Annotated in this window: 876 protein-coding genes, 6 tRNA genes and 5 pseudogenes (2 of these 887 only partly in view); 318 read left to right on the plus strand and 569 right to left on the minus strand. The window is 71.0% G+C overall.

Features of this window, described 5'->3' with window-relative positions; genetic code table 11:
* From ACQEVJ_RS37355 to ahcY, 7 genes are all read right to left on the minus strand, one after another.
* A protein-coding gene (locus ACQEVJ_RS37355) for an IclR family transcriptional regulator (RefSeq protein ID WP_433109388.1) crosses the window boundary here: on the minus strand, positions 1-459 show its 5' portion. The gene continues 333 nt to the left of window position 1, outside the view; only the first 459 of its 792 coding nucleotides appear in the window; it begins with the start codon at positions 457-459; its stop codon lies beyond the left edge, outside the window.
* 118 nt (positions 460-577) lie between these two features.
* Positions 578-1,723 (minus strand): ABC transporter substrate-binding protein, encoded by a 1,146-nt coding sequence (locus tag ACQEVJ_RS37360; protein WP_433109389.1) that lies wholly within the window; start codon positions 1,721-1,723, stop codon positions 578-580.
* 38 nt (positions 1,724-1,761) lie between these two features.
* Complete coding sequence (locus ACQEVJ_RS37365) at positions 1,762-2,586, minus strand: ABC transporter permease (protein ID WP_433109390.1); 825 nt, start codon at positions 2,584-2,586, stop codon at positions 1,762-1,764.
* Positions 2,583-3,377 carry an ABC transporter ATP-binding protein gene (locus tag ACQEVJ_RS37370; RefSeq protein ID WP_433109391.1) on the minus strand — a complete coding sequence of 265 codons (795 nt, stop codon included), beginning with the start codon at positions 3,375-3,377 and terminating at the stop codon, positions 2,583-2,585. The genes ACQEVJ_RS37365 and ACQEVJ_RS37370 overlap by 4 nt, the downstream gene beginning before the upstream one ends.
* Positions 3,378-3,440: 63 nt before the next feature.
* Positions 3,441-4,274, minus strand: coding sequence for an ABC transporter permease (locus ACQEVJ_RS37375; protein ID WP_433109393.1), 834 nt, complete (start codon positions 4,272-4,274; stop codon positions 3,441-3,443).
* A gap of 377 nt (positions 4,275-4,651) precedes the next feature.
* Positions 4,652-5,896 (minus strand): adenosylhomocysteinase, encoded by a 1,245-nt coding sequence (locus tag ACQEVJ_RS37380; protein ID WP_433109395.1) that lies wholly within the window; start codon positions 5,894-5,896, stop codon positions 4,652-4,654.
* Between the two features lie 61 nt (positions 5,897-5,957).
* Positions 5,958-7,385 (minus strand): adenosylhomocysteinase, encoded by a 1,428-nt coding sequence (ahcY, locus tag ACQEVJ_RS37385; protein WP_433109396.1) that lies wholly within the window; start codon positions 7,383-7,385, stop codon positions 5,958-5,960.
* A gap of 169 nt (positions 7,386-7,554) precedes the next feature.
* Between ahcY and ACQEVJ_RS37390 the strand changes: the two genes are divergently transcribed.
* The 3 genes from ACQEVJ_RS37390 to ACQEVJ_RS37400 all read left to right on the plus strand — a co-directional run bounded on the left by ACQEVJ_RS37390 (position 7,555) and on the right by ACQEVJ_RS37400 (position 9,777).
* Positions 7,555-7,887 carry a MerR family transcriptional regulator gene (locus ACQEVJ_RS37390; protein ID WP_433109397.1) on the plus strand — a complete coding sequence of 111 codons (333 nt, stop codon included), beginning with the start codon at positions 7,555-7,557 and terminating at the stop codon, positions 7,885-7,887.
* A 61-nt stretch (positions 7,888-7,948) separates the two neighbouring features.
* Positions 7,949-9,118 carry a sensor histidine kinase gene (locus tag ACQEVJ_RS37395; RefSeq protein WP_433109398.1) on the plus strand — a complete coding sequence of 390 codons (1,170 nt, stop codon included), beginning with the start codon at positions 7,949-7,951 and terminating at the stop codon, positions 9,116-9,118.
* A complete protein-coding gene (locus tag ACQEVJ_RS37400; RefSeq protein ID WP_433109399.1) occupies positions 9,115-9,777 on the plus strand; it encodes a response regulator in 663 nt (220 codons plus the stop codon). Before ACQEVJ_RS37395 ends, ACQEVJ_RS37400 begins: the two co-directional genes overlap by 4 nt.
* Before the next feature lie 35 nt (positions 9,778-9,812).
* Here ACQEVJ_RS37400 and ACQEVJ_RS37405 read toward each other — a convergent pair whose 3' ends face one another.
* From ACQEVJ_RS37405 to ACQEVJ_RS37435, 7 genes are all read right to left on the minus strand, one after another.
* A complete protein-coding gene (locus ACQEVJ_RS37405; protein ID WP_433109400.1) occupies positions 9,813-11,204 on the minus strand; it encodes a DUF6114 domain-containing protein in 1,392 nt (463 codons plus the stop codon).
* Between the two features lie 11 nt (positions 11,205-11,215).
* On the minus strand, positions 11,216-11,809 hold the full coding sequence (locus ACQEVJ_RS37410) for a DUF6230 family protein (protein ID WP_433109401.1): 594 nt from the start codon (positions 11,807-11,809) through the stop codon (positions 11,216-11,218).
* A 129-nt stretch (positions 11,810-11,938) separates the two neighbouring features.
* Positions 11,939-12,880 carry a cation diffusion facilitator family transporter gene (locus tag ACQEVJ_RS37415; RefSeq protein WP_433109402.1) on the minus strand — a complete coding sequence of 314 codons (942 nt, stop codon included), beginning with the start codon at positions 12,878-12,880 and terminating at the stop codon, positions 11,939-11,941.
* 34 nt (positions 12,881-12,914) lie between these two features.
* Positions 12,915-14,069 (minus strand): SIS domain-containing protein, encoded by a 1,155-nt coding sequence (locus ACQEVJ_RS37420; RefSeq protein WP_433109403.1) that lies wholly within the window; start codon positions 14,067-14,069, stop codon positions 12,915-12,917.
* Complete coding sequence (locus tag ACQEVJ_RS37425) at positions 14,066-14,239, minus strand: Trm112 family protein (protein WP_433109404.1); 174 nt, start codon at positions 14,237-14,239, stop codon at positions 14,066-14,068. The genes ACQEVJ_RS37420 and ACQEVJ_RS37425 overlap by 4 nt, the downstream gene beginning before the upstream one ends.
* Before the next feature lie 4 nt (positions 14,240-14,243).
* Entirely contained in the window at positions 14,244-15,599 is a 1,356-nt protein-coding gene (locus ACQEVJ_RS37430; RefSeq protein ID WP_433109405.1) for a phosphomannomutase/phosphoglucomutase, read from the minus strand.
* A gap of 104 nt (positions 15,600-15,703) precedes the next feature.
* Positions 15,704-16,069, minus strand: a complete 366-nt coding sequence (locus ACQEVJ_RS37435; RefSeq protein ID WP_030509365.1) for a DUF3499 domain-containing protein — start codon at positions 16,067-16,069, stop codon at positions 15,704-15,706.
* 238 nt (positions 16,070-16,307) lie between these two features.
* Between ACQEVJ_RS37435 and ACQEVJ_RS37440 the strand changes: the two genes are divergently transcribed.
* Entirely contained in the window at positions 16,308-16,703 is a 396-nt protein-coding gene (locus ACQEVJ_RS37440; protein ID WP_433109406.1) for a metallopeptidase family protein, read from the plus strand.
* A 34-nt stretch (positions 16,704-16,737) separates the two neighbouring features.
* On the opposite strand, the gene ACQEVJ_RS37445 is transcribed toward ACQEVJ_RS37440, so the two are convergent.
* The 4 genes from ACQEVJ_RS37445 to ACQEVJ_RS37460 all read right to left on the minus strand — a co-directional run bounded on the left by ACQEVJ_RS37445 (position 16,738) and on the right by ACQEVJ_RS37460 (position 23,796).
* Positions 16,738-18,252 (minus strand): DUF5719 family protein, encoded by a 1,515-nt coding sequence (locus tag ACQEVJ_RS37445; RefSeq protein WP_433109407.1) that lies wholly within the window; start codon positions 18,250-18,252, stop codon positions 16,738-16,740.
* Positions 18,249-21,101 (minus strand): glycosyltransferase, encoded by a 2,853-nt coding sequence (locus ACQEVJ_RS37450; RefSeq protein ID WP_433109408.1) that lies wholly within the window; start codon positions 21,099-21,101, stop codon positions 18,249-18,251. The genes ACQEVJ_RS37445 and ACQEVJ_RS37450 overlap by 4 nt, the downstream gene beginning before the upstream one ends.
* Before the next feature lie 163 nt (positions 21,102-21,264).
* Positions 21,265-21,522, minus strand: coding sequence for a WhiB family transcriptional regulator (locus ACQEVJ_RS37455; protein ID WP_433109409.1), 258 nt, complete (start codon positions 21,520-21,522; stop codon positions 21,265-21,267).
* 192 nt (positions 21,523-21,714) lie between these two features.
* Positions 21,715-23,796, minus strand: a complete 2,082-nt coding sequence (locus ACQEVJ_RS37460; RefSeq protein WP_433109410.1) for a hypothetical protein — start codon at positions 23,794-23,796, stop codon at positions 21,715-21,717.
* 172 nt (positions 23,797-23,968) lie between these two features.
* Between ACQEVJ_RS37460 and cofD the strand changes: the two genes are divergently transcribed.
* Together cofD and ACQEVJ_RS37470 are read left to right on the plus strand one after the other, a co-directional pair.
* Positions 23,969-24,907, plus strand: coding sequence for a 2-phospho-L-lactate transferase (gene cofD / locus ACQEVJ_RS37465; RefSeq protein WP_433109411.1), 939 nt, complete (start codon positions 23,969-23,971; stop codon positions 24,905-24,907).
* 19 nt (positions 24,908-24,926) lie between these two features.
* The gene (locus ACQEVJ_RS37470; protein WP_433109412.1) at positions 24,927-26,210 is read left to right on the plus strand and encodes a coenzyme F420-0:L-glutamate ligase; all 1,284 of its coding nucleotides are present in this window, start codon (positions 24,927-24,929) and stop codon (positions 26,208-26,210) included.
* A 174-nt stretch (positions 26,211-26,384) separates the two neighbouring features.
* Here the strand turns inward: ACQEVJ_RS37470 and ACQEVJ_RS37475 are convergent, their stop codons facing one another.
* The 3 genes from ACQEVJ_RS37475 to ACQEVJ_RS37485 all read right to left on the minus strand — a co-directional run bounded on the left by ACQEVJ_RS37475 (position 26,385) and on the right by ACQEVJ_RS37485 (position 31,846).
* A complete protein-coding gene (locus tag ACQEVJ_RS37475; protein WP_433109413.1) occupies positions 26,385-28,136 on the minus strand; it encodes a substrate-binding domain-containing protein in 1,752 nt (583 codons plus the stop codon).
* 187 nt (positions 28,137-28,323) lie between these two features.
* A complete protein-coding gene (locus tag ACQEVJ_RS37480; RefSeq protein WP_433109414.1) occupies positions 28,324-29,115 on the minus strand; it encodes a carboxypeptidase-like regulatory domain-containing protein in 792 nt (263 codons plus the stop codon).
* Between the two features lie 67 nt (positions 29,116-29,182).
* Positions 29,183-31,846 (minus strand): bifunctional FO biosynthesis protein CofGH, encoded by a 2,664-nt coding sequence (locus ACQEVJ_RS37485; RefSeq protein WP_433109415.1) that lies wholly within the window; start codon positions 31,844-31,846, stop codon positions 29,183-29,185.
* Positions 31,847-32,008: 162 nt separating this feature from the next.
* Between ACQEVJ_RS37485 and ACQEVJ_RS37490 the strand changes: the two genes are divergently transcribed.
* A complete protein-coding gene (locus ACQEVJ_RS37490) occupies positions 32,009-32,422 on the plus strand; it encodes a hypothetical protein (RefSeq protein ID WP_433109416.1) in 414 nt (137 codons plus the stop codon).
* Here the strand turns inward: ACQEVJ_RS37490 and ACQEVJ_RS37495 are convergent.
* Positions 32,407-33,387, minus strand: coding sequence for a DNA-3-methyladenine glycosylase family protein (locus ACQEVJ_RS37495; RefSeq protein WP_433109417.1), 981 nt, complete (start codon positions 33,385-33,387; stop codon positions 32,407-32,409). The two genes, ACQEVJ_RS37490 and ACQEVJ_RS37495, sit on opposite strands and share 16 nt — an antisense overlap.
* Before the next feature lie 155 nt (positions 33,388-33,542).
* Here ACQEVJ_RS37495 and ACQEVJ_RS37500 point away from each other — a divergent pair, with 155 nt between their 5' ends.
* Positions 33,543-34,745, plus strand: a complete 1,203-nt coding sequence (locus ACQEVJ_RS37500; RefSeq protein WP_433109418.1) for an RNA-guided endonuclease InsQ/TnpB family protein — start codon at positions 33,543-33,545, stop codon at positions 34,743-34,745.
* A gap of 13 nt (positions 34,746-34,758) precedes the next feature.
* On the opposite strand, the gene ACQEVJ_RS37505 is transcribed toward ACQEVJ_RS37500, so the two are convergent.
* Complete coding sequence (locus tag ACQEVJ_RS37505) at positions 34,759-35,862, minus strand: sugar phosphate nucleotidyltransferase (RefSeq protein WP_433109419.1); 1,104 nt, start codon at positions 35,860-35,862, stop codon at positions 34,759-34,761.
* Positions 35,863-36,567: 705 nt separating this feature from the next.
* Here ACQEVJ_RS37505 and ACQEVJ_RS37510 point away from each other — a divergent pair.
* On the plus strand, positions 36,568-37,374 hold the full coding sequence (locus ACQEVJ_RS37510; RefSeq protein ID WP_433109420.1) for an SAM-dependent methyltransferase: 807 nt from the start codon (positions 36,568-36,570) through the stop codon (positions 37,372-37,374).
* Between the two features lie 105 nt (positions 37,375-37,479).
* Here the strand turns inward: ACQEVJ_RS37510 and ACQEVJ_RS37515 are convergent, their stop codons facing one another.
* From ACQEVJ_RS37515 to ACQEVJ_RS37525, 3 genes are all read right to left on the minus strand, one after another.
* Positions 37,480-38,607, minus strand: coding sequence for a glycosyltransferase family 4 protein (locus tag ACQEVJ_RS37515; protein ID WP_433109421.1), 1,128 nt, complete (start codon positions 38,605-38,607; stop codon positions 37,480-37,482).
* Between the two features lie 228 nt (positions 38,608-38,835).
* Positions 38,836-39,762, minus strand: a complete 927-nt coding sequence (locus ACQEVJ_RS37520; RefSeq protein ID WP_433109422.1) for a lysylphosphatidylglycerol synthase domain-containing protein — start codon at positions 39,760-39,762, stop codon at positions 38,836-38,838.
* Entirely contained in the window at positions 39,759-40,613 is an 855-nt protein-coding gene (locus tag ACQEVJ_RS37525; protein WP_433109423.1) for a methyltransferase domain-containing protein, read from the minus strand. Before ACQEVJ_RS37525 ends, ACQEVJ_RS37520 begins: the two co-directional genes overlap by 4 nt.
* A gap of 149 nt (positions 40,614-40,762) precedes the next feature.
* On the opposite strand from ACQEVJ_RS37525, the gene ACQEVJ_RS37530 reads away from it, so the two are divergent.
* Entirely contained in the window at positions 40,763-41,716 is a 954-nt protein-coding gene (locus ACQEVJ_RS37530; RefSeq protein WP_433109424.1) for a lysylphosphatidylglycerol synthase domain-containing protein, read from the plus strand.
* On the opposite strand, the gene ACQEVJ_RS37535 is transcribed toward ACQEVJ_RS37530, so the two are convergent.
* The 6 genes from ACQEVJ_RS37535 to ACQEVJ_RS37560 are packed head-to-tail and all read right to left on the minus strand — an operon-like array spanning position 41,680 to position 48,498.
* Positions 41,680-42,762, minus strand: a complete 1,083-nt coding sequence (locus ACQEVJ_RS37535) for a glycosyltransferase family 4 protein (protein WP_433109425.1) — start codon at positions 42,760-42,762, stop codon at positions 41,680-41,682. The genes ACQEVJ_RS37530 and ACQEVJ_RS37535 overlap by 37 nt on opposite strands.
* Complete coding sequence (locus ACQEVJ_RS37540) at positions 42,759-43,691, minus strand: glycosyltransferase family 2 protein (RefSeq protein WP_433109426.1); 933 nt, start codon at positions 43,689-43,691, stop codon at positions 42,759-42,761. The genes ACQEVJ_RS37535 and ACQEVJ_RS37540 overlap by 4 nt, the downstream gene beginning before the upstream one ends.
* Before the next feature lie 51 nt (positions 43,692-43,742).
* A complete protein-coding gene (locus tag ACQEVJ_RS37545; protein ID WP_433109427.1) occupies positions 43,743-44,651 on the minus strand; it encodes a permease-like cell division protein FtsX in 909 nt (302 codons plus the stop codon).
* A complete protein-coding gene (locus ACQEVJ_RS37550; RefSeq protein ID WP_433109428.1) occupies positions 44,638-45,492 on the minus strand; it encodes a permease-like cell division protein FtsX in 855 nt (284 codons plus the stop codon). The genes ACQEVJ_RS37545 and ACQEVJ_RS37550 overlap by 14 nt, the downstream gene beginning before the upstream one ends.
* The gene (locus tag ACQEVJ_RS37555) at positions 45,489-46,370 is read right to left on the minus strand and encodes a permease-like cell division protein FtsX (RefSeq protein ID WP_433109430.1); all 882 of its coding nucleotides are present in this window, start codon (positions 46,368-46,370) and stop codon (positions 45,489-45,491) included. The genes ACQEVJ_RS37550 and ACQEVJ_RS37555 overlap by 4 nt, the downstream gene beginning before the upstream one ends.
* 19 nt (positions 46,371-46,389) lie before the next feature.
* Positions 46,390-48,498: a hypothetical protein gene (locus ACQEVJ_RS37560; protein WP_433109431.1), complete on the minus strand. Its 2,109-nt coding sequence runs from the start codon at positions 48,496-48,498 to the stop codon at positions 46,390-46,392.
* Positions 48,499-48,852: 354 nt separating this feature from the next.
* On the opposite strand from ACQEVJ_RS37560, the gene ACQEVJ_RS37565 reads away from it, so the two are divergent.
* The 4 genes from ACQEVJ_RS37565 to ACQEVJ_RS37580 all read left to right on the plus strand — a co-directional run bounded on the left by ACQEVJ_RS37565 (position 48,853) and on the right by ACQEVJ_RS37580 (position 56,691).
* Positions 48,853-50,427: a hypothetical protein gene (locus tag ACQEVJ_RS37565; protein ID WP_433109432.1), complete on the plus strand. Its 1,575-nt coding sequence runs from the start codon at positions 48,853-48,855 to the stop codon at positions 50,425-50,427.
* Between the two features lie 489 nt (positions 50,428-50,916).
* The gene (locus ACQEVJ_RS37570) at positions 50,917-52,686 is read left to right on the plus strand and encodes an LCP family protein (protein ID WP_433109433.1); all 1,770 of its coding nucleotides are present in this window, start codon (positions 50,917-50,919) and stop codon (positions 52,684-52,686) included.
* Between the two features lie 383 nt (positions 52,687-53,069).
* On the plus strand, positions 53,070-55,460 hold the full coding sequence (locus ACQEVJ_RS37575; RefSeq protein ID WP_433109434.1) for an acyltransferase family protein: 2,391 nt from the start codon (positions 53,070-53,072) through the stop codon (positions 55,458-55,460).
* A gap of 67 nt (positions 55,461-55,527) precedes the next feature.
* Positions 55,528-56,691 (plus strand): glycosyltransferase family 4 protein, encoded by a 1,164-nt coding sequence (locus tag ACQEVJ_RS37580; RefSeq protein ID WP_433109435.1) that lies wholly within the window; start codon positions 55,528-55,530, stop codon positions 56,689-56,691.
* Here ACQEVJ_RS37580 and ACQEVJ_RS37585 read toward each other — a convergent pair.
* From ACQEVJ_RS37585 to ACQEVJ_RS37600, 4 genes are all read right to left on the minus strand, one after another.
* Entirely contained in the window at positions 56,688-58,829 is a 2,142-nt protein-coding gene (locus ACQEVJ_RS37585) for a peptidase domain-containing ABC transporter (protein ID WP_433109436.1), read from the minus strand. The genes ACQEVJ_RS37580 and ACQEVJ_RS37585 overlap by 4 nt on opposite strands.
* The gene (locus tag ACQEVJ_RS37590) at positions 58,826-59,056 is read right to left on the minus strand and encodes a hypothetical protein (RefSeq protein WP_433109437.1); all 231 of its coding nucleotides are present in this window, start codon (positions 59,054-59,056) and stop codon (positions 58,826-58,828) included. Before ACQEVJ_RS37590 ends, ACQEVJ_RS37585 begins: the two co-directional genes overlap by 4 nt.
* A gap of 181 nt (positions 59,057-59,237) precedes the next feature.
* Entirely contained in the window at positions 59,238-59,927 is a 690-nt protein-coding gene (locus tag ACQEVJ_RS37595; protein WP_433109438.1) for a hypothetical protein, read from the minus strand.
* Between the two features lie 26 nt (positions 59,928-59,953).
* Positions 59,954-60,304 carry a hypothetical protein gene (locus ACQEVJ_RS37600; RefSeq protein ID WP_433109439.1) on the minus strand — a complete coding sequence of 117 codons (351 nt, stop codon included), beginning with the start codon at positions 60,302-60,304 and terminating at the stop codon, positions 59,954-59,956.
* Positions 60,305-60,443: 139 nt separating this feature from the next.
* On the opposite strand from ACQEVJ_RS37600, the gene ACQEVJ_RS37605 reads away from it, so the two are divergent.
* The gene (locus ACQEVJ_RS37605) at positions 60,444-62,432 is read left to right on the plus strand and encodes a histidine kinase (protein ID WP_433109440.1); all 1,989 of its coding nucleotides are present in this window, start codon (positions 60,444-60,446) and stop codon (positions 62,430-62,432) included.
* The gene (locus ACQEVJ_RS37610) at positions 62,420-63,064 is read left to right on the plus strand and encodes a response regulator transcription factor (protein WP_433109441.1); all 645 of its coding nucleotides are present in this window, start codon (positions 62,420-62,422) and stop codon (positions 63,062-63,064) included. Before ACQEVJ_RS37605 ends, ACQEVJ_RS37610 begins: the two co-directional genes overlap by 13 nt.
* Here ACQEVJ_RS37610 and ACQEVJ_RS37615 read toward each other — a convergent pair.
* Positions 63,043-64,287 (minus strand): RNA polymerase sigma factor, encoded by a 1,245-nt coding sequence (locus ACQEVJ_RS37615; protein WP_433109442.1) that lies wholly within the window; start codon positions 64,285-64,287, stop codon positions 63,043-63,045. The genes ACQEVJ_RS37610 and ACQEVJ_RS37615 overlap by 22 nt on opposite strands.
* A complete protein-coding gene (locus ACQEVJ_RS37620; protein ID WP_433109443.1) occupies positions 64,271-64,639 on the minus strand; it encodes a YciI family protein in 369 nt (122 codons plus the stop codon). The genes ACQEVJ_RS37615 and ACQEVJ_RS37620 overlap by 17 nt, the downstream gene beginning before the upstream one ends.
* 160 nt (positions 64,640-64,799) lie before the next feature.
* Here ACQEVJ_RS37620 and ACQEVJ_RS37625 point away from each other — a divergent pair, with 160 nt between their 5' ends.
* The 5 genes from ACQEVJ_RS37625 (at position 64,800) to ACQEVJ_RS37645 (ending at position 68,888) form a co-directional block, all read left to right on the plus strand.
* Positions 64,800-65,549, plus strand: a complete 750-nt coding sequence (locus tag ACQEVJ_RS37625) for an acetoacetate decarboxylase family protein (protein ID WP_433109444.1) — start codon at positions 64,800-64,802, stop codon at positions 65,547-65,549.
* Positions 65,550-65,592: 43 nt separating this feature from the next.
* A complete protein-coding gene (locus ACQEVJ_RS37630; protein ID WP_433109445.1) occupies positions 65,593-66,243 on the plus strand; it encodes a response regulator in 651 nt (216 codons plus the stop codon).
* Positions 66,244-66,273: 30 nt separating this feature from the next.
* Positions 66,274-67,503, plus strand: coding sequence for a sensor histidine kinase (locus ACQEVJ_RS37635; RefSeq protein WP_433109446.1), 1,230 nt, complete (start codon positions 66,274-66,276; stop codon positions 67,501-67,503).
* Between the two features lie 87 nt (positions 67,504-67,590).
* Positions 67,591-67,983 carry a hypothetical protein gene (locus tag ACQEVJ_RS37640; protein WP_433109447.1) on the plus strand — a complete coding sequence of 131 codons (393 nt, stop codon included), beginning with the start codon at positions 67,591-67,593 and terminating at the stop codon, positions 67,981-67,983.
* Positions 67,980-68,888, plus strand: coding sequence for an ATP-binding cassette domain-containing protein (locus tag ACQEVJ_RS37645; protein ID WP_433109448.1), 909 nt, complete (start codon positions 67,980-67,982; stop codon positions 68,886-68,888). Before ACQEVJ_RS37640 ends, ACQEVJ_RS37645 begins: the two co-directional genes overlap by 4 nt.
* 1,466 nt (positions 68,889-70,354) lie before the next feature.
* On the opposite strand, the gene ACQEVJ_RS37650 is transcribed toward ACQEVJ_RS37645, so the two are convergent.
* The 7 genes from ACQEVJ_RS37650 to ACQEVJ_RS37680 all read right to left on the minus strand — a co-directional run bounded on the left by ACQEVJ_RS37650 (position 70,355) and on the right by ACQEVJ_RS37680 (position 77,633).
* Positions 70,355-71,410, minus strand: a complete 1,056-nt coding sequence (locus tag ACQEVJ_RS37650; protein ID WP_433109449.1) for an ion transporter — start codon at positions 71,408-71,410, stop codon at positions 70,355-70,357.
* A 237-nt stretch (positions 71,411-71,647) separates the two neighbouring features.
* Positions 71,648-72,529: a glycosyltransferase family 2 protein gene (locus ACQEVJ_RS37655; protein ID WP_433109450.1), complete on the minus strand. Its 882-nt coding sequence runs from the start codon at positions 72,527-72,529 to the stop codon at positions 71,648-71,650.
* 180 nt (positions 72,530-72,709) lie between these two features.
* Complete coding sequence (locus tag ACQEVJ_RS37660; protein WP_433109451.1) at positions 72,710-73,468, minus strand: CDP-alcohol phosphatidyltransferase family protein; 759 nt, start codon at positions 73,466-73,468, stop codon at positions 72,710-72,712.
* Entirely contained in the window at positions 73,446-74,486 is a 1,041-nt protein-coding gene (locus ACQEVJ_RS37665) for an iron-containing alcohol dehydrogenase family protein (protein WP_433113183.1), read from the minus strand. Before ACQEVJ_RS37665 ends, ACQEVJ_RS37660 begins: the two co-directional genes overlap by 23 nt.
* 44 nt (positions 74,487-74,530) lie before the next feature.
* A complete protein-coding gene (locus ACQEVJ_RS37670; RefSeq protein WP_433109452.1) occupies positions 74,531-75,262 on the minus strand; it encodes a sugar phosphate nucleotidyltransferase in 732 nt (243 codons plus the stop codon).
* A gap of 93 nt (positions 75,263-75,355) precedes the next feature.
* Positions 75,356-76,021 carry a DUF5941 domain-containing protein gene (locus ACQEVJ_RS37675; RefSeq protein ID WP_433109453.1) on the minus strand — a complete coding sequence of 222 codons (666 nt, stop codon included), beginning with the start codon at positions 76,019-76,021 and terminating at the stop codon, positions 75,356-75,358.
* A gap of 100 nt (positions 76,022-76,121) precedes the next feature.
* Positions 76,122-77,633 (minus strand): CDP-alcohol phosphatidyltransferase family protein, encoded by a 1,512-nt coding sequence (locus tag ACQEVJ_RS37680; RefSeq protein ID WP_433109454.1) that lies wholly within the window; start codon positions 77,631-77,633, stop codon positions 76,122-76,124.
* Positions 77,634-77,802: 169 nt separating this feature from the next.
* Here ACQEVJ_RS37680 and ACQEVJ_RS37685 point away from each other — a divergent pair, with 169 nt between their 5' ends.
* Genes ACQEVJ_RS37685 through ACQEVJ_RS37695 form a run of 3 tightly spaced genes read left to right on the plus strand, consistent with a single transcriptional unit; the run spans position 77,803 to position 81,803 of the window.
* Positions 77,803-79,209: an SDR family NAD(P)-dependent oxidoreductase gene (locus tag ACQEVJ_RS37685; RefSeq protein WP_433109455.1), complete on the plus strand. Its 1,407-nt coding sequence runs from the start codon at positions 77,803-77,805 to the stop codon at positions 79,207-79,209.
* Between the two features lie 46 nt (positions 79,210-79,255).
* A complete protein-coding gene (locus tag ACQEVJ_RS37690; protein ID WP_433109456.1) occupies positions 79,256-81,133 on the plus strand; it encodes a CDP-glycerol glycerophosphotransferase family protein in 1,878 nt (625 codons plus the stop codon).
* 55 nt (positions 81,134-81,188) lie between these two features.
* Positions 81,189-81,803 carry a Uma2 family endonuclease gene (locus ACQEVJ_RS37695; protein WP_433109457.1) on the plus strand — a complete coding sequence of 205 codons (615 nt, stop codon included), beginning with the start codon at positions 81,189-81,191 and terminating at the stop codon, positions 81,801-81,803.
* On the opposite strand, the gene ACQEVJ_RS37700 is transcribed toward ACQEVJ_RS37695, so the two are convergent.
* The gene (locus tag ACQEVJ_RS37700) at positions 81,780-82,838 is read right to left on the minus strand and encodes a glycosyltransferase family 2 protein (protein WP_433109458.1); all 1,059 of its coding nucleotides are present in this window, start codon (positions 82,836-82,838) and stop codon (positions 81,780-81,782) included. The genes ACQEVJ_RS37695 and ACQEVJ_RS37700 overlap by 24 nt on opposite strands.
* A gap of 54 nt (positions 82,839-82,892) precedes the next feature.
* Here ACQEVJ_RS37700 and ACQEVJ_RS37705 point away from each other — a divergent pair, with 54 nt between their 5' ends.
* On the plus strand, positions 82,893-84,419 hold the full coding sequence (locus ACQEVJ_RS37705; RefSeq protein ID WP_433109459.1) for an LCP family protein: 1,527 nt from the start codon (positions 82,893-82,895) through the stop codon (positions 84,417-84,419).
* Positions 84,420-84,520: 101 nt separating this feature from the next.
* On the opposite strand, the gene ACQEVJ_RS37710 is transcribed toward ACQEVJ_RS37705, so the two are convergent.
* Positions 84,521-85,150 (minus strand): pyridoxamine 5'-phosphate oxidase family protein, encoded by a 630-nt coding sequence (locus ACQEVJ_RS37710; RefSeq protein ID WP_433109460.1) that lies wholly within the window; start codon positions 85,148-85,150, stop codon positions 84,521-84,523.
* A 138-nt stretch (positions 85,151-85,288) separates the two neighbouring features.
* Here ACQEVJ_RS37710 and ACQEVJ_RS37715 point away from each other — a divergent pair, with 138 nt between their 5' ends.
* The 5 genes from ACQEVJ_RS37715 (at position 85,289) to ACQEVJ_RS37735 (ending at position 90,513) form a co-directional block, all read left to right on the plus strand.
* Positions 85,289-86,062, plus strand: coding sequence for an AraC family transcriptional regulator (locus tag ACQEVJ_RS37715; protein ID WP_433109461.1), 774 nt, complete (start codon positions 85,289-85,291; stop codon positions 86,060-86,062).
* Between the two features lie 318 nt (positions 86,063-86,380).
* Positions 86,381-87,427, plus strand: a complete 1,047-nt coding sequence (locus tag ACQEVJ_RS37720; protein ID WP_433109462.1) for an iron-siderophore ABC transporter substrate-binding protein — start codon at positions 86,381-86,383, stop codon at positions 87,425-87,427.
* Positions 87,424-88,467, plus strand: coding sequence for a FecCD family ABC transporter permease (locus ACQEVJ_RS37725; protein ID WP_433109463.1), 1,044 nt, complete (start codon positions 87,424-87,426; stop codon positions 88,465-88,467). Before ACQEVJ_RS37720 ends, ACQEVJ_RS37725 begins: the two co-directional genes overlap by 4 nt.
* Positions 88,464-89,573: a FecCD family ABC transporter permease gene (locus tag ACQEVJ_RS37730; RefSeq protein ID WP_433109464.1), complete on the plus strand. Its 1,110-nt coding sequence runs from the start codon at positions 88,464-88,466 to the stop codon at positions 89,571-89,573. The genes ACQEVJ_RS37725 and ACQEVJ_RS37730 overlap by 4 nt, the downstream gene beginning before the upstream one ends.
* 91 nt (positions 89,574-89,664) lie before the next feature.
* Entirely contained in the window at positions 89,665-90,513 is an 849-nt protein-coding gene (locus ACQEVJ_RS37735) for an ABC transporter ATP-binding protein (protein WP_433109465.1), read from the plus strand.
* On the opposite strand, the gene ACQEVJ_RS37740 is transcribed toward ACQEVJ_RS37735, so the two are convergent.
* The 6 genes and pseudogenes from ACQEVJ_RS37740 to ACQEVJ_RS37765 form a co-directional block, all read right to left on the minus strand.
* The gene (locus ACQEVJ_RS37740) at positions 90,494-90,817 is read right to left on the minus strand and encodes a serine hydrolase (protein WP_433109466.1); all 324 of its coding nucleotides are present in this window, start codon (positions 90,815-90,817) and stop codon (positions 90,494-90,496) included. The two genes, ACQEVJ_RS37735 and ACQEVJ_RS37740, sit on opposite strands and share 20 nt — an antisense overlap.
* A gap of 208 nt (positions 90,818-91,025) precedes the next feature.
* Positions 91,026-91,679, minus strand: a pseudogene (locus ACQEVJ_RS37745) (serine hydrolase domain-containing protein); the annotation flags it as partial.
* Positions 91,680-91,719: 40 nt separating this feature from the next.
* On the minus strand, positions 91,720-92,097 hold the full coding sequence (locus ACQEVJ_RS37750; protein WP_433109468.1) for a hypothetical protein: 378 nt from the start codon (positions 92,095-92,097) through the stop codon (positions 91,720-91,722).
* A gap of 193 nt (positions 92,098-92,290) precedes the next feature.
* Complete coding sequence (locus ACQEVJ_RS37755) at positions 92,291-95,491, minus strand: glycoside hydrolase (protein ID WP_433109470.1); 3,201 nt, start codon at positions 95,489-95,491, stop codon at positions 92,291-92,293.
* A gap of 348 nt (positions 95,492-95,839) precedes the next feature.
* Positions 95,840-96,787, minus strand: coding sequence for a hypothetical protein (locus tag ACQEVJ_RS37760; RefSeq protein WP_433109472.1), 948 nt, complete (start codon positions 96,785-96,787; stop codon positions 95,840-95,842).
* 132 nt (positions 96,788-96,919) lie between these two features.
* Positions 96,920-97,414 (minus strand): hypothetical protein, encoded by a 495-nt coding sequence (locus tag ACQEVJ_RS37765; protein ID WP_433109473.1) that lies wholly within the window; start codon positions 97,412-97,414, stop codon positions 96,920-96,922.
* 448 nt (positions 97,415-97,862) lie between these two features.
* Between ACQEVJ_RS37765 and ACQEVJ_RS37770 the strand changes: the two genes are divergently transcribed.
* The gene (locus ACQEVJ_RS37770) at positions 97,863-99,041 is read left to right on the plus strand and encodes a hypothetical protein (protein WP_433109474.1); all 1,179 of its coding nucleotides are present in this window, start codon (positions 97,863-97,865) and stop codon (positions 99,039-99,041) included.
* A gap of 176 nt (positions 99,042-99,217) precedes the next feature.
* Here ACQEVJ_RS37770 and ACQEVJ_RS37775 read toward each other — a convergent pair whose 3' ends face one another.
* Positions 99,218-100,315 (minus strand): FUSC family protein, encoded by a 1,098-nt coding sequence (locus ACQEVJ_RS37775; protein WP_433109475.1) that lies wholly within the window; start codon positions 100,313-100,315, stop codon positions 99,218-99,220.
* Between the two features lie 744 nt (positions 100,316-101,059).
* On the opposite strand from ACQEVJ_RS37775, the gene ACQEVJ_RS37780 reads away from it, so the two are divergent.
* A complete protein-coding gene (locus tag ACQEVJ_RS37780) occupies positions 101,060-102,667 on the plus strand; it encodes an ABC-F family ATP-binding cassette domain-containing protein (RefSeq protein ID WP_433109476.1) in 1,608 nt (535 codons plus the stop codon).
* An 83-nt stretch (positions 102,668-102,750) separates the two neighbouring features.
* Here the strand turns inward: ACQEVJ_RS37780 and ACQEVJ_RS37785 are convergent, their stop codons facing one another.
* Positions 102,751-103,914, minus strand: a complete 1,164-nt coding sequence (locus tag ACQEVJ_RS37785; RefSeq protein ID WP_433109477.1) for an acyl-CoA dehydrogenase family protein — start codon at positions 103,912-103,914, stop codon at positions 102,751-102,753.
* Between the two features lie 225 nt (positions 103,915-104,139).
* Between ACQEVJ_RS37785 and ACQEVJ_RS37790 the strand changes: the two genes are divergently transcribed.
* Together ACQEVJ_RS37790 and ACQEVJ_RS37795 are read left to right on the plus strand one after the other, a co-directional pair.
* On the plus strand, positions 104,140-105,453 hold the full coding sequence (locus ACQEVJ_RS37790) for a UDP-glucose dehydrogenase family protein (protein ID WP_433109478.1): 1,314 nt from the start codon (positions 104,140-104,142) through the stop codon (positions 105,451-105,453).
* Between the two features lie 188 nt (positions 105,454-105,641).
* The gene (locus ACQEVJ_RS37795; RefSeq protein ID WP_433109479.1) at positions 105,642-106,517 is read left to right on the plus strand and encodes a hypothetical protein; all 876 of its coding nucleotides are present in this window, start codon (positions 105,642-105,644) and stop codon (positions 106,515-106,517) included.
* Positions 106,518-106,567: 50 nt separating this feature from the next.
* Here the strand turns inward: ACQEVJ_RS37795 and purE are convergent, their stop codons facing one another.
* Genes purE through ACQEVJ_RS37810 form a run of 3 tightly spaced genes read right to left on the minus strand, consistent with a single transcriptional unit; the run spans position 106,568 to position 109,253 of the window.
* On the minus strand, positions 106,568-107,071 hold the full coding sequence (purE, locus tag ACQEVJ_RS37800) for a 5-(carboxyamino)imidazole ribonucleotide mutase (protein WP_433109480.1): 504 nt from the start codon (positions 107,069-107,071) through the stop codon (positions 106,568-106,570).
* Complete coding sequence (locus tag ACQEVJ_RS37805) at positions 107,064-108,230, minus strand: 5-(carboxyamino)imidazole ribonucleotide synthase (RefSeq protein ID WP_433109481.1); 1,167 nt, start codon at positions 108,228-108,230, stop codon at positions 107,064-107,066. The genes purE and ACQEVJ_RS37805 overlap by 8 nt, the downstream gene beginning before the upstream one ends.
* 48 nt (positions 108,231-108,278) lie before the next feature.
* A complete protein-coding gene (locus tag ACQEVJ_RS37810) occupies positions 108,279-109,253 on the minus strand; it encodes a hypothetical protein (protein ID WP_433109482.1) in 975 nt (324 codons plus the stop codon).
* Positions 109,254-109,495: 242 nt separating this feature from the next.
* On the opposite strand from ACQEVJ_RS37810, the gene ACQEVJ_RS37815 reads away from it, so the two are divergent.
* The gene (locus ACQEVJ_RS37815) at positions 109,496-110,014 is read left to right on the plus strand and encodes a GtrA family protein (RefSeq protein WP_433109483.1); all 519 of its coding nucleotides are present in this window, start codon (positions 109,496-109,498) and stop codon (positions 110,012-110,014) included.
* Between the two features lie 8 nt (positions 110,015-110,022).
* Here ACQEVJ_RS37815 and ACQEVJ_RS37820 read toward each other — a convergent pair whose 3' ends face one another.
* From ACQEVJ_RS37820 to ACQEVJ_RS37865, 10 genes are all read right to left on the minus strand, one after another.
* Positions 110,023-111,267, minus strand: coding sequence for an ATP-binding protein (locus ACQEVJ_RS37820; protein WP_433109484.1), 1,245 nt, complete (start codon positions 111,265-111,267; stop codon positions 110,023-110,025).
* 59 nt (positions 111,268-111,326) lie between these two features.
* Complete coding sequence (locus ACQEVJ_RS37825) at positions 111,327-111,995, minus strand: response regulator transcription factor (RefSeq protein WP_030451323.1); 669 nt, start codon at positions 111,993-111,995, stop codon at positions 111,327-111,329.
* 273 nt (positions 111,996-112,268) lie between these two features.
* On the minus strand, positions 112,269-112,751 hold the full coding sequence (bfr, locus tag ACQEVJ_RS37830; RefSeq protein ID WP_433109485.1) for a bacterioferritin: 483 nt from the start codon (positions 112,749-112,751) through the stop codon (positions 112,269-112,271).
* A gap of 13 nt (positions 112,752-112,764) precedes the next feature.
* Complete coding sequence (locus ACQEVJ_RS37835) at positions 112,765-112,944, minus strand: (2Fe-2S)-binding protein (protein WP_433109486.1); 180 nt, start codon at positions 112,942-112,944, stop codon at positions 112,765-112,767.
* Positions 112,945-113,096: 152 nt separating this feature from the next.
* On the minus strand, positions 113,097-114,182 hold the full coding sequence (locus ACQEVJ_RS37840; protein ID WP_433109487.1) for an S-(hydroxymethyl)mycothiol dehydrogenase: 1,086 nt from the start codon (positions 114,180-114,182) through the stop codon (positions 113,097-113,099).
* Between the two features lie 10 nt (positions 114,183-114,192).
* Positions 114,193-115,194, minus strand: coding sequence for an adenylate/guanylate cyclase domain-containing protein (locus tag ACQEVJ_RS37845; RefSeq protein WP_433109488.1), 1,002 nt, complete (start codon positions 115,192-115,194; stop codon positions 114,193-114,195).
* Positions 115,195-115,232: 38 nt separating this feature from the next.
* Positions 115,233-115,745, minus strand: a complete 513-nt coding sequence (locus ACQEVJ_RS37850) for a PH domain-containing protein (protein WP_433109489.1) — start codon at positions 115,743-115,745, stop codon at positions 115,233-115,235.
* 44 nt (positions 115,746-115,789) lie between these two features.
* Positions 115,790-116,635: a biotin--[acetyl-CoA-carboxylase] ligase gene (locus ACQEVJ_RS37855; RefSeq protein WP_433109490.1), complete on the minus strand. Its 846-nt coding sequence runs from the start codon at positions 116,633-116,635 to the stop codon at positions 115,790-115,792.
* Positions 116,636-116,707: 72 nt separating this feature from the next.
* Entirely contained in the window at positions 116,708-117,223 is a 516-nt protein-coding gene (locus tag ACQEVJ_RS37860) for a sulfotransferase family protein (RefSeq protein ID WP_433113186.1), read from the minus strand.
* Between the two features lie 213 nt (positions 117,224-117,436).
* Positions 117,437-118,573 carry a glycosyltransferase family 9 protein gene (locus tag ACQEVJ_RS37865; RefSeq protein ID WP_433109492.1) on the minus strand — a complete coding sequence of 379 codons (1,137 nt, stop codon included), beginning with the start codon at positions 118,571-118,573 and terminating at the stop codon, positions 117,437-117,439.
* 117 nt (positions 118,574-118,690) lie between these two features.
* Between ACQEVJ_RS37865 and ACQEVJ_RS37870 the strand changes: the two genes are divergently transcribed.
* The 3 genes from ACQEVJ_RS37870 to fdhD all read left to right on the plus strand — a co-directional run bounded on the left by ACQEVJ_RS37870 (position 118,691) and on the right by fdhD (position 121,945).
* Positions 118,691-119,902: a glycosyltransferase family 4 protein gene (locus tag ACQEVJ_RS37870; RefSeq protein ID WP_433109493.1), complete on the plus strand. Its 1,212-nt coding sequence runs from the start codon at positions 118,691-118,693 to the stop codon at positions 119,900-119,902.
* On the plus strand, positions 119,895-120,995 hold the full coding sequence (locus ACQEVJ_RS37875; RefSeq protein ID WP_433109494.1) for a glycosyltransferase family 9 protein: 1,101 nt from the start codon (positions 119,895-119,897) through the stop codon (positions 120,993-120,995). The genes ACQEVJ_RS37870 and ACQEVJ_RS37875 overlap by 8 nt, the downstream gene beginning before the upstream one ends.
* A 62-nt stretch (positions 120,996-121,057) precedes the next feature.
* The gene (gene fdhD, locus ACQEVJ_RS37880; protein WP_433109495.1) at positions 121,058-121,945 is read left to right on the plus strand and encodes a formate dehydrogenase accessory sulfurtransferase FdhD; all 888 of its coding nucleotides are present in this window, start codon (positions 121,058-121,060) and stop codon (positions 121,943-121,945) included.
* 60 nt (positions 121,946-122,005) lie between these two features.
* On the opposite strand, the gene ACQEVJ_RS37885 is transcribed toward fdhD, so the two are convergent.
* From ACQEVJ_RS37885 to ACQEVJ_RS37900, 4 genes are all read right to left on the minus strand, one after another.
* Positions 122,006-124,642, minus strand: a complete 2,637-nt coding sequence (locus tag ACQEVJ_RS37885; protein ID WP_433109496.1) for a phosphoenolpyruvate carboxylase — start codon at positions 124,640-124,642, stop codon at positions 122,006-122,008.
* 78 nt (positions 124,643-124,720) lie between these two features.
* Positions 124,721-125,194 (minus strand): hypothetical protein, encoded by a 474-nt coding sequence (locus tag ACQEVJ_RS37890; RefSeq protein ID WP_433109497.1) that lies wholly within the window; start codon positions 125,192-125,194, stop codon positions 124,721-124,723.
* A 256-nt stretch (positions 125,195-125,450) separates the two neighbouring features.
* Positions 125,451-127,028 (minus strand): hypothetical protein, encoded by a 1,578-nt coding sequence (locus tag ACQEVJ_RS37895; protein WP_433113189.1) that lies wholly within the window; start codon positions 127,026-127,028, stop codon positions 125,451-125,453.
* Between the two features lie 2 nt (positions 127,029-127,030).
* Positions 127,031-127,798: an ABC transporter ATP-binding protein gene (locus tag ACQEVJ_RS37900; RefSeq protein ID WP_433109498.1), complete on the minus strand. Its 768-nt coding sequence runs from the start codon at positions 127,796-127,798 to the stop codon at positions 127,031-127,033.
* Between the two features lie 224 nt (positions 127,799-128,022).
* Between ACQEVJ_RS37900 and ACQEVJ_RS37905 the strand changes: the two genes are divergently transcribed.
* The 5 genes from ACQEVJ_RS37905 (at position 128,023) to ACQEVJ_RS37925 (ending at position 133,088) form a co-directional block, all read left to right on the plus strand.
* Entirely contained in the window at positions 128,023-129,612 is a 1,590-nt protein-coding gene (locus ACQEVJ_RS37905; protein WP_433109499.1) for an acyl-CoA carboxylase subunit beta, read from the plus strand.
* Positions 129,609-129,833 carry an acyl-CoA carboxylase epsilon subunit gene (locus ACQEVJ_RS37910; protein ID WP_433109500.1) on the plus strand — a complete coding sequence of 75 codons (225 nt, stop codon included), beginning with the start codon at positions 129,609-129,611 and terminating at the stop codon, positions 129,831-129,833. Before ACQEVJ_RS37905 ends, ACQEVJ_RS37910 begins: the two co-directional genes overlap by 4 nt.
* Positions 129,834-130,032: 199 nt before the next feature.
* Entirely contained in the window at positions 130,033-130,917 is an 885-nt protein-coding gene (locus ACQEVJ_RS37915; protein ID WP_433109502.1) for an NYN domain-containing protein, read from the plus strand.
* A 156-nt stretch (positions 130,918-131,073) separates the two neighbouring features.
* Positions 131,074-132,597 (plus strand): DNA-3-methyladenine glycosylase 2 family protein, encoded by a 1,524-nt coding sequence (locus ACQEVJ_RS37920; protein WP_433109503.1) that lies wholly within the window; start codon positions 131,074-131,076, stop codon positions 132,595-132,597.
* The gene (locus ACQEVJ_RS37925) at positions 132,594-133,088 is read left to right on the plus strand and encodes a methylated-DNA--[protein]-cysteine S-methyltransferase (protein ID WP_433109504.1); all 495 of its coding nucleotides are present in this window, start codon (positions 132,594-132,596) and stop codon (positions 133,086-133,088) included. Before ACQEVJ_RS37920 ends, ACQEVJ_RS37925 begins: the two co-directional genes overlap by 4 nt.
* Before the next feature lie 36 nt (positions 133,089-133,124).
* Here ACQEVJ_RS37925 and ACQEVJ_RS37930 read toward each other — a convergent pair whose 3' ends face one another.
* The 12 genes from ACQEVJ_RS37930 to ACQEVJ_RS37985 form a co-directional block, all read right to left on the minus strand.
* On the minus strand, positions 133,125-134,087 hold the full coding sequence (locus tag ACQEVJ_RS37930) for a hypothetical protein (protein WP_433109505.1): 963 nt from the start codon (positions 134,085-134,087) through the stop codon (positions 133,125-133,127).
* A complete protein-coding gene (locus ACQEVJ_RS37935) occupies positions 134,084-134,749 on the minus strand; it encodes a hypothetical protein (protein ID WP_433109506.1) in 666 nt (221 codons plus the stop codon). Before ACQEVJ_RS37935 ends, ACQEVJ_RS37930 begins: the two co-directional genes overlap by 4 nt.
* Positions 134,750-134,877: 128 nt before the next feature.
* Positions 134,878-138,303 carry a hypothetical protein gene (locus ACQEVJ_RS37940; protein ID WP_433109507.1) on the minus strand — a complete coding sequence of 1,142 codons (3,426 nt, stop codon included), beginning with the start codon at positions 138,301-138,303 and terminating at the stop codon, positions 134,878-134,880.
* The gene (locus ACQEVJ_RS37945) at positions 138,300-138,701 is read right to left on the minus strand and encodes a pilus assembly protein TadG-related protein (protein WP_433109508.1); all 402 of its coding nucleotides are present in this window, start codon (positions 138,699-138,701) and stop codon (positions 138,300-138,302) included. Before ACQEVJ_RS37945 ends, ACQEVJ_RS37940 begins: the two co-directional genes overlap by 4 nt.
* 53 nt (positions 138,702-138,754) lie before the next feature.
* Positions 138,755-139,120 carry a TadE/TadG family type IV pilus assembly protein gene (locus ACQEVJ_RS37950; RefSeq protein WP_433109509.1) on the minus strand — a complete coding sequence of 122 codons (366 nt, stop codon included), beginning with the start codon at positions 139,118-139,120 and terminating at the stop codon, positions 138,755-138,757.
* A gap of 20 nt (positions 139,121-139,140) precedes the next feature.
* Positions 139,141-139,656: a TadE/TadG family type IV pilus assembly protein gene (locus tag ACQEVJ_RS37955; RefSeq protein ID WP_433109510.1), complete on the minus strand. Its 516-nt coding sequence runs from the start codon at positions 139,654-139,656 to the stop codon at positions 139,141-139,143.
* Positions 139,657-139,667: 11 nt separating this feature from the next.
* The gene (locus ACQEVJ_RS37960; protein ID WP_433109511.1) at positions 139,668-139,919 is read right to left on the minus strand and encodes a hypothetical protein; all 252 of its coding nucleotides are present in this window, start codon (positions 139,917-139,919) and stop codon (positions 139,668-139,670) included.
* Positions 139,919-140,941, minus strand: coding sequence for a type II secretion system protein (locus ACQEVJ_RS37965; protein ID WP_433109512.1), 1,023 nt, complete (start codon positions 140,939-140,941; stop codon positions 139,919-139,921). The genes ACQEVJ_RS37960 and ACQEVJ_RS37965 overlap by 1 nt, the downstream gene beginning before the upstream one ends.
* Positions 140,938-141,873: a type II secretion system F family protein gene (locus ACQEVJ_RS37970; protein WP_433109514.1), complete on the minus strand. Its 936-nt coding sequence runs from the start codon at positions 141,871-141,873 to the stop codon at positions 140,938-140,940. The genes ACQEVJ_RS37965 and ACQEVJ_RS37970 overlap by 4 nt, the downstream gene beginning before the upstream one ends.
* Positions 141,870-143,189 (minus strand): CpaF family protein, encoded by a 1,320-nt coding sequence (locus tag ACQEVJ_RS37975; protein WP_433109515.1) that lies wholly within the window; start codon positions 143,187-143,189, stop codon positions 141,870-141,872. The genes ACQEVJ_RS37970 and ACQEVJ_RS37975 overlap by 4 nt, the downstream gene beginning before the upstream one ends.
* On the minus strand, positions 143,186-143,974 hold the full coding sequence (locus ACQEVJ_RS37980; RefSeq protein WP_433109516.1) for a MinD/ParA family ATP-binding protein: 789 nt from the start codon (positions 143,972-143,974) through the stop codon (positions 143,186-143,188). Before ACQEVJ_RS37980 ends, ACQEVJ_RS37975 begins: the two co-directional genes overlap by 4 nt.
* Before the next feature lies 1 nt (position 143,975).
* Complete coding sequence (locus ACQEVJ_RS37985; protein ID WP_433109518.1) at positions 143,976-144,659, minus strand: hypothetical protein; 684 nt, start codon at positions 144,657-144,659, stop codon at positions 143,976-143,978.
* A 504-nt stretch (positions 144,660-145,163) separates the two neighbouring features.
* On the opposite strand from ACQEVJ_RS37985, the gene ACQEVJ_RS37990 reads away from it, so the two are divergent.
* The 3 genes from ACQEVJ_RS37990 (at position 145,164) to ACQEVJ_RS38000 (ending at position 150,596) form a co-directional block, all read left to right on the plus strand.
* Positions 145,164-149,927 carry an FtsK/SpoIIIE domain-containing protein gene (locus ACQEVJ_RS37990; RefSeq protein WP_433109520.1) on the plus strand — a complete coding sequence of 1,588 codons (4,764 nt, stop codon included), beginning with the start codon at positions 145,164-145,166 and terminating at the stop codon, positions 149,925-149,927.
* A gap of 47 nt (positions 149,928-149,974) precedes the next feature.
* A complete protein-coding gene (locus ACQEVJ_RS37995) occupies positions 149,975-150,220 on the plus strand; it encodes a hypothetical protein (RefSeq protein WP_433109521.1) in 246 nt (81 codons plus the stop codon).
* Positions 150,221-150,296: 76 nt separating this feature from the next.
* Positions 150,297-150,596, plus strand: a complete 300-nt coding sequence (locus tag ACQEVJ_RS38000; protein ID WP_433109523.1) for a GNAT family N-acetyltransferase — start codon at positions 150,297-150,299, stop codon at positions 150,594-150,596.
* Between the two features lie 62 nt (positions 150,597-150,658).
* On the opposite strand, the gene ACQEVJ_RS38005 is transcribed toward ACQEVJ_RS38000, so the two are convergent.
* Positions 150,659-150,931 (minus strand): WXG100 family type VII secretion target, encoded by a 273-nt coding sequence (locus tag ACQEVJ_RS38005; RefSeq protein WP_433109524.1) that lies wholly within the window; start codon positions 150,929-150,931, stop codon positions 150,659-150,661.
* Between the two features lie 254 nt (positions 150,932-151,185).
* Between ACQEVJ_RS38005 and eccB the strand changes: the two genes are divergently transcribed.
* A complete protein-coding gene (gene eccB, locus ACQEVJ_RS38010) occupies positions 151,186-152,601 on the plus strand; it encodes a type VII secretion protein EccB (RefSeq protein ID WP_433109525.1) in 1,416 nt (471 codons plus the stop codon).
* A gap of 1 nt (position 152,602) precedes the next feature.
* Here eccB and ACQEVJ_RS38015 read toward each other — a convergent pair whose 3' ends face one another.
* From ACQEVJ_RS38015 to ACQEVJ_RS38055, 9 genes are all read right to left on the minus strand, one after another.
* Positions 152,603-153,145 (minus strand): hypothetical protein, encoded by a 543-nt coding sequence (locus tag ACQEVJ_RS38015; protein WP_433109526.1) that lies wholly within the window; start codon positions 153,143-153,145, stop codon positions 152,603-152,605.
* A 30-nt stretch (positions 153,146-153,175) separates the two neighbouring features.
* Positions 153,176-153,685 (minus strand): hypothetical protein, encoded by a 510-nt coding sequence (locus ACQEVJ_RS38020; RefSeq protein WP_433109527.1) that lies wholly within the window; start codon positions 153,683-153,685, stop codon positions 153,176-153,178.
* The gene (locus ACQEVJ_RS38025; protein WP_433109528.1) at positions 153,685-163,653 is read right to left on the minus strand and encodes a hypothetical protein; all 9,969 of its coding nucleotides are present in this window, start codon (positions 163,651-163,653) and stop codon (positions 153,685-153,687) included. The genes ACQEVJ_RS38020 and ACQEVJ_RS38025 overlap by 1 nt, the downstream gene beginning before the upstream one ends.
* A 2-nt stretch (positions 163,654-163,655) precedes the next feature.
* Entirely contained in the window at positions 163,656-164,006 is a 351-nt protein-coding gene (locus tag ACQEVJ_RS38030; RefSeq protein ID WP_433109530.1) for a hypothetical protein, read from the minus strand.
* Positions 164,003-164,425 (minus strand): YbaB/EbfC family nucleoid-associated protein, encoded by a 423-nt coding sequence (locus tag ACQEVJ_RS38035; protein ID WP_433109532.1) that lies wholly within the window; start codon positions 164,423-164,425, stop codon positions 164,003-164,005. The genes ACQEVJ_RS38030 and ACQEVJ_RS38035 overlap by 4 nt, the downstream gene beginning before the upstream one ends.
* 134 nt (positions 164,426-164,559) lie before the next feature.
* A complete protein-coding gene (locus ACQEVJ_RS38040) occupies positions 164,560-164,898 on the minus strand; it encodes a hypothetical protein (protein WP_433109533.1) in 339 nt (112 codons plus the stop codon).
* A 35-nt stretch (positions 164,899-164,933) separates the two neighbouring features.
* Positions 164,934-166,193 (minus strand): SseB family protein, encoded by a 1,260-nt coding sequence (locus ACQEVJ_RS38045; protein ID WP_433109534.1) that lies wholly within the window; start codon positions 166,191-166,193, stop codon positions 164,934-164,936.
* Between the two features lie 29 nt (positions 166,194-166,222).
* Positions 166,223-166,990 (minus strand): hypothetical protein, encoded by a 768-nt coding sequence (locus ACQEVJ_RS38050; RefSeq protein WP_433109536.1) that lies wholly within the window; start codon positions 166,988-166,990, stop codon positions 166,223-166,225.
* Between the two features lie 3 nt (positions 166,991-166,993).
* The gene (locus ACQEVJ_RS38055) at positions 166,994-168,166 is read right to left on the minus strand and encodes a hypothetical protein (RefSeq protein WP_433109537.1); all 1,173 of its coding nucleotides are present in this window, start codon (positions 168,164-168,166) and stop codon (positions 166,994-166,996) included.
* Between the two features lie 269 nt (positions 168,167-168,435).
* On the opposite strand from ACQEVJ_RS38055, the gene ACQEVJ_RS38060 reads away from it, so the two are divergent.
* The 6 genes from ACQEVJ_RS38060 to ACQEVJ_RS38085 all read left to right on the plus strand — a co-directional run bounded on the left by ACQEVJ_RS38060 (position 168,436) and on the right by ACQEVJ_RS38085 (position 172,869).
* Positions 168,436-168,756, plus strand: coding sequence for a WXG100 family type VII secretion target (locus ACQEVJ_RS38060; protein WP_193202397.1), 321 nt, complete (start codon positions 168,436-168,438; stop codon positions 168,754-168,756).
* A gap of 39 nt (positions 168,757-168,795) precedes the next feature.
* The gene (locus ACQEVJ_RS38065; RefSeq protein WP_433109538.1) at positions 168,796-169,095 is read left to right on the plus strand and encodes a WXG100 family type VII secretion target; all 300 of its coding nucleotides are present in this window, start codon (positions 168,796-168,798) and stop codon (positions 169,093-169,095) included.
* Positions 169,096-169,174: 79 nt separating this feature from the next.
* On the plus strand, positions 169,175-169,537 hold the full coding sequence (locus ACQEVJ_RS38070; protein ID WP_433109540.1) for a hypothetical protein: 363 nt from the start codon (positions 169,175-169,177) through the stop codon (positions 169,535-169,537).
* A gap of 17 nt (positions 169,538-169,554) precedes the next feature.
* A complete protein-coding gene (locus ACQEVJ_RS38075) occupies positions 169,555-171,030 on the plus strand; it encodes a WXG100 family type VII secretion target (RefSeq protein ID WP_433109542.1) in 1,476 nt (491 codons plus the stop codon).
* Between the two features lie 17 nt (positions 171,031-171,047).
* Positions 171,048-171,461: a hypothetical protein gene (locus tag ACQEVJ_RS38080; RefSeq protein ID WP_433109543.1), complete on the plus strand. Its 414-nt coding sequence runs from the start codon at positions 171,048-171,050 to the stop codon at positions 171,459-171,461.
* 28 nt (positions 171,462-171,489) lie between these two features.
* The gene (locus ACQEVJ_RS38085) at positions 171,490-172,869 is read left to right on the plus strand and encodes a WXG100 family type VII secretion target (protein ID WP_433109544.1); all 1,380 of its coding nucleotides are present in this window, start codon (positions 171,490-171,492) and stop codon (positions 172,867-172,869) included.
* Positions 172,870-173,009: 140 nt separating this feature from the next.
* Here the strand turns inward: ACQEVJ_RS38085 and ACQEVJ_RS38090 are convergent, their stop codons facing one another.
* Positions 173,010-173,450 (minus strand): YbaB/EbfC family nucleoid-associated protein, encoded by a 441-nt coding sequence (locus ACQEVJ_RS38090; RefSeq protein ID WP_433109545.1) that lies wholly within the window; start codon positions 173,448-173,450, stop codon positions 173,010-173,012.
* A gap of 181 nt (positions 173,451-173,631) precedes the next feature.
* Positions 173,632-173,808, minus strand: coding sequence for a hypothetical protein (locus tag ACQEVJ_RS38095; protein ID WP_433109546.1), 177 nt, complete (start codon positions 173,806-173,808; stop codon positions 173,632-173,634).
* A 61-nt stretch (positions 173,809-173,869) separates the two neighbouring features.
* On the opposite strand from ACQEVJ_RS38095, the gene ACQEVJ_RS38100 reads away from it, so the two are divergent.
* The 6 genes from ACQEVJ_RS38100 to ACQEVJ_RS38125 all read left to right on the plus strand — a co-directional run bounded on the left by ACQEVJ_RS38100 (position 173,870) and on the right by ACQEVJ_RS38125 (position 177,513).
* Positions 173,870-174,349 carry a hypothetical protein gene (locus ACQEVJ_RS38100; protein ID WP_433109547.1) on the plus strand — a complete coding sequence of 160 codons (480 nt, stop codon included), beginning with the start codon at positions 173,870-173,872 and terminating at the stop codon, positions 174,347-174,349.
* A 10-nt stretch (positions 174,350-174,359) separates the two neighbouring features.
* A complete protein-coding gene (locus ACQEVJ_RS38105; protein ID WP_433109548.1) occupies positions 174,360-175,241 on the plus strand; it encodes a hypothetical protein in 882 nt (293 codons plus the stop codon).
* Complete coding sequence (locus tag ACQEVJ_RS38110) at positions 175,238-175,615, plus strand: YbaB/EbfC family nucleoid-associated protein (protein WP_433109549.1); 378 nt, start codon at positions 175,238-175,240, stop codon at positions 175,613-175,615. Before ACQEVJ_RS38105 ends, ACQEVJ_RS38110 begins: the two co-directional genes overlap by 4 nt.
* A 2-nt stretch (positions 175,616-175,617) precedes the next feature.
* The gene (locus ACQEVJ_RS38115) at positions 175,618-176,004 is read left to right on the plus strand and encodes a YbaB/EbfC family nucleoid-associated protein (RefSeq protein ID WP_433109550.1); all 387 of its coding nucleotides are present in this window, start codon (positions 175,618-175,620) and stop codon (positions 176,002-176,004) included.
* A gap of 102 nt (positions 176,005-176,106) precedes the next feature.
* Positions 176,107-176,688, plus strand: coding sequence for a PadR family transcriptional regulator (locus ACQEVJ_RS38120; RefSeq protein ID WP_433109551.1), 582 nt, complete (start codon positions 176,107-176,109; stop codon positions 176,686-176,688).
* A gap of 45 nt (positions 176,689-176,733) precedes the next feature.
* Positions 176,734-177,513: an SGNH/GDSL hydrolase family protein gene (locus ACQEVJ_RS38125; RefSeq protein WP_433109552.1), complete on the plus strand. Its 780-nt coding sequence runs from the start codon at positions 176,734-176,736 to the stop codon at positions 177,511-177,513.
* Between the two features lie 79 nt (positions 177,514-177,592).
* Here ACQEVJ_RS38125 and eccD read toward each other — a convergent pair whose 3' ends face one another.
* Positions 177,593-179,086 carry a type VII secretion integral membrane protein EccD gene (gene eccD, locus ACQEVJ_RS38130; protein WP_433109553.1) on the minus strand — a complete coding sequence of 498 codons (1,494 nt, stop codon included), beginning with the start codon at positions 179,084-179,086 and terminating at the stop codon, positions 177,593-177,595.
* Between the two features lie 73 nt (positions 179,087-179,159).
* Here eccD and eccCa point away from each other — a divergent pair, with 73 nt between their 5' ends.
* The 3 genes from eccCa to ACQEVJ_RS38145 all read left to right on the plus strand — a co-directional run bounded on the left by eccCa (position 179,160) and on the right by ACQEVJ_RS38145 (position 184,860).
* The gene (gene eccCa / locus ACQEVJ_RS38135) at positions 179,160-183,143 is read left to right on the plus strand and encodes a type VII secretion protein EccCa (protein ID WP_433109554.1); all 3,984 of its coding nucleotides are present in this window, start codon (positions 179,160-179,162) and stop codon (positions 183,141-183,143) included.
* Between the two features lie 20 nt (positions 183,144-183,163).
* Positions 183,164-183,469, plus strand: a complete 306-nt coding sequence (locus tag ACQEVJ_RS38140; RefSeq protein ID WP_433109555.1) for a hypothetical protein — start codon at positions 183,164-183,166, stop codon at positions 183,467-183,469.
* 263 nt (positions 183,470-183,732) lie between these two features.
* Positions 183,733-184,860 carry a WXG100 family type VII secretion target gene (locus tag ACQEVJ_RS38145; protein WP_433109556.1) on the plus strand — a complete coding sequence of 376 codons (1,128 nt, stop codon included), beginning with the start codon at positions 183,733-183,735 and terminating at the stop codon, positions 184,858-184,860.
* Positions 184,861-184,865: 5 nt separating this feature from the next.
* On the opposite strand, the gene ACQEVJ_RS38150 is transcribed toward ACQEVJ_RS38145, so the two are convergent.
* Complete coding sequence (locus ACQEVJ_RS38150; protein ID WP_433109557.1) at positions 184,866-185,726, minus strand: SDR family oxidoreductase; 861 nt, start codon at positions 185,724-185,726, stop codon at positions 184,866-184,868.
* Positions 185,727-185,923: 197 nt separating this feature from the next.
* Here ACQEVJ_RS38150 and ACQEVJ_RS38155 point away from each other — a divergent pair, with 197 nt between their 5' ends.
* Positions 185,924-186,808, plus strand: a complete 885-nt coding sequence (locus ACQEVJ_RS38155; RefSeq protein WP_433109558.1) for a helix-turn-helix transcriptional regulator — start codon at positions 185,924-185,926, stop codon at positions 186,806-186,808.
* A 23-nt stretch (positions 186,809-186,831) separates the two neighbouring features.
* Here ACQEVJ_RS38155 and ACQEVJ_RS38160 read toward each other — a convergent pair whose 3' ends face one another.
* Entirely contained in the window at positions 186,832-188,169 is a 1,338-nt protein-coding gene (locus ACQEVJ_RS38160; protein ID WP_433109559.1) for a carotenoid oxygenase family protein, read from the minus strand.
* Positions 188,170-188,248: 79 nt separating this feature from the next.
* On the opposite strand from ACQEVJ_RS38160, the gene ACQEVJ_RS38165 reads away from it, so the two are divergent.
* Positions 188,249-188,800, plus strand: coding sequence for a PadR family transcriptional regulator (locus tag ACQEVJ_RS38165; protein WP_433109560.1), 552 nt, complete (start codon positions 188,249-188,251; stop codon positions 188,798-188,800).
* A 216-nt stretch (positions 188,801-189,016) separates the two neighbouring features.
* Here the strand turns inward: ACQEVJ_RS38165 and ACQEVJ_RS38170 are convergent, their stop codons facing one another.
* Together ACQEVJ_RS38170 and mycP are read right to left on the minus strand one after the other, a co-directional pair.
* Complete coding sequence (locus ACQEVJ_RS38170; RefSeq protein ID WP_433109561.1) at positions 189,017-191,200, minus strand: protein kinase domain-containing protein; 2,184 nt, start codon at positions 191,198-191,200, stop codon at positions 189,017-189,019.
* Between the two features lie 116 nt (positions 191,201-191,316).
* Complete coding sequence (mycP, locus tag ACQEVJ_RS38175; protein ID WP_433109562.1) at positions 191,317-192,471, minus strand: type VII secretion-associated serine protease mycosin; 1,155 nt, start codon at positions 192,469-192,471, stop codon at positions 191,317-191,319.
* A 199-nt stretch (positions 192,472-192,670) separates the two neighbouring features.
* Here mycP and ACQEVJ_RS38180 point away from each other — a divergent pair, with 199 nt between their 5' ends.
* The gene (locus ACQEVJ_RS38180) at positions 192,671-194,437 is read left to right on the plus strand and encodes an acetyl/propionyl/methylcrotonyl-CoA carboxylase subunit alpha (RefSeq protein WP_433109563.1); all 1,767 of its coding nucleotides are present in this window, start codon (positions 192,671-192,673) and stop codon (positions 194,435-194,437) included.
* A 35-nt stretch (positions 194,438-194,472) separates the two neighbouring features.
* Here ACQEVJ_RS38180 and ACQEVJ_RS38185 read toward each other — a convergent pair whose 3' ends face one another.
* Complete coding sequence (locus tag ACQEVJ_RS38185; RefSeq protein WP_433109564.1) at positions 194,473-195,450, minus strand: helix-turn-helix transcriptional regulator; 978 nt, start codon at positions 195,448-195,450, stop codon at positions 194,473-194,475.
* Between the two features lie 104 nt (positions 195,451-195,554).
* On the opposite strand from ACQEVJ_RS38185, the gene ACQEVJ_RS38190 reads away from it, so the two are divergent.
* The 5 genes from ACQEVJ_RS38190 to ACQEVJ_RS38210 all read left to right on the plus strand — a co-directional run bounded on the left by ACQEVJ_RS38190 (position 195,555) and on the right by ACQEVJ_RS38210 (position 201,167).
* A complete protein-coding gene (locus ACQEVJ_RS38190) occupies positions 195,555-195,977 on the plus strand; it encodes a VOC family protein (RefSeq protein WP_433109565.1) in 423 nt (140 codons plus the stop codon).
* Positions 195,978-196,043: 66 nt separating this feature from the next.
* Positions 196,044-197,078, plus strand: a complete 1,035-nt coding sequence (locus ACQEVJ_RS38195; protein WP_433109566.1) for an aldo/keto reductase — start codon at positions 196,044-196,046, stop codon at positions 197,076-197,078.
* 4 nt (positions 197,079-197,082) lie between these two features.
* On the plus strand, positions 197,083-198,171 hold the full coding sequence (locus ACQEVJ_RS38200; RefSeq protein WP_433109567.1) for a winged helix DNA-binding domain-containing protein: 1,089 nt from the start codon (positions 197,083-197,085) through the stop codon (positions 198,169-198,171).
* A gap of 144 nt (positions 198,172-198,315) precedes the next feature.
* Positions 198,316-199,725, plus strand: coding sequence for a hypothetical protein (locus ACQEVJ_RS38205; RefSeq protein ID WP_433113192.1), 1,410 nt, complete (start codon positions 198,316-198,318; stop codon positions 199,723-199,725).
* 215 nt (positions 199,726-199,940) lie between these two features.
* A complete protein-coding gene (locus ACQEVJ_RS38210; protein WP_433109568.1) occupies positions 199,941-201,167 on the plus strand; it encodes a pentapeptide repeat-containing protein in 1,227 nt (408 codons plus the stop codon).
* Between the two features lie 11 nt (positions 201,168-201,178).
* Here ACQEVJ_RS38210 and ACQEVJ_RS38215 read toward each other — a convergent pair whose 3' ends face one another.
* Positions 201,179-202,207 carry an ROK family transcriptional regulator gene (locus ACQEVJ_RS38215; RefSeq protein WP_433109569.1) on the minus strand — a complete coding sequence of 343 codons (1,029 nt, stop codon included), beginning with the start codon at positions 202,205-202,207 and terminating at the stop codon, positions 201,179-201,181.
* Positions 202,208-202,253: 46 nt separating this feature from the next.
* Between ACQEVJ_RS38215 and ACQEVJ_RS38220 the strand changes: the two genes are divergently transcribed.
* Positions 202,254-203,420 carry an MFS transporter gene (locus ACQEVJ_RS38220; RefSeq protein WP_433109570.1) on the plus strand — a complete coding sequence of 389 codons (1,167 nt, stop codon included), beginning with the start codon at positions 202,254-202,256 and terminating at the stop codon, positions 203,418-203,420.
* Between the two features lie 10 nt (positions 203,421-203,430).
* Here ACQEVJ_RS38220 and ACQEVJ_RS38225 read toward each other — a convergent pair whose 3' ends face one another.
* On the minus strand, positions 203,431-204,822 hold the full coding sequence (locus ACQEVJ_RS38225; RefSeq protein ID WP_433109571.1) for an NAD(P)H-quinone dehydrogenase: 1,392 nt from the start codon (positions 204,820-204,822) through the stop codon (positions 203,431-203,433).
* A gap of 140 nt (positions 204,823-204,962) precedes the next feature.
* Here ACQEVJ_RS38225 and ACQEVJ_RS38230 point away from each other — a divergent pair, with 140 nt between their 5' ends.
* Genes ACQEVJ_RS38230 through ACQEVJ_RS38240 form a run of 3 tightly spaced genes read left to right on the plus strand, consistent with a single transcriptional unit; the run spans position 204,963 to position 207,910 of the window.
* Complete coding sequence (locus ACQEVJ_RS38230; RefSeq protein ID WP_433109572.1) at positions 204,963-205,415, plus strand: gamma-glutamylcyclotransferase; 453 nt, start codon at positions 204,963-204,965, stop codon at positions 205,413-205,415.
* A gap of 53 nt (positions 205,416-205,468) precedes the next feature.
* Positions 205,469-206,266: a purine-nucleoside phosphorylase gene (locus tag ACQEVJ_RS38235; RefSeq protein ID WP_433109573.1), complete on the plus strand. Its 798-nt coding sequence runs from the start codon at positions 205,469-205,471 to the stop codon at positions 206,264-206,266.
* A gap of 9 nt (positions 206,267-206,275) precedes the next feature.
* Positions 206,276-207,910 (plus strand): phospho-sugar mutase, encoded by a 1,635-nt coding sequence (locus tag ACQEVJ_RS38240; protein WP_433109574.1) that lies wholly within the window; start codon positions 206,276-206,278, stop codon positions 207,908-207,910.
* 1 nt (position 207,911) lies between these two features.
* Here ACQEVJ_RS38240 and ACQEVJ_RS38245 read toward each other — a convergent pair whose 3' ends face one another.
* The 3 genes from ACQEVJ_RS38245 to ACQEVJ_RS38255 are packed head-to-tail and all read right to left on the minus strand — an operon-like array spanning position 207,912 to position 212,526.
* Entirely contained in the window at positions 207,912-209,366 is a 1,455-nt protein-coding gene (locus tag ACQEVJ_RS38245; protein ID WP_433109575.1) for an alpha/beta hydrolase, read from the minus strand.
* Between the two features lie 41 nt (positions 209,367-209,407).
* On the minus strand, positions 209,408-211,798 hold the full coding sequence (locus ACQEVJ_RS38250; RefSeq protein WP_433109576.1) for an FtsX-like permease family protein: 2,391 nt from the start codon (positions 211,796-211,798) through the stop codon (positions 209,408-209,410).
* A complete protein-coding gene (locus ACQEVJ_RS38255) occupies positions 211,795-212,526 on the minus strand; it encodes an ABC transporter ATP-binding protein (RefSeq protein ID WP_433109577.1) in 732 nt (243 codons plus the stop codon). Before ACQEVJ_RS38255 ends, ACQEVJ_RS38250 begins: the two co-directional genes overlap by 4 nt.
* Positions 212,527-212,624: 98 nt before the next feature.
* Here ACQEVJ_RS38255 and ACQEVJ_RS38260 point away from each other — a divergent pair, with 98 nt between their 5' ends.
* Entirely contained in the window at positions 212,625-213,233 is a 609-nt protein-coding gene (locus ACQEVJ_RS38260; protein ID WP_433109578.1) for a response regulator transcription factor, read from the plus strand.
* Here ACQEVJ_RS38260 and ACQEVJ_RS38265 read toward each other — a convergent pair.
* The 4 genes from ACQEVJ_RS38265 to ACQEVJ_RS38280 form a co-directional block, all read right to left on the minus strand.
* Complete coding sequence (locus ACQEVJ_RS38265; protein WP_433109579.1) at positions 213,230-215,356, minus strand: histidine kinase; 2,127 nt, start codon at positions 215,354-215,356, stop codon at positions 213,230-213,232. The genes ACQEVJ_RS38260 and ACQEVJ_RS38265 overlap by 4 nt on opposite strands.
* 81 nt (positions 215,357-215,437) lie before the next feature.
* Positions 215,438-216,019, minus strand: coding sequence for a PH domain-containing protein (locus tag ACQEVJ_RS38270; RefSeq protein ID WP_433109580.1), 582 nt, complete (start codon positions 216,017-216,019; stop codon positions 215,438-215,440).
* On the minus strand, positions 216,016-217,104 hold the full coding sequence (locus ACQEVJ_RS38275; protein ID WP_433109581.1) for an adenosine deaminase: 1,089 nt from the start codon (positions 217,102-217,104) through the stop codon (positions 216,016-216,018). The genes ACQEVJ_RS38270 and ACQEVJ_RS38275 overlap by 4 nt, the downstream gene beginning before the upstream one ends.
* Before the next feature lie 51 nt (positions 217,105-217,155).
* Positions 217,156-217,509 carry a cupin domain-containing protein gene (locus ACQEVJ_RS38280; RefSeq protein WP_433109582.1) on the minus strand — a complete coding sequence of 118 codons (354 nt, stop codon included), beginning with the start codon at positions 217,507-217,509 and terminating at the stop codon, positions 217,156-217,158.
* A 157-nt stretch (positions 217,510-217,666) separates the two neighbouring features.
* Between ACQEVJ_RS38280 and ACQEVJ_RS38285 the strand changes: the two genes are divergently transcribed.
* Entirely contained in the window at positions 217,667-219,895 is a 2,229-nt protein-coding gene (locus tag ACQEVJ_RS38285) for a hypothetical protein (RefSeq protein ID WP_433109583.1), read from the plus strand.
* Positions 219,896-220,023: 128 nt separating this feature from the next.
* Here the strand turns inward: ACQEVJ_RS38285 and ACQEVJ_RS38290 are convergent, their stop codons facing one another.
* Positions 220,024-221,442, minus strand: coding sequence for an MFS transporter (locus tag ACQEVJ_RS38290; protein ID WP_433109584.1), 1,419 nt, complete (start codon positions 221,440-221,442; stop codon positions 220,024-220,026).
* A gap of 103 nt (positions 221,443-221,545) precedes the next feature.
* On the opposite strand from ACQEVJ_RS38290, the gene ACQEVJ_RS38295 reads away from it, so the two are divergent.
* Positions 221,546-222,004, plus strand: a complete 459-nt coding sequence (locus ACQEVJ_RS38295) for a MarR family winged helix-turn-helix transcriptional regulator (RefSeq protein WP_433109585.1) — start codon at positions 221,546-221,548, stop codon at positions 222,002-222,004.
* A gap of 226 nt (positions 222,005-222,230) precedes the next feature.
* Positions 222,231-223,421 (plus strand): sensor histidine kinase, encoded by a 1,191-nt coding sequence (locus ACQEVJ_RS38300; RefSeq protein ID WP_433109586.1) that lies wholly within the window; start codon positions 222,231-222,233, stop codon positions 223,419-223,421.
* Between the two features lie 182 nt (positions 223,422-223,603).
* On the opposite strand, the gene ACQEVJ_RS38305 is transcribed toward ACQEVJ_RS38300, so the two are convergent.
* The gene (locus ACQEVJ_RS38305; RefSeq protein ID WP_433109587.1) at positions 223,604-224,848 is read right to left on the minus strand and encodes an MFS transporter; all 1,245 of its coding nucleotides are present in this window, start codon (positions 224,846-224,848) and stop codon (positions 223,604-223,606) included.
* Positions 224,849-224,888: 40 nt separating this feature from the next.
* Between ACQEVJ_RS38305 and ACQEVJ_RS38310 the strand changes: the two genes are divergently transcribed.
* From ACQEVJ_RS38310 to ACQEVJ_RS38320, 3 genes are read left to right on the plus strand one after another with little or no spacing between them, the layout of a single operon-like run.
* Positions 224,889-225,869, plus strand: coding sequence for an ArsR/SmtB family transcription factor (locus ACQEVJ_RS38310; RefSeq protein ID WP_433109588.1), 981 nt, complete (start codon positions 224,889-224,891; stop codon positions 225,867-225,869).
* Positions 225,870-225,899: 30 nt separating this feature from the next.
* Positions 225,900-226,445 (plus strand): helix-turn-helix domain-containing protein, encoded by a 546-nt coding sequence (locus tag ACQEVJ_RS38315; RefSeq protein WP_433109589.1) that lies wholly within the window; start codon positions 225,900-225,902, stop codon positions 226,443-226,445.
* Between the two features lie 23 nt (positions 226,446-226,468).
* Positions 226,469-227,101, plus strand: coding sequence for a LysE family translocator (locus tag ACQEVJ_RS38320; protein ID WP_433109590.1), 633 nt, complete (start codon positions 226,469-226,471; stop codon positions 227,099-227,101).
* Between the two features lie 18 nt (positions 227,102-227,119).
* On the opposite strand, the gene ACQEVJ_RS38325 is transcribed toward ACQEVJ_RS38320, so the two are convergent.
* The 11 genes from ACQEVJ_RS38325 to ACQEVJ_RS38375 all read right to left on the minus strand — a co-directional run bounded on the left by ACQEVJ_RS38325 (position 227,120) and on the right by ACQEVJ_RS38375 (position 239,836).
* The gene (locus tag ACQEVJ_RS38325) at positions 227,120-228,406 is read right to left on the minus strand and encodes a thymidine phosphorylase (RefSeq protein WP_433109591.1); all 1,287 of its coding nucleotides are present in this window, start codon (positions 228,404-228,406) and stop codon (positions 227,120-227,122) included.
* Between the two features lie 10 nt (positions 228,407-228,416).
* Complete coding sequence (locus ACQEVJ_RS38330) at positions 228,417-228,806, minus strand: cytidine deaminase (RefSeq protein ID WP_433109592.1); 390 nt, start codon at positions 228,804-228,806, stop codon at positions 228,417-228,419.
* Positions 228,803-230,074, minus strand: coding sequence for an ABC transporter permease (locus ACQEVJ_RS38335; protein ID WP_433109593.1), 1,272 nt, complete (start codon positions 230,072-230,074; stop codon positions 228,803-228,805). The genes ACQEVJ_RS38330 and ACQEVJ_RS38335 overlap by 4 nt, the downstream gene beginning before the upstream one ends.
* Positions 230,075-230,182: 108 nt before the next feature.
* The gene (locus ACQEVJ_RS38340) at positions 230,183-231,334 is read right to left on the minus strand and encodes an ABC transporter permease (protein WP_433109594.1); all 1,152 of its coding nucleotides are present in this window, start codon (positions 231,332-231,334) and stop codon (positions 230,183-230,185) included.
* A 156-nt stretch (positions 231,335-231,490) separates the two neighbouring features.
* Positions 231,491-233,029 (minus strand): ABC transporter ATP-binding protein, encoded by a 1,539-nt coding sequence (locus tag ACQEVJ_RS38345; RefSeq protein ID WP_433113195.1) that lies wholly within the window; start codon positions 233,027-233,029, stop codon positions 231,491-231,493.
* Positions 233,030-233,130: 101 nt separating this feature from the next.
* On the minus strand, positions 233,131-234,198 hold the full coding sequence (locus ACQEVJ_RS38350) for a BMP family lipoprotein (protein WP_433109595.1): 1,068 nt from the start codon (positions 234,196-234,198) through the stop codon (positions 233,131-233,133).
* Positions 234,199-234,366: 168 nt separating this feature from the next.
* The gene (locus ACQEVJ_RS38355; RefSeq protein WP_433109596.1) at positions 234,367-235,401 is read right to left on the minus strand and encodes a BMP family lipoprotein; all 1,035 of its coding nucleotides are present in this window, start codon (positions 235,399-235,401) and stop codon (positions 234,367-234,369) included.
* 91 nt (positions 235,402-235,492) lie between these two features.
* Positions 235,493-236,854 carry a serine/threonine-protein kinase gene (locus ACQEVJ_RS38360; RefSeq protein ID WP_433109597.1) on the minus strand — a complete coding sequence of 454 codons (1,362 nt, stop codon included), beginning with the start codon at positions 236,852-236,854 and terminating at the stop codon, positions 235,493-235,495.
* 60 nt (positions 236,855-236,914) lie between these two features.
* On the minus strand, positions 236,915-238,156 hold the full coding sequence (locus ACQEVJ_RS38365) for an amidohydrolase (protein ID WP_433109598.1): 1,242 nt from the start codon (positions 238,154-238,156) through the stop codon (positions 236,915-236,917).
* Positions 238,157-238,396: 240 nt separating this feature from the next.
* Entirely contained in the window at positions 238,397-239,569 is a 1,173-nt protein-coding gene (locus ACQEVJ_RS38370) for a glutamate--cysteine ligase (protein WP_433109599.1), read from the minus strand.
* Positions 239,570-239,635: 66 nt separating this feature from the next.
* A complete protein-coding gene (locus tag ACQEVJ_RS38375) occupies positions 239,636-239,836 on the minus strand; it encodes an SCO4848 family membrane protein (protein ID WP_433109600.1) in 201 nt (66 codons plus the stop codon).
* 93 nt (positions 239,837-239,929) lie between these two features.
* Here ACQEVJ_RS38375 and ACQEVJ_RS38380 point away from each other — a divergent pair, with 93 nt between their 5' ends.
* A complete protein-coding gene (locus tag ACQEVJ_RS38380) occupies positions 239,930-241,186 on the plus strand; it encodes a D-alanyl-D-alanine carboxypeptidase family protein (RefSeq protein ID WP_433109601.1) in 1,257 nt (418 codons plus the stop codon).
* A gap of 9 nt (positions 241,187-241,195) precedes the next feature.
* On the opposite strand, the gene ACQEVJ_RS38385 is transcribed toward ACQEVJ_RS38380, so the two are convergent.
* The 3 genes from ACQEVJ_RS38385 to ACQEVJ_RS38395 all read right to left on the minus strand — a co-directional run bounded on the left by ACQEVJ_RS38385 (position 241,196) and on the right by ACQEVJ_RS38395 (position 244,654).
* Positions 241,196-242,158 carry a YihY/virulence factor BrkB family protein gene (locus tag ACQEVJ_RS38385; protein ID WP_433109602.1) on the minus strand — a complete coding sequence of 321 codons (963 nt, stop codon included), beginning with the start codon at positions 242,156-242,158 and terminating at the stop codon, positions 241,196-241,198.
* Positions 242,159-242,239: 81 nt separating this feature from the next.
* Complete coding sequence (trpS, locus tag ACQEVJ_RS38390; protein ID WP_433109603.1) at positions 242,240-243,253, minus strand: tryptophan--tRNA ligase; 1,014 nt, start codon at positions 243,251-243,253, stop codon at positions 242,240-242,242.
* A gap of 87 nt (positions 243,254-243,340) precedes the next feature.
* The gene (locus ACQEVJ_RS38395) at positions 243,341-244,654 is read right to left on the minus strand and encodes a hemolysin family protein (RefSeq protein ID WP_433109604.1); all 1,314 of its coding nucleotides are present in this window, start codon (positions 244,652-244,654) and stop codon (positions 243,341-243,343) included.
* A gap of 163 nt (positions 244,655-244,817) precedes the next feature.
* Here ACQEVJ_RS38395 and galE point away from each other — a divergent pair, with 163 nt between their 5' ends.
* Positions 244,818-245,771 (plus strand): UDP-glucose 4-epimerase GalE, encoded by a 954-nt coding sequence (galE, locus tag ACQEVJ_RS38400; protein ID WP_433109605.1) that lies wholly within the window; start codon positions 244,818-244,820, stop codon positions 245,769-245,771.
* Positions 245,772-245,876: 105 nt separating this feature from the next.
* Here galE and ACQEVJ_RS38405 read toward each other — a convergent pair whose 3' ends face one another.
* A complete protein-coding gene (locus ACQEVJ_RS38405; RefSeq protein ID WP_433109606.1) occupies positions 245,877-246,641 on the minus strand; it encodes a DUF11 domain-containing protein in 765 nt (254 codons plus the stop codon).
* A gap of 206 nt (positions 246,642-246,847) precedes the next feature.
* On the minus strand, positions 246,848-248,275 hold the full coding sequence (locus ACQEVJ_RS38410; protein ID WP_433109607.1) for an MDR family MFS transporter: 1,428 nt from the start codon (positions 248,273-248,275) through the stop codon (positions 246,848-246,850).
* Between the two features lie 56 nt (positions 248,276-248,331).
* On the opposite strand from ACQEVJ_RS38410, the gene ACQEVJ_RS38415 reads away from it, so the two are divergent.
* Positions 248,332-248,868, plus strand: a complete 537-nt coding sequence (locus ACQEVJ_RS38415) for a PadR family transcriptional regulator (RefSeq protein ID WP_433109608.1) — start codon at positions 248,332-248,334, stop codon at positions 248,866-248,868.
* A 21-nt stretch (positions 248,869-248,889) separates the two neighbouring features.
* Here the strand turns inward: ACQEVJ_RS38415 and ACQEVJ_RS38420 are convergent, their stop codons facing one another.
* The 5 genes from ACQEVJ_RS38420 to ACQEVJ_RS38440 all read right to left on the minus strand — a co-directional run bounded on the left by ACQEVJ_RS38420 (position 248,890) and on the right by ACQEVJ_RS38440 (position 254,568).
* Positions 248,890-250,980, minus strand: coding sequence for a serine/threonine-protein kinase (locus ACQEVJ_RS38420; RefSeq protein WP_433109609.1), 2,091 nt, complete (start codon positions 250,978-250,980; stop codon positions 248,890-248,892).
* A 271-nt stretch (positions 250,981-251,251) separates the two neighbouring features.
* A complete protein-coding gene (locus ACQEVJ_RS38425; protein ID WP_433109610.1) occupies positions 251,252-251,671 on the minus strand; it encodes a hypothetical protein in 420 nt (139 codons plus the stop codon).
* Positions 251,672-251,790: 119 nt separating this feature from the next.
* Complete coding sequence (locus tag ACQEVJ_RS38430; RefSeq protein ID WP_433109611.1) at positions 251,791-253,008, minus strand: NADP-dependent isocitrate dehydrogenase; 1,218 nt, start codon at positions 253,006-253,008, stop codon at positions 251,791-251,793.
* 107 nt (positions 253,009-253,115) lie between these two features.
* A complete protein-coding gene (locus tag ACQEVJ_RS38435; protein ID WP_433109612.1) occupies positions 253,116-253,400 on the minus strand; it encodes a DUF3017 domain-containing protein in 285 nt (94 codons plus the stop codon).
* Between the two features lie 46 nt (positions 253,401-253,446).
* The gene (locus ACQEVJ_RS38440) at positions 253,447-254,568 is read right to left on the minus strand and encodes a citrate/2-methylcitrate synthase (RefSeq protein ID WP_433109613.1); all 1,122 of its coding nucleotides are present in this window, start codon (positions 254,566-254,568) and stop codon (positions 253,447-253,449) included.
* Between the two features lie 181 nt (positions 254,569-254,749).
* On the opposite strand from ACQEVJ_RS38440, the gene ACQEVJ_RS38445 reads away from it, so the two are divergent.
* Positions 254,750-255,412, plus strand: a complete 663-nt coding sequence (locus ACQEVJ_RS38445) for an FHA domain-containing protein (RefSeq protein WP_433109614.1) — start codon at positions 254,750-254,752, stop codon at positions 255,410-255,412.
* Positions 255,413-255,581: 169 nt separating this feature from the next.
* The gene (locus ACQEVJ_RS38450; protein WP_433109615.1) at positions 255,582-256,262 is read left to right on the plus strand and encodes a hypothetical protein; all 681 of its coding nucleotides are present in this window, start codon (positions 255,582-255,584) and stop codon (positions 256,260-256,262) included.
* On the opposite strand, the gene ACQEVJ_RS38455 is transcribed toward ACQEVJ_RS38450, so the two are convergent.
* Positions 256,201-257,985, minus strand: a complete 1,785-nt coding sequence (locus ACQEVJ_RS38455; protein WP_433109616.1) for a phosphatidylglycerol lysyltransferase domain-containing protein — start codon at positions 257,983-257,985, stop codon at positions 256,201-256,203. The two genes, ACQEVJ_RS38450 and ACQEVJ_RS38455, sit on opposite strands and share 62 nt — an antisense overlap.
* Positions 257,986-258,159: 174 nt before the next feature.
* Between ACQEVJ_RS38455 and ACQEVJ_RS38460 the strand changes: the two genes are divergently transcribed.
* Complete coding sequence (locus ACQEVJ_RS38460) at positions 258,160-259,416, plus strand: alpha/beta hydrolase (RefSeq protein ID WP_433109617.1); 1,257 nt, start codon at positions 258,160-258,162, stop codon at positions 259,414-259,416.
* A 46-nt stretch (positions 259,417-259,462) separates the two neighbouring features.
* On the opposite strand, the gene ACQEVJ_RS38465 is transcribed toward ACQEVJ_RS38460, so the two are convergent.
* The 4 genes from ACQEVJ_RS38465 to purN all read right to left on the minus strand — a co-directional run bounded on the left by ACQEVJ_RS38465 (position 259,463) and on the right by purN (position 262,835).
* A complete protein-coding gene (locus ACQEVJ_RS38465) occupies positions 259,463-260,308 on the minus strand; it encodes a bifunctional methylenetetrahydrofolate dehydrogenase/methenyltetrahydrofolate cyclohydrolase (protein WP_433109618.1) in 846 nt (281 codons plus the stop codon).
* Between the two features lie 38 nt (positions 260,309-260,346).
* On the minus strand, positions 260,347-260,514 hold the full coding sequence (locus ACQEVJ_RS38470) for a hypothetical protein (protein WP_433109619.1): 168 nt from the start codon (positions 260,512-260,514) through the stop codon (positions 260,347-260,349).
* 126 nt (positions 260,515-260,640) lie between these two features.
* Positions 260,641-262,182 carry a bifunctional phosphoribosylaminoimidazolecarboxamide formyltransferase/IMP cyclohydrolase gene (gene purH / locus ACQEVJ_RS38475; protein WP_433109620.1) on the minus strand — a complete coding sequence of 514 codons (1,542 nt, stop codon included), beginning with the start codon at positions 262,180-262,182 and terminating at the stop codon, positions 260,641-260,643.
* Complete coding sequence (purN, locus tag ACQEVJ_RS38480) at positions 262,179-262,835, minus strand: phosphoribosylglycinamide formyltransferase (RefSeq protein ID WP_433113198.1); 657 nt, start codon at positions 262,833-262,835, stop codon at positions 262,179-262,181. The genes purH and purN overlap by 4 nt, the downstream gene beginning before the upstream one ends.
* 167 nt (positions 262,836-263,002) lie before the next feature.
* Between purN and ACQEVJ_RS38485 the strand changes: the two genes are divergently transcribed.
* A complete protein-coding gene (locus tag ACQEVJ_RS38485; RefSeq protein ID WP_433109621.1) occupies positions 263,003-263,407 on the plus strand; it encodes a hypothetical protein in 405 nt (134 codons plus the stop codon).
* Positions 263,408-263,457: 50 nt separating this feature from the next.
* Here ACQEVJ_RS38485 and ACQEVJ_RS38490 read toward each other — a convergent pair whose 3' ends face one another.
* A complete protein-coding gene (locus ACQEVJ_RS38490) occupies positions 263,458-264,933 on the minus strand; it encodes a PucR family transcriptional regulator (RefSeq protein ID WP_433109622.1) in 1,476 nt (491 codons plus the stop codon).
* 224 nt (positions 264,934-265,157) lie between these two features.
* Between ACQEVJ_RS38490 and ACQEVJ_RS38495 the strand changes: the two genes are divergently transcribed.
* From ACQEVJ_RS38495 to ACQEVJ_RS38510, 4 genes are all read left to right on the plus strand, one after another.
* Positions 265,158-266,255 (plus strand): alcohol dehydrogenase catalytic domain-containing protein, encoded by a 1,098-nt coding sequence (locus ACQEVJ_RS38495; protein ID WP_433109623.1) that lies wholly within the window; start codon positions 265,158-265,160, stop codon positions 266,253-266,255.
* 118 nt (positions 266,256-266,373) lie between these two features.
* Positions 266,374-267,807, plus strand: coding sequence for an APC family permease (locus tag ACQEVJ_RS38500; RefSeq protein WP_433109624.1), 1,434 nt, complete (start codon positions 266,374-266,376; stop codon positions 267,805-267,807).
* Positions 267,808-267,917: 110 nt separating this feature from the next.
* On the plus strand, positions 267,918-268,934 hold the full coding sequence (locus tag ACQEVJ_RS38505; RefSeq protein WP_433109625.1) for an MDR family NADP-dependent oxidoreductase: 1,017 nt from the start codon (positions 267,918-267,920) through the stop codon (positions 268,932-268,934).
* A 32-nt stretch (positions 268,935-268,966) separates the two neighbouring features.
* Complete coding sequence (locus tag ACQEVJ_RS38510; protein WP_433109626.1) at positions 268,967-269,416, plus strand: MerR family transcriptional regulator; 450 nt, start codon at positions 268,967-268,969, stop codon at positions 269,414-269,416.
* On the opposite strand, the gene ACQEVJ_RS38515 is transcribed toward ACQEVJ_RS38510, so the two are convergent.
* The 5 genes from ACQEVJ_RS38515 to ACQEVJ_RS38535 form a co-directional block, all read right to left on the minus strand.
* Positions 269,395-271,083: a cell division protein PerM gene (locus ACQEVJ_RS38515; protein ID WP_433109627.1), complete on the minus strand. Its 1,689-nt coding sequence runs from the start codon at positions 271,081-271,083 to the stop codon at positions 269,395-269,397. The genes ACQEVJ_RS38510 and ACQEVJ_RS38515 overlap by 22 nt on opposite strands.
* A gap of 176 nt (positions 271,084-271,259) precedes the next feature.
* Positions 271,260-272,135 (minus strand): succinate--CoA ligase subunit alpha, encoded by an 876-nt coding sequence (sucD, locus tag ACQEVJ_RS38520; RefSeq protein ID WP_433109628.1) that lies wholly within the window; start codon positions 272,133-272,135, stop codon positions 271,260-271,262.
* Positions 272,135-273,316 carry an ADP-forming succinate--CoA ligase subunit beta gene (gene sucC, locus ACQEVJ_RS38525; protein ID WP_433109629.1) on the minus strand — a complete coding sequence of 394 codons (1,182 nt, stop codon included), beginning with the start codon at positions 273,314-273,316 and terminating at the stop codon, positions 272,135-272,137. The genes sucD and sucC overlap by 1 nt, the downstream gene beginning before the upstream one ends.
* A 157-nt stretch (positions 273,317-273,473) precedes the next feature.
* Complete coding sequence (locus tag ACQEVJ_RS38530; protein WP_433109630.1) at positions 273,474-273,875, minus strand: cobalamin B12-binding domain-containing protein; 402 nt, start codon at positions 273,873-273,875, stop codon at positions 273,474-273,476.
* 73 nt (positions 273,876-273,948) lie between these two features.
* Positions 273,949-274,143 (minus strand): hypothetical protein, encoded by a 195-nt coding sequence (locus tag ACQEVJ_RS38535; protein ID WP_433109631.1) that lies wholly within the window; start codon positions 274,141-274,143, stop codon positions 273,949-273,951.
* Between the two features lie 42 nt (positions 274,144-274,185).
* On the opposite strand from ACQEVJ_RS38535, the gene ACQEVJ_RS38540 reads away from it, so the two are divergent.
* Positions 274,186-275,079, plus strand: a complete 894-nt coding sequence (locus ACQEVJ_RS38540; RefSeq protein WP_433109632.1) for a hypothetical protein — start codon at positions 274,186-274,188, stop codon at positions 275,077-275,079.
* Positions 275,080-275,216: 137 nt separating this feature from the next.
* Here the strand turns inward: ACQEVJ_RS38540 and pcrA are convergent, their stop codons facing one another.
* Positions 275,217-277,433: a DNA helicase PcrA gene (gene pcrA, locus ACQEVJ_RS38545; protein WP_433113201.1), complete on the minus strand. Its 2,217-nt coding sequence runs from the start codon at positions 277,431-277,433 to the stop codon at positions 275,217-275,219.
* Positions 277,434-277,538: 105 nt separating this feature from the next.
* Here pcrA and ACQEVJ_RS38550 point away from each other — a divergent pair, with 105 nt between their 5' ends.
* The 4 genes from ACQEVJ_RS38550 to ACQEVJ_RS38565 all read left to right on the plus strand — a co-directional run bounded on the left by ACQEVJ_RS38550 (position 277,539) and on the right by ACQEVJ_RS38565 (position 280,761).
* Positions 277,539-278,273: a PIG-L deacetylase family protein gene (locus ACQEVJ_RS38550; RefSeq protein ID WP_433109633.1), complete on the plus strand. Its 735-nt coding sequence runs from the start codon at positions 277,539-277,541 to the stop codon at positions 278,271-278,273.
* 122 nt (positions 278,274-278,395) lie between these two features.
* Positions 278,396-278,884 carry a hypothetical protein gene (locus tag ACQEVJ_RS38555; protein ID WP_433109634.1) on the plus strand — a complete coding sequence of 163 codons (489 nt, stop codon included), beginning with the start codon at positions 278,396-278,398 and terminating at the stop codon, positions 278,882-278,884.
* 9 nt (positions 278,885-278,893) lie between these two features.
* Positions 278,894-280,072 (plus strand): sensor histidine kinase, encoded by a 1,179-nt coding sequence (locus ACQEVJ_RS38560; protein WP_433109635.1) that lies wholly within the window; start codon positions 278,894-278,896, stop codon positions 280,070-280,072.
* A complete protein-coding gene (locus ACQEVJ_RS38565; RefSeq protein ID WP_433109636.1) occupies positions 280,069-280,761 on the plus strand; it encodes a response regulator in 693 nt (230 codons plus the stop codon). The genes ACQEVJ_RS38560 and ACQEVJ_RS38565 overlap by 4 nt, the downstream gene beginning before the upstream one ends.
* Here ACQEVJ_RS38565 and ACQEVJ_RS38570 read toward each other — a convergent pair.
* From ACQEVJ_RS38570 to ACQEVJ_RS38595, 6 genes are all read right to left on the minus strand, one after another.
* Positions 280,725-281,468 carry a CPBP family intramembrane glutamic endopeptidase gene (locus tag ACQEVJ_RS38570; RefSeq protein WP_433109637.1) on the minus strand — a complete coding sequence of 248 codons (744 nt, stop codon included), beginning with the start codon at positions 281,466-281,468 and terminating at the stop codon, positions 280,725-280,727. The two genes, ACQEVJ_RS38565 and ACQEVJ_RS38570, sit on opposite strands and share 37 nt — an antisense overlap.
* A gap of 22 nt (positions 281,469-281,490) precedes the next feature.
* The gene (locus tag ACQEVJ_RS38575; protein WP_433113203.1) at positions 281,491-282,387 is read right to left on the minus strand and encodes a LysR substrate-binding domain-containing protein; all 897 of its coding nucleotides are present in this window, start codon (positions 282,385-282,387) and stop codon (positions 281,491-281,493) included.
* 208 nt (positions 282,388-282,595) lie between these two features.
* Positions 282,596-283,282, minus strand: coding sequence for a neutral zinc metallopeptidase (locus ACQEVJ_RS38580; protein ID WP_433109638.1), 687 nt, complete (start codon positions 283,280-283,282; stop codon positions 282,596-282,598).
* Positions 283,283-283,340: 58 nt separating this feature from the next.
* The gene (locus tag ACQEVJ_RS38585) at positions 283,341-284,801 is read right to left on the minus strand and encodes a glutamate-cysteine ligase family protein (RefSeq protein ID WP_433109639.1); all 1,461 of its coding nucleotides are present in this window, start codon (positions 284,799-284,801) and stop codon (positions 283,341-283,343) included.
* Positions 284,802-284,858: 57 nt separating this feature from the next.
* Complete coding sequence (locus ACQEVJ_RS38590) at positions 284,859-285,497, minus strand: response regulator (protein WP_433109640.1); 639 nt, start codon at positions 285,495-285,497, stop codon at positions 284,859-284,861.
* On the minus strand, positions 285,494-286,669 hold the full coding sequence (locus tag ACQEVJ_RS38595) for an ATP-binding protein (RefSeq protein ID WP_433113206.1): 1,176 nt from the start codon (positions 286,667-286,669) through the stop codon (positions 285,494-285,496). Before ACQEVJ_RS38595 ends, ACQEVJ_RS38590 begins: the two co-directional genes overlap by 4 nt.
* Before the next feature lie 143 nt (positions 286,670-286,812).
* On the opposite strand from ACQEVJ_RS38595, the gene ACQEVJ_RS38600 reads away from it, so the two are divergent.
* The 5 genes from ACQEVJ_RS38600 (at position 286,813) to ACQEVJ_RS38620 (ending at position 292,944) form a co-directional block, all read left to right on the plus strand.
* Positions 286,813-288,735, plus strand: a complete 1,923-nt coding sequence (locus tag ACQEVJ_RS38600; RefSeq protein ID WP_433109641.1) for a PspC domain-containing protein — start codon at positions 286,813-286,815, stop codon at positions 288,733-288,735.
* Positions 288,725-288,931, plus strand: a complete 207-nt coding sequence (locus ACQEVJ_RS38605) for a hypothetical protein (RefSeq protein WP_433109642.1) — start codon at positions 288,725-288,727, stop codon at positions 288,929-288,931. Before ACQEVJ_RS38600 ends, ACQEVJ_RS38605 begins: the two co-directional genes overlap by 11 nt.
* Before the next feature lie 127 nt (positions 288,932-289,058).
* Entirely contained in the window at positions 289,059-289,595 is a 537-nt protein-coding gene (locus ACQEVJ_RS38610) for a PadR family transcriptional regulator (protein WP_433109643.1), read from the plus strand.
* A 56-nt stretch (positions 289,596-289,651) separates the two neighbouring features.
* Positions 289,652-290,332, plus strand: a complete 681-nt coding sequence (locus ACQEVJ_RS38615) for an ABC transporter ATP-binding protein (RefSeq protein ID WP_433113209.1) — start codon at positions 289,652-289,654, stop codon at positions 290,330-290,332.
* Entirely contained in the window at positions 290,329-292,944 is a 2,616-nt protein-coding gene (locus ACQEVJ_RS38620; protein WP_433109644.1) for an FtsX-like permease family protein, read from the plus strand. The genes ACQEVJ_RS38615 and ACQEVJ_RS38620 overlap by 4 nt, the downstream gene beginning before the upstream one ends.
* A 23-nt stretch (positions 292,945-292,967) precedes the next feature.
* Here ACQEVJ_RS38620 and ACQEVJ_RS38625 read toward each other — a convergent pair whose 3' ends face one another.
* The 4 genes from ACQEVJ_RS38625 to ACQEVJ_RS38640 are packed head-to-tail and all read right to left on the minus strand — an operon-like array spanning position 292,968 to position 296,867.
* A complete protein-coding gene (locus tag ACQEVJ_RS38625; protein ID WP_433109645.1) occupies positions 292,968-293,813 on the minus strand; it encodes a TIM barrel protein in 846 nt (281 codons plus the stop codon).
* Positions 293,810-294,643, minus strand: a complete 834-nt coding sequence (locus ACQEVJ_RS38630; RefSeq protein ID WP_433109646.1) for a carbohydrate ABC transporter permease — start codon at positions 294,641-294,643, stop codon at positions 293,810-293,812. The genes ACQEVJ_RS38625 and ACQEVJ_RS38630 overlap by 4 nt, the downstream gene beginning before the upstream one ends.
* Positions 294,640-295,527, minus strand: coding sequence for a carbohydrate ABC transporter permease (locus ACQEVJ_RS38635; protein ID WP_433109647.1), 888 nt, complete (start codon positions 295,525-295,527; stop codon positions 294,640-294,642). The genes ACQEVJ_RS38630 and ACQEVJ_RS38635 overlap by 4 nt, the downstream gene beginning before the upstream one ends.
* 14 nt (positions 295,528-295,541) lie before the next feature.
* Positions 295,542-296,867 carry an ABC transporter substrate-binding protein gene (locus tag ACQEVJ_RS38640; protein WP_433109648.1) on the minus strand — a complete coding sequence of 442 codons (1,326 nt, stop codon included), beginning with the start codon at positions 296,865-296,867 and terminating at the stop codon, positions 295,542-295,544.
* Positions 296,868-297,228: 361 nt separating this feature from the next.
* Between ACQEVJ_RS38640 and ACQEVJ_RS38645 the strand changes: the two genes are divergently transcribed.
* From ACQEVJ_RS38645 to ACQEVJ_RS38655, 3 genes are all read left to right on the plus strand, one after another.
* Positions 297,229-298,230 (plus strand): SIS domain-containing protein, encoded by a 1,002-nt coding sequence (locus ACQEVJ_RS38645; RefSeq protein WP_433109649.1) that lies wholly within the window; start codon positions 297,229-297,231, stop codon positions 298,228-298,230.
* Between the two features lie 67 nt (positions 298,231-298,297).
* Positions 298,298-299,176, plus strand: coding sequence for a PfkB family carbohydrate kinase (locus ACQEVJ_RS38650; protein ID WP_433109650.1), 879 nt, complete (start codon positions 298,298-298,300; stop codon positions 299,174-299,176).
* Between the two features lie 24 nt (positions 299,177-299,200).
* A complete protein-coding gene (locus ACQEVJ_RS38655; RefSeq protein WP_433109651.1) occupies positions 299,201-300,298 on the plus strand; it encodes a LacI family DNA-binding transcriptional regulator in 1,098 nt (365 codons plus the stop codon).
* 18 nt (positions 300,299-300,316) lie between these two features.
* On the opposite strand, the gene ACQEVJ_RS38660 is transcribed toward ACQEVJ_RS38655, so the two are convergent.
* Positions 300,317-301,357: a sulfotransferase family protein gene (locus tag ACQEVJ_RS38660; protein ID WP_433109652.1), complete on the minus strand. Its 1,041-nt coding sequence runs from the start codon at positions 301,355-301,357 to the stop codon at positions 300,317-300,319.
* 124 nt (positions 301,358-301,481) lie between these two features.
* Complete coding sequence (locus ACQEVJ_RS38665; RefSeq protein ID WP_433109653.1) at positions 301,482-302,372, minus strand: CDP-alcohol phosphatidyltransferase family protein; 891 nt, start codon at positions 302,370-302,372, stop codon at positions 301,482-301,484.
* A gap of 154 nt (positions 302,373-302,526) precedes the next feature.
* Here ACQEVJ_RS38665 and ACQEVJ_RS38670 point away from each other — a divergent pair, with 154 nt between their 5' ends.
* Positions 302,527-304,107, plus strand: coding sequence for a stealth family protein (locus ACQEVJ_RS38670; RefSeq protein WP_433109654.1), 1,581 nt, complete (start codon positions 302,527-302,529; stop codon positions 304,105-304,107).
* Here ACQEVJ_RS38670 and ACQEVJ_RS38675 read toward each other — a convergent pair.
* The 5 genes from ACQEVJ_RS38675 to ACQEVJ_RS38695 all read right to left on the minus strand — a co-directional run bounded on the left by ACQEVJ_RS38675 (position 304,074) and on the right by ACQEVJ_RS38695 (position 315,659).
* Complete coding sequence (locus tag ACQEVJ_RS38675) at positions 304,074-305,702, minus strand: glycosyltransferase family 39 protein (protein WP_433109655.1); 1,629 nt, start codon at positions 305,700-305,702, stop codon at positions 304,074-304,076. The genes ACQEVJ_RS38670 and ACQEVJ_RS38675 overlap by 34 nt on opposite strands.
* Positions 305,699-308,617: a CDP-glycerol glycerophosphotransferase family protein gene (locus ACQEVJ_RS38680; RefSeq protein ID WP_433109656.1), complete on the minus strand. Its 2,919-nt coding sequence runs from the start codon at positions 308,615-308,617 to the stop codon at positions 305,699-305,701. The genes ACQEVJ_RS38675 and ACQEVJ_RS38680 overlap by 4 nt, the downstream gene beginning before the upstream one ends.
* 96 nt (positions 308,618-308,713) lie before the next feature.
* Positions 308,714-312,106: a glycosyltransferase gene (locus ACQEVJ_RS38685; RefSeq protein WP_433109657.1), complete on the minus strand. Its 3,393-nt coding sequence runs from the start codon at positions 312,104-312,106 to the stop codon at positions 308,714-308,716.
* A gap of 47 nt (positions 312,107-312,153) precedes the next feature.
* Complete coding sequence (locus ACQEVJ_RS38690; RefSeq protein ID WP_433109658.1) at positions 312,154-313,746, minus strand: glycosyltransferase; 1,593 nt, start codon at positions 313,744-313,746, stop codon at positions 312,154-312,156.
* Positions 313,743-315,659, minus strand: a complete 1,917-nt coding sequence (locus tag ACQEVJ_RS38695) for a glycosyltransferase (RefSeq protein WP_433109659.1) — start codon at positions 315,657-315,659, stop codon at positions 313,743-313,745. The genes ACQEVJ_RS38690 and ACQEVJ_RS38695 overlap by 4 nt, the downstream gene beginning before the upstream one ends.
* A gap of 220 nt (positions 315,660-315,879) precedes the next feature.
* On the opposite strand from ACQEVJ_RS38695, the gene ACQEVJ_RS38700 reads away from it, so the two are divergent.
* Positions 315,880-316,620: a polysaccharide deacetylase family protein gene (locus tag ACQEVJ_RS38700; RefSeq protein ID WP_433109660.1), complete on the plus strand. Its 741-nt coding sequence runs from the start codon at positions 315,880-315,882 to the stop codon at positions 316,618-316,620.
* Here ACQEVJ_RS38700 and ACQEVJ_RS38705 read toward each other — a convergent pair.
* Together ACQEVJ_RS38705 and guaA are read right to left on the minus strand one after the other, a co-directional pair.
* Positions 316,556-317,779 carry an acyltransferase family protein gene (locus tag ACQEVJ_RS38705; protein WP_433109661.1) on the minus strand — a complete coding sequence of 408 codons (1,224 nt, stop codon included), beginning with the start codon at positions 317,777-317,779 and terminating at the stop codon, positions 316,556-316,558. The two genes, ACQEVJ_RS38700 and ACQEVJ_RS38705, sit on opposite strands and share 65 nt — an antisense overlap.
* Before the next feature lie 121 nt (positions 317,780-317,900).
* Positions 317,901-319,448, minus strand: a complete 1,548-nt coding sequence (gene guaA, locus ACQEVJ_RS38710) for a glutamine-hydrolyzing GMP synthase (RefSeq protein ID WP_433109662.1) — start codon at positions 319,446-319,448, stop codon at positions 317,901-317,903.
* Positions 319,449-319,598: 150 nt separating this feature from the next.
* Between guaA and ACQEVJ_RS38715 the strand changes: the two genes are divergently transcribed.
* The gene (locus ACQEVJ_RS38715) at positions 319,599-320,108 is read left to right on the plus strand and encodes a MarR family winged helix-turn-helix transcriptional regulator (RefSeq protein ID WP_433109663.1); all 510 of its coding nucleotides are present in this window, start codon (positions 319,599-319,601) and stop codon (positions 320,106-320,108) included.
* A 5-nt stretch (positions 320,109-320,113) separates the two neighbouring features.
* On the opposite strand, the gene ACQEVJ_RS38720 is transcribed toward ACQEVJ_RS38715, so the two are convergent.
* Both ACQEVJ_RS38720 and ACQEVJ_RS38725 read right to left on the minus strand, forming a co-directional pair.
* Entirely contained in the window at positions 320,114-320,971 is an 858-nt protein-coding gene (locus ACQEVJ_RS38720; RefSeq protein WP_433109664.1) for a class I SAM-dependent methyltransferase, read from the minus strand.
* A 39-nt stretch (positions 320,972-321,010) separates the two neighbouring features.
* Positions 321,011-321,676: a TetR/AcrR family transcriptional regulator gene (locus tag ACQEVJ_RS38725; RefSeq protein ID WP_433109665.1), complete on the minus strand. Its 666-nt coding sequence runs from the start codon at positions 321,674-321,676 to the stop codon at positions 321,011-321,013.
* An 88-nt stretch (positions 321,677-321,764) separates the two neighbouring features.
* Between ACQEVJ_RS38725 and ACQEVJ_RS38730 the strand changes: the two genes are divergently transcribed.
* On the plus strand, positions 321,765-323,771 hold the full coding sequence (locus ACQEVJ_RS38730) for a HelD family protein (protein ID WP_433109666.1): 2,007 nt from the start codon (positions 321,765-321,767) through the stop codon (positions 323,769-323,771).
* Here ACQEVJ_RS38730 and ACQEVJ_RS38735 read toward each other — a convergent pair.
* Both ACQEVJ_RS38735 and ACQEVJ_RS38740 read right to left on the minus strand, forming a co-directional pair.
* Positions 323,707-325,434, minus strand: a complete 1,728-nt coding sequence (locus ACQEVJ_RS38735) for a GMC oxidoreductase (RefSeq protein WP_433109667.1) — start codon at positions 325,432-325,434, stop codon at positions 323,707-323,709. The genes ACQEVJ_RS38730 and ACQEVJ_RS38735 overlap by 65 nt on opposite strands.
* A gap of 16 nt (positions 325,435-325,450) precedes the next feature.
* Entirely contained in the window at positions 325,451-327,007 is a 1,557-nt protein-coding gene (locus tag ACQEVJ_RS38740) for a succinic semialdehyde dehydrogenase (RefSeq protein ID WP_433109668.1), read from the minus strand.
* Between the two features lie 108 nt (positions 327,008-327,115).
* Here ACQEVJ_RS38740 and ACQEVJ_RS38745 point away from each other — a divergent pair, with 108 nt between their 5' ends.
* Complete coding sequence (locus ACQEVJ_RS38745; RefSeq protein ID WP_433109669.1) at positions 327,116-329,059, plus strand: beta-propeller domain-containing protein; 1,944 nt, start codon at positions 327,116-327,118, stop codon at positions 329,057-329,059.
* A gap of 4 nt (positions 329,060-329,063) precedes the next feature.
* On the opposite strand, the gene ACQEVJ_RS38750 is transcribed toward ACQEVJ_RS38745, so the two are convergent.
* Both ACQEVJ_RS38750 and ACQEVJ_RS38755 read right to left on the minus strand, forming a co-directional pair.
* On the minus strand, positions 329,064-330,824 hold the full coding sequence (locus tag ACQEVJ_RS38750; protein WP_433109670.1) for a glycerol-3-phosphate dehydrogenase/oxidase: 1,761 nt from the start codon (positions 330,822-330,824) through the stop codon (positions 329,064-329,066).
* 164 nt (positions 330,825-330,988) lie between these two features.
* Entirely contained in the window at positions 330,989-332,047 is a 1,059-nt protein-coding gene (locus tag ACQEVJ_RS38755; RefSeq protein ID WP_433109671.1) for an SDR family oxidoreductase, read from the minus strand.
* 71 nt (positions 332,048-332,118) lie between these two features.
* Here ACQEVJ_RS38755 and ACQEVJ_RS38760 point away from each other — a divergent pair, with 71 nt between their 5' ends.
* Together ACQEVJ_RS38760 and nagA are read left to right on the plus strand one after the other, a co-directional pair.
* Positions 332,119-333,042, plus strand: a complete 924-nt coding sequence (locus ACQEVJ_RS38760; protein ID WP_433109672.1) for a LysR family transcriptional regulator — start codon at positions 332,119-332,121, stop codon at positions 333,040-333,042.
* 65 nt (positions 333,043-333,107) lie between these two features.
* Positions 333,108-334,253 (plus strand): N-acetylglucosamine-6-phosphate deacetylase, encoded by a 1,146-nt coding sequence (gene nagA, locus ACQEVJ_RS38765; RefSeq protein WP_433109673.1) that lies wholly within the window; start codon positions 333,108-333,110, stop codon positions 334,251-334,253.
* A 58-nt stretch (positions 334,254-334,311) separates the two neighbouring features.
* On the opposite strand, the gene ACQEVJ_RS38770 is transcribed toward nagA, so the two are convergent.
* Positions 334,312-335,430, minus strand: a complete 1,119-nt coding sequence (locus ACQEVJ_RS38770; RefSeq protein WP_433109674.1) for a GuaB3 family IMP dehydrogenase-related protein — start codon at positions 335,428-335,430, stop codon at positions 334,312-334,314.
* Between the two features lie 33 nt (positions 335,431-335,463).
* On the minus strand, positions 335,464-336,945 hold the full coding sequence (gene guaB, locus ACQEVJ_RS38775; RefSeq protein WP_433109675.1) for an IMP dehydrogenase: 1,482 nt from the start codon (positions 336,943-336,945) through the stop codon (positions 335,464-335,466).
* A gap of 602 nt (positions 336,946-337,547) precedes the next feature.
* Between guaB and ACQEVJ_RS38780 the strand changes: the two genes are divergently transcribed.
* Both ACQEVJ_RS38780 and ACQEVJ_RS38785 read left to right on the plus strand, forming a co-directional pair.
* Positions 337,548-338,552, plus strand: a complete 1,005-nt coding sequence (locus ACQEVJ_RS38780) for a helix-turn-helix domain-containing protein (RefSeq protein ID WP_433109676.1) — start codon at positions 337,548-337,550, stop codon at positions 338,550-338,552.
* A gap of 82 nt (positions 338,553-338,634) precedes the next feature.
* Positions 338,635-339,012, plus strand: coding sequence for a DUF5319 domain-containing protein (locus ACQEVJ_RS38785; RefSeq protein WP_363420278.1), 378 nt, complete (start codon positions 338,635-338,637; stop codon positions 339,010-339,012).
* Here ACQEVJ_RS38785 and ACQEVJ_RS38790 read toward each other — a convergent pair.
* The 6 genes from ACQEVJ_RS38790 to ACQEVJ_RS38815 form a co-directional block, all read right to left on the minus strand.
* Positions 338,973-339,188, minus strand: coding sequence for a hypothetical protein (locus ACQEVJ_RS38790; RefSeq protein WP_433109677.1), 216 nt, complete (start codon positions 339,186-339,188; stop codon positions 338,973-338,975). The two genes, ACQEVJ_RS38785 and ACQEVJ_RS38790, sit on opposite strands and share 40 nt — an antisense overlap.
* Positions 339,185-339,811, minus strand: a complete 627-nt coding sequence (locus tag ACQEVJ_RS38795; RefSeq protein WP_169985453.1) for a sigma-70 family RNA polymerase sigma factor — start codon at positions 339,809-339,811, stop codon at positions 339,185-339,187. The genes ACQEVJ_RS38790 and ACQEVJ_RS38795 overlap by 4 nt, the downstream gene beginning before the upstream one ends.
* A gap of 314 nt (positions 339,812-340,125) precedes the next feature.
* Positions 340,126-341,751 (minus strand): chaperonin GroEL, encoded by a 1,626-nt coding sequence (gene groL / locus ACQEVJ_RS38800; protein WP_433109678.1) that lies wholly within the window; start codon positions 341,749-341,751, stop codon positions 340,126-340,128.
* A gap of 67 nt (positions 341,752-341,818) precedes the next feature.
* Entirely contained in the window at positions 341,819-342,130 is a 312-nt protein-coding gene (gene groES, locus ACQEVJ_RS38805) for a co-chaperone GroES (RefSeq protein WP_030508383.1), read from the minus strand.
* Between the two features lie 267 nt (positions 342,131-342,397).
* Positions 342,398-342,991 (minus strand): hypothetical protein, encoded by a 594-nt coding sequence (locus ACQEVJ_RS38810; RefSeq protein WP_433109679.1) that lies wholly within the window; start codon positions 342,989-342,991, stop codon positions 342,398-342,400.
* A gap of 182 nt (positions 342,992-343,173) precedes the next feature.
* The gene (locus ACQEVJ_RS38815) at positions 343,174-344,010 is read right to left on the minus strand and encodes an NAD-dependent epimerase/dehydratase family protein (RefSeq protein WP_433109680.1); all 837 of its coding nucleotides are present in this window, start codon (positions 344,008-344,010) and stop codon (positions 343,174-343,176) included.
* Between the two features lie 139 nt (positions 344,011-344,149).
* Here ACQEVJ_RS38815 and ACQEVJ_RS38820 point away from each other — a divergent pair, with 139 nt between their 5' ends.
* The 3 genes from ACQEVJ_RS38820 (at position 344,150) to ACQEVJ_RS38830 (ending at position 347,047) form a co-directional block, all read left to right on the plus strand.
* The gene (locus tag ACQEVJ_RS38820; protein ID WP_433109681.1) at positions 344,150-344,710 is read left to right on the plus strand and encodes a MarR family winged helix-turn-helix transcriptional regulator; all 561 of its coding nucleotides are present in this window, start codon (positions 344,150-344,152) and stop codon (positions 344,708-344,710) included.
* A gap of 45 nt (positions 344,711-344,755) precedes the next feature.
* Complete coding sequence (locus ACQEVJ_RS38825) at positions 344,756-345,952, plus strand: class I SAM-dependent methyltransferase (protein ID WP_433109682.1); 1,197 nt, start codon at positions 344,756-344,758, stop codon at positions 345,950-345,952.
* Positions 345,953-346,108: 156 nt separating this feature from the next.
* Positions 346,109-347,047, plus strand: a complete 939-nt coding sequence (locus tag ACQEVJ_RS38830) for a hypothetical protein (RefSeq protein ID WP_433109683.1) — start codon at positions 346,109-346,111, stop codon at positions 347,045-347,047.
* Between the two features lie 58 nt (positions 347,048-347,105).
* Here ACQEVJ_RS38830 and tsaD read toward each other — a convergent pair whose 3' ends face one another.
* From tsaD to ACQEVJ_RS38880, 10 genes are all read right to left on the minus strand, one after another.
* Positions 347,106-348,143, minus strand: a complete 1,038-nt coding sequence (tsaD, locus tag ACQEVJ_RS38835; RefSeq protein ID WP_433109684.1) for a tRNA (adenosine(37)-N6)-threonylcarbamoyltransferase complex transferase subunit TsaD — start codon at positions 348,141-348,143, stop codon at positions 347,106-347,108.
* The gene (rimI, locus tag ACQEVJ_RS38840) at positions 348,130-348,627 is read right to left on the minus strand and encodes a ribosomal protein S18-alanine N-acetyltransferase (RefSeq protein ID WP_433109685.1); all 498 of its coding nucleotides are present in this window, start codon (positions 348,625-348,627) and stop codon (positions 348,130-348,132) included. Before rimI ends, tsaD begins: the two co-directional genes overlap by 14 nt.
* A gap of 19 nt (positions 348,628-348,646) precedes the next feature.
* Positions 348,647-349,369 carry a tRNA (adenosine(37)-N6)-threonylcarbamoyltransferase complex dimerization subunit type 1 TsaB gene (gene tsaB, locus ACQEVJ_RS38845; RefSeq protein ID WP_433109686.1) on the minus strand — a complete coding sequence of 241 codons (723 nt, stop codon included), beginning with the start codon at positions 349,367-349,369 and terminating at the stop codon, positions 348,647-348,649.
* A 110-nt stretch (positions 349,370-349,479) separates the two neighbouring features.
* Positions 349,480-350,034 (minus strand): class F sortase, encoded by a 555-nt coding sequence (locus ACQEVJ_RS38850; RefSeq protein WP_433109687.1) that lies wholly within the window; start codon positions 350,032-350,034, stop codon positions 349,480-349,482.
* 2 nt (positions 350,035-350,036) lie between these two features.
* On the minus strand, positions 350,037-350,675 hold the full coding sequence (locus tag ACQEVJ_RS38855) for a hypothetical protein (protein ID WP_433109688.1): 639 nt from the start codon (positions 350,673-350,675) through the stop codon (positions 350,037-350,039).
* Between the two features lie 236 nt (positions 350,676-350,911).
* Positions 350,912-351,373 carry a tRNA (adenosine(37)-N6)-threonylcarbamoyltransferase complex ATPase subunit type 1 TsaE gene (tsaE, locus tag ACQEVJ_RS38860; protein WP_433109689.1) on the minus strand — a complete coding sequence of 154 codons (462 nt, stop codon included), beginning with the start codon at positions 351,371-351,373 and terminating at the stop codon, positions 350,912-350,914.
* Complete coding sequence (locus ACQEVJ_RS38865; RefSeq protein ID WP_433109690.1) at positions 351,370-352,422, minus strand: alpha/beta fold hydrolase; 1,053 nt, start codon at positions 352,420-352,422, stop codon at positions 351,370-351,372. Before ACQEVJ_RS38865 ends, tsaE begins: the two co-directional genes overlap by 4 nt.
* A 24-nt stretch (positions 352,423-352,446) precedes the next feature.
* Positions 352,447-353,592 (minus strand): alanine racemase, encoded by a 1,146-nt coding sequence (gene alr / locus ACQEVJ_RS38870; protein ID WP_433109691.1) that lies wholly within the window; start codon positions 353,590-353,592, stop codon positions 352,447-352,449.
* A gap of 54 nt (positions 353,593-353,646) precedes the next feature.
* Positions 353,647-355,149: an NAD(P)H-hydrate dehydratase gene (locus ACQEVJ_RS38875; protein WP_433109692.1), complete on the minus strand. Its 1,503-nt coding sequence runs from the start codon at positions 355,147-355,149 to the stop codon at positions 353,647-353,649.
* Between the two features lie 119 nt (positions 355,150-355,268).
* Positions 355,269-356,162 carry a haloalkane dehalogenase gene (locus tag ACQEVJ_RS38880; RefSeq protein ID WP_433109693.1) on the minus strand — a complete coding sequence of 298 codons (894 nt, stop codon included), beginning with the start codon at positions 356,160-356,162 and terminating at the stop codon, positions 355,269-355,271.
* Positions 356,163-356,211: 49 nt separating this feature from the next.
* On the opposite strand from ACQEVJ_RS38880, the gene ACQEVJ_RS38885 reads away from it, so the two are divergent.
* Complete coding sequence (locus tag ACQEVJ_RS38885; RefSeq protein ID WP_433109694.1) at positions 356,212-356,709, plus strand: MarR family winged helix-turn-helix transcriptional regulator; 498 nt, start codon at positions 356,212-356,214, stop codon at positions 356,707-356,709.
* Positions 356,710-356,746: 37 nt separating this feature from the next.
* Here ACQEVJ_RS38885 and ACQEVJ_RS38890 read toward each other — a convergent pair whose 3' ends face one another.
* On the minus strand, positions 356,747-357,097 hold the full coding sequence (locus ACQEVJ_RS38890) for a holo-ACP synthase (RefSeq protein WP_433109695.1): 351 nt from the start codon (positions 357,095-357,097) through the stop codon (positions 356,747-356,749).
* A gap of 213 nt (positions 357,098-357,310) precedes the next feature.
* On the opposite strand from ACQEVJ_RS38890, the gene coaA reads away from it, so the two are divergent.
* From coaA to ACQEVJ_RS38920, 6 genes are read left to right on the plus strand one after another with little or no spacing between them, the layout of a single operon-like run.
* The gene (gene coaA, locus ACQEVJ_RS38895; protein ID WP_433109696.1) at positions 357,311-358,252 is read left to right on the plus strand and encodes a type I pantothenate kinase; all 942 of its coding nucleotides are present in this window, start codon (positions 357,311-357,313) and stop codon (positions 358,250-358,252) included.
* A 9-nt stretch (positions 358,253-358,261) separates the two neighbouring features.
* Positions 358,262-359,218 carry a DUF389 domain-containing protein gene (locus ACQEVJ_RS38900; protein WP_433109697.1) on the plus strand — a complete coding sequence of 319 codons (957 nt, stop codon included), beginning with the start codon at positions 358,262-358,264 and terminating at the stop codon, positions 359,216-359,218.
* Positions 359,219-359,275: 57 nt separating this feature from the next.
* Positions 359,276-360,217, plus strand: coding sequence for an ABC transporter ATP-binding protein (locus tag ACQEVJ_RS38905; RefSeq protein ID WP_433109698.1), 942 nt, complete (start codon positions 359,276-359,278; stop codon positions 360,215-360,217).
* Positions 360,214-361,080: an ABC transporter permease gene (locus ACQEVJ_RS38910; RefSeq protein ID WP_433109699.1), complete on the plus strand. Its 867-nt coding sequence runs from the start codon at positions 360,214-360,216 to the stop codon at positions 361,078-361,080. The genes ACQEVJ_RS38905 and ACQEVJ_RS38910 overlap by 4 nt, the downstream gene beginning before the upstream one ends.
* Positions 361,077-362,030, plus strand: a complete 954-nt coding sequence (locus ACQEVJ_RS38915) for an ABC transporter ATP-binding protein (protein ID WP_433109700.1) — start codon at positions 361,077-361,079, stop codon at positions 362,028-362,030. Before ACQEVJ_RS38910 ends, ACQEVJ_RS38915 begins: the two co-directional genes overlap by 4 nt.
* Entirely contained in the window at positions 362,027-362,743 is a 717-nt protein-coding gene (locus ACQEVJ_RS38920; protein ID WP_433109701.1) for an ABC transporter permease subunit, read from the plus strand. The genes ACQEVJ_RS38915 and ACQEVJ_RS38920 overlap by 4 nt, the downstream gene beginning before the upstream one ends.
* Before the next feature lie 11 nt (positions 362,744-362,754).
* Here the strand turns inward: ACQEVJ_RS38920 and ACQEVJ_RS38925 are convergent, their stop codons facing one another.
* The 3 genes from ACQEVJ_RS38925 to ACQEVJ_RS38935 form a co-directional block, all read right to left on the minus strand.
* Positions 362,755-363,513 carry an SDR family NAD(P)-dependent oxidoreductase gene (locus ACQEVJ_RS38925; protein ID WP_433109702.1) on the minus strand — a complete coding sequence of 253 codons (759 nt, stop codon included), beginning with the start codon at positions 363,511-363,513 and terminating at the stop codon, positions 362,755-362,757.
* A 29-nt stretch (positions 363,514-363,542) separates the two neighbouring features.
* Positions 363,543-364,523 (minus strand): alpha/beta hydrolase, encoded by a 981-nt coding sequence (locus tag ACQEVJ_RS38930; protein WP_433109703.1) that lies wholly within the window; start codon positions 364,521-364,523, stop codon positions 363,543-363,545.
* A gap of 69 nt (positions 364,524-364,592) precedes the next feature.
* A complete protein-coding gene (locus ACQEVJ_RS38935) occupies positions 364,593-364,910 on the minus strand; it encodes a putative quinol monooxygenase (RefSeq protein WP_433109704.1) in 318 nt (105 codons plus the stop codon).
* A 144-nt stretch (positions 364,911-365,054) separates the two neighbouring features.
* Here ACQEVJ_RS38935 and ACQEVJ_RS38940 point away from each other — a divergent pair, with 144 nt between their 5' ends.
* Positions 365,055-365,960 (plus strand): AraC family transcriptional regulator, encoded by a 906-nt coding sequence (locus ACQEVJ_RS38940; RefSeq protein ID WP_433109705.1) that lies wholly within the window; start codon positions 365,055-365,057, stop codon positions 365,958-365,960.
* Between the two features lie 73 nt (positions 365,961-366,033).
* Here the strand turns inward: ACQEVJ_RS38940 and ACQEVJ_RS38945 are convergent, their stop codons facing one another.
* The 5 genes from ACQEVJ_RS38945 to rplM form a co-directional block, all read right to left on the minus strand.
* Positions 366,034-366,888 (minus strand): alpha/beta hydrolase family protein, encoded by an 855-nt coding sequence (locus ACQEVJ_RS38945; protein WP_433109706.1) that lies wholly within the window; start codon positions 366,886-366,888, stop codon positions 366,034-366,036.
* A gap of 174 nt (positions 366,889-367,062) precedes the next feature.
* Positions 367,063-369,852, minus strand: coding sequence for an AAA family ATPase (locus ACQEVJ_RS38950; protein WP_433109707.1), 2,790 nt, complete (start codon positions 369,850-369,852; stop codon positions 367,063-367,065).
* 95 nt (positions 369,853-369,947) lie between these two features.
* On the minus strand, positions 369,948-371,333 hold the full coding sequence (gene glmM / locus ACQEVJ_RS38955) for a phosphoglucosamine mutase (protein ID WP_433109708.1): 1,386 nt from the start codon (positions 371,331-371,333) through the stop codon (positions 369,948-369,950).
* Positions 371,333-371,854: a 30S ribosomal protein S9 gene (rpsI, locus tag ACQEVJ_RS38960; protein WP_433109709.1), complete on the minus strand. Its 522-nt coding sequence runs from the start codon at positions 371,852-371,854 to the stop codon at positions 371,333-371,335. Before rpsI ends, glmM begins: the two co-directional genes overlap by 1 nt.
* 30 nt (positions 371,855-371,884) lie before the next feature.
* Positions 371,885-372,328 (minus strand): 50S ribosomal protein L13, encoded by a 444-nt coding sequence (gene rplM / locus ACQEVJ_RS38965; RefSeq protein WP_433109710.1) that lies wholly within the window; start codon positions 372,326-372,328, stop codon positions 371,885-371,887.
* 337 nt (positions 372,329-372,665) lie between these two features.
* On the opposite strand from rplM, the gene ACQEVJ_RS38970 reads away from it, so the two are divergent.
* From ACQEVJ_RS38970 to ACQEVJ_RS38980, 3 genes are all read left to right on the plus strand, one after another.
* On the plus strand, positions 372,666-373,391 hold the full coding sequence (locus ACQEVJ_RS38970; protein WP_433109711.1) for a CAP domain-containing protein: 726 nt from the start codon (positions 372,666-372,668) through the stop codon (positions 373,389-373,391).
* Between the two features lie 41 nt (positions 373,392-373,432).
* Positions 373,433-374,641: a hypothetical protein gene (locus tag ACQEVJ_RS38975; protein WP_433109712.1), complete on the plus strand. Its 1,209-nt coding sequence runs from the start codon at positions 373,433-373,435 to the stop codon at positions 374,639-374,641.
* Between the two features lie 106 nt (positions 374,642-374,747).
* Complete coding sequence (locus ACQEVJ_RS38980) at positions 374,748-378,413, plus strand: hypothetical protein (protein WP_433109713.1); 3,666 nt, start codon at positions 374,748-374,750, stop codon at positions 378,411-378,413.
* Positions 378,414-378,521: 108 nt separating this feature from the next.
* Here the strand turns inward: ACQEVJ_RS38980 and truA are convergent, their stop codons facing one another.
* The 44 genes from truA to ACQEVJ_RS39200 all read right to left on the minus strand — a co-directional run bounded on the left by truA (position 378,522) and on the right by ACQEVJ_RS39200 (position 413,364).
* The gene (truA, locus tag ACQEVJ_RS38985; protein ID WP_433109714.1) at positions 378,522-379,412 is read right to left on the minus strand and encodes a tRNA pseudouridine(38-40) synthase TruA; all 891 of its coding nucleotides are present in this window, start codon (positions 379,410-379,412) and stop codon (positions 378,522-378,524) included.
* A gap of 94 nt (positions 379,413-379,506) precedes the next feature.
* The gene (gene rplQ, locus ACQEVJ_RS38990; protein ID WP_433109715.1) at positions 379,507-380,028 is read right to left on the minus strand and encodes a 50S ribosomal protein L17; all 522 of its coding nucleotides are present in this window, start codon (positions 380,026-380,028) and stop codon (positions 379,507-379,509) included.
* A gap of 147 nt (positions 380,029-380,175) precedes the next feature.
* Positions 380,176-381,192 carry a DNA-directed RNA polymerase subunit alpha gene (locus ACQEVJ_RS38995; RefSeq protein ID WP_363639215.1) on the minus strand — a complete coding sequence of 339 codons (1,017 nt, stop codon included), beginning with the start codon at positions 381,190-381,192 and terminating at the stop codon, positions 380,176-380,178.
* A 155-nt stretch (positions 381,193-381,347) separates the two neighbouring features.
* Positions 381,348-381,974 (minus strand): 30S ribosomal protein S4, encoded by a 627-nt coding sequence (rpsD, locus tag ACQEVJ_RS39000; RefSeq protein WP_433109716.1) that lies wholly within the window; start codon positions 381,972-381,974, stop codon positions 381,348-381,350.
* 20 nt (positions 381,975-381,994) lie between these two features.
* Positions 381,995-382,399 carry a 30S ribosomal protein S11 gene (gene rpsK, locus ACQEVJ_RS39005; RefSeq protein ID WP_020542285.1) on the minus strand — a complete coding sequence of 135 codons (405 nt, stop codon included), beginning with the start codon at positions 382,397-382,399 and terminating at the stop codon, positions 381,995-381,997.
* A gap of 94 nt (positions 382,400-382,493) precedes the next feature.
* Positions 382,494-382,874, minus strand: a complete 381-nt coding sequence (gene rpsM, locus ACQEVJ_RS39010; RefSeq protein ID WP_030508345.1) for a 30S ribosomal protein S13 — start codon at positions 382,872-382,874, stop codon at positions 382,494-382,496.
* Between the two features lie 224 nt (positions 382,875-383,098).
* Entirely contained in the window at positions 383,099-383,212 is a 114-nt protein-coding gene (gene rpmJ, locus ACQEVJ_RS39015) for a 50S ribosomal protein L36 (RefSeq protein ID WP_003956441.1), read from the minus strand.
* Between the two features lie 45 nt (positions 383,213-383,257).
* Positions 383,258-383,479, minus strand: coding sequence for a translation initiation factor IF-1 (gene infA / locus ACQEVJ_RS39020; RefSeq protein WP_030508344.1), 222 nt, complete (start codon positions 383,477-383,479; stop codon positions 383,258-383,260).
* A 421-nt stretch (positions 383,480-383,900) separates the two neighbouring features.
* Positions 383,901-384,350: a DUF1707 SHOCT-like domain-containing protein gene (locus tag ACQEVJ_RS39025; RefSeq protein WP_433109717.1), complete on the minus strand. Its 450-nt coding sequence runs from the start codon at positions 384,348-384,350 to the stop codon at positions 383,901-383,903.
* A gap of 68 nt (positions 384,351-384,418) precedes the next feature.
* Positions 384,419-385,246 carry a type I methionyl aminopeptidase gene (gene map / locus ACQEVJ_RS39030; RefSeq protein ID WP_433109718.1) on the minus strand — a complete coding sequence of 276 codons (828 nt, stop codon included), beginning with the start codon at positions 385,244-385,246 and terminating at the stop codon, positions 384,419-384,421.
* Between the two features lie 86 nt (positions 385,247-385,332).
* A complete protein-coding gene (locus tag ACQEVJ_RS39035; RefSeq protein ID WP_433109719.1) occupies positions 385,333-385,986 on the minus strand; it encodes an adenylate kinase in 654 nt (217 codons plus the stop codon).
* Positions 385,986-387,293 (minus strand): preprotein translocase subunit SecY, encoded by a 1,308-nt coding sequence (gene secY / locus ACQEVJ_RS39040; protein ID WP_433113212.1) that lies wholly within the window; start codon positions 387,291-387,293, stop codon positions 385,986-385,988. Before secY ends, ACQEVJ_RS39035 begins: the two co-directional genes overlap by 1 nt.
* Before the next feature lie 181 nt (positions 387,294-387,474).
* Complete coding sequence (gene rplO, locus ACQEVJ_RS39045; protein ID WP_433109720.1) at positions 387,475-387,930, minus strand: 50S ribosomal protein L15; 456 nt, start codon at positions 387,928-387,930, stop codon at positions 387,475-387,477.
* Between the two features lie 2 nt (positions 387,931-387,932).
* Positions 387,933-388,115 carry a 50S ribosomal protein L30 gene (gene rpmD / locus ACQEVJ_RS39050; RefSeq protein WP_169951803.1) on the minus strand — a complete coding sequence of 61 codons (183 nt, stop codon included), beginning with the start codon at positions 388,113-388,115 and terminating at the stop codon, positions 387,933-387,935.
* Positions 388,116-388,117: 2 nt separating this feature from the next.
* On the minus strand, positions 388,118-388,750 hold the full coding sequence (gene rpsE, locus ACQEVJ_RS39055) for a 30S ribosomal protein S5 (protein WP_030508336.1): 633 nt from the start codon (positions 388,748-388,750) through the stop codon (positions 388,118-388,120).
* Positions 388,751-388,814: 64 nt separating this feature from the next.
* Positions 388,815-389,198 (minus strand): 50S ribosomal protein L18, encoded by a 384-nt coding sequence (gene rplR / locus ACQEVJ_RS39060; RefSeq protein WP_433109721.1) that lies wholly within the window; start codon positions 389,196-389,198, stop codon positions 388,815-388,817.
* A 2-nt stretch (positions 389,199-389,200) separates the two neighbouring features.
* Positions 389,201-389,743, minus strand: coding sequence for a 50S ribosomal protein L6 (gene rplF / locus ACQEVJ_RS39065; protein WP_433109722.1), 543 nt, complete (start codon positions 389,741-389,743; stop codon positions 389,201-389,203).
* An 18-nt stretch (positions 389,744-389,761) separates the two neighbouring features.
* Positions 389,762-390,160 carry a 30S ribosomal protein S8 gene (gene rpsH, locus ACQEVJ_RS39070; RefSeq protein WP_030508333.1) on the minus strand — a complete coding sequence of 133 codons (399 nt, stop codon included), beginning with the start codon at positions 390,158-390,160 and terminating at the stop codon, positions 389,762-389,764.
* A 111-nt stretch (positions 390,161-390,271) separates the two neighbouring features.
* Positions 390,272-390,457, minus strand: a complete 186-nt coding sequence (locus ACQEVJ_RS39075) for a type Z 30S ribosomal protein S14 (protein WP_030451489.1) — start codon at positions 390,455-390,457, stop codon at positions 390,272-390,274.
* Between the two features lie 2 nt (positions 390,458-390,459).
* Entirely contained in the window at positions 390,460-391,029 is a 570-nt protein-coding gene (rplE, locus tag ACQEVJ_RS39080) for a 50S ribosomal protein L5 (protein ID WP_433109723.1), read from the minus strand.
* Positions 391,029-391,328 (minus strand): 50S ribosomal protein L24, encoded by a 300-nt coding sequence (gene rplX / locus ACQEVJ_RS39085; protein WP_433113215.1) that lies wholly within the window; start codon positions 391,326-391,328, stop codon positions 391,029-391,031. The genes rplE and rplX overlap by 1 nt, the downstream gene beginning before the upstream one ends.
* Positions 391,329-391,336: 8 nt before the next feature.
* Positions 391,337-391,705: a 50S ribosomal protein L14 gene (gene rplN / locus ACQEVJ_RS39090; RefSeq protein WP_030508330.1), complete on the minus strand. Its 369-nt coding sequence runs from the start codon at positions 391,703-391,705 to the stop codon at positions 391,337-391,339.
* Between the two features lie 188 nt (positions 391,706-391,893).
* Complete coding sequence (gene rpsQ / locus ACQEVJ_RS39095) at positions 391,894-392,178, minus strand: 30S ribosomal protein S17 (RefSeq protein ID WP_433109724.1); 285 nt, start codon at positions 392,176-392,178, stop codon at positions 391,894-391,896.
* Positions 392,171-392,407, minus strand: coding sequence for a 50S ribosomal protein L29 (rpmC, locus tag ACQEVJ_RS39100; RefSeq protein WP_433109725.1), 237 nt, complete (start codon positions 392,405-392,407; stop codon positions 392,171-392,173). The genes rpsQ and rpmC overlap by 8 nt, the downstream gene beginning before the upstream one ends.
* Entirely contained in the window at positions 392,407-392,826 is a 420-nt protein-coding gene (gene rplP / locus ACQEVJ_RS39105) for a 50S ribosomal protein L16 (protein WP_030508327.1), read from the minus strand. The genes rpmC and rplP overlap by 1 nt, the downstream gene beginning before the upstream one ends.
* A gap of 2 nt (positions 392,827-392,828) precedes the next feature.
* Positions 392,829-393,677: a 30S ribosomal protein S3 gene (rpsC, locus tag ACQEVJ_RS39110; RefSeq protein ID WP_433109726.1), complete on the minus strand. Its 849-nt coding sequence runs from the start codon at positions 393,675-393,677 to the stop codon at positions 392,829-392,831.
* The gene (gene rplV, locus ACQEVJ_RS39115; RefSeq protein WP_036328517.1) at positions 393,677-394,030 is read right to left on the minus strand and encodes a 50S ribosomal protein L22; all 354 of its coding nucleotides are present in this window, start codon (positions 394,028-394,030) and stop codon (positions 393,677-393,679) included. Before rplV ends, rpsC begins: the two co-directional genes overlap by 1 nt.
* A gap of 33 nt (positions 394,031-394,063) precedes the next feature.
* Entirely contained in the window at positions 394,064-394,342 is a 279-nt protein-coding gene (rpsS, locus tag ACQEVJ_RS39120; RefSeq protein ID WP_030508324.1) for a 30S ribosomal protein S19, read from the minus strand.
* An 11-nt stretch (positions 394,343-394,353) separates the two neighbouring features.
* Positions 394,354-395,190 (minus strand): 50S ribosomal protein L2, encoded by an 837-nt coding sequence (gene rplB, locus ACQEVJ_RS39125; RefSeq protein ID WP_433109727.1) that lies wholly within the window; start codon positions 395,188-395,190, stop codon positions 394,354-394,356.
* 129 nt (positions 395,191-395,319) lie between these two features.
* On the minus strand, positions 395,320-395,622 hold the full coding sequence (gene rplW, locus ACQEVJ_RS39130; protein WP_142563129.1) for a 50S ribosomal protein L23: 303 nt from the start codon (positions 395,620-395,622) through the stop codon (positions 395,320-395,322).
* Positions 395,622-396,272, minus strand: coding sequence for a 50S ribosomal protein L4 (rplD, locus tag ACQEVJ_RS39135; RefSeq protein ID WP_433109728.1), 651 nt, complete (start codon positions 396,270-396,272; stop codon positions 395,622-395,624). Before rplD ends, rplW begins: the two co-directional genes overlap by 1 nt.
* On the minus strand, positions 396,269-396,925 hold the full coding sequence (rplC, locus tag ACQEVJ_RS39140) for a 50S ribosomal protein L3 (protein ID WP_433109729.1): 657 nt from the start codon (positions 396,923-396,925) through the stop codon (positions 396,269-396,271). Before rplC ends, rplD begins: the two co-directional genes overlap by 4 nt.
* Before the next feature lie 13 nt (positions 396,926-396,938).
* Entirely contained in the window at positions 396,939-397,247 is a 309-nt protein-coding gene (rpsJ, locus tag ACQEVJ_RS39145) for a 30S ribosomal protein S10 (protein ID WP_012887830.1), read from the minus strand.
* A 245-nt stretch (positions 397,248-397,492) separates the two neighbouring features.
* Entirely contained in the window at positions 397,493-398,686 is a 1,194-nt protein-coding gene (gene tuf, locus ACQEVJ_RS39150; protein ID WP_169985150.1) for an elongation factor Tu, read from the minus strand.
* A 98-nt stretch (positions 398,687-398,784) separates the two neighbouring features.
* On the minus strand, positions 398,785-400,833 hold the full coding sequence (fusA, locus tag ACQEVJ_RS39155) for an elongation factor G (protein ID WP_433113218.1): 2,049 nt from the start codon (positions 400,831-400,833) through the stop codon (positions 398,785-398,787).
* Between the two features lie 84 nt (positions 400,834-400,917).
* The gene (gene rpsG, locus ACQEVJ_RS39160) at positions 400,918-401,388 is read right to left on the minus strand and encodes a 30S ribosomal protein S7 (RefSeq protein ID WP_433109730.1); all 471 of its coding nucleotides are present in this window, start codon (positions 401,386-401,388) and stop codon (positions 400,918-400,920) included.
* Position 401,389: 1 nt separating this feature from the next.
* The gene (rpsL, locus tag ACQEVJ_RS39165) at positions 401,390-401,764 is read right to left on the minus strand and encodes a 30S ribosomal protein S12 (RefSeq protein WP_030508316.1); all 375 of its coding nucleotides are present in this window, start codon (positions 401,762-401,764) and stop codon (positions 401,390-401,392) included.
* A gap of 558 nt (positions 401,765-402,322) precedes the next feature.
* Positions 402,323-406,198 (minus strand): DNA-directed RNA polymerase subunit beta', encoded by a 3,876-nt coding sequence (locus tag ACQEVJ_RS39170; RefSeq protein ID WP_433109731.1) that lies wholly within the window; start codon positions 406,196-406,198, stop codon positions 402,323-402,325.
* A gap of 19 nt (positions 406,199-406,217) precedes the next feature.
* A complete protein-coding gene (gene rpoB / locus ACQEVJ_RS39175; RefSeq protein WP_433109732.1) occupies positions 406,218-409,691 on the minus strand; it encodes a DNA-directed RNA polymerase subunit beta in 3,474 nt (1,157 codons plus the stop codon).
* Positions 409,692-410,111: 420 nt separating this feature from the next.
* On the minus strand, positions 410,112-410,618 hold the full coding sequence (locus ACQEVJ_RS39180) for a hypothetical protein (protein WP_433109733.1): 507 nt from the start codon (positions 410,616-410,618) through the stop codon (positions 410,112-410,114).
* Complete coding sequence (locus tag ACQEVJ_RS39185) at positions 410,615-411,103, minus strand: hypothetical protein (protein ID WP_433109734.1); 489 nt, start codon at positions 411,101-411,103, stop codon at positions 410,615-410,617. The genes ACQEVJ_RS39180 and ACQEVJ_RS39185 overlap by 4 nt, the downstream gene beginning before the upstream one ends.
* A gap of 193 nt (positions 411,104-411,296) precedes the next feature.
* Entirely contained in the window at positions 411,297-411,692 is a 396-nt protein-coding gene (rplL, locus tag ACQEVJ_RS39190; RefSeq protein ID WP_433109735.1) for a 50S ribosomal protein L7/L12, read from the minus strand.
* Positions 411,693-411,770: 78 nt separating this feature from the next.
* A complete protein-coding gene (gene rplJ, locus ACQEVJ_RS39195) occupies positions 411,771-412,295 on the minus strand; it encodes a 50S ribosomal protein L10 (RefSeq protein ID WP_030510277.1) in 525 nt (174 codons plus the stop codon).
* A gap of 223 nt (positions 412,296-412,518) precedes the next feature.
* On the minus strand, positions 412,519-413,364 hold the full coding sequence (locus ACQEVJ_RS39200) for an LppX_LprAFG lipoprotein (protein ID WP_433109736.1): 846 nt from the start codon (positions 413,362-413,364) through the stop codon (positions 412,519-412,521).
* Between the two features lie 192 nt (positions 413,365-413,556).
* Between ACQEVJ_RS39200 and ACQEVJ_RS39205 the strand changes: the two genes are divergently transcribed.
* Positions 413,557-414,774: an amidohydrolase family protein gene (locus ACQEVJ_RS39205; RefSeq protein ID WP_433109737.1), complete on the plus strand. Its 1,218-nt coding sequence runs from the start codon at positions 413,557-413,559 to the stop codon at positions 414,772-414,774.
* Positions 414,775-414,781: 7 nt separating this feature from the next.
* Here the strand turns inward: ACQEVJ_RS39205 and ACQEVJ_RS39210 are convergent, their stop codons facing one another.
* From ACQEVJ_RS39210 to ACQEVJ_RS39235, 6 genes are all read right to left on the minus strand, one after another.
* Entirely contained in the window at positions 414,782-415,279 is a 498-nt protein-coding gene (locus tag ACQEVJ_RS39210; RefSeq protein WP_433109738.1) for a MarR family winged helix-turn-helix transcriptional regulator, read from the minus strand.
* A 100-nt stretch (positions 415,280-415,379) separates the two neighbouring features.
* Positions 415,380-416,093, minus strand: a complete 714-nt coding sequence (rplA, locus tag ACQEVJ_RS39215; RefSeq protein WP_433109739.1) for a 50S ribosomal protein L1 — start codon at positions 416,091-416,093, stop codon at positions 415,380-415,382.
* Between the two features lie 73 nt (positions 416,094-416,166).
* A complete protein-coding gene (gene rplK, locus ACQEVJ_RS39220; protein WP_193207638.1) occupies positions 416,167-416,598 on the minus strand; it encodes a 50S ribosomal protein L11 in 432 nt (143 codons plus the stop codon).
* A gap of 94 nt (positions 416,599-416,692) precedes the next feature.
* Positions 416,693-417,466 carry a transcription termination/antitermination protein NusG gene (gene nusG, locus ACQEVJ_RS39225; protein ID WP_433109740.1) on the minus strand — a complete coding sequence of 258 codons (774 nt, stop codon included), beginning with the start codon at positions 417,464-417,466 and terminating at the stop codon, positions 416,693-416,695.
* Between the two features lie 55 nt (positions 417,467-417,521).
* Positions 417,522-417,779 (minus strand): preprotein translocase subunit SecE, encoded by a 258-nt coding sequence (gene secE / locus ACQEVJ_RS39230; protein ID WP_433109741.1) that lies wholly within the window; start codon positions 417,777-417,779, stop codon positions 417,522-417,524.
* A gap of 75 nt (positions 417,780-417,854) precedes the next feature.
* Positions 417,855-417,927 (minus strand) — tRNA-Trp (locus ACQEVJ_RS39235).
* 235 nt (positions 417,928-418,162) lie between these two features.
* Here ACQEVJ_RS39235 and ACQEVJ_RS39240 point away from each other — a divergent pair.
* Entirely contained in the window at positions 418,163-419,368 is a 1,206-nt protein-coding gene (locus ACQEVJ_RS39240) for a pyridoxal phosphate-dependent aminotransferase (RefSeq protein WP_433109742.1), read from the plus strand.
* A gap of 146 nt (positions 419,369-419,514) precedes the next feature.
* On the opposite strand, the gene ACQEVJ_RS39245 is transcribed toward ACQEVJ_RS39240, so the two are convergent.
* The 3 genes from ACQEVJ_RS39245 to ACQEVJ_RS39255 form a co-directional block, all read right to left on the minus strand.
* A complete protein-coding gene (locus tag ACQEVJ_RS39245; RefSeq protein ID WP_433109743.1) occupies positions 419,515-420,756 on the minus strand; it encodes an ATP-binding protein in 1,242 nt (413 codons plus the stop codon).
* A 151-nt stretch (positions 420,757-420,907) separates the two neighbouring features.
* Positions 420,908-421,906: a PASTA domain-containing protein gene (locus tag ACQEVJ_RS39250; protein ID WP_433109744.1), complete on the minus strand. Its 999-nt coding sequence runs from the start codon at positions 421,904-421,906 to the stop codon at positions 420,908-420,910.
* Positions 421,903-422,403: a SigE family RNA polymerase sigma factor gene (locus tag ACQEVJ_RS39255; protein ID WP_433109745.1), complete on the minus strand. Its 501-nt coding sequence runs from the start codon at positions 422,401-422,403 to the stop codon at positions 421,903-421,905. Before ACQEVJ_RS39255 ends, ACQEVJ_RS39250 begins: the two co-directional genes overlap by 4 nt.
* A gap of 74 nt (positions 422,404-422,477) precedes the next feature.
* On the opposite strand from ACQEVJ_RS39255, the gene ACQEVJ_RS39260 reads away from it, so the two are divergent.
* Entirely contained in the window at positions 422,478-423,497 is a 1,020-nt protein-coding gene (locus ACQEVJ_RS39260) for an adenosine deaminase (RefSeq protein ID WP_433109746.1), read from the plus strand.
* A 9-nt stretch (positions 423,498-423,506) separates the two neighbouring features.
* Here the strand turns inward: ACQEVJ_RS39260 and ACQEVJ_RS39265 are convergent, their stop codons facing one another.
* Complete coding sequence (locus ACQEVJ_RS39265; RefSeq protein ID WP_433109747.1) at positions 423,507-424,298, minus strand: hypothetical protein; 792 nt, start codon at positions 424,296-424,298, stop codon at positions 423,507-423,509.
* Positions 424,282-424,824 (minus strand): RNA polymerase sigma factor, encoded by a 543-nt coding sequence (locus ACQEVJ_RS39270; RefSeq protein WP_433109748.1) that lies wholly within the window; start codon positions 424,822-424,824, stop codon positions 424,282-424,284. Before ACQEVJ_RS39270 ends, ACQEVJ_RS39265 begins: the two co-directional genes overlap by 17 nt.
* Before the next feature lie 245 nt (positions 424,825-425,069).
* Between ACQEVJ_RS39270 and ACQEVJ_RS39275 the strand changes: the two genes are divergently transcribed.
* The 4 genes from ACQEVJ_RS39275 (at position 425,070) to ACQEVJ_RS39290 (ending at position 429,908) form a co-directional block, all read left to right on the plus strand.
* On the plus strand, positions 425,070-425,801 hold the full coding sequence (locus tag ACQEVJ_RS39275) for a class I SAM-dependent methyltransferase (RefSeq protein WP_433109749.1): 732 nt from the start codon (positions 425,070-425,072) through the stop codon (positions 425,799-425,801).
* Positions 425,802-425,895: 94 nt separating this feature from the next.
* Entirely contained in the window at positions 425,896-426,594 is a 699-nt protein-coding gene (locus ACQEVJ_RS39280; RefSeq protein ID WP_433109750.1) for a response regulator transcription factor, read from the plus strand.
* Positions 426,595-426,604: 10 nt separating this feature from the next.
* Entirely contained in the window at positions 426,605-427,990 is a 1,386-nt protein-coding gene (locus ACQEVJ_RS39285; protein WP_433109751.1) for a sensor histidine kinase, read from the plus strand.
* Between the two features lie 40 nt (positions 427,991-428,030).
* Positions 428,031-429,908 (plus strand): acyl-CoA dehydrogenase family protein, encoded by a 1,878-nt coding sequence (locus tag ACQEVJ_RS39290; protein ID WP_433109752.1) that lies wholly within the window; start codon positions 428,031-428,033, stop codon positions 429,906-429,908.
* Positions 429,909-429,966: 58 nt separating this feature from the next.
* On the opposite strand, the gene ACQEVJ_RS39295 is transcribed toward ACQEVJ_RS39290, so the two are convergent.
* Entirely contained in the window at positions 429,967-430,128 is a 162-nt protein-coding gene (locus tag ACQEVJ_RS39295) for a hypothetical protein (RefSeq protein WP_433109753.1), read from the minus strand.
* Positions 430,129-430,416: 288 nt separating this feature from the next.
* Between ACQEVJ_RS39295 and ACQEVJ_RS39300 the strand changes: the two genes are divergently transcribed.
* The gene (locus ACQEVJ_RS39300) at positions 430,417-430,563 is read left to right on the plus strand and encodes a hypothetical protein (RefSeq protein WP_433109754.1); all 147 of its coding nucleotides are present in this window, start codon (positions 430,417-430,419) and stop codon (positions 430,561-430,563) included.
* Between the two features lie 60 nt (positions 430,564-430,623).
* Here the strand turns inward: ACQEVJ_RS39300 and ACQEVJ_RS39305 are convergent, their stop codons facing one another.
* The 5 genes from ACQEVJ_RS39305 to ACQEVJ_RS39325 form a co-directional block, all read right to left on the minus strand.
* Positions 430,624-431,769 (minus strand): acetyl-CoA C-acetyltransferase, encoded by a 1,146-nt coding sequence (locus ACQEVJ_RS39305; RefSeq protein ID WP_433109755.1) that lies wholly within the window; start codon positions 431,767-431,769, stop codon positions 430,624-430,626.
* Between the two features lie 101 nt (positions 431,770-431,870).
* Positions 431,871-432,776, minus strand: coding sequence for a hypothetical protein (locus tag ACQEVJ_RS39310; protein ID WP_433109756.1), 906 nt, complete (start codon positions 432,774-432,776; stop codon positions 431,871-431,873).
* An 81-nt stretch (positions 432,777-432,857) separates the two neighbouring features.
* Positions 432,858-433,766 carry a class F sortase gene (locus ACQEVJ_RS39315; protein ID WP_433109757.1) on the minus strand — a complete coding sequence of 303 codons (909 nt, stop codon included), beginning with the start codon at positions 433,764-433,766 and terminating at the stop codon, positions 432,858-432,860.
* A gap of 8 nt (positions 433,767-433,774) precedes the next feature.
* Positions 433,775-434,707, minus strand: coding sequence for a hypothetical protein (locus ACQEVJ_RS39320; protein WP_433109758.1), 933 nt, complete (start codon positions 434,705-434,707; stop codon positions 433,775-433,777).
* A gap of 156 nt (positions 434,708-434,863) precedes the next feature.
* A complete protein-coding gene (locus ACQEVJ_RS39325) occupies positions 434,864-436,111 on the minus strand; it encodes a hypothetical protein (protein ID WP_433109759.1) in 1,248 nt (415 codons plus the stop codon).
* A 148-nt stretch (positions 436,112-436,259) separates the two neighbouring features.
* Here ACQEVJ_RS39325 and ACQEVJ_RS39330 point away from each other — a divergent pair, with 148 nt between their 5' ends.
* Positions 436,260-437,003: a hypothetical protein gene (locus ACQEVJ_RS39330; RefSeq protein WP_433109760.1), complete on the plus strand. Its 744-nt coding sequence runs from the start codon at positions 436,260-436,262 to the stop codon at positions 437,001-437,003.
* Positions 437,004-437,014: 11 nt separating this feature from the next.
* Here the strand turns inward: ACQEVJ_RS39330 and ACQEVJ_RS39335 are convergent, their stop codons facing one another.
* Together ACQEVJ_RS39335 and ACQEVJ_RS39340 are read right to left on the minus strand one after the other, a co-directional pair.
* Positions 437,015-437,917, minus strand: coding sequence for a class F sortase (locus ACQEVJ_RS39335; RefSeq protein ID WP_433109761.1), 903 nt, complete (start codon positions 437,915-437,917; stop codon positions 437,015-437,017).
* Positions 437,918-437,928: 11 nt separating this feature from the next.
* Positions 437,929-439,359 (minus strand): hypothetical protein, encoded by a 1,431-nt coding sequence (locus ACQEVJ_RS39340; RefSeq protein WP_433109762.1) that lies wholly within the window; start codon positions 439,357-439,359, stop codon positions 437,929-437,931.
* A 238-nt stretch (positions 439,360-439,597) separates the two neighbouring features.
* Here ACQEVJ_RS39340 and ACQEVJ_RS39345 point away from each other — a divergent pair, with 238 nt between their 5' ends.
* A complete protein-coding gene (locus ACQEVJ_RS39345; RefSeq protein WP_433109763.1) occupies positions 439,598-440,743 on the plus strand; it encodes an acyl-CoA dehydrogenase family protein in 1,146 nt (381 codons plus the stop codon).
* Between the two features lie 20 nt (positions 440,744-440,763).
* Here ACQEVJ_RS39345 and ACQEVJ_RS39350 read toward each other — a convergent pair whose 3' ends face one another.
* Positions 440,764-440,925 carry a hypothetical protein gene (locus ACQEVJ_RS39350; RefSeq protein ID WP_204052017.1) on the minus strand — a complete coding sequence of 54 codons (162 nt, stop codon included), beginning with the start codon at positions 440,923-440,925 and terminating at the stop codon, positions 440,764-440,766.
* Positions 440,926-440,990: 65 nt separating this feature from the next.
* Positions 440,991-441,782 (minus strand): alpha/beta fold hydrolase, encoded by a 792-nt coding sequence (locus ACQEVJ_RS39355; protein WP_433109764.1) that lies wholly within the window; start codon positions 441,780-441,782, stop codon positions 440,991-440,993.
* A gap of 148 nt (positions 441,783-441,930) precedes the next feature.
* On the opposite strand from ACQEVJ_RS39355, the gene ACQEVJ_RS39360 reads away from it, so the two are divergent.
* A complete protein-coding gene (locus ACQEVJ_RS39360) occupies positions 441,931-442,821 on the plus strand; it encodes a hypothetical protein (protein WP_433109765.1) in 891 nt (296 codons plus the stop codon).
* Positions 442,822-442,856: 35 nt separating this feature from the next.
* Here the strand turns inward: ACQEVJ_RS39360 and ACQEVJ_RS39365 are convergent, their stop codons facing one another.
* Entirely contained in the window at positions 442,857-445,085 is a 2,229-nt protein-coding gene (locus tag ACQEVJ_RS39365; protein WP_433109766.1) for a SpoIIE family protein phosphatase, read from the minus strand.
* Positions 445,086-445,205: 120 nt separating this feature from the next.
* The gene (locus ACQEVJ_RS39370) at positions 445,206-445,910 is read right to left on the minus strand and encodes a metal-dependent transcriptional regulator (RefSeq protein ID WP_139580490.1); all 705 of its coding nucleotides are present in this window, start codon (positions 445,908-445,910) and stop codon (positions 445,206-445,208) included.
* 78 nt (positions 445,911-445,988) lie between these two features.
* On the opposite strand from ACQEVJ_RS39370, the gene ACQEVJ_RS39375 reads away from it, so the two are divergent.
* Positions 445,989-446,600, plus strand: a complete 612-nt coding sequence (locus tag ACQEVJ_RS39375) for a UdgX family uracil-DNA binding protein (protein WP_433109767.1) — start codon at positions 445,989-445,991, stop codon at positions 446,598-446,600.
* Positions 446,601-446,605: 5 nt separating this feature from the next.
* Here ACQEVJ_RS39375 and pdxH read toward each other — a convergent pair whose 3' ends face one another.
* Positions 446,606-447,250 (minus strand): pyridoxamine 5'-phosphate oxidase, encoded by a 645-nt coding sequence (gene pdxH, locus ACQEVJ_RS39380; protein WP_142565956.1) that lies wholly within the window; start codon positions 447,248-447,250, stop codon positions 446,606-446,608.
* Between the two features lie 170 nt (positions 447,251-447,420).
* Between pdxH and ACQEVJ_RS39385 the strand changes: the two genes are divergently transcribed.
* Complete coding sequence (locus tag ACQEVJ_RS39385) at positions 447,421-448,527, plus strand: citrate synthase 2 (RefSeq protein WP_433109768.1); 1,107 nt, start codon at positions 447,421-447,423, stop codon at positions 448,525-448,527.
* Positions 448,528-448,649: 122 nt separating this feature from the next.
* On the opposite strand, the gene ACQEVJ_RS39390 is transcribed toward ACQEVJ_RS39385, so the two are convergent.
* Positions 448,650-451,358 (minus strand): ABC transporter substrate-binding protein, encoded by a 2,709-nt coding sequence (locus ACQEVJ_RS39390; protein WP_433109769.1) that lies wholly within the window; start codon positions 451,356-451,358, stop codon positions 448,650-448,652.
* A 124-nt stretch (positions 451,359-451,482) separates the two neighbouring features.
* Between ACQEVJ_RS39390 and serC the strand changes: the two genes are divergently transcribed.
* Entirely contained in the window at positions 451,483-452,595 is a 1,113-nt protein-coding gene (gene serC, locus ACQEVJ_RS39395) for a phosphoserine transaminase (RefSeq protein WP_433109770.1), read from the plus strand.
* A 69-nt stretch (positions 452,596-452,664) separates the two neighbouring features.
* Here the strand turns inward: serC and ACQEVJ_RS39400 are convergent, their stop codons facing one another.
* Complete coding sequence (locus ACQEVJ_RS39400) at positions 452,665-453,696, minus strand: LacI family DNA-binding transcriptional regulator (protein WP_433109771.1); 1,032 nt, start codon at positions 453,694-453,696, stop codon at positions 452,665-452,667.
* A gap of 141 nt (positions 453,697-453,837) precedes the next feature.
* Between ACQEVJ_RS39400 and ACQEVJ_RS39405 the strand changes: the two genes are divergently transcribed.
* The 5 genes from ACQEVJ_RS39405 (at position 453,838) to ACQEVJ_RS39425 (ending at position 458,451) form a co-directional block, all read left to right on the plus strand.
* A complete protein-coding gene (locus ACQEVJ_RS39405; protein ID WP_433109772.1) occupies positions 453,838-454,560 on the plus strand; it encodes an SDR family oxidoreductase in 723 nt (240 codons plus the stop codon).
* Complete coding sequence (locus ACQEVJ_RS39410; protein ID WP_433109773.1) at positions 454,551-455,567, plus strand: dihydrodipicolinate synthase family protein; 1,017 nt, start codon at positions 454,551-454,553, stop codon at positions 455,565-455,567. The genes ACQEVJ_RS39405 and ACQEVJ_RS39410 overlap by 10 nt, the downstream gene beginning before the upstream one ends.
* A gap of 111 nt (positions 455,568-455,678) precedes the next feature.
* Positions 455,679-456,998 carry an MFS transporter gene (locus ACQEVJ_RS39415; RefSeq protein ID WP_433109774.1) on the plus strand — a complete coding sequence of 440 codons (1,320 nt, stop codon included), beginning with the start codon at positions 455,679-455,681 and terminating at the stop codon, positions 456,996-456,998.
* 209 nt (positions 456,999-457,207) lie between these two features.
* Positions 457,208-457,774: an RNA polymerase sigma factor gene (locus ACQEVJ_RS39420; RefSeq protein WP_433109775.1), complete on the plus strand. Its 567-nt coding sequence runs from the start codon at positions 457,208-457,210 to the stop codon at positions 457,772-457,774.
* Positions 457,771-458,451, plus strand: coding sequence for a hypothetical protein (locus ACQEVJ_RS39425; RefSeq protein ID WP_433109776.1), 681 nt, complete (start codon positions 457,771-457,773; stop codon positions 458,449-458,451). The genes ACQEVJ_RS39420 and ACQEVJ_RS39425 overlap by 4 nt, the downstream gene beginning before the upstream one ends.
* 12 nt (positions 458,452-458,463) lie before the next feature.
* Here ACQEVJ_RS39425 and ACQEVJ_RS39430 read toward each other — a convergent pair whose 3' ends face one another.
* Entirely contained in the window at positions 458,464-459,090 is a 627-nt protein-coding gene (locus ACQEVJ_RS39430) for a rhomboid family intramembrane serine protease (RefSeq protein ID WP_433109777.1), read from the minus strand.
* Between the two features lie 135 nt (positions 459,091-459,225).
* Here ACQEVJ_RS39430 and ACQEVJ_RS39435 point away from each other — a divergent pair, with 135 nt between their 5' ends.
* Both ACQEVJ_RS39435 and ACQEVJ_RS39440 read left to right on the plus strand, forming a co-directional pair.
* Positions 459,226-459,828 carry a TetR/AcrR family transcriptional regulator gene (locus ACQEVJ_RS39435; RefSeq protein ID WP_433109778.1) on the plus strand — a complete coding sequence of 201 codons (603 nt, stop codon included), beginning with the start codon at positions 459,226-459,228 and terminating at the stop codon, positions 459,826-459,828.
* Positions 459,825-460,733 (plus strand): SDR family oxidoreductase, encoded by a 909-nt coding sequence (locus tag ACQEVJ_RS39440; protein WP_433109779.1) that lies wholly within the window; start codon positions 459,825-459,827, stop codon positions 460,731-460,733. Before ACQEVJ_RS39435 ends, ACQEVJ_RS39440 begins: the two co-directional genes overlap by 4 nt.
* Positions 460,734-460,755: 22 nt before the next feature.
* Here the strand turns inward: ACQEVJ_RS39440 and ACQEVJ_RS39445 are convergent, their stop codons facing one another.
* The 8 genes from ACQEVJ_RS39445 to ACQEVJ_RS39480 form a co-directional block, all read right to left on the minus strand.
* Complete coding sequence (locus ACQEVJ_RS39445) at positions 460,756-461,694, minus strand: hypothetical protein (protein WP_433109780.1); 939 nt, start codon at positions 461,692-461,694, stop codon at positions 460,756-460,758.
* A gap of 302 nt (positions 461,695-461,996) precedes the next feature.
* Complete coding sequence (locus ACQEVJ_RS39450) at positions 461,997-462,794, minus strand: crotonase/enoyl-CoA hydratase family protein (protein ID WP_433109781.1); 798 nt, start codon at positions 462,792-462,794, stop codon at positions 461,997-461,999.
* A 15-nt stretch (positions 462,795-462,809) separates the two neighbouring features.
* Complete coding sequence (locus tag ACQEVJ_RS39455; RefSeq protein ID WP_433109782.1) at positions 462,810-463,589, minus strand: SDR family NAD(P)-dependent oxidoreductase; 780 nt, start codon at positions 463,587-463,589, stop codon at positions 462,810-462,812.
* Positions 463,590-463,622: 33 nt separating this feature from the next.
* Positions 463,623-463,967 carry an STAS domain-containing protein gene (locus ACQEVJ_RS39460; protein ID WP_142565964.1) on the minus strand — a complete coding sequence of 115 codons (345 nt, stop codon included), beginning with the start codon at positions 463,965-463,967 and terminating at the stop codon, positions 463,623-463,625.
* A 40-nt stretch (positions 463,968-464,007) separates the two neighbouring features.
* On the minus strand, positions 464,008-464,760 hold the full coding sequence (locus ACQEVJ_RS39465; protein WP_433109783.1) for an energy-coupling factor ABC transporter ATP-binding protein: 753 nt from the start codon (positions 464,758-464,760) through the stop codon (positions 464,008-464,010).
* The gene (cbiQ, locus tag ACQEVJ_RS39470; RefSeq protein WP_433109784.1) at positions 464,757-465,521 is read right to left on the minus strand and encodes a cobalt ECF transporter T component CbiQ; all 765 of its coding nucleotides are present in this window, start codon (positions 465,519-465,521) and stop codon (positions 464,757-464,759) included. Before cbiQ ends, ACQEVJ_RS39465 begins: the two co-directional genes overlap by 4 nt.
* A 101-nt stretch (positions 465,522-465,622) precedes the next feature.
* Positions 465,623-466,684 carry an energy-coupling factor ABC transporter permease gene (locus ACQEVJ_RS39475; RefSeq protein WP_433109785.1) on the minus strand — a complete coding sequence of 354 codons (1,062 nt, stop codon included), beginning with the start codon at positions 466,682-466,684 and terminating at the stop codon, positions 465,623-465,625.
* 98 nt (positions 466,685-466,782) lie between these two features.
* On the minus strand, positions 466,783-468,624 hold the full coding sequence (locus ACQEVJ_RS39480; protein ID WP_433109786.1) for a glycosyltransferase family 2 protein: 1,842 nt from the start codon (positions 468,622-468,624) through the stop codon (positions 466,783-466,785).
* A 144-nt stretch (positions 468,625-468,768) separates the two neighbouring features.
* Here ACQEVJ_RS39480 and ACQEVJ_RS39485 point away from each other — a divergent pair, with 144 nt between their 5' ends.
* Entirely contained in the window at positions 468,769-471,123 is a 2,355-nt protein-coding gene (locus tag ACQEVJ_RS39485; protein ID WP_433109787.1) for a GH1 family beta-glucosidase, read from the plus strand.
* Between the two features lie 16 nt (positions 471,124-471,139).
* Here ACQEVJ_RS39485 and ACQEVJ_RS39490 read toward each other — a convergent pair whose 3' ends face one another.
* Complete coding sequence (locus ACQEVJ_RS39490; protein WP_433109788.1) at positions 471,140-471,829, minus strand: SDR family NAD(P)-dependent oxidoreductase; 690 nt, start codon at positions 471,827-471,829, stop codon at positions 471,140-471,142.
* A 125-nt stretch (positions 471,830-471,954) separates the two neighbouring features.
* On the opposite strand from ACQEVJ_RS39490, the gene ACQEVJ_RS39495 reads away from it, so the two are divergent.
* The 4 genes from ACQEVJ_RS39495 to ACQEVJ_RS39510 all read left to right on the plus strand — a co-directional run bounded on the left by ACQEVJ_RS39495 (position 471,955) and on the right by ACQEVJ_RS39510 (position 475,322).
* On the plus strand, positions 471,955-472,593 hold the full coding sequence (locus tag ACQEVJ_RS39495) for an HD domain-containing protein (RefSeq protein ID WP_433109789.1): 639 nt from the start codon (positions 471,955-471,957) through the stop codon (positions 472,591-472,593).
* A 76-nt stretch (positions 472,594-472,669) separates the two neighbouring features.
* Positions 472,670-472,891 (plus strand): EF-hand domain-containing protein, encoded by a 222-nt coding sequence (locus tag ACQEVJ_RS39500; protein WP_433109790.1) that lies wholly within the window; start codon positions 472,670-472,672, stop codon positions 472,889-472,891.
* 97 nt (positions 472,892-472,988) lie between these two features.
* On the plus strand, positions 472,989-473,612 hold the full coding sequence (locus ACQEVJ_RS39505) for a TetR family transcriptional regulator (protein ID WP_433109791.1): 624 nt from the start codon (positions 472,989-472,991) through the stop codon (positions 473,610-473,612).
* A gap of 171 nt (positions 473,613-473,783) precedes the next feature.
* Positions 473,784-475,322 (plus strand): FAD-dependent monooxygenase, encoded by a 1,539-nt coding sequence (locus ACQEVJ_RS39510; RefSeq protein WP_433109792.1) that lies wholly within the window; start codon positions 473,784-473,786, stop codon positions 475,320-475,322.
* 4 nt (positions 475,323-475,326) lie between these two features.
* Here the strand turns inward: ACQEVJ_RS39510 and ACQEVJ_RS39515 are convergent, their stop codons facing one another.
* Positions 475,327-475,896: an isochorismatase family protein gene (locus ACQEVJ_RS39515; protein ID WP_433109793.1), complete on the minus strand. Its 570-nt coding sequence runs from the start codon at positions 475,894-475,896 to the stop codon at positions 475,327-475,329.
* 89 nt (positions 475,897-475,985) lie between these two features.
* Here ACQEVJ_RS39515 and ACQEVJ_RS39520 point away from each other — a divergent pair, with 89 nt between their 5' ends.
* Positions 475,986-476,429: a MarR family winged helix-turn-helix transcriptional regulator gene (locus tag ACQEVJ_RS39520; protein WP_433109794.1), complete on the plus strand. Its 444-nt coding sequence runs from the start codon at positions 475,986-475,988 to the stop codon at positions 476,427-476,429.
* A 188-nt stretch (positions 476,430-476,617) separates the two neighbouring features.
* A pseudogene (locus tag ACQEVJ_RS39525) lies at positions 476,618-476,755 on the plus strand (SDR family oxidoreductase); the annotation flags it as partial.
* An 89-nt stretch (positions 476,756-476,844) separates the two neighbouring features.
* On the opposite strand, the gene ACQEVJ_RS39530 reads toward ACQEVJ_RS39525, so the two are convergent.
* From ACQEVJ_RS39530 to ACQEVJ_RS39545, 4 genes are read right to left on the minus strand one after another with little or no spacing between them, the layout of a single operon-like run.
* Positions 476,845-478,074 carry an MFS transporter gene (locus ACQEVJ_RS39530; RefSeq protein WP_433109795.1) on the minus strand — a complete coding sequence of 410 codons (1,230 nt, stop codon included), beginning with the start codon at positions 478,072-478,074 and terminating at the stop codon, positions 476,845-476,847.
* A gap of 23 nt (positions 478,075-478,097) precedes the next feature.
* Positions 478,098-479,084, minus strand: a complete 987-nt coding sequence (locus tag ACQEVJ_RS39535; RefSeq protein ID WP_433109796.1) for a pyridoxamine 5'-phosphate oxidase family protein — start codon at positions 479,082-479,084, stop codon at positions 478,098-478,100.
* Positions 479,081-479,728 carry a hemerythrin domain-containing protein gene (locus ACQEVJ_RS39540; protein WP_433109797.1) on the minus strand — a complete coding sequence of 216 codons (648 nt, stop codon included), beginning with the start codon at positions 479,726-479,728 and terminating at the stop codon, positions 479,081-479,083. The genes ACQEVJ_RS39535 and ACQEVJ_RS39540 overlap by 4 nt, the downstream gene beginning before the upstream one ends.
* A 44-nt stretch (positions 479,729-479,772) precedes the next feature.
* Entirely contained in the window at positions 479,773-483,039 is a 3,267-nt protein-coding gene (locus ACQEVJ_RS39545) for a BTAD domain-containing putative transcriptional regulator (protein ID WP_433109798.1), read from the minus strand.
* A gap of 135 nt (positions 483,040-483,174) precedes the next feature.
* Here ACQEVJ_RS39545 and ACQEVJ_RS39550 point away from each other — a divergent pair, with 135 nt between their 5' ends.
* A complete protein-coding gene (locus ACQEVJ_RS39550) occupies positions 483,175-483,711 on the plus strand; it encodes a GNAT family N-acetyltransferase (RefSeq protein WP_433109799.1) in 537 nt (178 codons plus the stop codon).
* Between the two features lie 105 nt (positions 483,712-483,816).
* Positions 483,817-485,664 carry an FAD-dependent oxidoreductase gene (locus tag ACQEVJ_RS39555; protein ID WP_433109800.1) on the plus strand — a complete coding sequence of 616 codons (1,848 nt, stop codon included), beginning with the start codon at positions 483,817-483,819 and terminating at the stop codon, positions 485,662-485,664.
* A 67-nt stretch (positions 485,665-485,731) separates the two neighbouring features.
* Here ACQEVJ_RS39555 and ACQEVJ_RS39560 read toward each other — a convergent pair whose 3' ends face one another.
* From ACQEVJ_RS39560 to ACQEVJ_RS39575, 4 genes are all read right to left on the minus strand, one after another.
* Positions 485,732-486,124 carry a hypothetical protein gene (locus ACQEVJ_RS39560; protein WP_433109801.1) on the minus strand — a complete coding sequence of 131 codons (393 nt, stop codon included), beginning with the start codon at positions 486,122-486,124 and terminating at the stop codon, positions 485,732-485,734.
* Positions 486,121-486,609: a MarR family winged helix-turn-helix transcriptional regulator gene (locus tag ACQEVJ_RS39565; protein WP_433109802.1), complete on the minus strand. Its 489-nt coding sequence runs from the start codon at positions 486,607-486,609 to the stop codon at positions 486,121-486,123. The genes ACQEVJ_RS39560 and ACQEVJ_RS39565 overlap by 4 nt, the downstream gene beginning before the upstream one ends.
* Before the next feature lie 162 nt (positions 486,610-486,771).
* Complete coding sequence (locus ACQEVJ_RS39570) at positions 486,772-488,289, minus strand: alpha/beta hydrolase domain-containing protein (RefSeq protein WP_433109803.1); 1,518 nt, start codon at positions 488,287-488,289, stop codon at positions 486,772-486,774.
* A 102-nt stretch (positions 488,290-488,391) separates the two neighbouring features.
* Positions 488,392-488,589 (minus strand): hypothetical protein, encoded by a 198-nt coding sequence (locus ACQEVJ_RS39575; protein WP_433109804.1) that lies wholly within the window; start codon positions 488,587-488,589, stop codon positions 488,392-488,394.
* Between the two features lie 35 nt (positions 488,590-488,624).
* Between ACQEVJ_RS39575 and ACQEVJ_RS39580 the strand changes: the two genes are divergently transcribed.
* From ACQEVJ_RS39580 to ACQEVJ_RS39595, 4 genes are all read left to right on the plus strand, one after another.
* Positions 488,625-488,906, plus strand: a complete 282-nt coding sequence (locus ACQEVJ_RS39580; protein ID WP_433113221.1) for a nuclear transport factor 2 family protein — start codon at positions 488,625-488,627, stop codon at positions 488,904-488,906.
* Between the two features lie 17 nt (positions 488,907-488,923).
* A complete protein-coding gene (locus ACQEVJ_RS39585) occupies positions 488,924-489,556 on the plus strand; it encodes a DUF1707 SHOCT-like domain-containing protein (protein ID WP_433109805.1) in 633 nt (210 codons plus the stop codon).
* A 178-nt stretch (positions 489,557-489,734) separates the two neighbouring features.
* Positions 489,735-490,466, plus strand: coding sequence for an rRNA methyltransferase (locus ACQEVJ_RS39590; RefSeq protein ID WP_433109806.1), 732 nt, complete (start codon positions 489,735-489,737; stop codon positions 490,464-490,466).
* Positions 490,467-491,756: 1,290 nt separating this feature from the next.
* Entirely contained in the window at positions 491,757-491,888 is a 132-nt protein-coding gene (locus ACQEVJ_RS39595; RefSeq protein ID WP_433109807.1) for a hypothetical protein, read from the plus strand.
* A gap of 45 nt (positions 491,889-491,933) precedes the next feature.
* Here the strand turns inward: ACQEVJ_RS39595 and ACQEVJ_RS39600 are convergent, their stop codons facing one another.
* Together ACQEVJ_RS39600 and ACQEVJ_RS39605 are read right to left on the minus strand one after the other, a co-directional pair.
* A complete protein-coding gene (locus ACQEVJ_RS39600; protein WP_433109808.1) occupies positions 491,934-492,473 on the minus strand; it encodes a GNAT family N-acetyltransferase in 540 nt (179 codons plus the stop codon).
* Positions 492,474-493,586: 1,113 nt separating this feature from the next.
* On the minus strand, positions 493,587-494,609 hold the full coding sequence (locus tag ACQEVJ_RS39605) for a trypsin-like serine peptidase (protein ID WP_433109809.1): 1,023 nt from the start codon (positions 494,607-494,609) through the stop codon (positions 493,587-493,589).
* 401 nt (positions 494,610-495,010) lie between these two features.
* On the opposite strand from ACQEVJ_RS39605, the gene ACQEVJ_RS39610 reads away from it, so the two are divergent.
* Positions 495,011-496,159 (plus strand): tyrosine-type recombinase/integrase, encoded by a 1,149-nt coding sequence (locus ACQEVJ_RS39610; protein WP_433109810.1) that lies wholly within the window; start codon positions 495,011-495,013, stop codon positions 496,157-496,159.
* A 26-nt stretch (positions 496,160-496,185) separates the two neighbouring features.
* On the opposite strand, the gene ACQEVJ_RS39615 is transcribed toward ACQEVJ_RS39610, so the two are convergent.
* From ACQEVJ_RS39615 to ACQEVJ_RS39635, 5 genes are all read right to left on the minus strand, one after another.
* Positions 496,186-496,410: a DUF2283 domain-containing protein gene (locus ACQEVJ_RS39615; protein ID WP_433109811.1), complete on the minus strand. Its 225-nt coding sequence runs from the start codon at positions 496,408-496,410 to the stop codon at positions 496,186-496,188.
* A 321-nt stretch (positions 496,411-496,731) separates the two neighbouring features.
* Positions 496,732-496,932 carry a DUF397 domain-containing protein gene (locus ACQEVJ_RS39620; protein WP_204052174.1) on the minus strand — a complete coding sequence of 67 codons (201 nt, stop codon included), beginning with the start codon at positions 496,930-496,932 and terminating at the stop codon, positions 496,732-496,734.
* A gap of 9 nt (positions 496,933-496,941) precedes the next feature.
* Positions 496,942-497,790: a helix-turn-helix domain-containing protein gene (locus tag ACQEVJ_RS39625; RefSeq protein WP_433109812.1), complete on the minus strand. Its 849-nt coding sequence runs from the start codon at positions 497,788-497,790 to the stop codon at positions 496,942-496,944.
* 156 nt (positions 497,791-497,946) lie between these two features.
* Positions 497,947-498,213 carry a GntR family transcriptional regulator gene (locus ACQEVJ_RS39630; protein WP_433109813.1) on the minus strand — a complete coding sequence of 89 codons (267 nt, stop codon included), beginning with the start codon at positions 498,211-498,213 and terminating at the stop codon, positions 497,947-497,949.
* Between the two features lie 559 nt (positions 498,214-498,772).
* Positions 498,773-499,519, minus strand: coding sequence for a GntR family transcriptional regulator (locus ACQEVJ_RS39635; RefSeq protein ID WP_433109814.1), 747 nt, complete (start codon positions 499,517-499,519; stop codon positions 498,773-498,775).
* Between the two features lie 118 nt (positions 499,520-499,637).
* Between ACQEVJ_RS39635 and ACQEVJ_RS39640 the strand changes: the two genes are divergently transcribed.
* From ACQEVJ_RS39640 to ACQEVJ_RS39670, 7 genes are all read left to right on the plus strand, one after another.
* A complete protein-coding gene (locus tag ACQEVJ_RS39640; protein ID WP_433109815.1) occupies positions 499,638-500,009 on the plus strand; it encodes an ATP-binding protein in 372 nt (123 codons plus the stop codon).
* Positions 500,010-500,344: 335 nt separating this feature from the next.
* Positions 500,345-500,620 carry a hypothetical protein gene (locus ACQEVJ_RS39645; protein ID WP_433109816.1) on the plus strand — a complete coding sequence of 92 codons (276 nt, stop codon included), beginning with the start codon at positions 500,345-500,347 and terminating at the stop codon, positions 500,618-500,620.
* Positions 500,621-500,908: 288 nt separating this feature from the next.
* On the plus strand, positions 500,909-502,519 hold the full coding sequence (locus tag ACQEVJ_RS39650; protein WP_433109817.1) for a hypothetical protein: 1,611 nt from the start codon (positions 500,909-500,911) through the stop codon (positions 502,517-502,519).
* Positions 502,520-502,607: 88 nt separating this feature from the next.
* A complete protein-coding gene (locus ACQEVJ_RS39655) occupies positions 502,608-504,611 on the plus strand; it encodes a hypothetical protein (RefSeq protein ID WP_433109818.1) in 2,004 nt (667 codons plus the stop codon).
* 180 nt (positions 504,612-504,791) lie between these two features.
* The gene (locus ACQEVJ_RS39660; RefSeq protein WP_433109819.1) at positions 504,792-505,064 is read left to right on the plus strand and encodes a WhiB family transcriptional regulator; all 273 of its coding nucleotides are present in this window, start codon (positions 504,792-504,794) and stop codon (positions 505,062-505,064) included.
* Between the two features lie 98 nt (positions 505,065-505,162).
* Positions 505,163-505,369 carry a hypothetical protein gene (locus ACQEVJ_RS39665; RefSeq protein WP_433109820.1) on the plus strand — a complete coding sequence of 69 codons (207 nt, stop codon included), beginning with the start codon at positions 505,163-505,165 and terminating at the stop codon, positions 505,367-505,369.
* Between the two features lie 389 nt (positions 505,370-505,758).
* Positions 505,759-506,193 carry a hypothetical protein gene (locus tag ACQEVJ_RS39670; RefSeq protein WP_433109821.1) on the plus strand — a complete coding sequence of 145 codons (435 nt, stop codon included), beginning with the start codon at positions 505,759-505,761 and terminating at the stop codon, positions 506,191-506,193.
* A gap of 108 nt (positions 506,194-506,301) precedes the next feature.
* Here the strand turns inward: ACQEVJ_RS39670 and ACQEVJ_RS39675 are convergent, their stop codons facing one another.
* The 13 genes from ACQEVJ_RS39675 to ACQEVJ_RS39735 all read right to left on the minus strand — a co-directional run bounded on the left by ACQEVJ_RS39675 (position 506,302) and on the right by ACQEVJ_RS39735 (position 519,871).
* Positions 506,302-506,523 carry a holin gene (locus ACQEVJ_RS39675; RefSeq protein WP_433109822.1) on the minus strand — a complete coding sequence of 74 codons (222 nt, stop codon included), beginning with the start codon at positions 506,521-506,523 and terminating at the stop codon, positions 506,302-506,304.
* A 52-nt stretch (positions 506,524-506,575) separates the two neighbouring features.
* On the minus strand, positions 506,576-506,914 hold the full coding sequence (locus ACQEVJ_RS39680; protein ID WP_433109823.1) for a hypothetical protein: 339 nt from the start codon (positions 506,912-506,914) through the stop codon (positions 506,576-506,578).
* A 122-nt stretch (positions 506,915-507,036) separates the two neighbouring features.
* Positions 507,037-507,894 (minus strand): peptidoglycan recognition protein family protein, encoded by an 858-nt coding sequence (locus ACQEVJ_RS39685; RefSeq protein WP_433109824.1) that lies wholly within the window; start codon positions 507,892-507,894, stop codon positions 507,037-507,039.
* Position 507,895: 1 nt separating this feature from the next.
* Positions 507,896-508,129: a hypothetical protein gene (locus ACQEVJ_RS39690; RefSeq protein ID WP_433109825.1), complete on the minus strand. Its 234-nt coding sequence runs from the start codon at positions 508,127-508,129 to the stop codon at positions 507,896-507,898.
* Complete coding sequence (locus ACQEVJ_RS39695) at positions 508,126-508,254, minus strand: hypothetical protein (protein ID WP_433109826.1); 129 nt, start codon at positions 508,252-508,254, stop codon at positions 508,126-508,128. Before ACQEVJ_RS39695 ends, ACQEVJ_RS39690 begins: the two co-directional genes overlap by 4 nt.
* Positions 508,251-508,541: a hypothetical protein gene (locus tag ACQEVJ_RS39700; RefSeq protein WP_433109827.1), complete on the minus strand. Its 291-nt coding sequence runs from the start codon at positions 508,539-508,541 to the stop codon at positions 508,251-508,253. Before ACQEVJ_RS39700 ends, ACQEVJ_RS39695 begins: the two co-directional genes overlap by 4 nt.
* 12 nt (positions 508,542-508,553) lie before the next feature.
* The gene (locus ACQEVJ_RS39705; protein WP_433109828.1) at positions 508,554-509,996 is read right to left on the minus strand and encodes a hypothetical protein; all 1,443 of its coding nucleotides are present in this window, start codon (positions 509,994-509,996) and stop codon (positions 508,554-508,556) included.
* Positions 509,997-510,061: 65 nt separating this feature from the next.
* Entirely contained in the window at positions 510,062-510,610 is a 549-nt protein-coding gene (locus tag ACQEVJ_RS39710; protein WP_433109829.1) for a hypothetical protein, read from the minus strand.
* Positions 510,611-510,721: 111 nt separating this feature from the next.
* Positions 510,722-511,132, minus strand: coding sequence for a hypothetical protein (locus ACQEVJ_RS39715; RefSeq protein ID WP_433109830.1), 411 nt, complete (start codon positions 511,130-511,132; stop codon positions 510,722-510,724).
* Positions 511,107-511,805, minus strand: coding sequence for a hypothetical protein (locus ACQEVJ_RS39720; RefSeq protein WP_433109831.1), 699 nt, complete (start codon positions 511,803-511,805; stop codon positions 511,107-511,109). Before ACQEVJ_RS39720 ends, ACQEVJ_RS39715 begins: the two co-directional genes overlap by 26 nt.
* Before the next feature lie 20 nt (positions 511,806-511,825).
* Positions 511,826-514,528 carry a hypothetical protein gene (locus ACQEVJ_RS39725; protein ID WP_433109832.1) on the minus strand — a complete coding sequence of 901 codons (2,703 nt, stop codon included), beginning with the start codon at positions 514,526-514,528 and terminating at the stop codon, positions 511,826-511,828.
* A 30-nt stretch (positions 514,529-514,558) separates the two neighbouring features.
* A complete protein-coding gene (locus tag ACQEVJ_RS39730; protein WP_433109833.1) occupies positions 514,559-515,446 on the minus strand; it encodes a hypothetical protein in 888 nt (295 codons plus the stop codon).
* Positions 515,447-515,467: 21 nt separating this feature from the next.
* Positions 515,468-519,871 carry a hypothetical protein gene (locus tag ACQEVJ_RS39735; protein WP_433109834.1) on the minus strand — a complete coding sequence of 1,468 codons (4,404 nt, stop codon included), beginning with the start codon at positions 519,869-519,871 and terminating at the stop codon, positions 515,468-515,470.
* Positions 519,872-519,989: 118 nt separating this feature from the next.
* On the opposite strand from ACQEVJ_RS39735, the gene ACQEVJ_RS39740 reads away from it, so the two are divergent.
* Positions 519,990-520,112 (plus strand): hypothetical protein, encoded by a 123-nt coding sequence (locus tag ACQEVJ_RS39740; RefSeq protein WP_433109835.1) that lies wholly within the window; start codon positions 519,990-519,992, stop codon positions 520,110-520,112.
* Here the strand turns inward: ACQEVJ_RS39740 and ACQEVJ_RS39745 are convergent.
* The 23 genes from ACQEVJ_RS39745 to ACQEVJ_RS39855 form a co-directional block, all read right to left on the minus strand.
* On the minus strand, positions 520,107-520,463 hold the full coding sequence (locus ACQEVJ_RS39745; RefSeq protein ID WP_433109836.1) for a hypothetical protein: 357 nt from the start codon (positions 520,461-520,463) through the stop codon (positions 520,107-520,109). The two genes, ACQEVJ_RS39740 and ACQEVJ_RS39745, sit on opposite strands and share 6 nt — an antisense overlap.
* Positions 520,464-520,483: 20 nt before the next feature.
* A complete protein-coding gene (locus ACQEVJ_RS39750; RefSeq protein ID WP_433109837.1) occupies positions 520,484-520,993 on the minus strand; it encodes a hypothetical protein in 510 nt (169 codons plus the stop codon).
* Complete coding sequence (locus tag ACQEVJ_RS39755) at positions 520,990-521,481, minus strand: hypothetical protein (RefSeq protein ID WP_433109838.1); 492 nt, start codon at positions 521,479-521,481, stop codon at positions 520,990-520,992. The genes ACQEVJ_RS39750 and ACQEVJ_RS39755 overlap by 4 nt, the downstream gene beginning before the upstream one ends.
* A gap of 4 nt (positions 521,482-521,485) precedes the next feature.
* Positions 521,486-521,704, minus strand: coding sequence for a hypothetical protein (locus tag ACQEVJ_RS39760; RefSeq protein ID WP_433109839.1), 219 nt, complete (start codon positions 521,702-521,704; stop codon positions 521,486-521,488).
* A gap of 9 nt (positions 521,705-521,713) precedes the next feature.
* A complete protein-coding gene (locus ACQEVJ_RS39765; protein ID WP_433109840.1) occupies positions 521,714-522,046 on the minus strand; it encodes a hypothetical protein in 333 nt (110 codons plus the stop codon).
* A 56-nt stretch (positions 522,047-522,102) separates the two neighbouring features.
* Positions 522,103-522,516: a hypothetical protein gene (locus tag ACQEVJ_RS39770; RefSeq protein WP_433109841.1), complete on the minus strand. Its 414-nt coding sequence runs from the start codon at positions 522,514-522,516 to the stop codon at positions 522,103-522,105.
* Positions 522,516-522,905, minus strand: coding sequence for a hypothetical protein (locus ACQEVJ_RS39775; RefSeq protein WP_433109842.1), 390 nt, complete (start codon positions 522,903-522,905; stop codon positions 522,516-522,518). The genes ACQEVJ_RS39770 and ACQEVJ_RS39775 overlap by 1 nt, the downstream gene beginning before the upstream one ends.
* 15 nt (positions 522,906-522,920) lie before the next feature.
* Positions 522,921-523,316, minus strand: a complete 396-nt coding sequence (locus tag ACQEVJ_RS39780; RefSeq protein WP_433109843.1) for a DUF6093 family protein — start codon at positions 523,314-523,316, stop codon at positions 522,921-522,923.
* On the minus strand, positions 523,313-523,939 hold the full coding sequence (locus ACQEVJ_RS39785; RefSeq protein ID WP_433109844.1) for a hypothetical protein: 627 nt from the start codon (positions 523,937-523,939) through the stop codon (positions 523,313-523,315). Before ACQEVJ_RS39785 ends, ACQEVJ_RS39780 begins: the two co-directional genes overlap by 4 nt.
* A gap of 12 nt (positions 523,940-523,951) precedes the next feature.
* Positions 523,952-524,335 (minus strand): hypothetical protein, encoded by a 384-nt coding sequence (locus tag ACQEVJ_RS39790; protein ID WP_433109845.1) that lies wholly within the window; start codon positions 524,333-524,335, stop codon positions 523,952-523,954.
* On the minus strand, positions 524,335-525,633 hold the full coding sequence (locus ACQEVJ_RS39795) for a hypothetical protein (protein WP_433109846.1): 1,299 nt from the start codon (positions 525,631-525,633) through the stop codon (positions 524,335-524,337). The genes ACQEVJ_RS39790 and ACQEVJ_RS39795 overlap by 1 nt, the downstream gene beginning before the upstream one ends.
* 3 nt (positions 525,634-525,636) lie before the next feature.
* Positions 525,637-525,825, minus strand: coding sequence for a ribosomal-processing cysteine protease Prp (locus ACQEVJ_RS39800; RefSeq protein ID WP_433109847.1), 189 nt, complete (start codon positions 525,823-525,825; stop codon positions 525,637-525,639).
* Complete coding sequence (locus tag ACQEVJ_RS39805; protein WP_433109848.1) at positions 525,822-526,490, minus strand: hypothetical protein; 669 nt, start codon at positions 526,488-526,490, stop codon at positions 525,822-525,824. The genes ACQEVJ_RS39800 and ACQEVJ_RS39805 overlap by 4 nt, the downstream gene beginning before the upstream one ends.
* Positions 526,491-526,538: 48 nt before the next feature.
* Positions 526,539-527,549, minus strand: coding sequence for a hypothetical protein (locus tag ACQEVJ_RS39810; protein ID WP_433109849.1), 1,011 nt, complete (start codon positions 527,547-527,549; stop codon positions 526,539-526,541).
* A 3-nt stretch (positions 527,550-527,552) separates the two neighbouring features.
* Entirely contained in the window at positions 527,553-528,968 is a 1,416-nt protein-coding gene (locus ACQEVJ_RS39815) for a phage portal protein (RefSeq protein WP_433109850.1), read from the minus strand.
* Between the two features lie 11 nt (positions 528,969-528,979).
* The gene (locus ACQEVJ_RS39820) at positions 528,980-530,608 is read right to left on the minus strand and encodes a hypothetical protein (protein WP_433109851.1); all 1,629 of its coding nucleotides are present in this window, start codon (positions 530,606-530,608) and stop codon (positions 528,980-528,982) included.
* Positions 530,592-531,065 carry a hypothetical protein gene (locus tag ACQEVJ_RS39825; RefSeq protein WP_433109852.1) on the minus strand — a complete coding sequence of 158 codons (474 nt, stop codon included), beginning with the start codon at positions 531,063-531,065 and terminating at the stop codon, positions 530,592-530,594. The genes ACQEVJ_RS39820 and ACQEVJ_RS39825 overlap by 17 nt, the downstream gene beginning before the upstream one ends.
* 245 nt (positions 531,066-531,310) lie before the next feature.
* Entirely contained in the window at positions 531,311-531,598 is a 288-nt protein-coding gene (locus ACQEVJ_RS39830) for a hypothetical protein (protein ID WP_433109853.1), read from the minus strand.
* Complete coding sequence (locus ACQEVJ_RS39835) at positions 531,591-531,770, minus strand: hypothetical protein (RefSeq protein ID WP_433109854.1); 180 nt, start codon at positions 531,768-531,770, stop codon at positions 531,591-531,593. Before ACQEVJ_RS39835 ends, ACQEVJ_RS39830 begins: the two co-directional genes overlap by 8 nt.
* A gap of 34 nt (positions 531,771-531,804) precedes the next feature.
* A complete protein-coding gene (locus ACQEVJ_RS39840; protein WP_433109855.1) occupies positions 531,805-532,746 on the minus strand; it encodes a hypothetical protein in 942 nt (313 codons plus the stop codon).
* An 18-nt stretch (positions 532,747-532,764) separates the two neighbouring features.
* The gene (locus ACQEVJ_RS39845; protein WP_433109856.1) at positions 532,765-533,121 is read right to left on the minus strand and encodes a hypothetical protein; all 357 of its coding nucleotides are present in this window, start codon (positions 533,119-533,121) and stop codon (positions 532,765-532,767) included.
* Positions 533,122-533,337: 216 nt separating this feature from the next.
* Positions 533,338-533,643 carry a hypothetical protein gene (locus tag ACQEVJ_RS39850; protein ID WP_433109857.1) on the minus strand — a complete coding sequence of 102 codons (306 nt, stop codon included), beginning with the start codon at positions 533,641-533,643 and terminating at the stop codon, positions 533,338-533,340.
* 103 nt (positions 533,644-533,746) lie between these two features.
* Positions 533,747-533,905 carry a hypothetical protein gene (locus ACQEVJ_RS39855; RefSeq protein WP_433109858.1) on the minus strand — a complete coding sequence of 53 codons (159 nt, stop codon included), beginning with the start codon at positions 533,903-533,905 and terminating at the stop codon, positions 533,747-533,749.
* A gap of 132 nt (positions 533,906-534,037) precedes the next feature.
* Between ACQEVJ_RS39855 and ACQEVJ_RS39860 the strand changes: the two genes are divergently transcribed.
* Positions 534,038-534,733, plus strand: coding sequence for a PASTA domain-containing protein (locus ACQEVJ_RS39860; protein ID WP_433109859.1), 696 nt, complete (start codon positions 534,038-534,040; stop codon positions 534,731-534,733).
* A 96-nt stretch (positions 534,734-534,829) separates the two neighbouring features.
* Here the strand turns inward: ACQEVJ_RS39860 and ACQEVJ_RS39865 are convergent, their stop codons facing one another.
* The 17 genes from ACQEVJ_RS39865 to ACQEVJ_RS39945 all read right to left on the minus strand — a co-directional run bounded on the left by ACQEVJ_RS39865 (position 534,830) and on the right by ACQEVJ_RS39945 (position 543,114).
* Positions 534,830-535,252 carry a hypothetical protein gene (locus ACQEVJ_RS39865; RefSeq protein ID WP_433109860.1) on the minus strand — a complete coding sequence of 141 codons (423 nt, stop codon included), beginning with the start codon at positions 535,250-535,252 and terminating at the stop codon, positions 534,830-534,832.
* A gap of 84 nt (positions 535,253-535,336) precedes the next feature.
* Positions 535,337-536,122: an FAD-dependent thymidylate synthase gene (thyX, locus tag ACQEVJ_RS39870; RefSeq protein ID WP_433109861.1), complete on the minus strand. Its 786-nt coding sequence runs from the start codon at positions 536,120-536,122 to the stop codon at positions 535,337-535,339.
* Positions 536,106-536,411: a hypothetical protein gene (locus tag ACQEVJ_RS39875; RefSeq protein ID WP_433109862.1), complete on the minus strand. Its 306-nt coding sequence runs from the start codon at positions 536,409-536,411 to the stop codon at positions 536,106-536,108. The genes thyX and ACQEVJ_RS39875 overlap by 17 nt, the downstream gene beginning before the upstream one ends.
* 38 nt (positions 536,412-536,449) lie before the next feature.
* Complete coding sequence (locus ACQEVJ_RS39880) at positions 536,450-536,731, minus strand: hypothetical protein (RefSeq protein WP_433109863.1); 282 nt, start codon at positions 536,729-536,731, stop codon at positions 536,450-536,452.
* Between the two features lie 18 nt (positions 536,732-536,749).
* Complete coding sequence (locus ACQEVJ_RS39885; RefSeq protein WP_433109864.1) at positions 536,750-537,616, minus strand: hypothetical protein; 867 nt, start codon at positions 537,614-537,616, stop codon at positions 536,750-536,752.
* A 31-nt stretch (positions 537,617-537,647) separates the two neighbouring features.
* A complete protein-coding gene (locus tag ACQEVJ_RS39890; protein WP_433109865.1) occupies positions 537,648-537,914 on the minus strand; it encodes a hypothetical protein in 267 nt (88 codons plus the stop codon).
* Positions 537,907-538,536, minus strand: coding sequence for a DUF5662 family protein (locus ACQEVJ_RS39895; protein ID WP_433109866.1), 630 nt, complete (start codon positions 538,534-538,536; stop codon positions 537,907-537,909). The genes ACQEVJ_RS39890 and ACQEVJ_RS39895 overlap by 8 nt, the downstream gene beginning before the upstream one ends.
* Positions 538,529-538,978, minus strand: coding sequence for a hypothetical protein (locus tag ACQEVJ_RS39900; RefSeq protein WP_433109867.1), 450 nt, complete (start codon positions 538,976-538,978; stop codon positions 538,529-538,531). The genes ACQEVJ_RS39895 and ACQEVJ_RS39900 overlap by 8 nt, the downstream gene beginning before the upstream one ends.
* Positions 538,971-539,420 (minus strand): helix-turn-helix domain-containing protein, encoded by a 450-nt coding sequence (locus ACQEVJ_RS39905; protein ID WP_433109868.1) that lies wholly within the window; start codon positions 539,418-539,420, stop codon positions 538,971-538,973. Before ACQEVJ_RS39905 ends, ACQEVJ_RS39900 begins: the two co-directional genes overlap by 8 nt.
* Positions 539,413-539,916: a hypothetical protein gene (locus ACQEVJ_RS39910; RefSeq protein WP_433109869.1), complete on the minus strand. Its 504-nt coding sequence runs from the start codon at positions 539,914-539,916 to the stop codon at positions 539,413-539,415. The genes ACQEVJ_RS39905 and ACQEVJ_RS39910 overlap by 8 nt, the downstream gene beginning before the upstream one ends.
* Entirely contained in the window at positions 539,909-540,256 is a 348-nt protein-coding gene (locus tag ACQEVJ_RS39915; protein ID WP_433109870.1) for a hypothetical protein, read from the minus strand. Before ACQEVJ_RS39915 ends, ACQEVJ_RS39910 begins: the two co-directional genes overlap by 8 nt.
* Positions 540,249-540,758, minus strand: a complete 510-nt coding sequence (locus tag ACQEVJ_RS39920) for a hypothetical protein (RefSeq protein ID WP_433109871.1) — start codon at positions 540,756-540,758, stop codon at positions 540,249-540,251. The genes ACQEVJ_RS39915 and ACQEVJ_RS39920 overlap by 8 nt, the downstream gene beginning before the upstream one ends.
* Complete coding sequence (locus ACQEVJ_RS39925) at positions 540,755-541,288, minus strand: hypothetical protein (protein ID WP_433109872.1); 534 nt, start codon at positions 541,286-541,288, stop codon at positions 540,755-540,757. Before ACQEVJ_RS39925 ends, ACQEVJ_RS39920 begins: the two co-directional genes overlap by 4 nt.
* Positions 541,285-541,653, minus strand: coding sequence for a hypothetical protein (locus ACQEVJ_RS39930; RefSeq protein ID WP_433109873.1), 369 nt, complete (start codon positions 541,651-541,653; stop codon positions 541,285-541,287). The genes ACQEVJ_RS39925 and ACQEVJ_RS39930 overlap by 4 nt, the downstream gene beginning before the upstream one ends.
* Positions 541,650-541,904, minus strand: a complete 255-nt coding sequence (locus tag ACQEVJ_RS39935; RefSeq protein WP_433109874.1) for a hypothetical protein — start codon at positions 541,902-541,904, stop codon at positions 541,650-541,652. Before ACQEVJ_RS39935 ends, ACQEVJ_RS39930 begins: the two co-directional genes overlap by 4 nt.
* Positions 541,901-542,113, minus strand: a complete 213-nt coding sequence (locus tag ACQEVJ_RS39940; RefSeq protein ID WP_433109875.1) for a hypothetical protein — start codon at positions 542,111-542,113, stop codon at positions 541,901-541,903. Before ACQEVJ_RS39940 ends, ACQEVJ_RS39935 begins: the two co-directional genes overlap by 4 nt.
* The gene (locus ACQEVJ_RS39945) at positions 542,113-543,114 is read right to left on the minus strand and encodes a hypothetical protein (protein WP_433109876.1); all 1,002 of its coding nucleotides are present in this window, start codon (positions 543,112-543,114) and stop codon (positions 542,113-542,115) included. The genes ACQEVJ_RS39940 and ACQEVJ_RS39945 overlap by 1 nt, the downstream gene beginning before the upstream one ends.
* A 227-nt stretch (positions 543,115-543,341) precedes the next feature.
* On the opposite strand from ACQEVJ_RS39945, the gene ACQEVJ_RS39950 reads away from it, so the two are divergent.
* Positions 543,342-543,572: a hypothetical protein gene (locus tag ACQEVJ_RS39950; protein WP_433109877.1), complete on the plus strand. Its 231-nt coding sequence runs from the start codon at positions 543,342-543,344 to the stop codon at positions 543,570-543,572.
* A gap of 14 nt (positions 543,573-543,586) precedes the next feature.
* Here ACQEVJ_RS39950 and ACQEVJ_RS39955 read toward each other — a convergent pair whose 3' ends face one another.
* The 20 genes from ACQEVJ_RS39955 to ACQEVJ_RS40050 all read right to left on the minus strand — a co-directional run bounded on the left by ACQEVJ_RS39955 (position 543,587) and on the right by ACQEVJ_RS40050 (position 552,105).
* Positions 543,587-544,165, minus strand: coding sequence for a helix-turn-helix domain-containing protein (locus tag ACQEVJ_RS39955; protein WP_433109878.1), 579 nt, complete (start codon positions 544,163-544,165; stop codon positions 543,587-543,589).
* Positions 544,165-544,383 (minus strand): hypothetical protein, encoded by a 219-nt coding sequence (locus tag ACQEVJ_RS39960; RefSeq protein WP_433109879.1) that lies wholly within the window; start codon positions 544,381-544,383, stop codon positions 544,165-544,167. The genes ACQEVJ_RS39955 and ACQEVJ_RS39960 overlap by 1 nt, the downstream gene beginning before the upstream one ends.
* A gap of 19 nt (positions 544,384-544,402) precedes the next feature.
* A complete protein-coding gene (locus ACQEVJ_RS39965) occupies positions 544,403-544,636 on the minus strand; it encodes a hypothetical protein (protein WP_433109880.1) in 234 nt (77 codons plus the stop codon).
* 111 nt (positions 544,637-544,747) lie between these two features.
* Positions 544,748-545,332 carry a winged helix-turn-helix domain-containing protein gene (locus ACQEVJ_RS39970; protein WP_433109881.1) on the minus strand — a complete coding sequence of 195 codons (585 nt, stop codon included), beginning with the start codon at positions 545,330-545,332 and terminating at the stop codon, positions 544,748-544,750.
* Complete coding sequence (locus ACQEVJ_RS39975) at positions 545,325-545,513, minus strand: hypothetical protein (protein WP_433109882.1); 189 nt, start codon at positions 545,511-545,513, stop codon at positions 545,325-545,327. Before ACQEVJ_RS39975 ends, ACQEVJ_RS39970 begins: the two co-directional genes overlap by 8 nt.
* A complete protein-coding gene (locus ACQEVJ_RS39980) occupies positions 545,510-545,671 on the minus strand; it encodes a hypothetical protein (protein WP_433109883.1) in 162 nt (53 codons plus the stop codon). The genes ACQEVJ_RS39975 and ACQEVJ_RS39980 overlap by 4 nt, the downstream gene beginning before the upstream one ends.
* Complete coding sequence (locus tag ACQEVJ_RS39985) at positions 545,671-546,717, minus strand: ParB/RepB/Spo0J family partition protein (RefSeq protein ID WP_433109884.1); 1,047 nt, start codon at positions 546,715-546,717, stop codon at positions 545,671-545,673. Before ACQEVJ_RS39985 ends, ACQEVJ_RS39980 begins: the two co-directional genes overlap by 1 nt.
* Positions 546,717-547,103, minus strand: coding sequence for a hypothetical protein (locus ACQEVJ_RS39990; protein WP_433109885.1), 387 nt, complete (start codon positions 547,101-547,103; stop codon positions 546,717-546,719). The genes ACQEVJ_RS39985 and ACQEVJ_RS39990 overlap by 1 nt, the downstream gene beginning before the upstream one ends.
* Positions 547,103-547,324, minus strand: coding sequence for a hypothetical protein (locus tag ACQEVJ_RS39995; RefSeq protein ID WP_433109886.1), 222 nt, complete (start codon positions 547,322-547,324; stop codon positions 547,103-547,105). The genes ACQEVJ_RS39990 and ACQEVJ_RS39995 overlap by 1 nt, the downstream gene beginning before the upstream one ends.
* Entirely contained in the window at positions 547,321-547,758 is a 438-nt protein-coding gene (locus ACQEVJ_RS40000) for a hypothetical protein (RefSeq protein WP_433109887.1), read from the minus strand. Before ACQEVJ_RS40000 ends, ACQEVJ_RS39995 begins: the two co-directional genes overlap by 4 nt.
* Positions 547,751-548,524, minus strand: a complete 774-nt coding sequence (locus ACQEVJ_RS40005; RefSeq protein WP_433109888.1) for a hypothetical protein — start codon at positions 548,522-548,524, stop codon at positions 547,751-547,753. Before ACQEVJ_RS40005 ends, ACQEVJ_RS40000 begins: the two co-directional genes overlap by 8 nt.
* Positions 548,524-549,072: a hypothetical protein gene (locus tag ACQEVJ_RS40010; RefSeq protein WP_433109889.1), complete on the minus strand. Its 549-nt coding sequence runs from the start codon at positions 549,070-549,072 to the stop codon at positions 548,524-548,526. Before ACQEVJ_RS40010 ends, ACQEVJ_RS40005 begins: the two co-directional genes overlap by 1 nt.
* 81 nt (positions 549,073-549,153) lie before the next feature.
* Positions 549,154-549,447, minus strand: a complete 294-nt coding sequence (locus tag ACQEVJ_RS40015) for a hypothetical protein (RefSeq protein WP_433109890.1) — start codon at positions 549,445-549,447, stop codon at positions 549,154-549,156.
* Positions 549,438-550,133: a hypothetical protein gene (locus ACQEVJ_RS40020; protein WP_433109891.1), complete on the minus strand. Its 696-nt coding sequence runs from the start codon at positions 550,131-550,133 to the stop codon at positions 549,438-549,440. Before ACQEVJ_RS40020 ends, ACQEVJ_RS40015 begins: the two co-directional genes overlap by 10 nt.
* Positions 550,130-550,369 carry a hypothetical protein gene (locus ACQEVJ_RS40025; protein WP_433109892.1) on the minus strand — a complete coding sequence of 80 codons (240 nt, stop codon included), beginning with the start codon at positions 550,367-550,369 and terminating at the stop codon, positions 550,130-550,132. The genes ACQEVJ_RS40020 and ACQEVJ_RS40025 overlap by 4 nt, the downstream gene beginning before the upstream one ends.
* Positions 550,362-551,111, minus strand: a complete 750-nt coding sequence (locus ACQEVJ_RS40030; protein ID WP_433109893.1) for a hypothetical protein — start codon at positions 551,109-551,111, stop codon at positions 550,362-550,364. The genes ACQEVJ_RS40025 and ACQEVJ_RS40030 overlap by 8 nt, the downstream gene beginning before the upstream one ends.
* A gap of 90 nt (positions 551,112-551,201) precedes the next feature.
* The gene (locus ACQEVJ_RS40035) at positions 551,202-551,408 is read right to left on the minus strand and encodes a hypothetical protein (protein ID WP_433109894.1); all 207 of its coding nucleotides are present in this window, start codon (positions 551,406-551,408) and stop codon (positions 551,202-551,204) included.
* A 12-nt stretch (positions 551,409-551,420) separates the two neighbouring features.
* The gene (locus ACQEVJ_RS40040; RefSeq protein ID WP_433109895.1) at positions 551,421-551,546 is read right to left on the minus strand and encodes a hypothetical protein; all 126 of its coding nucleotides are present in this window, start codon (positions 551,544-551,546) and stop codon (positions 551,421-551,423) included.
* Positions 551,543-551,851 carry a hypothetical protein gene (locus ACQEVJ_RS40045; RefSeq protein ID WP_433109896.1) on the minus strand — a complete coding sequence of 103 codons (309 nt, stop codon included), beginning with the start codon at positions 551,849-551,851 and terminating at the stop codon, positions 551,543-551,545. The genes ACQEVJ_RS40040 and ACQEVJ_RS40045 overlap by 4 nt, the downstream gene beginning before the upstream one ends.
* The gene (locus ACQEVJ_RS40050) at positions 551,851-552,105 is read right to left on the minus strand and encodes a helix-turn-helix domain-containing protein (protein WP_433109897.1); all 255 of its coding nucleotides are present in this window, start codon (positions 552,103-552,105) and stop codon (positions 551,851-551,853) included. Before ACQEVJ_RS40050 ends, ACQEVJ_RS40045 begins: the two co-directional genes overlap by 1 nt.
* Before the next feature lie 160 nt (positions 552,106-552,265).
* On the opposite strand from ACQEVJ_RS40050, the gene ACQEVJ_RS40055 reads away from it, so the two are divergent.
* The 3 genes from ACQEVJ_RS40055 to ACQEVJ_RS40065 all read left to right on the plus strand — a co-directional run bounded on the left by ACQEVJ_RS40055 (position 552,266) and on the right by ACQEVJ_RS40065 (position 555,429).
* The gene (locus tag ACQEVJ_RS40055; RefSeq protein ID WP_433109898.1) at positions 552,266-552,700 is read left to right on the plus strand and encodes a hypothetical protein; all 435 of its coding nucleotides are present in this window, start codon (positions 552,266-552,268) and stop codon (positions 552,698-552,700) included.
* Between the two features lie 554 nt (positions 552,701-553,254).
* The gene (locus ACQEVJ_RS40060) at positions 553,255-553,905 is read left to right on the plus strand and encodes a hypothetical protein (protein WP_433109899.1); all 651 of its coding nucleotides are present in this window, start codon (positions 553,255-553,257) and stop codon (positions 553,903-553,905) included.
* Positions 553,906-553,941: 36 nt separating this feature from the next.
* A complete protein-coding gene (locus tag ACQEVJ_RS40065) occupies positions 553,942-555,429 on the plus strand; it encodes a tyrosine-type recombinase/integrase (protein ID WP_433109900.1) in 1,488 nt (495 codons plus the stop codon).
* A 25-nt stretch (positions 555,430-555,454) separates the two neighbouring features.
* Here the strand turns inward: ACQEVJ_RS40065 and ACQEVJ_RS40070 are convergent.
* The 3 genes from ACQEVJ_RS40070 to cysS all read right to left on the minus strand — a co-directional run bounded on the left by ACQEVJ_RS40070 (position 555,455) and on the right by cysS (position 557,954).
* Positions 555,455-555,527, minus strand: a tRNA-Thr gene (locus ACQEVJ_RS40070).
* Between the two features lie 50 nt (positions 555,528-555,577).
* Positions 555,578-556,537, minus strand: coding sequence for a 23S rRNA (guanosine(2251)-2'-O)-methyltransferase RlmB (gene rlmB / locus ACQEVJ_RS40075; protein ID WP_433109901.1), 960 nt, complete (start codon positions 556,535-556,537; stop codon positions 555,578-555,580).
* 22 nt (positions 556,538-556,559) lie between these two features.
* Positions 556,560-557,954, minus strand: coding sequence for a cysteine--tRNA ligase (cysS, locus tag ACQEVJ_RS40080; protein ID WP_433109902.1), 1,395 nt, complete (start codon positions 557,952-557,954; stop codon positions 556,560-556,562).
* Between the two features lie 451 nt (positions 557,955-558,405).
* On the opposite strand from cysS, the gene ACQEVJ_RS40085 reads away from it, so the two are divergent.
* The gene (locus ACQEVJ_RS40085; RefSeq protein WP_433109903.1) at positions 558,406-559,920 is read left to right on the plus strand and encodes a DUF2637 domain-containing protein; all 1,515 of its coding nucleotides are present in this window, start codon (positions 558,406-558,408) and stop codon (positions 559,918-559,920) included.
* A gap of 174 nt (positions 559,921-560,094) precedes the next feature.
* Here ACQEVJ_RS40085 and ACQEVJ_RS40090 read toward each other — a convergent pair whose 3' ends face one another.
* From ACQEVJ_RS40090 to ACQEVJ_RS40100, 3 genes are all read right to left on the minus strand, one after another.
* Positions 560,095-560,364 (minus strand): GlsB/YeaQ/YmgE family stress response membrane protein, encoded by a 270-nt coding sequence (locus ACQEVJ_RS40090; protein WP_357044744.1) that lies wholly within the window; start codon positions 560,362-560,364, stop codon positions 560,095-560,097.
* A gap of 192 nt (positions 560,365-560,556) precedes the next feature.
* The gene (gene ispF, locus ACQEVJ_RS40095) at positions 560,557-561,015 is read right to left on the minus strand and encodes a 2-C-methyl-D-erythritol 2,4-cyclodiphosphate synthase (RefSeq protein ID WP_433109904.1); all 459 of its coding nucleotides are present in this window, start codon (positions 561,013-561,015) and stop codon (positions 560,557-560,559) included.
* Between the two features lie 17 nt (positions 561,016-561,032).
* Positions 561,033-561,515: a CarD family transcriptional regulator gene (locus ACQEVJ_RS40100; protein WP_030510364.1), complete on the minus strand. Its 483-nt coding sequence runs from the start codon at positions 561,513-561,515 to the stop codon at positions 561,033-561,035.
* A 257-nt stretch (positions 561,516-561,772) separates the two neighbouring features.
* Between ACQEVJ_RS40100 and ACQEVJ_RS40105 the strand changes: the two genes are divergently transcribed.
* Positions 561,773-562,417 (plus strand): copper chaperone PCu(A)C, encoded by a 645-nt coding sequence (locus tag ACQEVJ_RS40105; RefSeq protein WP_433109905.1) that lies wholly within the window; start codon positions 561,773-561,775, stop codon positions 562,415-562,417.
* Between the two features lie 93 nt (positions 562,418-562,510).
* Here the strand turns inward: ACQEVJ_RS40105 and ACQEVJ_RS40110 are convergent, their stop codons facing one another.
* Together ACQEVJ_RS40110 and ACQEVJ_RS40115 are read right to left on the minus strand one after the other, a co-directional pair.
* Complete coding sequence (locus ACQEVJ_RS40110) at positions 562,511-563,200, minus strand: response regulator (protein ID WP_433109906.1); 690 nt, start codon at positions 563,198-563,200, stop codon at positions 562,511-562,513.
* On the minus strand, positions 563,197-564,387 hold the full coding sequence (locus ACQEVJ_RS40115; protein ID WP_433109907.1) for a sensor histidine kinase: 1,191 nt from the start codon (positions 564,385-564,387) through the stop codon (positions 563,197-563,199). The genes ACQEVJ_RS40110 and ACQEVJ_RS40115 overlap by 4 nt, the downstream gene beginning before the upstream one ends.
* 104 nt (positions 564,388-564,491) lie before the next feature.
* Here ACQEVJ_RS40115 and phoU point away from each other — a divergent pair, with 104 nt between their 5' ends.
* On the plus strand, positions 564,492-565,151 hold the full coding sequence (phoU, locus tag ACQEVJ_RS40120) for a phosphate signaling complex protein PhoU (protein ID WP_433109908.1): 660 nt from the start codon (positions 564,492-564,494) through the stop codon (positions 565,149-565,151).
* Between the two features lie 199 nt (positions 565,152-565,350).
* On the opposite strand, the gene ACQEVJ_RS40125 is transcribed toward phoU, so the two are convergent.
* The 3 genes from ACQEVJ_RS40125 to mshA are packed head-to-tail and all read right to left on the minus strand — an operon-like array spanning position 565,351 to position 567,913.
* Positions 565,351-566,094, minus strand: a complete 744-nt coding sequence (locus tag ACQEVJ_RS40125; protein ID WP_433109909.1) for a phosphoglyceromutase — start codon at positions 566,092-566,094, stop codon at positions 565,351-565,353.
* Positions 566,095-566,133: 39 nt separating this feature from the next.
* Entirely contained in the window at positions 566,134-566,619 is a 486-nt protein-coding gene (locus tag ACQEVJ_RS40130; protein ID WP_139580412.1) for a YbjN domain-containing protein, read from the minus strand.
* A gap of 10 nt (positions 566,620-566,629) precedes the next feature.
* Positions 566,630-567,913 carry a D-inositol-3-phosphate glycosyltransferase gene (mshA, locus tag ACQEVJ_RS40135; RefSeq protein ID WP_433109910.1) on the minus strand — a complete coding sequence of 428 codons (1,284 nt, stop codon included), beginning with the start codon at positions 567,911-567,913 and terminating at the stop codon, positions 566,630-566,632.
* 129 nt (positions 567,914-568,042) lie between these two features.
* Here mshA and ACQEVJ_RS40140 point away from each other — a divergent pair, with 129 nt between their 5' ends.
* From ACQEVJ_RS40140 to ACQEVJ_RS40150, 3 genes are read left to right on the plus strand one after another with little or no spacing between them, the layout of a single operon-like run.
* A complete protein-coding gene (locus ACQEVJ_RS40140) occupies positions 568,043-568,852 on the plus strand; it encodes an SDR family oxidoreductase (protein ID WP_433109911.1) in 810 nt (269 codons plus the stop codon).
* Positions 568,849-569,667, plus strand: coding sequence for a class I SAM-dependent methyltransferase (locus tag ACQEVJ_RS40145; RefSeq protein WP_433109913.1), 819 nt, complete (start codon positions 568,849-568,851; stop codon positions 569,665-569,667). Before ACQEVJ_RS40140 ends, ACQEVJ_RS40145 begins: the two co-directional genes overlap by 4 nt.
* A gap of 13 nt (positions 569,668-569,680) precedes the next feature.
* Complete coding sequence (locus ACQEVJ_RS40150) at positions 569,681-570,208, plus strand: N-acetyltransferase family protein (protein WP_433109915.1); 528 nt, start codon at positions 569,681-569,683, stop codon at positions 570,206-570,208.
* Between the two features lie 17 nt (positions 570,209-570,225).
* Here the strand turns inward: ACQEVJ_RS40150 and ACQEVJ_RS40155 are convergent, their stop codons facing one another.
* Positions 570,226-570,744, minus strand: a complete 519-nt coding sequence (locus tag ACQEVJ_RS40155; protein WP_433109917.1) for an O-acetyl-ADP-ribose deacetylase — start codon at positions 570,742-570,744, stop codon at positions 570,226-570,228.
* A gap of 51 nt (positions 570,745-570,795) precedes the next feature.
* Here ACQEVJ_RS40155 and ACQEVJ_RS40160 point away from each other — a divergent pair, with 51 nt between their 5' ends.
* The 5 genes from ACQEVJ_RS40160 to ACQEVJ_RS40180 all read left to right on the plus strand — a co-directional run bounded on the left by ACQEVJ_RS40160 (position 570,796) and on the right by ACQEVJ_RS40180 (position 573,497).
* Complete coding sequence (locus ACQEVJ_RS40160; protein ID WP_076438399.1) at positions 570,796-571,152, plus strand: BlaI/MecI/CopY family transcriptional regulator; 357 nt, start codon at positions 570,796-570,798, stop codon at positions 571,150-571,152.
* Positions 571,149-572,063, plus strand: coding sequence for a M56 family metallopeptidase (locus ACQEVJ_RS40165; protein ID WP_433109920.1), 915 nt, complete (start codon positions 571,149-571,151; stop codon positions 572,061-572,063). Before ACQEVJ_RS40160 ends, ACQEVJ_RS40165 begins: the two co-directional genes overlap by 4 nt.
* A gap of 68 nt (positions 572,064-572,131) precedes the next feature.
* On the plus strand, positions 572,132-572,566 hold the full coding sequence (locus ACQEVJ_RS40170; RefSeq protein ID WP_433109922.1) for a helix-turn-helix domain-containing protein: 435 nt from the start codon (positions 572,132-572,134) through the stop codon (positions 572,564-572,566).
* Positions 572,567-572,569: 3 nt separating this feature from the next.
* Positions 572,570-572,929 carry a hypothetical protein gene (locus ACQEVJ_RS40175; protein ID WP_433109924.1) on the plus strand — a complete coding sequence of 120 codons (360 nt, stop codon included), beginning with the start codon at positions 572,570-572,572 and terminating at the stop codon, positions 572,927-572,929.
* Between the two features lie 223 nt (positions 572,930-573,152).
* Entirely contained in the window at positions 573,153-573,497 is a 345-nt protein-coding gene (locus ACQEVJ_RS40180; RefSeq protein WP_433109926.1) for a DUF2516 family protein, read from the plus strand.
* A gap of 7 nt (positions 573,498-573,504) precedes the next feature.
* Here the strand turns inward: ACQEVJ_RS40180 and ACQEVJ_RS40185 are convergent, their stop codons facing one another.
* Together ACQEVJ_RS40185 and ACQEVJ_RS40190 are read right to left on the minus strand one after the other, a co-directional pair.
* Positions 573,505-574,476 (minus strand): magnesium transporter CorA family protein, encoded by a 972-nt coding sequence (locus ACQEVJ_RS40185; RefSeq protein ID WP_433109928.1) that lies wholly within the window; start codon positions 574,474-574,476, stop codon positions 573,505-573,507.
* Between the two features lie 105 nt (positions 574,477-574,581).
* On the minus strand, positions 574,582-574,998 hold the full coding sequence (locus ACQEVJ_RS40190) for a VOC family protein (protein ID WP_433109930.1): 417 nt from the start codon (positions 574,996-574,998) through the stop codon (positions 574,582-574,584).
* 111 nt (positions 574,999-575,109) lie between these two features.
* Here ACQEVJ_RS40190 and ACQEVJ_RS40195 point away from each other — a divergent pair, with 111 nt between their 5' ends.
* Complete coding sequence (locus tag ACQEVJ_RS40195; protein WP_433109932.1) at positions 575,110-576,714, plus strand: DUF2207 domain-containing protein; 1,605 nt, start codon at positions 575,110-575,112, stop codon at positions 576,712-576,714.
* 3 nt (positions 576,715-576,717) lie between these two features.
* On the opposite strand, the gene ACQEVJ_RS40200 is transcribed toward ACQEVJ_RS40195, so the two are convergent.
* Positions 576,718-577,317, minus strand: coding sequence for a CGNR zinc finger domain-containing protein (locus ACQEVJ_RS40200; RefSeq protein ID WP_433109934.1), 600 nt, complete (start codon positions 577,315-577,317; stop codon positions 576,718-576,720).
* Between the two features lie 85 nt (positions 577,318-577,402).
* On the opposite strand from ACQEVJ_RS40200, the gene ACQEVJ_RS40205 reads away from it, so the two are divergent.
* Positions 577,403-578,284 carry an alpha/beta fold hydrolase gene (locus ACQEVJ_RS40205; protein WP_433109936.1) on the plus strand — a complete coding sequence of 294 codons (882 nt, stop codon included), beginning with the start codon at positions 577,403-577,405 and terminating at the stop codon, positions 578,282-578,284.
* 49 nt (positions 578,285-578,333) lie between these two features.
* Here ACQEVJ_RS40205 and ACQEVJ_RS40210 read toward each other — a convergent pair whose 3' ends face one another.
* Positions 578,334-579,275 carry an asparaginase gene (locus tag ACQEVJ_RS40210; protein ID WP_433109938.1) on the minus strand — a complete coding sequence of 314 codons (942 nt, stop codon included), beginning with the start codon at positions 579,273-579,275 and terminating at the stop codon, positions 578,334-578,336.
* 45 nt (positions 579,276-579,320) lie between these two features.
* Here ACQEVJ_RS40210 and dtd point away from each other — a divergent pair, with 45 nt between their 5' ends.
* Entirely contained in the window at positions 579,321-579,746 is a 426-nt protein-coding gene (dtd, locus tag ACQEVJ_RS40215) for a D-aminoacyl-tRNA deacylase (RefSeq protein ID WP_079316195.1), read from the plus strand.
* Between the two features lie 36 nt (positions 579,747-579,782).
* Entirely contained in the window at positions 579,783-580,301 is a 519-nt protein-coding gene (locus tag ACQEVJ_RS40220; protein WP_433109941.1) for a VanZ family protein, read from the plus strand.
* 7 nt (positions 580,302-580,308) lie between these two features.
* On the opposite strand, the gene ACQEVJ_RS40225 is transcribed toward ACQEVJ_RS40220, so the two are convergent.
* The 9 genes from ACQEVJ_RS40225 to ACQEVJ_RS40265 all read right to left on the minus strand — a co-directional run bounded on the left by ACQEVJ_RS40225 (position 580,309) and on the right by ACQEVJ_RS40265 (position 588,801).
* Positions 580,309-581,406, minus strand: a complete 1,098-nt coding sequence (locus tag ACQEVJ_RS40225) for a YgfZ/GcvT domain-containing protein (RefSeq protein ID WP_433109943.1) — start codon at positions 581,404-581,406, stop codon at positions 580,309-580,311.
* 89 nt (positions 581,407-581,495) lie between these two features.
* Positions 581,496-583,070, minus strand: coding sequence for a SpoIIE family protein phosphatase (locus tag ACQEVJ_RS40230; RefSeq protein WP_433109945.1), 1,575 nt, complete (start codon positions 583,068-583,070; stop codon positions 581,496-581,498).
* Entirely contained in the window at positions 583,063-584,766 is a 1,704-nt protein-coding gene (locus ACQEVJ_RS40235) for an ATP-binding response regulator (protein WP_433109947.1), read from the minus strand. Before ACQEVJ_RS40235 ends, ACQEVJ_RS40230 begins: the two co-directional genes overlap by 8 nt.
* Positions 584,766-585,761 (minus strand): ATP-binding protein, encoded by a 996-nt coding sequence (locus ACQEVJ_RS40240; RefSeq protein ID WP_433109949.1) that lies wholly within the window; start codon positions 585,759-585,761, stop codon positions 584,766-584,768. Before ACQEVJ_RS40240 ends, ACQEVJ_RS40235 begins: the two co-directional genes overlap by 1 nt.
* Positions 585,762-585,819: 58 nt before the next feature.
* Positions 585,820-586,221: an anti-sigma regulatory factor gene (locus tag ACQEVJ_RS40245; protein ID WP_433109951.1), complete on the minus strand. Its 402-nt coding sequence runs from the start codon at positions 586,219-586,221 to the stop codon at positions 585,820-585,822.
* Positions 586,218-586,583, minus strand: a complete 366-nt coding sequence (locus ACQEVJ_RS40250) for an STAS domain-containing protein (RefSeq protein WP_433109953.1) — start codon at positions 586,581-586,583, stop codon at positions 586,218-586,220. Before ACQEVJ_RS40250 ends, ACQEVJ_RS40245 begins: the two co-directional genes overlap by 4 nt.
* The gene (locus tag ACQEVJ_RS40255) at positions 586,583-587,422 is read right to left on the minus strand and encodes an STAS domain-containing protein (protein ID WP_433113224.1); all 840 of its coding nucleotides are present in this window, start codon (positions 587,420-587,422) and stop codon (positions 586,583-586,585) included. The genes ACQEVJ_RS40250 and ACQEVJ_RS40255 overlap by 1 nt, the downstream gene beginning before the upstream one ends.
* A gap of 80 nt (positions 587,423-587,502) precedes the next feature.
* Positions 587,503-587,916, minus strand: a complete 414-nt coding sequence (locus tag ACQEVJ_RS40260) for a Fur family transcriptional regulator (RefSeq protein ID WP_433109955.1) — start codon at positions 587,914-587,916, stop codon at positions 587,503-587,505.
* A 393-nt stretch (positions 587,917-588,309) separates the two neighbouring features.
* Positions 588,310-588,801 carry an FABP family protein gene (locus tag ACQEVJ_RS40265; RefSeq protein WP_433109957.1) on the minus strand — a complete coding sequence of 164 codons (492 nt, stop codon included), beginning with the start codon at positions 588,799-588,801 and terminating at the stop codon, positions 588,310-588,312.
* A 281-nt stretch (positions 588,802-589,082) separates the two neighbouring features.
* On the opposite strand from ACQEVJ_RS40265, the gene ACQEVJ_RS40270 reads away from it, so the two are divergent.
* Positions 589,083-589,445, plus strand: coding sequence for a DsrE family protein (locus tag ACQEVJ_RS40270; protein ID WP_433109959.1), 363 nt, complete (start codon positions 589,083-589,085; stop codon positions 589,443-589,445).
* 4 nt (positions 589,446-589,449) lie between these two features.
* On the opposite strand, the gene ACQEVJ_RS40275 is transcribed toward ACQEVJ_RS40270, so the two are convergent.
* From ACQEVJ_RS40275 to ACQEVJ_RS40290, 4 genes are all read right to left on the minus strand, one after another.
* Entirely contained in the window at positions 589,450-590,157 is a 708-nt protein-coding gene (locus ACQEVJ_RS40275; RefSeq protein ID WP_433109961.1) for a type 1 glutamine amidotransferase, read from the minus strand.
* Positions 590,147-591,421 (minus strand): MurT ligase domain-containing protein, encoded by a 1,275-nt coding sequence (locus ACQEVJ_RS40280; RefSeq protein WP_433109963.1) that lies wholly within the window; start codon positions 591,419-591,421, stop codon positions 590,147-590,149. The genes ACQEVJ_RS40275 and ACQEVJ_RS40280 overlap by 11 nt, the downstream gene beginning before the upstream one ends.
* A gap of 28 nt (positions 591,422-591,449) precedes the next feature.
* Positions 591,450-594,539 carry an ATP-binding protein gene (locus ACQEVJ_RS40285; protein ID WP_433109965.1) on the minus strand — a complete coding sequence of 1,030 codons (3,090 nt, stop codon included), beginning with the start codon at positions 594,537-594,539 and terminating at the stop codon, positions 591,450-591,452.
* A gap of 312 nt (positions 594,540-594,851) precedes the next feature.
* Positions 594,852-596,774: a hypothetical protein gene (locus ACQEVJ_RS40290; protein WP_433109967.1), complete on the minus strand. Its 1,923-nt coding sequence runs from the start codon at positions 596,772-596,774 to the stop codon at positions 594,852-594,854.
* A gap of 145 nt (positions 596,775-596,919) precedes the next feature.
* Here ACQEVJ_RS40290 and ACQEVJ_RS40295 point away from each other — a divergent pair, with 145 nt between their 5' ends.
* From ACQEVJ_RS40295 to ACQEVJ_RS40305, 3 genes are read left to right on the plus strand one after another with little or no spacing between them, the layout of a single operon-like run.
* On the plus strand, positions 596,920-597,576 hold the full coding sequence (locus ACQEVJ_RS40295; RefSeq protein ID WP_433109969.1) for a hypothetical protein: 657 nt from the start codon (positions 596,920-596,922) through the stop codon (positions 597,574-597,576).
* On the plus strand, positions 597,576-598,253 hold the full coding sequence (locus tag ACQEVJ_RS40300; protein ID WP_433109971.1) for a DUF4352 domain-containing protein: 678 nt from the start codon (positions 597,576-597,578) through the stop codon (positions 598,251-598,253). The genes ACQEVJ_RS40295 and ACQEVJ_RS40300 overlap by 1 nt, the downstream gene beginning before the upstream one ends.
* Positions 598,250-599,215: a hypothetical protein gene (locus tag ACQEVJ_RS40305; protein WP_433109973.1), complete on the plus strand. Its 966-nt coding sequence runs from the start codon at positions 598,250-598,252 to the stop codon at positions 599,213-599,215. Before ACQEVJ_RS40300 ends, ACQEVJ_RS40305 begins: the two co-directional genes overlap by 4 nt.
* On the opposite strand, the gene ACQEVJ_RS40310 is transcribed toward ACQEVJ_RS40305, so the two are convergent.
* The 11 genes from ACQEVJ_RS40310 to ACQEVJ_RS40360 all read right to left on the minus strand — a co-directional run bounded on the left by ACQEVJ_RS40310 (position 599,169) and on the right by ACQEVJ_RS40360 (position 605,943).
* Positions 599,169-600,521 (minus strand): hypothetical protein, encoded by a 1,353-nt coding sequence (locus ACQEVJ_RS40310; RefSeq protein ID WP_433109975.1) that lies wholly within the window; start codon positions 600,519-600,521, stop codon positions 599,169-599,171. The genes ACQEVJ_RS40305 and ACQEVJ_RS40310 overlap by 47 nt on opposite strands.
* Before the next feature lie 30 nt (positions 600,522-600,551).
* A complete protein-coding gene (locus ACQEVJ_RS40315) occupies positions 600,552-600,986 on the minus strand; it encodes a type II toxin-antitoxin system VapC family toxin (RefSeq protein ID WP_433109977.1) in 435 nt (144 codons plus the stop codon).
* Positions 600,976-601,218, minus strand: coding sequence for an AbrB/MazE/SpoVT family DNA-binding domain-containing protein (locus ACQEVJ_RS40320; RefSeq protein WP_433113227.1), 243 nt, complete (start codon positions 601,216-601,218; stop codon positions 600,976-600,978). The genes ACQEVJ_RS40315 and ACQEVJ_RS40320 overlap by 11 nt, the downstream gene beginning before the upstream one ends.
* A 97-nt stretch (positions 601,219-601,315) precedes the next feature.
* The gene (locus ACQEVJ_RS40325) at positions 601,316-601,615 is read right to left on the minus strand and encodes a DUF1416 domain-containing protein (RefSeq protein ID WP_433109979.1); all 300 of its coding nucleotides are present in this window, start codon (positions 601,613-601,615) and stop codon (positions 601,316-601,318) included.
* Positions 601,615-602,454: a sulfurtransferase gene (locus ACQEVJ_RS40330; protein ID WP_433109981.1), complete on the minus strand. Its 840-nt coding sequence runs from the start codon at positions 602,452-602,454 to the stop codon at positions 601,615-601,617. Before ACQEVJ_RS40330 ends, ACQEVJ_RS40325 begins: the two co-directional genes overlap by 1 nt.
* Complete coding sequence (locus ACQEVJ_RS40335) at positions 602,451-602,804, minus strand: DUF4395 family protein (RefSeq protein WP_433109983.1); 354 nt, start codon at positions 602,802-602,804, stop codon at positions 602,451-602,453. Before ACQEVJ_RS40335 ends, ACQEVJ_RS40330 begins: the two co-directional genes overlap by 4 nt.
* Positions 602,805-602,978: 174 nt before the next feature.
* Positions 602,979-603,344: a TlpA family protein disulfide reductase gene (locus ACQEVJ_RS40340; protein ID WP_433113230.1), complete on the minus strand. Its 366-nt coding sequence runs from the start codon at positions 603,342-603,344 to the stop codon at positions 602,979-602,981.
* A 138-nt stretch (positions 603,345-603,482) separates the two neighbouring features.
* Positions 603,483-604,403, minus strand: a complete 921-nt coding sequence (locus ACQEVJ_RS40345; protein ID WP_433109985.1) for an anti-sigma factor family protein — start codon at positions 604,401-604,403, stop codon at positions 603,483-603,485.
* Positions 604,400-604,912 (minus strand): sigma-70 family RNA polymerase sigma factor, encoded by a 513-nt coding sequence (locus ACQEVJ_RS40350; RefSeq protein ID WP_406540273.1) that lies wholly within the window; start codon positions 604,910-604,912, stop codon positions 604,400-604,402. The genes ACQEVJ_RS40345 and ACQEVJ_RS40350 overlap by 4 nt, the downstream gene beginning before the upstream one ends.
* A gap of 61 nt (positions 604,913-604,973) precedes the next feature.
* Complete coding sequence (locus ACQEVJ_RS40355; RefSeq protein ID WP_433109987.1) at positions 604,974-605,654, minus strand: LmeA family phospholipid-binding protein; 681 nt, start codon at positions 605,652-605,654, stop codon at positions 604,974-604,976.
* Between the two features lie 40 nt (positions 605,655-605,694).
* Positions 605,695-605,943: a MoaD/ThiS family protein gene (locus ACQEVJ_RS40360; protein WP_433109989.1), complete on the minus strand. Its 249-nt coding sequence runs from the start codon at positions 605,941-605,943 to the stop codon at positions 605,695-605,697.
* Between the two features lie 247 nt (positions 605,944-606,190).
* Here ACQEVJ_RS40360 and ACQEVJ_RS40365 point away from each other — a divergent pair, with 247 nt between their 5' ends.
* Positions 606,191-606,898, plus strand: coding sequence for a winged helix-turn-helix transcriptional regulator (locus ACQEVJ_RS40365; protein WP_433109991.1), 708 nt, complete (start codon positions 606,191-606,193; stop codon positions 606,896-606,898).
* A 58-nt stretch (positions 606,899-606,956) separates the two neighbouring features.
* On the opposite strand, the gene ACQEVJ_RS40370 is transcribed toward ACQEVJ_RS40365, so the two are convergent.
* Positions 606,957-608,744: a bifunctional metallophosphatase/5'-nucleotidase gene (locus tag ACQEVJ_RS40370; RefSeq protein ID WP_433109993.1), complete on the minus strand. Its 1,788-nt coding sequence runs from the start codon at positions 608,742-608,744 to the stop codon at positions 606,957-606,959.
* A 130-nt stretch (positions 608,745-608,874) separates the two neighbouring features.
* Between ACQEVJ_RS40370 and mshD the strand changes: the two genes are divergently transcribed.
* Complete coding sequence (mshD, locus tag ACQEVJ_RS40375; RefSeq protein ID WP_433109995.1) at positions 608,875-609,777, plus strand: mycothiol synthase; 903 nt, start codon at positions 608,875-608,877, stop codon at positions 609,775-609,777.
* Positions 609,778-609,835: 58 nt separating this feature from the next.
* Here mshD and ACQEVJ_RS40380 read toward each other — a convergent pair whose 3' ends face one another.
* The 3 genes from ACQEVJ_RS40380 to dcd all read right to left on the minus strand — a co-directional run bounded on the left by ACQEVJ_RS40380 (position 609,836) and on the right by dcd (position 612,184).
* A complete protein-coding gene (locus tag ACQEVJ_RS40380; protein ID WP_433109997.1) occupies positions 609,836-610,834 on the minus strand; it encodes an anion permease in 999 nt (332 codons plus the stop codon).
* Positions 610,835-611,452 carry a DUF47 domain-containing protein gene (locus ACQEVJ_RS40385; RefSeq protein ID WP_030510423.1) on the minus strand — a complete coding sequence of 206 codons (618 nt, stop codon included), beginning with the start codon at positions 611,450-611,452 and terminating at the stop codon, positions 610,835-610,837.
* Between the two features lie 156 nt (positions 611,453-611,608).
* The gene (dcd, locus tag ACQEVJ_RS40390; RefSeq protein ID WP_433109999.1) at positions 611,609-612,184 is read right to left on the minus strand and encodes a dCTP deaminase; all 576 of its coding nucleotides are present in this window, start codon (positions 612,182-612,184) and stop codon (positions 611,609-611,611) included.
* Between the two features lie 119 nt (positions 612,185-612,303).
* Here dcd and ACQEVJ_RS40395 point away from each other — a divergent pair.
* Positions 612,304-612,377, plus strand: a tRNA-Gly gene (locus ACQEVJ_RS40395).
* A 90-nt stretch (positions 612,378-612,467) separates the two neighbouring features.
* Here ACQEVJ_RS40395 and ACQEVJ_RS40400 read toward each other — a convergent pair.
* The 9 genes from ACQEVJ_RS40400 to ACQEVJ_RS40440 all read right to left on the minus strand — a co-directional run bounded on the left by ACQEVJ_RS40400 (position 612,468) and on the right by ACQEVJ_RS40440 (position 619,426).
* A complete protein-coding gene (locus tag ACQEVJ_RS40400) occupies positions 612,468-613,805 on the minus strand; it encodes a tyrosine-type recombinase/integrase (protein WP_433110001.1) in 1,338 nt (445 codons plus the stop codon).
* On the minus strand, positions 613,805-614,011 hold the full coding sequence (locus tag ACQEVJ_RS40405) for an excisionase family DNA-binding protein (RefSeq protein ID WP_346227412.1): 207 nt from the start codon (positions 614,009-614,011) through the stop codon (positions 613,805-613,807). Before ACQEVJ_RS40405 ends, ACQEVJ_RS40400 begins: the two co-directional genes overlap by 1 nt.
* A gap of 13 nt (positions 614,012-614,024) precedes the next feature.
* A complete protein-coding gene (locus tag ACQEVJ_RS40410) occupies positions 614,025-615,638 on the minus strand; it encodes a replication initiator (protein WP_433110004.1) in 1,614 nt (537 codons plus the stop codon).
* Positions 615,635-615,826: a hypothetical protein gene (locus ACQEVJ_RS40415; protein ID WP_433110006.1), complete on the minus strand. Its 192-nt coding sequence runs from the start codon at positions 615,824-615,826 to the stop codon at positions 615,635-615,637. The genes ACQEVJ_RS40410 and ACQEVJ_RS40415 overlap by 4 nt, the downstream gene beginning before the upstream one ends.
* Complete coding sequence (locus ACQEVJ_RS40420) at positions 615,823-617,244, minus strand: FtsK/SpoIIIE domain-containing protein (RefSeq protein WP_433110008.1); 1,422 nt, start codon at positions 617,242-617,244, stop codon at positions 615,823-615,825. Before ACQEVJ_RS40420 ends, ACQEVJ_RS40415 begins: the two co-directional genes overlap by 4 nt.
* Positions 617,245-617,330: 86 nt before the next feature.
* Positions 617,331-617,645, minus strand: coding sequence for a hypothetical protein (locus ACQEVJ_RS40425; protein ID WP_346227409.1), 315 nt, complete (start codon positions 617,643-617,645; stop codon positions 617,331-617,333).
* A complete protein-coding gene (locus tag ACQEVJ_RS40430) occupies positions 617,642-618,064 on the minus strand; it encodes a plasmid replication, integration and excision activator (protein WP_433110010.1) in 423 nt (140 codons plus the stop codon). Before ACQEVJ_RS40430 ends, ACQEVJ_RS40425 begins: the two co-directional genes overlap by 4 nt.
* 117 nt (positions 618,065-618,181) lie before the next feature.
* Entirely contained in the window at positions 618,182-618,871 is a 690-nt protein-coding gene (locus tag ACQEVJ_RS40435) for a GntR family transcriptional regulator (protein ID WP_433110012.1), read from the minus strand.
* Between the two features lie 270 nt (positions 618,872-619,141).
* The gene (locus ACQEVJ_RS40440; protein ID WP_433110014.1) at positions 619,142-619,426 is read right to left on the minus strand and encodes a hypothetical protein; all 285 of its coding nucleotides are present in this window, start codon (positions 619,424-619,426) and stop codon (positions 619,142-619,144) included.
* A gap of 350 nt (positions 619,427-619,776) precedes the next feature.
* Between ACQEVJ_RS40440 and ACQEVJ_RS40445 the strand changes: the two genes are divergently transcribed.
* Complete coding sequence (locus ACQEVJ_RS40445; protein ID WP_433110016.1) at positions 619,777-621,072, plus strand: XRE family transcriptional regulator; 1,296 nt, start codon at positions 619,777-619,779, stop codon at positions 621,070-621,072.
* Positions 621,073-621,147: 75 nt separating this feature from the next.
* Here the strand turns inward: ACQEVJ_RS40445 and ACQEVJ_RS40450 are convergent, their stop codons facing one another.
* The 5 genes from ACQEVJ_RS40450 to ACQEVJ_RS40470 all read right to left on the minus strand — a co-directional run bounded on the left by ACQEVJ_RS40450 (position 621,148) and on the right by ACQEVJ_RS40470 (position 627,715).
* Positions 621,148-622,347, minus strand: coding sequence for a hypothetical protein (locus tag ACQEVJ_RS40450; protein WP_433110018.1), 1,200 nt, complete (start codon positions 622,345-622,347; stop codon positions 621,148-621,150).
* An 844-nt stretch (positions 622,348-623,191) separates the two neighbouring features.
* Positions 623,192-623,827: a hypothetical protein gene (locus ACQEVJ_RS40455; protein ID WP_433110020.1), complete on the minus strand. Its 636-nt coding sequence runs from the start codon at positions 623,825-623,827 to the stop codon at positions 623,192-623,194.
* Between the two features lie 1,168 nt (positions 623,828-624,995).
* Positions 624,996-625,634 (minus strand): hypothetical protein, encoded by a 639-nt coding sequence (locus ACQEVJ_RS40460; protein WP_433110022.1) that lies wholly within the window; start codon positions 625,632-625,634, stop codon positions 624,996-624,998.
* A gap of 287 nt (positions 625,635-625,921) precedes the next feature.
* Positions 625,922-626,632 carry a hypothetical protein gene (locus ACQEVJ_RS40465; RefSeq protein ID WP_433110023.1) on the minus strand — a complete coding sequence of 237 codons (711 nt, stop codon included), beginning with the start codon at positions 626,630-626,632 and terminating at the stop codon, positions 625,922-625,924.
* A 453-nt stretch (positions 626,633-627,085) separates the two neighbouring features.
* The gene (locus ACQEVJ_RS40470) at positions 627,086-627,715 is read right to left on the minus strand and encodes a TetR/AcrR family transcriptional regulator (RefSeq protein WP_433110026.1); all 630 of its coding nucleotides are present in this window, start codon (positions 627,713-627,715) and stop codon (positions 627,086-627,088) included.
* A gap of 131 nt (positions 627,716-627,846) precedes the next feature.
* Between ACQEVJ_RS40470 and ACQEVJ_RS40475 the strand changes: the two genes are divergently transcribed.
* Positions 627,847-628,674 (plus strand): SDR family NAD(P)-dependent oxidoreductase, encoded by an 828-nt coding sequence (locus ACQEVJ_RS40475; protein WP_433110028.1) that lies wholly within the window; start codon positions 627,847-627,849, stop codon positions 628,672-628,674.
* Positions 628,675-629,288: 614 nt separating this feature from the next.
* Here the strand turns inward: ACQEVJ_RS40475 and ACQEVJ_RS40480 are convergent.
* The 5 genes from ACQEVJ_RS40480 to ACQEVJ_RS40500 form a co-directional block, all read right to left on the minus strand.
* Positions 629,289-629,546, minus strand: coding sequence for a type II toxin-antitoxin system VapC family toxin (locus ACQEVJ_RS40480; RefSeq protein WP_433110030.1), 258 nt, complete (start codon positions 629,544-629,546; stop codon positions 629,289-629,291).
* A gap of 152 nt (positions 629,547-629,698) precedes the next feature.
* A complete protein-coding gene (locus ACQEVJ_RS40485; RefSeq protein WP_433110032.1) occupies positions 629,699-629,959 on the minus strand; it encodes a CopG family transcriptional regulator in 261 nt (86 codons plus the stop codon).
* A 339-nt stretch (positions 629,960-630,298) separates the two neighbouring features.
* A complete protein-coding gene (locus ACQEVJ_RS40490; protein WP_433110034.1) occupies positions 630,299-630,895 on the minus strand; it encodes a class I SAM-dependent methyltransferase in 597 nt (198 codons plus the stop codon).
* A 119-nt stretch (positions 630,896-631,014) separates the two neighbouring features.
* Positions 631,015-631,641, minus strand: a complete 627-nt coding sequence (locus ACQEVJ_RS40495; RefSeq protein ID WP_433110036.1) for a DUF6518 family protein — start codon at positions 631,639-631,641, stop codon at positions 631,015-631,017.
* Positions 631,642-631,720: 79 nt separating this feature from the next.
* Complete coding sequence (locus ACQEVJ_RS40500; protein ID WP_433110038.1) at positions 631,721-632,503, minus strand: transposase family protein; 783 nt, start codon at positions 632,501-632,503, stop codon at positions 631,721-631,723.
* 721 nt (positions 632,504-633,224) lie between these two features.
* On the opposite strand from ACQEVJ_RS40500, the pseudogene ACQEVJ_RS40505 reads away from it, so the two are divergent.
* Positions 633,225-633,584 (plus strand): annotated as a pseudogene (locus ACQEVJ_RS40505) (GNAT family N-acetyltransferase); the annotation flags it as partial.
* A gap of 6 nt (positions 633,585-633,590) precedes the next feature.
* On the opposite strand, the gene ACQEVJ_RS40510 reads toward ACQEVJ_RS40505, so the two are convergent.
* A complete protein-coding gene (locus ACQEVJ_RS40510) occupies positions 633,591-633,932 on the minus strand; it encodes an AMP-binding protein (RefSeq protein WP_433110040.1) in 342 nt (113 codons plus the stop codon).
* A gap of 79 nt (positions 633,933-634,011) precedes the next feature.
* Complete coding sequence (locus ACQEVJ_RS40515) at positions 634,012-634,392, minus strand: YccF domain-containing protein (protein WP_079315392.1); 381 nt, start codon at positions 634,390-634,392, stop codon at positions 634,012-634,014.
* An 869-nt stretch (positions 634,393-635,261) separates the two neighbouring features.
* Here ACQEVJ_RS40515 and ACQEVJ_RS40520 point away from each other — a divergent pair.
* Complete coding sequence (locus ACQEVJ_RS40520; protein WP_433110042.1) at positions 635,262-636,047, plus strand: hypothetical protein; 786 nt, start codon at positions 635,262-635,264, stop codon at positions 636,045-636,047.
* Positions 636,048-636,490: 443 nt separating this feature from the next.
* Here ACQEVJ_RS40520 and ACQEVJ_RS40525 read toward each other — a convergent pair whose 3' ends face one another.
* From ACQEVJ_RS40525 to ACQEVJ_RS40535, 3 genes are all read right to left on the minus strand, one after another.
* Positions 636,491-637,495 carry a hypothetical protein gene (locus ACQEVJ_RS40525; RefSeq protein ID WP_433110044.1) on the minus strand — a complete coding sequence of 335 codons (1,005 nt, stop codon included), beginning with the start codon at positions 637,493-637,495 and terminating at the stop codon, positions 636,491-636,493.
* A gap of 542 nt (positions 637,496-638,037) precedes the next feature.
* The gene (locus ACQEVJ_RS40530) at positions 638,038-638,700 is read right to left on the minus strand and encodes a response regulator (RefSeq protein ID WP_433110046.1); all 663 of its coding nucleotides are present in this window, start codon (positions 638,698-638,700) and stop codon (positions 638,038-638,040) included.
* Complete coding sequence (locus ACQEVJ_RS40535; RefSeq protein WP_433110048.1) at positions 638,697-639,878, minus strand: sensor histidine kinase; 1,182 nt, start codon at positions 639,876-639,878, stop codon at positions 638,697-638,699. The genes ACQEVJ_RS40530 and ACQEVJ_RS40535 overlap by 4 nt, the downstream gene beginning before the upstream one ends.
* A 170-nt stretch (positions 639,879-640,048) precedes the next feature.
* Between ACQEVJ_RS40535 and ACQEVJ_RS40540 the strand changes: the two genes are divergently transcribed.
* Positions 640,049-640,684: a hypothetical protein gene (locus tag ACQEVJ_RS40540; protein WP_433110050.1), complete on the plus strand. Its 636-nt coding sequence runs from the start codon at positions 640,049-640,051 to the stop codon at positions 640,682-640,684.
* 243 nt (positions 640,685-640,927) lie between these two features.
* Here the strand turns inward: ACQEVJ_RS40540 and ACQEVJ_RS40545 are convergent, their stop codons facing one another.
* On the minus strand, positions 640,928-641,572 hold the full coding sequence (locus tag ACQEVJ_RS40545) for a DUF4291 domain-containing protein (protein ID WP_433110052.1): 645 nt from the start codon (positions 641,570-641,572) through the stop codon (positions 640,928-640,930).
* Positions 641,573-641,699: 127 nt separating this feature from the next.
* Here ACQEVJ_RS40545 and rph point away from each other — a divergent pair, with 127 nt between their 5' ends.
* Positions 641,700-644,519, plus strand: coding sequence for a rifamycin-inactivating phosphotransferase (gene rph / locus ACQEVJ_RS40550; protein WP_433110054.1), 2,820 nt, complete (start codon positions 641,700-641,702; stop codon positions 644,517-644,519).
* 116 nt (positions 644,520-644,635) lie between these two features.
* The gene (locus ACQEVJ_RS40555) at positions 644,636-647,746 is read left to right on the plus strand and encodes an ATP-binding protein (RefSeq protein ID WP_433110056.1); all 3,111 of its coding nucleotides are present in this window, start codon (positions 644,636-644,638) and stop codon (positions 647,744-647,746) included.
* 6 nt (positions 647,747-647,752) lie between these two features.
* Here ACQEVJ_RS40555 and ACQEVJ_RS40560 read toward each other — a convergent pair whose 3' ends face one another.
* From ACQEVJ_RS40560 to ACQEVJ_RS40575, 4 genes are all read right to left on the minus strand, one after another.
* Positions 647,753-648,601: an ABC transporter permease gene (locus tag ACQEVJ_RS40560; RefSeq protein ID WP_433110058.1), complete on the minus strand. Its 849-nt coding sequence runs from the start codon at positions 648,599-648,601 to the stop codon at positions 647,753-647,755.
* The gene (locus ACQEVJ_RS40565) at positions 648,598-649,566 is read right to left on the minus strand and encodes an ATP-binding cassette domain-containing protein (protein ID WP_433110060.1); all 969 of its coding nucleotides are present in this window, start codon (positions 649,564-649,566) and stop codon (positions 648,598-648,600) included. The genes ACQEVJ_RS40560 and ACQEVJ_RS40565 overlap by 4 nt, the downstream gene beginning before the upstream one ends.
* 353 nt (positions 649,567-649,919) lie before the next feature.
* A complete protein-coding gene (locus ACQEVJ_RS40570; protein ID WP_433110062.1) occupies positions 649,920-650,597 on the minus strand; it encodes a sugar nucleotide-binding protein in 678 nt (225 codons plus the stop codon).
* Positions 650,598-650,708: 111 nt separating this feature from the next.
* On the minus strand, positions 650,709-651,119 hold the full coding sequence (locus ACQEVJ_RS40575; RefSeq protein ID WP_433110064.1) for an SRPBCC family protein: 411 nt from the start codon (positions 651,117-651,119) through the stop codon (positions 650,709-650,711).
* A gap of 93 nt (positions 651,120-651,212) precedes the next feature.
* Between ACQEVJ_RS40575 and ACQEVJ_RS40580 the strand changes: the two genes are divergently transcribed.
* Positions 651,213-651,476, plus strand: coding sequence for a hypothetical protein (locus ACQEVJ_RS40580; protein ID WP_433110066.1), 264 nt, complete (start codon positions 651,213-651,215; stop codon positions 651,474-651,476).
* Between the two features lie 24 nt (positions 651,477-651,500).
* Here the strand turns inward: ACQEVJ_RS40580 and ACQEVJ_RS40585 are convergent, their stop codons facing one another.
* Both ACQEVJ_RS40585 and ACQEVJ_RS40590 read right to left on the minus strand, forming a co-directional pair.
* Positions 651,501-651,950, minus strand: coding sequence for an HIT family protein (locus tag ACQEVJ_RS40585; RefSeq protein WP_433110068.1), 450 nt, complete (start codon positions 651,948-651,950; stop codon positions 651,501-651,503).
* Positions 651,951-651,983: 33 nt separating this feature from the next.
* Entirely contained in the window at positions 651,984-652,664 is a 681-nt protein-coding gene (locus ACQEVJ_RS40590; RefSeq protein ID WP_433110070.1) for a DUF2306 domain-containing protein, read from the minus strand.
* Between the two features lie 120 nt (positions 652,665-652,784).
* Here ACQEVJ_RS40590 and ACQEVJ_RS40595 point away from each other — a divergent pair, with 120 nt between their 5' ends.
* The 3 genes from ACQEVJ_RS40595 to ACQEVJ_RS40605 all read left to right on the plus strand — a co-directional run bounded on the left by ACQEVJ_RS40595 (position 652,785) and on the right by ACQEVJ_RS40605 (position 655,509).
* Positions 652,785-653,507 carry a TetR/AcrR family transcriptional regulator gene (locus ACQEVJ_RS40595; RefSeq protein WP_433110072.1) on the plus strand — a complete coding sequence of 241 codons (723 nt, stop codon included), beginning with the start codon at positions 652,785-652,787 and terminating at the stop codon, positions 653,505-653,507.
* A 26-nt stretch (positions 653,508-653,533) separates the two neighbouring features.
* Positions 653,534-654,409, plus strand: coding sequence for a helix-turn-helix transcriptional regulator (locus tag ACQEVJ_RS40600; protein ID WP_433110074.1), 876 nt, complete (start codon positions 653,534-653,536; stop codon positions 654,407-654,409).
* 65 nt (positions 654,410-654,474) lie between these two features.
* Complete coding sequence (locus ACQEVJ_RS40605) at positions 654,475-655,509, plus strand: LacI family DNA-binding transcriptional regulator (protein ID WP_433110076.1); 1,035 nt, start codon at positions 654,475-654,477, stop codon at positions 655,507-655,509.
* A 58-nt stretch (positions 655,510-655,567) separates the two neighbouring features.
* Here the strand turns inward: ACQEVJ_RS40605 and ACQEVJ_RS40610 are convergent, their stop codons facing one another.
* Together ACQEVJ_RS40610 and ACQEVJ_RS40615 are read right to left on the minus strand one after the other, a co-directional pair.
* The gene (locus ACQEVJ_RS40610; RefSeq protein ID WP_433110078.1) at positions 655,568-657,115 is read right to left on the minus strand and encodes a non-reducing end alpha-L-arabinofuranosidase family hydrolase; all 1,548 of its coding nucleotides are present in this window, start codon (positions 657,113-657,115) and stop codon (positions 655,568-655,570) included.
* Positions 657,116-657,130: 15 nt separating this feature from the next.
* On the minus strand, positions 657,131-658,573 hold the full coding sequence (locus tag ACQEVJ_RS40615; RefSeq protein WP_433110080.1) for an endo-1,4-beta-xylanase: 1,443 nt from the start codon (positions 658,571-658,573) through the stop codon (positions 657,131-657,133).
* 522 nt (positions 658,574-659,095) lie between these two features.
* Between ACQEVJ_RS40615 and ACQEVJ_RS40620 the strand changes: the two genes are divergently transcribed.
* Positions 659,096-660,475 carry an extracellular catalytic domain type 1 short-chain-length polyhydroxyalkanoate depolymerase gene (locus ACQEVJ_RS40620; protein ID WP_433110082.1) on the plus strand — a complete coding sequence of 460 codons (1,380 nt, stop codon included), beginning with the start codon at positions 659,096-659,098 and terminating at the stop codon, positions 660,473-660,475.
* A gap of 26 nt (positions 660,476-660,501) precedes the next feature.
* The gene (locus tag ACQEVJ_RS40625) at positions 660,502-662,490 is read left to right on the plus strand and encodes a family 43 glycosylhydrolase (RefSeq protein ID WP_433110084.1); all 1,989 of its coding nucleotides are present in this window, start codon (positions 660,502-660,504) and stop codon (positions 662,488-662,490) included.
* Positions 662,491-662,515: 25 nt separating this feature from the next.
* On the opposite strand, the gene ACQEVJ_RS40630 is transcribed toward ACQEVJ_RS40625, so the two are convergent.
* Positions 662,516-663,106, minus strand: a complete 591-nt coding sequence (locus ACQEVJ_RS40630) for a dihydrofolate reductase family protein (protein ID WP_433110086.1) — start codon at positions 663,104-663,106, stop codon at positions 662,516-662,518.
* 286 nt (positions 663,107-663,392) lie between these two features.
* On the opposite strand from ACQEVJ_RS40630, the gene ACQEVJ_RS40635 reads away from it, so the two are divergent.
* Entirely contained in the window at positions 663,393-668,852 is a 5,460-nt protein-coding gene (locus tag ACQEVJ_RS40635) for a ThuA domain-containing protein (RefSeq protein ID WP_433110088.1), read from the plus strand.
* 80 nt (positions 668,853-668,932) lie between these two features.
* On the opposite strand, the gene ACQEVJ_RS40640 is transcribed toward ACQEVJ_RS40635, so the two are convergent.
* The 3 genes from ACQEVJ_RS40640 to ACQEVJ_RS40650 form a co-directional block, all read right to left on the minus strand.
* On the minus strand, positions 668,933-669,268 hold the full coding sequence (locus tag ACQEVJ_RS40640) for a hypothetical protein (protein ID WP_433110090.1): 336 nt from the start codon (positions 669,266-669,268) through the stop codon (positions 668,933-668,935).
* Complete coding sequence (locus tag ACQEVJ_RS40645) at positions 669,265-670,347, minus strand: patatin-like phospholipase family protein (protein ID WP_433113233.1); 1,083 nt, start codon at positions 670,345-670,347, stop codon at positions 669,265-669,267. The genes ACQEVJ_RS40640 and ACQEVJ_RS40645 overlap by 4 nt, the downstream gene beginning before the upstream one ends.
* Positions 670,348-670,437: 90 nt before the next feature.
* Positions 670,438-670,851: a VOC family protein gene (locus tag ACQEVJ_RS40650; RefSeq protein ID WP_433110092.1), complete on the minus strand. Its 414-nt coding sequence runs from the start codon at positions 670,849-670,851 to the stop codon at positions 670,438-670,440.
* Positions 670,852-670,925: 74 nt separating this feature from the next.
* Here ACQEVJ_RS40650 and ACQEVJ_RS40655 point away from each other — a divergent pair, with 74 nt between their 5' ends.
* The 3 genes from ACQEVJ_RS40655 to ACQEVJ_RS40665 all read left to right on the plus strand — a co-directional run bounded on the left by ACQEVJ_RS40655 (position 670,926) and on the right by ACQEVJ_RS40665 (position 674,233).
* On the plus strand, positions 670,926-671,855 hold the full coding sequence (locus tag ACQEVJ_RS40655) for a LysR family transcriptional regulator (RefSeq protein ID WP_433110094.1): 930 nt from the start codon (positions 670,926-670,928) through the stop codon (positions 671,853-671,855).
* Positions 671,856-671,978: 123 nt separating this feature from the next.
* A complete protein-coding gene (locus ACQEVJ_RS40660; protein WP_433110096.1) occupies positions 671,979-673,700 on the plus strand; it encodes a PHP domain-containing protein in 1,722 nt (573 codons plus the stop codon).
* On the plus strand, positions 673,697-674,233 hold the full coding sequence (locus ACQEVJ_RS40665; RefSeq protein WP_433110098.1) for a hypothetical protein: 537 nt from the start codon (positions 673,697-673,699) through the stop codon (positions 674,231-674,233). The genes ACQEVJ_RS40660 and ACQEVJ_RS40665 overlap by 4 nt, the downstream gene beginning before the upstream one ends.
* 15 nt (positions 674,234-674,248) lie before the next feature.
* On the opposite strand, the gene ACQEVJ_RS40670 is transcribed toward ACQEVJ_RS40665, so the two are convergent.
* Both ACQEVJ_RS40670 and ACQEVJ_RS40675 read right to left on the minus strand, forming a co-directional pair.
* Positions 674,249-674,899, minus strand: coding sequence for a response regulator (locus ACQEVJ_RS40670; RefSeq protein ID WP_433110100.1), 651 nt, complete (start codon positions 674,897-674,899; stop codon positions 674,249-674,251).
* Positions 674,887-676,089 (minus strand): sensor histidine kinase, encoded by a 1,203-nt coding sequence (locus ACQEVJ_RS40675; RefSeq protein WP_433110102.1) that lies wholly within the window; start codon positions 676,087-676,089, stop codon positions 674,887-674,889. Before ACQEVJ_RS40675 ends, ACQEVJ_RS40670 begins: the two co-directional genes overlap by 13 nt.
* A 111-nt stretch (positions 676,090-676,200) precedes the next feature.
* Here ACQEVJ_RS40675 and ACQEVJ_RS40680 point away from each other — a divergent pair, with 111 nt between their 5' ends.
* Both ACQEVJ_RS40680 and ACQEVJ_RS40685 read left to right on the plus strand, forming a co-directional pair.
* Positions 676,201-677,328 (plus strand): serine hydrolase domain-containing protein, encoded by a 1,128-nt coding sequence (locus ACQEVJ_RS40680; protein WP_433110104.1) that lies wholly within the window; start codon positions 676,201-676,203, stop codon positions 677,326-677,328.
* Positions 677,329-677,424: 96 nt separating this feature from the next.
* Positions 677,425-678,081 (plus strand): SRPBCC family protein, encoded by a 657-nt coding sequence (locus tag ACQEVJ_RS40685; RefSeq protein ID WP_433110106.1) that lies wholly within the window; start codon positions 677,425-677,427, stop codon positions 678,079-678,081.
* Between the two features lie 55 nt (positions 678,082-678,136).
* Here the strand turns inward: ACQEVJ_RS40685 and ACQEVJ_RS40690 are convergent, their stop codons facing one another.
* From ACQEVJ_RS40690 to ACQEVJ_RS40705, 4 genes are all read right to left on the minus strand, one after another.
* Positions 678,137-678,850: a hypothetical protein gene (locus ACQEVJ_RS40690; protein WP_433110108.1), complete on the minus strand. Its 714-nt coding sequence runs from the start codon at positions 678,848-678,850 to the stop codon at positions 678,137-678,139.
* A gap of 118 nt (positions 678,851-678,968) precedes the next feature.
* Entirely contained in the window at positions 678,969-679,451 is a 483-nt protein-coding gene (locus ACQEVJ_RS40695) for an N-acetyltransferase family protein (RefSeq protein WP_433110110.1), read from the minus strand.
* A 12-nt stretch (positions 679,452-679,463) separates the two neighbouring features.
* The gene (locus ACQEVJ_RS40700) at positions 679,464-682,004 is read right to left on the minus strand and encodes an FtsX-like permease family protein (protein ID WP_433113236.1); all 2,541 of its coding nucleotides are present in this window, start codon (positions 682,002-682,004) and stop codon (positions 679,464-679,466) included.
* 5 nt (positions 682,005-682,009) lie between these two features.
* Positions 682,010-682,762, minus strand: coding sequence for an ABC transporter ATP-binding protein (locus tag ACQEVJ_RS40705; protein WP_433110113.1), 753 nt, complete (start codon positions 682,760-682,762; stop codon positions 682,010-682,012).
* A 128-nt stretch (positions 682,763-682,890) separates the two neighbouring features.
* Between ACQEVJ_RS40705 and ACQEVJ_RS40710 the strand changes: the two genes are divergently transcribed.
* Positions 682,891-683,130: a hypothetical protein gene (locus tag ACQEVJ_RS40710; protein ID WP_433110115.1), complete on the plus strand. Its 240-nt coding sequence runs from the start codon at positions 682,891-682,893 to the stop codon at positions 683,128-683,130.
* A gap of 3 nt (positions 683,131-683,133) precedes the next feature.
* Here ACQEVJ_RS40710 and ACQEVJ_RS40715 read toward each other — a convergent pair whose 3' ends face one another.
* Genes ACQEVJ_RS40715 through ACQEVJ_RS40725 form a run of 3 tightly spaced genes read right to left on the minus strand, consistent with a single transcriptional unit; the run spans position 683,134 to position 687,395 of the window.
* Positions 683,134-686,058, minus strand: coding sequence for an ATP-binding protein (locus ACQEVJ_RS40715; RefSeq protein WP_433110117.1), 2,925 nt, complete (start codon positions 686,056-686,058; stop codon positions 683,134-683,136).
* 42 nt (positions 686,059-686,100) lie between these two features.
* Entirely contained in the window at positions 686,101-687,198 is a 1,098-nt protein-coding gene (locus tag ACQEVJ_RS40720) for a flavin-containing monooxygenase (RefSeq protein ID WP_433110119.1), read from the minus strand.
* Positions 687,195-687,395: a heavy-metal-associated domain-containing protein gene (locus tag ACQEVJ_RS40725; protein WP_433110121.1), complete on the minus strand. Its 201-nt coding sequence runs from the start codon at positions 687,393-687,395 to the stop codon at positions 687,195-687,197. Before ACQEVJ_RS40725 ends, ACQEVJ_RS40720 begins: the two co-directional genes overlap by 4 nt.
* A gap of 184 nt (positions 687,396-687,579) precedes the next feature.
* On the opposite strand from ACQEVJ_RS40725, the gene ACQEVJ_RS40730 reads away from it, so the two are divergent.
* Positions 687,580-690,813 carry a heavy metal translocating P-type ATPase gene (locus tag ACQEVJ_RS40730; RefSeq protein WP_433110123.1) on the plus strand — a complete coding sequence of 1,078 codons (3,234 nt, stop codon included), beginning with the start codon at positions 687,580-687,582 and terminating at the stop codon, positions 690,811-690,813.
* A gap of 241 nt (positions 690,814-691,054) precedes the next feature.
* On the opposite strand, the gene ACQEVJ_RS40735 is transcribed toward ACQEVJ_RS40730, so the two are convergent.
* The 6 genes from ACQEVJ_RS40735 to ACQEVJ_RS40760 all read right to left on the minus strand — a co-directional run bounded on the left by ACQEVJ_RS40735 (position 691,055) and on the right by ACQEVJ_RS40760 (position 697,895).
* On the minus strand, positions 691,055-693,112 hold the full coding sequence (locus tag ACQEVJ_RS40735; RefSeq protein WP_433110125.1) for a DUF222 domain-containing protein: 2,058 nt from the start codon (positions 693,110-693,112) through the stop codon (positions 691,055-691,057).
* A 163-nt stretch (positions 693,113-693,275) separates the two neighbouring features.
* Positions 693,276-693,956 (minus strand): hypothetical protein, encoded by a 681-nt coding sequence (locus ACQEVJ_RS40740; RefSeq protein ID WP_433110127.1) that lies wholly within the window; start codon positions 693,954-693,956, stop codon positions 693,276-693,278.
* Between the two features lie 52 nt (positions 693,957-694,008).
* A complete protein-coding gene (locus tag ACQEVJ_RS40745) occupies positions 694,009-695,070 on the minus strand; it encodes an AI-2E family transporter (RefSeq protein ID WP_433110129.1) in 1,062 nt (353 codons plus the stop codon).
* A 231-nt stretch (positions 695,071-695,301) separates the two neighbouring features.
* Positions 695,302-696,150 carry a YihY/virulence factor BrkB family protein gene (locus ACQEVJ_RS40750; protein WP_433110131.1) on the minus strand — a complete coding sequence of 283 codons (849 nt, stop codon included), beginning with the start codon at positions 696,148-696,150 and terminating at the stop codon, positions 695,302-695,304.
* Entirely contained in the window at positions 696,147-697,463 is a 1,317-nt protein-coding gene (locus tag ACQEVJ_RS40755) for an acyltransferase family protein (RefSeq protein WP_433110133.1), read from the minus strand. Before ACQEVJ_RS40755 ends, ACQEVJ_RS40750 begins: the two co-directional genes overlap by 4 nt.
* Positions 697,464-697,895 carry a CBS domain-containing protein gene (locus ACQEVJ_RS40760; RefSeq protein WP_433110135.1) on the minus strand — a complete coding sequence of 144 codons (432 nt, stop codon included), beginning with the start codon at positions 697,893-697,895 and terminating at the stop codon, positions 697,464-697,466.
* A gap of 100 nt (positions 697,896-697,995) precedes the next feature.
* Here ACQEVJ_RS40760 and fbp point away from each other — a divergent pair, with 100 nt between their 5' ends.
* Positions 697,996-699,117 (plus strand): fructose-1,6-bisphosphate aldolase/phosphatase, encoded by a 1,122-nt coding sequence (gene fbp / locus ACQEVJ_RS40765; protein ID WP_433110137.1) that lies wholly within the window; start codon positions 697,996-697,998, stop codon positions 699,115-699,117.
* A 15-nt stretch (positions 699,118-699,132) separates the two neighbouring features.
* Positions 699,133-699,345: a DUF1918 domain-containing protein gene (locus ACQEVJ_RS40770; protein WP_433110139.1), complete on the plus strand. Its 213-nt coding sequence runs from the start codon at positions 699,133-699,135 to the stop codon at positions 699,343-699,345.
* Here the strand turns inward: ACQEVJ_RS40770 and ACQEVJ_RS40775 are convergent.
* Both ACQEVJ_RS40775 and ACQEVJ_RS40780 read right to left on the minus strand, forming a co-directional pair.
* Positions 699,315-699,773 carry a DUF2267 domain-containing protein gene (locus tag ACQEVJ_RS40775; RefSeq protein ID WP_433110141.1) on the minus strand — a complete coding sequence of 153 codons (459 nt, stop codon included), beginning with the start codon at positions 699,771-699,773 and terminating at the stop codon, positions 699,315-699,317. The genes ACQEVJ_RS40770 and ACQEVJ_RS40775 overlap by 31 nt on opposite strands.
* Before the next feature lie 76 nt (positions 699,774-699,849).
* A complete protein-coding gene (locus ACQEVJ_RS40780; RefSeq protein ID WP_433110143.1) occupies positions 699,850-700,485 on the minus strand; it encodes a phosphoribosyltransferase in 636 nt (211 codons plus the stop codon).
* 79 nt (positions 700,486-700,564) lie between these two features.
* On the opposite strand from ACQEVJ_RS40780, the gene ACQEVJ_RS40785 reads away from it, so the two are divergent.
* The 22 genes from ACQEVJ_RS40785 to ACQEVJ_RS40890 all read left to right on the plus strand — a co-directional run bounded on the left by ACQEVJ_RS40785 (position 700,565) and on the right by ACQEVJ_RS40890 (position 716,799).
* A complete protein-coding gene (locus tag ACQEVJ_RS40785) occupies positions 700,565-700,780 on the plus strand; it encodes a hypothetical protein (RefSeq protein ID WP_433110145.1) in 216 nt (71 codons plus the stop codon).
* Between the two features lie 21 nt (positions 700,781-700,801).
* The gene (locus ACQEVJ_RS40790; protein ID WP_433110147.1) at positions 700,802-701,836 is read left to right on the plus strand and encodes a LacI family DNA-binding transcriptional regulator; all 1,035 of its coding nucleotides are present in this window, start codon (positions 700,802-700,804) and stop codon (positions 701,834-701,836) included.
* A gap of 54 nt (positions 701,837-701,890) precedes the next feature.
* Positions 701,891-703,078 carry a sensor histidine kinase gene (locus ACQEVJ_RS40795; RefSeq protein ID WP_433110149.1) on the plus strand — a complete coding sequence of 396 codons (1,188 nt, stop codon included), beginning with the start codon at positions 701,891-701,893 and terminating at the stop codon, positions 703,076-703,078.
* Positions 703,075-703,728: a response regulator gene (locus ACQEVJ_RS40800; RefSeq protein ID WP_433110151.1), complete on the plus strand. Its 654-nt coding sequence runs from the start codon at positions 703,075-703,077 to the stop codon at positions 703,726-703,728. The genes ACQEVJ_RS40795 and ACQEVJ_RS40800 overlap by 4 nt, the downstream gene beginning before the upstream one ends.
* Positions 703,729-703,821: 93 nt before the next feature.
* The gene (locus ACQEVJ_RS40805) at positions 703,822-705,000 is read left to right on the plus strand and encodes a hypothetical protein (RefSeq protein ID WP_433110153.1); all 1,179 of its coding nucleotides are present in this window, start codon (positions 703,822-703,824) and stop codon (positions 704,998-705,000) included.
* A gap of 91 nt (positions 705,001-705,091) precedes the next feature.
* Positions 705,092-705,364 carry a GlsB/YeaQ/YmgE family stress response membrane protein gene (locus ACQEVJ_RS40810; RefSeq protein ID WP_433110155.1) on the plus strand — a complete coding sequence of 91 codons (273 nt, stop codon included), beginning with the start codon at positions 705,092-705,094 and terminating at the stop codon, positions 705,362-705,364.
* Between the two features lie 206 nt (positions 705,365-705,570).
* Positions 705,571-706,155, plus strand: a complete 585-nt coding sequence (locus tag ACQEVJ_RS40815) for a D-sedoheptulose-7-phosphate isomerase (protein WP_319018771.1) — start codon at positions 705,571-705,573, stop codon at positions 706,153-706,155.
* Positions 706,152-706,361, plus strand: coding sequence for a HypC/HybG/HupF family hydrogenase formation chaperone (locus tag ACQEVJ_RS40820; protein ID WP_433110157.1), 210 nt, complete (start codon positions 706,152-706,154; stop codon positions 706,359-706,361). The genes ACQEVJ_RS40815 and ACQEVJ_RS40820 overlap by 4 nt, the downstream gene beginning before the upstream one ends.
* A complete protein-coding gene (locus ACQEVJ_RS40825; RefSeq protein WP_433110159.1) occupies positions 706,358-707,062 on the plus strand; it encodes a D-sedoheptulose-7-phosphate isomerase in 705 nt (234 codons plus the stop codon). Before ACQEVJ_RS40820 ends, ACQEVJ_RS40825 begins: the two co-directional genes overlap by 4 nt.
* Positions 707,025-708,101, plus strand: coding sequence for a hydrogenase expression protein HypE (locus ACQEVJ_RS40830; protein ID WP_433110161.1), 1,077 nt, complete (start codon positions 707,025-707,027; stop codon positions 708,099-708,101). The genes ACQEVJ_RS40825 and ACQEVJ_RS40830 overlap by 38 nt, the downstream gene beginning before the upstream one ends.
* 2 nt (positions 708,102-708,103) lie before the next feature.
* Positions 708,104-709,915, plus strand: a complete 1,812-nt coding sequence (locus ACQEVJ_RS40835) for a nickel-dependent hydrogenase large subunit (RefSeq protein WP_433110163.1) — start codon at positions 708,104-708,106, stop codon at positions 709,913-709,915.
* Positions 709,912-710,466 carry a NifU family protein gene (locus tag ACQEVJ_RS40840; RefSeq protein WP_433110165.1) on the plus strand — a complete coding sequence of 185 codons (555 nt, stop codon included), beginning with the start codon at positions 709,912-709,914 and terminating at the stop codon, positions 710,464-710,466. The genes ACQEVJ_RS40835 and ACQEVJ_RS40840 overlap by 4 nt, the downstream gene beginning before the upstream one ends.
* Positions 710,463-711,074, plus strand: a complete 612-nt coding sequence (locus tag ACQEVJ_RS40845) for a DUF5947 family protein (RefSeq protein WP_433110167.1) — start codon at positions 710,463-710,465, stop codon at positions 711,072-711,074. The genes ACQEVJ_RS40840 and ACQEVJ_RS40845 overlap by 4 nt, the downstream gene beginning before the upstream one ends.
* A gap of 2 nt (positions 711,075-711,076) precedes the next feature.
* On the plus strand, positions 711,077-711,712 hold the full coding sequence (locus ACQEVJ_RS40850; RefSeq protein WP_433110169.1) for a DUF6084 family protein: 636 nt from the start codon (positions 711,077-711,079) through the stop codon (positions 711,710-711,712).
* Complete coding sequence (locus ACQEVJ_RS40855) at positions 711,709-712,986, plus strand: hypothetical protein (RefSeq protein ID WP_433110171.1); 1,278 nt, start codon at positions 711,709-711,711, stop codon at positions 712,984-712,986. Before ACQEVJ_RS40850 ends, ACQEVJ_RS40855 begins: the two co-directional genes overlap by 4 nt.
* Positions 712,983-713,462: a hydrogenase maturation protease gene (locus ACQEVJ_RS40860; protein WP_433110173.1), complete on the plus strand. Its 480-nt coding sequence runs from the start codon at positions 712,983-712,985 to the stop codon at positions 713,460-713,462. Before ACQEVJ_RS40855 ends, ACQEVJ_RS40860 begins: the two co-directional genes overlap by 4 nt.
* Positions 713,456-713,560, plus strand: coding sequence for a DUF6893 family small protein (locus ACQEVJ_RS40865; protein ID WP_433110175.1), 105 nt, complete (start codon positions 713,456-713,458; stop codon positions 713,558-713,560). The genes ACQEVJ_RS40860 and ACQEVJ_RS40865 overlap by 7 nt, the downstream gene beginning before the upstream one ends.
* Positions 713,561-713,565: 5 nt before the next feature.
* Positions 713,566-713,964: a hydrogenase maturation nickel metallochaperone HypA gene (locus ACQEVJ_RS40870; RefSeq protein WP_433110177.1), complete on the plus strand. Its 399-nt coding sequence runs from the start codon at positions 713,566-713,568 to the stop codon at positions 713,962-713,964.
* Entirely contained in the window at positions 713,939-714,202 is a 264-nt protein-coding gene (locus ACQEVJ_RS40875) for a HypC/HybG/HupF family hydrogenase formation chaperone (protein WP_433110179.1), read from the plus strand. Before ACQEVJ_RS40870 ends, ACQEVJ_RS40875 begins: the two co-directional genes overlap by 26 nt.
* A 6-nt stretch (positions 714,203-714,208) precedes the next feature.
* Positions 714,209-715,333, plus strand: coding sequence for a hydrogenase formation protein HypD (gene hypD, locus ACQEVJ_RS40880; protein ID WP_433110181.1), 1,125 nt, complete (start codon positions 714,209-714,211; stop codon positions 715,331-715,333).
* Complete coding sequence (gene hypE / locus ACQEVJ_RS40885; protein WP_433110183.1) at positions 715,330-716,409, plus strand: hydrogenase expression/formation protein HypE; 1,080 nt, start codon at positions 715,330-715,332, stop codon at positions 716,407-716,409. The genes hypD and hypE overlap by 4 nt, the downstream gene beginning before the upstream one ends.
* 18 nt (positions 716,410-716,427) lie before the next feature.
* Positions 716,428-716,799, plus strand: a complete 372-nt coding sequence (locus ACQEVJ_RS40890) for a hypothetical protein (RefSeq protein ID WP_433110185.1) — start codon at positions 716,428-716,430, stop codon at positions 716,797-716,799.
* Here ACQEVJ_RS40890 and ACQEVJ_RS40895 read toward each other — a convergent pair.
* Complete coding sequence (locus ACQEVJ_RS40895) at positions 716,796-718,268, minus strand: MFS transporter (protein WP_433110187.1); 1,473 nt, start codon at positions 718,266-718,268, stop codon at positions 716,796-716,798. The two genes, ACQEVJ_RS40890 and ACQEVJ_RS40895, sit on opposite strands and share 4 nt — an antisense overlap.
* Before the next feature lie 78 nt (positions 718,269-718,346).
* Between ACQEVJ_RS40895 and soxR the strand changes: the two genes are divergently transcribed.
* Positions 718,347-718,814: a redox-sensitive transcriptional activator SoxR gene (gene soxR, locus ACQEVJ_RS40900; RefSeq protein WP_433110189.1), complete on the plus strand. Its 468-nt coding sequence runs from the start codon at positions 718,347-718,349 to the stop codon at positions 718,812-718,814.
* An 8-nt stretch (positions 718,815-718,822) separates the two neighbouring features.
* Here the strand turns inward: soxR and hypF are convergent, their stop codons facing one another.
* From hypF to ACQEVJ_RS40935, 7 genes are all read right to left on the minus strand, one after another.
* On the minus strand, positions 718,823-721,126 hold the full coding sequence (hypF, locus tag ACQEVJ_RS40905) for a carbamoyltransferase HypF (RefSeq protein ID WP_433110191.1): 2,304 nt from the start codon (positions 721,124-721,126) through the stop codon (positions 718,823-718,825).
* Positions 721,127-721,155: 29 nt separating this feature from the next.
* A complete protein-coding gene (locus ACQEVJ_RS40910; RefSeq protein ID WP_433110193.1) occupies positions 721,156-721,482 on the minus strand; it encodes an STAS domain-containing protein in 327 nt (108 codons plus the stop codon).
* Positions 721,482-722,585 carry a cobalamin B12-binding domain-containing protein gene (locus ACQEVJ_RS40915; RefSeq protein ID WP_433110195.1) on the minus strand — a complete coding sequence of 368 codons (1,104 nt, stop codon included), beginning with the start codon at positions 722,583-722,585 and terminating at the stop codon, positions 721,482-721,484. Before ACQEVJ_RS40915 ends, ACQEVJ_RS40910 begins: the two co-directional genes overlap by 1 nt.
* A complete protein-coding gene (locus ACQEVJ_RS40920) occupies positions 722,579-724,264 on the minus strand; it encodes a SpoIIE family protein phosphatase (RefSeq protein WP_433110197.1) in 1,686 nt (561 codons plus the stop codon). The genes ACQEVJ_RS40915 and ACQEVJ_RS40920 overlap by 7 nt, the downstream gene beginning before the upstream one ends.
* A gap of 156 nt (positions 724,265-724,420) precedes the next feature.
* Positions 724,421-725,365 (minus strand): cellulose binding domain-containing protein, encoded by a 945-nt coding sequence (locus ACQEVJ_RS40925; RefSeq protein ID WP_433110199.1) that lies wholly within the window; start codon positions 725,363-725,365, stop codon positions 724,421-724,423.
* Between the two features lie 863 nt (positions 725,366-726,228).
* On the minus strand, positions 726,229-728,208 hold the full coding sequence (locus tag ACQEVJ_RS40930; RefSeq protein WP_433110201.1) for a cellulase family glycosylhydrolase: 1,980 nt from the start codon (positions 728,206-728,208) through the stop codon (positions 726,229-726,231).
* A 34-nt stretch (positions 728,209-728,242) separates the two neighbouring features.
* The gene (locus ACQEVJ_RS40935; RefSeq protein ID WP_433110203.1) at positions 728,243-729,166 is read right to left on the minus strand and encodes an ROK family protein; all 924 of its coding nucleotides are present in this window, start codon (positions 729,164-729,166) and stop codon (positions 728,243-728,245) included.
* Between the two features lie 341 nt (positions 729,167-729,507).
* On the opposite strand from ACQEVJ_RS40935, the gene ACQEVJ_RS40940 reads away from it, so the two are divergent.
* Entirely contained in the window at positions 729,508-730,449 is a 942-nt protein-coding gene (locus ACQEVJ_RS40940) for a sulfite exporter TauE/SafE family protein (RefSeq protein WP_433113239.1), read from the plus strand.
* Here ACQEVJ_RS40940 and ACQEVJ_RS40945 read toward each other — a convergent pair.
* Genes ACQEVJ_RS40945 through ACQEVJ_RS40955 form a run of 3 tightly spaced genes read right to left on the minus strand, consistent with a single transcriptional unit; the run spans position 730,431 to position 733,294 of the window.
* The gene (locus ACQEVJ_RS40945) at positions 730,431-731,144 is read right to left on the minus strand and encodes a dienelactone hydrolase family protein (protein ID WP_433110205.1); all 714 of its coding nucleotides are present in this window, start codon (positions 731,142-731,144) and stop codon (positions 730,431-730,433) included. The two genes, ACQEVJ_RS40940 and ACQEVJ_RS40945, sit on opposite strands and share 19 nt — an antisense overlap.
* A 56-nt stretch (positions 731,145-731,200) precedes the next feature.
* A complete protein-coding gene (locus ACQEVJ_RS40950; RefSeq protein WP_433110207.1) occupies positions 731,201-732,166 on the minus strand; it encodes an LLM class F420-dependent oxidoreductase in 966 nt (321 codons plus the stop codon).
* 30 nt (positions 732,167-732,196) lie between these two features.
* Positions 732,197-733,294: an NADH:flavin oxidoreductase/NADH oxidase gene (locus ACQEVJ_RS40955; RefSeq protein ID WP_433110208.1), complete on the minus strand. Its 1,098-nt coding sequence runs from the start codon at positions 733,292-733,294 to the stop codon at positions 732,197-732,199.
* Positions 733,295-733,387: 93 nt separating this feature from the next.
* Between ACQEVJ_RS40955 and ACQEVJ_RS40960 the strand changes: the two genes are divergently transcribed.
* The 3 genes from ACQEVJ_RS40960 to ACQEVJ_RS40970 all read left to right on the plus strand — a co-directional run bounded on the left by ACQEVJ_RS40960 (position 733,388) and on the right by ACQEVJ_RS40970 (position 735,076).
* Positions 733,388-733,723, plus strand: a complete 336-nt coding sequence (locus ACQEVJ_RS40960) for an ArsR/SmtB family transcription factor (protein WP_433110210.1) — start codon at positions 733,388-733,390, stop codon at positions 733,721-733,723.
* A 93-nt stretch (positions 733,724-733,816) separates the two neighbouring features.
* Positions 733,817-733,981 carry a hypothetical protein gene (locus tag ACQEVJ_RS40965; protein WP_433110212.1) on the plus strand — a complete coding sequence of 55 codons (165 nt, stop codon included), beginning with the start codon at positions 733,817-733,819 and terminating at the stop codon, positions 733,979-733,981.
* Between the two features lie 36 nt (positions 733,982-734,017).
* Positions 734,018-735,076, plus strand: a complete 1,059-nt coding sequence (locus ACQEVJ_RS40970; protein ID WP_433110214.1) for a sulfite oxidase — start codon at positions 734,018-734,020, stop codon at positions 735,074-735,076.
* A 6-nt stretch (positions 735,077-735,082) separates the two neighbouring features.
* Here ACQEVJ_RS40970 and ACQEVJ_RS40975 read toward each other — a convergent pair whose 3' ends face one another.
* The gene (locus tag ACQEVJ_RS40975) at positions 735,083-736,072 is read right to left on the minus strand and encodes a zinc-binding dehydrogenase (protein WP_433110216.1); all 990 of its coding nucleotides are present in this window, start codon (positions 736,070-736,072) and stop codon (positions 735,083-735,085) included.
* A 172-nt stretch (positions 736,073-736,244) separates the two neighbouring features.
* On the opposite strand from ACQEVJ_RS40975, the gene ACQEVJ_RS40980 reads away from it, so the two are divergent.
* The 3 genes from ACQEVJ_RS40980 (at position 736,245) to ACQEVJ_RS40990 (ending at position 738,634) form a co-directional block, all read left to right on the plus strand.
* Entirely contained in the window at positions 736,245-737,063 is an 819-nt protein-coding gene (locus tag ACQEVJ_RS40980) for an SAM-dependent methyltransferase (RefSeq protein ID WP_433110218.1), read from the plus strand.
* 76 nt (positions 737,064-737,139) lie between these two features.
* Positions 737,140-737,415: an isoamylase early set domain-containing protein gene (locus ACQEVJ_RS40985; protein WP_363645793.1), complete on the plus strand. Its 276-nt coding sequence runs from the start codon at positions 737,140-737,142 to the stop codon at positions 737,413-737,415.
* Between the two features lie 37 nt (positions 737,416-737,452).
* The gene (locus ACQEVJ_RS40990) at positions 737,453-738,634 is read left to right on the plus strand and encodes a zinc-dependent alcohol dehydrogenase (RefSeq protein ID WP_433110220.1); all 1,182 of its coding nucleotides are present in this window, start codon (positions 737,453-737,455) and stop codon (positions 738,632-738,634) included.
* On the opposite strand, the gene ACQEVJ_RS40995 is transcribed toward ACQEVJ_RS40990, so the two are convergent.
* From ACQEVJ_RS40995 to glnII, 6 genes are all read right to left on the minus strand, one after another.
* On the minus strand, positions 738,624-739,451 hold the full coding sequence (locus ACQEVJ_RS40995) for a metal ABC transporter permease (protein ID WP_433110222.1): 828 nt from the start codon (positions 739,449-739,451) through the stop codon (positions 738,624-738,626). The genes ACQEVJ_RS40990 and ACQEVJ_RS40995 overlap by 11 nt on opposite strands.
* Entirely contained in the window at positions 739,448-740,332 is an 885-nt protein-coding gene (locus ACQEVJ_RS41000) for a metal ABC transporter permease (protein ID WP_433110224.1), read from the minus strand. The genes ACQEVJ_RS40995 and ACQEVJ_RS41000 overlap by 4 nt, the downstream gene beginning before the upstream one ends.
* Entirely contained in the window at positions 740,329-741,090 is a 762-nt protein-coding gene (locus tag ACQEVJ_RS41005; protein WP_433110226.1) for a metal ABC transporter ATP-binding protein, read from the minus strand. Before ACQEVJ_RS41005 ends, ACQEVJ_RS41000 begins: the two co-directional genes overlap by 4 nt.
* The gene (locus tag ACQEVJ_RS41010) at positions 741,087-742,043 is read right to left on the minus strand and encodes a metal ABC transporter substrate-binding protein (protein WP_433110228.1); all 957 of its coding nucleotides are present in this window, start codon (positions 742,041-742,043) and stop codon (positions 741,087-741,089) included. Before ACQEVJ_RS41010 ends, ACQEVJ_RS41005 begins: the two co-directional genes overlap by 4 nt.
* Before the next feature lie 82 nt (positions 742,044-742,125).
* The gene (locus tag ACQEVJ_RS41015; protein WP_433110230.1) at positions 742,126-743,121 is read right to left on the minus strand and encodes a glycerophosphodiester phosphodiesterase; all 996 of its coding nucleotides are present in this window, start codon (positions 743,119-743,121) and stop codon (positions 742,126-742,128) included.
* A 113-nt stretch (positions 743,122-743,234) separates the two neighbouring features.
* Entirely contained in the window at positions 743,235-744,248 is a 1,014-nt protein-coding gene (glnII, locus tag ACQEVJ_RS41020; protein WP_433110232.1) for a glutamine synthetase, read from the minus strand.
* Between the two features lie 224 nt (positions 744,249-744,472).
* Here glnII and ACQEVJ_RS41025 point away from each other — a divergent pair, with 224 nt between their 5' ends.
* Positions 744,473-745,012: a hypothetical protein gene (locus tag ACQEVJ_RS41025; RefSeq protein ID WP_433110234.1), complete on the plus strand. Its 540-nt coding sequence runs from the start codon at positions 744,473-744,475 to the stop codon at positions 745,010-745,012.
* Between the two features lie 34 nt (positions 745,013-745,046).
* On the opposite strand, the gene ACQEVJ_RS41030 is transcribed toward ACQEVJ_RS41025, so the two are convergent.
* Complete coding sequence (locus ACQEVJ_RS41030) at positions 745,047-745,817, minus strand: DUF72 domain-containing protein (protein ID WP_433110236.1); 771 nt, start codon at positions 745,815-745,817, stop codon at positions 745,047-745,049.
* 91 nt (positions 745,818-745,908) lie between these two features.
* Here ACQEVJ_RS41030 and ACQEVJ_RS41035 point away from each other — a divergent pair, with 91 nt between their 5' ends.
* The 4 genes from ACQEVJ_RS41035 (at position 745,909) to ACQEVJ_RS41050 (ending at position 750,103) form a co-directional block, all read left to right on the plus strand.
* Entirely contained in the window at positions 745,909-746,454 is a 546-nt protein-coding gene (locus ACQEVJ_RS41035) for a type 1 glutamine amidotransferase domain-containing protein (RefSeq protein WP_433110238.1), read from the plus strand.
* Between the two features lie 67 nt (positions 746,455-746,521).
* Positions 746,522-747,400, plus strand: coding sequence for a sugar kinase (locus ACQEVJ_RS41040; protein WP_433110240.1), 879 nt, complete (start codon positions 746,522-746,524; stop codon positions 747,398-747,400).
* A complete protein-coding gene (locus tag ACQEVJ_RS41045; RefSeq protein WP_433110242.1) occupies positions 747,397-748,020 on the plus strand; it encodes a nucleotidyltransferase family protein in 624 nt (207 codons plus the stop codon). The genes ACQEVJ_RS41040 and ACQEVJ_RS41045 overlap by 4 nt, the downstream gene beginning before the upstream one ends.
* Positions 748,021-748,129: 109 nt before the next feature.
* Positions 748,130-750,103 (plus strand): DUF222 domain-containing protein, encoded by a 1,974-nt coding sequence (locus tag ACQEVJ_RS41050; protein ID WP_433110244.1) that lies wholly within the window; start codon positions 748,130-748,132, stop codon positions 750,101-750,103.
* Here ACQEVJ_RS41050 and ACQEVJ_RS41055 read toward each other — a convergent pair.
* Positions 750,069-752,516 (minus strand): GcvT family protein, encoded by a 2,448-nt coding sequence (locus ACQEVJ_RS41055; RefSeq protein ID WP_433110246.1) that lies wholly within the window; start codon positions 752,514-752,516, stop codon positions 750,069-750,071. The two genes, ACQEVJ_RS41050 and ACQEVJ_RS41055, sit on opposite strands and share 35 nt — an antisense overlap.
* A gap of 72 nt (positions 752,517-752,588) precedes the next feature.
* Here ACQEVJ_RS41055 and ACQEVJ_RS41060 point away from each other — a divergent pair, with 72 nt between their 5' ends.
* Together ACQEVJ_RS41060 and ACQEVJ_RS41065 are read left to right on the plus strand one after the other, a co-directional pair.
* Positions 752,589-753,512, plus strand: coding sequence for a phosphotransferase (locus tag ACQEVJ_RS41060; RefSeq protein WP_433110248.1), 924 nt, complete (start codon positions 752,589-752,591; stop codon positions 753,510-753,512).
* 21 nt (positions 753,513-753,533) lie between these two features.
* Positions 753,534-755,093 carry an amino acid permease gene (locus ACQEVJ_RS41065; RefSeq protein WP_433110250.1) on the plus strand — a complete coding sequence of 520 codons (1,560 nt, stop codon included), beginning with the start codon at positions 753,534-753,536 and terminating at the stop codon, positions 755,091-755,093.
* Between the two features lie 13 nt (positions 755,094-755,106).
* On the opposite strand, the gene lipB is transcribed toward ACQEVJ_RS41065, so the two are convergent.
* The 6 genes from lipB to ACQEVJ_RS41095 form a co-directional block, all read right to left on the minus strand.
* The gene (lipB, locus tag ACQEVJ_RS41070; protein WP_433110252.1) at positions 755,107-755,745 is read right to left on the minus strand and encodes a lipoyl(octanoyl) transferase LipB; all 639 of its coding nucleotides are present in this window, start codon (positions 755,743-755,745) and stop codon (positions 755,107-755,109) included.
* A gap of 52 nt (positions 755,746-755,797) precedes the next feature.
* Entirely contained in the window at positions 755,798-756,013 is a 216-nt protein-coding gene (locus tag ACQEVJ_RS41075; protein ID WP_433110254.1) for a PspC domain-containing protein, read from the minus strand.
* Positions 756,014-756,118: 105 nt separating this feature from the next.
* Complete coding sequence (locus ACQEVJ_RS41080) at positions 756,119-756,916, minus strand: ABC transporter ATP-binding protein (RefSeq protein ID WP_433110256.1); 798 nt, start codon at positions 756,914-756,916, stop codon at positions 756,119-756,121.
* Positions 756,913-757,962, minus strand: a complete 1,050-nt coding sequence (locus tag ACQEVJ_RS41085) for a FecCD family ABC transporter permease (RefSeq protein WP_433110258.1) — start codon at positions 757,960-757,962, stop codon at positions 756,913-756,915. The genes ACQEVJ_RS41080 and ACQEVJ_RS41085 overlap by 4 nt, the downstream gene beginning before the upstream one ends.
* Entirely contained in the window at positions 757,959-758,981 is a 1,023-nt protein-coding gene (locus ACQEVJ_RS41090; RefSeq protein WP_433110260.1) for a FecCD family ABC transporter permease, read from the minus strand. Before ACQEVJ_RS41090 ends, ACQEVJ_RS41085 begins: the two co-directional genes overlap by 4 nt.
* Before the next feature lie 35 nt (positions 758,982-759,016).
* Positions 759,017-760,060, minus strand: coding sequence for an ABC transporter substrate-binding protein (locus ACQEVJ_RS41095; RefSeq protein WP_433110262.1), 1,044 nt, complete (start codon positions 760,058-760,060; stop codon positions 759,017-759,019).
* Between the two features lie 194 nt (positions 760,061-760,254).
* On the opposite strand from ACQEVJ_RS41095, the gene ACQEVJ_RS41100 reads away from it, so the two are divergent.
* A complete protein-coding gene (locus ACQEVJ_RS41100; protein ID WP_433110264.1) occupies positions 760,255-760,833 on the plus strand; it encodes a hypothetical protein in 579 nt (192 codons plus the stop codon).
* A 368-nt stretch (positions 760,834-761,201) separates the two neighbouring features.
* Positions 761,202-762,257 (plus strand): annotated as a pseudogene (gene rho / locus ACQEVJ_RS41105) (transcription termination factor Rho); the annotation flags it as partial.
* On the opposite strand, the gene ACQEVJ_RS41110 reads toward rho, so the two are convergent.
* From ACQEVJ_RS41110 to deoC, 4 genes are read right to left on the minus strand one after another with little or no spacing between them, the layout of a single operon-like run.
* The gene (locus tag ACQEVJ_RS41110; RefSeq protein ID WP_433110266.1) at positions 762,254-763,129 is read right to left on the minus strand and encodes an aldehyde dehydrogenase family protein; all 876 of its coding nucleotides are present in this window, start codon (positions 763,127-763,129) and stop codon (positions 762,254-762,256) included. The pseudogene rho and the gene ACQEVJ_RS41110 overlap by 4 nt on opposite strands.
* Positions 763,122-763,352: a hypothetical protein gene (locus ACQEVJ_RS41115; RefSeq protein ID WP_433110268.1), complete on the minus strand. Its 231-nt coding sequence runs from the start codon at positions 763,350-763,352 to the stop codon at positions 763,122-763,124. The genes ACQEVJ_RS41110 and ACQEVJ_RS41115 overlap by 8 nt, the downstream gene beginning before the upstream one ends.
* A complete protein-coding gene (locus ACQEVJ_RS41120; protein ID WP_433110270.1) occupies positions 763,342-764,769 on the minus strand; it encodes an aldehyde dehydrogenase family protein in 1,428 nt (475 codons plus the stop codon). The genes ACQEVJ_RS41115 and ACQEVJ_RS41120 overlap by 11 nt, the downstream gene beginning before the upstream one ends.
* 15 nt (positions 764,770-764,784) lie before the next feature.
* On the minus strand, positions 764,785-765,723 hold the full coding sequence (deoC, locus tag ACQEVJ_RS41125) for a deoxyribose-phosphate aldolase (protein ID WP_433110272.1): 939 nt from the start codon (positions 765,721-765,723) through the stop codon (positions 764,785-764,787).
* 223 nt (positions 765,724-765,946) lie between these two features.
* On the opposite strand from deoC, the gene ACQEVJ_RS41130 reads away from it, so the two are divergent.
* Positions 765,947-766,114 (plus strand): hypothetical protein, encoded by a 168-nt coding sequence (locus ACQEVJ_RS41130; protein WP_167538819.1) that lies wholly within the window; start codon positions 765,947-765,949, stop codon positions 766,112-766,114.
* Positions 766,115-766,283: 169 nt separating this feature from the next.
* On the plus strand, positions 766,284-769,163 hold the full coding sequence (locus tag ACQEVJ_RS41135; RefSeq protein ID WP_433110274.1) for a helix-turn-helix transcriptional regulator: 2,880 nt from the start codon (positions 766,284-766,286) through the stop codon (positions 769,161-769,163).
* Between the two features lie 15 nt (positions 769,164-769,178).
* On the opposite strand, the gene ACQEVJ_RS41140 is transcribed toward ACQEVJ_RS41135, so the two are convergent.
* From ACQEVJ_RS41140 to ACQEVJ_RS41185, 10 genes are all read right to left on the minus strand, one after another.
* Positions 769,179-769,748: a TMEM165/GDT1 family protein gene (locus ACQEVJ_RS41140; protein WP_433110276.1), complete on the minus strand. Its 570-nt coding sequence runs from the start codon at positions 769,746-769,748 to the stop codon at positions 769,179-769,181.
* A gap of 227 nt (positions 769,749-769,975) precedes the next feature.
* A complete protein-coding gene (locus tag ACQEVJ_RS41145; protein WP_433110278.1) occupies positions 769,976-771,025 on the minus strand; it encodes a UDP-N-acetylmuramate dehydrogenase in 1,050 nt (349 codons plus the stop codon).
* A 40-nt stretch (positions 771,026-771,065) separates the two neighbouring features.
* Entirely contained in the window at positions 771,066-771,419 is a 354-nt protein-coding gene (locus ACQEVJ_RS41150) for a hypothetical protein (protein ID WP_433110280.1), read from the minus strand.
* A gap of 85 nt (positions 771,420-771,504) precedes the next feature.
* Positions 771,505-771,933, minus strand: a complete 429-nt coding sequence (locus ACQEVJ_RS41155; RefSeq protein ID WP_433110282.1) for a MaoC family dehydratase — start codon at positions 771,931-771,933, stop codon at positions 771,505-771,507.
* A 2-nt stretch (positions 771,934-771,935) separates the two neighbouring features.
* The gene (locus tag ACQEVJ_RS41160; RefSeq protein ID WP_433110284.1) at positions 771,936-772,385 is read right to left on the minus strand and encodes a MaoC family dehydratase N-terminal domain-containing protein; all 450 of its coding nucleotides are present in this window, start codon (positions 772,383-772,385) and stop codon (positions 771,936-771,938) included.
* Between the two features lie 164 nt (positions 772,386-772,549).
* A complete protein-coding gene (gene rpmG / locus ACQEVJ_RS41165; RefSeq protein WP_030510782.1) occupies positions 772,550-772,714 on the minus strand; it encodes a 50S ribosomal protein L33 in 165 nt (54 codons plus the stop codon).
* A gap of 78 nt (positions 772,715-772,792) precedes the next feature.
* Positions 772,793-772,866 (minus strand) — tRNA-Met (locus ACQEVJ_RS41170).
* 179 nt (positions 772,867-773,045) lie between these two features.
* Positions 773,046-773,118: transfer RNA gene (locus ACQEVJ_RS41175), tRNA-Thr, on the minus strand.
* A 92-nt stretch (positions 773,119-773,210) separates the two neighbouring features.
* On the minus strand, positions 773,211-773,654 hold the full coding sequence (locus tag ACQEVJ_RS41180; protein WP_433110286.1) for a hypothetical protein: 444 nt from the start codon (positions 773,652-773,654) through the stop codon (positions 773,211-773,213).
* Positions 773,655-773,713: 59 nt separating this feature from the next.
* Positions 773,714-773,923, minus strand: coding sequence for a transposase (locus tag ACQEVJ_RS41185; protein ID WP_433110288.1), 210 nt, complete (start codon positions 773,921-773,923; stop codon positions 773,714-773,716).
* Positions 773,924-774,066: 143 nt separating this feature from the next.
* On the opposite strand from ACQEVJ_RS41185, the gene ACQEVJ_RS41190 reads away from it, so the two are divergent.
* Entirely contained in the window at positions 774,067-774,687 is a 621-nt protein-coding gene (locus ACQEVJ_RS41190; protein ID WP_433110290.1) for a hemerythrin domain-containing protein, read from the plus strand.
* Here the strand turns inward: ACQEVJ_RS41190 and ACQEVJ_RS41195 are convergent.
* Together ACQEVJ_RS41195 and ACQEVJ_RS41200 are read right to left on the minus strand one after the other, a co-directional pair.
* Positions 774,668-777,997 (minus strand): BTAD domain-containing putative transcriptional regulator, encoded by a 3,330-nt coding sequence (locus ACQEVJ_RS41195; RefSeq protein ID WP_433110292.1) that lies wholly within the window; start codon positions 777,995-777,997, stop codon positions 774,668-774,670. The two genes, ACQEVJ_RS41190 and ACQEVJ_RS41195, sit on opposite strands and share 20 nt — an antisense overlap.
* A 38-nt stretch (positions 777,998-778,035) precedes the next feature.
* Entirely contained in the window at positions 778,036-778,563 is a 528-nt protein-coding gene (locus tag ACQEVJ_RS41200; protein WP_433110294.1) for a C40 family peptidase, read from the minus strand.
* Positions 778,564-778,771: 208 nt separating this feature from the next.
* Between ACQEVJ_RS41200 and ACQEVJ_RS41205 the strand changes: the two genes are divergently transcribed.
* Positions 778,772-779,107, plus strand: a complete 336-nt coding sequence (locus ACQEVJ_RS41205; RefSeq protein WP_433110296.1) for an STAS domain-containing protein — start codon at positions 778,772-778,774, stop codon at positions 779,105-779,107.
* Here ACQEVJ_RS41205 and ACQEVJ_RS41210 read toward each other — a convergent pair.
* The 5 genes and pseudogenes from ACQEVJ_RS41210 to ACQEVJ_RS41230 form a co-directional block, all read right to left on the minus strand.
* Positions 779,104-781,233: a transglycosylase domain-containing protein gene (locus ACQEVJ_RS41210; protein ID WP_433110298.1), complete on the minus strand. Its 2,130-nt coding sequence runs from the start codon at positions 781,231-781,233 to the stop codon at positions 779,104-779,106. The two genes, ACQEVJ_RS41205 and ACQEVJ_RS41210, sit on opposite strands and share 4 nt — an antisense overlap.
* 71 nt (positions 781,234-781,304) lie before the next feature.
* A complete protein-coding gene (gene bla / locus ACQEVJ_RS41215) occupies positions 781,305-782,207 on the minus strand; it encodes a class A beta-lactamase (protein WP_433110300.1) in 903 nt (300 codons plus the stop codon).
* 180 nt (positions 782,208-782,387) lie between these two features.
* The gene (locus ACQEVJ_RS41220) at positions 782,388-783,011 is read right to left on the minus strand and encodes a hypothetical protein (RefSeq protein ID WP_433110302.1); all 624 of its coding nucleotides are present in this window, start codon (positions 783,009-783,011) and stop codon (positions 782,388-782,390) included.
* Positions 783,008-783,247, minus strand: a pseudogene (locus tag ACQEVJ_RS41225) (glycosyl hydrolase 115 family protein); the annotation flags it as partial. The pseudogene ACQEVJ_RS41225 and the gene ACQEVJ_RS41220, both read right to left, overlap by 4 nt.
* Before the next feature lie 112 nt (positions 783,248-783,359).
* Positions 783,360-783,725, minus strand: a complete 366-nt coding sequence (locus ACQEVJ_RS41230) for a DUF2809 domain-containing protein (RefSeq protein ID WP_433110304.1) — start codon at positions 783,723-783,725, stop codon at positions 783,360-783,362.
* Between the two features lie 403 nt (positions 783,726-784,128).
* On the opposite strand from ACQEVJ_RS41230, the gene ACQEVJ_RS41235 reads away from it, so the two are divergent.
* Positions 784,129-787,458, plus strand: coding sequence for a S8 family serine peptidase (locus ACQEVJ_RS41235; RefSeq protein WP_433110306.1), 3,330 nt, complete (start codon positions 784,129-784,131; stop codon positions 787,456-787,458).
* Between the two features lie 98 nt (positions 787,459-787,556).
* Here ACQEVJ_RS41235 and ACQEVJ_RS41240 read toward each other — a convergent pair whose 3' ends face one another.
* Positions 787,557-788,999, minus strand: a complete 1,443-nt coding sequence (locus ACQEVJ_RS41240) for a protein kinase domain-containing protein (RefSeq protein ID WP_433110308.1) — start codon at positions 788,997-788,999, stop codon at positions 787,557-787,559.
* A gap of 1 nt (position 789,000) precedes the next feature.
* Positions 789,001-790,389, minus strand: a complete 1,389-nt coding sequence (locus ACQEVJ_RS41245) for a DUF4407 domain-containing protein (protein ID WP_433110310.1) — start codon at positions 790,387-790,389, stop codon at positions 789,001-789,003.
* 163 nt (positions 790,390-790,552) lie between these two features.
* On the opposite strand from ACQEVJ_RS41245, the gene ACQEVJ_RS41250 reads away from it, so the two are divergent.
* From ACQEVJ_RS41250 to ACQEVJ_RS41265, 4 genes are read left to right on the plus strand one after another with little or no spacing between them, the layout of a single operon-like run.
* On the plus strand, positions 790,553-791,986 hold the full coding sequence (locus ACQEVJ_RS41250; protein WP_433110312.1) for a hypothetical protein: 1,434 nt from the start codon (positions 790,553-790,555) through the stop codon (positions 791,984-791,986).
* Positions 791,987-791,995: 9 nt separating this feature from the next.
* Positions 791,996-792,994 carry a hypothetical protein gene (locus ACQEVJ_RS41255; protein ID WP_433110314.1) on the plus strand — a complete coding sequence of 333 codons (999 nt, stop codon included), beginning with the start codon at positions 791,996-791,998 and terminating at the stop codon, positions 792,992-792,994.
* Complete coding sequence (locus ACQEVJ_RS41260; RefSeq protein WP_433110316.1) at positions 792,991-795,231, plus strand: hypothetical protein; 2,241 nt, start codon at positions 792,991-792,993, stop codon at positions 795,229-795,231. The genes ACQEVJ_RS41255 and ACQEVJ_RS41260 overlap by 4 nt, the downstream gene beginning before the upstream one ends.
* A gap of 38 nt (positions 795,232-795,269) precedes the next feature.
* Positions 795,270-796,145 (plus strand): helix-turn-helix domain-containing GNAT family N-acetyltransferase, encoded by an 876-nt coding sequence (locus ACQEVJ_RS41265; RefSeq protein WP_433110318.1) that lies wholly within the window; start codon positions 795,270-795,272, stop codon positions 796,143-796,145.
* A 30-nt stretch (positions 796,146-796,175) separates the two neighbouring features.
* Here the strand turns inward: ACQEVJ_RS41265 and ACQEVJ_RS41270 are convergent, their stop codons facing one another.
* Positions 796,176-797,603 (minus strand): serine hydrolase domain-containing protein, encoded by a 1,428-nt coding sequence (locus ACQEVJ_RS41270; RefSeq protein WP_433110320.1) that lies wholly within the window; start codon positions 797,601-797,603, stop codon positions 796,176-796,178.
* Between the two features lie 325 nt (positions 797,604-797,928).
* The gene (locus tag ACQEVJ_RS41275; RefSeq protein ID WP_433110322.1) at positions 797,929-798,531 is read right to left on the minus strand and encodes a TetR/AcrR family transcriptional regulator; all 603 of its coding nucleotides are present in this window, start codon (positions 798,529-798,531) and stop codon (positions 797,929-797,931) included.
* A 175-nt stretch (positions 798,532-798,706) separates the two neighbouring features.
* On the opposite strand from ACQEVJ_RS41275, the gene ACQEVJ_RS41280 reads away from it, so the two are divergent.
* Positions 798,707-799,855, plus strand: a complete 1,149-nt coding sequence (locus ACQEVJ_RS41280; RefSeq protein WP_433110324.1) for an FAD-dependent oxidoreductase — start codon at positions 798,707-798,709, stop codon at positions 799,853-799,855.
* 248 nt (positions 799,856-800,103) lie between these two features.
* On the opposite strand, the gene ACQEVJ_RS41285 is transcribed toward ACQEVJ_RS41280, so the two are convergent.
* Positions 800,104-800,565: an ArsI/CadI family heavy metal resistance metalloenzyme gene (locus ACQEVJ_RS41285; RefSeq protein ID WP_433110326.1), complete on the minus strand. Its 462-nt coding sequence runs from the start codon at positions 800,563-800,565 to the stop codon at positions 800,104-800,106.
* Between the two features lie 122 nt (positions 800,566-800,687).
* On the opposite strand from ACQEVJ_RS41285, the gene ACQEVJ_RS41290 reads away from it, so the two are divergent.
* The 4 genes from ACQEVJ_RS41290 to ACQEVJ_RS41305 all read left to right on the plus strand — a co-directional run bounded on the left by ACQEVJ_RS41290 (position 800,688) and on the right by ACQEVJ_RS41305 (position 802,152).
* A complete protein-coding gene (locus ACQEVJ_RS41290) occupies positions 800,688-801,077 on the plus strand; it encodes an ArsR/SmtB family transcription factor (protein ID WP_433110328.1) in 390 nt (129 codons plus the stop codon).
* A gap of 423 nt (positions 801,078-801,500) precedes the next feature.
* Positions 801,501-801,734 carry a hypothetical protein gene (locus ACQEVJ_RS41295; protein ID WP_433110330.1) on the plus strand — a complete coding sequence of 78 codons (234 nt, stop codon included), beginning with the start codon at positions 801,501-801,503 and terminating at the stop codon, positions 801,732-801,734.
* Positions 801,731-801,961 carry a hypothetical protein gene (locus tag ACQEVJ_RS41300; protein ID WP_433110332.1) on the plus strand — a complete coding sequence of 77 codons (231 nt, stop codon included), beginning with the start codon at positions 801,731-801,733 and terminating at the stop codon, positions 801,959-801,961. Before ACQEVJ_RS41295 ends, ACQEVJ_RS41300 begins: the two co-directional genes overlap by 4 nt.
* Positions 801,934-802,152 (plus strand): hypothetical protein, encoded by a 219-nt coding sequence (locus ACQEVJ_RS41305; protein ID WP_433110334.1) that lies wholly within the window; start codon positions 801,934-801,936, stop codon positions 802,150-802,152. Before ACQEVJ_RS41300 ends, ACQEVJ_RS41305 begins: the two co-directional genes overlap by 28 nt.
* Before the next feature lie 570 nt (positions 802,153-802,722).
* Here ACQEVJ_RS41305 and ACQEVJ_RS41310 read toward each other — a convergent pair.
* From ACQEVJ_RS41310 to ACQEVJ_RS41325, 4 genes are all read right to left on the minus strand, one after another.
* Positions 802,723-802,923 (minus strand): hypothetical protein, encoded by a 201-nt coding sequence (locus ACQEVJ_RS41310; RefSeq protein WP_433110336.1) that lies wholly within the window; start codon positions 802,921-802,923, stop codon positions 802,723-802,725.
* Positions 802,924-803,293: 370 nt separating this feature from the next.
* Complete coding sequence (locus ACQEVJ_RS41315; RefSeq protein ID WP_433110338.1) at positions 803,294-803,704, minus strand: permease-like cell division protein FtsX; 411 nt, start codon at positions 803,702-803,704, stop codon at positions 803,294-803,296.
* A 688-nt stretch (positions 803,705-804,392) separates the two neighbouring features.
* The gene (locus tag ACQEVJ_RS41320) at positions 804,393-805,985 is read right to left on the minus strand and encodes a glycoside hydrolase family 44 protein (RefSeq protein ID WP_433110340.1); all 1,593 of its coding nucleotides are present in this window, start codon (positions 805,983-805,985) and stop codon (positions 804,393-804,395) included.
* Positions 805,986-806,415: 430 nt separating this feature from the next.
* Positions 806,416-806,511, minus strand: coding sequence for an HAD hydrolase-like protein (locus tag ACQEVJ_RS41325; protein WP_433110342.1), 96 nt, complete (start codon positions 806,509-806,511; stop codon positions 806,416-806,418).
* Positions 806,512-806,881: 370 nt separating this feature from the next.
* On the opposite strand from ACQEVJ_RS41325, the gene ACQEVJ_RS41330 reads away from it, so the two are divergent.
* The gene (locus tag ACQEVJ_RS41330; RefSeq protein ID WP_433110344.1) at positions 806,882-808,750 is read left to right on the plus strand and encodes a hypothetical protein; all 1,869 of its coding nucleotides are present in this window, start codon (positions 806,882-806,884) and stop codon (positions 808,748-808,750) included.
* A gap of 402 nt (positions 808,751-809,152) precedes the next feature.
* Here ACQEVJ_RS41330 and ACQEVJ_RS41335 read toward each other — a convergent pair.
* Positions 809,153-809,237, minus strand: a tRNA-Tyr gene (locus ACQEVJ_RS41335).
* 157 nt (positions 809,238-809,394) lie between these two features.
* On the opposite strand from ACQEVJ_RS41335, the gene ACQEVJ_RS41340 reads away from it, so the two are divergent.
* The 9 genes from ACQEVJ_RS41340 to ACQEVJ_RS41380 all read left to right on the plus strand — a co-directional run bounded on the left by ACQEVJ_RS41340 (position 809,395) and on the right by ACQEVJ_RS41380 (position 818,199).
* Complete coding sequence (locus tag ACQEVJ_RS41340; RefSeq protein ID WP_433110346.1) at positions 809,395-809,883, plus strand: GNAT family N-acetyltransferase; 489 nt, start codon at positions 809,395-809,397, stop codon at positions 809,881-809,883.
* A 54-nt stretch (positions 809,884-809,937) separates the two neighbouring features.
* Positions 809,938-810,429 (plus strand): YajQ family cyclic di-GMP-binding protein, encoded by a 492-nt coding sequence (locus ACQEVJ_RS41345; RefSeq protein ID WP_433110348.1) that lies wholly within the window; start codon positions 809,938-809,940, stop codon positions 810,427-810,429.
* Between the two features lie 164 nt (positions 810,430-810,593).
* A complete protein-coding gene (locus ACQEVJ_RS41350; RefSeq protein WP_433110350.1) occupies positions 810,594-813,137 on the plus strand; it encodes an MFS transporter in 2,544 nt (847 codons plus the stop codon).
* A complete protein-coding gene (locus ACQEVJ_RS41355) occupies positions 813,134-813,955 on the plus strand; it encodes a YceI family protein (RefSeq protein ID WP_433110352.1) in 822 nt (273 codons plus the stop codon). The genes ACQEVJ_RS41350 and ACQEVJ_RS41355 overlap by 4 nt, the downstream gene beginning before the upstream one ends.
* Before the next feature lie 34 nt (positions 813,956-813,989).
* The gene (locus ACQEVJ_RS41360; RefSeq protein WP_433110354.1) at positions 813,990-814,472 is read left to right on the plus strand and encodes a MarR family winged helix-turn-helix transcriptional regulator; all 483 of its coding nucleotides are present in this window, start codon (positions 813,990-813,992) and stop codon (positions 814,470-814,472) included.
* A 544-nt stretch (positions 814,473-815,016) separates the two neighbouring features.
* A complete protein-coding gene (locus tag ACQEVJ_RS41365) occupies positions 815,017-815,925 on the plus strand; it encodes an ABC transporter substrate-binding protein (protein WP_433110355.1) in 909 nt (302 codons plus the stop codon).
* Positions 815,926-815,928: 3 nt separating this feature from the next.
* On the plus strand, positions 815,929-816,783 hold the full coding sequence (locus tag ACQEVJ_RS41370; RefSeq protein ID WP_433110357.1) for an amino acid ABC transporter permease: 855 nt from the start codon (positions 815,929-815,931) through the stop codon (positions 816,781-816,783).
* Between the two features lie 29 nt (positions 816,784-816,812).
* Positions 816,813-817,580, plus strand: a complete 768-nt coding sequence (locus ACQEVJ_RS41375; protein WP_433113241.1) for an amino acid ABC transporter ATP-binding protein — start codon at positions 816,813-816,815, stop codon at positions 817,578-817,580.
* Positions 817,581-817,629: 49 nt separating this feature from the next.
* Positions 817,630-818,199: a helix-turn-helix domain-containing protein gene (locus tag ACQEVJ_RS41380; RefSeq protein ID WP_433110359.1), complete on the plus strand. Its 570-nt coding sequence runs from the start codon at positions 817,630-817,632 to the stop codon at positions 818,197-818,199.
* Between the two features lie 4 nt (positions 818,200-818,203).
* Here ACQEVJ_RS41380 and ACQEVJ_RS41385 read toward each other — a convergent pair whose 3' ends face one another.
* The 5 genes from ACQEVJ_RS41385 to ACQEVJ_RS41405 are packed head-to-tail and all read right to left on the minus strand — an operon-like array spanning position 818,204 to position 824,471.
* A complete protein-coding gene (locus tag ACQEVJ_RS41385) occupies positions 818,204-819,277 on the minus strand; it encodes a peptidase C39 family protein (protein ID WP_433110361.1) in 1,074 nt (357 codons plus the stop codon).
* A gap of 8 nt (positions 819,278-819,285) precedes the next feature.
* On the minus strand, positions 819,286-820,995 hold the full coding sequence (locus tag ACQEVJ_RS41390; protein ID WP_433110363.1) for an ABC transporter ATP-binding protein: 1,710 nt from the start codon (positions 820,993-820,995) through the stop codon (positions 819,286-819,288).
* A complete protein-coding gene (locus ACQEVJ_RS41395; protein ID WP_433110365.1) occupies positions 820,992-821,852 on the minus strand; it encodes an ABC transporter permease in 861 nt (286 codons plus the stop codon). Before ACQEVJ_RS41395 ends, ACQEVJ_RS41390 begins: the two co-directional genes overlap by 4 nt.
* Positions 821,849-822,808 (minus strand): ABC transporter permease, encoded by a 960-nt coding sequence (locus ACQEVJ_RS41400; protein ID WP_433110367.1) that lies wholly within the window; start codon positions 822,806-822,808, stop codon positions 821,849-821,851. Before ACQEVJ_RS41400 ends, ACQEVJ_RS41395 begins: the two co-directional genes overlap by 4 nt.
* Before the next feature lie 10 nt (positions 822,809-822,818).
* A complete protein-coding gene (locus ACQEVJ_RS41405; RefSeq protein WP_433110369.1) occupies positions 822,819-824,471 on the minus strand; it encodes an ABC transporter substrate-binding protein in 1,653 nt (550 codons plus the stop codon).
* Between the two features lie 190 nt (positions 824,472-824,661).
* Between ACQEVJ_RS41405 and ACQEVJ_RS41410 the strand changes: the two genes are divergently transcribed.
* On the plus strand, positions 824,662-825,693 hold the full coding sequence (locus ACQEVJ_RS41410) for a hypothetical protein (protein ID WP_433110371.1): 1,032 nt from the start codon (positions 824,662-824,664) through the stop codon (positions 825,691-825,693).
* 19 nt (positions 825,694-825,712) lie between these two features.
* On the plus strand, positions 825,713-826,288 hold the full coding sequence (locus tag ACQEVJ_RS41415; protein ID WP_433110373.1) for a pyridoxamine 5'-phosphate oxidase family protein: 576 nt from the start codon (positions 825,713-825,715) through the stop codon (positions 826,286-826,288).
* A gap of 20 nt (positions 826,289-826,308) precedes the next feature.
* Here the strand turns inward: ACQEVJ_RS41415 and ACQEVJ_RS41420 are convergent, their stop codons facing one another.
* The 7 genes from ACQEVJ_RS41420 to ACQEVJ_RS41450 all read right to left on the minus strand — a co-directional run bounded on the left by ACQEVJ_RS41420 (position 826,309) and on the right by ACQEVJ_RS41450 (position 834,218).
* The gene (locus tag ACQEVJ_RS41420; RefSeq protein ID WP_433110375.1) at positions 826,309-827,157 is read right to left on the minus strand and encodes a M48 family metalloprotease; all 849 of its coding nucleotides are present in this window, start codon (positions 827,155-827,157) and stop codon (positions 826,309-826,311) included.
* Positions 827,158-827,274: 117 nt separating this feature from the next.
* Entirely contained in the window at positions 827,275-828,807 is a 1,533-nt protein-coding gene (locus ACQEVJ_RS41425) for an NADH-quinone oxidoreductase subunit N (RefSeq protein ID WP_433110377.1), read from the minus strand.
* Positions 828,804-830,483 carry a complex I subunit 4 family protein gene (locus ACQEVJ_RS41430; protein WP_433110379.1) on the minus strand — a complete coding sequence of 560 codons (1,680 nt, stop codon included), beginning with the start codon at positions 830,481-830,483 and terminating at the stop codon, positions 828,804-828,806. The genes ACQEVJ_RS41425 and ACQEVJ_RS41430 overlap by 4 nt, the downstream gene beginning before the upstream one ends.
* Before the next feature lie 121 nt (positions 830,484-830,604).
* A complete protein-coding gene (locus ACQEVJ_RS41435) occupies positions 830,605-832,491 on the minus strand; it encodes an NADH-quinone oxidoreductase subunit 5 family protein (protein WP_433110381.1) in 1,887 nt (628 codons plus the stop codon).
* Entirely contained in the window at positions 832,488-832,841 is a 354-nt protein-coding gene (gene nuoK / locus ACQEVJ_RS41440) for an NADH-quinone oxidoreductase subunit NuoK (protein ID WP_433113244.1), read from the minus strand. The genes ACQEVJ_RS41435 and nuoK overlap by 4 nt, the downstream gene beginning before the upstream one ends.
* Before the next feature lie 43 nt (positions 832,842-832,884).
* Entirely contained in the window at positions 832,885-833,424 is a 540-nt protein-coding gene (locus ACQEVJ_RS41445; protein WP_433110383.1) for an NADH-quinone oxidoreductase subunit J family protein, read from the minus strand.
* On the minus strand, positions 833,421-834,218 hold the full coding sequence (locus tag ACQEVJ_RS41450; protein WP_433110385.1) for a 4Fe-4S binding protein: 798 nt from the start codon (positions 834,216-834,218) through the stop codon (positions 833,421-833,423). The genes ACQEVJ_RS41445 and ACQEVJ_RS41450 overlap by 4 nt, the downstream gene beginning before the upstream one ends.
* Before the next feature lie 152 nt (positions 834,219-834,370).
* On the opposite strand from ACQEVJ_RS41450, the gene ACQEVJ_RS41455 reads away from it, so the two are divergent.
* The 4 genes from ACQEVJ_RS41455 to ACQEVJ_RS41470 all read left to right on the plus strand — a co-directional run bounded on the left by ACQEVJ_RS41455 (position 834,371) and on the right by ACQEVJ_RS41470 (position 837,939).
* Positions 834,371-835,234: a ComEA family DNA-binding protein gene (locus ACQEVJ_RS41455; RefSeq protein ID WP_433110387.1), complete on the plus strand. Its 864-nt coding sequence runs from the start codon at positions 834,371-834,373 to the stop codon at positions 835,232-835,234.
* Between the two features lie 100 nt (positions 835,235-835,334).
* Complete coding sequence (locus tag ACQEVJ_RS41460; RefSeq protein ID WP_433110389.1) at positions 835,335-835,595, plus strand: hypothetical protein; 261 nt, start codon at positions 835,335-835,337, stop codon at positions 835,593-835,595.
* Positions 835,596-835,621: 26 nt separating this feature from the next.
* Positions 835,622-837,604: a hypothetical protein gene (locus ACQEVJ_RS41465; RefSeq protein ID WP_433110391.1), complete on the plus strand. Its 1,983-nt coding sequence runs from the start codon at positions 835,622-835,624 to the stop codon at positions 837,602-837,604.
* A complete protein-coding gene (locus tag ACQEVJ_RS41470; protein WP_433110392.1) occupies positions 837,601-837,939 on the plus strand; it encodes a hypothetical protein in 339 nt (112 codons plus the stop codon). Before ACQEVJ_RS41465 ends, ACQEVJ_RS41470 begins: the two co-directional genes overlap by 4 nt.
* 6 nt (positions 837,940-837,945) lie before the next feature.
* On the opposite strand, the gene nuoH is transcribed toward ACQEVJ_RS41470, so the two are convergent.
* Genes nuoH through ACQEVJ_RS41490 form a run of 4 tightly spaced genes read right to left on the minus strand, consistent with a single transcriptional unit; the run spans position 837,946 to position 840,379 of the window.
* Complete coding sequence (gene nuoH, locus ACQEVJ_RS41475) at positions 837,946-838,899, minus strand: NADH-quinone oxidoreductase subunit NuoH (RefSeq protein WP_433110394.1); 954 nt, start codon at positions 838,897-838,899, stop codon at positions 837,946-837,948.
* A gap of 16 nt (positions 838,900-838,915) precedes the next feature.
* Positions 838,916-839,446 carry an NADH-quinone oxidoreductase subunit C gene (locus tag ACQEVJ_RS41480; protein WP_433110396.1) on the minus strand — a complete coding sequence of 177 codons (531 nt, stop codon included), beginning with the start codon at positions 839,444-839,446 and terminating at the stop codon, positions 838,916-838,918.
* On the minus strand, positions 839,443-839,961 hold the full coding sequence (locus tag ACQEVJ_RS41485; protein WP_204049166.1) for an NADH-quinone oxidoreductase subunit B: 519 nt from the start codon (positions 839,959-839,961) through the stop codon (positions 839,443-839,445). Before ACQEVJ_RS41485 ends, ACQEVJ_RS41480 begins: the two co-directional genes overlap by 4 nt.
* 46 nt (positions 839,962-840,007) lie before the next feature.
* The gene (locus ACQEVJ_RS41490; RefSeq protein WP_433110398.1) at positions 840,008-840,379 is read right to left on the minus strand and encodes an NADH-quinone oxidoreductase subunit A; all 372 of its coding nucleotides are present in this window, start codon (positions 840,377-840,379) and stop codon (positions 840,008-840,010) included.
* A gap of 370 nt (positions 840,380-840,749) precedes the next feature.
* Between ACQEVJ_RS41490 and ACQEVJ_RS41495 the strand changes: the two genes are divergently transcribed.
* The 3 genes from ACQEVJ_RS41495 (at position 840,750) to ACQEVJ_RS41505 (ending at position 844,689) form a co-directional block, all read left to right on the plus strand.
* On the plus strand, positions 840,750-842,597 hold the full coding sequence (locus ACQEVJ_RS41495; RefSeq protein ID WP_433106365.1) for a 2-oxoacid:acceptor oxidoreductase subunit alpha: 1,848 nt from the start codon (positions 840,750-840,752) through the stop codon (positions 842,595-842,597).
* Positions 842,590-843,675: a 2-oxoacid:ferredoxin oxidoreductase subunit beta gene (locus ACQEVJ_RS41500; protein ID WP_433110400.1), complete on the plus strand. Its 1,086-nt coding sequence runs from the start codon at positions 842,590-842,592 to the stop codon at positions 843,673-843,675. Before ACQEVJ_RS41495 ends, ACQEVJ_RS41500 begins: the two co-directional genes overlap by 8 nt.
* Before the next feature lie 117 nt (positions 843,676-843,792).
* Positions 843,793-844,689 (plus strand): NAD-dependent epimerase/dehydratase family protein, encoded by an 897-nt coding sequence (locus ACQEVJ_RS41505; protein WP_433110402.1) that lies wholly within the window; start codon positions 843,793-843,795, stop codon positions 844,687-844,689.
* 3 nt (positions 844,690-844,692) lie between these two features.
* Here the strand turns inward: ACQEVJ_RS41505 and ACQEVJ_RS41510 are convergent, their stop codons facing one another.
* Complete coding sequence (locus ACQEVJ_RS41510) at positions 844,693-845,502, minus strand: 2OG-Fe(II) oxygenase (RefSeq protein WP_433110404.1); 810 nt, start codon at positions 845,500-845,502, stop codon at positions 844,693-844,695.
* Positions 845,503-845,654: 152 nt separating this feature from the next.
* Between ACQEVJ_RS41510 and ACQEVJ_RS41515 the strand changes: the two genes are divergently transcribed.
* The 6 genes from ACQEVJ_RS41515 (at position 845,655) to ACQEVJ_RS41540 (ending at position 851,438) form a co-directional block, all read left to right on the plus strand.
* Positions 845,655-846,566 (plus strand): glycosyltransferase family 2 protein, encoded by a 912-nt coding sequence (locus ACQEVJ_RS41515; RefSeq protein ID WP_433110406.1) that lies wholly within the window; start codon positions 845,655-845,657, stop codon positions 846,564-846,566.
* Positions 846,567-846,677: 111 nt separating this feature from the next.
* The gene (locus ACQEVJ_RS41520) at positions 846,678-847,994 is read left to right on the plus strand and encodes a nucleotide sugar dehydrogenase (protein WP_433110408.1); all 1,317 of its coding nucleotides are present in this window, start codon (positions 846,678-846,680) and stop codon (positions 847,992-847,994) included.
* On the plus strand, positions 847,984-849,165 hold the full coding sequence (locus tag ACQEVJ_RS41525) for a glycosyltransferase family 4 protein (protein ID WP_433110410.1): 1,182 nt from the start codon (positions 847,984-847,986) through the stop codon (positions 849,163-849,165). The genes ACQEVJ_RS41520 and ACQEVJ_RS41525 overlap by 11 nt, the downstream gene beginning before the upstream one ends.
* Positions 849,162-849,998: a glycosyltransferase family 2 protein gene (locus ACQEVJ_RS41530; protein WP_433110412.1), complete on the plus strand. Its 837-nt coding sequence runs from the start codon at positions 849,162-849,164 to the stop codon at positions 849,996-849,998. The genes ACQEVJ_RS41525 and ACQEVJ_RS41530 overlap by 4 nt, the downstream gene beginning before the upstream one ends.
* 10 nt (positions 849,999-850,008) lie before the next feature.
* Positions 850,009-850,557, plus strand: a complete 549-nt coding sequence (locus tag ACQEVJ_RS41535) for a dTDP-4-dehydrorhamnose 3,5-epimerase family protein (RefSeq protein WP_433110414.1) — start codon at positions 850,009-850,011, stop codon at positions 850,555-850,557.
* Positions 850,554-851,438 (plus strand): hypothetical protein, encoded by an 885-nt coding sequence (locus tag ACQEVJ_RS41540; RefSeq protein ID WP_433110416.1) that lies wholly within the window; start codon positions 850,554-850,556, stop codon positions 851,436-851,438. The genes ACQEVJ_RS41535 and ACQEVJ_RS41540 overlap by 4 nt, the downstream gene beginning before the upstream one ends.
* On the opposite strand, the gene ACQEVJ_RS41545 is transcribed toward ACQEVJ_RS41540, so the two are convergent.
* A complete protein-coding gene (locus tag ACQEVJ_RS41545) occupies positions 851,401-852,786 on the minus strand; it encodes an O-antigen ligase family protein (RefSeq protein ID WP_433110418.1) in 1,386 nt (461 codons plus the stop codon). The two genes, ACQEVJ_RS41540 and ACQEVJ_RS41545, sit on opposite strands and share 38 nt — an antisense overlap.
* Entirely contained in the window at positions 852,786-853,490 is a 705-nt protein-coding gene (locus tag ACQEVJ_RS41550; protein ID WP_433110420.1) for a hypothetical protein, read from the minus strand. The genes ACQEVJ_RS41545 and ACQEVJ_RS41550 overlap by 1 nt, the downstream gene beginning before the upstream one ends.
* Before the next feature lie 142 nt (positions 853,491-853,632).
* On the opposite strand from ACQEVJ_RS41550, the gene ACQEVJ_RS41555 reads away from it, so the two are divergent.
* Complete coding sequence (locus ACQEVJ_RS41555; RefSeq protein WP_433110422.1) at positions 853,633-854,508, plus strand: DUF6492 family protein; 876 nt, start codon at positions 853,633-853,635, stop codon at positions 854,506-854,508.
* Between the two features lie 27 nt (positions 854,509-854,535).
* Here ACQEVJ_RS41555 and ACQEVJ_RS41560 read toward each other — a convergent pair whose 3' ends face one another.
* The gene (locus ACQEVJ_RS41560) at positions 854,536-855,429 is read right to left on the minus strand and encodes a hypothetical protein (protein WP_433110424.1); all 894 of its coding nucleotides are present in this window, start codon (positions 855,427-855,429) and stop codon (positions 854,536-854,538) included.
* Positions 855,430-855,761: 332 nt separating this feature from the next.
* Here ACQEVJ_RS41560 and ACQEVJ_RS41565 point away from each other — a divergent pair, with 332 nt between their 5' ends.
* The gene (locus tag ACQEVJ_RS41565; RefSeq protein ID WP_433110425.1) at positions 855,762-856,937 is read left to right on the plus strand and encodes an acyltransferase family protein; all 1,176 of its coding nucleotides are present in this window, start codon (positions 855,762-855,764) and stop codon (positions 856,935-856,937) included.
* Here the strand turns inward: ACQEVJ_RS41565 and ACQEVJ_RS41570 are convergent.
* The 9 genes from ACQEVJ_RS41570 to ACQEVJ_RS41610 all read right to left on the minus strand — a co-directional run bounded on the left by ACQEVJ_RS41570 (position 856,923) and on the right by ACQEVJ_RS41610 (position 866,251).
* Entirely contained in the window at positions 856,923-857,819 is an 897-nt protein-coding gene (locus ACQEVJ_RS41570) for a hypothetical protein (RefSeq protein WP_433110427.1), read from the minus strand. The genes ACQEVJ_RS41565 and ACQEVJ_RS41570 overlap by 15 nt on opposite strands.
* 150 nt (positions 857,820-857,969) lie before the next feature.
* Positions 857,970-858,845: a glycosyltransferase gene (locus ACQEVJ_RS41575; protein WP_433110428.1), complete on the minus strand. Its 876-nt coding sequence runs from the start codon at positions 858,843-858,845 to the stop codon at positions 857,970-857,972.
* 15 nt (positions 858,846-858,860) lie between these two features.
* On the minus strand, positions 858,861-860,351 hold the full coding sequence (locus tag ACQEVJ_RS41580) for an oligosaccharide flippase family protein (protein ID WP_433110430.1): 1,491 nt from the start codon (positions 860,349-860,351) through the stop codon (positions 858,861-858,863).
* A gap of 10 nt (positions 860,352-860,361) precedes the next feature.
* Positions 860,362-861,348, minus strand: coding sequence for a hypothetical protein (locus ACQEVJ_RS41585; protein WP_433110432.1), 987 nt, complete (start codon positions 861,346-861,348; stop codon positions 860,362-860,364).
* A 5-nt stretch (positions 861,349-861,353) separates the two neighbouring features.
* Positions 861,354-862,604 carry a DUF4910 domain-containing protein gene (locus ACQEVJ_RS41590; RefSeq protein WP_433110434.1) on the minus strand — a complete coding sequence of 417 codons (1,251 nt, stop codon included), beginning with the start codon at positions 862,602-862,604 and terminating at the stop codon, positions 861,354-861,356.
* A complete protein-coding gene (locus ACQEVJ_RS41595; RefSeq protein ID WP_433110436.1) occupies positions 862,601-863,620 on the minus strand; it encodes an NAD-dependent epimerase/dehydratase family protein in 1,020 nt (339 codons plus the stop codon). Before ACQEVJ_RS41595 ends, ACQEVJ_RS41590 begins: the two co-directional genes overlap by 4 nt.
* On the minus strand, positions 863,620-864,270 hold the full coding sequence (locus tag ACQEVJ_RS41600; RefSeq protein ID WP_433110438.1) for a PIG-L deacetylase family protein: 651 nt from the start codon (positions 864,268-864,270) through the stop codon (positions 863,620-863,622). The genes ACQEVJ_RS41595 and ACQEVJ_RS41600 overlap by 1 nt, the downstream gene beginning before the upstream one ends.
* On the minus strand, positions 864,267-865,091 hold the full coding sequence (locus ACQEVJ_RS41605; RefSeq protein ID WP_433110440.1) for a sugar phosphate nucleotidyltransferase: 825 nt from the start codon (positions 865,089-865,091) through the stop codon (positions 864,267-864,269). Before ACQEVJ_RS41605 ends, ACQEVJ_RS41600 begins: the two co-directional genes overlap by 4 nt.
* Positions 865,040-866,251: a class I SAM-dependent methyltransferase gene (locus ACQEVJ_RS41610; protein WP_433110442.1), complete on the minus strand. Its 1,212-nt coding sequence runs from the start codon at positions 866,249-866,251 to the stop codon at positions 865,040-865,042. Before ACQEVJ_RS41610 ends, ACQEVJ_RS41605 begins: the two co-directional genes overlap by 52 nt.
* Positions 866,252-866,405: 154 nt before the next feature.
* Here ACQEVJ_RS41610 and rfbC point away from each other — a divergent pair, with 154 nt between their 5' ends.
* A complete protein-coding gene (gene rfbC / locus ACQEVJ_RS41615) occupies positions 866,406-866,996 on the plus strand; it encodes a dTDP-4-dehydrorhamnose 3,5-epimerase (RefSeq protein WP_433110444.1) in 591 nt (196 codons plus the stop codon).
* Here rfbC and rfbD read toward each other — a convergent pair.
* Genes rfbD through rfbB form a run of 3 tightly spaced genes read right to left on the minus strand, consistent with a single transcriptional unit; the run spans position 866,978 to position 869,811 of the window.
* Positions 866,978-867,817 (minus strand): dTDP-4-dehydrorhamnose reductase, encoded by an 840-nt coding sequence (gene rfbD, locus ACQEVJ_RS41620; protein ID WP_433110446.1) that lies wholly within the window; start codon positions 867,815-867,817, stop codon positions 866,978-866,980. The genes rfbC and rfbD overlap by 19 nt on opposite strands.
* Positions 867,814-868,821, minus strand: coding sequence for an endonuclease/exonuclease/phosphatase family protein (locus ACQEVJ_RS41625; protein ID WP_433110448.1), 1,008 nt, complete (start codon positions 868,819-868,821; stop codon positions 867,814-867,816). Before ACQEVJ_RS41625 ends, rfbD begins: the two co-directional genes overlap by 4 nt.
* A 3-nt stretch (positions 868,822-868,824) precedes the next feature.
* A complete protein-coding gene (gene rfbB / locus ACQEVJ_RS41630) occupies positions 868,825-869,811 on the minus strand; it encodes a dTDP-glucose 4,6-dehydratase (RefSeq protein ID WP_433110450.1) in 987 nt (328 codons plus the stop codon).
* Positions 869,812-869,965: 154 nt separating this feature from the next.
* Between rfbB and ACQEVJ_RS41635 the strand changes: the two genes are divergently transcribed.
* Positions 869,966-871,777 carry a DUF4082 domain-containing protein gene (locus ACQEVJ_RS41635; protein WP_433110452.1) on the plus strand — a complete coding sequence of 604 codons (1,812 nt, stop codon included), beginning with the start codon at positions 869,966-869,968 and terminating at the stop codon, positions 871,775-871,777.
* 132 nt (positions 871,778-871,909) lie between these two features.
* Entirely contained in the window at positions 871,910-872,830 is a 921-nt protein-coding gene (locus ACQEVJ_RS41640; protein ID WP_433110454.1) for a hypothetical protein, read from the plus strand.
* Here ACQEVJ_RS41640 and ACQEVJ_RS41645 read toward each other — a convergent pair.
* From ACQEVJ_RS41645 to ACQEVJ_RS41665, 5 genes are all read right to left on the minus strand, one after another.
* Positions 872,820-873,884 (minus strand): glucose-1-phosphate thymidylyltransferase, encoded by a 1,065-nt coding sequence (locus ACQEVJ_RS41645; RefSeq protein ID WP_433110456.1) that lies wholly within the window; start codon positions 873,882-873,884, stop codon positions 872,820-872,822. The two genes, ACQEVJ_RS41640 and ACQEVJ_RS41645, sit on opposite strands and share 11 nt — an antisense overlap.
* 1 nt (position 873,885) lies before the next feature.
* Positions 873,886-875,355, minus strand: a complete 1,470-nt coding sequence (locus tag ACQEVJ_RS41650) for a sugar transferase (protein WP_433110458.1) — start codon at positions 875,353-875,355, stop codon at positions 873,886-873,888.
* 562 nt (positions 875,356-875,917) lie between these two features.
* A complete protein-coding gene (locus ACQEVJ_RS41655; protein ID WP_433110459.1) occupies positions 875,918-876,298 on the minus strand; it encodes a hypothetical protein in 381 nt (126 codons plus the stop codon).
* A gap of 109 nt (positions 876,299-876,407) precedes the next feature.
* Positions 876,408-877,022, minus strand: coding sequence for a GntR family transcriptional regulator (locus ACQEVJ_RS41660; RefSeq protein WP_433110461.1), 615 nt, complete (start codon positions 877,020-877,022; stop codon positions 876,408-876,410).
* A gap of 10 nt (positions 877,023-877,032) precedes the next feature.
* Entirely contained in the window at positions 877,033-877,968 is a 936-nt protein-coding gene (locus ACQEVJ_RS41665; protein ID WP_433110463.1) for an EamA family transporter, read from the minus strand.
* Between the two features lie 175 nt (positions 877,969-878,143).
* On the opposite strand from ACQEVJ_RS41665, the gene ACQEVJ_RS41670 reads away from it, so the two are divergent.
* Entirely contained in the window at positions 878,144-880,243 is a 2,100-nt protein-coding gene (locus ACQEVJ_RS41670; protein ID WP_433110465.1) for a sensor histidine kinase, read from the plus strand.
* Positions 880,240-880,593 carry a DUF742 domain-containing protein gene (locus ACQEVJ_RS41675; RefSeq protein WP_433110467.1) on the plus strand — a complete coding sequence of 118 codons (354 nt, stop codon included), beginning with the start codon at positions 880,240-880,242 and terminating at the stop codon, positions 880,591-880,593. Before ACQEVJ_RS41670 ends, ACQEVJ_RS41675 begins: the two co-directional genes overlap by 4 nt.
* Before the next feature lie 40 nt (positions 880,594-880,633).
* Here ACQEVJ_RS41675 and ACQEVJ_RS41680 read toward each other — a convergent pair whose 3' ends face one another.
* Positions 880,634-881,038: a hypothetical protein gene (locus ACQEVJ_RS41680; protein ID WP_433110469.1), complete on the minus strand. Its 405-nt coding sequence runs from the start codon at positions 881,036-881,038 to the stop codon at positions 880,634-880,636.
* A gap of 80 nt (positions 881,039-881,118) precedes the next feature.
* On the minus strand, positions 881,119-881,553 hold the full coding sequence (locus tag ACQEVJ_RS41685; protein WP_433110471.1) for a hypothetical protein: 435 nt from the start codon (positions 881,551-881,553) through the stop codon (positions 881,119-881,121).
* A gap of 262 nt (positions 881,554-881,815) precedes the next feature.
* Here ACQEVJ_RS41685 and ACQEVJ_RS41690 point away from each other — a divergent pair, with 262 nt between their 5' ends.
* Positions 881,816-882,172, plus strand: coding sequence for a hypothetical protein (locus ACQEVJ_RS41690; protein ID WP_433110473.1), 357 nt, complete (start codon positions 881,816-881,818; stop codon positions 882,170-882,172).
* A gap of 67 nt (positions 882,173-882,239) precedes the next feature.
* On the opposite strand, the gene ACQEVJ_RS41695 is transcribed toward ACQEVJ_RS41690, so the two are convergent.
* Together ACQEVJ_RS41695 and ACQEVJ_RS41700 are read right to left on the minus strand one after the other, a co-directional pair.
* On the minus strand, positions 882,240-883,073 hold the full coding sequence (locus tag ACQEVJ_RS41695) for a hypothetical protein (RefSeq protein ID WP_433110475.1): 834 nt from the start codon (positions 883,071-883,073) through the stop codon (positions 882,240-882,242).
* Positions 883,074-883,147: 74 nt separating this feature from the next.
* Positions 883,148-883,720, minus strand: a complete 573-nt coding sequence (locus ACQEVJ_RS41700; RefSeq protein ID WP_433110477.1) for a TetR family transcriptional regulator — start codon at positions 883,718-883,720, stop codon at positions 883,148-883,150.
* 103 nt (positions 883,721-883,823) lie between these two features.
* Between ACQEVJ_RS41700 and ACQEVJ_RS41705 the strand changes: the two genes are divergently transcribed.
* Together ACQEVJ_RS41705 and ACQEVJ_RS41710 are read left to right on the plus strand one after the other, a co-directional pair.
* Positions 883,824-884,291 (plus strand): nuclear transport factor 2 family protein, encoded by a 468-nt coding sequence (locus tag ACQEVJ_RS41705; RefSeq protein WP_433110479.1) that lies wholly within the window; start codon positions 883,824-883,826, stop codon positions 884,289-884,291.
* A gap of 44 nt (positions 884,292-884,335) precedes the next feature.
* Positions 884,336-884,851 carry a GNAT family N-acetyltransferase gene (locus ACQEVJ_RS41710; RefSeq protein ID WP_433110481.1) on the plus strand — a complete coding sequence of 172 codons (516 nt, stop codon included), beginning with the start codon at positions 884,336-884,338 and terminating at the stop codon, positions 884,849-884,851.
* Here ACQEVJ_RS41710 and ACQEVJ_RS41715 read toward each other — a convergent pair.
* Positions 884,848-885,729 (minus strand): GNAT family N-acetyltransferase, encoded by an 882-nt coding sequence (locus ACQEVJ_RS41715; RefSeq protein WP_433110483.1) that lies wholly within the window; start codon positions 885,727-885,729, stop codon positions 884,848-884,850. The two genes, ACQEVJ_RS41710 and ACQEVJ_RS41715, sit on opposite strands and share 4 nt — an antisense overlap.
* A 44-nt stretch (positions 885,730-885,773) precedes the next feature.
* Positions 885,774-886,223 carry a MarR family winged helix-turn-helix transcriptional regulator gene (locus tag ACQEVJ_RS41720; protein WP_433110485.1) on the minus strand — a complete coding sequence of 150 codons (450 nt, stop codon included), beginning with the start codon at positions 886,221-886,223 and terminating at the stop codon, positions 885,774-885,776.
* Between the two features lie 58 nt (positions 886,224-886,281).
* Between ACQEVJ_RS41720 and ACQEVJ_RS41725 the strand changes: the two genes are divergently transcribed.
* Positions 886,282-886,881: a TIGR03086 family metal-binding protein gene (locus ACQEVJ_RS41725; RefSeq protein WP_433110487.1), complete on the plus strand. Its 600-nt coding sequence runs from the start codon at positions 886,282-886,284 to the stop codon at positions 886,879-886,881.
* Here the strand turns inward: ACQEVJ_RS41725 and ACQEVJ_RS41730 are convergent.
* Positions 886,857-888,299: an alpha/beta hydrolase family protein gene (locus ACQEVJ_RS41730; RefSeq protein WP_433110489.1), complete on the minus strand. Its 1,443-nt coding sequence runs from the start codon at positions 888,297-888,299 to the stop codon at positions 886,857-886,859. The genes ACQEVJ_RS41725 and ACQEVJ_RS41730 overlap by 25 nt on opposite strands.
* Before the next feature lie 77 nt (positions 888,300-888,376).
* On the opposite strand from ACQEVJ_RS41730, the gene ACQEVJ_RS41735 reads away from it, so the two are divergent.
* The 3 genes from ACQEVJ_RS41735 (at position 888,377) to ACQEVJ_RS41745 (ending at position 889,951) form a co-directional block, all read left to right on the plus strand.
* Entirely contained in the window at positions 888,377-888,940 is a 564-nt protein-coding gene (locus ACQEVJ_RS41735) for an ArsR/SmtB family transcription factor (RefSeq protein ID WP_433110491.1), read from the plus strand.
* A 133-nt stretch (positions 888,941-889,073) separates the two neighbouring features.
* Positions 889,074-889,508, plus strand: coding sequence for an ester cyclase (locus tag ACQEVJ_RS41740; protein WP_433110493.1), 435 nt, complete (start codon positions 889,074-889,076; stop codon positions 889,506-889,508).
* 89 nt (positions 889,509-889,597) lie between these two features.
* Complete coding sequence (locus ACQEVJ_RS41745; protein WP_433110495.1) at positions 889,598-889,951, plus strand: RNA polymerase sigma factor; 354 nt, start codon at positions 889,598-889,600, stop codon at positions 889,949-889,951.
* A gap of 371 nt (positions 889,952-890,322) precedes the next feature.
* Here the strand turns inward: ACQEVJ_RS41745 and ACQEVJ_RS41750 are convergent, their stop codons facing one another.
* Both ACQEVJ_RS41750 and ACQEVJ_RS41755 read right to left on the minus strand, forming a co-directional pair.
* Positions 890,323-892,731 carry a DUF6185 family protein gene (locus ACQEVJ_RS41750; protein WP_433110497.1) on the minus strand — a complete coding sequence of 803 codons (2,409 nt, stop codon included), beginning with the start codon at positions 892,729-892,731 and terminating at the stop codon, positions 890,323-890,325.
* 108 nt (positions 892,732-892,839) lie between these two features.
* Positions 892,840-893,814 (minus strand): lytic murein transglycosylase, encoded by a 975-nt coding sequence (locus ACQEVJ_RS41755; protein WP_433110499.1) that lies wholly within the window; start codon positions 893,812-893,814, stop codon positions 892,840-892,842.
* 153 nt (positions 893,815-893,967) lie between these two features.
* On the opposite strand from ACQEVJ_RS41755, the gene ACQEVJ_RS41760 reads away from it, so the two are divergent.
* From ACQEVJ_RS41760 to ACQEVJ_RS41775, 4 genes are all read left to right on the plus strand, one after another.
* Positions 893,968-895,080 (plus strand): HesA/MoeB/ThiF family protein, encoded by a 1,113-nt coding sequence (locus ACQEVJ_RS41760; protein ID WP_433110502.1) that lies wholly within the window; start codon positions 893,968-893,970, stop codon positions 895,078-895,080.
* A 101-nt stretch (positions 895,081-895,181) separates the two neighbouring features.
* Complete coding sequence (locus tag ACQEVJ_RS41765; protein WP_433110504.1) at positions 895,182-895,307, plus strand: hypothetical protein; 126 nt, start codon at positions 895,182-895,184, stop codon at positions 895,305-895,307.
* Positions 895,307-896,074 carry a DUF6879 family protein gene (locus ACQEVJ_RS41770; protein WP_433110506.1) on the plus strand — a complete coding sequence of 256 codons (768 nt, stop codon included), beginning with the start codon at positions 895,307-895,309 and terminating at the stop codon, positions 896,072-896,074. The genes ACQEVJ_RS41765 and ACQEVJ_RS41770 overlap by 1 nt, the downstream gene beginning before the upstream one ends.
* A 21-nt stretch (positions 896,075-896,095) precedes the next feature.
* The gene (locus ACQEVJ_RS41775) at positions 896,096-897,268 is read left to right on the plus strand and encodes a hypothetical protein (RefSeq protein ID WP_433110508.1); all 1,173 of its coding nucleotides are present in this window, start codon (positions 896,096-896,098) and stop codon (positions 897,266-897,268) included.
* Here ACQEVJ_RS41775 and ACQEVJ_RS41780 read toward each other — a convergent pair whose 3' ends face one another.
* Positions 897,269-897,619 (minus strand): hypothetical protein, encoded by a 351-nt coding sequence (locus tag ACQEVJ_RS41780; RefSeq protein ID WP_433110510.1) that lies wholly within the window; start codon positions 897,617-897,619, stop codon positions 897,269-897,271. It abuts the gene before it with no gap.
* 252 nt (positions 897,620-897,871) lie between these two features.
* Here ACQEVJ_RS41780 and ACQEVJ_RS41785 point away from each other — a divergent pair, with 252 nt between their 5' ends.
* Positions 897,872-898,247, plus strand: the 5' portion of a protein-coding gene (locus tag ACQEVJ_RS41785; protein ID WP_433110512.1) for a hypothetical protein. 53 nt of this gene lie beyond the right edge of the window; only the first 376 of its 429 coding nucleotides appear in the window; its start codon is at positions 897,872-897,874; the stop codon falls past the right edge of the window.

Consider the following 898,247-nt stretch of genomic DNA (forward strand, 5'->3'; position numbering starts at 1 on the left):
GTCCGGGTCGAGCGCGGCGAGCAGCACCTTGCCGGTCGAGGTGGCCCACACCGGCTGGGTGCGCGGCACCGGCTTGAGCGTCTGGCCGATCAGGGACGGCCCCGGAACCTGCGCGACGACCATCACGTTGGGCGGCAGGAGCACGTCGAAGCCGGACGTCTCCTTGGTCTCCTCCGCAAGCCGCCGCAGCACACCGCGCATGTGGCCGTAGGCGCCGTCGCTGTCCAGCAGCCCCCCGACGATCGAGAGGAGGCCGAGCGAGACGCGATAGCGGCGGGTGTCCGGGTCGAGCGTGAGCCAGCTCTCGCGCTCCAGGACGGTGAGCACGCGGTAGCAGGTCGCCTTTGGGATCCCCACCTCGCGGGCGATGTCGCTGAGCCCGATACCCTCCGGGTGCGCAGCCACAGTACGAAGCAGCCAGATAGTGCGGCGGACGAGTCCGGCTTCACCCGGTGGCATTGTCTCCTCCGTTGACTTCAGATGATCGACAGGCGGATTACGGCCATCATGCTGGCAGCCTCTGACGTCCCTGTCCGTACGTTGCGGAACTTACGTGGGCAAGACGACCAATCGTCTGCTATTTACCTCCGGCCGTCACTTCCACCGTCTGCGGCTGGAACTTCTCACCGATCACGTCGAAGCCCTCGGCGCGCAGTTCCTGGTCCGCCTTCTCGGTGAGGTCGGTGCGATACGCCGCCTCGCCGGGATCACCCTTGAGGACCTTGGCGTCGACCGCGATCTTGATGGTCTGGGCCCACGCCTTCGGGTCCACCGTTCCCACGCCGGCCGGCGACGGCCAGATGAGCTTGTTCACCTCGTTCAGCATCCAGGTCTGGTGCCCCTTCCCCAGGGCGCTGCCGTTGTTCAGCACGACGTCGACGCATCCGGCCAGGTCGTCGCGGCAGAAGCCCCACCCCTTGTACGTGGCCTTCAGGAAGCGCACGGCGACGTCCTTGTTCTCCTCCTTGGCCAGCCAGCTGTCCCGGGCGTAGACGCCGTCCTCGAGGCTCGTGTAGCCCGCCTCCTGAAGGCTGATCGCCGAGAAGTCCTCCGGCTGGTACAGCTTGCCGGTCGCGGGATTCACGGTCTCCAGGAGCTGCGCGTACTCGTTGTACGTCTTGGCCTGGGCCGCGTCGACCTCGTGCTTGAGCAGGAGCGACATGTCGAAGGGCTGCTGGACGATCTTGACGTCCTTGGCGGGGTCCACCCCGGCGCCCTTCATCGCGGCGAAGAGCACCAGCTCGTTGCCGAAGCCCCAGCTCCCCACCTTCCTGCCCCTCAGGTCGCTCAGCTGCTTGATTCCGGAGTCGGCCCAGGCGACCTGCAGATAGGCGCCGCGCTGGAAGACCTGCCCGATGTTGACCAGGTCGGCCCCCTGCTCACGGGTGACCATCGTCTTGGTGACGTGGCTGACCGCGAACTCGGCGTTGCCGGCGGAGAGCACCTGCTGCGGCACGATGTTGACGCCGCCCTCCTGGATGGTCACGTCGAGGCACTCGTCGGCGTAGAAGCCCTTGTCCTTGGCCGCGTAGTAGCCGGCGAACTGGGCCTGGGCCACCCACTGCAGGACCAGCCTGACGGGGGTGCGCGTCTCGCACTTGGCGTTGCCCGCGGCGGCGGGGGCGGCCGAGCCGGTGTCCTCCGACATTCCGCAGGAGGCCAGGGACAGGGCGGTGGCGACGCCGGCCACCGCCGCGAAGGTACGACGAAGGGAACGAGCCATGATGACTCCTTGGAACGCAGGGAGAAGGAGGGGAGAGATCAGGCCTCGCCGCCGTGGACGGACTCGTGCCACGGCATGAGAAGGCGTTCGAGCAGTGACATGACGCCGAACATCGCGAGTCCGAGCAGGCTGGCCACGAAGATCCCGGCCCACGCTTCGGCGAAGCGGGGCAGGGAGGCCTGCTGGGCGATGTACACACCGAGGGCGTTGCTCGGTCCCCCGAAATACTCGGTCACGATCACACCGATGACGGCGAGCGTGGAACCGAGCTTGAGCGCGTTGAACAGGTACGGCAGCGCGTTGGGCAGCCGAAGCATCAGCGAGATATGCCGCGGCCGGGCCGCCAGCGACTCCATCAGCTCCAGATGGAGCGGCGCGACCTGCAGGAGGCCCCTCGCGGTGTTCACCAGGACGGGGAAGAACACCATCACTCCCGCCACGCCGGCCTTGGACGCCAGACTCGTCACACCGAACCAGTTGTTGAAGATCGGCGCGAGCGCGACGATGGGGGCGCAGTTGACGATCACCGCGACTCCCAGCACGGGGCCGGAGAGCCGGCGGAACCGGCTGACGACCAGCGCGACCAGGATCCCGGCGACGGATCCGGACACCAGGCCGAGCAGCACCGCGCTGACGGTGATCCTGGACGCGGAGACGATCGTGGTGAACTGGTCCACCAGCGCCGCAGCGATCTCGCTCGGCGCCGGGAGGATGAACGACGGGACGTCGAAGACCCGGACGACGAACTGCCAGGCGCCGAGGATGACGAGCGCGGTGACCGTGACCGGCAGCCCCCGCCTGGCGGCGTCCCATGCGCCCCCGGCGGCGGGCAGCGGTCGCCCGCGCCCCGCGTGCGCGGTCATGCGGCGTCCTCTGCGATCGTCATGCCGTGCAGCGCCGCCCGGACCTCGGTGATCTTGTCGAAGAAGTCCGGCAGCGTACGGGTCTCGGCGGTCCGCGGGTAGGGCAGGTCGACGTCGATGCTGGCGGCGATGCGTCCCGGACGCGGAGACATCACGACGATCCGCGACGACAGGAACACCGCCTCCGTGATGCTGTGCGTCACGAACACGACGGTCGTCCGGGTGTCGGACCAGATGCGCAGGAGCTCGCCCTGAAGGTGCTCCCGGTTCATCTCGTCGAGCGCGCCCAGCGGCTCGTCCATGAAGAGGATCTTCGGGTCCGCCGACAGCGCGCGGGCGATGGCCACGCGCTGCTGCATGCCGCCGGAGAGCTGCCAGGGGAAGTGGCGGGCGAACTCCGGCAGCCGTACGAGGTCGAGCATCGCCTCGGCCTTCGCCCGGCGCTCCTGCTTGGCGACGCCGGCGACCTGCAGCGGCAGCTCCACGTTGCGCTGGACGTTCCGCCACTCGAACAGGCCTGCCTGCTGGAAGACCATCCCGTAGTCGCGGTCCCGGCGGGCCGCGGCGGGCGGCTTGCCGTTCAGGCTGACCGACCCGGCGGTCGGCTGGGTGAGGTCCGCCATGATCCTCAGAAGCGTGCTCTTCCCGCAGCCGCTCGGACCCAGCAACGACACGAACTCGCCCTCGGCGATGGTCAGGTCGATGTCGGCCAGAGCGGTCACCGAGCGATCGGTGCCGGCGTTGAACTGCTTCGTGACGCCGTCGATGCGGATTATCGGGGATTCGGGCATCGGAACTCTCCAGGGAGCGGAGCAGACAGGGAGTGTCGGCGGACAGGGGTCATCGGACGGATGTCACCGGGTGTGCCGGTTGCGCAGGGCGAACCGCTCCAGCAGGTTGAGAACCTGGACGAACACGATTCCCGTCAGGGCCGCGACCAGCACGGCGGCGTACAGCTTCTCTGGGCCGTTCGAGTAGTAGTAGGCGAAGGTGAGGATGACCCTGCCGATTCCCCGGCCGGTGCCCGCCGACAGCTCTCCGACGATGGCGCCGACGACGCTGGCGGTGGCCGCCAGCCGCAGGCCCGCGAAGAGGTACGGCAGCGCGGCCGGCAGCCGGAGCCAGAACAGGAACTGCCGCCGGCCGGCCCCGACGCTGCGCATGAACTCGGTCTGCACCTTGGGCGGCGACTTGAGACCGCGCAGGGCGTTGATCGTCACGGGGAAGAACGCCAGGTACGCCGCGATGCCGGTGACCGCCATCCACGGGGGCAGTCCCGCCTTGCCGCCCCAGATGACGACCATGGGCGCGATGGCGACGAGCGGAACGGTCTGGGAGGCCACAAGCCAGGGCATGAGCCCGCGTGAGACCGGCGGCAGGTGCAGGAACGCGATCGCCAGCGCCAGCCCGAGCAGGGAGCCGGCGACGAGACCGTACGCCGCCTCGCGCAGCGTCACCGATGCCTCTTCCAGCAGGTAGACGCCCAGTATGGTGGACGTTCCCCGGCGTGCCGGCTCGACCAGCGCGCCGAGGATCGCGCCCACTCCGGGCATTGACAAGTCGTCGGTCGCGACGGGGAACCGCAGGCCGAGCAGGCGGTCGCCGGTGGCCTGTCCGAGCGCTTTGTACCCCTGCCAGACGGCTGCCAGCAGGGCGACGACGACGACGCCGATCGCCCCCGAGGACAACCGGGATCGCAGGACCGCCGCCCGTGCCGAGGCCCGGCCTGCCGCCCTGGTGGCGGTCGTGGAAGGGGCTTCGGATGGGCTGGGGGCTAGGGGGGGATTTTTCATGGCCGTCATGCCGGTCACTCTCCGGGGTGGTCGGGAGAGACATGCCGCGGGCGAGCCGCTCTCGCCTCCGCAGCAGGTGAGCTGCTGGATCACTGAGTGATCCGTTGGTTCAATTTAGGTGCGTGGCTCGACGACCGTCAATGCTTTGGATGAAAAGGCCATGTAACGCCGAAGTTGTCCCTGTAACCGGCCCGCAACCTGAAGGAAGTGGCCGCGGCAAAGTGGGGCGTCGCGCCCGGGCCCCGCAGGGGGCGGCTGGGGAGTGCCTGACTCTAGGACCCGAGGCGCCAGGAGTGGAGATACTCCTCCTGCTGGTCGGTGAGCGCGTCGATCGAGATCCCCGCGGCGGCGAGCTTCAGACGGGCCACCTCGGCGTCGATGTCGGCCGGGACGTCGTACACGCCGGGCGTCAGCCGGACCGACTCCCGGACCAGCCACGCGACGGCGAGCGCCTGGGCGGAGAACGACATGTCCATGACCGCGGCCGGGTGGCCCTCGGCGGCGGTCAGGTTCACCAGGCGCCCCTCGGCGAGCAGCAGCAGCCTTCGGCCGTCCTCCAGGACGTACTCGTCGGTGTTGGGCCGGATCCCGAAGCGCACCTCGCGTGCCATCTCCTCCAGCGCCCGCACGTCGATCTCGACGTCGAAGTGGCCCGCGTTCGCGAGGATCGCGCCGTCCTTCATGACGGCCAGGTGCTCGGCCCGGATCACGTCGCGGTTACCGGTGACGGTCACGAACACGTCGCCGGTCTCGGCGGCCAGGCTCATCGGCCGTACATCGTAGCCCTGCAGGGCGGCGTCAAGGGCCTTGACCGGGTCGATCTCGGTGACGACGACCCGCGCGCCGAGGCCCTTGGCCCGCTCCGCGACGCCCCGGCCGCAGAAGCCGAAGCCCGCCACGACCACGGTGCGGCCCGCCAGCAGGACGTTGGTGGCCCGCATGATGCCGTCGAGCGTCGACTGGCCGGTGCCGTAACGGTTGTCGAACATCCGCTTGGTCCGGGTGTCGTTCACCGCGACCATCGGGAAGCGCAGCGCGTTCTCCGAGGCCATCTGGCGCAGCCGGATGATCCCGGTCGTGGTCTCCTCGCAGCCGCCGATCACGCCGTCGAGGAGTTCGATCCGCTCGGTGTGCAGGGTGTTGACGAGGTCGCATCCGTCGTCGAGCACGACATTCGGCGCGATGCCGAGCGCCTCGTGGATGTGCCGGTAGTAGGTCTCCTTGTCCACCCCGGCGCGGGCGTGCACGGCGATGCCGTACGTTCTCAGCGCCTCGGCGACGTCGTCCTGGGTGGACAGGGGGTTGGACGCGGCCAGGGCGATCTCGGCGCCGCCCTCCCGCAGCGCCCCCATGAGCACCGCCGTCTCGGCGGTCACGTGCATGCAGGCGGCGATGCGCAGGCCGTCGAGCGGCCGGTCGGCGCCGAAACCGGCGCCGATCGCCTGGAGGACCGGCATCGACCGGGCCGCCCACTCGATGCGCCGCTCTCCGGCCTCCGCGATGTCCGGCTGAATCACGCCGTCTGCCTCCTGACGAGGGGCGCGGGCCGGGCCCGCGCCCCCGTCGTGCGAGTCGCCGTCAGTAGCGGTAGTGGTCCGGCTTGTACGGGCCCTCGACGTCGACGCCGATGTACTCCGCCTGCTTCTTGCTGAGCTTGGTCAGCTTCACGCCGAGCGCGTCGAGGTGGAGGCGGGCGACCTTCTCGTCGAGGTGCTTGGGCAGCACGTACACGCCGATCGGGTAGTCGTCGGTCTTCGTGAACAGCTCGATCTGGGCGATGACCTGGTTGGTGAACGAGTTCGACATGACGAACGAGGGGTGGCCGGTGGCGCAGCCGAGGTTCATCAGGCGGCCCTCGGCGAGCACGATGATCGAGTGCCCGTCGGGGAACACCCACTCGTCGACCTGCGGCTTGATGTTGATCTTCTCGATGCCCGGGATGCGGCCCAGGCCGGCCATGTCGATCTCGTTGTCGAAGTGGCCGATGTTGGACACGATCGCCTGGTGCTTCATCTGCGACATGTGCTCGGCGCTGATGATGCCGTAGTTGCCGGTGCAGGTGACGAAGATGTCGGCGATGCCGACGACCTCCTCCAGGGTGGTGACCTGGAAGCCGTCCATGGCGGCCTGGAGCGCGCAGATCGGGTCGACCTCGGTGACGATGACCCGGGCGCCCTGACCGCGCAGCGCGTCGGCGCAGCCCTTGCCCACGTCGCCGTAGCCGCAGACCACGGCGACCTTGCCGCCGATCAGCACGTCGGTGGCGCGGTTGAGGCCGTCGATCACCGAGTGGCGGCAGCCGTACTTGTTGTCGAACTTCGACTTGGTCACCGAGTCGTTGACGTTGATCGCCGGGAACAGGAGCGTGCCGGACTTGTGCATCTCGTACAGCCGGTGCACGCCGGTCGTGGTCTCCTCGGTGACGCCCTTGATGTCCTCGGCCACGCGGGTCCACCACTTGTCCTCGGAGACCGTACGGCGGAGCGTGTCGAGGATGACCGCCCACTCCTCGGGGTCGTCCTCACCGGCGACCGGCACGGCGCCGGCCTTCTCGAACTCCATGCCCTTGTGCACGAGCAGCGTGGCGTCGCCGCCGTCGTCCAGGATCATGTTGGGGCCGGAGCCGTCGGGCCAGCGGAGGGCCTGCTCGGTGCACCACCAGTACTCCTCCAGCGTCTCGCCCTTCCAGGCGAAGACCGGGACACCGGAGGGGTTGTCCACCGTGCCGTCCGGGCCCACGGCCACCGCGGCGGCGGCGTGGTCCTGCGTGGAGAAGATGTTGCAGCTCACCCAGCGGACGTCGGCGCCGAGCGCGACCAGCGTCTCGATCAGCACGGCGGTCTGGATCGTCATGTGCAGCGAGCCCATGATCTTCGCGCCGCGCAGCGGCTGGGCCGCGGCGTACTCCTTGCGGGTCGCCATGAGGCCCGGCATCTCGTGCTCCGCGAGGCGGATCTCTTTGCGGCCGAATTCCGCAAGCGAAAGGTCGGCGACCTTGAAGTCCATGAGTGTCTCCTCCGTTGTCCGTCGCTGCGAGTTTAGGCGTCGCGGACGCAGGAACGCATACGGAGGCCCGCGAACCTGACACAAGAATGTGAGATTCCCTCGCCGACGGGTTCCGGAGGGCTCCGGGACTGTCTAGCGTGGACCCCAGGAACGGTGGACCGGAGGCACGATGCGCATCACCGAGGCGGCCAGGCGGCTCGGCATGTCCCCTCGGATGCTGCGCTACCGGGAGGCCCTCGGCCTGCTGCCGCCCGTTCGGGACAAGGGCGCCCATCGGCGCTTCGGGCCCGACGAACTGGAGGCGGTGCGCCAGGCGACGGAGCTGGAGCGGCGGTTCGACGTCTCGCCGGCCGAACTGGCCTTCGCGCTCCGGGCGCTGTCCGAGCCCGCGGTGGCCCAGGCCGTACGCGATCTCGGCGTGCGCATCGGGCGCATCCAGGCGCCGCGCCGGGCGCTGGACTTCGAGAAGGAGAAGGCGCTGCGGCTGCTGAGGGGCCGATGAAACCCGGAGTTCACTCCTGAGAGTGACGATCCCCCCTCCGACGGAAGACAGACTTTCCACCGTGAACATCACTGCGAAGCTCGGCTCGATGGAACGGAGGGTGGCGGCCTTCGACGTCCGGAGAGCCCTCGACTCTCCGCTCCTCGACATCGCCATCGGCCTCGTCCTGTTCCTCCTCGCGCTGGTCCAGCTCGGCGCGTTCCGCGGTTACCTCGGTCCCATCGGGATACTCGCCGCCGGGCTCGCCACCCTGCCGCACACCGTGCGCCGCCGTCAGCCCGTCGAGGCCGTGGCCCTGACCGCCGTCGGGGCGCTCGCCCTGCTGAACTTCGAAGGCGCCATCGCCGGGAACATCTTCGGCCTCGGCTATCCCGTGTACGCGTCGGGACTGCTGTCCGCGTACACGGTCTTCCGCATGGTCGGCCGCAGGACCGCCTGGTTCCTCGGGACGGCCTCGGCCGCCGGGGCCTTCGTCCTCGTCCTGATCGCGGGACCGCACCGGCCCGACGTCGCCCTGGGCTGGGCGGCGCTGCCGGCCGCGATGGCGCTCCTCGCCGACCTGCGGCGGAGCCGGCGCGAGGTGCGCGAAGCCCGGGTGGACAACCTGGAGGCACTGCGCGAGCAGGCGGCCATGGCGGAGCGCGCCCGCATCGCCAGGGAGATGCACGACATCGTGGCGCACTCGATCTCGGTGATCGCCGTCCAGGCGGAGACCGCGCCGTACAGCATCGCCGGCCTGGGCGACGACGGCAGGAACGAGTTCGCGGAGATCGCCGCGACCGCCCGCGGCACGCTCACCGAGATGCGCAGGCTCCTCGGCGTCCTGCGGGCCGACACGCCGCCGGAGACCGCGCCGCAACCGGGTCTGGCGCGGCTGCCCGAACTGATCGAGCAGCACGGCGGCGAGGTCGACCTCGACGTCATCGGCGAGGTGCGGGAGCTCCCGCAGGCCGTGAACATCTCGGCGTACCGGATCGTCCAGGAGGCCCTGACGAACGCCAGGCAGCACGCGCCGGGCGCCCGCGTGTCGATCGAGATCGCCTACCGGCCGGCGCTGCTCGCGCTCCGCATCGCCGACGACGGACCAGGCCCGGCCGAGAAGACACCGGAGCTGAGCGGGCACGGGCTGATCGGCATGCGCGAGCGCGCCACGGCCCTGGGCGGCTGGTTCGCCGCGGGGCCGGGTCCGGAGGGCGGCTTCCTCATCCAGGCGGGACTGCCGACCCGATGATCAGAGTGCTCGTGGCCGACGACCAGCCGGTGGTGCTCAGGGGGTTCACCGCTGTGCTGGCCGCCCAGCCGGACATCGAAGTCGTCGGCGCCGCCGCCGACGGCCGGGAGGCCGTACGGCTGGCCAGGGCCGAGCGGCCGGACGTCGCCGTGCTCGATATCAGAATGCCGGTGCTCAACGGCATCGAGGCCGCCCGGACCGTCACCGAGATCGGCGCCAAGGCGCTGATGATCACGACCTTCGACCTGGACGAGTACGTCTACCAGGCGCTCCTCGCGGGGGCGAGCGGCTTTCTGCTGAAGGACATCCGGGCCGAGGAACTGGCCGAATCCGTACGGATCGTCGCCCGCGGCGACGCCCTGCTCGCGCCCAAGGTCACCCGGAGGCTCATCGCGGAGTTCACCCGGCGGCGGGCCGCCGAGCCCACACCGGCCGGACCGCCACAGGCGCGGGCGCCGCTGACCGCGCGCGAGTCCGAGGTGCTGCGGCTCATGGCCCGTGGGCTGTCCAACGCCGAGATCGCGGCGGCCCTGGTGGTGACGGAACACACGGTGAAGACGCATGTCGCGCGGCTCCTGGCGAAGCTCGGTCTGCGCGACCGCACTCAGGCCGTCATCCACGCCTATGAGACCGGCCTCGTACGGCCCGGAGAGACCTGATCGTTCCCGGCGGGAGGCGGGATGGGAGCGGCCGGTCAGGCGCCGACCACGAGGTGCAGGTCGTCCGCGCGCAGGGAGTCGGCCGTGACGTACGGCTGCTCGCTGACGATGTCGGTCATCGTCAGCGGGACGTTCAGGGACGGCACCAGTTTGAGCGCCCTGACCAGGAGGTTCGGATGCTCCGCCGTGAACTCCTGAGGCACGCCGAGGAGCTTGGCGGTCATCTTCGTCGTGCAGATCACCACGTTGCCCTCGAAGGTGAACGTGCTGCCGGTCAGCGTCGTCGGGCCCATCGTCTGCTGGGGCCGCTCCAGCACCGCCTTGTCCATGGTGAAGCGGAGCATCTTGACGGTGCCTGTCGTGGTGGGCATCTCGACCACGCCGGTGAACTTCATGCCGGTCATGGTCAGTGAGGGCGCGCGGACGGCGGCCGTCTCGGTCGCGACCGTCACCGCGCCCCGTGCACCGCCGCCGGGCGTGGCAGAGTCCCCCGGCGCGTCGTCACCGGTCTCCCCGGGCGAGGGACTCTTCCTGCCGGTGAGGGACCCCACGGCGCCCTGCAGGTCCGTGGGCACGGCCGAAGGGACCGCACTGGGCAGGACGCCGTCGAGGACGTCGGACAGGCCGCCGGGAACGGCGCTCGGGACGACACCGGGCAGGAGGGAACCGCCCTGTCCGCCCGGTCCTGGGTCCTCCCGCGCCGTGCCCGTCCCGGCCGCCAGGATGACGGGCAGCACGGCGATGGCCAGTGCCTTGGCCGCGGGCCCCGGACCCCCGTCTCCGCGCCCGCCGCCGCCGGGCCGTACGCCGCCGTCACCGCCACCAGGGTTGTCACCAGAGTCGTCGTCGGGGCCGTCGTCGGGGCCGTCGTCGGGGCCGTCGTCGCCGGAGGCGGGATCCGGCGCGGGATCGGCTTCGCGGCGGACCCGGGCGACCAGGACGCGCGGGCCCTGGTCCGCGGGTTCGGCGGGCTGCTGCGGCCGGGTGGCCTCCAGCCGCTCGTCGCCGCTGACCACCCGGCGCTCGGTGAAGGTGATGCCCCCTTCCGGCAGCCCGGCCGGCGCGGCGGGCGCGATCGGCGCCGTGCCGCCCTCGGTGGTCTCCGCGGGCGCCCAGGCGACCGCGAGCGCGCCTCCGACCAGGCCGAGCAGCATGCCGATCAGGAAGCCGCCCAGGTTGGCGTAGACGAACGACGCGATCGAGACCAGTATGGCGACCACGCCGAGGAAGGCCCGCTGGCCGGGCTGGAGCCAGACCATCAGGCCCAGGATGATCAGCACCAGCGCGATCAGGTAGGTGGCGCCGACCGTGCCCGACTGGATGACGAGCGGCAGGGCCCGGGTCGCGAACGGGATGCTCAGCAGTTCCAGGCCGGCCGCGAGCACCAGCAGGCCGCCCCAGAACGGCCGCGACCGCCGCCATCTCACCGGCCGCTCCATCAGAAGCACTCGTGCTCGCCCGGCTCCACGGCCAGCTTCAGCCCAGGCAGCTTGAACGTGGCCGCGTTGACCGCCCAGGAGACCTGCCGGAAGCCCTTGATGGTGATCCCGCTCGCCTGCTGGCCGAACATGCCCGCCGCGCCCTGGCCGTCCGGCAGCTGGTCGAGGGCGCTGGCGTCGCGGCCCGCCTCCAGCTTGGTGAAGACCGCGTTGCCCTCGATCTGGGTGGCATCGACGATCATGTTCTCGGCGGTCACCGGGTCCTTGCCCGTGCCGGCGGTGATCCGGATGGTCACCGCGCCGACGGGCGACTTCACCAGGACCGTCTGGCACATGTTGGTCAGGGTGGCCTTCCGGATGCCGGAGACGGCGACCGGGATCTTCTGGCCCTTCTTGTTCTCGACCATGCTGCCGTACTGCACGAAGCCCTGGCCCTGCAGCATGTCGGCGGAGACCTTGAAGGTGTCACCCGAGACCACGAACGACGCGCCGATCGCCCCCTCGGCGGTCGCGCCGACCAGCACGGAGGCGACCGCGAGCGCGGGCACGAAGACGAGGGCGAATCGTTTCCACCGCACGCGTCCCTGAATCATGAGTCACCTCCGGGGGTAACCAGCCGTAATGTAAGGGTAAAGTTACCGACCGGTACCACACCGCTGAAGTGACGGTGCATCACATTTCAATCACGGTGCGCAGTGAGAAACGGCTCCCCGTAACGGGGGTTATGCGCCGGTGCGCTGCCCCGAGGCGGCGTCCGCCCGGTAGAGGTCCGGCTCCAGGTAGATCACCCGGGCCATCGGAACCGCCTCGCGGATGCGCCGTTCGGCCTCGTCGATGCCCCGCGCCACCTCGCCGGCGGTGTCGTCGTGCTCCACCGCGATCTTGGCGGCGACCAGCAGCTCCTCCGGGCCGAGGTGCAGGGTGCGCAGGTGGATGACCCGGCTGACCTCGGGCGCGGACTCCAGCGCGGCGCAGATCTTGTCCTCGACCTCGGGCGTCGCGCTCTCGCCGATCAGCAGCGACTTGGTCTCGGCGGCCAGGATGACGGCGATCACCGCGAGCAGCAGGCCGATGCCGAGGCTGCCCACGCCGTCCCACGCGCCGTTGCCGGTGACCGCGGCCATCGCCACGCCGAACAACGCGAAGACCAGGCCGATCAGCGCGCCGAAGTCCTCCAGCAGCACCACCGGCAGCTCGGGGGCCTTCGCCCGGCGGATGAACGCCACCCAGGAGTGCTCGCCCTTGAGCGCTCTCGACTCCTTGATCGCCGTACGGAACGAGAAGCCCTCGGCGACGATCGCGAAGACCAGCACCGCGAAGGCCCAGACGGGCGACTCCACGGGCTGCGGGTCGGCGATCTTGTGCCAGCCCTCGTACAGGGAGAACAGGGCGCCGATCGTGAACAGGACGACGGCCACCACGAACGCGTAGAAGTAGCGCTCCCGGCCGTAGCCGAAGGGGTGCTTGCGGGTGCGCCCCTTGGCGGCGCGCTTGCCGCCGAGTATCAGCAGCGCCTGATTGCCGGAGTCGGCCACAGAGTGGACCGACTCGGCGAGCATCGACGACGACCCGGTGAACAGGAACGCCACGAACTTCGCCACGGCGATCGCCAGGTTGGCGCCGAGCGCCGCGAGGATCGCCTTGGTACCGCCACCCGCACTCACGTTGAACTCCTCAGTTCGATCGGCCGAAGCGATCCTATTGGGAAACTCTGGCCTGGAGTTCCGTAACCGCCGCGGCCGACGCCGGGTCCATCCCGTACCCGAGAGCGAGGTAGACAGTCGCGTAGTCGCACAGGCCGACCAGGGCGGCGAGCCGGTCCAGCGGGTGCACGCCCTCGGCCGGGATCTCGGACACCGGAACCCCCCGGTCCTCGGCCAGCCGAACGGCGGCCGTGCGGGACCTGGTCACCTGCGGGTGCTCCTCCCCGTCGCGCAGCAGGAACAGGCGCAGGCGTGCGCTCTCTCCCGGCTCGTCGGCGAACGGGTCGGCGAAGACGTCCCGCCCCGCGAGGGGGCCGTCGAACGTCACGATCTGGTTGTGGGCGGCCTCGGGCAGCTCCCCCCAGACGGCCGGGTAGCCCGCGTCCTCGCTCAGCCGGGCGGCCAGGCGGTGGGCCGCCACCGCGGCCAGCGGCGAGGTGCCCCAGATGACCGGAAGCGTCCCGGCCAGTTCCATCGCCAGCGTCTTGCCGGGGTTGATGAACGACTCGCTCGACGGGCGGCACCGGTGGGCCAGGTCCTCCAGCCGCTTGGCCACCGACTCGAACTCGCTCTCCCCGGCCGAGACCAGCCCGAGCGCGGCCGCCGCCAGGATCGGCGGCACCACGAGCGACCACAGCGTGGCCCTCGGCTGCCCGGCCACCCCGGTCGCCCCGCCCACCGGCACGTACGGCCCGCCCGCCCGCGCGACCAGCGCCGACAACGGCGTGTCGGGCGCGCCCACGCCGGCGAGGGCGCACCCGCGCCGTACGGCCTCGGCGGTCGCGGCGACGGTCTCCTCGGTCCTGCCGGAGCGGGAGACCGCGATGACGAGATCGGCGGCGCCGACCCAGCCGGGCAGCCGGTGACCGCGCACCGTCACCACCGGGACCGGGGCGCCGTAACGGCACAGCGCCTCGAGTACGTCGCCCGCGAGGGCGGAGGCGCCCATGCCCGCCACGACGATCGCGCGGGGGCGGCCGTCCCGGCCGACCCGCGCCAAGCCGTTCTCCACCGCCGATCGGTAGGCCGCCCGCACCTGGGCGGCCGACGACGCGACGGAGCGGAGCATGCCGGAGGGGTCGCCCTCCATCAGGTATGCCTGGTCGTCGAGCCGGTCGGGCTCGAACCGGGCCCCTCCGGCACCACTCATGCCTTGCGTGCCTCGTCGACGAGGAGCACCGGGATGTCGTCACGCACCGGGTAGACCAGCCCGCACGGCTCCGAGGTGCAGGCCAGCTCCTCCGTGTCGGGCACGGCACGGAGCGGGGACTTGCACGCCGGGCAGGCGAGGATGTCCAGCAGCCAGTCGTCGATCTTCAACTCGTCAGCTCCTTACCACGGCGAGCACTTCGTCCCGGACTGCCGCGACCTTCTCCTCGTCGGCGGCCTCCGCGTTGAGCCGGAGCAACGGCTCGGTGTTTGACGGACGCAGGTTGAACCACCAGTCCGGACCGCTGACGGTGAGTCCGTCCAGCTCGTCGAAGGTAACACCCTCCCGGCCCGCGAAGGTCTCGCGTACCCCCGCCAGGGCGGCGGCCTGGTCCTCGACCCTGCTGTTGATCTCCCCGGACGCGGCGTAGCGCGAGTACTGGGCCAGCACCTCCGACAGCGGCCGGTCCTGCTCGCCCAGTGCGGCGAGCACGTGCAGGGCGGCCAGCATGCCCGAGTCGGCGAACCAGAAGTCCCGGAAGTAGTAGTGGGCCGAGTGCTCGCCGCCGAAGACGGCGCCGGTGCGGGCCATCTCCGCCTTGATGAACGAGTGTCCGACGCGGGTGCGGACCGGCTTGCCGCCGTGCTCGCTGACGATCTCCGGCACGCCCTTGGAGGTGATCAGGTTGTGGATGATCGTGGCGCCGGGGTTCTTGGCCAGCTCCCGCACCGCGACGAGTGCCGTGACGGTGGACGGCGAGACCGACTCGCCCCGCTCGTCGATGACCCAGCACCGGTCTGCGTCGCCGTCGAAGGCGATGCCGATGTCCGCGCCCTGCGAGACGACCGCCTTCTGCAGGTCGCGCAGGTTCTCGGGCTCGATCGGGTTGGCCTCGTGGTTGGGGAAGCTGCCGTCGAGCTCGAAGTAGAGCGGGGTCAGCTCGATCGGCAGGCCCTCGAAGACCTCAGGGACCGTGTAGCCGCCCATGCCGTTGCCGGCGTCCACGACCACCTTCAGCGGCCGGATGTCCGACAGGTCGACCAGCGTCTTCAGGTGGGCGGCGTAGCCCTCGAGCAGGTTGCGCTCGGTCACCGTGCCCTTGCCGGGGTCGCCGCCCAGCCCCGCGTCGAGCAGTTCGGCCGCGCGGTCGCGGATCTCCAGCAGGCCGGTGTCGGTGCCCACCGGCACGGCGCCCGCCCGGCACATCTTCATGCCGTTGTACTTGGCCGGGTTGTGGCTCGCGGTGAACATGACGCCCGGCAGGTTCAGGCTGCCGCTGGCGTAGTAGAGCATGTCCGTCGAGCCGAGCCCGGCGTTGATCACGTCGGCGCCCCTGGAGGTCGCGCCCCGCGCGAAAGCCGCGGCCAGCGGCCCGGACGAGGTGCGCATGTCGTGCGCCATCACCACCGAGGACGCGCCGGTCAGCTCGACGAAGGCCGCTCCGACGGCCTGTGCGATCTCCTCGTCGAGTTCGTCCGGCACCACGCCGCGCACGTCGTACGCCTTGAAGATCCTGTTGAGGTCGGCCACTGCACGCCCCTAAAAGTCGTTAAGTCTTCGCCCTGAGCCTATAGCGCCTGATTGCCCACACAATGAGCCATTCAACGCGCCGCGCGCGGTCTCCTCGCGCGGTCTCATCGCTCCCTGTTGGGCTGGGCGGACTTGAGCACCCGTAGGTGACCTCGGCGGCCCACCTCGACCGCCTGGCCGACGGGCTCGCCGGCGGCGGGAGCGGGGCGCGCGGCCTCGCGGACCGCGTTCGCCAGGGCCTCCAGGTCGTCCCCGCTCGGGGCGACGGACTCGGACGGAAGGCGCACGACCTCCCATCCCCTGGGCGCGGTGAGCCGTTCCGCGTGCTCCGCACACAGGTCGTAACAGTGTGGCTCGACGTACGTCGCCAGGGGGCCGAGTACAGCGGTCGAGTCGGCGTAGACATACGTGAGTGTGAAGACGGCAGGCTGCCTGCAGGCGGTACGGGAACAGCTGCGGACGGGGCTCACGGAGGGACCGTATCCGGTCCGCGTTCACATTGCCACCACCCCGCCGCTCTTATTGAACGTGTCGCCACAATTCAGCGATCTCCGAAGTCGACATGACGTTGATGGGCAAAGCGGACACAACCCGCGGGATCCACCGCACCGGCGGGGAGCGCTCTAAGCTGGCTGCGTGAGCGATCGGAGCGGTGACAGGCCGGATCGAGGGCGGCGGGTTCGCCGGCGTGACCGGCACGGCCGCGGCATGCGCGGCCCCCTCGCGCCCTCGCACGTCCCCATCGCCAAGTCCCGCGGTGAGCGGTTCGACGACCTGGTGCTCGACGCGGTCGACCGGCTCAAGCCGCGGTGGGGCACCCAGCTCGCGTCGGTCGAGTTCGCGGTCGAGGAGGTGCCGCCGGCCGCGGAACTGGTGGACGGGCCCGCCCGGCTGTCCTCCGACCCGATCCCGCTGGGACGGGCGGAGTCGGCCTCGGGGGACGAGCCCGCCGCCGTCGTGCTGTACCGCCGCCCGCTGGAGGCCCGGGCCCGCGACCGCGACCAGCTTGGCACGCTGGTCCTCGACGTGGTCGTCGAACAGGTGGCCAGCCTGCTCGGCCTCACGCCGGAGACGATCGACCCCGGCTACGACGACCGGCACTGATCGGCACTGATCGGCGCTGATCGACGCCGAATCCCTAGGGCAGCACGGCGCCCGGCGAGTCGACGGTCGGGGGCACCAGTGCCCAGGTCCTTGCCATGGCGAGCGGCTGCGCGGTGACCAGCTGGCCGTCCTTGGCCGCCTCGTCGAGGACGCGCCCGCCGTACACGGGCCCCGAGCCGGGCAGCGGCCGTACGACGACGCTGAAGCCGCCCTTGCTTCCCTTCGGCGGCGCGAGCCTGAGCTCCTTGGTGCGGGCGGCCGGCAGCTTCACCTCGACCGGGGCGGGCGCCTCACCCTTCGTGGGCAGCAGCCGAACCTCCACGGCGGCCGCCGCGAAGGGCGCCGACAGCACCAGCCAGGACGTCTGCTTGCCCTCCGCCCGGCCGTCCGCGACGACACTGCCGAGGTCGACGGAGGCGGCGCCGGCCGTGAAGGCGACGTCCTGTCTGGCCCCCGTTCCGGTGATCTTCAGGCCCGCCACGATCGGGACGTCGGACTCCAGCACCAGCGCGGCCGGCTGCCCGCCGATCCCGGTGGACAGGTCGAGCGAGGACGCCGAGCCGGCCGGCACCTCCATCGTCTCCTTGTTCTTCAGCGCGTAGGAGCCGTCCTCAAGCACGGCCCTGATCCGCACGACCGTGTCCCGGTCCCCCGGCGTGGCGACGTACAGCTCCCGCTGCCCGGCGGTGCCGGGGATGCCGGGGACGACGACCCGGGTGGCGGGGGCGGCGGCGACGGGCAGCCAGTCGACGCCCCTGCCCGCACCCAGCACGGCCTTCACCGCGGCGGCCACCCGGCCGCTGCGGGTGCTCACCTGCAGGGCCATGATCAGCGGAGAGGGCGCGAGGTCGCGCAACCTGATCACGCGGTGCTGGCCGGGCTTGACGACGACGCCGTTGCCGCGCTCGCTCAGCACCGGGCCTTCTCCCGAATAGACCATGAACGAGACGTTGGCCGGGGCCGAGTCGGGGTTGGCGAGGTAGAGCGTCATCTCCGCCGCGGCCGGCCCCGGCCCGATGAACCAGCTCTCGGCTCCCGGCTCGACGCAACGCACTCCGGCGAGCCCCCGCTGGGTGCCCGACGTCTCGCGCGCGGTCTGGGCGCTCTCCAGCCCGGCGGCCATCGAACCGGTGGCGTCGACCACGAGCGGACCACCCCCGGCGCCGACCTCGCGCTGCCACAGCAGGCCCGGCCGGTCGATCACGTCGTCCTTGCCGCCGCCCTTCTCCTCCGGAGCCCTGATCGCGGACAGGGTGGCGCTTCCCTGGCCCTGATTCTGCTGCTCCTGGTTCTGCTGCTCCTCGTTCTGCTGCTCCTCGTTCTGCTGCTCCTCGTTCTGCTGCTCCTGGGCGGGGGTCACCACGCTCACCCGGCTGCCGGACGGCGCCGGGCACACGGCGGTCACCGACTCCACCGGCGCCTTGACGGCCTGCGGACGCACCTGAGCGGCCGGCGCGGGCCGGCTGACGAAGGCCACGCCGTACAACGCGCCCAGCGCGACCAGCACCAGGGCGAGCAGGCCGAAGCGGTTCTCGATCAGTCTCCTCACGCCGGCACCCGATCTTCCTTCGCTCGGCGGCGGCCCCGTGGCCCTTCCTCTACAGGCGCGTCGGCGTAGTCGCCCTCCGGCTCCTTCGTACGGGCCCCGGGCGAGGCCAGGATCAGCACGAGCACGAGCAGCCCGCCCTGGGCCCACAGCCAGCCCCGATGCAGCGCGCCCGCGGTCGCCGGCGGCGGGGGCGTCGTCACCTGGCCGGCCACCCGCCACAGGCCGCCCGTCTCCGAGAGGCTCACCCTGACCAGGGCGGGCTGCGAGTCGAGCGCCCGTTGCAGGTCGGGGTCGACGGCGCCGGGCACCGTCACGAAGCGGACCCCGGACAACGCGAGCGTCTGGACGTACGTGCTTCCCCGGCCCGAGGCGAGCCCGGCGACCGCGGTCGCGAAACGGTCGCTCGCCTCCCGGGGCGGTTCGAGGTCGGACTCGCCGATCAGCGGGCCCCGGCCGCGCATCAGCGTGTAGCCGACCTTGCCGTCCCTCGGACGCAGCAGGAGGGTGCCCTCGCCGTGCTCCGACTGGAGCGCGGCGAGCACCGGCACCGGGTCGCTCAGGTCGCCTCGCAGCGGGTCGCCCGCGCCCCTGGTCACCCACAGCGCGGCGGTGGCGAGCGGGGTCGCGAAGGCGACCGCGACGATCAGCATCGCGCCGAGGCGGCGCAGCCCGCGCGCGGCGCGGAACTCGGCGATCCGGTGCGCCTGGTGCCCCGCGGCCACCAGCAGGCCCGTCGCCGCGAACGCCAGCGGCACCCCCGGCCACGCCGCGTCGCTGATCCGGCTGACCACGATCGCCACCAGCAGCCCGAAGAGCATGACGCCCCAGCCGATGGCGACGACCATCTGGTGACGCCGCAGCAGCAGCGCGGCCAGCGCGACCGCGATCAGGCCCGCCGTCGCCCACACAGGCGGCACCCCCGGCCCGCCGGGGCTCAGCATGAGCAGGGACTCGGCGCCGAGGCGGGGGTCGGTGAGGCTGCCGTCGTGCAGGCCTGACTCGAGCAGGATGCGTCCCGGCTCCCTGGCGAGCTGGACCAGCCACGGGAACAGCAGGACGACCGGGGTGCCGAGGCCGATCACGAGCGACCGCCTGACGCCCTTGCGGATGCCTCCGAACGACACCGCGGCGAGGCCGCCGAGGATCGCCACCAGCACGTACACGAGCGGAACGAAGGCCGTGCCCACGGTCAGGAGCAGGCCGAAGCCCCAGGCCGACCGGCGCGACCCGGCGATCACCCTCGTGGCGAGCGCCGCGTAGACGGGCAGCAGCACGATCACGATCGCGGTGCCGAGCCGACCGCCCGCCACCACGCCCGTCGTGACCGGCAGCAGGGCGTAGGTGGCGGCCAGCCAGACCCGTGCGGGCGTGTACGAGATCATCCGCTTGGTCGCCGCGTACGCCGAGACCCCGGCCAGCGGCACGCAGCCGAGCAGCACCACGGCCACGGCCAGCCACGTCTTGCCCAACGCGATCGCCGACAGCCCGGCCAGCACGGCGACGTACGGCGGGGCCCAGGTCTGCGAGCCGAGCCCGGTGGCGTGGTGGTCCTCGATGTAGAGCCGCCACAGGTCGGACGCGCCCCCGGTGACCGGCACCAGAGCGCCGCCCCCCAGATGCCCTCCGGAGGACAGGAGCCCGGGCAGCAGCGTCCGTTCGGCGGCCAGCGTGATCGCCGCCAGGATCAGGCAGAGCACCACGCCGGGGCTGCTGAACACGCGCTGCACGCCGCCCGAGTCGGTCAGCAGTTCGTCGCCGTCGTCCTCCTGGGGGCGGTCCGCGGCCGCGTGGTGACGGCCCGCCGAGTCCACCGGGCCGACTCCGGCGAGGAAGCCCTGCACCATGTCGGCGAGCCGCCGCAACGCGGCGCCCGGCGGGGTGAGCTTGCGCCGGATCGCGGGCCAGCCCTGCTTCCTGCTCTTCTTCCTGGCCTTGCGGGCCCGCCGCAGGCGCAGCGGATGGCCGATGACCGAGCCGAGCGCGGCCAGTTCGTCGAGGGCGTTGGCCGGCTGCTTGGCCAGCAGGAACAGCAGGGCCCGCAGCACGGACCCGAGGACGTTGCGCAGCACCGACCGCACGAGCGCGCCGAACGGCAGGTTCGCCATCAGGACGAACAGGCCGTTGCGCCGGTCGAGCCTGCGCGGGTGCTCCTCGCTGGAGGCGATCCTGCGGCGCCGCCGCGCCGACGCCTCGGCGTGCCAGGCCACCGCGTCGCTCACGTTGAGCACGCGGTGCCCGGCTGTACGGGCCCGCCAGCACAGGTCGAGGTCGTCGCGGAACAGCGGCAGCGCCGTGTCGAGGCCGGACAGCTCGTCCCAGACGTCCCTGCGGATGAGCATGCCCGCCGTGGAGACCGACAGGACGTCGGCGATCCCGTCGTGCTGGCCCTGGTCGTACTCTCTCGGCTCCAGGCCGGTGTCGCGCCGTCCCGACCTGCTGACGGTCACGCCCATCTCGAGCAGCACCCGCCGGTCGAGCCAGTCGCGCAGCTTGGGGCCGAGGATGGCGGCCTTGGGATCCTGCTCGGCGGCCCACAGCAGGGCCTGCAGCGCGTGCGCGTCGGGCGCGCAGTCGTCGTGGAGCAGCCAGACCCATTCCTGGCCGGGCGCGGGCGGCAGCCGCCGCAGCACCTCGTGAACGGCCTCGCCGAACCCGGTGGACCGGGGCAGGGTCAGCACGTTGCCCGAACCGAACGCCTCGGTCAGCAGCGTCCCGCTGCCGTCACGGCTGCCGTTGTCGACGCCGACGACACGGTCGAGAGGCCGGGTCTGGCGCAGCAGCGCGGCCAGCGTCTCCTTGAGCCAGCGGGCGCCGTCGTGAGCGACGACGATCGCGGTCACCGAGTGCACGTCGAGTCCTATGGTCGTACGGCTGAGCGCCGACCACGATACGGCAACCCGGACTCACCCGATCACATCCAGGCGAAACAGGATGTCAGCCACGAGCCAGACATGAGCGCGGGGCCGCGCGCCGAGCGCACGGCCCCGTCCGCGTCGGTGTCAGGACGACGGCCTACACGGCCTGGCGCTTGATCTTGCGCCTTTCCCGCTCGGACAGGCCGCCCCAGATGCCGAAACGCTCATCATGCTGAAGCGCGTATTCAAGGCACTCCGTGCGTACCTCACACGAACGGCACACCTTCTTGGCTTCCCTCGTGGAACCGCCCTTTTCAGGAAAGAACGCCTCGGGGTCGGTCTGCGCACACAAAGCGCGCTCCTGCCACCCCAGATCTTCCTCATCGAGCGCCTGTGCCATGACCAGATCGGTCATTGCACACCTCCCTGTCGCTCGCCCGCCCACATGGAGCCCCCCATAAAAACGCCTGCCCTATACCCACCCTTGGGAAGGCGTAACAACATGTCTGTAATTACACGCGCGTGGCGCGTGTGGCGTCAAGCGGCATAACGATACCCGGGGAAAGACCTGCTCGCCCCGGTTCGTACGCCCCGATCTACGGTCCTATCAGCGTTCGGAACCATACCAAGGGAGGTCGGGGTCGGTTCTGCGGCCTGCCTGATCGGGGGCGGAACCTTCCTCATACTTTGCCTGCGACCGATCCGGCGTGTAGATGGCCGTCGGGTCGAGCGGCTCCTCCCTGCGCAGCGGGTCGCTGAGCGGGTCTCCGCGGTAGGCGGAGGGGTCGAAGCGGAGCGTCTGGTCGGCGGGGCCGGGCGCCGGGGGCTGGAACGGCGGGGGCTCGGACTGGGGGTGGCCGAGCGGGTTGTCGTAGTACTCCGGCAGGTCCTGCGGGCCGGTGGGGTGGTCCGGCAGGGCGCCCTTCCGGTAGCTCTGCGCCTGCTGGTAGGCCTGCGCGAGCTGCTGCTCCCTCGGGTCGGCCGGGCCCTCGTACGCGGGGGGAGCGTCGAAGGCCGGGCTACCGGCCGCGTGATCGGCGGCCTGGTGGGCGTGCGCCGGGCCCGAGTACCCGGAGAACGGCGACCCCTGTCCGTACGACTGGTCCTGCTCGTACGGCCTGGCCTCGGGGGCGGGCCGGCCGGCCAGGGGGTCGTAGGAGGGCTGGTCGTAGGAGGGCTGGCCGTGGGAGGGCTGGCCGTGGGAGGGCTGGCCGTAACCCCGGGGGTCGGGGGCACCGGGACCGCCGGGCACGGCGGGAGGAGCGCTCGGGAACTGCCCGTAGCCGCCGGAGTCCGTCTGCTGGCCCGCGTAGCCGTACTGGTCGAACACCGGGCCCTGCGGCGGCGGGGAGTAGTCGGGCCGCTGGGGCGCCGGCGGCTCGGGCTGCGCGGGGTACGCGCCGTAGTCGGGGTAGTGCGCGCCGGTCTGGACGTCATGCAGCGCAGGCCGGGGCTGCTGCTGCGCCTGTCCGTGGCCGGGGCCCTGGGCGGGAGCCGGGGCGCCGGGCTGACCGAACGGCGGAGGCTGCGGGGCGGTCGGGGCAGGAGCGTAGGAGGGCTGCCGCTGCTCGTATTCCTGGCTGTAAACGTCCTGGGGCCGCTCCTGGCCGAAGGCGCCCTGGCCTCGCTCCTGGGCGTACTGGTCCTGCCCGTACTGGTCCTGCCCGTACTTTTCCTGACCGTACTGTTCCTGCGCGAACTGGTCCTGGGCGAACTGGTCCTGGGCATACTGCTGGTGCTCGGCGTACCGGTGCTCGGCGGGCGGCAGCTGGGGGTGGGCCGACGTCGGCGCGCTCTGCCCGTACGCGGGTCCCTGCGGCTGGCTCTGCGACTGACTCTGGGGCTGACTCTGCGGCTGGCCCTGGTGGGGGGCGTCGTACTGGCCGCTGGGGGCGGCGGCGGGCGGAGCAGCGGGCGGTGCGGCGTGCGGAGCGCCCTGGGGGCCGTTCTGCCCGGGGAGGGGGTTGTTCTGCGGGTCGCCCGGGGCGGGGTGGCCGAACTGCTGCTGACCGGGAACCTGCTGACCAGGCATCTGCTGACCGGGCATCTGCTGATTGGGCACCGCGCCGGGGTGGGGGTGGTGGGCCGGGGCGCCCGCTCCCGCCGCTCCAGGGACCTCGCCGTACCCCTGCGGTGCCTGGGGACCGTGCGACCCGTGGGGGCCCTGAGGGCCCTGGGGCAGCGCCGGGGCGTACGACTGGGGCGGGTAGGCGTCCTCGCGCCTGCCGAAGTAGTCGCCCGCGGGTTCCCTGGCGGGCTGGAGCGCCGAGGCCGTGCTCAGCGCGAACAGCGCGCCGAAGACGGCGAGCGCGATCATCGGCAGTCCGCTGATCAGATATTCGAACCGGTCGCGGAAGGACAGCATGTCGCCCACGAGCACGCCCAGCACGCTGATCACGCCGAAGACGATGCCGAGACCGAGCGACCCGGCCGCGCCGAACGTCACCAGGCGGGCCCGGGGGGTGGGCGCGCCGGCCTTGGCGACGAGCAGCACGGCGCCGGCCGCGAGCGCGGTCGAGACCGGGGACACGAGGGAGTACAGGCTCGCCGCCGCGCGGACGCCGAAGGTGCTGCTCACCGTGGGGCCGATCAGCAGGCGCGCGATGCTCACGAGGACACTGGTGATCACCACCGCGAGCATCGTCCACGCGGCCGGCTCGCGGAGCCGGCCGGTATCGACCTTGAGCACGACTACCCCCATTGGTCCAAACGGCACTCGGGGAAGTTTTGCACATGACTGACTTAAGCGTCGGCAGACCCAAGAACCTCACAAGCCGAACACACCCTACATATGGCTGTTCATCCCGGTGCTGGGGGTGGGTGTCGACGATCCCGCGAGCGGCCGATGGAAGACTGACGGCATGCGCATCGTGTCCCTCGCCGGAGGAATCGGCGGCGCCCGGTTCCTCCGAGGTCTCAAGGCGGCGGCCCCCGATTCCGAGATCACCGTGATCGGCAACACCGGCGACGACATCACCCTGTTCGGCCTTCGCGTGTGCCCTGACCTCGATACGGTCATGTACACGCTGGGCGGCGGCATCAACGAGGAACAGGGCTGGGGACGGGCCGATGAAACGTTCACGGTGAAGGAGGAGCTCGCCGCGTACGGCATGGAGCCGCAGTGGTTCGGCCTCGGCGACCGGGACTTCGCCACCCACATCATCCGCACCCAGATGCTGGCTGCCGGATATCCGCTCTCGCAGGTGACCGAGGCCCTGTGCGACCGATGGCGGCCCGGGGTGCGGCTGCTGCCGATGTCGGACGACCGCACCGAGACCCACGTGGTCGTCTCCGACGAGGCCGGCAGGAGGGCCGTCCACTTCCAGGAGTGGTGGGTGCGGCTACGCGCCTCCGTACCGGCCGAGCAGATCGTGCTCGTCGGCGCGGACGAGGCCCGTCCCGCGCCCGGCGTGCTCGACGCCATCGCGGAGGCGGATTTCGTCATCCTCCCGCCGTCCAACCCGGTCGTCAGCATCGGCACGATCCTCCAGATCCCGGGCATCCGGGCGGCCCTGGAGGACAAGACGGTCGTCGGCGTCTCCCCCATCATCGGGGGCGCGCCGGTGCGCGGCATGGCCGACGCCTGCCTGACGGCGATCGGCGTGGAGACGAGCGCCCAGGCCGTCCTGGAGCTGTACGGCTCCGCGCTGCTCGACGGCTGGCTCGTGGCCGAGGAGGACAAGGGCGTGGCGCTCGACGGCGTGGTGGTGGAGCCCCGTCCGCTCCTGATGAGCGACCCCGAGGCCACGAGGGACATCGCCGCCGCGGCCCTCGCCCTGGCCGGATCCGTCAGGTCCTGAATCCATGTCAGAGGAGCACATGCCCCAGATCACTGTCAGCGGCGTGCCCGGCCTGCCCGAGGTGCGGCCCGGCGACGACATCGCCCTGCTCGTGGCGCAGGCCGCGCCCGACCTCCGGGATGGCGACATCCTGGTCGTGACCTCCAAGATCGTGAGCAAGGCCGAAGGCCGGATCCGCCAAGGCGACAGCCGTACGGCCACGATCGAGGAGGAGACCCGGCGCGTGGTCGCGCGGCGCGGGGACACGGTCATCGCGCAGACGCGGCACGGCTTCGTGATGGCCGCGGCCGGCGTCGACGCCTCCAACACCTCCCCCGGCACCGTGCTGCTGCTGCCCGAGGACCCGGACGCCTCGGCGGGCCGGATCCGCCAGGGGCTGCGCGAGCGGCTCGCCGTGCGGGTCGGGGTGATCGTCTCCGACACCTTCGGCCGGCCCTGGCGGTACGGCCTGACCGACGTCGCCATCGGCGCGGCCGGTGTGCGGCCGCTTGAGGACCTGCGCGGCGGCGCCGACGGCTACGGCAACCCGCTCAACGCCACCGTCACGGCGCTGGTCGACGAGATCGCGGCGGCGGGCGACCTGGCGAAGGGCAAGCTGTCCGGCGTTCCCGTGGCCGTCGTCCGCGGGCTGGGCGACCTGGTGACCGACGAGGACGGCCCGGGCGGGCGGGTCCTCGTCCGCCCCGCCGACGAGGACATGTTCCGGTACGGCTCGGCCGACGTCGTCTTCGCCCGCCGCACGATCCGCGAGTTCTCCGCCGCAGAGGTGGACTCCGCGGCCGTACGGCGGGCCGTGGCCGCCGCCGTCGCCGCGCCCGCCCCCCACCACACCACCCCGTGGCGGTTCGTGCTGCTGGAGACCCCGCGGGCGCGCACGGAACTGCTCGACGCGATGCGGGACGCCTGGATCGAGGACCTGCGCTCCGACGGCTTCTCCGAGGAGTCGATCGCCCGGCGGATCCGGCGCGGCGACGTGCTCAGGAACGCGCCCTACCTGGCGGTGCCGTGCCTGGTGATGGACGGCTCGCACACCTACAGGGACGAGCGCAGGAACGCCGCCGAGCGGGAGATGTTCGTGGTGGCCACCGGCGCCGGCGTGCAGAACTTCCTGGTCCAGCTCGCCGTGCAGGGGCTGGGCTCGGCGTGGGTGTCGTCCACGATGTTCTGCCGCGACGTGGTGCGCAAGGTGCTCGGCCTGCCGCAGAACTGGGATCCCATGGGCGCCGTGGCCATCGGCCATCCCGCCGCGCCGCCGAGGGACCGGCCGCCGCGCGACCCGGCCGACTTCTACGTCACGCGTTGAGCGTCAGGACCACTGCCGCTCCATGTACCACTCCTGGTCCGCGAGGGTGTCGCAGGTCCACTGGATGACCTTCTTCCCCTTGCGGACCTCCCCCTTGCCGATGGTCAGGCACAGCCCGGTCTTGGCGTTCCTGGGTGGCCGCGGCGGAGGCGGGCGCGGCGACGGACCGGCTCGTCAGCGAGGCGAGCAGGTCGGGTGGCACAGGCGCCGGGCCAGCGCCGACAGGAACACGTCGATGATCTGGCCCGGCTCCTGTGCCACGTAGAGCTGGCCGTTGGTGGCCGAGACGATCTCGTCGAGCGCCGGCCTGTCGGCGGCCTTGCCGAACGCGACCACGATGATCTGCACCGGCTTGTCCGGGTCCCACTCCTTGTGCAGCCTCTCGACGAGCTCGCGCCGCGACACGCCCTTCCCGTCGTCCACGCCCGCCGTCAGCAGCAGCAGGGCGTTGCTCATGAGCGGGTCGTAGCCCTTCGACACCGACCGGAAGCCGGCGTCGATCGCGTCGTACAGCGAGCTGCTCCGGTCGCCGAGCGCCTTGATGCCGTCGGCCACCCGGAACAGGGCGGTCCTGCGGATCTCCTCCTGGCCGTCGTCGGGTTTGGTGATCGGGCCGAGGCCGATCAGCTCGCGGTGGTCCTCACTGTCCTTCATGTCGCGGGCGAACTCCCACAGGCCCATGTGGGTCTCGTTCGGAAACAGCTGCAGGCCGAGCTTGGCCGCCTCGACCGCGACGTCCAGCCGGGTCTTTCCGCCCGCCTTTATCGGCTCGGCGTTCTCCTTCGACACGTCGGCCAGCACGAGGATCCGGCTCGGCGGGGCCAGCCTGCTCCACGCCTCCAGCGCCTCGTCGATCACCTCGGCCGTGATCGACGGCCGCGGGCGCGGCCGCTCGGTCGGAATGTCCGCACCGGTCACGAACGGCGGCTGCCCGTCGGCCCCGCGGAACCCGGCCTTCCGCACGGCCTCCTGCGTGGCCGCCGACCGCAGCCACGCCGCGAACAGCCGCGAGGCCGCCGCCCGGTCGGGGTCCGCGGCCGTCACGACGTACGGGTAGTCGAGGTTGATCGTGCCCTCCTTGGGCTGGAGGGCGACCACGGGCTCGGCCCCGCTCGCGCGGTTGTGCGCCCACACCGACTGCTCGGGGACGATCACCACGGGACGCGACCAGAAGCCGGGGGCGTCCACCGCGCCGAGCATGCTGCGGTAGTCGGGAGCCGATCCCGCCTGCGCCATGCGCACGAACGCGGTGAGGTCGCGGTCGGCCTTCTCGCCGGTGCCGACGATGTCGCGGGCCGCGGCGACGGTCGCGATCCCCGCCCCCGACACCGACGGGTCGGGGATGCGCACGATGTCCGGCTCGTGCTCGGTCGGCTGGAGACGTCCCCGCACGGTGGCGGGGAAGACCATGTCCCAGCTCATGGCCGTCCCCCCGGCGGCGAACCGCTCGGCGAGCGAGCGCCGGGTGGCGAAGACCAGCGGGGAGGTCGCGACGACGGTCTGGTCGGCGGCGATGTCCTGCCCGCCCTGCTTGCGGGCCAGCCGCACCCACACAGAGGAGTCGGCGATCCAGCCGTCCGGGCGGCCGGGCAGGACGCCGGCCCGGTCGCCGATCAGCGTGCGGAGCACCGGCGCGGGAGGCTGCTCGGCCACCTGGACCTGGACGCACCGCCCCTCCACGCCCGCGCCGGAGGCGTTGAACCGCTCGGCCGCGTCCATCACGGGCGGCGCGACGTCCACGGCCGCGGCGACGCTCACGAGGATCGGATCCCGGGCGGAACACGTTCCCGTCGAGCGTGTGAGGAAGAGGACGGCCCCCGCCGCGACGATCGCCACGGCCGCCAGGACCGCGACCACGCCCTTCCACCTGGCCTGCCTGCGCCGCCGCTCGACGGCGAAGGCGACGCGGTGACGACCGGACGGCACGGTGCGGGTCCTTCCCAGTTCTCATGACCGGTGCAGCGGCACTGTGGTTCTGGGTGCCAGAGGCACTGTGGTTCTGGGTGCCAGAGGCACTGTGATTCTGCCCGCCCACCCCGCATCCGGCGCAAGAGCGAAATAGAACTTGTTATATACAGCGCGTCCAATTACGACCGCCGCCGGCCCGTCCGCATCACCCCTGTGGGAGCCCGAGCTCCAACTCGATCCAGTAGATGCCGGTCATGAGAGGGGTGAACTCGGCGACGACCTCCTCCGCGTAGTCGCCGCCGTTGAGGAGCTTCACCCTGAGAGGGCGGCCCTCGTAGTCGGCCGCGATCCGGTAGCGGCCGATGGGTACGTCCTCCAGGCCCGAGCCGTCCCCGTTCCGGGTCGCCCGTCGCACGATCCGGGTTCCCTCGGAGCCGTCGATCAGCGGACCGTCCGGGGTGAGGGTGAGCCGCACCTTCTCGTCGTCCAGGAAGGCGCCCGCGTTGATCTGGTCGTTCAGGTCCACACGGAACAGCACCTTGCCCCCGTAGAAGCCGAGATCGTCGGGCTTCTTCCCCGAGAGTCTCCAGGTGAAGTTCCTGATCGCGCCGCTCGGCCCGGCGAACGGCGCGTCGTCGTCGGGCGCCAGGCTCAGGGTGTACTCCTGGCCGTTGTACCGTCTGATCACCGTCCCTGACGCGTGGAAGGTCGCCCTGAAGTCGGTGGCGACGCGGTAGAGGCCGTCGCCACCGGTCCGCACGACCTCGTTGCTGTTGTAGAGCAGCTGATTATCGGCGACGATCTCGGCCCCCTCGATGGGCCTGCCCTGCGCGTCGACCACCCGCCCCTTCAGCACGCCGGGTTCGACCTCCCCGAGTCCCCCGCCCCGCCCGGACCGTTCCTCGCGCACCGAACCGCTCACCTGGCCTTCCTCCAAGATCCCGCATCCGCTCAGGGCCGCCGTCAGCAGGACGCCGAGCGCGACTCGTCTCTCCATGCCAACGGACATTAAGATCATGATCTTGCAACCGGCTTGGAAGCGACGCGCGGCGCGGCAGGCCGGGCTACCCGATCGGCTGCCGCCCGGTCTGAGGCGTCTCGAGGAACCGGACACGGCGGACCGACTGGCACACCCCGTCGCTGCGCCTGGCCGCCTCGGCCCGCTCCTCGCCCGGCCGTCCGTACGACGTGGTGCGCTGGCGCAGCGGGCGCCCGGTCGGCGCGACCATGGCCGCGATCTCGCTGATCGTCTTGTAGGAGCCGTTCTCCGAGCCGGCCATCCGGCTGATCGTCTCCTCCATGAGCGTGCCGCCGAGGTCGTTCACGCCTCCGGCGAGCACGTCGCGGCACAGGTCGTCGCCCAGCTTCACCCAGGAGCACTGGATGTTGCGGATCGCGCCGTGCAGCATGATCCGCGCCAGCGCGTGGACGGCCCGGTTCTCCCGCGCGGTCGGCCCCGGCCTGGCGATGCCCGCCAGGTAGATCGGGGCGCTGTGGTGCACGAACGGCAGCAGCACGAACTCGCTGAACCCGCCCGTCTCCTCCTGGATCGACCGGATCAGCCGGATGTGGCGCACCCAGTGCTCGTGGGTGTCCACGTGGCCGTACATCATGGTCGAGGTCGTCGGGATGCCGACCCGGTGGGCGGTGGTGATGACCTCGATCCACTCCCGGGCGGGCAGCTTGCCCTTGGTCAGCACCCACCGCACGTCGTCGTCGAGGATCTCGGCGGCCGTGCCGGGCAGCGAGTCGACCCCCGCCTCCCGCGCCGCGTGCAGCCACTCCTCGACCGACAGGTTCGTACGGCTCGCGCCGTTGACGACCTCCATCGGCGAGAACGCGTGGACGTGGATCTCGGGGCAGCGTTCCTTGACCGCGCGGGCGATGTCGAAGTAGGCCGTGCCGGGCAGGTCGGGGTGGATGCCGCCCTGCATGCACACCTCGGTCGCCCCGGCCTCCCACGCCTCCTGCGCCCGGTCGGCCACCTCGCTCAGCGACAGGGTGTAGGCGTCGGCGTCGGTGCGCCGCTGCGCGAACGCGCAGAACCGGCAGCCGGTGTAGCAGACGTTGGTGAAGTTGATGTTCCGGTTGACGACGTAGGTGACGTCGTCGCCCACCGCCTCGCGGCGCAGCCCGTCGGCGATGCGGCACAGCTCGTCCAGGCCGGCGTCGTCGGCACCCGCACCCGACTGGTCTCCGGCGAGGTCGAGCAGCGTCAGCGCCTGCTCGTCGGTCAGCCGCGCCGGGTCCGCCTCGGCCTGCCGCAGCGCCTCGCGCACGTCCGCCCTGACAGACCCGTCTCGTCCGGCGCTGGGCAGGCGCTCGCGCAGGGCGTCCCAGTCGCCGTACACGCTGTCGAAGTCGGCGCGACGGTCGCTCGTGCGGCCCTCGGCGTCGACGGCGGTGTGCAGGTCGGCCCGTCCGCCGGTGACGAGGCCGCCCAGGCCGCCGTCGGGCTCCTGCCAGGGACGGCCGCGGAGCACCGCGTCCTCCCGCGCGAGCCCGGTGGCGGGGTCGGCCAGCGCCGCGACGTGCTCGGTGAGCCGGGGGTCGAGCCACGGCTCCCCCGCGAGCACATACTCGGGATAGATCGTGAGGCGCTCGCGCAGCGTGAACCCGGCGGCGGAGGTGCGGGCCGCCAGGTCGTCGATCTGCGGCCACGGCCGCTCGGGGTTGACGTGGTCGGGCGTGAGGGGGGAGACCCCGCCCCAGTCGTCGATGCCCGCCCGCAGCATCAGCGCGTACTCCTCGCCGATCAGGTTGGGCGGCGCCTGCACGCGGACCTTCGGGCCGAGCACGAGCCGCGTCACCGCGATCGTCGCGGCCAGCTCGTGCAGGTCGGCGTCGGGCATGCCGCGCATGGCCGTGTCGGGCTTGGCGCGGAAGTTCTGGACGATGACCTCCTGGACGCCGCCGTACTCCCTGGCCACCCGGCGGATCGCGAAGATCGACTCGGCCCGCTCCTCGATCGTCTCGCCGATGCCGATCAGCAGGCCCGTGGTGAACGGCACGCTGGAGCGGCCGGCGTCCTCCAGCACGCGCAGCCGTACGTCCGGGTCCTTGTCGGGAGAGCCGTAGTGGGCCTCGCCCTTCTCCGTGAACAGCCGCCGTGAGGTGGTCTCCAGCATCATGCCCATCGAGGGCGCGACCGGCTTGAGCCGCTGCAGGTCCTTCCAGGTCAGCACGCCGGGGTTGAGGTGGGGCAGCAACCCCGTCTCCTCCAGCACCCGGATGGCCATCGCCCGGACGTACGACAGCGTGTCGTCGTAGCCGTGGGCGTCGAGCCACTCGCGCGCCTGGTGCCACCGGTCCTCCGGCCGGTCGCCGAGCGTGAACAGCGCCTCCTTGCAGCCCATCGCCGCGCCCTGGCGGGCGATCTCCAGCACCTCGTCCGGGGACAGGAAGGCGCTGGGCAGCTTGTGCGGCGCGGTGGCGAACGTGCAGTAGCCGCACCTGTCCCGGCACAGCCGGGTCAGCGGGATGAACACCTTGCGGCTGTAGGTGACGACGCCGGGCCGGCCGGCGGCCTCCAGTCCCGCGTCCCTGACCCGCGAGGCGTGCGCGAGCAGGGCGTCCAGGTCGTCGCCGCGGGCGCGCAGCAGGATCGCCGCCTCGGCCGGGTCGAGCGTCTTGCCGTCCCGTGCCCGCGCGAGTGCCCGCCGCGTCCCGCTGCCGGAACCGGAGGCCAGAGGGGTGCCGTTGACGTTCGGGGGTCGCTTCGCCGTCATACGCCGCACCCTATGGGGCGTGGGTCCGTCCGGCGCACCCAGCCCCCGGCAGCCCGTACGGGGGAAGTCATGGCATACGCCCGCCGGGGAGTTTGCGGCCCGAGGGTATTAGCGCTGGGGCGGACTCGGCGAACGAGCGGGGAATTGATGGCCGTTATCAGGGTGAATGGTGCGTTTTATCTAGCCTCAGGCATCCGGTCGCTGGCCGTCGCGACGCTCGTCATCGGGCTGTCGGCGCCGCCGGCTGAGGCGTTCGCGGCGCCGTACGCCGGGCACGGTGGCGGATCGGGCAAGCGCCACGCCAAGCAGGTCACGGACGGCCGCAACACGGCCAACACGCCCGCGATCGCCAGCGCCCCCCGGCAGGTGTCGACGGGCAGGCGCAACGTGAACGCCCCCGCGGGCAACAACGGCGTCGCGGTCGCCGGCCTCCAGCAGGAGACGAGCGTCAGCGTCTTCACCAACACCCTCAACGGCAGGTGCCACGCGGCGGTCGAGCACTGCGGGATCAACCAGGACCTGAAGACGCGCGAGGCCGGCGGGCGGCGTTTGGGACGTGGTCAGAAGGCCCGGTAGTCGCGCGGAGCCATGCGCGGGCCGCGCGCCGGCGGCCTGACGCCGCTGAGCTCGATCAGCCTGACCACGCGGTGGCGGTGCCCCCGGAACGGCTCGAGCAGTTCGAGCATGCCGTCGTCGTCGGTCTTCCGCCCGGTCAGCGCGTAGCCGACGATGCCGGGGATGTGGAAGTCCCCCACACTCGGGGCGTCCGGATCGCCGTGGGCCCGCTGGCGCACCTCCGCGGAGGTCCACACGCCGATCCCCGGCAGCGCCCGCAGCAGGCGGTCCGCCTCCGCCGAGCCCGCGCCGCCGGTCGTGCGCTCCAGCTTCGCCGCGTGCCCGGCCGCGTTGACGATCGTCCTGCCCCGTACGGCCTCCGCGCCCGCCCGGTGCCAGTCCCACGACGGGATCGCCCGCCACACCTCCGGCGGCGGGATCACGTACATGCCCTCGGGGGCCGGGCCGGGGGCCGGCTCGCCGTACCGGCGCATGAGGAACCGCCAGGCCCGCCACGCCTCCCTGCCGACCACCTTCTGCTCCAGGACGGCGGGCGCGAGGGCCTCGAACACCCGCAGGGAGCGCCCGATCCGCAGCCCGGCGGAACGGTCGGCCAGTCCCGCGACGAACGCGGCGGCGCGGGCCTGCCGGGGATCACCCGAGCGGGTGAGCCGCGCGAGCATCGCGGCGAAGCCGGCCACGTCGTCGTCGGCGCCCAGCAGCGACGGGAGCGTGTCCAGCAGCCAGTCCGCCCCCGGCCCCCACGCCTGCCCGAGGACCTCGCCGCGGCTCGCCGTCACGCGCAGGGTGCCGGGCCCTTCGGGAGTGCGCGAGGTGCGCCAGATCGTCCCGTCCGGGGTACGCCGCCAGGCCGGGTCGCCTCCCCCGCGCCGGTGCGGGGACAGCGTCAGCACGACGTCGAACGGCGCGGGCGGCCGCCACCGCCGTTCACGCACGGCCGGCCCGGAAGCGGTGGGAACGGTCACCGGATCCTCCGGAGGAAGCCCGGTCCTTCAGGGCCGGGAGGAATCCGGATCCCGCAAGGGGTTGCCCGGCGAAGCCGGGACAGCCCAGAGCGCCAAGCGCTCTTGATTCGCTCCTTTCGCTGACCGGTCAGGCAAAGTGCTTGCAAAATGCGAACATGCGTACGGCCTACAAGGTGCGGGTCTACCCCACAGCCGAACAAGCCGCGGTGCTGAACCGCACGTTCGGCTGCGTACGCCTGGCCTGGAACACGGTCCTCGCCTGGCGGCAGGCCCGCTACCGGGACGAGGGCGTGACGACCTCCTATGCGCAGACCGACCGGTATCTGACCGAACTGAAACGCGACGGGGACCGTGACTTCCTGTACGAGGTCTCCAGCGTCCCGCTGCAGCAGACGTTGCGGCACCAGCACACGGCGTTCGTGAACTTCTTCGCCGGACGCGCCCGCTACCCGCGGTTCAAGTCGCGGCATAGCCGTCAGTCGGCCACCTACACACGGTCGGCGTTCCGCTGGCGCGACGGCCGGCTGCACCTGGCGAAGATGAACGACCCGATCGCGTTCGTGTGGTCCTGGCCCGAGGTCGACCCCGCCACGATCAACCCCGCCACGGTGACCATCTCCAGAGACCCCGACGGCCGCTGGTACGCCTCCATCGCGATAGAGACCGCGACCGGACCCGAGCCGCTCCCGGCCACCGGAACGGCGGTAGGCATCGATCTGGGCGTGGCCGACTTCGCCGTCCTGTCCACGAGCGAGAAGATCCCCAACCCGCGCCATCTGGAGCGCAAGGCCAAAAACCTGGCCCGCTACCAGCGGCGCATGGCCCGCAAACAGCGCGGATCGAACAACCGGGCCAAGGCCAGGGCGAAGGTCGCCCGCGCCCACACCAAAGTCGCCGACGCCCGCGCCGACTTCCTGCACCGCACCTCCACCCGGCTGGTCCGCGACCACGACCTGATCGTGATCGAGGACCTCAACGTCAAAGGCATGGTCCGCAACCGCTGTCTGGCGCGGGTGATCTCCGACTGCGGGTGGGGGGAGTTCCGCCGCCAACTGGAGTACAAAACCCAGCGGCACGGGCGGCGCCTGGTCGTGATCGACCGCTGGTATCCCAGCTCGAAGACGTGTAGCGCGTGTGGGAACCTGCTCCCTGCGCTCGGCCTTTCCGCCCGGCACTGGACGTGCCCGGGATGCGGCACCCGGCACGACCGGGACGTCAACGCCGCCAAGAACATCCTGGCCGCTGGTCGAGCGGTGTCTGCCTGTGGAGTTGACGTGAGTCCGCAAGGGTCCTCCCTTCGGCGGTCGGCGGTGAAGCAGGAAGCCCAGCCCGTGAGGGCGGGAATCCCGGTCCTTTAGGGCCGGGAGGAAGTCAAACGTCGCTGGAGAAGCGGACCGCGCACTCGGGCAGGGTGATCCCGGGCCAGACGCGCATGCCGGAGGTGAGCTCGTTGCCGGGGCCGATGAGCGCGCCGTCGCCGACCACGGCCTGGCGCAGCACGGCTCCGGAGGCGACGCGGGCGCCGACGCCGACGACCGAGTCCACGACGGTCGCGCCGGAGGCGATGTGGCAGCCCTCGGACAGCACGCTGCCGCGTACGCTCGCGCCGGCCTCGACCGTGGCCCGGGCGCCGACGACCGTGCCACCGGTGACCTTGGCCTCGGGCGACACGACGGCCCCGTCCAGCAGGAGGTGCTCACCCACCGGGCCCGGCAGCGCGGGCGAGCCGAGCTTGCCCAGCACCAGGTCGGCCGAGCCCTGCACGAACGCCGCCGGCGTGCCCACGTCCAGCCAGTACGACGAGTCGGCGTAGCCGAGCACCGGCTCACCGGCCGCGATCAGCCCGGGGAAGGTCTCCCGCTCCACCGACACCACCTGGCCCTCGGGGATCGTGTCGATGACCGAGCGCTGGAACACGTAGCAGCCGGCGTTGATCCGGTTCGTCACGGGATTGGGCGTCTTCTCCAGGAAGGCGCTGACCCGGCCGTCGTCGTCGGTCGGCACGCAGCCGAACCTCGACGGGTCGTCCACCTCCGTGAGATGGAGGGTCACCGCGGCCCCCCGTGAAACGTGCAGGTCCACCTGCGCCGCGATGTCGTGACCCGACAGGATGTCGCCGTTCAGCACGAGCACCGGCGCCTCGGGCGGGCAGGTCAGCGCCCGCGCGGCGTTGCGGATCGCGCCACCGGTGCCGAGCGGGGTGTCCTCGGTCATGTAGACGATCTCCAGGCCGAGGCCCGACCCGTCGCCGAACGCCTCGCCGAACATCGACGCCCGGTAGGACGTCGCGAAGACCACCCGGCGCACCCCGTACGCCCGTGCCTTGGCCAGTTGGTGCGCGAGGAAGGGCACCCCCGCCGTCGGAAGCAGCGGCTTGGGCGTGCTGAGCGTCAGTGGTCGCAGCCGCGTGCCCTGGCCGCCCACGAGAAGGATCGCCTCGAGACCGTCCGGCGACCGCACAAAACTCTCCCTCACAGCCGCGAGGGTAGCCTAGCCGGGCCCTCCGCATGGCTCGCCGCCGCCGACCATTGTGCGGACGTTTCATGACAGGCGCGCATCTCCGTTCACATAACCCCGAACCTAGCGATACGTGGGGCCGCTTTCACCGCAACGTGAGCAGAAAACGGACGCCCGAAAATCAGCGAGGGATTGCCCGTCGCCTCCACCCGTTACGCGGCGGCCGAACCTACAGCCAAGGTCGGCAGCTACGATGACGTCAACCGCGCCCACCCCCACCACCGTCGTCATCCCGGCCGTGGAGGGCGAGCTGGTCGGCAGCTATCAGTACGGCGTCCGCCGGTGGCGGTCGCGGCTGGGGGCCAAGCCGAGCCGAGCCGAGCCGAGGATCGTCGCCCCGCTGAGGGTCCTGTCACTTCGTCTGGTTCCGTTGCCCGTGCGTTGCCCGTGCGCCCGAGGCCCGCTCACACCGCAGATCACGGCGTCGAGGTGCCCCTTCCATGGAGAGGTGTGGGGAGGGGCCGCCGCACCCGGCTGCGTGCCGGTGGTTGCGCAGTCCTGCGGCGTCACCAAGCGGCGTCACCAAGCGGCGTCGCAGTGCGGTATCACAAACTGGAGAAATAGCCTCATTTGTGGCAAGTTTCCCATCGCGTGGCGCGTTGATCGTTTAGATTGGGAGTCTCGTGTCAGACAGCGTCCCGTGATGTCGGTTAGGAGGATTTGATGAGTGAGGATGCCCTGATTGATCAGCTGGCGGCGCGTATCAACACCTCCGTTCCGCATTCGGCCCGTGTTTGGGACTACTGGCTGGGCGGCAAGGACAACTTCGCCCCCGACCGCGCGGTAGGGGACGAGATCGTGAAGGTCATGCCGGACCTGCCGGTCAACGCGCGGGCCGAGCGGGAGTTCATCGGCCGTGTCGTGCGCCATCTAGCCGGCGAGGCCGGGATCGACCAGTTCCTGGACGTGGGCACCGGCATCCCCACGGCCGACAACACCCACGAGGTGGCGCAGCGCGTCAACCCCAGGGCGCGCATCGTCTATGTCGACAACGATCCCATCGTGCTCGTTCACGCTCACGCGCTGCTGCGCAGCACGCCCGAGGGAGTCACCGATTACCTCGACGCCGACCTGCGCGACCCTGCGCCCATCCTGCGGCAGGCCGCGCGGACACTGGACTTCTCGCGCCCGATCGCCTTGATGCTCATGGGCGTGCTGGAGTTCGTGCCCGACGCCGATCAGGCGCACACGGCGGTGAGCACGCTGCTGGAGGCGCTACCCCCGGGCAGCTACCTCGCGATCGCGCACAGCGTTCGCAGCCCCTCGATGGACGAGGCCGCCGCCAAATGGAACGCCAGCAGCGCCAGCCCCCTCACCCTGCGCACGCCGAAGGAGCTGGAGGAGTTTTTCGACGGGCTGGAGTTTCTGCCGCCGGGGTTGGTGTCATTGCCGAAGTGGCGGCCCGAACCCGCCACAACCTTCCGTAACCGTGAGGTGTACCAATACGGCGGCGTGGGCCGCAAACCGTAGGCCGCCCGCCCGCGGGGCACGCCACCGGCAGGAACCCCGGCTGGTGGGAGGTGGCACCCGACATCGACGCGTTGTGCCGACGACTCGGCCTGCGCGTTCGCGGCACTAGCCTTCGACGGCCCGTTGGTAGGCGACGAGGTGGGCCTCGGCGGAATGCCGCCAGGTGAACTCGCGCGAGCGGGTGACCCCCGCCCTCGCCAGCGACTCGCGCCGCTCCGGCGACTCCAGCAGGGCCCGCAGCGTCCGCGCGATGCTGTCGGTGTCCGGCTCGGTGTAGGCCACGGCGTCGCCGCCCACCTCGGGCAGCGAGGCGCGGTGGGTGGTCAGCACGGGCGCCCCGCAGGCCATCGCCTCCAGCACCGGCAGGCCGAACCCCTCGCACCGCGACGGGGAGGCGACCACGAGCGCACCGCCGAGGAAGCCCGGCAGGTCGGCGAAGGGCAGGAAGCCGGGGCGTACGACCTTCACCCGGGGCGGCAGCGCGGCTACGGCGGCGTCGACCTCCTCGTCCCAGGCCGGACCGCCCGCCAGCACCAGCGCGGGCGGCGAGGACAGGTGCTCGACCGCCCGGCTGAAGCCGGTCACCAGGTTCGGCACGTTCTTGCGCGGCTCCAGCGCGCCCAGATAGGCGACGTACGGCCGGCCGTGCAGGCCCATACGCCCTGCCACCCGGCGCACGTCCTCGGACGTCGGCGGGTGGAACAACGTGGGATCGACCCCGTGGTAGGCGACGTCGATCCGGGTGGGGTCGGCGCCCAGCACCCGGACGAGCTCGTCCATGGTGGCCTTCGAGGGCACGATCACCCGGTTGGCGTGGCGTACGGCGGTGCGGGTGGCCGACCGGAAGAACGAGGCCCTGACGGGATCGTGCTGGTCGGGGTCGGTGAACGAGGTGACGTCGTGGACGGTGGCCACCGTGGGCAGGCCCGAGCCCAGCGGGATCGAATAGTAGGGGGCGTGGATCACCTGGGCACCGGCGTGCCGGGCCAGGACCGGCAGCCCGGTCTGCTCCCAGGCCAGCCGCTTGTTCCGGTTGGTGATCGCGGGCGGTCCGGAGAGGATCCGCGCCGAGGGGGCCAGGGCGGCGTACCGCTCGGCGTCCGCGCGCTGGCAGACCACCGCCATGTCCGCGCCCGCCTCGTGCAGGGCGGCGACCAGTCCATCGACATACCTGATCAGGGCGCCGCGATCGGCTGGGACCGCGGCGGCGTCGACGAGCACCCGGGGTGTCAAGTGAATCGCTCCCCTCGTTGGGCCCCGCTCCGGCGGGAGGATCGCTCCCGCCCGCGCGGTCCCGGTGGTTCCGGCGGTGTTCCGGCAGGGGCCCGGGGGCCCACGCCACGAATGGACGCCTTCCCCCGCTTCCCTCCCTGTCACTCTATTTCCGGCGTCCCCCGAAACGTGAGCGATATCACGTGAGGGTCGTCTCTCGGGATCGCAATCCGCGTCAATTCCACCGATTCAGCTGCGGGCTACTGGTTCCTCCCGCGTACGGACCGCGCGCCGGGAGGCCAGACCGGCGGCGCCGGCGCACACCAGATCGCCGACCGACACGATGAGCCGGGAGCACAGCGCGGCCGCGATCGCGGCGGGCCGATCGAGCACCGGGGCGAGCGCGGCCACCATCGCGACCTCCCGCACACCGGCGCCGGCCGGGGCCACCACGAACACGAACCCCAGGCACCAGGCGAGGGAGAACGCGCCGAAGCTCAGGATCACGGCCGAGGGCCCGCCCGCCCCGAGTCCGTGCACGATCAGCGCCAGGTGCACGCCGTACGCCGCCCAGCCCACCATGGCCCAGCCGCACGCGACGAGCACGCCGCGCCGGGTGAGCGGCCGTTCGAGCGGCGGGCGGCGCAGTTTGCGCAGCCCGAAGGCGATGACGCCGTTGACCACCTTCGGATGCAGGGCGGCGGCGACCACGGGCACGAGCAGCAGCAGCCAGGCGTATCGCGCGACCGACTGCCCGGCGAGCACCGGCAGCGTGACGACGGCCACCAGCAGGCCGGTGCCGAGGTAGATCGGGTAGGTCAGGAAGAAGGCGGCGGCGCTGCGCGGCCGGGGGATGCCGTGGTCGCGGCCCATCTCCATCTGCGCGAGCATCGGCCACACCGACCCGGGGATGTACTTGCCGAGCTGGCCCACGAAGAAGATCTTGGACGCGTCGGTGAACGCCAGCGGGGAACCCAGGTCGGTCAGCAGCGCCCGCCACATGAGCATCCCCGACAGCAGCGCGCCGAGCACCGCCACCAGTGAGCCGGCGAGCTCCGCCCACGACAGCCGGGCGAACCCGTCCGCCACGGCGGTCCACTGGCTCGCCACCGCCCAGACGCCGAACCCCAGCGCCACGAGCAGGAACAGCGCACGTACGGCCTTGCGGCGGCTCATCGGGACGTAGGGACCGGCTCGGGGGCCTGCGGGAGCGGCGCGCCGAGGGGGCGGCGGGGCGTCTTGCTCGCCACCCACAGGTACGTGGGGACGACCGGCAGCAGCGCCCGCAGGGCCGGGCGCGGGGTCCGCTCCAGCGTGACCTTGGCGGCGCGGCCGACGGCGCCGGGGAACAGCTCGCCCCCGGCGAACCGCTCGGGCGCGGCCAGCACCGGGAACGTGTAGTCCCACACGTGGAAGTCCGCCAGCATCCGCCGCAGCCCGGGCCGGGTGCGGAAGCGCTCGTAGTAGTGGTCGGCCCGGCCGAACGCCCGCACGTACCGGTCGGCCGCGGCGGGCGGCAGGTAGGACAGGAAGGGCAGCTTGTAGTGCGGCTCCATGACCCCGAGCCGGTTGCCCAGGCCCAGGTAGAGCACGCCGTCGTCGGACAGCACCCGGTGCATGTCGGCGATCACGGCGTCCGGGTCCACCACGTGCTCGTAGATGTGGTTGAAGACCAGAACGTCGATCGAGCCGTCCGGGAACGGCAGGCGGGAGCCGTCGGCGCAGACGAAGCGCACTCGTTCGCCGAAGCGGTCGGACGCCTTGCGCAGGCCCGGGACGTCGATGTCGAGCCCGAGCGTGCGGCGCGCGCCCGCGGCGGCCAGCTCGTCGGCGATGAACCCGGCCGAGCACCCGACGTCGCCGACGGTCAGCCCCGACAGGACCTGTGCTGGCTCGGCCGCGTCCCTGCCCAGGAAGTGCGCGAGCACAGCGATGATCTTCGCGGCCTTGCGGCGGCGCTTGTCCTCGTCGAGCATCGCGGCCTGGAACTCGGAGTATTCCAACTGGGCCGCGCGTTCCCCGCTCACCGGTCGATCACCCTCGCGTCCTGCCTGTCGTCCACGCTGCCCAACAGTACCGGTGCCCGCCCCGCCCCCGTCTCCCGATCAGCCGACCCTGTGGATAACCCGCGCGACGGACCTACCCATGAGTAGCTTCAGGCTTTACTCTGGGGCGCGTGCCGCGCCTGCTGAACCGCCTGCGCTCCAGCCCGCTGCTGCGGGTGCTGCTGGCCCTGGTCGCGCTCGCCTTCCTGGCGTACGGCCTGGCCCGGAACTGGACGGAGACCTCGGCCGCCCTGTCGCGGCTGTCGTGGTGGTCACTCGGGGCTTCGTTCCTGGCCGTGTTCGCCGGGCTGGGGTTCATGCTGGTCGCCTGGCGCGACATCCTCGCCGGTCTCGGCTCGCCCCTGCCGCTGCGCGTGGCCGCGCGGGTGCTGTTCGTCGGCCAGCTCGGCAAGTACATCCCCGGATCGGTCTGGGCGTTCGCCGCGATGATCGAGCTGGCCCGCGACCACGGCGCGCCGCCGCGACGGACGTTCAGCGCCACCGCCCTCGGCCTGGTGACCTCCCTGGGCTGCGCGCTCGCCCTCGCCGCGGCCACGCTGTCGCAGCAGATCGCCAGGCAGGCGTGGTGGCTGCTCGCGCTGGTCCCGCTCATCCTCGTCGGCCTCCACCCACGGGTGATGACCTGGGGCCTCAACCTCGCCCTGCGCGTCGCCCGCAGGGAGCCGCTCGACCGGGTGCTCAGCGGCGCGGAGATGGCCAAGGCCGCCGCCTGGACGATGGCCGGCTGGCTGGTGTACGGCGTACACCTGTCGGTTCTCGTCGGCGGCGTGCGCCCGGCGGGCCCGTCCCTGTACGCCGTCGCGGCCGGGGCGTACGCACTGGCCTGGGCCACGGGCATCCTCACGGTCGTCGTCCCCGCCGGAATCGGTGTGCGGGAGGGCGCGATGGTCGTGGCGCTGGCGCCGGTGCTCGACACGCCGAGGGCGCTGGCGATCGCCGTCGTGTCCCGCGTGATGTTCACCGTCGGCGACGCCGTCTGGGCCGGGCTCGGCTTCCTGCTCGCCCGCGGCCACGCCGCCCCGGCCGGTCAGCTCTCCGACGCGGCCAGCAACGTGTCCACGTAGACGGCCCAGTGCGGCTCGGGATCGACGGGCGCGACGCCCGCCCGCAGCCGCTCCGGCGTCCCCGGCTCGTAGAACCGCTTGATCGCCTCCGCCAGCGCACCGGCCGAGCCCGGCTCCACCAGCAGGCCGTCCACATCGTCGCGTACGTTGTCGGGCAGCGCCCCGACCCGGGTGGCGATCACCGGCACGCCGTGCTCGTGACCGAGCCACACGTTCTGGCTGGCGGTCGCCGACCGGTAGGGCAGCACCAGCGCGTCGGCCCCGGCGAACAGCCCCGGCACGTCCTCGGCCGCCACGTATCCCGGCCGGATCTCGACCCGGCCGGCCAAGCCGAGCCGAGCGATCAGGGCGCGAGTGTCCTCCAGGCCGCCCCAGAACTCGCCGGCCACCGTGAGCCGTACGTCGGGCACCTGCGCGAGCGCCTCAAGCAGCAGGTCGAGACCCTTGTAGGGCCGGACGATGCCGAAGAACAGCAGCCTGCTCTGCGCCTCGCGGCCCGCCGTCTCCCGTGCGCCGCGCGTGGGCAGGTGCGGCGCGAGGGTGGCCACCCGCACCGGCGCGGCGGTGAGCGCGCGGGCGAGGTCCGCCTGCTGCTCGGAGTGGGCGAGCACGCCGTCGACCCGGCGCAGCAGCGCCTTCATCAGCGGCCTGTCGTACGGCTTGCTCTCGTGCGGCAGCACGTTGTGACACAACGCGATCACCCGTGCGCGGCGGCGCAGGCCGTACAGGATGCCGAGGTACGCGGGCACCTGCACCGGGCTGAGCACGGCGAACACGACGAGGTCGGCCTCCCGCAGCCGCCGCCCGCAGGCCACCCAGCCGTCCGGCCGCCGCCAGTCGAGGTCGCGGCGGGTGCCCGGGTACGGCTCACCCTCGGGGCTGTCGATCGTCTGCTGCCCGGGATACAGGAACGAGGGGTACTGCGCCCGCCACGACTCGATGACCACGTCGTGGCCCCGCGCCCGCAGCCGGTGGGCCAGCTCGGTCGTGTGCTGCGCCCCGCCGCCCTTGTACGGATACGTCGGGCCGACGATCGCGATCCTCACACATCACCCCGAGATCGCACGATCAGGTCGGCCAGCAGGGCCACCGCCCCGATCAGCATGCCGGATATGAAGATCACGATGGCGTTGCTGGTGAGGTAGAAGCCGTAGCGGATCACGTCGTACAGGCCCTTGACGAAACCGATGCCGACCAGCCAGAGCGCGGGCGGCATGAGCACCTTGAGCGGGTTGAAGTACATGACCATCCGCAGCACCTGCAGGATGTAGCGGTAGGCGTCGGAGACGAAGTTGAACTTCGACTTCCCGGCCCGCTTCGCATACTCGATCGGCAGGTAGTAGACGTCGTGCTGGTTCGACATGAACGCCAGCGTGATCGTCGTGACGCAGGAGAAGCCGGGGGGCAGCAGCCGCAGGTACGGCTTGGCGACCGACTTGCGGAAGGCCCGCAGGCCCGAGTTGAGGTCGGGGATCTTCTGCCCGGCCAGCCGCTCGGCCACCTTGCGGATGAACCACTTCGCCGGCACCCGCAGGACCTTGTGCGAGCCCTCCTCGGTGGTGCGCGCGCCCACGACCTGGTCGATCGTCTGGTCCTTCTCCAGGATCTGCACCAGCTCGGGGATGCGATCGTTCGGGTAGCTCATGTCGGCGTCGGTCCACACGACGATCTCGCCGCGGGCCTCCTGGCTGCCGATCCTGCGTACGGTGCCCGAGCCGCCGTTGCGGTGGAACGCCCTGATCCGCATGTGCGGGAAGCGCGGCGCGGCCTCCTGCAGGCGCGCGAGCGTCTCGTCGGTGGAGCAGTCGTCCACGGCCAGCAGCTCGTAGGTGTACCCGCTGGCGTCCATGGCCGCGCAGATGCGCTCGACCTCGTCGATGACGTGGTCCTGCTCGTTGTAACAGGGCAGGACTATCGTGACGTACGGGGTTTCTGCGGGAGTCACGGCGCTTCCAGAGGTCTCGGGCGTGGTCACGTCGGGCTAGGGTACTCTGCCCCACCAAATCGCGGTCTCACTTCGAATCCCTCACAGGCGCCTGTCCCGCGAGGCCGCTCCGACCGCGTCCACGTACAACACCCCGGGCACGCCCCGCAGCGCCCGCTTGACCTCGGACAGCACCGGCGGGGTCGTGAACTTCAGGTAGAACACCTCGGGCAGGCCGGGGGTGGGGTCACGCTCCGGCACCTGCCGGTGATGCCACGTCGGCGCCTGGTGGGAGCGGGCCTGGAAATAGACCTTCTCCAGCCCGGGGAGGTCGTCGATACGGTCGAGGACGGCGTTCTTCTCCGCCAGCGTGGCGAACCCCCGCCCCTCACAGGGCCCTTCGGCGAAGTCGGGCCGAGCGCACAACTGGACCATCACGTCGGCCTTGTCCGGCCAGTAGTCGTCGCGGAACACGAAGGCAGTGGACACCCCTGCCGCCTTCGACAGGCGGCGGACCAGCACGGGCCAGTCTCCCCGGCCGACCCGGACCCTGTAGGACGCCGACATGTTCGCCAGTTCCAGCGTTTCCAGTATGTCGGGCCTGTCCCGGAACGTCGTCCGCTCGCGCCGCAACTCCTCCGCCTGCGATATGAACTCGACCTTCCTGACCTCCGGTGACGCCGCGAGCAGTGCCCGCACCTTACGGATCTCTCGCTCGGTGGGAGCCTCGCGTCCCTCGCAAGCCGGCATGGGGCTGTGGCGGGAGCAGAAGAACACGGACAGCTCTCCCGTCTCCGGCCACGGGCCGTCCGGCGGCGGCAAGGGCGTGAGCGCGCTCGTGCGCGGCCACGGATCGTCCGGCGGCGGCCACGGCGTGGCGGATCCGGACGGCGACGGCGAAACCGCAGCGGCCCGCGGCCCGGCGGTCGCGCAGGACGCCACCAGAAGCACCGCCGTCACGACCGCGAGAGCTCTCACCTGGAGGCTCGGTGAGCCCTTACGGGTGACCATGCCGCACCACCTTCACGACGCCCGGGATTCCGGCGAAGGCCCGCTGCACCTGGGCGAAGTCCCAGGAGCCGGCGAACCTAACGTGGAACGCCTCCGGCACCAGCTCCGGGTGGTAGAAGTCCGGCCGATCCACCCAATGCACGTGACGCATGACCGCCACGGCGTGTTCGGCGTCCTCATAGTAGATCTCGTCAACGCCGGGCAGGGCGCGGATGCGGTCGAGCACGGCCTGCCGGTCCGCCGGGCCGCCCTCGCAGTCCTTCCAGCACAGCCGGACCGCCACGTCGGCCTTGTCCCACCAGAAGTCGTCCCGGTAGGACTCGATGTAGAAGACCCCCGGAAGTCTCTGCACCTCACCGAGGACCCGTCGCCAGTCCCCCGGCGCCAGGGCTCCGCCGTACACCGCGCGCCTCAGCAGGTATTCGTCGAGAACGTCGCCGACGCGTTCATCCTGGCGGGCGATGGCGAGGGCCTGCGCCGGCGTGAGTCGCCGGTATCCGCGGGTCTCCGCGTGGCTCGCGAGCACGCGCTCGACCTCGCGCCGCTCGTCCGCCGTCGCCGCGCCCGTCGGGCAGTGATCATCCAAGGACTGCGATTCATCGGATAACTGCGCGTCATAAGGGGACGGGGGCCCGCACAGGTGGACCAGGAAGGCGCCCGTACGCGGCCACGGTCCGTCCGGCGGGGACGAAGGCTCCCGAGCGGCCCGGTAGGCGTACACCCCTCCGGCCGCCAGCGCCGCGACCAACACGACCGCCGCAACCACGAGCGGCCCTCTGCGCCGGCCACCGCTCTCGCCGATCGTCATCTCCTCGACCTGAGGCTCCTCGGGAAGGGTCATGACACCGACACCACGTCGGCGACTCCGGGCATCCGGCCTAAGATCTTCTCCATCTCGGCCTTCGCCGGCGGACGGTCGAACGCGACGTAGAACGCCTCGGGCAGGGCGCGCACGTCGACGTCCTCTCCCTCCGACTGCCAGAAGATTCGCCGCCTGTTCGCCAGCGCGTGGGCGGCGTCCTCGAAGTACACAGCCTTCACCCCGTCGAGGTCCCTGACGCGGTCGAGCACGGCCGTCTTCTCCTCTTCTGAGACCCTTTCGCGTCCCCGGCACCGCGGATAGTCGCTGCCGATCTCCGGGCAGAGCGGGATCCCGATGTCGGCGACACCTCTCCAGAGACTGTCGCCGTAGATCTCTGTCGCAAAGACGCCACTCAAGTCCCCGATGCGGAGCCGGATCGCCTCCCACTCCCCGGGGCCGAGGGCGCCGTGATAGGACTCGGGCATCTCGTCGACTCTCGTCTTCCGCACGAATTCCAGACCCGCCGGGTCCTCACCGGCACTCTTCCGGAATCTCTCGTACGCTCGTTCCTTTGATTCGAAGGAGAAATCGCGAATTTCCGGGAGCGACCTGAGCACGGCCTCGATCTTCCGCTTGTCATCAGCGGTCGCGGCACCGTGCAGGCAGTTCGGCGCGTACTCGTCCGGACCGTCCGCGCACAGTACGACCCACAACCTCCCGGTGCGCGGGGCGGAGGTTACGGGCGGGGGCAGCGGCCGGCGGAGGTGCTCGTAGAACCCCCACGCGGCGATCCCGAGCCCGGCGAGGAGCACGACCACCAGCACGGTGACCAGGGGTCTCCGCCGGGCAGGCGTCCAGAACCCCGCCGTGCGCCGATCGTCGCCGAAGGACAGTTCCTCCATCGCAGGGGAATCCACGCGCCGAACCCTAGATCCATCAGGTGGGTACGGTCATCCAGACGTCGATGTTGAGCGACCAGGTGCCGTTGGGCGGGTCCACCAGCGAGCGTTCGTCCTGCCGGGTGTGCAGGCTCATCACCCGGGTCGCCGGGCCGTACGCCATGAGCTGCTCGGGCTCGGCGGCGAGCAGCACGGGCACCCGGCCGGTGCGCCGGACGGCCTCGACCAGGCGCAGCACGTCGTCCGGGCGCGGCACATCGCGGCGCGGGAGATAGACCACCCGGGCGGTCGGCAGCCCGCACTGGCCGCGCACGACCTGTGTCAGCCGGTCGCCCGTGACGCGCTCGGCGATGAGCACGGAGGCGTTCGCCGGGATCGCCCGGCACAGGCCCGCCACCGCCTCGGCTTCCCCCCGGTTGACCGGCGAGAACGCGGTGCCGATCGAGGTGATCGCGGGCGGGACCGCCAGCAGCAGCGCCCCCGCCGCGACAGCGGCCCGCGAGCGTCCCGGACGGGCGGCAAACCAGCGCGTACGCGCGAGACGCCGCGAGAGCCACCGCAGCCCCCAGACGGCGAGCAGCACCAGACCGGGGATGACGATCGGCACCAGTCTCCGGGAGGCGAAGGGATGGTCGGGGGTGATCGCGGGACGCCAGAGCGTCGTCACCGTCGTCCACCCGATCACGGCCAGCGGCAGCAGCCAGCCGAACTCCCGGCCCCTTGTCAGGCGGCGTGCGAGCACGGCCGCCGCCACGGTCGCCAGCACGACGGCGGGGATCCCGACGTACCAGAAGACCCAGTCGAGGGAGTGCTCGTAGTAGAGCCGGGACATGTCCTTCGCGAGGCCGTTGGCGACCTGCGTCTTCTCGATGAAGTCGGCCGTGAGCCTGTCCTCGGGCGTGACCGCGTCACGACGGACGGTCTGCACCCAGGGCCGTACGGCGAAGCCCGCCATGATCAGCACGACCAGGGCCGCGGCGGCGTTGGGCAGCCACCCGGCCCCCGTGAGGAGCCGCCGCGCGCGGCCGGCGATCCAGGGCGCGAGAGCCGTGCCGGCGACCGTGAGCGCAACGACGACGGCGCAGATCGCGAGCAGGGGGATGAGCGAGCCCGACAGATACTCCAGGTATGGCCGGGCGAGGACGTAGCCGCCGGTGAACCCCCACAGCCCCCCCACGACCAGGCCGGCCAGCAGGGGCGCGCCCAGCCGTCCCTCGGGGAAGGGCCTCGCGCGGGGTATCCGCCGGAGCGCGATGAGCACCCCGGCGAAGGCGAGCACGGGCAGCACGTCACGCAGGCCGTCGATGCGCACCAGCAGCGCCAGCCCGAACGACAGCCCCGCGAGTGCGGCGGAGGGGAAGACCGCGCCGGGCAGTGCCGCTCTGAGCCGGGCCCGCGCGTCGAGCAGCAGGTTCATCGCGCCGAATATCAGGATCAGCGAAGGGATCTCACTGAACGTCGTCCGGGACGTGTAGAGGATCGGCAGGCTGACCGCGAAGACCAGGGCGGCAAGGGGTGCCCAGCGCGCGCCCGCGAGCCGCGCGGCGGTCCCGGCGACGGTGAGCACCGCGAGCGCGCCCAGCACGGGCGGCACGAGCAGCAGGCCCGGGACGCCGCCCAGCCAGTGGCCGATCGCGTAGGTCATCGGCGGCCCGGCCATGAACTGGGGGACGATCCCGCCGCCGGTCAGGTAGACGCCCATGCTGTCGAAGCGGAGTGCGGGATCGGGGCCGCCGAAGTCCCCCACAGGGATCGGCAGCGACCCGTGCCGGGCGAGCCAGACGGCGTACTGCGCGTAGGTCGACGGGTCACGCCGGACGATCAACTGCTCGCCGTGCAGGAGCCCGTTGAACACTCCCGACCCGAGTGCCACGGCGAGTGTGGCCGCCGTCGCCCACCGGTGCGGCGCGGCGGTCCCGGGCAGGCGGCGCAGGCCGTACACGCACAGCAGGAGGGCGGCGGCGCCGCCGAGCAGCGCCATGGGCAGCGGCCGGAACCACCCGAGCAGCAGCAACGGCAGCCCGGCGAGCAGCCACCCGCCCAGCGCGAGCGCGGGCACGACGGAGAGGGCCGCGAGCGTCCTGCCCGCCGCCTCCCGTTCTGACGGCAGCCGTGTGCGACCACGTGAGTGGCCCGGTCTGTGCACTGGAATGCACCCGAGACTAGCGGCCCACCCCGGCACCCCGCCTTCACCGGGCAGCCCGCCCGCTCCGCGCGTCGCGGTTGTCCACAGGCGCGGGCTGTCCACAGGCGCGTTCGGCCCTCGCACAGGGGTCGTACGGAGCCGGTAGCGTACGCCGGGAGGCAGGCAGGGGGGCATATGAGGGTGTCGGACAGCCGGGGCTCGGCGCCCTGGCCGGAGGGGGACGGGCACCCGCATGGACGCCCCGGACCCGCCCGGCCCGGCGAGCCTCCGTCTGCGGAGCCGCCCACGCCGCTCCCGGATGGACGGCTCACGGATGGACAGCTCACGGACGGACGGCTCGCAGGCCGGCGGTTCATGGGCGAAGGGCTCGTCGGGCGACTCGCGAGCGGGCGGCTTGGGCAGTGGCTGCGCGGACGCCTGGCGCCTCGCGATCCGCTGCACCCGGTGGCCTGGGCGCGTGCGGATCTCCCGGGGTGGGCGCGCCGGCACCGGTGGTTCCTCGTGGTCTTCGGACTGGGGGCGCTCCTGCGGCTGGTGACCGCGCTCGGCTACCGGCCCGCGCTGTGGTTCCCCGACTCCTACACGTACGTCGTGACGGCCATGCGGCCGAGGCCGGACCTCGTCCGCCCGGCGGGCTACTCGATGTTCCTGAGGCTCCTGGAGGCGTTCCACAGCTTCGCGCTCGTCGTGACCGTGCAGCACGTGCTGGGGCTGCTCCTCGGCGTGATGCTCTACGTGACCGTCCTGCGGCGCGGCGGCCCTTCGTGGGCGGCGGTCCTGGCCTGCGTCCCGGTGCTGCTCGACGCGTACCAGATCGAGCTGGAACACCTGCTCGTCTCCGACTCGCTGTTCACGTTCCTGGTCGTGGGGGCGGTGTGCCTGGCGATGCGCCGCCCGCTGACGCCGCTCTCGGCCGCCGCGCTCGGCCTCGTGCTGGCCGCCGCCACGCTGACCAGGACCGTCGGGCTGCCGCTGATCGCCGTCTTCGCGCTCTTCCTGCTCGCGTACGGCGTGCGCCGCGCGAGCGAGGCGGCCCGCCCGGGCAGGGCGGTGGCCAGGCTCACCGTGCCCTTCCTGGTGGCCGCGCTCCTGCCGGTCGCGGGCTACGCGGGCTGGTTCTACGCGACCTACCAGCGCGTCGGGCTGGTCGGCTCGAACGGCGTCTTCCTCTACGCCCGGACGATGTCGTTCGCCGACTGTTCGGTGATGAAGCCGCCGGCCGACCTCGCCGTGCTGTGCGACTCCCGGCCTCCCGCGTCCCGGCCGGCGTCCCAGGAGTACATCTGGAACGCCGAATCCCCATTGGTCCAACTGCCCGGCATCACGTTCACCGAGGAGACCGACACCCTGGCCGGGAGGTTCGCCTCGCTCGCGATCCGCAGCCAGCCGCTCGACTATCTCCGCGGCGTGCTGACCGAGCTCGGCAGGTCGTTCACGCTCGGGCGGCCCGTCTATCCCGACGCCGAGACGTACAGGTACTACGAGTTTCCGGACACCGTGCCGCCGCCTCCCGGACGGCACCCCGCCGTGAAGGGCAAGGAGTTCGCGGAGCGTTACGAGCGGGGGTCCCTCACGTTGCGCATCTCCGAGCCGTTCGCGGGCCTGATGCGGGCCTACCAGGACGTCGCACGGCTGCCGGGGACGGCGCTGCTGCTGATCCTCCTGGTGCCCCCGGCCGCCTGGGCCGTGCGGGCCCGGTCGGCCCGGTCGGCGCGGACGCGCCAGCCGCCCACGAACCGGGCCCCCTCGAACCGGGCCCCCTCGAACCGGGGCATCGCCTGGGCGACGGCCTGGGCGCTGCTGCTCGTTCCGCCCGCCACGGCCCAGTTCGACTACCGCTACCTCCTGCCCGCGGTGCCGCTCGCCTGCCTGGCCGCCGCCCTGTCCGTCCGCCGCCCTGCCCGTCCGGGGCTCCGCCGACGCACATGACCGGCGCGACCTGGCCAAACGGCCCAAGGGATATCAAATTCAGGTAAAGGGAAACTCAATCTCATACCCAAAATGTCGGTGTTTAGTATGCTCTGCCCCTGGATCAGGGGGACGTGGCACGCCGTGATCGCGGCCCGGATCCTCCCAATCGCGGCGCCCGCGGACGCTCCATTGACCTACCCTCGGAGCGCGACGTGTGATCGCCAGGCAAGGAGGACAAGTGTGCGAGCGAACCAATAATCCTTCCGGCCTCTCGCCCACTCGTCCGGCCGCCACACCGTGTCGTCCGGCTGCCGCTTCGTGTCATACGGCTATCGCTTGGGCAGGCGTGCGGTGAGCGAGCGCAGGCGCGGCGGAGCGCGTTCCGCCCCTCCGCAGGGTCCGTCGGACCAGAGAGTCTGGGGTCCTCCGGAAAACGGCTCGTACGGCGGCGCCTTCGAGCCCCCGCAAGGCCGCAGAGCGGCTCCCGGGCCCGCCGGATACGCCGACATGCCGGTGGCCACGGCCCCGGCCGGCTACGCGGAGATGCCCGGGAGACGAGGCGGGCAGCGACCACCCCGGGACGACTACCCGCCCGAGGCGTACGACGAGGGACGCCGCCGAGGCGGGCGGCGCGCCGAGCGGAGCGACCCGCCGGAGCCCCCCTACGAGGAGGAGCCGCCGCGGCGGCGTGGCCGCAGGCGCGGCGGCGACGAGGAGACCGGCTACAGCCCGGTCCCCACCGCACCCGCCGTCGCGAGCCGCGGGTCCGGGGGCGGCGGCGACCTCCCTCCGGACGGCAGGCCGTCCCGCCGGCGCGACGGAGGCGGCGGCGGCAAGTCCGGCCTGGGGATCGGCGGCTGGATCAGCGTCGTGCTCACGTGCGTGCTGGTCATCGGCACGCTGACCGCCTACAAGGTCTACCGGAGCACGCTCGGCCTGATCAACAGAGGCGCGTCCACCGACGACCTCGACAAGAACCGCCCCGTCAACGAGACCGGCGCGATCAACGTGCTGCTCGTGGGCTCCGACACCCGCGCGGGCGACAACAAGAAGTACGGCCAGCACCTGGTCAACGACGGCGAGCGCACCGACACGATCATGCTGCTGCACGTGTCGCCCAACCGCGACGGGGCGACGCTGCTCAGCTTCCCCCGCGACTCCATGGTGATGATCCCCGCCTGTTACAACGGGAACAGGACGCTCATCCCGGCACACCTCGGGATGATCAACTCCGCGTTCTCCGACGGCGGGATGATCTGCACGCGCCGGACCATCGAGAGCCTCACCGGGATCCGCGTCCACCACTACGTGAAGGTCGACTTCACCGGCTTCAAGAACATCGTGAACGCGCTCGGCGGCATCGAGATCTGCCTGCCACAGGCCGTCAACGACAAGAAGGCGAAGCTCACGCTGCCGGCCGGCAAGCAGATCGTGAAGGGCGAGGCGGCGCTCGGCTATGTGCGGCTGCGCTACGGCCTCGGCGACGGCAGCGACATCTCCCGCATCAAGCGCCAGCAGGTCTTCATCTCCCAGGTCGTGAAGAAGGCGACCAGCACCGCCCTGCTCACCGACCTCGGCAAGCTGCAGAACTTCATCGCCGCCGCGGCGAAGTCCGTCACGATGGACGACGCGCTCAACACCGAGGAGCTCATCAAGATCGCGCAGAGCGCGCAGAAACTCTCGGCGAAGGGCTTCAAGGCCACCACCGTGCCGTGGGAGCCGTACGTCGCCGACAAGAACCGCGTCCAGTGGAAGCAGCCGGCCGCGGGCAACCTCTTCAGGGCCATCGCGAACGACACCGAGGTGGCCCCCACCGCGTCCCCGAGCGCGGCCGCTTCGCCGTCCGGGCCGGTGGTCACCAAGCCGCAGCAGGTCAAGGTGCAGGTGTTCAACGGCACCAACACCCCCGGCCGAGGCAAGGAGGTCGCCGAGGAGCTCGCCGGCCTCGGCTTCAACGTCGTCGGCGTCGGTAACGCACTGAAGCCCGACGGGACCGACCAGCCCAAGACGACGGTCCGCTACACCGGACAGGGCTGGAACTACTCGAAGATCCTGGTCGGCAAGCTGGTCAACTCCGTCAGCCCGGAGACCGGCAAGGTGGCGAGCGGCCCGGTCACGCCCTTCACCCCGTCGTCGCCCCCGCCGGACGCGCCCACGGGCAAGGTGCGCGGGCCGATCATCCAGCTGGTCATCGGCGCCGACTGGAAGGGCGTGCGCATCCCCCTGCCGGTCGGGGACAACGCGGTGACCTCCGACACCAACATCTGCGCGGGCTGACACGCGTCGCATCCTGTCCACACCCCGGCCGGGGCTCCAAGTCGTCAGACGGAGAGCCCCGGCCGGTTCCGTCTCCGGTGGCCTGACAGCAGAATCGACAGATATCACAAGAGTTACGTTCGGCCTCAGAGGCGACATCAGTCTTCAAGAACGTTAGGGTGAGCACCTGGCGAACGCGCCCTGTTCGCCCGTTCGGGCTGATGCGCCGGGGCGCCTTCGCTAGTGTCCGAAAGGACGCGGCGACGCTACGCCAGGCGTGGCCGTTCCCCCGAGCCTCCAACAGATAGCTGAGCGTTTCTCCCGTGAGTGACACCCGCCATCAACCGCCGGTTCCCGGATCCCCGCAAGGCGCCGACTCTGATGCCGAAGAGGCTGCCACCGGAGTGATAGGCCGCATCACCGGAGACTGGCCCGCTCCCGAGGGCGGCCTGCCGCGGCGGGAGCCGAAGACCGCGGGCGGCCCGGAGGCGGAGCAGGGCGCTGGCCGGCCCGGCTCCCCGGCACCCGAGCACGGACGTCACGAGGGCGCCTTCCCGGCGCCCGGTGACGAGAGCGCCGTCCCATCGGCGCACGGGCGCCATGAGAGCGGTGAGAGGGCCCCGGGAAGCACGCCAGGCACGGGAAGCGCGGCAGGTGCGGCCGCTGGAGCGGGGAACGCCGAGGGTCTCGGCGCCGCACAGAACAGCGCCGCACAGAACAGCGCCTCGCCGAACACTGCCGCGCCGACCGGTTCCACGCCCGCCGGCCCCGCGCCGTACGAGAAGCAGCCGCTGCCCGTGCGCAAGCCGCGAAGCGCCGAGGGCATCAGCGCGTCGAACAGCCCCTCGCCACACAGCGCCGCGTCTACCGCTTCCGCGCCGCAGGACAATCCGTACGAGAAGCAGCCTCTGCCTGTACGGAAACCGCGCCAGCCGGGCGCCTCCCGCCTGGGCATGCCGCCCGCGTCCGCCCCGCAGCCGGAGGGCTTCGACTACTTCTCCACCGGCCGGGCCCAAAATCCTCCGGGCGCGGATCTTCCGGGCGCGTCGCGTGTCGGCGCCGCCGACAGCCCCGCCTGGCCGCAGACGTTCCCCGAGCACGGTCCCCGCAACCTCTCGGAGGCCTTCCCCGGCGCCGCCCGGCGGTCGCCCGCCCCCGGCCCGCAGGACGGCTCCGACGTCCCCACGCCGCCCTTCGGCGACTCCCCGGCCTTCCCCACCCCGGCCTTCGGCGCCGGGCCGGAGCCGCTGGGGACCGGGTTCCCCGGCTTCCCCGAGCCCCCGGGCTTCCCCGAACCTCCGGGCTTCCCAGAGCCACCGGCGGCCGCCGCCGGCAGGACGGCGAACCCCTTCCTCGACACTCCCCCGTCCGGCGCCGGCCCGGCCTTCACGCCGGACGACCCCTTCGGCGCCGCGCCGTTCCCCGAGACCGGCCGCGGCCCGCGCGGCGGGCGGGGCTTATCCGACGCCTTCCCCGGGGCCGCCCCGCACGCGGCCTTCAGCCCCGCGCCCGTGCCGGACGCGCCGGCCCCCGCGTGGCCCGGCCAGGAGGCCGACCCCGCCCAGTGGGACCCGTGGCGGCGCTCCCAGGACGGCGCCGGCGGCGCGAACGACCCCCGCCAGACCGGCCCGCTCGGCAGGCCGCTGCGCGCCCCGCTGCCCGCCTGGGCCGAGGCGCCCGCCCGCCCGGACGACCCGTTCGCCCGGGATACGGGACAGCGGGACGGCCTGGAGGACGGGCCCGAGCAGGAACCGGCGCCCCGGGCCAGGAAGCCGCGCGACCCCTACCTGGACAACGTGAAGTTCGTCGGCATCGCCCTGGTGCCGATCGGGCACTCACTGGTCCCGACGCTGGCGGCCGACTCCTCCCGAGCGGCGTACCTGTTCATCTACGTCTTCCACATGCCGCTGTTCGTCATCGTCAGCGGCTACCTGTCCAGGAACTTCTGGAACTCCAACGCCAAGACCAACAAACTGGTCGACACGTTCCTCGTGCCGTACGTGATCGTCGAGCTGGGGTACGCCCTGCTGCGCACCGCCTTCGGGCACAAGTTCAGCCTGACGATCACAGACCCGGCCTGGTTGAACTGGTATCTGATCGCGCTGCTGTTCTGGCGGCTGTCCACACCCGTGTGGAAGCGGATGAAGTACCCGTTCGCCATCTCGATCGCCGTATACCTGTTCGCCGGGTTCTCCGAGCTGTCCGGTGACTTCAGCATGGACCGCTTCTTCGGCCTGATGCCGTTCTTCGTCCTCGGTCTCGTGCTCAAGCCGGAGTTCTTCGACTTCCTCAAGCAGCGCTGGGTGATGGTGCTGTCGGTGGTCGTCCTGCTGGGCGCCGCGGGCGTGGCGATCTTCCTGGTGCAGAACTACTCGATCAAGCTCGGCCCGATCTACTACAAGAACAGCTACAAGGACCTCCACCTGGTCTGGTGGAAGGGCATGCTGCTGCGGACAGGCCTGCTGGTGGCCGCGCTGGCCATGTCGGCGGCCGTGATGTCGCTGATCCCCCGGCGCCAGACCTGGTTCACCGACCTCGGCACCCGCACGCTCTACTGCTACCTGCTGCACGGCGTGCCGGTGATGATCGCCAAGGAGATGGGCTGGCTCAGCTTCTCCTGGCTGTACGGCCCGCTCGGGGTGGCGGCCATCGCGTGCTCCTGCTTCGCCCTGGCCATCGTGCTGTGCCTGCCGGTGACCCGTACGGCGTTCAAGTGGCTGCTCGAACCCCGGCTGACCTGGTTGTACCGCAGGCCGAGGGGGCAGGCGCCGCAGCCGGCGAACACCGGAAGTTAAGCGGTATTTCGAGAGGCATTCACCCAGCGCATCCGGTCATTTCGGACGGTGCGGTCAGCCTCCCCATATGAGGGTATGCGTCGGCACGACAGTCCATCATCCCGAGGACGCCCGGATCACCCACCGGCAGATCCGGGCGCTGCTCGACGCCGGGCACGAGGTGACCTTCGTCGCGCCGTTCACGCACTGCAACGTGACGCCGCGGCCGGGCATCCGGGCCGTGGACGTGCCGAGGGCCGTGGGCCTGCACCGGGGCAAGGCGCTGCGGGCCGCCGCCTCCGCCCTGCGCAAGGCGGTGCGAGACGCCGACCTGCTGCTCGTGCACGACATCGAGCTGCTGCTCGCGCTGCCGCGCAGGCGGCCGCCCACGGTCTGGGACGTCCACGAGGACACGATCGGCGCGCTGAACGCCAAGACGTACCTGCCGGGGCCGTTGCGGAGCGTCCTGCCGCCGCTGATCCGCGCGGTCGAGGGCCGGGCGGAGCGGCGACTCCACCTCATCCTCGCCGAGGAGTCCTACCGTGAGCGCTTCCCCGGCGCGCATCCCGTGGTGCCCAACCACACGTACGTGCCGCCGACGCCGCCCGCGCCGCCGGGGGACTCCCGGATCGTCTACGTGGGCCACATCTCCATCGCGCGCGGCGCGGCCGAGATGGTGGAGATCGCCCGGCGGCTCCGGCCGTACGGCATCCGCCTGGACCTGATCGGACCGGCCGACGCCGCGGTGCGTCCGATGCTGCGCGACGCGCAGCGCGCGGGGCTGCTCGACTGGTTCGGGTACGTCCCCAACAACCACGCGCTGCGGATGGCCGAGGGCGCCCTGGCCGGGCTGTCCCTGCTGCACGACGTGCCGAACTACCGCGAGTCGACGCCCACGAAGGTCATCGAATACATGGCCCGCGGCATACCCGTCGTCACGACCCCGCTGCCGAGGGCCGCGTCCCTGGTCGGACGGGTCGACTGCGGGACGATCGTCCCGTTCGGCGAGGTCGAAGCGGTGGCCGACGCGGTCGTGCAGTGTGTGCTCCGCCTGCGCGATGACGCCGAACGACGTGCCGCGATGGGCGCCCGGGGCTACGTCGAGGCGCTGAACCACTACCACTGGCCCGCCGCGGCCGGGGAGTTCGTCTCCCTGCTCGAGCGGTGGGCCCAGGCCCCGAGCTCCGTCTCCGCCCTGCCGGACCGCTCTCCCGCCGGCCGCCTGACCAACCTGTCGGGCCAGAACGTCTAAGGGCCGGCGCCGGACATCTGAGCGGCGACGAGGCGGGCGTAGCGGCCGCGCAGGGCGAGGAGCTCGGTGTGGGTGCCGCGTTCGACCACGCGTCCGTGGTCCAGGACGAGGATCTGATCGGCGTCCCTGATCGTGCTGAGGCGGTGGGCGATGACGACGCGGGTCTGGGTCAGGCCGGCCAGGCGCGCCTCGATGGCCGCCTCGGTCGCGGCGTCGAGCTGACTGGTGGCCTCATCCAGCAACAGCACCTTGGGACGGGGCAGCAGCGCGCGGGCCAGGGCGATGCGCTGACGCTGACCTCCCGACAGTCCGCCGCCCTCGACGAGGATCGTGTCGTACCCCATCGGCATCGCGGCGATCTCCTCCTGTAGGCAGGCGCGGGCGGCCGCCTCGACGATCCGCTCGACGGACGCGGCCGGATCGTTCAGCGCGATGTTCTCCCGGATCGTGCCGGTGAACAGGGACGGCTGCTGGGTGACCACGCCGAACTGGCGGCGCAGCGACCGCGGGTTCAGCTCACCGGCGGGCACCCCGTCGTAGCGGATCTCCCCCTCGGTCGGGGTGTGCAGGGCCAGCAGCAACCTGGCCAGCGTGCTCTTGCCCGAGCCGGAGGCGCCCACCAGCGCGATCTTCTGCCCGGACCGCACCGCCAGGTTGACGTCACGCAGGATCCACGGGCCGCGCGGATCATGGCGGTAGCTCACGCCGCGCAGCTCGATCGCGCCGCGCAGGCGCAGCACCTCGATCCCGGCCGACGGTTCGGGCTCGGCGGCCAGGATGTCGGACAGGCGGTCGAAATGCGCCCCGGCCTGCTGAAGGTTCTGCAGGGAGGTCATCAGCGAGCCGAGCGGGGTCAGCGCGGCGGCGGCGACGGAGTTGAGCGCCAGCAGCGCGCCCAGGCTCAGCTGGCCGTCCAGCACCCGCGAGGCCCCGGCCCACAACAGCGCCAGCGGCGCCAGATAACGGATCGCGCCGAGCGCGGCCTCGACCAGTGCCCGGATCTGCCCGCCGCGCACATCGGCGTCCAGCTGGGCGGTGAACTGGTCCGACCAGCGGCGCATCGCGCGCGGCTCGGCCCCGGAGGCCTTGAGCGTCTCGATCCCGCCGACCGCCTCCAGCAGGCGGCTTTGCGTGGCGGCCAGGGCCGCCAGCTCCCGCCGGGTGTGATCACCCACTTTCCCCGCCGTGGCCAGCAGCAGCACGCCCTGGGCCGCGGCCAGCGCCACCAGCACACCCCCCAGCAGCGGATCGGCCACCACCACGAGCACCAGGTAGACCACCGCGAGCGGCCCGTCCAGCAGTGTCGCCAGGATCTGCCCGGTCAGCGTCTGCCGCAGCGCGGCGACGCTGCTCGCCCGGTTCAGCAGGTCGCCGGTTCCCCGGGTGGCGAAATACCGGTAGGGCAGCGCGACCAGATGACCGACCAGGTTCCGCGTCACCTCCCCGTCGGTGCGGGCGCGAAGGGCCACCAGCAGCATGGCGCGCAGGTAGGCGAGGGTGAACTGGGTGAGCGTGGCGGCGGCCACGGCGGCGCCGGCGAGTGCGAGCAGGTGCCCTTCCCCGCCGGGCAGAATGCGGTCGACCACCACCTGCAGCGCGACCGCCAGGCCCAGGCCGAGCACCTGCAGCAGCGCCGAGGCCGCCAGCACCTGGGCGAGCAGCCCCTTGCGGCGCAGCAGCAGGGTCCGCACGAACTCCCGCCGCCAGGCTCGGGCGGCGTCCGAACGCCCCCGCCGGAAGCCCGGGCCGGGCTCGAAGGCCAGCACCACCCCGGTGAACCCGTTGCCGAACTCCTCAGGGGACAGCCGCCTGCGGCCCAGGCCGGGGTCCACCACGTCCACATGACCGGGCGTCCAGCGTTCCACGACCACGAAGTGCTGGAACTCCCAGTGGACCACGGCCGGCATCGGCACCCGGGCCAGGTCGGCCGGCTCCAGCGAGAACGCCCGCGCCTGCAGGCCGTGCTGCCGGGCGGCCTGCACGATCGCCAGCGCACTCAGCCCGTCCCTGCCCACCTGCAGCCGGTCGGCCATCTCCCGCACCGTCGTACGCCGCCCGTGGAAGGACAACACCATGGCCAAACACGCGGCCCCGCACTCGGTCGCCGCGTTCTGCACGACGACGGGCACCCGCCTCACCGTCCGCCTCCCCGGCCCGCGTCGACCGCCGCGCCCGTCCCTGTGGGAGCGGCGGTCGCGCCATCGTCCAGGAGCGGCCAGGTGAACAGGGACAGCACCGCGACCAGCACCGCGACCACCATCCACAGGATCACGAACCTGCGGACGCCCGTCTCCGGGGTCGCGGGCTGCTCCACGGGGGCGGCGCGGCGGCGCAGTGCCTCCTCACGGAAGATCCCGCCGCTCACGGCGCGCTCAGTCCCCGGGACCGGCCGTTCCTCGCGGCCCCGCCGCCTCCCTGGCCGCGTTCACGGCGGCGCTCGATCGTGGTCACCGGTTTCCCTTCCGCTCTCCCCCGACGCTAGGGACCGTGACTTGGGGATCACTTGAAGGCGACCTCAGACCCCGGCCCCACGGCGCGTCCGCGGATCACCGGGACGCGGCCAGCAGGCGCATGCCGGTGACCGTCAGGCCGACGGCCTGGGTGAGCGCTCCCGCGACCTCGAACCACTCGGTGCCGGCCACGAGCCCGATCACGTGCAGCGGCGGCCACGCCATGATCCCGGCGGCGGCCCAGAGCGGCACCACGCGGGCGCGGAGCAGGGCCAGCCCGAGCAGCAGCGTGCCGGCCAGGTTGCCGAGCACGAAGAGCAGGAACACCCAGACGGCCGACGGGTCGCTCTGGGCGCCGTCGACGACCGCCGCGTAGTCCGCGAGAGGGCCTCCGCGTCCCGCCATGACGTCCACGGTGATCCCGCTGAAGACGATTGCGAAGTAGCAGATGTAGCCACCCGCCATGAGGGTCGCGCCGAGGAAGCCGAGCCTGCGGCTCCGGTCCGCGAGGAGCCGCCTGGCACCGAGGACGGCCGGGACCATGAGCAGGCTGCCCAGCATCGCGGCGACGGTGGACAGGCGCATCTCGCCGGGGTGGGCCGCCGTCAGCGCAAGCGCCTCCGCGCCGGTGGCGTCGCTTCCGCCGCCGCGCGTGGCCCACGCGTACGCGGCGTTGGCGACGACGAAACCCCACGGGGCGGTGAACAGCGCCAGGGCGAGCGGCACATGACGAGCGTGCGGCGGAGCCGCCACCTGACCGCCGGAGGACGCGATGGACGTTTCCATGGATTCTCCTCAATCGAAGGGAAAGGTCAGGCCTGGGAGCGCAGCGCCGGGGCGAGGAACGCGACGCAGGCGAGGGTGAGCACGACGCCGACCGCGGCTACCGCGATCGCCGGCGCCGGGGCCCCGTCGGCGAAGAACGCCGGCACGGCGGTGAGCGCCGACAGCAGCCTGGTGACGATCACGGCCACCACCCCGGCGCGGCTGCCGCGCCAGGCCAGCACGACGCCGGCCAACGTGATCAAGCCCAGTACGCCGCCGGCGAGGGCCACCGCGAACGGCGGGTGCTCGCCGTCGCCGAACGGCACCGAGATCACGTCGATGAGACCGAACAGGCCGGCTATGACCAGGCCGATGACGAGGGGGGTGGAGCGTTTCATGTGCTTCTCCTGAGCTGCGGGATGCCGATGTCCGCAGTGTGGGCGCGCGGGCCCCGTCGGCGGATCCGGGCCGCCCCCGGTCCGATCTCCGTGCTGGCACGTATTCACCCCGGCCCGCCCCGCGACCTACGGTGTGCTCGTGGCACTCCCCCGTCTGCTCGCGTACGCCGCCGTGATGGTGGTGTGCGCGCTGACGGGCGTCGGGGTGGTGCTGGCCGTGCTCGCCGGTGACGGCGCGCCGGCGCGGGGCGGACTGACGCTCGCGATCGGCACCGCGCTCGCCCTGCCCTCCGTCGGGCTCGGCGTGCTGGTCGCCACCCGGCGTCCGCGCAGCGTGGTGGGCCTGCTGCTCGTGCTGGCCGGGGCGACGTCCGTGTGGCTGACGGTCGGCCAGCTGTACGAGAGCCTGGCCGCGCGGCGTCCGGGGCTGCCGTTCTCCGAGGTCTACGCGGCGCTGTCGCAGGGCGACTGGATGTTCCTGTACGTGCCGGCGGCGCTGCTCACGCTCGTCTTTCCCGACGGGCGCCTGCCGGGGCGGCGCTGGCGCTGGGCCGTCGCCGGGCTGCTGGTCGTGCCCGTGCTGTTCATGCTGATCGCGGCGTGCGTCCCCGGCACGTACCCGCCGCCGTTCGAGAGCACGTCCCACCTGCGGCTTCCGGAGGCGTACCTGCCGGTGCTGGAGATCGCGGGAGCGGCGCTGCTGCCGGTCTTCCTCGGGCTGCTGGTCGCGTCGGCGGCGGCGATGGTGATCCGCTACCGACGGGCGGCCGGCGAGATCAGCCGGGCGCGGCTCAAGTGGTTCGCCCTCGGCGGCGGCTTCCTGCCGCTCACGCTGCTGCTGTGCTGGGCCAGTTACCTGTTCCTCGGCAGTTCCGACCTGGTGGTGATCGGCCTGGCGGCGACGGCCGTGTCGATCCCGGTGGCGACCGCGATCGCGGTGCTGCGCCACGACCTCTACGACGTCGACCGGGCGATCAGCGCGGCGGTCACCTACGCCATGGTGACCGCGGTCCTGCTGAGCTTCTACACGGCCGCCTCGTTCCTCGTCGGCCTCGGCGCCGGCCGCGGCTCGCCCGTCGCGGCGGCCGCCGCCACCGCCGTCTGCGCCGCCGCGCTGTCCCCGTTGCGGGTGCGGCTCCAGCGCGGGGTGGACCGCCGGCTCTACCCGGCCCGGCAAGCCATGCTGACCGCCGTACGGCACCTGCGCGACCGCATCCACGCCGGGCAGGCGCGGCCGGAGGAACTGGAGGCGGCGCTGCGCGACGCGCTGCGCGACCCCGCGCTCCGCGTCGGTTACCGGCTGCCGGGTGCCACCGGGCTGGTCGACGCGACCGGCGCCCCCGTCGATCCTGGCGACTCCCTCGTGACACCCGTACGGCTCGGGGGCCACGAGATCGGCGCGATCGTACGCGGCCGGGCGGGCACCCGGGAGCTGCTGCGCGAGGCGGCCGACGCGAGCGCGCTGCTCATCGAGGTGGTCCGGCTGCGGATCGAGGTGAGCCGGGCGCTCGAAGAGGCCGAGGCCAGCCGGACCCGGCTGCTGCACGCCGGTTACGAGGAGCGGCGACGGCTCGAACGCGACCTGCACGACGGGGCCCAGCAGCGCCTGGTGTCCCTCGGCATGGCGATCCGGCTCGCCCAGCGGCACCTCGGCGACGGCACGGCCGACGTCGGCGCCCTGCTGGACGAGTGGGTGGCCGAGCTGGCCGTCGCGGTCACCGAGCTGCGGCAGATCGCGCACGGCCTGCGGCCGAGCAGCCTCGACGACGGTCTCGGCAACGCGCTGGTCACGCTGGCCGGGAAGGTCCCGGTGCCCGTGGCGCTCGACGTGTCGGCCGACGACCTGCCCGACGACGTGGCGATGACCGCCTACTACGTGGCGAGTGAGGCGATGACGAACGCGGTCAAGCACGCCGGCCCCGCCGCCATCGGCGTCCGCGTCAACCGGACCGGCGACCGGGTCACCGTGCGGATCAGCGACGACGGGCGGGGCGGGGCCGAGATGCGGCCGGGCGCCGGGCTGGCGGGCCTGGCCGACCGGGTCCGTGCGGCGGGCGGCGCGCTGCGGCTGTCCAGCCCGGAGGGCGGCGGGACGACGGTGGAGGCGGTGCTGCCGTGCGCGTCGTGATCGGTGAGGACTCCGCCCTGTTCAGGGAGGGGCTGGCCCGGCTGCTCGCCGACGCCGGGCACGAGGTCGTGGCCAAGGCCCAGGACGCCCCCGAGCTGGTCGCCGCCGTGGACGATGCCGCTCCCGACCTGGTCATCGCGGACATCCGGATGCCGCCCGACCACACCGACGACGGCGCGCGGGCGGCCCGGCGGATCCGCGACGCCCACCCCGGCCTCGGCATCGTCCTGCTCTCCCAGCACGTCGAGACCCGGCACTCCGTCGACCTGGTGTCCCGCGGCGGGTTCGGCTACCTGCTCAAGGACCGGGTCTTCGACGTGGACGACTTCCTCGACACGCTGCGCCGGGTGGCGGCGGGCGGCTCCGCGCTCGACCCCGAGGTCGTCTCGCGCCTCATCGGCGTACGCCGGGTCGCCGACCCCCTCGCGTCGCTCAGCGCCCGTGAGCGGGAGGTGCTGGCGCTGATGGCGGAGGGCCGTACGAACGTCGGCATCGCCCGGCGGCTCTACCTGACCGACCGGACGGTGGAGACCCACGTCAGCTCGATCCTCGCCAAGCTCGGCCTGCCCGGCACGGAGGAGGACCACCGCCGCGTCCTGGCCGTCCTGCTCTACCTCAACTCCCGGACCTGACGCAGGCGGCGGTCGAGAAAGGCCCGCTCGGAGGCGTTCCGGGTGCGGGCGATCGCCGCCTCGCACGCCCGCGCGGCCTCCTCCGCCCGGCCGAGCCGCCGCAGCAGATCGGCCCTGACGGCGTGGAACAGGTGGTAGCCGTCCAGGTCGAGATCGTCCACGAGGGCGAGCGCGGCTTGCGGCCCGTCCACCTCGGCCACCGCGACCGCACGGTTCAGGGCGACGACAGGGCTTGGGGCGAGGGCGAGCAGGTGGTCGTACAGGCTCAGGATCTGCGGCCAGTCCGTGGCGGCGGCGATCGGCGCGTCGGCGTGGACGGCGTTGATCGCCGCCTGGATCTGGTACGGCCCCGGCCGGCCGCGCCGCAGGCACGCCCGCATGATGTCCTGGCCCTCGGCGACGAGCGCGCGGTCCCACCGGCCGCGGTCCTGCTCCGGCAGCGGCACGAGGTCGCCGGCCGGGGTGATGCGGGCGTCGCGCCGCGCGTGGACGAGCAGCATGAGCGCGAGCAGCCCCATGACCTCCGGCTCGTCGGGCATCAGCGCGGCCAGCAGGCGGCCGAGCCTGATGGCCTCCGCGCACAGGTCCTCGCGGGCCAGCCGGTCGCCCGCGCTCGCCGTGTGCCCCTCGTTGAAGATCAGGTAGACGACGGCGAGCACGGCCCTGAGGCGGTCGGGCAGGTCGGCCTCCCGCGGGACGCGGTACGGGATCCCCGCGTCGCGGATCTTGGCCTTGGCCCGGACCAGCCGCTGGGCCATGGTCGGCTCGGGGACCAGGAACGCCCGCGCGATCTCGGCCGTGGTGAGGCCGCCGAGCAGGCGCAGCGTGAGCGCGACCCGGGCGGCCGGGGCGAGCGCGGGGTGGCAGCAGGTGAAGATCAGGCGAAGCCGGTCGTCGTGCACGGGACCCTCCTCGGCCGGGCCGTCGCCCGGTTCGTCTCCAGGGGCGTGCAGCAGGACCGCCCGCGCGTGCCTGTCCGCACGCAGGGACTCCCGCCGGTGGCGGTCGATCACCCGGTTGCGGGCGGTCGTGATGATCCAGCCGGCCGGGCTTGGCGGCGTCCCTTCGCGCGGCCAGCGCCGCACCGCCTCGGCGAACGCGTCCTGGACCGCCTCCTCGGCGACGTCGATGTCGCCGAAGTGGCGGACCAGGACCGCGACGGCCCGGCCGTACTCCTCGCGGAACACCCGCTCGACGTCGGGCGCCCTACTCCCGGTCGTCATCGCCCTCCACGACGCCCGCGAAGGGGCGCACCTCCACTGGGAGCGTGGTCGCGCGGGCGAGCCTGCGACCCCACTCCAGCGCCGCGTCGAGGTCGGGCGCCTTGATGATCGTCAGCCCGCCGACGTGCTCCTTGCCCTCGGTGTACGGGCCGTCGGTGACGAGCTCCTCCCCGTCGCGCACCCGCACCACCGTTGCCGTGCCCGGGTCGTGCAGCCCACCGGAGAAGACCCACGCCCCCGCGGCGCGCAGTTCCCCGTTGAGGACCGCCAGGTCCCGCATGATCGGCTCCAGGACCTCCGGCGGGGGCGTCCCGCCGTCGGGCTGCTGGATGCTGAGCAGATAGTGCCTCATGGTCTCGAACACCTCCCGGGTGAGGCCCGCCCGGCGCGGGCCCGTTCACCCTCTACACGAACGGCCGCCCCGGATATCGACACCCGCCGGAAAAACGACTGGGACAACCTTGCCGCCGTACGGCTGTCGCCCGGCCGCCGGGCTTTGCTGTACTGGAAGCATGGCAAGCCATGTCGTCCAGGGTCGCAGGGTCGAGACGCCGGTGGAGGTCCGCGACGCGTCGGTCTGTCTCGCCGCATACCTGGTGCGGGCCGACGCCGCCCGCGCGGTCCTCGCGTACTCCGGAATGGACGTCACCGAGGTCCTGCCGGGCAAGGCCCTGTGCTCGCTGGTGTTCGTCCGCTATCACGACTCCGACCTGGGCTCCTACAACGAGTTCGGCGTCACCTTCCTCGTGCGGCCGGCCGACGCCGGCCCCCCGCCGAGGCGCGGGCCACTGGCCGGGCTGAAGGACCTGCGCGGGGCGGGGTCGGGCGCCTTCGTCCACTGGCTGCCGGTCGACCAGACGTTCACGCTGGAGGCCGGGCGGACCATCTGGGGCTTCCCCAAGGAACTGGCCGACGTGGATCTTCGGCTCGGCTCGCCGTACAAGCGGTGTCTGCTGCGCAGGGACGGCCGGATGGTCGTCGACCTGCTGATCAGGCCCGGCATCCCGGCGACGCCCGCGCCGCTGCTCGGCGAGGCCCTTCCCGTGCCGGACGCCTACGCCCATCTGGACGGGGTCACCCGCCGCATCCCCTGGACGGTCCGCGCCCGGGGGCTGCGCTGGCGGCCGGGCGGCGCGCTCGTCCGCCTCGGCAACCACCCGATCGCCAAGGAGCTGAGCGAGCTGGGCCTGCCCCGGCGGGCCTTGATGACGGCCACCGCCGAGCACGTGTCGATGGCGTTCCAGGAGCCGGGCCCGGCGTGACGCCGCCGCGGAACGCGCCCGGCGGGGCTGGAAGAATCGGCGGGTGATTCGTGTCCTGATCGCCGACGACCAGGAGATGGTGCGGCGGGGCCTGCGCCGCATCCTGGAGAGCCAGCCGGACATCCAGGTCGTCTGCGAGGCCGCCGACGGAGTGGCCGCGGTGGAGATGGCCCGGCGGTTCCAGCCGGACGTGGCGCTCGTCGACATCCGCATGCCCAGGATGGACGGGCTCGAGGTGACCCGGGCCCTCGCCGGCCCCGGCGCGGCGGTCCCGGTCAAGGTCGTGGTCGTGACGACCTTCGACCTGGACGAGTACGTCTACCCGGCGCTGCGGCACGGCGCGTCCGGGTTCCTGGTCAAGCGCTCGGGCCCCGCGCTCCTGGTCGAGGCGGTCCGGGCCGCCGTGGCCGGCGACACCCTGATCAGCCCCTCGGTCACGGTGCGGCTGCTCAGGCACGTCACGGGCAACGGCCCCCGGCACACGCCGCCGTCGGAGCCGCTGACCGAGCGCGAGATCGAGATCGCCGCCCAGGTCGCCGAGGGGAAGACCAACGCCGACATCGCCGCCGAGCTGTTCATCTCGCCAGGCACGGTCAAGACCCACGTGGCGAGCATCCAGCGCAAGCTCGGCGTGCGCAACCGGGTCGGCATCGCCGTACGCGCCTGGGAGCTGGGGTACGCCGTTGAGCGGTGACAGCTCCACTGCGTGCGTAGCCTCGGTGGCATGACGAGGTCCCGAATCCGCGCCTTCCTGTGCGTCGTGGCCGTGGTGACGGTGCCGATGCCGGCGATCCTCGCTCCCCCGCACGCGCTCGTCGTCGCCCTCTCCGCCACCCTGGCCGTCGCCGTCGCGCTGACGCGCTGGCCGTACCGGCGGATCGGCCTCGCCACGGCGGCGAGCGTCGTCGTGCTGGTCTCGTACGCCGTCACGTTCGTCTACCAGGGACGGCACCAGTTCGCCGGGCTGTGGCTGCCCGTTGAGATGGGCGCCCTGCTGCTCCTGTTCGGACGGGTCGTACGGCGGCTGCCGGGCCGGCAGGCGGCGGTCATCGGGGCGGCGCTCGGGATCGGGGCGGCCGTCGAGCTGCCGCTGCGGCTGACGCTGCGCATGCCCCGCCCGACGGCGGAGGCGTCGGTCATCGCCTGCCTCCTGTCGTTCTTCGCCGTGGTCGCCGTGGCCGCCGTCGCGCTGTACCTCAGGTCGCTGGACGACCGGCGGGTGCGCGCGGTGGCGGACGCGCGGCGGGCCCAGCGGCTGGAGACGGCCCGCGACCTGCACGACTTCGTCGCCCACGAGGTCACAGGGATCGTCCTGGAGGCCCAGGCGGCCCAGCTCGGCGAGCTCGATCCGCACGAGGCGCGGGAGCTCGCCGTACGCGTCGAGGAGGCGGGGCTGCGCGCGCTGGCGTCCATGGACCACATGGTGGGCGCGCTGCGCGATCCGGACGAGCGGGCGGCGGAGGAGCCGCCGCCGACCCGGGTCTACGGCCTGGCCGACCTGCCCGACCTGGTCGGCCGCTTCTCCGCCACCGGAAGGATCCCCGCCCGGCTCGACATGGCCGGCGACGTCGCCCTCCTGGTGGCCCCGGAGATCGGCGGCACCGCGTACGCCGTCGTGCTCGAGGCGCTGACCAACGTGCGGCGGCACGCCTCCTCCGCGACCCGCGTGGTGGTCACGGTCGCCCCAATCGACGGCTTGGTCGACGGCGCAGTCGACGGCGCGGCCCTGCGGGTGACCGTCACCGACGACGCCGGCGGAGGCACCCGTCCGGCCGGTCTCGCCGGAGACGACCGGCACGGCGGCGGCACCGGCCTGATCGGCCTGGCCGAGCGGGTGAAGGCGCTCGGGGGCGCGCTCCACGCGGGCCGCCAGGCGGCGGGGTGGCAGGTCAGCGCCGTCCTCCCCGTTCCGGAGGGCGCCCAAGGAAGGAACCGGAGCCCCGCCGGCCGCTGATCGGGTCCCCGATATCTGCCGAACGGCAGATGCCCGCCCGGCCGCCCACAGCGGATCCTGCTCGGGACGGCTTACCCGGAGGATCCGATGACTACGCGCAAGACGGTGTGGTGTGCCTTGACGGTGCTCGCGGCGGCGGTTCTGAGCGGCTGCGCAGACGCCTCGAAGGCCACACCGGTGTCCCAGACCTTCCCGTTCGGCGGCAGGACGCTCGACGTGCGGGCGCACGACACCCCGACCGACCTCGTCGCGACGGACAGGAAGGACATCAAGGTCACCCTGTGGTTCGACGTGCACGGCACCAACCCCCATTCCAGCCAGACCCTCGACGGCAACACGCTCGATCTCAACGCCGGGTGCTCCGGGTGGGCCGACTGCTCGGCCCGGTTCAGGGTCGAGGTGCCCCGCGAGGTCAGGGTGCTGCGCGACGGCCGCAAGACGGATCTGCGCGGCCTGCCCGAGTCGGGTGGAACGCGATGAGCGGCACGACGGGGGCGACGCCGACCCTCGAACTGGTGGACGTCACCAAGACCTACAAGGGCGGCAAGCGCGCGGTCGACGGCGTCACCCTGCGGTGCGGCGCGGGACTGCTCGGCCTGCTCGGCCCCAACGGGGCGGGGAAGTCGACGCTGATGCGGATCTGCGCGACGGTCACCCGGCCGACGGGCGGCAGGGTCCTGTTCGACGGGACCGACGTGGTGTCCCGGCCCGGCGCGCTTCGCGGGGTGCTCGGGTACCTCCCCCAGGACTTCGGCGTCTACCCGCACCTGACCGCGCGGGAGTTCCTCTCCTACCTCGCGGCCCTGAAAGGGCTGGCCGCGCGTCCGGCGCGTGCGCGCGTCGACGAGCTGCTCGAACTGGTCAACCTCACGGAGGCGGTGCGGAGGCCCCTCGGCAAGTACTCCGGCGGCATGCTGCGCCGGGTCGGCATCGCCCAGGCCCTGCTGGCCGACCCGAGGGTGGTGATCGTGGACGAGCCGACGGCGGGGCTCGACCCCGAGGAGCGGGTGCGGTTCCGCGCGTTGCTCGGCGACCTGGCGGAGGACCGGGTGGTCCTGCTGTCCACGCACATCGTGTCCGACATCGAGTCCGTCGCGTCCGACGTCGCCGTCGTGGCCGGGGGACGGCTGCTGCGGCGCGGCACCCCGGAGGCGCTGCTCGCCGAGGTGGACGGCCACGTCTGGGAGACGGTCGCCGGGCCCGCAGAGGCCGCCGTCCTGCGGGAGCGTCACCCGGCCAGCCGCGTGATCCGCACGGCGGACGGCGTCCGCCTGCGGCTCCTGTCGGACACGCCGCCGGCCCCCGGCGCCGTACGGGTGCCCCCCGACCTGGAGGACCTGTATCTCGCCGTCGTGGGCGGCGGCGTCCGGGAGGTGGCCCGATGACGGCACGGGTCACGGCACGGGTCACGGCACGGGTCACGGCACGGGTCACGGCACGGGTCACGGCACGGGTCACGGCACGGGTCACGGCACGGGTCACGGCACGGGTCACGGCACGGGTCACGGCACGGGCGACGATCGCGCTCGCCGTCGCCGACTTCCGTGAGCGGGTCCGGCGGCCCGCGTACGCGATGATCCTGCTGGCGGCGGTCGGCCTGGCCCGGCTGGCCGTCCCGCCCGCCGACTCCACGTGGGTGATCCTGGACGTCGGAGGCTACCGCGGCGTCTACACCAGCGCCTGGGTCGGGACGGCGACCGCGCTCGCCGGTGCCCTCTGGCTCACTCTGGGCGGGTTCTACCTGGTGCGCGACGCGATCGGCCGGGATGAACGCACCCGCGTGGGCCAGCTCGTCGCCGCCACGCCGCTGCGCACGTCCGCGTATCTGCTGGGGAAGTTCCTCAGCGACTTCCTGGTGCTCGCCTCGATGGCGGGCGTGCTCGCGGTGACCGCGCCGATCATGCAGCTCGCCCGCGGCGAGTCCGGAGCCGTGGACCCGGCGGCGATCCTCCTGCCCTTCCTGACGATCACGCTGCCCCCGCTCGCGCTGACGGCGGCGACCGCGGTGCTGTTCGAGACCGTGCCGCTGCTTCGGGGCGGCGTGGGGAACGTCGTCTGGTTCGTCGTCTCCCTGGTCCTCCTGATCGGCGGCCAGTCGCGGAAGGCGCCCCTCGGCGGTCTCGGCGTGCACCAGGCCGCCGACTCGATGCGCGCCGCCCTCGCCGCGCAGGGCGTCGACGTGCACGGCCGGGAGTTCAGCCTGGGCCTGACCTCCGTCGCCAAGCCGCTGCGCACCTTCCACTGGGACGGCTTCTCCGTCACCGGCGCGTTCGTCGGCGGCCGTCTTGTCGTCTTCCTTCTGGCGGTCGTCGTGGCACTGCTGCCATGCCTGTGGTTCGCCCGGTTCGACCCGGCGCGCCGTCTCACCGGCCCGGCCGTCGCGCCGTACGAGCCGGACGTCACCGCCGACAGCAGGCGACCGGCCTTCCGGACCACGTCCCCCGCCACGCCTTGGACCGTGCCCGGGGTCGCGCCGCGTCCGGGCCGGGCGCTGCGACGGCTTCTCGCCGGTGAGCTGCGCATCCTCCTCCAGGGCGTCTCGCGCTGGTGGTGGCTCGTGACCGCCGGGGTGACGGCGGCCGCCTTCGCCACGCCGGAGCCCGCGACCATGCTCCCGTTCGCCTGGATATGGCCGGTGCTGATCTGGTCGAGGCTGGGAACGCAGCGGGTGGAATACGGAGTGGAGGGACTGCTCGGCGCCTATCCCGCGCCCTGGCGCGGGCTGGTCGCGGAATGGGCCGCCGGGGTCGTCCTCACGGCCATGACCGGCGTGGGGCCCCTCGTCCGCATGGCGGTCGCCGCCGACTGGCCCGGAATGTGGTCATGGGCGGGCGGCGCGCTCCTGGTTCCCTCACTCGCCCTGGCGCTCGGCGTGGTCTGCCGTACGCACCGGGTCTTCCAGGTCGTCTACCTCGGCCTGTGGTATCTCGCCGTCAACGGGACGGCGGCCGTCGACTACATGGGCGCGGTCCGTTCTGAAGGGCTGCCCGCCGGGCCGTCCCCGCTCGTCGTGGCCGGCCTCGCCTCGGCCCTGCTCTGCGCCGCCCTGGCCGTCCGCACCGCCCGCCACGCGACCCGCTGACGCGGCGTGTGCCGGGGTCGGCGGATGCGGCAGGACGGCCGCCAGCCGGTCGACCTTCTCGCTCAGCGCCCTGATCTCGTTCATGACCGCGGTGTGCTGCTCCAGTTCCAACGCCTGGTCGTCCTTCCACCGCTGGGCGTTGACCTCGGCCTCCATCGCGGAAACGATCACACCGATGAGCAGGTTGAGGACGAAGAACGCCGTGATCACGATGAACGTGGCGAAGAAGATCCACGCCAGCGGCTCCTTGGCCATCACGTCCTCGGCGACCTGCGGCCAGTTCTCGACGGTGAGCACCGTGAACATGGTGAACAGCGACTGCCCGAGATCTCCGAAGTACTGCGGGGCCGCTTCACGGAAGAGCTGTTCGCCGATCACGGACGCCATGTAAAGCGACAGCAGCAGGAGGACCACGGCCGAGGCCAGTCCCGGAATCGCGGCGAACAGCGCCGAGACCACCCGTCGCATGCCCGGCACCACGGAGATGAGCCGCAGGACGCGCAGGAATCGGAAGAGCCGCAGGATCGACAACGACTCGGAGGCCGGCACGAGCGCGACGCCGACGATGATCATGTCGAACCAGCTCCAGGGGTCACGGAAGAACGCCTTTCCGTGCGCGACGATCCGCAGGAGGATCTCGACGACGAAAAAGGCGAGGATGACCCGGTCGATCACGAGGAAGGCCGTGGCGTGGCGGTCGGCCAGCTCGGGTGAGGTCTCCAGCCCGAGCGCGATCCCGTTCAGCGCGATGACGGCGATGACCGCACGTTGGAAGACCGGCGAGTCGACGAAGACACGGAGCCGTTCGCGATCGAAAACGGGCAATCCCACACCCCAGGGAGATCAGGCAGAGCAAACGCCCGAAATCCTACAGTTTGCGCCTGACTCCAGTTTCCCGAGGGCGTCGGCCGCCGAACCCTCCGGCCGACTACCGGGGCGAGGGGACAAGAGACCGAGTGCCGATCAGCCGGCCACTCGACCCGCCCCGGCCCGGTCACCCCATGGTTGCCGGCGCAGGCCCGCGTCCGTGGCGGCCGCCACCTGCGTCGCCGGGGCGAACTGCTAGACGATGGGCGGGCGGCCGAGGCGGAGCATGCGCCAGGCGGTGCGCCAGGCCATGGGACGGCGCTCGCCCGCCGGCTCGCGCAGCCCTTCGAAGAAGCCGCGGAACCACGCCTTGATCGCGGGCATCGAACGCTCGCGTACGAGCGTGAGCACGACCCAGTTGAGCAGGTAGAGCATCGCGAGCGGCCACGGCAGGTTGCGCCGGGCCAGCCAGACGCGGTTGCGGGCGTTCAGCCGGTAGAAGTCCGTGTGCCGGGACGGCAGCACCAGCGGGTGGTACATGACCGTCTCGGCGTCGTACTCGATGCGGTAGCCCTCGCCCAGCAGGCGCCAGGCGAGGTCGGTCTCCTCATGGGCGTAGAAGAACCGCTCGGGCAATCCGCCGACCTGCAGGAACGCCGACTTGCGGATGGCGCAGGCGCCGCCGAGGAAGGTCGTCACCGGGGAGGACCGCTCGGGGTCGCCGGCCCGCAGGCGCGGCACGTGCCGCCGCTGCACCGAGCCGCCCTCGGGGTCCATCACCCGGAAGCTGATCACGGAGAGGTCGGGCTCGTGCGTGAACCGCTCGCGGACGTGCGCGGCGACCTTGGCGTTGGCATACCAGCCGTCGTCGTCCAGGAACAGGACGATGTCGCCCGAGCACTCCTGCACGCCGCGGTTGCGCCCCTCGGGGATGCCCGCGTTGTGCTCCAGCCGTACCGTCTTGATCGTCGCGGCGGAGCCGGGGAGCGGCTGGGCGGTCAGCTCCGGCACGTCCGCGCCGTTGCCGACGATGACCACCTCGATGTCGCCGTCGGTCTGGGTGAGCGCGGACTCCACCGCCCGGTCGAGCTCAGCGATCCTGTTGCCCATGGTGAGGATGACACAGGAGATTTTCACCGCGTCATCGCCTCGAGGTGGGGCACACTACACACGACTTCATGATCACCGAGTCTGTATGGCCGGGCAATCCGGAATCTGCCTGGTTTACCGTGGAATAAGGGTATCGGAACTGCCAACAAACCCCTACCCAACCGCGAATGTACGGCCGACCGGCATGCCTCGCGGGAAGCGACGCGCTCATGAGAGCCGCCGGGAGGCGAGGATGCTGACCAGGTGCAGCACGAGCTGGACTCCCGCGATGACGACGCAGGCGACCACGAGGATCCGGGTGGCGGAGAACCAGTTGTCGAGCACCGCCGCGCCCACGACGATCAGCGACAGCTCGACGGCCTGGATCAGCCGGTGGAACCGCAGCGCCGCCGCGGCCCTGCGGGCCAGCGCGAGCCGCGGCGAGGTGAACTGCTGCGCCGCCGCCTCGGTGGTCGCCACCAGGCCCGACCGGGCGCGGGCGACGTCGACCAGGTCGGTCTCCGACTTGATCAGGATCGCGCCGAGCGCCGCGGCCACGCCCATCACCGTGTACCAGTCGGGCAGGGTCTCCGAGGCCCGGAAGCCCAGCCCGATCAGCAGCGCCGCCTCGGCGAAGTAGTGCCCGACCCGGTCGAGGTAGACCCCGGTGATCGACGTACGGCCGGTCCACCGGGCCAGTTCCCCGTCGGAACAGTCGAGCAGCAGGTAGACCTGGATGAGCAGGGCCGCGCCCAGCGCCGCCCAGAAGCCGGGAAGGGCGAGCACGGCGCCCGCCGCCACCCCACACACGATCATCAGGCCGGTGACCTGGTTCGGCGAGATGGGGGTCTTGGCCAGCAGCCAGGTGGCGTAGATGGACAGGCGCCGCATGTACAGCAGGCCGGCCCAGTGCTCGCCGCTGCGGCGGTCCATGGTGGTCTGCGGCTGGGCGACCGCGCGAAGCTCAGCGACCGACGGCGCGGACATAGTCCTCAACTCTCCCCTGGACCTCGTGCTCCGACAGCCGGAGGTGCTCAAGGATGGTGTAGCGGCCGGGCCGGGTGCTGGGGGCCAGCATCACCGCGGCCGTGAACTGGTCGGTCGTCAGGCCGACGTCTCCGGGTATGACGGGCAGGCCGTGCCGCCTGAGGCAGTTGGTCACCTGGCCGAGCCGGTGCGCGTCCTCCCGGAGGAAGTAGCAGAACGCCGCGCCGATGCCGGCCAGCTCACCGTGATTGGATGTGCCGGGGAAAAGCTGATCCACAGCATGAAGGATCTCATGATCGCCACCACTCGCCGGACGGCTTGACCCCGCGATGACCATCGACATCCCCGACAGGATCAGCGCCTCGGCGAGCACGGTCAGGAACGCGTCCGACTCGATCGAGTCCTGCCGGCCGAGGACGGCCTCTGCCGCGGTGCGCGACATGGAGATCGCCAGCCCGTCGATGGGCTCGCCCCGCTCGGTGTTGCCGAGCTGCCAGTCCTCGATGGCCGACAGGTTGCTGAGCACGTCGCCGATCCCGGACCGGACGAGCGAGGGCGGGGCGTCGTGGACGAACTCGAGGTCCACCATGATCGCCAGCGGCATGGGGACGCCGAACGAGCCCTTGCCGCCCTCGTACACCAGCGAGGCCACCGGCGAACAGATGCCGTCGTGCGAGAGGTTGGTGGCGACGGCGACCATGGGAATGCCGGCGAGCGACGCGGCGTACTTGGTGGCGTCGATCGTCTTGCCGCCGCCGATGCCGACCACCGCCTCGTAGTTGCCCTTGCGCAGGTCCGCGCCGAGTGACACGGCCGCGTCCACGGTGCCGTCCGGCACCCGGAGCACCTTGGCCTCACCCAGCGACGGAGCGATGACCTCCGCGATGCGGTCGCCCTGCCCGACACCGACCGCGACCGCGACCCGGCCGGAGGTGGCCACCCTGCTGTCGGCGAGCAGGGTGCCGAGCTGCGCGATCGCGCCCCGCCGCACCTCCATCTTGAGGGGGGCGGGGAGCATCCTTGCCAGAATCGGCATGCGAACTCCTCAGAAGGCCGCGGAAATCAGTAACGGCACGCGATCTCACGGGCCCTCGCGAGGTCGTCGTGGTTGTCCACCTCGACCCACTCGACCTTGCCGATCGGTGCGACGGCGATCTTCTCGCCGCGCTCGACCATCTCCTGGTAGCCGTCCTCGTAGTAGAGCTGCGGGTCGCGCTCGAAGGTGGCCTTCAGCGCGTCGGCGAGCCGCTCGGCCGCGCCCGGCCGGATCAGCGTGGCGCCGATGTACTCGCCGTACGCCTCGGCCGGGTCCATCAGCTTGGTGATCCGCTTCAGCCGGCCGTCCTCCAGTGTGACCTTCATCTCCTCGTCCGCCAGCGACTTCACGTCGTCGACGGCGAGCAGGATGTCGGAGGTGTCCTCGGCCGCCAGCAGGGTCCGCTCCACCGACACGGGGTGGACGGTGTCGCCGTTGACCAGCAGCGCGCCCTGGGAGAAGTAGTCGCGGGCACACCACAGCGAGTAGGCGTTGTTCCACTCCTCGGCCTTGTCGTTGTGGACAAGCGTGAGCTTCACCCCGTGGCGCCGCTCCAGGTCGGCCTGCCGTTCCCGTACGGCCTGGGCCTGGTAGCCGACGATCACCACGACCTCGCGGAGGTCCACGGCCGCCAGGTTGCGCAGGGCGATGTCGAGGATCGTGGTCTCACCGTCGACCGGCACCAGCGCCTTCGGCAGCGTGTCGGTGTACGGCCGCAGGCGACGTCCGGCTCCGGCGGCCAGCACCATTCCGAGCAATTTCTCGCACTCCTTGAGGTCGAGCGTCAGACAGTAACCCCAAAGGTTAGTTGGCTCGGCACCCCGCTTGGGTAATCCACTGTTGGTCTGACGTTAATCCTGCGGTGCCGGTTCCACGGCCTCGTCGGGAGTGCGGGGGGCGGCGAGCCAGCAGGTCAGGCTCTCCCAGCCGAACAGGCCCCACAGGTAGAGCGCGAGCAGCACGAACACGACGGTCATCACGTCGAGCAGGCCGCCCAGGGCGACGACGAGCATCCGCCCGTCCCAGCCCAGCCCGGCCGTCGCCAGCCACGGCGGCGGATACACGTGCTGACGCAGCCGGTAGACCATGTCGTAGTGGTGGAAGGCCATCGCGCCGAGCAACGCGACGATGAGCACCGGCGGGACGGAGCGGGCGAACCCGGCCGAGGCGATGAAGCCGTACTCGGTCAGCCGCAGGATCGGGGGCGCCAGCCAGTCGAGCCGGCCATCGTGCCGATGGGCGCTGCCCGCCCCGGCCAGCAGCAGGCTCACCGCCGGGGCGAAGACCGCGAAGTCGTCGGCCCCGGCGATGCCGAGCACCAGCAGCACGGCGGTCACGAAGGCCCCCGCGACCGCGGGCGGCAGCGGCGGGAGCTGCCCGGCCACGAGCAGCCCCATCGCCTTCGACAGCGGGCCGTCGTCGCGGTAGGCCACCACGGCGCTGCGCGGCACCTGGATCATCTGCACGGAGATCGCGCCTCTGCCCTTCCCGGCGCCCTCGCGGGGGCGGCGGCTCATGCCACCTCCTCGCCTTCGGCTCGGAGCAGGGTCGTGCCGGAGGTGCGCAGGTAAACGCCTCGCCAGGCGCTGTCTTCACTGATTCGCTCGCTACGCTCGCTCATGCGAAGGACCTCGCCATCCGCCCGGCGGCCGTGTAGGCCAGCGCCACCCCTCCCCAAACCAGCAGCGCGAGGAACGTCACCCGCGCGTCGAACACCGCGGCCGTCACCGAGATCAGTGCCATCCGCTCCCCGATCGGCAGGATGATTGACTTCTTCGCCCAGTAGGCCACGCCCCTCGCGCCGCTCAGCGCGTCGAGCCGCCGCGACAGGGCCAGCACCGACCCGGTGCCCTTCGCGGCGGCCGCCGCGGGAGCCTCGTCCCACGGCACGGCCATCGAACGCGGGGCCGCCGCCCGCAGGCCCGCCGCCCTCGCCCGGTCGGCCACCGCTCCCGCGTAGGAGAAGTCGACCATGTGGCGGATCGTCTGGAGGATCACCGCGCCCACCGCCAGGGCCCAGATCTCCCACGGCTCCCGAGGACCGGCCGCGTACCCGGCCGCGAGCCCGACGTACACCAGGTATTCCTTGAGCCGGTCGCAGATCGCGTCGAGCCAGCTCCCGAGCGGGGAGAAGCGGCGCGTGTAACGGGCGAGCTGGCCGTCCAGGCAGTCGAGCACGAACGACAGGTAGAGCGCGACGGCGCCGACCACGAGCCCCGCCCGGCGGCCGTCGGAGAACCAGACGGCGGCGATGGCGGCGAACCCGACCGAGATGCCGGTGACCGTGTTCGGGGTCAGGCCGAGACGGGCGGCCGGCCTGATGAGGTGACGCGACCACGAGCTGACGCAGTGGGTGGTGAAGAAGCCGTCGCCGCTCTTCACCGCGGCGTCGAGCCTGGCCTGCGCCTCGTCGACGTCGGCCAGCTCGCGCACCGCGCGCTCGGCGGCCGGGCGCGTGCCGGCCCGCCCGCAGTGCAGGGTGCCCAGCGCGACCGCGTGCACCTGGACGCCCGCCCGCACCAGGCCCGTGAGGAGCAGCTCGGGAACCTCGCCGTCGCCGACCCGCCCGAGGTGGCGGCGCTGGGCCAGGTCGGCCAGGTCCTCGGCGATGTCGGCCAGCCCGGCCAGGTGGGCCTCCCCGACCTGGAGGACGCCGCGGAAGGTGCCGTTGGCCCACTCGACCTCGTGGAAGGACGTGCCCGCCGACACGACGCGGCCCCACTCGGTCCGTACGGGCGGGCGCAGCGGGGCCGGATCGCCGCTGGCGACGACCGCGCCGGTCGGGCGCGCGGGATGTTCGAGCAGCAGCGACAGCGCCTCGGTGTGCGCGACCACGTCGGCCGCCAGCACAGCGACCGGGGAGGTCGAGGCGCGGGCCGTCTTGGCCACGATCCGCAGGTCCTCGGCGAGCCCGTCGCTGACGCAGATCAGGTGCCGCGGGCCGCTCGCCTCGGCCTGTTCCGACCACCCGCCCGCTTGGGCGTCCTGGCTCCGCACCACCAGCAGCACCTCGCGGACCGGCAGCGTGAGGAGCTGGGCGGTGAGCCGCTCCAGGAGGCTGCCGTCGGACCGGGCGCCGTCGGACCAGGGCAGCCCGGCGGCCGGCGAGGTCGCGAGGACGACCGCCACCGTCTCTGTGTCCCGTGACGTACCGGGCTTACTCGGATCCGCCCCCATATGGAAACCCGCTTCACGTTGTCCGCACGTGCTCACCTCGCAAAGTAACCGAGTGATCACTAGGTGGCAATCACCTTCTCCGGCTTCCGGCACGGGTATGGTCTCCTCCGGGGAGGACATCATGATCGCCGAATCGCGTCTGCGCAGGGTGGGGGTGGTGCTGGCCGGCGGCGTCGGCCAGCGCGTGGGCCTCAACACCCCTAAACAGCTTCTGAAGATCGCTGGGAAGACGATTCTGGAGCACACCCTCGACGTGTTCGACGGCCACCCGGAGATCGACGAGGTCGTCGTCCTGATGGCTCCCGGCTTCGTCGCCGAGGCCGAGGAACTCGTCAGGAGGAACGGCTACACCAAGGTCGGCCGGGTGCTCGAAGGAGGCGCGAGCCGCACCGAGACGACCTGGCGGGCGCTGAGCGCGCTGGGCGAGCAGGAGTGCGACGTGCTGCTGCACGACGCCGTACGGCCGCTGATCGAGCCCCGCATCATCAGCGAGTGCGTGGCCGCCCTCGAACGCTACGAGGCGGTCGAGGTGGCGATCCCCTCCTCCGACACGATCGTGGTGGCCGCGCCCGGCCCGCGCGGCGACATCATCCGCGACATCCCCGACCGCTCCCGGCTGCGCCGGGGGCAGACCCCGCAGTGCTTCCGGCTGTCGGTGATCCGGGCGGCGTACGAGCGGGCCCTGGCCGACCCCGAGTTCCCCTCGCTGCCGACGACGGACGACTGCGGCGTCGTGCTGCGCTACCTGCCCGACGTGCCGATCTACATCGTGCCCGGCAGCGAGCACAACATGAAGGTCACCCATCCGGTCGACGTCTTCATCGCCGACAAGCTCTTCCAGCTCGCCGAGAACAACGCGCCCGCGCTGGACGAGGAGGCCTACCGGGCCGGGCTCGAGGGCCGCACGCTCGTGGTCTTCGGCGGCAGCTACGGCATCGGCGCGGACATCGTCGCGCTGGCCATGGGGTACGGCGCGAGCGTCCACTCGTTCTCCCGCAGCCAGAACGGCGTGCGCGTCGAGGACGTCGCCGCCGTGGAGGACGCGCTCGCCCGGGTGTACGCCGAGACCGGCCGGATCGACTTCGTCGTCAACACGGCGGGCGTGCTGCACATGGGCAAGCTCGGCGAGGCCGGGCAGCACACGATCGAGGAGACCGTCGGGGTCAACTACCTCGGACCGGTCAACATCGCCCGCGCGTCCGTGAAGTACCTCATGGAGACCCGCGGCCACCTCCTGCTCTACACCTCCTCGTCCTACACCCGCGGCCGGGCCGACTACAGCCTCTACTCCTCCACGAAGGCCGCCGTCGTCAACCTCACCCAGGCGCTCGCCGACGAGTGGGCCTGCCAGGGTGTCCGCGTCAACTGCGTCAACCCCGAGCGCACCGCCACCCCCATGCGGCTGCGCGCGTTCGGCGACGAACCCGCCGGAACGCTTCTCTCCCCCGCCGCCGTCGCCCGCACCAGCATCGACGTGCTGCTGTCCCGCCTCACGGGACAGGTCGTGGACGTACGGCTCAGCCGATGACCGCAACCACGCATCCGCGAAGACACGGAGGGATGGGCGCTCGCCCATGGGGGGAAACATCAGGGGGCGCAGGGCCCCGAACGCACTGGTCGCGTTGGTCCGGCGGCCGGCACTGAGAAGCCTGACCGGTGGACGCAGAGGCGCGTTCACCGCGCTCACGCTCGCGTCGTACCCGGCCCTGCTCGCGGCCGCCGTGTGGCCGCTGCCCGCGACCTTCGCGGTGCTCGTGCCGCTGTCCTACGCGGCGGAGGCCGCGCTGCCCGGCCGGGCGGCGGGCACGCTGAGCCGGGCCCATCTCGGGGCCACGGTCCGCTTCCTGTCGCGTGAGACGGCCGCCGTCGTGCTGCTGGCACGGCTGGCGCCGGGGCGGCCGTTGTGGTTCGCGACGCTCGCGGCCGGGCTGTTCCTGTTCCACGGCCTGCGGGCCGTGCAGACGTGGCTCGCCGAGCACGTCGACCGCCGGCACAACCAGATGCCGGTGATGACCCGCAACGTCGACCTGCCCGCGCTGCGGATCCCGCCCGCGCCGCCCCGCGCGCTGCTCACCTGGCGCGGCGCCCGGCTGCTCTACCTCGACGCGCTCGCGGTCGTGCCCGCCGCGGCCGGGGCGGCGTGCCTGGGCTGGACGGGCCTCGGCTGGACGGGCGCGGCCGGGGCCGTCGTGGCCCTGGCACTGGAGGTCGCGGCCGTCGCCGCGCTGCTGGCCCACGCGCGGCGGGCCAGGCACCTGGGCGACCGGCGGCGGATCCTCGCCGCCGTGGACGACTGGGTCGCGGCCCACCGGCCCGAGGTCGTCATGTACTTCTCCGGGCCGGTCACTGCGGTCTACCAGGCCACCATGTGGCTCGGCACGCTGGAGCGGATCACGCCGAGGACGCTGGTGGTGCTGCGCGAGCGGACGCTGGCCGCGGCCCTCGGCGCGACGACGCTGCCGGTCGTGTGCATCCCCTCGTCGGTCGACCTCATGAACTTCCGCGCGCTCGACGGCGTGCGGGTCGCCCTGTTCCCCGCCAACGTCGGCAACAACATCCACATGCTCCGGGTGCCGGGCGTGCGGAGCGTGTTCATCGGCCACGGCGACAGCGACAAGGAGGCGTCCTTCAACCCCTACACCAAGGTGTACGACGAGGTCTGGGTGGCCGGGCCGGCCGGGCGGGACCGCTACCTGCGCGCCCAGGTGGGCGTGCGGGACGAGGCCGTCGAGGAGGTCGGCCGCCCCCAGCTCGCCGGGGTGCTGCGCACCAGCCCGTACGCCGAGGGGGCGGCGGCGCACCGGACCGTCCTGTACGCGCCCACGTGGGAGGGGTGGAGCGACGACCTGTTCCACAGCTCGCTCGTCGCCATGGGGCCCGCGATCGTGCGCGCCCTGCTCGACCAGCCGGTGCGGGTGATCTACAAGCCCCACCCGCTCACCGGTCACCGCTCACCGGCGGCCAGGGCGGCGCACCGCAAGATCATGGCTCTGCTGGGCGAGAGCACCGGCATGCCGCACGGCGCTCCGAAACACCTGACGGTGACCGGCCGGGAGCCGTCGCTGTACGAGTGCTTCAACGAGGCCGACGTGCTGGTCTCCGACATCTCCAGCGTGGTGTCGGACTTCGTGGCCAGCGGCAAGCCGTACGTCGTGGCCAACGTGGCGGGCCTTCCCGCGGATCGGTTCCGTGAGCGCTACCCGGCCGCCGGGGCGGCGTACCTGCTCGGGCCCGACCTGGCGGAGCTTCCCGGCATCCTGCGCGGTCTCGGCACGCCGGGAGAGGACGGCATGGCCGCCGCCCGGCGGGCCCTGCGCGCCTACCTGCTCGGCGCCGACCACCCGGACCCGCTGGCCCGCTTCGAGGAGGCCGTACGGCGTGCCGCCGCACGTGCCGAGGCCCGCGCCCGCTCCCTCGGCCTCGAAGCCCTCGCCCCTTCCGCCCGTGACTGAAATACTGGGCATGTCAACTCAGCGTATCGACGCGGACACGAAGGGATGCGCACCCATGGTCGCGACTTCACGCAAGCCACATGGTCCCGGTCTGGCACCCATACCGGACCGGCCACTTCCCGGCACTCCTCGTGAGCTGTTCGATTCGCTGCCCCCACTTCCGGGTCTGCGGACCGAGATCATCGACGGGAGACTGATAGTGAGCCCCGTGGGCACCCCCGAACACGGCCAAGCCGCCATGCGCCTGTTCCGCGCGTTCATCCCCCTCATGGACGAGCGCGACTGGCGCGCCTGGGCGGGGAACGTGGACGTGTGCATCGACGGCAGCCGGGATCCGGTCGAGCCGGACTTCGTCCTCGCTCCCAAGGACTGCCCACGCTGGGGGGAGCGTGAGCTGCTGTCCTCGGGGCTGATACTGGTCGCCGAGGTGGTCTCGAAGGGGAGCGCGGAGGACGACCGCGGCAAGAAGCCGGCGATCTACGCCCAGGGCGGCGTGCCGGTGATGCTCCTCGTGGACCCGCTGACGAAGCCGGCTTCGGTCACGGTCTACAGCGACCCCAAGGAGGGCCTCTACCAGGTGACCTCGACGGTGCCGTTCGGGCGGGAGATCCACGTCCCCCACCCGATCGGCTTCACGCTGGACACCTCAGTCTTCGAAGAAGTCCTCTAGCCTCGCCCGTTCGGGCTTGGGACGGGGCTTGCTGAGCTTCGGGGGGCTGGTCAGGAAGCCCGTCCCCCACGAGACGTGCATGGTGGCGTACACCAGCGGCAGGCGTACGAGCGCGGGGGGCGGCAGCTGCCGTCCGGTGAGGACCGAGCCCGCGAGGATCGCCGCGAGGTAGCACCCGGGAATGAGCAGGCCGGGCCAGAAGAAGGGCGAGACCACCAGGCCCAGCGCCATCGCCGCCACGGCGGCGGGCGGGGCGAGGTAGCGCAGGTTGATCGTGCCCTGGTGGGTGCGGGAGACGACCCGCCGCCAGCGGCCGTAGTGGAAGTACTGCTTGCCCAGGGCGCGCACGTTGGGCCGGGGACGATAGGTGACGCGCATCCTCGGCTGGAACCACACCAGCCCGCCGGTCTCCCGGATGCGGTGGTTCATCTCCCAGTCCTGCGCGCGCAGGAAGTGCTCGTCGTAGCCGCCCACCCGGTCGAGGGCGCTGCGGCGGAAGACGCCCAGATAGACGGTGTCGGCCGGGCCGGCCTCCCCGCCCGTGTGGAACCGCGCGTTGCCCACGCCGATCTTCGAGGTCATGGCGCAGGCCACCGCCTGCTCGAACGGCGTGATCCCCTCGGCGGCCATGATGCCGCCGACGTTGTCGGCGCCGGTCTGCTCCAGCGTCTCCACGGCCGTACGGAGGTAGTCGCGGGGCAGGATCGCGTGCCCGTCGACCCGCGCGATGATGGGGTTGCGGGACGCCGCGATGGCGGCGTTCAGCGCGTTGGGGGTCCTGCCGGTGGGGTTCGGCACGACGACGACACGGCGGTCCTCGGCCGCGATGGCGTCGGCGACCTCCTGCGTGCGGTCGTGGGAGGGGCCCACGCTGATGACGACCTCGAGAGGGCCCTCGTAGTCCTGTTCGAGGACCTGCCGTACGGCGTCGCGCAGATGCCGCTCCTCGTTGAGCACCGGCATGATCACCGAGACCGGCGGCCAGGGCCGCGCCGGATTCTGGCTCGACTGTCGCGAGTCGGGAAAGGGCTTCATGGCGGCGCTCACGCTACTGTACGGAGGGGTGGAGACGGCAACCGGAGGACGGGAATGCCCGGCGACCATGAGGAGGACTCCGGCGTCCGCGTAGGGGGCGACGGGTACGGCGGGGTACGGCTGACGGCGCAACGCGCCCGTCGGCGGAGGTCAAACCTCCGTTCCCTGGTCATTTCGGGCTCGCTGTCCGGAGTCGTGCTGATCGGCTCGGGCGTCGCGTGGCTGGCGCCGAACTACGCGCTCAACCGGATCCATTCGGTGGACGCAGGCACGAGCGAGGCCGAGTCCACGGGCGCGATGAACATCCTGCTGGTGGGCGTGGACAAGCGCGACGACCTGACCAGGCGCCAGCAGAACCAGCTCCACCTCGGCCGCGACGTCGGGCAGCGCACCGACACGATGATGGTGATCCACCTGTCGGAGGACCACCGAAAGGTGACCGTGGTCAGCCTGCCGAGGGACACCTGGACGACGATCCCCGGCAAGGGCGAGCACAAGATCAACTCCGCGTACCAGTTCGGCGGCGCCAAGCTGGCCGTGAAGACGGTGGAGCAGTCGACGGGGCTGCGCATCAACCACTACATCGAGGTGAACGTGCTCGGGTTCATCGACGTGGTGGAGTCGCTGGGCGGCGTCACCGTCTGCACGCCGGTGGCCATCGACGACCCGAAGACGAAGCTGAACCTGCAGCCGGGGACGTACACGCTGGACGGCGTCAAGGCGCTCGCGTACGCCCGCACGAGAGCCACGGCGCGCTCCGACCTCGACCGGATCGACCGGCAGCAGCAGGTCATCTCCGCGCTGCTCGGCAAGGCGCTCAGCGGCGGCACGCTGGCCAACCCCGCCAAGCTCGCCGGGTTCCTCGACTCCACGTTCAAGACGCTCACGGTGGACCCGGCCCTGCAGAAGGACCTGCTGGGCATGGTGAACCAGTTCAAGGACGTCTCGACCGACGACGTGTCGTTCGCGACCGTGCCGCTGACCGACGTGGACTACCACGCGCCCACGGGCGAGTCGGCGGTGCTGTGGGACAAGCCGGCCGCCCACGACCTGTTCCAGCGGATCGACGCCGACCAGCCCCTCGTCAAACCGTCGGCGAAGGCCTCCGCGTCTCCTTCGGGCAGCCCCGCGGCGTCGGCGGGCGCAGCGCCCTCCCCGGCGGCCTCTCCGACGGCGCTCACGATCCCGCCGGGCCGCATCTCGGTCAAGGTGCTCAACGGCACGCTCATCGCCGGCCTCGGCGCGACCACCAAGGCCCGCCTCGTCGAGGCCGGGTTCATGGTGCCGTCGCCCCCCGGCGACACGGCCCGCCGCGACTTCGCCACCACGGTGGTCCGCTACCCGCCCGGCCGCGAGGACTCGGCGCGTACGGTGGCCGCCGCCATCCCAGGCTCCGAGTTGCGCCAGCAACCGGACGTCACCGGCATCGAGGTCGTCGTGGGCCAGAAGAACCACGACGTGAAGAAGGTGACGGTGGCCGCGCCGGAGGCCTCCGCCACTCCGGCGACGTCCACGCCGCAGGCGACCCCCTCCGCCCGCACCGCCACGCAGAACATCTGCAAAGCGTCAACGACCCAGTGAACGTACGCGTCCACAAGACGTGTTGCGCATCAAACCGCTCAGCGCCCTTCTGGCCGCCGCCCGCGTGTGCGGGCCGGCCACGGGCACGGCGCGGGCGGAAGTCAGTACTGGTTCGTCTTGGCGTCCAGGGCGAGCCCCTCGTCGATCGCTTCCGCCGAGGCCTTGATGCCCATCTGGTCCTTGGCGATCCTTCCGAGCGTGGGCAGGTTCTTGCGGTCCGGCCAGGTCTCGGGCTTCCACAGCGACGAGCGCAGGAACGCCTTGGCGCAGTGCATGTACAACTCTTCGACGTCGACGAGGATCGCCAGCCGGGGCCGCTTGCCCCGGACCGCCAGGTCGTCGAAGAACGGTGCGTCCGACACGAGCGTCGCGCGCCCGTTCACGCGCAGTGTCTCGTTCATCCCCGGCACGATGAACAGCAGCCCGACGTGGGGGTTGTGCAGCATGTTGCGAAGGCTGTCGAGGCGGTGGTTGCCGGGCCGGTCGGCGAGTGCCAGCCGGTGGTCGTCGAGAATCAGCACCGACCCGGGGGGATCCCCTCGGGGCGAGACGTCGCAGGTTCCGTCCGAGTTCGCGGTCGCCAGCAGCACGAACGGCGAGTGCGCGATGATCGTGCGCGCGTGCTCGTCGATCCGGGCGATGTCCTTGTCCCAAGCGGCCCGCGACGGCTCTTTCACGATCTGCCGAAGCTCGGCCTCGGTCGCCACGGTACGGATCTCGGATGGATGCACGGCTCAAATATAAGGTGACCCTAACTAATATTTCTGTGCAGGCCGACGCCTCCTGAGCGATCGCGGCAGGCAAGAAGATCTACAGGACACGACCCGCAAGGGTGGGAGAATGCCGCTCGTGCGCCACCGCCTCATTCCATGACCAGGAAGACCCGCACGCTGCCCGCCCTCGCGGCGGGGCCGGTCGAGATGCCGTCGGTGATCCTCGGCTGGAGCGAGACCATCGCCCACGACACCACGTGGAACGAGCACTCCCATCCCTTCCACGAACTGCTCTGGAACGAGCGGGGCGCCTCCACGACGGTGGTGGGGGCACGGGTCTGGACGGTCACCCCCGCCCTGGGCCTGTGGATGCCCGCGGGCACCCTGCACTCCGGCTCGGCGATCGCCGGAACCTGGTGCAGCGCCAACTTCTTCGAGTTCGGCGCCATGACTCCGATCTCCCCCACACCCGTCGCCGTCGAGATCACACCGCTGCTCCGGCTGCTGCTGGAGCGGCTCGCCGACACGGAACTGCCCTCCGGCTCACGGGCGGTGACCGAGGCGATGGTGCTCGACGTGCTCACCCCCTCCTCACGCGAACTGCTCCTGCACGTGCCCACGTCCGACCTGCTGCGCCCGATCGCCGACGCCGTACGGGACGACCCGGGCGATCCGCGGACGCTGACGGACTGGGCCTCCCGGCTCGGCGTGAGCCCGCGCACGATCACCCGCGCCTTCAACGCGGAGACGGGCACCAGCTTCGCGCGCTGGGTCGCGGCGGTGCGCGCCCAGCACGCGGCCGCGCTGCTCGCCCATGGCTGGGAGGTCGAGGCCGTGGCCGAAAAGGTCGGCTACCGCTCGGCGAGCGCGTTCGGCGTGGCCTTCCGGCGGACGACCGGGCTGACACCGGGAGCGTTCCGGGCGCGTTGAGGCTCCGGGACACCGGCGGCCGTCTTTCCTGTCGGCGCAGGTCTCGTGGCCGTACCGCGCACCCGGCCCCACCCTCGCGCACGCGCCGCCGGAGGGACCGTGACCGGGCCGCGTGTCCCGATCTCAACAAGGGCCGTCTCAAAACCTCGATTGCGACAACTCGGTTATTTCTCCTAGGGTGCAGGGCGAAGCAAGGTAAGCCTTACCTAACTTGGTCGGGGGCCTTGCGGCAGCACGGTGTGCCGCTCCACGAACGCCTACCGCCATCCAGGACGTGCGAGGGCAGGCACCAGCGGAATTCTGAGACCGGAGTACGGATTGAAGCGTCGACACAGCCTTCGCATCCTCACCGTGGCGGCCGTCCTGCTGGGCATCGCAGCCTGCGGCAGCCCGTCGGAGACCGAATCGCAGACCAGGGCCGAGAGCACGAGCAGCGGCTCGAGCGCCTTCCCCATGACGATCACGCACGCGCTGGGGACGACAGTCATCCCGGCGAAGCCGGAGCGAGTGGCCACGGTCAACTGGGCCAACCACGAAGCGCCGCTGGCCCTCGGCGTCGTCCCGGTCGGCATGGCGGCCGCGAACTTCGGCGACGACGACGGCGACGGGCTCCTGCCCTGGGTGAAGAAGCGCCTGGAGGAACTCAACGCCAAGACACCCGTGCTGTTCGACGAGACCGACGGGATCGACTTCGAGGCCGTCGCCGACACGAAGCCAGACGTGATCCTGGCCGCCTACTCCGGCCTGACCCAGCAGGACTACGACACCCTGAGCAAGATTGCTCCGGTAGTGGCCTACCCGGACGCCGCGTGGGCGACTCCGTGGCGCGAGATCATCCGGATGAACAGCAAGGCCATCGGGCTCGCCGACGAGGGCGAGAGGCTCATCGCCGGCATCGAGAGCGACATCAGCAAGGTCGTCGCGAAGTATCCGCAGCTCAAGGGCAAGTCGGCGATGTTCATGACACACGTCGACCCCAACGACGTGAGCGAGGTCGGCTTCTACACGACACACGACACCCGCACGATGTTCTTCGAGGACCTCGGGCTCACGATCCCGGGCAGCATCACCAAGGCGTCCGAGGGCACGGACAAGTTCGCGCTGACGCGGAGCGCGGAACAGATCGACGTGTTCGACGACGTCGACATCATCACCGGCTACGGCGATGACAAGGGTGAGCTGTTCGAGACGCTCCGGAAGGACCCGCTGCTGTCGAAGATCCCCGCCGTCAAGCGCGGCTCGGTGTATCTCCTGCCCGGAAGCACACCCCTGAGCACGGCCGCGAACCCGACTCCCCTGTCCATCTCGTGGGTGCTGGAAGACTACGTCGCAGCGCTCGCCAAGGCCGCGGACAAGGTCAAGTGACGGCGGTCGGCACCGATCGCCTGCCGGACGCCGCCCTCGCGCGGCGTCCGGCGCGCGTCCGGGTCCTGTGGCTGCTCGTCACGGCCGGTGTCCTGGCCGCGCTCATGGTGGCCTCCGTCGCCCTCGGCTCGCGCGACGTCTCCTGGTCCGACGTCTGGGCCGCGCTCGGCGGCGCGGACGGCTCCCTCGAACAGGCGGCGGTCACCAAGCGGATACCGCGCACCCTGCTCGCGGTGCTGGTCGGCGCCGCGCTCGGCCTCTCCGGCGGCGTCATGCAGGGCGTGACCCGCAACCCGCTGGCCGATCCGGGAATCCTGGGCGTCAACATGGGCGCGTCGCTCTCCGTCGTCACCGCCGTCGCGTTCTTCGGGCTCACGTCGCCGACCGGGTACGTCTGGGTCGCGATGGCGGGGGCGGCCGTCTCGGCCGTGTTCGTGTACGCCGTCGGGTCCCTCGGACGTGGCGGAGCCACACCGCTCAAACTCGCGCTCGCCGGCGCCGCCACGTCGGCGGCCTTCGCGTCCCTCGTCAGCGCCGTCGTCCTGCCCCGCAACGACATCGCCGGGAGCTTCCGGCTCTGGCAGATCGGCGGGGTCGGCGGCGCGTCCTACGAGCGCATCGGGCATGTCCTGCCGTTCCTCGCCGTCGGCTTCGCCGTGTGCCTGCTGTCCGCACGGGCGCTGAACTCGCTCGCGCTGGGCGACGAACTCGCGGCCGGGCTCGGCGAGCGCGTCGCCGTCGTCCGAGCCACGGCCGCCCTCGGTGCCGTCGTGCTGTGCGGTGCGTCGACGGCCGTCGCCGGGCCGATCGCCTTCGTCGGGCTCGTCGTTCCGCACGCGTGCCGCCTGCTCGCCGGCGCGGACCACCGCTGGCTGCTGCCGTTCTCCGCCCTGGCCGGCGCGTCGCTGCTCACCGCCGCCGACGTCGTCGGACGCATGGTGGCACGCCCCGCGGACATCGAGGTGGGCATCGTGACGGCGCTGATCGGCGCCCCGTTCTTCATCCACATCGTCCGCCGCCAGAGAGTGCGTGAGCTGTGAGCGAGCGAACCGACATGCACAGCAGCGAACGTGGCGAGCGAACCGGCGTTCACGGCAGCGCCTCCGGCGTCGCCCCGCCGGCCGTTCTCCAGGCCGTCGCCCGTGGCCGCCGCCGGCGTGCCTCCCACCGCCGCCTCGTCGTCCTGACGCTGGCGGTGCTCGTCGTCGCCGGGTTCGCCGTGACCCTGATGGCCGGGCAGACGTTCTATCCGCCCCGCGACGTGATCCGCGTCGTCCTGGGCGAGCAGGTCCCCGGGGCGTCCTTCACGGTCGGGCGGCTGCGGCTGCCGCGGGCCGTCCTCGCAGTGATCGCGGGATTCAGCTTCGGCCTGGCCGGCGTCACCTTCCAGACGATGCTCCGCAACCCGCTGGCCAGCCCCGACATCATCGGCATCAGCTCGGGGGCGAGCGCCGCGGCGGCAATCGCGATCGTGTCGCTGTCCCTCGGCGGGACCCAGGTGTCGGTGCTCGCCATCGTCACGGCCCTCGCCGTCGCCCTGCTGGTCTACACCCTGGCGTTCCGGGACGGCGTCGCCGGCACCCGGCTCATCCTGATCGGCATCGGGATCTCCGCGATCCTCGACAGCATCACCTCCTACGTCCTGTCCCAGGCCGCCGAATGGGACCTCCAGGAGGCCACGCGCTGGCTGACCGGCAGCCTCAACGGCACGACCTGGGAGCAGGTGGTGCCCACCCTCGTCGCGCTGGTCGTCCTCACCCCCGTCCTGCTGTCCCGGGCGCGCGACCTGTCGGCGATGCGGCTCGGCGACGACACCGCCTCCGCCCTCGGGGTCCGCGTCGAACGCACCCGCGTCACGGTGATCGTCGCCGCCGTCGGCCTGATCGCCTTCGCCACGGCGGCGGCCGGGCCGATCGCGTTCGTGGCGTTCCTGTCCGGCCCCATCGCGGCCCGGCTCGTCGGCGCGGGCGGTTCGCTGCTCGTGCCCGCCGGGCTCGTCGGCGCTCTCCTGGTCCTCGTCGCCGACTTCGCCGGACAGTTCGCGTTCGACGCCCGCTACCCGGTCGGCGTCGTCACCGGCGTCCTCGGAGCGCCGTACCTCGTCTACCTGATCGTCCGTACCCACCGAGCCGGAGGCTCGATATGACACCGCACCGGAGGCTCGCCATGCCACCTCACCGGAGGCTCGCCATGACACCCCGCCGGAGGCTCGGTGTGACCTCGGCTGGAGGCCGGCAGTGACCACGTCCCACTCCCTCGTAGTCGAGCGCCTCACGCTCGGCTACGGCGACCGTGTCGTGGTCGAGTCCCTCGACCTGGTCGTGCCGCCCGGCGAGATCACGGTCATCGTCGGCGCGAACGCCTGCGGGAAATCGACGCTCCTGCGCTCCCTGTCCCGGCTGCTCGCCCCCCGCGAGGGCCGTGTCGTCCTGGACGGCAAGGTGGTGCACCGCATGCCCGCCAAGGAACTGGCCCGCACGCTCGGGCTGCTCCCGCAGTCGCCGGTCGCGCCCGAGGGCATCACCGTGCTCGACCTCGTCGGTCGCGGGCGCCACCCCCACCAGGGCGTCTTCTCGCGGTGGAACGACAAGGACGACGCCGCGGTGGCGGCGGCCCTGGAGGCCACGCGGACGACGGACCTCGCCGACCGCGCCGTCGACGAACTGTCCGGCGGCCAGCGCCAACGGGTCTGGATCGCCATGGCGCTGGCCCAGCAGACCGACCTGCTCCTCCTCGACGAGCCCACGACCTTCCTCGACGTCAGCCATCAGATCGACGTGCTCGACCTGCTGACCGACCTGAACCGCACCCGCGGCACCACGATCGTGATGGTCCTGCACGACCTCAACCTCGCCGCCCGCTACGCCGACCATCTCATCGCCCTCGCCGACGGCCGCCTCCACGCCTCCGGCACCCCGGCGGAGGTCCTCACCGAAGACAGCGTCCGCGCCGTTTTCGGCCTCGACAGCCGCGTCGTCGACGACCCCGTCTCCGGCCGCCCCCTGGTGCTGCCCATCGGCCGCCACCACATCCGGCCGCGGCCCGCGACGTCCCCGGAACCCGCGGCTACCGAGCCCCGGCCCTGATCGCGGCGCGGACCGCGTCGAGGAGCGTGGCGGCCCTCCGGTCCGGCACGCCTTCCTGGATGTGGTTCATGACGTAGCCGAAGGCCAGGCCGGAGGCCGGGTCGGCGAAGCCGAGCGACCCGCCGTAGCCGGGGAACCCGAAGGCGGTCGGGCCGTACCAGAAGGCGTCGGGTGTCGGCAGGCCGAAACCGGTGGCGATCCGGACGGGCACACGCAGGACGCGATCCACACCGCTGGCCTGTTCGGCGGTCGCCGCGGCCAGAGTGGCGGGTGAGAGGATGCGATGCCCGTCGACCTCGCCCATCAGCGCGGCGTAGAAGCGGGCCAGCGCGCGGGCGGGTGCAGATGCCGTTGGTCGAGGGCATCTCCGCGAGCTGCTCGGCGGGGTCGTCGTGGTTCAGCATCGGCGTGACGACGGTCATCGCCCGCATCGTCAGCGACCTGGGGTCGGCGTAAGCCCTCATCACCTCGCGCGCGGACTCGGGCAGAGCGTCCAGGTCGATCGCGGCCAAAGCACCAAGGTCGATCGGGGCGGCGACGATCCGGCTGACCCGGCGCTGCTCGGATTCCGGCAGCCCGATCCACAGATCAAGGCCGAGCGGTGCGGCGATCTCCTCGGCGAGGAACGTGCCGAGGCTGCGGCCGGTCACCCGGCGGACCACTTCGCCGACCAGCCAGCCGTACGTGTGGGCGTGGTAGCCGTGCGCGGTGCCCGGCTCCCAGAACGGCCGCTGGGCGGCCAGCGCGGTCACCATCGGGTGCCAGGCGATCGCCTCCGCCGGAGTGATCGGGTGGTCGATCGCGGGCAGGCCGGCCTGGTGGGTGAGCAGCCAGCGGACCGGGATCCGGTCTTTCCCGCATGCCGCGAACTCCGGCCAGTAGTCGGCGACGGGGGCGTCCAGGTCCAGTTCGCCGCGCTCGGCCAGCAGGTGCGCGCAGGCGGCGGTGACGCCCTTGGTGGTGGAGAACACGACCTGCAGGGTGTCGCGCTCCCAAGGGCGTCCGGTCGCGGGGTCGGCGATCCCGCCCCACAGGTCGACGACCTTCCGGCCGTGCAGGTAGACGGCGACCGCGGCGCCCACTTCCTGCCCGCCGGCCAGGTTGGCGGCGAACGCGTCACGTACTGCTTCGAATCCAGGTGCGGTCTCGCCGCCGATTTCGGGCATGCGTCATCGCCTTCTGAAATGGAATTGATCGGGGGAAGTGCTATCTCCGCCAGTGTCCGATGAGCCAGGCGCAGATTTCCGGCTCGGTCATCTCGGGAAACTCTTCGGCGAACGTGACGAGCGCGCGCAGCGCCTCGTCCCGATCCATGCCTCGCGCCGCCGCTTCTTTCAGGTATTCCTGTCGTGCGGCGGTAGGACGTCCGCCGCCGGTGCCACGGCCCGGCAGGCCGTTGCGCCACTCGATGATCTCCGCCAGCCGGTCAGGCCGCCAGCCGGGCATGCCGTCGACCTCGACATCGGGCTCGGGGAAGGGGTGCTCCGAATCGCCGGGATAGCGGGAGCGCCATTTGTGCACCGCGTGCCGGCTCACACCCAGCGCCTCGCCGATGCCGACGACGCCGAGGTACCGCTCGGTCATGGTGCACCAACTCTGTCTGTATGGCCTCCTCCGCGGATCTCATTACTACCACGCCCACCATGGACGACGGTTAACTTCGTCCCTTACAGAGACGAAGTTAAACCAGGAGGCGGGACATCGTCAACAGCCCGCAAGCCGACGGCCCCGCCCGGACGTCCCAGGAGGGGCGTCCGGACGGGGCCGCTCGATGTGGCTAGTGCTGGGGCAGCTCGATGCGGTAGGTCCGCGACTGCGACCCGTCCTCGCTGGCGATCGAGACGGTCGCCGTACGGCCGGGGTTGGTCGCCTGGTTCACCACGACGGTGGCGTACGGGTCCGCGGCCACCGCGGTGACCTCGGGGAGACGCCCCCGCCAGGCCAGCCGGTAGGACGTGGTGTCCGGATCGAACCCGGGCAGCGGGGCGCCGTCGGCCGTGATCGTCTCGGCGCGGGCGTCCGACGAGACACCGGGCGACGCCGCGAAGACCTGGATCTCGCTGATCGTCATGTGCGTGTCGGGCCGGGCGGTCAGGACGACCCGTACGGCGTCGGTCGTCGTGGCGGTGACGGAAACGTCCACCACCGGCCCACTGGCCCCGCCGGTGGGCACCGCTACGTCACCGCTGACATCGACCCAGGCGCCCTGCGCGTTCCGGGCCTGGATCTTGAGGCTCCGGGCGTAGCTCTCCCACGAACCGTCCTTGTAGAAGGCCGTCGCGACGTGGGCGACCGTCCGCGGCTTCGGCAGGGTGACAGTGATCGTGTCGGCGGCGTTCTTCGTGCCGGACTTCCAGTTCGACCAGGCCTTGTCGGTCAGGTTTCCGTTGCGCAGGCCCGCGGTGGAGTAGCCGGGCTCGGTGTACGTCGCCGTGATGGACGTGCCGTCGGCGAGGGCGGCGTTGTCCTCCACGGGCTGCGTCACCTGGACCCGTACCGTCGCCGGCAGGGTCTTCCCGTCTCCCGCGTCCGCCTGTCCGGAGAGGGTGACGACGCCCGCGTGGTCGAAGGCGTTCTCCGCCGGCGCGTCCCAGGTCACCGAACGCTCCACCGTGCCGCCGAGACCGCCGACGGCGGTCACCTGGGCCGGCAGTTCGGGCCGGCCGCCGACGTACGTCTTGGCTCGGGCCGGCTGTGTCGACACGAGGGTGTCGACGGTGACCACGGCCTTGGCCTCGTGCCGGCGGCCGAGCGGGTCGGTGGCCACGCCGGAGACCTTTATCGTCTTCGGCCTGGTCCAGTCCTGGTTCGCCGGAATCTTCCAGGTGACGGGCAGGGTGCCGCGGGCGCCGTCCCGGTAGACCGGGGCGACCGTCGCCGGCATCGTCGGGGCGGTGCCCGGCGTGGTGAAGACCTCCGCGGTCTGCACCGCCTGGACGGTTTCGTCGACGACCTTCCAGCTCTGGTTGGTCCCGGAGGTGGCCTGCCACACTCCGACGGCGGCTCCGTCGGCGGTGGCCTGGCCGCCGACGTCCACCAGGCGTCCGGTCCCGACGTTGACGAGCGTGTAGGCGCCGTCGCCGGTGGTGGAGAGGATCCACCTTCGGGACGGGTCCGGCTCGGTCTGCGGCTCGGCCATCGTGAGCGCGCCGTCCTGGACGGCCAGCTGGCGATCGCCCGCACCCGTGGTGATCGAGTACTCGGCGCGGTTGCTCGCACCGTCGGTCAGCTTCCGCACCTGCCAGAGCTGAGCCGCGCTCGCCGGGTCGGTGGTGCGGATCACCGCGCCTGCGGTGCCGTCGGCCGGGGTGAGCGACTTGCCGCTCTGAACCCCCTGGAACCGGTACACGTGCCCGTCCTGGATGAGCGGGGCCTCCTTCGCCACGCCGCCGACACCGTCGATGACGAACGTCGACACGGATTCGGCGGGGACCTGCACCGTCACCGAACGGCTGTCCCGGTTCACGGCCACCGGCTCACCGGTCTGCAGCGCGCTGCCCGCTCCGGTGACGACGGGGGTCGCCGTCGCGTGCGGAGAGACGGTCTTGAACGCGGACAGGTCGATCGTCACCGAGCGCGGCACGGTGCCGCTGTTGACGTACACGACCGTCGCGCCCTTCTTGGACACCGCAGCGGCGCTGTTGGTGTCGTCGACCTTCACGAGCCGGTCGCCGGGACGGATGAAGTGCGTGAAGTTGCGTACGGTGTCGTACTTCGTGTTCGTGTAGATCGGGCAGGTGGCGAGGGTGTCCTGAGCAGTGCAGTCGAAGGGGATCTGGATGCTTCCCCAGTTCATGCCCTTCGCCGACTCCCCGCCCGGCTTCATGTTGTCGTAGTCCTCGACCGGCTGCCAGAAGATCCACGCCGTGGGCTCCAGCTCCCGCAGGTCGTCGATCATGTGCTGGGCCATCCCGAGCCCGGGCGCCATGCTCTCGAAGTTCTGGCCGTCACCCCAGGAGCCCTCGACCTCGCTCATCCACAGCGGCTTGTTCTCGCCCTTGGCGATGTCGCGAACGGTGGTGCGCTGGGACGTCCCGTAGGTGTGCACGTTGAGCTGGTCCACCTGCGACCGCACGTCGCCGGGGTAGCTGTTCCAGTTGGTCGCGAACGTGCCGGGGTTGGTCTCGTCCATCGCCGAGATCGCCGCATCGGTGCCGGACCCCTGGAGCCGCCGGGACAGCGAGCGGATCACCTGCTGCTGCAGCGCCGGGCTCATGTGCGCGCCCTCCTGCCGCCCGCCGACCGGCTGGCCGGCGGAGTTCAGCGAGGTGCCCCAGTAGTTGGTGTTGGGCTCGTTGAAGGGGTCGATGGTGCCGATCTTGATGCCGTGCGCCTGCTCCAGATGCTCGACGACCCGGACGAGGTAGGTCGTGTAGTCGTCGATCTTCTCGGTCTTGAGCTGGTCCTGCGAGGCGTTGAATCCGCCCGAGGCGTAGCCGCTGACCGTCTGGAAATATGGCGGCGAGTTGCTGAACGCTTCCCAGTGGTCGACGTCGTTCTTGATCCGGTCGATCCACCACCGCTGGGTCTGGTCGGCCTCCCAGTTCCAGTGGTCTGGGTTATCCGGATTCCACCAGCTCGTGTCGTTCCGAGTGGTGCCGGCGGGCGCCTTCCACCAGCCCTGCACCGCGCCGCCGGGGCGCAGATAGTCCCGCACGTCAGGGGCGTTGCCACCGCCGATGTTGTAGCGGGCGATGTTGAGGTTCAGTCCGTCCTCGCCGAAGAGCATGTCGGCGAGCTTCTGCCGGACTTCATCCGGGTAACCACCGGTGACGTTGGCGAACCAGACGAGGCTCGTGCCCCATCCTTCGAACGGCTGCCCCTGGTAGGACGGGTCGGGGCGTACGGTGACGGCCTGGAGCGCGGCCGTCGCGCTCTCGGCCGATTCGGCGTTCGCGGCTCCGGCGGTGACCGCGCCGCCTATCGCCATGGCGGCCGTGCTGATCGCGGCGACCCAGCGCCGCGTTGTGGATCTCATCGGGGCGTTCCTTCGGGGGCTCAGGGGTGGGCGGGGGCAGGGGCGGCTCTTCCGACGGCGGATGTTTACGTAAACATCGATCGCCGCAACGGGCCCGGGGGTGGAAACCGGGAATGTTTACGCAAACATTGGTGGCGATGCTCTCACCGCGCCCAGGGACCGTCAAGGTCCGGAGCCACGCGCGCGGGGCGTCCACGACGCGACGGAGGAAGGGCACCGGCCGGGTCCCGGGGGCGGCTACCCGGCCTCGACGCAGACATGGGAAACCCCGCCTCCCGAAAGCGGAAAGCGGGGTTTCCCACCCTCGAAGTCACGAAGGCGGACCGGAGGACGCGGCCACCCGACTCTTCAGCCTGCGAGAACGTAACCGCCCACCGAGGAGGGGATGACGAAGGAGTCGAGTCGGCGCAATTGGTGCGTGCCACGGTCCAGTCGATACCAGGTATGCGTCCTGCGCAGGTCACCGCGCACCTGACGATCGGACCGAGTCAGGACGTCGAGGTGGCCCGCTTTGTCCCAGCGTGCCTTCAGAGCGACCTCACCCGCGTGGAGCCGGATGGGGACGGTGCTCTTCTTCGCGGTGGCCAGGTTGCGAGTGAGGACCACGTTCTTGACGGAACCGCCGGCCTTCGTCCACTTCGGCGCGGCCACAGTGACGCCGTCGGGCGCGAGGTCGCCCCGCATGTAGACGGATCGCCGCAGTTTCACCGACCACGTGCCGGTCGCGTAGAGCACCGCCGTACGGTTGTCACCAGCCATCATGCGCTTACCGTCCGGGCTGAAGTCCCAGGACTGATATCCCCTCGGCAGGGTGAAGACTTTCCCGTTGGTCGTGTCCACGACCCGGTCGATCTCCCGCTCGGAGGCGTCGCCCCCGCGCATGCTGACGAACCGGCCGCCTGGGGCAAGGGTCAGTGCGTTCATCTGGAGGTCGTCCGGCCATGTCACCGTGGGGATCTCACGCGCCCTGCCGGTGGCGGCCTCCCAGATCGTGAGCACGCCGTCTTTTCCTGCGAAGTACGCGGCCTGGGCGCCGTCCTGAGAGACCGCGATGACGGCGGCGGTGACATACTCGTCAGGCGCCGCGGTCCTGCGTGCGCCGGGGAGCGCGACGACACGGCCGTTGCTCAGCCAGAGCTTCAACGGGCCGCACGGATGCCGGCCGCCGTCGGCCTGCAGGCAGGATCCGAGGCCGGCGTAACGGATCACGGGTTTGGCCGACGCGGCCTCAGCCTGTGGGGTGGTCATGAGCGCGGCGCCGGCCATCACCGCGGCCAGCGTTACTCGGGACAGCATTCCGACATCTTCGCATGATGCGGACATCAACGATCTCGGTAGCGTCGCGAGCAGCCGCGCGGATCGTCCGAGTTGGAGCCCTGGGCTGAGACCGCGGAGTGCCTAGCGTCTGTAGCTGCGCCAACTTTCGGCTCATTCATCCAGGTACGCCTTGCGGATTTTGGCTGCGCCGTACGCTCCGCGAGGGTTGCAGACCGGGCATCCACAGGGCGGCCTGCCGTGAGCGTTGGGCATGTAGCGCCATCCGGTCACCCGGTTCACGCCCCTGATGCGGTGAATCTCGCCGGCCCGGATCGGGCGCGGGACCAGGAGTTCGTATCCGCGGGCGTCCTGCTCCGCCGCGATCAGGGCGGCGGCGGCCGCGCTATTGAGTTGGACCGGCGGGGCGTTGTAGTGGCCCACCAACACCGGCTCGTCGTCGGGAATGCGGAAGTGGACGGCCACAAGAGTGCGCTGACCATTGCGCCGTAACTCCCGCCCCCACTGATGAGTGATCTGGTAGGAGGGCAGCACCGGCAGGCAATAAACGCCTGTCACGTCGTTCCGCCCCACGCTGACGGCGCGGATTCCCGCCCGCCGGATCGAGCGGATGTTCTTCGCCGGGGTGAGGTGCACGAGCGAGGTCATGGCTTATCCGATGTGTGACAGGGCGGTGTCCGCGAGACAGCGAACGCTTCCGATGGCCATTCAATCGTTCATCGGCGGGGCTGAAAACCGAATAACGGCACGTCCCTCGGCAATGACGCGCCGCCCGCGGCCGTGATCAGCGAAATCACCCCGCCGAGGAATGGACGCCAAAGCGCCCGCGCGAATTTGGCCGGTGTGGTGCAGGGACTGCATCATTGACGAACGTTTCGGCCCGGCGAGACAGCCGGGGCGTGATGGAAACGTGGCCATGGGCGACTGAAGGGCGACGATGAAGGCATTTCTGATTTTCCTGGGCGTCGCCACGCTGGGTGCGGTGACCGCGGTTCTCCTGTTATTGCGGAGCCCGGCGGGCAGCGGTGTCGATGAGGAACCTGTGGCCTCGGTTTCCACCGCCGCGGCCTTCACTTCCCCAGCGGCCAGGAAAAGCGTGCTACTGGATGCCGAGGGCGCCGTCATCGAGGAGTTCTCCGGCGACTGCGCGGGCAGCGGATATCCCTACCTCTGCCGTCGTGTCAGAGAGCAACTTCTCGCGGAGGATCCGCGACTGCTCACCCGTGACGGCCTGACGATCCAGACGACGATCGACCAGCGGCTCCAGCGGGCGGCGCAACAGGCCGTCGACGCTTACGTCCACCGCGACGACCCGCAGATCGCGACCCAGGTCATGATCACTCCCGGCGAAGGGACCGTCAAGGCCATGGCCACGAGCCGTGATCCTGCCGACGCGCCGGGCCTCCAGCAGGGCACGACGGCGATGCCCTACGCCCTGACCGCCGCGCTCGCCGCCGGTCTCCGGTACGACGACGGCTTCGTCGTCTCGGACGAGTACCGCCCCCAGGGCTACGCGACGTTCAAGGACTGCGCGGGCCGGGCCGTCGCCGATATGCATGCCACCCTGCACAACCGGGAGAAGGGCGGGACCCGGTTCGTCACCCTACGGTCGGGCACCCAGGACGCGGTGAACACCTTCTACATGCGATTACAGGAGAAGGTCGGCCTATGCGAGACCGTCAGGATGGCCGAGCGGCTCGGGCTCAGGAGCGCAAACGGAAAGCCGCTCCAGGAGATAGAGACGTTCGCACTGGGGCCCAACGAGGCCGACCCCGTCGCGGTGGCCAATTCTTACGCGACCCTCGCCGCCCGCGGCCGCTTCTGCGAGCCGAGGGTGATCACGGAAATTCGCGACGGCTCAGGCGCCGGGCGCCCCTTGCCGGCGCACTGCACGCAGGTCCTGGACCCGGCGGTCGCCGACGCGGTCACCGGAGTGCTGGCGGACGTCCTGGCGAGGAGCCCGCTCAAGGGCGTCGGCCGCGAAGCGGCGGGCATGCCCGGCACGGGTGACGTCTCCCGCACCGCCTGGTACGCCGGTTACACCCCCGGCCTGGCCTCGGCCGTCAGCCTCGGCGACTCTCGTGACCCGCTGCGGCACCCAATGGTGGACGTCAGCATCGGCGGCCGCCGCTACTCGCACGTGGACGGCACGTCGGTGCCCGGCCTGATTTGGAAGAAGGCGATGACCGAGGCGCTGCGCGGGACGCAGGAGACCCGCTTCGTCCCGCCGGACGCCGAGCGCTTCGGCCACTGCCGCGACGCCTGCCCGATCTGACCGCCGCCGTCCCCCGGCCCGGTCATGAGGTGCCAAGGCGGCGACACCCCCGCCTCGCGAGCACGGAGCCGGGGCTTCGTCGAACCGCTTCCTGAGGAGCTGGCGAGCATGACCACCCGCCGGATCTGGTGCTCGGCGCAGGGCCTCGGGGGCGACGGTGAGCAGGGCGTCCGACCTCAGCCGCGCATGCTCTCGTCGCTCAGCTCGTCGAGCGGGGTCAGCGCGGCCGAGGCCGCGTCGTGATCCATGCCGGTCGCCTCGAGCAGGTCGACGGCGATGGAGCGCAGCTGCGCGATGATGACGTTCGCCGAGAAGCCCAGGTTCTTGGGCCGCTCCCGCGCGGCGACGGCGAGCAACGCCTGCCTGGTCAACATCGGTTCCCGTCCGGCCCCCAGTTCGAGCTGGAGCAGCAGCGCCGCCTCCGAGACTTCGCGCAGCACCTCGGCCAGGACGACCGGCGGCGGGCTCGCCTCCCCCATCGCCGCGAGCGTGCGGCGTACCAGCACCCGTGCGTTGCGAAGCGCCAGATCCACCGGTAGGGCGGCGGTCTTGTACCTGGCCAGCCTGGCCCGGTGGTGCCAGCGCAGCGGCGAGATCCTGATGATCTCCTTGCCGTTCTCCAGCGCCGCCGCGAACTCCTCGACCGCGGTCTGTGTCCTGCGTCCGCACTCCAGGGCCTCGGCGGCCAGGTCCATATCGCCCTTCTCGATCGCCTCCGCCGCCTGCTCCAGCATGGTGGAGAAGGCGTCAAGCACGCCGGACAGATGCTTGCCCGCGATGGTGAGCGGACTGGCGGGCAGCAGCGCGACCACCGCGATGCCGATGACGCCGCCAGTGAGAGCGTCGGCCATCCGGTCCAGCCCGCCGACGTGCTCGCCCGGCACCAGCATGGTGACCAGCACCGCGGACGACCCGACCTGCGACACGAAGAGCTCGCCGCTGTTCAGCAGCCCTGCGATCGTCATTGCCAGCGCGATCACGAGCGCCATCTGCCAGGGGCCCGAGCCGATCCAGGACACCAGCAGGGTGCCGATGCCCACGCCCAGACTGACACCGACCACCAGCTCGGCCACCCTGCGCAGCCGCTGCCCGAGCCCCACACCCACGCAGATCATCACCGCGATGGGCGCGAAGAGGGGGTGGGCGTGGCCGAGCAGTTGAACGGCGACGATCCAGGCCAGCGCGGCACCCACGGCACACTGCACGATCGAGGGCACAATCAGGCCGAACGTGCCCAGCCGTGACCTTACCTGATCATCGAGCCACGTTCGCACTCCTCCACGATGGCGGATCTTTATGACATTGGGATCACATTTGCCCCGAAATCTTATGATTCGAACCATTCAGCGAAGGCCAGGGTGACCACCGTGACCACAGCCTCCTGTCTGCTGGGCACCGCTCGCCGGTGCATCAAGCAGGGCGAGCCTCGCGCGGGACAGGGGGTGGCGGGGAGGTCGACCCGCGTACCGGCCTCCTGCCGCGGCAGGAAACGAGAGGACCCTCACAACTGATACGATCCGGACCATGGAGATTGAGGTCGACAGAATCTAGCCACCGAACTGCCGGTGGCTTTCACCTGCGGGGAGCATCGCTCCCTCATCGGTGACGACTATTCACTCCCTGCAGGGCCGTTGGTCCGCCAATTCATGGCGTTGACCTTCCTGTGTGAACCTCACCGGCACGTTCGCACCGCACCGACCTCGGCCACGAGTCCGTGCTCGCGAACGCATGTGATGTCGATCTCGCCGTCTCTCCGGCTTCTCTCCGCTCCGACAGCGGACCCACCCGCTGTCGCATGTCGGCGGGCTTCCCCGTTGCCGGGATCGACTCCGTTGCCGCACTGACACCTGGCCAGGGGCCGGTTGCCGCTGTCAGATTCGCCAGCTTTCGCGACCTTTCACTAAAGGCCATCACATGCAGCACCGCACGTCCCGGTCCCTACCCGTCATCGTCGCGCGCAACTGATCCCCATCACACCCGTCCCGTGGTGACGGGCAGAGAGAAGAGAACCACCGACAATGTCCACTAAGTCCGCCATCACGCTTCGCGACCTGACGTTCGAATGGCCCGACGGCAGCGTCGCGCTCTCCGGCGTCAACGGCACGTTCACGACCGGCCACACAGGCCTGATCGGCCGCAACGGCGCCGGGAAGTCGACCCTGCTGCGACTGATCGCCGGAATCCTGACCCCGACAGCCGGCCAGATCGACACGATCGGCGAGGTCGGCTACCTGCCGCAGACGCTCACCCTCCAACAGGAGACGACGATCGCCGGGCTCCTCGGCATCGACGGCGTCCTCGCAGCGATGAGAGCCATCGAGGCCGGCGACGTCGACGAGCGGCACTTCGACACCATCGGCGACAACTGGGACATCGAGGCGCGAGCCGACGAGGCGCTGCACCAGATCGGCTTCACCGCCGCAGATCTGGACCGTCGGATCGCCGAAGTCTCCGGCGGAGAAGCGATGCTCATCGCCATCACCGGCCTGCGCATCCGCCGCACTCCGATCACGCTGCTCGACGAGCCGACCAACAACCTCGACCGGCCCACCCGAGCCAAGCTCGCCGAGTTCGTGGACGAATGGCCCGGGACCCTCGTCGTCGTCAGCCACGACCTCGAACTACTGGAACACATGGAGAACACCACCGAGCTCTACGCCGGGAACCTCGACACCTTCGGTGGCCCCTACAGCGCCTGGAAGGAGCACGTGGAACAAGAGCAGGCCGCCGCCGTTCAGGCCGCTCGTTCGGCCCAGCAGGCGCTCAAGGTCGAGAAACGCCAGCGGGTCGAGGCCGAGACCAAGCTCGCCCGCAGAGAGCGCACCGCCAAGAAGACGCAAAAGGACGGAGGCATCCCGAAGATCCTGGCCGGCAACCGGGCCAGCAAGGCGCAGGCATCCGCCGGCTCGCTGCGCTCCACCCTCGACGACAAGGTCCAGGCCGCCCAGGCCGCCGTGAACGCCGCCGACGCACGCGTCCGCGAGGACGAGCACATCAACCTCACGCTTCCCGACCCCGATGTACCGCGTGGCCGCCGCCTGGCCGAGCTCCACGACGAAGACCGCACCGTGGTTATCCAGGGACCGGAGCGAGTCGCCCTCGTCGGGCCGAACGGGGGTGGGAAGTCGACATTGGTCGAGCAACTCGTCCACAGCGGAACGCCGGCTCCCGGCCGAGCACACGGGAGACTCCTGACCGATCTCATCGGCTACCTGCCCCAGCGCCTCGACGGACTCGACGAAGACGCGAGCGCCATGGCGAACGTGCAGTCGGTCGCTCCCGGCACATCGGCCGGAACGATCCGCAACCAGCTCGCCCGTCTGCTACTTCGCGGGGACAGCGCCGACCGTCCGGTCAGCACCCTCTCGGGCGGCGAACGCTTCCGGGTCTCGCTCGCGAAGCTTCTTCTGGCCGAGCCGCCCGCCCAGTTGTTGATCCTCGACGAACCCACCAACAACCTCGACATCGCCAGCGTCGAGCAACTCGCAGAGGCACTCGACGCCTACCGCGGAGCCCTCCTCGTCGTCAGCCACGACTTCACGTTCCTCGAACGGATCGGGATCGACACGGTCCTTGAACTCGGCACGGACGGGCGCATGCGCCAACGTCCCGACCTGAACGTCTGACGCCGTGGAGCGCGCACGACCAACCTGAATACAGCGAACCCCGCCTGCCCAGTACGGGAGGCGGGGTTTTCGCTGCTCAAGGACTACTTGAGGAGCTGGCGGGCCATGACCATGCGCTGGATCTGGTTGGTGCCCTCGTAGATCTGGGTGATCTTGGCGTCGCGCATCATGCGCTCGACCGGGAACTCCCGGGTGTAGCCGTACCCGCCCAGCAACTGGACCGCGTCGACGGTGATCTCCATCGCGGCATCCGAGGCGGCGCACTTGGCCGCGCTGGAGAAGAACGTGAGGTCCTTGACCGGGGTGCCGTGCATCGCCAGCTCCGACTTGGCCGCGGCGGCGTAGGTGAGCTGGCGGGCGGCCTCCAGCTTCATCGCCATGTCGGCGAGCATGAACTGCAGGCCCTGGAAGTCGGCGATCGGCTTGCCGAACTGCCTGCGCTCCTTGACGTACCCGAGCGCGTAGTCGAGCGCGCCCTGGGCGATGCCGAGCGCCTGGGCGGCGATCGTGACGCGGGTGTGGTCGAGCGTGGCCAGCGCGGTCTTGAACCCCGTCCCCGGCTCGCCGATCACCCGCGAGGCCGGGATCCGCACGTTGTCCAAGATGACCTGGCGGGTCGGGGAACCCTTGATGCCGAGCTTCTTCTCCTTGGGCCCGAACGAGACGCCCTCGTCGTCCTTTTCCACCACGAACGCCGAGATGCCCCGGGCGCCGGCCGACGGGTCGGTCACGGCCATGACCGTGTAGTACTCCGAGACACCGGCGTTAGTGATCCACATCTTGGTGCCGTTGAGCACGTAGTGGTCGCCGTCGCGCTCGGCCCGGGTCTTCATCGCGGCGGCGTCCGAGCCGGCCTCCGGCTCCGACAGGGCGTAGGAGAACATGGCCTCCCCACGCGCGACCGGCGTCAGGTAGCGCTGCTTGAGCTCCTCGGACGCCGACAGCAGCAGCGGCACGGTGCCCAGCTTGTTGACGGCCGGGATCAGCGAGGACGAGGCGCACGCCCGGGCGACCTCCTCGATCACGATCACGGTCGCCAGCGCATCGGCACCCGCCCCGCCGTACGCCTCGGGCACGTGGACGGCGTGCAGATCGGCCGCGACGAGGTCCTTGTAGACCTCCCAGGGGAACTCCTCGTTCTCGTCGGCCGCCGCGGCACGCGGGGCGATCTTCTCGTCGGCGAGGGCCCGGACCGTCTCGCGGAGCATCTCGTGCTCCTCAGCGGGGGCGTAGAGAGGGAAGCTCATAGCGCCGATACTAGGACGTCCGACTAGAAAGTTACCAGTCAGTACACTCTCCTCCTTGACAGAACACCCTGACAGGGCGAGGAACTGGTGGCCTGGCGTCGACCGAGCACGTCCGGAGCCGTACCGTGGGGGCCAAGGCGCTGGTTTGCCCAGGTGGCTCACAGGGCAGTTGACTGGGCCGGTACCATGCCAGATCACAAAGAGTCGGTAAGAGGGGAGCATGCCGTGCCGTACCGCCTCACTGTGCTGGGGACCGGATACCTGGGTGCTACGCACGCGGCGTGCATGGCCGAACTGGGCTTCGAAGTGCTCGGTCTGGACGTGGACCAGAGCAAGATCGAACGGCTGCAACGCGGCGAGCTGCCGATCCACGAGCCCGGCCTGCAGGAGCTCCTCCGCCGCAACCTCGACTCGGGCAGGCTGCGCTTCACCTCCTCCTACGAGGAGGCGGCGAAGTTCGGCGACGTCCACTTCATCTGTGTGGGCACGCCCCAGAAGAAGGGCGAGCACGCCGCCGACGTCTCCTACCTCGACGCGGTCGTCGAGTCGCTGGCCCCCTACCTCGACCGCGAGTGCCTGGTCGTGGGCAAGTCCACGGTGCCGGTCGGCACCGCCGAGCGCCTCGCGGACAAGCTCGTACGGCTTTCCCCCGCCGGGATGCAGGTCGAGCTGGCCTGGAACCCCGAGTTCCTGCGTGAGGGCTTCGCCGTGCAGGACACGCTCCGCCCCGACCGGATCGTGCTCGGAGTCGTCTCCGAGCGGGCCGAGAAGGTGCTGCGGGACGTCTACGCGCCCCTGGGCGAGGTCCCGATCGTGGTGACCGACTTCCCCACGGCGGAGCTGGTGAAGTCGGCCGCGAACGCGTTCCTGGCCACGAAGATCTCATTCATCAACGCCATGGCCGAGCTCTGCGAGGCCACCGGCGGCGACGTCACCCAGCTGTCGCAGGCGCTGTCGTACGACGAGCGGATCGGCGGCAGATACCTCAACCCCGGTCTCGGCTTCGGCGGCGGCTGCCTGCCAAAGGACATCAGGGCGTTCACGGCCAGGGCCGACGAGCTCGGCGCCCACGAGGCGCTCGCCTTCCTCCGCGAGGTCGACGAGATCAACATGCGCCGGCGCGTCCGGATGGTCGACCTCACCCGCGACATCCTGGGCGGGGCGTTCGACGGCCGCAGGGTCGCGGTGCTGGGAGCGGCGTTCAAACCCAACTCCGACGACATCCGCGACTCGCCGGCGCTCGACGTGGCCGTGAAGATCGCGGAGCAGGGCGGGCGGGTCAAGGTCTACGACCCGGTCGCCCTGACCAACGCGCGGGCCGCCCACCCCCACCTCGGGTACGCCGGATCGGCCCTGGAGGCCGCCCAGGGAGCCGAGGTCGTGCTGCTGCTCACCGAGTGGCAGGAGTTCGTCACCCTCGACCCCGAGGAGCTGGGCGCGGCCGTCGCCGCGCGCAGGATCATCGACGGCCGCAACGCGCTCGACGCGGACACCTGGCGCGACGCCGGCTGGGACTACCGCGCCCTCGGCCGCCCCTGATCCCGGCTCCGGGCCTTCCACACAGCCGGCCGCACCGGTTCCGTCGCGCGTTCCGGCGCCTGCGACCCCACAGGCGCCGGCAGAGGTGGTGACCAGAAATCTTTACCTGACTTTACGCGTTCGAGTGATTACTCTCAGCATCTGAAGGTGGCGGGCCGCCGCCTGCAGGTCACACGGGGAGTAACAGCGTGAACACATCGAGCGGACCGCGGCGCTTCCACGGGAAGACCATGGTCACCATCGCCGCCGCGGCCATCTGCGTGGGCTTCGGCCCCACCGCGGCCGCCGCGGCCCTGGCCCCATCCAGCCTTCCTGGCCTGCCCCGGACCCACACGGCGGACGACGCCAGGCAGAGGGTCATCGACCGGGCGAAGACCTGGAATCCGGGAACTCCGCAGCGAGTGCCGTACGACCAGGGCAAGTACCACAACGGCTACCGGACGGACTGCTCCGGCTACGCCTCGATGGCGCTCGGGCTCAACCCTCCCGGCCTGAACACCGTGGCCCTCGCCTCGCCGGCGGTGAGCAGCCCGATAGCGATGTCCGACCTGCTCCCCGGCGACCTTGTCATCGACGCCATCGGCGACAACAACACCCGGCACGTGGTGATCTTCGAAACGTGGGCGAACTCCGCACGAACGTCCTACTGGGCCTATGAACAGCGCGGCGGTTACGGGACCGACCACCGCGTCCTCGCCTACGGCCTGAAGCCGGGCAGCGAGTTCCACGCCTACCGGCCCCGGGTGCTCGGGGGCGGCGGCGACCCCGGAACCGGTGGCAAGTACTGGGTCGACACGTTCGCCAACGCGACCGGCTACCGGGAGCCGAACTCCAACGACCCGCAGGGCACCCTCAACAAGGGCACCAATTCCGTGTACTGCCGGGTCTGGGGTGCCGAAGTCCGGCAGGGGAACCAGTTCAACCACTGGTGGCTGCGCACCGACCTGGACCGGACGAACCCCGGCAAGAACGGCCGGGGTGCCTACGTCTCCGCGTACTACCTCGCGAAATGGGGCAACGACGAAGCCAAGGACAACGGGGGCCGGGACATCCCGAACTGCTGAAGACGCGTATGTCCCGGCACCCCCTGCCGCGATGGTCGCGGGGAAGAGCGCTACTCGCTCAGTCGCGCGGCCTCGGCGCGCAGGCGCTCGCCCTTGGCGTGCGCCTGGTCGCGCAGCGCGGCCTGGAACTCCTCCATCCGCCCCCGCAGCCCCTCGTCCGACGCCGCCAGGATCCGTACGGCGAGCAGTCCCGCGTTGCGGGCCCCGCCGACGGCGACGGTCGCCACGGGCACCCCGGCGGGCATCTGGACGATCGACAGCAGCGAGTCCATGCCGTCCAGATACTTGAGCGGCACCGGGACGCCGATCACGGGCAGCGGGGTGACCGAGGCCAGCATGCCCGGCAGGTGGGCCGCGCCGCCCGCCCCGGCGATGATCACCTTCAGCCCGCGCCCGGCGGCGCGGGAGCCGTACTCGATCATCTCCGCGGGCATGCGGTGCGCCGACACCACGTCGGCCTCGAAGGACACGCCGAACTCCGCGACCGCCTCGGCGGCCTGGCGCATCACCGGCCAGTCCGAGTCGCTCCCCATGACGATCCCGACGTCAGGCATCCACAGGTCCTCTCAGGCAGGTGACGGCGTGGTGAGCGCGGGCCCGCACCTCGTCGAGGTCGGTCCCGAGGGCGGTGACGTGCCCGATCTTGCGGCCGGGACGGACGTCCTTGCCGTAGAAGTGAATCTTGATGCCCGGGTCGTTGGCCATCACGTGCTCATACCGGGAGTACACGTCCGGGTCGGGGCCGCCGAGCAGGTTGGCCATGACGACGACCGGCGCGGTCATCGACGGCGACCCGAGCGGCAGGTCGAGCACGGCCCGCAGGTGCTGCTCGAACTGCGAGGTGCGGGCGCCCTCGATCGTCCAGTGGCCGCTGTTGTGCGGGCGCATGGCCAGCTCGTTGACCACGAGCCCGGACTTCGTGACGAACATCTCGACCGCGAGGAGCCCGGTCACGCCGAGGTCGCGGGCGATCGTGAGCGCGACACGCTGGGCGTCCGCCGACTCCTCCTCGCCCAGGTCCGGCGCGGGCGCGATGACCTCGACGCAGATGCCGTCCTTCTGCACGGTCTCGACCACGGGATAGCTGACGCCCTGGCCGTGCGGGGACCGGGCGACCAGCACGGCGACCTCCCGCTCGAACGGGACGAACGCCTCGGCCAGCAGGGCCACACCGGTGCCGAGCACCTCACGCGCCTCGTCGGGGGTCGCGCAGACCCACACGCCCCGGCCGTCGTAGCCGCCGCGCACCGCCTTCAGCACCACGGGCCAGCCGTGCTCCTCGGCGAACGCCTCGACGCCGGCCAGGTCCTCGACGCGGGCCCAGGCCGGGCAGGGCGCGCCGATCGCGGTGAGCCGCTCGCGCATGACCGCCTTGTCCTGCGCGTGGATGATGGCGTCCGCTCCCGGATGCACGGAGTGCCCGTCGGCGGTCAGGGCTCGGATGCACTCGGTCGGCACGTGCTCGTGGTCGAAGGTGACGGCGTCGCACCCCTTCGCGAACTCCCGGAGGTCGGCGAGATCGCGGTAGTCGCCTAGCCGGGTGTCCACGATCACCTTGGCGGCGCTCTCGTCACGGGTGTTCGCGAGCACGCGCAGGTCGATGCCGAGCGCGATCGCGGCCTGCTGCGTCATCCTCGCCAGCTGGCCCGCGCCGACCATGCCCACCACGGGCGCGGTCACGGGCTTGGAAGGGGGAACGTTCGGGCTGTTCACGACACGTCAGCCTACCTAGTGCGCGAGGAGAACCGGTCAGCCGGAGTCCTAGTCGGAGCCCTCGGTGATGTCGGCGAGGACCCGGCGCATGCCGACCGTCGTCATCGTGTTGTCCTCGGCCACCTTGGTGGCCAGCATCAGGATCTCGCTGCCGGTGACGGTCGTGGCCGTGCCGCCCGTGAATGCGCGTACGTCGGCGGCCCGGTAGCGGGGATGGGCGAGGGAGTGACGGCCCGAGCCCGGCTTCTGGGTGAAGACGACGCGCAGCGCGTGGAACACCAGCGACCCGCCGCCGGGCAGCGCGAGCGCGCGGGCCGGTCCTTCGATGCGCACGTCGGTGGTCATGTGATCGGGGCGAACCCTGCCGGGGGCGCGGACCAGTTCCGTGAGCAGGCGGCGCATGGGGTCGCCGGAGGCGAAGCGCACCCCGCTGACCCCGTCTCCGTCCACTCCGGCGGGATCGGTCAGGAACGCGACGTGCCGGGTGGGCGCGAGCCGGGCCCCGACGGCCGCGTCCGGGTCGGCCGCGGCGTCGATCACCTCGCCGTCCACGCTGCCCTCCACCTCGGGCGCCTTCCCGACGAGCGGGATCGGCCCGGCGCCGAGCCGCCATAGGCCGTCCACCCGCACGAAGACGAAGTAGGCCGGCTCGGGCTTGCGGCCCAGCACGGCGAACCAGGCGTCGTCCTCGCCGTCCTGCCGGGCGGGCAGCAGGAACTCCGGACCCCGATAGTCGGTCAGGCCGGGCGCCGAGCGGCCCTCGCGGGCGGCCGCGCAGACGCGGCTCCCGATGGTGCTCTCCACGCCGGTCGTGAGGTGCTCGATCTCGGCGCAGTCCTGGTCCTTCCAGGCGTCGGACAGGCCGCCGAGGCCGTCGAAGGCCGCCTGCGCGTCGGCCGTGGTGATCTCGACCGTCGCCGGGGACGTGGCGCCTGGCTCGGCCGGGGTCTCCCGTACGCCCTCGGTCCCACACCCCGCGAGCAGGACGAGGCCGAGACCGAGGGCCGTGAGTCTGCGCAACACGAGAAAGGCCACCCCTCCAGAACGCGCGCGTCCCCGAACGAAGTGATCCTGGTCGGGCGAGAGCGTAGTGCGAAGTGCGGCCGTTCATCCCTCATAGCAGGATTTTTCTTGAAATGTTCTTTGATGACCTGGGACGAAGCAGGCCAAGGTTGCGGCAAGACCCCGATTTGTGCTTCCTACCGGTAGCCTGAGAAGACCTCGCCGCCGACCATGGCCGCCGATCAGGAAGGACCGTGCGGGACGTGCAGTTTCTACGACGCGCCTACGAGCGGTTCGCCGCGCTCATCCACGAGTTGCTCAAGTTCGGTACGGTGGGCGCGATCGCGTTCGTCATCGACTTCGGCGGCACCAACCTGCTGCGGTTCGGCGTCGGCCTGGGCCCCCTGTCCTCGAAGGTCGTGGCCACGATCGTCGCCGCCACGTTCGCGTACATGGGGAACCGCTTCTGGACCTACCGCCATCGGGAGCAGAGCGGCCTGGCGCGCGAGTACGTCCTGTTCTTCCTGCTGAACGGCATCGGCCTGCTGCCCCCGCTGCTCACCATCGGCTTCGTGACCTACTCGCTGGGCCTGCACGACGTGCTGAGCTACAACATCGCCCAGGGCGTCGGCGTGGCGCTCGGCACCCTGTTCCGCTTCTGGTCGTACAAGAAGTGGGTGTTCCTGGCGGCCCCGAAACTGGCCGAGGAGGCCGTCGAGGGGGCCGGCGCACGGTCCCACCCCGACGTGAAGGCACAGGCCGACCCCCTCACCACCAGCTGAACCACTCGTCAGGCGGGGCCGCTCACCACGCGGCGACGTCCGCTGTCGACGGTGTGGCGTAAGAAGATGGCGAAGGTCGCCGGGCGGCGCTTGACCAGTTCCAGCCGCCCGCCGTCGGCCGCCACCAGGGCACGGGCGAGGGTGAGCCCCAGGCCCGTGCCGCCTCCTCCGCTCACGCTCCGCTCGAACACCCGATGGCCGAGGGCATCCGGGATGCCCGGGCCCTCGTCGGCCACCTCGATCACCACAGACCTGCCCGTACTCGATGTGTTGATCGTCAGCACGCCGTCGCCGTGCTTGAGGGAGTTCTCCAGCAGGGTGGACAGCACCTGGCTGAGCCCGCCGGTCGTGCCGAGCGCGCTGAGGCCCCGGTCGCCCGCGAGCACCAGCGACCGGTGGGCCCGGCGGAACGCCGGCTCCCACTCGGTGATCTGCTGCCCCACCACGTCGTCCACGTCGATCGGCTCCGCCTGGGCGTGACGCTGCCTGCGGGCGGCGGCCAGCAGTTCGTCGATCACTGCGGCCAGCCGCTCGACCTGCACGACCGCGGCCTCCCCCTCCTCGCGGACCACCTCGGGCTCGTCGGCGGCCGCGACGATCTCCTCCAGGCGCATGCTCAGCCCGGTCAGCGGCGTGCGCAGCTGATGGGAGGCGTCGGTCGCGAACTCGCGCTCCCGCGCGAGCAGGTCGGAGATCCGCAGCGCGCTGCGGTCCAGCACCTCGGCCACGAGATCCAGCTCAGGGATGCCGTAGCGGTGCCTGCTCGGCCTCGCGTCGCCCGAGCCCAGCCGCTCCGCGATCCTGGTGAGATCTTGGAGCGGCAGGCTCAGGCGGCGCGAGGTGACGGTGGCCAGCCCGATCGCGGCCCCGAGGGCCACGACCGCGAGCGCGATGATGAGCACCAGCCGCGCCTGGGTGTCCTGTTGGATCTGGGCCGCGTCGCGGCTGACGCGTACGTAACCGTTCTCGGAGCGCGCCTCCTCGGTCAGATCACGGCCCGCCGGTGGAGGCGAGCCCACGACGATCGGCGGTTTCCCGCGGACGAACACCTGGAGGTACCGGTCCGGGTAGTTCCGCGCGAGCTGGTCCGGACTGATCCCCTGCCCCTGGCTGAGGGAGTACTCCACTCCGAGTAGCAGCCGGCTCGCGTCCGTTCTGAGCTCCTGGGCGACCTCGTCGCTGATCAAGCGCACGACGACCACACCCAGGGGCACGCCTAACAGCAGTACCGCGATGACCGCGACGAGCAGCATGGAGGAAAGCAGGCGCCGACGCACGTGCTAGCCCCTCCCCCTGAACCGCCCCACGGCGGCTACTCGCGCTCGAAACGGAAGCCGACCCCTCGGACGGTCGTGATGTAGCGCGGCTTGGCCGCGTCGTCGCCCAGCTTCCGGCGCAGCCACGAGATGTGCATGTCCAGTGTCTTGGTCGACCCCCACCAGTTCGTGTCCCACACCTCGCGCATGATCTGCTCGCGGGTGACGACCTTGCCCGCGTCCCGTACGAGCACGCGCAGCAAGTCGAACTCCTTGGTGGTCAGGTGCAGTTCCTTGTCTCCCATCCAGGCCCGGCGGGAGTCGGCGTCGATACGGACGCCTTGCACCACCGGGGTCTCCGATGTTCCGCGCCGGAGCAGGGCCCGCACACGGGCGAGCAGTTCTGCCAGGCGGAACGGCTTGGTCACGTAGTCGTCGGCCCCGGCGTCGAGACCGACGACGGTGTCGACTTCGTCGACGCGGGCGGTGAGGATCAGGACCGGAGTCCCGTGTCCCTCCGCGCGAATGCGGCGCGCGACCTCCAGCCCGTCCATCTCTGGAAGGCCGAGGTCGAGAACAATCAGGTCGACGCCCCCCGACAAGGCCCTCTCCAGGGCCTGCGGGCCATCCGGGCTCACCTCCACCTGATAACCCTCCCGGCGCAGGGCACGCGCCAGTGGCTCGGATATCGAGGTGTCATCCTCGGCGAGAAGTACGCAGGTCATGGTGCGATCGTAGGACCTTGTGCGATCGTTTCCCGGCTACAGCGCGCCTTTTGACTTGTCGTTGACCCATCAATTGACCTGGGCAAACACTGATAAATCCGGGATAGTCAGCACGCAAGCGACGCGATCTTCTATCCCATTTTCGACCATTCCGAACTTCGTCGCTGAAAAGTGGGTAATGGCATGAAAAACGCCCGCCGAAACGATAACGGCGGGCGTTGTCCATCTGATTTGCCGTGCGACCGGGAGCGACGACCCCGGGAGAGCGTCGGCTCAGGAGGACGACGGCGGCTCCGCGTACCGCTGAAGGTACAGCTGCTCGCCCAGGCTCTCCAGGAGGCCCAGCTCGGTCTCCAGATAGTCGATGTGGTGCTCCTCGTCGGCCAGGATGCGCTCGAAGAGCGTGGCCGAGGTGATGTCTCCCCGCTCCCGCATGAGGGCGATCCCGGGCCGCAGCCGCTTGACCACGCCCAGCTCCAGCTCCAGGTCTGCCTGAAGCTGCTCCCTGACGGTCTGGCCGACGTGCAGAGTGTTCAGCTTCTGGTAGTTCGGCAGACCCTCCAGGAACAGGATCCGGTCGGTGAGTTCCTCCGCGTGTCGCATCTCGTCGATGGACTCCGCCCGCGTGATGGCGGCGAGCTTCGTGTATCCCCAGTTCTCCTGCAGCTTGGCGTGCAGGAAGTACTGGTTGATGGCGGTCAGCTCGGAGGTGAGCTGCTCGTTGAGCAGCGCGATGATCTCTTTGTCGCCCTGCATAAGCTTCCTCGATCTATGCGCTGGTTACCAGGTCCTCTGACCGTTTCAGGATCGCACAGATCTTTCGGACGCAAGACGCGCAGTCCCCCCCTGCACCGGTGGCGTCACGCACCTGGCGAGCCGTCTTCGCCCCCTCGGCGATGCAGTCGTGCACCTCGCTCTCGGTGACGGCGCGGCAGATGCAGACGTACATGGGTCGCCTCTCAGGGATCTTCAGCAAGGTTAGGCATACCTAACATAACTCACTTCGGTAAGGCTTGCCTACGTGACCCAGGACACAAAAACGGGGGCGGCGCCGCTCCACGCGACACCGCCCCCGCCGGGACCGGCCCCCTGCGAAACCGATCAGAGCACCACGACCGACCGCAGCACCTCCCCGCGGTGCATCTTGCCGAACGCCTCCTCGACCTGGTCGAGGCCGATGGTCTCGGAGACGAACCCGTCGAGGTCGAGCCGTCCCTGCAGATAGAGGTCGATCAGCATGGGGAAGTCCCGGCTGGGCAGGCAGTCGCCGTACCAGGAGGACTTGAGCGCGCCGCCGCGCCCGAAGACGTCGAGCAGCGGCAGTTCGAGCTGCATCTCCGGCGTCGGCACGCCGACGAGCACGACGGTCCCGGCCAGGTCGCGGGCGTAGAAGGCCTGCTTGTACGTCTCGGGACGGCCCACCGCCTCGATCACGACGTCGGCGCCGAAACCGCCGGTCAGTTCGCGGATGGCCTCCACCGGGTCGGTCTCGCGCGAGTTGACGGTGTGCGTGGCGCCGAAGCCGCGGGCCCAGTCGAGCTTGCGGTCGTCCACGTCGACCGCGATGATCGTCCGGGCTCCGGCGAGCTGCGCGCCCGCGATGGCCGCGTTGCCCACGCCGCCGCAGCCGATCACCGCGACCGAGTCGCCCCTGGTGACGCCGCCGGTGTTGATCGCGGCCCCGAGGCCGGCCATCACGCCGCAGCCGAGCAGGCCGGCGACGGCCGGCTTGGCCGCCGGGTTGACCTTCGTGCACTGCCCGGCCGCCACCAGGGTCTTCTCCACGAACGCCCCGATGCCGAGCGCCGGGCTGAGCACGGTGCCGTCGGCCAGGGTCATCTTCTGGGCCGCGTTGTGGGTGTTGAAGCAGTACCACGGCCGGCCCCGCAGGCACGCGCGGCACTGCCCGCACACCGCCCGCCAGTTGAGGATCACGTAGTCGCCGGGCTCGACCTCGGTCACGCCCTCGCCCACCGCCTCGACGACGCCCGCGGCCTCGTGGCCCAGCAGGAACGGGAACTCGTCGTTGATGCCGCCCTCGCGGTAGTGGAGGTCGGTGTGGCAGACCCCACAGGCCTGCACGTTCACGACCGCCTCGCCGGGCCCCGGGTCCGGCACGACGACGGTCTCCAGCGTCACCGCCTCTCCCTTGCCGCGCGCCACCACGCCCTGGACTTCGTACGGCATGTCCTGCACCTCAACTTTCTCGGCTGGATCTCCTCAGAACATACGGCTCCACCACGCCGAGCCCGCGGGCGGGACGGCGGCGGAGTTTGACCAGGTCGACGCCGGGCGCCCCGGCGAGGCCCGCGGCCAGCTCGCTGTCGGCCAGGATCGTGCCCGGCCTGGCGATGGCCGTCAGCCGGGCCGCCAGGTTGACGGTCGTCCCGAAGACGTCGCCCATCGCCGGCAGCACCGGGCCGTACGCCAGCCCGACCCGCACGTCGGGCCCCTCGGCGTCCCGCTTGAGCTCGTCGAGCAGGTCGAGCGCGATCAGGGCCGCGGTCCTCGGGTCGGCGGCGGTGAAGAGCACCTCGTCGCCGAGCGTCTTGACCAGCCGCCCGTCGTGCGCGGCGATCACGTCGGAGGCCCGCGACTCGAACCCCTCGACCAGGTCGGCCAGCGCCAGCTCGTCCAGCTCCCGGGACACGCGGGTGAAGGCGACGAGGTCGGCGAACCCGACCGCGAGCCGCGGCCGGGTCGGCGAGACCTCCTCGCCTGGCTCGGCGAGGGAGACCAGCCGGCTCGCGGTCGCCGCGAGCTGGGAGCGCCAGACGTGCACCAGCGTCTGCTCGAAGTCCGGCAGCAGGCGGCTGACCGTGTCCATCACCTGCCGCAGCGCCTCCTCCCCCGCCCGCGCGCCCGGCTCGATCAGCGCGTCGACCATGATCTCGGCCTGCCACTGGGCGAGCCGCGCGGTCGTACGGCCGAGGGCCCTGGCCATGCGGATGACGGCCCGCTCGTCGAGCATCTGCGCGTCGAGCAGGTCGCGGATGCGGTACAGGGCCGCCAGGTCGGCCTCGGTGAACGCCACGGCGTCGTCGGCGAACGTGGCGAAGCCGAGGGCCCGCCAGATCCGCGCCGCCAGGTCCTGCGGTATGCCGGCCGCCTCGGCGACCTGCCTCCGGGTGTAGGCCGGTGCCGGCCCCAGGAACAGCCGCCGCATGTCGTCGGCGCCGGGTCGCCCGCTAGTGTCCACGTCCCCCTCCCCCGCACGGCGCGTGGGCCGCGCCGAGCTCAGTCCCCGTCGATGTTCCCGTCCGCGACGTCCTCCACCAGCCGGAACAGCTCGTGCCGTACGCGCTGGATCTGGGGGATGTCGCGATAGTCGATGTCGCCCTTCTCCGACGCCGACTCGACCCGGAGCGTGCCGCATCCCAGGATGCGCTCCACGAGCCGCTGGTCGGAGCTCACGCTGTTCACCTTGGCCAGCGGGATGTCGTCCTCCGACTTGTTCAGCACTCCCGTGCTGATGGCGAAGCGGTGCGAGGTCAGCGTGTAGGACGTCGTCACCCAGCGTAGATAGGGAACGATCGTCCACAGGACCAGCGCCACGAAGGCGACCACGGCCACCGCGCCGCGGGCGTACCCCGCGTACTCGTAGTCGCCGGGGATGAAGACGAAGGCCGCGACGGCGGCGGCCAGCACGACGATGAGGGCGAGGACCGGAAGGATCAGCCGCTTCCAGTGCGGATGGAACGATAGAACGACCCGCTCGCCGTCGGCCAGGTATTGATCAGGGAGACCCATGGCGCAAATCGTGACACGATCGCCGGTCGATTGCATGCGTTCGGTCAGCCCGCGGCGCCGTTCTCCCGGGACGTGTCGCGGCGGACGTGGACGACGTCGCCCGCGCTGAGCGTGTGCTCCACGTCCTCGGCGCGTACGAGCAGGTGGCCGGACGCGTCGACGCCGGTCGCCAGGCCGGTCAGCACCCGCTCGCCGGGCAGTTCGATCCTGACCTCCTGGCCCACGGTGGACGACCAGGCGAGGTAGGCGGCACGCAGGCCCGAGGCGTCCGCGTCGCCGTCTGCGGCCTTCCAGTCGCGGTAGTGCGACTCGACCTCCCGCAGGATGGCGCGCAGCAGCGGGTCGCGGTCGGTGCAGGCGGCGCTCTCGACGGCGAGGGAGGTGGCCCGTTCCACGGGCAGCTCCTCCGGCCGCAGCGAGACGTTGAGCCCCATGCCGATGACCACCATGCGGTCCACCCGCTCGGCGAGGATCCCGGCGAGCTTGCGCTCCCCCACCATGAGGTCGTTGGGCCACTTGAGCCGCACGTCGACCTCCGCGATCCGCCGTACGGCCGAGGCGGCGGCGAGGCCGACCAGCAGCGCCAGCCAGCCCTGCCGGGCGAGCGGCACCTCCGGCCGCAGCAGCATCGAGAACGTCAGCCCCGAGCGCGGCGGCGCGGTCCACGGGCGCCCGAGCCTGCCCCGGCCGGCGAGCTGCGACTCCGCGACCAGCACGGCGCCCTCGTCCGGGCTCTCGCGCACGGTCCTGGCCAGGTCGGCGTTGGTGGACCCGGTCCGCTCGACGACGCGTACGGACGACCACAGCGAGCCGGGGCGCACCAGCGCCCTGGTCAGCGCGGTCTCGGACAGCGGAGGCCGGTCGAGATCGGCGTACGGCGAGTCGGGCACGCACCCAGGCTATCGGCCCCCGGGCCGCCTCCGCCGCCGCACCGTCCGTCCAACGGCACCGCGGGGCCGCTCTCACCGGCCGGGCCGGCCCGCGATCACGGGGGCGAGGGCCGCCTCGGCCGGAGTGAGCACCGTGCGCCACAGGTCGCGCCGCTCCGTCGTCACCGGTTCGAGCGCGCGGGCCTTCCACCACTCCCAGGCGTGCACGATGGGCGGCGGCGGCCGCTTCCCCGCCGGTCCGGCCGCCCCGGCCGAAGGCACGCCGAGAAAGCCCGCGAGCCGGGTCCGACAGGCGGCCGGGTCGGCGACCAGGTCCTCGTAGCGCACCACCAGGCACCGCCCCGGCCCGAGCCGGTCCCGGGCCGCGCGCAGCGACCGCTGGTCGAAGGCCCACTCCTCGGCGAGCTCGCCAGGATCGCGAATCCCCCAGGGAACGGCCCGGTGCGAGGCGGCCACGGCACGAGGGTCGCGCACCACCCCGATGATCTGCAGGGCGGGGTCGGCCGACGTCGCCGCCCGCCACCACAGCAGGTGTTCCGGCGTCTTCTCGCCGTACCGCGCGGCGGGCGGGGACGAGGGCGGGCACAGCGCGACCGGGCGCGAACAGGTGCAGGAAGTGGGTCTCGGGCGGCATCACCACGTCCGGCAGCTCGCAGCACAGCCGCTGGGTCACGGTGGTGCCCGGCCTCGGCGTGCCGACCACGAGGAACGACAGGCGCGGCGCCGCGACCCGCACGCCGTCCCGTGCCGGGGCCCGTGCGGTCTCCGCCACCGCGATCACCGCGCCGTTCCCGGGGACCGTCATCGGGCGTCCCGCGTGCCCGCCGGGGTCCGCCACCAGGGGCCGCCGCGCTCGTCGGCCAGGCGCAGCGCCTCGGCAGCGACCTGCTCGGGCGGGATGTCGAGGCAGTCGAGGGCGAAGGGGCAGGCGAACTGGCGGCAGGGCGAGCACGCGGTGGGCACCGTGAGGATCGACGCCGGGCCGAACCGCGGCCGATACTGCTCCACCCGCTCGGTGCCGGCGAACAGCACGACAACGGGCGTGCCGAGCGCGCTGGCCAGGTGCGCCCCGCCGCTGTTGTTGCACACGACCACGTCGACGGCGTCGATGAGCGCCGCCAGGACCGGTACGTCGAACCGGCCCGGCAGCAGGACCGCGCCGGGCACGCCCGCGCCGGTGGCGTCGACCAGCGACGCCTCCCTGGCCGTGCCCGCCACGAGGACCCGCAGCCCGGCGGCCGTGAGCAGCCCGGCCACCCGGGCGAACCGATCGGGCGGATAGCGCCGCGCGGAGCAGGAGGCCCCGGGAAGGATGAGCGCGCACGGCCGCCTTCCGCGGCCGTCCCCTCCGGACCTGGCGTCGAGCAGGCGGCGGGCCGTACGGGCCGCCTCGGCGGGCACGCACACGCGCAGCCTGCCCTCGGCCGGAGGGACGCCCACCCGTTCGAGCATGTGCAGCGCGCGATCCACCTGGTGGGTCTCGTCCGGCGGCGAGGGCACCCAGTGGGTCAGCCCCGCCCCGCCGAACTCCTTCGACATGCCGACCCGCACGGGCACCCCGGCGAGCCGGCAGAGGTACGCGGCCGGCCAGGGGGCCTGGGAGAACGAGGTCAGGATCACCGCCGCCTCGTAGCCGCCCCACCCGATCCGCTCGACGAGATCCAGGTCGTCGGTGACCGGGACGTCCTCCCCGCCCGTCTTCTGCCACGAGACCGAGGCGGTGAGCACGCCGTCCACCTCGGGGAGCAGCGCGGCCGCGGCGGCGCCCGCGGGGGCGGCCAGCAGATCGAGGCGGGCGCGGGGAGCGGCCCACCGCAGCGCCCGCAGCGCCGGACCCGCCATCACGACGTCGCCGAGGTTGTCGGGACGGATCACGAGCACGCGGGCGAGCCCCCGCCACGGGACCGGCGGGCCTGCGAGCGCCGCGGGATGCTCCATCCCCTGCGCGTACCCTTCGAAGAATGCGACAAAACGGTACATAAAGCAACACAAATGCATAGTTTGCCCGGTAAGTCCCCCGGGCACCTCCCCGGCAGCGACGCCGAGGAGGGAGGCGTGACCGTGACGGAGGGTGGCCGGATCCGCGTGGCGATGGTCCACGGTCCCGGGCCCGCCGACCACGACGGCGTCGGCGACTACGTCGAACGGCTCGTCGGCGCGCTCGGCGACGCCGGAGTCGAGGCGGTGGGGGTGCCCGTGGGGTCGCCGGGGGCCCGCTCCCCCTGGCACTGGCTGCCGGCCACGCTCGACGCCGCCCGGCGGGTGCGGCGGCTATGCCCGGACGTGGTCCACGTGCAGTTCGCCCCTTCGGCCTACCGGTTCTCCGGGCTGCCAGGACTGCTGCCGCCCCTGCTGCCGCCCGGCGCGCCGCTGGTGACCACCCTGCACGAGTACGGCTGGTGGGCGGCCCCCGGATGGGTTCCCGGCCCCGTCTGGCGGCCCCTGGAACGCGCCCGCCTGTGGGACCGGGAGACCGGACGGCTGGTGCCCGCCAGCGCCCTCGTGGTCGTGACGAACGCCTCCCACGCCCTGCAGGTCAGGCGGCGTGTCGGAACGGCCGCCGTGGAGGTGCCGCTGGCGCCGAACATCGTGGATCACGGCGGCGGGCGGCAGGCGCGCGTGCGGGTGCGGGACCGGCTCGGCATGGGGCGGGACGACCCGCTGCTCGCCTTCTTCGGGTTCGTGCACCCCGTGAAGGGCGTGCGGCAGCTCGTCGAGGCCCTGCCCGCGCTACGCGCGGCCCGCCCCCGCCTGCGCCTGCTGGTCGTGGGCGGCTTCACCTCCCAGGCGCTGCCGGAGGCCGAGGCCCGGGCCTTCCATGCGGAACTGGAGGCGCTGGCCGCGCGGCGCGGCGTCGCGGACGCGGTGACGTTCACCGGGCACCTGCCCGCCGCCCGGGTGTCGGAGTTGCTCCACGCGGCGGACGCGGGCGTCCTGCCCTTCACCGCCGGGGTGACGACCAAGAGCGGCGCGCTGCTCACGATGCTGGCGCACGGGCTGCCGACCGCGGTCACCGTGCCGGACGAGCCCGACCCTGCCCTCCCGCTCGGGGAGGCCGTCGCCGTGATCAGGACCCGCCGCGACGCCGCCGCCATCGTGGAGGCCGTCGCGCCGCTGCTCGACGGCCCCGAGGCGCGGCGGCGCATGGGCGGAACGGCCCGGCGCCTCGCCGCCCGCCACTCCTGGTCCCGGGTCGCCGCCGCCCACCGCGCGCTGTACGAGACCCTGGCCGGCCGGCGCCGCCCGCTCAGCCGCCCGGATGCGTGAGCCGTACCGGGAGATCCTGGTCGTCGACCTGCTCGGCGGGATCGGCGACCTGGTCATGCTCCTGCCCGTCGTGCACGGCCTGGCCCGCCGCAACCCCGGCGGGTCGCTGCGCGTGCTCACCCACGAGCCCGGCGCCGCCCTCCTGCGCGGCGACCCCGCCGTCACGCGGGTGCTCACCCCCCGCCACGGCGGCGGGGGCGCGGAGCGGGAGGCGGTGGCCGAGGCGCTGGCCGCCCGGCGTCCGGATCTCGCGATCACCACCACCCGCTACGACGGCATTCCGGATCTTCTCGCCGCCTCGGGCGCCCGGTGCGTCACCGACCTGTGGCGCCGCCCGCCCCCTGACGAACCGGTCGGCGAGCGCTACCTGCGCATCCTGCTCGCCGAGGGCCTGCTGCGGCCCGAGGACGCCCTCGTCCGTCCGGCCGTGCGCCTGACGGCCGCCGAGATCGCGTACGGCGAGAGCACGCTCGCGCGCCGCCTCCCGGCCGCCACCCCGGCAGGCACGGCTCGGCCCCCGGTCGTGCTGATCACGGACGCGGGCATGGACGTGAAGCGGTGGCCCGCCGGGCGCTGGCGCGAACTCGCCGCGCTGCTGGCCCGGCGCGGTCATCCCCTGCTCACGCCCGGCGCGCCGCGCGAGCGGGGCCCCGCGGACGCGGCCCACGCGAAGGACGCGGTTTTCGGCCCGGACGTGGCCGTGCTGCCGCACCGTGGCCTGCGCGGGCTCGCCGCGTGCTTCGCCGCAGTGGGGCGTCGCGGCGGCGTGGTCGTGGGCGGCGACACCGGGCCGCTGCGAGTGGCCGCCGCGGCCGGAGCGGCCGCCGTCGGACTGTTCGGGCCCACCTGGGCCGGCAGGTACGGCCTCGGCTCCCGGGATGGAGTGGGCTCCGCCGACCTGCAGGGACTGCCGGGCTGCCCGCACCGCAGGCCCACGGCCATCACCGAACAGCCGTGCTGGTGGACGGCCGGCTGCCCGCTGTCCCCGGAGGGCCCCGCCTGCATGGCCGACATCTCCGTGGCGTCCGTCGCGCGCGCCGTGACGCGCCTTTGCTCCGATCTCCCCGCGCACCACCCGGCGGACGACGGCTGACCCGCGGCGTGGCAGGCTGCGTACAGGAAAGAACGGCAGCCATGCCGCCAAGGAGGAAGCTGATGGAACGGGACGGCGCGGCACGGCCCGCTGCCCGCTTGGGGCCCGTCACGCGGTCACGCGTCCGGAGAGTATCCGGATCGGCCGTACACGACCGGCGCGACGACCTCGCCACGGAGGAGCCGCTGGAGATCCGGCTCCTTGCCGGGGGCGAGAGCCGTACGGTGGCGATCACCATGCGGACGCCGGGCGCGGACTTCGAGCTCGCGGCGGGGTTCCTGCACGGTGAGGGGATCGTCGGCCCCGGCGACATCGCCGCCATCGGCTACTGCACGGACGAGGACCTGGACCCCGAGGCGCGCTACAACACCGTGACCGTGCGGCTCACCGCCTCCCGGCTGCCCGACCTCGGCGCCCAGGCGCGGAACTTCCTGACGTCGAGCGCGTGCGGCGTCTGCGGCACCGCGAGCCTCGACGCCCTGCGCGACCGCTGCGCCGTGCCGGCCGTGCGCCCGCCGGTCGGCGTGTCCGCCACGACCCTGTACGGCCTGCCGGACCGGCTGCGGGAGGCTCAGGGGGTGTTCGGCAGGACGGGCGGGCTGCACGCCGCCGGGCTGTTCACGCCCGACGGCACGCCGGTGGCGGTGCGGGAGGACGTGGGGCGGCACAACGCCGTGGACAAGCTGGTCGGCTGGGCGCTGCTCGGCGGCCAGGCCCCCCTCGACCGGCACGTCCTGCTGGTCAGCGGCCGGGTCGGCTACGAGATCATGCAGAAGGCCGCGAGCGCCGGGATCCAGATCGTGTGCGCCGTGTCCGCGCCCTCCTCGCTCGCCGTCGACCTGGCGCGCGAGTTCGGCGTCACGCTCGTGGGGTTCCTGCGCGAGGAGCGCTTCAACATCTACGCCTGCACCGAGCGGATCGACGTCGAGCAGGCGGCCGAGACGCCCTGATCCTGGCGAGACCGGTCGGGCGCTCGGAGCCCGAGCGCCCGGCCGGTTCACGCGCCGTCGTCAGCCGGTGTTCTGCAGGCCGGCCGCGACGCCGTTCACGCTGAGCAGCAGCAGCGTGGACAGGCGCTCGCGCTCCTCCTCCGACAGGTCTCCCGTGGCCCGCAGCGCCGACAGCGCCCGCAACTGGAGGTGGCTGAGCGCGTCCACGTAGGGGTCGCGGAGCTGCACGGCGCGCGACAGCACCCGCCGGTTCTCCAGCAGGCGGGCGTGGCCGGTCACCTCCAGCACCAGCCGCCTCGTCAGGTCGTACTCCTCCAGGACCTGCTCGGCGAAGTCGCTCCGGCCCCCCAGGGCCAGGTAGCGGGACGCGATGGAGCGGTCGGTCTTGGCCAGCGACATCTCCGCGTTGTCCAGCATCGCGGCGAACAGCGGCCACTCCTGGTAGGCCGAGCGCAGTTCGGCCATGCCGCCGTCGGTGACCACGGCGGCCAGGCCGCTGCCCAGGCCGTACCAGCCGGGCAGGTTGACCCGCGTCTGTGCCCATGCGAACACCCACGGGATGGCCCGCAGGTCGTCCAGCGAGCGGGGCGCGCCGAGGCCGCGCCGCGCGGGCCGGGAGCCGAGCCGCAGCGAGCCGATCTCCTCGAGCGGGCTGACCAGCGCGAACCACTCGGGGAAGCCCGAGGCCTCGGTCAGCGCCCGGTAGGCACGCTCGGAGGCGGCGGCCACGGTGTCGGCCAGGCCGCGGAACTTCGCCGCCGCGGCGGCCGTGCTCGACTCCACCGCCGAGGTGGACGCGAGCAGCACGGCGTTGGTGACCTGCTCGATGTGCCGCTTGGCGATCGCAGAGTGGCCGTAGCGGGCGAAGATGACCTCGCCCTGCTCGGTGACCTTGAACCGCCCGGCGACCGAGCCGGGGGCCTGGGCGAGCACGGCGCGGTTGGCCGGGCCGCCGCCCCGGCCGAGCGCGCCGCCGCGGCCGTGGAAGAGCGTCAGCCTGACGTCGTTGGCCGCGGCCCAGGCGGTCAGCGCCGCCTGCGCGTCGTACAGGCGCAGGGTGGCCGCCGCCGGGCCGAGTTCCTTGGCCGAGTCGGAGTAGCCGAGCATGACCTCCATGCGCCGCCCGTTCTCGGCGAGCCGCCGGCGCACGGGCTCCAGGTTGACCATGCCCTCCAGCACGGCGGAGGAGTTGTCGAGGTCCTCGCCCGACTCGAACAGGGGGACCACGTCGAGCACCGGCGCGCGGTCGCCCAGGGCATGCCTGGCCAGCTCGTACACCGCCGCGATGTCGTCGGACGAGCGGGTGAACGAGACGACGTAGCGGGAGCAGGCGGTCACGCCGAAGCGCTCCTGGATCCAGCTGATCACCCGGATCGTGGCCAGGACCTCCTCGGTGCGCTCCGACGGCGTGCCGGAGGCGATCTCCTTCAGCGCCGCCGCGTGCACCGCGGAATGCTGGCGCACCTCCAGCTCCGCCAGGTGGAAGCCGAACGTCTCGACCTGCCAGATCAGGTGCTGCAGCTCGCCGTACGCCTGCCGTACGGCGCCGGCGCCGCGCAGGGAGTCCTGCGTGAGCCGCAGGTCGGCCAGCAGCTCGGCGGGCGCGCGGTAGGCGAGGTCGAGGTCGCGGCGGCGGGTCGCGGCGATCCTGGCCGCCACGAACATCAGCCACTGGCGGTGCGGCTCCTGCGGCGAGCGGGTGGCCATCTCCGACACCAGGTCGGGGTGGTCGTCCTCGGCCTGCGCGAGCGCCGCGCGCAGCGCGGCGGACGGCGGCGTGAAGACGCCGGCCAGGGTCAGCGACCTGCCGATCCGGGTGGCGGCGTTCTCCAGCGCGATCAGCACGTGCTCGGCCTGGATCTGGATGGCCTCCCTGGTCACCTTGGCGGTGACGTTGGGGTTGCCGTCGCGGTCGCCACCGATCCAGCTGCCGTAGCGGATGTACGCCTTGGCCAGCGGCTCCCGTGTCCCGGTGCCGGACCCGAGCGCCGCGTCGAGCGAGCGGTAGATCAGCGGCACCGTCCGGAACAGCGTCTCGTCGAACGCCGCCATCGCCGTACGGACCTCGTCCAGCGGGTCGAGCTTGGTGTGGCGGAGCTGGGCGGACCGCCACAGGATGTCGATCTCCTCGAGCAGCCGCCGGTGGGCCTCCTCCCGCTCGGCGGCGCCCCGTCCGGGGGTGTTGTAGGCGTCGAGCTGGGCGCTGACCCGCTGGATGGCGGTGACGATCGCGCGCCGCCGCGCCTCCGTGGGGTGGGCGGTCAGCACGGGCCGGAACTCCAGCCCGTCGATCAGGTCCTGGAGCCGGTCGTCCCCGCGCAGCCGCTGCACGGCCTCCGCGAGGGACTCGCGCAGCGGCACGTCGTCCTTGTCGCGCTGCCGCAGGGTGCGGATGCGGTAGTGCTCTTCGGCGAGGTTGGCGAGATGGAAGTAGCAGGTGAAGGCCCGGGCGATCTGCACGGCGCGGTCCACGGGCCACTCGGCCACCAGGGCGGCGACCTCGTCGGCCGTCGTCTCCTGACGCCGGGCCGCGATCACCGCCTTGCGGAGCCGTTCCACGTCGGCGAGGAGGTCGGGGCCGCCGTGCTCGGCGATCACCTGACCCAGTAGTCCACCCAATAGGCGCACGTCAGCGCGGAGTTCGTCCGGCATCTCCGCTACGGCGTTGTGTCGTTCGGCAGGAGCGATGGCGGCCATGTTTGGAAGGCTAGCGAATCGCGCTCGGCAGCCCGAGGGCGGTCTCACCAATTGGACTAGACCACTGGAAATCGCACGTCATACCAGTCGCGCGTCCGGGGTGCGGAGCGCCTCGGCCGGGGCTTCCGGGAGCGCCCTGAGACGGCGGGTGAGGTGCTGGGCGAGCCTGCCGTGCGCGACCACGATCGCGCCGAACACGACGATCAGCACGGCGATCGGCAGCAACTGGCCGTCGTCGGCCAGGACGACGGTCTGCGCGTCGCCGAGCCCCGTCCTCGCGACCGCCAGCCCCGTGAGCGCGGCGGTCGCCCAGCGGCCGGCGTTCATGATCGCCGGACGCGCGGTCGCGGTCACCGCGGCCGGCAGGGCCAGCACGACGAAGACGATGAGGATGCCGAGCGTGCCCGCGAGGGACAGGCCGGCCGACCCGCCGATGGCCAGCTTGATCCCCCGCATCAGGAGGCGGGCCAACACCCCGATGACCAGGCCGCTCAGCGCCGCCGCTACCAGCGGCGCCCAAATCGCACGGCCCAGCTGCCGGTTTTCGCGCATTATTTCTCCCCCTAGAACGGTCCAAACGGTTATAGAGGCGGGCCGTATCCCCTGCAATACCGCAAGAACTTCGCGACCACTCCGTTATCGCGCGCGTGGCTTATCGGCGTCGCGCGGCCGGCAGGCGTCGGCGACGGCTTCGGCGTCCCAGGAGATTCGGGGTCCCAGGAGATTCGGGGTCCCAGGAGAACGGGCGGCATTCGAGCATGCGCCCGTTCCTGGCGGCGATCAGATCTTTGATGCGGCGAACAACCGGTCAGGTGGGGCGGGAGACGGCGGTGAGGAGTTCGGGGAGGCGGGCGAAGCCGATGCCCGCGGCGAGCCGCCGGCCCACCCAGGCGACCGCCACGCCGTACGGCACGGCGAGCACGGCGACCCAGGTCAGGCCGAGCAGGACCGGAAGCACGACCGGCAGCGCGAGCGCGCCGGTGGCGAGCATCGCGGCGAAGGAGGCGATGAACGCCTGCCCGCCCTGCCCCGGGGCGGCGCCGCTGAAGGCGTTCAGGCGGTCGGGGTAGGTGTACGGCACGGTCACGCTGGTGAGCGAGCCGACGCCCATGGCGACGCCGAGCACGCCCCACGCCACCGGCGCCGCGGCGAGGGCCCAGACGGCGTCGCCCGCCATCAGGGCGGCGATCACCGACACCAGGGTCAGCAGCGGCACCCCGATGACCGTCATGGCCAGGTGCCGGCCGGCCAGGTCGGTACGCAGGTCGCGCGGGGTGGAGAACACCACCGCGTTCATCCACAGCGACCTGCCGTCGATGCCGAACGAGTTGGCCGCCTGCAGCCCGATCACGACGGCCGCCAGGCAGGCGGGCCCGACCACGAACGGCGGCCCGGCCCAGCCGTCCGGTCCCCGCAGGGAGAACATGACGACCACGCTCACGAAGAGCGCGACGATCCAGTTCACCCGGCCCCGCGGCTCCCTCGCGGCGTACTTCAGCTCCTTGGCGACGACGGCGCCGAGCATGCCGCCCGGCAGGAAGCGGCCGAACGGGACCCGTCCGGACCGCCGGACGGAGCCGCCGCCCTGGCTGGAGGAGTCGGGCCGCACCAGCGCGTGCCGCAGCGCGGCGATCCACAGCCACCCCAGCACGACGACGGCCATCGCGACGACGATCAGCTCGGCGACGCCGATGAGCCCGCCGTCGGCGATCGCGTGCGCGGCCAGCCCCGGCGGCGTCCACCGCAGGACGTCCCCCACCGACGCCAGGATCCACGCGGGGTCGTCCGACAGCCTCCCGTCCGAAAGCCTGTTGAGCAGCAGGTTGGGCAACTGGAAGAGCAGCACGCCGAAGACGGCGGCGACCGCGAGCAGGTCGCGTCCCCTGCGGGTGCGCAGCACGCCGGACAGCGCGGTGGTCACCAGGCGGGAGGCCGTGAGGCAGAAGGCGAACTGGAGGACCACGGCGGGCACCCCGAGGAGCACCCCGCCCGGCCCGTGGGCGAGCGCGACCACGCCGCCGAACAGCGCGGCCAGCGAGGCGATCGGCCACGGCCCGGCCGCCGACGCGGCCAGCATGCCGGTCGCGAGCTGCCGGGTGGTCAGCGGGAACAGGGCCAGCCGGGCCGGGTCGAGCGTCTCGTCCAGGCCGAACGCCATCAGCGGCACGACGATCCACCCGACGGCGAACATCGCGAACGCCGCCGACACGAGGTCGAGGGCGACGTCGGACGGCGCGAGCCGGATGAGGGACAGCAGTCCGAACCCCGCGACGGCGACGAGGAGGGCGGCGCCCAGCGAGAAGGCGAAGCCGACCTGCTTGCCGACCTCGCCGCGCAGGCCCCCGCGCACCAGGCTGAGCTTCAGCCGGACGAACAGCCATGTCATCCTCACGGGGCGCTCCCGGAGCCGAGCCACGACAGCCCCTCGTCCCCGTTGCCCCGCACGCCGACGAGGTCGAGGAACGCCTCGTTGAGCGTGCGGCCCCGCCGTACGTCGTCGAGCGGGCCCTGCGCGACGACGAGCCCCCGGTTCATCACCGACACCCAGTCGCACAGCCGCTCGACCAGGTCCATCACATGGCTGGAGAAGACGACGGTGGAGCCCGAGGCGGTGTATCTGCGCAGCACCTCGACCAGCGTGTTGGCCGAGACGGGATCGACGCCCTCGAACGGCTCGTCGAGGAACAGCACGCGCGGGTTGTGCAGCAGCGCCGCCGCGAGGCCGATCTTCTTGCGCATGCCGGTGGAGTAGTCGACCACCAGCTTGTCCTGCGCCTCGGCCAGATCCATGACCTTGAGCAGCTCGTCGGCGCGCCTGCCGACCTCGTCCAGGGGGATGCCGCGCAATTGGCCGCCGTACGTCAGCAGTTCGCGGCCGGACAGCCGTTCGAACAGCCGCAGGCCCTCGGGCAGCACGCCGATGTGCGCCTTGACGCCGACGGGGTCGGCCCACACGTCGCGGCCGTCGATCTCGATCCGCCCGCCGTCCGGGCGCAGCAGCCCGGTGACCATGCTCAGCGTCGTCGTCTTGCCCGCGCCGTTGGGGCCGACCAGGCCGGCGAAGCTGCCTCTCGGCACGACCAGGTCGACACCGCCGACCGCCACCTGCTGCCCGAAGCGCTTGTACAACCCCTGCGTGCGTACGGCGTCCGCCATGTAGCCCCCACTTGCTATAAAGCCGTCGTAAAGCCGAACGAACGGCACAGTGGCCGCGTTCCTGCTAACAGTTCCCGCCCGGGCAACCGCGATCCCGGTGAGCGCGACCCGGCGCGCCCACATGGCGCCGGTCTGGTTAACCTGTCGGCCATGGATTCGACGCGACCCGGAGCGGCGTTCGGGACCCGAGGGCCGCTCAGCATACGAGGAACGGTGAGCGGGCGATGAGCGCCGAACACGCCCCCGAGATCGACATCCACACCACCGCCGGCAAGCTCGCCGACCTGGAGCGCCGCCGGAGCGAGGCGGCCCACGCCGGCTCCCAGCGAGCGGTGGAGAAACAGCACGCCAAGGGCAAGATGACGGCCCGCGAGCGGCTGGCGGCCTTCCTCGACGAGGGCTCCTTCGTGGAGTTCGACGAGCTGGCCAGGCACCGGGCGACCGCCTTCGGCCTCGACCGCGAGCGCCCGTACGGCGACGGCGTCGTGACCGGGTACGGCACGGTGGACGGCCGGCCGGTCGCGGTGTTCGCGCAGGACTTCACGGTCTTCGGCGGCTCCCTCGGCGAGGTCTTCGGCGAGAAGATCGTCAAGGTGATGGACCACGCGCTGAAGACCGGCTGCCCGGTGATCGGCATCAACGACTCGGGCGGTGCGCGCATCCAGGAGGGCGTGGTCTCCCTCGGCCTCTACGCCGAGATCTTCAAGCGCAACGTGCACGCCTCGGGCGTGGTCCCGCAGATCTCGCTGATCATGGGCCCGTGCGCCGGCGGCGCCGTGTACTCCCCCGCGCTGACCGACTTCGTCCTGATGGTGCAGGAGAAGTCGCACATGTTCATCACCGGGCCGGACGTCATCAAGACCGTGACCGGCGAGGAGGTGACGTTCGAGGAGCTGGGCGGCGCGCACACGCACAACTCGCGCTCCGGCGTCGCCCACTACGAGGCGTCCGACGAGCAGGACTGCCTCGACTTCGCCAAGGCGCTGCTGTCGTACCTTCCGTCCAACAACATGGACGATCCGCCCGCCTTCGACATCGAGGCGGACCTGGAGACGACCGACGAGGACCGCGAGCTCGACACGCTGATCCCCGACTCGGCCAACCAGCCGTACGACATGCACACGGTCATCGAGCACGTCCTCGACGACGGCGAGTTCCTGGAGGTCCACGCGGGATTCGCGCCGAACATCGTCGTCGGCTTCGGCCGGGTCGAGGGGCGTTCGGTGGGCGTCGTCGCCAACCAGCCGATGAGCTTCGCCGGGACGCTCGACATCGCCGCCTCCGAGAAGGCCGCGCGGTTCGTGCGCACCTGCGACGCCTTCAACATCCCGGTGCTGACCTTCGTCGACGTGCCGGGCTTCCTCCCGGGCACCGACCAGGAGTGGAACGGCATCATCCGGCGCGGCGCCAAGCTGCTCTACGCCTACGCCGAGGCGACCGTGCCGCTGGTCACCGTCATAACGCGCAAGGCGTACGGCGGGGCGTACGACGTCATGGGGTCCAAGCACCTCGGCGCGGACGTCAACCTGGCCTGGCCCACCGCCCAGATCGCCGTGATGGGCGCCCAGGGCGCGGTCAACATCCTCTACCGGCGCGAACTGGCCGCCGCCGACGACCCGGACGCCTCAAGGGCCCGTTTCATCAGCGAGTACGAGGACACGCTGGCCAACCCCTACCTCGCGGCCGAGCGCGGCTACGTGGACGCCGTCATCCGGCCCTCGGACACCCGGGTCCAGATCGTCCGCGCGCTGCGCGCCCTCCGCAACAAGCGGGCCACGCTGCCCCCGAAGAAGCACGGGAACATTCCGCTGTGACCAGCCGCGAGCCGTACCTCAGCATCGTCCGGGGGGACGCCACCCCCGAGGAGACCGCCGCCCTCGTCGCCGCCCTGGCGGCACGGGCGGCGACGCGGGGCGCCCGGCCGGCGACCCCGGAAACGAGCCCGGGCAACTGGAGGATTCCGGCGCGTCGGCTGCGCCCGGGACTCCCGCACGGCCCGGGAGCCTGGCGCGGGGCCTTCTTCCCCGGCAGCTGACGGGCGTCTTACGACGCCATCCACGACGACTACGGACCGATTACATCGCCGGAACCGGGTGTCAACTGGCTCAAGAGTTGGGACTATCTAGAAAGCGGGGGAATATAGTCAGCCGATCAACTAGTGACGAGTCCAGGAGGACACCATGGCCATCCCGGACTTCAGCGCACATGGCATTGCCGCAAAGTATGCCGTTCTCGTGGATGTCGGTTACCTTTATGCGGCCGCCGGCGAAGTTCTCTTAGGCGCCAAGGAGCGTAAGGAGTACCGCGTCGCCGCGGACGAGCTGATCCAGTCGCTCCAGAAGCACGCGCTCGAACGCATCCCGGGTGAGCTGCTGCGCGTCTACTGGTACGACGCCGCCCGCGACCGCGTGCCCACGGTGGACCAGCGTGTGATCGCCCAGCTGCCCTGGGTCAAGGTCAGGCTGGGCAACCTGAACGCCCGTGGCCAGCAGAAGGGCGTGGACGCGCAGATCCGCAGCGACCTCGAGGCCCTCGCCCGCCACCACGCCGTGAGCGACACCGTGCTGATCGCCGGCGACGAGGACATGGTGCCCGCCGTGGAGGCCGCGCAGGCCTACGGCGTGCGTATCCACCTGTGGGGGGTCGAGCCGCCGTTCGGGACCAACCAGGCCGAGCGGCTCGTCTGGGAGTCGGACACCGTCGAGATCATCAGCGCCGACTTCCTGCGTCCGTTCTTCACCCGCGCCCCGGTGCCCGTGCCCGTGCCGCCCACGCCGTCGCCCGCCCAGGTCTTCGCGGGCCGTACGGTCAAGCCGATGCCGCCGAAGGCGCCCGTCGGACAGGCCGCCAAGCTGGGCCCGGGCCGACCCCACGTGGAGGAGGTCGGCGAGCACGTGGCGCAGAAGTGGATACTGACCCGCGGCCGCGACAACATCCGCGACCTGCTGCCGGGTCCGCTGCTGCCCACGGTCATCGACACCGAACTGCTCATCGAGGCCGAGAAGGAGCTCGGCCACTCTCTTCGGCCCTACCCGGAGGCGCGTGTGTGGCTGCGCGACGGCTTCTGGGCCCGGGTCTACCGCGAGTTCGACCTCGGGGTCGGCATCTCAAGCAAGTGACGTCGGCGTTCTGATCCAGCGTCCGAGCTCGCGCGGGAGCGTTCCAGGCGCACTGCCCGGTCTCGCGCGAGACCCCTCCGCCTTGTCGGGGCACCCTGACGGCCGCGTCCGATTTCCGCCAGCCCACATCGATGGCCAGCGCATAACGTCGTGTACGTGACCACACGACAGCTCGACTTCGACGCGTGCTACCTCGCCGTCTCCGCGCGGGATTCCCGCTTCGACGGGCGTTTCTACACGGCTGTCACCACCACCGGCATCTACTGCCGCCCGATCTGCCCTGCCCGCACCCCCGCCCGGGGCAACGTCCGCTTCTATCGGCACGCCGCCGCGGCCGAGGCGGCCGGATTCCGGCCCTGCCGACGCTGCCGTCCGGAGCTCAGCCCCGGCGACCCCGGCTGGGACGTGCGCGCCGACCTGGTCGGACGTGCGCTGCGACTGATCGACGACGGGGTGGCCGACGAGTCCGGCGTCGCCGGGCTGGCCCGCCGCCTGCACGTGACCGAGCGGCACCTGCACCGCCTCTTCGCCACCGAACTCGGCACCGGGCCGCTCGCCGTCGCCCGCACCCGGCGGCTGCTGCTCGCCAAGCAACTGCTCACCGAGACCACCCTGCCGATCACCGACGTCGCGTTCGCCGCCGGGTTCGGCAGCGTACGCCAGTTCAACGCGGCCATGAAGGAGTCGTACGGCTTCGCGCCGGGAGAACTGCGCAGAACCAACGGGCCGATGCACGAGAAGGGGGGTCCTGTCGCCCTCACGACCGGGCTGACCCTGCGGCTCGGCCACCGGGAGCCGTACGACGCGCAGTCGGTGCTGCGCTTCCTCGCCGCCCGGGCGATCCCCTCGGTGGAGGCGGTCTGCCGGTCGGAGGACGACGTGACGGCCTACACGCGGGCCGTCCCGGGCGGCTCGATCACGCTGCGGCCCGCCGCCGGCCACGTCCGGCTCACGGTGCGTACCACCGAGACGGACCGGCTCTCCCGGCTGGTGGCACGCTGCCGCCGCCTGCTCGACCTCGACGCCGACCCCGGGGCGGTGCGGGAGATCCTCGGCTCGACGTCGCTCGCGCCGCTGGTCGCGGCCCGTCCCGGGCTGCGCGTGCCGGGAGCGTACGACGGGTTCGAACTGGCGGTCCGGGCGGTCGTCGGGCAGCAGATCTCGGTGGCCGGGGCCCGCACCCTGCTCGGCCGCATCGCCGCCAGGGCCGGCCTGCCCGCCGTCCCCGACCGCTCTTCCGACGGGAACGGCGACCCCGACGCGGCCGCGACCGGCCAGGTGCCGTTGCTGTTCCCCACGGCCGACCGGCTCGCCGCGGCCGACCTGGACGGCCTCGGGCTCACCACCCGCAGGGTCGCCACGATCAGGGCGCTGGCCGAGGCGGTGACCTCCGGAGCGATCGACCTCGACGGCGCGGGCGACCCCGCCGACACCACCGCCAGGCTGCTGGAGATCCCCGGCATCGGCCCGTGGACGGCCGGCTACATCGCGCTGCGCGCGCTGCGCGACCCGGACGCGTGGCCCGAGGGCGACCTCGTGCTGCGCAGGACGATGGAACGGCTCGGCATCGCCGCGGGCGAGGCCGAGCGGTGGCGGCCCTGGCGGGCGTACGCCGCGCTCCACCTGTGGAGCCACGCCTCCGACAATTCAGACACCACACCACAAGGACGCGACAGATGATCATCACGCAGACCGTGCCCACCCCGGTCGGCCCCCTCGCTCTGCTCGCCCGCGACGGCGTGCTCGTCGCGGCCGGTTTCACCGCCGATCCGCGCGAGATGTTCGCCCGGCTCTCGCCGTCCCTGCGGGCGCTTCCCCTGCGGGAGGGCGATCTCGGCGACGCGGCCGAGGCCGTGCGGGAGTACCTCGACGGGAAGGTCGACGCGCTCGACCGGATCCCGGTCGAGCAGCCCGGCACCCCCACGAGGCAGCGCCTGTACGAGGCGCTGCGCGCCGTGCCCGCCGGGGCCACCGTGTCGTACGCGCAGCTCGCGGAGAAGGCGGGGCTGCCCAGGACGGCCGCGCGGGCCGCCGGGTCGGCCTGCGCGCAGAACCTGATCGCGCCGTTCGTGCCGTGCCACCGCGTGCTGCCCTCGACCGGCGGTTACGGCAGCTACTACTACGGCACGCCGGTCAAGGAGTGGCTGGTCGCCCACGAGTCCCACGCCTGACCTGCCTGTCGGGGCCGAGGTCCGGGAGCGGACGGGTCAATCCTTGACGATGCTCTGGACCTCGCCGACGGGCACGTCCCTGGCCGCCGCGACCTGGATGGGGTCGTACGCGAACGGAACGGCCTGGCCGCCCTGGTTGCCGTTGCCGACGACGTTCCAGACGCTCGTCACGGTGAGCGTGTAGACCTTGTTCGGCTGGTCGATCGAGGAGTGCAGGTAGACGACGCCGCATTCGGGCTTGTCGTCTCCGTCCTTGTCGGCTCCCTTCACGTACGGCTTGCCGGTTGCGCCGCATCCCTTGTCGTACACCTCGGCGCGGTCGTCGCTGGTGCCGGACTTGATCTCGAGATGGTCCGGCGTCGCCGTGACGGTCGCGGACATGACCCCCGGCAGCGTGGCGGTGACGGACCGGGGCGCCGCCTCGGCTCCGTCCAGCCACACCCAGGTGCCCAGGTTGACGTAGCTCTTGGCGTCCGGGCTCAGTTTGATCTTCGGCTCCGGCACGGTCAGCGCGGCCCGGGCGATCTGCATGAGCTGCTCCAGCGTGATGCCTCCGGCGGGGGTGGTCCCCTCGGGCACCCAGACGAGTGGCTCCCGCTCGGCGGCGCACGCCTGTCCTGCCGGGTTGCCGGCGTCGTAGGCGACGCCCCACCACTGGCCCTTCTCGCCGACCTTGCTGCCGAACTTGCCGAGATCGACGTCGTAGTCCATCCCCGCCTCCACCGCCTGCTTCTTCTGCTGCGCCTGGAGGTTGCGCATGTCGTCGGCCGACGCGTTCGGCTCGTACCAGCAGGGCTGGGGGATCCGATAGCCGTCGCTCTTGCCGCCGAGCCCGTTGCCGGACAGGCCGATCCTGGAGTTGGTCAGCTTGACGCCGGCCGTGTTGCCCTTCTGGAACGCCTCGCCGTGCGCCCCGACGTCCGGGTCGGCGGCGGCGGGTGGCGCGCACACCGCGAGCAGGGCCCCCGCCAGCAGGGAAGTCACAGCAATGGCCCTCATCGCAGGCACTCCTTCGCGCGCTCGTCCGGATAGTCCGCGTGGCGGTAGAGCCGGATCCGCCAGACGCCGTCGTCGCCGTGCCCCAGGCCGGCGGTCTGCAGGAAGACCGCCCGCGGGCGTTTGAGCCAGGCGGGCTGACGGGCCAGCGGGGTGCCCTCCTGGTCGGTCAGCCGCACGCCGGTCAGGTCGACGCAGCCGTCGGCCTCCGCCCCGCGTCCCGTCACCGCGGGCACCCGCAGGGCATAGAGCCTGGCCACGCCCCGGGCCGACTGTTCGTCCTTGAGGAACCCCTGCACCCAGGTGACGGCGTCCATGTAGGCGGACGACTCGGCATCGATCCCCTTCGCGTACGAGCGGTCCCCGCCGGAGGTGCCGACGGCCCGCCACTGTGCCGTGAAGTCCTCGGCGAACGCCTTGATCACGGCCGACCGCTTCGGATCCGGCTCGTCCGGCCACTCGATCTCGATCGTCAGTCCGGGCGCCGCCGTGACCGTCTCGGCACCCGGCTGCCGGCCCGGCGACCCGGAGTCCGCCGCCGCGGCCGGCTTCACGCCGCCGCCCGGCGTGAAGCCGCGGTCCGCGTCAGGCGCGGCGCACGCCGAGAGGAGCAGCGTGCAGGCCGAGGCGAGCGACACCGCCGCCGTGGCGAGTCCTGGACGCATCACCGGGGTCCTCCGCAGTACGCGATCCCCCGCTGCTGTCACCCTAGAAACGGCCGTCGGGGATGAGCCAGCGCTATGCGCGGATCGGCATGATTCGGAGGGGGACGTCCCTGGCATTGGGGCTCCGATCAGGCGAGACGTGAGGTTCTGAGGTCCGTCTTGAGGTCCAACGGGTTTCTGAGGTCGGGGGAGACGGTCCGGCGCCAGTCGGGCAGCAACTCGTCGATGAGCGCCTCCGTCTCCGGCGCCATCCCGCCGCCGTACGGGTGGGAGGTGGCGCGGCGCAGCAGGCCGTCGACGACCGCCCGCAGCCGGACGGGCTCCCCGGTGGCGTGCGCCGCCCGGAGCAGGTCGCGCCACAGCCCCTCGTCGTCGGCCGCGAGCAGCAGCCCGGCCCGGGCCGCGGCCACCGCGCCGTGCGGGTCGTGGCGGGCCAGCCGTATCTCGCACAGCGCGTGGGCGGCGTCCGCCACCCAGGCCGTCACGTCGTACTCCAGAGGGTCGGCCGCCAGCCAGGCGTACCGGTCGGGCGGCCTGCCGTTCAGCAGCGGGCCGCGCACCAGGTTCAGCGCGCGCTCCAGCAGGTCGGCCTCCATGCCTCCGGGCTTGCCGTCACCGGCTTTCACGGCGCCTGGTTCGGCGGCGTCGGCCCACTCGCCGGCCTGCCGTACGAGGTCCTGGAACAACCGCCAGTCCGTACGGATCTCCGGCCCGAGCCGCACGCGCCCAGACCGGTCGACGAACAGGTGGGGGCGTCCCTCGGAGTCGCGCCCGAGCCATTCGGCGACCCTGGCGATCGTGGCGTCGCGCACCGCGAGCTGCACGCCGCGCGGCCACAGCACGCCGGCCAGCACGGCCGGATGGACTCCGTCCGGATGGGTGGCCAGGTAGACGACGAGTTCGTGGGCGAGGCCCGCCCGGCCCTCTTCGAGCGGGTTCACCGGGCTGATCTCGATCGGGCCGAGGACGCGCACCTCGATGGAGGGCGGCTCCTCGCTCAGCCGCTCCACCACGGGAGTGAGCGGCTCGCCCTCCTGCTGCCGGGCCGTGCGGAACAGGTTGATCACGGCGTCGTAGTGCCGGCGCGGCAGCAGGTGGGCCTCGATGTCCAGACCCAGGGCGTCCACGCGGGCCCGGCCGTCGTCGGTGACCTCCCACGTCCAGGTGGCGTGCGGCACCTCACCCGCGATCACGAAGCCGCTCGCCGTACGCGTGCCCTTGCCGAGCAGCGCCAGCCGGCGCGCCTCGTCCTCGTCGGGACGGATGGCCGACAGGAGGTAGTGCGGGGTGTAGGCGGGGTCGGCCACGCGGCTGTGGACCCGGCCGGTCAGCACGTCGCCGTCGTAGCGGGCACGCTCCTCGAACTCCGGCAGCACCTCGGCCAGGCTGCCCGCCGTCCTGATCCGCTCGGGCGCGAGCAGGGTCAGCTCCTCGCCGAAGCCGACGAGCGTGATCCGCATCTGGTCGGACCACCGGTTGGTCGCCAGTTCGACGGCGAGCGCCGACAGCGCGGCGACGGTGTGCGCCCCGGTGATCGCGATCACGCCGTGGGCGGCCTCCAGGTCGACCAGGACCCGGCCGCCCTGCCCGGTGCCGAGCGAGACCAGCCCGGGATAGGGCGCGGGCACCCCGGCCAGCACGTGCTCGTCGATGCGGCGTCCCTCGTGGGCCGGAAGGCGCCACACCTGCCCGTCGTCGCAGGACTCCCACGGCTCCGGCGCGTCCTGTTCCGCCGGGTGGATCCACAGGTCGAGGCCCCGGTTGGACAGGTGGACGGCGTAGATCGTCGGAGGGCGCAGCCCGGCGTCGGCCAGCAGGCGGCCGAGCAGGCGCAGGCCGATGTCGAGCATGCGGCTGCCGGGGGCGTCGGCGCCGAGGCGGATGGCGACCTCGGCCTCGGCGGCGTCTCCGCGCGGCCGGGCGATGCGCCATCCGAAGGCCCGGCGCCACAGCTGCTCCCGCCGCCTGCGGCCGAGCAGGGCCAGCAGCCCGGCCGCCGCCAGGGTCGAGGCCGCCAGGTAGTCGGCGAGGACCGGCCCGCCCTGCCGCTCCCCGGTCTCCTCACCTGCGGTCGGATGGCCCGCTTCCGTGGGCCCGGCGGCGGGCCGGACGGTGGTCGTGATGATCGGACGCGAGGTGGGCGTCGCGCGGGCGGTGGCGGGCGTGTCCTTCGACTCGCCGGTCCGGCCGTTCACCTCCGACGAGGTGTCCTTCGCGTCGCCGGTCCGGCCCTTCGGCTCCGACGGGGTGTCCTGCGGCATCGCGGGCGGCGGCAGCACGATCCCCGGCTTGCCCGGCTCGGGCGTCACCCTGCCCCGCTCATGGCCCGCGTCGCCGGTCCGTCCGGCTTCACCCGGCCGGGCGCCGTCGCCCGGCCCCTGGCGGTCGCCACTGTCGGGCCGGGTGGTGTCCCCCTCGTTCGTGCCTCCGGTGTGCGAACCGGCGGTGGGGCGCAGGTCCGGCGTAGCGCGCCGGTCCTCCGTCATGCGGTGGTCGGCATGGACGTCGCCGCCGGTCGCCCCTCCCCCGGCGTACCGGGTGTCGCCGTCGAGTTCGGCGGGCGCCTGGCGGTGCTCCTTCAGGATCTCCGGCCGGTCCTCGTCCACCGGCACGACGTGGACGTTCCTGGCGTCGTCCGGCATGTCGAGCACCCAGCCGGGACGGATGAGGTCGGCCATGTGCAGCCAGCTGCCGTCGGGCTGCTCCTTGTGCTGGTTGAGCCGGTAGATCTCCGGATAGCGGCGCCCGTCCCCCAAGCACTTCTCCGCGATCTCCCACAGGCTCTCGTGGTGGCGCCCGTGCGGAGGCTGGACCACGTAGACCTTCTTGACCTCCCTGGCGTGCAGGGCCGGTCGCTCCGCCTCGGCCTGCGGCACCGGCGCCGACAGCGCCGCGACCTGCGGCCGGATCGGAGCCGGGGCGCCCGCGCGGGCGATGGGCACCGCCACGGCGGTCGCGGTGAACAGCAACAGCACGGCGGAGACCAGGCGGTTCGCGAGCGCCTGGGTGCCGCCCGACAGCGGCACCCGGGCCGGCATGCCGACCCGCCGCAACCCCGCGTAGACCTCGACGACCACGCACAGGAACAGCTGCAGCCAGGCCAGCCACACCAGGAGGATCAGGATCGCGGTGATCGTCTCGGGGCCGACGCGGCTGGTGAACAGGTCCGCGTTCAGCAGGTCGCCGCTGACGGGCGGGCCGGCCAGCCGGAGCAACGCGTACGGCACGCCGCCCACCAGGCCCACCAGCGCGACCAGCGCCCCGAGGCCGGCGAGGAAGTCCCCGGCCGTACGCCGGGTCCGCAGCCGTACGGGCCGGTCGTCGTGCCAGTGCTCGGGCGCCCGTTGCGGCCCCAGCACGGACGGCATGCCCTCGGCGCGCGGTCGCGGACCCCGCCCGGGCGTGCCGCCTCCCGCGACCTCGCGATCGGCGCGCGGATCCCGGCCGGGGACGCCACCTCCCGGAACCCCGCGCGCGACCCCCCGCCCGGGCCCCCGCCGGTCCTCGCGGTGGAACTCCTCCCGCCGTCCGCCCGGCGGCCGTGTCCCTGTCACGCCTCCCCCGGATCAGGAGCGGCCGTGGCCTCGGCCTCCATGTCGGAGCCGGCGAAGCCGAGCGCGGACAGGAAGAAGGCGTCCCAGTGGACCGACACCGCCACCGTGACGTCCGCCTGACCGCCGCCCACGGTGCACTTGGTCATGCGTACGCCGTCAGCCCCCTGGTTCGCCGTGATCTTCTCGGCCTCGCCGCACACCGCGCTCTCGTCGGCGAGCAGCCGCACCTGGCCGGTGGCCCGCAGGGTCTCGACGTCGATCTGGTCGGCGGCGGCGCGCGCGGCCTGCTCGGCGATGTCGGCGGCCTTGAGGCGGGCGTTCATGGCGGCCCCGCCGTCCACCAGCAGCCCGGCCAGCAGGAACACCACCCCCGAGAAGAGGACCACGAACACCGACATGGAGCCCCGCTCCCCCGACCGCCCTCGTGCGGCGGAGTGCGCCGCACGCGGGGTCACTCCACCCTCCGATACCGTTCGAGCGGCACGACCGAGGTGCCCGACATCTGCTTGGCGGCGCCGAACCCGAGGAAGTCGAGGTTCAGCTCGCAGGTCACGGTCATCCTGACGAAGCCGTCCATCTTCCAATCGCTGCCGGACATGTCCACCTGCGGCGAGCAGTCGCCGGAGAGCGAGGCTTCGGCGGCCTCCTTCGCGGCCGACTCGGCCTCCGCCTCTGTGCGCTGCACGGAGGCGGCCCGGGCGGCGTCCCGCGCGGCCCCGTTGACCTCTCCCTGGGCCTCCACGATCCGGCCCGCGCCGACGAGGAAGAGCAGGAACAGCAGGAACAGCGGGGCCAGCATGACCGTCTCGGCCGTCATCGACCCGCGCTCTGACCGAGTCATTCGCAGCCGTCCGAGCCGTCGTCGGGACGGAAGCACTCGATGGGCCCGCCGAAGCGTGACGTGATCGTGAAGGTCATCGCGGGCAGCAGCGGCACCACCTGGACGGCGCTGCCGGTGACCTCCACGCCGCGCTGGTCGCCCTGCTCCCACGCCTGCGCCTGGGCGTTCTTCAGCAACTGCGGTCCGATCGCCTGCACGATCTGCCGCGCCTTGCCCTCGGCCGCCTCCTGCCAGCCGTCGGAGCCGCCCGCACGGGCGATCCGCGCGCCCTCCCGTGCGGCGGCGTCGGCGACCTGGCGGCCGTGGAACCAGAGCGTGACCTGGACGATCAGCAGCACGACGGCGAGCACGATCGGCATGAGCATGGCGAGCTCGATCACCGTGGCACCGCGCTCGCCCCGCCCACGTCGCCGGATCCGCCGACCCCGCTCGCCGCGCTCGATTCGCCCGCCCCGCACACGGTGCGCGGCGGTCGCGGCACGTGGGACGGTCGCGGCATGTGGGACGGTCACGCCCTGCACGGTCACTCCCCGGCGTTCCCGCCGGTGCCCCCGCCGGTGCCCCCGCCGGTGCCCCCGCCGCTGAAGCTGTTCTGGATGTCGGACTGCTTCTGCTCGACCAACTGCTTGATCAGCGTGGCCAGGCCGAGCGCGACTCCGGCGATGATGGCGGTGATGATCACCCATTCGACCGCCGAGGCTCCCCTGGACGGGGCGTTCCTGGCGCGGTCCAGCCGTACGTGGAGCACGGCGATCAGATAGTGGAACCAGAGCATCAGGCCCCCAACATCTTCATGGCTGCGGGAAAACTGAGGAAGATCACGAAGCCCGCGCACAGCAGGAGCTGGGCGACGAGCATCGACTGGGACCGCTCGCCCGCCTTGCCCTCGACCTCCGCGAGTTCGCGGCGGCGAAGGGTGGCGGCGCGGGCCGTGAGGGAGGCGCGGACCTTGGCTCCGTCGTCGGCCACGAGTCCGAGCGCGGCGGACAGGTCCCGCAACTCGTCCACGTTGATCTCGTCGCCGAGCTGGCCGAGGGCCTGCCAGGGGGTGATGCCGACGATCCGGGCGTTGGCCAGGGCCTCGCGGATGCGCTCCATCGCCCAGTTGGAGCCGGGGGCGGGCCCCGCGCCGTTCGCGGCCCCGGTGGTGACGGCGGAGGCGGCGCCGTTCGCAGCGCCGTTCACCGTGCCGTTCAGCGCCCCTGGCGCGGTGACGGGACTGCCCACGGCGACCGCCATCATCAGCGCCTCGGGCACGCCTCTGCCGCCCGCGAGGTTCATCGACACGAGGTCGAGGAAGGCGCCCACGGCGTGCCGGAAGTCCCGGCGCCGTACGGCGGCGTCCCGCCGGATCTGCGCGTCGGGCAGCAGGAAGAAGATCACGCAGACGACGAGGGCCGACCAGAGCGGCACCTGCACCGAGACGCCCCATCCCATCAGCGCGAGCCAGCCGACGAGGAGCGGGAACGCCAGCAGGCCAGAGACCCCGAGCAGCAGCTTGGTCGCGAGGAACCCCTCGAACGACTTGCCGAGCAGCGCGAGGTCGGCCTTGATCGACCGCGCCTCCCACCCCCGCGCCGCGTAGAACCGGGCCAGCCGCAGGCCGAGCATGCGGCGGAACTCGCTGACGTCCTCCTCGGGCGCGATCAGCGACGCCCGTGGCACGCCCTTGCCGTCGCGGGCCTGGTCGAGCGCGGCGAGCCGGGCGGTCAGGCCGGGCCGGGGCGGGAACAGCGCCCGCAGCAGCAGGAAGAGCCCGAGGCCGAGCACGGCTCCGCAGAGCACCGTCGCGATCACCGGATCACCTCCGCCGCCGGCGTCTGCGCCTGCGCCACCGCCCCGGACCGCGGGCGGTGGTAGGGGGCCAGGATCCTGGCCGGCTTGTCGAAGCGGGCGAGCCGCCGCATCCAGGCGAACCCCGCGCCGAACAGGCCGGCCACCACGACGAGCACGGCCTGGCCGAGCACGGAGTTGTACTCCTCGACGTACGAGCGGTTGAAGACGACCAGCGCGGCGGCGAAGGCGAGGGCGGTGCCGACCACGATCTGCACACTCTTGCGGGTGGACCTGCGCTCGGCCTCCACGCGCCGGCGCATGTCCAGCTCCTCGCGCGCCGAGACCGCCAGGGCCGACAGCACGTCGCGCAGGCCCGGCCCGCGCAGCCGCGAGTTGAGGATCAGCGCCGCCACGACGAGGTCGGCCGAGGTGTCGTCCAGCTCGTCGGCGAACATCCGCAGCGCGTCGGCGAGCGGCATCCGCGTGTGCAGCCGGTCGACCAGGGCCCGCAGGTGCGGTTGCAGCGTGGGGGCCGCGGCCCGGATCGAGGAGGGGATGGCCTGTTCGAGGCCGGCCGCGCCGGCGATCGTGTCGCGCAGCGACTCCGTCCACGCCGCCAGGCCCTCGAGGCGCCGCATGGCGGCCCGCTCCTCCGCCGCGCCGCCGGTGAAGCCCCGCCAGGCCAGGACCAGCAGTACGGCTCCCGCCGCGATGACCGGCCAACCGGTCACCACCAGCACCACGACACCCGTCACCGCCGCGATCGCCGACCTCGTGGACAGGGTGCGCAGCAGCCGCATCCGCTCGGCCCGGCCGTCCGGCGTGGCCGGGCGGGGGCGCAGGCCGTACAGGGCCAGGGCGAGCAGGAAGAGCCCGCCGCCCGCCGTCGCCCCGGCCAGCAGCACCAGGGGGTCGAGGACGCCGGGAGGCAGCGCCGGCAGCAGGCCGCTCATCGCCACGCTCCCCGCGACGGGTCGTACCCGTGGGCGGCCAGCTCGTCGGCGCAGGAGATCGGGGCGTGCGGCACCAGGTAGTCGCCCGCGAGGGCGAACACCTCCGAGGACAGCACGCGCCCGTCGCAGCCCGTGACCTCCCGCACGCTGGACACGTAGCGCCGCAGGGTGCCTCCCCGGTGGTAGTCGTTGCGCTTCTCGATGAACACCACGAAGTCGATGGCCCCGGCGATGAGCATGTGGGTGGCCTCGATCGGCAGCCGCTCCACGGCCTGCAGCGCGTACGTCGCGATGCGGTTGAACACCTCCATGCTGGAGTTGGCGTGGATCGTCGACAGCGACCCGTCGTTGCCCTGGGTCATCGCGTTGAGCATCGTGACGATCTCGTCGCCCAGCACCTCGCCGACGATGACGCGCGAGGGGTTCATGCGCAGCGACCGCCGCACCAGCTCGGCCATCGTGATCTCGCCCTGCCCCTCGGAGTTGGGCAGGCGGTGCTCGAAGGCCACCGCGTTCGGGTGCAGCTCGGGGAACTGGTCCAGCCCCAGCTCCAGCGCCCGCTCCACCGTGATCAACCGCTCGTGCGGCGGGATCTCGTTGGCCAGCGCCCGCAGCAGCGTGGTCTTCCCCGCGTTCGTCGACCCCGCGATCATGATGTTCTTCCGCGCGGCCACGGCGGCGGTGAGGAAGCGGCCCAGCTCGGGGGTGAGCGTGCCGTTCCCGACGAGGTCGCTGAGGAACACCTTGCCGAGGCGGGCGCGGCGGATCGACAGCGCCGGCCGCACGGTGACGTCCATGACGGCCGACAGCCGGGAGCCGTCCGGCAGGCGCAGGTCGAGTTGCGGGTTGGCGGTGTCGAACGGCCGCGACGACAGGCCCGAGTACGCCGCCAGGATCTGGATCAGCTCGATGAGCTCCTCGTCGGTCTCCGCGACGGGGTCCTGCAAGAGCTCCTGGCCGTCCGAGTAGCCGACGAAGACCCGGTCGCAGCCGTTGATGTCGATGTTCTCGACCTCGGGGTCGTCGAGCAGCGGCTGGAGGCGGCCGACGCCGAACAGCGCGGCGTGGATGCCCGCCGCGAGCGCCTCCTCCTCCTCGGCCGTGGGCGGGGTGCGGCCGACGCCGATCTCGTTGCGCGCGTGCTCCTCCAGCACCTGCGCGATCAGCGCCCGGGCGAACTGCCGCTCGTCCTCCCCCGACATCGGCGGCACGCCGCTCGCCTGGTCGAGCCGCCGCTGATGCGCCAGCCGGTCGCCGACCTCCTGCCGGAACCGCTTCACCAGCCCGTGGTCGATCGGCCGCCGCTGGGAGTTCACGACCGCACCTCCGGCTTCCTCTTCGACGCGACGGCGGGCGACGCCGCCGTCTCGCCGCCCGCGGCCAGCTGTGCGGCCAGGCGCGTGGCCAGCTCCCTGGCCGTACGGATCAGGAGGCTGCGGTCGAGCCGCCCGCCCCACTGGCCGCGCAGCAGTTCGGCGCCCTTCGGGTCGTACGCGAGACCGCCGACGAAGGCGACGTCCCAGCCGGAGACGATGCGCCGGATCTCCTCGAGCGACGACCGGTACGACCGGGGGTCGGCGATCACCACGACCCCGACCTTCCGCCCGATCAGCGACAGGCGTTCACGCAGGTGGGCGACGTGGTCGAGGCTGGCCCGGGTGAACAGCACGACCTGGTCGGCCTCGGCCACCAGGTCGCCGGTCTGGGGGTGCAGCCCGAGCCGGCCGCAGTCGGCGAGCACGTCGGCCTGCGGCAGGGCGGCGAACGCCCGGCCGAGGGGACCCCACAGCCAGGTGAGGCCGGCCGCCTGCTCGCCGTTGGTCAGGCCGGCCAGCACGTCGAGGCCGCCGACGAGTCTCTGCGTGTGCTCGTAGATCAGGTCCGCGTGGAGCCCGCGCCGCGCGACCGCGCCGAGGCTGAGCAGGCCGCGCCCGGGGTTCAGCACGCTCCCGTCGTCGCCCGGCAGCCGGTAGGCGAGGTCGCCGCCGGAGGGATCGCATTCGGCCAGCAGCACCGGGCGGGGCCACACGGCGCCGAGGGCGGTCGCCGCGGTGGTCACGCCGGGCGCCCCCTTGTCGGCGGCGAGCACGATCAGCGCCACGTCACTTGACCCCCGGAAGCGTGACGAGGGCGATCTCCCCGCTGGAGGCGTACTGGGCGATGGTGGGCGCGATCGAGGTGTCGACGACGATCGTGACCAGCCCGCCGCCGGACCGTCCGGTGCCGGCGCTCTCCACGCGGGCGGCGGTCGCCAGCACCTTCTGCTGGGCGGTGGCCGATCCCCGGCCGGCCGCCGGCACGTAGATCACCTGGACGATGTCGCTCCACTTGAGGTCGGTGGGCATCTGACCGGCCTTGAGCGACAGGCCCACCTTGGCCTTGCCCGGCCCGACCTGGTCGGTCGTCGTGGCGGTCATGCGCTGGGTGAGCAGCGTGCCGGGCAGCAGCGTCACCGCGGCGTACGTCGTGGCCACCTGGTCCTTGAACCGCCAGGGGACGTAGTCGACGCCGGTGTCGGCGATCTGCACCTCCTGCATCGCGGACTGCGGGATGAGCTGCCCGGCCCCCACCTGCTGGGTGATCTGCACGGCCGAGACGCGGTCGCCGCTGCGCATGACCAGCAGTGTGGTGGCCAGCGCGCCGCCCAGGATGAGGAGGACGGCGAGCGCGGCGAGCGCGGGCTTGCGCTCCCTCGGCGGGACGGGCAGCTTCCGTGCGGCCGGCCCGGACAGGCCCGGCCGCGCGGGTGCCCGGCCGTCCTGCGACGTCTTCTCGCTGATCCTCATGGGTGGGGGACTCCCAGGGATGAGAGCGCCCTTCTGTTTTCGGGCCGCTCGAATCTGTTTACGGTCTTGCCGTTTGTTGCGAATTCACTCCATTATGGCCAGCTTGCGCCGCCATAAGTGCCGTGATGCGGCGACCCATGCTTATCCGTTAGGAATACGCCTGTCAACGGGAGTGGATCTATCGCCATATCGACACAAGGCTTTACTGACATGAAATTTCGTGATAGTACAATTGCACTTCTTTCCCTGGTGTCACATCATTCACACTGTTCGTGCCGTCACGGACGACGCGCGAGCGGAAGGCGTGTCACGACGGCCTCGTCGAAGGGCGCGATGACAGGCACCTTTACCTATTTCGGGAAACGCCCAGATGAGCGCGGGAGTCGCGGCTACCGTGTCCCCGCGAGCCGCGAGGCCCGGATACCCGGAGATCTTCACGGGGACGCCCCGGGATGAAACGCTTTCCGCGAGGCCGCCGCACAACCGCCTTCTGGGAGTTCGCGCATGCGGATAACGCTCACCGTGGTCAGCGAGGACGGCCGCCGCGACGTGCTGGTCGAGGGCGACGAGAGCACCACGGTCGCCGCCCTCGCCACAGCACTCGACGGCGCGGCCGCCCGCCCGGCCAACGTCGTACGGCTCCCGCACGCCCGTGCGCCGTACGACCTGGACCGGGGGGACCGGCAGGCCCGGCCGTCCGGTGAGGTGAAGCTGTGGGTCGACGGCCGGCCCATCGACCCGGACGCGCTCGTGTTCGGCCTGCTCAGGGATGGCGACCTGGTGGCCGTGGACGGCCACGCCGCCGCGGCGACGGTGACCGAGGAGCCCGGCGGGCCTGCCGAGCTGCGCGTGGTGGGCGGCCCCGGCGCGGGGACCGTCCACCGGATCGGGCTCGGCGCGCACACGATCGGCGCCGACCCCGCCTGCGCGATCTCCGTGGCCGACCCGCGGATGCCGCCGGTCGCGGTGGTGGTGCGGCTGGCCCCCGGCACGGCCACCGTGGAGCCCGCGTCACCTGGAGGCGACCCGGTCGCCCGGCTGGAGGGCGAGCCGCTCACGGAGGCGGTGCCGTGGCCGGCCGGGGGCATGCTCACCTGCGGCGGCTCGGTGTTCGCCTTGGGGCCGGTCCTGCCGCCGGACGCCCACCTCGACGCGCTGCCGGACGGCGGGCTCGCCTACAACCGCCCGCCGCGCCTCCAACGGCCCGAGCGGCAGCGGCGGTTCACCGTGCCCGCCGAGCCGAAGCGGGGCGAGGGGATGCGGCTGCAGCTGCTGGCCGCGCTGCTGCCCGCCGTGCTCGGGGTGGTCATGGCCGTCGTCACCCACACGTGGTACTACCTGCTGATCGCGTTCATGACGCCGCTGATCATGATCGGCCAGTGGGTGAGCGACCGCAGGCACGGCAGGAAGAAGCACCGCCGGGCGGTCAAGGCGTACCGCGAGCGGATGGCCGCCTTCGAGGAGGAGGTGGCCCGCGCGGTGCGGCAGGACGAGGAGGCCAGACGCGGCGGCGCGCCCGACCCGGCCGAGGTGCTGCTCACCGCGACCGGGCCGCGCCGGCGGCTGTGGGAGCGCCGCGTCCACGACCGCGACGCGCTGCGGCTGCGCGTGGGACTCGCCGACCTGCCCGCCGACCTGGAGTTCGAGCCCGAGAGCGGCGCACCCCAGGACACGCCCCGCCGGGAGCCGCCCACCTGCCACGACGTCCCGGTCGCGCTGGTCATGCGGCGTCTCGGCGTGGCCGGGCTCACCGGCCCCAGAGACGTCGCGCTCGGCTGCGCCCGCTGGCTCGTCGGCCAGGCCGCCGCCCTGCACAGCCCGCGCGACCTGGCCATCGTGGTGCTGTCCGCCAACGCCGACGGCGCCGGGCAGTGGGGCTGGGTGCGCTGGCTGCCGCACTGCGCGCCCGACGCCGCCGCCCATGGCGGCGCCCTGTCGTCCGACTGCGCCGCGCTCGTCGGCGCCGACCCCGAGGCCGCCGCCCGCCGGGTCGCCGAACTCGCCGCCCTGGTGACGGAACGACTCGACACGGAGAACGGCTCGGGGCCCTACCCTGGGGTGCCGCGCGGCGCCCGCCTGTCCGGCGGCCCGGCCGGGTGGGAGGACCTGGGGCGCGCGGGCGGCAACCGGCCCGCCGAGCCGGCCTTCGCGACCTACGACGAGCGGCCGTTCGACGTGCTCGTCGTGCTCGACGGCGCGCAGGTGCTGCGCGGCCTGCCCGGCATGCCGCAGGTGCTGCGGCAGGGCCCGCGCGCCGGGGTCTACACGATCGCGATCGACGACGACGAGCGGCTGCTGCCCGAGGAGTGCGCGACGGTCGTGTCCTGCGACCGCGAGGGCGGTGTGCGCCTCCACGGCGGCGGGCTCGACCCGATCACCGGCATCCGCGCCGACCGGGTCTCGCCGTCCTGGGCCGAACGCCTGTCCCGCGCGCTGGCCCCGCTGCGCGACGTGAGCCGCGACGACCCCTCGGCCGCCCTGCCCGACGCGGTCCGCCTGCTCGACCTGCTGGAGGTGTCCCTCGACCCCGCCGCGCTCGCCGAGCGGCAGGGCCGTACGACCCGGGCCCTGATCGGCGTGGGACCGGACGGGCCGTTCGAGGTGGACCTGAGCAGGGATGGACCGCACGCCCTGGTCGCGGGTACGACCGGCGCGGGCAAGTCGGAGCTGCTCCAGACGCTGATCTGCTCGCTCGCCGTGGCCAACCGGCCCGACGAGATGACGTTCGTGCTCATCGACTACAAGGGCGGCGCGGCCTTCAAGGAGTGCGTACGGCTCCCGCACACCGTCGGCATGGTGAGCGACCTCGACGGCCACCTGACCCAGCGGGCCCTGTCGTCGCTGGCCGCCGAGATCCGGCGCAGGGAGCGCCTGCTGCTGGACGCGGGGGCCAAGGACATCGAGGACTACCAGCGGGCGCGCGGCGCCACCTGGGTGCTCGGCGCGGGCGGTGTCCGGCGGGCGCGCGGCGGCGGCATCTTCGCCGCGCCGGTGCCGGAGAGCGCCGGGAGCAAGGACCTGCCGCCGCTGCCCCGGCTCGTGCTGATCATCGACGAGTTCGCCGCCCTGGTCGCAGAGCTGCCCGACTTCGTCGAGGGGCTGGTCGACATCGCGCGCAGGGGCCGCTCGCTCGGCATCCACCTGATCCTCGCCACCCAGCGGCCCGGCGGCGTGGTGACCGCCGACATCCAGGCCAACACCTCGCTCAGGATCGCGCTGCGGGTCACCGACGCCAACGAGTCCGCCGACGTCATCGACGTGCCGGACGCCGCTCACATCTCGCGGACGACGCCCGGCCGCTGCTACGTGCGGGCGGGCTCCGGAGCGCCCGTGGCGGTGCAGACCGCCAGGATCGGCGGCCGCACTCCTCCTTCACGGACCTCCGGCGCGCGGGCGGCCGACGCGGGGGAGGACGTCCGGGTGCTCGACCTGCCCTGGCAGGCGCTCGGCCACCCGCTGCCCGCCCCGCCCGCCCAGACGGCGAGCGGCACCGACCTGGCCCTGCTCGTCGACGCGCTGCGGGAGGCCGGGAGCGACCTGCCCCGGCAGCCGAGCCCGTGGCTGCCGCCGCTGCCCGACCAGGTCGTCCTCGACGTCGGGGCCGCGGACTCCCCCGGTGGTTCGCTCGTGGGCGCCGCGCCGTACCGGCCGGGGGCCGAGGAGGTGCCGCCGCTGCCGTTCGGCGTGACGGACCTGCCGTGGGAGCAGGACCGGCGCCCGCTCGCGCTCGACCCGCGGCACGGCGGCCACCTGCTGATCGCGGGCGGCGCGCGCAGCGGCCGGTCCAGCGCGCTGCGCACGATCGCGGGCTCGATCGCGGCCGGCGCCTCCCCCGAGGACGTGCACGTCCACGCCGTCGACTGCGGGTCGGGGGCGCTGCTGCCGCTCGTCGCGCTGCCGCACTGCGGGGCGGTGGTCACCCGCGACCAGCTCGACCGCGTGGAGCGCCTGCTGACCCGCCTGCGCGCGGAGGTCGGGCGCCGCCAGCACCTGCTGGCCGAGGCCGGGTACGCCTCGCTGGCCGAGGCGCGCGCCGCGGCCCGGTCGCGGGCCGCCCGCGACCGGGCGGGTGTGGGCGCGCTGCCCTGGCTGGTGCTGCTCGTGGACCGCTGGGAGGGGTACGTCGCCGCGTTCGAGAACTACGACTACGGGCGGCTGGTCGACGCCATGCTCCAGCTGCTGCGGGAGGGACCGGCCGTGGGGCTGCGGGCCGTGGTCACCTCCGACCGGTCGGGCCTGCTCGGGCAGATCTCCACCGTCTTCGAGGACCGGCTCGTGCTGCGGCTCGCCGACCCCGCCGACTACGGGCTCGCCGGGCTGCCGATGCGCGACCTGCCGGGCTCCATGTCCCCGGGCCGGGCCCTGGCCGTCGGCGAGCACGGCCTGGTGGAGAGCCAGATCGCGCTGCTGTGCGACGACCCCTCCGGCCCCGCGCAGGTGGCCGTCCTGCAGGAGCTCGCCCGTACGGCGGCGGAACGCTTCGGCGGTTCGGACCTGCCGGGGAAGTGGGCCTGGCCGTCGGAGCCGCCGCTGCGGGTGGACGCGCTGCCGATGCGGATCACGGCGAGCCAGGCGCTCGACCTGGCGCCGTCGCACCAGCCGCTGTCAGCTCTGTGGGCGCTGCTCGGCGCGGGCGGCGACGCCCTGACCCCGATGGGCGTGGACCTGCAGGGCCAGGGACCGGCCGCCGTGATCGCCGGGCCGCCGCGCTCGGGGCGGTCGTCCGCGCTGGTCACGGCGGCGCGCTCGCTGCTCGACCGGGGCACGCCCGTGCTCGTCGTGACCCCGCGCCGCAGCCCGCTGCGCGACCTCGCCGGTGCGCCGGGGGTGCTCGCCGTGCTGGACGGCAACGCCAGAAGCGTGACCGGGGGCGGCGCGGACGACTTCGGCGGCCTGCCGGGCGCGCTCGACCCACTCGCACTGGTCGCCGGGCACGAGCGCTACGTGGTGGCCGTGGACGACGCGGAGCTCATCTCCCCCGACTCCGCGCTCGGCCTGGCCCTGGACGAGATCCTGCGCACCGGAAGGGACGGCGAGCACGGCCTGCTCATCGCGGGGGCCACGGGCGACCTGGCGACGGCCTACCGGGGGTTCGCGGCCGAGGCGCGCAAGGGCAGGACCGGTCTGCTGCTCAACGTGCAGAGCCCCGCGGACGGGGACCTGTTCACCGTCCGGCTGCCGCGCGGCGCCGTCGGCGGGCCTCCCGGGCGGGGCCTGCTGGTCGTCTCGGGCACCGCGACCCCGATCCAGGCCGCGCTGCCGGATTGAGCCCCGGGGCTTGTTGGGAGCGCTCCCACCCTGCCAGCCTGCTCGGCATGACCGTGCGCATCAGGCCCTACCAGGACACGGACCGGGACGCCCTCTACGACATCTGCGTCCGCACCGCCGACGCGAGCGAGGACTCCCGCCACATCTATCCCGATCTCGATTTGATGCCCAGCATCTTCGCCGCGCCGTACGTCCGGCTGGAGCCGGACCTGGCCTTCGTCGCCGACGACGGCGAGCGGGCGGTCGGCTACATCGTCGGCACCGCCGACACACCCGCCTTCGTCAAGGCGTAACCGCGACGAGTGGCTGCCGACGCTGACCGACCGCTATCCGGCGCCGCAACGCCCTCCGGCCTCGCCCACGGAGGAGATGGTCGCCCTGATGCACGACCCCGAGCGGATGGTCCTCCCCGAGCTGGCCGGCTACCCCGCCCACCTGCACATCGACCTGCTCCCCGGCTACCAGCGCGCCGGGCACGGCCGGGCGCTGATGACGGCCTTCCTCCACGCCCTCGCGGCGAAGGGCGTGCCCGCCGTGCGCCTGACCATGCTCACCGTCAACACCCGTGCCCGCGCCTTCTACGACCGGCTGGGCTTCCACGAGATCCCGGTGCCCGACCCCGGCCCCGTCACCTGTCTCGGCCGCTCGACCGAACCGCCCGTCACATGAGAAGGCCGCCGGACGCCATGGCACTCATGGCGGCCCGGCGGCCGACGGTCTGCGGGCGGCGGTCAGCGGGTGGCGGACTCGATGTTGCCGCGGTAGGTCGTGATGACTCTGGATGCCTCGTTGAGCTCTTCTGCCATGCGCTGGAACGCCGCGCGGTAGCTCTGCCAGGCATCGTGGAAGCGCTGCGCGCCGGGGCCGGTCCAGGCGGTGCCGACCTTGGCCGCCTCACGGTCGAGGTTGGCCATCGTGGCGCGAACCTGGTCCGCCTGCTGGCTGAACTGCGCGGCCATGCCCTGCATCTCCGCGGGGTCGCCGCCGAGCAAGCTGTTACCCATTCAGTCACTCCTTCATCGACAAAGGGGCCGCCCTCACCGTAAATCGTTTGTCAATCTTGTGAACCCCTTATGCCGAGCGGCTATATCGAAGGCCAGGAGAATCTGGCTTTTCCACCATTCCATTCCCCTTTTTCCTCACGTCCGGAACCGGGTCAGTTCCGGCGGCGGACCGGACGGGCCGAGACGGCAACGGAGATCACAACGGCGCCGGGGGCCAATATGCTGGCTCCCATGCCCTCGGACAGGGAGGTGGCGTGCAGACCCGGAAGGACCTCTACCAGGCATACCGGCTGATGCAGCAGCGCCTGGGCCAGGCGCTGCTGCAGGGAGAGCCGGACGTCCCGGAGTCGCCGATGCGGCGGCACACGCTGGCCACCTTCTGCGGGGTCCTGCTGTCGGTGCTCCTGCTCGCCGTCTTCGGGATCTGGGGTTTGATCAAGCCGGGCGGCGCCACCAAGCTCACCGAGCCAGGCCAGCTCCTCGTCGAGCAGGACACCGGCGCGACCTACGTCTACAGCCAGCAGGAGCGCACGCTGCTTCCCGTGGCGAACTACGTCTCCGCCCGGCTGCTGCTCGATACCGCCGACGTGACGGTGCGCGACGTCTCCGCCGCCTCGCTGGCCGAGCTGTCCCGCGGGCCGCTCGTCGGCATCCCCGGCGCGCCCGACTCGCTGCCGGCCAAGGACAGACTGGTGCACGGGCCGTGGTCGGTGTGCGTGGTGGACGGCCCCGACGCCACCGGGGCGCCGCGGCCGTACGTCACGCTGGTCGGGGGCGTGGACATCGGCGGCAGGCCACTCGGCGGCGGCGCCATGGTCGTGGACGACGGCCGGCAGAAGTGGGTCGTCTGGGGCGACCGGCGGATGCGGGCGAGCTCCAGTGCGGTGAACGCCCTGAACGCCCAGCCCAGGAAGGTGCCCGCGACCTGGCTCAACGCCATCCCCGAAGGCCCCGACTTCAGCGGCCCGCAGGTGCGGCACCTGGGCAGGAAGGTCCGGGGGCCCGACGGCAAGGTCACGGCGGCGGTCGGGCAGGTCTTCACCGTGCCCGGCATCGGAGGCGCCCCGGCCCGCTGGTATGTCCTGCTGTCCGACGGCCTCGCGCCGATCACCCTCACCCAGGCCACGCTCCTGCTGGCCGACCCCGCCATCAAGGCGGCGTACGGCAAGCGTTCCCCGCGGGCCGTCCCGGTCGACGCGGCCACGGCCAACGCCTCACTCTCGAAGCAGCAGAGCGTGCTGGGCGGCGGGATGCCCGAGACGATGCCCACGGTGACCTCCCCCGCCTCCACCATCCCGCTGTGCGCGGTCTACGCCGGCACCGGCGGCGGCTCGGCACGGGCCACGCTGACCGTCGGCAGCTCGATCGCGATCCCCACGCCCAGGACCCCGGGCGGCCAGGAGACCTTCGACCAGGTGCTGCTCCCGCCGGGAACGGCGGCGGTCGCCGGTCTGCTGCCGGGCGAGGGGCAGCTGGGGTCGATCACGAACTACTTCCTCGTGACGGACCAGGGCCGCAGGTTCGCCGTCGCCTCGGCCGATCTGCTGCCGAAGCTCGGCTACGACGCCTCCGACGCCACGCCGGTGCCCGCGCACCTGCTGCATCTCATCCCGGAGGGCCCGGCGCTCGACCCGGCCGCCGCCCGCGTGCCCGTGCCGCTCGGCAAGTAGGTCAGCCGTTGAGGCGGCGGAAGTCGTCCAGATTCTGCTGGTAGAACGCGATGTCCTCGGCCAGCCGGTCGCGCAGGAAGCAATCGGGCTCCGCCTCGCGGGCGGCCAGCCCCGCCTCGGTCCAGAACGCCTCGGCGGGCACCTCGTCCTCGCCGGGCGGGATGAACTTGAGCGCCTCCCCGAGCGCGTCCCTGGCCGTCTCCCAGCCGCTCACCACCCGCTGGAAGAGGCTCTCGTCCCCCGGCTCCTCGGTGTATTCGAAGTCGTCGGCGAGCGCGCGGCGCGCGTATCCGGCGCCGGCGAGCCGCCACTGGCCGGGGTCGATCAGCTCGGACAGGCCGACGCCGAACCGCTCACCCTCGTCCCCGGCCTCCGCCTCGCTCGCGTAGGGCACGAGCACCTCGACCCCGCCGGACCGGACCGTCCACGCCTCGGGCCCCTCGACCGGCGGCTCCTCCTGACCGGCCTCGTCAACGGTGAGCGCGAGATACAGCCGGGCCTCCGCGAGCGTCCGCGCGTACGGAATCGGCACTGCCTGCTCCATTCCAGCCACTCTAGTGTCGCGGGAGGGACACTAGGCCCCGGCCAGCTCCCGGTAGGTGTCGCGTACGACGAGCAGCCGGTCGAGGCGGAACCGCCCCGGCTCGGCGGCGCGCACGGCCCGTCCCCGCTCCGACCAGAACGCGTCATCGGGCACCTCGTCCTGCCCGGGCGGGACGAATTTGATCACTTCCTCGACCGCGGCCCGCGCGATCGCGAGCGCCTGCCGCTCCCCACCCTCCGAGACGTTGCCCGCCGTCAGGTCGGCCACCCACAGCCACTCGCCGGGGTCCAGCAGCTCGGACGGCTCCGCGCCGCCGAACGTCGGGAAGCCGGTGGGCGTCGTCTCCCGTTCCGGGAGTCCGAACAGGTACTCCCGCTCGGCGCCGCACGCCGCGCACCGCCCCTCGTAACAGGTGACCAGCTCCCCCTCGACGCTCGCCAAGCCGCTGTCCCAGTCGGTGTCCGCCGAGCCGCAGGCGCACGGGTTCAGGTCGAGATAGAGGTGCGCCTCGTCTCTGCTCCTGGCGATCGAGTAGGACATCACGTGTTCCTCACCTGTCGCGGTGCCGGGTCCTTCGGTGCGGGGACGGCTTCGTCCTCGTCGTCGGGGGGCTCCCAGCCGGAGGGGTTGCTGACCCTGCGCATCCGCTCCCACAGGTCGAGGGCCGGCGCCTGGGGCGGCACGGTGACCCACGGCGGCGGGGGCGCCGCCTGGCCCCGCGCGCCGAGGTCCCGGGCGACCGCCTCGATCTCGTGCCGCAGCCGCGCCCGCTCGTCGTCCGAGGTCGTCATCAGCCACTTGCGGGACAGGTAGGCGTGCTCGTTGCGGCGAGCGGCGGCACAGGCGTCGTAGCCGGGATCGATGGTGTTCAGGAGCCTGCGCACCATTCCCTGCTCCGCCGCCGACCGCTTCTGCAGGGTGTCGCTGATCTCGTGCAGCAGCACCCGGGTCACCACGTCGGGGGCCAGCCTCGGCGCCAGCCGGATCACGTGCGGGCCCGTGCCCGCGTTCACCTCCGTACGGCCCGGGCGTCCACCGCCGGGGTCCTCGGGCAGCACGACGAAGCGCTGCGTGCCGGACCGGGCGGTCTCGACGGTGACGACCGTGCCGTCCGGCGTCGCGGTCACGGCGTGGACGCCCCGGCCGAAGTCCGCCGGGCGCAGGTCGGCCACGGCCGGGGGGATCTCGTCGTTCGACAGGTCGGGCAGGTGCGGGGCCCGGCCGTCGGCCACGAACGCGGTCCTGGGGATGGGCTCGGCCGTCACGCCGCCGCCGGACGGGGCGGTGATGAGGGGGGCGCCGCCCCAGGTGCCGTCCGCGGCCGTCTCGGGCACCGGCCAGCCCGGGTCGACCGGCGCGGGCCGGGCGACACCGAGGGCGTCGAGCCGTTCGCCGATCCGGTCGGCGAACCCGTCGGACCGCCCGCCGTACAGGTCACGCAGGTCGAGGCCGTGCCCCTCGGCCAGCGCCACCAGGTCGGGCGGCACCGTGCCGAGCGCCTCGGCGAAGGAGTCGCCGGACAGCTCGCCCGCGGGCGTGGCGCGGTAGCGCTCGACGGTGCCGTCCGGCCGCCTGAGGTGGAGGTGGACGTCGGCGCCGAGGTCGCGGGCGAGCAGCCTGGCCTCCTCCACGAGAGCCGTCGAACCGGGCAGCGTCGGATTCATTTGGCCGATGTCGGCGACGATGCCCACCGGCAGCCTCCCGGTCCGCCCTCTGAGCGCCTCGGCCATCGCCCTGCTGGGGGCCGCCGGATCGTACGACGGATGCCTCGCGGCCATCCGGCGCACGGTGTCGTGGGAGAAGAAGAGACCGGGGGCGGCTGCCCGCTGCCGGTGGAAGTCCCACAGCGGCCGGGTCGCGCCGGCGTCGCGACGTGTCAGCATCTCCTCCAGCGCGTGCTGGAACATGATCAGATGGGCCGTGCCGGTCGCGCCGTGCGTGATGTCCACGGTCCGCAGCACCGTCTCCGCGCCGTTGCGCGCCACCTGGCGCACCTCGAACCGGAGGTCGAAGTCGACCCGGAACCGCACCTTGGCCGCGGTGCCCTTCTCGAAGACGCTGGTCTCGTCGCGGTTGCCGCCGCTGCCCGAGCTCGACTGCGCGGTCTGGTCACCGGCGCCGAGGTCGGTGCCGACGCCCGCGGCGTGCCCCGCGCTGTACGTGCGGCCGAGCGGCAGCATCTGCCCCCGGTCGGTGGCCGTGCCGGCCGTGTTCTGCTCGCGGTCCACCTGCCCCAGTTCGGTGTCGTGCAGGTGCAGGGCCACCGGGTCGGGTTCTGAGAGGTCGGCGTGCATCCGCACGTCCACCACATGGCCCGGTCTGCCCGGCATGGGCAGGCGGATGAGCCGGTGCCCGTCGGGGCCGGTCATCCGCTCCAGCCGGGTCGTGAGCCCGTTCCCGGTGAGCGCTTTGGCCAGTTCGGCGTAGTGCTCCATGGTGGCGGCCCCGCCGAGCAGGTCCTCCCGGGAGAGCCGGTCGAACACGGCGCGCAGCAGCCCGTCGGCCCTGAGCCGCTCGGTCGCGAAGACCTCCGGCGGCACGACCCGCCGCACGTCGGGCCGGGCGGGGGGCCGCGCGGCGACCGTGCCCTCCTTCGCCACCATGCCGTCCGGCAGCACCCGGACCATCGTGCCGTCCAGCGTGACGTGGCTGGTCCGGAGGACGCCGGTGGTCCTGGCGACGGCGCCGCGCAGGCGGCCCGACGTGCGTTCGACCTCGATCGTGATGGTCACCGGATGCTCGATGAGTTGCCCGCCGCGGAACGCCGCATGGCGCTGGATGCGGGTCCGCTGGGTGCCGGTGGAGGCCGTGCCGGCGTGCGAGCGGTCGGTGGCGGCCGCGCGGCCGCCGTTGCCGGTGTCCTGCCCGGCTCCGGCGTTCGCGTTGCCGGCGAACGTCTTGCCCGACGACTCGGCGCGGTCCTCCTGCGTGTAGGTGTAGTCCTGCAGGATCTGGCCGAAGTTGTGCACGTTTCCGCCGTAGGTCGCCTGGTCGCCGTGGAGCACCGCGCTGATCCTGACCGTGACGTCCTCGGTGAGGTGGGGGCCGATCTTGAGCGAGTACGTCTTGACGAAGCCCTCCGGCCCGCTCATGTCGTCGATCTTGCCCCACCAGCGTTTGCCGGCGAAGTCGCCGAACAGGCTGCGCAGCAGGACCGGGTCCCGCTTCAGCGCGCCGGGCGCCACCGTGCCGATCTGGTCGAGCACCTGGTCGATCAAGCGGGTCTGCTTGCCGTTTGGGGCCGTGAGCTCGACCGTCTTCACGGTGCTCTCGCCGAGGGAGTCCCGATACAGGTCGGGAACGTCCACGCGGCCGGCGAGGTCCGGCAGCCTGTCGTTCATCCGCTTGAGCCGGTTGCCACCGGTGGCCCGGCTCATCGGGAAGTCCTTGGCGAGCCGTTCCACGAGCACGCGGCGACGGTGCTTCTTCTCCAGGTCGGGCCGGGGGTGGCCGGCCTTGCGCGCCGCCGCCCGATCGGCGATGTACGTGCGGACCATCGGCACCGCCGTACGCGGGTCGAGCCGGAGGTTGCCGTCGAGCAGTCGCGTCACCGCGTCGGCCACCTGGTCGAGGGGCAGCTTGAGCTCGCCCCTGCCATAGAGGTCGAGCGCGTCGCGCTCGGGGAGGGAGTAGACGACCGTCCTGTCCCGCAGCGGCTCGGCGTCGGACCGGCGGTTGCCCGACTCGTCCCCGGAAACCGTGATGTCCGCCTTCATCGCGAACACGTAGTGCTTGCCGGTGTCGATGGCCAGCCGTTCCCTGCCCCAGATCGCCGTGTCGGAGATCGAGGACGAGTTGCTTCCCGCCCCGGACAGGCCGACCCCCTCCTTGCCGCCGAGCGGGCCGGGCAGCGCCTCGTTCGCGCCGGTCGAGGCGTCCACCGACCGTCCGCCACGCGCCTCGATCCGCGTGGTGTGCGCGCCCATCGTGAAGTTGATGTCGCCGATCACCAGGTCGGCCGCGGTCACGAACGTCGACTCGCCCGGCTGGGCCGTGATCCACGCCGACGCCCGGTGCGTACGCAGGCCGCGCGGGCGGACGGCCATGGCGGTGCCGTACGTCGTGGCGGGTCTGGCGGGGTCGGCGAGCAGCCATTCCGGGTGGGAGATGAGGTTGCGCATGTTGAACGCCTCGGCGAGGTGGTGGAACGACACCGAGCCCGGCCGCATCGCCCTCGGCAGCACCGATTGGAGGGCGTCGAGCACGCCGGTGCCGTCCACGTGCAGCAGGGTGGCCAGGCTCAGCGCCTCCGAGGACGTCGGGTGGCTGGGCGAGAGCCCGGCCCGGTCCTCGGGCAGGAGGTCGGAGGGCAGCAGCACCCGCATCCACACGTCGTCCCTCTGGGCCAGCGGCGTGACCTTCCCGTCGTCCTCGATCAGATCCACGGTGAGCGTGTGCGGAACCTCGAAGACCGCCACTGGAGCGGTGCCCTCTGCCAGCGTGACCAGGTTGCCCGTGTCGTTGAGGGTCGTGGAGAACGTGCGCCCCCTGCTCCAGTGGGCGCCCAACCCGCCTCCGGTCGAGCCGGCCTCGCCCGGCTGCGCCTCCAGGCCGAGGCCGGGGCCGACGTCCTGGGCCCGGCCGCGCGACCTGCCGACCGAGCGGCCGGAGGTCTCCGACGAGATGTCGAGGTCGGCCACGACGTCGGCGGCGCTGGTGCCCTGGAACTCCTCCTGGCCCGACTGCTCCAACCGGATGCGCACGGTGAGGTGCCGGCTGGCCCGGCCGATGCCCTGGGTCACCAGGTCGAGGAGGATCCCGTCCTGCATGGCCTGGTCATACGCGGTCTGCAGACGGGCCGGGGAGAACTGCTCGGCCAGCTCGATCATGTTGGCGATCTGGCTCGCCCGGGTCAGCGGGTCACGGGACAGACGGCCGTTCTCGTCCGGCAGCAGGCCGCGTGCGCGCAACGCCGCCTCGACCTTCGCGCGCACCTCGTCGAAGTTCCTGACACTCTCCGGCCGCTCACTGGCCTGGACGAGCGCGGGCCCGGCCCCGGTGTTGCGCGACCAGTCGGGCAGCCTGGGCAGGCGGCCCTTCGGCGTGCCGGGCTTCGGGTCGTCCCTGAGCCTGCCGTCCTTCTGTACGGCCGACCGGTCGACGGGAAGGCCGTAGCGGTACGCCTGGGGCTCCGGCATGCGGAACAGGCCCGTGCTCCGGCCGCTCAAGGGGGCATGCGGGGCGTCGTCGGTGTTCAGCTGCACGGTCACCGTGTGCTCGAGCTCCAGCGCGTACGCCTGGGTGTGACCCGCCCAACGCTGCACGCTCGGCCGGATGGCGGTCCCGCCCGCGCTCATCGACCGCGACCGCGACCAGGAGCGGCCGAGCCCGCCGGTGAGGCGCGGTGTGGCGGTCTTGTAACCGTTGAGACCGACGGCGCCGAGCACGCGCTGAGCGCCGACGGGAAGCTGTACCCCCGCGGTGCCCTTGATGTCGAAGGACCGGCCGGCCGAGCGCGAGCCCGACGCGCCCGAGAACCCCACGCGAAGCCGTTCCAGGCGATGCTTGGTGCTCGGCGTGCCGACCGGCCGCGCCGTGTCCATCACGACCCGGGTCTTGACCCGCACATAGCCGACCACCCGCCCGTTCACGGTGATCGGGCGGCGCAGCCCCTCGGGATCGTTGATCGCCTCGCCGAGCCGGGCCGGCAGCTCCTTCGTCAGGATCGTGAGGATCTGGTCGCGGGTCATGCCGCCGATCTCGGGGCGGCCGATCCGCTCCGCGGTGCGGTCGGCGAGGTCCTGGAGCCCGGTCAGCCCGGTGACCGCGTGCTCGGGGAACGGCGTGCGCTGCCGCTCCTTTCGCGGAAGCCGGGTGACCTCGGCCGGCCCCCGCTGCGCGTGCGTGTGCGGCAGATACACCTGCAGGCTCCGCGCGTCGTCGGCCGTGCCGCTGTCCACGCGCGCCGTCTCGGTGCCGGTCGCGGTGCGCAGCTCCACCTCCGCCGAGGCGAGCCCGTCGAGCACCAGCGCCTCGCCCGCGTTGTCCTGCACCGCACCGGCCAGCGCGAAATCCGACGCGTTGCCGCTGAACGACTCGCTCCTGCCGAAGGTGGCGCCGATCTTGAACACGCCGAACTTCATCAGCATCCCGAGCCAGTGGGTGTCCTGCCACGGCTTGGTCAGGGCGTTCAGGTCGAGATTCGGCGCCAGGCGCACGGCACGGTTGGCGGTGGCGGAGGCCGAGCGGCCGCCCTGCGGCAACTGGCCGAGCATCGACTGGGAGTGCCGCACCGGATGGCCGAAGACCTCGACCAGGTCGGTGACCTTCAGCCGCAACCGCAGCTCGGCCCGCGTGCCGCGGCCCACCCGCAGCACCACGCCGTCCTGCGACACCAGCCACCTGAAGTTCGACCGCAACACCTGCGACAGCTCGTCGGGCGCGTAGCGCTGGTCGATCCCGGCGCGTTCGAGCATGTCGTTGACGACCTGCGTGAGCCGTTCGAGGTGGGGCAGCCGGCCCGCGGGTGTCGCCTCCGACAGGACCTCGGTCGTCGGCAGGGCGTCCGCGAACGCCTCCTCGTACGCGGTGTGGGCGGCCTCCGCCTCCCGGGCCAACCGGGCGATCTCCGTCGGCAGCGTGCTCTTCCTGCCCGCGGGGAGGGCGTTCAGGGCGTTCTCCAGCGTCTCGTACGCCGCGCGCGCCTCGACCACCCGCCGCACCGCCCGCGCGTACGCCTCCTTGCTCCGGCGGGCGCGCTCGGCGCTCGCCCGGTGGACGTCGCGGTCCGCCAGCGCCTTGCGGCGGCGTTCCTCGGCGCCGCGGTCCTCTTCCCGCGACGCCTTGTCGGCGGCCTCCTCGGCCTTCTTCGCGTCGGCCTTGGCCGCCCTGGTGCCGTCGATCTTCTCCTTGACCGCCTTGAGCAGCTCGTCGGCGGCGTCCGCCAGCGTCTCCCGCTGGGTGCGGGCCAGCGCGAGCAGGTCCGCCACCGGATCCGGTGCGGTGGAGCTCTGTGTGCTGGAGCTCTGTGCGGTGGAGGTCTGTGTGGTGGGGCTCTGTGCGGTCGAGGTCTGTGTCGAGGGGGCGGGCGTCGTCGGGGACACAGTGGACGGAGGCCGGGGCGCCGACGACCAGGGGGTCGCCGGGGCGACGTGCCCGAGCCTTTCGATCTCCCGCCCCAGCTGCTCGATCTCGTGCGCGATGGCCGGGCGCTCCTGTGCGGGTGCCGCCCGCCACTGCCTGTCCAGGAGCGCGTGCTCGCGATAGCGGGCCGTCACGCAGGCCGTGGCGTCCGGCGCGGCCATACGGCTCAGGAAGGAGCGGATCACGCCATGCCGGGGCCCGGACAGCCGCTGGAAGACGTCGCTGATCTCGTGCAGCCACACCCGGGGCAGGATGTCGTTCGCCAGGCGCGGCGACAGCCGTACGACGTGGGGATCGCCGGCCGTGCCCGACCGGACCCTGGTCCTGGCGAGACGGCCGTCGCGCACCCGGCCGATCTCGAACCGGAAGTGCTGCGAGCCGAGCCGGCCCGTGTCCACGACGACCGTCTGCTCGCCGACCCTGCTCAGCCCCGTCACGTCCGGAGCCACGTCGGACGCGTGGAGCGACAGGAAGCCCTGCTGCGCCTCCTGCGTCGACAGGTCGGCCAGGTGCGACGGCCTCCCGTCGGCGACGAACAGGCTCCGCGCGATCGGCCGGGCGGTCACCTGGCCCTGCCCCCGGGTCGTACGCGGTCCCGGCCGCGTGCCGGACGGCCCCGCCGGGTTGGCCGTCTGGCCGGAATTCGTCGCCGGAGCGGCCCCCGTGTTGGAGGAGGCAGCGGTGTTCGAGGAGGGAGCAGCCGCGGCCTGGCCTCCGCTCGCCGGGTTGGCTGTCCCATTCGTGCCGGCGGTGGACGGGATCCCGGCGCGGCTCTCGGCGCGGCGGACGATCTCCGCGGCGGTGCCTGAGGAGCGGCCGACGCGAAGGGCGTGGTCGGGTCCGTACGGCGGGACCGCCGCCACTTCCTCCACCAGCCCGGCCCCCGCGTCGCTCAGCCGGTCGGGCCGCCAGCCGCGTGGATTGTCCTCCAGCACCTCGCTCGCCACCTCCACGGCGGCGGCGCGGAGGTCCGGCGTGGTGTCGGCGAGCCGGGCGAGCGCGTCGAGGGCCCCCTCGACCGGAAAACCCCGGCTCTCCTCGGCGATCCTGGCGCCCAGCAGGGCGGCCGCCTCCGCGCGGAGCCGAGGCGCGTCCGCGCCCTCGGCGGCCCGCGCCGTGAGCCGGTCCGTGACGGCCTTCATGTCCTCGCCCGACAGCTGCACCGGCCTTCCGTCAGGACCTGTCAGCCTGGCGCCCCGGCCGTCGCGCAGGAAGAGCACATCGGGCGCGATCGTGAACAGCGCGTCGGAGACCGCCGTACGGGCCGGAGCGTGCGCCGAGGCGGCGCTCCCTGAAGTGCTGCCGCCTGTCGTCCCCGAGGACGCCACCGGTGCCGAGGCGGCCGGTGACGCCGCGGCGGATGACGTGGTGCCACCGGAGGGAGAAGCGGATGACGGCGCACCGGACGTCGACGTCCCCGTCCCCGTGGACGCGGCCGGCGTGGGCGCCGCGGTGGAGGTGGCGGGTGTGGACGCGGCGGGCGTGTTGGCGGGGCCGGCGGCATTGGCCGTGTTGGCGGTATTGGTCGTGGCCGTGTTGGCGGTATTGGCCGCGCCGGCGGCATTGGCCGTGTTGGCGGTATTGGCCGCGCCGGCGGCATTGGCCGTGTTGGCCGTGTTGCTTGAGCCGGTCGAACCGGGGCCGGTGCCGCTCGCGACCGCCGCCGGGGCGGAGTTGGCGGCGGCCGGCTGGCCGGACGCGCTCTGCGCTCCAGCCGGCGCCTGGCCCGGATTCGCGGCGGACGCGCCCGCCGCGTTCGCGTTGCCCGTGTTGCCCGCGTTGGCGGGGTTAGCGGCGTTACCAGTGTTACTCGCGTTCGACGTACTGCCGGAACCGGCCGCGCCGGGGTTGGCACCGGCTGTGCCGGGGTTCGTCGTGCTCCCGCCGGATTGTGCGGGGGACGGCCCGGTGGCGGCCGGCTGGCCGGAACCGTTGTGCGCGGCGGGGGTTGCCTGGCCGGACGGCGCGGCGCTCGCTGCCTGGGTGGATCCGCTCGTCGTCGTGGCCGCCGGCCGTCCGGCGCCGGACGTGGCGGCCGGGCCGCCGGAGGGCTGCCCCGCGACGGACGCGGTGCTCGTGCTGCCCCCGCTGCCTGCGGGCTGGCCGCCGCCGGCCGTACTCGTGGGCGCGGCACCCGGAACGCCGCCCGAAGGCTGTCCGGCGGCGGGAGCCGGTGACGCATTGGAAAGGGCGCGGATCAGGTCGGTGCGCAGGCTGGTGTCGTACGCCGAGGCCAGGGTCGTACGCGGGCTGACGGCCGCCTGGATCACGTCCGGGTTGAACGGGCTGATCGTGTTCGTACGGGCGGCACCCGACAGAGCGGCCCCGAGCAGCGACTCCCCGTCGGGCATCTCCCACTGGCCGTACACGAACCCGTTCGCGAAGACGCTCCCGGCCGGGGAGGCGATCACGTTGGTCAGGCCGGTCGTCAGCGCCCGGCCGGGGAAGCGCCTGAACGCGTTGCCGAAGCCGGGGGCGTCGGTGTTCAGCCTTCTGAGCAGGGGCATCCTGTTGACCAGGTTGCTGATGGGGTGCGCGGCCCGCATGCCGACGACCGCGCCGCCCCCCGCGCCCAGGGCGGTGGCGCTCGTCATCTTCCAGTCCCAGCCGTCGCTGGTGCCCATCTTGCGCTGCTGGAGCTGGGCGGTGCCGTCGCCGGCGAGCTCCTCGCCGATCTCCTCGGCGAGCTCCCTGCGCAGGGGGTTGGCGAAGACGCGGCCGAGCGCGGACGCCAGCACCGTTCCCCTGGCGAGCGCCTGGGCCGCGGCGGGACGGCCGGCGGCGAGGGCGAGCCGTTCGAGGATCTTCTCCATCTCGGCACGGGCGCGGGCGGCGATCGGCCCGATGAACCGGGTGGAGGCCCCGGCGGAGTAGAAGGCGGCGACGAGCGCGATGAACGTGGCGATCAGCGCGATCCAGAACACCGCGTTGTTGGACAACTTGGAATACTGCGTCTGGCGGGCGTAGTCGTCGGCCTGTGCCGCGTAGGCGAAGTGGTTGTTCGCCACCCTGAGCAGGCCCGACTGCTCCGAGTAGTGCTCGCCGAGCCGGGTCAGGAACGCCTGCATCGACGGGCCCTGCATCCCGCTGAGCACGGCGACGGCGGCGGTTCCCACCGGATCGATGGACTGGACGACGCTCACGGTCGCGGATCGGTGGGCCCGTGCGAGCTGCCACAGCAGGCTCTCGCTCGCCTCCGGCCATGTCTGGCCCGCCGTGAGCAGGGCGATGAGGTCGTCGGCCCAGGCGGGCAGCGACTCGCCCCAGGCGGGGGTGACGTCGGCGACCGAGCCGCCGCCGTCGGCGAACTGGGGCAGCCCGTCGCCGGTCGAGGTGACCTCGCCGTCCGTTGTGGCCGGCTTACCGCCGGAGCTCGTGCCGGTCGTGGAGGAGGTCGTGGAGGAGTGCGTGGAGGAGTGCGTCATCGTCAGACCCGCTTCAGAATCTCGCGCACCTCCCTGGCCCGTTCGGCATCCATTCCCCGGGCGTTCTCGGCGCTGCGCCGTACGGTCGGGCCGAGCTCGACCACCTTCGCGGCGAGTTCCTCACCCTGCTTCATCAGCGTGTCGGGCCCGTCGCCCTGCATGTAGGCGGAGTGGAAGGCGGTGCCGGCCGTATCGTGCCCCCACGGCTCGGCGGCGTTGAGCCGCCGGATCTCCCGCAGGCTGGCGGCGTAGCCGCTCTCCACGTCGGACGACGCGGCGTGCCACTGCGACAGGCCCTTCGCGAGCTGCTGCGGACGGATGTCGACGTAGTTCACCTCGAACAGCTCGCTCATGGGCTCTCCGGCGTCCGTTTCGGCATCTGCTTCGACATCTGTTCGAGCACGGCGTCGAGGTCACCGTCGATGTGCGCCCTCATCTGCTCCACGGGGATGAGCGGCGCGAAGATCTCGACGACCCGGTCCTGGGCCTTGGTCGCTGCGGCGTGGATGGTCTGCGTGATGGCGTCGGCCAGGCCGCGCGCGTCCTGCCGCCGATAGATGCGCGGGTCGAGGTCGAGCCTTATCAGGTCGCCGTTCGCGCCGACGGTGGCCGCCACGAGCCCGTCACGCGACTTCTCCGTCACCTGCACGGCGCGCGCCTTCTCGTGCAGCGCGGGCGCTTCCTCCTGCAGGCGCATGAACGTGGCCCGCAGCTCCTCGGCGTACGCCCGCATTCCGGCGGCGTCCGGCGTCTGTCCCCCGGTCGTGTTCATCACCCCGATCGACCGCGTTCACCTCGATGATGATCTCTGTCCAATAACGGGGATTATCACACCTTCATTTGACATCCGGCTAGTGATGGTCAACCGAGGCAACGCGCTCGCGGAGACGCCGAGACGGCGGCGAATCACGCGCCGGAGAACCTCTTCGCGAGGTCCCGAGCCCACTGCGCGGCCTTGACCGCCTGGTCGCCGGTGACGGGCGCGCCGGGCATCCGGCTCAGGCGCTCCACCTGCTCGGCGTAGCGCAGGTGCTCCCGGTGAGCGTGCTCCCGGCAGGCGAGGCAGGTGACGCTCTCCGGACGGGTCGAGGTCATGGCGTAGGGCACCCGGAGCCCGCAACCGGCGGTGACGACATTCGGCGCGTCGGGCGCGCGCCCCAACGACGACGCGATCAGATTGCGGTAGGCGGCACCGGCCTGCATCACCTTCTGCTCGACGTGGATGTGCGGATCGGTCTCGCTCATCTGCGTCCGCTCCTTCGATCCGAGTCGTCCCGGAATCAGGCTAATTCGTGGAGCCCCAGGTCGAGGGGCTCGGCGTGCTCGCGTAGCCCGCTCACCTCGGCGTGGGCCACCCGACGCCGGTGGACACCCCGCTCGACCCGCTCCATGCCAAGCGCCCGCGCCACCGGCAGCCGCCCGCCGGTGTATTCGAGCAGCAGCTCACCCCCGTGCTCGTCCCGTACGAGACAGGGGGCGCCGCGCCACTCGCACACCCGCGTGACGTGGAAGACGGCCTCGCACTCCTCGGCGGGCACCGACCGCACGAAGCGGCCGGGGGCCCGCTCCTCGAACCCGTCCGCCGGCCCGTCGCGGAGCAGCCGGATCAGCAGCCCGTCGTGTCCCGGATCCGGATTCGCCGGAAACTCGGCTCCCCGCCAGCGTGCCCGGTAGGAGCTCGCCGGGGCCCGCGCCGTGTGCTCGCCGGGCCCCCAGCGGCCGAGGTCGCCGTCGTAGACCGCGCGTACGATCTCGGTCCCGGCTGCGGTCAGCTCGACGATCTCCGAGCCGTGCGGCAGCCGTACGGCGTCCACCTTGTACTCGCGGACCAGGGAGTCCACGTTCGGCGCGAGGCCCATGCCGACGAACGGCGGCTCCTCGATGACCCAGCCCGCCACCGCCGCCATGCCCGCCTCGTCGGTCCCGCCGTACGGTGTGCGGTAGAGGTTCAGCCCGACCGTGCGCCACCGCAGCAGGAACAGCGAGCCGTCACCGGTGAGCAGGCCGTCGTCCGCGCCCCGGCCGAGGGCGTCGGCGAGCACGGCCGGCGTCGCCACATGCGCGACGTCGAGGGCGTGGTGGCAGTAGCCGGAGACGCGCGACTCCCCCTCGCCGAGGTGGGTCCGCAGGTCGTGCGGCGTCAGCGGCTTCTGCACGACCGGCAGCGCGGGCTCGGGCTCCGCCCTGCGGTCCTGGGCGAGGGTGGGGACCGCGAGCCTGGCGACGGTCCCCGGTTCGAGCAGGAAGCGCACCGGCAGGCCGGGGTTGACGGCGAGGCCCCACCGGGGATCGGGCCAGCCGGCGGCCAGCTCGGCCAGCGAGGTGATCCTGACCCGTGACAGTCCCGTGGCCGCCCGCATCGCCTCGATCGACGTGTATGCGGGCAGCCACACCCGGTCGGGCGCGGTGATCTTCGGCCAGGCGGCGTCGCCGTCCGGCGGCGCGGGCAGCGCCAGCTCGGTGTCCCTGAGCATGCTCAGGCACAGCGCGAGGTCCCCCGCCTCGTACGCCGCCCCGAGCCTCCGTTCGAACGCGCTCATGGCCCAGTCCGTCACGGGCTGCCGGGCCGTCAAAGGCTGAACGGCGGCAGGAAGGACGGCGCCTTCGTCCCGCCGAGGTCGCCGAGGTCGGGCTGGGGCTCGGTGAGACCGCCGGTGGTCGGGTCGAAGGCGACCTTGGCCCTGGTGAGGTCGGGCACGTCGGCGGCGATCGCCGTCATGCCGGGGAACTTCGCGCTGGCGGAGCTGTAGAGATAGCCGGACACGGTGAGGACGCCGGCGACCTTCCAGCTCGTCTTCATCATCGTGCCGACCACCTTCTGCGCCACTTGGCCCAGGCTGACCATCGCCCGCGCCACCATGGGCCGCGTGGCGGCGAAGGTGAGCGCCTGGCCCTTGCACGCCTGGCTGAACACCGCGACCGCCATGGCCGAGCCGCCGAGCGACACGGACACCCAGCTCGCCGCGTCGTAGAGGTCGGCGCCCGCGTCGAGGCCGCCGCTGACGCACTCCTTGCACGTCTCGAAGTTCCTGAGCTGCGTGTTCAGCTCGGCGTGCTTCTCCTTGAGCGTGGTGAGCATCTTCCCCTTCAGATGCCCGTCGGACTCGAGCGCGGTGAACTGCCGGTCCAGGTCCGTGCGCAGCGCGGCGATGCCGCCCTGCTTCCCGTCGGCCGAGGGCTCCTCGCGCCACTGGCGCGCTCCCTGCCGCATCGCCTCCGGATCGGCGATCATCGTGGTCAGCAGCCCCGCCAGCGGCCATCCCATCCCTTCGATGCGCGCTGCCGCGGCGGCCATGCCGGCGCCCGCGATGAACCTGCCCTTCGCCAGATCTGCCATGCCCTAGTCCTCCTCCTGCATCCCGAGGACGGCGGGCGCCACGTCCTCGGCGCCGAACCAGGTGCTCTCGTCCTCCGGCACCGCGGGCCCCCGGTGGCGGTCCTTGTCCTCCCCGTTGTTTCCCCCGCCCGCCATGGGGGCGTACGGCATCCCGGGCATCCCGCCGGCCCCGACGCCGGTGCGGCCGGCGCCTTCGTAACCGGTGGACGCGCCCGAACCGTAGCCACCCGAGCCGTACGAGCCCGAGCCGGCGCCGCCGGTGCCTGTCCGGGTCCCCGTGGAGTAGTCGGTCGGCCCGTAGCCGCTCGTGCCGGGGTCGGGGAGCGTCGGCACCGTCGGCGCGGTCGGGTTGTGCGCCGAGAGAGCGGTGTCTCCGGGGGTGGTCAGCCCCTGGGGGTTCACCGCGTTCGGGTCGAGCCCGTCGAGGCCGGTGCGGCCGAGCCCGTCGCCGTTCAGGCCGTTCTGGTCGAGTCCACTGCCACCGAGGCCGTTGCCGTTGACGCCGTTCGGGTCGAGCCCGTTGCCGTTCGGGTCACCGGTGCTCGGCAGGTCGCCGCCGCTTCCGCCGGGGCCGGGCAGCGTGCCGGTGTCGGGCAGCGTGCCGGTGTCGGGCAGGTCGGGATGCTTCAGGCTGTCGTCGAGGTCGGTGCCCAGTTTGTCCTTCGGCAGCTTCCAGTCGTTCCCGAGGCCGGATCCGGGGCCGGTCTTCGGCAGCCCGCCGCCGCCGAGACCCAGCCCCTTGGGGGTGAGCCCGGATCCGTTCGGGCCGCCCAGCCCCTTCGGGCCCCCCTTCCCGTTGTCGCCGGAGCTCTGCTTCTCGGCTTCCTTGGCGTTCTCGGCCGCCTGGTCGAGCGCCTTCTTCCAGGAGTCGAGGACATCCTTGCCCTTCGCCACAGCGTCGGCGGCCTGGTCCCGCAGCTTGCTGTGGACGCCGTTCAGCCCGCCGCCGATGACGCCGAACGTCCCCATGGGCAGGTGGATGTTCTTGATCGCCGCGCTCGTGCCGGAGAGGGTCTGCCCGTGGCCCGCCACCTGGTTGGCGAACTTCCCGACCTCGGGATAGCGCATGAAGAACTCGGGGTCGGTCAGGCGAGGGTCCGCCGCACCGCCGTTCGCCCCAATGGAGGTCACGAGGCCGGCGAAGGGATTCGTCGCGCCCCCGCTCGTATCGGTCACAAGATCCTCCAGCCGATTCCCGGCAGATTGCGTTTTCAACTACTTACGGCTGATTCACCACAAAGCTCGCAAATCGTACAAATCTCCTAACCGGCCGCCTGACAAAACCGCAAGAGACGTGACAAAATCTTAATCTCGGACAGCCCCGGCGAGCCCCCCACTGATCCATTACTGTGACATTTGGGTCATCACCCGACCCTCCTGGTCGGGGGAATTCGACAGGATCAGTGGAGGTGACCATGTCGCACTCTGGCGCAAGCCAGGCCCAAGTGAGCCGGCACGACCTGGACGAGGCGATCACCTGGATCGGCGACGCGGCCGAGAACATCCGCGGCATCCAGCGTTACCTGGACAGCGCCGGCGAGAACCTCAAGGTCCACTGGCAGGGCGAGTCGCACCACGCGTTCAACAAGGTGCACCTGCTGTGGCACGAGCGCATGGACGTCATCCTGGGCAGCCTGCAGACCCTCGCGGAGAGCATCAGGGCGAACAACAAGAACTACGCCGAGTTCAACGCGCAGGCGACCGCCGAGATCAACAAGATCGAGGCGCTCATCAACCAGGCCCCGCCCGCCTCGTACAGCCGCTGAGCCCGAGACGACCACCAGGAACGGACGGAGAGCGCGACCGTGGACTTCGACATCACAAAGGTCAACTTCAGCGGTCTCGACACGGGCGAGACCGAGTTCCAGAACGCCTTCAACCGGCTGGTCACCGAGCTGGAGAACCTGGAGAACAAGCTCAACACCAAGACCGCGATCTGGCAGGGCGGCGCCAAGGACGCCTACGACCAGACCAGGCGGATCTGGCAGCAGGAGGCCAAGGGCCTGTCGGACATCGTGTCCCTGCTGGCGAAGAACATCAACATCACCAACATGAACATGCAGGACGTGGAGCGGATCAACGCCGCCATGTTCGACGGCAAGTGAGCGGACGTCCGACGGTACGGCCGGCGGCACCGGCGCTCCTCGGCCGGTGCCCGTCACGGCGTTGACGGGAGTGTGACGCATGGCTCGCGACGGTGGCGTGGAGGTCAGCCGAACGGCCCTCAGGAACGCGCGCAAGGACTTCGAGGAGGCGCTGGAGCTGCTGGCGCCCGGTGCGTCCAAACGCGAGGTGACTCCGGTCGCCTTCCCCGAGGGCGGCGCGGTGAAGCGCCTGCTCACGCAGCGTGAGGCCGTCGGCGGCTTCTGGGAGGCCGCCATGGGGTTCCACATGAGCCTGACCGGCGCGGAGGGCGCGGTCACCGCCGTCTACGCGGAGATCGCCTCGACCCTCGGCATCGCCGCCGAGCGTCTGGAGCTGGCGGTCAGGAACCTCGACGCCGGAGAGCAGGCGGGCGCGCGGCACGTCGGCGTGGCGGACGTCTGAGCGGTTGAGGAGGCGTCGTGGCCGAGAGGAAGATGCCGATCAGAGCGGCGATCGACGCGTCGGAACCCGGCGTCGTCACGCTCGACTCGTTGCGCACCGCGCTCGAGAAGACCGACCCCGAGCTGATCAGGGCGGCCTCGGGCGAGTTCAAGAGCGTCCACGACAAGCTCAAGTCGGTGGTCGAGACGCTCGACAGGCACCTGGACGCGCTCGACAAGCACTGGACGACCGGTGAGGACGCCAAGCAGGTCAAGGAGCAGCTCCGCCGGCTCAGGGGCTCCATGGCCGCGGCGATGACCGCGATCGTGGACACCTCCCTTCCGGGCGGGCAGACGGGACCGCCCTCGCCGCATGGCGTGGTGCCCGCGCTGGACGTCTACGCCAGCTCCCTCAACCAGTTCAGGGGCGAGAACGTCCCCAAGCCCACCAAGAGCGACGTCGACTGGTACGACGCGGCCGTGGAGGCGGGGGCGGTGGGCGCCGCGGGCGGCGCGATCGCGGGCTCTCCCTTCGCGGGCGTCGGAGCCATCCCCGGAGCCGTCATCGGCGGCGTGGGCGGGTTCATCGTGGGCGGCATCGGCGGCGCCATCGGCTCGGTCTTCGGCGACGGCCCCTTCTTCAATCTCTTCGGGGAGTCGAAGGAGGAGAAGGACATGAAGGCGGCCGAGGAGCACCTCAAGAAGCTCACGCAGGCGACGCAGGCCGCCAACGCTCTCTTCCCCGCGTCACTCGACACCGACGTGCCGAAGTTCGACTCGACGCCCCCGGCGTACACGCCGGTGACCGGCCCCGGGACGACCCTCCCGAACGGGACGCTCCCCACGGACGTGCGGGGATGGCAGAACCCCTCCTCGCTCGGCGACCTCGGCACGGGCTCCGGCCCGAACGGCCTGGGCGACGGCGGCTTCCCCGGCTGGAACGGCGTCGGCGATCCGTACGGACCGGGCACGGGCGTCCCCGGCGGCGGGATCGGCAGCGGCGGCACCGGACTGGACGGCACCGGCGGAGGGCTGGACGGCAACGGGCCGGGCGGTGACCTGAACGGCGGCCTCGGCGGCACGGGCGCCGGCGGCTCAGCGGGCACCGGTTCTGGCGGCACCGGCGGGAACGGCACGCGGCTGGACGGCACCGGGTCCGACGGCGCCGGCCACGGCACCAGCCTTTCCGCCCACACCCCGCAGCCGGCCGATTTCGGCGGCCCGACCGGCGCCTCCGGCGCGGGTTCCGGCACCGGGTACGGCGGCGGCTATGGAGGCGGATACGGCGCGAGCGCTGGTTCCGGCGCGGGCTCCGGCATCGGGACCGGCGGCACGGGAGTGAACACGGCGGCCCTGCGCGCCGGCGCGGGCAACGGCGTGGTCCCGATGGCCCCGCACGGCACAGGCGGGGACGGCGAGCGCCAGGAGCGTGAGCGAAGCACCTGGCTGCTCGAGGACGAGGACGTCTTCGTCAGCGACCAGCAGACCACGTCCCCCCGCATCGACAGGGCGTAAGGCGAGGGAGGAGAGGCGTGAGCCACGAGCCTGACGACGGGTCGCCGCCGCCGAAGCTGCGGCTGCCGGAGAGCTGGCCGGGTCTCGGCGGAGGCCCGGACGAGCTGTACATCGACCACACGCGGGTCCGGCAGGTCCTCAAGGGACTGCGGGAGGAGCTCGGCACGCTGCGCGGACGCGCTCCGGCCAGCATGAGCGCCACCTGGAGCGGCCCGGGGACCGCGGGCGAGGTCCAGGGACTGACCAACGTCGGCCCCTCGGAGACCGGCCCGTGGGAGACGGCCAAGTATTTCGGGTTGAACGCCGAGCAGGCCCACGAGGTGCTCGGCGGCAAGTATCAGCTGCTGATCGACCGCATCGAGGCGATGGTCAACGCCGTCGAGCAGGCCGTCGTGAACTACGAGAAGGGCCACACGAGCAGCAGCGCGTGAGCTGCCGAGGGCAAGGGGAAAGATCGCGATGGGGGCCGAAGCCGGCTGGGAGCCGATCAAGGTGTACGAGAGCCTCTACGGGCTCGACCAGAACAACCTCTCCCGGGAGCAGATCAAGCAGAAGCTGGACGCCGCGAAACCCGACGAGGTCCACCGGGCCGGTCAGGCGTTCATCGACGCCGCCGATCTGGTGGGCGGGAAGGTCGGCGGCAACGGACCGTCCGAGATGGGCATCCAGGCGGCACTGAGCAGGACCGCCAAGGACCTGGCCGAGGTCTGGCGCGGCCCCGCGGCCGAACAGGTGCAGTCGGCCCTCCGCGCGCTGTACGCCACGGCGGGCGCGCTCGGCGACGCCATGACCGCGAGCGGGGCCGCGATGTCCTGGTACGCGGACGTGGTCAGGGACGCGCGGACGAACTTCCCCGCCGCCCCGAGCGGTTCGGACGAGGGCGCGGGCGGCGGCACCACGGGAAGCCCGCCGCCCGACCCCGACGAGGCGGCCCGCAACCACTTCCGCGCGCTCAACGAGAAGATCCAGGAGGCCAACAACGCCTTCGCCGAGGGGCTGGCCTTCGATCTGCCCGCCATCGAGCCGCTGCACATCGACCTCGCGAGCTCTCCGCGCATCCACGTGGGCGGGACGGGGGCGCCCGTCACGAGCACCGACGGCGTGTGGCACGGCGGCTCCTACGGTAACGGCACGTCCGGCTCAGGCACGGGGGGCTCGGGTTCCGCCGGGTCCGGGTCCGGGTCCGGCGGTTCGGGCTCCGGCGGGGGCGGCCACTCGGGCGGCGGCTCCGGCGGCGCGGACGGCACGGGCTCCGGCAACGGCGACGGCACGGGCGGGTCCGGCAGCGCGGGCGACCCCGGCAGGGCGGGTTCGTCTCAGGACCCCGGCGGCTCGGCGGACCCGGGACAGGCGGGCACAGGACAGAACGCGGGGCAGAACACAGGGGGGAACACAGGGCAGCCGGGCGGCTCCGGCGACGGATCGGGCACGGCTCCGGCCGTGATCGGCGGCGGTTCCGACAGGACCGACCTGGCGAACGCCCATCTCCTGCCCGGCGGCACGACCCCCGCGGGCACCACCCCCAACGGGCTCACCGGTTATCCGGACGCGCGGATCCCCGTCACGACCTCAGGGCCCACCAACGCGCTGCCGCCCGGCGGGGTGATCGGCGTGTACGGCGGGGCGCGCACCGGCTATGGGGCAGGCGTCACCGGGGAGGCCGGCGCCGTCCTGGGCGGCTACCGGACCGGCCAGAGCGGTGCGGGCTCGCCCTTGTTCCCCTACGCGCCGGGGGGCGCCGATGCGGGCGGGCAGGACGAGCGCGAACGGGAGATCTACGACCCAGAGCCGGACGTCTGGCGCGTGCCGAGCGTCATCAGCCCCGACCGGATCGGCTGACGGCAGGGCCGGTGCCGCCGACACGAGCGGCACCGGCCGGTTAGGCCCCCCGCCCGCGGACAAGACCTCATCGTCGTCAGCCGGCTCGGGCATCCCCATCCAGCCCGTTCGCGCGGCGGGCAGGCGGCCGGTCAGGCCGGTCACATGCTCAGCCTGCGGCTGATCCGGTCGAGCTCGCCCAGCACGTCGTCCGCGGTCCGGTCGAAGGCGGACTCCGCCTCTCTGACCTGCGCGAGCACGGCCTCCGGGTCGTCCAGGAACCTCGCCTGGTCGCCCTCCTGCCCGAGCACCTCGGCCATGGCCTGGTTCATCTGCCGGTACAGGTCGTCGGACGCGGCGCGCATCGTGTCCTTGATCCGGTCGGCCAGCTCACCTGAGCTCAGCCGCATCGCCTTGGGATGAAGCTCCAGCTCGCTCAGCCCCTGACCGGAGAACTCCACACTGACCAGTCCGTCCACGTCCCGGGCTCGGCCCACGAGCGAGGAGAGGGTGACCTGGAGCCGCTCGACGGCCGCCATCCTGGCGTCCGCCCGCTCCCTGAACCGCTCCATGTCGAAGTCGTCGAACCCGCTGCCGGCCATCTGAGCCCCTTTTCCCGCGATTTCCGGAACATCGGCAAGTTAACGCATTTAAAGCGGGGCATACGGGCTTTACGGGGTCACCCGTTACACGTCAGTGAACATCCGCCTAATTTCCGCTTTCCACCTGCGGAATCGTCACCCTGGCGCGTGGCAGGGGCACGAAGCCCGGTGATAGGGAAGATCACGTGTCATACGGTGCACCCTCGCCAAGCCAGTCACCGGCGATCTCTGCGACGGCGTCGCCCACCGGCTCGGTGAGCGCGACGCCGAGCGCGCCGGCCTCCCCGGCTCCGCCGACCTCGACCGCCCCGCCGACGTCCACGGCACCCTCCGCGGGGCCGTCCACAGGGACGCCCACGGCGACACCGACACCGACACCGACACCGACACCGACGTCCCCCGCTTCCCCGGCTCCGTCCGTGCCCTCCATGGTCAGCCCGTGCCCGCACACTCCGTCCTGCCCGCCGCCCGGCCCCTGCCTGCCGGACTCGCTGCGCGGGCGGCAGCAGGGAGCGCCTCAGGCCCAGAAGCCGGCGGCCTCGGCCACGCCCCCCGCCGGCCCGAGCGGCGGCTCGTCCGGCCTGCCCGGCTACGAGGTGGCCACGGGATTCATCAGGAAGTTCGCCGGCACGGTGGGCGGGTCCGCCGACGGCGTCCGGCGGCTGGGGGACGCCACGCCCCGCTTCCAGGGCTGGAACCTCGCTCCGCTCGCCGGGGTCCCCATTGTCGGGCTCACCTTCGTCCACCGGTTCAACTCCGTCTCCGACACCTGGTCGAACGCCGCCGGGGTCCTCGGAGACGCCCTGCACAGGGACGGCGAGACGCTGGTCAGGGCCGCCGACAACTACGTCGCGGCGGAGAAGGCCGGCAAGGCGGCCATTCAGAAGACGCGCGTCTGAGAGGATCCGCATGTCGACCCCGCCCAGCGAGCCGGGCAAGCTGTTCGTTCCCGGCCGGCCCACCTCGGGCCCCAAGGAGCTCTACGTCACGGACTCGAGCGGCAACGTCCAGCGAGCCGTCTCCGTGGCACCGGCCGAAACGGCTGAGACGGCCGCCACTTCCGCCGCCACCCGTACCGATCCCGGCTTCTTCAGGAACCTGGTCAAGGGGTTGAACCCGCTGCGGCAGCAGACGCGTACCGCTGCGGCCATGTCCGGGCTGGGAGTCGCGGCCCTCGCCCTGGACGTGGCGGCCACGCTGAACCTCGGCAACCCCTTCCTCTTCTACGACCGGCGGGAGCTCTGGAAGGAGATGGGAGGCCGGCTGGAGAGCGGCAGGTCCGACATCTGGTTCTCCTACTTCCAGGACGTCAGCCCCAACTGGAAGGGTCACGCGGCGGACCTGCTCGGGCGACGGGTCCGCTTCAACACCACGGTCCTGTACGAGAAGCTCCACGGGGTCACCGGCGAGATGAGCAGCACGATGCACAGCCAGTTCAAGGAGGTCCTGGAGTACGACCTGTCGGTGTTCGGCCTCTACGCGGCCTCGGCACCGATCCTCCGTACGCTGTCGGCGATGAGCGCGCACCCGGCCGGGCGGGTCGCGCTGATATCGCAGGTGGGCGTGTTCGCCAGCGCGCTGGGCAACCTCGTCAAGCAGTTCGCCGACATCTACATGGCCTCCGAGGGCGACCTCAACAAGGTGGAGCAGAAGCTCAACGACCTGCGGGCCGCCTTCTTCCAGGGGGGCGACCCAGCGCGGGGTCGCCGCGACCTCACGCTCACCCCCGACGTGGCGGACCGCGCGAACGTCCTCGACTACTGGCAGCCGGCGAACAAGGACGTCCGGTGAAGAACACGGCCGCGTTCAACGAGGGCAGGGAAGGCGACGTCGCCGGCCTGGTGCGGGAGGTCCAGGGCCGCGTCGGCGCGCTCGCCGACCTGCTCCACGGGCTGAACGAGGAGGTGGTCGAGGGAACCGACGCCACGGGCGCCGTGGCGGCCAGGGTCTCCGGAGCGGGCCGCCTGCTCGGGCTGACCATCGACCCGCGGGCGATGCGCGACCTCGACCACGTCGCGATGTCCGCCGCGATCCAGGGCGCGATCGGCGCCGCGCGGGGCCAGATGAGCGAGCGGCTGGCGAAGGCCATGGAGGAATTCGCCGAATCACCGCCGCCCGGCGACCCGCTCGCCCCGTACGTCCAGGCCCTGCTGCGGGAGGAGTGACGATGGACGAGATGCGTGAGCTCCGGGCGCGGATGGAGCGGCTGGCGGACGCGGCCGCCTTGATGGACGAGCTCGCGACCGAATGGAGCACGCGGGAGTACACCGGCAGGGCCGACGAGGGCCGAATCACGGCGATCGTCGACGCCGTCGGCACGCTTCGCACCGTCGACATCCATCCGCTCAGCATGCGCAGGCTCGACAGCCGCGCGCTCGCCGAGGCCGTCCTGAAGGCCGTACGGCGGGCCGAGGCGGCCGCGGAGGCGTCGAAGGAGGAGATGCTGCGCGGCGGGCTGGAGGCCGCGGGGGTGCCGCACGTGGCCGGCCTCCTCGGCGACGCCCGCCGCGCGTTCGACGAGCGGGCGTTCCCCTCGGACGCCGATCGGGCCTAGGGAGCCGCCGGTTCCCTCTCTTGGCGTTTTCGAGGGCCTCCTGATGCTCAGTTCCTTGAATAGTCATATCCTTGACTATGAAAGAGCGGAGGGAGCGGTTTCATGGCCTTACGGCACGCCGTCCTCGCGGCGCTGCTCGACGGGGAGCTCAGCGGCTACCAGCTGGCCAAGGCGTTCGACGTCGGCGTGGCGAACTTCTGGCACGCCCTGCCCCAGCAGCTGTACGCCGAGCTGGCCAAGCTGGAGAGGGAGGGGCTGGTCGCGGGCCGGCAGGTGGTCCAGGAGACCCGGCCCACCAAGCGCCTCTTCCACGTCACGGACGCCGGGCTCACCGAGCTGGAGCGATTCGCGGCGGCCGCGTCGAAGCCGTCGTTCATCCGTGACGACCTGCTCGTCAAGGTGCAGGCGGCCGACCACGTCGACGCCGGGCCGCTGATCCGGCAGGTCGAGGAGAGGGCCGCCATGGCCGAGGCCAAGATCGATCTGTTCCGGCGGATCCTGCGGAAGATCCGCGGCGACCTGGGCGAAGCGGAGTTCCTCCGCACGGGCGGGCGCGTGGGGCCATACCTGACCTGCCTGCGCGGTCTGGCCTTCGAGGAGGGCAACCGCGACTGGTGCCTGAGGACCGCGGCGATCCTGCGCGAAAGAAGCGCGCCGTGCCCGGCGAAGGAACGGCGGCCATGACACGAGAGGGGACCGCGCCGGCCCCCCGAAACCCGGAGGTGGCCCATGCCGAACGGTGAGCGCCTGCGTTACGTCGCCCTCGGCGACAGCCAGACCGAAGGGCTCGGCGACGGCGACCCCGCCCACCCGCGCGGCTGGGCCGACCGGCTCGCCGAGCGGCTCACGACCGTGGACCCGGAGGTCACGTACGCCAACCTGGCGGTGCGCGGGCGGCTCGCCGGGGAGGTGCGGGCCGGGCAGCTCGCGCCGGCCCTGGCCCTGCGCCCCCATCTGGTCACCGTCGTCGCGGGCGTCAACGACCTGATCAGGCCCCGTTTCGACGCCGCCGAGGTGGCCGGGCACCTGGAGGCGATGTTCGCCGGTCTCACGGCCGCCGGCGCCCGCGTCGCGACCCTCACGTTCCCGGACGTCGGAAAGATCGCGCCGATCGCCCGGCCGCTCCGGTCGCGGGTGTTCGAACTCAACGAGCGCATCCGGGCGGCGGCGACACGGCACGGGGTGGTGGTCGCCGAGACCGCGCCCCATACCGTCTGCACCGACCCCCGGCTGTGGAGCGCCGACCGGCTCCACGCGAGTCCGCTCGGCCACGAGCGCATCGCCGCGGCCGTGGCCCACGCCCTCGGCCTGCCCGGCAGCGACGACGGCTGGACGCTGCCCCTGCATCCCCCGATGGAACCGGCCGGGTGGCGGACTCTGGGCGCCGAGTTGCGCTGGGCGGGCACGTTCCTCGGTCCGTGGGTGGCGCGGCGCCTCCTCGGCAGGTCGTCCGGCGACGGTCGTACCGCCAAGCGCCCCGCGCTGCTGCCCGTACGACCGGCCGCGTGACCTCCGGCGGGAGGCCACCGGCGGCCGGCGCACTCGGCAACCAGCGCAGTCGGGAGATGCCGTCACGCGACCCGAGAAGTCAGCCCGACAGGCCGCGCACCCAGGAGTACAGGTCGAGCACGCCCAGCGTGAGCGGGACCAGCGCGACGATCAGCAGCGCGTCGAGGATGTCCGCCGCCCGCCCCCAGAACGGCGAGGGCCTGCCCGTGGGCAGCCAGAGACCGAGGCCGAGCACGAGCAGGGCCGTCCACAGCACCCCGATCGTCACGGCCACCTCGGCGACCGCGTCGGCTCCCGTGCCCAGCGCGAACGCCAGCACGGCGGCCCCCGCCGCGGCGGCGAGGATCATCCACAGCCGCTGGACGACCCCCGCGAAGACCCTCGCCCGCATGGCCAGCGCGAGCGCCAGCGTCGCCGCCGTCACTCGGGCGACCCAGCCGCCGTGCTGGACGAGCAGCAGCTCCCCCGCGACACCGGCGAGCGCGATCGCGATGACCATGCCGGTGGCGTAGCGGTGGGCCTGCGCGGTCCGCTGGAGCACCAGCGGGCCGTCGATCCGCTGGTTGTCGCTGCGCAGCTCCTCGGCGCTGGTGGGCAGCGGCGGCAGCGGCACCCTGGCCATCCGGAACGACAGCGTGGGGATGAGCGGGCTCAGCGCCAGCAGGGCCGTCGCGACCACGGCCGCCGCCCCGGCGCCCGATCCCCCGAACACCATCACGCACCCGGCGCCCACGGCCCCGGCGACGGACGCGACCGCGACGCCGAGGAAGCCGGCCACGCCGTCGGCGATCAGCACGCCGCCGACGGTCGCCACCAGCGCGGTGTACGCGAGCGCGGCCAGCAGGTTCGGCGCCCCGAGGACCAGCACGGCGCCCGAAGCGCCGGGCGTGAACAGCCCGGCGAGGAAACCGTGCGGCAGGGCCGCGTAGCCGATCAGGGCGCCTGCGGTGGGCTGGCCGACGGCCCGGGACACCACGGCCCCGGCGGCGACGAGCAGCACCGCGACGGCTCCGGCCACTCCGGCGGTGAGCCGGGGCGGGGCCGCCGCCAGGGCGAGGACGACGGCGCCGAGCGCGAGCAGCGCGGCGGCCACGCCCATGCCGAGCAGCCTCGTGTGCCGCGGCTCCCACCTGCCGCCGCCTTCCTTGGTCCCGGTGGCGACGACGTCGGCCACGTCGTCGTACACCGCCGGCGGCAGCACCGCGTCGCGCGGGCGCAGGTAGAGGACCTCACCGTCCAGGACGCCCAGCGCGCCCAGGCTCTGGCCGAGGTCGAGCGGCGGGCCGCCGAGACGCTGGAGCACCCAGCCGGGAGCCGCGGACGCGTCGCCTCCCACCTCGCCGACCGCCCGGAGCAGTCCGGGCAGGACGTGCGGCAGCGGAATGTCCGACGGCAGCGCGAGGTCCGCCTTCCTGCGCGGGGCGACCACGGTGACATGGCACAGGGGCGGCAGCGGCGCGGTCGCCTGCGGCAACGCGCCCTGCTGGACCGCGCCCTGTTGAACCATGCCCTGCTGGACCCTGCCCTGCTGGACGGGACCCTGGTGGACGTGAAGGGGGGCCGGCGATGACACAGCGGGAATCCTCTCCCGAAGATCTCTCTGACAGCCCGAAAATATCGGCAAACCTGGTAGAAAAGTCAGTCAGATGAGCATTGTCGTCGTCTCGCGCCCCGAGCGCCGCCCGGGCCCCAAGCCACCCCGTGGCGAGATCCTCCTGGAATCCCCACCGGAGATTCCCGAGGTCCAGCCACAGGGTCTGATGTCCGTGCTCACGTACGTGCCGATGCTGGCCGGCGGCGCCGCGATGGCGCTGATGTTCACGGCGGGCGGCACCGGCAACCCCCTCATGTACGTGGCAAGCGGGCTGTTCGCCGTCTCCATGCTCGGCATGAGCATCGGCCAGCTCGGACGCAACGCCGGTGAGCGCAGAAACCGGCTCAACGGGCTGCGCCGCGACTACTTCCGCTACCTGTCGCAGATCCGCGGGAAGGTCCGCAGGGCCGCCGTGCAGCAGCGGGAGGCGCTGGAGTGGAGCGGGCCGCCGCCCGACTCGCTGTGGTGGATCGCGATGGGGCCGCGCCTGTGGGAGCGCAGGTCGCGCGACGACGACTTCGCGACCGTGCGGCTCGGCACCGGCGTGCAGAAGCTGGCCATCCAGCTCGTCCCGCCGGACACCAAGCCGGTGGAGGACCTCGACGCGCTGTCGGCGGGCGCGTTGCGCCGGTTCGTCCGGGCGCACGCCACGGTGTCCGGGCTGCCCGTCGCGGTCGCCCTGCACTCCTTCGCCCGCATCCATCTCACCGGCGACCCCACCGCGGTGCGCGAGCTGGTGCGGGCGGTGATCGCGCAGCTCGTCGTCTTCCACTCCCCCGACGACATGCGGATCATGATCTGCGCGAGCAAGGAGTGGATGCCCCACTGGGAGTGGGTCAAGTGGCTGCCGCACGCCCTGCACCCCGAGCAGGCCGACGCGGCGGGTCAGGTCAGGCTCATGGCGGAGAACCTCGCCCACCTCGACGCGCTGGTCGGGGAGGAGCTCAGGGAGCGGGCCAGGTTCCGGCCCGGCGCCTCCGCCGAGGCCCTGCCGTACCACGTGGTGATCGTGGACGGCGGGCACGTGCCGCACGACAGCCAGCTCGGCTCGGACGCCATCCAGGGCGTGACCGTGATCGACCTGTCCGGGGCGACCGGGCCGGCCCCCGAGGCGATCACGCTCCGGCTGGACGTCCAGCCCGACGGCTTCCACATGGTCAAGATCGACCACGCGGAGCGGCGGTCGAGCAACCGGCTCGGCGACCCCGACCGCCTCGGCTATCCCCAGGTGGAGGGGCTGGCCCGCCAGCTCGCGCCGCTGCGCGCCTCCTCCGGTGCCCAGGGCGAGGCGCAGGACGTGCTCGGCGTCAACACCTCGCTCACCGACCTGCTCGGCGTGGGCGACCCCGTCCATCTCGATCCCGCGGTGATCTGGCAGCCCCGCGCAGGACGCAACCGGCTGCGGGTGCCCATCGGCCTGGGCGCGGACGGGCGGGTCGTCGAGCTCGACATCAAGGAGTCGGCGCAGGGCGGCATGGGGCCGCACGGCCTGGTCATCGGGGCGACCGGGTCCGGCAAGAGCGAGCTGCTGCGCACGCTCGTGCTCGGCCTCGCCATCACCCACTCCTCCGAGATCCTGAACTTCGTGCTGGTCGACTTCAAGGGCGGCGCCACGTTCCTCGGCCTGGAGTCCCTGTCCCACGTGTCGGCGGTCATCACCAACCTGGAGGACGAGCTGCCGCTCGTCGACCGCATGCACGACGCGCTGCACGGCGAGATGGTGCGCCGCCAGGAGCTGCTGCGCGCCGCGGGCAACTACGCCTCGCTGCGCGACTACGAGCGGGCCAGGGAGCAGGGCGCGGATCTCAAGCCGATGCCGACCCTGTTCGTCGTGATCGACGAGTTCAGCGAGCTGCTCACCGCCAAGCCCGAGTTCATCGACCTGTTCGTGATGATCGGCCGGCTCGGCCGCTCGCTCGGCGTGCACCTCCTGCTGGCCTCCCAGCGCCTGGAGGAGGGCCGGCTGCGCGGCCTCGACACCCACCTGTCGTACCGGGTCGGCCTGCGCACGTTCTCGGCCATGGAGAGCCGGGTCGTGCTCGGCGTCGCCGACGCCTACGAGCTGCCGCCCGCGCCGGGCAACGGCTACCTGAAGTACGACACCACGGGGATGACCCGGTTCAAGGCCGCCTACGTGTCCGGCCCCCACCACGCCGACCCCGCGCGGTCCGCGTCGGGCGAGGCCGGCCGGCCGGTGCGCGACGTGGTGGAGTACGGCACCGCCTTCGCGCCCGTGGAGGTGGTGACCGAGGCGCCCAAGGAGCTGGCGCCCGCCGAGGAGCCCGGCGGCGCGCGGCACAGCCTGCTCGACGTCGTGGTCGGGCGGCTCAGCGGCCACGGCCCGCCGGCGCACCGAATCTGGCTGCCCCCGCTGGCCGAGCCGCCGACGCTGGCCCACCTGCTGCCGCCGCTGTCCGTCACCCCCGAGCACGGCCTGACCACCGCGACCTGGGGCGGCCGGGGGATGCTCCACGCGGTCGTCGGCCTCGTCGACCGGCCGTTCGAGCAGCGCCGCGACCCCTACTGGCTCGACCTGTCGGGAGGCGCGGGCCACGTCGGCGTCGCGGGCGGCACGCAGAGCGGCAAGAGCACGGTGCTGCGGACCCTGATCACGAGCATGGCCCTGATGCACACGCCGCGCGAGGTGCAGTTCTACTGCCTGGACTTCGGCGGCGGCTCCCTGGCCTCGCTGGAGGCGCTGCCGCACGTGGGCGGCGTCGCGAGCCGTCTCGACGCCGACCGCGTCCGCCGTACGGTCGCCGAGATCTCCACGATCCTGGAGCGGCGTGAGGCGGACTTCGCCGAGCACGGCATCGAGTCGGTCGCGGCCTACCGGCGGATGCGGACCGAGTCCGGCCGCGACGGCGACGGCTGGGGCGACGTGTTCCTTGTCGTGGACGGCTGGCTGACGCTCAGGCAGGAGTTCGAATCGCTCGAACCCGTCGTCACCGACATCGCCGCCCGGGGCCTCGGATACGGCATCCACGTGGTGGCGGCCACCAACAAGTGGTCGGAGTTCCGGGCGAGCATCCGCGACCTGTTCGGCACCAGGGTCGAGCTCAAGCTCGGCGACGCGTACGAGTCCGAGGTCAACAGGAAGGCGTCGCTGGCGGTCCCCGAGGGCGTGCCGGGACGCGGCCTCACCAAGGAGGGACTGCATTTCCTGTCCGCGCTGCCGCGGATCGACGGCGTGCAGAGCTCCGAGGACCTCGCCGCGGGCGTCCGCGGGCTGGTGCACGCGGTCAGGGACGCCTGGCAGGGGCCGCCCGCGCCGGCGATCCGGCTGCTGCCGCCGGTGCTGCCCGCGGCCTCGCTGCCCGGTCTCGAGGAGACGGTAGCGAAGATCCCCATCGGCATCGACGAGGCGACGCTCTCGCCCGTGCTGCTCGACTTCGACGCCGACCCGCACTTCGTCGTCCTGGGCGACACCGAGAGCGGCAAGTCGAACCTGCTGCGGCTCGTCGCCGAGGGGCTGGTCGCAAGGCGGCAGCCGCACGAGGCGATGATGATCGTCGTCGACTACCGCAGGTCGCTGCTCGACTCGGCCGCGACCGCCCACCGCATCGGCTACGCGGCGTCGAGCACCGCCGCCCAGGAGCTGATCAACAACGTGCGCGGGGCCCTGCTCAAGCGGCTGCCTCCGGCGGACCTCACGCCCGAGCAACTGCGGGACAGGAGCTGGTGGCAGGGTTCCGACGTCTACGTCGTCGTGGACGACTACGACCTGGTCGCCACCTCGTCCAACCCGCTGCTGCCCCTGGTGGACCTGTTGCCGCAGGCGCGGGACATCGGGCTGCACCTCGTCTTGTCACGCCAGATGGGCGGCGCCGGCCGGGCCATGTACGACCCGGTCATCCAGAAGCTGAAGGACATGGCCAGCCCCGCCGTCATCCTGTCCGGCAACAAGGACGAGGGCTACCTGTTCGGCAACGTCCGGGCGCATCCGCTGCCACCCGGCCGGGGCTACCACGTCGACAGGAGGTTCGGCGCGCGGCTCGCCCAGACCGCGTTCCTGCCTCCCCCCGGGGAAGAGTGACAGGCTGAGAGGAGCGGCACGTGGCCGGTTTCGACATCCACTTCCAGGCGCTCGAAAGCTGCCGTACGGCGGTGAGCAAGGCCTGGGGCCAGTACGAGAGCCTGCACGGCGGTCTTCCGGAGACTCCCGGCACCAGGGCGGCCGTCTTCGGGCACGTGGACGACGCCGCGGCGCTGGCGGCGGCCGTCGACACGGCCTACGCCGCACTGGCCGCCGAAGCGGCCGACGCGAGGACCAAGCTGAAAGGCGTGGAGCGGGCCCTGGAGAGCGTGCAGGACAACGTCCGCACGGCCAACAAGGCCACGTCCACCTCGATGCAGGTATGAGCGAGCGGAGCGAGCGAATCAGTAAGCACAGCGCGTTTCGCGGCTGGGTCGCCTGCGCGCCTCCGGCACGACGAGACCCCGAGCCGCCAGGCGAGGGGGTGGCATGAGCGAGCGGAGCGAGCGAATCAGTAGGCACAGCGCGATTCGCTCATGCGACCCCGAGCCGCCAGGCGAGGGGGTGGCATGAGCGAGCGGAGCGAGCGAATCAGTAGGCACAGCGCGATTCGCTCATGCGACCCCGAGCCGCCAGGCGAGGGGGTGGCATGAGCGGGGTCTCCGACCTGCCGGGCGGCGCCGAACTGGCCGCCATGGCGGAGAAGGTGAACGGCGACCCCGGCGAGATCCGCGACATCGCCGGGAAGTGGCGCGGCGCGGCCGGCGACGCACAAGATTACGCGGGCGGGGTGGGCCGGGCGGTGCGCACCGTGGACGCCGCGTGGCAGGGCCGGTCCGCCGACGCCTTCGTGACGTACATGAACAGGTACGGCAAGGCGGCGGACGGCGTCCACGACGCTCTGGTCGCGTGCGCGGGCGCGCTGGATAAGGTCGCGACCGCGCTGGAGAACGCCAAATCCAAGATCGACGGCATCTGCGCCGACGTGGTCGCCGAGGCGGCGGCCTACCGCGGCCGGAACCAGGGAGCCACGAAGGAGGAGTTGGACAAGGGGGTGCGGGCCATCGTCTCCCGGGGCGTCGAGGACGCCCGGCCACATCTGGAGCAGGTGACCACGGCCGTCGGCGACGCCAAGAAGACGCTGGGCTCCCGCCTGGGCGCCGACTACCGCGACGGCGCGCTCACCTTCGCCGCGATCCCGGACCCGGGTAAACAGGACTTCGTGCCCCGCAAGGGGCACACGGTCGACTGGCAGCGCACCCCCGGCTACACGGGGACCCCCGGTGACAAGGCGCACACGACGTACGCCTCGTACGGCCGGACGAGCCTGAGCGGCGCGGGCGGCTCGGGCGGGAGCGGCGGCTTCGGCGGCTACGGCCCCAGCGGCCCGCCTCCGCCCGGCGGCGGGCCGGCGCCCACGGGTCAGGTGAAGGATTGGATCGAGCAGGCCATCGAGATCCTCAAGGCCCAGGGCTATCCTGTCGAGAAAATGAACCGGGACGACATCTGGTTGATCATCCGGCACGAGTCGGGCGGCAACCCGCACGCGATCAACAACTGGGACTCGAACGCGGCGGCGGGAACGCCGTCGAAGGGGCTGATGCAGACCATCGATCCCACCTTCAACCACTGGTCCCTGCCCGGGCACAAGGACATCTGGAACCCGGTGGACAACATCATCGCGGGCGTCCGCTACGCCATCGAGCGCTACGGCTCGGTCTCGGCCGTGCCCGGTGTGGTGGGCATGAAGACCGGCAGCGGATACCATGGGTACTGATCGGTTCAGGCGGCGGGAAAGTCGGTGGCGGGCGCGCTGAGCGCGGTGGCCTCGACGTTCGCCCGCAGGGCCTCGACTTTCGCCGTGGCGTAGGAGTGGGCGTCCGATCCGAGCAGCTGCCGCAGCGGGCCCTTCCCGGCCAGGACCCGTCTGATGATCGCGCCGGCGCCCTTGACCGGGTCGCCGAGCTGGCCGCCCTGGAGCTTGAGGTGGTCGAGGGTCATCTCGCGGATGGCCGGGTAGTGCGCGGTCGTCTCGGCGGGCAGGGCGAGCGAGTCCTCGGTGAGGAACTCCGTGCGGAAGTAGCCGGGCTCGACGATGGTGACCGTGACGCCGAAGTCCGCCACCTCGGCGGCGAGGGCCTCGCTCAGCCCTTCCAGCGCGAACTTCCCGGCGCAGTAGAGAGCCCAGCCCGGGACGGCGGTCAGGCCCAGGATCGAGGACACGTTGACGATGTGGCCGCCGCGTTGCTCGCGGAGGATGGGCAGGGCGGCACGCAGCACGTTCCACACGCCCACGACCTGGACGTCGAGCATGTCGCGGACCTCGCGGTCGCCGGTCTCCTCCACCGCGGCCAGGAAGCCGTAACCCGCGTTGTTGACGACGACGTCCAGGCCTCCCAAGCGCTCGGTGGTCTCCCGGACGGCCCGCCTGACCGCCGCCTCGTCGCGCAGGTCGACGGTGAGCGGGAGAAGGCGCGACGGGTCGATCCCGTCGCCGAGTGCGGCGAGGAGCCGCTCGGACGACCGCGTCGTCGCGGCGACGCGGTCACCGCGCTCCAGCAACTGCTTGACCAGTTCGAGGCCCAGGCCGCGGGAGGTGCCGGTCACGAACCAGATGGCCGGTCGATCTGTCGGGAAGCTCATGGTCGTCCTCTGCTTGTCGAATGTCACCAGTGGCGCCGGCCGGGGAGTCCGGCGGCCGGCACGGCACCAGCCTGGTTCACCACGACCCGCTGCGAGGGCCCATATCGCGCCCTGCGCGACCGCGCACTGTGCAACCTAGGACGCACAGGACCACCCAGGACCAGCCAGGAACGGACAGCGAGAGAGACACTGGGTTCATGGCCGAGACCAACCGTGAACTCGCTGATTTCCTGAGGCGCGCCCGGAGCCAGGTCGATCCGTCACGGGCCGGCCTGCCCCCCGACAGCCGCGTACGACGGGTTCCGGGCCTGCGTCGCGAGGAGGTCGCCCTCCTGGCCGGAGTCTCGACCGACTACTACGCCCGTCTCGAACAGGGCCGGCGCATCACGCCCTCACCAGCCGTCGTCGAGGCCGTCGGCCGTGCCCTCGGGCTCGACGACGCGGGACGCGCGCATCTGCACGACCTCATCGGAAGAACCGCGGCACCCGTCCGGCGACGAGCCCGCGGCGTCCAGCGCGTGCGCCCCGGGCTCTACCAGCTCCTCGACGCCCTCGACGGCGAGCCCGCCCTCGTCCTCGGCCGCCGCACCGACGTGCTCGCCGCCAACCAGATGGCGAAAGCACTGTTCACCGACTTCGAACGGCTGCCGCCCCGGCACCGCAACTACGCGCGGTGGATGTTCCTCGACGACGACGCCCGATCACTGTTCGTCGACTGGGACGTCCAGGCACGGGCCGCGGTCGAGAGCCTGCGGCTCGACGCCGGCCGCGACCCGGACGACCAGGCCACCACCGCCCTCATCGCCGACCTGCGCGAACACAGCCGTGAGTTCGCCCACTGGTGGGAGCAGCACCGCGTCCACCAGCGCACCCACGGCTCCAAACGTCTGCGCCACCCTCTCGTCGGTGACCTGACCGTCGAGTACGAGACGCTCTCCCTGCCCGGAGACCCCGATATGACGCTCTTCGTCTACACCGCCGAAGCCGGCTCATCCTCGAAACGCGCCCTGGACCTTCTCGCGAGCTGGACCCTCCCCGGCCCCGAAGCCGTCGCGGGCCTGGAACCCGGCACCACTGGCTGAGTTTCCGACCGGTGGTGACGATCTCAGACGGAGGGACTGTCGGGGATCCATGAGCCGTGGAAGCCGGCGGGGACGGCGCGGGGCAGGCCGACGGCCGCTACGGGGGGTGCGGTCAGGTTGGAGGCGTCCAGGACCAGCAGTCGGGAGGCGGTGCCGTCGTGCCGGGTCGTGATGGACAGGAGCCATCCGTCGTCCTCACGGCGTGGGCCGGAGGCGGCGGGGACGAAGACGGCTTCGCCGATGTAGATTCCCGGCTCCAGTCGATGGGCGGTGACGCCGCCGGCGGCCAGGTCGTGTTTGACGATCGCGGAGTCGTCGGTGGTGTAGAGGTAGCGGGCGGTGCGGCCGACGCGGTCGTCGTCCAGGGTCGGGAACTCCACCGGGTGGTCGTCCAGGGGTTGTTCGGTAGCCCTGCCGGTGACGGGGTCGAGGGTCCAGCGGTGCAGGCGCGCCGTGCCTTCGGATGAGGCGGCTGCGGCTGCGGCGGGTCCGGCCGGGTCGGTGGCGCCGCCGGCCATGCGCCAGATGGCGGTGAAGTCGGCGCGGCTGTAGCGGACGGCGTCCAGCACGACGCGCCCGGCGTCGTCTTCGTGGGCGTTGCCGACGTGGAAGACGAAGCAGGGGTCGATGTCGAACCAGCGCACCGGAGCGTCGGGCCTGTCGTGGCGCATCAGGCCCAGGCGTGCGCCGTAGTGGTCGTCCCACTGGTAGGGCATGGTTGTGCCGACCAGGTGCGGCTGGAAGGTCACCGGCAGGTCGAGCCATACGACGTGGCGGGTGGTGATGGCGAAGTCGTGCATCATCGTGCCGCCGGGGACGGTGATCTCGCGGCTGTGCACGAGGCGTCCCGAGGCGTCCAGGCGGTGGTAGGTCAGGTACGGCGGCCGCACGCCGTAACCGAAGAAGTGCAGTTCGCCGGTCACCGGGTCGCGTTTGGGGTGGGCGGTCATGGCGGTGGTCAGCCGTCCGTCGAAGTCCACGGCTCCGACCGTGTCCAACTCCGGAGTGATCTGGTGGGGCAGACCGTTCTCCACCAGGGCCAGGATTCGCCCGGCGTGCTCGATCACGTGGGTGTTGGCCGACACCGCCGTCAGGTCGTGGCCGCCGTCGGGCAGCGCGTACGGTCGCCCGGCGAACTTGCCGGTGCGCACCCAGCGGTTGCGGTACCACTCGGCGCGGCCCTGGCGCAGCCGGACGCCGTGCAGCATGCCGTGGCCTCCGAACCAGTGGGCGGGCCGTTCGCCGGGCAGTGGATTGGGGCCGTTGCGGAAGTAGCGGCCGGTCAGCTCCGGCGGCAGCGCGCCGGTCACGGGCAGGTCGGCCGCCTCGATCTCGTCGGGCACGGGAGTCATGTAGGACATCTCAGCTCCTTCGTGAGGGTCTGCCGAGACTCTATATATCCAATTGGATATGTCAATATGGATAGGTAGAGTGGAGTTCATGGCACTGCGATACGCGCTGCTCGGCCTGCTCACCGAACGGCCCGCGAGCGGCTACGACCTGGCCAAGGCGTTCGAGGGTGATCTGGGGACCTACGCGTGGAATGCCGGATACAACCGCATCTATCCCGAGCTGGCGCGCCTGGTGGAGGAGGGCCTGATCGAACCCGCGGACCAGGGCGCCCGGGCCCGTCAGACCTATGCGATCACCGAAGCGGGAGGCCGCGAACTGCGTTCCTGGCTGCTGGAGCCCCGCAAAGGCCGCGCCGTCCGCAACGAGCCGGTGCTCAGGCTCTTCCTGCTGTCCGCGCTCGACGCTGACGACGCCCGGACGGTGCTCCGCGACATCACCGCCGACAGCGAACGTCAGATCGCCGAGCTGAGCGCGGCGCTGGAGGACGACCCGCCGGTCTCACCCGACGGACGCCTCCCCTTCGGCTGGCTCGCCGCCGGCTACGGGCTGCGCCAATACCAGGCATCCCGCGACTGGGCCCGATGGGCCCTCGACCAACTCGACAAGGCCGCACGCCGGCCCCCGGCGACGACCTCCTAGCGCCACGGCCTTCCTGAACCTCGGCGGGTTTCGTGGCGACTTGGTCACTGCCGGCGCCCGCACCGTAGCCAGCTCGTCGATCTCCCCCGGCAGCGTGCCCAAGCGCTCATCGCGGGACCCGTCCCTCGTCCGGGACAAGCCTCTTGCGGCACCATCGGCGGGGCCGCGCAGACGAAAGGCCGGGCGGGGTGCCCGCCCGGCCTTCGTGTGGACCGGTCAGCCGCAGTTGGCCCAGCCGGCGCTGGTGCCGGCGGAGCCGACGCTGCCGGAGTACCTGACGCACTGGCCCTTGGCCTGAAGCTTCACCGGGCCGGCGTAGTACTCGTAGTTACCGCTGTCGGTCTTGCTCCCGCCGCCCTGGACCTCCAGGGTCGCGGAGACGGGCGTCGCCTTGCCGACGTCGGCCGTCTTGATGGTGACGACGCAGTTCTCCCCGGTGCTCGCGTTGTACAGCTGGTAGGTGGCGCCACCCGCCACAGGGCTGCTGCGCTGCACGTAGAAGCCCGACCCGCAGACCTGGGCCGCGCTGTAGGGGTTCCTGGCCGGTGCCGCGGTCGTCGGCTTCGGCGCCGGAGTGCTGGGCTTGGGCGCCGCGGTCGTCGGCTTGGGCGCCGGAGTGCTGGGCTTCGGTGCCGCGGTCGTCGGCTTGGGCGCCGGAGTGCTGGGCTTCGGTGCCGCGGTCGTCGGCTTCGGCGCCGGAGTGCTCGGCGCCGGCGCCTGGGTGGTCGGCACCGGAGCGTCGGACGGGCTCGGCCGCGCGGGCACCGTGGGCGTCTGGGTGGGTTCCCGGGTGGGTTCCCGGGTGGGTTCCCGGGTGGGCTCTTCGGTGGGCTCGGTGGGCTGCGGGCTCGGCACCTGCTCCTGCCTCTCCGTTGCCTCCGGACTCGGCGACCGCGTGGCCGGGGGCTCGGGAGACGGCTCCGTCGGCACCGGGCTGGGCTTCGCGGTGACCGTGGCGGTGGTCGTCACCCGGGCCGTCGGCTGCGTCGTGTGCTCGGTCGGCTGCGCCGGCGGCGGAACCACCGGCTGGGTCGGCACCGGCACGATCGGGCCGGGGGTCGGGACGGAGGTGAGCTCCGGCGTGACCGGAGCGTCCGTCGGCCACTCGCTCGGCAGCACCAGCGGCTGCACCGGCGAGTCCGGATCGTCGGACGACAGCGCCCACGGCACCGTCACCTGCGGCGCCGCCGTCGGGGCCTGTCCGCCGCCTCCGGTCGCGGCGCCCGCGGTCCCGCCACCCACGTTTCCGCCGTCCGCGAGCGCGCGCCCAGCGGTCCCGTGCTGGCCCGCGGCGCGCTCCGCGGCCGCCGGCGACAGCTGGACCTCGGCGTAGTGGCCGGCGCCCCACAGACCCACGCCGGAGAGCAGGACCACGGCGCCGACCGCGGCCGCGAGGCCGACGGGGAACGGCTTGCGCCTGGCCGTCTCGACCTGGCCCGGCGCGGTCGGCGGCCCCCACGTCTGCTGCTGAGGCTGCTCCTGCGGCATGGCGGGCGGCTGCCAGGCGGCGGCGGGCGCCTGCTGGGGCTGCTGGGGAACGGGCGGCGGACCCCACGTCTGCTGCGGGGCCAGCGGAACGGGAACTCCCCCAACCGGCGGCTGCGCGGACAGCACCACCGTCGCGCCGGGGCCCGCCGCCGGTTGCGCCCCGGCGGCACCGCCGCCGAGCAGTTGCAGCATGGCGGCGTAGGCGGTGGGGCGCTGCCCCGCCTCCTTGGCCAGCGCGGGCAGCACGACCTGGCGCAGCCGCTCCTCCAGGCCGCCGAGGTCGGGCTGCGCGTTCAGCACCGCCTGCGGCTCCTGCGGGAACGGCGGACGCCCGGTCGCGGCGAAGACCACCGTGGCGGCCCAGGCGAACATGTCCGCGTACGCGTCGTACCGCTCGCCCCTGATCTGCTCGGGAGCCCGGTACGCCGGCTCGCCCACCGGCGGTCCGACGGCGACGTCGGTCAGCTTGACCCCGTCGTCGGCGACGATGACGTTGTGCGGGGTGAGCGAGCCGTGCGCGAGGTCGGCGAGGTGCACGGCGGTCAGCGCGGTGAGCACACCCACCGCGACCCGTTCGAGCGCCTCCCCCGAGAGTGGGCCCCCGGCCGCCACTGCGGCGGCCAGGCTGCGCCCCTCGACGTGTTCCCTGACGACATAGGGTCGATCACCGAGCAGGCCCGCCGTGATCGTGCGGGCCACATATGAGCTGGACACACGCGTGGCCACAGTGAGCCGGTCGAGGACGGCCTGCCCCGAACCCGGCTCGGCGGCCAAGAGCTTGATCACCCGCACAGGGGCGTCGTCGCCGGTCTCCTTGCCGACATAGACGTCGCCGCGGGGCCCCTCGTCCAGCCGTCCCAGGATGGCGTACTCGCCTATCTGCTCGGGATCACCCGGCCGTAAAGGGTGCATCTCAGTCCTTTCTAGAAGTGACCTGATCAGGATCATTCAATCAAGAGGACCCGGCACAAAGCAGCAGTTTCCGGCAGGCCAAAACATTTAACCGTCAATTACTCAAAGCCGACATGTCAACCCTCACGGCCGGGGCGCCACCTTCTGCGCCGCCCCATCGGCACGAACACCCGCAGGGCCACGATCAGCCCCACGCCGCACAGCGCCGCCGCCGCGATCGTGAGCGCCAGGTCGATCGCCTCCTGGTCCACCGGAGCCGCCCTGCTCACCGCGTTCTGCGACAGCGGGGCCGGCGCGGGCGGCGCGATGACGGGGGCGTCGACGGCCTCGAGCGGCAGGATCGCGGTGACGGCGAGAAGCGGGTTCACCATCCCGGCGCCCGTGCCCGTCCCCACGCCGCCGTCCGCCGTGGCGGTGATGCGCCACCGCACCCGCTCCTGGTTCAGCCCCGGGTGGCGGGCACGCACCAGCGCCGCCACCCCCGCGACGTACGGCGCGGCGAAGCTGGTGCCTTCGAGCCCGCTCATGTACGCCTGCCCGGGCCAGGTGGAGGTGATGGCCTGGCCCGGCCCGAGCACCCCGACGGGTGTGGCCGTGTTGGAGAAGTCGGCGCGCCTTCCGTCGGGCGTGGCGGAACCCACCGCCAGCACGCCCGGGTAGGCGGCGGGATAGGAGGCCTCCGGCGTGCCGTCCTCCGCGGTCCTGTTGCCGGCCGCCGCCACGATCACCGCGTCCTTGCCGAGCGCGTACGCCACGGCCTGCCTGAGCTTCGGATCGTCGTGGGCGTCGATCGACACGTTGATCACGTCGGCGCCGGAGTCGGCCGCGTCCATGATGGCCCTGGCCAGCGTGGCCGGATCCCCGTTCTCCTCGTTCGTCTGCTTCAGCGAGATCAGCCGCACGCCCGGCGCGACGCCGTGGAAGGGGACGCCCTTCATGTACTGAGCGGCGATGATCCCGGCGACGGCGGTGCCGTGGCCGACGCAGTCGCGGTGTCCCGTCTCGGTGTAGTCCACTTCCTTGGCCACCCGGATCTGGGGGTGGGTCAGGTCCACCCCGCTGTCGATGACCGCGACCGTGACCCCCTGGCCCGTGGTGAGCGGCCACACCCGCTTCGGGTCGAGCCTGCGCTGCGCCCACGGCTCGGCCACCTGCATGCTGCCCTTGCGCGGCGCGCACCGCACCGGCGCGGCGTGCGCCTGTGCCGGCGGCGCGGGCGGCGCCACGAGAAGCAGAGCCAGCACGGTCGCCAGAAGGCCGGGTCCCCGCATGAGTGATCAGCCTAACCGGTCGAACTCGACCGGCGATGCCGGTTCAAAACCGGCATACCGGCAATGGAGACCGGGAGCGGCGGAGACGAGGCGCGACAGCAGTCCCACTGAGTAAGGGGGCGGACGCCGTCCAGCGTCAGCAGGTGCATAAAATCCACCAAGGCTCGTAACCCAGGGGCCCGAGGGAAGGATGGACGCGGTGCACAAGGTCCTGATCGCCAACCGCGGTGAGATCGCCGTACGGATCGCCCGGGCCTGCGCAGACGCCGGGATGTCCAGTGTCGCGGTCTACGCCGACCAGGATCTGGACGCGCTGCACGTGCGGGTGGCCGACGAGGCGCACGCGCTCGGCGGGCAGAGCCCGGCCGAGACCTACCTCGACATCGACAAGATCCTGTCGGTGGCGAAGAAGACCGGCGCCGACGCCGTCCACCCCGGATACGGCTTCCTCGCCGAGAACGCCGGCTTCGCCCAGGCCGTGCTGGACGCCGGCCTGATCTGGATCGGCCCGCCGCCCTCGGCGATCACCGCGCTGGGCGACAAGGTCCAGGCCCGGCACATCGCCCAGCGCGTGGGCGCCCCGCTCGTGGCCGGAACCCCCGACCCGGTCTCCGGCGTGGAAGAGGTCGTCGCCTTCGCCCAGCAGCACGGCCTGCCGATCGCGATCAAGGCGGCCTTCGGCGGCGGCGGGCGCGGGCTCAAGGTCGCCCGCACCTTGGAGGAGATCCCCGACCTGTACGAGTCCGCGGTGCGCGAGGCCGTCACCGCCTTCGGACGCGGCGAATGCTTCGTCGAGCGCTACCTCGACCGGCCGCGCCACGTGGAGACCCAGTGCCTGGCCGACACCCACGGCAACGTCGTGGTCGTGTCCACCCGCGACTGCTCCCTGCAGCGCCGCCACCAAAAACTGGTCGAAGAGGCCCCCGCGCCGTTCCTGAGCGACGAGCAGCTCGACCTGCTCTACTCCTCCTCCAAGGCGATCTTGGCCGAGGCCGGGTACGTCGGCGCGGGCACGTGTGAGTTCCTCGTCGGCCAGGACGGCACGATCTCCTTCCTGGAGGTCAACACCCGGCTGCAGGTCGAGCACCCGGTCAGCGAGGAGGTCGCCGGCATCGACCTGGTCCGCGAGATGTTCCGCATCGCCGACGGCCAGGCCCTGGGCTACGACGACCCCGTGCTGCGCGGCCACTCCATCGAGTTCCGCATCAACGCCGAGGACGCGGGCCGTAACTTCCTGCCCGCGCCGGGCACGATCACCTCGATGCGGGTGCCGTCCGGACCCGGCGTGCGGCTGGACGGCGGTTATGAGACCGGCATGAGCGTGCCGCAGGCGTTCGACTCGCTCGTGGCCAAGCTGATCGTCACCGGCGCGACCCGGGCCCAGGCGCTGGAGCGCTCACGCCGGGCCCTGGCCGAGTACGAGATCGGCGGCATGCCGACCGTGCTGCCCTTCCACCGGGCCGTGGTGGACGACCCCGCCTTCACCGGCGAGCCGTTCACGGTGCACACCCGCTGGATCGAGACCGAGTTCGCCAACGAGATCCCCGCGTATGAGGGGGCCGTGGAGGCGGCCGAGCCCGCCGAGCGCGAGCGGATCACGGTCGAGGTCGGCGGCAAGCGCCTGGAGGTCGTCCTGCCCGCCGGCCTGGGCACGCAGAACCCGGGCGCGGCCGGCGGCTCCGGCCCGGCCAGGAAGGCGGCGCCCCGGCGCTCCGGCGGAGGCGGCGCCAAGAAGGCCGCCGCGAGCGGCGACTCCCTCGTCAGCCCGATGCAGGGCACGATCGTGAAGGTCGTCGTCGCCGACGGCGACACCGTCGAGTCCGGCGACACGATCGTCGTCCTCGAAGCGATGAAGATGGAACAACCGCTCACCGCACACAAGGGCGGCACGATCACCGGTCTCGCGGCCGCCGTCGGCCAGACGGTCACCGCCGGGGCCGTCCTGTGCGAGATCAAGGACGCCTGAGCCCGCGCCGGCGGGGCAGGCCGTCCTGCGGGAGCTCAATCCGAAGGACTGACGGGATGACCGCCCGCGGCGTCGGCGAAGCGGCGGGCCAAGTGCGCGAAGGCGTCCTTGAGCTCGGCCGGGCCGACGACCTCGATGTCGGCGTCGAACCTGCCGACGGCGGCGGCCAGTCCGGTCCATGACCACGAGCCCAGGACGAGCCGGCAGCGGTCCGGGCCGAGCTCCTCGACGACCCCGTCGCGGACATAGGGCGACACGTCGGCGGCGGGCAGGCCGAGGATCACCTCGCCGCGGCAGGGCCAGTCGCCGGAGCCGTCGGAGCCCAGGAACCTATCGGCCACGAAGGCGGCCACCGTTCCTCCGGGCAGCTCACGCGGGGTGAAGCGGGGCCCGGTCGGGATGCGCGGGGTGATCCGGTCGGCGCGGAAGATGCGCCAGTCCTCGCGGTCGAGGTCCCAGGCGACGAGATACCAGCGCCCGCCCCACGTGACGAGGTGGTGGGGCTCCACCCGCCGCGGCGGGGGCTGCGCCCCGTAGTCGAAGCGCAGCACTTCACAGGCGTGGACGGCGGCGCTGAGGGCCATGATCACCTCGCTGCCGACCTGCGGGACCGGCCGGGGCGCGGGCCGCTCGACGGCGGTGACCTGGAGGGTGTCGATCCGGTGGCGCAGCCGTGCGGGCATGACCTGCCGTACGGTGGTCAGCGCTCGGGCCGCGGCCTCCTCGATGCCGACGCCGCTGGTGGTGGCGATCCGGAGCGCGATGGCCAGGGCGACGGCCTGCTCGTCGTCGAACAGCAGCGGGGGCAGCTCCGTGCCGGCGTCCAGCCGGTATCCGCCGTCGGGCCCCTTGAAGGTCACGATGGGATAGCCGAGCTCGCGCAGCCGGTCGACGTCACGGCGCACGGTACGCGGGCTGACCTCCAGCCGCTCGGCCAGCAGCGCCCCCGGCCAGTCCCGGCGCGTCTGGAGCAGCGAGAGCAACGCCAGCAGTCGGGCTGAGGTCTTCGGCATGCTCCCCATCTTGCCCATAGAAGCGGCCACTCCCTGACCGCTACCCCTGCGACTGTTGTTCCACGTCAGGCGCTGCACAGCGTCCAGAACCCGATAGGAGCGGCATGTCCGTCAAGTCCGTCACTCATCTGAACTTCCGGGGCGACGCCCGCGCGGCGCTGGAGTTCTACCAGTCCGTCTTCGGCGGTGACCTCGCCGTCGTCACGTACAAGGACGCCGGGAGCCCGCAGGACCCGGCCGAGGCGGACCAGGTGATGTGGGGCCAGGTGGTCGCCGGCAACGGCTTCCACGTGATGGCCTACGACGTGCCCTCGCGGCTGCCGTGGGACCGGGGTGAGAACTCGTTCTTCCTCTCCCTCCGCGGCGAGACCACGGAGGAGATCACCGCGTACTGGGAGAAGCTCTCCGACGGGGCGACCATCGCGCAGCCGCTGGGGCCCGCGCAGTGGGCTCCGCTCTACGGCATGCTGACCGACCGCTTCGGCGTCGTCTGGGTCGTGGACGTCGCGAGCGAATACAACGGCTGAGCGGCGGGAGCGTGGTGCGGAGGCCCGCACCACGCTCCCGGCCGGATATCGAAGGGAACAACCAGCATGAGAACGCGGCCCCTGGGGCGGACCGGGATCCAGGTCAGCCCCTACTGCCTGGGCACCATGATGTTCGGGCGGGTCGGCAATCCCGACCACGACGACTGCGTGCGCATCGTCCACCGGGCCCTCGACGCCGGGATCAACGTCATCGACACCGCCGACGTCTACTCCTACAGCGAGACCGAGGAGATCGTCGGCAAGGCGCTCAAGGGCCGCCGCGACGACGTCATCCTCGCGACGAAGGTGAACGGACCGATGGGCGACGATCCCAACCGCGCGGGCAACTCCCGGCGCTGGATCGTCACCGAGGTCGAGCACTCGCTGCGCCGCCTCAGGACCGACCACATCGACCTCTACCAGATCCACCACCCCGACCCGGGGACCGATATCGAGGAGACACTCTCCGCGCTGACCGACCTGATGGCCGCCGGCAAGGTACGCGCCATCGGCACCTCCAACTTCCCCGCCTCCGACATCGTCGAGGCCCAATGGGTGGCCGAGCGACGCGGCCTGGCGCGCTTCCGCACCGAGCAGCCCCCGTACTCGCTCGTCAACCGCGGCATCGAGCGCGAGGTCCTGCCCGTCTGCGAGCGCTACGGCATGGGCGTGCTCGTGTGGGGCCCGCTCGGGATGGGCCTGCTCAGCGGTCGCTACCGCAAGGGCCGGACGACTCAGGCCTCCGAGCGCCGGATGGCCTGGGTGCCCAGGCACATGACCGACGAGCGCACGCTCGACACCGTCGAGCGGCTCGCCCTGCTGGCCGAGGAGGCCGGGATCCCTCTGGCCCACATGGCGATGGCGTTCACGGTCGCCCACCCGGCCGTGAGCTCGGCGATCATCGGGCCGCGCACAATGGAGCACCTCGACGACCTGCTGGCCGGCGCCGGCACCGTGCTCGGCGACGACCTCCTCGACAGGATCGACGAGATCGTGCCTCCGGGGGCCGACATCGGCCCGCTCGACGTGTCCTACGACCCGCCGCCCGTCACCCGGGCGGCGCTGCGCCGCCGGCCGACCGGCGAGCGTGCGGCGGCGTGACCCGATGACCGTTCTCGGCACCCGGGCGCTCAACCGCGCGACGCTCGCCCGTCAGTTGCTGCTCGACCGCGCCGACCTGCCGGTTCTCGGCGCCGTCGCGCACCTGTGCGGCCTGCAGGCGCAGGAGCCGCAGGAGCCGTTCGTCGGGCTCTGGTCGCGGCTGCGCGGGTTCGACCCGGCGGCGCTGTCGGACCTGCTGATCCGGCGCGGCGTGGTGCGTACTCACCTCATGCGCCGCACCGTCCACCTTCTCACCGCCGGCGACGCCCTGGCCTGGCGGGCCCGCCACGACCTCATGCTGCGCCAGCGGGTGCTCGGAACCTACCGCCGCGAGCTCGCCGGGGTGGACCTCGACGAGCTCGCGGCGGCGGGCCGGGCGGTGATGGCCGACGGCGAGCCGCGCTCGATGGGCGAGCTCGCGCGGGCGCTGGCCGGCCGCTGGCCGGAGCCGGGACCGCGGGCGCTGGGCGAGATGCTGGTCGCCGCCCTCGTCCCGATGGCGCAGCTGCCGCCGCGCGGGCTGTGGCGCACCAAGGCGGGGGTGCGCAACGTCCCGCTCTCCTCCTGGCTGGGGCGAGAGATCGACCCGCCGGCCGCGAACGGCGCCGACCCGGTGGGGGAAACGCTGGTGCGGCGTTATCTCGCCGCGTTCGGCCCCGCCGCCGTGGCCGACCTGCGCGCCTGGTGCGGCCTGGCCGGACTGCCGGCCGCGGTGGCCGCCATCCGCGGAGAGCTGGTCTCCTTCCGCGACGAGCGAGGCCGGGAGCTGCTCGACCTCCCCGGCGCGCCACGCCCGGACCCGGACACACCCGCCCCGGTACGGTTCCTGCCGGCCTTCGACAACACGATCCTCGGTTACCACGACCGCGGCCGGATCATCGACGACGCCGACCGCGGCCTGTCGGTGACCGGTGCTCGCGTGGTCCTGGTCGACGGCCGGGTCGCCGCGACCTGGACCGTCGAGGACGGCACAGTGATCGTCGCTCCGCTGCGTTCCTTCTCCCGCGCCGACCGCGACACGGTGGCCGAGGAGGGCAGGGCGCTGGCGTCGTTCCTGTCCGACGGCGACAGCGACCGTGTACGGCTCACGTGATCGGCAGAGTGGCCGGAGCCGGGGTCGTTCATCGGCAGGGGCTATGCATGCCGCGCCCCCGGTGCGGAACGATAGGTTCTTGTGGAGGAACCATCACGCCCTGCCGTTCGTCCAGTAGGGCGAAGGAGGCTTGAAGCCGTGACCATGAAGACACCGCTTGGCCGGGTGGGGGCCGCCCTGGGGGCGCTGCTCGCCGGGCTCATCACTTTGCTCGCGCTCGCGCCGGCCGCGATGGCGGCGGCTCCCCCGGACCCGACCACGGTCCTGTCGTCCTGGAAGAGCGGCAATCCGCTGTTCGTGCAGAGTGGCGCGCCCTTGACGTCCGACCAGCAGTCGGGCGTACGCGACGCGCTCAAGAACGCGGACACGAAGATCTACGCGGTCGCCCTGCCGGACGGAACGATCACCTCGTCCCAGCAGGCGGGCGCGTACATCACGCAGCTCGGCAACACGCTCGCTCAGGCGGGCCGGAGCGCGGCGACCGTGGCCGTGATCGACGGCACGAACCTGTTCGCCGGGTCCAGCGCGCTCGGGAACAACTCCAAGGGCGCCGCAGGGCGGCTGGCGAACCTGGCCGCCGCAAACAACTCAGGCGACCCGGTCGCCGTCATGAAGGACTTCGTCAACCGCATCGACGAGTTCGCCGCCGGTAATCGTAGAGACGCCCTGTCCTCCGGCAGCAAGGACACCAGCGGCGGTGGCGGCGTGCTTCTCGGCATCCTGGGTATCGCCGTTGTGGGAGGTGCCGGTTTGTGGATCATCGGACGCCGCAACAAGCGCAAGCGCGAGGAGCGCGAGGCCGCCGAGCTCGCCGCCGTCAAGCAGACGGTCGAGGAGGACGTCACGAAGTTCGGTGAGGAGATCACCGCGCTCGACGTGGACGTCAAGATGCTCCCGCAGAGCGAGACGACGGGCGACTGGCAGCGGGCGCTCGACTCCTACGAGCGGGCCAAGACCGAACTCGACGCGATCAAGCGCCCCGAGGACCTGCGCACGGTGACCTCCACGCTGGAGGACGGCCGCTACGCGCTGGCCTGCGTCAAGGCGCGCGTGAACAACCAGCCGCTGCCCGAGCGGCTGCCCCCGTGCTTCTTCAACCCGCAGCACGGCCCGTCGGTCCGCAACGTCCGGTGGGCGCCCCCCGGCGGCGCGGTGCGCGACGTCCCCGCCTGCGCGGCGGACGCCGAGGCGGTGGAGCGCGGCTTCGACCCGCAGATGCGCGAGGTCGTGGTGGACGGCCACCGCAGGCCCTACTGGGACGCCGGTCCCGCCTACCAGCCCTACGCGTACGGCTACTACGGCGGCTTCGGCGGTGGTGACCTGCTGACCGGCATGCTCGTCGGCACCATGCTCGGCAACGCGTTCGGCGGCTGGGGCCACGGCGGATACGGCGCCGGCTACGACTCCGGCTACGCGGCCGGCGTCGACGCGGGCGGCGGAGACTTCGGCGGTGGCGGAGACTTCGGCGGCGGCGGCGACTGGGGCGGCGGTGGCGGCGACTGGGGCGGCGGCGACTTCGGCGGAGGGGACTTCGGCGGCGGCGGCGACTGGTAACGCCTGAGCGCTTCGGCACGACCTCGACGAGGGGCGGACCCGAAGGTCCGCCCCTTCGTCATGTGCGGGAGCCGCGGCCACGGTTGCGGCCCGTTCACCACCGGTCGGGAAGTGTTTCGTCCGCCCGCCCGGGAACGTTGGGGCCGGTCGGCGGATTGCAAGTGGGATTAAAGATCGCGTGGGAGACTCGGGGCGTTCCCCTCAGGAGGCCCCCCGTGCGTCGCTTCGCCCCCCTCTTCGTCGCCGCCCTGTTCCTGTCGCTGCCGTTCCTGCCGGTGGGCGCGGCCGCCGCTCACGCGGCCGCCGCGCCCTGCAAGCCGGGCAGCGGCGTCAAGCTCCGCGGCAAGGACCTCACCAGCGCCGCCCTGCCCCCCGTCATGCGGTGCGCCGACCTCACCGGCGCGAAGCTCGACGGGGTGGATCTCACGGGCAAGGACCTCACCGGGGCCGTCCTCCACAAGGCCTCGCTCAAGGAGGCCGACCTCGGCCAGGCGCATCTCGACTACGCCGACCTGCGCGGCGCCGACCTCACCGAGGCCGACATGGGCCAGATGCGGGCTAAGCGGGCGAACCTGCGCGGGGCGGTCCTCGCCGACGCGGACGCCGTGCAGGCCGAGTTCCCGCACTCCGACCTGACTGGCGCGGTCCTCACCCGGGCCGTGCTCACCCAGGCCGACCTCACCGACGCGAGACTCGTGGACGCCGACCTGAAGGACGCCACGCTCGGGCAGATCAAGGGCCGTAAGGCCGACTTCACCCGGGCCAAGCTCGGCGAGGCGAAGCTCGGCCAGGCCCACCTGGAGCACGCCGTGCTGAAGGACGCCGACCTGTCCGAGGCGGAGTTCACCCAGGCCGAACTCGACGGCGCGGACTTCCACGGGGCGAACGTCGACAAGGCCTCCTTCACACAGGCCGACGACGTGGACCTCACCGGGGCGCGGGGCACGCCGGTCAACCTCCCCGACGACGCCGTCACGCCCGGCGCCGCCGCCGGGGACGAACCGGCCGCGGAGAGGACGACCACCTGGGAGCAGGACGTGCCCGGGAACGCCGTCCGCCCGAAGGGCCCGTCACCCGCGCTCATCCTCGTCATCGTGTCCGGGCTCGGCCTGAGCCTGACGCTGATCCTCTGGGGCGTCGCGCACCGGCGCAAGGAGCGGTTCGTCGCCGAGATGGCGGTGGCCAGGCACGCGGCCGAGGAGGACGTGACCCGATTCGGCGAGGAGATCGACGCCCTCGACTTCGAGATGAAGATCAACCAGGTCAGCGGACCTGCGTACGAGTGGCGCGCGGCACTCGACGCGTACGAGGCGGCCAAGCAGGCGCTGAACGTCGCCCAGACGCCGTACGACCTGCGGGCGGCGGCCACGGCGGTGGCGCGGGGACGGCATGCCCTGCACGAGGTCAGGTCACGGCTGTCCGCCACGGGCGGCCACCACTGACCTCGGCGGGTTCACCGGCGGCCCTGCCCGAAGACGGCGTCGCGGGCGATCGAGAGGGCGGTGGAGACCGCACCCCTCAGGACGGGGTTGTCCGGGATGCCGCTCACGCGTACGTGCACGGGGACGGGCGAGACCTCCGCCAGACGCTCGGCGGCCAGGGCCGCCAGCGGGTCGCCGCCCGCCAGGCTGGTGGCGCCGCCGAGGACGACGAGGCCGGGGTCGAGCACGGCGACGAGCGTGAAGGCGGCCGTCGCGACCCTCTCCGCCAGGGCCGGGAGGTCCAGTCCGCCTACGGCCTGTGCGCCCAGCAGGTCGCACACCCCGATGTCGAGCCGGTCGAGGAAGCCGATCTCGCCGGCGCCGCCGGAGGCGCCCTGGCGGAGCCTGCCGTCCAGCACGACGGCCGCGCCGACGCCGTCGTCGAGCCAGAGCAGGACGAAGTCGTCCCGCCCGGCGGCCGCCCCCGTGGCGTGCTCGGCGACGGCGGCCAGGTTGACCTCGTTCTCCACGATGACCGGCGCGTCGACCAGGGTGCGCAGGGCCGGGAGCAGCCCGGGTCTCCAGGCGGGCTCCGTGTTCGCGGCCGAGAGGTCGCCGGTCTGCGGGTCGACCAGGCCGGGCGCGCCGATCACGACCGCGTGCAGGGGACGTGAGCCCGCCGCCTCGGTGAGCGCCTCCGCGACCAGCGCGGGAAGGTTCTCCCCGATCGGCCGCGTCGCCGAGCCCACGGTGGCCCCGGTGATGTCGGCGACCGTGATGTTGATGACGTCCCGCCGCACGTCCACTCCACCCACGAACGCCCGGTCGGCGACGATCCCGTAGAGCCGGGCGTTGGGGCCGCGCCGGTCGCCTCCGCTCTCCCCCGTGACCCGGATCAGGCCGTTCACCTGGAGGCGTTCGATCAGGTCCGACACGGTCGGACGGGACAGGCCGGTGAGCGCGCGCAGCTGGGGCGCGGTCAGCGGACCCCGCTCCAGGAGCAGGTCGAGCGCGAGCCGGTCGTTGATGGCCCGCGCGAGCTGGGGTGTCGCGGTCTTCATGAAAAACTCACTTTTTATCAGGAACCCTGCCTGTTAATTTAGCCCCATGCGAGACAGACATCAACGGGCCACCGCCCTCGTCTTCGCCGTGCACGGAGCGGTGGCGGGCACCCTCGCCACCCGGATGCCCTGGTTCCAGGATCACTTCGGCCTCGGCACGGCCGCTCTCGGGCTCGTCCTGCTCTGCCCGCCGATCGGCTCGTTCCTCGCGATGCCGATGACCGCGCGGCTGGCCTACCGCTTCGGAGCCAGGGCGACGACCCGGACCCTGCTGGCCCTGTGGTGCGCGGCGCTCGCCCTGCCCGTGCTCGCGCCCGGCCCGCTGTGGCTGGCGCCCGCGTTCCTCCTGTACGGCGCCGCGGCCGGGATGTGCGACCTGGCCATGAACGCCCAGGGCGTGCTCGTGCAACGGCGCCTGGGCCGCTCGGTCATGTCCGGCCTGCACGGCATGTGGAGCGTCGGCAACCTCTGCGGCGCGGGCGTCGGGGCCGCGGCGGCGCAGGCGGGCCTGGACGCCCGCGTGCATCTCACCCTCATGGCGGCGGCGCTGCTCGCCGCAGGCGCCGCCGGAAGCCGTGCGCTCCTCGACGACGGGCCCGCGCCGGACGAGAAGCCGCCGTCCCGCTTCACCGTGCCGCCGAGGGCCGTCCTGCTGATCGGCCTGATCGGCTTCTTCGCCACCTTCGCGGAGCGGGCCGCCGGCCAGTGGGCGGCGATCTACCTCAAGGACGTGGCCGGGGCGGGCGCGGGCCTCGCCGCGGCGGGCTACGCCGTGTTCACCGCGTGCATGGTCGCGGTGCGGCTCGGCGGAGACTTCGTGGTGCGCAGACTCGGGCCGGTCGTGACGGTGCGCGCGGGGGCCGTCACGGCCGTGCTCGGCGGCGTGATGGTGGTCGCGTTCCGCACCCCCGCACCGGTGATCGCCGGGTTCGCGTTGTTCGGCGCCGGTATCGCCGTCGTCGTGCCGCTGGTGTTCGCGGCGGCGGGCCAGGTCGCCCGCACGCCCGCCGAGGGCGTCGCGGGGGTCGCGACGATCACCTGGATGTCGGGGCTCGTGGCTCCTCCCGTCACCGGCTGGCTGGCCGGCGCGTTCGCCTTCCCGTTCGCGTTCGCCCTGGTGACGGGGCTGGTCGCGGCGATGATCTGGCCGACGCGCGCGCTGCGCCCACCCGCCGCCGCCCGCGTGCCGGTCGCCGCGGCGTGCGCCGACTGAGGATCGGCCGTCAGATGCCGGCGGTCAGCGGGGACATGAGGCGGCGGGCGGCCTCGGTGATCGAGCCCGACAGCGACGGGTAGACGGCGAAGGTGTGGGCGAGCTGGTCCACGGTCAGGCGGTGCTGCACGGCCACCGACACGGCCAGGATCAGCTCCGACGCACGCGGGGCGACCACGACGCCGCCGAGCACGATGCCGGTGTTCGGACGGCAGAACAGCTTCACGAAACCGTCGTTGAAGCCCTGCATCTTGGCCCGGGCGTTGGTGGCCAGCGGCAGCTTGACGACGTTCGCCTCGATCTCGCCCGCCTCGATCTGCCGCTGCGACACGCCCACGGCGGCGATCTCCGGGTCGGTGAAGATGTTGGCGGCGACCGTGGCCAGCCGGATCGGCTGCACGGCCTCGCCGAGCGCGTGCCAGACCGCGATCCTGCCCTGCATGGCGGCGACCGAGGCGAGCATCAGGACGCCGGTGCAGTCGCCCGCGGCGTACACGCCGGGGGCAGAGGTCCTCGACACCTTGTCGACCTCGATGAAGCCGTTGCGGTCGAGCCGCACGCCGTTGTCCTCCAGCCCGAGCCCGGAGGTGTTGGGGACCATGCCGACGGTCATGAGGCAGTGGCTGCCCTCGGCGGTGCGGCCGTCCTCCAGGGTCACGACGACGCCGTGCTCGGTGCGCTTCACCGAGGCGGCGCGCGAGCGGCCCATGACGTTCATGCCGCGGCGCCGGTAGACCTCTTCCAGCACCTCGGCCGCGTCGGCGTCCTCGTTGGGCATCATCCGGTCCCGCGAGGAGACCAACGTGACCTCCGACCCGAGCGACCGGTAGGCGCCGGCGAACTCGGCGCCGGTGACGCCGGAGCCGACCACGATCAGGTGCTCGGGCAGCTCCTTCAGGTCGTACAGCTGGCGCCAGCTGAGGATGCGCTCGCCGTCGGGCTCCGCCCCCGGCAGCACGCGGGGGTGGGCGCCGGTCGCCACGATGACCACGTCGGCCCGGATCGTACGGTCCCCCGCGCGCACCACCTGGGGATCGACCAGCCGGCCCCGGGCGCGGATGACCTCGACTCCCTCGGCGCCCAGCCGGGCGGCGATGTCGTTCGACTGCGCCAGCGCGAGCTCCTTGACGCGCTTGTTCACGTCGATCATGTCCACGGCGACGCCGCCGGCGTCGTGGTCAGGGCCGCCGTCGAAGCGGACCCCCAGGGACGACGCATCGAGAAGCGCCTGTTTACGGACAGAGGAGGCGATCAGGGTCTTGGACGGCACGCAGTCGGTGAGCACGCACGCCCCGCCGGGTCCTTCCTCCTCCACGACGGTGACTCGGGCGCCCAGTTGCGCGGCGACCAGGGCCGCCTCGTATCCGCCGGGGCCACCACCGATGATCACGATCCTTGTCACATGCTCCATTGTCCCGCATCCTGGCTACGTATTCCCGGCGAGGGGCGTGTAATGGGTTAACTACGTGGATTTCTCTCGCCACGCCCCTGTGCGCGCGCTACCCGTCCAACTTTTGGGATCTTGGTTTAGGCTTGTGTACCGTGCCTGTTTACGCGGCCTACGGCAGCAACATGGACCCCAAGCAGATGGCAGAGTGGGCGCCCCACTCGCCCATGCGAGGAACGGGCTGGCTCCCGGGCTGGCGGCTCACCTTCGGCGGCGAGGACGTCAGCTGGGAGGGCGCTCTCGCCACGATAGTCGAGGACGGCGACGAGCAGGTATTCGTCGTCCTGTACGACGTGCCGGAGTGGGACGAGGCGTCCCTCGACCGCTGGATGGGCACCGACCTCGGCCTCTACCGCAAGCTCCGGCTCCGGGTAGCGACGCTGGAGGGCGACGTGCTCGCCTGGTCGTACGTGCTGAACTCCTACGAGGGCGGGCTGCCGTCGGCGCGTTACATCGGCATCCTGGCCGAGGCCGCGGAGAAGGCGGGCGCTCCCGACGACTACGTCGCCTGGCTGCGCACCCGTCCCTGCAAGAAGCTCGGCGACTGACACGGGCCCGGCACTTATCGGCCGGGTTCATGCTCTTCTGTACCCTCAGCAAAGTGACCCCATATGACCTGGCGGCCGAGGCCGCGACCACGCTGAGGAACCTCACCGGCATTCCTTCCTTCGACGTCGCCCTCGTCATGGGCTCGGGCTGGGTCCCGGCCGCGGACGCGATCGGCGAGACGGTCGCCGAGCTCGCGGTGACGAAACTGCCCGGGTTCTCGCCTCCCGCGGTCGCCGGTCACGCGGGGACGGTGCGCGCGGTGCGCACGGCCGCCGGGCTCAACGCGCTGATCTTCCTTGGACGTACGCATCTGTACGAGGGCCGCGGGGTGGAGCCGGTCGTCCACGGGGTGCGCACGGCCGTCGCGGCCGGGGTGCGCACGGTCGTGCTGACCAACGCGGCGGGCGGGCTGCGCCCGGAGATCCAGAAGGTCGGCGACCCGGTCCTGATCAGCGACCACATCAACCTCACCGGCAGCAACCCGATCACGGGCGCGACGTTCATCGACCTCACCGAGGTGTACTCCAGGCGCCTGCGCGATCTCGCCCGGGCGGTGGACCCCACGCTGGCCGAGGGCGTGTACGTCGCCTTCCGCGGCCCGACGTACGAGACGCCCGCGGAGATCCGGATGCTGCGCACGCTCGGCGGCGACCTGATCGGCATGTCCACGGTGCTGGAGGCGATCGCCGCCCGGGAGGCCGGGGCGGAGGTGCTCGGGATCTCCCTGGTCACCAACCCCGGCGCGGGCCTGGTGGGCGAGCCGCTCAACCACGAGGAGGTCCTGGAGGTCGGCCGGGCCACGGCCGCCCGCATGGGCGTCCTGCTCGCCCAGGTCGTCGACAAGCTGTAGGGAGCATTTATGACCGACTTCGTACGGCTCGCCCGGGAATGGCGTGACCAGGACCCCGACCCCGAGACGCGGGCGGAGCTCGACGGGCTCCTGGAACGCGGCGATTCGGCCGCCCTGGAGGACCGCTTCGGCGTGAAGCTGGAGTTCGGCACGGCGGGCCTGCGCGGCGCGCTGGGAGCCGGGCCCAACCGGATGAACCGGGTCACGGTGATGCGGGCGGCGGCGGGGCTGGCCCGCGTGCTCGGGCCGGGACGCCACGTGGTGATCGGCTACGACGCGCGGCACAAGTCCGACGTGTTCGCCGCCGACACGGCCCGCGTGCTGACCGGGGCGGGCCTGCGCGCCTCGGTCATGGCCGGGAAATGGCCCACCCCGGTCCTGGCGTTCGCCGTGCGCCACCTGGGCGCGGACGCGGGCGTCATGGTCACCGCCTCGCACAACCCGCCCCAGGACAACGGTTACAAGGTCTACTGGGGCGACGGCGCGCAGATCGTGCCGCCGATCGACCAGGAGATCTCCGCCGCCATCGACGCGGCCGGCCGGGTGGACGCCCTCCCGCTGGGCGAGGACTGGCAGACCCTCGACCACGACGACATCGTCGTGCCGTACCTGCGGGCCCTGGCCGCGCTCCCGATCGGCGACGCCCGCGAGATCGCGGTCGCGTACACGCCGCTGCACGGCGTCGGCGGCGCGACCGTGTCCGGGGCGTTCCGCGTGGCGGGCTTCGAGGTGCCGGTCATGGTGAGCCGGCAGGCGATGCCCGACCCGGACTTCCCCACGGTGGCGTTCCCCAACCCGGAGGAACCGGGCGCCATGGACCTCGGGCTCGAACTCGCCGCCGCGACCCGCGCCGATCTGGTGCTGGCCAACGACCCGGACGCGGACCGGTGCGCGGTGGGCACCCCGCTGCCGGGCGGCGGTTACCGCATGCTGACCGGCGACGAGGTGGGCGGCCTGCTGGCCGAGCACGTGCTGCGGCACACCTCGGGAGACGACCGGCTGGTCGCCACCTCGATCGTGTCGTCGTCGCTGCTCGCCAAGATCGCCGCCGATCACGGCGTGCGGCACGCCGAGACCCTGACCGGATTCAAGTGGATCATGAAGTCGGGCCCGGGGCTGGTCTTCGGCTATGAGGAGGCGCTGGGCTACAGCGTGGGGTCGGACGCCGGCCTGCCGGTCCACGACAAGGACGGCGTGGGGGCCGCCCTCACCGTGGCCGGGATGGCCGCCGCGGCCAAGCGGGACGGCAAATCGCTGCTCGACCTGCTGGACGACCAGGCCCGCCGCCACGGCCTGCACGCGACCGCCCAGCTCTCCGTCCGGGTCGATGACCTGTCGCTGATCGCCAAGGCCATGGAGCGTCTCCGTACGCACCCGCCGATGGAACTGGCGGGCCGGACGGTGGAGTCGGCCGAGGACCTGTCCCAGGGGGCGGCGGGGCTGCCGCCGACCGAGGGCCTGCGCTACCGCCTGTCCGGCCACGCCCGGGTCGTCGTACGGCCCAGCGGCACCGAGCCCAAGCTCAAGTGCTACCTGGAGGTCGTCGTGCCGGTCGAGGGCGACGACGTCGCGCCCGCCCGGGCCGGGGCCGCGCAGGACCTGGAGGACCTGAAGAAGGACCTCGCCGTCGCCCTCGGGCTCTGAGCTACGCGCAGACGGTGTCCCGGGCCGGCCGCTCGCCGGTGACCAGGAACGCGGTGACGGCGCTGTCGCCGCAGGCGTTGCCGTTGGCCACGTAGGATCCGTGCCCGCCCGAGTCGACGGTCACCATGCGCGCCCGGCTCCCGAGCGCCTCGCGCATCCGCAGGGCGCCGCTGTACGGCGTCGCCGGGTCGCGCAGGTTCTGCACGAGCAGCACGTTGGACGGTCCCTGCGACGTGACCCGCACCGGCGCCTCCGCCGGCCGGTAGGGCCAGTAGGCGCAGGGGCCGATGTTGACCGGCATGCCGCCGGTGAGCGGGTGAGCCGCGCGGTCGCGGGCCACCAGCCGCCGGTGGAGATCGACCGAGCTCGGCCACTCGACGTCGTTGCAGATGGTCGCGGCCACCGAGGCCGCGCCGTTCTGCAGCGCCGCGTCCGGCGCGGTGGAGGGCTCAGGGAGGGGACCCGAGCCGAGCGCCGCCCCCATGAGCCCGGCCAGGGCGGGGAACCCGGTGTCGGAATACAGCGCGTTCAGCATGGTCTCGCGCAGGGCCGCGCCGTCGAGCCGCGGCGGATTGGCGCCTGGCCACGGGATCGGCTCGCGGTCCAGGCGGTCGGCGAGGTCCAGGAACGTACGGCGGACCGCTGCGGCGTCCGCTCCCAGGCCGTACTCGTCGTTCCGTTCGGCGGCCCAGGCCGCGAAGTCGGGGAAACGGTCCTCGACGCCCACCGAGTAGTTGGCCAGCCAGGCTCGGGCGACCTTGTGCGGGTCGGGATCGTCGTTGCTGTCGAGGATCACCCTGTCGGTCCGGCCGGGGAACATCGTGGCGTAGACGGCCCCGGCGTACGTGCCGTAGGAGACGCCCCAGTAGGACAGGCGGTCCTCCCCGAGGGCCCGGCGGACGGCGTCGATGTCCCTGGCCTCGTTGCGCGTGCTGACGGTGCGCAAGACGGCGCCGCCGTTGCGGGCGCAGGCCTCGCTGAACCTGCGGGCGTACGCGACGTTCTCGCCGATGTCGCCGCCGGCCGAGGGGTAGGGCTTGAGCCGGCTGGGCGCCAGGTCGTCGTGCGCGAGCCCGCAGGAGACGGGCGAGCTCTGGCCGACGCCCCGCGGGTCGAAGCCGACCAGGTCGTAACGGTCGAGCACGGCGCTCGGCAGACGCTTCACCATCGTGCTCGGCCTGCTCAGGCCCGGGCTGCCCGGTCCTCCGGGGATGAGCAGCAGCACGCCCCTGCGCAGTCCCGGCCGAGCCGTACGGATCCTGGAGACGGCCAGGGAGATCGTTCCGCCGCCCGGCCTGCCATATGTGAGGGGGACCTGGAGCGTCGTGCACTCCTGGCGGGGATCCAGCCCGGCGGCGGCGCCGCAGGAGGTCCAGGACGTCGCGGCGTGGGCGGCGACCGGGGCGGCTGAGAGGGAGATCAGGGCGGCAGCCCCGATGGAGGCGATGCGATTCATGTTCCAGCCTTCGAGTCGTATGGGGGTAGGCCGCGGCCCGGCTAGTCGCGGGCGCCGATGGTCTCGGCAGGGCGGGCGCGCAGCGCGAGACGTGCGGGGAGGCTCGTGGCGACCAGGGCGAGCGCGGCCACGGCGGCGATCACCAGCGCGTAGCCTGCCGGGGGGACGTACGGCAGGGCCGACCCGGTCATCCCCCTGCTGAAGGCCGACAGCGTGATCAGCGCGATGCCGGTCCCGGCGAGCACGGAGACGACCAGCGCGGTCAGGGTCTCCAGGCGGAGCATGCGCAGCACCTGCCGCCGGGTCGCGCCGACCAGGCGGAGCAGGGCCAGCTCCCGTGATCGGTCCGTGGTGGACATGGCCAGCGTGTTGACCACGGCGATCGCGCTGAACGCGATGATCAGGCCCATGGCCACGTAGTTGACCTCGGCGTTCGGAGCCTCCGCCTCGGCCCCTCCCGTCGGCGACACCACCGGCGCCACGGCGGCCAGGGCCGCACGCGAGACCGAGGGGGCCTCGACGAGCAGGGTCCCCGAGGGGTCGTCGACATGGCCGGCCACCAGCGCGTACGGCAGGGTCAGGTCGCCGAAGCCGAGGCCGCGCGAGTAGATCGCCACGACCTTCAGCTCCGCCGGGGTCCCGTCGCCCAGGGTGAGCCTGACCGCGTCGCCGGTCGACAGGCCGAGTCTGGAGGCCGCCGACTCGCTCAGCGCGGCCGACCGGGCGCCGAATCCGTCGAGCGAGCCGGACACGACTCCGAGGTCCACGGCCTGCCCGATGGGCCGCTCGCCGCTGTCGACGCCCTGCGCGCCGTACTTGTCCAGCCCGATGCGCACGGAGGTGCGCACCACCGAGGTCACGGCCTTCACACCCGGCACCCGGCGCACCGCGTCCGCCGGCGCGCCGCTCACCACGTAGTCGGCGTGGGTTCCTGCGGCGGCCTGGGCGGCCGACGCGTGCCCCATCGTGGTCTGGGTGAACAGGATGGTGCAGGTCATGGCCACCAGAAGAGTCAGCGGCGCCATCACGGAGGCCATCCGTCCCGGGCCCGTCCGCAGGTTGCGCGCCGCCAGGTATCCGGCGCGGGAGGCACGCAGCGCGACACCGAGCAGGACGGTCGCGGCGCGGGCGAGCACCGGGCCGAGCAGGGTGAAGGCCACCGTCCAGACGAGCGCGGTCAGCATCGTCACGGGGCTCGACGCCGCCTCGGTCTCGAGGCCCGACAGCACCAGCGTCAGTGTGATCCCACCGGCGACGCAGAGGAGGCCCGCGATCGACCGGCCGAGGGGCAGGCGGCCCCCGCCCATGGCGGCCTCGCCCAGCGCCTCGACCGGGCGGATCCGCGCGGTGCGGCGGACCGAGAGGCGGGTCGCGGCCCACGCCGCCGCCACGGCTGCCAGCAGGGCGGCCGCCGCCGGGAACGGGCTGACCACCAGGCTCAGGTTCGCCGGCATGGCGCCCAGCTCGACGAACCGGCCGCGCAGCCAGAACCCGAGGCCGACTCCGGCGGCCGATCCGATGACGCCGGCCGCAAGGCCGACCAGCAGCGCCTCGCCGCCCAGCAGCCCGCGCACCTGGCCGGGCGTGGCGGCGACCGCACGGAGGAGGGCGATCTCGCGCCGTCGCTGCTGCACGGCGAGGGCGGAGGTGCCGGTCACGACGAGGATCGCCACCAGCAGGGACGTGCCGCCCAGCGCGCCGCCGAGGCTGATCAGCCGCACCCGCGCCTGCTCCGCGTCGAGGAACTCCACCGTGCCGCGCTGATCCCCGGCGTAGGCCACGAGACGATCACCCAGCACCGGCGTCACATCCACCCGGGGAAAGACGCCGATCGCGGTCACCAGTTCCGGGCGTCCGGCCAGCCGGCGGGCCTCGGACGTCGAGAAGAACACCGTGTCCTGGCTCGGCAGGGCCTGCGCGGTCACCCCCACGACCCGGTACGCCTCGCCCCTGACGTGCAAGGCCGCGCCCACGGACAGGCCCGAGCGGGCGTCCACGACCACCTCGCCGTCCTCGCGCGGCGGGCGTCCCCGCGCGATGGTGAACGGCGTGAGCCCCGCCGACTCCCACCCGTGCCCGAGAGCGTGCCCGTTCACGGGGAACGTCACCTCGGTCAGCACCTTCGAGACGCCCGGCAGGCCGCGCAGCCTCGCGGCCGTCGCCTCGGGGATCCAGACCCGCTCCGAGAGCGGCTTGGCCTTCGTCTTGACCTTCCCGGAGGACTTGGTCACGGTCTCGTGGACGTTCTGGTCGCCGGCGACGATCAGCGGCACGCCCGCGTAGCGCTCCGGCGCGACCCCGCCCCGCAGGCCGGTCTCCAGCAGCATCAGGCACGCGCAGACCAGCGCGGCGGCGCACACCAGCGCGACGAACGCCCCCGCGAACGCCGCCCTGCGGTGCCGCAGAGTCTTCAGAGCGAGTCCCGTGATCACGCGTACGCCCCCAGCCTGGTCATGCGCTCGGCGATCTTCTCTGAGCTCGGTGCGGCCATCGCGTCCACGATCCGGCCGTCGGCGAGGAACAGGACGGTGTCGGCGTAGGAGGCGGCCACCGGGTCGTGGGTGACCATCACCACGGTCTGGCCGAGCCCGTCCACCACCTCCCGCAGCAGCCGGAGCACGTCACGGGCGGTCATCGTGTCGAGCGCGCCGGTCGGCTCGTCGCCGAAGACCACCTGCGGCCGGGTCACCAGCGCCCTGGCGATCGCCACCCGCTGCTGCTGCCCGCCGGACAACTGGGCGGGGCGGTGCCCGGTGCGGCCCGCCAGCCCCACCCGCCCGACGATCTCCTCAAGCCACGCCCGGTCGACCCGCGCTCCGGCCAGCCGCATCGGCAGCGTGATGTTCTCCAGCACGGTCAGGGACGAGACCAGGTTGAACGCCTGGAACACGAAGCCGATCCGCTGCCTGCGCAGCTCCGTCAACCGGGTCTCGTCCATGCCGGACAGCTCCGTGCCGCCCAGCCGCACCGAGCCGGAGGAGGGCGTGTCCAGCCCCGCCGCGCAGTGCAGGAACGTGCTCTTGCCCGAACCCGACGGTCCCATCACGGCGGTGAAGCTCCCGCCGGGGATGGTCACCGAGACCTCACGCAGGGCGGCCACCGCGCCCTGTCCCTTTCCATACACCTTGCTCACCGCGTCAAGGCGAAGCACCTCTGTCATGTGCTCAAGCCTGCTGACCAGCGGTCATGCATCCCAGAGACCGCCTCACCTCGTGACCATGACCTCCTCATGATCCGGACACTGATAGACATATCCGCGTGATTCGCGTACTCCTTGCCGAGGACCAGCACGTCATCAGGAGCGCCCTGGCCGCCCTGCTCGGGCTGGAGGAGGACCTGGAAATCGTCGCGACCGTGGAGTCCGGAGAGGCCGCCCTGGCCGCCGCGGCGGTCCACCGCCCCGACGTCGCCGTCCTCGACATCGACATGCCCGGCAGGCTGGACGGCCTGGCCGCCGCGGCCGAGCTCCGCACGCGCCTGCCCGCCTGCCGCGCCCTGATGCTGACCGCGTACGGCAAGCCGGGGCATCTGCGCCGCGCACTCGGCGCCGGTGTCGCCGGATTCGTGCTGAAGACGGCGCCGCCGGACGAACTCGTGGCCGCCATCCGCAAGGTCGCGGCCGGCGAGCGAGTGCTCGACCCCTCGCTCGCGGTCACCGCATGGGACCTGGCGGACAACCCGCTCACCCCGCGCGAGGCCGACGTGCTCCGCCTGGCCGCCGCCGGCGCGGACGCCACGGACATCGCCGCGCGGCTCCACCTGGCCGCGGGCACCGTGCGCAACTACCTCACTGTGATCGTCACCAAGCTCAACGCCCGCAACCGGACCGACGCGGTGCGCATCGCCACCGAGGCCGGCTGGATCTAAGCCCGCGCAGGCGCCCGGTAGGGCACGCTGGCGTCGAGCGTGAACCGGTCGCCTTCGACGTGCGAGGTCAGCCGGCCGTCCAGGGCGGCGAGGCGGGTGGTCAGGTTGCCGATGCCTGACGACCCCCGCCGCGCCTTCCCCGCACTCACCCCGTCGTTGCGCACCCGCAGCCGCAGCCCGCTCTCGTCGGCGCGCATCGTGATCGAGCAGTGGCGGGCCTCGCTGTGCCTGAGCACGTTCGTCACGGCCTCCCTGAGCACGGTGCCCAGGACGGTCTCGACCTCGGCGGGCAGGTTCGGCTCGACCGGCTCCACGGTCACCCGGATCCCGGCGGCCGACAGCACCGTGCGCGCCGACTCCACCTCGGCCGCCAGGGACAGCTCCCGCTGCTCGCCCGACACCGAGCGCAGGTCCGCCCGCGCGCCCTCCGCCATGGCGACGATCTCCTCGATCCGCTCCGGAGGGCACTTCAGGCGGCGGGCCAGCTCACAGGTGAGAAGGATCGCGGCCAGGGAGTGCCCGAGCAGGTCGTGCAGGTCACGGGCGGCGCGCAGGCGCTCCTCGACGATCGCGGAGCGGGCCAGGCTCTCCCGCGCGGCCTGGAGTTCCTTGACGATCTGGGCCAGGCGGAGCAGGGCGTAGACCACCAGCCCCGTGACGAGCGCGCTGACCGTGCTGTTGGCGAGGACGGGGGCGGGCAGGCCGAACAGCGTCCCGGCCCCGGCGACGCTCGCCAGGATCGCCGCCACCACCGGCCACGCGGCCCTCCAGGGGAACGCCAGCAGGACCGGCCCGGCCAGGAAGCCCGCCACTCCGAGCCAGACGGGCCCGAACACCGGGACCGGCGCGTACGTGAGCACCGCCATCACCGCCAGCGCCGCCATGTGACGCCCGTTGACGGAGCGGAGCTGCATGACGACGATCACGCCGAGGCACGCCGCGGCCGGGATCACGAGGGCGCCGGAGAGCTGGAGCAGCGCCTTGACGCTGAAGCCCACGAGGACGGCCGCGAGCACCGTGACCGACACGGCGTACGAGACGTCGTGCGCGGGCTTCCGCAGGGGCCACCGCCGCCTTCCGCCCGCCGGGAATTCCGGAGCACCGGCGTCGTCGTCGCTCGTCTCGCCGGGCCGCGTGAAGGGCTCCGCCTCGGTGGCAGGGCCGCGGGGAAGGGTCGCCTCCACCACGAAGCGTCCGTCGGGGGAAAGACGCGTGGTGAGGGCGCCGCCCGCCTCCTCCAGCCGGAGGCCGTCGAAGTCAGGACCCTCGGCGGTGCGGTGGCCGTCGTCTATGACGCGCAGCCGCACCCGGTCTCCCTGCTCACTTGTCTCGATGACGCACAGCCGGGCGGTGCCGCGCCGTACGACGTCGGTGACGGCCTCGCGCAGCACGCTCGCCAGCAGCGCCCCGCCGGGGCCGAGCGGCTCGGTGTGGCCGCCGCGCACCTCGACGGCGATCCCCGCGGCGTCGAGCATCGCCCGCGCCGTCACCAGCTCGGGAGCGAGGGAGGTGGCGCGGTAGCCCGCGGAGGCGGCGCGGGCGTCGGCCAGCGCCGCACGCGCGGTGGCGGTCACCGAGGCCAGCACCTCGGCCGCGCCGTCCGGCTCCGCGAGCGCGCGGCGACCACCCTCGACGATCACCTCCAGGCTCCGCCCGAGGCCGTCGTTCAGCTCGGCCGCCAGGCGCAGCCGCTCGGCGGCCACGGCCGCGGCGGCCAGCGAGAGCCGGGCGGCGTGCATCTCGCCCGCGCGCTCCACGAGCCGGGTGAGGCCGAAGACGACCAGCGAGATCAGCACCACGGTGATCGTCGCGTCGGCCGTCGCCCCGCCGCGGGCGGCGTCGATCAGCGCCGCGCTCGCCACCACGAGCGGGGCGAGCACGCGCGCCTGGGTCAGCAGCAGCGAACCGGCCAGGAAGCCCAGGATCCCGGTGGAGACGCCACCGGCGACGCTCGCCGTGTAGACGAGGGCGGCCTGCACGGCGAGCAGCCACCACTTCCTGACCTTCAACAGGTAGAGGACCTGCACGCCGAACACCGCCACCGCGATCGGCGCACCGGCGACCACGTAGACGCTCGCGAGCGCGGCCAGCACGACGACGACGATCATTCGCGCCAGACGCACTCAGACCCCCACGGCAACGGTGACCGCCCCGGCGTCGCGCGGGCACCACGCACGGCCCCTGCTCCCGGTCGCTCTACCTGATCAGGAGACGACGAAGGCGGCCACGACCAGGGCGACCGCGGCGGCGACGGCCGCCAGGGCGGACGGCGACCAGGTGACGCTCGTCTCGCCGGACGAGTTCTCCCGGCGCGACCGGCTCATCTCGGTGAGCTGGTCGGCCACCCAGTCGGCGTGGGTGCGGGCGCCGACGGCCTCGGCCACCGCCCGCTCGGCCCGGTTCGCCGACTTGGCCGCCTTGGCGGCCCGCCCGGCGGCCCTGACCCGTTCGCGGGCCGTCGCCGTGGGCGTCCAGCAGCGCACGGTGGTGTCCCCGGACTCGATCACGATGGCGTTGGTCACGGACACGTCGTCCACGCCGCTCCAGGGGACGTAGGCGTTCCGCAGCACGTTGCGCACGCGGACGCCGCCCTCCTCGACGACCACGGCGGGCCGCAGCGCCATCACGAAGACCAGCGCCGTGATGACGCCGAGCACCGCGCCCGCGATCAGCGCGCTGGGCATGTGGCCGTGGGCCGTCAGGTCCCACACGTTCCAGGCGGCGAACAGCGTCCAGACCCAGCCGAAGAACCAGGCCGCCTTCGACCGGTAGACCGCCGGCTTCATGCGCGCCACTTCATCTGCGCGTAGCCGGGCTTGATCACACCGTTGATCAGCGCGAGCCGTTCGTCGAACGGGATGAAGGCCGACTTCATCGCGTTGACCGTGAACCACTGCAGGTCGTCCCAGTCGTAGCCGAAGGCGTCCACCAGCTTGGCGAACTCCTGCGACACGCTCGTCCCGCTCATCAGCCGGTTGTCGGTGTTGACCGTCACCCGGAAGTACAGGCGGCGCAGCAGGCCGATCGGATGCTCGGCGATCGACGGGGCGGCCCCGGTCTGCAGGTTCGAGGTCGGGCACATCTCCAGCGGGATCCGCTTGTCGCGGACGTACGCCGCCAGCCTGCCGAGCTTGGCCTCGCCGTCGTCCGACACCGTGATGTCGTCGATGATCCGCACGCCGTGGCCGAGCCGGTCGGCGCCGCACCACTGGATGGCCTGCCAGATCGACGGCAGCCCGAAGCCCTCCCCCGCGTGGATCGTGAAGTGGGCGTTCTCCCGCTGGAGGTACTCGAACGCGTCCAGGTGCCGGGTGGGCGGGTAGCCGGCCTCGGCTCCGGCGATGTCGAACCCGACCACGCCGAGGTCCCGGTAGCGTACGGCGAGCTCGGCGATCTCCATCGAGCGGGCCTGGTGGCGCATGGCCGTCAGCAGGGTGCCCACCCGGATCCGCGGCCTGCCGTCCGGCCCGGCCGAGCCGAGCCGGAAGCCTTCGAGCACGGCCTCCACGACCTGGTCGAGCGACAGGCCCTGTGAGGTGTGCTGCTCCGGGGCGTACCGCACCTCGGCGTACATCACGCCGTCGTCCGCCAGGTCCTCGGCGCACTCCGCGGCCACCCTGACCAGCGCCTCGCGGGTCTGCATCACCCCGACGGTGTGCGAGAACGTCTCCAGGTAGCGCTCCAGCGAACCGGAGTCCGCGGCCTCCCTGAACCAGATCGCCAGCTCACCGGGGTCGTACGTCGGCAGCGTGTGGCCGCATTCGCGGGCGAGATCGACGATCGTGCCGGTCCGCAGCCCGCCGTCGAGATGGTCGTGCAGGAGCACCTTGGGCGCCCTGCGAATCTCCTCCAGCGTGGGCAGCCTGGTCATGCACCCTCCTCGCCGCGGTCGTTCTTCCGGCAATCCTAAGCCTGGCGGCCGTCACTCCTCGCGGTTGGCGCTGTCCGGGGAGAACGCGGGCAGGCAGACGGCCACGTACTCCGCGCCGGACGGCCCGGAGCTGTAGCGGATCTTCTCGCCGGGCTCGCTGGCGAACGCCTGGCCCGCCTCGACCACGGTCGTGCCGCCCGCGTGCTCCACGATGACCGACCCCTTGAGCACGAGCGTGTACTCGGCGAACTCCGGGGTCTGCGCGGGCTCCTCCCAGCCGGGCGGGGCCACCATGTGCGCGATGGAGACCTGCTCGTCGCCGCTGTTGACGCGGCCGACGTACTCGTCAATGACCTTGCCGCCCGGCACCGGGATGCGGGTGGGGCCGTCGATCCTCCTGACCATGCGGACCAGTGTGTCAGTTGATCCGGAATCACGTCATATGCCGCACTATCCGCACTACGCTTGAGCGGCCGCAGACGCGGGAGAGGCCGCTGCGCCGGGAGTGATACGTGAACCAGACACGGCACGCGCCTCGTCGCCGTACGGGCGAGGAGCCGCGGTGAGAGATCTGCCGGGCTTCGACGCCTTCGCCGCCGACCAGGCCCAGCCGCTCGCCCGTACGGCCCTGTCGCTGACGGGTGACCCGGAGGCCGCCCGCGCGCTCGTCGTGACCGCGCTCTCGGCCGTGGCGGCCCGATGGCGCACCGTACGCTGGTCGTTTCCCACCTACGCCGCCCGTGAGGCGCTGTACACGGCCTACCTGAAGCGCCCACGAGCCCGCGGAGCCGCACGCGGGCCCGGATCCCTCACTCCCGGCACGGACACGGCGGCTCTCGCGGAGGCGTTGGCCGGGCTGACGCCGCGACGCCGCGCCCTGGTCGTGGCCTGCTTCCACGACCGGCACACCACCTGGCAGGCGGCCGGCCTGTGCCGCATGGACGCGCGGACGGCCAACACCGAGACCGTGCTCGCCGTCGCCGAACTGCGAAATCGCCTCCCCGCCTCGTTCGTGGCGGAGACGCCGCCGGACGAGGCCTCCTCGGGGTCCATCGAGAGTCCCACCGCCTCCGAGGGCTCGACACCTGAGGGGAGGCCGCCGGAGACGGACCCGCGACGTGCGGCGCCGGACGACGAGGACGCGGAAACGGGTGGTGCCAAGCGCGGCGCGACGGCCGACCCCTCGCCGGCCCCCTGGGCCTCACCGTCGGAAGCGGCCGACCTCTCCCCCACCTCGTGGACGTCCCCGTCCCAGGCGTCCGGCCCCTCGCCAGCCTCGTGGGCGTCGCCGTCGGAGGCTGCCGGTCCCGCGCGCACCTCCTGGGCCTCGCCGGGGGAGGCGGCCGGTCCCGCGCGCACCTCCTGGGCCTCGCCGGGGGAGGCGGGCCAGGCCCCCGGACCGGCCGCCGCGCCTGTCTCCTTCGCCACCGCATCGGGCCACACTGCGCCCTACCACGCCACGCCGTTCTTCGCGTCACCGGAGGCCGCGCCTCCCGCTGCGCCGTTCGCCCCGCCCGCCGTTCCCGCTTCTTCCCCGGGGAGCACCGGTCCGGACGACCGGGGCGACGGCCCGTGGGAGGCGGCGCTGCGCCGGGAGCTGGCCGTCCTGTCCGCGGGGATGCCCGCGCTCGACCCCCTCCCGCTCGCCGTCGAGGCCGCGCGGACCGGCCGGCGGCACGGCACACGGCGCCGCGCCCTGGCCACCAGCATGAGCGTCACGCTCGCCGCCCTGGTCGTCGTCCCCCTCGCCTTCGGCGCGGCGGGCCTGGCCGAGCGTGCCGGGCGGAGTGCGGCCGGCGCCTCCCCCGGCGCGCTCGACGAGAGCGCCGCGGCGCCCACACTCCCGCCCTCCCTGCCCGCCCCCGTGCGCTTCGCCTACCGGGGTTTCTGCAAGGCGGACGACTGGGACCCGGTCACCGAGGAGTTCGCGGACAACGGCTGCGACCAGTGGCGGCTGGTGACGACGACGGGCGAGCAGTGGCGCGTGGCGGACGTGGCCCCCGATCTCAGCGACGGCTGGCAGCCCCTTGTCGCGATCAGCAGGGACGGCAACCGCATGGCCTACTACAGTGACGCGTCGTCCGATTTCGTCGTCTTCGACCGGCACGACACCACGGCGAAGAGGACCGGGATGGTCCCGCTCATCGAGGAGGTGTCGCGGGGGACCACCCACCTGGTCATCTCGCCCAGCGGGCGGTGGATGGCCGCCGACTTCGGCCCGGCCGCGGAAGCGGTCTCTCCACGAGTGCAGAACCTCACCAGTTATCGGGTCTCGACGTTGCCGCGGCGGATGCGGGTCCTGGCGGTCGCGGACGACGGCACGGTGACGGGCACGGCCACGTGGGACACCGACGCTCCCGGCCGGCTCACCACGACCGCCCTGCTGCGGGTGCGGCCGAACGGGCGCACGCTGAGCCGTACGCCGATCGACTCCGCGCTGTTCGAGGCCGGCGCCGCCGTCTCCCCGGACGGACACGCCATCGCCGTGGCGGCCGAGCGCGCCCACCCGGCCGAGGACGACCACGGCCTGCTGGTCACCCTCGACGCCGCCACCGGCCGGGTGCTCACCCGCCACGAGGCGGCCCTTCCCGAGGACGCCCACATCGTCGGCGTGCACGGCTGGGCGAGCGAGCACGAGGTGATCGTCGAGGCGGAGGTGCTCGGCGACGACGAGGACGAGGCGGAATACTCGATCCACGCCGTCGACGTGCGCACCGGGGCCGCCCGGCCGATCGCTCTGGACGAGGCGGGCGGCGTGCCCGCCCTCTGGGTTCCCGGTGCGCTGCGCTGACCCGCACGACTGACCCGCACGACTGACCCGCACGCCTGACCCGTACGGCCACGCGGACGGCCGAAAGGGGCGCCCCGGCGAACCGGGACGCCCCCTCCCCCGACGGCGGCGGGGAACCGGCGGACGGGTCAGACCGTCTCCAGCGCCGGCTCCTCCCGTGCCTCGACCGGCTGCCGCCTGAACCGGAGCCCGGTGAGGGCGACGGCCAGGCCGACAAGGGCGAACCCGGCCGAGACCACGATCGCGGCGCGGAAGCGGGCGATCGGGTCGCCGCCGTCCGCCCCCGAGGTCAGGACGGCGGTGACGATCGCCAGCACCACGGCTCCGCCGACCTGGCCGGAGGTGTTCAGCAGACCCGAGGCGAGTCCCTGCTCCTCGTCGCCGACCCCGGCGGTCGCCTGGATGTTCAGCGAGGGGAACGACAGCCCGAACGCGATGCCCAGCAGGACCATGCCCGGCAGCACCATCGTGAGCAGGCTGGGGTGGAGGTCCACCCGCAGGAACACCGCGTACCCCGCGAGCAGCGCCACCGAGCCCACCACGATCAGCGGCGCGGTGCCGAAGCGGTCGGCGAACCCGCCCATCTTGGTCGAACTGATCGCGACCAGCAGCCCGGCCGGCAGGAACGCGATGGCGGTCTCCAAGGCGCTCCAGCCCAGCAGGTTCTGGAAGTACTGCATCGCCACGAACTGGAAGCCGACGTACGAGCCGAACAGGATGACCAGGCCGATGTTGGCCCGGGCGAGCGGCGCGGAGCGCAGAATGCCGAGCCGGACCAGCGGGTGCCGCACCCGGCGCTCCAGCCAGACGAACAGCCCGAACAGTGCGGCGGCCCCGGCGAGCGACAGCACGGTGCGCGCCACGCTCACCTTGGGCGCCTCCACCACGGCGAAGACCAGGAGCAGCATGGCCGCGGTGATGGTCGCGGCGCCGAGGAGGTCGTGGCCGCCCTCGCTGCGCTCCTCGCCCCGCTCCAGCAGCCGCAGCCCGGCCACCAGAGCGATGATCGCGACGGGCACCGGCATGAGGAACGTCCAGCGCCAGCCGATCTCGGTGAGCACGCCGGACAGGACCAGTCCGAGCGAGAACCCGCTCGCGCCGCAGGCGGTGAAGATGCTCAGGGCCCGGTTGCGGGCGGGGCCCTCGGCGAAGGTCGTGGTGATGATGGACAACGCGGCGGGCGCGGTGAACGCGGCGCTGACGCCCTTCACGAAACGGGCCGCGATCAGCAGCGTCCCGTCGCTCATCAGCCCGCCGAGCAGCGAGGCGACCGCGAAGACGACCAGGGCGGTCAGGAAGACCCGGCGGCGGCCGAGCAGGTCGGCGGTCCGCCCCCCGAGCAGCAGCAGACCGCCGTACCCCAGCACGTAGCCGCTCACCACCCACTGCAGTGAGGAGGTGGACATTCCGAGATCGGCCTGGATGGACGGGAGCGCCACCCCGACCATCGACACGTCAAGGGCGTCGAGGAACACGACGGCGCAGAGGACGGTGAGGGCACCCCACAGGCGGGCCCCCCAGCGCTCGTCCTGAGTGGAGGAAGTCATGGCACGGGAACTTACATGCACATGCATTCAATGCACAAGCAATTAATGCGTTCGCATCTAATGTGCGCGCATGGTATCGTCGCGCCGAGAAAGGCGGTCTCGCATGAACGACATCGACACCGGCCTCGTGGTCATGGCCTGGCGCGAACTGCTCGCCCGGCACGCCGAGGTGTCGTGCGCGCTGGAGCGGGAGCTGAGCGACAAGCACGGACTCGGCGTGAGCGAGTTCGAGGTGCTGGAGCGTCTCGTGGAGGGTCAATCCCCCTGCGCGGAGCCGGGGACGGTCAAGTTCCGCGTGCAGGAGCTCTCCGACCAGGTTCATCTGAGCCAGAGCGCGCTGTCGCGCCTCATCGCCCGGCTGGAACGTGAGGGACTGGTCGCCCGCGCGCTGTGCGAGGCGGACCGGCGCGGGGTGTTCGTGCACGTCACCGAGGAGGGCCGGCGGCGGCACGCGGAAGCGACCCCCACCCATCGGGCCGTCCTGTCCGCACACCTGTTCCCGCATCTTGTGAACGCCGGCTACGCGCCGCCCGTCCCGGACGAGGCGCCTCGTCCCGCCTGATCGGGGACGCCGGCCCACGCTCGTGAGCAGGCAGGAAGCGCCCTCTCCGCTGTCTGCGTCCCGTCCAGGCGGGACAACCGCCAGGCAAAAAGGGGACGGCGGGCTCATGCGGACCGGGACTGAGCACGGTCACTGTTTTCGGTAGGCGGCGGATGGTCCGCCGGCCACCGAGGAGTACCGTCGTGAGCTCGTCCCCCACCCCGCGCACGCCATACTGGCCTCAGCAGTGATCGGCCTGGCGATACCGGCCGCGATCGCACCCGCAGGGGTGCTCGTCTCCGCCACGACCGCGTTGCCGGTCACCGGTCTCGACCTGGCCGGCGTCGGCGCCGCCGGGCTCGTGGGCGGGCTGGCCGCCGGGCTGGCCGGCGGTCTCCTCCCCCGCGTGTGGTGTGCGCTCCGGCAGCGGGCGCAGCGGATGCCGTACGGCGGCGCGGGCGATCCCCGGCTCCTCGCCGAAGGGCTCGTCGAGCGGCTGCGTCAGGCTGGGCCGGTCGAGGCGCTGACGTCCGTGGTCGCCGCCCTCCATGACAGCCTGGGCGCCACCGGCGTGGCCGTGGAGGTCACCGACGGGCTGCCCCGCCGTCTGGAGAGCGGCGACGTCGGCGCCGATCCCCGGCGGATCCCGCTCGTCTGGCACGGCGAGCTGGTGGGCAGCCTCCTCATCGGTTCGCGGGGACCGCGCCGGTTCGCTCTCGCAAGCGACCGGGTGCTGGCCGCGCTCGCGCCCTGCGCCGCCGACGCGGCGCACGCGGTCCGGGTGTCCGCCGAGCTGCGGCGCTCGCGGGAGCGCGTCCTCGCCGCGCGGGAGGAGGAACGCCGGCGGCTCCGCCGCGACCTCCACGACGGCCTCGGCCAGACGCTGAGCACCATGGCCATGACGATAAACATGGCCAGGGTCACGCTGAAAGACTCGGCGCAGGCCGCCGACAGCCTGCTCGCCGACCTGCGCACGGGCATGGACGCCGTCGCGGGGGACATCCGCCGGCTCGTGTACGGCCTGCGCCCCCCGGCACTGGACGACCTCGGCCTGGAAGGGGCGATCCGGGCACTCGCCGGGGAGGGGCCGCCCGCGACCCGGGTCACGGTGTCGGGCGACCTGGCCGGTCTGCCGCCCGCCGTGGAGACGACCGTCTACCGCATCGTCCAGGAGGCGCTCACGAACGTCCGCAGGCACGCCCGCGCCGGCGCGGCGGATGTGGAGGTGGAGATGACACGGGCCGGCGCGTTGCGGGTCCGGATCAGCGACGACGGCGCCGGACGTCCCTCGACGGCACGCGCCGGAGTCGGGACGACCTCCATGCGCGAGCGCGCGGCCGAACTCGACGGCACCTGCGCGATCACCTCCCGGCCCGGCGGCGGAACCGTGGTGGAGGCCCTGATCCCGCTCCCGGCCGACGCCCGGCACCACGTCTGACCACGGCCCTACGGAGCCGGGCAGGCGGGGACGACGGCGGCGAGCCAGGCGACGACCTGCGGATCGGCGCGGGTCAGGCGGCTGCCGTCGAACGCCGCCTCGCCCGCCACCTTGAAGGGGCCGAAGGCGACCGTGGCGCCGCTCCTGCCCTGTCGCGATGTTCGTCGTGTCGCCGCTCATGCTCACGCGGCTGCCGGAGGACGACGGGCCGCCGCGCCTGGCGCGTGCCCAGGAACCGGCCGCGTCGCGGCCGCATCGGCCCGCAGACCGGGCGCCAGCGCGAGGGTGACCGCGACGGAGGCCGCCGCCATCGCGCCCATGGCCACCGGCGCCGAGGTGAACTGGGCCACCGCCCCCGCGATCGCGGCTCCGACCCCCTGCATGGTAAGCACGCCGGACGACTGCAGCCCGAGCGCCTGCCCGCTCATCTCCTCCGGAGTGACGGCCATGAGGCGTTCCTGGAGCAGCAGGCCGGCCGAGTATCCGGCCGAGGCGAGCACGACGGCGGCGACCGCGACCGGCAGGGACGGGTGGAGGAGGAAGACCAGGTACGGCACGGCGAGCAGCAGCCGCAGCGGAGCGCTCAGCCGCTCACGCCACCGCTTGGGGACGAACCGCCCCATCAGGGTGTCTCCCGCGAGCATCCCGGCGGCGGCGCAGGCGAACAGCAGCCCGGCGTGCCGGGAGTCGTAGGCGACGTACAGCGACTCGCAGCCGACGATCAGGCCATTCGGCACCCACAGGGCGAGGTACAGGCGGCGGCGCGACCCGGACGACCAGAGCGCACGGTTGATCCGCCAGGTCTCCGCGGGCGACGGCCGTCCCTGCGCGCGGGGCGGGCGGGTGGTGAGCCCCCACCGGGCGACGGCCGCCGCGACAAGATACAGCCCCGCCCCGGCGAGCAGGGTGCCGCGCGGGGACAGCGCGGTCACGAGCACGCCTCCGGCGACGAAGCCGACGATCTGCTGCACGCCGACCGACATGCTGAGCACCGAGCGGCCCAGAAGGTAGCCGTCCCTGGGCAGGATCTCGTTGAGCAGCCCGAACCGGACTCCCCCGCCGAGGGAGGCGGCCAGCCCCATGCCGAGGACGACGGCGAACATCGCCCACAGCGGCAGCCCGGGCACGGCGAGCGCGGCCGTGCCGGCGAAGTGGACCAGCGCCAGCGCCGTCATCGCGGCGCGCGGGGGCAGCCGGTCGGCGGCCGACAGCAGCACCGTCGCCCCGAGCACCTGCGCGAAGGACGCGCCGAACATGCTCAGGGCCGACAGCAGCGGCGACCCCGTCGCCCCGTACACGAGCGTGCCGAGCGCCAGGCCGCTCACGGTCGAGGCCGCCACCTGCGCGGACGCGACGGTGAACAAGGGCGTGAACTCGGGGGTGCGGAACAGTTCCCGATAGGTGCGCATGACGGGAGCCTCGATCACCGCCGCGCTCCGCCGTTATTGTTTCGCGGGGAGGCGAAACATGGGCTGGTGGCTGGTCAACGCCGACACGCTCGCGGGGAGCCGGTTCGTGATCTCCCCGCTGGCCGAGGCCACCGCCTGCCTGTTCACCCTGGAGAGGGCGTCGGCGGCCCATCCGGGAGAGCGGGAGTGGCTCGACACCCACCTGCCCGCCTTCCGGTCCCGCCTGGCCGGCGACCCGATCACGGCGCTGCTGCTGAAGGCCGCGCGGGGACGCAACTGGACCGCCGACTTCCTCACGCCCGCTCCGACCGGCGAGGGCGAGGCCGCCTTCGAGGAGGAGTTGGCCCGCGTCCGCGCGACCCCGCCCGAGACCGCGCACGCCGACATCGAGGTGGCGCTGCGCGGTCCGTTGCCCGAGCCGCTGCGCCGTCCCGACCTGCCCGAGCGCGCGGCCGGCCTGCTGGAGTGGGTGTGGACGCGAACCGCACTGCCCGACTGGCCGCGCCGCCGGCGGATCATGGAGGCCGACGTCGTCGCCCGCGTCGGCCATCTGAGCCAGGGCGGCTGGGCCGCCGCGCTGAACGACATGCGCAAGGGGATGCGCTGGCTCGGCGGCAACCGGCTGCAGATCAACACCTACGACTACCCGCCGAGGCAGATCGGCGGGGGCAGGCTCGTGTTCGTCCCGGTCACCCCGCGCCAGGCCTGGACCGCGTGGACGGCGGGCCGGCACTACGCCCTGGTCTACCCCTGCTCGGGAACGCTGGCCGAGCCGGACCGGGCGCCGGTGCCCGAGGCGCTCGGCACGCTGCTCGGCCCGGCACGGGCGCGGGTGCTCGTGCTGCTCGCCGCGCCGAAGAGCACGACGCACCTCGTGGCGCTGACCGGCCAGGGGCTGGGGTCGGTGGGCCGCCACCTCAAGGTGCTCCTCGACGCCGGTCTCGTACGGCGCCGCCGGGCCGGCCGATCGGTCCTGTACTACCGCACCCCCCTCGGCGACGCCCTCGCCGCGAACGACGCGGATGCTCGTTCGATATAGTGAACGTATGGTTCCGTTGAAGATGCCTTCATGAGCGGGGCGGCGGCGGCGATCGGCGCGCAGATCCGGCTGCGCCGGCAACAGCGCGGGATGAGCGCGGCCGAGCTCGCCCGCCGGGCCGGTCTCGGCAAGGCGACGCTGTCCAGCCTGGAGGCGGGCACCGGCAATCCGACGATCGAGACGCTGGAAGCCGTCGCCCTGGCCCTGCACATCCCCCTGACCGACCTGCTGACCAGGGACACCGACGCCGGTCCCGTCCACCTGCCCTCGACGCCCGCGGCAGCCGACGGTCCGACACGCGAACTGCTGCGCAGGATCGGCAGCGGGCACAGCCTGGAGCTGTGGCGGCTGCGCATGCCCCTGCACACCGACCTCGACGGCATCCCGCACGCGCCCGGCACCGTCGAACACCTGCTGGTCGCCGCGGGCGAGGTCACGGCCGGCCCGGACGACGCCCCGCGCCTTCTCGGGCCGGGCGACCTGCTGGCCTTCGCGGGCGACCGCCCGCACCGCTACCGCACCGGCGACGGCCCCGCGGACGTCACGGTCGTCATCGCATCGCCCGTGGCCGGCTGAGCCCGGCCAGGAAGGACCCGCCCATGTCGTGGTTGCCGCTGCTTCCCCTGCTCGGCGTCTGGATCCTGGTGGTGATGAGCCCGGGCCCCGACTTCCTCATCGTGCTCAGATACTCGGCCGGCGGGTCGCGGCGCAGCGGCGTGCGCGCGGCCGCGGGCGTCGTCACCGGCATCGGCGTGTGGGCGGTCGCCGGTCTGTTCGGCGTCACCGTGCTCGTCCAGCGGTTCGAGTGGCTCTACACGGCCGCCCGCGTCGCCGGCGCCCTGTTCCTCGTCGGGTTCGGGGTGGCGACCATCCGCGCCGCCCGCGGGCGGGCATCCCAGGCCGACGACGACGCGGCGCCGGTCGTCGCCGAGCACCGTCCGGGCAGGCTGCGCGAGTGGCGCGCCGGGCTGCTGACCAACCTCGCCAACCCCAAGGCACTCGTCTTCTTCGGCGCCCTGTTCGCCAGCCTGCTCCCGCACCGTACGGACCTTGTCATGCGGGCGGTCACGCTCGGCGCGATGCTGGCCGTCGCGTTCGCCTGGTTCTCCGCCGTCGCCTTCCTGGCCGGCAGCCCGTGGATCACCAGGGGCTACCGGCGGCTGAGGAAGAGGCTCGACATGCTCACCGGCGGCCTGTTCGTCGGGATGGGCGCGCTGCTGATCCCCCGCTGAGCGGATCCCCCGCCGGCCTCAGGCGGTGAGGCGGTCGATCACCAGCGGGAGCAGGCCGGCGCCGTCCTGGTCGCCGATCTCGTACGCCCCCTCAAGGGCCTGGAGGGCCCGCTCGAACCGGCCGGCCTCGTCGGCGTACAGGGTCATCAGCGGGGCTCCGGCACGGACGGTCTCGCCGGGCTTGGCGTGCAGGACGATGCCCGCGCCGGCCGACACCGGGTCCTCCTTGCGGGCCCGTCCGGCCCCGAGCCTCCAGGCCGCCAGGCCGACCTTGAGCGCGTCGAGCGTGCGCAGCGTGCCCGAGGCGGGGGCGGTGACCACGGCCGACTCGGCGGCCGTCGGCAGCGGCGCGTCCGGGTCGCCGCCCTGGGCGACGATCATGCGCCGCCAGGCGTCCATCGCCGAGCCGTCCTTCAGCGCCTCCTCGGGGTCCCTGGCGCCCGGGACGGCGGCAGCCTCCAGCATCTCCCTGGCCAGCCGTACGGTGAGTTCGACGACGTCGGCGGGGCCGCCCCCGGCGAGCACCTCGAGGGACTCCTCGACCTCCAGCGCGTTGCCCACCTTCAGGCCCAGCGGCCGGTCCATCGCGGTCAGCAGGGCGACCGTGCGCACCCCGGCGTCGGTGCCGAGCTCGACCATCGTCCGCGCCAGCTCCCGGGCGTCGTCCACGTTCTTCATGAACGCGCCCGAGCCGGCCTTCACGTCGAGCACGAGCGACCCCGTGCCCTCGGCGATCTTCTTGGACATGATCGAGGAGGCGATCAGCGGGATCGACTCGACCGTGCCGGTGACGTCGCGCAGCGCGTAGAGCTTCTTGTCGGCGGGCGCGAGGCCCGCGCCCGCCGCGCACACGACCGCCCCGGACGAGCGGATCACGGCGAGCATCTCGTCGTTCGACAGCGACGCCCGCCAGCCGGGGATCGACTCCAGCTTGTCCAGCGTGCCGCCGGTGTGCCCGAGGCCCCGCCCGGACAGCTGCGGCACGTACGCGCCGCAGGCGGCGACCAGCGGGGCCAGCGGCAGGGTGATCTTGTCGCCGACCCCGCCGGTGGAGTGCTTGTCGGCCGTGGGCCGGTCGAGGGCGGACCAGTCCATCCGCTCCCCCGACCTGATCATGGCCTGGGTCCAGTCCGCGATCTCCCTGCGGTTCATGCCGTTGAGCAGGATCGCCATCAGCAGCGCCGACATCTGCTCGTCGGCCACCTCGCCCCGCGTGTACGCGTCGATCACCCAGTCGATCTGGGCGGTCGACAGCTCACCGCGGTCGCGCTTGGCGATGATGACCTCGATCGCGTCGAACCCCACATTTCCTCCTTTATCGCGACAGATCGTCGGGCCCGAAGGCGAACGGCAGGAAGTCCGCCATCCGCATCGGCCCATCGGGCGTCTCCACCAGCAGGTCCCGCCCGCCGTGCTCGAACAGCAGCTGGCGGCAGCGGCCGCACGGCATCAGCAGCTCGCCGTGGCCGTCCACGCAGGTGAAGGCCACCAGCCTGCCGCCGCCGCTCGCGTGCAGCGCCGAGACGAGCCCGCACTCGGCGCACAGCCCCACGCCGTACGACGCGTTCTCCACGTTGCAGCCGGTCACGGTCCGGCCGTCGTCGACGAGCGCCGCCGCCCCCACCGGAAACTTCGAGTACGGCGCGTACGCGTGGGTCATGGCCTCGCGGGCCGCGACCCGGAGCGCCTCCCAGTCGATGCTCATTTCGCCTGCCCCCTTCGATACGGGACGCCGTCGGCCGCCGGCATGCGCAGCCGTTGTGAGGCCAGCGACAGCACCAGCAGCGTGGTCAGGTGGGGGGTGAACGAGGTGAACTGCTCCGGCACGGTGTCCGTCACGGCGAACACCACGAACACCGCGATCGCCACGACCCCGGTGATCAGCGCCGCGACCCCGCGCCGCTGCCGTACGAGCTGGTAGACCGCCACGGCGACGAGCAGCAGCGCGACGACGAACAACAGCGCGTGCACCGAGATGCCGCCCTGGCGGAGCTGGAGCGCGTCGGTGTAGCCGAACAGCGCCGCGCCACCGGCGAGCCCGCCCGGACGCCAGTTGCCGAAGATCATGGCGGCGAGGCCGATGTAGCCGCGCCCGCCCGTCTGCCCGTCACGGTAGATTCCCGCGGCCACCAGCGACAGGAACGCGCCGCCGAGCCCGGCGAGCACACCGGAGACGAGCACGGCGGCCCACTTGTACAGGTAGACGTTGACGCCCAGCGACTCCGCCGCGACCGGACGCTCGCCGCACGCCCGCAGGCGCAGGCCGAACGGCGTGCGCCACAGGATGTAGAACGACAGCGGGACCAGCAGGATCGCCAGGATCGTGAACCAGGACACGCCCTGGGTGATGCCCCGCAGCACGCCCGCGAAGTCCGACAGCACGAACCAGTGCTTGGCCTCGACGGTCCGCAGCGGGTCGTCGAGGAAGCCCAGGCTCACCGTGCCCATCTTGGGCAGCGGCGGGGAGTTCTTCGTCCCGCCGCCCGGCATGCCGTTGAAGACGAGCTGGGACAGATACTGGGTGAAGCCGACGCCGACGATGTTGATCGCCACGCCGGAGATGATGTGGTCGACGCCGAAGGTCACGGTCGCGACGGCGTGGATCACCGCGCCCAGCGCCCCGCCGAGGGCGCCGGCGACCACGCCCGCCCACGGGCTGTGGAACTGGAGGGCGCCCCAGGCCCCGAACCAGGTGCCGAGCACCATCATGCCTTCGAGGCCGATGTTGACCACGCCGGCCCGTTCCGACCACAGGCCGCCGAGACCGGCGAGCCCGATCGGCACGGCGAGGCCGAGCGCGGCGCTGACCGTGCCCGCCGAGGTGATGTCGTTCGCCCCGGTCACCAGCCGCGCGATCGACAGCAGCACCACGAGCCCGGCCAGGCCGAGCAGGAGCACCGGCGCCGAGAGCCGGAAGCGCCGCGCCGGGGGCGCCTCGACCGGCCGGTCGACCGGGAGGTCCGTCGCCGTCATGCCGTCTCCTCGATTCCGTCCGGCCCGCTCATGCGCCCTCCTCGCCTGGCGGCTCGGGGGCGCATGAGCGAAACGCGCTGTGCCTACTGATTCGCTCGCTGCGCTCGCTCATGCCGGCGCCTCCGCCTTCGGCGCCTCCTGCGGCGCGGCGAGCTCACGGCTGACCCTGCGCTGCTCCGCGACGATCCGGTAGCGGTGGACCAGCTCGTACGCGATGATCACGGAGAGCACGACGACGCCCTGCATGATCTGGACGATCTCCTTGGAGATGTCGAGCAGCTGGAGCTGGTTGGACGAGTTGTCCAGGAAGCTCCACAGCAGCGCACCGACCGCCATGCCGATCGGGTTGTTGCGGCCGAGCAGGGCGATCGCGATGCCCGTGAAGCCGAGGCCGGCCGGGAAGTTGTTGCTGTACTTGTAGGAGGCGCCGAGCAGCTCCGGCATGCCGATCAGACCGGCGACCGCCCCCGACATGACCATCGTGACGACGATCATCTTCTTCACGCTGACGCCGCTGGCCACCGCCGCGGACTCGGACTTGCCGGTCGCCCGCAGCTCGAAGCCGAACCGGGTGCGGTTGAGCACGACCCAGTACGCGACGCCGAGCAGGACCGCGACCACGATGAACCCGTTGACCAGCACCGGCGTGCCGGCGATGAGCGGGATGCCCGGCATGTGCGCGTCGTCGGGGATCGGCCTGGTGCCGAGGTCGTTGCCGGTCAGCACGCCGAAGTGCTCGCTGACCAGCCACGACCCGAGGCCGGTGGCGATCGCGTTCAGCATGATGGTCGAGATGACCTCGCTCACGCCCCGGTAGACCCGGAGCAGACCGGCGATCGCGGCCCACAGGGCGCCGACGACCACCGCGACGACGATCACAAGGACGATGTTGAGCACGCCGGGCACCACGGCGGCGCCGCCGAGACCGGCGGCGACCACGGCCGCGAGCCGATACTGGCCGTCCACGCCGATGTTGAAGAGGTTCATCCGGAAGCCGACGGCCACCGCGAGCGCGGAGATGTAGTACATGACCCCGGTGTTGAGGATCATGGCCATCGACCGCGGCTGGGTGCCGTAGTCCGCGAGGGTGGTGAACGCCTCCACGGGCGCCTTGCCCGCCACGAGCAGGACCACCGAGGTGATCAGCACCGCGAAGACGACTGCGATGACCGGCGCGGCGACGGCGAGCCAGCCGCCCAGCCGCACCCGGCCGAGCACCCGGTCGAGGAACCCGCCGTCCCTACTGCTCCGCTCGCTCATGCCACCTCCTCGCCAAGCGGCTCGGAGTCGCATTCGCGAATCGCGCTGTGCCTACTGATTCGCTCGCTCCGCTCGCTCATGCCGTCTCCTCGCCAAGCGGCTCGGAGTCGCATTCGCGAATCGCGCTGTGCCTACTGATTCGCTCGCTCCGCTCGCTCATGCCACCTCCTCGCCGGCGCCGGTCATCGCCGAGCCCAGTTGCTCGGGGGTCACGTTCGCGGGATCGACGTCGGCGACGACCCTGCCGCGCAGGATCACCTTGAGCGTGTCGGACAGCCCGATCAGCTCGTCGAGGTCCGCGGAGATCAGCAGCACGGCCAGCCCGGCGGCGCGCGCGGTGCGCAGGTGGTCCCAGATCGCCGCCTGCGCGCCGATGTCCACGCCGCGGGTGGGGTGGCTGGCGATGAGCAGCACGGGGTCGCCGCTCATCTCCCGCCCGACGATCAGCTTCTGCTGGTTGCCGCCGGACAGCGTGGCCGCGTCCACGTCGATGCCGGGGGTGCGCACGTCGTACTCCTCGACGATGCGCCGCGTGTCGGCCCGCGCGCCCGCGCGGTCGATCCACGGTCCCTTGACGTTGGGCCGGCGGGTCTGGTGGCCGAGGATGCGGTTCTCCCAGAGCGGCGACTCCAGCAGCAGGCCGTGCCGGTGGCGGTCCTCGGGGATGTAGCCGATGCCGCCCGCGCGCCGCTTGAGCGTCGACCACTGGGAGATGTCGGTGCCGGCGAGCGTGAGCGCGCCCGCCTCACAGGAGCGCATGCCCATGATCGCCTCGACGAGTTCCGCCTGGCCGTTGCCCTCGACGCCCGCGATGCCGAGCACCTCGCCCTTGTGGATGTCGAAGCTCACGTTCTCGACCACCGGCCGCCCGTCGCCGGTGCGCACGGTCAGATCGCGTACGGACAGGGCGACGACGTCGGTGACGGTCGACTCGCGGGTCTCGGGGCTGGGCAGCTCGCTGCCGACCATGAGCTCGGCGAGCTTGCGGGACGTCACGTCCCTGGGGTTCACGGTCGCCACGGTGGTCCCGCGCCGGATCACGGTGATCTCGTCGGCCACCCGCAGGACCTCGTCCAGCTTGTGGGAGATGAACAGGATCGTCAGCCCCTCGCGGACCAGGCCGCGCAGGTTGTCGAACAGCTCCTCCACCTCGTGGGGCACGAGCACGGCGGTCGGCTCGTCCAGGATCAGGATGCGGGCGCCCCGGTAGAGCACCTTCAGGATCTCCACCCGCTGGCGGTCGCCGACCCCCAGGTCCTCGACCGGCACGTCCGGCCGTACGCCCAGGCCGTACGCGTCGGAGATCTCCTTGATCTTCTTCCGCGCGGCGGCGAAGTCGAGGGCGACGCCGCCGCGGCGCGGCTCGCTGCCCAGAACCACGTTCTCCAGCACGGTCAGGTTGTCCGCCAGCATGAAGTGCTGGTGGACCATGCCGATGCCCGCGGCGATGGCGTCGGCGGGTGTATGGAAGCCCACGGGCGACCCGTTGACGCGGATGTCGCCCTCGTCGGGGCGCTGCATCCCGTACAGGATCTTCATCAGTGTGGACTTCCCCGCGCCGTTCTCGCCGACGATGGCGTGGATGTGCCCTTTGGCGACGCGGAGGTGGATGTCGCTGTTGGCGACGACCCCCGGGAATCTCTTGGTGATCCCGGTGAGCTCTACTGCGGGTTCCGTAACGGTCGCGGCGGTAATGTCGGCCTCCTCTTCGCGGAGTGCCCGGTGACGGTCAAGTGGTAGTGAGAGTAGAGCAAAGGGCCCGGGGCGGGTGCCTCCGGGCCCCTCGATTACGCAGGTCAGGACGTCGGGACCGTAATCTCGCCGCTAATGATCTTCTGCTTGTACTCGTCGATCTTCGACTTGATGTCGTCGATCTTGCCGCCGGTCGTGGAGTAGTCCACGCCGCCCGCCTTGAGGTCGTAGACCGACGGGCCCGACTTGACCGCGCCGGTGGTGTAGTTCTTCAGGAAGTCGAAGACCGCCACGTCGACCTTCTTGGTCATCGAGGTGATGATCACGTCCTTGAAGTCGGCGTACGCCGGGAGCGCCGCCTGGTCGGAGTCGACGCCGATCGCCATCGCGTTCGCGGCCTTGGCCGCCTCGAAGACGCCCGCGCCCGAACCACCGGCCGCCTGGTAGACCACGTCCGCACCGGCGTCGTACATGCCCTGCGCGGCCGTCTTGCCCTTGGCCGGGTCACCGAAGCCGCCGAAGTCCGGGGGCTGGGTGAGGTACTTGCTCTGGATCTTGATGTCCGGCTTGACGGCCTTCGCACCGGCCTCGAAGCCCGCCTCGAACTTGTGGATCAGCGGCACGTCGACGCCGCCCACGAAGCCGACGTTGCCCTTCTCGGACTTGAGCGCCGCCGCGACCCCGACGAGGAACGACCCCTGCTCCTCGGCGAACATCAGGTTCGTGATGTTGTCGCCCGTGGCGGCGTCGTCGTCCACGATGGCGAACTTGACGTCCGGGAACTCCTTGGCGACCTTCGCCACGGAGCCGGAGTAGGCGAAGCCCACCGCGATGACCGGGTTGTAGCCCCCGGAGGCGAGCAGCCGCAGCCGCTCCTCCTTCTGGGCGTCGGTCTCGCCCGCGGTCGCCTCCAGTTCCTTCTTCTGGACCTTGAGCTCCGACTCGGCCTTGTCCAGGCCGGCCGCAGCCGCGTCGTTGAAGGAACCGTCGCCGCGGCCACCGATGTCGTACGCCAAGCCCACCTTGACCTGCGCGTCGGCGGGCGCGGATGACGCGCCGGCCGAGGCTCCGGTCGTGGTGGTGTCGTCGCTACCCCCACACGCGGCGGCGGCCATGAGCAAGGCGCCGCCCGCGGTGGCGGCGGCCAGTCTGCTAACTCGATTGCGGAGCAAGGTCGTGACTCCCCTTCCGTTCCCCGCCCGTCTGACTCTCGTCGCACGCACGCAGGAACGCACGGCAACCCTGCACGGAAGATAGTTGTTTGACCTGCATAGACCAAACCCGCACACCAGTCCGCAACATGTCCGTTATTGAGCCCAGGCCACACCGTGACCAGGGTGTCAGCCTGGGGAAACCTTGACCCTGCCGTAAATGATCTCCTGCTTGAGCTGTTCCAGCTTCGGCTGGATGTCGGTGATGTGGCCGCCGGTGAGGGTGTAGTCGACGCCGCCGAGCTTCAGGTCGTACACGATCCGGCCGCTGGTGACGGTGTGGTCGACGACGTCGGCGAGGTAGTCGTAGACCGCGACGTCGATCCTTTTGATCATCGAAGTCAGGACCACGTCGCGCACGGCCGGGTCGGCGCTCTTGGCCTGGTCGTAGTCGACGCCGATGGCCCACGCCCCGGCCTGCTTCGCCGCGCGGAACACCCCGGCCCCCGAAGCCCCGGCCACCTGGTAGACCACGTCGGCGCCGGCCCGGTACATGCGCCGCGCGGCCTCCCGCGCCTTGTCCGGCCGCTCGAAGCCGCTCAGGTCGCGTGAGCCCGTGAGGTAGGCGATCCTGATCCGCGCCCGCGGGTTCACGTGCTTCACGCCCTGGACGTAGCCGACCTCGAACTTCCTCACCAGCGGCGAGCGGTTGCCCCCGATGAAGCCGACGTCGCCGGTGCGCGACTTCATCGCCGCCGTCGCGCCCATCAGGAACGAGCCCTGCTCCGAGGCGAACAGCAGGTTCGTGATGTTGGGACCGGACACCGTCGGCTCGTCGACGATCGCGAACCGGGTCCTGGGGAACTTCGGGGCGATCCGCGCCAACGCCGGCGCGTACGAGTAGCCGACGGCGATGATCGGGTCGTAGCCGGCCTCGGCGAGCGCCCGCACCCGCTCCACCTTCCGGGCGGCGGGCTCGCCCGGCGCGGCCTCGACCTCCCGCACCCGCATGTCGCTCAGGTTGCGCTTGGCATCGTCGACTCCGGCGGCCGCCGCGTCGTTGTACGACTTGTCGCCCCGTCCGCCGATGTCGTACACGAGCCCGACCCGCAGCGGGCCGGTGCGCGGCGACGCGGTGTCCACCTCGCCGCCGCATCCCGCGGCGACGGTCACGGCGAGGACGACGGCCATCATCGCCCGGAACGCCCGCAATCGGACCTCCAAACCAGGATGGTGGTCCCACGGTCCGCGATACCCGCTGGGCGCGCGGGGGAACGCGCCACACAATGCCCCTGACAGATTTATCCCATTTGAGTTAATTCGTGCGGGTAAGGGATCCCGAGTATCGAACAGCCTGTTCCCCTTCGCGCGTCACCTCGAAGTCGGCCGCGCTCTCGCCCCGCCGTGTGATCAAGATGCTCCCCGGATAACAGCCGTCGCCCTTCACCTGGTCGATGGTCAGCACGAGCACCTCGCCCGATCCGCTCGCAGGGGTGAGACGGCCGGAGCAGTGCAGGTCGGCGCCCCACCTCATCCGCGCCGGGCCGGCCAGACGGATTTCGACCGGGAAGACACGGCCGGCCGAGGGATAGCGGGCGACGCCCGTCCACGTACCGTCGAGGCGCGCGGGTTCGCGGGCCGTCACCGCCCACGCGACGCCCACCGCGACGAGGACGGCGAGCGCGGCGACCAACGCGACCACGCGCGCTCGCCCGCGACGGCGTCCACCGGTCCCGCCGTGCTCCGCCGGCTGGTCGTGGGTTCGCTCTGGTCTGGTCGACCCTGCTCCGGCCGGCTCCGGTCTGGTCGGCTCCGGTCTGGTCGGCGCGGCCGGACCCGGCTGCCCTGGCTCCCCTGGCTGCCCTGGCTGCCCTGGGGCCCGGTCGAGCAGGGCGTTCAGCACCTGTCCGGCGTCCGGCCGGTCGGACGGCTCCGCGGCCAGGCACGCCACCACGAGGTCTTTCAGCAGACCGGTGAGCGGCCCGAGGTCCGGCGTGCCGTACAGGATGCGGGCCATGACGGCGGCGTACGTGTCACCGGTGTAGGCATGCCGCCCGCTCGCCGCGTAGACGAGCGTGAGCGCCCAGCAGAACATGTCCGCCGCCGGCCCGGCCGGCCGCCCTTCGAGCTGCTCCGGCGCGATGTAGGCAGGAGTGCCGACCGGGTTCCCGGTCGTCGCGGTGGCGTCGGCGAGCCGGGAGATGCCGAAGTCGACGACCCGCAGCCCGTCCGAGCCGAGGAGCACGTTGCCCGGCTTGAAGTCGCGGTGGACGACCCCCGCCCGGTGGATCGCGGCCAGCGCGGTGGCCGTCCCCACGGCGACCCGGTCGAGGTCGCCGCCCGTCCGCGGGCCCGCGACCGTCACGTGATCGCGCAGGGACGGGCCGTCGACGTACTCGCTCACGATGTACGGCCGGTCGCCGTCGAGGTCGGCGTCGAGGACCTGGGCGGTGCAGAAGGGCGCGACCCGGCGCACCGCCTCGATCTCACGGGCGAAGCCCCGCCGGGCGGAGGTGTCGTCGAGCCGGGCGTGCAGGAGCTTCACGGCCACCGGCCCGCCCGACGCGCCGGCGCCGCGGAAGACGACCCCCTGGCCGCCCACGCCCAGGCGGCCGTCGAGGCGGTAGCTCCCGAGGCGCAGGGGATCCTCGGGACGCAGGGGGGAGACGTCGGGCACGGCGGCGTACGGCTCTCAGCGGCTCGGCCGGTTCAGTGAACGCGGGTCAGTGAACGCGGTTCAGCGGGCGCCGCCCCACAGCGCGGTCAGCGCGGTGGCGGCGAGAACCTTGACGCCGATCCCGATCGCCCGCTCGTCCACGTCGAACTGCGGCCGGTGGATGTCGACCTCGTCGACGGCCCCCGGCGGCCGGGTGCCCAGCCGGGCGAGCGCGCCGGGCACCGACTCGAGGTACCAGGAGAAGTCCTCGCCGCCGAGGCTCTGCGGCGTGGGCACGGCCGCCCCCTCGCCGATGATCTGGGTGACCGCGTCGTGCAGCATCTGGATGCTGGTGGCCTCGTTCACCGTAGGCGGCGTGCCGCGCCGATAGTCGATCTCGGCGTCCACGCCGTACGCGCCCGCGACCGAGTCGAGCAGGGCCTTGACCAGGTCGGGGGCCTGGTGCCACGCCTCCTCGTCGAGCGACCTGACCGTGCCCTGGGCGAGGCCGACGTCCGGGATCGCGTTGGCCACGGACCCGGCGGAGATCTGGCCCCACACGAGGCTGAGGCTGGAGCGGGGGTCCACGCGGCGCGACAGCGCGGCCGGCAACTCGGTGACGATCTTGCTGAGCGCGTAGACGAGGTCCACGGTCAGGTGCGGCCGGGCGGTGTGCCCGCCGGGGCCCGCGACCTTGATCCGCAGGCTGTCGCAGGACCCGGTGATCGGGCCGGTCCGCAGGCCGACGTGCCCGACGTCGAGGCGCGGGTCACAGTGCACCGCGAAGATGCGGTCGACCTCGCTGAGGCCGCCGTCGCGCATCACCTCCAGCGCGCCGCCCGCGACCTCCTCGGCGGGCTGGAAGATCAGCCGTACCCGGCCGGGGAGCGCTCCCGCGTCGGCCTGCGACGCCAGGAACAGCCCCGCGCCGATGACGATCGCGGTGTGCACGTCGTGGCCGCAGGCGTGGCACGCGTTCGGGTTCGTGGAGCGATAGGAAACGTCCTTCTCGTCCTCCATCGGCAGCGCGTCGATGTCGGCGCGCAGGGCGACCGTGGGGCCCTCGTCCCGGCCGAGGTCCACCCACATGCCGGTGCCGCGCGACAGCGGGTGCGGGGTGAGCCCGGCGTCCGTCAGCCGCTCAGCGATCTTCTCGGTCGTGCGATGCTCGCTGAAGGCGATCTCCGGGTGTGCGTGTACGTCGCGCCGGAACTCGATCAGCTCATCGTTGTGCCCGCGAAGGAATTCCGCCAGTTGCCCGGCCAGGTCGTTACTTCCCGGCACGGCCGCGTCCGGCGTTGCGAGCTTCGATGAGGTGGCCACGGGTCTTCCCTTCTCCGGCGAGCCGTCCCGCCACGTATCGCCGGATCGTCCATATGATCACGAAAAGTCACGAAAAAAGCCCAAAAGGGTCGAGCGGGCGTGCCTCGCCTCCACCGACCCTTCATTCACAATCCTTCCATGCCGCGACCCTCCGATACGGCGGATTGCCCAGTATTTACACCGGCCTCCGCACGTTGTCAGAACTGAGGCACTGTTGCCGGACATATCAGGCCTACCCCGTCAGGTGCCGGATTGTCCGATCTCGCGGTTGGGGTTCGAGGTGACGAACCTGTCCTCGGCGAGCTCGATCACCGTGGCGTCGACCACGTCCTGGAGGGTCCCTCCGTCGGCGAGGATCGCCCGCTGGCGCTCGGATGAGCTCCCCTGCTCCAGCACCTCGGTCACGACCGCCAGTTCGTCGGCACAGCTGAGCCGTTCGGCGACGGGTTCGAGTTCGCGCTGAAGTTCATACAATACGTCGCGCATCGGCGCTGTGGAGCCATGGTCGTCGGTGATGACGTCCGCGTCGAGGCCATAGCGCGTGGCGCGCCACTTGTTGTCGCGCACCACCCACGCCGCCGGATGCGGCAGCTTGTACCCCCGGTCGATCTGCTGGTCGAACTGCTGCACGAGGCACTGGGACAGCGCGACCACCATGCCCACCTCGCGCGGCGTCGGGATGCCGTCGAACATCCGGATCTCGATCGTGCCGAAGTCGGGATGCGGCCGGATGTCCCACCACACCTCCTTGATGCTGTGGATCGTGCCCGCCCGCAGCAGCGTGTCCATGTACTCCTCGAACTCGGCCCAGTCGGCCAGCAGGTGCGGCGGCCCGGCCGTGGGCAGCGAGCCGAAGACGATGGCCCGGCTCGACGCCAGCCCGGTGTCCTGCCCGCCCCAATAGGGGCTGGAGGAGGTGAGCGCGAGGAAGTGCGGCAGGTACGCCGCGAGGGCGTTGACGATCGGAATGACCTTGTCGCGCTCCTTGACGCCCACGTGGACGTGCACGCCGAACGTCTGGATCCGCCAGGCGAGCCACTGCATCTCCTCGACCAGCTCCACGTAGCGCTGGCTGGGCGCGTAGACCGCGTCGCGCCAGTCGCTGATCGCGTGGGTCCCCGTGCAGGCGAGCGCGATGCCGCGCGGCTCGACGGCCTCGGTCAGCCGGCCGATGCTCTTCTTCAGGTCCTGCACCGCCTCGGCCACCGTGTGGCAGACGTCGGTGACGATCTCGACCTGCGACTGCATGAGCTCGTGCATGGCCTTGGGCCGCTGACCCTCACTGAGGTCGGGAACCGCGGCGAGCACCTCCTTGGCGTCCTGGCGGAGATGGCGCGTATTCCGGTCGACGAGCTGAAGCTCCCACTCCACGCCGAGCGTCGCGCCACGCGAGGGATTGAAGTCGATCGCCAAAACTTGCCTCCATCACGTTCGGTCCCTGTGGACACAAAGGTCACAGTGGACAAGGTCGTTTCAGGGTCAGGCCCTACCCTTCATCCATCCCCGCACGCCGACGGCCCCGAGCGCCAGTGCCAGAAGGATGTTCACCGCGATGAGTACGCCGTGGACGACGTAGAAGGAAGTCTCGTGCCCGTCGGCGAGGTTGAAGCCGAGGTTGATCCATTCGAAGATCATGAAAGCGGCGAGTGCCAGGAGGAAGATCGATACACGTCTCGTCATGCTCACAGTATCGGCGGCCACCTGCGTGGCCCTGTGGCATATGGGGCATATGTCGCTTCATGCGAAGGCAGTCAAGGCTAGGCTGAGCGACCTATGGGGACGAACCTGCGGGCTCTCGCCGCGACCGTGACGACGGCGGGAGTGCTGACGACGGCGCTGCTCTGCGCCCCTCCCGCCGCGGGCGCGCGGGCCATGCCTGACCTGGCGCCCCGGGAGACCGGCACGGCGGTGACGGGGAACGGGACCGTCGGCGGGGACCTGCTCGCCGGCCACGGGATCATCGCGCCCGCCGGGATCAAACCGCCGCCCAAGACCGAGGCCAGCGCTTACCTGGTGGCCGACGCCGACACCGGCGCGGTGCTCGCGGCCAAGGACCCGCACGGGCACTACCTGCCCGCGAGCACGCTCAAGACGCTGACGGCCGTGACGCTGATCCCCAAGCTCGACAAGAACCGCAAGGTCAAGCCGAGCGACGAGGCGTGCAACGTGGAGGGCACCGCCGTCGGCATCGTCCCCGAGCCGATCTACAAGATCGACGACCTCATGCGGGCGCTCCTCATGGTCTCCGCCAACGACGCCGCGGTCGCGCTCGCCGAGGCGAACGGCGGCCTGCAGAAGACGCTCGCCGACATGAACAAGCAGGCGCGCAAGCTCCAGGCGTACGACACGGTGGCCAAGACGCCGAACGGCCTGGACGCCCCGGGCCAGCGCAGCTCGCCCTACGACCTCGCCCTGATCGCGCGGGCCGGGCTGGCGATCCCGGACTTCCGCGAATACATCAGCACGAAGGTCGCCAAGTTCCCCGCGCCCAAGGACTACCTCAAGAAGAAAAAGAAGAAGCGCCGCGACGACTCCGAGGCCAGTGAGTCTCCCCCGCCCGCCTACTACGAGATGGCCAACCACAACCGGCTCCTCGGACGCTACAAGGGCATGCTCGGCGTCAAGAACGGCTGGACGTCCAAGGCTCTGGGCAGCTTCGTGGGCGCGGCCCGGCGTGACGGCCACACCATCCTCGTCGTGATCATGCATCACCCCGGCGGTTTCTGGGAGGAGGTCGCCAAGCTGCTCGACTGGGGCTTCGCCGCGAGGGGCAAGGCGGCCCCCGTGGGCCAGTTGGTCGCGCCGGTGCCCGACCCCAAGCCCTCCTCCTCCCCCCTGACCGTACGGCCCTCTCCGACGCCGGGGACGGCCGACGTGGGCGCGGCCAAGGCGCGCGGAGAGGACCCCGCCTCGAAGGGTTCGGGCGCGACCACCCCCCTGCTGATCGGCGGCGGCGCCCTCGTGGTCCTCGCCCTCGGCGCGTACGGCCTGCGCCGGCGCCGGAAGACGCCCGGCGACGACACTCCCTAGACGGCGCGGTCAGGCGGGGCCGATCGTGGGCGTGGTCGCGGGCGACGGAAGCGGGGTCGGCTCGGGCGGCGGGCCGAGCGTGGCCGTCGCCGTCCACGCGGCGGCGTAGAGGATCACCCGGGCCGACAGGTTGATCCACAGCAGCAGCCCCACGACCACCGCGAACGTGCCGTACACCGGGTTGCGCAGAGTGCCGGACAGGATCAGCGCCGCGAGCTGCTTCAGCACCGCGAAGCCGACCGCGCCCAGCAGCGCGCCCTTGAGCACGACGAGGAACGGCTGCGACGGCTTGGCCAGCCAGCCGAGGATGACCAGGAAGAGCAGCAGGTCGGCGACGAGGCTCGCGGCGATCCCGGCGAGCCAGACCCCGAAGCCGGCCAGCGGCGAGGAGCCCAGGCCGAGCCATCCGGCGACCGTGCTCGTGGCCCCGGTGGCGAACCCGCTCGCGATCACCGAGACCAGCATGGCCAGGCCCATGAGCACGAGCGCGACGAGGTCGCGGAGCTTGCCGACGAAGTAGTTGAGCGGCGGCTCGCAGGTCATCCAGACGGTGCGCAGGGCCCCGCGCAGGGCGTCCATGGCGCCCAGCCCGGCGTACAGCAGGCCGAGCAGACCGATCAGCCCGGCTTGGGCCCGGGCCCCGGCGAGCTGGTCGATGTGGAGCTGCCCGGCGAGCCCGGGAAGCTGGCTGTTGATCGCCGCAGTGAGCGTGGCGAGCGCGTCCGGGCGGATCGTCACGACGTATCCGAACAGAGCGAACGCCAGCGCGATCAGCGGGAAGAACGACAGGAAGGCGAAGTAGGTGATGGCGCCCGCCAGCCGGTCCCCCGACTGCACCTGGTAGCGCTGCACGGTCCGGATGAGGTGGTCGAGCCAGGGAAAGCGGATCCGGTTGCGCTCGATCCACATCCGGCCCCACGCCCTGAGTTCGTCGACGCGCCGCGTGACCCGGTCGATCATCGCCATCCCCATCGGCGTTGTGTACCCGGAGAGGGCGTCTCGATGCCTGAGACGGCGGCCCGGGGCGGGGCCGCGGTCTCGGTCACGCGCGGTTCACTCGAAGTGCGGCGTGGGGAGCAGGCCGAGGCGCTCGCGGACCTGCTCCATCGTCTCGCGGGCCACCTCGCGGGCCCGGGCGGCGCCTGCGACCAGCATCCGGTCGAGCTCGGCCTCGTCGGCCAGCAGCTTCTCCGTACGCTCCCTGATCGGGGAGAACGTCTCGACGACGGCCTCGGCGACCTCCTTCTTGAAGGTGCCGTATCCCTGCCCGGCGAACCGCGTCTCCAGCTCGGGGATCGGCGTGCCGGTCAGCGCGGACAGGATCCGCAGCAGGTTGGTGACGCCCGGCTTGTTCTCCTCGTCGGCGACGACCTCGCTGCCGGTGTCGGTCACCGCGCGCATGATCTTCTTGCGCAGGACGTTCGGCTCCTCCAGCACGTCGAGGATGCCCTGCGGGCTCGACGACGACTTGGACATCTTCGCGGTCGGGTCCTGGAGGTCGGTGATCTTCTCGACCTCCTTGAGGATGTAGGGGCTCGGCACCTTGAACGTCTGGCCGTAGCGGCTGTTGAAGCGCTGCGCGAGGTCGCGGCTGAGCTCCAGGTGCTGCTTCTGGTCCACCCCGACCGGCACCTGGTCGGCCTGATAGATCAGGATGTCGGCCGCCTGGAGGATCGGGTAGCTGAACAGGCCCACGCTGGCCGAGCTCTCGCCGTACCGCGCGGACTTGTCCTTGAACTGGGTCATCCGCCCGGCCTCGCCCATGCCGGTCTGGCAGATCAGATACCAGGCGAGCTCGCTGTGCTCGCGCACATGGCTCTGCGCGAAGACCGCGGCGCGCTCCGGGTCGAGCCCCGCGCCGAACAGCTGGGCGGCGGCGATCCTGGTGCGCCTACGCAGTTCCCCGGGGTTGGGCGCGACGGTCAGCGCGTGCAGGTCGGCGATGAAGAAGAAGGCCTCATGGGTGTCCTGCAGCGCGACGTACTGGCGGATCGCGCCGAGATAGTTGCCCAGGTGGAACGAGTCTGCGGTGGGCTGGATACCGGACAGGACGCGAGCAAGAGCCATACGGCAATTCTGTCAGGAGTCGCGGGCTGCCCGCGACAGACGCGGCCAGGGGTGCGGCGCGCCGAGCGCCCCGCACACGTCCGCCGCTCAGGCGGTCGCCGCGGGCACCGCGTCCTCGGGGGGAATGCGGGTGACGCGGACACGGGAGACGCGGCGGCCGTCCATCTCCGTCACGGTCAGCGTGACGCCCGGCGCCTCGGCGACCTCGCCGCGCTGGGGCAGGTGGCCGAGGAAGGCCATGACGTATCCGCCCAGGGTCTCGTAGGGCCCGCTGGGCAGCCGTACGCCCGTCTGCGTGTGGAACTCGTCCAGGTTGACCAGTCCCTCGACCTCCATGTCTCCGGCGATCACGCGTACGGCGTCGCCGCTCTCGTCGTACTCGTCGCGGATGTCGCCCACGAGCTCCTCGACCAGGTCCTCCAGCGTCACGATGCCGTCGGTGCCGCCGTACTCGTCCACCACGATGGCGAGGTGGTGGCCCTCGTCGCGCATCTCCGCGAGCGTGGCGAGGACCCGCTTGCTCGCCGGCACGAGCTTGACCGGGCGGATCGGCACGACCTCGCTGATCGGCTCCAGCCGCCCGGTGCGGACCGGGTCGAGCAGGTCCCGCACGTGGACGAACCCGATGACGTCGTCATAGGTGTCGCGGTAGACGGGGAACCGGGAGTGCGGCATGGCCGCGGCGAGCACGGCGGCCTCGGCGAGCGGGGTGTCCGCCGCCATGAACTCGACCTCCGTGCGGGGCAGCATGACCTCCCTGAGCTGCCGCTTGCCCGCCGCGAACACCTCGGCGATCACGTCGCGCTCGTCCTGGGTGAGCTCCGTGTGGCCCACCACCATGTCGCGCAGTTCCTCGGTGGTCATGGCCGCCCTGTCGGCGGACGGGTTGCCGCCGAGCAGCCGTACGACGCCGTTGGTCGACCTGGACAGCAGCCAGATCACCGGCCTCGACAGCGTCGCGATCCGGTCGAGCAGCGGGGCGGTCATGAGCGACAGGCTCTCCGCCCGCTGCCGGCCGAGCCGCTTGGGCGCCAGCTCTCCGAGCACGAGGGTCACGTACGAGATGGCCATCGTGACGGCCACGAACGCGACGGGCGCGGCCACGCTCGGCCGCAGGCCCCATTGCTCCAGGACCGGGGCGAACCGCGGGCCCAGCGCGTCGGCGCCGAGCGCGGCCGACAGCACGGTCGCCACGGTCACCCCGACCTGGATGGCGGACAGGAAGCGGTTGGGGTCGCGGGCGAGCTTCTGCACCCGCGCGCCGCGGCGCCCCTCGTCGCGGCTCAGGCGGCGGATCTGGCTCTCCCGCAGCGAGACCATCGCCATCTCGGCCGCGGCGAAGAATCCGCCGATCAGGATGAATATCAGGACCAGGGCGATGGTCACCGCGACGTTGCTCACGTCATCAGTCCGTTCGGGTGTCAGGCATGCCAGGCCGGGCGTCGCAATCCCCTGCGACTCGCTGAGATTGCGGTACTGGTGGCATTTAACCCGCTCCTCATGGGATGCGCGTAAGCTAGGCCCTGGACGTACATAATCAAACAGGTTTGAACAGGAGCAAACAGTGAAGCTGCTGGTTACTGGTGGAGCCGGGTACATCGGCAGTGTCGTGGCGGCGCAACTCCTCGAGGAGGGGCACGAGGTCACGGTGCTCGACGACCTGTCGACCGGGCACGCCGACGCCGTGCCGCCCGGAGCCGCGTTCGTGCAGGCGTCGATCACCGAGGCGGGCGGCGTGCTGTCCGAAGGGTTCGACGCCGTGCTCCACTTCGCCGCCAAGTCGCTGGTGGGCGAGTCGGTCGAGAAGCCGGGGCTGTACTGGTCGCACAATCTCGGCGGCACGCTCGCGCTGCTCGACGCCATGCGGCAGGCCGGGGTGAACCGGATCGTGTTCTCCTCCACCGCCGCCACCTACGGCGAGCCGGAGCGCACGCCCATCTTGGAGACCGACCCGACCCGCCCGGGCAACCCCTACGGCGCGTCCAAGCTCGCCGTGGACACCACGCTCACCGCCTTCGCCGGGCTGTACGGCCTCGGCGCGGTCAGCCTGCGCTACTTCAACGTGGCCGGGGCGTACGGCGAGTTCCGCGAGCGGCACACGGTCGAGACCCATCTGATCCCCAACATCCTCAAGGTGGCCCTCGGCGAGCGCGAGTCGGTCAACGTCTTCGGCGCCGACTACCCCACCCCGGACGGCACATGCGTCCGCGACTACGTCCACGTCGCCGACCTCGCCCGCGCGCACCTGCTCGCCCTGGACGCCTGCACGCCCGGCGAGCACCGGATCTACAACCTCGGCAGCGGCACGGGCTTCTCGGTCAAGGAGGTCGTGGACGTCTGCCGCGAGGTGACCGGGCACCCCATCCCGATCACCGTCGCACCGCGCCGTCCCGGCGATCCGGCCGTCCTGGTGGCGTCGTCGGAGAAGATCCAGCGCGAGCTGGGCTGGAAGCCGGCCCACGCGACGCTGCGGGACATGGTCGCCGACGCCTGGACCGCCTGCGCGAAGCCCGCCTGACCCCGATGCCCGCCTGAACCCGACGCCCACCTGAACCCCGATGCCGGCCTGACCTCCGATGCCCGCCTGAACCCGATGTCCGCCTCGGCCCCCCGGCGTCGCCGGTCAGGCGCGGCGCAGGGCCACCCGTACGCTCGCCTTGTTGTTGGCCGGACGGCGGTCGCCGTAGCGGCGCGAGTAGACGGTGGCCATCGTCGCCACAGCGTGCGAGGCCCGGGACGGCACCCGGAAGACCAGTTCGAGCAGCCCGCGCGACCCCGACCTGATCGGCGGCAGCGAGCACCCCACGAACTGGCGGTTCCCCCGGCAGCGCCCGCCCCTGGCGGACAGCAGCCGGGCCTCGCGCGGCTGGAAGAACACGTAGGCGTCCCGCACGACGCGCGGCCCCCGGTTGCGCACCTCCGCCCGTACGGAGAACCAGTGGCCCGGGCGGACGAACCTGGCCGAGGAGCGGAACCGCATCGCCAGGTCGGCCCCCTCGTCGACCCTGGTCACCGCCTCGGCCGTGTTGTCGGTCTCGTCCTGGTCGACCACCTCGGAGGTCAGGTCGGCCCGCGCCCGCAGCGGGCCGTGCGCGCCCGGCGCGATCACCCCCGTGATCGTCATGTCGCCCGAGCCGCCCGGCAGGACGTCGTCGGACGAGTGGCAGACGACCCGGTTGCGAGCCCGGCCTGGCTCGCACTCCGCCACGCCCACGTTGACGATCTGGAAGTCCTTCGGCAGCGCGACCCGCAGCGTCGGCAGCACGGCGTCCCCCGGGCCCTTGTTGTGCACGGTGACGTGGTAGGTCAACGGCTGCCCCGGCTGCGCCACCTTGGGCGAGGCGGTGATGCCGACCGCGAGGTCGGCCGTGCCCCACTGATTTTTCAACGGTTCCTTCACCGGCGCCGGCCGGGGTGCCTCCCCTGAGAAGGCGAGCGCCGGTTGCGGCACTCCGGCGACGAACACACAGACCAAACCCGTGACGACCCTACGACCCACTACCGCTCCCCCGAACGCTTGAGATCAATTCAACCGTGCCGGACGGGCCCCGCGCACCGTCCGACACGCCGCTTGGAGCGCCGCTGACGGCCGTCTCACGCCGCGACGAGGTCCTGCTGCGGTGCGGGCCGGTCGAACCGCACCCCACCCCCGGGCAGCAGGGCGAGCGCGATGAGGGAGACGACCGCGCCCACGACCCCCAGCCAGGGGATGACGGTCGCGGTCGCGGCGGCGTGGGCTGCGGGCAGGCCGTGCACGGGCGCCTCCCGCGTCACCACCGACCCGTACGCCGTGCCCGCGACGGCCAGCGCGACCGAGCCGCCGATCTGCCGGAAGAACGTCAGGTTCGCGCTGGCCGCGCCGATGAACCGGGGCGGGACGGATGTCTGGATCGCCACGGTGAGGCCCGACAGCATGGGCCCCATCCCGAGCCCGATCAGCGCCATCCAGGCGACGAGCAGCGGGGTCGAGGTGCCGACTTCGAGGTTCGCGCACAGCGCCGTGCCCGCGACGAGGAAGACCGGCGCGATCACCAGCCACGGCTTGTAGCGGCGCGTGCGCGAGATGAGGGCGCCGGTGACCGCGCTGCCCACGACCATCGCCAGCATCAGCGGGTAGATGTGCAGCCCCGAGGAGGTGGCGCTCAGGCCGTGCGCCTCCTGGAAGTAGCGCGGCAGGAAGACCACCCCGGCGTACATGCAGAACGCCGTGAAGAACGACGCGACGTTGACCAGCGAATACGTGCCGTTCGCGAACAGGTGGAGCGGCACGATCGGCTCCGCCGCCCGCCGCTCGACGAGGACGAACACCACGAGCAGCGCGAGCGCCGCGCCGAGCGGGCCGGCGACCGGCCCGCTCGTCCAGGTGTGGCCGTCGACCCCCTTCTCGGTCAGGCCGACGAGCAGGGCGCTGATCGCGGCGCTGAAGACGGCGATGCCGAGATAGTCGGGCCGCGCCCCTCCGTGCCCCGGCCGGTACGGCAGCCGCCAGACGATGATGGCCACGAGGACGGCGCCGATCGGGACGTTCACGTAGAAGGCCCAGCGCCAGCTCGCGTGGTCGGTGAACAGGCCTCCGAGGAAAGGCCCGGCGATGTAGCTCAGCGCCATCACGCCGCCGAGGGCGCCCTGCACCCGCCCGCTGCGCTCCGGCGGGAACAGGTCGATCACCAGCGCCAGCGACAGCGGCAGCAGCGCGCCCGCACCGAGCCCCTGCACGCCGCGGAAGGCGATGAGCTGCCCCATGCTCTGCGCCGCGCCGGACAGGATCGAGCCGAGCAGGAACAGGACCACCCCGACCAGCAGGAGCGGCTTTCGCCCGTACGCGTCGGAGAGCCGGCCGTACAGCGGGACCGTGACGGTCGAGGTGAGGAGGTAGGCGGTCACCACCCAGGTGTAGAGGTCGGCGCCGCCCAGCTCCGTGGTGATCCTCGGCAGCGCGGTGCCGACGATCGTCTGGTCGAGCATCGCCAGGAACATGCCGCCGAGCACGGCGAACAGGAGGAGTCCGTTTCTGGATCGCATATGTCGAAAGTGACATGTAAGAGCTGACATGTCAATCCGGAGGTATAGTGAGGGGCATGTCCCTGCGCATCGCTCTTCTCGGTCTTCTGACGGCTTACGGCTCGGCGAGTGGCTACGACCTGGCCAAGGGGTTCGAGAGGTCGGTGGCCCACGTCTGGCAGGCGGGGCACAGCCAGATCTATCCCGAGCTCGCCAAGATGGCCGCCGACGGGCTGGTCACGGTGGAGGCGGAGGGCGCGCGCGGGCGCAAGATCTACTCGATCACGTCGGAGGGCCGCGCGGAGCTGCGCGCCTGGCTGCTCGGACACGACCCCACGGGTCCGGCGCGCAGCGAGGTCGCGCTGCAGGCGTTCCTGCTCCCGCTGCTCGATCCCGGCGAGGCGCTGTCCGTGCTGGAGCGGGTGCGCGACTACACCGAACGGAAGCTGGCCGAGCTGGAGGCCCTCTGGGCGGCCAAACACGCCTCCCCCGTCCCGGAGGGGACGTCCCGGGGCACGTTCGGCAACCTCGCCCTGGATCTCGGCATCCGGCAGGTCCGCACCACGCTGCAGTGGGCGAACGACGCCATGGCCCAGCTCGAACGCCAGGCCTGACCTCCCCGCAGGCCGGAGACCTCAGCGGCAGGCGAGCTTGGGCGGGACGTCCCGCTCGGGATCGAAGTCGACGTTGCCGAAGTGCTTGCGCAGCAGGTCACGCATCGTGCCGTCGCCGTACATGCGGCTGATCGCGTCCTCCACGGCCCGGCAGGTGCGCACGTCCTTCCTCGGCAGGCCGACGGCGTAGCGCTGGTCGGTCAGCCGCAGGCCGAGCACCGACAGCTTCAGGCTCGCCACCCGGTTGGCGAAGCCGGCGATGAGGAGGTCGTCACCCGGGACGGCGTCCACCTCGCCTCGCGTCAGCAGGTTCATGCACTCGGCGTAGTCGTTGACCGGGACCTGCTCGACGTTCACCTTGCCGGCGACGAGCCGGGCGGCGGTGCTGCCCGCGGGCGCGCACATCCGGCGCTCGGCCAGGTCCTCAAGCTTCTTGATCCGTGAGCCGGCGAGCACGAGCAGGTCGGCGTGGGCCGTGTAGTACGGCCCGGCGAAGGTGACGGCGTCGGCGCGGTTGTCGTCGTAGGAGTAGGTCGCCACGACCATGTCCACCGTGTGGTCGGTCAGCGCGCGCACCCGGTCGTTGACGCCGACCCTGCGGAAGGTGATCCCGTTCGCGGGGACCTTGAGGCTCCTGGCGATGGACGTCGCGACGTCCACGTCGAACCCGCTGAACCCGCTCGCCTGCTCCAGGCCGACGCCGGGCACGTCCCACCGCACGCCGATCGTCAGCCGCTTGGTCCGCCGCGCCTTCTCGTACACGGAGGCGTACGTCGGGCTCGGCCGCGGCGAGACGACGGCGTCGCCGGTGCCGCCGTCCTCGGACGCGCCGCCGAACGCGAAGCCGGTCTTTGCGGCGATGACCGCACCCCCGGCGGCCACGACGGCGAGCACGGCCGCGAGCGCGCCGACAAGGCCCCTCCTGCGGCGCCGCGCCCGGCCGGTCCCGTCCGGCACGGGCCCCGCCGCATCTCCCTCAAGGCCGGACCCCACGTCGCCGTGACCATCGTGGTGCGGGACGCCACCGGACCCGGGGCCGGTGGGGCCGGAGGGCGACAGGGACGCCGGGGACGCGCCGGTGGGCACGTCGTTCCCCGCGTGGCCGCCTGTCCCGATCCACGCGCCGGATCGGGTCGGCTCGCCTGTCCCGGTCCGCGCGCCACCGGTCGGCAGCGGGCCCGCGCCCGTCGCCACGGCGCGGCCCGGACCCGTGCGCGCGAGGCGCGTGGCGTCCGGGTCGGCCGCGTGCGCGGCCCCCTCGGACAGCACGACCGTCGACGCGTCGCCCGACGCCACGCGGCCCAGCAGGCGCAGCAGGATCCGGTCGGCCGTCGGTCGCTCGTCCGGCGACTTGCGCAGGCACGCCCGGACCACTCCGCCGAGCGGCTCGGGCAGCATCCCGGTGTCGATGTCGTGGTTGAGGATGCGGTTGAGCACGACCGCGATCGAACTGCCGCCGAACACGACGTCGCCGGTCGCGGCGTACGCGATCGTGGAGGCCCAGGAGAACACGTCGGCCGGGGGCCCGACCTTGCCGCCGGAGATCTGCTCGGGCGCCATGTAGGCGGGCGTGCCGATCGCCCGGCTGGTGATCGTGGCGGTCGAGTCGAGGATGCGGGCGATGCCGAAGTCCACCACCCGGGGGCCGTCCACGGCCAGCAGCACGTTGTCGGGCTTGAAGTCGCGGTGGACGATGCCCGCCTGGTGGATCGCGGTGAGCGCGGTGGCCGTGCCGACCGCCAGCCGCTCCAGGCCCGAGCCGGTCAGCGGCCCGTCCGCCTCGACGGCATCGCGCAGCGACCGCCCGTCGATGAACTCGCTCGCGATGTAGGGCGTGTCGCCCTCCAGGTCGGCCGCCAGGACCCGGGCGGTGCAGAAGCTCGCCACGCGCTGGGCGGCGCGCAGCTCCCGGGCGAAGCGGGACCTGGCGGTCGCGTCGCCGGAGAACTTGACGTGCAGCAGCTTGACCGCGGCCCGCTCGCCGGCCTGGTCCTGGCCGAAGTAGACCACGCCCTGCCCGCCCTCGCCGAGACGGCCGGACAGCACGAAGGGACCGAGCCTGGTCGGATCCCCCGGTTGTAACGGCGCGATCTGCGGCATCCCGTTCCCCACGATTCGGCAAAGTACCGGCCAGCAGAACTTTACGGCCCCCGTGCGACGGTTCCGCGACCCGATACCGCGCCGTGACGTCAGGAAACCGTGACATAGCGGCGAGCGGTCCGTACCCGGGGGTAACGGGAAAGGGGCCGCCCGGAAATTCTCCGGGCGGCCCCCCTGCCGGCGCAAGCGGCGTTACAGCGCCGTCTTCGACACCCCAGCCCCACGCGAGGCTGTCGCGGCCGAAGGGCCGGAAGCGCTGCGAGAGGGCGGCGACCGCGGCCGGTCAGATACGGCGCGCCCCGATGATCTTCATCCATTTGTCGCAGTTGCCGCAGGCCCTGCGGGGCTGCCACACCCTCTTCTCCCGGTTCCACGTCTCGGCGTGGAAGTACAGGTTCTCGCCGTGGACGTCGGTCATGAGCCGCGCGTTGATCGCGTACAGGTACGTGTTCATCGCATCGACCTCGGCGCAGTTGTCCACCGTCCATGCCTCGCCCTGCCCGATCCTGGCGAGGAGCGTTTCCATGATCGGATGCTTCCCGGTGGCGGGGAGGTAGGGGTACGCGCCGCTCGTTCCGGTGAAAGTCTGCTGCGTGGCGACGTCGGCCAGGCCGGCGACCACCGTGCCCAGCCCGCCCTGCGTCCTGGTCGCCTTCTGTATGCGGGTCGCGCCGGCCCACTCCTTGACCTTCGTCGTGGGCACGGCTTCTTCGGCGGGGTTGTGCAGGGCCGTCCGGGAGGCTGGACGCCCCGCGGACGGCCCAGAGAGGCGAATTGGCCTCTACCTGACGGCAGAACCGCAGGTAGAGGCCAATTTTTACACTAGGCAGACATCTTCTTCTTGAGGTTCTCGTCGAGCGCCGCGAGGAAGTCCTGCGTGGTCAGCCACTCGGCGTCGCCGCCGACCAGGAGCGCGAGGTCCTTGGTCATCTGGCCGCCCTCGACGGTCTCGACGCAGACCTGCTCCAGCTTCTCGGCGAAGTCGATGACCTCGGGCTGGTTGTCGAGCTTGCCGCGGTGCTGCAGGCCGCGGGTCCACGCGAAGATCGAGGCGATCGGGTTGGTGGAGGTCGGCTTGCCCTGCTGGTGCTGGCGGTAGTGCCGGGTCACCGTGCCGTGCGCCGCCTCGGCCTCGACGGTGCGGCCGTCGGGGGTCATGAGCACGCTGGTCATGAGACCGAGCGAGCCGAAGCCCTGCGCCACCGTGTCCGACTGGACGTCGCCGTCGTAGTTCTTGCAGGCCCAGACGTACCCGCCCTCCCACTTCAGGGAGGCGGCCACCATGTCGTCGATCAGGCGGTGCTCGTAGATGATCCCGGCGGCCTCGAAGTCGGCCTTGAACTCGCTCTCGTAGACCTCGGCGAAGATGTCCTTGAAGCGGCCGTCGTACGCCTTGAGGATCGTGTTCTTGGTCGACAGGTAGACCGGGTAGCCGCGGTTGAGGCCGTACCGCATGGAGGCGCGGGCGAAGTCGCGGATCGACTCGTCCAGGTTGTACATCGCCAGGGCGACGCCGGCGCCGGGGAAGTCGAAGACGTTGAGCTCGATCGGCTCGCTGCCGTCCTTCGGCGTGAACGTCAGCGTCAGCGTGCCCTCGCCGGGAATCTTCAGGTCGGTGGCGCGGTACTGGTCGCCGAAGGCGTGACGGCCGACGACGATCGGCTTGGTCCAGCCCGGCACGAGCCGCGGGATGTTCGACATGATGATCGGCTCACGGAAGATGACACCGCCGAGGATGTTGCGGATCGTCCCGTTCGGGGACTTCCACATCTTCTTCAGGCCGAACTCCTCGACGCGGGCCTCGTCCGGCGTGATCGTCGCGCACTTCACGCCCACGCCGTACTGCTTGATGGCGTTGGCTGCGTCGATCGTGACCTGGTCGTCGGTGGCGTCGCGGTGCTCAATGCCGAGGTCGTAGTACTTCAGGTCGACGTCGAGGTAGGGAAGGATCAGCTGGTCCTTGATGAACTGCCAGATGATCCGGGTCATCTCGTCGCCGTCGAGCTCGACGACCGGGCCCGCTACCTTGATCTTGGGCATGCGTGGGGTTCCCCTTCTGAACTAACTGGCCAGCACGTCCTTTTTGAGGCTCACTGGCCGTTGAGGCTATCGGACGGGTGTGGTAAGTCCGCGACGAGGTCGTGTCCCTACGAGTCGTGCAGCCGCAGCAGCATGAGCAGCGAGCCGATGACGAGCGCCACGCCGAACGCCGCCAGCGTGAGCGCGTCCATCCGTTTGCTGCGCACCGCGAGCGCGCCCGCCCGCCGTTCCGAGACCGTCACCCGGACCAGGGATCCGGCGAGGAAGCCGCATCCCATGATCGCACCGCCCGCGGACACCGGCACACCCAGGCCGATCGCGCACAGCCCGGCGGCCGCACCCGCCACCACCAGCAGGTACGGCCCCCAGGCCGTGCTCTCGCTCGTTCTCACGTCTCTCCCATGCCTGCCACTGCGATCCTCGGCGCGTTCCTCACTCTCACCGCTCGTCGATGGGCACCCACTTCTGGTCGCGCTCGCCGATGTACTCGCTGTCCGGCCGGATCAGCCGGTTGTCGGCGTGCTGCTCGATCACGTGGGCGGTCCACCCGGACATCCGGCTGACCGAGAACACGGGCGTGAACAGGTCCGTCGGGATGCCGAGGTAGTGGTAGACGGTCGCCGCGTAGAAGTCCACGTTCGGGTACAGGTGCTTGTCCGCGAAGACGACCTCCTCCATCTCCCGGGACATCCGGTAGTAGGTGTCGTCGCCCGAGGCCTCGGCCAGCTCCTGCGACATCCGCCGCAGGTGCGTCGCCCGGGGGTCCTCGGTCTTGTAGACGCGGTGCCCGAACCCCATGATCTTCTCGCCCGCCGCCAGCTTGTCCCGCACGGCCTGCGCGACGCCGCGTGGGTCCAGCGCTTCCAGCGTACGCATGACCTGCTCGTTCGCCCCACCGTGGAGGGGGCCCTTGAGCGTGCCGATGGCGGCGACGATCGCCGAGTGCATGTCGGACAGCGTCGCGGCGCACACGCGGGCGGCGAAGGTGGAGGCGTTCATCGTGTGGTCGGCGTGCAGCACCAGGCAGGTGTCGAAGATCTCGACCTCGCGCCGCTCGGGGCGGCGGCCGGTGATCTGCAGCAGGAAGTTCGCGGCGGTGCTCAGCTCGGGATCGGGCTCCGGGATGTCCGCTCCCGTCCTGGCCGCGTGGTAGCGGGCGACGAGGACCGGCTGCTGGGCCGTGAGCCTGGCGGCCTTGCGGCGGTTGGCGTCGGCGGCGTTGGAGTCCTTGTCCGGGTCGTCGCCCCCGGCCAGCGAGACCAGGGTGCGCAGCGCCTCCATGGGCGCCTGCTTCCCGGCGATCTCGGAGACGTTGCTCTCGACGAGCGCGCCCAGGGCGCGGCCTTCGGCCAGCTCCGCGCCGTAGTCCGCGAGCTGCCCGCGGGTCGGCAGCGTGCCACGCTGGAGCAGGTGGGCCACCTCTTCGAAGGTGGCGTGGCCGGCCAGGTCGTGGATGTCGTATCCCCGATAGAAGAGACGGCCGGCCTTCCCGTCGATGTCGCTGAGCGCTGTGGACGCGGCGACGACATCGGCGAGGCCTTTGGTGGGCTTGTCCGCCATAAGGGTTTCCTCCGCTTATCTCCGCCCGAAGTCTACCCGTGAGCAGGTAAACCGCCCCTCAAAGGTCCAGACCAATTCCAGGATTGATTCTGCTCCTGGCAAAGGCGATTCCCCCTCGCCACGGGTGGGTAAGCCGCAGCTATAGGGAAAGTAACGGCGGGCTACCTGGGGAGGAACTGCCGTGGAGGGGCCGTTCATACGGATCGAGGACAGCGGCGAGGTGGTGCCGCTGCGCCCCGACGTCACCACGATCGGCCGCGGCCGGGGCGTGGACATCCGGCTGACGGATCCGAGCGTGTCACGGCTGCACGCCGAATTCGTCCGTCGCGGGCCCTACCTGTACGTCGTGGACCTGGGCCTGTCCCGCAACGGCACACGGGTGAACGGCAGGCCGATCGCCAGGAGGGTGCTGGACGACGGCGACGTCGTCTCCTTCGGGGCCGCCCGGGCCCGGGTCGGCGGGATCCCGCGGGAGGACCTCGCCCCCGAGGTCGAGCTGCGCCGCGCCGCCGCGCCGGAGCTCACCCGCCGGGAGGTCGACGTTCTCACCTCGCTGTGCCGTCCCGCGCTGTCCGACGAGGCGTTCGTGGCGCCCGCGACGGCCCGCGAGATCGCCGACGACCTCGTGGTGACCGAGGCGGCGGTCAAGCAGCATCTGCTGCGGCTTTACCAGAAGTTCCGCATCCCGGAGGGCACCAACCGGCGCACCCGGCTCGCCAACGAGGTCGTCGCCCTCGGCCTGGTGCGGCCCACGCCGGTCGTGCCGCCGCAGCGGTCGACCGGACCGGGCGAGCCGGAACCGCAGCCACAGCCGCGCACCAGCGCGGGCCGCCGGGCGTCCTGACGGCACACCGGCCGCCGGGGGCGGAAGCCGTCCCACCCCCGGCGGCAATGGAGCGTTCCGAACGGCCCATGGCCGGGGCGGCGGCGCGACATGCCGAACAAAGACGCTGAACAAAATCCGCGAAGGCCCCGTCGAACGGGACGTCAACCGATCGGCAAGGGGGCGTGCGATGCACAGGGTTCTGACGTCCGTGGCGGCGGCCGCGGCGGTGACGGTGACGGCCACGGTGATCGGCATGGGGCCCGCGGTGGCGGCACCGGCGGCGCAAGTGACGGCTGCGACGATGGGCGCCGGCCAGGCGTCGGCGGCGCCTCCGGCGGCGCTGCCCAAGGGTTTCCTGCTGGACGAGGCCAAGGTGGACGGCCCGTCCCGGCCGTGGGAGCACCTGAAGCTCACCGACAGCCTGAAGAAGCCCCTTGAGGTGAACCCGTGCGACCGCAGGGCCGCCCACGACGGCCGCAGCGCGAGCCGTACGTTCACCTACGTGGCGGAGACCGTCTACCGGAGCGAGCAGGTCGTGCTCTACCCGTCGGAGCGGGCCGCGAAGGCGGCGATGCGATCCGTGCGCGCCGACCTGGCCGAGTGCGGCACGGGAGGCAGCGGCGCGGACCGTCACTCGTACCGATGGAAGAGCACCGGCATCGGCGACGAAGCCCTCCGGATCGGCGGCTTCTTCTTCGAGAACCGCTCCCGCTCCGTGATCGTCCGCAAGGGGAGCGCGGTGGCGGTCTACGTCAGGACCGGCCTGGTGACCAAGAGCCTTCCCGTCTCCCAGTTCCGCCCGCTGATCAAGGACGCCCGGACGATGGCCGCCAAGCTCTGCGACCTCCCCGGCGTCTGCCGCCGGTGACCACATCGGGAACGGCCTTCGGGCGGCGCCAGCGCTGGAGCAGGCCGCTCCCCCCGCCCAGGCCCGGCAGCGTGAGGAACGCCTCCGCCTGGAGCGCGGAGACGCCGATGCGCGGCAGATCTCGGGCGGTCGGGTAGACCAGGAACCTCGGCTCCCACAGGGGCCTGAACTTGGCGTTGAAGCGATACAACGACTCGATCTGGAACCAGCGGGACAGGAAGATGAGGATGCCGCGCCAGGCGCGCAGCACCGGCCCCGCCCCGAGCCGCTCCCCCCGCGCCAGCGCGGAGCGGAACATCGCGAAGTTCAGCGACACCCTGGTCACGCCGAAGTCCGGCGCGGCCTGCAGGGCCCGGACGATCAGCAGTTCGTTGAGCCCGGGGTCGGCCTCGCGGTCGCGACGCATGAGGTCGAGGGAGATGCCGTCGGCTCCCCAGGGCACGAAATGCAGGACGGCCCGGATGTCCCCGCCCGGCGTCTCCTCGCCCTCGGGCGCGGCCCGGTGGGCCGTGACCACCAGGCAGTCGGCGTCGGCGGGGTCGCCGAACCGGCCGAGCGCCATCGAGAAGCCCCGCTCGGTCTCGGTGCCGCGCCAGAAGTCGGCCGCGTTGCGGATGCCCTCGCGCTCCGCCTCGCTCAGGTCCCCCGCCCGCCGCACCCGGCAGGTGTAGCCGAGCCGCTCCACCCGCTTGACCATCTGGCGCACGTTGCGCATGGCCCGGCCTTCCAGCGAGAAATCGACCACCTCCACGACGGCCTCGTCCCCGATCTCCAGCGCGTCCAGGCCGCCTTCCCTGGTCCACACCTCGCCGCCGGTCTCGCCGCACCCGATGACGGCCGGGACCCACGCGTGCCGCCTGGCCTCCTCCAGGAACCGCCTGATCGCGCCGGGCCACGCCTCCGGGTCGCCGATCGGGTCGCCGCTGGCCAGCATCACCCCGGCGACGACGCGGTAGGCCACGGCGGCCTTGCCGCTGGGCGAGAAGATCACGCTCTTGTCGCGCCGGAGCGCGAAGTATCCGAGCGAGTCCTGCCGGCCGTACCGGTCGAGCAGGGCCCGCAGGCGCCGCTCGTCGTCCTCGGTGAGCGCCGCGACCGGCCGTTCCGGCCGGAGGGCCAGGTAGATCGTGGTGACGGCGGTGAGCGCGCCGAGCCCGGCGAGCGAGAAGTAGACCACGTCACTGGTGCGCTCGGACGTGAACACGACCGGCCCCTCCAGGCCGACCAGGCCGAGCACGACGTGCCACATCTGGTCGCCGAAGCTCGGGTGGCCGGCGACCGTCCGGTGGTGCGCGGCGACGAGGACCCACCCGATCACGACGTCGAACGCGCCGAGCACCAGCAGATTCCATAGCGCCCGCCAGCGCGAGCGCGGGTCGGACAGGGCGTAGAACTCCCGTTTGTTGACCAGCAGCACCACGAACAGGAGCAGCGACACCGACGCGGCGACCGGGTGCCGGTGCAGCCCCTCCAGCACGGTGCCCACCGGCAGCAGCACCACGACCGCGCGCCAGGCCCGTGCCTTACGCCGCCTGAGGGCGTGGGCAAGCATGATCAGCAAAATCCCGACCAGCAGCGACGCCGTCTCGGCGAGCGTGGTGACACTGCCCGGCAGGACGCTCGCGATCTCGCTGATCCTGCTTCCGCGCAGACGTGGGAACACGCCTTTGACGATGTCCAGGATGCCGATGAACAGCGCGGCGTACGCTGCCGCTGCGGGCACCCATGGACGCGCTATCCCGCTCTGGGAAATCTGTGTCCGACGGCTCACGGGACGAGACCTTAAATGGTGATATCCACTCCGGGGGCAAGGATCGCGATCCTTAACCGCTCCCTTACGTCCCGCGAGTACCTTTGCATAAGCCGGCACAACGGGGGACGCTAGGAGAGGCCGGATTTGGAGCTCACAGCGACAGAAGTGCAGGTCCTGTTCGTCGCGATCGCCCTGGGCGGGCTGGTCGCGACGGTCTGGTTGTGGCCCCGGCTGAGCGGGCCGTCCTGGCGCTCGATCGCCGCGCGGGTGGGCGTACTGGTCGCGGACCAGGCCCTGCTGCTGCTCGCGGTCGCCGTCGTGGTCAACGCGTACTTCGGGTTCTTCGGCTCGTGGGGCGACCTGCTGGGCACGAACGCTGACGACGCGCCGGCGATCACGGCGGGTACGGCGGCCGGCGGAGCGGGCCTCGTCCGGGTGCTCGACAGCAGGCCGGTCGAGGTCACCAGGCCGAAGGTCGGCCTGCCGGCGGGGCGCCTGGAGCAGGTGACGATCACCGGGGCGAGGACCGGGCTGAGCTCGTCGGCGTACGTGTACCTGCCTCCGCAGTATTTCGACAAGAAGTACGCCGGCCGGCACTTCCCCGTGATCCTCGGGCTGACCGGCTATCCGGGCGACGCGGAGAACATGGTCACCCGGCTCGACATGCCCACGCTCACGGCGACCTCGATCCTCACCCACGAGATCGGCCCGACCGTCCTGGTGCTCATGCGCCCCACGGTCGCGCCGCCCCGGGACACCGAGTGCGTGGACGTGCCGGGCGGGCCGCAGGTCGAGACGTACTTCACCTCGGACGTGCCGCGGGCGGTGGCCGCGGCGTTCCGGGTCGGCACCGGAGCCGCCAACTGGGGCGTTCTCGGCGAATCGACGGGGGGCTACTGCGCGCTCAAGCTGACGATGCGGCACCCCCAGGCGTTCTCGGCCGCGGTGTCCCTGTCCGGGTACTTCCACGCCCTGACGGACGTGACCACAGGTGACCTGTTCGGCGGGAACCGGCGGCTCCGGGACGAGAACGACCTGATGTGGCGGCTGTCCAACCTGCCGGCCCCGCCGGTGTCCGTCCTGGTGACGAGCAGCCGTCAGGGCGAGTCCGACTACCGGGCGACGACGGACTTCCTGGCTGCGGTGAAGGCGCCCATGCGCGCGTCCTCACTGATCCTGCCGAGCGGGGGCCACAACTTCGCCACCTGGAACAGGGAGCTTCCCCAGGCCCTGCCCTGGCTCGCCCAGCAACTGCACGCGCCCGCGTGGACGCCGTCCCGGCCCACGAGCGCCCCGGATCCCAAGCGCCTCGCCCGCGAATCAGCACCGCGCCCCGCCCAGCGGCCTCGCCCCCGCCATCACCGCCCCACGCACAGGGCCGCGAAAAGGAGGGCGCGGTAGGCCGGCGGAGGGGTCCCGGATGATCCTGCCGAGCGGGTCCGGTGAATCAGTGCCGCTCGGCGGCCTCGACGACGTTGGCCAGCAGCATGGCCCTGGTCATCGGCCCCACCCCGCCGGGGTTGGGGGCGACGAAGCCCGCGACCTCGCGTACGTCGGGGGCCACGTCGCCGGTGAGCTTCCCGTCGACGCGGGAGACGCCCACGTCGAGCACGGCCGCGCCGGGCTTGAGCATGTCGGCGGTCACGAGGTGGGGCACCCCGGCCGCGGCGACGACGATGTCCGCCCGGCGCACGTGGGACGCCAGGTCCTGGGTGCCGGTGTGGCAGAGCGTGACGGTGGCGTTCTCCGCGCGGCGGGTGAGCAGCAGGCCCAGCGGACGGCCCACGGTGATGCCCCGGCCGACCACGACGACCTCGGCGCCCTTGAGCGGCACGCCGTACTCCTGGAGGAGGACCACGATGCCGCGCGGGGTGCACGGCAGCGGGGCGTCGACCATGTGGACGAGCCTGCCCAGGTTGACCGGGTGGAGGCCGTCGGCGTCCTTGGCCGGGTCCATGCGCTCGATGAGCGCCTGGGTGTCCAGGTGACGCGGCAGCGGCAACTGGACGATGTAGCCCGTGCAGGCCGGGTCGGCGTTCAGCTCGTCGACCGCGGCCTCCACGTCCTCCTGGGTGGCGCTCTCCGGAAGGTCCTTGCGGATGGAGGTGATACCGACCTCCGCGCAGTCGCGGTGCTTGCCCGCGACGTAGATCTGGCTGCCCGGGTCTTCGCCGACCAGGATCGTGCCCAGGCCGGGGGTGACACCCCGGGCCGCCAGGGCCTTCACCCGCTCCGCCAGCTCACTCTTGATCTTGGCGGCGGTCGCCTTGCCGTCCAGAAGCCGCGCGGTCATGGCTCTCCCTGTCCTTCCGGGTGGTCCTACCGGATGCTTTACTGTCCCCCCTCGCGGCGCTCGATGATCCGGCGGGTGAAGGGGATGAACTCCACGATCCGCCAGCCGAGGTAGGCGGCCAGCGCGGCGATGGGCAGCAGCGCGATGGGGCTGTTCCACACGCCGTTCATCGTCGCGAAGGAGCTCATGATCGTATCAAGGGGCATGGAGGGGCTCCGTGGGGAGGATGGGGTGGGCGCTTCAGGCTAGCCGCCCTATCGGGGTGATCGTGCCGTTTTCACCCCATCCATCCCAACCGCCGCCCGTCCGTGGCGGTACGTCGGCCTTCTCGATCAGTGGAAGAAGTGCCGGGTGCCGGTGAAGTAGAGCGTGATGCCCGCCTCCTTGGCCGCCTCGATGACCAGGTCGTCGCGGATCGAGCCGCCCGGCTCGACGATCGCCTTCACCCCCGCCTCGGCCAGCACCTGCAGGCCGTCGGGGAACGGGAAGTACGCGTCGGAGGCGCCGACCGATCCGGCCGCGCGCTCGCCGGCCCGGGAGACCGCCAGCCGGGCCGAGTCGACCCGGTTGACCTGGCCCATGCCGACGCCGACGGTCGCGCCGCCGGAGGCGAGCAGGATCGCGTTGGACTTCACCGAACGGCAGGCCCGCCACGCGAAGGCCAGGTCGGCCAGCACCTCGGGCGAGGCCGCCTCGCCGGTCTTGAGCTCCCAGGTGGACGGGTCGTCGCCGGGCGCGTCCACCCGGTCGACCGTCTGCACGAGCAGGCCGCCGTCGATGCGGCGGAACTCCGCGGCGTTCGACGGCCCCTGCGGGCAGGCGAGCAGGCGGATGTTCTTCTTCTCCCGGAGCACCTCCAGCGCGTCCGCCGCGAACGACGGCGCGACCACCACCTCCGTGAAGATCGGCGCGATCTGCTCGGCCAGCGCACGGGTCACCTCGCGGTTCACCGCGATCACCCCGCCGTACGCGGAGACCGGGTCGCACTCGTGCGCCTTGCGGTGCGCCTCGGCCACGTCGGCGCCCACGGCGATGCCGCAGGGGTTGGCGTGCTTGATGATGGCCACGCACGGCTCGGCGAAGTCCCAGGCGGCCCGCCATGCGGCGTCGGCGTCCACGTAGTTGTTGTAGGACATCTCCTTGCCGTGGAGCTGCTCGGCGTTGGCCAGGCCGTCCTTGCCGCCGGTGTAGAGGGCGGCTCCCTGGTGCGGGTTCTCGCCGTACCGCAGGGCGGCCTTGCGCTTCCACGCCGCGCCCATGAAGGACGGCCAGTCGCCCTCCGGCGCGTACACGTCGGCGAACCAGGACGCGACCGCGACGTCGTAGGCGGCGGTGTGCGCGTACGCCGTGGCGGCCAGCCTCCTGCGCTCGGTCAGCGTGAAGCCGCCCTCGGCGACCGCGGCCAGGACTTCGCCGTACGCCGCGGGGTCGACGACCACGGCCACCGTGCCGTGGTTCTTGGCGGCGGCGCGGATCATCGCGGGGCCGCCGATGTCGATCTGCTCGACGCACTCGGCGTCGGAGGCGCCGGAGGCGACCGTGGCGGCGAAGGGGTACAGGTTCACCACCGCGAGCTGGAACGGCTCGATCTCCAGCTCCTCCAGCTGCTTGACGTGGGAGGGGTTGGCGCCGTCGGCGAGCAGCCCCGCGTGGACCCGCGGGTGGAGGGTCTTGACCCGTCCGTCCAGGCACTCGGGGAATCCGGTGAGCGACTCCACCTTGGTGACCGGCACGCCGTAGGAGGCGATCGCGGCGGCGGTGCCGCCGGTCGACACGATCTCCACGCCCGCGGCCTCGAGCCCCCGCGCCAGGTCTTCGAGACCTGTCTTGTCGTAAACGGTGATCAGCGCACGGCGGATGGCGATGCGGGTCACTTCGTGATCCTTCCTGGTGTCGGGCCTTCTGCGGCCTGTCCTGCGACTCGTCCCGTCCCCAGGCGCACGGTCCGCCCGGTCAGGGTCCAGCCCTCGCGGGCCATGCGGCCCACCGTCTCGACGAGGAGGCGCCGCTCGACGGTCTTGATGCGCTCGTGCAGCGACTCCTCGTCGTCGGTCTCCCGTACGGGCACCGCCTCCTGGGCGATCACCGGGCCGGTGTCCACGCCCGCGTCGACGAGGTGGACCGTGCAGCCGGTGACGCGGACGCCGTAGGCGAGGGCGTCGCGGACCGCGTGCGCCCCGGGGAAGGCGGGCAGCAGCGCCGGATGGGTGTTGACGACGGGGAACGCGCTCAGCACGCGAGGGCCGAGGATCTTCATGAACCCGGCGGAGACCACCAGATCGGGCTTGTGCTCGGCGATGCGCCCGGCCAGCCTCTCGTCCCACTCCTCCCGGGCGGGGTGGTCGCCCACCCTCTCGACGAACGTGGGGACGCCGGCGCGCTCGGCCCGGGCCAGGCCCTCGATGCCGGTGCGGTCGGCCCCGACGGCGACGACGGTCGCGCCGAACGCGTCGTCTGCCGCCGCGTCCAGCAGCGCTTGTAGGTTGGTCCCCGAACCCGAGACGAGGACGACGAGCCGGAAGGACAGAGCGGAACTCCTTCGTGAGCTGCCTTCGTTTTGCAGGTGATTGCCGGGAGATGGTTCCTTAGAGAGTGGTCGAGCGTGGAGGGCCGTCCCTCGACGCAGCTAAAGCGTATCGGGCGCCGGCCATCACGACTGACGACGGGCTATGCGGAACGCGAAGCGAGGAGACCGTGACAACACCCCTACAGACGCCGACCCCTGCGACCGGAGGGCGCAGGGCTCTCGTGCTCGCCATCATGGCGCTGGTCTTCACGCTGATGCTGCCGGCGGCCGGGCTGGCGCTCTCGCTTTTCGCGATCGTCATCGCGATCCACGACCTGCGCCTGCTCAACCGCGAACAGCGCGGGATCGGAATGGCGACCGGGGCCGTCGTGCTCTCGTCGCTCGCGTTCGTCCTGGGAATCGTGACCACGGGATTCCAGCTCTACTTCTCGGATGAGCTCAACGCGTACAACGAGTGCCGCAAGGGCGCGGGCACGGTGGCGTCCCAGCAGGAGTGCTCCGACCAGCTCATGCGGGCGTTCGAGCGGAAGATGGGCGTGGCCTGGCCCACCGGCGTCCCGGCCCCCGCCTGACGAACCACGTCCTGCCGGCTCGAGCTCCTACGGCGCTCCCAGGTGTACACCTAGGGAGCGTCGCCGAGCTGGAGCGCCTGGAGCGCGAGCCAGGCGATGACGCGGTCCTCGGTGACGGAGACGGACAGGGCGGTCAGCTCCTCCACCCGCGCCATGCGCTGGCGCAGCGTGTGCCGGTGGATGCCGAGCTGCGAGGACGCCGCCTCCCAGCTGCTGTTCTCGCTCAGGAAGACCCGCAGCGAGCGGAGCAGGACCAGGGTGGAATCGTTCTCCAGCAGCGGCAGGAGCGGCGAGGTGAGCGCCGCGCGTGCGGCCGGGTCGAGGTGCTGAAGGATCAGTCGCTGGGTCGGCAGCCCGGCGAACTCGACCACGGGACGGGCGTCCGCCACGGCCACCGCGAGCGCCTGCTCGGCCTGCCGCCGGCTGAGCAGGCTGGAAACCGGCGGCTGCGGGGTGCCGATGCCGCACCGCGCCGGAACGCCTTCCCGCTCGACCGCGTCAGACACCCGCGCGGTCCACCGGCCCAGCTCGTCCTCCGGCAGCAGCACAGTGACCAGCGACGACTCCGAGCTGACCAGTGGGGGCAGATCCAGCTCCGCGCACCACTCCAGCACGTTGTCCTCCAGCGGGACGGCGCGCGACCGCGAGCGCAGCAGCGCGACGGCGACGTTCCCGGCGAGCAGGTTCCACCGGGCCGACACCCGGGCGACGAGCGCCGGGTCGCCCGACATCAGCGCGTCCACCGCGTCGGCCCGGGCCAGGCCCCAGGTGTCGCCACCGCTCAAGGGATTGAGGGCGAGGTCGAGCAGGAGCGCGGCGTGCTGCGCCAGCTCCCGCGTCAGCGTGATCCGATCCGGGCGGGGCGCGACCACGAGGTGGGCTCGGGGCCGGACCGGGTCGCCCACGCCGTACACGGTCAGGGCGGGATGCCGGATGCGGGAGCGCTGGCCGAGCGCCGCGGCCCGGGCATCGTCGATGTGCACCCGTGCGGCGCCCACGGCCGCGTGGATCTTTCCGTGCCGGTCCATCAGTACGGCCCAGCTCTCGATGCGCGCGGCGAGCGTGGCCACAACCCCCTGCGCCCCGGCGCTCCGCGCCACCATCGTCATGCTGGACACACCCTCGGCGATCAGCCGCGCCTCCGCGGCTCCGGTACGCAGCAGGTCGGCGTTGACGTGGTAGGTGATGTCCTGGAACGCCACGGCGCTGGGGATCTCCAGCACGGCCAGGCCGTGCTCCCCGGCGCCTTCGACCAGCGCCGGCGGGACGGACGGGTGGCGCACCCCGATTCCGAAGCCGAGCGCGGCGACGCCCGCCTCGCCCAGCCTCGCGGCGTACGCCGCCAGATCGTCGGGCGTGTCCAGTTCCAGGCCGAGGGTGAGGAGCATCTCGCCGCCGCGCAGCCAGGGGGTCGGATCCGCCAGCTCGGATATGTGCGTCCAGCGGATGGGGCGGTCCAGGCCCGTCGTCCCGGTCGGCACGCGCAGCCGGAACCGCTGCGCGACGTCGCCCGCCGTCTCCAGCATCCGGCGTCTCCCCTCTCCGGATCGCGCGACATCCCGTCGCCGAACTGACGCAGTGTCACCGTGACACGACCGCGCCAGGGGCGCGAAGTATCGGATCGGCGCACCGAGCGCAGGTGAATGGACATTTGGCCAGCTGACGCGGCGATGCCCGCGTCCCTAGCCTGAACCTGTTTCAGTAACACCGGGTGACGGCAGGGCTGTTCCCGGCTGAGGAAGGGAGCAGTATGCGCGCCGCGGTATTCGAATCCGCCGACCGGCCCGTCCGGGTCGAGCAGGTGGAGCTCGCCCCTCCGGGGCCGGGCGAGGTCCGCGTAAGGATCGCCGCCGCCGGGGTCTGCGGCTCGGACCTCCACGTACGCCGCGGCGAATGGGATGTCCCGCTCCCCCTGGTGATGGGACACGAGGGCTCCGGCGTGGTGACCGAGCTCGGCCCGGGGGTGACCAGCCTCGCGGAGGGCGACCACGTGGTCCTGTCCTGGGTCGCCCCGTGCGGGCGGTGCCGGTACTGCCGGTCCGGGCACGAGGCGCGCTGCCAGCTCGCGGCGACCGTGGTCGCACCCGGAGGGGTCCTCCAGGACGGCACCAGCAGGCTGAGCCGGAACGGGGAGGCCGTCTACCACTACCTCGGGGTCTCCTCCTTCGCCGAGGAGGCCGTGGTCCCGGCATCCGGAGCCGTCAAGATCCGCGAGGACGCCCCGCTGGACACCGTGGCCCTGGTCGGTTGCGCGGTGGCCACCGGTGTCGGCGCGGTGACCAACACGGCCGCCGTCCTGCCCGGCACCACGGTCGCGGTCATCGGCTGCGGCGGGGTCGGGCTCTCCGTCGTCCAGGGCGCCAAGCTCGCCGGAGCCGAACGGATCGTCGCGATCGACACCCGCGCCGAGAAGACGGCGCTCGCGATGACGCTCGGGGCCACCGACCAGCTCTCCGGCGCCGACGCGACCGCTCCCGAGGCGCTGCGCGACCTCCTGCCGGACGGCGTCGACTACGCCTTCGACGCGGTCGGCCACCAGGCCACGCTGGAGTCGGCCGTTCAGATGCTCGGCCTGGGCGGTGCGGCGGTGGCCGTGGGCCTGCCGCCCAAGGGCACGCTCGCGCGCTTCGACCCGCTCGTCCTGGCGGAGGCCGACCAGCGAATCCTCGGGTCCAACTACGGAAGCGTCCGCCCGGCGATCGACATCCCGGCGCTGGTCGACCGCTACATGGACGGCCACCTGCAGCTCGACCAGCTCGTCAGCAGGCGCACGACGCTCGACGAGGCCGGCCACGCCCTGGACGCCCTGGCCAGCGGCGAGGCGCTGCGCACCCTGCTCGTCCCCTGACACCCTCCCCGAGACGCGTCTCCCCGTCATCCCTGCCCGGATCCGCCGCCGCGGATCCGGGCCCCCGCCACCCGTCCCCGGACCGCCAAGGCCCCGTTCGTACAAGGAAAACCCACGCATGACACAGACCACCGCCCCCCACCGGCAACACGGGCACGGGCTGCGGAGCGGGGCGATGTCGGGCGGCGAGGTCGTCGCCCAGGCCATCGCCAACATCGCCCCGAGTGCCGTCATCGCCTTCTCCGTGGCCGGAATCTTCGCCAGTGCCGGCAATGCGTCCTGGCTGTCGTTCACCCTCGCCACCGTGGTCATCCTCGCCGTCGGCTACTGCATCTCCCAGTTCGCCAAGCGCCGGGCCTCGGCCGGCTCGCTGTACAACTACGCCGCCCAGGGGCTCGGCCCGCTCGGCGCATACGTCACCGGCATCACACTGATCATCGGCTGTTTCGGCATCGCGTCCGGCTCCCTCGCGGGCGCCGTCTACCACTTCAACGCCTTCCTGGCCGGGATCGGGCTGACGATCCACAACACGCTGTGGAACGTCGTGCTCGCCGTGGTGATCGGCGGCCTCGCCACGCTGTTCACCGTGTGGGGCATCCGGATGTCGGCGCGCATCTCGCTCATCCTGGAGGTCATCTCCATCACGATCATCACGGCGATGCTGGTCATCGTGCTGTTCGCCGGGGACGGGCCGGTCTTCGACAGCAGCCAGCTCACCCTCGACGGCGCCACGCCGCACGGCATCGCGGTGGGCATGGTGCTGGCGATCCTCGGGTTCGTCGGCTTCTCCAGCTCCGACGCCCTCGGCCGCGAGGCGCGCAACCCGTTCAAGGCGATCCCCCGGGCCGTCATGTGGAGCGCCGCGGGCGTCGGCCTCCTTTACATCTTCGCCTCCTACACGCAGGTCGCGGGCTACCGTGCCCTGGGCGACCTGGGCACCAGCGGCAACCCGCTGGACGAGCTCGCGGTGGCCGTCGGCATGCCCGGCTGGTTCCGCCCGGTGCTCAGCCTCGGCGTCACGGCGTCGTTCTTCGCCGTCGTGGTCGCCCCGATCAACGTGATCGGCCGCATCGTCTTCGTCATGGGCAAGGAGGGCGTGCTGCCCGCCTCCCTCGGTCAGACCCACCGGACCCAGCAGACGCCGCATCGGGCGATCCTCACGGTCGCGCCGATCGCCGTCGCGCTGACCGCGCTGCTCTTCGCGCTCGGCATGGACGGCATGGAGATCGTCGTCAACGTCGACACCTACGGCACGTACGGCTACATGGTGGCCTACGCCGTCGTCGCGCTCGCCGCGCCGATCTTCCTGCGTCGGGAGCGTGCGCGGATCCCGCTCATCTGGCCGTGCGTGATCGTCTCGGTGGTGGGCATGGCGTACGTCTTCTACGTCAATGTCGTGCCGTGGCCGGGCTGGCCGCTGAACTTCGTGGTCCTCGCCTTCCTCGTCACCGTCGCCGCGGCCCTCGTCTGGTACGGCTACCTCCGCGCGGCCCGGCCGTCGGTCGCCCAGACCATCGGCACGACCGAAACCGACTTCGCCGAGATGGCCTGACGACCACGCCGTGCCCGCTTGCCTTTGACGCGCGGGTCAGGGGTTAGCGTCGCGGGGCCGTGCGGCCGTGCCGCACGAGCGGTCCCCTCTCCGACACCGTGGGAGTTCCCATGCCCCGAACCCTGCCCCGCGCCGCGCGGGAGATCCGGCTCGCCGAGATTCCGTCCGGTCTCCCCGGCCCCGAGCACCTGGCCGTCGCCGAGGTCCCGCTGCCCGTGCCGGGGGCCGGTGAGGTCCTGGTGCGCAACCGCTGGTTCCAGGTCTTCCCCTCGCTGCGCACGCTGATCGCCGGAGGCGTGCCGGGCACGCCCTTCCCTCCGCTCCGTCCCGGGGACACGCTGTTCGGCCCGGCGGTCGGCGAGGTCGTCACGGCCCCGGACGGCGGCGGTCTGCGGCCGGGCGACCTGGTCGCGCACTTCCAGGGCTGGCGTGAGTACGCCGCGGTCCCCGCGTCCGCGCCGCTGGGCGACGCCCTGCCCGACCCGGCCGCGCATCTGGCGCCGGGCGCCACCGCGTACGCCGCCCTGACCCGGGTCGCCCGCCTGCGTGCGGGTGAGACGGTGCTCGTCACCGGGGGCGCCGGAGGCGTCGGGTCGCTCGCCGGCCAGATCGCGCGGTTGCTGGGCGCGGCACGCGTGATCGGCACCACCGGCTCACCGGCGAAGGCCGAGCGCATGACCGCCGAGCTCGGCTACGACGCGGTGGTGCTCCGCGGCGGGAGCCCGATCGGCGGGCGGCTGGCCGAGGCGGCGCCCGACGGCGTCGACGTGGTCGTCGACACCGTCGGCGGCGAGCAGCTCCAGGCCGCGGTGGCCGCGGCGCGGCCCGGTGCCCGCCTCGTCGTGGTCGGCACCCTGGCCACGCAGCTGTCGGCCGCGTCCGGCGGCACGACGGCCCCGGTGGAGCTGGACGCCTTCCAGCTCATCGCCAGGAACATCACCCTCCGCGGCCTCACCGGCGTCGACGGCGAGACCCACGCGGAGTGGACGGAGCGCTTCGGCGCCTGGCTGCGCTCGGGCGCAGCCACCTTCCCGCACACGCGGATCGCGGGCATCGAACGCGCGCCGCGCGCGTTGCGTGAGTTGTTCGAGGGGCGGCACGTGGGAACGGTCGTCACAGAGCTGTAGTTCGTAAAGCTGGAGCCCAGCCAGGAGGTCTCATGCGGATCGGCGACGCCGCGGCGGCGGCCGGGACCACGCCACGCGCGTTGCGCCTGTACGAGCAGCGCGGATTGCTCCTGCCGCCACCGCGCACGCCGTCAGGCCAACGGGAGTACGGCCCGCGGGAGATCGCCCGCATCCGCCTGGTGCGCCAGTTGCTCACCCTCGGCCTGACCATCGAGGACGTCGCCCGCTGCGCCGACCGCCTGGACCTGCTTGAGGGCGACACGCTCCCGCCGTACGGCAGCCCCGGCTGCTCCGGCGGCAGGGGCGGCAGCGCCGGAAGCGGCGGAAGCGGCATCGTGCAACGCCGGATCGCCGCCCTGGACGCCGAGATCGCCCGCCTGACCGACCTGCGGGACCGCCTCGCCTCGGCCGTCGCCGACCCGCCCGGGCTCGATCGGGGAACGGCTCCCGTCCGAGGAGATCAGTCGCGGTCCCAGGCGTAGGGATCGACGTAGATGACGTGACCCCCGCGGTCGTCGGTCTCGTCCACGATGTCCTTGCGCGGCGTGGGCGGGGGGCTCGGTGCACGCTTCGCGGCCGGTTTGCGCGGGGTGTCGGGAAGCGACTTGCCAGGAGGCGGGTTGCCGGGTTTCCGGGAGGTGGCCCCGGCCTGCCCCGCGCCCATGTCGTCGAAGGTCTCCGCCGCCGCCGCGGCGTGCTCGTCGGTCCAGTCGTCCCTGATGACCGGGATCGGCTGGGTGTCCGCCTCGGTGGCGTCCAGCCAGTGGCCGGGCAGGTGGGCGCCGCGGGCGGACCGCACCCGCCCTGCCGCCTTCGCGATCACGGCGCCGGCCTTCCGCATCGGCTCGGGCGGGGTGGCCGGCCGCCGGGAGATCAGCCACCAGTTGGCGATGCCGGCCGAGATGCCGGCGGCCACGCCGACCTCGAGCGTGACCGACAGCGCCACCTCCCAGGGAGACGGCCCCACCGCGGCCAGGCCCGCCCCGCCGAGAGGGCCGCCCGACAGCGCGGCGAGCGTCCCCGCGACGAGGCCTGAGGTGATCCCGCAGACGAACCCCCACAGCGGCGCGGCCTCGATCGACGGGGTCGGCGCGACGCGGGCCGTCACCACGCCGGCGACGGCCCCGGCCGCGAACGGCACCGCGATCACGCCCATGACCCAGGTGGGCGCGGCGCCGGACGACGGCAGGGCGCCCAGCAGCGGCAGCATGGGCACGGCGCTCAGCTTGACCCCGGTGGGCGCGACCAGCGTCCCGGCGCCCACCGCGAACCCGGGCCCCGAGATGTACGCCATGCCCCAGATCACGGCGTTGAAGAAGTAGAGGACCTCAAGGAGCAGGAGCAGCAGGCCGCCGACCACTCCGGGGCTGAGGACCTCCGACATCTGCTCGATCCTGGCGAAGTTGACCACCACGGCCCCGAGGACCAGCACCGCCCCGGCCACGAGCATCAGCGAGGTCGCGACGGCCGTTCCGGCCACGAGCGACCGCGGCCGCTCGGGCAGCAGGCGCAGCATCGACCGCCACGGCCCGATCGTGCGGGCGGTGGCCGCCGACCCCGTGACGAAGGCCAGCAGCAGATGGCTGACCAGCGCCTCCCCCAGGAACGGCTCCATGACCTCGTTGCCGGAGACGAGGGCGATCACGCCGGCGAGCAGCGCGTACGGCGCGGCCAGCGAGATGCCGGCCTGGGCGATGAGCACGAGCTGGGCGCGGCGCCGGGCGTTCTCGACGTCGCGCGGCGTGCCCTTGGGCAGCCGGGCCGGCATCCGCACCCGCAGGTCGGCGTCCCGCGCCATCCACAGGCCGGCCCGGTAGAGCAGCACCCCCGGCAGGATCATCAGGCCGATGGGCAGCAGGCCCACCCGGCCGCCGGGGATCGCGAATCCGGCATGGTGGGCGGCGAGCCAGAGCTGGCAGGCCGTACGGAAGACGCCGGGCAGGCCCTCGCCGAACGGCCCGCGGGGCGCGGCCATCCAGCCGATGAGCGTGAGCGTGGTGAGCACGGCGAGGCCGACGCCGAGCGTCCCGACCGCGGCCAGCATGCCGGAGACGGGGAGCGGACGGCGGGTCTCCTCGTCGTCGCCGGCGCCCATGCGGCCGAGCACGGCGCGGGGAGCGGTCCTGAACTGATCGAGAAGGCCCGTCACGCTACCGCATCATCCCAGCCCCGCCGCTTCTCTCCACGTCGCCACGCCGAGGAGTACGCAATCCGGACGCATCGGCACGCGTACCGGCCGGGCCGGAAAACGACCGCGACCTTGCGCTCGCACCACCGCGGCGGTAGGAGCGCAAGGTCGCGGACGACAGTCGGATGCGTGCGCGATCAGCGACTGGACATGATCTCGCGCATCAGGCGGGCGGTCTCGCTGGGAGTGCGGCCGACGCGGACGCCGACCTTCTCCAGGGCCTCCTTCTTGGCCTGGGCGGTGCCGGCGGAGCCGGACACGATCGCGCCGGCGTGACCCATGGTCTTGCCCTCGGGCGCGGTGAACCCGGCGACGTAGGCGACGACCGGCTTGGTCACGTGCTCGTCGATGTAGGCCGCGGCGCGCTCCTCGGCGTCGCCGCCGATCTCGCCGATCATCACGATCGCGTCGGTCTCCGGGTCCTCCTGGAACGCCTGGAGGGCGTCGATGTGCGTCGTGCCGATGACCGGGTCGCCGCCGATGCCGACACAGGTGGAGAAGCCGATGTCACGCAGCTCGTACATGAGCTGGTAGGTCAGCGTGCCGGACTTCGACACCAGGCCGACGCGGCCCTTCGTGGTGATGTCGGCCGGGATGATGCCTGCGTTGGAGGCGCCCGGCGAGGCGATGCCGGGGCAGTTCGGGCCGATGATGCGGGTCTTGTTGCCCTTGGAGACGGCGTACGCCCAGAACTCGGTCGTGTCGTGGACCGGCACGCCCTCGGTGATGACCACGCACAGCGGGATCTCGGCGTCGATGGCCTCGCGGACGGCGGCCTTGGTGCCGGCCGGGGGCACGAAGACGACGGACACGTCGGCGCCCGTCTGCTCCATGGCCTCCTTGACCGTGCCGAAGACCGGCAGGCCCTCGTGCGTGATGCCGGCCTTGCGGGCGTTCACGCCGCCCACGACCTTGACGCCCGCGGCGAGCATGCGGCGGGTGTGCTTGGTGCCCTCACCACCGGTCATACCCTGAACGATGATCTTGCTGTTCTCGGTGAGCCAGATAGCCATTACGCACCTACCGCGGCGAGCTCTGCGGCGCGCTTGGCCGCTTCGTCCATGGTGTCGACCAGCTCGACCCGCGGCAGCGCGGCGTCGGCCAGGATCTGCCGCCCCAGAGCGGCGTTGTTGCCGTCCAGGCGGACGACCAGCGGGTGGGTCACTTCCTCGCCCCGGCTCTCCAGGAGCTTGAAGGCGGAGACGATGCCGTTGGCGACCGCGTCGCAGGCGGTGATACCGCCGAAGACGTTCACGAAGACCGACTTCACCGACGGGTCGGACAGGATGATCTCCAGGCCGTTCGCCATGACCTCGGCCGAGGCACCGCCGCCGATGTCGAGGAAGTTGGCCGGCTTGGGCTGGCCGGCGAACTCCTCGCCCGCGTACGCCACGACGTCGAGCGTGGACATGACCAGGCCCGCGCCGTTGCCGATGATGCCGACGTTGCCGTCCAGCTTGACGTAGTTGAGGTGCTTCTCCTTGGCCCGGGCCTCCAGCGGGTCCTCCGCGGCCTTGTCGACGTACGCCGAGTGCTCCGCCTGGCGGAAGTTCGCGTTCTCGTCGAGGGTGACCTTGCCGTCGAGCGCCTTCACCTGGCCGTCGGCCGACAGGATCATCGGGTTGACCTCGACGAGCGAGGCGTCCTCGTCGACGAAGACGGCCCAGAGCTTCTCGATCAGCTCGGCGGCGCCGTCCAGCGCCTGCTGCGGCAGGCCGCCGGCCACCGCGATGTCGCGGGCCTTGGCGCGGTCGACGCCCGTCAGCGGGCTGACCGGCACCTTCGCCACCTTCTCCGGCGCGGTGTGCGCGACCTCCTCGATGTCCATGCCGCCCGCAGCGGAGCAGATGGCGAGGAACGTGCGGTTGGCACGGTCGAGAAGGAAGGAGAAGTAGTACTCCTCCGCGATCTGGCTGGCCTCCTCGATCAGGACCTTGTGGACCGTGTGGCCCTTGATGTCCATGCCGAGGATCTGCGTCGCCTTCGCCTGCGCGTCGGCGGCGTCGTCGGCCACCTTCACGCCGCCGGCCTTGCCGCGCCCGCCGGTCTTGACCTGGGCCTTGACGACAACGCGTCCGGTGAGCTGCTCGGCAGCCGCCCGCGCCTCCTCCGCGGTGTGCGCGACGATTCCGCGCGGCACCGGGATGCCGTACTCCGCGAAGAGCTCCTTCGCCTGATGTTCGAACAGGTCCACGAGGGTCCGTCCCTTTTGATGTCTGAGGCCGGGCGCCGTCGTCCCGCCCGGCGTTTCCGCGCATGAAGCCTAGTCCCCGTGCGAGCGTGGCCGCGTCGTCGGGTCCCACTGGAGCCTTGCCAACAATCCTTGAGTACGGCAAGGTTGGGCAAAATACCTAAACGGTGGCTGGAACCGCCGAACGGACCCATTCCACGATCTCCTGCGTCGTGGACCCCGGCGTGAAAATCCTCGCGACCCCCATCTTCGCCAGTTCGGGGATGTCACCTTCGGGGATGATGCCGCCGCCGAACACGACGATGTCCTCGGCGGCCTCCTCGCGCAGGACCTCGAAGAGCCGGGCGAACAGCGTCATGTGGGCGCCGGACAGGATGGACAGCCCGATCGCCGCCGCGTCCTCCTGGATCGCCGTACGGACGATCTGCTCCGGCGTCTGGTGCAGCCCGGTGTAGATGACCTCCATGCCCGCGTCGCGCAGCGCCCGCGCCACCACCTTGACCCCGCGGTCGTGCCCGTCGAGCCCCGGCTTCGCAACGACGACCCGAATCCTGCCTGCCATGAAGACCTCCCTACGGTGCCCGCTGCCCGAAGCGTAACCGCCGCCCGTGGATCCCCCGCGGTACGGCCCCGTGTCAGCCGCCCGCCGGCCGTTCCCGCAGCAGCGCGCGCAGGCCGTCCAGGAGCCCTCCTCCATGACGTCCTTTTCGCAGCCAAACTTTTGGCGGCGAAATAATAATCAGCCCGCATACCGCGCCACTAGCTGAAAACTCACAGGAAATCTTGATTTTCGTGACTTTGCTGTGATCACGAGCCGCAATGATTCCCAAGCTGCCCTCCTGATCTTGAGGGCACTTACGGGAGGAATCACTGTGAAGCGAGCACTCATGGCGCTGGCGTGCGCCGCGACGGCCGCGCTCGTGGCGCCCGCCGTCGCCGCCCCCGCGCAGGCTCACACCACCACGGGCAGCAAGGCCCGGCCCCTCGACCCCGCGGCCGCCCTCAGGAAGAAATTCGTCCCCGGCCACGGCGTCCGCTTCGTGTCGTCCGGGAAGACGGACTTCGGCGGCATGACGACGGTCAAGTCCGGCGCGAAGGGCACCCTCGCGTTCGGCCGCTCCGGCGTCGCGGCGTCCGACATCGCATTCAAGATCGACTACGCCGCCCTTCTCGGCAACGACGAGGACCTCAAGGGTCTGGACAAGCCCATCCGGACCATCACCATCGGGCGTACGGCCTACCTCTCCGGCGGCTTCTACTCCAACCTCCTCCCCGAGGGGAAGAAGTGGCTGCGCATGCGCGGGGAGGACCCGGACAGCGCGCTGCAGATGATCGGCGAGTTCGTGAACCCCCTGGACTGGCGCAACCTGAAGGCCGTGCTCGCGACCACCAAGGCCAAGGGCCCGGGTGGCGTCGTCAACGGCGCGAAGACCACGGTCTACCGGGGCGCGATCACGTTGAAGCAGCTCTCCGCGGTGGTGCCGAGCCTGAGGAAGGGCCTCACCGCCGCCGACGGCAAGAACGTGGTCAACTGGAAGATCTGGATCGGCGCCGACCAGCTCGTACGGAAGGTCTCGACGTCGATGACGATGACCACGAAGTACAAGAAGACGACCATGGAGATCGAGTCGACGAACTCGACCTCGTTCGTCGGCTGGGGTTCGAAGGTCACGGTCAAGGCCCCGCCGAAGAGCACGGTCGCCGACCTATCCGACCTCGACGGTGGCGTGCCGGATATGCCGGACATGATCAACCTGGGCGACTGAGTCGCACACTCCCACCTACGCCGAGACGAAGCTCATGAAGGTCCGCGCGGGCAGCACGCAGCCGCGGACCCCCGGCCCCGGCGGTCCGCATGACCTGCGAGGCCGGGGCCCGGGCGGCGGCGATCAGAGCTTGCCGGTCAGAGCTTGTCGATGGGGGCGTAGGCGAGGAGCAGGGTCTTCTCGCCCTCGCTCCCGAAGTCGATCTTCACTCGCGTCTTCTCGGCCTGGCCGTCCACCGCCACCACGGTGCCGAGCCCGAACGTGTCGTGGGTGACCCGGTCGCCCGGCGACAGGTTCGGGATCTGCCGGCCACCGGCCTTCTGCGCGGGAGCCGTACGGGCGGCCGGGCGGGAGGTCGCGGCGGACCAGGCGGTCTTGCCCGGGTCGCCGCGCCACTCGACCAGGTCGCCCGGCACCTCGGACAGGAAGCGCGAGGCGGGGTTGAACGACGGCGCGCCCCACGCCGAGCGGACCGCCGACCTGGACAGGTAGAGCCGTTCCTTGGCCCGGGTGATGCCGACGTACGCCAGCCTGCGCTCCTCCTCCAGCTCCTTCGGGTCGCTCAGTGAGCGCATGTGCGGGAAGACGCCGTCCTCCATGCCCGTGAGGAACACCACGGGGAACTCCAGGCCCTTGGCGGTGTGCAGGGTCATCAGCGTGACCACCCCGCCGCGCTCGTCGCCGTCGGGGATCTGGTCGGCGTCGGCGACCAGCGAGACCTGCTCGAGGAAGTCGACGAGCGTGCCCTCCGGGTTCGCCTCCTCGAACTCGGCGGCCACCGAGATCAGCTCGTTGAGGTTCTCCAGCCGGCTCTCGTCCTGCGGGTCGCCCGAGGTCTCCAGCTCCGTCCGGTAGCCGGTGGCGCTCAGCACCTCCTCCGCGAGGTCGGACAGCGGAAGCTCCTTGGCGCGCAGCTCGTCCAGCAGCGTGACGAAGTCGCGGATCGCGTTGAGCGAGCGGGTGGCCACTCCCGGCGCCTCGTCGGCCCGGCGCAGCGCCTCCCAGAAGGCGATGCGCTCCCGGTTGGCGAACGCTTCGATCATCGCCTCGGCGCGGTCGCCGATGCCGCGCTTGGGCACGTTGAGGATGCGCCGCAGCGACACCGTGTCGTTCGGGTTGGCCAGGACCCGCAGGTAGGCGAGCAGGTCCTTGACCTCCTTGCGCTCGTAGAACCGCACCCCGCCCACGACCTTGTACGGCAGGCCGGTGCGGATGAAGATCTCCTCGAACACCCGGGAGGCGGCGTTCGTGCGGTAGAAGACCGCCACGTCGCCGGGGGTGACGCCGTGGTCGTCGCTGAGCCGGTCGACCTCCTGCGCGACGAACATGGCCTCGTCGTGCTCGTTGTCGGCCGCATAGCCGGTGATCTTCGCGCCCGCACCCTGGTCGGACCACAGGTTCTTCGGCTTGCGGCCCTCGTTGCGGGAGATGACCGAGTTGGCGGCGTTCAGGATCGTCTGCGTGGAGCGGTAGTTCTGCTCAAGCAGGATCGTCCGCGCGTCCGGATAGTCGCGCTCGAACTCCAGGATGTTGCGGATCGTCGCGCCGCGGAAGGCGTAGATCGACTGGTCGGCGTCGCCGACGACCACCAGCTCGGAGGGCTCGACGCCCTCGCGCACCACGTCGCCGTCGGCGGTGCGCACCTCGGGCCGCCCGACCAGCTCGCGGATCAGCATGTACTGCGCGTGGTTGGTGTCCTGGTACTCGTCGACCATCACGTGCCGGAACCGCCGCCGGTAGTGCTCGGCCACGTCCGGGAAGAGCTGGAACAACGTGACCGTCAGCATGATCAGGTCGTCGAAGTCCATCGCGCCGGCCTCGGTGAGCCGCCGCTGGTAGGTGCGGTACGCCTCGGCGAGCGTCCGCTCCAGATGGGTCGAGGCCCGGTCGGCCGCCGTCTCGTAGTCGATCAGCTCGTTCTTGAAGTTGCTGACCTGCGCCGAGAAGGAGCGCGGCGGGTAGCGCTTGGGGTCGAGGTCGAGCTCGCGGCACACCATCGCCATGAGCCGCTGCGAGTCGGCCTGGTCGTAGATCGAGAAGCTGGAGGTGAAACCCAGCCGCTTCGCCTCACGCCGCAGGATCCGCACGCAGGCGCTGTGGAACGTCATGACCCACATGGCCCTGGACCGCGGTCCGATGAGCTTGTCGACCCGCTCCTTCATCTCGCGGGCGGCCTTGTTGGTGAAGGTGATCGCGAGGATCTCCCCCGGCTGGACGTCGCGCTCCGCCAGCAGGTACGCGATGCGGTGCGTCAGCACCCTGGTCTTCCCGGAGCCGGCCCCGGCGACGATCAGCAGCGGACTGCCCTGGTGGGTGACGGCGTCCCGCTGCTGCGGGTTGAGGCCGTCGAGCAACGGATGAGTGGCGGCTCGGGTGGACACCTCCTTAGGTTATGACCGCGCACCGACATCCGGAGCCCACTCGCCCGGCAAGTCACGTTTAAGGTGATGTGCCGGACCATGAGGAGGCTGCTCGTGCTGGACGAGGCGGATATCAAGAAGGTGCTGCTGGTCGTCGCGCATCCCGACGACATCGACTTCGGCTGCGCGGGAACGGTCGCCAGACTGACCGACGCGGGCGCCGAGGTGGTGTACTGCCTGGTCACGGATGGCGACGCGGGCGGGTTCGACCGGGCGGTGGACAACGGCGGCATGGCCGCGCTGCGCCGGGCGGAGCAGACGGCCGCGGCCAAGTGCGTGGGCGTCGGCGACCTGCGCTTCCTGGGCTACCGGGACGGCGTGGTCGAGCAGACGCTCGGCCTGCGGCGGGACATCACGCGGGTGATCCGCCAGGTGCGGCCCGACCTCGTCATCACCTCGACCCCCGAGCGCAACTACGAGCGGCTCGGCCCCAGTCACCCCGACCACCGCGCGGTCGGCGGCGCCACCCTCGACGCCGTCTACCCCGACGCGCGCAACCCGTACACCTTCCCCGAACTGCTGGCCGACGAGGGCCTGGAGGCCTGGACCGTCCGCGAGGTGTGGCTCACGGGCGGGATGACCGTCAACCACTACGTCGACGTCACCTCGACCGTGGATCGCAAGATCGCCGCGCTGCGCGCGCACGAGAGCCAGACCTCGCACGTCCCCGACCTGGACGGCATGATCAAGGGCTGGCTCTCCGGTCACGCCGCCGCCGCGGGCCTCCCCGAGGGCTCGTACGCGGAGGCGTTCCAGCGGGTCGTCACCGCCTGAGCAGGGCGCGTAGTGCTCCACCCGGGGGTGGAGATCGCCTGATCTCCACCCCCGGTTTTCCACCCTCGTTCTCCACCCGCGCGCCGATCCGGTGCGCGCCCGATCTCCCTACCGTCGTGCGCATGGAAACCGCACAGATCGTCGCCGCCGCCCTCGCCGTCCTCGCCCTCCTGATCTACCGGCAGATGAGGCCGAGGCCCGTCGCCAGGCCGGTGGGTCTGATCATCGCCGCCGTGATGATCCTGGGCGGCCTCGGCGGCGGCGCGCTCGTCGACCCTCGTCACACGGCGCTGAGCCTCGCCGTGCTGGTCGCGGAACTCCTCGTGGCCGCCGGCCTCGGTGTGCTGCGGGCCATGACGACGCGCGTGTGGCGCGACCAGCACGGCGTGGCGTGGTCACAGGGCACCGTCACGACCCTGATCGCCTGGGTGGGCTCCATCGCCGTCCGGGTCGCGATGATCGCTCTGACCTCCCTGCTCGGCCTCGCCTCGTCGCAGACCTCCGTGCTCCTGTTCGTCGGGGTGACCCTCGGTGTCCAGTTCCTGGTCGTCGCCCGGCGGGCCAACGCCCTGCCCACCGCCCCCGTATCGGGTGTCCAGGCGGCCCGCTAACGTCGGGGCGTGCCCAGTCGTGACGGACATGTCCAGGCCAGTCCGGAATCCCGCCGCAGGAACGCGATCGCCGGCGCGTGCCTGCGGCTGGCGATGATCGCCATGCTGGTCGGCGGGCAGGCGACCAGCCCGCCGGGGTTCGGCCTGACGGGCGACCGGCTCGCCGTCACCGCGCTGACCGCCGCGATCGCCGTCACGCTGACCCTCATGGTCGTCATCCGGCTGCGGCCGATCCTGCCGGGACGCTGGAACGACGGGCCCGCGGAGGCCGTCCTCATCGGGCTCGCCCTCGTGGCGACCATCGCCCTCGTCATGGTCTCGGACAGCGGCCCGGCCGTCGCCGTGCTCATGTTCTGCGTCGGAGCCGCGGCCGTACGGCATCCGCTCAGCCGGTCGCTGCCGCTCCTGCTGCTGGCCCTCGCGGGCCTGGGGTCGAGCGTCACGGGCCTGCTGCCGCCGGTCGCCCCCGACGCGTACGAACGCGACCTCAGCCTGTGCGTCTCGATCTGCGTGGTCTTCACGGTCGCCTACGCCATCAGGCAGCGCCGGGCCGCGACGACGGCGCAGGCAGGCGAGGCGGTGCTGGCCGAGCGCGCCCGGATCGCCAGGGAGATCCACGACATCCTGGCGCACTCCCTGTCCGCGCAGATCGTGCACCTCGAAGGCGCCCGGCTGCTGCTGCGCGCCGACCGGTCGCAGGAGGCCATGGACCGGGTGGAACGCGCCCGCGAGCTGGCCAAGAAGGGCCTCGAAGAGGCGCGCAGGGCCGTGGCCGCGCTCCGCGACGACGCCCAGCCGCTCCCGGCCGCGCTGGACGCGCTCGCGGAGGAGTTCCGCGACGCGACCGGCAAGGAGTGCGCCGTCGTCGTCTCCGGGTTCGAACGCCGCCTGCCGCCCGAGACCGAGCTGGCGATGATCCGTACCGCCCAGGAGGCCGTCACCAACGTGCGGCGGCACGCCCCCGGCTCCCCCGCCACCGTACGGCTGCGCTTCGGCGACCGGGAGTGCGAACTGGAGGTCGTCAACCCCCCGAGCGACGTGCCCGGTCCGGCTGGAGGAGGATATGGGACACCTGGAGGAGGATACGGACTCATGGGCATGCGGGAACGCGCCGAACTCCTGGGCGGCACGCTGGAGGCGGGCGAGGCTGAGAGCGGCTTCCGGGTGTGGCTGCGGGTGCCGGCGTGACCGCCCGCGTGCTGGTGGTGGACGACCAGGCCGTCGTACGCGACGGGCTCGTCCTGCTGCTCGGCCTGCTGCCGGACATCGAGGTGGTCGGATCGGCGGCCGACGGCGAGGCCGCGCTCCGCGTGGTCGCCGGCGAACGACCCGACGTCGTGCTCATGGACCTGCGCATGCCCCGGATGGACGGGGTCGAGGCCACCCGCAGGATCCGCGCCGAGTTCCCGGACACCCAGGTCGTCGTGCTCACGACGTACACCGACGACGAGTCGGTCTTCGCCGCGCTGCGCGCCGGGGCGCGCGGCTTCCTCACCAAGAGCGCCGACGCCGAGGAGATCGCCCGCGCCGTCGCGACGGTCATGAACGGCGACGCGCAGCTCGATCCCGGCGTGCAGCGCCGCCTGCTGAACACCGTCGCCGCCCTGCCCGGCACCCCGCCGCCCCCGCCGCCCCCTGCGCCCGCGGACGGCGTTTCCGAGGCGCCGCCGGACGGGCTGACGCCCCGCGAGGCCGAGGTGCTGCGGCTGATCGCGCGCGGCCTGTCCAACGCGGAGATCGCCGCCCACCTGTTCATCGGCGAGGCGACCGTGAAGACGCACATCAACAACCTGTTCGCCAAGGTCCGGGTGCGCGATCGCGCCCAGGCGGTCGCGTACGCCTACCGGACCGGCCTGGCCGACCCCCGCGAAGGCTGATCGAGGCGGCGGGCCACCCGGGCGGCGGCGTAGCCGAGGGAGTTCGTCGCCAGGTGGAGCAGCGACGGGGCGAGCAGCCCGGCGCGGCGGCGAAGCTCATGGAAGAAGACCCCCGCCAGGGCGGTGGACACGACCGTCCCCGCGACCAGCCGCCCCGGGGACACCGCGGCCTCCTCCGCGCCCTCATCCGGGGCCTCCCCGGCGGCCAGGCGGCCGAGTTCGGGGTTGGCCCCGGCCATGTCCAGGGCGGGCAGCACGTGCCACAGCCCGAACAGCGCGGCCGAGGCGGCGACCGCCGCACGAGGCGGGAGCGAGCGGCCGAGCAGGGCGGGCAGCACGCCGCGGAAGCCCACCTCCTCCAGCAGCACGGTCCCGAACGGCACCTGCACCAGGGCCTCCTCCAGCACCCGGCGGCGTGACAGCGCGAGGGCGCGCTCGTCGTGGAAGAGCGTGCGGGTGCGGGGGTGGGCCACCCCGGCGGCGTATCCGGCCGCCACGACGCCCGCAAGCGCGCCGCCCACGGCCGCGCCCTGCCGCGCCCGGTCGAAGCCCAGCTCCTGCCAGGTCAGCCCCTCCCGGCGGGCGATCAGCAGCAGCGTGCCGGTCGCGACCGCCGAGGTCAGCGGCGCCCAGCGCCCGGCGACCCGGTTGTTGAGCACGTTCGCCGCCGCGAGCACCCCGAGACATGCCGCCGTCGCAGGCTTCATCCGTGCTCCACCAGATCTTCCCTCACCCATGACCGGATCCCTCCGACAGGAGGCCGCGCAGCGCGTCGACGTACGGCTGGGCGGGGCCGCGGTGGCGACGGGAGGTCGCGATGCCGATGAAGCGGGACGGGCTGGGCGGCTCCAGGGGGATCGCGACCACGTCGGGGGCCGGCGTGAGCGCGATCTCCGGGATGAGCGCGACGCCCACGCCCGCGGTGACCAGGGACTGCGCGAAGAAATAGTCGGTGGCGCTGCAGGAGATCCGCAGCTCGAAGCCCGCCAGCTCGGCGTAGCGGCGGAGGAGGTCCACGGTCTTCAGGCATCCGAGGATCCAGCGTTCGCCTGCGAGCTCGGCCAGATGGAGGCGGTCGCGCCCGGCCAGAGGATGCGTACGGGGGAGGACGACCCGCAGCGGGTCGGCGATCAGCGGGGTCCAGTCCATGCCGGAGCGGTCACCGGGGCGGACGGGCGGGGGCCCGTCGAAGTGGTAGGCGAGGGCCAGGTCGGCACGGCCCTCCCGGACCAGGGGCAGGCTGTCCTCCGGTTCGCGTTCGAGGATCGTCAGCTCGGCCTCGGGGTGTTCGGCGACGAAGCGGGTGAGCGCCGGCGGCAGGAGGCGGCGGCCCCCGCTGGCGAACGCCGCGACCGTGAACCGGGCCCGCTCGGTCGACAGCCGGTCGATGCGCTCCTGGGCGTCGGTCAGTTCGGCGGCGATGGCCTCTGCGGCCTCGACGAGCATGCGCCCCGGCTCGGTGAGGACCACCCCTCGCGTGCTGCGTTCCACCACGGGGACGCCGAGGCCGCGTTCCAGTGCGGCGATCTGCTGGGAGACGGCCGACGGGGTGAACCGCAGGGCGGCGGCCGCGCGGTTGAAGCTGCCGTGGCGGGCGACCTCACGCAGAACGCCGAGCCGGTGCACGTCGATCAACAGTTTTCCTTATGACTGGCCAAGAAGATCGCCACTACCGCTGACGACTATACGCGGCCACCCTGATCGTCATGAGCGAGATGTGCGTCATCGGCGGAAGCCGATACTTCGGCAGGCGGCTGATCGAGAACCTACGGGACGCGGGGGGCGGACGAGCTCACCGAACTCGCCGAGCTCGACCGGCCGTGAGGAGACGGCCTCAGCAGGCGGCCACCCCCTCGTTGTAGCCGTGGGCGAAGTACTGCTGGCGCTGTCGCGGGGTACCGTGGGCGTCCGGCGCCAACCACATGTCGGTGGGGTCGCCCGCCGCCTGGAGGTTGGCGAGCAGCTCCTCCTCGTCGCCCTGCTCCGCGCCCAGCACCCCCACCCGGATCAGGCCGCTCAGCGCGGCGCCCGCGTAGCAGTCGGCCTGAAGCTCCCGCTCCACGTTGAAGCGGAAGTCCTCGACGAGCTGGGCCTGCACGGCGTGCCCGAGTTCGTGCGGGATCACGACGTAGACCGCCCCGTCGCCCATCTGGTCGTACATCGCCTTCAGCCAGGTCTCGTCATAGGCGATGAAATGGCCGTACGGACAGTAGAAGGCGTTGTCGGGCGCGGCGGGCTGCCCGCCGCAGTCGGGGCCGTTGTTCCCCTGATAGGCGACGAAGCGGGTGATCGGGCGGTAGGTCGCGCCACTCTCCTGGAAGCGGCGTGACCAGAACCACTCGGTGAGGCACCGCGCCAGTTTGACGTCGCCGGGGAAGTCGTCGCCGGTGCCCTCGCACGGCGTTCCCCGGGAAGCCGCGTCCCCCGGCTGCGCCCGGTCGGGTCGGGAGCCGGTGAGCGTGCCGCAGGAGGCGACCAGGACCGCCAGGAGCAGGAGCGCGGCCAGCGTTCGGCGGGTCATTTCCATGTGACTACCCATTTGGGCGGCAAAGATTTGCACCGCCGCCGAACGCGAGAGCTCAGATGCTCCAGGTGTGGACGGGCTCGTTGGTGTGCATGTGCTGCAGATAGCGGAGGGTCATGCGGCGCAGCGCCTCGTGGTCCCCGCCGAACGCGCGGGCCGCCCTGACCTGCCAGTCCGCCCCCGTACGGCCGGTCACGCAACGCCGCTCGATGATGCCGAGCAGCCGGTCGCGCTGGACCGGGTCGACCTCCCACAGGTCGAGCCCGTGGTAGGCCATGGGCAGCAGCCTGCGCAGGATCAGCTCGGCGGCGGGCACCTCCCCCAGGCCCGGCCAGTAGAGGCGGGCCTCGAGGCCGTGCCGCGCGGCGTTGCGGAGGTTGTCCTCGGCGGCGGCGAAGGACATGCGCGACCACACGGGCCGCTCGGCCGCGGGGAGCACGCGCATGAGCCCGTAGTAGAACGCGGCGTTGGCGGCGATGTCGGCCACCGTCGGCCCGGAGGGCAGCACGCGGTTCTCCACCCGCAGGTGGGGGACGCCGTCCGAGACGTCGTAGACCGGCCGGTTCCACCGGTAGACGGTGCCGTTGTGCAACCGGAGTTCGTGCAGCTCGGGCACTCCGCCGTCGTCGAGGATCCGCCTCGGGTCCTCCTCCTCGCACAGGGGCAGCAGCGCGGGGAAGTAGCGGACGTTCTCCTCGAACAAATCGAAGACCGACGTGATCCACCGCTCCCCGAACCAGACGCGCGGCCGTACGCCCTGGGCCTTCAGCTCCTCGGGCCGGGTGTCGGTGGCCTGCTCGAACAGGCTGATCCTGGTCTCGCGCCACAGCTCCTTGCCGAACAGGAACGGCGAGTTGGCCGCGAGCGCGACCTGGGGACCGGCGATGACCTGGGCCGCGTTCCAGTGGTCGGCGAACGTCTCGGGGCTGACCTGCAGGTGAAGCTGCACGCTCGTGCACGCCGCCTCGGGGGTGATGCTGTCGGCGTAGGTGTCGAGCCGGTCCACCCCCTCGATCATGAGGTGCAGGTCCTCGCCCCGGGCCGCGAAGATCTGCTCGTTCAGCAGCTTGTAGCGGGGGTTCGCCGACAGCGTTCCCTCGCTGACGTCGCTCTCGCGCAGCGTCGGCAGGATGCCGACCAGCATGAGCTGCCCGCCGACGCGCGCCGCCCGCTCCTGCGCCCGGTTGAGGCGCAGCCGTACGGACTCCTCCAGCAGGCGGCTGCCCTCGCCGGACAGCACCTGCGGCGGGATGTTGATCTCGACGTTGAACTGGCCCAGCTCCGTCGCCCAGTCGGGCTCCGCGATGGCGGCCAGGACCTCGGCGTTCTTCATCGCCGGCTCGCCCCGGGAGTCGACCAGGTTCAGCTCGATCTCCAGGCCCATCTGGGCCCGGTCGAACCCGAACCGCGACTCCCGCAGCATCTCGGCCAGGACGTCCAGCGACAGCTTCACCTTGTCCCGGTAACGACGGCGGTCCTCCCGGCTGAAGGAGACGGAGGGTACGTCACGGCCCATTCACTGAGCGTCGCACGTCGGGGGGCGATCGCACCAGACGGGTACGCACAGATGGGTTCAGACCAGACGTCTGGCGGTGGCCCAGCGCGACAGCTCGTGGCGGTTGGACAGCTGCAGCTTGCGCAGCACGCTCGACACGTGGGTCTCGACGGTCTTCACCGAGATGAACAGCTCCTTGGCGATCTCCTTGTAGGCGTAACCCCGGGCGATCAGCCGCAGCACCTCGCGCTCCCGCTGGGTGAGCGAGTCGAGCTCCGGATCGATGGGCGGGGCCTCCGTCGAGGCGAACGCGTCGAGCACGAACCCGGCCAGCCGCGGCGAGAACACCGCGTCGCCCTCGGACACCCGGATGATCGCGTCGGTCAGCTCCGCGCCGCTGATCGTCTTGGTCACGTAGCCCCGGGCGCCACCCCGGATGACCCCGATCACGTCCTCGGCCGCGTCCGACACCGACAGCGCGAGGAAGCGCACCTGGGAGCCCGAGCCGAGCACGCGCCTCAGCACCTCCTGGCCGCCGCCGCCCGGCATGTGCACGTCGAGCAGCACCACGTCGGGCTGCAGCTCGCCGATCGCCGTCACCGCCGACTCCACGTCCTCAGCCTCGCCGAGCACCTGGATCGACGGCCCCAGCTCGGCCCGTACGCCGGACCGGAACAGCCGGTGGTCGTCGACGATCAACACGCGTACGGTCTTCATGGCTCCCTCTTCATGGTCAGCATGACCTCGGTTCCGTCGCCCGGCTCGGTCCTGACCCGGGCGCTTCCCCCGTTGCGCTCCATCCTGCCGATGATCGACTGGCGGATGCCCATCCGGTCCCCGGGAACGTCGTCGAGCACGAAGCCCTTGCCCCGGTCCCGGACGAACACCGTCACCTCGTCGGGCTCGACCTCGGCGTAGACGGAGACGGCCGGAGCCCCACTGTATTTGCACGCGTTGACCATCGCCTGCCGGGCGGCCTGCAGCAGGGCCACCAGGCCCTCGTTCAGCTCGCAGTCGCCCACGCAGACCACCTCGATCTGCACGCCGTGGGCGTCCTCCTCCTCGGCCGCGACCCGCCGTACGGCCGCGGCGAGGGTGGCGTCGGCGTCCTGCTTGGGCTGGTAGAGCCAGTTGCGCAGCTCCCGCTCCTGCGACCGGGCGAGCCGGGCGACCTCCCGCGCGTCGTGGGCGTTGCGCTGGATGAGGGTCAGCGTGTGCAGCACCGAGTCGTGGACGTGGGCGGCCACCTCGGCCCGCTCCTCCTGCCTGATGCGCTCGGTGCGCTCCCGCTGGAGCTCCTTCACGAGCGAGGCCAGCCAGGGCGCGGCGATCATCAGCATGCCGCCGACGACGACGGCGGTGAACACGAGCCCGGTCCTGGCCTTGGCCAGCTCGCCGCTCGCGGCCAGGAAGCCGATCGCACCCACGGCGACGAGCAGCGCCCCGATGCCGGTGCGCACCCAGGTCGCGCTGACCTGCTTGACCGCGCCGGACATCCACCGCTGCCGCCGTCCCGGGTCGGCCTGCTGCCACAGGATCAGCGCGCCGATGCCGCAGACCGCGATCGGCCACGTGCCGAACCCGCCGCTGGAGGCGCCCGTCATCCACGCGAAGGCCGCCAGCGCCAGCCACAGCACGCCGTACGCCGCGAGCTGGCCCCACTCGCGAGCCGGCTGGCGGCCCTTCACCTCCTCCTTGGGGGTGAACATCCACAGCGCGGCGTACGCCACGACGCCCAGCCCGTCGACGACGGTGAGCAGCACGAACGCGAGGCGCAGAACGACGGGGTCGAGCCGCAGCTGGGCGGCGGCACCCTGCGCGACGCCCGCGACCACCCGGCCCGAGGCGGGCCGGACCATCCGTGGGTACGCCGCAGGGGCGTTAGGCATCTCAGACATCTCGGGAAGCATCGTCACACGTCATAGAGCATGAGCGCATCAGGGCATGCCCTGACGCCGCCCCTGAGGGGTCGGGGACGAGTCAGGGGTTCCCCCGATGGCAGGGATACGGCGGGCGAGGCCAGGATGGGACCATGACCGAGGCACCACCGACCCCCGCTCCCGACCCCGCCGGCACGCCCGAGCCCGAGAAGGTGCTGAGCCGCTCCCGGGACGGGCGCATGATCACGGGCGTCTGCGCGGGCCTCGGCAGGTTCACGGGCATGGACCCCGTGCTCTTCCGCGTCGGATTCGCGGTGCTGGTCCTCGCCTCCGGCATCGGCGTCATGCTGTACGTCGCGGCGTTCCTGCTGATGCGCCAGCCTGGCGGCGGCCCCGGCCACCTGGAGCAGTGGACCCGGCGGCTGTTCGACGCCGAGACCGTGCTCGCGCTACTGGCCGCGGTCTTCGCGTTCGGCCTGATCATCAACGTCGCCTCCGGGGGGATCAACCGCGGCACGATCGTGGTCGGCACGCTGCTGGCCATCGTGCTGATGGCCGCCCACGCGCGCGGCGTCGACCTGCTGACGATGGCCAAGTCGATGCCCGAGCGGGCGACCGGACGGCGCGGCATGACCCGGGCCACCCCCAACTTCGCGCCGTTCGCGCCCTTCACCCAGCCTTCCGCGCGGGAGCCGTACGGGGCGACGACCGGCGCCCCCGGGGCGGGAGCGCCGATGGCGGAGACACCGCTGCGCGAGACACCGGCGCCGCAGGAGTCCGCCGCGCAGGCGCCCGCGACGGACACCGCGGACCCCGGCCCGGCCACCCCCGCCGCGACCGCGGACAGAGCCGCGGACGACACCGCGATCCACGACACGATCATCCAGCACCCGGTGGCGAAGGACACACCCCCGAAGGACACGGCCGTGGACGACACGCTCGTCCAAGAGGCCGTCGCCGGGGACCCGGCGGAACCGGCGGGGCGGGCCGAAGGCGACCCGCCGACCCGGCCCTTCGAATCCGTGGCCCGTCTGGCCGCGGAGCCCGCCCCGGGCCCGCACACCCCGGACCCGCACACCCCAGACCCGAACGCACTGGACCCGAACGCACTGGACCCGCACACACCGGGACCGGACGTCTACGGGGCGCCGGCCGGCTGGGCCCCCGGAGCGCCGGGGCCCTCCGTCTCCGCCCCTCCGGCGAACGACGGCTACCGGCGGCTGTCCGACCTGGCCCGTGAGGCGCGAGCGGGCGCGTACGGCCACGGCGGCGCCCAGGACCACCGGCACGGCATGCGGGGACACGGAGCCGGAGGGCACGGATACGGATCCGGAGAGCCCTTCGCCCCCCACGGCCCCTACACGGCGCGGGAGCCCTACCAGCCCTACGGCTCGCCCTACTACGCGCCGAGCCCCTACGCCCCGCCCACGCCGCCGCCCCCGCGGCCCGTGAAGCCCAAGCGCCCCAAGTCGTTCGTCGGCGGCCTCACCATCTGCCTCGCCCTGATCGTTGGAGGGATCATGGTCACCATGCAGCGGACCGGCTCCGGCTCGGTCGGCCTGCCGGTCGTCGGCGGGGCGGTCCTCGTCACGATCGGAGCGGGCCTGCTGGTCGCGGCCTGGTTCGGCCGGGGCGCGGCACTGGTCGCCGCCGGGACGATCGTGGCCCTCGTGCTGGTGGGAAGCTCGACGGTGAACGGCATCCCCCGCAAGGTCGGCAGCTTCGTCTGGCACCCCGTCGGCACCGTCCAGTCACCCGGCACCTACGAACTGGGAATCGGCGAGGGCAAGCTCGACCTGAGCGACGTGACGCTCAAGCCGGGCGGCCGGGTCAGGTTCGACGCCTCGGTGTCGATGGGACAGCTCACCGTGATCGTCCCGCCGACCGCCCGGGTGGAGGTGCACGGCTCCGCCAAGCTGGGCGAGGTGAAGATCGACCACAAGGTCGAGGACGGCGCGGACGTCAACTTCGAACGGGTCCTGGAGCCGGAGACGCCCGTCGAGGGCGACGCGCCGACGATCGAGCTGCACGTCAAGGCCGGTATCGGTGACGTGGAGGTGCGCCGTGCAGCCTGAGTCCCGACCCGAGCGCCCGCGCCGGGTGCACCGTACGGACTGGATGTCCCTGCTGTGCGGCCTGCTGTTCATCGGCATGGGCATCCGCTACCTGACCGGGCCCGATCCCGACGCCGTCATCATGGCGCCCGTCCTCGTCGGAGGTCTGGGCTTCGCGGCCTTCGTCGCCATCCTCGCCAAGGCCATCCGCCGCTGATCCGCTGATCCGCTTCCGGCCGGTGCCGCGTCCGCGCGGTGCCGGCCTTTCGTCTTCTCGCGGCTTTTCTGAGTTTTTTGGGCCGAACTGCCGCCAGGGGAATACTCAGTATGCATACTGAGTATTCATGTCGGTACGACACGGCCTGCTCGCCCTGCTCAGCCGGGGCCCGCGCTACGGCTACCAGCTCAGGGCCGAGTTCGAAGCGTCCACGGCGACGACCTGGCCACTGAACATCGGGCAGGTCTACACGACGCTGTCCCGCCTCGAACGCGATGGCCTGGTGTCCCGCGAGGACCAGGGCGACCAGGACGAGCAGGGCCGGGTCCGCTACGCCATCACCCCCGAAGGCCACGACGAGCTCGACCGGTGGTTCGCCAAACCCGTCTCGCGGGCCGACCGGCCCCGCGACGAGCTCGTCATCAAGCTCGCGATGGCGGTCACCACGCCCGGCGTGGACGTGGCGGCGGTCATCCGGGCCCAGCGGTCCGCGACGATGCGGGGCCTGCAGGAGCTCACCCGTGCCATGCGGAGCCTCGACGCGTCCGCCGAGGCCGCACAGCGCCTGGTCATCGAATCGATGATCTTCCATGCCGAGGCCGAGCAGCGCTGGCTCGACCACTGCGAGGCCGTCCTCGCCCGTCCCTCCGAGGAGAATCCGTGACCGAGAACCGACCTCCGGACCGGTTACCCGCGCCGGACGGCGAACCGGTCGTCCGCATGACCGGCGTCGTACGCGTCCACGGCGAGGGGACCGGGGCCGTCCACGCGCTGCGGGGCGTCAGCCTGGACGTCCACGCCGGGGAGCTGGTCGCGGTCATGGGCCCCTCCGGGTCCGGCAAGTCCACCCTGCTCAACCTCGCCGGCGGGCTCGACCGCCCGACGGAGGGATCGGTGACGCTCGAAGGCCGCGAGCTGCGGGATCTGTCACCGAAGCAACTGGCGGAGTTGCGCCGCAGAAGCGCCGGCTACGTCTTCCAGGACCTCAACCTCATCCCGTCGCTGACCGTCGCAGAGAACGTCGCGCTGCCGCGCGAGCTGGACGGCGTCCGTACGGCGAAGGCCAGGCGAGAGGCCCTGACGGTGCTGGAGGAGGTCGGGCTCGCCGACCTGGGCGACCGGTTCCCCGACGACCTGTCGGGCGGCCAGCGCCAGCGGGCCGCCATCGCCCGCGCGCTGGTCGGCGAACGGCGGCTGCTCCTGGCCGACGAGCCGACCGGCGCCCTCGACACCCGGGCGGGCGACGAGATCATCCAAGTGCTCCGGCAGCGGGCCGACGCCGGGGCCGCCGTGCTGCTGGTCACGCACGAGCCGCGCTACGCCGCTTGGGCCGACCGCGTCGTCTTCCTCAAGGACGGGCGGATCGCCGACTCCGCCGACCGGATGGAGACCGCCCGATGAAGGGTGTCAGGGCCGCGTTGCGGATCTCCCGCCGCAACGCCCGGCGGTCGAAGTGGCGCAGCGCGCTGATCCTCGCGATGATCGGGCTTCCGGTCGCCCTCGCCTCCTTCGTGCTGAGCGCCGTCTTCGGCCCGGGATCGATGCCCGACCGTCAGCACTACCCGCTCGGGCAGGCCGACGCGCTGCTGACCGGCGCCCACGAGTGGACGGGGCTCACGCAGGACGCGTGGGGGAACGACATCCGCTGGCAGCCCGAACGTGATCGGACGCCGTTCACCCCGGCCGAGATCACGGCGCTTCTCGGTCCCGGCAACCGGATCGTCCCCTTCGCCCAGGCGGATTTCCGCTACCTGACCCCGCAGGGGTACGACTTCGGACGGATTCGTCAGGTCGATCTGAACGATCCGATGTCCCGGGGCACGTTCCGGCTGATCGAGGGCAGGCTTCCCACCGCCCCCGGCGAGGCGGTCGTGTCCGCCGACCGACTGTCCCCGGATGCTGCACCGGGAGTCACGCTCTTCGTCGGCGAGGAACGCCGGCCGCTCCTGGTCGTCGGCGTCGTCCTGTTCGACCTGGCGGGGTTCCCGCCCGCACTCGCGGCCTTTCCCGGCAGCCTGCCCGACACGGCCTTCGGGCCGGTCCATCCCGGGCTGATGTCGCGCGGCTGGCTCGTGGACTCTCCGCGTCCCGTGACGTGGGCGGACGTGCGACGGCTCAACGCACGCGGCCTCGTGGTCGTCAGCCACGCCGTAATCGACGGGGTGCGGCCGGATGAGCCGTCACCGCGCGGCCCCTCCCTCCCGCAGAGCGCGCCGTGGGTCGCGATCATGCTGCTTGAGGTGGTCCTGCTGGCCGGCCCGGCCTTCGCCATGGGGCGGTTGCGCAGGTCGCGCGAGTTCGCGCTCGTGTCCGTCCAGGGCGGCTCCGCCGCGCAGCTGCGGACGATCGCGCTCGCCGACGGCCTCCTGTCCGGCGTAACCGCCTCGGTGCCGGGCGCGGCGTTGGGCGTCGTGGCAGCTTGGCTCGCGCGACCGCTGCTGGAGCGGCGGGCCGGATACCTGCTCGGCCCGTTCGCCGCCCCCTGGGCGGCGGTCGCGACGGCCGCGGCGCTGGGCGTCCTCGCGGGTTTGCTGGCCGCCCTCGCCCCGGCCGTCTCGGCGAGCCGTACGGACCCCGTCGCCGTGCTGTCGGGCAGACGCGAGCGAGGCCGTGAGCACGCGGGCCGGCCGCTGCTCGGGATCCTGCTCGTCGTCGCGGGCACGGCGGCAACCGTCGTGAGCGCGGGTCACGAGCTCGGCTGGGTCGCGACCTCGGCCCTGGTCACCCAGCTCGGCCTGGTCGCCCTGACCCCGGCGCTCATCGCGGCCGTGGCCCGGCTCGCCGCCCGCCTCCCCCTGCCGCTCCGGTTCGCCGCCAGGGACGCCGTACGCAACAGGGGCCGTACGGCGCCCGCCATCGCCGCGGTGATGACCGCGGTCGTGGCGCTCACGGCGGTGGGCCTGACCTGGCAGAGCAAACTCGCGCAGAGGCCGGCGTACGCGCAGGACTACCCGCAGGCTCCCACCGGAGCGCTGTGGATCGCCGGACCGGACCTCACTCCCGGGCTCTGGGATCGCGTCCGCTCCGCCGTGCGCCAGGAACTCCCCGCCGGCGTGCCGCTGGTCGAGGCGAGGATACTCGCGACGAAATCCGGCGTCCCCGTGTACGCCTCCGTACCGGACGACGCCCCGAACTCCAGCAGGGTGGAGTGGCCGGACCCGAGCGAATCCGGGGGCCTGCTGGTCGGGAACGACGACCTGCTCCGCTATGCGCTGCGGCGCGAGGACCCCGGGGCGGTGGCTGCGCTCCACGAGGGCAAGGCCGTCGTGCTCAACCCGGCAGTGATCCGGCAGGGACAGGTGCGGATCGATCTGATGCCCGAGGCCGGGCCGGGCGACTCCTCGTCGCTCACGCTGCCCGCCGTCGGCGTGCGAGCCACCGGGCAGGGCTGGGCCCGCGCGGTCGTCGCGCCCGAGGTGGCCGCGAAGAACGGGTACGGCACCGCGACCGCCATGCTCGTGGTGGATCCCGCGGACTTCCGCGTCCCCAGGGCGACGGCGGACCGGATCGTCGAGAAGGTGGAGCGGATCACCGCGAAGGCGACCGTGCGACTCGAAGTGCCGGAGGCTCCCGACGACACGATGCTCCTGCTCGTGCTGGGCATCGCCGCGGCCGTGCTCGTGCTGGGGATGACGTTCGTCGCCACCATGCTGGCCGCCGCCGAGGCGCGTCCGGACCTGGAGACCATGTCGGCCGTGGGGGCGGCACCGCGGGTGAAGCGGGCGGTCGTCGCCGGGCAGGCTCTGGTGATCGCGCTGCTGGGCTCGGTCACGGGCGTGCTCGCCGGTCTGGCTCCGGGCATCGCCGCGGCCCGGTACCCCGATCCCCACCCGGCGGTGTTCCTGCGTCCCGATGGGGTGACGACGACCGTGCCGGCGGGCGGCACCCCCACGATCGCGATGCCCTGGGCGCTCGTCGGCCTGCTCGTCGTGGCGCTTCCCCTGCTGGCCGCGCTCGGCGGCGCCGCGTTCACGCGGTCGCGCCTGCCGCTCCCCCGGCGGAGGGCGACCTGACGACGGCGGCCTGACGATGGCGGCTACGCGGTCGCGCCCGGCGCGAGGGCGGCCTCCACGGCGGACAGGCAGCGTTCGACGACGGGCCGGGGGGCGAAGGCGTAGGTGCCGTCACCGAACAGCTCGAACGTCATGAACCCGTCATAACCGCGCCGGGAGAAGGCGGCGAGGTAGTCGGCCAGCGGCAGCTCCCCGTCGCCCCACGCCAGGTGCCCGGCCGGGCGGCCGTCGATGAGGTGCACGTGGCGAACACGGTCGCCGAGCGCGTCGAAGTAGTCGTCCACGCTCTCCCCCGCGACCGCCATGCCAACGGTGTCCAGCACGGCGGCGAGGTTCGGCGCGCCGACCTCGTCCAGCATCCTGGCGAGCGCCCGCGAGTCGTTGAGGAGGTTCGACTCCACCCGCTGAAGCGGTTCGAGCACGCAGGTCACCCCGAAGCCATCGGCGTACCCGGCGATCTCGGCGATCGCGTCGGCGGACCTGCGCCACGCCGCCTCCACCGGCTCGTCCTCGTATCCCCGGCCCGGCGTGAGCAGGAGCAACTCGGCGCCGAGCTCCGCGCACAGCTCGGCCGCCCGGCGGAACATCGCGATGCTGGAGGCACGCAGCCGCGTGTCGGCCGAGGCGATGTTGACCGGGTACGCCACCTGCTCGGGCGTGAGACAACGCACCCGCAGGCCGCGTGAGGCGGCCCGGCGGCGTACGGCGCGGGCCTCGGCGTCGCTCACCTGCGGCACGTGGAAGTGGGGGGCGATCCCCCACAACTCCAGTTCCTCGCGGCCGAGGTCGGCGGCGTCGTCGAGGAACCGCTCGAACGGCAGGTGCTGGTAGGAGAAGTTCGATCCGGTGATCAGGGGCATGGGGCTCATTTTCCGACTCCGTCCGCGAGTCCTTTGACGATGTAACGCTGCCCGGCGAAGAACAGCAGCACGACCGGGAAGGCCGCGATCGCCATGCCGGCGAAGACGACGGGAAACTCGGTGCCGTGCTTGCTCATGAGGCTCATCAGGCCGACCGGAAGGGTCTGCACGCCCGCGCCGCTGGTGAAGACCATCGCGAACAGGTACTCGTTCCAGGCGAACAGGATGTGCAGCAGCACGGTCGAGGTGATGATCGGCTTGCACATGGGCAGGATGATCCGCCAGAAGGCGGTCCACCGGCCGCAGCCGTCCATCTCGGCCGCCTCGTCCACCTCGCGCGGCAGATCGAGCATGTACGCCCGGATGAGGAAGGTGGTGAACGGCACCCGGAAGGCCGTGTAGAGGATCAGCAGCGCCCAGAAGCTGTTGTAGAGGCCCATAGCCTGGAACATCTTCACCAGCGGCACGAGCGCCACGCTCGGGGCGAGCATCAGCCCGCCGAGGATGACCCCGGTGGTCAGCTTGGAGAACGGGATGTTCACCCGGGTGAGGCCGTACGCCGCCCAGGCGCTCACGAACACGGTCGCGATCGTCGAGGTCACGGTGACCAGCACGCTCGTGGTGAGGTAGTTGCTCACCCCGCGGTTCCATGCCTTCTGGTAGCTGTCGAAGCTCCAGTGCGAGGGCAGCGAGAAGGGGTTCCCGAAGATCTCGCCGTTGGTCTTGAAGCCGTTGAGCACCATCCACAGCAGCGGATAGACCACCACGGCCGCGAGGCAGAGCAGGAACGCCCACAGGAACATCCGGGCGACCACCCCCAGGAAGCCGATGCGACTCACCACGCCACCCTTCTCCTGCGCGCGACCCACAGTTGCGCGACGGCGATGCCGAGCGTGATCACGAAGATGACGGTCGCGATCGCGGCGGCGTAGCCGAAGTCGTTGCGGACGAAGCCGCTGCGGTAGAGCCAGGTCCCCAGCACCTGGGTCGAGTTGTCGGGCCCGCCGCTGGTCATCACCATGACCTCGTTGAACACCTGGAACGCCCCCGAGATCGTGATCATCGACATCACGCCGGTCATCTCTCGCACCAGGGGAACGGTCACGTGGAAGAAGCGGCGGACCGGGCCGGTGCCGTCGAGGGCCGCGGCCTGGTAGATCTCGCGGGGAATCCGCTGGATGGCGACGGCGAACAGCAGTGTGGAGTAGCCGAAGCCCTGCCACTGGCTCATCGCGATGATCGCCGGCATGGCCGTGCTCTCCTCGCCCAGCCACGAGTGGCCGAGGCCGCCGAGGCCGACCGCCTGCAGCAGGTGGTTGAGCAGGCCGAGGTCGGGCTCGTAGATGAAGTAGAAGAGCAGGCCGGCGACGGTCAGCGAGATCGCGGAGGGGATGAAGTAGATCGCCCGCAGGGCGCGCTGCCACCGCTCGCTGCGCACGCCTTCGATGAGCGCGGCCAGCACGAGCGCCCCGAACACCTGGAACACGATCGACACCACGGCGTACAGCACGTTGTTGCCGAGCGACCGCCAGAAGACCGGGTCCTCGACGAGCTTGGTGTAGTTGGCGAAGCCGACGTACTCCTGGCTGCCGCTGTAGATGTCCCACTTGAGCGTGCTGAACCCGAGGTTCTCCGCCAGCGGGAAGTAGACGAACACCCCGACCAGCACGAGGGCGGGAACGACCCACGCGAGCCCGAGCGCCCGTTTGCCGATGGTGCGCACCTGCTCTCCTCCGGCTACTTCGCGGACGCCGAGGCCTGGCGGACGCTTTCGAGCACCTGTTCCGGGGTCTTGCCACCGGTGATCAACGCCTCGCCGCCGGACAGCCACGCGTCGGCGACGTCGGGCACGGTGACGGTGTCGAGCCAGGCGGCCAGCTTCGGCGCCTTGTTGACCAGCCCGACGCCCTCGTAGACCGCCTTGCTGGAGGTCTCGGGCGTGACGGCTCCGATGACCGTGCTGGGCTGGCCGTACGGCGGGGACGACAGCGTCTTGGCGTTCTCCACGCTCGTGACGAACTTCATGAAGTCGACGGCGAGCGGGATGCGCGGCGAGGCGGCGTTGACCAGGTATCCCTCGGGTGCGCCCTCGACCACCGTGGCGTCGCCCTTCGCCCCCTGCGGCGCGGGCATCTGGAAGATGCCGAAGTCGTCCGTGGGGAGCTTGCCCTTGGCGGTCTCGTTGTCGAACTCCAGGATCTCCTGGTAGTACATGGCCGCCTTGCCGTCGGCGAACTTCTCCTGCGCCGAGCTGTACAGCACGCCGTTGGTGCCGCTCTTGGTGTCGGTGCAGGTGTCGACGAGGGTCTTGAACCGCGTCAGCGCGGTGACGTAGCCCGGGTCGGCCAGCTTCGCCGTCGCGGGCTTGAGGTCGGCCTGCAGCGTGTCCCACGGCACGTCGTAGGCGAACATCTGCTGCAGGTAGTGGAGGGCCGGCCAGCCGTCCTTGTTGCCGAACGCGATCGGCTCGTACCCGGCCTTGCGCAGCGGGCCGCAGGCGGCGATCAGGTCTTCGAACGTGGCGGGCACCTTCACCCCCGCCTTGGCGAACGCGGCCTTGTTGTAGCCCATGAACTTGCCGTTGCCGTACAGCGGGATCCCGTAGTACTTGCCGTCGTAGGCGAAGGCCGACAGCGCCCCCTCGCTGAAGGTCTTCCCCCACTCCGTGCCGGGCCCGACGACCTTGGTCAGGTCGGCCGCGCGGCCGCCGCGGACGAAGTTCTCCGCCCAGTTGCCAGTCCAGGTGAAGTAGACGTCCGGCAGGGCGTTCGACGCGGTCAGCGTCTTGGTCTTGTCCTTGATGCTCTGGTCGGTCTCCTGGATGAGCTGGACCTTCACCCCGGGGTGGAGCTTCTCGTACGCGGCGGCCAGGTTCTCGAAGTACGGCTCCAGGGGCTCCCCTGCGAACTTGGTGAGGATGCTCAGGGTGCCCGAGTAGTCGGGGGCGGCGGTCACGTCGGCCGCGGGAGCCTTGTCCGCCTGCCCGCCGCCGGTGCAACCGGCGAGGGCGAGCACCGACGTCCCGGCGAGTGCCGCGAACGTCGTCAATGCGCGAGGGCGCATGGGCTTCCTTTCTCTCTGGTCTCGCTGAGGCTGGTCCAACTGGGGGAGGGAGGACCGCCGGTGCCGGGGCACTGGGATGCCGGGAGGCACTGGGATCCGCCGGTACGACCCGCTTGGTGTGGGGTGACTGTACAGAGCATCTGATACCGGTACCAGCCCTAGTTTCAAGAATTTTTCCGGGCACTTCGCTTCCAGGACCGCAGACGGAAAGAAGCAGCAGGTAGAACCCGTCAGCGCACGGGAAACACGGGGGCGGTGTTGACGCCGTACGTTCACCTGTGCCAGCGTGACCCCCGCGTGATACCGGTATCAGGCAGCAGGGGCGCCGCCGGTCCGCAGGTGATCCCGAAAGGACGCGACAATGCTCGGATTCAACGAGCCGGAATTCCTCTCCCAGCTGGCGAGCGCGGTGGCGCTGCGCCCGCGGATCGAGGAACTGGTCGATCGGCTCGTGGACGGGGGATTCGACAACCTCTACCTCGTCGGCGCCGGCGGCACCTACGCCCAGATGTGGCCGTACGAGCGCCTGGCTCGCCAGCGGTCCACCCTCGACGTGCGCGCGGTGATCGCGGCCGAGCTGATCGCCGCGGACGAGAAGGCGCTCGGCGAGCGCTCGGTGGCGATCTTCACCTCGGTCTCCGGCACCACCGACGACGTCGTCCGGGCCATCGAGTTCTGCAAGTCGAAGGGCGCCTACACCGTCGGCTTCACCGGCTACCCCGACTCGCCGATCGCCCAGAACGTCGACCTCGTGCTGCTGACCGAGCCCAAGACGTGGCCGTTCGACATGCAGATGCTGCTCTTCATGGGCCGGCTGCTGTCGCGTCGGGGCGAGTTCGACGGCTACGAGAAGTTCGCCGCCGAGTTCGACGACATCCCGCGGATCCTCCTGGAGGTCTCCAAGCAGGCCGAGCCGGTCGCCGAGGCCTTCGCCGACGCCCACAGGGACAGCGACTACTACTTCCTCATCGGCGGCGGGAACCTGTGGGGGTTCACCTACCTCTACTCCATGTGCATCCTCGAGGAGATGCAGTGGCTGCGCACCACGCGGGTGCACAGCGCCGAGTTCTTCCACGGCTCGCTCGAACTGGTGGAGGAGAACACCAGTGTGATCGTCTTCCAGGGCGAGGACGAGGCGAGGGCGCTCACCGACCGCGCCGAGGCCTTCGCCAAGCGGATCTCCAAGGACGTCACGGTCTTCGACACCAAGGACTACCCGCTCGACGGCATCAGCCCGGAGTTCCGCGGCCTGCTCGCGCCGCTCGTCCTCGACACCGTCATGAGCCGCGTCAGCAAGCACCTGGAGCGGGTGCGCGACCACTCTCTCGACCTGCGCCGCTACTACCGCGTCATGGACTACTGATCCCGCCGTCCCCCCCTTCCGGGCCCTCGCGCGTGCCGGCGCGGGGGCCCGTCCACAGGAGAGTCCTTTGAGAGTCCTCGGCTTCGGCGACAACATCGTCGACCAGTTCGTCGACCGCGGCGTGGAGTACCCCGGCGGCAACAGCGTGAACGTGGCCGTCTACGCCCGCCGTCTCGGCCTGGAGGCGGCCTACCTGGGCGTCTTCGGCGACGACGACCTCGGCGACTTCCTGCGCGCCTCGATCGCCGCCCAGGGGGTCGCGATCGACCACTGCGTCGTGCGGACCGGTGAGAGCGGCGTCTCCACACTGCGCGTGGACGACGGCGACCGCGTCTTCCTCGGCTGGAACGGCGGCGGCGTCACGCTGCGGGAACCGCTCGTCCTCGGCGACGACCTGCTGCGGTACGCGGCCTCCTTCGACCTGGTGCACTCCAGCGTGTACTCCCGCAGCGAGAGCGAGCTGCCCAAGCTGGCCGGGCTCGGCCCGCTGGTGAGCTTCGACCTGTCCAGCGAGGACGAGTTCCGCGCCCCCGACTACCTCGACCGGATCTGCCCGCACGCCGACCTGGTGCTGCTGTCGTGCTCGCACCTCGACGAGGCCGCCACGCGTGCGCTGCTGGCCGACGCCGTACGGCACGGCGCGCGGCTCGCGCTGGCCACGCGCGGCGTGGAGGGAGCCATCGCGCACGACGGCAGGGTCACGGTCGCGACCGCCGCACGCCGGGTGGAGGACCCCGCCCTGATGGTCGACACGATGGGCTGCGGCGACGCCTTCCTCGCCGGGTTCGCCGTCTCGCTGCTGCACAGCGGCTGGACCACCGGCACGTCCCCGGACCGCGACGCCGTCGAGCGCGCGCTCCACGACGGCGCGCGGTCGGCCTACGAGCAATGCCTGGTGGAGGGCGCGTTCGGCCACGGACGGCCCGTTCTAACTAAGCTTTTGTAGAACCGAGAGGGAGGAACGCGATCCATGCCAGCTGAGCGGAGCCAGGCCGCCGGGCGGCCGACGATCTCCGAGGTGGCGGCCGAGGCGGGCGTCGGGCGGGCGACCGCCGCCCGCACGCTCGGCGGGTATGGACACGTCAGCCCGGAGCTGCGCCAACGCGTGCTCGCGGCGGCCGAGAAGCTCGGCTACCGCGCCAACGCCCTTGCCCGCAGCATGTCGACCGGCGTGAGCCACACCATCGGGGTGATCGTCGCCGACATCGGCAACCCCTTCTTCGCCGGGCTGGTCCGCGGCGTCTGCGACGCGTCCCGGGCCCGCGGCTTCGACACGATCGTGCTGAGCACCTACGAGGACCTCGACGAGGAGGTCGCCGCCACCAACGTGCTGATCGACAAGCGCGTCGACGGCATGATCATCGCGTCCGCCGCGGTCAGCGGCCGGGAGGTCGGCCACGTCAAGGAGGCGCTGAAGCGCGGCGTCCCCGTCGTCCTGGTCGACCGGGCCATCCCGGCGCTCGACCTCGACGCGGTCGTCATCGACAACCGCGACGCGGCGCGTGAGGCGGTCGAGCGGCTGATCGCGGCCGGGCACCGGCGGATCGGCTTCGTGTGGGGCCCGCCCATGGGACAGCCGCCGGCGACCCGCCGCGAGCTGCTGGCGGCGGCGTCGCGCAACCTGTGGACCGACGGCGAGCGCCTGCGGGGCTACCTCGACGCACTCGACGACGCGCGGATTCCCTTCGACCCCGAACTGGTGATGGTCGAGCGAAAGGTCGAGGAGCGGGTGACCCAGGAGGTCGCGCGCATGCTCGCCCTGCCCGACCGCATCACCGCGCTGTTCTGCACGGAGACCGAGGCCGTGACGGGGGCCCTGCGCGCCCTGCGGGCCGCCGGGCTCTCCTATCCGCGCGACGTCGCGCTCATCGGGTTCGACGACAGCGCCTGGGCGGCGGTCATGGATCCGCCGCTGACAATGATCGAGCAGCCGGTGCACGAGCTCGGCGCGAAGGCGGCCGAGGTGCTCCTCGACATCGTGCGGGGGACCGAGCCCGGCCGGGAGACGCACACGCTCCGCTCCCGCCTCATCGTGCGGTCGTCGGTCGGCCCCCCGCCAGGCGCCTGACGTGCTCGAGCGGGGATGTCAGCGGGGAAGCAGTTCGTAGGAGCGCTGCTGGGGCAGGCCGGCGAGCCGCCGCTGGCCCTCGGTCAGCAGGGCGGCCATCGGACCGGGCTCGCGCAGCCGGGTGAGCCGGTCGCGGTTGTACTTACGCAGCCGCGCCGCACGGCGCTTGGCCCCCGCCGCCTTGTAGGCGGCGACGTGCTCGCGGTCGGGCTTGCGCGCGCCGCTCAGCTCGTAGCCGTACGCGGTGAGCCGCTCGCCGAGCACCTCCTCGCACAGCGAGATCTCCCAGGGCTCCAGCCGGGAGGCCCACTTGCCCGAGTGGGCCGTGGTCACCTCCTCGTGCGTGTTGCTGTGCCACACCTTGTGCTTGGGCACGGCCAGCTCGGCCATGTGGCGCGGCTCGCACATCCCCGGGTCGTAGTCCTCGCCGAGGAACACGCACAGCTTCTTCAGCTCGGTCTCCGGGTCGGCGGTGAGGTCCTCGTACCGCAGCTCGTAGAAGCTGCCGGCCGGCAGCTTGCGCGCGTGCCGGCGGCCGAAGTCGACGGCCTCGGCCCAATTGGCCATGGCGTGCACGGCGTCCGCCTTGTACCAGGGCATCTGCTTGAGCGAGGCCACGCAGTCGCGGCCGTCCCTGACGAGGTGGACGAACTGCGCGTCGGGGAACATCCGCATCAGCATCTCGACGTGCCGGTAGTAGCTGGGCCGCTTGTCGCCCCAGCGCGACTTGCCGAAGCGCTCGGCGTAGCACTTGAAGACCATGCCGATGACCGAGCCGAAGCTGCCCGGTCCGAGCATGGCGGCCTGGACGAAGTCGGGCCGGCTAAGCCCGAGCTCGTGGAACTTCGTGGTCCTGCCCTCGGCGATCCAGGTCGCCAGCCTGCGCCTGTTGTCGGCCAGCCGCATGTCGCCGTACGCCCGGCGGGAGAAGTAGGCCGGGACGAGGAACCGCGTCTCGGGCGGGACCGCGATGTGCGGGTGCGAGTGCAGCATGAGCTGCAGCATGGTGGTGCCGGAGCGCGGGCAGCCGACGACGAAGACAGGCCTGTCCGAATGCATGAGTTCTATCCCCCGTGGTGAAATTGCCAGACGCCAGGCCGCGGCCCTCCCCCGGGCGCGGCTCGTGACGCGGGTCCTACGGCGTCATGCCGTACGAGCGTGCGGATCCGGCCGAGACGGCCGGTCAGACAACGATCTTCTTTTTCTCGGCGGCGGTGCGGGGCACCTGGCGCGCCGCCAGCCAGACGCGGTAGACGAGGCTCATCTCGAACGCCAGCAGCAGCGTGCCGGCCACGGCCGAGACCGGCACCAGGGCCCCGCGCCCGAACAGCGGGCCCACGACGAAGACCGCGGCGTGGAACTCGATGCCGCTCACCACGTGGGTGCGCACCCGGTGCCGCACCAGGAAGACCCGGAACCGGTCATACCAGGGGAAGCGGGCGTGGAACGCCTTCTGCAGGTCGACGACCGTGGCGCCGTCGTCGGTGGCGACCTCGCCGAACTCCGCGGCGGCCTGGCCCAGCTCGGTCCGCGGCCTGGCGCGCAGGACGCTCTCGGCGAGGACGAACTGCCCGTCCATACGCGCCTCGAGCAGCGCACGGGTGGCGTCCTTGACCCGCTTCAGCTGAGGGCCGTTGATGTAGCGGAACAGGTCGAGCACGACGACGCCGACTGCGGCGAGCACCACGTCGGTGTCCCCCGTGCGGGTGTACTCCCCGAACCCCCACCCGAAGGCACAGCAGACCACCCGCACCCGGTCGCCGACGTAGTCGAGCCACAGGCCGAAGGGCGTCCCCGTGCCCTTCAGCCGGGCGATCTTGCCGTCCATGCAGTCGACCGTGAAACTCAGATAGAACAGAGCCGCCCCGGCGACGAGCATGCCCTCCGCGAAGGCGGCCGCCGAGGCGAAGCCGATCAGCATGGACAGCCGGGTCAGCCCGTTCGGCGTGATCGATGTGTGATTGGCCACGAGCAGCGCGAGCCGGCAGGCGAGCGGATCGACCATGAAGACGGTCCACCACGAGTCTCTCGGCTTGCGCGTCGCGAGTATGTCGTCCAGCGTGAAGCCCCCCATGCAGGCAAGAATGACTACAACGGGTAGCCGTTCGCGTCTCTTCGGTAACAGGGAGGGCATCTCGTTGCCCGTTCTTGACCGTCTCCCCCATCTACGTAAACCATCCGCCAATCCGGTCGCCGATCCGTTACAGTCCGTGGTCGAGGGGGAGACCATGCCCGTTGTCACGTTGTACCGGCGGCTGCAGGGGCGGCTGCCGTCGTGGGAACCCGCACCGCGGGCCGCGCTCATCCGGGCGGACGCGGGTCCGCTCCAGGCCCAGCGCGAGACGCTGGACGTGGTGTGCGCCCTGCTGGCCAAGGCGGGTGTGCCCTACTTCTGCGTGCGCCCGCTGCCGAACCGGCCGCCGGTGATCGCCGTGCCCGAGGACGACCGCACGCGCGCGCTCGCCGCGCTCGCCGCCGGCGCTCATCCGCTGTTCGCGGCGCGGCAGCCGTACGGCAGGCAGGGGGCGCGGGCGCGCCAGGCGGACGCGGGCCGGATGCGCCCGGCGCGGCGGGCGGCGGCGCTGCTCGGCGACGCCAAGGTCGTGCGGCTGGCCATGTATTTCGCCAGCCCCTCGCGCACGCTGATGCTCGGCCCGGAGAACGGCTGCGACCTGGAGTTCTGGGCCCGGGAGGGCGACGAGCTGGTCGCCCCGAGGCCCAACCCCGCCTGCGACCGCGTCCCCGCCGACGGCCCTGCCGTGGACGGCGGCGAGGAGCTGTTCACGTCGCTGGCGTGCGCCGCCCGCCGGGCCCGCGCCTACCGCACCCGGCCCGAGTTCGTCCGGCGACTGCTGGACGACATCGACTTCCCGATCGACGCCGTCTACACGTGGGTGGACGGCGCCGACCCGGCCTGGCGGGCGCGCCGCGACCAGGCCGAGCGCGACGAGGCGCGGCGCACCGGCGCCCCGCTGAGCGAGATGGCGACCACGGAGGCACGCTTCACCAGCAGGGACGAGCTGCGTTACTCGCTGCGCTCCCTGCTGATGTACGCCCCCTGGATCAACCGGGTGTGGATCGTCACCGACGGCCAGACGCCGCCGTGGCTCGACACCACCCATCCCATGATCGCGGTGGTCGACCACAAGGAGATCTTCACCGACCCGTCGGTGCTGCCGGTGTTCAACTCCCACGCCATCGAGACGCAGCTTCACCACATCGACGGGCTCAGCGAGCACTTCCTGTACTTCAACGACGACTTCTTCCTGGGCCGGCCGCTGCCTCCCCGGACGTTCTTCGAGGGCAACGGGATCACCCGCTTCTTCCCCAGCACCGTCCACGTGCCCTTCGGCGTGCCGGAGACCGAGGAGTCCCCGGTCCACGCCGCGGGCATGAACAACCGGCGCATCCTGGAGAACCTGACCGGCCGCACGATCACGCAGAAGCTCAAGCACGTGCCGTACGCGCTGCGCCGGTCGCTCATGCGCGAGTTGGAGGAGCGTTTCGCGGCGGAGTTCGCGGCGACCGCCCGCAGCAGGTTCCGCACGTCGCGGGACATCTCGGTGGTGTCCTCGCTGGCGCACTACTACGGCTACCTGAGCGGGCGGGCGGTCCCCGGCACGGTCGACTACACCTATGTGGACCTGTCGCTGCCGAAGACGCCCGCCAAGCTGCGCCGCATGCTGGCCCGGCGCAGGCACGACGTGTTCTGCCTCAACGACACCGCCCCCACCACCGCCGATCAGGACACGCTGCTGGCCCGGTTCCTGGAGGCCTACTTCCCCACCCCGGCGCCGTTCGAGCGGTGAGCGTGCCGCAGGTCGTACCTGTCCACGAACAGGCCGCGGAAGGTCCAGCGACCGGCCGGGACGAACGTACGGGCGACCAGGGCGCGCCTGCGGGCGGGCATCGCGTTCTTGCCCGTGTGGCCGACGACCCAGAGTGTGCGCAGCCCGTCGAGCCGGGCGGCGAGCACCCCGGGGCCCACCTCGCGGCCCGGGAAGCTGCCGTCCCGCTCGGGTGACAGGGCCAGCGCCACGTCGCGGAGCCTGCCGAAGACCGACGGGTAGACCGCTTCGTATTTCCTGACCTTGGCGGGGACGAACAGGACCCCGTCCCCCGGCTTCGCCTCGGCCGCGAGCAGCGCCATGACCGGCCGCGGATCGTCCTGCCTGCCGTCCGGCCCGCGCGTGGCGAGCTGCCCGGGAACCGACAGGCCGAGCCAGGCGGCCAGCACGGCGGCGGCGAGGCCGGGGGGCAGCGCGGCCAGGCCCGCCCCGGCGAGCAGCGCCGCCGCGGGGACGCAGCAGAAGACGTAGCGGAACACGTACACGGGATGGACGGCCCAGGAGGCCGTGAGCAGCACCAGCGCGGGCACGAGCAGCCACGGCAGCGTCAGCCGCACGAGCGCGGCGGGCGTCCCGGCGGGCGTCCCGGCGGCTGTTTCGAGGCGGCGCGCGGCGCGAGCCCGGCGGACGCCCACGACCGCGGCGTACACGAGGCCGAAGAGCGCGAGCGCCCAGGTCAGCGGGGCCACCCCGGGGCCCGTCGCGCCTCCCAGGTCGCCGAACAGCTGGACGGCCAGCCTGCCCAGGTCGGCCGCACCCGGCCGGGGGATCCACCCCACCTGGGCGCTCTGCCGGGAGCCGAGCCAGGCGATCGGCGCGACGGCCGCAAGTGCCGGCGTCGCCGCGCACGCCCACCGGAGCAGCGGTCCCCTCGACAGGATCACGGCGACGCCGTGCGCCCCCACGACCAGGAACGCGAACAGGTTGAGGTAGGCCAGCACGGTCAGCGCCGCCGCGTACGCCGCCAGGACAGCCAACGTGGGCGACCGCAGCACGCGCAGGAACAGCAGGGTCACGCCGACGGCCGCCGCCGCCGTCATCGCGTACGGCCGGGCCTCCTGGACATACCTGGAGAAGACGGGCATGAGGGCCAGCAGCGCGCCACCGTACAGGCCCGCCCGGGGGGCGCCGAGCGCGCGGCCGAGCGCGCCGGTCCCGGCCGCGGCCAGCGCGCCCGCGACGACCGACGGGATCCGCAGCGCCACCTCGCCCGTGCCGGACAGGCCCGCGACGACGTGCATCAGCGCGTAGTACAGGCCGTGCACCGCGTCGACCGACTGCAGCAGGTGCGCCAGCTGGGGGAAGGAGCGGCCGACCGCGCTGACGGTGGCCGCCTCGTCCCGCCACGGCGGAGGCCCGCCGAGGTCCCACAGCCCGGCGGCCAGCGCGAGAACGGCCGGCACGAGGATCACGACAGCGGGCCGGTCCAGTCGGGCGGCCGGCTCGGGCACCTCAGCGTGTGGCGTGGCGTGCCGCGTCGGCGGGCCCGGCTGTGACGGCGTCTCGGCGGCACGGCGCGGCGGATGGCCGCCGACGGGCCGGGATGCGCGGGTCATGGCCGCATGCGCGCGACCACGCGCGCCGAGGCGTGCCCGTCGTCCCAGGGACAGTATCTGCGGGCGAACTGCTCGTAGCGCGCCGCGAACCGCCCGAGGTCGCCGTGCCGCAGCACGTCGAGCACGTCGTCGCCGGTCCTGAGGACGGGCCCGGGGGCCTCGGCCTCGAAGTCGAAGTAGAAGCCGCGCACCTCGTCCCGGTAGCGCTCCAGGTCATGCGCGAAGAACACCATGGGCCTGCCGGTGCACGCGAAGTCGAACATCGCCGACGAGTAGTCGGTGACCAGCACGTCCGTGGCGGCCAAGAGATCCGCCATGTCCGGAAATTTGGAGACATCGTGGATGCGGTCGCCGTTCGGGATCGTCATCTCCCGCGCCACCAGATAGTGCGCCCGCACGAGCAGCACGTCGTCGTCGCCCAGCGCCCCGGCCACCCTGGCCGGGTCCAGCGCGAGCCGCCCGGTGGTCTCGTCGTCCCGCCACGTCGGGGCGTACAGGATGACCCGCCGGTCGTCCGGCAGGCCCAGCCGCCGCCGGGCCGCGCGGGCGCGCGCGGGATCGAAGAGCACGTCGTTGCGCGGGTAGCCCGACTCCAGGATCTCCCCCTGGTAGCCGAACGCCCCGCGCAACGCGGAGGTGGCGAACGGGCTCGGCGACAGCAGCAGGTCCCAGGTCGCCACCTGCCGCGCCAGTTCGTCGCGCGGCACCCGCTGCGCGTACGGCATGCCCTCCAGGTCGAGCCCCAGCCGCTTGAGCGGCGTGCCGTGCCAGGTCTGCACGACCGTCTGCCCGCGCGGCTTGCGATACCACCCCGGCTGCGTGCGCCGGTTGGCCACGACGAAGCGGCTGGTGCGCAGCGCCTCCTCGTGCTCGCGCGAGCCGTACAGGACCAGGCGCACGCCCGGCGGGGCGGCGAACTGCCCGTCCCGGGTGGCCCAGACGATCTCCACGTCGGGGTGGCGGCGCGCCAGCTCCTCCGAGACGGCCCGGGGATTGCACGAGTACTGCCCGCCGCCGTAGCTGTCGAACACCGCCGCGTTCCGCAGGGTCACCCTTCGTGGAGCGGCCGACCGCCGCCTGCGCGTCGCGTACGGCCCGCGTTCGTGCGGGTCAAGGGCGGGGCGCACCGCGAGGCTCAGCTCGCCGTCGCGGGAGGTGCGGACGGAGACCTCGTGGAAGCCGGTGACCCGCGGCCGGGGCGGGTCGGCGATCAGGGCCGGGCTCAGGCACACGCGCTCGTCCCTGCCCGCCGGTGACAGGGCGAACACCCGCCAGGTCCCGCTGCTGAGCGGAAGTCCCTCGGCCGTCCTGCCGATGGCGGCCGTCCACGTCGCCTCGTCCTGGCGGACCGGCCAGGAATGCCGCTCCGCGCCGCGCTCCAGGACGATCCGGCCGGCCGGGCACCGGCCCGTCCCCTCCAGGACCAGCTCGCCGGACTCCGTCCATCGAATTGTGCTCACCTGGCCGTCGGGATCGGGATGCGGGCCGCCGGCGGCACGGGGGCCGAGCGTCAGCCCGCGGTCGCGGGTGAGGGAGACGAGCACGTTCCCGGCGTCGAAGACGCGCTCGCCCGTGGCCCCGGCCGCCCGGCCCGCGCGGGTCACGCCCCGCGCCCCGACCCGCGCGTGCAGCGCCCACCGGCCGGCGGGCAGGGTGTCGAGGGCGATCACGGTCTCGAAGCCGGAGTCGTCGTGGCAGGCGACCGACTGGCGGGAGTCCGCGGTCGCGTCGGGCCTGCGGGTCCGCCGCACCGGCAGGGTGATCCGCTCCTCCCCCCGCTGGAGCCACAGCTCGATCCGGCTGCGCCCGCTGTCCAGGTGGGCGATGTACGCGTGGCCGGTCAGGGCGAGCCTGCCGTCGGCGTGGCGTACGTCGTCCACACAGGCGACGAGCCGCAGGTCACGGGTGGCGTCGAACAGCGAGCGCGGGAGCCGGGAGTCGCGGCGGAAGGGGTAGTCGAGATACCAGCGGCGGCGCCTCAGCCCCCGCCGCAGCACGCCCCGGTGCCTGATCTCCGACGCGGCGAACGTCCGCAGCTCCGCCAGTTCGCCGGTCATGCCGTGCGCGGCGAAGTGGATCTGGAGCCGCTTGAGGACCGGCAGCCGTTCCATGGCACCGGAGTCCAGGTGGCCCAGGGCCTCGGCGAGCCTGTCCGGAACCCGGTCGCGTACGGCCTCCAGCACGGCTTCGAGGTCGGGCCCCTCCGCCAGGCGCAGGTCGTAGGCCGTGCGCAGCTGTGGCGCGTGCCGTCCGAGCAGGTCCGACACCTCCAGCATGGCCCGCAGGCGGCGCAGCGGGTCGGCCGGCGGCCGGGACCCGCGCGTGAGGCAGACCACGTCGCCGAGCACGTCGGCCGAGGTGGACAGCACGTGCGCGGGAATCGTCACCGGGAAGTCCTCGCCCAGGCCCGCTGGGAAGGCGAACCCGTGCCGGTTCCAGAACTCCCGGCGGAACACCGTGCCGCCCGCCCGCGGGTCGTCCAGCAGCTTCTGATGCCGCGTGATGTGCGTGCGCAGCCTGGCCTTCGCCGCCGGGACGGGCGCCTGGTCCGGCGAGTACGGCGTCCAGGTGCGGATCCGCCCGCAGGCGAGGTCGGAGCCGGTGTGGTCGAGGGCGCCGACCAGCGCGCGGTAGGCGTCCGCGGGGACGACCGAGCCGGGGTCGGCGAAGGCGAGGTAGCGCCCGGTGGCGAAGGCCGCGCCCGCGTTGCGCGCCGTGCCGGGGTCGTCGCCGCCGTCGCCGAGCGTGAGGAGCGTGAACCTGTGGTCGGGCGGGTGTAGGCCCCGTGGGTGGCCGACGAGGATCACCTCCATGTCGTCCAGGGTCTGGTCGCGCAGGGATTCGAGGCATTCCTCGGCGTGTTCCTCCCCGTCGTGCAGGGGGACGACCACCGAGAGCCTGGCAGGCACCGTCACGCCGTCAGCATGCCGACGCGCGGCGGCACGCCACCCGCCCCATCCCCATTGCCTTACGGTCTCTTGGGAACCTCTTGACCCGCCCTGCCGGCGCGGTCAGCCGAACAGGGCGTCCACCACCCGGCGGGCGGCCTGCCCGTCGGCCATCGGGCGATACCTCGCCAGGAACGCGGCGTACGCGTCCCCGTGCTTGTCCGCGACCTCGTCGAGGTGCGCGAGCGCGTCGAGCACCTCGGCCGCTCCCCCAAGGCCACCGTGCAGCACCGGCCCGGGCGCCTCGGGCAGGAGCCACAGGTCCTGCGGCCGCCCGGCGTGCAGGAGCACGGGGCGTCCCGTCACGGCGAAGTCGAACACCGCCGGCACGTCCCCGGCGATCAGGATGTCGGCGGCGAGGTACAACTCGTGCGGGTCCGGATGGCCGCTGACGTCCCGCAGGCGGACGCCGCCCGCCCCGGCCCCCGAGGGGTGGCTGACCAGCAGGACGTGGTCGCCGGTCAGCCCCGCCGCCAGGCGCCCGGCGTCGAGCGTGTCGTGCTCCCCCGCGACGTACAGCAGGACGCGGGCGCGCTCCGGCAGGCCCAGGCGGCGCCGCACCTCGGCGGCTCGCTCCCGGGCGCCGGGACCGGTCAGCAGGTCGTCGCACGGCAGGCCGGTCTCCAGCGCCTCTCCCTCGAAGCCGGACGCCCGCCGCAGCAGCGGCGTCCACCACGGGCCCGCGGAGACGAGATGGGTCCACTGACCCGCTCCGCACCGGCCGACGGCGGCGTTCGAGGTGTACACGGGCGCCTGCCAGGTCTGCACGACCACCTGGCCCGGCCTGCGCTCGAACCACGGCGGCAGCGGCGCGTCGGTGACGACGTAGCGGCACCGGGCGAGGGCCTCGTAGTGCTCCCGTCCCAGCATGCGCACCGGTTCGACGTCGCCGGGCAGGGCGACCTGGCCGTCCCGCACGTTCCACAGCAGCGGCAGGTCGGTCCCCCGGCGGCGCAGTTCCTCGCAGACCGCCCTCGGGCTGCCGCCGAAGCGGGTGCCCGCGCCGCCGTCGAACAGGACGGCGTCCCGCAGCGGCCTGTCCCTCATCTGGGGATAGGTCCTCGTGCGCAACACCCGCTGGGCCTTCTTGCCGCGCTCGTCGGCGGTCAGGTCACCGCTCACGGTCAGCACGGCCCGGCCCGGGCCCGACGTGACGATCCCGAACGTACGGCGGGCCGTCTGGTGGGCCGCGGGCACGTCCGTGTCGAACTCCAGCGGCAGGTCCGTCCACTCTCCCCCGGCGGCGCGTGCCCGGATCGCCAGGGCGTACCGGCCGCGCGGCAGCGGCAGCGGCCCGGCGGGCGAGCCGACCTGCTCGGGCGTCACCCGTGCCCGGAAGCGGGTTCCCGCGCCCTCGATCGGCAGCAGCCACTCCCCACGCCCCGAGGTGGTGGGGCCGAGGGCGGCCACCACCAGCGCCGACAACTCGTGCGGCACCGCGAGGCCGCCCTCGACGAGCAACTCGCCGCCTCCCCCTCGGCGCGCGGGCAGCCACTCGGCGAGGTCGGCGTACGCCGCGACGGGCTGGTCCCGCAGCACCAGGCCGCCGGTGCGGTCGCGGAACACGACGATCTCCCGCCCGGCCAGGCCGTACCGGCCGGTGGGCACGTCCTCGGCGACAGTCACGGGCGTCACCGTGCCGTCGGCGGCCCGCAGCTCGACCTCCCACCACGTCTCGGGCGCGGCGACCTCCGCCGGCACGGCGATCGGCGAGGTCCGGGACGCGGGCAGCAGATCCCGCAGATCGACGGCGACCTCGAACGTACGCCGGTCGACGTTCACGGGGTAGGTGCGGGGGACGCCTCCGGGACGCCGGGTGACCTGGAGCACCGGGCTCGGGCCGAGGTCGTTGACGACGTGGCCCACCAGGCGCAGTCGGCCGTCCCGCACCTCGCGGGTGACGACCCGGGCGGTCTCCCGCTCGGCCCGCAGCACGAGGGCGCCGGTCTCCCCGAGCAGCGGCGCGACGTAGTGGTCGGGGCCCACGGCGCGATACCCCGCCTGCTCGACGAGCGAGGCGGCGGCGCACGGGTCGGTCAGCCGTCCGCGCCGCAGGACGCCCCGGTGGAGCACGCGCAACTCGACGTGCCACCGCCCGAGCCGGCCCGGCCTGGCCAGCGCCGCGGGGTCGATCGCGAGCCGGAAGCCGCCCCAGTCGCGTTCCTTCGACCTCGTGGACACCCGGGCCCTGGTGACCGAGGCCGGCACCCGGACGCGCCGCCCGGTCCGCTCGTGAACGAGGGCGGCGAAGACCTGCTGGTGGACCCGCCGGGTGGGACGCAGGAACGGCGGGGCCGCGCGTCCCTCCACCACGAGCACGCCGTCCTCCCAGCGGACGGCGTCGATGCGGTGACGCGGGACGAGTTCGTCCCTGGCCCTGGTCACGGCGGCGGGGATCTCCCGGTCGGCGGAGCGGACGACGGGCACGTTCAGGTGGTGGCCGCCCATTCTGCGCACGAGCCGCCGCTCTGGTGCCGCCTCCCGGTCCCAGGCCAGGACCTCCAGCAGGTCGGCCAGGCGACGCAGGCGCACCAGATGCCACTGGAGGCGCCGCAGCGCGGGCAGCCCGTCGAGCACGGGGGGCGCCACGTCCTCCAGGTAAAGGCCGGCGAGGTCGAGGAAGCGCTCCCGGAACGCCGGGGAGGCCTGGTCGAGCACATCGAGGAAGTTCGTGAGGTCGCCGTCGAGCACGGCGTGGTCCCAGGCGTGGATGTGCGCGGTGAAGTTGTGCTCGCTGAGGAAACGGCGGACCTCGGTGACGGCGGCGAACCGGTCCTCCAGATGCGCGGTCCGCGTCTTGTCCTGCGTGATCGAGCGGCCGCCGCCCTCGCGCCGCCGCCACAGGTAGACCGGCGCGGGCAGCACGTCCACGGCCCGCGCCAGGAAGTGGGCGCGCAGGGCCACCGCGATGTCCTCGTACAGCACGCCTTCGGGGAAGGCGAACCCGTGGGCGTCCCAGAACGAGCGGCGCCACAGCTTGTTGGTGACCAGGCGGTCGCGCAGGAGCGCGTGGGTCCGGGTGATGTGGGTGGCCGCGGCGGCGTCGGCGAAGATGGCCCGGTGCAGGGCCGACTGGCGCGCGCCGCGCCCGTCGAGGCGCAGCACGTTGCCCGTGGCGAGGTCCGATCCCGTCCGTTCCAGGGACGCCAGGAGGCATTCGAGGGCGTGCGCCGGCAGCAGGTCGTCGCTGTCGAGGAACATCAGGTAGTCCCCGGTCGCGTGCCGCACACCCGTGTTGCGCGCCGCCCCGAGCCCCGCGTTGGCCTGGCGGACCAGCCGGAACCGGCCGTCGCGCGCCGCGAAGCCGGCGGCGATCTCGGCGCTGCCGTCGGGCGAGCCGTCGTCGACCATGACGACCTCGATGTCCTGCCAGGTCTGCGCGGCGACCGAGGCCAGGCAGCCGGCGAGGTACGGTTCCACGTCGTAGATCGGGATGATCAGGCTGAGGCGGGGCACGGGCGCTCCTTCAGGTCGGCGAAGCGGCGGACGGAAACACGCGCGGCTCAGGCCAGGCGCACGAGCGCGCGCAGGCGCCTGCGGAGCAGCCGGGCGGTGCGGCGCAGCGGCAGGGGCCCCGGACGGCGGAGCGCCCGCGCGGCCCCGGGCTCTCCCGCCTCGCCGGGAGCGTCCGTCCAGGCGCGGCCGGGCACCGGCGGGGCGGTCGTCGCGGCGAGAGCGGCGGGCAGGAACCCCCATTTGTCGCCCGCGTCCCAGACCGTGCCGTACATCTCGTGGACCAGGTCGTCGAGGTCGTCCCCCGGCCCGGCGCACCGGCGGGCGCGGCTCATCGCGGCGGTGCGCTCCAGCCGGGCGTGCACGACGCGGCCGTCCCTGCGCTCGTCCAGCGCGAGCGAGACGATCCCGAGCCGCTGCCGGTCGGCGTGCTTGACCACCGACCCGATGGCGCCGCGCGACGGCACCCAGCCCGGCGGGCAGTGGAGGCGGAACGGCACGGGGAAGCAGTCGTCGGGCACGGCCTCGCGGAACCGCACGCGCGGCTCACCCTGATAGCAGGCGAGCACCAGGCGCAGGTCGAGCGAGGGGTCGCCGAGCGGGTCCCGCCGCCCGCCGCCGAGCCGTCCCCAGGGCCCGACGACCGTCACCCGCACGTCGGGCAGCCGCCCTGCGAGCACGGCGTCGACGGTCGCCCTGACCTCCTCGTACGACGCGTCCCCCACCTCGACCACGACCTCGACGTACGGCACGAGGTAGGTGCGGTGGGGGTGCCTGCGCAGCCAGCGGAAGCTCGGGACGCGCTCGGCGAGGTGGGGCCAGTTGTGCCGCTTCACGTCGGGCTCGCGGCGCATGACGGTGGACCGGCCGAGGTGCCAGCACCGGCTGCGGCGCTCGGGCACGAACACGGCCCCCGCCTGGGCCAGCCGGTAGCCGAGCTCGGTGTCCTCGCCGAGGACCAGCGAGGCGTCCAGCCCTCCGGCGGCGCGCAGCAGGCGGGCCGGCAGCGACGCGGTGGCCCCGACCATGACGGAGAACGCGCTGAAACCGGCCGCACGCAGGTCGTCGGTCTGGTCCCAGCGCCGCTCGGTCCACTGCGGCGTGGCGTCCTCCTCGGCGAAGAGCTTGGGCACCGCGCCCGCCTCGACGGCCGCGAGCACCTCGCTCGCCGGGACCTCGTCGAGGCCGGGCACGAACCGCAGGTGCCCGAGCACGACCAGGTAGTCGGCCAGGTGGTGCCAGCGCATCTGGGCCTCCACGTGCTCGGGGAACAGCACGAGGTCGGCGTCCAGGTAGAGGATCACCTCGCCCTCGGCCGCCGCCGCCCCCGCCGCGCAGGCGCTCGCCCTCCCCCACGCCCCGCCGCGCGGGCGGACCACCCGCAGCCGCTCCGGCAGCGGCCCGGCCGACGACTCGGGCGGCGGCTCCATGGGCCGCTCGCCGTCGTCCACCACCACGACCTCCATGAGGTGGGCCGGGTAGGTCTGCCGGGCCAGGCTGGCCAGCGTCAGCGGCAGCGTGCGCTCCGCGCGGTAGGCGGGGATCACCACGCTCACCGTGAGCGTGGGGATCCACTCCCCCGGCGCGGGCGGCTTTCCGAGCACCCCGTAGTCGTTGAGCGGGATGCGCGCAGCCCCCGTCACGTCCTCACCTTCGCCCGCCATCGGGCACCGTCCTCCATCAGTTCGTTGAAGACCAGCCCGCGCCACTGCTCCTGATAGGACGCGAGGAACGACTGCACGGGCTGGCGCCAGGTGTGGCCGTACGCGCTGCGGCGGCGCAGCACGTAGCCGAGGCCGTGGGTGCGGTAGATCCGGCCGCCGACAGCCTCCACCGCCTGCAGCAGCTGGCCGTCCACGGTCCTCGCCAGGGGCCGGAAGCCGCCGGCCGCCTCGAACGCCGCCCGGGTGACCAGCATCGTGCCCCCGGCCACCAGCGGCGCGAACCGCTCGGTGCCGATGCACCTCCTGATCGTCACGTCGAGCGGCTCCAGGTAGACGAACTCCGCGGCCGACCCGACGAGGTCGGCCCCGCTGTAGCGCCGGGCGAGCAGGAGGTCGGCGAGGTGGTCGGGCCCGTACCAGTCGTCGTCGTCCACCTTGGCGAGGTACGACCCGGAGGCGACGGCCGCCATCCGGTTCAGGACCTCCCCGAACGGCGTCGCGGCGGGGGCCTCGATCACGGTGACCGGCAGCCGCGTGCGGGGGATCGCCGCCTCCCGCGAGGTGAAGCCGTGAAGCCCCACGATCAGCTCGGCGGTCACGCCGCGCTGGCGCTCCATCTGCTCGACCGCGAACGGCACCATCTCCGGGCGGCGCGTGCACAGCAGGATCGACACCCGCGGCTGCGGCGGCACCGGCAGGCCGGCGGCCAGCGCGAGGCGCCGCCAGCGGGCGGCGGCCCCGTGCTCGCGCAGCGCGGCCCTGCGCAGCCGGACGCTCATCTCCTCGCGGCGCAGGTCGGACGCGAGCGCCTCGCCGGTCACGGCGGCGAGCGCGGCGGCGAGGGTGGGGCCCAGCGCGCGGTCGCGGGCGGGATCGGGTGCGGCGAGCACCGGGATCCCGGCGGCCGAGAAGGCGGCCACGACGCGGGCGACCTCACTCGCCCGCCCGTCGAACGCGGGCACCTCGATCCCGCGCACGTCCCGCAGCCGGGCGACGTCCACATCCGTGACCCGCCCGCCTGGCGGGAGCCGTACGAGCCTGTCCCCGTTGCGGGTGACGACGAACCCGTCCCGATGCGCGGCGAGCGCCGCCATCCCCTCCGAGGGATGCTGGCGGAACCCGATGGGGTTGACCACGGCCTCGTCCAGCGGCGGCGGCAGCATGACATCAACCACCGGGTCATCAACCACCGGGTCATCAACCACCGGACCGTCAACCTCCGCCCGGCGCAGCCGCAGGTCGCAGCCCGGGGCGTCGCGGCGGTCCGGCACGGGCACTCCGGGCGGCGACAACGTCACGTTGGGATCGCCGGGCCGCCAGTCGGCCGTGCCGCCGCCCTCCAGCCCCGCCACGGGAGTGGTCGCCTCGCATCCGCCGAACAGGCCGCGCGCGACGTGCGCCACGACGTCACCGGCCGGCACCGGCTCGGTGAAGGCGGCGTCCAGGTGCCAGCCGCGGCCCCGCCGTACGACCCGCATCTCGGTCAGGTGCCGCCAGCAGGAACCCGGCGCGGCGACCGGCAGCGGCTGGGCGGCCCAGGACGGCACGTCGGCGACGGAGATCCGCACCCGCGTCGCCGTGGGCAGCAGGCCGCGCAGCGGCACCGCCCTGCGCAGGTCGGCCGGGGACCGCGCGGCGAGCACGACGCATCCGATCAGGCCGGCCGCGTCTCGTGCCCGGCCCGGGAGGGCGCCGACGGCCTCCGCGCCCTGGCTCATGTCCCGGCCCGCGTCCGCGTCGCCGCCCGGAACGATCGTGAGATCGGGGACGGGAACGTCCTGCAGTGGGGTCCAGGGACCGGCGAAGCCCTCGACGAGGCGGCCGAGCAACGTGGGGCAGGACTCGAACCCGATCCACGTCCCCCACGCCGACCGGGTGGCGGTTCGCGTCACCCGCCCTCCTCATGCTGCCCGGTTCCTCTTCCGACCGGCCCAGCATCGCGAACCCCACTCGCGAGGGAGCAGCCTTAGCCCCTTCCTTGGCCGAAGGTTTAATCGGCCTCCGTCCCAGGTGGACGGAGGTTTCCGGTCGATACGAAACCGGACTGAAGAGGAGGAAGTGCCGCCTGGCACGTTACGATGCCGCGTTATAGATCCCCCCGAGGAGTACCCCATGGCTGTACGCCGTCTGATCCCTCTGGCCGTCGCGTGCGCCCTCGCCGCGGCCGCCGCCACCCCTGCGCAGGCTCGCGGGACCGATGAACCGTACTGCGCGACCCACAAATGCATCGCCCTGACCTTCGACGACGGTCCGGGGCCATACCTGCAGACCCTGCTGAAGACCCTCGCCGCCCACAAGGCGAAGGCGACGTTCTTTCTCATCGGCACGGAGGTGAAGAAGCACCCGAAGCTCGCTCAGCAGATCGCCAAGGCGGGCCACGAGATCGGCAACCACTCGTGGGACGCCAGCTATCTGACCGACCTCACGTACGCCCAGATCAACAAGAAGATCGGCGACACCCAGCGGCTGATCCAGAAGACGACGGGGAAGGCGCCCAAGCTCTTCCGCGCGCCCGGCGGGCTGCGCAACGGCGGTGTGGAGGAGATCACCGCCAAGTTCGGGCTCATCCAGGTGCCCGGCACGACCGCCACGAAGGACTACATCAAGGACTACCGGCATGTGGACCTTCTCACCAACCGGGCCCTGGACGTGGCCGGGGAGGGCGAGGTCGTGCTGATGCACGAGACCGTCAAGCAGACCGTGCAGTCGATGCCCGAGGTGCTCGAGACGCTGACCGCGGAGGGTTACAGCTTCGTGACGGTGTCCACCCTGCTCGAGGGCCAGGAGCTCACCCCGGGACAGGTATATCCCGACCGGTCGGGCGGCTTGGGGACGACGACCGACGTCCACTGATCCTGCGGCCCAGCGCCTGGGCCGGCGCCTCCACGAAGCGGTAGGTGAGCCAGCTCAGCGTGAGCAGCGCCACGAGATAGCCGAGCCCGACGGCCACCTGGCCGGTCGGCGTGAGCGACCGGATGTCGCCGGCGAGCGCGTTCAGATACTTGAGCAGCGGGTGGTGCACCAGGTAGACCGAGTAGCTGATCAGGCCGAGCCAGGTCAGCACGCCGGGGACGCGCCGCCCGCGCAGCGCCATGCCGAGCGCGAACGTCCCGCCGGCGAGGACGATCGTGGTGATCCACACGTCGGGCTGCACCCACCACCAGCCCGCCTGGATCGACCACACCGGCGCGGCGGCCACCAGGGCGGCCGCCGCCACGACCGGGCCGAGCCCGCCCGTGCCGCGCTCCCAGCGGTACAGGGCCGTCCCCGTGAACATCACCGCGAGGATGGCCGCCCCGAACCACGGCACGAAGCTGCCGAACACGAGCAGCACGAGCGCCATCAGACCCAGCGCGTACGCCGCGACCGTGCGGAACCGGCCGGTGATCAGGCAGGCCAGGCCCGCGACGAACAGCACGCAGGCGGCGATGGCGGGCCACGGCCCCGGCAGCAGCGGCGCCGACAGCACCAGCCCGGCGGCGACCGCCACGACGCCGAAGGCGATCGCCAGCGTCCCGCTGCGCCGATGCGCCCCGCCCACGAACAGCGCGGTCACCAGCAGGTAGAACACCATCTCGTACGACAGCGTCCACATCGGGTCGGCCAAGGCGCCGGTGTGGACGACGTCGAGCAGCATGCTCACGTGCGCGGCCACGGCCGACGGGTGCCGGGGCACCTCCTGGCGCACCGGAACCCAGAACGCCATGACGAGCACGAGGGCGATCACCAGCAGGTAGAGCGGGTACAGCCGGAACACCCGGCTGACCCAGAACGCTCCGACGTCACCCCTCTTCTCCAGGGACGCGGGGATGATGTACCCGCTGACCAGGAAGAAGACCAGCACGCCGTACATGCCGAGGCTGAACCAGTAGGGGCGCAGCGACGGCATGAGCCAGGGCAGCGCGTGCTCGGCGACCACCGCCATCGCGCCGATCCCCCGCAGGGCGTCGAGCCACGCGAGCCTGGTGACCTTCGCACCTGACCGATCGGTGACGGGGTGAGTGGCAATCACACCGCGTCACTCTATCCGGCACGGCCGGGATCACACCGATTGATCCCGACTCGTTTGATCCCCGCTCAGTGATCCCCGCTCAGTGATCCCCGCTCAGTGATCCGCGGTCAGCGATCCGCGGTCACTCCCACTCGATGGTGCCCGGCGGCTTGCTCGTCACGTCGAGGACCACCCGGTTGATCTCGCGGACCTCGTTGGTGATCCGGGTGGAGATGCGCGACAGCACGTCGTAAGGCACCCGCGCCCAGTCGGCGGTCATGGCGTCCTCGGAGGTCACCGGCCGCAGGACGACGGGGTGGCCGTAGGTGCGGCCGTCGCCCTGGACGCCGACCGAGCGGACGTCGGCGAGCAGCACGACCGGGCACTGCCAGATGTCGCGGTCGAGACCGGCGTGGGTGAGCTCCTCGCGGGCGATGGCGTCGGCCTCGCGCAGCAGGTCGAGGCGCTCGCGGGTGACCTCGCCGATGATCCGGATGCCGAGGCCGGGCCCGGGGAACGGCTGGCGCCAGACCATCGCCGCGGGCAGGCCCAGCTCCTCGCCGGCCCGCCGCACCTCGTCCTTGAACAGCGTGCGCAGCGGCTCGACCAGGTCGAACTTGAGGTCCTCCGGCAGCCCGCCCACGTTGTGGTGCGACTTGATGTTCGCGGTGCCGGTGCCGCCGCCCGACTCGACCACGTCGGGGTAGAGCGTGCCCTGCACGAGGAAGTCCACCGGCCCGTCGGCGAGGATCGCGCGCTGCTCGTCCTCGAAGACCCGGATGAACTCGCGGCCGATGATCTTGCGCTTCTCCTCCGGGTCGGTGACACCCGACAGCGCCTTGAGGAAGCGCTCCGAGGCGTCCACGACGCGCAGCTTCACGCCGGTCACCTCGACGAAGTCGCGCTCGACCTGCTCGGCCTCGCCCTTGCGCAGCAGTCCGTGGTCGACGAAGACGCAGGTCAGCCGGTCGCCGATGGCCCGCTGGACGATCGCGGCGGCGACGGCGGAGTCGACGCCGCCCGACAGCGCGCAGATCGCGCGGCCGTCGCCCACCTGGGCGCGCACGGCCTCCACGGCGTCCTCGACGATGTTGAGCATGGTCCACGAGGGGCGGCAGCCGGCCGCCTCGAGGAAGTGCTTGAGCACCTGCTGCCCGTGCTCGGAGTGGAGCACCTCGGGGTGGAACTGCACGCCGTACAGGCCGCGCGAGGGGTCCTCCATCGCGGCGACGGGGGTGGCGTCGGTGGCCGCGGTGACGGCGAACCCGGCGGGGGCGCCGACCACGGAGTCGCCGTGGGACATCCAGACGGTCTGCGCGACGGGCAGGCCGGCGAACAGCAGGCCCTCCTGGAGGACCTTGAGCGCGGTCCCGCCGAACTCGGCGGAGTCGGTCCTGGCGACCTCGCCTCCGAGCGCCCGGGCCATGGCCTGGAAGCCGTAGCAGATGCCGAAGGTCGGCACCCCGGTCTCGAACAGGCCGTCGGGAACCGGTGGGGCGCCCTCCGCGTACACCGACGAAGGGCCGCCGGACAGGATGATCGCCTTGGGCTTCCTGGCCAGCATCTCCGACACCGGCATCGACGACGGGACGATCTCGGAGTAGACGTGGCACTCACGCACCCGTCGCGCGATCAGCTGCGCGTACTGCGCGCCGAAGTCCACGACAAGGACCGTGTCGAACTCAGACACTGGAAAGGACCCCCATGAAGGCAGCGAGGCGGTAACGCCAGTCTATCGGCGCGGTGACGCTGCCCGCCCGGACGTGCCCGCGACCGATGGCGCTCATAACTTGGCCGACCAATATGTGGGGGGTACGATGATCGGGGTGAGGAGGTCCCCATGGTGGAGAGGGTGGAGTCGCCGGCCCAGGACGCCCCGGCATGCCCCACGCTGCCCGGAGACGACGAGGACTCGCTGGGCTGCCTGATGGCCACGGCCTCGCGGGGCCACCGGGTCCTGCTGGCCGCTTTGCTGGCGGAGATCGATCTCTATCCGGGTCAGGACCGCGTGCTCAACGCACTGTGGGCGCACGGCCCGCAGTTCCAGAACAAGCTCGCGGCGAAGCTGGGCATCGACATGTCCACGATGACCAAGAGCCTCCAGCGCCTGGAGCGCAGCGGCCTGGTGAGCCGCTCGCCCTACCCCGCGAACCGGCGCCTCAGCATCGTGAGCACGACGCCGAAGGGCGACGCCCTGCAGCCGAGGCTGCGCCGCGTCGAGGAGGAGATCCACCGGAGGCTGGCGCGCGGCCTGACCCCGGAAGAGGTGAAGACGCTCTGCGCGCTGCTCGCCGTGGTCCGGGACAACACCTGCCGCGAGGCCCTGCACGCACCCGGCGCCGGGGACTGAATCGGTCAGGCCCTCCGGCGGGCGTGCGTGATCACGGAGATCTCGCTGCCGGCCAGGGCGTCCGTGCGCTCCCGGAGGGCGGGGCCGGCGGCGTCGCCCTCCGGCACCTGCTCGACCACCTCGAAGCCGTGCTCCTCCAGCAGGTCCGCCGCCTCTCGCGGGCTCAGGAACGTCAGCCAGGGCTCGCCGCCCTCCGCCACCAGCGGCATCAGGGTCTCCGCGTACGCCTTGGCACGCGGGCCGCGCAGCGCCTCGGGCAGCAGGTGGTCCATGACGATCTCGCTGCCGGGGGCGAGGCGGCCGAGCCCGGCCAGCGTACGCGCGACGGCCTCCCGGGTGAGATAGACGGTCACGCCGAGCCAGCTCGCGAACGCGGGCCGGGCGAGGTCGAACCCGTGCGCGACCAGCCGGTCGACGGGGCACTCCCCGGTCTCCATGTCCGCGGGGACGTAGGTGAGGCGGGGCGGCTCCGGGAGGCCCGCGCGTGCCATCGCCTCCCGTTTCCAGCGCTGGGTGCCCGGGTGGTCCACCTCGAAGACCTCCACGGGCCCGGAGGCCGACCGGCAGGCGTAGGTGTCCAGCCCCGCGCCGAGGATCACGTACTGGCGGACGCCCCGGCGTACGGCGCCGGCCAGACGGTCCTCGGTGTAGCGGCCCCGGGTGACGACGGCCGCGCGCAGCCCGGCGAGGACGGGGTGGTCCGCCATCTCGCGGTGCGGGCGCACGTAGTCCTCGGCGCACTCGCCGAGCAGGGCGTACGCGAACGGATCGCGGAAGACGACCGGCTCCCCGTCGACGATCAGGTGCGCGGCACGTGCCGCCGCCGTGTGGAGCGCGGTCCTGCTGGGCCCCTCGGTCTGCACCCGTCGAGCGTAAACCGCCTCAGCGATCTTGGCGATGGGTCACAGACCGTGCGCCTGCGCGCCGTGCCGTAGCAGTTCGAAGGCGGTGCCGGCGGCGGCGACGGCCTCGCGGTGCACCTCGGCGACCGTCCGGCCGGACGCGAGCGCCGCCCAGTTGTCCCTGGCCAGGATCTGCCGGACGGCGACGTACTGCGCGGCCACCAGGCGCGACGTCAGATGCGGCACGGGACGGGACGTGCTTCCAGGAGCGCGGGGCGCGGCGTCCGCCGCCTCGCTCATCGCCTGCGCCAGCGACTCCGTCTGCGCCGCGCCGTACTCGACCAGGCGGGCCGCCAGGCTGGGCGTGTCGAACACGAGGCGGTGGTAGGCCATCACCTCCGGGTCGTCGCACAGGCCGGTGGTCGGCTCGCGGGCGTCGAGCCCGGCCAGGAACGCGTCGTGCAGCGCGTCGAGCGGGGTCCGCCCGGCCGGGCGGGCGCGCACCACGGCCGCGGCCTCAGCCCTGTGGTCGGCGACGCGGTGCAGGACCAGGTCCTCCTTGGAGGAGAAATACCGGAACAGCGTGGGCTTGGACACCTCCGCCGCGGCGGCGATCTCGGCCACGCCCACCCGGTCGAAGCCGTGCTCGAGGAACATCGCGATCGCCACGTCGGAGAGGGCCCGGCGGGTTCGCTCCTTCTTCCGCGTCCGCAGCCCCTCGACCATGCGCACAGGCTAGCAGGGGTGCGCGCAATGCTTAACTCGGTTGTATTTTTAACCGGGTTGCTTTTTGATGCGCGGAAGGAGACGCCGGATGATCCCGCTGGAGGAGGAGCAGGCGTACGTCGAACGCTGCAGGGAGGGCCTGCGCCGGATGCTGGACGGCGCCCGGCACAACGTGATCGTCGGGGAGACCGTGGCGGGCGACCGCTACAGCGCCGAACGGCTGGGCCGCCACCTCAAGAGCCTGGCGAAGGAGCTCGGCGAGGACGACGGAGGGCCGCCGTTCTTCGGGCGCCTCGACTTCGGCCCACCTGAATCCGGCGCGGGCGAGCACACCGGGCGGCGCTACCACATCGGTCGCCGCCACATCTCCGCCGACGGCGGCGCCCAGCCTCTGGTGATCGACTGGCGGGCGCCGGTCTCCCGGACCTTCTACCAGGCGTCGGCCCGGGACCCGCAGGGCGTCGCCGTACGGCGACGCTTCGGCTGGGCCAGCGGCGAGCTGACCGGCTTCGAGGACGAACACCTCGACCGCGGCCCGGACCTCGGCGTGAATCCCGGCGGTGCCGGCCGGATCCTGACGGCCGAGATCGAACGCCCCCGGGTCGGGCCGATGCGCGACATCGTCGCCACCATCCAGCCGGAGCAGGACGACCTGGTCCGCGCCGACCTGGATGACTCCCTGTGCGTGCAGGGCGGGCCGGGCACCGGCAAGACCGCCGTCGGCCTGCACCGCGCCGCCTACCTGCTCTACGCCCACCGCCGGCGGCTGTCGCGCGGCGGTGTGCTCGTGCTCGGCCCCAACCGGGCCTTCCTCGGCTACATCTCCGCGGTGCTGCCGGCCCTGGGCGAGGTCGACGTCGAGCAGACCACGCTGGACGCGCTCCTCGCCCGGGTCCCGGTCAAGGGGACCGACAGCACGGACGCCGCCGTGGTCAAGCACGACGTGCGCATGGCCGAGGTGCTGCGCAGGGCGCTCCACCGGCGCGTCCGCGAGCCCGCCGAGCCGCTCGCCGTGGCCGACGGCTCCTCCCGCTGGCGCGTCTCCGAGGACGAACTGCACCGGGTGGTCGAGGAGACCCGGCGCGAGGCGATGCCGTACGGCGTGGGACGTGAACGCGTCCTCGCCCGCGTGGTGTCACTCGTGCGGAGCCGGGCGGAGGCCCGCGGCCGGACGATCGACACGGCGTGGACGCGCCGGACCACCCGGGCCGTCGCCTCCGCCGTGGACGCCTTCTGGCCGGCCGTACGCCCCGAGGAGGTGCTGTTCGAGGTGCTCCGCGATCCCTCGGAGGCCGCCGAGGGCGTGCTCACGGCGGTCGAACGGGCGGCGATCACCTGGACGAGACCGCCGCGCACGCACCGGAGCGCCGCCTGGACGACCGCCGATCTGACCCTGCTCGACGAGCTCGCCGGCCTGATCGAGCGTCAGCGAGGCTGGGGCCATGTGATCGTCGACGAGGCGCAGGACCTGTCGCCGATGCAGTGCAGGGCCGTCGCCCGGCGCAGCGAGCACGGCTCGCTCACCGTGCTCGGCGACCTGGCGCAGGGCACGACTCCGTGGGCCGCCCGCGACTGGGGCGAGCAGATGGCGCACCTGGGCAAGCCGGACGCCAAGGTCATCACGCTCACCACCGGCTTCCGCACGCCCGCCGCCGTCGTCGAGCTCGCCAACCGCCTGCTGGCGGAGCTCGCGGTGAACGTGCCGCCCTCCCGCTCCTTCCGGCGCGACGGACGGCTGCGCGTGCTGCGCGGGGACGACCTGGCGGTCGTGACGGCGGCGTGCGAGGCGCTCGACCACGAGGGCTCGATCGGCGTCATCGCCGCCGACGCCTCGTCCGGCCGCCTGCGCGCCGCGCTCACGGACGCCGGCCTGACCGTCGCCGACGGCCTCACGCCCGACCCGTCCGTACGGATCTCCGTGGTGCCCGCCACCCTGTGCAAGGGCCTGGAGTACGACCACGTCGTGCTGGCCGAGCCCGCCGAGATCGTCGCGGCCGAGGAGCGCGGGCTGGGCAGGCTCTACGTGGCGCTCACCCGCGCGGTGTCCCGTCTCGACGTGGTGCACCGCCGTCCGCTGCCGTCCCCCCTGACGTGATCTCCACGATCGGCAGGCGCAGCGCGCCCGGCGCCGACGCGGGGACGACCGGCCGCACGGGCGCGACCGGCCCGAGCCGCACGTACGCGGAGCCGGGGGCGGGGCGCGGGTCCGGCTCGCCCTTGTTCGGCCACAGCGCCATCGCGCGCTCGGCCTGGGCCGTGATCGTGAGCGAGGGGTTCACGCCGAGGTTGGCCGACACGGCCGAGCCGTCCACGATGTGCAGGCCCTCATAGCCGTAGACGCGGTGGTAGGGGTCGATCACCCCGGTCTCGGGCGAGTCTCCGATCGCGCAGCCGCCGAGGAAGTGCGCGGTCGCCGGGATGTCGAACAGGTCGAGCCAGGAGCCGCCGGGAAGGCCGCCGATCTCCTCGGCGGCCAGGCGGACGGCCTCGTGCCCGGCGGGGATCCAGGTGGGGTTCGGCTCACCGTGGCCCGGCCCCGCCCGCAGTTTCCCGCCCTTCAGCGAGAGCGTGATCGAGTTGTCCTTGGCCTGCATGACCAGGGCGATGACCGTGCGCTCCGACCACCTGCGGTGGTTCAACAGCCGGGGCAGCAGATGGGGCCGCCGCAGCGCCGCGCCGAGGAACTTCAGCCAGCGCGGGGCCCGCCCGCCGCCGTCCACAAGCAGCGTGCGCAGCAGTCCCATGGCGTTGGAGCCGTCGCCGTACCGCACCGGCTCGATGTGCGTCTCGGCGTCCGGATGGATCGAGGAGGTGATCGCCACGCCCCGGTTGAGTTTGGCGCCCTTGGCGGTGAGGCGTTCGAAGCCGAGCAGGGCCTCGGAGTTCGTCCTGGTCAGAGCGCCGAGACGAGGCGAGATCCGGGGCAGCGTGGTCGCCCTGAGCCGGTGGAGCAGGTGCTGCGTGCCATACGTCCCGGCGGCGAAGACCACCTGCCCGGCGGTCAGCGTGCGGGTGGGGCCGAACGGCCCGGTGCGCTTCACCGTGAGCTCGTAGCCGCCCTCGATGGGCCGCACACCGGTCACGGTGGTCTCCGGATGGACCTTCGCCCCGGCCTTCTCGGCCAGGTAGAGGTAGTTCTTGATCAGCATGTTCTTGGCGCCGTGGCGGCAGCCGGTCATGCATTCGCCGCACTCGGTGCAGCCGCGGCGGCGCGGCCCCGCGCCGCCGAAGTAGGGGTCGTCGACCTCCACTCCGGGCTCGCCGAAGAACACCCCGACCGGGGCGAGGTGGAAGGTGTCGCCGACGCCCATCCGCTCGGCGACCTTCTTCATCACCTCGTCGGCGGCGGTCACCGTCGGGTTGTCCACCACGCCGAGCATCCGCCTGGCCTGGTCGTAGTAGGGCGCGAGCTCGGCCTTCCAGTCGGTGATGTGCGCCCACTGGGGATCGCGGAAGAACGGGTCGAGCGGCTCGTAGAGGGTGTTGGCGTAGACGAGCGAGCCGCCGCCCACCCCCGCTCCGGCCAGCACCATCACGCCGTTGGAACCGCGTAGGACGTGGATGCGCTGGATGCCCTTGAGGCCGAGCGCGGGCGCGAACACGAAGTCCCCGGCCCGCCAGGAGGTCTTCGGCAGGGTCTTCTCGTCGAACCGCCGGCCGGCCTCCAGGACGCCGACCGAATAGCCCTTCTCGGTGAGCCGCAGCGCGGTCACGCTCCCGCCGAACCCCGACCCGATCACCGCGACGTCGTAGTCCAACGCCCCGCCTTCCTTCTTACTTGAGGTGCAGCCGCTTCATCGTCTTGAGCAGCCCCGCGAGCGTGTCGGCGTACGTGTCGTAGGTCATGCCGAGGATCGGCTCGAAGCCCAGCCACGTGGCCTGGCTGGCCACCGTCTGGACCTCCGTGTACTTCAGCAGGCCCTCCGTCCCGTGGCGGCGGCCGAGCCCGGACGACTTCATCCCGCCCATCGGCGCGTCATAGGAGGCGTACGCCGAGCCGTACCCCTCGTTGATGTTGACCGTGCCCGCCTTGATCCGGGCGGCGAGGCGGCGGCCCCGCGCGACGTCCCTGGTCCAGATCGAGGCGTTCAGCCCGTACGCGGTGTCGTTGGCCGCGTCGACCGCCTCGTCCTCGTTCCTGAAGCGGTAGAGCGACACGACCGGCCCGAACGTCTCGTCCCTGCAGACGGCCATGTCCTCGCCGACGCCGTCGAGCACGGTCGGCTCGTAGAAGAACGGGCCGAGGTCGGGGCGCGGCCGGCCGCCCGTCAGCACCGTGGCGCCCTTGGCGACGGCGTCCTCGACGTGGGATGCGACCCCGTCGAGCTGCCTCTGGGACGTGAGCGAGCCCATCTGCGCGTCCCAGTCGAGACCGGGGCCGATCCTCATGTTCTCCACCGCCCGGACGAACTTGTCGCGGAAGGCGTCGGCGATCGCCTCGTGCACGTAGAGGCGCTCGATCGAGATGCACAGCTGGCCCGCGTTGGTGAAGCAGGCCCGGATCGCGCCCTGGGCGGCCACGTCGAGGTCGGCGTCGTCGAGCACGATCATCGGGTTCTTGCCGCCGAGCTCCAGCGAGCAGCCGATGAGCCGCTTGGCCGCCTCCTCGGCGATCCTGCGCCCGCCGCGCGTCGAGCCGGTGAACGCGACGTAGTCGGCGCCGTCGATCAGCGGGTCTCCGACGTCCTCCGGGTCGCCGAGCACCACCTGCCAGATGTCGCGCGGCATGCCCAGCTCGGCCAGCAGGTCGATCGTCCACAGCGTGGACAGCGGCGTCTGGGTGTCGGGCTTGTGCACGACCGCGTTGCCCGCGATCAGGGCGGGGACCACGTCGGTGACGCCGAGGGCCAGCGGGTAGTTCCACGGGCTGATCACCGCGACCACGCCCTTGGGGTGGCGCAGCTCGGCCGTACGGGTGGCGATCGGGAAGATGCCCTGCCTGCGCTGCGGCTCCAGCAGCCCGGGCGCCCGCCGTGCGTAGTACAGGGTGCAGCCCGCCACGTCGGCCACTTCCTCGTACGCGTGGCGCCGTGCCTTGCCCGTCTCCCACTGCACGATGTCGAGCAGCTCCTGCCGGCGGTCGAGCATCGCGTCGTGGAGCCGCAGGAAGGGCCTGATCCGCTCCCGGACCGGCAGGGCCGCCCAGGCCTCCTGTGCCGCCCTGGCCCTGGCGTACGCCGCGCGGACGTCCTCGGGGGTGGAGATCGGGACCTCGGCCAGGACCTCGCCGGTGAACGGCGCGAGGATCTCCCTCGTCTTGCCCTCGGAGGAGACGTGCGTGAGGATCCGGTCGACCATGGCCGCGTCGAGCGTCCGATTCATGGCACCCATGGCGGAAGAATATTCCGGAGCCCCGCTCATGGCTACCGGTAAGTAATGCCGGAGCGCCAATCGGCCGCGGCCGTCGAACCGGGCCGGTACGTGATCCGTCTTTGGGGCATGAGGACATCGATTCGTACGGCGGGCATTCTCGCCGCGCTGCTGGCCACGGGAGCCACGGGCTGTGCGGGTGGCCGTACGACACAGGACTTCCCGCCCCCTCCCACGGACCTGACCGGCAAGGTGCGGCTCGTCGCGTACTCCGACTGCGACGAGATGACGGAGGGGCTGCGGCAGGCGGCCGCGCGGAACGTGACGCCCTGGGGCTTCGGGGACGCCATGCTCTTCGCGGCCCGCTCCGACGTCGCCTCGGCCAAGCAGGCGACGCCCGAGCAGTCGTACTCGACCACGAACACGCACGAGGCGGGCGTGGACGAGCCCGATCTGGTCAAGACCGACGGCGACCGGGTGATCACGGTCACCAGGGGCGTGCTGCGCGTCGTGGACGCGAAGACGCGCAAGGTCACCGGGACGCTGCGACTCGTCGCCGAGGACCAGTCGTGGGCCCAGGCCGACCTGCTGGTCCACGGCGACCGCGCGCTCGTGCTGTTCGAGGGCGGCGGGATCGTCCCGTTCGGGGCGATGGCCAAGACCCGGGTCGGTCCCGGCGGCCCGAGGTACGTGCTCGTGGACCTGTCCGGCGAGCCGCGCGTCCTCGGCGCGATGACCGTGAACGGGCAGCACATCGACGCCCGGCAGGTCGGCTCCACGGTGCGGCTCGTCGTCCGGTCCCAGCCGGAGATCGCCTTCCCGACGCCGAAGGACGAGGAGCCGGAGAAGGAACTGCTCGAAGGCAACCGCAAGGCCGTGCTGTCCGCCCCCGCCGACGCGTGGCTGCCGTCGTACGAGGTCGAGTCCGGCGGCACGAGCCGCACCGAGCGGGTCGGCTGCGACCGGGTCAGCCACCCGGACCAGTTCACCGGCACCTCGATGCTGACCATCCACACGATCGACCTGGCCGCGGCAACGCCGTTCGGCGCGCTCACCCCGATCGCGGTCGCGGCCGACGGCGACACCGTGTACGGAACGGCGGGCAGCCTCTACGTCGCCAGCAATCCCCGCTGGTGGGCGGCGCGCCCGATCGACGTGGTGCCGCTGCCCGATTCATCGGCCGCCGCGCCCACGCCGGAAGCGCCGCCCGAGCGCACGGAGGTGCACCGCTTCGACGTCTCCGCCCCCGGCGCCCCGCGTTACGTCACGTCGGGATCGGTGCCGGGACGGCTGCTGAACCAGTACTCCCTGTCGGAGTACGACGGTCATCTGCGGGTGGCGACGACCAGCGGCGCCGAGGTGTTCGGCGCGAGCCCGGGCACGAGCGAGAGCGGCGTGTACGTGCTCGACGCCGGCACGCTCGCCCAGACCGGCTCGGTCACGGGCCTCGGCAGGGGCGAGCGGATCTACTCGGTGCGGTTCATGGACGGCCTCGGCTACGTGGTGACGTTCCGCCAGACCGACCCCCTCTACACGCTGGACCTGCGGGATCCGGCCGCGCCGAAGGTCACCGGCGAGCTGAAGATCACCGGCTTCTCCGCCTATCTCCACCCGGCGGGCGAGGGGCGGCTCATCGGCATCGGCCAGGAGGCGAGCGAGAAGGGCCGGGTGCTCGGCACGCAGATCTCGCTGTTCGACGTCTCCGACCCGACCGCGCCCGCGGTGCTGTCGCGGTTCCAGCAGAAGGAGTCCGGCTCGGAGGCCGAGTGGGACCCGCACGCCTTCCTCTACTGGCCCGCCACCGGGCTGGCCGTGCTCCCGCTCCAGAACTGGGCCGACGGCGGGATCGCGGGCAGCGCGGCCCTCGCGCTGCGCGTCGGCGACCGCGAGATCACCAAGCTGGGTCTCGTGACCCACCCCCGCCAGCAGGCCAAGAGCGACTTCGCCCCCGCCGACCCGGGCATCCGGCGTTCCCTCGTCATCGGCGACGACCTGTGGACGGTGTCCGACACCGGCCTCAAGGTCAGCGACGCCGCCACGCTGGCCGACCGGGCGTGGATCCCCTTCGCCTGACGGGTCAGCCCGCGTCTCCGCCCGCCTTCGCGAGGTCGCGCGGGGGCGCGACGGGGACGATCTCCGGCGCGCCGAGGCGGATCGCGTCGGCCTCCTGATCGGTGTCCTGCTCCTGGGAGGCCCGCTCCGCCTCGACCCGCTTGGTGTAGTACTCGACCTCGCGCTTGACCTGATCGGCGTCCCAGCCGAGCGGGCCGGCCATGAGCTCGGCGGCCTCCTGGGCGACCGCGGTGCCCCGGTGGAAGGTCTCGATCGAGATGCGGGTGCGCCGGGTCAGCGCGTCGTTGAGGTGCCCGGCGCCCTCGTGCGTCGCCGCGTACACGATCTCCGCGCGCAGGTAGTCGTCCGCGCCGTCGAGGGGCCGGCCCAGCGAGGGGTCCTCCTCGACGAGCGCCAGCACCTCGTCGATCAGCGAGCCGTACCGCTCCAGCAGGTGCTCGATCCGGGCCACGTGCAGCCCGGAGGAGCGCGCCATGCGGTGGCGGGAGTTCCACAGGGCCTGGTAGCCCTCCGCGCCCGCGAGCGGCACCTGGTCGGTGCAGGACGGCGGCACACGCTGGTCGAGGCCGTGCGCGACCGCGTCCACGGCGTCGGCCGCCATGACCCGGTAGGTCGTGAACTTCCCGCCCGCCACCATGACCAGCCCCGGCACGGGGTGGGTGACGACGTGCTCGCGCGAGAGCTTGGAGGTCTCCTCTGACTCCCCGGCCAGCAGCGGCCGCAGCCCGGCGTACACGCCCTCGACGTCGTCCCTGGTCAGCGGCACCGAGAGCACGGAGTTGACCCGGTCGAGCAGGTAGTCGATGTCCGCCCGCGAGGCCGCGGGGTGGGCCTTGTCGAGGTTCCAGCGGGTGTCGGTGGTCCCGATGATCCAGTGCCGGCCCCAGGGGATGACGAACAGCACCGACTTCTCGGTGCGCATGATGATCCCGCTGAGCGAGTGGATGCGGTCGCGCGGCACCACCAGGTGGATGCCCTTGGACGCCCGCACGTGGATCTGCCCCCGGCCTCCGGCGAGCTGCTGGATGTCGTCGGTCCACACGCCGGTCGCGTTGACGACCTGGCGGGCCCGCACGTCCAGCTCGGCGCCGGTCTCCAGGTCGCACACGCGCACCCCGGTGACCCGCTCCCCTTCCCTCAGGAAGCCGACCGCCTGCACCCGGGAGGCGACGTGCGCGCCGTACGTCGCGGCGGTGCGCAGCGTGGTCATCACGAAGCGGGCGTCGTCGACCTGGGCGTCCCAGTACTGCACGGCGCCGGTGAACGCCGACCTGCGCAGCGAGGGGGCGACCCGCAGCGCCTGGCCGCGGGTCAGGTGGCGGTGCCCCGGCACGCCCCGGGTGAGGCCGAAGGACAGCCCGAGCGTGTCGTAGAGCACGAGCCCCGCCCCGAGGTACGGCCGCTCCCAGCCCGTGTGCGTGAGCGGGAACAGGAACGGCACCGGCCTGACCAGGTGCGGCGCGATCCGCTTGAGCAGCAGCGACCGCTCCCGCAGGGCCTCCCTGACGAGGTCGAAGTTGAGCTGCTCCAGATAGCGCAGCCCGCCGTGGATCAGCTTGGACGACCGGGACGACGTGCCGGAGGCGAAGTCGCGCGCCTCCACCAGGCCCACCGAGAGCCCGCGGGTCACGGCGTCGAGCGCGACGCCGGCGCCGACCACGCCGCCGCCGATCACGACCACGTCGAGTTCCTGCGCCTCCATCCGCGCCAGCGCTGCGGTACGTTCTGCCGGGCCGAGCCGCGCCGTCCCCATCCTCGCCGTCATAGGGCTCCTTCTGTACCGCTTTCGCCTGTGCCGAGCAAATCTACCCGCGAGTAGCTACCCGGGAATCCATCTTTTCCGCCGCCTTTCCCAAGGATCTCCGGAAATGTCGGTGAGCAATCCTGAGGAGTCGCGCCCCGGCCGCCCGGATGGGCGGGGCCGGCCGCTCAGGGGATGATCCGGCGGCGGCGGAAGTCCGCGAAGACGTCCAGGAACATCCGCCGGGTGTCGACGAACTCGTGGAAGCCGAACCGCCGCGCCTTGGAGCCGTCGGCGATGAAGTCGTAGTCCCAGGAGAAGACGAAGTCACCGAAGCGCCAGGACGACACCTCCTGGTAGGAGTGCTTGGCCAGGCCGTGCCGCTCGACCATCGCGTCCCACAGCGGCTCCTTGTCGGCCATGACGACCTCCAGCGACATCGGCAGGGGCGGCGCGACCTCCAGGTCGAAGAACCGGGCGATCTCCGGCCACATCTCCTCCCACCGGAACAGGTCGCCGTTGTTGATGTTGAACGCCTGGTTGGCGCACGCCTCACTGGTCGCCGCCCACACCGTCGCCTTGGCCAGCAGCGTCGCGTCGGTCATCTCCAGCAGCGTGCGGTAGGCCCCCGGCTTGCCGGGGAACCGCAGCGGCAGCCCGAGCTCCTTGGAGATCGCCGCGTACACCGCGATCACCATCGCGAGGTTCATCGGGTTACCCAGGGCGAAGCCGCACACGACCGAGGGACGCAGCGCGGACCAGGTCCACGCCTTGCCCTTCTGGCGTTCTTCGAGGAAGTTCTGCTGGTCCACGTTGAACTCGGGCGGCATGTGGTGCGGGTCGCTCTCCCGCGCGGGCGTCTTGAACGGCCCGAGGTGCGCGCCGTACACCTTGTAGCCCTGCATCAGGCTGACGTGGCGCAGGCCGGGCGCGGCGGCCTCCACCGCCTCGACGACGTTGACCAGCATGGCGAGGTTGGGCGGGACCAGCTCGGCCCAGGTCGGCCGATCCTGGTAGGCGGCGTAGAAAACGTGGGTGACGCGGTCGAGACCGCGCAGCCGCTCGCGGCAGTCCCGCGGGTCGAGCAGGTCCACGGCGATGTGCCGGACGCTGCCGGTGTCGCGCCCGCCCCGGCGGGACAGGCCGATCACCTCCCAGTCTCCGAGCTCCACCAGGTGGTCGATCAGGTTGCGGCCGATGACGCCGTTGGCCCCGACGACGAGGGCGACCTTGTTGTCCGTGCTCATGGATCAATGCTGTGCCGAGCACCTGTGATTAGTCCAAGACATGTTTTTCACCGTCTCGATAAGGTGAGTTCATGGCAAGCCTGCGGCAGCTGGAATACCTGGTCACGATCGTGGACGAGGGATCGTTCACCCGGGCCGCCGAGATCCTGCACGTGTCGCAGCCCGCCCTGTCACACCAGGTGCGTGCGCTCGAACGCGACCTCGGCGGCGCCCTGCTCGAACGCCTGCCCCGCGCCGTACGGCTCACCCCGATGGGCCGCGCGATGCTCCCGCATGCCCGCGCCGCGCTGGCCGACGCCGACCGGGCCCGGTGCGCCGCCCGGCAGGCCGGCGGTCTGGAGATGGGAGAGCTCCAGGTCGCGACGCTCTACTCGGTAAGCCTCGGGGTGCTTCCGCCCGCGCTGCGGGCCTGGCGGCGCTCGCATCCCCACGTGCGGATCACGCTGTTCGAGCACTCCCACGCCGACCGGCTGCACGAGGCGATGCTCGCCGGTCAGGCCGACCTCGCCATCGGCCCGCCTCCGCCGGACTGGGACGGCCAGGTCACCCCGATCGGCACCGAGCCGTTCCTCCTCGTGCTGCCCGGCGACGACACGATCGAGGACACGGAGGGCGGCGTGGACCTCGCCCTGCTGGCCGACCGCGAATGGGTACACTTCGCCCCGGGCAACGGGCTCGGCGACATCCTCGACCAGGCCTGCGCCGCCGCCGGATTCCATCCGTGCGCCGCGGTGCGCACCGAGCAGACCGCGACCGCGCCCGTCCTCGCCGCCGCCGGGCTCGGCCCCGCGCTGGTGCCCGCCAACGTCATCCCGCCCCACTTCGACGGGCGCGTGCTGTGGCCCCGGCCGCCGGTGGAGCGCGTCATGGCGGCCTACACGCGCGGCCGGCCCGATCCCCTGGCCGCGGCCTTCATCGCCCTGCTCCGGCGGGAGACGTCCCTCGTGCCCGCGCACGTACGCGCCCTTCTCGCGCCCGCTCCGGCCGGCGGCTGATCGGCGGCCCATCGCCTCGGAACCCCGGCGCGGCGGGCGGTCGCCGTACGCGGAAGGATGGCGGCATGAGCGTGACTCTCTCCGATGCCCGCGTCGTCACTCCCGACGGCGTCCACGACGGCTGGCTCACCATCGAGGACGGCAGGATCACCCACATCGGGCGCGGGCAGGCCCCGCGCGACGGGCTCGGCCTGGGCGGGCGCACCGTCGTCCCCGGGTTCGTCGACATCCACAGCCACGGCGGCGCCGGCGGGAGCTTCCCCGACGGCGACCCGGAGACCGCGGCCGCGGTCGCCGGCTTCCACCTGAGCCTGGGCTCGACCACCCTCATGGCCAGCCTGGTCACCGCCGCGCCCGACACGCTCGCGCGGGCGGCATCCGCGCTCGCCGACCTGTGCGAGCAGGGCCTGATCGCCGGCATCCACTTCGAGGGGCCGTACATCGCCAGGTCGCGCTGCGGCGCGCACGAGCCCACCCTGCTGCGCGAGCCCGACGTGGCGGAGTTCCGGGCGCTGGTGAAGGCCGGGCGGGGCCACGTCCGGATGCTGACGATCGCGCCCGAACTGCCGAACGCGCTCGACGTGATCAGGGACGCCGCCGCCGAGGGCGTCGTCGCCGCGCTGGGCCACAGCGACGCGACCTACGAGCAGACGATCGAGGGGATCGACGCCGGGGCGACCGTGGCCACCCACCTCTACAACGCGATGCCGTCGCTGGGTCACCGCGCGCCGGGGCCGATCGCCGCCCTGCTCCAGGACGAGCGGGTGACCGTCGAACTGATCAACGACGGCGTCCACGTCCACCCGGCGATGCTGCGCCTGGCCATGCACGCCGCGAGCGCGGGCCGTACGGCGCTGATCACCGACGCGATGGCGGCGGCGGGCATGGGCGACGGGCGCTACCCGCTCGGCCCGATGACCGTCGAGGTCGTGGACGGGGTGGCCCGGCTCGCCTCCGACACCCCAGGAGGCGGCTCGATCGCCGGCAGCACGCTCACGATGGACGTGGCCTTCCGCCGCACCGTGCGGGAGGTCGGGCGCTCGCTCGTGGACGCCGCGCTGATGGCCTCGCTCACCCCCGCCCGCGTCCTCGGCCTGGACGGCGAGATCGGCTCGATCACAGTCGGCAAGTACGCCGATCTCGTGGTGCTGGACGACGACCTGCGCGTCGGCGGCGTGATGAAGCGCGGCGCCTGGGTCCGCCACCCCTGACCGACCTGAGGAGAAGCCAAGGGCCGGGCGTGGCGGCCCGGCCCTCCCTGGCGACGGCTCAGCGCTGCGGCGGGGCGACGACCACCTCGACGCGCTGGAACTCCTTGAGGTCGGAGTAGCCGGCGGTGGCCATCGTGCGGCGCAGCGCGCCGAGCAGGTTCATCGAGCCGTCGGCCAGCGACGACGGGCCGTGCAGGATCTCCCGCAGCGTGCCGATCGTGCCGAACTCGACCCGCTTGCCGCGCGGCAGCTCGGGGTGGTGGGCCTCAGAGCCCCAGTGGAACCCGTGGCCGGGGGCCTCGGCGGCCCTCGCGAGCGGCGAGCCCACCATGACGGCGTCGGCGCCGCAGGCGATCGCCTTGGCGATGTCGCCGGAGCCGCCCATGCCGCCGTCGGCGATGACGTGGACGTAGCGGCCGCCCGACTCGTCCATGTAGTCGCGGCGGGCCGCGGCCACGTCGGAGATCGCGGTGGCCATCGGCACGACCACGCCCAGCACGTTGCGGGTGGTGTGCGAGGCGCCGCCGCCGAAACCGACCAGCACGCCGGCCGCGCCGGTCCGCATGAGGTGCAGCGCCGCCGTGTACGTCGCGCAGCCGCCCACGATCACCGGGACGTCGAGCTCGTAGATGAACTGCTTGAGGTTGAGCGGCTCGGCCCGGCCCGACACGTGCTCGGCGGAGACCGTCGTGCCGCGGATCACGAAGATGTCCACGCCCGCGTCGATCACGGCCTTGTGGTGCTGCACGGTGCGCTGCGGCGACAGCCGTACGGCGGTCGTGACGCCGGCCGCGCGGATCTCCTCGATGCGCCGGCCGATCAGCTCGTCCTTGATCGGCGCGGTGTAGATCTCCTGCAGCCGCCTGGTCGCGGCGGCCTGGTCGAGGGCGGCGACCTCCTCCAGCAGCGGCGCCGGGTCCTCGTAGCGGGTCCACAGCCCTTCGAGGTCGAGCACGCCGAGGCCGCCCAGGCGCCCGATCTCGATGGCCGTCCGCGGCGACACGACGCTGTCCATCGGGCTCGCCACGAGCGGAGAGTCGAACCGGTAGGCATCGATCTGCCAGGAGATCGACACCTCCTCCGGGTCACGGGTGCGCCGGGAGGGCACGATGCCGATCTCGTCCAGCACGTAGGCACGCCGTCCGCTCTTGCCGCGCCCGATCTCCACCTGTGTCATATCGCCTGTTCTTTCCGTTTCTTCCGGTACGAGCTAGCGCCCGTGGTAGTTCGGAGCCTCGACCGTCATCTGGATGTCATGCGGGTGGCTCTCCTTGAGCCCGGCCGCGGTGATCGGCATGAGCTGCGCCTTCTCGTGCAGCTCCTGGATCGTCCGGGAGCCGGTGTACCACATGCCCTGCCGCAGTCCGCCGACCAGCTGGTGGGCCACCGCCGCGACCGGGCCGCGGTAGGGCACCTGGCCCTCGATGCCCTCGGGGATGTACTTGTCCTCCCCGGACACGTCGGCCTGCGCGTACCTGTCCTTGCTGAACGACGCGCCGCCCCGCTCGCGGTTGCGCACCGCGCCCAGCGATCCCATGCCGCGGTACGACTTGAACTGCTTGCCGTTGATGAAGATCAGCTCGCCGGGCGACTCCTCGCAGCCGGCCAGCAGGGAGCCGAGCATGACCGTGTCGGCCCCGGCGGCCAGCGCCTTGGCGATGTCGCCCGAGTACTGCAGGCCGCCGTCGCCGATGACCGGGATGCCAGCCGGGCCGCACGCCAGCGCGGCCTCGTAGATGGCGGTGAGCTGTGGGGCGCCCACGCCCGCGACGACCCGGGTGGTGCAGATGGAGCCGGGCCCGACACCCACCTTGACCGCGTCGGCGCCCGCGTCGACCAGCGCCTGCGCGCCCGCGCGGGTGGCGACGTTGCCACCGATGACGTCCACCCGGCCGTTGGCCTTGATCTTGGCGATCATGTCGCACACGCCGCGCGAGTGCCCGTGCGCGGTGTCGACGATGATGACGTCCACGCCCGCCTCGATCAGCGTCATGGCGCGCTCCTCGGCGTCGCCCGCGACGCCGACCGCCGCGCCGACCATCAGGCGGCCGTCGGCGTCCTTGGTCGCGATCGGGTACTGCTCGCTCTTGGTGAAGTCCTTGACCGTGATGAGACCCTGCAGGCGGCCGGCCTCGTCCACGAGCGGGAGCTTCTCGACCTTGTTCTGCCGCAGCAGCCGGAACGCCTCGTCGCGGTCGACACCCACCGGCGCCGTCACCAGCGGCATCGGGGTCATGACGTCGCGCACGGCCCTGCTCTGGTCGCTCTCGAACCGCATGTCGCGGTTGGTGACGATGCCCACGAGCACGCCGTCCGCGTCGGTGACCGGGACCCCGGAGATGCGGTAGGTCGCGCACAGCCGCTCGACGTCGGCGAGGGTGTCCTCGGGAGAGCAGGTGACGGGGTTGGTCACCATCCCCGCCTCCGACCGCTTGACCAGGTCCACCTGCTGCGCCTGCTCCTCGATCGAGAGGTTGCGGTGCAGGATGCCGATGCCGCCCTGTCGCGCCATGGCGACCGCCATACGCGCCTCGGTGACCGTGTCCATCGCGGCCGACACCAGCGGCATGCGCAGCGTGATGGTGCGGGACAGCCGGGTCGTCGTGTCGGCGTCCCCCGGCTGCAGGTCCGAATAGGCGGGAACAAGGAGCACGTCGTCGAACGTGAGTCCCGGTTCGGTGAACTTGGCCATCTGCTGCACCCTCCTGCGCTGTGGGTCCCTCGCGCGTGGGTCCCTCGCCAGACCCGAGGTCAGTCTAGTGGCCGCCCCAAACCGCATTCCGCAGGCCTGTCAAGGGGGACAGCACAAAAAGTGGGGGGACCGGCTTCCGGTCCCCCCACTTCCCCGCGTCGTGCCCGCCACGCCCGTCGAGCCCCCCTCCGCGCCCGGCAGACGGGGCGTTCCCGGCTAACGCTGGGTCAAGAATGCGTCACGCAGCGTCCACGCGCAATGGCGTAACGTGCAACTGCACAAAGATGCATTTCCTGTCTCTCGAAACTGCGACCGAAACAAATGCGAACCATCACATCCATACAAAGGCCGCCACGCTCAGCCGTGCCAAATGTGTGAACGGGACGGACAGCGCGGAAAATCCGAGCTATTCTCGCGACCCGAAGCGAGGCGGGGATGAGGCGGAAGTCGGTGCACCGGACGCCGGGAAACGTTTTCGCCCAGAGACCAGTGAGCCAGTGGATCAGTGCGCCCAATGCGACCAGCACGCCGCGACCAGCACGCCGCGACCGGTGCGGCGCCGTCGGCGCTGTGCGACCAGTGCGACCACCGACGGAGCGAGCATGAGTACGACGCGCAACGCCGCCTCCCAGGCCGACCCGTTCGAAAGCCTCGGCCTCTCCCCCGACCAGGCGGCCCTCTACACGGCCATGCTGCGGCTGCACCGCGCCACGCTGACCGAACTGGCGGAGGCGGTCGACCGGCCCGCCGAGGACGTGCTCGACGCCCTGGACGGGCTCGTACGGCTCGGCGCGGTGAACCGGCGGCAGGGGGAGTTCCTCGCCCGGCATCCGGCCGCGGCGATCGGGCGGCTGGTGGCGGAGAGGCTGGACCGCATGGCCCGGGAGACCCGCCAGATCGACGAGGTGCTCGCGGCGGCGGGACGCCTGACCCATCACTACGACGCGGGCCGCGACTGGCGCAGCGGGCGGTTCACGGTGGAGCCGGTGAGCGGCGCGGACGAGCTCTGCGAGAGCGTGATCGGGCTCGCGCTGCAGGCGCCGCCCGCCGAGCTGGTCATGGCCGTGCCGGACCGCCGGACCATGACCCGGTTCGCGGACGGTTACGGCGGCCAGTGGATCCAGGCCGCCGCGGACGGCATCCTGCGCCCGCGCATGGTCGTCGCGCTCGACGCCGTGTCCGCGCCCGCCATGCGAGAGGTGTGCGCGCGGTTCTCGGCGGCGGGCGCGGGGCTGCGCGCCCTCGACGCGGTGCCGAGCTGGTTCTTCGCGCTCGGCGACGGCACCGCCGGGCTGCCCGCCGAGTGGGGCGTCCCGCTGCCGGAGCACTCCTACAACTGCTACCTGGTCCACGCCCCGGTGGCGGCAGGGGCGCTGCGGGCGCTGTTCGAGGAGCTGTGGGCCAGGGCCGCGCCGATCTCCCCGCACAACAACGCGCTGCAGGTGCTGCGGCTGGCCGCGCACGGCCTGTCCGACGACGCCATCGCCCGCCACCTCGGGGTCTCCGTACGCACGGTGCGGGCCAGGTTCGCCGAGGCGATATCGGAGCTGGGGGCCCAGTCCCGCTTCCACGCCGGGGTGGAGGCCGCTCGCCGCGGCTGGCTGTGAGCCCGTGTCCGGGCCGCGGCCCGCCGAGCTGATGGGGCGCACTTTCGCTCGTGGAGGGGGCCGTGGTCATAAGGTGGGATGCGTGCTGGAAGACGTCCCCCGCGACCCGTTCGCGGATGACCCCAACGACCCCACGGCGGAGCTTGGAGCGCCCGACGACGTGGAGCCGCTGACGCTCGCCGAGCGCGACGAGGCGCTGACCGATCTCGCCGACGTAGAGGTCTTCCGTTCCCTGCTCGAACCCCAGGGCGTGCTCGGACTGGTCCTCGACTGCCCGGAGTGCGGCGAACAGCACTACTTCGACTGGGACCTGCTGCGCGGCAACCTGCGCCAGATGATCGACAACGGCCGGCCGCAGGTCCACGAGCCGGCCTACCAGCCCGACCCGGCCGACTACGTCAGCTGGGAGTACGCCCGGGGCTACGTGGACGGCGTGATCGACACGGAGGAGAGCCGCTGACTGTCGACGTCGGCCACGAGCACGCCGAGCAACCGGACGGCGGCGTCAGTGCCGCCGACCGGATCGCGGCGGGCGAGCGCGTCGAGGACGGCGTCCGTCCGCATTACGTCGCCCTCCACGTCGGCATCGCCGTACGACCCGAGGTGGCGTGCCGTACGACGACGTTTCGTGGTCACGCAATCGACTCCAGCTCGGCCAGCTGCCGGAGCCTGGCGAGCGCACGATGCTGCGCGACCCGGACGGCACCTGGAGACATGCCGAGTACATTACCCGTCTCCTCGGCGGACAGGCCCGAGACCACCCGCAGAATGAGGAGCTCGCGCTGGGTGTCCGGAAGCCGGGAGAGCAGGTCCCTGGCGTGCTGCGCCTCGATGTAGCGCACCACCGTCTCCTCCGGCCCCGGGCCCTCGTCGGGCCCGTCCGGCAGGTCCTGCGTCGGCACGGCCGAGCGGACCGAACTGCGCAGCGCGTCGGCCACCTTGTGGGAGGCGATGCCGAAGACGAACGAGGCGAACGGGCGGCCCATGTCGCGGTAGCGCGGCAGCGCCGACAGCACCGCGATGCACACCTCCTGGGCCACGTCGTCGGCGATGTGGTACTGACCGGACACCCTGCCCAGTCGAGCCCTGCAGTACCGGACCACCATCGGGCGCAGATGTCCCAGCAGTGATTCGATCGCGGTGCGATCTCCTTGTACGGCAAGGCTGGTCAGTTCCCTGAGGTCGGACTCATCCGATCTCGTCGCAAGCCTTACCCCAGTTGCGGCGTCGGCGACGCATCCCTCGGTCACGTTAGGCATGATGCCCGTCGCGATCGTTCATGTCGTCATGGTTATCGGCTACGGATTGGTCACATTGACGCGTCGATAACGTTCCGTAATCACCTGATCACTCGGCCGTTGGAACATTCCAACCGGAATGCCCAAAACGAGAGATATACACCTGACGCCTTGACAGGGAAAAAGAAGCATGCGGGTCGTTCGCATTGCCCGCGGCCCGGCTTCGTCCCAGACGGCCGGTCCCGGGTGCGGAACGGGCAGGGACGGAAAAGCGGTGCGCCCCGCGGTCCACCCTTGCGGGCGGGCGCGGGGCGCGATGCGCGGAAGGCGCGGGATCAGTGGCCGTGACCGTGGCCGTGGCCGTGACCGCCGCCGGCGGCCGGAGCCTCCTCCTCGGGCTTGTCCACGACGAGGGCCTCGGTGGTGAGCAGCATGCCGGCGATGGACGCGGCGTTCTGCACGGCCGAGCGGGTCACCTTGACGGGGTCGATGACGCCCTGGCCCACCAGGTCGCCGTACTCGCCGGTGGCGGCGTTGAGGCCCTCACCGGCGTTCATCGCGGCGATCTTGGTGGTGACGACGTAGCCCTCCATGCCCGCGTTCTCGGCGATCCAGCGGGCGGGCTCGATCAGCGCCTTGCGGACGATCGAGACACCGGTGGCCTCGTCGCCGGTCAGGCCCAGGTCGTCGAGCTCCTTGGACACGTGCACGAGCGCGGAGCCACCGCCGGAGACGATGCCCTCCTCGATCGCGGCGCGGGTCGCGGAGATCGCGTCCTCGAGGCGGTGCTTCTTCTCCTTCAGCTCCACCTCGGTGGCGGCACCGACACGCAGCACGCACACACCGCCGGACAGCTTCGCGAGACGCTCCTGGAGCTTCTCACGGTCCCAGTCGGAGTCGGACTGCTCGATCGCCACCTTGATCTCGCGGACGCGGTCCTCGATCGCCTGGGCGTCGCCGGCGCCGTCCACGAGCGTGGTGGTGTCCTTGTTGACCACGACGCGGCGGGCCGTGCCGAGCACCTCGAGGCCGACGTGCTCCAGCTTGAGGCCGACCTCCTCGCTGACGACCTGGCCGCCGGTGAGGATGGCGATGTCCTGCAGCATGGCCTTGCGGCGGTCGCCGAAGCCGGGGGCCTTGACGGCCACCGAGGTGAAGGTGCCGCGGATCTTGTTGGTGACCAGGACGGCCAGGGCCTCGCCCTCGACGTCCTCGGCGATGACCAGCAGCTGGCGCTTGCTCTGGGCGACCTTCTCCAGCAGCGGCAGGAAGTCCGCGATGGAGGAGATCTTGCCCTGGGTGATGAGGATGTAGGGGTCCTCGAGGACCGCTTCCATCCGGTCGGGGTCGGTCACCATGTAGTGCGACAGGTAGCCCTTGTCGAACTGGAGGCCCTCGGTGAACTCCAGCTCCAGGCCCATCGCGTTGGACTCCTCGACGGTGATGACACCGTCCTTGCCCACCTTGTCGAACGCCTCGGCGATCAGGCCGCCGATCTTCGCGTCCTGCGCGGAGATCGTCGCGACGTTGGCGATCTCCTTCTTGTCCTCGACGTGGCGGGCGCTGCCGAGCAGCCGCTCGCTGACGGCCTGGGCGGCCTTGTCGATGCCGCGCTTGAGCCCCAGCGGCTGCGCGCCGGCGGCCACGTTGCGCAGGCCCTCGCGGACCATGGCCTGGGCCAGGACGGTCGCGGTGGTGGTGCCGTCGCCCGCGATGTCGTTGGTCTTGGTCGCCACTTCCTTGGCGAGCTGGGCGCCCAGGTTCTCGTACGGCTTGTCCAGCTCGACCTCGCGAGCGATGGTCACACCGTCGTTCGTGATCGTCGGGGCACCGAACTTCTTGTCGATGACGACGTTGCGGCCACGGGGGCCGAGGGTCACCTTGACAGCGTCGGCGAGAGCGTTCACACCACGCTCGAGAGCGCGCCGCGCGTCCTCTTCGAACTCCAGGATCTTCGGCATTCAGGTCTCCTTGTGAGCGCGCGGAGCCCCGGGCACGTGGTCCCGGGGCTCCACAAGCCGGCGCGGCCTACTTCTCGATGATGGCGAGCACGTCGCGGGCCGAGAGCACCAGGTACTCCTCGCCGCCGTACTTGACCTCGGTGCCGCCGTACTTGCTGTAGAGGACGACGTCGCCCTCCTTGACGTCGAGCGGAATGCGCTTCTCGCCGTCCTCGTCCCAGTTGCCCGGGCCCACAGCGAGGACGCGGCCCTCCTGCGGCTTCTCCTTGGCGGTGTCCGGGATGACCAGGCCGGAGGCGGTGGTCTGCTCGGCCTCAAGCGGCTGGACCACGATGCGGTCGCCAAGCGGCTTAACGGGAACCTTGGTGGCGGTCGTCACGATCGGACCTCCCCTTCAGATTGCGATGAATGAGCTGAAGAGGCGACCAGCGGCCTGCCGTCGCGGGTGTCAGACCTGTCTCGTCGCTATTGGCACTCTCGATGGGAGAGTGCCAACACGAAACAGTATGCAAGTGGCGCGTGACAGTCAACACGAACCGGCATCGCAGGTCAGACGCATCTGGCGGCAACGCGCCCGAGACCGGCAGTTCAGCCGTCCGCCGCGCCGGCGTCACCGTCGCCCCTTCCCGGGGGGGCGAGCGGGTGACTACGCGGAACAGGTGATGTAGAGGGTGGCCCAGGCGGGAGCCAGGAAGTCCGTGTTCTGGTACCGGACGGAGTACGACGGCCCGTCCTGCTGGACGTCGAGGACGTCGACCCCGGCGGGGTGCCGCTCCTCCTGACGCGTGACATGCGGGTGGCTGGGCGGGCAGCTCACGGTGACCAGACCGTCCTGGCCCGGCGCCATGACGGCGCGCTGTTCGAGCTCCAGGCCGGTCGGAGCCACGTGCGGCTCGTTCGAGCAGAGCACCTCGATCCTCACCGGTATGGCGTACGAGTGCGGGTCCTTCTTCGACTGGGAGTTGGTGAACGTCACCTTCACCTCACGCCCGTTGACGACGATGTCCTTGTAGTTCAGATTCTGGGAGTCGTAGGAGTCCTTGGTGGAGGACGAGACCCGGAGCATGACCGGATACGGCTGCGTCGAGGGGCACTGCACCGCCAGACGGGCCGTGCCCTCCGGGATGACGGAGGTCGCGTTCGTCACCACCGTGGTCGTCTCGGCCAGCGCCGGGCCACCGAAACCCACCAGCGTGGCGGCCACCGCCGCGATCGCACCCGTTCGCGTGATCCTGCGCATGCTCGTCTCTCCTCGTTCGTCGTGCTGTGCTTGTGCCGACGACGCTAGAGAGCCGGACTTGGGGCGCTCTTGGCAATGATCATGTGCGGGGCTTGAAGGACGCTTGGCCCGGACCCCGCACGGGCGGGATCCGGACTTCGACGTCATGGGGCCGGCCCTGCCCCGCATCCCCCGCGGGACGGTCAGGCGCGGGAGGCGTACGAGCCGGAGCGGACGTCGTCGACGATGCCGGGGCGGCTCGGCTGCCAGTCGAGGACCTTCCTGGCGAGGTCGCCGCTCACCACCTGGCTCAGGGCCAGGCCCTCGGCGAACGGGCGGCCGAGCACCTCGCTCGCCTCGTCGATCGGCCACGGCACGGCCTTCCCCGTACGGCCCGCGGCCGCCGCCACCTCGGCGACGCTCACCGCCTCCTCGGCGACGGCGTGGAAGAGGCTCCCCGGCGCCGCCTTCTCGATCGCGAGCACGAGCAGGTCCGCCAGGTCGTCGACGTGCACGGTCGCCCAGGTCGGCACCGGGCCGCCCGCGTGGACGTACCGGCCGTCCCCCTGCCCGGGGGCGGCGAGCACCGTGGGAATCCCGGCGCCCCGGCCGTACACGACGCCGGGCCTGACGACGACGCCGCCCGCGTCCAGCACGAGCCGCTCCACCCGCGGACGGTAGCGGGAGGCCGTGATGGGGTTCACCGGCGCGTCCTCGCCCGCCGCCTCGGTCGTGGTGCCGAGAACCCAGACGCCGCTGGTGTAGACGAGCCGCGCGCCGGCCAGCGCCTCGATCGCCGCGACGTCCACCTCCTCGTCGCCGACGGGGTTGGCGGCGTGCACGACGACGTCGATGTCCGGCGTCACCGCCTTCTTGAGCGTCTCGGGTTGGTGGAGGTCGCCGTGGCGCACCTCACCCGGTAGGGCGGTGTCGCGGGCCTTCGGCCGGACGAGCGCGACCACCTCGTGGCCGCGTTCGGCGAGGCGCTCCGCCAGCGCGGAGCCGATGTATCCCGTCGCGCCGAGCACCAGTACCTTCATCTCTTCCACCTCGAACACTTCGATGCTTTACTGTTGGCGCAGAAGGTATCGCACCTCCGGCTCACATTTCAACGTCGAAGTGTCGGTTACGATGACCGGTGGAGGAGGAGCGGCGAGGAGGACCCAGGCCGCGCGCGCCATGAACGACACCCTCACGAACGACACCCTCACGAACGGCACCGTCGACAACGACGCCCCCGGCAACGACGCCGTCGACCAGATCCTCGGCCAGTGGGCCCGGGCGCGTCCGGACGTGGACTGCTCGGCGATGGGGGTGGCCGGGCGGATCTCCCGCGCGTCCCGGCTGCTGGAGAAGGGCATCAAGGAGTACTTCTCCGGGCACGACCTGGAGCCGTGGGAGTTCGACGTGCTCGCGACTCTCTTCCGGTCCAACCCCGATCACCGGCTCTGCATGAGCGACCTCGCCACGGCCGCGATGGTCAGTTCCGCGGCGCTCACCAACCGGGTGGACCGCCTCGTCGCCCGGGGCCTGGTGCACCGGGAGGTCGCGCCCTCCAACCGCCGCATGGTCCTGATCACTCTCACCGACGAGGGCCGGGCGGTGGTCGACGCGCTGCTGGAGGGTCACGTGGCCAACGAGGAGCGGCTGCTGTCCGGCCTCACCGACGAGGACCGGGCCCAGCTGTCCGGACTGCTCTGCAAGCTGCTCACCTCGCTCGGCGACGTCGGCTCCTGCTGACCGCACGGCCGACGCGCGCGCCGGGCAGGCGGTAGCGTCGCGGGCGTGGACCTGGACGCCTTCCGCATGCTGCTCACGCCCGTGGGGCGCGGGGCCCTGGACGAGGCCGTGAAGATACTCGCCGACGGCGCCGACCCGGTGGCCGCCGCGAGCGCGTTGCGCCGGGGCCATCCGCCGGACCTGGCGGCGGCGGCGCTCACGCAGGCGGCGCTGCGACGGCGGGCCGAGGCCAAGTTCGGCCCTGACGCCGCGGTCATGTACTTCACCCCGCACGGGCTGGAGCAGGCCACGCGCCCCGAGGTCGCCGCACACCGCGCCACCAGAATCCAGGCCACCAGAATCCAGGCCACCGGCGGCCCTGCCGTGCTGGACGTCTGCTGCGGGATCGGCGGAGACCTCCTCGCGCTGGCGAGGGCGGGCTGCCCGGTGGACGCCGTTGACCTCGACCCGCTGACCGTGGAGGTCGCCCGCGCCAACGCGGCGGCGCTCGGCCTGTCCTCCCTGGTCGACGTCCGCACGGGCGACGCCGCGCTGGCCGACCCCGGCGGATACGGCCTGCTGTTCGCCGACCCCGCCAGAAGGGGGGCGAGGGGACGGACCTTCGACCCGATGGCGTACTCCCCCACATGGCCCGTGGTGCTCGATCTGGTGGCCCGCGCCCCGGCGGCCTGCCTGAAGGTGGCCCCCGGCATCCCGTACGAGTTCATCCCGGAGGGCGCCGAGGCCGAGTGGGTGTCGTACCGCGGCGAGGTGAAGGAGGCGGCGATCTGGACCGGGATGGGGCCGGGCGGCCGGCGCGCCACCCTGCTGCCGTCCGGGGCCACGCTCACGGCGTCCGGCGCGGAGGCGGAGACCGGGCCGGTGAGCCGCTATCTCTACGAGCCCGACGGCGCCGCGGTGCGCGCCCACCTGGTCGCCGAGGTCGCCGCCCTCGTGTCGGGCCGCCTCCTCGATCCGCGCATCGCCTACATCACGAGCGACCGTCTCGTACGCACGGAATGGGCGCCCTGCTACGAGGTGACCGACGTCATGCCGTTCTCGCTCAAACGGCTCAGAGCGGTGCTGCGCGAACGACGCGTCGGCGCGGTCACCATCAAGAAGCGCGGTTCCGCCGTCGACGTCGAACGGCTGCGCAAGGATCTGCGGCTTTCCGGCGACGATTCCGCCGTGATCGTGCTCACCCGCATCGAGGAACGGCCGTTCGCCCTGCTCTGCCGGCCCGTGACCAGCACGAACGGGTGAAACCGAAACAATTCACCGGCAATTACCGCCTTTCTCATTCCACGCCTGATGGCCGCGGGGCAGGGCCTAAAGTTGGCCGTCGGGCGTGCCGCCTGTTCGTTCATCTGCGCGAGACCGGGCCGAACCGATGTTTCGGCGAGTGAAGGAGCATTCTCGGTGGAGCATTCCAGCCACAACCTCCTCCAGGCGGGCAGCCAGACCGCCATCTCCGACCGGATGCGCGAACTGCTCGCCCGGGCGGCCCAGGACCACGTCTACGAGCAGCGGACGCAGGGCGCCGTGCTCGACGAGATCCGCCAGCGACTGGAGGGCATGGAGTGGCTCCTGCGCGAGGTGCGCGAGCGCGAGTTGGGCGGCCTCGGCGCGGCGCTCGAGGGGATCAGCCAGCGGCTCGACGACATGGCGGTCAGGCCGCCCACCTGGGCGGAGGGGCTGGCCCAGCACATGGAGCTGCTGCGCGACCACGTGGACGAGGTCGGCGGCCGGACCCAGGGCCTCGCCGACCGGATGACGGACTTCGCGCACCGGCTCGGCAAGTTCCAGGGGAGCATGGAGGCCGCCGCCGGGCGGTTCACCCGGATCGACAAGACCCTCGCCGCGCTCACCGAGCGCACCGAGCGGCTGGAGGCCGTCGTCGTCGAACGGCTGGACGCGGTCGCGGGCCGGATCGAGGCGGTGGAGAGCGGCGTCGAGACGGTCGGCGAGCGCGTCGGGAGCCTGCCCGCCGATCTCGGCATCGGAGAACTGCGCGGCACCGTGGCCGGTCTCGGTCACGCCGTCGAGGGCATGGACGCCAGGGTGACCGCGCTGAGCGCCGACGTCGGGGACGTCGCCGCCGGCGTGGACGAGATGAGCACCACCATCGCGGGCATGAACGCCGACCTCACCCTGGCGGCGGGGGCCGTCGTGCCCCTCGCGGACGCGGTGCGCAGCAAACCGGACCGTGAGCAGATCGCCGAGACCGTCTCGGACGCGGTCACCCGCGCGATGGAACCGGCCCGGGGCGACGTGGCCCGGCGGCTCGCCGCGCTGGAGGAGACCATGCTGGCACTCGCCGAGGTCCTCCTGCGCCCCGCGCGCGGCCACGCCGACTGAGAGCCGCCCCCGCCGCTCCTGTCGTCGCGATGGACACCGGAGGCGAGCGGGGCGGCGATCAGACGTTGACGACGGTGATCGGAAGCGACGAGTCGGCCGGGATCTCCAGGGTGGAGGGGTTCACGCCCGCCGCCACCAGGTCCGCGCCGAGCGCCGCCACCATCGCGCCGTTGTCGGTGCACAGGCCGGGCCGCGGCACCCGCAGGCGCACCCCGGCCGCGTCGCAGCGCTCCTGGGCCATGGCCCGCAGCCGGGAGTTGGCGGCCACGCCGCCCCCGATCAGCAGGTCCTTCACGTCGTAGCGGGCGCACGCCTGCAGGGCCTTGCGGGTGAGCACGTCCACGACCGCCTCCTGAAAGGACGCGGCGACGTCGGCCACGGGCACCGCCTCGCCCGCCGCCTCGCGGGCCTCCACCCACCTTGCCACGGCCGTCTTCAGGCCGGAGAAGGAGAAGTCGAGGGTCCCGTCGTCGTACTTGCCGCGCGGGAACGCCACCGCCGTGCCCGAGCCCTCGCGGGCGGCCCGGTCGATGTACGGCCCGCCCGGGAACGGCAGGCCGAGCACCCGGGCCACCTTGTCGAACGCCTCCCCGGCCGCGTCGTCCACGGTGGATCCCAGCGAGATCACGTCCTGCGCCACATCGGGCACCAGGAGCAGCGAGGAGTGTCCTCCGGACACCAGCAGCGCGATCGCGGGCTTGGGCAGCGGGCCGTGCTCCAGCTGGTCCACGGCGACGTGCGCGGCGAGGTGGTTGACCCCGTAGAGCGGGACGCCGAGCCCCAGCGCGTACGCCTTGGCGGCGGCCACGCCGACGAGCAGCGCACCCGCGAGACCCGGGCCCGCGGTGACGGCCACCGCGTCGATGTCGGAGAAGCGCAGCCCGGCGGCGGCCAGCGCGCTCTCAACCGTGGGCGTCATCGCCTCCAGGTGGGCCCGCGAGGCCACCTCCGGCACCACGCCGCCGAAGCGGGCGTGCTCGTCCATGCTGGAGGCGATGGTGTTGGCCAGCAGCGTGTGGCCGCGGACGATGCCTACGCCCGTCTCGTCGCAGGACGTCTCGATCCCCAGCACGATCGGCTCGTCATGCCTGCTCATGGCCGCCCCCCATATCTTCGTGTCGTGGACCGAGGTCCTTCACCATGGTGACGGCGTCGGTCCCGTCGTCGTAGTAGCGCCGACGCAGGCCGAGCCGCCGGAAGCCGAACCGCTCGTACATCGCCTGCGCGGGCGGGTTGTCGGCGCGCACCTCCAGGAACACCGAGACCGCGCCGCGCCGTACGGCCTCGGTCAGCAGCGCGTCCAACAGTGCGGTCCCGATGCCAGCACGCCGGTGATCGGCGAGGACCGCGATCGTCTGGACGTCGGCCTGGTCGCCCGCGGCCGCCAGGCCGGCGTACCCCACGACGCGGTCGCCCACCTCGGCGACGACGTAGTGCCGGGTGCGCGGCTGGTCGGCCAGCTCGCCACGCATCATGGCCTCGCTCCAGGCGTCCGCGGGGAACGTGGTCCGCTCGATGTCCATCACCACGGGCAGATCCTCGTGGGTCATCTGGCGCAGCACGACCTCGGCCTGCCTCACGGCGTGCCCCAGCGGAGGATCACGCCGTCACCCGCTTCGGCGCCCCGGGCACCTGCGCGTCGGGACGCCGCAGGTAGATCGGCCGCGGCGGGCCGAGCACGGCCAGCTCCCGCGCCTTCTCGACCGAGTCCACGCGTCCCTCGGGCACGCGGGCGATCTGCGCCGCCTCCTCCTCGCTCAGCGTCGCGAGGTGCTCGGCCGCCAGGGCAGCGAGCGCTCCCGCCGAGGGATGTTCGGGACCGCGCACCCGGTCGGCGCCGATGACGTCGGCGTACATGGCGCCGCCCGCGCCGATCACGGGCAGCTCCCCGGGCAGGTCGTGCGGCCGGTCCACGCGCGGCCCGTCGAGCCGCGTGCGCGGGTCGCCGTACCGCGCCCAGAAGACCTCCTTGCGGCGCGCGTCGGTCGCGACGAGGAACGGCCCGCTCTCCCGCGCGGAGTACGCGAGGGCGTCGAGCGTGCACACCCCGAACGCCGGCACACCGGCGGTCAAGGCCAGCGCCGTCGCGGTCATCAGGCCGACCCGCAGGCCGGTGTACGGCCCGGGGCCGGTTCCGGCGACGATGGCGGTGACGTCCTTGAGCGTCGCGCCGGACTCGCGCAGGACATGCTCGACGGCGGGTGCGAGGAGCTCCCCATGCCGCCGCGCGTCGATCGTCGTCGACTCTGCCACCACACGCTCGCCGTCGTGCAGCGCGGCGGTGACGGCGGGAGTGGCGGTGTCGAAGGCCAAGACAAGCACGGAGGTCAAGCGTAGTCGCTGTGCGGAGGCGGACGACCACACCAGGGCCGGTTCCGGCCGTTCGTCCTCGTCGCCGCGACGAATCAGGCCCGCGCGGCCGCACAACGGCGTCAGGCGGCGCGGATCAGGGAGGCGTAGACGATGATGTTGTCGCGGTACTCGTGCCGCGACCAGTCGAAGTTCCCGCCGCAGGTGATCAGGCGCAGGCCGTCCTCGGTGTAGACGCGCTCGGCGGGGAAGTCGTCCTTCGGCACGCGCTCCACCGAGTCGACCCGGTAGGAGGCGGTCTTGCCGTCGCTGCGCACCACCTTCACGACCGCTCCCTCGCGCAGGTCGCGCAGCCGGTAGAAGACGGCGGGGGCGGTCTTGGTGTCCACGTGGCCGATGATCACGGAGGCGCCGGGGTCGCCGGGCACGGCGCTTCCCGTGTACCAGCCCGCGGTGGACGGCTTGTCGAACGGCGGCAGTTCGACGTCGCCCTCGTCGGACAGGCCGAGCTTCATCAGGGGGGCCTTGAGGTGCAGCGCCGGGATGTCGATCCGCTTGGGGACGACGGAGGATCTGGCGGCGGGCTGGTTCGTCATCCCCTTGCCGCCGGCGACCGCGGCGAACACGAGCCCGGTGACCACCCCGGCGATGATCACCCCCCGGGTGGACAGAGCCAAGGTCAGGTCCCGGAGCGCCTGCGGGCCACGCCGACGCCGACGCCGAGCGCGGCCAGCAGCACGACGACGGTGACGCCCGTCGGCAGGCCGGACTCGTCTTCTGGGCCCCCGGCAGCCGTGCCGCCGCCGCCCGCGTGCGGCGCCCGGGTGGGAATCCTCGTGTGGTCCTCGGTGTGGTCGGGCTCCGGCGCGACGATCCTGAACGACGCGCTGCCGATGTCATTGGTGGCCTCGCAGCGCACCTGCACGCGGTAGCCGCCCGCCTTGGCCCCGGCCCTGATGGTCGCGCTGCCGCGCACCATCGGCACGGTCGCGGTCGGGGTGGCCGACGGCGACGCCGGGGCCACCAGCGTGACGAGCCCGGTGAAGGCCTCGGAGCGGGCGGTCGCCCGATATTCGGTGCCGCCCTGGGGCAGCGGGCACCTGGCGGTGATGTGAATGCTCTTGGTCGACCCGCCGACGATCCGCTTCGGATCGACCTCCACCCGCACGTCCTGCCGCGAGACCGAGACGAGCGGCGTCGGCAGGGCCGGGGTCAGTGTCATCGTGGGGTCGGTGGAGACGGTCTCGGCGGACGCGGTGCAGCCCAGCGCGCCGAACAGTAAGACTCCCCCGACGGCGACCTGCGTGATCCTGCTCAACGGCACACCTCTTCCACGCCGGTCCCTTACCCAGAAAATCCTTACCGACTCATGGCCGAGGATCTTCCTTCGCCCTCGATGATCCACAGGAACGCGGACAGGCGTCAAGGACTGTGCGGCGGACCGGTCTGGATCGCGTACGGACGGCGCCCGACTTGTCCCCGCAGGTCCTTGTCGCACGTCAGAGTCCGGGTTGCGGCCTTTATGCGGCTCCGGGTGGCTCCGGGGGAGGGTGCTCAGCCCAGGGTGAGCTCCGACCAGCGCGGCCCCACGCCCGTCACCCGTACGCGGCGCTCCTCGCCCTCGGCGCCCCGCTCGACGTGGACCTCCAGGCGGTCCTCGGACAGGCCCTCGACCAGGCCCTCGCCCCACTCGACGACGGTCACCGACTCCTCCAGCGAGGCGTCGAGGTCGAGGTCGTCCACCTCCAGCGTGCCGCCCAGGCGGTAGGCGTCCGCGTGCACGAGCGCGGGGCCGTCGGACAGGGACGGGTGGACCCGGGCGATCACGAAGGTCGGGGACGTGATCGGCCCGCGCACCTTCAGGCCCTCCGCGATGCCCTGCACCAGCGTCGTCTTCCCCGCGCCCAGCGGCCCGCTCAGCACGACCAGGTCTCCGGGACCGAGCAGCGCGGCCAGCCGCGCGCCCAGCGCCCGCGTCTCCTCGGCGGTCGTGGCCCCGAACTCAGCCGTGGTCACGTGTTTCCCCTCTCGGCTCGCTTCAGCAGCTCGCGCAGCGCCTCGTTCACGGCGTCGGACCGTTCGAGCTGCACGAGATGCGATGTCTCCGGCACAGTGGTGAGCTGCGCGGTCGGCACGGCCGCCGCGATCGCCCTGCTGTGGTCGAGCGGCGTCAGCCAGTCGCGCTCCCCCACGATTATCGCGGTGGGCACCTTGTTGAGCACGTCGAGCGCGGTGAGCTTGTCGTGCGACATCAGCGCCGGGTAGAAGTCGGCGATCACCTCGGAGGGGGTGGCCCTGATCATCGACTCGACGAAGTCCACGATGGTCGGGCTGACGTTCCTGGAATCGCCGAACCCGAGATGACGCAGCGCCAGGAACGACAGGTCGGTGCCGGCCTCGCGGCCCCGGTCGACCAGCGCGCCGCTCCTGCGCATGATCGAGACGGCGGGCTGCACCGCGAGGTTGACGAGCTTGGAGACCAGGGCGGGCAGGCCCAGGGTGATCTCGGCGAGCTTGCCCGCCGAGGTCGCGATCAGCGACACGCCGCGGATCTTGTCGCCGAACAGCTCGGGCCGCCGCTCCGCCAGCGCCATGATCGTCATCCCGCCCATGGAGTGGCCCACCACCACGCAGGGCCCGGGGACGAGCTCGTCCAGCACGAGCGCGAGGTCCTCGCCGAGGCGCTCGATCGTGCAGTCGCTGGCCAGCGCGCGGGCGGACTGGCCGTGGCACCGCTGGTCCCACAGCACCAGCCGGTAGGAGTCGCGCAGGTCGCGCCGCTGGTAGTGCCAGGAGTCCGAGGACAGGCAGTAGCCGTGACAGAGCACGACCGTGAGCGGCGCGTCCTCCACACCGTCGATCTCGGCATGGATCTTCACGCCGTCCGAGGTCGTGAGCGTCACCGAACGACCGTGCAGCTCGCCGAAAGGCTCACTCGCCTCCAGGTCCGGCCGCAGGCGGATGCGGCCGACGGCGTACCTCTTGGCGAGCGTGGCCGCCGCCACTCCCGCCGACGCCGCACCGAAGACCGCTCCGGCGATCCCGACCTTGCGACGTGTGCTCATGCCTGCCCTCCTCGCAGCCGCGGCTCAGCGTCCGTCCGTATGGACGCGAGGCACGCGGGATCCGATCCTCGTCACGATCTCATGGGTAATCGTGCCGAGGGAATCCGCCCATTCCTGACAGGTGGGCTCGCCATTGTCCCCCGGGCCGAAAAGGATCACCTCGTCCCCCGATTCCGCCGGATCGTCACCGAGGTCGATGACGAACTGGTCCATGCACACCCGCCCGGCGATCCGCCGCCGCCGGCCCGCTGCCAGCACCTCCGCCCGGTTGGTCCCGTTTCGCAGGATGCCGTCCGCATACCCGAGAGGGACGAGACCAAGCGTGGTCTCACGCTCCGTGACGTACAGGTGCCCGTACGACACGCCCGAGCCCGGGGCGGCCCGCTTGACCTGCGCGAGCCTGGCCGTCAGCGTCATCGCGGGACGCAGGCCGAAGTCGCCCAGCTCGGGGATCGGGCTCAGACCGTAGACCGCGATGCCCGTGCGGACCATGTCGTACCTCGCCCGCGGCAGCGTGACGGTCGCGGCCGAGTTGGCGAAGTGACGGATCGCGTCGCTCGGCACGCCCGCCTTGTCGGCGAGGGCGAGCGCCTCCTCGAAGGTCGCGAGCTGGCTCTCGATGGAGGGATGGCCCGGGATGTCCGCGCAGGCGAAGTGCGACCACAGGCCCACGATCTCGATGGCCCCGCTCGCCCGCGCGGCGAGCGCGTGCTCGACCAGCGACGGCCAGTCCGCCGCCGTCGCGCCGCCGCGGGAGTTGCCGGTGTCGGCCTTCAGGTGCACGCGGGCGGTGCGCCCGGTGCGCCGCGCGGCCTCGACGATGTCGTCCACGACCCACGTCGCGCCGGCCGACAGCTCGACGTCCGCCAGCAGCGCGGCGTCCAGCGGCTCCCCGGGTGTGATGAGCCACGACATGACCGGCGCGGTGACCCCCGCCTCGCGCAGCGCCAGCGCCTCGCGGACGAAGGCCGTGCCGAGCCGGCTCGCGCCCGCCTCCAGGCATGCCTTCGCCACCGGAGCCGCGCCGTGGCCGTACGCGTCGGCCTTGACGACGGCCATCATCTCGGCGCCGGCGGCCGACTCGGCGAGCAGCCGTACGTTGTGCTTGATGGCGGACAGGTCCACGCGCGCCTCAGCCGGGGTGGCGGAGCGCACCGTTGAGAAGCTCATTTTTCCAGTGTGTCAGGTGGACCCGGGTGGATGCGCCCAACCTGACGCCGCACGTCAGAGCGTGCGCAGGGCCTCGGGCAGCGCCTGGGCCACGTCGAGGGCGGCGATCGGCGCCTGTCCGCGTTCCGCTTCGCCGCCTCCGGCGGCCGTCCGCGCGGCCAGCCCGTGGACGTACGCCGCGCACGAGGCCGCGTCGTAGCCCGTCAGCCCGGCGGCGAGCAGGGCGCCCGCGATGCCCGACAGGACGTCGCCCGTGCCACCCGTCGCCAGCCAGGGCGTCCCCGTGGTGTTGACCCGCACCGGCCTGTCCTCCTCCGCGACGAGCGTGGTCGAGCCCTTGAGCAGCACCGTCGCCCCCAGTTCGGCGGCGGCCCTGCGTACGTGTTCGAGCCGCCCGGCCTCGATGCGCTCGCGCGGCACGCCGAGCAGCCGCGATAGCTCCCCCGCGTGCGGCGTGAGCACGGTGGGGGCGGCCCGGCGCAGCAGCGTGCGGTCCTTGGCGACCAGCGTCAGCCCGTCGGCGTCCACCAGCACGGGCACCCCGGTGGACAGCACGGCGCGGGCCACCGCGTGCGCCTCAGGCCCGGTCCCGAGCCCGGGGCCGAGCACCCACGCCTGCACCCGCCCGACCTCGTCCAGCGAGCTCTTCAGCACCAGCGACGGGTCGAGCACGGTCGTGACGGCCTCCGGCCAGCGGGCCCTGACCAGCCGCACCGGCTCGGCGGAACTCGCGAAGCGGACCATCCCCGCGCCGGCGCGCACCGCGCCGCCGACCGAGAGCACGGCGGCCCCGGTGTACCTGTCGCTGCCCGCGGCGATCCCGACGACCCCCCGCCGGTACTTGTCGCTCTCCGCGCCCGGGCGGGGCAGCAGGTCGGCCACGTCGTCGCCGGTCAGCGCGGCCACCTCGGGGTCCGGCAGGAAGGGCCCGAGGCCGATGTCCACCAGCTCGACCGCGCCCGCGCGGGCGGCGCCGGGATCGACCAGCAGACCGGCCTTGTACGCGCCGAACGTCACCGTCAGGTGCGCGCGGACCGCCGGTCCCTCGACCCGCCCGCTGCTCGCGTCCACCCCGCTGGGCACGTCGACCGCGACGACCAGGCCGCCGGCCTCGGCGGTCAACTCCGCGAGCGTCCCGTACGGCTCCCGCAGCGCCCCGCTGCCTCCGATGCCGACGAGGCCGTCCATGACGAGGTCGGCGTCGGCCAGCAGCTCGCGCGCCCTCGCGGCGTCGTACGGATGCGCGCGGCCGCCCGCCTCCCGCAGCGCGGCCAGGCCGCCCTCGTGGGTGCGCGAGCCGGCGAGGACCGCCTCCACCCGCGCTCCCCTGCGGGCCAGCCGGGCTCCGGCGTACAGGGCGTCCCCGCCGTTGTCGCCGCTGCCGATCAGCAGCGCCACGCGGGAGCCGTACACCCGGCCGCAGGAGCCGGCGAGCAGGTGCGCGCAGACCGCGGCGAGCCCGGCGGCGGCCCTGTCCATCAGCGTCCCCTCGGGGAGCCTCGCCATCAGCGCCAGCTCGGCGGAGCGGATCTGGTCGGAGGTGTAGGCGGTCCGCATGCGTCCGACGGTAGCCTGCCGCGTCGGCGATAGCGATCACCGTATGCCGGGGATCGGCGGGGAAATGCCGCCGCGGCACAATCGGCGGTCTTTCACGCGGTCAGGCCATGCCGCCGGGCCTACAGGCCATGCCGCCCGGCCCATGCGTTGATCGCCGCGGCGATCGCCTCGGGCCGGTCTTCCGGCGCGTGGTGGCCGGCCGGGCCGCAGTGCTCGACCTCCAGGCCCGCGATGTTCGCCGCGCACCAGGCGGCCGTCTCCGGCCCGATGAGCAGGGTCGGCGAGGAGTCGAAGGTGAGCAGCAGCTTGGGAACGTCGTGGCTGCTCGCGAGCCACCCGCCGTACTCGCCGACGCGTTCGGCGACGTCGGCGGGCTCACCGTCGAGCGGCATCGAGCGCGCCCACTCCAGCAGCGGGCGGCGGCTCTCACGCGTGGGGTACGGCTCCAGGTAGGGCCGCATGTCCTCCTCGCCGAGCGGCGTCAGCACGCCTCCGGTGAAGGCGGTCTCCACCATGAAGTTCCGGTCGAGCACGAGCGGCTCGCCCTCCGGGCTCCGGATGGCCTCCGCGCGGGCGCGCGGCGCCTCGCCCAGGTCGCTCCACGACATGGTCCGGACGATCGTCTCGAAGAACGCGACGCCGCGGACGCGGCCGGGGTGGCGGGCCGCCCAGTCGAAGGCGAGCGACCCGCCCCAGTCGTGCCCGACGAGCACCACGTCCTCCAGCCCCAGCCGGTCGAACCAGGCGTCGAGATAACGGGCGTGGTCGGCGAACCGGTACGGCACGCCGGGCTTGCCCGAGCGGCCCATGCCGATGAGATCGGGGGCGAGCAGGCGGGCGCCGGCGCGAATCCCGGGCAGGACCTTGCGCCACAGGTGGGACGAGGCGGGGTTGCCGTGCAGGAAGACGAAGGGAGCACCGCTGCCGGTCTCCTCGTAGTGCATCGCCGAGTCGAGCACGTCGATCGAAGGCATGGAGAGCCCTTTCGTTTGTCTGACTAACGTTAGTGGCACGAACAGATTAGATCGTTAGTCGGACTAACGCAATTGGTAGGATGGCGGCATGAGCAGCAGCGAGTCCGACATGGCCCCTCCCTCGGCCCCCCGGATGGACGGGAGGACCGGAGCGGCCCGGTTGCGGAGCCTGCCGACCCGGCTTCTGTCGCTGGCGGCGACGCAGTCCGACCGCCTCGTCAACGAGGGGCTCGCCGCCGCCGACGCCCGCAAGTGGCACTACGCCGTGCTCGCGACGCTGGAGGAGTCGGGCCCGGCCAGCCAGGCGGAACTGAGCCGCCGCACCGGCATCTACCGCAGCGACCTGGTCTCCGTCATCAACGAGCTGACCGATCGGGGCCTGGTGGAGCGCGCGCCGGACCCCGCGGACCGGCGCCGCAACGTCATCACGATGACCGAGCGGGGGCGCGCTCGCTTCGCCCGCCTCGACGACCTGCTCACCGAGCTGGAAGACGAGGTGCTGGCGCCGCTCAGCCGGGCCGAGCGCGACCAGCTCGCCGGGCTGCTCGGCCGCCTCGTGGACCACCACGCGCGCCGGGACGGGTGACTTCGCCCGAGGCGCCTCGGTGCTCGAGCGCTCCTGGTCAGGACTCGGCGACGACGTAGGCGACCGCCATGCCGCCGTCGTGCGACATGGAGACGTGCCATCTGCGTACACCGAGGTCGCGGGCCACCTCGGCCGCCCGGCCCGTGATCCTCAGCTCGGGCCGGCCGCGCCCGCCGCGCACCACCTCCGCGTCGAGGTGCCGCAGGCCCGGCGGAGCCCCGAGGGCCTTGGCCACGGCCTCCTTCGCGGCGAACCGCGCGGCCAGCGACTCCAGCGGCAGCGCGCTCTCGGCATCGGTGAACAGGCGCCTCCGCAGCGCGGGCGTGCGCTCCAGGGCCGCGCCCAGGCGCGCCACCTCGACCACGTCCACCCCGATGCCCACGATCACACCGCCAGCGTACGGCGCGACCAGTGACACGGAGCGAACCCGACGCAGTGAGCGGAGTGGCGGGCCGAGGAACGAGGAACGCCGCGGAGCGAACGAGGAGCGGTGAGCGACCAGTGACACGGAGCGAACGTTCTTCCCCGTCGCGCACCGGAGTAATCCATCGATTTTTGTCCACAGGCTGTGCACGACCCCGGGTCGGGGCGCGGAAACGCCATGGCTACGCTTGCCGTCGTGGCAGATGGGGACGCGTACGTCGAGCTGAGCCGGGAGCAGTGGCGTGACCTGCGCAAGAACACACCGCTCACGCTCACCGAGGCGGAGCTGGAGGAACTGCGCGGCGTCCACGATCCGATCGATTTGTCCGAGGTCACCGATATCTACCTGCCGCTCACCCGGCTGCTGAACCTGCACTTCACCGGTTCGCGGCAGCGCGGCGCGGCCGTCGGCGCGTTCCTCGGCGAGCAGGACGCGCCCCCGCCGTACGTGCTGGGCATCGCGGGCAGCGTCGCGGTAGGCAAGTCGACCACGGCGCGGCTGCTGCACACGCTGCTCGCCCGCTGGCCCGAGCACCCCCGGGTCGATCTGATCACCACCGACAGCTTCCTGTACCCCAACAAGGTGCTGGAAGAGCGCGGGATCATGCATCGCAAGGGCTTCCCGGAGAGCTACGACCGGCGGGCTCTGGTGAGCTTCGTGGCCGACGTGAAGGCGGGCCGCCCCTCGGTGGAGGCGCCGGTCTACAGCCACCTGGAGTACGACATCGTGCCCGGCGCGGCGCAGACGGTGGACCGGCCGGACATCCTCATCGTCGAGGGGCTCAACGTCCTGCAGCCCGCGCCGCCGGACGCCCTGGCGGTCTACGACTACTTCGACTTCTCCATCTACGTGGACGCCCAGATGGAGGACATCCGCACCTGGTACGTGGAGCGCTTCCACAAGCTGCGCCGCACGGCCTTCTCCGACCCGAAGTCCTACTTCCGCCACATCGCGGCGCTGTCGGAGGAGGAGGCGACCGAGTTCGCGGAGAACGTCTGGCGGGAGATCAACGAACGCAACCTGGTGGAGAACATCGCCCCCACCCGCCACCGGGCCGGCCTGATCCTGCACAAGGGCTCCGGCCACTCCGTCAGGCGGGTACGGCTGCGCCGTACCTAATATCGTCCCGTGCTGCATCTGCGGGTCATCTCCCCGTTCCAGCGGACCGACCAGGTCGTCGAGGTGCTCGACCGTACGCCGGGGGTCACGAACGTCGTGCTCCTCGCAAAGGCGGCCAGGCGGCCGGAGGGCGACGTCGTGCTCGCCGACGTCGCCAGGGAGGCCGCCAACACGGTCATCGGGGAGCTCAAGGCGCTCGGCCTGGAGCGGGACGGCTCGATCACGGCCGAGGAGATCGAGCTGTCGATCTCGCGGGGCGCCGCCGAGGCGGAGGAGCGGGCGCCCGGCGAGGGCGACGACGCGGTGGTGTGGGACCACTTCGAGCAGCGTGTGGCCCTCGACAGCCGCATCACGTGGGCGTTCCTGGCGTTCCTGGCCATCGCCACGCAGATCGCCGCGATCGGCGTGCTCATCCCCTCGCAGATCCTGATCGTCGGCGCGATGGTCCTCGGGCCGGAGTTCGGCGCGGTGGCGGCCGTCTCGTTCGGCCTGCTGCGCCGCCGGTGGCGGCTCGTCGGCACCGCGGCCCGCACGCTCACCGTGGGCTTCGCGTCCGCGATCGCCGTCACCCTGGCCTGTGCCCTCGTCTCGCGCGGCCTCGGCTGGATCTCCCCCGACAGCCTGCGGCACCACGACGAGGTGCGCTTCATCGTGACGCCCGACCGGTGGTCGTTCATCGTGGCGCTGCTCGCCGGCGCCGCCGGGGTGCTGTCGATCACGGCGGGCAAGTCCTCCGCGCTGGTGGGCGTCTTCATCTCCGTCACCACCGTCCCCGCCGCCGGCTACATGGCCGTGGCCCTGGCGCTGTGGCGCTGGGACGAGGTCGGCGGCTCGGCGCTGCAACTCCTCGTCAACATCGCCGGGATGGTCGTCGCCGGCGCGCTGACGCTGTTCCTCCAGCGATCGCTGTGGTCCCGGTACGGCGGCGGTCGGCAACGGGCGCGACAAGGTATACCTGAGACGTAGACGGGTTCCTCCATCAGACGGAGGCCCGGCGAACGCCCCGCCCAGTAGGGTCGGATCATGACAGCGAGCGCGACCCCATGCTTCGCGACCGAGGGGCTGACCAAGCGCTTCCCCCGCGTCACGGCGCTCGACGACCTCACGGTCGCGGCCGGAACCGGCGTGACCGGCCTGGTGGGCGCCAACGGCGCGGGCAAGTCGACGCTTATCAAGATCCTGCTCGGCCTGCTCCCCCCGACCTCCGGACGCGCCTCGGTGCTCGGCCTCGACACGGCCACCCAGGGCCTGGAGATCCGGCGCGTCGTCGGCTACATGCCCGAGCACGACTGCCTGCCCCCGGACATGTCCGCGACCGAGTTCGTGGTGCACATGGCCCAGATGTCCGGGCTACCGCGTACGGCCGCCCGCGAGCGCGCCGCCGACACCCTGCGCCACGTCGGGCTGGACGAGGAGCGCTACCGCCCGATGGGCGGCTACTCCACCGGCATGCGGCAGCGGGTCAAGCTCGCCCAGGCCCTCGTCCACGACCCGCAGCTGGTCTTCCTCGACGAGCCCACCAACGGGCTCGACCCACAGGGCCGCGACGACATGCTCGCGCTGATCCGGCGCGTCGGCACCGAGTTCGGCATCAGCGTGCTGGTCACCTCCCACCTGCTCGGCGAGCTGGAGCGGGTGTGCGACCACGTCATCGTCATCGACGGCGGGCGGCTGCTGCGCTCCTCGGCGATCCGGGAGTTCACCCGGGCCGAGCAGACCATCGCGGTGGAGGTCGAGGAGGGGCAGCAGCGGCTGGCCGAGCGCCTCACCGCCGGCGGCGAGACGGTCGCCGCGCAGGGCAGGCTGCTGACGGTCCAGGTGGCCGCGGACGACCCCGGCCGCACCTACGACGCCGTACGCGACGCCGTCTGCGACCTCGGCCTCAGCCTCCTACGGCTGGAGCAGCGCCGGGGCCGCATCGAGGACATATTCAAGGAGTCCACAGCCAAGGAGCCGGTGGCATGACCCCAGAGCCGACCGCGGTCATCCACGACATCGGATACCGCCACTACGACGGCGTACGGCTGGGGCGCGGCCGGGCGACGCTCGCCCTCGGCGTGCAGAGCCTGCGCGGCGTGTTCGGGCTCGGCCGCACGGTCCGCGCCAAGATCATGCCGCTCCTGCTCGTCGCGATCATGCTGATGCCGACGGTCGTGTCGATCGGCGTCATGGCCCTGGCCAAGCAGCGTGTCATGCCCTATCCGGGATACGCCGTCTTCATGCAGGCGGTGATCGCGATCTTCCTGGCCGCCCAGTCGCCGTACCTGGTCGCGCCGGACCTGCGCTTCCGCGTGCTGCCGCTGTACCTGTCCCGGCCGCTGACCGTGACCGACTACGTCCTGGCGAAGCTGGCCGCGCTCGCGGTCGCGCTGTTCGGCCTGCTGGCCGTGCCGCTCACGATCCAGTTCGTCGGCGAACTGCTGGTGGACCTGCCCGGGCCGCCGCACACCGCCGACTACCTCGGCGCGCTGGGCGGCGCGGTCCTCTACGCGGTGCTGCTGTCCTCCGTGGGCATCGCCCTGGCGTCGTTCACCCCGCGCCGCGGGCTCGGCGTGGCGTCGGTCATCGCCTTCTACATGTTCACCGCCGCCGTCTCCGGGATCTTCGCCGGCGTGCTGATCTCGTCGGGACGTGACGCCTACGCCGGGTGGGCCCTGCTCCTCAACCCGTTCTTCCTCGTCGACTACGCCCAGTCGGCGCTGTTCGGCACCGCGCCCGTCAACACGGAGACCGCTCCGCCCGGCATCGCATCCTGCCTGATCCTGCTGGTCGTCATCGCCCTGGCCGTGACCGGTCTCCTCCTGCGCTACCGGAAGGCGGCGTCGTGACCACCACAAGCTCTCCTGTGACCACCCGTCAGGGCGTGCTCGAACTCGCCCAGGTGTCCCGCTGGTATGGCAACGTCGTGGCGGTCAACGACGTCACGATGGCGATCGGGCCCGGCGTCACCGGCCTGCTCGGACCGAACGGCGCGGGCAAGTCGACGCTGCTGCACATGATGGCCGGGTTCCTCGCACCCTCCAGCGGCACGGCGACCCTCGACGGCCGGCGCATCTGGCACAACCACGAGATCTACCGGCAGATCGGCCTGGTGCCCGAGAAGGAGGCCGTGTACGGCTTCCTCACCGGATGGCAGTTCGTGCTGTCGTCCGCCCGGCTGCACGGCCTGCCCTCGCCCGCCGACGCGGCCCGGCGGGCCCTCGACCTGGTGGAGATGACGGACGCCTCCGGCCGTCGCATCGAGACGTACTCGAAGGGCATGCGGCAGCGTGTCAAGGTGGCCGCGGCCCTCGTCCACGACCCCCAGGTGCTGCTCCTGGACGAGCCGTTCAACGGCATGGACCCCCGGCAGCGGCTCCATCTCATGGACCTCGTCCGCCGCATGGGCGAGGAGGGCCGGACCATCCTGTTCAGCTCGCACATCCTCGAAGAGGTCGAGCGGGTGGCCCACCACATCGAGGTCCTGGTCGCGGGGCGGCACGCCGCGTCGGGCGACTACCGCGAGATCCGGCGCCGCATGGCCGACCGGCCGCACCTGTTCCGGGTCAGGTCGAGCGACGACCGGCGCCTGGCCGCCGCCCTCATCGCCGACTCCTCCTCCAACGCGGTCTCGCTGACCGAGCAGGGCGTCGAGGTCCAGGTGACCGACTACGCGCGCTTCACGGCGCTGCTGCCCCGGATGGCGCGCGACCTCGCCGTACACCTGTGGCAGGTCTCCCCCACCGACGAGGACCTGGAAAGCGTCTTCTCCTACCTCATCTCCGGGAGCACGCGATGAACACGGTGGTGGCGGACATCACCTACCGGGCCATGCTCGGACGCAAGCGGATCTGGCTGCTGATTCTGCTGCCGGTGGCGCTGGTCGCGCTCGCCGCGCTGCTCAGGCTGATCAACGGCCAGGACGAGCACATGGCCGTCATCCTGATGAAGAGCTTCGCGATCGGCACGATGCTGCCGTTGCTCGGGCTGATCGCCGGGACGGGCGTCATCGCCCCGGAGATCGAGGACGGCACGATCGTCCACCTGCTGTCCAAGCCGATCTCGCGCCCGGTGATCGCGGTGACGAAGTTCGTGGTCGCGGCCTCCCTCGTCGCGGTGCTCGCGGCCGTCTCGACCTACGCCGCCGCCTACCTCCTGGCCGGCTCGGAGTCGGGCGTCGCGACCGGCTTCACCCTCGGGGCGCTGTTCGGCGGCATCGCGTACGCCGCGGTGTTCCTGCTGCTGGGCGTGCTCACCCGCCACGCGGTCGCCGTCGGCGTCATCTACGCCCTCGTGTGGGAGGGCGTGGTCGGCGGCTACGTGCCCGGCGCGCGGAAGTTCTCCATCCAGCAGTGGGCCCAGTCGCTCGCCGACCAGGTCTCCTCCTCGCCCTTCTTCTCCACCGAGGTGACGCTCGGCTTCGCCGTACCGGCGATGGTCATCGTCACGGTCGGCGCCGTCGTCTGGACCGGCCAGCGCCTGCGCTCCCTGTCCCTCACCGGCGACGACTAGCTCAGGAAGCTCTACAGGTTGAAGCCGCCCGACACCTCGATGTTCTGGGCGGTGACCCAGCGGCTCTCGTCGGAGACCAGTGTGGCGATCACCGCGCCGACGTCGGCGGGTTCGCCGACCCGGCCGAGCGCGGTCCTCGCGGCGAGGGCCGGGACGACCTCGGGGAATCGGGTGAAGGCGTCGTCGCCGAGCCGGGTGCGGGTCGGACCCGGTGAGACGGCGTTGACGCGGATGCCCCGCGTGCTGAACTCCTTGGCCATGTAGCGGGTCAGCACAACCAGGCCGCCCTTCATCGACGCGTAGGCGGAGTAGCCGGGCTCCAGGCCGGCCTTCGCCACCGAGCTGCTGCTCGTGTTGACGATGGCCCCGCCGTCCGCCATCAGGGGCAGCAGCCTCTGCGTGAGGAAGTACGGTCCCTTGAGCAGGACCCGCATGAGCCTGTCGAACGTCTCCTCGGTCGTGTCCTCGATCAACGACGCCTCCGCGGCGCCGGCGTTGTTCACCAGGTAGTCGAAGGTGTCGCGCTGCCACGTGTCGCGCAGCACGTCGGTCACCGTGTCGCGGAAGGCCGCGAAGGTGCCGGTCTCGCCGACGTCCAGCGGCAGTGCGACGGCGCTCCCGCCCTCCTTCTCGATGGCGGCGACCGTCTCCAGTCCTCCTCGCGAGTTGTTTCCGTAGGTCAGGATGACTCCGGTTCCGCGCTTGGCGATCTCGATTGCGGCGCTCCGTCCGATGCCGGAGCTGGCGCCGGTGACGATGGCGACCTTCATTGTTCTTCTCCTGTGTGTGGTCGTAGGTGTCAGCGAGTGAACTCGGCGGCGGAGCCCGGGGACAGGACTCGGGCGAGCCAGTCGGTGCGCGTACGGCGGGCCGTGGCCGAGATCCGCGCCTGCGGATACAGGGCGTCGAATCCGTGGAAGCCGCCCGCCCAGACGTGCAGTTCGGCCTGGCCGCCGGCCGCCCAGATGCGGGTGGCGTAGTCGGCGTCCTCGTCACGGAAGACCTCGGCGGAGCCGGTGTCGACGTAGGTGGTCGGCAGGCCCGACAGGTCGTCCGCCAGCGCGGGTGAGACGTACGGGGGCACCTCGTCGCCGGTGAGGTCACCGAGGACCGAGTGCCATCCGAACTCGTTCATCTCTCGGGTCCAGACGCCGGGCCCGCCGGAGAACTGGCGGCTCGACGTGCTGACGTTGCGGTGGTCGAGCATGGGGCAGATCAGCATCTGCGCGGCGATCGGCGGGGTGCCGCGGTCGCGGGCCAGCAGGGTGAGGCCGGCGGCGAGGCCGCCGCCCGCGCTGGCGCCCGCGACGACGATCCGGGCGGGGTCGATGCCCAGTTCGGCGGAGTGCTCGGCGATCCAGAGCAGTCCCCGGTAGCAGTCGTCGACCAGGGCGGTGCCGGTGGCCTCCGGCGCGAGCCGATACTCCACGGACACCACGACCGCACCGAACCGGTCGAGCCACTCCAGCGGGATGTCGATCTGCGAGAAGCGGTCGCCCATGACCATCCCGCCGCCGTGGATCCAGTAGACGCAGGGCGCAGCTGTGGTGCGGGCGGCGTCCGCGGGGCTGAAGACCGACAGGGGGATCGGGGCGCCGTCCGCGGCGGGCACGGTGACCTCGCACCGGTCGACCTGCCGGTCTGCGAGGAGGGTATCCACGGGTATAGACGGGAGCCGGCGCAGCTGCGCAAGCACTTCCGGGTTGAGCTGGGACATGAGGGGCATGTCGGCCAGCAGCTCACGCAGTTCGGGGTCCAGGTCGGGTCGTGCCGGGGTCATGGTCACTGCCTTTCGCAGGGTGGTGCCGGACGGTGGGGCGGGGAGAGGGCCGCTGAGCGATCGGCAGGGTCAGAAGGCGGCCTTGCCGCGCACCGGGACGTGGTCGGTGTACTCGGACTCCTTGGCCAGCAGGCCGCCGATCCGCGCAACGATGGCCTGGGCAGCCTCGCCGGCGAAGATCCGGTGGTGGTCCTCCTCGCTGGCCCAGCCCTCGATGACGTGGACGACGTCGGGGTCGGACGCGGAACGGGAGACCAGGTAGACCACGCAGTGCTCGCTCGCGCCGGGGCTGCCCTCGTCCAGACCGCTGAGCAGCACGTCGACCAGCCGGTCGCCCATTCCGGGCCTGGCGGTCAGGGTGGCGGCGAAGCCGTAGTTGACGATCACAGATGCCCTCTTCTTCGGTTGTGGAACCAGGTGATTCCATTGAACCGGCGTGACCTGCGGAAACGTTAGAACGATGCTCTTCGGTGCTTGCACGATCCTCTCGGTCATGGGAGCAAGAGCACGGAATCGTGCTGCAATGGCCGCATGCGCCTCGAAGAGCTCCGCGCCCTGCTGGCCCGGCATGCCCGGCCCGACGGCACCACCGCCATCGACGGCGTCCTCATCTCGAAGGTCGACCGGTCGGATCCGCCGGCGCCCTCGATGTCGGGCACCGTGCTGGCGGTCATCGCCCAGGGCGCCAAACGCCTCGCGCTGGGCGACCGGATCTTCGAGTACGGCGCCGGGCAGTACCTGGTCGCGTCGGTCGACCTGCCGGTCACCGGGCAGTTCACCCAGGCGGACCCCGAGCGGCCGGCGCTGGGCTTCGGTCTCATCCTGGAACCGTCCGCCGTCGCCGAGTTGCTGCTGCGGGCCGGGCCCGGAGACACTCCCCCCACCAGTGGAGGCGCGGCGCCGGGCATCGTCGTCAGCGACGCACCGGCTCCACTGCTCGACGCGGTGGTCCGGCTGCTGCGCCTGCTCGACGAGCCCCGCGACCGGGCCGTGCTGGCCCCGCTGATCAAGCGCGAGATTCTGTGGCGTGTGATCACCGGCGAGCAGGGTGCGACGGTTCGCCAGCTCGGCCTCGCCGACAGCGGCCTCAGCCACATCTCGCGGGCCGTGCGCTGGATCCGCGAGCACTACGCGCAACCCTTCCGGGTCGAGGACCTGGCACGGCTGTCCGGCATGAGCGTCTCCGCCTTCTACCGCAACTTCCAGGCGGTGACCGCGATGAGCCCCATCCAGTTCCAGAAGCAGATCCGGCTGCAGGAGGCCCGCCTGCTGCTCGCCACCCATCCGGGCGACGTCACCGGAGTCGGCCACCGCGTCGGCTACGACAACCCGTCACAGTTCAGCCGGGAATACCGCCGCCAGTTCGGCGCACCCCCCAGCAAGGACGCCGCCCGCCTGCGTCACGGCGTCCACGGCCCCGCAGGCGTCCTCCCCTGACCTCACCCGATGCCCGGACAGTGACGTACGGACGGCCGCCGCGATCGGTGGCCGTCCGTACGCCGGTGAGACATCAGAACGGGCAGGTGCTGCGGTACTCCTCGACGGTCAGGCCGCTGCTCGGGCCGGGGCAGAGGAACCCGCTGTAGCGGGTGTCGTCGTCGACGAACCGCTTCATCCAGGCCACGGCGTACTTGCCGATGGTGGTGTTGGTCGTGTTCGGCGCGAAGTGGGTGGCGTTGTTGAGCTCCAGGTACGCCTTGTCGAGCGACGAGGGCAGGCTGGTGTAGAAGGGCACCGCGTGCGAGGCGACCGGCGCGACCGTGTCGTTGTCCGCACCGATGATCAGCGTGGGGGTCTGCACACCCGACCAGGTCTTGTCGAGGTTCCACGGCGTCAGCGGGACCGCGGCCCGCAGGGACGGCCGGTCGGCGACGGCCTCCAGCGTGCCGCCGCCGCCCATCGAGTGACCCATGACGCCGAGCCTGGTCGCGTCCACCCGGCTACGCACCGAGCTGCGCTGGGTCAGGTAGTCGAGCGCGGCCAGGAGCTGCCGGCCCCGGCTGTCGGGCTGGTCGAGCCGCGTCAGCGTGTCGATGTTGAACACCACGAAGCCGTGCGAGGCGAGCCGGGCGGCCAGCCAGGCGAGGCTGGACTTGTCGGCCGTGTAACCGGGGGCGACGGCCACGCCGCCGAACGTCCCCTCGGACGTGGTGGTCGGGTAGTAGATGGTCCCGCCGCCGAAACCGCTCACGGACAGAGACGACACGTCGATCTGCGCGGTCGCGTACGGCCCGCGCGACGCCTCGAGCAGCGCGTCGGTGGGGTCGGGGCCGTGTACGGAGGCGGCGTGGGCGGCGGGAGCGGTGAGGCCGCCGGCCAGTGCGAGCAGCACGACGAGCGTCAGCGTCGTGAGCGCGGCGGACATGCGTCGCAGGAGTGGGGTTGGGGGGTGTGTCGGCACGTCGGTGCACTCCCTGGGGGTAGGAGTGGGACCGGCCGCGCGGGCCGGTTCCCGCGAACGGTTTGACCGCCGTCACTGTCGCGCCGTCAAACCCGTACGCGCATCGGTGAAATCACCGGCCCCCGCAAATCACCGGCCTCACGACAGGAGGCGGGCCAGTTCGACCCGGGAGCGCACGCCGAGCCTGGCGAAGATGTTCCTCAGGTGATGCTCCACGGTGCGCGGGCTGATGAACAGCCGGGCCGCCACCTCGCGGTTCGTCGCGCCCTCCGCCACGAGGGTGGCGATCTGGAACTGCTGCGCCGTGAGCAGCCGGCCGGCCTCGGAGCGGGAACCCGAGGGCCGCACCGACTCCCCGGCCGCCCGCAGCTCCGCGCGGGCGTGCTCGCTCCACAGGCGGGCGCCGTACCGTTCGAACGTCTCCAGGGCGCCGTGCAGGTGCTCGCGGGCGGCGCCGGGGCGGCGCGACCGCCGGAGCATGCCGCCGTACAGCAGCCGCGTGCGCGCGGTCTCGAACGCGCACGCCCCCTGACGGTGCAGTTCCAGCGCCTGCGTGAAGCGCTCCCCGGCCTCGGCCGGGGGCGCGAGCAGCGCGTGGCAGCGTGCCGCCAGCGCCAGCCGGTCGGGGTCGCGGGTGCTGTCGGCCCAGCGGTCCAGCATGACCAGCGCGTCCCGCGCCTGAGCCATGTCCCCGGTGCGTACGGCGCTCTCGACGAGCAGCGGCGTCGCCATCACCCGTACGACGAGGGGGTCCCCGGTGCGGGCCACCGTGCGCAATCGGTTCACGGCGTCGGCGTGGCGGTTCGCCGCGACGTCGAGATGGGCCAGTGCCAGCGTGCCGAGCGCCTCGGCCACGCTGACGCCATGGGCGGCGGCCAGTTCGACGGCCCGCGCCGCCCGCAGGGCGCAGGTCTCCTCGTCGCCCGCGACGGCGGCGGTGAACGCGAGCCAGGCGAGGTGCTGGGCGCCGCTGGTGGCCCGGCCCGTCTCCTGTGCCAGGCGCAGGCCGTCCATGGCGTTGGCCGCGACCGCGTCGTAACGGCCGCTCCACAGCTGGGCCTGGATCAGGATCTCCAGCATCTGCGGCATGCTGGCGACCGCGCCGTGGGCACGCGCCACCTCGACCGCCCGGGACGCCAGGGTGAGCGCGTCGGCGCCGTTGCCGAGCAGGAGGCTCGCGACGCCGCCCCATACGAGCACCGAGGGGCTGCCAGCCGAGGGCGGCACCATCACCTCGGTGGCGACGCGGCGCAGCGAGGCGGTCGCCTCACGGTGCCGGCCCCGGAACGTCGCGGCCATGCCCGCGAGATACTCCAGCGCCAGGCGTGTGACGTGGTCGTCGTCGGGCCGCCGCAGGGTCTCGGCCCGCCGCGCGATCGCCAGGAACCGGCGGTTGTCCCCCGCCAGGTAGCTCGCCTCGCCCGCCCGGACCAGCGCGCGCACGGCCTGCTCGCGGTCGGTGCGCAGCAGCCGCTCAGCGGCCGCGAGCAGCGTGTCGCAGGCGCTGTCGGTCTTGCCCGCGCGCAACTCCAGGCTGCCCCTGACCAGTTCGGCACGGCCGCGCACCTCGGCGCCGGCCGCGAGCGTGTCGATCCGGGACAGCAGCGACCTCGCCCGCTGCGGCTGTCCCGCCTGCCAGGCGTGCCGGGCGGCGGCGGCCAGCCGCGCGGCCTTGGCCTCGCCCTGCCCGGTGAGCTCGGCCGCCCGTTCGAGGACGCGGAACGGTTCGGGGAAGGCCGCCGCCTTCGGAGCCGCCGCGAGCGCCCGTACGAGGTCTTCGGCGAGCCTGTCGGGGGGACCGTCGAGGGCGGCGGCGCGGTGCCAGGCCCGCCGCAGCCGCTGGTGCTCCCCGCCGGAAACACTGTCGAGAAGGCTCGCCAGCAGGCGGTGGGCGGCCCGCCGCCGGGCGAGGGACGCCTCGGCGTACGCCACGTGCCGCAGGATCGGGTCGGCGAGGTCGAAGCCGCCGTCCGGCGACTCGACGACGACGCCCGCGATCTCCGCCGCCTCCAGGGCCGCCAGCCCGGACCGCGACTCCGCCGCGCGCACCAGCGTGACCGCGTCGATGCCGGGATCGGCCGCGACCAGCAGGACGAGGTCGGCGGTGTCGGCGGGCAGGCCGCGGAGCCGGTCGGCGTGCGCCCGCCACAGCCGCCCGCCGCGCGGCGGCGTCTCGGGCGGCGGCGCCGAGCCCTCGCGGTGCGCGTCGGTCAGCGAGCCGGCGAGTTCGGCCAGCGCGAGCGGGTTGCCCCGGGCCGCCCGGACCAGCGCGGCGCGCAGGTCCCCCGGGAGACCTTCGGGGACGAGGTCGTCGAGCGCCTGCAGGGACGCCCGCTCGTCGAGCGGGGCGAGCGGCAGCGGCGGCAGGTCGCCGGGGGCCGTGCCGGGCGCCGCGGAGGCGAGCACCACGGCGACGGGGGCCGTCCGCACCCGGCGGGCCACGAAACAGATCGCCTCCCGGCTGGGGGCGTCGAGCCACTGGAGGTCGTCGGCGCACACCAGCACCGGGCGCCCGGCGGTCTGCAGGAGCCGCAGCAGCGCGGCGGGCAGCGCCAGGCCGCCCGTGCCGGATCCGGTCCGCAGCGTCTCGGCGAGCATCCGCGAGTCGGCCGCCGGCACCGGATCCGGCGCGTCCAGCCGGTCCGCCATCGGGCGGAGCAGGGCGTGCAGCCCGGCGTACGGCAGGTCGGTCTCGCCGCTGACACCCTGGGTGCGGAGCACGAGAAACCCCTGCTCGTCCGGGGCGCCGACGCCCGCGTGCGCGGCGGCGAGGTCGAGCAGTGCTGTCTTGCCCGCACCCGGTCCGCCGAGGATGAGCAGGCATCCGCCCGCACCGGCCCGGGCGCGGTCCATCAGCGCGCGGAGTGCGTCCGACTCCTTGTCACGACCCCTTAACGCCCCCGACCGAACACCGGTCAAATAAGACATGCATCAGTGTTACGCGCACATTACGCAATTGAGAAGGGCCTCCAATAAGAGACCCCGCCGGGCATGCGCCCGGCGGGGTTCTCAAGAGTCGTGCGTCAGACGCAGACCTCGCGGACGACCTCCGCGAGGCGGTCCGCCACGGCCTTGGCCTGGTCGTGCGACGCGGCCTCGACCATGACCCGGATCATGGGCTCGGTGCCGCTCGGGCGGATCAGCACGCGGCCGGTCTCCCCGAGCTCGGCCTCCGCCTCGGCCACCGCCGCCCGCAGTTCGGGAGCGGACGCCTTCGACTTCGCCACGTCCCGCACGTTGACGAGCACCTGCGGCAGCTTCGTCATCGCCGACGCGAGGTCGGCGAGGGAGCGGCCCTGCCGGGCCACCTCGGCCATCAGGTGGAGCGAGGTGAGCAGGCCGTCCCCAGTCGTGGCGTGATCCAGCATGATCACGTGACCGGACTGCTCGCCGCCGAGGGTGTAGCCGCCGTCCTGCATCGCCTCCAGGACGTACCGGTCGCCGACCGCGGTCTCCACCACGGACAGGCCGGCCTCCCGCAGGGCGAGCTTGAACCCCAGGTTGGACATGACCGTCGCGACGACCGTGTCCTTGGCGAGGCGGCCGTCGGCGTGCATCGACAGGGCCAGGATCGCCATGATCTGGTCACCGTCGATCTCATCGCCCACGCCGGTGACGGCGAGGCAGCGGTCGGCGTCGCCGTCATAGGCGATGCCCAGGTCGGCGCCGCTTTCGACGACGGCCTCCCGCAGGGCGGTCAGATGGGTCGAGCCCACACCGTCGTTGATGTTCAACCCGTCCGGGGCGGCGCCGATGGTCTCCACGGCCGCGCCGGCGCGCAGCAGCGCCTCCGGTGCGACCATGTGCGCCGCGCCGTGCGCGCAGTCGACGACGACCCGCAGCCCGTCGAGGCGGTTGGGCAGGGTGGTCAGCAGGTGAGAGACGTATCGGTCGGCCTCGCCGTACGCCTCACGGACCCGGCCGACGGACGCGCCGACCGGACGGTCCCACTTCTCCCCGAGCCGTTGCTCGATCTCGTTCTCCACCGCGTCGGGCAGCTTGTAGCCGCCCCGGGTGAAGAACTTGATGCCGTTGTCCGGCGCGGGGTTGTGCGACGCGGAGAGCATGACGCCGAGGTCGGCTCCCAGCGCGTTGGTCAGGTAGGCGACCGCCGGGGTGGGCAGCACGCCGAGCCGCAGGACGTCCACGCCCGACGACGCGAGGCCGGCGACCACGGCGGCCTCCAGGAACTCTCCTGAAGCCCGCGGGTCCCGGCCTACGACGGCGATCGGGCGGCCGCGCCGCCCGACACTGGCGTGGAACGCCCCGGCGTCGCCGAGCACATGCGCGGCGGCCACGGACAGGTCCATGGCCAGTTCCGCGGTGAGGTCGCGCCCGGCGACCCCACGTACCCCGTCGGTGCCGAAGAGGCGCCCCCCTGAGGGGGCGCCTACGGGCTCTCGCGACATTAACGCTTGCTGTACTGCGGAGCCTTACGGGCCTTCTTGAGGCCGTACTTCTTCCGCTCCGTGGCGCGGGCGTCACGGGTGAGGAAGCCGGCCTTCTTCAGCGGCGGGCGGTTGACCTCGGCGTCCAGGACGGCGAGCGCGCGGGACAGGCCCATGCGCAGCGCGCCGGCCTGGCCGGTCACGCCACCGCCGTCGATGCGGGCGATGACGTCGAACGCGTCCTCGGCGCCCAGCACGACGAACGGCTCGTTGATCAGCTGCTGGTGGACCTTGTTCGGGAAGTAGCTCTCCAGCGAGCGGCCGTTGATCGTCCACTTGCCGGTGCCCGGCACGATGCGGACACGGGCGATGGCCTCCTTGCGGCGGCCGGTGCCGTACGAGTTGCCCGTGGTGACGGGCTTGCGCACGGCGCCCTCGCCGGCGGGGGCGGACTCGGTGGTGTACTCGGAGGGGAACTCCTCCGCGGAGTAGTCTTCCGGCTCGCCCTCGACGAGCGTCTCGATACCGGTGGGCTCGGCCACGGTTCTCCTCTTAACTTTCCTGGCTCGCGATTACTGGGCGATCTGGGTGATCTGGAAGGGCACCGGCTGCTGGGCCTGGTGCGGGTGCTCGGCGCCGGCGTAGACCTTGAGCTTCTTGCCCATCTTCCGGCCCAGGGCGTTCTTGGGAAGCATGCCACGGACGGCCTTCTCGACGGCCCGGTCCGGACGCTTCTCCATGAGCTCGCCATAGCTGACGGAGCGCAGACCGCCGGGGTAGCCCGAGTGGCGGTACGCCTTCTTCTGCTCGAGCTTGTTGCCGCTCAGGGCGATCTTGTCGGCGTTGATGACGATGACGAAGTCACCCGTGTCGACATGCGGAGCGAAGATCGGCTTGTGCTTTCCGCGAAGCAGGGTCGCCACCTGGCTGGCCAGCCGGCCGAGTACGACGTCGGTCGCGTCGATGACGTACCACTGACGTTCGACGTCGTTGGGCTTCGGTGAGAACGTGCGCACGGCAGTGCCTTCTGTCGGAATGTGAACTCTCGGTAGGTTGCGCAGGCACGGCGACAACCTCCGTCTCCACATGTACGGGAGAAGACGCCGGACGCGCCGTGCACCGGTCTGCGGACAGACCGATCCACACACAACGAACTAGCAGACTACCGACCCGATGCCGCCTGGTCAAAACAACAAGAGGCGCGAGGCATTGGAACGACTCATTTGAACGTTCATCAAATCCATACCCAATCGCCTCTTCTTCCCCATGGCGCAGATCCCTATATTTGGCTGCGGTATGTGGCAGACCCCTCACAAAAATCGCACCTTCCGTGGCCCCCTACGGGGGACTCAGATGGGTCTGCTGGCGTGCGCGGTGGCCATTCTGCTCACCGGCGTCGTGATCGGCAGGATGAGCGCCAGGTCGAGTGAGATCGACGACGTCTACCTGCGCAAGTCGGAGCCGTCCCCTTCATCGCGCGCGAGCGCGGCGGGCGCGGTGCCGCGCAACCGGCCCACCCTCGACCACGTGCTGCGCACCGTGGCTCCGGTCGTCCCCCGGCAGGTGCCGCAGCGCCGGCCCAGGAAGGAAAGGCCGCCCTCCACGCTGATCGACGGTTCCGACAGCGGCTCGCGGCACACCGTTCTCACGCCAGGGACGGACGGCGGCGGCGACGCGTACGACGCCGACTCGATGCGGTCCGCCTCGATGGAGGCCGAGGTCGTGCGCCTGGTCAACGGCGAGCGCCGCAGACACGGCTGCCGGCCCCTGCGCGTGGACCCCCGCCTGGTGGAGTCCGCACGCGCGCACTCGGACGAGATGGCGTCGAGCAGGCTTTTCCGGCACAGCTCCCCCGGGGGCGCCTCTCCCTGGGACCGCATGGGCGCGGCGGGCTACTCCGACGGCGGGGCCGAGACGATCGCCAGGGGCTACCAGACCGCCGAGGCGGTCGTACGCGGCTGGATGGCCGGGCGGAGCGACCGCGCCACGCTGCTCGACTGCCGCCTGGTCGCGACCGGGGTCGGCGTGAGCACGGGCGAGGGCGGCCCGTGGTGGACCGAGGACTTCGGGTATTCCTGACGCTTCCTCATCTGTCCAAATAGCCGACTAATCTCAGCGCCATGGGTTATCCCGGCGACCAGCAACCACCTCCGCCGCATCATCCCCCGGATCCCCGCAGGCGGGACCTGCCGCCGTACTCCGGCGGGGACGACTCGCCCCTCGCCGGCCGTCGCGACGCGCCCCCCTACGGCGGGGGCCAGCCGCCGTACCAGCGCGAGCAGTCGCCGTACGCCCGCGAGCAATCGCCATATGAACACGAACAGGCGCCCTACCAGCGTGAACCGTCGCCGTATGCCCGCGAGCAATCGCCGTATGCCCGCGAGCAGGCGCCCTACCAGCCCTACCAGCAGCACCCGCCCGAGCAGCCGCCGTACGCCGGGCGCGGGCCGTACGAGCAGGAGAGCCCGCCTCGGGTGGAGGAGCTCGCGTCCGGCCCGTACGCGTCCCCATCGGGCGGGCAGGCGGGTGGCGACTGGGACGCGCGGCGGCAGCCGACGGCGCCGCAGGTGCCTCCGCCGCCGGAGCCCGCGTGGGATCCGGACGCGAAGGGTCCCCTGTGGCGTCGCCCCTGGGCCCTCGGCCTCGCCCTGCTGGCCCTGATCGGGGCGCTGTTCACCGGCCTGTGGTACGCCGCACGCAACGAGAAGCCGCCGGTCGCGGCTCCGTCGCCCACCACCCGCCCCTCGCCGATCGTCTCCGAGGGCCCTCTCGGCAAGTTCGGCTACACGGCCTCGCGGGCGACCGACAAGAGGCCGCTGTCCCTGCGGGAGCTGTTCGGCAAGGGCAAGTTCGTCAAGAACAAGCGGTCGTACGTCCGGACCGTGTCGCGCAGGGAGAAGAAGTGCGCGGACGGCGTCACCGGAGACAAGATCACGAAGGCGCTCAAGGCGGGCGGATGCACGCAGCTGCTGCGGGCGAGCTTCGCGGACGCCAAGGGCACCGTCATCGGCACCGTGGGCATCGCCAACCTCAGGACCTCCGCCGCGGCGAAGAAGGTCGCCTCCGCCGGAGGCGGCGGCGAGCGCAAGGACTACCTCAAGCCGCTGCCGGGCAAGGACGAGGCCACCAAGCACCTCGGCACCGGCGAGGCGTACGCGGGCGGCTGGACCCACGGCCACTATGCGGTGCTGCTGTGGTTCCAGTTCAAGGACGGCCATAAACCGGCCAAGAACGAGCTGAAACGGCTCTACCAGACCGCGGTGGACGTCACCGACTCGACTGTTTTCCCTGCCCTCGACACCCGTTCCCTGACCGGTGGCCCCAGCTGAGGCCAGGCATTCACTGAGGTGGGAGGCGGTGGGCGACCCGGGGCGGCACGGACCGAAACGCCCATAGGGGCACGCCAATCGCGCCCGCGCCGTTACGCTTCCGGCTATGCGTGGCAAGGATTCCGGTTCCGAGCACGAACACGAAACGGCGTGGGCCCGCGGCGAGGCGGACGCCGAAGGCTCGGCGACACCTCCGACGCCACCTCCGAGCTTCGGCCAGACCCCGCCGCCCGGGTACGGGCAGCCTCCCGCGGACGACGGCACGGCCTGGGCCCCGGACGCCGCCGGTGCGGCGGACCGGCCGCCCACCGTGCCCTACCCCACCAGGTACGGCCTCCCCGGCGGCCTCAGGGCACCGGAACCGCCGGCCGACGACCCGGAGAGCACGAACAGCTTCAGGGCCGTTCCGGCGTACGGCCCTCCGCCGGCCGCGCCCGGCCTGCAGGGAAACGCCGGTGTGCCCGGAGACGCCGGTGTTCCGGGGAACGCCGGCGTTCCGGGCGACGCCGGGGCTCTTCCCGCGCCGCGCCGTCCCGGCGACGAGGCCTTTGGCGGGCCCGCGCCCGGCGAGCCGCATCCCGGAGCCGGCCACGGAGCCAGTCACGGTGCCGTGCCGCCGCAGCCCGCGTACGGCGCCGCGCCGCCCTCCTGGCAGCAGCCGGAGGGCCAGGGAATCCACTCGTGGCAGCAGCCCGGCCAGGGCAACCAGCAGCATCCCGGGTACGGCCCGCCCGCATGGCAGCCCCCGGCTCCGGTCACTCCTCCGTGGCAGCCTCCGGCGGAGCACGCCGCCGGTCCGCGACCGCCCATGCCTGGCCCGGGCGCGCCCTCGTGGCAGCCGGAGGGCCAGGGCGTCCCTGCCTGGCAGCCCCCGGCCGACCCGAACGCCGTGCGCTGGGAGCACCCTCCGGGCCCGGAGGCCTCGTCCTGGCATCCCGGGCAGCCGCCCTGGCACCCCGCTCAGGGCGCGGGCGGCCCCGCGTACCCGCAGACTCCCCCGCCCCCCGGCCCGCAGCAGCCCGCGTACGGCCCCGGAGCGGGCACCGGGCCCCAGCAGCCCGCATATGGCCCCGGGACGCACGCCTGGCAACCGCCGGCGGAAGGAGCGAACCCCGCGGCATGGCAGCCGCCGGCAGAGGGGGTCAACCCGGCATGGCAGCCGCAGGCCGACGCGGGGGCGCAGCCGTGGCCTCCGCATGGCCCTGGAACGCCGGCCTGGGAACCACCGCCCCCGGGCTCGGCCCCGCAGCCGTGGCAGCAGGAGCCGCCCTCTGCGGGCGGAGGAGCCCCGCACATGTGGCCGGCCCCCGTCGGTGATCCCGGCGCACCGCCTGGAACACATTCAGACCCCCAGCCAGGAGCACAGTCCGGCGGGGTCACCTCCTGGCCCTACTCCGGCAACGAGTCGCAGTGGTCGCAGGGCTCCATGCAGGCCGGGACGGGTGGCGCCGGCCCCGGCTCGTGGCAGCCCCCGCGAGCCGGCGAACCGGCCGCGCCCGGCGCCTTCGGCGGCTCCCCCTCGCCGTACGACGAGGGATCTCACGGCAGGCCCTGGCACGACTCGGCCGGGTCCGCCGCCTGGTCGCAGCCCGGAGGCGCCCCCGCGACACCGGCCGCGTACGGGCCGGATCAGCAGAACGCGGGTGGCCCCTGGGCCGCGCAGCCCGGCGAGACGGCGCCCGGCGTGCCGTCGTTCCCCGAGTGGGGGCCCGCCCCCGGCGCCGGGCAGCCGTCCGGCGGGGAGGCCTGGCCCCAGGCGCAGGCGCCCCACCAGGGGTATCCACCCGCCGGCCCGCCGCAGTACGGGCCGCACGCTTCCGGCGCCGCCGAGCCCGGGGCGCCGTATGGCGCACCGCCCCAGCCCGGTCCGGGAATCCATGCCATGCAGCCGGAGTCGATCCGTCCCGGGGAGCCCGGCGACGTGGCCGTGTGGCCGCCACGGCTGCCGGGCGAGCCTTACCCGCAGGGGGAGGCGCCCGCGGGCACCTCCTGGCCCCCGACGAACGCCTACCAGAGCGAGCCCGGCGCGCCGCAGGCGCCCGAGGGCCCGTCCGGCGACCCGCTCACTCCCACCGGCACGCCCGGCCACGCCGGCGCGCCCGATTACACAGGCACAGCGGATTACACAGGCGCACCGGATTACACAGGCGCACCCGACCACATCGGCACGCCCGCGGCCTCGCCGCATCACGCCGGTGTGCCTGCGGACGAGCGCACGCTGCCCGGTGGCGTGTACCCGCCTGCCGGTGGTTCGCCCGCCGAAGGACCAGGACAGACAGGCGCGCACGCCGCCGAGCCCGCGGAGGCGGGTGCGCCGGGCGGTTCCGCGCAGGACGCTCCCGTGGGGAGCGTTCCGCCACCGGACGCGCCGGCGTCGTATCCTTCCGCGCCGGGTCACGCCGGGCCGCCCGGGGGCTTCGGGGCCGAGATCGCCCATGCGGTGACCCCGGTCGAGGGGTTCCCGATGCCCGGCGCACCGTACGAACCCGGCCAGGCTCTCGCGCACTCCGAACAGAGCGCTCCGCACAGCGAGCCGCAGCCCGTGCCCTTCGACAGGACGACACAGCCGCTGTCCCCGCCTCAGCTCGATGAGCCGTTCCAAGCGCCCACGCAGACATCGAACGCGCCTGGTCAGGCGTACGACAGCGCACCGTCCGGGACACCACTGGGGAGACAGGACGAGACACAGGATCAGACCGCGTCTCAGTCACCGTCCCAGTCGCCCTCCGCGACGTTCCCCTCGGATGTCCCGCCATCCGCCGCGCCCTCGGGCGCGGCGTCATCCGACACGCCGCCCACGGGTCCGTCCGCGAGCGACGGCGCCACCGGGGCGGACTCCCCCGACCCCAGTTCAGGACAGATGGCGACAACCTCTCCCACGACCGGTTCGCCCTCGCAGCCGACCGGTGAGACCCCGTTCGCGTTCACGCCCGTGATACCGGCCAAGGCGGGCAAGCCGGCTCCTCCACCCGGATTCGGGCCGAATCCCTCTGACCCCGGCGGCCTCTCCCCGGAGGGCAACCTCCCCGCGACGCTGAACCCCACCGGCCCTCCCCCCTCCGGTGGGAAGGTCAAGCGGATCCTGATGGCCGCCGGAGCGGTGGTCGTCGTGGGGGCGATCGGCACCGCGGCCTACTTCGCGTACTCGGGCGAGCCTGACGGCGACCAGGCCGCCCGTACGCCGGCGGCCACCACGGCGCCGCCCCCCTCCGACGAGCCGCAGCCGGTTTCCACGATCGCCTCCGCCATCCTCGACTCGGAGCAGACCGACCCCAAGACCCTCAAGCCGGGAGAGGCGTTCCCGGACGAGAAGGTGACGCTGGCGGGGCGGACGTACCGCCGGGTCAAGGTCGACGTGACCGACGACTGCGAGAAGGCGGCGGCGGGCGCGTTCGCGCAGGCCCTCACCGAGCAGCAGTGCCGCAGGGTGCTCAGGGCCACCTACGTGGACGGCAAGCGCCAGTTCGCGGTGACCACGGGCATCGCCGTGCTGCCCGGCAAGACCGAGGCCCTCGCCGTCGACCAGGCCAAGGATCTCAGCGCGAACGTCTGGTTCCGCGGCCTCAACGGCGACCAGGCGAGCAGCGCGGACAAGGTGTCGATCTCCGGGGGCTACGCCGCCGGCATGGTGTGGGGACGCTACATCGTGTTCAGCTACGCCACCTACGCCGACGGGCACACGCCGGACGCGAACGACAAGAACCTCGCGCCGATCAGCGGCGCATTCCGGGACAACATGGCGAAGGTGATCGAGAAGCGCGCCGCACGCTGACGATCCGGCGCGTGGCCTCCCCCACGGGGACCACGCGCCGCCACACCCCCGGCGATCAGAGCAGGGAGTCGCACGGCGTCAGGGAATTCGGCGTCAGGGGCTTCGGCTTCAGGGGCTCAGGGTGCGCACCCGGCGGGTGGCGGCGGCCCGCCGCGCCAGTTCCTCCGGCTCGGGGTAGCGCACCTCCTCAAGCGTGAGGCCGTGCGCGGGCGCGACGTGCACACCCGAGTCCCGTACGGCTCTCGCCAGCACCTCTCCTGGCCAGTCGACGGGCCGCCTGCCCTCCCCCACGGTCAGCAGCGAGCCGACCAGCGCCCGGACCATCGAGTGGCAGAAGGCGTCGGCGACCACGGTCGCGAGGAGGATCCCGTCCTCGCCCCTGACCCAGTCGAGCCGCAGCAGCTCACGGATCGTGGTCGCGCCCTCGCGCCTGCGGCAGAAGGCGGCGAAGTCGTGCTCACCCAGCAGGCGGGCGGCCGCCGCGTTCAGCAGGTCCACGTCCAGTGGCCGGGCGTACCACAGCACCTCGCGCCGCCGCAGCGGGTCGACCCCGCCGGGGGCGTCGCCGACGCGGTAGCCGTACCGGCGCGACAGCGCGGAGAACCGGGCGTCGAAGCCCTCGGGCGCCACGCTGACGGCGTGCACCCGCACGTCGAGGGGCAGCACACCCGCCAGCCGCCTCGTCAGCGCAGCGAGCCACTCAGCGCCGCGTTCCTCCCACGCCTCTTCCGGGGCCGCGGGGACGGGGGCGCGCCCGGACGAGGCGGCGCCCAGCGCGGCGAGCGGGAGGTCGACGTGCGCCACCTGTCCCCTCGCGTGGACGCCGGCGTCGGTGCGGCCCGCGACGGTGAGCGACGGCGGGGCGTCCAGACGCAGGATCCGGCCCAACGCGTCCTCGATCTCTCCCTGCACGGTCCGCCGCCCGGGCTGGCGGGCCCAGCCCGAGAAGTCCGTGCCGTCGTAGCCCAGGTCCAGCCTCAGCCGCAGTTCTCGCTCCACGCCATCCCTCGTACGGTGCCTCGTACGCTGCACAAACGAAGAGCGGGCCCAGCGTCCCCGGAAGGGAAACTGAGCCCGCTCACAGAGCCTGGGATCAGGCCTCGTCCTTCTTGTCGCCCTCCGCGGCGGCGGCCTCGGGGGCCTCGGCGGTGGCGCTCTCGGCGGCCTCGTCCTGCGCCGCCGGCGTCTCCTCGACCTCAGCCGGAGCGGCCGGAGCGGCCTCGGCCTGAGCCGTACGGGAGACCCTGACCGGGTTCAGCTGCTCGGTGACCAGCTCGATGACCGCCATCGGAGCGGCGTCGCCCTTGCGCGGGCCGAGCTTGGTGATCCGGGTGTAGCCACCGGGACGCTCGGCGTACGTCGGGGCGATCTCGGTGAAGAGGTGGTGGACGACGCCCTTGTCGCGGACGACCGTCAGCACCTGGCGACGGTTGTGGATGTCGCCCTTCTTCGCCTTGGTGATCAGCTTCTCCGCGAGCGGGCGGAGACGCCTGGCCTTGGCCTCGGTGGTGGTGATCCGGCCGTTCTGGAACAGCGAGGTGGCGAGGTTCGCCAGGATCAGCCGCTCGTGGGCCGGGCTGCCGCCGAGGCGGGCGCCCTTGGTGGGCTTGGGCATTTCATGCTCCTCATGGATAACCCGCTCCGGCCGTGTCAGGTACCGGGGTCGGGCCGACCGGCGTACCGGTCGTGACTTGTCATCGCCGCCTCATGCCGCCCCGAAGGGCGGCACGAGACGGTGGTGCCGCTGCTCGCGGACGGGCGATCAGTACTGCTCGGTCTCGATGAACCCGCCGTCCTCGTCGTCGTACCCGCCACCGGCGACGGCGGAGGGGTCGAACCCGGGCGGGGAGTCCTTGAGAGCCAGGCCCATCTCGTGCAGCTTCTGCTTGACCTCTTCGATCGACTTGGCGCCGAAGTTGCGGATGTCCAGCAGGTCCTGCTCGCTGCGGGCGACGAGCTCACCCACGGTGTGGATGCCCTCGCGCTTGAGGCAGTTGTAGGAACGGACGGTGAGGTTGAGCTCCTCGATCGGCAGCGCCAGATCGGCCGCGAGAGCCGCGTCCGTCGGCGACGGGCCGATGTCGATGCCCTCGGCCTCGACGTTGAGCTCGCGGGCCAGGCCGAACAGCTCGACCAGGGTCTTGCCGGCCGAGGCCACCGCGTCGCGGGGCTTCATGGACGGCTTGGTCTCGACGTCGAGGATCAGGCGGTCGAAGTCCGTGCGCTGCTCGACACGGGTGGCCTCGACCTTGTAGGTGACCTTGAGGACCGGGGAGTAGATCGAGTCGATCGGAATCCGGCCGATCTCCTGGCCAGGCTGCTTGTTCTGGGCGGCGGAGACGTAGCCGCGACCGCGCTCGACGGTCAGCTCCATCTCCAGCTTCGCCTTGCCGTTCAGCGTGGCGATGTGCAGGTCGGGGTTGTGCACCTCGACACCGGCCGGAGGCGCGATGTCGGCGGCGGTGACCTCACCCGGGCCCTGCTTGCGCAGGTACATCACCACGGGCTCGTCGTGCTCGGACGAGACGACCAGCGACTTGAGGTTCAGGATGATGTCGGTGACGTCTTCCTTGACCCCGGGCACGGTCGAGAACTCGTGCAGCACGCCCTCGATGCGGATGCTGGTGACCGCCGCCCCCGGGATGGAGGACAGCAGCGTGCGCCGCAGCGAGTTGCCGATGGTGTAGCCGAAGCCCGGCTCGAGCGGCTCGATGACGAACCTGGACCGGTGCTCCTCGAGCGACTCCTCCTGGAGGCTCGGGCGCTGTGCGATGAGCATCAGGATCTCCTGGATCCGGGACGGCCCCGTCACGGTGGACGAGAGGTCCCTGGGTTACGGCGACGCCCGCTATTTGACGCCGCTCGCCTACAACCATGATGCCGTACGGCCGGGAGTGTACCGGCCGTACGGCGTCATGAACTGCCCGGGCCCTACTACTTGGAGTAGAGCTCGACGATCAGCTGCTCCTGGACCAGCGTGTCGATCTGCTGGCGGACCGGGAGCTGGTGCACGAGGATCCGCATGCTCTCGGTGGAGACGCCCAGCCAGGCCGGGACCGTCTTGTCGCCGGCGCTCGCGCGGGCCACCTCGTACGGGAGCAGGTTGCGCGACTTCTCGCGGACCTCGATGATGTCGTGCTCGCGCACGCGGTACGACGGGATGTCGACCTTCCTGCCGTTCACGATGAAGTGGCCGTGGCGCACCTGCTGGCGGGCCGCGTCACGCGACTCGGCGAAACCGGCGCGGTAGACCACGTTGTCGAGGCGGCTCTCCAGGATCTGGAGCAGGTTCTCACCCGTCTTGCCGGCCTTGCGGTTGGCTTCCTCGTAGTAGTTGTGGAACTGCTTCTCGAGGACGCCGTAGATCCGGCGGGTCTTCTGCTTCTCACGGAGCTGGAGCTGGTACTCCGACTCCTTCGGACGGCCGCGGCCGTGCTCACCCGGCGGGTACGGGCGGATCTCGATGGGGCACTTGGCGGACTCGCACTTCTTGCCCTTGAGGAAGAGCTTCGTCTTCTCACGACGGCAGAGCTTGCAGTCCGGACCCGTGTAACGAGCCATTTCTTTCTACTCTCCTGAGCTCAGACGCGACGGCGCTTGGGCGGACGGCAGCCGTTGTGCGGGACCGGGGTCACGTCCTGGATGGACCCGACCTCGAGACCGGTCGCCTGCAGCGAACGGATCGCGGTCTCACGGCCGGAGCCGGGGCCCTTGACGAAGACGTCGACCTTCCGCATGCCGTGCTCCATGGCGCGGCGGGCGGCGTTCTCGGCAGCCATCTGGGCGGCGAACGGGGTGGACTTACGGGAGCCCTTGAACCCGACGTGGCCGGCGCTGGCCCAGGAGATCACGTTCCCGTTCGGGTCGGTGATCGAAACGATCGTGTTGTTGAACGTGCTCTTGATGTGGGCGTGCCCGTGAGCGACGTTCTTCTTTTCCTTGCGGCGCACCTTCTTCGGTGCGCCCTGGCGGCTCTTCGGCGGCATGTAAGCGCTGACTCCTGAAATGTGGCTGCTTGCCCTGCCCCTCTGCACCTTCCAACCGCTACTGCGGCGAGATCCGCGGGCCAGGGCCTAAGGACTACTTCTTGCCGGGCTTCTTCTTGCCGGCAACGGTCTTCTTCTTGCCCTTGCGGGTGCGCGCGTTCGTCTGCGTCCGCTGACCGTGGACAGGCAGCCCCTTGCGGTGCCGGATGCCCTGGTAGCAGCCGATCTCGATCTTGCGTCGGATGTCGGCCTGAACCTCGCGGCGGAGGTCGCCCTCGATCTTGTAGTTCGCCTCGATGTAGTCACGCATCGGGACGAGCTCGGCGTCCGTGAGCTGGTGGACGCGCAGGTCGGGGCTGATCCCGGTCGCGTCAAGGATCTCCTTGGCGCGGGTGCGGCCGATTCCGAAAATGTAGGTGAGAGCGATCTCCAGCCGCTTGTCGCGGGGGAGGTCGACGCCAACCAGGCGAGCCATGGTCGGGCATTCTCCTTCAGTGTGGCGGAGGTCTTGCGCCACACTTCCCCTCCCATGCCCGGGCGAGGGCCCCGGCCTCCGACCGGGGGTCTCCCGCGTGGTACGGCTTTCGCCGCCTGCGCGGGTGTGTGACGCGATTTCGTTGGTCCGGCCCTCACGCGGGTCGAGCCCGTCACGGGGACGGACTCAGCAGGGGCCTGGTGGCGACGTACTGAGAACTAGGCTCAGCCCTGGCGCTGCTTGTGGCGCAGGTTGTCGCAGATCACCATGACGCGACCGTGCCGGCGAATCACCTTGCACTTGTCGCAGATCTTCTTGACGCTCGGCTTGACCTTCATAGTCCTTATTCGTTCCGCATACGGCCCGTCCCGCTGGCGGGGGGGCTACTTGTACCGGTAGACGATCCGCCCACGGCTAAGGTCGTAGGGGCTCAACTCCACGACAACCCGGTCGTCGGGCAAGATCCTGATGTAATGCATCCGCATCCGCCCGCTGATGTGGGCCAGGACCTTGTGGCCGTTGTCGAGCTGCACCCTGAACATGGCGTTCGGGAGCGACTCAATAACAGTGCCCTCAATCTCGATGGCGCCGTCTTTCTTGGCCATGGCCCTCGCGTTTCAGTGATCGGATCGTCTGAGGCTTCGGAACACTAAGCAGCCGCGACCTTCGGGCGCTTCCAGAGAGCGGCGACCAGCCAGGCCGCCTAAACGCAAAGGTCATAGTGAACCGACAAAGGAGTGTACGACAACCCGGGCCGAATTGCGAAACGACGGCAGGGGTCCCTACACAACCAGATCACAGCGTACCCCCGGCGGGGGCGTTCGGCCAATTCGGCGTCGGCCCGTTCCCTCAGGCCGATTCCGGGGGAAGCCGCCGCACCCGCCCGCCCGGCACCGCCGAAATGCCGGGCCGGGTGGGTGCGACCTGATCACCGCGGGGGCACGGCCCGAGCGGGGCCGTACGTCGCGACACCGGACATCTACCCGCCCGCGGCTCCCGCGACGGCGGTCCTCCGGCAAAGAACACTCAGGTGCCGCGCCGAGACCGCCCGGCCGTTCCGGACAGCGTGTTGATGAGGAGGATGACGCCCCAGGGGCCCATGACCCACATGGGCCACGGATAGACGAAGTGGCCCGAGCTGACGCCGACGATGAGCCAGATCATCCAGTTCACGGCGCTGGCGCCCGCCCAGGCGGTCCAGGCGGCCTTCAGACCGGCCCGCGCCTTGTCGTCAGGCCGAGCCGGACGAGGCCGCTGTACGGACTCGGTGGCGGCGGGCAGCCGGTGCAGGTCGATCGCGGGCAGATCGGAGGTGAGCTTGGCGAGTTCCCCGTACGTACGGCTCTGGTAGACCTGCTCAAGCCGCTCGTTGAACTCGTCGATGGTGAGCCTGCCCTCGGCCACGTGCTCGCGCAGAGCCGCGGCGACCCGGTCCCGGTCGCCGTCGGAGGCCCGCATCTCAGGCGCTGCCGCCATCACCATCTCCAGGCTGTTCGAGCGATACGACCATTATGGTGCACGTTCCGCCAGGGCGGGCGTGGCGGTCAGGCGGTCTCCCCCGCCTCCGCGCCGACGCCCGGGAAGCGGGAGGCCCCGCCGTCGAGCGCCGTGAGAACCAGGGGGCCGTTCTCCGTCACCGCGACGCTGTGCTCGAAGTGGGCGGACGCGCGGCCGTCGGCCGTCACGACCGTCCAGTCGTCGGCCAGCACCTTGGTACGGTCCGTGCCGAGGTTCACCATCGGCTCGACGGCGAAGCACATGCCCACCTCGAAGCGGGGGCCGCGCCCCGGCCGGCCGTGGTTGGCCACCCAGGGGTCCATGTGCATCTCGGTGCCGATGCCGTGCCCGCCGTACTCCTGGGGGATGCCGTAGCGGCCCTGAGAACGCACGTACTGCTCGATCTGGTGGCCGATGTCGGACAGGTGCCCGCCGGCCCGCAGGGCGGCGATGCCGCGCCACATGGCCTCCTCGGTCACCCGCATGAGCTCGGTCAGCGCGGGGTCGACCTCGCCGATCCCCACGGTGATCGCCGAGTCGCCGTGCCACCCGTCGAGGATCGCGCCGCAGTCGATCGAGATGACGTCGCCGTCGCGGAGCGGGCGGCGGTCGGTGGGGATGCCGTGGACGACCTCGTCGTTCACGGAGGCGCAGATGGTGGCGGGGAAGCCCTGGTAGCCCTTGAACGACGGGATCGCGCCCTCGCCCCGGATGGCGTCCTCGGCGATGGCGTCGAGGTCGAGCGGCGTCATCCCGGGCCGGACCGACGTCCGGAGCAGTTCCAGCGTCCGGGCGACGACCAGGCCGGCCGCGCGCATCTTCTCCAGTTGCTCAGCGCTCTTGATCTGAATGCCGTGCCGGTTCTTCTTGAACACGTAACGCACCCCCTCTCGAAATTGTCCCATATAAGCCTGAACGCCACCCCATGGAGTGGAGTGGCGTTCCCGGCCGCGGTAATGAATCAGTCGGCGAACCGCCGCAGCGCCGACATCGCCCGCTGGGTGATCTCCTCGACCGGCCCGGTCGCGTCGACCCCCTGCAGGATCCCCTCGTCGGCGTAGAACGAGATCAGCGGAGCCGTCTGCTCCTGGTAGACCTCCAGGCGGCGCCTGATCGTCTCCTCACGGTCGTCGTCCCGCTGGAAGAGCTCCCCGCCGCAGGCGTCGCATACGTCCTCCACGGCGGGCGGGTCGAACACGACATGCCAGACCTTGCCGCAGGAGCGGCACGTACGGCGCCCCGCCAGGCGGCGTACGACCTCGTCGTCCTCGACGACCAGGTTGAGGACCACGTCGAGCGCCGTGCCGAACTCGGCCAGCATCTTCTTGAGGACCTCTGCCTGGGGCACGTTGCGGGGGAAGCCGTCCAGGAGGAAGCCCTCCTGCGCGTCGTCCTCCGACAGCCGGTCGCGGACCATGGCCACCGTCACCTCGTCGGGGACGAGGTCGCCGCGGTCCATGTACTCCTTGGCGAGCTTGCCGAGCTCCGTGCCGCCGGAGACATTGGCACGGAAGATGTCACCTGTCGAGATTTTCGGGATCGACAGGTGCGAAGCGATGAACTGGGCCTGCGTCCCCTTACCCGCTCCGGGGGGCCCAACCAGGACGACGCGCACTATCTCAGGAAGCCCTCGTAGTTGCGCTGCTGAAGCTGGCTCTCGATCTGCTTGACCGTGTCCAGACCAACACCAACCATGATCAGAATGCTGGTCCCTCCGAACGGGAAGTTCTGGCTCGCTCCGGCCACCGCCAGCGCGATGATCGGGATGAGCGAGATCACACCCAGATACGGAGCGCCCGCGGCTGTGAGCCTGTTGAGCACGTAGCTCAGGTACTCAGCGGTCGGCCGGCCCGGGCGGATGCCCGGGATGAACCCACCGTACTTCTTCATGTTGTCAGCCACTTCAGGGGGGTTGAAAGTGATGGACACGTAGAAGTAGGTGAAGAACACGATCAACAGGAAGAACGTGGCCATGTAGATGGGGTGGTCGCCCCTGACCATGTTCTGCGCCAGCCACTCGACCACCGCGTTGGGCTTCTGGCTGTTGCCGAACAGCGTGACCAGAAGCTGCGGCAGGTACAGCAGCGATGAGGCGAAGATGACCGGGATGATGCCGGCCTGGTTCACCTTGAGCGGGATGTAGGTCGAGGTGCCGCCGTACATCCGGCGGCCGACCATCCGCTTGGCGTACTGCACCGGGATGCGGCGCTGCGCCTGCTCGATGAAGACGACGACGCCGATCATCACAACGCCGACGATCATCACGACGACGAACTTGAACGGGCTCTGCCGGAAGATGTTCACGAGCTCCGACGGGAACACCGCGATGACCTGAGTGAAGATCAGGATCGACATGCCGTTGCCGACGCCGCGGTCGGTCACCAGCTCGCCCAGCCACATGATCACGGCGGTGCCGGCGGTCATCGTGATGACCATGGTGACCAGCGGGAAGACGTCCTGGCTGAGCAGGATCTCCTGGTTACAGTTCTGGAAGAGCTGCCCGCTGCGGGCGAGCGCGACGAACGCGGTCGACTGCAGCACCGCCAGCCCGATGGTCAGGTAACGGGTGTACTGCGTGATCTTCGCATTGCCCGACTGGCCCTCCTTCTTGAGGGCCTCAAGCCTGGGGATCACCACCGTCAGCAGCTGCAGGATGATGCTCGCGGTGATGTACGGCATGATGCCGAGCGCGAACACTGAAAGTTTCAACAGGGCGCCGCCGCTGAAGAGCTGCACCATCCCGTAGATGTTGGCAGCGTCTCCCGCCTGGGCCTGCTCAAGACACAGCGCCACGTTCTTGGCGTTGACGCCCGGAGTGGGAAGCACCGAGCCAAGCCGGAACAGCACGATGATGCCCAGTGTGAAGAGCAGCTTCTTGCGCAGGTCCGGCGTCCGGAACGCCCGGGTAATCGCGGTCAGCACGGTCCCTCCTGCGCGCCAGTGACGCGGTAACGGTCGGTGATGGCCCGCAAGGCGTCCATCGACATGTCTTCCTGCCAAAGTGCTTGGTCGGACACGGGTGGAGCCCCGTGCCAGGCGAACTCTAACGCACTACGGGCGCGGAGGCTCATAACGAACCTCCGCGCCTCGTGCAGCGTCATGCCTACAGCTCGGAAACCGAGCCACCGGCCGTGGCGATCTTCTCCTTCGCGCTGGCGGAGAAGGCGTGCGCCTGCACGTTCAGCGCCACGGAGATCTCGCCGGTGCCCAGCACCTTCACGGGCTGGTTCTTGCGGACCGCACCCTTGGTCACCAGGTCGTCGAGCGTGACGTCGCCGCCCTGGGGGAACAGCTCCCCGAGCCTGTCCAGGTTGACGACCTGGTAGGTCGTCTTGAACAGGGCGTTGGAGAAGCCCTTCAGCTTCGGCAGCCGCCGCTGGAGCGGGACCTGGCCACCTTCGAAGCCCGGCATGACTGACGTACGGGCCCTGGTGCCCTTGGTGCCACGGCCGGCCGTCTTGCCCTTGGAGCCCTCGCCGCGGCCCTTGCGGGTCTTGGCCTTGTTGGATCCGGGGGCCGGACGGAGGTCGTGAATCTTGAGCGGAGCGTTCTCGGTCATGACTAGTCGACCTCCTCAACCGCGACGAGGTGCGACACCTTGGCGACCATGCCCCGGATCTCCGGGCGGTCCTCCTTGACGACGACGTCGCCGATTCGCTTCAGACCCAGCGAGCGCAGCGAGTCACGCTGGTTCTGCTGACCACCGATCTTGGACCGGGTCTGGGTGATCTTCAGACGAGCCATCGCTAGCTCACCGCCTTCGCGGCAGCCGCCGCCTCGGCCAGGCCCTCGGCGCGGGCCTTCAGCATCGCCTTGGGAGCGACATCCTCGATCGGCAGGCCACGACGGGCGGCGATCTCCTCGGGCCGGCTGAGACCCTTCAGAGCGGCCACGGTGGCGTGCACGATGTTGATCGGGTTGTCCGAGCCGAGCGACTTGGACAGCACGTCGTGGATCCCGGCGCACTCCAGGACCGCGCGAACCGGGCCACCCGCGATGACGCCCGTACCGGGCGAAGCCGGACGCAGGAGGACGACGCCGGCGGCGTCCTCGCCCTGCACCGGGTGCGGGATGGTGCCCTGGATACGCGGGACCTTGAAGAAGTGCTTCTTGGCCTCCTCGACGCCCTTGGCGATCGCCGCGGGCACCTCCTTGGCCTTGCCGTAGCCGACCCCGACGAGACCGTTGCCGTCGCCGACGATGACCAGCGCGGTGAAGCTGAAGCGCCGACCGCCCTGGACGACCTTGGCCACTCGGTTGATCTTTACGACGCGCTCGATGTACGAGACGCCCTTGTCTGCGGCGCCACCGCGGCGGTCATCACGACGGTCACGCCGCTCGCCACCGCCGCCGGCACCGCGACGCGGAGCTGCAGCCATCAGTGGTTCCTCTTCTCGTTGCTCTTGGGACGGGTCGTCAGTCGCGACCCACGGGCCGGAGCCATCAGAACTCCAGCCCGCCTTCACGGGCGCTGTCCGCGAGAGCGGCGATGCGCCCCGCGTAGCGGTTGCCGCCGCGGTCGAACACGACAGCGGTGATCCCGGCGGTCTTGGCCCGCTGAGCGAGAAGCTCGCCGACCTTCTTCGCCTTCTCGGTCTTGTCACCCTCGGCGCTGCGCAGCGAGACGTCCATCGTGGACGCGCTCACCAGCGTGTGGCCCTGAGTGTCGTCGACGATCTGCACGAACAGGTGACGCGTGGACCGGTTGACGACCAGGCGCGGACGCTCGGCCGTGCCGAACAGGCTCTTGCGGACACGGCGGTGCCGGCGGGCCCGGGAGACCGTGCGGGCGGCCGTGTGCTTGCCGAACGCAGTCTTTCCAGCCATGCCTACTTACCAGCCTTTCCGACCTTGCGGCGGACAACCTCGCCCTGGTAGCGCACGCCCTTGCCCTTGTACGGGTCCGGCTTGCGCAGCTTCCTGATGTTGGCGGCGATCTCGCCGACCCTCTGCTTGTCGATGCCGTCCACGTGGAACAGGGTCGGCTTCTCGACGCGGAAGCTGACGCCCTCGGGGGCCTTGACAATCACCGGGTGGCTGAAGCCCAGCGAGAACTCCAGCTCCGTCGGGCCCTTGGCCTGGACGCGGTAACCGACGCCGACGATCTCGAGCGTCTTCGTGTAGCCCTGCGTGACGCCCGCCACCATGTTGGCGATGAGCGTGCGGGACAGACCGTGCAGCGCACGAACCTTGTTCTCGTCGTTCGGGCGGGTGACGGCGATGGTGCCGTCCTCGCCACGCGAGACCTCGATAGGCTCGGCGACCGTGTGAGTGAGCGTGCCCTTGGGCCCCTTGACCTGGACCTCCCGGCCGTCGATCGTGATGTCGACACCCGCCGGTACGGGGATGGGCAGCCGTCCGATTCGTGACATGCTGAGTTCCTCCCCTCGTTACCAGACGTAGGCGAGGACTTCCCCGCCCACTCCACGCTTGCTCGCCTGCCGGTCCGTCATGAGACCGCCGGACGTCGAGATGATCGCGACGCCCAGGCCGCCCAGAACGCGGGGCAGGTTGTCCTTCTTTGCATAGACCCGCAGACCGGGCTTCGACACCCGGCGCAGGCCCGCGATAGCGCGCTCGCGGCTGGGGCCGAACTTCAGCTCCATCACGAGGTTCTTGCCAACCTTCGCGTCCTCGACGCTCCAGCCCTGGATGTAGCCCTCCTGCTGGAGGATCTCCGCGATGTGTGCCTTGATCTTGGAGTAAGGCATGCTCACGGTGTCGTGATAGGCCGAGTTCGCGTTACGCAGACGCGTCAGCATGTCTGCGATCGGGTCGGTCATCGTCATGGCCGGTGGCCTTCCTCACCGCGGTTTCCCGATGGGACCTTCGGTGTGGTCGTGGGCGCTGCGATCAGCGCCCGGTTGATATGACTTCTGTACGGCTGGCCCGCGGCGGGCTTACCAGCTCGACTTGGTGATGCCGGGCAGCTCGCCCCGGTGCGCCATCTCGCGGAAGCACACACGGCACAGCCCGAACTTGCGGTAGACAGCGCGGGGACGGCCGCAGCGGGAGCACCGAGTGTACGCCCGGACCTCGAACTTCTGCTTGCGCGCTGCCTTGACCTTCAGCGACGTCTTCGCCATGATCAGGCCTCCTTGAAGGGGAAACCGAGGAGCTTCAGCAGCGCCCGGCCCTGCTCGTCGTTCTTCGCGGTGGTCACGACCGTGATGTCCATGCCCCGCTGCCGGTCCACCCTGTCCTGGTCGACCTCGTGGAACATGACCTGCTCGGTGAGGCCGAAGGTGTAGTTGCCGTTGCCGTCGAACTGCTTCGGCGACAGGCCGCGGAAGTCCCGGATACGCGGCAGCGCCAGGGACAGCAGGCGGTCGAGGAACTCCCACATGCGGTCGCCGCGCAGCGTCACGTGCGCGCCGATCGGCATGCCCTCACGCAGCTTGAACTGCGCGATGGACTTGCGGGCGCGGGCGACGGCCGGCTTCTGGCCCGTGATGGCGGTCAGGTCGCGCACGGCGCCCTCGATGAGCTTCGAGTCGCGGGCGGCCTCGCCGACACCCATGTTCACCTTGATCTTGGTGATCGTGGGCACCTGCATGATGTTCTCGATGCCGAACTCCTCGCGCAGCTTCGCGATGATCTCCTCGCGGTAGCGCTGCTTGAGGCGCGGAACAATCCGCTCTTCAGTCGTGGCGGTCATCAGCTGTCCTCACCCGTCGCCTCGGCGTCGCCCTTGTCGGCGGCCTTCTTCTCGGGCTTCTTCTCGTCATCCTTGAGCTTCTTGACGTTGCTCACGTGGATGGGAGCCTCCATGGTCTGCACGCCGCCCTCCTTGGCGCCGCGCGGGCCCTGGTTGGTGACCTTGGAGTGCTTCTTGATCATGTTGACGCCCTCGACCACCACGCGCTCCCTGTCGGGGTACGCGGCGATGATCCGGCCCTTGGCGCCCTTGTCCTTGCCGGCGATGACCTGGACGAGGTCGCCCTTCTTCACGTGCAGCTTCGGCATCACAGCACCTCCGGCGCGAGCGAGATGATGCGCATGAACTTCTTGTCGCGCAGTTCGCGGCCCACCGGGCCGAAGATGCGGGTGCCCCGGGGGTCGCCGCTGTCCTTGATGATGACGGCGGCGTTCTCGTCGAAGCGGATGTAGGAGCCGTCGGGGCGGCGGCGCTCCTTCACGGTGCGCACCACGACAGCCTTGACAACGTCGCCTTTCTTAACGCCTCCGCCGGGAATGGCGTCCTTCACCGTGCCCACGATGATGTCGCCGATTCCCGCGTAGCGCCGACCCGAGCCACCGAGCACGCGGATGCAAAGAATCTCCTTGGCACCCGTGTTGTCGGCGACCTTGAGCCGCGACTCCTGCTGGATCACGTCTACTCCTGTGTGTCGTGCCGGTTCTCACCCTCGGGGTGAGCCTGGCCGAACCTGATGTGGTCTTTTTCCCTCGGCGACAGCCGTACGACCGCCGCCGCGGGCGGACGGGACCGATGGTCGGCCCCGCCCCTTGGACGCCATCATGGGGGGCGGTCTCCCACCCCCCACGAGGCGCGTCTGTGGTGTTACTTGGCCTTCTCGAGGATCTCGACGACGCGCCACCGCTTGGTGGCCGACATCGGCCGGGTCTCCATCAGGAGGACGCGGTCGCCGACGCCGGCTGCGTTCTGCTCGTCGTGGGCCTTGTACTTGGTCGTACGGCGGATGACCTTGCCGTACAGCGGGTGCTTGACGCGGTCCTCGACGGCGACGACGACAGTCTTGTCCATCTTGTCGCTGACGACCAGGCCCTCACGGGTCTTGCGGTAGTTCCGCGTCTCAGTGGTCGGGGTCTCGGTTGCTTCAGACATCGCTCGACTCCTTCTCGACCGTGATGATTCCGAGCTCGCGCTCGCGCATCACGGTGTAGATGCGGGCGATCTCGCGGCGGACGGCGCGCAGCCGCCCGTGGCTCTCCAGCTGACCCGTCGCCGACTGGAAGCGGAGGTTGAACAGCTCCTCCTTGGCTTCCTTCAGCTTCTGGACCAGAACCTCCTGGTCCTCGACACGCAGCTCCGCGGCGGTCAGACCCTTAGCCATCACGCCTCACCCACTTCACGCTTGACGAAACGGCACTTCATGGGGAGCTTGTGCATCGCGCGCCGCATGGCCTCGCGGGCCACGGGCTCGGCGACACCGGACAGCTCGAACATGACACGGCCGGGCTTGACATTGGCGATCCACCACTCCGGAGAACCCTTACCGGAACCCATACGGGTCTCGGCCGGCTTCTTCGTCAGGGGGCGGTCCGGGAAGATGTTGATCCACACCTTGCCGCCACGGCGGATGTGCCGGGTCATGGCGATACGCGCGGCCTCGATCTGGCGGTTGGTCACATAGGAGTGCTCAAGCGCCTGAATGCCGAACTCGCCGAAGACGACCCTGGTGCCGCCCTTGGCGGCGCCGCTGCGGTCGGGCCGGTGCTGCTTGCGGTGCTTGACCCTGCGCGGGATCAGCATGGTCAGCTCCCTTCAGCACCCGGCTGCTCCGCCGGGCCGGTCTCGGGGGCGGCCTGCGCGGCCGCCTCGGTCCTGGGTGCACGGTCGGAACGGCCTGCGCCGCCACGACGCGGACGCTCGCCGCCGCCACGACGCGGACGCTCGCCCGCGCCACCGCGACGGTCGTCGCGCTCACGACGCTGGCCCGCGCGGGCGCCGGCCGCGGCCGCCTCCCGCTCGGAACGGCTGGTCGGAGCCTCGCCCTTGTAGATCCACACCTTCACGCCGATGCGGCCGAAGGTGGTGCGGGCCTCGTAGAAGCCGTAGTCCACGTCCGCGCGGAGCGTGTGCAGGGGCACACGGCCCTCGCGGTAGAACTCCGAGCGCGACATCTCGGCGCCGCCGAGACGGCCGGAGCACTGGACACGGATGCCCTTGGCTCCGCTCTTCATGGCGGACTGCATGGCCTTGCGCATGGCCCGGCGGAACGAGACGCGGCTGGACAGCTGCTCGGCCACGCCCTGCGCGACGAGCTGCGCGTCGATCTCGGGGTTCTTCACCTCGAGGATGTTCAGCTGGACCTGCTTCTTGGTCAGCTTCTCCAGGTCGCCGCGGATGCGGTCGGCCTCGGCGCCGCGGCGGCCGATGACGATGCCCGGCCGGGCGGTGTGGATGTCGACCTGGACGCGGTCGGTCGTGCGCTCGATCTCGACTTTGGAGATGCCGGCCCGCTCCATGCCCTTCTGCAGCATGCGACGGATCGCCACGTCCTCGGCGACGTACGACTTGTACAGCTTGTCGGCGTACCACCGGCTCTTGAAGTCGGTCGTGATGCCGAGGCGGAACCCGTGCGGGTTAACCTTCTGGCCCACTAGCGGGTCCTTCCCTTCGGCTCGCGGGACTCCACGATCACAGTGATGTGGCTGGTCCGCTTGTTGATCCGATAGGCACGACCCTGGGCACGCGGGCGGAAGCGCTTGAGCGTCGGGCCCTCGTCGACCCATGCCCGGCTCACGAAGAGCGTGTCCCGGTCGAGCTTGAAGTTGTGCTCAGCGTTCGCGATCGCGCTCGAGAGCACCTTGTAAACGGTCTCGCTCGCCGACTGGGGAGCGAACTGCAGCACGGCCTGCGCCTCCGAAGCGGGCAGCCCGCGAATGAGGTCCACCACGCGGCGGGCCTTCCGGGGCGTGTGGCGCGCGTACCGCGCCTGTGCCCTGGCTTCCATCGCTTTCTCCTCTAACTGCTGGCTTGAAGGCGCTTACCGCCGGCTGCGGCGGTCTTCCTTGACGTGGCTGCGGAACGTCCGCGTGGGGGCGAACTCACCGAGCTTGTGACCGATCATCGACTCGGTGACGAACACCGGGACGTGCTTGCGCCCGTCGTGCACGGCGATCGTGTGGCCGATCATGTCGGGCACGATCATGGAGCGCCGCGACCACGTCTTGATGACGTTCTTGGTGCCCTTCTCGTTCTGGGCGTCCACCTTCTTCTGAAGGTGATCGTCCACGAAGGGACCCTTCTTAAGACTACGTGGCATTTCGGCTGCTCCTACCGCTTCTTCCTCTTGCTCCGACGACGGATGATCAGCCGGTCGCTGGGCTTGTTCGGCTGTCGGGTGCGGCCCTCGGGCTTGCCCTTCGGGTTCACCGGGTGGCGACCACCGGAGGTCTTGCCCTCACCACCGCCGTGCGGGTGGTCGACCGGGTTCATGGCGACACCGCGGACCGTGGGGCGCTTGCCCTTCCAGCGGTTACGGCCGGCCTTGCCGATGCTGATGTTGGCCTGCTCGGCGTTGCCCACCTGGCCAACCGAGGCCCGGCAGCGCACGTCGACCTGACGCATTTCTCCGGACGGCATACGCAGCGTGGCGTACATGCCCTCCTTGGCGAGCAGCTGGATCTGCGCGCCGGCGCTACGGCCGAGCTTGGCGCCACCACCGGGACGCAGCTCCACCGCGTGGATGAAGGTACCGGTCGGGATGTTGCGCAGCGGCAGGCAGTTGCCCGGCTTGATGTCGGCCGTGGGGCCGTTCTCGACGCGGTCCCCCTGCTTGAGGCCGACCGGGGCGATGATGTAGCGCTTCTCGCCGTCGGCGTAGTGCAGCAGCGCGATGCGGGAGGTGCGGTTCGGGTCGTACTCGATGTGAGCGACCTTGGCCGGGACCCCGTCCTTGTCGTGGCGGCGGAAGTCGATGATCCGGTAGGCGCGCTTGTGCCCGCCTCCCTGGTGCCGGGCGGTCACCCGGCCGTGGACGTTACGGCCGCCCTTGCTGTGCAGGGGGGCAAGCAGCGACTTCTCCGGGGTGCTGCGCGTGATCTCGGCGAAATCCGAGACGCTCGCGCCGCGACGACCCGGAGTCGTCGGCTTGTACTTACGGATGCCCATCTCTTTCGTTCATCCTTCGTCGGTTCGTACCGGTCGGGGTCCGCCTCTCGGCGGTCCCCCCGGTGCTTACTCAATGGGGCGAGTCCCTCGCTCGGTGGCGAGGGGCCCCTCTCCCCGCTGCGGCAGGTGCTAGCCGATCTGACCGAAGATGTCGATCCGCTCGCCCTCGGCCAGGCTCACGATCGCGCGCTTGGAGTCCGGGCGCTGGCCGTAACCGTGCTTGGTCCGCTTGCGCTTGCCCTGGCGGTTGATCGTGTTCACGCCGGTCACCTTGACGCCGAAGATCTGCTCAACGGCGATCTTCACCTGCGTCTTGTTGGCACCCTTGCGCACCAGGAACGTGTACTTGTTGTGCTCATCGATCAGGCCGTAGCTCTTCTCGGAGACGATCGGCTTGAGGATGATGTCGCGCGGGTCGGCGATCTTCTGCATCAGGCCTCTTCCTTCCCGCTGTTCGCCAGCCGGGCCACGACCTGGTCGTAGGCCTCACGGGTGAAGACCACGTCGTCGTGGCACAGCACGTCGTAGGTGTTCAGCTGTCCCGCGTCCAGCAGGTGGACCTCGGGCGCGTTCCGCAGGCTGAGCCAGGTGACCTCGTCGTTCTCGTCGACCACGACGAGCACGCTGCGGGCCTGCGTGATCTTGCGCAGCGCCTCCAGGGTGGCCTTGGTCTTGGGCGTGTCACCCGTGACCAGGCTGCTCACCACGTGGACGCGGCCGCCGCCGGCGCGGTCGGACAGCGCGCCCTTGAGGGCCGCCGCCTTCATCTTCTTGGGCGTCCGCTGCTCGTACGAGCGCGGCTGCGGGCCGTGGACGACGCCACCGCCGGCGAACTGCGGAGCGCGGGTCGAGCCCTGGCGGGCGCGGCCGGTGCCCTTCTGCCGGTACGGCTTCTTGCCGCCGCCGGAGACGTCGCCGCGGGTCTTGGTGGCGTGGGTGCCCTGCCGACGAGCGGCGAGCTGGGCGACGACCACCTGGTGGATCAGCGGGACGTTGACCTTGGCCCCGAAGACCTCCCCGGGGAGGTCGACGGTCCCCGTCTTGGCGCCGCTGGCGTCGAGGACGTCAATGGTCGTGGTCACTTCGCAGCAACCCCCTTCTTGGCAGCGGTGCGGAGGAGAACCAGGCTGCCGTTGGCGCCGGGGATCGCACCCTTGATCAGGATGAGGCCCTTCTCGGCGTCCACGGCGTGCACCTTGAGGCTCTGGACCGTCGTGCGGACGTTGCCCATCCGGCCGGCCATGCGCACGCCCTTGAAGACGCGGCCCGGGGTGGCGCAGCCACCGATGGAGCCCGGGGAGCGGTGCTTGCGCTGGGTACCGTGCGAAGCGCTCAGACCACGGAAGTTGTGGCGCTTCATGACACCGGCGTAGCCCTTGCCCTTGCTCTTGCCCGTGACGTCGATGTACTGGCCGGCCTCGAAGGTGTCGGCGAGGAGCTCCTGGCCGACCGTGTACTCGGAGGCGTCGTCGGTGCGAACCTCGGCGAAGTAGCGGCGCGGGGTGATGTCGTGCTTGCGCAGGTAGTCGCCCAGGGGCTTGTTCACCTTGCGCGGGTCGATCTGCCCGTAGCCGAGCTGGACGGCGGAGTAGCCATCCTTCTCCGGAGTGCGGACCCGGGTCACCACGCACGGACCGGCCTCGACGACGGTGACCGGGATCACCCGGTTCGCCTCGTCGAAGACCTGGGTCATGCCGAGCTTCTTGCCCAGGACGCCCTTGATCTGCTTAGCCATGTCAGTGCGTTCCTTAGAGCTTGATCGAGATGTCCACGCCGGCGGGAAGGTCGAGACGCATGAGCGAGTCGACCGTCTTCGGCGTCGGGTCGATGATGTCAATCAGCCGCTTGTGCGTACGCATCTCAAAGTGCTCGCGGCTGTCCTTGTACTTGTGCGGCGACCGGATGACGCAGTACACGTTCTTCTCGGTCGGCAGCGGCACCGGGCCAGCGACCTTGGCGCCGGTCCGCGTCACCGTCTCGACGATCTTCTTGGCCGAGCTGTCGATGACCTCGTGGTCATACGCCTTAAGCCGGATGCGGATCTTCTGTCCCGCCATAATGGCCTCGGTGTCCTTCGCTGTCGTCCTATAAAGCTTCGCGCGGCCTGTTGCCGCAGGTCGTTTCCACGCGACCGACGTCCCGGAGCCTGTCCGGTCCTCCGTGATCTGGCAGTGGCTTCGGCCCGCGTTCGGCCGAAAGCACTGCGAGATCACGGTCTCGTCGCCCGTGGGGGGCCGTCTCCGGCCCCTGCGTGGTGCGGCGGTCAGGCCCCTGTGGACCCGACCGCCGCCCAGCGGTGCTGCTACTTGATGACCTTCGTGACGCGACCGGCGCCGACGGTGCGGCCACCCTCGCGGATCGCGAACTTCAGGCCCTCTTCCATGGCGATCGGCTGGATGAGCTGGACGGTCATCTCGGTGTTGTCACCGGGCATGACCATCTCGGTGCCCTCCGGCAGGTTCACCACGCCCGTCACGTCAGTCGTACGGAAGTAGAACTGAGGACGGTAGTTGTTGAAGAACGGCGTGTGGCGGCCGCCCTCGTCCTTGGACAGGATGTAGACCTGCGCCTCGAACTCGGTGTGCGGGGTGGTCGTGCCCGGCTTGATGACACACTGACCGCGCTCGACATCCTCGCGCTTGATGCCGCGCAGGAGCAGACCGACGTTGTCACCGGCCTGGCCCTCGTCGAGGAGCTTGCGGAACATCTCGACGCCGGTGACGGTCGTCGTGGTGCTCTTCTCCTTGATGCCGATGATGTCGACGGTCTCGTTGACCTTGACGATACCGCGCTCGATACGGCCGGTGACGACGGTGCCACGACCGGTGATCGAGAACACGTCCTCGATCGGCATGAGGAACGGCTTGTCGGTGTCACGAACGGGCTCGGGGACGTTCTCGTCCACGGCGTTCATGAGCTCGATGATCGAGTCGCCCCACTTCTCGTCGCCCTCGAGCGCCTTGAGCGCCGATACGCGCACGACCGGCAGGTCGTCGCCCGGGAACTCCTGGGCGGACAGCAGCTCGCGGACCTCGAGCTCGACGAGCTCCAGGATCTCCTCGTCGTCGACCATGTCGGCCTTGTTGAGGGCCACGACGATGTAGGGGACGCCGACCTGGCGGGCCAGGAGGACGTGCTCCTTCGTCTGCGGCATGGGGCCGTCGGTCGCCGCGACCACCAGGATCGCGCCGTCCATCTGGGCGGCACCGGTGATCATGTTCTTCACGTAGTCGGCGTGACCGGGGCAGTCCACGTGGGCGTAGTGGCGCTTCTCGGTCTGGTACTCGACGTGCGCGATGGAGATGGTGATTCCGCGAGCCTTCTCCTCGGGCGCCTTGTCGATCTTGTCGAACGGGGTCGCCTCGTTGAGCTGCGGGAAACGGTCGTGAAGCACCTTGGTGATCGCCGCGGTCAGAGTGGTCTTGCCGTGGTCGATGTGCCCAATGGTGCCGATGTTCACGTGCGGCTTGTTCCGCTCGAACTTGGCCTTGGCCACTGGTCTGTCTCCTTGAGATTCTGACTTGACTTGCGTCTTCTACCTCAGGCTCTGTACGGCGGGGCGCCCGAGAGCGCCCCACCCTACAGCGAGCGGAACTATTCGCCCCGAGCCTTCGCGACGATCTCCTTGGCGATGCCCGGGGGCACCTCCGCGTAGGAGTCGAACTGCATGCTGTAGCTCGCCCGTCCCTGAGTACGGCTGCGCAGGTCGCCCACGTAGCCGAACATCTCGGAGAGCGGAACGAGCGCCCTGATGACACGGGCGCCGGACCGTTCGTCCATTGCCTGGATCTGTCCGCGACGACCGTTGAGGTCGCCGATGACATCTCCCATGTAGTCCTCGGGCGTGGTGACCTCGACGGCCATCATCGGCTCGAGGAGTACGGCGTCCGCCTTGCGCGCGGCCTCCTTGAAGGCCATCGAGCCGGCAATCTTGAAGGCCATTTCCGACGAGTCGACCTCGTGGAAGGCGCCGTCCTGAAGCGTGACCTTGACACCGACCATCGGGTAGCCGGCGAGCACGCCGAACTCGGCCGCCTCCTGCGCGCCCGCGTCCACCGACGGGATGTACTCCCGCGGGATGCGGCCACCGGTGACCTTGTTCTCGAACTCGTAACCGTCGTTGCCCTCGCCCAGCGGCTCCAGGTTGATGATCACGCGCGCGAACTGGCCGGAACCACCGGTCTGCTTCTTGTGCGTGTACTCGACCTTCTCCACCTTGCGGCGGATGGTCTCGCGGTAGGCGACCTGCGGGCGGCCGACGTTCGCCTCGACCTTGAACTCGCGGCGCATCCGGTCGACGAGGATCTCCAGGTGGAGCTCGCCCATGCCCCAGATGACCGTCTGGCCGGTCTCCTCGTCACGGCGGACCTGGAAGGACGGGTCCTCCTCGGCCAGCCGCTGGATCGCGGTGCCCAGCTTCTCCTGGTCGCCCTTGGTCTTGGGCTCGATGGCCACGTTGATGACCGGCGCCGGGAACGTCATCGACTCGAGGACGACCTGCTTGACCGGGTCCGAGAGGGTGTCACCGGTGGTGGTGTCCTTCAGGCCCATGACGGCCACGATCTGACCAGCGGTCGCGGTCGGGCGCTCCTCGCGCTTGTTCGCGTGCATCTGGTAGATCTTGCCGATCCGCTCCTTCTTGCCCTTGACCGAGTTCACCACGGTGGTGCCGGCCTCGAGCGTTCCGGAGTAGACGCGGATGTAAGTCAGTTTGCCCAGGTGCGGGTCGCTCATGATCTTGAACGCCAGGGCGGCGAAGGGCTCGCTCGGGTCCGCGTGGCGCTCGACGATCTCCTCCTCGTTGCCCACCGCGTGGCCCTTGAAGGCCGGGATGTCGGTGGGAGCCGGGAGGTAGGCGACGATCGCGTCGAGCAGGGGCTGCACGCCCTTGTTCTTGAACGCGGTGCCGCACAGGACCGGGTTGATCGAGCCGGCGACGGTCGCCCGGCGGATGGCCGCGACGAGCTGCTCCTCGGTGGGCTCGACGCCCTCCAGGAAGAGCTCCATGAGCTCGTCGTCGTTCTCCGCGACGGTCTCGACGAGCTTGTCGCGCCACTCACGGGCGGCGTCGGCGTGGTCGGCCGGGATGTCGACGGTGTCGTACATCTCGCCCTTGGCCGCCTCGGCGCTCCAGAGCAGACCCTTCATCTTCACCAGGTCGATGACGCCCTTGAAGTCGGCCTCGACGCCCCAGGGAAGCTGGATGACCACCGGGGTGGAGCCCAGCCGGTTGATCATCATGTCGACACAGCGGTGGAACTCCGCGCCGACCCGGTCCATCTTGTTCACGAAGCAGATGCGGGGCACGCCATACCGGTCGGCCTGGCGCCAGACCGTCTCCGACTGCGGCTCCACGCCCGCGACACCGTCGAACACCGCGACCGCGCCGTCGAGAACACGCAGCGACCGCTCGACCTCGATGGTGAAGTCCACGTGTCCGGGCGTGTCGATGATGTTGATCGTGTGATCAAGCCAGCTACAGGTGGTCGCGGCGGACGTGATCGTGATGCCGCGCTCCTGCTCCTGCTCCATCCAGTCCATGGTGGCAGCGCCCTCATGGACCTCACCGAGCTTGTAGTTGATGCCGGTGTAGAACAGGATGCGCTCAGTCGTCGTGGTCTTGCCCGCATCGATATGGGCCATGATCCCGATGTTGCGGACCCTGGCCAGGTCAAGAGCGGTCGTGGTGGCCACTTCTTCGCGTCCTTAACTCGTCGTCGGTGCTCACTACCAGCGGTAGTGGGCGAAGGCCTTGTTGGACTCGGCCATCTTGTGCGTGTCCTCGCGCCGCTTGACGCTGGCGCCGAGGCCGTTGCTCGCGTCGAGCAGCTCGTTCATGAGCCGCTCGGTCATGGTCTTCTCGCGGCGCGCCCGGGAGTACTGGACGAGCCAGCGCAGCGCCAGCGTGGTGCTGCGCGAGGCCTTGACCTCGACGGGCACCTGGTAGGTGGCGCCACCGACGCGGCGGCTCTTCACCTCGAGCGTCGGGCGGACGTTGTCGAGAGCGCGCTTGAGGGTGACGACCGGGTCGTTGCCGGTCTTGTCCTTGCAGCCCTCGAGGGCGCCGTAGACGATCGACTGCGCGAGGGAGCGCTTGCCGTCCAGGAGAACCTTGTTGATGAGTGCGGTGACCAGCGGCGAGCTGTGCACCGGGTCAGCGACCAGCTGGCGGCGACCAGGGGAACCCTTGCGCGGCATGTCAGCTCTTCTCCTTCTTAGCGCCGTAACGGCTGCGGGCCTGCTTGCGGTTGCGGACAGCCTGGGTGTCCAGCGAACCGCGGATGATCTTGTAGCGAACACCCGGCAGGTCCTTCACACGACCACCACGCACGAGCACCATCGAGTGCTCCTGGAGGTTGTGGCCCACCCCGGGGATGTAAGCCGTGACCTCGATGCCGTTGGTGAGCCGAACACGGGCCACCTTGCGCAGCGCCGAGTTGGGCTTCTTGGGGGTCGTCGTGTAAACGCGGGTGCAAACGCCGCGCCGCTGCGGGCTCCCCTTGAGGGCAGGAGTCTTGGTCTTGCTGACCTTGTCCTGCCGGCCCTTCCGGACCAACTGCTGAATGGTGGGCACCGCGTCTCCGTTTCGTGCCTAGCCGGTGATACGTAGGACCCGGTCGAGGTGGCGATGCCGCCTCTCACAGGCTTGCAGGTTCTGCCGGTGTCATGACCTGCTGGTTTTCCATCCCCTTCGACCCCCGCGCTCGGGCGTGTCGCGCTCTTGTCGCATCACACCCGGGCGGACCCGGTCGATCTGGAGGAATCACGCGGCGCCCCCACACGCCTCTCTCGTCGAGAAGCGGCATTTGAGCGCACGCGTGCGAGCCCACAGAAGGGCACGGAGGTAAAGCCTACCCGCCCCCCTACAACACGTCAAAACAGAGGAGGACGCCCCGGAGGGACGTGCCCCGCTGTCTCAACATGTCGCTACGCCGACGGCCCAAGCCGGACCGCCGAAGGACTCGGCCTCCTATCATACCGCCCCCACGAGCGGCTTCTCACGGTTTCCACGCCGTCCCCGCCCGGCACCGCGCGTACGCCGAGCGCGGACAACGGAAAGCGGCCCGGGGCGGGATGCCCCGGGCCGCTTCCGTACGTCCCCGCCGCGGCGATCGCTCACCGCGGCGACCTGTCAACGGCCGTACTGGCCGAAGTCGTACTCCTCCAGCGGGACGGCCTCGCCGCTGCCGGAGCCGAACGTGTAGTCCGCCGCAGAGCCGTCGTAGCCGCCGACCGTGTACATCGCGGCCTTGGCCTCCTCGGTCGGCTCCACCCGGATGTTGCGGTACTGGGGCATGCCCGTACCGGCCGGGATGAGCTTACCGATGATGACGTTCTCCTTCAGGCCGAGCAGCGAGTCCGACTTTGCGTGGATCGCCGCGTCGGTGAGGACTCGCGTCGTCTCCTGGAAGGACGCCGCCGACAGCCACGACTCCGTGGCCAGCGAGGCCTTGGTGATGCCCATCAGGACCGGACGGCCGGAGGCCGGCTGGCCGCCCTCCGCAACGGTCTGACGGTTCATCGCCTCGAAGCGCGGCCGCTCGACGAGCTCACCGGGCAGCAGCTCGGTGTCACCGGACTCCAGCACGTTCACGCGCTTGAGCATCTGCCGGACGATGACCTCGATGTGCTTGTCGTGGATCGACACACCCTGCGAGCGGTAGACCTGCTGCACCTCGTCCACCAGGTGGAGCTGGACGGCACGCGGGCCGAGGATGCGCAGGACCTCGTTCGGGTTGCGCGCACCGGCGACCAGAAGCTGGCCGACGTCCACGTGCTGCCCCTCGGAGACCAGCAGGCGCGACCGCATCGACACCGGGTAGGCGATCTCGTCGGAGCCGTCGTCCGGAGTGATGACGATCTTGCGGGTCTTGTCGGTCTCGTCGATCCGGACTCGGCCGGCGACCTCGCTGATCGGAGCGACACCCTTGGGGATGCGCGCCTCGAACAGCTCCTGGACACGCGGCAGACCGTGGGTGATGTCGGCACCTGCCACACCACCGGTGTGGAAGGTACGCATGGTCAGCTGCGTGCCGGGCTCACCGATCGACTGGGCCGCGATGATGCCGACGGCCTCGCCGACGTCCACGAGCTTGCCGGTGGCCAGCGAACGGCCGTAGCAGGTCGCGCAGACACCGATCTTGGCCTCGCAGACGAGCGTGCTGCGGGTCCTGACCGTCTCGATGCCGGCGTTGACCAGCGCCGTCACGATGTCGTCGTTGATGTCGACGCCCGCCGACGCGACGAGCTTGCCGTCCACCTCGACGTCCTCGGCCAGGATGCGCCCGTGCACGTTGCTCTCGGCGTTCTCGGCCTTGACCAGGTTGCCCTGGGAGTCGCGCTCGCCGACGTGCAGCGGGACGGCCCGGTCGGTGCCGCAGTCGATCTCGCGCACGATGACGTCCTGCGCGACGTCGACCAGACGACGGGTCAGGTAACCGGAGTCGGCGGTCCGCAGGGCGGTGTCCGCCAGACCCTTCCGCTGGCCGTGGGTCGAGATGAAGTACTCCAGCACCGACAGGCCCTCGCGGAAGGAGGACTTGATCGGCCGCGGGATCGTCTCACCCTTGGTGTTGGACACCAGGCCGCGGATGCCGGCGATCTGCCGGACCTGCATGCGGTTACCGCGGGCGCCGGAGTTGACCATCATCCAGACCGGGTTGGTCGCCGGGAACGCGTTGACCATGTCGGTCTCGACGTCCGCCGTCGCGTGGGTCCAGATCTCGATGAGCTCCTGACGGCGCTCCTCGTCGGTGATCAGACCGCGGTCGTACTCCCGCTGGACCTTGTCGGCGCGCTTCTCGTACGACTCCATGATGGCGGCCTTGTTCGGCGGCGCCACGACGTCCTCGATGGAGATCGTGACACCGGCGCGGGTCGCCCAGTAGAAGCCGGCGTCCTTCAGCGCGTCGAGCGCGTTGGCCACCTCCACCTTCGGGTACCGCTCGGCCAGCTCGTTGACGATCGCCGAGAGCTGCTTCTTGCCGACCTGGTAGTTCACGAAGGGGTAGTTGGCGGGCAGCGTCTGGTTGAACAGGCACCGGCCCAGCGTGGTCTCCAGCCGGATCGGGTCGCCGGTCTCCCAGCCCTCAGGAGCCTCCCAGCCGCGCGGCGGCGGGACGTCCTTGAGCCGCACCCGGACCTTGGCCTGGATGTCCAGCTCGTGGCGGTCGAAGGCCATGAGGGCCTCGGACACCGAGGCGAACACCCGGCCCTCGCCTACGCCACCCTCCTTCTGGGTGGTCAGCCAGTACAGACCGATGACCATGTCCTGCGTGGGCATCGTCACCGGCTTGCCGTCCGCCGGCTTGAGGATGTTGTTGGTGGACAGCATCAGGATCCGGGCCTCGGCCTGGGCCTCGGCCGACAGCGGCAGGTGCACCGCCATCTGGTCGCCGTCGAAGTCCGCGTTGAACGCGGTGCAGACGAGCGGGTGGATCTGGATGGCCTTACCCTCGACGAGCTGCGGCTCGAAGGCCTGGATGCCCAGGCGGTGCAGGGTGGGCGCGCGGTTGAGCAGCACCGGGTGCTCGGTGATGACCTCTTCCAGCACGTCCCACACGACCGGCTTGGACCGCTCGACCATCCGCTTGGCGGACTTGATGTTCTGCGCGTGGTTGAGATCGACCAGGCGCTTCATCACGAACGGCTTGAACAGCTCCAGCGCCATCTGCTTGGGCAGGCCGCACTGGTGGAGCTTGAGCTGCGGGCCGACGACGATGACCGAACGGCCGGAGTAGTCGACGCGCTTGCCGAGCAGGTTCTGCCGGAAACGACCCTGCTTACCCTTCAGCATGTCGCTGAGGGACTTCAGCGGGCGGTTGCCGGGGCCCGTGACCGGGCGGCCGCGGCGGCCGTTGTCGAACAGGGCGTCGACGGCCTCCTGGAGCATCCGCTTCTCGTTGTTCACGATGATCTCGGGCGCGCCGAGGTCGAGCAGACGCTTGAGGCGGTTGTTCCGGTTGATGACCCGGCGGTACAGGTCGTTCAGGTCCGAGGTGGCGAAGCGGCCACCGTCGAGCTGAACCATCGGCCGCAGGTCCGGCGGGATCACCGGGATGCAGTCGAGGACCATGCCGCTCGGCGAGTTGCGGGTGTTGAGGAACGCCGCGACGACCTTGAGCCGCTTGAGGGCGCGGGCCTTCTTCTGGCCCTTGCCGCTGCGGATGGTCTCCCGCAGGTTCTCCGCCTCGGCCTCCAGGTCGAAGCTGGCCAGCCGCTCCTGGATGGCCTGGGCGCCCATGCCACCGCGGAAGAAGCGGCCGAACCGGTCGCGCATCTCGCGGTAGAGCAGCTCGTCGCCCTCCAGGTCCTGGACCTTGAGGTTCTTGAAGCGGCTCCAGACCTCCTCGAGCCGGTCCAGCTCGCGCTGGGCCCGGTCGCGGAGCTGGCGCATCTCGCGGTCGGCGCCCTCACGCACCTTGCGACGGGCGTCGCCCTTGGCGCCGGCGGCCTCCAGCTCGGCCAGGTCCGCCTCGAGCTTCTTCTGGCGGGCCTCGATGTCGGCGTCACGGCGCTGCTCGATGTGCTGCCGCTCGACGGAGATCTTCGCCTCCAGCGACGGCAGGTCGCGGTCACGCATCTCGGTGTCGACATGCGTGATCATGTAGGCCGCGAAGTAGATGACCTTCTCCAGGTCCTTCGGGGCCAGGTCGAGCAGGTAACCGAGGCGCGACGGGACGCCCTTGAAGTACCAGATGTGGGTGACCGGAGCGGCCAGCTCGATGTGGCCCATCCGCTCGCGGCGCACCTTGGCGCGCGTGACCTCGACGCCACAGCGCTCACAGATGATGCCCTTGAAGCGGACGCGCTTGTACTTGCCGCAGTAGCACTCCCAGTCCCGGGTCGGACCGAAGATCTTCTCGCAGAAGAGCCCGTCCTTCTCCGGCTTGAGGGTCCGGTAGTTGATGGTCTCCGGCTTCTTCACCTCGCCGTGCGACCACTGCCTGATGTCGTCGGCGGTCGCGAGGCCGATGCGCAGCTCGTCGAAGAAGTTGACGTCGAGCACTAGATAATCCCCTTTTGAATCAGACCTCGTCGACGGTCATCGCGCCCTCGTGGGGACGCCGGGACAGGTCGATGCCGAGCTCCTCCGCCGCGCGGAAGACGTCCTCGTCGGTGTCCCTCATCTCGATCGACATGCCGTCGCTGGAGAGAACCTCGACGTTCAGACAGAGTGACTGCATCTCCTTGATGAGGACCTTGAAGGACTCGGGAATGCCCGCCTCGGGGATGTTCTCGCCCTTGACGATGGCCTCGTAGACCTTCACTCGGCCCAGGACGTCGTCGGACTTGATCGTCAGGAGCTCCTGCAGCGCGTAGGCCGCGCCGTAGGCCTCCAGCGCCCACACCTCCATCTCGCCGAAGCGCTGGCCGCCGAACTGCGCCTTACCACCCAGCGGCTGCTGGGTGATCATCGAGTACGGGCCGGTCGAGCGAGCGTGGATCTTGTCGTCGACCAGGTGCAGCAGCTTCAGGATGTAGATGTAGCCGACCGAGATCGGGTGCGGGAACGGCTCGCCGGAGCGGCCGTCGAACAGCCGCGCCTTGCCGTTCTCCCCCACCATGCGGGAGCCGTCCCGGTTGAGCAGGGTGTTGTCGAGCAGGCCGACGATCTCCTCCTCGTGGGCGCCGTCGAACACCGGCGTGGCGACCTTGGTCCAGGGCTCGACCCGGTCCATGCCCTTGTCGCGCAGCCGCTCGGCCCAGACCTCCTCGAGACCGGAGACGTCCCATCCGCGGGCGGCGATCCAGCCGAGATGTGTCTCCAGCACCTGGCCGACGTTCATCCGGCCGGGCACGCCCAGCGGGTTGAGCACGATGTCGACCGGCGTGCCGTCCTCCAGGAACGGCATGTCCTCCACCGGCAGGATCTTGGAGATGACGCCCTTGTTGCCGTGACGGCCGGCGAGCTTGTCACCATCGGTGATCTTGCGCTTCTGCGCCACATAGACACGGACCAGCTCGTTGACACCCGGAGGAAGCTCGTCGCCCTCCTCACGGCTGAACACCCGCACCCCGATGACCTTGCCGGACTCACCGTGCGGCACCTTCAACGAGGTGTCACGGACCTCACGCGCCTTCTCACCGAAGATCGCACGCAGCAGCCGCTCCTCAGGAGTCAGCTCCGTCTCACCCTTGGGAGTGACCTTGCCCACCAGGATGTCACCGGTCACCACCTCGGCACCGATCCGGATGATGCCACGCTCGTCCAGGTCGGCCAGAGCGTCCTCGGAGGCGTTCGGGATGTCCCGCGTGATCTCCTCGGGGCCCAGCTTGGTGTCGCGGGCGTCGACCTCGTGCTCCTCGATGTGGATCGACGACAGCACGTCGTCCTGCACCAGACGCTGGGACAGGATGATCGCGTCCTCGTAGTTGTGACCCTCCCACGGCATGAACGCCACCAGCAGGTTCTTACCGAGCGCCATCTCACCGTTGTCGGTGCACGGACCGTCGGCGACGACCTGACCCCGCTCGACCCGGTCGCCCTCGGCCACGATCGGCTTCTGGTTGAAGCAGGTGCCCTGGTTCGACCGCTTGAACTTCGCCACCCGATACGTCGTCCGCGTGCCGTCGTCGTTCATCACGGTGACGTAGTCGGCCGAGACCTCCTCCACCACACCGGCCTTCTCGGCCGTGATGACGTCACCGGCGTCGGTCGCGGCGCGATACTCCATGCCGGTGCCGACCAGCGGAGCCTCACTCTTGAGCAGAGGCACCGACTGACGCTGCATGTTCGAACCCATGAGCGCGCGGTTGGCGTCGTCGTGCTCCAGGAACGGAATCATCGCGGTCGCCACCGACACCATCTGGCGCGGTGAGACGTCCATGTAGTCGACCTCGGACGGGTGGACCGCCTCGAACTCGCCGCCCTTGCGGCGGGCGAGCACGCGGGTCTCGGCGAAGGTGCCGTCGGCGTTCAGGACCGTGTTGGCCTGCGCCACGACGTGCCGGTCCTCCACGTCCGCGGTCAGGTAGTCGATCTCTTCGGTGACCCGGCCGTCGACGACCTTCCGGTACGGCGTCTCCACGAAGCCGAACGAGTTGACCCGCCCGTAGGAGGACAGCGAGCCGATCAGACCGATGTTCGGCCCTTCCGGCGTCTCGATCGGGCACATGCGGCCGTAGTGCGACGGGTGCACGTCGCGGACCTCGAAGCCCGCGCGCTCACGCGACAGACCACCCGGGCCGAGGGCGGACAGACGCCGCTTGTGCGTCAGGCCGGCCAGCGGGTTCGTCTGGTCCATGAACTGCGACAGCTGCGAGGTGCCGAAGAACTCCTTGATCGACGCCACGACCGGGCGGATGTTGATCAGGGTCTGCGGCGTGATCGCCTCGACGTCCTGCGTGGTCATACGCTCGCGGACGACGCGCTCCATGCGGGCCAGGCCCAGGCGGACCTGGTTCTGGATCAGCTCGCCGACACTGCGCAGACGGCGGTTGCCGAAGTGGTCGATGTCGTCGGTCTCGACGACCACCGAGCCGTCCGGGCCCATCGTCTCCTCACCGGCGTGCAGCCGGACGATGTACTCGATGGTGGACACGATGTCCTCGTCGGTCAGCGTGCCCTGGGTGATGTCGGACTGGACGCCCAGCTTCTTGTTGATCTTGTAACGGCCGACCTTGGCCAGGTCGTAGCGCTTCGGGTTGAAGTACAGGTTCTCCAGCAGCGCCTGCGCCGACTCCTTGGTCGGCGGCTCGCCCGGACGCAGCTTGCGGTAGATGTCCAGCAGCGCGTCGTCCTGGCCGGAGGTGTGGTCCTTCTCCAGGGTCGCCCGCATCGACTCGTACTGACCGAAACGCTCCAGAATCTGGTCGCTGGTCCAGCCGAGCGCCTTCAGCAGCACCGTGACGGGCTGCTTGCGCTTGCGGTCGATGCGCACGCCGACACTGTCACGCTTGTCGATCTCGAACTCGAGCCACGCGCCGCGCGACGGGATCACCCGGCAGCCGAACAGGTCCTTGTCGGAGGTCTTGTCGACCGAGCGGTCGAAGTAGACACCAGGGGACCGGACGAGCTGGGAGACCACGACACGCTCGGTGCCGTTGATGATGAAGGTGCCCTTCGACGTCATGAGCGGGAAGTCGCCCATGAACACCGTCTGGCTCTTGATCTCACCTGTGGTGTTATTGATGAACTCCGCCGTGACGAACATCGGGGCGGAGTAGGTCATGTCCTTGTCTTTGCACTCATCGACTGAGTACTTGGGCGGCTCGAACCTGTGATCCCGGAACGACAGGGACATGGTTCCGGAGAAGTCCTCAATGGGACTGATCTCCTCGAAGATCTCTTCGAGACCCGACTGGGCCGGGACGTCCTTGCGCCCGGCCTGGCGAGCCGCCTCAACCCGGCCCTTCCATTTCTCGTTCCCGAGCAACCAGTCGAAGGACTCGGTCTGCAAGGCGAGAAGGTCGGGTACTTCGAGCGGCTCCTCGATACGTGCGAACGACACGGTTCGGGGACCAGCGGGTACGGCGGAGGCGTTGCGCGAGGCTGCCAACAGATGTCCTTCCGAGGGCTCGCGGACTGACTACACGCACGCCAGACGACCAAGACTAAGAGTTACTCAGAGAGACGGTCGTCAAAGGGCAGCGCAAAGGGGCAGTGTAGCCGATCGGCATACACCTGTCCACTCCGCTATCGCTCTGCGCTCCACGTTGGTGGCAGCATCACCCGTCAGCGCCGAAACGTCAAGCCCGAGAGCCGACATTTCGCCTAACCGACAGGCGTCACGCTGGGTTTTTCCGCCCTCGGGACCGAGCGAGCGCCGGGGATCCAGTCCCTACCCGGGACCGGAGACGGGTAACGCTCAGTCACGCGAACGGCCCAACGCTGACCCTCGGTCGATGCCGCCGTGCCCTGAATACCCAGCCGCAGGCACGGCTTAAACGTCTTCTTTACTAACAATTTAGCCACGCGCTCAGGGAACGGGCGTGTCACCCAGGAGCGTGGACAGCCTTGAGGCCCGCCAGCCGTCGCCCTGCGTCACCATGACCAGGCGCGCCCTTCCCTGGCTGACCTGCTGCTTCGGCTCCTCCTGACCCGGGCCCGACCGCGTCGTGACCATGTTCACGAACAACAGCACCCGGACCTCTTCCGGCGTCGCCGACTCCACGCCGGCGGCGGCCACGACCGCGTGCTGGACCGTCTGGCGCTCGCGCGCCTGCGGGCCGAGCGTCGCCACGAGCGTCCGGTAGTGGTCCGCCAGCTGCCCGGTGGCGTGCGCGCCCGCCCTCAGCATGTCCCGCTCGATCGTACGGTAGTCGTACGACAACATGTCGGGCGCGTAGGACCGGGCGGCCGAGAGGGCCTCCCGGGACGCCCTCTCGGCGGCCTGGAGGCGGCGCAGGTCGAGCAGCAGCCACACGGCGGCGACGGCCAGCCCGGCCGCCACGAGGACCCCCAGCACCCGCAGCAGCCGCCTCACTGCACCAGCTCCGCCCGCGAGACCAGCCACAGGCCCGAGGCCTTCGTGACGTCCATGCGCCAGCGGAAGAAGCGCTCCTCCGGAGGGGTCTTCCTGCCGTCCTCCCAGTGGATCACCGCGTCGCCGACGATCAGCACCTGGGCCGTACGCCGGTCGCCGTCGAGAGAGGCGAGCGCGGAGGCCCGCAGGACCCCCGTCTGGACGGCCTTGTTCTTCAGCGTGGCGGTCCTCAGGGCCGCCTGCCCGGCGGCGTACTGCGCCCGCTCCGGGCCCGTGGAGGTCGCCAGCGCGCGTTTGATGTCGTCGTCGATGCGGCGGTGGTCGATCGACATGAGGCTCACGGCGTGCGCCGCGGCGGCCTGTACGGCCATCTCCCGGTCCTGCTCCGCGGCGAGTGCCTCCGTACGGGCCCGGGCGAGATGCTGGACCGCCAGCGCCAGCACGGCCACGAGGAGGACGAGCCCGACGGTCAGCGCGCGCCGCATCCCCGCACCTCCTGAGCACCCGGTCGTCTCGGCCCGATCACGTCGCGCGGATCCTATTCCGCACGATAGATCAACGGGCCCGCCCTGCCCATAGGGTCTGGATTCCGTACGACTTCCGGGCATGCGAAAGGGGCGGCCCCATCCGGCACCTGGATGGACCCGCCCCTTCGGTGAAGCGTGTTACGAAACCGTCTTACTTGACGGTGACGGTGGCGCCGGCGCCCTCGAGGGCAGCCTTCGCCTTCTCGGCCTGCTCCTTGTTGACCTTGCCGTCGAAGACCGGCTTCGGAGCGCCGTCCACGAGGTCCTTGGCCTCCTTGAGGCCCAGGCTCGTCAGGGCGCGGATCTCCTTGATGACCTGGATCTTCTTGTCGCCGGCGGCCTCGAGGATGACGTCGAACTCGTCCTGCTCCTCGGCCTCCTCGGCGGCGGCACCGGCGCCACCGGCGGCCGGGGCGGCGGCGACGGCGACCGGAGCGGCGGCCTTGACGTCGAAGGTCTCCTCGAAGACCTTCACGAACTCGGACAGCTCAAGGAGGGTCATCTCCTTGAAGGACTCGAGCAGCTCGTCGGTGCTGAGCTTCGCCATGATGTGTTCCTCCAGTGGATCTAGCAAAAAACGTGAAAAGGGACCGCGGTGCGCGCTTCCCCCGTCCGCTGCGCGGACCTACTCGCCGGCCTCTTCGCGCTTGGCGCGCAGAGCCTCGGCCAGTCGAGCCATCGTGGTGGGCAGCGCGGCGAAGGTGGCGGCAGCCTGGGACTGCTTGGCCTTCAGTGCGCCGGCCAGCTTCGCGAGGAGCACCTCGCGGGACTCAAGGTCGGCAAGCTTCGTGATCTCGTCGGGGGTCATCGACTTGCCGTCGACGACGCCACCCTTGATCACCAGGAGGGGGTTGGCCTTGGCGAAGTCACGCAGACCCTTGGCCGCCTCCACGACGTCGCCCTTGACGAACGCGATGGCGGTCGGCCCCTGGAACAGGTCGTCCAGGGAGGTGATCCCGGCGTTGTTAGCCGCGATCTTGGTGAGCGTGTTCTTCGCCACGGCGAACTTCGCATTCCCACCGAGAGAGACGCGCAGCTGCTTGAGCTGAGCGACGGTGAGACCGCGGTATTCGGTCAGAACGGCGGCGCTGGATCCCTCGAACTCACTCTTGAGCTCGGCGATCGCGACGCTCTTCTCCGCCTTCGCCATGGGCCTCCTTCCAGATGTGCCGCCGGCGAAGGCCCTCAGAAAACAGACAAGCCCCGGCGCAGGCGCACGGGGCTTGGGTGGACGTCAAACGTCCTCAAGCTTCTCCACACCTACGCGGGCCGTCCACTCACGTGGATCCTTCGGTCACCGGGCTGTACGCCCGACGACGACCGGCGGTCTTTGGCAGGAGACAGACTACGTTGTCAACCGGCAGGACGCCAAATCAGCTTCCGATGCCGGACGGCTGCTGCAGCGTCTGCGGCAGCTCACCGACCTGGTCGGCGGCCGGCGCCTCGATCGAGACCGGCTCGTTGAACGACTTGAACATCGCCGTGGCCTTGAAGGTGCCGGCGTCCGGCTTGCCGCCGTTCAGCTCGACCTTGCGCGGCAGGCCCTGGGCGTCGATCCAGGCGTCGAACTTGACGTCCTTGGCGGCCGCGAGCTCGCCCTGCAGGCGGCCGCGCTGGTCCTCGGGAAGCTGCTTGACCGCCTCGTCCACCGGGAAAGAGCCCGAGTAGTGGGTCGTGTCCACCCCGCCGACCTGCTCGCTGCCCACCGACTTCACGTCCTTGGACGCCGTGAGCATGGCGACGCTCGTCTTCAGGTCGAACTGCTGGGCCTGGGCGAGGTACTGGTCGACGTTCACGCCGGCCTGCGAGCCGAGCTGCTTCAGGTCGAGCCTGATCCACGGCTTGGTGGCGCCCACCAGGGTCTTGAGCATGTCGAGCTTCACGTACGCCACGTCGCCCTGGACGATCACCCGCACGCCGCCGGGCACGTTCTGCCCGTTGAACGCCACCTGGCTGAGGTTGATGTCGGACGTGATCTGCGGGGTCTTCTGGTAGAGCATGGTGCCCTGGACGACGCCTCCCTGACCGCCCGTGGCGTCGGTGACGTTCACCACGAGGTCCGCGGCATAGGTGTTGACGTCGTCGGCCTTCTTCGCGGTCTGCTGGATGACCTCGGCCGCTGACAGCTGTGCGTTCTGGAGAGACGGAGTCGCGGTCGTCCCGCATCCCGCGACCGTGATCGCGGCCACCGCCCCGGCGGCCACCAGTAGTCGTCGCATTGTGTCCATCCCTTCGGTGTCCCCCTTTACCTGCCCTTGACCCTATGCGCCTAACGCCACAAGCGCGCTGGCACCGGGCAAACCCTCATGAGTCGTGCACAAGACCTCTACATCTCCCATCTCGTTTGTCTTCTGATAATTAGCCCTCGTACTATCTGGGGCGAAACCAGATGCCGATGGCGGAGGAGAGCCATGCGTACGCTGATCAAGGACGTGCGGGTGTTCGACGGGGAGCGCACCATCCCCCGTACGGACGTGCTGATCGAGGACGACCGGATCGCGGAGTGGGACGGGGGGCGGGCGGACGCCGAGATCGACGGCTCGGGCGGGACGCTGCTCCCCGGACTGCTCGACGCCCACACGCACGTGTCCGACGGCATGCTTGCCCAGGCGCTGACCTTCGGGGTGACCACCGAACTCGACATGTTCTGCCTGCCGTCCAACCTGGCCAGGCAGCGCCGGCTCGCGGCGGACCGCGACGACGTGGCCGACCTGCGCAGTTCGGGAGTGCTCGCGACCGCGCCGGGAGGGCACCCCAGCCAGATCATGGCGGTCGAGGGGCCCGGGCTGGAGCACCTGGGCGACGCCGTGGGCCCCTTCGACACGATCGCGGACGCGGGCGAGGCCGAGGCGTTCGTCGACGCGCGACTGGCCGAGGGCGCCGACTACCTGAAGATCGTGATCGACGACGGCTCCACCGCCGGGCTGGACCTGCCCGTCCTGTCCCCCGGCGTCGTGGCCGCCCTGGTCGAGGCCGGGCACGCGGCGGGGCTCATGGCCGTCGCGCACATCGCGACCGCCCGGGAGGCCGCCATCGCCCTCGACGCGGGCGTCGACGCGCTCACCCACGTCTTCCACGACCTCGGGCCCGAGGATCCGTACGTGGCCGAACTGGCCGCGCGCATCGCGGGGCAGGGCGTCTTCGTGGTCAGCACGCTCAGCTACATCGAAGTGATCACCGGAGGCGAGGGCGGCGCGGAGGTCTTCGCGGACGAGCGCATCGCGTCCCGCCTGCCGGAGGGGACGGCCGGGAACACCCGCAGGGACCCCGGGGTGGTCCCGGTGCACCCGCGGGGCCTCGTCAACGCCCTCGGTGCGGCCCGGGCCCTGCACGCCGCCGGTGCGGCCGTGGTGGCGGGCACCGACGCCAACTTCCTCGCTCCCCCGCACGGCATGAGCATGCACCGCGAACTGGCGCTGCTCACCGAGGCGGGCCTCACCTGTGAGGAGGCGCTCGCCGCGGCCACCGCCGTCCCCGCACGGCTGTTCACGCTGCACGACCGGGGGCGGATCGCGCCGGGCCTGCGCGCGGACCTGCTACTGGTGGACGGCGACCCGACCCGCGACATCACCGCCACGCGCGCCCTGCGCGAGGTCTGGCGCCGCGGCGTACGGCAGAGCCGGGGCTGAGTACGGCCTACGCGAGGGCGGCCAGGAGATCGCGCAGCAACCGGTCGAGCGTCGCGGCGTCCTCCGTGGCCAGCCCCGACGCGAGCCGGGCGAGGTTCGCCGCGTGGTCGGTGAGCGTCGCGTCGATGACCTCGCGCCCCTTCTCCGACAGCGTGATCTTGAAGCTGCGCCGGTCGGCCGGATCGAGGCTGCGCTCGACCAGCCCGGCGGCCTCCAGCCGGTCGAGCCGGCTGGTCATGCCTGCACGCGACATCATCACCATGTCCGACAGCTCGGAGGGGATCAGCGTGTACGGCGGACCGGAACGGCGCAGCGCGGCCAGCACGTCGAAGTCACCCGAGCGCAGGCCGTGCCGGTTGAGGATCTCCTCGACCCGGCCCTCGACCACCCGGGCCACCTGGGCGACGCGACCGAAGACCCCCATGGCCGACAGGTCCAGGTCGGGCCGCTCGCTCCGCCACTGGTCAAGGATGTGATCGACGGAATCCCTGCGCTCTTCGGTCACGCGCCGAGTTTATTCGCCGTCTGATCACCCGAAGACGCGCGGAAGCCCCCGCCCTGGAAAGGGCGGGGGCTTCCGTCGTCGTATCGGCCGGGGTGACGGCTCAGGCGTCGATCTCGGCGGTCATCGCCCGCGTCACGTTCGGGTCGACCGGGATGCCCGGGCCCATGGACGTGGTGAAGGTGACCTTCTTGAGGTAACGGCCCTTGGCCGCCGACGGCTTGAGACGCAGCACCTCGTCCAGCGCCGCGGCGTAGTTCTCCACGAGCTGACGGTCGTCGAAGGACGCCTTGCCGATGATGAAGTGCAGGTTCGCGTGCCGGTCGACCCGGAACTCGATCTTTCCGCCCTTGATGTCGCTGACGGCCTTGGCCACGGCGGGCGTGACGGTGCCGGTCTTCGGGTTCGGCATGAGGCCGCGGGGGCCGAGCACGCGGCCCAGACGGCCGACCTTGCCCATCATGTCCGGGGTGGCGACGACCGCGTCGAAGTCGAGACGGCCCTTGGACACCTCGTCGATCAGCTCGTCGGAGCCGACGATGTCGGCGCCCGCCGCGCGAGCCTCCTCGGCACGGTCACCGGTCGCGAAGACCAGGACCCGGGCGGTCTTGCCGGTGCCGTGCGGGAGGTTGACGGTGCCGCGGACCATCTGGTCGGCCTTGCGCGGGTCGACACCCAGCCGCAGGGCGACCTCGACGGTCGCGTCGAACTTCGTGGTCGCGGTCTTCTTGGCCAGCCGTACGCCGTCGATCGGGCTGTACAGGGCCGCGCGGTCGACCTCGGCCGCCGCGTTCTTCCAGCTCTTGCTGCGCTTCACTTCATGCTCCTCGTGGAGATCGTGGTCCGGGCCTGCGCGTCGGCCCTCCCACTGCGTTGGGTGCCGGTGAGAGTCAGTCGGCGATGGTGATGCCCATGGAGCGGGCGGTGCCGGCGATGATCTTCTCGGCGGCCTCGACGTCGTTCGCGTTGAGGTCCTGCATCTTGGTCTCGGCGATCTGGCGAAGCTGCTCGCGGGTCAGCTTGCCCACCTTGTCCTTGTGCGGGTTCGCGCTGCCCTTCTGCAGACCGGCGGCCTTCTTGATCAGCTCCGGCGCCGGCGGCGTCTTCGTGACGAAGGTGAAGGTGCGGTCTTCGAAGATGGTGATCTCGACGGGGATGATGTTGCCCCGCTGGGCCTCCGTCGCCGCGTTGTACTGCTTGACGAAGTCCATGATGTTGACGCCGTGCGGACCGAGCGCGGTACCGACCGGCGGCGCGGGGGTGGCCTGTCCAGCGGGAAGCTGGACCTTCACCAGTGCCGCGACTTTCTTCTTTGGAGGCATTAGTCCTTCTCCGGGTCCTTTGTCCTACAAAAGCCTCACAGGCACGCCGAAGCAGGGCGTGCGTGAGGACGGCTATCGAGTCTACGCGAGGCGGTCAGATCTTCGAGACCTGGTTGAACGACAGCTCGACCGGGGTCTCTCGGCCGAAGATCGAGACGAGGACCTTGAGCTTCTGCGACTCGGCGCTGATCTCGCTGACCGTGGCCGGCAGCGTGGCGAACGGCCCGTCCATGACCGTGACGGACTCGCCGACCTCGAAGTCGACGGTCGCGGCGGTCGTCTTGGTCGTGGCCTTCTTGACTTCCTCGGAAGGCTCCGGGGCGAGCAGCTTGGCGACCTCGTCGAGGTTCAGCGGGCTCGGCTTGTTGGACAGGCCGACGAAGCCGGTCACACCGGGCGTGTTACGCACAGCGGCCCAGGACTCGTCGCTCAGGTCCATCCGGACCAGGACGTAACCGGGAAGCACGCGCTCCTTGATCGGAGTCTTCTTGCCACCCTTGAACTCAGTGATCGTGTGGGTCGGCACCTCGACCTGGAAGATGTAGTCCTCCATGTTGAGGGACCCGATACGGCTCTCGATGTTCTGCTTCACGCGGTTCTCATAACCGGCGTACGAGTGGATGACGTACCACTCGCCGAACTGGCCGCGAAGCTGACGCTTGAATTCCTCGACCGGGTCGACATCCGGGAGGACGTCACCGTCCTCGTCGACCTGCGCGGCGGCCTCGGCCGAGTCTTCGCCGCCGTCACCGCCCTCTGCGTCGGCGACCGTGGTCTCCTCGACCTCTGCTACGGCCTCGTCCTGCTCGGTGCCCCACTCGTCATGCTCGTCATGGGAGCGGTCGGCCGGCATCGGGGACTCGGACACGGGACTCTTCCTTCTTCGCTTGGTGTCTTGACGTGCTACGACGTCTCGGGCCGGATCAGGATCCGCCGAAGAGCCAGAGCACGCCCTTACCCAACAGCGTATCGATCCCGAACACGAGCCCAACCATGATCACTACGAAGACCAGGACAACTACGGTGTACGAGATCAGGTCATTGCGCCGGGGCCAGATGACCTTGCGCAGCTCGGCGACGACCTGCCGGTAGAACAGAGCGGGCGAGGTGCGCTTTGCCTTCTTCTCACTGGTCGGCTTGCCTGGCTTGCCAGCGGTCTCACCGCGGGTGTCAATCGCCACAGTCCTCACCTGATCCGTCGTGTCCGTCGCAGTTGCGGCGCGCTTTCACGCCATTGCTGCGCGGACCGCACTCCGCAGGGCACGAGGGACTCGAACCCCCAACCGCCGGTTTTGGAGACCGGTGCGCTACCAATTGCGCTAGTGCCCTAAGCCGTGCACCACGATACCCGAGAAACGCGTCGAAGCGTCCTTCGTGGCGTTCACGTGGCCCACTAGTCGGTGAAGTGTACGCGGGATTCACCACTCCGTCGAACCACATGGTCGCCGCACCGCCCGGAGGCGGCCCGGGTGCCGTTCCTGTGCGGTTCAAAGCTACCGTGCGAACCCGTCCGCATCCTGGATATGGAGACGAAACCGCGCGGCGCGTCTGGAACGATGGAGGCATGACCCGTCCTCGCATCTCCGCACGCATATCCGCGATCTCCGAGTCCGCGACTCTGGCCGTGGACGCCAAGGCCAAGGCGATGAAGGCGGCCGGTCGCCCGGTCATCGGCTTCGGCGCCGGCGAGCCCGACTTCCCCACGCCCGACTACATCGTCGAGGCAGCCGTCGAGGCGTGCCGGAACCCCAGGTTCCACAAGTACACGCCGGCGGGGGGCCTGCCCGAGCTCAAGCAGGCGATCGCCGACAAGACGTTGCGCGACAGCGGGTTCCAGGTCGAGGCCGCGCAGGTCCTGGTGACGAACGGCGGCAAGCAGGCGGTCTACGAGGCGTTCGCCACGCTGCTCGACCCCGGTGACGAGGTCCTGGTCGTGGCGCCCTACTGGACGACGTACCCGGAGGCGATCAAGCTCGCGGGCGGCGTCCAGGTCGACGTGGTCACCGACGAGACGACCGGCTACCTGGCCTCGGTCGAGCAGCTCGAGGAGAAGCTGACCGACCGCACCAAGGTCCTGCTGTTCGTCTCGCCGTCCAACCCGACGGGGGCCGTCTACTCCCCCGCCCAGGTCGAGGAGATCGGCCGCTGGGCCCTGGACAAGGGCCTGTGGATCGTGACCGACGAGATCTACGAGCACCTGGTCTACGGCGAGGCGAAGTTCTCCAGCATCGCCACCGCCGTGCCCGAGCTGCGCGACCGGGTCGTCGTGCTGAACGGCGTGGCCAAGACGTACGCGATGACCGGCTGGCGGGTGGGCTGGCTGATCGGCCCGTCCGACGTGGTCAAGGCGGCGACGAACCTGCAGTCCCACGCCACCTCGAACGTCTCCAACGTGGCCCAGGCCGCCGCGCTCGCGGCCGTCTCCGGCGACCTGTCGGCCGTCGCCCAGATGCGCGCGGCGTTCGACCGGCGCCGCCAGACCATGGTCAGGCTGCTCAACGAGATCCCCGGCGTGGTCTGCCCCGAGCCGTTCGGCGCGTTCTACGCGTACCCGTCGGTCAAGGCGCTGCTGGGCAAGGAGATCCGCGGCAGGCGCCCGCAGACCTCGGCCGAGCTGGCCGAGCTCATCCTTGAGGAGGCCGAGGTCGCGCTGGTGCCCGGCGAGGCGTTCGGCACCCCGGGTTACTTCCGCCTGTCGTACGCGCTGGGCGACGACGACCTGGTCGAGGGCGTCAGCCGGGTGGCCAAGCTCCTGGCCGAGGCGCACTAGGACTTCGCGATCCCGGCACGAAGGCCCGGTTTCCCTCATGCGGGACCGGGCCTTCGTCATGCCGATGACCAGGCAATGCACGCCTGTCGCCGACTTTCGCACGCCTCCGGCGTCACGGGACGGCCTTGAGCTGGCACGGGGTGCGTTCAGGACCAGAGGACGCAGATGGGAGCGGCGACGATCTTCTCGTCCATTTGGTGGATGTGCGGACCGGTGTGCAGGACGACGCCGGCCACGAAGCGGTCGCCCAGTTCGTCCCGAAGCCACCGCAGGTGCTTCGCGTCGTCGTGGCGTGGGGTGGCGGCCGCCTTGACCTCGATCCCGATCACTCGTCCCATGCCGAGCTCCAGAACGACGTCGATCTCGTGCCGTCCCTGGTCCTGACGCAGGTGGTAGATGCGGGGCCGGCTGTCGCACACCGGTACCTCCGCGCGTAGTTGCTGGACCACGAAGGTGTCGAGCAACCGGCCGAGCAGATCGCCGTCACGGAGGACCGCCTGTCCGTCCACCCGCAGCAGGGCCGCGACCAGGGCCGGGTCGACGAGATACCGCTTGGGCCCGCGGATCAGCCGCTTCAGCCGGTTGCTGAACCAGGCGGGAACCTTGTCGACGATCAGGAGGTCGCGAAGGAGGCGCTCGTACGCCTCTCCCGTGCGGGCGTTCACCGCCGCCGCGTCGTAGAGCGTCTTGTCCGTGACCACACCCGCGGTGTTGAGAGCCAGCGCCTCCAAATAGGACCGGAGGCGTACGGGATCGCGCCGTCCGTCGAGGGTCTCGATGTCCCGCGTGAGGGTCTGCTCGATGTAGCTGTCCAGCCACCGCACCCGCACCGAAGCGGGCATCCGCTGCGCCTCGGGAAAGCCGCTGCGCAACGCCAGGTCGATGTAGTCCACCAGGTTGGGTGGCTGCGCCGGTGCGACGAGCTCCTCCATCCGCCCCTGAGCGAGCAGGTCGGCGAAAGGAGGTCTCCCTGTCCTGCGCTCGACCTCCTTGACCGCCAGCCCCATCATGTCGATGCGGACGACTCTCCCCGTGCCGGGCCATGTCCGGCCGCCGAAGTCCGACCATACGGAGCCGGTGAGGATGAAGCGGCCTGGGCGGTGGTCGCCGTCCACCGCCCGCTTGACCGATCCGAGCACTTCGGGGACGACCTGCCACTCGTCCAGCAGGACCGGCTCCTTGAGCGGGCGCAGGGCCGCGTCCGGGTCGGCGAGGAAGGCGGCGTTCTCACTGTCCCGATCGAGCCGCACCACCGTTTCGACGTGCCGAAGTGCCGTGGTGGTCTTCCCGGTGGCCCGTGGACCGACCAACATGATCGCCGGCAGCGTCCCGAAGACCCCATCGATGATCGGATCCACCATGCGGGGGATGTAGGAATCGCGGCTCACCCAGGCACGCTACCAATTCGACCCAGGGGACAGTACAAAGATGACCCAGCGCGCAGTACAAAGATGACCCAGCGCGGCGGTCAGGCCGGTCCGGTACGGCCGGCGCCTCCGGGCCCGGAAGCGGGCGCGGAGGCGCGGGACGGGATCGGTGTCACTTGCCGAGGGCGACCCCGGCGACGATCTTCTTGAGCTCCCTGTCGGCCGCGGCCTCGCCGAGCTTGGCTGCGTAGTCAGGGCTGATCATGACCTCGACCCCGACCCCGGGAGCGAGGGTCCACACGATCGTCCGGGTGCCGCCGTCCAGGATCCGGTCACCGCCCTCCGACAGGCTGACCAGGTATGCCTTGCTGCCGCCGGCCTCGACCGGCTTGGCGCCCTGCGCGGCGTAGCCCTGCATGCGCTTGGCCAGCACGCTCGCGGCGTCCTTCCGGTAGACGATCATCTGGACGCTGTACATGCCGGGTTCCAGCCCGGGCTCCACCCAGCTCGTGGTGTAGCTCCGCTTGCCGAACCCGTCCTTGCCGGACCACTTGCCCCATTCGAGCCCCTCGGGCAGGTAGCCGACGTGGACGCCGCCGAGCATCCGGCCGTCCCCCAGGTCGCCGAGATCCTGGGGCATCTGCGGGTCCTCCGTACCCGTCGTGGCCGTCGGGCTCGGGGCTGCCGTCGTGGCGATCGTGATCGTGACCGCAGCCCCGGCGGGAGCGGCGGTCCCCGGCTGCGGCATCTGGGCGAAGACCGTCCCCGCCGGGGCCTCATCGGTGACGACCTTCGTGATCCTCACCTCGTAGCCGGCCTCCTTCAGGAGGGCGTCGACCTCCGCGGCGCTCTTCCCGACCACGTCGGGAACGACCCCCTCCGGCGTGGCGACCGTGTCGTCGGAGCCGACGGCGGACGCGGCCGGGGCTCCCGGGCCGGTGGCGCCGGTCCCGGCGAGGCTGCCGGCGACCGGGGCGGTGTCGGGCCGGGCGGTCAGCGCCACGGGCACGCTCACGGCGACCGCCGCCGTGAGCACGGCCGCGCCCGCCGTACGAAACCTGACGACGTGGCGGCGGCTGCGCCGCCGGACGGCCTGGCCCAGCGACGGCGACGCGTGCACGCCGGCGACCTGAGCGGCCATGGCATCCTTCAGCGCCTCTTCGACGTTCATGCGGACACTCCTTCCAGGTTCTCCATGCGTGCGCGCACGCGTGCCAGGCCGCGGGCGGCCTGGCTCTTGACGGTGCCGACCGAGCAGCCGAGCAGCGCCGCGGTCTCGGCCTCCGACATGTCCTCCCAGTAGCGCAGGACCAGTACGGCCCGCATCCGGGCCGGCAGCTTCCTGAGTTCGGTGACGAGCACGTCCCGCAGGCCGAGGTCGGGCGACTCCACGGGCGTCTCCGGCGGCTGGGCGAAGGTGATCTCCTGGAGCACCTTGCGCCGCCTGGCCTTGCTGATCGCGCCGTTCACCACGACCCGGCGCGCGTACGCCTCGGGGTTGTCGTGCCTGATGCGTGGCCAGTGCCGGTAGACCTTCTCCAGCGCGTTCTGGACCATGTCCTCGGCGTCGGACGCCGAGGCGCCGCAGACCAGGATCGCGGTGCGCAGGAGGGCGGTGCTGCGCGCGGCCAGGAACTCGTCGAAGGCCGCCTCGTCTTCTTCGGTCATGAGCTCCCCTTTCGTCCCTCCCCAACGCGCCAACCCTGCTATGGGTTGAGAGCGACATGCGGCAACATATGGAGATGGCACGTCCACTAGACACGCTCCCCAAGGCACATCTGCACCTGCACTTCACCGGCTCGATGCGGCATACGACGCTCATCGAGCTCGCCCGGGAGCAGGGCGTCCACCTCCCCGACGCGCTGGTGGAGGACTGGCCGCCGAAACTGCGGGCGACCGACGAGCGCGGCTGGTTCCGGTTCCAGCGGTTGTACGACATCGCGCGGTCGGTGCTGCGCCGGCCCGAGGACGTCTACCGGCTGCTGCGTGAGGCCGCCGAGGACGAGGCCCGGGAGGGGTCGCGCTGGCTGGAGATCCAGGTCGACCCGTCCGGATACGCCCAGCGTTTCGGCGGGCTGACCGAGACCCTCGAACTCGTCCTCGACGCGACGGAGAAGGCGGCCAGGGCGGCCGGGATCGGCATGGCGGTGATCGTGGCCGCCAACCGCACCCGGCACACGCTCGACGCCAGGACGCTGGCCCGCCTGGCGATGCGATACGAGGGCAAAGGCGTGGTGGGCTTCGGCCTGTCCAACGACGAGCGGCGCGGCCGGGCCAGGGACTACGAGCACGCCTTCCGGATCGCCAGGCGCGCGGGGCTGCTCGCGGTGCCGCACGGCGGCGAGCTGCTGGGCGCGGCGAGCGTCGCCGAGTGCCTGGACGACCTGGGCGCCGACCGGATCGGGCACGGGGTGCGCGCGGCCGAGTCGCCCCGCCTGATGGAGCGGCTGGCCGACCGGCAGGTCACCTGCGAGGTGTGCCCGCTGTCCAACGTGGGTCTCGGGGTGGCGGAGCGGCCCGAGGACGTGCCGATGCGCCGGTTGTTCGAGGCCGGGGTGCCGATCGCCCTCGGCGCCGACGACCCGCTGCTGTTCGGCGCCCGGCTGCTGCCGCAGTACGAGCTCGCGAGGGACGTCTACGGCTTCGCCGACGCGGAGATCGCCGAACTCGCCCGGCAGTCGATCCGGTCGTCGACGGCGCCCGACGCGGTCAAGAAGGAGCTGCTGAGCGAGATCGACGCCTGGCTCGCCTCCCCCGAGTGAGTCTCCGGTTCATCGGACCGAGGAGGCGATCCGCACGGCCTCTGCACGGTCCGGCCCCTCCAGCCGCAGCCCGACCAGTCCGTGCTGCCAGATGAGCGTCGGCCCGGCCACCCGCTCCTCGCGCGGCCCAGCGCCGCCCGACGGCACGTACGACACGCCGTGAGCCCGCGGGATCCACCATCCGCCGACGGCGCCCACCTGCTCCGGGAACGGTTCTCCGAGTTCCTTGTGCCAGACGACGCCCAGCGTGCCGTCGAACTCGTCGAGCCGGACGCCCGGCCACAGGAGTGTCACCACCCGGCCACCGTCGGCGAGGCGGACGTCGGCCGGTTCGCCGAGTGCTGACGGCACGGCGACGGGGAAGCGTGCGGTCCGGCGCGCCTCCTCCAGCGTCACCCGGCGCTCGCCGGGCAACCGGCTCGGCACTCCCGTGGGCAGCGGCCCGGCGCCGCCGACGTGGATCTCGACGCCCGCGAAGCGCAGCACCGACACGACCGCGGCCCGGCCCTGCGGGGTGGCCCCGAGCAGCACGGCCGCCAGCACCGCCACCACCGCTGCCGCCACCCGCGGCGACGGCCGCCATGCGGCCCGCCGCCGATCCGGCCGCCGCGCCCTGTCGTCCCGCGCCCTGTCGTCCCGCGCCCTGTCCTCCTGAGGCATGTCGTCCTCGAGGCGGGCACGTACGGCACGCGCCACGTCGGCGGGAGGCGGCGCGGGCACGGCCAGGTCCGCGCCGAGGGCCCTGAGCCGCGCCTCAAGGGCCTCCGGAGCGATCGGATCGCTGTCATCCGAGGTGCTCACGGCCCACCTCCTCCCGCAGGTGCCGCAGGGCCCGGAAGGTCCGCGACTTCACCGTGCCGAGCCGTACGCCGAGGACCTCGGCCGTCTCCGCCTCGGACAACTGCAGGAAATACCGGCAGACCACGGCTTCGCGTTCCCCCTCGGGCAACGCGCGTACGGCCTCCAGCAGGCGGGTCCTGCCGTCGGCGTCCACGGCCGCTCCCTCTGGATCCTCCGGTCCGTACGGCTCCCGCTCGCGGCCCAGCCGTACGGCGAGGTCGGAGCGGCGGCCGCGCGACCGGGTGAGGTCGTGGGTCTCGTTGGCCACGATGCGCAGCAGCCAGGGGCGGAAGGACGAGCCCCGGCGGAAGCCCTTGAGGTGGCGGAACGCCTTGACGAACGCCTCCTGGACGACGTCCTCCGCCTCGTCGGCCGCCCCGAGCAGGCTCGCCGTACGGTGGGCGACCGCGCTGTATCGGGTGACCAGCACCTCGTAGGCGTCAAGGTCACCGGCCAGGGCGCGGGTCACTGCCTCGTCGTCGTCCATCTGGGGGGTATCGGGTGGGAACGGCGGACGAAGGTGAAGCGTACGAGGAGGCGGGCATCCCGTCCACAGCACGACCGAAAGGAACTGCGCTGCCCAAGAACTGTGCTGCCAAAGAACCGTGCTGCCGAAGAACCGCGCCGCCGAAGAATCGTGGCGCCGAAGCGGCCCCTCCGGCGAAGCGGGCACCCGCCGATGGGGCGGGCACTACACTTTCCACGACCGTCAGCGTGCAGATCGAGGATCCTATGTCTGGGTATGACCGAGTAGTCCAGCCGGCGGCCGGGGACGAGGCTCTGGAGAACCACCTCGGCGGCGACGAGGCCAAGAACTACCGGCAATACGAGTTCGACATGGTCGCGCCGCACGTCGGGCGGTCGCTGCTGGAGATCGGTTCGGGTCTCGGGCACTTCGCCGAGCAGTTCCTGCCGCGCCTGGACAGGCTCGTGGTGAGCGACTTCGATCCCTACTGCGTGGAGCAGCTGCGCGACAGGTTCGCCGCCCGCGACGACGTGTCGGTGCTCCAGTTCGGCCTGCCGACCGAGATCCCCCTGGCCGACCCGGTCGACACCGTCGTGATGATGAACGTCCTCGAGCACATCGAGGAGGACGCCGAGGCGCTGCGGTCGCTGGCCAGGGTGACCGTTCCCGGCGGCCGGATCATCATCTGGGTGCCCGGCTACATGCAGCTCTACGGGGACTTCGACCGCAAGGTGGGGCACGTCACCCGCTACACCCCCGCCACGCTGCGCAAGACGGTCACCGACGCCGGCCTCGACGTCCAGGTGCTCAAGCCGATCAACTTCCTCGGCGGCATCGCCTGGTGGGCGGCCGTGCGGCGGGGCGGCGTGGGCTACCCCGACCCCCGGCTCGTCAAGATCTACGACCGGACCGTCGTGCCGCTGACCCGGCTCATCGAGCGGTTCGTCCGCCCGCCGTTCGGCCAGACCGTGTTCTGCGTGGCCCGCGTCCCGCACTGACACGCTGACGCGCTGACGCGCGAGGGCTGCGCGGAGCGGCCGCGGAGACCCGAATTGTGCGATAAATGCCTCCTACCTGCACAATGGGTCCCCCATGAGTGAAACCAGGATCCTCGTCGTCGAGGACGAGCCAAACATCCGGGACATCGTGGAAGTCGCCCTCAGGTTCCACGGCTTCCGGGTGACGGCCGTGGGCACGGGGGCCGCGGCGCTCGGCGAGGTGCTGAGGAACCAGCCCGACCTGGTCGTCCTCGACGTCATGCTGCCCGACATCGACGGCTTCGAGGTGTGCCGGCGGATCCGGGCCGACGGCGTGCACCCTCCCGTGATCTTCCTCACCGCCCGCGACGCGGTCGCCGATACCGTACGCGGGCTGACCCTCGGCGGGGACGACTACGTCACCAAGCCGTTCTCCGTCGAGGCCCTGGTCGCGCGGATCCGCGCCGTGCTGCGCCGTACGACCGTGCCGGAGGCGGCCGAGCGGGCGCACGGGCCGATCCTGCGGGTCGCCGACCTGGAGCTCGACGAGGCGCGCTGGGAGGTGCGGCGCGGCGGCGTCCCTGTGGAGCTGTCGCCGACCGAGTTCCGCCTGCTGGCCTTCCTGATGGCCAACGCCGGCCTGGTGCTCACCAAGCGGCGCCTGCTCGAGGAGGTCTGGGGCTACGGCGGGAGCTCGCAGGTGCTGGAGACCTACATCTCCTACCTGCGCCGCAAGCTCGACCCGCTCGGCCCGCCGCTGATCCACACCCAGCGCGGCATCGGATACTCGTTGCGCCCGCCTCAGGACATGTGACGGACCCGTGATGTCGCTCAGGACGCGCCTGCTCGCCGGGCTGCTCGGGGTGAGCGCTGTCCTGCTCGTCGTGTTCTCCCTGGTCAGTGTCGTCGTCCTGCGCGGGCACCTGCGTACGCGGCTGGAGGGGCAGGTGGTGGCGGCGACCGTCACGGCGGCACGCCGGGTGGTCGAGGGGGACCCGCTCGACCAGGCGCTGACGGGCTCCACCTACGCCGTCGCCGTCTACAACCTGTCAGCCGGACACGCGCATCTGGTCGGCGGCGACGCCGACGAGGCCGAGTCCGTCCCCAGCCTGGCCGAGGCGCTGGGCAAGGACAGGCTGCTGGCGTACGCCGCGCAGGGCCGCACCTTCGACCTCGACCCGAGCGGCGGCCACGAACTGCTCGCGGCCGCGGCCCTGTCGCCGAGCGGTCTGCGGCTGACGGTCATCGCGGTGCCCCTGGACGCGGTCGACGATCCGGTGCGCCACCTCCTGATCAGCGAACTGGCGACCGGCGGGGTGTTGATGTTGCTGCTGGCCGCGGGCGGCCGGCTGCTGATCGCCGGCGGCCTGGCGCCACTCGGCAAGATGGCGCGGACCGCGCACCTCGTGGCCGAGGGAGGCGACCTGTCGGCCCGGATGCCCGAGGGGCCGTCGGAGGTCGGCAGGCTCGGCGCCGCGATCAACCTCATGCTCGACCGGATCGCCGACGCCTTCCGCGACCGCCAGGCGTCGGAGGACCGCGTCCGCCGGTTCGCCACCGACGCCTCCCACGAGTTGCGCACCCCGCTGTCGACCATCTCCGGGTACGCGGAGCTGTACCGGGCAGGGGCGATCCCGCCCGAGGACCTTCCCAAGATCATGGGACGGATCGAGGCCGAGGCCGACCGCATGGGCCGCCTGGTGGGCGAGATGCTGGAACTCGCGCGGCTCGACAGGGGCGCCGCCCTCGCACTCGACGAGACCGACCTGGCCGAGATGGCCCGCGAGGTGGCCGCCGACTCGGCCGCTCTCGACCCCGCCCATCCCGTGGCGGTGGAGGCCCCAGCCTCCCTGGTCGCGACGGTGGACGAGGCCAGGGTCCGCCAGGTGCTCGTCAACCTGCTCGGCAACGTGCGGGCGCACACCCCCGAGGGCACCCCGGCCACCGTACGACTGCTGCGCGCCCCTGAGTCGGTGACGATCGAGGTGCGCGACACCGGCCCGGGGATGAGCCCGGAGCAGGCGGAACGCGCCTTCGACCGCTTCCAACGCGGGGAGGACCATCTGTCCGGCGGGGCGGGGCTCGGCCTGTCGATCGTGAAGGCCATCGTGGAGGCGCACGGCGGCCGGTGCCGCATCGTCTCCTCCCCCGGCCAAGGGACCGCCGTACACATCACGCTTCCGGCGGTGCAAGAGGCTACTGGCGGGTAGGTATCGAGCACAGCTCGTTTCACCGCCGAGGAGGTCGACGATGACGACCGATTACGCCAAGGCCAGGGAGGTGGCCGAGCAGGCGCGCGAGACGGAGTGGACCCGCCCGAGCTTCGGCAAGCAGCTCTTCCTCGGGGACTTCCGGCTGGACCTCGTGCATCCCGCGCCCCGCCTCACCGAGGAGGAGATCAAGAAGGGAGACGACTTCCTGCGCGCCCTGCGGGCGTTCCTGCAGGAGAAGGTCGATTCCGCGCTCATCGAGCGCACCGCCGTGATTCCGGACGAGGTGGTCAAGGGCCTGGCGGCGATCGGCGCGTTCGGCATGACCATCGAGGAGGAGTACGGCGGGCTGGGACTGAGCCACCTGTACTACTGCCGCGCGCTGGAGCTCGTGACGTCGTGCTCCCCCGCGCTCAGCGCGCTGTTGTCGGCCCACCAGTCCATCGGGGTTCCGCAGCCGCTGCGGCTGTTCGGCACCCCCGAGCAGAAGCGCCGTTTCCTGCCCCGCTGCGCCCGGGGCGAGATCTCCGCGTTCCTGCTGACCGAGCCGGACGTCGGCTCCGATCCCGCCCGGCTGTCGACGACCGCCGTCCGCGACGGCGACGCGTACGTGATCAACGGCGTCAAGCTGTGGACGACCAACGGCGTGGTGGCCGACCTGCTGGTCGTGATGGCCCGGACCGGCGCCAAGATCTCGGCCTTCGTGGTCGAGGCCGACTCCCCCGGCATCACCGTCGAACACCGCAACCAGTTCATGGGTCTGCGCGGCATCGAGAACGGCGTCACCCGCTTCCACCAGGTGCGCGTGCCGGTGGAAAACCTGATAGGCCGCGAGGGCCAGGGCCTGAAGATCGCTTTGACCACGCTCAACACCGGACGCCTCTCCCTGCCGGCGACCTGCGTCGGCGCGGCGAAGTGGGCGACGAAGATCGCCCGCGAGTGGGGGCGCGAACGGGTCCAGTGGGGCCGTCCGGTCGGCCAGCACGAGGCCATCGCTCGCAAGGTCGCCTTCATCGCCGCCACCGCGTACGCGCTGGAGTCCGTTGTGGACCTCGCCAGCCGGATGGCCGACGACGAACGCAACGACATCCGCATCGAGGCCGCGCTCGCCAAGCTGTACAGCACGGAGATGGCCTGGCGGCTGATGGACGAGCTGGTGCAGATGAGAGGTGGTCGCGGCTACGAGACCGCCGAGTCGCTGCACGCTCGCGGCGAGCGCGGCGTGCCCGTCGAGCAGATGCTGCGCGACCTGCGGATCAACCGCATCTTCGAGGGCTCGACCGAGATCATGCACCTGCTCATCGCCCGCGAGGCGGTGGACGCGCATCTGTCGGTCGCGGGCGAGCTCGTCGATCCGAAGGCCGGCCTGCGGGCCAAGGGTCGGGCGGCCACCCGGGCCGGGGCCTTCTACGCCAGGTGGCTGCCGAGCCTGGTGACCGGGCCCGGCCAGGTGCCCACGTCGTACGCCGAGTTCGGCCCGCTGGCCCAGCACCTGCGGTATGTCGAGCGGACCAGCCGCAAGCTCGCCAGGTCGACGTTCTACGGCATGTCGCGGTGGCAGGCGCGGCTGGAGCACAAGCAGGGATTCCTGTCGCGGATCGTGGACATCGGCGCCGAACTGTTCGCCATCACCGCGGTCTGCGTGCGCGCCCAGGAGGAGTCGGCCGAGTTCGGGCGCAAGCCGTACGAGCTGGCGGACACCTTCTGCCACCAGGCCCGGCACCGAGCCGAGGCGCTGTTCGACCGGCTGTGGGACAACACCGACGCCAGGGACGTACGGCTGGCCCGGCGGGTGCTCGACGGGCGGTACACGTTCCTGGAGGACGGCATCGTCGACCCGTCGCTGGAGGGCCCGTGGATCGCCCCCCAGCGCACCGGGCCGTCCATGTTCGACGACGTCCACCGCCGCATCGGCTGAACGCCGCACGGCCTCGTCCCCGGGCGGGGACGAGGCCGTGCCGTGAGGCCGATCAAGCTCACACGTCGTAGCACCACATCCAGCCGTGGTCCGAGATCCAGCAGCGGTACCAGCCGTCGCCGGGCTGCATCGCGTGCGCCGGGGCGGACATGACGCCGAAGGTGGTGACGGCGACCGCGGTGGTGACGAGCACGGCCGCGGCGCGCTTGATCGACTTCACTGGTGTCTCCTGTGCAAAGAATGTCCCTTGATGCGTTGAGTACACAGGAACCCACTTGTCGTGATCTGGCATCCGACTTGCACGCTGCTTGGACTCTTCGGCGCGGAAAACCCTTTGTCCTCGATTGCGGCGCCTTGTTAGGGTCACCGGCATGTGGATTCTCTACGGCGACCGCTGATCAGCCCTCTGAGCAGCTGATCCGCTCAGCTTTCCGGCCCTGTCCATCCGACGCGGCAGCTGAGTGACGGCACCTCGGTGCCGCGTTCCCGACGTACAAGGAGATCCCGTATGCGTACTCGCGCGTCCAGCAAGGACGGCAAGGAGCAGAACCCGCGCACGCCGCAGCCCCAGCGTTCCTTCCCGCCGCCGCGTCAGATCCCGGCCCCGCCCATGCGGCCGGTGCGGCAGCCGCGGCGGCTGCCCAGGGCCAAGTAAGCCGCTTTTCGCCAGAAAGGGCACCCCGGGTGATCCGGGGTGCCCTTTTCGCGCGAACGGTCAGAGACGCTCGATGATCGTGACGTTGGCCTGGCCGCCGCCCTCGCACATCGTCTGCAGGCCATACCGCCCACCGGTGCGCTCCAGCTCGTGCAGGAGCTTGGTCATGAGGATCGCGCCGGTGCCGCCCAGCGGATGCCCCAGCGCGATAGCGCCGCCGTTGGGGTTGGTCCGGGCCGGGTCGGCTCCGATCTCCTTGAGCCAGGCCAGCGGAACCGGGGCGAAGGCCTCGTTGATCTCGATGACGTCGATGTCCTCGATCGAGAGCCCCGCCTTGGCCAGCGCCTTGCGGGTGGCCGGGATCGGCGCCGTCAGCATGTAGACCGGGTCGTCGCCGACCAGCGTCAGCGTGACGATCCGGGCGTGCGGGACCAGGCCGTGGTCGCGCACCGCCTGCTCCGAGGCGATGAGCAGCGCGCCGGAGCCGTCGGAGATCTGCGAGGAGGTGGCCGCGGTGATCTTGCCGCCCTCACGCAGGGTCTTGAGCTCGCCCATCTTCTCCAGCGTGGTGTCGGGCCGCGGGCCCTCGTCGTCGGTCACGCCGTTGATCGGGGCGATCTGGTCCTTGAAGTGACCGTTGGCGATCGCCTTAGCGGCCCGCTGGTGGCTCTCGTAGGCGTAGACATCCAGGTCCTGCCGCGTGAAGCCCCACTTCTCGCACATCAGCTCCGCGCCGCGGAACTGGGAGATCTCCTGCTTGCCGTACCGCTCGACCCACTTGTCGCCGAACGGGAACGGCATGCCCTTCTCCAGGGCCGCCGAGATGCTCGACCCCATCGGGACGATGGACATCGACTCGACACCGGCCGCCACGACCAGGTCCTGCGTGCCCGACAGCACTCCCTGCGCGGCGAAGTGGATGGCCTGCTGCGACGAGCCGCACTGCCGGTCGATCGTGACTCCGGCCACGGTCTCCGGGAGGCCCGCGCTGAGCCACGCGTTGCGCGCGATGTCCATGGACTGCGGACCGAACTGCATGACGCAGCCCATGATCACGTCATCCACGGCGGCGGGGTCGACGCCGGTGCGCTCGATGAGCGCGGAGAGAGTGTGGGCGGCCAGGTCGACCGGGTGGACCGTGGAGAGCCCGCCCTTCTTCTTGCCGACCGGCGTGCGGACCGCCCCGACGATGTACGCCTCTGCCACAGTGCCTCCATAGGAAACCGAGCAATGTTCGGTTAGTGAGAGGTTACATCAGAACTTTCGTCGGGGGAGGCGACGGTATGGGCATGGTTCATGGGCAGGGCTCAGGCGTATCGTCCGGGTAGCACGTCGGCGGGCTCGGCGAGCTGGAAACCCCGGCTGTCGGCCGCGATCCCCCGGAGCCCGGTCGCCAGCGTCACCGCGACGGCCGCCCGCCCGAGCAGTTCCACCCGCGCGTCGTCCTCACGCACCACGTCGCCATCCACGTCCCCATCCACGATGCCGGCCGTCTCACCCGCCGCCTCCGCCGCGCTCTCGGTGCTCCCGGCGTCCTCGGCGTTCGTCTCCTCCGTACGATCAACCGACGAGACCCGCGCGATCGCGATCTCCGTGAGGTACGGCCAGCGGGTCTGGGCGGCGGGCGGGATGCGGTGCCCCTCTTCGATGGTGAGGATGAGCGCATCGCCCGCGTAGACGTCGGCCACCCGGCCACGGCGGACGGGAATGTGGACGACACCGTCGACGAGTTCCCCCTCGGGCCACCGTTCGGTGTCCACGGCCTCGACGAGGCCCAGTAGCCCGCCCAGGGCCGGCAGGATCTCCTCGGGTTCCAGCACGGCCGGCAGGTAGACCAGCGGGTCTCCGCCGTCCTCCGCCGGATCGAGCGGCTCGCCCTGGCAGAGTGACCAGCCGCCCAGGCGGTACGCGATGCCCTCGGCCAGGCTCTTGTCGAAGAAGTCCACCGGCAGCGGGCCCTCGGCGGCGATGCGGCACGCCCAGAGCCTGTCCTCGTCGGGCACGCCGAGCTTGACGAGGACGTCTCCGGTCAGTTCGACGGGCGACTGGATGCGCGACCCGCCCGCGAGGATGTCGTCGCCGTCGGTCCTCGCCTCGGGATCGGCGAGTTGCGCGACCGCCAGCAATGTCTTCGGATCCGGCCGGGCGGGCAGCAGCGCGGTGGGTCCCGTGCGCAGCCGACCGGGCAGCAGGAGTTTCGAGAACCAGCCCACAGGCCCTCCTCATGATCGGTCGAAGAGACCATAGCCCCGATCGGCCGCCGGCCACGAGCCCTTCCGGCGAGGTGTTCCGGCTCAGGACTTCGTTTTCGCCAGACGCGTCCCGGTCATCGTGGCGTAGACGATGACATTGTCGAAGTAGTGCCCGGTCGAATAGTTGTATTTGCCGCCGCAGGTGATCAGCCTGAGCTCGGCGTTGTCGGCGTGCCCGTACACCCGGTTGGTGGGGAACGTCTGCTTGTTCGCCTGCTCGATACCGCCCACGGTGAAGATGGCCACGGTCCCGTCGAGGCGGTACACCTCGATCTTGTCGCCGTACTCCAGTTCGTGCAGGCGGGTGAAGACGGCGCCGCGCGAGGTGGTGTCCTTGTGGCCGAGCATGACCGCCGGGCCCGCCTCACCCGCCGTAGGGCCCCCGCGATACCAGCCGATCAGGTTCGGGTTGCTGATCGGGGGCGTCTGGATCGCACCGGAGCGGTCGAGACCGACCGACTTGATCGGGGCGTTCACTCCGATCTTGGAAATGACCAGGCGCTTGGGCGTGGACGGCTGCATCGCCGGAACCGCCGGAATGTTCGGAACCGGCGGAGGCGCCGTGGCGACCGCCTGCGTCAGCGGCTGCCCGGCGCCGCCCGGCCCCACGGAGGGGGCGAGCCCGTTCTGCGGCGCCGCGAGCTTCACCGTCGAACGGGTCGGCGCGGCGTACTCGTCGGGGTTGTTCACCATGACCACCACGCCCACGATCACGATGACCAGGCCAAGGATGGCCGCTGTGATCAGCACCCGCCGGACGGCCTCCGCACCGTCACGCGGAGGCTTCCCCTCCGGCGGCTGCGGCGGAGCCACCGGCTGCATCTGGGGCAGCATGACCGGCTGGAAGACGGGCTGGCCGTAAACCGGCTGCGGGTAGCCCTGCCCGCCCGGCCCGAGAGGCACGCCGTACGGCTGGCCCGGCGGGTACTGTCCAGGTGGCGGGGTGGTCATGGCTCGTCCTACTGCCTCACCGGGCGGCGCCGGGTCCGGAGCACGAGCCCGCCGGCCCCCGCCGCCAGCATGAGCGCGGCGCCGGTGAGGACGAAGAGGCGGGCGTCGGGGCCCGCGTCGCCTCCGCCGCCGGTAGCCGCGCCGCCCCCGGGCGTGTTCTCGACCTGGGCGGACTTCGTCTTCTTCGTCTTCGACGGCGTGGGCGACGCGAAGACCGTCTCGTACACCGTCCGGGTGTTACGCGGCGTGGGCGAGGCGCTCGCGGAGGCACTGGGGCTGGGGCTGGCACTCGCGCTCGCGCTCGGGGACGCCGAGGCGTTCGTCACCGGAATCGTCGCCACCGCGGGCGCCGTGTTGGCACCCGTCGCGGCGACCACGCAGTTGTAGAGCAGGGTGGGCGTCGTGGTGGTGGTCGTGCCCGTGCCGGCGGGCGCGACCATGCTGATCTTGAAGTCCTTCGCCGTCAGCACGACGGAGGTGGCCCCGGTCGACGGCGTGACGGTCAGCGTCGCCATGGGAAGCGGCGGCATCGACCCCTCGGCCGCGACGGCCGAGGTCAGCGCCGCGCCCGTCGGCGAGGGCGTGGACACGCCCGCGGTCATGCCGGCCGGGAGCGCCGACGCCAACACGCTGGGCTGCAACTCGATCGCCGCGCCACTCGCGATCTCCACCGGCGCCGGGAACGCCGAGGTCGTGAGCGGCACGATGCTCAGGGTCGCGGTGTGCTGGGTGCCGGTCACCGCCGAGGTGCTCGCGGTGAGCGTCACGGTGAAATCGTGCGTGACGGCGGTGCCGCCCGTACCCGGAGTGCAGGTGTATGTCACGGTCTTCGTGTCGGCACGCGCGCCGAGCGCGCTCAGGCCCAGGAGAAGGCCCGCGCTGACCACTCCGGCCGCGGCGGCCCTTCCGGCGACACGGCCCCGCGCCTTTGACTTCAGCACTGACTTCTCTCCACTTCGATGCTCGCAGTCAACAGGCGTACCAGCATGCCAGCATACGGTCACGGTCAGGTAGAGATCATACGGACAAAAACCCCAAGACCGCCTCTGATTGCTCAAACATTGTCGCGTTCTCGGCATGTCCGCGTCAGCCGGACGCTAGCGCCTGCCGTACGAGCCGGGGTTCGGACCGAAGCGCCGCAGCAGCAGCCCTCCGGCCGCCGCCGCGGCCATCAGCGCCAGGCCGGCGAGCACGACGAGCCTGGCGTCCGGGCCCGCGTCGCCCCCGGCCCCGGTCTGCGCGCCGCCGAGCGGCGTCGTCTTGATCTGCTTGGTCGCCGTACGGGGGACCGACGCGGTGGCGGTCGCCGTGACCGTCCTGGTCGAGGTCGGGGTCGGGGTCGTCGTCGCTGTGGCGCTGGGAGTGGGCGAACTGCTCGCGTCGTCGTCGCTGCCGGTCGGGCTCGGCGAGGGAGAGGGCGAAGCGGACGGTGAGGCGGACGGTGAGGCGGACGGCGAGGGAGACGAGGATGCGACGACGGTGAGCGCGAGCGACGCCCGGGTCGCGGACTCCGGCAGCGTGCACGTGTAGAGCGCCTCGCCCGTGCCGGTGGTGTCCCCCGCCGGTCGCAGCCTCAGCGTGAAGTCCCCGGCCGCGACCCCGACCGCGCCCACCGCAGTCGGGGTCAGCGTGACGAGCAGTTCGGGGATCGGCGTCAGCGTGGCCGACGGTGAGATGGTCACCGGAACCACTGTGGACGCGGACGGGCTCAGCGTGATGGCCGAAGGGCTCTCCTCCTGCGTGCCGGACGCCGTGTCGTCCGTGGTCGAGTCCGTCTCCTCGATGGACGGCGTCGCGCTGGGAGAGGGTGTCGCACTCGCGGACGGCGACGCGGAGGTGTCCGTCGCCACCTGAGACTCCGCGTCGCCGGCGGACTCCGTGTCGTCCGTATCGTCCGGAGAAGGCGAGGCCGAAGGGGAGGGGGTGGCCGACGCCGACGGAGAGGGCGTGGGGGTCGGCGATGGGCTGGGCGTGGCGGACTCGCTCACGACGGGAGCGCCGGTCACCTCAATCCGGCCCTCGGCGAGCACGACGTCGTTCGCCGCGATGCCCGTCGCCGGCGCGACCATCGCGCTCTGACCTTCCGACGGCGCGGCGGGAGCGATCCGCCAGGTCACGGTCGCCGCGCTGCTCACAACCGGGTTGTCGGGCGCGACCAGAGTCACGTTCACGGGGTAGGTGGCGGCGGCGCCGCCGGCGGGGGTGCAGGAGTACAGCACAGGCTTGGTTTCGGTCGCCGCGAGCACCGGCCACGTCATCAGGGCCAGTGCGGCCGCCGCTCCCGCCGCCGACCGGGCCGCGATGCGATGCCGGGCACTCCTGCGCCGGGCACTGGGGTCGGGCACGACGTCTCTCCTGCCACCACAGTCACGTACATGTAGCGGACAGTCTCCCAGGAGTTGACCATCGACATAACCGGCGGGCGCCTTATGTCAGGAAATTCTCAGGGAACCTTCACCGGCCTCCCACGGTAGGGAGGGTGGAGGTGTTGACATGAGACGACTGCTCGTGGCGCTCGCCGCGATGGCGGCGATCCTCGCGCCGGCCCTGCCCGCTCACGCGCGAGCCGGCTTCTGGGCTGTGACCGAACTCGACCCGTTCCCCGCCGAGGTGCGGCCCGTTGTCGCCTACACGGTGGGCTTCTGGGTGCTCCAGCACGGCACCCATCCGTACGAGGGCCCCGGCGGCCTCGAACCGATCGGCCTGCGCCTGACCGGGGAGGACGGCACGACCCTGACGTTCGAAGGGACACCGCTGCCGGAGCCCGCTCACTACGCCACGTCCATCAAGGTGCCTGCCGGACGGTGGCGGGTGCAGGGCGCGCAGGGCATTTTCGCGCCGTACGAGATCGGCACGCTCACGGTGCCGGGCGGGCTGAAGGCGGCTCCGCCGCAGTTCCCGGTGCCCGGCGGCACCGAGGTCATGGATTACTGGGGACCGGTCAAACCGCCCGGGTTCCCCTGGAAGGCGACGACCGTCATCCCCAACCGCCTTCCGGCCGCGACGCCCGCCGCGTCCGCGCAGCCCGTCCGGGCCACCCAGCCGGCCCAGGTCTCCGCGGCGGGCGGTGATTCCTCGCCGTGGCGTCAGCCGTACGCGCTGGTGGCCGTCGCGATGGGGGCGGTGGCGGGCACGCTGCTGGTCCAGCGCGCGGCCCGGACGGCCGTACGGCGCAGGCCGCACGATCCGCCCGAGCGCGACGCGCGTGAGGGCGAAGAGGTGATCAGCGTGAACTGATCACCCCGCGATCACTTGCCCTTGGTCTCCGTCAGCGTCGCGTAGACGATGATGTTGTCGGTGTAGTGGTGCTGCTTGGCGTTGTAGACCCCGCCGCAGGTGATCAGCCGCAGCGAGGACGTGATCGTGTTGCTGTAGACCCGCTTCGTCGGGAACGTCGACTTGCTGACCTGCTCGATCCCGTCCACCGTGAAGATCGCCATCTTGCCGTCCGCACGGAGAACGGCGATCTTGTTGCCGCGCTTGAGCTCGCGCAGGCGGCTGAAGACGGCGGCGCCCTTGCGGGTGTTCACGTGCCCGAGGACGATCGCCGGCCCCTGGTCGCCGGGGGCCGGTCCGAAGCGATACCAGCCGGTGAGGTTCGGCTTGCTCAGCGGGGGCGTCTGGATGGCGCCGGACTTGTCCACGCCCACCGAACCCACCGTGGCCTTCACACCGATCGCCGGAATGCTGATCTTGAGCGGCCTGCCGGTGACCTTCTTGGTCGTCGTCGTCTTCTTCGCGCTGGACGACGAGGACGACAGCGGCGTCGATGACGACGAGGCCGCGCTCGTGAGGGTCAGCGGAGCCATCGGCTGGATCGCGGGAAGCGGCGGCGGCGCGGCCGGGTCCGCCGCCGTGAGCGGCACGCCCGGGCCGCCCGGGCCCACGGTCGGCGGCAGGAAGGCCACGCTGCCCGCGTCCTGGACGTTCACCGCGCCCGGGACCTGCCCGCTCTCCTGCGAGTCCGAGGGGCTCAGCACGACGAGCATCCCGGCCATCACCGCCGCGATGCCGCCGAACGACCCGGCCACGAGCAGCGTCGCGAGGACCGGCTGGGACAGCGGCTTGCGCGTCTTCTTGGCGTCGGTGCCCGTGCCACCCTGCTCGGGAGTGCCGCCCTCAGGAGTGCCGCCCTCAGGAGTGCCGTTCATCGTCATCCTCCTCAGCCCCGCTCGCCCGAGTGCGCCGCCCTGCGCCGGAGCAGTGCCACACCGCTGAGCATTCCGATCAACAACAACGCACCGCCCGAGCCGATCAGCAGCATGCCCGAGGACGACACGCGCTCCGGAGCCTCACCGGTCTGCGCGCCGCCCTGTGGCGTGATCGCCACCTGGGCCACGGTCGGCGTCGCGGTCAGCGTCACCGTCCTCGTCGCCGTCGGCGACGGGCTGCCCTGCGTCACCACTGCCGTCACGACGTAGTTCTGCGTCTGCGCCGCAGCCGGTGACGGACTGGCCGACGGAGAGGTCGAAGGCGTGGGCGTGGGCGTAGCCGAGGGCGAAGGCGAAGGCGACCCTCCACCCGGGTTCTCGTCCGTGGGACTGGCCGATGCGCTCGCCGAGGCGCTCGCGGAAGGGGACGTGTCAGGCGAACTGTCCGGCGACGGGCTGGCCGGGTTGTCGCCGCCGCCGATCGTCACCTGGACGGCGACCGGAGCGCTGATGAGAGTGCATTCGGCGCGGTACTGGGGCGGCGGGCCTGGCAGCTCACCGGTGATCACCCGGAAGGCGTCGAGCAGCGTCCGCTTGTCCTCGACGTTCTTGATGGTGATCGTGTGCTCGCCGTACTCGAGTCCGGTGAAGCTCCACAGGGTCTGACCGCCGACGTTCGAGGCGTTCACCAGCGTGCCGTCGTCGTTCTTGGAGGGGTCCACCCGCGGCGGAGTCCCCAACTGGTTGTCGACCCAGATCTCCACCGGCCCCCCGCGCCGGTCCTTCTGCGCGACGTACTCCACGCCGGTGCCGGTGAAGGTGAGCGAGGCCCACGCACCGGCCTTGTTCGTCTGGTGGAAGTCCAGGTGGTAGTCGTTGTCCCCGCTCGGCCGGTCGTTGACGTCCACCCAGTCGCCGCCGCTGTAGTTGATTTTCGGATCGACCTGGTCGTCATTGATCATGATCTCTGAGGCGGGCGGCCGGAAGTCCACGTAGAGCTTGCCCGGCTTCACCGTCACCGTGCCGGCCCTCGTGGTGTACGCGAAGTCCGAGATGGTGGACGGCAGGTCGAGGGGAGTTCCCTTCTTCATCGACCCGGCTTGGTCGATGTTCCCCACCGGCTGGAGTTGTCCCTGCCAGCCGTCGCTGAGGTTGACCTCGCCGGTCACATAGATCCTGCCGCCGTTGGGCAACAGGGTGGGCGCCCCGAAGCGGGTCGCATCCCTGTAGGCCAGATTCCACGCGACGTTGAGGGGATCACCGACCTTCAGCGTCGTGGGAACGGTGAGCTTCGTCCGGAGGTAGACGGTGCCAGAGCCGGACGCCGCGATGCCTGTGTTGCAGGCGTAGTCCACGACGAGGTCGGCGGTATTGGCCTGTGCCGTCACCGCTGGCACGACGATCGCTGCCGTACCAGCCAGGCCGAGGGCCAAGGCGGCCATGGTCCTAGGAAGACCAGCTTTCCACCGAATCACCGCATACTCCGATCACAGGTCCGCCCTGGCGGGCCTATAGCAAACCGAAGGTAGATCTTAGAGGGTTCGGAAGCGGTCAAAGGGGCCGTTATCGCGATGGTTTCGGAGTTGTGACCCTCCGTACAACTTGAAGCCGATCGACCGGTGGAGGACCAGAATCGTATTCTGGTGCCGCCAACAGATCCTGAGCCGGAAGGCGTACCCGATGCGGCGAGACCTCTTCGACGAGGAGCACGACCTCTTCCGCGAGACCGTCCGTGAGTTCATGGCCCGCGAGGTCGTCCCCCACCACGCGCAGTGGGAGAAGGACGGCATCGTCCCCCGCGAGGTGTGGAAGAAGGCGGGCGAGCTGGGCATGTTCGGCTTCTCCGTGCCGGAGGAGTACGGCGGCTCGGGGATCACCGACTTCCGCTACAACATGGTGATCGTCGAGGAGATCATCCGCGTCGGCGCCAGCGGCCTGGGATTCGGCCTGCACAACGACATCATGGCGCCGTACATGGTCGACCTGACCGACGACGAGCAGAAGCAGCGCTGGCTGCCCGGCTTCGCGTCCGGCGAGCTGATCACGGCCATCGGGATGACCGAGCCGGGGGCCGGCAGCGACCTGCAGGGCATCCGCACCACCGCCGTCCGCGAGGGCGACCACTACGTGGTGAACGGCCAGAAGACCTTCATCACCAACGGCATCAACTCCGACCTCGTCGTGGTCGTGACCAAGACCGACCCCTCGGCGGGCGCGCGCGGCACCTCGCTGCTCGTGGTGGAGCGCGGCATGGAGGGCTTCACCCGCGGTCGGAACCTGGAGAAGGTCGGCATGCACGCGCAGGACACCGCCGAGCTGTTCTTCGAGAACGTCCGGGTGCCGGTGGCCAATCTTCTGGGCGCCGAGGAGGGCCAGGGCTTCTTCCAGCTCATGAACAACCTGCCGCAGGAGCGGCTGTCGATCGCGGTGGCGGCCGTGGCCGCGGCGGAGACGGTGCTGGAGGAGACCATCGAGTACTGCCGCAACCGTACGGCCTTCGGCCGGAGCATCGGCAAGTTCCAGAACACCCGGTTCCTGCTGGCCGAGCTGGCCACGGAGGTGGAGATCGCCCGCCACTACGTGGACAAGTGCGTGCGGGCGCTCAACGCCAAGGAGCTCACGGCGGTGGACGCCGCGAAGGCCAAGTGGTGGACGACCGAGCTGCAGAACAAGGTCATCGACCGGTGCGTCCAGCTCCACGGCGGCTACGGCTACATGCTGGAGTATCCGGTGGCCAAGGCCTGGCTGGACAGCCGCGTGCAGACGATCTACGGCGGCACCACCGAGATCATGAAGGAGATCATCGGCCGGTCCTTCGGCTTCTGACGCCGCGGATCAGCGGTGGATCAGCTGTGTTGCTGTCCCCAGATCAGCAGCATGGCCACCACGAACACGACCATCACGCCTCCGTAGGCCATCGGGCTCAGCCGGAAGAACCGGCGCACCTTGTTCAGCAGCCACGCGAACAGGAACGCCAGGAAGACCAGAAGGATGAGTCCGGTGTCCACACTGATCAGTATGCGCGGGTTTCCCCGCCCCCGCGTGTCCCTCGGCACAAGCGGCACAGGGAGACTCAGCGCGAGGCTTCGCTGGCTTCCAGGGTGCTGCGTTCGAGAATCACCCGCGCGACCAGTTCCGGGTCGTCGCTCATCGGCACGTGGCCGCAGCCCCGCAGCAGCAGCGCCCGCTGCCCCGCCCACCGCGCCGCCCGTACGGCCTGGCGGCGCGGCAGCAACCGGTCGCGGTCGCCCCAGGCGATCGTGACCGGCACCTGAGGCGGCGCGGGCGGCGCGACCCACGCCAGCGAGTCCAGCGTCTCCTCGAACCCCACGCACTCGCGCATCGCCGTGGCCGCCGCGAGCATGGCCTCACGGGACAGCCGCTCCGGACGGGCCACGAACAGGCCCATCGTCAGCGCCTTCCCCTCGTCCGTGCCGGCCGCGAGCGTGGGCAGCCCGTCCGCCCGCACCGCCAGCCGCAGCAGGCGCAGCACGGCCCGCGCGTACGCGTACTCGGGCCGGGACCAGAACCCGGCGGGAGAGAGCGCGACGGCCGTGCGGACGTCGGCGGACGACGCCAGGTCGAGCGCGATGTAGCCGCCCAGCGAGTTGCCCGCGACGTGTGGCCGGCTCAGGCCGAGCCCGGTCCAGAACTCCCGCACCGCCCGCCCCAGCGTCTCCACGTTGTACGGCGTGCCGTACGGCAGCGGCGGGGACTCGCCGAAGCCGGGCAGGTCCACCGCGATGACGTCGTGCCGCTCGGCGAGCAGATCGAGGACCGGCAGCCAGCCGTGCCGGTGGTGACCGATGCCGTGGAGGAGGACCAGCGGCGGTCCGCTGCCGCGGCGGTCGTGGGCGAGCTCCATGCGTCCGAGTCAAGCACCCGGGACGGCTGGAAAGAAGCGCGCAGCGCGTCGCGTCCGCCCTCGGTCCGTTGAGGCGGATTCGCGTGCTCGTCCGCGCGGGCTGCAATCATGTTCCGTCGCAATGACTGAAGACGAAATGAACTGACAAATGACCATCATCAAGCCGGAGGAACACACCGGCCTCGCCGACCTGCCGGAGCCGGACGAGAAAGCCGGCGTCGTCGACTTGCTGGAACGCAGCGGATCAGTCGTGGTGCCCATCGGCATCGCCCTCTACGCGCTGCTCTATCTCGGCATCCAGCAGGTGTACGGCATCTTCAACATCAGCCCGGAACAGGCGGGCATCGACCAGGCCACCATGTTCGGCCGCCTGGTGGGGACACTGATCCTGCTCATCATCGGCGGCGCGCTGGTCGCGGGCATCATCGTGGCGGCCGTCTGGCTGCTCGACAAGGCCACCCTCGGCCATCTGTTCCGCCTGGCCCAGGCCGTACGCGTGCGCCCGTGGGCCGCCGCGATCGCCGGCGCGCTGTGGTGCGGGGCGAGCTACTGGGGCTTCCTCGGCTACCTCGGGCTGGGCGAGGGCATATCGCTGGTCGGCGTCGTGATCACCGCGGTGGTGATCGGCGCCCTGGCCTTCCTCGTGCCGTTCCGGCTGCTGCGGCGGCGGCCGACCGGCCGCGCGGGCATGAAGATCGTGGTGGCCGCGTTCACCGGCATCGGGCTGGGCTTCGCCCTGATGGGGCAGATGGAGAGCGACGCGCTCGCCGTCGCCGAGAAGGGCAGGCCCGCCAGCATGCTCCTGTCGATGGTGGGCTTCCAGGACCAGTGGGTGGTGCTCAACGACCGCGAAAGCGGCAAGGTGCTGCGCGGCGGTGTGGAGGTGCTGCTGCTCGGCGAGCGCGAGGGCGCGTACGCGTTGTACGACTGCGCGCATCGGGAGACCTTCCGCATCTCCATCGATGCGACCGTGCTGCGGAAGGTGACGCTCGAACCCGAACGCCCGGCCGGATACAGCTGTTTGAAGCAGAAGGACTGACCGTGACGCGCCCCGCACCGGGGGCGCGTCACGACCTAACGACCGCCGATCGGGATTTCGAACCAGACCGCCTTGCCCTCGCGGGTCGGGCGGGAGCCCCAGCGTCGCGCCAACTGGTCGACGAGGTAGAGGCCGCGGCCGCCCTCGTCGTTCTCCCCCGCGCTGCGGATGCGGGGCAGGCGGAGATCCTGGTCGAAGACCTCGACCCAGACGGACTCCGCGCCCCTGCGCAGCCGCAGGGTGAACTCCTTGTCGCCCGCGATCTCCTCCTCGAAGCCCGGCACGTCCCACGACTCGTCGAACGGCAGCGGCGGCCCGTCGAGCACCAGCTCGCGGCGCGGCACGCTGGCGCTCGCGGCGTGCAGGACCACGTTGGTCACGACCTCGGAGACGAGCAGGCAGGCCAGCTCCGCGCGTTCCTCGGGCACCTGCCATCCGGCGAACGCCTCGGACGCCATCCGCCGCGCCTCGCTCACCATGATCGGCTGGGCCGGGAACGTACGCTCCTGGGACTGCAGCTCCGTGCCGGCGGAACGGACGACCAGGATGGCCATGTCGTCGTCGATCTCGCCGGGGACGGCCACCGTGGCCAGGTCGGCGATGCGCTCGACGGACTCCCCCGACGCCTTGACCAGCTTCTCACGCAGGATGTCGAGTGCCTCGTCGTCGGCGGGGACGCCCGTGGCGGAGTCCCGCGGCGGCCTGCGGTCGACCAAACCGTCGGTGTAGAGAAGCAGGGTCGCGCCGGGCGGCAGCTCCCTCGTCTCCTCCTTGTAGACCAGGTCGGCGTGCATGCCCTTGGCCCGCACCCCCAGCGGCTGGCCGACCTCGGTGATGTCCAGGTCCCTGACCTCGCCGTCCACGATCAGCAGCGGCGGCGCGTGCCCGGCGTTGGCGAACGACAGCTGCCTCGACCACGCGTCGTACACCATGTATTGGCAGGTGACGATCGGCGGGTTGGTGATGTCGGCGCCGAAGTCGTCGTGTTCCGGCGCGGCGACGATCCTGGTCCACTCGTCCAGGCGGGCGAGGATGTCGGCGGGCGGCTTGTCGTCCTGGGCGAAGGCTCGCAACGCGGCCCTGAGCTGGCCCATGACCGCCGCCGCCTTGGCCCCCCGGCCCTCGACGTCGCCGATCACGATGCCGACGCGGCCGGCCGACAGCGGGATCACGTCGTACCAGTCGCCCCCCACCTGGGTCTGGATGCCCTGCCCGTGCGAGGCGAGCGGGGCGGCCGGGTAGTAGCGGACCGCGATCTCCAGGCCGTCGAGCGAGGGCAGCGGCTGACGCGGGAGCAGGTGCTTCTGGAACGACTCGGCGGTGTGCCGCTCCTCCTCGAACAGCAGCGCGTTGTCGACGGCGAGCGCGACGCGGGTGGCGATGGCGCCGACGAAGTCGCGGTCGAAGGTGTCGTAGTGGGGCGAGCGCCGGTTCGTGAGGTTCGACAGGCCGAGGTACATCAGGCCGAGCGTCTCGCCGCGCACGCACAGCGGGGCGACGATGGCCGAGGTCATCCCGATCTCGCCGCACAGCCGGGCCGAGCCCTCGCTCGTCGCCGGGTAGCTGACCTGCGAGAAGTCCTCGACGAGGATCGTCTCCTGGCGGCGCAGGGCGGTCTCGGCGTAGTGCCCGAGGGGATATCTGATCTCCGCACCCACCGCCCGCCAGGTGTCCGGCGGCGGCGTCCAGCCGTTCACGTGCGTGGAGACCTTGCGCACCAGGCGGTCGCCCTCGACCAGTTCGACGAAGCAGTGGTCGGCGAACTGCGGGACGAGCATCTCCGCGACCCGGTTGAGCGTCTCCTCGACGTACAGGGAGCCGGCGAGCCGCTCGCCGACCCGCTCCAGCAGGCCGAAGCGGTCCTTCTCACGCTCGTTGCTGCGCATCGCCTCGCGTGCGGTGATCACGATGCCGCTCACGGAACCGGAGGGGTGCCGCAGCGGCACGGCCTGCGCGCGCACGTAGATCATCGTGCCGTCGCCGCGGGCCACGTCGAACGTGCCCTCCCACACGCCGCCGCGCAGCACGTGCTTGGCCAGTTCGGCCGTGAGCGGATGGTCCTTCTCCGAGATCCCGAGGGTGTGCAGCGACTCCTTGCCCGGGGACGCGCCCACTCGGCCGAACAATTGCTCGGCGAAGGGGTTCCAGTAAAGGACGTTGCTGAAGCGATCCGTCACGACCACTGCCATCTCCGCGTGGTCGAGAACGGAACCGGCGGAAAGGTGGTCGTCGGCGTCCTGTGACAGATCTCCCCATCGCCTCATGCCACGACCGTCCCTTGACGAGGTGGGTTCGCTATGCCGGGCACGGGCGCTCCTGCGAAGGCTGGGTCGCGAGAAATGAAAGGACTCCCTAGGGGATTCAACCAGGCACAACTCATTCCGTCATCGTCTGGTGACAAAAACGTGTGAGGCGACGTCCCTCGGAAGGTCCGCGGTCGTGGTTCCCACCTCACCATCACCTGTCACCGTTACACCGTTGTCACTCGCCGCGAGCGTCACCTCGCGTCCCGGTTGTATCCCAACTTGCTTGAGTTTAAGCATCACGGCGGGATCGCTTTGCACTTGTTCGCTGATTCGGCGCACTACAACGGGCACGGGGGCCTGTCCCGCGAGAGTCACCATGGGAGACACCATCTCATCTCCGGCCGAACCGGACTGCGGCACCCCCAGCTCGTCGAGACCGGGAATCGGGTTGCCGTGCGGGCACACCCGGGGATTCTTGAGAAGGTTCACGAGCCGGGTCTCCACCGACTCCGACATCACGTGCTCCCAGCGGCACGCCTCGATGTGGACCTCTTCCCACGGCATGCCGATCACCTGGGTCAGCAGGCATTCCGCGAGGCGGTGTTTGCGCATGACGCGGATGGCGAGCGTGCGGCCCAGCGCGGTCATGCTGAGGTGCCTGTCCCCCTCGACCTTGACCAGGCCGTCGCGCTCCATGCGCGCCACCGTCTGGCTGACGGTCGGACCGCTCTGCTGTAGACGCTCGGCGATGCGGGCGCGCAGCGGGACGATGCCCTCTTCTTCGAGCTCGAAGATCGTCCGGAGGTACATCTCCGTCGTATCGATCAGGCCGTGTGCGGTCAAGGCTCCTCCAGTCCTTGTAAATCGATGCTACGACCTCCCCCGTGTTCGCAGCCGACCCTATTGGGGAAGCGACCCAGGATGGGAAACATCGGAGCCCAGCGATTCCTTCCGGCGGAGATCAGCCTGCCAGCGCTCAGGGAGGCCGCGCGGCACTGTGAGGGCTGCGACCTCTACCGCGCCGCCACGCAGACGGTCTTCGGCGAGGGCGTTCCCGATGCACGGTTCATGCTGGTCGGCGAGCAGCCGGGCGACCAGGAGGACCGCGAGGGCGCGCCGTTCGTCGGGCCCGCGGGGCGCATGCTCGACAAGGCGCTCGAAGAGGCGGGCATCGAGCGCGAGGCGGTGTACGTGACCAACGCGGTCAAGCACTTCAAGTACGAGCCCCGCGGGAAACGCAGAATCCACCAGAAGCCCACCGTGGGAGAGATCAACGCCTGCCGGCCCTGGCTCGAGGCCGAGATGCGCCTGGTGGACCCGGAGGTGACCGTGGTTCTGGGGGCCACGGCCGCCCGAGCCCTGCTGGGCCCGGACTTCCGCGTCACCAGGCATCGGGGAGAGCCGGTTCCCCGGCGCGAGGGGGCGTACTACGTGGCGACGATCCACCCCTCGGCGATCCTGCGCGCCCCAGACCGCGACGAGGCGTACTCCGGCTTCCTCACCGATCTCAGGGTCGCGGCCGGGCTGGCTTGATCGGATCAGGGGGCCAGCCGCTCCAGCGTCCAGGTGCCGCCGGTGCGCCGGTAGCGGAGCCGGTCGTGCATGCGGTCGGTCTGGCCCTGCCAGAACTCGACCTCCGCAGGCACCACCCGGAAGCCGCCCCAGAAGTCCGGCAGCGGCGGGTCCTGCGGCCAGCGCTCGGCCAGCTCCCGGAACCTGGCGTCGAGCTGCTCCCTCGACTCCACGACCGCCGACTGACGGGAGGCCCACGCGCCGATGCGGGAGCCGTACGGGCGAGAGTGGAAGTAGGCGGCGCTGTCCTCGCGCGGGAGCCGTACGACGGAGCCCTCGACGCGGACCTGCCGCCTGATGGGATGCCATGGGAACAGCAGGCAGGCCCGCGGGTTCTCACCGAGGTCGCGGCCCTTGCGAGACTCGTAGTTGGTGAAGAAGACGAACCCGCGCTCGTCGAAGCCCTTGAGGAGGACGGTGCGGGCGGAGGGACGGCCACCGGCGGAGCTGGTGGCGACGACCATGGCGTTCGGTTCGGGCAGGCCCGCGGCGACCGCGTCCGCGAACCACAGCGCGAACTGCGTCGCCGGGTCGGCGGCCATGCCGGATTCGAGCAGGGGCTCACCTTCGTAGCTGTGCCGGAGCCCGGGGAGGTGCGAAGCGCTGTCCACGGAAAGGTATTCTCGCCTGCTTGGCGTACGTCTCGCTCGGTGGCCCCTACCTGGGAGAACCCCATTGGGTAGGGCCGGGGGCGCGACAGTCGGGCACTGAGGGTTAAATTGACCCGCCGGTATCTCGACATCAAGGCTCTGGACTTCACAAGAGAGGGAGGCGGCCGAGAATGTCCGACTTCAAACCCGGGCTCGAAGGCGTGGTGGCGTTCGAGACCGAGATCGCGGAACCGGACAAAGAAGGGGGCGCCCTGCGATACCGGGGCGTCGACATCGAAGAGCTCGTGGGCAATGTCTCCTATGGACACGTCTGGGGCCTGCTCGTCGACAACACGTTCCAGCCGGGCCTGCCCCCGGCGGAGCCGTACCCACTTCCCGTCCATTCCGGCGACATCCGAGTAGACGTACAGAGCGCGCTGGCCATGCTGGCGCCTTCGTACGGCTTCCGCCCGCTGCTCGACATCGACGACGACCAGGCCCGCGACGATCTCGCACGCGCCTCGGTCACCGCTCTGTCGTTCGTCGCGCAGTCGGCCCGCGGCCTGGGCCTGCCCATGGTCCCGCAGAAGCGCGTCGACGAGGCCGAGAGCATCGTCGAGCGGTTCATGGTCCGCTGGCGCGGTGAGCCCGATCCCAAGCACGTGAAGGCCATCGACGCGTACTGGACGTCGGCCGCGGAGCACGGCATGAACGCCTCGACGTTCACCGCCCGCGTCATCGCCTCCACCGGCGCCGACGTGGCGGCCGCCCTGTCGGGCGCGGTCGGCGCGATGTCGGGCCCGCTGCACGGCGGCGCGCCGGCGCGGGTGCTGCACATGATCGAAGGCGTCGAGAAGATGGGCGACGCCCGCAAGTACGTCCAGAGCGAGCTGGACAAGGGCCAGCGGCTCATGGGCTTCGGCCACCGGGTCTACCGGGCCGAGGACCCGCGTGCCCGCGTGCTGCGGCGTACGGCCAAGGAACTGGGCGCGCCGCGCTACGAGGTCGCCGCCGCGCTGGAGACCGCCGCGCTCGAGGAGCTGCACGCCCGCAAGCCGGACCGGGTCCTCGCGACCAACGTGGAGTACTGGGCCGCGGTGGTCCTCGACTTCGCCGACGTGCCGTCGCACATGTTCACCTCGATGTTCACCTGCGCCCGGACCGCCGGCTGGGCCGCCCACATCCTGGAGCAGAAGCGCACGGGCAGGCTCGTCCGCCCCAGCGCCAACTACGTGGGCCCGAAGCAGCGCTCCATCAACGAGGTGCCCGGCGCCTCCGAGGTCATCGGCAAGGTCTGAGCCTCGGCGCGGGTCGCGGCCCTGCGGCGTGCCAAAAGCTCCGAGAGGCCGCCGGGCCCGCCCGCGCACCGTCACGTCAGCACCCTTGACGGCCCGCCCTTCCGGGGCGGGCCGTTTCCGCGTCACCGGCCGGGGCCGGCGGCGTCCTGGCGCCCGGGCGGGCTCGCCGACGAGACCACCGCCGGGGCGTCCCTGCCCGCGCGCTCCCGGGCGTCTCCGTCGAGGTTCCGGCAGATCTCCTTGGTGTCCTCGGGCTCTGTGGTCGCCAGGCGCCCGCAGCGGACCGCGACCTCGGACCCGCCCGAGTCGTTCACCTTCAGGATCGCGATGGCCTTGTTCTCGGGCTCGTGGGCGGCGGCGCCGAAGGAGATCACCCCGCTCGAACCGTTCCACCTGTCGCGCGGGGAGACGAGGGAGATCTGGTAGAGCAGGTCTCCCCTGCTGGGCAGCCCGCCCCGATAGGCCGCGTTGACGCGCTCGTAGAAGAGCTTGGCGGCGTCGTAGCTGAGGATGAGGTTGTCGTCGGACTCCTTCGCGTGCCGGCCGCTCAGCAGGCTCTGCACGAAGCCCGTCGGCGCCGCCGTGCCGCCGCGCCACAGCTCGCGGCTCGCCAGCGCCGCGTAGTAGACCTGGACACGCCGGTAGTCGCCGATCACGGCGCCGCTGTTGGCCACCGCCTTGATGACGTCGTCACCCGCGAGGACCTTGATCGGCTCCTTGCCGCAGTCCTTGCCCTCGACGTAGCGGAGGAAGTCGAGGAAGTCGGCCGCGCGCCCCGCGTAGAGGAGCAGGTCGGGCCCGTGACCGCAGGCCCGGCTCACCGCCAGGTCCATGCCCGTTCCCCGGTCCTTGTACGCGACGCGGTCGCCGACCGTGATCCCCACCGCGCCGGCCTCGTCCGCGTAGTCGTCGGCGAGGTTGTTCGTGTAGTTGTCGTCGTCCGTCCGGTCCTGGACGACCACCGCGGACGGCTTCGGCACGCCGCCGAGGAGCCGGTCGCGGGCGAACCTGGCGGCCAGCCGCGCCTGCCGCCGGTTCGTCGGCCCCAGGCGGAACACGTACGGGGAGGCGTAGCCGGACCCGGACCGGGCGGGGTCGTCCGCCAGATACCCGAGCCGGTCGGCGGTCGCGGTGGTCACCAGCATCGGGATCTTCGCCGTGTGCAGCGTCTGGATGGCCTCCTCGACGCCCCGGACGCTGCGCTGGAAGCCGATCACCCCGAGCACGCGGGGGTCCTCGGCCGCCATCTCGCTGACCAGTTCCGCCGTACGCCGCCCCCGATGGAAGTTCGTGCCGGCGTTGGCCACCAGCACCTGGAGGCGGGGCGCGCCCGAGACGCCGCGCTGGTACTCCTCCACGGCCGTGAGCTCCGCCCGGGCCCCGACGAACGCGCTGTCGCTCTGGTCCTGCGCGACGGAGTACTCGCCGAACAGCACCACGCTCACGTAGGTCCCGGCCTCCCTGGCCAGGGCGTTGTTGCGGTCGATCCGGGCGACGAGCCTCGTTATCTCGTCCGACGGGAAGAGCCCGCCCGGGGTGGGCCCGTCGGCGTTCACGACGCCGACGCACTCCTTGCCGTCGCGCTCGACCCAGGGCAGGCCGCCGCAGTGCGCGTTGCGGTCCTGCTGGATGCGTCCGAGCAGGACGACGGGCCCGATCAGCAGCAGCGCCATCACGCACCAGTAGCCGATCGCCCGCATCCGGCTGCCCAGCAGGCGCGGCCGGTAGTCGTCGTCCAGCGGGATCGCGGGCGCGCCGACCATCAGCCGCAGCGGCGGCACCCTCCGCCGCGCCGCCGTCCGCCACGCCGCCACCAGCGCGGACAGGTCCGACAGCCGGCCCGCGGTGACCGGCCTGCGGCCCGGCTCGAACGACTCGGGCACGGCGGCCAGCACCAGGAGCGGCGGCAGCAGCCCGGTCTCCTCGACCGTCTCCTCCAGGGTGCGCAGGAACCGCTCGTTGACGTCGCCGGACCACCGCGCGTCGAGGACCAGCATCGCGTAAAGACCGCGCCCCCAGCTCGGCCACGGGATCAGCCACTTCTGGTACGCCTGGCGCAGGTCCTGGCACAACGCGTGGACGAGCAGCCGCTCGACCTCCGCCTCGCTCGCGTTGGCGATGCGCAGCGCGTACTTCGGCAGGCGCTCGAAGGGCTTCCTGGCCAGGTATGGCTGCTTCCTGAACCAGCCGTTGAAGAAGGACCCCCGGATCGACAGCATGGCCTGGATCAACGTGCCGACGACGGCGACGAGCACGCCGAGCGCCCACGGGATCAGGCCGACCAGGTCGGAGGCGCCGCCGAGCCACCAGGCGGCGAGCGTGCCCACCGGCACCCAGGTGGTGGCCGCCCGGCCGAGGAAGTCCGCCGCGGTCCTGCGCCCCCTGTCCCCGCCGTACCTGCCCCTGCGCCAGTCCTTGAGCCGCTCCTTGAACTCCTCCTGGCCCGTACGCGACTGCGGGTCGGGCGGCCAGGTCCGGCCGGGCACGTCGACCGGTTCCCCGGGAGGCGGCTCCTCGCGCCGGCGGCGCGCCCACAGCACGAACTGGACGAGCGGGAACCGCGGCGGGGGCAGGAACGAGCCGCCGACGGGCTTGCCGAGCTGGCCGTGCTCCCCCGCGAGCGCCTCGACCAGCTCACGCAGCGTGTCGTACTCCCCCGCCCTGACCGTGGCCTGCGGGAGGGAGTCCTCGAAGGGCACGGCGAGCCGCCGGGCCGCGTCGAAGGCGCCGCCGTCGCGGCCCACGACCAGGACGAGGGGCAGGGGGCGGTCGGAGCGCCAGAAGAACGGCCTGCGAACCAGTGCCTCGATGACGGCATGCGGGTCGGCCACGCGGATGTCTCCCCGGGGGGCGGAGTCCATTCTTGAGGTGGTGCGTGATCTTAAAACGGGACCATGATGTCTCACAATCCGGACCATGGTCTAGAGCATCCGCAGGTCTCACTACGCTTGAACCGTGGCTGACATCGTGATTCCCGCTGACATCAAGCCCGCCGACGGCCGATTCGGCTGCGGGCCCTCGAAGGTACGCCCCGAGCAGCTCGCCGCTCTCGCCGACGCCGGGTCGAAGGTGATGGGCACCTCCCACCGGCAGAAGCCGGTGAAGAACCTCGTCGCCCGCGTCCGCGCCGGGCTCACCGACCTGTTCTCCCTCCCCGAGGGGTACGAGGTCGTGCTGGGCAACGGCGGCACCACGGCGTTCTGGGACATCGCGTCCTTCGGGCTGATCCGGGAGAAGTCGCAGCACCTGAACTTCGGGGAGTTCTCCTCGAAGTTCGCGACGGTCGCGAAGAAGGCACCCTGGCTCGCCGACCCCTCGGTGATCAAGTCGGAGCCGGGCAGCCACCCGCTGCCGGTCGCCGAGGAGGGCGTGGACGTCTACGCGCTCACCCACAACGAGACCTCGACCGGCGTCGCGATGCCCATCAAGCGCGTCGGCGACGACGAGTCGCTCGTCCTGGTGGACGCCACCAGCGGCGCCGGCGGCCTGCCGGTCTCCGCGGAGGAGTTCGACGTCTACTACTTCGCCCCGCAGAAGAGCTTCGCCTCCGACGGCGGCCTGTGGATCGCGCTGTTCTCGCCGAAGGCGCTGGCCCGGGTGACGGAGATCACCGAGAGCGGCCGGTTCGTCCCCGAGTTCTTCAGCCTGCCGACCGCCATCGACAACTCGGTCAAGGACCAGACGTACAACACCCCGGCGGTCGCCACGCTGTTCCTGCTGGCCGACCAGATCGACTGGATGAACGCCCAGGGCGGCCTCGCGTGGACCACCGCCCGGTCGGCCGACTCCGCCTCGCGGCTGTACACCTGGGCCGAGAAGACGTCGTACACCACGCCGTTCGTGGCCGACCCGGCGCAGCGCTCCAACGTCGTCGGCACCATCGACTTCGACGACGCCGTGGACGCCGCGGCGGTCGCGAAGGTGCTGCGGGCCAACGGCATCGTGGACACCGAGCCCTACCGCAAGCTCGGCCGCAACCAGCTGCGGATCGCGATGTTCCCGGCGATCGACCCCGCCGACGTCGAGGCGCTGACCTCCTGCGTCGACTACGTGGTCGAGCGTCTCTGAACCGAACGTCACGAGACCGACGTGACGATGTGAGGGGCGGGGCCGGAACACGGCCCCGCCCCTCGCCGTTCAGACGGTGGCCCCACTCGTGGTGGACCCCCGCGCCACGACTCGGCACGCGTGCCTGACCTGCTCGCGCCGGCCCTCGCCCTCGGCGCCGTCCGTGCCGTCCCCGGCCTCCCCGCCCTCTCCGAGGCAGAGCCGGATGGCCGTGTCGGCGAGCGCGGCCAGCGGCTGCTCGACGCTGGTGAGACCGCTCGCCTCGGCCAGGAACGTCTCGTCGAAGCCGGTTACCGCGATGTCGGACCTGCCGGCACGACGGCAGATCTCCAGCGCCCCGAAGGCGATGACGTCGTTCCCGCAGACCAGCGCGTCGATGTCCGGCCGGGTGGCGAGGATCTCCCCGGTCAGCGCGCGGGCCGCCGCCACGTCGGACGGACAGGTGAAGGTGGGCCGGTCCCAGCCTTCGAGCTCGCGTACCGCCACCTCGGCGAACGCGCGGAGCCGCTCCAGCGCGGGCGACTCCGTGGTCAGCGGGCCGATGAACGCGGGACGGCGCACTCCCGCCGCGACCAGGTGCAGGAGTACGTCGTGGATGGCGCCCCATTGGTCGGCCCCCACCCACGGCAGCTCGGCCGTGGCATGGCGGTCGATCTGCACGACCGGGATCTCGGCGGCCGCCGCCAGCATGGCGGAGGCGCTGCGCTCCCGGTCACAGGGGGACACCAGCAGCCCGTCGACGCTGCGTTGCAGGAGGTCCGCGATCACCTCGCGTTCGACCGCCACGTCGTTCTGCGCGTCGGCCAGGAGCAGGACGTAGCCGGACCCGCGTAGCCGCTGCTCGATGGCCTTGACGAGCCTCGGGAAGAACGGGTTGGCGATATCCGGGACGACCAGCCCGAAGGTGTGCGAGACGCTGCTGCGCAGCGCCCTGGCGATCGCGTTGGGCCGGTACCCGAGCCGATCGGCGGCCTTGCGTACCCGGGCCGAGAGCTCGGGATCCACCGTGGCCGCCCCGTTGAGCACGCGAGACACCGTCGGCACGGAAACACCGGCCGCGGCGGCCACGTCGCGCATCGTGACACGTGTCCCGTCTCGCACCGGACCTCCGTTTCTGTTCGGTTACCACCAGGTTTCTAGCAGGGTCTTGACACGCCCACGGGGCGTACTGCTAAACATCGGTCTTGCGATCCGAGAAAACGTTATCTCAGGCAAATCGCCTACCGCAACGTAAGGAGATCCATGTCTTCCGACCGCACCCTCGCGGGGCGCGTGGTACTGATCACTGGCGCCAGCGCGGGCATCGGAGCCGCGCTCGCCCGCCGCCTGCACGCCGAAGGCGCACAGCTCGCCCTCGCGTCCAGGCGCGGCGCCGACCTCGGCCTCGACGGCGTGTACGCCGGCAGTTGCGACGTGCGGGACAAGCAGCAGGTGGACGCCTTCGTGGCCGCCGCCGCCGAGCGCTTCGGGCGGCTCGACGTCGTCGTCGCGAACGCGGGCGTCGGCAGCTACGGGAAGTTCCTCGACGTGCCCGACCGGCACATCGACGAGATGATCGACACCAACGTGCGCGGCACGGTCTACCTGCTGCGGGCCGCCCTGCCGCACCTGCTCGAGCATGGGGAGGGCGACGTCATCACGGTGGCGAGCGAGGCGGGCCGGCGCGGCCTGCCCGGCGAGGCGGTCTACAGCGCCTCGAAGTTCGCCCAGGTGGGCCTCACCAGGGCGCTCGACAACGAGCTGCGCGAGCTCGGCATCCGGTGCACCAACATCTGTCCCGGCGGCGTGTACACCGACTTCGCGATGGACGACGGCCGGGGCCGGACCCCGGACAGCCCGCAGGTGAAGGCGATGATGACGGCGGACGACATCGCCGACCTCATCGTCTACTGCCTGTCCCGCCCGAGGCACTTCCGCATCCTGGAGACCGCGCTGCGGCCCATGAGCGAGGCGTCGTGGGGCTGAGCCGCAGCGGTACGCCCGACGGCGGCTCGGCACACCACCTCCCGCAGAACGACATCACCGACTGGAGAACCATGGGCAAGCCCGCGCTTCGCGTTCACGGGGTCATCCCCCCGATCGTCACGCCACTCGACGCCGACCAGGAGGTCGACGTCCCGTCCCTGCGCCGCCTCGTCGACTTCGTGATCGACGCCGGGGTGCACGTCGTCTTCGCGCTCGGCACGGGCGGCGAGGGGCCATACCTCACACCGGCCCGGCGTGACCAGGTCCTCGACGTCGTCACCGAGGCCGTGGGCGGGCGCGTGCCGGTGCTCGCCGGCGCCAGCGACATCGGCACCGCCCGCGCCGTCGACAACGCCAGGGCCGCCGAGCGCGCGGGAGCCGACGGCATCGTGCTCACTCCCCCGTTCTACGGCGAGGTCACCCAGGCGGAGATCGACCGGCATTTCCGGCAGGTCGCCGACGCGGTCTCCGTCCCCCTCGTGGCGTACGACATCCCGAGCAAGGTCCACAGCAAGCTGGCCTGGCAGACCACGCTCAAGCTGGCCGAGGACGGCGTGATCGTCGCCGTCAAGGACACCAGCGGCGAGGAGATCTCCTTCCGCCGTCTCATCGACGAGACCTCCGGCATCGACGGCTTCTCCGTCATCACCGGTTCCGACATCACCTGTGACGGGGCCCTCCTCCAGGGCGCCGCCGGGATGATCGTGGGAATGGGCAACGTCGACCCCCACGGGTTCGTACGGCTCTACGCCGCCGCGAGCGAGGGACGCTGGGCCGACGCCCGCGCGGAGCAGGACCGGCTGGCCCGGCTGCGCTACATCACCCAGGTCGCCGGCGACCGGATCAGCGGCTTCAGCGCCACCATCAGCTCGTTCAAGGCGGCACTCGTGGCTCGCGGCGTCATCGGCGGCGACACGACCTGCGACCCGCTGCTCCCGCTGAACGACGCCGAACGCGCCGAGGTGGAGCGGATCCTCGCGGCGGCGGACCTGCACAAGATCGGCTGAGCAGGACACGCATCGAACGCCCCCCAACGGTCGTCCGGGGTACGCGGCTCGCACCCGCGTCCCCGAACGACCGCACGCCGACCCACTGCCGTCCGTGGAACGAGGAACCACATGGCTCACAGCCCCATCCCCCGAGCAGCCGCCGAGACTCATTCGGGCGCATCGGCCAGACGCGGCCGGGTGCGCTGGATCATCGCGGTTGTCATCACACTACTCGCCATCATCAACTACATCGACCGCGGCGCCCTGTCCGTCGCGATGCCCGACATTCGCGAGGATCTCGGCTTCAACGCGACCATGTCGGGGGTGATCCTCTCGGCGTTCGTCTGGCCCTACGCGGTCATGAACCTGCCGTCGGGATGGCTCGTGGACCGCTTCGGCCCCCGCGTCATCATGACCTTCGCCATCGGCGCCTGGTCGATCTGCTGCGCCGTCACCGGCGGGATGCACACCGTCGCCACCTTCGTCGCGGCCCGAGTGGGGCTGGGGGTGAGTGAGGCTCCCATGTTCCCTGCCGCCGTGAAGGGCATCGGGACGTGGTTCCACAGATCGGAGAAGGGCACCGCCACCTCCATGATGATCGCCGGCACGCAGATCGGCCTCGCCGCCTCTCCCCCGGTGGCGACCGCGCTCATGCTCGCCTTCGGCTGGCGCGCGATGTTCGTCCTGCTCGGGCTCCTCGGCGTGGTCGGCGTCGTCGGCTGGCTGGCCGTCTACCGATCGCCGGAGAAGCACCCCTGGCTCAGCGCGTCCGAGCTGGCGCACATCCGCGGCGGGCAGGGGGACGATGCCGCGCCCGCCACCGAGGCGCCGGTCACCAGCCGGGAATGGGTGTCGCTCTTCCGCCACCCGTCCCTCTGGATGATGATCATCGGTGACTTCGCGCTGCAGTACCTCTTCTGGTTCTACATCACCTGGCTGCCCACCTATCTCCAGACCGACCGTGGGTTCACCATCGAGAACGCCGGCCTCGTGGCCGCGCTGCCGTACATCGCGGGTGCGGTGGGCGCGCTCGTCGGCGGCCGGTTCTCCGACTCGCTGGCCGCCCGCATCCCACGGATGGACGCCCGCCGGTACACCATCGCGGGCGGTGCGCTGCTGACCGCGCTGGCGCTACTCGCGACGGCGACCACCAGCGGGGCCGTGCTCGCCGTGACGCTGCTCACGATCGGTATGTTCACCTACAGCCTGACCGGACCGTCCATCTGGGCGCTGGCGACCGATGTGGTGCGCACCCAGCGGTTCGTCGGGTCCGTCGGAAGCATTCAGAACTTCGGCGGTTTCCTCGGCGGCGCGGTGGCGCCCATCGCGACCGGCGTGCTCGTCGACGCCTCGGGCAGCTTCGGCCTCGCCCTGTTCGCGGCCGGAGCGCTCGCGCTCGTCGCCGCGGCGATGTACGGCCTCGTGCTGCGCCGGCCGATCCCCGTCTGATCGTGCGGAGGTCGTGATCCTGACGTGCCGGGCCCTGCCCACGGGTCCGGCACGTCAGGCATACGGCGCGGGGGTGCGACAGCACGCCGGCGGTCTTCGGGCCGCCGGCTTTTTCTTTTCCCCCGGTTTGCAACGTCCCGATCTGTAACGGTGCGGGGTGCTCCGTCCAAGCAGGGATGTGTTTTGTCACACGACCGAGGGGAGCGCCGGTGCGCCGTGAACAGACGGGTCCGGCGGGCTTCGCCCGTGATCCCGACGCATTCGAAGCCTTCTACCGGCGGCACGTCGACGCCGTGACGCGGTTCCTGGCCAGGCGGGTGGACGACCCGCACACCGTCGCCGACCTCACGGCGGAGGTGTTCCTCGCCGTGCTCGATTCCGCGCACACCTACCGCCCGGACAGGGGCAGCGAGATCGCCTGGCTCTACGGCGTGGCGCGCAACACGGTGCTGGCACAGCGCCGCCGTACGGCGAGGGAGTTACGCGCCACCAGCAGGATCGCCGGCCGCCGCCTGCTCGACGCCGACGACATCGCCCGCCTGGAGGAACGCGTCGACGCCGAGTCACCGGCTCGGCTCGCGCTGGAGGCGATGGCCGATCTGCCGGACGGCGACCGCGCGCTGCTGGAACTCGTGGCCGTGGACGGGCTCAGCCCCGCCGAGGCCGCCGCCGCGCTCGGCATCAGGCAGGGCACCGCCCGGGTCAGGCTGCACCGCGCCCGGCGGCAGATCCAGCGCTTTCCCGGAGTGATGGAACTGATCGGAGGAACGAAGTGAACGACACTTTCGAGGACAGACTCCTCGCGGAACTCAAGGCGGAGATCGCCGCACGGGAAGTCCGGGCTCACGCGCCGAGGCGCCGGAGCGTCCGGACCCGCTTCCTGGCCGGCGCCGGGATCGTCGCCGCCGCCACAGCCGCGGCCGTCGCCGTACCGCTCGTGGTCGGGCAGCAGACCCCGGCTTACGCGCTGACACAGCACGCGGACGGTTCGATCAGCCTGCAGATCAACGAGTTCAGGGACCCGGACCGGGTCGAGAGGGACCTGGCGAGGCTGGGCGTGCGGGCCGACATCAGCTATCTGCCGCTGGGGAAGAGGTGCGCCGACGGACGCGCCCCCTTCGTGGCGGGCGACCGCACCTCCCTCACGAAGGAGGAACTGGAGAGCCAGGACCCGGCGGTACAGGCGCGCGTGCGGCGGGTGACGGAGAACCTGGCGTCGAGCAAGGCGATCCAGCCGAAGAACGGCATTACGATCCGCCCCAAGTTCATCGGGCCCGGGCAGATCGTCATGATCGAGGTCGTGGAGAACGCGCGGAAGCCGAGCATGGAGCACCCCGGGGTGGCCTTCCAGTTCTCCGGACGGCTGACGGAAGGGCCCGTGAAGCCCTGCCGGGTCGTCGACGATCCCTCGGCGTTCGACATCGGGACCGCCACCCCGCCTCCCGGCTCCTGAGCCGTTCGCGGGTCAGGCCGTCACGGGCTTGCGGCGGCGTAGCAGCCAGGCGGCGATCACGCCGCCGATGAGGCCGAACAGGTGGCCCTGCCAGGAGACACCCGGCTGGGTGGGCAGGGCCCCCCACAGGATCGAGTAGTACAGCACGGCGACCACGACGCCGAGGACGATGTCGAGGGCCCGGCGGTCGAACAAACCCCGGGCCACGACATAACCGAAATATCCGAAGACGAGGCCGCTCGCGCCGATCGTCAGCGTGTCCGGCGGACTGGTGAACCACACGCCCAGCCCGCTGACCAGGATGATGACCAGGCTCGCCGCGAGGAACCTGCCGATCCCCCGGATGGCGGCCACGAACCCCAGGATCAGCAGCGGCAGCGAGTTCGCCATCAGGTGACCGAACCCCGCGTGCAGGAACGGCGCGAACAGGATCCCGGGCAGGCCGTCCGGCTCGTGGGCGACGATGCCGTACCTGTCGAGCCGTCCGTTCTCCATGTAGTCGACGATCTCGATCGCCCACATCACCGAGACGAGCACGATCATCAGGATCGCGCTGCCGAGGGCACCGGTGAGCAGCGCGGACGTCCGCTCCCGCATCGACCGGCCCGGCGGGGGCAACCCGGGCCCGGAATCACTCATGGCTTCACCGTACGCAGTCCCGCTCACGAACGAGCGGACTGCCCCGATCCGCCCGGATCATGCCGTCGGGTTTGCCGGAAGAGGCCGGACGGCTGTATTAATAAATGAACAGTCATTTATGAAAGGGAGGGTCCGGTGGCGGGACGTCCCCGCGGGGTGGACGATTCGGTGATCCTGCGTGCGGCCGCCGAGGTGATCGGCCGGGTGGGTCCGGCCGGGCTGACCCTCGCCGCGGTCGCCGACGAGGTGGGGCTCGTGCCCGGCACTCTCGTGCAGCGCTTCGGGTCCAAGCGCGGCCTGCTGGTGGCGCTGGCGAGGCAGTCCGCGCACGAGGCGGAGGCACACCACGAGCGGCTGCGGCAGGGGCGCCCTTCCCCGTTGGAAGCGCTCCTGGCGTTGGCCGAGGAGTCGATGGCCCTCATGGACACCCCGGAGCGTTTCGCCAATCACCTGGCGTTCCTGTGCATGGATCTCACCGATCCGCAGCTGCGCGAGTACGCCCTGGTCATCCACGAGGCGCAGCGAGGGGCGATCCTGGCCCTGCTCGACGAGGCGGTGGCCGCGGGCGAGCTGCGGATCGGCACCGACACCGCCGCGCTGGCCGAGTCCGTCCAGGCGCTGATCGCCGGCACCGGCCTGACCTGGGCCCTCGACCGGCAGGGCACGCTGCCGGGGCGGCTCGGAAGGGCGATCACCGCCCTCCTATCGCCTCATACCTGTTCGAAGGAGATGTCGTGAACGACAGACTGCCGCTCGCCGGGAAGGTCGCCCTGGTGGCGGGAGGCACGCGAGGCGGTGGACGCGGCATCGCCGTCGAGCTCGGGGCCGCGGGCGCCACGGTCTACGTCACCGGCCGCAGCAGCACGGCCGGCCGCTCCGACCTGGACCGCCCCGAGACGATCGAGGAGACCGCCGCGCGGGTCACCGCGGCCGGCGGCACCGGCGTCGCCGTGCGCACCGACCACAGCGACCCCGAGGAGGTGCGCGCGCTGGTCGACCGGATCGCCGCCGAGCAGGACGGGCGGCTCGACGTCCTGGTCAACTCCGTATGGGGCGGCGACGCGCTGACCGACTGGGAGCATCCCCTGTGGGAGCAGGACCTCGACACCGGCCTGCGACTGCTGCGCCGGGCGGTGGAGACCCACATCGTCACGAGCCGGTTCGCGCTTCCGCTGATGGTCGCCCGCCGGAGCGGCCTGGTCGTGGAGGTCACCGACGGCAACACCGCCCGCTATCGCGGCTCGTTCTTCTACGACATCGCCAAGTCCACCGTGATCCGCCTCGCCGTGGCCCAGGCGGCGGAGCTCAAGCCGTACGGCGTGGCCGCCGTCGCCGTCACGCCGGGGTTCCTGCGCTCGGAGGCCATGCTCGAGCACTTCGGCGTGACGGAGGCCGACTGGCGGGACGGGGTGGCTCAGGATCCCAACTTCGCCCACTCCGAGACCCCGGCGTACCTCGGGCGGGCCGTCGCCGCCCTGGCGGCCGACCCTGGCGTCATGGCCAAGACCGGAAGCGCCCTGGCCACCTGGGGGCTGTACGGGGAGTACGGCTTCACCGACGCGGACGGCACACAGCCGGACTTCGCCGCCCACTGGGCCAACGCCCTGGAGGAGGACCACGGCCCGCTCGGCGACCCGCTCTGACCTGAGCCGTCCTCCGGCTTCCTCAGCGCGACGGCGTGACGGTCGGCGAGCCGGTCGGAGGGGCCGACGGCGTAGCGGACGGCGTGACGGTTGGACGGGCGGACGGCGTGGGAGACGGCAAGCCGGTCGGCGTGACGGTCGGAGGGACGGACGGCGTAGCGGTCGGTGAGGCGACGACCTCGGGCACGCTGGTCGCCATCAACGTGCCGTTGTAATCGATGTACTCGACGTTCACCGACTGACAGCTGAGGATCACGGGGCCGGGGGCGCTCAGCTTCGCGGTGGCGAAGAACTCGATCTTGGGCCACCTGCCCTCGTCCTGCTCGCTGCGGACTGAAACGACTCCGGTGGGCGTGTTGAGATCGCACAAGGCGTAGTAGCCGGACGTCCCCGGTCCCCTACTCGACCAGGGGTTGACGTCGACACGGGTTTGGATGATGTAGTCCCCCGCGGGCAGTTCGGAGACGCGCAGTACCTCCACCCTCGCATCGTCCCGACGCTGAACGACCTCATGGACGTAGTGGGTCCGCCCGTACGTCCCGCCGGGGTCGCCCTTCTCGCCCTTCTCGCCCTTCGGGCCCTGGGGTCCGGTCGCGCCCTGGGGCCCTTGCGGACCGGTCTCTCCCTTGGACCCCTGAAGTCCGGTCGGCCCGGTTTGGCCCTGAGGTCCGGCCGGTCCGACGGGGCCCTGGGGTCCGGCGATGTTCCAGGAAACGGTCCGGGACTCGACGGGACACGTGCCGGCGGGGGCCGGCGCGGCGACCTGCGTGTCCGTGGTGCGGCCCTGGACCGACTCCTCCGGCGCCTGGGGCATCCGCATGACGCCGTCGGGGCCCACGCAGGCCACGATCGCCGAATTCGTCGCCGCCGTCGTGGCAACGGCGATCCCGCCGCCGCCCACGAGCAGCCCCGCCACCGCCCCGGCCGCCAGCCAGGTCCCACGTCCTGTCCGCAGGTTCATCTCTCTCCCCTTCGTGGTGATCTTCACGAGGGAAGATAGGCGGGCGGGCCGGGGCGCCGCGTCCTCACAGCGATCTATACGCCGTCCGCCGTCCGGGCTAGGGCAGCGCCCGAGCCGGACAGGGACACTGTCCCAAGATCCCGCCCCCGGCTGGGACACCCCTGGGACACCGGTACCGGAAACCGTCCTAAAGCACACGGCGACGCTTGTGACACCCCCGGACATGGCTCGGGGCGCCCCTGCGCGGAGCGCCCCGAGTGGACACCGCGCGGAGCGCCCCGAGCGGCCTTACGAGGTGCGGGTTACTCGCCCTTCCAGACGGGGGCGCGCTTCTCGGCGAAGGCCGCCGCGCCCTCCATGGCGTCCTTCGAGCCGAAGACGGGCGTGATGATCTCGCCCTGCTTGCGGAACATGTCCTCGCGCGACCAGTCGGCCGACTCGACGATGACCCGCTTGGTCGCGGCGAGCGCCAGCGGCGCGTTCGCCGCGATCGTGCGGGCCAGTTCGAGCGCGCCGTTGAGCGCCTCGCCCGGGTAGGTGATCCGGTTGACCAGCCCCAGCTCGTACAGCCGGGAGGCCGGGTAGTGATCGCCGGTCAGGGCGATCTCCATGGCGACGTGGTAGGGGATCCGGCGCGGCAGCCGCATGATCCCGCCCGCACCGGCGACCAGGCCGCGCTTGGGCTCCGGCAGGCCGAACTTCGCCTCCTCGGACGCGACGACGATGTCGCAGGACAGAGCCAGCTCGAACCCGCCGGCCAGCGCGTACCCCTCGACCGCGGCGATGATCGGCTTCTTCGGCGGCGCCTCGGTGACGCCGCCGAAGCCCCGGCCCTCGACCACCGGCATGTCCCCGGTGAGGAAGCCCTTCAGGTCCATGCCCGCCGAGAACGTGCCGCCGGCCCCGGTGAGGACGATCGCGGACACGTCGGGGCTTTCGTCCAGCTCGTCCAGGGCGGCCGCGATCCCGCGCGCCACCGCGCCGTTCACGGCGTTCCTGGCCTTGGGCCGGTTGATGGTGACGACGGCCACGCCGCCGTCGACGATCTCTACGAGTACCTCGTCCGGCTCAGCGGCCGGCCCGGAGTTCACCTCGGACACCTGACCTCACTCGGCTTACTTGGGCTGGAAGCGGATGCCGCCGTCGAAACGGATGACCTCGCCGTTCATGTAGTCGTTCTCGATCAGCGTGCGCACCAGGTGGCCGAACTCCGAGGCCTTGCCGAGCCGCTTGGGGAACGCCACCGGCCCGATGAGCTTGGCCTTGAAGTCCTCGGCGTTCTTGTCGCCGATCTTCCCGTAGATGGGGGTGTCGATGATGCCCGGCGCGATGGTGAGCACGCGGACGCCGATGGCCGCGAGGTCGCGGGCGGCGGGAAGGGTCATGCCGATGATGCCGCCCTTCGACGCCGAGTACGCCACCTGGCCCGTCTGGCCCTCGATGCCGGCGACAGACGCGGTGTTGATGACGACGCCGCGGGCGCCGTCCTCGTCCGCCGGCTCGGTCTTGGCCATGGCCGCCGCGCCGATGCGCATGAGGTTGAAGGTGCCGATCAGGTTGACGTCGATCACCTTGCGGTAGGCCGCCAGGTCGTGCGGCGAGCCGTCCCGTCCGACGGTGCGCTGCGCCCAGCCGATGCCGGCGCTGCTGATCACGGCGCGCAACGGCTTGCCGGTGGCGACCGCCGCCTCCACCGCGGCCTGCACCGACGCCTCGTCGGACACGTCGGTGTGGGCGAACACGCCGCCGATCTCGTCGGCCAGCGCCTTGCCGCGCTCCGCGTTGAGGTCGGCCACGACCACGGTCGCGCCGACACGGGCCAGCTCGCGGGCCGACGCCTCGCCGAGGCCGCTGGCACCGCCCGAGATGATTGCTGCTGCTCCGTTCAGATCCATAGCCGGACCTTAACGCGCGAACCGAATGAAGTTCTACTCGGGGTGCTGCAAAATCGCGGTATCGACGTCGGGGTAGACCTTGATCCGCCGGTCCAGGCCGGTCGTGCGCAGGATGCGGGCCACCGGAGGCTGCGGTGAGGCGAGACACACCCCGCCGCCCTCGCTCGTGGCCAGCCGCCAGGCCTCGATGAGCACGCTGAGCCCACTGGAATCCATGAACGAGAGCTCTCCGAGGTCAAGCACGAGCGTGGGGCCGTCGTCGCGTATGGCATCCCGTATCTCGTCACGCAGGAACGGAGCCGTGAACAGGTCGAGCTCACCCTCCACGGCCACCACGACGGCATTGGAGAGCGATTGGCGTGCGAGCCGCAGCTTCATCGTCGAGACCTCCTCAGCTCCGGCCCACTTTACTTATCCATCACCCCGGCTGAGCAGGGACGGCGAAGCCGTAAGGAAGTTCGAGCCGGTGCGCGGCGAGCAACCGCTCGTCGGCGAGCAGCGCGTGCGTCGGCCCGTCGGCGGCGATCACCCCCTCCGACATGATGAGCGAACGCTCGCACAGTTCCAGCGCGTACGGCAGATCGTGGGTGACCATCAGCACGGTCACGTCCAGGTCCTTGAGGATTTCGGCCAGCTCGCGGCGGGACGCCGGGTCGAGATTGGACGACGGTTCGTCGAGGACGAGGATCTCCGGCTCCATCGCCAGCACCGTGGCCACGGCCACCCGGCGGCGCTGGCCGAAGGACAGGTGGTGCGGCGGCCGGTCGATCGCGTCCACCATGCCGACCCGCTCCAGCGCGTCGCGCACCCGGCGGTCGAGTTCCGCGCCGCGCAGCCCGAGGTTGGCCGGGCCGAACGCGACGTCCTCCCGTACGGTCGGCATGAAGAGCTGGTCGTCCGGATCCTGGAACACCAGCCCGACGCGGCGGCGGATCTCCCGCAGGGTGTCCGCGCGCACCGCGAGTCCGGCCACCTCCACCGTCCCGTGCCCGGCCGTGAGGATGCCGTTGAGGTGCATGACGAGCGTGGTCTTGCCCGCGCCGTTCGGGCCGAGCAGGGCGACCCGCTCCCCCCGCCCGATCGTCAGGTCCACGCCGTACAACGCCTGTGTCCCGTCGGGATAGGCGTACGCGAGCCTGCTCACCGTGAGCGAGGGGCTGCCGGAGGTCATGTCGTGCTCCACGCCAGTAGGGCCGTCACCGCGGCGAGGCAGGGCAGCATGCCCGCCATCGCCCAGTCTCGCCCAGTCGCCGATATATCCCTAATGGTCGGCATCTCGCCCGCGTAGCCACGGCTCAGCATGGCGAGATGGACCCGCTCCCCCCGCTCGTACGAGCGGATGAACAGGGCGCCCGCCGATTTCGCCAGCACGGGGGCCTGCCGGAGGTCACGGGCGACGAATCCCCGCGACTCCCTGGCGATCCGCATGCGCCGCATCTGTTCGAGGATCACGTCCAGGTAGCGCAGCATGAACGTCGCGATCTGCACGAGCAGCCGGGGCAGCCGCAGCCGTTCGGCGCCGAGCAGCATCATCCGGGGCTCGGTCGTGGCCGCCAGCAGGATCGAGGCGACCACACCCAGCGTGGCCTTGGCCAGGATGTTCCAGGCCGCCCACAGGCCGGGGACGCTCAGCGACAGGCCGAGCACCTGGACCCGCTCGCCCGTACCGATCAGCGGGATCGCCACCGCGAACAGCACGAACGGCACCTCGATCGCCATGCGGCGTACGATCGCGCCCGCCGGCACCCGGGCGGCGACCGCGACGGCGGCCAGCAGCAGCGCGTCGAGCGCGAACGCCCAGAAGCGCTCGCGCGGCGTGGCGACCACGAACACCGCGAACGCGACGACCGCCGCCAGCTTGCACTGGGGCGGCAGCCGGTGGACGGGCGTGTCGGCGGGCCGGTAGATCGGGTGATGGTGCCCGGCGCTCACTTCGCACTCACAGGGCCATCATCGCCGACCGGCCGCGCCCGCACGCGGGCAGGGCGCTCACGGCCCGGGAGCCGTTGATCGCAGGTCCGGACGCAGCACGCTCACTGCGCGCTCGCGGGCGTCATCCCGTCGGTCATCCGCCGGCGGCGGCGGATGACGTAGAACACGCCGCCTCCGGCCACGACCGTCAGCGCGACGCCCACCACCCCGGCCAGGCCGCCGGACAGCCGCTGGTTCTCCACGCCCTTGACGGCGTATCCGGCCAGCGGGCCGTTCTCCGCCGTGTGCGGCTTCTCCTGCACGCTCAGGCCCTTGTCGGCCGCCACCTTCTCCAGGCCGTCGGGGTCGCCGGAGGCGTAGAACGAGACGACGCCGGCCAGCAGCACGGCCACGAGCGCGCCGCCCACCAGCACCGGGCGCAGGCCGATCCCGGCCGAGGGCGTCTCCGGAGCCGCCGGTCCGCCCTGCTGACCCACCTGGACCTCCCCGTCGGCGGTGCGCAGCGTCAGCGCCCTGGTCATCCCGCGCGCGCCGTACACGAGATCGGGACGCACGGCCAGCACGCTGCTCACGGTGAGCGCGGTGATGAAGCCCTCGCCGAGCCCGATGAGCAGGTGCACGCCGCCCATCGCGGCGGCCACCGAGCCCAGCTCGATCGGCGCGGTGCCGCCGAGCCAGAACAGGGCCGTGAACACGAGCGCCGCCGCGGGGACGGAGACCAGCGCCGCCACGAACGACGCGGCCACCAGCGTCGCCCGCCCGCGCGGCGCGCCCCGGGTGATCAGCCGGAACACCGCCCAGCCGACGACCGCGGTCACGATCGCCATCAGCGTGATGTTGACGCCCAGCGCGGTCAGCCCGCCGTCGGCGAAGAAGAATCCCTGGACGAGCAGCACGACCGCGACGCACAACACGGCGGTGTACGGCCCGACGAGTATCGCCGCCAGGGCCCCGCCGAGCAGATGGCCGCTGGTGCCGGCCGCCACGGGGAAGTTGAGCATCTGCGCCGCGAAGATGAACGCGGCCACCAGGCCCGCCATGGGGGCGGTCCGGTCGTCGAGCTCCCGCTTGGCGCCCCGCAGGCACACGGCCACCCCGGCGGCCGCGAAGACCCCGGCGCCGACGGACACGGGGACGTCAAAGAACCCATCGGGCACGTGCACGGCTATAACCCCTTCGAAACGGGCGAATCTCCTCCCACTTTAGAGCACCGAGTTGTAGTTGCAAATGATTCGCAATTAGGGATAACCCGAGGCCCGGATCAGTGACGCAGCGCCCGGATCATCCGCCTGACCACGGTCGGCGGGGTCGCCACCCGCACCGAAACACTGAGCCGCCGGTTGACCGCCGTGGCGTACGGCCGGACGGTCCACTGCACCACCCCCCATCTCACCGCGCCGCGCCACCACCGCAGGGGCCGGTCCAGCGCGTCCGCGTCGGCGACCTTGACCGGGAGGCGCACCGGTGGGCCGCCGAGGCCGAGTTCGAGGTAGGCGTCCCAGGTGCCGGGCCGCAGGCCGGTCGTCTCGGCCGCGAACTCCCGCGGCCCCACCGCCACGGCCCGCTCACGGTGTTCCCGCCCCGACGCCCGCTCGCGCCAGATCAGGTGCCGTACGGCCGCGGCGGCGGCCTCCTCGCCCACCAGGGCCTGGCCCTCGACCCGCAGCCGCCTGCCCCGCCACCACGCCCGCGTGAGCCGTACGCCGGCGGGGACCCGGACGACGTGCCCTCCGACGTCGAGGCCGAGGTGGCCGTGGGACCGGGTGAGGAAGGGCACCGCGACGGCCCCGCCCACCAGGTGGGCGGCCGGAACGCCGGCTCCGGGTTCACGGCGGGCGCCGAGCCGGGCGAGCCTGCGCGCGCCCTCGCACTCGACGGCCACGTGGACGTCCCAGACTCCGGGCGGCAGCGCGGCCACGTCGAGCACGGCGGTGAAGGATCCGGCGGCACCGGTCCCGCCTCGGGTCAGAGAGGGCACGCGCTCCTCACGCGACATGCGCTCGCGCAAAACCAGGCCCACGCTGCCCTTGAGCCCCGTGCCGTCCAGTTCGGTGCTGTCGCGTGCGCCGTCGGCGTCGGCGAGGGCGGCCCACCCTTCGATCAGCAGGCGGTCGCCCCGCCACTCGACGCCGGCCAGCCGGTGCCGCAGCGGCGCGGCCTCGACGTGCGCGAGCCGTACGAGCCGGTCGGGGTCGTCGAGCGCGGCGACGCGGGCGGCGTCCACACCGTCGAGACCGGCGCGCACACCCGGCGTCAGCCACTGGCCGCAGATGTCGGCCACCTCGACGGCGATCTTCTCGCGCTCGGCCTCGCAGGCGGCCAGGAGCGGCGCCCCGAGCTGGGCCAGCACGTCGCGGCGCAGGTGCCGCAGGAGCAGGCGGTCGCGCAGCGCGCCGGGCGGCACGTGCCGCGCCATGACCTCGATGGGCGTGCGGACCACGCGCAGCCAGCCGAGCGGATCCCGCGCGGACGCCTCACCCCCGCCCTCCGCGTGGTAGCAGTCCCCATCAGTGACCACCGAGATCACCCGCGCGTGACAGTAGGCGTGGACGGTGAAGGTCATGTCCTCGCCGCGCCGCTGCGTCTCGTCGAAGCGGATGGCGTGCCGTTCCAGGAAGTCCCGGCGGAAGAGCTTGAAGCAGGACAGATCGTCGTAGACGGCGGTTAATGAGGCCCTGTCGGCACTCTCCCGCAACCCCTGGCGCACCCCGGCGACCTTGCCCACGACGACGTCGGCGCCGTTCCGGTCGGCCGTCGCGACCAGGCGGGCCAGCGCGTCGGGGGCGAGGTGGTCCCCCGCGTCGCAGAAGAAGACGTATCTGCCCGCCGCCCGTTCCAGCCCGCGGTTGCGGGCGCCGCCGGGCGTGCCGGGCTGGGCGTCCTGGATCACGGTGATCACCCGGGGGTGGTGCGCGGCGTAGAGGCCGAGCAGCGCGCGGGTTCCGTCCCGCGAGCCGCCGTCGACCACGACGATCTCCTTGGCCACCCGCTGCACGAGCAGCGAGGTGAGGCAACGGTCGAGCGACGCCCGGCGGTTGTACGCCGGGACGACGACGCTGACGTCGATCCCCCGATCGGCGCGCTGGTCACTCTCCGTATCCATCGCCCTTCATTATGTGCCGACGACCAGTGCGAACCGCGTTTGCGCCGCGCCGGGCGCGCCTGGTGCCCCCACCTTGCGAGTGGCGGGGCCCGCGCGCGACGCGGCAGACTGAGCGCTCATCGAGTCAACGGGGGTTTCGTGTAGATGCGCACCGCGTTGTTCCCAGACGGTTTCGTCTGGGGAGTGTCCACGTCCGCGTTCCAGGTCGAGGGCGCCACCGACCGCGACGGCCGGGGCCCCTCCATCTGGGACACCTTCGCGGGCGGGGCGTACGGCGACCCGGCCTGCGACCACTACGTGCGCCACCCGGAGGACGTCCGGCTGATGCAGGACCTGGGCATCGCCGCCTACCGGTTCTCGGTCAGCTGGCCGCGCGTGCTGCCGGAGGGGCACGGCCGCGTCAACGGCCCGGGGCTCGACTTCTACGACAGGCTCGTGGACGAGCTGCTGGAGGCGGGCATCGCGCCGTACGCCACGCTGTACCACTGGGACCTGCCGCAGGCGCTGCAGGACGGCGGGGGGTGGACCTCGCGCGAGGTGGCCCGCCACTTCGCCGACTACGCCCGCGTCGTGTACGACAGGATCGGCGACCGCGTGGACACCTGGTTCACGTTCAACGAGCCGTGGGTCGCCGCCTTCCTCGGCCACGCCTCGGGGGTGCACGCCCCGGGCCTGCGGTCGGCGGCCGACGCCTTCGTCAGCGCCCACCACATGCTGCTCGCGCACGGGCTGGGCCTGGAGGCGCTGCGCGCGCAGGGCGCCGCCAGGGCCGGCGTCGTGCTGAACCTCTCCCCCGTCCTCACCCCCGCGCAGCTCGGGGACATGTCCACCGACATCCCCGAAGAGGACGCCGAGGCGGTGGCGAGGATCGACGCCCTGCACAACCGGCAGTTCCTGGAGCCGGTGCTGCGTGCCCGCTACCCCGCAGACCTGCTGCCCCTGATCGAGAGGACCGCCGGGCTCGGCCACATCCACGACGGGGACCTCGACCTCATCGGGCGGCCCATCGACCTGCTGGGGGTCAACTACTACACGCCCATCGCGGTGCAGGCCCAGCCCAGCGCCCCGGCCGACCCGGCCTTCCCCGGCAGCGAGGGCGTCCTGTTCTGCAGTGTGCCCACGGCCGTCACCGCGATGGGCTGGCCCATCATGCCGAGCGGCCTGTCCCTGGTCCTGCGGCGCCTGTCCGAGGAGTATCCCGAGACCGAGCTGATGATCACCGAGAACGGCGCCGACTTCGAGGACGTCGTCACCGGCGACGGCATCCACGACGTCGACCGGATCAGCTTCGTCGAGGAGCACCTGCGGGCCCTGCGGGCCTCGATCGACGAGGGCGCCCGGGTCCGCGGCTACCTGCTGTGGTCGCTGCTCGACTGCGTCGAATGGGCCGACGGCTACCGGCGCAAGTTCGGCATCGTCCACGTGGACTTCACCACCCAGCGGCGGCTGCTCAAGGACAGCGCCCTGTGGTATCGCGACGTCATCAAGCGCAACGGGCTCGGCGCGGAGCGGCCGAAGCGGCCCACGCTCGAGACCGTCGCCACCCGCGCGGGCGTCTCCCGGGCCACGGTCTCGCGGGTCGTGAACGGAGAGACGTCGGTCAGCCCCGACGTGCGCGCCGCCGTGCTGCGCGCCGTCCAGGAGCTGGGCTACGTGCCCAACGCCGCCGCCAGGAGCCTCGTCACCCGGCGGACCGACTCGGTCGCGCTCGTCCTTGCTGTCCCCCGGCACGGCGGCGAGGCGCTGACCTCCGCCGTCGTCCAGTACGTCACCAGCGTCCTGGAAGGAGCCGGCAAGCAGATCACCCTCATGCTCGCCGACACGGCCGAGAGCCATCGGCGCATCATCAGGCACGTCGAGGCGCGACAGGTCGACGGGGTCGTGCTCGTCCCCCCGGACGGCCCGGACACGCTCACCGAGCGGCTCGCCCGCACCGGAGTGCCGGTCGTGCTGCTCGGCAAGCCCGCGATCGCCTCCCTCGTGCCGCACGTGGACGTGGACAACGCGGGCGGCGCGAGGGCGGCCACCCGGCACCTCCTCGACCGGGGCCGCCGCCGCATCGGCGTGATCTGCGGTCCCATGGACCTCGTCGCCGTACAGGACCGCCTCGCCGGACACCTGGCCACGCTCCACGAGGACGGACTGCGGCCGGTGATCGCGCTCGCCGGGCTGGACAGCGGGTCGGGCGCCGCCGCGGCCCGCGAGCTGCTGTCCGGCGACCAGGGCCTGGACGCCGTGTTCGCCACCTCCGACGAGCTGGCGATCGGCGCCATGGAGGCGGCGCGTGAGGAGGGACTGCGGGTGCCGGAAGACCTGGCGATCGTCGGCTTCGGCGACATCCACGCCGCCTCCTGCACGACCCCGCCGCTCACCACCGTCCGGGTGCCCGCCGCGGACCAGGCCCTGGCCCTGGCACGACTGCTCCTGTCCCGCCTCGACGGCCGCCACACCAGCCCCGTCGTCCTCCCCACGCGCCTGGTGGTGCGCGCCACGACCTGACCCTCGCCGCGGACGGCTACCAGGGGATCGGGCCCTCCTCCGAGCTGAACGTGCCGGTCGGGCCGCCGGGCGGAAGGGTGGCCATCCGCACGGCCACCGCCGCGCCCTCGGCCGCCGTACGGGTGCCGGTGTGGCCGGTCAGGTCGGTGGCGCAGTGGCCCGGGTCGACGGCGTTGACCAGGATGCCCGACCCGGCCAGCTCGTTGGCGTAGATCACGGTGAGCGCGTTGAGCGCGCTCTTCGCCGAGTTGTAGGCCAGCATCGCCCACCCCACGTTGAAGTCGTCCTTCGCGTGGGTGAGAGCGAGGGAGGCCAGCCGGGTGGTCATGTTGACCACCCTGGCCTCGCCGGCCGCCCGCAGCAGCGGGATCATCGCGTGGGTGACGGCGACGACCCCGAACACGCCCACCTCGTAGGTGGCGCGCATGTGGTCCGCCGTCGCGTCCGCCGGGCTCACGCCGTAGTCGCCGCAGAGCGCGGCGTTGTTCACGAGCACGTCGAGCCGCCCGAACTCCTCGCCGACGAGCTTGGCCGCGTTCGCGACCATCCCGTCGTCGGTGACGTCGAGCAGCAGCGGACGGGTGCCTTCGGGGGCGTGGCCCTCGTCGCGTACGCCCGCGAACACCGTCATGCCGTGCCCGGCGAGCTGCCGCGCGATCTCTCTGCCGATCCCGCGTCCCGCTCCCGTGACCAGTGCGATTCTCATCTGACTGTCCTCCTTCTGCGTACAGTGCTCACAGTCTCGAAGCGATCACTTGGAGTCGTCTGAGAGCTCACTTGGACCGGCCGCGGGAACGCTCAGGTGGGACCGGGCCCACGAGGAGGGGTGTCATGAGCGAGACCATCGCCGGAGTCGCCGTTCCCGATTCGGCGCTCGCCACGGAGGCGACCGAGCTGGTGCGGGAGGCGGCGCCCCCGTTGCTCTACCACCACTCGCGCCGGGTGTTCCTGTTCGGCTCGTTGCGGGGCCGCCGCCTCGGGCTGCGGGCCGATCCCGAGCTGCTCTACGTCGGGGCGATGTTCCACGACCTCGGGCTCACCGAGCGATATCGGCGCACGGACCAGCGGTTCGAGATCGACGGCGCCGACGAGGCCCGCAGGTTCCTCGCCTCCCACGGCGTGCCCGAGGACGACGTCCGCAAGGTGTGGGAGGGCATCGCCCTGCACACCACGCCGGAGATCCCCTACCGGCTGGAGCCCGAGGTGGCCCTGGTGACCGCCGGGGTGGAGGCCGACGTGCTCGGCATCGGGTATGCCGACCTGGCCCCCGAGGACGTCGCCGCGGTCGTCGCCGCCCATCCGCGTCCCGACTTCAAGCGGCAGATCCTGGCGGCGTTCACCGAGGGGTTCAGGGACCGTCCCGGCACCACGTTCGGCACCGTCAACGCCGACGTGCTGGAGCACTTCGTGCCCGGGTTCCGGCGCATCGACTTCGTCGAGGTGATCCAGGGGTCCGCCTGGCCCGAGTAACCGGCCTGCCATCGATCTTTCGCGCCGTACGGCATAGGTTGTCTGGTGTCGTCCCCCGGTGCGAAGGCAGGTCCTTGTGACTCAGGAACTCAGCCACGAGCGGTTCGAGACCCTCAAGCGTGAATTCGAGGCGATCGACGGCGACGGCGACGGCTTCATCACCGAGGCGGAGCTGCGGTCACACTTTCCCGGCCTGCCGCCGGAGGCGATCGGCGCGCTCGACCGGGACGCCGACGTGGACGCCGACGGCCGGTTCTCCCTGGAGGAGTTCATCCGCCTGACCGGCGCCCGCGACTGAAGCGCCCCGTCCACCGGACGCACAAAAAGTGCGTCTCGCGCAAATTTACGCCTCACGCATCTTTGCGCCGCGCGCAAGTAGTTGTATGGTGGTCCGTGTGAGCAGGGAAGGCGAGCGTCCGGGGCTGCGCGAGCGCAAGAAGCAGGAGACGCGCATCGCGCTGAGCTGGGCGGCGATCCGGCTCGCCGTGGAGCGCGGGGTGGAGAACGTACGCGTGGAGGACATCGCCGCGGAGGCGCGCGTGGCTCCGCGGACCTTCAACAACTACTTCTCCAGCAAGGGTGAGGCGATCGCCGCCAGGCACCTCGACCGCGCCCGTCTGATGGCACAGGAGCTGCGCCGCCGCCCGGCGTCGGAGCCCCTGTGGGAGGCCATCAAGATCGCCGTGATCACCCAGTTCGCGATGGGTGAGGATTACGACGCCGGGCAGCCGGACCAGCAGTGGCAGACCGGCGTCCGGCTCATGGTCAGCGAGCCCTCGCTGCAGGGCGAGATGCTCAAGGCCAACGCCATCGCCGAGGACGAGCTGGCCGCGGCCATCGCCGAGCGGACCGGCACCGACGTCACCCGCGACCTCTACCCACGCCTGGTGGCGGGCGCGGCCGGGGCCGCGATCAGGGTGGCGATGGGCCAGTGGTTGCGGGCCGATCCGCCGATGCCCGTCAGACCGCTCATCGAGGACGCGCTCGATCGGCTCGCCGCGGGACTGCCCGAGCCCTGACAGAAGGACGCCCCCGCGTGGGCGTTCCCCGACTCGCGATGTGACGTGCCACACCGGCACGCCGCTCGGCCCTTCACGCCCTGAAGCGGGGCGCCGTGGACAACCGCGCCGTCCCGTCGTTCGCCATGCCCTCCATCAGCCATGCCCGCCGAATCTTCAAGGAGGACCGCCATGACCGCCGACGTCGTGATCGCAGGAGCCGGACCGAACGGGCTGATGCTCGCCTGCGAGCTGAGCCTGGCCGGAGTGCGGCCGATCGTGCTGGAACGCCTGCCCGGGCGTACGGAGGAGAACCGGGCCAACGGACTGGTCGGCCAGGTCGTACGCGCCCTCGACCGGCGCGGCCTGTACGAGCGGCTGAGCGGCAGCGCCGAGCCGCCCCGGCCGAGCCCGGCCTTCGTGTTCGGCGCGCTGCCCCTCGACATGAGCAGACTCGACGACAACCCGATGTACGGCCTGCCGGTGCCGCAGCGCCGGCTCGAGCAGGTGCTGGAGGAACGCGCGCTCGAGCTCGGCGTGGAGATCCGCCGGGGACACGAGCTGACCGGGCTCTCCCAGGACGAGGACGGCGTCACCACGGAGATCGCCGGACCCGACGGGCCTTATCGGCTACGAACCCGCTACCTCGTCGGCGCGGACGGCGGGCACAGCGTCACCCGCAAGCTGTGCGGCATCGGCTTCCCCGGGGTGACCAGGGACGGCTCGGTCTCCCGCGGCGCGCACGTCACCGTGCCCGCCGAGCTGATCGACCCGGCCACCGGCGGGCTGAACGTGCCCGGCTACGGACCGATCCCCCCGTTCATGCACCACCGCACCGACCACGGTCTGTTCGTGTACGCGCCGTTCCCCACCGGAACGCTCGTGAACGCCACGGAATGGCACCAGGACGGCGGCGGCGAACCGATGAGCCTGGACGAGCTGAGGGAGAGCGTGCGCCGCGTGCTCGGCGTCGACCTGCCGTTCGGCCCGCCCGAGGGCCCGGGTCCGCACCAGTTGCGCCGCATGGCCGGCGGAAACACCCGCCTGGCCGAACGCTTCCTGGACGGCCGGGTGCTGCTGCTGGGCGACGCCGCGCACGTGCACAGCGCGATCGGCGGCCCCGGCCTCAACCTGGGCCTCCAGGACGCGATCAACCTGGGCTGGAAGCTGGCCGCCGAGATCCACGGCTGGGCCCCGCCCGGCCTGCTCGGCACGTACGAGACCGAGCGGCGCCCGGCCGCCGAGCGCGTGGTCATGCACACGCAGGCACAGTCGGCGCTGATCGCCCCCGGGCCGGAGGTCACCGCGCTACGGGCCCTGTTCACCGAGTTGCTGCGCGACGAGCGCACCGTCAAGCACATCGCGGACCTGATGTCCGGCGCGGACATCAGGTATGACCTCGAAGGAACTCACCCGCTCACCGGGCGGCCGGCCCCCGACCTCGTGCTGGAGACGGAGACGGGCTCCGTGCGGCTGGCCGAGCTGACCAGGACGGCCCGGCCGCTGCTCCTCGACCTGACGCCGGACGCCGCGCCGGCCGGGGCCCTCGACGGCTGGCGCGACCGCGTGGACCTCGTCACCGCGAAGACGAGCCAGGACGGCCTTCCCTCCGCACTACTGCTGAGGCCGGACTGCTACGTGGCCTGGGCGTCGGACTCCCCCCGGCCCGACGCGAAGGAGCTGGACACCCTCCGTACGGCCCTGACCTCGGCCTTCGGCGCCGCTCACTAAGGGGTCAGGCGAAGGCGGCGAGGATCGCCTCGGTCGTGTCGATCTGCGCGATCCGCGGCAGGATCACCCCGAGAGCGTTCTCGTGGGCCGAGGCGACCAGGTCGGTGACCGCGTCGGAGGCCACCGCGATCTCGTAGCCCCGCTCCCGGGCACCGCGCGCGGTGGACTCCACGCCGATGCTGGTGGAGATCCCCGCCAGCACGATCCCGGTCACGTTCCGCCGCCGCAGTTGCAGGTCGAGCTCGGTGCCGTGGAAGGCGTCCCAGCCGCGCTTGGTGATCGCGATGTCCGTCGGCCCGTCAGGCACGCGCTCGTCATACTCGGCGAAGTCGGGCGCGGGTGCGATCGCGGGCCCGGGCGCGTCCGTCCGGGCCCGCAGCACGTCGCCCCCGTCGGGGGAGAACGCCACCCGCACCCGGACGACCGGAAGTCCCCGCTCGCGGGCGGCTCCCGCCAGCCGGGCGGCGTTGGCGGCGACCTCGGCCGCCGGATGCACGGTGGGCAGGGCGGTGATCCCCTTCTGCAGGTCGATCAGTACGACGGCCGTGCGGTCGTCGAGCAGTGTGACGGGCATGTGAGCTCCTTCGGAAATAGACAGCCGAACTGTACAGTCTTGCTGAATAGATTGCCAGCAAGGCTGTGCATTTCGGCTACGCTGAGCCCATGAGGGACGCGTCCGAGGTCGCCGCCGAGCTGCGGCTCGTGGTCGGGCAACTGGTCAGGCGGGTGCGCGAGGACGACCCGATGCCTCCGGGGGTCATCGCGGTGATCGGGCTGCTCGGCCGGCAGGGCCCGATGACCACCAGCGAACTCGCCGCCGCCCGGCGGGTGCGCCCGCAGTCGATGGCCCGCACCGTCGGCCAGCTGATCGACCAGGGGCTCGCCGAGCGCGGCACGCATCCCGTCGACGGCCGCAAGGCCCCCGTCTCGCTGACCGCCGCCGGGCTCGACGCCCTGGAACAGGTGCGCACCCGGCGGGCCGACTGGCTCGCCCAGGCGATCGAGGACACCCTGTCCCCCGCCGAGCGGGAGACGCTGGCGGGCGCGGCGGACCTGGTTCGCCGCCTGGTGGACTGGGAGCCGTCCGGAGCGGGCCCCAGGACGTGATGAGTCCGTCCGCGTCAATCGATGCGGGGTCGTGAGGGTCCGTCATGGCCCCGGATCTCCGCACAACGCAGTTCGCGGAAGGGGGTTCGGCCCGTCCGGCAAAGGGTCGTCTGTGAGAACGGGGCCTTACGGCGAGCAATCGCTCGCGACGACGAACACTGGGCAATTCTCAGGGGAGCGGCCAGTAACTGGCTGCGCAGGTGCCGCTGGGCCGGCTCGGGCGCCCGGAGGAGATCGCCGCCGCCGTGGCCTTCCTCGCCTCCGAGCAGAGCAGCTTCATCACCGGTTCGAGCCTGTACGTCGACGGCGGCCTGAACCAGATCTGAGTTCCATGACCGCAAGCCGGCCGGGCGCGCGAAGGTCAGGCCTACCGCAGCAGCGAAGTCGATTCAGCGCACCAGCAGCCGCGGCGTCGTCAGCCGGTGGCGCCGGACAGCTCCGGATTCTGCTGGCGGATGGGGGTGAAGAACGCGGCGAGCGCGATCAGCAGGCAGGCCGCCCCGGCCAGCAGGCAGACCACCGCGACGCCGTGGCGCTGCGCGCCCCAGGTGAGTACGGCCGCCCCCGCCGGGCCCAGCGAGTAGTGGATCGTCCAGAAGGCCGAGGTGACCCTGCCGAGCAGGTGGTCGGGGGTGACCTGCTGGCGCAGCGACATCGAGCAGATCCCGGCCACGCTGACGCAGGCGAGATAGGCGGCGGCCGTCGCCGCGGCCACCGGGACACCGGTGGACAGGCCGAGCCCCACTATGGCGAGCCCGGCGACCGCGATCGCCCCGATCCACGACGCGCCGAACCCCAGCCTGCGGCGTACGGCACCGACGAGGAGCGAGCCGGCCACGGTGCCCAGCGCGCCGACCGCGAGCACCACCCCCACCGCGCCGTCGGACTGGCCGAGGTCGTGCTTGAGGTGGTAGATCAGCACGTCGGTCAGCCCGAGGGTCAGAAAGATGAAGAACGACAACAGGACGGTCAGGGCCCGCAGCACGGGCTGCCGCCACAGGAAGCGGGCCCCGGCGAGCAACGGGCGCCAGGGCCCCCGCTCTTCCTCGGACGAGGGCGCCGGCTGCCGCCTGAGCCGGATCAGCAGGACGCCCAGCGCGGAGACCCCGAAGCTGGCCGCGTTGATCGCGATGGCGGCCGTGGGGCCGAACCAGCCCGCCACCACCCCGGCCAGCAGCGGCCCGCCGATCCCCGCCGCCGCCGCGGTGGCGCCCAGCCGCCCGTTGGCCTCGGTGATCCGGTCGGCGTCCACCAGGCCCCGCACCGCCGTGACGTACGCGACCTGGAAGAGCATGCCGATCGCCTCGCTGACCGGCAGGACCACGTAGAGCAGCCAGACCTTCGGCCCGAAGGCCCAGGCGACCGGGACGATGCCGTACAGCGCCATCCTCGCCAGATCGCACCAGATCAGCAGGCGCCTGCGGTCGAGCCGGTCGACCAGGACCCCGGCGAAGACCGCCGCCCCCACCGACGCGGCGCTCGCCAGGCCGGTCAGCAGGCCCATCTGCGCGACCGACCCGGTCGCGTGCAGCACGAGCAACGGGACGGCGATGAGGGCGAACGAGTCCCCCGCGACCGACAGCGTCTGGGACGCCCAGAACACGGAGAAATCCCGGTTACGCCACAGCTGTGATCCTTTGGCCACCCGACCATGCTGCCGTACGTAGATCAGGTGCGGGGGCGGCGGACGACGGGAACCGGCTGGCCGCGGCGCCCGGCCTCGGCGCGCAGGCGATTCCTGAGCATCCTGCCCTGTCCGAGGAACGACCGGAACCGCTCGCGGCGGCTCCCGGCGAGGCTCCAGTCGTTCAGGGCCCGCTCGACCCGCACGCTCAGCCGGTCGCCCTCCCCCGTCGCGGTCCCGACGAGCACCACGTTCTCCTGCCATTCCATCCCCGGGCCGTGCCGATGGAAGGTGAGGCACACCGGCCCGGCGACGGCCTCGACACCCGCGGGCAGCAGCAGGTCGAAGCCCGCCTCGGTGCGTACGGCCGAGCGGGTGCGCACGGCCAGCGGCCTGCCGCCCGCGTCGACCATGGTGACGACGGGCTCGCCCAGGCGTGCCGCGCGGCCGGCGAAGGGCCGCCAGTCGGCCGGCGCGACGGACCGGCTCGGCAGCCGGGGGCCGTTCGGAGCGGGGTCGGAGACGGGCGCGGCCGCCTCACCGGGCCGGGTCCACACCTCCGGTGTCCCGGACAGGTCGCCCTCCGGCCACCAGACGATCCGCTCCGGGGTTACCTCCACATAGATGCGGGCGAAGTACCACCCCAGCCGCTTCGTCAGGAACCACGGCATCCCCGCGAACCCCGAGCCCGTCTTGGCCAGGGACTCCCGGACGTACCTGTCGGTGTTGGCCTGCAGATCGGCGTCGCGTACGGCGGCCCGGCCCTGCACGAGGACGACGGGCGGCCGGTCGAGGCCGCTGCCCTCGGCGGAGGAGTACAGCAGCGCGACGTGCGGGTCGCGGCGGGCCCGCTCGGCCTTGTCGGGATAGGTGAGGCCGGTGGTCACGTCGAGCGTGCCGCCCGCGCCGGCGAACGGCGTGACCGGCCAGGTGACGGGCCGCCCGTCGCGGGTGAGCGAGGCGTACTCGCAGACGACGGCCCGGTCGAACAGCTCGGCCGCCTCGCGCGGCCAGGTGGTCAGGGTGGTCATCGTGACTCCGGGGACGTGGGCAGGGAGATGGAGGCGCCGTACAGCCGGGCGAACCGCCGCTGGTAGGCGGGCCACCAGAACAGACGGAACATCAGCCGGGCCACGACCGGCATGTCCGCGAAGGCGGCCGCGAGCAGGGCGGGGTCGGCGCTGGAGGCGAGCCAGCCGAAGATGACGGGGATCCTGCGGCGGCCGAAGTCGGCCGTCGCCTGGCGCCTGTCCGCCTCGATGTCGTCGAGAGTGAGGTGCCGGAGCATCAGCGGCACGGCCGTGCGCTCCTCGTGGTCGAGGTGCTCGTTGAGCAGCTCGTGCAGCCGCCGCAAAGCGGGAGCGCGCTCCGGCAGGGGCGCCGCACGGTCGGCGGCGGCCTTCACGAGCGGGTCGAGCACGGCGTGCTCGGACTCCAGCTCGGCCAGCACGTCCGCCGCCTCGGGATCGTGGCCGACGAGCTTGGGCCACAGGGTGGTGTCCTCGTGGGTGTGATGGGCGTGGAGCATCTCCAGCAGGAGCGCGAGCTGCTCCTCCAGGAGCTCCCCGTGCTCGTCGTCCCGGGGGCCGCGGCAGGCGTCGGCGAGGCGGCCGAACTCCGCCCGGAACCCGGCGTGCATCAGCAGGAAGCCGGCGAGGTGTTCTTGTGTGATCATCTGTTCCCTCACGTTGTCTGGGGAACAGCGTGCGTTTCCTACCCTTATGAGCTCTTGTCGAGCGCTTGTCGGGCCCTTGTCAGCCAGTAGCCGGCGCCCGCCTCCTCCAGGATGCGCACCGCCTCCCGCAGATGGACCCGCGCTCCCGCCCGGTCCCCGAGCGCCAGCAGCGCCTCGCCCAAGTGGCCGTCGTAGGCCCCGTCGACGGTGGTGCAGGTGCCGTTCACGTGCAGCAGGCCGGCGAAGGGGCGGAACGCGTCGTAAACCTCCCGCACGACGTCCAGATCGCCGAGCCGGATCGCCGCGTGCAGCCGGCACATGGTGGCCATCGCCCAGTTGTAGTCACGCGGCGGGAGAGGGGTCTCACGCAGCAGCCGCAGGGCACGCTCACGCTCGCCCAGGTCCGCCAGCGCGCCGGCCAGGACGTAGGCGAGCCCCGCCAGTCCCGTACGCCGGAACATCTCCTCGATCCATTCCACCTCCGCGCCGAGGCGGTCCTCGTGGATGAGCGTCTCGGCCCGTACGGCGAGCATGCTCACCTCGAAGTACGCGAGGTCGGAGAAGGACAACGTCGCCCTGACGGGCTCGAAGTGGCGGGTCGGGTCGGGCACGCCCTGGAACAGGTCGAGCCCCACGTGCGCGATCGCCGCCTGCAGCGCCAGCGCCGGGTTGTGCAGGTCGCGCAGCAGCGCGTCGGTCTCCGTCAGCAACTCGCGAGCCTCCGCCACCCGGCCGTGCTCGACGAGATGAGCGACGAGGTGGAGCTGTGCGATCACTGCGAGCTGGGACGACAGGTCCGGCTCCGCCAGCAGGCGCCGTGAGGTCTCGGCCAGTTGGTCGATGAAGTCCTGCCCCTGCATGGCGAGCAGCCGCAGATGAAGCACGCGCCGCAGCAGCGCGGGGCCGCCCAGCCGCTCGGCCGCCGCCACGGCCTGCGACGAGACCCGGTCGACCTGGTCCTCGCCGCCGGTCTGGGCCAGCACGACGGCCCGCACGGCCTGGGCGGACGCCCAGGCGGGGGCGTTTCGCGGCAGCTCGCGCACGGCGCGGTCCATCGACTCCTGCAGGACGCGCACGTCCAGGCCGTGCCGGAAGGGGACCCAGACACCATGCCCCATCGCGATGTCGGCGGCCCTGACGGCCTGCTCCAGGTCGTCTCCGGCGAGGGCCAGCGCCTGTTCGATCGCCTCGTAGCCCTCGTCGTACCGCCCGGCGGCGTAGCGGCTGTCCGCCAGGCCGACCGTGAGCTCGAACCGCTCGGCCGCCTCCGCCCCGGCGAGTTCGGCCGCCGCCAGCGCCTCCTGCCATGAGGTGGCCGCGTCGTCGAGCGCGTGCCTGCGCATGGCCGCACGCGCGGCACGGGCGGCGTAGTCCATCGCCATGCGGGCCGGCTCCGGGCCCAGCTCGGCCGCCGCCAGCCAGTGCCGCGCGATGGTCGCCACCTGGTCGTCCCGGTCGCCGTACGCGCGGGTGAGCACGGCGGCCAGCCGCGCGTGCACGCCCGCCCGCCAGAGGCGGGAGCGGCGCGACAGCAACGCGTCGGTCACCAGGGCGTGCGCGAACGCGTACCCACCCAGCCTGGCGCCCGACTCGCGGAGCAGACCGGCCGCCAGCGCCGCGTCCAGCGACGGCACCAGGTCGCCCAGGTCGCGCCCGGCGACCTCGGCCATGACCCGCGCCTCGAACTCGTCGCCCGCGACCGCGGCCAGCTCCAGCAGGCCGGCCGTCTCCTCCCCCAGCCCGGCCACCCGGTGCAGCACGACGTCGAGCACGCCCTGCGGCAGTTCCTCGCCCGCCCGGGCCAGCTCGGCGAGGAAGAACGGGTTCCCTCCGGTGCGGCCGCGCAGTTCCCCGGCCTTCCGGCTGCCCGGGTCGCGGCCGGACAGCTCCCGCACGAGCGTGCGCACCTCCTCGGTCGCGAGCCCGTCGAGCCCCAGCCTGCGCGCGCCGAGCCGGGACAGCGCCGACAGGGTGGCGGTCAGCACCGACGCCTCGTGTCGCCGGAAGCTGGCCACGACAAGCAGGCCCGGCCGCGCAGTGGACGCGACGTGGACCAGCAGGCGCAGCGTCGCGTCGTCGGCCGCGTGGACGTCCTCCAGAACGACGGCCACCGGGCCGAGATCGGCCAGGAACGTCCCGACCGCCTCGAAGAACCGCAGCCGCGCCCCCTGCGCGTCGTACGCCGGGATCGCCTCCACCCCGCCCGACAGGAACGTGCGGACCTCCTCGGGCAGGACGGCGCCGGGTGCCGCGTCCGCGAGGTCGCGCAGCACCTGCTCCCACGGCCACAGGGCGGGCGCCGTCTCGTGGTCGGGGCTCGACCCCCACCCCACCGGGACGCCGGCGGTCGCGCGGAACCTCCTGAGCAGGCTCGTCTTGCCGACACCCGGCTCGCCGTCCACGAGCACGACCTGCCGGGCCGTGGCCGCCGCCGTGGCGGCGTCGGTCAGGAACCCCAGCGCGCTCTCGCGTCCCACGAACGGCCCGTCGTCCGTACGCCGCCGAGGCGCGGGGCGTCTCGCGGGCGGCGCGGCGTGAGCGGATGGCGGGATCAGCGCGGCGTCCTGACGCAGCACGGCGGTCTCCAGCTCCCGCAGCCGGGGCCCGGGATCGATGCCCAGCTCACCCGCCAGCACCTCGCGCACCCTGCGCAGGCACTCCAGCGCCGCCGCCTGACGGCCCGACCGATAGTGAGCCAGCGCGAGCAGTTCCCAGGCCCGCTCCCGCAGCGGGTGGTCGTGCACGAACGGCTCCAGGCGCGCGACCACGTCCGTGTGGCGGCCCAGCTCGAGCATGGCCTCCGACAGCCCCTCGATCGCGTCGAGCCGGAGCTGCTCCAGGCGGGCGATCTCCGGCCGCGCCCATTCCTCGGACCGCACGTCGGCGTACGCGTCGCCTCGCCACAGGGCGAGCGCCTCGGTGAGCACGGCCGCCGCCTGCTCGTGCCGTCCCTCGCCCAGGTGTCCCGACCCCATGGACACGAGCGCGTCGAAGTCCCGCGTGTCGAGGTCGATCCCGCCGGTCATCAGGCCGTACCCGTCCGCCGCGCTGACCAGGACCGTGGCCGGCGCCCCGGCCTTCCGGCCGGGCTCCAGGCGGCGGCGCAGGTTGGAGACATACACCTGAAGGCTGCCCTGGGCGCTCGCGGGCGGGCTATCGCCCCAGAGCCGGTCGGCCAGCACGTCCGCCGGGAGCACTCGATCGGCGTTCATCACGAGGAGGGCCAGGAGCGCTCGCTGCTTGGGCGGCCCGGACGGCACGGCCTGCCCGGCCACGACGAGTTCCATGGGACCGAGGACATTCAGCCGCACGGGCCAATGCTAGGGAGACGGCTTGAACCGGTCCAGCCGTCACTTTCCCGGCCCAGCGTGACGACACCGGCAGGGATACGATCACCCGGCGGCGCGGAGTGCGACGGCCGGTACGCATGCCGAGGAGAGGGCCGTATGACGGACCAGGACACCACGATCCGGCTCGTCCGGGTGGACGACGCCGAGGTGATCGCGGCGCACCGCGCCCGCGACAGGCGGGCGTACGCCGCCTGGGAACCGGCCCAGCCGGACGAGTTCTACACCGTGGCCGGGCAGCGCCGGCGCATCGAGACGCTGCTCGACGAGCACGGCCGGGGCGAGCGCTGGCCGGCGGTCATCCTCGCGGGCGGCGAGGTCGTCGGTCAGGTGACCGTGAGCACGATCCTGCGCGGCCCCTTCCGCAAGGGTTTCCTGGGCTACTGGGTCGCCTCGGCCTTCGACGGCCGGGGGCACGCGACCCGGGCGGTGGGCCGGACACTCACCGTGATGACCGAGGAACTCGGACTGCATCGCGCGGAGGCGCACACCCGGATGGAGAATCTCGCCTCGCAGCGGGTGCTGCGCGCCAACGGATTCCGACCCTGGGGGATCGCCCACGCCCACATCTTCCTCGACGGCGCATGGCATGACGAGGTGTTCTGGGAGCGGACACTGGACGACACTTCGTCTTGACCATTGCCTGGGACACCAGTTGCACGTCCCCGGCGCGTCGCGTGCCGTCGCATGACCATCACCCCGAAACTCACTCTCCGTAACCGACTCGTGGAGGAGGAGTTCGTGGTCTCAATCGACCGTCGGGGATTCGCCAAGCTGGCCGGGCTGGGCGCGGTGGGATCGGTCATGAGTCCGTCCCTGGGCACGGCCCCCGCCTCGGCGGCGCGCGCGCCGCACGCGGGAGAGCTCTGGCAGACCTGCCTTCGGGTGGCGCGCGACCACCTGCTCGTCGACAAGGACGGCAACGACCTCAAGCACCGATACCTGCAGGTGCTCATCGACAATGGCCTTCCCAGGACCCGTACGCCCAAGAAGGTCCTGGTCGTGGGGGCCGGCATCTCCGGCCTGGTGGCCGCGACGCTGCTGAAGCGGGCCGGGCACCACGTCACCGTCATCGAGGCCAACGGCAACCGGATCGGCGGCCGGATCAAGACCTTCCAGACCGGGTTCCGGGACCGGCGGCAGTACGCCGAGGCGGGGGCCATGCGCATCCCGGACTTCCACCCGCTGACGCTGGCGCTCATCGACAAGCTGGGGATCACGCGCCGGCCTTTCTACAACGTCGACGTGCCGCCCGGCGCCGAGCCCCGCGGACCGGTGCCACCGGTCGTCTACACCGCATACTCCGGGCAGGTGTGGCGTTCCGGCCCGGCCAAGGGCCCCTTCACGGCGCCCGCGCGCATGAACCACACGTTCATCCACGTCAACGGCATCACCCAGCGGCGCGACGAGTACGCCAAGGATCCCCGCAAGATCAACGCGTCGTTCGGCCTCAGGGACGACCGGACCGCGGCCGAGATCCTCGACACCGCCCTGGACCCGGCGAGGGACTACTTCTCCGTACGCAAGGGCGACAAGCGGATCGACAAGCCGCTGCCCGAGCAGATCGAGGGCTGGGCCCGGCTGCTGTACGACTACGACGGCTACTCGATGTACGCCTACCTGAAGGAGCACGCGAAGCTCAGTGACGAGGCGATCGACGCCATCGGCACGCTGGAGAACCTCACCTCCCGGCTGCCGCTGTCGTTCATGCACACGTTCCTCACCCGCAGCCTCGTCAACCCGGCCGTGACCTACTGGGAGATGGCCGGCGGCAGCAGGGAGCTGCCGTACGCGCTTGCGCCGGGCCTGCGCGACGAGATCCGCATGGACCGCAGGGCCATACGGATCGAGACGTCGGGACGCGGCGTGCGCATCTCGACGGTCAGCGAGGCGGGCAGCACGGAGTCGGAGTTCACCCGGCAGACGCCGCGGGAGACGTTCGAGGGCGACGTCGCGATCATCACGGTCCCGTTCTCCGCGCTGCGCCACGTCGAGATCGCGCCGGCCATGTCCTACCGCAAGCGCCGCTCGATCATGGAGCTGCACTACGACTCCGCCACCAAGGTGCTGCTGGAGTTCCGCAGGCGCTGGTGGGAGTTCACCGAGGAGGACTGGAAGCGCGAGCTCGGCGACCGCTACCGCCCCGGGCCGGTGGCGCACGTGACGGGCGGAGGGTCGGTCTGCGACAACGCCAACCGGTTCATCTACTTCCCCTCTCACCCGGTGCCGGGCAGCGACGGCGGCGTCGTGCTGGCCAGCTACTCGTGGGCCGACGACGCGACCCGCTGGGACTCGATGGACGACGAGGAACGGTACGGCTACGCGCTGCGCGGGCTCCAGGAGGTGCACGGAGACCGCGTCGCGGAGTTCTACACGGGCGCCGGCCAGACCCAGAGCTGGATGCGCAACCGCTACGCATTCGGCGAGGCCGCGGTCTTCACGCCCGGCCAGATGACCGAGATCCACCCCGCCATCGCCGTCCCCGAGGGCCCGCTGCACTTCGCCGGCGAGCACACCTCGCTCAAGCACTCCTGGATCGAGGGCGCGCTGGAGTCGGCCGTACGCGTGGCCCTGGAGGTCAACGGCTGACCCGTACTCCCGCGGGGCCCTTCGTGCCCAGGGCCCCGCGGGTTCACGCGGGCGGGCGACCTGGTGGTTACGGCTCGATCTCGGCTCTCATCGACTGCCAAGGCGAGGCGTCGAACACCAGCATGATCGAGACGATCTTGCCGTCGGCCAGGCGGAAGTGCTCGGCGGTGCGCTGCGTGCCGGCCGGCGTCGCGGTGTGCACGTCGTACACGAGCGTCGCCTTGGCTTCGCCGTACAGCTCGCTGATGAGATCCACCCCGGTCACGATCGACACGAACCCCGGCAACGTCGCCAGATACCCGGCCCGGTCGTCTGAACTGAAGAACGGGCTCTGGAACCGGAAGGGCTCCCCCAGATGCGCCGCGGCGGCGGTCGCGTCCCCGCGGAAACGGGCCTCGTGATAACCGCGTACGGCGCGGCGCGTCTGTTCCTGCATCTCTTCCTGGGTGGCCACGCTCATGACTGGGGTCCGATCTGACGGAGGTGGGCGGCGAGGCGCTGCTGGTTGTCGGCCAGGCGCAGGCACAGGTCGCGCAGGACGACCAGTTCTTCGGGCGTGAATCCCTGGAACAGCGCCTTCATGGCGTGCCTCGACGGCTTGCGGAAGTTCTCGATCCACGCCCTGCCGTCCTGGGTGATCTCGGCGAGGACCGAACGCCGATCATTCGGGTCGGGAACCCGGCGGACCAGCCCGTCGCGTTCGAGGGTGTCCACCAGGCCGGTGACGTTGCGGGAGCTGACCCCGGCGCCCCGGGCGAGTTCGCCGATGCTGATCCCCTGCTTGCCCGCGGCGAGCCGGATCAGCAGGTCGAGGGCGCCCGCACTGACCCCTCTGCCCTCGGAGCCGTGGGCGCGCAGGCGCTCGACGGCGTGACAGGCGGTACGGACGGCCGCGCTCGCCTCGAACGCGCGCAGATCGCCGTCCTCACCAGCGAATCGTGCCATGGCCGTCCTGGCACTCGGGTCGTAGAGATATCCGTCCGGGTCACGCTCGTAATTATGTACATCCTTCATAGTAAGTCAGAAGATTATTACGTACTTCCAGAGTTCGTCAATCGCCCCCGCCCGGGTCGTGCTCCGGGCGGGGGCCTGTGCGATCCGACGCGCTCAGCCGCCGATGCCGGAGTTCTCCGCGGCGGTGACGATCGTGGCCGCGTCCTCTGGGAGGAGATATCCGGCGTTCACCGACGCCTGCGCGGCCGCCCGCACCTTGCTCACGTAGTCGGCGTGCGTCGGGTAGAGCCGGCCGAGCACCGGCTCGGCCGTACGCGGCAGGGACGGGTCGGACGGGTCGCCCACGTTGTGCCGGTCCCACGGGTCGGCGTCGCCGTTCCACGGGTCGCGGGCGCCGTAGAGACCGCAGAAGACGCCGCTGCCGCTGGTGTCCCGCTCTCCCGTGAGCGTGCGGGTCGGCACCGCCACGTCGGGGAGCCGGATGCCGCCCACGGCCAGGCCCGTGCTCGGGTCGCGCAGGTCGGGGTGCAGCGCCGCCCCGCTCGGCGGCCGGGGCCCGCCCCTCGCCCAGGCGGCCAGGTGACGCAGCGCGGCGTTCATGGAGTAGTGGCCGGGTCCGTCGTTGAACGGGGCCGACCCGGCGGCGCAGTCGGGCCGCGGCGCGGCGGAGCCCGCCGACTTCTTCACCGTCGGGTCGCCGAGGTCGTACGCCCACTGGTCGCCGTGCGCCGTACCGGCCAGTTCCCAGTGCACCACCCGGTCAGTGTCCGGCTGCCGTGCCACGAACGCCGTCGGGACGTCGGTCTCGGTGAGCACGACGAACGCCGGCACCGACAGGTCCGTACGGATCCTGCTCGGGTTCGGCATCGCCAACACGTCGAGCAGGTTGCCGCTGATCGGTGAGCCGACCGCGCCGTTGCTGTGGATCATGAAGCCGTCGTACACCTTCGACACGGGCTGGACGGCGTTGACGTACGTCGTCATGAAGCCGGCCGACTGCGACTCTCCGTCGGCGAGCAGCGTGGTGACCCGCAGGCCGCCGAGCGGGTCCGGCCCGTCCGGGGTGCGCAGCGCCTGCCCGGCCTGGGAGAAGATGTCGTACGAGTAGGCGTCGCCGGGGTGGACGAGGCTGCCGTACCGCGCCGGGTCCCAGCCCTTGAGCCCGCGGATCTCGCCGAGACCGCCGTTGACGCCGACCTCCTGCGCCGAGACGCCGACCCACGCGTAGCCCTCGCGCAGCAGTTCGTCGCGTTCGAACCAGTAGTCCGGGGACAGTTCGATCTGGCCGCTCACGTTGAGCCACTCGACCACGACCGTGCCGTTGAACCTCGCGGGGTCGGCAGGCCGGCGGACCAGGAGCCGCGTCTTGTACGGGGCGCGGCCGGACGCCCGGACGTTCCACCGGCCGTCCGAGGTCCAGATGCCGGACTTGGCGTAGGAGGTGGCGGTGCCCTCGATGAAGTACTCGCTCTCCGTGAAGCCGGACGAGCCGAGGTCCTCCGCCGCGGCGAGGAACGGGAAGCCGTGGTCCCCGGCGGCCGGGACGCTGACGGTGGGGCTCGCCGCCGTGGCCTGGGCGGCCGGCGTGGCGCCGAGGAGGGCGGCGGCGAGCGCCGCCCCCAGCGCCGCGGCGGTGATCCGCCGCCGGGGGGACCGGACAGGTACGCGCACGGGTTACCTCCGTGGGACGAATGTCGGGGGACGAATGTCGGGAAGGCACAGTGTCGCCCGCCCCACCCGGCCGGGTAATCGGCGGAATCACCTGCGTTCGTACTAGCCCTGAACGGCGCCGGCCTGGGCCTGCCTGCGGCGGAACTCGTCGAACGGCGTGCGGTCGAAGACGAACCGGTTGTAGACAATCCTTCCGTCGCGGACCGTGACGCACTCGGCCGCGGGCGCGCTCTTCGCCGGGATCGTCTCCGCGTCGTACATCATCAGGGCCCTGTCGTCGTCCCCGAACGCCGCGATCATCTCCGCCGTTCGGCGAATCGGCGCAGGAGCGGCATCTGGTCCGCCGCTTCGCCGAGGCCTTCACCGGCGACGACATCGACACTCTGGTCGCCTTGCTCACCGACGACGCGTGGCTGTCCATGCCGCCCGCGCCGCACGAGTACCACGGTGTGGTGGCGATCGCCTCGTTCCTGCGGGCGAGCGCCGCGTGGCGGGCGGGCCGGCGCCTGGAGTTGGGTCCCACCCGCGCCAACGGGCAACCGGCGTTCACCTGCTCCCTCGACGGCCGGCTACAACAGCATTTCGAAGCGGGGCGAACTCCCTGTCGGCTCGAATGAGAACTATCGTGACCAGCATGGAAAATCCCCCTCAGCGTCGGGACTCCCCGACTTCTCACCTGCGCGCTTCCGACAGCAACAGGGACCAGATCGCCGCCGTGCTCGGAGAAGCCCTGAGCACGGGTCAGCTGAGCCACGAGGAGTACTCCGAGCGCCTGGACAGCCTCTATCAGGCCAAGACCGTGGGAGAGCTCGAGGTCCTCACCCACGACCTCCAGGTCGAGCGGCACCGTCCGGCCGCGAGCCCGGCGTCCTACGCGCCGAGCCCGAGCCCGGTCTCCTACGCGCCGGGCGCGAGCACCGAGCCCGACAACATCATCGCCGTCTTCGGCGGCGCCGACCGTAGGGGCCGCTGGCGGGTGCGGCGTCAGACCAAGGCGCTGGCCGTCTTCGGCGGCGTACGGTTCGACCTGACCGAAGCCGAGTTCGAGGCGAAAGAGGTCGAGATCACGGTCAACGCCGTCTTCGGCGGGGCCGAGATCATCCTGCCGGAGGGGGTCGAGGTCCGCTGCCAGGGCGTGGGCGTCTTCGGCGGCTTCGACGTGCACAACAGCCCGGACGTCGACCCTTCGGCGCCGGTGATCGTGATCAAGGGCCTGGCGCTGTTCGGCGGGGTGAGCGGCAGGATCCGGCGCCGCCGCGACCGCTGAGCCCCGGGACGCCGCGCGAGGCGAGCCCCACAAATCGGTGGACAGCGCTGATATCGTCCCCAAACGTGACAATCCTCGACGTTGACCAGTTTGTCGCAGACGGGTTCGCCAAGGTGGAGGCGGTGGTCCCACGCGAGGAAGGTCGGCGAGTGAGGCGTCACGAGAACGGCCCCGCGTCGTGACCTACCGGCACGCGGCCGTCCGGGACGACTACGCCGATCTGGCCAGCGGCGCGGTGCTGCATTCGGCTCCGGGGTTTCCCGCCTTTCCGGTGCGGCTGGCCAGCGAGATGTTCCAGCGCGCGATGGAGCTACGGGGCGACGGCCGGGCCACGGTGTGGGATCCGTGCTGTGGCAGCGGCTACCTGCTGACCGTGATCGGGCTGCTGCACCGTCGCCGGATCTCGGCCGTGCTGGCCTCGGACATCGATCCTGCCGCCGTTGGGATCGCGGAACGGAATCTGGGCCTGCTGACGCAAGCCGGGCTGGCGGCTCGTGCCGCACATCTCTCCGAGCAGGCCGAGCGCTGGGGCCGCGCTTCCTACACGGCGGCGGCCGAGGCGGCACACCGGATCGCAGCCGCGCTGACCGCCGACGGCGGTGACCTGCCGCACGCCGTACATCAAGCTGACGTGTTCGACGCGGACCGGCTCCGCCAGACCCTCGGCGGGCGCCGGCCGGACGTCGTGATCACGGACGTGCCCTATGGCGAGCAGACGTCCTGGCACGGGCCCAACGGCGCCGACGGGGTCGCCGGCATGCTCAGTACCCTGGGCTCGGTGCTCGACGAGAACGCGGTGATCGCGGTAGCCGTCCGCGGACGCAAGGCGCCTCGCGCCGACCGCCTGCGTACGTGCGCGACTTTCAAGATCGGCACCAGAACGGTCGCCCTGCTGCGGCCTCAACCATAAGGCGACGCCGGTCCAAAACAGTCCGCGCCGTCACCATCGCGGCCGGAGACCTTCGCGACTCCCGCGCGACGGCGTCACGGTGATTTGCCTAGATCGTGATCGGCATATTCGCCCCAGTATCCCGCGGCGCATGGTCACAATGGCGAAGTGACCGACTTCAAAGGCGTCTCGTGATCCGAGTCATCGCCCAGGTCCGTGGCCTACCGGTGGCGTTGACCGTATGCGCGTACACGGCGGCCGTACTCACGCTTACTTGGATGACCGAAGAGGGTTATCTCGGCGATGCCATGTATGGAGCGCTGACCATGGTCCTAGTGGCCTTTCCGCTCTCCCTTGTCGGGACTTCTCTGTACGGGGTGCTGAAAGACGCAATCGTCGGCCAAAGACACGATGACCCACCTACGCCTGGGATTACGTCCTTATGGCCTGGCCGGGGATCGTCACGGCCATCGCCCTGATGCTCCTGCTGAGGTGGCGGCGTACCCGTTTGACGGGCCAGATTTTCGGTTGGGCGCTGACGGCGGCCGTCACCTTGACCGGCGGGATGATCATCTTTGACGGATGGGCGCCCCGTCGGCCATACGGCTGGCCATTCCTCGTGTACGAACTGGTCATGGTCACCGGGCTGATCGCTGCGCACAGGTCCGCGCCGAAGGCGACCGCCAACGGGGCGTAACGTGCCCCTACATGCCAGCGAGCGTACGCATCCGGCCGATCCCGAGGCCCCCAAACGATCTCCAGGTTCGTTCAAAGTCGTTCACCGCACTGGTTGTCAACGATCTGGCCGTTCAGATCTGTCCAACTCGCTTCGCGATCGTTAACCCGAGCGGCTCCAACAGCGGCTCCCAAAGACCTGTGTTCTACAGGCATCGAAGCCAGGCGACCAGTGGATATCCGCCCCCGCTCGGTAGCTCTATCCATCGATAACCCGCCTCGACCCGGGCACCGATGTTCCTGGTCTCTCCTTCTCCCCACAGGCATGCAGGGCGACCACCGATGTGGAGCATGCCGTCGCGACCAGTCCACGGCACCTCGGCCGGAAGCTGCATTGTCTGCCCGCCGTCTGGGGTGAATGAACCGCCACTACCGTCGGCAACGAGCTGGGCATACCCCTCAGCGTTGATCAACGAGACCTTTCCAATGGGCAGGTTCTGCGCCACCACGCCCCCGACAAGAGCGGCACCAACCACGATCGTGGTGAGAAAAGCAGGCCGTATCGAAACTTCGCGTGTGAGTGAACGGGGCCAGCGGCGGGGGAATGACATGTCGGGACTGTAGCGCGCTGCGAATATGGTCAACAGGACATTCACCACGCAGGGCCGGGCGGTCAACGTCGGCGGCCTGTTCGCCAAGATCCCGGTCCACCTGTGTCCACGGCTGTTCGGGGTCGTTGTCAGCATCCGCGTTAGCAAGATCACCTAATGGGGGTGCTCTTCAGGGGGTGGATCGCGGCCGGTGCTCACGTCTCTACCTCGGATCGAGTACGCGCGTCATCCAGATCGTGTTGCCGCGTTCGGCGTCCTCGGTGATGCGGTCGCTTCGGTGGAAATCGAGCTTCTCGAGGACGCGGAACGAGGGTGCGTTCCACTCCCGCACGGTCGCCCAGAGTCGTCGACGTCCTGTTCGCGTCGCGGCTTCGACGACCGCACGGGCGGCTTCTGTCGCGTAACCATGGCCGTGAGCTCGTTGTGCCAGCTCGTACGCGATCTCAGGTTCGTCGAAAGATCCCTGGCCGACAGTCAATCCGCAGTACCCAATGAACTCACCGGTGTCTCGCAGCTCGATCGGCAGCAACCCCAGCCCCGGATCCGCCATCAGCGGATTGTTGAGGAGCCAGCCCCGCATCTCCTCGACCGTCGGGCGTCCCTCGGCGTCGATCCGCCGTACCGCTCGTGGATCCCGCTCAAGCCATAGCCCGCGGTACTCCTCGGCATCCGACGGCACCCACCGCCGCAACCGCAGCCGCTCGGTCACCAGCTCCGCCGGTAGATCCTCATAGGTCCCCATCCGACCAACCTAACCCGATGCTGGCCAAGACCGGAGATGACTGCAAGAGGCGGACGTTGAGCTGCTCAACGGTTGGTGGTGGACGTTGCCGTCAAGGTTGCCGTCACGGAGCTGCTGGCGCTCGGGCTTAGCGGGCGATATGTCAGCTTCCGCCAGACCGTCAGGCTTCGCGGCTGACTTCCCACAGCTGGTTGAGGCGCCCTGCCAAAGGGGAGTAGCGAACCTTGACGAGAACGGGATGCTTCAGACGCTTAAGAACCGCGGTCATCTGACGGGCGTCGCAGTAATAGGAGCCCAGGCCCTCCTTGTCCGCGGCGCCCTCGCCGAGAGGCCCCTTCCCGATCAGAGGGAGGGGCCTCTGAGCTGGAGCCGCCTTGGGGAATCGAAACCCAGACCTTCTGTTTACAAGGAGGATCCGACGTGTCCGCAGGCGTCCACTGCTGACACTGAAGCCCTGGCCGCGGGCACCTCTGGGAGGCGCCCAGTCCACCGGCTTCCACGGTCGTCCAGGACCGTTGTTAGCGCCCGCGTTAGCAAGATCCTTCCCGTGATCCCTTAGGTGCGAACGCTGGTGCAGCGTGGCGGGCACGGTCAGCGGATGTTAACGGGTGCCATCACGTGCGCTCGCCTTACCATCTGGTGATCTCCGTAGCGGTCCCGTGTCAGCGGTCTCGCTGACTTTTTGCTGACTCCGGTCGGCGCTGCCCTTCCCCAAGCGATCTTCTGACGTAACCGCCATTGAGATCCGTAGGGAAGGGCAGGCCCCTCGTTGACGGCGGCCGGCACTGCTCAGACGGTAGATACGGGGTGGTGCGGTGTGATCGTGTAAGGCGGCGTTGCTGTACGCGCTGCTGTACAGCGATCCCCTCGGCATGGCCTTGAATGGCTCGGCGATGGCGATCAAGCCCGCGCAGGAGAGGGCCAGGCCCGGGTGCAGAGACATTCACGATTGCGGTAGGCCGTGGGAAGTTCGCATACCCACACCCTTCCTGGCGCGCCTGCCCCCGAGCCCACCAATATGGAGAACCAGGAGTCCTGACCGAAGAGGTCTCTATATTTCCGACGATTCGGTTGCCGGGGACGGCTCCCGCACCCGGCCGCACTCGGGCCGACTCAGATGGGGCCGGACTGGAGGGCGGCCGCGGCCTGGTAGACCCGATACGTCGCGCTGTCGAAGTAGGACGAAGCGATGGTATCGGTCCAGTGGTCGCCGTCGGTGTCGGAGACACCGACGGTCAAGCCGTTCAGATAGCCGGTGCGGGTCCGGTTACTGTAGTCGAGCAGCCACGCCGACCCCGAGAGGCCACCACCGGGGAAGGGGGAACTGACACCGACCAACTTCTTGGCCCTGAGAATGCTCGGGAGTCCCAGGCGGTCTTCTTCGAAGTCCCAGGCGACCATGCCGAAACTCGGACCATAGCCCCACTTCAGGGCCTTGCCGTCGAAGTTTCCGCTGGGATGCGGCCCGCTCACATAGCCGAACACGCGTACGTTGACGCCGACCTTCTGGTTGTAGGCCAGACCCTGGCCGCCAACCTTGTCGCCGAGGCGGCCGACATCGCTGAGGTTGCTGTCGACACCGTTGTTGACCGTGACGAACGAGTAGTCGCGGCCGCTGTCCCGGCGGACGCTGAAGTCACGGTGTGCGTACGCGTGCTTGCCGACAAAGATGCCGAACGGGGCCTTGCCCTCGTAGTAGCAGGGGATGAACACCCAGTAGGAGTGGTATGTCTGGCTCGTGGGCTCGTACACGCAGTGCCCGGCCGTGGCGACGACGTTCTTGTACTGCGACAGCATCGCCGTGGCATTGCACCAGCGCGGGTTGCCGTCGATATCGAGGAAGAACACCTTTCCCGTGCTTCTGGGAAGATTCACGTAGTTCTGCGGCGATTCCGGCTTGATCTCCCCTACGAGCCCGGGAGGACCATCGGGGTTCGGCTCACTGCCGCGGGACCTGACGTTGACCGTGGGCTGGTACGGCGTTGCCTTGATGAGGTTGGCCGCGTTGTTGTTGATCCAGTAGGAGACGATGCCGCGTGCGTAGGCACCCGGCCCGGCGAGCGGTACGTAGGTGACGTCATCGGCGGCCTGTGCCGGGGCGGCGGGAATGCCGCCGACAAGACCGACGGCGGCCAAGGCGCACAGGGGGAGGACCAGGTGCCGGGTCCGGGGGTGCATGAGGGCTCCCTGTGGTCGGAGACGGAAACTGGGGTGAAGATAGGCAGCCTCTCTTGCAGCACACTTACAGGATGCTGGACACGCAGAACACGCGGAGAACTACCGCTTAACGGGCTGCATGTCCCCATACATCTACATGCCCCTCCCCCTGATCACCTCGTTCGCCGTCGACCCACCGCGGAGCGGCAGCGGGCCGGCGACGGAGGGGCAAGCCCGGCCTCGCGTGTACGTCAACCTGGTCGTGGTTCCTCGGTCATTGGATGCCATCGGTCACGGCCGGGCTTGAGCTGTAGGAGCTGGTCTCTGACCCTGAGCAGCCTCGGCGTAAGAAGAGCGCGCCCAAGCTCCGCGACGGCGTCATGAAGCGCGGCAACACCTGGTCATACGTGATCCGCGTCAGGAACCCCGAGACCGGCGAGAGCAAGCCCAAGTGGGTCAGCGGCTTCGCCACCGAGGATGACGCCAAGGCCGCCCGTGACGAGGCGCGGGTCAAGGCCCGTCGTGGAGAATACGTCGACCGCAACGCCATCACGGTGGCGGAGTACCTCGCGGAATGGATCGAGGGCCACGCGGTCGAGGTCAAGCCCAAGACCCTGGCCGGATACCGCATGATGATTCGCCTCTATATAGAGCCGCGGATCGGCAAGCTCCGGCTCCAAGTGCTCCGGCCGGCCACAATCACGAAGCTCTACCGCGACTTGCTGACAGCTGGCCGCCGGAACGGCAAGGGTCTCGCCCCGAACACGATCAAGCATGTTCACACTGTGCTCCGGAAGGCTCTTTCCGACGCGGTGATCGTTGACGAGATCCTTCCCAGCAACCCCGCCGAACGAGCGAAGCTCCCGCGCACGCAGCTCACCGAACCCGGCACGGTGTGGACCCCCGCGCAGCTCCGGGAGTTCCTCGACACGGCGAAGGGTCACCGGCTGTTCGCGTTCTTCCGCCTGGCGGCCTACAGCGGCGCCCGTCGTGGCGAGCTGTGCAACCTTCGGTGGGCAGATGTCGACCTCGATTCACCGCAGATCCGCCTGACCGGTTCCTCGGCCGTGGTCGAGGGGGAAAGGATCGAGGGCACTACCAAGGGCGGCAGATCCCGAGTCGTGAGCATCGACGCCGGGACCGCCGAGATCCTGCGCGAGCACCGCAAGCGTCAGAACGCCGACCGGCTCCGGCTTGGCGAGTCGTGGAAAGGCACGGATGACTACGTGTTCACGACCGGATGGGGCGATCCCATCTATCCCGATACAGTCAGCTCGCTTATGCCCGTGCTGATCAAGGCGTACAACGACACGCAGCCCAAGAAGCCCCACCCCCGTGCTCGGCTTCATGACCTCAGGCACCTGCACGCGACCACGCTCCTGCTCGCAGGCGTCCCGGTTCACGTCGTCGCGGCCCGGCTGGGCCACTCCGACCCGGCCATCACGCTCCGGGTGTACGCCCACGTGATCAGCGAGCAGATGGCGAGCGCGGCCGAGGTCTTCGCCAGCTCGATCAGGAATTCCGCCTGAGCCCTACCACTGTCAGAGGCGCTCCCCTACCTGGGAGCGCCTTCTTTGTTGCCCCGTGCGCCTGGCCACGTGGCGAGGATCTCGATACCGATCACTCTGCCGTTCTCGTCCAGGTCCAGGTTCACCATTGGCCTGTCTACGGTCACCATCTCAGCGACACCGCCGGGCGGAATCGGGCCGTGCAGGTAAACATAGGCCGCTCCGGCTTCGGGATCGTATGTCCACGTGCCCGGGTGCTCTTCCAAGGTCATCTGGTCTCCTGTTAGCAGGGGTGTTAGCAAGATCCCAAGATTGTCCAGACAGCACAAGGCCCCTGACCGCGATGACGCCGATCAGGGGCCTGTCGTACGAGAGCCGCCTTGGGGAATCGAACCCCAGACCTTCTGTTTACAAGGCACTTACCGACGCTCAAGACACAAGGGGAAACGGAGTTTCCGCAGTTCAGCGGTTGTCACCTCTGTTCACCTGTGGCTCTGTGTTGCACGCGCTTGGCGCAGATCTGTCGCAGAAGTGTCGCAACGCGAACGGCCCTCGGCGGACTCTTCGACCGAGGGCCGTTGTGCTGGTAGGGATCAGCCGAATTCCCCGTCCTTCACGCCGCCGAGGAACGCCTGCCACTCGCCTGCGGTGAAGAACAGCTTCGGCCCGTCCGGGTTCTTGGAGTCACGCACTGCCGCTCCCCCGCCGGGGAGGTCGGCCACCTCGACGCAGTTGTCTCCATTACCGCTGCGTGCGCTCTTCCGCCAGTTGAGCTCGATCGTCGATGCCACCATTCGCCCCGCCTACTCGTTGAGTTGGTGCGCCATCTCCTCCAGATACGTCACAGAGTCCTCCACGGATGCGGCACTGGCGACTACCTGCTCGTACAGATGCGAGTAGCACTGCACCTCTTCAGGCTTCTCCAGGTACACAGCCGCGGTGGCGGTCTCAAGGAAGACGAGCGGCGCTTCATCCTCGCCAGGGAACCACATCAACATGAATGCTCCGAGCATCGCGGCGTGCGCGCCGGCGGCGTCCGGGAGGACCTGGATCGTGATGTGCGGCTGGGCCGCCAGCTCAGCGAGACGCAGCAGCTGCGCGCGCATAACGGCCGGGCCACCGACGTTCTTGCGGAGTGCCGCCTCGTCGATGACCGCCCGGAACGTGGGTGGGTTGGCTCTCTGGAGGATCTCCTGCCGTGCCATGCGCGCGTCGACTCGGCGCTTGACGGCGGCCTCTTCCAGGACGCACCCTCCGCGAAAGATGGCGGCGGCATAGTCGGGGGTTTGCAGGAGGCCGGGGATGAGGATCATCTCGTAGGTATGGATGAGGCTCGCGCCGGCTTCGAAGTCCGGCAGGGCGGTCCGGAACACGTCGGAGTACTCAGCCCACCAGCCGCGGTGGCGGGACTCGTTGGCGAGCTGGACCATGGCGGCGCGTTCCGCCGGCTCGGTCACACCGTATAGATCGAGAAGGTCGACGACGTCCCGAGGGTTGGGCCGCTTCCAGGCGCCGCGTTCCATCCGCGAGACCTTGGATGGGTCCCATCCGAGTTGCCGTGCGACCTTGGTGGCATCGAGTCGGGACTGTTCCCGATAGTGCCGGAGCTTCGCCGAGAGGGTTCGGCGGCGCACGGTGGGGCTGTATGTCACAGAGACCCTCCCCCTCGCCTACAACTTTCCGGACACACCCGGACGTATCTACTCATACGAATTCGCCAATATGAACTTAGCTCTTGCTCTTTCGCTTGACGGACATGAGTATGACGGTCAGAGAGTGATTACGGGAGGCGAATGCGCGTCATGGGGTCAGGGAGCGTTGTCGGCCCATTCCTCACGAGGGCGTACGAAGGTGCCCTTCCCGGAGATGGGCCGGATCCTGTTCTCTTGCGTGAGCAGGGCGAGGACTTTTCGGACAGTACCTTCTGCCACCCCGAACTCCTCGGCCAGCCGCTTGATGCTCGGGATGGGGTAACGCTCCTTATAGGTGCCCGCGTCGATACGCGCCCGGAGCTCCTCATAGACCTGCTCCCAGATGGTTCGGTCTGGCTCGAACCACTGGTCTTCCCTGATCATGGGCCCGACCGTAGTGGATCATGACCGCGCATGCTCTGGTGGGGCAGGGCATGGCATGCCATGGCAGGGCGTATCAGGGCGTCCCTCTATACCCCCGTAAATGCAGACTTCCGTCAGCGCTCAGCGGGCGGACGGAGACGGGCACGGCGGCGAGCATTCCCTGGGCATGGGTACCGCCGTCGTGCCCCCTTCAGCACTGCCAGTCAGGGCCCTTACCTACGATTCCGGACGGCACGATGCTCCACCCACAAGTTCCCCAGCACCTGGTTGTCATCGCTGACACAGTTGAGCCGGCGAGCGAGTTGCTCCAGTTGCTGCGCCAGATGTACCCGGCGTGGCGCATTGTTCCGGTCAAGAACGGCTGCATGGCGACGAGGGTCCGACCGCTGTCGGAGGAGGAAAGGGCTGCCGGGCTCGGGTCCTCGTTCTTCAGGGGCAATGCGCAGGAGCTCGCACAGATACTGCACGATCAGATGGACATCGCCCATCAGCGGGGATCAGGGTAAGCGGGATGATCGCCAGCTACCATCCGGCCGCGTGACGTACTGCCGCTTGTCCGTCAGTCGATGACCGGTATTCGGTAGACGGGGCGGTAGCGGTCGGCCGCGAGCACGATGTCCGCCGTCTCCACTGGCCGGTCCCCCGCCCAGTGCGTCCGCTCGATCTCCATCACCCACATGCCCGGCGCCAGCCGTAGCCGTTCCGTCTCCCATGCCAGCGGCGGCCGCGCATAGGGAGACTCGGTCACCTCGGTGACGTGGATGCCGATCGCACCCATCCGAGCGATCACGCCCAACCCACGGAACTGCCCGGCCTCCGGTAACTCAACGCCGCGGCCGAGGGTGATCGCGAGCGGTTCGTACGAGGTGGACAGCTGCGTGACCTCGCCGTCCGCCGTCATGACGTACGTCGTCCGCATGACCTTGTCGCCCGGCTCGATGTTCAACCGCTCGGCGATCGCCGGCGGCGCCGGGACACGCTGGGAGTCCCACTCCACCTGCGGCACGCGGCCCTGCGCGCGCACTTCGCTGGCAAATGGAGGCAGGTTGCGGTGGTAGCGGTCCCTGGCGAGCCGCACCATCGGGGGCCGCTCGCGTACACGGTGACCCGATCCGGTGCGGGAGACGACCAGCCCTTCGTGCACCAACTGCTTGAGGGCATTGCGAGCAGTCGTCTCGCTGACCTCGTACTTCGCCGCCAACTGCGCGCGGGTCGGCAGGAGGACGCCAGGCGCGAGTACGCCGTCGACGATCTGCTGTCGCAGGTCCTCGACCAGGCGGCGGGTCTTCGTGACGTCCTCGGACATGGGCCCCATCTTTGCCGACGCATAGACACGACGGTACTCCACACCTAATGTGGAGTACCGCATCACCAATTCGGTACTCCACATTGTTTCACGGAGGACGCGTGTGGACATATGGGCCATGCCTCTTCCGGCTACGGACGCCATGGTCCCGGCCGCGCGCATCGGGGTCAGACAGTTCTTGGCCGGTCACCCCCTGGCCTTCGACAGCGAACTCGTCGCCTCCGAGCTCGTCACCAACTCGATCCGCTACTCCCGCGGCCCCGACCTCACGATCAAGGTGGTTCGCAAGGGCGACGTCGTGCGGATCGAAGTCACCGACCGCGGCTCACACACCGCCCCCCAGGCGGGTGCATCGCCGCAGGGCGACGAAGGGGGGCGCGGCCTGATGCTCGTGGACAGCCTGGCCACCGCCTGGGGCCACAAAGGCCTCGACGGCGAGTGGATGACGGTGTGGGCGGAGTTGGTCGTCGACTCGGAGGTTCCGCGATGACTACCCAAACGATGCCCGTGGTCCCGTACGTCCTGGCCCACGCCGGGGAGGCCGTCCCTCTGCGTCTGCGCTTCGCTGAGGTCCGCCCCTCCGGTCGCCTACGCCTGCAATACGTCGACCCGCGCCCTTCCGACTGGGTCCAGGGCGTTCTGCGCGCACGAGTACGCACGAACCGTCGCGGACCCGTCCGGGCGAAGAAGCTGAACACCCGCCGCCAGTGGGAGTGCCTGCGGAAGGGCTTGTGCCAGGTGTGCGGACGACTGGCCGTGCAGCCGGATGGTCGGACCCCGTGGCTACTGACTGGCAAGGTCTACCAACCGATCGGCGAGGAGCGGATGGGCACCACAGCTCCGCCGGTCTGCCGGGACTGCATCCCGCTGTCGCTGGAGCTGTGCCCGCAACTCCACACCGCGCCGATCCTCTGCACGGCTGCCGCCGCGGAGCCGGTCGGAGTGCTCGGCGACGTGTTTCAGTCTGGCCCCAGGGGCGAGGCGGTCGTGAGCCGGGAGAACGTGTTCGTGGAGTGGGATGCCGCCGCCGTGCTACCCCGCGTACTGGCCAAGCTGGCGGTCGTCGAACTCCAGGACATGCAGCCCGAGCCGCTCCCATGAGCTGCCCGTCTGCGATGTACGGATCACGTCGCAGGCGGGCTGCCCTGCCGGTTCGGGACGACGGGTCTGTCCGCCGGCAGGGCATCCAAACGGGGCCCCTCCCCAACTCCCCAGGGGGAGGGGCCACCCGAGACCGGCCCCGAGGTTGATGGCGCGCGCCTCGGGGCCACCTTCTCCCGGCCGGGCCGGTGCCCAGGCCCGGCCGGGCTCTCAACGAAGAAAGCCCCCACCGGTGTTCGCGCACCAGTGGGGGCCCCACAACCGGACCTGGATGAGAGGCCCGATCAAATGCAGAACCTAATAGACCAACTGCGGTCTGTCCCCCCGATCACACAGATCATCATCGCCGTCGCCGCCCTGGTGCTCCTCGCCCTGGCCTACTTCGCCCTGCGCGGCATCCGTCGTGCGCTGGCGCGAGCCGCCCGCGCGACGACGATGGCGATCCGCGGCTGGGCCGCCGGCCGGACAACCGAGGACATCCTGACGATCGTCGCCGCGAGCATCGCGACCGGCGTGTCCGCCCAGGGCATGTGGCGCTTCTCCGGCGACGTCCTCGGCCTCGACGGCCCGCTGCGCGTCGGCCTGTTCGCCTTCATCGAGGTCGCCGTCATCACCAGCGCCGTACGAGCGCGCAGGAAGATGCGGGAGAACTACTCGGCCGGCATCGACGGCCTGGCCGTATGGGTCTTCACCGGCCTGTCGGCCGTCCTGTCGAGCATGGACGCCCGCAGCGTCGCCGAGGCCGTCTTCCGCCTCGCCTCCCCGCTCGTGGCCGCCTGGCTGTGGGAGCGCGGCATGGCCATCGAACGGCACCGCATCACCGGCCGGGGCCGCATCCACTGGCGGCTCACCCCGGAGCGGGTGCTCGTCCGGCTGGGCCTGGCCGAGGCGACGGACCGTACCGCGGAAGAGGTCGACGCCCAGCGCCGCCTCGATCGGGTGGCACTGGCCGCCGACAACGCCTACCAGCTGCGAGAGGCCGGCGCCTCCGAGCGCAAGCAGCGCCGCGCGTACGCCCGCCTGCGGCACGCCTTCCGGGCGGCAGCCGCTCACACCGGCCTCGCCCGCGACCCCGAGCAGCAGGAGGTCCTGCGGCGCGCGGTGGCCGTCCTGCGCAGCATGGAGCAGCTCCTCGACGTCGCCCCGGAGTCGGCGTGGGCGGACGCGTCCGCGCCTGAGCCAACGCGGCAGGGCGACTTCGCTCGGCTGGCGGAGGAGACCCGGCAGCTGCGTGAAACGCTCGCGGGCCGCCATGAGACCAAGAGCGACCTGGCGAACGTGACCATGCTGCTGGCGGATCTGACCCGCCAGCGCCCGGCGTCTGTGACCCCGGCCGCGACCGCGCCGGAGGTAGCGAACCGGGTCACGTCGAAGGTGGCGGAGCCGCCGTTGTTCCTGCCCCGCGAGTGGACCCAGCAGCCCCCTGCCGTGACATCGGCCGCGACTCCGGACGTGACTAGCCCTGCGGTCACGAAGACCGTCACGCCCGAGGTCACGAACACGGCTGTGATCGACCTGTTCGACCCCGCCGCGTTCGACCTCACCTGGCCGCCGTCCGTGACGCCGGACGTGACCGATGACGTGACCCCGACCGTGACCGCAGGCGAGGTCACAGATCCGGCCGGCGAGCAGGGCAAAGATGCCGAGGATGACGCAGCCGACGGCGGCCAGGGCGCCGGGGATGACGAACCCGAGTCCCTGCCCAAAACCACGATCATGCGTGACCTGTGGGACCGCGAACGCGCCGAAGGCCGATACCCCTCCGTCCGCGAGCTCGCCGATGCCGCCGGGGCGCACCACAGTCTCGCCTCACGCCACCGCAAGGCGTGGGTGGACGAGCTGCCGTGGTGGCAGCGCCGTAGGGCCGGAGGATCCCGCCGAGAGAGAGTGACCCCCTGATGTTCCAGATCGCCCTCATCATCACGATCGTCGTGACCGCGCCGGTGATCCTCGCCGTGATCCTGGTCGCGATCGACGCCCGGGGCCGGTGACCGTGCCCCCTCAGCACGACCCCGCGCCGGCACCCGTACCGCCGCCGGCGCGGCGCAGCAAGGCCCGCATCGCTGCCAAGTGCGTGGTGCGGGCAGGCCGGGCCGCTCGCTGGACGTGGCGGCGCATCCTGTGGCCGCACCGCGACCAGCTCGCCGCGCCCGGCCTCGCCCTGGCCGCCCTCACCGCCGGGTCGGCCGCCCACCTCGCCGAGGCGCCGTGGTGGGTGGCCGGGCTGGCGTGCGGCGGCTGCCTGGCCGCGCTGCGCCGCGCCTGGGACCGCCGCGGCGTCGCTCCTGAGCACGCCGACCCCCTCACCGGAGCCGCCGCCCTGTTCGGCGGCTGGGCCACCGCGGCTACCGTGTGGGGCCCGGGCGGGATCCTCGGCCAGGCCTGGGCGGGCCTGGCCGCTGTCGCCACCGTGGGGTGGCTCATCCATCCGGCCGCGCGTTCCTGGCGTGGCCTACGCGCCCGCTGCCGCAACTGGTCGGCCCAACTGCCCGCCGTACTGGCCGGGCTCGGCGCGGCCGGCACAGCCCTGACGTCCACGCCGCGCTTGCAGGGCCAGCGGGTGGACTTCCCGCTACGGCTTCCGCTCGGCACCACCCGGGAGGACGTCGACCGGCTACGGCGGAAGATCGAGTCCGGTATGGGCTGGCCTGAAGGCAGCATCCGGGAGGTCCGCCAGGACCCGGGCTTCACCGCGTCCAACCGGATCACCCTCACCTGGCAGGAAGGGCGGATCCGCGTGCGCGCCGTCCGCCTGGCGGAGGCGCCCATCCCCGCCTCGGTGTACGACCCGATCTGGCAGGGCGTCGACGACGACGGCCGGGACCTGTTCATTGACCAGTACGCCACCGAGGGCATGACCCGCGGTCTGTACGGCGGCGAGCCCGGCTCGGCGAAATCCAACCTGCTGCGGCTGATTGCCTACCTGCGCGCCTACTGCCCGGACGTGCTGATCTGGGCCGTCGACTTGAAGAACGACGGCATGACCTTCGCCTCGATCCTGCCGCGTCTGGACCGGCTGGCGGTCAACCGCACGCAGGTCGACGAGCTGTTCGCCGACGCCGCGGCGATGATCCCGCTCCGGGGTCGGCTGCTGCGGCCGGAGGACAACCAGAAGCTTCCCCTGTCGGCAGACCGTCCTGCGGTGCTGATTCTGTTCGACGAATTCGCCACCGCATGGGGCAAGAGCCCCCGCAACAGAGCCGTCGTCGAGGCCGCGAAGGAAGTCGGCGCCAAGGGGCGATCGCCGGGCATCGGCATGGAGGCAGCGTCGCAGTACCTCGCCCAGGGTTCCCTACACCCGGACCTACGGCCGCTGTTCACCCGCCGCGTTGCGGGCCGGATGCAGGAACGCGCCGACGCCCAGTTCCTGCTCAAGCACTGGAACCGGCTCGACACGACGATCCTGCCGACCGGCGTGTTCTACCTTCAGATCACCGGCGAGCGACACGCCCGGCTGCTCCACACCCCGGAGGTGACCGACAAGGACCTGGCGCACGCGGCCGCGGAGACCGCGCACCTGGCGCCGGTCCTGGAGCAGGAGACCGCACGCGAGCTGCCGTACTACGCGAGTCGGTGGGCCGATCTGCCGGAGCATCTGCTGCCGTACTGCTCCCCCGCACAGCGCGAGCTCGTCGCCGCGTCACCGCCGGCGAACGTCACGGCCCTGCGCGCGGTCGCCGCCGCTCCCCCGCGCCGGACGATGGTGTCCGAACGGATCGACACACCAGCCGCGGTGGATCCGGCGCTCGCCGCGATGTGCACGGTGTTCGTCGACGCCCGCGGCGCGGATGTGCGAACCGGCGACGTTGTCGCGGCGGCGGCCGCGCAGGGGAGGTCACGGACCTACGCCACGGACCGCCTGGCGGCATGGCGGGGAGAGGGCCTGATCCGGCAGACCGGGAGAGGCCTATGGGCCCTGGCCTGCCCCCCTGACGGGCTCCTGGGGGCCGTCACGGCCCTCGAGGGCCCTGGGCGGACGCAGACGGGGTGACGGACCGTGACCCCCTCGCCCAGGCGGTCCTCCCCTCCCCTACCGGCCCCCGGGGAGGGGCTCCACACGCGTGCGCGCACGCGCGGGGGCGGGGGGATGTCCGGCGGACAACCGTGGCGGACATCGTCCGGGCGCACGGCGGACATTCGACCGGCGGACATTCGAGCACAGGAAGTAACGATGACAGGGCATGACCTCACCGACCTGTACGCCCTCGCCCACGACCCCGACGCCGAGTGGATGGACCAGGCGCTGTGCGCTGAGACCGACCCGGAGGCATTCTTCCCCGACGAGGGCCAGCGCCCGGACGCCGGGAAGAAGATCTGCCGCCGCTGCGAGGTCCGTGCGGAGTGCCTCGCGTACGCGCTCGAACGCGATGAAACCGGCGTGTGGGGTGGCACCACCGAGAAGGAGCGCCGGCGCATGCGCGCGCCGCAACGCGTGGCGGCCTGAGGGTGCGCCGGCGGCAGCCGTACGGCCTCGAAGTCGACGAGCTGCGTCCCCCGATTCGTCCGCTACCTCACACCCGCCATTCCCGAAGGGAAGCCCTCATGACACCCGAGGCCGCCCAAGGCGCGCTCATCTTCGCCGCGCTCGTCATCGTCACGATCGCCGCGGTGATGCTCAGCGCCAGCCGCCACCCAATGTCCACTTGCCGGCGCTGCTCCGGCACCGGCCGTAAACGGTCCTGGCTGCTGTCCAGCCGCTGGCGGCCCTGCCCGTACTGCAGCGGCGGAGTGGTCAACCGCAGGCCCTGAAGGGAACACGACGATACGCCCCCACCCGCCCTCTGTGTGAGGGCGAGCGGGGGCGATTGGCGTTCCAGGGCTGCGATGGTCGTACGGCGGACCGGCCCGGGCGGGACACTGCACGGCATGGACGCCGACTCCCGCCTGTACGAGCTCGTCGACGCCACGGTGCGAGAGCAGCGCCGGTGGCGACTGCAGGGAAATGAGAAAGCGCCGCCAGCTCCCTTCGCGCAAGTAGCCGGCGGCGCTTCCAGGACCGAGCAGGTCCCCGGACCGAACGTAGGCGACGACACCGACAAAACCCGCTCGTCCGGCAGCTAACGCTTCACGCCGGCAACCGCCGCACGGCTAGACACGTCCTACGAGCCGTCCACCCCTACGATCACGGAGCCCCCGTCATGCGTCTCCCGCTATGCCTCGCGGCCACCGCGCTCGCGCTCGCCGCCTGCACCAGCTCGACCACCGCCGACACCCCCGCCTCGCCGGCCGGGCCTCCCGCAGACGGCGGGAGTTACACCTCACCGCGAGACATCGTGGCGAAGATGAAGACCGCCGGGGTGGACTGCCCGGACTACACGATCATCGCGAAGCCGACAAACGCCCGGGAGCTGGCCAACTGCATGGACGGCAACCTCGTGATCAGCATCTTCGAGACCGAAGGCGACGTCCAGGCCAACGTCGACATGCACCGCGAGACCGCCAAGATGATCGACGGGCCCGTGAACATGCTGACCGGCAGGAACTGGAGCGTCTACTACGACGACCCGGCCGCGCTGCAAAAGGCCAAGACGGTGCTCGGCGGCACGCTGATCGCCGAGCCGGCCGCCCAGTAACGACGAGGAGGGCGCCCGCTCCCCCCGTGGGCATCACGGTGTGGGGAGCGGGCGCCCTCCGTCAGAGGAATCCCGGGCAGGGTCCGCGCCGAGCCCGGGCCCTCAGTCTCAGCGGGCCCGGGTGACGAAGCCCGCGGTCTGCGGGTCGCCCGCGCGGCCAGCCGCGACCGACGTCAGCAGCGACACCACAGCCGCCAGCCCGGCGACGGAGCCGACGGCGGGCCAGCTGACGTCGAGCAGGCCGAGCTGGCCCGCGCCGACGATGCCGAGCGCGGCCTGCGCGGCGGTCCGCACGGCACGCTCGCCCGTGTCGATCAGCCACTTCTTCATGTGCCCCTCCTTCAGGGACAGCCCGCCGGCGGCGGGACGAACGGGGTGCGGGTCAGACCCGCGGGGGCCAGGCCCACGTGCCGGGCTCGTCGCCCTCGGCCTTCGAGGTGGCCCAGTACGCGTCGTTGCCGTCGAGCAGCACCTGGAGGTTCGCGCTGTTGAACGAGGACTCCCAGACCCGGACGACGATCGCCGGGTAGACCTGGCCTGCCTCGACGTGGTTGCCGACGTGCGCCTGGTGGCCGTCGGCTCCGGCCTGGCCCGGGGCGGACGGGCCGGAGAAGCAGCTCTGGAACACCTGGAAGTCGGCACGGCGCTTGTTGATTGCCTTGGCGTCAGCCTCGTTCAGCGTGTAGTGGACGATCCGGCCGACGGTGGGCTGCTGGGACATGAGGCTCCTCGATGAGGCGGCCCCTCATATAAGGGCCGGAAACTAGAAGACCTGCCGCGTTCGGGCAGGTCACGAGAGCGCTGGTATACGAGCTGGTATGAAATCGGGCTGTTCGTCGGCGGTCAGTTCGCGTCGTCGACGAGTCCCGGCTGACACGTCGCCGGCAGCGGAGGCGGCGGCTCGGCAGGGGGCGGCGTCTGCGGGGGCGGCCGCCAGGACCACGTCATGCTCCAGGCGTCCTCGTCGACCTCGGCGACGGCATTGAGCCCGGTGGCCTTCCGGTAGCCCTTGGCGACGCCGGCGGACTGCGGCCCGAAGACTCCGTCGACGTCGATCTTCCAGCCCCTCTTGGCCATCTTCTCCTGCCAGATGCGCACGTCGGCGCCGCGCATCATCGGCGAGGTGACCTTCAGGACCCGGCCGGGCCACTGCGGGACGCCGTCCTCGAGCACGATCTTGATGGTGTCCTCCTTCGGCTTCCCGTCGACCAGCGCCGCGGCGCGCCGCACGATCTCGGCCTTCTGCGCGAGGACCTTCACGCCCGGGCACGCCAGGTGCCCACCCCATGCGGAGCCGCCCATGGAGTGGTGGCCGAGGCCTCGCCCGTTCGGGCTGTCGGTGACCCGCAGGGGCACGCCGTGCTGCTTGTGCGCCCATGCGAGCACGCGGGCGCAGGCGTCGAGCTGGGCGTCGGTGAGGTCGTCGCCGCCGCGGCCTTCGTTCTCGATCGAGATCCAGTGGGGGTTGCCGTCCGCCTGGGCCCAGGCCTTGTCCTTAGTGTCGACCCACTGCCGCAGCGCGCCGGCCCGGCCGGTGCCGAAGTGGCTGGACGCCTCGGCCGCACGGTTGCGGAACCAGGAGTCGGTGCCAGCGAGAGTCCCGGCCATGATGTGCAGGGTGACGCCGTGGATCTCGCCCATGCCGTCGCGCGTGTAGTTGACGGTGATGGGGCTCCACTCGGCGCCGGGCATACGGGCCATGTCAGGCTCCCCCCTTCAGGGCGGCGATGATCGTGGTGGCGCCGGTCACGAGGGCGCCGGCGGCGGTAATCGGGAGCGCGTACTTCCACCGCTCCAGGGCGCGCAGGCGCTCCTCATGGTCGCTGTGAGTCCGATCGGAAGCCGCCGAACTGGTGCTCTGCTGCATCCCCAGCAGGTCGAGCTTGCCTTCGATGCGAGTGAGCCGGTCTCGCAGGTCCCCGTCGTCCGCTGTCACGTGGTCCCCTGGTCGTTGGTCGTGGTTTCCCCGGCCGGGTTGGCCGGGCCGGTCTTTGTGCGGGCGCGCTGGTGCAGGTCCTGGTGGAAGGCGAGGAGGGTCCGGAGGTAGGTGAGGTGCTTCATACGATCGGGACCTGGCCGGTGTTGAAGGCAGGTTTCTCGACCAGGCCGGTCGCCTTGACCCACATGTCCCACGTGCCGACGCCGACGTCGAAGCCGCCGTCGGGGCCGATGAGGAGGCGGGCGGTGCAGCCGGTAGGGGTTGGCGGTTCCCATTCAGCGGTGTGCCAGTCTCCGCTGGCGGGTTCGGTGCCGGGCTTGGTGAAGGCGAACTCGACCAGCTCGCCCCCGCTGGCGCCGGTCACGAACGATTTGACGTGCACCGTGCTGAGGTGGGAGATGGGGTCCACGACGGCTCCAGGTCAGGTGTAGGGGGTGCTGGCGGCCCAGTCCGTGTACGGGGGGCTGGCGCGGGTGATGTCTCCGCCGAGGCTGATGACCGTCGCGACCTCGGTGAGGGTCGCGGTGTCGGTGGCGAAGACTGGCTGCACAGCGTGCGCGAGTTCGCCGAGGGTTGCGCTGTCGGTGGTGGTGAGCAGCGCGGTGACGGTGGCGGTCTCCGTCAGGGTCGCCGCGTCGGAGGCCAGCACCGTGATCTGCGCGGCTTCGGTGAGTATCCCGGTGTCTACGGTGGGGAGCACGACGACGGCTGTGTCGGTCAGGGTTCCGCCGTCTGCCACCGCCACGGTGGCCGCGATTTCAGCGGCCTCGCCGAGGGTGGCGGTGTCCGAGGTCACGGGCCCGACGATTTGTTCGACCTCGGCCTGCTCGGTCAGGGTGGCGGTGTCCGTCGTGGTGATGGTGATGACGGGCACGCCCTCGGTGAGGGTGCCGCCGTCGGTGAGCGGCAGGGTGGCCGTGACCTGCGCCTGGTCGGTGAAGGTGGCGCTGTCGACCCGATTGAGGGCTGGCTGAAGCACCGCCTGTTCGGTCAGGGTGGCGCCGTCGGTGCGGTCCAGGATCGGGGCGGCGGTGGCTTGCTCGGTGAGGGTGGCCTGGTCGGTGACGCCGAGCGCGATGGTGGCCTGTTCGGTGAGGGTGCCGCCGTCGGTGAGCGGCAGAGTGGCGGTGACGGTGGCGAGGTCGGTGAGGGTGCCCTGGTCGGTGGTGTCCTTGGGCACAATCGCGGGGGGGACGACCGGGCCGAGCCACCCGGTGTCGGCGACCGCCAGGTCGTCCACCCATACGGTGGTGGCAGAGGTGTCGAGGGTGCGCCCCTCAGCGCCGTACCAGTCCCAGGGGATGACCCCTGCCGGGTGGGCGACGCTTGCGGTCACCGAGTCGGTGATCGTCGTGCCGTCCATCGTGTTGTACCACCTGGCCTCCGCCGTGGAGGTGGCGTTGTTGTCCGCCCTCAACTCCAGGCGTTGCCAGGTGCCGTTGGGGACGGTGATGGTCTTCTCGGCAAGGAGCGTCGTAGTGTCGGTCGAGCCGACGTAGTGGTACAGGCGCAGGGTGGCGGCCCCGGACGTGGTCACGGTGACGAAGGCGGACCACGAGTAGTAGTCGGCCCCATCTTGCGTCCCCAGGTAGATTCCGGCCCACGTATCGCCTGCCGTGGGCTGGACGAGCCGGAAGTTCAGCCGCCCGTAGAAGTTGCCGTTGGGGACGGTGAGCGGGTACCACTGCAACTGCAGGAGGGAGTTGGTGCCACACGCCGCGCTGCGGGTGCCGTGCGCCGCCTGCGCCGTGGTGTACGTCGCGGCCTGCACGTAATTGAACGCGTTACCGCTAGCTCCGCCGCTGTTGGCGGTGGTAATCGCGGTGCCGTTGGTGCCGCCTTCCAGCGAGTTCGTCTGCAGCACAGGTCAGCCTCCTCGTGAACGGCAGCGGGACAGGGGATGCGCTCCCGGTGAGAAGGTCGTCACGGTCAGGCGAGGCTGAGAACCACCTTGAGCACCCACGACGCCGCGCTCGACTTCGTCCCAAGATTCTCAACCTTGCGGTTAAGCATGCGCCCGCTGCTGGCCGCGTTGAACAGGCCCCACTCCTGCCAGGCGAAGTTCGCGTCGGCCTGTGCGAATGTCGCCTGGAACGTCACTGAGGCGTTCGTAGTGGCGGTGCCGTCCGTGTGCTGAGGGAACCCGGAGTCCATCACCTTGCGCAGCTTGTTGGTGCCCTGCAGGTCCTGCAGAGTTGCGTCGGTGGGCGAGGCGGTGCCGTCACCAACAGCCAGGCGGGCGTTCGTGGTGTCGAACGCGGCCACGGTGCTGCCGCCCGTGAGGCGGTGCCACAGCGCGGACGCGCCACCGAACATCATGAGGTTGCCCTCACGCTCGATCACCTCGTACGGCTCGGCCGAAGTGTCGGAGCCGTGGTACTTCGACAGCGTCCACCGGCAACGCCACCGGCCGATGTCCCCGGTGTGCAGACTGGCGCCGACGTGCGCAGCCTCGTTCAGTCGAGCATTGTCACGCATGGGGGGAAATCCCTTCTCTTGGGCATGAAAAAACCCCCAAGGGCGGGGCCTCAGGGGCTGGGGAGTCGATGCGGGGCTAACGGAGGGCCCGCGAGGGCGGGCTGGATGGATCTACAGCGTGATCGTCTGCGCCGTCTTCGAGTAGGTCGTGGCGAAACCGCTGTACTTCCGGAGGAACACGGTGTGGCCCTGGGCGGCCAGCCCCCGCGCGATGTCCTCGGCCGACGGCGGCGGAACGTCGAAGGCCGGGTTGGTGCCCGTCCAGCCGGGGATCTCCGAGCTGGCGTACGGGTAGATGAACCACTCGGGGTCCTGGTTCACGCGCTCGACTCGCACGCAGATGAACCACACATCGGGCGTGACCCGGACGCCCTGGCCACCGCTGAAGATCATCCCGCTTGGCAGGTTCCCGTCCCGGTAATACGCCTCGGCCGCGAGATCCAGCTTCGTCAGGTTCGGTTCACCGTTGACATCCTCGATCGGCTGCGGAACGTCCTCAGGCGGAGCCCAGCGGAACATCATGACCTCCTAGTTCTCTGCCGCCCGCGAACGTCGCCGGCGGCTTCAGGCTGTACGACGACGGCAACGGGCCGTCCTGGGTGGCCCGCGCCCACTCCACGTAGCCGCGTTTGCCGGCCACGCGGATCGGGTCGATTCGGGTCTGCGACAGGATCGGCTCCAGCGGATCCGCTGGCGCGACGCGCTTGGAGCCGACGTACACCAGGGCGCCCTGCCGGTCCTTACGGGGCGCGGCCTCGTGACGCAGGAACCTGTCCTTCACCATGCGGATGCGCTCGAGGTACGCCTGGCGGCGGTCCTCGTCCGGCACGCCGGGCGTCCAGCACGTCGGCCAGCCGTGCGTGTCGCGCAGGAACTGCAGGGCGGCGGGGTTGTTCGAGGCGACGGGGTGGCCGGGGTCGGGGATCGCCCCCTCGTGCAGGATGACGTCGAGCAAGGTCGGCACATCGTCGGGGTCCAGGGCGTACTCGGCGGCCCGCCACTCGAACGTCGCGTGCGGGAAGATGTGGACCAACGTGCCGTGCCCGTCCGGGTCGGTCGTCCAGACACCCCAGACCGGGTCCGCGCCGGCGACGTTTGGCGGTGTGTCGACGGGGCCGCCGGGAGGCCGGGCGGCCAGCGAGACGCGGGAGTAGCCGAGTTCGGCGTCCCAGGCGTGCCGGACGAATGGCGGCATGCGGCGCGCTCCTTGATTGGTTAGTGGCGGTGGGCCCACCAGTAGTAGGCGAACGACGTGGGGGTTTCGATGTTCACCTGGTAGCCGGTGGTCGTGGACGCGGTGAGGGCCCAGGCCACGGGGGTGTAGGTGTTGCCGAACGCGCTGGGACCGCCCGACCGGCCGTCGCGCAGGGTGACCAGGGGGCCCATGTTGGTGGCCATGGTCGGGCCGTAGGAGTAGATGTTGCCCTTGGCGACCTCATCGACGCTGTAGGACCCTGCGTTGATCGCGTCGTAGGGGTCGGCGTCGTTGTCGTCCCAGTACCGGCCGCGAACCTGCCACCGGCCGGTGCCGTCGAACTGGATGTAGCACTCGCTGTTGACCGAGCCTGCGTAGTAGCCGAACTTCGCGTGGTTGTCGGCGATCTCCAGTTGGCCGCCGCGGGACGCGGTGGCGGCGGCGTTCATGACGTTGAGCGTCGTCATGGTCGCGCCCATCTGCAGCCTGGCCCGGTAGTTGCTGGAAGCGTTCTGGGAGGTGGTGATAGTGAGCGTTGCCTCGCCGGAGTAGATGTCGTCGCGGCTGCTGATCACCGTGTAGTTCGCGCTGCCGGACGGGTAGAACCGCATTTCAGGCACGGTGGCGCCGGGCGGGGCGAGCTCCAGCCGCCGGCCGGAGGCCGCGGTCCTAATGAACGCACCAGTGATCGTCTTGCCGTCGATCGCGTCACCAGCGATCTTCGCAGCGGTGATCGCCCCAGCCTCGATCTTGTCCGCCGTGATCGCATTTGCCTGCAGGTGCCCGGTCTGGATCGACAACGCTTGGATCAGCGCACCCGTGATGCTGTTGGCCACGATCTTGTCCGAGGCGGTGATCGACCCGTCCACGATGTTCGCGCCGCTGATGATCTGGCCGATGATGTCCGTGTCTACCAGCGGCACCGTGGCGATGCTCGCCGACGCGGACGGATCCGACTCGTTGCCCGATCGGTCGACGGCGGTCAGGCGGAACAGGCGCTCCTCGTTGTACGGCTCACCCGCCACCACCAACGCACCGGTGACCGTGAGCGAACCCACGTCCTCCCACGACACCCCACCATCGGCCGACATCCACACTCGGACGCGGTCGAAGTCCGCCGGCATGCCGGAGCCGACGCCCTGGCCGTCCCAGGTGACGTAGATAATCCCTAGCCGGGTCGCCAGCGTGGGCGCAGTCGGCACCGGCGGCGGCGTCAGGTCATCCGGGACGTACACCACGTACTCGGTGCTGAACTCGCCCGGCGTGCCGTTCGCGACGGCCCGCACTTTGATCGCGTAGTCGGTGCGGGTCTGCAGCGGCGCGTACGACGCGATCGTGCCCGCACCGTCCGTGACGGTGATCTGCCCCGACTCCTGCGTGGTGCCGTTCCGGCGGGCGAACACCTGGTAGCCGTCCACGTTGATCGCGACACCGTTGACGTCGGCGACCACGGGTGACCATGTGGCGGTGATGATGCCGCGGGCGTACCCGTCGGGGCCGATGTAGGCGTCACCCGCCACGATCAGCCCCTCGGGCGCCGCGGGGACGCGGCCGGTGGCGTCCGGGGCCGGTGCGCCGCCCGTCCCGCCGGAGGCGATCCCGCCGTCGAGAATGCCCGCCGCGCGCCTGGCGAGTCGGATCTCCCGCTCCAGAAACCTGTCGTTCAACGTCAGGTTGCCGCCGACGAGGCCGTGCTGGTCCCGGGTCAGGGTGATCTGCCGCACCCGCAGCGGCGCCATCACGCCGGCGTCGCCCGGGGCCTTGATGGTGTCCCCGGGGCGGTAGTCCCGCCACGGCAGCCACTTCGCGGCGGGCAGGACGATTCCCCTCGTGAACTGGACTCGCTCCCCCGTGGCGCGTTGCAGCAGGTTCTGCCCCAGGTACGCCGCAGTGGCGGCGTCGGCGATGCCGCCCTGCTGCTGGTAGGTCTCCCACCGGCCCCACGGCAACGTCGCAGGGGAGGTCACCTCCACCGACAGGCCCTGCTCTCCCGCGATGAGGATCGCGTTCGAGGCGTTCTCCCATGTGCCGCTGGTGGGCGCTTCGGTGACGTCCCGGCCGAGTCGGAGGTCGACCGGCGCCGTCCCGGTGGACAGGTCGCGGTTCAGCGCCCCGTCGCCGTTGAAAACGCGCAGGGTGCGGCCCTGCATCTGCCAGTCGATCACGCCCTGCTCGGCGAGGTTGAGGAGCATGGCCAGCAGGTCCCGGCCGGGCTCGATGCCCATCGTCAGCTCGGCCGACCACGGCCGGTCGGCGGAATCCTCGTCGATGTCGAAGTCGTAGGCGAGGCCGGGCAACGTGCCGCGGGCCTGCCCCTCCTGGATGAACGTCTTGAGGATCTGCCCGGGGGTAACCGCCGAGAACTGCCGTTTGCCGTCCACCATCACATCAACCGGGTACAGCACCAGCTTCTTCAGCTGCCAGGACCAGCCGGGCAGGTCGAAACTGCGGGCGCCGGTCTGGTCGGTCTCGTCGCCCTGCCGCTTGATCAGCAGGAACCGGGAGTCCGGCGGCTCAACCCATGCCTGCCCGTCGGCGGACCATTCCACGGCGATCTCGCACGGCTGCGCCAGCCACTCCGCGCGGGCCGCAACGGTGCTGTAGGTCAGCCTCAGGGAGGAGGTGTCGTTCAGCGGCCAGCCAGCATCGAGGGCCAGCGGGTACGGCAGCAGGCCCAGTTTCGCCTCGTTCGGCTGGTAGGCCACCACGCGCAGGTCGAGCACGGTCTCACCCCCCGGTGTGCTGGTTGCGGATCACAGGTGGGCGCGGCGCGCCCGGATCTCCACGGCGCTGGCACCGCTTGTGCCGGTCGCGGTGGTCGTCACCGTGATCGCCCGTGAGAACGGGTCGTGCCCGGCCATCGCCGGCGTCAGATGCAGCCACCTGCTGGCCGACCCAGGCCCCGTCGAATCCACCGACCCGGTGACGTCCGTCCCGCCGGCCAGGTCCCACGTGTTCGTGCTCACCCGGGCGGCGCGCATGTTCTCGCAGTCCACCAGCACCCGCTGCCCACCGGTGATCGCACCCGCGTAGGCCAAGGTGACCCCGGTCGCGACGTCGGTGATCTTCGGGTTGGTCGCCGGTCCGGTGATCCGGACCAGCGCGTCGACGATCGGCGCTGTGCTCCCGGCGAGCGGCGTCACCGTCTGCGCCGCCGCCGGCAGCTTGCCCGCCCAGGTGAGCGCACTCACGTCCCGCCAGTACGTGCCCGGGATCGTCAGCACGACCTGCATGCGCGCGTACCGGTTCGGTATGTCCACGTCCGGGTCGGCCGCGGCGAGGACCGTCGCGGACGCCTGAAGCTCGATCCCAGGTGCAGGCATATGCCGGACATCGAGCAGCCGGTGCCGCACCCCGAACACGCTGTAGAGCGCGGCGAGGTTGTGTTCCAGCGCCTCCAGGTCGCCCTCGGTGCCGTCCGGGCGGCAGCAGGTGACGAACAGCCCGAGCGTGATGGTGGTGGCCTCGACGTCCAGCCCGAGGACCGGCAACTGTCCCGCCCTGCCTGGAACCTCCACCGCCACCGCCTTGGCCGCGGGGAGCGGGCGGCGGCGAGTGGTGGGGGTGAGGTACCAGCCGGTGGAGTCCATCGGGACCCCATCGACGGTGTACGTCGGGTAGGTCAGCGGCGGCACGTTCACCCCCTCCTGGTGCGTCTGGTGTCAGTCGAGGCCGAGCGAGCCGACGAACTGCAGGTCCCGGTTCGTCTTCGTGGACGTGGGCTCGGGCACCGGGTAGTAGGTGTTGGAGTGCACCGTCACCCCGCGCGCCTTGGCGACGATCGCCTCCAAGCGGCGGATGGACCGTTCGTCCAGCGTCGCGACGAGCTGCCCGAATCCGCCGCCGCCCGTGCTGTAGCGGGGACCGTTCAGGCCGGGCACCACGCTGTAGCCGAGCATGTCGGCGGCCTGGTGGAGGGTCTCGCGGCCGCGGGCGCGCCTGTCGATCGGGACGACGACTTCCCGGCCGGCCTCCCCGACGAGGATGGTCGGGGAGCTGACCAGCCCGCCGTCGGCCATGGCCGCCGGTTTGATGACCACCGGCTTGGCCGACGTCACCTGCTTCAGGCTGCCCGAGGCCGAGCCCATCGCCTTCAGGCTGCCCGTCACGGTGCCGGTCTTCGCCTTGGACGAGCTGCTCGACGAGGTGGTCTTCTTCGTCGGCGCGGACGGCGCCACCGTGCCCGGCTTGCCACTGGACGAGGTCTTGCTCGACGCGGACGATCCTGCCGACGACGCCGCGGCCGAGGCCGCAGAGGCGGCGGACGACACCGACGACGCCAGCCCATCAACTGACGACGCCAACCGGTCGATCGACCCCGACAGCGTGGACATCTGACCGGCCAGGTCGCCGCCCGCCTGCTCGATCGCCGAGCCGACCTGGTCGGCCGCCTCCGCCGTCGCCGTACCAGCGTCGCCGACCGCCTTCGTGACGACCTTTGCCGTGTACCCCGTGGCCAGCGTCAAGCTGTCCAAATTGTTGAGGTCGACCTCGACCACGCCGGTTCCCGACCCTGTCGCGGGCACGGACGTTGTGCCGCCGACGGTGACGTGCTTCCCACCGGACGCCGGGACGAGCTGCTGCCCGAACATGTCGGCGACGGTGGCCAGGATGTCCAGCGACCGGGCGCGTTTGCTGGCCGCGAGCGGAATGTATGCCTCGCCGCCGCTCTCCGGCTCGGCGAACACGCGCATCGCCCCGGCGGGGGCGATCTGCGCGACGTGCGCCTCGCGTAGGCCTCCGCCGGCGTAGTACTCCACCACCCCGCCGTCTGCTTCCTTGACGGTGGTGGTGTAGGAGCGGCCGGTTTTCGTATCGACCTGGGTCACGATCTTGTAGCCGTTGAACTTGTTGATCAGGGTCTTGATCGCCGACTCGGCCTTGCTCGTGTCGGCCATGACCTTGACGGTCTTGTCCCGCAGCTTGTCCAGCGCGCCCTTAACGCCGTCGATCTTGCCCTTTGCCTTGTCGGCCTCGTCCCTGGTGATGCCGAACTTCTGCGCCAGGCCGTACACCAGATCCTGCGCGTCCCGGGACTTACCGGCCAGCGTGAGCAGCGCGCCCACCTGATCCAGCACCGCCTTCTTGGCGTCGCCCGTACGGCCCGTCAGGGTCTGCTGCTTTTCCGCCATTTCACGGACGCTGTCGATGTACCCGGAGAACTTCTCGCGGGCGGTGATGATCGCGTCACGCTGCTCGTTGGTTTTCGCCTTGGAGATGTCCAGCGTGCCGTTCGCGTCCTTGATGGCCCCCCGCAGGTCGTCGTACTTGCCCTTCAGGGTCTCGATCATCTGGGCGAAGTCCGTGCTGGAGGTGAAGTTGTTGAGCGACTTGTTCAGCCCGTCGACGGCGCCCGTCGCGCCGTTGACCTTGCCGCCCATGGTGCCGATGGCGTCTCCGGCGGTCTTGGCGCGGATCGTGGCGAGTTCTTTCTGGTGGTTCAGCTCGTCCAGCCGGTCCCGCAGCGCGTCGACCTTGTCTCCGGCCTCCTTGCCGGTTTGGGTGAAGTAGAGCCATTCGCCGATGTTGGGGCCCTGCAGGTCGAGCTGGTGCTGCAGTTCCTTGTTGACGGCGGCGATCTGCTGGTCGAGATCACCACCGGCGCCGGCGAGGACTTTCTCGGTAAACCGGTCCGCGGCAAGGGCGGCATCGTTGAAGCGCTGCTCCAGGATGAACAGGCCTGCGGTCAGGATCGCGCCGCTGGCGACGCTTCCGCCGAGCCCGCCGAGCTTGTCGGTGAGGCCGCTGATCTTCCCCCGCGCCTTTCCAGCAGCCTCACCAACGTCGGAGATTTTGCCGCGGAAGGTGCCCAGCAGGTCCGACACCGTATTGAAGGCCTGGAAGCCTTTCACGGCCAGGACGACCGCGCCGATGGCCAGGGCGAGCGCCTTGATCTGACCGGGCGACATGCCGTCGAGGATGTCCGCGAGGAGCGCGAACGCGCCGAGCTTCAGGGTCGTGCCGAGCTTGGCGGCGGCCATGATGCCGCCGATGCCGAGCGCGATTGCCTGGATCTGGTCCGGCTCCAGGTTCGCGATCTTCTCGGAGATGATGACGAGCAGGTCCAGCGCCTGCGGGCCGATTTCACCTCCCGCCTTGACGATCTTCCCCACCGCTTCGGCGATGTTGAGGAAGATCTCCTTGACCTTGGGCCCGTTCTCCTCGGCATAGGCGATGAACGCTTTGAAGTCCGGGTTGTTCTTGAGGGTCGTGCCCCAGTCGGCGAACTTCTTCGACCCGGCCTCAAGGGAGTCGACGACTCCGTCGGCGTGCGGCAGCAGGGCGTCCAGGACGCCCGCGATGCCCTTGAAGGTGTTCCCGGCGGTGTGCCCGAGGGAGGTTATGGCGTTCGGCATGGCGGTGTTCATGTCGTAGAAGAACTCGCCCCAGAACGGCGCTTTGAGGGCCGCCTTGGCGTCCTTCTCCAGGTCCAGGAAGGACCGCCCGGCGGTCCGCACGAGGGGGCTGATGCGGGGCAGCTGCGAGGAGACCAGGTCCAGCCCGCCGCTGATGGCCGGGAAGACGTCGCCCTCGAGGCTCTTCTGCCAGTCCTCGTATTTCTTCTGGAAGCCCTGGATGTCCTTGGCGAGGTCCTGCTCAGCCTTGGACAGCTGGGACATCTTGCTCGCGGCTCCGCCGGCGGCGCCGCCGGTCTTCTCCATCGCCGCTTTGGCCTGGAGCTGCTGGACCTTGAGCTGCTGGGCGGCGCGTTCGGCGTCGCGCTGCGCCTTGATTACGGCGGCCTGGGCCTTCGCGATGGACTTCTGGCCCTCGATCGCGACGCGCGCGGACTCAGACCGGGCGTCCTTGAGGTCGCGCTCGGCGTCCTGCTCCCGCCTGGTCGCGGACTCGACGCCTTCCTTGGCCCGGCGGACCTGGTCGGATCCTTCGATGCCCTTGGCGTTGGCGTCGGCCTGTTCCTTGGCGAGGTCGCCGTTGCGTTCCTTGATCTCCTTGAGCGCCAGCTGTGCTTCCTTGACCCGGAGCGCGGCGTCCTGCCGGTCCAGCCCGCTGGCCTTCGGGTCGGCGTTGCTCTTGGCCAAGTCGGCCTGGGCGCGCAGGATGTTGAGCTGGGCTCTCTCCTCGGACAGAGCGCCCCGCTCGGTCGCCAGCGCCAGGTCTTCCAGCCGCTCCCGGGCGTCCTCGCGTGCCCGCGAGAGGTCCTCAAGAGCGCGCTGGGTAGCGCGGTGGGCGTCGGCCACAGCGCGCTCGGAATCCTCGACACGCCGGGTCGCGGACGCCTGCCGCTCGGCGGCCTGCTCGACCGCCGCAGTGACCTGCTCCTGGGCCTGCCGTACGGCGGCGTGGGCGTCCCGGACGCGGTCCTGGGCCTGCGCCAGCTGGAGGGATGTGGCCGCGGCCTTGGCCTGCTTCTGGGCGAGGGACTCGGTCGCCCCGCCCGCCCCACCGGCGGACGACTCCTGCTGCTGCAGGGCCTCGTTTACCCGCCCCAGGCTCGGGATGGCAACGGCCGCGAATCCGGCTGCGCCGACGCCGGCCGCCGTGAACGCGGCACCCAAGGCACCCACGCCGACCGCGATACTCGTGGCCGCCGGTAGGGACGCCAACGCCGCGGCGACCAGGGCGATGTTCGCCAGCGCCCCGCCGACGTCAGCGTTGACGTTGACCTTGGCGGTGCGGCCGTCGACCTTCGACACCTCGCGGTCGACGGCGCGCAGCTCGGTGAGCGCCTGGCCGATGTCCGCGCGGACATTGATGTCCGCCTCGTTCATCTGGAGCTGCTGCAGCTCCCGCTCGATCCGCTGGATCTCCGCGTGTGCCTCGGCCGCGGACACGTCGATGCCGATCTTCTTGCCGCTGAGGCTCTCCAGCTCGCGGCGCAGCTCGGCGAAACGCCGCTCCGCCTCGGACGAGTCAGCGTCGATCTTGATCTTCGGCAGGGCCTTCGTCGCCGCTTCCAGACGGCGCCGCATGTGATCGGCCGAGGCTCCGGTCTCGGTCATCTGCCGACCGAGGTTGGTGGTCTCCGCCTTGGCCTGCCGCATGCCGACGAGGTAGTCACCGACACGAGCGCGGAGCGAAATGCTGACGCTGCGATCCGCCATGCGAACCACCCCCGGGGCCAGGTCGAATTACGGCGAATCGGTCACGTCCGCGGATTGGAACGTGTCATGCTGACCAGTCGGATCGGGGGATCACTCACACGCTTCTGGAGGCCCTGCGATGCCCAACCTCGGACCCTCGGACATGCTCGTCATCCTGCTCGCCCTGGTGGTGGTCGCCCTCATCATCGGCGGGATCGTCTTCGCCGCCGTCAAACTGGCCAACCGGTCGAAGAGGTCATGACCTGCGCCGAACATCGAACAGCAGGCCGTCCGGCGCAGCGGCCCATTTCGCCCTTTCCGCCTCCAGCGGGGTGCAGGCATGACACCGAAGAGCGCTTGCCTGGTAGCGGCCTTCCGCTGCGGGGTCGGTCGTCTCCGACAGGGGCTGATGGCACCCGGGGCAGCGGTCGGCCTCCTCGGCCATGTGGCCGACCGCCCAGTCGAAGTCGTCCTCATCCCACTCCGACTCCCACGTAGTTTCCGAGTGGGTAAGGCGGCCCGTCGCCTCGTCGTAGAAGTAGACGGTCCGCGCCCGTGCCGGCCGCCCCAGCACCCGCGAGCGCGGGACCTGGTAGCGGCTGGCGACGGCCATCTCCACCGCATGGGCCCCGCCTAGGCGGAGCCGCTCACGGATTTTGGGATGTCGACCTTCTTATTGTTCGCCTGGAGCACGGTCCACCACAGCTGCTCCCACTGGCCCTGCGTGAGGGTCTCGTCTACGAGCCGCTCAGCCTGCTCCACGCTCATCTTCGGGTCCACGCAGCACGCGGCGAGCGCCACCACGGGAAGGGTCTCGGCGTTGTAGTCCAGGCCCGCCTCCTCGTCCTGCGGGCGAGGCTTGTGCTGGGCGACGAGGTTGGACCACTTCCGCTTCGGCAACCCCTCGATACGGAAGGGGACGACGTTCGCCTCCATCTGCTCACGGACGGACTCCATGAGCTCGGTGATGGCCCGCACCTCCCCGTTGTCACCGGCGAGAGAGTCGCTGCGGGGCTTAGCGAGGGCGGCCTGGCGCTGCCGCTCCAGGTCCTCCCACTCGGCCTGCAGATCACCCTTCAGGCACAAGGGGACGGTCTTGGTCACTCGGGTGGCATTGGCGAAGACATCGTTGATGTCTGTCATGCGGCGACCACCGCGTTGTCGTCGGCCGGGGAGTGGTTGAACAGCTTGCTGATGAACTTCTGAACCTCGTTGGCCGCGGTCTGCTGCTTGCGCCGCTTACCGCACTCGGCCGGGTAGATCTCGGCCTCCTGCCCAGCCGCCCATGCGTCGCCCTCCGGCAGAGTGCGCCGCACCGCGAGGAAACCCATCTGCTTCTCCTGGAGGGTGTTCCAGGCGACGTCCTCGGCGGGGATCTTCTTCCGCTTGCACGTCAGCTCGATGCCGAACGCGGTGCTGCCGCCGCGCTCGGTCGGACCCGTGGACGCCAGCGAGCTGTTGTCCACCGCGGCCTGGTCAGGCGTGACGTTGAACCCGTCCTTGGTGATGTACAGCTGCAGGTCGACGCCCGCGTTGAGCTCGGCGGCGGTCGGCGCGTGGATGTTGGCGATGTTCAGGCACCACGTCACCTTGTAGTAGCCATCGCCAAGAAGGTCTTCGGTGTCTGCCATGGGGTTACTCCTTGTCGGCGTCGGCCGCGCGGCGCGGCCTGGGGGCGGTGGGCTGTCGGGCAGGCGCCGACGGCGGACCGGCCGGGGCGGTGGGCGCCTGTGCGGGGTCCGGGGCCGGCGGCTCGGCGAGCTCGTAGTCGGGGAAGTAGCGCAGCGCGGCCGGGTTGATCTCGGCCGTCGCGCCACTGTCCTTGTGGCGGACCTTGACATGGATGATCGGCATGACGGCGCCTCAGATCCGCAGCGCCGCGAACGTCACCGAAGTGACGGCCGAGCAGACGACGGTGGCCAGGCCGCCGTCGTCGGGGTCGCCGAACTGCGGCAGGACCGGAATGAGCGCCTCCGCCCCGGCCGCGATGGTGTACGCCTTGTTCGGCAAGGCCACCTGGTAGGTGGTCTTGCCGACGCCGGAGAACGTGGCGGTGATGGACGAGTCGCCGCCGTTCTTGAGGTGAACGAACGTCCGCTCACCGGCCTTGACCTTGTCGCCGGTGGTCGCGGTAGCTGGGTGGTAGGTCGGCGTGATGCCGCCCACGGTGATCGCCTGGGGTGTGCGGGTGGCCATCGGCTCCTCCTGGGCATGCCGAAGAGCCCGCCAGGGCGGGCAGGATGAAGTGGAGGTCAGAGGGGGTCTGACCTGGTCATGTACTGGGCGGTCGCGTAGTACAGGCCGGTGCTGTTGTCGTCGCGCCGTACGTGCTGGGAGCTCTCGCGGACGGCCTTGCGGACGCGCCGCCCTGGCACGGCAGGGGCGGTGGTGAGCAGCACGCCGTTGCTGCGGTCGGCGACCCACATCGCCTGCTCCGGCCCGACGCCTACGCTCGTGACCTGGTATCGCAGGTCGTTGGGCATGGTGTCGGCCAGCGTCCGATCCACCTGCGACTCGACACCGGTATCGGGGTAGAGCACCGCATACTTGGCCGGCGCGTCTCTCGGCGCGCCAGCCAGGTAGACGGGGCAGTCGTCGCCAAGCGCGCCCTGCACGAGTTCCTGAATCGCTTGGACAAGCGGGAGGGATTCCAGCGGTTCGGTCATCACAGCAGGTCCCGGGCGATCTTGTCCAGGTCCGCGATGAACGCGGGTTCGACCTTCACGGCGGCGCGGGCGCCGTCGAGGTGTGGCGGCTGGTGAACCGACCCGTACTCGAAGCCGCGGCCCATGCCGCCCTGCGGCCGCATGGACTCGGGCCCGACCTCCCACTCGACCGCGTCCCTGGCGGGGATCTGCTCGGCCGTGATGCTCCTGGGGTAGTGCTGGCCGTGCGCGCCGGCGGTGTCGCGGGCGTTGTCCCGCCACTCGTTCCGCAAGGCTTTGGCGTGCTTCTCGACGACCTCGTACGCGCGGGAGGCCGCCTTGTGCTCGGCGCCGTCCAGGAGCCGCACGATGTCGAACAGATCGGACCCGTCGAGTTCGATGTCCGCCACCCGGCCACCCCCTTTCTACGACTTGTCCTCGACCATCAGGTGCCGACCGGTGGAGGTGCCGGAGTATCCGACGTCGACGACCTCCATCGGGCGGCCAACCGCCCAGGCGTCGTCGGATGCTGTGAGGGTGAGCCGGTCCTCCCGGCGCACCTCCGGCACGGCGTCCCAGGGCAGGCGCACCGGGTACTGGTGCAGCGTGACCGACTGCGAGTCGCCCAGCTGCGTGTCGTCGCCACCGGCGGACCGCTTCAGCCGGCACGGCCCGGCGTACACGGTCTCCCACTGCTGGACGTACTCCCCCGTTGCGGGGTCGAACGTGGGGGGACCGGCCTTGCGTTCGATGAGGCAGGCGTCGAGCAGCAGTTGCGCGGCGGCCCGCCGCCCGCCTGCCAGGACGTCCTCGACACTCATGTTTGCCTCACGCTGAACGCACCCCCGCGGTAGGAGCGCAGGACATCCTTGTCGTCTGCGGTCAGGCTGGCGTTGCCGACCGTCTCCCGGGCGAAGGTCCGCGAGTAGTCGTCGATCTGCTCGGTGCGGAGGTTTTCTGGGTTGGAGATGTTCAGCGTGGCCAGTCCGAGGACGATGTCGACGATGTCCTCGGGTACCTCGGCGTACCCGTGGCTGTAGGTCAGGCGCACCCGGGGCGCCCACACCCCGCGGACACGGTTCCACGGCCACCCCATGAGCCGCGTGGAGGGGTTGTAGGGGTAGCCGCGGGTCAGCTCATTACCGAGCCGGGTGTAGTCGCGGTCCTCCACCAGGGTCATCTCAGGGGCGCCGAACTCGCCCAGCTCGACCACGGTCAGCGGGTGGGCCTCGTCGACGACGAGTGGCCGCTGTGGAACGCGCAGCACCCGGTCCCCGCCTGCGACCTCCATCGTGTCGCCGGTGACGAGGGTGATGGTCTGCCGGGTGTAGGAGCGGACCCGGGCCGAGGCTCGCCGCAGGGCGAGCGCGGCCTGGGCTTCGGGCAGGTCACGCTGGAGGTGCGCCTGGAGGTCGTCCACTGTGGCGAGCGGAGGCAGGGACACGACGGCCTCCCCTCAGATGAGCTCCTCAAGCCGGTTGACCAGGGTCTTGCGGGGATTGGCCTTGGCTGTTTCGGCCTCGTACGCCTCGATAGCCCGCTCGGAGTCATCGCCGACCCAGGCGAGGATCTCCGCCACGGTGCCGTCGGGGTCGAACTGGTCGCCCTGCTCGCCGCCCTCCGGGCCTTCGGCCGGGTCCTCGCCGAAGGAGTCGCCAGGGGCTGGCGGCATGTCCATGTCGGTGAGGACCTGGCGGGCCTCGTCGTCGACCGGGTCGACGGGGGCGCCGGTGCGCAGCATGTGCACGGCGGCGTCCCCGACGAACTCCTCACCGGCGTCGAAGTCCAGCGGCTGCATGCCGTAGTAGGCCTTGAAGGCCTCGGTCGCGACCGCGCGCATTACGCGTGCTCCAGGACCACGGCCCGCTTGTACAGCGCCGCGTCGCCCGTGGTGGCGTCGGACGGCACACCGAAGTCGCCGACCCAGGACCAGGCGGAGCCGATGACCTGCTGGAGCCGGTCCTGCGGCGGCCGGGTGATCATGGCGACCTGGACGCCGTTCGCCGGGCCGACCATCTGGATGGACGGGATGTCCGACACGTCGGTCTCGGCGAGGAGATCGCCCATGCCGTCGAACGGGGCGGAGATGAACGCCTCGGCACCGAACACGATCGGCCGGTGCACCGTGAGGTTCCCCGAGGATCCGCCGAGCACGGTCGGGGTCTCGTTGTCTCTGACCCAGTCGATGCCCGCGAAACGGCCGATCGACAGGTCCCGGTAGATCGGGGAGTCGACGCGGCCCTCGAGGGCCCTCTTGAAGTCGTCGTCGTCGAACAGCTCGTTCTCGGTGTCGGGGTCGATGTGCGCGGTGTAGTACCCGCCGAACGTCGGGACGTTCATCTTCCGCAGCCTCGCGACGGCGCCGCGGAACATCTTGAAGGTCGCGGTGTTCGACCCCGACAGGTCGTAGGCGGTGGCCGAGGTGCCCGGGCGGATGCTCACGGGAGCGTTGGCCGCCACCACGGCGTCGCCAGCGGTGTCAGCCCGCGCGGTGCCAAGCGTGAGGGTGTTCGTGCTGGTGTTGACGCCGGTCACGGTGTTGGCGCTGCCGCCAATGGTGACGTCGAGCGGGTTGGAGGCGCTGACGGGGGTCGGCTTGCCGTTGACCAGGACGGTCTCGAAGCCCTTCACCGACTGCACGACGATGGAGGTGTCGGAGGAACCGCTCGTGGTGCACCATGTGCGGCCGCCGGCGTAGGCGCCGTACAGCTTGTTGCGGGCGATGCGGTTGAGCGACTGCCCCGCGTTGATCGCGAGCTTCTGCACGTCCTCCATGTACTTGGAGGCCAGCGTCATCGCCGACTGCAGCATGTTCGTGTCGATCGCGGAGCCGTACTGGTCCATGACGACGCTGTACTGCTCGACCGCGTACGTCTGGGTGGACGGGTCGCTGCCGGTGATCGGCGTGGTCACCGGGTTCATCAGGCCGGTCCTGGTGAAGGTGCCGGTGTCGCCGAGGTTGACCCGCCACGGCCGCGGAGTGGCGATCATCGGGAACAGGAACTCCGGCAGGAGCGCGTCCTCGAAGACCTGGTACAGCAGGCCGTTCTGCATGATCTCGCGGATCGCCGCGGGGAGGGTGGACCGCACGTCGTGGCGGCCGAGGTCGAACGCCCAGCGGGCGGTCGCGGTACGCATGGATTACTCCTCGTTGATCGTGATGGACACGAGGTCCGGGTACTGCCGGGCGATCTCCTGCAGCCCGAGCAGCGCGGTCTGGGTGATTGCCGACACGGCCGCGCAGACGCGGCCGTCCTGCACGTGGCCCTCGTGCCCCTCCACCTCGATAGAGGTGAGACCCGCGCCCAGGCGGGCACGGACGTGGATCACGAGCGGGTGCGGATGCCGTATTGCGCCGCGGCGGCCTTGAAGGTCTCCCGGTCGGCCTTCCGGTAGTCGACCGGGCCGGGGTCCTGGCGCGGCCCCTGCGACGGGTCCGGCTTGGGCTGCTTCTTCGGCGGCGGGGCCGCAACCTGCTTGCGCAGGTGCGGCTTGCGCTCGAGCAGCTGCTCCAGGTCAACCTGGATGGCGTCGACGTCGATCTGCCCGTCGTCGCCCGTGTAGGAGGTCAGGTCGAGGAACGCGTGCGCGTCCTCGGGGTCGGCGAACGCGTCGGCCGCGAGAGCGCGGACCTCGGCGCGGACGGCCCGCTGCGTCGCCGTCTGGGCGCGTTGCTCGGCCCGCTCGGCCCGCTGGGCGAGCTTCTCGGCCTCAGTCTTGTCCCGGTCCTCGTACTCGGCGACCTGTGCCGCGAGCGCGTCGGCCCGCCGCTTGGCCTCGCTGGCTTCCCGGCGGAACTGGTTGCGCTCGGCCTTCATCCGGTCGAGCGCCCGCCTGCCCTTCTCGCCGAGGTCGGCGGAGTCGTCGGGCTGATTGCCCGGCTCGGGGTCGGTGTCCGGCTGGTCGTCCGGGTTGCCCGGGTCGTCGGCCGGCGGCTGGTCGGGCTCGTCGAAGCGGGCGAGGTCGAACAGCCAGGGTCGAAGATGGGTGATCATCGGTCTCCCGTTGCGGGATAGGCCCCGGCCCTTGCGGCACGGGGAGGTCTATGAGAGGGAGGCGGCGGCGCGGGCGGCCGCGCGCTGCCGCCGGCCCGTCGAGCCCTTGTCGAGGTAGCCGAACTGCTCCAGCAGCCGGATCGCCTCGTCCCGGTCGTCGCCGGCGTCGGCGAGCAACTGCTCGGGCATCGGCCGCACTGTCTGGGAGCGGCGGTATCGCTCCCCGCGGACCTTCTTCACGTTGCCGAGCTTCTTGCCGGCCAGGCCGCGTACGGTGGTGCCCTCGGTCGTGATGAGGCGCCCGCCAGCGGTCTGCATGCCCCGCCGGGCGTTGAGGACCTGGCCCATGTCCGCGCCGAGTTTGATCGCCTCGGCCCCGCCGACGGTGAAGGCCTTCTGCTGGTCCGGCTCGGGCATGCGCGCGAACAGGTCCTCCGGCGACGGCGGCGGCGTGTCGCCCTCCCGGTGCGGGACCATCGTGCAGTCGCAGCGCGGGTGCCTCAGGAACCCCGTCGACCAGGAGTACGTCCGTCCGGCGAGGATGATGCACCTGCCGCACGCCGGCAACGACACGTGCCGCACGTACGTCACCCACCGCCGGTTTGCCACCATGCCGACCTGATCCGCTGCGCGGGAGGCGTCGGAGACCTCGGTGTCGACGATCCGTGTCAGCGACTCCAGCCCGGCCAGTAGCGCCGTCTCGTCGTCGGCTCCCCGGACGAGCAGGCCCATGGTGCGCAGCGCGGGCTGCATCAGCAGGCCCGTGAGCGCCCGCCCGTCGGCCGCCAGGCCGGCGAACGCGGCCGGAGCGACCACCGCGGCTGCGAGCGGGATGCCCTGCTCCTCGGCGAGGGCGTCGGCGTACGGCTGCGCCATCGCCGCGGCCGCCGTCTGCCCCAGGACGAGCGCGCGGAGCATCTCGGCGAGCTGGGCGAGCCAGGAGTCCAGCACCTGGCCGGGCTGCACGCGGGCCCACAGGTCCTGCGCCTGGTTGACGGTGTGCCGTGCGAGGGTCTGCTGGGCCCGGTAGTGCTCGGCCGTGATCTGCTCGACCGTCACCGGTTACCCCACCGGCTGCGGGTCGGGCTGCCGCTGCGGCTCCTCGAGGGGCGGCTTCGGCCCGGACAGGGCGGCCATGTCGCCGGCCAGCACCCGCGCGAGGGCGTTGTCCGCGGACTTGGCGTCCTCTTCCTCCATCCGGAGGATCTGCGCCTGGGTGTAGCCGAGGTCCTCCCGGGTTTGCCGCAGCGGCACGATCTTCGCCGCGTTGAGCTTCACCGCAGCGTCGGCCTTCTGCGCGACGGTGGGCGTGCTCGCGTCCCGCCAGAGGGTCTCCAGGGACAGAGCGTCCGGCGGCACATCGCCGTCGCGGACGAGCAGGACCAGGCGCTGCACACGCTCCCAGGACCCGCCGAAGGAGCGCTGCTTACGCTCCGCCCGCTTCACCAGCCGGGACTCGTCCGACCGGATCGCGTCTGCCGAGGCGGGGTTGTCGGTGGCGTGGCCGAGGAACCGTGACGGCAGGCCGGCCAGGGACGCCACGAGCATCGCGAGCAGCTTCAGCGTCTCGTGGAAGTTGCTCAGGCTGGCCTCGGGGAACTGCCCGATCTGGACGCCGTCGTCCTTGGCGTTCTTCGCGATCGCCCAGATCCGGCCCGCGATCCGCTTCAGCGCCGAGATGCGGTTGCCGTTCTCGTCCTCGAAGTCCTCCGGGCCGACGCCGATCGCGTACCTGCGGGGAATCGCGTGGAACTCCGCCGACACCATCATGTCCGTGGCGACCTTGCAGGCGGCGTCCGAGATCGGGATGACCGGCTTGAGCTCGCTCACGCCGGCCCGCTTCAGCCGGGGCCGGTTCACGATCGGCTCGACGAGGACTTCGCCCAGCTCGTGGTCATCCCGCGGGTGCTCGGGGTCCTCGATCCACTCGCCGTCCTGCTTGACCCACCAGCTGTTGGAGTTCGGCAGGTAGAGGGTGGCGTGGTCGACCTTGCCGTCGGCGGTCTCCTCGCACCACCGCTTCACTGCGGCCGCGACCTTCCGCGTCCTGGGGTCGCGCTCGGCATAGCAGTCGAGCGGCGACTCCACCGTGATGATCGGCGTGTCCGGGTCGTCCTCGTTCGCCCCGACGATCGCGTAGGCGCGCTTCATGATGAGCGCGTCGACGTGCGCCTGCTGCGACTGCTCGTCCATGTCGTTGGCCTGCCAGATCCGCCACAGCTCCGCGTCAGCCTCAGCCTGTGAGCCGAAGCGGAACCCCTCGACGTCCAGCCGCTCTTCCACGGAGTCGACGACCAGCCGCGGCCACTCGATGACGACCTGGCGCACCCGCTCGTCGAGCTCCTGCAGCAACTCCGGCGCCATGTACGACAGCGACTGCTCGCCCTCGTAGTACGCGTCCAGGTTCTTGAGCTCGCGCAGCTCCTTGTCGTGGCACTTGATGAGGTGCTTCAGCCACTCCTCGTCCGAGCGGTCCACGCGCGATCACCTCATCTCATGACGATCACCTTGGAGGATCGGGTGCGGACCCGGAACAGCCCGGCGGCGTGCGCGTCGCCGGCGGCCTCGTGCGCGAGGATGCTGATCACGCACTGGTCGATCTTCTGCCCCTGGGACGGCTTGGTCAGGACGTACCGCTGCGCCGGCCGGGCCGCCTTCCGGGCGTTCTTCACGTGCACGGAGGTGATCGGGCAGCCGTCGTGCGTCAGCGGGGAGTCGGCCTTGGCGACGTCGACCAGGAGCCGCTCGGCCGCAGAGTGCATCTGCGCGACGCGGTAGGTCGCCCAGCGCAGCACGCGGGTGGCGCCGTACTTCTCCGCCCACGCATCGAGCTCGCTCGCCCAGTACGGCGGATCGCCGTACATCCGGACGACCTTGTACGTGGACATGATCTCGTCCAGGGCGGCATCCACCTCGAGCCGCGGCACCTGCCCGCCGTACCGGGCCGGGTCCCACACGGCCGGGAGCCGGTCGGGGCCGTAGGTGGGGGTGAACTGGTAGCCGTCGGCGGTCTCCGCCCGAAACCCGGTGTAGTCGTCGGAGTCCGAGCCGTCGAACCCGAGGACGATCGGCGTGCCCGGCTCCACGGTGCGCGGCCGCGCCCGCGAGTCCCACAGGTCCCCGTCGATGTAGTGGCCGGCGCCGTACACGATGCGGTTGCCGTAGAACCGCTCCGCCTGCTGGGGGTCCTTCTCCAGCAGCTCGGCCGCCTCGGCCTCGATCGCGTCGAGGTCGACATGCGGTGAGCCCTTGTAGACATGACGGTGGATCTTCCGACGTTCGGCCTTCACGCCGTACCGCAGCCCGGCCGGGGGGATGCGGTGGAAGCGGAAGATGTCGGGCCGCTGCGACTCGGCCGTCCGCTGGGCGACGGACTCTTCGCTGGGGTCCCACGCGTTCGTCGTCTCCATGGTCCTGCCGCCCATGCCGGCCGCGCCGCGGCGCTGGGTCTCGGCCACTCGGACCATCTTGTTGGTCTTCGTGTACAGCCCGGTCTCGTCCTGCAGGGCGAAGATGATCGGGTTGCCCAGCCGGGACAGGGCCGAGCTGGTGACGATCTCGATTTTGCCGTCGTTCGGCAGACGGATGAACTCCTCGCCCACGCGCATCAGGGCAGACAGCGGACCGCTCTTGATCATCGCCTGTAGGGGGCGGTAGACGTTGTCGACCTGGTCCTCGGAGGTGGCCAGCAGCTGGATCAGCGGCGTTGGCCACGGCCGACCCATCGGGTCGCCCGGCTCATACTCCCAGTACCAGCCGCAACCGCATCCCCAGTCGCGGCATTCATAGGCCTCGCCACCCTGAGCCCAGCCGTTGAAGACCGCAGGCCCGACCGCCTCGTTGCAGGTGATCGACGCCGACCAGGGGCCCTTGCCGGTCTTCTGCGGGGCGACGATCTGCGAACGACGGTAGTAGAACGCCGGCGCGAGCTGCCCAACCTTCGCGTCCGGCTTGACGCGGTAGTGGTTGACCGTGCACCACAGCTGCCAGTCGTACATCGTGAACGGGTCGCCCTTGTGGAACCCGTCGGGCACGACGCAGTGCGCCTCGATCCAGTCAGCGGCCAGGAACCCCAGCGTCGGCCAGGAGACGACCTGCTCGTCAGCCGCCGTCGCCATCGGCGACGACCTTCAGTCGAGACCGCGAGGACGGCCGGCGGGCCGCGCTCCTGCGCTCCTCCCGCTTCCCGGCGACCTCGTCCATGGCGATCCGCCACCGGTTCCGCAGCATTCCCTGCACGCTCAGGCCGAGGCTATCGAGGTACTGCCGGACCACCTTCTGCAGCTCGACGGAGGCCTTCGGCAGCTCGGCCTCGGCCAGCTTCCGCACGAACATCGCGACCTCGTACCGCTGGTCGAGCTGCTCCCACATCACCGCCTGCGGCCGCGACCACAGGTCACGCCACAGGTCCCACTCGCGCGGCTGCAGGTCGATTAGCGGCCAGTCCGGCGGGTCACCCTTGCGGCCCTCCGCCGGCAGGGTCGTCCACCCCGCCTGGTCGCTCGGTCGGTCGCGCCGCAGCGCGTTCGGGTCGGGGGCCGGTCCGGAGACCGGCCGGGATCCTCCTCTGGGCATGGCGTCCTTCCCTCCGCCGCCTTGCGCGGCATCGGCAGTCCGGTCACATTGCGTGACCGGGGGGACCTTTTGAACCTGACGGACCTGGGAGCGCCCTCCCCCGCGGTCTCCTGCAAATCGGACATAAGGGGCATATCCCCACCCCCTCTGACCTGCGGAAACGCGACAGGCCTCTGACCTGCGGAAACGCCAGGTGGGAGGAATGTCCGATTTCGCGTGTGTCGACCGCCAGCAGCGACCGTGGGTCAGCCGACGTCGATGTGCTGGTCGAAGACCAGGAGGCTCTTGGCCCCGCACTCTCTGCTGGCCTCGGCCAGGGCCTCCAGGTCGAGGTCGGCCGCGTCGCGATGGCCGGACAGGACCAGGGCGAACTGGTCGCCGGGCAGGGGCAGGACCTGCAGGCGAGGCAGGGGCTCGATCCAGTCGGACAGGTTCTGCCGGCGGGCCCGGTCAGGGTCGCCCTGCTGCGGGGCGAGCCGAGCACGCAGGTCGGTGAGGACGCCGTCGGTCGCCGGCGCCTGGTCGCTACTCACCTCGGGCCTTGCGCGTGCGCGCGGCCTTCTTGGCCATGCGGACCCTGGCCTCATGTGTCTTCCCAGCGTTGGCGATCTTGGCGGCCTTGGTCTTGCTCATCTTCGGCTTCATCGCCTCGTACGCTTTCTCACGGCCTGGGGTGATGCCGCGTACCCGGGACCTGCCTGCCATGTCGATCACCTGTCCTGATTCGCTGTCCAGCTGCTCAGCCCATGAGCCTGTCGTAGAAGTTGAGGCCCTCGCCGGCGTTCTCAACTTCGCTCACGGCGTCGTCCCAGGCTTCCTGCTTGGAGCCGTCGATGGCGATACCCCAGCTGTCGTCAGCGCCCATGATCTCCAGGCGGTCGCCTGCGCCTGTGCCGCGCCAGGTGCCGAACAGTTCGACGCGTACATCGCCGACGTTGGTCTTGAGGTCTACTCGGGTGACATGGTCGGCGGCGGCGCCCTTGTAGAACCGCTCCGACTCGTCGAAGCCTTCATAGACGACGTTGATCGCCTGGTTGATCTTGGAAAAGCTTTTGGCGTCGAACAGGGTCTCGACGGGACGGCCGTCGTCTCCGAGGTGGCGGATGCCGAACTTGTGGTCGTCGGTGATGAACACGTCGACGTCGCCGTTGCCGGTATCTACCCGGAATGAGGAGTCCAGCTGCATGTTGGCGTCCTCGATACGGCCCAGGTCTCTTTCTTTGAGCTGGACGGCTGGGGCGTTACGCAGCTCGTCGTTGGTGGCGCCCGGCCTCGGAGTCAGGCGCAGGCTGACCGTGTCGTCGTCCTCCCGGCGCAGCAGGGCGACGTTGCTGATCGCGTTGCCGCTGGGGGTGCTTTCGACGCGGGTCACCCAGTACTCGTCAGCGCCGCCCCATCCAACGGAGTTGAGTGCCGTGTTGAAGTCGTGGGCCTCGCTGCGGTCGAGGGTCACGCTGGAGTGGCCGTTGTAGACGGTGAGGCCGCCGTCGGCGTGCCGGTCGAGGGAGAGGTCGCCTCCCTTGCTCAGGGAGACATCGGCGGTCGAGACGATGTCGGGCATGCCGCGGCCGTTGCCGTGGCCTGATGGGTGGGAGGCGCCGCCGATGTTGCCGCCCGCGCCATGGCCGAACCTGCCGCGCCGGTCGCGGGGGTGGTCGTGCTCGTTCCAGGGGTGGCGCATGCTCACCCCCGGGGAGTGCTACGAGCGGTTGTTCCAGCCGCCGGGCTGCAGGCGGGCGGTTTCGCTGCTGTGGCAGGGGCCGCACAGGCCGCGCCCGTACTTCGGGTCGTCGGGGTCGAGGCCGCGCTCTTCGAGCTCGCGGCGGTCGAGGGGGTAGTGGTCGGCGTGCACGCTGCGGGCTTTCCCACACAGCACGCACACCGGGTCTCTGCGCAGCACACCGCGGCGGAAGCGACTGCGGTGGCGGGAGCCGTACCCACGCTGGGAGGCGGTGCCGCGTTTCTTCTCGGCCTTGGCCTTGCACGTGTCGCAGCGGCCGCCGGCGGTGAGGTTGGGGCAGCCGCGGGTGGTGCAGACCGTCAGCGCCTTGGCCACGGCCCCACCTCCTGGCGATCAATCGCCTGGTGTTCGAGAATTGTTCGAATGCGCAGGTACAACGAGCCCGCCGAGGTCGTCACGGGCGAGAACGGCGCTCCGGCCCGGCTGACGGCGTGGGGCAAGACGCTCGCCGTCGCCGAGGTCCTCAGCCCGCACTGGGAGCACCAGGAGCCGTGGTGGATCGGGGCGCGCGCCGGCCGGACAGTGGAGGAGCTACGCGTACGCCACTACCGCGTCCGGGCGCACGGGCCGCGGCGCCAGGTCGTCGTGGAGCTGGTCCAGCGCGCTGAGGGGTGGTTCGTCGTCGGCGTCGAGGACGGAGTCGCCCGCCTCGTCGGGGGCGCGCATCTCACGCTCCAGGTCGGCCAGCTCCAGGAAGTCGTACACGTTGTACGGGCCGATCCGACCAACCGGCTGGATGCGCTTGCGGCTGATCCAGGAGCGGACGGTGCCGGCCGGGACGCCGCAGACGGCGCCGAACTGGCTGGGGGTGACGAGGTCCTGGGGCTGCACGATCACCCCCGGAAACGCGAAAACCCCCGAACGGCCTGTTCGAGGGCATACGTGATCTGCTGGCATCAGCGTTGCACGCAGGTGGCAGGTTCGGCAAGTAGGCGGCCGATCATGGCGTGTCGGCGAGCCCGAGCCACTCGGCGACCGTCATGCCCATCGCCTCCGCCGGGATAGTGAACGGCAGGAGATGCGGGATCACGACAGCGCCGCCGTCCGAGGTCACGCGGACGTCAGCGATGTCAGGCAGTTGCGGAGGGGAGGCAATCACGATGCCTCCAGTGTGCCAGGTGACGGCGCTTCCGGGGTGCCGTCAGGGCGGCTCGGTGAACCCACGGCAGGCCTCAGGCGTCCCAGAAGGTACTCGGGGACTCAGACGACAGCAGACCCCCGGGGGAAGCCCATGGCACGCAGAAAGTCGGTCAACCTGTTCTGGCCGATCATGATCGCGGCCCTCGTGATGGGCGGCTGCATGAACCTCGTCAACTCGGTCTTCGGCGACGGGGACGACAAGCCCGTGCAGGCTGCTGAGGTGTTGGCCTCCCCCAGCGCGAGCACAGGCCCACTGCCCAACCTGATGAAGAAGACGCTCGCCCAGGCGCAGAACCAGGTCGAGGCACTCGGGTTGGAGCTGTTGACGCAAGGCATCGGCGACTACGACTACTGCGACGACCGGTCCGATTGCTTCGTCTACCGGATGACGCCGAAGGCCGGTACGGTCGTCCAGCCCGGTGGCGTGGTCGCGGTTCGGGTCGTGACCAGGGAAGAGTGGGCGTTCTACAAGAAGCATCGGACGATGCCGAACGTGGTCGGCTGGGCCGAGGATCGGGCGGATGACCTGTTCGACCCGATCGACGCGTCCGTCACGTCGTCGAACAAGGAGTCGGCCTCGGTGCCCGTGGGTCAGGACCGTGTGATCGCGCAGTCGCCGAAGCCTGGGGCGCGGTTGCGGGTCGGGCAGAAGATCAAGCTGGTGATCGGGTACAACTTCGGCTCCACCTCCTCCTCCGGCGGCGGCGGTGGCGGTGGCGGGGTGGATATCGACGTCCACCACCATTCCCACAAGAGCAGGTTCTGCAGCAGACACTGGTGGTGCTGAAAGCCCTCGCCCTGGACACGCGAAACCCGGGCGACCCTCCGTCCGGAGGGCTCCCGGGTTCACTTCCCCGCCCTGCTGGGCGAGGCGATCGCCGTGCTACCGCCCGCGGCTCATGAAACCGACCGACCAGCCGTCCACGTCCTCAAGGCGAACGCGCCACCAGTTCCGGGCTTCCTCGGAGATCTCCGATCCGAGGACGGCCACGGCATTCTTCAGGTGGACGAAGCGCGCCGGATCGAGCTGCGGGCTGTCCTCTTCGTCACCGTTCTCCTGCGCGGCGGCCTGGCGCCTCTTCCGTTCTTCCCGCTCGACCTGGCGCTGATCGGCGAACTGTGTGAAGAGCGCGTCGAACCCCTGGATCTCCGGGTCGGCGAGGTTCTGGGCCTTGCGGAGCATCTCGGCGACACCCCTGCCATACGCCTCGGCCGAGACGAGCGTCCCGGTGATGATCGCGCCGTTGGCGGACAGCGTGATGCCGAAGTCGAGATCGTCGGCGTTGTTGATGATCTCGACAAGCACTTGCAACATTCCATCTGGTTCTGCCATGTCTGGGAGCCTAGGAGACCGGGCCGACAGATGGTGCTGCTTCAGGAAGCCGTTCCATCAGACCTTGCGCCAGCCGGGGATCCAGGCGCCGTCCTCGACCACGTAGTCGCCGAACAGGGCCGGGGCCTCCTCCCGCATGATCTCCCCCACCCGGCCGAACACGAGCCGGATCTCTTCCTCAGCCCCGGGCGCGGTGCGGGCCTCGATCGTGTGCCGCAGGGTGCGTACGTTGGCCGTCCATACCAGGCCGGTCGCGACGCCCTCGGGGGCGAAGCGGCGCATGAACGACGTGCGGTGCTTCTTGGTGGCGAACTCGACGCCGTCGTCGTCCAGGCCGAAGTGGCCGGCGGCCCACGTCTGGAACTCCTCCATTCGGTCGAGCATCTCGGTCGCCCGCTTCATCAGCTCGGCGTCCTCACGCGCCCACTCGGGGAACCAGAACGGCAGCTCGTCGAGGCGGACAAACCGCAGCGACTCCTGCGAGATCGCCACGCCGGGCCGGTGTCTCACGAGCTCGTGGGTGAGGACCCGTGAGACGTTGTGCAGGACGAAGCTGAAGCTGAGGTGCTCCAGCACGGACCCGTGCGCCGAGGCGAGGATGTTGCGCAGGTACGCCTCCTGGTCCTGCCGGATGCGGGTGACGTTCGGGTTCAGGCCCGGCTCGAACGACCGATAGCACAGCCGCCCGGCGAACTCGGCGAGATTCTGGGCGTCGAACTCGCCCCGCTCCAGCCGCTCCAGCCAGGACTCCCCGCCGACCTCCTGGAGGTAGCCGGCGAGCTCGTCGTAGTCGAGCTCGGGGCGGGCGACGAGGAACACCTCGGGCTCAACGTGCCGGGTCACTGGGTTCCTCTCGTAGGCCGCGCGCCTCGCAGATCGGGCACTTGGGCTCCTCGCCGGGGATGACGACGACGCAGACGGGGTTCCGTACGGCTCCGCATGTGCAGCGGTGGGCGGTGCCGCAGAGGTGCTCCAGGTGGCCGGCGCAGTCGCCTTCGAGGACGCGGGTCTCCCCGGGGAGGGCCGGGAGGCGCGCGGTCCACTCCTCCACCGTCGCGCGGTAGCGGGCTTGGTGGGCCGCACGCTCGGCTTCCTCGGCGGCGGCCTGGCGGGCGCGGGCCCGCTGGGACATGCGCTCTTCCCAGGTGCCCCCAGGCACGTCCCGGCCAGTCACGGCTCAGCCTGGCCCGTCGAGTAGTCGCCGTCGTTCTCGCGGTCGGCGGCCACGGCCTCATCCCAGGTGACCGCGAACTGGAAGTAGGCGCGGCGCGGCCGACCAGCCTCGACGTGTTCGAGGATGGCGCGGGCGTCTGCGCGGGCCCGCTCGGCGGCCTCGTTGGCGGACCACTCGACGATCTCGTCTGCGGTCTTGTCCCACAGGACGAGCGTGTCGGTGATCGTGTCGAAGACGGCGAGACGGCCGTCCGGCTGCCGGATGATCTGAGTGCCCACGGTGTTCATCCTCTCCTGTCAGGCCCGTCCGCTCAGGGTGCCGTAGTCCACCGGCGGCCGGGGAGTCTTCGCGTCCGCGCGGGCCTTCTGCTGGGCCCGGGCCGCGACGCGGGCGGCGCCGGCCTGCTGGTCGACCATGCCCTGGTATTCGGCCATGGTGATCGTGCCGCGGGTGCAGTCGGCGGCGCGGCAGCGGACGGCGTCCTCGCCGGCACGGCGTTCCAGCGTGTAGCGCTTGCAGGAGGGGCAGCGCAGCGGCATGCGCTGGACGGTGACGTCGGTGGGGTCCCAGCGGTCGAGGCGGGCGTACCAGGCGAGCAGCTCCTCGGCGAACGGGACGGCGAGGTCGGGGTGGCGGAGGATCCGCTCGACGCGGGGGGCTAGCCAGGCCGTGCCGAAGGTGATGGCGTCCATCAGGCCGCCGAGGCGGGCGAGCTCGTCGACGCCGAGGACAGCGGCCTTCCAGCTCCGCAGCCAGCCTTCGAGGTCCTCCAGGTCCTCGATCGTCGGAGACGGGGACGTGTGGCCCGGCGTGCGGGAAACCACCGGCTCACCGGTGGCGCCGCGCATGCCGTCAGACTCCCGGACGGCGATCGCCGCCATGCCGTCCAGACGGGACAGCTTGGACTTCACGTCCCAGGTGCAGCCCTGGTCGAAGATCGGGTCGCCCAGGATCGGGATGAAGCGCGGCGGCACGGGGGCGACCGGCGCCTCGCCGGGGTCGGCGTCCGGGTCGGCCAGGCGCTCCTGGTAGTCCGCGAGCTCGGCCTGGTACGCCTCCATCGCCTGCTGGTAGGCGCGCTGCCTGCGCCGGGCGCCGGCCATGCACGGCCCCTGGCACCACTTGTCGCTGTCGTCGTACGCCACCCGTTCCCCCTCGTTCATGATCGATCTATGTGTGTCGCCGCAGGTCGCATCAGCGCGACCTGTGGTTCCTCCGGCGCCGGTGGTACTCCGTCTTGACCCTTCGGCTGCGCGGGTGCCGATGGCTGGGGAACAGGACCGCGAAACCACTCCAGGAGAGGTGGCCCCGGAGGCGGATGGTGACCGGGAAGCTCGGCCAGGCACTTTCGACCAGGCCACCGCTGGCGAAGGTCAGGTCGCTCTTGATGTCGGTGACGTGGTCCGACAGGTCCACGGGCTCGCCGTTCGGCGGGACGAAGTAGAGGCGCGTCTCACTCACGGCCGGCCCCGGTCTGCTCGCCGTCGGCGGGGCCATCCCCGATGAACTCCAGGAGGTCTGTCAGCCCGTCAGCGTGTGGGCCGCCGTGCCCTGCGAGGAGGTTGCATACCAGGCGGTCCCCGTTCGAGGCGCGGCCGCGGGCGCCACACGCGGTCGGGGGGATCCATCCGAAGTGGGCGGCGGTGTTGCGGAGGATGGCGGCGAGCTGATCGCTCATGCCGAACCGGTCGCGCTGGATCTCCAGGCTGCGCTCGAGGTCGCCGTCAGCATGGCGTTCGGTGGCGGCCTTCCAGTCGGCGAGCATCTCCACCAGGTCGACGAGCGTCATGTCGTTCACGCCGTTCGGGAAGTGCTCGGGGTGGTGGCGGTTGTGCGCGTAGTGGTGCTGGAGGCCTTCGCCCAACGCCTCCAGGAAGCCCTTGTACTCCTCCGAGCCGTACGTCGAGGTCTTCAGCTTCGGCGTGAACTCGTTGAAGATGCCCAGCTCGGGCGGTTCGGTCTTCGACAGGTCGTGCCGCACGGACCGATCGACCAGCTCGCTGATCGCCATTCCCATGAGGGCGCCGACGCGCAGGGAGTGCTTGAGCGTGTCGGCCCGGCTGTCGTAGGCGGGGTCATGCACGGTTGGTCTCCTCGGTGGTGGCGAGCGCGGGCTGGGGCCCGTGAAGCTGGACGACGCGGCCCCTGGACATGGCCTTGGTGAGGGTGGTCTCGCGGCCGTCGGGCAGGCGCAAGGTGCATGGGGTGCCGAGCCAGAAGGCGGCGCCGTAGTGCTCGACGACCGCGAGAACCGTGCAGTCCCCGGCGGGCTCGCGGGGGTTGACCAGGACCTGGACGTGAACGTCCAGCGGAGTGGCACGCTCGTCCGCCAGGGTGGCCGAGCCCTCGTAGATGGGCCTCGGCGGGAGCTCGACTACCTGGTAGCCGCGCTCGGCGAGAGTTTCCAGGAAGTCCCTGGGGTGGGTCGACGAGCTGTGGATGCCGTGGTGGCGGGTGAGGTGGTCGTCGAGGGTGTCCGAGACGGCGCGTTCGAGGGGCGGGAGGTCGTCGCGGCGCTCAGGCATGGCGGTTGGTCTCCTCGGTGGTGGCGTCGTGGGGCGCGCGGATGACGATGGCCGGCCCCCACGGGGTGGGCTCGGTGGCCATGTCGCCCGCGACGAGGCTCTGGCCGCGCTCGCGCTGCCAGGCGTCGGCGAGAGCGCGCAGGATCGCGGCGCCCATGTCCAAACCGGTGGGCAGCGGGATCACGGCCAGGGGCGGGACATCGCGCCTGTAAGCGTGGGTGAGGATCTCGTGCGGCGTCCCGGGCTCCCAGCCCAGCACGTGCGCGATCGTCTGGAGGATGCGGCCGCCGACCGGTTTGCCGGTCTCGGCCTTGTTCCAGGAGTTGATGTTGATGCCCGCCCGCTCGGCGGCGGCCGTCTGGGAGGGGATGCCGAGTTCGATGCGGCGGGCGCAGATCGCCCGGCCGAGGGCCGCCCAGTCGTAGTCGTCGCGGTCAGCCACGGCCGCCTCCAGTCTCGACCTCGTCGGCGGCGGCGAGCAGTACGGCGACGATGCTGGACCCCTCGCGCAGGCGGTCATGCCGGTCGATGAATCGGCGAACGCCGGTCCGGAAGCCCTGGTCGTCGTCCGGGATGGCCCGCAGCTGCTCAGCGACCGCGCTGCGCTCCTCAGCGCGGGCCTGCGCGGCGATCGCCCCGGCCTTCTCCGCCATGGCCTGGTCGGTGAGTTGCTCAACCATGGCCAGCAGCTTCGGCCGCTCCCGCCCGATGGCCTCGGCGGTGATGCGGCCGACCATCTCCTCGTGCTGCTGGAGCGTGGCGGCGCGGAGAGCGTGCTCGGCGATGAGCGGGGCGGCCAGCGCGAGGATCGCGGCGACGTCGCCCTGGCATACCGCGCACTCCGCGTCGTACCGATGCTCGCTGTGCGCGGTCCACGGGCCCGAACCCCAGGTGTGGCCCAGGACCGCGCGGACCGCGGTTTCGATATGGTCAGCCATGCTCGGCCTCCAGGAACTCACGGACCTCTCGTACAAGCTGCTGCAGCACGTCCGGGGTGACCTGGTCGTCGAAAGCCCGGCGGGCGATGGCCGCGCCGCGGCGTAGCCCGCCCCAGTAGGTCACCTGAGAGCCCGAGGGGATGGCCGACGGGCCGGCCTTCTCCTCGGCGAGGATCGCCTTCGCGATCGCGGTGCACAGGATCGGTCCGGCCAGGCTGATGAGCAGTTCGACCGTGCGATAGCAGTCGGAGCAGGGCGCCCACGTCTCGACGGCGCGATCGCCGTGGATGCAGTACGCCTGTGCCGCCAGCAGGGTCGCCCTCGTAGGAATCTCAGCCACGGCGCTCGGCCTCCGTGGCGGCCTTCACCGCGCGCACGGCCACGGCCTTGCGGATCAGTACGGCGACGCCGCCGGCCAGGATCAGCGACCACGCGGTGGCCCACCAGAGCTCGCCGTCGACGGCGTGGTCGACCAGCATGAGGGCGGACAGGACCGCGACCAGCCATGCGTCGGCGACGACCAGGCGTTGGAGGAGCCTCATGGGGCGCACCAGCTCGTACGTCGTGGCGAAGATGTCGGGCTTGCAGGGGTAGAACTCACCCCGGACGCCCTTGATGATCCAGTCGCCGAGTTCGGCTCGCATGGTGCCTTCGAGGGTCCGGATGCTGATCGAGTGCGGTGTGTCGCCGTCGGTCTCCGAGCAGCGATCGGGGTTCGAGCAGGTGTAGTTCGCTGTCGAACCGCTGCCAAGGATCCAGTCGATGATGTGGGTGGCTCCATCGGCGGTGCCATCCCACTGATGGGCTTCGACCTCGACGGGGAGCTTGCGGTATCGGGTCACGAGTCCTCCTGGGGGGATTTCGGCTGGCGGGGGCAGTGGCAGATGCAGTCGCAGCGATAGGTGTCGAACGGCGGGGTGAATCCGGTGCACAGGCCGTGCGCGCGGTGGTCGCAGCCCCATCCGCGTTCTCCGTTGTGCGGGAGGTCGCACACCTGCTTGTGGCAGAACGGGCAGCGGGACGCGACAAAGCTGTGGTCGCAGACCGGGGGCTCCTGCTCGCCGAGGTCGGCCGCGCGCAGGGCGCCCATGGTCGGTGCGTCGATCGGGGCGCCGGGCTTGTACTCGGCGATCAGCTTGGCCTCGCCGCCCAGGCCGTTCGCGCCGTGCGCGTTCATGCGGGCCAGGAGGGCGGCCTGCAGGTCGTACAGGGCCTCCAGCCAGAGGGCGCCCTCGCCGGCCGGGAGCGGCCGCAGCGGGCGGGGCGGGGCCGGGGCGGTCAGCACAGCGACGGCGGCGGCCGGGTGGCCGAGGGGCTGGTCGGCGTTCGCCTTCCAGAACCCGGCGAGGTAGCGCATCACGGCGGCGATCACAGCCTGCTCCTTGGGGTGCGGGAGGCGGGGGACGTACGGCGGGCCGGGTCGAAGCGGACAACGTTGGGCGGCAGAGGGGCCCGGGCCAGCGGCGTCGCGGGCAGCGCGGTCTGGACGGGCCGCCGACGCGCGCACGTGGCCACGTGGGGCACATACCGGGCCTCCCAGTCCTTCGGCGGGCGGGCGTCAGTCCCGGTCAGGGATCGGGACCGCCAGGTGCCGGCCGGGTCCCGGTAGCAGGCCTGGTTGCCCGTCTCGTCCGGGGTCGGGTCGACGGCCAGGCGCTTGTTGGCCACGGTGGTGGTCCACAGGATCGGCTTGGTGCAGTCCCTGCATGGGCGCAGCTCCGACGGGGCGGGGATCACCGGGCGCTCCGGGGTGGAAGGGACGGGGCGACGGCGTCCAGCGCGACGTCGGCCAGGGCCTCGACGTGATCAGCGGTGCGGGCCAGCTCCGGCCAGGCTCGGGCCAGGCCGGCGATGAAGGCCGCCCGGGCCACGTCGTGCGGGTCCGGCTGCTCCCCGCCGGACGACGCGACGCGGACGTGCGCGCACTGCTCGACCGTCATGTCGCCGAGCTGCGCCAGAGCCACCCAGCGGGGCCGGTGCGCGCTCATCGTGGGCTCCGGGACGGCAGGGCCAGCGCGGCCGTGGCCAGGCCCCACGCCTGGCGGGCGCGCTCGAGTTCGCGGCCGCGGGGGGCGTGACGGCGCGCCTTGGCGTACGCCCGGGCGGCGCCGTCGAGGGTGGCGCGGGCCTCGACGAGGGTCTGGTCGGCGGCCGCGGACGCGGCCTGGGCGGCGCGGAGGTCGGCGGACAGGTCCATCAGGCGTGGGCTCCCTCGGAGGTGAGCTGATCCGGGGTGAGGCCGAAGTGGTTCAGGACGGCTTCGAAGTCGACCTGGTCCTGTTCGGTCCAGGGGTGGTCCTCGACGGCGGCCGCCGGGGCGGCGCAGGCGCAGGACGGCTGGCCGCAGACGGTGCACAGGTCCTCGAGGGCGGCGTCGCGACCGAGACGGCGGAGGACCTCGCGGAGCTCGGGGATGTGCTGGTGCGGCAGGAACTGGCCCTCGGCGGCCACCTGGGCGGCGTAGCGCTCGATCGCGGTGAGGCCGAATCCGGCGGCCAGCGCGGCGTCGACCATCGGGATCAGGTGCCGCTTCCGGGCCCAGCCGGGCGCGTCGCTGTAGCGGGGGATGCTCGCGACGAGGGATCGGGCTGCGAGGGAAGTGACCGGTTGCGCCGAAGGCGCCGTCGCGTTCGCGCGCGCGGTACGGACCGTAAGACCGCCTACGGCGGTAACCGGAGTCTCCCCTGTTCCCCTGTTCCCCTGTTCCCCTGTTCCTACTTCCAGCGCCGAGGTTCCGGCGGGCTCCGTCGAGGTCTCGGCGGGTTCCGCCGAGGATTCGGCGGGCTTCTCCGACTTGGGCTGTTCCTGCTGGTCAGACGGCTTGGTGGTGGGCTTGCCCGGGTTGGGGTCCCACGGCTCCCCCTCCTCCGGGGCCGGGTACTTCGCCCCGGACCGCTTGTCGATCTTCTGGTGCTTCTCCCAGGAGGGGATCCAGTAGTACGGCCTCCCGCCGACCTCGTAGAAGACCACCCCGAAGGCTCGGCGGAGTTCGCCGAGCATCCGCCGAATGTCCGCCGAGGAGATGTCCTCGTCGTGCGGGAAGGCGAACCCGGCGAGCTCGCGCGGGTTCGCGGTGCCCCGGCCGAAGTCGTCCGCCCAGTTCCACATCGCGATGAACAGCAGCCGCGCCCACGGGTCCAGGCCCCGCATGCCGGGCGAGGACCACAGCTCAGGCTTGATCGAGCGGATACGTGCCACGAGCGTTGATGCCTTTCAGGTGGAGGGAGTCAATCTGGGCGGGGGCAGGGCCTGTAATCGGCGGTTGGGCATTACGAGCACCTCCTGGAGGGGGTGAGGGCATGGCGAATAGACCCGCGGCTTGGGTTCCCCTTGCCAGGGGTGTACGTACACCCTAGCCTGTGGTGTACGTACACCAAAAGGAGGCGGCTTTGAGATACGGCCGAACAGGCAGCACACTGGAGCGCGTGCCGAACAAGCCCCGCACCCAGCACCGCTCCGTCCGGGTGGATGACCCGGAGTGGGCGGACCTGGACGCGGCGGCCCAGTTGGACGACAGCGATCGCGCGAAGATCATCAACGCGTACATCGCGTTCCACCTGCGCCGGCCAGGCGCCGAACTCCCACCGCGCCCCACCGAGGAGCAGATGGCCGAGATCGTCGCCCGCCGAGAGGCCAGCGCAGCCACCGACTCCTGACCTCCGCCGCGTCCTCATGAGCCCGCCCGGGCGGGCTCAGCCGCCTCGCAGCACTCTCCGTCCGGGGCCGGGCACCCGTGCAGGCACCGCCCGCACGACCGCTCCGCGCAGTGCTCCCCCGACTCGTCCGTACGGCACCACCACGGGTCGCAGACGCAGCACCGAGGCCGGTCGAACACCAGCAGCAGGCTCAGCCCGAGCGCCTCGATGTACTCCTCAACCGTCAGCAGACGCAGCGCACTGGGGTCCCCGCTCTCGATGAGGCGAATCCGCTCGCGCTCCTTACCGAGCCGCTTGGCCATCTCCCCGAGCGACACCTCATGCTGGATTCGGTGCTCGACGGCGGCCTTGATCAACGTGGCCGGGTCGCTGGACAGCGTCCTGCCGCGTGCCGTGTCGACGACGGCCAGCCGCAGCGCCACAGCGTTCGCGTACGCCGCGGCGTTCAGCAGCATCGGGTAGGCGTTCCCCAGCTCCCACGCGCCCAGCGTGTCCGGCCGCACCCCGAGCTCGGCCGCCACCACCTTCCGCGTCCGCCGCAGCTGCTTGCGCCGCTGCCGCAGCACGACCATGAGACGGTGCGGGGCCGGCATCAGCCCACCTCGGAGAGGCCTGCGAGGCGCCGGATCGTACGGACGACCATCTGCAGCGTGTCGTCCATGACCCGCTCCCCCTGGCCGTCGATCGCCCGCGGCCGCATCGCCGTGAACGTCGCGGCCAGCTCGGCGCCGAACTCCTGGCGGACGCAGCCGCGGTGCTCGGCGACGGCCTCCGCCACGACCTCCTCCAGGTCCCGAGTAGTCCCGCTCACCGGGACGACGACAGCGTCGCTACTGGCCACGCAGCGCCTCCGTCTCCGCGGTACGGTTCGGCGCGGACAGCAGGCACTGCAGCGCCTGGTCGAGGTCCTCCGGGGTCACGTTGTGGCCGTGCACCACGGCCAGCACGCGGGTGCCGTCCAGGGAGTACACGGCGCGGGCCGGCTCCCGGCGCGCGCGCTTCGGGGCGTACGTCTTGCCCCGCTTGGCCTTCACGCGGCCCTGGCTGATCCAGGGGTCACTCATCGGTTGGTCCTCCATCAGGTGGGGTGTCAGGGGCCGCCGGGCGGCGTGCAGGGCCCGCAGGGGGCTCGGAGCGGCCAGCCAGGGCGGGCCGGGCCAGGGTCCGGGGACTGGTCATCCGACACGAGCCCCCTCCGTAAGCGGGAGCCGCCGAGGGACCTGCCGCTCCAGCGCGGCGATCTGCCGGCGGAACTCCTGCTCCAGGTCGGCCCACCGCTGCCGGGCGGCCGCCAGTTCGCTTTCGGCGGCCGCCGCCCGCTCATCCGCCGCGCGCTCCGCCCCTGCGATCAGCGGGGCGGCGATCTCCTGTGCGCGCGCCTCGATGTGCCCCTGCAGGTCGGCGACCGTGGCATGCAGGAGCTCGACCTCGGTCCGTACGGCAGGCTGCACCGGCGGGTTGTCCACGTGCATGCAGTCCAGCCGGTAGCCGACGCCGTGCACAGTCCGGATGATCTCGCCATGGCGATCGCCCAGAGCCCGGCGGATCGCACGGATGATCTCGAAGACCGACTTGGAGGCGCCGGGAGACCACTCTGTCTTCCAGGCGTTGCGGTAGATCTCGGCCTTCGTCCGGGCCACCCCGGGAGGTGAGGCCAGGTAAGCCAGGACATCGAACGCGGTGAACCTGAGTGTGATGGGCTGGCCGCCGTACCACGCCTGGCGGGCGTCGGTGTCGATCCGCAGGAGGCGATTACCCACGCGCGACCTCCAGCGCTTCCAGCACCTGGTCGAGCTCGGCGACGGCCTGGGCGCACAGGTCCCGGCACACCACGGCGTTGGTGGCGCCGCCGTCGCTGGTCTCCAGCCTCCGCTCATGAGCCTTGCGCTTGTCGTCCCAGCGGGCGCGCATCGCGACCAACTGGTCGCGCAACTCGCTCACCGGCTGAGCCTTGGGTCGGCGAGCCCAGCAAGCTGTCGACGGAAGCGCCGCGTCCGCTCGAAGATGGTCCGTAGATTGCGCTCCGCGGCTTCCTGGCGCTTGCGCTCGCGCAGCTCCTTGGTCGCGCCGCGGTGCGCAGGGCCGTTCCAGGTGGACATCAGCGGGTTGCCTCCTCAGGGTCGTGCCGGCGCGAGGCGGCCATGACGATCTGCTCGTCCTGGCGGATCACCGTCTCCCAGCACTGGCCGCACGCCGTTTTGCCGATACGCCGGCGCGAGGTGTGCTCGCGGGCGTCACACATCCGCTCCGCACGCCGCGCGAGCGGGTGGGTCTTGGACAGGTAGTCGGGCTCCCACGCCAGCGACGAGGTGCTCCCGCCGTTCTTCGCGCGCTGCTTCTTCCGGAACTCCCGCACCGCGGCGACCGCCTCGCTCGCCGCCAGCTCGCCGGATCGGACGCGCTCACGTCCGGCCTCGTCGAGCTCCAGCAGGGCCAGGAGATAGGAGACGGTGGAGTCCGGGATGCCCGTTCGCGCGCTGATGAGGGCGTTGCTGTAGCCGCTCTCCCGGAGCTTGCCGAGGGCCTCGGCCTTCTCCATCGGGTTGAGGTCGCGCCGCTGGACGTTCTCGACCAGCATGACCTCGACCGCGGTGGCGTCGTCGACGTCGCGGCGGATGATCGCCGGTACGGTGGTCAGCCCGGCCTCGATCGAGGCGACGTGGCGGCGGTGGCCAGCGAGGAGCTCGTAGCCGCCGGGCACCATCGGGTGCGGTCGAACGGTCAGCGGCTGGAGCAGGCCGTGCGCCTTGATCGAGGCGGCGAGGTCGGAGACATCGCCGACGTCGTCGCGGATGTTGTCCGGGTTGCCCTGGATCTTGTCGATGGGCAGCTCGACCGTCGTCAGCCGCGCCGGTGGGGCCATGTCCTCCGTGCGTGCCGCCTCCCGGCCGGTGCTGGCCTTGAGCTGGCGGGCCCACGCCAGGTGAGCCGCGTCGACCCCAGGCGGGTCGGGGACGCGGCCGCCCGGCGCGCCTGGGCAGGTGACTCGCCCGTCCGTCCCCACCAGCCAGCCCCTACGGCCCTCGGCCAGTTTCCGGACGGCACCGGGTGGCCAGTCCATGAGGTCGGCCGTCTCCTGCACCGTGTGCTCTGTGGTCAGGAGCGCGAGCGCCTTGGACATGGACACGTTCATCGTCTTCGTCATCAGGCGTCCTCGATCAGGGCCCGGGCCGTGCGAGCCGCCGGGCAGACGTCAGGGGCGAACATGCAGTCGCGGCCGGCATGCTCGACGGCGTGGTCGTCCAGCCAGTCCGCCCACGGCTCGCGCACCTTCTCCGCCACGTCGGGAACGCCGGACCGGACAATGGCAGCCGCCGCTTGAAGCTCGTCGACGACCAATCCGCCTTCCCGGCCCGTCACGGCGGTGTCGGCCTCGATAGCCAGGTCCGCCGGGAGGCGACGCCGGATCGCCGCCTCCCGCTCCTTCACGAGCTGCGCCTCGGTGTGGTCGAGCACGCGCTGCAGCTGGGCCACGTCGTCGACCAGCCGGCGCTTCGTGCTCAACCACAGCCAGATCCGCGAGCCGTACATCAGTGCTCCTCGGGGAACACGTCGTGCAGGTCGGCCACGATCTCGCTGAAGCTCGCCCGGGTCTCCGCAGTCACGATCTCCTCGAACTGGGCGGCGGTTGCGGCCGTACGGCGGCGTGCCTTCCAGGCGTCCCAGGCGCCCCAGAGGCGGATCCCGCCGAGGAGCAGGGAGAAGAACCCCGCCGCCAGGCCAACCACCAGCAGGTCATGGCCACGGTTCACCGGACGTCCTCCATCCGGATCGACAGCAGCTCACGCAGTTGGCGCACGCAGCGCTCGGGGATCGCAGGGGCCATGTGCGCCCACTCGTCCGCCAGGGCCTCGATCTCGTGGGAGACCCGGACGAGGTCCGCCTCCTGGCGGCCGGACTCCTCCCGCAGTCGGGCAACCGTCGCGTCCGCGGCGCGCACCCGGTGCTCCATGACGGCTCGGCCGAGCCCGTGGCCGAAGACGCTGCCCCACAGGCCGGCGACCATGGCGAGCGCGACCATCGCGACGATGACGATCACGGACTCAGTCACGACCGCCACGCCCGCGATCAGCGTCACCATCGCGGCGGTCGACAGGGCGGACACGTACTGCGGCACCTGGGCCGCGCGCTCGATCGTGGACGGGTAGGCGCCCTCGGCGGCCGGGGCCTGGTTAAGCTCAGCCACCGGTCACCGCCCTGGCCTCGGCGCGCTCCCGAGCGGCCTTCTCGATCTCAGCCCGTCGCGCCTCGATCAGCGCGATGGCCTCGTCGTCGGTCATGCCCACGGCGCGCAGGGACGGGCACGGCCACATGACGTTGTCGTCCGGGTCGTCGCACTCATCCGGGGTGCAGTGCAGGCAGATGAACCCGCCGAAGATCAGCTCGTCATACTCGTGCAGGGCGATCAGGGCCGCCCGCTGCTCCTTGAGCCGCTCCAGCTCGGCGCGGCGTTCGTCCCACTCGGCGACGTGCGGGGGCGTCCGGCCAGCCGCACGCCACGTCTCGTCCGCGTAGTTCGTGCAGGGGTGGCATGACCCGCACGGGGCGTCGAGCTTGGCCCGCAACCACTCGACCTGGGACAACAGCTCCTTCGCGTACTGCGCCGAGTGCTCCAGCCACTTGGCCACCGGGTTGTCGATGCCGCGCACCGTATCCGGGTCGTAGGGAGCGCGCGGGATCGCGACCTCCTTGGCCGCCACGGAGCTGCGCTCCTCGATCTCCCGACACGGAGTGATCAGCAGGTATCCGTCCGGTCCCTTGACGGGGAAGGCGGGCTGAGCGCCATGCATGCCGAGCCGCTTGAAGCCCATCACGTAGATCCACCCGGAGTGCTTGGTGGCGAGCATGGGGCCCTGGTGCTTGGTGTCGCCGATCCAGTGCCACGGCGGAGCCGGCACGGCGTCCAGTGCGGCCTGGATCTCGGCGCGACGCTCGTCGGTCAGGGGTGCCATCAGACCGTCGCCCCGTCGGACAGCTCCGACGGCGGCATGACCGAGGTCTGGTCGGCCGGTCGGCGGCGGCACTCCTCGCCGGCGCGCACCCAGCCGTCCGGCTCCTGGTGGATCGGGCCGCGCTGCGGGTCGATCAGCATCACGTCACCGCAGACCGGGCACGGCTGGATCGGCGGAATCACGGAGATCCGGTCCTCCGGGCCGCCGAACGCGGCCGCGTGCTGGCGGGGGTCGCCCTGCCCGCCGAACGGCGGTGCGGCGTTCGGCGCGACGTGAACGTCGGTCGGCAGGAGCGAGATCACGTCGCCGGACAGGCGCCTGCGCTTGCGGTCGATCGACTCGCGCAGCTCGGCGATCACCTCGTCGGTCGACTCCAGCTCCGCCAGCAACTGGCCGCGGCGCATGAGGCGCTCGTTCAGGGCGGTCTGGTCGGCGTCGATCAGCTCCCGCAGGTCGCTCTCGCCGGCGGCCGTGAGCCTCTTCTTCGGCGCGGCCGGGGCTGGATGCTGCTGGTCGGTGTACGGGTGCTGGAAGGCGGTGGTGGACATCTGGGGTCTCCGATCAGGAGTGGGGATGAGGTTGTTAGGGGTCCCGCTGCTCACCCCCGAGGAGCAGCGGGACGGGGAGGGTCAGGGGCCGGTGGCCGGGCAGGTGTGATCGGCCGGCATGTCCTGGCCGTGCACCTCGCAGCGGACGACCGGGACGGCCTGGAACACGGGAACGAGCAGCCGCAGCGCCCGCCGGTTGGCGTCGCCGCGGGCGACGTAGCCGAGGTCCTGCAGCACCTGCAGGTCCCGGTACAGGTCCCCCGGCGAACGGTCGACGCGGACCGCGAGCTCGGCCACAGTCGGCGCCCGGTCGCAGGTCTGCAGGTGCGTCGCGATCGCCTGAAGCAGACCTCTCAGGCGCGGGGTCAGCGGCATTCCGCCTCCAGGAGAGTCACGACGAACGGGGCCGCGCCGCACGCGCAGCGCAGGACCTCGTCCAGGTCCCAGGACCGGCCGCCGCAGTCGAGGTGGCCGTACCGGTGCAGCGCCCGGATCAGCTCCCCGGCGGCGTCGTGCTCGTACTCGGCGAGGGTGATCTGCACGACCGGCAGCAGGGTGTCGGTGACGGCCTCGGCGGGGGCGGAGCGCCAGCCGCCGTGGTCGTCGAGCAGCACCCAGCCGTACCCGGCGTGCAGGACAGGGACTTCGTGGGGGCGGGCCAGCCCGTGGCGGTGGATCTTGTAGCCCCAGACGTACGCGTCGGTGACCTTCGCCCGGTCGATCCGGTCGTGATCCCGCCGACACGCGTCGAGGAGGTTGCTCGCCGAGTTGCTGGCGGCCCGGCCCTTACTCCCCGGGCCCCCGGCCCCCTTGGCCATGCGGTGCGCCCGCTCGGCCGCCGCGGCGATGCCGCCGCACTCCAGGCCGACCTCGCACAACCCGCCGGAGCGGCGCCGGACGGCGGCCACGACCGCCGTCGACGGCCCAGCCGGGCGGGAGGCCTTCGCCTTCCCGCCCCTCCGGCCGCTGTTCGGGTCGCCCGCGCCGATCGGCGCCTTCCGCTCCGGCGACTTGCCGCGCGACATCTGCTGGCGGCGAGGGGGCATCGGGGAGCGCTTCATCCTGCGGTCGCCTCCCGCAGGGAGTCCTTGAGCTTGGCCAGGCGGCGCTCGCCGATGCCCGAGGTCAGCCGGATCTCGTCGTCGGTCAGCTCGGCGAGCTGGCCGAGGGTCATGGTGGCTCGTTGGGTGGCGAGCGGGCGGGTGACGTGCCACGTCAGGCCGGGCAGGTCGGCGACGGGTGTGGACAGGGGCAGGCCGGACTCATGGATCAGATCGGCCAGGGACTGGTCAGCCACGGCTGCCCCCGGCGGGGAGGACGAGGTGGTGCCGGTCTACGAGCACGTCGAACGCCGGGTGCTGGGCGGCGACATCCTGGTAGCGCACCGAGGTCTCGCCGTCCGGCCCAGCCACCAGCTGCACACGGAGGATCCGGACCGGGTCGCCGTCGTTCCACTCCACGCAGCGCACGATCTGCTGCTCGACGAGAGTCTCGGCCGAGATGAAGTGCGACGAGCAGAGCTCGCCCTTCCCCTCGGGGTCGGGGACCCAGACGCAGCCGCCCGGGCACCCCTCGTTCTCCGTGCAGCCGCAGAGACGGCACGCGGGCTCGTCGGCCTGGGCGACGGCGTCCAGGAGCTCGGCGGGGAGCTGCCATTCGACGACCTCTTGCAGCACGCGGTCGTCCGGGCTTGTGGCCCTACCGGTAACGCGCCGCTCGCAGACGTCCTCGGCCTTCATATAGAGCCGCACCGAGAGGCCGGCCAGGGTGCCGTGGACGTTGACGCCGTAGTAGGAGCCCGCCGTGTCGACCTCGATGCTCGTTCCCGTCATGTGCGGGATGAGCGTCCGGGCGTGAGCGAGGGGCTCGTCGAACAGGTACAACGTGATGGAGTTGTTGGGGTCCTTGCCCGCGGACGGCAGGGGCACCTCGGGGTGCTCGCGCAGCAGCTGGGCGAGTGCCTCCAGGCCCTCGATGTACCCCTCGCGGGGGTCCGGCGCCTGGGCGGCGTCGCCCTGCTCCGGTACGGTGGTGGTCACTGATCCACCACTCCTCTCTTCACGGGATCTGTTGGTGGGTCTTCGAGGTCCTCGCCGTGCACCCGGTGAGGACCTCGGCGTTTCAGCGGGTCAGCGGGTCGGGAGAAGGCCGGCCAGGGGGGCCTCGCGACGGGCGCGGCGCTCAGCGCGGGCCTCGCTCTTGACCTCGCGGGCGATTGCCGCACCCAAGGACTGGTGACCGTCCTTGTGGTCGCTGCGGCGGCGCTGGCGCGGCGTCAGTTCGTTGCGGCCGGTCTGGGCGCGGTAGCGGTCAGCGCGCTGGTCACGGTCGAGCATGGTGATCTCCCGTCAGGTGGTGGCGGTGGAGCGGCGCTCGCGCTCGACGAGCTCGCGCGCCCGCTCGCTGGGGTGGTCGGGCTCCAGGTGCTCCCACGACAAGGCGAGGGAGACGATCAGGTCGGTCACGGCGATCACGCCGGCCTCCTCTTGCGTCGGGCCTCGGGACGTGCGCGCGGTATCTGCAGCCCCGCGCCGAGTTCAGGGGCGGGGGCGAGAACGCTCGTACGCCGAGGTGTGGAGGTGCGGGGGGCACGCGCTTTCGGGGCGACCGCGAAGCCGCGGATGATTTCGGTGATCTGCTCCTCGGTCCAGAACAGGCGCCCGCCGGGCGTGCTCTGGGTGACCGGGATCGTGACGCCGGCCTGGTGGTACAGCCAGGACTTCGACCGCCTCGTCAAACGGGCGGTCTCTTCGATGTCGTAGAGGGCGGGGATCGCCATCACTCACCACCCGTCTCGGGCCCGGCGTTTCCCTCGTCCGGTCGCAGCAGGTCGGCAGTCGAGATGTTCAGCGCGCGGGCCAGCGCCCGCAGGAGCGGAGGGGAGGGCTTGCCGTCGCCGTTCTCAAGCTGGCTGATCCGCGACTGGTCCACGCTGCAGCGCCTCGCGAGGTCGGCCTGGAAGAGGCCGCTTAGCTCGCGGTGTCTGCGGAGCCGCTCGCCGTCGAACGGCAGGCTCAGTGCTTGCTTAGCCATGAGGCGACATTAGTTCTCATTGCTTCTCATAGTCAAGGAAAACATCTCATGGCTCGCCGACCTCATGAGTTCTCTTGAGAACTTGCAGCTAGGCAGGAGAAGACGTATGAGCTAATGTGAGTTGACGAGCGATCTAGACGACTCCATGGAGGTCCGGGTCATGACGCCCGACGACCAGGCTCGAAGTCGCCTAAGCACCGCCATGAACGATCGGCGCGTGGAACTGCGGCTCAAGTGGAACCAGGTGGCCCAACGGGCCGGCATATCCATCGCACACCTGGCCCGCATCCGCGGCAACGAGGGCCCTCTGACAGACCTGGCCAAGTCCAGCCTGGAGACGGCCCTGGAGTGGCCCCGAGGGACGATTGATCAATTCCTGCAATCAGGAGAAATCAAGACGCCGCCAGCCGCCAGCCCGACGTCCATCCAGATCCCGGAGAACGCGAGCGAGGCGGAGCGTACGGCTCTGCAGGCGATCAAGGACCTACTTGAGGCGCAGAGTCGGGAGCTCGCATTGCTTCGCGAGGAAGTCCAACGTTTGGCTACTAAGCGTGATGCGGACAACACGAATGATGAGCGCAGAAATACTGCGTGATCGACGGAAATCTGCAGTAAGGGACCTAGTCAAATCGGGATAAAGGCCACAATTTAGATCACAAACCCGTTACTTTCCGTGAGAGTAGGGGTCTCCCTACTGGAGGGGCGGGCTTCCCGTAAGTAACACTGCAAGCCCCCATGCCCAGGGACCACACATCGCTGCCTGACCAGCAGGAGGCGGACAGTGACGTCCCACTCACATTCCCCGTCCACCCTCGATCCCCTGGAGCGCATCAAAGATCAGGTACGACAGCTCTTGGTCCGCAGCGACTGCGACACCCTGGCCAACCAACTCGGGCACGCCCTCACGCTCGTCGAGGCGAACCGAACCGTCATAGCCCAACTTTCAGGGGCAGCGCCTTCCCCTTCAGACGCCCCACCCGCGGAGCTCGTCTGTGCACTCCGCTCCCCGCGAGGGACTCAGCACGTCATCCAACTTCAGGTCCACGGCAAGGCCGTCCGCGTCGCGATCAACCCCAACGGTCACGCGGACCCCATAAGCGAAAGCCGCACCTGGAGACGCATACGCGATGTGGTTCTGGAGGATGCGGCATGACCGCTGAAATGTGGCGATTCCGCCGGCAAGACCTCGGCGAGGAGATCTCCGCGGTCGCCTACGAGGCCGACACTGGAAACGTCCCCGTCATCGTCGCTTCGCTCGAGGCCGACCGCAGCATTATCGCGAAGATCAAGGACTACCGGGTCGAAGCCCTGACCTTGGTTCCCGGGATCCCCATGCTCTTCGACACCTTCCGGAAGACCCTGCGCGGGAATCCGATCGCCGCGGCGGCCGGCGCCGCAATTATCGCCATCACCGGCGGTGTCGAGCTGGCCGTAACCGTCACACCACCACAGACGTCAGCGATCATTCGGGACGAGCCTGCCGTCGACCGCCCCATGCTGGATTCAGTCGCGGAGGAAACGCTGCAGACGGCCCGGCCGAGGCCCGCGACGCGCCAGCCCATGTCCAGAGTCGCCAGGCCCACGCCTCGTGCGACTCGTCGAGCAGTTCCCGCTCCTTCAGGGCGGCCGTCGGCCACGCCCAGGCAGACGCCGGTGGTCGTCATCCTCGACCCCGGACCGCAGTCCCCGCCCGTGCGCAGCGGCGACCATAACGGCATGGACGGCCACGGGCGCCAGCCATCTACGCGATCGCCCGTCATGCGGGGCGATGGTATGGAACGATCCGTTCGCTCCCGGTGACCAGCGAGGCTGGTTGACGAACACCCAGAGGACCCGATGGCATCGACCTACAAGCGCGGCACCACCTGGTACGTGAAGCACAAGCGGGCCGACGGCACCTACGGCACCTCCTCCCGCGACGAGCACGGCAACAAGTTCCCCACCGAGCGCGCCGCCAAGAAGTGGGGCGAGGCGCAAGAGGCCGACGTGCGGCGCGGCCGATGGGTGGACCCTCGCGCTGGCGCGATCAGCCTGGAGGAGTGGGTCGCCAAGTGGTGGCCCGCCTACGGTGCAGGCCTCGCAATCAGGACGAGGAACAACTACCTCTACATGCTGGAGGTGCACATCCTCCCCCGGTTCGGCAAGACCGCGCTGAAGGACATCACCCCGGTCGACGTGGCCACCTGGGAGCAGGAGATGCGGAACGAGGGCTACGCGAGGAACACAGTCACCGGCGCGCGAGCACGGCTGGTGACGATCCTCGGCGATGCCCTGGCCCAGGGCCTGATCCAGTCGAACCCGGCCCTGCGGCCGCGCCGGCGCGGCCGGTCCGCGGCCGCCGAGGAGACCGAGGAGAAGGTGTGGCCCACACCGCTGCAGGTCCTCCTGCACGCCGAGCGGGCCGCGCTGCTGTCCGGCCGCGACGACGACTTCATCATGAACGTCACCGCGGGCTACACCGGCATGCGGTGGGCCGAACTCCAGGGCCTGCTGTGGGAGCACGTGCAACTCGGCACGCTGCGCGTGCAGTGGCAACTGGTCGAGGACGGCCTGTTCTACCTGCAGCCGCCCAAGTACGGCTCGCGTCGCACCCTGGACCTGCCGGCGTTCCTCGCCGAGCTCCTGGCCGACCTCCGCATGCGCCGCGACGGCGCCCGCTGCCGGTGCGTCCCCCGGCAGGTGAACCGGAAGGAGGAGCCGTGCCCGGGCGGCCAGCCGCACGTCTTCCTCGGCCCGGACGGTGGGCATCACCGGGCGTCGAACTACCGCGACCGGGTCTTCTACCCGGCCGCGCACGGCCGGTTCCCGGCCATGGAGGGGAAACGGCCGCGGCCGGCCCGGCCGGTCCTGGTCGACGTCGCCGGCGGATGGCCGGGCCTGCCGGTCCCGCCGTGGCCGATGGCCGAGCCCGGGGTGCCGTTCGTGATCCCGCGCGGCCGCGGTATCCGCGTGTACAGCCCGGAGGTGGTGCACCTCGCCTCCTGGACCCCGGTGCTCGAGGACCTCACTCCGCACGGGCTTCGGCATGGCCATCAGGTGTGGATGGACGACCTCGACCTCAGCGAGGCGTTGAAGGTCGAGCGGATGGGCCACAAGATCCGGGACATCCGCGGCGTCTACAAGCACGTCTCGCCCCAGGCCCGGGAGGCGCTCCGTGCCGGGCTGCAGGAGCTGTGGAAGGCGTCGCTTCGGGAGCGCGCGGCACTGTGCCCGCACTCACCGGTACCGCTCCTGGACGCGATGCTTGAGCCGTACCGCCGGACGGCCCACGAAGATTTTTGGCGCAAAAATGTCGCAAACAACGTCAGAGCCCTATCCGGATGACCCCGGAATAGGGCTCTGACCTGCGAGCCGCCTTGGGGAATCGAACCCCAGACCTTCTGTTTACAAGACAGATGCTCTGCCGATTGAGCTAAGGCGGCCTGCTACCAGACGAGTTTAGTGGGCCGAGAGCCGTACCGTCACGGTGAAATCACCGGCGACGGTGGCGGGCGACCTCGTAGAGGGCGATCCCGGCGGCCACACCGGCGTTCAGCGACTCGGCGGCGGCGTTCATGGGGATGCGGGCGATCTGGTCGCACGCCTCCCTCACCAGGCGGGACAGGCCCTTGCCCTCCGAACCGACGACCACGACGAGCGCTTCGCTCACGAGTTCGACGTCGGCGATGTCCACCGTGGCGGTGCCGTCGAGGCCGACCACGAACAGGCCCTCTTCCCGGTACGCCTGGAGGGTCTGAGTGAGGTTCGACGCGCGGGCGACGGGGAGGGTCGCGAGAGTGCCGGCGGAGGTTTTCCAGGCGCCGGCGGTGACGCCCGCAGAACGGCGGGACGGGACGAGCAGCCCGTGCGCGCCGAAGGCGGTCGCCGAGCGCGCGATGGCGCCGAGGTTGCGCGGGTCGGTCACGCCGTCCAAGGCGACGATCAACGGCACTTCGGCGGCGTCCCTGGCCCGCTCCACGAGCTGCTCGGGGTGCGCGTAGTCGTACGGCGGGACCTGCAGGCCGATGCCCTGGTGGACGGTGCTCTCGGTCAGCCGGTCGAGCTTGTCCCTGCTGACCTCCAGCAGGGCGATGCCACGGTCAGCCGCGATCTTGATGGCCTCGCGGACGCGGTCGTCGTTCTCGACCCGCTGTGCCACGTACAGCGCGTTCGCGGGGACCCCCGCGCGCAGCGCCTCGACCACCGGGTTCCGGCCGCCGATGACCTCCGGGGCGTCCTCCCGGCGCGTACGGCTCCCCGCACGCGAGGCCGAACCCCCGCCGCCCCGGGTCTCGCGCTCGATCCGCTCGGCGCGGGCCTTGTCCTTGTACCAGTGCCGCATGTGCGCGGGCGGCGTCGCTCCCTTGCCTTCCAGGGAGCGCCTGACCTTGCCACCCGAGCCCTTTGCCGGCCCCTGCTTCTTCGACGGCTTCCCTGAAGCCCTTCCCGCCATGGTCTCTAGCGTAGGGCCACGCCTACTGTGCCAGCTCCCACCGCGGGCCCTGCGGGGTGTCCTCCACCACGATCCCGGCCGCCGCGAGCTGGTCGCGGATCGCGTCGGCCGCCGCGTAGTCCTTGCGGGCACGCGCGGCCTGCCGCTGCTCCAGCGCCACGGTCACGAGCGCGTCCACGACCTCCCGGAGCCCCGAGTCGCCGGTCGTACGCCACTGCTCCGACCTGGGGTCGAGGCCGAGCACGTCGAGCATGTTCTGCGTCTCGGCGAGCAGCCGGGCGACCTGCTCCTTGTTGCCCTGGGCCAGCGCGACATTGCCCTCGCGGACGACCTCGTGGATCACGGCGAGCGCCTGCGAGACGTTCAGGTCGTCGTCCATGGCGTCCACGAACGCCTGGGGCAGCGGCGCGGCGGCGTCCACGTCGTGGATCACCTCGGCGGCGCGGGTGACGAACCCCTCGATCCGGCGGTATCCGGCCGCGGCCTCCTGGAGCGCCTCGTCGGAGTAGTCGATCGGCGAGCGGTAGTGGGCCGCGACCAGGTAGTAGCGCAGCTCGACCGCGCGCACCTTGCGCAGCATCTCCGGGATCAGCAGCGAGTTGCCGAGCGACTTGCTCATCTTCTCGCCGCCGAGCGTCAGCAGCCCGTTGTGCAGCCAGTAGCGCGCGAAGCCGTCGCCCGCCGCCTGCGACTGGGCGATCTCGTTCTCGTGGTGCGGGAAGATCAGGTCGACCCCGCCGCCGTGGATGTCGAAGGTGCCGCCGAGATACTTGGTCGCCATCGCCGAGCACTCCAGGTGCCAGCCAGGACGGCCCCGGCCCCACGGCGTCGGCCAGGTCGGCTCGCCGGGCTTGGCGCCCTTCCACAGCGCGAAGTCGCGCGGATCGTGCTTGAACGAGTCGGTGTCGGTGTCGCCGGGCGCCCGCATGTTCTCCAGCTTCTGGTTGGAGAGCTTGCCGTAGCGGTCGGCATAGGAGACCACGTCGAAGTAGACGTCGCCGCCCGACGCGTACGCGTGCCCCTTGTCGATCAGCCGTCGCATCAGCTCGATCATCTCCGGCACGTGGCCCATCGCGCGGGGCTCGACGGTCGGCGGCAGGCAGCCGAGCTGGTCGTACGCCCAGGTGAAGGCGCGCTGGTTGCGCTCGGACACGACGAACCAGGGAACGCCCTGCTCGGCGGCGACCCTGATGATCTTGTCGTCGAGATCGGTGACGTTGCGGCAGAAGGTCACGTCGTAGCCCTGCCGGATCAGCCACCGGCGGAGGACGTCGAAGTTCACGCCGGACCTGATGTGCCCGATGTGCGGCGGAGCCTGAACGGTCGCACCACACAGGTACATCGAGACCCGGCCGGGCTCGACCGGTACGAATTCACGGACCGTACGCGTGCTGGTGTCGTAGAGGTGCAGGCTCACGAAGGCAAGGCTAACGCCTGACGGCGCAGCACAGGGCTACTTGGCCGCGCGTGAACGCCTCTGTGTGGCCGATCACGGAAACTTGCGACACATAAGTCCCGATATAACCGGAAACAAAACCGGTAACGATCCGTACGGCAGTCCGCGCGACCTTCGTCCGCCTCACGCGGGGCCCGGCCGGACACGCAGCGTCGCCGGGCCGCCCGCGACGACCGGAGGCGGCCACTCAGGTGGACGCCAGTCGGAGACGCGCCGGGACCGCCGCAGCGCTCTCGAAGCCCACGCCCGCATGCTCGCGCGGCTCCGGCCGCGAGGCCGGAACGCAGCGGGCCGGGACATGCCGGGCCGGAACGCTCCGGAGGTTCCCGGCGGAGTCCCCGGTTCCGACACGAAACAGGTGATCACGGGGGTGCGATCAATCGTCACTCCGATTCTGTAGGCTCGAAACGCCATGGACGTGACTCCCCCCGGCGCGGCAGGCACGGCCTCCCGCCCGTCCCGAAACACCCCCTCCGGAATCCCGTTGGTGCTGCGCCGTCTGGCCATCGGCCTCGCAGGCGCCGCCCTCGCGGTGCTCGCCGGAGTCGCCTGCGCGCTGTCCTTCGACGACCTGCGGGCTCTGGCCGTCTCCGGGCGCGCCGAGCCACGGCTCGCCTATCTGTATCCCGCGGCGTTCGACATTTTGCTGGTCGTCGCCCTGGTCAGCGTGCCGTTGCTGCGAGGCGCGCGTGTCCTGGTCCGGTTACAGGCCGGCTTCGTCCTGGTCGTGCTCCTGGCGTCGGCCGCCGCCGCGAACGCCGCGACCGCCGTCGGCGTCTCCTTCGACCCCGACGCCGGCGCTCTCGTCGTCGCGCTGCTCCCCTGGGTGATGCTCGCCATCGGGCTGTGGCTGCTGCTGCTCCTGCTGAAGCACGTGCGCACCAACCGGGCCGACCTGGACGACGACGGCGACGACGGCGACTCCGACGACGACCTGGTGCCCTTCGACGGCGGGCGGGAACCCCGGGCCGCCGTCACCGCCCCCTATCCGACGGCCGTGCAGGAGCGCCCCGCCCCCGCGCACGCCATCGCCGAGGAGCACGGCGCGCCGCCCCTGCAGCCGGTTCCCGAGGCCGTGGCGCCCCCCGGCTACGTCCCCCCGCTGCCGGTCAGCCCGGTCTCCGAGACCGTCGCGCCACCCGAGTACGCCCCGCCGCTGCCCGTCACCCCTCCGCGGGCCGAGGACGAGGCCGGACCACGCGCCGTCACCCCCGACACCGACGAGGACGGTGTACGGCTGCCTCCCGAGGCGATCCCCGAAACCGTCCCCGAGGCCGAGTCTGAGACGACGCCGGACCAGGAGCCGGACGAGCCCGAGGTCCTGCCGGTCGTGCCTCCGACGGCGGCGCCCCGCACCCCGCCCGTCACCACAGAGCCGCTCGTCACCACAGAGCCGCTCGTCACCACAGAGCCGGCCGTCGAGACGGCGGCGGACGAGCACGTCCGCGACGCGGAGCCCGTCGCCGCCGAGACGCTCGCTCAGCCCGCCCCAGCCCCGGCCCCAGCCGCAGCCCCAGAGGCGCCTTCTCCCGCCGAAACGGGTGACCGCCCGGCGCGGCCTCGCCGGAACCGTCCCGTGCGCTGGGGCGACCTCGTACGGCCGCACACCGGCGACGTCCTCGTGCACCCCCGCCCCAAACCGGAAGAGCCCGCCGACGCCGAGCCGGAGCCGCCCGAGGACGAGGCGGGTGTCGACACCCAGCCGCTCCGCCAGATCAGGGACGTGCCGGATCCCGCCCACGCGCCGGACTGCGCCGACCCGGACGAGCAGGAGGGAAGGCGCGGGCCGCACGCCGCGGAAAGCGGCCATCAGGGCGCGCCGGAAGCCGGGAACGCCGAGGAGGGCGCCGAAGGCACCGGGGAGGGAACCGTGCCGATGGCGCCTCCGTCAGGCCGGATGCGCAGCACGCCCCGCCCGCCCGCCTGACAGCGCCCGCGGAAGCCGCCCGTGGGGCCGACCCGCCCGCTCCACGGGCGTTCGCCGGCGGAGGGGCGGGCCGATTCTCCGGGCCGCACAGCGCGCAGGCCCGCCCGGCTGGGGAGCCGGACGGGCCTGCGCGCTATGTGGTGAGGGCGGGGGCCGCCCTACCGAGCGAGTGCCTTACACCCGCGACCCTCGCTTGAGGCCGGCGACGATGCCGACACCCACGACGGCCAGTACGACCTGCATGACGAGTTCGATCCAGTCGATGCCCGGCGTCGTGTCGACACCCATGACCTGGGCGATCGCGGTACCGATGAGCGCGGCGACGATACCGACCACGATCGTCAGCAGCCAGCCGATCGGCTGGCGGCCCGGCAGGAACAGGCGGCCCAGAGCGCCGATGACCGCACCGATGACGATGGCGCCGAGAATGGACTCGATTGTCATATCGACCTCCCGATGAGGGTGACCCTTTCATCCTCGGACTGTGGGCTACCCCACGGAAGGGAAATATGCGCCCCATGAAAGAAAAAAGAGGACGGCGGCTCGATTCCGCGCCTTGGTTCGAGCCGCCGCCCACGCGTTAGTGAGACGCTCCGGGTCTCATTCAGGTTGGCATGTCCGATTGGAACGGAACATTCACGCCGGAAGGATCAGAGCGGTCGCGATGGCCGCCACGCCCTCGCCGCGACCGGTGAGCCCGAGGCCGTCGGTCGTGGTGGCGCTGACGCTCACCGGCGCCCCGGCGGCGGCCCCGAGGGCCTTCTCCGCCTCCGCACGGCGAGGTGCGACCTTCGGCCGGTTCCCGATGATCTGAACGGCCAGGTTGCCGATCTCGAATCCGGACGCCCGCACCTGGCGGGCCGCCTCCTCCAGGAGGGTCACGCCCGCGGCGCCCGCCCAGCGGGGGTCGGAGGTGCCGAAGAGTGCGCCCACATCTCCGAGCCCGGCCGCCGACAGCAGCGCATCACAGCAGGCATGCGCCGCCGCGTCGCCGTCGGAGTGGCCGGCCAGCCCGGTCTCGCCCGGCCAGAACAGTCCGGCGAGGTGGAGCTCCCTACCAGACGCGAAAGGGTGGACATCGACCCCGACGCCCACCCTTGGCGATGTGATGTTCAGGAGTTCAGCACCTCGTCGAGCAGGGCCTCCGCCTTGTCCTCGTTGGTCTTCTCGGCCAGCGCGAGCTCGCTGACGAGGATCTGGCGTGCCTTCGCGAGCATGCGCTTCTCACCGGCGGACAGGCCGCGCTCCTTGTCGCGCCGCCACAGGTCGCGCACCACCTCGGCCACCTTGTTGACGTCCCCCGACGCCAGCTTCTCAAGGTTGGCCTTGTAGCGGCGGGACCAGTTGGTGGGCTCCTCCGTGTGCGGCATGCGCAGCACGTCGAACACCCGCTCGAGTCCCTCTTGGCCGACGACGTCGCGCACACCGACGAGCTCGGCATTTTCCGCTGGTACCTGTACGGTCAGGTCGCCCTTGTCGACCTTCAGCACCAGGTAGGTCTTTTCCTCACCCTTGATGGTTCGGGTCGTGATGGCCTCGATCCGAGCAGCCCCATGGTGGGGGTAGACGACAGTGTCGCCGACCTGGAAAGTCATGTGACGAGTACCCCTTCCGCTGTACTCCAGGGTACCACGCGGTTACCGCCTCCCGGAACAGTGAAAGGAACATAACTGCAGGTCAAAGCCTCGTTTTGGGGCTTGACAAGCCACTCACTCTGTGAATCGGCATAGAGGACATACCAGGTGACCTGCGCTGCTGCGGCCTGTGGACCGGGAGTCGGCGACGGACCGGTGACCGGCGCGGATAAGGTGATTGCTGCCCATACACGTGCGTACCAAGGAGACCTCGAACCGTGACCAGCAGCAGCCGTCGCAGGGCGATCGCCGTTGCCGCGCTCCTCGCCGCCGCCATCCCTGCGCTGGCCGCGTGTGGCGCCGGTTTCGACGCCAACACCAATGTGCCGTACGCCCCGAACGAGGCGGGTGTCCTCTATGACGGCGACGGCGCCGGCAAGGCCTATGGCAAGAACGGCGTCATGATCCCGCAGGCGTTCATCCTCGGGCCGGACTCCGGCCAGGAGCTCGCCGCCGGTGGATCGGCGCCGCTCTACCTGACTCTCCTGAACAGCACGGGGACCGCCGACCAGCTCACCAGCATCGTCCCCGAGGAGCAGAAGGCGACCTCGGTCAAGGTGCAGAGCCCCATCGACCTCCAGCCGGGCACGCTCGCCAACACCTCCGGGGTCACGGTCGAGGGCCTGAAGACGGCGCTGCGCGGCGGCGAGAGCATCAAGCTCACGCTGCAGTTCAAGAACGCCGGTGACGTCGCGCTCACCGTGCCGGTCGTCGCACGCAGCCGCGAGTTCGCGACGCTGCCGCCCGCGCCGACGGCCCCGGCCTCGACGGTCGCCACCGAGAGCCCGGCGCCGTCGGACACCGCGACTCCGGAGACCGGCGAGGCCACTCCCTCCGAGTCGCCCGCCGCGAACACCCACTAGCGGCCGCGTAGACGCGCAGGAGCCCCTGTCCGGCCGGACAGGGGCTCCTTTCCGTGCGGACGGGCCGCGCGAGCCGTACGAGCCCGTACGGGCTCACTCGTCGGCGGGGTCGAACTTGTAGCCGAGGCCGCGCACGGTGAGGATGCAGCGGGGGTTGGACGGGTCGGCCTCGACCTTGGCCCGCAGCCGCTTCACATGCACGTCGAGCGTCTTGGTGTCGCCCACGTAGTCGGCGCCCCAGACCCGGTCGATGAGCTGGCCGCGGGTCAGCACCCGCCCGGCGTTGCGCAGCAGCACCTCGAGCAGCTCGAACTCCTTCAGCGGGAGCTGCACCTGCTGGCCGCGCACGGCCACGATGTGCCGGTCGACGTCCATGCGAACCGGTCCCCCGGTCAGGACGGCCGACTCCACCTCCTCGATGTCACCCTGCCTGCGCAGCACCGCGCGGATGCGCGCCACCAGCTCGCGGGACGAGAACGGCTTGGTCACGTAGTCGTCGGCACCCAGCTCCAGGCCGACGACCTTGTCGATCTCGCTGTCCTTCGCGGTCAGCATGATCACCGGCACCTTGGAACGCTGCCTGAGCGAGCGGCACACCTCGGTTCCGGGCAGGCCCGGGAGCATCAGGTCGAGCAGGACGAGGTCGGCGCCGTTGCGATCGAACGTGTCCAGCGCCTCGGGGCCGGTGGTCGCCACCGCGACCTCGAACCCCTCTTTCCTGAGCATGTATGACAAGGCGTCCGAGAACGACTCCTCGTCCTCGACGACGAGTACCCGAGTCACTTAACGGCCTCCTGGGGGATGGTCGTGCTTGGTACGGGGACCGCCTGACCGCCGAACGCGGGAAGGCGAAGAGTGAAGGTCGAACCGGAGCCCTCTTTGCTCCACACCGCGACCTCGCCGCCGTGGGCGACGGCCACGTGTTTGACTATCGCGAGGCCGAGCCCGGTGCCGCCGGTAGCCCGGGACCTGGCCGCGTCGACGCGGAAGAACCGCTCGAAGATGCGCTCCTGCGCGCTTTCCGGGATGCCGATGCCCTGGTCGCTCACGCTCACCTCGACGGCGTTCCCCGCCGGCCTGGCACTGATCACGACGCGGGTGTGCTCGGGGCTGTAGGCGACGGCGTTGTCGATGAGGTTGCGCAGCGCGGTGACGAGAAGCTCCTCGTCGCCCCAGACCTTGAGGCCCTCGGTGCCGCCCGCGACGAGCGTGATGTCCTTCGCCGAGGCCTTCGTGTTGCACCGGTCGATGGCCTCGTGGACGGTCTCGTCCACGGGCACCTGCTCGGGCGCCGGGATGGGCTCGCCGCCCTGGATCCGCGACAGCGTGATCAGGTCCTGCACCAGATAGGTCAGGCGGGCGGCCTCGTGCTGCATCCGGCCGGCGAACCGCTTCACGGCCTCGGGGTCGTCGGCCGCGTCCTGGACGGTCTCGGCGAGCAGGCTCAGCGCGCCGACCGGCGTCTTGAGCTCGTGGCTGACGTTCGCGACGAAGTCCCTGCGCACCGCCTCGACCCGCTGCCGCTCGGTCTGGTCCTCGGCGAGCACGAGCACCTGTCCGTGGGAACCGAGCGGAGCCACCCGCACCGCGAACGACGTGGACTCCTGCCCGAACTTGCGGCCGGCGGTCTCAATCTCGCTCTCGCGGATCTCGCCGTCCCTGCGGACCTTCCTGGCCAGCGCGAGCAGTTCGGCGGCCATGAGGGACTCCCCGCGTACGAGGCCGAAGGCGCGCGCGGCCGAGCTGGCGCGGAGCACCCGGTCCTCGCGGTCGAGGACGACCGCCGAGGAGGGCAGCACGGCGAGCACCGACGCCACCCCCGGAGGCAGGCCGTCGTCCACCGGTTCCGGTGTGCGGGGCTTGTCCGCCTGCCGTCGGATCGCGAGCATGACGAAGGAGCCAAGGACAAATCCGCCCATCGCCGCCAGGCTCGCCAGCAACTCGTTCACATTCAGCAGCCTAGGTGGCATTTCTGGTTCTTCCACCTGTCCTACCTGGCACGACGCCCCTGTTTCCGGAAAAGTTCATCCGGCGGTCGGGATTCGTTCATAGATCCGCGCGTAGCGTGGCGGCCATGCGCGACGCCTATCACGAAGAGCTTGCGGCCCTGACCGACCGCCTGGTGGAGATGACCCGCCTGGTGCGGTCGGCCATGTCGAGAGGGACGACCGCCCTGCTCGACGCCGATCTGCAGCTGGCGGAGAGCGTCATCTCCCAGGACGCCGAGGTCGACCGGCTGCACCAGGAGCTCGAGGCCTCGATCTACGAGCTGATGGCCACGCAGCAGCCGGTGGCGGTCGACCTGCGTACCGTCATCACCGCCCTGCGGATGGCCGCCGACCTGGAGCGTATGGGCGATCTCGCCGAGCACATCGCCAAACTCGCCCGGATGCGCCACCCCGAGTCCGCCATCCCGGCCGAGCTGCGTGACACGTTCGTCGAGATGGGCGCCATCGCCGAGAACCTGATCACCAAGGCGGGCAGCTGCATCGCCTCCCGCGACATCGACCTCGCCAAGGAACTGGAGGATGACGACGACGCGATGGACCGCCGCCACCGCCGGCTGTTCCGCGTCCTGCTCTCCAAGGACTGGGAGCACGGCATCGAGGCCGCCATCGACATCACGCTGGCCGGCCGCTACTACGAGCGGTACGCCGACCACGCCGTACGCGTCGCCCGCGACGTCGTGTACCTCGTCACGGGTACGCGCGACGCGGACGCCCTCGCCGGCTGACGCGGCGGCGTACGGGGGGCGCGAAAGCCCCGGTCCTCGGGGGGCCGGGGCTTTCTGCGTTTGACTGCGCCCGCTCCGCTCGGGCGGCTCGGGGCGCACACAAACCCGAGCCTTCCGGCACGAAGAAGCCGGTCGTCTACACATGGCCGAAGGCCGCGCCCCTCGCTGTGGGACGCGGCCTTCGTGAGAGGCGTGAGGGTTACTTCTTGCCCTGGTTGGCGACGGCCTCGATGGCGGCCTTGGCGGCCTCGGGGTCGAGGTACTCGCCCTTGCCGACCGGGCGGAAGTCGGCGTCCAGCTCGTAGCGCAGCGGGATGCCGGTGGGGATGTTCAGGCCCGCGATTTCGGCGTCGCTGATGCCCTCCAGGTGCTTGACCAGCGCGCGCAGGGAGTTGCCGTGCGCCACCACCAGCACGTCGCGACCGGCCGCCAGGTCGGGGACGATCGCGTCGTACCAGTACGGCAGCATGCGCACGACGACGTCCTTGAGGCACTCCGTGCGCGGCACCAGCTCCGAGGGCAGCAGGGAGTAGCGGCCGTCGCCGAGCTGGGAGTACTCGTCGTCGTCGGCGATCGGGGGCGGCGGCACGTCGTAGGACCGGCGCCACAGCATGAACTGCTCGTCGCCGAACTCGGCGCGGGTCTGGGCCTTGTCCTTGCCCTGGAGCGCACCGTAGTGGCGCTCGTTCAGCCGCCAGGAGCGCTTGACCGGGAGCCACAGCAGGTCGGCCGCCTCAAGCGCGATGTTGGCGGTCTTGATGGCCCGGGTGAGCACCGAGGTGTGCACCACGTCGGGCCGGATGCCGGCCTCCAGGAGCAGCTGCCCGCCGCGCCGTGCCTCCTCCTCGCCGGTCGGCGAGAGGGTGACGTCCACCCAGCCGGTGAACAGGCCTTTGACATTCCATTCGCTCTCGCCGTGCCGCAGCAGCACCAAAGTCGCCATGCGGCCAATCCTATCGGCGTGCGGCAGACGTCCCGTTGGTCAGGACTCGACCACCCGGGCGAAGGCCCTGAGGTTGGCCAGCGACTCGCCGCGCTTGACCCGCCACTCCCACTCGCGCCTGATGGACGTCGCGAAGCCCAGCTCAAGGGCCCGGTCGAACGACTCGTCCGAGTAGGTGAGGACGCAGCCGAGGACCCGGTCGATCTCCTCCTCGGTCACCGCGTCCAGCGGCAGCCGGCCGACCAGGTGCACGTCGCCCGTTGCGTCGACGGCGAAGTGGACGCCGTACATCGAGCCGTTCTTGTGGAGCAGCCAGCGGTAGAACTCGGCGTGGTTCTCGTCGGGCTGCCGGCAGAAGAACGCCTCGATGTTGAGCGCCTGGTCGCCGATGACGAGCCAGGTCAGCGTGGCGAGCTTGTGCTGGCCCGGCAGCCGGACCAGGAACGCGCCCGGCTTCGGCCGCTCGTAGGACAGCTCGGCGGACTCCAGCGCCGACGCGATGACGGCTTCCAGATCCGGTCTCATAGGGACCACCCTACGAGTTGACCGCGATGGGGCTCCGGTGGAGCTGGGCCATGGCGCCGGCGTACACGTCGGCCAGCCGGGCGGCGGTCGCCGACCAGCCGAAGCCCGTGGCGTGCTCCACGGCGTTGGCGGCCAGCTCGCCGAGCCGGTCCGGATGCCGGGCCAGCTGGGCGAGCTCGCGCGCCCAGTCGTGCGGGTCGTGCCCCGCCACCAGCACGCCGGACATCCCGTCCTTGACGGCCGTGCGCAGGCCGCCGACCGCCGCCGCGACGACCGGGGTGCCGCACGCCTGCGACTCCAGCGCGACCAGCCCGAACGACTCGTTGTACGAGGGCACCACGGTCACGTCGGCGGCCCGATACCAGTCGGCCAGCTCCGGCTGCGGCGAGGGCGGCGCGAGCCGTACGACGTCGGCGATGCCCAGCTCGGCCGCGAGGTCGCTGAGCAGGGAGGGATGGGCGAGGCCGTTGCCGCTGGGCCCGCCCACGCAGGCCACGACGAGCCGCGACCGGAGCGAAGGGTCCTCCACGAGCATCCGGGCGGCGGCCTTGAGCAGCACGTCGGGGGCCTTGAGCGGCTGGATGCGGCCCACGAACAGCAGCACGTGGGCGTCCTGCGGCAGGCCGAGGCGCTGGCGCGCGGCGCCCTTGGACGCGGGCTGGAAGACGGCGAGGTTCACGCCGGGGTTGACGACCGCCACCCGCTCGCGCGGCGCGCCGTACAGGCCGATCAGCTCCTCGGCCTCGGCGGCGGTGTTGGCGACCAGGCGGTCGGCGACCTCCACGACCTGCTCCTCGCCGAGCACGCGCATCGCCGGCTCGGGCTTGTCGCCCTCGGCGAGCAACGCGTTCTTCACCTTGGCCATGGTGTGCATGGTGTGCACGAGCGGCACGCCCCAGCGCTCCTTGGCCAGCCAGCCCACCTGGCCCGACAGCCAGTAGTGGGAGTGGATCACGTCGTACCTGCCGGGGTCGTACATCGCCTCGGTGCGCAGGACGCCGGACAGGAAGCCGCACAGCTGCCCGGGGAGGTCGGCGCGGTCGAGCTCCTCGTACGGCCCCGCTGTGACGTGGCGCACGAGCACGCCCGGACTCATCTCGGCGACCGGAGGCAGGTCACGGGCGGTGCGGCGGGTGAAGATCTCCACCTCGATGCCCAGCGCCGCGAGGCGCTTGGCGACCTCGAGAATGTAGACGTTCATGCCACCCGCGTCCCCGGTGCCCGGCTGGTCCAGCGGGGATGTGTGCACGCTGATGGTCGCGACGCGGTTGACCCGACGCCGTAACACCGACACCCGAACCACCTCCGAAAGCGTTATAACCACCAAAATCATCACTGGATTCCCCGACATCGGTCAGCACCGGGGGGCCTGAGAGGATGTCGCCTGCCGACCGGGCAGTGTGGAAGGACGATGGCGGTGACGATGACCAATCCCGCAGTGACCGATCCCGCAGGAACCGATCCCGCAGGAACCGATCCTGCGAGGACCAGGACCGCGGTGGTGACCGGCGCGAGCAGCGGCATCGGCGAGGCGACGGCCCGCCGGCTCGCCGCGGAGGGATACCGGGTCGTGGCGGCGGCGCGACGCCGGGACCGGCTCGACGAGCTGGCGGCCGAGGTGCCCGGCGTGCGCCCGGTGACGCTGGACGTGACCGACCAGGCGTCGGTGGACGCGCTGGCCGCCTCGCTGGACCGCTGCGACGTCCTGGTGAACAACGCGGGCGGCGCGTTCGGGCTCGAGCCGGTGGCCGAGGGCCGGGTGGACGACTGGCAGCGGATGTACGACGTGAACGTGCTCGGGTCCCTGCGCATGACCAGGGCCCTGCTGCCGAAGCTCATCGAGTCGGGGGACGGCGTGCTGGTGATGCTCACCTCGACGGCCGGGCTGGTGTCGTACGAGGGGGGCGGCGGCTACTGCGCGGCCAAGCACGCCCAGACCTCGATGACCGAGACCCTCCGTCTGGAGCTGTGCGGCGACCCGGTGCGCGTCGTCGAGATCGCGCCGGGCATGGTGAGGACCGAGGAGTTCGCCCTGACCCGCTTCCGCGGCGACGCCGAGCGGGCCGCCAAGGTGTACGAGGGCGTCCCCGACCCGCTGAGCGCGGACGACGTCGCCGACGTGATCGCCTTCGCCGTGACCCGCCCGTCGCACGTGAACATCGACAGGCTGGTCGTCCGGCCCCGCGCGCAGGCCGCCCAGCACAAGGTGCACCGGGTCGCGCCGGGGACATGAGGCCGGTCCGGCCCGGCCGTCCCGTGGGGACGGTCACGCGGGGCACCACCGGGCACAACCGGCTGCGCCGCTGCGACCGCTGGATCGCCGCCGTGTACGGCCCGCTGCTGCGCTCGGCCCGCGCGGGGGCGGCGCCGCTGGTGGTTGACCTCGGCTACGGCGCGTCCCACACCACGACGACCGAGCTGTTCACGCGGCTGCGCCGGATCCGCCCCACGGTCGAGGTGGTGGGCGTGGAGATCGCCCCCGAGCGGGTCGCGGCGGCCAAGCCGTACGAGCGGGAGGGGCTGTCGTTCGTCAGGGGCGGCTTCGAGCTGCCGGTCCCCCGCCCGCCGATGATCGTGCGCGCCTTCAACGTGCTGCGGCAGTACGGCGAGGCCGAGGCGTGGGAGCACTGGGACCGGCTGCGGGCCGGCCTGCACCGCTCGGGCGTGCTCGTCGAGGGCACCTGCTCGGAGGTCGGCCACCGGGCGACCTGGGTGGCGCTCGGCGCCGAGGGGCCGCGCACGCTCACCTTCGCGGCCCGGTTCACCGGTTTCGATCGCCCATCCGACCTGGCCGAACGCCTGCCCAAGACGCTGATCCACCGCAACGTCCCGGGCGAGCGGATCCACGCGTTCCTGGCGGACTGGGACCGCGCCTGGGCGACCTGCGCCTCCTTCGGCGCGTACGGCACGCGGCAGCGCTGGATCAGGGCGGCCGAGCTGTTGGCGCGGGACTGGCCGGTGGAGGCGACCCCGCCGACCGGCGGCCCCGGCCGCTGGCGGCTCGGCGAGCTGACCCTGCCCTGGAGCAGCGTCTCCCCCGGCGGTTGATAACGTCCCGCCCATGCGTTTCGTCCTCGACCCGGAGATGACCCCCGAGCTCTTCGAGGAGCTCCTGAGCTGCTGGGCGGAGGTGACCAACGCGGGCGGCGCGGTGGGCTTCGTGCCTCCCGTGACGCCGGACGACGTCAGGCCGACGGCGGAGGAGGCGTTCGCCCGCACGCGCTCGACCGCCGGCCCCGAGGCCCCCGACAGCCTCCTCGTCGGGTTCGGCGACGACGGCGCCGTGGGCGCCTGGCTCATCCTGGGCGACAGCGACTCGCGCCTGCGGGCGCACTGGCGATGGCTGCTTCGGGTCATGGTCCATCCCAAGCACCAGGGCAAGGGGTACGGCAGGGCGCTCCTGCTCGCCGCCGACGACGCCGCCAGGTCGCTCGGCCTGGAGGCGTTGCAGCTCACCTGCCGCGGCGGCACCGGGGTCGACCGCTTCTACGCGAGCGTGGGCTACCGGGAGACCGGCCGGGTGCCCCGCTCGATCCGGGTGGCCCCCGGTGACGACCGCGACGAGATCTACATGAGCAAGTGGCTCTGAAAGTTTTGGCCCAATGCTTATCCGATGTCCCCTAGGGCCGACTCGAACACCGCATAGGCTGCGGTACTGAACAGCACGAAGCGCACCTCTTCCACCACGACCGGGGCGGCCTGCCGTACCGCGGTGATCGCGATGCGGGCGGCGTCCTCGACCGGCCACCGGTAGATCCCCGTGGAGATCGCGGGGAACGCCACCGTACCGGCGCCCAGCGCGTCGGCGACGACGAGCGACTCCCGATAGCAGGAGGCGAGCAGATGGGATCGGTCCTCGCTCCGCGAGTACACGGGCCCGACCGTGTGGATCACCCATCGCGCGGGCAGGCGCCCGGCGGTGGTCGCGACGGCCTGCCCTGTCGGCAGCCCCTTCCCGTAGCGGGAGGCGCGCAGCGCGCGGCACTCCTCCAGGATCTCCGGGCCGCCGCGCCGGTGGATGGCGCCGTCCACCCCGCCGCCGCCCATCAGGGACGAGTTGGCCGCGTTGACGATCGCGTCCACCCGCTGCTCGGTGATGTCTCCTTCGACCAGAACGATTTTCATGCGTCCCACCTCTCTACGGAACGTAGTACTACCCCAGGTAGGCTTGAAAACGTGAAGGGACTGGGAGAGCTTGAACGCAGCATCATGGACATCCTCTGGGCGGAGAACACCCCGCTGACCGCCCGCGAGGTGGGACGCCTCATCGAGGACCGCGACCTCGCACCGACGACCGTGATGACCGTGCTCGACCGGCTCGCCCGCAAGGGCTTCCTCACCCGCACCCGCGACGGCCGCGCCTGGCGCTACCAGCCCGCCGCGAGCCGTGACGCGTACGTCGCCGAGCTCATGCTCGAAGCCTTGGACATGACCGGCGACCGCGACGCGGCGCTGACCCGCTTCGCCCGCGCGGTCTCCGGATCGGAGGCCGAGATCCTGCTGAAAGCCCTCACGGAGCTGGAGGAAGAGTGATCGCGGCGGCGGTCTTAGCGGCACTCGCGACGATCTGCGCGGTGGCCACGTGGCGGCTGACGTTCGCGCGCTGGACCTGGCGCGCCCCGCGCACGGCGATCCTGCTGTGGCAGTCGCTCGGGCTGACCTGGGGGCTCGCCTCGACGGGCGCTCTGCTCGCCTTCGCGCTCGACCCCTACCGCAAGGGCGTCGTCCACGGGCTCGGGGAATTCCTGCTGAGCGTGGAGTTCGGCGTGCGCCAGCCGTACGACTACCTCCGGCTCGCCGCGCTGGTCGCCGGCCTGTCGCTGCTCGCGGTGCTGGTGGCCCTGCCCCTCGCGGCCGGGGCGCAGACGCTGCGTGCCCGCCGCCGGCACCGGCTCCTACTCGCGCTGGTCGCCAGGGACGAGCCGGCCGTGCCCGGCGTACGGGTGGTCGACTTCCCCGGGGCCGCCGCCTACTGCCTGCCCGGGCTCAAGTCACAGGTCGTCATCAGCGACGGGACGCTGCACCTGCTGTCGTCCGCGGAGCTGGAGGCCGTGCTGGCGCACGAGGCCGCCCACGTGCGCGAGCGCCACGACCTGGTGCTGCTGCCGTTCGCCGCGCTGCGCCGCGCGCTGCCGTGGTCGAAGCTGGTCCGCGACGCGCAGGCGTCGGTCGAGCTGCTGGTCGAGATGGCCGCCGACGACCGCGCCCGGCAGCAGTGCTGCCCGCGCAGGCTGGCCACCGCCCTGCTGCGCTTCGGCACCTCGGCCGCGCTGCCCACGCCGCAGGGCGCGCTCGGGGTGTCCGCGCCGTCCAGCGTGATGGCCCGGGTCGACCGGCTCGTACGGCCCGAGGTCGCGCTTCCGGTCGCCCACCGCTTCCTGATCCTGGCCGGATCGGTGGTGCTCGCCACCAGCGCCCCACTGCTTTGGCTGCTTCCTGGCTGAACCTTTGGTGCTAGCTGGAATTATCCACCGAGTTTGCAATTGCAAGCAGTGCGAGGCAGACTGGGGGTATGGAACTGCCCAAGGTCGCCTCGCTCGGTGAGTACATCCGCCAGCAGCGGCAGCAGGCGAAGATCTCGCTTCGTCAGCTCGCCGCGCAGGCCGGTGTGTCCAACCCTTACCTGAGCCAGGTGGAACGGGGCCTGCGCAAGCCGAGCGCGGAGATCCTGAACCAGATCGCGAAGGGTCTGCAGATCTCCGCCCAGGCGCTCTACGTCCAGGCCGGCCTCATTGAGGACCGCGAACCGCACAGCGACGTGCTGGCCGCGATCCGGGCCGACGTCACGCTCAGCGGGCGGCAACGCCAGGTGCTGATCGACATCTACGAGTCGTTCCGCAAGGAGAACCGGGTCGACACCGCCCAGCCGCCGCAATCGGCTGAGCATCTCGGGGACGGCCCGGTTCTCCCACGCGACGGCATTACACCGGATTCGAAGGAAGGATAGCCCATGACCATCACGACCCAGGCGAAGAAGATCACGGAGTCCAAGCCGTTCTACGCGCTCACGGGGGCCGGCGACTACGCCGTGGAGAAGGCCCGCGCCTACGCCTCCACGATGCAGGGCAAGGCGGAGATCGTCGCGCGCGAGCTGCCGGAGAAGGCGAAGGGATACGCCGACGCCGCCACCGCCCGGTTCAACCGGCTGTACGACGACCTGGCCACCCGTGGCCGCAAGGTCGTCAGCCGCGTGAGCGGCGAGGCCGCGCTGGAGCTGACGGAGGTCTCGGAGACCGCCGAGCCGGCGATCGCCGCCGAGACCACCGCCAAGCGGACCGGTCGCGCCCGCTCCACCACGGCCCGGGGCTGATCTCCGGCCCGCCCGAACGACACGGCGGCGGCCCGCCTTCCCTCCGGGGAGGCGGGCCGCCGCCGTTCACGGGCCGCCCGGCCTCGCGGATCGACGGCGCGACCCCGGGCAGGGCGCGGCGCCTTGGGGAGTTCGCGGAGACGGGCGTTCCGCGCCCGCGCCATGTGTCGGCGCCGCCCATTAGTCTGGGGGCGTCAGCGTCTGTGACCGTGTGGGAGAGTCCATGTTCGGGCCCGTGTATGGCGTCCTCGATATCGTCTTCCGGCTGCTTTCCATCGGGGCCTTCCTGTTGTCCGGCTGGGCGCTGCTGCACGCCGTGCGCATCCCCGCGAACGCCTTCCCCGCGGCCGGCAAGCAGACCAAGCGGCTCTGGCTGCTCATTCTCGGCCTCGCGACGCTGTTCACGTTCGCCGCCGCGATCAACTACCTGGGCGTGGGCATGGGGCTGCCCAACATCTTCACGATCGCCGCCGTCATCGCGGCGGGCATCTACCTCGCCGACGTGAAGCCCGCGGTCAACGACCACCGGGGCGGCGGCGGCAACCAGGGGCCGTACGGGCCGTGGTGACCTGCGGTCAGAGCCAGTCGCGGGCCCGGAACACCCGATAGAGCGCGGCCGAGGCGACGACGATCAGCACGGTGGACATCCAGAAGCCCCACGAGTGGTCGAAGCCGGGGAACGGGATGTTCTGGCCGTAGAAGCCGGTGATCAGCGTGGGCACCGCGATGATCGCGGCCCAGCTCGTCACCCGCTTCATGATGAGGTTCATCCGGTTGCCCTGCATGGTCAGGTGCGTCTCGCGGATGTTGCTGACCAGGTCGCGCAGCGACTCCGTCCACTCCGTGGCCCGCAGCACCTGGTCGTACACGTCCTGGAAGTACGGCGTCATCTCGCCGTCGCCGGTGAGGCCGTTGCGGCGCACGAGCGTGTTCACCGCCTCCCGCATGGGCATCACGATCCGGCGCAGCGTGACCAGGCTCTTGCGCAACTCGAACGTGCGCCGCTGGTCCTCCGGGCCGACCGGCCGGTCGCCGAACACCGTCCCCTCCAGGTCCTCGACCTGCTCGTCCATGGCCTCGACGGTCCCGAAATGGCTGTCCACCACGTAGTCGAGCAGGCCGTGCAGCAGGAACGCGACGCCGTACCGGGCCAGGCTCGCCCCCTCGTCCCAGCGCCGGATCACCTCCTCGATGGAGAAGTCGTCCGACTGGCGCACGGTGACCAGCGCGTTCTTCGTGATGAAGGCGGTGGCGGGGGCGATCCGCACCTGGGCGGAGTCGCTGTCGAAGGCCGATGCGTAGACGCTGAGGAACATGTGGCTGTCGTAGACGTCGAGCTTGGGCCGCTGCCGGTGCTGCAGCGCGTCCTCCACCGCCAGGGCGTGCAGTCCCAGCTCCTCGCTGATGGCGTGGAGGTCCTCCTCGGTGGGGGCGCACATGTCGAACCACACCACCGCCGACGGGTCCTTGACGTGCTCGGAGACGTCGGCGACCGGAAAGCCCTCGGCCTCCAGGGTTCCGTTCCGGTACAACCGGGTGTGTCCCATGGACGGTTACCCTACCGATCCGGCGAGCCCCACCGAAGGGGGCGCCCTCCCGGGATCAACGCAGGAGGACGCCCCCGTCCGCACGGCCCCGGCGGTGCCGCCGCGTCAGCCCTTGGTGAGCTGCTGGAAGCGGATCATGTTGCCCGCCGGGTCGCGGAAGGCGCAGTCGCGGACGCCGTACGGCTGGTCGATCGGCTCCTGCAGGACCTCGGCGCCGGACTCGCGGATCTTCTCGAAGGTGGCGTCACAGTCCGGGGTGGCGAAGACGACGGCACGCAGCATGCCCTTCGCGAGCAGGTCGCTCAGCGCCGCCCGGTCCTCCGGGGAGGCGGTCGGGTCGGCGTTGACGGTCTCGAGGACGATGTTGACGTCCGGCTGCGACGACGGGCCCATGGTCAGCCAGCGGGCGCCCTCGTACCCGACGTCGTTGCGCAGTTCGAGGCCGATGACGTCCCGGTAGAAGGCGAGCGCCTCGTCGCCGTCGTCGACCGTGATGTAGCAGTAGTGAAGCGTGAGTTCCATGCCGATGACGCTACGGCCGGCGGTGTTCCCCACGCTTCTCGATTCCTGACCGGTCCGGCGGCCCGCATCCGATCCCCCCTTGGAGTAACGGGACCGGTAGGGTTGCGGCTCATGGTGGATCTCGCGCGCCGGCTCGGACTGGCGGCACTGCTCGCCGTCCTCGCCGCCTCCCCCGCGCACGCCGTCGCCGCGGCTTCCGGGCCCCTGGCGAAGGACGAGGTGACGATGGAGCTCCGCGAGAACGGCGTGCTCCACGTGAAGGAGACGGTCGCCCCCGCCGGCGGGACGGTGCGGCGCACGCCGCTCACCCGGACCCGCTTCGACGACGGCCACGACCGCGTCTACCGCATCTCCAACGTCAAGGGCGGCTCGTACGACGGGACGACCCTGACGTTCAAGGGCACGGTGGAGTACGACGTGACCGGCACCGTGACGCCCACGGCGTCGGGCGAGGAACTGCGGTGGTTCGCGGTGTCCGGCCCCGTGCAGGACGCGGTCGTCACCGTGACCGGCCCAGGCCGGGTGCAGAACCTGTCCTGCTTCGCGGGTGAGCTGAGCGCGGCCATCGCCTGCACCAGCGCCTCGGTCGAGGAGACCGGCACCACCTCCACGTTCGAACAGCAGGGCCTCGGGGAGGGCCAGACGCTCACGGTCGTCGTCGGCTACCCGAAGGGCGCGACGGGGGCCCGGCCGATCCTGGAGCGCAGGTTCGAGCTGTCCACCGCGTTCACGCTGAACGCGGTGACCGGCGGCTCGCTGGCGGCGCTGCTGGTGCTGCTGCTGGGCGGCGTGGGGCTTCTGTACTGGACGCGGGGCCGTGACGCCCGCGTGGTCGGCAGCGAGTCCGCCCCGATCAGCGGCCACCGCGACGGGCGCTTCAGCCCGCCGAACGACGTGCGCCCCGGGCAGATCGGCACGCTGTTCGACGAGCAGGCCGACGTGGTCGACGTGACCGCGACCATCGTGGACCTCGCCGTGCGCAACTACCTGCGGATCGACGAGCAGCCGCGCCAGACCTACGACACCCCCGACTGGTGCCTGGTCAAGCTGCCCGGCGCCCCGATCGGCCACCTGCTGCCGTACGAGCGCGCCCTCTACGACGCGATCTTCGACGGCCGCGACAGGGTGCTGCTGTCGGAGCTGCAGGGGTCGTTCGCCGCACGCCTGGCCACGGTGCGCGACGCGTTGTATCAGGACGTCATGGCGCAGGGCTGGTTCGCCCGGCGGCCCGACTCCACCCGATCCCGCTGGACGACCCTCGGCCTGGCCGTCGTCGCGCTCGGGGTGGTCGCCACCGTCCTGCTCGCCTGGTTCACGACGTACGGCCTGCTGGGACTCGCCCTGATCATCGCGGGGGCCGCGCTGGCCTTCGGCGCCCAGTACATGCCGGCCAAGACGGCCAAGGGCGCCGCGGCCCTGGCGCAAACGCTCGGGTTCCGCCAGTACCTCGCCGGGGCGAGCGTCGACGACGTCCCCGTCGGCCAGCGTGTGGAGCTGTTCTCCCGCTACCTGCCGTACGCGGTGATCTTCGACAGCGTGGACCGGTGGGCGCGGGTGGTCAGCGCGTTCAACGGCAACGGGCGGCAGACCGACTACCTGTACTGGTATCAGGGCCCGGCCGAGTGGGACCTGTCCAGGTTCGCCGACTCGATGCGGACGTTCGTCATGACCACCTCCGGGGCCATCTCGACCTCCCGCCAGTTCCGCTCCCTGTGAGCCTCATGGGTCGAGGGGGCGGTGACGCCGGTAGTGCCGGGCGACGCGGGCCCGGTTGCCGCATCGCGCCGCCGAGCACCAGCGCCGCCGCGGATTGGCGGGCAGGAACAGCATCACGCAGTCGTCGGCCGCGCACTCCCGCACGGTCGTGACCGCCGGGTCGGTCAGCAGCTCGGCGACCGCCTCGGCGAGCGCCGCCGCCGGCCGGGCGCCCGGCGGGCCGTCCCTGCGCGGCACGGCGGTCACGGCCGCGCCGTCCCAGGCCAGCTCGCGGATGGCGGGCGCCGCGCGCTGCGCGCTGTTGAGGCCGCGCAGCGCGTCCTCGGGCGGCCGCAGGCCCAGGCGCGCCTGATCGATCGCGGCCGCCGCGTGCTCACGCACCTCGTGCACCGCGTTCACCGCCGCGGCGAGGTCGTCGTCCGTCAACTGCGCCTCCCCGCCCTCCGGTAGCGCCCCGGCGAGCCGGCCGGCCTGCAGGCCCAGCCAGGCGCGCAGCCCTTCGACGGCGGCGATCAGGTCGACCGGGCCGTCCGGTGTGCGCGGCCGGGTGTTGACCAGGTCGAGGGCGAGCGGCTCCCCGGTCAGCGGGACCAGATCAATCATGATGCTAATGCTATCTCCATGGATTGACGCATTAGATCGCTAGGCGGTAGAACTAATGCGTCATCAGCACGAGGAGGCATTAGACATGACGCCGCTCACCGTTCCGCGCACGCTCCACCGGCACGTCGACGTCGGGGACGTTCGGGTCTTCTACCGGGAGTCGGTGCCGGAGGAGGGCGGCGACGACGCCCCCGTGATGCTGCTGCTGCACGGATTCCCATCCGCGTCACACCAGTTCCGCCGGCTCATCGACGTGCTCGGATCTCGCTACCGGCTGATCGCGCCCGACTACCCCGGCTTCGGGCACACCGAGGCGCCCGCGGGCTTCACCTACGGCTTCGACAACCTCGCCGACGTGATGGAGGGCTTCGTCGAACGGCTCGGACTGGCCCGGTTCGTCATGTACGTCTTCGACTTCGGCGCTCCGGTGGGATTCCGGCTGGCGACCCGGCACCCCGAGTGGATCGCCGGTCTCGTCGTGCAGAACGGCAACGCGTACGAGGAGGGCCTGTCGGACGGCGCCCGCGCCTTCATCGCGCTGCGCCCGGACGTCGAGGGCGACGAGGACAACGTGCGGGCGCTGCTGACGCTGGAGATGACCCGCGGCCAGTACGAAGGCGGCACGACCGATCCCCGGCTGGTGGCCCCGGACGGCTGGACCCTCGACCAGCACTTCCTCGACCTGCCGGGGCGCAAGGAGGCCCAGGTGGCGCTGGCCTTCGACTACCACACCAACGTGGAGCGCTACCCGCTCTGGCAGGCCTGGCTGCGCGAGCACCGGCCGCCGACGCTGATCACCTGGGGTCGCGACGACATGTTCTTCCCCGAGCCCGGGGCCCACGCCTACCTGCGCGACCTGCCCGACGCCGAACTGCACGTCCTCGACACCGGCCACTTCGCGCTGGAGGACCGACTCCCCGAGATCGCCCCCCTGATCGCCGCGTTCCTCGACCGCGTCTGGAAGTGACCGGCGGCCCTTAGCCGGCCCAGTTAGCCGGCACGGTCAGGCGGGACGGTCAGGCGGGACGGACGCGGACCTCGCCGACCGGGACCCCGCCGCCAAACAGCGGGGCGGTGGCCAGCCCGGCCAGCTCCGGGGCGTCGATCCCGGCGGCGCGCAGGGCGGCCACGGTGACCGGCACGCGGGCCCGGTCGCCGCCGTCCACGATCTTCACGGCGCCGGCCCGGCCCTCGGCGTCGGCGAAGGCGTCGAACGCCTCCGCGCCCGCCTTCACCAGCAGCCCGGGAACGGCCCGCATCAGCAGGGCCTCGGCCCGGGTCGTGCCGCTCGTCCACTCGGGATGCGCGCGCATCGCGTCGGCGACACGCCGCTCCGGCGTGCCCTCCTGGGCGAGCGTGAGAGCGCGGAAGGCGCGCGCGACCCCTGCCAGGGAGACGAAGAACAGCGGCGCGCCGCAGCCGTCCACGCCGGTCGCCGCCACCCGCTCCCCGGTCAGCTCCTCCACGGTGGCCCGGATGGCCCGCTGCAGCGGGTGGCCGGGATGGCGGTAGTCCTCGGTCGGCCAGCCGTTGACCACGCAGGTGGCGAGCATCGCCGCGTGCTTTCCCGAGCAGTTCATGAAGATCCGGCGGACGTCGCCCTGCTCCCGCAGAACCTGGTGGCGCGCCTCACGGTCGAGGGGCAGGTCCTCCGGGCACCGCAGGAAGGTCTCGTCCAGCCCCGCACCCGCGAGGATCTTCCGTACGCCGTCGATGTGGAAGGGCTCGCCACTGTGGCTCGCGGCGGCGAGCGCGAGCAGTTCGTTCTCGAGCGGCAGGCCCGCCCGCACCATCGCGAGCGCCTGCAGGGGCTTCATGGCCGAACGCGGCGAGGTCAGGCTCGACGTGTCCCCGCGCACCAGGACCGGGGCGCCCTCCGCCCCGATCACGTGCACGCGTGCGCGGTGCACCGACTCGACGAACCCCGACCGGACTACCTCGACGACCATCTCCGACATAACGGGCAGTCTATGAAGCTCACGGACGTGGCAGAATTCGGGGCCATGCGTGCGGTCGTACAGCGGGTCAGCTCCGCGTCCGTTGTGGTGGAGGGTCAGGTCGTCGGCGCGATCGACGAGCCCGGCCTGCTCGTGCTCGTGGGCGTCACCCACACCGACGGGCGGGCCGAGGCCGCCAGGCTCGCCGCCAAGCTGTGGGGACTGCGCATCCTGCACGGCGAGAAGTCCTGCTCCGACATCGGCGCGCCGCTGCTGGTGATCAGTCAGTTCACGTTGTACGGCGACGCGCGCAGGGGCCGCAGGCCCACCTGGCAGGCCGCGGCGCCCGGCCCGGTGGCCGAGCCTCTCGTGGAGGCCGTGGTGGCCGAGCTCCGGGCGCTCGGCGCGCGGGTGGAGACGGGTGTCTTCGGCGCCGACATGAAGGTCACCCTCACCAACGACGGCCCGATCACCCTCGTCCTGGACGTCTGACCGTCACGGTCTCCCCCCGCCTGCCATCATGATCGGATGCGGGAGGCCTGGAGCACGTGGGGACACGTCGTCATCGCGACCGTCTGCGCCGTTCCCGTGGCCGCTCTCGCCGTCCTGCTCCTCACCCGCCGCCGCGCCCGCCGGGGACATCCCGCTCCCCTCCGTACGGCCGTCGCGGACGTGGTCATGGTGGCCGGGACCGCACCCTGGATCTGGATGATCCTCACGCCGGGGACGGAGGAGGGCGTGCACGTCGTCCCCCTGGTGGACCTGGCGGGCCAGATCGCGCAGTTGTCCCCGGGAGCGGCGGTCGTGCAGATCGGCGGCAACCTCCTGGTCTTCGCCGCGCTCGGCGCGATGCTCCCGGTCCGCTCCGCGCGCTTCGTCTCGCTTCCCGCGGTGGCCGCCGTCGCGGCCACCGCCTCGCTCTGCGTCGAACTCCTCCAATACGGCCTGCGGCTCGGACGGGTGAGCTCCGTGGACGACGTGATCCTGAACGCGGCGGGCGCCGTGCTCGCGGCGCTCTGCACCCGGAGGTGGTGGGCCCGCCGTTAGACGCTCCCTAGCGGATGCGGCGGCGGAGGGCGGGGTCGATCGTCACGTTGCGCCCGGCGTCCGGCGGCACCACGACCTCCTGGCTCGCCGCGACGCCGCCGGCAAGCAGGTCGATGTCCACCGGCACCGTACGCTTCACGACCGCGAGGGCGATCGGGCCCAGCTCGTAATGGCGGGCCGCCGAGCCCACGAAGCCGATCTGCCCGGGCTCGGCGGAGCCCTCCACGGCGGCCTCCGGCTCGGCCTCGACCGGCGTGCCGACGCCAAGGGTCACCGGGGCGCCGTGCGGGGGCAGCTCGTCCACGCTGCCGTCGAGGTGCAGGAAGACCAGGCGGCGGGGCGGGTGGCCGAGGTTGTGGACGCGGGCGACCGTCTCCTGCCCCCGGTAGCACCCCTTGCTCAGGTGCACGGCCACGCCGATCCAGCCGATCTCGTGGGGAATCGTCTTGTGGTCGGTCTCGAACCCGAGCCTGGGCACGTGCGCGGCGATGCGCAGCGCCTCGTAGGCCCACAGACCGGCGGGACGCAGGCCCAGCTCGTCCGGGAGGCCGCCCAGCCGCTCACGCGGCACGAGCAGGTCGCCACCCACTACGACGGCCCCCTCCACGGTCGCGCCCGTCGCGGCGGCCCCTTCCACGGTCGCGTCGGTCGCGCCGGCGCTCGCGGCCGGAGGGGGCGGGGCGAGCGAGACCACCGCGTAGTCGGAGGTGACGTCGGCGACCTCGACGCGCAGCATGAACCGCATCTTCTCCAGGAAGGCGACCAGCTCGGCCGAGGTGCCCGGCTCCACGTGGGCCCACACGGCCTCGCCGTCGTCCACGAGCGTGAGGTGGTGCTCGACGCGGCCCTGGAGATCGAGCAGCAACGTCTGGGTGGGCGTGCCCGGCTGGAGCGTGTCGAGCTTCTGCGAGCTGAGGCTGTTGAGCCAGCTCAGCCGGTCGGGCCCGGTGATCCGCACGACCTCGCGGTTGCTCCGGTCGACGAGCGCCCGCCCGCCGGCGAGCGCGCGCTGCTCGGCGTAGGGATCGCCGTAGTGGGCCGCGACCGTCTCGTCCGGCGCATGCGCGGCCACCGCGCCGGATGTGTCAAGCAAAGGGCTCCGCATGCGCTCAAGGCTATTCGGTCCCGTAGGGCCGACGTGGCGGCGGCAGGCTCTGCTCGCCTGTGGACGACGCTCGGCCTGTGGACGACGCCTCAGAACGGCACGCGACGGACGGCGACCAGCGCCACGTCGTCCTCGCGGGCGCCGAAGGTGGCGATCAGCCGGTCGCAGAAGCCCTCCAGGTCGTCGCCGACGTCCTCGGCCTGCTGGCGGGCGACCTCCAGGCTCTCGTCCAGCAGTTTGTCGCGGTCCTCCACCAGCCCGTCGGTGAACAGCAGGACCGTGGCGTCCTCTGGCAGCCGGACCCGGTCCACCCGATAATCCTCGTGGGCCACGCCGAGCAGCAGGTTGCCGAACCTGTGGTAAACCGCTCCCTTCCCGGCCAGCAGCGGCGGGATATGCCCGGCGTTGACGATCTCACTCTCTCCCGTCGCGGGATCGATCAGCATCAGGCAGACGGTCGCCGTCATGCTGGGGTGATAGCGCCGCAGGACGGCGTTGAGCAGGCTCATCGACCGGGCGGGATCGACGGCGTCGATCACCGACGCCCGCAGCGCGTTGCGCAGCTCCGCCATCACGGTGGCGGCGTGCAGCGAGTGGCCCTGCACGTCGCCGAGCGCGACCAGGACCCGGTCGCCGAGGTGCAGGACCTCGTAGAAGTCGCCGCCCACCTCCACGTTGTCCACCGCCGGCTGGTAGCGCACGCTGATCCGCAGGCCGGGGATCCGGGGGATCTCGGCGGGCAGCAGGCTGCGCTGCAGCGTGAGCGCGATCGTGTGCTCCTCCGCGTACGCGCGGGCCGCGTCGACCGCCAGCGCCAGCGCCTGGCCGAGCTGCCGCAGCAGGCTCAGCTCCGCACCGTCGAGCGGCGATCCCGTCTCCACCCCGAGGAACACCGGCGGCCGGCCCGTCTTCGTACGGCACAGCACGCCCGACACGCGCGCGACCACGTCGCTGTCGGGGACGACGCGAGCCCAGGTCGCGTTGTCGATCTCGAACGTCTGTACTCCCGGGAACTCGCCGATCGAGATGGTGCTCAGCCGCTCCAGCGTGTCGGGATGGACCGGCCTGGCCGCCGCGCGCTCCCCCGGCCGGGCGGCGAACCTGCGCAGCCTCCCGTCCGGCGGGATGGCCAGCACCCGCGAGTAGCGCTCCAGCAGGCGGGAGCAGCCCTCGGCGGCCGCCGACAGGAGCCGTTCGAAGTCCTCCGCCTGGTTCATCTCCAGCGTGATCTCGGCTAGCTCGCTCAGCCTGGCCGCCATCCGCTCGGCACGCTGCCGCGCCCGGTAGTACCGCAGGGTCGCCCGTACCGTCGCGGCGAACTCGTCGGGCTGGATCGGCTCCGACAGGTACGCGTCGGCTCCGCGTTCCAGCCCCTCGGCCCGGTCGGCCGGGGTGACGGCGTTTCCGGACACCTGGATCACCGGGATCGCGGCGGTCTCCGGGTTCGCCTTGATCCTCTCGCACACCTCGATGCCGTCCACGTCGGGCATCCGTACGTCGAGGATGACGAGGTCGGGCTTGAGCGCGCCGACGATGGCCAGCGCCTCCTCGCCGCCGCCGGCCTCGACGACCCGGTGCCCGCCACGGCGCAACCAGCTCGCCAGGATGTAGCGCTTGGTGGGGATGTCGTCGACGACCAGCACCGTCGCCGCGGCGTCAATCATCGGCCCCACCCCCGTCGCCCTCCACATTCCCGGCCTTGTCGCGTACGGCCTCCCGGATCGCCTCCAGAAGCTGGTCCCTGCGCAGCCCGTGCTTCGACAGCACCGGGTGGGACGCCCCCGCCTGCTCGGACACCACCGACACGACCACCGCGGGGATGCCGTGCAGGCCCTCGTCCTCGGCCATTTCGTGCAGCAGCGCCGTGCCGTCCAGGCGCGGCATGAGCAGGTCGATCAGGACCACATCCGGGGGCCTGTCGCGCATCAGGCTCAGGGCCTCGATCCCGTCGGCCGCCTCGTCCACCTCGGCCGCGAACCCGAAGAGCATCCGCCGGGCCACCGCACGGAACCCCGCGTCGTCGTCGGCCACGAGCACCCGGTCCACCTCCGGGGTGGCAATCCGGTGCGGCACCCGCAGCGTGGCCGTGGTGCCCTCGCCCGGCCTGCTCGCCAGTTCCAGCGTGCCGCCGAGCGCCTCCGCCAGCCTCCGGGCGTACGGCAGGCCGAGGCCGGTGCCCTTCGCCTTGAGCTGCAGCGACCCGGGCACCTGGAAGAACTCCTCGAAAACGCGCTCCAGATGCTCGGGGGGAATGCCGATGCCGGTGTCGGTGACGGTGAAGACGACCTCGGCCATCGCGGGGTCCACGACGGCCGTCAGCCGCACCTCCCCATACTCGGTGAACTTCAGCGCGTTCGACAGCAGGTTGCGCAGGATGGTGGTCAGCATGGTCTCGTCGACGACCATCTCGCCGACCTCGTCCGACACGTCGACCGACAGCGTGACCCCGTCGGCCGGTCCGGCGGGCTGGAGCGTCATGCGCAGCTGCTCGGCCAGGGCCACCACGTCCACCATCGACGGCTGCGGGTCCAGCCGCCCGGACTCGGCCTTGGCCAGGTTGAGCAGCTCGCCCACCAGCGCCAGCAGGGTCTCCGCGGACCCGCCGATGAGGGTGATCTGGTGCTCCTGCTCCTCGCTGAGCGGCTCCGCGCCTGAGCCGAGCAGCAGCCGGACCAGCCCGATGATCGAGGTCAGCGGCAGCCGCAGCTCGTGGCTCACGCTGGCCCAGAACCGCTGCCTGGCCTCGGCCGCCTGCCGGAGCTGCGACGACTTCTCGTCCAGCTCGGCGTAGAGGGCCACGACGCCGCGGTTGGTCTCCTCCAGCTCGGCCGACAGCTGGTTGTACAGCGCTAGCACGCCCTGGTTGGTCTCGGCCAGCTCCGCGTTGAGCCGGAGCACCTCCTCCAGGGTGCCGGCCAGCTCCCTGTTCTGCTCACGCAGCACGTCCATGGCCGTAGTGGGAGGCGACAGGCGGGCCAGCTCCTCGCGGATGTCGTCGAGCGGCCGGCGTCTGCGGTGCTCGGGCGCCCGCTTCACCAGGGTGACGCGTCTGTCCTCGGCCGACAGCGCGATCTCGTCGACCATGCGGCCGGCCAGCTTCAGGCCCTCGCTCTGCCGCACGTCGGCGCCGTCGGGGTAGTCCACAGTGATGACCAGCCGGTCCTCACGCAGGTCGAAGACGACGGCGCTCCCGGCGCCCCGCGCCAGCGCCTCACGGCCGATCTCGCTGAGCGCCGTCGCCACCCGGATCTGGTCCTGGGATTCGAGCCCGACGAGTTCGGCGATCTGGCGGCCCAGCTGCCGTACGGCGAAGACGTCCTGGTCCCTGCGGATCTCCGCCCGGGTGAGCACCTCGCCCATCACTGCCCCTGTTTCACGGTCACGACGCAGGCGTCGTCCCTGCGGCTGCCCGCGTCGCGCAGCAGGGTCGCGCCCACCACGGCCGGGGAATGGGCGAACAGCCCGGGGAAAGAGGCGGGGTCCCAGCGGTCGGTGAGACCGTCGGAGTGGAGCACCACCGTGGCGTGCGGCGGCAGCGCGTACACGTACTGCTGGGGACGCCTGCCCTTGTGCCCGGCGATGCCGGGCAGCGAGATCATCCCCTGGCGGCCTTCGCCATGGGCGATCCAGCCCGAGATGTTGCCCAGCCCGGCGAACGTGACGCTCTCACGGCCGACCCGCACCACGGCGACCGCCCCGCCTCGCGTGTGACCCAGCCCCCGGTGCAGGCGTTCGAGGGCGGTGGCCGGAGGGGCGTGCGGATCCTCCATGAAGATCCGTACGGCCTCGCGAGAGGCGTGCGCGGCGAGACCGCCGTGACCGAGCCCGTCGCAGACGAGCACGCTGATCGCGTCGCCGTCGTCGGCGAAGGCGAAGGCGTCGCCGCACACGCTCTCCTCGCCGATGGGGCGGCGCAGCCCGCTCACCCGCAGCGGCGGGCCGGGCAGGCCGTGCGGGGTGAAGTGCAGGACCAGCACGGTTCCCCTGCCGGGCACCGAGTAGACGTCCCAGCCGGTGGCCATGCGGGCGATCGCGCCGAGGCCGATGCCGAGCGTGCCCGAGGTGGAGTAGCCGTCCCGCAGGGCGCGGGCGAGGTCGGCGATCCCGGGACCCCTGTCGACGGACACGAGTTCGACCACGCCCGGCTGCTCCAGGTGGGGGCGTACGAGCACGGCGCCCTCCACCGCGTGCTTGACCAGGTTCGAGACCGCCTCGGTCACCGCCACCGCGACCTGGCCGGTGCGGTTCTGGTCGAACCCGGAGGCCGTGGCCAGCGCGACGGCCGTCCTGCGCACCGCGCCGATCACACTCGGATCGGCGGTGCGGACCCAGACGTCCTCGTGCCGGTGCGTCATCGTCGTGTCACCGCGCCCACTTAATCACCGCGCCCACTCAATCACCGCGCCCACTCAATCACCGGGCCCACTTGGTCACCGTCACGCGGGTGCCCTCGCCGGGAGCGGACGCGAGGTCGAACTCGTCCACGAGCCGCCGCGATCCGCTCAGCCCGAGTCCCAGCCCCCCGGCGGTGCTCCAGCCCTCCGTCATCGCCTGATCGATGTCCGGGATGCCCGGACCCTCGTCGCTGAAGACGAGCCGCAGCCCGGGCCGCCGCCCGCCTTCCAGCACCTCGATCAGCACCCGGCCGCCCCCGGCGTGCACAAGGACGTTTCTGGCCAGTTCGCTGGCCGCGGTAACGATCTTCGTCTGGTCGACCAGGGAGAGCCCTATCTCGGCCGCGAGGCTTCTGACCTGCTGACGCACTATCACGACGTCACCGTTGGTGGCGATGGGCAACTCCCGGGGCACGCTCACCCCGCGGCGCCCCTGACATGCCCCAGCATCGCGACGCCCTTCTCCAGGTTGAGGGCCGTGCGCACGCCGCCGAGCGACAGCCCCAGTTCGACCAGTGTGATCGCCACAGCGGGACGCATGCCGACCACCACGGTCTCGGCGTCGAGCATGCGGGTCATCGCGGCGATCGTGGACAGCATCCGGCCGATGAAGGAATCGACGATCTCCACGGCCGTGATGTCGATGATCACCCCTCGTGCTCCCGAGGAGACCACCGTGTCTGCCAGGTCCTCCTGCAGGGCCAGCACGCTCTGGTCGTCGAGGTCGATCTGGATCGAGACGATCAGGATGTCGCCGAGCTTGAGAATCGGCACACGTTCCATCAGGCGCGCTCCGCCCTGACCGCGACCCTCGTCAGCGCGGCGCCCGTGATCTCCACACCGCTCCGCCTCAGCGCGTACGACAGCGCGTCGGCCAGCGAGGCCTTGGTGACGATGTCGCCGAATTCGATGCCCAGCGTGACGATCGTGTGCGCGATCTGCGGGCGGATTCCGGAGATCACGCATTCCGCGCCCATCAGGCGGGCCGCGACGACGGTCTTGAGCAGGTGCTGGGCGACCTGCGTGTCAACGGCGGGCACGCCGGTGATGTCGATGACCGCGTGCTCCGAGCCCGTGTCGACCAGGGTCTGGAGCAGCTTCTCCATGACGACCTGGGTGCGGGCCGAGTCGAGCGTGCCGACGAGCGGCACGGCGACGATGCCCTCCCACAGCTTCACCACCGGCGTCGACAGCTCAAGCAGTTGCTCGGCCTGGTCGAAGATGATCCTCTCGCGAGCGGCGGAGTAGGTCTCAAAGGTGTACAGGCCGAGGTCGTCGATGAGCCGGGAGAACCACACGAACCCGCGCAGCGTGTCCGGGCCGCCGTCGGTCTCGGCGACCTCGTACAGCGCCTCCTTGAGCGAGAACACGAGCCGCGCGGTGTCGGAGGGCGTGTGCCCCTGGCGGACGCGAGCGCGGGAGAGCTCGGCGAGCAGCCCGCGTACGTCGGCGAAGTCTCCGTCCTCGCCGCTGAGCGCCGTGCTCAACGCCTGGTAGAGGTCACGGAGTTCGCCGGGAGACGCTCCGGACAATTGGGTCCACCGCTGGAGCAGCCGCTCCTCGCTGGACAGAAAGAGTTCAACTATGCGCCGCCTGGCGGCCTCCGCAGGAACGGTCACCATCATCTCCTGACGATCGGCGTGGTGCGCCACTCGTCACGCTACCGGCCCCGGGGCATAGCTCTCAAAAGGGGACAAGATAGTCAAAGTCGGCATTTGCGGCAATGGCCAAAGACGGTGAGATGGCGGACGTCGGTGGCGAAGCCCAGTTCGGTGTCGAGGGCCGAGACGAGGCCGTCCACCAGCCCGGGGGCGACCTCGGTGACCTCCCCGCAGCCCCGGCAGACGAGGTGGACGTGGTCGGCCTCGGAGGCGAGGTGATAGGTGGGAGCCCCGTGGCCGAGATGGGTGTGCGTGACCAGCCCGAGCTCCTCCAGGAGCTCAAGCGTCCGGTAGACGGTCGAGATGTTGACGCCCCTCGCCGTCTGCTGCACCCGGGAGCAGATGTCCTCAGGCGTGGCATGTCCCAGCTCGGTCACCGCTTCCAGCACGAGCTGGCGCTGGGGAGTGATCCGGTAGCCGCGGGCCCGCAGCTCCTCGTGCCAAGTCTCGGCCATGCCCAGAGTGTAAGTCGTGCCCGCCGAAACATGCCCTGCGTCGGCCACTCCCTCGTCGCCTCCGGGGGACATCTCCTCGGCTGTCGCGGGAGGGGCGCGAACTTCGACGGATTAATCGTTTGCCCGCGCGTGGATCGCTCGCATAGCGTGAAGGCACGCAGAAGGGAGGTGGTCCAAACAATGGTTGATCATTCTTGGGCTAGCGAGGTGGCTGTCCGCTAGGACGCGTCCATCTGGACCTTCCGTCTGGATGTCGTACGACGTCCTGGCGAATCCTCGACAGACACCGGAACCCCGGGCAGCCGGCGGCCGCGGACGACTCCCGTCCCGGCCATGGTCCAGCCGGCCCGCCTCGTCAGGAGGCGGAGCGCGCCCGGGGTTCTTTCTTTTCCTCTATTCCTCGAAGTCGCCGACCCGCTTGAGCTCCGCCGAGGCGTGCGACTGCAGCGGGTGCCCCAACGCCGCCATGTCGTAGGCGTACATGAGGTTGCCGTTGACCAGGCCGTAGAGCCGGTGGCCCGCGTTGTACTCCTTGGCCGTCGTGGTCCGCGCGACCACGTCCGTATACAGCTCGATCTTGTGGAAGACGACCTCCCCCACATAGATCTCCACGATGCCGGTCGGGTGCGCGAGGCACACCTCGACCTGGCGCTCGGACTGGATCCGCCAGAACCCCGTCTCCGTGGACAGAGGCCGGACCTTGTTGCCCTCGGCGTCGAGCAGCCACGTGCGGCTCTGATAGGTCAGGAACGGCTTCCCGTTGTGCCCGAAGACGATCTCCTGGCCGAAGTTGGCGCTCTCCATGGTGGGATAGCCGATCACCCCGGCCCCCTCCCAGCGGCCCAGGAGGAAGGCGATCGGCTTGAGGTCGGGATGTACGTCCATGAAGACGAGCTTAGAGGCGCGCGAGCGGCCCCTCGCACCACGTGCGGCATGCACGGATTGCCCAACTTGTACGGCACGTGGCAGCGCGGCTCCGACCCCGGCGGACTAGGCTCTCAGTGCCGCGACCGCCGAGATTTGCCCGGACGGAGCGGTGTCCAGAGTGGTGCATCGCAAGGCGGAGGAGGAGCTCGTAGCCGGAGGCTACGGGCGACGACGAGAACGCAGCGAGGTGCCGCTCTGGGCGACGCGACGGGGCAAAGATCGGCGGGAGGGGCACGGACATGGCACGATCACTGGTGATCAAGGTGACGGCTGGGGCGGACGCCCCGGAGCGCTGCAACCAGGCGTTCACGGTCGCGGCGGCCGCGCTGGCGAGCGGTGTCCCGGTCTCGCTGTGGCTGACCGGCGAGTCCTCGTGGTTCGCGCTGCCGGGACGGGCCAAGGAGTTCGCCCTGGCCGAGGCCGCCCCGCTGGAGGACATGCTCGGCGCCGTGCTCGCCGCGGGCAGGGTCACGCTGTGCACGCAGTGCGCCGCCCGCAGGGGCATCACCGTGGACGACGTGATCGACGGCGTGCGCATCGCCGGGGCCCCCACGTTCGTCGAGGAGGCCCTGGGCGAGGGCGTGCAGGCGTTGATCTACTGACCGGTCAGCTCGGCAGCACCGCGCGCAGGCGCTCGTCGCGCAACGCCTGATACCAGCCGTCGTCGATCGCGGGCAGCGGGCCGGTCACCCAGCTCAGCAACAGGTCGGCCAGCGCGGGGTTGCGGGCGAGCGCAGGCCCGTGCAGGTAGGTGCCGATGACGCGGCCCGCGTAGCAGCCCTCCGTGCCGTCGCCGTTGCCGGTGCCGACGATGGTCCGCGAAAGCGGGCGCACGCCGGGGCCGAGCCTGGTCACGCCCATGTGGTTCTCGAAGCCCGTCAGCGTGGGCAGCCCCAGGGCCGGGTCCACCTCGGCGGCCAGCTCGCCGACCGCGCGCCGCTCGCCCCGCCCCGAGCTGATGTCCAGCAGCCCGACACCGGGCACCGGCTGCCCCTCCTCGCCGCCGAACACCGTGCCCATGATCTGGTAACCGGCGCAGACCGCCAGCATGGCCGCGCCGCGCTGGATCGCGGCGTGCAGGCCGCCGTCGCGGCGCAGCCGCTCGGCCCCGAGGATCTGCGGCCGGTCCTCGCCGCCGCCGATCAGGTAGACGTCGCCCTGCTGCGGCACGGGGTCGGACGACCGTACGTGGACGGTCCTGGTCGGGATGCCCCGAGCCCGGGCCCGCTGCTCCAGCACCAGGACGTTGCCCTGGTCCCCGTACGTGCTGAGAAGGTCGGGATAGATCCAGACGATGGACAATTCAGACTGCACGGCCGAACTCCGCTCGGATCTGCTGGAACGCGGTGTAGTTGGCGATCACGTCGATCTTGCCGGGCGCGAGGAGGCCCACCGCCTGCTCGAACGAGTCGCAGAGCTGGAAGGGGACCCCGGCCACGGCCAGCCGCAGCGCGAGGTCGAGGCGGCGCTCGCCGGTGACGAGGACGGGCCTGCCGCGCAGGATCCGGTAGTCGACGTCCCACAGCCAGGAGGTGTCGCGGCCGTCCGGCCCCTGCGCGTTGACCGACAGGATGATCGGCAGCGCCGGGTCGGCGACGTCGAACGCCTCCAGCCAGCCGGCCGGGTTCTTGGCCAGCAGCAGCCGCAGCGACCGGCCGTCCCTCTCGACGGTCGTGTAACGCCCGGCGACGGAGGTGACCGTACGCAGCCTGGGCAGCGCCCGGCCGGGGTCGAGGCCGAGGGTCTCGGCGACCGCCAGCGCGACGGCGGCGTTCGCCCGGTTGGCCTGGCCGGGAAGCTGGACGTCCAGACGCCAGTGCTGGCCCCGGGGGTCGGTCACGTACTCGCCGTCGAGCACCCAGCTGGGCTCGGGCCGGTGGAAGGTGCACTCACGGCACGCCCAGTTCGTATCGGCCATCTGGGCCGGGGTGAGGCCCTGACCGCCGTTGCCGAACCCGGCGCGGTCGAGCGGGCCGCCGCACTCGGGGCAGCACCAGGAGTCCTCGCGCCAGCGCTGCCCCGCCGCCACCCAGGTGACCCGGGCGGCGGTGGACGCGCCCCAGGTGACCAGCGGGTCGTCGCAGTTGGCGATCACGTGCGCGGGCCTGCCGGCGAGGGCGCGGCGCCACTTCTGGGCCAGCAGCCAGATCTCCGCCGCCCGGTCCATCTGGTCGCGGCTCAGGTTCATGAGGCAGACGATGCCGGCGTGGGTCGTGTCGAGGACCTCGGGAAGGTACTTCTCGTCGACCTCCAGCACGCCGTACGGCGCGTCCTTGTTGGAGGCGAGCGCCGACACGTGCCCGGCGGGCATGTTGGCGCCGAACGCGTTCGTCGCCACGTCGCCGAGCTCCTGCAGCGCCGAGGTGATCAGACGCGTCGTCGTGGTCTTGCCGTTCGTGGCGCTGACCAGGACGAGCTTGCGGTCGGCCGCGAGCTTGCGCAGCAGGTCGGGCTCCAGCATGAGGCCGACCCTGCCGCCGATCACCGAGCCGTCGCCACGCCCGGTGGCCCTGGACAGCGTCGCGGCCGTGCGGCCCAGGGCGCTGGCGAGCTGCGCCCGCAACGGAAGCTGACTCATGCCGCGATCCTAGTCGGCCGCGTGGATGTCACGATCCGAAGGACAGCTCCGCGGGGGTGTCGCCGTCGAACGGCAGGACGAACCGGCGCGGCCAGGACAGCACGGTCTCCAGCCAGCCCGCGCTCATCGTCTGGGCCACGTACTTGACCCGCTCGCGCGGCTCGACCCCGATGGCGACCGTCGTCACGTCACGCTGGATGCCCTCGTGCTCGTCGTCGCCCAGGATGACCCGCCAGGCCAGCGCGCGGTTGCGGTCCACCTCCATCGACAGCGGGTGGTGGCGCAGCGCCTTGGCGCGGTGACCGAGCAGCTCGGTGCGCACGCCGACCGCGACCCCGCCCTCGGCCGGCTCGGAGCCGTTGACCCCCTGGTGGGGGTACGGCCGGCCGGCGGGATCGGTGCCGAACAGCGGATACTCCATCGCCGGGGCCGGGGTGCGCAGGTTGGGCGCGGGATGCCCGAACGGGAACAGCCGGTCCACCTCGTGTAGCCAGCGGACCTGCGGAATCACCCAGGCCGCGCCCGGCCGCTCGCCCGCCCGCATCGGCGGCTCGCTCTCCGGGCCGTCCGCCTGGCCCGCCGCCAGCAACCCGGCGGCGACCTCGGCGGCCTTCTCGGTGAGCAGCGCGGGGTCGAACCACGTCCGCAGCGACCAGGCGCGGCGCGCGACCGACCGCTCGACCAGCGTGGCCAGCAGGCACTCGCGCCGCTTGGCCGGCAGCTCCGCCCAGATGTCGGCGAGCACGCGCGGCACGCCCGGCAGCGACCGGTTCGTCACGAACGCCAGGACGACCGTGTCGGTCCAGATCCGCAGCCACGCCCACTCCGGGGCCACCGCGAGCAGGTCGGCCTCGCGCAGCTCGACCAGCGTGCACGCCTTCCCCGTACGGCACTCGCGCCCACAGGCGGCCGAGCGGCGCCCGCAGATCGGCGGCACCGGGCCGAGCGTCCCGCGCTCGCGGTCCTCGCCCAGCGGCACCTGGACGCGCAGCGGGCGGTCCATGCCATCGGCGAACACCGCGGCGAAGCCCGGCTGGAGCGACACCACCTGGCGCGACTGGTCCTCGCTCAGGTTCATCGCCGCGCCGACGAGCGCGCGGTCGTCCTCGGCCGGGAGCCGGTGCACGACCTTGAGCGCGGTGTTCTTCACCACGTCGGAGACGAGCTTGGTGGGGATCTGCTCGGCCACGATGATGCCCTCGCCGTACGCCCTGATCTCGGCGAGCATCCCGGCCAGCAGCTCGACGGCGTGGGTGGAGGCCCGCTGGGAACCCCGGTCGCGCAGCAGCCGGTGGGCCTCCTCGATGACGATGACGTGCCGCAGGCCGCCGACGCCGTCCTCGGCCCGCGGTTCGGAGCGGGCGCGCATCCGCAGGTGCTCGACGATGCGGATGATGAGCGTGCCCATGAGGAACGCCTTGTCCTCGTCGTTGGCCACGTCCTCGATCGCGAGCACGACGTTGCGCTGGAGCAGGCCGCCGATGTCGGCCGGGTGGCCGCCCTCGAAGAACCGGCCCGCGCTGCCGACGCGCAGGCTGCGCAGTCGCAGGCTGATGAAGCCCTCGACGTCGGCCTGGACCTCGTTGCCGTACCCGATCTCCTGGATGACCTCAAGCGCGTGCTGCTGGAGCTGCTCCAGGGTCGGTACGGCCGGCTGCACGGCGGCCCCGGGGATGCCACCACCGGTGACCACGTCCCAGCCGTTGGCCTCGTAGACGCGCTGCAGCGCCAGCGACATGATCTGCGGGAACGGCTCCTCGGCGTCGAAGGCCGCCATGAACAGCGCCCTGACCATGTCGATGTGGGCCTGCACGGGGTAGCCGGGCTCGGGCGCGAGCGGGTTGACGCTGATCGGCACGTTGTCGGGCGCCGAGGGGTTGATGACGGTCAGCGGCGCCAGGTGCTCGACCCGGCCGGCCATCGCGGCGTACTCCGACTTGGCCGGCTCGATCGCCAGCCACGGGATGCCCGCCTTGGTGAGCTGCTCCAGCAGGTGACGCACGGTCTGTGACTTGCCCGAGCCGGTGGCGCCGGTGACGAAGGCGTGGCGGTTCAGCGTGGTCAGCGGCACCCGGAACGTTCCGACGGCGCGGTCCTGCCCGTCGACGATCGCGCCGAGGTCGACGGTCTCCACCGAGCCCTCGACCTCGGTCTCGCTCGTCACGTCGAAGAAGCCCGCGTCGAGCACCCGGACGCCCGGCACCTCGCGGTGCGGCAGCCCGGCGAGCGCGGCCAGCGCCCCGGCCGTCGCCGCGAACGGCGCCGCCGCGCCGTCGGCCGAGTCCTGCAGGTTGACGGCCAGCGCTTCGCCGAAGCCGTACACCGACTCGCAGGTGCCGTCGCCGGTCAGGGCGGGCAGCGACATCGCGCTGCGCAGCCGGTAGGGGTGGTGGCTCATCTCGACCGAGCCGACCAGCACCGGCGCGATCTGGCGCAGTTCGTCGGGGCCGGCCGCGCCGGCGAGCACCCGGACGTTCCACAGGCCGGCCTCGCGGAAGGCGTCCAGCTCCTGCATCCTGCGCTCGGCCCGCTCGGCGTCGAACCGCGACCGCTCCGAGGCGTCGCCATACTGGCGCAGCACGTTGAGCTGGGTGCGCAGGTGGGCCACCTCGGCGTCGAGCAGGTCGGTCGGCTCCGCGACCACCACCCACGCGAACGGCCGGGACATGAGCGTGACCAGCGTCGACTCGAACAGCGTGGGCCGCTTGGGCTCGTCGGGCTCCGGCTCGCGCCTGCCGTAGAGCGGCGGGGCCTGGCGGCCGGGGCACGGCGTCCAGACGAGGTCGGCGAGGTCGGCCAGCCACTCGTCGCCGATCTCCACGCCGCGCGCGCCGCCAGGGAACAGCAGCGGCTGCGGGCCGGTGACCGGCGGCTCGGGAGCAGCCGCCGCGCGCCGCGGCGGCTTGGGCGGCGTGAGCGGTCCCGCGTTGGTGATGAGCTCCAGCGGCGCGCCCGAACCCCGCGACAGCCAGCCGATGACGAACGGCCGGTTGCGCTGCGCGGCGGACAGGACCGCGGGGAGCACCGTGACGAAGTCCCACTCCGCGGACGAACTACGCGATGGGGCCGTGATCGCCTGAATCCGGTACCACGGCCCGCTCAGGGGGAACGTCTGCATGAGACCCCTCAGTTGACGACGAACAGGGGAGAGACTCCTTCAACGATCATGCCCGCACACCCCGGTTGACGATGCCCTTACCGACTGCGGACGGTGTCATGGGCGCATACGACGTTTCGGGAGCGGTCATGACCGCTTGCGCCAGTCCAGGCGGGGCGGCGGCGGGCCGACCGTGAGCAAGCGCAGCGGGGGCACATCGGGCAGCGGACGCAGGCATGCTCATGACCGCTTGCGCCAGTCCAGGCGGGGCGGCGGCGGGCCGACCGTGAGCAAGCGCAGCGGGGGCACATCGGGCAGCGGACGCAGGCATGCTCATGACCGCTTGCGCCAGTCCAGGCGGGGCGGCGGCGGGCCGAGGTTCGGGGGCACATCGGGCAGCACACGCTCCTCCGGCTCCGGCTCGGGCTCCGGGGGCGCGAGGGCGGCCCGGCGGATCTCCTCGAACTCCCCCAGCGTCGTCTTCGGGAAGGTGAGTATCGCCGGGTTCGCGTCCGCGAGGCGCACCTGGCGTCCCTCCGCCGTCGAGTAGGTGACGATCACGGAGGTCGTGGGGAGCTGCTGGAGCTGGTGCGGCTCGACCAGGAACTCCCGCGACCGCTGCAGGACCCCGTCGGCGACGGTGGGCGCGCGCCGCCCCCACTCGGTCGACTCGGTGATGTCCTCCCGCAGGTCGCCCTCGCTCTTCTCCTCCCCCTCCGTACGGCTCTCGCCGACGGTGGAGGTGTAGAAGCCGCTGGGGCCGTTGACCGCCGAACTGAACGTCTCGGTGAGCTGGGCGAGCTCCAGGCGGTGCTCGGTGCCGACGTGCTCGCTGGCCACCCGGGCGTCCTCGGCGTTGCCCAGGCGCATGAACGCGACCGCCGCGTGCCCGCGGCCGAGCCGCTCCCGCACGGTCGGGGTGAGGCTGCGGTAGGTCAGCACGAGCCCGGTGCGCGAGGTCTCGCAGGCGTCCATGAGCCGGTCGAGCACGTCGCCGCGCAGCTTGTCCGCGCCCGCCACGATGATCGTGTGATACCAGGGCCGCTCGCTGGCCGGCGACTGGCGCAGGATGTGCGTGAGCGCGGTCGCGACGTAGGTCCCGAGCACCCGGTTGCCGAAGACCCCCGCCTGCCGGTCCATGCTGACGACCCGCAGCCGCGCGGGCGGCAGCCGTACGGCCTGCGAGCCGAGCGTCTCCAGCTTGCGCAGCTGCGATTCCAGCGCCCAGGCCCGCTCGATGACCACCCGGTCGGCCACGCCCCGGCCGAACAGCGTGCCGATGCGTTCGAGCTGCGACGCCGTGAGCAGGCCGCCCTTCATGTCGTCGCGCGGGTCGCCCACCTGCGCGAGCGCCCGCAGGGCGGCGGTGACCTGGCTGATCGTCGCGTTCTCGCCCAGGACCTCGAGCACGCGCTCCAGGATCGCGTTGTCGAAGCCGATGTCCCTGCTGGTCTCCTCGCTGACGCTCACCACGTGGGCGAGCACGTCGGCGAACGCCTCGGGCTTGAGCGTCGCGCCCAGGTCGAGCCGGGGCAGGTCCACCGGGAGCACCCAGACGAGCGGGTCGTCCCCGCCCCTGCGCGCCAGCTCGATGAGGTCCTTGGCGATCGCGCCCTCCGACAGGTCGAGCACGGTCAGGTGGCCGCCGCTGTAGAGCCGGGTCGCGCCGATCAGCGTGACCAGCGCCGACCAGCCGGTCAGCGTGCCCCCGGCCACGTCGACCCGGTCGATGTCGTCGGGCACGGCCACGGAATACCAGGTGATCTGCCTGTCGAAGCGGTTCTTCTTCTCGGCCCAGTCGCGGTATTTCGCGGCGTGCTCCTCCTGGGCCGTGACGATCTCCCGCTGTCGGCGCTCCTGCTCCCGCAGCGCCTTGCGGCGGCGCTCGTCGAGCCGCTCGTTGACCGTACGGTCGCCCTGCCGGATGGCGTAGGTGCAGATGGCGGCCACGCCGCCCGCGGCCACCAGGCCCAGCGCCACGAACGACCAGGTGAGCAGGCCGGTCACGCCGAGGACGAGGATCCCCGCGGCCACCACGGCCATGAACGTACGGAAGATCCGGACCGGTCGGTTGAGCAGATCCTTCTGGAGCCGCTCCCGGTGGACCCACTCGGTGTCCACCGGAGGCTCGGTGACGTCCTCCCTGGCCGGTCGCTTCGGCGGCGGCCCGGGATCCGGGTACAGCAGCGCGTACTGCCAGCCCAGGTAGATCCGATCCGCCTGCAACTGGGCATGCTCGGGGTGCGGGTCGCCCACGGGCCCTCCATGTCCGCCTCCGTCACAGCGTAGGAGCTGGAAGCCCTGTCAGGGCGCGCTTCTCGCCATTCGGACGTATTTCCACGCGGGGTGCCGAACCATTGCGACCAATGGGGCAAGTGTGGTCGTACTACCATCGCTTGCCATGACGTCATCCCCCAATGGCGCCCGCCGACGACGCCCGGTCCTCGTCCCGGTCGCCCTTGCGCTGGCCGTGGTGGGCATCGGCGTCACCGCCGCCTCCGGAGGCTTCAAGGAGGCCCCGGACAAGCCCCCGCCCACGGTCTCGCCCGGAGACACGATCGACCAGGGGCAGTTCCACACCCAGTTCATCAAGGCGATCGACACCACGGAGAAGGGCGACTTCGGCACCGACAAGCGCTATCTGGAGCTCGTCCTCAAGGTCACCAACATGGGCGACAAGACGGCCTCGGTGGGCATCATGCCGGACTCCGGGAAGTACTCGCCGTTCGGCTCCTTCGCCGGCTCTCTCCTGCAGACCCGTCCGGAGATCAAGACCAAGTACGGCCCCCAGGTCTCCGTGCTCAGTCTCGGCGTCGAGAGTCACCAGCTGCATCCCGGGATCACCACCACGGTCGTGGTGAAGTACGAACTCGAGCCCACCGCGACCGCGCCCCCGGAGATCAGCCTCGACGTGGGCTCGTTCGTGTACGAGCAGCTCGGGCTGCTGAACCAGGGTCATGACTGGCAGCTCGTGGGCGAGTACAAGGACGGCAAGGGCCCCTTCGAGCCCGAGGTGGCCGCGCAGATCACCCTTCCCGTGCGGAAGGAGATCAGCTGATGACGCTCATTCAGGCGGACAGCCGTACGGCCCGTCGTGCCGCGCGCGGCAGGCCGCCCCGGCGCGGACTGATGCGGCGTGTCGCCGCCGGGGTGGCCGGAATCGCACTCGCGGCGGCCGCCGTGTACGCACAGCAGAACTTCGCGATGTCCTTCGAGCAGCGCACCTCTTACCTGACCTACAAAGGCGGGATCGGCGAGACGGTGGAGACCAAGCGCTTCACCGTCAAGGTCCTGTCGGTCACGGCCGCCCATGCCGTGGACACCACGGACTACTCGAACAAGGTGACCAAGGTGGCCACGAGCAACCTGTTCCTCCTGGTCGACGTCTCGGCGACGAGCATGCGCGAGCCCTTCAAGCTGAGCAAACTCGGTCCCCCCGTCCTCCTGACGGCGGACGGCCGGCGCTACCAGCCGACGGACAAGGTCAACGAGACGCTGACGCTGTTCAACAAGTACATCCAGCCCGGGTTCTGGTCCAGCGGGCTGCTCGTCTTCGAGGTGCCGAAAGACGCGGTGCCGGGCGCCGACCTCGTCTTCATCCCTCCCGTCAGCCCGCTGGTGAGCGACAACTACGCGCCCGAGGCGCAGATCGACCTGGGGCTGTCCGGCGCCGCCGCCGACCGGCTGATCTCACAGGCGGAGGACTACCACTCACTCGTGAGCGCGAGCCGATGACCGAGACGCCCATGGACGGAACCCCGCCGAGGAACGGCCCGGACTCCCGGGACTGGTTCGCTCCCCCGGCCGAGCAGCCCTCCGACATCACCTACAGCGGCGCCGTGTCCCGGCCCATGCCGACGGCGCCGCCCTCCGTGCCCATCCCCGGCACGCTGAAGCCGCCGACGGACCTGCGAGTGTGGCCGCCTCTGGAGCCCGAAGGGGAGGACAGGTCCACGCAGCCCTTCCCGGCGCTGCGGACGAACCGGCAGCCGCCTCCCGCGGCGCTCGCGCCCGCGTCCCCCTCCGTGGAGGCGCCCGCGCGGCCGCCCGCGGAGGTGCCCCAGGAGCCGCCCACCGTGTCCCAGGAGCCGCCCGCGGTGTCCCCGGAGCCGCAAGCGGTGTCCACAGCGCCCGCGCGGCGTACGGGCCTGCTGGCGGGGGGAGCCGTGCTGTCCGTCGTGCTCGCCGTCGGCGCCCCCACGCTGTTCGGCTACCAGGCCTACAAGTACGGCCGCCCCGACGACACCGTCCGCGTCGTGCAGCCCGGCCAGGCGGGAGTCTGGCAGCACGTGTCGTGGCAGGCCACCGTGGAGAAGATCAAGGACCCCACCGGCAAGCCGGAGCGGTCCGACCGGCAGTGGCTGAAGATCGTGGCGACCAGGACCGCGCTCGACGCCGAAGGCGCCATCCGTCACGGGGAGCCGGCGGAGGTCACGTTCACCGACCGAGCCGGGCGCACGTGGCAGGTGGAGATGATGAACAACGAGACGCCACCCGACGTGAAGGACAACAAGATCGGCACGCCCTACCGGCTGGAGATGATGGCCGTGGTCCCGCCCTCCGTGGCCGACGAAGTCGAGGTCGTCCTGCGGCCGAGCACTTACCGGGACGTGCCCGATCAATCCGCCGCGGACTTCGTGAAGAACGCCTTCACCTCGACGGAGAAGAACGATCAGGTTCTGCGGTTCCGCCGGTGACCGGTGCTCCGCCGTTCGCCCGCGCCCGCGCCCGCGCCCGCGTCGCGGCCAGGTCGAACGTGGCGGCGAGCAGGCACATCGTCACCAGGGTCACGACCAGGTCCACGACGTAGACGACCGGTTCACCGGTCGCGAACCACAGATACGGCTCCTCGCTCGCGGTGAGATAGCGGCCCGCCCTGAGGAGAAAGTCGCCGCCGATGTGCAGGCCGACGTAGCAGAGGGCGAACAGCCCGAACAGCGCGACGCCCCCGCGCGCCGTCAGGCGCAGGGAGTTGAGCAACGGGATCCACCGGGCGGTCCAGCCCGCGCTCAGCTTCACGAGGGCGAGACGCGTCCAGTTGTGGGTGCGCTCCAGGTGCGCCGCCGCCTCCTCCAGGCGGGTTCCCCTGATCGTGGTCCGGGTGTCCTCCGCGTACGCGCCGTAGACGAGGATGCCGACCGTCAGCCACGCGAGAGGAATGGCGAGGGCGTCGATGACGTGCGGCCAGACGTCGCCCAGCCACTCCGAGACCTGCTTCCATCCCGGGACCCCGTCCTCGGCACTGGACGCGAAGTCGTGCCAGGCGGCGATGGCGGACCGGTGGCCGATCCAGTCGGAGCGCGCCCCCACGGCGGTGGCGAGCGCGTTGATCCCGTAGAAGGCGAACGCCAGCTCCCCGAATGTCGCGAGCATGCCGGAGAAGCGGCCCTCCCCCGCTTCGTGGCGGCGGCCGAAATACCACTTGACCACGTAGGCGACGGCCATCGTCACCAGGGAGACCTTCGGGTCGAGGTTGAGCAGCCCGGCCGCCACCCCGCTGTCGTCACCGCTGCCGGCGTCGAGGATGTACCGGTCCGGCTGCCGCATCATGTCGATGCCCGAGAACTCGCGGGCGTCGTCGGCGACGAACCCCCAGGTCGTGTAGATGCCGGCGAAGACGAGCGCGGTCCGGTTGAGAGCGTTCAGCAGGCTCTCCTTGGCCTCGCCGCCCGCGCGCCGGGCCTGGGTCTCCAGGAGCGCCTCGCGGATGACGTACAGCATGCCGACGGTCGTGGCGAGCGACGTCATCACGACGAGCGTGAAGAGCAACATCGTCAGGACCAGCCGGGCCTGATACCACGAGCCGTGAGAGACGGTCGCGGCCAGCAGGAGCAGCGCCCACCGCACCAGCCGTCCGGCCGAGAACCAGAGGATCAGTGGCAGGGCGCACTTCGCGAGGATCCGCAGGGCGTTCAGCGGCAGCGCGTACGGCGACAGCCTCCAGGAGGCCCGGCGCGGCGCGGCATCCTGGCGAGGGGCGGCAAGTGCGGACGTTCCGGACACCTGCCGCATGCTATCGGCTCCCGGTCTTCCCTACGGAGCGATGAGCTCGACTGTGGGGAAGTAGGTCCGATATCGGGTGGTGTCACGAGTGAGCAGCCGGTATTTCCGCACCGCCGCATGCGCGCCGATGAAGAAATCGGGTAGCGGCGACCTCTTCTCGCCCCCGCGTCTGCGATAGGCGAGCAAGGCCTTCCCGGCCAGGAAGGCCGCCTCGAAGGGGACGTTCTCGCGCTCGTAGTCCTCGGGCGGCAACGCCTCGTTCACGCTCTCGATGCTCTCGTAGCCGACTGAAACCTCGGAATACACGACCGGATTGACGACCAGCCGTCCTTCGTCCAGAGCCCGCGCGAGGGCGTCCGCGGACCAGGCCGCCCACTTAGGGTCATCGGTGGCGACGTCGAGCAGGACGCAGGAATCGACGAGGGTGACCCGCTCACGGACGACACGCAGGGTGCTACTCGTCACGCAGCAGTCCCATGATCTCGTCGGTTGTCATGGACGTCGTCGCACTGCCCCTGAGCCGCTGCGCGGCGCGCTGACCCCGCGTGCTGCTGCTCTCCCGACGCACGATCTGCAGGGTGTTGCCCACCTCGATCACATCGACCTCGTCACCGGGATGCAGACCGTACTTCTCGCGGATCTCGGCGGGGATGGTGACCTGCCCCTTGCTGTTCAGCCGCATCGCGCCCGTTCCCATCACGTATTACGTGTAGCACGTAATACTAGCCGGTGACAGGAAAACCGAGAAGGCCGGTGCGTTCGCGGAACGCACCGGCCTTCTGTGAAGCGGTGGATCAGACGGTGACCGAGAGCTGGGCGACCTCGCCGAGCTTGGCCTCGACGGGGACGTCCTTGGTGACGCCGCCGCCGGCGATGATGCGGACGGTCCACTGGCCGGGCGCGGCGAAGAAGCGGAAGATGCCCTCGTCGGAGACGACGACCTCGCCGGTGAACTCGCCGCTGTGGTCCAGCAGACGGGCGTACGCCGTGCCGGCGCCGGTGACGACGCCCTGGATCACGGCCTGGTTGGACAGGTCGATGCCGGCCGGCAGCGCGACGGTCTGCTCAGGAGCAGCGCAACCCTGGGTGGTCATCAGCGGGCCTCCCCCAGCTCGATCGGCACGCCCACGAGCGAGCCGTACTCGGTCCACGAACCGTCGTAGTTCTTGACGTTGGCCTGGTCGAGCAGCTCGTGCAGCACGAACCAGGTGTGCGCGGAGCGCTCGCCGATGCGGCAGTAGGCGATGGTGTCCTTGGCGAAGTCCACGCCGGCGCCCGAGTAGAGCTCGCGGAGCTCGTCGTCGGAGCGGAAGGTGCCGTCGTCGTTGGCCGCCTTCGACCACGGGATGTTGCGGGCGGTGGGCACGTGGCCGCCGCGCTGCGCCTGCTCCTGCGGCAGGTGGGCCGGGGCGAGCAGCTTGCCGGTGAACTCGTCGGGCGAGCGGACGTCGACGAGGTTCTGCTTGCCGATCGCGGCGACGACGTCGTCGCGGAAGGCGCGGATGTCGTTGTCCGACTCCTTGGCCGCGTACTGCGTGGCCGGCCGCTCGACGACGTCCTCGACCAGCTCGCGGGACTCCAGCTCCCACTTCTTGCGCCCGCCGTCGAGCAGCTTGACGTTCGCGTGGCCGTAGACCTTGAAGTACCAGTAGGCGTAGGCGGCGAACCAGTTGTTGTTGCCGCCGTACAGGACGACGGTGTCGTCGTTGGCGATGCCGCGCGACGACAGCAGCGCCTCGAAACCGGCCTTGTCGACGAAGTCGCGGCGGACCGGGTCCTGCAGGTCCGTCCTCCAGTCGATCTTCACGGCACCGCGGATGTGACCCTTGTCGTAGGCGCTGGTGTCCTCGTCGACCTCGACGAGTACGACACCCGGCGTGTCGAGGTTGGCCTCGACCCAGTCGGCGTCCACCAGAACGGCGGAGCGGCTCATTGGATTCTCCCAGGTTGTAGACGGCGAATGAGCAGGTACGTTTCGCAGCCCGGGCGGAAGCCGAACGCTGCGTTGAGGAAGGCGGCCAGCAGTGCCGCTGCTGTCGCACCCAAGGCCAGTGCGGTGATCCCCTCCGCGAACCCGATCAGTCCCACCACCGCGAACCCCAGCCCGGCGGCCTGCACGAACCGGTGGAAGACCAGCCCGTACGGCGACGTTCCGACGGCGCCGAGCACGAAGACGTTCGCCTGCGCGGCGAACAACCAGAGGCTTCGCGTGACCAGTGCGACCGCGAGGACCGCAGTGGTCACGACCGCGCCGGAACGCGGAGCACGAGGGTCGATCTGCATCGTGGGGATGCTCCTGAAGGATTCTTTGGAACGCGGCACGAAGCCGCAGGAATCACCCTCAGGCCATGCGACAGAGCGAGGTCGCGACGCGGCAGAAGTCCACCGCTCGCCGCTTCGTGAGCAGCTCTGTCGTGGGAGTCATGACCACGACAGTACCTTCCGTCTCGGCATCTGTCACACCTTGTCCGCTGGATGAGACGGTGCGTGAGACGCCCCGTCCACGGCCGCGCCGAGCGCGGCGATGACGTCGGCCTTGCGCGGCTGGCCGGACGCCCTCTTCACCACGTTGCCCGCCCCGTCGAGGACGAGCACGGTCGGAGTGCGCAGCACGTCGAAGCGCCTGACCAGATCGAGGCGCGACTCCGCGTCGATCTCCACGTGCCGTACGCCGGGGACCATGCCGGCCACCTCGTCCAGGATCCGGCGGGTCGCCCGGCAGGGCTGGCAGAACGCGGTCGAGAACTGCACCAGCGTGGCGCGCTCGCCGAGGTCGGCGCCGAGATCGCCGCTCGTCACCGGGGCGTGTTGCACGGCCCGCATCCTTCCGTCGCGCCGTCTCAGGACCAGCCCCAGGACCACGCCCAGGACGAGCGCGGCCACGAGGGTCGCGGTCCCTGCCATCACCGTCTGCAACCGCACGCGCGGCGCGGCTGATTCCCGCGCCGGATCACGGCGAGGTCACAGCCTGGCGGTCACCAGGACGCGGCCGCCCGAGTCGGCGAGCTCGATCCGGTCGATCTGGCCGGTCCGCAGCGCCGTCGAGCCTTCGAGGACCATCTTCTGGCCGCGGTACTCGCCTCTGCCCACGGTCCAGCTGCCGAGGGTCGAGACCGTGCCGTCCTTGGCGACCGCGCGCAGCGTGCAGACCGTGCCCGCCGGGACCCCGGCGACCCTCGCGACGACCTGCGTCCCGCCGTCGTGAGGCACGAGCCGTACGGCCATGCGTACGTCGCCGCTGCGCCCGCCCGCCTCGGGCGACGCGGTGACGGTCGCGTCGGCGCGCGGCGGCTCGACCTTCCTCGCCACCGCCCCCTTGGACGACGCGGCCGAGGGCGCGGGCGACGCCGGGGCGAAGAAAGGCTCTTGAAGTGCTTCCGCGCTCGGCTGGTCGGCCTGGCCCGCCTGAGCCTGGGCCAGCTGATCTTGGGACGCCTCGCCTTGGGACGCGCGGCTCGCCAGGTCCGGAGCCGCGGCGGCCGACCCCACCGCCGTCCTCTCCGATGCGTTCTGCGCCGCCGACACCCACGCCGTGCCGCCCACGGCCGCGACGACGACGGACGCGGCGAGCGCCAGCAGCACGCGGGACCGGCGCCCGCGCCGGGCGGGCGCCACGGCCGCGGGCGCGACCTCCGCCGCGGCAGCACCCGCGAGAACATCCGCGAAAACACCATCGAGTACGGCGCGCGGCGGAGCGGCGGCGCGCTCGATGTCCTCGGCCGACACGCGGGCCAGCAGCGGCGGCAGCCCGGACAGCTCGGCCAGCTCCGCCCGGCACGCCGCGCAGGTCTCCAGGTGGGCCTCGACCTCGGCGGCCTCCTCGTCGTCGAGCGCCCCCAGCACGTGCGCGCCGAGCGAGATCCGCACCTCCTCGCAGGTCATGGTGCCAGCCCCCGTTCCTCCAGGGCGAGCTTCAGCGCCCGGAGGGCGTAGTAGGTCCGCGACTTCACCGTTCCCTGCGGGATGCCGAGGATCTCCGACGCCTCCTTCACCGATCTCCCCCGGTAGTACGTCTCCAGGAGCACCTCGCGGTGCTCCGCCCTGAGCGAGGCCAGCGCCTCCGCCACCCCCCACGACTCGACGGCCCGTTCCAGCTCGTCGTCGGCGGGCAGCACGGCGAGCGCCTCGTCCCCCATCTCCTGCGGCCTGGACTTGCGGGCCCGGTGCTGGTCGACGACGAGATTGCGGGCGACGGTGAACAGCCACGCGCGAACCGGGCGTCCCTGGAGCCCGGAGGGATGCCGCCAGGCCCGAAGCAGCGTCTCCTGCACCACGTCCTCCGCCCTGCCCGGATCACCGGTCAACCGCAGCACGTAGCCGTACAGCGGCCCTCCGTGATCCTCCCAAAGTGCGCGTATGAGCTCCTCGTCGGCGGTTCCGGCTGGACTCACACCCTCATCACGTACGCCGGGGCGCGATGGTTCGGCGGTGTGACGATCGTCACGTGAGCCGTCATCGGAGGGGGACATCGGACGCGGTGCCCTGGACCGCGAGCCCTTCGCTCGTCGACTTCACCCGGGTGATCCTGAGGTTGAGCGGCAGGTTCTTCACCGGCACGGTGAACGAGATGAGCCGCTCGGGGTTCGGCACGGGGATGGCGCCGGCGATCTTCACGTTCGTGGGCGTGAGCCGTATCCCGCCCTGGACCACCTGGATCTTCATGTCGGCGGTGACCGGCACCTGGTTCCCGAGCACGGGCACGTTGCCCGAGACGCGGAGTTGGTCGTCGCCGGCGCCCTCGACCTTGATGCCGCGCGGCGCGTGGGCCGACAGGGTCTGCCGGGAGATGACCACGGTCCCCGTCACGCGGTCGGCCCTGATCTCGGTGGCCGCGGCGTTCTGGATCAGGTCGGAGAGCGGGGCGGTGACGCCGTACAGCGTGGCGTCGATGCGCTCGAGCTGGACACCCTCCCGCTCCACCTTCCCGATGCCGATGCTGATCTCCTCGTACCGGCCCGAGATGGCCTGGGTGAGGAACGGTATGCCCTTCACCTGTACGGACGGCGCCTCCGCCAGGTCGTACTTCGCCTCGATCTGCCGGGCGATCTCACGCTGCACGCCGACAACGGCGACCCGGTCGAGCACGACGAGCAGGATGGCCAGCAGGGCCACGGCCACGACCAACTTGCGCATCCGACTCCTCCGAAGGCGCCTTTGCGATCAGAGTAGTCGCTCATCCCCCGGCGAAGGGAGGTAAAACCTCGACCACGGCGCCTTCGGGGAGGTCGATCGTCGCCGGATCGCGCGTGCCCGCCGGGGCGCCGTCGACGAGGAAGGAGCACCGGCGCAGCACGCGCTCGACGGCCGGGTTCCGCGAGATCCGCGTGAGCAGGTCCCCCAGCGTCTCCGCGTCGAACGGCTCCTCCGGCACGCCGGCGGCCTCCTTGGCCGCCGCCCAGTAGCGGATGGTTCCCCTGGCCATGACGCGCCGCTCCCCTCTGTCTCACGTCACCCTTCGGAAGCTCTCCGTCACCGCCACGTTACGGCGGTAAACCACGTGACGTGTTGTTCACACGGGTGACGCACATTGGACGCAAACTTCGTGTGAGCTACCCTACGAATTAATGGACTCGGGCGATGTAGCCCCCGGGTCCTTACGTGTTTGTACGGCTGTCGCGGTTTCCAGTGCTGCAAACGGCGCCGAGCCGACATGGTGCGAGGAGGCTCATGTGAGCAATCTGCTCCTTCTGACCAACGCCCTGGAGCCGTCGGCGGAGATTCTCCCGGCACTCGGACTGCTGCTGCACTCGATGCGGGTCGCGCCCGCCGAGGCCTCCGCGCTGATCGACACGCCCCCGGCGGACGCCATCCTGGTGGACGCGCGCCGCGAGCTCGTTCAGGCCAAGAGCCTGTGCCGGCTGCTGCGCACGACCGGCGTCACCTGCCCGCTGATGGCGATCGTGACCGAGGGCGGCCTCGCGGCGATGACGGCGGAATGGGGCGTGGACGACGTGATCCTCGACACCGCGGGGCCGGCGGAGGTCGAGGCCCGGCTTCGGATGGCGATCGGGCGGCTGTCGCTGGCCGCCGCCGACGAGGTCCCCGACGAGATCCGCAGCGGCGACCTGTCGATCGACGAGGCGACCTACACGGCCCGGCTGCGCGGGCGCGCGCTGGACCTCACCTTCAAGGAGTTCGAGCTGCTGAAGTACCTCGCCCAGCACCCTGGCCGGGTCTTCACCCGCGCTCAGCTGCTGCAGGAGGTCTGGGGCTACGACTACTTCGGCGGCACCCGCACCGTGGACGTACACGTACGGCGCCTGCGGGCCAAGCTGGGCGCCGAGTACGAGGCGCTGATCGGAACGGTCCGCAACGTCGGCTACCGATTCGTCCCCGACCGCGGCGAACAGAACGAGGCCGAACCCGCCAGACGCTGATGGCCCGCCCCGATGGGGCGGGCCATAGCTTTCTCCATGGTTACCGGATTTCGCGTGATCAACGAATGAGGTTGATCCGGCCGGCGACCGGCGGGGCGATCGGCGAGTGCGCGCCCATGTAGGCGACGAACGCGTCGATGTCCAGCGGGCCGCTCCACAGGTCCGTGCCCTTGGTGAAGACGGTGAAGCCGTCGCCGCCGCCGATGAGGAAGTTGTTGGCGGCCACCCGGATCTGCTGGGTGTCGGTCACCGCGGTGCCGTTGATCTTGATGTCGGAGACCCGCGAGCCCACCGGCTTCGTCGTGTCGAAGGTGTAGGTCAGCGACGAGGACGGCTGCAGGATCCGCTGGGTGATGCCACCGGTCGCCGGGTCGACCGTCCAGATCTGCTGCTCGAGCAGCTCCTTCAGCTGGGCCCCGGTGAGCGTGACGACCTGCATCAGGTTGTTGAACGGCTGCACCTGGAAGGCCTCGCCGTACGTCACGACGCCGTCGCCCTCGGAGCCGCTCTGCGCATAGGTCAGGTCGGTGCGGACGCCGCCCGGGTTCATCAGCGCGATCTCCGCGTTGCCGCCGTTCTTGGTCGCCTCGAGCTGCGCGTCGGCGATCAGGTCGCCGAGCGGGGTCTCGCCGACGTTGCTGCCACGCCCGATGTTGGCCGTGATCTTGCCGATCGGCTTGTTGGCGACGGTCGAGACCCGATCCTGCCAGGTCTTGATGTACGCCTCGGTGTCGGCGTCCGGGGTGACGGTGCGGGTCACCACGTTGTTCTTGGCGACGACGCTGGAGCGGATGACGTCCTTCGTCTTGCGGTCGACCCGGAAGTCGATCTGGGTGATCGCGCGGCCGAACGACGAGCCCTGGGTGTAGACGCGGTCCTGACCGGCCGGGTCCTTCACCTTGCAGACGTACGCCTGGTGGCTGTGGCCGCTGATGACCAGGTCGATCTGCGGGTCGAGGCCCTTGGCGATCCGCGAGCCGTTGCCGGGGACGACCGGGCACGAGCTGGGGTCCTGGTTCGGGGTGATGTTGTCACCCTCGTGGACCAGCACGACCTGCGCCTTGACCCCGTGCTTGTCGAGATACTTCGACACCTTGTTGGCCGCCGCGACCTCCTCGGTGAACTGCAGGCCCTTGATACCGGCGGCGGTGACGATGTTCGGGGTGGTCTGCGTCACCAGGCCGATGAAGCCGATCTTCACCCCGTTGATCTGCTTGACGTAGAAGGGCGGCAGGGCGTAGTCGCCGTTGCTCTCCTTCAGCACGTTCGCCCCGAGGTAGTCGAAGTTCGTGCCCTTCCACTTGCCCGCCGGGGAGCAGCCGTCGACGGGGTGGCAGCCGCCGTTCATGATGCGGTTGAGCTCGTCGATGCCCTCGTCGAACTCGTGGTTGCCGGCCGAGGAGGTGGCCAGGCCGAGCTTGTCGAGCAGGGCGACGGTCGGCTCGTCGTGGTAGGCGGCGGACAGCAGCGGCGATGCGCCGATCAGGTCGCCCGCGCCCACCAGGAGGGTGTTGGCGTCGCGCAGCTGCTTGAGGTGGGCGGCAAGGTAGGACGCGCCGCCCGCGATCGAGTACTTCGCGCCGGCGATGCCGGTCAGCGAGCCGTCGGTGTCGGTGTTCGCGCCGTTCGGGTCGAGGATCCGGGAGCTGGACCCGGTCGGGGGCTCCAGGTTGCCGTGCAGGTCGTTGATGGTCAGCAACCGGACGGAAACGGAGGGACCGGGCTTCTTGTCGGGCTTACCGGCCTGGGGAGCGGGAGATGCGGCGGCCGTGCCCATCGTGAGGGCGGCGGCGCCGACCACGGCGGCGCCGGCGACGGCCAGTCGCGTCAGAGATGCTCGGGTCATGACCCCCGACAGTAGAGCGGGGATCTAAGCAGGAAATGGCGCAAAGATAACGATTCAGGGAGGGAACCCCTGGCGTCTATTGCCGAAGCCCGGTGTGGCACCCGCCGGGCCTTCACCTATCGTGCCAGCTATGGATGTACGCGTGGAGATCACGGAACGGCTCGATGACGAGCAGGTGGCGGCGGTGCTCGCCCTGGTGGAGGCGGCCGCCGAGGCCGACGGTGTCGCTCCGCTCAACGAGCACGTGATGCTCCAGGTGCGCCACGGCGGCGATCACGGGGGCGATCAGGGTGCGAGAGCCGTCCTGCTGTACAAGGACGGGAACGTCGCGGGCTTCGCCCACCTGGATCCGGCGGACCCGGAGGAAGGGCCGAGCGGCGAACTCGTGGTGCATCCGGCGTTCCGCCGGCTCGGCCTGGGCCGGCGACTGCTGGGCGACGTGCTGGAGGCGACCGGCGGCAGGCTCCGGTTGTGGGCGCACGGCGACCTGCTCGGCGCGGCCCGCCTCGCCGCGGGCGCGGGCCTGACCCGGGTGCGCTCCCTGTGGCAGATGCGCCGCCCGCTGTCCGAGCCCCTGCCCGCCGCCGTCCTGCCCGAGGGCGTACGGCTGCGCACGTTCGAGCCTGGGCGGGACGAGGAGGCGTGGCTCGCACTCAACGCGCTGGCCTTCGCCACCCACCCCGAGCAGGGCTCCTGGACGCCGGCCGACCTGGAACTGCGGAAGCGGGAGCCGTGGTTCGACCCCGCCGGCTTCTTCCTCGCCGTACGGGGAGACGCCCTGGCGGGCTTCCACTGGACCAAGGTGCACGGCGGCGACGAGCCGATCGGGGAGGTCTACGTGGTGGGGGTCGCGCCCGGCGAGCGCGGCACGGGCCTCGGCCGGGCGCTGACGCTCGCCGGGCTCGAGCACCTGCGCGCGCTCGGCCTCGCCCAGGTCCTGCTCTACGTGGACGAGGAGAACACCGCGGCGGTCCGGCTGTACGAGTCGCTCGGGTTCACGCGGTGGAACACCGACGTGATGTATCGGCGCTGAACGCCGACGGGCCGGCCTCCCTGAGGGGAGGCCGGCCCGTTTCGTATGGGGGCGTCCTCTATCCGAGGACGAGGTTGAGGATGAAGTAGCCGATCGCGGCGGCGACGGCCGCGGCGGGGATCGTCAGAACCCACGCGGTCACGATGTTGCCGGCGATGCCCCACCGCACGGCCGACAGCCGCCGTGTGGCGCCCACACCCATGATCGCGGAGGTCATGGTGTGCGTGGTCGAGATCGGGGCGCCGAACCCGATGGCGGCGGCGTAGAGGACCGTGGACGCGGCCGTCTCGGCCGCGAACCCGCGCGGCGGGTCCAGGTGGATGATCCGCCTGCCCATCGTCCGCATGATGCGCCAGCCGCCGGAGTACGTGCCGAGGGAGATCGCCGTGGCCGAGGCCGTGATGACCCACTCGGGGATGTCGCCCTGCGGGGACGCGTATCCGCCGACGACGAGCGCCAGGAAGATCACGCCCATCGTCTTCTGCGCGTCCTGCAGTCCGTGACCGAGCGCGATGGCGGCCGCCGACACGGGCTGCACGTATCGGAATCCACGGCTGGTGCGGTGCGGGTTGGACTTGCGGAAGAGCCACAGAAGAATGATCATGATGATGCCGCCCAGGATGAACCCGATGACAGGCGACAGGACCATGGGAATGACGACCTTCTCCACCACCCCGGACCAGTGCACGGTCGCGCTGGCGGCGATGGCGGAGCCGCACAGCCCGCCGATCAGGGCGTGACTGCTCGATGACGGCAGGCCGAAGTACCAGGTGATGAGGTTCCAGACGATCGCCCCGATGAGGGCGCCGCCCACGATGAGCAGCCCGTGGGTGCCGTCCGGAGCGTCGATGATCCCCTTGCCCACGGTGTGGGCCACCGCGGTGCCGAGATGGGCGCCGATGAAGTTCATCACCGCGGCGAGGAGCAGGGCGACCCGCGGCGTCAGCGCCCGGGTCGAGACGGAGGTGGCGATGGCGTTCGCCGCGTCGTGGAAACCGTTCGTGTAGTCGAACGCCAGCGCGATGACGATCACGCCGATGACAAGCGCGAGAACCACTTAGCTTTCCTTGACCGCGATCGTCTCGATCGTGTTCGCGACGTGCTCGAAGGCGTCGGCGGCGAGTTCGAGCTGCTCGATGACCTCACGCATCTTCATGACGGTGAGGGCGTCGTACTCGCCGCTGAACAGCTTCGCCAGCAGCCTGCGGTAGACCTGGTCGGCCTGGTTCTCGAGGCGGTTGATCTCGATCCAGTACTCGTTGAGGTGCTGCATCGAGCGCAGGCGCGGCATCGCGTCCGCCGTGAGCTCGGCGGCCCGTTCGAGGACCTCCACCTGACGTACGACCTCCTTGGGAAGGTGGTCGATCTGGTAGAGGACGATCAGATCGGCCGCGGCCTCCATGTAGTCCATCACGTCGTCGAGATTCGACGCGAGGCGGTAGATGTCCTCACGGTCGAAGGGCGTGATGAAGCTCTCATTGAGCCGGTTCATGATCGCGTGAGTGCGCTCGTCGCCCGCGTGTTCGCAGGCGCGCATCTTCTCGGCCAGACCCTCCCGGTCCGAACCGTCGCTGATGATCTCGACCAGCAGACGCGATGCGGTGACGAGGTTGTTCGCCGAGTCGGCGAACAAGTCGTAGTAGCTGTCCTCACGGGGCGTGAGACGCAGGCGCACGTCGTTTCTCCAGATGTGCGGGGACGGTCCGCAGAGAAGAGTACGGGTTACCAGTGGAAATGCGAAGTTCAGGCCATGCAAGCCCGCTTGTAACCTACTCTTCCCCTTCCCGCTGCCCAGAACGTCTCCCGTGACACACTTGTTGCCTGAGCCGCTTCAGATCTTGGTGCGGTGGAAGTTCAGGAACGACCTACTCGGAGTCGGCCCCCGCTGCCCCTGGTAGCGCGAGCCGTACCGGTCCGAGCCGTACGGGAACTCGGCGGGCGAGCTGAGCCGGAACATGCAGAGCTGACCGATCTTCATACCCGGCCACAGCTTGATCGGCAGCGTGGCGACGTTGGACAGCTCGAGTGTGACGTGCCCCTCGAAGCCGGGGTCGATGAAGCCGGCCGTCGAGTGCGTCAGCAGGCCCAGCCTGCCCAGGCTCGACTTGCCCTCCAGCCGCGAGGCGATGTCGTCGGGCAGACTGATCACCTCGTACGTGCTGGCCAGCACGAACTCCCCCGGGTGCAGGATGAACGGCTCGTCGCCGTCCGGCTCCACCTGTCGGGTGAGGTCCGACTGCTCCCTCGCGGGGTCGATGTGCGGGTAGCGGTGGTTCTCGAACACCCGGAAGTAGCGGTCCAGCCGCACATCGATGCTGGACGGCTGGATCATCGCCGGGTCGTACGGGTCGAGCTTCACCCTGCCCGACTCGATCTCGGCACGGAGGTCACGATCGGAAAGCAGCACGGGTGCAAGGCTAGTGGGCCCCCTGACCGGCGGGTATCGGGGATCTTCGCGTCGGGACTGCAGGAGCACGCCCCGGATCCGCTACAGTAGGGGCAGCGACGGGCTCCACAGCCGGTCACGCGGGTGTAGTTCAATGGCAGAACATCAGCTTCCCAAGCTGACAGCGCGGGTTCGATTCCCGTCACCCGCTCCACGCACGAAGGCCCAGGTCAGGGAGCACATCCCAACCCGGGCCTTGATCATTTCTGGCACCTGTTCGATCTTCCGTGCAATTAGCGTGCAATTAGCCCACGGGGACCAGGACGGCCGCCGACCCGCCCTCGTCCTCGTCACCGGCTCCGCTGATGTGCCGGTCGATGGCATCCGTGATCGTCTTGTCGGCACCGCGTACGGCGTGCTGGTAGATCATGGCCGCCCGGACGTTGTCGTGACCCATCCGGGCCATGAGGTCCTTGAGCCCCGCGCCCGACTCGGCGGCGAGCATGTTTCCGGTGTGACGCAGATCATGGAAGTGAAGGCCGGGAAGGCCCATCTCCTTGACCACGTCCACCCAGCGCGTACGGGTGTTGAAGCCGCTACGCCGCAGCGGGCCGCCCTTGGCACCAGGGAAGAGGAGCGCGCCCGGTTCGTCCTGCACGTAGGTAGCAAGGTGCTCGCGCAGCGCGGGGACGATCGCTTGCGGGATGCCCACGGTCCGCCGTCCGGCCTTGGACTTGGGCTGGCCGAGGACCAGTTCACCCGTGGAGCGCTCGACGAAGGCCGCCCGAACACGCACGGTCCCGGCGTCCAGGTCGAGGTCACTGCGACGAAGGGCGCTGACCTCACCCCATCGCAGACTGGCGAAGGTGGCGAGCAGCACCAGGGCGCGGAAGCGCCGGTCCTGGGTGCAGTCGGCCCGGCCGTCCATACCCATCGCCCACAGCGCTCGTTCGGCATCCGCTCGGGTGCGGAAGACCTCGGGATGGGTGCGCACCTCCCCGTGCCGCTGGAAGCGGAGCCGATAGGCGTTGTCCTTGAGCTTGCGGACGTTGCCGATCGGGCGACGGCCCACGAGGTCCGCCAGCTCGAAGACCTGGGCCACGGTGAGGACCGGCCGTTCTTGTGCGTGCTCGTCGCCGGCCCCGCGGATCCGGCACGGGTTACGCGGGATGATGTGGTCCTCTTCGGCCGCCGTCATTAGCACGGCCCGCAGCAGCCGGTACGTCTTGGCCGCGACCGACACCGAGACGCCGTTGCCGAGCAGGTCGGCCCGCCACTGCCGAATCATCGCGGTCGAGAGCTTGCCGAGCTGGACCCCGCCGAGGTACGGCGTGATGTGCTTCTTGAGCAGCCACGTATAGAGATCGACAGTGCGCGGACGGAGGCCGGGACGCTGGGAGATCCATGTCTCGGCGTAGTCCTTGAGCTTGACCTTGCCGCGATCGGGGTCGGTCCACTCCCCCGAGATCATCTTGGCCTCTATCAGCGTGAGCGCTCGTTCGGCATCGCCTTTGCGCTCGTACGTCTCGGAGCCCGTACGCCGCCGCCCGTCCGGCCCCAGGTAGCTCACCTGATAACGGCCGGACGGGAGCTGACGGATGTTGCCGAAACGGCGATGGTTCGGCTTGTTGCCCTTGGCCATCAGGCCGCCCTCCCGGTGATGTCGTGGGCCGTCAGGGGTGCGACCGTGCCCGCGACGACGAAGGCGGTCAGTGCTGACTCGGAGATGCGGACATGGCGACCGACCTTCACGAACTCGATGCGCCGTTCGGCCACCAGGCGACGGACGAAGCGGACCGAGGTGTTCAGGCGGGCCGCCGCTTGCGGGACAGTGAGCAGTTGATCCAAGGTGTTCCTCCTTTCACGCGGCGGACTGAATTGCCGAAAGATCTCGACCCTCGGCTTGGGCCTGGAGCTGGTGCATGTGGTTGCGCCAGCGCTGGCGTTCGTGGACCGACCGCAGCAGCCGGACGCCGATGGGGGCCAGCTCGGGATCACCGGGCTTGACCGGTCGCCAGATGTAGCGGTGGGGGTCGACCGGCGCGTCTTCGACGCCGAGCGCTTCGAGCACCCACGTGCGGCGGTCCTGCTTGTGCTCCGTCAGCGTCTTGTTGGACCACTTCCGCGAGACGAGGACGCGGCGGCCCGCGTAGCCGAGGTGATCGGGCTTGTGCGCCTTTCCCTTGCACCGGCCTGGAGCCATTCCGGGCTTGGCGCCCTTGGGCTGCAGGCCGTAGCGCAGCCAGTTCGGGCACGTTGGCGAACACGGCTCGAACCGCAGCGCCTCCAGCAGCCGTTCGGCGTGTGCCTTGCGGCGTGGGTCGTCGGTGCCGAGTGCGTCGCCAAGGGACTTGGTCAGGTACTTCGACAGGTACCCGATGAGCTGGTCGGCGTCCGGGGTTCCGGCGAGCACGCTCTGTATGTCGAGCTGGTCACCGAAGCGGAGCACGTGCAGGGGTTCCGCCTCGTCGTCCTGGTCGAGGGCGTCGAGGGCCTGTTCCCAGGTCGGCAGGACTTCCCCGGTGGTCGGGTCGAGGTAGCCGGCCCCGTCCTCCCACATGGGCAGGTGGTCACCCTCGAACCGCACGTGGTCAGTCGAGGGCCACCACACCTGGTGATACGTGGCGGCGATGATCTGCCGTAGTTCCGCACGGGGCAGGGTGCCGCGGATCGCCATGTGCAGGTGCGGCGCGAGCCGCTTCTGAGGCTCGACGGTGGCGAAGTACTGCACGTCATAGCCCGCCACCCGGCGGAGGTTCTGCACAAAGCGGTCCACGAGCTTGGAGAAGTGCAGCGCGTCGCGGGCCGCACGGACGTAGTCGTAGGCGTCCGGGTTCAGCGGCACACCGTCTTGGACCCGCCCGTACGACGGGAGCGTGAGCGTGACGAACATCGACGGCCGGTAGGTCTTACCTTCGGAGCCGGTGAAGGTCCGCCCGAGCGTGGTCTTGGTCATCTGCCGCTTGGGCAGATCCGGGGCGTCCTGCCGCCGCTTGGTCGAGCGGGAGCGCTTGCCGGAGGTTCGGCCGAGGACGCTGCCGCGCATCCCCGCACGGTTGATCTCCTCGTCCAGCTCCACGATCGCGGCGTCAAGGTCGGTGGTGTCGCCGCCACTCTTTTCCACCTCATCCCGCCACGCCTGGGCATCGGCCCGCAGCTCGACAAGGTGACGCTGATACTCGTCGGCATTGTCCGGGAGGTTGACCGGCTCGGCTTCGAGGTGCCAGCCCTCCCGGCACTGCGCCCTACGGAGTTGCCGGTTGCGCTTGGCGCAGGGCGGGCACTTGCTCTCCAACGTGGCACCGCACGGCACGTCGATGACCTCAACCTGGCCGGTGAGGATGTCCTGCCGCCGCAGCGGGACGGGGCGGATGCACACCCCGTACTGCTTGGCGATCTCTTCCACGACCTCACGGGCCAGCGGTTGAGCCATGCGGACGGCGCGGGATGTGGAGCGGTCGTGCGGGTTGGTCACCGGTCACCGTCCCAGGAGCCGATGGGGTCGAGGAGGTCTGCCGGACCGAGACCATCGACCATCACGGCGGCTTTCTCGCCGCACTCGTGGCACTCGACGATCCCGCGCACCGGGTCGAGCCACAGCACATCGAGCGCACCGCAGCCCGAGCAGCGCAGTCCGTCGAGGATGTGAGCCAGGCGCATCATCGGCCCACCCCCGCGAACTCGGCGACCATCGCGGAGATGTCGGCATCGGAGACGTACGCGGCCCGCACCCGCACCGGATCAGGTGAGGTCTCCAACCGGACGTAGCCGACGCCCGCACCCAACTCAGGAACCGGTGAGATGTCATCGGCCAGGGCACCCCGGTCGCGCGCGCCGTCGCCGAGGACCATGTCCACCTGTTCCGACTCGTCCAGCCGGAGGGCGATCTTGTCGGGGAACAGGTTGCGGATGTTCATGACCTCCTTACGCGGGTCCTGAAGCGCGGCCATGACACCGACACCGACCGCCCTGCCCTGCGTGGTCAGCGTCGCCAAGGCCGCCGTGATGCGCTGACGGAGCTGTTTGTCGGGCTGGTAAGCGGTCAGGAACGCCACCTCGTCCACGAGCACCAGGACGAACGGGTCCGCCACGGTCGGCGTGTGCGAGCGCTGGAGGCCGGCGAACCGGTCGGCCCGCTCCTGCATCACACACACGGCCTCATCCAGCAGGTCGGCGCACTCCTTCGGATCGGCCGCATACCGGGAGCCGAACAGCGCCCGGCCGAAAGACAGCTCCATCCGCTTGGGATCGAGCGCCCAGACCTGCACCAGGCCCGCCCGCATCGCCGGGAGGAGCCCGCGGATTGTCGACCACAGGTAAGAGCCCTTACCGGCCCCGGTCGCACCGGCGATCAGGACGTGTGTGCCGTGGACCTTGAGCCGCAGCGGCGTACCGTCCTCGCACCGGCCGATCTCGACCGCCCCCACCGACGCCTCGTCGGGGACGGGAAGCGCAGGGAGGGGTTCGGCGAGGGGGTCGCGGCGGGGGAAGGTGAGCACGAGGCGACCGGCCCGTGCGATGGTGACGCGGCAGGAGGGTGCGCCGAAGCCGTGGGCGAGGTGTTCGATGCGGTCGGCCCAGTCGGTGACGGCTTGGCCGTTGAGCATCTTCACGCTGAGGCGGTCGGCCCAGCCGTCGCACTCGACACGGATCAGGCGGGGTAGGTAGTCGCGTCCTCGGATGTGCCGCCCGAGGCCGGAGACGATCATGACGGGTTGCCAGTGCCGCCGGTAGACGGCGACGAGACGCCACCAGGCCAGCAGGGGCCAGCCGACCAGGCGCAGGAACGAGGCCCGGTCCAGCAGCGCCCAGGACAGCCCGGCCGAGGGCAGGAACCCGGCCAACACCAGGGCTTGGCGCCAGCCGTACAGGGTCCACACGACGCCGAAGGCGACCGGGACGGCTACCGCGACCGGATGCCGGACGACCAGGCGGACCAGGCCCGCGACCAGGCGCGAGAGCCAGATCACGATGGTGACGATGGCGGGCGTCTTGACGACGGCCGGGCGGAAGACCACGGCCGTGTCCGGGGTGGTGGAGACGAGGTTGCGCGCCTCGTCGCCGGGGAGTTTCTTGAACATTAGGCTTGGTGTCCTCTCAGGCATTGGCGTGTGTGAGAGATCTGGGGGGCCGCTGGAATGCCAGTTCCAGCGGCCCCGTCCTTGTGTCAGGCCGCCGGACCGGTGGCCTGCGCGTGTTCGGTGTGGTCGGCGTGCAGGCGCTCGCAGTCGGCCAGGTACCGCGCGGCGGCGTTGAAGATCTGCCGGGCGATGTCCAGGTCTTCGGCGGTGACCGGACTGGCCGCCCCAGTGGCCGAGACCGTCACGTCCGCCTCGCCGGACTCCAGGACCAGGTACGGCCGCCCCGACTCCAGCACTCGCGCGCTGGCCGCAGTGATCGAGCCGTAGAACGAGACGCCGATGCGGGGACGCTCACCGGGATCGACCGACATGGTCAGGTGCGTGTACGGCCGCCAGTTCACGCCGCCGCCTCCTTGCCGCCCGCGTGTCCGGACTTGGCCGAGCCCATCCGAGGCGGCCGCATCTCGCGGACGCGGATGGAGTAGGCCAGGCGGCCGTTTCCGTTGACGTACGGGGTGACGGTGACGCCGTCGAACTCGACCGGCGTGAACGGCAGTCCCGCGACCGGGGCCGGGGGAACCGGCTGGACCGGAGCGATGATCTTTACGGCGACGGTCTTCTGAGCGGGCTTGACCTGGGGGTCGGCGTCCATGACGGCGATCTGCCAGACCAGTTCGCCGCTCTGCTTGTCCCGCGCCTGCACGAATCGGCCGTTGGTTGAGGCGTCGAAGTCCTTGACCGCCTCCACCTCACCGACGAGATAGCAGCCGTGCGGGAAGACCATGGCGAAGCTGACGGGGATCGGACCTTGTAGAGCCATCAGGCATCCTCCTCTCTCGACTGATAGGCACTTAACCTATCGAGTGACTTGAGCATAAGAGAGCCCACTTGCTAGGTCAAGTGCCTAAGCTAAGTGGGCTCCAAGGGTGAGGCGTTCCTACCCGATGGGATAGGCGTCCTCCAGCTCGTGACGGTCGGCAGGCAGCACGACGGCCAGCACGGCAAGCGGCCGGCCACCCGGGTCGCGTACGGCCGCGTAGACGTCGAGGACCGGCGTGCTCTTGGGCATGCCAAGCCGCTTGACCTCATCAGAGGTGGGCATCCGGGCCGTGATCTGCTCGATGACGTGATCGAAGCGGACGCCCTTACGCGCCTGAATATGCTCGCGGACGCCCTGGGCCAATGGTTCGGCACTGGTGAGGTCGGTCCCCTCGGACAGATCGAGGGGCAGCCACAGCGAGACGATCTCGGAAGGCTCGCCGCCGCGTGAGACCAGCCGGCGACGGAGGAACGCCTTGCTCTTGGGCGACAGGTCGAGCAAGGCGGCGATCCTGTTCGGCGCGGCTACCGCCCCGGCTTCCAGCAGTTCGGCCGAGGAGGTCTCGGCGTTGGTCAGGTAGGCGTGGCCGGGCCGAGGTTGTTCGAGCGAAGCGAGCGCGGGACGGCCCCGCACGAAGCGGCCCTTGCCCTGCTGGGACTCGATCCAGCCCTGTTCCCGCAGCATGCGGAGGGCCGCCACGACGGTCGGACGGGAGACGCCGAACTCATTGATGAGCTGATTCTCGCTCGGCAGGAGGGTTCCGGGAGGATAGTCCCCCGCTTCAATACGCCGCTGAAGCGTCTGCACAAGCTGTGCATACTTCGGAGGCACGGACTCTAGAGACATCACGACCGTCCAGCAGCCGACAGGTTGTTTTACCAAGTTTGAGCCTAGACCGGCTCGATGCTTCTGTCACCTCATACGGCTGCACGCACAGACCGAGAGGAGGGGACCGGCAGGGCCACACGGGGGACACGGGGGTGGGTCACTGTGGCCCTGCCGGGGATCAAGAGCGCGACGAGGCAGGGATTGATGGCTGCCGACCCCTCCTCGGCTCACTGCCTCGCCGCGCCCGCTTCAACGGCAGACGTAGGCGGCTATCACCTTCGCGGCGCCCTCCAGATCGGACACCGGGTGCCGCCTGCCTGCCGAGTTCCATGAGTAGTACTGGCCGCCGTAGCCGACGAAGACCCACACCGGCATGCCCCGCCCGCCCGGCGGGGTGACCATCAGCGCCGTGTTGTTCTCGCGGAGCGCGGCTGCGATGTTGAGCCGGGTCAATGCGTCACGCAGTCGGATGAGCTTGTCCGCCTCGTCCGTCCGGTTCATGTAAGCCACCGCTGCTACCTCGATCGGGTTCATGTTCCGCTCCCTTCGGCCCGGCCGTTTCCGAGGCAGTCGAGGCACTCCCGCTCCCCACCCGAGTCGTGATCGTCGCTGGTGTCGCCGCCGACGACGAGCTGGCGGCGTGAATGGCACTGCTTGGTGCCACGTCCCCGACACGAAGGACAGGGTCTTGCCTCGCTGTTCTCGTCTGGCCGGGTCACCGTCGCCATCTCCTCGTTCATCCGGCCTTCCCTGTGGCGGGAAGCCGCTTGACGTACCGTGGTTGGTTGATGGCAAGTCCACCGGCAAAGCGAGCGCGACAGGACCCCCGAGAAGCCCCCCTCTTGCCCCCCCTGATGACCCCCCGACGGGAGGAAGACCCCGAGATGCCAGACAGCATCCCGAATGTCCAACTCCGCGCATGGCGCAACGCGCAACAGCTCACCCGCGCCGAATTCGCCGAGCGGATCAATCGGACCCCTGTGGGCATCAAGGAACGCCTCGCCGTCGATGAAGAACGCATCCGGCGTTGGGAGGCCGGCGAAGTCTCCTGGCCCCGCGCACCTTTTCGGCTCGCGCTGACTCAAGCCACCGGGCTACAGCCCGAAGATCTCGGCTTCTCCCCCACAAAGAGAGGCAGCGGCAATAGCCGCCTCATCGAGGCACACATCATGCCGGTCGACGCGCTTCGGGCCGAGGCCGACCTGTACGGCACGATGGAACTCGCCCAGCAGCTCCAGGCATCCGATGTCGGAACCGGCACCCTCGAAGCCCTCGCCGAGGCCGTCGATCTGCTGTGCCGCGCCTACCCGGTTGTTCCTGCCGCGACGTTGCGCGACCGGACACAAAAGCGCCTCGCCCAGGTGACCCGGCTCCTGTCCGGGAGGATCACACTCGACCAGCACCGCGAACTACTGGTCATCACCGGATGGCTTACCGCTCTGCTCGGCTGCGTTCATTACGACCTGGGCGAGCGCGAGGAAGCCGAGACGGCCCGCCAGGCCGCCTACGGGATGGGTCGCCAGGTCGGGCACGGCGAACTCATGGGCTGGGCACACGAGATGTCGGCGTGGTTCGCCCTCGTTGAAGGCCGCTACGAGGATGTCGTCACCGCGGCCCGCCAGGGCCAGGCCCTCGCCGGCCAATCCAGCGCACAGGTACAGCTCACCTTGCAAGAAGCCCGCGGCTTGGCCCGCATCGGCGACCGCCGCGAAGCCGACAAGGCGCTCTCACGCGGAGCCGACATCCTCGCCAAACTGCCGATCCCCGAGAACCCGGATCACCACTTCGTGTTCGACCACGCCAAGTGGGTGTTCTACGCGGCCACGGCCTACACGTGGTTGGAGGACAACGACCGGGCCGAGGAACACGCCCTTGAGACGATCCAGATGCACACCCGCCCGGACGGCACATCCAACGCACCGATGCGAGTCGCCGACGCTCACATAGACCTCGGCATCGTCCACGCCCGACGCGGAGACCTTGACGCCGCCGTCGAGCAAGGCATGGCCGCATTCGACATCGAACGCAAATCCCTCACCGACCTCGTCAACCGAGCCGGAGACCTCGACCGGGTATTACGTCAACGTTATCGCCAAGAGGTATTGGCTGACGAATTTCGTGAGCGTTACGTTATTGCCCGTAGAGCCCTGACTACCCGCCGTCTTGATACTTTAGACTGAAAGGATTTCGTCGCTACCACCTTCCCGCGCACAACTTCCGCACCATGGGCACTTCTACAGCCACTACCTGCTTATTCAGCGTCGCCGCCTCCTCTTAGACCTTTTAGTGCGCGGAGATTTTGTCACTGCGGAACTTTTACCGCTTTCCTTTCCAATCTCAGGATCACTCCCCTCGGATCTCCTGGACTGATTTACCTTGCCCTTCTTCTCCGAAGACCTAAATAGCTCAAAGAGCAAGGCAGACACAACACCCCCACCCAGCGCCATATAGATTGTGGCCGCCAAATTGAGTTTGCGCCACAACTTCTCCGAAGACTTATCCATAACCATAATCTTGGCCGACACCCGAGAAATAGAAGGCAATTGCATGTAATTGCTTTTCTCGGATGCTGGGTCGGAAGCGCTGAATTCAACTTCCTCCGGCAGGCCCTGCGCTACTATCTCGGATGACATGTTGCTCATTATCGCAATATCCATCCGCTGAGATACGATGAATCCTGACAATTCAGGCGAAGGGGCCGGCCCTGTTGGCGTACCCCCCACGAGAGGTGTCTGAAGTGCTCTACGGGGCCCCGGAATTCCCATAAAAGATCCTGCTTTAAACCCGGGAAAATCATTTTCCCCGACCCCCGTTACCACAAATCCTGGCTTGACATCGTCCCCTGCACGTTGCATCAGAGATGCTCCTTGCTTCAAGGTACGAGCCTCGGTACACGGCGGAGGATCCGAAAGTGTGAAGTCGAAAGCCTGGGCATCGCGAATGCCAAAATCTTGTAAGTCGGGGAAGCTTATATTCCGTGCCTCAACAGCTTTTATTAGGGGCTCGCCATCTTTCCAGTCGATACCAACGGGTTCCTCAAGCCTTGCCGTCCCCCCCAACAGCAGGGAGACTTTAACTGTGGGAATGCGTCCGACATGAGGGGCTTTGCAGGGTAGCAGCACATAGGCGGCACCACGCCTGGCGTAGCTATCTACTCGCTTTTTCGACGCTTTTTCAAACTGTGTTTTATCTAACCAAGTAACTGATTCCGAGGTGCTATTCAATTGATATCTCGGCTCGTAAATCAAACGGAGTCTGATGTATCTTGCATATCCATAGTACTTCAGCGGGAAGGCTACAGTAGCCCATCCAGTAGGTGACGCATCTACAGGAATAGCGCTCTGCACTTGATCCGTGATTATTAGTGCGGGAATTGACAAGGCAGAGATCAGAAGAAGAATAATCCGCATTAGGCGGCGAGGTCGGATCTGCTGTGGAGACTTACTTCTAAACACTCATCCACTGTAGGCTTCCCACCTCAGCTTGAAGCCTCTTTTGAAAATCTACTCTGCTACAGATTCGTAACGACACAAGGCCACACCGACACCGCAACTATATGATCGGGTGATCCCCCAGCCCATATATCTAGACCGCTCACCAGTAACACGTTTTACGGTCACCCAAATACCGCAAAACAGGGTGACCCCAAAGTCAGAGGTCAGTGCGAGCTACCGATAAGGACACGCACGCCCTATCGGCGCCAGTAGATATTGCCGAATTCCGCTTATAGGAATCAAGGGCGGCGCTCCGCGCCGCCTCGCGGCCCTACGCCCGCTCGGCGGCCGGGCATGCGGCCTGGGGGCCGGTCCCGGCCGCCGGCAGCTCGGGCCACCGACTCACTGGGCCCTATATCGACGTACTACGTCACCCCACCCGCCGCGTCATGCTTTCTCTGATCCGCATCGTCACCCAACCCGCGTCTTGCCACTTTCCGCCGAACCAACTCGCGACGGATCTCACTCATGGCTCCGACCATGCCGCTTATCAGCGTGAGCACAACCACGCGGTCCCATCCGAAGTCGTACTCGAACGGCCGCCACCGGCTGTGAAACAGCCAAAAGGCCATGAGACCCACGGGAAAGGCCAGAAAGATCGCACTGATGCCACTGAGAAACGCACGGACCAGCGACTTCGGCCGCCCCTGCTGTAAGCGGTCACGAGAAAATCCTGGCTGGCGGCTATGTCAGTCCAGGTAGGTGGCCACCTGGTTCCTGATGGACGGACAGGAGAAATCCTGGTCGACAGTCAGCTGGCTCGCCTTGCTGATTGTCGTCCGGGCTGAGCGTTCACTTGGATAGATCAGCTCAGCCCAGGAGCGTAGACCGACTGTTGCTTCCTGGTGAACCGGTCGAGGTCCAGGCGAACGCCTGTCAGCGCCTCAACGGTTGCCAGTGCGGTCTCCCAGTCAGGGTAGGGCGTAGCGGGTTTCACACCCGCCTCGTCATCGGCCTTCATCCGCTCTCCCAGCGCCCGCAAGGCCCCCAGATGGGCATCGAGCGCGGTGGGGTCCTGGCCGAAGCACTCCGGTCCATAGGGCGACGAGACTTGCCCCACCGACGTGACGAGAACGCCGTCGGCCGCATAGAACAGCTCGTGGGCGTTGTTGACCAGCCACCAGAAACCCCACGCCTGCGCGTTCTCGGTCAGGCGGGCCCAGATGTCAGGATCGCTGGGATAGGCGTTCTGCGCCAGCACGATCACACCGCGGTCGCTCTGTTCCAGGACGACGTGTTCCCCCAGCTCCAGCACCGTGCCGGGACTCGCGGCGTGGGGGTCGGCCCCCAGTCGGCGTGCGACATCGGCGACCGTAAGTGGCTCTGCATGCCCTCGCACCACCATCCAGAACATCGCCTCGTTAATGTAGGGATCTACTCGACCCAGATCCTGGCGGAGCTGCACGTAGTAGTTGATCATGTCGGGCGTGACCGGGCTCATGCTCTTCCCCCTCGCATGGTGGAGACGACAGGGTAGCGGCCGGTTCCGACATTTCCGATCAAGCATGGTGACCATTGGCCTTCAGAGACGTTGGCCGTCTACCTGGAGAAGTCCTGGCCGTGGGCCAGGATGCTCATGGCCCACGGCCAGGAGAACTTCATGTCCGTCCACACCTGCATAGCCACCTCATCTCTGCAGGAAACCCATCTCCTGACACAGCCAGCCAGTCAGACGCCCGTCGATAAGTCCTCTGCCTGCACCGTTGCGCGCTCAGTCCATCGCCACGCACGCCTATGATGGCCGGACTTCCACGTCTCGCTCGCTCCCTGAGCATGGATCACCCACTCTCGTAGCCCCGGCAAGGCCACCTGACGCAGTTCTCTTCGGATCAGTGCACGGTCGACGGACCGAACCGGATAGATAGTCACCGCAATGCCGTAGACATCCGGATGGATCCCCCCGGCGCGACCCGGACGCCAATGAACATCCATGACGAAGTACTGCGGAACCTGCCCCCAGAACTCCACTTCACGAACATTCTGGAGTTCCTCCCCGAGGGCCTCTAGCAGGTCCGGCCGCGTCAATGGCCAAGCCGCTCCCCGAGCCAATCGACGATCGCGGCCCGACATCGTCTTTCCCCCACTCTCGCGTACCGTCACCGTCAACACAGAAGCGCGCCTCCGGCGGGGGCGCTCCGGCTCCAGGATGATCGCGAAGGCATGCCCACCGCCACGGCCTGTGAGGGCTGAGGTAGGGCGCCTGACCAACCCGCCCACCATCGACCCGGGACAAGCCGAGCAGACCAGGGCCAGGGGGTCAAGGTCGTTCGTCCGTAGGGCGCTCCACCTTGCCCCCCTGGCCCTGTCCCGCTTCCCCTTCGGGCGGGTCGACGGCGGACGGGATGATCAGGGAGGCAAGGCGTGCGCGCCGCGCAGGGAAGCCAGGTCACAGGCTGATCGCCGTGCGATTAGCGTGCAATTAGACAGGGTGACGAGGGGGCAACCACGGTCACTCATGACCAGTCGCACGCCCAGGTCAACACCCCTAACGGCCGTGATCCATACACTTCCCAAGCTGACAGCGCGGGTTCGATTCCCGTCACCCGCTCCACACACGAAGGCCCAGGTCAACGTACGGCCTTGCACATGACCGTGCCTCATACGTCTCCTCACTTCGACCGGTGAGAATGCCTTCGGCGATAACTCAGGCCAAGGTCACCGATGGCAGCCGCAGTGTGGAGGCCCGTGCCCGCGCATTGCCATACTGCAGTTCCCTCCACCAAGGCGGCGTGTAAGCCAAGCCGGTGCTCGGGACAGGTCGGCCATACTCCCCAGATGTGTTCCATGATGTCGCCCTGAACCGCGTCCGCGATCTCCACAAGCGCGACGCCGGCGTCTCTACCGCTGCTCAGCCAGATGGGAGGGCCGCCATAACCTCCGCAGCACCCCACCCGCGCGCAGCCGCTGTCATCCCAGTCCGGGAGCGTGATCTCCAGCACCGCATCGATACCTGCGGCGCGGACATCGCCTTGCACGACCTTCACTGCTGTCTCCAGCGTGGCCCACAGGCGATCGAAGCCAGTCGCCGTAAGCAGTTCCCGCCCGAGCTGAGCCACTTCCTCGGAGGTCAACTCCGCTGTCGGGCGTTCCAGGATCTCTCTCACCGGAGAGCGGCCTACATCGAGTTCCTCCATCAGGCACGCAAGCTCGACCACCGGCTCCGCACCAAGGTCGCCCTCACGCAGCCCCCGGTAGATCTGGGCAGCAAACCGCCCGGCGTCGTTTCCGTCCTGATAGATGGAGTACACGTCAGGAATTGTCTCCCTGCTCGACTTGAATGACCAACGCGAGCCCAGGTAGGGAAGCGGCCAGACCACAGCCTTGACCACGTGCCAGATGCATGCCAGAACAGGCGGAGATCTGCGGTCGCTGATGGGTACTCACAGTCACTCGACCGGCCTTGACCTGCATCCCCGTTTCCCCAGCTCAGCACGGCAAGATCAGTAGCCTATTCCCAAGCTGACAGCGCGGGTTCGATTCCCGTCACCCGCTCCACACACGAAGGCCCAGGTCAGGGAGCACATCCCCACCCGGGTCATCGATGGCTCGGCTCCGCTGTCAGCACCACGTACCTGCCCGCACCCTTCTGCTGCCGTAGCCCGGTGAACAGCCTCGCGTTAGAGGCATCCAACTCGGGGTTGAATCCGTCGGACGACGGATCATCAGAGGAGTGCAAGGGTTCAACGAAGATCGTCGCGGGCCATCGGCTCGACTCCATGCTCACGAAGTCCACCGACGAAATGCTGGGCTTCCAGCCGTGGGACTCAAGACGTTCGACGACTTGGTCGAGGGCACGGCCGGCGTCCGTAGCGCCGACATCGACGACGAGGATCGCAGAGATATCGTGCTCGCCCTCCCAGTACCATTCGCTGGTGGTATCCGCTGCAACCTTACCCAACGTCCGCATCTCGGCGACGAGATCGGGGTCGACGCGTGTCGTGGTCTGCCAGAAACCGCACGAGGAAATCATTAGCGCGCTGATAGCAAGCGCCATCCCCAGTATGATCCGGGCAAACATGCCGCTACTGTACCCGTTGCACGAGCGACCGAAGATCAGCCAGGGCTGCAGTTCGGGTTGCAGGCCGTACACCACCACCGACACACCGGCCGAGCTTGACGCCGACTCCGCGGCCCCCGGTGATCGTGCTGATAAGGAAGAGCAGTAATCGTCGAGGCGATGCGCAACGCTATGAGAGCCATCTTGATCTCGGCGGGATATGAGGTCCTCGATGAGGATGACATCCATATTCTGGAGCTCCGGATTGTCGCCGGACCCGTGAGCCCAACAGAGCACCCATGACCAGCACCGTAGCCTTGATCGTCGTGCCATTAGCGTGCCATTAGGCAGGGTGACGAGGGGGCAATCACGGTCACTCATGACCGGCTCCACGCCCAGCTCAGCGCCCGTACGGGCCGTGATCCATGCAATTCCCAAGCTGACAGCGCGGGTTCGATTCCCGTCACCCGCTCCACATACGAAGGCCCAGGTCACGGAGTGAATCCCGACCGGGCCCTGATCATTTCTAGGGCCGGAAGCCCCGCGGGCAATTAACGGGCAATTAGGCCACCGGCACGAGCGACCTGGCCGTCCCGTCGTCTCCCTCCGCACGACGCCGTCGTACGAAGCCGCGCCCGATGCCTGTTGGCAGCAGACTTGGGGGCAGGCGCAATGGGCCCAGTGAGCCCGTCGCATCGTGGCTCAAGGCCGGGGTGCGAAGGCGCTGAGGAATGTGGCCACCGCGGATTCGGTGATCGCCTTGCGTTCGAGGCGGGGGATGCAGCGAGTGCCGAAGCGTGACCGCGCCTCCAGCGGCCCGGTCAGCAGCGCCGTGAGGTGTTCGGCGGCCAACGCCGGGTCGGAGATGTCGATGTGGCCTTCCAAGGCCAGTCGGGCGAGCCGGTCGGCGAGCGCTTGGGCGACCGGCTCGGCGACGCCGACCTGCGTCAGTTCCAGCAGATCGGGAAACTGCGGAGTCTCGGCGTACAGCAGGCGCCTTAGCGCCCAGGACTGCGGGTCGCAGTAGCAGTCGACGAGGTGGATTCCGACGTTGGTCAGCGCGGCGGGCAGGTTGTCACCCGCCTTGGCCAGCAGTGCCACCGCGGCCAGGTTGCGGGCCAGCGCCCGCTCGGACAGCGCGGCGATGGTCTCGCGGAACAAGTTCTCCTTGTCGCCGAAGTGGTTGTAGACGGTGGCCTTGGCGACTCCCGCCTCCGCGGCGATCTGGTCGACATGGGCCTGCGGGTAGCCCTCGCGTGCGAACACGCTGAACGCGGCGTCCAGGATGTCCTTCCGCTTGTCGATGCGGCCCCTGTCCAGCTGTGGGCTCATGTTCTCAGCATACCGGGCCGTTCACCGAACCAGACTCTTCAGGCTAATGGGCCCCACGGTCGAGACTATACTGATAGGACTGTTTAATTAGACTCATGAGTCTACTTAAGGAGACGTCATTGAGGACCATCGTGATCACCGGGGGCACTGACGGCATCGGCAAGGGACTGGGCCTCCACTACCTGGGCCGCGGCGACCGGGTGATCGTCGTCGGCAGCAACCCGGACAAGGGCCGCCGGTTCCTAGAGGAGGCCCAGGCCATCGGCTCGGGCGAGCGCGCCGCATACATTGAGGCCGATCTGAGCCTGGTGGCCGAGAACCGGCGGGTCGTCGCCGAAATCACGCAGAGCCACCCGGTCGTGGATGCCCTGGTGCTGGCCGCGCGCTACTACCGCTCGACCCGCCGCGAGACCGCCGAGGGAATCGAGCACAACTTCGCGCTCTTCTACCTCAGCCGGTATCTGTTCAGCCACGGCCTGGCCGACCGGCTGGAGGTAGGGGAACAGCCAGTGATCCTCAACCTGGCCGGACCGGGCGGTGACCTGTCGGCGATGAACTGGGACGACCTCCAGTTCACCCGCGACTACCGGCCGGACCGGATCATGGCGCAATGCGGCAAACTCAGCGACCTGGCCGGCGTCGGATTCACCGCCGCACACCCCGGCACCCGGATCCGTTACGTCCTGGCGCATCCCGGCCTGACCGCCACCGGATTCACCGGTGACTACAACGAGGCCGACGCTGCGCTGGTCGCCGGAATGCACGGCCGCGGCCAGCCGGTCGACGCGGCCGTGGACATGCTGCGACGCCACCTCGACAACCCCGACCCAGAACCGTTGAGCGCCTACATGCAGGACACCAAGATCGACGTGGGCGGTGCGCCCTTCGATCCCGCCGCCGCGCGACGGTTGGCGGACATCACCCATACCGTGCTCTCCGGGAGCGGCCAACCGGCCTAGAAGGCCGTCCTGCGATCCAGGTTGACCGCTGTTCCCGATCGCCATGATCGGCCCCAACGACATCGATGGGCAGGGCAGGAACTCGTGGACTCCCGTGCGGGCCTGCCGGTCCCGCTGGGGGCGGCCGCCGAACTGCTGACGCGGGCCAGGGAGCTGCCGCCGGTCACTGTCGCACTCGGCCTTAAGGCCTCGCGCCCGGAGCACTCGCGCGAGACCGTCTGTCACACCGTGTCGCCGTTCGCACGAACGAGCATTCCGGAGCGGGGAGCGTCCGAGCGGAAGATGCGCCAGCGGGCCGCGACAGCAGGAGAGTGCCCAGGTCAGCCGTTGGGCTGACCTGGGCCATTAACGGGCCATTAGGCAGGGTGATCAAGGGGCATTCACGGTCACTTGCGGTACGGCGTGACGCCAGGTCAGCGGCCCCAGCGGACAGGATCAAAGCTATTCCCAAGCTGACAGCGCGGGTTCGATTCCCGTCACCCGCTCTCACTGTGAAAGCCCAGGTAGACCGATGGATTCGGTACTTGGGCTTTGACGTTTCCCGATGTTGCTGATCTATGCGTGCCATTAGGGTCGTGATCACCCTGTCGGAACCAGTAGGACAGGGGCATGACTCAAACCTTGATGACAGTGACGCGTACACCGCACAGTGCGGCAAGGTCCTCGGGGTCGGAGGTGAGGACCGTGACGGGGTCTGGGGCAGCGAGGGCGGTGGCGCTGAGCATGGCATCGATGGCGTACTTGTGCCCGTGCAGGCCGGTGTTGGACAAGAGTGTGGCGGCGTTGCGGGCGATTGCTTCGGTGACCGGCTCGATGACAAGGCGGGACAGCGTCCACTCCAGAGCCGGCCGGTTGACGCGAGGGTGGACCACCTCAACGAGAGTGGCAGCAGAGGTGATGACGCGGAGGTCGTCAGCACGGGCGAGAGCAAGCCAAGCGGTTACGGTGCGGTCGCGCAAGACGGCCTTAGCCAGTCCCTCGCTGTCGAGGACAAGTGTGCCGCCAGGAGTAGCGGGAGAACGGGTCACGCAACCGCCCCACCATTGGCCTGTCCCCGCCGGGCCTGGTGGAGTTGGTCGCGCAGTGCCTGGACCTCGTCGTCGGTGATTGGGCCGTGTTCGGCCTCGGCGACCTGGATGAGTTCGCTGAGGTTGTCGCGCTCGATCTGGCGGGCGACGGCGGCGGCGACGTAGGCGGACAGACCGGAAGGCCCGCTCCGGGATCGGGCGGCCTCGGCGATGTCACGCGGCATGGTGATCGAATACTTACCGGTAGGCTCGCTCATGCTCTCTATCCTACCTCTCATCCTCCTGTGGTTGCCGGCGGTGAGTTGTGCATCAGCGAGAGCTGATCGGTATCCTGCGTCCCCTCGCGCGTCCGCCAGCGTGCCCGCTGCGTGCCCGTTCGGATGGCGACCATGGGGAAGTCACGGGGACTCACGGTCACTCGACCGGCATGCGGCCAGGTCAGTGTTTCCCCTGCTCGGAGGCTATGATCTTGGAAGATTTCCCAAGCTGACAGCGCGGGTTCGATTCCCGTCACCCGCTCCACGTACGAAGGCCCAGGTCACGGAGTGAATCCCGACCCGGCCCTGATCATTTCTAGGGCCATCAGCTGACCTTGCTCAGTCCTGCGGCTTGCGCCAGATGATGCTGTAGCGCAACAGAAGGTGACGGCGATACTGGGAGCCAGGCAGCATCTCGGCGGACAACGCTCGCATCTGCGGGTACGTCACCGGCGGCGGCCACACCGTGGGGGACGGATGCTCCCAGTGACCCTTCATGGCGCGGTGGAAGGTACCGACGGCGAAGTTGGCCAGGTCGCGCGGCAGGTCGTTGGGCATGGTGCTACGGGCGAGGCCGACGATGGCCAGGACACCGCCGGGGCGCAGCAGCTCGCGCATGCGGGCCAACCCGGCGGCGGCGTCCATGTGATGCAGGGTGGCCACGGATGCAATGACGTCGAACGAGGCGGGCTCGAAGGGGTGAGTGAGGAAATCACCGAGGATGTAGTCGACGTCATCCGGGTGCTCGCGGGCTTGGTCGATGCTGGGCGCGTCGAGGTCGATGGCAGTGACGCGCGGCACGGTCCGCCGCAGTTCGCGGGTGAGCATGCCCTCGCCGCAACCTACGTCGAGGGCGTGCTGGGGACCATCAGGGATCGCGCGCAGGATGCGGGGGTGGTGATGGATGTTGTGGTTCCAACGCCTGCGGTTCTTCACGGTCGTGTGTTTATCCTGCCGGACAGCCGTTGACGGATCCCTCTAAGAACCCCTAACCAAATGAAGCGCGTGGTCGGCCAGGAGACCGGCCCCACTGTGCCTGCGGTCTGCGATCCACCTCATATCGTCACGTACTGAAGTGGGAATCCGATGACCAAGTACGCCAGTGGCGCGAGGGCCAGGGCCGTCAGCAGGGTCGGCATCCGCTCTCTTTGCCGACGTGCCATCACCAGCGGTACAAGGACGAGGACGGCCAGACAGGCCCATGCTTGCGGGGCGTAATGCAGGACGAAGGCATACAAGATGCCTTCCATCCCAAAGACACCTCCCAGCGCGGCGAGCCCGATGACACGGTTACGGATGGTGCGTCCGTTCCGCCACCACAGCCCAGCCACACCGAACAACGAGCCGCTGATGACCGCCATCACAAGCCACACCAGCGGATAGGTGAGGCTGCCCATCCCGTCACGGCCGAACTCCGCGTACCCGTAATACCCAACGACCAGACCGATCGAGGCACACAGGCCGGCGACGGCGGCTGACCGCGCTGACGCCCAGCCGGCAAGCAGGGCGCCGACGACGAACGCCGGGACACACCAGACAGCACCGGAGTTGGCGACCTGGTTCCAGGCGCCTGGAAGCCAGCCCTGGGCAAGATTGGTGACAACACCGAATCCCAGGCCCGCCAGCAGTGCGGATGTCCACCAACCGCTGAGTTTTGCGATCGGACCGAAGCGGCTGCTCATCAGGAAGATCCCCCCTGTCTTCCCTCGCTGGATACCGGCGGGTCGCAACTATATATGCAAGCTATACATGGAGCCTTTTTCATCCTAAGTAGCGGTCGTCTTCGACGGCTTGCAGGACGAGGACGGCCTGCACGATCGGGGTGGCGCGGTGATGGCAGCAGCGGAGCTTTGACAGCAACTTCCACCCTTTCAGGGTCGCAATGGCGCGTTCGCCGAGGGCTCGGATGCGTGCGTGGGCGCGGTTGACGTCCTTTTGCCCGCGCGACAGCTGGGGACGGTGTCGGTGGCGCTTGAACGGGGTGCGGACCGTGCCTCCCGCGCCCTGGTAGCCCTTGTCGGCGAAGGTGACGACGCCGTTGGCGGTCAGGGCGTCGATCAGACCCACGATGCGGGATGCGGTCAGGTCGTGCACGGCCCCGGGGAGAGCCGGAGAGGCCCACACCAGGCGACCGGCGGGGTCGGCGAGGACCTGGACGTTCACCCCGTGGCGCTTGTGCTTGCCCGAGTAGTAGGGCTTCTGGTCGGCGACCCGGTCGATCGGGATGAGCGTGCCGTCGAGGATGGCGTAGGCCAGACGGGCGGCCCGGAGCGCGGCAGCCTGGACGTCGTCGGCCAAGGCGGCGAGCAGGTCGACCGACTCGCGCACGTACCGCCAGGCGGTGGTGGTGCCGATGGCGAAGCCGGCGGCCAGGCGGGCGTAGGTGTCCCCGTTCCGCAGGTGAGCCAGTACCAGCAGTGCCTGCTGTCTTGGCGTGAGGCGCCGCCACCGGCTGCGGCGTTCGGCGCGGCGGGCGCGGATGAGTTCGGCCAGACGGGTAAGGGTGCGGTTCGACAGGGGAATCGCGGCAGGGTAAGACAGCATCGAGGCTTCCGGTTGGGGCATCGGATCTTGGTCGACTGCTGTCTTACCGGGAGCCTCACCTCACTCCCAACTTGTCCGGCCAGCCCGCCTCCTGCGCCCATCCTGACCAGCGTGATCAGGATGAAAATGACTCATGATGTGTCTAGTTGGTGATCACGTCGTCACCGCAAGATCCCTCACTGACAAACCAGCACGATGATGTGCATCATTCTGTTAGGTGCTCTAAGGCAACTACCCCTTAGCGGCGCTGTTGATCGTGCCATTGGGGAAGCGGTCGCGATCAATGCGTGCCAGATGCGTGCCAGAACGGACGGTGATCAACGGCGAATCGCAGGGACTCACGGTCACTCGACTAGCCTTGACCTGCATCCCCATTTCCCAACTCAGGACGGCAAGATCAGTACCCTATTCCCAAGCTGACAGCGCGGGTTCGATTCCCGTCACCCGCTCCACACGAAAGTCGGGCCCCAATGGTCCGCGAACACAGGTTCTGATCCTGGCTGGACCTGATCAAGCCCACCCCCTGAGAAAATCGCTGGGTGATGAGCCCCTTGATCCGTCCAAGAACCATCAAGGATCTGCGTGCCTGCATCGATGCTCTCGCCACCGTGCACGCTTCCGATCGCTACCCAGTGGACTGGCCCGCCGATCCCGGGCCATGGCTGACACCTTTCAACCTAGTTGAAGCATGGGTGGTGGTTGAAGCTCTGACGTCGTCGGACACGTGGGACTCTCACAGTTTGACGCGGCAACGCTTGAACCGCCCCTCGCCCGGGCCATCGGTACGTCGGCCGGTCCGGTCGGATCGATCACCCGGCTCTTCGTCACTCCTCAGGGGCGAGGCTACGGGCATGCCACTCGCCTCCTCGACGTGGTCGGCAAGAAGGCCGCCGATCTAGGGATACCTCTCGTGCTCGACGTAGCCGACGACGGCCACGCGGCCATCGCCCTGTACGAACGTGCCGGATGGCAACGTGTGGCAAGCGCCCGCGCCGAGTGGCTGAACGCAGCAGGCGAACACGCTTTGCTGCACTACTACGTGAGTCCCGAGACAACGCGGAAGCCAGCTCAGAGCGAGTAAACGCCTTCAGCTCGACGACAGGCGGGCCAGGCTGGCGAGATGTATCGCTCCTCCAAAAGATCGCGCTCGCGGACTGATCACCGTGCAATGAGCCTGTGGCGCGTGACCACTCCCACCACGCCGCCTGTTGCGATGTGCAGCCGGTGATGTGGAACAGCGGCGCGATGCCCAGGACGACGTCGTCCAGGCCGAGGCCGATCCAGTCCCGACAAGCCTGGGCACTGAACACCACGTTGCGGTGGTGGCCATCGCACCTTTGGGCGGACCCGTCGTCCCGGAGGTGTAGGTCAGGAACGCGATGTCGTGTGGACCCAGCCGCCGGTGGCGCGGCGTTCCTGTACTACACAAGAAACTTCAGCAGGTCGGTCGTTCCCGGGCACAGGACGCGCTCGATCCCCGAGAAGACCCACTTGTCGTCACGGGTCACTTATCCGCGGCTTACGGGAACGATGTCCTTGCCCAGCGGCATCAGCGAGATCGGGATCATTTTGAGGTTCGCGATCCCCAGCGGGATGCCGATGATCGAGATGAACAGCGGGATGGCGGTCACGATGTGCCCGATCGCCAACCAGATCCCGGCGACGAGCAGCCAGATGACGTTGCCGAGCACCGACCACGCACCGGCGGACGGCTTGTCGGCGACGGTCCGGCCGAACGGCCACAGCGCGTAGCCCGCGATCCGGAACGACGCGATGCCGAACGGGATGGTGACGATGAGGACGCAGCAGATGATCCCCGCCACGACGTAGCCTAATGCGAGCCACAGGCCGGCGAAGATCAGCCAGATGACATTAAGGACGGTGTTCATAGTGCTCACTGTCCCACCCGGCCGGCTCAGCAGGTAGTGGACCAGGTCCAGGGCAGCGCCGACATTTCGCCGCCGCACCAACGGATGGGAGGGCGACGGTCAGGCGGGCGGCGGCGCCGTGCTGGAGCGGACGATCAACGTCGTCGGCGTTGATCCCACCTGACACCGCCACCACCCAGCGACCAACTGATTGACCACGCGGTCAGCGGCCCGCCGCTATTTGGCGGACCCGACAGCGCGGAAACCGCCGAAAAGCTGACATCAAGATGGCCACACGTTCGGACCGTACGACTACGAGGTTGACACCACCCTGGGGGTATCAACCGTCCTTACGCAATCGATAGTGACCGCCTGGCGGTCAAGGGGCACGCGACGCGCGATAAACGAACTCGATGCCTCCGGGGGGCGCTCCGGCTCCAGGGTGATCGCCCGCGTGTCACTGCTGGCCCGTAGCTAGCTGAGGTAGAAGCCATCGGGTGCGCGCCGCGCAGAGAAAGAGCAGGTCACAGGCTGATCGTCGGGCCATTAGCGGGCCATTAAGCAGGGTGACGAGGGGTCAACCACGGTCACTCATGACCCGCCCGAAGCCCAGGTCAGCGCCACTACGGGCCATGATCCATACAATTCCCAAGCTGACAGCGCGGGTTCGATTCCCGTCACCCGCTCCACACACGAAGGCCCAGGTCATCCCTGAGGGGGCGAGACTGGTCAAGTAGCCGCTCCGCCTGTCTTTGTGTCCGTTGAACCACCGAGACACCCTTTGCAGGTCACCCAGGACTGGGCGTGCGGCCTGGGGACGATCCCTGCCGCTGCATTCTTCTCAACATGATGGTGACCCCGCCGAGACAATCACAACGGACGATCGAGTAGTGATCGGATTGAAGATGGTGCTGGCGCTGTCGCTGGTCGCCTCACTGCCACAGGTCGAAACCGTGCCATCGGTCACGCCGGTCGTCCGGGCCGGCGACTCGCTCGCTTCCGTCAGGAGTGCCGTCGAGCAGCAGTTCGCGAACCGGAGCGGCGTGCACGTATCGACGAGAGCGCGGCACAGGTCCTTCTGGCCCGGTCTTACGGGAATCACCACCACCAAGGGCGTCTACCGGTTCGCACGCTCGGGGATATCCCGCTCCGACATCACGCAAGTCAGCAAGCTCTCCTTCGGCACGAGCAGCATGCGCCTGATCACCATTGGCAGGGACAGGTACGCGCAAGCCAGCGCGACCGCGTCCATTCCACCAGGAAAGAAGTGGGTTCACTCGCGGCAGGTGGGTTTTCCGCAGGCGAAAGCGCTCGTCGAGGGTCTCAGCCCAGAGTTCCTCCAGCTGGCCGCCCCGGGTGCCGATTCCGGCACCTCCGGCGGAAAGGTGGACGGCGTGCCGACCATCCTGTACGCCGGTGATGTCACAGTGCCGGAGCCCTTACCGAGTCCGGCGGGCATCCTGTTCAGACTCGGGGAGGAGTCGGAGCCCAGAGGGCGAATCAGGTGGAGGCTATGGGTCGGACCCGACAATCTGCCGCGGCGCTTCACCGCCTCCATGGTCTGGGACGCCCTTGAGGCGGAGAACGTGCGGACGATGAACTGGACCACCTTCTACAGGCACTGGGGAGACCGCGTCGAGATCAAACCTCCCCCCAGGCACCTGTGGGTCGAGTAGAACAGAGACATCCGCCCTCCGGAACCGCAGCCTGGCACGTGACGCCCTCAGGGCACGACGAGAGCACATCAGACATCGTGATCAGCGCGAACGCCGACGAGGCGGCAGCGTCGGGCCGAGCGCAGCAGCCTCAGCCGCGTGCCCGTTGCGTGCCCGTTCGGTCGGCGAGCGAGGGGTAACCGCGGGGACTCACGGTTACTCGACCGCCCTAGGTCCAGGTCAGCGTTCCCCCAGCCCAGATGGTGTGATCTTGAAAGACTTCCCAAGCTGACAGCGCGGGTTCGATTCCCGTCACCCGCTCCAAGAGCGAAGGCCCAGGTCCGGAAGATGATCCCGACCCGGGCCTTGATCATCTCTACGGTCTTCACTCGTGTGCCAGATCAGCCGATCATGAGGCGCCGCCACGCTATCAGCGGTCCGGTGTATTACTCGGGCCTGCGCGATCAGGTCGCGGCCAGCGGTGCGCCGATCTGGATGTCGAGGTACGCCACCAGATCATCTCCGTCGACAGCGCCCCGACGCGCATCGATGATCAGGACCGTTCCGGCCACGATGCCGGCGAAGCTGGTGCCGGATCGCCGGGACTGTTCGATGCGCTCCGTGACAGGACGGCGGACCGCCTCGGCAAGAAAGGTGAGGCCGTGCGGAAACTCCTCGCTGAGCAGGTGTCGTTGCCGCCCCGACTCGATCAGGCTGCCGATGCCGAACTGGGCCGAGACGATCTGATCACCACGGAGGGCGACACGGAAGTAGCCGTTCGACTGGGGGCGGTTGCAGCTCTGCTGGGGTGGATAGAAGCAGTCGTAACCACCGGCCAGAAGATCACCAACAGCGGAGCTCATCGTGGTCGCGTAGTGCTCGGAGCCGAACGGCCAGCGCCGCACGAAGGTGTCCCGGGCGGTGACGACCAGTCCGTTGTGCCCGTCGTAGCTGTAGTCCGCGTGCGTGTCCCGCCACCCCGTCCGGGGGATATCGTCACTCCGCCGCGTCGTACGGGCCCGGAGGTCGCGATCGAAGTCGTCGATCTCCTGCTGCACGCGATCACCGGCGTCGGGCCAGATCGCGGTCAGCGCCGGTGCCGCGGCCGCGGCAACCTGATCGTTCTCATGGTTCGCCTGGGTGGACGGGAACCACGCCCAGGCGAGCCGGTCGTCGCGGTCGAGCAGGAACTGCGCCACCTGCGGATAGAGCGCGTCCACCTCGTCGCGGTGACCGATCCGGCACCACACGGCACGGCCGTCCGCATTGGCTCGGACCTGTGCACAGAACCAACCGGCCTCCCTCAACGGCCGGGTGAGAGCCCCTGCTGTGCCGTCGGTCGGGGCCGACTCGGCCTGCGAGTTCTCACCCGCTGCGTCATGCTCGTAGACGCCAGCGGGCGGGAGCGATGGCGGCTCGTCCGATCGGGTGCAGCCCGTCAGCGCGAGTGGACCGAGGCACATGATCATCAAGACGATGACACGCGCTCGACGGACCGGCCGATGTCGGCATGCGGGCGCGGAAAATGGGCGGGACACGGAGTTCATCGAAGCCGCCGCCCCCTAAGCCGGCAACTTCGGTCGTCTGGCGCGGATGCACGGTGGCATCGGGGCAGTCGGCGAGTGAGCATGCGACGGTGGTCTGGGCGCCGCTCGGGGTGAAGGCCGATGTCGTTCGCAGTGGCGTAAAACCCCACTCGTTGAACCACCATTCGTCCGGCAGGAGCAGAACTCGGTCCCTGCCCCTGGGAAGCGACGAGTGCAGCGTCGCGCGGACCCAGAGAACAGGCCAGCAGAGCACCGCAGGAAGATCGGTCTAACACTTCGAACCCGGGCCACGTGCCAGACCCGTGCCAGAACGAACGGCTGTCAGCGGTGCATTGCGGGGACTCACGGTCACTCGGCCAGCCTTGACCTGCATCCCCGTTTTCCCAGCTCGAGGCGGCAAGATCAGTAGTCCATTCCCAAGCTGACAGCGCGGGCCACTGGCCCGGGTAGCCTACGCCGCCGGATCAGGACTCGCCGGGGCGGATCAGTCCGCACTCGTAGGCGAACACCACCGCCTGGACACGGTCGCGCAGGGTCAGCTTGGCCAGGACTCGGGTCACATGCGTCTTGATGGTCGGTTCACTGAGGAACAGGGCGGCGGCGATCTCGGCGTTGGAGAGGCCACGGGCGATCATCACCAGCACCTCCAGCTCGCGCGGGGTCAGATGATCCAAGCCCGGGGGGGCGGCGGCCGACGGGCGGGGGCGGCGTACGTAGTCCTCGATCAACCGCCGCGTGATCTCGGGGGCGAGGAGCGCCTCGCCCGCCGCGACGGTGCGGATTGCGTCAGCGAGCTGCCGGGGCGGTGCGGTCTTGAGCAGGAAGCCGCTCGCGCCGACGCGCAGCGCCGCGTAGACGTACTCGTCGTGGTCGAACGTCGTGAGGATCAGCACCCGGGCCCGGCTGCGGCCGTCGGCGAGCAGCCGCCGGGTGGCCTCGATGCCGTCCATGCGGGGCATCCGGATGTCCATCACGACGACGTCGGGGTCGCCGGTCAGTGCGGCGTCCACGGCCTCGCCGCCGTCGGCCGCCTCGCCCACGACCTCGATGTCGGGCTGGCCGTCGAGGATGGAGCGGAAGCCGCCGCGCACCAGGGCCTGGTCGTCGGCCAGGAGGACCCGGATCACGGCAGGGAGTCCGCCCCGGCGCGGGTGGGCGGTTCGGTCAGCGGCAGGCTCGCCCGCACCGCGAACCCGCCGGCGGGCTGGGGCCCCGCGCTGAGCGTGCCGCCGTACAGGCCGACCCGCTCCTGCATGCCGACGAGCCCGTGCCCGGTCCCGGTGCCGGCCACACCGTGCCCGTCGTCGAGCACCTCCACGGTCACCTCGTTCTCCGCATAGTGCAGCAGCACCCGGGCCTGCGCGGGGCCGGCGTGCTTGAGCGTGTTGGTCAACGACTCCTGCACCACACGGTAGAGGGTGAGTTCGACGCCGGGGGCGAGCGGGCGTACCGTGCCGGTCGCGGACACCGTGACCGGCACCCCGATCTCGCTCATGTGGCTGGCGAGGTCGGCGAGGTCGGCCGTGCCCGGCTGGGGGCGCAGGCCCGGCCCGCCGGCCGCGCCGCGCAGCAGGCCGAGCATCCGGCTGAGCTCCGTGATCGCCTGCCGGCCCGTTTCCTGAACCGAGCGCAGCGGGGCCCGGGCCGCCTCCGGGTCGCGGTCGAGCAGGTCCTCGGCGGCGCCGGCCTGCACAACCATGACGCTCACGCAGTGCGCCACGATGTCGTGCAGCTCCCGGGCCAGCCGGCCCCGCTCCTCGGAGATCGCGGCGCGGATGGACTCCTGACGCTCGTCCTCCAACCGCCGTGCGAGGGCCCGGGCCGCCTCGTGGCCGTGCACCTGACGGCGCACGATCCGGCCTGCGGCGACGCAGAACAGGTACGGCAGCCACATGATCGGCAGGTTGGGCGTGCTGTGGACGCTCGGCACCAGCAGCCAGTCGACCGCCATCGCCGCGCCCGGCGCGAGCACGCCCGCGATCACCCGGCGGCCCCCGGCGTACCGGGCGGCGGAGTAGGCGGCGATGAGCAACGGCAGAAAGTCGCCCCACAGCTGCACGGTGAGCGTGGTGAACAACTGCGGCCCGGTGGTCGCCAGCGCCACGCACACCGCCGTCGCGACCGGCGCCCGGCGGCGCAGCGCGAGCACGGCGGTGGCGACCGCTGTGGTGATCGCGCGGAGCGGCTCGGAGCCGTAGTGGTCCGCCTGCTCGACATTGAAGCGCAGGTCCAGTTGGGCGAAGACGGTGAGCACCAGGGCGAGCACACCGTCGCCGATCAGGTGCGCCTGGCGCCGGTCGGTCATGCGGCGAATGTACGGCCTGCTCGGCCGTCGCACCTCATCCTCCGGTATTTCCCGGGTCATCCCCGAGTATCGGCACGAGGCGACCCCGGCTCGATGCCTCCGCCCCGTCCGCAGAGCGACCCTAAGTCCGCCGGAGTGCGCCAGGGCGGCGCGGCGGCGGAAGGATGATCATGAACGACATGCGAGCACGCCTGGCCGGCTGGGCGCTCATCGTCGGCTCCGTGGTGGCGACCGCCGGATATCTCCTGGCGAACACACTGGCGAGCGGCGCCGGGGACGCCCGGTACACCGGCTCGAACTGGCCGCTGCTCAACGGCATCGCCATCGGCGGCGACATCCTCGTCGTGCTCGGCCTGCCGGCGATCCTCGCCGGGCACGGGCGCCGGGCGGAGAAGCTGACCATGTTCGGGTACGCCGGCACCGCCGCCGTGCTGATGATGCTGAACGTCGCCGAGGGCGTCATCGAGGCCTTCGTCAAGCCGTACCTGGTCGGGCACGGCGGCGTCCCGTCGGACCCGCCGGCCGGTTACGACGTCTACGAGACGATCGCCCTGGTCCTGATGTTCGCCGGCATCATCAGCCTGGGCATCGCCGTGCTGCGGGCCAAGGTGTACCCGTGGTGGACCGCTGTGCTGCTCATCGCCTCGCCGGTGGCGAGCTTCGCCGGCCTGCCCGGGGGCTGGGCGCTGATCGCCGACTACCTGTTCTTCGCCGCGCTGCTCACCATCGGGGTGCTGACGGTGCGCGGCTCGGCGCGTCCGGCGGTCGACCCGCAGCCGCGGGTCGGAGTCGAGCAGCAGGCTTGAGCCCCGCCTGCTCCGTGCGTCCTCACTTGCGGCGGCGGCTGCTGATCGCACGGTGATCGCCTCGCGGACGAGCGCCGTTCGGGGTAGCCGCGCAGCCCAATGGTCCAGCAGAACCGCGGCACCGCGGTCTCCAAGGTGCCGCGCTCGGGGGCGAGCACGCCGATCGACGGACACCCGACGTCTGGCTTCGGGTCCCCAGAGAACCAAAGCGAGCAGAAACCCTTCACCCCACCTACGTGAAGATCAGCGGTGTGCCCACATGGGCACACCGCTCCGGCAGGAGCAGCGGCCCCGATCAGCCGTGATGGTGGAACCGATGGCCCGGGCGAGCTCTGTGGGCAGGGGATACGGGCGTTCCATGGGAAGCATGCCCATGACGCCCCGACCATCGCGTAGCACCTCTCGCATGTCGCGGACCTGGTCGGTCAGGTCAGTAATCGACAGGACCCACTGATCGAGATACCGGTCGACGGCTTCGCCAGACAGCCCTACCTGGATCGATCGGTACGGCAGAGAATTGTGATGCGGGTCGCGTTCGGGATCCCATTGGATCCGGACCGGACTTTCGTGCAGGCGTTTCTTCCACGCCTCGCGGTCTTCGCCATCGCCGGGATGGCTGAGGCAGGAATGCTCAAGCGCCCATTCGAATCCCTCTCGTGTGATGTCGATGGCCAGGACCCTGGTCTGACCGGGCTTGGTGGCCCAGCCGCAGCGGTACATCATCCACAGGAAGGACGGTTTGATCCAGGTCATTCGTTCACGCTTGAAGGGCGAAACAAATCGTTGCGCGGCGACGGCCGGGGCCGCGATGGCCGGGTCGTATGCCTGGTAAACGGTGATGGCTTCGTCGGTGAAGGCGGCGCGGATCTGCCGGTACGGGACATTCATTCCGCAGAGCATCGCGAACCGCAGGCCTGCCAGACAACCGGATTAACCGGAACACGACGGGTACTTGCGGCGCTGATGGATCCCCTCGGCCCATGCGACAACGCACGCGCCGACGGCAAGCTCCTCGATGAGCGACGCGCTCGGACCGGTCAACACCGGCAGTTTGATCAGGGAGCCGGAGGGGATGGTGGCGTCAGACTGTGCACGCGGCGTGCACCTCTCCCCGCCACTTTCACTTTATATCAGATTCGTGGGCCTCATGAGACGCCGGAAAGTGTTTCATACTTGCCCGTTGCGAACCGACCCGACGAACGATGGGGGAACGGGATTGGACTACGTGCTGGGTTTCGAGCAAATCGACTCGACGAATGTCGCAGACGTCGGCGGAAAGGGGGCGCACCTGGGCGAGCTATCGCGAATCGATGGCATCCGCGTGCCGGACGGCTTCTGCGTCACGACGGACGCCTTCCAGCGGGTCGTGGCCAAGGTGCCGTCGATCGACGCTCAGCTTGACCTGCTGTCGGGCGTGAAACCGGACGACCGCGCGGCGATCCGCACCCTGAGTGCGGATATCCGCCGCGCCGTCGAAGGCGTCGCGCTGCCCGACGATCTCGTGGCAGCGATCAGCGAATCGCTCGCCCGGTTCGGGGAGCAAGCCTCCTACGCGGTGCGTTCCAGCGCGACGGCCGAGGACCTGCCGACCGCGTCCTTCGCCGGTCAGCAGGACTCGTACCTGAACATCGTGGGCCTGGCGGCGATCCTTCTGCACGTCCGGCGGTGCTGGGCCTCGCTGTTCACCGAGCGGGCGGTGACCTACCGGTGCCGTAACGGCTTCGACCACCGGAAGGTACGGATGGCCGTGGTCGTACAGCGGATGGTGTTCCCGGACGCGGCCGGGATCCTGTTCACCGCGGACCCCGTGACCTCGAACCGGAAGATCACCACCGTGGAAGCTGGTTGGGGGCTCGGGGATGCGCTCGTCTCCGGTCTGGTCACCGGGGACGTCTACACGGTGCGCGACGACCAGGTCGTCACCAGAGCGGTCGCCACCAAGCCGCGGTTCGTCCAGGCGTCGCCGGGAGGCGGTACCCAGGACGTACCAATCGAGCCGCAGCGGCAGACGCAGCCGGCTCTGACGGACGCACAAGTCGTGCGCCTGGTGCAGTTGGGCCGGCGAATCGAAGCGCACTTCGGCCGGCCCCAGGACATCGAATGGTGCCTGGTCGGCGACGACTTCCACATCGTCCAGAGCCGGCCGATCACCACCCTGTTCCCCATCCCCATGACCGATGACCAAGACAACCACGTCTACATCTCCGTCGGTCACCAGCAGATGATGACCGACGCGATGAAGCCGCTGGGCCTGTCCCTGTGGCAGCTGACGACCCCGCGGCCCATGCACGAGGCGGGCGGGCGGTTGTTCGTCGACGTGGCCCCCGTCCTGGCGACATCCGCGGGCCGCACGCGCCTCCTCGGGACCTTCGGAAACGCCGACCCGCTGGTTCGGGACGCGCTGCAGACCGTCCTCGACCGCGGTTTTGTCCGCTCGCTTCCGGACGAGGGTTCCGGCCCCGCATCCGCCGGCCCCGCATCCGCCGGCGACGCGCCCGCCCCGATCGAGACCGATCCGGCCATCGTCACCCAGCTGATCGAACGCAGTCAGGCGTCCGTCGCCACCCTGCGGCGCGAGATCCAGGGTTTGTCCGGGCCGGCGCTGCTCGACTTCATCCTGGCCGACATCGCAGAGCTGAAGCGCATCCTGTTCGATCCGCGGAGCTCCCAGGTGATCATGGCGGGGATGGGGGCGGCCTGGTGGCTCAACGACCACCTCGAGGCGTGGCTGGGCGAGAAGAACGCGGCCGACGCGCTCACGCAGTCCGTCCCCCACAACGTCACGTCGGAGATGGGGCTGACGCTCCTCGACGTCGCGGACACGATCCGGCCGCACGCGGACGTCGTGGCGTTCTTGCGGCGCGTCGTGGACGAAGGCCGGGAGGGCGACGGCTTCCTGGACGAGCTGGCCGGGCTGCCCGGCGGACGGGAAGTGCGTGACGCCATCCGGGGCTACCTCGACGACTACGGCATGCGCTGCGCGGGCGAGATCGACATCACCAGAACGCGCTGGAGCGAGCAACCCGCCACGCTCGTGCCCACCATCCTCGGCAACATCAAGAACTTCGAGCCGGGCGCCGGCAAGCGACGCTTCGAGCAGGGACGCCAAGAGTCGCAGCGGAAGGAACAGGAACTGCTGACGCGCCTGCGCGCTCTACCCGACGGGGAGCAGAAGGCCGAGGAGACCAAGCGGATGATCGACCGCGTCCGCGCCTTCGCCGGATACCGGGAGTACCCCAAGTACGGCATGGTCAGCCGCTACTTCGTGTACAAGCAGGCGTTGCTGCGGGAAGCCGATCGCCTCGTCAAGTCCGGCGTCCTGCGCGAGAAGGAGGACATCTACTTCCTCCGGCTCGAGGAGTTGCGGGAAGTCGTGCGCACCAACGACGTGGACGCCGAACTCATTCGGGAGAGGCGGGAGGCGTTCCGGTCGTACGAGGCGCTCACCCCGCCCCGGGTCCTCACGTCGGACGGCGAGGCCATCACCGGCCAGTATCGGCGTGACGACGCCCCGCCCGGCGCGCTGGCCGGCCTCCCGGTCTCGGCCGGGACTGTAGAAGGCCGTGCCCGTGTCGTCATGGACATGGCACAGGCCGACCTTGAGACGGGCGACATCCTGGTCACCGCCTACACCGACCCCAGCTGGACTCCCCTGTTCGTCGCCGCCGCCGGACTCGTGACAGAGGTAGGCGGCCTCATGACGCACGGGGCGGTGATCGCGCGAGAGTACGGCCTGCCGGCGGTCGTGGGCGTGGAGCAGGCCACCCGGCTGATCCGGGACGGGCAGCGGATCCGCGTTCACGGAACCGACGGGTACGTCGAGATCCTCGGCTGAACCCACGTGCTGGTCGATCATGGCCGCCCGGACGTCGTCATCAACGGTGAGCATCGCGCTTTGCGGGTCAAAGGTGCGAACGGGTGGATGGCTCCTCGAAGCCTAGACTTGCGGGCATGCCGATCCACCTGAGTCTGCTCGACGGTGTGCGGTGGCGGGGGCAGCCGGTGGTCGGAGAGAGGGCTCAGGCGCTGCTCGCAGCCCTCGCGCTCGCCTGCCGGACCGTGAACGCCGACCGGCTCGTCGCGGAGGTGTGGGGGGACAGCGAACCGGCCAATCCGGCGAAGGCGTTGCAGGTCCTGGTGTCCCGGACCAGGTCGGTCGTGGGGTCGGAGTCGCTGGTCACGGAAGCGGGCGGCTACCGGCTCGAGGTTCCGCCCGACCGGGTCGACGCCGGCCGGCTGCACGGTCTGTCGGACCGAGCGTGGGCACTGCTCGTCGAGAATCCGGCCGCGGCGGCCGCGGCGGCGGAGGAGGCGCTCGCGCTGGGCATCGGGGCGCTGCCGCCCGAGGGTGACGGCCCGCTGGCCGAGGTGCGCCGGCGCGCGGAACGCGACCTGGCGTCCGCGCGGGTCGTGCTCGCCCGGGCCCGGAGCCGGAGTGGCGACCACGGCCCCGCCCTGCCCGAGCTCGAGGAGGCTGCGCGCGTCCACCCCGAGGACGAGGGGCTGCTCGCCGACCTCCTGCGCAGCGAGGCCGCGGTGCGTGGGACAGGCGCCGCGCTGGACCGCTTCGAGCGCTACCGGTCGGACCTGCGCGAGCGGATCGGCGCCGACGTCGGCCCGGAGCTGCGGCGGGTCCATCGTGAGCTGCTGGCGCTCGACAGCCCCGTGCGCGCCGGTGTGCGGTTCGACACGACCCCGCTGCTCGGCCGCGACGACGACCTCCGGCTGGTGCGGGCACTGCTCGCCGCCTCCCGGGTGGTCTCGATCCTCGGTCCGGGCGGGCTCGGCAAGACTCGGCTCGCCCATGCCGTCGCCCGCGAGGCCCCGCAGCCGGTGGTGCACTTCGTCGAGCTGGTCGGCGTGACCGCGCCCGAGGACCTGGTCGGCGAGGTCGGGTCGGCGCTCGGCGTCCGCGACTCGGTGACCGGACGACGCACGCTCACCCCGCAGCAGCGGGCCGACGTCCGGGCCCGGATCGCCCAGCAGCTCGATCTGGCCCCGACGCTGCTGGTGCTCGACAACTGCGAGCATCTGGTGGAGGCGGTCGCCGACCTGGTCGCCTATCTGACCGCGACCACACGGGAGCTGCGCGTCCTCACCACGACCCGCTCGCCGCTGGCGATCGCTGCCGAACGCGTCTATCCGCTGCCCCAGCTGGGAACCGGTGACGCCGTCGAGCTGTTCTGCGACCGCGCGACCGCGGCCCGGCCCGGTGTGCACCTCGACGAGGATGACGTACGCGCCGTCGTGGCCCGCTTGGACGGCCTGCCGCTCGCGATCGAACTGGCCGCCGCGAAGGTGCGGGTGATGTCACCGGTCGAGATCGCCCGACGGCTGGAGGACAGGTTCTCGCTGCTGCGCGGCGGCGACCGGAGCGCCCCCTTCCGGCACCAGACGCTGCTGGCGGTGATCGACTGGTCCTGGAACCTTCTGGGCGAGCGGGAGCGCAGGGCCCTCCGCCGCCTCTCGGCCTTCCCGGACGGCTTCACCCTCGACGCGGCGGAGGAGGTGCTCGGCGACGACGCTCTCGGCGACGTCGAGGAGCTCGTGGAGCAGTCCCTGCTCACGGTTGTGGAGACAGCCGAGGGCGTCCGCTATCGCATGCTCGAGACGGTGCGCGAGTTCGGCCGGGTGCGGCTGGACTCGGCCGGCGAGACCGCCGACGCGCGGGCCGCCGTACGCGCGTGGGCCGTCGGCCACGCCGACCTGCACGGCACCCGGCTGTACTCGCCCGAACAGGTCGACGCGATGGACCGGCTGCGTTCGGAGGAGACGAACCTCGCCGACATCCTGCGCGAGTCCCTCGCCGACCCCGACCCGGAAGCGGCCGTGGTGCTGTTCTCCGCTCTGGGCGGCTACTGGACGATCTGCGGGGACCACGCGCGCAGCATCGTCCTCACCCCGGCCGTCACCGCCGCCCTGCAGGGCTGGACGCCTCCGCCCCGGCTCCTCGACCGGACCCGGCTGGCCCTGAGCATCGCGCTGTTCAGCGCCACCCTCGTCTCCTTCGGAGAGACGGGGACGCTGACGCGGCTGCTGTCCGGGCTGGGCGCCGACTCGGCGAACCCGGCCGTCCGGGCGCTGGTGACCGCGCTGCTCACCACGGTGTTGGAACCCGAGCACGGCTTGGACAATCTGGCCGCCGATCCCGACCCTCTGATCCGCCGGATCGCGCTGCACTGGCTGAGCCACGGCCGGGAGAACACCGGCGACCCGGTCGGCGCGATCGAAGCGGCCCGAGCAGCCCTCGAACTCGTCGGCGACGACGGCGGTCCCTGGCACCGGGCGGTGCTGCACACCCAGCTGGCCGGCCTGTACGCGCACCTCGGTGACTCCGCGTCGGCTTCCAGACATGCCACCGAGGCGCTCCCGGTGCTCGAACGCCTCGGGGCGTTGGACGACGCCGTCCAGATCCGCGCCGCCCTCGCCATGGCGGCGCTCGCCGAGGGCCGCCGCGACGAAACCGCGCGGATGCTCGACGAGCTGGAGGCGCTCGCCTCCCAGGGCGTCTACGGCGGGGTCCTGTCGGTCGCCGCCTGCAGAGCGGAGCTGGCCCTCGCCGACGGCGAAGTCGCCGAGGGACTGCGGCTGTATCGCGAGACCGCCGAGGTGCTCCGGACCATGCGAGTCCCGGGCGCGGCGGACGATGCCACCCCGTGGGCCATCCTGGGCGAGGTCATCGCGCTCTCGGCGTTCGCGCAGTACGGCGAGGGCGACGACGGCGCGGACCTCTTCGAGTCGCTGCGGGTCAAGGTCCTGGTCGTGGTCGGCCCGGACCCCGCTAACAAGGACTACCCGGTGATGGGGATGGTGCTCGCCGGGCTGGGCATCTGGGGCCTGCTGAAGGGGGCGCTGCCGGTCGAGGAGGCGGTGCGGCTGCTCGTGCTCGCCGACCGGTTCGCCTACAACCGGTTCGCCCCGACGATGCAGTGGTCGGTGCTGTCCGCGCACGCCGAACGAGTCGCCCCCGGCGCCATCTCCCGGATCGAGGCCGGATACGGCGAACGGCGCGGCCCCGACCTGCTGGCCGAGGCCCGCGCCGTCCTGGAGCGGGTGGTCTGACACCGGCTACATCTTGCGGGAGTAGGAGCGGACCGCCAGTGGCGCGAAGATCACGACGACGGCCGCGCAGCCGATGACGGCCCAGCCGACCTCGGCCGTCACGGCCCCGTCGTTGAGCAGGTCGCGCACGGCGGAGACGACGTGCGACACCGGGTTGACCTTCACGAACGCCTTCAGCCAGCCGGGCAGCGTCTCGGCGGGGACGAAGGCGTTGGACAGGAAGGTGAGCGGGAACATGATCATCATCGAGATGCCCTGGACACTCTGCGCCGAACGCGCCATCGTGCCCAGCCAGGTGAAGATCCACGCCAGCGACCAGCCTGCGATCACGGTGAGTGCGACGCCGCCGATGCAGCCGACCACGCCACCGCCAGGACGGTAACCGATGAGCAGGCCGGTGACGAGCGTCAGCACCGATGCGATGCCGTAACGGATCAGGTCGGCGATCATCGGGCCGGCCAGGGGTGCGATTCTTGCGATCGGCAGGGACTTGAAGCGGTCGAAGACCCCCTTGTCCATGTCCTCACGCAGCTGCACGCCTGTTGCCATGCAGACGGTCAGGGCCGTCTGGGCGAGGATGCCGGGGATCAGTACCGGGAGGTAGTCCGACACGCTGCCGGAGATCGCGCCGCCGAAGATGAACGCGAACATCGCTGTGAACAGCAAGGGCTGGATGAGGACGTCGAAGAACTGCTCGGGCTTGCGGCGCATCTTCTTCAGGGCTCGCCATGCCATTGCCAGGATCTGGACCCAGGTTGCCTGAAGCGAGCTGCGGGACGTGGTGCGGGCGACCACGGCGGACGGGTCGATGCGCTGGGCGTCGCGGGTGGTCGGGGTCATGGTGCTCGTGGTCATCGGGCCGCCTCCATCTGGGGTTCGTCGGCGCCGTGGCCGGTCAGCGCCAGGAAGACCTCGTCCAACGTCGGCTTGGCGACGCTTACCGAGGAGATGCCGAGGCCTGCCTCTCGCAGGCCGATCAGGACGTCCGCGGCCCGGTCGGGGTCGGGGAGGGGGATGTTCATGCGTCCTGATTCCGGGGTCAGGACCGGGTCCTCACCCAGCACTCGGCGGACGACGTTCGCGGCCAGGGCGGTGTCGGATCCGTCCGCGAGCCTGAGCTGCAGGGTTGAGTCGCCGACCTGGGTCTTCAGGGCGTCGGGGGTGTCTTCTGCGACCTTTCGGCCTCGGTCGATCACGGCTACGCGGTCGGCCAGCTGGTCGGCCTCGTCCAGGTATTGGGTGGTGAGGAGGATCGTGGAACCGTCGGTGACCAGCTCGCGGATCGTGTCCCACATCTGGCCTCGGGTTCTCGGGTCGAGGCCGGTTGTGGGTTCGTCCAGGAAGATCAGGGGTGGGCGGGTGATCAGGCTTGACGCCAGGTCCAGGCGTCGGCGCATGCCGCCGCTGAACTGGGACAGGGGACGGTCGGCCGCCTCCTGAAGGTCGAAGCGTTCGAGCAGGTCACCGGCGATTGTCTTGGCCCGGGTGCTTGTCAGGCCCTGTAGGCGGGCGAACAGCCGGAGGTTCTCCCGGGCGGTCAGGTCCTCGTCCACCGAGGCGTACTGGCCGGTGACGCCTACCAACTGCCGGATGCGGTGGGGTTCCCGCCGGACGTCGACGCCGAAGATCTCCGCGTGGCCGCCGTCGATCGGAAGCAGGGTGGCGAGCATCCGGAGCATGGTGGTCTTACCTGCTCCGTTGGGGCCCAGGACCCCGAAGATCTCGCCCTGCCGTACGTGAAGGTCGATTCCGTCCACGGCCCGGAAGTCGCCGAAGTTCTTGACCAGACTGTCGGCCCGGACGGCACTGAGGTCCGCCATGACGCGTCTCCTCTCTCCGCCGGGTACCTCCCGGCGTACGAGGAGAGCTTCCGCGTCGCCGGCTTCATCGCGGCTTCACGGTGGTTTCACCCCTGACCTCGCGGTTTCACCAGCTCCGTGCCCTTCTCCGGTATGGCGCGTCTTCGCCGTCCGGAAGAACGGCCTGCGCGCTGTCCCGGTCATTCGCGGCCGGTCGACCTGACCGCGCAAGTTATCTCGCGAACTCCCGCGCACCGTGCAGTCTCGTCCTCAGGTGCCGCTGAGTCAGGCCGCAGTCCAACCACACATCAAGCGGCCCAGGCTGGTCGGTGTCGGCGCGCCTGCCATACGGCAGCCGAGCTGGATCGATGCCATCACGCTGCGCGATGAGTACAGCCAAGCTCATATCGGCTCACCGCATCCGCCCCGGCTACGTGATGGATCCCCGCACGATCAGAGCTCGCAAGCTCCAAGAGGGCTGCTGCCAGGTCACGGACATGCACGGGGCAGCGCACATCGTCGGTGAACAGCACCCCGTGCCTGCCGCCTGCGGCCAGCGAGTGCACCAAGCCTTCGTGCGGAGAGTCGCCGTTCCCGATGATCAGAGAGGTCCTTGCGATCACCGCCGTGGGGCTGATCACCTGCACAGCCACCTCCGCGGCCGCCTTCGCCGCTCCGTACGGAGTGACCGGATCGGGGACGCGGTCCTCCGCATAGGTGACCGCCTTACCTGAGAAGACAGCATCACTGGACACGTGCACCAAGCGTCCGCCGCTTGCGGAGGTTGCGACGGCCACGTGAGCGGCGCCGACGGCCGTCGTCACCCAGTCCGACTGACGGAAGGCCGCGTTGACGACGACATCAGGGCTGAACGCGCCGACCAGGTCGACTACGGCAGTACGGTCACGAACATCAAGTGGTAGCCAGTCGACCCCCGCTGCCGTTCCCGGCCGAGTCAGACAGGTCGCAGCCACGACATGGCCGTCCGTCGCGGACTGCCGCACGAGTTCGTTGCCGAGAAAGCCGCTGCCGCCCACGATGAGAATCCTCATGGACTGTGACCGTACTTCAGCGAGGTGGCCGCCTCCGGAGTGCTGTCCCCGCCGGACGCGGTGACGCCGCTCTGGAAGTGCGTCATGCGTCTTCGGGCCCGAGCCGGAACACTAATCGGATTGGCCGGCGGATTCGAGTATGTGCTTCAACCGGGTGAGGTCGGCCTGGACGAGGCCCGCGTCGCGGGCGAAATCCTCGTCGTTCACACCCGGAAGGCGGCGCAGGGTGAAGACCACCTCGCAGGCGTCGCCGCCGGGGATGACCCGCATCGGGTTGTAGACGACCTCCCCGGAGGGCAGCGTGACGTCGTGGTCGAGAACGCCGTACTCGTTGCGCTCCACGAAGGCCACGCCGACCCGGCCCGACGGGGTCTCCACGTACCACCGTCCGCCGACGTTCTCCACCGAGCTGCCGAGCCCCGGAGCCCATTCCGGGAGGTTGGTCGGGTTCGACGCGTATTCGTAGACGTCAGCCGCGTGCCGGTCGATCCACACGCTGATGTGCCTGGATTCCGAAGCCATGCGCGCCATCATGCCCGGAATCGGCCACTGCTTGACCTCGAGCGCGCTCGAATTCCTAGCAATCCGCTGCTGGAGCCGCGCCTGTTCCGCAGCGTGCCGTTCGGCGCGGCGATCCTGATGGCGCTGTTCGCCCTGTGCGGCTTCAGTGCGTTCCTGTTCACGACCACGCAGTACCTCCAGGACGTACACGGCCGGGCTGTGCCTGCTCCCGGTCGGAGCGCTGGTCGTGGTGCTTGGCTGGCGCTCGGACTCGGCGCCGGCATCCTGGTCCTCGCGCTGCTCAGCACCGGGCGCCGGGCCCTGGGCACCGCCACACGGGCGGCGGCCCTGTTCGAGGACCTCGACCGGCACCGCTGACCGGGCGAGAGGTCCCGTCCGCCGTCAATCCGAAGACCCCAGGGCTGCCAGGCCGGACCGCACCGCTTCGGCTTCCCGATCGAGCAGGCTCCGCTCCCTGGTGCCCCAGTCGGCCTCTATCCGGAAGGCATCCCCCTTGAACCGGGGGAACACATGCAGATGGAAATGGAAGACCTCCTGGAAAGCGGCCTTGCCATCCGCCAGGAAAACGTTCACGCCCTCGCAGCGAAGGCCCGAGCGTCGTAGAGCCCGCCCCATGCGGTGGCCGATCCTCCACACATGTGCGCTCGTCTCCTCGTCCAGGTCTTCCAGGCCGGCGGCGTGGACGCGGGGAATCACGAGAAGGTGACCGGGCGTCACCGCCCCGATGTCCATGATCACCACGACGTGGTCGTCCGCGTAGGGGATGCTCGCCTCGGCCTCTCCGCGGATGATCGCGCAGAAGACGCAGCCCGGTCCCTCATGCTCTCCCATACGCACATGGTGGCGGGTGCCTCTCCCTGATCTCTATCGGCCGGCGAGGACGTCCGCGTGTTCTCCGGTACGGCGGGTCCTGGCGGGCCTGGCCGTACGCCTGCGGAGGACCCATTCGACCACGACGACGTTGATCACCCAGCCGGCGAGCATCAGCATCGCCCGGACGAACTCGGAGGGCTGGCCGATCAGCAGCATGACCGGCAGCTGGGTCAGGACCTGCGTACCCGCGCCCATGCCGATCGCGTAGCCGCGGGCCATCCAGGCGCGGTGGCGGGCGACGTCCCTGCGCCTGATGGCGGCGACGCCGAGCACGATGCAGCCGGCCATGGCCGCGCCGAAGACGAGCCGGAAGCCGGTGAGGAGTTCGCCGTCACCGGGAGGGCGGGCGTAGAAGAGCGTCATCCACAGGCCCGACAGCGCCGAGGCGAGCCCGCAGACGGCCAGCAGCCGCCCGGCCACGCGGTGCCAGCCGGGCCTGCGCCCGCGGAAGCCGCGGTGGAACTGGAACGCTCCCAGCAGCGAGTACAGGGTGACGCCGACGATGTGCACCAGCACGGGCGCCGGCGAGGCGAAGAACCGGGCGTTGTCCGGTGTGACGGTCGCGCCACCGGCGAGCTGGGCGGCCCGGGAGGCGCCCGCGATCACCGGTATCGCGCTGAGCATGAGCAGCCCGACGGGCACCAGCCAGTCTCGCTTGGCGGAGGGGGTCACGCACTGTCCCTTCTTCGCACCGGGCCCTTGCCGCCCGAAGCCGGACCGCCCGATCTACTGCGGGTGTACGGCGTACACCTCTCGGCTCAGAGTAGGGTGTACGGCGTACACCGTCAAGGGATGGCTCCGGGGAAGGCGATCGGGATGCCCCAGCAGGTGGACGGCGGGCGCCGGACACCCCTCAACCGGGACAGCGTGCTGCGTGCCGCCGTCGCGCTCGCCGACGAGGCCGGGATCGAATCGGTGAGCATGCGCAACCTCGCCCACAGGCTGGGTGTCGTGCCGATGGCGCTCTACAAGCACGTGGCCAACAAGGAGGAGCTCCTCGACGGCGTGGTCGACGTCATCGTCGGCGAGATCGATCCCCCGGCCGGCGGCGCCGACTGGAAGAGCGCGGTCCGCGCGCGCGTCCTGTCGGCCAGGCGCGCGCTGCTGCGCCATCCCTGGGCGTCGCGTGTCATCGAGTCGCGCCCGCACCCCACCCCGGCCGTGCTCGACTACATCAACTCGATCATCGCCACGTTCCGGGCCGGCGGCTTGTCGGCCAACCTCACCCACCATGTGATGCACGTCCTCGGGAGCCGCATGTGGGGGTTCACGCAGGAGCTGTTCCCCTCACCGCCGCCACCGGCCGACCCGGAGCTGCAGGCGGCCATGATCGCGGAGATGGCCCGCAGGTATCCCCACATCCTGGAGGTGGCCATGGCCGCCAACCACGACGAAGGGTCCGTGGTGGGCCAGGGCTGCGACGACCAGTTCGAGTTCGAGTTCGCGCTCGACCTGCTGCTCGACGGGTTCGAGAGGCTTCACCGGCAGGGGTGGACGTCCTCCGGCAGGTCCTGAGAGCCCTCCGGTGCAGACTGGTGTGCATGGCGACCGGGGAAATGACGGGAGAATTCGGCAAGGCGGTGCGCCGCTGGCGCGACCGGGTCGCGCCCGAGACCGCCGGGCTGCCCGCGACCGGGCAGCGGCGCGCGGCCGGCCTTCGCCGTGAGGAGCTGGCCCTGCTGGCCGGGATCTCCGTCGACTACGTGACCCGGCTCGAACAGGGCCGCGCGTCCAACCCGTCGGCCCAGGTCGTCGAGGCCCTGGCGCGGGCCCTGCGGCTGTCGGGCACCGAGCGCGCGCACCTGTTCCGGCTGGCCGGGCTGGCTCCGCCGGGTCCGGAGACGGTGCCGACGCACATCACCCCGAGCGTCCGGCGGCTGCTGGACCGGCTGACCGGCACGCCCGTCGCCGTCTTCGACGCGTGCTGGACGCTGCTCCTGGCCAACCCGCCGTACGCCGCGTTGATGGGCGACCCGTCGGAGTGGCGCGGCGACCGGCGAAACTCGGTGTGGCGGCATTTCCTCGGCCCCGGCAGCCGGGCCCGGCACACCCCGGAGTCCCTGCGGGCGTTCGAGGCGGCCCTGGTCTCCGACCTGCGCGCGACCGCCGGCCGCTATCCGGCCGACCAACGGCTGCGGCGGCTGATCGCGGATCTGCGCGCGAACAGCGAGCGGTTCGCCGAGCTGTGGGATTCCGGCGCGGTCGGCCGGCACGAGGTTGCGCGCAAGACCATCGACCATCCGGACGTCGGCCCCCTGACGCTGGACTGCGACGTGCTCATCGTGGCGGGCGGCGACCTGCGCATCATGGTCTACACGGCCGAGCCCGGCACCGAGGACGACGAACGCCTCGCATCGCTCACCCATGTTCCGAAAGCTTTCGACATCCACATCAGGGCGAACATGGCAGCCGACTGAAAATATTCGGCCGATCACCGAAACATTCAGAATCGTACTCGTGTCTCGACGTTAGACTGCGCCTTGTGACCGTTGTCGACGAGCCGCCTGCATCCGACCCCGAGCCGTTGACCCTCGCACAGCTCGCCGAACTCGCGGGAGTGTCCAAGGCGACGGTCTCCAAGGTGGTGAACGGCCGGTCCGCGGTGGCGCCGGAGACCCGCGCCCTGATCGAGGGCCTCATCCGTGAGCACGGCTTCCGCAGGCAGCGGCGGCGCTCCAGTCCGGCCGCCGTGCTTGAGCTGGTCTTCCACGAACTGGCGGGCGACTACCCGACGGAGATCGCCCGGGGGGTGGGGCAGGTCGCGCGCGAGCATCACCTGGCTATGGCGATCTCCGAGTTGGAGGGCAACCACGTCCCCGGCGCCGACTGGCTCGAGGACGTGCTCGGCCGCCGCCCCGCCGGCGTCATCGCGGTCTTCTCCAGCCTGACCGACGTCCAGCGCGAGCGGCTCGCCACCCACAGGATCCCCCTCGTCCTCCTGGACCCGACCGGCGACCCGGGACACCGCGTCCCCTCGGTGGGCGCGGGCAACTGGAACGGCGGGCTCACCGCCACCCGCCACCTGCTGGAGCTGGGCCACCGGCGGATCGCCATCATCACCGGGCCGTCGGACGCGCTGTCCAGCCGGGCCCGTCTCGACGGCTACCGCGCCGCGCTCGACACGGCCGGAGTGCCCGTCGACCCGGACCTGATCTGCCAGGGCGACTACCAGATCGAGGACGGCCTGACGCACACGCACCGGCTGCTGCGCCTGCCCGACCCGCCCACGGCCGTCTTCGCCTCCAACGACGGCCAGGCCATCGGGGTCTACCACGCGGCCCATCAGTTGGGGCTGCGCATCCCGGAGGACCTCAGCGTCGTCGGCTTCGACGACATGCCGCCGGTGCGGTGGGCCATCCCGCCGCTGACCACGATCCACCAGCCGCTGGCCGAGATGGCGGAGGCGGCGGCCACCATGCTGGTGACGCTCGCCAGGGGCGAGCCTCTCCCCCATTACCGCAAGGAGTTCGCCACGACCCTCGTCGTACGCGGCAGCACCGCCTCTCCGAAACGCTAGGCGCGGCGGAATCTCCGGCGCGACGGGGTCGCCGCACCGGAGGTCCGCTCAAGGACGGTCAGCAGGTGGAGTTGGTCTGCGTGAGCAGGCCGAGCCGCCACGGCAGGGAGTTGTAGTCGCCGCCGGAGCCGGGGTTCAGGCCCTGGTACAGGTACTGCATCTTGCACGGGCTGATGGTCAGGGTCTGGTCGACCATGGTGCGGACCATCTCACCGTGGCTGATGTCGTTGGTCCACGCGCCGCCGGGGAAGGTCACGTTGCTCGCCCCGGCGAACGGGCTGGACTCACTGGCCGCAAGTGGCGTCCACGACCCCGCGATGCTGGTGGAGGTCCAGGACCGGAAGTAGCGCCGGCCACCCGACCCGATCGCCTCGACGATCAGCAGATAGCGGTTGTCGCCCTGCACCTTGTAGACGTTGCTCGCCTCGAACACATTGTTCCGGTTGGAGTCCTGCAGCGCGATCACCGTGTTGCCGAACCCGTTGGGGAAGTTCGCCAGCGTCGTCTGCGACCGGTACAGATGCCCGTTGTCGTCTGAGGAGAACAGGTAGCAGTCGGCGTTGTCGCAGATCACCCACATGTCGACCCAGTAGCCGTTGCCGATGTTCTGCCGGATGATGTCGGGCATCCCCGAGTAGAAGTTCTTCGGCGCGCTCCACCCGTTGGGGTTGCTGATGTCCGGATTGGTGGAGTAGGAGGCGTTGCCGGTCTGGTACACGAGGTACCACAGCTTCTGCGGCGCGAAGTAGAACACCTCGGGCGCCGCCCGGTAGCCCGAGCCGATCGGGGTGCGGTCGAGGTAGTAGTGCGTCGCCGAGCCCGCCTGCGACCAGTCGGAGAAGCTCAGGTACACCATGTTGTAGCCCGAGGCGTTGGCCGTGCTGGCGAACACGTGGTACTTGCCGTTGTAGTACACCACCGTCGGGTCCTTGATCCCCGCGATGTTGTGCGTCGCGTCCGACTTCGGTGCGATCAGCGCACCGCTGGAGCTCCACCGGAAGCTCGACGGCAGCGTCCCGCCGCCACCCGTCGGACTGGCCGACGGGCTCGGCGACGGACTCGCTGACGGGCTCGCTGACGGGCTCGGAGAGGGCGAACGCGTGGGCGTCGCGGAGGGGCTGGGCGACGACGGGGTTCCCGTGCAGGGCACGCCGTTCAGGGAGAACGAGGTGGGCGCCGGGTTGGAGCCGTTCCAGGAGCCGTTGAACCCGAAGGAGACGCTGCCGCCCGAGGGGATGGCGGCGTTGTAGCTGACGTTGGTCGCCGTCACCGACGACCCCGACTGGGTGTGGGTGGCGTTCCAGATCTGCGTGATCTGCTGACCGGCACCGAAGGTCCAGGACAACTGCCAGCCGTTCACGGCGTCGCCCAGGTTGTTGACGACCACGTTGGCGCCGAAGCCGCCGCCCCACTGCGAGGCGATGGTGTAGTCGACGCGGCAGGCGACGGCGGCCTCCGCGCTGTGGGCGTTCAGCAGTCCGGTCGCCGCCGTCATCAGGAGCGGCATCGCCGTTATCGCCAGCTTCCGGCGCAGGGACGTCCGGGGCGGCGCCGCCGGTTCGGCGGCGGAGCGGTGCGGCGTGCGCGCTCGCCAGGAAAGGCGCATCTGTGTCTCCTCAGGTCAGGGGCTGGTGCAGGTGACGGACGGGGTGGCCGCGGTGCCGTTGGCGGTGAAGCCGAAGGTGGTGGACGAGCCGGCCGCGATGGAGCCGTTGTAGTCGGTGTTGCGGACCGTCACGCTGGAGCCGGACACGCTCTGCGTGCCGTTCCACAGGCTGCTGATGCTCTGCCCGCCCGGCCAGGTCCACTTCACGGTCCAGCCGTTGACGGCCGCGCTGCCCGCCCGTACGGTCACCGTCGACTGGAACCCGCCCGGCCAGCTGTTGGTCGTCTCGATGGCCGCCGAGCACGCCCCCGTGACAGGAGACCTCGTCGGCGACGGGCTGGTGTTCGGGGACGGGCTCGTGTTCGGGGACGGGCTCGTGTTCGGGGACGGGCTCGTGTTCGGCGTCGCGGCGTTGAGGGCGTCGAGGACGGCCGTGTACGCCTGCTTCTTGGTGTAGTTGCCGTCGAACAGCAGCGGGGTGTCGCCGCTGCGCCAGGAGTACTTGTCGGTGACGCCCCAGACCGTGATGCCGGTGCAGCGGGGCACTGCCGTGCAGGCCTGGGTGACGCGGCGGTAGGCGTCGGCCTGGGCGGAGCCCGAGCCGCCGACGTCGAGCTCGGTGATCTGGACGTCGACGCCGAGCGCGGCGAACTGGGCGATGTTCTGCTGGTAGTTGGACGGCACCGACCCCGACGACAGATGCGACTGCAGTCCGACGCAGTCGATCGGCACACCGCGCGCCTTGAAATCCTTGATCATGTTGTAGACGCCAAGGGTCTTGCTCGCGGTGGCGTTGTCGATGTTGTAGTCGTTGTAGCAGAGCTTGGCGCTCGGGTCGGCCGCCCGCGCGGCGCGGAAGGCCTCCTCGATGAAGCCGTTGCCGAGCTTCTGCGTCCACACCGAGCTGCGCAGGGTGCCGACGGCGCCGCCGTCGGCGAAGGCCTCGTTGACCACGTCCCAGGCGTAGATCTTGCCCTTGTAGTGGCCCATCACCGTGTTGATGTGGTTGACCATCGCCGAGCGCAGGTCGCTCGTCGACAGGCCGCTCACCCAGCTGGGCAGCTGGTTGTGCCACACCAGCGTGTGCCCGCGGATCTTCATGCCCTTGCTCTGGGCATGGCTGACGATCTGGTCGGCCGAGGTGAAGCGGAACGATCCGCGGGAGGGCTCGGTGGCGTCCCACTTCATCTCGTTCTCGGGGGTGACGGCGTTGAACTCTCGGTCCCAGGTGGCCACGTAGGCCGAGTCGCTCATGTGACCGGCCGCGATCGCGGCGCCGTAGTAACGGCCGCTCTGGGCGGCGGCCGCGCCGAGCGTGCCGGCGGCGGCGCCGGCGGGGACGGACGCCGAGAGCGCGGTGACCGTGCCGAGTACGCCGAGGGCGCCGGCGACCAGCAGCCGGCGGGTGCCGACGAGCCGTCGCCGCCCTCCGTCGGCGGGTAAGGAATTTTCGCCCATGCCTGAGCCTCCATTGCGGAATCGATGAGGGAACGCGGAAGACGCCCGCGGGAACAGCACGCGATCCGTCGTCGCGTCGAAAACCGCGGCCCCTGCCACTCACCACCGACCCCGGCAGGAGGAGCCGCCTCGGGGAGTCAGTCTGGAAATCACCCCCGAAACATGTCAAGGGCGTTTCCAGAAAGTTTCGACGCCAAGATGCACGCAGAGCGCTGCAGGCTGGACTGATGTCAGCAATCCGTCGATGTAATTTTCCTGGCACTCCCATCGATGGCCATCACGACGCAGGCATCGATGAATGTTTCATCACCCCGTATCCCTCGGACGGTGCGCCCGGAGCTCGTCGCGGCAGATGAGACGTGCGTACGGACGCAACGGCGGCGCCGGGCCGAAGACGCCGCCTTGACGGGCAGTCGACACGTCGTATTTGCTCCGGCGCACCACCGCCTCCGGTCACCCCGAGGAGAGGAGCAGGCGACTCGTACAGGAATGTTAGCGCTAACAATGATGAAAGGAAACGGCGTGAGACGAAGGCTCAGAGTCCTGCTGGCCGCCGCCGCCCTGCCCCTGGTGGTCGCGAGCACGCTCCTGGCGACCCGGCCCGCCGCGGCGGCGTCGCTGACCCCGGTGACCGGCTTCGGCGCCAACCCGACGAACCTGAACATGTACCTCTACGTGCCGGACAGGGTCGCGGCACGGCCAGCACTGCTGGTCCTGGTTCACTACTGCGGCGGCTCTGCCGGCGCGATCTTCAACGGCAACGGGCACGACTTCGTCACCGCGGCCGACCGCTACGGATACGTCATCGTGCTCCCCGAGGCCACCCGCAGCGAGAAGTGCTTCGACGTCTCCACCCCGGCCGCGCTCCGGCGCGACGGCGGCGGCGACTCCACCGGAATCATGTCGATGGTCGCCTACGCCCGCCAGCGATACAACGTGGACCCCGCCCGGATCGTGGTCAGCGGTTTCTCCTCCGGCGCGATGATGACCAACGTGCTCGCCGCACAGTATCCGGACGTGTTCTCGGCCGCCTCGGCGTTCTCCGGCGTACCCGCCGGGTGCTTCGCCACCACCAACGGCTCACTGTGGAACAGCCAGTGCTCCGGTGGGCAGCTCGTCAAGACCGCCCAGCAGTGGGGCGACCAGGCACGGGCGATGTATCCGGGCTACACCGGCCGCTACCCGCGGATGCAGCTGTGGCACGGCACCACCGACACCACGCTGGCCTACGCCAACTTCGGCGAGGAGATCAAGCAGTGGACCAATCTGCACGGGCTGAGCCAGACCCCGGCCTTCACCGACCACCCGCAGTCGTCCTGGACCCGCACCAGGTATGGCACCACGGGAACCCAGGCCACCGTCGAGGGCATCAGCATCTCCGGCGTCGGCCACCAACTGCCGATGACCGGCCAGCTCGCCTACGCCATCGCCTTCCTCGGCCTCGACGGCGCCGGCGTCACGCCGTCCCCGTCCCCGTCCCCGTCCCCGTCCCCGTCCCCGTCCCCGTCGCCCTCGCCCTCGCCCTCGCCCTCGTCATCCCCAAGTAGCTCGCCGAGCAGCTCGCCGTCGCCCAGCGGCGGATCGGGCGCGTGCCGGGTCAGCGCCACCGTCAACGCCTGGAACAACGGGCTGACCGAGAACATCGCCATCACCAACACCGGCTCCTCCGCCGTCAACGGCTGGTCCCTGGCCTTCACCCTCCCCGGCGGACAGACCATCACCAACGGATGGAACGCCACCTACTCCCCCAGTAGCGGCCGGGTCACGGCGACGAACGCCGGCTACAACGGCTCGCTGGCCCCCGGGGCGTCCACCGAGATCGGCTTCCAGGCGACCCACACCGGCAACGCCGCCAAGCCCACCGCGTTCACGCTCAACGGAAACGTCTGCACCGTCTCCTGACGAATCCCTATCCCCTGGAGATTCTCGTGCGCCTCACTCGACATCGGCGCTGGCTCGCGGCCGGGATGGCCGCGGCGCTGAGCGTCCTCGGAGTCGTGACCGCAGGCTCCGCCCGGGCCGCCGCGGGCTGCCGGGTCACCTACACGGTCACCAACCAGTGGCAGGGCGGCTTCGGCGCCGACGTGGACGTGGTCAACCTGGGTGATCCGATCAACGGCTGGCGCCTCACCTGGTCGTTTCCCGCCGGGCAGACGATCAGCCAGCTGTGGAACGGCGACTACACACAGTCCGGCGCCCAGGTCACGGTGACCAACGCCTCCTACAACGGCAGCATCCCGACCGGCGGCAGCGCGTCGTTCGGCTTCAACGGCTCCTGGACCTCGTCCAATCCGGTGCCGGCGAGCTTCGCACTCAACGGCACCACATGCAGTGGAACCGTCACCAGCCCCAGTGCCGGCCCCTCGGCGAGCCCGAGCCCCAGTCCCAGCCCTACGCCGTCGCCCTCACCGTCGTCGACGACGTTCTCCAACCCCGTGCTGTGGGAGGACCTGGCCGACATCGACGTCTTCCGGGTGGACGACACCTATTACTACTCGGCCTCCACGATGCACTACTCGCCCGGTGCGCCGATCCTGCGCTCCTACGACCTGGTCAACTGGGAGTACGCCGGTCACTCGGTGCCCAAACTGGACTTCGGGTCGAAGTACGACCTGAACGGCGGGCGGGCGTACGTCAACGGGATCTGGGCGTCGTTCCTGAACTACCGCAAGAGCAACAAGACCTTCTACTGGGGCGGCTGCGTCGACTTCAGCAAGACCTACATCTACACCGCCACATCGGTCGAGGGCCCGTGGAACCGGCACACCACGATCGGCAAGTGCTACTACGACGCCGGGCTGCTGGTCGACGACGACGACACGATGTACGTCTCCTACGGCAACACCGACATCAGCGTGGCCCAGCTGTCGGCCGACGGGAAGACCGAGGTCCGCAGCCGGCAGGTGTTCTCCACGCCGTCCAGCGTGGGCACGCTGGAGGGGTCGCGGATGTACAAGCGCAACGGCGCCTACTACATCTTCCTGACCCGCCCGGCCAACGGGCAGTACGTGCTGAAGTCCACCAACGGCCCCTTCGGCCCGTACGAGATGCGCCAGGTGCTGCTGAACATGGGCGGCCCGGTCTCCGGCGGCGGGGTGCCACACCAGGGCGGGCTGGTCCAGACCCAGAACGGCGCCTGGTATTACATGGCCTTCCAGGACGCCTACCCCGGCGGCCGCATCCCCGTCCTGGCCCCGATCACCTGGACCTCCGACGGCTGGCCGACGGTGCAGACCGTGAACGGCGCCTGGGGCGGCTCCTACCCCTACCCGAACGTGCCGCGCCCGCCGCGTCAGGTGAAGTCCCCGACCGGGACCGACACCTTCGCCGGCACCCAGCTGGGCCCCGAATGGGAGTGGAACCACAATCCCGACACCACCAAATACAGCGTGAACAACGGGCTGCGGCTGCAGACCGCCACGGTCACCGACGACCTGTACTCGGCCCGCAACACCCTGACCCACCGCATCCTGGGCCCGTCCTCGACGGCGACGATCCAGCTGGACTACTCGGCCATGCGCGACGGTGACCGGGCCGGGCTGGCGATGCTGCGCGACTCGTCTGCCTGGATCGGCGTCAGGCGCGACAACGGCCAGACCCGGGTGGTCATGACCAACAACCTGACCATGAACAGCAGCTGGGCCACCACGAGCACCGGCACCGAGGTCGCGAGCGCGCCCGCCTCCGGCGGGCGGATCTGGCTGCGGGTCAACGCCGACATCCGTCCGGGCACCGGCCGCCAGGCACGCTTCTCCTACAGCACGGACGGGGCGAACTTCACCTCGTTCGGACCGGCCTTCACGATGGGCAACGCCTGGCAGTTCTTCATGGGTTACCGGTTCGCCATCTTCGACTACGCCACCCAAGCGCTGGGCGGCGCGGTCACCGTCAGCCGGTTCGACCTGACCACCCCCTGACGCCGGCGGGGTTCCGGGTGCCCCCCTACTCCACGACCCGGCGGTAGACGCACAGCTGCACGCCGGTGCCGCCGGTGGTCGTGGAGACCAGTTCGAGCCTGTGCCGCAGGCCGTCGCCCGGGAAGATCGTCTTTCCGCCGCCCAGGATCACCGGCATGACGATCAGGCGGAGCTCGTCGACCAGGCCCTCGTGCAGGAGGGTCCGCACGAGGCTCGGGCTCCCCATGACGACCAGGTCGCCGTCGCCCGCATCCCGCAGTTCGCGGATGCGGGCGACGGCCGCCTCGCCGGGGATTCGCGTGGTGTTCCAGGTCAGCTCATCGTCGCCCAGCGTCTCGGACACCACGTACTTCGGCATCGCGTTCATCCGGTCGGCGAACGGGTCACCGGCCCGCGCGGGCCACGCGGCGGCCATGTTCTGCCAGGTGCGGCGGCCGTAGAGCAGCGCTTCCGCCTTGCTCACCGCGTCGTCGTAAGCGCCCCCGACGATCTCGGGGTCGAAGAACGGGTGCGTCCAGCCGCCGTGCGCGAAGCCGCCGTCCGTGTCCTCCTGAGGGCCGCCCGGCGCCTGCACGACGCCGTCCAGGCTCATGAACTCGATGACCGCGATACCCATGACGCTCTCCTCTGTGTCTGCCGGTCTGTGTCTGCCGGTCTGTGTCTGCCGGTGCCGTCGTCGGCTCCGTCGTGGTTCTCACGGTAGCCACCGACAAATTTAATTGTCAAGACAGTTGATGTGTTCGGAGGAGTCATGCCACCCTCGCGCGCACTTCGTTCTGCGAGAGAACAAAGTGTTGTCAGTTCGATTAAAAGGTCTTCACAAATGGGCGAAAGCGGAATACCTTCGCGTCACCGCGGGCCTCCCTCTCGGGTCGCCCGTTCACCCCCCACAAGGAGCTGTCTTGGCAGTTCGAAGGCACCTACGCCGGATGGCTGCGGTGTTGTCCCTCTCCCTGGCCCTGCCCGCCATACCGACGGCGGCGCTCGCGCACCCGGGAGACGGGGACTACAAGGTGCTCGTCTTCTCGAAGACCACCGGCTTCCGGCACGACTCGATCCCCGAGGGCATCGCGGCCGTGCAGAAGCTCGGCGAGGAGCACCACTTCGCGGTCGACACGACCGAGGACAGCGCCCAGTTCACCGACGAGAACCTGGCGCAGTACCAGGCCGTGGTCTTCATGTCCACGACCGGTGACCCGCTGGGCACGCAGGAGCAGAAGGACGCCTTCCAGCGCTATATCCAGAAGGGCGGCGGTTACGTGGGCGTCCACGCCGCCGCCGACGGCGGCTACAACTGGGCGTGGTACGGCAAGCTGGTCGGGGCCTACTTCAAGTCGCACCCGGCGATCCAGCAGGCCACGGTCAAGGTCGAGGACCCGGCGCACCCGTCGACCAAGGGCCTGCCGACGACCTGGACCCGTACCGACGAGTGGTACGACTACCAGACGAATCCGCGTGGCACCGTGCACGTGCTGACGTCGATGGACGAGAAGTCCTACTCCGGCGCCACGATGGGCGCCGACCACCCGAACACCTGGTGCCAGGACTTCGACGGCGGCCGTTCCTGGTACACGGGGCTCGGCCACCTCAAGGAGAACTACAGCGAGCCGAACTTCCTGAAGCTGCTGCTGGGCGGCATCGAGACCGCCGCCGGTGTCGTGCAGGCCGACTGCTCGGCCTCACAGAGCGACAGCTTCGAGAAGGTCGCCCTCGACACGGACACGTCCAACCCCATGATGATGGACGTCGCCAAGGACGGCCGGGTCTTCTACGTCGACCGGCTGGGCGACGTGAAGATCATCAAGCCCGCCGGCGGCACCGTGCAGGCCGCGCGCCTCAACGTGTTCACCGCCAACGAGAGCGGTCTGCTCGGATTGGCGCTGGACGAGGACTTCGACTCCAACCACTGGGTCTACCTCTACTACTCACCCGTCGGGGAGAACGTCGACCGGCTGAGCCGGTTCACGGTGAAGGACGACACCGTGGACCTGGCGAGTGAGAAGAAGCTCCTCGACGTCCCGGTCCAGCGGGCCGAGTGCTGCCACCACGGCGGCGGCATGCTCGTGGACCACAAGACCGGCGACCTGTGGCTCGCCACGGGTGACAACACCAACCCGTTCAACTCCGACGGCTACGCGCCGATCGACGAGCAGTCCGGACGGGCCAACTGGGACGCGCAGCGCACCTCCGGCAACACCAACAGCCTGAGCGGCAAGCTGCTGCGCATCCACCCCGAAGACGACGGCACCTACACCATCCCGGCCGGCAACCTGTTCGCTCCCGGCACCGCGAAGACCAAGCCGGAGATCTACGGCATGGGCTTCCGCAACCCCTTCCGCGTCGGCCTCGACCCCAAGACCGGCCGCCCGATGGTCGCCGAGTACGGCCCCGACGCCGGGACCGCGAGCGCCACGCGGGGGCCGGAGAACACGGTCGAATGGAACCTGGTCACCAAGCCGGGCAACTTCGGCTGGCCGTACTGCATCGGCGACAACAAGCCGTACGTCGACTACGACTTCGCCACCAAGAAGTCGGGCTCGCCGTTCGACTGCGCCGCGCCGGTCAACGACTCGCCCAACAACGACGGCCTGACCAAGCTGCCGCCGGTGATCCCGGCGACGGTCTGGTACCACTACAACACCGACCCGCAGAACTTCCCCGAGCTCCAGGGCGGCGCGCCGATGGCGGGCCCCGTCTACCGCTACGACGCCGATCTGAAGTCGGACGTGAAGTGGCCGGCGTACTGGAACGGCAAGGCCGTCTTCGGTGAGTGGAACACCAACAAGATGTTCTCGTTCCAGCTCTACGAGGACGGCGGCAAGCTCGTCGAGATCAACCAGATCCTCGGCTCGCTGAGCTTCAAGAAGCCGATGGACATGAAGTTCGGCCCCGACGGCGCGCTGTACATGATCGAGTGGGGCTCCGGCTTCGGCGGCGACAACGCCGACTCCGGCATCTACCGCATCGAGTACATCAAGGGCAACCGCCCGCCGGTCGCCCGCGCCACCGCGGACAGGACCGACGGCCCGCTCCCGCTGACCGTGAAGTTCTCCAGCGAGGGCACCCGGGACCCGGACAACAAGGCGCTCACTTACGCGTGGGACTTCGACGGTGACGGCACGACCGATTCCACCGAGGCCAACCCCACCTTCACCTATGAGAAGGCGGGCGAGTACAGCGCGGTCCTGACGGTCACCAACGCCGACGGCAGGAAGGCGACGGCCAGCGTGACCGTCCAGGCGGGCAACAGCAGGCCGAAGGTGACCGTCGAGCTGCCGCCCGACGGCGGGTTCTTCGAGTTCGGTGACCAGGTGAAGTACAAGGTCACCGTCACCGACGCCGAGGACGGCGCGATCGACTGCGACGAGGTCCAGGTGCAGGCGCTGCTCGGCCACGACACCCACGGCCACCCCCTCGACCAGGCCAAGGGCTGCGAGGGCGTGCTGCAGACCGCATCGTCGGGCGGCCACGGCGACGCGGACAACCTCTTCTACGTCATCGAGGCCGGCTACACCGACAAGGGCTCCGGCGCCGCCAAGCCGCTCACCGGCCGGGGTCAGGTGATCCTGCAGACCAAGCGCAAGCAGGCCGAGTTCTTCGCGGAGACCGGCCGGGTCGCGGACGGCAAGGGCACCGACGCGGCGGGCGTCCAGACGGAGACCACGAGCGACCCGCAGGGCGGCAACCTCAACATCGGGTGGATCGAGGACGGCGACTGGTGGTCGTTCGACCCGGTCAACCTGTCGAACATCACCGCGATCCGCTTCCGGGCCGCATCCGCCGGCAACGGTGGGACCATCCAGGCCAAGATGGGCAACCCTGAGACCGGGAAGCTGATCGGCTCGGTCACCGTGCCGGGCACCGGCGGCTGGCAGAACTGGGTCGACGTCACGATGAACCTGACCGATCCGCCCACCGAGAGCGGACCGATCTACTTCGTCGCGCGCCACCCGGCGGGCGCCGCGGGCGCCTTCGTCAACGTCAACTGGGTCGACTTCGTCGGCAAGGGCGTGACGGAGAACCAGCGTCCGGCCGTGTCCGTGAGCGCCAGCCCGGCGACGGGCGTCGCCCCGCTCCAGGTCGACTTCACGGCGACCGCCTCCGATCCCGACGGCGACACGCCGCTCACCTACAAGTGGGACTTCGGGGTGACGGGAGCGCCGCACCCGACGACCGACAAGGCGAGCTACACCTACACCGCGCCGGGCACCTACACCGCCGAGGTCACGGTGACCGACGCCAAGGGCGCGGCGGCGACCCAGAAGATCTCGATCAAGGTGGACGCGCCGACGATCTTGTGTCTCACCGGCCGTTCCGACGACTTCCTCGGAACCCAGCTCGACCGCGACCGCTGGTCGGTCGTCCGGGAGAACCAGGACCTCAGGGTCGCGGACGGCAAGCTCGTGATCCCGACCTCGACCACCGACATCTACGGAGCCGGCGGCGACACCCCGAACATCGTCGTGCAGCCGGCGCCGTCGGGCGCGTGGGTGGCCACGGCCAAGGTCACGCTCAAGGTACTCGACGCGTACCAGCAGGCGGGCCTGGTCCTGTACGGCGACGACGACAACTACGCCAAGATGGTGCTGCAGGCGCGGGGCACCGGCAGCCACTCCGAACGGATCTTCCAGTTCATCCGCGAGGAGAACGGCAGCCCGAACGAGGTGGCGGCGAGCAACACGGCCAACCTCGGGGACGCCTACCCCGACACCGTGTACGTGCGGTTCGTCAGCGACGGCACCAACCTGAAGGCCTACTACTCGGCCGACGGCGGCACGTTCACCGCCATGCCGGAGACCAAGCCGCTCGCGGGCATCGAGAACGCGAAGATCGGCCTGCTCTCCCTGGCCGGGTCCGGCAACCGCCCGGTGGCGGACGCCTCCTTCGACTGGTTCCACATCACGCCCGACGACAAGGCCACCAGGCCGGGTCCGGACGACGAGTTCGACGGCACCGCCCTCGACGGCTGCCGCTGGAACGCGACCGTCCGCCCCGACGCCTCGGCGGCGCGGGTGACCGGCGGCCAGCTCCAGCTCGACACCACGAAGGGAGACATCTACGGGACCGGCAACAGCGGCCCGAAGAACTTCATCCTGCAGACCGCGCCTGACGGCGACTGGGTGATCGAGACCAAGATCGACGGCTCGGCGTTCAACGAGCGGTACCACCAGGGCGGCCTGATGGTCTACGCCGGTGACGACGACTACGTGAAGCTCGACTACATCACCACCAACACCGCGGGCTCCGCGGTGGCGCGGGGCCTCGAGATGCGCAGCGAGGTCGGCGGCGTCGTCCAGAACCCGCAGCCGTCGGTGGGCGACCTCCCCGGCGGCGTGTGGTGGCTGCGGCTGGCCAAGGAGGGCGACACCTTCCACGGCTACTACTCCGCCGACGGCGCCGACTGGACCGAAATCGCCGCGAACGGCGCACCGGCGCCGGTGAAGAACAGCGCGGTCGCCACCGGTGCGAAGGCCGGCCTGTTCACCCTCGGCGCCGACCAGACGGCGTCGAAGACGGCCAGGTTCGACTACTTCCACCTGGTCAAGGGCGTCGTCGACAAGACCGCGCCGGTGACGACCGCGACGACAGACCCGGCGCAGCCGGTGACCGGCTGGTTCACCGGAGCGGTCACGGTGAAGCTGACCGCCGCCGACGAGCCGAAGGGCAGCGGGATCGACAAGACCGAGTACCAGCTCGACGGCGGGGCCTGGACCGCGTACAGCGCTCCGGTCGCCGTCTCGGGCGACGGCTCGCACACACTGGCCTACCGCTCCGCCGACAAGGCGGGCAACGTCGAGGACGCCAAGACCCTGACGGTCAAGGTGGACGCGACGGCGCCCACGGTCGTGGCCTCCGGTCTCGAGAACGGTCAGCGGTACGGCGACAGCCAGGACCTGCGGATCGGCTGGCGGGCCTCCGACGGCGGCTCCGGGATCAAGACGGTCACCGGCACGCTGGACGGCAGGCCGTTCACGGCGGGGACGCTCCAGGCGCTGTACACGCTGGCCCTGGGCGAGCACACGCTCAGCGTCACCGCCGTCGACGAGGCCGGCAACAAGGCCGTCCAGACGGTGAAGTTCTCCGTCGTCACCTCGACGGGCGACATCGCCGCCCTGATCGACCGCTTCGAGGCCGCAGGGAAGCTCACGGGCAAGAACGCCCACAAGCTCCGGACCAACCTGGCGACCGTCCGCGACGCGGAGGACAAGGACAAGAAGACCGACAAGATCGTGAAGGAGCTGGAGAAGTTCGAGGACGTCGCCGGCGACAAGAAGGTCGTCACCGACGCCGAGGTTCGCGCCACGCTCCTCCGGGACGCCGACGCGCTGATCGTCCAGTACGGCGGCACGCCGAGGGCCTGACGCCCGAGGCCCTTGCCCACGGCGTCGCCCGCCTGGTTCTGGCGGCCGGCTGACCGGCCCCGGCTCCCTCCCCGGGGTGCTTACCCGGGGAAAGACCCGAGGGCGCGGGAGACGACGGTCTCGGCGGGGCGGCAGAGCACCCGTTCGAGGTCGTCGGTCCGCTGTTCCAGCATCCCCGCACGGATCTGCGCGTTGATCCAGCTCATCGGGCCCGGCCCTGCGTCGGGCACCTCGCGGTAGGGCACGCCGAGCGCCTCGCGCAGACTCGCCGGGTCGTCGTAGTCACCGCGGCGCGCCGGCACGCCCTCGGGCGCGCGGGCGGGGTCGCGCACCGCCGCCACCACCTCCGTACGGGTGCGTAGGTGCTCGATGACGAGGCGGCCGAGCGCGCCGGAGGCGGCCGAGATCACGATCATGGGCCAAGTAGACTTCCGGCCGTCTCGACCCTGCCACTGGTTTTCGCGGGCACTGATGGCGGGCGGAAGCGGGCGCGGTAGTCGTCCCAGTCCCAGGTGGACAGGAAGGCCGCCGCTGCCGTCCGGCCGTTGAGGTAGAGGTCGAGCTTCTGCCGCTCGTCGAGGTCGAAGTCGACCACCCCCACGCTCTCGGTGTCGACCTGGATGGTGCGGGCCCTGACCCAGGGCTGGTTCAGATACGTCTGGTCGTGGCCGACGATCGCGGTCCCGACCAGGGACGTCAGCAGCCTCAGGGCGGGCAGGTGGGGAGCCCCGGCGAACGGCAGCCTGAGCGTGTCCTCCCGGAACGCGGGGAGCAGCTTGACCCCGAAGGTGGGCCAGCGCGGCTGCTCCCCGTCCTGCCGGTCGAGCGTGTCGATGGGGAAGTTGGACAGCACGCCGCCGTCCACGAGGGTCGACACCAGTCCAGTGCCGGGATCGGCGATCGTGACGGGCTCGAAGAAGAAGGGGATCGACATCGAGGCGCGGACCGCGTCGGCCACCCGCTGCGTGCCCGGCTCCGCCACGCCGTAGACGCTCCGGTAGTCCCACGGCAGGCGCACCAGCCGGCCCAGGGTGACGTCCGTGGCCGTCACCACCAGGCTGTAACGCTGGTCCTCGCCCATCCAGGGCGCCGGGTCGTCGAGCGCCAGGTCGTCGAATGTCTCGACACCCAGATCGGCCAGTTCGTTCCCCAGCCACTCCCGCAGGTAGTCGCCCTCGAACACGCCCCGCTCGAACAGCAGGGACAGCAGCGAGAACCCGGCGCCGACCAGCGGGACGCGCTCCACGGCGGACGCGTCCCTGAACTTGCGGTAGTCGACGCGGAACAGGAGCTCGCGCATGCGCTCCGGCGGCATCCCGGCCGCCGCCAGCGCCCCCACCACCGCCCCCGCGGAGGTCCCGGCGACACGGGTGCCGGCGGCCCGCCCGAACCGGTATCCGGCGGCGTGCAGTTCGTGCAGCGCGCCGACCAGGCCCACGCCCTTGACGCCGCCGCCCTCCAGCACCAGATCGGCCCGCTTGTCCATCCCGGCCATCGGCACCAGCCCTTCTTCCGACCGTCCCGCACCGGATTTACCGCGCGTGGACGGCCCGCACCCCGGCGCCGCGCCAGTGCGGACGAACCGTCACTCCTCCTTGTCCTGGTCCTTGTCCTGCGGATACCAGCGCAGTTCGATGACGTTGCCGTCGGGGTCCTTCACGTAGACCGAGGTGGCGACGCCACGCGCCCCGAACCGGGGGCCGGGTCCGTCGATGACGGTGAGGACGCCGGAGTCGATGACCTCCTGCCAGTCCAGCGGCTCGACGACCAGGCAGAAGTGGTCGACGTTCGGCTCGCCGCGGGAGCCGCGCAGCAGATCGATGATCGTGTCCGGCGACACCCGCACCGAGGGGAACGGCGCCTTGCCGGCCCGCCACTCGTCGACCCGCACCGGCTCCAGGCCGAGGACGTCGCAGTAGAACGCCAGCGACCGCTCGACGTCCTCCACGGTCAGCACCAGGTGGTCGAAACCCTTGACCCGCATGTTCGTTGTGCTCATGGATCCAACGATGGCCGGTCAGGCGGCCGGCACCAAGCCCCGATCACACTACGATCGTTGACTCGCCTTCAACGATGGGGATCCGCATGCTCGAACGGCACGAGATCGAGACCTTCCTGACGCTGGCCGAGGAGCTGCACTTCGGTCGTACGGCCGAGCGTCTGGGGGTCACGACCGGCCGGATCAGTCACGTGACCAAGAAGCTGGAGCGGCGCATCGGCGCGCCGCTGTTCGAGCGCACGAGCCGGGTCGTCCGCCTCACGCCGATCGGGCGGCGGCTCGCCGACGACCTGGCGCCCCTGGCAGCCCAGATGGAGGCCGCCGTACGCCGGGCCGTCGAGGCGGGTCGCGGGATCACCGGCCGGCTGCGGGTGGCCTTCCTCGGCGAGTGGACGGCGCCGGCGCTGCTGCGGGCCGTGGCCCTGTTCACCGAACGCCATCCGGACTGCGAGGTCGAGGTCCAGGAGGTGCAGCTGTCCAACTCGCGGGCGAGCCTGCTCGACGGCTCGGTGGACGTGCTCATCGCGTCCTACCCCTTCGACGGCATGGCCTGCGGGCCGGTCCTGCTGAGGGAGGCCCGCGTGCTGGCCGTGGCCGCCGGGCATCCGCTGGCCCGCGAGGAGTCGGTGTCCCTGGAGGTCCTCGGCGACCACCCCGTGGTGCAGTACCCCTCCGTCACCTCGGCGGAGTTCAAGCGCGACCGCACGCCCGGCCACACCCCGTCCGGCAGGCCCGTCCCCAGGGGACCGGTCGGCGGCACGTTCTCGGAGATGCTGTCCCTCGTCGCCATGGGCAAGGGGGTTCTGCCGGTGGGCGAGCACAGCCGCACGTACTATCCGCGCCCCGACGTCGCGTACGTGCCCATCCGGGACGCGCCGCCGATCGAACGCGGACCGGTGTGGCTGGAGACCAACACGACAGCCCGCGTACGCGAGTTCGTCCGGGCCACGGCCGACGCGAATCCTCCGCGTGGCGCATCCGAAAAGGTGGTATCCGCCCTTTAGGATCAGCCGTAAATCCGTGGCCCCCTGCACGGCTCCCGGAGTTCACGCACGGTTCAGCCGGTCTCGCAAAGGTGCCTTTCGTAGCCGGATCCGGTTTTCCGGCGGGACGCGAAAGGGCACCACATGAGCGAGGGGCACGCACACCCCCACCCCCATCCCCACACCCACGACCACGACCACGGGCACGACCACGGGCACTCCGACCCCGGTCCTGTCGTGGACATGACGGTCGCGGACGAGGAACTGTCGCCTGACCAGCTCTCCCGCCGCCAGATGTTCCGGCGGGCCGGGCTGCTCGGCGCCGGCCTCACCGCGGCGAGCGTGCTGGGAGCCCCCGGCCAGGCCGCCGCGGCGAGCGCCGCGACCTCTCGTGGCGAGCGCGAGCCGAAGGACGGCTTCCTGTGGCTCTCGGGCGACCACCACATCCACACCCAGTACAGCTCCGACGGCATGTACCGCGTCATCGACCAGGTGCGGCACGCCAACGCGTACGGGCTCGACTGGATGGTCATCACCGACCACGGGAGCACGACGCACGCCAAGATCGGCGTGGAGAAGGTCAACCCCGACATCGTCGCGGCCCGCGACGCGGTCAAGGAGACCCTCGTCTTCCAGGGCCTGGAGTGGAACATCCCCGCCGCCGAGCACGGCACCGTGTTCGTCGCCCCGGGACGCGGCGAGGTCGCGACGCTGAAGGAGTTCGAGAACTCCTTCGACGGCTCGGTCAAGAACGCCACGGCGAGCACCCCGCAGAACGAGGCCCTCGCCATCGCGGGACTCAGCTTCCTGGCCGACGCCGTGAAGCGCCGCCGCATCCCCGACGCGCTGTTCCTGGCCAACCACCCGGCGCGCAAGGGCATCGACTCGCCGCACGAGATCCGCGCCTGGCGCGACGCCGCGCCGGGGATCGCGATCGGCATGGAGGGCGCGCCCGGCCACCAGGCCGCCGGCATCCCCAAGCCCAACGGACCCGGCTCCGGCCGCGGCTACTACGACAACAGCCCGAGCGCCGACTCCTTCCCCGGCTACCCGGCGGAGAGCTACAAGACCTTCGGCGGCTTCGACTGGATGACCGCGACCGTCGGCGGCCTGTGGGACAGCCTGCTCGCCGAGGGCAAGCCCTGGTGGATCACCGCCAACTCCGACTCGCACACGATCTACGCCGACACCAGCGACCGCGGGCCGAACAGCGACTTCAACGGCAACGGCCGGTACGAGGACCCGATCTACAACGGCGTGCACAACCTGTCCAACGGCGACTTCTGGCCCGGCTACTACAGCCGCACCCACGTCGGCGCGACCGGGTTCTCCTACGGCTCCGTGATGGACGGCATCCGTCAGGGCCGCATCTGGGTGGACCACGGCGGCCTGATCAGCGGCCTCGTCGTCCGCGCGCGGGTGCGCGGCAACAGCGGCGTCACGCTCGGCGACACCCTGTACGTCCGCCAGGGCGCCCAGGTCGAGGTGGCCATCCAGATCACGCTGGCGAACCGGCCCAACTGGGCGCAGTTCATCCCCACGCTGGCCCGGGTGGACGTCATCCAGGGCGACGTGACCGGCCCGGCCTCCGACAAGGACGTGTTCACCACCCCGAACACCAAGGTCGTCCAGTCGTACGAGGTCGGGAAGAACACCGGCACCGTCACCTTCACCTACCAGGTGGGGGCCGTCGACCACCCCGTCTACGTGCGGCTGCGCGGCACCGACGGCAACCGCGTCGCCCCCGGCCTGCTCGGCGCGTCGGTGGACCCGCACGGTCCCGCCATGGACGTGCTCGGCGACGCCGACCCCTGGAAGGACCTGTGGTTCTACAGCAACCCCATCTGGATCGTGCCGCGTCGATGAACCTGCCGATGATCGTCGGTCTGGATGACGGATCGCGTACGGTCGCGGGGGCCGAGCACCTCCTCCACCAGGTGGTGGAGGCGCTCGGCTCGCCGGCCGGGGTGATCGGCTGCACCCACTTCGTCCGCGCCGGCGCCCTGCCGCACGTCGCCTGCTCGCTGGCCCTGCCCGGCGCGGCCGGCCTCGACCTGACCCGGCTCCCCGAGGGGGTCTCGGAGGCGGAGGGCGCGGCGCTGGCGGCGGCCGAGCACGCGGCCCGCGACGGCGGGCGCGTGGTGCTGTTCCCCGGCCGCGACGACCTGCCGGGCACGCTCACCGTCGGCGAACTGCTGGCCCGTACGGCGATCGACCGGGTCCTCGTGCTCGCCCAGCCGGAGCCCCCGGCCGACGACGTGGTCCTGGTTACCAACGACCACGTACGCCCGGTCTGGCGGGACGGGCTGATGACCCTGCTCGCCATGCCGGCGCCGGGCGGACGCATAGCCCCGGCCGAGGTGCCGAACCCCACGCCCTGCTGCGCCGACCACGTCTGACCGTGTCGATATATTTCAGGCGCCCTCGTTGAGGTAGGTCAGCACGGCGAGCACCCGTCGGTGGTCGTCGTCGGACGGCGGCAGGGCCAGCTTGGCGAAGATGTTGTTGATGTGCTTGCTGACGGCCTTCTCGGTGACAACGAGCCGGGCCGCGATGGCGCTGTTGGAGCGTCCCTCGGCCATGACGGCGAGCACGTCGCGCTCCCTGGGGGTCAGCGCGGCCAGCCGGTCCCGCTGCCGCCCGCCTCCGAGCAACTGGGCGACGACCTCGGGGTCCATGACCGTGCCGCCGTCCGCCACCCGCCGGACCGCGTCCGCGAAGTCCTTGACCTGCCCGACCCGGTCCTTGAGGAGATAGCCCACGCTGCCCGACCTGTCGGACAGCAACTCGGCCGCGTACACCCGCTCGACGTACTGCGACAGGATCAGCACCGGCAGGCCGGGAACCTCCCGCCGGGCGGCGATCGTGGCGCGCAGCCCCTCGTCGGTGAAGCTCGGCGGCAGCCGCACGTCCACCACGGCCACGTCGGGGCGCACCTCCACCAGCGTCCTGGCGAGGTCCGCGCCGTCGTCCACCGCCGCGACGACGTCGAACCCGTACGCCGTGAGCATGCGGGTGAGGCCGTCCCTGAGCAGGGTGAGGTCTTCGGCGATCAGGACGCGCACGGCAACTCCGCTTCGACGGTGGTGGGGCCCCCGAGGGGACTGGTGACGCGCATCGACCCGTCGAAGGCGGCCAGGCGGCGTTCGATGCCGCGCAGGCCCGTGCCCCGGGTGGGGTCGGCGCCGCCGCGTCCGTCGTCGGCGACGCGCAGCGCCAGGCGGTCGCCGAGGTCCTCGACGGTGACCGTGATGCGGCCCGCCTGGCTGTGCTTGACGGCGTTGGTGATGGCCTCGACCACGGTGAAGTAGGCGGCCGACTCCACCGGCGGAGCGAGCCGGCGGTCCAGGCGCATATCGAGCTCGACGGGGACGGGACTGGTCAGGGCGATGGCGTGCAGCGCGCCGCCGACGCCGCGGTCGGCCAGCAGGGGTGGGTGGATGCCCCGGACCAGGTCGCGCAGTTCGGTCATCGCGGTGTGCGCCCCGGTCCTGGCGTCGGCGAGCAGGGCCCTGGCGGTGTCGGGGTCGGCGTCGAACAGGTCCTCGGCCATGCCGAGGTTCATGGCCAGCGCGACCAGCCGGGCCTGGGCGCCGTCGTGCAGGTCGCGCTCGATACGCCGCAGTTCGGCGGCCGAGGCGTCGACAGTCTGGGTCCTGGTCTCGGTCAGCCGGGCGATCCGGGCGTTCAGCCGGGTGGCGGTGGTGGGCGCCAGCAGCCACCGGGCCTGCGCGGCCTCCAGACGGACGAACGCCCGCGGCGCCAGGCAGGCCAGCGCCGTCGTCACGACCCCGACCGCGACGGCGGCGAAGGCGCCGGGCAGGTCGGTGACGACGAGCCACTCGTATTCGACGCGCCCCCACGCGAGCCACAGCAGCGGCATGAGCACGCCCTCGGCGCCCGCGAGGCACAGGCCCACGGCGACCAGCGGCAGCGTGTACTGCAGCGGGGACACCGCCCACAGCAGGTCGCGCCAGGTCGCGGGGGTGCCCGTAATCGTGCGGACCCTGGCGAGCAGCCCGTCGTCCGGCATCGGCGGGTATGGCGAGGGGATGCCCGCACCGGTACGGCGCCGCTGGACGTCGGCCAGCCTCCGGGTCAGCTCCACGGCCCGGACGAAGACGGGCAGACCGAGGCCGCCCACCAGCCCGAACCCGGCCGCCGCGACGGTCAGCACGAACAGGCCCAGGCCGGCCGCACCGATCACCCCGCTGACGAGCAGGTGGCGCATGTCGTCTCGCCATCGCCGGACCATGGCGATCAGTATCGCGTATCCCCCTATCGGCTGACGGTGGAGTTAGCACCACTGTCAACCGACATGTCTGCACTCTCGTTGGCGAGCCGGGCCGTCAATAGCGTCGTGGCCATGAAGAATCACCTCCGCGTCTCGGCCGCCGCGCTCGCCGCTTGCGCCGCTCTCGCCCTCGCTCCGGCCGCCGCGCATGCCGCCGGCAAGACCGATGCCGTCCAGAAGTCGCTGGACACCCTTGTCCGAACGGACAAGTTCCCCGCAGCCCTGGCTTCCGTACGCGGCCGCGACGGGCGCGTGCGCGATTACACCGCCGGGGTCGCGGACTTACGCACCAGGGCGAAGGTGCCGGTGGACGGCTACGTCCGCATCGGCAGCAACACCAAGACCTTCACCGCCGTCGTCGTGCTGCAGCTCGTCGGCGAAGGAAAGGTGAAGCTCGACGAGCCGATCGAGACCTACCTGCCGAAGCTCGTCCGCGGCAGGGGCGGCGACGGCCGCCGCATCACCGTGCGCCAGTTGCTCCAGCACACCACCGGCCTGCCGAACTACACCACCTTCCTCGCCGAAGGCGCGCTCCCCTACCAGCACACCTACTTCCAGCCGCGCGAGCTGCTGGATCTGGCGCTGAAGGAGAAGGCGCACTTCACGCCCGACACGAAGTGGGAGTACAGCAACACCAACTACGTCATCCTCGGGCTGCTCGTCGAGAAGGTCACCCGCCGCCCGGTGAACGAGCAGATCGAGGAGCGGATCATCAAGCGGATCGGCCTGCGCCACACCTACTTCCCCAACGTCGGCGACCAGGGCATCCGCGCCCCGCACCCGAAGGGCTACCACCGCGACGACCCCGACAAGCCGCTTACCGACGTCACCGAGTGGGACCCGTCCTTCGGCTGGGCGGCCGGCCAGATGAACGCCACCCCCAGTGACCTCAACCGCTTCTTCACCGCCCTGCTGGGCGGCAAGCTGCTCGCACCCGAGCAGCTCGCGCAGATGCGCACGACCGTCGACGCCTCGTCCGGTCTGTGGCCGGGGGCGCGGTATGGCCTGGGCCTCGTCAGCACCCCGCTGAGCTGCGGCGGCCTCGCCTGGGGGCACGGCGGCGACATCATGGGCTACTCGACCACGGACGCAGCCACCGACGACGGCCGCGCCGTCACCATCGCCGTCACCCAGTTGCCCGGCGACGCCACGGCGCTCGGCCACCTGATGAACGCCCTCGACATCGCCCTCTGCACGTGACCCGCCACGTGACCCATTCGGTATGGACCCTTCTGTAACACGTTGCCGTTGCGGTAGAAGATCACTCGTACCATTTCTCCTCTTTTCGAGGTACACGTGAGAAAGATCCTGCGAGTGGCCGCGGCCCAGATGTTCGCCGCCGCCTTCGTCCTCGCCGCCCTGTCCGCTCCCGCGAACGCCGACACGACCGCCGGCACCACCGAGAGCGACGCCGAGATCACCCAGGAGTGGCAGACCGCCTGGGACACCTACCACTTCACCGACACCACCCCGCCCGCGCCCGGCTCGGGCCGCAGCCGGGTCACGAACAGCATCTCCATCGACATCGACGCGCCGATGCCGCTGACCTTCAACAAGTACTCGAACTTCAACAACCACATGGGCAGGAACCCGTTCCTGAGGCGGGTCGTCACGCACAAGGAGTGGCGGACGCCCCCCGCGACCTACCGCAACCTCACGGCGATCGAGGAGATCCCGTACGAGGGCACGATCGTGGTCAGCAAGACCCACGCGCAGCAGCGCCTCCACCCGAACGGGTACTACTACGAGACCGACAGCTGGTCGCAGCCCAACGTGGTCACGCACCAGAAGATCGACTTCGACCCGCTGCCCGGCGGGAAGACCCGGGTCACGGAGAACCTCACCTTCGAGGCGGACTCCTCGCTGATCGACTTCGTCGCCGCGAACGGCACCGCCTCTCACCAGCAGCTGCAGGCGGCCCTCAAGCAGGCGATCGAGAGCGGCGAGCTCTGATCCCCGGGCATCACTGAAAACGGGCGTCTTCCGGGAGGGAGACGCCCGTCTCGTGTCAGTGCCCGATTCCGCTGCCTCTGCTCTCCGCGGCCTGCAGGGTCTGGTTGATCGAGCAGTTCTTGATCCCGCCTCTGCAGTTGCCGCTGAGGGAGTCGGTGAAGACGCTGACGCTCGACACCTGCTGGACACCGGCGAAATCGACGGCGCTGTTGCCCGCGGGGGCGTTCACGTTCCGCTTGCCCGTGTTGAGCTGATAGGGCGGACTGCTGATCGTCGGCGCGTTGGCGGTGTTCACGCCGGCCGTGTGCTGCGTGCCCCCGCCGTCGTCACCGAACCCGCCGCCGAGACCACCCCCGAAACCGGCGAGACGGGCGTCGATGCGGGCTCCCCCGTGACCGTGGCCCTTGCCCTTCTTCCCCTTGCCCTTCTTGCCCTTCTTGCCCTTAGCGCCGCCGGGAACGGCCTCGGCGCCATGAGCAGCGGTCTCCGCACCATGAGCGGCGGTCTCCGCGCCATGGGCGGCCCCGGCACCGTGAGCGGCGGCCTCGGCACCATGACCGGCCTCGGCGCCGTGAGCGCCGCCGTTGCCCGCGCCGTGACCATGACCGGGATCGGAGTTCGCCGCGCGGACGTCCTGGAGTCTCGGCGCCGCGAGCGTCTGTGACGCCACCACGATGTCCGCCAGCCCGACGAGGATCGCGGCGACGACGGCCAGACGCCGGGCGGACACCGCCACGACGCGGGAACTCCCCGTTCTGTTGTCGCCCATCCGATCCACACCTGCCTTTGCTTAAGGTCACAAGCGACGCATCCGGCTCATACCCCTCGCTTCGCCTCTCTTCTCCCGGCCTGCGATGTGCTGTGTGCTTGCTGATCCCTTCTTTGCGCTACGCGGCTCCGCCCACGTGTGCGGCGTACGCGCCGGGCGGCCAGGCAGCGATGATCTTCGTGGACAGGGTCGCCCCGAGGCGGATGTAGAAGCGCTGGGCGCCCTCGTTGTCCTTCAGCACCTCCCACCGCACGACCATCTCCTCGGCCCCCGCGATGCGGGCCACCTCGGTCATCAGCAGGCGGCCGACTCCGCCGTCGCGGGCCTCCGGCCGTACGAACAGGTCGTCCAGGGCGAGGATGTCGCGCCCGGCCCAGATGTTGAGGTGGCGGACGACGGACACGAAGCCGATCGGCCGGCCGCCGCGTTCGGCGAGCAGGACGATGACGTCCTCGCGGCTCAGCAGTTCGCGCATCCGCTCCTCGGACACGGCGACGTGCCTCAACTGGTCCTGGTGCGCGGCGAGCTCACGCAGCAGGGTCAGGGCCGTGGCGGCGTCCTCGGGACCGGCGCGGCGGATCGTCACGGGAATGTCGTTCATGGTGGTCTCCGATCAGGTTGTGGCGATGGCGGTGAGCACGTCGAGCCCGGCCGCACGGCGGGCCGGCAGCAGCCCGGCCAGCAGACCGGCGACGGCGGCCACGGCGACGACGAGCAGGAGCGGACCGACCGGCAGCGTGAGCGTGGCCTCGGTGGTGCGGCCCAGCGCGGTGACCGTGCCGGCGGCGAAGGCGACGCCCAGGCCGACCCCGGCGACGATCGCCAGGGCCGCGACGAGGACCGCCTCACCGCGGATCATCCAGCGCATCTGGGCGCCGGTCATGCCGACCGCCCGCAGCAGCCCGATCTCCCGGGTCCGCTCGATGATGGACAGGGCGAGCGTGTTGGTGATGCCCATCAGCGCGATCAGGACGGTGAGCATCAGCAGCGCGGTCACCAGCCCGAGGACCTGGTCGATCATCGCGTTCCGCCCGGCGACGGCCCCCGCCTGGTCGCGCACCTGCGCGGTCGGGGCGTCGGCGAGGGCCCGTTCGATGGCCTTCTTCGCGTCCGCGTCGCGCACTCCGTCGGCGACCTTGACGAAGACGCTCGCGTCGACGTGCTCACGGTAGTTCCGCTCGAAGGTGTCCAGCGAGATGACGTAGCCGGTCGACAGCGCCTGGGCGTCCCGGTCGCGCAGCAGGCCGACCACCGGGAGGCGCCGGGTCCCGGTGCGGGAGAACGTCATCTCCAGGGTGTCGCCGATCTTGAGGTGCCGCTCTCTGGCGACGTTCGCGGCCAGGACGACCCCGCCGTCCGCGACGGCGTCCAGGCGTCCGGCGACCATGTGGAGCGAGGTGACGCGGGGCAGCGTGACCGGGTCGACCGCGGTGAGCGCCTCGGTCGACTGGCCGTCCTTCCAGTGGCCGTAGCGCAGCCGGGAGGCCACCCCGACCTGCGGCAACTCGCTGACGTGGTGGTAGGCGTGCGCGGGCAGCCCGCCCAGCATCTCGTTGCGGGCGCTCTCCACCACGTAGTCGGCGGTGATCGCCTCGGTGTACGACCGCGCGGTCGAGTCCTTGATCGAGGCCCCCAGCACGGCCGTGAAGCTGATGAGCGCGAGACCGAAGGCCAGGGCCAGGGCGGTCGCGGAGGTACGCCGGGGTGCCCGCGCCGCCGACTCCCGCGCCAGCCGTCCGGGGACGCCGGCCGCGCCGAGCGGCCGCCCGAGCAGCCGCACCAGACCCGGGGTGACCGCCGGCCCGAGCAGGGCCAGCCCCACGACGGTGCTCACCGCCGCCTCGCCGAGCACGACGACCGACCCCGGCCCGGCCAGGACGATCGACAGCCCGGCCACGCCGAGCGCGGTGAGAACCGCCCCGACGACGGTGCGGCCCCAGCCGGCCCGCCCGGAGACGTTGTCGGCGGACGCGCGCCGCATCGCCTCGACCGGCGCCACCGAGGCGGCGCGGCGAGCCGGCCCGAGCGCCGACAGGACCGTGACGCCGACGCCGACCGCGAACGCGACGACCAGGGTCCGGGGAGTGACGACGAGTCCGCCGCCGGGCAGCGTCATGCCGAACGCCCCGAGGAGGTCGCGCAGCCCCGCCGCGCAGGCGACGCCGAGGCCCGCACCCGCCGCGGAGGCGGCCAGCCCCACCAGCAGGGCCTCGCCGAGCACCGAGCGCATGACCTGGGCGCCGGTGGCTCCGGCGGCACGCAGGACGGCCAGTTCACGCGTGCGCTGGGTGACGACGATCGAGAAGGTGTTGGCGATGAGGAACGCCCCGACGAGCAGGGCCGCCGCCGCCAGGGCGAACAGCATCACCTGCAGGTAGGAGATCTGCGTCTTGGCCGCCGCCGCGCTGGAGGCGGCGACGTCCCGGCTGGAGGAGACCTCGTACCCGGACCCGAGCGCGGCCGACACGGCGGCACGCAGCCGCTGGGTGTCGGTGCCGCCCGCGGCGACGACGGCGACCTCCGAGGCGTTCCCGTCCAGCGCGAGCAGCCGCTGTGCCGCGGGCAAAGCGACCAGGGCGACCGTCGTGTTCGGCAGACCCTCCGCCGCCCCGAACCCGGCCAGCCCCACCACGCGGAGCCGTTCCGTGCGCTCGGCCCTCACGGTGACCTCGGCGCCGAGGCCGATGCGGTGCCGGCGGGCGGTCGCGGCGTCGACCACGACCTCGCCCTCGGCGACCGGGGCACGCCCGGCGCGCAGGGTGAACGCGCCGACCGGCGCGGGTTCCCACGACAACAGCAGCGACGGGCCCGCCGGGACGATGGTCTTGCCGGCGACGGCGAGCAGCCCCTGACCCCGTACGACGGGGGTGGCGGCGGCCACGCCCGGCACCGCGCGGACGCGGTCCACGACCTCGGCGGGCAGCGGGTCACGCTCGACCTCCACGCCCATCGCCGAGTCGAACGCGGCGGCGTCGCGGACGGTCAGGTCGACCCCCGCGGTGGCCGTACGGAACTGGTCGTCGAGCAGCCGCTGGGAGGTATCGGTGAGCACCAGGCTGCCGGTGACGAAGGTGACGCCGAGCAGGACGGCGAGCAGGGTCAGCGCCAGCCTGCCCCGGCGGGCGACGGTGTTGCGGACGATCAGGCGCCACATCGCGATCACTTCTCCCCGTCGTGAGTGAGGGCGTGCGTGAGGCCGTGCGTGAGGGCGTGCTCGATGCGGGCCACGCGGCCGTCGGCGAAATGGACCACCTGGTCGGCGTACGCCGCGGCGTTCGCGTCGTGGGTGACCATGACGATGGTCTGGCCCAGTTCGCGGACGGCGTGGCGGAGGAAGCCGAGCAGCGCCTCCCCCGCCCGGGAGTCGAGGTTGCCGGTCGGCTCGTCGGCGAAGACGATCCGCGGCCGGGCGGCCAGCGCCCGGGCCACGGCGACCCGCTGCTGCTGCCCGCCGGACAGCTCGGCGGGACGGTGCCGCAGCCGGTCGCCCAGCCCGAGCATCGCGACGATCTCGTCGATCCACGCCTGGTCGGCCCGCCGCCCGGCGAGGGTCAGCGGCAGCACGATGTTCTCCGCGGCGGTCAGCGTGGGAACCAGGTTGAAGCTTTGGAAGACGAAGCCCACGTGCTCGCGGCGCAGCAGCGTACGCTGCCGCTCGCTCAGCCGGCCGAGGTCGGTGTCCCCGATGAGCACCTGCCCCTCGTCCACCGTGTCGAGCCCGGCCAGGGCGTGCATCAGGGTGGACTTGCCGGATCCCGACGGTCCCATGACGGCGGTGAACCGCCCGGCGGGGATCGACAGGGTCGCGCCGTCGAGGGCCCGGACGGCGGTGTCGCCGCGGCCGTAGATCTTCACGACGTCGCGGGCCACGGCGGCGGCGTCGGTACGCGGAGGTGTCTCGGTGATGGTCATGGAGGCAGCGTCGCCGCCGGAGCTGTCCGCACGCTGGTCGCGGTCTGGTCGCGGCCTCCCGGCCCTCCGGCGGTGGCGGACAGCGGACGGACAGCGGGCCGCCAGAGCGGGGTAGCACGGTGAACGGCGTGGAAGACCAGAGCCCTCAGTGGCTGACCGTGTGCGTGCCGGCCCTGCTGTGCCGCAGGTGCGTGCGCCTGCTGAGCAGGCACGTGCGCGACGTTCCCGGTGTCACCGCGTTCGAGGTCGACGCCGCCCGGGGTCTGCTGCGCGTACGCGGCGGCGTGGACGCGGGGAATCTCGGGGCGGTGCTGGCGGCGGCGGGGTTCTCGGGCGACCGGTGCGAGCACCGGCGCAGCAGCCCGTGATCTTCAGTTCGTGAGCGCGGCGGCCTTCTCGCGGGCGTGCGCGGCCTCGTCCGGCAGGCCCGTCTCCTCGGCGCAGCCGGCCAGGAACGACCACAGGCGGGCCCTGGCCCAGGGGAACTCACCCTCCTTCAGCAGCGCCAGCGCGTCCCGGCACTCGCGGACGGCGGAGCCGGCGTCCCCGCGCACCCGGGCCATGCGCGCCCGCCCCCACGCCGCCCATGCCTGGCAGCGGGGGTTGCGCGCCCGCCGTGCGACGTCGTCCGCCTCGGCGAGCAGCGCCGTGACATCGTCGCCCTCGTCCACGTCGAGCCGGGTGTGGGCCGTGTGCACGAGGGCGAAGGTCAGCCCGTGGAGCGAGTTCCGGCCGCGCACCTCGTCCACGGACTCCCGCAGGACGGCCAGGGCCTCCTCCCGCCGCCCGGACTCGCGCAGGGCGATGCCGAGATGCGCGAGGATCGCGCTGCCGATGATGCGGTCGCCGACGGACCGGGCCAGGTCGAGAGTGCGCCGCCACCGGACGACCGCGTCCTCGAAGTCGCCCAGGCGCAGGGCCAGCAGCGCCTCCAGATACTCGGTCATGCCCAGCCACCAGCCGTCGTCGGAGTCGCCCAGCTCACGCCGGCTCCGCTCGATCAGGGCGCGGTAGTGCCCGGGGTCCCCGCCGTACTGGCCGGCCCATGCCGTCACGAGCCGGGAGATCGCGGCGTTGCGTACGTCGCCGATCTCCTCGAAGACCGCGAGGCTCTCCTCGGTGGCGGCGACCGAGCGCGGGGTCGGATAGTAGACGTGCAGGAGCCCGATGCCCTGCAGCGCGCGGGCCCGTGCGGCGGCGGCGGACCCGCCGCCGGTCTCCAGCAGCGCGGTCAGCGCCCGGGTGCCCTCGTAGCGCACGCCGTAATTCCAGAACATCACGAGCGCGCAGGCCAGCCGGAAGCCGTTCTCGACGTCGCCGCTGTCGACGGCGTGGTCCACGGCGGCGCGGAAGTTGTCGTGCTCGTCGTAGAGCCGGGTGTAGACGGTGAGGTTACGGACGTGCGGCCCCTGCTCCTCGGCGAGGCGCACGCAGTAGGCGAGGTGGCGGTCGCGGCACTCGGCGACCTCCCCGGCCTCCTCCAGCCGGGCCCACGCGTAGTCGCGTACGGTGACGAGCAGCCGGAACCGCCCGGTGGCCGGTTCGGGCACGACGAGCGACCGGTCGACCAGCCGGAACAGCAGGTCGAGCACCTCTCCCCGGCTGACGCCGCCGAAGGCGCACACCTCCTCCGCGGCCGCCGGGGTCCAGCCGCCGCGGAACACCGCGAGGCGGCGCAGCAGCCGCCGCTCGGCCTCCGACAGCAGGTCGTGGCTCCAGTCGAGGGTGGCGCGCAGCGTGCGGTGACGTGCCTCGCCGGTGCGCGGTCCCGCCGTCAGCAGCGAGAACCGGTCCGCCAGCCGGGCCTCGATGTCGGCCGGAGACAGCGCCTTCACCCGGGCGGCGGCCAGCTCGATGGCGAGCGGCATGCCGTCGAGCCGGCGGCAGATGGACGCCACCACGGGAGTGGTCTCGGCGTCGAGCGTGAACGAGGGCCGTACGGCACGGGCCCGCTCAGCGAAGAGCCGCACGGCGGGCCCGTCGTTGTGGGTGACGCCCAGCGGACCGACCGCGACCTGCACCTCGCCGGGGATCGCGAGCGCCTCCCTGCTGGTGGCCAGCACGCGCAGCCGCGGGCAGGCCGCGGCCAGCCGCTCCACGAGGGCGGCCACGTCGTCCACCAGATGCTCGCAGTTGTCGACCACGAGCAGCGTGCGGCCGTCGCGCAGGTGCTCCTCGACCGCGTCGGCCGCCGCGGTGCCCTGCGGCGGCACGCCAAGTTCGGCGGCGAACGCGTCGGCGACGTCCGTCCCGGGCTCCAGGGCGGCCAGGCGGACCAGCAGCACGCGGTCGGCCCGCGTTACGTCCGGCATCTCGTCCGGCGTCTCGTTCACCCTGCGGGCGATCTCGAACGCGAGCGTCGTCTTGCCCATCCCTCCCGGGCCGGTCAGCGTCACCACCCGCGACTCCGCGAGCCGCTCCAGCGCCGCGGCCACGTCGTCCTGGCGGCCGATCACCGACGTCAGCCGCCGTGGCAGCCGGTCACCGTGCACCGGCTGCGGCTGCGGCTCCTCGCGCGGAGGGGACGGGACCTGCTGGCGGAGGATGGCCTCGGCGAGCGCCTGGAGCTCCGGCGACGGGTCGATGCCGAGCTCGTCGGCGAGACCGCGGCGCAGCGCCTGGTAGGCGGCCAGCGCCTCCGCCTGCCGCCCACCGCGATACAGCGCGAGCATCAGCAGGCGGTGCAGCCGTTCCCGCAGCGGGTGCCGCGCCACCAGGCGTTCGACGTCGGCGACCGCCTCGTTGTGCCCGCCGGACTCCAGCAGGAGCTCGAACCGGTCCTCGACCGCGCCCAGCCGCAGCTCCTCCAGCCGGGCGCTCTCCGTCGTCGCCCACGTCGTCTGGCCGACGTCGGCCAGCGCGGGCCCCCGCCACAGCCGCAGCGCATCGTCCAGGCTGCCCAGGGCGGCGATGACGTTCCCGGCGGCCGTCTCCTCCCGCGCCCGTACGAGCAGCCGCTCGAACACGTGCGCGTCGACGGCGTCCTGGGGCACGGCCAGCCGGTATCCCGGGGCCTGCGTGACCAGGACGTCCGCGCCGAGCCCGGCGGCGGCGAGGGCGCGGCGCAGCTTGGACACCCGGATCTGCAGGGCGTTCGCCGCGTCGGCCGGCAGGTCGTCGCCCTCGTCGCCCCACAGCGCGTCCGTCAGGCCGTCCACCGGCACCACGCGTCCGCACGACAGGGCCAGCCGGGCCAGCAGGGCCCGCACGGACGGCGGCAGGGCCGTCGCGGAGCCGTCGGATCCCCGCACCTCGGTGGGCCCGAGAACCGCGAACGTCACGGCGGTGTTCGGCATGTCACTCCTCGTCACTCCCGGCTCCACCGGGGCTGCCCAATATTAAGGGGCGATGAGCGTTTTGCCGGGATTGCTGGTGGTGGTCGTCAGGTGACCGGCCAGGGCGCGTGCGTCGCGATCCACCCACCCCAGCACCGACGAGCCGCGGGCGCGCTGCCAGGGCAGACCGAGGAAGTACAGCCCCGGCCAGGCCGTCACTCCCTCGTGGTGCACCGGCGCCCCCTGCTCGTCGAGCACCGGCACGTGCAGCCAGGGGTAGTGCGGGCGGAAACCGGTCGCCCACACGACCCCGTCGGGACGCACGCGACGGCCGTCCGCGAGGACGACGGCCCGCCCCTCGGCGTCCACGGCGCGGTCCACCCGCTCCACCCGCCGCAGCAGCCGCTTCACGTCCGTCCCGATGATCAGCTCGCGGCTCCTGACGCGGCGCCCGATCCGGCTGTCGCCGCGGATGTCCATGAAGCCCAGGTGGGAGAACCACCAGAACAGGTCACGGCCCAGCACCCGCTGGGGCAGCACCCGGCCCATCGACGAGACCGACAGCCGGACGCGCCGCCCGGTCCCGGCCAGCTCCTCGGCGATCTGCACGCCGGTGTTGCCCGCGCCGACGACCAGGATCTCGCCCATCGGGAGCTGCTCGGGCCGGCGATACCGGCTGCTGTGCAGCTGGGTGACGTGCGGGTCCAGACCGGACGCGAAGGCGGGCGTCCGCGGCGTGTGGAACGCCCCCGCCGCGATCACGACCCGGGCCGCTGTGTGGGTCGCCGTGCAGGTCGCCGTGTGCGCGCCTGCCGAGGTCTCGACCAGGAGCCGCCCCCCTTCCGGCCGTACGGCCGTGACCTGGCAGCCGAGGCGCACCGGGAGGGCGAACCGCTCCGCGTACGCCTCCAGGTAGTCGGCGACCTCGTCCTTGCCCGGATGACCGTCAGGGTCGCCGGGGAACGGCAGGCCCGGCAGCCCGTCGTACCGGCGCGGGGTGAACAGCGTGAGCGAGTCCCACCGGTGGCGCCACGCGTCTCCCACCCGCCGATGCGCGTCGAGGATGGCGAACCGCAGACCGGCGCGGCGCAGGTGGTAGCCCAGCGCGAGCCCGGCCTGGCCGCCTCCGACGATCAGCGTGTCGTAGTCGGCGCCGCTCATTCGGCGGCCTCGTAGCCGGCCTCGGCGATGGCCTCGCGCACGGCGGCCGGGTCGGCCGAGCCGGTGACCACCACGGTCTTGGCGGTGAAGTCGACGGCCACCGAGCCGACTCCGGGCACCTCGCCGACGGACTCCGCGATCGCCTTCACACAGTGGCCGCAGTTGATGGCGGGCACGGACAGCACGAGCTGGTTCACCTTGGCTCCTTCACGTGACGGGCCGCCCGGTGCGGCCCACGTGGAAGCACCATGACGGGCGCCGCTGTCCGGTCCCTGTCGCTAGGTCTCGTCAGGTCTCGTCAGGTGGACAGGTGGCGGGCAGCGGCGGGAAAGCGCCGCGCGCGACCGTCGCCTCGAAGCTCTTCGATCAGGAGGTGGAGCGATGACGGTCGTGACGAGCATGTGCACGCTGGACATCGGCGGCATGACCTGCGCATCCTGCGTACGCAGGGTGGAGAAGGCCCTCACCCGGGTGGACGGCGTGGCGGCGGCCGAGGTGAACCTCGCCACCGAGGTCGCCACCGTCACCTACGACCCCGCCCGCGTCACCGTCGAGACGCTCGCCGAGTCGGTCGTGCGGGCCGGGTACACCGCCGAGATTCCCCAACCGGAGCCGGAGCCGGTGCCGGGCACCGAACCGGAGCCGGACACCGAGCCGGACCGGGAGGTCGCCCGGCTGAAGCGCACCTGGCAGGTCACCCTCGCGGCCGGGCTGTCGATGATGGTGCTGATGTACCTGCCGCTGCCCATCGACGCGATGGACTGGCTGATGCCGCTGCTGCTGGTCGTCGCGACGGTCGCGCAGTTCTGGGCGGGCCGTCCCTTCTACCGCGCCGCATGGGCGGCGGCCCGGCACGGCGCGGTCAACATGCACACGCTCGTCGCCATGGGCACGACGGTGGCGTACGGCTACAGCGCGTTCGTCACGCTGTGGCCGGCCGCGGCCGAACGGCTGGGGCTGCCGCTGCACGTGTACTTCGAGATCTCCGTCGTCGTCATCGCGCTCGTCCTCATGGGCCGGTGGATGGAGGCGAGGGCCAAGAAGCGGACGACCTCCGCCATCAGGGAACTGCTCGGGCTGCGGCCGAAGACGGCCCGCGTCCTGCGCGGGGACACCGAGGCCGAGATCCCGGTCGAGGACGTCACCGTCGGCGACCTCGTCCGGGTGCGCCCGGGCGAGAAGATCCCCGTGGACGGCGTCGTGACCACCGGCGTCTCCACCGTGGACGAGAGCATGATCACCGGTGAGAGCATGCCGGTGCGCAGGGGCGAGGGCGACCCGCTGATCGGTTCCACGATCAACCGGACCGGCTCGGTGGTGATGCGGGCCACCGCCGTCGGGCAGGACACGACGCTGGCGCAGATCGTCCGGCTGGTCGAGCGGGCGCAGGGGTCGAAGGCGCCGCTGCAGCGCCTGGCCGACATGGTGTCCGGGTGGTTCGTGCCCGCCGTCATCGGCATCGCCGCGCTCACCTTCGCTGTCTGGGCGATCTTCGGCCCCGACCAGGGACGGCTCACGCTGGGCATCGGCACCGCCATCGCCGTACTGATCATCGCCTGCCCGTGCGCACTCGGCCTCGCCACCCCCACGGCGATCATGGTGGGCACCGGGAAGGCCGCCGAGCTGGGCATCCTGATCTCCGGCGGCGACGCGCTCGAACAGGCCCGCCGCCTCACCACGGTCGTCCTGGACAAGACCGGCACGATCACCCGCGGCCGTCCCGACGTGACCCGCCTCGTCACCGTCGCGGGCGGGGACGCCGACGAGCTTCTCGCGTACGTCGCCGCGGCCGAGACGGGCTCGGAACACCCCCTCGGCGAGGCGATCGTCACGCACGCCTGGAACCGCGGGCTCCGCCTGCCCGAGGCGGAGCGATTCGACGCCGTACCCGGCCACGGCGTCGAGGCCCAGGTGGGCGGCAGGGCCGTACTCATCGGGAACGCCGCACTCATGCGCCGCCATGACGTGAGCTTCGGCGAGCTGGAGCAGGTGGCCGCCGAGGCCGCGGCCGAGGGAGCGACCCCCGTGTACGTCGCCCTCGACGGCCGCCTCGCCGGATTGATCGGCGTGGCCGACACGATCCGGCCCGAGTCCCGCGAGGCCGTCGACCGGCTGCGCGCGCTCGGCCTGGACGTGTGGATGCTGACCGGCGACAACCAAGCCACCGCCGATGTCGTCGCCCGGCAGGTCGGCATCGACCACGTCATCGCCGACGTACGGCCCGAGGACAAGGCCGCCCGCGTGGCCGCCCTGCGCGAGAACGGCGCGGTCGTCGCCATGGTCGGCGACGGGATCAACGACGCCCCGGCGCTGGCGACCGCCGACTTCGGCATCGCCATCGGCACCGGGACCGACGTCGCCATCGCGGCCTCCGACGTCACCCTCGTCGGCGGCGACCTGCGCGGCATCGTCTCGGCCATCGTCCTGTCCCGGCGCACCGTACGGACGATCAAGCAGGGGCTCGCCTGGGCGTTCGCGTACAACGTGCTGCTGATCCCGGTCGCCGCCGGTGTGCTGTACCCCTTCAACGGCGTGCTCCTCGACCCCTCCCTCGCCGCCGCCGCGATGGCGATGAGCTCGGTCAGCGTCGTCACCAACGCGCTGCGCCTGCGCCGCTTCCGGCCCGGCTCCGGAGGGTCCCGGCTCGCCGACTGGGGCTATCTCGCGGGCATCGCCTGCCTCGCGGTGGCCGTGGGCGCCGGGTTCACCGCGCTCAGCCGTACGGAGGCGGCCCAGCGCGGGATGAACGGCGTGCTCGCCTGGGTGGAGAACACCGGCATGCCGATGCGCCCGGCGATGAGCGTGATGATGACCGCCGAGACTGAACCCGTCCCCGCGGAGGACGCCGGTGTCCGGATGGACATCCGGGTCCCCCAGGACGTCACCCCCGGCGTCCCCGCCACCGTGCGCATCCGCCTGACCGACCCCTCGACCGGCCGTCCCGTCGACGACGTCGTACGCAGCCACGAGGCGTGGATGCACTTCATCGCCACCCGGGCGGACCTGGGCACCTTCGCCCACGTCCACCCCGAGCCCACAGGTCGGCCCGGCGAGTTCTCCGTCCGGCTGACCTTCCCCACCGCCGGCCGCTACCTCGTCAACGCCGAGTTCCGGCGGCGCGGGGAGATGACCGACGTCCTCGACCACCAGGAGATCACGATCGGCCGCCCGGAGGCTTTCAGGGCCTCTTCCACCGCCTCTTCCGCCGCCTCTTCCACTGCCTCGGAAACGGCCTCGCCGTCTCCCCGCGAGCAGATCGTCGGCGGCCTCCGGGTCACCCTCACCGGCGAAGCCGAGGTCGGCGGCAGGAGCGGCCTCACCTTCCGCTTCGCCGACGCCGCCACCGGCAGGCCCGTCTCCGGCCTGCGCCCCTACCTGGCCGCCGCCGGACACGTCGTGATCATGCCGCTCGACGGCAAGGGATTCGCCCACGAGCACGCGGAGGCCAAGGACGACCAAGGCCGTCCCGTCTTCGCCCTGCCCGGTCAGACCTTCGGGCCCGAACTCGGCCTGCACGCCCGGTTCCCCCGCCCCGGCCTCTACCGTCTGTGGGCCCAGTTCCGCGACGCCCAGGGCCAGGTCCTCACCACGACGTTCACCCTGGAGGCCCGTTAGGGCCGTGTTCACGAGCCTTGTCCACGAACCTTGGCTACGAGCCTTGTCCACGAACCTTGGCTACGGACCTTGGCTACGGACCTTGGCCACGGACCTTGGCTACGGACCTTGGCCGGGTCGGTCACTGCGCCGGAAGTAACCTGCGGTCCTCGCGAAGCCCGCTTCGCTGGGCCTTCGCTCCGGTCCTCGCTCCCTTCCGCTCCGCTCCCTCAATCCCGGCGAACGTTTGTGGACAGCGGCACTACACCCGCAGTCGCCGGGCTCTGGTGTGGGTCGGGTGGTAGGTGAAGGTCCAGCGGTCGGTGCCGGTTTTGTGGCGGGTGTAGCGGTCGGGGTGGCGGTAGCGGTCGCGGTTGTGGAACTGGCAGGCCGGTCCGAGCAGTTTCAGGTCGGTGAGCCCGCCGGTGCTCCAGTTGTCGGCGTGGTCGATCTGGCACATGGTGGCGGGCAGGGGGCAGCCGTCGATCCAGCAGGTGGCGTAGCGGGCGAAGACGGCCCGTCGTTGGGCGGGGGTGGCCAGGCGGACCTTGCGGCCCATGTCCAGCACCTGCCCCTCGGCGTCCATCACCAGACGCACCAGCGTGGAGGTGCGGGCCAGCCGGTGCACGCCGGAGACGGGCAGCATCTGCCCGGTCGCCAGCAACAACCCCGGCGCCGCCCCCAGCAGCACCCCTGGTGCGGCCGTCCCGGGCAGCGCTCCCGGCGTCGTCCCTGGCGTCGTCCCTGGCGTCGTCCCTGGCGTCGTCCCTGGCGCTGTTCCCGGTGGCCTGTCCGGCTCCGGTCCCCGCTCGCGCGGCGCCGTTCCCGGTGTCCCCGGCGCCCCCCGCGCTCCGCACGAGCACCGCGCCTCGCCGCCGCACCCGCATCCGTCCTCGTCGTGCCCCCGGTGCTCATGGCCGTGGCACTCACACCCGCCCCGCCCATGCCGGCACTCCCCCGCGGGCCGATGCCCGGCCTGGGTGTGACGTCCAGGTAGGTCCTTGGGAGGAGGATCCGGCTGTGCTGTGTCTGGATGTGCTGTGTCTGGATGTGCTGTGTCTGGATGTGCTGTGTGCGGGTGCACTGTGTGCGGACGCCCGCTGCCGCCGCGCGCCAGCGATGCTGACGCGCGGCTGGCGTCCGTAGCTTCCGTTTGGCCCGCACCACGGTCGCAGTCCTCGCCCTCTGCGGGCGCGGCGTCGTCGCCCTCGGCAGGGGCGGTGCTCGCATCGCAGGCGTCTTCGGCGCTTCCGGTGTCGCCGGGGGCGCAGTCGCCGGTGTCTTCGGCGTCGCGGGGCTCGGTGTCGCTGGGGCCGGTGTCGCTGGGGCCGGTGTCGCTGGGCCCGGTGTCGCTGGGGTCGGTGTCTTCCGGGTGGTCGGGATGGTCGGTGACGGGGTCGGCAGGGAGGGATTCGGCGTTGACCAGGACCAGGAGCTCGGTGGCGATCTTCTGCTCCAGGAACGCGATGAACGCATCCGCGTTACGCACCCGCAGCGGCCGGTCATCCCCCTCAGCCTTCGGCTTGGCGTAGGCGTCCAGCAGGCTGCGCAGCCGGGCGGCGGCCTCACGCGGCAGATAGAACTCCCCTTCCAGCCCACCGCCCCCGGTAGGGCGGACCCGCAGGAAACGCCGGGCGTAGTCGGCCTGCTCATCGCGGTCCTCACCGTCGGGGTTCAGCACGGCGCGGAGGTAGCGGCCGGCCTTGGCCACCTCCGCCGCCCCCGCTTTGCCCGCCAGCTCCAGCAAAATCGGCTCAGCCAGGTCGGCCTGCTCGTCGCTCAGCTGGGCGGTGGCGGTGCAGATCGCCTCCACCACCCCCGCCGCCAAGCCACCCGCGGCAAACCGCTCCCGCACCCGGGGCAGGCGGCCCAACTCCACGGCCAAGGTCAGCAGGCGACCCGCACCGGGCACGCTCAACCCTCCGGCGGTGCGCAACCAACTGCGGGTGGAGGCATGCCCATGCTGCCTGGCCCGCCCCGCACGATGCACCCGCCCGACGCGGTCCGCCAACGCGCACGTGATCCGATCCCGCGCGAACATCAAATCCTCAGCCTCGGCCAGGCAGACGTCCACATCGTCCGGAAGCGGCGCCAGCGCCAACGCCTGCGCCGACTCACGAACAGAACCCACCAGCACCCACGACGAGCGGGCTCGGCGATCACCCGCGCCGGCGGCACCCGGGCTGTCGGCGCTGTCGGCGCCGGGCGCGGCGTCGCTCCTGTCCTGGCCCGCCCGCTGCGGCAGTTCGGGGTCGCTGATCGGGAAATGCTCCCGCGCGAGCGAACCCTCGGCCGACCACAACGGTGAACCGGAGGTCAACCGGTCCCACCAGTCGTCAGAGATATTCGAATGATTGGGGTGTTCAGGATCAAGGTCGAACAGGTCCATCGCACCTCCTAACCGAATTCGAAAATCTGTTTTAATTCTCTCTGCCGGTATCACCCTGAGCAACCGTGCGACGGGATTTGTTGGAGCCACAGGCTTACGGAGCAGGGGCCAGGAGATCGAACAGGGCGTGGAACACGCCGGAGAGCCCGACCGCGATGAGGATGGGAATCACCAGGCTGAGACAGAGAGCCAGAGCGCAGCCACGACCTCCGCCCATCGGGTTGGGAACCGGTTCCTGCGGCTCCAGCCCATGCCACAGCGATCGGGGTTCGAGGAGGAGGAACAGCATCGCGCCCACCTCGCCCACGGTGAACAGCCAGAACCAGGCCCATCTGCTCCCCAGCCTGGGCCGGGCCGCACCGATCATGACGAGGAGCGCGGCCATCCAGGCCCCGCCGACGAGCCAGGTCGCGCCATGGAACGGCACGCGAAACGGCCAGCCCGAGAAGAACCCTGCGCGCGAGTTAGCGAGCCGGGCCTCCGGGCGGGGAACGGTGGCGTTGAGGTCGCGCAGGAGTTCGCGGGGGGTGTAGGCCCCGTTCCCGGAGCGGTCGGCGTGATACCAGAGCAGAGGGCCCGTCGACCAGCGCAGATCCACCGGGGTGCCGGAGTAGACGACGTACGTGACCTGCCCGGTTCGGAGCGCCGTGTGGAAGTCGGCGAGGGTGCGCTCGCGCGGGGTCGCGCTGAGCACGGTCACCAGAGCGCCCCACAGCAGCACGACGAGCAACGCCACGCGCACCCATAGCCCCGCGATTCGGTACGGAAGTCGCATGACGCGAGCTTCCCTCAGCGGGCCCGCGACGGCACCCCTCTTCCAGAGACGGCTACAACCGGTCCTGGCGGGGCAGCACCACCTCGCGGGCCAGGAGGAGCAGGGCCGCCGCCAGCGGGATGCCGAGCAGGGCCCCGACGATGCCGAGCAGCGCCCCGCCGAGCAGGGCCCCGACGATGGTCGCCACGGGCGGTACGTCGACCGACGACTTGAACACCTTCGGGGAGATCCAGTAGTTCTCGACCTGCTGGTAGACGACGAAGAAGACCACGCAGGCGATGCCGGCCTGCACCGAGGAGAGGAAGCCCACTCCCGAGGCCACGACCGCGCCGATGACCGCGCCCACCAGCGGGATCAGGTCGGTGACCGCGACGAAGATGGCCAGCGCGAGCGCGTACGGCACCTTCAGCATGGCCAGGAACAGGTAGGTCACCACCCCGGCGATCAGCGAAATGATCAGATTGCCCGCGACGTAGCCGCCGATCTGGTTGATGATCTCGTCGCCGAGCAGGCGGACCCGCGTACGGCGTGAGCGGGGCACGAACCGGTAGGCCGTCTCCTTGATGGAGTTGAGCGACCCGAGGAAGTAGAGCGTGAGCACGAGCACGGTGAAGGCGCTGAACAGCGCACTGATCACTATGCTCGCCACACCGAGGAGGCCGCCGAACATCTGGGTGGCCAGCCCGCCGCCCGCGACGTACTGCTGGATCTTGTCGAGGATCTGGTAGCGCTCGTCCACCGAGCGGATCAGCGGGTGGTTCTGGAGCTGCTGCACGTAGTCGGGCAGCTGTCGCACGAACCCGGTGGTCTGCTCGGTGAGCGGCGGCACGACCGCGAGCCCGAAGACCACGAAGAACGCGATGACCGACCCGAACACGATCGTGATCGCGAAACGGCGGGACAGGTTGCGCCGCTGGAGCGCCTCCACCGCGGGGTTGAGTCCGATGGCCAGGAACAGCGAGACCACGATCAGCACGAGCGCCGAGCCGGCGCTGGCGATCGCCTGGACCAGGAGCCACGCGGTGAGCACGCCGAGGGCGCCGGTCAGGCCGAACATGAACGGATTGCCGCGCAGCGGGCGTCCCGGCAGGCCGAACGGCCGGTCGGAGGCCATGGCACCGTCGAGAACACGGTCAACGGGATCAGCGGCGTCAACGGGGTCAACAGGGTCAGCACGGTCGCCGTCCGGGGACCGGTCGGGGGTCGCCGGGGAGCCGGTGGGCTCCGGCGTCGTCTCCCCCTGGCCGGGGAGCGAGGGGAAAACGCTGGAGATGCCGCTTCCTGGGGAAAGACCGCTGTCGGACACGCCCCCACTGCTGCCCCACCATGGTCACTTGACACGGATTTATCCGGACAAGTCCTCCATATGGCGCTCAATTGCCCCGTTGACCTCGGCGCCCAGCAGCACGATCAGCGAGGAGAGGTAGAGCCAGACCATGAGCACGGCCACGGCCGCGACCGCGCCGTACGTCTGGTTGAAACGCCCGAAGTTGGTCACGAAGACCGACAGGCCCGCCGAGACCACCACCAGGGCGGGCATGGCGAGGCCCACCCCCCAGGCGACCGACCGCCACCGCGACTCCCGGCGACTGCCGGGGACGAACCGGTAGAGCAGCGCCAGTCCCGTCCCGATGAGCAGGACGAGCGCCAGCCAGCGTGCCGCCGAGACGGCGACCCGGGCCACCCGGCCGAGGCCGATGTATCCCAGCACGACCGGGAACGCGGCGATGAGCGCCAGCAGAACCGACACTCCGACGATCGCGACGACCGTATAGAACAGCGCCAGCAGGCGGGTGCCGATGAGGCCGTGGCTCTCCCGGCCTCCGTACACCGTGTTCAGGCCCCGCATGAGCGCCTGGACGGCCCTCGACGAGGCCCACAGCAGGCCGACGAGGCTGAGCGCGAGATTGGCGCTGAGCCCCTTCTGCCCGGCGCGCACCGCGCTGGAGAGCTGGGAGACCAGCAGGTGGGCGACGGGTCCGGGCAGCGGCCGGGTCAGCGACGCCAGTTGCCCGGCCGCCTGACGGGGGTCGGCCACCAGCCCGTAGACCGACACCACGACCAGCAGCATCGGGAAGATCGACAGCGTCCCCCAGAAGGCGATGCCTGAGGCCAGCAGGGACAGCCGCTCGCGCTTCGCCTCCTCCCGCACCCGCCCGGCGATCCTCTTCCAGTCCTCCAGCGGCACTGTCATGGCCGGTGCGGCGATCGGGCGGCCCGCAGCAGTGCGGCGCCTGCGAGGTAGACCGGGAGCATCGGCGCGGGCAGCCCCTCCGAGCCGGTGAGCGCCGCGCCGAGCAGGCCCGTGACGACCAGGCCGGCGCCCGCCAGGGTCACGACCACCGTCCCCGCCCCGGCCCTCCCTGCGTCCGGCGCCGGGTACGGGCCCCCGCGCCGCTCGATCGCGTGCCTCTCAAACCTGGCGAACACGGCGACGAGGACCGCGAGGGTCGCCGTCAGGAACGCGAGCCAGGGCACGCGCAGGAGCAGCCAGGCGGCCGATCCGGGAGGCGGCTGCGGCAGCAGGCCGCTGATGTAGAGGGCGGGCACGGCGATCACGACCGCCGTCATGTGCCAGAGGAACACCGTCATGATCACGGAGTTGGCCGCGACGACGGCCGTCCACGGCCGCGTACGGCGCAGCATGCGCCCGCCGCGCTCGTGCAGCAGCAGGGCGATCCCCGTCTGCGCGACCGCCAGGGCGAGCAGCGCGAGCGTCGGCGGCGAGGTGTTCTGCAGGCGGTCACCGGGATCGGCCACCATGCTCACCGGGTACGGCCCCGGGACGGTGAGCAGCACGAGCGCCGCCAGGCCGCCCGCGATCATGGGCACGGCCACGCGGGGCCGGGCGGGCAGGGCCCCCTCCCGCCAGGCGATGCCGAGCTGGTAGACCGCCGCCCAGGCCAGCAGGTAGTTGGCCGCGTTGAGCACGGCCGGGCCGCCGAGCAGCCGCGCCGCGTCGCCGAACGCCACCCCCACCGCGAACACGGCCGGCACCGCGAGGCCCGCCCTGCGGTGCAGCGCGAGCAGCACCGGGGTGAGCAGGACGACGATGACGTACGCGATGAGGAACCACAGCGGCAGGCAGGCGAGCCAGACCGCCAGGGTCACGGTCGCGCGGTCGGCCCCCGTGAGGAGCGCGAGCAGGGTCGCGCCGCCCAGCGTGAGCAGGAACGCCGTCGTCGGGCGGATCAGCCGGTCGGTGCGGGACAGAAACCAGCCGATCGCGTCGCCGCCCCGCCGCCGGTAGGAGCCGAGCGAAGCGGCTCCCGCGAAGCCGCCCACCAGGAAGAACACCGGCATGACCTGGAACAGCCAGGTGAGCGGCCGGGCCCAGGAGACGAACGCCAGGACCGTGTCGCCGCCGACGCGCTCGCCGTACGTCACCACGACGGCGAGCCAGTGCCCCAGCACAACGAGCGCGATGGCGACGGCGCGCAGCAGGTCGATGTGACGGTCGCGGCCGGGCGGCGTGCGCTCCGCCGTACGCCGCAGGGGCGTGAACATCTAGTCGCTCTGATGCTGCGGCTCGCTGATCTCCTTGACCACCGGCGTGAGCAGGTCGGCGGTGAGCTGGTGCATCTGAAGGAGCAGGTCGTCGATCGTCAGCATGCCGACCACGCCTCCCTCGGTGGCCACCGGGAGCCTGCGGAAGGAGTGGCGGCGGAACGTGTCGAAGGCCACCTCGAGCTCGTCCTCCGCCCGCACCACCACCGGCTGGTCCGACATCACCTGGCTGACCGGCGTGTCCCCGTCCTTGTCCTGCGCGAGCACACGTATGGCGAGGTCACGGTCGGTCACGATGCCGGCGATGCCCCGCCCCTCCGACACCACGACGCAACCGACGCCCGAGTAGTCCATGTGCCGCGCGACGTCCCGCACCGGCGTGATCGGCGGGACGACGACCACCGGCGTGGACATGACTTCTTTGATCTTCATGGCCGGCTCTCCCCCTCGTACGGAAGTCCGCCCCGCTTGTGACCTAATGCCCTATTTATCCCCCTAAGTCCGAATAAACGTGGAAATGGAGGTGGTCCCCATGATCACGCTGAGCATCATCAAGGCCGACACAGGGGGGTTCGTCGGCCACACCGCCGTCCATCCCCGGCTGATGGCCGAGGCCAGGCGGGAGATCGAGCGGGCGAAGTCCTCCGGGCTCCTCATCGACGGCCACGTGGAAAGCTGCGGCGACGACATCTCCCTCATCATGACCCACACGTACGGCCAGGAGGCGGGGCTGATCCACTCCTTCGCCTGGGACACCTTCCAGGCGACCACCCACCTGGCCAAGGAACTCGGTCTGTACGGCGCCGGCCAGGACCTGCTGTCGGACGCCTTCTCCGGCAACCTGCGCGGCATGGGCCCGGGCTACGCGGAGATGGAGTTCGAGGAGCGGCCGTCGGAGCCGGTGCTCTGCTTCCTGGCGGACAAGACCGAGCCGGGCGCGTGGAACCTCCCGCTGTACAAGATGTTCGCCGACCCGTCCAACACCGCCGGGCTGGTGATCGACGAGAAGATGCACGCCGGGTTCGCGTTCGAGGTGTACGACCTGCACGAGGACCGGCGCATCGTCTTCGACTGCCCGGCGGACCTGTACGACATGCTGATGTACATCGGCGCTCCCGCGCGCTACGTGATCCACAGCGTCCGCTCGAAGACCCTGGGCATGACCGCGGCGGCGACCAGCACCCAGCGGCTGTCGCTGATCGCCGGGAGGTACGTCGGCAAGGACGACCCCGTCCTGATCGTGCGCTGCCAGTCGGGCCTTCCTGCCGTGGGCGAGGCGCTGGAGCCGTTCGCCTTCGCCTACTCGGTGGCGGGATGCATGCGCGGCTCGCACCACGCGCCGCTCATGCCGGTGGCCACCGGGCAGGCGCACCCGTCGCGGTTCGACGGCCCGCCGCGGGTGGTCGCGCTCGGCTTCCAGATCAAGGACGGCAGGCTGATCGGCCCGCGTGACATGTTCGACGACCCGGCGTTCGACGGAGCCCGCCGGCAGGCCGTCGAGGTGATGGACTACCTGCGCCGCCACGGCCCGTTCGAGCCGCACCGGCTGCCGCTCGAGGACCTGGAGTACACCACCATGACCTCCCTCACCAAGCGCCTGGCATACCGCTGGACGCCGATCACGACCGAGGTCGCGACCCCGGTCGGCGGCTGACGAAAGAGGTTCCTGATGAAGGCGTCGGTGGGCGACCGCCTGATCGTCGAGAGCATCCATCGGGGCAGGGCGGGCCGCGTCGGGATCGTGATGGCGCTCTACCACACGGACGGATCGCCCCCCTACCTCGTGCGATGGCTCGACGAGGAGCGGGAGACGCTGTGCTTCTACCCCGGGCCCGAGGCCCGGATCGAGCACTACTGGCAGCGGGTGCCGGAGAGCCCCTGACCGCCTTCGGGGCTGAGCAGAGCGCGCACCTCGCGCGGAAGCTGACCGAGCGCGTGGTCGACCACCCCCGGCGTCAGCTCCTCGTACATCACGGCGGTCACCGCCTTGGCGAGCTTGGGCACGTCGGCGTTGGCGATGCGACCGGTGGCGGCGAAGTGAGCGGTGAACTCCTCGCGGTCCCGGCGGATCGGCACCGCCGAGGGGTCCCATCCGTTGTAGTAGACCCCGCGCAGCAGGTCGGGCAGCTGCGCGGCGAGGTGCGCCGCGGCGGGCACCGGGAGGCCGTCGCGCACGGCGTGCAGCCAGGTCCGCAGCACGCGGTGGGCGAACTCCCGGTCCTCGGTGCCGATGGTCCCGGCGAGGACGGCCAGCCATCGGTTCGTCGTCTGGACCGTGTGGTCGAGGCTGTGCACATGGGCGATGGACATGACGTCCTCCTCCGCTAACAGTGGCTCCATCCCACGCTGCGCACCCGGCCACGGCCTCTACCAGGGCCGATGGTCCCTATTCGGCTGCCAGCCGCAAGCACTCGACCACGTCCTCGTCGCTCGTCTGCGTGAAGTCGTCGTACCACGCGCCGATCGCGTAGAAGTGGCCGGGCGTGTCCAGGCAGACGACCTCGTCGGCGTCCCTGCGCAGGCTCGCGATCGTCTCGGGGGCGCCGACCGGCACCGCGAGCACCACCCGGGAGGCTCCGTGCGCACGGGCCACCTGGCAGGCGGCGCGGGCCGTCCCGCCCGTCGCGATCCCGTCGTCCACCACGATCACCGTGCGGCCGGCCAGGTCCACCGGCTCGCGGCCGCCCCGGAAGCGGCGGGCACGGCGCTCCAGCTCGGCCCGCTCGCGCTCCTCCACCTCGGCCATCTCGTCTCGGGTGATGTTGGCGAGCCGTACGACGTCGGGGTTCACCACCCGCACCCCGCCCTCGCCGATTGCGCCGAAGCCCAGCTCCGGCTGGTAGGGCACGCCCAGTTTGCGTACGACGATCACGTCCAGGGGGGCGCCGAGGGCCCTGGCCACCTGGAACGCCACCGGAACGCCTCCTCGGGGCAGCCCGAGGACGACCGCGTCCTCCACCCCCTGGAGTCCGCGCAATCGCTCGCCCAGGCGCAGGCCGGCGTCACGACGATCGACGAACACGACAGTCACCCCTGCCTTTCACCGTCGTTCTCCGCCGCCGTCCGCGGTAGGGCCGAAGGGCCCGGGGAAGACTTGAAGCATGTCCCATCCCGGAGAAATCGACGAGCTCAAGGCCAGGCTCGACACGACGGAACGGCAGGTGCGCGCGCTCGCCGAGGCCGTCCGGGTGCTGGCGGGCGGCCTGGAGGGCGGGCCGCTGGAGGAGGCCGGGCAGGCCCGGCCCGAGCACGCCGCCCGGCTCGCCCACGAACTGCTGCTCGCGGCCGGCTTGATCCGGCCGCAGGAGAGTCCGTAAGTCGGTGCGTAGACTGTCGCCGTGACCTCGACCGACCGGGCCCTCGACAGGGAGCTTCCGCGTCAGAGGCTGACCGTGGCCGAGATCGCCCACCTGGCGGGAGTGTCCGCGCCGACCGTGTCGCGGGTGCTCAACGGGCATGCGGGAGTCGCCCTGGCCACCCGGCAGCGGGTGGAGGCGGTGCTGCGGGAGCACGGATACCGGCGCCGCGACAGCGAGCCCGCCGCGATCCTGGAACTGGTCTTCCACGCCCTGGAGAGCCTGTGGGCGCTGGAGATCATCCAGGGCGTCGAGCAGGTCGCGCGGGAGCGCGAGCTGGCCGTGGTGCTGACCGAGATGCAGGGCCGGCTCACCCCGGGCAGGGCGTGGACCGAGCAGGTGCTCGCCCGCCGCCCCACCGGTGTCGTGGCGGTCTTCTCCGAGCTCACCGTGCAGCAGCAGTCGCAGCTCGCCACCCGCTCGATCCCCCTGGTCGTGCTCGACCCGACCGGCGAGCCGCTGCACCAGACCCCGTCGGTCGGCGCGACCAACTGGAGCGGCGGGATGGCCGCGACCCGCCACCTGCTCGATCTCGGCCACCGCCGCATCGCGATGCTGAGCGGGCCGACGCAGTGGCCGTGCTGCCGGGCGCGGCTCGACGGCTACCGCGCCGCGATGGACGCGGCGGGCGTGCCCGTGGACCCCGCGCTCGTGCGCGTCAGCACCCTGTACGTGGAGGGCGGCCTGCGTGACGCGGCCGAACTGCTGCGCCTGCCCGATCCCCCGACCGCCGTCTTCACCGCCAACGACCTGCAGGCGCTCGGCGTGTACGAGGCCGCCAGGAGGGCCGGGCTGCGCATCCCCGAGGACCTGAGCGTCGTCGGGTTCGACGACCTGTCGTTCACCCAGTGGGCCGGACCGCCGATGACGACCGTGCGGCAGCCGCTCGTCCAGATGGGAGCCGCCGCCGTGCGGATGGTTCTGGCCCTGGCGGACGGCGAGCCGCTCGAACAGCACCGGGTCGAGCTCGCGACCACCCTCGTCGTACGGGAGAGCACGGCACCGCCACGCCGATAAACAGTACTTTCGGCCGGTTCTGCCCAGGGTGGCCGATCTCGTAGCCTCGCTGCTGTGCGTGTAGGGGGATGGGCGGCCGACGCCGGGCTGGGCGCCGTGTTCGCCGCGGTGCTGGCGTTCTGGGCCTCCCGGATCGCCGACAGCTGGGGCGGCGGCTACTGGCGGTTCGACTGCGCCGCCGGGGCGGTGGTGTGCGTGATCACCCTGGCGCGCCGGTTCGATCCGGCACGCGCGGCCGCGGCCGGTCTGGCCGTCGCCGCGACCGCCGTCCTGGCCGCCAGGTTCGCCGATCTGCCCAGCGAGCCAGGTCCCGGGATGGCCCTCGGCCTGGCGGTGCTGGTCGCCACGGCGGTCAGGGCGCTGCCGGTCCGCACGGCCTGCGGCGTGGCGGCCGGCGGTCTGGCCGTCGCCGCCGGCAGCCTTCTGACGGCGCACACGCTCGCCGCCGGAGTGCCCTCGGTCACTTTGATGAACGTCCTGACCTGGGCCGCCGCCGTCGTGGCCGGGCTGTGCCCGCGGCTGCTCGACGCCCGCAGGCGGGCCGTCGCCGACAGGGTGCGCCGCGCGGAACGGCTGAGGCTCGCCCGCGAACTGCACGACGTCGTCGCCCATCACGTCACCGGCATCGTGGTCCAGGCCCAGGCCGCCCGCCTGGTCGCGCGGAAGAGCCCCGAGAAGGCGGGCGACGCCCTGGCCGAGATCGAATCCGCCGGGTCCGACGCGCTGGCCGCGATGCGCCGCGTCGTCGGCCTGCTGCGCGACCCGGACGAGCCCGCCGCCCCCGCGCCCGGCGGGCTGGGCGGGCCGGGCGGGCCGGGCGAGCTGGGCGAACTGGTCGGGCGCTTCGAGGCCGGCGGCCGTGCGGTGCGCCTGCGGCTGCCCGGTGAGGAGGAGACGGCGGCGTGGCCGCCCGAGGTGGCCGGCACGGTCTACCGGGTCATCCAGGAGTCGCTGACCAACATCTCGCGCCATGCCCCGAACGCCCGCTCGGTCACGGTCACCGTGGAGCGGGACCGTGAGACGCTCACCGTCGAGGTCGCCGACGACTCGCCGCGGGGCCCCTCGCGGCACCACCAGCGCGGCGGGTACGGCCTGATCGGGATGCGCGAGCGGGTCGAGGCCCTCGGCGGCGCGCTGCGTGCCGGGCCGCGTCCCGGGTCCGGCTGGTCGGTGCTCGCCACCCTGCCTGTCCCCCTGCCCGCGCCCTCGCCCTCGCCCTCGCAGGAGCGGGCACGCCGATGACGATCACCGTGCTGGTTGCCGACGACCAGGCGATGGTCCGCGGCGGCCTGCGGCTGATCCTGGAGGACCAGCCCGACATCGAGGTGGTCGCCGAGGCGGCCGACGGCGCCGAGGCCGTGGAGGCGGCCCGGCGGCTGCGGCCGGACGTGTGCCTGGTGGACGTGCGCATGCCCCGGCTCGACGGCATCGAGGTGACCCGCGCCCTGGCCGGGCCGGGCGTCCCCGATCCGCTGCGGGTGGTCGTGGTCACCACGTTCGACCTGGACGAGTACGTCTACGGCGCGCTGCGGGCGGGCGCGACCGGCTTCGTCCTCAAGGACTGCGGCCCCGCCCTGCTCGTGGAGGCCGTGCGGGCCGCCCACCAGGGGGACGCCCTGGTCTCCCCGTCGGTCACCCTGCGGCTGCTGCGCCACCTGACGTCTCATCCCCCGGCCTCCGGCAGGGTGGACCATCCACTCTCGAACCGTGAGTTGGAGGTCGTCAGGGCCGTCGCCCGGGGCCGTACGAACCAGGAGATCGCGGCAGAGCTGTTCATCTCGCTGAGCACGGTCAAGAGCCACGTGGCCGGCGTCCAGGCCAAGCTCGGCCTGCGCAACCGGGTCGAGATCGCCGCCTGGGCCTGGGAGAACGGCATCGCAGGCGGCGGGTAGCCGAACCTGGCCGCATCCCCGGCCGTCGTACTCCTCAGAGCTCCTCAGAGGAGTACGGAAGGGAAGTCGATGATGAGACGTATCGTGGCGCCAATGGCGATCATAGGAGCGGTCACCGGGGCGGCCACTGTGACGCCGGCGCTCGCGGCACCGGCACCGGCACCGGTCTGGTCGTACGCCGATCTGCCCCCGCACAAGGGCTACGACCGCATCGATCTCGTGGCGGCGGCCGGCGCACGGGACATCTGGGCGGTGGGCACCCAGGATCGGTACGTGCGCGGGGTCAAGAGGACCTACAGCGGCAAGGACGGAACCCAGACCCTGGCGCACTTCGACGGCATGACGTGGCACCGGGCCGCTCTGCCGCCACACGGCAGGATCCGGTCTCTGTCCGCCGCTCCGTCGAGCGTCTGGGCGCTGACGTCCGCGCACGACGGGGACGAGCACGACGGGAACGAGGTGGTGCGCTGGGACGGCCGCCGGTGGCGGAGCGTGCCGCCGCCGGCGCCCGGCGCCAACGAGATCGCCGCCACATCCGGCGGGGGCGCCTGGCTGGCGACGTGGACCAGGAACGAGAGCAGGCTGCTCCGCCACGACGGCAAGGCGTGGCACACCATCCCGTCGCCGAAGGGACTGGCGGTCACCGACATCCTCGTACGCGGCGGACGCGACGTCTGGGTGGGCGGGTGGCTGAGGTCGGGCAGGCCCGGCGCCCAGACCGAGGCCCCCGCCCTGCTGCACTGGGACGGACGGTCACTGCGCCGGATCACGATTCCGGCGAAGGTCTTCCCGCGCGGGATCGCCTATGGGGCGAGCCAGGTGAAGGACATCGTGGTCGCGGGCCAGGGGGACGTCTGGGTGACCTGCTATGACCTGGACGGCGGCCCCGATGACGCCATCGCGTTGCGGCGGCGGGGGAAGACCTGGCGCAGGGTGACTCCGCCGGCCCGCACCGCGTCCCTGCACGGCGTGGTCGACGACGGCGCCGGCGGCGTGTGGTTCGACTACGGGCTCGCCGAGCCGATGTGGCACCTCCACAGTGGTCGAATCAACAAGGGACGGTGGTCGAAGACGGAGGCGCTCCGGCCGCCGTCCGGGCGGGGGTTCGGCGGCTACGGCGCCGGCGAGGACATCGCGCACATCCCCGGCACGACCCTGCTCATCCGCGCCGGGGCGTCATCCGTTCCGGACGTGGGCAAGGACGCCGCGACGACCACCGCCTCCTACAACTCCACGGATGGATTGATCGTCGCGGGCCCGGAGGCCTCCTGACACACAAGAAGCCGGACATTAGCTATCAATGCGTGTTATAGCACCCCAATTGGGCAGGAGGCAGGCAGCCGAACTCAAGGAGGGTGGCAGCATGGCCGTCAGTGGCATCATCTCCGCCATAATCATCGGACTCATCATCGGCGCTCTCGGTCGGCTGGTCGTTCCGGGGCGCCAGGCCATCCCTATCTGGCTGACCGTGGTCATCGGTATCATCGCCGCTCTCATCGGCACGGCGATCGCCGGAGCGCTGGGAGTCGCCCCAGCGGGCGGGTTCGGCTGGATCCAGCTGATCATCCAGGTCGTCCTGGCCGCCATCGGCGTCGCCCTGGCCGCAGGGGTGTACCACCGCAGAAGCGTCGGTTAGGCCCTCACCCCACTGATGGCCCCGGCACGTCCGGGGCCATCAGCATGTCCGGACTGTAGTGATCTTTACGAAATCACCGACATCTATTGATTCCCCCCGTCACGGCTCGGCGTACGGTCGTTAACCAGGGGATTTCCTGCGGGGAAGACGCGATCCGGGGGAAGTGGTCCGCGATGGACCAGGCGGTCCTTGCACGTGTTCCGGAGGTGTTCGCTCGTCGTGTGGGGCCGGCGCTCGGCCTGGCCGACGAGGCCGACGTGGTGGCCAGGGCCTGTCACGCGATGGCGACGCGCTTCCACGGCGGCGGCAGGCTCATCGTCTTCGGCAACGGCGAGGCCGCCACCGACGCCCAGCACATCTCGGTGGAGTTCGTCCACCCGGTGATCGTGGGCAAACGCGCGCTGCCGTCGTTCTCGCTCACGAGCGACGTCGCGACGATCACGGGGGTGGCCGCGACGGCGGGCCTGGACGAGGTCTTCGCGCACCAGCTTCGCCGCCTCGCCGCGCCGCGGGACATCGCGCTGGGCATCTCGCCCGACGGGGGCTGCGTGAACGTGCTCAGGGGCCTGGAGACGGCGCACCGGCTCGGCCTGCTCACGCTGGCGCTGACCGGCGGCGACGACGGCGGCCCGATCGGCCGCAGCCCGGCCGTCGACCACGTCCTGATCGCCCGCTCCGCCGACCCCCGCGTGGTCAAGGAGGTGCACGTCACCACCTACCACATCCTCTGGGAGCTGGTGCACGTGTTCTTCGAGCAGCCCGGCGTGCTGGATCCAAGGGTCATCCCATGAACTGCCACGACGAGACGTGCGTCACCTGCTCGGACGAGGCGGTCGCGGTGACCGTCGTACGGCTCCTGGAGCAGGACCTCGCCCTCGTCGACACCGGCCGTGGCCGGGAGGTGGTCAGCGTCGCCCTTGTGGACACCGAGCCCGGCGACACCGTCCTGGTCCACGCCAAGGAGGCCATCGCGGTGGTCCGGGAGGTGAAGCGATGACCGACGACTCGATGGCGGCGCTCTACCCCTTCCTCTACTCCGGGTCCACCGACCTCGACGCGGTGATGACCTCCGTACGCCAGTCGACGGTGGAGAAGGTCGACGAGATCGTCACCCTGCGCCGGGAGGTGCTGGAGCGCGACGGGGAGCGGATCGCCGCCTGCGCCGAGGCGATGGCGAAGGCGTTCGCGGCGGGGGCCCGGCTGTTCGCCTTCGGCAACGGGGGCAGCTCGACCGACGCCCAGGACGTGGCCACGCTCTTCATGAACCCCGGAGGCACCGCGCGCCCGTTGCCGGCGTTCGCCCTCACGGCCGACATCGCGGTGGTGACGGCGCTGGCGAACGACATCGGCTTCGAGGTGGTCTTCGCCCGGCAGCTCGCCGCGTCCGCCTTCGCGGGAGACATCGCACTGGGCCTGTCCACCAGCGGCAACTCCCGCAACCTCATCGCCGCGTTCGAGGAGGCGGAGCGGCGCGGCATGCTCACGGTCGGGCTGGCCGGCTACGGCGGCGGCCAGATGGCCGAGCTCGGCACCATCGACCATCTGTTCGTGGTGCCGTCGGCCTCTGTGCACCGCATCCAGGAGGCCCAGACCACCGTCTATCACGCGCTCTGGGAGCTCACCCAGCAGGCATTGACCCGTATGGAAGCTGGTGACAGCGATGACGGCGCCGGTACAGCCGCCGCGGGCGGCGTCTGACGGGCAGGAGGAGCCCGTCGTCCACATCCTGTGGATAAACGCCGGGCTGAGCTGCGACGGCGACTCGGTCGCGCTCACGGCCGCGACCCAGCCGAGCATCGAGGAGATCGTGCTCGGCGCGCTGCCCGGCCTGCCCAAGGTCGCGGTCCACTGGCCGCTGATCGACTTCGAGTGCGGCCCGATGCAGGGCGCGGACACCTTCATCGAGTGGTACTTCAAGGCCGACCGAGGCGAGCTCGACCCGTTCGTGCTGGTGATCGAGGGATCGATCCCCAACGAGTCGATCAAGCGCGAGGGCTACTGGTGCGGGTTCGGCAACAACCCCGACACCGGCCAGCCGATGACCACCAGCGAATGGCTCGACCGTCTCGCGCCCAAGGCGACCGCCGTGCTCGCCGCCGGCACCTGCGCGACGTACGGCGGCATCCACGCGATGGCGGGCAACCCGACCGGGGCGATGGGCGTGGCCGACTACCTGGGCTGGGACTGGCGGTCGAAGGCCGGGCTGCCCATCGTCAACGTGCCCGGCTGCCCGATCCACCCCGACAACCTGTCGGAGACGATCCTCTACCTGCTCTACCAGCTCGCCGGGCAGGCGCCGATGATCCCGCTGGACCACATGCTGCGTCCCACGTGGCTGTTCGGCCAGACCGTGCACGAGGGCTGCGACCGGGCCGGCTACTACGAGCAGGGCCAGTTCGCCACCGAGTACGGCTCGCCGAAGTGCCTGGTCAAGATCGGCTGCTGGGGGCCGGTCGTGAGGTGCAACGTGCCCAAGCGCGGCTGGATCAACGGCATCGGCGGCTGCCCCAACGTGGGCGGCATCTGCATCGCGTGCACGATGCCCGGCTTCCCGGACAAGTTCATGCCGTTCATGGACGAGCCGCCCGGCGCCCGCGTCTCCTCGACCGCGAGCGGGGCGTACGGCACGGTGATCCGCGCGCTGCGCGGCATCACGTTCAAGACGGTCGACAAAGAGCCGAAGTGGCACAAGAAGGGCCGCGAACTGCTCACCGGTTACAAGGCGCCCTGGAGTTAGCGATGACGCTGCAACGCGACCGGGAGCAGCCGCTCCCCACCGAGAAGGAACGCGAACTGGTCGAGATGGCCTGGGATCCGATCACCAGGATCGTCGGCAGTCTCGGCATCTACGCGAAGGTCGACTTCGCCAACCGCGAGGTCGCGGAGTGCTACAGCACCTCATCGGTGTTCCGGGGCTACAGCATCTTCATGAAGGGCAAGGATCCGCGCGACGCCCACTTCATCACCAGCCGGATCTGCGGGATCTGCGGCGACAACCACGCCACCTGCTCGGTGTACGCCCAGAACATGGCGTACGGCGTGCGCCCTCCGCACCTCGGCGAATGGATGATCAATCTCGGTGAGGCCGCCGAGTACATGTTCGACCACAACATCTTCCAGGAGAACCTGGTCGGGGTCGACTACTGCGAGAAGATGGTCCGCGAGACCAACCCCGGCGTGCTGGCGCAGGCCGAGCGGACCGAGGCGCCGCACGCGGCCGACCACGGATATCGCACGATCGCCGACATCATGCGCTCGCTGAACCCGCTGGAGGGCGAGTTCTACCGCGAGGCGCTGGCGATGAGCCGCACCACCCGGGAGATGTTCTGCCTGATGGAGGGCAGGCACGTGCACCCCTCCACGCTCTACCCCGGCGGGGTGGGCACGGTGGCGACCGTGCAGGTGTTCACCGACTACCTCACCCGGCTGATGCGGTACGTCGAGTTCATGAAGCGGGTCGTCCCCATGCACGACGACCTGTTCGACTTTATTTACGACGCGATGCCCGGCTACGAGCAGGTGGGCCGGCGACGGGTGATGCTCGGCTGCTGGGGCAGCTTCCAGGACCCCGAGCACTGCGACTTCGACTACCGGAACATGAACGACTGGGGCCGCAGGATGTTCGTCAGTCCGGGCATCGTGGTGGACGGGGAACTCGTCACCAACGACCTGGTGGACATCAACCTCGGCATCCGCATCCTGCTGGGCAGCTCCTACTACGACGACTGGGCCGACCAGGAGCCGTTCGTCACCGAGGACCCGCTGGGCAACCCGGTGGACATCCGGCATCCGTGGAACCAGCACACGATCCCGCATCCGCAGAAGCGCGACTTCACCGACAAGTACAGCTGGGTGATGTCGCCCCGCTGGTTCGACGGGCAGAACCTGCTCGCGCTCGACACCGGCGGCGGGCCGCTCGCCCGCCTGTGGGTCACCGCCCTGTCCGGCCTGGTGGACATCGGCTACGTCCGGTCCACCGGGCACAGCGTGGAGATCAACCTGCCCAGGACGGCGACCCGCCCGGAGAAGACGTTCGAGTGGCGGATCCCCCAGCGCAACGGGGAGTTGCTGTCGAACGCCATCGAGCGCAACCGGGCCAGGACGTACTTCCAGGCGTACGCCGCCGCCTGCGCGCTGCACTTCGCGGAGCAGGCGCTGGGCGAGGTCCGCCAGGGGCACACCCAGACGTGGTCGCCGTTCACCGTGCCCGACGAGGCGATCTCCTGCGGCTTCACCGAGGCGGTGCGGGGCGTCCTGTCGCACCACATGGTGATCAGGGGCGGCAGGATCGCCAACTATCACCCCTACCCGCCGACGCCGTGGAACGCCAGCGTGCGCGACTTCAACGGCACCCCGGGGCCGTACGAGGACGCGGTGCAGAACACGCCGATCTTCGAGGAGAACCCGCCGGAGAGCTTCAAGGGCATCGACATCATGCGCACCGTGCGCAGCTTCGACCCGTGCCTGCCCTGCGGCGTCCACATGTACCTCGGGCGGGGCAGGCAGCTGCGCATGGTGCACAGCCCGCACGCGTTCACGGGGACGCCATGACTCACGACGTCGCCGCCTCCGGTGAGCGGATCGAGCGACTGCTCGGCGCGCTGGTGGACGCCGAAACCCGTGCCATGGCGGAGGAACTCCTACGGGAGGTCGTCGGCCTCTACGGCGCGGGCCTCGAACGCGTCATGGCGATCGTCACCGAGACCGGGGCGGCCGGCGCGCTGCGCGATCTGGTGGAGGACCCGCTGGTCTCGGGCCTGCTCGTGCTGCACGACCTGCACCCGCTGACCACCGCGGAGCGGGTGCGGGCCGCGCTCGACGGCGTGCGCCCCTACCTCGGCCTGCACGAGGGCGGCGTCGAACTGCTCGGTGTGGACGACGGCATGGGGGGCAGCGTCGTACGGCTGCGGCTGGAGGGGGCCTGCGACGGCTGCCCCTCGTCGCGGATCACGGTCACCGAGTCGATCGAGCGCGCCATCGCCCGGGTGGCCCCCGAGGTCGCGCGGGTGGACGTCGAGGGTGCCGTTACGGATGCGGTGCCGCTGCTGCAGATAGGCAGACGCCCGCCCGGCCCGTGTCCGGTGCCCGAGGAGGTGTCGTGACCACCGGCCTGCGCCGCTTCCGCGAACCGGCCCGAGCCGAGGAGGCGGAGCGGTGCGAGATGTGCGCCGAGCTCCTGTCAGAGGAGCACGGGCACGTCGTCGACCTGGAGACCCGGGCGCTGATGTGCGCCTGCCGAGGCTGCCACCTGCTGTTCGTCCGGCCGGGCCAGGGCCGGTATCGCGCCGTGCCCGACCGCTTCCTCTACGCGCCGTCCTTCCAGGTCTCCCCCGCCGACTGGGACGACCTGGGCATCCCGGTGCGTACGGCGTTCTTCTTCCACAACTCCTCGCTCGGCCGGACCGTGGCCTTCTATCCCAGCCCGGCCGGGGCGACCGAGTCGCTGCTCCCGCTCGCGACCTGGGAGCGGGTGCTCGCGGCCAACCCGGCGCTGGCGGACGCCGAGCCCGACGTCGAGGCGCTGCTGGTGGACCGGGCTCCCGACGGGTCGTTCTCCTGCCATCTCGTGCCGATCGACGCCTGCTACCGGCTCGTCGGCCTCGTACGGCTGCACTGGAAGGGCTTCGGCGGCGGGCGGGAGGCGTGGGAGGCCATCGACGGCTTCTTCGCCGCCCTTCGCCGGCGGGCCCGCATCGTTGAAAGGGGCTGAACTTGGACGGTGATCTCCGCTTCGACTGCCTGGACGCCCGGCCGGAGCCGTACGCGGCCTCGCCCACGCTCGTCTTCCGCCTGCGCGTCACCGACCCCTCCCCCGAGGGCGTCCACGCCATCGCGCTGCGCTGCCAGATCAGGATCGAGCCGCGCCGCAGGCCGTACGGGCCGCAGGAGGCGGCGCTGCTGGCGGACCTGTTCGGCGAGCCGGCCCGGTGGGGCGACACGCTGCGGCCGGTGCAGTTCGCCATGGCGCAGGCGATGGTGCCCACCTTCACCGCGAGCACGGAAATCGACCTGCCCGTGCCGTGCGGCTACGACCTGGAGGTGGCCGCGGGCAGATACTTCGCCTCCCTGGACGACGGCGAGATCCCGCTGCTGATGCTGTTCAGCGGGACCGTGCTCGCCCGCTCCGGCGGCGGGGTGAGTATGCGGCAGATCCCCTGGCACTGCGAGACCCGCCACCGCCTGCCGGTCGCGGTGTGGCGCGAGACGATCGACACCGCCTTCCCCGGCTCCGGATGGCTGCGGCTGCGCCGCGACACCGTGCGCGAGATCCTCCGCTTCAAGTCCGAACGGGTCCTCGCCACCGTGGACGAGGCCGTGGAAGCCCTGCTGAAGGAGGCGGGCCGGTGACCGCGCCGATGGACGCGGCCCGCCGCGTCGCGGACGCCGTGCTGTACGAGGGCTACCTGCTCTACCCCTACCGCGCCTCGGCCGCCAAGAACCGCATGCGCTGGCAGTTCGGCGTGCTCGTGCCGCCGAACTACCCCGGCGAGCCGTCCACCAGCGTCACCGAGTGCCTGCTGGAGGCCCCCGGCGAGGCCCAGCTTGACCTGCGCCTGCGGTTCCTGCACGTCAGGAGCAGGACGGTCGAGCGGGAGGAGGACGACGGCTACTGGCCCGTGCCGAAGCTGACCGTCGGAGGGCGCGACTACCTCAGCTACGACGAGGCCACCGAGCGGGAGGCCCGCACCGGGCTGTCCCTGACACACGTGACGGGCGGGGGGCGCACGATCGAGGTCCGGGTGCCCGGCGACCGCGTCATCGAGCCCATCGCCGGTCCCGGCGGCGAGCGGACCGGCCGGATCGTCTGCGAGCACCAGCCGCTCGGCGCGGAGATGCGGATCTCCGCCGAACGGCTGCCCGGGCCGTACGGGCTGGTCCGCCTGCGGGTCGAGGTGGAGAACACGGCCCACTGGGAGCGGGCGGACGCGCCGCGCGAGGAGGCCCTGCGCCGCTCGCTGATCGCCGCCCACCTGCTGATCGGGGTGAGCGGAGGGGCCTTCGTCTCGCTGCTCGACCCGCCGATGTGGGCCGAGGCGGCGGCGCGGCAGTGCCGCAACGAGAACACCTGGCCGGTCCTGGTGGGCGAGCCCGGCCGCCGCGACGTCGTGCTGTCCTCGCCGATCATCCTGTACGACCACCCGGCCATCGCCCCGGAGAGCCCGGGTGACCTGTTCGACTCGACCGAGATCGACGAACTGCTCACGCTGCGCACGCTGACCCTGACCGAGGAGGAGAAGCGCGAGGCCCGGGTCACCGACCCGCGCGCCGCCGAGATCCTCGAACGGGCCGCCGACCTGTCGCCGGAACTGCTCGAACGCCTCCACGGCGCCATCCGCCACCTGGAGGTGCCCGCCGCGAAGCCGGCCGGAGACGAGAGCGTGGTCGTCGGCGGGGTGCGGATCGCCAAGGGGAGCCGGGTACGGCTGCGGCCCGGCCGGCGTCGCGCCGACGCGCACGACATGTTCCTGGCCGGGCGGACCGCCCGGGTCGAGGCGGTGTTCCTCGACCTGGACGGCCTGCGCCACCTGGCCGTCACGCTGGAGGACGACCCGGCCGCCGACCTCCAGCGCGAGCAGCGGCGTTTCCTCTACTTCGCGCCCGACGAGGTGGAACCCGCATGAGAACCCTGGTGGCCGGTGTGGGCAACGTCTTCCTCGGGGACGACGGTTTCGGCGTGGCGGTGGCCCGCCGCCTCGCCGCCGCCGGGGTGCCCGACGGGGTGGAGGTCGGCGACTTCGGCATCCGGGGCATCCATCTCGCCTACGAGCTGACCTCGGGATACGACCTCACGATCCTCGTGGACGCGATCCCGGGGGGACGGGCCCCCGGCACCCTGTCCGTCCTGGAGCCCACGTCTCCGGAAGCGGCGCCGGCCTTCGTGGATGCGCACGCGATGACCCCCGACGCGGTGCTCACGCTGGCCTCCGGCCTCGATCTCCCACCGGGAGACAGAGTCCTGCTGGTCGGCTGCGAGCCCGCCGACGTCTCTCCGGGGATGGACCTGAGCCCGCCGGTCGCGGCGGCCGTCCCCGAGGCGGCCGCCCTGGTGCTCGAACTGATCGCGGAAGAGATCGCGGAGGAGGAGCGGCGATGCTGAAACGCGTGGTCTTCGTGCTGCTCGCGGCCGGGGTGGGCGTGCTGGTCGTCCAGTCGCTGCCCGACATCCGGCGCTACCTGCGGATCAGAAGGATGTGACACCGATGCACGAGTTCGGGATCGCCGAGGCCGTGGTCGACGCCGTCGAGCGCCGGGCCGACGGCAGGCGGGTGCGCCGGGCCCGGGTGCGGGCGGGCGCGCTGCTGCGCATCAGCCCGCAGGCCCTCGACCAGGCCTTCTGCCTGGCCTCCGCCGGCACGGTCGCCGAGGGCGCGACGCTCGACCTGGTCATCGAGCCCGTACGGCTCATCTGCCGGGGCTGCGGGCACTCCGCTACGTGCGCCGACCCGCTCACGATCTGCGGATTGTGCGGGGGCATCGACGTCGACATGGAGGGCGGCGACAGCCTCGTCCTCGAATCCATCCAGCTCGAACCAGCGGAGGCGTCCTATGTGCCTTGGCATTCCGGGCGAGATCGTGGAGATCCCGCCGGACCAGACTGACCTCGCCAGGGTCGACGTGAGCGGGGTCCGGCGGGCCGTCAACATCGGCCTGCTCGACGGCCAGCCCCTGGGGCCCGGCGACTGGGTCCTGATCCACGTCGGCTTCGCACTGTCGAAGATCGACGAGGCCGAGGCCAGGGCCGCGCTTGAGTTCCTGGAGGGCATCGGCCAGGCGTACGAGGACGAGCTGGCGGCACTCCGCAACTCGTCCATCGGCGACTCGTCGACGGAGAGGTGAGCAACGGTGCGTTTCGTCGACGAGTATCGCGACGCGGACAAGGCGCGGGCGCTGTCCGCCAGGATCGCGAGCCTGTGCGAGCCGGGCCGGGCCTACAAGTTCATGGAGGTGTGCGGCGGCCATACCCACACCATCTACAAGCACGGGCTGGAGGACTACCTGCCCGAGACGATCACGCTGGTGCACGGCCCGGGCTGCCCGGTCTGCGTGATCCCGATGGGCCGCGTGGACGACGCGATCCACATCGCCGAACGGCCAGATGTGATCATGACGTCCTTCGGGGACATGATGCGGGTGCCGGGCGGGCGCGGGTCGTTCTTCGACTCCACGGCCCAGGGCGCCGACATCCGCATGGTCTACTCGCCGCTGGACGCCCTGAAGATCGCCCGGCGCGATCCGGACCGCCAGGTGGTCTTCATGGCCATCGGGTTCGAGACCACCGCGCCGTCGACCGCCATGACCGTGCTGCGGGCGGCGGCCGAGGGCGTGCGGAACTTCTCGGTGTTCTGCAACCACGTGACGATCATTCCGGCGATCAAGGCCATCCTGGACTCGCCCGACCTGCGTCTCGACGGCTTCATCGGGCCCGGCCATGTCTCCACGATCATCGGCTGCCGGCCGTACGAGTTCATCGCCCGCGACTACGGCAAGCCGCTGGTCGTGGCGGGCTTCGAGCCGCTGGACATCCTCCAGTCGGTCTACATGCTGCTGCTCCAGCTGGCCGAGGGGCGGTCGGAGGTCGAGAACCAGTACGCCCGGGTCGTGCCGTGGGCGGGCAACGTCAGGGCCCTGCGGGCCATCGGCGAGGTGATGGAGCTGCGGCCCTACTTCGAGTGGCGCGGCCTCGGCTTCATCTCGCACTCGGCGCTGCGCATGCGCGAGAAGTACGCGGCGTACGACGCGGAGCGGCTGTTCGAGATCCCCGGCGGCCGGGTGGCCGATCCGAAGGCATGCCAGTGCGGCGAGGTGCTCAAGGGCGTGCTCAAGCCGTGGGAGTGCAAGGTCTTCGGCACGGCCTGCACGCCGGAGACGCCGATCGGCACCTGCATGGTGTCGTCCGAGGGCGCCTGCGCGGCCTACTACAACTTCGGCCGCTTCTCCCGGCAGCGGGTGAGGGAGGCGACGCGGTGACGAGCCGTGAAGAGCAGGTCCTCGAACGCATCGACCGTGCGCGGCAGCGGAAGGCCCGCGTGCGCGAGGAGCACATCACGATGGCCCACGGAGCGGGCGGCAAGGCGACCCAGACCCTGATCGAGGCGGTCTTCCTCGACGCGTTCCGCAACCCGCTGCTCGAGCCGCTGGAGGACGGCGCGGTGTTCGGCGCGGGCGGCGCGCGGCTCGCGTTCACCACCGACTCCTACGTGGTCTCCCCGCTGTTCTTCCCCGGCGGCGACATCGGCGACCTCGCCGTCAACGGGACCGTCAACGACCTGTCGGTGTGCGGGGCCCGGCCGCTGTACCTGTCGGCGGGCTTCGTCCTGGAGGAGGGGTTCCCGGTCGAGGACCTGCGGCGCATCAGCGCGTCGATGGCGCGGGCCGCCGCGGCGGCGGAGGTGTCGATCGTGACCGGGGACACCAAGGTGGTGCAGCGCGGCAAGGCCGACGGCTGCTACGTCACCACCGCCGGCGTGGGACTGCTGGAGCGGGACGCGCGTCTCGGCGTCGCGCACGCCCGTCCCGGCGACGCTGTCCTCGTGTCCGGCCCGGTCGGCGAGCACGGTGTCACGATCATGCTGGCGCGGGGCGAGCTGGACATCGAGGCCGACGTGACGTCGGACACCGCCCCGCTGAACGGTCTGATCGCCGCCCTCCTCCGGGACACGGGGGACGGCGCCGTACGGTGCCTGCGGGACGCGACCCGGGGCGGCGTCGCGACGATATTGAACGAGATCGCCCGCGCCTCCGGCGTCGCCGTCGTCGTCGAGGAGGACGCGGTGCCCGTACGGCCGGCCGTACGCGGAGCCTGTGAGCTGCTGGGCATCGACCCGCTCTACGTCGCCTGCGAGGGCCGGATGGTCGCGGTCGTGGACGGGGACGCCGCCGGCGCCGCGCTCGCCGCGCTGCGGAGCCACCCGCTCGGCGGAGGCGCCGCGATCGTCGGCCGCGTCCGGGACGATCCCCCCGGCCTGGTGCTGCTGAAAACCGCCTTCGGGGGCACCCGAATCATCGACGTGCTGGTCGGCGACCCGCTGCCGCGGATCTGCTGACGGGGAGGTGACCTCATCATGAGCGAGACCGAGCGGCCGGACACCGAGCGACCGGAGACCGAGGCCAAGCGGGCGGGCGACCTGGCGTTCCGGCCGGAGGCCGCGGGCGAGCCCGGACCCGGGCGGGAGCCGTCCGCCGAGGAGGAGTCGGGCGTGTCCGCCACGGACACCGAGCCGAAGGCTCCCCTCGGCGCGGGCGAGACGCTCAGCCGGGGAGGCGAGGAACTCGCCGAGCAGAAGCAGGAGCCCGGCCGGGACCAGGTGGGTGTGCAGGGCAAGACCGACCGTCCGCACGGCCGCTCCACCCTCGAGGACTCCACCGGCATCGCACCGGAGGAGCCCATCGACGAGGAGAGTCCGCCCCTGCCCGCGGGTGACCAGGGCGGCTAGCCCATCGGCTGGCCCTGGTGGCGGCGGCGCGTCCGGAGCATGAAGAAAACGGCAGCGGCGCCGAGGGCGGTGAGCAGGGCGACGCCGCAGAGGGTCACCCGCCACCCATCGGTGAACGCTGCCTGTTCGTGAGCGGCGACGTCGCCCGCGGCGATTCGTGCCGCCGCGACAGCTGAGCCGGTCTTGGTGCCGACGACACTGACCAGCACCGCGCCGAACATCGCGATGACCAACGCCTCGGCCGTGCCACGCACGGTGTTGAGGAATCCCGCCGCCACTCCGACGCGGTCGGGTTCGACGACGTTCATGGCCTGGCCGTCGGTGATCCCGAACGACAGTCCCATCCCGACGCCGATCAGCAGCAGCGGGCCGAGCAGCGCGAGCGTCCCGATCCCCGGGTGAAGCACGGTCAGCCAGGCGTTGCCCGCCGCGACCAGGGCCAGCGCCACGGTGATCAGAGCGCGTCCGGACACACCGCGGGTCACCAGCCAGCCGCCCAGCGGCGGGACGACCAGGACAGGGGCGGTCAGCATGAGCATCATCACGCCCGCCTCGCTCGCCGAGACTCCGTTCACACCCTGCAAGTAGGTGGGCAGGAAGACCAGCACGCCCAGGAAACCGACCGAGGTCGCCAGGGTCCCCAGGCACCAGCCCATGAACGACACGTTCCCTACCAGCGTCAGGTCCAGGACGGGGCGATCACTGCGGCGTTCCACCAGGGCGAAGGCCACCAGCAGCACGGCTCCCGCCGCCAGCGCGCCGAGCACCGGCGCCGCGCTCCAGCCTTGCTCGGGCCCCCGCATGACGCCGAACATCAGGAGGGCCAGCCCGCCGACGAAGGTGGCGACTCCGGCACGGTCCACGCGCGGACGTTCGGCTGCCCGTGACTCGGGGGCGAACCTGCTGCCCGCCAGGACCAGCAGGCCGACGGCGACGTTCACGCCGAACGTGCCACGCCAGCCGAACTCGCCGACCAGCCAGCCCGACAGGCTCGGGCCGATCGCGATGCCGACGCCCGCCATGGTGCCCATCCCGGCGAAGGCACGCGTACGCGCCGTGCCCTCGAACGTCGCCGCCAGGATCGCGCCGCCCGCCGCCATCATCCCTGCGGCCCCCACCCCGGCCAGCAGCCGTGCCGCGTTCAGCACCCAGATGCCGTCCGCGACCGCGCTGACCAGCGCCGCGACCGTGAACAGCGCGGCACCGAGGGTGAAGACGCGACGGCGGCCGAAGAGATCGGCCAGCGAGCCGCACACGAGCGTGAACGCCGCGAAGGTCAGGTTGTAGCCGGCGACCACCCACTGCAGGGATCCCGCCGACACGTCCAGGTCGCCCCCGATACGCGGGACCGCCACTGCGGTACCCGCGATCGACATGGCCAGCGCCAGGACGCCGAGCAGCACGGTGACGGCGGTCACCGGCGGGCTCACCCGCCCCGCACGTCGTGCGCCGATGCTGATGGTGCTCACAAAGCCCTCCGATTCGTCGGTGGGCACCATCCTGGAACCTCAAGTTAAATTGAGGTCAAGCTCGTGGGGAGGACCTCGATGGCGAAGCTGAATCCGGCCGATCTGCTGACCGTCGGCGAGGTCTCGCGACGTACGGGGGTCGCCGTCAGCGCCCTGCGCTTCTACGAAGCGCAAGGGCTGATCTTCTCGCAGCGGACGGTGGGGAACCAGCGGCGGTACTCCCGGCACATGATCCGCCGCGTGTCGCTGATCCAGGTGGCGAAGCGGCTGGGCATCCCGCTGCGGGACGTGGCGGAGGTCTTCCGAGACCTCCCCCATGACCGCAAGCCCACCAGGCGAGAGTGGGAACGCATCGCGCGCGCCTGGTCCGCCGATCTGGAGATGCGCCGCGCCGCTCTCGAACGGCTCCAGCGCGAGCTCACCAACTGCATCGGGTGCGGCTGCGTCTCCATGAGTGCCTGCCGGTTGCTCAATCCGTACGACGAGTTGGCGAACCAGGGCCCCGGCCCGCACCGGCTCGACCCTCTTCCCGCCGACCCCGACTGAAATGACGATCAAGGGGGACAGCCGCGGGCCGCGGCGACGGCGGCCTGGCCGAGGCTGACACCGCCGTCGTTCGGGGGGACGCGGTGGTGGGTGAGCACCGTGAAGCCGCGCTCCTCCAGCAGGGTCACGGCCCGGCCGAGCAGCAGCAGGTTCTGGAACACGCCGCCGGACAGGGCCACCGTGGACAGGGCGCAGGCCTCCCTGATCAGGACGCAGCCGTCGGCGACGACGCGGGCCACGGCGTTGTGGAACCGCGCGGCGACGACGTCGCGCGGCACACCCGCGCGCAGGTCGTCGGCGACCGCACGGACCAGTTCCACGCCCGGTACGGCGAATCGGGTGCCCGCGGGGACGAGGCCGCAGGGATACGCCTCGTCCACCGCGGGGTCGGCGAGCTGCTCGAACTCGACCGCGGCCTGGCCCTCGTAGGTGATCGTGTCGCGTACGCCCGCGATCGCCGCCACCGCGTCGAACAGGCGGCCCATGCTGGAGGTGGGGGGCGCGTTCCCGCCCCGGCGCGCCAGCGCGACGACGGCCGCCCACTGCCCGGCGTCGCGCCGTACGACGTCCAGATCCTCCGGGACGTGCCCTTCGTAGGCGAGATCGAGGTAGGCCGCGGCCATGCGCCAGGGTTGTCTGATCGCGGTCGCGCCCCCGGGCATCGGCACCGGCGCCAGGTAGCCCGCCCGTTCGAATCCGGCCAGGTCGGCGACGAGGAACTCGCCACCCCACAACGTGCCGTCCGAGCCGTACCCGAGGCCGTCGAAGGCCACCCCTACGACCGGCCCGGCGACGCCGTTGTCGGCCAGGCAGGAGGCGATGTGGGCGTGGTGGTGCTGCACTCCCACCAGGTCCGCGTCCTGATCGAGGGCCCACTTGGTGGACAGGTATTCGGGGTGCAGGTCGTGCGCGACCACCTCGGGCGTGATGTCGAACAGCCGCCGGAAGTGCTCGACGCCCTCGGTGAACGACCGCAGGGTCTCGTAGTTCTCCAGGTCGCCGATGTGGTGGGAGACGAACGCACGGTCACCTTTGACCAGGCAGAACGTGTGCTTCAGCTCGGCGCCGCAGGCGAGCACGGGCCGGGGGGCCGCCCGGGCGAGCGGCAGCGGGTGCGGCACGTATCCCCGCGACCGCCTGATCGGCAGGTCGCGGCCACGGAAGACCCGTACGACCGAGTCGTCCGTACGGATGTGGATGGGACGGTCGTGGGTCAGGAAAGCGTCGGCGATGCCGCCGAGCCGTTCCAGAGCGTCCTCGTCCCGGTAGGCGATCGGCTCGTCGGACACGTTTCCGCTGGTCAGCACGATGGGTCTGCCCAGCGCCCGGAGCAGCAGGTGGTGCAGCGGGGTGTAGGGCAGCAGCACGCCCAGCCATCGGTTGCCCGGTGCCACGGACGGTGCCACGGACGGGGCCACGGACGGGGCCACGGACAGCGCGACGGGCGCGTCCGGCAGCCGCCGCAGCAGCACGACGGGGCGGGCAGGCCCGGTCAGCAGGCGCTCCTCGGCCGGGTCCACGGCGCACAGCAGCCGGGCCGCGGCCAGGTCGCCCGCCATCACCGCGAAGGGCTTGTCCTCGCGGTGCTTGCGTGACCGCAGCGCCGCCACGGCGCGCTCGTCCGCCGCGAGCGCCGCCAGGTGGTAGCCGCCGAGTCCCTTGACCGCCAGCACGCCGCCCTCCCGCAGCAGCCGTACGGCCTGCCCGAGTGGGTCGTCGGCCGGGTCGCCTGCGGCGCCGATGAGTCGCAGCCGGGGCCCGCAGGCGGGACAGCACACGGGCTGCGCGTGGAAGCGCCGGTCGGCGGGGTCGTGGTACTCCCCGGCACAGTCCGCGCACATGCGGAAGCCGGCCATCGTGGTGTTCGCCCGGTCGTAGGGCACGTCGCGGACGATGGTGAAGCGCGGGCCGCAGCAGGTGCAGTTGGTGAAGGCGTAGCCGCACCTGCGGTCGGCCGGGTCGGTCAGGTCGCGCAGGCAGGCGGCGCAGGTCGCCACGTCCGGCGAGACGAGCGCGTGCCGGTCCCCACCGGGCGCGCTCGGCGCGATCACGAAGGTGCAGCGGCCGGTGAGGGGCGCGGGGCCCGTGCTGATCCGCTCGATGACCGCCAGCGGCGGCGGGTCTCCGGTCAGCGCGGTGAGGAACTCCTCGACCAGCGCGCTGCCGCCCTCGATCTCGATGAAGACCCCGCGCTCGTCGTTGCCGACCAGCCCGGCGAGGCCGAGCCGCGTGGCGAGGCCGTACACGAAGGGCCGGAAGCCGACCCCTTGCACGATCCCCTCGACCCGGACGGCGACGGCACGCCTGCTCACCTGGACATTGTCTCAGCCGGGCAGGGAGATCAGGCGGGGAGGTCGAGCACGTCGTCGAGGGCGACGACCTCGATCAGATGACGCAGGTATGGGGTGAGGGCGACGATACGGAAGGCCGTCCCGCGTTCCTCCGCGTCCCTGTAGGCGTTCATCACGACCGCCATGCCCGAGGAGTCGATGAACTTCAGCCCCGACAGGTCGAGTTCGAGCACGCCGACGCCTTCGGCGAGCGTCTTGGCCACCTCGGCGGATGCGTCGCCCGCCGTGGTGAAGTCGAGCTCACCGGTCAGCACCAGGCGCGCCGCGCCGGGCTCGGGGGTGAGCGACTCGACCTGAAACGGGGGCGTGTCCTGCATCAGACGCTCGTCTCTGTTCGTTGACCCGCGGGTTGGCTTGATCGGCTACAGCACGCCTGTGCCGCGGCGACGCCCTCGGTCAGCAGCGCCCGGGCGCGGGGGCAGTCGGTCAGTACATCATGGAAAGCCCCCAGCCCGAGCACGACGGACTCCGCAGGCACCTTCCTGGCCACCAGCACCTGGCAGGTCCAGGTGACGAAATCGGTGAACAGCACGGCGTCGTGGACGTACATCGCGGCGATCAGGAAGTCGGCGATGTGACCGAGGTCCTCGGCGGTGCGCTCCAGTTGCCGCGCGCTGTAGCCGCCCATCGGGGCGTACGCCTCCCTGAGCGTGTCCATGACGCGGGCCAGCAGGTCGGCGCGGTGCCGGGTCAGGTACGCGTACTCCGCGCCGCCGAGATGAACCGCGGCGTCGTCGGGGCCGTCGTGGGCGGCGGGGAAGGACGGCAGCCCGGCGGCGAGCCGGTCGGCCGCCGCGTCGGCGGTGGGCGCCCAGGCGTCCGCGCCGAGCAGGCGGGCGAAGCGGCCGTCGGCGCCGAACCCGGCACCACCGGCCAGCACGGGGATGCCCACGGCCTGGCAGGCGGCGATGGTGGCGTGCGCGCGGGGCAGCCGGGTCGTCAGCGTGCAGCCGAGCGCGACCACGTCGGGCCCGGTCTGGTGCAGGTGCGTGATCAGGTGCGGGCCGGGCACGCTGGCGCCCAGGAAGTCGACGTGCCACCCCCGCAGGCGCAGCACCTCCGCCATGATGCGGGTGGGCAGCGCGTGATACTCGCCGTCGGCGCAGGCCACGGCCACCCGGCCGCGGGTCGGCGCGGGCCGCACGCGCCCGCTGACGGCGGCCACTGCGCGCTCGCTGACCGCGGTCGCGCCGTGCTCGCGCGCCACCGACCACTCGTTCGACGCCCACAGCTCGCCCACCCGGCGCTGGCCGGGGGCGACGACCTTCAGCAACACGTCCTCGGCGGGCACGCCCTCGTCGATCAGGCGCACGACCAGGTCGACCGCGCCGTACTCGTCGGCCCGGCCGATCAGGTCCAGGTAGCGCCCGCCGACGGCCTCCAGGTTCTGCGTCACCACGATGTCACCAGATGTCACCACGATGTCTCCACCCGCCCCGTCCCCGCGCGTACGGCGAGCAGGGCGCGGTCGTCCTGCTGGGTGCCGCCCAGCCACTCGCTGCTGAGCTGCTCCAGCCGCTCCACCAGCGCCTCGACCGGCATGCCTGCGCAGGTCGCCAGCGCCTCCTTCAGCCGCGCCTCGCCGAACATCTCCCGGCCGCTCGGGCCGCCGAACGCCTCGGTGATGCCGTCGCTGTACAGCAGACACACCTCGCCGGGCGCCAGGTCGAGCGTGACGGGCCACAGGGTGATCTTCTTCAACGCGCCGAGGATGGAACCTCGGACGGCGACCTCCTCCACCGTGCCGTCCCGGCGCAGGACCAGCGGCGGCGGGTGCCCGGCCACGGCCAGGTCCACCAGCACATGATCGCCGGGTGCGGTCCGTAGCGCGGCGAGGATCATCGTGACGTAGGAGTTCGGCGCCGGGGAGGTGAGCAGCGACCGGTTGAGCAGTTCGAGCAGCCGGTCGGGACGGCTTTCCAGCAGCAGCAGCGTACGCAGGCTGTGGCGGACCTGACCGGCCAGGACCGCCGCGCGGGCGCCCTTGCCGCAGACGTCGCCCAGGATGACCAGCGGCGGCCGCTCCACGATCCCGGTGTCGGGCGCCGCGTCGGGCAGGTAGACGTCGTAGAAGTCGCCGCCGATGGCGCCCGCCTGCTGGGAGGCCCGCAGCCGGCCGGCCACCCGCATGCCCTCGATCTCCGGCAGTTCGGGCGGCAGCAGGTCGCCGGTCAGGATGGTGTTGATCGTGCTCTGCTCCCTGAACAGGGAGGCCGCCGAGATCGCGGCGCCGGCCCGGATCGCGAGGTCGCGCGCCATCACCTGGTCGTCGTCGTCGAACGGCGACCGTCCGGCGCGGCGGGCCAGCACGATCGCCCCGGCGGGCACGCCGTTGCCGGGCAGCGGGAGCACCAGCAGGTGGCCGGCCGGACCGAACCCCTCCGGCAGCAGCCAGTCCGGCGTGCCGCCCGGGTCCTGTTGTCCTGCGACGCCGTGCCGCAGGCCCGCGAGCGCGTCGGTCAGGCCGGGCACCTCCGCCGCCACAGCCGCGGGCAGGACACCCTCCTCCGCGCCGTTCCGGCCGGAGACGGCGCGCACCCACTCCATCCGGCGGCGGGAGGCGGGCGGCAGCAGCAGGATCGCCACGTCGGACAGGAAGTCGGCCCCCAGTTCGGTCGCGGCCCGGGCGCACCGGTGCGGGTTGAGCGAGGCGGACAGGCGGCGGCCGGCCTCCAGCAGGAACTCGGTGCGCCGCGCCGCGGGCGACGGCTCCGCGCCCAAATCAGTGAGGCCCAAATCAGTGAGGCCCGGTTCAGTGAGGCCCAGGTCGGTGAGGTACCAGGCGAGCCGGCCGTCGCCGACCGCCTCCGCGCGCATCCGGATCATCCGGCCGCCGTGGACCACGCTCCGGCCTTCGGGGGCAGACGGGATGGAGCCGATCGGCGCGGGCGCGGGAAGGCCCGGCTCGACCCGCGGCACCAGGCGGACCGCCGCCGCGTTGGCCAGCGTCACGACGCCGTCCGCGTCGCACAGCACGATGCCCTCGCCGCTGCGTTCGAGCAGCGCCGCCATGAGGTCGGGGGCCGTCCGTACGGTCCCGCGCCGGGGATCGGCGGAGCCTCCGTGCCGGGGGTCGGCCGAACCGGTGGCGCCTTTCACCCGTGCGTTCCCGTCATGGCCCGCCCCCCGATTGATTCGTTCCTCCACACTACCTTTGCCCAGAATGCGGCCGTATGACGATCTTGCCGATGACACGGTCGTGCGCCGCGGGCCGGAGTGGCGTTCCGGCCCGCGGCGTGCGGGGATCAGCGCGGCTCAGCCCTTGGCGCAGACGGCGCCGTTGAGCGTGAACTGTGCGGGGACGCCGTTGGTCCCGGTGGTGGAGTTGCCGTTCAGGCCGAAGTTCACGGAGCCCCCGGCGGGGATGGCGGCCGTCCACGACTCGTTGGTGACGGTCACCTGCCGGCCGCTCTGGGTCGCCTTGGCGTTCCAGATGCTGTTGATCGTCTGGTTGGCCGGGAAGGAGAAGACGAGCGTCCAGCCGTTGATCGCCGTCGTGCCGCCGTTCCTGATCGTGACGTCGGCGTTGAAGCTGCTCCCCCAGTCCGAGAGCCGGTACGCCACCGTGCACGCCGCGGGCGTCACCGACGGCGAAGGAGAGGGCGACGGAGACGGGGAGACGGAAGGGGACGGAGAGGGGGACGGGCTGTTCGAGGGGCCGGGGCCGTTCTTGGCCGCCTGCCGCTGCGAGTGGGTGCGGAAGGCCGCCAGTTCCGGGGCGCCCGCGGAGACGCCGAACTTCCCGTCCACGCTGCGGTCCTGATACCACCAGAACGCGCTGCCGTCGCCGTCGGCCGCCTCGAAGTCGGGGAACAGCGCGCCCCACCACGCGGAGCGATCGACGTTGTGGACGTTGAACTCGCCCATGAAGAAGGGCTTGCCGACGAGGTTGTGCGAGTCGGAGATCCAGGAGCGGATCAGCGCCTTGGTCTGGTCGAGGCTCAGGTTCGCCCACGACTCGGTCGGATAGGGATGGGCCGAGGTGAAGTCGACGTACGGCGACTGGTGGATGTAGACGAACGGATTGCCCTCGTCACCGCCGAAGCCGTATTTCGTGCCGTGCCCCTCCAGGCCGGTGCCCAGCAGGTGGTTGGGGTCGATCCCCTTCACGAAGGCGCCCATCTCGTCGACCCAGGCGCGCAGGGTCGTTCCGTTGACGTTCTCCGAGGCGCTCTGGTCCTGGTAGCGGGGCTCGTTCATGAGCTCCCAGGCGAAGATCGTCGGGTCGTCCTTGTATTTGGTCCCGCTGTAGTGGTTGACGCGGTTGAGCGCGTGGCTGACGTAGTTTCTTGTACGAGGTGAAGCAGCCGGGGCACCTCGTCTTGTCGAAGAACGCCGCCCGCCCCGGATGGCCGCCGGACAGGCCCTCCCACTGAAGCCGCGTGTCGATGCCGCCGTAGGCCTCCCAGTAGTTCTCGAAGACCGGGATCAGCTTGACGCCGTGCGCCTTGGCCGACTGGATGATGTAGTCGAACTGGGCGAACTCCTGCTCGTTGTAGACGCCCTTCGACTTCTCGAACCCGTGCCAGTCCTCGTGGCTGAACATCCACACCCGCAGGACCGTGACCTTGTCGGCCTGGAGGTTCGCGAAGTGCGCGTCGATGCGCGCCTTGTCCATGTACTGCGTCTCGGTGTCGCCCGAGCCGCTGCCGAACGTGAACAGGTCGTAGGTGTTCGCGCCGGCGAAGTAGAAGGTCCTGCCGTCGAGGCAGAAGTGGATCCCGCAGCGGTAGGCGAATCCGGCCGGGACGGCGGCGGCCCCGGCGCGCTGCGCCGACCCGGTGAGAACCGGCACGAGGGCGAGCAGGGCCGCGGCGATCACGGCGAGGGCGGCGGGCAGACGGCGTAAGGCAGGGGGGTGGTCCTTCACGTGCTTCTCCCTGAATCGGTTGAGCACCGGAACCAGAAGGTTGTCCGGTTGCCCCTGAGTCAAGAACTTAACCAGTTAAGTTTCAAGACCCAAACCAGGTGGATTTCCCGTACGTGATGGAGCGCTCCAAAAGGCCCGGAGGGAGGCGCGGGCCGGGGTCAGGACCGGCCCGCGCTGGCTCCTACTCGGCCCCCTACTCGGCCCGGATGTCGTCGATGTGGAAGGTGCCGGGGCTCACCCAGACGAACATGCCGCGAACGTCCTTGAGGTCCTCCGTCGTGCAGGACATCGCCGAGGTGAGGTCGATCTCCACCGTCCCCGTGCCGTCCTGGTTCTGCCAGCCCCAGGTGGACTGGCACCAGGCCCAGCCGGAGCCGGTCTGCAGCGCGACGCTGGTCGAGGTGCCCGCGGCCCCCGTCTTGATGTCGTACTTCAGCGTGCCCTTGGCCGACAGGTCGACGGGCTCGGGGAAGGCCGCGCCGAACCAGCCGCCGCCGGTCGCGTCCACCCGCAGGCCGTGCGCGCCGTCGGTGGCCCACTCGGTGGACTGCGCGACCGTGCCGGCGTCGCTCTGCCAGTTGCCGGGCGCCCAGCCCTGCACGCCGTCCTCGAAGGAGAACAGCCTGATCGCCGCGCCCGGGTCGGGCTTGACGGTCACCGTGATCGTGGCGGTGCCGGACCACCGCAGCAGGCTGTCGCGCACCCGGTAGGTCGCCGTGGCCCGGCCGCTGAAGCCCTCCGCGGGAGTGAAGGCGACCTTCCCTGACGCGTCGGCGGTGAACGTGCCGCCGGTCACGGTCACGCTCGCCTGACGGCCTGCCTTGGCCGGGTCGAGGTCGAGCGTCTCCGGCCTGATCCTGGCGAGGTACGCGATGTCGTTGGCGGTGGCATCCACCGTGATCGGCGTGCCGAAGGTCGTGACAGCGGTGTCGTCGTCGGCCACCGGCGGGAAGAGCGGCAGCCTGCCGCGGATCGTCGCCGAGGCGTTGGTGATCGTCGTGCACACCGGGCCGGGACAGTAGACGGTGAAGCCGTCGTAGTCGGGGTAGAGCGTGCCGTCGTCCTGCGTCCCCGCGATCAGCCAGTACAGGAAGCCCGCGCCGCCGCCGGACACGAACGCGTCCGTCCACTCCCTATAGACGGGGTTGCGCACGGCCTTGCTCAGCAGGCCGAACTCGCCGAGCATCACCGGCTTGCCGATCCTGCGGCCGTCGGCGAGATGCTTCTTGATCCAGGTCGTGCCCCAGGCGGCGTCCTTGCCCCATCCGTCCGGATAGAGATGCAGGGACATCAGGTCCATCTTCGGCAACCTCGCCAGCGCGACGGTGTCCACGCCCTCGCCGCAGTTGTCGGTCCAGTCCGAGCCGCCGGGGTCGGTGCAGTAGAAGCCCTCGTCACCCGCGCCCACCAGGTGCTTGGCGTCCACCGACTTGATGTGCCGGGACATCTCGTCCGCCCAGGCCGTGACGGTGGCCGTGGTGCAGCCGGGCGAGGTCGGGTAGTTGCCCGACCCCTTGCACCGGGGTTCGTTTCCCAGCTCCCAGGCCATGATCGTGGGGTCGTCCTTGTAGGCGACGCCGGTCAGCGTGTTGACCCGGTTGAGCAGGTGGCTGATCCAGCCCTTGAACCAGCCCTTGATCGTGGGGTTCGTGTAGAAGTCGTCGTGATACTGGCCCTTGGCCCAGCGGACGTACTGGTCCATGCCGCCGTAGGCGTTCCAGTTGTTGACGAACGGGACGACCAGCTTGATCCCGGACTGCCTGGCCTTCCACAGCACGTAGTCGAGGTGCTCCAGGCCGTCCGCCCCGTCGTTGTAGGCGGGTCTGGTCCCGTCCCAGTACTGGAAGTAGACGCCGTCCGCCTTGCCCTGGATGGAGTCGGACCCGTCCTGGTTGCCGATGTCCAGCGATCCCCAGTTGCGGATCACGGACAGGTCGGCGGCCTTCGCGCGGGCGAACACGTCGTCCACCATCGCGTGCGACTTGTACATCAGGTAGTAGTTGTTGCTCCCGGCGAAGCGGAACGGCTTGCCGTTCAGCACGAGGTGGGCGCCCTCGCGCTTCACGAAGCCGGAATCCCCGGTCGCGGCGCTCGCCGTGGCCGGCACGGCCGTCAGCCCCGCCAGCACGGCGGCCACCGCGACAGCCGTGCGTAATCCTCTCGGTCCTCTCATCGACACTCCTTGTGGTCGGGGAGGCCCGGGCAGGTCAGGTGCCCGGGTCGTCGTCCTGCAACAGGACGAGGGCGGCGGCGCCGAACAGCCCGGCGTCGCGGCCCAGGGAGGTCGGGTCCACTCGCAGGCGCCGCAGGAAGCCGAGCCCGGCGTTCCTCTCGATCGCCTGCCTGAGCGGGTCGAACAGGATCGGCCCCGCCGCGGCCACGCCCCCTCCGATGACGACGTGGTCGAGGTCGAACAGGGCGGACGCCGTGAGCACGGCGGTGGCCAGCGCGTCGGCCGCGCGCAGGAAGGCGAGTGTGGCGGTGGGGTGCCCGGCCCGGGCGTCGGCGGCCAGCGCCCGCGCGTCCTCGCCGGTCCAGCCGTTCGCGGCGGCCCACCGGACCATGCCGGGCCCGCTCGCGATGGTCTCGACGCAGCCGACGCCGCCGCAGGGGCACGGCTCGCCGCCGGGATCGACCGTGATGTGGCCGATGTGCCCGGCGTTGCCGGTCGGGCCGACGTACGGCACGCCGTCGAGGACGAAGCCCCCGCCGACGCCGGTGGAGACCACCATGCCGAGCATGGCCCGGCTCCGCGCCGCACCGTCCTCGCTCAGGCCGCGCCACCACTCCCCGAGCGCCATGCACTGGGCGTCGCCCGCGAGCCGTACGGGCCTGCCGGGCAGCACCTCGCCGAGCGCGTCCACCAGCGGGAACTCGCGCCAGGCGGGGATGTTCACCGGGCTGACGGTGCCCCGGCGCGGGTCGAGCGGCCCGGCCGAGCCCACCCCGATGCCGTCGAGGCGGGCGGGCGGCACGCGCTCGGTGATCCGGCCCACGACCTCCGACAGCGTCCGGTCGGCCGACCCCGGGCCGCGCAGCGGCACCTCGGCGCGGGCCAGCATCTCGCCGTCGGGAGCGACGGCCGCGGCGGCGAACTTCGTGCCGCCGATGTCCACCGCGAGGACGGTCATCGCCGCATCCCCGGCCCCTCAACCACGCTGGCTCCCGCCTCTTGCCTGACGAACGCATCACTTAACCGGATAAGGCCCGGCCAAGGTATTCGGTGCGTGACCACCACGTCAACGGCTGATCACCGACGTGATCCCTCCGCGAGCTTCAAGATCCCCAACCGCGACGAGAAAGCGCAGCCAGGCGCGGGTGACCAGCCCATCGCGGGGTACGCCGGGACGGATCGGCCGAACCGGTTCAGTGGGAAAGGTTCACCATGGATCCGCCCGGATCCGACCATGACAGGGGGTATCCATAATTCCGATGGGTTAGGTAGGGTTAACGAGTGCATTTCGACTACACCATGGCGATCGGCTCGTTCCTGGTCGCCGTCGTCGTCGGCCTGACCGGGATGGGCGGCGGCGCCCTGATGACGCCCATGCTCGTGACGTTCTTCGGCGTGCCACCCCTCGCCGCCGTCTCCAGCGACCTCGTCGCCGCCGCCGTCATGAAACCGGTGGGCAGTCTCGTGCACCTGCGCCGGGGGACGGTCAACCTGAGACTCGTCGCCTGGCTGTGCGCGGGCTCCGTGCCCGCGGCGTTCTGCGGGGTGCTCATCGCCCGCGCGCTGGGCAAGGGCGAGGCCGTGCAGCAGGTGATCCAGAAGGGCCTCGGCATCGCCCTGCTCATCGCGGCGGCGGGCCTGGCCATACGCGGCTACCTCGCGATGCGCGACCGCGCCGAGGGCCGCACCCCCGAGACCGGCCGCCGCACCGCCGCCCCCGGCGAACCCGCCGCGACCGAGATGCCCTCCGTCACCGTACGGCCGCTGCCGACCGCACTGGTGGGGGCCGTCGGCGGGCTGGTGGTCGGCATCACCTCGGTCGGCTCCGGCTCACTCATCATCGTGGCCCTGCTGGCGCTCTACCCGGCGTTGAAGGCCAACCAGCTCGTCGGGACCGACCTGGTCCAGGCCGTGCCGCTCGTCATGTCGGCCGCGCTCGGGCACCTGCTGTTCGGCGAGTTCACGCTGTCGGTCACGGTCGCGCTGCTGGTGGGCTCCATCCCCGGCGTCTACCTCGGCTCGCGGATCTCCTCGCGCGCCCCCGGCGGGCTGATCCGCCGCGTCCTGGCGTTCGTGCTGCTCGCCTCGGCGCTGAAGATGTTCGGCGTCGGCAACACCGAGACCGTCTGGGCGCTGCTCGCCGTGCTGCTGCTCGCCCCGGCCTTCTGGACGGTCCTGCGCGTGCGGTGCGGCCTGCCCGCGCTCCCCTGGAGGCGGGAGACTCAGGCCGCCGGGAGGTGACGGCGCAGGAAGTCCATGGCCAGCGCCCACGCCGCACGACCCGCCTCCGGGTTGTGGAACATCGGCGCGAAGAAGTTGTGGAAGGCGTGGCCGGCCTCCTCCTGCACGTGGACCTCCACGTTCGGCCGTCCGGCCGCCGCCTCCTCCACGACCGCCACCCTGTCACGGGTGATGTAGGGGTCCCGGCCGCCGAAGTGGAACTGGATCGGGCAGCGGATGTCGCCCAACAACTGCGGGGCGTCCGGCACGGCCGAGCCGTAGAAGGACAGCACGGCCGACAGGCCGGGCACGTCGCCGCGGGCCGCGACCGCGTAGGCCAGCGAGCCGCCGAGGCAGAAGCCGAGCGCGCCGGTCCCGCCCGTCACCTCGGGCCGCGCCGCGAGCGCGGTCAGCGCCGCGGCGCAGTCGTCCGCGGCCTTCTCCGTGTCCAGGTCCGCCGACAGCTCGAGTGAGGCCCTCAGCCCCTCCTCGTCGTGCGCGGCCGCCCAGCCGGGCCGCAGCCGCCAGAACAGGTCCGGCACGCCGACGACGTAGCCGAGCCCGGCGAGGTCGGCGGCGACCGCCCTGATGTAGTCGCTCACGCCCCAGATCTCCGGGATCAGCAGCAGCCCCGGGCCGGTCCCCCGCTCCGGAATCCACAGGCGCAGGTCGAAGCCGCCGTCCGCGACCGTCACCGTCTGCGTGCGCTCGGCCATCGGTTCCTCCCGTTCGCGCTGCCGACGGCGATCATCTCACGCCTGTAGATCGCCTCCTACAGATCGCGCAGGGCGGGGAGGAGCTCCTTCTCCGACCACTCGAAGAACTCCCGCTGGCGCTCCCGCCCGACCTGCACGAGCGCGAGGTGGGTGAAACCGGCCTCGGTGTACTGCCGCACGGCCTCGACCACGGCGCCGACGTCCGCGCCGCAGGGCACCTTCTCCGCCACGTCCTCCGGCCGTACGGTCTCGGTCGCGGCGGCGAAGTTGACCGGCGCGGGCAGCTCCGACATGACCTTCCAGCCGGCCACCGACCAGCGCCACATGCGGTGCGCCCGCTCGACCGCGGCGTCCTTGTCGGGGTCGTAGCAGACGGCCAGCTGGCCGTAGACGGGCTTGCCCTCGCCGCCGGACGCGGCGAACTTCTCCACCAGCGACCCGTCCGGGTCGGTCGCCACGAGGCCGTCGCCGAGCTCGGCCGCGATGTCCACCGACTGCTCGCCGGACGCGGCGACCGCGATGGGCACGGGCCGTTCTGGCAGGTCGAACAGCCGGGCCGAGTCGATGTCGAAGTACTCGCCGCGGTAGTTGCGGTAACCGCCCTGGAAGAGCTCCCTGATGACCTCGATGGCTTCGCGGAACATCTCGTGCCGGGTGTTGACCGGCGGCCAGCCGTGCCCCACCACGTGCTCGTTCAGGTTCTCGCCCGCCCCCACACCGAGGGTGAACCGGCCGTCGCTGAGCACTCCCATCGTGGCCGCCTTCTGCGCCACCACCGCGGGGTGGTAGCGCATGATCGGGCAGGTCACGTACGTCATCAGCGGCAGCCGTTCGGTGGCCTGCGCCGCCGCGCCCAGCACCGACCAGGCGTACGGAGAGTGGCCCATCTCCTCCAGCCACGGGAAGTAGTGGTCGGAGATGACCGCGTAGTCGAAACCCACTCGCTCGGCCGCGACCGCGTCCTCCACCAGCTCCTTCGCGGGCGTCTGCTCGCACATAAGGGTGAAACCGATCTCTGCCATAAGGCCACCCCTACCCACGGCCGCGCGCTGTCAGACCGCGCGGCGATACTGGTCGGGCCACCGCCCGGCCGCCTCCAGCTCGCGCGCCGCGTTGTTCGGCCAGTAGGGGTTTCGCAGCAGCTCACGGCCGAGCATGACCGCGTCGGCCTGCCCGGAGGCGACGATCTCCTCCGCCTGGCGCGGCTCGGTGATGAGGCCGACGGCCGACGTGGGCAGGTCGGTCTCCGCCTTCACCCGGGCCGCGAACGGCACCTGATATCCCGGCCCCACGGGGATCCTGACCTTCGGCGCGTTGCCGCCCGTCGAGACGTCGAGCAGGTCCACCCCGTGGGCGAGCAGTTCCTTGGCCAGCCGCACGGTGTCGTCGGCCGTCCAGCCCTCGCGGGGGTCCTCGGGGTTCTCGCTCAGCCAGTCGGTGGCCGAGACCCGGAAGAACACCGGCAGCTCGTCCGGCCACTCGGCGCGCACCGCGTCGACCACCTCCAGCGCGAAGCGGGCGCGGTTGGCGAAGGAGCCGCCGTACGCGTCGGTGCGCCGGTTGCTGAACGGCGAAAGGAACTCGTGGATCAGGTAGCCGTGGGCGCCGTGGATCTCCACCACCCGGAAGCCCGCCGCGAGCGCGCGGCGCGCGGCCGCCGCGAAGTCTTCCACCAGCCGCCGGATGTCCGCCTCGCTCAGCTCGTCCGGCACCGGGTGGCCTTGGTCGAACGGGATCGGGCTGGGGGCCACCGGCTGCCAGCCGTGGTCCTCGGGACCGACCGGCGCGCCGCCTCGCCAGGGGCGGTCGGTGGACGCCTTGCGCCCGGCGTGGGCGAGCTGGATGCCGGGCACCGCGCCGTGCTCGGTGAGGAAGCGGGTGATGCGGCCGAACTGTTCTTGTTGGCGCTCGTTCCACAGCCCGAGGTCGGCGGGGCTGATCCGGCCCTCGGGGGACACGGCGGTGGCCTCGACCACGATCAGCCCGGCCCCGCCCACCGCCCGGGAGCCGAGATGGGTGAGATGCCAGTCGGTGGGCACGCCCTGCCCGGGCCCCTCCACGGCCGCGCTGTACTGGCACATCGGCGTCATCCAGACACGGTTGGGAATGGTCAGGTTCCGCAGGGTCAGGGGCTCGAACAACGCGCTCACGCCGCGCTCCTCTCTCATCGGTACCCTTGTACGATAGCTGTCGTAGTACGGCATCTGTCAAACTACGAAGACCATCGTACAAGGGGAGGCCCCGTGACCCCTCAACCCCGGACCCTCGACCATCCGGACCGGTCCGAGATCCGGCTGGAGAACGTGCTGCACGCGCTGTCCGACCCCGTACGCCTCCAGGTGGTGCACTTCCTGGCCGCCGGCGGCGAGTCCTCCTGCTCGGCGATCGACCTCGCGGTCAGCAAGTCGACGACGACCCACCACTTCCGGGTGCTCCGCGAGGCGGGCGTGATCAGGCAGGTCTACCGGGGGACCGCGAAGATGAGCTCCCTGCGCCGCGAGGACCTCGACGCCCTCTTCCCCGGCCTGCTCGAGACCGTGGTCGACGCCTACGACGCCCAGCGAGCCAGGCTCTCGTAACTGCCCAAATCGAGTTGACCAGTTACCGTCTTTGCTCTACCTTTGTAACTGCCTAAGAAATTTAAGACAGTTACAACGGCGACCTGGACGGTAATGATGTTCTACGACTACTCCCTGGCCACCGAGCGCGTCACCGAGTTGCACCGCGAGGCCGACAAGGCACGCGTCGCCAGCCGCCTGGTCGCGGCCCGGCGCTGGTCACGCCTCGCGTCCTGGGCACAGCGACAGGCCCGGAGAGCGAGCCACGACCTGGGCTGACGGCCGTCACCGCGTCGGCCCGGAAGGGAAGGGCCGATGCGTACGACACGCGACAACCGCACGGCGGTGGTGAAGCCGGCCATCGCCGCCCTCATGGAGGACGCGGGCACCGGCCTCGACTACGGCACCCGGCCCGACCGCCTGCCGGGCCTGCTCACTCCCCTTGACCGCTTCTTCGTACGCAACCACGCTCCGACCCCCCGCCTCGACGCGAGAACCTGGACCCTGCGCGTCGAGGGCGGCGGCGTACGCCGCGCCGTCCGCTACACCTACGACGACCTGTGGCGCCGGTTCCCGCTCGTGTCCGTCGTCCGCACCCTTGAGTGCGCGGGCAACCGGCGCGCCCTCTTCGGCGCTGAGCACGACCACCGCTTCGGCGGGGTGCAGTGGGGCCGCGGCGCGATCGGGACCGCCGAGTGGACCGGGATCCCGCTGCGCGATCTGCTCGAACCCGCGGGCCTCACGGACGCCGCCGTCGAGGTGATGCCGGAAGGGCTCGACGAGGCGCGCGGGCGCCGCCCGATGCCCCTCGCCAAGGCCCTGGCCCCCGACACCCTGCTCGCGCTCGCCATGAACGGCGAGATCCTGCCGCCCGACCACGGCTTCCCCGCCCGTGTGGTGGTCTCCGGCTGGCTCGGCGCGGCGAGCATCAAGTGGGTGGGCCGGATCGAGGTGTCCGACCGGCCGCTGCGCGTGCCGTGGAACACCGAGGACTACGTCATCGTCGCCCCCGGCCGTCCGGCCGTGCCGATCACCTCGACTCCGGTCGCGAGCCTGGTCGAGTTGCCCTGGCCCGCGCGGCTGCACCCCGGCCCGCAGACGATCCGCGGCCGGGCGTACGCCGGGGAGAGCCGCGTGGCCGCCGTCGACTACCGGATCGACGACGGCCCCTGGCTGCCTGCCGCCCTCGACGGACCGGACCTCGCGGACGTCTGGACCCGCTGGCGGTTCCCCTGGGACCCCGCCCCCGGCGCGCACGTCGTGCGGGTGCGGGCCACCGACGAGCACGGCCGCTCCCAGCCCGACGCCACTCCCTGGAACGACCTCGGCTACTGCCACAACTCGGTGCTCCCCCACCCCGTTCTCGTGGCGTGACGGGGCTCAGGGGACGAGCACCACCTTGCCCGTGGTCGCGCGGGTCTCCAGCGCGGCGTGCGCGGCGGCGGCGTCCTTGAGCGGGAAGCTCTGCACCAGCGGGACCAGCGAGCCCGACCCCGCGGCCGCAAGCGCCCGCTCCTCCAGGCCCCGCAGGCCGCCCGGCCGCTTCAGCACCCGAGGGCCGACCGCCACCGCCGCGGTGATGCCGCGCGCGTACAGGTCCTCCGTGGTCAGCGCGGTCGGACCGCCCTGCGCGTCCGCCCAGCCGAACAGCACGATCCTGCCGCCGACGCCGAGCAATTCCAGGGTCTTGCGCCCGAGGTCCCCGCCGACGCCGTCGAGCGCCAGCGTGACCTCCCGATCGCCGAGGAACGCTCTCACCTCGTCGGGCCAGCCGGGAACCGCGTAGTCCACGGCGTGGTGTGCGCCCAGGGCGAGCACCCGGCTCACCTTGGCCGCGCCGCCCGCGAGCCCGACGACCGTGGCGCCTGCCCGCACCGCCGCCTGCACGAGCAGGTTGCCGATGCCTCCGGCCGCCGCCGTCACCACGACGACGTCGTCCGCCCGGATCTCCGCGACGTCGAGGATGCCCATGGTCGTCCGGCCGGTGCCGATCATCGCCACCGCCTCGCCGTACCCCAGGCCGTCCGGGATCTCGTGGATCGCCGAGGCGTCCCGTGCGGCCAGTTCGGCATAGCCGCCGGGAGCCATGCCGAGATGGGTCACCACCCGCCTGCCGACAAAGCCAGGATCGACCCCGGGGCCGACGGCGTCGACGACCCCGGCGACCTCGCGGCCGGGGATCGTGGGCAGGTCGGGGACGGGGATCGGGCCGCCGGCGTACTTCCCGGCCCGCAACGTGGTGTCGACCAGGTGCACCCCCGCCGCCCGTACGGCCACGCGGACCTGGCCGGGCCCGGGCTCGGGGTCCTCGACCTCCTCGTAGACGAGATTCTCGGCGGGACCAAAGGCGTGAAGTTGAATGGCATACATATGTCCCGTTATAGATCTCCGAGACACGCCCCCACATCGGACGATGGTCCTAGGTCTCACGCGGGACGATAGATGGAGTCACAGAGTTATGGCGTTCTTCGTTGGGTTTTTCCCCGGCGGCCCTTATGCTCGCACCAAGTCCTCTTTACTACCGTGAGTGAGGAGATGTTGCGTGGCTGATGACGCGCCGCCACCCGGTATCGATGCGCGCGTCCCCAATCCCGCGCGCATGTACAACTACTTTCTGGGCGGAAAGGACAACTTCGCGGCTGACCGGGAGGCCGCGGAGCGGGTGCTGAAGGTCGCGCCCGAGGCCCCCGCGCTGGCCCGCCGCAACCGCGCCTTCCTGCGCCGGGCCGTCCGTTATCTGGTGGCCGAGGCCGGGATCCGGCAGTTCGTGGACATCGGCACCGGGCTGCCGACCGAGGGCAGCGTCCACGAGGTGGCGCACGAGATGGAACCTGGCGTCCGGGTGGCGTACGTGGACAACGACCCGGTCGTGCTCGCGCACTCCCGGGCCCTGCTGTCGGGCACCACCGCCACCACCGTCACCGTGCACGGGGACCTGCGGCGCCCCGAAGAGATCCTGGCCGATCCGGAGCTGCGGTCGCTGATCGACCCCAAGGAGCCGGTCGCCGTCCTGCTCGTGGCCGTGCTGCACTTCCTCACCGACGACGACAAGCCGGCCGAGCTCGTGACCCGCCTCAGGGAGTCCGTCGCCCCGGGAAGCCACCTCGTGCTGTCCCACGTCACCGACGAGGAACGGGCCGGCGACGCCCACGAGGGGGCGGCCGTCTACCGGCAGGCCAGCACCGGTGTCACGCTGCGGAGCCGCGAGCAGATCCACGAGCTGTTCGACGGCTTCGACCTCGTCGAACCGGGCCTCGTCCCGCTCGACGACTGGCGGCCCGACGACGAGAACCTGCTCGCCCGGCAGGCCCGCCGTCACCTGCCCACGTGGTTCCTCTGCGGGGTCGGGCACACGCCCTGAAAAGGCCGTGAATATTGTGTTACGTCCTGCGTGTACTTGTTTCTTCCTTTAGGGGCAATACGCCAGGCTATGCGGCATGCTCAAGCGCACCAGGCTGTTCGGGCAGAAGACCCGAGTCACCTTCACCCTGCCCGTTGACGAGCCCTCGGGGACGGTCAGCGTGGTGGGCGACTTCAACGACTGGCTGCCCGGCCGCCACGAACTGCTGCGGCGCAGGAACGGCACCCGCACCGTGTCGGTGATCCTCCCGCCCGGCGCGCACCGGTTCCGCTACCTCGCGACGGGCGGCGTGTGGTTCGACGACGACGGCGCCGACCAGGTGGACGAGCAGGGCAGCGTGCTGCACCTCTGACCGTTTCTCCGGCCAGAAGCAGGGCAGACGGGAAGCCATGAAGGCAGTTACCTGGCACGGGAAGCGCGACGTACGGGTGGAGGAGGTCCCCGACCCGGCCATCAAGGAACCCACCGACGCGATCATCCGGGTCACCACGACCGCGATCTGCGGCTCCGACCTGCACCTGTACGAGGTGCTCGGCCCGTTCATCGGCGAGGGCGACGTCCTCGGCCACGAGCCGATGGGCATCGTCGAGGAGGTCGGCGCGGAGGTCACCCACATCTCCCCCGGCGACCGGGTCGTGATCCCGTTCAACATCTCGTGCGGCCACTGCTACATGTGCGACCGCGAGTTGTACGCCCAGTGTGAGACCACCCAGGTCCGCGAGTACGACACCGGCGCCGCTCTCTTCGGCTACACGAAGCTGTACGGCGAGGTGCCCGGCGGCCAGGCGGAATACCTGCGCGTCCCGCAGGCGCAGTTCGGGCCGATCAAGGTGCCGGACGGGCCGCCGGACGAGCGGTTCGTCTACCTCTCCGACGTGCTGCCCACCTCCTGGCAGGCCGTCGAGTGGGCCGAGGTGCCCGACGGCGGCAGCGTCGCGGTCTTCGGTCTCGGCCCGATCGGGCAGATGTCCGCCCGCATCGCCCGCCACCGCGGCTACCGGGTGATCGGTGTGGACATCGTCCCCGAACGCCTGGAGATGGCCCGGCGGCACGGCATCGAGGTGATCGACGGCAACGACACCGACAACGTGCCCGAGGCGATCCGGTCGATGACCAGGGGCCGGGGCACCGACTCGGTCATCGACGCCGTCGGCATGGAGGCGCACGGCTACACCGTGGGCAAGTTCGCCCAGACGGTCACCGGGATGCTGCCGGACAAGGCGGCCGCCGCCATGATGACCCGCGCCGGCCTCGACCGGCTCGCCGCCCTGCAAGACGCCATCGAGACCGTACGGCGCGGCGGCACGATCTCGATCAGCGGCGTGTACGGCGGGATGACCGACCCCATGCCGATGCTGCGGATGTTCGACAAGGGAGTCACGCTCAGGATGGGCCAGGCCCACGTCAAGCGGTGGGTGGACGACCTCATGCCGCTCCTGACCGGCGACGGCGATCCCCTGGGGGTCGAGGACCTGGCGACCCACCGCCTCCCGCTCGACCAGGCCCCGCACGGTTACGAGATCTTCCAGAAGAAGGAGGACGGCGCGATCAAGGTGCTGCTCAAGCCCTGACGGCCGCGGCCCGCCTGACCCGGCCGCGTACGGAGGTCCCGAGGAAGACGGCCCCGAACACCAGGCCCACGAACAGGGCGATGGAGGCCCCGGTCGCGACGTTCCACAGCGTGGAGACCCACACGCCCGCCAGCGCGCACGCGACCCCGATCGCGGCGGCGAGCGGGAACAGCGGCGCGAGCCTGTCGGTGAGCAGGCGGGCGGTCGCGGCCGGGCCCACGATCAGCGCCACGGCGAGGATCGTCCCCAGCGCGGGCACGGTGGCGACGACGGTCACCTCGACGACCGCGAGCAGCGCGAAGTCCAGCAGCACGGTGGGCAGCCCGAGCGCCGCCGCCCCCACCGGGTCGAACGCCGCGAGCAGGAGTTCCTTGCCTATCAGGGCGAGCAGGAGAAGCACGCCCACGGCGACGGCGGCGGTCGCCACCAGGTCGCCCGTGCCGACGGCGAGGACGTCGCCCACCGTGTAGGCCGCCAGGTCCTTGGTGAAGCCGTCCTGGGCCGACACCAGCACCACGCCGAGCGCGAAACCGCCCGACAGCGCGATGCCGGTGGCCGTGGTGAAGTCCTGCCCGCGGCCCCGGCCGAACGCCAGAACGGCGGCGACCACCAGCAGCCCGAACAGCCCGCCGCCGAGGTAGAGGTTCACCCCGAGCAGGGCGGCGACGACGATGCCGGGGAACGTCGCGTGCGTGAGGGCCATCGTGAAGAACGGCAGCCGCCGCGCGATCACGAAGACCCCCACCACCCCTCCCAGCGCGCCGACCAGGACGGCCTCGACCAGGGCCCGATGCACCGTGGAGTCGAGCCAGGTCACGCCGACACCTCCAAGACGGTGCGGCGGCGTGCGCGGCTCAGGCCCGCCTTCCTGCGGACGAATCCGGCGGCCTGGGCCAGGCCGTACATCACGACCAGGACGAGCACCACGGTCGCACCGGAGGCGAGCCTGACGCCGTGCCCCACCGACGCCTCGTAGCTCACGACGAGCCCCAGCCACCCGGCGGCGGCGCCGACGAGGCAGGCCAGCGGCACGATGACCGCCAGCCGGTCCGACAGGCTCCGCGCCGCCGCGGCCGGCACGATGAGCAGCGCGATCACGAGGACCGTGCCGACCGCCTTGACGGCGGCCACGACGACCAGCGCGACCGCGACGTTCAGCACGAGGTCGAGCAGGCCGACCCGCACCCCGGCCGCGCGGGCACCCTCGGGGTCGAAGGCGCGCAGCAGCAGCGGTCGCCGCAGCACCGCCAGCAACGCCACGACCAGGACCGTCACGACGGCGGTCTGCGCGAGTTGCGCCTCGGTGACCGTCAGCACCCGCCCGAACAGGAACGCGGTGAGGTCGGAGGTGAAGCCCGTCTGCCGCGACACCAGCACCACGCCGACCGCGAACAGCGTGGTCAGCAGCATGGCGAGCGCGGCGTCCTCGCTCACACGGCGGCGCTGGGTGAGCAGCGTGAGCAGGACCGCAGTGACGACCCCGGCGGCCAGCGCCCCCCAGAAGATGCCGCCGTCTCCGGCCATGAGGTGGCCGATGACCACGCCGGGGAAGACGGTGTGCGTCAGGGTGTCGCTGACGAAGGCGAGCCGGCGCAGCAGCACCAGCACGCCGACCGTGCCCGCGAGCGCGCCGAGGACGATCAGTTCGACCAGCGCGCGGGCCATGAACGGCAGGTGGAAGGGCTCGAAGAGAATCATGTCTGGGTCACGATCACGCGGTCGCCGCGCAGTTCGAGCGCGTGCCCGCCGTACGTCGCGCGCAGCCGCTCGGGCGTCAGCACGTCGCCGGTCGGGCCGAAGCCGAACTGGTGCCGGTTGAGCAGGCACACCTCGTCGCAGGCGAGGTGCGCGATGGCGAGGTCGTGCGTGCTGACGACGACGGAGGCGCCCTGCGCCTTCAGCGAGCCGATCGCCTCCAGCAGCGCGTGCTGGCTGACCGCGTCCACGCCGTTGAACGGCTCGTCGAGCAGCAGCATCCGCGGCTTGGCGGCGATGGCCCTGGCCAGCAGCACCCGCTGGCGCTGCCCGCCCGACAGCGTGCCGAACCGGTCGCGGGCCCGCCCGGCCAGCCCGACCTGCTCCAGGGCCTCGGTCACCTCGGCCCGGTCGGCGGCGGAGGGGCGGCGCAGCCAGCCGATCCGCCGGTAGCGGCCCATCATCACCACCTGCTCGACCGACACCGGGAAGTCCGGGTCGAGCGTGTCGGCCTGCGGCACGTAGGCGACGTCGCGGCGGGCCTGCGCCGGAGGCCGGCCCAGCACCTCGATCCGGCCGCGCACGACCGGCACCAGGCCGAGCAGCGCCTTGATCAGCGTGGACTTGCCCGCCCCGTTCGGGCCGATGAGCGCCACGGCCTCGCCCTCGTGGACGACGCCGTCCAACTCCTCCAGGACCGGGACGTCGCCGTAGGCCACGCTCGCCCGGTCGAGCACCAGGGTCGGCGCGCGCTCACTCATGCGGACGTCCCCCTCAACGCGTTGACGATGGTGTCGGTATTGTGCTCCTCCATCTGGAGGTAGGTCGCACCGGCCGACCCCTCGGGGCCGAGCGAGTCTCCGTACAGCGCGTCCTCGCCGGCCACGACCGTCACCCCGGCCTCACGGCCGATCGCCTCGGCGGTCTTGGGCGGCAGCGACGCCTCCGAGAAGATCGCGGCCACCCCGGTCGTCTTGATCTTGGCGACGAGGTCGGACACCTGCTTGGCGGACAGCTCGGCCGAGGTGTCGAAGCTCGGGATGATCGATCCGACGAACGTCAGCTTGTAACGGTCGAGGTAGTAACCGAAGGCGTCGTGGTTGGTGACGAGCTTGCGCCGGTCGGCGGGAACGGACTCGAGCTTCTTCGCGATCTCGCCGTCGAGCGCGTCCAGCTTCGCGTCGTACGTCGCCCGGTTGGCCTGGTAGGCCGCGGCGTCGTCCGGGTCGGCGGCGGCGAACCCCTTCTCGATCGTGGCGACCATCGTCTTGACGTTCAGCGGGTTGTGCCAGATGTGGGGATCGCCCGCCTCCTCCTCCGACCCGTCTCCCTTGCGGATTTGGATCCCCTGAGAGGCGTCGACCACCGGCCCGTCGAAACCGGCGGCCGAGATCGTCTCGTCCAGCCACTTCTCCAGGCCCACCCCGTTCTTGACGAGCACGTCGGCCTCGGAGATGGCCTGCATGTCGGCCGGGGACGGCTCGTAGTCGTGGGGATCGACGTTCGGCCTGAGCAACTGGTGGACGCTGACCCTGTCGCCGCCGACGTTGCGGGCGAAGTCGGCCACCTGCGTGGTGGTCGCCACCACCTTCAACGGCCGTGCCGGATCAGAGGCTGGATCAGAGGAGGAGGGCTTGTCCGAGCCGCCGCACCCGGCGGCGAACAGGACGATCAGTGCGGCGGACGACAGCGTACGGGCGAGCGGCGAGAGCACGACGAATCCTCAAGTCGGCATGTCAAAGTCGGTGTATCAGGGGAAACATCCCTTTCAAATGTCTCGTAAATGAAAATCATTGTCAACCTAGGACACTTCGGCGCCGGGCCCGCCCGGCCAGCACGGCCCGGGCCGTGCCCGGGTTGTCGGCGAAGACGCCGTCCACGCCGAGGTCGTAGAGCATCGTCAGCCAGCCCATCACGTCGCCGGTCGCCCGCTCGTACGCCGGCGCGGCCGGGTCGCCGCGCCGGAAGTCGGCCGGGAGCTGGGCGTTCTCGTCGCGGACGGTCCACACGTGCACGTCGAGCCCGGCCCGGTGGGCGTCCCGCACCAGCGTCGTGGGGACGAGGAGGCGGCCGTCGGGACCCGTGGGGACGACCCGCGAGGTCGCCACGCCGATGCCGTCCGCGTACGTCGCGACCTCCTCGAGCCCGGCGGGCGTGACCATCCGGTCGTACGGAGCGCCGGAGCCGCCGACGAGCTGGATCAGCGGCAGCCGGGTCTTCCCGCGCAACTCGCGCAGGTTGGCCGCTTCGAACGACTGGATGAAGACCGGGTCGTGCCGGTCGCGCCAGCCGTGCCGGCCCAGCACGTCGAGCAGCGGCTCCTCCAGCGGCAGGCCGACGGAGGAGAAATAGGTGGGGTGTTTGGTCTCGGGGTACACGCCCACGCCGTGCCGCCCGGCCAGCTCCACGACCTCGTCGAACGTCGGGATCTGGGCCAGGCCGTCGAAGGCCGCGTTGCCCGGGCGCAGGCCGGGGATGCGCTCGACGGCCCGCAGCGTGCGCAGTTCGTCGAGCGTGAAGTCCTCGGTGAACCAGCCGGTGATCGACACCCCGTCGATGGTCTTGGTGGCGCGGCGGGCGGCGAACTCGGGGTGGCTCGCCACGTCGGTGGTCCCCGAGATCTCGTTCTCGTGGCGGGCCACCAGGACGTGGTCCTTGGTGGAGACCAGGTCGGGTTCGATGTAGTCGGCCCCGAGCGCGATCGCCGTCTCGTACGACAACAGGGTGTGCTCGGGCCGCAGGGCGCTGGCGCCCCGGTGGCCGATGACGACGGGTTCTGGCTGGTGTGACACAGCGGCCACGGTATATGCATCGACATACGCGTACGGCTCCCGCGCCGGGACGCGGGAGCCGTACGGAGGACGGGGGAACCGTCAGTGCATCGTGGCCGGTCTCGTGGATCCGATCAGACCTGGCCGGCCTTCTCCAGAGCGGTGCAGCAGGTGTCGACCATCAGGCGGGTGACGACGTAGGGGTCGACGTTGGCGTTGGGGCGCCGGTCCTCGATGTAGCCCTGCTTGTCCACCTCGACCTGCCACGGGATGCGAACCGAGGCGCCGCGGTCGGACACGCCGTAACTGAACTTGTCCCACCGGGCGGTCTCGTGGTGGCCGGTGAGGCGGTCCTCGACGCCGTGGCCGTAGTTCTTGACGTGCTCCATGGCGTTGTCGGCCAGGGCCTCGCACGCGGTGATGATCGGGTCGTAGCCCTCACGCATGGCCTTGGTGGAGAAGTTAGTGTGCGCGCCCGCGCCGTTCCAGTCGCCCTTCACCGGCTTCGGGTCGAGCGTGGCGGCGACGTCGAACTCCTCGGCGGTGCGGTAGAGCAGCCAGCGGGCGACCCACATGTGGTCGCCGACCTCCAGCGGACCCGCCGGACCAACCTGGAACTCCCACTGGCCGGGCATAACCTCGGCGTTGATGCCGGAGATCTTCAGGCCGGCGGCCAGGCAGCGGTCGAGGTGCAGCTCGACGATCTCGCGGCCGAAGACCTCGTCGGCGCCGACACCGCAGTAGTAGCCACCCTGCGGGGCGGGGAAGCCGCCCAGCGGGAAGCCGAGCGGGCGGCCCTCCTTGAAGAAGGTGTACTCCTGCTCGATGCCGAACCACGACTCCTGCTCGGCGAACCGCTCGGCCACCTCGGCGAGGGGGGCGCGGGTGTTGCTGGCGTGCGGGGTCATGTCGGTGTGCAGGACCTCGCACAGGACCAGCACGTTGTCGCCGCCGCGGATCGGGTCGGGGCAGGTGAACACCGGCCTGAGCACCAGGTCGGAGGAGTGACCCGTGGCCTGGTTGGTGCTGGACCCGTCGAAGCCCCACAGCGGCGGCTCGGCGCCGTCCGCAAGGACCTTGGTCTTGGAACGAAGCTTCGCGGTCGGCTCCGTGCCGTCGATCCAGATGTACTCGGCCTTGTAGGTCACGTCGATCCCTTTCGAACGAGGCGGCCTGGCGTTTCGTCCGCCACGCTCGAGATTGCCGTTTCGGCGTTTCGTAGCTTTTGCTCATTTGTGAACACGGTGTTAACGCGGATTCTTTGCCTTGCCCTCCCAGTGACCTCATGTGACCTGAGGCACATGATCCGCGGCTGTGCGGGCAGTCAGAGGGCGTCCATGAATCGCAACCGCACAGCAACCAGCATTTGGGAGTGAGGCAGATGGTCTTATTGGGCCTGCTTCTGGTCCTGATCGCGGCGGGGGCCGTCATCGAGGTGTCGGTCAACGACACCGCGAACACCATGCCGATCACGGTCCTGGACCGCACGTTGAACCTCAGCCCGTTCGAGCTGTTCATCGCCGGCGTCGTGACCGCCGCCGTGTTCGTCGCCGGCCTGCTGCTCATCACCGGCGGCATGCGCCGTGCCGCCGTGAAGCGCCGCAGGCTGCGTGAGGCGCGCCTGGCGGAGCGGGACCGCGTGTCCCGCCTGGAGGCCGAGAAGCGCGACCTGGAGCGCCGGCTGGAGACGAACTCGACGACCACGGCGACCCCGACGACCACCCCGGCTGCGCCGGCCGCCGAGCCCGTCACCAAGCAGTATCCGAAGGTCGACCGGGACCGCGACGGCGTCGACGACCGGGCCGAGCGTCCCGCCGCACCGCACAACCGCCTCTCCGTACCCGCCCAGCAGTCGTCCCCCGACCAGCTGGTGGCGGGCGGGCGTCACGCGGCCGACGAGCGCCGCGCCTGATCCGTCCTGTCGGGGGTGACACTCGCCCGTCCGGTCATGACCGGACGGGCTCGGGGGACCGCTCGGGAAGCCGCGCCCTGCTGACGTCCCGCCTCTGCGCGCACGCCAGCTCCGCGAAGGTGATCGCGTTCCGTACGGCGGCGCCGCCGGGGTCGTTGTTGAAGTAGACGTAGGCGTCGGGCACGTCCCCCAGGCGGTCCACCCAACTGCGCAGCGCACGCCGGCCGTAGTTGGGCCAGGGTTCGGCCCCACCCTCGTGGAGGCGCAGGTAGACCCAGTCGGCCGTACGCCACAGGGGCCCGGCCGGCCGGCCGAGACGGTCCGCCCAGCACAGCGCGGCCCCGAACTCGGTCAGCAGGGCGCGGATCTCGTCGGTCCACCACGAGGCGTGCCGCGGCTCGACGGCGACCCGTACGGCACGCGGGAACCGGGCCAGGCAGCCGCGCAGCCGTACGGCGTCCACCTGCAGGGTCGGCGGCAGTTGCAGCAGGATGGGGCCCAGCTTCGGGCCGAGGCCCTCGGCCACGCCCATCAGCCGCTCGACCGGCTCCTCCGGGTCCTTCAGCCGCTTGATGTGCGTCAGGAAGCGGCTGGCCTTGACCGCCATGACGAAGTCGGGCGGCGTGCGCTCCCGCCACGACTCGAACGTCTCCCGCTTCGGCAGCCGGTAGAAGGCGTTGTTGTTCTCGACCGTGGCGAAGATCTCGCCATAGCTCTCCAGCCACAGCCTCTGGGGCACACCGCCGTAGGCAAGGTCGCGCCAGTCGGCGTACTGCCACCCAGAGGTCCCCACCAGCACGGGCATGTCCCTCCCCTACCCAGCGAACGGCATAGATCGCGGTCAGCGGGGCACGCGACGTCAAGAACGAGCAAAAACGCGACGAAAGGGGAGCACGATGATCCAGGGCAAGACGATCGCATTCCTCGTCGCCCCCGAAGGGGTCGAGCAGGTCGAGCTCACCGAACCGTGGAAGGCCGTCGAGCAGGCGGGCGGCACGCCGAGGCTGGTCTCGGTGGAACGCGGGGAGATCCAGGCGTTCAACCACCTCGACAAGGCCGGCACCTTCCCCGTGGACGCCGTGGCCGGAGAGGTCTCCGCCGCCGACTTCGACGGGCTGGTCCTCCCTGGCGGGGTCGCCAACCCCGACTTCCTGCGGATGCGGCCGGAGGCCGTACGGTTCGTCAAGGAGTTCTTCGACGCGGGCAAGCCGGTCGCGGCGATCTGCCACGCGCCGTGGACCCTCGTCGAGGCCGACGTGGTGCGCGGGCGCACGCTGACCTCGTGGCCCAGCCTCCAGACCGACCTGCGCAACGCGGGGGCGAACTGGGTGGACCAGGAGGTCAAGGTCTGCACGGGCGGCCCGAACACTCTGGTGACCAGCCGGAAGCCGGACGATCTGAAGGCCTTCTGCCAGGCCGCCGTGGACGCGTTCGGCGCCTGAGCGAAGCCCTTCCCGGGTGGATCAAGCTCTGTCATGCTTTCCGGGTGCGATTCCGCGGACTTACGGCATGACCGAGGTTTTCACGCTCGGAGAGGCATTGGGCGTCGTCTCCGGCGACCGGCTCCGGCATGACACGACCATCCGCCTCGACGTGGAGGGGCCCGAGCTGACGACGGCGGTCGGCCTGGCCCGGCTCGGCCACACGGTGAGCTGGCTGGGCCGGGTCAGCGCCGACGAACTGGGCATGCGCACGCTGACCGTCCTGCGCGGCGAGGGCGTGGACGTCTCCCACGTACGGGTGGACCAGACGGCGGCGACCGGGCTGATCCTCCGCCAGCGGCGCATCGGCCGTTCGTCGCACGCCGTCCACTACCGAGAGGGATCGGCCGGGTCGCACCTGTCGACCGGCGACGTGCCCGGTGAGGCGGTCCAGTCGGCGCGGATCCTGCACATCACCGGCGTCACCCTCGGCCTGAGCGGCCTGGCGTGGAGCGCCGTCCACCACGCCGTCAAGCTCGCCAGGGACGCCGGGGTGCTCGTCTCCGTGGACGTCAACCACCGCGCGAACCTGTGGGAGAGCGCGGAGGAGGCCCGGCAGGGGCTCACCGAACTCGCCGCCTCGGCCGACGTGCTCTTCGCGACCCAGGACGAGCTCACGCTCGTGGAACCCGTGCTCGCGTCCACGCCCGAACTGGTCGTGACCCGGGGCGCCAAGGGAGCCAGCGCCACCGTCGAGGGCCTGCGCTACGACACCCAGGCCGCCCCCGTGACCGCGGTCGATCCCTCCGAGGTCGGCGGCGCGTTCGTCGCGGGCTACCTCAGCGCGATCCTGGAGGGGTTGCATCCGGCGGACCGCCTCAAGCGCGGCATCTCGGTGGCCGCCTTCGCGGTGGCCAGCCACAGCTCCTGGCAGGGCCTGCCCACCCGCGGCGAGCTGCCCCCGTGACCAGTGGCGGTGATGGGGTGGTGATCGGCCGCCTCCCGCTGGACGAACAGCTCACCGCCCTGCGGTCTGTTCTCTCCTCCAACGAGGTGCTGCTGGACGTACTGGACCGGACGGCGTCGATGGCACTGCCCGGCTGGTACCTGACGGCGGGGTGCCTGTTCCAGACCGTATGGAACGTCGTCACGGGCAGACCCGCCACCAGCGGGATCAAGGACTACGACGTCTTCTACTTCGATGCCGACGATCTGTCGTGGGAAGCCGAGGACGCGGTGATCAGGGCAGGGAGAGAGCTCTTCGGCGGCCTGCCCGCCGAGGTCGAGATCCGCAACGAGGCTCGTGTCCACCTCTGGTACGAGCAGAAGTTCGGCGTCCCCTGCGCTCCGCACACGTCCACCGAATCGGCCATCGACTGCTTCGCCGCGACCACCTGCTGCCTCGGAGTGCGCCTGGAGCCGACCGGCCGGTGGCGCGTCTACGCCCCACACGGGCTCTCCGACGTGTTCAACCTCGTCGTACGTCCCAACCCGGTGCTCGCCCCGCGTGAGGTCTACGAGGCCAAGACGGCCCGATGGCGCCGCCAGTGGCCCGAGCTGACCGTGCTGGACTGGCCGACCGCCTGATTCTCCGGCCCGCCATCTGTGACTCCAAGAGATTCTCGCGTGAGCTTGCACCGGCCATTCGAAGACGAAAGAATTCATACACGTTTTCGAATTGCTTGAGGAGGGTGTGATGGATCCGTTCGACCGTGATCCTGATCACCTTCGTCGTTCGAATAGCTCTGACGACTGGTGGGACCGGTTGACCTCCGGTTCACCGTTGTGGTCGGCCGAGGGTTCGCTCGCGCGGGAGCATTTCCCGATCATCGAACTGCCGCAGCGGGCGGGCCAGGACACGAGCGACGCCGCGACCGGTGCCGACAGCGCAGACAGCCCGGGTGTGGATGCCGCTGGTGTGGGTGATCGCCGAGCGCGGTCGTCGTGGGTGCTGGTGGGTTCTGTTCGTGAGTCGGCGCAGGCGTTGGCGCTGGCGCCGCTTCCTGATGATGTGGACGTCTGCCTTGCTGAGGCCGAGGACTTGATGTTCGCGCGGGATCGGATCACGTGCGCGTTGGCGGATCGGGTGGGTCGGGTGCATCGTGCGGGGCGGGCCAGGCGGCATGGGCATGCCTCCACCCGCAGCTGGTTGCGTACCGCCGGGGGGATGAGCGTGCCCGGTGCGGGCCGTCTGCTGACCTTGGCCGTGGAGTTGGGCCGCCTGCCGCGGGTGCGGGAGCGGTTTGCCGCCGGTGGCTTGGCGGCGGGGGTGGTGGAGGCGATCTGTACCGCCACCGCGCAGTTGAGCGACGAGCAGGCCGGGCTGGCTGAGCCGATTTTGCTGGAGCTGGCGGGCAAAGCGGGGGCGGCGGAGGTGGCCAAGGCCGGCCGCTACCTCCGCGCGGTGCTGGACCCCGATGGTGAGGACCGTGATGAGCAGGCCGACTACGGGCGGCGTTTCCTGCGGGTCCGGCCCACCGGGGGCGGTGGGCTGGAAGGGGAGTTCTACCTGCCCCGCGAGGCCGCCGCCCGGCTGCGGACCCTGCTGGACGCCTACGCCAAGCCGAAGGCTGAGGGGGATGACCGGCCGCTGCGGGTGCGTAACGCGGATGCGTTCATCGCGTTCCTGGAGCAGAAGATCGCCACCGAGCTCCTGGTCCTGGTCAACGCCGAATCCCTCCCCACCGACCCCGTCACCGACCAATCCGACCACCCGGAAGACACCGACCCCAACGACACCGAAGACACCGGCGACTACGCCCCCAGCGACACCGGAAGCACTGACGACGCCTGCGATGCGAGCACCGCCCCTGCCGAGGGCGAGGACCGCGACCGTGCCGCGGGCCAAACGGGAGCAACGCCCACCGGGCACGCGTCAGCATGGCCTACGCGCGGCGGCAGCGGGCATCCGCACACAGCACAAGCACACACAGCGCATTCGCACGCAGCGCAGCCGGATCCTCCTCCCGAGGCCCCATCTGGACATCACGCCCACGCCGGGCATCGGCCTGCGGGGGACTGTCGGCATGGGCAGGACGGGTGTGAGTGCCACGGCCATGAGCACCGGGGGCACGACGAGGACGGATGCGGGTGCGGCGGCGAGGCGCGGTGCTCGTGCGGAGCGCAGGGGGCGCCGGGGACACCGGGAACGGCGCCAGGCGAGCGGGGACCGGAGCCGAGGAGGCCACCGGGAACAGCGCCAGGGACGACGCCAGGAGCGCTGCCCGGGACAGCGCCGGGGGTGCTACTGGGGGTGCTGCTGGGGACGGCGCCGGGGTTGTTGCTGGCGACCGGGCAGATGCTGCCCCTCACCAGCGTGCACCGGCTGGCCCGCACCTCCACGCTGGTGCGTCTGGTGATGGACGCCAACGGGCAGGTGCTCGACATGGGCCGCAAGGTCCGCCTGGCCACCCCCGCCCAACGACGGGCCGTCTTCGCCCGCTACGCCACCTGCTGGATCGACGGCTGCCCACTCCCCGCCACCATGTGCCAGATCGACCACGCCGACAACTGGAGCACCGGCGGCCTGACCGACCTGAAACTGCTCGGACCGGCCTGCCAGTTCCACAACCGCGACCGCTACCGCCACCCCGACCGCTACACCCGCCACAAGACCGGCACCGACCGCTGGACCTTCACCTACCGGCCGCCGCCCAGGGCTCGGCCCTGACGCGGGCGCCCTCAGGGTCGTAGAGCGGCTCGCGGGTGATGGTGGCGCCCACCTGGCGGCCGTTGACGCCGATCTCCAGCCGGCCGCCTGGCTCCAGATCCGGCGACAGGGCCGGTGGGAGGTAGGCGTACGCGATCGAGCGGCCGACCCGGTGGCCGTACCCACCGCTGGTCACGCGGGAGACCGGACGGCCGTCCAGCCGGACGGGCTCGCCGCCCAGGCAGACGTCGCGCTCGTCGTCGAGCACCAGGCAGCGCAGCACCGTGCGGGGACGCGGCAGGGCGGCCCGGCGTTCCGGCCGTACGGCGAAGCCGAGCCCGGCCTCCAGCGGGCTGGTCTCGGGCGTGACGTCGAGGCCCCAGACGCGGTAGCCCTTCTCCAGCCGCAGGGAGTCGAGCGCTCGGTAGCCCGCAGGTCGCATGCCGTGTGGCAGGCCCGCCTCCATGAGGGAGTCCCACAGCGTCAGCCCGTACTCGGACGGGCAGTAGAGCTCCCAGCCGAACTCGCCCACGAACGTGACCCGCTGGGCGAGCACCGGGACATGTCCCACGCTGATCTCGGCGGCCCGCAGGTAGCCGAAGGTGAGGTCGTCGTCCGTCAGCGACGCAAGGATCTCGTACGCGCGAGGCCCCCACAGGCAGTAGCACGCGTAGGCGGAGGTGACGTCGGCGACGGCCAGCCCGTGACGGCGCAGCAGCGCGGTGTCGTGCACCCCGAACGCGGTGCCGGTGACGAGGCGGAACCGATCCTCCGCCAGCCGGGTCACGGTCACGTCGGCCTCGATGCCGCCGCGTTCGTTGAGCAGTTGCGTGTAGACCACCGTGTAGGCCTCTGCGCCGACGGGCCGGTCCAGAGCGTTGCCCGCGAACCGCTCCAGGTCAGCGACAGATCCGGATATCTCCAGCTTGGCGAAGGATGTCTGGTCGAACAGCCCAGCGGCGTCCCGCGTCGCCAGGCACTCCTCGCGGATCGCCGGAGACCACACCCGGCCCGCCCAGCCCCTCGGCCGGACCTCGCCAGCCCGGGACGTGGACGCGTACCAGTTGACGCGCTCCCAGCCGGCCTTCTCGCCGAAGGAGGCGCCCAGCGCCTCGTGCCGCACCCAGGCGGGCGAACGACGCAGCGGCCGGGCGGCGGTGCGCTCCTCACCGGGATAGACGATGTCGTAGTACTTGCTGTAGGAGTCCAGGGCCCTGGCGCGGGCCCAGCGGGCGGACCGGGCATGAGAGCCGAAACGGCGCACGTCCATGCCGAAGACGTCGTATTCGGGAGCGCCCTCGGCGATCCACTCGGCCATGACCTTGCCCACGCCACCGGCGGCGGCCAGACCGTGCACGCAGAAGCCGGCCGCCACCCACAGCCCGGCGACCGCGGTCTCCCCCAGCAGGAACTCGCCGTCGGGCGTGAACGCCTCCGGCCCGTGTACGACCTTGCGGAACGCCGCCGGATCGTCGCCGTCCCCGACCGACTTCAGTGACGGCACCCGCCGGACCGCCGAGTCCCACGACTCGCGGAACTTCGGCATGTCGGGTGTGAAGAGCGTGCGGGCTTCGGCGAGCGGGCGGCCGGTGTCCCAGACCTGCGGGCTCCTGATGTAGCCGCCGACGAGGATGCCGCCGTCCTCCTCGCGGAAGTACACGATGTTGTCCGGATCCCGCACGGTCGGCGTGTCCGCGGGCACACCGGCCGGCGGAGTCACGACGTACTGGTGCTTGATCGGCACGATCGGGATGTCGGCCCCGGCCATCCGGCCGACCACCCCGGCCGCCGCCCCCGCCGCGTTGACGACGGTCTCCGTGCGCACGACGTGCTCGTCGTCCCCGCTGTCCTCGCCGCGCAGCCGTACGGCGGTCACGCGGCCCTCGTGCACGTCGATGCCGGTGACCTCCACGCCGGTGAAGATCCGTACGCCGAGCTTGCGGGCGCCCTCGGCCAGGGCGTGACCGAGCCTGGCCGGGTCGAGCCAGCCGTCTCCGGGCAGCCACAGCGACCCGAGGACGTCGCCCACCTCCAGCAGCGGCAGCCGGTCGAGCGTGCCCCGGGGGTCGAGCAGCTCCAGGTCGAGCCCGTACGTCTCGGCGGCCCCGGCCTGGCGGAGCAGTTCCTCCATGCGCTCGGGGGTGGTGGCCAGGCGCAGGCCGCCCACGCCGTGCCAGCCCGGATCGAGCCCGGTCAGCTCGCGCAACTCGGGGTAGAGACCGGCCGAGTACATGATCATCCGGGTCTGCGTCACGGTGGACCTGAGCTGGCCGACGAAGCCGGCGGAGTGCCAGGTCGTGCCCTCGGTGAGGTCGTGCCGCTCGACCAGGATCACGTCGGTCCAACCGAGCCTGGCGAGGTGATAGGCGACGCTGCATCCGGCCACTCCGCCGCCGATGACGACGGCGCTGGCGTCTGCGGGAAGTTGCGACATCGGTACCGTCCTGTAACACCCGGCCCAGACAATCGGATCAATGGTCTGAAGGTAGACCAAAAGGAGCCGGGCATGCCAGATCCCGTCGCAGACGCAATGGATCTCGTCACGGCCTGGGCCGGGCGACCGCTGACCTTCACGACGATCAAGGGCGGGCTCAGCCACCACATCGCCAGGGTCGACAGCGAGGACGGCGACCGGTGGCTCCTGCGGGTTCTCGACCCGCGCATCGCCGAGACCGGCCTCGGCATCCCGCCCGACCAGGAGATCGCCAACACGGTCGCCGCGGCGTCGTCCGGGGTCGGCCCCCGCGTCGTCCACGTGCTGCCGGGCGCCCTTCTCCTGGAGTACGTCGAGGGGGTCACCCTTGACGTCCCGGCCGTGGCCGCACGGATCGAGGAGGTGGCGGACGCCTGTCGTCGCCTGCACGCCGGCCCCCGCTTCGGCAACGACTTTGCGATCTTCGACAAGCTCCGCGAGTATGTGGCGCGGTGCCACGCCCACGGCCTGGCCCTTCCCGCCGGATACGAGGACGTGCTGCCGGTCGCGGCCGACGCGGAGGCGGCGCTGGCCCGGCGCCCGCTGCCCACGGTCCCCTGCCACAACGACCTGCTGGCCGAGAACCTGATCGCCACCGGCGACGGCGTCCGGATCGTCGACTACCAGCTCTCCGGCAACAACGACCCCTGTTTCGAGCTGGGGGACATCGCCGCCGAGTCCGACTTCGACCCCGACCAGGTCGTACGGCTCACGCGCGCCTATTTCGGCGACGACGAGCACGTCCCCCGCGTGCGACTAAACCTGATCATGTCCAACCTCACCTGGACGCTCTGGTTCGTCATCCACCAGGGGCTGGTCCGCTCCGGGGCCCTGCCCGGATTCGACTACTCCGCCGAGGCCGCCGACAAGTTCGCCCAAGCCGTACGCGACCTCGAGGATCCATGCTTCGGCCGCCTGATCGACGGGATCGGCGGCCGGATACCCCGCACCGGTTAGAGCCAGTTAGAGGAGGCCTCAGTGGCGCAAGCCCTCGACGATGACGCCAAACGACTAGCGGAACTCGGTTACAAGCAGGAACTGGCCCGCACCTGGAGCGGGTTCTCCAACTTCGCGATCTCCTTCTCCATCATCTCGATCCTGGCCGGATGTTTCACGACCTTCAGCCAGGCGTGGAACAACGGCGGGCCCCTTGCGATCTCCATCGGCTGGCCGCTGATCTCGGCGTTCATCCTGATCATCGGGTTCTGCATGGCGGAGCTGGTCTCCGCGTACCCCACGGCGGGCGGCATCTACTGGTGGGCCGCGAAGCTGGGCAGGCCGGTCCACGGCTGGTTCACCGGCTGGCTCAACCTGATCGGACTGATCGCGGTGACCGCGTCGGTCGACTACGGCTGCGCCACCTTCCTGAACATCGTGATCGGCCGGTTCAGCGACTCCTGGGCGAACGGCGACGCGCTGCGCCAGACCTTCCTGCTGTTCGCGATCGTCCTGGTGCTGCACGCGTTGATCAACATCTTCAGCCACCGCCTGATCTCACTGCTGCAGAACGTCTCGGTGTGGTGGCACGTGTTCGGCGCGGCGGCCGTCGTACTGATCCTGATCTTCGGCCCGTCGAAGCACCAGAGCGTGGGCTTCCTGTTCGAGACCTTCAACCGCTCCGGCTTCGGCGACGGCGACTCGGGCCCGACGTTCTGGCTGTACGTGCTGCCGCTGGGCTTCCTGCTCACGCAGTACACGATCACCGGCTTCGACGCCTGCGCCCACGTGTCGGAGGAGACCCACGGCGCGGCCCGCACCGCCGCCAAGGGCCTGTGGCAGTCGATCTTCTACTCCGCGATCGGCGGCTGGATCCTGCTGCTGGCGTTCCTGTTCGCGGCCACGAACGTGGACGCCGTCAACGCCGAGGGCGGCTTCGTCGGGGCCATCTTCACCTCGTCGCTGTCGTCCACCCTCGCCACCGTCGTCTTCGGGATCTCCACGGTCGGGCAGTTCTTCTGCGGCATGAGCTGCGTGACCTCGATGTCGCGGATGACGTACGCGTTCTCCCGGGACGGCGCGGTGCCGGGCTGGCGGCTGTGGTCGAAGATCGACCGCAACCGCACGCCGGTCAACGCGATCATCGGCGGGTGCGGGGTCGCGCTGCTGATCACGCTGCCCGCGCTCTACGCGCCCGAGGGCACGACGACCCCCGTGGCGTTCCTCGCCGTGGTGTCCATCGCGGTGATCGGGCTCTACCTCGCGTTCCTCATCCCGATCTGGCTGCGCCTGCGCGCCGGGGACTCCTTCCAGGCCGGGCCGTGGACCCTCGGCCGCAAGTACAAGGCGCTGTCCTGGATCGCCGTGATCGAGATCGCGATCATCTCGATCTACTTCATCCTGCCCATCGCCCCTGCGGGCGTCCCGGGCAACAAGGACTTCGCCTGGACGTCGGTGAACTACGCCCCGATCGCCGTGGGCGCCGTGCTCATCGGCATCGCCCTGTGGTGGCACCTGTCCGCCAAGCACTGGTTCACCGGGCCCCGCCGCACCGTCGACGACATCGGCGACGACGTCGGCGAGCCCGAGCCCGTCGCGTGACGGCCTAGAGCCCTCAGGAGGCCTCGAACGCCTCCGCGACGACTCGGCGGGTCTCCTCCATGGAGGCCCGTTCGAGCTCGCGGGCGATCGAGGTCATCTCCACGTCGGGCATGCCGCAGGGCACCGCGAGGTCCCAGGGCGTGAGGTCGCCGTCCACGTTGAGCGCGAAGCCGTGGCTGGTGACCGACCGGCTCGACCGCATGCCGATCGAGACGATCTTCCGCCCGGTGTCCCGGGTCCACACGCCGGTGAGCAGCTCCGACCCGGCCGGGGTGTCGCGCCGCTCGGCCGGGACGCCGAGCTTGCCCAGCGCCTCGACCAGCCGCAGCTCGACCTCGCGGATGTAGTCGACCACGCCCTCGCCGGCCCGCAACTTCACGATGAGATAGCCGACGAGCTGCCCGGGCCCGTGATAGGTGAGCTGGCCGCCGCGGCCGGTCGGCACCACGGGGATGCCGGCCGACGGGGCGGGCAGGTGGGACTCCATCGTCCGCTTGCCGACCGTGAAGACCGGCGGATGACTGAGCAGCCACAACGTGTCGGGCCGCGCGTCGTCCTGCCGTTCCTCGACCAGCGCGGCCATGCGCTCCATGGCCTTCTCGTAGTCGACCAGGTCGTCCTGGACCAGCGTCAGGGGCCGTTGCCGCATCATCGCTCACCTCTCCTGATGTGAGCATAAACGGGCCCACACGGCCCCGTGCCGCCTACCTGCGCTCGTACGAGTAGTCATAGCCCGGCGACGCGGAGGCCGGGGCCTTGGGGAACAGCACCCACATGATGATGTAGGCCACGAACTGCGGACCCGGCAGCAGGCAGGACAGCAGGAACAGCACCCGCACGACCGTCGGCGACATGCCGTACCGGTCCGCGATCCCTCCGCAGACACCAGCGATGATCTTGTGCTGTCTCGATCGGTACATCGATCGGCTCCTTTCGTCATCCGGTTCAACGGACGGCCTCGTCAGTCACGTTCCGCGAGGAACCCTGAGAAAACCCCGATCCCCTGACCCTGAGGCCACAGGGGTCTATCCGCACTGCCAGGGCGCCCCCGGCACGACCAGCGGGCCGCCCGTGACCGGGTCCGGTACGACGACGGATGTGAGCCCGAAGACCTCGTGGACCAGATCGGCGGTGATGATGTCGCCCGGTGCGCCCTGGGCGACGATTCGTCCCGCCTTCATGGCGATGAGGTGATCGGCGTAGCGGGCGGCCTGGTTGAGGTCGTGCAGGACGACGACGACGGTCCGGCCGCGCTCGCGGTTGAGCTGCCGCACCAGGTCGAGCACCTCGACCTGGTGCGCGATGTCGAGGTATGTCGTCGGCTCGTCCAGCAGCAGGAGGCCGGTGTCCTGAGCGAGGGCCATCGCGATCCACGCCCGCTGCCGCTGGCCGCCGGACAGCTCGTCGACCAGCCGCTCCGCGAGATCGCCGGTCGCGGTGCGGTCCATCGCCTCGCCGACGGCCTTCTCGTCCGCCTCAGTCCACTGCTGCCACCACTTGTGGTGTGGCTGCCGCCCGCGGGTGACCAGTTCGGAGACCGTGATCCCCTCCGGCGGCACCGGGGTCTGCGGCAGCAGCCCGATCTCCTGGGCGACTCGCTTGGTGGGGATGCGTGCCAGCGCTGTGCCGTCCAGCAGGACCGCGCCGCGCCGCGGCTTGAGCAGCCGGCCCAACGCGCGCAGGAGGGTGGACTTGCCGCACGCGTTGGGGCCGATGATGACGGTGACCTGCCCGTCCGGGATCTCCAGGTCGAGGCCGTCGACGACCGTACGGTCCTCGTACGTGAGCACGAGCCCTTCGGCCCTCAGGCGGTTGCCGGTCATGCGGTGCCTCCGGAGCGGCTGCGAGTGCGGACGATCAGCCACATCAGATACGGGGCGCCCACCGCCGCGGTGAACACGCCGACCGGCAGCTCGATCGGGGAGAACAGCTTGCGGGCCAGCAGATCCGCGACGGTTACGATCAGGGCGCCGGTCAGCGCGGAGCCGACCAGGGGGATCTGTGCGGTGCGGGTGAGGCGGCGGGCGATCTGCGGGGCGAGCAGCGCGACGAAGTCGACCGGGCCTGCCGCGGCCGTCGCCACCGATGCCAGGACGACGCCGAGGACGGTCAGGCACAGGCGGACCCGGCCGAGCCGTACGCCGAGAGCGGTCGCCGTGTCGTCGTCGAACAACACCGTGCGCTGGGCCCGGGCCGCCCAGAACAGCGCCGGCGTCAACACGAGCAGGATCGAGGCGAGCGGTAGGGCGTGGTCGTAGCCGCGGCCGTTGAGCGATCCGGTGAGCCAGACCTTGGCCTGCTGGGCCACCAGGTAGTCGCCCTTGGTGAGGAACAGCTGGGTCAGGGAGCCGAGCGCCACCGAGATGCCGATGCCGATGAGCACGAAGCGGGCGGCGTGCAGGCCCCTGCGCCAGGCGAAGACGTAGACCAGCGAAGCGGCGGCCAGGCCGCCGAGGATCGAGACGTACGGCAGGGTGGTGTGCGCGGTGACGCCGAAGGTCATCGCGGCGACGGTCGCCGCGCCCGCGCCATGTGTCACACCGATCACGTCCGGGCTGGCGAGCGGGTTGCGGGCCACGGTCTGGATGAAGGATCCGGCGATGCCGAAGGCGGCGCCGGCGAGCAGACCGACCACGAGGCGGGGCATCCGCAGGGTGCCGACCACGAACTCATCGGGGCTCGGCTGCCCCGCAAGCACGCGGACGACCTCCGTGGGACTGACGAAGGATTCACCGACGCACAAATAGACGACGACGGTCACCGCGAGCACCGCGCCGAGCAGGGTGGCGACGAGGGTCGCCCTGCGGTGCAGCAGGAAGCTGCCCCGCCCCGCGCGCAGGACGGAAAAGCCTGTGGGGCGCACGGTCACGCCGCCACCACCGCCTTCCTGCGTACCAGTGCGATCAGGAACGGTACGCCGAGCAGTGCGGTCATGACGGCCACCGGCACCTCCGAGGGCGGGAAGACGACGCGGCCGAGGACGTCCGCGACCAGGATCATCACGGGACCGAGCAGGACCGCCGCGGGAAGGACCCAGCGGTGGTCCGTGCCCACGAGCGCTCGCGCGATGTGCGGGACGGCCAGGCCGGTGAAGGCGATCGGACCGGCGGCGGCGACCGCGACGCCGGTCAGCACGGTGGCGCCGAGACCTCCGAGGATCCGCAACAGGGGGACGTTGTGGCCGAGCCCCTTGGCCACGTCCTCACCGAGCGCGAGCGCGTCGAGTCCCCGGGCCATCGCGGCGACCAGCAGCAGCCCCGCGAGGAGGAACGGCCAGGTCTGACCGGCGATCTCAGCACTCCGGCCGCTGATCGAGCCGACATGCCAGAATCGGAACTCGTCCAGGGCCTCGGCGTCGATCGTCACGATGCCGGAGACCAGGGAGGCGAGCAGGGCGTTCATCGCGGTGCCGGCCAGGGCGAGCTTGACCGGGGTGGCGCCGCCGCGCCCGCCGCTGGCGATGATGTAGGCCGCGACCGCCGCGATCCCCCCGCCCGCGAAGGCGAACCATACGTAGCCGCTCAGCGAGTGCACTCCGAGGAACGCGATCGCGCACACCACGCCCACCGAGGCGCCCTGGCTGACGCCCAGGATGCCGGGCTCGGCGATGGGGTTACGGGTGATGCCCTGCATGACCGTGCCGGCCACGGCGAGGGCGACGCCGACCATCACCCCGATGAGGGTGCGAGGCACCCGCAGCGACCGTACGACCTGGGCGTCGTCGCTGCCGCCGCCGTGCACCAGGGCGTCCACCACCACGCCCGGCGCGATCTGGCGGCTGCCCACCGCGAGGCTGAGCACTACGGCGAGGACCAGCAGGCCGGCGAGGACCAGCAGGAGCGCGCCCCCGGCCGTCGGGCCGATGCGGCGTCGGGTGGCACGGGACATTCGTTCGCTTTCTCGGAGTGCGGAACCGTGCGCGCCTAGCCGGCGAGGTACCTCTCCAGATCCCCGACGACCTCCATGGCGGCGGTGACGCCGAGGCCGAGATACCAGGTCTCGTCCGGGACCTCGTAGGCGTGCCCGGCCTTGACCGCCTTGAGGTTCTTCCACAGCGGGTTGCCCTGGACCGCCGACTTGTCGGTGGCCTTCGGATCGCCGTAGACACCGGTGAAGATGACGTCCGCGTCCGCCTGGTCGATGTTCTCCGCGCTCACCTCCGCGGCGAGGTCGGGGATGCTCTGGTTGTCCGGGCGCGGGACGCCGGCGTCTTCGAGGATGGTGCCGATGAAGGAGGCCTTGGCGTAGAGGCGGATCACGCCGTCGGGCAGGAAACGCACCATCGAGACGACGGGCTTGTCGTCGCCCAGCTTCGTGCCGAGGTCCTTCACCTTGCGGTCGTACTCGGCGAGTCTCGCCTTGGCCTCGTCGGTCTTGTCGAGGGCGGCCGCGTTGAGGAGGTAGTTCTCCTTCCAGGTGAAGCCGGGACGGATGGAGAACACGGTCGGGGCGATCTTCGACAGCTCGTCGTACTGCTCGGCGGCGCGCAGCTGGCTGCCGAGGATCAGGTCCGGGTGCAGCCCGGCGATCGCCTCCAGGTTGAGGTTGTTGATGGTGCCGACGTTCTTCGGGGTGCCGGCGTCCTGCTTCAGGTAGGACGGCAGTTCGGGCGACCCCTCGCTGGGCGCGAAGCCGACCGGCTTGACGCCCAGGGACACGACGTTGTCGAGCTCTCCGACATCCAGGACGACGACCCGCTCGGGCGCGGCCTTGATCTCGGTCGTGCCCATGGCGTGGGTGACGGTGCGCGGCCACTCGCCCGGTTTGGCGTCGGTGCCCATCGCGGCGGTCTTCTCCGCGGCGGTGCTGAAGTTCTCGCCGCCCTGGGCGACGGCCTTCTTGGCGGCCTCGGCGGCCTCGGCGGGCGCGCCGGCATCCGCGCCGGTGCCGGAGGAGGTGCCGCACGCAGCCAGTGAGAGTGCGACTGCGACGGCGCCGATACCGATACCGCGGTGCCGGAGAAACATACAGGGCTCCCTGCCAAGACAGTAAATTAGGTAAGCCTTACCTTATAGGGATCTTCCCTGGTTTCATCAAGCCCGAAAAGTGTGGTTATGGTCACTGGCGGCGCGCAGGGCCGTCGATTCGACGGCATCTCGCTGGTGATCTTCCTCAGGAAGAGGGCATATAGGGAGGCAAAAGAGCATCCTTGGAGATCCATATGGACATAGCGACCCTGCAGGCACAGAGCCGCCTGTACCTGCGCCAGAAGATCACCGTGATGGTGAACAGGTACGTCGTCCATATGGCTCTCCCCGACGGTTCCGAAGGCGAGGTCGTGGCCTTCGCCGAGCAGAAGCGGATGGCGCTCAAGGAGCAGGTGACGCTCTACACCGACGAGTCCCGGCAGGCGACGCTGGCCGGGTTCAAGGCGCGCAAGGTCCTCGACCTCGCCGGCGAGTACGACGTGGTGGACGACGCGGGGAACCCCATCGGGATGTTCCGCAAGGATTTCGGCCGGTCGCTGCTCCGCTCGACCTGGCACCTCCAGCAGCCGGGACTGCCCACGCTGACCGGGCAGGAGCGGAACCTGGCGGTCGCCCTGCTGCGCCGGTTCTCCGACTCGCTGGAGTGGCTGCCGTACCACTTCGACTTCAGCATCGGCGCCTCGATCGCGTTCTCCGTCGACCGCAGGTGGGGCCTGCGCGACCGGTACGCCATCGACATCCGCGACCCGCGCCTCGACCGCCGCCTGGTCATCGCCATGGCCGTGGCGCTCGACGCCCTGCAGGCCCGGTAGCCCTCGAGGGAATTGCCGAAGCAAGTGAGCCTGTTATAGTCAGCGACAAGCCGTATGGTTCTGGCTCCGCGGTCCGACCGCCAGTGAACACTGATGAGCCCATACGCGCATCACACGTATTCCGAGAGCATCTCTCAGCCACCGGTCAAAGCAGCACAGGCCGATATGCACTGAGACGCTGCGCCGGGAGGAACCTCCGGTCCTCGCGAAGCCCGCTCCGCTCCCGCCGAACCGGCCGTTCCCACATCAGCTTGCACCTCTACATCCGAGACCCAAGGAGTCCCATGACCATCACTTCTCTCAGCGTTCCCAAGCCGCGCAGCGTTTCCCGGCCCCCGGCCCGTACGAAGACCGCTCAAACCACGGAGGTCACCGGCCTGTTCGACCGGTCCGGCAGGAACGCGGTGATCCGTACCAACGGCTACCTGCCCGGCCCGAAGGACGTGACCGTCCCGGCCGCGCTCGCGGGCGCGCTCGACCTGCGCCGCGGCGACCACGTCCGCGGCATCGCCCAGAACGGCACACTCACCTCCGTAACGGTCGTGAACGGCGCGCCCGCGGACACCGCGCGGCCCCACTTCGCCGATCTCGTGCCGATCCACCCCGACGAGCGGCTGCGCCTGGAGACGACGCGGAACGTGCTGGCCACGCGGGTCATCGACCTGTTCGCGCCGATCGGCAAGGGCCAGCGCGGCCTGATCGTCGCCCCGCCGAAGGCCGGCAAGACGATGCTCCTCAAGGCCGTCGCGAACGCGATCACGACCAACCACCCCGAATGCCACCTCATGGTCGTCCTGGTGGACGAGCGGCCGGAGGAGGTCACCGACATGCGCGAGTCGGTCCGGGCCGAGGTGGTCGCCTCGACCTTCGACCGTGTGCCGCAGGACCACATCACCGCGGCCGAACTCGCCGTCGAGCGGGCCAAGCGGCTCGTGGAGAAGGGCCGCGACGTCGTCGTGCTCATCGACTCGATCACGCGCCTCGGCCGGGCGTACAACATGGCCGCGCCGAGCGGCGGGCGCGTGCTCACGGGCGGCATGGACGCCCGGGCCCTGCACCAGCCCAAGAAGGTGCTCGGCGCCGCCCGCAACATCGATGGCGGCGGCTCGCTCACGATCCTCGCCACCGCGCTGGTCGAGACCGGCTCGAAGATGGACGACAACCTCTTCGAGGAGTTCAAGAGCACCGGCAACATGGAGCTGAAGCTGAGCCGGAGCCTGGCCGACCGTCGCGTCTTCCCCGCAGTCGACGTCATCGCCTCCGGCACGCGCCGCGAGGAACTGCTGCTCCACCCCGCCGAGCAGCCGCCGATCTGGCGGCTGCGCCGGGCGTTGCAGGACCAGGAGGCGTTCGAACGCTTCCTCACCTCGATGAAGAACACCGGCTCGAACGCCGAACTCCTCCTGGCCCTGGCGAAGGGCTAAATCCCGATCGGATGCCAGACGGTCTTGGTCTCCAGGAACGCCGTCATCCGCTCGATGCCGGGGTCGGCGAGCCAGTCCACGCGATCGGCCGGCGGCCGGAGCACCCGCTTGAGGTTCTCCGCAGCCAGTTCCTCACACGTGACGGCCAGCTCGGGGTCGGCGCCCGACAGGTCGATGCCGTTGACGTCCATGTGGCCCGCCAGCCAGGGGGCGATCTCGGCGGCCGATCCGGTGAGGATGTTCACCACCCCGCCCGGCAGGTCGGAGGTCGCCAGCACCTCGGCCAGCGTGATCGCCGGCAGCGGCGCGCGCTCGGAGGCGACCACCACGCAGGTGTTGCCGGTGACGATCACCGGCGCGATCACGCTGACCAGTCCCAGGAGCGGTCCCGCCGGCGGTGCCACCACCGCGACCACGCCCGTCGGCTCCGGGCTCGACAGGTTGAAGTACGGCCCGGCCACCGGATTGGCCGACCCGAGGACCGCGCCGATCTTGTCGGACCAGCCCGCGTACCAGACCAGCCGGTCCACCGCGGCGTCCACCAGCTCACCGGCCTTTTTGATCCCCACGCCGTCGGCGTCGGCGACCTCGGCGGCGAACTGGGCGCGGCGGCCCTCCAGCATCTCGGCGATCCGGTACAGGATCTGGCCCCTGTTGTACGCCGTGGCACCCGACCAGCCGGAGAACGCCTTCCGCGCGGCCGTGACCGCGTCCCTGGCGTCCTTACGCGAGGCCCTGGCCGCGTTGGCGAGGAAGTCGCCCTTGGAGGAGGTCACGACATACGACCTTCCGCTCTCCGAACGCGGGAACGCGCCGCCGATGAACAGCTTGTACGTCTTGCGCACACTCAGGCGTTCGGTGCGCTCACTCATCGAAGGTTCCAATCTCCAGAGGACGGGCCGGCTGGTAGGTCTGGCCGCACCGGCACACGCCGCCGCGGTGCGCGAACCAGCCGTGCCGTACGGCGAAGCGGCGGGAGCGGCGGCCACGGGAGAAACCCTCCCCGGCCCCCGCGCGGACCCGGCGGACGAGACGGCGGCGACGGCCGTCGTCGCACCTGCCGGACAGGCGGCCGGAGGGATGATCACACCGCAAGGTATGCCTCCAGACCATGCCGCCCGCCCTCGCGGCCGTAACCCGACTCCTTGTAGCCGCCGAACGGCGAGGTGGGATCGAACCGGTTGAACGTGTTGGACCAGACGACGCCGGCCCGCAGCCGGGACGCCATCCACAGCATGCGCGAGCCCTTCTCGGTCCAGACGCCCGCCGACAGCCCGAACGGCGTGTTGTTGGCCTTCTCCACCGCCTCGGCGGGGGTGCGGAACGTCAGCACCGACAACACCGGCCCGAAGATCTCCTCCCGGGCGATCCGGTGCGACTGGGCCACACCGGTGAAGACGGTGGGCGGGAACCAGTAGCCGCGGTCGGGGATCGGGCAGGCGGGCGACCACCGCTCGGCGCCCTCGGCCTCCCCGGCCTCCGACAGCTCACGGATCTTGGCGAGCTGCTCGGCCGAGTTGATCGCGCCGATATCGGTGTTCTTGTCCAGCGGGTCGCCGAGCCTCAGCGTGCCGAGACGCCGCTTGAGCGCGTCCAGCAGGTCGGCGGCGATCGACTCCTGCACCAGCAGCCGGGATCCGGCGCAGCAGACGTGGCCCTGGTTGAAGAAGATGCCGTTGACGATGCCCTCGACGGCCTGGTCCAGCGGCGCGTCCTCGAACACGATGTTGGCGGCCTTGCCGCCGAGCTCCAGCGTGAGCTTCTTGCGGGTCCCCGCGAGGCTCCTGGCGATGAGGCGGCCGACCTCGGTCGAGCCGGTGAAGGCGACCTTGTCCACGCCAGGGTGGTTCACGAGCGCGGCGCCCGTCTCACCCGCGCCGGTGACGATGTTGACGACCCCCGGCGGCAGGTCGGCCTGGCGGCAGATCTCGGCGAACGCCAGCGCGGTCAGCGGCGTGGTCTCGGCCGGCTTGAGCACGACCGTGTTGCCGCAGGCCAGCGCGGGCGCGATCTTCCAGGCCAGCATGAGCAGCGGGAAGTTCCACGGGATGACCTGCCCGGCCACGCCCAGCGGCCGCGGGTCCGGACCGAAACCGGCGTAGGTCAGCTTGTCGGCCCAGCCGGCGTAGTAGAAGAAGTGAGCCGCGACCAGCGGGAGGTCCACGTCGCGGGACTCCCGGATCGGCTTGCCGTTGTCGAGCGTCTCCAGGACCGCCAGCTCACGCGACCGTTCCTGGATGATCCGGGCGATCCGGAACAGGTACTTGGCCCGCTCCGCGCCCGGCATGGCCGACCACACGGGGAACGCCTTGGCCGCGGCCTGGACTGCGCGGTCGACGTCGGCCTCCCCCGCCCACGCGACCTCCGCGAGCACCTCCTCGGTGGCCGGGTTGACGGTCTTGTGGCGTTCCTCGCCCTGCGGCTCGACCCACTCGCCGTTGATGAACAGGCCGTACGACGGCCGGATGTCGACGATGTCCCGCGACTCGGGCGCGGGTGCGTATTCGAACATGCCTCAGTCCAGCCCTCAGTCCAGCGTGAAGTAGTCGGGACCGGCGTACCGGCCGGTGGCCATCTTCTGCCGCTGCATGAGCAGGTCGTTCAGCAGCGAGGAGGCGCCGAGGCGGAACCAGTCGGGGTGCAGCCAGTCCGGCCCGGCGGTCTCGTTGACCAGCACCAGATACTTGATGGCGTCCTTGGTGGTGCGGATGCCGCCCGCGGGCTTCACGCCCACCTTGCGGCCGGTCGCGGCCAGGAAGTCGCGCACGGCCTCCAGCATGACGAGCGTCACCGGGAGGGTCGCGGCCGGCGACACCTTGCCGGTCGAGGTCTTGATGAAGTCCGCCCCGGCGATCATCGCGAGCCAGGAGGCCCGCCGCACGTTGTCGTACGTCGCGAGCTCACCGGTCTCCAGGATCACCTTCAAATGAGCGTCGCCACAGGCTTCCTTGGTGGCGACGATCTCCTCGTACACCTTGAGGTAGTCGCCGGCGAGGAACGCGCCGCGGTCGATGACCATGTCGATCTCGGATGCTCCGGCGGCCACGGCGAGGGACGTGTCGGCGACCTTCACCTCGAGGGAGGACCGGCCGCTGGGGAAGGACGTGGCGACGGACGCCACCTTCACGCCTGACCCGGTCAGCGCCTCTACGGCGGTCGCGACCAGGTCGGGGTACACGCAGACGGCGGCGACCGACCCCACCGACGCGTCGGCGGGGTCGGGCCGCACCGCCTTGGCGCACATCGCCCTGACCTTGCCGGGGGTGTCCGCGCCTTCCAGGGTGGTGAGGTCGACCATCCCGATGGCCATCTCGATGGCCTGCTTCTTGGCGGTCGTCTTGATGGATCGCGTGCCCAGCATCGCGGCCCGGGCGTCCGCCCCGACCCGGTCGACGCCGGGAAGGCCATGCAGGAACGCCCGCAACGTCGAGGGTGAGGAGGCGACCTCCGCGAGCGGAGTAGTCATAGTTGGCACGAGACCAGCATCCCCGACCACTCGGAATGATTCCAAACCCGGGGACCCCGGCGTTCCTAAGGCATCGCCTTACCCGCCTTAGAAGTCCTACGCCGCAGTGCCATGCCAGAGATAGGGCATCCGCCCGATGTGCCGCACCACGCCTTAGACCGAACCTTGAGGAGTACGGAAAGAACCCCGAACAACAAGAGACCTCGAACAAGGAGACACAGTGATGGGTCCGGAACTGCAGTACCAGGTCATGATCAGCCGGGCGGCCGAGCTCCAGGAGGAGGCCGCCGACCACCGCCGCGCCCGCCAGGCGCAGGCGGGCAGGAAGGCTCAGCAGCGCTCCGGCCAGCGCCGGCTGCGTGCGGCCTTCGGCAAGCTCCGCACCTCATGACATGCGCACGAAGGCCCGGCCGGACCCTCCCTCCCGGCCGGGCCTTTCAGCCGCCATGACGTCGCCATGACGCCGTGACGACCCCGTGACGACCCCCTGACGACGCCGTGACACGCGCCATAAAAAAATCACGCGAAGGCACGCAAAGGGTCATGACATGCTTGAGGACATGACACGCCGGGCGGTGAGCCCCGTCTTCGTCGGGCGGGGCGCGGAGCTTGAAACCCTGGGCGAGGCCTACGACCAGGCCAGAAAGCAGATCACCGCGGCGGTGCTCATCGGCGGCGAGGCGGGCGTGGGGAAGACCCGCCTCGCCGGCCGGTTCGCCGAGCAGGCCTCACAGGACGGCGCCCACGTGCTCGTCGGGGGCTGCGTGGAGCTGTCCGCCGAGGGCCTGGCCTACGCGCCGTTCACCGCCGCGCTGCGGCAGCTCGTCCGGGAGTGCGGCGCGGCCGAGGTCGCCGCCCTGCTGCCCGACGGCGCCGCCCGCGACCTGGCCAGGCTGCTGCCCGAGTTCGGCGAGCCGAGTGGCGACGGGGAGACCGAGTCTGCCCGCGCCCGGCTGTTCGAGCTGATCCTCGCCCTGCTGGAGCGCCTCGCAGAGCGCCGGCCGGTGGTGCTCGTCATCGAGGACATCCACTGGGCGGACCGCTCCAGCCGGGACCTCATCGCCTTCCTCAGCCGCAACCTCAAGTCGGCTCCCGTCCTGATGGTCATGACGTACCGCTCGGACGAGTTGCACCGCACCCATCCCCTGCGGCCGGTGCTGGCGGAGCTGGGGCGGGTCGACGGCGTGGTCCGGGTGGACCTGCCCCGCTTCACCCAGGGCGAGGTCGCCGCGCAGATGGCCGGGATCCTCGGGGTGACCCCCGAGTTCGCCAGGGTGGATCGGGTCTTCGAACGCAGCGGCGGCATCCCGCTGTTCGTGGAGGCGCTGCTCGACTGCGGCGACGAGTGCTCGTTCCCCGACTCGCTGCACGACCTGATCATCGGCTCGGTGGAGCGGCTGCCCGAGGAGACCCAGCGAGTGCTCCGGGTCGCTGCCGCCGGGGGCGTACGCGTCGGGCACGACCTGCTCGCGGCGGTCAGCGGCGTGTCCGACGTGGACCTGGAGAACGCGCTGCGGCCGGCCATCGCGGCCAACGTGCTGCAGGTGGCCGACGGCGGGGCGTACGCGTTCCGGCACGCACTGATCCGCGAGGCGGTCCACGACGAGCTGCTGCCCGGCGAGCACGCGCGGATGCACGCGCGATACGCCGAGGAGATCGACCGCGACCGCACCATGGTGCCCCCGGGCCGGGCGGCCATCGAGATCGCCCACCACTGGTACTCCGCGCGCGACGACCTGTGGGCGCTGATCTCGGCCTGGGAGGCGGCCGAGAAGGCGGCCAAGTCGTTCGCCTACACCGAGCAGGTCCAGCTGCTCGAACGCGTGCTGACGCTGTGGGACAAGGTCCCCGACGCCGCCGAGCGCATCGGCCACGACCACTGCACGGTGCTCGAGCGGGCCTCCGAGGCGGCGTACGTCAGCGGCGACATGGAGCAGAGCCTCAAGTACGTGCGCGGCGCGCTCGCCGAGCTGGACGAGCGGACCTCCCCCGAGCGGGTGGCCGAACTGCTGGTCCGCATGGGGAACATCAAGTCGCAGAAGGGCAAGTCCGGCGGCCTGGAGGACCTGCGGCGCGCCGAGCGGCTGGTCCCGCTGCCCGGCGACATCCGCACGCTCGTGCTGACCCGGCTGGGCACCGTCCTGATGAACTCGGACGAGGTCGTCGAGGGCACCGCGCTCACCCAGGAGGCGCTGCGCATCGCCCGCGAGACGGGCGACGAGGTCCAGGAGGCCGACCTCCTGATCAACCTCGCGCTCGGCCACTCCATCGACGGCGACCTGGAGACCGCGTTCGCGACCAACGAGCGGGCGCTGGAGATCGGGACCCGGCTCGACGCGCCGCGGATCATCCTGCGCGCCCTGGCGAACAACGTCGACGCCCTCGACAACCTCGGCCGCTCGGAGGAGGCCGTGGCGCTCGCCCTGGAGGGCGAGAAGCTCGCCCGGCGGTACGGCAGGTTCCGCCAGCACGGGGTGTTCATCGCCAACAACCGGGCGGAGGCGCTGGAGTCGCTCGGCCGGTGGGACGAGGCCGTCGATGTGATCGAGCGGGCCATGACGATGGGACCGACCCTGCGCAACCGGTGGCACATGCTGCGCGTCAGGGCGGACATCGCGATCGGGCGCGGCGAGGAGGAGCTGGCGCAGGACGTCCTCACCCAGGTCGGCGCCTTGTCCCCGCACCGGGACGAGCAGACGCAGGAGTGGACGAACAACACCCGGCTGGTCCTCGCCTGGCACATGCTGCGCGGCGAGCCGCTGCAGGCCCTGGACGTCCTGGAGACGGCGCTGGACGACCCGCCGCTGTCGCGCAAGGCGATGCTCGCCGGGCGGCTGCTCGCCTCGGTCCGGTACGTCTGCGATGCGGCGGCTCCGGTCGCCCCCGATCGGGTGGCTCATGTGCGGGAGATGGGCGACCGGCTGGCCGTCAACCTGGGCGGCGGGCCGGTGAACGAGGCGTTCGGGCTGGTCTACCGGGGCGAGTTCGACGCCGCGGCCGAGGCGTGGCAGCGGCTGGGCCGTCCGTACGTCCGCGCCAAGGCGCTGCTGCACGGCGCCATGGCCGCCGCCGCGAGCGGCGACCGTGAGGGGGCCTCGGCGCGCCTGCGCGAGGCCTGCCCGCTCGCGGTCGCGCTGCGCGCCACCCCTCTGGTCACCCAGATCGAGACGCTGGCCCGCCGCGTCGGCTCGCCCCTGTCCCGATCCACACAGTCCGACACCACACCGTCCGAGCCCGTACGGCAGGCCGACCTGACCCCTCGCGAGCTGGAGGTGCTGCGCCTGGTGGCGGCCGGGCGCAGCAACCGGGACATCGCGGCCGAGCTGTTCATCTCGGCCAAGACCGTCAGCGTGCACGTGTCGAACATCCTGCCCAAGCTGGGCGTGTCGACCCGCGGTGAGGCGGCCGCGGCCGCCCACCGCCTGTCTCTGCTCGACTGATCCAACCGAAAAGAATCAGGCGATCAGGGCCTCGGCCAGCAGCAGCACGCCGAAGACGGCGAACGCGGCGGCGGCGCCGTACTTGATCCACTTCTCGGGCAGGCGCGCGCCGAGGAACCGGCCGACCAGGATGGCCAGCGCGTCCGCGGCGACCATGCCCACCGTCGAGCCGACCCACGTGCCGAACCAGCCGTGCTGGGTGGCCAGCGTGATGGTGGCGAGCATGGTCTTGTCGCCCAGCTCGCTGAGGAAGAACGCCACGGCGACGGCGATGAACGCGTTGCGGGTGGTCTTGGCCGCCTTGCCCTTCTCCTCCTCGGTGAGTTCGTCGCCGCGCAGCGTCCAGGCCGCGAAGGCGAGGAACGCGAGGCCGGCGATGATCGAGATGGCGGTCGTGGGGAGGGCGTCGCCGACGACCCTGCCGAGGCCGACACTGGCGAGGTGGACGAGCGCGGTCGCGACGGTGATGCCGGCCAGCACCGGCCCCGTCTTGAACCTGGTCGCGAAGGTCAGAGCCATGAGCTGGCTCTTGTCGCCCAGCTCGGCCACGAAGATAACGACGAGGGAGATCCAGAGGGCTTGCAACGGGGTCGCCTTCCTGCAAGGGAGGTGCGACCGGGCCGCCGTACGACACCCAGGGAGCGCGGGCACGACTTCGGCCCGGCAGCATGTGGTCATGACTGTCGGGCCGAAGGTCTCGTCCGCCACGGGGGCTCCACGACCGGGCGTACGAACCGCCAGTGTGTCGATCAGTGGATTTCGGACTACTCCCCTTCGGTGTTCTCCGAGTCTATCCGAACCGTCCGGCTGAGCTAAAGACTCACTCCCACCAGCACGGGCTCGTTGACGAGCCACACCCCGAACTTCTCGTGCACGCCGTCGCGCACCTCGCGGGCCAGCGCCAGCAGTTCGGCCGCACCCGCCTCTCCGGAGGGGTTGGTGAGGGCCAGCGTGTGCTTGGTCGAGATGCGGGCCCGGCCCCTCTCGTAGCCCTTGGGGAACCCGGCGTTCTCGATCAGCCACGCCGCCGGGACCTTGACCGCGCCGTCGGGCATGTCCCAGCGCGGATGGCCGGGGGCCCGCAGGGCCAGGGCCGCCGCCTCCTCGGGACCGAGCACGGGGTTGGTGAAGAACGACCCGGCGCTGCGTGTGTCCGGGTCGTCGGGGTCGAGGACCATGCCCTTGCCCCGCCGCAGCTCCAGCACCGTCTCGCGCGCGTCGGCCAGCGGCACCCGCGCGCCGACCTCCACACCGAGCCGGACGGCCAGCTCCCGGTACGCCACGGGCCCCGACAGCGGGGAGCACTCCAGGGCGTAGGTGACGGCCAGCACGATGTGCCGGCCGGGGTCGTGCTTGAACGCGCTGTGCCGATAGGCGAAGCCGCACTCGGCCGCCGTGAGGTCCCTCACCTCGCCGGTCATCCGGTCGTACACGCGGACGACGGCGACGGTCTGCGAGACGTCCTGCCCGTACGCGCCGACGTTCTGGATCGGGGTGGAGCCCACCAGCCCGGGAACGCCCGACAGGCACTCGACCCCCGACCAGCCCTCGGCCACGCAGCGGGCGACCAGGGCGTCCCAGTCCTCCCCCGCCTGCACGGTGACCAGCGCACGCCCGTCCTCGACCGTCACGTCCACGCCCCGGGCGGCGACGCGCACCACGAGCCCGTCGAACCCGTCGTCGGACACCACGAGGTTGCTGCCGCCGCCGAGCACCAGCACGGGCTCGCCCTCACGGTCGGCCTCGGCCACGATCGCGACCAGCTCGTCCTGCGTCTCCGCCTGCGTGAACGCCCGGGCGGGTCCGCCCGTCCGCAGCGTGGTGTACGGGGCGAGCGGCACCCCTGCCAACCGGTCAGCCATCGGTCTCCTCGCACCCGGAACATCCCGACGAACAGGATAGCTATCCGCGGTCCTCGCGCTCCGCCTCGGCGATCGACTCGTCGACTCTCGACGTGGCCGAGCTGCCGTCCCACAGGAGCTGGGAGGCGACCACCGACGGCTCGCCCGATGGGGTCAGCGCGGTCTCGATCGTCCCGCCGGGAGCGACGTCCCGCTTGACCTCGGTGATCTTCTCCGGGCCCGCGGCTCCGGCGGCCTCCCTGGCGTTCTCCACCCGCGGTCGCGGCATCGCGCCGCCGTGGGCGTCGCCGGCCTTGCCGGGATCCTGGGTCTCCGCGGCGACGCCGGCGACGTCGCCACCCTCCCGCTGCGTGGTGACCGGCTCGTTCTTCGCTTCGATGTCTCGCTCGCTCACGATCCGACCGCTACCCAGCACCGCCACGGCCAATCGGGCCGGCCCAGGAGAGGCTGGTCAGCAGAGGCTGGTCAGCAGAGACTGGTCAGGAGAGCTGGACCACCGCGCGGGCCTTGGACAGGACGCGGGCGTCGCCGGACTTCGCGGTCAGCGCGACGACGACGCGCTTGTCCTCGCGCTTGTCCTCGATGATCCCGCTGATCGTGATCGTCGCGCCGTTGTCGTCGTCCGGCACCACGACCATGGACGAGAACCGGACGCCGTACTCCACCACCGCGCCGGGGTCGCCCGCCCAGTCCGTCACGAACCGGCCGCCCTGCGCCATCGTGTACATGCCGTGCGCGATGACGTCGGGCAGGCCGACCGCCTTCGCGTGCCGCTCGTTCCAGTGGATGGGGTTGAAGTCGCCCGAGGCGCCGGCGTACCTCACCAGGTCCACCCGGCGGACCCGGTACTCGACGGCCGGGATCTCCTGGCCGGTCTCCACCTCGTCGTACTTGACCGTCGCCGCCATGATCAGACCGCCCCTCCCCGCTCAACGATGATGTTGTACGTCCGGCAGACCAGCTCACCCGAGGTGGTCGAGACGTCGCTGCGCAGGGTCAGGAACTCGTTGCGGCCGACGCTGCGGATCTCCGCGATGGTGGAGGTGCACACCAGCTCGTCGCCCGCGTGGATGGGCCGCTCGTACTCGAACCTCTGCTCGCCGTGCACGACCATCGCGAAGTTGAGCCCGAGGCCGGGGTCGCCGATCGCGTCACCGGTCCCGAGAAGGCTGAACACGATGGGGAACGTGGGCGGCGCGACGACGTCCGGGTGCCCGGCCGCCACGGCGGCCCGCCTGTCGTGGTAGATCGGGTTGGAGTCGCCGATCGCGGTGGCGAACTCGCTGATCTTCACGCGGCTGACCTCGTAGGGCGCGGACGACTCGTACGTCCGCCCGACGAAATCGCGGTTCAAAGGCATCGGGCCGGGCTCCTTCTGACGAGCTGGGTAGGCCGTACCGTAACAGACCCGCGCCGGCGAACACCGGCCCCGCCCTGCCCGGACACGACACCGGCCGGATACGACAAACCGGCGCCCCGGAAGGGAACGCCGGTGTCGGAAGTGCCTGCGGTCCGCGCCGATACTCAGCGGGTCTCGCGGTGCGCCCGGTGCGTCTTGCAGTTGGGGCAGTACTTCTTCAGCTCAAGCCGATCCGGGTCGTTGCGCCGGTTCTTCCGCGTGATGTAGTTGCGGTGCTTGCACTCCTGGCAGGCCAGCGTGATCTTCGGCCTAACGTCTGCGGCAGCCACGTGGGAGTGCCTTTCTGCGTTCGGGACTACTGGACAACCCACACCGGGGCCCCTTGTTCAGGTGACCCGGAAGGGTAGTAGCGGAGGCCGGACTTGAACCGGCGACACAGCGATTATGAGCCGCTTGCTCTGCCTGACTGAGCTACTCCGCCTCGGCCGGAAACTGGATCCGGCCACGCAAGGATACCCGACCTGTACGGCTATTCGCGCATCGGGATCAGCCATGATCGAGGTCGGTCTTCCGATGGGAACGAGACGTCCCCACCAAGCCGAAAGCCCCACCCTGCAGCGCTCAGTCAGAAACACTGCTTGGATAGGACTTTCCGGCTAGAGCCCCCAAACGGAATCGAACCGTTGACCTTCTCCTTACCATGGAGACGCTCTGCCGACTGAGCTATAGGGGCGGGTCCGCTTGCCGCTCTCGCGCTGCGGACAGGTGTAACCATACACGGCCACGGCGGTGTTCGCGAATTCGAATCTCCCCTGCGGGCACGGCTCAGGGCGTCGGCAGCACCCCCGACAGGTCGGCCTCGGGACGGTGCCGGACAGGCACGTCGGCCGTGACCGCGTACCGGCTGAAGTAGCCCTTGCCCTTGACCGGGATCACGCTGCTCAGCGTCACCGTGGCGGCGTACGGCGCGTCCGTGCACTCGGGCAGGCACCAGGTGCCGCTGAGCCTGCCCGCCCCGGTCGCCCGGGTCGGCCCCCAGGTCCGCCAGGTGACCCCGCTCATCGTGCTGAACTCCGAGAGCACGAGGTCCGCCGGCCGCTGCTCGGCCCTGCCCCGCTCGGAGTTCTGGAGATTGAGCACGTACACCGGCGTCTCGGCCGCGGAGCCGGTGGGCGCCGACCCGCAGCCGCCGACGGCGACGCAGAGCGCGGTGACGGCGACAGGCAGGCAGACGGGCAGACAAGCAGGCAGGCTGACAGGCAGGCGCATCGATTCCCCCTCGGCACTCTGAGTGCCCAGGGCCCGCCGCTGTTACGCCTGTGACCTGGCTACTTGACGGCCGTACGGGCGTCGCCGGCCCGGACGGGCAGCGGGATCACCTCGCACAGGTCGGCGAGGTCGACATACCGGGCGACCTCCTCGACCGAGAGACAGTCGGCGACCACCTGACCGTTGCGCCGCACCCGCAGCACCTGACGGTCGCGGTGGTACGCGGGGACGATCTCGTATCCGTCCGGTCCCACCCATCGGCTGTCCATAGGGGAACAAGCTATCGGGTTTTCCCCACGTCTATCTCCCGTCCCACGGGAATCGCTTAAGTAGGGTCTTACTCGACGCCAAGTGCCGGGCCGCACAGTGAGCGTGACGCACCACCGTTCCCACGTTCACGAAGGGTCCTTCGATGTCCGACACCCCCAACCTGCTGGGCTTCCGCATCGCGCACCGGGCGATGCGCACCGACTCCCGGCGCCTCGCCGACGTCACCGCCGAGATCGGCGCGGGCCGGCAGTCGTGCGGCCCGGAGCGCGCCGCCGCCATCCGCGAGTACGCGACCAAGCTGTGCCGCGGCATCCACCATCACCACAAGGCGGAGGACGACCACCTGTGGCCTCTGCTCGTCCGCTCGGCGGGCGCCGAGATCGACCTGAGCGAGCTGAGCGAGGACCACTCCGAGCTCGACCCGCTGCTGGAGGAGATCCAGGCGGTCGCGGGCGAGCCGGCCGAGCTGGCCAAGCCGCTGCGCCGGCTGGCCGACCTGCTCGACGAGCACATCCAGGAGGAGGAGCGCACGATCTTCCCGGTCATCATGCGGCACGTCTCCGGCAAGGACTGGGAGGAGATGGAGCAGCACGTACGCAAGGGCGGCGACCCGCGCTTCGAGCTGCCAAGGATCGAGCAGCACGCGCGGCCGGAGGAGCTGGTGGAGCTGCGCAAGCTGGCCGGACCCGTCCTGGTCGTCATGCTGGCGCTGATGCGCCGCGCCCACCGCCGCCGCGAGCGGCTCATCTTCGGAGCCGCGTGAGCGCCCGGCGGGCGGCCTCCTCCCAGTGGGGGGAGCCGACCTGCCGGGCGACCTCGGCGGCCCGCGCGTAGTGGGCCTCGGCGTCGCCGGGCCGGTCCAGGAACACCGCCAGGTCGCCGAGCGTGTGCGCGACCGGCCCGAGCGTGACCGAGCCCGAGTGCAGGCCGGCCAGCTCGCCGTCGGACGACAGCAGCAGGCGGTAGCACTCCTCGGTCGTCGCCCGGTCGCCGAGCGCGATCGCGTTGTCCGCGCGGAGAGCCATGAACACGAGCCAGTAGTAGTCCCGCCGGGGGACGCGCGCGGAGGCCCACACCGCGCGGGCCTCCTCCATGCGGCCGGCGCTGACGAGCGCCCGCGTGTACAGCTCGCACACGTCCTGCGGCAGGCGTGCCCACAGAGCGGCGAGCTCCTCCACCGACTCGTGGACCCGCCCCGCCGCCAGCTTGACCACGAAGCGTCCGACGATCCCCACCATCGCGCCGTTGGCGTCACCGGTGCGGGCCAGCTGCTCCCCGAGGTGCGTGTAGACGCTGTCGGCCCGCTCGAACTCGCCCCTGACCAGCAGGTGAAGGGCGTCGAGGAAGGCGAGGATACCGAGGGCCAGGCCGAGCTGGCCGCTGGTCGACAGCTCCATGGCCTTGTCGGCGTGCCGGCGGGCCGTGATCCAGTCGTTGCGGCTGAGCGCGACCATGAGCAGCGAGAAATGGCCCAGCGTCTGATAGCCGAGGAGCCCGGCGGCGGCCGAGGCGGCCAGCAGATCGTGCCCGAGCGTCTCCAGGTCGTCCCGCCGCTCCGGGGTCAGGCAGACCCAGTAGCGGGCGTTGAGCGCCATGCATCGCAGGCGGAGGTCACCGAGGGCGTCCGCGATCGCCAGCGCCTCCGTGCTGGCCGCCTCGATGCGCTCCGCGTCGTGTCCTTCGAGCGCATGGCAGAGGGCGACGAGCATCCGGCAGCGCAGCTCACCGGCCTCCGCGGGCAGCGACTCCTCGATCGCCCCGACGAGATCGGCGTCGAGCGCGCGGTCCGGCTGGATGGTCCAGATGACCGGCGCGTCGAACGAGGACACCGCCCGCGCCACCGTCGCGCGCGCCCCCACGCTTTCGGCCCCCATGCTCTCGGCCCCCGTCTGTCGGGCCACCGCGAGGGCCTTCGTCCGGTTGCGCACCGCCGTGATCACGTCGCCCGCGTGCGCCTGCGCGGACACCAGACGGCACAGGAGGTCGAGGCGGACGTCCCGGGGCGCGTCGTTCGCCCCTTCGCTCAGCAGGTCGAGCGCGCCCAGCGCGCCCTCCAGCAGCGCCGCCGCCTCTTTGTGCGCGTACAGGGAGGTCGCCTGCCCGGCGGCCCGCGCCGCGTACTCGGCCGCCGTGAGGGCGGTCGCGGTCGTCGCGGCGGCGAGCGCGTGGTGCCCGAGCGCCCCCACGTCACCGGGGCGCACCCGCTCGAGCGCCGCCAGGACCTTGCCGTGCATCCGCGTACGGCGCAGCCGCGGGATGTCCTCGTACAGCGTCTCGCGGACGAGCACGTGGGCGAACCGGACGCGGCCGGGTCGCGGTTCCTCCAGCAGGCCGGAGAGCACGCCCGCCTCCAGCCCGTCGAGCACGGTCTCCTCGTCCGCCCCCGGCATGGCGATCAGCACGTCCGCTTCGGCCTCCCGGCCGAGGACGGCGGCGTTGCGCAGCGTGGTCTGGGCCGTCGCGGGCAGCCGGGCGAGGCGGCGGCGGATGAGGTCGCGCACGCCGGGCGGCAGCGCGTGGGCCGCCGACGGACCGTCCACCGCGAGCAGCCGGGCCGTCTCGGTCACGAACAGCGGGTTGCCACCGGTCCGCTCGGTGACCGTGCGCACCGTGACCTCGTCGATCTCCGTGCCGGATCGTTCCGCGAGCAGGCGGGCCACCTCTCGCTCGCCGAGGCCGCCCAGGGTGATGTTCTCCACGGCCTGCACGGCGAGCGCCGCCCCGGTGGCCGTGAGGTCGTCGCCCGCCTCGGCCGGCCGGTGCGTCAGCAGGACGAGGACCGGCGTCCGCGCCAGGCGGCCCGCCAGGTGACGCAGAAGCTGGAGGGTCTCCTCGTCGGCCCGGTGCACGTCCTCCAGCACGATCAGCAGCGGTCCCGGCACGCCCTCCAGGTAGTCGCCGGCCGCCCGCGCCAGCCAGAACTGGCCCACGGGCGCGGCGTCGTCGGTCAGCAGAGGCGCCAGCCGGGCCGCGGTCTCGGGTTCGGGCGGGCAGGTCGCGGACAGGTCCCGCAGCACCTCGCTCCACGCCCACGCGGGCGGCACGCCGCCGGTCGTCTCGGGGCACCGGCCGACCACGGTCTGCCAGCCGCCCGCCGCCAAGCGCCGCACGAGCGCGTCGGCCAGCGTGCTCTTGCCCGAGCCCGCCTCGCCGCCGAGCCAGGCGATCCGGAAACCGGCCCGGGCCCGCTCCGCCGCGGCGGCCAGCCGGGACAGCTCGGCCGTACGGCCGACCATGCGGGCGGGTTCGGTGTCCGGGGTGGACGGCGAGGCGGGAACCACGCGTACGGCGGCCTGCACCCCGGTCGCAGGCAGCAGGGCCGCCGGGGCGAGCGACTCCGCCTGCGCGAGGATGTCCGCCTCCAGCGCGCGCAGGGCGGGCCCGGGATCGACGCCGAGCTGGTCGGCGAGCAGGGCGCGGGTCCGGCGCAGGACCGCCAGCGCCTCCCCCTGCCGCCCGGCCCGGTAGTAGGCGAGCGCGAGCAGCCGTACGGCGTTCTCGCGCAGGGGATGGGCGGTGCGGTGACGCTCCAGCTCGGGGACGACCTTGGCGTGGCGGCCGAGCGCGAGGCCGGCCTCGGCGCGGTACTCCGCCGCGACCGCCCTGAGCTCGTCCAGGTGGACCACCTCGGGGACGGCCCACTCCTCGTCGGCGAACTCCGCGTACGCAGGGCCGGCCCACAGCGCCAGCGCCTCGTCCACGACCTCGAGCACCTGCGCGTGCCGCCCCTCGGTCAGCAGGCCGGCGGCGGACTCGACCAGCCGGGGGAAGCGCCAGGCGTCCACGTCGCCGGGCTCCAGCGCGAGCCGGTATCCCGGTGGAGCGCTGACCAGCACGCGGGCGGCGGCGCGGGGGGCGCGGCCCGGCTCAAGCACCCGCCGCAGGTTGGAGACGTAGACCTGAAGCGCGCCCAGCGCGCGCGGCGGCGGCTGGCCCCTCCACAGGTCGTCGACGAACCGGTCGGTCGACACCACGTGTCCCTGGGCACAGACCAGCCGGGCCAGCACGGCGCGCTGGAGCGAGGTCCCAAGGTCCGCGGGGCGCCCGTCGACCTCCGCCGTGATTCGTCCCAAAACCCGCAGTCTCACCATTACGGGGGCAAGCATAGGGATCAGGCTCGGTAGTGGTAGTAACCGAGCAGGTCATGCAGCGCGGACACGTCGTCCATGCGGATGCGGGTCCCGGTGGCGAACGCGTTGATCATCTTTCCTCCGCCGACGTACACCCCGACGTGGTGGGTTCTGCCGGGCCTGCCGTAGAAGACCAGGTCGCCGGGTTGCGGCACGCCGACCCGGCGCAGCCTGCCGATGTGGTCGTCGGTGTTGCCGGGGCCGAGCACGTCGCCGTCGAACGCCAGGTCGTACACCCAGCGGGTGAACCCCGAGCAGTCGAAGCCGCGCGTCCGGCTCGCCGGGCAGGGCTTGACCGAGCCGGTGTACCCCCGGCAGGTCCCCTTCGACGGTCCGGGCCGCACCGAGTGCCCCCCGCCCCAGGAGTACGGCAGGGCGCCCTGGGCGGCGTACGCGACGGCGACGGCCCTGGACAGTTGCTCGTTGAGCGGCGCGGACCCCGCGGCGGCGAGCGCGACGATTCCCCCGATCAGAACCAGCCGGCGCCTCAGCGCGCGCTCAACCCCCATGAATCGTGACAATAGTCACTCAACTCCGTCATGGCGATGGAAGCTTTACTTCACCCGATCGACGCGCCGGAGGGGGATTGTTACCCTGAGTACGGCTCAGCTCGTACGTTCATCGGCGTGTCGGTCGAAGCGCTTCGTCGGTCGCCCCGGACCTCCCCGTCCCGTTCCTCGGTGGTCCCCGGCGCCAAGGAGAGCGAGGGGAACCACCGTGGAGACGTGGACGGCACCAACCCCTTCCCCCACCCACTGGTGGGTGCTCGGGCTGCGCGGAGAGCTGGATCTCCACGCGGTGCGGCACCTGCGTGAGCCGCTCCTCGGGCAGATCGAGGCCCACGGCCCGTGGCTGGCGATCGACCTCAGCGAGGTGCGGTTCATCGACACCACGGGCGTGGGGCTGCTCGTGCGCCTGCTGCACAACCTGCGCGACAGGAACGGCGACCTCGCCCTCATCGCGCCGGCCGGCCAGGTGCTGCGGATCCTCCGCTGGACGAACCTGACCCGGCTGTTCCGCGTCCTCGACACGGCCGACGCGCTGGACGACTAATCCGGCAGGATCGTCACCGGCGTGTCGTCGCCTCCGGTCGGAGGCGTCACGGACACCACGCTCCGGCAGCTGTCGCCACAGCCGCCGAACCGCTCGGGGTTGACGGGCGTGAAGTCCGTCGGCGTCACACCGCGCAGCGCGCTCAGCATCGTGTCCTTCCAGATCGGGCCGGGGACGCTGGCGCCGAACACCTCGCCGTAGTAACGGCCGCCGATCGTGACGCCGTTCAGCTTGTACTTCGACGAACCGCGCGGGTCGCCGATGCTGACCGCGCCGGCCAGGTCGGGGGTGAACCCGGCGAACCAGGCGGTGGCGGAGGCGTCGGTGGTGCCGGTCTTGCCCGCCGCGTCACGCCCGATGCCGCCGACGGAGGCCATCGTGCCCTTGGTCAGGACGCCGGACAGCACGTGCGCCGCCGCGTCCGCCACCTCGGGGTCGAGGGCCTGGCGGCACTTGGGCTTGTAATCCGTCGTCTTGCCGGTGCTGTCGGTGATCCGGTTGATCGCCATCGGCGCGCAGTACTTGCCGCGCGCGCCGATCGCGGCGTACGCGTTGGCGACGGTCACGGGGTCCATCTCGTTGATGCCGAGCGTGAACGTCTCGAACTCGTGGAGCGCGGTGCCGTCGGAGCGGTGGATGCCCAGCGACTTGGCCGTCTTGACCGTCTCGCAGAGCCCGACGCGGTGCTCCAGCTCCATGAAGAACGTGTTGACCGAGTGCCAGGTGCCGGTCTGCAGGGTCAGCCAGCCGGGCGACCCCTCGTCGTTGGTGACCGTCCAGTTGGGGTCACCCACGGCCCCGCCGGTGCAGGTCTTGAACGCCGAAGCGCCCGGCGCGGTGTAGCCGGCGCCCACGCTGAACCCGTCGTTGATCTTCATGCCCTGCTCCAGCGCCGTGAGCAGGGTGAACGTCTTGAAGGTCGAACCGGCCTGGAAGCCGATGCCGCCGCCGTGCGCGGCGTCGGCCACGAGGTTGTAGGACACCTCGTTCTTGCTCTTGCGCGTCCCGTACGGGCGGCTCGCGGCCATCGCCTTGATCGCCCCGGTGCCGGGCTGGACCAGCGCCTCGGCGGCCACGGGGTTGTCGGACGGGTGGACCCACTTCCTGATCGCCTTGTCCGCGGCGGCCTGCATCGTGGGGTCGATCGTGGTCTTGATGGTCAGGCCGCCGCGGTTGAGGAACGCCAGGCGCTGCTTGGCCGTCTTGCCGAACTCGGGGTTGCTGAGGATCTCGTTGCGCACGTAGACGCAGAAGTACGGATACGTGCTCGACTCGCAGCCGCCGGGCAGCGGGGTCCCCTTGTAGCCGAGCCTGGCCTTCTTCGCCTGGGTCGCCTGGGCCTTAGTGATCTTGCCCAGCTCGGCCATCCGGTCGAGCACGACGTTGCGCCGCTTCAGCAGCCGGTCGCGGCTGGTCTTGCCCAGGTTGGGGTCGGTGGCGTTGGGGTCCTGCACGGCTCCCGCCAGCGTGGCCGCCTGCGGCAGCGTCAGCTTGCTCGCGTCGATCCCGAAGAACCGCTTGGCCGCCGCCTCGACGCCGTACGCCCCCGCGCCGAAGTAGGCGATGTTGAGGTACTTCTCCAGGATCTGGTCCTTGGAGTACTTCTTCTCCACGCCCATCGCGTACCGCAGCTCGTTGAGCTTGCGGGCGTAGCTGGCCTCCAGGGCCTTGTTCTTCTCCGCCTCGGTCTGGGCGGAGTTGAGCAGGACCTGCTTGACATACTGCTGGGTGATCGTCGATCCGCCCTGGGCCACCCCGCCCGACTGCAGGTTCCTCGCAAGCGCGCGGACGGTGCCCTCGAGGTCGATCGGGCCGTGCTCGTAGAACCGGTAGTCCTCGATCGAGATGATGGCCGTCTTCATGATGTCGGCGATCTGGTCGAGCGGAACGACCTCGCGGTACTGCTCGTAGAACCGCGCGATCTCGTGGCCCTTCACGTCCTGGACGACCGAGACCTGCGCCAGCGGGGGCTCGACGAGGTCCCGGGGCGCGATGCCCACGTCCTCGACGGCCGACACCAGCCCGACGCCCGCGCCTCCGACCGCCGGCAGCGCGATCCCCGCGACCAGCACGCCCGCCGCCGCTCCCATGGCGGCCAGACGCAGCACCTTCCCCGCAGCGTTCACCTGATCCTCCCCCAAATGGCTATAGACAAGGTTATGGGGCCGTAAAGCGCGGTCGGCCCCATAACGCGGTGTTACGGCAGTCGGCCGAGGCCGCGCGCGAGCACGGTCGCCGTCTGGGCGACGACCGTGTTGTCGGCGGCGCCGCCGGCCGCCGCACGGTGGGTGTAGATCGCCATGATGATCGGGGCGGCGTTCCCGCGCGGCCAGACGACGGCGATGTCGTTGGCGGTGCCGTACGTGCCGCCGGTGCCGGTCTTGTCGCCGACGATCCACGACTTGGGCAGCCCGGCGCGGATGCGCGCGTCCCCCGTTGTGTTGTCGCGCAGCCACGTGATCAGCCGGGACCGGTCCTTCGCGCCGAGCGCGTCGCCGACGGTGAGCGCGCGCAGGTCGCGGGCGACGGACGCGGGTGTGGTGGTGTCCCGCTTCTCCTTGGGCGACCAGTCGTTGAGTTCGGTCTCCCAGCGGTCCAGCCGGGAGCTCGGGTCCTTGAGCGTGCGGAAGTAGCGTGTGAGCCCCTTCGGCCCGCCGATCCGCTTCAGCAGCATGTTCCCTGCGGTGTTGTCGCTGTAGATGATCGCCGCCCGGGCCAGCTCGGCGAGGGTCATGCCGTCCTTCACGTGCTTGCTCGTCTCCGGCGAGTTGTCTTTCACCTCGCCGGCCTTCCAGTGGACGACCTTCCGCGTCAGCTCCCGGTCGGTCGTCCGGGCGAGCACCGCCCCTGCCGCAACCGCCTTGAAGGTGGACAACAGCGGGAACCGCTCACCCGCCCGGTAGCCGATCGTCTTCCCGGTCGCCGTGTCGATCGCGTACGCGCCGATGCGGCCCTTGAACGAGGTCTCCAGGGCGCGCAGCGCGTTGGCCACGTCTGTCCGGGGCGCGGCGGCGGCCGGGGTCGCCGCGGGGACGGCGCCGGCCAGGATCGAGACCGTGATCGCGGCGGCTTTCAGGGCGACCGGCAGCGTTCGTGTCATGGCATGTCCTTGCTCTCGTCCGGCATAGATCCGTCAGACGCAGGAGCAAAGCAAAGTGTTCGGAACATGTCCAATATTCATATGGACAACCGATCGATATCGGTTCCCACATGAACCCAGCTCAGAAGAGAGGCGGCCCCCGTGCCGGTAATACGGGAGCCGCCTCGGTCATCGGGCGCGTTACCTCGCGTTGCGACTCTCCGGCGGGCCGAGGTAGCTCGGGATCACGCCGCCGGTGTCCACCACGAACCGCTGCACGACCACGGTCGGGTCGGCCATCCAGAACTTCAGCGTGTGCACGCCGGGTCCGCTGATCGTGTGGGTCGTCGTGGTCACGTTCGCGTTGTCGGACGTGTTGCGGGCCCACTGCGCGTTCATCGTGGTGTCGTTGGCCCCGGTGACCTTGGTGACGTTCACCTCCTGCGGCGCGCCGTCGTCGATCGAGACGGCGTACCGCAGGCCCTCGGTCGGCAGCACGTTGTTGCGCGGGGACAGGTACGCCGAGACCTTCACCGGCCCGCCGCCCGTCACGGTGAACGTGTACTCCAGGCGTGCGCCGTCCCCACCGGGATCACGGCTCTCGGCGGTGACGGGCCACGGGGTGACCCCGTCGCCGGTGCGGCCGATGCCCGGGACGACCTTCCAGCCGGCCCCGGACGCGCTCACGGCCCGGGTGTAGTGGGCGGCCTCGATCGCGACGTACCCTCCGGCCTCGACGAAGCCCTTCACCCGCAGGTCGGGCCGCTGGACGGGCTTCTGTACCAGGGCCTTGACCGTCACCCGCGCACCCGACGGGCCGGTCACCGTGATCGGCACCTCGGTCGTGCCCTGCCGAGCGTGACCACGCCCTCGAAGCCCTGCTCCTTCATCCGGCGGATGCCGTCGGCCCAGTACTTCTTGATCGCCTCGCCGTTGCGGCGGTAGCTCCACTCGCCGGTCCCGCCGTACGGGTCGTGGCGGGGGGTGACGATGTTCCCCTGGCCGTCGCGTACGGCGGCCACGGCGTGCCGGTTCCACTCCTCGATGCCGCGCATCATCGGCGCCTCGTGCGATCACACTCCCAAGGCCAGAAACTTTCTAACCAATTCCGAAATGTTTCCGAAACGGCCAAAGTAAACGGAGGCTAACCATCACCACAGAAGTGGTCAACAGTTATTTCGTACGGAGCGAATGAATGGCGTAACCGGCGGCGGCGCCCACCGCGTACCAGAACAGATCGGGGGCGTTGAACGTCGTGCCGAGCACCAGCCGGGCCAGCGTGCTGCGCGCCGACAACTCGGCCGGCACTCCGGTGAGCTGAGCGAACTCGACCAGCCAGCTCACGCCGAGCGCCACGGCCGCCACCACGAACGGCCGGGCGCGGGGCGCGGCCACGACGACCAGCGCGTACACGAGGAGGGTGTAGAGGAGATCGCCCGCATACTTGGCGACCGCGCCAGGCAGCAGCGCCCTGACCGCCAGCCCGGCGGCCACGACCACCACGGCGGCGGCCAGGGCGGCGAGTCGGCGATGCGGCATCCGGGCACCCTATCGAGAATCCGGCATTTCCCGATCGTCAGTGGTTTCGGTGGTAGCGCACCCAGATGTCGCCGCCGTGACACGCGGCGGCCACAGCGGCGCTGACAGCTCAAGACGATGCGCGCCAGGACGATCGTTGATCTCCGTCGTCACGGAGCAGCTCGAGATCGCCCTCGACGCGCTGCACGCCTGACCGCCTGTCACACAAGCGAAAAATCACCCCATGGAACGATCTAGCCGGAAAAACAATGGCTAGTTAAACTCCGAGTCAGCTTCGGCCACCCGTTCGGGTGGCCGTTCGCTCGTCGCCCAACGGGGAGGGCCCGCACCCTCCCATGCCCGGGGGCGGCGCGGCTCCTCCACGCCTGGACGGCGAGGCCTCATAGGTCTCCATGGAGGTGTCGTGTCGAAGAAGCCCCCACCTGCCTACTTACGGACCACAGCGATCGTCGCCGGCCTCGGCCTCGTGACAGCGATGATCCCGGCGGCAGCCGCCACCGCGGACCCCACCCCCACCCCGTCGCGGTCGTGGAGCGCCACGGCCGTGACGGGCGCAGAGCGCGTCCAGGGCGCCAAGTCGGCCAGCGGCCGGCTCGCCAAGAGCGACGCGGCGCTGCTCGCCTCGAAGTCGCCGGAGCGGACGAGCGTCGTCGTGAAGCTCGACTACGACTCGCTCGCGGCCTACAAGGGCGGCCTGCCGGGCCTTCCCGGCACCAGCCCGTCGGTCACCGGTAAGTCGCTCAACCTGAAGAGCGGCGACGCGGCGAAGTACCAGAAGCACATCGAGGGCATCGAGAGCACCTTCCTCGGCGAGCTGGGCAAGAAGATCCCCGGCGTCAAGGTGGGGCAGAAGCTCCGCACGGTCTACGGCGGCGTCGCCCTGACGCTGCCCGCCAACCAGGCCGCCGACCTGCTGAAGCTGCCCGGCGTGGCGGCGGTGCAGGAGGACAAGCGGGAGCAGCCGCTCACCGACTCCAGTCCCGAGTTCATCGGCGCGACCACCATCTACAACCAGCTCGGCGGCGCGAAGTCGTCGGGCAAGGGCGTCATCGTCGGCATCCTGGACACCGGCGCGTGGCCCGAGCATCCGTCGTTCGCCGACCCGGGAACACTCCCGGCTCCCCCGCCGAAGGCGGACGGCACCCCGCGTACGTGCAACTTCGGCGACAACCCGCTGACGCCGGCGGCCGACCCCTTCCAGTGCAACAACAAGCTGATCTCGGGCCAGCCGTTCCTGGAGACGTACAACGCGGTGGTGGGCGGAGAGGTGTACGGCACCAGCGCCCGTGACTCCAACGGCCACGGGACGCACACCGCCACCACGTCGGCGGGCGGGCCGGTCGACCACGCCAACCCGCTCGGCATCGACCGCGGCGCGATCCACGGCATCGCGCCCGCGGCCCACGTCGCGGTCTACAAGGTCTGCGGCGCGGAGGGCTGCTACCAGTCCGACTCGGCGGCCGCGGTCGCGCAGGCCATCGCCGACGGCGTGAGAGTGATCAACTTCTCGGTCGGCGGCGGCGCCGACCCCTACAGCGACCCGGTCGAGCTCGCGTTCCTCGACGCGTACGCGGCGGGCGTGTTCGTGTCGGCCTCGGCGGGCAACTCGGGACCGGGCGCCGGGACGACCGACCACCGCGGCCCGTGGGTGACCACGGTGGCCGCCTCGACGCAGAGCCGCACCTACCAGTCGACGATCACGCTGACCGGCGGGCCGTCGATCAAGGGTGCGTCGATCACCCAGGGCATCTCGTCGCCGCTGCCCGTGGTGCTCGCGTCGGCCCCGCCGTACAGCGACCCGCTGTGCGTCAACCCGGCGCCCCCGGGGCTGTTCACCGGGAAGATCGTCGCCTGTGAGCGCGGCCCGAACCGGGTGCTCAAGGGATTCTCGGTCAAGCAGGGCGGCGCCGCCGGGATGATCCTCTACAACTCCTCGCCGCTCGACGTCATGACCGACAACCACTGGGTGCCGACGGTTCACATCGACAAGCCGGAGACCGACGTGCTGCTCGCCTGGCTGAGCTCGCACCCGGGCGCGACGGCGAGCTTCACCCAGGGCCAGAAGGCCACCTGGCAGGGCGACGCGATGACCACGTTCTCCTCGCGCGGCCCGGGCGGCGACTTCCTCAAGCCGGACGTCACCGCGCCCGGCCTGCACATCCTGGCGGGCAACACCCCGACCCCCGAGTCGCCGCTGGAAGGCCCTCCGGGCAACCTCTACCAGGTGATCGCCGGCACCTCGATGTCGTCGCCGCACGTCGCGGGCGCGGGCGCGCTCGTGTTCGCGCTGCATCCCGACTGGACGCCGGGCCAGGTCAAGTCGGCCCTGGAGACCACCGCGACGACGAAGGTCACCAAGCAGGACCGGACCACCCAGGCCGACCCGTTCGACTACGGCGGGGGCCGCATCGACCTGACCAAGGCGGGCGACCCGGGCCTGACCCTCGACGAGACCGCGGCGAACTACGCCGCCTCGGCCGCCGACCCGATGAACCGGATCGACCTCAACCTGCCGTCGGTCAACGCGCCCGTCATGCCGGGTGTGATCAGCGCCAAGCGCACGCTCGTCAACGCGACCGGCAAGACGCTGACCTACTCCGCGACGGGCACCACCGTCAGCGGGGCGAACATCACGGTGCTGCCGCCGCTGTTCACGGTCAAGCCGGGCAAGAGCCAGAAGATCACGGTGTTGATCACCGCACCTGACCTGCCCGACGGGCAGTACTTCGGCCAGGTGAACCTCAAGCAGGTCGGCGGCAGCCGGGAGCAGCACCTCCCGGTGGCCTTCTACCGGCAGGAGGGCGCCGTGCCGATCGACCAGACCTGCGCCCCGAGCACCATCGCCAAGAACACGGGCGAGTCCACCTGCACGGTGACGGTCCAGAACAACACCCTGGAGAACACCGACGTCACCGCGCTGAGCACGCTGGACACCAAGCTGCGGCTCACCGGCGTCACCGGCGCGACCAAGATCGGCAGCCAGATCGTGACGACCAGGAGCACGCTCGCGGGCAGGCAGCCGGACAAGCCGACCATCGCTCCGGGTGAGACCCCGGCGGGCTACCTGCCGCTCTCGGCCTTCGGCATCGCCCCCACCCCCATCGGCGACGAGGAGGCGCTGAACTTCAACGTCCCGGCGTTCACCTACGCCGGCCGTACGTACAACAGGATCGGCGTCGTCTCCGACGGCTACACGGTCGCGGGCGGCACGAACGGCTCGGCGGACATCCAGTTCGCCCCGCAGACGCTCCCCGACACCGCGCCGCCGAACGGCGTGCTCGCGTCGTACTGGACCGACCTGAACGGCACGGGCGCCCCCGGCGTCTACGTCGCCAGCCTGACCGACGGGGTGAACAGATGGATCGTCGTCGAGTGGCGGGTCTACCTGTACGGCACGAACAGCCTGAAGGTCTTCCAGCAGTGGATCGGGCTCAACGGCACCGAGGACATCTCGTACGCCTACGACCCGGGCAACCTGCCCGGTGACCCGGGGGCGGCCTACGGCCTGACCGTCGGCGCCGAGAACGCGGACGGCACCGCCGGCAGCCAGATCAGCGGCCCGCCGACGCAGGACTACCGGATCACCAGCACGCCGGGCGCCCCCGGCGGCACGCTCACTTACTCCTTCAAGGTCAAGGGCGTGTCCTCGGGCACCGGAACCGTCACGACCGGCACCTCCACTCCCCAGGTGAAGGGCATCACGGTCGAGGTCGACAAGATCACCGTGCAGTAGGGTTTCCTGGAGGTTTTCGAGGCCCGGCGGACGTGCGGCGTCCGCCGGGCCTCCTGCCGTTTCAGCAGCGAGACCCGGCGGTGCCCGCGAAGCGAGCCTCAGCCGGCCTGCGCGGACAGGCGCCTGACCTCAGCCCGGACCGGCCCGCTCAGCCCGTTGCACAGGCGGTCCGCGCGGCCGTCGGAGGACACCGCCAGCAGGGCCGCGATGACCGGGGGCGGCACGTACTCCAGCACCCGGCAGGCCCGCTGCACGGTCATCGCCTCCAGCAGCCGGACCGCCGCCGGGGCGGCGCCGAGCGTGGAGAGGATGTCGGCGACCGTCCGCTCGTCCGCGTGCGCCAGGATGCCGGCCCCCCGCGCCGGGGTCATCGCCTGGAGCAGCGCGCACGCACCTTCGGCCGTCATGTGGTCGAGCAGCCGCCCGACCGCCACCGGCGACAGCGCCGCCAGCGCGGCGGCGGCCAGGGCGGGCCGTACCGCCATCGCGTCCGCCAGCGGGCCGGCGGCTCTCGGCTCGAGCGCGGCGAGCAGCGCGGCGGCCTCGGCGGCCGGCCGGGCGAGCAGCAAGCGCGCACCCTCCACCGGTGCCGCCGCACGTAGCTCGTCCGGGGTGAGCCGCGGGCCGTGCTCCGGCCGCCGTACGGGCTTCGATCGCACGGGTTCTCTCACCGGCTCCCGCACGCGCTCTCGCCTTGGTTCCCGCGGACGCTCCGGCATCGTGCGGTTCCCGCCCGCCAGGATCGCCCGCAGCCTCCGGTCCAGTTCGGCGGCCGTCGTCCGCCGGGCGGGATTCTTGACCAGTAGCCCGGCGATCGCGTCGGCCATCGGCCCGGACCTGCGGGGCCGCGGCGCGCTCTCCCCCGTGATCGCGTACAGGGTCGCCGGGTAGCTGCCGCGCCGGAACGGCGAGTAGCCCTCGAGCGCGCAGAAGAACGTGACGCCGAGCGACCACAGGTCCGACGCCGCGCTCGCCTCGAGCCCGTTGACCCGCTCGGGGGCCATGAACTCCGGCGTCCCGAGGATGGAGGTGCGCGAGGTGAGCCGGCTCTCCCCGGAGATCTGCGCGATGCCGAAGTCGACCAGGAAGACGCCGCCGTTCCGGCCGAGCAGGATGTTGGCGGGTTTGACGTCCCGGTGCAGCACCTCGGCGGCGTGCGCGGCGGTCAGCCCGGCGAGCACGTCCCGCCCCAGCGCGGCGATCTCCCGTTCGGGCAGGACCTCGTCGGTGATCCTCGCCTCCAGCGAGCCGCCCTCGACGTACGCCATGACGATCCAGGGCGACCCCTCCTCCTCGAAGACGTCGTAGACCCGGACGACCGAGGGATGCTCGATCCGGGCGGCCGCCCGGACCTCGCGCAGCGCCCTCTCCCGCTGGATCGCCAGGTCCTCCCCGTTCGGCCACAGCATGATCTCCTTGAGGGCGACCCGCCGTCCGATCAGCCGGTCGGCGGCCAGCCACACCATGCCCATGCCGCCCCGGCCGAGCAGGGACAGCAGTTCATAGCGGCCGCCGACGACCTGGCCCGTCACGCCCGCCATCTCAGTCGTCGTCCGGGAGCAGCTCGACGTCGGACCGATCGCCGACCGGCATCCGTACCGTGCGGGTGTCCGGCATGCGGCGCAGCGCGTCGTCGTCCGGCGAGCGGTATCCGTCGTCCTCCTCCACCCGGCTGTCGTACGGCCCACCGGGCCGTGCGAACGGATCCGTCAGCGGTTTGGTGGTCGGGTTCGGCGGGGCCGTCCGCTGCGGGCCGGAGTCGCGGGACCAGATGGACCACAGGTTCCGATCCTCCGCGCCGACCGCGGAGGCCGGGACGGAGCCGTTGGCGGGCCGGGCCGCGAAGCTGCCCCGCGCCCGGCGGAACTCGTCCTGCTCGGCGAGCGCGAGCACCCGTTCGTAGTTGCCCGGCCGCTGCATGAGCTTGACGAAGACCGGCAGGCACTCGATGAGCAGGAACAACAGGAACAGCAGCCCGCGTGCGGCGCTGAGCGTCCCGTCCTTGCCCGTCACCTCGTTCAGCGCCCGCAGCCGGATCAGCAGCCCGTTCATGGCCAGGTTCTCGTTGTCGAACGACTCCCGCAGGGCGGTCTGCCGCTCCAGCGCGGCGTCCAGCTCGGCGCGCGCCTTCGGCAGGGCCGCCTGCGCGCTTTCCAGCCGGGACGCCTTGGCCGCCTCGCTGCCGGCCGCCAGCTCCTTCCTTCGCGCCTCGATCTGCCGGTTGAGCAGGTCGATGCGGCCCTTGTTCTTGTCGTACGCCCGCTTGCTGTCCTGGGCGAGCGGGCCGTCGCCCTTCTTGGGGCAGGACTTGCCGCCGTAGAGCTGGCACTGCCATTCCTTGTAGTGCTGGTCGGCGAGCTTCTGCTCGTTCGCCCGCTCCGCGGTCAGGTCCTTGACCTTCGGGTCCCGGGCGGGGTCAAGGGGCACGTCACCGCGGGAGGAAACCACCTTTTCCAGGTCCGCGACCTCTTTGCGCAGCCCCTCGACGTCTTTTCCCACCGCGCTCTGCTTCTGCTGCGCGATGAAGGTCTCAGCCTCCCGCTCCTTGATCTTGGCGATCTGAGCGTTGATTTCGCCCTGGAAAATCTGGAGCACCAGCGGGGTGGAGATGACGAAACCCAGCAGCACGGCCATGGCGATCCGGGGAGCGGCCATGAACAGCCTGCGGCGGAGCGGGCCGTCCGACCTGATCGTGCCGACCAGCCAGCGGTCCAGGCTCATGATGGCCAGGCCCCACACCAGGCCGACCACGATGGCGACGAACAGGTTGACGCCGAGGGCGCTGTGCAGCGCGAACGACATCGAGATGACGGCGAGCACGCTCGTGGTGAGGACGGCGCCGCCGATGCCCTCGAACTTGCCATACTCGGTCTTACATTGCGCCAGAACATCCGATTGCGCCCCAGAAAGGGCAATCAGAAAACGCCGCATGCTTGTCCTCGCAATCGGGTCGTCTCCGGCGGTCGCACCCCATAGGACGTGGTAAATAACCCTCAACCCCGGCTATCGTAGTTGCCTTCCGCCACGTTTCCGAAAACTTGAGATTTCACCTGATGGGATGACCAGAAGGCGGGACATATTACGGAGGATCTGGGTGTCGGAGCCCGACAAGGACCTGCTGCGCAAGGCCCTCGCCCGGGCCGTGGCCGGGCTCACCGGCGCCGGCCGTCTCACCGTGGTGGAGGTCGCCGTCGACGGCGTCACCACCTTCACCGTCCACCGGGATGAGAACGGCACACCCCGGGGCCGTCGCCGCTCCGCCACCTGGACCGACCTGCTCATGGAGCACGGCGAGGATGAGCCGGGAGCGGCCCAGGCCGCCCGCCAGGCCGTGCTGCGCGCCGCAGGGCTCCCCTCCCCCGACGGCGAGTTCGTCTTCGTCCGTTCGACCTCCGAGAGCGCCGAGGCCGAGGCGGCGCTCGAATGGCTGTGCGCCGAGCGGCCCGCGCCGGTCCACCCCGCCGACGCGCCGCTCACCGCGCTCGTCGAGGAGGTGCTGGCCGGGACCCCGCTGTCCCGGTCGTACGACCTGGTGGTGCTGCGGGCGGATCGGGCGACCGGCCGGCTGGAGCTCGCGGGCAAGCAGCTCTTCCCCGTCGGGACGCAGCCGGGCACCCGGGCGAACGTCGCCCTCCGGTGCGAGCCCGGCGACGAACACGGCACCGTGTTCGCCGTGGTCACTCGGCAGGGCCGGGAGCCCCGGCTGCTGTCGATGCACTCCGGCAGGCTCACCCCCGGGCCGTACGAGGTGACGGTCGAGCTGGTGCGACCGGGGAAGGTCCGGTTCGTCGGCCTGCCCGAGCTCGTGCTCGACTGGCGCGACTGGGGCGAAATGGTCGCGTCCGTGCCCTCCCGGCTGCCGGCCAGGACCGGCCCGTCCCACCTGATCTGCGCGGTCGAGGTCTGCGGCCCGCCCGAGAAGGTGACCGAGCGGCTCAGCCGGGCGCGCCAGGTCGTCACGTTCCTGTCCGACGAGCTCGCCGACCTGTTGCGGGTCTCCCTCGTCGCGTACGGCGCGCACTCCTTCGGCCGGGCCAAGGAGCACCCGGTGGTGACGGCCTGCTGGCGGGCCCCCGCGGCCCGGGCGCTCGCCGAGCTGGACCGATTGGAGGAGCGCGGCGCCGTCACGCAGGGCTATCCGTACCATCCGCACGCCGCCCAACTGGAGGACATGCTGGCGGAGGTGGCCGCCCGGCTGGATCGGACCGCGCCTGCGCCGACGGTCCTGCTCACGGTCGGCGAGCGGCAGCCGCACCCGGCGACCGCCGACCCGTCGGGGCTGCTGCCGTGCCCGCACCGGCACGACTGGAAGCGGCTGCTCGAGCACCTCGAACACCGCTGCGGCGTGGCGTTCGGGGCGATCTGCGACCGGCCGCCGGGCCAGGCGAACCGCGTCTGGCGCCGCCTCGGCGCCAAGGCGCTGGGGCACCTCGACGCCCTGGACGCCCAGGAGCTCGCGGCCGACCTCGGCCTGGCCGCGCCCGCGACCGGACGCCTCCCGTTCCCCCTCATCGACGAGACGGAGTGAGACCTACGCATGCCCCCCGAGCCCGCCTCCGGGCAGGCCGCCCACGGCATCTCCATGTGGGGTGCCCCCGGCAGCGGCAAGACCACGCTCTTGGCCGCCCTGTCCATCGCCCTGACCCGCAGGAACGACGACTGGAAGATCATCGGGGCGGATCCCGCCTCGACGGACTACCTGATCGAGAAGACCGACGAACTGTCCCGCGGGCGGGTCTTCCCGGAGGCGAGCCGGCTGCTTGAGCGCTACCGCTGGATGCTGATCGGCCACCCGGATCCGCCGCAGGAGGGCCGGGGGAACCGCAGGGCCGCGCCTGTCCCCGAGGCCAGGATCGGCATCAACATGAGCGACGCGCCGGGCGGCCTGTTCGCCCCGGGCCGGCGGGGCTCGGAAGGCGGGCCGGCCGACCTGCGTCAGCAGGAACTGCTGGACAACCTGAGCGAGGGGCGGGGCATCGTCTTCCTCTTCGACCCGATTCGCGAGTTCGACGTCGGCGACGCGTACGACCACCTGCACGCGCCGCTCACCCGGCTCGCGGAGCGGATGCTGAGCGCGGGGCAGCTCACGCAGGGGAGGCTCCCGCACCACATCGCGGTGTGCATCACCAAGTTCGACGACCCGCGGGTGCTGCAGACCGCCCAGGAGGAGAACCTGCTCACGCTCGACCCGGACGATCCGTGCGAGTTCCCCCGGGTGACCAGCGAGGACGCACCGGTGCTGTTCCGGCAGCTGTGCAAGGTGTCGGCGAGCGGCGACGCGGACCTGGTGCTCAACTCCCTCGACAAGTTCTTCCACGCCGACCGCATCCGCTTCTTCGTCACCTCCTCGATCGGGTTCTACGTTGACCGGCGTACGAACGTCTTCGACTGGCACGACTACGTGAACCTGCTGCCCGAGGAGGCCGGCAGCGGCCTGCGCATCCGGGGGCAGATCCGGCCGATCAACGTGGTCGAGCCCATGCTGTGGCTCGGGCAGCGGCTCGCGGCCGGCGAACCCGGGGGACAGGGGAGATGACTGGCGAGACGGTCCGGAAGATCAGCTTCGAGTGGGCGCTCGAAGGCAAGCACCCCGGTAGCTACGACGACTACGAACTGCTGAGCTGGAGCGAGGGACGGCTCACCAGGGAGGTGTTCGACGAGGTCAGGGACCTGTACGCGACCGGGACCGCGTCCGGACTGCCCCAGGTCACCATCGCCAGGGCGAGCACGATGGAGAGCGGACGGCAGTCCTACTACGTGGTGCTGGCCGTGCAGGAGTGGTCCCCGCACCACGACGGCACCAACCGGAAGATCGCTTACACGCGCTGGTTCTACGTTCCGTACGAGCAGCTCATCGACCACAGGGTGTCGTACGAGGCCCTTTACACGGCGCTGCGGGCGCTGCCGGAGACGCCCGCGCCGCCGCTGACGGCGGACGTGCCCGCGCTCGACCTGTCAGCCGTGTCTCCCGGGCCGGACGCGCTGTCGGCCGCCGCGCTGCTGCTGACCGGGCGGCAGGTGTGCGTGGTGGGCGCCGAGGGGGTGCCGATGGCCGAGCGGCTGCGGTTCCTGGACACCGTCGCGGCGCTGCTGCCGTACGGCATGCGGGCCAGGCTCACCGCGGCGACCTGGACCAGCAGCACGGCCAACCACAAGATCAAGCTGTTCTTCGCCCGCCACGCGCCCAGCGGGGCGCACGCCGTGCCGTGGGAGCGCGGGGCCGACGTCGGCCACGAGCAGGCGAGGCATTACCACGAGACGCTCAGGTGGGCCGGCGACCGCCTGCCCGAGGTGATCGTACGGCTCGCCGAGCAGACCGGCCCGCTGTCGTTCGCCCCCGAGTATCGGACCACGGTCCTGGAACTGCTCGAAGGCGCCATCCGTCCCCTGACGGAGCCGTCTGTCGACGCTCCCGAGACCGGCGACGCGACCCCACCGGTCCCCCGCGAGCAGCCCGCAGGGACCGTCGCGGTCCCGCAGGACGAGCCCACCCGAATCGACCGCGATGTCAGCGGCCACGAAGAGCGCCGGGGGACTGTCGCGGCCCCACGGAACGAGCCGGGCCGAGCCGACAGGAACACCGGCGGGCACCGGCACAGGGGGGCGTCCTGGCCGGCCACCGGGGACGGGACGGTGACGCGGCCGGGAGTCGATCCGTTCACCCGGATCGAGAGCAGGCCTGAATCCCCCGTGTGGCACGGGCACGGCGCCGGGGGGCGGGGCGGACTCGTCATGGTCGTGGCACTCGTCGTGCTCGGCATGGCGCTGAGCGCTTTCGCCGTACTCCTGGTCGCCGGCTTCCTCAGGCGCGACGAGGGACCGGCCGTCCCGGAAGTCGCGGCTCCCCTCTCAAGCACGGTTTACATTCAGACCTCCCCGGGGCAGGCCTCCCGCTTCGTCGCCGAGGCCCTCGCCGAGGTGCTGCGGGACGCGGGGGACCAGCCGATCTTCGAGTGGGCCGACCCGGCCAATCCCGTCCGGCTGCGAACCGAACCGACCGTGACCATCGCGTACGACCTCGACCTGCTGGAGTTCCTCACCCGCGGCAACTTCTCGGTCGACGGCCCCGACGAGATCCGGAACCAACTCGGCGCCCAGCTCTCCGGGCAGGGGCTGGCCCTCGTGGCTCCCCTCCCCTGGACCACACAGGACGTCCTCGTCTACGCCCCGGACCTGATCAAGCCTGACCGGCTGAAGGCGAGCCTGGAACATCCGGAGCAGGGAGACGAGATCCTCGTCCGGGACACCTTCGGCGCCGGGCCACGGGAGATCCTCCACGGACGCTACCCAGACCTCCGGCTGCGTTCCGTCCCCGCCCGAGAACTGGCGCAGGAACTGCAGCGGAAGAAGGCGAGGGCCGCGATCGTGCCCGGTGACACCGACCTGTTCGGCTACGAACACTCGGGCCTGATGGCGGACCTGCTGCCGCGACACTCGCTCGTCGTGCTCGCCAACAGCGCGGTCGGTCCGGAGCTCATGCCGACCCTGACGGCGCTGACGGCGAACCTGGACGCCAAGCGCATCGAGGCGGGCAGCAGGGATCCCCAGGAGGTGGCGAGGGAATTCGCCGATCGGGTCGCCGCGTCGCTTCCGGGCAGGGACGCCACGTCGGCATCGGAGGAAGAGGCGGAGCCCGCGCAGGACTCGTTCATGCTCCCCCTGACGATCCTCTTCTTCGTGATCGTCGCCGCCGCCGTCGTGGTGGTGCTGTGCCTCATCGGCTGGCCCGCGGCCCTCGCCCGCCCCGGGAGCCCCCGCAACCGGAAACCCTGATTCACGGACGGCGCTCCACCGTTTATCGTCGATGGACGATGAATGGGGAAGCGAGACCGCCTGGCCGGCCCACCGCCGCCGAGTACGCCGGCTGGTTCAAGGCCCTGGCCGACGCCACACGCGTCCAGATCGTGACCCTGCTCGCCCGCGCCCAGGCGCCAATGGCGGTCAAGGACATCGTCGAGGCCGTCGATGTCGGGCAGTCGACCGTCTCGGCGCACTTGAAGGTGCTGGCCGAGGTGGGGTTCGTGCTGGTCGAGCATCGCGGCACGGCCAGCCTTTATCGGATCAACGACGCCTGCGTGGAGTGCTTCCCGACCGCCGCCGACGTCGTGATGGGCCGCCCCGTTCCGGACACGCCGCCCTTCCCCGTCCCCGTCGCCAGGAGACACGACGTGCCCGGTGATGGGGCGGCCGGGATCCTCATCCGCCCCATGCGGGAGAGCGACGCCGCGCAGGTCCTCGCCATCTACCAGGCCGGTCTCGACGGCGGAAACGCCAGCTTCGAAACCACGGCGCCCACCTGGCAGGCGTTCGACGCCGCGAAGCTGCCGCTCCACCGGCACGTCGCGGTCGACGCCGTCAGCGGGCAGGTCATCGGCTGGGTCGCGGTCAGCGCCGTCTCCGGCCGCTGCGTCTACGCCGGAGTGGTCGAGCATTCCGTGTACGTCCACCCCGGCCACGGTGGCCGCGGCCTCGGGCTGGCGCTGCTGAACGCCCTCATCCAGTCCACCGAGACCGAGGGCATCTGGACCATCCAGTCGGGGATCTTCCCCGAGAACACCGCCAGCCTGCGCCTGCACGAGAAGGCCGGCTTCCGCGTCGTCGGCACCCGCCACCACGTCGGCCGCCACCACGGCCGCTGGCGCGACGTCGTCCTCCTCGAACGCCGCAGCACCGTCACGGGCCTCTGACCGTCTTCCAGCCGACCGTGAGGAGCACTCTCAGAGACCGAGAGCGAGCGTGGCGAGGTGGCGGGCGATACCGGCGGTATCGGTGTCCTGCACGTTGCTGAGCAGGACTACCTCGATGTCGTCGTCGGGCAGGTACATGTTGCTCGCCGCGTAGCCCTGGAGAAGACCCGGGTGATACCGGAGTCGGTGCCCCTGGAGCCGGTCGACGAGCCAGCCGAAGGCGTACGCGCTCGACGGCAGGTTGAGGCAGCCGGTGGAGGGGCACGGCGCCTGTGGCGTGAACGCCTGCTTGACCGTAGCGGGTGGCGCGACCGTGAACGCGCCGAACGCCCGGTCCCAGCGGGCGATGTCGTCGATGGTGGAGTAGATGCCGGTCGCCGAGAACGCCTCGGAGCCGTTGATGGGCGGGGCCGGCTGTCCGAGCGTGAAGTAGCCCTTCGCGTACCCGTCGGGCGGATTCCCCCTGCTGTAGCCGGTGTGCTTGAGATGCAGCGGACCGGTGATCTCATCGCGCAGTACGGTCCCGTACGGCTTGTGCGTCACCGCCTGGATGATCGCCCCGGCCAGGATGTAGCCGGAGTTGCTGTACTTCCAGCTCGTGCCGGGCGGGAAGTCCAGTGGCAGGTTCACGAACCGCTGGATGAGCTCCCGGGTCGTGGTCGGTTGCGAGAGCTTGGCATAGAAGCCGGGCAACTGCTGGATGTCAGGGATGCCGGAGGTGTGGTTGAGGATCTCGCGGATCGTGATGGGCCGCCAGTCCGCCGGGCAGGCCTTGATGTATGCCGGCACGAGATAGGGACAGATCCGGTCGTCCAGACCGAGCAGTCCGCGGTCGCGCAGCTTCAGCACGATCATCGAGGTGAACTGCTTGGTGACCGAGGCGATCCGATAGACCGTGTCCGGCCGATTGGGAATGTGCTTCTTCTCGTCGGCCTCGCCGGCGGCGAAACGCGCCAGCACCTGCCCACGCCGTACGACCAGCGCCGAGCCGGTGAACTTCTTCTTCGCGGCCAGATCCCGCAGGTATGCCAGCATCTCCGCACTGGCGGGATCATCCTGCGGCGCCGATGACGTGACCGGCGGGTCCGATTTCTGCGCGGAATTGTTCGTAACATCAGTGGCCAGTGAGTCCGATTTCTGGGCAGGCTGGTTCGTGATGTCCGACAGGCTGTTCTGATCGCTGTAGGAGTTCGCGGTCGTGTCCGCCTTCTGCCAGTTGTACGGCAGTGCCCGCGAATCCGTCTCGCCCTTCTGCATGGGCGTAACGGCAAGCGTGACGTCGCGGAGCAGGTTCTGGCGTTGGCGCTGCCGCTCGCGCTCCGACTGCCGCTGCTTGTCGCGTTGCCTGGCGCGATTGCGCTCATGCGCTCGGGCACGATGACGAAGGGTCGGGTGATCGACGCCGACGCCGGTCAGGACGGCTCCCCCCGCGGAAGCGGCGATGGCGGGAGTGCCCAAGGGTATGGCCCCGCCGGTCAGTGCGGTGCCGAGCATAAGGAACCCGACAGCATTAGGACACTTGGGCATTTTCTCCCCCATGAAACGTACCGCTGTCCTGAAATTCCGACATTCCCGAATTTATTGAGCTCGAGAACGCTCGGCGGACCTTTCTTCTGGGGGCTTGCTATCCGTTCGCCGGCGCCACAAACGCCGATCGACGCGGTTTTCCTTCCGCATATCCCTCTGTTAGCGCTACTCGACGGCCACAGGCCACTTCGGCGAAAATATCAGCGATTTTCGGAATCGATCGCCAATCGCCCGGAATCAGATGCCGCGGAAGGCGCTACCGAGGAAAATCCTCGGAATCATGCTGTGACCGCCAACCGTGGATCAGCAGGTCGAACACCGTCTCCACAGCCGCGCATGGATCGTGTCGGTCCTTGGCCAGGATCGGGATTTCCAGGACGAACCGCGCGAGTGCCGAGCATGCGAGATCATCCGCCTCCCGCCCGAGTTCCTCCGCGATCACAGCGCCGAGGGCGTCCGCATGCCGCATCCACATACGCTCCGCGTACTCGCGGAGAGCAGGCGTTCGGTCCACCAGCGCGGTGAGCTGATGCAGACGAGGATCCGACGCGATCCGCACCCAGGACTTCAGCGCGTGGGCGCGGAGCGCCTCGATCACACTCTGGTCCTTGGGCCGTTCGCGGACTGCGGCGGTCAGCGCCGCCTCGACTTCCTCCTCGCGATCGAAGACCAGCGCCTCTTTGCTCGGGAAGTGCGCGAAGAGGGTCGTCGTCGACACGTCGGCCCTTTCGGCGACGTCGCGGACGCTCACTCGTTCAAAACCGTGCTCCAGGAAGAGCTCCAGGGCGGCGTCGGCGATGGCCTGCCTCGTCGCGGCCTTCTTGCGCTCGCGACGGCCAACGGTCGGAGAGTCGGGCATGGCGTCACTGTACCCCACAACTGGACTGAGACAGAAACTGTAACGGTTGCACTTATGTACTCGTTCTGCTTTGGTGGTCTCCGCAAGGGGGTTGCCGTCCCGTGGGGGTCGCGGCACCGGTCGTCGCCGTGTGGCGGCGCCACCGGGAACCCCCCGCCGACGAAAGGAATCCACCGTGGACTCTCCGACACCCGCGAACGCACGGATCAGCATCATCGGTGCCGGCCCGGGAGGCCTCACGTGCGCACGCATCCTGCAGCGGCACGGCATTCCGGTGACGGTGTACGACCGCGATCCGGACGCGGACTCCCGCAACCAGGGAGGCTCGCTCGACCTGCACGAGGAAGACGGCCAGCTCGCACTCCGCGAAGCGGGCCTGCTGGAGGAGTTCTTCGCGCTCGCCAGGTTCGAGGCGCAGGAAATGCGCCGAATGGACTCAGCGGGGAATGTCCTTGCCCACCACCTGCCGGCGGAGGGCGAAACGGTCAACCCCGAGATCGACCGCGGACAGCTTCGCGATCTCCTGCTGCGCTCACTCGCCGCGGGGACGGTCGAGTGGGGACGCACTCTGGAATCAGTGAGCGGACCGGCCGACGGACCGCGAACGCTGACGTTCACCGACGGGACGACCGTCGAGGCGGATCTCGTGATCGGTGCGGACGGCGCCTTCTCCCGCGTCCGCAATGCCGTGTCGCCCGCGACACCGCGCTACGTCGGGGTCAGCTTCCTGGAGGCATGGTTCGACGACATGGAGAACGCGCACCCCGAGCTTTCCGAACTGGTCGGGAAAGGCAACGCCCACGCCGGTGACGGGAAGCGCGGCCTCTTCGCGCAGCGGAACAGCGGCGGCCACATGCGCGTCTACATCATGCAGCGCGTCCCCCTGGACTGGATCGCGGCGAACGGGCTTCGCCCCGAGGACACCGAGGGCATCCGCGCGCATCTACTCGGCGAGTACGCGGCCTGGTCACCGCGGATGCTCCGGTTGATCACCGACAACGACGGCGCCTACGTCGATCGTCCGCTCTTCGCCCTGCCGGTGCCGCACACGTGGAAGCCCTCGCCCGGCGTGACGCTCCTCGGTGATGCCGCACACCTCATGCCGCCGTTGGGCGTCGGCGTCAACCTCGCCATGCTCGACGCCGGCGAACTCGCGCTCGCACTCGTCAACTCCTCCACCATCGACGACGCCGTACACAGCTACGAGAAGGCGATGCTGCCGCGCTCGGCCGAAACAGCCCAGATGCTCGAACACGGCGCCGAGTCCCTGCTGGCCGTGCCCGACCCCGACGAGATCGACCCGTTGGGTCAAGCCCAGCCCTGACCCCCGGCTGACGATATGCAGGGAACAGCGGGGTGCCAGGTGTGGACGCGCATAGCCATGAGGTCAGTCCGGCCAGGTCTCCTCCGAGCAGAGCACTCGAGCGGCCTCGTGGGGTTCGGCGTCGCGGACGTGGTAGCGCCCGTCATCCATGCCGAGCATCGTCACGATGCCCCAGACCAGGACACAGCCGCCGCGGGGGTCACGGACCTGCGGGCGATTACCGTCACGGCGATCGCCGGAGTCTCATGTCATGCCTGGCAGCAGGACTTACCCGCGCTCGCCGTCTCCTTTTCGGCGTCGTCATTGGCGCAGCAGGCGGAGTCGGCCTCCTTGATGAGGGTGTCGGCGTCGGCCTTGACCACGTACACCTCCCAGGGCTCGTTGCCAGGGCCATGGACCCACACCTTGTCCTGGAGCGCGTAGCAGCAGGTGGTGTCGTTCTCCTCGAAGGTCGCGAGCCCGGCCTCCTTCAGGCGTTCGGTCGCCGCCGTGACCTGGGCGGTGTCCTCGACCTCGACGCCGAGGTGGTCCATCCGCGTCGGCTCCCCCGACTCGCCTTCCAGCAGGACGAGCTTGAGCGGCGGCTCGGCGATGGCGAAGTTGGCGTACCCGGGCCGGCGCTTGGCGGGCTCGACGCCGAACAGCTTGGAGTAGAACGCGACCGAACCTTCCAGGTCGGCGACGCGCAGAGCGAGCTGAACACGGGACATCGGTGTTCTCCCTTGGCCGTGAAGCAGCGGGCAGCCGAAGTGGCGCGCCTGCTTCGATGAACTTCTAATCAACAGATACCCGGAGTTTGTGCCCCTGCCTAGACCTATGTCAAATTAGAGGGATGTCGAAGCAAGAGCTGCCGATCATCGACGCAGGCGTGGACGCGTCCGGCGTGGCATGCTGCGCGCCGCTGGCGTGCGAGCCGTTGTCGGAGAGCGAGGCCGCCGAGCTGGCCCCGTTGTTCAAGGCGATCGCCGACCCCGTACGACTGCGCCTGCTGTCCCTGATCGCCTGCCACGAAGGCGGCGAGACCTGCGTCTGCGACCTGACGGCGGCCTTCGACCTCACCCCGCCGACCATCAGCCACCACCTCAAGGTGCTCAAACAGGCCGGGCTCATCGACTCCGAGCGCCGGGGCACCTGGGTGTACTACTGGATCAACCCCGCCGTCCTGGCCCGCATGTCGGCCCTGATCAATCCGGCGTCGACCGCCCTCGCTGGCACGGCGTGACCGCGAGCATCGGACGACGGGCGTTCGCCGAGTTCCTATGAACGCCTCCGGCGGGGCCTCGGCTGCGGGTGATCAGGGAGGCGAGACGTGCGCGTCCGCGCCGGGTCCCGGGCTTGATCGCGTCCCACACCCGTGCCATCTCTCGCGAGAAACAGGAGAGAGCCAGGCGCACGCACGGATCAAGAAACGAAGAAGCCCCGACCGGCATCTCTGCTGGTCAGGGGCCGCTTTTCCTGCTGGTGACAGGTCCAGGGTTCGAACCTGGATAGGCTGAGCCGACGGTTCACAGCGCGTGACCATTCCAGGTGCTTCGATGCTCTTGACCTGCGCCGGAGCCCGCTCGCCCGGCCCTGATTGTCAAGATCATTGCACGCATATTGCATGGCTCGGAAACGATCAGTTCCAGCACGTAGACTCGGAGCCATGACGGCTGCTGCTCCTGAAGAGTACGAGGACATGCATCGGCTGGTCGACCAGCTCACCGGAGACCAGCTCCGGGAGATCGGCGCGCAGACGCTGCGGCTGGTTCACTCCTCCGAGCGCGCCGAGAGCGAGTCATGGCCTCCGGCGTTCTTCGGCTCCGTCCGTGCCGGCCGCTCGGATGTAGCCGCCCGTACCGAGGAGATCCTTGCCGAGGGCTTCGGACACGGCGATTGATCGTCGTCGACACGGGCCCGCCCGTGGCCGCCACGATTTCCGACGATGCCGATCATGAGCGCTGTGTCGGCGAGTTCAAGCGCCTCCACGATGCGCGCCGAGAGCTCCTCATCCCCAGCTTCGTCGCGGCCGAAGTGTGCTACATGATCTCCAAGTTCGGCGGTGCCGCACCGGAGGCGCGTTTCTCCACGCTCTCGAGTTGGACGTGTTCACGCTCGTCGAGCTGACCAAGCCTGACCTCTCCAGAGTCGCCGCGCTGGTCGAACGCTACGCGGACTTCCCCCTCGGCGCCGTTGACGCCTCGGTCGTCGCGGTGGCCGAGCGCTTGAAGGTCAACGAAGTGTTCACGCTCGACGTACGGCACTTCGCCGCGGTCCGCCCCGCTCACGTGCCCGCGTTCACCCTGCTTCCCGGGTAGGGCTTCCCTCCTGCACCGGGTGATCAAGTCCTCCGGGCTCCTGCGGCCTCGCACGCTCCTCCCCCGTCCGCGCATCCCGTATGCCGTCGACCCGCTGCGGAGCAGCAGCAGGCCGGTGACGGAGGCGCAAGCCCGTCCTCGCGTGTACGTCAGCCGGTCGCCGTTCCTCGGCCATTGGACGCCAAGAGGCACAGACGGGCTTGAGCCGTAGGAGCTGGTCTGCTGGGTTTGCCCAGGTCGATGGCAGGAGGGATGCGCGGGCTCTACATCAGCCATCTACGGCCGGCGTTCTCCAGCCGGGCGGCGCCCCGGAGCCGGAGCGCCCCCGCCGGAGGCATTGGTCATAGGACTTGGCGTATCTGTAGTGCCAGTTCCCTGATGTTCACGGGCTGAGTGGTGTTCACGCGGTGGACAGGGCCGAGAGCGAGTGGCTCTGCTCGGCGGGCCCATTCACCCCACTGTTGATCATCCGGATGTGAGGCGCCGTAGATGAGGTGTCGGTCAGCAGATCGTTTCTCGTATCGCTGACGCGCGAGGGGTACGGGGACGTCGCACCATACCTCCTGTACGTTAGCGACTTCCGCGCTCTCCAGGCCGGCGATGAGGACCGGTCGCAGATTCGCCCAGCCATGGGCTTTCGAGCACCGCACCGTGCTTAGTGTCGGCGAGGGATTCCTTGATGCGGTCTTTGCTGAAAAGGGGCAGGCCGAGAGCGTGAGCGAGGGTGGTCTTACCCGAGCCGGACAGGCCGTTCACGAGCACGACGAGCATTCGGCGATCGTAGGTCATGGCACGTAGGTGATGGCGGCCCGAGCTGCCGGCGGCCGGGACCGGCCCCCAGGCCGCACGCCCGCCCGCCGAGCGGGCGCAGGGTCGCGAGGCGGCGCGCAGCGCGCCTCGCGATTTCTATTAGCACAATTCGGCAGTAACTTGTCTTGTCCCGCGACATGCTTGACACATCAGTTCCACGACGTGTTTGACAGGTACTGGTGCCGACCGGTCTCGTGCTTGGTGCGCGACTGGCGTGCACCAAAAGAGCAGTTCCATTCTGGAGTAGCCCCCTATATAGGCCAGTATCGGGCAGTGCCAGATGCCCTCGCCAGCGCGAGCGTGAACACTTCTACCAGAAAGCAATGAGTAGTTAATTTAGGGCTATTTTCCTCACGCCCTGGACGCCAGGAAAGTCTTTTAAGGTGCGGCCGACGACCTCCGCCAATCTAGGGTTATTCAGTTTGACGTAGAAGCTTTCGCCAATTTCGTCAGCCATAAGCACCGCACTCTCCACACTTTCTGGCCAGTAATGCCTGGCAACTTCTAGCGCGTGCGCGCGATCTTCAAAATAGACGGCGTCTACTCCCAGAATTTCATGCAGGCGATCCAAGATGGCCCGCTTCTGATCGTCAGTTATTCCGCCGGTCAAGCGACCCGCACATACCTCTATCGAGGAGCTGCCGCACAAAGCCACTGCCACATCGGCCTTGCCCTGCCAAAAGTCGGTCGGCGCCCTAACGACAGCGAGCACACCTGTCATGGACTTCAGTTCCTCTGCCATGCGGGCATAGTCTGTTGAGTGCCGTAACGTCCCGTAGAATGCACGCGGGGAATTGTCGGCGCTATAAATTCCCGAAGAACCAGAGCGCCCATCGATCCAGAGCTTCCTCTGTTCCTCACTTTCAGCGTAGACGTCCTCCTTGCTCTGGTAGCCGAAAGAGGTAACGGCTGGACTTGCGCGTAGGGCCGCCTCTGTGAGGCTCACAATCTTACGTTCATCACGCGCGGGGCGGCTGCATGCTTTCACGTATGTGAGATGGGAGTCGCATAGCAGTACCTTGAATCGAAGTTGCTCCGCCCAGGGGCCATCTGGAGGTGGTAGTGGTTTTCGCGACTGCTCGCGCAAATACCAGCTAGCGCTCCCTATCAAGGCCAGCAAGACGAGAGTTCCCGCGCCAATGATCAGCATTTTCCTATAAGTGGACACCCATTTCCGTAATCGCGACTCTCGATCTGGGTCGTTCCCGAACGATAACTCCTCGGCGCCTGTCATCTCCGTTGATGAGTCCACAACCCCCAGTTTGCCGACATAGGTCACTCATGGTCAACTCTTCCATGGAGCGACCAGATGGAGCCGTCCCCCTGAGAAAGCACGACGATGGCGAGAACCGACAATGCGATCCTCTTCGCCATTACACGTCTAGGCCGGGAGGGGTCGGCCGACCAGGGCCGCTCCCTCCCGGGAACCATCAACGCCGGTGCCCCGGCAAGACCAGCAGGGTGATCGAATTCGCCGGGTACGTCGCATTGACCCGGCCCTGGTGCACCATGAGATCGTCACCGCGCACAATCGAGTTGAGATCGGCCGGGCTGTAGGTGAACCGCTGCGCCCTGGCGTTGCCGTGCAGTCCGGCGATCGACAACGGTGAGGTCAGCTCACCGCCGGTCTTGTTGATGACCATCAGGGTCAGCGCCTTGTCGCGCGAGCGCTGCGCCCCGTACACCGCCAGCTGCCCTTGATCGCTGCTGGCCGCCGACACGCTCACGTCGCCGAACCGGCTCCCCGCGCCGTCATAGTTGCGATACATCCGGAACGCGTAGGCGCCGGGCTGCGTCGGCTGGGGTTCGCCCCAGATGGTCGCGAGGTCGAGACCCTCGCGCCCGAAGATGCCGAGAACGTCGGCCTGCGTCAGGGCGCCGTTGATGTCGTCCAGCGCGCCCCAGTTGTACTCGGTGATCGCGGTCTTCGTGCCGGGGTAGTACTGCGCGACCCACTCCTTCATCTTGCGGATGAACTGCAGCGGCGGCGCGTTCACGCCCGTGGGGCCGATCCAGGACTCCTCGACGTACGTCGGGTCCCACAGCGAACGCGTGGACCGCAGCCGCCACGCGTTGGACTCGGGGTCCTTCCCGCCGTTGATCTGCGGGTAGTAGTGCTGGTCGAAGTAGTTGAGCATGCGCTTGCCGCCGTGCACGTCGCTGTAGTCCTTCATGTTCTTCAGGAACCACTGCGACAGGTTGAGCCCGCCGTGCGCGGCCGCGTCGGCGCCCGGCGCACATCCGTCCACCCCGGACGCGACCCACTCGCAGTATCCCCAGCCGGAAGGGCCGAGCACCGCCGCGCTCGGGTCGGCGGCCTTGATGGCCGCGGCGGTTGCGGTGCTCTTGCTGCCCAACTCGTCGTACGAGACCGCCTCGGGGTGCACGTCGCGATGCGTGGAGTTCCACAACACCGGCTCGTTGTCGAGCTCGTAGATCGACACGCCGCCGCGCGCCGCCGTACCGAACTGGCTCACGAGATGCGACACCATCTCGCCGTCGAACAAGGCGTCCACCGGGATCGAGGTGTCCTCAGGCACCGCCCCGGTGAGGTTCGCGTTGTTGAGCCTGCCGTTGCCGCAGCCGGCGTCCCACTGGTCGAATCCGTCCTGAGCGGGGAACCGGCTGGCAGGGAATCCGCAGGCGAACGGGTGCTGGGCGGGCGAGTCCTTGGCCACCCACCCGCTCATCGGCACGGTGACGACCTGTTTGCTGCCGCGGTCCTGGTTGGTCTTGACGAACGCCTCGACCGTGTTGTCGGGCCCGGCGACGATGTTCTCGAAGTACCAGTCGCTTCCCGTGTTGTAGGTGTGGTTCTTGAAGTTGTAACGCGTGCTCGCGTTGCCGCCCCAGCGCGCCACCGGCAGGCCGATCTCGGCGGCGAACGCCGGGTCGGCGCCGTTCATGCCGTAGATGTCCGGACTGATCGCGTGCCGGGCGGCGGACAGGTCCACCGACAACCTAGGACCCGCTGCGGCCACAGCCGGGTCCAGGGCCGCCTGGGCGGTCAACGTCCCCGCCACGAAGGACACCGCTACGCGGAGCGTCGTGGCCGATCGCAGCTTCCGCCGCCATTGAGCACCCATCATCGACGCTCCCGTCAATCGATCCATCGGTCAACAATCGAGGAGCCTGACCGGATGCTTCACGCGAGTCAAGGCACTGCAGTCGCGCGGAGGCGGGCGGCCAGGCGGTACCAAGAAATCTTGGTTCCCTGACTTGGTGCGTCTCCTGGTCAAGCCTTGGCCGCCCCGTAACGACCCGGCCGCGGTTCAAGAGGACAGCCTGAAAGTTGCACACAGCCCACGAATTCGGCCTCTCAGGGTTCCTTAGTCCATGGTCGTCCAGGGCCGTCCAGGCTTGTTGTTAGCATTCGCGTTAGCAAGATCACCCATACGTGCTGAGGATCTCCATCGCCTGGAGCACGTCAGGAACAACGTGGTCCGCCTGGTGTCATCGTTGGGCCATCTTCCCTCGGCCAATCCAGACCGCGCGAAGTCCGGCCGCGCGTCCGCCGGCAATGTCAGCGATGAGGTTGTCGCCAATCATCCAGTATCCGGAGCACTACGGTTTCTCCGCCCATACCGGCCCTGAACTGGGCTCTGCCTCAAGCGCAGCCGTTACCTGACGAACTGCTACCCTCAAACCACCCCGAAGGTCGTGGTCACCGGCCGTTTCGATCGTCACTGGCGCTGATACCACCACTGTCGTTGCGGCCGACAGTTGTAGAGCCTCCCGCATCCGGAGCCACTCCAACCTTTGCCGTCACTCATCCTGCCCAGAAGCTCGAAGATCCGGAATGCTGTAAGCAACAGAATGCGACAGAGAACATCTCTCCGCTAGGGTCGACCCGCTGAGGCTGGACTTCGCGCCCGGATTGAACGTAATCATCGGGGGGCGCGGCTCAGGAAAATCGACCGTGGTGTCCGCACTGCGTCGCGTATATAGCGGCACAGACGGCCTGCCTGAAAAAATCAAAGCCGACCTCGACGACTTCTATGAGCGTGTATTCGGCGAAGCGACCCTCTCCGCGGTGCATCACCTTCCGATCTCCGGACAGAGCCAAATCGCACTCTGGACAGCAACCGACGGCAGTCGCACAGGCCGAGACACCGGCATGACTCCCACGAGCTTCCCCCTGCGTGTCTTCAGCCAAAAGGAGCTATACGAGCGGATCGCACCTGACTCCGGCGATCCGCACGCCGCATCACGACACCTGCTTGCCCTCATCGACGAGGCACTCGCCGTAACGGACGAGTCTCAGCACGCCGACTTCCTGGCCGAGCGAGCCGAGATCGAAGCCACCTGCCAGACTCTCGTCGCCCGTCGACTCCTGATCGAAAGCGAGCTCGGACAGCGTCCGGAGCTCGAGGCCCGCGAGGCGGAACTCAGTCGGCAGGTTGCACATCTTGATAACCCGGTCACTCGGGAACGGCGGGAACGAAATGAAGCGATTCTCAATGATCATAAGAAACTAGAAGCCCTCGCCACTCAGATTGCGAAATCCATTGCGGAGCTACGGGGAGCCGTCGATCGCTTGCTGCCTGCAAGCGAAGCGGAACGCTCCAGGCCCGAGATCCACCATCAGACGTTGGTGAACATCGAGTCAACCCTTCGACAGAACCTCCTCGGAGCGCTGTCAGAGGCCGAAGCCAAATTGCAGGTTGCCGAGGCAGCACGACGGAGAGGCCAATGGGCCGACGAAGTACAGCAGGCGCGTCTGGACGACGAGGCATATCAAACCGAACTCGTCACCCTGGGCGTGGACCCGGAGCAGTATCTGTCACTACGGGAGGAACTTGCCATTGTACACAGGCGGCTGAACGACCTGGTAGCACGAGCGAGAGAGCTAGATGACGTTCACAAAGGCGAGCGCGATGCGTGGCAAGCATTGTCGCTCGTCCACACTCGACGCGCCCAGAGGCGGCGACGTCTCACGCAGGACGTCAAAAACCGAAGTCAGACCCTGCGCTTCGAAGTGAAGCCTCATTCGGATTGGACGGGGTGGGCTCGTGCGATACGGAAAATTCTGAACCTGAGAAGCGATGGTTATCCCGAAGAAGTTCGCAGCCTAGCCCGTTGGCTGTGGGCCGGCCCTACTGACACCCTGGAAGATCGCCTTAAGCTATGGCGAACTGCCCTCATCGGCAATTCCTATACGGAGCTAAGTAACCAGCTCTGCCGGAGTGGCGAGGAGCGGGGACGGCCCGCCTGGTGGAGAAAGCTAGCTGGCATCGACCAGACCATGCGCGTCCGACTTGCCACGCTGATGGCCGATGACACCGTGACCATGCTCTTCCTCAAGACTGACGGCAACCCTGATCAGAATAAGAACTGGCAGGACGTCTTGCATGGCTCGCCCGGGCAGCGCAGTGCCGCCATGCTCAGCTTCGTCCTTCACCAAGGAATCGAGCCGCTGGTATTGGACCAGCCAGAGGACGACTTGGACACCACGCTAATCTCCGAGCTGATCGTCAACGAACTCCGCAGGAGCAGATGGAAGCGGCAGCTTATCGTGGTTACGCACAACGCCAACATTCCTGTCCTCGGTGACGCCGATAGGGTGATCGTCCTGGAGAGCGTCGACGGAAGTATCAGGATCAAGAACAGCGGAAGACCTCATGTTGGCCCAATTGACGTACAGGAAGTACGAATGGACATTCAAGATGTCATGGAAGGTGGTGTAAAGGCATTCATCAAGCGTGGGATGAAATACGACAACGAGGTCAGCTCCTACAGACGCGACGTGGCCCGCATGAACCCCTCCCCGGACGTCACATCATCCTGACCGCCGACTCTTAGCCGGGCTTCCTAGCCGTTCCCCGTTCTCTTCTTCCACGAGCTGCAGGACTCTCTAAGGGGATCAATGCGAGGGACTTGGGCGACGCCCGTTGGGAGATCGCAAGATAGAGCGGGAGGAACCCCTCGCTTTGACGATCATCACTCGTCGACCGGACGTCCCGTCTGCGACAGCCGCCAGCAAGACACCGGGGCCGGCAACCATCCGCGGATGCCGGCCTCACGCTGAAGCAGGCAGGGTCGAGAGTGCCGGGCAGCCTGGGAAGATACCACCAAGATCATTGCACGCATATTGGTGGACCGGCGACAGACGGGGGCTCAGAGTGGCCTACGGCTGCACATGCCCGGAAAGCAGAAGAGGCCCCGGAGGGCCTCTGAGCTGCTGTTCTGCTGGTGGCAGGTCCAGGGTTCGAACCTGGGTAGGCTGAGCCGACGGTTTTACAGACCGCTCCCTTTGGCCACTCGGGCAACCTGCCTTGTCTTCCGCTCGCTGCGGCGACAGGTAGAAGAATAGCGGACTTCCCGGGTGCACGTGACATGCGTTCCGGCGCGCCCCGCTCACTTGATCATCGGCGGGCAGAGGGCCCGGAAACTCGGGAGCGGGCGCAGTGGACCACCGGCCATAGTGGAACGGTGATCAGACAGGCGGAGCCGGCGGATCTCGCGGCCCTTGCGGAGATCGAGAGAGCGGCGGACGGGATGTTCGTGCCGCTCGGCATCGTCTTCCCGCCGGGCACCACAGTCATCGAAGAGTGCGACGACCCAGGGCGTGTCATCGTGGCCGGCCGGCCGCCGGTGGGGTTCGCCCTGCTCGGGGTGGTCGACAGCCTCACCCACCTCGAACAGATCGCCGTACATCCCGACCACGGCAACCAGGGGATCGGGACGCGGCTTCTCGATGCCGTCTGCACGACCGCCAAAAAGTCCGCACAGGCCGATACTGCCGCGGTGACGCTGACGACGTTCCGGGACGTGCCGTGGAACGCCCCCTGGTACGCCCGGCGGGGCTTCCGCGTCGTACACCCCCATGAGTGGGGGCCCGAACTCACCACGCTGGTCGAGCACGAGCGGGCCCTCGGCATAGAGGTGGCGCCCCGCGTCGTGATGAGGAAAGACCTCTGATCACATCGGCGCCCACTAATCTCGAAGGGCAACGGAGAGAGGACACGGACACCGATGGCCGACAGCAGTTTCGACGTGGTGAGCAAGATCGACCGGCAGGAGGTCGACAACGCCCTGAACCAGACGGTCAAGGAGGTCGGGCACCGCTTCGACTTCAAGGGTACGGGCGCGAGCATCTCCTGGTCGGGGCAGAAGGACATCGAGATCAAGGCGAACAGCGAGGAGCGGGCCAACGCGGTTCTCGAGGTCTTCAAGGAGAAGATCGTCAAGCGCAACCTGTCCCTCAAGATCCTGGACGCGGGCGAGCCGAAGCTGTCCGGCAAGGAGTACCGCCTGGTGGTGTCCCTCAAGGAGGGCATCGACCAGGAGAACGCCAAGAAGATCTCCAAGCTCATCCGGGACGAGGGCCCGAAGGGCGTGAAGGCGCAGATCCAGGGCGAGGAGCTCCGGGTCAGCTCCAAGAAGAAGGACGACCTCCAAGAGGTGATCTCCCTGCTCAAGGGCAAGGACCTCGACATCGCCCTTCAATTCGTCAACTATCGGTGACCCGCGTCACATCCGCACAACCAGCACAAGGCCCTGACCTGCGGGTTCAGGGCCTTTGTCATCTCCGACAGACCCCGGAACCATGACCATTTGGTTGCCCGAAGCAACGATCAGCATATGATTGCTTAGGGTAACTAAGTTTGATCACACGGGGAAGGACTTCGATGGCGAATGCGATGACCAGGGAGACGCCGCCAGGCGCGGCGGCCCCCGCGATGACGCACCGGGAGATCCTGGAGGCTCTCTCGGGGCTGATGCTGGGGATGTTCGTCGCGATCCTGTCGTCGACCGTCGTGTCGAACGCGCTCCCCACCATCACGGCGGAACTGCACGCGGACGAGACCACCTACACCTGGGTGATCACCTCGACGCTGCTCGCCACGACGGTGTCCACCCCGATCTGGGGCAAGCTCGCCGACCTGATGAGCAAGAAGATCCTCATCCAGCTCGGACTGGCCGTCTACGTCATCGGCTCGGCGATCGCCGGTCTGTCGCAGAACTCCGAAATGCTGATCACGGCCCGGGTGATCCAGGGGCTGGGCGCCGGCGGACTCACCGCCCTCGCCCAGGTGATCATGGCGGCGATGATCTCGCCGCGGGAGCGCGGCCGCTACTCCGGCTACCTGGGCGCGGTGTTCGCCGTCGCCACGATCGGCGGCCCGCTCGTCGGCGGCCTCATCGTCGACACCTCGTGGCTCGGCTGGCGCTGGTGCTTCTACGTCGGCGTGCCGTTCGCGATCCTCTCGCTGATCGTGCTGCAGAAGACCCTGCACCTGCCCGTCGTCAAGCGCAGCGTACGCATCGACTGGGGCGGTGCGGCGCTGATCAGCGCCGCGGTCTCGCTGCTGCTGATTTGGGTCTCCTTCGCCGGCAACAAGTACGACTGGTGGTCGTGGCAGACCGGCGCGATGGCCGGCGGCGCGGTCGTGCTCGCGGTGCTCTTCCTCGTGGTCGAGTCGAAGGTGAGCGAGCCCATCGTCCCGCTGCGCCTGTTCAGGATCCGGACGGTCAGCCTCAGCGTGGTCGCCAGCGTGCTGGTCGGCGTCGCGATGTTCGGCGGCACGACCTTCCTCAGCCAGTACTTCCAGCTCGCCCGGGGCGAGACGCCCACGGTGGCCGGCCTGATGACGCTGCCGATGATCCTCGGCCTCGCGATCTCCTCCACGGTCTCCGGGCAGATCATCACCCGCACCGGCCACTGGAAGGTCTTCCTGGTCTCCGGCACGTTCTTCCTCACCGCCGGGTTCGCCCTGATGGGCACGCTGCGGTACGACACCGACTACTGGCTCGTCGCCGTCTACATGTTCTGCGTCGGCGTCGGCATCGGCATGAGCCAGCAGAACCTCGTGCTCGCCGTGCAGAACCAGGTCCGCGCGGAGGACCTGGGCGCGGGCAGCTCGGTGGTCTCGTTCTTCCGCTCCCTCGGCGGCGCGATCGGCGTCTCGGCCCTCGGCGCCCTGATGGGCGACCGCGTCAAGCGCTACCTGGAGGAGGGCCTGGCCGCGCTGGGCGTCCACGGCACCGGCCAGGAGAGCGGCGCGATCCCGAAGCTCTCGGCGCTGCCCGCCCCGATCCGCACGGTCGTGGAGAGCGCGTACGGCCACGGCATCGGCGACCTGTTCCTCTACGCGGCGCCGCTCACCCTCCTCGCGCTGGTCGCCGTGCTGTTCATCAAGGAGGTCCCGCTGCGGACCACCGCGATCACCGTCCGCGCCGACGCGCCGGAGACCGACGAGACCCTCGACCCCGAGATCGCCCCCCAGCGGAACGGCGCCACGACCGGACGCCACGCGCAGCGCGAGCGGCAGCGGCCGATCACGGCCGAGGCCGAGATCTCCTCGCCGAACGGCCACGCCTTCACGCAGCCCCTGAACGCACAGGTTCTCACCGCCACGCAGGCCCAGCCGTACGCCGCGGTCGCCGTGGAGACGCACGGCCCGGGAGGGATGGACGGCGTGGAGATCCGCGGGTTCGTCAAGGGCCAGGACGGCGTGCCCGTGGGCCGCGCCACGCTCACGCTGATCGACGTGCGGGGCCACCAGCTCGGCCGTACGGTCACCAGGGACGACGGGGGCTACGCGCTCGGGACGCCGGGCGGCGGGACGTACGTGCTGATCGCATCGGCGGGCGACCGGGAGCCGCAGGTCGCGACGCTGGTCGTGGGCGACCAGCCGGTCGACTTCGACATGGTGCTCGCGGCCTCGGGCCGGCTCGTCGGCACCGTACGCGGGACGGACGGGACGCCCGTCGCCGAAGCGGTGGTCGTCGTGACCGACGTGCGCGGCGAGGTCGTGGCCACGAGCTCGACCGATCCCGAGGGCGGCTTCTCCTTCTCCGGCATCGTGGCCGGCACCTACACGCTAACGGTCAGCGGCCCGGCGTACCGCCCGGCCGCCGTCCCGATCGAGGTGCTGGGCACCGGCCAGACCCGCCACGACGTCGTGCTGCTGCCCGGCGCGCGGGTGCGGGGCACGGTCCGCGTGAAGGACGGCGTGCCGCTGGCCGACGCCAGGGTCACCCTGCTCGACGCGGCCGGCAACGTGGTGGGCGCGGCGACCACCGGCGAGGACGGCGAGTACGCCTTCACCGACCTGACCGGCGGGCAGTACACCATCGTCGCCAGCGGCTACCCGCCCGTGGCGAACACGCTGAACCTGGGCGGCCAGGGCGACGAACCGTACGACGTGTGGCTGGGACACGAGCGATGAGCGTCTCCGAGACGGTCCCCAGGGGATTGCACGCCCTGGTCCGGAGCAAGGACGGCTGGGCCGTCCAGCACGCGGTCGTCACGGTGACGGACACGACCGGCCGCCAGGTGGCGCGGGCGGACGCGGACGCCGACGGGCAGGTCGTCACCGCCCCGCTACCGCCGGGCGTCTACACGGTGGTCGCGACCGCGATCGGATACGCGCCTGCCGCGTCCACCGCGATCGCGACCGCCTCGGGCGCCGCCGAGGCCGGCACGCTGGTGCTGGCCCGGCAGGGCGGGACGGAGCTTCCGCCGCCCGGCGTGTGGACGATCGACCCGGAACACTCGAAGATCTCGGCCACGGCCCGGCACCTCGGCCTCAGCAGCGTGCAGGGACGGTTCACCGAGTTCTCCGGCCGGATCGAGATGGGCGCCACTCCGGAGGAGTCGTCCGTGTCCGCCGAGATCGTCGCGGAGTCCATCGACACGGGCAGCCGGATGCGCGATGATCACCTGCGTTCCGCGGACTTCCTCGACGTCCCGGTGCACCCGGTGATCACGTACCGGAGCACCGGGCTGTCGCCGGCGGGACCGGACCGGTGGACGGTGCACGGCGTGCTGACGCTGAGCGGCGTCAGCCGCCCGGTCGATCTCGACATGACCTACCTGGGCACCGGCCCGGACCTGTGGGGCGGGCTGCGGGCGGCGTTCCGCGCGGTCACGGAGTTGCGCCGCGAGGACTTCGCGATGACCTACAACCAGGTCGTCCAGGCGGGGATCTCGCTGATCGGCGCCACACTGAAAGTAGAGCTGGACATCCAGGCGGTGCGCGGGTAGACCCCCTGCCACACGCAACAGGAGGAGGCAGGCCATGACGGAGGCGGAGATCGCTCCCCGACCGCCCACGGCCGGCGAACGCGAGGCGTACTGCGCGGTCGAGCGGCAGCTCGCCATCCTGCTGCGGCGCACCAGGGCGTTCTCGGCGGGGATGGGGCGCAAGGTGCATCCCGAGCTGGACCCCGGCGCGTACGGCCTGCTGGTCCGCATCGACCAGAGCTCGCCGATGAGGTCCAGCGACCTGGCCGCCTACCTGCGGGTCGGCCGAGCGACGATCAGCCGCCAGCTCAAGGTGCTGGAGGAGCTGGGGCTGATCAGCCGCAGCCCCGACCCCGAGGACGGCCGGGCCCACCTGCTGGCCCTCACCCCCGAGGGCAGCAGGCGGCTCGACGACGCACGGGCCGCGCGCGAGGGCCAGCTGCGCACGCTGCTGGCCGCCTGGCCGGAGGAGGACGTACGGCTGCTCGCGCGGATGCTGGAGCGGTTCAACATGCTCACCGAGGGCATGCATCCCTGAACCTGGAGACCGGACGGATGTAGACCATCCCGGTCACGAAGGTGAGGACGCGACAGGGCGAGAGGCCGTCAGGTACGGCAGAAGACATGGAAGCTCCTGGCGATACACAAAGAGGCTCTGTATCCGCCAGGAGCTTCTTCCTGTCAGGCATACCGCTTCCGGCAGGCCGGACCCCCGGGATGGGCAATCGGGCGCGAGGTCACGACGGGTGGCGCCCGACCGGCGGCACGATCACCCCAGGGGACGGGGCCGCCCGCGCCTCACATCGGGACCCTCTACTTCTCCTGCGCGCGGGGCAGAGGTTCGTAAGCAGCCGCGCCGAAAACGACAGGGGGCGACAGACGGGACGGAAGGGTTGCGGTGGGTGCGTAAATTTGGGATAACGTGTCCCATCACAGAAGTCACTAAGGAGCATCGCCCTGCTGGCCGTTCTCTGCAACCGAGGCGTCATCACCGCTCCTGGCACAGGCCGTCCCTGCCACCAGGCACGGCTCCCCTCGCGCGGCAGAGCACGAGCCGACCTATTAGAACCAAGGAGTGCCTCGTGCTCTCACGATCGATAACGCGGCGTCGGCTCGCAGTGACCGGCGCCCTGGCCGTCGCCACGGGGCTGACCCTCTCGGCATGCGGCGACGGCACGACCGGGACCGACACCGCCGCCCCGATCCCCAGCGCCACAAGCACCCTGGCGCAGCTCGTGCCGCAGAACATCGCGGCGGACGGCAAGATCTTGATCGGTAGTGACGCTTCTTACCCGCCCAACGAGTCCGTCGACCCGGCCAGTCAGAAGATCGTCGGGTGGGAGGTCGAACTGGGCGAGGCGCTGGCCGCCAAACTCGGACTCAAGGCCGACTTCCAGAACGCCGGCTTCGACACGATCATTCCGGGCATCCAGTCGGGCAAGTACGAGCTCGGCATCTCGTCCTTCACGGACAACCCGGAGCGCGAGAAGGTCGTCGACTTCGTGACGTACTATTCCGCCGGCGTCTCGTGGGCCACTCTGAAGGGCAACCCGAACGGCGTCGACCCCGACAACGCCTGCGGTAAGAAGATCGGCGTCCAGCAGGGCACGGTCGAGGTGGACGACATCAAGGCACGTAGCGAGAAGTGTGTCAAGGACGGCAAGCCCGCGATCGAGCAGGTCGTCCGCAAGGGCCAGACCGAGGTCAACGCCGACCTGGTCTCCGGCAAGATCGACGGCATGCTGGCCGACTCCCCCATCGTGGGTTACGCGATCAAGGAGACCGGCGACAAGCTCGAGAGCATCGGCCAGATGTACGACGCGGCCCCCTACGGCTTCGCGGTCGGGAAGAACTCCGGCTCGTTCAAGGACGCCGTGCTGGGTGCGTTCAAGGAGCTGATGGCGGACGGCACCTACACCAAGATCCTGGAGAAGTGGGGTGTCCAGGACGGCGCCATCACCGAGCCCGTGATCAACGGCGCCGGCGGCTGATCCATGTCCGTCCGCGAAACGGAGGCGCGTACCGGGACGATCAAGGCCGTCCCGGTGCGTCACCCCGGCCGCTGGGTGGCGGCGGTGGCGGTCGCGGTGCTGGCCGCGATGCTGATCAACAACCTCGTCACCAACGAGGCGTACAACTGGCCCGAGCAGCTCAAATACCTGTTCTCGCCTCCGGTGCTCCAAGGCGTGCGCAACACCATTTGGCTGACCGTCGCCGCGATGGCGGGCGGCATCGCCCTGGGCATCGTGCTCGCCCTGATGCGGCTGTCGGCCAACCCGCTGCTGCGCGGCGCGGCCTGGATCTACATCTGGGTCTTCCGGGGAACCCCGCTGCTCACCCAGTTGCTCATCTGGGGCAACATCGGTGCGCTGTTCCCCACCATCGGCCTGGGCATCCCGTTCGGCCCGCAGTTCGTCAGCGCGGAGGCGAACATGCTGTACAGCGCGGCCGCCGCGGCGGCGCTCGGGCTGATCTTCAACGAGGCGGCCTACATGGCCGAAATCGTGCGCGGCGGCATCCAGTCGGTGGACTCGGGCCAGCAGGAGGCCGCCAGCGCGCTGGGGCTGACCAAGGCGCAGACGCTGCGCCGGATCATCCTGCCCCAGGCGATGCGGGTGATCGCGCCGCCCACCGGCAACGAGGCCATTTCGATGCTGAAGAACACCTCGCTGGTCATGGCCGTGCCGTACTTCGAGTTGACCTTCGCGGTGCAGAACATCTACGCGCACACGTATCAGATCATCCCCATGCTGATCATGGCCTGTATCTGGTACCTCTTCCTCTCGTCCCTCATGATGATCGGCCAGCACTACCTTGAGCGGTACTACGGCAAGGGGCACGCGCGGTGAGTGAGACCACGAACGCCCCGGCGGACGCCATGGACGACGGTCTGATGGTCAAGGCCGAGCAGGTCTGCAAGAGCTTCGGCCATGTGGAGGTCCTCAAGGGCATCGACCTTCAGGTCCGGCAGGGCGAGGTGATGTGCATCGTCGGCCCGTCCGGCTCGGGGAAGTCGACGTTCCTGCGCTGTATCAACCATCTGGAGAAGATCGACGGCGGCCGGCTGTGGGTGGGCGGTCACCTCGTCGGCTACCGCCAGCGCGGCGACAAGCTGTACGAGCTGCGCGAGAAGGAAGTCGCGGCGCAGCGCAGGGACATCGGCATGGTGTTCCAGCGGTTCAATCTCTTCCCGCACATGACGGCCCTGCAGAACGTCATGGAGGCGCCGATCCTCGTGAAGGGCGAGAGCAAGGACGCGGCCAAGGCCAGAGCGGAGCAGTTGCTCGACAGGGTCGGCCTGTCCGACCGGATGGGCAACTACCCGTCCCAGTTGTCCGGCGGGCAGCAGCAGCGCGTAGCCATCGCGCGGGCACTCGCGATGCAGCCCAAACTCATGCTGTTCGACGAACCCACCTCCGCCCTGGACCCGGAACTCGTCGGCGAGGTCTTGGACGTGATGAGGGACCTGGCCAGCGATGGTATGACCATGGTCGTCGTGACACACGAGATGGGCTTCGCCAGAGAGGTCGGCGACTCCCTGGTGTTCATGGATGAAGGTGTCATCGTCGAGCAGGGCGTCCCCCGCGAGGTGCTGGCCAACCCCCAGCACGCTCGCACCCAGGCGTTCCTGTCCAAGGTCCTCTGACCCTGCAGCCCTCGGCGTCTGACGTCCGGAGCGCCCCCTTGGTGGAACAATGGCGTACTTCGATGGGGGTGATGGGCGGGTGGGCGCGCTCTCGGAGCAGGTGCGGGCGGCGATCGCGAGCAACGTGCGGCACGCGCGGCACACGCGCGGGCTCAGCATCCGCGACCTGGCGGACCGCTCCGGCTTCAGCAAGGCGCTGCTGTCGCAGATCGAGCGCGGCCTGGCCAACCCCACGGTCGAGGTGCTGGCGGGGCTGGCCGAGGCGCTCGACCTGTCCTTCGCCGACATCACTCGTACGCCGCTGTACGAACCGCAGGTGATGCGCCGCGCCGGCGACGACGCGGCGCGCACCCTGCTGAGCTCCCTCGACCGGCGTCGCTTCGAGCTGTACGAGACGCCGCTGCCGCCGGAGCACGCCCACGAGAGCGCGCCGCACGGGCGGGGGTCGGAGGAGTTCGCCTACGTCCTGTCCGGGTCGGTGACCCTGGAGGTCGCCACGTACGAGGTCAGACTCGAGGCGGGGGACGCCGTGCGGTTCTCGGCCGAGGCCGAGCACGGCTACCGGACCGGCGCGGAGCCGGCCCGGCTGCTGACGCTCGTCTCGATGCCCTCCGACTGACCGGCTAGCCGACCTGCCGTCCGAGCGCGATCATGCTCCGGTAGCTCGGCCGGCCATACCACGCGAGCCGGTCCAGCGTCGCGGCGGGCAACGGCAGGTCGAGCGCGTCGAGGTAGGTCTCCCCCAGATGAGCGTCGGTCCACGGATCGTTGACGTGGAAGACGTCCCCGTCCACCCCGTGGACGGCGATCCAGTGCGGGCAGCTCTCGTCGTGCATGCCGAGCTGCTCGATCAGCACGAGCGCCACCCCGCCGTCCTCGACCACCGCGCGGAGCCGGTCGAGGTCGAAGGCGACGGTCTCCACGCCGATGCCCCTGCCGGCCAGCTCGGCACGGAACCCCGTCTGGATGAAGCGCCTCAGCTCGCGCTCCTCGTCCGTACGGCACAGCTCCAGCAGGGTCGGGGCCTCGGTGGACAGCAGCACCTCCGGCCTGGCGCCCCGCCCCGCGGCGGCGAGCGCGAGGCCCAGCGGGTCGCAGCCGGCCACCGTGGTCGCCTCGCGCCACAGCCGCAGCTCCTCCTCCCGGGAGGGCTCGCCTGCCAGCCCCAGTCCCGCCAGGGCCATCTGCAGCGCCACGGGCCCGCAGGTGAAGTCGGTGGTCTGGCGCATGTACGGCAGCGCCCGCGCGGGGGGCCGCTCGCGCCAGCGCACCTGACCACAGCCAATCTCGGTGCCGCCGACGACCGGGCCCGCCCAGGTGGGCACCGGCACCTCCTGGTAGCCCCGGCCGAGCGAGCGTTCCCATGCCACGTCCCGCGCCGCGAACCACCGCTTGACCGCCACCGCGCCCTCCCGCCAGGCGCGCTCCTCGATGGTGCGGACGAGCGCGTCGGCGACCGCGTCGTCGGACGCCCACACGTCCACGATCTTCCGGTACGCGGTGAGCGGCCTGTGCACCTCGAAGGCGGCGCCGACCGGCGTCCCGTCCTCCGTACGGGCCGTGACGAGCGTGCGCACCTGCACGCCGCCCGCGAGCCGCCAGCGGCGCAGCAGGTCGGCGGGCACGGCGTCGAGTCCGTCGGCGACGGAGGCCACGTCCCCCGTCACGGGCAGCACGTCGACGCGTAGTTCGGTCATCAGGATCTTCACTCCGCTCGGGTCGCCGCCGGCACGGACGCCAGCAGCCGTTGGGTGTACTCGTGGGCAGGGGCGCCAAGCACGCCGCCGACCGGCCCGGTCTCGACGACCCGGCCGCGGTGCATCACGTACACGCGGTCGGCGACCTGCCGCGCGACGGCCAGGTCGTGGGTGATGAACAGCAGGGTCAGCCCCAGGTCGCGGCGCAGGTCCGACAGCAGGTTGAGCACCTGCGCCTGGACCGAGACGTCGAGCGCCGAGACGGGCTCGTCGCAGACCAGCACCTCGGCGCCGGGAGCGAGGGCCCGGGCGATCGCCACGCGCTGGCGCTCCCCGCCGGACAGCGCGCGGGGCCTGCGCCGGGCGTACGCCGCGGGCAGCCCGACCAGGTCGAGCAGGCCGGGCACCTCCGACCGGGGGCGGCCCGCCGCCTTGAGGGCCTCGGCCAGCGAGGCGCCGACGGTGAGGCCGGGGTTCAGCGCGGAGTACGGGTCCTGGAACACGTACTGCACCCGCCTCGGGCCGGTGGCCCCGCCGCCGAACTCGACGCTCCCGCCGTCGGGCCGTTCCAGGCCGACCACGCATCTCGCGAGCGTGGTCTTGCCGGACCCGGACTCGCCGACGACCGCGACCGCCTCGCCCGCCGCAACCTCCAGGTCGACCCCGTCGAGCGCCGGCGCGGCCGAGCCGGGGAACTTCTTGGTCAGGCCCCTCACCACCAGCAGCGCGGGCCCCGCCGCTTCGGCCTCCGGGTGAACCGCCGGTGGCCGGGGCTCGGCCACCGGGCGCACGTCCGAGGGCCGCACACACGCCGCCGCATGCCCGTCAGCGACCGCTGCCAGGGCCGGCTCCGCCGTACGGCACGCCTCGACCGCGAGGTCGCACCGGTCCGCGAAGGCACAGGCGCCGCTCACCGCGTACGGCCGGGGCACCGAGCCGGGGATCGTCGGCAGCGCCGGCAGGCGATGGGTGACGGGCGGGTCGCAGGCCGCCAGCCGCGCCGTGTAGGGGTGCGCCGGCCGGTCCATCACCTCGGCCGCCGGGCCCTCCTCGACGAGCCGCCCGGCGTACATCACCATGATCCGGTCGGCCCTGGCCCGGGCGAGCCGCAGGTCGTGGGTGATCAGGATGAGGCCCATCTGACGCGCCCGCTGCAGCCCGGCGACGAGTTCGAGGACCTCGTGCTGGGTCGTCACGTCCAGGGCCGTGGTCGGCTCGTCCGCGATCAGCAGGCCCGGACCGGCGGCCAGCGCGGCGGCGATCGCCACCCGCTGGCGCATGCCGCCGGAGAGCTGGAAGGGGTAGCGTCCGGCGACCTCGGCGGGCAGCCCCACCTCGGCCAGCAGGCGGGCGACCCCGGCGGCGCGGCCGGCGCGCGGCAGCGCCCAGCCGATCTGCTCACCGCAGCGGTGCACCGGGGACAGTGAGGTGAACGGGTCCTGGAGCAGCAGCGCGATCTGCGATCCCCGGATGCGCTGCCAGGGCGTACGTGCCTCGGCCAGGTCGTACGCCTGCCCGGACAGCTCCAGCCGTCCGGTGGCGTGCACGCCCTCGGGCAGCAGGCCGGTCAGCGCCCTGGCGGTCATCGACTTGCCCGAGCCGGACTCGCCGACGATCGCCACGGTCTCCCCCGGCGCCACCGTCAGGTCGATTCCCGGGACGAGGACGCCCGCCGCCGAGGTCACCCGTACGTCGCGGGCGTCAAGTAGTGGAATCACCGGGCCACCACCCTGCGGTCGAGCAGTTCCGACAGCCAGTCGCCGAGCAGGTTCACCGCGGTGGCGGTGAGGATGATCAGCACGCCGGGCACGACGGCCGCGAGCGGATTGTCGCCCAGCAGCGCACGCCCGTCGGCGAGCTGGCGTCCCCAGTCCGGGGCCCCGGGCGGCACGCCGAGCCCGAGGTACGACAGCGACGACAGCGCGACCAGCGCGAACGCCACGTTGAGCAGAAGGTTGGCGACCACGATCGGCACGATGTTGGGGGCGATGTGCCGGAACATGATCCGCGTCGGCCGGATGCCGAGGATCTTGGCCGACTCGATGTAGGGCCGGGGCGTCTGCTCCATCACCGCTCCCCGCACGAGCCGCACGTCGGACGGCGAGAACAGCACGATCAGCACGGCGACCGTGACCCAGTAGCCGCGCCCCACGAGCCCGGCGACCACGATGGCCAGCAGCACGGACGGCAGCGCCAGCAGCAGGTCGGCGTAGCGGCCGGCCAGCATGTCCACGATCCCGCCCCGGTAACCCGCGAAGGTCCCGAGCAGGAACCCGATCACCATCGACCCCACGGCGACCACGATCGGACCGGCCAGCGCCGAGCGGGCGCCCGCGAGCGAGAGCTGCAGGATGTCGCGGCCGAGCTGGTCGGTGCCGAACAGGTGGCCCTCGACGCCCGCCCCGACCACGCCCAGGTAGACGTCCTGGTCGAGGGCGTGCGGCGCGAGCAGTTCCCAGCCCGCCGCGCACACCCCGACGGCCACGAGCACGACGGCGGACAGGATCGCCACGACCGGCGGCCGCCTCTTCGCCGGCTTCAGCTTGATCGGTTTCAGCGATTTCGCCGACTTCATCGGTGCACCGCCCTGGCCCGCACGCGCGGGTCGATCGCGAGGTACGACAGGTCCACGACGAGCGCGGTCACCGACACGACCAGCGCGACGACGAGTGTCAGCGCCTGCACCACGGGGATGTCCTTGAACAGCACCGACTCCTCCATCAGCGAGCCGAGGCCGGGCAGCGCGAAGGTCACCTCGATCAGCACGGTCCCGCCGAACAGGTAGGCCACCATCAGGCCGAGGCTGGTCACGATGGGGATCGCCGCGTTGCGCAGCACGAGGCGCAGCACCCTGCGTTCGGACAGGCCGCGTCCCCGGGCGAACGTCACGTAGTCCTGGTCCAGCTCCCGGATGACCGCCGCCCTGGTCAGTTTCACGACGAAGGCGCCGAGCCCGAACGCGAGCGCCACCGCCGGAAGGACGAGATGCCACAGTGCGTCGAGGAACCCCTCGCCGGTGCCGTAGACGGGGAACCAGCCCAGTCCCAGGGCGAAGACGTACAGCAGGATCAGGCCCACCGCGAAGCCGGGCGCGCTGACGCCGACGACCGAGGCCGACACGATCATCCGGTCGAGCGGCCGGCCGCGCCGTACGGCGGTGGCGATCCCGGCCGGGACGCCGGCCAGGACCGACAGCAGGAACGCCAGCCCGGCCGTGGCCGCAGTGACGCCGGTGCGGTCGAGCAGCAGCGGCCCGACCTGCCCTCCCGTGCGGATGGACGTGCCGAAGTCGCCGGTCACCGCGTGGGACAGCCACCACCAGTACTGCGCCAGGAACGGCTCGTCCAGGTGGTGCAGCTCGCGGATCCGGGCCAGGGCCTCCGGCGTGACGTTGCGGGTGCCCAGCAGGTTGCGGGCGATGTCGCCGGGGGCGAGGTACAGCAGCGCGAAGACCAGCAGCGACAGCGCGAGCAGCAGCGCGAGCGTGGCGGCGGCCCGGCGCAGCGCGAAGGCGAGGACGGGCCCGTTCACTGTGTTGTCCTCACTGGGCGCTGTACACCTGGCCGGGCCAGTCGGCCAGCAGGGTGTAGGAGGTGTAGTCCCTGACGCCGATCGCGCTGCCGAACGCGGTCGCCGCCTGCCCCCACCACAGCGGCAGGTACGCGAGGTCCTCGGCCTGCGCCGTCTGGGCCTCGATCAGCAGATCGGCCCTCTTCGCCGGGTCGGCCTCGGCGGTGGCCTTCCCCATCGTCGTTGCGATCGTGTCGTTGGCGTACTTGGCGGGGTTGCCCTCGCCCAGGAACCAGCTCGGGAGTTCGCCCGGGTCGCCGGTGGTGTTGAAGTACCACATGTAGCTCAGCGGCGGAAACTCGTTCAGCTCCGCCAGCCACTGCTCGATCGGCAGTTCCTTCACTTCGAGCGTGATGCCGATCTTCTTCAGGTCGGCGGCGAACGCTTGCGCGGCCGTCCCCAGGTGGGGGCCGGTGTTCGGGTAGGACAGGCTCGCGCTGAACCCGTTCGGCACCTTCGACTGCGCCAGCTCCTGCTTCGCCTTCTCCAGGTCGTACGCGTACTGGGGGACGGCGGCGAGCCGCTGCGCCGCCTCCTGCGGCGTCCACAGCCCGCCGAACTGCTCGGGTGTGGACAGCGCGGTGGCGACCTGGCCCCGGCCGCGCAGGATCTTGTCGACGATCGCCTGGCGGTTCACCGCGTGGGCGACCGCCCTGCGGACGTGCACGTCGTCGAACGGCGCGGCCTTCGTGTTGAAGGTCAGCCCGGCGTAGGAGCGGTCGGGCGCGTAGACCACCCGGGTGCCGGCGGCGCCCTCCCACTGGCGCGACTGGGCCAGCGGCACGTTGAGCGCCATGTCGGCCTTGCCGGCCTTCCACGCCAGCAGGCGGGTGTTCTCGTCGGGCACGAACTCGAACCGAATCTTGGCGATCTTCGGCCGGGTGCCGTGCCAGGTGTCCACCCGGGAGAACTCGACGTAGGAGTCGGGGACGAAGCCCGTGACCTTGTACGGCCCGGTCCCGACGGGGAGCGACTGCGGGGTGCCGAAGCCGCTCTTCGCGTTCTCCCACGCGGCCTTGGGGGCGATCCACAGGGCGTCGGCGTTCGACGGGAGCCAGGCGAACGCCACGTCGGCGGCCTTCGCGGTCAGGGTGATCTCGGCGTCCCCGGTCTTCTCGGCCTTCTTCAGGTTGGCCCAGTAGGCGGCCGTGGCGGGCGAGACCTTCGCGTCCCTGGCCATCTCGATCGAGTGCAGCACGTCGTCGGCGGTCACCGGGGTGCCGTCGTGGAACCGGGCGTCCGGGCGGAGCCGGTAGACGTAGGTGGTCGGCGACGTGCGTTCGAAGCTCGACGCCAGAGCGGGGACGATCTTCCCCGTGGTGTCGACGCCGACGAGCCCCTCCATGCAGATCCCGGCGACGTAGTAGTTGAGGATGCCCGACTCCTGCCCGGGATAGAGGTTCGACAGCGATCCGGGCAGCGACACCCGGAGCACCTCGATCTCCTTGCCGGTGTCCGTGCCGGAGGCGGCGCTTCCGCTCGACGCCTTCGAGCCGGCCGACGACGACGGCGCCGCGCCGCAGGCCTCCAGCAGCGCCGCGGCCGACAGCACGGTCATGCCGGTGACCGCCGTCCTGAGGAATCCCCGGCGGGTGTGGACGCCGCGCTCGTCCGTTTCTGCCATGTCACGCCTTCCCTGTGACCTGGCTTGTCTACCAAGCCGCCCCAAATGGATAGAAGCAGTAAACACCACGGAAGGCCGGATCTTCCATCCCTTTCCCGACCGAATGTGTAGAGATCTTGGCGTGGCCCATTCGTGACAGAACCTTTCGCCGCCGCACCGCATCTATCCAGGCGAGACGAAAGGAAGCCCCATGAGAAAACCCGCGATCCTCGCCCTCTCAGCGGCGGCCACCATGACGCTGACCGCCCTTGCCGGCACCGCGCAGGCCGAGGCGCGTACGGCAGCCGCCTCCGCCACGGCGTCCTCCTCCGCGTCCACCGTCCGCTACGCCTGGCTGAAGTCCTGCAGCAAGAAGGACGACTACTTCCCCTGCGGCTCCTGGCACCTCGCGCTCCGCAACGGCCGTGACAGCGTGCTCAAGGACGCCCAGGTGTTCCCGCGTACGGCGAAGGGGAAGATCGACAAGCAGTCGTACGCGCCCCTGACGGTCAGCGGCGACGGCCGGCAGGTGTCGTACTTCCGGAAGAAGGACGGCGCGCTCGTCGTCCGCGACGTGACCACGAACAAGGTCCGCGCGCTCCCCCGCTCGGTGTCGAAGCTGCCCAAGGGCATCGGCATGGGGGACCTCGCCACCTCGCTGTCGCGGGACGGGGGCGTGCTCACGGTCGACTACTACGACGGTGACGACAAGCTCCCGTCCCTCATCGTGAACGTCCGTACGGGGAAGGTGCGCAAGATCCCGGCCGACGCGGCAGTGGTCGGCTTCAGCCCCGACGGGAAGCACGTGCTGGTCTCCCGTGGGACCGCCGAGAACACCAGCCGGTTCAGCGTGTACGACCAGGACGGGCGGCGGACGAACACCCAGGTCGTGCCGCAGGTCGTGGCCAACAACAGCCCGATGGCGCTCGCCGACGACGGCTCCTCCGTGGCGGTGCTGATCAGCACCGGGTCCGGAAAGCAGCGGCTGCGGGTGTACGACCTGTCGAACGACAGCGTGGGCGAGGCCGTGGACGTGCGCGTGCCCAAGAAGGAGTCGGCCAAGCGCCTGGAGTGGACCCCTGACGGCGGCCTCAAGCTCTGGGAGACCCTGGACTCGGCGAAGACCGGCGAGACGTATCGCGTCGTCGTGCGCAGCCTCGACACCGACACGGGCGCCACCGCCACGCTGGACTCCTTCCGGGTGAAGTCCAGCGTGTGGACCTGGTGGTTGCCCGGCGAATGATCCGAGTTATCGTCCCGATATGGGCAAGATCTATGAGAAGCTCACCGACCGGCTGCGCGAGTTCGTCACCACGCAGCCGGTCTTCTTCGTCGCGACCGCCCCTGAGCGGGGCGGCCACGTCAACGTGTCCCCCAAGGGATACTCCGACACCTTCGCGGTCATCGACGACACGACGGTGGCCTACCTCGACCTCGACGGCAGCGGTGTGGAGACCATCGCCCACATCCGCGAGAACGGCCGCGTCACGCTGATGTTCTGCGCCTTCGGCGGACCGCCGAAGATCGTCCGTCTCTTCGGCACCGGCCGCGTCGTGACCCCCGGGGACGCCGACTTCGCCGGCCTGCTCGCGCTCTTCGGGCCGCATCCGGGGGTGCGGTCGATCATCGTCGTAAGCTGCGACCGCATCGCCGACTCGTGCGGCTACTCGGTGCCCTTCATGGCGTACGAGCAGGACCGGACGCTGCTCGACGAGTGGGCGGGGCGCAAGGACGTGCAGCAGCGGCGGAACTACCGCGCCAAGCACAACCGGGAGAGCATCGACGGGCTGCCCGCGCTGGGGGCCGCGGAGACCGACCCGGTCACCCAGCATTCCTGACATGACCCGCGGGCCGCACCTCACCTGCGGTAGCCGGCCATCCGTTCCAGACGGGCGATCCGCGCGGCGACCGGAGGGTGGGTCGCGAACAGCCTGCCGATCCGGGTGCCCCGGAACGGGTTGACGATCATCATGTGGCCGGCGGAGGCGAGCCTGCCGTTCTCCGGGAGCGGCAGCCTGCGGACCTCCATCTCGATCTTGCGCAGCGCGGAGGCGAGGGCCAGCGGGTCGCCGGTCAGCCGTACCCCCGCGTCGTCGGCCGCGAACTCCCGCGATCGCGCGATCGCCATCTGGATCATCGTGGCCGCGACCGGACCGAGGATCATCACGAGGATGGCGCCGAGGAATCCCGGCCCCTCGTCGTCGTCCGAGCCGAAGAACAGGCCGGCGTACCCGAAGTACGTGATCATCGTGGCCAGCGCGCCCACGACCGAGGAGATCAGGATGTCCCGGTTGTGGATGTGCGACAGCTCGTGGCCGAGCACTCCCTTGAGTTCGCGCTCGTCCAGCAGCCCGAGGAGGCCGTGCGTGACGCACACCGCCCCGTCACGCGGGTTGCGCCCGGTCGCGAACGCGTTGGGCTGCATCGTCGGGGACACGTACAGGCGGGGCATCGGTCCGCGGGCCTCGGTGCACAGCTCGCGGACGACGCGGTAGAGGACCGGCTGCTCCACCTCGGCCACGGGCCGGGCCCGCATGGCCGACAGCGCGATCCTGTCGGCGCAGAAGTAGGCGACGCCGCTGACCACGAGGGCGACCACGACCGCGATCCGGGCACCCGTGCCGCCCCCCAGCCAGGCCCCGGCGACCAGGAGCAACGAGGACAGCGCTCCCAGCAGGACCGCGGTGCGCAGGCGGTTGTGGTGCACGCCTCCTCCTCCCGGTTCGGTGTGTCCGGCTCGGTGTGTCCGGCTCGGTGTGTCCAGTTCGGTGCGTCCAGCCCTACCAACGTGCATGGTCTGGACGAACGTTCCCCGTGACGCGCCTCACCCTGAGACCGACAGCACCACCTGCGGGACCACGGAGAAGACCACGGTGACGGCCACCGTGACGGCGACGGCGACCCCCGCCGCCGCTCGCGTCGAGACCGTACGGCTCTCGCCCGCCGCGGGCGGCGCGAACAGCCGCGCGGTCCAGGCGATGTAGTAGTACAGCCCGGCCACCGTGTTGGCCGCCATGACCACGGCGAGCCAGCCGAGCCCGCCGTCCACGACGGCCCGGAAGACGACGATCTTCGCGAACAGGCCGGCGAGCCCGGGTGGCAGCCCGGCCAGGCAGACGAGGGCGAAGGCGAGGGACAGCCCGGCGGCCGGGCTCCGCAGCGCCAGCCCCCGGTACGCCTCCAGGTCCTGGCCTTCGGGCAGCCGCGCCACCAGCAGGACCACCGCGAAGGCGATCAGGTTCATCGCGGCGTAGAAGACGAGATAGGCGACCGACGCGCCGACGGCCGCGCGGGGTTCGGCGGCGTAGACGGCCAGCGGCGCGAGGATGTAGCCCGACTGCGCGACCGACGACCAGGCCAGCAGCCGGACCGCCGCGCGCTGCCGCATCGCGAGGACGTTACCCGCCGTCATCGTCAGGGCGGCGACGACCGCCACTCCTGGGGCCCACAGCGCCGCTCTCCCCGGCAGCGCGAACGTCAGCAGCAGGATCAGCCCGGCGAAGCCCGACGCCTTGGACACCACCGACAGCAGCGCCGCGACCGGGATCGGGGCGCCCCGGTAGACGTCTCCCGCCCAGAAGTGGAACGGCACCGCGGCGATCTTGAATGCGAAGCCCGCCGCCACCAGCACGATCGCCGCCGCCGTGACCTGGGCCATGTCCCCGGTCGTCCGCAGGGCGGCGTCGATCCGGTCGAGGTGGACCGAGCCGGTCACGCCGTAGAGCAGCGAGACGCCGAACAGCGTGATCGCGGTGGAGACCACCGAGACCAGGAAGAGCTTGAGGGCGGCCTCGGACGCGCGGCCGTCATGGCGCCGGAGCGCGGTCAGCGCGAAGACCGGCAGCGACACCAGTTCCAGCGACACGACCAGCATGATGAGATCACGGGAGGCCGGCAGCAGGACCGCCCCGGCCAGCGTGGCCAGCAGCAGGAAATACCACTCCCCTGCCGGAATCCGGCTTCCCTCTCCTGGCCCGGCGCCGCGTTCTGCGGCGATCTCCGTCATCGACAGCAGCACGACGATCACCCCGGCGGCCAGCACGACCGCCGCGATGATCAGGGTGAAGCGGTCCACGACGAACGAGCACGACGCGGCGGCCCGGCCGGGTGCGGACGCGCCGCCGAGGGAGGCGGGGACGCAGAACGTGCGCCGTGTCCCGCCGCTCGCGGCCTGGACGGCCACGACCGCCAGGGCGGCGACCAGGCCGCCGAGCGTGACGAGACCGAGCATCCGCGCGCCGCCGGGGCGAGGCGGCAGGAACGCGTCGAGCAGCAGCACGAGCCCGGCGACCAGGGCGAGGACCAGCGGCGCCGCCACGGCGGCGTAGTCGATGGACTGGATCACCCCGCCCGTCATGGCGCCACCCCCGATCCGAGGAGCGACTGGACGGCGGGCGTGGTGACGGCGAGCAGGGCCTTCGGCCACAGGCCGAACAGCACGATCAGCGCCACCAGCGGAAGCCAGGCCGCCAGTTCGTGGGCGGTGACGTCCCCGAAAGGCCGCCGCGCCCGGCCCACCTCCGCGGCATCCAGTGCGACCACGGCGGCTCCGGTCGCGACGGGCTCGACCGGAGCCGCGCCCTCCCCCGCCTCGCTCAGCACCTCGCGTACGCCTTCGGCGGTGGCGAGCGGCGGCCCCGGCGGCTCATACGGCCCCCGCGGCGCAAGAGGCCCGGCGGGCGGGATGGTCTCGACCGCCCGGCCGTGCGTCACCCGCGAGAGCATGACCAGGAAGTAGGCCGCGGTGAGCACCGTGCCGAGCCCGCCGGCGGCCATGAACCCGAGGAACAGCGGCCGGGAGAGCCCGGCGGCCGGACGGAACGCGCCGAGCAGCGCGAGCATCTCCCCCCAGAACCCGGCGAGGCCGGGCAGGCCCAGCGAGGCGACGCAGGCGAAGGTCAGCAGCGACCCGACGTACGGCAGGCGGCGCAGCATGCCGCCGCCCAGCCGGATCATGTCGGCCGTGCCGTACCGCTCCTTGGCGGCTCCGGCGAGGAAGAACAGCAGGCCGGTGATCAGCCCGTGGGCGACGTTGGCGAACAGGGCGCCGTTCATGCCTACCGGCGTGAGCGAGGCGAACCCGAGCAGCACGAAGCCCATATGACCCACGGACGAGTAGGCGATCATCCGTTTGAGGTCTCGCTGGGCAAGGCAGGCGAGCGATCCGTACACGATGCCCACGACGGCGAACGCGCCGAGCCAAGGGGCCAGGGCCGCCGCGCCCTCGGGCAGCACCGGGATCGCGATCCTGGCGAAGCCGTACGAACCCATCTTGAGCAGCACGCCCGCGAGCAGGACCGAGCCGACGGTCGGCGCCTCGGTGTGCGCGTCGGGCAGCCAGGTGTGCAGCGGCCACATGGGCGTCTTCACCGCCAGGCCGAGCCCGATGGCGAGGAACGCGAGGATCTGCGCCGACCGGGCGATGCCCGAGCCGTGGCGCCCGGCCAGCGCGACCATGTCGAGCGTGCCGGCCTGCGTCCAGACGACGAGCAGGCCGATGAGGAGGACGGCCGAGCCGAGCAGCGTGTAGAGGATGAACTTCACGGCCGCCGCCCGCCTGCCCGCGCCGCCCCACAGGGCGATCACGAAATACATCGGGACCAGCACGACCTCGAAGAACACGAAGAACAGCAGCAGGTCGAGGGCGAGGAACGTGCCGATCATGCCGACTTCGAGCACGAGCAACGTGACGACCAGCGCGCCTGACCTGCCGCCCGCGGGCGGGTGCCCGGCGAGGTGGACGAAGCAGAGGAACGTCAGCAGCGCGGTCAGCACGACGAGCGGCAGCGAGACGCCGTCCACGCCCAGGTGGAACCGCAGACCGAGGCCGGGGATCCACGTCCGGTCGATCTGCAGTTGCATTCCGGCGGGGCGCGCGTAGTCGAAGACCGCGGCGAGTGCGACGGCGAGGACCAGCACCACGGCGGAGACGGCGATTCCCCAGGCCACCGCCCTGCCCCGTACGGCCGGGACGGCGAAGACGGCGGCCCCCAGCAGCGGGACGGCCACGAGCGCGATCGGCAACCAGCTCACGTCGTCACCACCGGGAACAGCCGCGCGCCACCGGTCCGATCCGCCGTGACCGCGATCGGCCCGAGCCCAGCCGGCGAACCGATCGCACGGAGCCGCGCGCCACCGCTTCGAGCCCGCCGCATCATGTCAGCACCACCGCCGCGACCGCGATCAGCACGATCCCGGCCAGCAGGCCAGTGACGTAGAGCTGCGCGTTGCCGTTCTGGGCGAGCCGCACCAGGCCGGAAAGGCCGAGCGTCGCCCGGCCGGAACCCCGGACCGCGCCGTCCACCACCCGCGCGTCCGTGCGGACAACTCCCCTGGCCAGGCGCAGGACGGGCCGGGCGACCAGCGCCGCGTACGCGGCGTCGACGTAGAAGGCCCGCTCGCACGGCACCCGGAAAGGGCCGAGCAGCCGGGCGGGGTCCTGCTCGGGCACGGCCCGCCACAGGGCGTACACGATCCCGGCGCCGAGCAGCGCGACGGCGAGGCTGACGGCCGCCGACCCCCACTCGACCTCCACACCGGCCGCCGATCCGGCGAGGCCGAGCAGCAGGGCGGGCACGGCCAGCACGCCGGCCGGCCACAGCATCGACGGGGGCGCCTCCCGGCCGTCGAAGACGTGGGCGACGCCGGGCGGCGGCTCCGCGAGCGGCTCGATCCGGGCGGGGCCGAAAAACGTGCGCAGCCAGGCGCGGGCGGCGTACGCCCCGGTCACCCCCACGGTCAGCAGCGCCGACGCGTACACGAACGGCTGGGCCGGTCCCGTCCCGTGCTCGATCGCCGAGATCACCGCGTCCTTGCTGAAGAAGCCGCTCGCGGGCGGCAGCCCGGCGAGCGCGGCGAAACCGATGGTCATCGTCCAGAACGTCACGGGAAGGGCGCTGCGCAGCCCGCCCATGTGGCTGATCAGGTTCGACCCGACGTGGTGGATCACCAGGCCCGCGCAGAGGAACAGCAGGGCCTTGAACGCGCCGTGCGACACCAGGTGGAACATCGCCGCCCGGTCGGACCCGGCGGCCAGTGCCGCGGCCATGTACGCGAGCTGGCTGATCGTCGAGTAGGCCAGCACGCGCTTGAGGTCGTCCTGCGCGAGCGCGGCGAGCGCGGCACCCAGCATGCCGACGGCCGCGACCACGCCCAGCACGTCGAGCGTGGGCGGCGCCGCGAGGAAGGCGGGATAGAGCCGGGCGACGACGAAGATTCCGGCCGCCACCATCGTGGCCGCGTGGATGAGCGCGCTGATCGGGGTGGGACCGGCCATCGCGTCGGGCAGCCAGGTCTGCAGCGGCACCTGCGCGCTCTTGCCCGCGACCCCGGCGAGCAACAGCAGGGTCGCGACGATCAGCGTGCCCTTGGGAATGTCGGCGCGCAGCACGTCGTCGATCCGGAAGCTGCCCGCCGACAGGCCCAGGGTGAAGATCCCGAACAGGAAGCCGACGTCGCCGAGCCGGGTGACCAGGAACGCCTTGACCGCCGCCCGTGAGTTGGCCCGGTCCTCCCACCAGTGCCCGATGAGCAGGTAGGAGCACAGGCCCATGATCTCCCAGCCGACGTAGAGGACGATCAGGTCCCCCGCGTAGACCACCAGCAGCATGGCGCTGGTGAACAGGCTGACGAACGCGCTGTAGGACGGGTAGCGGGGTTCGTCCCGCATGTACCCGACCGAGTAGACCTGCACCGCCAGCGCGACCACGACGACCAGGATGCCCGCGAGCACTGACAATCCGTCGGCCCGCAGAGTCAGGGAGATCGGCACCGACCCGGTCTCGACCACCGTCAGCGTGCCCTCGGCCCGCCCGGGGAGCAGCTCCGACCAGAACCGCCCTTCTGAAGCACCCGCTCCCCGCGCGAGGGCTACGGCGAGCCACACCGTGAGCGCCGCCGACACCGCGCCCGGAGCGATCGCGAACCACGCCGCCCGCCGGTACGCGGCCCGTTCCGTACGGGCGCCCAGGCGGGTCGCGAGCAGCCCGGCCGCGGCGGCGGCGAACGGCAGCAGGACGATCAGAACCACCACGGCGGTCACGAGGCGCCCTCCCCATCCGGGCGCCCCGGGTCGGGTGTGCGTCCGACTTCGGCGAGCGCCCGCAACCGGTCGACGTCGACGGTCCTGCGCGTGCGGAAGACGGCCAGCACGATCGCCAGCCCCAGGCCCACCTCGGCCGCGGCGATCACGATGACGAACAGCGTCAGCACCTGGCCGCTGTGCAGGCGGTCCCTGAGCCAGACGTCGAAGGCCACCAGGTTGAGGTTGACCGCGTTGAGCATCAGCTCGACCGACATCAGCACGAGGATCGCGTTGCGCCGGGCCAGCACGCCGTACACACCGATGGAGAACAGCAGGGCGGAGACCGCCACCGGGTAGACGACGTGCACCTCGCTCACCGCCTCCGGGCCGCTGGCCTGGTCGATAACCGGGTCATTCCCGCCCCCTGATGTCCGTACGGGACAGGACGATCGCGCCGATCAGTGCGGCGAGCAGGAGCACCGACAGCGCCTCGAACGGCAGCACCCAGGTGCGGAAGACGCTCGCCCCCAGGGGTTGGGCCGCCCCCTGCCCGGGTTGGAGCGGCGCGTACGCCGTGCGGAAGCCGGTGACGACCACGGTGACGAGCACGGCGGCGGTCGCGACGGCGACCAGTGCGGCGGCCCACCGGTTGCCGGAGTCGAGGCCGGCGGAGGGCCCGATGGGCGCGCGGGTCAGCATGATGCCGAACAGCAGCAGCACCACGACCGCGCCCACGTAGATCAGCACCTGCACCCAGGCGACGAACTCGGCGGTCAGCACCAGGTAGCCGCCCGCGAGCGCGCCGAAGCAGACGACCAGCCACAGCGCCGCGTGGACGAGCTGCCTGGTCGTGACGACCAGCAGGGCCGAGCCGACGACGACGGCGCCGAGCAGCAGGAAGACGACCTCAGGCCCCGAGGGCGGCCACAACCCCGGCGCCTGGGAGGTCATCGCTCCCCCTCGGGCCCGTCCTTCTTCTCCGGCGATGGTCCGGCGTTCTTGGGCAGCGAGCCCGGCGGCCGGATGGAGCGGATGTCGCGCATGGCTCTCGGCGGCTCACGGCGCGGGCGGCTCTCCGGCCCACTCGCGGGTTCCGCCGCCGGTCGCCGCACCGCCTCCCGCGCGGTGTCCTGCTCGGTTCGCTGCGCCGTTTCCCTGCTGGTTTCCTGTGCGGTGTCCTGCGCCGCGGACGCGCCCTCGGCCGGTCCCTTCACCGGCGCGGGCGGCGCCGTACGGTGGGCCGGTGCCGGGCGGGAACCGGCCGACAGTTCCTTCGGCGACTCGGCGCCGACCTCATGGGCCGGTGGCGGCGGCACGGTGGCCGCCCACTCGCCCAGCCTGTCCTTCTCATGCAGAAGGTCGCGGATGTCGTACTCGGCGTACTCGAACTCGGGCGACCAGAACAGCGCGTCGAAGGGGCACACCTCGATGCAGATGCCGCAGTACATGCACAGCGAGAAGTCGATCGCGAAGCGGTCGAGCACGTTGCGGGCGCGCGGACGGCCACCCTCGGGCGCCGGGAGGGTCTCCTTGTGGGAGTCGATGTAGATGCACCAGTCGGGGCACTCGCGGGCGCAGAGCATGCAGACGGTGCAGTTCTCCTCCACCAGAGCGATCACGCCCCGGCTGCGGGCGGGCAGGTCGGGGTGCACCTCCGGGTACTGCTGCGTCTCCGATTTCCGCAGCATGTGCCGCATGGTCACGGCCAGGCCCTTGGCCAACCCTTCTCCTGGAATGCGCGCCACAGGTTCATCATCGCGCACTATCGGCGGCGAGTGAACGTGTGACTCCATCCCAGCTGTTTTCCACACCGTCCACAGCGTCATCCCCAGGGTTGTCCACAGGGTGTGGGGAGAAAGGGAAGCGCAAAGACCGACAAATCCGTATCGTCTGGGCCATGAACGGCTATGGCGGACCGGGAGGTCGCCCCTCCGGACCACAGGGACCGTACGGGCAGCAGGGACCGTACGGACAGCAGGGACCGTACGGACAGCAGTGGCCGCCGAGCCCCTACGGCGCCACTCCGTCGCCGTCCGTGCCGCCGCCGAGCCCTTACGGCCCGGGCGCCCATCCGACGCCGCCCGTACCGCCGTCGCCGCCGCCACCGGTGAAGCGGCCTTCGAGCGTCCCCGGTTTCCTGTGGGCGTTCGCCCCGCTGTACACCTGCGGCTTCGGCACCCCCTTCACCATGCTGTACGCCGCCGTCCGCAGGCGCAGCGCCTGGTATGGGGTCGCCGCCGCCGGATACGCCGCGGCCACCGGCGTGTGGATCTACCTGTCCGAGGTGTACAAGGACACACAGGAGCCGCCCCTGGCGTCCCTTCTGATGATTCTCGGCATGCTGACCCCCTGGCTCTTCGCCACCGTGCACTCCCTCGCGGTCAGGAAGCAGGTCTTCGGCGACGTCCCGCCGTACGAGGCCGGGAACGAGCAGGCGATCGCGCTCGCGCAGCACCGCCGCGCCCTGCGGCAGCAGGCCAGGGAACTGGCGGAGCACGATCCGGCGATGGCCCGCGAGTTGCGGATCGGGCGGCCCGACCTGCCCCGGCAGTACGACGACGGCGGCCTCGTCGACGTCAACCACGCCCCCGCTTCGGTGATCGCGAACCTGCCCGGCCTGACGCCCGCGCTCGCCGAGCAGATCGTGCGCGTACGCGACCAGGTCGGCGGCTTCGTCTCGGCCGAGGACGTCTCGGCCGCCGCCTCCCTGCCCCCGCACCTCACTTCCGACCTCGCCGAATATGGCATTTTCCTCCAATAACCATGCGGTAATCCCGATTGTCGTCGGCGATATCCCTGGCTGGGCCATCGGCGTTTCCTTAGGCTCTTAGGTGCGTCAGCCGCGACAGCCGGAGGGGCCAGTGACGTCACCCGAATCCGCCGAATGCAGGGCGGACATGGCCGCGGCCGCCACCGCCGTGCGGGAGATCCTGAACGCGCTCACCGCCGTCCCCCCGATGTTCGGGGACCACACCTGGCAGGGCCCGGCGGCCGACCGCTGGGCCGCCGACTGGAGCGCCCGCAGGACCCAGCTCACCAGGCTGCTCGATGCCGTACTCGCCGAGCAGCCGCGCCTGATCGCCCGCGTGGAGGAGGCGGAGCGCCGGAAAGTCGCCTCGTAAGCCGCCGAAACGGGGAAAGGAATGCCGTGGGGGAATTCGTGGGGGTCGATCCCGCCAATATCAAGGATCTGGCCAAGCGGCTCGAACAGGTCCACGATCTACTGGCCCGGCACAGCCCGCTCATTCAGCAGAAAATGCAGAAATGGGGTAGCGAAGTCGGATTCACCGCACTGCCCCGCCTCATCGGCGCGGCGCTCGACGACGTCCGTGACATGGACGCCCGCACGACCAGGGCGTACGAGCTGGCGAGGGAGCAGGGCTGGAACGCGCTGACCCGTGCGCCCGGCGTCCTCGGGCTCACCTTCGAACGCCCGCCGAACGTACGGCTGGACTGGGAGGCGACGGGACAGAGCGGCTACCAGGGCAAGCGCGACGCCGAGACGCTGGCCGCCGCCCTCGCGGCCGAAGACCCCGAAGAGGCCCGCCTCGCCCTGTCGGGACTACGGGAGAGCCTGGAGCGGCACCTCGCCGACAAGGACTACCAGGCGGTCTTCTGGGCGGGCGCCGGGCCGCTCGCGCTGCGGGCCGCCCGCGCGCTGTACGAGCGGACGGGAACCACCCTGTTCAGCGCGGAGAGCGTGAGCATCCTGCGAGCTCTCGGGGCCTCCCTGGCCGCCGCCGGCCAGATGCGTGTCGGCACGGGCAAGGACCGCCGCCCCCTCCTGCCCGCCGAGACCCGCGCCGCCCTCACCGGGAACTCCGACCCCTGGTCGGTCGGCATGCTCGTGAAGTACGGCCCCGACGGCAGGTCGTGGGACTCCCACCTGCTCGCCGACCTGACCCGCGCCATGCTCGACGCCCGCGCCGCGGGCAAGACGATCTGGCCGCCCACCCGCGGCGAACTGGAGACCGACGCCGACGCCTCGCGCCACCAGCGACTCATGGCGGAGTACGACGCCGTGGGCGCCGTACTCCAGCGGGCCGCCGAGAACGGCATGGCAGCCCGGCACGTCCTCGGCGATCCGGCCACGGGACTCACGTACGCCCGCATGCTCGTCAGCGACTCCTGGCACACTCCCGGCTACGACCCCGGGCCCTTCCTCAGCTCGTACGTGCATCCTGGAGGCGCGCTTCCGCCCACCGGCCAGGTGGACCTCTCCACCCCCGCCGGAGCCTTCCTCAAGGCCGCCGTCTCGGCCGAGCGCGGCACCTCGGTGGACGCCAAGGAGTCCGCCTGGTCCGTCGTCCACATAGTCCAGGCCACCGCCGAGTTCTCCAACCTCCACCCGCAGACGGTGCTGCCCGACGAGATCCGCCAGGCATTGATCTACACCGCCGAGCGCTACCTGCCCGACTTCGCCAAGTCAGTAGGGCATGACTTCACCTCCCAGCCGCTGCCGAAAGAGAACAATCCCGCCAATCCCTGGACGGTCGTGATCAAAAACAGCGAACTGGAGGCGACGCTCGCTCAGGCGCTGCGGACGCCGGAGGATTTCGGACGGTTCAAGGGCATCCTCAACGCTCGGGTGGCGGTCGCCGTCGCGGCCACCATCACGGATCCATCGGACGCGGATTACCTGAGCGAAATAGCCAGCCTGTACGGAACGGTGCAGCGCTTGCAGAACGATCGGCACTTCGCCGACGCGCAGCTGCGAGACGAAGAGGAGACGCGAAACCAGACCGCTTTCGCGATCCTGACCGGAGGTTTCGGCGCGCTCAGCTTCAGCAATCCATGGGGACCGGGAACCATTACGCAGTTCCTGACGGGGGGTTTCGCGCCAGTTGTGAGCGAGTCGTTCGACACGGACCACGCGTTGCGCGCGCTCCAGGAGAATGCGGACGCCTTCCGCAAGCAGGTTCTTCAGATCGAGGTTCCGGTGGTGCGGGGCCTCATCGGTTCGGGGGCGCTTCATCCGCCGCGCGACGCCACTTGGTACACGAACGGCAGGCTGACGCCCAACGCCGAATTCGTCGAGTGGCTCAGCGACCACGCAGAGACCTCCTACGGGGGAAGGACCCTGCTCCAGTGGATCAGGTCCGCGCAGGAAGCCATGAGGATGCAGCAGTGAGGGCTCTGAAGGCGGGGACCGTTCTTCTCCTGTCCATTGCGTTCACCCTGTCCGCCTGCACAGAAGACGAGAAGCCGCACAGGCCGGCGAACGACGAAGTACAACGGCGCGACCAAGCGCTCGTCGCCGTGGTCCAGTGCCTTCTGGACCACGGCGGCATCCCCGATGCCCACCTCCGCGACCAGCCGTGGCTCGTAAGGGGCAAGGTCCGGGGAAGCGCGGAACTCGTCGAATGGCTCAGTGTTCATCGCGAGACCCTCTACGAGGGCAAGTCGCTGCAGGTGTGGGAGGACGAGGCGACGGCGGGGTGGCCGGGGTGGAAGTGCCCGTTGTGATCATGTTCAGGCCGTGAGGACCCTGACGACTCCGGTGAGGGCGAGCTGGAGGAGGGCGAGGGGCACCAGGACGGTCCAGGCGAACTTCTGCAGCTGGTCCTCGCGCAGCCGGGGATAGCTGACGCGCACCCAGATGACGACGAAGGCCAGGGCGAAGACCTTGAGAAGCGTCCACACCGGGCCGGGCAGGAGGGGCCCCTGCCAGCCGCCGAGGAACAGCACGGTCGTGAGGGCGGACAGCACCACGATCCCGGCGTACTCCGCCAGCATGAACAAGGCGAAGCGGAACCCGGCGTACTCGGTCATCGGGCCCATGATGAGCTCGGATTCCGCGATCGGCATGTCGAACGGCGGCCGGCGCAGCTCCGCCAGCCCGGCGGCGAAGAACACGAAGGCCCCGATCGCCTGCCAGGGCAGCCACCACCAGCGCCACTGCTCGGCGATGCCCTGCAGGGACAGCGTGCCCGCGGCCATCGCCACGCTGGAGGCCGCGAGCACCAGCGGCAGCTCGTACGACACGAGCTGGGCGGCCGCCCGGATGCCGCCGAGCACGCTGTACTTGTTGGCCGAGGCCCACCCGGCCATGATCGCACCGAGCACGCCGACGCCCATCACGGCCAGCACGAAGAACAGCCCGGCGTCGAGGTCCGCGGCCGCCAGTCCGGGGCCGACCGGGATCACGACCATCACGACGAGGTACGGCACGAGCGCCACCGCCGGGGCGATCGCGAAGACCCGCCGGTCGGCCGCGGCCGGGATGACGTCCTCCTTCTGGGCGAACTTGACGCCGTCCGCGAGGAGCTGTGCCCAGCCGTGGAAACCACCGGCGTACATCGGCCCGAGGCGGGACTGCATGTGGGCCATGGCCTTGTGCTCCATCTGCCCGACGATCAGCGGCAGCAGCAGGAACGCCGCCACCACGACGACCAGCCGCACCGCGACGTCGAGCACCTCGGCCATGAGACCCCTCAGTCCATTACGACGACCAGCCGGGCGGCACGCCCGGGGGCAGCATTCTGCGGCGGCTCGGCGAGCCGTGGCCGGACTCCCCCGGTTCCTTGGCCCCGGGCCAGGCCTTGGCGACCCGGGCGGCGAGCACGAAGTCCTTGCGCAGCGGGTGGCCCTCGAAGCCGTCCGGCAGCAGCAGCGGGCGCAGGTCCGGATGGCCGTCGAAGACCACGCCGAACATCTCGTACGTCTCCCGCTCGTGCCAGTTCGCCCCCCGGAAGACGCCGGTGGCGGTCGGCAGGCGGGGGTCCGCGCGCGGCACCCGGGTGCGCACGAGCAGGTGCGCGAACGCGACCGGGTCGAACACGTGGGCCACGACGGCGAACGCCTCGGGCGGCTCGTCCACAGCGGTCAGCCAGTCGAAGAACTCGAATCCGGCCGAGCGCGCGAACGTCAGCGCGTCGATCCACTCGCCGGGGTCCACGTCGAGCACGTCCTGGCCGAAGGAGTCGGTGACGCGTGAGCCGTACCGCTCGCGCAGGGCCTCGGCGGCGCTCATGCGTCCGCCCCCGGCAGGTAGCGGTCCTCCAGCGTCTCGCCCGCGATCTTCTCCTGGAGCTTCATGATCCCGTGGAGCAGCGCCTCGGGGCGGGGCGGGCACCCGGGGACGTACACGTCCACCGGAATGATCTGGTCCACGCCCTTGGTGACGCAGTACGAGTCCCAGTAGGGCCCGCCCGAGTTGGAGCAGGCGCCGAACGAGATCACGTACTTGGGGTCGGGCATCTGCTCGTACAGCCGCCGTACGGCGGGCGCCATCTTGTCGGTCACCGTGCCGGACACGATCATCAGGTCGGCCTGCCGAGGGCCGTTGGCGAACGGGATGACCCCGAAGCGGATGAAGTCGTGCCTGCTCATCGACGTGGCGATGAACTCGATGGCGCAGCAGGCCAGCCCGAAGTTGAAGACCCACAGCGAGTAGCGCCGGCCCCAGTTCAGCACGAACTTCATCGGCTTGGGCGCCAGCCGGGACACCGGCCCCACCGTGGGCATCGGGAGATCGTTCACGGGCATGCGGTCACCGCCATGCAGTCCATTGTCCTCCCCGGAGCCGGTCGGGTCACGTCCAGCCCAGCACCCTCTTGCGCCAGGCGTACAGGATGCCGAGCGCGATGAACCCGAGGAAGACGAACATCTCCACCAGCGTCGTCACGCCGTAACCGGGGGCGGCGAAGACGGTGGCCCAGGGGAAGAGGAACACGGCGTCGACGGCGAAGACCACGTAGAGATACGTGAAGACGTAGTAGCGGATCTGCGACTGCGCCCAGCCCTCGCCGACGGGATCGACCCCGCACTCGTACGTCGTGAGCTTCTCGGGGGTCGGCCGGTTGGGACGTAACATCCGGTTCACGAACAATCCGCCGGCGAAGATCGCCATGCCGACGAGGAAGAGGACGACGACCATGGCATATGAGCCGAAGTATCCACTCATACCGCCTCCCAGGTCTCGAGAATAACCCCGGCACGATCTCAAGGGCTGAACACCTGACGGTCACATCCGGGTCCCCCGCATATAGTTGAGGATCGTGACCCGAATCAAGCTCGTCGCCCGCTTGCACCTGGACCTGTGCCGGCTCGCGTCGGGCCTGTGTCGCCCGGATGGTTCGCGAAGCTGACGGTGCGCCGCCCCCCTGGCGGCCGAGGCACCAGCGGGAACGCACCACAGGTGCGGAAAGTCCCGGTAGAAGGCACTTCAAGTGCGCATCTACGAAAAACCAGCGTGACCCCGATGGATCTAGCATGGATATGACAACGTGCCACCAGCAGGCAGCCCTGGGCGCGTCAAGGAGGACTGAGGAGCTGTGACCAAGCAGGTTCAGCAACTCGACCGCGTGATCATCCGGTTCGCGGGTGACTCGGGCGATGGAATGCAGCTCACCGGTGATCGGTTCACGGCGGAGACGGCCCAGTTCGGCAACGACCTGTCGACGCTCCCCAACTTCCCGGCGGAGATCCGCGCCCCTGCGGGCACCCTGCCCGGGGTGTCGAGTTTCCAGTTGCACTTCGCCGACCACGACATCCTGACTCCCGGCGACGCGCCCAACGTGCTCGTCGCCATGAATCCCGCCGCGTTGAAGGCGAACCTCGGCGACCTGCCCAAGGGCGCCGACATCATCGCGAACATCGACGAGTTCACCAAGCGCAACCTGGCCAAGGTGGGCTATGCGGGCAACCCGCTCGAAGACGACTCGCTGGCCGAGTGGCGCCTGCACGCGGTGCCGCTGACCTCGCTGACGGTCAAGGCGCTCGAGGGCTACGACATCTCCAAGAAGGACGCCGAGCGGGCCAAGAACATGTTCGCGCTCGGGTTGCTGTCGTGGCTGTACCATCGGCCGACCGAGGGGACGATCGGTTTCCTGGAGGCCAAGTTCGCCAAGAAGCCGGAGATCGCCAAGGCGAACATCGCGGCGTTCCAGGCGGGCTGGAACTACGGCGAGACGACCGAGTCGTTCTCGGTCTCTTATGAGATCAAGCCGGCCACGCTGCGTCCGGGGACCTACCGGAACATCTCCGGCAACCAGGCGTTGGCGTACGGGCTGATCGCGGCGTCGGTGCAGTCGCGCCTGCCGCTGTTCCTCGGGTCGTATCCGATCACCCCGGCCTCCGACATCCTGCACGAGTTGTCCAAGCACAAGCGGTTCGGGATCCGCACCTTCCAGGCCGAAGACGAGATCGCCGGCGTCGGGGCGGCCCTTGGGGCCGCGTTCGGCGGGTCTCTCGGCGTGACCACGACCTCCGGCCCCGGCGTCGCGCTCAAGGCCGAGACCGTGGGGTTGGCGGTGACCACGGAGCTTCCGCTGATCGTCGTGGACGTGCAGCGGGCCGGGCCCTCCACGGGGATGCCGACCAAGACCGAGCAGACCGACCTGCTGATGGCGTTGTACGGCCGTAACGGCGAGTCGCCGGTGCCGGTGCTGGCCCCGGCCACCCCGTCGGACTGCTTCACGATGGCGATCGAGGCGGCGCGGATCGCCCTTGCCTACCGCACGCCGGTCATGCTGCTGTCGGACGGCTACCTGGCCAACGGTTCCGAACCGTGGCGCATCCCCGAGATCGACGAGCTTCCCGACATCTCCGTTGCGTTCACCACGCAGCCGAACGGGGAGGACGGCACCACGTACCTGCCTTATCTGCGGGACCCGGCCACGCTGGCCCGCCCGTGGGCGGTGCCGGGCACGGCGGGGTTGGAGCACCGGATCGGCGGCATCGAGAAGGCCGACGGCACCGGGAACATCTCCTACGACCCCGACAACCACGATCGGATGGTCCGCCTGCGGCAGGCGAAGATCGACGGCATCGACGTGCCCGACCTGACGGTCGACGACCCCGACGGCGACGCGCGGGTGCTGGTGCTCGGCTGGGGCTCGACCTACGGACCGATCGCGGCGGCGGCCCGCCGGGTGCGCGCGGCCGGGCACAAGGTGGCCCAGGCGCATCTGCGGCACCTCAACCCGCTGCCCGCCAACACCGGCGAGGTGCTGCGCTCCTACGACAAGGTGCTGCTGCCCGAGATCAACCTCGGCCAGCTCGCCATGCTGCTGCGGGCCCGCTTCCTGGTCGATGTGATCAGCTACAACCGGGTGCGCGGGCTCCCGTTCAAGGCCGCCGAGCTCGCCGCCGTCATTCAGGACGTGATCGAAAGTGACTAGTGCTGAACTGCCCGCCTCCGGCAGGACCCCTCTCAACGGCAAGGGCCTGGCCCTGATCCCCCGGACCGACGCCAAGCAGACGCTGAAGGACTTCAAGTCCGACCAGGAGGTGCGCTGGTGCCCCGGCTGCGGTGACTACGCGATCCTGGCCGCGGTGCAGTCCTTCCTGCCCGAGCTGGGCCTGCGCCGGGAGAACATCGTGTTCGTCTCCGGCATCGGCTGCTCCTCGCGTTTCCCGTACTACCTCAACACCTACGGCTTCCACTCCATCCACGGGCGCGCCCCGGCGATTGCGACCGGGCTGGCCGCCTCCCGGCCGGACCTGTCGGTGTGGGTCATCACCGGTGACGGCGACGCCCTGTCGATCGGCGGCAACCACCTGATCCACGCGCTGCGCCGCAACGTCAACCTGAACATCCTGCTGTTCAACAACAGGATCTACGGCCTGACCAAGGGGCAGTACTCCCCCACCAGCGAGATCGGCAAGATCACCAAGTCGACGCCCATGGGGTCACTGGACAAGCCGTTCAACCCGATCTCGCTGGCGCTCGGCGCCGAGGCCGGGTTCGTCGCTCGGACCATCGATTCGGACCGCAAGCACCTGCAGGGTGTGCTGCGCCAGGCCGCCGAGCACCGCGGCGCCTCGCTGGTGGAGATCTACCAGAACTGCAACATCTTCAACGACGGCGCCTTCGACACGCTCAAGGACCCCGGCACCCGCGACGAGATCACCATCCGGCTCGAACACGGGCAGCCGATCGTCTTCGGCACCGGCGACAACGAGCGCGCGGTACGGCGGTCGTCCACCGGCGGGGTCGAGGTCGTGCCCCGCGCGCAGGTGACCGACAGCGAGATCCTCGTGCACGACGCCCACAACGTGGACCCCTCCCTGGCGTTCGCGCTGTCCCGGCTGGACGAGCCGGCGTTCGAGCACGTGCCGATCGGCGTCTTCCGCTCCATCGACCGGCCGTCCTACGACCAGCTCCTCAACGAGCAGGTCCAGACGGCCACGACCGGCAAGGGCGCCGGCAGCCTCACCGACCTGCTCCACGGCGGAGACACCTGGACCATCGGCTGACGTATCCGAGGGGCGGCTCCCGACGGCCGCCCCTCACGGAAATCCCGCACGGCGTCTCCCGCATGAATAGGCTTCTCGGCTAGAGCATGATCCACGAGATGTGTCAGGGAGGCCTCCATGAGGTGGGACAGCAGCCGTGTCCTGGTGACAGGCGCCACCGGATTCATCGGGTCCCGGCTCGCCCTGCACCTGACCTCCCTGGGCGCACAGGTACACGGCGTCAGCAGGCGAGCGGTCGCTGACGACACGCTCATCTGGCACACCGTCGACCTCAGGGACGCCGAGGCCACCGCGGAACTCGTCCGCTCCGTCCGGCCGGACGTCATCTTCCACCTCGCCGGAGAGGTGACCGGCTCGCGCGGTGCCGAGTCCCTGATGCCCACGATGACCAACACCGTGATGGGATCGGTGAACCTGCTCGACGCCGCACGCGGCACCGGCACCCGGGTCGTGATGGCCGGCTCCATCGAGGAGGCCAGATCGGAGCTGGGCGAGACGCTGACCTCGTCCCCGTACGCCGTCGCGCGGTGGGCCGCGACGGGGTACGCGCGGCTGTTCCACCAGCTGTGGAATCTCCCGGTGACCGTCCTCCGGATCGCCATGGCATACGGCCCCGGCCAGCCCGACACCACCAAGGTGGTTCCCTACGTCACGCTGTGCCTGCTGCGAGGCGAGGAGCCGCTGCTGACGGCAGGCAAGCGACGCATGGACTGGGTGTACGTCGATGATGTGGCCGAGGCGTTCGTGCTCGCCGCCGAGAGGGAGGAGGCGGTCGGCCGGGTCTTCGACATCGGCACGGGCGACGGCATCGCCGTATGCGAGATCGTGAGCAGGCTCTATGAACTGGCCGGCAGCACGGCGATACCGCCGTTCGGCACGCGGCCCGAGCGCGTCATGGACGTCGAGCGGTTCGCCCATGTGGAGGAAGCCGCCGAGGTGCTGGGATGGCGCGCCGGAACGCCCGTCGACGACGGGCTCAGGCGCACCCTGGAGTGGTACGGCCGGCGGCTGTGACGGTCACTTCCCCTTGTCGCGGCCGAACAGTTCGACGATGGCGGGCGGGGTCCAGCGCTTGGCGACCTGCCTGGCGTTGAACTTCCACGCCTCGCCCGGCCGCTCCTTGAACAACGTCGTGTGGTCCGCGGTGACCTCTTCTTCGGGACGGCCGTTGGTGTAGTAGTAGAGCGCCATGGATCGCCGGGCCCGGTCCTCCGGGCAGGTCAGCGGATCGGGATGGCCGTGATTCGCGTCGTCCGTCGTGGCGAACAGCACGAACCTGTTGAAGACGGGCAGGATCTTGTGCTCGCAGACGGTCATGTCCTGGTTCCACAGCTGCAGGTGCCCGCCGTAGCTCTCCTCCCAGTCCTTGTTCAGGTAGAGCAGGCCGTTCAGCCGCCGGTCGAGGTTGAGCTTGCGGCTCTTGTTGAAGTCTGCGTGCACCTTCAGGAAGCCGCCCGGGCGGATCTGGTGCAGGCCGCCGCCCTCCAGGTGAGGGTCGGACACCAGGTGCTTGATACCGGTCAGCCGCTCCAGGAACTCCACGAACACACCGCTGTTGAACTCGGCGAGCAGGGCCCTGGTCGCCGGGCCCATCTTCTCCGTGTCGGCCAGGGCGAGCTTGATCTCACGGGCGTCGTCGAACCGCTGCCAGCTGGCGTCGCGAGGCTCGGGGAACTCGGACAGGACGGGCTCCAGCACACTGGGCGGCAGGAAATCGTCGATGACCACGTGCCGGAACGGCTTGGCGTCGAGGAACTCCGCGCCCAGCCGATCGGCGATGGGGAACAACTCCTCGCGCCTGAAGGTGAAAGCCTGAACGTCTTGCATGCTGCCGACCCCCTCTGAACCTGCCGATCCCACTGGTGTACATATCGTGGCGGGGAAGTCCGCTCGTTACATGGGGAGAGCCGGCGCCCAAGGCGCTAGCATGCGCGTGGCCGGAACGTCGCAACCGTCGGAGCCCTGCCTCGGAGGCTGGCATGCCAGGCACCCCCCGCGTCGCTGTAGTGATCGTCACCTACAACAGTGCCAAGATCCTCGGAGGATGTCTGGACTCGTTGGCGGCCGGAGCACGGGGCGTCGACCTGCGCGAAATCGTCGTCGCGGACAACGCCTCCAAGGACGAGTCGACAGATCTCGCCCGGCGAGCCGGGGCGACCGTGGTGCAGGTCGGCAGGAACGCCGGGTACGCGGCCGGTTTCAACGCGGGCGTGGCCGCCCTGGACCTGGAGCGGCTCGACGCTGTCATGGTCCTGAACCCCGACTGCCGCCTGCGGCCGGGCTGCCTGGCGCCGCTCGCCGCGGCACTGGACGAACCGGGCCGCGGCATCACCGCCCCACGTCTGGTGGGCGTGGACGGCCACACCCATCCCTCCCTGCGCCGGGCTCCCAGCGTACGGCGGGCGTGGGCGGAGGCGTTGATCGGCGGAGGGCTGGCCGGGCGCATCGCCGCCCTGGGCGAGGTGATCACCGACCCCGCCGTCTACGAGCGGCCGGGGCCGGCCGAGTGGGCGACGGGCGCCGCCCTCCTCATGTCGGTGAAGGCGCTGACCGAGGTGGGGCCGTGGGACGAGTCGTTCCTCCTGTACAGCGAGGAGACCGAGTACGCGCTGCGCGCCGCCGAGCACGGCTGGTCCCTGTGGTACGAGCCGGCCGCCGTGGTGGAGCACATCGGCGGCGATGCCAAGATCAATCCCATGCTGGCCGCGCTGTTGACGGTGAACAAGGTCAGGCTGTTCCGCAGACGCCGCGGCCCCGTCTCCACCATGGCCTACTACCTTGCCGTGGTCGTCGGCGAGAGCATCCGCGCGCTACGCGGGCGGCGAGCGGCGCGCGAAGCGGTGGTGTGGCTGCTGCGCCCCTCACGCCGCATCCAGGCGCTCCCCGACTGAAGAGCCAGACCGGAACGGTTCCGTAGAGGCGCCCGATACCCGAACGCCGTAACGATCGACGCGACGCACGCGACTACTGAGGGGATGCTGTCGTGACGAGGGGGCCTGCCGGTGAGAATCAGCGTGTTCGGGCTCGGCTACGTCGGCTGCGTCTCGGCCGCCTGCCTGGCTGCGCGAGGTCACCAGGTCGTCGGCGTGGACGTCAATCCCCTCAAGGTGGACCTGATCGGGCGTGGCCGGGCGCCGGTGGTCGAGGAGCGGATCGGCGAGCTGACCGCCGAGGTCGTCGCCTCCGGTGCGCTGCGCGCCACCACCGACGCCGTCGAAGCCGTCAGGGAGAGCGAGCTGTCGCTGGTCTGCGTCGGCACTCCCTCCGCGCCCAACGGCAGCCTGTCCACCGCCTACCTGGAGCGGGTGGCCGAGCAGATCGGTGAGGCGCTGGCGGACCGGCAGGACTGGCACACCGTCGTGTTCCGCAGCACGATGCTGCCGGGCACCACCGCCTCGGTGCTCGTCCCCATTCTGGAGAAGGCCTCGGGCCGCACCGCCGGCGTCGACTTCGGCGTCGCGGTCAATCCGGAGTTCCTGCGAGAGGGCACGAGCGTCCGCGACTTCTTCGACCCGCCGAAGACCGTCATCGGCGAACTCGATCCCGCCAGCGGCGACATGGTCGCCAGGCTGTACGGCGGGCTGCCGGGACAGGTGTTCCGGGTGCCGGTCACCGTCGCCGAGATGACGAAGTACGCCGACAACTCGTTCCACGGCTTGAAGATCGCCTTCGCCAACGAGCTCGGCGCCGTCTGCGCCGCTCTCGGGGTGGACTCCCACCAGGTGATGGACGTGTTCCTGGCCGACACCAAGCTCAACGTCAGCCCCGCCTACCTGCGCCCCGGTTTCGCCTTCGGCGGCTCGTGTCTCCCCAAGGACCTGCGTGGCCTCGTCTACGCCGCGCACCGAGCCGACGTCGCGGTGCCGCTGCTGTCCCACGTGCTGCCGTCGAACGAGGAGCACCTGCGCAGGGCCTTCGACCTGGTCGCCGCGGCAGGCAAGCGCCGGATCGGGCTGTTCGGCCTGTCGTTCAAGCCGGGGACCGACGACCTGCGGGAGAGCCCCCTGGTGGAACTCGCGGAACGCCTCCTCGGCAAGGGCTTCGACCTTCGCATCTACGACGCCAATGTCTCGATGTCCCGCCTTATCGGGGCTAATCGGGACTACATTGAAAGCCGGCTACCGCACCTGAGCGAGCTGCTGTCCAACTCGGCCGAAGACGTGCTCGCGCACGCGGAGGTCTGCGTCGTGGGATGCGACGATCCCGCGGTACTGGACGCACTCGTCCACGCTGGAGACAGGAACGTCGTCGATCTCATCCGCCTGCCCGACGCCGAGGAGCGTCGGCGACACCCGGGATACGTGGGACTTGGCTGGTAAGGCACTCATCCTGGTGGAGAACCTGTCCGTGCCGTTCGACCGGCGCGTGTGGCAGGAAAGCCTCGCGCTGCGCGACGCCGGCTGGGAGGTGCACGTCATCTGCCCACAGGGCGGCAAGCGCGACACCGAGCCGTACGCCGAGATCGACGGCATCAAGATCCACCGCTATCCGCTCAAGGCCGCGACGGGCGGCCCGCTCGGTTACCTGCGCGAGTATGGCTCCGCCCTCTGGCACACCTACCGATTGGCCCGCCGGCTCGGCCCGATCGACGTCATCCACGCCTGCAACCCGCCGGACCTTTTCTTCCTGATCGCCAGGCTGCTCAGGTCTCGGGGTGCCCGGTTCCTGTTCGACCAGCACGATCTGGTGCCCGAGCTGTACCTGTCACGGTTCCAGCGTGGCCAGGACTTCCTCTACCGGCTGGTGTGCCGCCTGGAGCGGGCCACCTACCGGGCGGCCGACGTCGTCGTCGCCACCAACGAAAGCTACCGGGAGGTCGCGCTCACCCGCGGCGGCAAGCGCCCGGAGGACGTCTTCGTGGTGCGCAGCGCGCCCGCCGTCGAACGGTTCCACGAGGTTCCGCCGCAGCCGGAGCTGAAGAAGGGCAAGCCACACCTGCTGTGCTACCTCGGCGTGATGGGACCCCAGGACGGCGTGGATTACGCGTTACGCGCCCTGGCGAAGCTACGGGACGAGCAGAACAGGACCGACTGGCACGCAGCCTTCGTCGGCGCGGGAGACGCGTTCGACGACATGGTCCGGCTCGCCCGCGACCTCGGCCTGTCGGACCTCGTCGACTTCACCGGCCGCATCCCCGATGAGGACCTCCTGCGCTACCTCTCCACGGCCGACGTGGGCCTGTCACCCGACCCGCTCAACCCGCTCAACGACGTCTCCACGATGAACAAGGTCATGGAATACATGGCCATGGCCCGCCCGATCGTCTCCTTCGACCTCCGTGAGGCGAAGGTCTCCGCAGGCGAGGCGGCGGTCTACGCGCCGCCGAACGACGAGTCGGAGTTCGCCAAACTCATCGCCATGCTCCTCGACGACCCGGAGGAGCGCCGCCGGATGGGCGCGATCGGGCGAGAGCGGGTCGCCGGCCCACTGTCGTGGGAGAACTCGCGGAGGTCGCTGCTCGCGGCGTACGAGGCGGCCCGGACCCGGTGAAGCCGATCGCGAGCGTCGTCATCCCGGCGTTCAACGAGGAGTCGACCCTGGGTCGCTGCTTGGAACCGTTGCTGGCCGGAGCCGAGCCGGGCGAGCTGGACGTGGTCGTCGTCCCCAACGGATGCACGGACGGGACCGCGCGGGTCGCGCGGCGACTCGGGGCAAGGGTCGTGGAGTCGCCGCGGCCGGGCAAGGCGAACGCGCTGCGCCTGGGCGACGCGGCGTGCTCGGTGTTCCCGCGCATCTATCTGGACGCCGACGTGCTGCTGGACGCCGAGTCCGCAAGAGCCCTGACGGCCGCGCTGGAGGATTCCGGCGCACTGGCCGCCGCGCCTGTCCCGGTGTGGGACCTGTCGGGCACCAGCCGTACGGCCCGGCGGGTCCACCACGTGCACGAGCAGTTGCTGAAGCCGCGGCGGGCGCTGGCGGGCGTCGGCGTCTACGCGCTGAGCAGGGCCGGGCACGCGCGGGTGTTCCCTCTTCCCGACGTGGTGGCCGACGACGAGCTGGTACACCGTAGCTTCGGCCCGCACGAGCGCGTTGTCGTGCACGAGGCGCGATCGGTGGTGAGGCCGGCGCGGACGGTCAGGGCGCACCTGCGCCGGCGCGTACGCGTCCGGCTGGGCAACCGCGAGCTGGCGAGGCTGGGTCTGCCCGCGCCAGAGGGAAGGCTCGGACCTCGCGCACTCGCGACACTGGTCGCGTCCCGGTCCGTGAGCCCTCTGGACGCCGCCTGCTACCTGGCCGTCCTGCTCGCCGACCGCGCGCTGACCCGGCGAGAGTCGGCACGCGCGACCTCGATCACCTGGGCGACCGACACAACCAGTAGGTGAAGGGAAGCACATGCACGTGGAGCCCACCAGGCTTGGGGGGGTGCTGCTGTTCGTCCCCACGCCTCATCGGGACGACCGCGGACTGTTCACCCGGACCTTCGACGCCCGGCTCGCCGCCGAACACGGACTCGATCCGAACTCCTTCATCCAGGACAGCCAGTCCCGCTCCCGCCAGGGGACGGTACGCGGCCTGCACGGCAGGTCGGGGCGAGGTGAGGCCAAGCTGGTCCGCTGCGCACGCGGGGCGATACTCGACGTGCTCGTGGACGCCCGGCCCGGCTCCCAGACGTTCGGCGAGCATCTGACCGTACGGCTGGACGACGAGTCGTTCCACACCCTGTACGTCCCGCCGGGGTTCCTGCACGGCTTCCAGGCGCTCACCGAGCAGACCGACGTCTGCTACCGAATCGACCGGGAGCACGACCCGGCCGAGGATCTCGCCGTGCGCTACGACGACCCCGACTTGAAGATCGACTGGCCGTTGCCGGTCAGCGCGATCAGCGCCCGGGACCGGTCGGCGGGTACGTGGGCCGATCTTCGGGAACGTCTACCGCGATGAGATCGCTACTCCTGAGGGCCGCCCCTCTCGCGCTGCTGGTGGCGGCCTGTACCCCGGCGTCTCCGCAGAGCACCCCGCCGGCCCAGCCGTCCCACACCGCCACCCCTACCTCCCAGGCCGCCAAATGCCCCGGCTATCCCACCCCGGCCTGCACCGGCGTACCCAAAGGCGTCCGGCTGAAGACACTCCATCCGAATTTCTACGGCGCCTACCGCGTAACTCAGGACGGGACGGTGCTGGACGGGGTGCACATCCCCGGCACGCTTTTGATCACCGCCCAGAACGTGACCGTACGCAACAGCCAGATCGACGGCGATGCGAAGAACGACTACGACGGCAAGATCTACCCCTTCACCATCAGCGACTCCACCGTCGGCCCGGAAAGCGGCTGCAACCAGAGCGTCGGAATCTGGAGCGCCCAGTTCACCGCCACCCGCGTCCACGTCCGCAACCACAGCGACGGCTTCAGCGTCTCCGGCGACAACGTCGTCATCCGCGACTCCTACGTCATGCTCTGCTCACGCCCCGGCGACCACTCCGACGGCATCCAGACCGTCGGCGCCGGCCACACCCTCGTCTTCGACCACAACACCGTCGACCAGCGCTACGCACCCCAGCACACCGCACCGGTCTTCCTCGTCGACCCCAACACCGGCGTCCAGGTCACCAACAACCTGCTCATCGGCGGCACCTACACCATCAGAGTCAGAGCCGCGTCCGGCGCCGTCGTACGCGACAACGCCGTGGTGAACAAATCGTGGGACTACGGCCCCTCCGACACCGACTGCTCGAAGACGACCTGGACGGGTAACAGGCTGGTCACCATCGATGACGACTACTCCGTCACGAGTACGGTCGGACCTCTGGAGTGCGTGGGCTGAGGCTCTTCCCCGCCACCGCGTTCTCCTGTCGCACGACGCGAAGCAGGGCTCCCGCCGCACCGATCTGGAGGAACATCAGGCCCGTCGCCGCCGGGTAGGAGAGCTGGTCGAACGTGATCGAACAGACCAGTGGGACCAGCAGCGGCGCCGTCATGGACAGGGCGAGGTCCCGCAGCACCGGGTCCGAGGTGAGGTGCCTGGCTCGCTGGGCGGCGTAGACTCCCGTCCCCACCAGCACAAGGAACGCCAGCACGCCGACGATTCCCGACTCCACCAGCGTCAGCAGGTACTGGTTGTCGAAGACCTGGTGTTTGGGCGCGTACCAGGTGGCCAGGCCGCGGCCCAGCCACGGATGGCGGAGAAACTCCTCCAGCGCGTTGGGGTAGTCGTGCACGCGGTACCGGATGCTGTCGTCGGAGCCGAAGCCGGCGAACAGCCGGTAGAACGTGCCGAGCACGCCCGGCATGACGATCTGGACGACCACCAGAAACCCGAACACCACGCCGAGGGCCCGGAGGCGGCGCCGCGCCGGCCAACCCGCCATCAGGACGACGCCGGCCGTCGCGACCGCGATCACGCCTGTGCGCGAGACCGAGTAGACCAGTCCCATGGCGATCATGGCGGTGCAGAACCACCAGCGCAGCGGCGAACTGCCGCGGTCGCGTGCGTGCACGGCGTAGTGCACGGCGACAGGCAGGATCATGGCCGAGACCACGGCGAACTCGATGGGGTGTCCGAGGGTGGCCGCGACCCGGTTCAGGTCGTCTCTGGCGAGGACGTTGGTGATGCCCTCCACGCCGTTGGCCTGCAGGAAGGGCAGCGCCATGTAGGCGGTGAGGTCGAACTCCAGGATGGATTGGAACCCGCCGACGACGGACACCACGACACCGGCGACGACCAACCCCCGCATCACCAGATCGAGCCGTCGCCTGTTGGCTATGCCGTCGCATACCGCGAGGCCCAGGCCGATCCCGCCGACCAGCACCACCAGGGCGTGGTCCATCAGGTTGAGTTCGTCCTTCTCGAGGTAGCCGAAGGCGGCGTGCCCGTAGACGGCCAGGCTGGCGGCGAGGTAGAGGAACAGCCCGGTGCGGGCGGGGTTGCGGCCCTTGGCAGCGCCCAGCGTGGTGGTGGACTGGGCGAACAGCCAGAACAGCCCCAGTGCCAGGCCCACCACGTCCGCCGGCGTCACCGACAGAGGCAGTCCGCGCAGGATCATGCGGGCGGGGACGCACAGCAGCGCCACGATCGCCACGACTGCCAGCGTCGCGCTGTCGGCCGCCTGGAAACCCTCGGGGAGACGTCGTGGTCCGAGTGCCGTCGTCTCCCCGGCGGTGGAGACGGCCATCACACCGTCTGCTCCGCCTTGGGCGCCGACTGGGCCGGCACGTTCAGGCGCCTTTCCGGGCCCTGCGTCCGCCTTCCGCGGGCGCGACGATGGACGACGAAGCTTTCGACGGCGAAGGCGGCCGTGAGGCTGCCCATGAGGCCCAGGGCGGCGGCCGCGGCGGCGGCGCGGCTCCTGCTGCCCTTCTTCGCCTCAGGAGTCGTGGGCTCGACGACGTGCGTGATGGTGAGGAACGTCTTCGGCGGCGCCCCCACGGCCTTCTGGCGGCGGGCCAGTTCGACATCGGCCTGTGCCATCACCTTGGCGACCAGTGCCGTGGCCGTTGCCGGGTCCGGCGCCTCGGCCTCAACGAAGACGAACGGACCGCTCATCATCAGTTCGGGGTTGGTGCTCCCGTTGGTGACCTTGTAACCGACGTCGCCGCCCCGCGGCACGCCGAGCCGTTCTCCCATCTCCGGCGCGCCGAGCGCCTGAATCAGCAGCGACGCGGTCATGTTGAGCCCGTAGTCGAAGGTGACCAGAGGATTGGAGCGGGGGTTGACCAGTTCGGGATCGTCGGGCACGCTCGCCCCGGTGGTGGGGATCGTGATCAGCATGATGCCCTGGGAGGTGTAGGTCACGGGGATCCGGGTGTAGACGAAAAGCGTCGCGCCGATACACAGGACGAAGGTGGGCAGCACCACGTACCATCTCCGGAACAGCACGAGGACTGTCCCCCACAAGTCCATCCGATCCCTCCCCGTGCGGTCCTACTGACTATCGCACGGAGCCCCTGGTTTTGTTACGGCAACGCGTGATAAGTCTGACCAGCCGCTATAGACGTCTTCGATCCGGAGGTCACGATCGATGCCAGAGCTGGCCGTCATCACCCCGACCTGGAAGCCGGACCTGGACTTCTTCGCGGCCCTGCACCGCTCGTTTCTCCAGTTCACTTCCGAGGACACGGTCCATCACGTCATCGTGCCCTGGGCGCACAAATCGCACTTCACGCAATTCGCCGGACCGCGCTGCCGCATTTGGACGCATTCCGAATTGCTCCCCCGCCGCTATGTCCGGATGCCCGGCGGGGTGTGGGTCAATATGCGGCGCCCGTGGCCGCCGGTGCGCGGCTGGGTCATGCAGCAGGCGGCCAAAATCGCCGCCGCCGGCATGGTGGAGGCGGACACGGTGCTGCTCGCCGACTCCGACGTGGTGTTCGTCCGCCCGGTCGAAGTCGGCGACTTCTCCGCGCATGGCCGGCTCACGCTGTTCAGGAAGGAGGGCGCGGTCCACGCGGGAATGGAGCGGCACGTCATCTGGCACCGGGTCGCCCACGAACTGCTCGGGCTCCCGGCCGCGCCGCCGCCTCCGCTGAACGACTACGTCGACGCGCTGGTCTTCTGGGACCCCGCGCGGGTGCGGGCCATGCAGGCGCGCATCAGCGAGGTCACCGGCCTGCCCTGGGCCGACGCTTTCACCTCCCAACTGCACGTCTCCGAGTTCATCGTCTACGGCGTGTACGCCGACGAGTCCCTCGGCGAGGAGCAGCGGCCCGCCACCAGCCCCGAGATCTGCCACAGCGCCTATATCAGGACGCCCATGGATCACGAGGCCGCGATGGCGTTCGCCGACCGCATCGGCCCGGACGCAATCGGCATGATGATCTCATCGCACTCGCACACGTCGGCGGAGGTCCGGGAAGCCGCCGCACGGCGGTGCGCCGAGGTGGCCGCGTCGCGCTGACCCGGTGTGCCGGTTCGCGGCGCGGGGTCAGCCGCCGCGTTTTCCGGGTGATCGCCCGGAGGAGCCGTTCTCCGAAGGCCGCCCGCCCACAGCGCTGTCCGCCGTGAAGATCGGATCCATGATGATGACCATGGTCTGGTCGGAGTCGTCGTCGGCGTCGGTCACGGAGGTGCCGTTCGCGGGTGTGGGATCGTCGACGGCCGGCGGCGGGTCGCTCTGCGCGAACGAGGCGGACGAGGAGGCGTCGGCGACCGCCGTGCCGGGCGGCGCGACAGGCGTCACAGGCGATCCGATGCGCGCCTGATCCTGCTTGGGGGCGGGGATCCGCCACTGGACCGTCGCCGCGCCGAGCACGTCGGGGTCCTCGCTCCAGCCGGACATCCGTTCGAAACGGCCGTCGCCCGCCGCGATCCGCGTCACGCGCTTACGCCTCGCCACGGCGTAGGCGATGCCGAAGCAGACGAGCAGCGACACGGCGAGAGCGCTGCCCGCCGTCTTCCACTGGACGCTCGTCACCCGCTCCGGCTGGGAAAGCGGGACCACGTCGTTGAGCGAGACGAACGTGGACTTGGGCGCGTCCAGCGCGACCTGCCGGTCGTTGAGCTCCTTGCGCACCCGCGCCTGGACCGCGGCGACGGTCTTGCGCGCCTGGTCGGCGGTGGGCGCGACGACCGACACGTAGATGTAGGGCCCGCTGATGTCCAACAGGTCGGGGTCGGTACGGCCGTCGTCGACCGTGAGCGCGACCGGCCCGTCCTTGGGCGCGCCGACGTCGTGCCGCATCTCGGGGGTGTTTATCGCCTGGATGAGAATGGTGGCCGTCGTTTTCAGCCCGTCGCTGAAGCCCAGTAACGGGTTCTGCAGGCCGAAGGTCTTGCTCGGGTCGATCGTGGCACCCCTGGCCGACGTGGTCAGGACCATCAGGGCGCTGGATTGGTACCTCGCCGGGACGAAAAAGAACGTTCCCACCGCGACCAGCAGTGACAACAGAATCAACGGCGGCCCTACGGCCTTGCGCGTGAGTAGGCTGCTGAGGATCTTCCATAACTCCATATACGCGTCCCCCGCCCTCATGGCGCACCCGGGCGCCGGGCGGCCCCACATCTCCATCGCCGCCCGCGGACAGATCGTTACACGACAACCCTGATGCGTGACGATTGCTCGATGGGTCTTCCTTTGAGCTACAGCGTTACACGACGAGCGTCCCCTCCGATAGACCATCGTGGGCCGGGCCGACGTCAGGAGGACGACTTATGGCGACACCCCCATTACAGGGGCACTCCCGGCTTGCCGGCCTCGACGGGATCAGAGGGCTCGCCGCGCTCTTCGTCGTGCTCCACCACTGCTGGCTGACGTCGTTTCCCGGCTTTCCCTCCGACAACGGCCCCATGTGGGCAGGTTGGCTCCTTTATGGACACTTCGCGGTTGTCGTCTTCATTGTCCTGTCCGGCTTCTCACTCGCCGTCGGACCGTCGCGCCATGAATGGCGGCTCGGCGGGCTGGCCAGGTTCGGCCACCGGCGGGCCTGGCGCATCCTGCCGCCGTACTGGATGGCCCTGGTCTACAGTCTGATCGTCGCGTGGACCGTCGTCCCGCAGACGGACGCCGGCCCTCCGACGGCCAAGAGCGTCGTGCTGTACGGGCTGCTCATCCAGGACGTTTTCGGCTCGCCGAGCCCGAACGGGGCCTTCTGGTCGATCGCCATCGAGGCTCAGTTGTACGTGGTCTTCCCGCTGCTCCTCCTGGTGATCAGGCGCTTCGGCGCGGCCGTCATGACGGGCGCGGTCACGGCGCTCGTGGTCGCCGTCGGAGCGCTGTCTCCCGTGGTGCCGGCCGTGGCCCTGCTGGACCGGTTCACCCCACAGTTCGCGGCGCTGTTCGCCTTCGGCGCCGTCGCGGCGGGGGTGGTGGGCGGACACTGGCGCGCCCCGGCACCGTGGGCGGCAGCCGTGGCCGCGGTGCCGGTTGTGGCACTGATCGTGGTGCAGGGCTCGGTGTGGACGGTGAACCACTACTTCTGGGTGGACCTCGCCCTCGGGCCCGCGGTGGGCCTCTTCCTGGCGGCGCTGGCCGCGGGCAGGCCCGCGCCGCTGGTCACGTTCCTCGACACCCGTCCCGTTCGGTCCCTCGGATCGTTCTCCTACAGCCTCTACCTGACGCACGCGCCGTTGGTCGTGACGTTGCATGAACTGGTGGTGGCGCCGCACGTCCCGAAGGGCATGCCGGCCTTCCTCACCATGATCGCGCTCGCCGTGCCCGCCAGCCTGCTGGTGGCATGGGGCTTCGCCGCCGTCTTCGAGCTGCCCTTCCAGCGGCACCGCAGTTGGGGGGCACTGCGCGCGGCGATCGGTGAGAGGCTGCGGCCGTCGCGCCGCAGGACCTCCACGGCGGCTCCACCGTACGAGCCGGAGAGGTCAGCCACGCCGTGACAGGGCCTCCGCCTCGTACTCCAGGGCCAGTTCCTCGGGGACCTGCTCCAGATCGGTGCAGCGCCGGAAGTCCCGCAGCGTCGTGCCCACGCACAGGGCGTCGACGTTGGGCGCCCCCCGGCGAGCTCGGACGTCGTGGATGTCGACCGTACGGAAGTCGATGCTGAAGCGCGTACGGCCGGAGGTGTTGGGGACGGTCGAGTGCAGGTGCGCGCCGGAGAACATCACGAAGCCTCCGGGTTCGGGGATGACGCGGACCTGCGGCTCCAGTTCGATCGTCTGCTCCGGCTTGGGCTGCCGGCGGGTGTCGCTGTAGATGTGCGTGGCGGCGCTCGGACGTTCGACGGCCGTCCAGTCGGCGTAGTCGTACCGGTCGCTGCCGTTCCCGACCGGCTGGTCGAAATACCGGGTGTGGAAGGCCATCACGTTCTCGGGGACGACCGGATAGATCGGCATCCACCAGTTGACCTGACTGAAGGGAGCCGAATACCAGCAGTCCCGATGCGGGTGGTATGCATAGGAAATTCCTGACGTCAGATACTCGTCGGAGGTGGAGGTCCGCATCCGCGGCACGTCGAAATACGTGTCCCACACCGAGCAGCCGGCCTCTTCCAACACCCGCGGAAGCAACTTCTTGCAGCGTTCGTGATGAATGAAGCGCGGCTTGAGGTCCGCCAATAGCGCGGCGAATCGCTCCACCGGCATCTCGTACTGCGCCAGCTCGGGATCAAGCGTCCCGAAAGCCTTCTCGATGAGCTCGCGGGCGAACTCCACAAGCTCCGCCGACGCCGGTGTGGCCGAATACACGAAAAGGTCGCCCTGGAAGATCATCTGTCGGCGCCGGTCGTCGTCGACCTCATGGTTGAAGAAAATCGAGGTCATAGCATGCCGTCTCTCTGCTTTCCACGTCCCTGCCCCGGGACGCTCCGTCGTCAGTTACTCGCCGATTTCGGCACCACCGTTACAACGGATTTGGCCGTTACCGACATGTCACCGAATCCATGACGGAATAGGAGAGATCGCGGCGTGCGATCAGCGACGAACTGTGGCGAGCGCCAGGCGCGCCGCCTTGCGGGTTCGATGGCTCAGAGTCTGGCGCTGCCGGCGGGCGTACGTCCGGGCCACCACCTCCCAGGCGCGCCTGCGCTGCTCCGGGGTCAGGTCGAGGGTGCGCAGGTGCCGCACCACGGCGGCGAACTGCAGTGTGGTGGCGAAGTGCACGGTCCACCCCGGAACGCCCAGCGCCCGGGCGATCTCGGGCAGCCTGCGGAAGCGGAGCCCCCGGTGCGCCAGGATCTCGGGGACGTGGCCCCAGGGACCCGCCAGCGCCAGCATCACGGCGAAGACCTCGTCCTCGCGCAGCATGACGGGCCTGGGGACGCGTGCGACGGCCTCACGCCGCATCAGCCCGTACAACGGGTCCAGCAGCATGTGCTCCTGCGTGTGCACGACCATCATCTCGGTGAACCGGTCGATGGGATCGTCGGACAGCAGCCGCGTGCCATCGTAGGGCGGCGGCTTCATCGCCGCGCCGTCCGGGCCGGTGTAGAGGGTCTCCGAGGTGACCAGGACGAGCCGCTCGTCCTCGGCGAAGACCTCGAGCGGGCGCGACACGCAGTTGGGCTCCAGCAGGTCGTCGTCACCCATCCAGCGGAAGTACGTGCCCTGGGACAGCCGCAGGACCGCGTCGAAGTTGCCGACGACGCCCACGTTCGCCGGCTGGCGGTGGTAGACGACGCGGCTGTCCGCCCTCGCCAGCTCCCTGCAGTACTCCTCCGTGTGGTCCGTCGACGCGTTGTCGGAGATCACCAGCTCGATGTCGGCGTGGTCCTGCTTCAGCGCGGACCGGACGGCGTCGCCCATCCGGTCGGCTCCGTTGCGTACGGGAAGTCCAATGGAGACCAGCATTCTTGCCACTCCAGATCAGGATGTCGGACGGGGCCGCAGGACCGCCTGAGGCAGGGCGCGCAGCCGGTCGGCCGGAACGACGATCAAAACGTAAACGACCAAGCCCACGGCGGCCCCCAGGCCCAACGTGACCCAGGGGGGCGCGTCGTCCAGTACGGACAGCATGCCGAGCACGGCGGCGCCCGACACGAGGCCGCCGAGGCTCGGCCGCAGGAGAGCGGGTGCGATGGGCGCCACGCGCACACCGGCCGCGCGCAGCCCGAGGACGGCCAGGGGCAGGGCGACGAGCAGCGAGGCGGCCGCCTGGCCCGCGGCCGCGCCCCGGATTCCCTCCATGTGCGTGCCGACGATCACGGCGGGCACCAGAGCCAGGCCGTATCCGACGTTGATCCAGACGGTCAGCGTGGTGGCGCCCTGGCCGTTGAGGATGTCCAGTGCGAAGGACGTCAGCATCCGCACCACCATCACCACAGCGAGGAAGCGCAGGACGCCGGCCGCCTGGTCCCACTTCGCCCCGTAGAGAAAGGCCACGAGCGGGTGCGCCAGCAGCCCCATGACGATCGCCAGGGGTAACACGCCGGAATACAACAGAGGCACCGACTTCTGGACGCCCCGGGAAAGGGAGTCGGCTTCCTGCTCCGCCAGCCGGGAGAAACCCGCGATGGACACGGTGCGAATCGCCGTTCCGATCAGCCCGGGCACCCAGCTCGACACGTTGAAAGCCAGCAGGTAGTAGCCGAGCGGTTGGGTGCCCATGATGTCGCCCACGATGATGTAGCCGACGTTGAGCAGCGCGACTTCCAGGCCGATGCCGGCCGCCGACGGGATGCCGAAGCGCAGCAGCCTGCCGGCGATGGCGCGGTCGAACCCGATCCTGAACGGCATGCGTGCGACCCGCAGCACGATGACGCCGGTGACCACCGCCTGCGCGACCTGCCCCCAGGCGAAGCTGTACGGCCCGGCCTCCTCGGCGGCCAGCACGATCGCGACGGCGGCGTTGACGGCGAACCCCGCCAGGATCGCCATGCTGTTCTGCGCTTGCTGGAACCGCCGCAGCAGCGCCGCGCTCCTGACCGCCGTGACGGCCTCGACCAGGATGACCGCTGTGAGGAGCCGGACGACGGGCGTGGCCTCGGGACTCCCGGCGTGCGAGGCGTAGAAGGGCGCGGCCACCCAGAAGGCCCCGTACAGGGCCGTGGCGGAGAACAGGTTGAGCAGGGTCGCCGTGGGCGACATCTCCTCCAGCGAGCCTCGCCACTGGATGGTCGCCGCCATGATGCCCAGGTCCTTGACCACCATCACGAAGGAGGTCGCGGCCAAGGCGACCGCGTAGACGCCGAAGTCCGCGGGCGACAGCAACCTGGCGAGGATCAGACCCATGACGAAGGACCCCGCCTTCATCACGAGGTTGCCGAGCAGGCTCCACCCGAACCCGCGGCCGGCTTTCTCGCCGATGCTCCGCGGGTCGGCCTGGGCCTCCGTCACGGTGGCGTCTTCCTGCTCCACAGCGGACCCCTTACGCTATTCCCGCCTCGGCAATCCGTTCGAGCCAGATCTCGCGCCAGAACGGCGCGAACTCGCGCGGACAGTTTGATTTGTACAGGCCTTTGCAGACGACGCCCTCCAGAAGGATGCAAGGGTTCTTCATTTGCAACATCCGGCCGGTCTTCTCGTCCAGGCAACGCTCCACCCGCGCCAGGACTCTGGCCGTCTTGCCACACCAGTGCGCCATCTCCTCCTCGAAGCCCAGACCGCGGTTCTTCCGGTCGGAGCCGAGGGTGGCGACGATCTCCGCCCTGGACTTGATGCGCACCATTTCGCCCGGCTGAAGATCAAGAATCCCCGTCGGAGTTCTCGTGTTGGGTCCCGGACCGACCCAACCCCAGGTGAGCCCCTGCCTTATCCGCAGCCAACGCGGCAGGCGGCGCCTGCTGAAGTTCTGATAGCGGTCGAAAAGTCCGAAGAATATTGTGCGCAGGGTTTCCCAAACGGTCGCGTTGCCGGTCCTGACGTCGGCGACGTACTGGCCGCCGTCACGGAACGGCAGGCAAACGGGCGCCGCACGCAGCAGCTCGGTCGCCTGGCACGAGAACCGCTCCTCGCCCTCCGGCCCCGGCTCCTTGCGCGCGTTCTCCACCAGCAGCGGCAGCAGGGTGCCCGGCGAAACCCGCGGTTCGGCGGAAGCGCCGGAGGCCTTCTTCAGCCAGGCGGTCTTCCAATAGATCGAGCAGAAGGTCTGGCACCCGCCATGCGCGGACCCGTCGCATCTGCCTCCTTCGAGGTACACGGCGTCGTCCATCCGGCGCATACCGGTCTGGGTCATGGTGTCGCAGAGCTTGTGCGCCACCTTCTTGACCACCATGCGCTTCCCACAGAACTGGAGCATCTCCGGCATGAAAGGCAGCCCGTCGAGCTCTCCGCGTTCGTCCAAAGTGGCGAGGATCTCCTCCTCGCTGAGGACCTCCACGAGGTCCCCGGCCCGCAGGCTGAGCGCTTGCACCATTCCCTCTACTCCTTCAGTAATCCCGCGGCACGCAACGACCCCGCGGCGGCGGCTACAGCGGAGAACGGCAGCCTGGACCGTTCCGCGATGTCCAGGAGGCTGTGATCACCGTCTGACAGATTGAGCACCCACAACATCGCCATCTGCGCCTGTTTCGTGTCACTTCGGCCGCCGATGGAGCCGTACAGACCGCGCCGGCCCAGCTGCGGCTCGCCGTACGGGCTGGTGTTGAGGTATCTGCGGTTGTGCTCCAGGATCTCGACGGCCTCCCAGAGCACCTCCAGCGTCTCCTCCATGGCCTCGGGTGCGACGAAGCCGGGATCGTCGCCTGAGGTGTGGTACTCCGGGTAACCGGCGTACGGCGTCCGGGTCAGCGACCCGACGCCGAGGTTGAACCCGGGCGAGCAGTACTGGCGCTCGTCGTAACCGTAAGGAGTGAAGTCGACGATCTCGTGTCGTCTGCCGCGCAGCACATGGGACATCACCTGGTCGATCTCGGCGTCCCCGCGCCTGCTGCGCTTGTACGTGAGTGGCCCCCGGTCTCCCGCGCAGGCCAGGGTGAGACCGTGCTTCACACGTTCCACCCGGTTACGCGCCAGCCAGGTGATCGCCCCGATGGTGCCGGGCGCCATGATGAACCGGTATGTGTACCAGGGGTCGCTGATCCGCTGGGCGAGGGCGACCGCCACGGCGATGCCGGCGAGGTTGTCGTTGGCCAGCGACGGGTGGCACACGTGGGTGGAGATGATCACTTCGTCCTGCACGCGTCCCGGGATCACGTGCTCGGCGTAGGTGAGGTGACCCGGCTCCAGGGTGGAGTCGATCAGCACCTCGTAGGGCCCCTCCCCCAGTTCCGCCAGCGTGCTCGCCCTGAGGCAGAAGCCCCAGGTCTCGGCGAAGTAGCTCGTCCGGTACGGGATCAGGTCCGGCTGATCCGGCAGGGTGTGCAGGTGGGGACGGAGTTCCTCGAGGGTGAGGGTGGCGGACACCGGCACGCTGTAGCCCACCACATGGAGGTTGGAGTCCGCGAAGTCGACGACGCGACGGCCCGCCGGATCCTTGATGTAGGCGTCGCGGATGTTCCACTCGTTCGGGATCGTCCAGTCGAGCACCTGCGTCCCGGTGGGCACCTCCGAGACCTGGAGCGGCAGGTGCTCGCCGACGACGCGCAGCGTCTCCCGCACCCCGTCGCCGGTGATGCTCCTGCACAGCGGATACAGCCGCGCCACGAGGGCGTGCATCTCCTCGCCGGTCACGGCCGGAGCGTCTCGTCGATCGTGCCGGCCGCCCTCCGCCCGGACAGCCACGCGAGCCGGGTGAAGCGCTCGGCGAAGTCCTCGGCGGTCAGCCCGTGCGCCTGGTAGGCGTCGTACAGCTCGACGGCGCCGTCCTTGACCGTCCACCGGGCGGCGTAGCCGGGCAGCGCGGCCCTGATCCTGGAGAAGTCGACGCGGTAGGAACGAGGATCGGCGCCGGTTTCGCCGGTTATCACCAGCGTGGAGCCCGGGACCACCTCGATCACGTGCTGCGCGATGTCGGCGACGGTCACGTTGTTCAGCTCGGTGCCGACGTTGAACGCCTTCGCGTGCACCGCCTCGCGTGGGGCGACGAGGGCGGCGGCGAACGCGTCGGCGATGTCGGCCACGTGGACGAGCGGCCGCCACGGCGTGCCGTCTGACAGCACGCGCACCTCCCCCGTCAGGAAGGCGTGCCCGACCAGGTTGTTGAGCACGATGTCCATCCTGAGCCGGGGTGAGAACCCGAAGGCGGTGGCGTTGCGCAGGAACACCGGCGTGAAGTCCGGGTCCGCCAGCCCGACCAGGTCCTCCTCCACCCGCACCTTCGACTCCGCGTAGGGCGTCACCGGCCGCAGCGGCGCGTCCTCCGTGAGCAGGTCGTCGCCGCCCGACGCGCCGTACACCGAACAGGTCGACGCGTACAGGAACCGGCGGACACCGGCGTCCTTGGCCAGCCGTGCCAGGCGGGTCGAGGCGTGATGGTTGATGTCGTAGGTCAGCTCGGGTGCGAGCGCGCCGAGCGGGTCGTTCGAGAGGGCGGCGAGGTGGATCACCGCGTCGAAGCCCACGAGGTGCTCCGGTCGCACGTCGCGCAGATCCACCGCCAGACCCTCGGGGTCCCGCGGGAGCGGGCCGAGCACGCACTCGGCGAACAGCCCCGAGTCGAGGCCGACCACCTCGTGTCCCGCCTCGGCCAGAACGGGGGCCATCACGCTCCCGAGGTAGCCCACATGCCCGGTCAGCAGTACCCGCATCAGTTCTCCAGTCGAAGAGTGAGCTTGTTCACGTGGAAGGCCTCCGCGTAACGGGACTGGCACTCGATGCCGCGGATGCGCGCCAGCCCGAGGAAGGCCTCCCGGTCATACCATGATCGATGTCGTTGGGAAGCGTAGTGCCGCTGGAGCAGGCTCACCTTGGCCTCCGCGATCTCCTCGCCGAGCGGCTGATACACAGAGGGCCTGCCGAGGTCTCCGTCCCACTTGACGATCTCGTAGCCGAGCACGAGGTGATCGCGGAAGGCCGTCGGGACCAGCCTGGCCAGGCCCCGATGGTCCTGATGAGCGTCACCGGTCCATGGCGCGAAGATCAGATCGGGGTCGGTCTCCGCCCGCAGCTCCTCCACGGCCGCCTTGGCCTCCTCCCAGTGCGCGGGCAGCCGGCCGTCGGGCAGCTTCAGGACCCTGAGCCGCACGTCCGCTCCCGGGCAGAAGGCGGCGAGGGCGGCACGCTCCTCGTCCTCCCGTTCCGTGCCGCCGCCCGACAGCACCAGAGCGTCGACCCGGATGCCGGGATGGGCGGAGCAGAGGGTCAGCAAGCTGCCGCCGGCGCCGATCGGAAGGTCGTCGCAGTGCGCACCCAGCGCGACGATCCTGGTAACGGACGAGGCCGTGCGCAGGCCGATCACTGGCGCTCCCACAGCGCCCACGGGCGGTTTCCGCGGGAGTACGCGTCATCCAGGGCGAGGCGCTCCTTGACAGTGTCGGTCGGCCGCCAATATCCGCGATAGGGGTAGGCGAGCAGCCGACCTCTTTTGGCCAACTGCACGCAGCCGTCGCCCACCAGGTCGCCGTTCTCCGGGATGTGGTCGAAGATCTCCTGCCGCAGGACGAAGTAGCCGCCGTTGACCCACAGCGGCATCTGACTGACCGGGGTGATGCCGCCGACCTTGCCGTCCTCGCCCATGTCGATGCAGTGGAACGTCTCGGCGGGTGGCACCACCATCATGGACGCCCCGGCGTCAGCGCGCTCGAACCGCTCGATGATCTCCGGCAACGGGGCATCGCTGAGCACGTCGGCGTAGTTGGCCAGGAACATCTCGTCGCCGTCGAGATGATCCCGGACCCGGCGCAGCCGCTCCCCGATTGGTGAGTCGATGCCCGTGGTCACGAAAGAGATAGACCAGTCGGAGATGTCCGTCGACAGCAGCTCGACCCGGCCGCCGCGTAAGACGAAGTCGTTCGAAGTCGTTTCCTGATAATTCAGGAAGAATTCCTTGATGTGGTGAGCGCCGAAGCCGAGACACAGGATGAACTCCGTATGTCCAAAATGGGCGTAGTAGCGCATCACATGCCAGATGAGCGGACGGGGACCCACGAGTTGCATCGGCTTAGGGACGTCACCGGGGGTGCCGCTGCGCATCCGCGTGCCGTACCCGCCGCAGAAAAGCACGACCTTCACGAGACGAACTCCAAGGTTGGGATGGGGAAGACCAGCTTTCCTCCCCATTCGTGGACATAGGACAGCTGCTCGGTGAGCTCGGCCCGCAGGTTCCACGGCAGAACCAAGACGTAGTCCGGGCGGTCTGCGGCGATCCGCTCCGGGGGCAGGATGGGGATCCTGGCGCCCGGAGTGAACTTGCCGTGCTTGTAGGGGTTCCTGTCGACGGTGTAGGCCAGCAGGTCGGGCCGGATGCCGCAGTGGTTCAGCAGCGTGTTGCCCTTGCCCGGCGCGCCGTACCCGACGACCGTCCTGCCTGCGTCGGCGGCGTCGATCAGGAAGCGCAGCAGGTCGCGCCTGACGCGCGCCACCCGGTCGGCGAACTGGGTGTAACCGGACAGTTCGAGCAGTCCCGCGGCCTTCTCCATGGCCATGACGTCCGCCACCCGGGGGCCCGGCCGGCCCGAGGGGCGTGCCCACAACCGGACGGATCCTCCATGCGTGGGAAGCAGCTCGACGTCGACGAGGGTGAGCCCGCCGGCGGCCAGCGCCCGCTGGGCGGACGCGACCGTGTAGTACTGGAAGTGCTCGTGGTAGATGGTGTCGTACTGGTTCAGCTCGATGAGGGTGAGCAGGTGCTGTACCTCGATCGAGACCCAGCCGTCGTCGGCCACCAGAGCGCGCAGTCCCTTGGTGAACCCGACGATGTCGGGGATGTGCGCGTAGACGTTGTTGGCCACCACCAGGTCGGCGGGACCGTGCTCGGCCCGGACTGCGGCGCCCGTCTCAGGCGTGAGGAACGCGGTCAGGGTGGGCACGCCCTTGTCGCGCGCCGCCTGCCCCACGTTGGCCGACGGCTCGATGCCCAGGCACCGCACTCCCCGTTCGACCACGTGGCCCAGCAGGTACCCGTCGTTGCTGGCGACCTCGACGACGAAAGAGGGATTGATACGTTCCATCGCGCCGGCGACGAAACCTCGCGCGTGCTCCACCCATGACGTGGAGTACGACGAGAAGTAGGCGTACTCGGTGAAGGTCTCCTCGGGTGTGATGAGGGGCGGGATCTGGGCGAGCCAGCAGCCGGTGCACACCTGGAGATGCAGCGGATAGGTGACCTCGGGCGCCGTCAGTCCCTCGGCGCTGAGAAACAGCTCGCAGGGCGGCGTCGCTCCCAGGTCGACCACACCCGCGAGGCTGGGCGAGCCGCACAGCCGACACTTTGTCATCATGCTCCCCGAATCGGTCGATCGACTGAGGTAGGCCCTTCAAAGACGCGTCAGATACAGATCTGGTTTGCTCCCCTCGCCCTCGACCCACCAGCGGTAATTCGGCTCATTCGTGGCCTGCGTTACAAGGCGCTCAGGGCGTGGCAGGCTTCCCCTCATGGATTCCCTCAGCATTCCGGGCGCCTGGGTCCACACACCCCAGATCCATGCGGATCCGCGCGGTTCGTTCCTCGAGGCGTTCCGGGCGTCCGATTTGGTCGCGGCCACCGGTCACCGGCTGGAACTGGCCCAAATGAACTGCTCCGTCTCCACCAGGGGAGTGCTGCGCGGCATCCACTTCGCCGACGTCCCTCCCGGCCAGGCGAAATATGTCATATGTGTTTCGGGAGCGATCCTCGATGTGGTCGTCGACCTGCGGATGGGCTCGCCCACCTTTTTGAAGTGGGAAAGTGTGCGCCTGGACGAAGAATCCAGGCGCGGTCTGTACATCGCCGAGGGACTGGGGCACGCGTTTCTCACGCTCAGTGAACGGGCCACGGTCGTATATCTGTGTTCACAGCCGTACGCACCCTCCCGTGAGCACGGTGTGCATGCTCTCGACCCCTCCATCGGCGTCGAGTGGCCGGTGGAGGGCGCGCCGATCCTGTCGGAGCGGGACGCCGCCGCGCCCACGGTGAAGGAACTCGTAGAAGCCGGGGTCCTGCCCGCCTACTCCGAATGTCAGGCCTTCTACGCCTCCTTGAGGTAGGGCCAGGCCGCGTGCAGGGCGTCCCGCCAGTCCCTGATGGGGGCGATGCCGGTGGTGGCCCACCTGCCGTGCCCGAGGACGCTGTTGGCCGGCCGTCGCGCCGGTCTGGGATATTCGGCGGCCGTGACGGGCCTGACCCGGTCCGGATCCGCGCCTGCCAGCTCGAAGACCTCCCGCGCCAGGCCGTACCAACTGGTGCTCCCGCGACTGGTGGCGTGGTAGATCCCCGGCGAGGCGCCCGCCGTCACCAGGCGGAACAGCTGCGCGGCCAGGTCGGCCGTCCAGGTGGGCTGGCCGACCTGGTCCGCCACGACCGAGACGGCGCCCTCGCCCGCCGCGAGCCTTGTCATCGTCCTGACGAAGTTCGGCCCGCCGCTCCCGTAGAGCCATGCCGTACGCACGACCGTCCCGCCGTTGCCGAGCGCCGCACGCTCCCCGGCGAGTTTGGTCCGCCCATAAGCGCCGACCGGCGCCGGCTCCGCGTCCTCGGCGTACGGCTCGGCCGCCGTGCCGTCGAAGACGTAGTCCGTGGAGAGCTGCACGAGCCGCTCCCGGCACACCGCGGCCAGATTGCGGACCGCGTGGCCGTTGACCGCGAGGGCCTCCTCCTCGCGGGTCTCGGCGTCGTCCACGGCCGTCCAGCCCGCGCAGTTGACGACCACGTCGGGGGCCGCGTCGCGTACGGCGTCCGCCACCGCACTCGCGTCCCTCACGTCGAGATCGAGGCGCGTCAGCGCGACGACGTCCTCGCCCTCCTCGCGCAGCAGCGCCACCAGATCGGTGCCGAGCAGCCCGCCCGCGCCGGCCACCATCCATCTCATGGTTCCTCCCGGGGGACGATCAGGTCGGTCAGCGTCGCACGGTGGTCCGTTCCCGGCAGGGACAGCGTCGTGAAGGCGTCCACGGCGATGCGCCGGTCGGCGAGCACATGGTCGATGGCCACCTTGGGGATGAACCACGGCTGCCCGAGGTACGGCCAGGTCGGGGCGAGCCCCTTGCCGGTCGCGTCGGCCGCGTCCCGGTAGCCGGTCGCGATCAGCTCGCGCAGGACCGCGTGGTCGAGCGTGGAATTGAAGTCACCGGCCAGAACGCGAAGCGTGCCGCCCTCGGCCGCGGGAAGCGCGCGGATGCTGGATGCCCAGCAACCCGCCCGCCAGCCCTGTGACGGCGCGCAGGCGTGGACGGCCACCACGCTCAGCCGGCCGCCGTCCGGAAGGGCGAGCCTGGCCGGGATCTGCCGGGGCCATCCGAACGGCGGACCGTCGGCTTCGAGCGGCTGGCGGGCGAAGACGCCGCTGCCCATCGCGTCCGGCGCCGCCTCGCTGACCTCGAAGGGCAGCAGCCGCTTGAGACCGGCCGCGACGAGGCGGTCGCGCATCGGCTCCGTCAGCTCCAGCATGACCAGCACGTCCGGCCGGTGCCGCCGCACCGCGTCCAGGATCGCGCCGGCGGGCACGCTGCCATGGAGGAGGTTTGCCGACAGCACCCGCAGCCGATGCCCTTCGGCGATCCGGGCGGAGCCGTCCGGCAGGGCACGCGGAAGGACGGCGGCGCCGAGGGCGCCGCTCACCACCGCGGCCGCCAGGGCCGCGCGCCAGCGGCGCAGGGCGACCGCGACGGCGAGCGGCAGCAAAGACGCCCCGGCGACGTACGGGGTGAAGGACACCAGTTGCGACCACCGGAGCTTGGGTTCCCAGCCGGTCAGGCGCAGCACCGACCATCCGGCGAACGGAATAAGGGCCAGCCACGGCGCGAGCAGCGCCCAGCGTCCTCGCGGCCCGTCCGCCCTGAGGGTCTTCGACTCCGCCACGGCGGACTTCACCACGCTCTACCGCCCGGCCCGGTGTGACGAGGGCCGGTGCGACGGCTTCCACCAGGACGGGTTGTCCTTGTACCACTGCACGGTCTCCGCCAGGCCCTCCTCGAAGCTCACCTCCGGCGCGTAGCCGAGGTTGCGGAGCTTGCCGTCGTCAAGGGAGTAGCGGCGATCATGTCCCTTGCGGTCCGCCACCCACCGGATCCGGTCCTGCGGCAGATCGAGGGCCTCCAGGAGGCGCGTGGTCAGCTCGAGGTTGGTGAGCTCCGCCGTACCGGCGATGTGGTAGACCTCGCCGGGACGGCCGATCTCAGCCACCCGCTGGATGCCGCGGCAGTGGTCCGCCACGTGGATCCAGTCGCGCACGTTGCCGCCGTCGCCGTACAGAGGGACTGTGCCCCCCTGGATCAAGGTCGTGACGAACAGCGGAATGATCTTCTCTGGATACTGGTAGGGGCCGTAGTTGTTGCCGCATCTGGTGATCGACACGGGCAATCCGTGGGTGATCGCGTAGGAGCGCGCGATCAGGTCGCCGCCCGCCTTGGACGCCGCGTACGGCGAGCGGGGTGCCAGCGGAGCGCTCTCGTCCCACGAGCCGGTCTCGATCGAGCCGTACACCTCGTCCGTCGAGACATGCACCACGCGGCGGACACCCGCCGCGACGCACGCGTCCATGAGCGCCTGCGTGCCCAGCACGTTCGTCCGGACGAAGTCCGCCGCCGTCTCGATGGAGCGATCCACATGCGACTCGGCCGCGAAGTGGATCACGACGTCGTGCCCGGGAACCACGTCGGCCAGCAGCGCGCCGTCGCACACATCGCCCTGGACGAAGTCGTAACGCCCCTCGACGGGGGCGAGGTTAGCCAGGTTGCCCGCGTAGGTGAGCTTGTCGAGAACGGTGACGGACGCTCCGTGGAAGGCCGGATAGCCACCGGTCAATACGGCGCGAACATAATTCGAACCGATAAATCCGGCGCCGCCGGTAACGAGGAGTTTCACGAGACGATCAACACCCGTCCTGATGTCGTGTACTTAAAACTCGGCAAAACCGATGCGACCCTGTTACCACTCTGGTAACAATATCCCGCGGTAGTACCCATAGAACCATCAAACCGGACGAATTCGCGATCATCACGCGGAACGGAGTCCCACCATGGTCCATTCGGTCAGGGGTGGCAGCAAAGGGGAGAGTGGCTCACGCCGGGGCCGCCGTGTCAACGCGGCCTTCGCGTTGCCCTTGTTGCTGGTCGTGGTGGCCGTTCCCGCTGCCTGGATCGTGGCACGAGAGGGGGAGGCCGGGAACGAGCCGCACGCGGCGGCGGCTCCCGCGCCCGTGGCGACGCCCAAGCTGCGGGAGGTCAGCTTCTGGACACCGGCGACGAAGCCCGAGGTCCCCGTGCACGCCGACCACGCACCGGTCGAACTCGGCTCACGGTTCACCGTGGCGGAGGACGGATGGATCTCCGGCGTCCGCTTCTACAAGGCGAGGGGCGAGAAGGGCAGGCACAGCGGCAGCCTCTGGGACGCCGACGGCAGGAGGCTCGCCACCGCCGCCTTCGTCGAGGAGACCCCGAGCGGCTGGCAGGAGGTCCGCTTCGGCTCTCCCGTCCAGGTCCGGGCGCACGAGACGTACACGGTCTCGTATCACAGCGAGCACGGCACGTACGTGGCCAGCCCCCTTGGCCGCGGCAAGGCGCCGCGATCGGGCCCGCTGACCGCCGTGCCGAGGAAGACCGGCGTCTACCGGTACGGCGACCGCGGGTTCCCCCGCGAGTCGAACCCGCGGAACTACCACTACTACGTGGACCCGATCTACCGCTGGTGGTGGCGGCCCCGGCCGTCCCAACCGACGACACCCCCCTCTGCGGCCCCCTCGCCGGCGGCCACCCCGTCCCCCGCGCAATCTCCCGTCCGGTCTCCCGTTGAGTCTCCCGCTGGGTCTCCCGTTGAGTCTCCCGTTGAGTCTCCTACGTGGTCTCCCGGGCAGACCGCGGGACCCACCCGCGTTCCGACACCATCGCAGTCGGCGACCCCTGCGGTCAGTCCCTCCGCCGAGACCCCCACCCCCACGCCCACGAGGACACGGCAGACGCCCACGCCTACGAAGACAGTGGAGAGCCCGACGCCGACGGTCACGAGGAGTCCGGCGACTCCCGTACCGAGCCGGTCCCAGACCACCACGGCCCCGGACACGGGCGGGACGGCGTGCTCGGGCGGCTATCCCGCCCCGGCGTGCACCGGCGTGCCGAAGGGCACGCAGCTGAAGACGCTCCAAGCCGACTTCTACGGCGCCTACCGGGTGACCAAGGACGGGACGGTGCTGGACGGGGTGCACATCCCCGGCACGCTTTTGATCACCGCCCAGAACGTGACCGTACGCAACAGCCAGATCGACGGCGATGTGAAGAACGACTACGACGGCAAGATCTACCCCTTCACCATCAGCGACTCCACCGTCGGCCCGGAAAGCGGCTGCAACCAGAGCGTCGGAATCTGGAGCGCCCAGTTCACCGCCACCCGCGTCCACGTCCGCAACCACAGCGACGGCTTCAGCGTCTCCGGCGACAACGTCGTCATCCGCGACTCCTACGTCATGCTCTGCTCACGCCCCGGCGACCACTCCGACGGCATCCAGACCGTCGGCGCCGGCCACACCCTCGTCTTCGACCACAACACCGTCGACCAGCGCTACGCACCCCAGCACACCGCACCGGTCTTCCTCGTCGACCCCAACACCGGCGTCCAGGTCACCAACAACCTGCTCATCGGCGGCACCTACACCATCAGAGTCAGAGCCGCGTCCGGCGCCGTCGTACGCGACAACGCCGTGGTGAACAAATCGTGGGACTACGGCCCCTCCGACACCGACTGCTCGAAGACGACCTGGACGGGTAACAGGCTGGTCACCATCGACGATGAGTACAACGTGACCTCCACCGTGAAGAACCTTTCCTGCCAAGGGTGAGCGAGGCAGCGCTCGCGGTGGAGGGGACGCCATGACCAAGTCGTCTGGCGGTTCCGCGAACCTGGCCCCTTGGGGACGGCCGACGATAGCGCGACCAGGCAAGGATCTGAGGGACACGACCTAGGGAGCCGCATGACAGCAGTGTTCACGGGCAGCAGACTGGACGACGACGACCGGCGGGCCCTCGTCTACCGGGGAGACGTTTTCGTCTATTCGGCCACCTCGGCCTCGGCCGAGCTGGTGCTGTTCGCCCGCGAGTTGATCGAGGAGGCCTTCGGCGGGCTCGATCCGGAGACCGCGCAGCACGAGATGGACGTCGAGCGGTTCGCCGGCCTGCTCGCCGACCTCAAACCGCGGTTCATCCACCATCCGCAGTGCAAGAAACTGCTGCCGCTCATCCTCGAAGAGGTGGGCTGTTCGTTGGACAAGACCTACTTCGACGTTCCGCGGTTGCGGACGTCCACCTCCCACGACTACCTGACCTCGGGCATCTCCTACGCCTTCCACCCGCATCGCGACTGCTGGTACTCGGCGCCCTTCAACCAGATCAACTGGTGGATGCCGATCTACCCGGTGGTGCCGGAGAACGTCATGGCGTTCCACACCCGCTACTTCGACCAGCCCGTCGCCAACGGCAGCGCCCGCTACGACTACGCGAAATGGAACGCTACAAGCAGGCACACGGCCGCCCAGCACATCCGCAGCGACTCCCGCGAGCAGCCCAAACCCGAGGAAGAGGTGGAGCTCGACCCGCAGGTGCGGATCGTGCCGGAGGCCGGCGGATTCATGCTCTTCTCCGGCGCCCATCTGCACTCGACGGTGCCCAACACCTCGGGCCGCACCCGCTTCAGCATCGACTTCCGCACTGTGCACATCGACGACGTGCGGGCGCGCCGGGGCGCGGCCAACGTGGACGCGGCGTGCACCGGCACGACGCTGCGGGACTTCAGGCGCTGTGCCGACCTCGCCCCCCTGCCCGAGGAGCTGGCTCTGGAGTACGAGGCCGAGGCTCTGACCCGGGCGCGCCAGGCGTCCGAACCTCTCAGGAGCTGATCTGAACCTTGCTGTGGTCCCCCAGCACCAGACGATGAGCCTTCGGGGTGTCGGGTGCTGGGGTGACCTCGACGTCGTGCCCGATCAGTGACGCCTCGATCCGGCGGACCCCTTCGATGGATGCGCGGGACAGCACGATCGAATACTCGATCTCGCTCCCGCTCACCACACAGTCGGTGCCGATCGAGGTGAACGGGCCGACGTACGAGCCGCTGATGACGGTCCCCGCGCCGACGACCACCGGGCCGACGATGCGGGAGCGGCGCACCGAGGCGCCGGCCTCCACCACGATCCGGCCGATGAGCTCGCAGTCCTCGACGTCGCCGTCGATCCGGGGCTCCAGGGACTCCAGCACGAGACGGTTCACCTCAAGCATGTCGGTGACGTTCCCGGTGTCCTTCCAGTAGCCCGAGATGACGGACGGCTCGACGTCGTGGCCGGCGTCGACGAGCCACTGGATTGCTTCGGTGATCTCCAACTCCCCCCGCCAGGACGGCTTGAGCTCCGCCACCGCCGCGTGCACGGCCGGGGTGAAGAGGTAGACCCCGACCAGGGCCAGGTCGCTCTTCGGCTCGCGCGGCTTCTCCTCCAGGCGGACGACCCGACCGTGCGCGTCGAGCTCGGCGACGCCGAACTGGCGGGGATCGGACACCCGGGTGAGCATGATCTGCGCGCTCGGCCGCCGGGCGCGGAAGCGCTCGACCAGGCCCCCGATCCCGCCCACGATGAAGTTGTCGCCCAGGTACATGACGAAGTCGTCGTCGCCGAGGTAGTCGCGGCCGATCAGCACGGCGTGCGCGAGCCCGAGCGGCGCCTCCTGGCGGAGGTAGGTGGCCTGCAGGCCGAACCTGGACCCGTCGCCCACCGCCGCCTCGATCTCGTCCTGGGTGTCTCCCACGACGATGCCGACCTCGCTGATGCCGGCGGCCGCGATCGACTCCAGGCCGTAGAACAGGACGGGCTTGTTGGCGACCGGGACCAGTTGCTTCGCCCGGGTGTGGGTGATGGGCCGCAACCGGGTGCCGGACCCGCCAGCGAGCACGAGGGCCTTCATGTCAGTACGCCCCTCTGCCGCCGGTGACCGCGGACCACGTTTTCCACAGGATCTGCAGGTCCAGCATGAGCGACCAGTTCTCCACGTACCGCAGGTCGAGCCGGACCGACTCCTCCCAGGACAGGTCCGATCTGCCGCTCACCTGCCACAGTCCGGTCATGCCCGGCCGCACGACCAGGCGCCGGTGCACGTCCGTGCCGTACCGCTCGACCTCGGCGGGCAGCGGCGGACGCGGCCCGACGAGCGACATCTCCCCACGCAGCACGTTGAGGAGCTGCGGCAACTCGTCCAGCGAGTAGCGGCGCAGCAGTTGGCCCACGCGGGTGATCCGTGGATCGTTCCGAATTTTAAACAGCACACCGTCCGATTCGTTGGACTCGGCCAGTACCGGCTTGAGCCGCTCGGCGTCCACGACCATGGTGCGGAACTTCAGCATGTGGAACTCGCGGCCGTACCGGCCGATCCTGGTCTGCCGGAACAGCGCGGGGCCGGGGCTGGTGGCCCGGACGACCGCCGCGATGGCGAGCATCGGGAAGACCAGGACCAGAAGGAACGCGGCCGCCACGATCCTGTCGAAGGCGTTCTTGACGAGGCGCCGGGAGCCCTGGAGATCGGGGTGCTCGACGTGCAGCAGCGGCATCCCCGCTACCGGGCGGACGCTGATGCGCGGCCCCGCGACGTCCATCAGCGCCGGGGCGACGAACAGGTCGGTCCCCCGCGACTCGATCCCCCAGGCGAGGCGGCGCAGCGCGGCGCCGTGGAGTTCGGGACACGCGAGGACCGCGACCGCCTCGGCTTCGACCTTGTCGACCACGGCGGGCACGTCCCTGAAGTCTCCTAACACGGGCACGCCGTCGACGTCGGAGCGCTGCCTCCGGTACTGCGTGCTCGGCACACAGGCCGCCACCACCCGCATGCCGTGATACGGCTGCCGCCTCAGCTGCAGCACCAGTTCGTGGATGGACTGCCGGTGCCCCACGGCCACGATCGGCCGCATGTGCTGCCCCTTGGAGCGCAGACGGTGCAGCCGTTTGCGCATGCGATGCCGGAACAGCAGCGTCAGCACGGTGGCGAGCGGCAGCATCGCCATGACATAGCTGCGCGCCACGTTGGTCTGTGTGAGGTACGCCCCGATCGCGACGGCCGCGACGAGCCCCAGGCCCGCCTGGGTGACCGAGCGGAATTCCTCCGTCCCCTCGCCGTGGGCGCGTCTGCGGTAGCCGCCGGCGACGCCCACGACCACCGGCCAGAAGATCGTCAGTGCCACGCCGAACGCGATGTCGTACACCGGGATGAAGGCGCCGAACCCCAGTCGCGTGAACTCGACGCCGGAGAGGGCGAGAGCCGCACAGAGCAGGTCTCCCACCAGGAGGATTCTCGAATAGGAACGCGTCGGCACGCTCACCGGCAGCCGTACATGGACTTTCCGGGAGGACACCCCCGATTCCGCCAACTCCGTCTGCGATTCCATCTCACCGCGCCTAGGTAGTCGGACCGTCCAGGTGATTGACGCCCCTCGCGTCACAAAGGTTGACCCGCGGTCGACCATTTCAGGGCGTGCCCGCACGAAGATGATGTTAGACAGCGACCGCCCAGTAGGGAACGTAAGTCTCCTGTCCACAATTGGTCGCAATGAGTCCACCTGGAGGACTTGACGGAACGGTCCAAGATGCCGCCACCGACCGCCATCAGGGCATATACGGTATTATTCACTCGACCATAACGGATATTTGGCCCTCACTCCACCGTCACGCGGGAGTGCTGCCACATTTGCACGCTTATGCGCCAAAAATTCCCTTTGTTCGGATCGATGCTGAAGTCACCCTCGGCATTGCCGGTGCCGTCAGCGGCGCGATGTGCGAGGGACAGGCAAGCGAACCCGCCTATGTCCGGCACGTCCCCACTTGTCGAACTACATTCGGCATCATGTCCGTACGCGTCAACCGAGACGGCCTGGCCCCGCTGGAGGCCGGCCGCCTCACCGGTGTGGAGCGCTTCCGGGCCGGTCTGGGCCGTCACGGCGCTCCTGACCTCTAGTCGTATTCGAGGTCGGGTAACGGGGACGGCGGCTCCGGGCTGCGCCACACGACGACGTAGTCGGAACGCGCGCTCGCGACCGCCGTGCTCAGCCGGTCGAGGTCGAAGTCCGGCAGGTAGCGCAACCGGGCCAGGAAGCTCGCGTCGGTCGCCGAGTGCGGGACCACACAGCCCTCGCCCTCGCGGTCCAGCAGGACGATGAAGACGTCCTCCGGCGGACCCGGCGGACCCGGCGGATCCTGGTCGCCATGGCCGCCGACGCGGACCTCGACCACGTCCTCCCAAGCGAGGGCCTCGACGCTGCCGTCGGCGTAGTGACGTGTCACGCCTTCTTCGGTGACGTACACATAGGTGTCCGGCACTGGGTTGCCGTGCATGGGCGCGATTGTGACGACTTGAAGCGGCATGGTGCAAGGGAATCCGCACCCTGGAGAAAACGTGCAAGGGAATCCGCGTTCAAGAGAATCGCCTGGAGCTCCCGCGGGCTCAGGGGTGCCGCCACCGCAGGTGCTCGCGCACCGCGTGGACGGCCGCGTCCGCCGGCCCCTCGGCGATGACGCGCAGCAGCGCGGCGTGCTCCGCCGCGAGCTGTTGGGGATCGCCGTACGCATGCCTGAGCCCGACCAGCCCGAGCCGTGTCTCGGCCGCGAGCGTGGCGTACAGGCGCTCCAGGCGGGGACTGCCGGCGGCGGCGACGAGCGCCTCGTGCAGCGCCATGTGCTCGGCCACCACGGCCGCCCAGGGCGCGCCCGGCGGCAGGCCGGACAGGCGGGCCAGCGCATCCTCCGCCGCCGTCACCCGGCGCCCCGCGACGGCCTGTGCCATCAGTTCCTCCAGCGGCCCGCGCACGTACATGAGGTCGGCCAGGTCGGCGGAGGTGATCACTGGGACGTACGCGCTGCGGTTGCGCTCGCGCCGCAGCAGCCCCTCGTGGACGAGCAGCGCCAGCGCCTCCCGCACGGTGGGGCGGGCCACGCCGTACCGTGCGGACAGCTCCTGCTCGGGCAGCGCGGCCCCGGGCTCGATGTCCCCGGACAGCACCCGCTCGCGCAGCGCGGCGGCGAGCGCCTCGACGGTGGAGACGGGCCTCAGCGTGGTCACGGTGCCGAGCCTAGTGGCGGCTTTCTGCCGATGCCTTCGGCGTCTCGGGCGCGGGAGTGCCCGGCGTGCGCTCCCTGGCGGGCAGCGCCACCACGACCAGTCCCAGGGCGAGCAGCACCAGACCGGCCCACGACACGAGGGACAGGTGCTCGCGCAGCGCCACGACCCCCAGCAGGGCCGCGACGGCCGGCTCGGCCAGCGCGAGCGTGGCCGCCGTGGCGACGGGGGTCGTGCGCAGGCCCCGGCCGTACAGGAGATAGGCCAGCCCCGTCGTGGCGCAGCCGAGGTAGAGCGCGGTCAGCAGGCCGCTCGGGCGCGCGAGCCAGGCCGGTCCGGTCAGCGCGAGGACCGGCAGCATGAGCACGGCCGCGCCGCCGAAGAGAACGCCCATGACGATCCCCGACTCCATGCCCCTGCCGATGGCCCGGGCCGCCACGACCGCGTAGAAGGCGTACAGAAGCCCGCCGAGGAGGGCGAGCGCGACACCCGCCGCGTCCGCGCCGCCCGTTCCCCCTCCCCCGCCGGTGACGAGCACCGCGCACCCGGCGACGGCGGCACCCGTGGCGAGCGCCCAGCGCCCGCTCGGCCGCTCGCGGCCGACGATCCAGGACAGGAGCCCGGTGAAGACCGGGCCGCTGCCGATGGCCACCACCGTGCCGATCGCCACGCCCGTCCTGCCGACCGCGGCGAAGAAGCACAGCTGGTAGGCCGCGACGGCGGCGGCTCCCAGGACCAGCGCCCAGCGCATCGGAACGTTCCCATGAGGGGTGCGACGGGCCCGGCGATGCGTGACCAGCGCCAGCGCGCCCAGCAGGGCCCCGCCGAGCACGAGGCGGGCCGCGGCCAGCGAGACGGAGCCGGCGGCGGCGAGGGTCCCCACGGTGCCCGCGGTCCCCCACAGGACGGCCGCCGCGACGACCGCGAGCGGGCCCGATCTGGAGTTCATGCAGAGATTGTCTGACAACTAGACAGTGCTCGGCAAGAGCTTTCTTCCGGAACGTCGAGACTGTCCTGATATGGGGCTGTGGCCCAAGTCGTTAGGAACGATCCCTGGTGGCCCAGCTCACGGATTGCTATGGTTTCGCCACTATTAACACATGTGTAACCGACGGGCAGGTCTGATGGCTGGTCGGAAACGGTCCATCCGCTTCAAGATATTCGCGATCCTGCTGGTGCCTGTGACCGCCCTGGTGGTGATCTGGGGGTTCGCCGCCACTCTGACCATCGAGCAGGGGCAGCAGCTCCTGCGCATTCAGAAGGTCTACGACAACATCGTCTATCCCGTCAGCGAAGCCATCAACGAGCTGCAGAGCGAGCGGTTCGTGTCGGTGAGCTACCTCGCCTGGCGCACCTCGACGCTGCGTACCGACCTCCAGGTGCAGCGCCGCAAGACCGACGCCACCTCGGTCCTGCTGACCCGCCTGTCGGCGCAGGCCCGGGACGAGACGCCCTCGGCGATGTGGGACCGGGTGCAGGACCTGCTCAGGCAGATGGACCGGCTCGACGTCCTGCGCGGCCAGATCGACGACCAGCGGCTCACCCGCCTCGACGCGATCGAGGAGTACAGCGCGGTCGTCGAGACCGCCCACCAGGTCTACGACCGGCTGATGATCTCCTCGGACATCGACATCGTCGAGCAGACCAAGGCGCTCATCCTCCTCACCCGCAGCCGCGAGGTGGTGAGCCAGCAGTCCGCGCTCGTGCTGGGCGCGCAGGCGTCCGGCCGGATGACGCAGGACGAGCGGGACGCCTTCTCCGGGATGGTCGGCAAGCGCCGCCTGCTCTACCAGCTCGGCACCAGCCAGCTCGACCCCGGCCTCCTCAAGCAGTACGGCACGCTGAACTCCACCGCGGTCTACACGTCGTTCGTCTCCCTGGAGGACGACGTGATCGCCAGGGTGCGGCCCGGCCAGCCGCTCCCGCCGGAGGCGATCGCCTGGCCGACGACGGCCCAGGCCCTGACCCGCCAGCTCACCGAGACGACCAACGCGGCCAGCGACGCCACCGCCGCCCGCGCCGTGCCGCTGGCCCAGGGAGTGCTCTGGAACATCGGCATCGTCGGCGCGCTCGGCCTCGCGGCCGTGCTCGCGACGGCGTTCATCTCCTTCCGGTTCGCCCGGACGGTGACGGGCGAGCTGAGCACCCTGCACAGGGCCGCGGCCGACCTGGCCGGGCGCCGGCTGCCCGACCTCGTACGGCGACTGCGGCGCGGCGAGGACGTCGACGTGGCGGCCGAGACCCCGCCGATGGCCCAGGCCAGCGACACCGTCGAGATCGAGAATGTCGGCCGCGCCTTCACCTCGGTGCAGCACACCGCGATCGAGGCGGCCGTCGGCCAGGCCGACCTGCGCAAGGGCGTCAACAAGGTCTTCCTGAACCTGGCCCGGCGCAGCCAGTCGCTGCTGCAGCGCCAGCTCGGCATGCTGGACGGCCTGGAGAAGGTGATCACCGACCCCGACCTGCTGGAACGGCTGTTCGGCGTCGACCACCTCACCACCCGCATGCGCCGCCACGCCGAGGGCCTGATCATCCTGTCCGGCGCCGTGCCCGGCCGCGGCTGGCGCAACCCGGTGCGGCTGTACGACGTGGCCCGCGCCGCCACCGAGGAGGTGGAGGACTACCTGCGGGTGGACGTGAACATGCCGCACGGGTACTCGCTCGCGGGCAGCAGCGTCACCGACGTCGTCCACCTGCTCGCCGAGCTGATCGAGAACGCCACGGTCTTCTCCCCGCCCCAGACCCGCGTGCAGGTCAGGGGGGAGATGGTCGCCCGGGGCTTCGCCATCGAGGTCGAGGACCGCGGGCTCGGCGTCCCCCCCGAGGAGCTGGCGCACCTCAACGCGCGGCTCGCCGACCCGCCGGAGTTCGACCTGGCCGACAGCGACAGGCTCGGGCTGTTCGTCGTCGGGCTGCTGGCCCGGCGGCACAACATCCGCGTCTCCCTGCGCACCTCGCCGTACGGCGGGACGAGCGCCGTGCTCCTGCTCCCGCAGGAGATCGTGGTGGAGAACGAGACCAGGGAACCGGCGGTCGAGCGCCTCGCCCAGCCGGAGTCCCTGCCCCCAGCCCTGGCCCTCACGCCGCCGGTCGGCGACGGCGCCCAGGACTCCCTGCCCCGCCGGGTGCGGCAGGCCAATCTGGCGCCGCAGCTCAAGGAGGAGCGGAGCGACCTGTTCTCCTCCTTCCAGGCGGGCTGGCAACGCGCTCAGGAGGACTCGTGAGCGAGCACGAGGACGGGCCGCTGCTGCGCCCCTACACGCTGACCCGTGGCCGTACGCGCCCGAGCGGGCCGGACTTCGACCTGATGACCATCATCAGGACGGCTCCCGCGGCGTACAGCGGGGTCTCCGGGCTGGCCCCCGAGCACTGGCGGATCCTGCAGCTGTGCCGGATCCCCCTCTCCGTGGCCGACCTGGCCTCGGAGCTCGGCCTGTCGCTGAACGTCGTGCGCATCCTGCTGGGCGACCTGCGCGACCAGGGGCTGATCAACGCACGGCCGCAGGCCACGGTCGCCCAGCTGCCCGAGGAACGCATCCTCCGCGAGGTGATTCAGGGACTCCAGGCGCTGTGAGGCGTCAGGAGTCCGCTCCGCAGGCCGCCGCTCTTTTCCTCTAGGAGTCCGCTTCGCAGGACTCCAGCAGCCGCTGCACGTGCCATCGGGCCGGTGTCGTCAGCTCGTCGACGTACCGGTCCAGCATGGCCGCGCACGCCACCGGGTCGGCGGTCTCGACGGACGGCAGGACCAGGATCTCCTCCTCGCCGTCCAGCACGAGGTCGCCCCGCACGCTGAACGTCCCGTCGCCGACCCCGACGGCGGTCTCGAACACGAGGTCGTGCCCCGGGAGCGCCAGCGCGGCGCCGAGCCGTACGACGGGCCCGGCCAGGTCGGAGACGGGCTCGACGCGGACGTGGGGGAAGAAGTCGCGGGAGACGGACCGACCCATCTCACTGAATCGCGCCGCCGTTCGCATCAACGCTTCCAGGAGTTCGGCGGCACCCTGACTGTTGGCGTCCACCCACGCAGGGTAGATCAAGGAAAGTTGCGGTTAGGCCAAATAATTAGGTTCGGCCGGAGATTTCGCCGAAAAGCGCGGTCTCAGCGGAAGGCGTAGCATTCCACCTCGGCTCGCCGGCGGGTCAGCCCGCCGCCCACCGACTCCTCGACGCAGGAGCGCTGCGCCGCGCTGAGTTCGAGCACGCCGCAGACGCTGACCCCGGAGTACGTGCGGCAGTCGAGGTTCGGGTTGAACGCGCCCACCTTGTACTGCTCGCGCACCTGTGTGCGACAGCGTTGCCGCGCCTCGGACGTCTTCGGGTAGCGGCATTGGCCGACGAGGATGTCGTACTGCTTCTGGCTCACCTCCTGCCGCTTCACGCCCCCTTTGGGCAGCGCGGGCGCCTGCGGCGGACTCCCGGCCCACGGTCCGGTCCTCGGGTGGCCGCCGGTCACGGCGGCCACCGAGGCGACCGCGGCGACCGTGCCGAGCATGGTCATCGCAGCGAGCACGGCGACAGCGACGATCTTTCTCATGGCGATCCTCCCGAGCAGGAACGTACCCACGGGGGAACGGCCGCCCCCGGCGCCGCGCCGGTGCCCGCATGGACGGCCGTGACCTTGTGTCATGCCGAAGTCGACGCATTCATTACGGGGAGTAAATACAACATTGCGAAGTGTGACGGCTAACGATCAAGGGTAGGTGTGGCCACGGAACCGGCGGGGACGGCACTCACGCCATTCACACCCGATTCTTCGGTTCGAAATCCGGTCATTTCCGACACAACGGAGCTTTTACGTGCGATTTGTTCACGCAGTCACGACAGGCGCGCTGGTCCTCACCGCGCTGACGGTCACCGGCGCGGGCGCGACCGCGCTGGCGGACGCGGGCCCGCAGACCACGTCCCGCGCCGTCGTCGACGGCTACCAGGTCGTGACACTGCCCAACGCGAACGTGCCGAACTTCACCCGGCGCACCGTGTACTGCCCGCAGGGCAAGCGCGCCGTGGGCGGCGGCGGCGAGGCCCAGGGCAACGACGCGGTCCTCGTGGGCAGCTTCCCCACCGCGGACGGCACCGGATGGATCGCGCTCGGCCGGCAGAACTACTACAACACCGTCGGCATCAGCGTCTACGCCGTCTGCGCCAACGCCTGATCGGATCACTCGCGGCACAGGGGAGCGGGCAGGGGCCCGCTCCCCTCTTCGTACGCCCCCTGGTGCCCTACGGGGTGCTGACGGGCGACGGCGCGAAGCTCGGGGCCGGCTCCTTCCTGATGAAGGGGGTGGAGGTCCCGCCCAACGCCAGGCGGGCCGGCAAGGCCGCCGTCCGGCGCTGCCGCCCGGCGCGCGCCAGCCCGCTCACGGTCAGCGTCCCGTCGCACGGCCACTCGTCCGCCCGCTCGCCCGACCGGTCCCACACGGCCAGCGGGCCGTCCAGGCGCGCGGTGAGCAGATACTGCAGCGGGGTGCGCGGCAGGAACAGGTCGACGTCGGGCGTCGCGCGCCGTACGGCCCTGGGGAGCACCGGCTCGCACAACCGCACCAGCGTGGCGGGCACGGCACGCTCGACCAGTGCCCGGATGTCGGGCACGGACAGGTTCGCCACCTCCCGGGCCATCGAGACGTTCCTGACCAGCACGCGCACCGGTCCCGACGCGCCGTCCATACGCGCCAGCGCCTGCTCTGATCTCGCGTCGCAGACGACCTGGTCGGCGAACAGGTCGTGCACGCCGGCCACTCCCCCGGCCCCGATCGCCGCGACGGCCGCCGCCAGCGCGTCCGCACCCGTGATCGCCTCCCACCGGAGGACGGGACCGCAGGCCGTGCAGCCCGTCGCGGCGGACGTCGACCTGCGGAGGTCCGGCTCCCGGCACTCCCGTCGGCAGTCCTCGCACAGGACGGCGGAGGGCGCCTCGGCCGCGGGCGGCCGGCAGTCGTCGCAGCAGACGAGCGGATACGAGTACCTGCGGCCGGCCCGGTCAAACAGCTCACGCACACAGGCCGAACAGAGCCCCCGCTCGCTCGGCCAAGCGCCGGGGGAAACCGAGATGACCATGGAAGCCGCACTGCCCCCGGCCGGTCACTCTAATCACTCACGTCACATGATTTTCAGAGTGCCCCCACCTGCGGTCACACCGGGCGGGCCTGCTCACCGTCGGCGAGGGCACGCAGGGACGGACGGAGCGTCTCGGCGATCCGCTCGGGGGACGCGCCGCGCAGGCCCGTGAGGCCGAGCAACTGATGGGCGATCGTCACGCCCAGCATCGTGCTGACCATCAGGGCCGCCCGCAGTTCGGCGTCGGCGGAGCCGATCGCGTCCGCCAGTTGCGCCACCTGGCCGTCGAGCTTGCCACGCACCTCCTCGGCGGCGTCGGGATGGGTGAGCATGGAGCGCATCATCGCCAGCGTCGCCTCGGGCAGCGGCCCCATCTTCATGCCGATCCTGCCCAGCAGTTCCTCGACCGGCTCCAGCTCGCCGTCCAGCGGCGGGATCGACGGGATCCGCACGGCCTGCTCGAACAGCTCCTGCTTCGACCCGAAGTACTGCATGACCAGGGCCGGATCGACCTCCGCGGCCGCCGCCACGGCCCGGATCGTCGTGCGCTGGAAGCCGCGCTCGGCGAAGATCGCCCGCGCGGCGGACAGGATGCGCTCTTCGGTGCGGCGCCGGCGCTCTGCCCGGCTCGTCGGCGTCCCCTCCACGTGACGACTCTACCGGCGTTGACCACATCGGCCCGTTCGCTCTACAGTCGTTGAGTCAACAACTGTTGAGCGAAACCGCTTTTCACCTGAATGGAGCGAACGCATGCAGCTCACCCCGCGCGAGGTCCTGGCCCGCTATCACCGGGCGATGGTCGACAGGTCGGCCGACGACCTCGCCGACCTCTACGCCGCCGACGCCCATCACACGTTCCCGTTCCGGGCGCCGCTGTTCCCCGCCCACCTGGAGGGACGGGAGGAGATCCGCGCCCTCTACCGCGCGGCGTGGGGCGCGAGCCCCGTACGGCTCGCCGAGATCCACGACGTCGTCGTCCACGAGGCGGCCGACCCCGAGGTCGTCACCGGCGAGTGGGAGGGCACCGGCACGGTCGAACCGGACGGCCGGCCGTTCCGGGCCACGGGCCTGCTGACCCTGCGTGTACGGGACGGCGAGATCGTGGAGACGCGCGACTACATGGACGTGTTCGGCACCTACCACGCGATGGGCCGGCTGAAGGACGTCGTGGCCGCCGCGGAGAACGGCACTGCGGAGGGCAGCGCCGGCACGGCCTGATCGGGGTCGTGCGCCTGCCCGGGGGCGCGGCCACAATGGTGACCATGACGATCTCGGGGACCACCGTCCGCCGGGCGGGAGCGGCGGACGCCGCGGCCCTCGTCCGGCTGCGCGCCGTGATGCTGGAGGACATGGGGGCGGAGGTCGGGGACGAGAGCGCGCCCTGGCGGGCGTCGGCCGAGGCGTGGTTCGACCGGCGGCTGCGCGATCCGGCGGACTTCGCCGCGTTCGTGGTGGACGACCCGGAGCTCGGCGTGGTGAGCTGCGCGGCGGGCACCTGCGACCCCCACGCCCCGGGGCCGACGAACCCGAGCGGCCTGCAGGGCCACGTCTTCAACATCTGCACCGACCCGCGACGCCGCCGCCTCGGCCTCGCGCGCGCCTGCCTCGACGCACTGCTCGTCTGGTATCGCACCGAGACCGAGGTCCGGACGATCGACCTCAACGCCACGTCGCACGGGATCGAGCTGTACCAGTCCCTCGGGTTCGACGCGCCCCGCTACCCGGCTCTCCAGCTGCGGCTGGGCCCGCCGCTCGGGCACGGTTTCACGAGTCGCTAGAGGTCGAGCCGGTAGCGGACGGTCCGATGCGTCGGCACGTAGCCGAGTGCGTCGTTGATGCCGCGCATGTACGTGTTGCCGTCGGCGGTGTCGGCGAGCAGCCCCCCGAGGCGCGGGTGGCGTTCCCGGACCAGCCGGATCGTCTCGGCCTTCATCCAGCGGCCGAGGCCGCGCCCGCGGTGCTCGGGAAGGACGCCGGTGCCGTAGTGCTGCCCGTCGCCCGTGCCGTCACCGGGGACCACCAGCTCGGTGAAGCCGGCGATCGTCCCGCCGTCCTCCTCGACCGCCGCGACGGTGTGCAGGAGCTCGCCGCGCCGCGCGACCGCCTCTGCGACGGCCCTGACCCGAGCGACGTCCCAGGGCGTCGGCCTGTAGTCGAGGCCGTCCATCGGCATGTCGTCCATCGCGCGGCGGGACGCGGCGAACGTCCCGGCCAGTTCGTCCGGGACGACGCCCTCCCAGGAAACCAGCCGATATCCGGGATGCGGCTCCGCGAGGGCCGCGGCGAGGACGGCGCGATCCACACCGGCCAGCGCCAGGCGGGTGAACGTCAGGCCCAGCGCCGGACGGAACCCCCGCGCGGCTAGGAACGCCTCTCCGGGGGCATCGGCCTCCGCATCCGCCGTGACGCACCACCGGCCCTCCTCACGCGCCGCCGCCAGGGCCGCGTCGAGCAGGCGCGACCCCACCCCGGCGCGGCGCTCGGCCGGGTGGACGTGCAGGTCGAGCTCGGCGAGGTGTTCGTGCCCGGGAGCGGTGAACAGGCGCAGGTACGCCGATCCGGTGGGTACGCCGTCAGGCCGGGAGGCCAGCCAGGCCAGCCTGCGACTCGAGGCGCCGGTGTGAGGATCGACCAGAAGGGTCAAACGCAGAGACACGGGCGCACACCGTAGCCATCGGGCCGCTCACCGATCAACGGGATTTACCGGAAGTCCTGCGCGGGCAGGGCCGACAGGACCCGCAGCACCCGCAGGAACGCCTCCTTGTCGCCGTCCGGCAGCCGGGCGAGAAGCCGTTCCTCCATCCGGCGGATGCCCGCCTGAGCACCGTCCCGTACGCGGCGGCCCTCGGGCGTGATGGACAGGAGCCGGACGCGGCGGTCGGCCGGGTCCGGGCTCCGCTCGATCAGGCCCCTGCGCTGGAGGTCGTCCAGGACGCGGATGATGCGCGTCTTGTCCGCGCCGATCGACTCCGCCAGCGCGGCCTGCGTGCGCACCGGCCGCTCGTCCAGGCCGAGGAGCACGACGTACGCCCACATCGACAGGCCGTGCTCCCGCAGGATCGGCGTCTCGGCGGCCATCAGCGCCCTGGTCAGGGGAGCCGCCATCGCGGCGAGATCGGGGCGGTCGGACATGCCCCACAGCTTAGGCATTGACAGAAAATAAGCGTATGCATATCGTCTGCACTCGCTTACGAAAGTTGGAGGAGAGATGGACATCCGGGAGCTGGACCGGCGGGCCGTACAGGCGAGCGTCGAAGTGGTGGCCGAGGTGCGCCCCGGCGACCTGGAGCGCCCGACGCCCTGCGCGGACTGGACCCTGGCCGACCTGCTCGCGCACATGACCGCCCAGCACCTCGGCTTCGCCGCGGCGGCGGAGGGACGCGGGGCCGACCCCGGCGTGTGGCGGGAGCGGCCCGGCCCCGACCCCGTCTGGGCCTACGCCGCGGCGGCCGAGCGCGTCACCGCCGCGTTCGCGGCCGAGGGGGTGCTCGACCGCGGGTTCGTCCTCCCCGAGCTGGGGGTGGACGCGCCGTTCCCGGCCGTGCACGCCATCGGCTTCCACTTCATCGACTACCTGGTCCACGGGTGGGACGTCGCCCGCACGCTGGGGGTCGCCTACGATCCCGACCCGGACCTGGCCGAGGCCGCCTGGCCGATCGCCCTGGCGGTGCCGGACGGCGACTACCGCGAGAGGCCGGGCGCCGCGTTCGCGCCGAGCGTGCCCGCCGCCCCGGAGGCCTCCCGCTTCGACCAGATCCTCGCCCGCCTCGGCCGGACCCCCGCTCACGGGAGCAGCAGGCCCCAGTAGAGGGACCACGGGAGGAACACGGCGCCGCCGGCGAGCAGGAGCCCGAGGCGGACCCGCTCGCCCCTCGTCCCGGCCCGCCGCCACGCCGGGACGGTCCGTACGGAGGCGGCCACCGTGGTCAGCGCCAGGGCCTGCAGGGCCAGCCAGACGACCGGGCGGCCGAGCAGCACCGGCCCCGGCGCGGCCAGCTTGCCTCCGGTCATGAGCAGGTAGAACAGGAAGGCGAACGACCCGAGCACCGCCACCAGCCCGGCGGCGCTGACCACGCGCGGCGCCGCGGGCGTGGCCGTACGGGCCCGCCCGCGCAGCCGGCGGACGAGGGCGGTCACCGGGTAGGCGGCGAACGCGGCGATCAGCAGCAGCACCACGGCCAACTGCACCGGGGCCGACTCCCACGGCGCCGGACGGTCCACCGGCACGGTGGACGTCGCCTGCTCGGGCGCGGGGCCCGAGGTGCTCGCCAGCGGCGGCCGCCCCGAGACGACCTCGCGGACCCAGGAGCCGACGAGGTCGGCGTACCCGGGAGCGAGGGCGGGGAGCCGGGTGACGCCGCCGTCGGGCGTGAGGTGGGCGGCGTGGTCCGCCCCGGGGAAGAACCGGAACGTGTAGTGCCGGTTGCCGCCCTTCTCCAGCGCCCGCGCGAAGACGGGCGGGGTCTCCTTCGGCGGCGTCAGCAGGTCGTGGACACCCCAGACGGCGAGCACCGGCTGCCGCACCGCGGCGAGGGTCGGCTCGGGGTCGTACCAGGGCTCGGGGAACATGCCGCCGTCCGCGACCACCCGATAGAGGTTCGGCTCGGCCCGGTCCACCAGCGATCCCGCCACCTCCGCCTTGCGCAGGCCGGCGGCGACGGCCCAGGTCTGCTGCCTCAGCGGCGTGAGCGCGTTGGCGCCGACGACCACGACGAACGCGACGTCCCGCGAGCGGGAGGCCGCGAGGGGCGCGACCCAGCCGCCCTCACTGAGCCCCCAGACGCCCACCTTCGCCGGGTCCACACCCGGCTGCGACCGCAGCGCGGCCACCCCGCCCAGCGCGTCGTCCGCGAGCGTCGAGTAGGACCGGCGGAAGGTCGAGTAGCCCTCCGATCTCTTGTCGTAGACGAGCACGGACATGCCTCTGCGGGCGAACTCCACCGCTTCGCCCATGAGCTTGGCGCGCGGCGTGCCGGTGCCCGCCCCGTGGACGAGCACCATGCCGGGCCGCCCGGGTGCCGCCTTCACCGGCGACAACACGGTGCCGTGCAGGGTGAGGCCGCCGCTGCCATGGAAGCTCACCTCCCTTCCGGTCAGGTCGGCGGGTACGGCGACCGCCTCCCCTGTGACGGGGGACGGCGGGGCGGCGGCGGCCGCTGCGGGGGCCGCTGCGGGGGCCGCCGTCAGGGTGAGAACGAGGCCGATGGCCAGGGCGATTCGACGCATGTGCCGAAACTAGGTGCAGAGAACTCTCGGCAAAGCGTTCTCTGCAGATATCGTTCTGGAGGACTAGGGTGATCCTCATGAAGGACGAGGAGCCGTTCCTGCTCGACGATCCGGCCCGCCTCAAGGCGCTGGCCCACCCCATGCGGCGGCTCATCCTGCGCCACCTCAACATCCACGGGCCCGCGACCTCCACGACGATCGGCGAACTGCTCGGCGCGAAGACCGGCACGACCAGCTACCACCTGCGCCAGCTCGAGAAATACGGCTTCATCGAGGAGATCCCGGAGCGTTCGGGCGGCAGGGAACGCTGGTGGCGCAGGGCCGAGACCCCGCGCGACCTGCGCGCGCCGACCCCCGCGCAGCTCGCCCCCGAGGACCGCCCGGTGCTTGAGGAGTTCCACCGCATCGGTTTCGAGGAGGATCGGGCGCTCCTGGAGCGCTTCCCCGAGGCCTACCGGCGCGATCCCGACTGGGCCAAGGGCTCGCGTGGTCTCGGCCGGATGACGAAGGAGGAGTTCGCCGAGTTCTTCGACGCCTACGTCGCGCTGCTGCTCAAGTACAGCCACCGGGCGCAGGACGCGCCGCCGGGAGCGCGCCCCCTGCACATCCGGATGTTCGCCCTCCCCGCCGACGAGTCCTGAGCCCCCACGGACTCACACGACCCAGCCTGTGAGCTGGGTTATCGTGAAAATGCCGCCGATTTCCGGACGCTGCCCTACCGGTCACGGCGCAGGCGCACCATACGGCCGCTCTCGTCGGGGAAGGGAACGTCCGATGTCCGAAGTGCTCCGTGCCGTGGACAGCTTGAGACAGGCCATCAACCGTCATGACCTCGACGCCCTGGCGCAGTGCTTCGACGAGCGAGCCGTTCTGGTGGCCCCCGACGGCATCGCCGAGAACAGGGAGGAGATCACCTCCTACTACGGCGAGTGGATGGAGGCGTTCCCCAACATGGTGATCACGCCGCAGTCGGTGACCATGTTCGGGGACACGGTGGCGGCGGAGTTCACGATCAGCGGCACGCACAAGGGGCCGCTGCTCGTGCCCGGCGGGGACGTGCTCGAGGCCACCGGGCGGGCCGTCCTCGTGCGCTCATGCAGCTTCTCCACCGTGGAGGACGGGGTGATCCTCAGCCACCGGCTCTTCTACGACCAGCTGGAGATGGCGGCCCAGATCGGCGGCTGCCTCTGTTTCGGCGACGACTCGTAACAGGCCCCTCCGCGGGAAGGCGCCAACCGGCCGCGAACTCTTTCCCCCTCATCGGGCGAAAGGGGGTAGCCGGATGGATGGAGCCCCCCGTGATCCCCGAAGCACCAGCCGATCGCGCCGACGACGCCGAGCTGATCCGGCGGTCCCGGCGCGACCCCGAGGCCTTCGCGGACCTGTTCGACCGGCACGACTCCGCCCTGCACCGGCACGCCTCCGCCCTGCACCGGTACGTCACCCGCCGTCTGGGCGCCTCCCTCGCCGACGACGTCGTCTCCGACACGTTCCTGACCGCCTTCCGCAAGCGCGAGCGCTACGACCTGACCCGGCCGGACGCCCGCCCCTGGCTGTACGGCATCACCGCGAACCTCATCGGGCGGCACGCGCCGTACGGAGATCCGGTTCTACCGGGCGCCGGCGAGGACCGGGGCGGACGAGGTCGCTGAATATTTCACTGAATTCAGTGCCTTCAGCAGATCTCGTACGACGTTTCCCGAGGCGCCGCACGATACGGTCGAATTCATCACGAAAAGGGATATTTCCGCTTCGGTGAATCGCGTACATGAGCCGCGCGATTGCCGAATCCGGGGAGCGCCGCGCCCGTGCGCGAACCGGAACGGGTGCGGATGCCAGAGCCGGTCATCTCACCCGGGAGACGATCGCCCATGCCCCTTCGGTCACCATCGGTTCGTCCGCAGGATCCTGACGGCCGTCGCGGCGGTCGTCCCCATCGCGGCGCCGGAGGCGACTGGCACCACGAGCAGTTCGTGATGCTGGTGAACAACGCCCACCCCGCGCTCTGAGCCCGCTGCGAGCCCTACCTGTCCACCCGCCCCATCAGCACCTGCGCGTCGGCGCTGATCGGCGCCTGGGCCGAGGTGTCCACCTGGGAGGTGATGTCGATGCCGTTCCTGAGTTGGCTCCACAGTCCGAGGATGGCCGCCGCCTGCGCGACGATGAGCGCGATCCCGCTGCCCGCCGTACCGAGCCGGTAGACGACGGCCACGGGGGTGAGCCGCGACGCGAGACCACCCGGGCGGGTCTGGAGGGTCCGCGCGTCCATGAGGACGGCGACGACGGTGAGCACCAGGAACAGCAGCAGCACCCGCACGAGCGAGCCGCGCACGGGGGCCTGGCCGATGACGTTGTTCAGCACGGCGTGCGCCCCGGTCGCCGCGGCGTACGCGAGGACCGGCACGACGCCCTTGAGATAGCCGCGCCTGCCGGGCAGGCGACGCCACAGCGCGCCCAGCACGAAGCCCGCCACCGGCCAGATCAGCAGCCCGCCGATCAGGTCGCCGGCCAGGCCGTAGAACCCGTTGGGATCGGTGAGCCGGTCGAGCCAGCCGTCGTGCCCCCGGCTGTCGGTGCTCCACGTGGCCCAGATGAGGAACACGGCGGCGGGCGCTCCCACGTAGGACGCGTACCGGGCGGCGAGCCGCGCGTTCGCCCACCACGACACGCCCGGGCCGCGCGACAGCGCCACGTCGAGCGGGCTGAGCCCGTCCTCCCTGTCGGGATCCAGGCCGATCTCCATGCGAAGCCGGCGGATGCGGTCGGCGACCGGCCCGATCTCCTTGGTGTGTTCCGCGTCGTCGATCTCCCCCGCCGCCCAGCGCCGCCGCAGCCCCTTCTCCCTCTGCTCCAGGTCGCGGTACTCGTCCACGATCATCGCGAGCCGGCGGCGTGACACACCCGGGTCGGCGACCTCGGCCCGCCGCGTCAGCCGCAGCAGCAGGGGCAGCGCGGCCAGCCCCACGAGCCCGGCGAGCGAGAAGGGCATCCCCGCGTACGTGTTGAACCACCTGATCGTGCCCACGACGAACAGGAACACCAGGAGCCACACGGCGGACGGCCCTACGGAGTCCGTACGCCGCCCGTGGAGGCGCAGCAGCAGCAGAAGCAGGAGCACCACCAGCGGCCACATGAGGTAGGAGAGGCCGCGCAGCAGGAAGAAGGGCGACGTCGCCGCGCCCGGCAGGAAGCCTGTGGTCCGCAGGCCGACGACGGCCGCGTGGGCCACGTAGGCGAGGGTCAGCAGCGCGAGGCCGGGGACGCTCCAGCACAGCAGGACGCGCACGGCGCGCGGCGTCCTGCCCCGGACGCGGGCGGCCCGGACCGCGATCGCCCACGCCGCACCGGTGAGCAGCAACGCGGTGGCCACCGCCGACGCCACCCACAGGGGGCCCCATGGCTCGGCGTAAAGGGCTTGTGCGGCCAGGAGCGCCAGGCCGGCGGCGACGGCGAGCACCGCGCCGGCGAGCATCGGGCCGCCCCGCCGGAGTCCGGTGCGCGCCAGCCCCCACACCGCCAGGCAGAGCGGCGCCGCCACGACGAGGATCGCCAGCGTGTCCGGCACATGGAACACGCCGGCCAGGAAGAGCGTGCCGGTCAGCGCGCCCACGACCAGCACCGTCTCCACCGCCGTGATCATCACCAGGGCACCGAGGGTGATCCGGATGAGGACGCGCTCGTCCCGGTCGGCCGAACGCCGACGGAGCAGCACGAGCAGCCCGGCCAGCAGCAGGTAGGGCAGCGCGAAGCCCAGGTAGGTCGCGACCGTGAGCACGTCCTGCCCCCGCAGTTCGGTCCAGCGCTGGAACGCCGCCCGCGCGGACAACGGCAGAACGACCTCGACGCGCGGCGGGGCGGCGCCGTCCCGCCAGACGTAGGTGCCGCCGGGCAGCACCTCCGACGGCAGGGGCGTCACAGTGCGTACCCGGGACTCCGGCGTCTTGACGGCCACGGTCCGCCAGCGTGCCCCGGCCAGCCCGGGCGGCATGGCCCCGAACGCGGGCAGCAGCGCGACCAACCGGGTTCCGCCGGACTCGCGGCTCGACCACAGCCCGGCGGACTCCCCGCCCCCCTGGATGTCGTACAGGTCCAGACGGCTCTCCTGCGTGCTCTGGACCACCACTTCGGTGCCGTCGGCCGACATCGTGACACTCGGCGTGCCGCCGTCCGGCAGCAGGCAGCCGACCGCGCTCCCGTCGCCGAGCAGGGCGGCGGCTCCCGGCCAGTCGCGGGGCACGCCGACCCGCGTCGTGCTCGTCATCACGGAGGTGTCGTGGCCGCGTTCCGCGACGGTCACGGACGTCTCCACCCACGACGAGCGGGGAGGCCCGAACCCGCAGTCCATGCCGTCCGCGAGCGCCGGACCCGGATTCAGTGACAGCAGGCCGAGCACCGCCGCGCCGAGCACCACCGCAGTCGTCAGCCGCCGCACAACCGACCTCCCGTACGCGATCGATCCCCAAAGGATGAGTCGCACGGAAGGCGGCATTGGTTACGGCCCCCCGCTCAGCCGGTCGGAAACTCCTGGCGCTCTCTGTCGTCAGGGGCCGGTCAGGCGGCGCTCGCCCTTCGTCGTGATCACGTAGACCTGCCAGGTGTAGTAGGCGTAGTAGTTCCTGATGTCCCGCTTCATCTGGCGCGCGTGCGACAGGACCGCGTCGACGTACGCCTCGGAGTGGTTGTAGGCGTACAGCGCGCGCCGGTAGTCGCCGGGCGCGCCGGACGCGTGGAGGTAGTTGGCCGCGGCGAGCAGGGCGTCGCTGGTGTCGTCGATGTCGCCGCCCATGCCGTACGCCTTCCAGGTGCCCGGCATGAACTGCATCGGCCCCTTGGCGCCCACGTAGCTCGGCGAGCGCACCCGCCCGAACTTGGTCTCCACGAGCATCACCGCCGCCAGCACCTCCCACTCGACGCCGAACCGGCGCTCGGCGCGCCGGAAGTCGGCGAGCAGGGCGTCGGCGGGCTCCGGCGGCTCGACCTTGATCTTGATCGGCCCGCTGACGGGATGGGCGAGGGAGAGCAGGTCGCGGATGGCCGTCACGTTGTCCCGCGCCCGCGCGGCCGCGTCCTTGGGCAGTTTCCCGTAGGTGCGGGACGCGATCTTGGGATTGCGGGCGAGATAGCGGTAGACGCGCTGCTCGTACAGGGACAGCAGGACCACCGGCTCGGGCGCCTCCCCCTTCGCGGGGTCGCCCGTACGCCTCCAGACGTCGATCGCGTCGCGCAGCCGCCCCGCCGTACGAGTGAGGGCGTCGGCCAGCCGCGCGGGATCCTTGGGGATCGCCTCGTCCGGCGCGGGCAGGTCCCGCACGGACGGCTCCGGCGTCGGCCCCTCCGGACTCGCAGAGGGCCGTTCCGGCGCGGGCGTGGTCACGCTCGCGCCGGGAGCGACCGAGGCGGCCTCGCCCGGCGAGCCGCCGCAGCCCGAGAGCGGGACGACCACGGCGGCGAGCGCGGCGGCCAGCACCGTGCGGCGCGGCATCGGCGGTGAGATCACGGCAGGCTGATCGTTCATCGTCACCAACGTATGCCCAGCGGTGACGTTCCATGCCCTCTTCGCCGCGAGGCGGGAACGTTTCACGGCCGACCCCTTTTTCCCTCCTGTGAAATTCGGTGTTGACTCGCACAGTTATCGCCCAGTAGTCGTCGTCACGTGCGACTGCCCCGCGTGAAATTCGAGCACCGGCCTCACCGATTCGAGGACGGCACCATTCGCATCGGCGGCGAGATTTACGGGATCGCCGCCGAAATCGCGGACCCGTACGGCTGGGTGTGGACGGCCCTCACTCTGATGGACGGCACCCGCACTCGCGACGAGATCGCCGAGCGGCTGTGCCTGGCCCATCCGGAGCTGCCGGACGCCGCGTCGATCGTCGAGCAACTGGTCGCCACCCGATACGTGGAGGACGCCGCGGCGGCGCCGCCCGCCGGGCTGAGCGAGCGCGAGCTCGACCGCTACAGCAGGAACCATGCGTTCTTCCGCACGGTCGACACCATGCCGCGCGCCCACGGCTGGGAGACCCAGCTCCGGCTGAAGTCCGCGCGGGTCGTGGTGCTCGGCCTGGGCGGCACGGGCAGCCACGCGGCCTGGGCGCTCGCCGCCGTCGGCGTCGGCACGATCCACTGCGTGGATCCCGACCTGGTCGAGCTGTCCAACCTCAACCGCCAGGTGCTCTACGGCGAACACGACGTCGGGCGCCCGAAGGCGGAGGCGGCCGTCGCGCGGCTCCGGTGCGTCAACTCGGACGTCTCCGTCACCGGCGAACGCCGTCACATCGGCAGCAGGCGCGAACTGGACGGCCTGATCGCGGGCTACGACGCGCTCGCCCTCTGCGCGGACCGGCCCACCGGGCACGGCATCAGGGTGTGGGCCAACCGCGCCTGCGCCGCCGCGAACATCCCCTGGGCCGGCGGCGGATACAGCGGGCCGCTGGTCACCGTGGGGTGTTTCGCGCCGGGAGCGGGCGCGTGCTACGAGTGCCTCAGCAGCGGCGAGGAGGCGCGGCGCCGCCCCGGCACGCCCGTGAACCTCGGCGGGCCCGGCGTGATCGCCACCTCGGCGGGCGTGTCCGGCCAGCTCGTCGCCCACGCGCTGCTGGGGCTGCTGACCGGGGTGCCCGTGCCGCCGGTCGGCACCATCCAGGGGGTCAACCTGATCGCCGCGGACCACCACGTGTGGGTCCGGCACCCGCCTCGTCCCGGCTGCCCGGTGTGCGGGACCCGGGCCGGCGAACCGGAGCACAATTCATTCCGGCGAATGACCGAAATCGACGCCGACTGAATGAATAACGAAAGTCTTGACTGTCTCCGGCCAATGGACGAATCATGAACGGGTTCTCGCGAGAACATCCATGTCCCCTCCCCTCCAGAGAGAGGAACCGGATGAACACGAACGAGCACGAGGCCGAACCCGTCGACGAGATCGCCGCGCCGGCGAAGACGAAGATCACCATCCGGCTGCTCGACAAGATCGAGACCACGACCAGCAGCAACAGCGTCGGCAACTGATGAAGCGCCGGCTGCGGCGTGCGGGGGTGCCGCGGGGCCGCCCGCACGCCGCGACCGGCGAGAGCCAGCACCAGCCGGAGCGCAGGGAGGGAAGGGTGGCAAACGCCGGCACCATCTTCGACGACGTACGGCAGGCCGAGGCGCGGGTCCTGTCCGCCGACGCCTACCAGGCCGAGTTCACCGAGGAGTTCGAGCGGGCCCCCGACGGGGTGTGGAAGCTCGAACGCGCCCAGGAGTTCTTCGAACCCGACGTGGCGAGCTGGCGGGCGATGATGGCCGGCGACTGGGACGGGTCGCTCGCCATGCTGGAGGAACTGCGGGAGTTCCTCGTCGACTACTACCGGACCCGGCCCACGGCCCGCCGGGTCCGCATCGTGGAGACGCCGCCCACCCCCTATCTCCAGTGGGAGCTGCACGTCCTGGCCGTACGGGCGACGGCGGGCGAGCGCCCCCGGGTGCTCCACGCGGACGCCGTACGGGAGCTGGAGCACACCGCGCCGCTGCCCGAGATCGTCGTGCTCGGCCCCGCGCTGCTCTACGAGGTGCTGTACGACGAGATCGGCGCTCATGTGGGCGCCCGGCGGATCACCGATCCCGCCCTGGTCGCCCCGTGCCTGGCCGCGATCAAGGAACTCTACGGGCGGGGAGAGGACGTGCGGGCGTACGTCGAGCGGGAGGTCGCTCCCCTGCCGCCGCCCTCGATCTCCGACCGGACGCGCGACCTCCTGCCCGGCTACTCCCACCACACCGGGACCTTCCGCCCCTGACCCCGCGCCTGGAGGCCCACGTTGGGAGAGGCGACCGGGGTCAGGCTGCGCGACCTCGCGTTCCGGCAGGACGGCTCCCAGTGGATCGTCGGCCGCCCGGACGGGAACGAGTTCGTCGCCGTGCCCTACGAGGGGATGCGGGCCATCAGGCTGCTGTCGGCGGGCGCCACGGTCGAGGAGACCGAACGGCGGCTGCGCGCCGAGACCGGCGCCGATCTCGACGTCCGCGACTTCGTCCACGCCCTGGGCGAGCTGGGCTTCCTGGAGGAGCCCGGCGGACCGGCCGTCCCCGCAGGGCCGCCGACCTTCCCATGGCTGCGCCCCCGGCACGTGCGGTGGACGCTGCACCCGCTGCTCCACCTGCTGGTCGCCGTCCTGATCGCCGCCGGGATCGTGACGGCGCTCGCGCGCCGGGAGACGCTTCCGGGCTGGCGCGACCTGCTGTGGAGCGAGCGCGGCACGCTCGTGCTCGCGTCGCAGATCGCCGTCGGCTGGTCACTGATCTTCCTGCACGAGATGGCCCACCTGTCGACCGCCAGGGCCGCTGGGGTGCCGGGCAGGATCCGGCTCGGCACCCGGCTGCAGTTCCTGGCCGTCCAGACCGAGGTGTCCGGCGTGTGGCTGGCCGGGCGGCGCGTCCGCCTGACGGTCTACCTCGCCGGAATGGCGACGGACGCGGCGGCCTGTTCGGCCGCGCTCCTCCTGACCGCCGCCCTGGGGCGCCATCCCGCGCTGTCTCTGGTCGCGCTGACCTCGCTCGGCATGCTGGCCACGCAGTTCCTCGTGTTCATGCGCACCGACGTCTACTTCCTGCTGCAGGACCTGACCGGGTGCCGCAACATGTACGGCGACGCCTCCGCCTACGCCCGCCACCTGGCGCTGCGGCTGCTCCGCCGCCCCTCCCCCGACCCGCTCGCCGGGCTGCCGCGCCGGGAGCGCCGCGCCCTCAGGGCGTACGCGGTGCTACTGGTCGCGGGCACCGCGGCCTGCCTGGGGGTGGCGTTCGCGGTGACGGTGCCGGCGACGCTTACGCTGCTCGGCCGGGCGGTGGGCGCGCTGGCCGCCCGCGCCGACCCGCTCGCCGAGTTGGACGCCGCGGCGGTGCTGCTGTCCGCGGTGGCGTTCCAGGTGCTCTGGGCGCGGGCGTGGTGGCGCAGGCACGGCCCGCGCGTGCGGCGCTGTCTGCGCCGTTGATCAGGACTGTGTGTAGGAGCCGGTCGCCAACTCCTCCAGCAGGCCCGGCCCCGCGGGGTTCCAGCCGAACAGCCGCCGCGCCCGCGACGCGTCCATCGGCGACGAGCGGGTGAGCGCGCCGGCGGCCGGCCCCATGGCGGCGACCGCCTGCTCCAGCGTGAGGGACACGGCATGGGCGCCGGTCAGCTCGGCGACGGCCTCGGCGATCCGCCGCATCGGGGTCCACTCGTCCGAGGCCGCGTTGACGACGGCCCCGGCCGTGCGGTGCTCGAGCGCGGCCACGTAGAGCGCGGCGAGGTCGTCGACGTGCACCGACGACCACTCGTTGGCGCCCTCGCCGACGTAGGGCACCGCCCCGCTCTGCCGTCCACCGGCGATGAGCCCCTGGAGCAGGCCCGAGCCGCCGCGCGCAGCAGGTGGTCATCTTCACCGCCGAGCCCGGGTCCCCCGCCTACGAGTCCCTCCAGTTCCTGAAGGTCGTCGGCGCCGAGCAGGTGCCCGCCGACGCCTGACGGCCGCTCGATGTAAAAGATTCTGTACACGAGGTCAAAGATTCGCTACCTTGGTAATGTCAAAGATTCTGTACATCGGAAGGTGTCGATCATGACTCACGTGGAAAAGCGCGCCTGGATCAGGCTGGTCGTCGCCGTGCTCGCCTACGCCGCGTACGTCGTCGCCGTCCTCAGACGGGCGGACGGAGGCCCGTTACCCGACGTGCCGTACACCGCCGCCCTGCTGTGGTCGGTCGGCGGGGCCATCGCCGCGTCGATCGTGGCCGAGATCGGGATGGCGATCGTCAACCCCGGGACCTCGAGGGTCATCGACGTGCGCGACAGGGAGATCGGACGGCTCGGCGACCACACCGGTCAGGCGTTCGTCGCCATCGGCGCGGTCGCGGCGATGCTCATGGCCATGGCCGGGTGGGACCGGTTCTGGATCGCGAACGTGGTCTACCTCTGCTTCGTGCTGTCGGCGATCC

The sequence above is a fragment of the Microbispora sp. CA-102843 genome (genome assembly GCF_050936215.1).
In the GTDB taxonomy this organism is placed as follows: Bacteria; Actinomycetota; Actinomycetes; order Streptosporangiales; family Streptosporangiaceae; genus Microbispora.

What these genes read in the sequence shown, in the direction of transcription:
- ACQEVJ_RS39795 (WP_433109846.1), bottom strand. Translation starts at nt 525,633, where the DNA reads ATGCGTACCGCGACCGCCCGCTGGGCGTTCGACCTCGGCCGCCACGAC.
- ACQEVJ_RS41110 (WP_433110266.1), bottom strand. Translation starts at nt 763,129, where the DNA reads ATGAGTGAGCGCACCGAACGCCTGAGTGTGCGCAAGACGTACAAGCTG.
- ACQEVJ_RS39620 (WP_204052174.1), bottom strand. Translation starts at nt 496,932, where the DNA reads ATGGTGGCATCGACGATCGAGCTCAACTGGCGGAAGAGCGCACGCAGC.
- ACQEVJ_RS37875 (WP_433109494.1), top strand. Translation starts at nt 119,895, where the DNA reads ATGCGTGAGCCGTACCGGGAGATCCTGGTCGTCGACCTGCTCGGCGGG.
- ACQEVJ_RS38740 (WP_433109668.1), bottom strand. Translation starts at nt 327,007, where the DNA reads ATGGGTGCCATGAATCGGACGCTCGACGCGGCCATGGTCGACCGGATC.
- ACQEVJ_RS40445 (WP_433110016.1), top strand. Translation starts at nt 619,777, where the DNA reads ATGCCAGACAGCATCCCGAATGTCCAACTCCGCGCATGGCGCAACGCG.
- ACQEVJ_RS38415 (WP_433109608.1), top strand. Translation starts at nt 248,332, where the DNA reads ATGTCCCTGCGCATCGCTCTTCTCGGTCTTCTGACGGCTTACGGCTCG.
- ACQEVJ_RS41360 (WP_433110354.1), top strand. Translation starts at nt 813,990, where the DNA reads ATGACGGAGGCGGAGATCGCTCCCCGACCGCCCACGGCCGGCGAACGC.
- ACQEVJ_RS39455 (WP_433109782.1), bottom strand. Translation starts at nt 463,589, where the DNA reads ATGGATCTGAACGGAGCAGCAGCAATCATCTCGGGCGGTGCCAGCGGC.
- ACQEVJ_RS38625 (WP_433109645.1), bottom strand. Translation starts at nt 293,813, where the DNA reads ATGAGCCCCATGCCCCTGATCACCGGATCGAACTTCTCCTACCAGCAC.
- ACQEVJ_RS38165 (WP_433109560.1), top strand. Translation starts at nt 188,249, where the DNA reads ATGGCACTGCGATACGCGCTGCTCGGCCTGCTCACCGAACGGCCCGCG.
- ACQEVJ_RS38385 (WP_433109602.1), bottom strand. Translation starts at nt 242,158, where the DNA reads ATGGGGATGGCGATGATCGACCGGGTCACGCGGCGCGTCGACGAACTC.
- ACQEVJ_RS38290 (WP_433109584.1), bottom strand. Translation starts at nt 221,442, where the DNA reads ATGACTTCCTCCACTCAGGACGAGCGCTGGGGGGCCCGCCTGTGGGGT.
- ACQEVJ_RS37565 (WP_433109432.1), top strand. Translation starts at nt 48,853, where the DNA reads ATGGGCGAAGGGCTCGTCGGGCGACTCGCGAGCGGGCGGCTTGGGCAG.
- ACQEVJ_RS39200 (WP_433109736.1), bottom strand. Translation starts at nt 413,364, where the DNA reads ATGCGACGACTACTGGTGGCCGCCGGGGCGGTGGCCGCGATCACGGTC.
- ACQEVJ_RS39240 (WP_433109742.1), top strand. Translation starts at nt 418,163, where the DNA reads ATGACCCGTCCTCGCATCTCCGCACGCATATCCGCGATCTCCGAGTCC.
- ACQEVJ_RS41385 (WP_433110361.1), bottom strand. Translation starts at nt 819,277, where the DNA reads ATGACCGAACTACGCGTCGACGTGCTGCCCGTGACGGGGGACGTGGCC.
- ACQEVJ_RS37905 (WP_433109499.1), top strand. Translation starts at nt 128,023, where the DNA reads ATGAGCGCCGAACACGCCCCCGAGATCGACATCCACACCACCGCCGGC.
- ACQEVJ_RS41055 (WP_433110246.1), bottom strand. Translation starts at nt 752,516, where the DNA reads ATGTCGCAACTTCCCGCAGACGCCAGCGCCGTCGTCATCGGCGGCGGA.
- ACQEVJ_RS40125 (WP_433109909.1), bottom strand. Translation starts at nt 566,094, where the DNA reads ATGGCGACTTTGGTGCTGCTGCGGCACGGCGAGAGCGAATGGAATGTC.
- ACQEVJ_RS41185 (WP_433110288.1), bottom strand. Translation starts at nt 773,923, where the DNA reads ATGGACAGCCGATGGGTGGGACCGGACGGATACGAGATCGTCCCCGCG.
- ACQEVJ_RS40560 (WP_433110058.1), bottom strand. Translation starts at nt 648,601, where the DNA reads ATGACCACGAGCACCATGACCCCGACCACCCGCGACGCCCAGCGCATC.
- ACQEVJ_RS37580 (WP_433109435.1), top strand. Translation starts at nt 55,528, where the DNA reads ATGAGGGTATGCGTCGGCACGACAGTCCATCATCCCGAGGACGCCCGG.
- ACQEVJ_RS41135 (WP_433110274.1), top strand. Translation starts at nt 766,284, where the DNA reads ATGACACGCCGGGCGGTGAGCCCCGTCTTCGTCGGGCGGGGCGCGGAG.
- ACQEVJ_RS41075 (WP_433110254.1), bottom strand. Translation starts at nt 756,013, where the DNA reads ATGTACCGATCGAGACAGCACAAGATCATCGCTGGTGTCTGCGGAGGG.
- ACQEVJ_RS38035 (WP_433109532.1), bottom strand. Translation starts at nt 164,425, where the DNA reads ATGAACACGACCGGGGGACAGACGCCGGACGCCGCCGGAATGCGGGCG.
- ACQEVJ_RS40570 (WP_433110062.1), bottom strand. Translation starts at nt 650,597, where the DNA reads ATGAGGATTCTCATCGTGGGCGGCAGCGGCTTTCTCGGCAACGAACTC.
- ACQEVJ_RS41350 (WP_433110350.1), top strand. Translation starts at nt 810,594, where the DNA reads ATGGCGAATGCGATGACCAGGGAGACGCCGCCAGGCGCGGCGGCCCCC.
- ACQEVJ_RS41245 (WP_433110310.1), bottom strand. Translation starts at nt 790,389, where the DNA reads ATGCGGCGTTTTCTGATTGCCCTTTCTGGGGCGCAATCGGATGTTCTG.
- ACQEVJ_RS39285 (WP_433109751.1), top strand. Translation starts at nt 426,605, where the DNA reads ATGTCGCTCAGGACGCGCCTGCTCGCCGGGCTGCTCGGGGTGAGCGCT.
- ACQEVJ_RS38750 (WP_433109670.1), bottom strand. Translation starts at nt 330,824, where the DNA reads ATGACGGCGAGGATGGGGACGGCGCGGCTCGGCCCGGCAGAACGTACC.
- ACQEVJ_RS38745 (WP_433109669.1), top strand. Translation starts at nt 327,116, where the DNA reads ATGAGGACATCGATTCGTACGGCGGGCATTCTCGCCGCGCTGCTGGCC.
- ACQEVJ_RS41295 (WP_433110330.1), top strand. Translation starts at nt 801,501, where the DNA reads ATGACGGCTGCTGCTCCTGAAGAGTACGAGGACATGCATCGGCTGGTC.
- ACQEVJ_RS37930 (WP_433109505.1), bottom strand. Translation starts at nt 134,087, where the DNA reads ATGAGGGCCATTGCTGTGACTTCCCTGCTGGCGGGGGCCCTGCTCGCG.
- ACQEVJ_RS41490 (WP_433110398.1), bottom strand. Translation starts at nt 840,379, where the DNA reads ATGAGTGGATACTTCGGCTCATATGCCATGGTCGTCGTCCTCTTCCTC.
- ACQEVJ_RS41345 (WP_433110348.1), top strand. Translation starts at nt 809,938, where the DNA reads ATGGCCGACAGCAGTTTCGACGTGGTGAGCAAGATCGACCGGCAGGAG.
- ACQEVJ_RS37750 (WP_433109468.1), bottom strand. Translation starts at nt 92,097, where the DNA reads ATGACCGAGCGGTACCTCGGCGTCGTCGGCATCGGCGAGGCGCTGGGT.
- ACQEVJ_RS39710 (WP_433109829.1), bottom strand. Translation starts at nt 510,610, where the DNA reads ATGCGTGACAATGCTCGACTGAACGAGGCTGCGCACGTCGGCGCCAGT.
- ACQEVJ_RS40185 (WP_433109928.1), bottom strand. Translation starts at nt 574,476, where the DNA reads ATGGGACACACCCGGTTGTACCGGAACGGAACCCTGGAGGCCGAGGGC.
- ACQEVJ_RS41545 (WP_433110418.1), bottom strand. Translation starts at nt 852,786, where the DNA reads ATGGCCGTCTCCACCGCCGGGGAGACGACGGCACTCGGACCACGACGT.
- ACQEVJ_RS38795 (WP_169985453.1), bottom strand. Translation starts at nt 339,811, where the DNA reads ATGCCTAACGTGACCGAGGGATGCGTCGCCGACGCCGCAACTGGGGTA.
- ACQEVJ_RS40935 (WP_433110203.1), bottom strand. Translation starts at nt 729,166, where the DNA reads ATGACCGTCCTCGCGGTGGACATCGGCGGCACGAAGTTCGCCGCCGCG.
- ACQEVJ_RS40265 (WP_433109957.1), bottom strand. Translation starts at nt 588,801, where the DNA reads ATGGACGTACATCCCGACCTCAAGCCGATCGCCTTCCTCCTGGGCCGC.
- ACQEVJ_RS40840 (WP_433110165.1), top strand. Translation starts at nt 709,912, where the DNA reads ATGACTCACGACGTCGCCGCCTCCGGTGAGCGGATCGAGCGACTGCTC.
- ACQEVJ_RS40200 (WP_433109934.1), bottom strand. Translation starts at nt 577,317, where the DNA reads ATGATTGATCTGGTCCCGCTGACCGGGGAGCCGCTCGCCCTCGACCTG.
- ACQEVJ_RS41060 (WP_433110248.1), top strand. Translation starts at nt 752,589, where the DNA reads ATGCCAGATCCCGTCGCAGACGCAATGGATCTCGTCACGGCCTGGGCC.
- ACQEVJ_RS37890 (WP_433109497.1), bottom strand. Translation starts at nt 125,194, where the DNA reads ATGCGCGAAAACCGGCAGCTGGGCCGTGCGATTTGGGCGCCGCTGGTA.
- ACQEVJ_RS40695 (WP_433110110.1), bottom strand. Translation starts at nt 679,451, where the DNA reads ATGAACGACATTCCCGTGACGATCCGCCGCGCCGGTCCCGAGGACGCC.
- ACQEVJ_RS40285 (WP_433109965.1), bottom strand. Translation starts at nt 594,539, where the DNA reads ATGCAGACGTTCCCCCTGAGCGGGCCGTGGTACCGGATTCAGGCGATC.
- ACQEVJ_RS39250 (WP_433109744.1), bottom strand. Translation starts at nt 421,906, where the DNA reads ATGAACGTCGAAGAGGCGCTGAAGGATGCCATGGCCGCTCAGGTCGCC.
- ACQEVJ_RS40225 (WP_433109943.1), bottom strand. Translation starts at nt 581,406, where the DNA reads ATGCGGAGCCCTTTGCTTGACACATCCGGCGCGGTGGCCGCGCATGCG.
- ACQEVJ_RS39910 (WP_433109869.1), bottom strand. Translation starts at nt 539,916, where the DNA reads ATGGCTGACCATATCGAAACCGCGGTCCGCGCGGTCCTGGGCCACACC.
- ACQEVJ_RS41645 (WP_433110456.1), bottom strand. Translation starts at nt 873,884, where the DNA reads ATGAAGGCCCTCGTGCTCGCTGGCGGGTCCGGCACCCGGTTGCGGCCC.
- ACQEVJ_RS41120 (WP_433110270.1), bottom strand. Translation starts at nt 764,769, where the DNA reads ATGTTCGAATACGCACCCGCGCCCGAGTCGCGGGACATCGTCGACATC.
- ACQEVJ_RS41290 (WP_433110328.1), top strand. Translation starts at nt 800,688, where the DNA reads ATGTCGAAGCAAGAGCTGCCGATCATCGACGCAGGCGTGGACGCGTCC.
- ACQEVJ_RS40615 (WP_433110080.1), bottom strand. Translation starts at nt 658,573, where the DNA reads ATGGGCGAAAATTCCTTACCCGCCGACGGAGGGCGGCGACGGCTCGTC.
- ACQEVJ_RS39460 (WP_142565964.1), bottom strand. Translation starts at nt 463,967, where the DNA reads ATGAAGCTGCGGCTCGCACGCCAATCGCTCTCCAATGCCGTCGTGGTG.
- ACQEVJ_RS41395 (WP_433110365.1), bottom strand. Translation starts at nt 821,852, where the DNA reads ATGAAGTCGGCGAAATCGCTGAAACCGATCAAGCTGAAGCCGGCGAAG.
- ACQEVJ_RS38920 (WP_433109701.1), top strand. Translation starts at nt 362,027, where the DNA reads ATGAACACGGTGGTGGCGGACATCACCTACCGGGCCATGCTCGGACGC.
- ACQEVJ_RS38760 (WP_433109672.1), top strand. Translation starts at nt 332,119, where the DNA reads ATGGCAAGCCTGCGGCAGCTGGAATACCTGGTCACGATCGTGGACGAG.
- ACQEVJ_RS37665 (WP_433113183.1), bottom strand. Translation starts at nt 74,486, where the DNA reads ATGCTCCCCGCCCCCCTCAAGATGGAGGTGCGGCGGGGCGCGATCGCG.
- ACQEVJ_RS37625 (WP_433109444.1), top strand. Translation starts at nt 64,800, where the DNA reads ATGGCAAGCCATGTCGTCCAGGGTCGCAGGGTCGAGACGCCGGTGGAG.
- ACQEVJ_RS39375 (WP_433109767.1), top strand. Translation starts at nt 445,989, where the DNA reads ATGGGAAACATCGGAGCCCAGCGATTCCTTCCGGCGGAGATCAGCCTG.
- ACQEVJ_RS40355 (WP_433109987.1), bottom strand. Translation starts at nt 605,654, where the DNA reads ATGCGCAAGTTGGTCGTGGCCGTGGCCCTGCTGGCCATCCTGCTCGTC.
- ACQEVJ_RS40240 (WP_433109949.1), bottom strand. Translation starts at nt 585,761, where the DNA reads ATGACGCACCGGCACGAGGACGTCTGGGTCCGCACCGCCGATCCGAGT.
- ACQEVJ_RS41735 (WP_433110491.1), top strand. Translation starts at nt 888,377, where the DNA reads ATGAAGGACGAGGAGCCGTTCCTGCTCGACGATCCGGCCCGCCTCAAG.
- ACQEVJ_RS38675 (WP_433109655.1), bottom strand. Translation starts at nt 305,702, where the DNA reads ATGACCCGCGCATCCCGGCCCGTCGGCGGCCATCCGCCGCGCCGTGCC.
- ACQEVJ_RS40705 (WP_433110113.1), bottom strand. Translation starts at nt 682,762, where the DNA reads ATGACCATCACCGAGACACCTCCGCGTACCGACGCCGCCGCCGTGGCC.
- ACQEVJ_RS37455 (WP_433109409.1), bottom strand. Translation starts at nt 21,522, where the DNA reads ATGACCGATCTGGTCATGGCACAGGCGCTCGATGAGGAAGATCTGGGG.
- ACQEVJ_RS39630 (WP_433109813.1), bottom strand. Translation starts at nt 498,213, where the DNA reads ATGATCAGGGAAGACCAGTGGTTCGAGCCAGACCGAACCATCTGGGAG.
- ACQEVJ_RS40810 (WP_433110155.1), top strand. Translation starts at nt 705,092, where the DNA reads ATGGCCGTCAGTGGCATCATCTCCGCCATAATCATCGGACTCATCATC.
- rplE (WP_433109723.1), bottom strand. Translation starts at nt 391,029, where the DNA reads ATGACCGCCACGACTGAAGAGCGGATTGTTCCGCGCCTCAAGCAGCGC.
- dtd (WP_079316195.1), top strand. Translation starts at nt 579,321, where the DNA reads ATGCGTGCGGTCGTACAGCGGGTCAGCTCCGCGTCCGTTGTGGTGGAG.
- ACQEVJ_RS41730 (WP_433110489.1), bottom strand. Translation starts at nt 888,299, where the DNA reads ATGCGTCGAATCGCCCTGGCCATCGGCCTCGTTCTCACCCTGACGGCG.
- ACQEVJ_RS37595 (WP_433109438.1), bottom strand. Translation starts at nt 59,927, where the DNA reads ATGGAAACGTCCATCGCGTCCTCCGGCGGTCAGGTGGCGGCTCCGCCG.
- ACQEVJ_RS39940 (WP_433109875.1), bottom strand. Translation starts at nt 542,113, where the DNA reads ATGGACCTGTCCGCCGACCTCCGCGCCGCCCAGGCCGCGTCCGCGGCC.
- ACQEVJ_RS37715 (WP_433109461.1), top strand. Translation starts at nt 85,289, where the DNA reads ATGACCAGGAAGACCCGCACGCTGCCCGCCCTCGCGGCGGGGCCGGTC.
- ACQEVJ_RS40420 (WP_433110008.1), bottom strand. Translation starts at nt 617,244, where the DNA reads ATGTTCAAGAAACTCCCCGGCGACGAGGCGCGCAACCTCGTCTCCACC.
- ACQEVJ_RS41405 (WP_433110369.1), bottom strand. Translation starts at nt 824,471, where the DNA reads ATGGCAGAAACGGACGAGCGCGGCGTCCACACCCGCCGGGGATTCCTC.
- ACQEVJ_RS37440 (WP_433109406.1), top strand. Translation starts at nt 16,308, where the DNA reads ATGCGCGGCCCCCTCGCGCCCTCGCACGTCCCCATCGCCAAGTCCCGC.
- ACQEVJ_RS39385 (WP_433109768.1), top strand. Translation starts at nt 447,421, where the DNA reads ATGTCCGACTTCAAACCCGGGCTCGAAGGCGTGGTGGCGTTCGAGACC.
- rplB (WP_433109727.1), bottom strand. Translation starts at nt 395,190, where the DNA reads ATGGGCATCCGTAAGTACAAGCCGACGACTCCGGGTCGTCGCGGCGCG.
- ACQEVJ_RS41445 (WP_433110383.1), bottom strand. Translation starts at nt 833,424, where the DNA reads ATGACCTCCCAGGCGCCGGGGTTGTGGCCGCCCTCGGGGCCTGAGGTC.
- ACQEVJ_RS40280 (WP_433109963.1), bottom strand. Translation starts at nt 591,421, where the DNA reads ATGAGTCAGCTTCCGTTGCGGGCGCAGCTCGCCAGCGCCCTGGGCCGC.
- ACQEVJ_RS41130 (WP_167538819.1), top strand. Translation starts at nt 765,947, where the DNA reads ATGGGTCCGGAACTGCAGTACCAGGTCATGATCAGCCGGGCGGCCGAG.
- ACQEVJ_RS40965 (WP_433110212.1), top strand. Translation starts at nt 733,817, where the DNA reads ATGATGTTCTACGACTACTCCCTGGCCACCGAGCGCGTCACCGAGTTG.
- ACQEVJ_RS39595 (WP_433109807.1), top strand. Translation starts at nt 491,757, where the DNA reads ATGGTCAACAGGACATTCACCACGCAGGGCCGGGCGGTCAACGTCGGC.
- ACQEVJ_RS40045 (WP_433109896.1), bottom strand. Translation starts at nt 551,851, where the DNA reads ATGGCGATCCCCGCCCTCTACGACATCGAAGAGACCGCCCGTTTGACG.
- ACQEVJ_RS39575 (WP_433109804.1), bottom strand. Translation starts at nt 488,589, where the DNA reads ATGATCGCGGCGTTCGGGGACGACGACAGGGCCCTGATGATGTACGAC.
- ACQEVJ_RS38005 (WP_433109524.1), bottom strand. Translation starts at nt 150,931, where the DNA reads ATGGGTAACAGCTTGCTCGGCGGCGACCCCGCGGAGATGCAGGGCATG.
- ACQEVJ_RS39985 (WP_433109884.1), bottom strand. Translation starts at nt 546,717, where the DNA reads ATGACGAAGACGATGAACGTGTCCATGTCCAAGGCGCTCGCGCTCCTG.
- ACQEVJ_RS38820 (WP_433109681.1), top strand. Translation starts at nt 344,150, where the DNA reads ATGAACGACACCCTCACGAACGACACCCTCACGAACGGCACCGTCGAC.
- ACQEVJ_RS39255 (WP_433109745.1), bottom strand. Translation starts at nt 422,403, where the DNA reads ATGACCGAAGAAGACGAGGCGGCCTTCGACGAGTTCCTGGCCGCGCGC.
- ACQEVJ_RS40050 (WP_433109897.1), bottom strand. Translation starts at nt 552,105, where the DNA reads ATGGCTAAGCAAGCACTGAGCCTGCCGTTCGACGGCGAGCGGCTCCGC.
- ACQEVJ_RS38905 (WP_433109698.1), top strand. Translation starts at nt 359,276, where the DNA reads ATGACAGCGAGCGCGACCCCATGCTTCGCGACCGAGGGGCTGACCAAG.
- ACQEVJ_RS40930 (WP_433110201.1), bottom strand. Translation starts at nt 728,208, where the DNA reads ATGAGAGGACCGAGAGGATTACGCACGGCTGTCGCGGTGGCCGCCGTG.
- ACQEVJ_RS38755 (WP_433109671.1), bottom strand. Translation starts at nt 332,047, where the DNA reads ATGAGCACGGACAACAAGGTCGCCCTCGTCGTCGGGGCCAACGGCGTC.
- ACQEVJ_RS38505 (WP_433109625.1), top strand. Translation starts at nt 267,918, where the DNA reads ATGCCCCGAACCCTGCCCCGCGCCGCGCGGGAGATCCGGCTCGCCGAG.
- ACQEVJ_RS40545 (WP_433110052.1), bottom strand. Translation starts at nt 641,572, where the DNA reads ATGAATGTCCCGTACCGGCAGATCCGCGCCGCCTTCACCGACGAAGCC.
- ACQEVJ_RS37640 (WP_433109447.1), top strand. Translation starts at nt 67,591, where the DNA reads ATGACTACGCGCAAGACGGTGTGGTGTGCCTTGACGGTGCTCGCGGCG.
- ACQEVJ_RS41035 (WP_433110238.1), top strand. Translation starts at nt 745,909, where the DNA reads ATGATCCAGGGCAAGACGATCGCATTCCTCGTCGCCCCCGAAGGGGTC.
- ACQEVJ_RS38120 (WP_433109551.1), top strand. Translation starts at nt 176,107, where the DNA reads ATGGCCTTACGGCACGCCGTCCTCGCGGCGCTGCTCGACGGGGAGCTC.
- ACQEVJ_RS38170 (WP_433109561.1), bottom strand. Translation starts at nt 191,200, where the DNA reads ATGCACCCTTTACGGCCGGGTGATCCCGAGCAGATAGGCGAGTACGCC.
- ACQEVJ_RS40715 (WP_433110117.1), bottom strand. Translation starts at nt 686,058, where the DNA reads ATGCCGAACACCGCCGTGACGTTCGCGGTTCTCGGGCCCACCGAGGTG.
- ACQEVJ_RS38550 (WP_433109633.1), top strand. Translation starts at nt 277,539, where the DNA reads ATGAGGAGGCTGCTCGTGCTGGACGAGGCGGATATCAAGAAGGTGCTG.
- ACQEVJ_RS37570 (WP_433109433.1), top strand. Translation starts at nt 50,917, where the DNA reads ATGCCGGTGGCCACGGCCCCGGCCGGCTACGCGGAGATGCCCGGGAGA.
- rpsM (WP_030508345.1), bottom strand. Translation starts at nt 382,874, where the DNA reads ATGGCTCGCCTGGTTGGCGTCGACCTCCCCCGCGACAAGCGGCTGGAG.
- ACQEVJ_RS38810 (WP_433109679.1), bottom strand. Translation starts at nt 342,991, where the DNA reads ATGCGCAGGATCACGCGAACGGGTGCGATCGCGGCGGTGGCCGCCACG.
- ACQEVJ_RS38450 (WP_433109615.1), top strand. Translation starts at nt 255,582, where the DNA reads ATGCACAGGGTTCTGACGTCCGTGGCGGCGGCCGCGGCGGTGACGGTG.
- rpmJ (WP_003956441.1), bottom strand. Translation starts at nt 383,212, where the DNA reads ATGAAGGTCAAGCCGAGCGTCAAGAAGATCTGCGACAAGTGCAAGGTG.
- ACQEVJ_RS40140 (WP_433109911.1), top strand. Translation starts at nt 568,043, where the DNA reads ATGACCAATCCCGCAGTGACCGATCCCGCAGGAACCGATCCCGCAGGA.
- ACQEVJ_RS40525 (WP_433110044.1), bottom strand. Translation starts at nt 637,495, where the DNA reads ATGATCATGTGCCTCGGTCCACTCGCGCTGACGGGCTGCACCCGATCG.
- ACQEVJ_RS37925 (WP_433109504.1), top strand. Translation starts at nt 132,594, where the DNA reads ATGATCATCACGCAGACCGTGCCCACCCCGGTCGGCCCCCTCGCTCTG.
- ACQEVJ_RS41275 (WP_433110322.1), bottom strand. Translation starts at nt 798,531, where the DNA reads ATGCCCGACTCTCCGACCGTTGGCCGTCGCGAGCGCAAGAAGGCCGCG.
- alr (WP_433109691.1), bottom strand. Translation starts at nt 353,592, where the DNA reads ATGAGCTTCTCAACGGTGCGCTCCGCCACCCCGGCTGAGGCGCGCGTG.
- ACQEVJ_RS40800 (WP_433110151.1), top strand. Translation starts at nt 703,075, where the DNA reads ATGACGATCACCGTGCTGGTTGCCGACGACCAGGCGATGGTCCGCGGC.
- ACQEVJ_RS40300 (WP_433109971.1), top strand. Translation starts at nt 597,576, where the DNA reads ATGACGCTCATTCAGGCGGACAGCCGTACGGCCCGTCGTGCCGCGCGC.
- ACQEVJ_RS40540 (WP_433110050.1), top strand. Translation starts at nt 640,049, where the DNA reads ATGAACGACATGCGAGCACGCCTGGCCGGCTGGGCGCTCATCGTCGGC.
- ACQEVJ_RS40990 (WP_433110220.1), top strand. Translation starts at nt 737,453, where the DNA reads ATGAAGGCAGTTACCTGGCACGGGAAGCGCGACGTACGGGTGGAGGAG.
- ACQEVJ_RS41415 (WP_433110373.1), top strand. Translation starts at nt 825,713, where the DNA reads ATGGGCAAGATCTATGAGAAGCTCACCGACCGGCTGCGCGAGTTCGTC.
- ACQEVJ_RS38925 (WP_433109702.1), bottom strand. Translation starts at nt 363,513, where the DNA reads ATGAAGGTCGCCATCGTCACCGGCGCCAGCTCCGGCATCGGACGGAGC.
- ACQEVJ_RS41665 (WP_433110463.1), bottom strand. Translation starts at nt 877,968, where the DNA reads ATGAACTCCAGATCGGGCCCGCTCGCGGTCGTCGCGGCGGCCGTCCTG.
- ACQEVJ_RS39645 (WP_433109816.1), top strand. Translation starts at nt 500,345, where the DNA reads ATGGGCACCACAGCTCCGCCGGTCTGCCGGGACTGCATCCCGCTGTCG.
- ACQEVJ_RS40760 (WP_433110135.1), bottom strand. Translation starts at nt 697,895, where the DNA reads ATGAAGATCAAAGAAGTCATGTCCACGCCGGTGGTCGTCGTCCCGCCG.
- ACQEVJ_RS41505 (WP_433110402.1), top strand. Translation starts at nt 843,793, where the DNA reads ATGAGGTGGGACAGCAGCCGTGTCCTGGTGACAGGCGCCACCGGATTC.
- ACQEVJ_RS39260 (WP_433109746.1), top strand. Translation starts at nt 422,478, where the DNA reads ATGGCACGTCCACTAGACACGCTCCCCAAGGCACATCTGCACCTGCAC.
- ACQEVJ_RS40085 (WP_433109903.1), top strand. Translation starts at nt 558,406, where the DNA reads ATGGACGTGACTCCCCCCGGCGCGGCAGGCACGGCCTCCCGCCCGTCC.
- ACQEVJ_RS38580 (WP_433109638.1), bottom strand. Translation starts at nt 283,282, where the DNA reads ATGACCCGCCGAACGCTGGCCGCGCTCCTGCTCCTGGCGGTCCTGGTC.
- rpmD (WP_169951803.1), bottom strand. Translation starts at nt 388,115, where the DNA reads ATGGCTCGTCTGAAGATCACCCAGACCCGGTCCAAGATCGGTGGTCAG.
- ACQEVJ_RS39955 (WP_433109878.1), bottom strand. Translation starts at nt 544,165, where the DNA reads ATGCCGGCCCCGCACCGTCTCATGGTCGTGCTGCGGCAGCGGCGCAAG.
- ACQEVJ_RS41560 (WP_433110424.1), bottom strand. Translation starts at nt 855,429, where the DNA reads ATGGTCCTGACCACGTCGGCCAGGGGTGCCACGATCGACCCGAGCAAG.
- ACQEVJ_RS39735 (WP_433109834.1), bottom strand. Translation starts at nt 519,871, where the DNA reads ATGGCGGATCGCAGCGTCAGCATTTCGCTCCGCGCTCGTGTCGGTGAC.
- ACQEVJ_RS40650 (WP_433110092.1), bottom strand. Translation starts at nt 670,851, where the DNA reads ATGAGCACAACGAACATGCGGGTCAAGGGTTTCGACCACCTGGTGCTG.
- ACQEVJ_RS41685 (WP_433110471.1), bottom strand. Translation starts at nt 881,553, where the DNA reads ATGAGAAAGATCGTCGCTGTCGCCGTGCTCGCTGCGATGACCATGCTC.
- ACQEVJ_RS41515 (WP_433110406.1), top strand. Translation starts at nt 845,655, where the DNA reads ATGCCAGGCACCCCCCGCGTCGCTGTAGTGATCGTCACCTACAACAGT.
- ACQEVJ_RS38190 (WP_433109565.1), top strand. Translation starts at nt 195,555, where the DNA reads ATGTCCGTCAAGTCCGTCACTCATCTGAACTTCCGGGGCGACGCCCGC.
- ACQEVJ_RS40500 (WP_433110038.1), bottom strand. Translation starts at nt 632,503, where the DNA reads ATGCTGTCTTACCCTGCCGCGATTCCCCTGTCGAACCGCACCCTTACC.
- ACQEVJ_RS39675 (WP_433109822.1), bottom strand. Translation starts at nt 506,523, where the DNA reads ATGAAGAAGTGGCTGATCGACACGGGCGAGCGTGCCGTGCGGACCGCC.
- ACQEVJ_RS38770 (WP_433109674.1), bottom strand. Translation starts at nt 335,430, where the DNA reads ATGACACAGGTGGAGATCGGGCGCGGCAAGAGCGGACGGCGTGCCTAC.
- ACQEVJ_RS39640 (WP_433109815.1), top strand. Translation starts at nt 499,638, where the DNA reads ATGCCTCTTCCGGCTACGGACGCCATGGTCCCGGCCGCGCGCATCGGG.
- ACQEVJ_RS41325 (WP_433110342.1), bottom strand. Translation starts at nt 806,511, where the DNA reads ATGATTGGCGACAACCTCATCGCTGACATTGCCGGCGGACGCGCGGCC.
- ACQEVJ_RS40400 (WP_433110001.1), bottom strand. Translation starts at nt 613,805, where the DNA reads ATGGCCAAGGGCAACAAGCCGAACCATCGCCGTTTCGGCAACATCCGT.
- ACQEVJ_RS41535 (WP_433110414.1), top strand. Translation starts at nt 850,009, where the DNA reads ATGCACGTGGAGCCCACCAGGCTTGGGGGGGTGCTGCTGTTCGTCCCC.
- ACQEVJ_RS38945 (WP_433109706.1), bottom strand. Translation starts at nt 366,888, where the DNA reads ATGTCCGCCGCGCTCACGACGCTGACGCTCGTCGTGCTGCTCGCACTG.
- ACQEVJ_RS40260 (WP_433109955.1), bottom strand. Translation starts at nt 587,916, where the DNA reads ATGGCCGAGACTTGGCACGAGGAGCTGCGGGCCCGCGGCTACCGGATC.
- ACQEVJ_RS40220 (WP_433109941.1), top strand. Translation starts at nt 579,783, where the DNA reads ATGCGGGAGGCCTGGAGCACGTGGGGACACGTCGTCATCGCGACCGTC.
- ACQEVJ_RS40005 (WP_433109888.1), bottom strand. Translation starts at nt 548,524, where the DNA reads ATGGCACCCCTGACCGACGAGCGTCGCGCCGAGATCCAGGCCGCACTG.
- rpsJ (WP_012887830.1), bottom strand. Translation starts at nt 397,247, where the DNA reads ATGGCGGGACAGAAGATCCGCATCCGGCTTAAGGCGTATGACCACGAG.
- ACQEVJ_RS40130 (WP_139580412.1), bottom strand. Translation starts at nt 566,619, where the DNA reads ATGAGACCGGATCTGGAAGCCGTCATCGCGTCGGCGCTGGAGTCCGCC.
- ACQEVJ_RS41585 (WP_433110432.1), bottom strand. Translation starts at nt 861,348, where the DNA reads ATGGTGCAAGCGCTCAGCCTGCGGGCCGGGGACCTCGTGGAGGTCCTC.
- ACQEVJ_RS39480 (WP_433109786.1), bottom strand. Translation starts at nt 468,624, where the DNA reads ATGGATACGGAGAGTGACCAGCGCGCCGATCGGGGGATCGACGTCAGC.
- ACQEVJ_RS39315 (WP_433109757.1), bottom strand. Translation starts at nt 433,766, where the DNA reads ATGACCACCCCGCCACCTGGACAGTACCCGCCGGGCCAGCCGTACGGC.
- ACQEVJ_RS39520 (WP_433109794.1), top strand. Translation starts at nt 475,986, where the DNA reads ATGAGGGACGCGTCCGAGGTCGCCGCCGAGCTGCGGCTCGTGGTCGGG.
- ACQEVJ_RS39335 (WP_433109761.1), bottom strand. Translation starts at nt 437,917, where the DNA reads ATGAACGGCACTCCTGAGGGCGGCACTCCTGAGGGCGGCACTCCCGAG.
- ACQEVJ_RS38615 (WP_433113209.1), top strand. Translation starts at nt 289,652, where the DNA reads ATGACCGGCGTCGTACGCGTCCACGGCGAGGGGACCGGGGCCGTCCAC.
- ACQEVJ_RS39835 (WP_433109854.1), bottom strand. Translation starts at nt 531,770, where the DNA reads ATGGCAGGCAGGTCCCGGGTACGCGGCATCACCCCAGGCCGTGAGAAA.
- ACQEVJ_RS39825 (WP_433109852.1), bottom strand. Translation starts at nt 531,065, where the DNA reads ATGCCCAGAGGAGGATCCCGGCCGGTCTCCGGACCGGCCCCCGACCCG.
- ACQEVJ_RS38410 (WP_433109607.1), bottom strand. Translation starts at nt 248,275, where the DNA reads ATGCGATCCAGAAACGGACTCCTCCTGTTCGCCGTGCTCGGCGGCATG.
- purE (WP_433109480.1), bottom strand. Translation starts at nt 107,071, where the DNA reads ATGCCTGACGTCGGGATCGTCATGGGGAGCGACTCGGACTGGCCGGTG.
- ACQEVJ_RS37935 (WP_433109506.1), bottom strand. Translation starts at nt 134,749, where the DNA reads ATGCGTCCAGGACTCGCCACGGCGGCGGTGTCGCTCGCCTCGGCCTGC.
- ACQEVJ_RS37400 (WP_433109399.1), top strand. Translation starts at nt 9,115, where the DNA reads ATGATCAGAGTGCTCGTGGCCGACGACCAGCCGGTGGTGCTCAGGGGG.
- ACQEVJ_RS41540 (WP_433110416.1), top strand. Translation starts at nt 850,554, where the DNA reads ATGAGATCGCTACTCCTGAGGGCCGCCCCTCTCGCGCTGCTGGTGGCG.
- ACQEVJ_RS41265 (WP_433110318.1), top strand. Translation starts at nt 795,270, where the DNA reads ATGAATGGGGAAGCGAGACCGCCTGGCCGGCCCACCGCCGCCGAGTAC.
- ACQEVJ_RS38275 (WP_433109581.1), bottom strand. Translation starts at nt 217,104, where the DNA reads ATGACCAGGCTGCCCACGCTGGAGGAGATTCGCAGGGCGCCCAAGGTG.
- ACQEVJ_RS37780 (WP_433109476.1), top strand. Translation starts at nt 101,060, where the DNA reads ATGTCCACTAAGTCCGCCATCACGCTTCGCGACCTGACGTTCGAATGG.
- rplW (WP_142563129.1), bottom strand. Translation starts at nt 395,622, where the DNA reads ATGCAGAAGATCGCCGACCCGCGCGACATCATCCTCAAGCCGATCGTC.
- ACQEVJ_RS39585 (WP_433109805.1), top strand. Translation starts at nt 488,924, where the DNA reads ATGGAAAATCCCCCTCAGCGTCGGGACTCCCCGACTTCTCACCTGCGC.
- ACQEVJ_RS39345 (WP_433109763.1), top strand. Translation starts at nt 439,598, where the DNA reads ATGCGGCGAGACCTCTTCGACGAGGAGCACGACCTCTTCCGCGAGACC.
- ACQEVJ_RS41740 (WP_433110493.1), top strand. Translation starts at nt 889,074, where the DNA reads ATGTCCGAAGTGCTCCGTGCCGTGGACAGCTTGAGACAGGCCATCAAC.
- rpsE (WP_030508336.1), bottom strand. Translation starts at nt 388,750, where the DNA reads ATGGCTGCAGCTCCGCGTCGCGGTGCCGGCGGCGGTGGCGAGCGGCGT.
- ACQEVJ_RS41255 (WP_433110314.1), top strand. Translation starts at nt 791,996, where the DNA reads ATGCCCCCCGAGCCCGCCTCCGGGCAGGCCGCCCACGGCATCTCCATG.
- ACQEVJ_RS41080 (WP_433110256.1), bottom strand. Translation starts at nt 756,916, where the DNA reads ATGACCGGCAACCGCCTGAGGGCCGAAGGGCTCGTGCTCACGTACGAG.
- ACQEVJ_RS41455 (WP_433110387.1), top strand. Translation starts at nt 834,371, where the DNA reads ATGAACGGCTATGGCGGACCGGGAGGTCGCCCCTCCGGACCACAGGGA.
- ACQEVJ_RS38160 (WP_433109559.1), bottom strand. Translation starts at nt 188,169, where the DNA reads ATGTCCTACATGACTCCCGTGCCCGACGAGATCGAGGCGGCCGACCTG.
- ACQEVJ_RS38725 (WP_433109665.1), bottom strand. Translation starts at nt 321,676, where the DNA reads ATGGTCGAGGGGCTGCGGACGCGGAAGAAGGAGCGAACCCGCCGGGCC.
- ACQEVJ_RS37705 (WP_433109459.1), top strand. Translation starts at nt 82,893, where the DNA reads ATGCCCGGCGACCATGAGGAGGACTCCGGCGTCCGCGTAGGGGGCGAC.
- ACQEVJ_RS37365 (WP_433109390.1), bottom strand. Translation starts at nt 2,586, where the DNA reads ATGACCGCGCACGCGGGGCGCGGGCGACCGCTGCCCGCCGCCGGGGGC.
- ACQEVJ_RS38270 (WP_433109580.1), bottom strand. Translation starts at nt 216,019, where the DNA reads ATGAAGCCGGCGGTCTACCGGTCGAAGGCGGCCTGGTTCTTCGGCTGG.
- ACQEVJ_RS41765 (WP_433110504.1), top strand. Translation starts at nt 895,182, where the DNA reads ATGAACACGAACGAGCACGAGGCCGAACCCGTCGACGAGATCGCCGCG.
- ACQEVJ_RS40910 (WP_433110193.1), bottom strand. Translation starts at nt 721,482, where the DNA reads ATGCAGGACACGCCCCCGTTTCAGGTCGAGTCGCTCACCCCCGAGCCC.
- ACQEVJ_RS39685 (WP_433109824.1), bottom strand. Translation starts at nt 507,894, where the DNA reads ATGGCCCGTATGCCCGGCGCCGAGTGGAGCCCCATCACCGTCAACTAC.
- ACQEVJ_RS40890 (WP_433110185.1), top strand. Translation starts at nt 716,428, where the DNA reads ATGAGCGAGACCGAGCGGCCGGACACCGAGCGACCGGAGACCGAGGCC.
- ACQEVJ_RS40645 (WP_433113233.1), bottom strand. Translation starts at nt 670,347, where the DNA reads ATGGCCGGGATGGACAAGCGGGCCGATCTGGTGCTGGAGGGCGGCGGC.
- ACQEVJ_RS38115 (WP_433109550.1), top strand. Translation starts at nt 175,618, where the DNA reads ATGGACGAGATGCGTGAGCTCCGGGCGCGGATGGAGCGGCTGGCGGAC.
- ACQEVJ_RS40655 (WP_433110094.1), top strand. Translation starts at nt 670,926, where the DNA reads ATGGGGATCCGCATGCTCGAACGGCACGAGATCGAGACCTTCCTGACG.
- ACQEVJ_RS39205 (WP_433109737.1), top strand. Translation starts at nt 413,557, where the DNA reads ATGCGTACGCTGATCAAGGACGTGCGGGTGTTCGACGGGGAGCGCACC.
- ACQEVJ_RS39980 (WP_433109883.1), bottom strand. Translation starts at nt 545,671, where the DNA reads ATGTCCACCTGGAACGGCCCTGCGCACCGCGGCGCGACCAAGGAGCTG.
- ACQEVJ_RS38025 (WP_433109528.1), bottom strand. Translation starts at nt 163,653, where the DNA reads ATGACGCACTCCTCCACGCACTCCTCCACGACCTCCTCCACGACCGGC.
- ACQEVJ_RS37620 (WP_433109443.1), bottom strand. Translation starts at nt 64,639, where the DNA reads ATGAGGCACTATCTGCTCAGCATCCAGCAGCCCGACGGCGGGACGCCC.
- ACQEVJ_RS37945 (WP_433109508.1), bottom strand. Translation starts at nt 138,701, where the DNA reads ATGTCGGTGTTCGTGGTCCTCTTCTCGGGGGTGGTGTTCCTGCTGGCC.
- rplO (WP_433109720.1), bottom strand. Translation starts at nt 387,930, where the DNA reads ATGACCGAGAACGCTCCGCTCAAGATTCACGACCTCCGTCCGGCCCCC.
- ACQEVJ_RS40610 (WP_433110078.1), bottom strand. Translation starts at nt 657,115, where the DNA reads ATGCGCCTTTCCTGGCGAGCGCGCACGCCGCACCGCTCCGCCGCCGAA.
- ACQEVJ_RS39360 (WP_433109765.1), top strand. Translation starts at nt 441,931, where the DNA reads ATGACCATCATCAAGCCGGAGGAACACACCGGCCTCGCCGACCTGCCG.
- ACQEVJ_RS38430 (WP_433109611.1), bottom strand. Translation starts at nt 253,008, where the DNA reads ATGCCCAAGATCAAGGTAGCGGGCCCGGTCGTCGAGCTCGACGGCGAC.
- ACQEVJ_RS38015 (WP_433109526.1), bottom strand. Translation starts at nt 153,145, where the DNA reads ATGGAGCAGGCAGTGCCGATTCCGTACGCGCGGACGCTCGCGGAGGCC.
- ACQEVJ_RS40055 (WP_433109898.1), top strand. Translation starts at nt 552,266, where the DNA reads ATGACGCCCGACGACCAGGCTCGAAGTCGCCTAAGCACCGCCATGAAC.
- ACQEVJ_RS38085 (WP_433109544.1), top strand. Translation starts at nt 171,490, where the DNA reads ATGGGGGCCGAAGCCGGCTGGGAGCCGATCAAGGTGTACGAGAGCCTC.
- ACQEVJ_RS40730 (WP_433110123.1), top strand. Translation starts at nt 687,580, where the DNA reads ATGACGGTCGTGACGAGCATGTGCACGCTGGACATCGGCGGCATGACC.
- ACQEVJ_RS40330 (WP_433109981.1), bottom strand. Translation starts at nt 602,454, where the DNA reads ATGAGCCGCTCCGCCGTTCTGGTGGACGCCGACTGGGTCGAGGCCAAC.
- ACQEVJ_RS38670 (WP_433109654.1), top strand. Translation starts at nt 302,527, where the DNA reads ATGCCCGTTGTCACGTTGTACCGGCGGCTGCAGGGGCGGCTGCCGTCG.
- ACQEVJ_RS39650 (WP_433109817.1), top strand. Translation starts at nt 500,909, where the DNA reads ATGCAGAACCTAATAGACCAACTGCGGTCTGTCCCCCCGATCACACAG.
- ACQEVJ_RS38335 (WP_433109593.1), bottom strand. Translation starts at nt 230,074, where the DNA reads ATGACGGCGACGGACCTCCCGGTCGACCGGCCGGTCGAGGCGCCCCCG.
- ACQEVJ_RS39805 (WP_433109848.1), bottom strand. Translation starts at nt 526,490, where the DNA reads ATGATCACCCATCTTCGACCCTGGCTGTTCGACCTCGCCCGCTTCGAC.
- ACQEVJ_RS38875 (WP_433109692.1), bottom strand. Translation starts at nt 355,149, where the DNA reads ATGCGGACCGCCTACACCTCCGACCAGATCCGCTCCGCCGAGCTGGCG.
- ACQEVJ_RS40065 (WP_433109900.1), top strand. Translation starts at nt 553,942, where the DNA reads ATGGCATCGACCTACAAGCGCGGCACCACCTGGTACGTGAAGCACAAG.
- ACQEVJ_RS41555 (WP_433110422.1), top strand. Translation starts at nt 853,633, where the DNA reads ATGCCAGAGCTGGCCGTCATCACCCCGACCTGGAAGCCGGACCTGGAC.
- ACQEVJ_RS41155 (WP_433110282.1), bottom strand. Translation starts at nt 771,933, where the DNA reads ATGGCGGCGACGGTCAAGTACGACGAGGTGGAGACCGGCCAGGAGATC.
- rpmC (WP_433109725.1), bottom strand. Translation starts at nt 392,407, where the DNA reads ATGGCTAAGGGTCTGACCGCCGCGGAGCTGCGTGTCGAGGACCAGGAG.
- ACQEVJ_RS40020 (WP_433109891.1), bottom strand. Translation starts at nt 550,133, where the DNA reads ATGAAGCGCTCCCCGATGCCCCCTCGCCGCCAGCAGATGTCGCGCGGC.
- ACQEVJ_RS37690 (WP_433109456.1), top strand. Translation starts at nt 79,256, where the DNA reads ATGGGGGGAAACATCAGGGGGCGCAGGGCCCCGAACGCACTGGTCGCG.
- ACQEVJ_RS38145 (WP_433109556.1), top strand. Translation starts at nt 183,733, where the DNA reads ATGAGCGGGGTCTCCGACCTGCCGGGCGGCGCCGAACTGGCCGCCATG.
- ACQEVJ_RS40360 (WP_433109989.1), bottom strand. Translation starts at nt 605,943, where the DNA reads ATGGCCAGGGGAACCATCCGCTACTGGGCGGCGGCCAAGGAGGCCGCC.
- ACQEVJ_RS38315 (WP_433109589.1), top strand. Translation starts at nt 225,900, where the DNA reads ATGAGCGGGGCGGCGGCGGCGATCGGCGCGCAGATCCGGCTGCGCCGG.
- ACQEVJ_RS40700 (WP_433113236.1), bottom strand. Translation starts at nt 682,004, where the DNA reads ATGTGGCGCCTGATCGTCCGCAACACCGTCGCCCGCCGGGGCAGGCTG.
- deoC (WP_433110272.1), bottom strand. Translation starts at nt 765,723, where the DNA reads ATGACTACTCCGCTCGCGGAGGTCGCCTCCTCACCCTCGACGTTGCGG.
- ACQEVJ_RS40345 (WP_433109985.1), bottom strand. Translation starts at nt 604,403, where the DNA reads ATGACCTGCGAGGAGGTGCGGATCTCGCTCGGCGCGCACGTGCTGGGG.
- ACQEVJ_RS39635 (WP_433109814.1), bottom strand. Translation starts at nt 499,519, where the DNA reads ATGTCCGAGGACGTCACGAAGACCCGCCGCCTGGTCGAGGACCTGCGA.
- ACQEVJ_RS38885 (WP_433109694.1), top strand. Translation starts at nt 356,212, where the DNA reads ATGAGCAGCAGCGAGTCCGACATGGCCCCTCCCTCGGCCCCCCGGATG.
- ACQEVJ_RS41425 (WP_433110377.1), bottom strand. Translation starts at nt 828,807, where the DNA reads ATGACGGGCGGGGTGATCCAGTCCATCGACTACGCCGCCGTGGCGGCG.
- ACQEVJ_RS37600 (WP_433109439.1), bottom strand. Translation starts at nt 60,304, where the DNA reads ATGAAACGCTCCACCCCCCTCGTCATCGGCCTGGTCATAGCCGGCCTG.
- ACQEVJ_RS40340 (WP_433113230.1), bottom strand. Translation starts at nt 603,344, where the DNA reads ATGCGGGCCGTGCAACACGCCCCGGTGACGAGCGGCGATCTCGGCGCC.
- ACQEVJ_RS41000 (WP_433110224.1), bottom strand. Translation starts at nt 740,332, where the DNA reads ATGATTCTCTTCGAGCCCTTCCACCTGCCGTTCATGGCCCGCGCGCTG.
- ACQEVJ_RS37485 (WP_433109415.1), bottom strand. Translation starts at nt 31,846, where the DNA reads ATGACGGCGAAGCGACCCCCGAACGTCAACGGCACCCCTCTGGCCTCC.
- ACQEVJ_RS38970 (WP_433109711.1), top strand. Translation starts at nt 372,666, where the DNA reads ATGGGTCTGCTGGCGTGCGCGGTGGCCATTCTGCTCACCGGCGTCGTG.
- ACQEVJ_RS39550 (WP_433109799.1), top strand. Translation starts at nt 483,175, where the DNA reads ATGACGGACCAGGACACCACGATCCGGCTCGTCCGGGTGGACGACGCC.
- ACQEVJ_RS40830 (WP_433110161.1), top strand. Translation starts at nt 707,025, where the DNA reads ATGACGGCGCCGGTACAGCCGCCGCGGGCGGCGTCTGACGGGCAGGAG.
- ACQEVJ_RS39290 (WP_433109752.1), top strand. Translation starts at nt 428,031, where the DNA reads ATGACGACCGATTACGCCAAGGCCAGGGAGGTGGCCGAGCAGGCGCGC.
- ACQEVJ_RS40010 (WP_433109889.1), bottom strand. Translation starts at nt 549,072, where the DNA reads ATGTCCACCACCGCCTTCCAGCACCCGTACACCGACCAGCAGCATCCA.
- ACQEVJ_RS41670 (WP_433110465.1), top strand. Translation starts at nt 878,144, where the DNA reads ATGGCTGGTCGGAAACGGTCCATCCGCTTCAAGATATTCGCGATCCTG.
- ACQEVJ_RS40205 (WP_433109936.1), top strand. Translation starts at nt 577,403, where the DNA reads ATGACGCCGCTCACCGTTCCGCGCACGCTCCACCGGCACGTCGACGTC.
- lipB (WP_433110252.1), bottom strand. Translation starts at nt 755,745, where the DNA reads ATGATGCGGCAACGGCCCCTGACGCTGGTCCAGGACGACCTGGTCGAC.
- ACQEVJ_RS40805 (WP_433110153.1), top strand. Translation starts at nt 703,822, where the DNA reads ATGGCGATCATAGGAGCGGTCACCGGGGCGGCCACTGTGACGCCGGCG.
- ACQEVJ_RS38320 (WP_433109590.1), top strand. Translation starts at nt 226,469, where the DNA reads ATGTCGTGGTTGCCGCTGCTTCCCCTGCTCGGCGTCTGGATCCTGGTG.
- ACQEVJ_RS40660 (WP_433110096.1), top strand. Translation starts at nt 671,979, where the DNA reads ATGAGCGAGGGGCACGCACACCCCCACCCCCATCCCCACACCCACGAC.
- ACQEVJ_RS41510 (WP_433110404.1), bottom strand. Translation starts at nt 845,502, where the DNA reads ATGCAAGACGTTCAGGCTTTCACCTTCAGGCGCGAGGAGTTGTTCCCC.
- ACQEVJ_RS38220 (WP_433109570.1), top strand. Translation starts at nt 202,254, where the DNA reads ATGCGAGACAGACATCAACGGGCCACCGCCCTCGTCTTCGCCGTGCAC.
- ACQEVJ_RS38910 (WP_433109699.1), top strand. Translation starts at nt 360,214, where the DNA reads ATGACCCCAGAGCCGACCGCGGTCATCCACGACATCGGATACCGCCAC.
- ACQEVJ_RS41605 (WP_433110440.1), bottom strand. Translation starts at nt 865,091, where the DNA reads ATGGGGAGGAAAGCTGGTCTTCCCCATCCCAACCTTGGAGTTCGTCTC.
- ACQEVJ_RS39610 (WP_433109810.1), top strand. Translation starts at nt 495,011, where the DNA reads ATGAAGCGCGGCAACACCTGGTCATACGTGATCCGCGTCAGGAACCCC.
- ACQEVJ_RS38645 (WP_433109649.1), top strand. Translation starts at nt 297,229, where the DNA reads ATGCTCGGATTCAACGAGCCGGAATTCCTCTCCCAGCTGGCGAGCGCG.
- rplF (WP_433109722.1), bottom strand. Translation starts at nt 389,743, where the DNA reads ATGTCACGAATCGGACGGCTGCCCATCCCCGTACCGGCGGGTGTCGAC.
- ACQEVJ_RS37885 (WP_433109496.1), bottom strand. Translation starts at nt 124,642, where the DNA reads ATGGCCGCCATCGCTCCTGCCGAACGACACAACGCCGTAGCGGAGATG.
- ACQEVJ_RS40455 (WP_433110020.1), bottom strand. Translation starts at nt 623,827, where the DNA reads ATGAGCCCGGTCACGCCCGACATGATCAACTACTACGTGCAGCTCCGC.
- ACQEVJ_RS41565 (WP_433110425.1), top strand. Translation starts at nt 855,762, where the DNA reads ATGGCGACACCCCCATTACAGGGGCACTCCCGGCTTGCCGGCCTCGAC.
- ACQEVJ_RS39600 (WP_433109808.1), bottom strand. Translation starts at nt 492,473, where the DNA reads ATGGGGACCTATGAGGATCTACCGGCGGAGCTGGTGACCGAGCGGCTG.
- ACQEVJ_RS37985 (WP_433109518.1), bottom strand. Translation starts at nt 144,659, where the DNA reads ATGAGGATCAGCGAGAAGACGTCGCAGGACGGCCGGGCACCCGCGCGG.
- ACQEVJ_RS39340 (WP_433109762.1), bottom strand. Translation starts at nt 439,359, where the DNA reads ATGGCCGCCTTGGCCCTCGGCCTGGCTGGTACGGCAGCGATCGTCGTG.
- ACQEVJ_RS38020 (WP_433109527.1), bottom strand. Translation starts at nt 153,685, where the DNA reads ATGTCCTACTCGATCGCCAGGAGCAGAGACGAGGCGCACCTCTATCTC.
- fusA (WP_433113218.1), bottom strand. Translation starts at nt 400,833, where the DNA reads ATGGCCCATATCGATGCGGGCAAGACCACGACGACTGAGCGCATCCTG.
- ACQEVJ_RS41310 (WP_433110336.1), bottom strand. Translation starts at nt 802,923, where the DNA reads ATGCTCGTCGTGCTCGTGAACGGCCTGTCCGGCTCGGGTAAGACCACC.
- ACQEVJ_RS39760 (WP_433109839.1), bottom strand. Translation starts at nt 521,704, where the DNA reads ATGCCGATCATCCATGTCAAGGTCCGCCACAAGGACAGTGGCGCGACG.
- guaB (WP_433109675.1), bottom strand. Translation starts at nt 336,945, where the DNA reads ATGGCCAAGTTCACCGAACCGGGACTCACGTTCGACGACGTGCTCCTT.
- ACQEVJ_RS41160 (WP_433110284.1), bottom strand. Translation starts at nt 772,385, where the DNA reads ATGCCTTTGAACCGCGATTTCGTCGGGCGGACGTACGAGTCGTCCGCG.
- ACQEVJ_RS39025 (WP_433109717.1), bottom strand. Translation starts at nt 384,350, where the DNA reads ATGGCGGCAGCGCCTGAGATGCGGGCCTCCGACGGCGACCGGGACCGG.
- soxR (WP_433110189.1), top strand. Translation starts at nt 718,347, where the DNA reads ATGGCGAAGCTGAATCCGGCCGATCTGCTGACCGTCGGCGAGGTCTCG.
- ACQEVJ_RS40090 (WP_357044744.1), bottom strand. Translation starts at nt 560,364, where the DNA reads ATGACAATCGAGTCCATTCTCGGCGCCATCGTCATCGGTGCGGTCATC.
- rplL (WP_433109735.1), bottom strand. Translation starts at nt 411,692, where the DNA reads ATGGCGAAGCTCAGCACCGACGAGCTGCTCGAGTCCTTCAAGGAGATG.
- ACQEVJ_RS40680 (WP_433110104.1), top strand. Translation starts at nt 676,201, where the DNA reads ATGAAGAATCACCTCCGCGTCTCGGCCGCCGCGCTCGCCGCTTGCGCC.
- rpsG (WP_433109730.1), bottom strand. Translation starts at nt 401,388, where the DNA reads ATGCCGCGCAAGGGTTCCCCTGGTCGCCGCCAGCTGGTCGCTGACCCG.
- ACQEVJ_RS40430 (WP_433110010.1), bottom strand. Translation starts at nt 618,064, where the DNA reads ATGGCTCTACAAGGTCCGATCCCCGTCAGCTTCGCCATGGTCTTCCCG.
- ACQEVJ_RS37695 (WP_433109457.1), top strand. Translation starts at nt 81,189, where the DNA reads ATGGTCGCGACTTCACGCAAGCCACATGGTCCCGGTCTGGCACCCATA.
- trpS (WP_433109603.1), bottom strand. Translation starts at nt 243,253, where the DNA reads ATGGCTCTTGCTCGCGTCCTGTCCGGTATCCAGCCCACCGCAGACTCG.
- ACQEVJ_RS38280 (WP_433109582.1), bottom strand. Translation starts at nt 217,509, where the DNA reads ATGGTCAGGAGGATCGACGGCCCCACCCGCATCCCGGTGCCGGGCGGC.
- ACQEVJ_RS37360 (WP_433109389.1), bottom strand. Translation starts at nt 1,723, where the DNA reads ATGGCTCGTTCCCTTCGTCGTACCTTCGCGGCGGTGGCCGGCGTCGCC.
- ACQEVJ_RS40970 (WP_433110214.1), top strand. Translation starts at nt 734,018, where the DNA reads ATGCGTACGACACGCGACAACCGCACGGCGGTGGTGAAGCCGGCCATC.
- ACQEVJ_RS38590 (WP_433109640.1), bottom strand. Translation starts at nt 285,497, where the DNA reads ATGAAGACCGTACGCGTGTTGATCGTCGACGACCACCGGCTGTTCCGG.
- ACQEVJ_RS37390 (WP_433109397.1), top strand. Translation starts at nt 7,555, where the DNA reads ATGCGCATCACCGAGGCGGCCAGGCGGCTCGGCATGTCCCCTCGGATG.
- ACQEVJ_RS39185 (WP_433109734.1), bottom strand. Translation starts at nt 411,103, where the DNA reads ATGCGGCGCGCGCTGACCGTCGGGCTCGTCCTCCTCGTGGCCGTGCTG.
- ACQEVJ_RS41650 (WP_433110458.1), bottom strand. Translation starts at nt 875,355, where the DNA reads ATGGAATCGCAGACGGAGTTGGCGGAATCGGGGGTGTCCTCCCGGAAA.
- ACQEVJ_RS41720 (WP_433110485.1), bottom strand. Translation starts at nt 886,223, where the DNA reads ATGCCTAAGCTGTGGGGCATGTCCGACCGCCCCGATCTCGCCGCGATG.
- ACQEVJ_RS37755 (WP_433109470.1), bottom strand. Translation starts at nt 95,491, where the DNA reads ATGAGATCCACAACGCGGCGCTGGGTCGCCGCGATCAGCACGGCCGCC.
- ACQEVJ_RS40945 (WP_433110205.1), bottom strand. Translation starts at nt 731,144, where the DNA reads ATGGCCGAGCGCACGCAGACGGTGACGGTCGCGGACGGCGGCTTCGAC.
- ACQEVJ_RS38585 (WP_433109639.1), bottom strand. Translation starts at nt 284,801, where the DNA reads ATGGGCCGTGACGTACCCTCCGTCTCCTTCAGCCGGGAGGACCGCCGT.
- cofD (WP_433109411.1), top strand. Translation starts at nt 23,969, where the DNA reads ATGCGCATCGTGTCCCTCGCCGGAGGAATCGGCGGCGCCCGGTTCCTC.
- ACQEVJ_RS37700 (WP_433109458.1), bottom strand. Translation starts at nt 82,838, where the DNA reads ATGAAGCCCTTTCCCGACTCGCGACAGTCGAGCCAGAATCCGGCGCGG.
- rplQ (WP_433109715.1), bottom strand. Translation starts at nt 380,028, where the DNA reads ATGCCCAAGCCCACCAAGGGCGCCCGCCTCGGCGGCAGCCCGGCCCAC.
- infA (WP_030508344.1), bottom strand. Translation starts at nt 383,479, where the DNA reads ATGGCCAAGAAAGACGGCGCCATCGAGATTGAGGGCACTGTTATTGAG.
- ACQEVJ_RS40940 (WP_433113239.1), top strand. Translation starts at nt 729,508, where the DNA reads ATGGCGATCGGCTCGTTCCTGGTCGCCGTCGTCGTCGGCCTGACCGGG.
- ACQEVJ_RS40235 (WP_433109947.1), bottom strand. Translation starts at nt 584,766, where the DNA reads ATGGGCGAGGTGCTCACCCGGGCGGAGATCCGCAGGGACCAGGACGTC.
- ACQEVJ_RS38655 (WP_433109651.1), top strand. Translation starts at nt 299,201, where the DNA reads ATGCCAGCTGAGCGGAGCCAGGCCGCCGGGCGGCCGACGATCTCCGAG.
- ACQEVJ_RS38865 (WP_433109690.1), bottom strand. Translation starts at nt 352,422, where the DNA reads ATGAGCACACGTCGCAAGGTCGGGATCGCCGGAGCGGTCTTCGGTGCG.
- ACQEVJ_RS40370 (WP_433109993.1), bottom strand. Translation starts at nt 608,744, where the DNA reads ATGACCCGAGCATCTCTGACGCGACTGGCCGTCGCCGGCGCCGCCGTG.
- ACQEVJ_RS38980 (WP_433109713.1), top strand. Translation starts at nt 374,748, where the DNA reads ATGCGTGGCAAGGATTCCGGTTCCGAGCACGAACACGAAACGGCGTGG.
- ACQEVJ_RS39885 (WP_433109864.1), bottom strand. Translation starts at nt 537,616, where the DNA reads ATGAACGAGGGGGAACGGGTGGCGTACGACGACAGCGACAAGTGGTGC.
- ACQEVJ_RS40465 (WP_433110023.1), bottom strand. Translation starts at nt 626,632, where the DNA reads ATGGATGTCATCCTCATCGAGGACCTCATATCCCGCCGAGATCAAGAT.
- ACQEVJ_RS41695 (WP_433110475.1), bottom strand. Translation starts at nt 883,073, where the DNA reads ATGGTCATCTCGGTTTCCCCCGGCGCTTGGCCGAGCGAGCGGGGGCTC.
- ACQEVJ_RS41095 (WP_433110262.1), bottom strand. Translation starts at nt 760,060, where the DNA reads ATGTTTCTCCGGCACCGCGGTATCGGTATCGGCGCCGTCGCAGTCGCA.
- ACQEVJ_RS40170 (WP_433109922.1), top strand. Translation starts at nt 572,132, where the DNA reads ATGGAACTGCCCAAGGTCGCCTCGCTCGGTGAGTACATCCGCCAGCAG.
- ACQEVJ_RS39765 (WP_433109840.1), bottom strand. Translation starts at nt 522,046, where the DNA reads ATGGCCACCCGCACACCCCAGGCGATCACCGTGGGCGGCATCACGCCG.
- ACQEVJ_RS40230 (WP_433109945.1), bottom strand. Translation starts at nt 583,070, where the DNA reads ATGATTGACGCCGCGGCGACGGTGCTGGTCGTCGACGACATCCCCACC.
- ACQEVJ_RS41190 (WP_433110290.1), top strand. Translation starts at nt 774,067, where the DNA reads ATGTCCGACACCCCCAACCTGCTGGGCTTCCGCATCGCGCACCGGGCG.
- ACQEVJ_RS37960 (WP_433109511.1), bottom strand. Translation starts at nt 139,919, where the DNA reads ATGCTCTGGTTCCACTATCTGATCGCCGTGCTCCACGTACGGCTGGAC.
- ACQEVJ_RS38620 (WP_433109644.1), top strand. Translation starts at nt 290,329, where the DNA reads ATGAAGGGTGTCAGGGCCGCGTTGCGGATCTCCCGCCGCAACGCCCGG.
- ACQEVJ_RS40145 (WP_433109913.1), top strand. Translation starts at nt 568,849, where the DNA reads ATGAGGCCGGTCCGGCCCGGCCGTCCCGTGGGGACGGTCACGCGGGGC.
- ACQEVJ_RS40985 (WP_363645793.1), top strand. Translation starts at nt 737,140, where the DNA reads ATGCTCAAGCGCACCAGGCTGTTCGGGCAGAAGACCCGAGTCACCTTC.
- ACQEVJ_RS39860 (WP_433109859.1), top strand. Translation starts at nt 534,038, where the DNA reads ATGGCACGCAGAAAGTCGGTCAACCTGTTCTGGCCGATCATGATCGCG.
- ACQEVJ_RS37765 (WP_433109473.1), bottom strand. Translation starts at nt 97,414, where the DNA reads ATGACCTCGCTCGTGCACCTCACCCCGGCGAAGAACATCCGCTCGATC.
- ACQEVJ_RS40575 (WP_433110064.1), bottom strand. Translation starts at nt 651,119, where the DNA reads ATGGCTTCGGAATCCAGGCACATCAGCGTGTGGATCGACCGGCACGCG.
- ACQEVJ_RS40835 (WP_433110163.1), top strand. Translation starts at nt 708,104, where the DNA reads ATGACGCTGCAACGCGACCGGGAGCAGCCGCTCCCCACCGAGAAGGAA.
- ACQEVJ_RS38045 (WP_433109534.1), bottom strand. Translation starts at nt 166,193, where the DNA reads ATGAGCGCGTTCGAACGGAGGCTCGGGGCGGCGTACGAGGCGGGGGAC.
- ACQEVJ_RS37825 (WP_030451323.1), bottom strand. Translation starts at nt 111,995, where the DNA reads ATGACCTGCGTACTTCTCGCCGAGGATGACACCTCGATATCCGAGCCA.
- ACQEVJ_RS41040 (WP_433110240.1), top strand. Translation starts at nt 746,522, where the DNA reads ATGACCGAGGTTTTCACGCTCGGAGAGGCATTGGGCGTCGTCTCCGGC.
- ACQEVJ_RS37785 (WP_433109477.1), bottom strand. Translation starts at nt 103,914, where the DNA reads ATGAGCTTCCCTCTCTACGCCCCCGCTGAGGAGCACGAGATGCTCCGC.
- ACQEVJ_RS38815 (WP_433109680.1), bottom strand. Translation starts at nt 344,010, where the DNA reads ATGAAGGTACTGGTGCTCGGCGCGACGGGATACATCGGCTCCGCGCTG.
- ACQEVJ_RS39445 (WP_433109780.1), bottom strand. Translation starts at nt 461,694, where the DNA reads ATGAACCTGCGGACAGGACGTGGGACCTGGCTGGCGGCCGGGGCGGTG.
- mshD (WP_433109995.1), top strand. Translation starts at nt 608,875, where the DNA reads ATGGATGTACGCGTGGAGATCACGGAACGGCTCGATGACGAGCAGGTG.
- ACQEVJ_RS41090 (WP_433110260.1), bottom strand. Translation starts at nt 758,981, where the DNA reads ATGTCCCGTGCCACCCGACGCCGCATCGGCCCGACGGCCGGGGGCGCG.
- ACQEVJ_RS39355 (WP_433109764.1), bottom strand. Translation starts at nt 441,782, where the DNA reads ATGGAGCTCGCCCACGACCGCCGCGGCAGCGGACCGCCGCTGGTCCTC.
- ACQEVJ_RS40770 (WP_433110139.1), top strand. Translation starts at nt 699,133, where the DNA reads ATGAAGGCGTCGGTGGGCGACCGCCTGATCGTCGAGAGCATCCATCGG.
- ACQEVJ_RS41710 (WP_433110481.1), top strand. Translation starts at nt 884,336, where the DNA reads ATGACGATCTCGGGGACCACCGTCCGCCGGGCGGGAGCGGCGGACGCC.
- fbp (WP_433110137.1), top strand. Translation starts at nt 697,996, where the DNA reads ATGATCACGCTGAGCATCATCAAGGCCGACACAGGGGGGTTCGTCGGC.
- ACQEVJ_RS40600 (WP_433110074.1), top strand. Translation starts at nt 653,534, where the DNA reads ATGGCGACCGGGGAAATGACGGGAGAATTCGGCAAGGCGGTGCGCCGC.
- ACQEVJ_RS40555 (WP_433110056.1), top strand. Translation starts at nt 644,636, where the DNA reads ATGCCGATCCACCTGAGTCTGCTCGACGGTGTGCGGTGGCGGGGGCAG.
- ACQEVJ_RS40470 (WP_433110026.1), bottom strand. Translation starts at nt 627,715, where the DNA reads ATGAGCCCACAGCTGGACAGGGGCCGCATCGACAAGCGGAAGGACATC.
- ACQEVJ_RS40640 (WP_433110090.1), bottom strand. Translation starts at nt 669,268, where the DNA reads ATGATCGTGATCTCGGCCGCCTCCGGCGCGCTCGGCCGCCTCGTCATC.
- rpsS (WP_030508324.1), bottom strand. Translation starts at nt 394,342, where the DNA reads ATGCCACGTAGTCTTAAGAAGGGTCCCTTCGTGGACGATCACCTTCAG.
- ACQEVJ_RS39665 (WP_433109820.1), top strand. Translation starts at nt 505,163, where the DNA reads ATGACACCCGAGGCCGCCCAAGGCGCGCTCATCTTCGCCGCGCTCGTC.
- ACQEVJ_RS40190 (WP_433109930.1), bottom strand. Translation starts at nt 574,998, where the DNA reads ATGGAACTCACGCTTCACTACTGCTACATCACGGTCGACGACGGCGAC.
- ACQEVJ_RS37470 (WP_433109412.1), top strand. Translation starts at nt 24,927, where the DNA reads ATGCCCCAGATCACTGTCAGCGGCGTGCCCGGCCTGCCCGAGGTGCGG.
- ACQEVJ_RS40210 (WP_433109938.1), bottom strand. Translation starts at nt 579,275, where the DNA reads ATGTCGGAGATGGTCGTCGAGGTAGTCCGGTCGGGGTTCGTCGAGTCG.
- ACQEVJ_RS40335 (WP_433109983.1), bottom strand. Translation starts at nt 602,804, where the DNA reads ATGCAGATCGACCCTCGTGCTCCGCGTTCCGGCGCGGTCGTGACCACT.
- ACQEVJ_RS40270 (WP_433109959.1), top strand. Translation starts at nt 589,083, where the DNA reads ATGGCACGATCACTGGTGATCAAGGTGACGGCTGGGGCGGACGCCCCG.
- groL (WP_433109678.1), bottom strand. Translation starts at nt 341,751, where the DNA reads ATGCCGAAGATCCTGGAGTTCGAAGAGGACGCGCGGCGCGCTCTCGAG.
- ACQEVJ_RS37760 (WP_433109472.1), bottom strand. Translation starts at nt 96,787, where the DNA reads ATGCTGTCCCGAGTAACGCTGGCCGCGGTGATGGCCGGCGCCGCGCTC.
- ACQEVJ_RS40665 (WP_433110098.1), top strand. Translation starts at nt 673,697, where the DNA reads ATGAACCTGCCGATGATCGTCGGTCTGGATGACGGATCGCGTACGGTC.
- ACQEVJ_RS38665 (WP_433109653.1), bottom strand. Translation starts at nt 302,372, where the DNA reads ATGGGGGGCTTCACGCTGGACGACATACTCGCGACGCGCAAGCCGAGA.
- ACQEVJ_RS41705 (WP_433110479.1), top strand. Translation starts at nt 883,824, where the DNA reads ATGCAGCTCACCCCGCGCGAGGTCCTGGCCCGCTATCACCGGGCGATG.
- ACQEVJ_RS39820 (WP_433109851.1), bottom strand. Translation starts at nt 530,608, where the DNA reads ATGGCGACGGCGGCTGACGAGCAGGTCGTCTCCTGGCCGACGCTGGGG.
- rpsK (WP_020542285.1), bottom strand. Translation starts at nt 382,399, where the DNA reads ATGCCGCCGAAGAGCCGCCAGGGCGCACCGAAGAAGGTGCGCCGCAAG.
- rfbC (WP_433110444.1), top strand. Translation starts at nt 866,406, where the DNA reads ATGGATTCCCTCAGCATTCCGGGCGCCTGGGTCCACACACCCCAGATC.
- ACQEVJ_RS39365 (WP_433109766.1), bottom strand. Translation starts at nt 445,085, where the DNA reads ATGAGGCGATGGGGAGATCTGTCACAGGACGCCGACGACCACCTTTCC.
- ACQEVJ_RS40630 (WP_433110086.1), bottom strand. Translation starts at nt 663,106, where the DNA reads ATGGGTATCGCGGTCATCGAGTTCATGAGCCTGGACGGCGTCGTGCAG.
- ACQEVJ_RS40305 (WP_433109973.1), top strand. Translation starts at nt 598,250, where the DNA reads ATGACCGAGACGCCCATGGACGGAACCCCGCCGAGGAACGGCCCGGAC.
- ACQEVJ_RS38240 (WP_433109574.1), top strand. Translation starts at nt 206,276, where the DNA reads ATGACCGACTTCGTACGGCTCGCCCGGGAATGGCGTGACCAGGACCCC.
- ACQEVJ_RS38465 (WP_433109618.1), bottom strand. Translation starts at nt 260,308, where the DNA reads ATGACCGCGCGGCTTCTGGACGGCAAGGCGACCGCCGCCAAGATCAAG.
- ACQEVJ_RS38495 (WP_433109623.1), top strand. Translation starts at nt 265,158, where the DNA reads ATGCGCGCCGCGGTATTCGAATCCGCCGACCGGCCCGTCCGGGTCGAG.
- ACQEVJ_RS40585 (WP_433110068.1), bottom strand. Translation starts at nt 651,950, where the DNA reads ATGGGAGAGCATGAGGGACCGGGCTGCGTCTTCTGCGCGATCATCCGC.
- ACQEVJ_RS40870 (WP_433110177.1), top strand. Translation starts at nt 713,566, where the DNA reads ATGCACGAGTTCGGGATCGCCGAGGCCGTGGTCGACGCCGTCGAGCGC.
- ACQEVJ_RS38205 (WP_433113192.1), top strand. Translation starts at nt 198,316, where the DNA reads ATGAAGACACCGCTTGGCCGGGTGGGGGCCGCCCTGGGGGCGCTGCTC.
- ACQEVJ_RS40320 (WP_433113227.1), bottom strand. Translation starts at nt 601,218, where the DNA reads ATGGGAACGGGCGCGATGCGGCTGAACAGCAAGGGGCAGGTCACCATC.
- ACQEVJ_RS41230 (WP_433110304.1), bottom strand. Translation starts at nt 783,725, where the DNA reads ATGCCGCATCGCCGACTCGCCGCCCTGGCCGCCGCCGTGGTGGTCGTG.
- ACQEVJ_RS39755 (WP_433109838.1), bottom strand. Translation starts at nt 521,481, where the DNA reads ATGGCAGACACCGAAGACCTTCTTGGCGATGGCTACTACAAGGTGACG.
- ACQEVJ_RS41005 (WP_433110226.1), bottom strand. Translation starts at nt 741,090, where the DNA reads ATGAGTGAGCGCGCGCCGACCCTGGTGCTCGACCGGGCGAGCGTGGCC.
- ACQEVJ_RS39405 (WP_433109772.1), top strand. Translation starts at nt 453,838, where the DNA reads ATGTCTTCCGACCGCACCCTCGCGGGGCGCGTGGTACTGATCACTGGC.
- ACQEVJ_RS39750 (WP_433109837.1), bottom strand. Translation starts at nt 520,993, where the DNA reads ATGACAGACATCAACGATGTCTTCGCCAATGCCACCCGAGTGACCAAG.
- ACQEVJ_RS41755 (WP_433110499.1), bottom strand. Translation starts at nt 893,814, where the DNA reads ATGAACGATCAGCCTGCCGTGATCTCACCGCCGATGCCGCGCCGCACG.
- ACQEVJ_RS38185 (WP_433109564.1), bottom strand. Translation starts at nt 195,450, where the DNA reads ATGCCGAAGACCTCAGCCCGACTGCTGGCGTTGCTCTCGCTGCTCCAG.
- ACQEVJ_RS41145 (WP_433110278.1), bottom strand. Translation starts at nt 771,025, where the DNA reads ATGGCTGACCGGTTGGCAGGGGTGCCGCTCGCCCCGTACACCACGCTG.
- ACQEVJ_RS40415 (WP_433110006.1), bottom strand. Translation starts at nt 615,826, where the DNA reads ATGATGCGCCTGGCTCACATCCTCGACGGACTGCGCTGCTCGGGCTGC.
- ACQEVJ_RS39720 (WP_433109831.1), bottom strand. Translation starts at nt 511,805, where the DNA reads ATGCCGCCATTCGTCCGGCACGCCTGGGACGCCGAACTCGGCTACTCC.
- ACQEVJ_RS39075 (WP_030451489.1), bottom strand. Translation starts at nt 390,457, where the DNA reads ATGGCGAAGACGTCGCTGAAGGTCAAGGCAGCGCGCAAGCAGAAGTTC.
- ACQEVJ_RS41485 (WP_204049166.1), bottom strand. Translation starts at nt 839,961, where the DNA reads ATGCCCGTGAACGATCTCCCGATGCCCACGGTGGGGCCGGTGTCCCGG.
- ACQEVJ_RS40250 (WP_433109953.1), bottom strand. Translation starts at nt 586,583, where the DNA reads ATGGAACGTGTGCCGATTCTCAAGCTCGGCGACATCCTGATCGTCTCG.
- ahcY (WP_433109396.1), bottom strand. Translation starts at nt 7,385, where the DNA reads ATGGACTTCAAGGTCGCCGACCTTTCGCTTGCGGAATTCGGCCGCAAA.
- ACQEVJ_RS40750 (WP_433110131.1), bottom strand. Translation starts at nt 696,150, where the DNA reads ATGACAGTGCCGCTGGAGGACTGGAAGAGGATCGCCGGGCGGGTGCGG.
- ACQEVJ_RS37420 (WP_433109403.1), bottom strand. Translation starts at nt 14,069, where the DNA reads ATGAGTGGTGCCGGAGGGGCCCGGTTCGAGCCCGACCGGCTCGACGAC.
- ACQEVJ_RS38600 (WP_433109641.1), top strand. Translation starts at nt 286,813, where the DNA reads ATGACCGAGGCACCACCGACCCCCGCTCCCGACCCCGCCGGCACGCCC.
- ACQEVJ_RS39415 (WP_433109774.1), top strand. Translation starts at nt 455,679, where the DNA reads ATGGCTCACAGCCCCATCCCCCGAGCAGCCGCCGAGACTCATTCGGGC.
- ACQEVJ_RS39560 (WP_433109801.1), bottom strand. Translation starts at nt 486,124, where the DNA reads ATGAGCGTGGCCACCCAGGAAGAGATGCAGGAACAGACGCGCCGCGCC.
- ACQEVJ_RS41640 (WP_433110454.1), top strand. Translation starts at nt 871,910, where the DNA reads ATGACAGCAGTGTTCACGGGCAGCAGACTGGACGACGACGACCGGCGG.
- ACQEVJ_RS39280 (WP_433109750.1), top strand. Translation starts at nt 425,896, where the DNA reads ATGAGTGAAACCAGGATCCTCGTCGTCGAGGACGAGCCAAACATCCGG.
- ACQEVJ_RS39615 (WP_433109811.1), bottom strand. Translation starts at nt 496,410, where the DNA reads ATGACCTTGGAAGAGCACCCGGGCACGTGGACATACGATCCCGAAGCC.
- ACQEVJ_RS41050 (WP_433110244.1), top strand. Translation starts at nt 748,130, where the DNA reads ATGGATCCGTTCGACCGTGATCCTGATCACCTTCGTCGTTCGAATAGC.
- ACQEVJ_RS39715 (WP_433109830.1), bottom strand. Translation starts at nt 511,132, where the DNA reads ATGATGTTCCGCTGGGCTCCGCCTGAGGACGTTCCGCAGCCGATCGAG.
- ACQEVJ_RS38375 (WP_433109600.1), bottom strand. Translation starts at nt 239,836, where the DNA reads ATGACGAGACGTGTATCGATCTTCCTCCTGGCACTCGCCGCTTTCATG.
- rplK (WP_193207638.1), bottom strand. Translation starts at nt 416,598, where the DNA reads ATGCCTCCAAAGAAGAAAGTCGCGGCACTGGTGAAGGTCCAGCTTCCC.
- ACQEVJ_RS38530 (WP_433109630.1), bottom strand. Translation starts at nt 273,875, where the DNA reads ATGGCAGGCAGGATTCGGGTCGTCGTTGCGAAGCCGGGGCTCGACGGG.
- ACQEVJ_RS39495 (WP_433109789.1), top strand. Translation starts at nt 471,955, where the DNA reads ATGAGCGAGACCATCGCCGGAGTCGCCGTTCCCGATTCGGCGCTCGCC.
- ACQEVJ_RS37895 (WP_433113189.1), bottom strand. Translation starts at nt 127,028, where the DNA reads ATGACATGGCTGTTCGTCCGGCTGAAGCTCAGCCTGGTGCGCGGGGGC.
- rplC (WP_433109729.1), bottom strand. Translation starts at nt 396,925, where the DNA reads ATGGCTAAGCAGATCAAGGGCGTCCTGGGCAAGAAGCTCGGCATGACC.
- bla (WP_433110300.1), bottom strand. Translation starts at nt 782,207, where the DNA reads ATGACACGAACGCTGCCGGTCGCCCTGAAAGCCGCCGCGATCACGGTC.
- ACQEVJ_RS41635 (WP_433110452.1), top strand. Translation starts at nt 869,966, where the DNA reads ATGGTCCATTCGGTCAGGGGTGGCAGCAAAGGGGAGAGTGGCTCACGC.
- ACQEVJ_RS37410 (WP_433109401.1), bottom strand. Translation starts at nt 11,809, where the DNA reads ATGATTCAGGGACGCGTGCGGTGGAAACGATTCGCCCTCGTCTTCGTG.
- ACQEVJ_RS40295 (WP_433109969.1), top strand. Translation starts at nt 596,920, where the DNA reads ATGACGTCATCCCCCAATGGCGCCCGCCGACGACGCCCGGTCCTCGTC.
- ACQEVJ_RS38660 (WP_433109652.1), bottom strand. Translation starts at nt 301,357, where the DNA reads ATGCATTCGGACAGGCCTGTCTTCGTCGTCGGCTGCCCGCGCTCCGGC.
- ACQEVJ_RS37615 (WP_433109442.1), bottom strand. Translation starts at nt 64,287, where the DNA reads ATGACGACCGGGAGTAGGGCGCCCGACGTCGAGCGGGTGTTCCGCGAG.
- phoU (WP_433109908.1), top strand. Translation starts at nt 564,492, where the DNA reads ATGCGCGACGCCTATCACGAAGAGCTTGCGGCCCTGACCGACCGCCTG.
- nagA (WP_433109673.1), top strand. Translation starts at nt 333,108, where the DNA reads ATGAGCGTGACTCTCTCCGATGCCCGCGTCGTCACTCCCGACGGCGTC.
- ACQEVJ_RS39535 (WP_433109796.1), bottom strand. Translation starts at nt 479,084, where the DNA reads ATGACCACCCTGACCACCTGGCCGCGCGAGGCGGCCGAGCTGTTCGAC.
- ACQEVJ_RS37545 (WP_433109427.1), bottom strand. Translation starts at nt 44,651, where the DNA reads ATGGTCACCCGTAAGGGCTCACCGAGCCTCCAGGTGAGAGCTCTCGCG.
- ACQEVJ_RS40175 (WP_433109924.1), top strand. Translation starts at nt 572,570, where the DNA reads ATGACCATCACGACCCAGGCGAAGAAGATCACGGAGTCCAAGCCGTTC.
- ACQEVJ_RS40325 (WP_433109979.1), bottom strand. Translation starts at nt 601,615, where the DNA reads ATGACCACCCAGGGTTGCGCTGCTCCTGAGCAGACCGTCGCGCTGCCG.
- ACQEVJ_RS38500 (WP_433109624.1), top strand. Translation starts at nt 266,374, where the DNA reads ATGACACAGACCACCGCCCCCCACCGGCAACACGGGCACGGGCTGCGG.
- nuoH (WP_433110394.1), bottom strand. Translation starts at nt 838,899, where the DNA reads ATGGCCGAGGTGCTCGACGTCGCGGTGCGGCTGGTCGTCGTGGTGGCG.
- ACQEVJ_RS41370 (WP_433110357.1), top strand. Translation starts at nt 815,929, where the DNA reads ATGTCCGTCCGCGAAACGGAGGCGCGTACCGGGACGATCAAGGCCGTC.
- ACQEVJ_RS40485 (WP_433110032.1), bottom strand. Translation starts at nt 629,959, where the DNA reads ATGAGCGAGCCTACCGGTAAGTATTCGATCACCATGCCGCGTGACATC.
- ACQEVJ_RS41355 (WP_433110352.1), top strand. Translation starts at nt 813,134, where the DNA reads ATGAGCGTCTCCGAGACGGTCCCCAGGGGATTGCACGCCCTGGTCCGG.
- ACQEVJ_RS40565 (WP_433110060.1), bottom strand. Translation starts at nt 649,566, where the DNA reads ATGGCGGACCTCAGTGCCGTCCGGGCCGACAGTCTGGTCAAGAACTTC.
- ACQEVJ_RS38310 (WP_433109588.1), top strand. Translation starts at nt 224,889, where the DNA reads ATGGGCTGGTGGCTGGTCAACGCCGACACGCTCGCGGGGAGCCGGTTC.
- ACQEVJ_RS37840 (WP_433109487.1), bottom strand. Translation starts at nt 114,182, where the DNA reads ATGCCGTACGAAGTCCAGGGCGTGGTGGCGCGCGGCAAGGGAGAGGCG.
- ACQEVJ_RS40495 (WP_433110036.1), bottom strand. Translation starts at nt 631,641, where the DNA reads ATGAGCAGCCGCTTCGGTCCGATCGCAAAACTCAGCGGTTGGTGGACA.
- ACQEVJ_RS39270 (WP_433109748.1), bottom strand. Translation starts at nt 424,824, where the DNA reads ATGGACGACGACGAGGCAGTGACCCGCGCCCTGGCCGGTGACCTTGAC.
- bfr (WP_433109485.1), bottom strand. Translation starts at nt 112,751, where the DNA reads ATGCAGGGCGACAAAGAGATCATCGCGCTGCTCAACGAGCAGCTCACC.
- ACQEVJ_RS41180 (WP_433110286.1), bottom strand. Translation starts at nt 773,654, where the DNA reads ATGCGCCTGCCTGTCAGCCTGCCTGCTTGTCTGCCCGTCTGCCTGCCT.
- ACQEVJ_RS38070 (WP_433109540.1), top strand. Translation starts at nt 169,175, where the DNA reads ATGGCTCGCGACGGTGGCGTGGAGGTCAGCCGAACGGCCCTCAGGAAC.
- ACQEVJ_RS38340 (WP_433109594.1), bottom strand. Translation starts at nt 231,334, where the DNA reads ATGAGCGAGCGGAGCAGTAGGGACGGCGGGTTCCTCGACCGGGTGCTC.
- ACQEVJ_RS38030 (WP_433109530.1), bottom strand. Translation starts at nt 164,006, where the DNA reads ATGAGCGAGCTGTTCGAGGTGAACTACGTCGACATCCGTCCGCAGCAG.
- ACQEVJ_RS38090 (WP_433109545.1), bottom strand. Translation starts at nt 173,450, where the DNA reads ATGGCCGGCAGCGGGTTCGACGACTTCGACATGGAGCGGTTCAGGGAG.
- ACQEVJ_RS41575 (WP_433110428.1), bottom strand. Translation starts at nt 858,845, where the DNA reads ATGCTGGTCTCCATTGGACTTCCCGTACGCAACGGAGCCGACCGGATG.
- ACQEVJ_RS40060 (WP_433109899.1), top strand. Translation starts at nt 553,255, where the DNA reads ATGACCGCTGAAATGTGGCGATTCCGCCGGCAAGACCTCGGCGAGGAG.
- mycP (WP_433109562.1), bottom strand. Translation starts at nt 192,471, where the DNA reads ATGCGGGGACCCGGCCTTCTGGCGACCGTGCTGGCTCTGCTTCTCGTG.
- ACQEVJ_RS37500 (WP_433109418.1), top strand. Translation starts at nt 33,543, where the DNA reads ATGCGTACGGCCTACAAGGTGCGGGTCTACCCCACAGCCGAACAAGCC.
- ACQEVJ_RS37865 (WP_433109492.1), bottom strand. Translation starts at nt 118,573, where the DNA reads ATGGAGCATCCCGCGGCGCTCGCAGGCCCGCCGGTCCCGTGGCGGGGG.
- ACQEVJ_RS37850 (WP_433109489.1), bottom strand. Translation starts at nt 115,745, where the DNA reads ATGGGTCTCCCTGATCAATACCTGGCCGACGGCGAGCGGGTCGTTCTA.
- ACQEVJ_RS40440 (WP_433110014.1), bottom strand. Translation starts at nt 619,426, where the DNA reads ATGAACCCGATCGAGGTAGCAGCGGTGGCTTACATGAACCGGACGGAC.
- ACQEVJ_RS38930 (WP_433109703.1), bottom strand. Translation starts at nt 364,523, where the DNA reads ATGACCCCGGCACGACCCGACCTGGACCCCGAACTGCGTGAGCTGCTG.
- ACQEVJ_RS37480 (WP_433109414.1), bottom strand. Translation starts at nt 29,115, where the DNA reads ATGGAGAGACGAGTCGCGCTCGGCGTCCTGCTGACGGCGGCCCTGAGC.
- ACQEVJ_RS38150 (WP_433109557.1), bottom strand. Translation starts at nt 185,726, where the DNA reads ATGAGCTTCCCGACAGATCGACCGGCCATCTGGTTCGTGACCGGCACC.
- ACQEVJ_RS39490 (WP_433109788.1), bottom strand. Translation starts at nt 471,829, where the DNA reads ATGAGAATCGCACTGGTCACGGGAGCGGGACGCGGGATCGGCAGAGAG.
- ACQEVJ_RS38050 (WP_433109536.1), bottom strand. Translation starts at nt 166,990, where the DNA reads ATGGCAGATCTGGCGAAGGGCAGGTTCATCGCGGGCGCCGGCATGGCC.
- ACQEVJ_RS38700 (WP_433109660.1), top strand. Translation starts at nt 315,880, where the DNA reads ATGGCTGTACGCCGTCTGATCCCTCTGGCCGTCGCGTGCGCCCTCGCC.
- ACQEVJ_RS39515 (WP_433109793.1), bottom strand. Translation starts at nt 475,896, where the DNA reads ATGCCCGTCACACTGCTCGACGACCGCACGGCCGTCGTACTGATCGAC.
- ACQEVJ_RS39485 (WP_433109787.1), top strand. Translation starts at nt 468,769, where the DNA reads ATGCGCACCGCGTTGTTCCCAGACGGTTTCGTCTGGGGAGTGTCCACG.
- ACQEVJ_RS38000 (WP_433109523.1), top strand. Translation starts at nt 150,297, where the DNA reads ATGGTCGCCCTGATGCACGACCCCGAGCGGATGGTCCTCCCCGAGCTG.
- ACQEVJ_RS37995 (WP_433109521.1), top strand. Translation starts at nt 149,975, where the DNA reads ATGACCGTGCGCATCAGGCCCTACCAGGACACGGACCGGGACGCCCTC.
- ACQEVJ_RS41030 (WP_433110236.1), bottom strand. Translation starts at nt 745,817, where the DNA reads ATGCCCGTGCTGGTGGGGACCTCTGGGTGGCAGTACGCCGACTGGCGC.
- ACQEVJ_RS39745 (WP_433109836.1), bottom strand. Translation starts at nt 520,463, where the DNA reads ATGGCCGTCGCCAGCCGCTACCAGGTCCCGCGCTCGCGGGTGCTGGGG.
- ACQEVJ_RS38200 (WP_433109567.1), top strand. Translation starts at nt 197,083, where the DNA reads ATGACCGTTCTCGGCACCCGGGCGCTCAACCGCGCGACGCTCGCCCGT.
- ACQEVJ_RS41260 (WP_433110316.1), top strand. Translation starts at nt 792,991, where the DNA reads ATGACTGGCGAGACGGTCCGGAAGATCAGCTTCGAGTGGGCGCTCGAA.
- ACQEVJ_RS41315 (WP_433110338.1), bottom strand. Translation starts at nt 803,704, where the DNA reads ATGGCAGAGGAACTGAAGTCCATGACAGGTGTGCTCGCTGTCGTTAGG.
- ACQEVJ_RS40785 (WP_433110145.1), top strand. Translation starts at nt 700,565, where the DNA reads ATGTCCCATCCCGGAGAAATCGACGAGCTCAAGGCCAGGCTCGACACG.
- ACQEVJ_RS40100 (WP_030510364.1), bottom strand. Translation starts at nt 561,515, where the DNA reads ATGACTTTCCAGGTCGGCGACACTGTCGTCTACCCCCACCATGGGGCT.
- ACQEVJ_RS39695 (WP_433109826.1), bottom strand. Translation starts at nt 508,254, where the DNA reads ATGAAGCACCTCACCTACCTCCGGACCCTCCTCGCCTTCCACCAGGAC.
- rpsH (WP_030508333.1), bottom strand. Translation starts at nt 390,160, where the DNA reads ATGACGATGACCGACCCGATCGCAGACATGCTGACGCGTCTGCGTAAC.
- ACQEVJ_RS39840 (WP_433109855.1), bottom strand. Translation starts at nt 532,746, where the DNA reads ATGCGCCACCCCTGGAACGAGCACGACCACCCCCGCGACCGGCGCGGC.
- ACQEVJ_RS37820 (WP_433109484.1), bottom strand. Translation starts at nt 111,267, where the DNA reads ATGCTGCTCGTCGCGGTCATCGCGGTACTGCTGTTAGGCGTGCCCCTG.
- ACQEVJ_RS38380 (WP_433109601.1), top strand. Translation starts at nt 239,930, where the DNA reads ATGGGGACGAACCTGCGGGCTCTCGCCGCGACCGTGACGACGGCGGGA.
- rlmB (WP_433109901.1), bottom strand. Translation starts at nt 556,537, where the DNA reads ATGGCGGGAAGGGCTTCAGGGAAGCCGTCGAAGAAGCAGGGGCCGGCA.
- rplV (WP_036328517.1), bottom strand. Translation starts at nt 394,030, where the DNA reads ATGGAAGCCAGGGCACAGGCGCGGTACGCGCGCCACACGCCCCGGAAG.
- ACQEVJ_RS38510 (WP_433109626.1), top strand. Translation starts at nt 268,967, where the DNA reads ATGCGGATCGGCGACGCCGCGGCGGCGGCCGGGACCACGCCACGCGCG.
- ACQEVJ_RS40820 (WP_433110157.1), top strand. Translation starts at nt 706,152, where the DNA reads ATGAACTGCCACGACGAGACGTGCGTCACCTGCTCGGACGAGGCGGTC.
- ACQEVJ_RS37660 (WP_433109451.1), bottom strand. Translation starts at nt 73,468, where the DNA reads ATGTCCGCGCCGTCGGTCGCTGAGCTTCGCGCGGTCGCCCAGCCGCAG.
- eccCa (WP_433109554.1), top strand. Translation starts at nt 179,160, where the DNA reads ATGAGCATTGTCGTCGTCTCGCGCCCCGAGCGCCGCCCGGGCCCCAAG.
- ACQEVJ_RS37550 (WP_433109428.1), bottom strand. Translation starts at nt 45,492, where the DNA reads ATGACCCTTCCCGAGGAGCCTCAGGTCGAGGAGATGACGATCGGCGAG.
- ACQEVJ_RS40745 (WP_433110129.1), bottom strand. Translation starts at nt 695,070, where the DNA reads ATGGCCTCCGACCGGCCGTTCGGCCTGCCGGGACGCCCGCTGCGCGGC.
- ACQEVJ_RS37645 (WP_433109448.1), top strand. Translation starts at nt 67,980, where the DNA reads ATGAGCGGCACGACGGGGGCGACGCCGACCCTCGAACTGGTGGACGTC.
- ACQEVJ_RS40535 (WP_433110048.1), bottom strand. Translation starts at nt 639,878, where the DNA reads ATGACCGACCGGCGCCAGGCGCACCTGATCGGCGACGGTGTGCTCGCC.
- ACQEVJ_RS39300 (WP_433109754.1), top strand. Translation starts at nt 430,417, where the DNA reads ATGCGTACTCGCGCGTCCAGCAAGGACGGCAAGGAGCAGAACCCGCGC.
- rph (WP_433110054.1), top strand. Translation starts at nt 641,700, where the DNA reads ATGAGCGACGCGCTCGGACCGGTCAACACCGGCAGTTTGATCAGGGAG.
- ACQEVJ_RS39275 (WP_433109749.1), top strand. Translation starts at nt 425,070, where the DNA reads ATGTCTGGGTATGACCGAGTAGTCCAGCCGGCGGCCGGGGACGAGGCT.
- rplP (WP_030508327.1), bottom strand. Translation starts at nt 392,826, where the DNA reads ATGCTGATCCCGCGCAGGGTCAAGCACCGCAAGCAGCACCGGCCCGAC.
- ACQEVJ_RS40755 (WP_433110133.1), bottom strand. Translation starts at nt 697,463, where the DNA reads ATGTTCACGCCCCTGCGGCGTACGGCGGAGCGCACGCCGCCCGGCCGC.
- ACQEVJ_RS37740 (WP_433109466.1), bottom strand. Translation starts at nt 90,817, where the DNA reads ATGGGCGAGGTCGACGGGCATCGCATCCTCTCACCCGCCACTCTGGCC.
- ACQEVJ_RS40860 (WP_433110173.1), top strand. Translation starts at nt 712,983, where the DNA reads ATGAGAACCCTGGTGGCCGGTGTGGGCAACGTCTTCCTCGGGGACGAC.
- ACQEVJ_RS40865 (WP_433110175.1), top strand. Translation starts at nt 713,456, where the DNA reads ATGCTGAAACGCGTGGTCTTCGTGCTGCTCGCGGCCGGGGTGGGCGTG.
- ACQEVJ_RS39740 (WP_433109835.1), top strand. Translation starts at nt 519,990, where the DNA reads ATGCCCAACCTCGGACCCTCGGACATGCTCGTCATCCTGCTCGCCCTG.
- ACQEVJ_RS37520 (WP_433109422.1), bottom strand. Translation starts at nt 39,762, where the DNA reads ATGAGCCGCCGCAAGGCCGTACGTGCGCTGTTCCTGCTCGTGGCGCTG.
- ACQEVJ_RS40775 (WP_433110141.1), bottom strand. Translation starts at nt 699,773, where the DNA reads ATGTCCATCGCCCATGTGCACAGCCTCGACCACACGGTCCAGACGACG.
- ACQEVJ_RS39875 (WP_433109862.1), bottom strand. Translation starts at nt 536,411, where the DNA reads ATGTCCCAGCGGGCCCGCGCCCGCCAGGCCGCCGCCGAGGAAGCCGAG.
- rpsD (WP_433109716.1), bottom strand. Translation starts at nt 381,974, where the DNA reads ATGGCTCGTTACACGGGTCCGGACTGCAAGCTCTGCCGTCGTGAGAAG.
- ACQEVJ_RS38975 (WP_433109712.1), top strand. Translation starts at nt 373,433, where the DNA reads ATGGGTTATCCCGGCGACCAGCAACCACCTCCGCCGCATCATCCCCCG.
- ACQEVJ_RS39670 (WP_433109821.1), top strand. Translation starts at nt 505,759, where the DNA reads ATGCGTCTCCCGCTATGCCTCGCGGCCACCGCGCTCGCGCTCGCCGCC.
- ACQEVJ_RS38330 (WP_433109592.1), bottom strand. Translation starts at nt 228,806, where the DNA reads ATGAGCATCGACTGGGAGGCGCTCCGGGTCGCGGCCCGCGAGGCCATG.
- ACQEVJ_RS38125 (WP_433109552.1), top strand. Translation starts at nt 176,734, where the DNA reads ATGCCGAACGGTGAGCGCCTGCGTTACGTCGCCCTCGGCGACAGCCAG.
- ACQEVJ_RS37900 (WP_433109498.1), bottom strand. Translation starts at nt 127,798, where the DNA reads ATGGCGGACGCCGTACGCACGCAGGGGTTGTACAAGCGCTTCGGGCAG.
- ACQEVJ_RS39540 (WP_433109797.1), bottom strand. Translation starts at nt 479,728, where the DNA reads ATGATCACACAAGAACACCTCGCCGGCTTCCTGCTGATGCACGCCGGG.
- ACQEVJ_RS38440 (WP_433109613.1), bottom strand. Translation starts at nt 254,568, where the DNA reads ATGGCGGACAAGCCCACCAAAGGCCTCGCCGATGTCGTCGCCGCGTCC.
- ACQEVJ_RS40975 (WP_433110216.1), bottom strand. Translation starts at nt 736,072, where the DNA reads ATGTATGCCATTCAACTTCACGCCTTTGGTCCCGCCGAGAATCTCGTC.
- ACQEVJ_RS38640 (WP_433109648.1), bottom strand. Translation starts at nt 296,867, where the DNA reads ATGCGCCCTCGCGCATTGACGACGTTCGCGGCACTCGCCGGGACGTCG.
- fdhD (WP_433109495.1), top strand. Translation starts at nt 121,058, where the DNA reads ATGGAACGGGACGGCGCGGCACGGCCCGCTGCCCGCTTGGGGCCCGTC.
- ACQEVJ_RS37685 (WP_433109455.1), top strand. Translation starts at nt 77,803, where the DNA reads ATGATCGCCGAATCGCGTCTGCGCAGGGTGGGGGTGGTGCTGGCCGGC.
- sucD (WP_433109628.1), bottom strand. Translation starts at nt 272,135, where the DNA reads ATGGCTATCTGGCTCACCGAGAACAGCAAGATCATCGTTCAGGGTATG.
- ACQEVJ_RS37510 (WP_433109420.1), top strand. Translation starts at nt 36,568, where the DNA reads ATGAGTGAGGATGCCCTGATTGATCAGCTGGCGGCGCGTATCAACACC.
- ACQEVJ_RS40950 (WP_433110207.1), bottom strand. Translation starts at nt 732,166, where the DNA reads ATGGCAGAGATCGGTTTCACCCTTATGTGCGAGCAGACGCCCGCGAAG.
- ACQEVJ_RS38215 (WP_433109569.1), bottom strand. Translation starts at nt 202,207, where the DNA reads ATGAAGACCGCGACACCCCAGCTCGCGCGGGCCATCAACGACCGGCTC.
- ACQEVJ_RS41570 (WP_433110427.1), bottom strand. Translation starts at nt 857,819, where the DNA reads ATGACCTCGATTTTCTTCAACCATGAGGTCGACGACGACCGGCGCCGA.
- ACQEVJ_RS38950 (WP_433109707.1), bottom strand. Translation starts at nt 369,852, where the DNA reads ATGTCTTATTTGACCGGTGTTCGGTCGGGGGCGTTAAGGGGTCGTGAC.
- ACQEVJ_RS41655 (WP_433110459.1), bottom strand. Translation starts at nt 876,298, where the DNA reads ATGCACGGCAACCCAGTGCCGGACACCTATGTGTACGTCACCGAAGAA.
- glmM (WP_433109708.1), bottom strand. Translation starts at nt 371,333, where the DNA reads ATGTCGCGAGAGCCCGTAGGCGCCCCCTCAGGGGGGCGCCTCTTCGGC.
- rplR (WP_433109721.1), bottom strand. Translation starts at nt 389,198, where the DNA reads ATGGCTGGAAAGACTGCGTTCGGCAAGCACACGGCCGCCCGCACGGTC.
- ACQEVJ_RS40925 (WP_433110199.1), bottom strand. Translation starts at nt 725,365, where the DNA reads ATGAACGAGCCCCGCTACCAGGACCAGAGCGCCTCGGAGAACGTCAAC.
- ACQEVJ_RS41375 (WP_433113241.1), top strand. Translation starts at nt 816,813, where the DNA reads ATGGACGACGGTCTGATGGTCAAGGCCGAGCAGGTCTGCAAGAGCTTC.
- ACQEVJ_RS38595 (WP_433113206.1), bottom strand. Translation starts at nt 286,669, where the DNA reads ATGCCTAACGCCCCTGCGGCGTACCCACGGATGGTCCGGCCCGCCTCG.
- ACQEVJ_RS41285 (WP_433110326.1), bottom strand. Translation starts at nt 800,565, where the DNA reads ATGTCCCGTGTTCAGCTCGCTCTGCGCGTCGCCGACCTGGAAGGTTCG.
- ACQEVJ_RS38555 (WP_433109634.1), top strand. Translation starts at nt 278,396, where the DNA reads ATGGAAACCGCACAGATCGTCGCCGCCGCCCTCGCCGTCCTCGCCCTC.
- ACQEVJ_RS37835 (WP_433109486.1), bottom strand. Translation starts at nt 112,944, where the DNA reads ATGTACGTCTGCATCTGCCGCGCCGTCACCGAGAGCGAGGTGCACGAC.
- ACQEVJ_RS39990 (WP_433109885.1), bottom strand. Translation starts at nt 547,103, where the DNA reads ATGTACGGCTCGCGGATCTGGCTGTGGTTGAGCACGAAGCGCCGGCTG.
- ACQEVJ_RS38995 (WP_363639215.1), bottom strand. Translation starts at nt 381,192, where the DNA reads ATGCTCATCGCACAGCGCCCGAGCCTCCAGGAGGAGTCGCTCGAGGAG.
- ACQEVJ_RS39565 (WP_433109802.1), bottom strand. Translation starts at nt 486,609, where the DNA reads ATGGCACGATTCGCTGGTGAGGACGGCGATCTGCGCGCGTTCGAGGCG.
- ACQEVJ_RS38245 (WP_433109575.1), bottom strand. Translation starts at nt 209,366, where the DNA reads ATGAATCGCATCGCCTCCATCGGGGCTGCCGCCCTGATCTCCCTCTCA.
- ACQEVJ_RS39790 (WP_433109845.1), bottom strand. Translation starts at nt 524,335, where the DNA reads ATGCGCGCGGTCGCGACCGAGGCCTTCAAGGCCTACTACGGCATGCAG.
- ACQEVJ_RS39660 (WP_433109819.1), top strand. Translation starts at nt 504,792, where the DNA reads ATGACAGGGCATGACCTCACCGACCTGTACGCCCTCGCCCACGACCCC.
- ACQEVJ_RS38255 (WP_433109577.1), bottom strand. Translation starts at nt 212,526, where the DNA reads ATGACAGAGGTGCTTCGCCTTGACGCGGTGAGCAAGGTGTATGGAAAG.
- ACQEVJ_RS40720 (WP_433110119.1), bottom strand. Translation starts at nt 687,198, where the DNA reads ATGAGCGGCGCCGACTACGACACGCTGATCGTCGGAGGCGGCCAGGCC.
- ACQEVJ_RS38295 (WP_433109585.1), top strand. Translation starts at nt 221,546, where the DNA reads ATGAACGACATCGACACCGGCCTCGTGGTCATGGCCTGGCGCGAACTG.
- ACQEVJ_RS38730 (WP_433109666.1), top strand. Translation starts at nt 321,765, where the DNA reads ATGATCCCGCTGGAGGAGGAGCAGGCGTACGTCGAACGCTGCAGGGAG.
- ACQEVJ_RS38470 (WP_433109619.1), bottom strand. Translation starts at nt 260,514, where the DNA reads ATGCCCCTTGATACGATCATGAGCTCCTTCGCGACGATGAACGGCGTG.
- ACQEVJ_RS38715 (WP_433109663.1), top strand. Translation starts at nt 319,599, where the DNA reads ATGGTGGAGAGGGTGGAGTCGCCGGCCCAGGACGCCCCGGCATGCCCC.
- tsaD (WP_433109684.1), bottom strand. Translation starts at nt 348,143, where the DNA reads ATGAGCAGGCATGACGAGCCGATCGTGCTGGGGATCGAGACGTCCTGC.
- rplJ (WP_030510277.1), bottom strand. Translation starts at nt 412,295, where the DNA reads ATGGCGAAGGCGGAGAAGAGCGTCGCGATCGCCGAGCTCAAGAGTGAG.
- ACQEVJ_RS38780 (WP_433109676.1), top strand. Translation starts at nt 337,548, where the DNA reads ATGAGTACGACGCGCAACGCCGCCTCCCAGGCCGACCCGTTCGAAAGC.
- ACQEVJ_RS40515 (WP_079315392.1), bottom strand. Translation starts at nt 634,392, where the DNA reads ATGAACACCGTCCTTAATGTCATCTGGCTGATCTTCGCCGGCCTGTGG.
- ACQEVJ_RS40825 (WP_433110159.1), top strand. Translation starts at nt 706,358, where the DNA reads ATGACCGACGACTCGATGGCGGCGCTCTACCCCTTCCTCTACTCCGGG.
- ACQEVJ_RS38040 (WP_433109533.1), bottom strand. Translation starts at nt 164,898, where the DNA reads ATGAGCGAGACCGATCCGCACATCCACGTCGAGCAGAAGGTGATGCAG.
- rfbD (WP_433110446.1), bottom strand. Translation starts at nt 867,817, where the DNA reads ATGAGATGGATGGTGGCCGGCGCGGGCGGGCTGCTCGGCACCGATCTG.
- ACQEVJ_RS37990 (WP_433109520.1), top strand. Translation starts at nt 145,164, where the DNA reads ATGCGGATAACGCTCACCGTGGTCAGCGAGGACGGCCGCCGCGACGTG.
- ACQEVJ_RS41240 (WP_433110308.1), bottom strand. Translation starts at nt 788,999, where the DNA reads ATGGCGGGCGTGACGGGCCAGGTCGTCGGCGGCCGCTATGAACTGCTG.
- ACQEVJ_RS39465 (WP_433109783.1), bottom strand. Translation starts at nt 464,760, where the DNA reads ATGACCTCCGGCAGCCCCTCGCTCACGGTGAGCAGGCTCGCGTACGCC.
- ACQEVJ_RS38105 (WP_433109548.1), top strand. Translation starts at nt 174,360, where the DNA reads ATGTCGACCCCGCCCAGCGAGCCGGGCAAGCTGTTCGTTCCCGGCCGG.
- ACQEVJ_RS39510 (WP_433109792.1), top strand. Translation starts at nt 473,784, where the DNA reads ATGACCGCCGACGTCGTGATCGCAGGAGCCGGACCGAACGGGCTGATG.
- ACQEVJ_RS38570 (WP_433109637.1), bottom strand. Translation starts at nt 281,468, where the DNA reads ATGAAGCCTGCGACGGCGGCATGTCTCGGGGTGCTCGCGGCGGCGAAC.
- ACQEVJ_RS37370 (WP_433109391.1), bottom strand. Translation starts at nt 3,377, where the DNA reads ATGCCCGAATCCCCGATAATCCGCATCGACGGCGTCACGAAGCAGTTC.
- ACQEVJ_RS38155 (WP_433109558.1), top strand. Translation starts at nt 185,924, where the DNA reads ATGGCCGAGACCAACCGTGAACTCGCTGATTTCCTGAGGCGCGCCCGG.
- ACQEVJ_RS39680 (WP_433109823.1), bottom strand. Translation starts at nt 506,914, where the DNA reads ATGTCCCAGCAGCCCACCGTCGGCCGGATCGTCCACTACACGCTGAAC.
- ACQEVJ_RS40595 (WP_433110072.1), top strand. Translation starts at nt 652,785, where the DNA reads ATGGCTCCGGGGAAGGCGATCGGGATGCCCCAGCAGGTGGACGGCGGG.
- ACQEVJ_RS41610 (WP_433110442.1), bottom strand. Translation starts at nt 866,251, where the DNA reads ATGATGACAAAGTGTCGGCTGTGCGGCTCGCCCAGCCTCGCGGGTGTG.
- ACQEVJ_RS40150 (WP_433109915.1), top strand. Translation starts at nt 569,681, where the DNA reads ATGCGTTTCGTCCTCGACCCGGAGATGACCCCCGAGCTCTTCGAGGAG.
- ACQEVJ_RS41100 (WP_433110264.1), top strand. Translation starts at nt 760,255, where the DNA reads ATGGACATAGCGACCCTGCAGGCACAGAGCCGCCTGTACCTGCGCCAG.
- ACQEVJ_RS39770 (WP_433109841.1), bottom strand. Translation starts at nt 522,516, where the DNA reads ATGACCGAACCGCTGGAATCCCTCCCGCTTGTCCAAGCGATTCAGGAA.
- ACQEVJ_RS40690 (WP_433110108.1), bottom strand. Translation starts at nt 678,850, where the DNA reads ATGGGCGACAACAGAACGGGGAGTTCCCGCGTCGTGGCGGTGTCCGCC.
- ACQEVJ_RS41410 (WP_433110371.1), top strand. Translation starts at nt 824,662, where the DNA reads ATGAGAAAACCCGCGATCCTCGCCCTCTCAGCGGCGGCCACCATGACG.
- ACQEVJ_RS39965 (WP_433109880.1), bottom strand. Translation starts at nt 544,636, where the DNA reads ATGAGTGACCCCTGGATCAGCCAGGGCCGCGTGAAGGCCAAGCGGGGC.
- ACQEVJ_RS37675 (WP_433109453.1), bottom strand. Translation starts at nt 76,021, where the DNA reads ATGAGCCGCCGCCCCCGCGAGGGCGCCGGGAAGGGCAGAGGCGCGATC.
- ACQEVJ_RS40255 (WP_433113224.1), bottom strand. Translation starts at nt 587,422, where the DNA reads ATGGTGACCGTTCCTGCGGAGGCCGCCAGGCGGCGCATAGTTGAACTC.
- ACQEVJ_RS41480 (WP_433110396.1), bottom strand. Translation starts at nt 839,446, where the DNA reads ATGAGCGCCGCCGAGGCCCTGCGCGAGCGGTACGGCTCACGCGTCACC.
- ACQEVJ_RS41725 (WP_433110487.1), top strand. Translation starts at nt 886,282, where the DNA reads ATGGACATCCGGGAGCTGGACCGGCGGGCCGTACAGGCGAGCGTCGAA.
- ACQEVJ_RS39935 (WP_433109874.1), bottom strand. Translation starts at nt 541,904, where the DNA reads ATGAGCGCGCACCGGCCCCGCTGGGTGGCTCTGGCGCAGCTCGGCGAC.
- ACQEVJ_RS40180 (WP_433109926.1), top strand. Translation starts at nt 573,153, where the DNA reads ATGTTCGGGCCCGTGTATGGCGTCCTCGATATCGTCTTCCGGCTGCTT.
- ACQEVJ_RS37950 (WP_433109509.1), bottom strand. Translation starts at nt 139,120, where the DNA reads ATGACGGCCGAGACGGTCATGCTGGCCCCGCTGTTCCTGCTGTTCCTG.
- ACQEVJ_RS37970 (WP_433109514.1), bottom strand. Translation starts at nt 141,873, where the DNA reads ATGAGCGGCCTGCTGCCGGCGCTGCCTCCCGGCGTCCTCGACCCCCTG.
- ACQEVJ_RS39330 (WP_433109760.1), top strand. Translation starts at nt 436,260, where the DNA reads ATGAGACGACTGCTCGTGGCGCTCGCCGCGATGGCGGCGATCCTCGCG.
- ACQEVJ_RS38610 (WP_433109643.1), top strand. Translation starts at nt 289,059, where the DNA reads ATGTCGGTACGACACGGCCTGCTCGCCCTGCTCAGCCGGGGCCCGCGC.
- ACQEVJ_RS41380 (WP_433110359.1), top strand. Translation starts at nt 817,630, where the DNA reads ATGGCGTACTTCGATGGGGGTGATGGGCGGGTGGGCGCGCTCTCGGAG.
- ACQEVJ_RS38195 (WP_433109566.1), top strand. Translation starts at nt 196,044, where the DNA reads ATGAGAACGCGGCCCCTGGGGCGGACCGGGATCCAGGTCAGCCCCTAC.
- ACQEVJ_RS38940 (WP_433109705.1), top strand. Translation starts at nt 365,055, where the DNA reads ATGCGCCTCGAAGAGCTCCGCGCCCTGCTGGCCCGGCATGCCCGGCCC.
- rpsQ (WP_433109724.1), bottom strand. Translation starts at nt 392,178, where the DNA reads ATGTCTGAAGCAACCGAGACCCCGACCACTGAGACGCGGAACTACCGC.
- ACQEVJ_RS40675 (WP_433110102.1), bottom strand. Translation starts at nt 676,089, where the DNA reads ATGGTCCGGCGATGGCGAGACGACATGCGCCACCTGCTCGTCAGCGGG.
- ACQEVJ_RS40035 (WP_433109894.1), bottom strand. Translation starts at nt 551,408, where the DNA reads ATGCTCGACCGTGACCAGCGCGCTGACCGCTACCGCGCCCAGACCGGC.
- ACQEVJ_RS40155 (WP_433109917.1), bottom strand. Translation starts at nt 570,744, where the DNA reads ATGAAAATCGTTCTGGTCGAAGGAGACATCACCGAGCAGCGGGTGGAC.
- ACQEVJ_RS41595 (WP_433110436.1), bottom strand. Translation starts at nt 863,620, where the DNA reads ATGCGGGTACTGCTGACCGGGCATGTGGGCTACCTCGGGAGCGTGATG.
- ACQEVJ_RS41770 (WP_433110506.1), top strand. Translation starts at nt 895,307, where the DNA reads ATGAAGCGCCGGCTGCGGCGTGCGGGGGTGCCGCGGGGCCGCCCGCAC.
- ACQEVJ_RS40015 (WP_433109890.1), bottom strand. Translation starts at nt 549,447, where the DNA reads ATGCCGCTGACCCCGCGCCTGAGAGGTCTGCTTCAGGCGATCGCGACG.
- ACQEVJ_RS40195 (WP_433109932.1), top strand. Translation starts at nt 575,110, where the DNA reads ATGGTGGATCTCGCGCGCCGGCTCGGACTGGCGGCACTGCTCGCCGTC.
- coaA (WP_433109696.1), top strand. Translation starts at nt 357,311, where the DNA reads ATGGCTACGCTTGCCGTCGTGGCAGATGGGGACGCGTACGTCGAGCTG.
- ACQEVJ_RS38490 (WP_433109622.1), bottom strand. Translation starts at nt 264,933, where the DNA reads ATGCTGGAGACGGCGGGCGACGTCGCGCAGCGGTTCCGGCTGCGCGTG.
- ACQEVJ_RS37635 (WP_433109446.1), top strand. Translation starts at nt 66,274, where the DNA reads ATGACGAGGTCCCGAATCCGCGCCTTCCTGTGCGTCGTGGCCGTGGTG.
- ACQEVJ_RS39900 (WP_433109867.1), bottom strand. Translation starts at nt 538,978, where the DNA reads ATGCCTGAGCGCCGCGACGACCTCCCGCCCCTCGAACGCGCCGTCTCG.
- ACQEVJ_RS41200 (WP_433110294.1), bottom strand. Translation starts at nt 778,563, where the DNA reads ATGGGGGTTGAGCGCGCGCTGAGGCGCCGGCTGGTTCTGATCGGGGGA.
- ACQEVJ_RS40740 (WP_433110127.1), bottom strand. Translation starts at nt 693,956, where the DNA reads ATGCGACTTCCGTACCGAATCGCGGGGCTATGGGTGCGCGTGGCGTTG.
- ACQEVJ_RS40115 (WP_433109907.1), bottom strand. Translation starts at nt 564,387, where the DNA reads ATGCCACCTAGGCTGCTGAATGTGAACGAGTTGCTGGCGAGCCTGGCG.
- ACQEVJ_RS39780 (WP_433109843.1), bottom strand. Translation starts at nt 523,316, where the DNA reads ATGAGTGTCGAGGACGTCCTGGCAGGCGGGCGGCGGGCCGCCGCGCAA.
- ACQEVJ_RS39430 (WP_433109777.1), bottom strand. Translation starts at nt 459,090, where the DNA reads ATGAGTGATTCCGGGCCCGGGTTGCCCCCGCCGGGCCGGTCGATGCGG.